This is a genomic window from Rhizobium sp. TH2 (assembly GCF_024707525.1).
GTDB lineage: Bacteria > Pseudomonadota > Alphaproteobacteria > Rhizobiales > Rhizobiaceae > Rhizobium_E.
In genome coordinates this window covers 3054315-3953505 of sequence record NZ_CP062231.1, presented here as the reverse complement: position 1 = coordinate 3953505, position 899191 = coordinate 3054315, and the positions used below count along the sequence as shown (strand labels likewise).

General features: G+C 60.6%; 864 protein-coding genes, 5 tRNA genes, 2 other RNA genes and 14 pseudogenes (1 of these 885 running past the window's edge). 440 read left to right on the top strand and 445 right to left on the bottom strand.

Annotation, left to right across the window (positions count from 1 at the left end; translation table 11 throughout):
* The first annotated feature begins 113 nt into the window (after positions 1-113).
* The 3 genes from IHQ71_RS19555 (at position 114) to IHQ71_RS19545 (ending at position 4659) form a co-directional block, all read left to right on the top strand.
* Entirely contained in the window at positions 114-1916 is a 1803-nt protein-coding gene (locus IHQ71_RS19555) for an ATP-binding protein (RefSeq protein WP_258158107.1), read from the top strand.
* 33 nt (positions 1917-1949) lie between these two features.
* Positions 1950-3605, top strand: a complete 1656-nt coding sequence (locus IHQ71_RS19550; protein ID WP_258158106.1) for a bifunctional diguanylate cyclase/phosphodiesterase — start codon at positions 1950-1952, stop codon at positions 3603-3605.
* 220 nt (positions 3606-3825) lie between these two features.
* Complete coding sequence (locus IHQ71_RS19545) at positions 3826-4659, top strand: outer membrane protein (RefSeq protein ID WP_258158105.1); 834 nt, start codon at positions 3826-3828, stop codon at positions 4657-4659.
* 81 nt (positions 4660-4740) lie between these two features.
* Here the strand turns inward: IHQ71_RS19545 and IHQ71_RS19540 are convergent, their stop codons facing one another.
* From IHQ71_RS19540 to IHQ71_RS19530, 3 genes are all read right to left on the bottom strand, one after another.
* Entirely contained in the window at positions 4741-5274 is a 534-nt protein-coding gene (locus IHQ71_RS19540; RefSeq protein WP_258158104.1) for a DUF992 domain-containing protein, read from the bottom strand.
* 172 nt (positions 5275-5446) lie between these two features.
* Entirely contained in the window at positions 5447-6046 is a 600-nt protein-coding gene (locus tag IHQ71_RS19535) for a YdeI family protein (RefSeq protein ID WP_258158103.1), read from the bottom strand.
* Positions 6047-6059: 13 nt separating this feature from the next.
* Complete coding sequence (locus tag IHQ71_RS19530) at positions 6060-7061, bottom strand: Gfo/Idh/MocA family protein (RefSeq protein ID WP_258158102.1); 1002 nt, start codon at positions 7059-7061, stop codon at positions 6060-6062.
* A gap of 197 nt (positions 7062-7258) precedes the next feature.
* Between IHQ71_RS19530 and IHQ71_RS31925 the strand changes: the two genes are divergently transcribed.
* From IHQ71_RS31925 to serA, 6 genes are all read left to right on the top strand, one after another.
* Positions 7259-7897 carry an NAD(P)/FAD-dependent oxidoreductase gene (locus IHQ71_RS31925; RefSeq protein ID WP_308737860.1) on the top strand — a complete coding sequence of 213 codons (639 nt, stop codon included), beginning with the start codon at positions 7259-7261 and terminating at the stop codon, positions 7895-7897.
* A 14-nt stretch (positions 7898-7911) separates the two neighbouring features.
* The gene (locus IHQ71_RS31920; RefSeq protein ID WP_308737859.1) at positions 7912-8505 is read left to right on the top strand and encodes a hypothetical protein; all 594 of its coding nucleotides are present in this window, start codon (positions 7912-7914) and stop codon (positions 8503-8505) included.
* 175 nt (positions 8506-8680) lie between these two features.
* The gene (locus IHQ71_RS19520) at positions 8681-9049 is read left to right on the top strand and encodes a hypothetical protein (protein WP_258158101.1); all 369 of its coding nucleotides are present in this window, start codon (positions 8681-8683) and stop codon (positions 9047-9049) included.
* A 147-nt stretch (positions 9050-9196) separates the two neighbouring features.
* Positions 9197-10027, top strand: a complete 831-nt coding sequence (locus IHQ71_RS19515; RefSeq protein WP_258158100.1) for an outer membrane protein — start codon at positions 9197-9199, stop codon at positions 10025-10027.
* 178 nt (positions 10028-10205) lie between these two features.
* Entirely contained in the window at positions 10206-11384 is a 1179-nt protein-coding gene (locus tag IHQ71_RS19510; RefSeq protein WP_258158099.1) for a phosphoserine transaminase, read from the top strand.
* A gap of 70 nt (positions 11385-11454) precedes the next feature.
* Entirely contained in the window at positions 11455-13050 is a 1596-nt protein-coding gene (serA, locus tag IHQ71_RS19505) for a phosphoglycerate dehydrogenase (RefSeq protein WP_258158098.1), read from the top strand.
* A gap of 85 nt (positions 13051-13135) precedes the next feature.
* On the opposite strand, the gene IHQ71_RS19500 is transcribed toward serA, so the two are convergent.
* The 3 genes from IHQ71_RS19500 to IHQ71_RS19490 all read right to left on the bottom strand — a co-directional run bounded on the left by IHQ71_RS19500 (position 13136) and on the right by IHQ71_RS19490 (position 15501).
* Entirely contained in the window at positions 13136-13882 is a 747-nt protein-coding gene (locus IHQ71_RS19500) for a DUF4145 domain-containing protein (protein WP_258158097.1), read from the bottom strand.
* A 151-nt stretch (positions 13883-14033) separates the two neighbouring features.
* Positions 14034-15068: a DUF2793 domain-containing protein gene (locus tag IHQ71_RS19495; RefSeq protein WP_258158096.1), complete on the bottom strand. Its 1035-nt coding sequence runs from the start codon at positions 15066-15068 to the stop codon at positions 14034-14036.
* Positions 15069-15225: 157 nt separating this feature from the next.
* Positions 15226-15501, bottom strand: coding sequence for a DUF1153 domain-containing protein (locus IHQ71_RS19490; RefSeq protein WP_201657174.1), 276 nt, complete (start codon positions 15499-15501; stop codon positions 15226-15228).
* A gap of 239 nt (positions 15502-15740) precedes the next feature.
* On the opposite strand from IHQ71_RS19490, the gene mnmA reads away from it, so the two are divergent.
* From mnmA to IHQ71_RS19475, 3 genes are all read left to right on the top strand, one after another.
* Entirely contained in the window at positions 15741-16937 is a 1197-nt protein-coding gene (mnmA, locus tag IHQ71_RS19485; protein ID WP_258158095.1) for a tRNA 2-thiouridine(34) synthase MnmA, read from the top strand.
* Between the two features lie 111 nt (positions 16938-17048).
* Positions 17049-17125: transfer RNA gene (locus IHQ71_RS19480), tRNA-Met, on the top strand.
* A gap of 196 nt (positions 17126-17321) precedes the next feature.
* Positions 17322-18083 (top strand): class I SAM-dependent methyltransferase, encoded by a 762-nt coding sequence (locus tag IHQ71_RS19475; protein ID WP_258158094.1) that lies wholly within the window; start codon positions 17322-17324, stop codon positions 18081-18083.
* 120 nt (positions 18084-18203) lie between these two features.
* On the opposite strand, the gene IHQ71_RS19470 is transcribed toward IHQ71_RS19475, so the two are convergent.
* Positions 18204-18425, bottom strand: a complete 222-nt coding sequence (locus IHQ71_RS19470; protein WP_258158093.1) for a hypothetical protein — start codon at positions 18423-18425, stop codon at positions 18204-18206.
* A 427-nt stretch (positions 18426-18852) separates the two neighbouring features.
* On the opposite strand from IHQ71_RS19470, the gene IHQ71_RS19465 reads away from it, so the two are divergent.
* From IHQ71_RS19465 to IHQ71_RS19435, 7 genes are read left to right on the top strand one after another with little or no spacing between them, the layout of a single operon-like run.
* Positions 18853-18942, top strand: a complete 90-nt coding sequence (locus tag IHQ71_RS19465) for a K(+)-transporting ATPase subunit F (protein WP_258158092.1) — start codon at positions 18853-18855, stop codon at positions 18940-18942.
* Between the two features lie 30 nt (positions 18943-18972).
* On the top strand, positions 18973-20676 hold the full coding sequence (kdpA, locus tag IHQ71_RS19460; protein ID WP_258158091.1) for a potassium-transporting ATPase subunit KdpA: 1704 nt from the start codon (positions 18973-18975) through the stop codon (positions 20674-20676).
* Positions 20677-20695: 19 nt separating this feature from the next.
* Positions 20696-22756, top strand: coding sequence for a potassium-transporting ATPase subunit KdpB (gene kdpB, locus IHQ71_RS19455; RefSeq protein ID WP_258158090.1), 2061 nt, complete (start codon positions 20696-20698; stop codon positions 22754-22756).
* Between the two features lie 12 nt (positions 22757-22768).
* Complete coding sequence (kdpC, locus tag IHQ71_RS19450) at positions 22769-23338, top strand: potassium-transporting ATPase subunit KdpC (protein WP_258158089.1); 570 nt, start codon at positions 22769-22771, stop codon at positions 23336-23338.
* A gap of 30 nt (positions 23339-23368) precedes the next feature.
* On the top strand, positions 23369-26074 hold the full coding sequence (locus tag IHQ71_RS19445) for a sensor histidine kinase KdpD (protein ID WP_258158088.1): 2706 nt from the start codon (positions 23369-23371) through the stop codon (positions 26072-26074).
* Positions 26071-26769, top strand: a complete 699-nt coding sequence (locus IHQ71_RS19440) for a response regulator (protein ID WP_258158087.1) — start codon at positions 26071-26073, stop codon at positions 26767-26769. The genes IHQ71_RS19445 and IHQ71_RS19440 overlap by 4 nt, the downstream gene beginning before the upstream one ends.
* 15 nt (positions 26770-26784) lie before the next feature.
* Positions 26785-27240, top strand: a complete 456-nt coding sequence (locus IHQ71_RS19435) for a PTS sugar transporter subunit IIA (protein ID WP_258158086.1) — start codon at positions 26785-26787, stop codon at positions 27238-27240.
* A 20-nt stretch (positions 27241-27260) separates the two neighbouring features.
* Here IHQ71_RS19435 and IHQ71_RS19430 read toward each other — a convergent pair whose 3' ends face one another.
* The 3 genes from IHQ71_RS19430 to IHQ71_RS19420 form a co-directional block, all read right to left on the bottom strand.
* Positions 27261-28439 (bottom strand): hypothetical protein, encoded by a 1179-nt coding sequence (locus IHQ71_RS19430; protein ID WP_258158085.1) that lies wholly within the window; start codon positions 28437-28439, stop codon positions 27261-27263.
* Positions 28440-28531: 92 nt separating this feature from the next.
* Positions 28532-29374, bottom strand: a complete 843-nt coding sequence (locus IHQ71_RS19425) for an amidohydrolase (protein WP_258158084.1) — start codon at positions 29372-29374, stop codon at positions 28532-28534.
* Between the two features lie 85 nt (positions 29375-29459).
* Complete coding sequence (locus IHQ71_RS19420) at positions 29460-30239, bottom strand: IclR family transcriptional regulator (protein WP_258158083.1); 780 nt, start codon at positions 30237-30239, stop codon at positions 29460-29462.
* A gap of 208 nt (positions 30240-30447) precedes the next feature.
* On the opposite strand from IHQ71_RS19420, the gene IHQ71_RS19415 reads away from it, so the two are divergent.
* The 5 genes from IHQ71_RS19415 to IHQ71_RS19395 all read left to right on the top strand — a co-directional run bounded on the left by IHQ71_RS19415 (position 30448) and on the right by IHQ71_RS19395 (position 34866).
* A complete protein-coding gene (locus IHQ71_RS19415) occupies positions 30448-31563 on the top strand; it encodes a mandelate racemase/muconate lactonizing enzyme family protein (RefSeq protein WP_258158082.1) in 1116 nt (371 codons plus the stop codon).
* Between the two features lie 3 nt (positions 31564-31566).
* Positions 31567-31896 (top strand): L-rhamnose mutarotase, encoded by a 330-nt coding sequence (locus IHQ71_RS19410; protein ID WP_258158081.1) that lies wholly within the window; start codon positions 31567-31569, stop codon positions 31894-31896.
* Between the two features lie 66 nt (positions 31897-31962).
* Positions 31963-32691 (top strand): SDR family oxidoreductase, encoded by a 729-nt coding sequence (locus tag IHQ71_RS19405; RefSeq protein WP_258158080.1) that lies wholly within the window; start codon positions 31963-31965, stop codon positions 32689-32691.
* Positions 32692-32718: 27 nt separating this feature from the next.
* Positions 32719-33564 carry a fumarylacetoacetate hydrolase family protein gene (locus tag IHQ71_RS19400; RefSeq protein WP_258158079.1) on the top strand — a complete coding sequence of 282 codons (846 nt, stop codon included), beginning with the start codon at positions 32719-32721 and terminating at the stop codon, positions 33562-33564.
* A 24-nt stretch (positions 33565-33588) separates the two neighbouring features.
* Positions 33589-34866, top strand: coding sequence for an L-fuconate dehydratase (locus IHQ71_RS19395; RefSeq protein WP_258158078.1), 1278 nt, complete (start codon positions 33589-33591; stop codon positions 34864-34866).
* Between the two features lie 31 nt (positions 34867-34897).
* Here the strand turns inward: IHQ71_RS19395 and IHQ71_RS19390 are convergent, their stop codons facing one another.
* Positions 34898-35860 (bottom strand): helix-turn-helix domain-containing protein, encoded by a 963-nt coding sequence (locus IHQ71_RS19390; RefSeq protein ID WP_258158077.1) that lies wholly within the window; start codon positions 35858-35860, stop codon positions 34898-34900.
* Between the two features lie 63 nt (positions 35861-35923).
* The gene (locus IHQ71_RS19385) at positions 35924-36856 is read right to left on the bottom strand and encodes a phytanoyl-CoA dioxygenase family protein (protein ID WP_258158076.1); all 933 of its coding nucleotides are present in this window, start codon (positions 36854-36856) and stop codon (positions 35924-35926) included.
* 120 nt (positions 36857-36976) lie between these two features.
* Between IHQ71_RS19385 and IHQ71_RS19380 the strand changes: the two genes are divergently transcribed.
* The gene (locus IHQ71_RS19380; protein WP_258158075.1) at positions 36977-37834 is read left to right on the top strand and encodes an AraC family transcriptional regulator; all 858 of its coding nucleotides are present in this window, start codon (positions 36977-36979) and stop codon (positions 37832-37834) included.
* On the opposite strand, the gene IHQ71_RS19375 is transcribed toward IHQ71_RS19380, so the two are convergent.
* The 10 genes from IHQ71_RS19375 to IHQ71_RS19330 form a co-directional block, all read right to left on the bottom strand.
* Complete coding sequence (locus IHQ71_RS19375) at positions 37835-38620, bottom strand: PhzF family phenazine biosynthesis protein (RefSeq protein WP_258158074.1); 786 nt, start codon at positions 38618-38620, stop codon at positions 37835-37837.
* A gap of 199 nt (positions 38621-38819) precedes the next feature.
* Positions 38820-40541, bottom strand: a complete 1722-nt coding sequence (locus IHQ71_RS19370) for an ABC transporter substrate-binding protein (RefSeq protein WP_258158073.1) — start codon at positions 40539-40541, stop codon at positions 38820-38822.
* A 77-nt stretch (positions 40542-40618) separates the two neighbouring features.
* On the bottom strand, positions 40619-41026 hold the full coding sequence (locus tag IHQ71_RS19365; RefSeq protein WP_258158072.1) for a DUF2160 domain-containing protein: 408 nt from the start codon (positions 41024-41026) through the stop codon (positions 40619-40621).
* The gene (locus IHQ71_RS19360) at positions 41026-41841 is read right to left on the bottom strand and encodes a carbohydrate ABC transporter permease (RefSeq protein WP_258158071.1); all 816 of its coding nucleotides are present in this window, start codon (positions 41839-41841) and stop codon (positions 41026-41028) included. Before IHQ71_RS19360 ends, IHQ71_RS19365 begins: the two co-directional genes overlap by 1 nt.
* 13 nt (positions 41842-41854) lie before the next feature.
* Positions 41855-42721 (bottom strand): carbohydrate ABC transporter permease, encoded by an 867-nt coding sequence (locus tag IHQ71_RS19355; protein ID WP_258158070.1) that lies wholly within the window; start codon positions 42719-42721, stop codon positions 41855-41857.
* A 3-nt stretch (positions 42722-42724) separates the two neighbouring features.
* Positions 42725-43795 (bottom strand): ABC transporter ATP-binding protein, encoded by a 1071-nt coding sequence (locus IHQ71_RS19350; protein ID WP_258158069.1) that lies wholly within the window; start codon positions 43793-43795, stop codon positions 42725-42727.
* Between the two features lie 15 nt (positions 43796-43810).
* Entirely contained in the window at positions 43811-44893 is a 1083-nt protein-coding gene (locus IHQ71_RS19345; protein WP_258158068.1) for an ABC transporter ATP-binding protein, read from the bottom strand.
* A 39-nt stretch (positions 44894-44932) separates the two neighbouring features.
* Positions 44933-46456: a glycerol-3-phosphate dehydrogenase gene (glpD, locus tag IHQ71_RS19340; RefSeq protein WP_258158067.1), complete on the bottom strand. Its 1524-nt coding sequence runs from the start codon at positions 46454-46456 to the stop codon at positions 44933-44935.
* Positions 46457-46610: 154 nt separating this feature from the next.
* The gene (locus IHQ71_RS19335) at positions 46611-47381 is read right to left on the bottom strand and encodes a DeoR/GlpR family DNA-binding transcription regulator (protein ID WP_258158066.1); all 771 of its coding nucleotides are present in this window, start codon (positions 47379-47381) and stop codon (positions 46611-46613) included.
* Positions 47382-47630: 249 nt separating this feature from the next.
* Positions 47631-48644 (bottom strand): NAD(P)-dependent oxidoreductase, encoded by a 1014-nt coding sequence (locus IHQ71_RS19330; RefSeq protein WP_258158065.1) that lies wholly within the window; start codon positions 48642-48644, stop codon positions 47631-47633.
* A gap of 161 nt (positions 48645-48805) precedes the next feature.
* On the opposite strand from IHQ71_RS19330, the gene IHQ71_RS19325 reads away from it, so the two are divergent.
* Positions 48806-49429, top strand: coding sequence for an AAA family ATPase (locus IHQ71_RS19325; protein ID WP_258158064.1), 624 nt, complete (start codon positions 48806-48808; stop codon positions 49427-49429).
* Positions 49430-49693: 264 nt separating this feature from the next.
* Here IHQ71_RS19325 and IHQ71_RS19320 read toward each other — a convergent pair whose 3' ends face one another.
* Positions 49694-49903: a cold-shock protein gene (locus IHQ71_RS19320; RefSeq protein ID WP_258158063.1), complete on the bottom strand. Its 210-nt coding sequence runs from the start codon at positions 49901-49903 to the stop codon at positions 49694-49696.
* Between the two features lie 255 nt (positions 49904-50158).
* A complete protein-coding gene (locus IHQ71_RS19315; protein ID WP_258158062.1) occupies positions 50159-51178 on the bottom strand; it encodes an aldo/keto reductase in 1020 nt (339 codons plus the stop codon).
* Between the two features lie 209 nt (positions 51179-51387).
* Here IHQ71_RS19315 and IHQ71_RS19310 point away from each other — a divergent pair, with 209 nt between their 5' ends.
* From IHQ71_RS19310 to IHQ71_RS19245, 14 genes are all read left to right on the top strand, one after another.
* Positions 51388-52143: a BtpA/SgcQ family protein gene (locus IHQ71_RS19310; protein ID WP_374990042.1), complete on the top strand. Its 756-nt coding sequence runs from the start codon at positions 51388-51390 to the stop codon at positions 52141-52143.
* Positions 52144-52146: 3 nt separating this feature from the next.
* Complete coding sequence (locus tag IHQ71_RS19305; protein WP_258158060.1) at positions 52147-53250, top strand: M42 family metallopeptidase; 1104 nt, start codon at positions 52147-52149, stop codon at positions 53248-53250.
* Complete coding sequence (locus IHQ71_RS19300) at positions 53247-54740, top strand: FGGY-family carbohydrate kinase (RefSeq protein WP_258158059.1); 1494 nt, start codon at positions 53247-53249, stop codon at positions 54738-54740. Before IHQ71_RS19305 ends, IHQ71_RS19300 begins: the two co-directional genes overlap by 4 nt.
* Positions 54741-55462: 722 nt before the next feature.
* Complete coding sequence (locus IHQ71_RS19295) at positions 55463-55921, top strand: (2Fe-2S)-binding protein (RefSeq protein WP_258158058.1); 459 nt, start codon at positions 55463-55465, stop codon at positions 55919-55921.
* A gap of 3 nt (positions 55922-55924) precedes the next feature.
* Positions 55925-58078, top strand: a complete 2154-nt coding sequence (locus IHQ71_RS19290; protein ID WP_258158057.1) for a xanthine dehydrogenase family protein molybdopterin-binding subunit — start codon at positions 55925-55927, stop codon at positions 58076-58078.
* 13 nt (positions 58079-58091) lie between these two features.
* Complete coding sequence (locus IHQ71_RS19285) at positions 58092-58733, top strand: Isoquinoline 1-oxidoreductase subunit (RefSeq protein WP_258158056.1); 642 nt, start codon at positions 58092-58094, stop codon at positions 58731-58733.
* A 141-nt stretch (positions 58734-58874) separates the two neighbouring features.
* Positions 58875-59225: a CAP-Gly domain protein gene (locus tag IHQ71_RS19280; RefSeq protein WP_258158055.1), complete on the top strand. Its 351-nt coding sequence runs from the start codon at positions 58875-58877 to the stop codon at positions 59223-59225.
* A gap of 471 nt (positions 59226-59696) precedes the next feature.
* Entirely contained in the window at positions 59697-60776 is a 1080-nt protein-coding gene (locus IHQ71_RS19275; protein WP_258158054.1) for a sensor histidine kinase, read from the top strand.
* Between the two features lie 269 nt (positions 60777-61045).
* Positions 61046-62398, top strand: a complete 1353-nt coding sequence (locus IHQ71_RS19270) for an LLM class flavin-dependent oxidoreductase (RefSeq protein WP_258158053.1) — start codon at positions 61046-61048, stop codon at positions 62396-62398.
* A gap of 91 nt (positions 62399-62489) precedes the next feature.
* Entirely contained in the window at positions 62490-63266 is a 777-nt protein-coding gene (locus IHQ71_RS19265) for an ABC transporter permease (RefSeq protein ID WP_258162885.1), read from the top strand.
* Between the two features lie 39 nt (positions 63267-63305).
* Positions 63306-64313, top strand: a complete 1008-nt coding sequence (locus tag IHQ71_RS19260) for an ABC transporter substrate-binding protein (RefSeq protein WP_258158052.1) — start codon at positions 63306-63308, stop codon at positions 64311-64313.
* Positions 64314-64321: 8 nt separating this feature from the next.
* On the top strand, positions 64322-65092 hold the full coding sequence (locus tag IHQ71_RS19255; protein WP_258158051.1) for an ABC transporter ATP-binding protein: 771 nt from the start codon (positions 64322-64324) through the stop codon (positions 65090-65092).
* A 152-nt stretch (positions 65093-65244) separates the two neighbouring features.
* Positions 65245-65823: an NADPH-dependent FMN reductase gene (locus tag IHQ71_RS19250; RefSeq protein ID WP_258158050.1), complete on the top strand. Its 579-nt coding sequence runs from the start codon at positions 65245-65247 to the stop codon at positions 65821-65823.
* A gap of 197 nt (positions 65824-66020) precedes the next feature.
* Positions 66021-67112 (top strand): PHB depolymerase family esterase, encoded by a 1092-nt coding sequence (locus tag IHQ71_RS19245; protein ID WP_258158049.1) that lies wholly within the window; start codon positions 66021-66023, stop codon positions 67110-67112.
* Between the two features lie 71 nt (positions 67113-67183).
* Here the strand turns inward: IHQ71_RS19245 and IHQ71_RS19240 are convergent, their stop codons facing one another.
* The 3 genes from IHQ71_RS19240 to IHQ71_RS19230 all read right to left on the bottom strand — a co-directional run bounded on the left by IHQ71_RS19240 (position 67184) and on the right by IHQ71_RS19230 (position 71036).
* Positions 67184-68077, bottom strand: coding sequence for a carbohydrate ABC transporter permease (locus IHQ71_RS19240; RefSeq protein WP_258162884.1), 894 nt, complete (start codon positions 68075-68077; stop codon positions 67184-67186).
* 51 nt (positions 68078-68128) lie between these two features.
* Positions 68129-69253 carry a carbohydrate ABC transporter permease gene (locus tag IHQ71_RS19235; protein ID WP_374989883.1) on the bottom strand — a complete coding sequence of 375 codons (1125 nt, stop codon included), beginning with the start codon at positions 69251-69253 and terminating at the stop codon, positions 68129-68131.
* Between the two features lie 121 nt (positions 69254-69374).
* A complete protein-coding gene (locus IHQ71_RS19230) occupies positions 69375-71036 on the bottom strand; it encodes a sugar ABC transporter substrate-binding protein (protein WP_258158048.1) in 1662 nt (553 codons plus the stop codon).
* Between the two features lie 459 nt (positions 71037-71495).
* Here IHQ71_RS19230 and IHQ71_RS19225 point away from each other — a divergent pair, with 459 nt between their 5' ends.
* The 3 genes from IHQ71_RS19225 to rbsK are packed head-to-tail and all read left to right on the top strand — an operon-like array spanning position 71496 to position 73972.
* Positions 71496-72557, top strand: a complete 1062-nt coding sequence (locus tag IHQ71_RS19225) for an ABC transporter ATP-binding protein (protein ID WP_258158047.1) — start codon at positions 71496-71498, stop codon at positions 72555-72557.
* Between the two features lie 25 nt (positions 72558-72582).
* Complete coding sequence (locus tag IHQ71_RS19220) at positions 72583-73038, top strand: RbsD/FucU family protein (RefSeq protein WP_258158046.1); 456 nt, start codon at positions 72583-72585, stop codon at positions 73036-73038.
* Positions 73039-73048: 10 nt separating this feature from the next.
* Positions 73049-73972: a ribokinase gene (gene rbsK, locus IHQ71_RS19215; RefSeq protein ID WP_258158045.1), complete on the top strand. Its 924-nt coding sequence runs from the start codon at positions 73049-73051 to the stop codon at positions 73970-73972.
* Positions 73973-74056: 84 nt separating this feature from the next.
* On the opposite strand, the gene IHQ71_RS19210 is transcribed toward rbsK, so the two are convergent.
* Complete coding sequence (locus IHQ71_RS19210; protein ID WP_258158044.1) at positions 74057-75697, bottom strand: calcium-binding protein; 1641 nt, start codon at positions 75695-75697, stop codon at positions 74057-74059.
* 249 nt (positions 75698-75946) lie between these two features.
* The gene (locus tag IHQ71_RS19205) at positions 75947-76291 is read right to left on the bottom strand and encodes a flagellar export protein FliJ (protein ID WP_258158043.1); all 345 of its coding nucleotides are present in this window, start codon (positions 76289-76291) and stop codon (positions 75947-75949) included.
* 448 nt (positions 76292-76739) lie between these two features.
* Between IHQ71_RS19205 and ctrA the strand changes: the two genes are divergently transcribed.
* The gene (gene ctrA / locus IHQ71_RS19200; RefSeq protein ID WP_258158042.1) at positions 76740-77441 is read left to right on the top strand and encodes a response regulator transcription factor CtrA; all 702 of its coding nucleotides are present in this window, start codon (positions 76740-76742) and stop codon (positions 77439-77441) included.
* Between the two features lie 90 nt (positions 77442-77531).
* On the opposite strand, the gene IHQ71_RS19195 is transcribed toward ctrA, so the two are convergent.
* The 4 genes from IHQ71_RS19195 to chpT all read right to left on the bottom strand — a co-directional run bounded on the left by IHQ71_RS19195 (position 77532) and on the right by chpT (position 79740).
* The gene (locus IHQ71_RS19195) at positions 77532-77948 is read right to left on the bottom strand and encodes a cupin domain-containing protein (protein WP_258158041.1); all 417 of its coding nucleotides are present in this window, start codon (positions 77946-77948) and stop codon (positions 77532-77534) included.
* Between the two features lie 137 nt (positions 77949-78085).
* A complete protein-coding gene (locus tag IHQ71_RS19190; protein ID WP_258158040.1) occupies positions 78086-78496 on the bottom strand; it encodes a hypothetical protein in 411 nt (136 codons plus the stop codon).
* A gap of 77 nt (positions 78497-78573) precedes the next feature.
* A complete protein-coding gene (locus IHQ71_RS19185) occupies positions 78574-78945 on the bottom strand; it encodes a response regulator (protein WP_258158039.1) in 372 nt (123 codons plus the stop codon).
* 144 nt (positions 78946-79089) lie between these two features.
* Positions 79090-79740 (bottom strand): histidine phosphotransferase ChpT, encoded by a 651-nt coding sequence (gene chpT / locus IHQ71_RS19180; protein ID WP_258158038.1) that lies wholly within the window; start codon positions 79738-79740, stop codon positions 79090-79092.
* Between the two features lie 271 nt (positions 79741-80011).
* On the opposite strand from chpT, the gene IHQ71_RS19175 reads away from it, so the two are divergent.
* Both IHQ71_RS19175 and IHQ71_RS19170 read left to right on the top strand, forming a co-directional pair.
* Entirely contained in the window at positions 80012-80581 is a 570-nt protein-coding gene (locus IHQ71_RS19175; protein ID WP_374990041.1) for a DUF1134 domain-containing protein, read from the top strand.
* A 319-nt stretch (positions 80582-80900) separates the two neighbouring features.
* Entirely contained in the window at positions 80901-82142 is a 1242-nt protein-coding gene (locus tag IHQ71_RS19170; RefSeq protein WP_258158036.1) for a hypothetical protein, read from the top strand.
* A gap of 181 nt (positions 82143-82323) precedes the next feature.
* Here the strand turns inward: IHQ71_RS19170 and IHQ71_RS19165 are convergent, their stop codons facing one another.
* Both IHQ71_RS19165 and IHQ71_RS19160 read right to left on the bottom strand, forming a co-directional pair.
* Entirely contained in the window at positions 82324-83151 is an 828-nt protein-coding gene (locus IHQ71_RS19165; protein WP_258162882.1) for an RNA methyltransferase, read from the bottom strand.
* 6 nt (positions 83152-83157) lie between these two features.
* On the bottom strand, positions 83158-83544 hold the full coding sequence (locus IHQ71_RS19160; RefSeq protein WP_258158035.1) for a hypothetical protein: 387 nt from the start codon (positions 83542-83544) through the stop codon (positions 83158-83160).
* 27 nt (positions 83545-83571) lie between these two features.
* Here IHQ71_RS19160 and IHQ71_RS19155 point away from each other — a divergent pair, with 27 nt between their 5' ends.
* Entirely contained in the window at positions 83572-84612 is a 1041-nt protein-coding gene (locus IHQ71_RS19155; protein ID WP_258158034.1) for an RluA family pseudouridine synthase, read from the top strand.
* Positions 84613-84784: 172 nt separating this feature from the next.
* Complete coding sequence (rpoH, locus tag IHQ71_RS19150) at positions 84785-85687, top strand: RNA polymerase sigma factor RpoH (RefSeq protein ID WP_258158033.1); 903 nt, start codon at positions 84785-84787, stop codon at positions 85685-85687.
* A gap of 243 nt (positions 85688-85930) precedes the next feature.
* Here rpoH and IHQ71_RS19145 read toward each other — a convergent pair whose 3' ends face one another.
* Positions 85931-88234 (bottom strand): hypothetical protein, encoded by a 2304-nt coding sequence (locus IHQ71_RS19145; protein WP_258158032.1) that lies wholly within the window; start codon positions 88232-88234, stop codon positions 85931-85933.
* Positions 88235-88298: 64 nt separating this feature from the next.
* Positions 88299-89597 carry an adenylosuccinate synthase gene (locus IHQ71_RS19140; protein ID WP_258158031.1) on the bottom strand — a complete coding sequence of 433 codons (1299 nt, stop codon included), beginning with the start codon at positions 89595-89597 and terminating at the stop codon, positions 88299-88301.
* Between the two features lie 178 nt (positions 89598-89775).
* Here IHQ71_RS19140 and IHQ71_RS19135 point away from each other — a divergent pair, with 178 nt between their 5' ends.
* Both IHQ71_RS19135 and IHQ71_RS19130 read left to right on the top strand, forming a co-directional pair.
* Positions 89776-90660: a DMT family transporter gene (locus tag IHQ71_RS19135; protein WP_258158030.1), complete on the top strand. Its 885-nt coding sequence runs from the start codon at positions 89776-89778 to the stop codon at positions 90658-90660.
* Positions 90657-91124, top strand: coding sequence for a paraquat-inducible protein A (locus IHQ71_RS19130; RefSeq protein WP_258158029.1), 468 nt, complete (start codon positions 90657-90659; stop codon positions 91122-91124). The genes IHQ71_RS19135 and IHQ71_RS19130 overlap by 4 nt, the downstream gene beginning before the upstream one ends.
* Here the strand turns inward: IHQ71_RS19130 and galE are convergent, their stop codons facing one another.
* Positions 91125-92117 carry a UDP-glucose 4-epimerase GalE gene (galE, locus tag IHQ71_RS19125; protein ID WP_258158028.1) on the bottom strand — a complete coding sequence of 331 codons (993 nt, stop codon included), beginning with the start codon at positions 92115-92117 and terminating at the stop codon, positions 91125-91127.
* Between the two features lie 117 nt (positions 92118-92234).
* Between galE and IHQ71_RS19120 the strand changes: the two genes are divergently transcribed.
* The 5 genes from IHQ71_RS19120 to IHQ71_RS19100 all read left to right on the top strand — a co-directional run bounded on the left by IHQ71_RS19120 (position 92235) and on the right by IHQ71_RS19100 (position 98935).
* A complete protein-coding gene (locus IHQ71_RS19120) occupies positions 92235-93110 on the top strand; it encodes a uracil-DNA glycosylase (protein ID WP_258158027.1) in 876 nt (291 codons plus the stop codon).
* A 334-nt stretch (positions 93111-93444) separates the two neighbouring features.
* Positions 93445-93627 carry a hypothetical protein gene (locus IHQ71_RS19115; RefSeq protein WP_258158026.1) on the top strand — a complete coding sequence of 61 codons (183 nt, stop codon included), beginning with the start codon at positions 93445-93447 and terminating at the stop codon, positions 93625-93627.
* Positions 93628-93955: 328 nt separating this feature from the next.
* A complete protein-coding gene (locus IHQ71_RS19110; RefSeq protein ID WP_258158025.1) occupies positions 93956-95134 on the top strand; it encodes a polysaccharide biosynthesis/export family protein in 1179 nt (392 codons plus the stop codon).
* 47 nt (positions 95135-95181) lie between these two features.
* Complete coding sequence (locus IHQ71_RS19105) at positions 95182-97212, top strand: capsular polysaccharide biosynthesis protein (RefSeq protein WP_258158024.1); 2031 nt, start codon at positions 95182-95184, stop codon at positions 97210-97212.
* Between the two features lie 286 nt (positions 97213-97498).
* Entirely contained in the window at positions 97499-98935 is a 1437-nt protein-coding gene (locus IHQ71_RS19100; RefSeq protein WP_258158023.1) for a hypothetical protein, read from the top strand.
* Between the two features lie 19 nt (positions 98936-98954).
* Here the strand turns inward: IHQ71_RS19100 and IHQ71_RS19095 are convergent.
* Positions 98955-99152: pseudogene (locus tag IHQ71_RS19095) on the bottom strand (transposase); the annotation flags it as partial.
* A 291-nt stretch (positions 99153-99443) separates the two neighbouring features.
* On the opposite strand from IHQ71_RS19095, the gene IHQ71_RS19090 reads away from it, so the two are divergent.
* On the top strand, positions 99444-101153 hold the full coding sequence (locus IHQ71_RS19090) for a calcium-binding protein (RefSeq protein ID WP_258158022.1): 1710 nt from the start codon (positions 99444-99446) through the stop codon (positions 101151-101153).
* Positions 101154-101196: 43 nt separating this feature from the next.
* Here IHQ71_RS19090 and cysQ read toward each other — a convergent pair whose 3' ends face one another.
* The 3 genes from cysQ to cysD are packed head-to-tail and all read right to left on the bottom strand — an operon-like array spanning position 101197 to position 104772.
* Positions 101197-101976, bottom strand: a complete 780-nt coding sequence (gene cysQ, locus IHQ71_RS19085; RefSeq protein ID WP_258162881.1) for a 3'(2'),5'-bisphosphate nucleotidase CysQ — start codon at positions 101974-101976, stop codon at positions 101197-101199.
* Positions 101977-101980: 4 nt separating this feature from the next.
* Entirely contained in the window at positions 101981-103837 is a 1857-nt protein-coding gene (gene cysN, locus IHQ71_RS19080; RefSeq protein WP_374990040.1) for a sulfate adenylyltransferase subunit CysN, read from the bottom strand.
* A gap of 35 nt (positions 103838-103872) precedes the next feature.
* Positions 103873-104772, bottom strand: a complete 900-nt coding sequence (gene cysD / locus IHQ71_RS19075) for a sulfate adenylyltransferase subunit CysD (protein ID WP_258158020.1) — start codon at positions 104770-104772, stop codon at positions 103873-103875.
* A 607-nt stretch (positions 104773-105379) separates the two neighbouring features.
* Here cysD and IHQ71_RS19070 point away from each other — a divergent pair.
* From IHQ71_RS19070 to IHQ71_RS19045, 6 genes are all read left to right on the top strand, one after another.
* Entirely contained in the window at positions 105380-106282 is a 903-nt protein-coding gene (locus IHQ71_RS19070) for a branched-chain amino acid ABC transporter permease (RefSeq protein WP_258158019.1), read from the top strand.
* A 4-nt stretch (positions 106283-106286) separates the two neighbouring features.
* Positions 106287-107678, top strand: coding sequence for a high-affinity branched-chain amino acid ABC transporter permease LivM (livM, locus tag IHQ71_RS19065; RefSeq protein ID WP_258158018.1), 1392 nt, complete (start codon positions 106287-106289; stop codon positions 107676-107678).
* Positions 107679-107691: 13 nt separating this feature from the next.
* Positions 107692-108534 (top strand): ABC transporter ATP-binding protein, encoded by an 843-nt coding sequence (locus IHQ71_RS19060; protein WP_258158017.1) that lies wholly within the window; start codon positions 107692-107694, stop codon positions 108532-108534.
* Complete coding sequence (locus IHQ71_RS19055; protein ID WP_258158016.1) at positions 108534-109259, top strand: ABC transporter ATP-binding protein; 726 nt, start codon at positions 108534-108536, stop codon at positions 109257-109259. The genes IHQ71_RS19060 and IHQ71_RS19055 overlap by 1 nt, the downstream gene beginning before the upstream one ends.
* 71 nt (positions 109260-109330) lie before the next feature.
* On the top strand, positions 109331-109684 hold the full coding sequence (locus IHQ71_RS19050) for a DUF6867 family protein (RefSeq protein WP_258162880.1): 354 nt from the start codon (positions 109331-109333) through the stop codon (positions 109682-109684).
* A gap of 114 nt (positions 109685-109798) precedes the next feature.
* Positions 109799-110923, top strand: a complete 1125-nt coding sequence (locus tag IHQ71_RS19045; protein ID WP_258158015.1) for a branched-chain amino acid ABC transporter substrate-binding protein — start codon at positions 109799-109801, stop codon at positions 110921-110923.
* A gap of 91 nt (positions 110924-111014) precedes the next feature.
* On the opposite strand, the gene IHQ71_RS19040 is transcribed toward IHQ71_RS19045, so the two are convergent.
* From IHQ71_RS19040 to IHQ71_RS19015, 6 genes are all read right to left on the bottom strand, one after another.
* The gene (locus IHQ71_RS19040) at positions 111015-111533 is read right to left on the bottom strand and encodes a hypothetical protein (protein ID WP_258158014.1); all 519 of its coding nucleotides are present in this window, start codon (positions 111531-111533) and stop codon (positions 111015-111017) included.
* 194 nt (positions 111534-111727) lie between these two features.
* A complete protein-coding gene (locus IHQ71_RS19035; protein ID WP_258158013.1) occupies positions 111728-112699 on the bottom strand; it encodes an ABC transporter substrate-binding protein in 972 nt (323 codons plus the stop codon).
* Between the two features lie 30 nt (positions 112700-112729).
* The gene (locus IHQ71_RS19030) at positions 112730-113839 is read right to left on the bottom strand and encodes an ABC transporter permease (RefSeq protein WP_258158012.1); all 1110 of its coding nucleotides are present in this window, start codon (positions 113837-113839) and stop codon (positions 112730-112732) included.
* A complete protein-coding gene (locus IHQ71_RS19025) occupies positions 113836-114723 on the bottom strand; it encodes an ABC transporter permease (protein ID WP_258158011.1) in 888 nt (295 codons plus the stop codon). The genes IHQ71_RS19030 and IHQ71_RS19025 overlap by 4 nt, the downstream gene beginning before the upstream one ends.
* 1 nt (position 114724) lies before the next feature.
* Entirely contained in the window at positions 114725-115060 is a 336-nt protein-coding gene (locus IHQ71_RS19020) for a hypothetical protein (protein WP_258158010.1), read from the bottom strand.
* Between the two features lie 33 nt (positions 115061-115093).
* A complete protein-coding gene (locus IHQ71_RS19015; RefSeq protein WP_258158009.1) occupies positions 115094-115885 on the bottom strand; it encodes an ABC transporter ATP-binding protein in 792 nt (263 codons plus the stop codon).
* Positions 115886-115957: 72 nt separating this feature from the next.
* On the opposite strand from IHQ71_RS19015, the gene IHQ71_RS19010 reads away from it, so the two are divergent.
* Positions 115958-116371, top strand: a complete 414-nt coding sequence (locus IHQ71_RS19010; protein WP_258158008.1) for a cupin domain-containing protein — start codon at positions 115958-115960, stop codon at positions 116369-116371.
* Positions 116372-116395: 24 nt separating this feature from the next.
* Here the strand turns inward: IHQ71_RS19010 and hydA are convergent, their stop codons facing one another.
* The 3 genes from hydA to IHQ71_RS18995 are packed head-to-tail and all read right to left on the bottom strand — an operon-like array spanning position 116396 to position 119496.
* Positions 116396-117850, bottom strand: a complete 1455-nt coding sequence (gene hydA / locus IHQ71_RS19005) for a dihydropyrimidinase (RefSeq protein ID WP_258158007.1) — start codon at positions 117848-117850, stop codon at positions 116396-116398.
* An 18-nt stretch (positions 117851-117868) separates the two neighbouring features.
* The gene (locus IHQ71_RS19000) at positions 117869-118249 is read right to left on the bottom strand and encodes a hypothetical protein (protein ID WP_258158006.1); all 381 of its coding nucleotides are present in this window, start codon (positions 118247-118249) and stop codon (positions 117869-117871) included.
* Positions 118246-119496, bottom strand: a complete 1251-nt coding sequence (locus tag IHQ71_RS18995) for a Zn-dependent hydrolase (protein ID WP_308737856.1) — start codon at positions 119494-119496, stop codon at positions 118246-118248. Before IHQ71_RS18995 ends, IHQ71_RS19000 begins: the two co-directional genes overlap by 4 nt.
* Positions 119497-119737: 241 nt before the next feature.
* On the opposite strand from IHQ71_RS18995, the gene IHQ71_RS18990 reads away from it, so the two are divergent.
* Complete coding sequence (locus IHQ71_RS18990; RefSeq protein WP_258158005.1) at positions 119738-120379, top strand: TetR/AcrR family transcriptional regulator; 642 nt, start codon at positions 119738-119740, stop codon at positions 120377-120379.
* A gap of 121 nt (positions 120380-120500) precedes the next feature.
* Positions 120501-120809: a hypothetical protein gene (locus IHQ71_RS18985; RefSeq protein WP_258158004.1), complete on the top strand. Its 309-nt coding sequence runs from the start codon at positions 120501-120503 to the stop codon at positions 120807-120809.
* Positions 120810-120890: 81 nt separating this feature from the next.
* On the opposite strand, the gene IHQ71_RS18980 is transcribed toward IHQ71_RS18985, so the two are convergent.
* On the bottom strand, positions 120891-121820 hold the full coding sequence (locus IHQ71_RS18980; protein ID WP_258158003.1) for a DMT family transporter: 930 nt from the start codon (positions 121818-121820) through the stop codon (positions 120891-120893).
* A gap of 41 nt (positions 121821-121861) precedes the next feature.
* A complete protein-coding gene (locus IHQ71_RS18975; protein WP_258158002.1) occupies positions 121862-122191 on the bottom strand; it encodes an SMR family transporter in 330 nt (109 codons plus the stop codon).
* Positions 122192-122344: 153 nt separating this feature from the next.
* Here IHQ71_RS18975 and IHQ71_RS18970 point away from each other — a divergent pair, with 153 nt between their 5' ends.
* Complete coding sequence (locus IHQ71_RS18970) at positions 122345-123121, top strand: potassium channel family protein (protein WP_258158001.1); 777 nt, start codon at positions 122345-122347, stop codon at positions 123119-123121.
* A 3-nt stretch (positions 123122-123124) separates the two neighbouring features.
* On the opposite strand, the gene IHQ71_RS18965 is transcribed toward IHQ71_RS18970, so the two are convergent.
* Entirely contained in the window at positions 123125-123496 is a 372-nt protein-coding gene (locus tag IHQ71_RS18965) for a VOC family protein (RefSeq protein WP_258158000.1), read from the bottom strand.
* A 355-nt stretch (positions 123497-123851) separates the two neighbouring features.
* Here IHQ71_RS18965 and IHQ71_RS18960 point away from each other — a divergent pair, with 355 nt between their 5' ends.
* Together IHQ71_RS18960 and IHQ71_RS18955 are read left to right on the top strand one after the other, a co-directional pair.
* The gene (locus tag IHQ71_RS18960; RefSeq protein ID WP_258157999.1) at positions 123852-124862 is read left to right on the top strand and encodes a ligase-associated DNA damage response exonuclease; all 1011 of its coding nucleotides are present in this window, start codon (positions 123852-123854) and stop codon (positions 124860-124862) included.
* Positions 124859-126475, top strand: a complete 1617-nt coding sequence (locus tag IHQ71_RS18955) for a cisplatin damage response ATP-dependent DNA ligase (RefSeq protein WP_258157998.1) — start codon at positions 124859-124861, stop codon at positions 126473-126475. The genes IHQ71_RS18960 and IHQ71_RS18955 overlap by 4 nt, the downstream gene beginning before the upstream one ends.
* 12 nt (positions 126476-126487) lie before the next feature.
* Here IHQ71_RS18955 and IHQ71_RS18950 read toward each other — a convergent pair whose 3' ends face one another.
* Positions 126488-126655, bottom strand: a complete 168-nt coding sequence (locus IHQ71_RS18950) for a hypothetical protein (RefSeq protein WP_258157997.1) — start codon at positions 126653-126655, stop codon at positions 126488-126490.
* Positions 126656-126801: 146 nt separating this feature from the next.
* Here IHQ71_RS18950 and IHQ71_RS18945 point away from each other — a divergent pair, with 146 nt between their 5' ends.
* Positions 126802-127674, top strand: coding sequence for a mechanosensitive ion channel family protein (locus IHQ71_RS18945; RefSeq protein ID WP_258157996.1), 873 nt, complete (start codon positions 126802-126804; stop codon positions 127672-127674).
* Between the two features lie 53 nt (positions 127675-127727).
* Here the strand turns inward: IHQ71_RS18945 and preA are convergent, their stop codons facing one another.
* The 7 genes from preA to IHQ71_RS18910 form a co-directional block, all read right to left on the bottom strand.
* The gene (gene preA / locus IHQ71_RS18940; protein WP_258157995.1) at positions 127728-129053 is read right to left on the bottom strand and encodes an NAD-dependent dihydropyrimidine dehydrogenase subunit PreA; all 1326 of its coding nucleotides are present in this window, start codon (positions 129051-129053) and stop codon (positions 127728-127730) included.
* A 15-nt stretch (positions 129054-129068) separates the two neighbouring features.
* Positions 129069-130400 carry an NAD(P)-dependent oxidoreductase gene (locus IHQ71_RS18935; RefSeq protein ID WP_258157994.1) on the bottom strand — a complete coding sequence of 444 codons (1332 nt, stop codon included), beginning with the start codon at positions 130398-130400 and terminating at the stop codon, positions 129069-129071.
* A 95-nt stretch (positions 130401-130495) separates the two neighbouring features.
* The gene (locus tag IHQ71_RS18930; RefSeq protein ID WP_258157993.1) at positions 130496-130873 is read right to left on the bottom strand and encodes a DUF4180 domain-containing protein; all 378 of its coding nucleotides are present in this window, start codon (positions 130871-130873) and stop codon (positions 130496-130498) included.
* A 37-nt stretch (positions 130874-130910) separates the two neighbouring features.
* Complete coding sequence (locus IHQ71_RS18925) at positions 130911-131330, bottom strand: CopD family protein (RefSeq protein ID WP_258157992.1); 420 nt, start codon at positions 131328-131330, stop codon at positions 130911-130913.
* A gap of 56 nt (positions 131331-131386) precedes the next feature.
* The gene (locus IHQ71_RS18920; protein ID WP_258157991.1) at positions 131387-131668 is read right to left on the bottom strand and encodes a DUF3817 domain-containing protein; all 282 of its coding nucleotides are present in this window, start codon (positions 131666-131668) and stop codon (positions 131387-131389) included.
* On the bottom strand, positions 131665-131925 hold the full coding sequence (locus tag IHQ71_RS18915) for a hypothetical protein (protein ID WP_258157990.1): 261 nt from the start codon (positions 131923-131925) through the stop codon (positions 131665-131667). The genes IHQ71_RS18920 and IHQ71_RS18915 overlap by 4 nt, the downstream gene beginning before the upstream one ends.
* An 80-nt stretch (positions 131926-132005) precedes the next feature.
* The gene (locus tag IHQ71_RS18910) at positions 132006-132896 is read right to left on the bottom strand and encodes a helix-turn-helix domain-containing protein (protein WP_258157989.1); all 891 of its coding nucleotides are present in this window, start codon (positions 132894-132896) and stop codon (positions 132006-132008) included.
* Positions 132897-133017: 121 nt separating this feature from the next.
* On the opposite strand from IHQ71_RS18910, the gene pobA reads away from it, so the two are divergent.
* The 3 genes from pobA to IHQ71_RS18895 all read left to right on the top strand — a co-directional run bounded on the left by pobA (position 133018) and on the right by IHQ71_RS18895 (position 134950).
* The gene (pobA, locus tag IHQ71_RS18905; RefSeq protein WP_258157988.1) at positions 133018-134184 is read left to right on the top strand and encodes a 4-hydroxybenzoate 3-monooxygenase; all 1167 of its coding nucleotides are present in this window, start codon (positions 133018-133020) and stop codon (positions 134182-134184) included.
* Between the two features lie 116 nt (positions 134185-134300).
* Entirely contained in the window at positions 134301-134702 is a 402-nt protein-coding gene (locus tag IHQ71_RS18900) for a DUF2325 domain-containing protein (RefSeq protein ID WP_258157987.1), read from the top strand.
* Positions 134699-134950 (top strand): hypothetical protein, encoded by a 252-nt coding sequence (locus IHQ71_RS18895; protein ID WP_258157986.1) that lies wholly within the window; start codon positions 134699-134701, stop codon positions 134948-134950. The genes IHQ71_RS18900 and IHQ71_RS18895 overlap by 4 nt, the downstream gene beginning before the upstream one ends.
* 18 nt (positions 134951-134968) lie before the next feature.
* Here IHQ71_RS18895 and IHQ71_RS18890 read toward each other — a convergent pair whose 3' ends face one another.
* The 3 genes from IHQ71_RS18890 to IHQ71_RS18880 are packed head-to-tail and all read right to left on the bottom strand — an operon-like array spanning position 134969 to position 136818.
* The gene (locus tag IHQ71_RS18890; protein ID WP_258157985.1) at positions 134969-135337 is read right to left on the bottom strand and encodes a DUF423 domain-containing protein; all 369 of its coding nucleotides are present in this window, start codon (positions 135335-135337) and stop codon (positions 134969-134971) included.
* Complete coding sequence (locus IHQ71_RS18885) at positions 135334-135735, bottom strand: group II truncated hemoglobin (protein WP_258157984.1); 402 nt, start codon at positions 135733-135735, stop codon at positions 135334-135336. The genes IHQ71_RS18890 and IHQ71_RS18885 overlap by 4 nt, the downstream gene beginning before the upstream one ends.
* A gap of 48 nt (positions 135736-135783) precedes the next feature.
* Entirely contained in the window at positions 135784-136818 is a 1035-nt protein-coding gene (locus IHQ71_RS18880) for a substrate-binding domain-containing protein (RefSeq protein ID WP_258157983.1), read from the bottom strand.
* 166 nt (positions 136819-136984) lie between these two features.
* On the opposite strand from IHQ71_RS18880, the gene IHQ71_RS18875 reads away from it, so the two are divergent.
* The 13 genes from IHQ71_RS18875 (at position 136985) to IHQ71_RS18815 (ending at position 150140) form a co-directional block, all read left to right on the top strand.
* Positions 136985-137986, top strand: a complete 1002-nt coding sequence (locus IHQ71_RS18875; protein ID WP_374989882.1) for a Gfo/Idh/MocA family protein — start codon at positions 136985-136987, stop codon at positions 137984-137986.
* A gap of 4 nt (positions 137987-137990) precedes the next feature.
* Positions 137991-138893: a sugar phosphate isomerase/epimerase gene (locus IHQ71_RS18870; RefSeq protein WP_258157981.1), complete on the top strand. Its 903-nt coding sequence runs from the start codon at positions 137991-137993 to the stop codon at positions 138891-138893.
* A 70-nt stretch (positions 138894-138963) separates the two neighbouring features.
* Positions 138964-140196, top strand: a complete 1233-nt coding sequence (locus IHQ71_RS18865) for a sugar ABC transporter substrate-binding protein (protein ID WP_258157980.1) — start codon at positions 138964-138966, stop codon at positions 140194-140196.
* 122 nt (positions 140197-140318) lie between these two features.
* Complete coding sequence (locus IHQ71_RS18860) at positions 140319-141221, top strand: carbohydrate ABC transporter permease (RefSeq protein WP_258157979.1); 903 nt, start codon at positions 140319-140321, stop codon at positions 141219-141221.
* Positions 141218-142045, top strand: coding sequence for a carbohydrate ABC transporter permease (locus tag IHQ71_RS18855; RefSeq protein WP_258157978.1), 828 nt, complete (start codon positions 141218-141220; stop codon positions 142043-142045). Before IHQ71_RS18860 ends, IHQ71_RS18855 begins: the two co-directional genes overlap by 4 nt.
* On the top strand, positions 142042-143106 hold the full coding sequence (locus IHQ71_RS18850; protein WP_258157977.1) for an ABC transporter ATP-binding protein: 1065 nt from the start codon (positions 142042-142044) through the stop codon (positions 143104-143106). The genes IHQ71_RS18855 and IHQ71_RS18850 overlap by 4 nt, the downstream gene beginning before the upstream one ends.
* Positions 143107-143244: 138 nt before the next feature.
* A complete protein-coding gene (locus tag IHQ71_RS18845; protein WP_258157976.1) occupies positions 143245-144027 on the top strand; it encodes a ThuA domain-containing protein in 783 nt (260 codons plus the stop codon).
* Between the two features lie 21 nt (positions 144028-144048).
* Positions 144049-145092: a Gfo/Idh/MocA family protein gene (locus tag IHQ71_RS18840; RefSeq protein WP_258157975.1), complete on the top strand. Its 1044-nt coding sequence runs from the start codon at positions 144049-144051 to the stop codon at positions 145090-145092.
* Between the two features lie 95 nt (positions 145093-145187).
* Positions 145188-146882 (top strand): B12-binding domain-containing radical SAM protein, encoded by a 1695-nt coding sequence (locus tag IHQ71_RS18835; RefSeq protein ID WP_258157974.1) that lies wholly within the window; start codon positions 145188-145190, stop codon positions 146880-146882.
* A gap of 100 nt (positions 146883-146982) precedes the next feature.
* Positions 146983-147059 (top strand) — tRNA-Arg (locus tag IHQ71_RS18830).
* A 278-nt stretch (positions 147060-147337) separates the two neighbouring features.
* Complete coding sequence (locus tag IHQ71_RS18825; RefSeq protein WP_258157973.1) at positions 147338-147988, top strand: DUF6538 domain-containing protein; 651 nt, start codon at positions 147338-147340, stop codon at positions 147986-147988.
* Positions 147913-148638 carry a hypothetical protein gene (locus tag IHQ71_RS18820; protein ID WP_258157972.1) on the top strand — a complete coding sequence of 242 codons (726 nt, stop codon included), beginning with the start codon at positions 147913-147915 and terminating at the stop codon, positions 148636-148638. Before IHQ71_RS18825 ends, IHQ71_RS18820 begins: the two co-directional genes overlap by 76 nt.
* 1148 nt (positions 148639-149786) lie before the next feature.
* Positions 149787-150140 carry a WYL domain-containing protein gene (locus IHQ71_RS18815; RefSeq protein ID WP_258157971.1) on the top strand — a complete coding sequence of 118 codons (354 nt, stop codon included), beginning with the start codon at positions 149787-149789 and terminating at the stop codon, positions 150138-150140.
* Positions 150141-150283: 143 nt separating this feature from the next.
* Here IHQ71_RS18815 and IHQ71_RS18810 read toward each other — a convergent pair whose 3' ends face one another.
* From IHQ71_RS18810 to IHQ71_RS18795, 4 genes are all read right to left on the bottom strand, one after another.
* Positions 150284-150631, bottom strand: coding sequence for a CPCC family cysteine-rich protein (locus IHQ71_RS18810; protein WP_258157970.1), 348 nt, complete (start codon positions 150629-150631; stop codon positions 150284-150286).
* Between the two features lie 69 nt (positions 150632-150700).
* The gene (locus IHQ71_RS18805; RefSeq protein ID WP_258157969.1) at positions 150701-151150 is read right to left on the bottom strand and encodes a TspO/MBR family protein; all 450 of its coding nucleotides are present in this window, start codon (positions 151148-151150) and stop codon (positions 150701-150703) included.
* 61 nt (positions 151151-151211) lie between these two features.
* On the bottom strand, positions 151212-151403 hold the full coding sequence (locus IHQ71_RS18800) for a hypothetical protein (RefSeq protein ID WP_258157968.1): 192 nt from the start codon (positions 151401-151403) through the stop codon (positions 151212-151214).
* Between the two features lie 158 nt (positions 151404-151561).
* Positions 151562-151798, bottom strand: a complete 237-nt coding sequence (locus IHQ71_RS18795) for a hypothetical protein (protein WP_258157967.1) — start codon at positions 151796-151798, stop codon at positions 151562-151564.
* Between the two features lie 133 nt (positions 151799-151931).
* Here IHQ71_RS18795 and IHQ71_RS18790 point away from each other — a divergent pair, with 133 nt between their 5' ends.
* The gene (locus IHQ71_RS18790; RefSeq protein ID WP_258157966.1) at positions 151932-152084 is read left to right on the top strand and encodes a hypothetical protein; all 153 of its coding nucleotides are present in this window, start codon (positions 151932-151934) and stop codon (positions 152082-152084) included.
* Between the two features lie 56 nt (positions 152085-152140).
* Positions 152141-152332: a hypothetical protein gene (locus tag IHQ71_RS18785; protein WP_258157965.1), complete on the top strand. Its 192-nt coding sequence runs from the start codon at positions 152141-152143 to the stop codon at positions 152330-152332.
* A 9-nt stretch (positions 152333-152341) separates the two neighbouring features.
* Here the strand turns inward: IHQ71_RS18785 and IHQ71_RS18780 are convergent, their stop codons facing one another.
* Entirely contained in the window at positions 152342-152587 is a 246-nt protein-coding gene (locus IHQ71_RS18780) for a hypothetical protein (protein WP_258157964.1), read from the bottom strand.
* A 204-nt stretch (positions 152588-152791) separates the two neighbouring features.
* Between IHQ71_RS18780 and IHQ71_RS18775 the strand changes: the two genes are divergently transcribed.
* The 3 genes from IHQ71_RS18775 (at position 152792) to IHQ71_RS18755 (ending at position 154480) form a co-directional block, all read left to right on the top strand.
* Positions 152792-153013 carry a hypothetical protein gene (locus IHQ71_RS18775; protein WP_258157963.1) on the top strand — a complete coding sequence of 74 codons (222 nt, stop codon included), beginning with the start codon at positions 152792-152794 and terminating at the stop codon, positions 153011-153013.
* A 667-nt stretch (positions 153014-153680) separates the two neighbouring features.
* Positions 153681-154067, top strand: a complete 387-nt coding sequence (locus tag IHQ71_RS18765; protein ID WP_258157962.1) for a hypothetical protein — start codon at positions 153681-153683, stop codon at positions 154065-154067.
* Between the two features lie 176 nt (positions 154068-154243).
* A complete protein-coding gene (locus IHQ71_RS18755) occupies positions 154244-154480 on the top strand; it encodes a hypothetical protein (protein ID WP_258163013.1) in 237 nt (78 codons plus the stop codon).
* On the opposite strand, the gene IHQ71_RS18750 is transcribed toward IHQ71_RS18755, so the two are convergent.
* The 4 genes from IHQ71_RS18750 to IHQ71_RS18735 all read right to left on the bottom strand — a co-directional run bounded on the left by IHQ71_RS18750 (position 154477) and on the right by IHQ71_RS18735 (position 156493).
* Complete coding sequence (locus tag IHQ71_RS18750; protein ID WP_258157961.1) at positions 154477-154884, bottom strand: hypothetical protein; 408 nt, start codon at positions 154882-154884, stop codon at positions 154477-154479. The two genes, IHQ71_RS18755 and IHQ71_RS18750, sit on opposite strands and share 4 nt — an antisense overlap.
* Before the next feature lie 71 nt (positions 154885-154955).
* A complete protein-coding gene (locus IHQ71_RS18745; RefSeq protein WP_258157960.1) occupies positions 154956-155513 on the bottom strand; it encodes a hypothetical protein in 558 nt (185 codons plus the stop codon).
* A 34-nt stretch (positions 155514-155547) separates the two neighbouring features.
* On the bottom strand, positions 155548-156096 hold the full coding sequence (locus tag IHQ71_RS18740) for a hypothetical protein (protein WP_258157959.1): 549 nt from the start codon (positions 156094-156096) through the stop codon (positions 155548-155550).
* Positions 156050-156493: a hypothetical protein gene (locus IHQ71_RS18735; protein WP_258157958.1), complete on the bottom strand. Its 444-nt coding sequence runs from the start codon at positions 156491-156493 to the stop codon at positions 156050-156052. The genes IHQ71_RS18740 and IHQ71_RS18735 overlap by 47 nt, the downstream gene beginning before the upstream one ends.
* A gap of 265 nt (positions 156494-156758) precedes the next feature.
* Between IHQ71_RS18735 and IHQ71_RS18730 the strand changes: the two genes are divergently transcribed.
* Entirely contained in the window at positions 156759-157391 is a 633-nt protein-coding gene (locus IHQ71_RS18730) for a recombinase family protein (RefSeq protein ID WP_258157957.1), read from the top strand.
* Between the two features lie 367 nt (positions 157392-157758).
* Here IHQ71_RS18730 and IHQ71_RS18725 read toward each other — a convergent pair whose 3' ends face one another.
* Genes IHQ71_RS18725 through IHQ71_RS18715 form a run of 3 tightly spaced genes read right to left on the bottom strand, consistent with a single transcriptional unit; the run spans position 157759 to position 159375 of the window.
* Positions 157759-158577 (bottom strand): hypothetical protein, encoded by an 819-nt coding sequence (locus tag IHQ71_RS18725; protein WP_258157956.1) that lies wholly within the window; start codon positions 158575-158577, stop codon positions 157759-157761.
* A 48-nt stretch (positions 158578-158625) separates the two neighbouring features.
* Entirely contained in the window at positions 158626-158871 is a 246-nt protein-coding gene (locus tag IHQ71_RS18720; protein ID WP_258157955.1) for an excalibur calcium-binding domain-containing protein, read from the bottom strand.
* A 15-nt stretch (positions 158872-158886) separates the two neighbouring features.
* The gene (locus IHQ71_RS18715) at positions 158887-159375 is read right to left on the bottom strand and encodes a hypothetical protein (protein ID WP_258157954.1); all 489 of its coding nucleotides are present in this window, start codon (positions 159373-159375) and stop codon (positions 158887-158889) included.
* A gap of 56 nt (positions 159376-159431) precedes the next feature.
* On the opposite strand from IHQ71_RS18715, the gene IHQ71_RS18710 reads away from it, so the two are divergent.
* Positions 159432-160718, top strand: coding sequence for a trypsin-like peptidase domain-containing protein (locus IHQ71_RS18710; RefSeq protein ID WP_258157953.1), 1287 nt, complete (start codon positions 159432-159434; stop codon positions 160716-160718).
* 46 nt (positions 160719-160764) lie between these two features.
* On the opposite strand, the gene IHQ71_RS18705 is transcribed toward IHQ71_RS18710, so the two are convergent.
* On the bottom strand, positions 160765-161022 hold the full coding sequence (locus tag IHQ71_RS18705; protein WP_258157952.1) for a hypothetical protein: 258 nt from the start codon (positions 161020-161022) through the stop codon (positions 160765-160767).
* Between the two features lie 238 nt (positions 161023-161260).
* On the opposite strand from IHQ71_RS18705, the gene IHQ71_RS18700 reads away from it, so the two are divergent.
* Entirely contained in the window at positions 161261-162505 is a 1245-nt protein-coding gene (locus IHQ71_RS18700) for a calcium-binding protein (RefSeq protein WP_258157951.1), read from the top strand.
* 182 nt (positions 162506-162687) lie between these two features.
* Here the strand turns inward: IHQ71_RS18700 and IHQ71_RS18695 are convergent, their stop codons facing one another.
* Both IHQ71_RS18695 and IHQ71_RS18690 read right to left on the bottom strand, forming a co-directional pair.
* Complete coding sequence (locus IHQ71_RS18695) at positions 162688-163212, bottom strand: hypothetical protein (protein WP_258157950.1); 525 nt, start codon at positions 163210-163212, stop codon at positions 162688-162690.
* The gene (locus IHQ71_RS18690; RefSeq protein ID WP_258157949.1) at positions 163209-163664 is read right to left on the bottom strand and encodes a superinfection immunity protein; all 456 of its coding nucleotides are present in this window, start codon (positions 163662-163664) and stop codon (positions 163209-163211) included. Before IHQ71_RS18690 ends, IHQ71_RS18695 begins: the two co-directional genes overlap by 4 nt.
* 91 nt (positions 163665-163755) lie before the next feature.
* Between IHQ71_RS18690 and IHQ71_RS18685 the strand changes: the two genes are divergently transcribed.
* A complete protein-coding gene (locus tag IHQ71_RS18685; RefSeq protein ID WP_258157948.1) occupies positions 163756-164016 on the top strand; it encodes a helix-turn-helix domain-containing protein in 261 nt (86 codons plus the stop codon).
* A 180-nt stretch (positions 164017-164196) separates the two neighbouring features.
* On the opposite strand, the gene IHQ71_RS18680 is transcribed toward IHQ71_RS18685, so the two are convergent.
* The 3 genes from IHQ71_RS18680 to IHQ71_RS18670 are packed head-to-tail and all read right to left on the bottom strand — an operon-like array spanning position 164197 to position 166324.
* On the bottom strand, positions 164197-164847 hold the full coding sequence (locus tag IHQ71_RS18680; protein WP_258157947.1) for an amino acid ABC transporter permease: 651 nt from the start codon (positions 164845-164847) through the stop codon (positions 164197-164199).
* Positions 164844-165512 carry an amino acid ABC transporter permease gene (locus IHQ71_RS18675; protein WP_258157946.1) on the bottom strand — a complete coding sequence of 223 codons (669 nt, stop codon included), beginning with the start codon at positions 165510-165512 and terminating at the stop codon, positions 164844-164846. Before IHQ71_RS18675 ends, IHQ71_RS18680 begins: the two co-directional genes overlap by 4 nt.
* Positions 165513-165514: 2 nt before the next feature.
* On the bottom strand, positions 165515-166324 hold the full coding sequence (locus tag IHQ71_RS18670; protein WP_258157945.1) for a transporter substrate-binding domain-containing protein: 810 nt from the start codon (positions 166322-166324) through the stop codon (positions 165515-165517).
* A 259-nt stretch (positions 166325-166583) separates the two neighbouring features.
* On the opposite strand from IHQ71_RS18670, the gene IHQ71_RS18665 reads away from it, so the two are divergent.
* The 3 genes from IHQ71_RS18665 to ppk2 all read left to right on the top strand — a co-directional run bounded on the left by IHQ71_RS18665 (position 166584) and on the right by ppk2 (position 169485).
* Positions 166584-167540 (top strand): LysR substrate-binding domain-containing protein, encoded by a 957-nt coding sequence (locus tag IHQ71_RS18665; protein ID WP_258157944.1) that lies wholly within the window; start codon positions 166584-166586, stop codon positions 167538-167540.
* A 226-nt stretch (positions 167541-167766) separates the two neighbouring features.
* The gene (locus IHQ71_RS18660; protein ID WP_258157943.1) at positions 167767-168219 is read left to right on the top strand and encodes a CoxG family protein; all 453 of its coding nucleotides are present in this window, start codon (positions 167767-167769) and stop codon (positions 168217-168219) included.
* A 351-nt stretch (positions 168220-168570) separates the two neighbouring features.
* Positions 168571-169485 carry a polyphosphate kinase 2 gene (ppk2, locus tag IHQ71_RS18655; RefSeq protein WP_374989881.1) on the top strand — a complete coding sequence of 305 codons (915 nt, stop codon included), beginning with the start codon at positions 168571-168573 and terminating at the stop codon, positions 169483-169485.
* Positions 169486-169644: 159 nt separating this feature from the next.
* Here ppk2 and IHQ71_RS18650 read toward each other — a convergent pair whose 3' ends face one another.
* Positions 169645-171219 carry a hypothetical protein gene (locus IHQ71_RS18650; protein ID WP_258157942.1) on the bottom strand — a complete coding sequence of 525 codons (1575 nt, stop codon included), beginning with the start codon at positions 171217-171219 and terminating at the stop codon, positions 169645-169647.
* Between the two features lie 221 nt (positions 171220-171440).
* Here IHQ71_RS18650 and IHQ71_RS18645 point away from each other — a divergent pair, with 221 nt between their 5' ends.
* Entirely contained in the window at positions 171441-172301 is an 861-nt protein-coding gene (locus tag IHQ71_RS18645) for a GyrI-like domain-containing protein (protein WP_258157941.1), read from the top strand.
* A 1-nt stretch (position 172302) separates the two neighbouring features.
* Complete coding sequence (locus IHQ71_RS18640; RefSeq protein ID WP_258157940.1) at positions 172303-172719, top strand: DUF1801 domain-containing protein; 417 nt, start codon at positions 172303-172305, stop codon at positions 172717-172719.
* Positions 172720-172789: 70 nt separating this feature from the next.
* Here the strand turns inward: IHQ71_RS18640 and IHQ71_RS18635 are convergent, their stop codons facing one another.
* Positions 172790-173830, bottom strand: coding sequence for a glutamine synthetase beta-grasp domain-containing protein (locus IHQ71_RS18635; RefSeq protein WP_258157939.1), 1041 nt, complete (start codon positions 173828-173830; stop codon positions 172790-172792).
* Positions 173831-174217: 387 nt separating this feature from the next.
* Here IHQ71_RS18635 and IHQ71_RS18630 point away from each other — a divergent pair, with 387 nt between their 5' ends.
* Positions 174218-174397: a DUF2735 domain-containing protein gene (locus IHQ71_RS18630; RefSeq protein ID WP_258157938.1), complete on the top strand. Its 180-nt coding sequence runs from the start codon at positions 174218-174220 to the stop codon at positions 174395-174397.
* A gap of 12 nt (positions 174398-174409) precedes the next feature.
* Here IHQ71_RS18630 and IHQ71_RS18625 read toward each other — a convergent pair whose 3' ends face one another.
* The 3 genes from IHQ71_RS18625 to IHQ71_RS18615 are packed head-to-tail and all read right to left on the bottom strand — an operon-like array spanning position 174410 to position 179935.
* Entirely contained in the window at positions 174410-177754 is a 3345-nt protein-coding gene (locus IHQ71_RS18625; RefSeq protein ID WP_258157937.1) for an error-prone DNA polymerase, read from the bottom strand.
* Positions 177751-179196: a DNA polymerase Y family protein gene (locus tag IHQ71_RS18620; RefSeq protein WP_258157936.1), complete on the bottom strand. Its 1446-nt coding sequence runs from the start codon at positions 179194-179196 to the stop codon at positions 177751-177753. The genes IHQ71_RS18625 and IHQ71_RS18620 overlap by 4 nt, the downstream gene beginning before the upstream one ends.
* Positions 179189-179935: a hypothetical protein gene (locus IHQ71_RS18615; protein ID WP_258157935.1), complete on the bottom strand. Its 747-nt coding sequence runs from the start codon at positions 179933-179935 to the stop codon at positions 179189-179191. The genes IHQ71_RS18620 and IHQ71_RS18615 overlap by 8 nt, the downstream gene beginning before the upstream one ends.
* A gap of 174 nt (positions 179936-180109) precedes the next feature.
* On the opposite strand from IHQ71_RS18615, the gene IHQ71_RS18610 reads away from it, so the two are divergent.
* Together IHQ71_RS18610 and IHQ71_RS18605 are read left to right on the top strand one after the other, a co-directional pair.
* Positions 180110-180778, top strand: a complete 669-nt coding sequence (locus IHQ71_RS18610) for a class II aldolase/adducin family protein (RefSeq protein ID WP_258157934.1) — start codon at positions 180110-180112, stop codon at positions 180776-180778.
* Positions 180779-180840: 62 nt separating this feature from the next.
* Positions 180841-182121, top strand: a complete 1281-nt coding sequence (locus IHQ71_RS18605; protein ID WP_258157933.1) for a low temperature requirement protein A — start codon at positions 180841-180843, stop codon at positions 182119-182121.
* Positions 182122-182174: 53 nt separating this feature from the next.
* Here IHQ71_RS18605 and fba read toward each other — a convergent pair whose 3' ends face one another.
* The 5 genes from fba to IHQ71_RS18580 form a co-directional block, all read right to left on the bottom strand.
* A complete protein-coding gene (gene fba, locus IHQ71_RS18600; protein ID WP_258157932.1) occupies positions 182175-183239 on the bottom strand; it encodes a class II fructose-bisphosphate aldolase in 1065 nt (354 codons plus the stop codon).
* Between the two features lie 203 nt (positions 183240-183442).
* Entirely contained in the window at positions 183443-183667 is a 225-nt protein-coding gene (locus tag IHQ71_RS18595; protein ID WP_258157931.1) for a hypothetical protein, read from the bottom strand.
* 365 nt (positions 183668-184032) lie between these two features.
* The gene (locus IHQ71_RS18590; protein ID WP_258157930.1) at positions 184033-184833 is read right to left on the bottom strand and encodes an ATP-binding cassette domain-containing protein; all 801 of its coding nucleotides are present in this window, start codon (positions 184831-184833) and stop codon (positions 184033-184035) included.
* Between the two features lie 14 nt (positions 184834-184847).
* Positions 184848-186164, bottom strand: coding sequence for a sugar ABC transporter permease (locus IHQ71_RS18585; RefSeq protein WP_258157929.1), 1317 nt, complete (start codon positions 186162-186164; stop codon positions 184848-184850).
* A 156-nt stretch (positions 186165-186320) separates the two neighbouring features.
* On the bottom strand, positions 186321-187361 hold the full coding sequence (locus tag IHQ71_RS18580) for a substrate-binding domain-containing protein (protein WP_258157928.1): 1041 nt from the start codon (positions 187359-187361) through the stop codon (positions 186321-186323).
* Positions 187362-187598: 237 nt separating this feature from the next.
* Between IHQ71_RS18580 and IHQ71_RS18575 the strand changes: the two genes are divergently transcribed.
* Both IHQ71_RS18575 and IHQ71_RS18570 read left to right on the top strand, forming a co-directional pair.
* Positions 187599-188828 carry an ROK family transcriptional regulator gene (locus IHQ71_RS18575; protein WP_258157927.1) on the top strand — a complete coding sequence of 410 codons (1230 nt, stop codon included), beginning with the start codon at positions 187599-187601 and terminating at the stop codon, positions 188826-188828.
* Complete coding sequence (locus IHQ71_RS18570; RefSeq protein ID WP_258157926.1) at positions 188828-189547, top strand: MBL fold metallo-hydrolase; 720 nt, start codon at positions 188828-188830, stop codon at positions 189545-189547. Before IHQ71_RS18575 ends, IHQ71_RS18570 begins: the two co-directional genes overlap by 1 nt.
* A 206-nt stretch (positions 189548-189753) precedes the next feature.
* Here IHQ71_RS18570 and IHQ71_RS18565 read toward each other — a convergent pair whose 3' ends face one another.
* The 7 genes from IHQ71_RS18565 to chvE form a co-directional block, all read right to left on the bottom strand.
* The gene (locus tag IHQ71_RS18565) at positions 189754-189993 is read right to left on the bottom strand and encodes a type II toxin-antitoxin system Phd/YefM family antitoxin (RefSeq protein ID WP_258157925.1); all 240 of its coding nucleotides are present in this window, start codon (positions 189991-189993) and stop codon (positions 189754-189756) included.
* Positions 189994-190047: 54 nt separating this feature from the next.
* Positions 190048-191787, bottom strand: a complete 1740-nt coding sequence (araD, locus tag IHQ71_RS18560; protein WP_258157924.1) for an L-arabinonate dehydratase — start codon at positions 191785-191787, stop codon at positions 190048-190050.
* A gap of 52 nt (positions 191788-191839) precedes the next feature.
* Positions 191840-193273: an aldehyde dehydrogenase family protein gene (locus IHQ71_RS18555; protein ID WP_258157923.1), complete on the bottom strand. Its 1434-nt coding sequence runs from the start codon at positions 193271-193273 to the stop codon at positions 191840-191842.
* Positions 193274-193309: 36 nt separating this feature from the next.
* The gene (gene araD1, locus IHQ71_RS18550; protein ID WP_258157922.1) at positions 193310-194305 is read right to left on the bottom strand and encodes an AraD1 family protein; all 996 of its coding nucleotides are present in this window, start codon (positions 194303-194305) and stop codon (positions 193310-193312) included.
* A gap of 105 nt (positions 194306-194410) precedes the next feature.
* A complete protein-coding gene (mmsB, locus tag IHQ71_RS18545; RefSeq protein WP_258157921.1) occupies positions 194411-195619 on the bottom strand; it encodes a multiple monosaccharide ABC transporter permease in 1209 nt (402 codons plus the stop codon).
* A complete protein-coding gene (mmsA, locus tag IHQ71_RS18540) occupies positions 195619-197154 on the bottom strand; it encodes a multiple monosaccharide ABC transporter ATP-binding protein (RefSeq protein WP_258157920.1) in 1536 nt (511 codons plus the stop codon). The genes mmsB (IHQ71_RS18545) and mmsA overlap by 1 nt, the downstream gene beginning before the upstream one ends.
* 118 nt (positions 197155-197272) lie before the next feature.
* Positions 197273-198343, bottom strand: a complete 1071-nt coding sequence (gene chvE / locus IHQ71_RS18535) for a multiple monosaccharide ABC transporter substrate-binding protein (protein WP_258157919.1) — start codon at positions 198341-198343, stop codon at positions 197273-197275.
* Between the two features lie 368 nt (positions 198344-198711).
* Between chvE and IHQ71_RS18530 the strand changes: the two genes are divergently transcribed.
* Positions 198712-199152, top strand: coding sequence for a hypothetical protein (locus tag IHQ71_RS18530; RefSeq protein WP_258157918.1), 441 nt, complete (start codon positions 198712-198714; stop codon positions 199150-199152).
* Here IHQ71_RS18530 and IHQ71_RS18525 read toward each other — a convergent pair.
* Positions 199149-199457: a hypothetical protein gene (locus IHQ71_RS18525; RefSeq protein ID WP_258157917.1), complete on the bottom strand. Its 309-nt coding sequence runs from the start codon at positions 199455-199457 to the stop codon at positions 199149-199151. The two genes, IHQ71_RS18530 and IHQ71_RS18525, sit on opposite strands and share 4 nt — an antisense overlap.
* Before the next feature lie 184 nt (positions 199458-199641).
* On the opposite strand from IHQ71_RS18525, the gene iolG (IHQ71_RS18520) reads away from it, so the two are divergent.
* Positions 199642-200631 (top strand): inositol 2-dehydrogenase, encoded by a 990-nt coding sequence (gene iolG, locus IHQ71_RS18520; protein ID WP_258157916.1) that lies wholly within the window; start codon positions 199642-199644, stop codon positions 200629-200631.
* 52 nt (positions 200632-200683) lie between these two features.
* On the opposite strand, the gene IHQ71_RS18515 is transcribed toward iolG (IHQ71_RS18520), so the two are convergent.
* Positions 200684-201415, bottom strand: coding sequence for a sulfite exporter TauE/SafE family protein (locus tag IHQ71_RS18515; RefSeq protein ID WP_258157915.1), 732 nt, complete (start codon positions 201413-201415; stop codon positions 200684-200686).
* A gap of 274 nt (positions 201416-201689) precedes the next feature.
* On the opposite strand from IHQ71_RS18515, the gene IHQ71_RS18510 reads away from it, so the two are divergent.
* Positions 201690-204017 carry an NADP-dependent malic enzyme gene (locus IHQ71_RS18510; protein WP_258157914.1) on the top strand — a complete coding sequence of 776 codons (2328 nt, stop codon included), beginning with the start codon at positions 201690-201692 and terminating at the stop codon, positions 204015-204017.
* A 1-nt stretch (position 204018) separates the two neighbouring features.
* Here the strand turns inward: IHQ71_RS18510 and IHQ71_RS18505 are convergent, their stop codons facing one another.
* The 4 genes from IHQ71_RS18505 to IHQ71_RS18490 all read right to left on the bottom strand — a co-directional run bounded on the left by IHQ71_RS18505 (position 204019) and on the right by IHQ71_RS18490 (position 207724).
* Positions 204019-204810, bottom strand: a complete 792-nt coding sequence (locus IHQ71_RS18505; protein ID WP_258157913.1) for a transglutaminase family protein — start codon at positions 204808-204810, stop codon at positions 204019-204021.
* Between the two features lie 18 nt (positions 204811-204828).
* Entirely contained in the window at positions 204829-205770 is a 942-nt protein-coding gene (locus IHQ71_RS18500) for an alpha-E domain-containing protein (protein ID WP_258157912.1), read from the bottom strand.
* A gap of 2 nt (positions 205771-205772) precedes the next feature.
* Positions 205773-207197: a circularly permuted type 2 ATP-grasp protein gene (locus tag IHQ71_RS18495; RefSeq protein ID WP_258157911.1), complete on the bottom strand. Its 1425-nt coding sequence runs from the start codon at positions 207195-207197 to the stop codon at positions 205773-205775.
* A gap of 101 nt (positions 207198-207298) precedes the next feature.
* Positions 207299-207724, bottom strand: a complete 426-nt coding sequence (locus IHQ71_RS18490; protein ID WP_258157910.1) for a VOC family protein — start codon at positions 207722-207724, stop codon at positions 207299-207301.
* A gap of 69 nt (positions 207725-207793) precedes the next feature.
* Between IHQ71_RS18490 and IHQ71_RS18485 the strand changes: the two genes are divergently transcribed.
* The 4 genes from IHQ71_RS18485 (at position 207794) to IHQ71_RS18470 (ending at position 210815) form a co-directional block, all read left to right on the top strand.
* A complete protein-coding gene (locus tag IHQ71_RS18485) occupies positions 207794-208390 on the top strand; it encodes a TetR/AcrR family transcriptional regulator (RefSeq protein ID WP_258157909.1) in 597 nt (198 codons plus the stop codon).
* 117 nt (positions 208391-208507) lie between these two features.
* Positions 208508-209158, top strand: a complete 651-nt coding sequence (locus IHQ71_RS18480; RefSeq protein ID WP_258157908.1) for a sigma-70 family RNA polymerase sigma factor — start codon at positions 208508-208510, stop codon at positions 209156-209158.
* Complete coding sequence (locus IHQ71_RS18475) at positions 209155-209808, top strand: ChrR family anti-sigma-E factor (protein ID WP_258157907.1); 654 nt, start codon at positions 209155-209157, stop codon at positions 209806-209808. The genes IHQ71_RS18480 and IHQ71_RS18475 overlap by 4 nt, the downstream gene beginning before the upstream one ends.
* 119 nt (positions 209809-209927) lie before the next feature.
* Complete coding sequence (locus IHQ71_RS18470; RefSeq protein ID WP_258157906.1) at positions 209928-210815, top strand: DMT family transporter; 888 nt, start codon at positions 209928-209930, stop codon at positions 210813-210815.
* On the opposite strand, the gene IHQ71_RS18465 is transcribed toward IHQ71_RS18470, so the two are convergent.
* From IHQ71_RS18465 to IHQ71_RS18445, 5 genes are all read right to left on the bottom strand, one after another.
* Positions 210800-211579: an endonuclease/exonuclease/phosphatase family protein gene (locus IHQ71_RS18465; protein ID WP_258157905.1), complete on the bottom strand. Its 780-nt coding sequence runs from the start codon at positions 211577-211579 to the stop codon at positions 210800-210802. The two genes, IHQ71_RS18470 and IHQ71_RS18465, sit on opposite strands and share 16 nt — an antisense overlap.
* A 50-nt stretch (positions 211580-211629) precedes the next feature.
* The gene (cls, locus tag IHQ71_RS18460) at positions 211630-213081 is read right to left on the bottom strand and encodes a cardiolipin synthase (protein ID WP_258157904.1); all 1452 of its coding nucleotides are present in this window, start codon (positions 213079-213081) and stop codon (positions 211630-211632) included.
* Between the two features lie 269 nt (positions 213082-213350).
* Positions 213351-215069 (bottom strand): DEAD/DEAH box helicase, encoded by a 1719-nt coding sequence (locus tag IHQ71_RS18455; RefSeq protein WP_258157903.1) that lies wholly within the window; start codon positions 215067-215069, stop codon positions 213351-213353.
* Positions 215070-215387: 318 nt separating this feature from the next.
* A complete protein-coding gene (locus IHQ71_RS18450) occupies positions 215388-215753 on the bottom strand; it encodes a GFA family protein (RefSeq protein WP_374989880.1) in 366 nt (121 codons plus the stop codon).
* 68 nt (positions 215754-215821) lie between these two features.
* Entirely contained in the window at positions 215822-217408 is a 1587-nt protein-coding gene (locus IHQ71_RS18445) for a trimethylamine methyltransferase family protein (RefSeq protein WP_258157901.1), read from the bottom strand.
* Positions 217409-217644: 236 nt separating this feature from the next.
* Between IHQ71_RS18445 and IHQ71_RS18440 the strand changes: the two genes are divergently transcribed.
* The 3 genes from IHQ71_RS18440 (at position 217645) to der (ending at position 223611) form a co-directional block, all read left to right on the top strand.
* Positions 217645-221373, top strand: coding sequence for a response regulator (locus IHQ71_RS18440; protein WP_258157900.1), 3729 nt, complete (start codon positions 217645-217647; stop codon positions 221371-221373).
* 112 nt (positions 221374-221485) lie between these two features.
* A complete protein-coding gene (locus IHQ71_RS18435; RefSeq protein ID WP_258162876.1) occupies positions 221486-222157 on the top strand; it encodes a tetratricopeptide repeat protein in 672 nt (223 codons plus the stop codon).
* A 29-nt stretch (positions 222158-222186) separates the two neighbouring features.
* Positions 222187-223611 (top strand): ribosome biogenesis GTPase Der, encoded by a 1425-nt coding sequence (gene der, locus IHQ71_RS18430; protein WP_258157899.1) that lies wholly within the window; start codon positions 222187-222189, stop codon positions 223609-223611.
* Here der and IHQ71_RS18425 read toward each other — a convergent pair whose 3' ends face one another.
* From IHQ71_RS18425 to IHQ71_RS18410, 4 genes are all read right to left on the bottom strand, one after another.
* On the bottom strand, positions 223612-224004 hold the full coding sequence (locus IHQ71_RS18425) for a type II toxin-antitoxin system VapC family toxin (protein ID WP_258157898.1): 393 nt from the start codon (positions 224002-224004) through the stop codon (positions 223612-223614).
* The gene (locus tag IHQ71_RS18420) at positions 224001-224240 is read right to left on the bottom strand and encodes a type II toxin-antitoxin system Phd/YefM family antitoxin (RefSeq protein WP_374989879.1); all 240 of its coding nucleotides are present in this window, start codon (positions 224238-224240) and stop codon (positions 224001-224003) included. Before IHQ71_RS18420 ends, IHQ71_RS18425 begins: the two co-directional genes overlap by 4 nt.
* 76 nt (positions 224241-224316) lie before the next feature.
* Positions 224317-225348: a glycosyltransferase family 1 protein gene (locus IHQ71_RS18415; RefSeq protein ID WP_258157896.1), complete on the bottom strand. Its 1032-nt coding sequence runs from the start codon at positions 225346-225348 to the stop codon at positions 224317-224319.
* Between the two features lie 95 nt (positions 225349-225443).
* Complete coding sequence (locus tag IHQ71_RS18410; RefSeq protein ID WP_258157895.1) at positions 225444-226352, bottom strand: sugar kinase; 909 nt, start codon at positions 226350-226352, stop codon at positions 225444-225446.
* 97 nt (positions 226353-226449) lie between these two features.
* Here IHQ71_RS18410 and IHQ71_RS18405 point away from each other — a divergent pair, with 97 nt between their 5' ends.
* The gene (locus tag IHQ71_RS18405; RefSeq protein ID WP_258157894.1) at positions 226450-228102 is read left to right on the top strand and encodes an alpha-glucosidase family protein; all 1653 of its coding nucleotides are present in this window, start codon (positions 226450-226452) and stop codon (positions 228100-228102) included.
* A 69-nt stretch (positions 228103-228171) separates the two neighbouring features.
* Positions 228172-229152, top strand: coding sequence for a polysaccharide deacetylase (locus IHQ71_RS18400; protein WP_258157893.1), 981 nt, complete (start codon positions 228172-228174; stop codon positions 229150-229152).
* Positions 229153-229158: 6 nt separating this feature from the next.
* On the opposite strand, the gene sbmA is transcribed toward IHQ71_RS18400, so the two are convergent.
* The 3 genes from sbmA to IHQ71_RS18385 all read right to left on the bottom strand — a co-directional run bounded on the left by sbmA (position 229159) and on the right by IHQ71_RS18385 (position 232426).
* Positions 229159-230463 (bottom strand): peptide antibiotic transporter SbmA, encoded by a 1305-nt coding sequence (gene sbmA / locus IHQ71_RS18395; RefSeq protein ID WP_308737852.1) that lies wholly within the window; start codon positions 230461-230463, stop codon positions 229159-229161.
* A 115-nt stretch (positions 230464-230578) separates the two neighbouring features.
* The gene (map, locus tag IHQ71_RS18390) at positions 230579-231328 is read right to left on the bottom strand and encodes a type I methionyl aminopeptidase (RefSeq protein WP_258157891.1); all 750 of its coding nucleotides are present in this window, start codon (positions 231326-231328) and stop codon (positions 230579-230581) included.
* Between the two features lie 36 nt (positions 231329-231364).
* Entirely contained in the window at positions 231365-232426 is a 1062-nt protein-coding gene (locus IHQ71_RS18385; protein WP_258157890.1) for an LLM class flavin-dependent oxidoreductase, read from the bottom strand.
* Between the two features lie 175 nt (positions 232427-232601).
* On the opposite strand from IHQ71_RS18385, the gene IHQ71_RS18380 reads away from it, so the two are divergent.
* Positions 232602-233240 carry a LysE family translocator gene (locus IHQ71_RS18380; protein WP_258157889.1) on the top strand — a complete coding sequence of 213 codons (639 nt, stop codon included), beginning with the start codon at positions 232602-232604 and terminating at the stop codon, positions 233238-233240.
* Here the strand turns inward: IHQ71_RS18380 and IHQ71_RS18375 are convergent.
* The 8 genes from IHQ71_RS18375 to IHQ71_RS18340 form a co-directional block, all read right to left on the bottom strand.
* Positions 233237-233422, bottom strand: coding sequence for a type II toxin-antitoxin system Phd/YefM family antitoxin (locus IHQ71_RS18375; RefSeq protein ID WP_258157888.1), 186 nt, complete (start codon positions 233420-233422; stop codon positions 233237-233239). The two genes, IHQ71_RS18380 and IHQ71_RS18375, sit on opposite strands and share 4 nt — an antisense overlap.
* A 91-nt stretch (positions 233423-233513) precedes the next feature.
* A complete protein-coding gene (locus IHQ71_RS18370; protein WP_258157887.1) occupies positions 233514-233939 on the bottom strand; it encodes a DoxX family protein in 426 nt (141 codons plus the stop codon).
* Between the two features lie 81 nt (positions 233940-234020).
* Positions 234021-235292 carry an RNA polymerase sigma factor gene (locus IHQ71_RS18365; protein WP_258157886.1) on the bottom strand — a complete coding sequence of 424 codons (1272 nt, stop codon included), beginning with the start codon at positions 235290-235292 and terminating at the stop codon, positions 234021-234023.
* Positions 235289-235663 (bottom strand): YciI family protein, encoded by a 375-nt coding sequence (locus IHQ71_RS18360; RefSeq protein ID WP_258157885.1) that lies wholly within the window; start codon positions 235661-235663, stop codon positions 235289-235291. Before IHQ71_RS18360 ends, IHQ71_RS18365 begins: the two co-directional genes overlap by 4 nt.
* 73 nt (positions 235664-235736) lie before the next feature.
* Positions 235737-235985 (bottom strand): hypothetical protein, encoded by a 249-nt coding sequence (locus IHQ71_RS18355; protein ID WP_374989878.1) that lies wholly within the window; start codon positions 235983-235985, stop codon positions 235737-235739.
* A 153-nt stretch (positions 235986-236138) separates the two neighbouring features.
* Positions 236139-236369, bottom strand: a complete 231-nt coding sequence (locus IHQ71_RS18350) for an AbrB family transcriptional regulator (protein WP_258157884.1) — start codon at positions 236367-236369, stop codon at positions 236139-236141.
* Between the two features lie 65 nt (positions 236370-236434).
* On the bottom strand, positions 236435-237931 hold the full coding sequence (glpK, locus tag IHQ71_RS18345; RefSeq protein ID WP_258157883.1) for a glycerol kinase GlpK: 1497 nt from the start codon (positions 237929-237931) through the stop codon (positions 236435-236437).
* Positions 237932-238087: 156 nt separating this feature from the next.
* Entirely contained in the window at positions 238088-238819 is a 732-nt protein-coding gene (locus IHQ71_RS18340; protein WP_258157882.1) for a GNAT family N-acetyltransferase, read from the bottom strand.
* Here IHQ71_RS18340 and xdhA point away from each other — a divergent pair.
* From xdhA to IHQ71_RS18305, 7 genes and pseudogenes are all read left to right on the top strand, one after another.
* Complete coding sequence (gene xdhA / locus IHQ71_RS18335; RefSeq protein ID WP_258162875.1) at positions 238772-240253, top strand: xanthine dehydrogenase small subunit; 1482 nt, start codon at positions 238772-238774, stop codon at positions 240251-240253. The genes IHQ71_RS18340 and xdhA overlap by 48 nt on opposite strands.
* The gene (xdhB, locus tag IHQ71_RS18330) at positions 240250-242595 is read left to right on the top strand and encodes a xanthine dehydrogenase molybdopterin binding subunit (protein WP_258157881.1); all 2346 of its coding nucleotides are present in this window, start codon (positions 240250-240252) and stop codon (positions 242593-242595) included. The genes xdhA and xdhB overlap by 4 nt, the downstream gene beginning before the upstream one ends.
* Positions 242596-242611: 16 nt before the next feature.
* Positions 242612-243397 (top strand): xanthine dehydrogenase accessory protein XdhC, encoded by a 786-nt coding sequence (xdhC, locus tag IHQ71_RS18325; RefSeq protein WP_258157880.1) that lies wholly within the window; start codon positions 242612-242614, stop codon positions 243395-243397.
* Between the two features lie 70 nt (positions 243398-243467).
* Positions 243468-244706: a urate hydroxylase PuuD gene (puuD, locus tag IHQ71_RS18320; RefSeq protein ID WP_258157879.1), complete on the top strand. Its 1239-nt coding sequence runs from the start codon at positions 243468-243470 to the stop codon at positions 244704-244706.
* A 76-nt stretch (positions 244707-244782) separates the two neighbouring features.
* Positions 244783-244920 (top strand): annotated as a pseudogene (locus IHQ71_RS18315) (guanine deaminase); the annotation flags it as partial.
* A gap of 65 nt (positions 244921-244985) precedes the next feature.
* Positions 244986-245198, top strand: coding sequence for a type II toxin-antitoxin system VapB family antitoxin (locus IHQ71_RS18310; protein WP_258157878.1), 213 nt, complete (start codon positions 244986-244988; stop codon positions 245196-245198).
* A 29-nt stretch (positions 245199-245227) separates the two neighbouring features.
* Positions 245228-245584, top strand: a complete 357-nt coding sequence (locus tag IHQ71_RS18305; RefSeq protein WP_374989877.1) for a PIN domain-containing protein — start codon at positions 245228-245230, stop codon at positions 245582-245584.
* A gap of 3 nt (positions 245585-245587) precedes the next feature.
* On the opposite strand, the gene IHQ71_RS18300 is transcribed toward IHQ71_RS18305, so the two are convergent.
* Positions 245588-246481 (bottom strand): AraC family transcriptional regulator, encoded by an 894-nt coding sequence (locus IHQ71_RS18300; RefSeq protein ID WP_258157876.1) that lies wholly within the window; start codon positions 246479-246481, stop codon positions 245588-245590.
* Positions 246482-246600: 119 nt separating this feature from the next.
* Here IHQ71_RS18300 and IHQ71_RS18295 point away from each other — a divergent pair, with 119 nt between their 5' ends.
* On the top strand, positions 246601-246810 hold the full coding sequence (locus IHQ71_RS18295; RefSeq protein WP_258157875.1) for a hypothetical protein: 210 nt from the start codon (positions 246601-246603) through the stop codon (positions 246808-246810).
* Positions 246803-247171 (top strand): Atu4866 domain-containing protein, encoded by a 369-nt coding sequence (locus IHQ71_RS18290; protein WP_258157874.1) that lies wholly within the window; start codon positions 246803-246805, stop codon positions 247169-247171. The genes IHQ71_RS18295 and IHQ71_RS18290 overlap by 8 nt, the downstream gene beginning before the upstream one ends.
* Positions 247172-247237: 66 nt before the next feature.
* Here the strand turns inward: IHQ71_RS18290 and ade are convergent, their stop codons facing one another.
* Positions 247238-248935 carry an adenine deaminase gene (gene ade, locus IHQ71_RS18285; RefSeq protein WP_258157873.1) on the bottom strand — a complete coding sequence of 566 codons (1698 nt, stop codon included), beginning with the start codon at positions 248933-248935 and terminating at the stop codon, positions 247238-247240.
* Positions 248936-249004: 69 nt separating this feature from the next.
* On the bottom strand, positions 249005-250033 hold the full coding sequence (locus IHQ71_RS18280; RefSeq protein ID WP_258157872.1) for a CorA family divalent cation transporter: 1029 nt from the start codon (positions 250031-250033) through the stop codon (positions 249005-249007).
* A gap of 641 nt (positions 250034-250674) precedes the next feature.
* Between IHQ71_RS18280 and IHQ71_RS18275 the strand changes: the two are divergent.
* Positions 250675-250863, top strand: a pseudogene (locus IHQ71_RS18275) (DUF1269 domain-containing protein); the annotation flags it as partial.
* A gap of 135 nt (positions 250864-250998) precedes the next feature.
* Here the strand turns inward: IHQ71_RS18275 and IHQ71_RS18270 are convergent.
* From IHQ71_RS18270 to IHQ71_RS18260, 3 genes are all read right to left on the bottom strand, one after another.
* A complete protein-coding gene (locus tag IHQ71_RS18270) occupies positions 250999-251442 on the bottom strand; it encodes a hypothetical protein (RefSeq protein ID WP_258157871.1) in 444 nt (147 codons plus the stop codon).
* A gap of 534 nt (positions 251443-251976) precedes the next feature.
* Positions 251977-253182: a nitrate/nitrite transporter gene (locus IHQ71_RS18265; protein ID WP_258157870.1), complete on the bottom strand. Its 1206-nt coding sequence runs from the start codon at positions 253180-253182 to the stop codon at positions 251977-251979.
* A gap of 146 nt (positions 253183-253328) precedes the next feature.
* Positions 253329-253655 carry a YciI family protein gene (locus IHQ71_RS18260; protein ID WP_258157869.1) on the bottom strand — a complete coding sequence of 109 codons (327 nt, stop codon included), beginning with the start codon at positions 253653-253655 and terminating at the stop codon, positions 253329-253331.
* Positions 253656-253784: 129 nt separating this feature from the next.
* Here IHQ71_RS18260 and IHQ71_RS18255 point away from each other — a divergent pair, with 129 nt between their 5' ends.
* The 3 genes from IHQ71_RS18255 to IHQ71_RS18245 all read left to right on the top strand — a co-directional run bounded on the left by IHQ71_RS18255 (position 253785) and on the right by IHQ71_RS18245 (position 255464).
* The gene (locus IHQ71_RS18255) at positions 253785-254357 is read left to right on the top strand and encodes a hypothetical protein (RefSeq protein ID WP_258157868.1); all 573 of its coding nucleotides are present in this window, start codon (positions 253785-253787) and stop codon (positions 254355-254357) included.
* Between the two features lie 86 nt (positions 254358-254443).
* Complete coding sequence (locus IHQ71_RS18250) at positions 254444-255244, top strand: nitronate monooxygenase family protein (RefSeq protein ID WP_258157867.1); 801 nt, start codon at positions 254444-254446, stop codon at positions 255242-255244.
* Entirely contained in the window at positions 255147-255464 is a 318-nt protein-coding gene (locus IHQ71_RS18245) for a hypothetical protein (RefSeq protein WP_258163012.1), read from the top strand. Before IHQ71_RS18250 ends, IHQ71_RS18245 begins: the two co-directional genes overlap by 98 nt.
* 78 nt (positions 255465-255542) lie before the next feature.
* On the opposite strand, the gene bla is transcribed toward IHQ71_RS18245, so the two are convergent.
* The gene (bla, locus tag IHQ71_RS18240) at positions 255543-256349 is read right to left on the bottom strand and encodes a subclass B3 metallo-beta-lactamase (protein WP_258157866.1); all 807 of its coding nucleotides are present in this window, start codon (positions 256347-256349) and stop codon (positions 255543-255545) included.
* 167 nt (positions 256350-256516) lie between these two features.
* On the opposite strand from bla, the gene IHQ71_RS18235 reads away from it, so the two are divergent.
* A complete protein-coding gene (locus tag IHQ71_RS18235) occupies positions 256517-257413 on the top strand; it encodes a LysR family transcriptional regulator (protein ID WP_258157865.1) in 897 nt (298 codons plus the stop codon).
* Between the two features lie 32 nt (positions 257414-257445).
* On the opposite strand, the gene IHQ71_RS18230 is transcribed toward IHQ71_RS18235, so the two are convergent.
* The 11 genes from IHQ71_RS18230 to IHQ71_RS18180 all read right to left on the bottom strand — a co-directional run bounded on the left by IHQ71_RS18230 (position 257446) and on the right by IHQ71_RS18180 (position 269216).
* Positions 257446-258156, bottom strand: a complete 711-nt coding sequence (locus IHQ71_RS18230; RefSeq protein WP_258157864.1) for a pentapeptide repeat-containing protein — start codon at positions 258154-258156, stop codon at positions 257446-257448.
* Between the two features lie 133 nt (positions 258157-258289).
* On the bottom strand, positions 258290-258754 hold the full coding sequence (locus IHQ71_RS18225) for an MAPEG family protein (RefSeq protein WP_258157863.1): 465 nt from the start codon (positions 258752-258754) through the stop codon (positions 258290-258292).
* 104 nt (positions 258755-258858) lie between these two features.
* The gene (locus IHQ71_RS18220; RefSeq protein WP_258157862.1) at positions 258859-260187 is read right to left on the bottom strand and encodes an aspartate aminotransferase family protein; all 1329 of its coding nucleotides are present in this window, start codon (positions 260185-260187) and stop codon (positions 258859-258861) included.
* 338 nt (positions 260188-260525) lie between these two features.
* Positions 260526-261644 carry a DUF2333 family protein gene (locus IHQ71_RS18215; protein WP_258157861.1) on the bottom strand — a complete coding sequence of 373 codons (1119 nt, stop codon included), beginning with the start codon at positions 261642-261644 and terminating at the stop codon, positions 260526-260528.
* A 4-nt stretch (positions 261645-261648) separates the two neighbouring features.
* On the bottom strand, positions 261649-262938 hold the full coding sequence (locus tag IHQ71_RS18210; protein WP_258157860.1) for a DUF6638 family protein: 1290 nt from the start codon (positions 262936-262938) through the stop codon (positions 261649-261651).
* A gap of 96 nt (positions 262939-263034) precedes the next feature.
* Positions 263035-263268 (bottom strand): DUF6290 family protein, encoded by a 234-nt coding sequence (locus tag IHQ71_RS18205; RefSeq protein ID WP_258157859.1) that lies wholly within the window; start codon positions 263266-263268, stop codon positions 263035-263037.
* A 38-nt stretch (positions 263269-263306) separates the two neighbouring features.
* Positions 263307-265223 (bottom strand): ATP-binding protein, encoded by a 1917-nt coding sequence (locus IHQ71_RS18200; RefSeq protein ID WP_258157858.1) that lies wholly within the window; start codon positions 265221-265223, stop codon positions 263307-263309.
* A gap of 220 nt (positions 265224-265443) precedes the next feature.
* Positions 265444-266589, bottom strand: coding sequence for a hypothetical protein (locus IHQ71_RS18195; RefSeq protein WP_258157857.1), 1146 nt, complete (start codon positions 266587-266589; stop codon positions 265444-265446).
* Between the two features lie 13 nt (positions 266590-266602).
* Positions 266603-267484, bottom strand: a complete 882-nt coding sequence (locus IHQ71_RS18190) for a prohibitin family protein (RefSeq protein WP_258157856.1) — start codon at positions 267482-267484, stop codon at positions 266603-266605.
* Positions 267485-267555: 71 nt separating this feature from the next.
* Positions 267556-268644 carry a hypothetical protein gene (locus IHQ71_RS18185; protein ID WP_258157855.1) on the bottom strand — a complete coding sequence of 363 codons (1089 nt, stop codon included), beginning with the start codon at positions 268642-268644 and terminating at the stop codon, positions 267556-267558.
* A gap of 191 nt (positions 268645-268835) precedes the next feature.
* Positions 268836-269216, bottom strand: coding sequence for a cytochrome c family protein (locus tag IHQ71_RS18180; protein ID WP_258157854.1), 381 nt, complete (start codon positions 269214-269216; stop codon positions 268836-268838).
* A 310-nt stretch (positions 269217-269526) separates the two neighbouring features.
* Here IHQ71_RS18180 and IHQ71_RS18175 point away from each other — a divergent pair, with 310 nt between their 5' ends.
* The 9 genes from IHQ71_RS18175 to IHQ71_RS18135 all read left to right on the top strand — a co-directional run bounded on the left by IHQ71_RS18175 (position 269527) and on the right by IHQ71_RS18135 (position 278310).
* Positions 269527-270477, top strand: coding sequence for a choline ABC transporter substrate-binding protein (locus tag IHQ71_RS18175; protein WP_258157853.1), 951 nt, complete (start codon positions 269527-269529; stop codon positions 270475-270477).
* A gap of 72 nt (positions 270478-270549) precedes the next feature.
* Positions 270550-271422 (top strand): choline ABC transporter permease subunit, encoded by an 873-nt coding sequence (gene choW, locus IHQ71_RS18170; protein WP_258157852.1) that lies wholly within the window; start codon positions 270550-270552, stop codon positions 271420-271422.
* A complete protein-coding gene (gene choV, locus IHQ71_RS18165) occupies positions 271422-272456 on the top strand; it encodes a choline ABC transporter ATP-binding protein (RefSeq protein ID WP_258157851.1) in 1035 nt (344 codons plus the stop codon). Before choW ends, choV begins: the two co-directional genes overlap by 1 nt.
* Before the next feature lie 5 nt (positions 272457-272461).
* On the top strand, positions 272462-273247 hold the full coding sequence (locus IHQ71_RS18160; RefSeq protein ID WP_258157850.1) for a HugZ family protein: 786 nt from the start codon (positions 272462-272464) through the stop codon (positions 273245-273247).
* Between the two features lie 107 nt (positions 273248-273354).
* Entirely contained in the window at positions 273355-273672 is a 318-nt protein-coding gene (locus IHQ71_RS18155; protein WP_258157849.1) for a helix-turn-helix transcriptional regulator, read from the top strand.
* Between the two features lie 220 nt (positions 273673-273892).
* Positions 273893-274831 carry a hypothetical protein gene (locus IHQ71_RS18150; protein ID WP_258157848.1) on the top strand — a complete coding sequence of 313 codons (939 nt, stop codon included), beginning with the start codon at positions 273893-273895 and terminating at the stop codon, positions 274829-274831.
* Positions 274832-274920: 89 nt separating this feature from the next.
* Positions 274921-275841 (top strand): bestrophin family protein, encoded by a 921-nt coding sequence (locus tag IHQ71_RS18145; RefSeq protein ID WP_258157847.1) that lies wholly within the window; start codon positions 274921-274923, stop codon positions 275839-275841.
* A gap of 122 nt (positions 275842-275963) precedes the next feature.
* On the top strand, positions 275964-277643 hold the full coding sequence (locus tag IHQ71_RS18140; RefSeq protein ID WP_258157846.1) for a formate--tetrahydrofolate ligase: 1680 nt from the start codon (positions 275964-275966) through the stop codon (positions 277641-277643).
* Between the two features lie 133 nt (positions 277644-277776).
* Positions 277777-278310: a dihydrofolate reductase family protein gene (locus IHQ71_RS18135; RefSeq protein ID WP_258157845.1), complete on the top strand. Its 534-nt coding sequence runs from the start codon at positions 277777-277779 to the stop codon at positions 278308-278310.
* Positions 278311-278340: 30 nt separating this feature from the next.
* Here IHQ71_RS18135 and IHQ71_RS18130 read toward each other — a convergent pair whose 3' ends face one another.
* A complete protein-coding gene (locus tag IHQ71_RS18130) occupies positions 278341-279201 on the bottom strand; it encodes an extensin family protein (protein ID WP_258157844.1) in 861 nt (286 codons plus the stop codon).
* A 237-nt stretch (positions 279202-279438) separates the two neighbouring features.
* Here IHQ71_RS18130 and IHQ71_RS18125 point away from each other — a divergent pair, with 237 nt between their 5' ends.
* The 3 genes from IHQ71_RS18125 (at position 279439) to IHQ71_RS18115 (ending at position 285069) form a co-directional block, all read left to right on the top strand.
* Positions 279439-280947, top strand: a complete 1509-nt coding sequence (locus IHQ71_RS18125) for a M10 family metallopeptidase C-terminal domain-containing protein (RefSeq protein ID WP_258157843.1) — start codon at positions 279439-279441, stop codon at positions 280945-280947.
* A 158-nt stretch (positions 280948-281105) separates the two neighbouring features.
* The gene (locus IHQ71_RS18120) at positions 281106-282638 is read left to right on the top strand and encodes a M10 family metallopeptidase C-terminal domain-containing protein (protein ID WP_258157842.1); all 1533 of its coding nucleotides are present in this window, start codon (positions 281106-281108) and stop codon (positions 282636-282638) included.
* 241 nt (positions 282639-282879) lie between these two features.
* Positions 282880-285069, top strand: a complete 2190-nt coding sequence (locus IHQ71_RS18115) for an anthranilate synthase (protein ID WP_258157841.1) — start codon at positions 282880-282882, stop codon at positions 285067-285069.
* Between the two features lie 33 nt (positions 285070-285102).
* On the opposite strand, the gene IHQ71_RS18110 is transcribed toward IHQ71_RS18115, so the two are convergent.
* Both IHQ71_RS18110 and IHQ71_RS18105 read right to left on the bottom strand, forming a co-directional pair.
* Entirely contained in the window at positions 285103-285417 is a 315-nt protein-coding gene (locus IHQ71_RS18110; RefSeq protein ID WP_258157840.1) for a HigA family addiction module antitoxin, read from the bottom strand.
* The gene (locus IHQ71_RS18105; RefSeq protein WP_258157839.1) at positions 285389-285673 is read right to left on the bottom strand and encodes a type II toxin-antitoxin system RelE/ParE family toxin; all 285 of its coding nucleotides are present in this window, start codon (positions 285671-285673) and stop codon (positions 285389-285391) included. The genes IHQ71_RS18110 and IHQ71_RS18105 overlap by 29 nt, the downstream gene beginning before the upstream one ends.
* A gap of 207 nt (positions 285674-285880) precedes the next feature.
* On the opposite strand from IHQ71_RS18105, the gene IHQ71_RS18100 reads away from it, so the two are divergent.
* Both IHQ71_RS18100 and queF read left to right on the top strand, forming a co-directional pair.
* Entirely contained in the window at positions 285881-286786 is a 906-nt protein-coding gene (locus IHQ71_RS18100) for a cation diffusion facilitator family transporter (RefSeq protein WP_258157838.1), read from the top strand.
* A gap of 11 nt (positions 286787-286797) precedes the next feature.
* Positions 286798-287262, top strand: coding sequence for a preQ(1) synthase (queF, locus tag IHQ71_RS18095; RefSeq protein ID WP_258157837.1), 465 nt, complete (start codon positions 286798-286800; stop codon positions 287260-287262).
* A 2-nt stretch (positions 287263-287264) separates the two neighbouring features.
* Here the strand turns inward: queF and IHQ71_RS18090 are convergent, their stop codons facing one another.
* Entirely contained in the window at positions 287265-287837 is a 573-nt protein-coding gene (locus tag IHQ71_RS18090; RefSeq protein ID WP_258157836.1) for a HupE/UreJ family protein, read from the bottom strand.
* 250 nt (positions 287838-288087) lie between these two features.
* Here IHQ71_RS18090 and IHQ71_RS18085 point away from each other — a divergent pair, with 250 nt between their 5' ends.
* The 4 genes from IHQ71_RS18085 to leuA all read left to right on the top strand — a co-directional run bounded on the left by IHQ71_RS18085 (position 288088) and on the right by leuA (position 293053).
* Positions 288088-288684, top strand: coding sequence for an ATP-dependent Clp protease proteolytic subunit (locus IHQ71_RS18085; protein ID WP_258157835.1), 597 nt, complete (start codon positions 288088-288090; stop codon positions 288682-288684).
* Between the two features lie 163 nt (positions 288685-288847).
* Positions 288848-289753 (top strand): alpha/beta hydrolase, encoded by a 906-nt coding sequence (locus IHQ71_RS18080; RefSeq protein ID WP_258157834.1) that lies wholly within the window; start codon positions 288848-288850, stop codon positions 289751-289753.
* Positions 289754-289839: 86 nt separating this feature from the next.
* Positions 289840-291030, top strand: coding sequence for a benzoate/H(+) symporter BenE family transporter (locus tag IHQ71_RS18075; RefSeq protein ID WP_258157833.1), 1191 nt, complete (start codon positions 289840-289842; stop codon positions 291028-291030).
* A gap of 316 nt (positions 291031-291346) precedes the next feature.
* Positions 291347-293053 (top strand): 2-isopropylmalate synthase, encoded by a 1707-nt coding sequence (leuA, locus tag IHQ71_RS18070; RefSeq protein WP_258157832.1) that lies wholly within the window; start codon positions 291347-291349, stop codon positions 293051-293053.
* Between the two features lie 52 nt (positions 293054-293105).
* Here the strand turns inward: leuA and IHQ71_RS18065 are convergent, their stop codons facing one another.
* The 7 genes from IHQ71_RS18065 to IHQ71_RS18035 form a co-directional block, all read right to left on the bottom strand.
* Positions 293106-293435, bottom strand: a complete 330-nt coding sequence (locus tag IHQ71_RS18065) for a hypothetical protein (protein WP_258157831.1) — start codon at positions 293433-293435, stop codon at positions 293106-293108.
* A 102-nt stretch (positions 293436-293537) separates the two neighbouring features.
* Complete coding sequence (locus IHQ71_RS18060; RefSeq protein WP_258157830.1) at positions 293538-294341, bottom strand: DUF6065 family protein; 804 nt, start codon at positions 294339-294341, stop codon at positions 293538-293540.
* A 44-nt stretch (positions 294342-294385) separates the two neighbouring features.
* Positions 294386-295297, bottom strand: coding sequence for a CHAD domain-containing protein (locus tag IHQ71_RS18055; protein ID WP_258157829.1), 912 nt, complete (start codon positions 295295-295297; stop codon positions 294386-294388).
* Positions 295287-295769: a CYTH domain-containing protein gene (locus tag IHQ71_RS18050; protein ID WP_258157828.1), complete on the bottom strand. Its 483-nt coding sequence runs from the start codon at positions 295767-295769 to the stop codon at positions 295287-295289. The genes IHQ71_RS18055 and IHQ71_RS18050 overlap by 11 nt, the downstream gene beginning before the upstream one ends.
* 130 nt (positions 295770-295899) lie before the next feature.
* Positions 295900-296844 (bottom strand): anti-sigma factor, encoded by a 945-nt coding sequence (locus IHQ71_RS18045; RefSeq protein WP_258157827.1) that lies wholly within the window; start codon positions 296842-296844, stop codon positions 295900-295902.
* On the bottom strand, positions 296841-297359 hold the full coding sequence (locus IHQ71_RS18040; RefSeq protein ID WP_258157826.1) for an RNA polymerase sigma factor: 519 nt from the start codon (positions 297357-297359) through the stop codon (positions 296841-296843). Before IHQ71_RS18040 ends, IHQ71_RS18045 begins: the two co-directional genes overlap by 4 nt.
* A gap of 212 nt (positions 297360-297571) precedes the next feature.
* The gene (locus IHQ71_RS18035) at positions 297572-298123 is read right to left on the bottom strand and encodes a M48 family metallopeptidase (protein WP_258157825.1); all 552 of its coding nucleotides are present in this window, start codon (positions 298121-298123) and stop codon (positions 297572-297574) included.
* Positions 298124-298315: 192 nt separating this feature from the next.
* Here IHQ71_RS18035 and IHQ71_RS18030 point away from each other — a divergent pair, with 192 nt between their 5' ends.
* The 4 genes and pseudogenes from IHQ71_RS18030 to IHQ71_RS18015 all read left to right on the top strand — a co-directional run bounded on the left by IHQ71_RS18030 (position 298316) and on the right by IHQ71_RS18015 (position 301959).
* A complete protein-coding gene (locus IHQ71_RS18030) occupies positions 298316-298969 on the top strand; it encodes a CerR family C-terminal domain-containing protein (protein WP_258157824.1) in 654 nt (217 codons plus the stop codon).
* Positions 298966-299913 (top strand): HlyD family efflux transporter periplasmic adaptor subunit, encoded by a 948-nt coding sequence (locus tag IHQ71_RS18025; protein WP_308737851.1) that lies wholly within the window; start codon positions 298966-298968, stop codon positions 299911-299913. The genes IHQ71_RS18030 and IHQ71_RS18025 overlap by 4 nt, the downstream gene beginning before the upstream one ends.
* On the top strand, positions 299910-300827 hold the full coding sequence (locus tag IHQ71_RS18020) for an ABC transporter ATP-binding protein (protein ID WP_258157823.1): 918 nt from the start codon (positions 299910-299912) through the stop codon (positions 300825-300827). The genes IHQ71_RS18025 and IHQ71_RS18020 overlap by 4 nt, the downstream gene beginning before the upstream one ends.
* Positions 300824-301959 (top strand): annotated as a pseudogene (locus IHQ71_RS18015) (ABC transporter permease). The gene IHQ71_RS18020 and the pseudogene IHQ71_RS18015 overlap by 4 nt, the downstream one beginning before the upstream one ends.
* Here the strand turns inward: IHQ71_RS18015 and IHQ71_RS18010 are convergent.
* Entirely contained in the window at positions 301940-302848 is a 909-nt protein-coding gene (locus IHQ71_RS18010; protein ID WP_258157822.1) for a metallophosphoesterase, read from the bottom strand. The pseudogene IHQ71_RS18015 and the gene IHQ71_RS18010 sit on opposite strands and share 20 nt — an antisense overlap.
* A gap of 40 nt (positions 302849-302888) precedes the next feature.
* Between IHQ71_RS18010 and IHQ71_RS18005 the strand changes: the two genes are divergently transcribed.
* Positions 302889-303377 (top strand): NUDIX domain-containing protein, encoded by a 489-nt coding sequence (locus IHQ71_RS18005; RefSeq protein WP_258157821.1) that lies wholly within the window; start codon positions 302889-302891, stop codon positions 303375-303377.
* Positions 303378-303379: 2 nt separating this feature from the next.
* On the opposite strand, the gene IHQ71_RS18000 is transcribed toward IHQ71_RS18005, so the two are convergent.
* On the bottom strand, positions 303380-304276 hold the full coding sequence (locus tag IHQ71_RS18000; protein WP_258157820.1) for a homocysteine S-methyltransferase family protein: 897 nt from the start codon (positions 304274-304276) through the stop codon (positions 303380-303382).
* Between the two features lie 40 nt (positions 304277-304316).
* Positions 304317-305273: a glutathione S-transferase family protein gene (locus IHQ71_RS17995; protein ID WP_258157819.1), complete on the bottom strand. Its 957-nt coding sequence runs from the start codon at positions 305271-305273 to the stop codon at positions 304317-304319.
* A 250-nt stretch (positions 305274-305523) separates the two neighbouring features.
* Here IHQ71_RS17995 and IHQ71_RS17990 point away from each other — a divergent pair, with 250 nt between their 5' ends.
* Positions 305524-306063: a GNAT family N-acetyltransferase gene (locus IHQ71_RS17990; protein WP_258157818.1), complete on the top strand. Its 540-nt coding sequence runs from the start codon at positions 305524-305526 to the stop codon at positions 306061-306063.
* Between the two features lie 4 nt (positions 306064-306067).
* Here the strand turns inward: IHQ71_RS17990 and IHQ71_RS17985 are convergent, their stop codons facing one another.
* Positions 306068-306703, bottom strand: a complete 636-nt coding sequence (locus tag IHQ71_RS17985; protein ID WP_258157817.1) for an NrsF family protein — start codon at positions 306701-306703, stop codon at positions 306068-306070.
* A complete protein-coding gene (locus IHQ71_RS17980) occupies positions 306693-307256 on the bottom strand; it encodes a sigma-70 family RNA polymerase sigma factor (RefSeq protein ID WP_258157816.1) in 564 nt (187 codons plus the stop codon). Before IHQ71_RS17980 ends, IHQ71_RS17985 begins: the two co-directional genes overlap by 11 nt.
* 336 nt (positions 307257-307592) lie before the next feature.
* On the opposite strand from IHQ71_RS17980, the gene IHQ71_RS17975 reads away from it, so the two are divergent.
* The gene (locus IHQ71_RS17975; protein ID WP_258157815.1) at positions 307593-307844 is read left to right on the top strand and encodes a hypothetical protein; all 252 of its coding nucleotides are present in this window, start codon (positions 307593-307595) and stop codon (positions 307842-307844) included.
* A gap of 61 nt (positions 307845-307905) precedes the next feature.
* On the opposite strand, the gene IHQ71_RS17970 is transcribed toward IHQ71_RS17975, so the two are convergent.
* The 4 genes from IHQ71_RS17970 to IHQ71_RS17955 are packed head-to-tail and all read right to left on the bottom strand — an operon-like array spanning position 307906 to position 314722.
* Positions 307906-309975: a hypothetical protein gene (locus IHQ71_RS17970; RefSeq protein ID WP_258157814.1), complete on the bottom strand. Its 2070-nt coding sequence runs from the start codon at positions 309973-309975 to the stop codon at positions 307906-307908.
* A 1-nt stretch (position 309976) separates the two neighbouring features.
* On the bottom strand, positions 309977-312760 hold the full coding sequence (locus tag IHQ71_RS17965; RefSeq protein ID WP_258157813.1) for a DUF4159 domain-containing protein: 2784 nt from the start codon (positions 312758-312760) through the stop codon (positions 309977-309979).
* The gene (locus tag IHQ71_RS17960; RefSeq protein WP_258157812.1) at positions 312760-313674 is read right to left on the bottom strand and encodes a DUF58 domain-containing protein; all 915 of its coding nucleotides are present in this window, start codon (positions 313672-313674) and stop codon (positions 312760-312762) included. Before IHQ71_RS17960 ends, IHQ71_RS17965 begins: the two co-directional genes overlap by 1 nt.
* A 31-nt stretch (positions 313675-313705) precedes the next feature.
* Complete coding sequence (locus tag IHQ71_RS17955) at positions 313706-314722, bottom strand: MoxR family ATPase (RefSeq protein WP_258157811.1); 1017 nt, start codon at positions 314720-314722, stop codon at positions 313706-313708.
* Positions 314723-314872: 150 nt separating this feature from the next.
* Between IHQ71_RS17955 and IHQ71_RS17950 the strand changes: the two genes are divergently transcribed.
* The 3 genes from IHQ71_RS17950 to IHQ71_RS17940 are packed head-to-tail and all read left to right on the top strand — an operon-like array spanning position 314873 to position 317348.
* Complete coding sequence (locus IHQ71_RS17950) at positions 314873-315493, top strand: DUF1285 domain-containing protein (protein ID WP_258157810.1); 621 nt, start codon at positions 314873-314875, stop codon at positions 315491-315493.
* Positions 315490-316107, top strand: coding sequence for a CoA pyrophosphatase (locus tag IHQ71_RS17945; RefSeq protein WP_258157809.1), 618 nt, complete (start codon positions 315490-315492; stop codon positions 316105-316107). The genes IHQ71_RS17950 and IHQ71_RS17945 overlap by 4 nt, the downstream gene beginning before the upstream one ends.
* Complete coding sequence (locus IHQ71_RS17940; protein WP_258157808.1) at positions 316104-317348, top strand: CCA tRNA nucleotidyltransferase; 1245 nt, start codon at positions 316104-316106, stop codon at positions 317346-317348. Before IHQ71_RS17945 ends, IHQ71_RS17940 begins: the two co-directional genes overlap by 4 nt.
* A gap of 16 nt (positions 317349-317364) precedes the next feature.
* On the opposite strand, the gene IHQ71_RS17935 is transcribed toward IHQ71_RS17940, so the two are convergent.
* Together IHQ71_RS17935 and hemF are read right to left on the bottom strand one after the other, a co-directional pair.
* Entirely contained in the window at positions 317365-317574 is a 210-nt protein-coding gene (locus IHQ71_RS17935) for a hypothetical protein (RefSeq protein WP_258157807.1), read from the bottom strand.
* 116 nt (positions 317575-317690) lie between these two features.
* Positions 317691-318602, bottom strand: a complete 912-nt coding sequence (gene hemF, locus IHQ71_RS17930) for an oxygen-dependent coproporphyrinogen oxidase (RefSeq protein WP_258157806.1) — start codon at positions 318600-318602, stop codon at positions 317691-317693.
* Positions 318603-318880: 278 nt separating this feature from the next.
* Here hemF and IHQ71_RS17925 point away from each other — a divergent pair, with 278 nt between their 5' ends.
* On the top strand, positions 318881-320863 hold the full coding sequence (locus IHQ71_RS17925) for a bifunctional diguanylate cyclase/phosphodiesterase (protein ID WP_258157805.1): 1983 nt from the start codon (positions 318881-318883) through the stop codon (positions 320861-320863).
* On the opposite strand, the gene IHQ71_RS17920 is transcribed toward IHQ71_RS17925, so the two are convergent.
* On the bottom strand, positions 320860-321324 hold the full coding sequence (locus IHQ71_RS17920) for a tRNA (cytidine(34)-2'-O)-methyltransferase (RefSeq protein WP_258157804.1): 465 nt from the start codon (positions 321322-321324) through the stop codon (positions 320860-320862). The two genes, IHQ71_RS17925 and IHQ71_RS17920, sit on opposite strands and share 4 nt — an antisense overlap.
* A 353-nt stretch (positions 321325-321677) precedes the next feature.
* On the opposite strand from IHQ71_RS17920, the gene IHQ71_RS17915 reads away from it, so the two are divergent.
* On the top strand, positions 321678-323591 hold the full coding sequence (locus tag IHQ71_RS17915; protein WP_258157803.1) for an ABC transporter ATP-binding protein: 1914 nt from the start codon (positions 321678-321680) through the stop codon (positions 323589-323591).
* Between the two features lie 55 nt (positions 323592-323646).
* Here IHQ71_RS17915 and denD read toward each other — a convergent pair whose 3' ends face one another.
* Positions 323647-324633, bottom strand: a complete 987-nt coding sequence (gene denD / locus IHQ71_RS17910) for a D-erythronate dehydrogenase (protein ID WP_258157802.1) — start codon at positions 324631-324633, stop codon at positions 323647-323649.
* A gap of 134 nt (positions 324634-324767) precedes the next feature.
* Here denD and IHQ71_RS17905 point away from each other — a divergent pair, with 134 nt between their 5' ends.
* Positions 324768-326627, top strand: coding sequence for an ABC transporter ATP-binding protein (locus tag IHQ71_RS17905; RefSeq protein WP_258157801.1), 1860 nt, complete (start codon positions 324768-324770; stop codon positions 326625-326627).
* Between the two features lie 4 nt (positions 326628-326631).
* Here the strand turns inward: IHQ71_RS17905 and IHQ71_RS17900 are convergent, their stop codons facing one another.
* The 3 genes from IHQ71_RS17900 to IHQ71_RS17890 are packed head-to-tail and all read right to left on the bottom strand — an operon-like array spanning position 326632 to position 328305.
* Positions 326632-326982 (bottom strand): DUF86 domain-containing protein, encoded by a 351-nt coding sequence (locus IHQ71_RS17900; RefSeq protein WP_258157800.1) that lies wholly within the window; start codon positions 326980-326982, stop codon positions 326632-326634.
* Positions 326982-327278: a nucleotidyltransferase family protein gene (locus IHQ71_RS17895; protein ID WP_258157799.1), complete on the bottom strand. Its 297-nt coding sequence runs from the start codon at positions 327276-327278 to the stop codon at positions 326982-326984. Before IHQ71_RS17895 ends, IHQ71_RS17900 begins: the two co-directional genes overlap by 1 nt.
* Positions 327279-327330: 52 nt before the next feature.
* Positions 327331-328305, bottom strand: coding sequence for an endonuclease/exonuclease/phosphatase family protein (locus IHQ71_RS17890; protein ID WP_258157798.1), 975 nt, complete (start codon positions 328303-328305; stop codon positions 327331-327333).
* A gap of 348 nt (positions 328306-328653) precedes the next feature.
* Here IHQ71_RS17890 and petA point away from each other — a divergent pair, with 348 nt between their 5' ends.
* The 4 genes from petA to IHQ71_RS17870 all read left to right on the top strand — a co-directional run bounded on the left by petA (position 328654) and on the right by IHQ71_RS17870 (position 332059).
* Positions 328654-329232 (top strand): ubiquinol-cytochrome c reductase iron-sulfur subunit, encoded by a 579-nt coding sequence (gene petA / locus IHQ71_RS17885; protein WP_258157797.1) that lies wholly within the window; start codon positions 328654-328656, stop codon positions 329230-329232.
* Positions 329233-329250: 18 nt separating this feature from the next.
* On the top strand, positions 329251-330510 hold the full coding sequence (locus tag IHQ71_RS17880; RefSeq protein ID WP_258157796.1) for a cytochrome b N-terminal domain-containing protein: 1260 nt from the start codon (positions 329251-329253) through the stop codon (positions 330508-330510).
* 12 nt (positions 330511-330522) lie between these two features.
* Complete coding sequence (locus IHQ71_RS17875; protein WP_258157795.1) at positions 330523-331413, top strand: cytochrome c1; 891 nt, start codon at positions 330523-330525, stop codon at positions 331411-331413.
* A gap of 103 nt (positions 331414-331516) precedes the next feature.
* Positions 331517-332059, top strand: a complete 543-nt coding sequence (locus IHQ71_RS17870; RefSeq protein ID WP_258157794.1) for an adenine phosphoribosyltransferase — start codon at positions 331517-331519, stop codon at positions 332057-332059.
* A gap of 174 nt (positions 332060-332233) precedes the next feature.
* On the opposite strand, the gene IHQ71_RS17865 is transcribed toward IHQ71_RS17870, so the two are convergent.
* Together IHQ71_RS17865 and IHQ71_RS17860 are read right to left on the bottom strand one after the other, a co-directional pair.
* On the bottom strand, positions 332234-333400 hold the full coding sequence (locus IHQ71_RS17865; RefSeq protein ID WP_258157793.1) for a calcium-binding protein: 1167 nt from the start codon (positions 333398-333400) through the stop codon (positions 332234-332236).
* Positions 333401-333427: 27 nt separating this feature from the next.
* Complete coding sequence (locus tag IHQ71_RS17860; RefSeq protein WP_258157792.1) at positions 333428-333796, bottom strand: DsrE family protein; 369 nt, start codon at positions 333794-333796, stop codon at positions 333428-333430.
* 84 nt (positions 333797-333880) lie between these two features.
* Between IHQ71_RS17860 and IHQ71_RS17855 the strand changes: the two genes are divergently transcribed.
* Entirely contained in the window at positions 333881-334864 is a 984-nt protein-coding gene (locus tag IHQ71_RS17855) for an AraC family transcriptional regulator (protein WP_258157791.1), read from the top strand.
* 25 nt (positions 334865-334889) lie between these two features.
* Here the strand turns inward: IHQ71_RS17855 and IHQ71_RS17850 are convergent, their stop codons facing one another.
* The 4 genes from IHQ71_RS17850 to IHQ71_RS17835 form a co-directional block, all read right to left on the bottom strand.
* On the bottom strand, positions 334890-335186 hold the full coding sequence (locus IHQ71_RS17850) for a type II toxin-antitoxin system RelE/ParE family toxin (RefSeq protein ID WP_258157790.1): 297 nt from the start codon (positions 335184-335186) through the stop codon (positions 334890-334892).
* Positions 335186-335473: a hypothetical protein gene (locus IHQ71_RS17845; RefSeq protein WP_258157789.1), complete on the bottom strand. Its 288-nt coding sequence runs from the start codon at positions 335471-335473 to the stop codon at positions 335186-335188. The genes IHQ71_RS17850 and IHQ71_RS17845 overlap by 1 nt, the downstream gene beginning before the upstream one ends.
* 63 nt (positions 335474-335536) lie before the next feature.
* Positions 335537-336004 (bottom strand): MaoC family dehydratase, encoded by a 468-nt coding sequence (locus IHQ71_RS17840; RefSeq protein WP_258157788.1) that lies wholly within the window; start codon positions 336002-336004, stop codon positions 335537-335539.
* Entirely contained in the window at positions 336001-336465 is a 465-nt protein-coding gene (locus IHQ71_RS17835) for a MaoC family dehydratase (protein ID WP_258157787.1), read from the bottom strand. Before IHQ71_RS17835 ends, IHQ71_RS17840 begins: the two co-directional genes overlap by 4 nt.
* 66 nt (positions 336466-336531) lie before the next feature.
* Here IHQ71_RS17835 and IHQ71_RS17830 point away from each other — a divergent pair, with 66 nt between their 5' ends.
* Positions 336532-337695, top strand: a complete 1164-nt coding sequence (locus IHQ71_RS17830; protein WP_258157786.1) for a hypothetical protein — start codon at positions 336532-336534, stop codon at positions 337693-337695.
* A gap of 268 nt (positions 337696-337963) precedes the next feature.
* Here IHQ71_RS17830 and IHQ71_RS17825 read toward each other — a convergent pair whose 3' ends face one another.
* Complete coding sequence (locus IHQ71_RS17825; protein ID WP_258157785.1) at positions 337964-339208, bottom strand: glycosyltransferase family 2 protein; 1245 nt, start codon at positions 339206-339208, stop codon at positions 337964-337966.
* Between the two features lie 70 nt (positions 339209-339278).
* Positions 339279-340382, bottom strand: a complete 1104-nt coding sequence (ychF, locus tag IHQ71_RS17820; RefSeq protein WP_258157784.1) for a redox-regulated ATPase YchF — start codon at positions 340380-340382, stop codon at positions 339279-339281.
* Between the two features lie 306 nt (positions 340383-340688).
* Between ychF and IHQ71_RS17815 the strand changes: the two are divergent.
* Together IHQ71_RS17815 and clpS are read left to right on the top strand one after the other, a co-directional pair.
* Positions 340689-341717: pseudogene (locus IHQ71_RS17815) on the top strand (magnesium transporter CorA family protein).
* A gap of 134 nt (positions 341718-341851) precedes the next feature.
* Positions 341852-342163, top strand: a complete 312-nt coding sequence (gene clpS, locus IHQ71_RS17810) for an ATP-dependent Clp protease adapter ClpS (protein ID WP_258157783.1) — start codon at positions 341852-341854, stop codon at positions 342161-342163.
* Positions 342164-342165: 2 nt separating this feature from the next.
* Here the strand turns inward: clpS and IHQ71_RS17805 are convergent, their stop codons facing one another.
* Complete coding sequence (locus IHQ71_RS17805; protein WP_258157782.1) at positions 342166-342531, bottom strand: hypothetical protein; 366 nt, start codon at positions 342529-342531, stop codon at positions 342166-342168.
* Complete coding sequence (gene prmB, locus IHQ71_RS17800) at positions 342528-343463, bottom strand: 50S ribosomal protein L3 N(5)-glutamine methyltransferase (RefSeq protein WP_258157781.1); 936 nt, start codon at positions 343461-343463, stop codon at positions 342528-342530. Before prmB ends, IHQ71_RS17805 begins: the two co-directional genes overlap by 4 nt.
* A 98-nt stretch (positions 343464-343561) precedes the next feature.
* Between prmB and IHQ71_RS17795 the strand changes: the two genes are divergently transcribed.
* Complete coding sequence (locus tag IHQ71_RS17795) at positions 343562-343942, top strand: hypothetical protein (protein ID WP_258157780.1); 381 nt, start codon at positions 343562-343564, stop codon at positions 343940-343942.
* A 35-nt stretch (positions 343943-343977) separates the two neighbouring features.
* Here IHQ71_RS17795 and prfH read toward each other — a convergent pair whose 3' ends face one another.
* From prfH to IHQ71_RS17765, 6 genes are all read right to left on the bottom strand, one after another.
* On the bottom strand, positions 343978-344595 hold the full coding sequence (gene prfH / locus IHQ71_RS17790) for a peptide chain release factor H (RefSeq protein WP_258157779.1): 618 nt from the start codon (positions 344593-344595) through the stop codon (positions 343978-343980).
* Positions 344588-345793 (bottom strand): RNA ligase RtcB family protein, encoded by a 1206-nt coding sequence (locus IHQ71_RS17785; protein ID WP_258157778.1) that lies wholly within the window; start codon positions 345791-345793, stop codon positions 344588-344590. Before IHQ71_RS17785 ends, prfH begins: the two co-directional genes overlap by 8 nt.
* 277 nt (positions 345794-346070) lie before the next feature.
* Positions 346071-346769, bottom strand: coding sequence for an aminoacyl-tRNA hydrolase (gene pth / locus IHQ71_RS17780; protein ID WP_258157777.1), 699 nt, complete (start codon positions 346767-346769; stop codon positions 346071-346073).
* Positions 346770-346835: 66 nt separating this feature from the next.
* Positions 346836-347555, bottom strand: a complete 720-nt coding sequence (locus tag IHQ71_RS17775; protein WP_258157776.1) for an ABC transporter substrate-binding protein — start codon at positions 347553-347555, stop codon at positions 346836-346838.
* A gap of 20 nt (positions 347556-347575) precedes the next feature.
* The gene (locus tag IHQ71_RS17770; RefSeq protein ID WP_374990039.1) at positions 347576-349957 is read right to left on the bottom strand and encodes a putative bifunctional diguanylate cyclase/phosphodiesterase; all 2382 of its coding nucleotides are present in this window, start codon (positions 349955-349957) and stop codon (positions 347576-347578) included.
* A gap of 216 nt (positions 349958-350173) precedes the next feature.
* Positions 350174-350788 (bottom strand): 50S ribosomal protein L25/general stress protein Ctc, encoded by a 615-nt coding sequence (locus tag IHQ71_RS17765; protein WP_258157774.1) that lies wholly within the window; start codon positions 350786-350788, stop codon positions 350174-350176.
* A gap of 286 nt (positions 350789-351074) precedes the next feature.
* Here IHQ71_RS17765 and IHQ71_RS17760 point away from each other — a divergent pair, with 286 nt between their 5' ends.
* From IHQ71_RS17760 to IHQ71_RS17750, 3 genes are all read left to right on the top strand, one after another.
* On the top strand, positions 351075-352523 hold the full coding sequence (locus IHQ71_RS17760) for a hypothetical protein (RefSeq protein ID WP_258157773.1): 1449 nt from the start codon (positions 351075-351077) through the stop codon (positions 352521-352523).
* Between the two features lie 141 nt (positions 352524-352664).
* Positions 352665-354098, top strand: a complete 1434-nt coding sequence (locus IHQ71_RS17755) for a hypothetical protein (RefSeq protein WP_258157772.1) — start codon at positions 352665-352667, stop codon at positions 354096-354098.
* A gap of 191 nt (positions 354099-354289) precedes the next feature.
* Positions 354290-355252, top strand: coding sequence for a helix-turn-helix domain-containing protein (locus tag IHQ71_RS17750; RefSeq protein WP_258157771.1), 963 nt, complete (start codon positions 354290-354292; stop codon positions 355250-355252).
* A 14-nt stretch (positions 355253-355266) separates the two neighbouring features.
* Here IHQ71_RS17750 and IHQ71_RS17745 read toward each other — a convergent pair whose 3' ends face one another.
* From IHQ71_RS17745 to lgt, 7 genes are all read right to left on the bottom strand, one after another.
* Entirely contained in the window at positions 355267-356127 is an 861-nt protein-coding gene (locus tag IHQ71_RS17745) for a hypothetical protein (RefSeq protein WP_258157770.1), read from the bottom strand.
* A 33-nt stretch (positions 356128-356160) separates the two neighbouring features.
* Positions 356161-357096: a ribose-phosphate pyrophosphokinase gene (locus IHQ71_RS17740; RefSeq protein ID WP_258157769.1), complete on the bottom strand. Its 936-nt coding sequence runs from the start codon at positions 357094-357096 to the stop codon at positions 356161-356163.
* Positions 357097-357221: 125 nt separating this feature from the next.
* Positions 357222-357962 (bottom strand): hypothetical protein, encoded by a 741-nt coding sequence (locus IHQ71_RS17735; protein ID WP_258157768.1) that lies wholly within the window; start codon positions 357960-357962, stop codon positions 357222-357224.
* A gap of 104 nt (positions 357963-358066) precedes the next feature.
* Entirely contained in the window at positions 358067-359218 is a 1152-nt protein-coding gene (locus tag IHQ71_RS17730) for a Xaa-Pro peptidase family protein (protein ID WP_258157767.1), read from the bottom strand.
* The gene (gene pgeF / locus IHQ71_RS17725; RefSeq protein ID WP_258162873.1) at positions 359219-360013 is read right to left on the bottom strand and encodes a peptidoglycan editing factor PgeF; all 795 of its coding nucleotides are present in this window, start codon (positions 360011-360013) and stop codon (positions 359219-359221) included.
* 90 nt (positions 360014-360103) lie between these two features.
* Complete coding sequence (locus tag IHQ71_RS17720; RefSeq protein ID WP_258157766.1) at positions 360104-361201, bottom strand: class I SAM-dependent methyltransferase; 1098 nt, start codon at positions 361199-361201, stop codon at positions 360104-360106.
* Positions 361198-362046 (bottom strand): prolipoprotein diacylglyceryl transferase, encoded by an 849-nt coding sequence (lgt, locus tag IHQ71_RS17715; protein WP_258157765.1) that lies wholly within the window; start codon positions 362044-362046, stop codon positions 361198-361200. Before lgt ends, IHQ71_RS17720 begins: the two co-directional genes overlap by 4 nt.
* Positions 362047-362218: 172 nt before the next feature.
* Between lgt and IHQ71_RS17710 the strand changes: the two genes are divergently transcribed.
* The 5 genes from IHQ71_RS17710 (at position 362219) to IHQ71_RS17690 (ending at position 365143) form a co-directional block, all read left to right on the top strand.
* Positions 362219-362479 (top strand): accessory factor UbiK family protein, encoded by a 261-nt coding sequence (locus IHQ71_RS17710; protein ID WP_258157764.1) that lies wholly within the window; start codon positions 362219-362221, stop codon positions 362477-362479.
* A 365-nt stretch (positions 362480-362844) separates the two neighbouring features.
* Positions 362845-363345 carry a YbjN domain-containing protein gene (locus tag IHQ71_RS17705; protein WP_258157763.1) on the top strand — a complete coding sequence of 167 codons (501 nt, stop codon included), beginning with the start codon at positions 362845-362847 and terminating at the stop codon, positions 363343-363345.
* The gene (proC, locus tag IHQ71_RS17700; protein WP_258157762.1) at positions 363342-364160 is read left to right on the top strand and encodes a pyrroline-5-carboxylate reductase; all 819 of its coding nucleotides are present in this window, start codon (positions 363342-363344) and stop codon (positions 364158-364160) included. Before IHQ71_RS17705 ends, proC begins: the two co-directional genes overlap by 4 nt.
* A 4-nt stretch (positions 364161-364164) precedes the next feature.
* Complete coding sequence (locus IHQ71_RS17695; RefSeq protein ID WP_258157761.1) at positions 364165-364506, top strand: tRNA-binding protein; 342 nt, start codon at positions 364165-364167, stop codon at positions 364504-364506.
* A gap of 64 nt (positions 364507-364570) precedes the next feature.
* Positions 364571-365143 carry a protein-tyrosine phosphatase family protein gene (locus IHQ71_RS17690; protein WP_258157760.1) on the top strand — a complete coding sequence of 191 codons (573 nt, stop codon included), beginning with the start codon at positions 364571-364573 and terminating at the stop codon, positions 365141-365143.
* A 1-nt stretch (position 365144) separates the two neighbouring features.
* Here the strand turns inward: IHQ71_RS17690 and IHQ71_RS17685 are convergent, their stop codons facing one another.
* Genes IHQ71_RS17685 through IHQ71_RS17665 form a run of 5 tightly spaced genes read right to left on the bottom strand, consistent with a single transcriptional unit; the run spans position 365145 to position 368287 of the window.
* Positions 365145-365432, bottom strand: a complete 288-nt coding sequence (locus IHQ71_RS17685) for a HigA family addiction module antitoxin (RefSeq protein ID WP_258157759.1) — start codon at positions 365430-365432, stop codon at positions 365145-365147.
* 9 nt (positions 365433-365441) lie between these two features.
* Entirely contained in the window at positions 365442-365726 is a 285-nt protein-coding gene (locus tag IHQ71_RS17680) for a type II toxin-antitoxin system RelE/ParE family toxin (protein WP_258157758.1), read from the bottom strand.
* A 37-nt stretch (positions 365727-365763) separates the two neighbouring features.
* Positions 365764-367146, bottom strand: a complete 1383-nt coding sequence (locus tag IHQ71_RS17675) for an ATP-binding protein (protein ID WP_258157757.1) — start codon at positions 367144-367146, stop codon at positions 365764-365766.
* Positions 367143-367853, bottom strand: coding sequence for a response regulator (locus tag IHQ71_RS17670; RefSeq protein ID WP_258157756.1), 711 nt, complete (start codon positions 367851-367853; stop codon positions 367143-367145). Before IHQ71_RS17670 ends, IHQ71_RS17675 begins: the two co-directional genes overlap by 4 nt.
* The gene (locus IHQ71_RS17665) at positions 367850-368287 is read right to left on the bottom strand and encodes a MarR family winged helix-turn-helix transcriptional regulator (protein ID WP_258162872.1); all 438 of its coding nucleotides are present in this window, start codon (positions 368285-368287) and stop codon (positions 367850-367852) included. Before IHQ71_RS17665 ends, IHQ71_RS17670 begins: the two co-directional genes overlap by 4 nt.
* A 271-nt stretch (positions 368288-368558) precedes the next feature.
* On the opposite strand from IHQ71_RS17665, the gene IHQ71_RS17660 reads away from it, so the two are divergent.
* On the top strand, positions 368559-369452 hold the full coding sequence (locus tag IHQ71_RS17660) for a branched-chain amino acid aminotransferase (protein ID WP_258157755.1): 894 nt from the start codon (positions 368559-368561) through the stop codon (positions 369450-369452).
* 160 nt (positions 369453-369612) lie between these two features.
* Positions 369613-369774 carry a hypothetical protein gene (locus IHQ71_RS17655; protein ID WP_258157754.1) on the top strand — a complete coding sequence of 54 codons (162 nt, stop codon included), beginning with the start codon at positions 369613-369615 and terminating at the stop codon, positions 369772-369774.
* A gap of 40 nt (positions 369775-369814) precedes the next feature.
* Here IHQ71_RS17655 and IHQ71_RS17650 read toward each other — a convergent pair whose 3' ends face one another.
* A complete protein-coding gene (locus tag IHQ71_RS17650) occupies positions 369815-370180 on the bottom strand; it encodes a nuclear transport factor 2 family protein (protein WP_258157753.1) in 366 nt (121 codons plus the stop codon).
* A 131-nt stretch (positions 370181-370311) separates the two neighbouring features.
* Here IHQ71_RS17650 and IHQ71_RS17645 point away from each other — a divergent pair, with 131 nt between their 5' ends.
* Positions 370312-370959 (top strand): MBL fold metallo-hydrolase, encoded by a 648-nt coding sequence (locus IHQ71_RS17645; RefSeq protein WP_258157752.1) that lies wholly within the window; start codon positions 370312-370314, stop codon positions 370957-370959.
* Between the two features lie 49 nt (positions 370960-371008).
* Here IHQ71_RS17645 and IHQ71_RS17640 read toward each other — a convergent pair whose 3' ends face one another.
* The 3 genes from IHQ71_RS17640 to IHQ71_RS17630 all read right to left on the bottom strand — a co-directional run bounded on the left by IHQ71_RS17640 (position 371009) and on the right by IHQ71_RS17630 (position 373249).
* Positions 371009-371611: a BA14K family protein gene (locus IHQ71_RS17640; RefSeq protein ID WP_258157751.1), complete on the bottom strand. Its 603-nt coding sequence runs from the start codon at positions 371609-371611 to the stop codon at positions 371009-371011.
* Positions 371612-371796: 185 nt separating this feature from the next.
* Positions 371797-372009, bottom strand: a complete 213-nt coding sequence (locus IHQ71_RS17635) for a cold-shock protein (protein WP_258157750.1) — start codon at positions 372007-372009, stop codon at positions 371797-371799.
* 349 nt (positions 372010-372358) lie between these two features.
* A complete protein-coding gene (locus IHQ71_RS17630) occupies positions 372359-373249 on the bottom strand; it encodes a DMT family transporter (RefSeq protein ID WP_258157749.1) in 891 nt (296 codons plus the stop codon).
* 103 nt (positions 373250-373352) lie between these two features.
* Between IHQ71_RS17630 and IHQ71_RS17625 the strand changes: the two genes are divergently transcribed.
* On the top strand, positions 373353-374408 hold the full coding sequence (locus tag IHQ71_RS17625; protein ID WP_258157748.1) for a DUF1176 domain-containing protein: 1056 nt from the start codon (positions 373353-373355) through the stop codon (positions 374406-374408).
* Positions 374409-374509: 101 nt separating this feature from the next.
* Here the strand turns inward: IHQ71_RS17625 and IHQ71_RS17620 are convergent, their stop codons facing one another.
* Positions 374510-375646, bottom strand: a complete 1137-nt coding sequence (locus IHQ71_RS17620) for a PQQ-dependent sugar dehydrogenase (protein ID WP_258157747.1) — start codon at positions 375644-375646, stop codon at positions 374510-374512.
* A gap of 152 nt (positions 375647-375798) precedes the next feature.
* Positions 375799-376731: an EAL domain-containing protein gene (locus IHQ71_RS17615; protein ID WP_258157746.1), complete on the bottom strand. Its 933-nt coding sequence runs from the start codon at positions 376729-376731 to the stop codon at positions 375799-375801.
* A gap of 189 nt (positions 376732-376920) precedes the next feature.
* Between IHQ71_RS17615 and IHQ71_RS17610 the strand changes: the two genes are divergently transcribed.
* The 3 genes from IHQ71_RS17610 to IHQ71_RS17600 all read left to right on the top strand — a co-directional run bounded on the left by IHQ71_RS17610 (position 376921) and on the right by IHQ71_RS17600 (position 379648).
* Positions 376921-378123: a pyridoxal phosphate-dependent aminotransferase gene (locus IHQ71_RS17610; RefSeq protein WP_258157745.1), complete on the top strand. Its 1203-nt coding sequence runs from the start codon at positions 376921-376923 to the stop codon at positions 378121-378123.
* Between the two features lie 82 nt (positions 378124-378205).
* Positions 378206-378496, top strand: a complete 291-nt coding sequence (locus IHQ71_RS17605; RefSeq protein WP_258157744.1) for a PAS domain-containing protein — start codon at positions 378206-378208, stop codon at positions 378494-378496.
* A 6-nt stretch (positions 378497-378502) separates the two neighbouring features.
* On the top strand, positions 378503-379648 hold the full coding sequence (locus IHQ71_RS17600) for a sensor histidine kinase (protein ID WP_258157743.1): 1146 nt from the start codon (positions 378503-378505) through the stop codon (positions 379646-379648).
* A 465-nt stretch (positions 379649-380113) separates the two neighbouring features.
* Here IHQ71_RS17600 and IHQ71_RS17595 read toward each other — a convergent pair whose 3' ends face one another.
* Complete coding sequence (locus tag IHQ71_RS17595; protein ID WP_258157742.1) at positions 380114-381010, bottom strand: LysR family transcriptional regulator VtlR; 897 nt, start codon at positions 381008-381010, stop codon at positions 380114-380116.
* A 29-nt stretch (positions 381011-381039) separates the two neighbouring features.
* Positions 381040-382014 carry a thioredoxin-disulfide reductase gene (gene trxB, locus IHQ71_RS17590; protein ID WP_258157741.1) on the bottom strand — a complete coding sequence of 325 codons (975 nt, stop codon included), beginning with the start codon at positions 382012-382014 and terminating at the stop codon, positions 381040-381042.
* Positions 382015-382251: 237 nt separating this feature from the next.
* Between trxB and IHQ71_RS17585 the strand changes: the two genes are divergently transcribed.
* The 3 genes from IHQ71_RS17585 (at position 382252) to IHQ71_RS17575 (ending at position 385253) form a co-directional block, all read left to right on the top strand.
* Positions 382252-382791 (top strand): TRAP transporter small permease subunit, encoded by a 540-nt coding sequence (locus IHQ71_RS17585; RefSeq protein WP_258157740.1) that lies wholly within the window; start codon positions 382252-382254, stop codon positions 382789-382791.
* Positions 382792-382812: 21 nt separating this feature from the next.
* Positions 382813-384249 carry a TRAP transporter large permease subunit gene (locus IHQ71_RS17580; protein ID WP_308737850.1) on the top strand — a complete coding sequence of 479 codons (1437 nt, stop codon included), beginning with the start codon at positions 382813-382815 and terminating at the stop codon, positions 384247-384249.
* Positions 384250-384485: 236 nt separating this feature from the next.
* A complete protein-coding gene (locus IHQ71_RS17575) occupies positions 384486-385253 on the top strand; it encodes a glycosyl transferase (RefSeq protein WP_258157739.1) in 768 nt (255 codons plus the stop codon).
* On the opposite strand, the gene IHQ71_RS17570 is transcribed toward IHQ71_RS17575, so the two are convergent.
* From IHQ71_RS17570 to IHQ71_RS17560, 3 genes are all read right to left on the bottom strand, one after another.
* The gene (locus IHQ71_RS17570) at positions 385223-386257 is read right to left on the bottom strand and encodes a glycosyltransferase family 4 protein (protein ID WP_258157738.1); all 1035 of its coding nucleotides are present in this window, start codon (positions 386255-386257) and stop codon (positions 385223-385225) included. The genes IHQ71_RS17575 and IHQ71_RS17570 overlap by 31 nt on opposite strands.
* 6 nt (positions 386258-386263) lie before the next feature.
* Positions 386264-386740 carry a transcription elongation factor GreA gene (gene greA / locus IHQ71_RS17565; RefSeq protein ID WP_258157737.1) on the bottom strand — a complete coding sequence of 159 codons (477 nt, stop codon included), beginning with the start codon at positions 386738-386740 and terminating at the stop codon, positions 386264-386266.
* 160 nt (positions 386741-386900) lie between these two features.
* Entirely contained in the window at positions 386901-387941 is a 1041-nt protein-coding gene (locus IHQ71_RS17560) for an alpha/beta fold hydrolase (protein WP_258157736.1), read from the bottom strand.
* Positions 387942-388095: 154 nt separating this feature from the next.
* On the opposite strand from IHQ71_RS17560, the gene IHQ71_RS17555 reads away from it, so the two are divergent.
* Both IHQ71_RS17555 and IHQ71_RS17550 read left to right on the top strand, forming a co-directional pair.
* The gene (locus IHQ71_RS17555; protein WP_258157735.1) at positions 388096-388650 is read left to right on the top strand and encodes an SRPBCC family protein; all 555 of its coding nucleotides are present in this window, start codon (positions 388096-388098) and stop codon (positions 388648-388650) included.
* A 175-nt stretch (positions 388651-388825) separates the two neighbouring features.
* Positions 388826-390517, top strand: a complete 1692-nt coding sequence (locus IHQ71_RS17550) for a phosphoethanolamine transferase (protein WP_258157734.1) — start codon at positions 388826-388828, stop codon at positions 390515-390517.
* A 150-nt stretch (positions 390518-390667) separates the two neighbouring features.
* On the opposite strand, the gene IHQ71_RS17545 is transcribed toward IHQ71_RS17550, so the two are convergent.
* Positions 390668-391072, bottom strand: coding sequence for a GFA family protein (locus tag IHQ71_RS17545; protein WP_258157733.1), 405 nt, complete (start codon positions 391070-391072; stop codon positions 390668-390670).
* A 184-nt stretch (positions 391073-391256) separates the two neighbouring features.
* Here IHQ71_RS17545 and IHQ71_RS17540 point away from each other — a divergent pair, with 184 nt between their 5' ends.
* Positions 391257-392699 (top strand): MFS transporter, encoded by a 1443-nt coding sequence (locus tag IHQ71_RS17540; protein ID WP_374990038.1) that lies wholly within the window; start codon positions 391257-391259, stop codon positions 392697-392699.
* On the opposite strand, the gene carB is transcribed toward IHQ71_RS17540, so the two are convergent.
* The 3 genes from carB to IHQ71_RS17525 form a co-directional block, all read right to left on the bottom strand.
* Complete coding sequence (gene carB / locus IHQ71_RS17535; RefSeq protein ID WP_258157731.1) at positions 392696-396184, bottom strand: carbamoyl-phosphate synthase large subunit; 3489 nt, start codon at positions 396182-396184, stop codon at positions 392696-392698. The two genes, IHQ71_RS17540 and carB, sit on opposite strands and share 4 nt — an antisense overlap.
* 178 nt (positions 396185-396362) lie before the next feature.
* Complete coding sequence (locus IHQ71_RS17530; RefSeq protein ID WP_258157730.1) at positions 396363-397382, bottom strand: zinc-dependent alcohol dehydrogenase family protein; 1020 nt, start codon at positions 397380-397382, stop codon at positions 396363-396365.
* Positions 397383-397520: 138 nt separating this feature from the next.
* Positions 397521-399905, bottom strand: coding sequence for a methyl-accepting chemotaxis protein (locus IHQ71_RS17525; RefSeq protein ID WP_258157729.1), 2385 nt, complete (start codon positions 399903-399905; stop codon positions 397521-397523).
* Positions 399906-400292: 387 nt separating this feature from the next.
* Between IHQ71_RS17525 and IHQ71_RS17520 the strand changes: the two genes are divergently transcribed.
* Positions 400293-401207, top strand: coding sequence for a neutral zinc metallopeptidase (locus IHQ71_RS17520; RefSeq protein WP_258157728.1), 915 nt, complete (start codon positions 400293-400295; stop codon positions 401205-401207).
* A gap of 56 nt (positions 401208-401263) precedes the next feature.
* Here IHQ71_RS17520 and IHQ71_RS17515 read toward each other — a convergent pair whose 3' ends face one another.
* Positions 401264-401590 (bottom strand): M10 family metallopeptidase C-terminal domain-containing protein, encoded by a 327-nt coding sequence (locus IHQ71_RS17515; protein ID WP_258157727.1) that lies wholly within the window; start codon positions 401588-401590, stop codon positions 401264-401266.
* A 187-nt stretch (positions 401591-401777) separates the two neighbouring features.
* Between IHQ71_RS17515 and IHQ71_RS17510 the strand changes: the two genes are divergently transcribed.
* The 3 genes from IHQ71_RS17510 (at position 401778) to IHQ71_RS17500 (ending at position 405214) form a co-directional block, all read left to right on the top strand.
* A complete protein-coding gene (locus IHQ71_RS17510) occupies positions 401778-403028 on the top strand; it encodes a TCR/Tet family MFS transporter (protein ID WP_258157726.1) in 1251 nt (416 codons plus the stop codon).
* A gap of 104 nt (positions 403029-403132) precedes the next feature.
* Entirely contained in the window at positions 403133-404521 is a 1389-nt protein-coding gene (locus IHQ71_RS17505; protein WP_258162871.1) for an MATE family efflux transporter, read from the top strand.
* Positions 404522-404572: 51 nt separating this feature from the next.
* The gene (locus IHQ71_RS17500) at positions 404573-405214 is read left to right on the top strand and encodes a LysE family translocator (RefSeq protein ID WP_258157725.1); all 642 of its coding nucleotides are present in this window, start codon (positions 404573-404575) and stop codon (positions 405212-405214) included.
* Positions 405215-405247: 33 nt separating this feature from the next.
* On the opposite strand, the gene carA is transcribed toward IHQ71_RS17500, so the two are convergent.
* A complete protein-coding gene (carA, locus tag IHQ71_RS17495) occupies positions 405248-406489 on the bottom strand; it encodes a glutamine-hydrolyzing carbamoyl-phosphate synthase small subunit (protein ID WP_374989876.1) in 1242 nt (413 codons plus the stop codon).
* A gap of 220 nt (positions 406490-406709) precedes the next feature.
* Here carA and IHQ71_RS17490 point away from each other — a divergent pair, with 220 nt between their 5' ends.
* Both IHQ71_RS17490 and dnaG read left to right on the top strand, forming a co-directional pair.
* The gene (locus tag IHQ71_RS17490) at positions 406710-407159 is read left to right on the top strand and encodes a GatB/YqeY domain-containing protein (protein ID WP_258157723.1); all 450 of its coding nucleotides are present in this window, start codon (positions 406710-406712) and stop codon (positions 407157-407159) included.
* Positions 407160-407233: 74 nt separating this feature from the next.
* Positions 407234-409213 (top strand): DNA primase, encoded by a 1980-nt coding sequence (dnaG, locus tag IHQ71_RS17485; RefSeq protein ID WP_258157722.1) that lies wholly within the window; start codon positions 407234-407236, stop codon positions 409211-409213.
* Positions 409214-409241: 28 nt separating this feature from the next.
* On the opposite strand, the gene IHQ71_RS17480 is transcribed toward dnaG, so the two are convergent.
* The 3 genes from IHQ71_RS17480 to IHQ71_RS17470 form a co-directional block, all read right to left on the bottom strand.
* Positions 409242-409619 carry a DUF6481 family protein gene (locus IHQ71_RS17480; RefSeq protein ID WP_258157721.1) on the bottom strand — a complete coding sequence of 126 codons (378 nt, stop codon included), beginning with the start codon at positions 409617-409619 and terminating at the stop codon, positions 409242-409244.
* A gap of 58 nt (positions 409620-409677) precedes the next feature.
* The gene (locus tag IHQ71_RS17475; protein WP_258157720.1) at positions 409678-409905 is read right to left on the bottom strand and encodes a hypothetical protein; all 228 of its coding nucleotides are present in this window, start codon (positions 409903-409905) and stop codon (positions 409678-409680) included.
* Positions 409906-410018: 113 nt separating this feature from the next.
* Entirely contained in the window at positions 410019-410243 is a 225-nt protein-coding gene (locus IHQ71_RS17470; protein ID WP_308737968.1) for a cold-shock protein, read from the bottom strand.
* A 337-nt stretch (positions 410244-410580) separates the two neighbouring features.
* On the opposite strand from IHQ71_RS17470, the gene IHQ71_RS17465 reads away from it, so the two are divergent.
* The 4 genes from IHQ71_RS17465 (at position 410581) to tdh (ending at position 415554) form a co-directional block, all read left to right on the top strand.
* A complete protein-coding gene (locus tag IHQ71_RS17465) occupies positions 410581-411954 on the top strand; it encodes an FAD-dependent oxidoreductase (protein ID WP_258157719.1) in 1374 nt (457 codons plus the stop codon).
* A 38-nt stretch (positions 411955-411992) separates the two neighbouring features.
* Entirely contained in the window at positions 411993-413225 is a 1233-nt protein-coding gene (locus IHQ71_RS17460; RefSeq protein ID WP_258157718.1) for an FAD-binding oxidoreductase, read from the top strand.
* A gap of 104 nt (positions 413226-413329) precedes the next feature.
* Positions 413330-414517 (top strand): glycine C-acetyltransferase, encoded by a 1188-nt coding sequence (locus tag IHQ71_RS17455; RefSeq protein WP_258157717.1) that lies wholly within the window; start codon positions 413330-413332, stop codon positions 414515-414517.
* Positions 414517-415554 carry an L-threonine 3-dehydrogenase gene (gene tdh / locus IHQ71_RS17450; RefSeq protein WP_258157716.1) on the top strand — a complete coding sequence of 346 codons (1038 nt, stop codon included), beginning with the start codon at positions 414517-414519 and terminating at the stop codon, positions 415552-415554. The genes IHQ71_RS17455 and tdh overlap by 1 nt, the downstream gene beginning before the upstream one ends.
* A gap of 11 nt (positions 415555-415565) precedes the next feature.
* Here tdh and IHQ71_RS17445 read toward each other — a convergent pair whose 3' ends face one another.
* Positions 415566-416312: a calcium-binding protein gene (locus IHQ71_RS17445; RefSeq protein ID WP_258157715.1), complete on the bottom strand. Its 747-nt coding sequence runs from the start codon at positions 416310-416312 to the stop codon at positions 415566-415568.
* A gap of 484 nt (positions 416313-416796) precedes the next feature.
* Between IHQ71_RS17445 and rpoD the strand changes: the two genes are divergently transcribed.
* The 3 genes from rpoD to IHQ71_RS17430 all read left to right on the top strand — a co-directional run bounded on the left by rpoD (position 416797) and on the right by IHQ71_RS17430 (position 419958).
* On the top strand, positions 416797-418857 hold the full coding sequence (gene rpoD / locus IHQ71_RS17440; RefSeq protein WP_258157714.1) for an RNA polymerase sigma factor RpoD: 2061 nt from the start codon (positions 416797-416799) through the stop codon (positions 418855-418857).
* Positions 418858-419012: 155 nt separating this feature from the next.
* On the top strand, positions 419013-419306 hold the full coding sequence (locus tag IHQ71_RS17435; protein WP_258157713.1) for a GYD domain-containing protein: 294 nt from the start codon (positions 419013-419015) through the stop codon (positions 419304-419306).
* A gap of 280 nt (positions 419307-419586) precedes the next feature.
* Positions 419587-419958: a hypothetical protein gene (locus tag IHQ71_RS17430; RefSeq protein WP_258157712.1), complete on the top strand. Its 372-nt coding sequence runs from the start codon at positions 419587-419589 to the stop codon at positions 419956-419958.
* Positions 419959-420131: 173 nt separating this feature from the next.
* Here the strand turns inward: IHQ71_RS17430 and IHQ71_RS17425 are convergent, their stop codons facing one another.
* Complete coding sequence (locus IHQ71_RS17425) at positions 420132-420884, bottom strand: SIMPL domain-containing protein (protein ID WP_258157711.1); 753 nt, start codon at positions 420882-420884, stop codon at positions 420132-420134.
* Positions 420885-421007: 123 nt separating this feature from the next.
* Between IHQ71_RS17425 and IHQ71_RS17420 the strand changes: the two genes are divergently transcribed.
* Positions 421008-421083: transfer RNA gene (locus IHQ71_RS17420), tRNA-Ile, on the top strand.
* A 181-nt stretch (positions 421084-421264) separates the two neighbouring features.
* Here the strand turns inward: IHQ71_RS17420 and IHQ71_RS17415 are convergent.
* The 7 genes from IHQ71_RS17415 to IHQ71_RS17385 all read right to left on the bottom strand — a co-directional run bounded on the left by IHQ71_RS17415 (position 421265) and on the right by IHQ71_RS17385 (position 429459).
* Positions 421265-422020, bottom strand: coding sequence for a hypothetical protein (locus IHQ71_RS17415; protein WP_258157710.1), 756 nt, complete (start codon positions 422018-422020; stop codon positions 421265-421267).
* 10 nt (positions 422021-422030) lie between these two features.
* On the bottom strand, positions 422031-422756 hold the full coding sequence (locus tag IHQ71_RS17410; RefSeq protein WP_258157709.1) for a sulfotransferase family protein: 726 nt from the start codon (positions 422754-422756) through the stop codon (positions 422031-422033).
* The gene (locus tag IHQ71_RS17405) at positions 422749-423648 is read right to left on the bottom strand and encodes a hypothetical protein (RefSeq protein WP_258157708.1); all 900 of its coding nucleotides are present in this window, start codon (positions 423646-423648) and stop codon (positions 422749-422751) included. The genes IHQ71_RS17410 and IHQ71_RS17405 overlap by 8 nt, the downstream gene beginning before the upstream one ends.
* Positions 423645-425984, bottom strand: coding sequence for a glycosyltransferase (locus tag IHQ71_RS17400; protein ID WP_258157707.1), 2340 nt, complete (start codon positions 425982-425984; stop codon positions 423645-423647). The genes IHQ71_RS17405 and IHQ71_RS17400 overlap by 4 nt, the downstream gene beginning before the upstream one ends.
* 373 nt (positions 425985-426357) lie before the next feature.
* Positions 426358-427581: a glycosyltransferase family 2 protein gene (locus tag IHQ71_RS17395; protein ID WP_258157706.1), complete on the bottom strand. Its 1224-nt coding sequence runs from the start codon at positions 427579-427581 to the stop codon at positions 426358-426360.
* Positions 427582-427623: 42 nt separating this feature from the next.
* Positions 427624-429165, bottom strand: a complete 1542-nt coding sequence (locus IHQ71_RS17390; protein ID WP_258157705.1) for a glycosyltransferase family 39 protein — start codon at positions 429163-429165, stop codon at positions 427624-427626.
* Between the two features lie 75 nt (positions 429166-429240).
* The gene (locus tag IHQ71_RS17385; protein ID WP_258157704.1) at positions 429241-429459 is read right to left on the bottom strand and encodes a hypothetical protein; all 219 of its coding nucleotides are present in this window, start codon (positions 429457-429459) and stop codon (positions 429241-429243) included.
* A gap of 236 nt (positions 429460-429695) precedes the next feature.
* Here IHQ71_RS17385 and IHQ71_RS17380 point away from each other — a divergent pair, with 236 nt between their 5' ends.
* The 3 genes from IHQ71_RS17380 to IHQ71_RS17370 are packed head-to-tail and all read left to right on the top strand — an operon-like array spanning position 429696 to position 433602.
* Complete coding sequence (locus IHQ71_RS17380; RefSeq protein ID WP_258157703.1) at positions 429696-431768, top strand: ATP-binding protein; 2073 nt, start codon at positions 429696-429698, stop codon at positions 431766-431768.
* Positions 431765-432859, top strand: coding sequence for a glycosyltransferase family 4 protein (locus tag IHQ71_RS17375; protein WP_258157702.1), 1095 nt, complete (start codon positions 431765-431767; stop codon positions 432857-432859). The genes IHQ71_RS17380 and IHQ71_RS17375 overlap by 4 nt, the downstream gene beginning before the upstream one ends.
* Complete coding sequence (locus IHQ71_RS17370) at positions 432856-433602, top strand: polysaccharide deacetylase family protein (RefSeq protein ID WP_258157701.1); 747 nt, start codon at positions 432856-432858, stop codon at positions 433600-433602. The genes IHQ71_RS17375 and IHQ71_RS17370 overlap by 4 nt, the downstream gene beginning before the upstream one ends.
* Here the strand turns inward: IHQ71_RS17370 and IHQ71_RS17365 are convergent.
* On the bottom strand, positions 433599-434414 hold the full coding sequence (locus tag IHQ71_RS17365; protein ID WP_374989875.1) for an MBL fold metallo-hydrolase: 816 nt from the start codon (positions 434412-434414) through the stop codon (positions 433599-433601). The two genes, IHQ71_RS17370 and IHQ71_RS17365, sit on opposite strands and share 4 nt — an antisense overlap.
* 237 nt (positions 434415-434651) lie before the next feature.
* Between IHQ71_RS17365 and IHQ71_RS17360 the strand changes: the two genes are divergently transcribed.
* Positions 434652-436319 (top strand): metallophosphoesterase, encoded by a 1668-nt coding sequence (locus IHQ71_RS17360; RefSeq protein WP_258157699.1) that lies wholly within the window; start codon positions 434652-434654, stop codon positions 436317-436319.
* Between the two features lie 7 nt (positions 436320-436326).
* On the opposite strand, the gene IHQ71_RS17355 is transcribed toward IHQ71_RS17360, so the two are convergent.
* The 3 genes from IHQ71_RS17355 to IHQ71_RS17345 are packed head-to-tail and all read right to left on the bottom strand — an operon-like array spanning position 436327 to position 440155.
* Positions 436327-436788, bottom strand: a complete 462-nt coding sequence (locus IHQ71_RS17355) for a cyclic nucleotide-binding domain-containing protein (RefSeq protein ID WP_258157698.1) — start codon at positions 436786-436788, stop codon at positions 436327-436329.
* A gap of 55 nt (positions 436789-436843) precedes the next feature.
* On the bottom strand, positions 436844-439558 hold the full coding sequence (locus tag IHQ71_RS17350; RefSeq protein ID WP_258157697.1) for an ABC transporter ATP-binding protein: 2715 nt from the start codon (positions 439556-439558) through the stop codon (positions 436844-436846).
* A gap of 9 nt (positions 439559-439567) precedes the next feature.
* Positions 439568-440155 carry a hypothetical protein gene (locus IHQ71_RS17345; protein WP_258157696.1) on the bottom strand — a complete coding sequence of 196 codons (588 nt, stop codon included), beginning with the start codon at positions 440153-440155 and terminating at the stop codon, positions 439568-439570.
* Between the two features lie 62 nt (positions 440156-440217).
* Here IHQ71_RS17345 and IHQ71_RS17340 point away from each other — a divergent pair, with 62 nt between their 5' ends.
* A complete protein-coding gene (locus IHQ71_RS17340) occupies positions 440218-440871 on the top strand; it encodes a class I SAM-dependent methyltransferase (RefSeq protein WP_258157695.1) in 654 nt (217 codons plus the stop codon).
* Here the strand turns inward: IHQ71_RS17340 and IHQ71_RS17335 are convergent.
* The 9 genes from IHQ71_RS17335 to IHQ71_RS17295 form a co-directional block, all read right to left on the bottom strand.
* The gene (locus tag IHQ71_RS17335; protein WP_258157694.1) at positions 440868-442016 is read right to left on the bottom strand and encodes a glycosyltransferase family protein; all 1149 of its coding nucleotides are present in this window, start codon (positions 442014-442016) and stop codon (positions 440868-440870) included. The genes IHQ71_RS17340 and IHQ71_RS17335 overlap by 4 nt on opposite strands.
* Positions 442013-443260, bottom strand: a complete 1248-nt coding sequence (locus tag IHQ71_RS17330) for a glycosyltransferase family 4 protein (protein ID WP_258157693.1) — start codon at positions 443258-443260, stop codon at positions 442013-442015. The genes IHQ71_RS17335 and IHQ71_RS17330 overlap by 4 nt, the downstream gene beginning before the upstream one ends.
* Positions 443261-443266: 6 nt before the next feature.
* Positions 443267-444478: a glycosyltransferase family protein gene (locus IHQ71_RS17325; protein ID WP_258157692.1), complete on the bottom strand. Its 1212-nt coding sequence runs from the start codon at positions 444476-444478 to the stop codon at positions 443267-443269.
* 85 nt (positions 444479-444563) lie between these two features.
* Entirely contained in the window at positions 444564-445745 is a 1182-nt protein-coding gene (locus IHQ71_RS17320; protein WP_258157691.1) for an ABC transporter permease, read from the bottom strand.
* Positions 445742-446740 carry an ABC transporter permease gene (locus tag IHQ71_RS17315; protein WP_258157690.1) on the bottom strand — a complete coding sequence of 333 codons (999 nt, stop codon included), beginning with the start codon at positions 446738-446740 and terminating at the stop codon, positions 445742-445744. The genes IHQ71_RS17320 and IHQ71_RS17315 overlap by 4 nt, the downstream gene beginning before the upstream one ends.
* A 2-nt stretch (positions 446741-446742) precedes the next feature.
* Entirely contained in the window at positions 446743-448656 is a 1914-nt protein-coding gene (locus IHQ71_RS17310) for an ABC transporter substrate-binding protein (RefSeq protein WP_258157689.1), read from the bottom strand.
* Positions 448653-450545 (bottom strand): ABC transporter ATP-binding protein, encoded by a 1893-nt coding sequence (locus tag IHQ71_RS17305; protein ID WP_258157688.1) that lies wholly within the window; start codon positions 450543-450545, stop codon positions 448653-448655. The genes IHQ71_RS17310 and IHQ71_RS17305 overlap by 4 nt, the downstream gene beginning before the upstream one ends.
* Before the next feature lie 152 nt (positions 450546-450697).
* Positions 450698-451663, bottom strand: a complete 966-nt coding sequence (locus IHQ71_RS17300; protein ID WP_374989874.1) for a polysaccharide lyase — start codon at positions 451661-451663, stop codon at positions 450698-450700.
* On the bottom strand, positions 451660-453006 hold the full coding sequence (locus IHQ71_RS17295; RefSeq protein WP_258157687.1) for an adenylate/guanylate cyclase domain-containing protein: 1347 nt from the start codon (positions 453004-453006) through the stop codon (positions 451660-451662). The genes IHQ71_RS17300 and IHQ71_RS17295 overlap by 4 nt, the downstream gene beginning before the upstream one ends.
* Positions 453007-453200: 194 nt before the next feature.
* Between IHQ71_RS17295 and IHQ71_RS17290 the strand changes: the two genes are divergently transcribed.
* Positions 453201-454601, top strand: a complete 1401-nt coding sequence (locus IHQ71_RS17290; protein ID WP_258157686.1) for a nucleotide sugar dehydrogenase — start codon at positions 453201-453203, stop codon at positions 454599-454601.
* On the opposite strand, the gene IHQ71_RS17285 is transcribed toward IHQ71_RS17290, so the two are convergent.
* Positions 454591-455772, bottom strand: coding sequence for a DUF3095 domain-containing protein (locus IHQ71_RS17285; protein WP_258157685.1), 1182 nt, complete (start codon positions 455770-455772; stop codon positions 454591-454593). The two genes, IHQ71_RS17290 and IHQ71_RS17285, sit on opposite strands and share 11 nt — an antisense overlap.
* 68 nt (positions 455773-455840) lie before the next feature.
* Positions 455841-456680, bottom strand: coding sequence for an FkbM family methyltransferase (locus IHQ71_RS17280; protein ID WP_258162868.1), 840 nt, complete (start codon positions 456678-456680; stop codon positions 455841-455843).
* 118 nt (positions 456681-456798) lie between these two features.
* On the opposite strand from IHQ71_RS17280, the gene IHQ71_RS17275 reads away from it, so the two are divergent.
* Complete coding sequence (locus IHQ71_RS17275; protein WP_258157684.1) at positions 456799-458460, top strand: adenylate/guanylate cyclase domain-containing protein; 1662 nt, start codon at positions 456799-456801, stop codon at positions 458458-458460.
* A 3-nt stretch (positions 458461-458463) separates the two neighbouring features.
* Here the strand turns inward: IHQ71_RS17275 and IHQ71_RS17270 are convergent, their stop codons facing one another.
* The 5 genes from IHQ71_RS17270 to IHQ71_RS17250 are packed head-to-tail and all read right to left on the bottom strand — an operon-like array spanning position 458464 to position 462561.
* A complete protein-coding gene (locus IHQ71_RS17270) occupies positions 458464-458964 on the bottom strand; it encodes a GAF domain-containing protein (RefSeq protein WP_258157683.1) in 501 nt (166 codons plus the stop codon).
* 29 nt (positions 458965-458993) lie between these two features.
* On the bottom strand, positions 458994-459728 hold the full coding sequence (locus tag IHQ71_RS17265; protein WP_258157682.1) for an ABC transporter ATP-binding protein: 735 nt from the start codon (positions 459726-459728) through the stop codon (positions 458994-458996).
* Positions 459725-460561 carry an ABC transporter ATP-binding protein gene (locus IHQ71_RS17260; RefSeq protein ID WP_258157681.1) on the bottom strand — a complete coding sequence of 279 codons (837 nt, stop codon included), beginning with the start codon at positions 460559-460561 and terminating at the stop codon, positions 459725-459727. Before IHQ71_RS17260 ends, IHQ71_RS17265 begins: the two co-directional genes overlap by 4 nt.
* Positions 460558-461469, bottom strand: coding sequence for an ABC transporter permease (locus IHQ71_RS17255; RefSeq protein WP_258157680.1), 912 nt, complete (start codon positions 461467-461469; stop codon positions 460558-460560). Before IHQ71_RS17255 ends, IHQ71_RS17260 begins: the two co-directional genes overlap by 4 nt.
* 9 nt (positions 461470-461478) lie before the next feature.
* Entirely contained in the window at positions 461479-462561 is a 1083-nt protein-coding gene (locus IHQ71_RS17250; RefSeq protein WP_258157679.1) for an ABC transporter permease, read from the bottom strand.
* Positions 462562-462713: 152 nt separating this feature from the next.
* Here IHQ71_RS17250 and IHQ71_RS17245 point away from each other — a divergent pair, with 152 nt between their 5' ends.
* The 3 genes from IHQ71_RS17245 to IHQ71_RS17235 all read left to right on the top strand — a co-directional run bounded on the left by IHQ71_RS17245 (position 462714) and on the right by IHQ71_RS17235 (position 465562).
* The gene (locus tag IHQ71_RS17245) at positions 462714-463373 is read left to right on the top strand and encodes a helix-turn-helix domain-containing protein (RefSeq protein ID WP_258157678.1); all 660 of its coding nucleotides are present in this window, start codon (positions 462714-462716) and stop codon (positions 463371-463373) included.
* Positions 463370-464959: an ABC transporter substrate-binding protein gene (locus tag IHQ71_RS17240; RefSeq protein ID WP_258157677.1), complete on the top strand. Its 1590-nt coding sequence runs from the start codon at positions 463370-463372 to the stop codon at positions 464957-464959. Before IHQ71_RS17245 ends, IHQ71_RS17240 begins: the two co-directional genes overlap by 4 nt.
* Before the next feature lie 84 nt (positions 464960-465043).
* Positions 465044-465562 (top strand): GNAT family N-acetyltransferase, encoded by a 519-nt coding sequence (locus tag IHQ71_RS17235; protein WP_258157676.1) that lies wholly within the window; start codon positions 465044-465046, stop codon positions 465560-465562.
* Between the two features lie 6 nt (positions 465563-465568).
* Here IHQ71_RS17235 and IHQ71_RS17230 read toward each other — a convergent pair whose 3' ends face one another.
* Positions 465569-466471 carry a LysR family transcriptional regulator gene (locus tag IHQ71_RS17230; RefSeq protein ID WP_258157675.1) on the bottom strand — a complete coding sequence of 301 codons (903 nt, stop codon included), beginning with the start codon at positions 466469-466471 and terminating at the stop codon, positions 465569-465571.
* Between the two features lie 85 nt (positions 466472-466556).
* Here IHQ71_RS17230 and IHQ71_RS17225 point away from each other — a divergent pair, with 85 nt between their 5' ends.
* The 12 genes from IHQ71_RS17225 to IHQ71_RS17170 all read left to right on the top strand — a co-directional run bounded on the left by IHQ71_RS17225 (position 466557) and on the right by IHQ71_RS17170 (position 479410).
* Complete coding sequence (locus tag IHQ71_RS17225; protein ID WP_374989873.1) at positions 466557-468206, top strand: GMC family oxidoreductase; 1650 nt, start codon at positions 466557-466559, stop codon at positions 468204-468206.
* Between the two features lie 60 nt (positions 468207-468266).
* Positions 468267-469406 carry an acyl-CoA dehydrogenase family protein gene (locus tag IHQ71_RS17220; protein ID WP_258157674.1) on the top strand — a complete coding sequence of 380 codons (1140 nt, stop codon included), beginning with the start codon at positions 468267-468269 and terminating at the stop codon, positions 469404-469406.
* A gap of 7 nt (positions 469407-469413) precedes the next feature.
* Entirely contained in the window at positions 469414-470451 is a 1038-nt protein-coding gene (locus IHQ71_RS17215; protein WP_258157673.1) for an enoyl-CoA hydratase/isomerase family protein, read from the top strand.
* Between the two features lie 12 nt (positions 470452-470463).
* Positions 470464-471342: a 3-hydroxyisobutyrate dehydrogenase gene (gene mmsB / locus IHQ71_RS17210; protein ID WP_258157672.1), complete on the top strand. Its 879-nt coding sequence runs from the start codon at positions 470464-470466 to the stop codon at positions 471340-471342.
* Positions 471339-472109 carry an enoyl-CoA hydratase gene (locus IHQ71_RS17205; protein ID WP_258157671.1) on the top strand — a complete coding sequence of 257 codons (771 nt, stop codon included), beginning with the start codon at positions 471339-471341 and terminating at the stop codon, positions 472107-472109. The genes mmsB (IHQ71_RS17210) and IHQ71_RS17205 overlap by 4 nt, the downstream gene beginning before the upstream one ends.
* A gap of 13 nt (positions 472110-472122) precedes the next feature.
* Positions 472123-472698, top strand: a complete 576-nt coding sequence (locus tag IHQ71_RS17200; RefSeq protein ID WP_258157670.1) for a DUF1349 domain-containing protein — start codon at positions 472123-472125, stop codon at positions 472696-472698.
* A 128-nt stretch (positions 472699-472826) separates the two neighbouring features.
* The gene (locus tag IHQ71_RS17195) at positions 472827-473888 is read left to right on the top strand and encodes a LacI family DNA-binding transcriptional regulator (protein ID WP_258157669.1); all 1062 of its coding nucleotides are present in this window, start codon (positions 472827-472829) and stop codon (positions 473886-473888) included.
* 228 nt (positions 473889-474116) lie between these two features.
* Positions 474117-475241 (top strand): sugar ABC transporter substrate-binding protein, encoded by a 1125-nt coding sequence (locus IHQ71_RS17190; protein ID WP_258157668.1) that lies wholly within the window; start codon positions 474117-474119, stop codon positions 475239-475241.
* 77 nt (positions 475242-475318) lie between these two features.
* Positions 475319-476872, top strand: a complete 1554-nt coding sequence (locus IHQ71_RS17185) for a sugar ABC transporter ATP-binding protein (RefSeq protein ID WP_258157667.1) — start codon at positions 475319-475321, stop codon at positions 476870-476872.
* Positions 476869-477849 carry an ABC transporter permease gene (locus IHQ71_RS17180; RefSeq protein WP_258157666.1) on the top strand — a complete coding sequence of 327 codons (981 nt, stop codon included), beginning with the start codon at positions 476869-476871 and terminating at the stop codon, positions 477847-477849. The genes IHQ71_RS17185 and IHQ71_RS17180 overlap by 4 nt, the downstream gene beginning before the upstream one ends.
* Entirely contained in the window at positions 477846-478838 is a 993-nt protein-coding gene (locus IHQ71_RS17175; RefSeq protein ID WP_258157665.1) for an ABC transporter permease, read from the top strand. The genes IHQ71_RS17180 and IHQ71_RS17175 overlap by 4 nt, the downstream gene beginning before the upstream one ends.
* 5 nt (positions 478839-478843) lie before the next feature.
* Positions 478844-479410, top strand: a complete 567-nt coding sequence (locus IHQ71_RS17170; protein ID WP_258157664.1) for a gluconokinase — start codon at positions 478844-478846, stop codon at positions 479408-479410.
* Here IHQ71_RS17170 and IHQ71_RS17165 read toward each other — a convergent pair.
* Both IHQ71_RS17165 and IHQ71_RS17160 read right to left on the bottom strand, forming a co-directional pair.
* Entirely contained in the window at positions 479384-479953 is a 570-nt protein-coding gene (locus IHQ71_RS17165) for a histidine phosphatase family protein (RefSeq protein ID WP_258157663.1), read from the bottom strand. The two genes, IHQ71_RS17170 and IHQ71_RS17165, sit on opposite strands and share 27 nt — an antisense overlap.
* A gap of 1 nt (position 479954) precedes the next feature.
* Entirely contained in the window at positions 479955-480617 is a 663-nt protein-coding gene (locus IHQ71_RS17160) for a sulfite oxidase-like oxidoreductase (RefSeq protein WP_258157662.1), read from the bottom strand.
* Positions 480618-480788: 171 nt separating this feature from the next.
* On the opposite strand from IHQ71_RS17160, the gene msrB reads away from it, so the two are divergent.
* Genes msrB through IHQ71_RS17145 form a run of 3 tightly spaced genes read left to right on the top strand, consistent with a single transcriptional unit; the run spans position 480789 to position 482710 of the window.
* Positions 480789-481289 (top strand): peptide-methionine (R)-S-oxide reductase MsrB, encoded by a 501-nt coding sequence (msrB, locus tag IHQ71_RS17155; RefSeq protein WP_374989872.1) that lies wholly within the window; start codon positions 480789-480791, stop codon positions 481287-481289.
* A 29-nt stretch (positions 481290-481318) separates the two neighbouring features.
* Positions 481319-482026 (top strand): peptide-methionine (S)-S-oxide reductase MsrA, encoded by a 708-nt coding sequence (gene msrA, locus IHQ71_RS17150; protein ID WP_374989871.1) that lies wholly within the window; start codon positions 481319-481321, stop codon positions 482024-482026.
* A 60-nt stretch (positions 482027-482086) separates the two neighbouring features.
* Positions 482087-482710 (top strand): hypothetical protein, encoded by a 624-nt coding sequence (locus IHQ71_RS17145; RefSeq protein WP_258157661.1) that lies wholly within the window; start codon positions 482087-482089, stop codon positions 482708-482710.
* On the opposite strand, the gene IHQ71_RS17140 is transcribed toward IHQ71_RS17145, so the two are convergent.
* The 6 genes from IHQ71_RS17140 to IHQ71_RS17115 form a co-directional block, all read right to left on the bottom strand.
* Positions 482707-483105 carry an IS5 family transposase gene (locus IHQ71_RS17140; protein WP_258162864.1) on the bottom strand — a complete coding sequence of 133 codons (399 nt, stop codon included), beginning with the start codon at positions 483103-483105 and terminating at the stop codon, positions 482707-482709. The genes IHQ71_RS17145 and IHQ71_RS17140 overlap by 4 nt on opposite strands.
* 206 nt (positions 483106-483311) lie before the next feature.
* A complete protein-coding gene (locus IHQ71_RS17135) occupies positions 483312-483488 on the bottom strand; it encodes a transposase (RefSeq protein ID WP_258157660.1) in 177 nt (58 codons plus the stop codon).
* 69 nt (positions 483489-483557) lie between these two features.
* A complete protein-coding gene (locus IHQ71_RS17130) occupies positions 483558-484532 on the bottom strand; it encodes an ABC transporter permease (protein WP_258157659.1) in 975 nt (324 codons plus the stop codon).
* A gap of 9 nt (positions 484533-484541) precedes the next feature.
* Complete coding sequence (locus IHQ71_RS17125) at positions 484542-485543, bottom strand: ABC transporter permease (RefSeq protein WP_258157658.1); 1002 nt, start codon at positions 485541-485543, stop codon at positions 484542-484544.
* A gap of 1 nt (position 485544) precedes the next feature.
* Complete coding sequence (locus IHQ71_RS17120; RefSeq protein ID WP_258157657.1) at positions 485545-487038, bottom strand: sugar ABC transporter ATP-binding protein; 1494 nt, start codon at positions 487036-487038, stop codon at positions 485545-485547.
* A gap of 82 nt (positions 487039-487120) precedes the next feature.
* Positions 487121-488104 carry an ABC transporter substrate-binding protein gene (locus IHQ71_RS17115; protein WP_258157656.1) on the bottom strand — a complete coding sequence of 328 codons (984 nt, stop codon included), beginning with the start codon at positions 488102-488104 and terminating at the stop codon, positions 487121-487123.
* 234 nt (positions 488105-488338) lie between these two features.
* Here IHQ71_RS17115 and IHQ71_RS17110 point away from each other — a divergent pair, with 234 nt between their 5' ends.
* Complete coding sequence (locus IHQ71_RS17110; RefSeq protein WP_308737967.1) at positions 488339-489352, top strand: LacI family DNA-binding transcriptional regulator; 1014 nt, start codon at positions 488339-488341, stop codon at positions 489350-489352.
* Positions 489353-489473: 121 nt separating this feature from the next.
* A complete protein-coding gene (locus IHQ71_RS17105) occupies positions 489474-489638 on the top strand; it encodes a hypothetical protein (RefSeq protein WP_258157654.1) in 165 nt (54 codons plus the stop codon).
* Here IHQ71_RS17105 and IHQ71_RS17100 read toward each other — a convergent pair.
* From IHQ71_RS17100 to IHQ71_RS17055, 10 genes and pseudogenes are all read right to left on the bottom strand, one after another.
* Positions 489635-490519: a DMT family transporter gene (locus IHQ71_RS17100; RefSeq protein WP_258157653.1), complete on the bottom strand. Its 885-nt coding sequence runs from the start codon at positions 490517-490519 to the stop codon at positions 489635-489637. The genes IHQ71_RS17105 and IHQ71_RS17100 overlap by 4 nt on opposite strands.
* Before the next feature lie 92 nt (positions 490520-490611).
* The gene (locus tag IHQ71_RS17095; RefSeq protein WP_258157652.1) at positions 490612-491712 is read right to left on the bottom strand and encodes a chemotaxis response regulator protein-glutamate methylesterase; all 1101 of its coding nucleotides are present in this window, start codon (positions 491710-491712) and stop codon (positions 490612-490614) included.
* An 8-nt stretch (positions 491713-491720) separates the two neighbouring features.
* Positions 491721-492578, bottom strand: coding sequence for a protein-glutamate O-methyltransferase CheR (locus IHQ71_RS17090; protein WP_258157651.1), 858 nt, complete (start codon positions 492576-492578; stop codon positions 491721-491723).
* A 21-nt stretch (positions 492579-492599) separates the two neighbouring features.
* Positions 492600-493076: a chemotaxis protein CheW gene (locus IHQ71_RS17085; protein WP_258157650.1), complete on the bottom strand. Its 477-nt coding sequence runs from the start codon at positions 493074-493076 to the stop codon at positions 492600-492602.
* A complete protein-coding gene (locus tag IHQ71_RS17080) occupies positions 493076-494884 on the bottom strand; it encodes a methyl-accepting chemotaxis protein (RefSeq protein ID WP_258157649.1) in 1809 nt (602 codons plus the stop codon). Before IHQ71_RS17080 ends, IHQ71_RS17085 begins: the two co-directional genes overlap by 1 nt.
* A 237-nt stretch (positions 494885-495121) precedes the next feature.
* Positions 495122-496812 (bottom strand): annotated as a pseudogene (locus tag IHQ71_RS17075) (methyl-accepting chemotaxis protein).
* A gap of 14 nt (positions 496813-496826) precedes the next feature.
* Positions 496827-497342, bottom strand: a complete 516-nt coding sequence (locus tag IHQ71_RS17070; protein WP_258157648.1) for a chemotaxis protein CheW — start codon at positions 497340-497342, stop codon at positions 496827-496829.
* A pseudogene (locus tag IHQ71_RS17065) lies at positions 497339-499336 on the bottom strand (chemotaxis protein CheA). The gene IHQ71_RS17070 and the pseudogene IHQ71_RS17065 overlap by 4 nt, the downstream one beginning before the upstream one ends.
* Positions 499333-499701, bottom strand: coding sequence for a response regulator (locus tag IHQ71_RS17060; protein ID WP_258157647.1), 369 nt, complete (start codon positions 499699-499701; stop codon positions 499333-499335). The pseudogene IHQ71_RS17065 and the gene IHQ71_RS17060 overlap by 4 nt, the downstream one beginning before the upstream one ends.
* Positions 499702-499703: 2 nt before the next feature.
* Complete coding sequence (locus IHQ71_RS17055; protein WP_258157646.1) at positions 499704-500003, bottom strand: STAS domain-containing protein; 300 nt, start codon at positions 500001-500003, stop codon at positions 499704-499706.
* Positions 500004-500359: 356 nt separating this feature from the next.
* On the opposite strand from IHQ71_RS17055, the gene IHQ71_RS17050 reads away from it, so the two are divergent.
* On the top strand, positions 500360-502102 hold the full coding sequence (locus IHQ71_RS17050; protein ID WP_258157645.1) for a chemotaxis protein: 1743 nt from the start codon (positions 500360-500362) through the stop codon (positions 502100-502102).
* Between the two features lie 5 nt (positions 502103-502107).
* Here the strand turns inward: IHQ71_RS17050 and IHQ71_RS17045 are convergent, their stop codons facing one another.
* The 5 genes from IHQ71_RS17045 to hutI form a co-directional block, all read right to left on the bottom strand.
* A complete protein-coding gene (locus IHQ71_RS17045) occupies positions 502108-502824 on the bottom strand; it encodes a ParA family protein (RefSeq protein ID WP_258157644.1) in 717 nt (238 codons plus the stop codon).
* 132 nt (positions 502825-502956) lie between these two features.
* Positions 502957-503523 (bottom strand): HutD family protein, encoded by a 567-nt coding sequence (locus IHQ71_RS17040; RefSeq protein ID WP_258157643.1) that lies wholly within the window; start codon positions 503521-503523, stop codon positions 502957-502959.
* A gap of 1 nt (position 503524) precedes the next feature.
* Positions 503525-505198, bottom strand: a complete 1674-nt coding sequence (gene hutU / locus IHQ71_RS17035) for a urocanate hydratase (protein WP_258157642.1) — start codon at positions 505196-505198, stop codon at positions 503525-503527.
* Positions 505199-505227: 29 nt separating this feature from the next.
* Entirely contained in the window at positions 505228-506763 is a 1536-nt protein-coding gene (hutH, locus tag IHQ71_RS17030) for a histidine ammonia-lyase (protein ID WP_258157641.1), read from the bottom strand.
* Between the two features lie 21 nt (positions 506764-506784).
* Positions 506785-508005 carry an imidazolonepropionase gene (gene hutI, locus IHQ71_RS17025; protein WP_258157640.1) on the bottom strand — a complete coding sequence of 407 codons (1221 nt, stop codon included), beginning with the start codon at positions 508003-508005 and terminating at the stop codon, positions 506785-506787.
* Between the two features lie 72 nt (positions 508006-508077).
* Here hutI and IHQ71_RS17020 point away from each other — a divergent pair, with 72 nt between their 5' ends.
* From IHQ71_RS17020 to IHQ71_RS16995, 6 genes and pseudogenes are all read left to right on the top strand, one after another.
* The gene (locus IHQ71_RS17020) at positions 508078-509427 is read left to right on the top strand and encodes a formimidoylglutamate deiminase (protein ID WP_258157639.1); all 1350 of its coding nucleotides are present in this window, start codon (positions 508078-508080) and stop codon (positions 509425-509427) included.
* Positions 509428-509483: 56 nt separating this feature from the next.
* Positions 509484-510227, top strand: a complete 744-nt coding sequence (gene hutC / locus IHQ71_RS17015) for a histidine utilization repressor (protein WP_258157638.1) — start codon at positions 509484-509486, stop codon at positions 510225-510227.
* A 102-nt stretch (positions 510228-510329) separates the two neighbouring features.
* Positions 510330-511095 (top strand): annotated as a pseudogene (locus IHQ71_RS17010) (SDR family NAD(P)-dependent oxidoreductase).
* Positions 511096-511111: 16 nt separating this feature from the next.
* Positions 511112-512437, top strand: a complete 1326-nt coding sequence (gene hisD, locus IHQ71_RS17005) for a histidinol dehydrogenase (protein WP_258157637.1) — start codon at positions 511112-511114, stop codon at positions 512435-512437.
* A pseudogene (locus tag IHQ71_RS17000) lies at positions 512434-513415 on the top strand (zinc-binding dehydrogenase). Before hisD ends, IHQ71_RS17000 begins: the two are co-directional and overlap by 4 nt.
* Before the next feature lie 64 nt (positions 513416-513479).
* Positions 513480-514316, top strand: a complete 837-nt coding sequence (locus tag IHQ71_RS16995) for a branched-chain amino acid aminotransferase (RefSeq protein WP_258162863.1) — start codon at positions 513480-513482, stop codon at positions 514314-514316.
* A gap of 53 nt (positions 514317-514369) precedes the next feature.
* On the opposite strand, the gene IHQ71_RS16990 is transcribed toward IHQ71_RS16995, so the two are convergent.
* The 4 genes from IHQ71_RS16990 to efp all read right to left on the bottom strand — a co-directional run bounded on the left by IHQ71_RS16990 (position 514370) and on the right by efp (position 517910).
* Positions 514370-515206 (bottom strand): ABC transporter permease subunit, encoded by an 837-nt coding sequence (locus IHQ71_RS16990; RefSeq protein ID WP_258157635.1) that lies wholly within the window; start codon positions 515204-515206, stop codon positions 514370-514372.
* Positions 515203-516000, bottom strand: coding sequence for a taurine ABC transporter ATP-binding protein (locus tag IHQ71_RS16985; protein WP_258157634.1), 798 nt, complete (start codon positions 515998-516000; stop codon positions 515203-515205). The genes IHQ71_RS16990 and IHQ71_RS16985 overlap by 4 nt, the downstream gene beginning before the upstream one ends.
* Before the next feature lie 123 nt (positions 516001-516123).
* The gene (tauA, locus tag IHQ71_RS16980; protein ID WP_258157633.1) at positions 516124-517134 is read right to left on the bottom strand and encodes a taurine ABC transporter substrate-binding protein; all 1011 of its coding nucleotides are present in this window, start codon (positions 517132-517134) and stop codon (positions 516124-516126) included.
* Positions 517135-517340: 206 nt separating this feature from the next.
* The gene (efp, locus tag IHQ71_RS16975; protein ID WP_258157632.1) at positions 517341-517910 is read right to left on the bottom strand and encodes an elongation factor P; all 570 of its coding nucleotides are present in this window, start codon (positions 517908-517910) and stop codon (positions 517341-517343) included.
* Positions 517911-518054: 144 nt separating this feature from the next.
* On the opposite strand from efp, the gene epmA reads away from it, so the two are divergent.
* Entirely contained in the window at positions 518055-519116 is a 1062-nt protein-coding gene (gene epmA, locus IHQ71_RS16970; RefSeq protein WP_258157631.1) for an EF-P lysine aminoacylase EpmA, read from the top strand.
* Between the two features lie 133 nt (positions 519117-519249).
* On the top strand, positions 519250-520290 hold the full coding sequence (locus IHQ71_RS16965; RefSeq protein WP_258157630.1) for a lysine-2,3-aminomutase-like protein: 1041 nt from the start codon (positions 519250-519252) through the stop codon (positions 520288-520290).
* Between the two features lie 32 nt (positions 520291-520322).
* Here IHQ71_RS16965 and IHQ71_RS16960 read toward each other — a convergent pair whose 3' ends face one another.
* The 5 genes from IHQ71_RS16960 to IHQ71_RS16940 form a co-directional block, all read right to left on the bottom strand.
* Positions 520323-521387, bottom strand: coding sequence for an ABC transporter ATP-binding protein (locus IHQ71_RS16960; RefSeq protein ID WP_258157629.1), 1065 nt, complete (start codon positions 521385-521387; stop codon positions 520323-520325).
* A 7-nt stretch (positions 521388-521394) separates the two neighbouring features.
* Positions 521395-522183 (bottom strand): ABC transporter permease, encoded by a 789-nt coding sequence (locus IHQ71_RS16955; protein WP_258157628.1) that lies wholly within the window; start codon positions 522181-522183, stop codon positions 521395-521397.
* Positions 522180-523052, bottom strand: coding sequence for an ABC transporter permease subunit (locus tag IHQ71_RS16950; protein WP_258157627.1), 873 nt, complete (start codon positions 523050-523052; stop codon positions 522180-522182). Before IHQ71_RS16950 ends, IHQ71_RS16955 begins: the two co-directional genes overlap by 4 nt.
* A gap of 74 nt (positions 523053-523126) precedes the next feature.
* Entirely contained in the window at positions 523127-524182 is a 1056-nt protein-coding gene (locus IHQ71_RS16945) for an ABC transporter substrate-binding protein (protein WP_374990037.1), read from the bottom strand.
* 188 nt (positions 524183-524370) lie between these two features.
* Positions 524371-525246: a MurR/RpiR family transcriptional regulator gene (locus IHQ71_RS16940; protein ID WP_374990036.1), complete on the bottom strand. Its 876-nt coding sequence runs from the start codon at positions 525244-525246 to the stop codon at positions 524371-524373.
* A 173-nt stretch (positions 525247-525419) separates the two neighbouring features.
* On the opposite strand from IHQ71_RS16940, the gene IHQ71_RS16935 reads away from it, so the two are divergent.
* The 7 genes from IHQ71_RS16935 (at position 525420) to IHQ71_RS16905 (ending at position 532853) form a co-directional block, all read left to right on the top strand.
* On the top strand, positions 525420-526193 hold the full coding sequence (locus IHQ71_RS16935) for an N-formylglutamate amidohydrolase (protein WP_258157625.1): 774 nt from the start codon (positions 525420-525422) through the stop codon (positions 526191-526193).
* Between the two features lie 93 nt (positions 526194-526286).
* Positions 526287-527873 (top strand): amino acid permease, encoded by a 1587-nt coding sequence (locus tag IHQ71_RS16930; protein WP_258157624.1) that lies wholly within the window; start codon positions 526287-526289, stop codon positions 527871-527873.
* Between the two features lie 105 nt (positions 527874-527978).
* Entirely contained in the window at positions 527979-529346 is a 1368-nt protein-coding gene (locus tag IHQ71_RS16925; protein ID WP_258157623.1) for a glutamine synthetase family protein, read from the top strand.
* A 75-nt stretch (positions 529347-529421) separates the two neighbouring features.
* Positions 529422-529898, top strand: coding sequence for a helix-turn-helix transcriptional regulator (locus IHQ71_RS16920; protein WP_258157622.1), 477 nt, complete (start codon positions 529422-529424; stop codon positions 529896-529898).
* A 55-nt stretch (positions 529899-529953) separates the two neighbouring features.
* Positions 529954-530307 (top strand): type II toxin-antitoxin system VapC family toxin, encoded by a 354-nt coding sequence (locus IHQ71_RS16915; protein ID WP_374989870.1) that lies wholly within the window; start codon positions 529954-529956, stop codon positions 530305-530307.
* 18 nt (positions 530308-530325) lie between these two features.
* The gene (locus IHQ71_RS16910) at positions 530326-531708 is read left to right on the top strand and encodes an aldehyde dehydrogenase family protein (protein ID WP_258157620.1); all 1383 of its coding nucleotides are present in this window, start codon (positions 530326-530328) and stop codon (positions 531706-531708) included.
* Complete coding sequence (locus tag IHQ71_RS16905) at positions 531708-532853, top strand: iron-containing alcohol dehydrogenase (RefSeq protein WP_258157619.1); 1146 nt, start codon at positions 531708-531710, stop codon at positions 532851-532853. Before IHQ71_RS16910 ends, IHQ71_RS16905 begins: the two co-directional genes overlap by 1 nt.
* Positions 532854-533259: 406 nt before the next feature.
* Here IHQ71_RS16905 and IHQ71_RS16900 read toward each other — a convergent pair whose 3' ends face one another.
* The 5 genes from IHQ71_RS16900 to IHQ71_RS16880 form a co-directional block, all read right to left on the bottom strand.
* Positions 533260-534999, bottom strand: a complete 1740-nt coding sequence (locus tag IHQ71_RS16900; RefSeq protein WP_258157618.1) for a pilus assembly protein TadG-related protein — start codon at positions 534997-534999, stop codon at positions 533260-533262.
* 1 nt (position 535000) lies between these two features.
* On the bottom strand, positions 535001-535420 hold the full coding sequence (locus IHQ71_RS16895; RefSeq protein ID WP_258157617.1) for a TadE/TadG family type IV pilus assembly protein: 420 nt from the start codon (positions 535418-535420) through the stop codon (positions 535001-535003).
* A 543-nt stretch (positions 535421-535963) separates the two neighbouring features.
* On the bottom strand, positions 535964-537256 hold the full coding sequence (locus tag IHQ71_RS16890; RefSeq protein WP_258157616.1) for an FAD-binding oxidoreductase: 1293 nt from the start codon (positions 537254-537256) through the stop codon (positions 535964-535966).
* Positions 537257-537365: 109 nt separating this feature from the next.
* Positions 537366-538745 (bottom strand): aminotransferase class I/II-fold pyridoxal phosphate-dependent enzyme, encoded by a 1380-nt coding sequence (locus IHQ71_RS16885; protein ID WP_258157615.1) that lies wholly within the window; start codon positions 538743-538745, stop codon positions 537366-537368.
* Positions 538746-539053: 308 nt separating this feature from the next.
* Positions 539054-540505, bottom strand: a complete 1452-nt coding sequence (locus tag IHQ71_RS16880; protein ID WP_374989869.1) for a L,D-transpeptidase — start codon at positions 540503-540505, stop codon at positions 539054-539056.
* Positions 540506-540703: 198 nt separating this feature from the next.
* Here IHQ71_RS16880 and IHQ71_RS16875 point away from each other — a divergent pair, with 198 nt between their 5' ends.
* The 4 genes from IHQ71_RS16875 (at position 540704) to IHQ71_RS16860 (ending at position 545087) form a co-directional block, all read left to right on the top strand.
* The gene (locus IHQ71_RS16875; RefSeq protein WP_258157614.1) at positions 540704-541540 is read left to right on the top strand and encodes a DUF4432 family protein; all 837 of its coding nucleotides are present in this window, start codon (positions 540704-540706) and stop codon (positions 541538-541540) included.
* A gap of 57 nt (positions 541541-541597) precedes the next feature.
* Positions 541598-541930: a TIGR01244 family sulfur transferase gene (locus IHQ71_RS16870; protein WP_258157613.1), complete on the top strand. Its 333-nt coding sequence runs from the start codon at positions 541598-541600 to the stop codon at positions 541928-541930.
* A gap of 169 nt (positions 541931-542099) precedes the next feature.
* Positions 542100-543992 carry a methyl-accepting chemotaxis protein gene (locus IHQ71_RS16865; protein ID WP_258157612.1) on the top strand — a complete coding sequence of 631 codons (1893 nt, stop codon included), beginning with the start codon at positions 542100-542102 and terminating at the stop codon, positions 543990-543992.
* A gap of 198 nt (positions 543993-544190) precedes the next feature.
* The gene (locus IHQ71_RS16860) at positions 544191-545087 is read left to right on the top strand and encodes a calcium-binding protein (protein WP_258157611.1); all 897 of its coding nucleotides are present in this window, start codon (positions 544191-544193) and stop codon (positions 545085-545087) included.
* Positions 545088-545144: 57 nt separating this feature from the next.
* Here the strand turns inward: IHQ71_RS16860 and IHQ71_RS16855 are convergent, their stop codons facing one another.
* The 4 genes from IHQ71_RS16855 to IHQ71_RS16840 all read right to left on the bottom strand — a co-directional run bounded on the left by IHQ71_RS16855 (position 545145) and on the right by IHQ71_RS16840 (position 549663).
* Positions 545145-546818, bottom strand: a complete 1674-nt coding sequence (locus IHQ71_RS16855) for a thiamine pyrophosphate-binding protein (protein ID WP_258157610.1) — start codon at positions 546816-546818, stop codon at positions 545145-545147.
* A 58-nt stretch (positions 546819-546876) separates the two neighbouring features.
* The gene (locus IHQ71_RS16850; RefSeq protein ID WP_258157609.1) at positions 546877-547662 is read right to left on the bottom strand and encodes a TerC family protein; all 786 of its coding nucleotides are present in this window, start codon (positions 547660-547662) and stop codon (positions 546877-546879) included.
* A gap of 118 nt (positions 547663-547780) precedes the next feature.
* Positions 547781-548719 carry a DMT family transporter gene (locus IHQ71_RS16845; protein WP_258157608.1) on the bottom strand — a complete coding sequence of 313 codons (939 nt, stop codon included), beginning with the start codon at positions 548717-548719 and terminating at the stop codon, positions 547781-547783.
* 11 nt (positions 548720-548730) lie between these two features.
* The gene (locus IHQ71_RS16840) at positions 548731-549663 is read right to left on the bottom strand and encodes an alpha/beta hydrolase (RefSeq protein WP_258157607.1); all 933 of its coding nucleotides are present in this window, start codon (positions 549661-549663) and stop codon (positions 548731-548733) included.
* Positions 549664-549966: 303 nt separating this feature from the next.
* Here IHQ71_RS16840 and IHQ71_RS16835 point away from each other — a divergent pair, with 303 nt between their 5' ends.
* Together IHQ71_RS16835 and ettA are read left to right on the top strand one after the other, a co-directional pair.
* Complete coding sequence (locus tag IHQ71_RS16835; protein ID WP_258157606.1) at positions 549967-550653, top strand: ribonuclease; 687 nt, start codon at positions 549967-549969, stop codon at positions 550651-550653.
* Between the two features lie 110 nt (positions 550654-550763).
* Positions 550764-552416 (top strand): energy-dependent translational throttle protein EttA, encoded by a 1653-nt coding sequence (gene ettA / locus IHQ71_RS16830; RefSeq protein ID WP_258157605.1) that lies wholly within the window; start codon positions 550764-550766, stop codon positions 552414-552416.
* Between the two features lie 255 nt (positions 552417-552671).
* Here the strand turns inward: ettA and IHQ71_RS16825 are convergent, their stop codons facing one another.
* Positions 552672-552908, bottom strand: a complete 237-nt coding sequence (locus tag IHQ71_RS16825) for a hypothetical protein (protein ID WP_258157604.1) — start codon at positions 552906-552908, stop codon at positions 552672-552674.
* Positions 552909-553140: 232 nt separating this feature from the next.
* Between IHQ71_RS16825 and IHQ71_RS16820 the strand changes: the two genes are divergently transcribed.
* On the top strand, positions 553141-554154 hold the full coding sequence (locus IHQ71_RS16820; RefSeq protein WP_258157603.1) for a metalloregulator ArsR/SmtB family transcription factor: 1014 nt from the start codon (positions 553141-553143) through the stop codon (positions 554152-554154).
* A 1-nt stretch (position 554155) separates the two neighbouring features.
* Positions 554156-555055, top strand: coding sequence for a methylenetetrahydrofolate reductase [NAD(P)H] (gene metF / locus IHQ71_RS16815; RefSeq protein ID WP_258157602.1), 900 nt, complete (start codon positions 554156-554158; stop codon positions 555053-555055).
* A 412-nt stretch (positions 555056-555467) separates the two neighbouring features.
* On the opposite strand, the gene IHQ71_RS16810 is transcribed toward metF, so the two are convergent.
* The 5 genes from IHQ71_RS16810 to IHQ71_RS16790 form a co-directional block, all read right to left on the bottom strand.
* Positions 555468-556391 (bottom strand): DMT family transporter, encoded by a 924-nt coding sequence (locus tag IHQ71_RS16810; protein ID WP_258157601.1) that lies wholly within the window; start codon positions 556389-556391, stop codon positions 555468-555470.
* A gap of 99 nt (positions 556392-556490) precedes the next feature.
* Positions 556491-557699 (bottom strand): lytic murein transglycosylase, encoded by a 1209-nt coding sequence (locus IHQ71_RS16805; protein ID WP_374989868.1) that lies wholly within the window; start codon positions 557697-557699, stop codon positions 556491-556493.
* A gap of 115 nt (positions 557700-557814) precedes the next feature.
* Positions 557815-558600 carry a glycoside hydrolase family 25 protein gene (locus IHQ71_RS16800; protein ID WP_258157600.1) on the bottom strand — a complete coding sequence of 262 codons (786 nt, stop codon included), beginning with the start codon at positions 558598-558600 and terminating at the stop codon, positions 557815-557817.
* 174 nt (positions 558601-558774) lie between these two features.
* Positions 558775-559434, bottom strand: coding sequence for a methyltransferase domain-containing protein (locus IHQ71_RS16795; RefSeq protein WP_258157599.1), 660 nt, complete (start codon positions 559432-559434; stop codon positions 558775-558777).
* Entirely contained in the window at positions 559431-560678 is a 1248-nt protein-coding gene (locus IHQ71_RS16790; RefSeq protein WP_258157598.1) for a DUF3419 family protein, read from the bottom strand. The genes IHQ71_RS16795 and IHQ71_RS16790 overlap by 4 nt, the downstream gene beginning before the upstream one ends.
* A 335-nt stretch (positions 560679-561013) precedes the next feature.
* Between IHQ71_RS16790 and IHQ71_RS16785 the strand changes: the two genes are divergently transcribed.
* Positions 561014-562432: a bifunctional diguanylate cyclase/phosphodiesterase gene (locus tag IHQ71_RS16785; RefSeq protein ID WP_258157597.1), complete on the top strand. Its 1419-nt coding sequence runs from the start codon at positions 561014-561016 to the stop codon at positions 562430-562432.
* Positions 562433-562541: 109 nt separating this feature from the next.
* Positions 562542-563948: a serine hydrolase domain-containing protein gene (locus IHQ71_RS16780; protein ID WP_374989867.1), complete on the top strand. Its 1407-nt coding sequence runs from the start codon at positions 562542-562544 to the stop codon at positions 563946-563948.
* Positions 563949-563963: 15 nt separating this feature from the next.
* On the opposite strand, the gene IHQ71_RS16775 is transcribed toward IHQ71_RS16780, so the two are convergent.
* Positions 563964-564803 carry a lytic transglycosylase domain-containing protein gene (locus IHQ71_RS16775; protein WP_258157596.1) on the bottom strand — a complete coding sequence of 280 codons (840 nt, stop codon included), beginning with the start codon at positions 564801-564803 and terminating at the stop codon, positions 563964-563966.
* 285 nt (positions 564804-565088) lie between these two features.
* Entirely contained in the window at positions 565089-566300 is a 1212-nt protein-coding gene (locus IHQ71_RS16770) for a pyrophosphate--fructose-6-phosphate 1-phosphotransferase (protein WP_258157595.1), read from the bottom strand.
* A 605-nt stretch (positions 566301-566905) separates the two neighbouring features.
* Here IHQ71_RS16770 and IHQ71_RS16765 point away from each other — a divergent pair.
* The 21 genes from IHQ71_RS16765 to IHQ71_RS16665 all read left to right on the top strand — a co-directional run bounded on the left by IHQ71_RS16765 (position 566906) and on the right by IHQ71_RS16665 (position 589917).
* The gene (locus IHQ71_RS16765) at positions 566906-567115 is read left to right on the top strand and encodes a hypothetical protein (protein ID WP_258157594.1); all 210 of its coding nucleotides are present in this window, start codon (positions 566906-566908) and stop codon (positions 567113-567115) included.
* Positions 567116-567329: 214 nt separating this feature from the next.
* Positions 567330-568040 carry a DnaJ family molecular chaperone gene (locus IHQ71_RS16760; protein ID WP_258162858.1) on the top strand — a complete coding sequence of 237 codons (711 nt, stop codon included), beginning with the start codon at positions 567330-567332 and terminating at the stop codon, positions 568038-568040.
* Positions 568037-568795, top strand: coding sequence for an N-acetylmuramoyl-L-alanine amidase (locus tag IHQ71_RS16755; protein ID WP_258157593.1), 759 nt, complete (start codon positions 568037-568039; stop codon positions 568793-568795). Before IHQ71_RS16760 ends, IHQ71_RS16755 begins: the two co-directional genes overlap by 4 nt.
* A gap of 90 nt (positions 568796-568885) precedes the next feature.
* On the top strand, positions 568886-570583 hold the full coding sequence (locus IHQ71_RS16750; protein WP_258157592.1) for an Hsp70 family protein: 1698 nt from the start codon (positions 568886-568888) through the stop codon (positions 570581-570583).
* 5 nt (positions 570584-570588) lie between these two features.
* Positions 570589-571893: a hypothetical protein gene (locus tag IHQ71_RS16745; protein ID WP_258157591.1), complete on the top strand. Its 1305-nt coding sequence runs from the start codon at positions 570589-570591 to the stop codon at positions 571891-571893.
* A 71-nt stretch (positions 571894-571964) separates the two neighbouring features.
* Positions 571965-573116, top strand: coding sequence for a hypothetical protein (locus tag IHQ71_RS16740; RefSeq protein WP_258157590.1), 1152 nt, complete (start codon positions 571965-571967; stop codon positions 573114-573116).
* Positions 573113-574303 (top strand): FAD-binding oxidoreductase, encoded by a 1191-nt coding sequence (locus IHQ71_RS16735; protein WP_258157589.1) that lies wholly within the window; start codon positions 573113-573115, stop codon positions 574301-574303. Before IHQ71_RS16740 ends, IHQ71_RS16735 begins: the two co-directional genes overlap by 4 nt.
* Positions 574304-574361: 58 nt before the next feature.
* Positions 574362-574754, top strand: an RNA gene (gene rnpB / locus IHQ71_RS16730) — RNase P RNA component class A.
* A 339-nt stretch (positions 574755-575093) separates the two neighbouring features.
* The gene (gene mraZ / locus IHQ71_RS16725) at positions 575094-575534 is read left to right on the top strand and encodes a division/cell wall cluster transcriptional repressor MraZ (protein ID WP_258157588.1); all 441 of its coding nucleotides are present in this window, start codon (positions 575094-575096) and stop codon (positions 575532-575534) included.
* A 17-nt stretch (positions 575535-575551) separates the two neighbouring features.
* Positions 575552-576571, top strand: a complete 1020-nt coding sequence (gene rsmH / locus IHQ71_RS16720) for a 16S rRNA (cytosine(1402)-N(4))-methyltransferase RsmH (protein WP_258157587.1) — start codon at positions 575552-575554, stop codon at positions 576569-576571.
* Complete coding sequence (locus IHQ71_RS16715) at positions 576572-577003, top strand: hypothetical protein (RefSeq protein ID WP_258157586.1); 432 nt, start codon at positions 576572-576574, stop codon at positions 577001-577003.
* Positions 577000-578763, top strand: coding sequence for a penicillin-binding protein 2 (locus tag IHQ71_RS16710; protein ID WP_258157585.1), 1764 nt, complete (start codon positions 577000-577002; stop codon positions 578761-578763). The genes IHQ71_RS16715 and IHQ71_RS16710 overlap by 4 nt, the downstream gene beginning before the upstream one ends.
* A 49-nt stretch (positions 578764-578812) precedes the next feature.
* Complete coding sequence (locus tag IHQ71_RS16705; RefSeq protein WP_258157584.1) at positions 578813-580261, top strand: UDP-N-acetylmuramoyl-L-alanyl-D-glutamate--2,6-diaminopimelate ligase; 1449 nt, start codon at positions 578813-578815, stop codon at positions 580259-580261.
* Positions 580258-581682, top strand: a complete 1425-nt coding sequence (locus IHQ71_RS16700) for a UDP-N-acetylmuramoylalanyl-D-glutamyl-2,6-diaminopimelate--D-alanyl-D-alanine ligase (protein ID WP_258157583.1) — start codon at positions 580258-580260, stop codon at positions 581680-581682. Before IHQ71_RS16705 ends, IHQ71_RS16700 begins: the two co-directional genes overlap by 4 nt.
* Positions 581683-581703: 21 nt before the next feature.
* Positions 581704-582804 (top strand): phospho-N-acetylmuramoyl-pentapeptide-transferase, encoded by a 1101-nt coding sequence (gene mraY, locus IHQ71_RS16695; protein WP_258157582.1) that lies wholly within the window; start codon positions 581704-581706, stop codon positions 582802-582804.
* A 7-nt stretch (positions 582805-582811) separates the two neighbouring features.
* Positions 582812-584200 (top strand): UDP-N-acetylmuramoyl-L-alanine--D-glutamate ligase, encoded by a 1389-nt coding sequence (gene murD, locus IHQ71_RS16690; RefSeq protein WP_258157581.1) that lies wholly within the window; start codon positions 582812-582814, stop codon positions 584198-584200.
* A gap of 129 nt (positions 584201-584329) precedes the next feature.
* The gene (gene ftsW / locus IHQ71_RS16685) at positions 584330-585487 is read left to right on the top strand and encodes a putative lipid II flippase FtsW (RefSeq protein WP_258157580.1); all 1158 of its coding nucleotides are present in this window, start codon (positions 584330-584332) and stop codon (positions 585485-585487) included.
* 4 nt (positions 585488-585491) lie between these two features.
* A complete protein-coding gene (gene murG, locus IHQ71_RS16680; protein ID WP_258157579.1) occupies positions 585492-586616 on the top strand; it encodes an undecaprenyldiphospho-muramoylpentapeptide beta-N-acetylglucosaminyltransferase in 1125 nt (374 codons plus the stop codon).
* Positions 586613-588028, top strand: a complete 1416-nt coding sequence (murC, locus tag IHQ71_RS16675; RefSeq protein ID WP_258157578.1) for a UDP-N-acetylmuramate--L-alanine ligase — start codon at positions 586613-586615, stop codon at positions 588026-588028. The genes murG and murC overlap by 4 nt, the downstream gene beginning before the upstream one ends.
* Positions 588025-588987 carry a UDP-N-acetylmuramate dehydrogenase gene (murB, locus tag IHQ71_RS16670; RefSeq protein WP_258157577.1) on the top strand — a complete coding sequence of 321 codons (963 nt, stop codon included), beginning with the start codon at positions 588025-588027 and terminating at the stop codon, positions 588985-588987. Before murC ends, murB begins: the two co-directional genes overlap by 4 nt.
* A gap of 99 nt (positions 588988-589086) precedes the next feature.
* Positions 589087-589917, top strand: a complete 831-nt coding sequence (locus tag IHQ71_RS16665) for a GGDEF domain-containing protein (RefSeq protein WP_258157576.1) — start codon at positions 589087-589089, stop codon at positions 589915-589917.
* Between the two features lie 28 nt (positions 589918-589945).
* Here IHQ71_RS16665 and IHQ71_RS16660 read toward each other — a convergent pair whose 3' ends face one another.
* Positions 589946-590350 (bottom strand): MerR family DNA-binding protein, encoded by a 405-nt coding sequence (locus tag IHQ71_RS16660; RefSeq protein WP_258157575.1) that lies wholly within the window; start codon positions 590348-590350, stop codon positions 589946-589948.
* 1288 nt (positions 590351-591638) lie between these two features.
* Here IHQ71_RS16660 and IHQ71_RS16655 point away from each other — a divergent pair.
* Positions 591639-591842 (top strand): heavy-metal-associated domain-containing protein, encoded by a 204-nt coding sequence (locus tag IHQ71_RS16655; RefSeq protein ID WP_258157574.1) that lies wholly within the window; start codon positions 591639-591641, stop codon positions 591840-591842.
* Between the two features lie 44 nt (positions 591843-591886).
* On the opposite strand, the gene IHQ71_RS16650 is transcribed toward IHQ71_RS16655, so the two are convergent.
* A complete protein-coding gene (locus tag IHQ71_RS16650) occupies positions 591887-592414 on the bottom strand; it encodes a hypothetical protein (protein WP_258157573.1) in 528 nt (175 codons plus the stop codon).
* Between the two features lie 62 nt (positions 592415-592476).
* Here IHQ71_RS16650 and IHQ71_RS16645 point away from each other — a divergent pair, with 62 nt between their 5' ends.
* The 7 genes from IHQ71_RS16645 to dmeF all read left to right on the top strand — a co-directional run bounded on the left by IHQ71_RS16645 (position 592477) and on the right by dmeF (position 599025).
* The gene (locus IHQ71_RS16645) at positions 592477-593013 is read left to right on the top strand and encodes a Crp/Fnr family transcriptional regulator (protein WP_258157572.1); all 537 of its coding nucleotides are present in this window, start codon (positions 592477-592479) and stop codon (positions 593011-593013) included.
* A 112-nt stretch (positions 593014-593125) separates the two neighbouring features.
* Entirely contained in the window at positions 593126-595603 is a 2478-nt protein-coding gene (locus IHQ71_RS16640; RefSeq protein ID WP_258157571.1) for a heavy metal translocating P-type ATPase, read from the top strand.
* A gap of 53 nt (positions 595604-595656) precedes the next feature.
* Positions 595657-596106, top strand: coding sequence for a Cu(I)-responsive transcriptional regulator (gene cueR / locus IHQ71_RS16635; RefSeq protein ID WP_258157570.1), 450 nt, complete (start codon positions 595657-595659; stop codon positions 596104-596106).
* A 66-nt stretch (positions 596107-596172) separates the two neighbouring features.
* Entirely contained in the window at positions 596173-597447 is a 1275-nt protein-coding gene (locus IHQ71_RS16630; protein WP_258157569.1) for an adenylate/guanylate cyclase domain-containing protein, read from the top strand.
* A 168-nt stretch (positions 597448-597615) separates the two neighbouring features.
* Positions 597616-597691 (top strand) — tRNA-Thr (locus IHQ71_RS16625).
* An 84-nt stretch (positions 597692-597775) separates the two neighbouring features.
* Positions 597776-598054, top strand: coding sequence for a metal/formaldehyde-sensitive transcriptional repressor (locus IHQ71_RS16620; RefSeq protein ID WP_258157568.1), 279 nt, complete (start codon positions 597776-597778; stop codon positions 598052-598054).
* The gene (gene dmeF / locus IHQ71_RS16615) at positions 598051-599025 is read left to right on the top strand and encodes a CDF family Co(II)/Ni(II) efflux transporter DmeF (protein WP_258157567.1); all 975 of its coding nucleotides are present in this window, start codon (positions 598051-598053) and stop codon (positions 599023-599025) included. Before IHQ71_RS16620 ends, dmeF begins: the two co-directional genes overlap by 4 nt.
* A 77-nt stretch (positions 599026-599102) precedes the next feature.
* On the opposite strand, the gene IHQ71_RS16610 is transcribed toward dmeF, so the two are convergent.
* Together IHQ71_RS16610 and IHQ71_RS16605 are read right to left on the bottom strand one after the other, a co-directional pair.
* Positions 599103-599651, bottom strand: a complete 549-nt coding sequence (locus tag IHQ71_RS16610) for a cytochrome c (protein WP_258157566.1) — start codon at positions 599649-599651, stop codon at positions 599103-599105.
* A 132-nt stretch (positions 599652-599783) separates the two neighbouring features.
* Positions 599784-600236 (bottom strand): DUF305 domain-containing protein, encoded by a 453-nt coding sequence (locus tag IHQ71_RS16605; protein WP_258157565.1) that lies wholly within the window; start codon positions 600234-600236, stop codon positions 599784-599786.
* Positions 600237-600677: 441 nt separating this feature from the next.
* Between IHQ71_RS16605 and IHQ71_RS16600 the strand changes: the two genes are divergently transcribed.
* The 7 genes from IHQ71_RS16600 (at position 600678) to IHQ71_RS16570 (ending at position 605703) form a co-directional block, all read left to right on the top strand.
* Entirely contained in the window at positions 600678-601157 is a 480-nt protein-coding gene (locus IHQ71_RS16600) for a cytochrome b (protein ID WP_258157564.1), read from the top strand.
* A 198-nt stretch (positions 601158-601355) separates the two neighbouring features.
* Positions 601356-601748 (top strand): hypothetical protein, encoded by a 393-nt coding sequence (locus IHQ71_RS16595; RefSeq protein WP_258157563.1) that lies wholly within the window; start codon positions 601356-601358, stop codon positions 601746-601748.
* 84 nt (positions 601749-601832) lie between these two features.
* Complete coding sequence (locus tag IHQ71_RS16590) at positions 601833-602063, top strand: hypothetical protein (RefSeq protein ID WP_258157562.1); 231 nt, start codon at positions 601833-601835, stop codon at positions 602061-602063.
* Positions 602060-603511: a TolC family protein gene (locus IHQ71_RS16585; RefSeq protein WP_258157561.1), complete on the top strand. Its 1452-nt coding sequence runs from the start codon at positions 602060-602062 to the stop codon at positions 603509-603511. Before IHQ71_RS16590 ends, IHQ71_RS16585 begins: the two co-directional genes overlap by 4 nt.
* Positions 603512-603523: 12 nt before the next feature.
* Positions 603524-604891: a multicopper oxidase family protein gene (locus IHQ71_RS16580; RefSeq protein ID WP_258157560.1), complete on the top strand. Its 1368-nt coding sequence runs from the start codon at positions 603524-603526 to the stop codon at positions 604889-604891.
* An 11-nt stretch (positions 604892-604902) separates the two neighbouring features.
* The gene (locus tag IHQ71_RS16575) at positions 604903-605394 is read left to right on the top strand and encodes a plastocyanin/azurin family copper-binding protein (RefSeq protein ID WP_258157559.1); all 492 of its coding nucleotides are present in this window, start codon (positions 604903-604905) and stop codon (positions 605392-605394) included.
* A gap of 24 nt (positions 605395-605418) precedes the next feature.
* Positions 605419-605703: a copper-binding protein gene (locus IHQ71_RS16570; protein ID WP_258157558.1), complete on the top strand. Its 285-nt coding sequence runs from the start codon at positions 605419-605421 to the stop codon at positions 605701-605703.
* Between the two features lie 381 nt (positions 605704-606084).
* On the opposite strand, the gene IHQ71_RS16565 is transcribed toward IHQ71_RS16570, so the two are convergent.
* Positions 606085-606453, bottom strand: a complete 369-nt coding sequence (locus IHQ71_RS16565) for a hypothetical protein (RefSeq protein WP_258157557.1) — start codon at positions 606451-606453, stop codon at positions 606085-606087.
* Between the two features lie 113 nt (positions 606454-606566).
* Here IHQ71_RS16565 and IHQ71_RS16560 point away from each other — a divergent pair, with 113 nt between their 5' ends.
* The 5 genes from IHQ71_RS16560 (at position 606567) to IHQ71_RS16545 (ending at position 612043) form a co-directional block, all read left to right on the top strand.
* On the top strand, positions 606567-608852 hold the full coding sequence (locus IHQ71_RS16560; protein WP_374989866.1) for a copper-translocating P-type ATPase: 2286 nt from the start codon (positions 606567-606569) through the stop codon (positions 608850-608852).
* Positions 608849-609226: a hypothetical protein gene (locus IHQ71_RS16555; RefSeq protein WP_258157556.1), complete on the top strand. Its 378-nt coding sequence runs from the start codon at positions 608849-608851 to the stop codon at positions 609224-609226. The genes IHQ71_RS16560 and IHQ71_RS16555 overlap by 4 nt, the downstream gene beginning before the upstream one ends.
* 101 nt (positions 609227-609327) lie before the next feature.
* Positions 609328-610131 carry a 2Fe-2S iron-sulfur cluster-binding protein gene (locus IHQ71_RS16550; protein ID WP_308737849.1) on the top strand — a complete coding sequence of 268 codons (804 nt, stop codon included), beginning with the start codon at positions 609328-609330 and terminating at the stop codon, positions 610129-610131.
* 32 nt (positions 610132-610163) lie between these two features.
* Positions 610164-610391: a hypothetical protein gene (locus IHQ71_RS31915; protein WP_374989865.1), complete on the top strand. Its 228-nt coding sequence runs from the start codon at positions 610164-610166 to the stop codon at positions 610389-610391.
* 242 nt (positions 610392-610633) lie between these two features.
* On the top strand, positions 610634-612043 hold the full coding sequence (locus tag IHQ71_RS16545) for an MFS transporter (protein ID WP_258157555.1): 1410 nt from the start codon (positions 610634-610636) through the stop codon (positions 612041-612043).
* Between the two features lie 60 nt (positions 612044-612103).
* Here IHQ71_RS16545 and IHQ71_RS16540 read toward each other — a convergent pair whose 3' ends face one another.
* Together IHQ71_RS16540 and IHQ71_RS16535 are read right to left on the bottom strand one after the other, a co-directional pair.
* A complete protein-coding gene (locus IHQ71_RS16540) occupies positions 612104-612946 on the bottom strand; it encodes a hypothetical protein (protein WP_258157554.1) in 843 nt (280 codons plus the stop codon).
* A 41-nt stretch (positions 612947-612987) separates the two neighbouring features.
* Positions 612988-613572: a TetR/AcrR family transcriptional regulator gene (locus IHQ71_RS16535; protein ID WP_258157553.1), complete on the bottom strand. Its 585-nt coding sequence runs from the start codon at positions 613570-613572 to the stop codon at positions 612988-612990.
* Between the two features lie 250 nt (positions 613573-613822).
* Between IHQ71_RS16535 and IHQ71_RS16530 the strand changes: the two genes are divergently transcribed.
* Complete coding sequence (locus IHQ71_RS16530) at positions 613823-614314, top strand: hypothetical protein (RefSeq protein WP_258157552.1); 492 nt, start codon at positions 613823-613825, stop codon at positions 614312-614314.
* A 50-nt stretch (positions 614315-614364) separates the two neighbouring features.
* Here the strand turns inward: IHQ71_RS16530 and IHQ71_RS16525 are convergent, their stop codons facing one another.
* The 15 genes from IHQ71_RS16525 to IHQ71_RS16455 form a co-directional block, all read right to left on the bottom strand.
* Positions 614365-615156, bottom strand: coding sequence for a formyl transferase (locus IHQ71_RS16525; protein ID WP_258157551.1), 792 nt, complete (start codon positions 615154-615156; stop codon positions 614365-614367).
* 120 nt (positions 615157-615276) lie between these two features.
* Positions 615277-615732: a DUF411 domain-containing protein gene (locus tag IHQ71_RS16520; RefSeq protein WP_258157550.1), complete on the bottom strand. Its 456-nt coding sequence runs from the start codon at positions 615730-615732 to the stop codon at positions 615277-615279.
* 2 nt (positions 615733-615734) lie between these two features.
* Positions 615735-618908, bottom strand: coding sequence for an efflux RND transporter permease subunit (locus IHQ71_RS16515; RefSeq protein ID WP_258157549.1), 3174 nt, complete (start codon positions 618906-618908; stop codon positions 615735-615737).
* Positions 618905-620314 carry an efflux RND transporter periplasmic adaptor subunit gene (locus IHQ71_RS16510; RefSeq protein ID WP_258157548.1) on the bottom strand — a complete coding sequence of 470 codons (1410 nt, stop codon included), beginning with the start codon at positions 620312-620314 and terminating at the stop codon, positions 618905-618907. Before IHQ71_RS16510 ends, IHQ71_RS16515 begins: the two co-directional genes overlap by 4 nt.
* A gap of 2 nt (positions 620315-620316) precedes the next feature.
* The gene (locus tag IHQ71_RS16505) at positions 620317-620718 is read right to left on the bottom strand and encodes a FixH family protein (RefSeq protein WP_258157547.1); all 402 of its coding nucleotides are present in this window, start codon (positions 620716-620718) and stop codon (positions 620317-620319) included.
* 103 nt (positions 620719-620821) lie between these two features.
* Positions 620822-621205 (bottom strand): hypothetical protein, encoded by a 384-nt coding sequence (locus tag IHQ71_RS16500; RefSeq protein WP_258157546.1) that lies wholly within the window; start codon positions 621203-621205, stop codon positions 620822-620824.
* 581 nt (positions 621206-621786) lie between these two features.
* On the bottom strand, positions 621787-622200 hold the full coding sequence (locus tag IHQ71_RS16495) for a VOC family protein (RefSeq protein WP_258157545.1): 414 nt from the start codon (positions 622198-622200) through the stop codon (positions 621787-621789).
* Positions 622201-622594: 394 nt separating this feature from the next.
* Positions 622595-623593 carry an inositol 2-dehydrogenase gene (iolG, locus tag IHQ71_RS16490; RefSeq protein ID WP_258157544.1) on the bottom strand — a complete coding sequence of 333 codons (999 nt, stop codon included), beginning with the start codon at positions 623591-623593 and terminating at the stop codon, positions 622595-622597.
* A 50-nt stretch (positions 623594-623643) separates the two neighbouring features.
* Complete coding sequence (locus IHQ71_RS16485) at positions 623644-624468, bottom strand: 3-methyl-2-oxobutanoate hydroxymethyltransferase (RefSeq protein WP_258157543.1); 825 nt, start codon at positions 624466-624468, stop codon at positions 623644-623646.
* Between the two features lie 7 nt (positions 624469-624475).
* Positions 624476-625258, bottom strand: a complete 783-nt coding sequence (locus IHQ71_RS16480) for a TIM barrel protein (RefSeq protein ID WP_258157542.1) — start codon at positions 625256-625258, stop codon at positions 624476-624478.
* A gap of 4 nt (positions 625259-625262) precedes the next feature.
* Positions 625263-625574, bottom strand: coding sequence for a MocE family 2Fe-2S type ferredoxin (locus IHQ71_RS16475; protein WP_258157541.1), 312 nt, complete (start codon positions 625572-625574; stop codon positions 625263-625265).
* A 98-nt stretch (positions 625575-625672) separates the two neighbouring features.
* Positions 625673-626494: an ATP-binding cassette domain-containing protein gene (locus IHQ71_RS16470; protein ID WP_258157540.1), complete on the bottom strand. Its 822-nt coding sequence runs from the start codon at positions 626492-626494 to the stop codon at positions 625673-625675.
* Positions 626495-626497: 3 nt separating this feature from the next.
* The gene (locus IHQ71_RS16465; RefSeq protein ID WP_258157539.1) at positions 626498-627499 is read right to left on the bottom strand and encodes an ABC transporter permease; all 1002 of its coding nucleotides are present in this window, start codon (positions 627497-627499) and stop codon (positions 626498-626500) included.
* Positions 627500-627588: 89 nt separating this feature from the next.
* Complete coding sequence (locus tag IHQ71_RS16460) at positions 627589-628566, bottom strand: substrate-binding domain-containing protein (protein WP_258157538.1); 978 nt, start codon at positions 628564-628566, stop codon at positions 627589-627591.
* A gap of 153 nt (positions 628567-628719) precedes the next feature.
* Positions 628720-629736 (bottom strand): sterol desaturase family protein, encoded by a 1017-nt coding sequence (locus IHQ71_RS16455; protein WP_258157537.1) that lies wholly within the window; start codon positions 629734-629736, stop codon positions 628720-628722.
* 220 nt (positions 629737-629956) lie between these two features.
* On the opposite strand from IHQ71_RS16455, the gene IHQ71_RS16450 reads away from it, so the two are divergent.
* The gene (locus IHQ71_RS16450; RefSeq protein ID WP_258157536.1) at positions 629957-631054 is read left to right on the top strand and encodes a LacI family DNA-binding transcriptional regulator; all 1098 of its coding nucleotides are present in this window, start codon (positions 629957-629959) and stop codon (positions 631052-631054) included.
* 123 nt (positions 631055-631177) lie between these two features.
* On the top strand, positions 631178-632404 hold the full coding sequence (locus IHQ71_RS16445) for an NAD(P)/FAD-dependent oxidoreductase (protein WP_258157535.1): 1227 nt from the start codon (positions 631178-631180) through the stop codon (positions 632402-632404).
* 117 nt (positions 632405-632521) lie between these two features.
* Here IHQ71_RS16445 and IHQ71_RS16440 read toward each other — a convergent pair whose 3' ends face one another.
* Positions 632522-633142: a tyrosine-type recombinase/integrase gene (locus IHQ71_RS16440; protein WP_258157534.1), complete on the bottom strand. Its 621-nt coding sequence runs from the start codon at positions 633140-633142 to the stop codon at positions 632522-632524.
* Between the two features lie 355 nt (positions 633143-633497).
* On the opposite strand from IHQ71_RS16440, the gene IHQ71_RS16435 reads away from it, so the two are divergent.
* From IHQ71_RS16435 to nagA, 11 genes are all read left to right on the top strand, one after another.
* Entirely contained in the window at positions 633498-634343 is an 846-nt protein-coding gene (locus IHQ71_RS16435) for a MurR/RpiR family transcriptional regulator (protein WP_258157533.1), read from the top strand.
* Between the two features lie 94 nt (positions 634344-634437).
* Positions 634438-635112 (top strand): N-acetylmannosamine-6-phosphate 2-epimerase, encoded by a 675-nt coding sequence (locus tag IHQ71_RS16430; RefSeq protein WP_258157532.1) that lies wholly within the window; start codon positions 634438-634440, stop codon positions 635110-635112.
* A gap of 16 nt (positions 635113-635128) precedes the next feature.
* Entirely contained in the window at positions 635129-636142 is a 1014-nt protein-coding gene (locus IHQ71_RS16425; protein WP_258157531.1) for a Gfo/Idh/MocA family protein, read from the top strand.
* 86 nt (positions 636143-636228) lie between these two features.
* Positions 636229-637521, top strand: coding sequence for a sugar ABC transporter substrate-binding protein (locus tag IHQ71_RS16420; RefSeq protein WP_258157530.1), 1293 nt, complete (start codon positions 636229-636231; stop codon positions 637519-637521).
* Positions 637522-637575: 54 nt separating this feature from the next.
* Positions 637576-638445, top strand: coding sequence for a carbohydrate ABC transporter permease (locus tag IHQ71_RS16415; protein WP_258157529.1), 870 nt, complete (start codon positions 637576-637578; stop codon positions 638443-638445).
* Entirely contained in the window at positions 638445-639254 is an 810-nt protein-coding gene (locus IHQ71_RS16410; RefSeq protein WP_258157528.1) for a carbohydrate ABC transporter permease, read from the top strand. Before IHQ71_RS16415 ends, IHQ71_RS16410 begins: the two co-directional genes overlap by 1 nt.
* A 23-nt stretch (positions 639255-639277) precedes the next feature.
* Entirely contained in the window at positions 639278-640351 is a 1074-nt protein-coding gene (locus IHQ71_RS16405; protein WP_258157527.1) for an ABC transporter ATP-binding protein, read from the top strand.
* Positions 640352-640360: 9 nt separating this feature from the next.
* The gene (locus IHQ71_RS16400; protein WP_258157526.1) at positions 640361-641224 is read left to right on the top strand and encodes an ROK family protein; all 864 of its coding nucleotides are present in this window, start codon (positions 640361-640363) and stop codon (positions 641222-641224) included.
* A gap of 29 nt (positions 641225-641253) precedes the next feature.
* Positions 641254-642393, top strand: a complete 1140-nt coding sequence (gene eis, locus IHQ71_RS16395) for an enhanced intracellular survival protein Eis (RefSeq protein ID WP_258157525.1) — start codon at positions 641254-641256, stop codon at positions 642391-642393.
* Positions 642394-642443: 50 nt separating this feature from the next.
* Entirely contained in the window at positions 642444-643472 is a 1029-nt protein-coding gene (locus IHQ71_RS16390) for an SIS domain-containing protein (protein WP_258157524.1), read from the top strand.
* A complete protein-coding gene (gene nagA / locus IHQ71_RS16385; RefSeq protein WP_258157523.1) occupies positions 643469-644629 on the top strand; it encodes an N-acetylglucosamine-6-phosphate deacetylase in 1161 nt (386 codons plus the stop codon). Before IHQ71_RS16390 ends, nagA begins: the two co-directional genes overlap by 4 nt.
* Before the next feature lie 265 nt (positions 644630-644894).
* Here nagA and IHQ71_RS16380 read toward each other — a convergent pair whose 3' ends face one another.
* A complete protein-coding gene (locus IHQ71_RS16380) occupies positions 644895-645611 on the bottom strand; it encodes a GntR family transcriptional regulator (protein ID WP_374989864.1) in 717 nt (238 codons plus the stop codon).
* 231 nt (positions 645612-645842) lie between these two features.
* Between IHQ71_RS16380 and IHQ71_RS16375 the strand changes: the two genes are divergently transcribed.
* The 11 genes from IHQ71_RS16375 to IHQ71_RS16325 all read left to right on the top strand — a co-directional run bounded on the left by IHQ71_RS16375 (position 645843) and on the right by IHQ71_RS16325 (position 655401).
* Positions 645843-646673: an ABC transporter substrate-binding protein gene (locus IHQ71_RS16375; protein WP_258157521.1), complete on the top strand. Its 831-nt coding sequence runs from the start codon at positions 645843-645845 to the stop codon at positions 646671-646673.
* Between the two features lie 72 nt (positions 646674-646745).
* Positions 646746-647522, top strand: coding sequence for an amino acid ABC transporter ATP-binding protein (locus IHQ71_RS16370; RefSeq protein WP_258157520.1), 777 nt, complete (start codon positions 646746-646748; stop codon positions 647520-647522).
* Positions 647523-647532: 10 nt separating this feature from the next.
* A complete protein-coding gene (locus IHQ71_RS16365; protein ID WP_258157519.1) occupies positions 647533-648201 on the top strand; it encodes an amino acid ABC transporter permease in 669 nt (222 codons plus the stop codon).
* A gap of 10 nt (positions 648202-648211) precedes the next feature.
* Positions 648212-648880 carry an amino acid ABC transporter permease gene (locus IHQ71_RS16360; RefSeq protein WP_374990035.1) on the top strand — a complete coding sequence of 223 codons (669 nt, stop codon included), beginning with the start codon at positions 648212-648214 and terminating at the stop codon, positions 648878-648880.
* 33 nt (positions 648881-648913) lie between these two features.
* Positions 648914-649795, top strand: coding sequence for a dihydrodipicolinate synthase family protein (locus IHQ71_RS16355; RefSeq protein ID WP_258157517.1), 882 nt, complete (start codon positions 648914-648916; stop codon positions 649793-649795).
* A 14-nt stretch (positions 649796-649809) separates the two neighbouring features.
* Positions 649810-651048: an FAD-binding oxidoreductase gene (locus IHQ71_RS16350; RefSeq protein WP_258157516.1), complete on the top strand. Its 1239-nt coding sequence runs from the start codon at positions 649810-649812 to the stop codon at positions 651046-651048.
* Positions 651049-651070: 22 nt separating this feature from the next.
* Complete coding sequence (locus IHQ71_RS16345) at positions 651071-652546, top strand: aldehyde dehydrogenase family protein (protein WP_258157515.1); 1476 nt, start codon at positions 651071-651073, stop codon at positions 652544-652546.
* A complete protein-coding gene (locus IHQ71_RS16340; protein WP_258157514.1) occupies positions 652543-653577 on the top strand; it encodes a proline racemase family protein in 1035 nt (344 codons plus the stop codon). The genes IHQ71_RS16345 and IHQ71_RS16340 overlap by 4 nt, the downstream gene beginning before the upstream one ends.
* 7 nt (positions 653578-653584) lie before the next feature.
* Complete coding sequence (locus tag IHQ71_RS16335; RefSeq protein WP_258157513.1) at positions 653585-654349, top strand: SDR family NAD(P)-dependent oxidoreductase; 765 nt, start codon at positions 653585-653587, stop codon at positions 654347-654349.
* Between the two features lie 11 nt (positions 654350-654360).
* The gene (locus tag IHQ71_RS16330; RefSeq protein WP_258157512.1) at positions 654361-655116 is read left to right on the top strand and encodes an SDR family NAD(P)-dependent oxidoreductase; all 756 of its coding nucleotides are present in this window, start codon (positions 654361-654363) and stop codon (positions 655114-655116) included.
* Between the two features lie 9 nt (positions 655117-655125).
* The gene (locus IHQ71_RS16325; RefSeq protein ID WP_258157511.1) at positions 655126-655401 is read left to right on the top strand and encodes a hypothetical protein; all 276 of its coding nucleotides are present in this window, start codon (positions 655126-655128) and stop codon (positions 655399-655401) included.
* Positions 655402-655776: 375 nt separating this feature from the next.
* Here the strand turns inward: IHQ71_RS16325 and IHQ71_RS16320 are convergent.
* Positions 655777-656155, bottom strand: a pseudogene (locus IHQ71_RS16320) (nuclear transport factor 2 family protein).
* Positions 656156-656264: 109 nt separating this feature from the next.
* Positions 656265-657917, bottom strand: coding sequence for an acetolactate synthase large subunit (locus tag IHQ71_RS16315; RefSeq protein WP_258157510.1), 1653 nt, complete (start codon positions 657915-657917; stop codon positions 656265-656267).
* A 214-nt stretch (positions 657918-658131) separates the two neighbouring features.
* On the opposite strand from IHQ71_RS16315, the gene IHQ71_RS16310 reads away from it, so the two are divergent.
* Genes IHQ71_RS16310 through IHQ71_RS16300 form a run of 3 tightly spaced genes read left to right on the top strand, consistent with a single transcriptional unit; the run spans position 658132 to position 662271 of the window.
* Entirely contained in the window at positions 658132-658788 is a 657-nt protein-coding gene (locus IHQ71_RS16310) for an ABC transporter ATP-binding protein (RefSeq protein WP_258157509.1), read from the top strand.
* A complete protein-coding gene (locus IHQ71_RS16305; RefSeq protein ID WP_258157508.1) occupies positions 658788-661196 on the top strand; it encodes an ABC transporter permease in 2409 nt (802 codons plus the stop codon). Before IHQ71_RS16310 ends, IHQ71_RS16305 begins: the two co-directional genes overlap by 1 nt.
* Positions 661186-662271, top strand: a complete 1086-nt coding sequence (locus tag IHQ71_RS16300) for a lipocalin-like domain-containing protein (RefSeq protein WP_258157507.1) — start codon at positions 661186-661188, stop codon at positions 662269-662271. The genes IHQ71_RS16305 and IHQ71_RS16300 overlap by 11 nt, the downstream gene beginning before the upstream one ends.
* Positions 662272-662609: 338 nt before the next feature.
* Here the strand turns inward: IHQ71_RS16300 and IHQ71_RS16295 are convergent.
* Positions 662610-662873, bottom strand: a pseudogene (locus IHQ71_RS16295) (hypothetical protein); the annotation flags it as partial.
* Positions 662874-663217 (bottom strand): annotated as a pseudogene (locus IHQ71_RS16290) (substrate-binding domain-containing protein); the annotation flags it as partial.
* A gap of 145 nt (positions 663218-663362) precedes the next feature.
* Here IHQ71_RS16290 and IHQ71_RS16285 point away from each other — a divergent pair.
* A complete protein-coding gene (locus IHQ71_RS16285) occupies positions 663363-664364 on the top strand; it encodes an NADP-dependent oxidoreductase (protein WP_258157506.1) in 1002 nt (333 codons plus the stop codon).
* 30 nt (positions 664365-664394) lie between these two features.
* Here the strand turns inward: IHQ71_RS16285 and IHQ71_RS16280 are convergent, their stop codons facing one another.
* The 7 genes from IHQ71_RS16280 to IHQ71_RS16250 all read right to left on the bottom strand — a co-directional run bounded on the left by IHQ71_RS16280 (position 664395) and on the right by IHQ71_RS16250 (position 669895).
* Positions 664395-664532, bottom strand: a complete 138-nt coding sequence (locus tag IHQ71_RS16280) for a hypothetical protein (protein WP_258157505.1) — start codon at positions 664530-664532, stop codon at positions 664395-664397.
* Positions 664533-664639: 107 nt separating this feature from the next.
* Positions 664640-664921 carry a MurR/RpiR family transcriptional regulator gene (locus IHQ71_RS16275; RefSeq protein WP_258157504.1) on the bottom strand — a complete coding sequence of 94 codons (282 nt, stop codon included), beginning with the start codon at positions 664919-664921 and terminating at the stop codon, positions 664640-664642.
* A gap of 40 nt (positions 664922-664961) precedes the next feature.
* A complete protein-coding gene (locus tag IHQ71_RS16270) occupies positions 664962-665981 on the bottom strand; it encodes a Gfo/Idh/MocA family oxidoreductase (RefSeq protein WP_258157503.1) in 1020 nt (339 codons plus the stop codon).
* A gap of 32 nt (positions 665982-666013) precedes the next feature.
* Positions 666014-666796, bottom strand: a complete 783-nt coding sequence (locus tag IHQ71_RS16265) for a TIM barrel protein (RefSeq protein ID WP_258157502.1) — start codon at positions 666794-666796, stop codon at positions 666014-666016.
* 110 nt (positions 666797-666906) lie between these two features.
* The gene (locus IHQ71_RS16260; RefSeq protein ID WP_258157501.1) at positions 666907-667695 is read right to left on the bottom strand and encodes an ATP-binding cassette domain-containing protein; all 789 of its coding nucleotides are present in this window, start codon (positions 667693-667695) and stop codon (positions 666907-666909) included.
* Complete coding sequence (locus IHQ71_RS16255) at positions 667695-668819, bottom strand: ABC transporter permease (protein ID WP_258157500.1); 1125 nt, start codon at positions 668817-668819, stop codon at positions 667695-667697. Before IHQ71_RS16255 ends, IHQ71_RS16260 begins: the two co-directional genes overlap by 1 nt.
* Positions 668820-668944: 125 nt before the next feature.
* On the bottom strand, positions 668945-669895 hold the full coding sequence (locus IHQ71_RS16250; protein WP_258157499.1) for a sugar ABC transporter substrate-binding protein: 951 nt from the start codon (positions 669893-669895) through the stop codon (positions 668945-668947).
* Positions 669896-670050: 155 nt separating this feature from the next.
* Between IHQ71_RS16250 and IHQ71_RS16245 the strand changes: the two genes are divergently transcribed.
* Both IHQ71_RS16245 and iolE read left to right on the top strand, forming a co-directional pair.
* Entirely contained in the window at positions 670051-671046 is a 996-nt protein-coding gene (locus IHQ71_RS16245; protein ID WP_258157498.1) for a LacI family DNA-binding transcriptional regulator, read from the top strand.
* A 74-nt stretch (positions 671047-671120) separates the two neighbouring features.
* The gene (gene iolE / locus IHQ71_RS16240) at positions 671121-672029 is read left to right on the top strand and encodes a myo-inosose-2 dehydratase (protein ID WP_258157497.1); all 909 of its coding nucleotides are present in this window, start codon (positions 671121-671123) and stop codon (positions 672027-672029) included.
* An 85-nt stretch (positions 672030-672114) separates the two neighbouring features.
* Here iolE and IHQ71_RS16235 read toward each other — a convergent pair whose 3' ends face one another.
* The 3 genes from IHQ71_RS16235 to IHQ71_RS16225 form a co-directional block, all read right to left on the bottom strand.
* Positions 672115-672834 (bottom strand): GSU2403 family nucleotidyltransferase fold protein, encoded by a 720-nt coding sequence (locus IHQ71_RS16235; protein ID WP_258157496.1) that lies wholly within the window; start codon positions 672832-672834, stop codon positions 672115-672117.
* 338 nt (positions 672835-673172) lie between these two features.
* Entirely contained in the window at positions 673173-673943 is a 771-nt protein-coding gene (locus tag IHQ71_RS16230) for a metallophosphoesterase (RefSeq protein ID WP_258157495.1), read from the bottom strand.
* Entirely contained in the window at positions 673940-675004 is a 1065-nt protein-coding gene (locus IHQ71_RS16225; RefSeq protein WP_258157494.1) for an AAA family ATPase, read from the bottom strand. The genes IHQ71_RS16230 and IHQ71_RS16225 overlap by 4 nt, the downstream gene beginning before the upstream one ends.
* A gap of 302 nt (positions 675005-675306) precedes the next feature.
* Here IHQ71_RS16225 and IHQ71_RS16220 point away from each other — a divergent pair, with 302 nt between their 5' ends.
* The 3 genes and pseudogenes from IHQ71_RS16220 to IHQ71_RS16210 all read left to right on the top strand — a co-directional run bounded on the left by IHQ71_RS16220 (position 675307) and on the right by IHQ71_RS16210 (position 677275).
* Positions 675307-675594: a helix-turn-helix domain-containing protein gene (locus IHQ71_RS16220; RefSeq protein WP_308737965.1), complete on the top strand. Its 288-nt coding sequence runs from the start codon at positions 675307-675309 to the stop codon at positions 675592-675594.
* 343 nt (positions 675595-675937) lie between these two features.
* Positions 675938-676675, top strand: a pseudogene (locus tag IHQ71_RS16215) (MauE/DoxX family redox-associated membrane protein); the annotation flags it as partial.
* Positions 676655-677275: a DUF305 domain-containing protein gene (locus IHQ71_RS16210; protein ID WP_374990034.1), complete on the top strand. Its 621-nt coding sequence runs from the start codon at positions 676655-676657 to the stop codon at positions 677273-677275. The pseudogene IHQ71_RS16215 and the gene IHQ71_RS16210, both read left to right, overlap by 21 nt.
* Before the next feature lie 80 nt (positions 677276-677355).
* On the opposite strand, the gene katG is transcribed toward IHQ71_RS16210, so the two are convergent.
* A complete protein-coding gene (katG, locus tag IHQ71_RS16205; RefSeq protein ID WP_258157493.1) occupies positions 677356-679539 on the bottom strand; it encodes a catalase/peroxidase HPI in 2184 nt (727 codons plus the stop codon).
* Positions 679540-679642: 103 nt separating this feature from the next.
* On the opposite strand from katG, the gene IHQ71_RS16200 reads away from it, so the two are divergent.
* The 13 genes from IHQ71_RS16200 to IHQ71_RS16140 all read left to right on the top strand — a co-directional run bounded on the left by IHQ71_RS16200 (position 679643) and on the right by IHQ71_RS16140 (position 694725).
* Complete coding sequence (locus tag IHQ71_RS16200) at positions 679643-680545, top strand: hydrogen peroxide-inducible genes activator (protein ID WP_258157492.1); 903 nt, start codon at positions 679643-679645, stop codon at positions 680543-680545.
* A 70-nt stretch (positions 680546-680615) separates the two neighbouring features.
* Entirely contained in the window at positions 680616-680861 is a 246-nt protein-coding gene (locus IHQ71_RS16195) for a DUF982 domain-containing protein (protein WP_258157491.1), read from the top strand.
* A 194-nt stretch (positions 680862-681055) separates the two neighbouring features.
* Complete coding sequence (locus IHQ71_RS16190; RefSeq protein WP_258157490.1) at positions 681056-681982, top strand: D-alanine--D-alanine ligase; 927 nt, start codon at positions 681056-681058, stop codon at positions 681980-681982.
* Positions 681970-682899 carry a cell division protein FtsQ/DivIB gene (locus tag IHQ71_RS16185; protein ID WP_374989863.1) on the top strand — a complete coding sequence of 310 codons (930 nt, stop codon included), beginning with the start codon at positions 681970-681972 and terminating at the stop codon, positions 682897-682899. The genes IHQ71_RS16190 and IHQ71_RS16185 overlap by 13 nt, the downstream gene beginning before the upstream one ends.
* Positions 682896-684227, top strand: coding sequence for a cell division protein FtsA (gene ftsA, locus IHQ71_RS16180; protein ID WP_258157489.1), 1332 nt, complete (start codon positions 682896-682898; stop codon positions 684225-684227). The genes IHQ71_RS16185 and ftsA overlap by 4 nt, the downstream gene beginning before the upstream one ends.
* Before the next feature lie 59 nt (positions 684228-684286).
* The gene (ftsZ, locus tag IHQ71_RS16175; protein ID WP_258157488.1) at positions 684287-686068 is read left to right on the top strand and encodes a cell division protein FtsZ; all 1782 of its coding nucleotides are present in this window, start codon (positions 684287-684289) and stop codon (positions 686066-686068) included.
* Positions 686069-686330: 262 nt separating this feature from the next.
* The gene (lpxC, locus tag IHQ71_RS16170) at positions 686331-687284 is read left to right on the top strand and encodes a UDP-3-O-acyl-N-acetylglucosamine deacetylase (protein ID WP_258157487.1); all 954 of its coding nucleotides are present in this window, start codon (positions 686331-686333) and stop codon (positions 687282-687284) included.
* Between the two features lie 218 nt (positions 687285-687502).
* Positions 687503-688351 (top strand): outer membrane protein assembly factor BamD, encoded by an 849-nt coding sequence (locus IHQ71_RS16165; protein WP_374990033.1) that lies wholly within the window; start codon positions 687503-687505, stop codon positions 688349-688351.
* 18 nt (positions 688352-688369) lie between these two features.
* Positions 688370-690046, top strand: coding sequence for a DNA repair protein RecN (gene recN / locus IHQ71_RS16160; RefSeq protein WP_258157485.1), 1677 nt, complete (start codon positions 688370-688372; stop codon positions 690044-690046).
* Between the two features lie 78 nt (positions 690047-690124).
* Positions 690125-690343 (top strand): hypothetical protein, encoded by a 219-nt coding sequence (locus IHQ71_RS16155; protein WP_258157484.1) that lies wholly within the window; start codon positions 690125-690127, stop codon positions 690341-690343.
* Positions 690330-690674, top strand: coding sequence for a type II toxin-antitoxin system PemK/MazF family toxin (locus tag IHQ71_RS16150; RefSeq protein WP_258157483.1), 345 nt, complete (start codon positions 690330-690332; stop codon positions 690672-690674). Before IHQ71_RS16155 ends, IHQ71_RS16150 begins: the two co-directional genes overlap by 14 nt.
* Positions 690674-692827, top strand: a complete 2154-nt coding sequence (ligA, locus tag IHQ71_RS16145; RefSeq protein WP_258157482.1) for an NAD-dependent DNA ligase LigA — start codon at positions 690674-690676, stop codon at positions 692825-692827. The genes IHQ71_RS16150 and ligA overlap by 1 nt, the downstream gene beginning before the upstream one ends.
* A 65-nt stretch (positions 692828-692892) precedes the next feature.
* On the top strand, positions 692893-694725 hold the full coding sequence (locus IHQ71_RS16140; RefSeq protein WP_258157481.1) for an aminopeptidase P family protein: 1833 nt from the start codon (positions 692893-692895) through the stop codon (positions 694723-694725).
* Here IHQ71_RS16140 and IHQ71_RS16135 read toward each other — a convergent pair whose 3' ends face one another.
* Both IHQ71_RS16135 and IHQ71_RS16130 read right to left on the bottom strand, forming a co-directional pair.
* Positions 694726-695028 (bottom strand): AzlD domain-containing protein, encoded by a 303-nt coding sequence (locus tag IHQ71_RS16135; protein WP_258157480.1) that lies wholly within the window; start codon positions 695026-695028, stop codon positions 694726-694728. It abuts the gene before it with no gap.
* Positions 695025-695738 carry an AzlC family ABC transporter permease gene (locus IHQ71_RS16130; protein ID WP_258157479.1) on the bottom strand — a complete coding sequence of 238 codons (714 nt, stop codon included), beginning with the start codon at positions 695736-695738 and terminating at the stop codon, positions 695025-695027. Before IHQ71_RS16130 ends, IHQ71_RS16135 begins: the two co-directional genes overlap by 4 nt.
* Before the next feature lie 310 nt (positions 695739-696048).
* Between IHQ71_RS16130 and IHQ71_RS16125 the strand changes: the two genes are divergently transcribed.
* Positions 696049-697317 carry a hypothetical protein gene (locus tag IHQ71_RS16125; RefSeq protein ID WP_258157478.1) on the top strand — a complete coding sequence of 423 codons (1269 nt, stop codon included), beginning with the start codon at positions 696049-696051 and terminating at the stop codon, positions 697315-697317.
* Between the two features lie 27 nt (positions 697318-697344).
* Here the strand turns inward: IHQ71_RS16125 and panB are convergent, their stop codons facing one another.
* Positions 697345-698175 (bottom strand): 3-methyl-2-oxobutanoate hydroxymethyltransferase, encoded by an 831-nt coding sequence (gene panB / locus IHQ71_RS16120; RefSeq protein WP_258157477.1) that lies wholly within the window; start codon positions 698173-698175, stop codon positions 697345-697347.
* A gap of 33 nt (positions 698176-698208) precedes the next feature.
* Entirely contained in the window at positions 698209-699072 is an 864-nt protein-coding gene (gene panC / locus IHQ71_RS16115; protein ID WP_258157476.1) for a pantoate--beta-alanine ligase, read from the bottom strand.
* A 480-nt stretch (positions 699073-699552) separates the two neighbouring features.
* Here panC and IHQ71_RS16110 point away from each other — a divergent pair, with 480 nt between their 5' ends.
* Together IHQ71_RS16110 and IHQ71_RS16105 are read left to right on the top strand one after the other, a co-directional pair.
* Positions 699553-699819 (top strand): type II toxin-antitoxin system ParD family antitoxin, encoded by a 267-nt coding sequence (locus IHQ71_RS16110; RefSeq protein WP_258157475.1) that lies wholly within the window; start codon positions 699553-699555, stop codon positions 699817-699819.
* Positions 699816-699968 (top strand): hypothetical protein, encoded by a 153-nt coding sequence (locus IHQ71_RS16105; protein ID WP_258157474.1) that lies wholly within the window; start codon positions 699816-699818, stop codon positions 699966-699968. Before IHQ71_RS16110 ends, IHQ71_RS16105 begins: the two co-directional genes overlap by 4 nt.
* On the opposite strand, the gene IHQ71_RS16100 is transcribed toward IHQ71_RS16105, so the two are convergent.
* The 3 genes from IHQ71_RS16100 to IHQ71_RS16090 form a co-directional block, all read right to left on the bottom strand.
* Positions 699969-700844, bottom strand: a complete 876-nt coding sequence (locus tag IHQ71_RS16100; protein WP_258157473.1) for a 50S ribosomal protein L11 methyltransferase — start codon at positions 700842-700844, stop codon at positions 699969-699971. It lies immediately after the preceding gene.
* The gene (locus IHQ71_RS16095) at positions 700841-701410 is read right to left on the bottom strand and encodes an SCO family protein (protein WP_374990032.1); all 570 of its coding nucleotides are present in this window, start codon (positions 701408-701410) and stop codon (positions 700841-700843) included. Before IHQ71_RS16095 ends, IHQ71_RS16100 begins: the two co-directional genes overlap by 4 nt.
* A 172-nt stretch (positions 701411-701582) precedes the next feature.
* Entirely contained in the window at positions 701583-701753 is a 171-nt protein-coding gene (locus IHQ71_RS16090; protein WP_258157471.1) for a hypothetical protein, read from the bottom strand.
* A 208-nt stretch (positions 701754-701961) separates the two neighbouring features.
* On the opposite strand from IHQ71_RS16090, the gene IHQ71_RS16085 reads away from it, so the two are divergent.
* Positions 701962-702426, top strand: a complete 465-nt coding sequence (locus tag IHQ71_RS16085; protein ID WP_258157470.1) for a chemotaxis protein CheW — start codon at positions 701962-701964, stop codon at positions 702424-702426.
* Between the two features lie 60 nt (positions 702427-702486).
* Here IHQ71_RS16085 and IHQ71_RS16080 read toward each other — a convergent pair whose 3' ends face one another.
* Both IHQ71_RS16080 and IHQ71_RS16075 read right to left on the bottom strand, forming a co-directional pair.
* Positions 702487-702987 (bottom strand): CreA family protein, encoded by a 501-nt coding sequence (locus tag IHQ71_RS16080; RefSeq protein WP_258157469.1) that lies wholly within the window; start codon positions 702985-702987, stop codon positions 702487-702489.
* Between the two features lie 62 nt (positions 702988-703049).
* Positions 703050-704420 (bottom strand): TIGR03808 family TAT-translocated repetitive protein, encoded by a 1371-nt coding sequence (locus tag IHQ71_RS16075; protein WP_258157468.1) that lies wholly within the window; start codon positions 704418-704420, stop codon positions 703050-703052.
* A 140-nt stretch (positions 704421-704560) separates the two neighbouring features.
* Here IHQ71_RS16075 and IHQ71_RS16070 point away from each other — a divergent pair, with 140 nt between their 5' ends.
* Positions 704561-705421, top strand: coding sequence for a L,D-transpeptidase (locus IHQ71_RS16070; protein WP_258157467.1), 861 nt, complete (start codon positions 704561-704563; stop codon positions 705419-705421).
* On the opposite strand, the gene IHQ71_RS16065 is transcribed toward IHQ71_RS16070, so the two are convergent.
* Entirely contained in the window at positions 705422-705856 is a 435-nt protein-coding gene (locus tag IHQ71_RS16065; protein ID WP_258157466.1) for a MarR family winged helix-turn-helix transcriptional regulator, read from the bottom strand.
* A 120-nt stretch (positions 705857-705976) separates the two neighbouring features.
* Here IHQ71_RS16065 and IHQ71_RS16060 point away from each other — a divergent pair, with 120 nt between their 5' ends.
* Complete coding sequence (locus tag IHQ71_RS16060) at positions 705977-706420, top strand: organic hydroperoxide resistance protein (RefSeq protein ID WP_258157465.1); 444 nt, start codon at positions 705977-705979, stop codon at positions 706418-706420.
* 209 nt (positions 706421-706629) lie between these two features.
* Positions 706630-707046: a nuclear transport factor 2 family protein gene (locus IHQ71_RS16055; RefSeq protein WP_258157464.1), complete on the top strand. Its 417-nt coding sequence runs from the start codon at positions 706630-706632 to the stop codon at positions 707044-707046.
* Between the two features lie 49 nt (positions 707047-707095).
* Here the strand turns inward: IHQ71_RS16055 and IHQ71_RS16050 are convergent, their stop codons facing one another.
* The gene (locus IHQ71_RS16050) at positions 707096-708622 is read right to left on the bottom strand and encodes an ABC-F family ATP-binding cassette domain-containing protein (RefSeq protein WP_258157463.1); all 1527 of its coding nucleotides are present in this window, start codon (positions 708620-708622) and stop codon (positions 707096-707098) included.
* Positions 708623-708877: 255 nt separating this feature from the next.
* Entirely contained in the window at positions 708878-710434 is a 1557-nt protein-coding gene (locus IHQ71_RS16045) for a helicase HerA-like C-terminal domain-containing protein (protein WP_258162854.1), read from the bottom strand.
* Positions 710435-710631: 197 nt separating this feature from the next.
* On the opposite strand from IHQ71_RS16045, the gene IHQ71_RS16040 reads away from it, so the two are divergent.
* Positions 710632-711006, top strand: coding sequence for a hypothetical protein (locus IHQ71_RS16040; protein WP_258157462.1), 375 nt, complete (start codon positions 710632-710634; stop codon positions 711004-711006).
* On the opposite strand, the gene IHQ71_RS16035 is transcribed toward IHQ71_RS16040, so the two are convergent.
* From IHQ71_RS16035 to IHQ71_RS16025, 3 genes are all read right to left on the bottom strand, one after another.
* The gene (locus IHQ71_RS16035) at positions 710999-711232 is read right to left on the bottom strand and encodes a hypothetical protein (protein WP_258157461.1); all 234 of its coding nucleotides are present in this window, start codon (positions 711230-711232) and stop codon (positions 710999-711001) included. The genes IHQ71_RS16040 and IHQ71_RS16035 overlap by 8 nt on opposite strands.
* Positions 711223-712245 carry an LLM class flavin-dependent oxidoreductase gene (locus tag IHQ71_RS16030; RefSeq protein ID WP_258157460.1) on the bottom strand — a complete coding sequence of 341 codons (1023 nt, stop codon included), beginning with the start codon at positions 712243-712245 and terminating at the stop codon, positions 711223-711225. The genes IHQ71_RS16035 and IHQ71_RS16030 overlap by 10 nt, the downstream gene beginning before the upstream one ends.
* A 142-nt stretch (positions 712246-712387) precedes the next feature.
* Positions 712388-712765: a hypothetical protein gene (locus IHQ71_RS16025; RefSeq protein ID WP_258157459.1), complete on the bottom strand. Its 378-nt coding sequence runs from the start codon at positions 712763-712765 to the stop codon at positions 712388-712390.
* Positions 712766-712945: 180 nt separating this feature from the next.
* Between IHQ71_RS16025 and IHQ71_RS16020 the strand changes: the two genes are divergently transcribed.
* On the top strand, positions 712946-713548 hold the full coding sequence (locus IHQ71_RS16020) for a superoxide dismutase (RefSeq protein WP_258157458.1): 603 nt from the start codon (positions 712946-712948) through the stop codon (positions 713546-713548).
* A 64-nt stretch (positions 713549-713612) separates the two neighbouring features.
* Here the strand turns inward: IHQ71_RS16020 and IHQ71_RS16015 are convergent, their stop codons facing one another.
* The gene (locus IHQ71_RS16015; protein ID WP_258157457.1) at positions 713613-714308 is read right to left on the bottom strand and encodes a YafY family protein; all 696 of its coding nucleotides are present in this window, start codon (positions 714306-714308) and stop codon (positions 713613-713615) included.
* 148 nt (positions 714309-714456) lie between these two features.
* On the opposite strand from IHQ71_RS16015, the gene IHQ71_RS16010 reads away from it, so the two are divergent.
* The 4 genes from IHQ71_RS16010 (at position 714457) to IHQ71_RS15995 (ending at position 717104) form a co-directional block, all read left to right on the top strand.
* A complete protein-coding gene (locus IHQ71_RS16010) occupies positions 714457-715101 on the top strand; it encodes a LysE family translocator (RefSeq protein ID WP_258157456.1) in 645 nt (214 codons plus the stop codon).
* Positions 715102-715260: 159 nt separating this feature from the next.
* Positions 715261-715467: a hypothetical protein gene (locus IHQ71_RS16005; RefSeq protein ID WP_258157455.1), complete on the top strand. Its 207-nt coding sequence runs from the start codon at positions 715261-715263 to the stop codon at positions 715465-715467.
* 131 nt (positions 715468-715598) lie between these two features.
* The gene (locus tag IHQ71_RS16000; protein ID WP_258157454.1) at positions 715599-716039 is read left to right on the top strand and encodes a cytochrome c; all 441 of its coding nucleotides are present in this window, start codon (positions 715599-715601) and stop codon (positions 716037-716039) included.
* 141 nt (positions 716040-716180) lie between these two features.
* Positions 716181-717104: a cytochrome c gene (locus IHQ71_RS15995; protein ID WP_258157453.1), complete on the top strand. Its 924-nt coding sequence runs from the start codon at positions 716181-716183 to the stop codon at positions 717102-717104.
* A gap of 17 nt (positions 717105-717121) precedes the next feature.
* On the opposite strand, the gene IHQ71_RS15990 is transcribed toward IHQ71_RS15995, so the two are convergent.
* The 5 genes from IHQ71_RS15990 to IHQ71_RS15970 all read right to left on the bottom strand — a co-directional run bounded on the left by IHQ71_RS15990 (position 717122) and on the right by IHQ71_RS15970 (position 724306).
* Positions 717122-718360 carry a TadE/TadG family type IV pilus assembly protein gene (locus tag IHQ71_RS15990; protein WP_258157452.1) on the bottom strand — a complete coding sequence of 413 codons (1239 nt, stop codon included), beginning with the start codon at positions 718358-718360 and terminating at the stop codon, positions 717122-717124.
* Positions 718361-718591: 231 nt separating this feature from the next.
* Positions 718592-720685: a S9 family peptidase gene (locus IHQ71_RS15985; RefSeq protein ID WP_258157451.1), complete on the bottom strand. Its 2094-nt coding sequence runs from the start codon at positions 720683-720685 to the stop codon at positions 718592-718594.
* Positions 720686-720768: 83 nt separating this feature from the next.
* A complete protein-coding gene (locus IHQ71_RS15980; RefSeq protein WP_258157450.1) occupies positions 720769-722217 on the bottom strand; it encodes an FkbM family methyltransferase in 1449 nt (482 codons plus the stop codon).
* Between the two features lie 677 nt (positions 722218-722894).
* Positions 722895-723743, bottom strand: coding sequence for a calcium-binding protein (locus IHQ71_RS15975; protein ID WP_258157449.1), 849 nt, complete (start codon positions 723741-723743; stop codon positions 722895-722897).
* A gap of 128 nt (positions 723744-723871) precedes the next feature.
* Positions 723872-724306, bottom strand: a complete 435-nt coding sequence (locus tag IHQ71_RS15970; protein ID WP_258157448.1) for a MarR family winged helix-turn-helix transcriptional regulator — start codon at positions 724304-724306, stop codon at positions 723872-723874.
* A gap of 108 nt (positions 724307-724414) precedes the next feature.
* Here IHQ71_RS15970 and IHQ71_RS15965 point away from each other — a divergent pair, with 108 nt between their 5' ends.
* Positions 724415-725086 (top strand): glutathione S-transferase family protein, encoded by a 672-nt coding sequence (locus IHQ71_RS15965; protein ID WP_258157447.1) that lies wholly within the window; start codon positions 724415-724417, stop codon positions 725084-725086.
* Between the two features lie 61 nt (positions 725087-725147).
* On the top strand, positions 725148-726290 hold the full coding sequence (locus IHQ71_RS15960; protein ID WP_258157446.1) for a PLP-dependent aspartate aminotransferase family protein: 1143 nt from the start codon (positions 725148-725150) through the stop codon (positions 726288-726290).
* A 75-nt stretch (positions 726291-726365) separates the two neighbouring features.
* On the opposite strand, the gene IHQ71_RS15955 is transcribed toward IHQ71_RS15960, so the two are convergent.
* A complete protein-coding gene (locus IHQ71_RS15955) occupies positions 726366-727142 on the bottom strand; it encodes a Crp/Fnr family transcriptional regulator (protein ID WP_258157445.1) in 777 nt (258 codons plus the stop codon).
* 241 nt (positions 727143-727383) lie between these two features.
* Positions 727384-727749 carry a VOC family protein gene (locus tag IHQ71_RS15950; protein ID WP_258157444.1) on the bottom strand — a complete coding sequence of 122 codons (366 nt, stop codon included), beginning with the start codon at positions 727747-727749 and terminating at the stop codon, positions 727384-727386.
* 206 nt (positions 727750-727955) lie between these two features.
* On the opposite strand from IHQ71_RS15950, the gene IHQ71_RS15945 reads away from it, so the two are divergent.
* Positions 727956-730220: a hypothetical protein gene (locus IHQ71_RS15945; protein WP_258157443.1), complete on the top strand. Its 2265-nt coding sequence runs from the start codon at positions 727956-727958 to the stop codon at positions 730218-730220.
* Between the two features lie 19 nt (positions 730221-730239).
* Here the strand turns inward: IHQ71_RS15945 and IHQ71_RS15940 are convergent, their stop codons facing one another.
* From IHQ71_RS15940 to IHQ71_RS15920, 5 genes are all read right to left on the bottom strand, one after another.
* On the bottom strand, positions 730240-730629 hold the full coding sequence (locus IHQ71_RS15940; RefSeq protein WP_258157442.1) for a type II toxin-antitoxin system HigA family antitoxin: 390 nt from the start codon (positions 730627-730629) through the stop codon (positions 730240-730242).
* Positions 730629-730925, bottom strand: coding sequence for a type II toxin-antitoxin system HigB family toxin (locus tag IHQ71_RS15935; protein WP_258157441.1), 297 nt, complete (start codon positions 730923-730925; stop codon positions 730629-730631). The genes IHQ71_RS15940 and IHQ71_RS15935 overlap by 1 nt, the downstream gene beginning before the upstream one ends.
* Positions 730926-731028: 103 nt before the next feature.
* On the bottom strand, positions 731029-731367 hold the full coding sequence (locus IHQ71_RS15930) for a hypothetical protein (RefSeq protein WP_258157440.1): 339 nt from the start codon (positions 731365-731367) through the stop codon (positions 731029-731031).
* 56 nt (positions 731368-731423) lie between these two features.
* Positions 731424-731729 carry a hypothetical protein gene (locus IHQ71_RS15925; RefSeq protein WP_258157439.1) on the bottom strand — a complete coding sequence of 102 codons (306 nt, stop codon included), beginning with the start codon at positions 731727-731729 and terminating at the stop codon, positions 731424-731426.
* Positions 731729-734251, bottom strand: a complete 2523-nt coding sequence (locus IHQ71_RS15920) for an ATP-dependent helicase (RefSeq protein WP_258157438.1) — start codon at positions 734249-734251, stop codon at positions 731729-731731. Before IHQ71_RS15920 ends, IHQ71_RS15925 begins: the two co-directional genes overlap by 1 nt.
* A gap of 340 nt (positions 734252-734591) precedes the next feature.
* On the opposite strand from IHQ71_RS15920, the gene IHQ71_RS15915 reads away from it, so the two are divergent.
* The 4 genes from IHQ71_RS15915 (at position 734592) to IHQ71_RS15900 (ending at position 740343) form a co-directional block, all read left to right on the top strand.
* Positions 734592-735767 carry an efflux RND transporter periplasmic adaptor subunit gene (locus IHQ71_RS15915; RefSeq protein WP_258157437.1) on the top strand — a complete coding sequence of 392 codons (1176 nt, stop codon included), beginning with the start codon at positions 734592-734594 and terminating at the stop codon, positions 735765-735767.
* The gene (locus IHQ71_RS15910; protein WP_258157436.1) at positions 735764-738910 is read left to right on the top strand and encodes an efflux RND transporter permease subunit; all 3147 of its coding nucleotides are present in this window, start codon (positions 735764-735766) and stop codon (positions 738908-738910) included. Before IHQ71_RS15915 ends, IHQ71_RS15910 begins: the two co-directional genes overlap by 4 nt.
* A gap of 12 nt (positions 738911-738922) precedes the next feature.
* Positions 738923-739147: a ribbon-helix-helix domain-containing protein gene (locus IHQ71_RS15905; protein ID WP_258157435.1), complete on the top strand. Its 225-nt coding sequence runs from the start codon at positions 738923-738925 to the stop codon at positions 739145-739147.
* An 89-nt stretch (positions 739148-739236) separates the two neighbouring features.
* On the top strand, positions 739237-740343 hold the full coding sequence (locus IHQ71_RS15900; RefSeq protein WP_258157434.1) for a hypothetical protein: 1107 nt from the start codon (positions 739237-739239) through the stop codon (positions 740341-740343).
* Between the two features lie 326 nt (positions 740344-740669).
* Here the strand turns inward: IHQ71_RS15900 and IHQ71_RS15895 are convergent, their stop codons facing one another.
* Entirely contained in the window at positions 740670-744347 is a 3678-nt protein-coding gene (locus IHQ71_RS15895) for an AsmA family protein (protein WP_258157433.1), read from the bottom strand.
* A gap of 69 nt (positions 744348-744416) precedes the next feature.
* Positions 744417-745829, bottom strand: coding sequence for an FAD-binding oxidoreductase (locus tag IHQ71_RS15890; protein ID WP_258157432.1), 1413 nt, complete (start codon positions 745827-745829; stop codon positions 744417-744419).
* 96 nt (positions 745830-745925) lie between these two features.
* On the opposite strand from IHQ71_RS15890, the gene IHQ71_RS15885 reads away from it, so the two are divergent.
* Positions 745926-746429 carry a thioesterase family protein gene (locus IHQ71_RS15885; RefSeq protein ID WP_258157431.1) on the top strand — a complete coding sequence of 168 codons (504 nt, stop codon included), beginning with the start codon at positions 745926-745928 and terminating at the stop codon, positions 746427-746429.
* A 162-nt stretch (positions 746430-746591) separates the two neighbouring features.
* Here the strand turns inward: IHQ71_RS15885 and IHQ71_RS15880 are convergent, their stop codons facing one another.
* The 3 genes from IHQ71_RS15880 to ssrA form a co-directional block, all read right to left on the bottom strand.
* Positions 746592-746777, bottom strand: coding sequence for a DUF4169 family protein (locus IHQ71_RS15880; RefSeq protein WP_258157430.1), 186 nt, complete (start codon positions 746775-746777; stop codon positions 746592-746594).
* A 9-nt stretch (positions 746778-746786) separates the two neighbouring features.
* Positions 746787-747305 carry an SspB family protein gene (locus tag IHQ71_RS15875; protein WP_258157429.1) on the bottom strand — a complete coding sequence of 173 codons (519 nt, stop codon included), beginning with the start codon at positions 747303-747305 and terminating at the stop codon, positions 746787-746789.
* 126 nt (positions 747306-747431) lie between these two features.
* Positions 747432-747787: a transfer-messenger RNA gene (gene ssrA / locus IHQ71_RS15870) on the bottom strand.
* A 209-nt stretch (positions 747788-747996) separates the two neighbouring features.
* On the opposite strand from ssrA, the gene IHQ71_RS15865 reads away from it, so the two are divergent.
* Positions 747997-751263 (top strand): choice-of-anchor Q domain-containing protein, encoded by a 3267-nt coding sequence (locus tag IHQ71_RS15865; protein WP_258157428.1) that lies wholly within the window; start codon positions 747997-747999, stop codon positions 751261-751263.
* A gap of 101 nt (positions 751264-751364) precedes the next feature.
* Here IHQ71_RS15865 and IHQ71_RS15860 read toward each other — a convergent pair whose 3' ends face one another.
* Complete coding sequence (locus IHQ71_RS15860; RefSeq protein WP_258157427.1) at positions 751365-751802, bottom strand: CBS domain-containing protein; 438 nt, start codon at positions 751800-751802, stop codon at positions 751365-751367.
* Between the two features lie 267 nt (positions 751803-752069).
* Here IHQ71_RS15860 and IHQ71_RS15855 point away from each other — a divergent pair, with 267 nt between their 5' ends.
* The 6 genes from IHQ71_RS15855 (at position 752070) to IHQ71_RS15830 (ending at position 757298) form a co-directional block, all read left to right on the top strand.
* Entirely contained in the window at positions 752070-752867 is a 798-nt protein-coding gene (locus IHQ71_RS15855; RefSeq protein ID WP_258162853.1) for a thymidylate synthase, read from the top strand.
* Complete coding sequence (locus IHQ71_RS15850) at positions 752864-753385, top strand: dihydrofolate reductase (RefSeq protein ID WP_258157426.1); 522 nt, start codon at positions 752864-752866, stop codon at positions 753383-753385. Before IHQ71_RS15855 ends, IHQ71_RS15850 begins: the two co-directional genes overlap by 4 nt.
* A gap of 139 nt (positions 753386-753524) precedes the next feature.
* Complete coding sequence (gene hflK / locus IHQ71_RS15845) at positions 753525-754622, top strand: FtsH protease activity modulator HflK (protein WP_258157425.1); 1098 nt, start codon at positions 753525-753527, stop codon at positions 754620-754622.
* Complete coding sequence (hflC, locus tag IHQ71_RS15840; RefSeq protein WP_258157424.1) at positions 754619-755536, top strand: protease modulator HflC; 918 nt, start codon at positions 754619-754621, stop codon at positions 755534-755536. The genes hflK and hflC overlap by 4 nt, the downstream gene beginning before the upstream one ends.
* Positions 755533-755721: a DUF2065 domain-containing protein gene (locus IHQ71_RS15835; protein WP_258157423.1), complete on the top strand. Its 189-nt coding sequence runs from the start codon at positions 755533-755535 to the stop codon at positions 755719-755721. The genes hflC and IHQ71_RS15835 overlap by 4 nt, the downstream gene beginning before the upstream one ends.
* A 17-nt stretch (positions 755722-755738) precedes the next feature.
* Positions 755739-757298: a Do family serine endopeptidase gene (locus IHQ71_RS15830; protein WP_258157422.1), complete on the top strand. Its 1560-nt coding sequence runs from the start codon at positions 755739-755741 to the stop codon at positions 757296-757298.
* A gap of 27 nt (positions 757299-757325) precedes the next feature.
* On the opposite strand, the gene IHQ71_RS15825 is transcribed toward IHQ71_RS15830, so the two are convergent.
* Positions 757326-758171, bottom strand: coding sequence for an MBL fold metallo-hydrolase (locus IHQ71_RS15825; protein ID WP_258157421.1), 846 nt, complete (start codon positions 758169-758171; stop codon positions 757326-757328).
* Positions 758168-759055, bottom strand: a complete 888-nt coding sequence (serB, locus tag IHQ71_RS15820) for a phosphoserine phosphatase SerB (protein WP_258157420.1) — start codon at positions 759053-759055, stop codon at positions 758168-758170. Before serB ends, IHQ71_RS15825 begins: the two co-directional genes overlap by 4 nt.
* Here serB and miaA point away from each other — a divergent pair.
* The 4 genes from miaA (at position 759054) to IHQ71_RS15800 (ending at position 762299) form a co-directional block, all read left to right on the top strand.
* Complete coding sequence (miaA, locus tag IHQ71_RS15815) at positions 759054-759953, top strand: tRNA (adenosine(37)-N6)-dimethylallyltransferase MiaA (protein ID WP_258157419.1); 900 nt, start codon at positions 759054-759056, stop codon at positions 759951-759953. The genes serB and miaA overlap by 2 nt on opposite strands.
* A gap of 94 nt (positions 759954-760047) precedes the next feature.
* Positions 760048-761103: a polysaccharide lyase gene (locus IHQ71_RS15810; RefSeq protein ID WP_258157418.1), complete on the top strand. Its 1056-nt coding sequence runs from the start codon at positions 760048-760050 to the stop codon at positions 761101-761103.
* Positions 761104-761161: 58 nt separating this feature from the next.
* Positions 761162-761734, top strand: a complete 573-nt coding sequence (locus IHQ71_RS15805) for a helix-turn-helix domain-containing protein (RefSeq protein WP_258157417.1) — start codon at positions 761162-761164, stop codon at positions 761732-761734.
* 7 nt (positions 761735-761741) lie between these two features.
* Positions 761742-762299 carry a GNAT family N-acetyltransferase gene (locus tag IHQ71_RS15800; RefSeq protein ID WP_258157416.1) on the top strand — a complete coding sequence of 186 codons (558 nt, stop codon included), beginning with the start codon at positions 761742-761744 and terminating at the stop codon, positions 762297-762299.
* Here IHQ71_RS15800 and IHQ71_RS15795 read toward each other — a convergent pair.
* Positions 762289-764316 (bottom strand): ATP-binding protein, encoded by a 2028-nt coding sequence (locus IHQ71_RS15795; protein WP_374989862.1) that lies wholly within the window; start codon positions 764314-764316, stop codon positions 762289-762291. The two genes, IHQ71_RS15800 and IHQ71_RS15795, sit on opposite strands and share 11 nt — an antisense overlap.
* 193 nt (positions 764317-764509) lie before the next feature.
* On the opposite strand from IHQ71_RS15795, the gene IHQ71_RS15790 reads away from it, so the two are divergent.
* Positions 764510-764983 carry a VOC family protein gene (locus IHQ71_RS15790; protein WP_258157415.1) on the top strand — a complete coding sequence of 158 codons (474 nt, stop codon included), beginning with the start codon at positions 764510-764512 and terminating at the stop codon, positions 764981-764983.
* A 61-nt stretch (positions 764984-765044) separates the two neighbouring features.
* Here IHQ71_RS15790 and IHQ71_RS15785 read toward each other — a convergent pair whose 3' ends face one another.
* From IHQ71_RS15785 to IHQ71_RS15775, 3 genes are all read right to left on the bottom strand, one after another.
* Positions 765045-765644: an NADPH-dependent FMN reductase gene (locus IHQ71_RS15785; RefSeq protein WP_258157414.1), complete on the bottom strand. Its 600-nt coding sequence runs from the start codon at positions 765642-765644 to the stop codon at positions 765045-765047.
* Positions 765645-765729: 85 nt separating this feature from the next.
* On the bottom strand, positions 765730-766149 hold the full coding sequence (locus IHQ71_RS15780) for a helix-turn-helix domain-containing protein (protein WP_258157413.1): 420 nt from the start codon (positions 766147-766149) through the stop codon (positions 765730-765732).
* A 60-nt stretch (positions 766150-766209) separates the two neighbouring features.
* On the bottom strand, positions 766210-767307 hold the full coding sequence (locus IHQ71_RS15775) for a helix-turn-helix transcriptional regulator (RefSeq protein WP_258157412.1): 1098 nt from the start codon (positions 767305-767307) through the stop codon (positions 766210-766212).
* Between the two features lie 326 nt (positions 767308-767633).
* Here IHQ71_RS15775 and IHQ71_RS15770 point away from each other — a divergent pair, with 326 nt between their 5' ends.
* Genes IHQ71_RS15770 through ilvN form a run of 4 tightly spaced genes read left to right on the top strand, consistent with a single transcriptional unit; the run spans position 767634 to position 770742 of the window.
* Positions 767634-769415 (top strand): acetolactate synthase 3 large subunit, encoded by a 1782-nt coding sequence (locus tag IHQ71_RS15770; RefSeq protein WP_258157411.1) that lies wholly within the window; start codon positions 767634-767636, stop codon positions 769413-769415.
* Between the two features lie 59 nt (positions 769416-769474).
* A complete protein-coding gene (locus tag IHQ71_RS15765) occupies positions 769475-769765 on the top strand; it encodes a hypothetical protein (RefSeq protein ID WP_258157410.1) in 291 nt (96 codons plus the stop codon).
* Positions 769746-770147 carry a type II toxin-antitoxin system VapC family toxin gene (locus IHQ71_RS15760; RefSeq protein ID WP_258157409.1) on the top strand — a complete coding sequence of 134 codons (402 nt, stop codon included), beginning with the start codon at positions 769746-769748 and terminating at the stop codon, positions 770145-770147. The genes IHQ71_RS15765 and IHQ71_RS15760 overlap by 20 nt, the downstream gene beginning before the upstream one ends.
* Positions 770148-770169: 22 nt before the next feature.
* On the top strand, positions 770170-770742 hold the full coding sequence (gene ilvN / locus IHQ71_RS15755) for an acetolactate synthase small subunit (protein ID WP_258157408.1): 573 nt from the start codon (positions 770170-770172) through the stop codon (positions 770740-770742).
* A gap of 39 nt (positions 770743-770781) precedes the next feature.
* Here the strand turns inward: ilvN and IHQ71_RS15750 are convergent, their stop codons facing one another.
* From IHQ71_RS15750 to IHQ71_RS15735, 4 genes are all read right to left on the bottom strand, one after another.
* Positions 770782-771624, bottom strand: a complete 843-nt coding sequence (locus IHQ71_RS15750; protein WP_258157407.1) for an aldo/keto reductase — start codon at positions 771622-771624, stop codon at positions 770782-770784.
* A gap of 74 nt (positions 771625-771698) precedes the next feature.
* Positions 771699-772490 carry an anti-sigma factor gene (locus tag IHQ71_RS15745; RefSeq protein WP_258157406.1) on the bottom strand — a complete coding sequence of 264 codons (792 nt, stop codon included), beginning with the start codon at positions 772488-772490 and terminating at the stop codon, positions 771699-771701.
* Positions 772487-772963, bottom strand: a complete 477-nt coding sequence (locus tag IHQ71_RS15740) for an RNA polymerase sigma factor (RefSeq protein WP_374989861.1) — start codon at positions 772961-772963, stop codon at positions 772487-772489. The genes IHQ71_RS15745 and IHQ71_RS15740 overlap by 4 nt, the downstream gene beginning before the upstream one ends.
* A 61-nt stretch (positions 772964-773024) precedes the next feature.
* Positions 773025-773399 (bottom strand): hypothetical protein, encoded by a 375-nt coding sequence (locus IHQ71_RS15735; RefSeq protein WP_258157404.1) that lies wholly within the window; start codon positions 773397-773399, stop codon positions 773025-773027.
* Between the two features lie 223 nt (positions 773400-773622).
* Here IHQ71_RS15735 and IHQ71_RS15730 point away from each other — a divergent pair, with 223 nt between their 5' ends.
* The 3 genes from IHQ71_RS15730 to IHQ71_RS15720 all read left to right on the top strand — a co-directional run bounded on the left by IHQ71_RS15730 (position 773623) and on the right by IHQ71_RS15720 (position 775975).
* Complete coding sequence (locus IHQ71_RS15730) at positions 773623-774216, top strand: LysE family translocator (RefSeq protein WP_258157403.1); 594 nt, start codon at positions 773623-773625, stop codon at positions 774214-774216.
* Positions 774217-774284: 68 nt separating this feature from the next.
* Positions 774285-774767 (top strand): VOC family protein, encoded by a 483-nt coding sequence (locus IHQ71_RS15725; protein WP_308737847.1) that lies wholly within the window; start codon positions 774285-774287, stop codon positions 774765-774767.
* A gap of 80 nt (positions 774768-774847) precedes the next feature.
* Positions 774848-775975 (top strand): ATP-dependent RecD-like DNA helicase, encoded by a 1128-nt coding sequence (locus IHQ71_RS15720; RefSeq protein ID WP_258157402.1) that lies wholly within the window; start codon positions 774848-774850, stop codon positions 775973-775975.
* Positions 775976-775999: 24 nt separating this feature from the next.
* Here IHQ71_RS15720 and IHQ71_RS15715 read toward each other — a convergent pair whose 3' ends face one another.
* Complete coding sequence (locus IHQ71_RS15715; RefSeq protein ID WP_258157401.1) at positions 776000-776566, bottom strand: MerR family transcriptional regulator; 567 nt, start codon at positions 776564-776566, stop codon at positions 776000-776002.
* A 577-nt stretch (positions 776567-777143) separates the two neighbouring features.
* Between IHQ71_RS15715 and IHQ71_RS15710 the strand changes: the two genes are divergently transcribed.
* The 3 genes from IHQ71_RS15710 to IHQ71_RS15700 all read left to right on the top strand — a co-directional run bounded on the left by IHQ71_RS15710 (position 777144) and on the right by IHQ71_RS15700 (position 779870).
* A complete protein-coding gene (locus IHQ71_RS15710) occupies positions 777144-777896 on the top strand; it encodes a pyridoxine 5'-phosphate synthase (protein ID WP_258157400.1) in 753 nt (250 codons plus the stop codon).
* 42 nt (positions 777897-777938) lie between these two features.
* Entirely contained in the window at positions 777939-779162 is a 1224-nt protein-coding gene (locus IHQ71_RS15705; protein WP_258157399.1) for an NAD(P)/FAD-dependent oxidoreductase, read from the top strand.
* 126 nt (positions 779163-779288) lie between these two features.
* Entirely contained in the window at positions 779289-779870 is a 582-nt protein-coding gene (locus IHQ71_RS15700) for a GyrI-like domain-containing protein (protein ID WP_258157398.1), read from the top strand.
* Here IHQ71_RS15700 and IHQ71_RS15695 read toward each other — a convergent pair.
* Both IHQ71_RS15695 and IHQ71_RS15690 read right to left on the bottom strand, forming a co-directional pair.
* Positions 779816-780175 carry a DUF4087 domain-containing protein gene (locus IHQ71_RS15695; RefSeq protein ID WP_258157397.1) on the bottom strand — a complete coding sequence of 120 codons (360 nt, stop codon included), beginning with the start codon at positions 780173-780175 and terminating at the stop codon, positions 779816-779818. The genes IHQ71_RS15700 and IHQ71_RS15695 overlap by 55 nt on opposite strands.
* A 170-nt stretch (positions 780176-780345) precedes the next feature.
* Positions 780346-781071, bottom strand: a complete 726-nt coding sequence (locus IHQ71_RS15690; protein ID WP_258157396.1) for an aspartate/glutamate racemase family protein — start codon at positions 781069-781071, stop codon at positions 780346-780348.
* Positions 781072-781223: 152 nt separating this feature from the next.
* On the opposite strand from IHQ71_RS15690, the gene IHQ71_RS15685 reads away from it, so the two are divergent.
* On the top strand, positions 781224-781688 hold the full coding sequence (locus tag IHQ71_RS15685; RefSeq protein WP_258157395.1) for an Lrp/AsnC family transcriptional regulator: 465 nt from the start codon (positions 781224-781226) through the stop codon (positions 781686-781688).
* Positions 781689-781700: 12 nt separating this feature from the next.
* On the opposite strand, the gene IHQ71_RS15680 is transcribed toward IHQ71_RS15685, so the two are convergent.
* A complete protein-coding gene (locus IHQ71_RS15680) occupies positions 781701-782696 on the bottom strand; it encodes an aldo/keto reductase (RefSeq protein WP_258157394.1) in 996 nt (331 codons plus the stop codon).
* Positions 782697-782802: 106 nt separating this feature from the next.
* Between IHQ71_RS15680 and IHQ71_RS15675 the strand changes: the two genes are divergently transcribed.
* The 4 genes from IHQ71_RS15675 to ilvC all read left to right on the top strand — a co-directional run bounded on the left by IHQ71_RS15675 (position 782803) and on the right by ilvC (position 785941).
* Entirely contained in the window at positions 782803-783711 is a 909-nt protein-coding gene (locus IHQ71_RS15675) for a LysR family transcriptional regulator (RefSeq protein WP_258157393.1), read from the top strand.
* Positions 783712-784134: a hypothetical protein gene (locus IHQ71_RS15670; RefSeq protein WP_258157392.1), complete on the top strand. Its 423-nt coding sequence runs from the start codon at positions 783712-783714 to the stop codon at positions 784132-784134.
* Between the two features lie 91 nt (positions 784135-784225).
* The gene (locus IHQ71_RS15665) at positions 784226-784876 is read left to right on the top strand and encodes a TetR/AcrR family transcriptional regulator (RefSeq protein WP_258157391.1); all 651 of its coding nucleotides are present in this window, start codon (positions 784226-784228) and stop codon (positions 784874-784876) included.
* A gap of 45 nt (positions 784877-784921) precedes the next feature.
* Positions 784922-785941 (top strand): ketol-acid reductoisomerase, encoded by a 1020-nt coding sequence (ilvC, locus tag IHQ71_RS15660; protein ID WP_258157390.1) that lies wholly within the window; start codon positions 784922-784924, stop codon positions 785939-785941.
* 164 nt (positions 785942-786105) lie between these two features.
* Here ilvC and IHQ71_RS15655 read toward each other — a convergent pair whose 3' ends face one another.
* Entirely contained in the window at positions 786106-787989 is a 1884-nt protein-coding gene (locus tag IHQ71_RS15655) for a diguanylate cyclase (RefSeq protein ID WP_258157389.1), read from the bottom strand.
* A gap of 26 nt (positions 787990-788015) precedes the next feature.
* Positions 788016-788333: a hypothetical protein gene (locus IHQ71_RS15650; protein ID WP_258157388.1), complete on the bottom strand. Its 318-nt coding sequence runs from the start codon at positions 788331-788333 to the stop codon at positions 788016-788018.
* Here IHQ71_RS15650 and IHQ71_RS15645 point away from each other — a divergent pair.
* Complete coding sequence (locus IHQ71_RS15645; protein ID WP_258157387.1) at positions 788332-791100, top strand: hypothetical protein; 2769 nt, start codon at positions 788332-788334, stop codon at positions 791098-791100. The two genes, IHQ71_RS15650 and IHQ71_RS15645, sit on opposite strands and share 2 nt — an antisense overlap.
* Before the next feature lie 16 nt (positions 791101-791116).
* Here IHQ71_RS15645 and IHQ71_RS15640 read toward each other — a convergent pair whose 3' ends face one another.
* Together IHQ71_RS15640 and choX are read right to left on the bottom strand one after the other, a co-directional pair.
* Positions 791117-792151: an alcohol dehydrogenase catalytic domain-containing protein gene (locus IHQ71_RS15640; protein ID WP_258157386.1), complete on the bottom strand. Its 1035-nt coding sequence runs from the start codon at positions 792149-792151 to the stop codon at positions 791117-791119.
* Positions 792148-793092, bottom strand: coding sequence for a choline ABC transporter substrate-binding protein (choX, locus tag IHQ71_RS15635; RefSeq protein ID WP_258157385.1), 945 nt, complete (start codon positions 793090-793092; stop codon positions 792148-792150). The genes IHQ71_RS15640 and choX overlap by 4 nt, the downstream gene beginning before the upstream one ends.
* A gap of 112 nt (positions 793093-793204) precedes the next feature.
* Between choX and betI the strand changes: the two genes are divergently transcribed.
* The 3 genes from betI to IHQ71_RS15620 all read left to right on the top strand — a co-directional run bounded on the left by betI (position 793205) and on the right by IHQ71_RS15620 (position 795660).
* The gene (betI, locus tag IHQ71_RS15630; protein WP_258157384.1) at positions 793205-793852 is read left to right on the top strand and encodes a transcriptional regulator BetI; all 648 of its coding nucleotides are present in this window, start codon (positions 793205-793207) and stop codon (positions 793850-793852) included.
* Between the two features lie 52 nt (positions 793853-793904).
* Entirely contained in the window at positions 793905-795137 is a 1233-nt protein-coding gene (locus IHQ71_RS15625; protein ID WP_258162851.1) for a PLP-dependent aminotransferase family protein, read from the top strand.
* A gap of 85 nt (positions 795138-795222) precedes the next feature.
* Positions 795223-795660, top strand: a complete 438-nt coding sequence (locus IHQ71_RS15620) for a pyridoxamine 5'-phosphate oxidase family protein (RefSeq protein WP_258157383.1) — start codon at positions 795223-795225, stop codon at positions 795658-795660.
* Between the two features lie 6 nt (positions 795661-795666).
* On the opposite strand, the gene IHQ71_RS15615 is transcribed toward IHQ71_RS15620, so the two are convergent.
* The 3 genes from IHQ71_RS15615 to IHQ71_RS15605 form a co-directional block, all read right to left on the bottom strand.
* Complete coding sequence (locus IHQ71_RS15615; RefSeq protein WP_258157382.1) at positions 795667-796719, bottom strand: aldo/keto reductase; 1053 nt, start codon at positions 796717-796719, stop codon at positions 795667-795669.
* Between the two features lie 75 nt (positions 796720-796794).
* Positions 796795-797820 carry an NAD(P)-dependent oxidoreductase gene (locus IHQ71_RS15610; RefSeq protein ID WP_258157381.1) on the bottom strand — a complete coding sequence of 342 codons (1026 nt, stop codon included), beginning with the start codon at positions 797818-797820 and terminating at the stop codon, positions 796795-796797.
* 256 nt (positions 797821-798076) lie between these two features.
* Positions 798077-798463, bottom strand: a complete 387-nt coding sequence (locus IHQ71_RS15605) for a DUF4189 domain-containing protein (RefSeq protein ID WP_258157380.1) — start codon at positions 798461-798463, stop codon at positions 798077-798079.
* Between the two features lie 324 nt (positions 798464-798787).
* Here IHQ71_RS15605 and IHQ71_RS15600 point away from each other — a divergent pair, with 324 nt between their 5' ends.
* The 4 genes from IHQ71_RS15600 (at position 798788) to IHQ71_RS15585 (ending at position 801727) form a co-directional block, all read left to right on the top strand.
* Positions 798788-799897, top strand: a complete 1110-nt coding sequence (locus tag IHQ71_RS15600) for an endonuclease/exonuclease/phosphatase family protein (protein WP_258157379.1) — start codon at positions 798788-798790, stop codon at positions 799895-799897.
* Positions 799894-800634: an NUDIX hydrolase gene (locus tag IHQ71_RS15595; RefSeq protein ID WP_258157378.1), complete on the top strand. Its 741-nt coding sequence runs from the start codon at positions 799894-799896 to the stop codon at positions 800632-800634. Before IHQ71_RS15600 ends, IHQ71_RS15595 begins: the two co-directional genes overlap by 4 nt.
* Positions 800634-801533: a PhzF family phenazine biosynthesis protein gene (locus tag IHQ71_RS15590; RefSeq protein WP_258162850.1), complete on the top strand. Its 900-nt coding sequence runs from the start codon at positions 800634-800636 to the stop codon at positions 801531-801533. Before IHQ71_RS15595 ends, IHQ71_RS15590 begins: the two co-directional genes overlap by 1 nt.
* A gap of 118 nt (positions 801534-801651) precedes the next feature.
* Positions 801652-801727, top strand: a tRNA-Lys gene (locus IHQ71_RS15585).
* A 182-nt stretch (positions 801728-801909) separates the two neighbouring features.
* Here the strand turns inward: IHQ71_RS15585 and IHQ71_RS15580 are convergent.
* Positions 801910-802425, bottom strand: a complete 516-nt coding sequence (locus IHQ71_RS15580) for a GNAT family N-acetyltransferase (RefSeq protein WP_258157377.1) — start codon at positions 802423-802425, stop codon at positions 801910-801912.
* A 44-nt stretch (positions 802426-802469) separates the two neighbouring features.
* Positions 802470-803003: a DUF6428 family protein gene (locus IHQ71_RS15575; protein ID WP_258157376.1), complete on the bottom strand. Its 534-nt coding sequence runs from the start codon at positions 803001-803003 to the stop codon at positions 802470-802472.
* Positions 803004-803045: 42 nt separating this feature from the next.
* Between IHQ71_RS15575 and IHQ71_RS15570 the strand changes: the two genes are divergently transcribed.
* From IHQ71_RS15570 to arsK, 6 genes are read left to right on the top strand one after another with little or no spacing between them, the layout of a single operon-like run.
* A complete protein-coding gene (locus IHQ71_RS15570; protein WP_258157375.1) occupies positions 803046-803402 on the top strand; it encodes a helix-turn-helix transcriptional regulator in 357 nt (118 codons plus the stop codon).
* Positions 803399-803929, top strand: coding sequence for an arsenate reductase ArsC (locus IHQ71_RS15565; protein WP_258157374.1), 531 nt, complete (start codon positions 803399-803401; stop codon positions 803927-803929). The genes IHQ71_RS15570 and IHQ71_RS15565 overlap by 4 nt, the downstream gene beginning before the upstream one ends.
* Positions 803929-804372 carry an arsenic resistance N-acetyltransferase ArsN2 gene (arsN2, locus tag IHQ71_RS15560; RefSeq protein WP_258157373.1) on the top strand — a complete coding sequence of 148 codons (444 nt, stop codon included), beginning with the start codon at positions 803929-803931 and terminating at the stop codon, positions 804370-804372. The genes IHQ71_RS15565 and arsN2 overlap by 1 nt, the downstream gene beginning before the upstream one ends.
* Positions 804369-805058 carry an MIP/aquaporin family protein gene (locus IHQ71_RS15555; protein ID WP_258157372.1) on the top strand — a complete coding sequence of 230 codons (690 nt, stop codon included), beginning with the start codon at positions 804369-804371 and terminating at the stop codon, positions 805056-805058. The genes arsN2 and IHQ71_RS15555 overlap by 4 nt, the downstream gene beginning before the upstream one ends.
* Entirely contained in the window at positions 805055-805489 is a 435-nt protein-coding gene (gene arsC / locus IHQ71_RS15550) for an arsenate reductase (glutaredoxin) (protein ID WP_258157371.1), read from the top strand. The genes IHQ71_RS15555 and arsC overlap by 4 nt, the downstream gene beginning before the upstream one ends.
* A complete protein-coding gene (gene arsK / locus IHQ71_RS15545; RefSeq protein ID WP_258157370.1) occupies positions 805482-806696 on the top strand; it encodes an arsenite efflux MFS transporter ArsK in 1215 nt (404 codons plus the stop codon). Before arsC ends, arsK begins: the two co-directional genes overlap by 8 nt.
* 89 nt (positions 806697-806785) lie before the next feature.
* Here the strand turns inward: arsK and IHQ71_RS15540 are convergent, their stop codons facing one another.
* The 4 genes from IHQ71_RS15540 to IHQ71_RS15525 form a co-directional block, all read right to left on the bottom strand.
* Complete coding sequence (locus tag IHQ71_RS15540; RefSeq protein ID WP_258157369.1) at positions 806786-807745, bottom strand: DUF2950 domain-containing protein; 960 nt, start codon at positions 807743-807745, stop codon at positions 806786-806788.
* Positions 807746-807771: 26 nt separating this feature from the next.
* Positions 807772-809214, bottom strand: coding sequence for a DUF3300 domain-containing protein (locus IHQ71_RS15535; RefSeq protein ID WP_258157368.1), 1443 nt, complete (start codon positions 809212-809214; stop codon positions 807772-807774).
* A 495-nt stretch (positions 809215-809709) separates the two neighbouring features.
* On the bottom strand, positions 809710-811386 hold the full coding sequence (locus tag IHQ71_RS15530) for a SulP family inorganic anion transporter (protein ID WP_258157367.1): 1677 nt from the start codon (positions 811384-811386) through the stop codon (positions 809710-809712).
* A 460-nt stretch (positions 811387-811846) separates the two neighbouring features.
* The gene (locus IHQ71_RS15525; RefSeq protein WP_258157366.1) at positions 811847-813580 is read right to left on the bottom strand and encodes an adenylate/guanylate cyclase domain-containing protein; all 1734 of its coding nucleotides are present in this window, start codon (positions 813578-813580) and stop codon (positions 811847-811849) included.
* A 403-nt stretch (positions 813581-813983) separates the two neighbouring features.
* Between IHQ71_RS15525 and IHQ71_RS15520 the strand changes: the two genes are divergently transcribed.
* Complete coding sequence (locus IHQ71_RS15520; protein ID WP_258157365.1) at positions 813984-815078, top strand: porin; 1095 nt, start codon at positions 813984-813986, stop codon at positions 815076-815078.
* Positions 815079-815215: 137 nt separating this feature from the next.
* On the opposite strand, the gene IHQ71_RS15515 is transcribed toward IHQ71_RS15520, so the two are convergent.
* Positions 815216-815407 carry a hypothetical protein gene (locus IHQ71_RS15515; RefSeq protein WP_258157364.1) on the bottom strand — a complete coding sequence of 64 codons (192 nt, stop codon included), beginning with the start codon at positions 815405-815407 and terminating at the stop codon, positions 815216-815218.
* A 307-nt stretch (positions 815408-815714) separates the two neighbouring features.
* Here IHQ71_RS15515 and IHQ71_RS15510 point away from each other — a divergent pair, with 307 nt between their 5' ends.
* Positions 815715-816353: an outer membrane protein gene (locus tag IHQ71_RS15510; RefSeq protein WP_258157363.1), complete on the top strand. Its 639-nt coding sequence runs from the start codon at positions 815715-815717 to the stop codon at positions 816351-816353.
* Positions 816354-816415: 62 nt separating this feature from the next.
* Here IHQ71_RS15510 and IHQ71_RS15505 read toward each other — a convergent pair whose 3' ends face one another.
* Positions 816416-817732, bottom strand: a complete 1317-nt coding sequence (locus IHQ71_RS15505) for an MFS transporter (protein WP_258162849.1) — start codon at positions 817730-817732, stop codon at positions 816416-816418.
* Positions 817733-817923: 191 nt separating this feature from the next.
* On the opposite strand from IHQ71_RS15505, the gene IHQ71_RS15500 reads away from it, so the two are divergent.
* The 7 genes from IHQ71_RS15500 (at position 817924) to sucD (ending at position 825902) form a co-directional block, all read left to right on the top strand.
* The gene (locus tag IHQ71_RS15500) at positions 817924-818823 is read left to right on the top strand and encodes a LysR family transcriptional regulator (protein ID WP_258157362.1); all 900 of its coding nucleotides are present in this window, start codon (positions 817924-817926) and stop codon (positions 818821-818823) included.
* A gap of 219 nt (positions 818824-819042) precedes the next feature.
* Positions 819043-820671: an MFS transporter gene (locus tag IHQ71_RS15495; RefSeq protein ID WP_258157361.1), complete on the top strand. Its 1629-nt coding sequence runs from the start codon at positions 819043-819045 to the stop codon at positions 820669-820671.
* A 143-nt stretch (positions 820672-820814) separates the two neighbouring features.
* A complete protein-coding gene (locus IHQ71_RS15490) occupies positions 820815-821456 on the top strand; it encodes a response regulator transcription factor (RefSeq protein WP_258157360.1) in 642 nt (213 codons plus the stop codon).
* 182 nt (positions 821457-821638) lie between these two features.
* Positions 821639-822829, top strand: a complete 1191-nt coding sequence (locus tag IHQ71_RS15485) for an aminotransferase class V-fold PLP-dependent enzyme (RefSeq protein WP_258157359.1) — start codon at positions 821639-821641, stop codon at positions 822827-822829.
* Between the two features lie 22 nt (positions 822830-822851).
* A complete protein-coding gene (locus tag IHQ71_RS15480; RefSeq protein WP_258157358.1) occupies positions 822852-823793 on the top strand; it encodes a CoA ester lyase in 942 nt (313 codons plus the stop codon).
* Positions 823794-823804: 11 nt separating this feature from the next.
* Positions 823805-824989 carry a malate--CoA ligase subunit beta gene (locus IHQ71_RS15475; protein ID WP_258157357.1) on the top strand — a complete coding sequence of 395 codons (1185 nt, stop codon included), beginning with the start codon at positions 823805-823807 and terminating at the stop codon, positions 824987-824989.
* A 13-nt stretch (positions 824990-825002) separates the two neighbouring features.
* Entirely contained in the window at positions 825003-825902 is a 900-nt protein-coding gene (sucD, locus tag IHQ71_RS15470) for a succinate--CoA ligase subunit alpha (RefSeq protein ID WP_258157356.1), read from the top strand.
* 137 nt (positions 825903-826039) lie between these two features.
* Here the strand turns inward: sucD and IHQ71_RS15465 are convergent, their stop codons facing one another.
* The 6 genes from IHQ71_RS15465 to IHQ71_RS15440 form a co-directional block, all read right to left on the bottom strand.
* Entirely contained in the window at positions 826040-827728 is a 1689-nt protein-coding gene (locus tag IHQ71_RS15465; protein WP_258157355.1) for an AMP-binding protein, read from the bottom strand.
* A 153-nt stretch (positions 827729-827881) separates the two neighbouring features.
* Positions 827882-829042, bottom strand: coding sequence for a serine hydrolase domain-containing protein (locus IHQ71_RS15460; protein ID WP_258157354.1), 1161 nt, complete (start codon positions 829040-829042; stop codon positions 827882-827884).
* Between the two features lie 24 nt (positions 829043-829066).
* Entirely contained in the window at positions 829067-829837 is a 771-nt protein-coding gene (locus tag IHQ71_RS15455; protein ID WP_258157353.1) for an ATP-binding cassette domain-containing protein, read from the bottom strand.
* 5 nt (positions 829838-829842) lie between these two features.
* Positions 829843-830868, bottom strand: a complete 1026-nt coding sequence (locus IHQ71_RS15450) for an ABC transporter permease (RefSeq protein ID WP_258157352.1) — start codon at positions 830866-830868, stop codon at positions 829843-829845.
* Positions 830869-831099: 231 nt separating this feature from the next.
* Complete coding sequence (locus tag IHQ71_RS15445) at positions 831100-832086, bottom strand: sugar ABC transporter substrate-binding protein (protein ID WP_258157351.1); 987 nt, start codon at positions 832084-832086, stop codon at positions 831100-831102.
* 110 nt (positions 832087-832196) lie between these two features.
* Positions 832197-832847 (bottom strand): GDSL-type esterase/lipase family protein, encoded by a 651-nt coding sequence (locus tag IHQ71_RS15440; RefSeq protein WP_258157350.1) that lies wholly within the window; start codon positions 832845-832847, stop codon positions 832197-832199.
* Between the two features lie 171 nt (positions 832848-833018).
* Between IHQ71_RS15440 and IHQ71_RS15435 the strand changes: the two genes are divergently transcribed.
* Complete coding sequence (locus IHQ71_RS15435) at positions 833019-833771, top strand: FadR/GntR family transcriptional regulator (protein WP_258157349.1); 753 nt, start codon at positions 833019-833021, stop codon at positions 833769-833771.
* A gap of 25 nt (positions 833772-833796) precedes the next feature.
* On the opposite strand, the gene IHQ71_RS15430 is transcribed toward IHQ71_RS15435, so the two are convergent.
* From IHQ71_RS15430 to IHQ71_RS15380, 13 genes and pseudogenes are all read right to left on the bottom strand, one after another.
* The gene (locus IHQ71_RS15430) at positions 833797-834705 is read right to left on the bottom strand and encodes a ketopantoate reductase family protein (RefSeq protein ID WP_308737844.1); all 909 of its coding nucleotides are present in this window, start codon (positions 834703-834705) and stop codon (positions 833797-833799) included.
* 280 nt (positions 834706-834985) lie between these two features.
* Entirely contained in the window at positions 834986-835546 is a 561-nt protein-coding gene (locus IHQ71_RS31910; RefSeq protein WP_308737963.1) for a DUF1214 domain-containing protein, read from the bottom strand.
* A gap of 315 nt (positions 835547-835861) precedes the next feature.
* A pseudogene (locus IHQ71_RS31905) lies at positions 835862-836226 on the bottom strand (DUF1254 domain-containing protein); the annotation flags it as partial.
* A 265-nt stretch (positions 836227-836491) separates the two neighbouring features.
* Positions 836492-838342 carry an adenylate/guanylate cyclase domain-containing protein gene (locus IHQ71_RS15420; RefSeq protein WP_258157347.1) on the bottom strand — a complete coding sequence of 617 codons (1851 nt, stop codon included), beginning with the start codon at positions 838340-838342 and terminating at the stop codon, positions 836492-836494.
* A gap of 128 nt (positions 838343-838470) precedes the next feature.
* Positions 838471-839442, bottom strand: coding sequence for a formylglycine-generating enzyme family protein (locus IHQ71_RS15415; RefSeq protein WP_258157346.1), 972 nt, complete (start codon positions 839440-839442; stop codon positions 838471-838473).
* Between the two features lie 141 nt (positions 839443-839583).
* A complete protein-coding gene (locus tag IHQ71_RS15410) occupies positions 839584-840558 on the bottom strand; it encodes a transporter (protein ID WP_258157345.1) in 975 nt (324 codons plus the stop codon).
* 115 nt (positions 840559-840673) lie between these two features.
* Positions 840674-842044: a hypothetical protein gene (locus IHQ71_RS15405; RefSeq protein WP_258157344.1), complete on the bottom strand. Its 1371-nt coding sequence runs from the start codon at positions 842042-842044 to the stop codon at positions 840674-840676.
* Positions 842045-842563: 519 nt separating this feature from the next.
* The gene (locus tag IHQ71_RS15400) at positions 842564-842821 is read right to left on the bottom strand and encodes a hypothetical protein (protein ID WP_258157343.1); all 258 of its coding nucleotides are present in this window, start codon (positions 842819-842821) and stop codon (positions 842564-842566) included.
* A 144-nt stretch (positions 842822-842965) separates the two neighbouring features.
* Positions 842966-843094: a hypothetical protein gene (locus tag IHQ71_RS32065; protein ID WP_374990031.1), complete on the bottom strand. Its 129-nt coding sequence runs from the start codon at positions 843092-843094 to the stop codon at positions 842966-842968.
* A gap of 87 nt (positions 843095-843181) precedes the next feature.
* Positions 843182-844096 carry an HAD family phosphatase gene (locus IHQ71_RS15395; protein ID WP_258157342.1) on the bottom strand — a complete coding sequence of 305 codons (915 nt, stop codon included), beginning with the start codon at positions 844094-844096 and terminating at the stop codon, positions 843182-843184.
* A 341-nt stretch (positions 844097-844437) separates the two neighbouring features.
* Entirely contained in the window at positions 844438-845256 is an 819-nt protein-coding gene (locus IHQ71_RS15390; protein ID WP_258157341.1) for an alpha/beta hydrolase, read from the bottom strand.
* Between the two features lie 8 nt (positions 845257-845264).
* Positions 845265-846755, bottom strand: a complete 1491-nt coding sequence (locus IHQ71_RS15385) for an NAD-dependent succinate-semialdehyde dehydrogenase (protein WP_258157340.1) — start codon at positions 846753-846755, stop codon at positions 845265-845267.
* Positions 846756-846773: 18 nt separating this feature from the next.
* Complete coding sequence (locus IHQ71_RS15380) at positions 846774-848000, bottom strand: iron-containing alcohol dehydrogenase (protein ID WP_258157339.1); 1227 nt, start codon at positions 847998-848000, stop codon at positions 846774-846776.
* A 100-nt stretch (positions 848001-848100) separates the two neighbouring features.
* Here IHQ71_RS15380 and IHQ71_RS15375 point away from each other — a divergent pair, with 100 nt between their 5' ends.
* Positions 848101-848802: a GntR family transcriptional regulator gene (locus IHQ71_RS15375; protein ID WP_258157338.1), complete on the top strand. Its 702-nt coding sequence runs from the start codon at positions 848101-848103 to the stop codon at positions 848800-848802.
* Between the two features lie 42 nt (positions 848803-848844).
* A complete protein-coding gene (locus IHQ71_RS15370; RefSeq protein WP_258157337.1) occupies positions 848845-849438 on the top strand; it encodes a DJ-1/PfpI family protein in 594 nt (197 codons plus the stop codon).
* 63 nt (positions 849439-849501) lie between these two features.
* Here IHQ71_RS15370 and IHQ71_RS15365 read toward each other — a convergent pair whose 3' ends face one another.
* Positions 849502-850353 (bottom strand): sugar phosphate isomerase/epimerase, encoded by an 852-nt coding sequence (locus IHQ71_RS15365; RefSeq protein ID WP_258157336.1) that lies wholly within the window; start codon positions 850351-850353, stop codon positions 849502-849504.
* A 324-nt stretch (positions 850354-850677) separates the two neighbouring features.
* On the opposite strand from IHQ71_RS15365, the gene IHQ71_RS15360 reads away from it, so the two are divergent.
* From IHQ71_RS15360 to IHQ71_RS15345, 4 genes are read left to right on the top strand one after another with little or no spacing between them, the layout of a single operon-like run.
* Positions 850678-851565, top strand: a complete 888-nt coding sequence (locus tag IHQ71_RS15360; RefSeq protein WP_258157335.1) for a sugar phosphate isomerase/epimerase — start codon at positions 850678-850680, stop codon at positions 851563-851565.
* A gap of 58 nt (positions 851566-851623) precedes the next feature.
* Entirely contained in the window at positions 851624-852793 is a 1170-nt protein-coding gene (locus IHQ71_RS15355; protein WP_258157334.1) for a mandelate racemase/muconate lactonizing enzyme family protein, read from the top strand.
* A 2-nt stretch (positions 852794-852795) separates the two neighbouring features.
* Positions 852796-853485: a FadR/GntR family transcriptional regulator gene (locus IHQ71_RS15350; RefSeq protein ID WP_258157333.1), complete on the top strand. Its 690-nt coding sequence runs from the start codon at positions 852796-852798 to the stop codon at positions 853483-853485.
* Between the two features lie 27 nt (positions 853486-853512).
* Positions 853513-854484 carry a D-isomer specific 2-hydroxyacid dehydrogenase family protein gene (locus IHQ71_RS15345; protein ID WP_258157332.1) on the top strand — a complete coding sequence of 324 codons (972 nt, stop codon included), beginning with the start codon at positions 853513-853515 and terminating at the stop codon, positions 854482-854484.
* 12 nt (positions 854485-854496) lie between these two features.
* On the opposite strand, the gene IHQ71_RS15340 is transcribed toward IHQ71_RS15345, so the two are convergent.
* The 7 genes from IHQ71_RS15340 to IHQ71_RS15310 form a co-directional block, all read right to left on the bottom strand.
* Entirely contained in the window at positions 854497-855573 is a 1077-nt protein-coding gene (locus IHQ71_RS15340) for an ABC transporter ATP-binding protein (RefSeq protein WP_258157331.1), read from the bottom strand.
* Complete coding sequence (locus tag IHQ71_RS15335) at positions 855573-856682, bottom strand: ABC transporter ATP-binding protein (protein WP_258157330.1); 1110 nt, start codon at positions 856680-856682, stop codon at positions 855573-855575. Before IHQ71_RS15335 ends, IHQ71_RS15340 begins: the two co-directional genes overlap by 1 nt.
* Positions 856679-856882: a hypothetical protein gene (locus tag IHQ71_RS15330; protein ID WP_258157329.1), complete on the bottom strand. Its 204-nt coding sequence runs from the start codon at positions 856880-856882 to the stop codon at positions 856679-856681. The genes IHQ71_RS15335 and IHQ71_RS15330 overlap by 4 nt, the downstream gene beginning before the upstream one ends.
* Complete coding sequence (locus IHQ71_RS15325) at positions 856879-857838, bottom strand: carbohydrate ABC transporter permease (protein ID WP_258157328.1); 960 nt, start codon at positions 857836-857838, stop codon at positions 856879-856881. The genes IHQ71_RS15330 and IHQ71_RS15325 overlap by 4 nt, the downstream gene beginning before the upstream one ends.
* Before the next feature lies 1 nt (position 857839).
* Entirely contained in the window at positions 857840-858730 is an 891-nt protein-coding gene (locus tag IHQ71_RS15320; RefSeq protein WP_374990030.1) for a carbohydrate ABC transporter permease, read from the bottom strand.
* A gap of 165 nt (positions 858731-858895) precedes the next feature.
* Positions 858896-860206 (bottom strand): ABC transporter substrate-binding protein, encoded by a 1311-nt coding sequence (locus tag IHQ71_RS15315; RefSeq protein WP_258157326.1) that lies wholly within the window; start codon positions 860204-860206, stop codon positions 858896-858898.
* 322 nt (positions 860207-860528) lie between these two features.
* Positions 860529-861194, bottom strand: a complete 666-nt coding sequence (locus IHQ71_RS15310; protein WP_258157325.1) for a TetR/AcrR family transcriptional regulator — start codon at positions 861192-861194, stop codon at positions 860529-860531.
* Between the two features lie 76 nt (positions 861195-861270).
* Between IHQ71_RS15310 and IHQ71_RS15305 the strand changes: the two genes are divergently transcribed.
* The 5 genes from IHQ71_RS15305 to IHQ71_RS15285 all read left to right on the top strand — a co-directional run bounded on the left by IHQ71_RS15305 (position 861271) and on the right by IHQ71_RS15285 (position 866175).
* Entirely contained in the window at positions 861271-862476 is a 1206-nt protein-coding gene (locus IHQ71_RS15305; RefSeq protein ID WP_258157324.1) for a Tm-1-like ATP-binding domain-containing protein, read from the top strand.
* Between the two features lie 6 nt (positions 862477-862482).
* Positions 862483-863325: a phosphoenolpyruvate hydrolase family protein gene (locus tag IHQ71_RS15300; RefSeq protein ID WP_258157323.1), complete on the top strand. Its 843-nt coding sequence runs from the start codon at positions 862483-862485 to the stop codon at positions 863323-863325.
* Positions 863326-863354: 29 nt separating this feature from the next.
* Positions 863355-863762, top strand: coding sequence for a cupin domain-containing protein (locus IHQ71_RS15295; RefSeq protein WP_258157322.1), 408 nt, complete (start codon positions 863355-863357; stop codon positions 863760-863762).
* Positions 863763-863793: 31 nt separating this feature from the next.
* Positions 863794-864981, top strand: a complete 1188-nt coding sequence (locus IHQ71_RS15290) for a Xaa-Pro peptidase family protein (protein ID WP_258157321.1) — start codon at positions 863794-863796, stop codon at positions 864979-864981.
* 96 nt (positions 864982-865077) lie between these two features.
* On the top strand, positions 865078-866175 hold the full coding sequence (locus tag IHQ71_RS15285) for an ABC transporter ATP-binding protein (RefSeq protein WP_258157320.1): 1098 nt from the start codon (positions 865078-865080) through the stop codon (positions 866173-866175).
* 6 nt (positions 866176-866181) lie between these two features.
* On the opposite strand, the gene IHQ71_RS15280 is transcribed toward IHQ71_RS15285, so the two are convergent.
* From IHQ71_RS15280 to IHQ71_RS15225, 12 genes are all read right to left on the bottom strand, one after another.
* Positions 866182-867024: a carbohydrate ABC transporter permease gene (locus IHQ71_RS15280; RefSeq protein WP_258157319.1), complete on the bottom strand. Its 843-nt coding sequence runs from the start codon at positions 867022-867024 to the stop codon at positions 866182-866184.
* Positions 867021-867905 (bottom strand): carbohydrate ABC transporter permease, encoded by an 885-nt coding sequence (locus IHQ71_RS15275; protein ID WP_258157318.1) that lies wholly within the window; start codon positions 867903-867905, stop codon positions 867021-867023. The genes IHQ71_RS15280 and IHQ71_RS15275 overlap by 4 nt, the downstream gene beginning before the upstream one ends.
* Before the next feature lie 66 nt (positions 867906-867971).
* Entirely contained in the window at positions 867972-869246 is a 1275-nt protein-coding gene (locus IHQ71_RS15270; protein WP_258157317.1) for an extracellular solute-binding protein, read from the bottom strand.
* Between the two features lie 54 nt (positions 869247-869300).
* Positions 869301-870809 carry an alpha-N-arabinofuranosidase gene (locus tag IHQ71_RS15265; RefSeq protein WP_258157316.1) on the bottom strand — a complete coding sequence of 503 codons (1509 nt, stop codon included), beginning with the start codon at positions 870807-870809 and terminating at the stop codon, positions 869301-869303.
* A gap of 270 nt (positions 870810-871079) precedes the next feature.
* Positions 871080-872105 (bottom strand): aliphatic sulfonate ABC transporter substrate-binding protein, encoded by a 1026-nt coding sequence (locus IHQ71_RS15260; RefSeq protein WP_258157315.1) that lies wholly within the window; start codon positions 872103-872105, stop codon positions 871080-871082.
* A gap of 44 nt (positions 872106-872149) precedes the next feature.
* Complete coding sequence (locus IHQ71_RS15255) at positions 872150-873058, bottom strand: ABC transporter permease (RefSeq protein ID WP_258157314.1); 909 nt, start codon at positions 873056-873058, stop codon at positions 872150-872152.
* Between the two features lie 17 nt (positions 873059-873075).
* The gene (locus IHQ71_RS15250; RefSeq protein WP_258157313.1) at positions 873076-873912 is read right to left on the bottom strand and encodes an ABC transporter ATP-binding protein; all 837 of its coding nucleotides are present in this window, start codon (positions 873910-873912) and stop codon (positions 873076-873078) included.
* Positions 873913-873938: 26 nt separating this feature from the next.
* Complete coding sequence (locus IHQ71_RS15245) at positions 873939-874265, bottom strand: ferredoxin family protein (protein WP_258157312.1); 327 nt, start codon at positions 874263-874265, stop codon at positions 873939-873941.
* The gene (locus IHQ71_RS15240; protein ID WP_258157311.1) at positions 874265-875899 is read right to left on the bottom strand and encodes an FAD-binding protein; all 1635 of its coding nucleotides are present in this window, start codon (positions 875897-875899) and stop codon (positions 874265-874267) included. The genes IHQ71_RS15245 and IHQ71_RS15240 overlap by 1 nt, the downstream gene beginning before the upstream one ends.
* An 83-nt stretch (positions 875900-875982) precedes the next feature.
* Complete coding sequence (locus tag IHQ71_RS15235; RefSeq protein ID WP_258157310.1) at positions 875983-876570, bottom strand: thioredoxin family protein; 588 nt, start codon at positions 876568-876570, stop codon at positions 875983-875985.
* A 265-nt stretch (positions 876571-876835) separates the two neighbouring features.
* On the bottom strand, positions 876836-878164 hold the full coding sequence (locus IHQ71_RS15230) for an aspartate aminotransferase family protein (protein ID WP_258157309.1): 1329 nt from the start codon (positions 878162-878164) through the stop codon (positions 876836-876838).
* A gap of 101 nt (positions 878165-878265) precedes the next feature.
* Entirely contained in the window at positions 878266-879228 is a 963-nt protein-coding gene (locus IHQ71_RS15225; protein WP_258157308.1) for a LysR family transcriptional regulator, read from the bottom strand.
* Between the two features lie 118 nt (positions 879229-879346).
* On the opposite strand from IHQ71_RS15225, the gene IHQ71_RS15220 reads away from it, so the two are divergent.
* The 6 genes from IHQ71_RS15220 (at position 879347) to IHQ71_RS15195 (ending at position 889489) form a co-directional block, all read left to right on the top strand.
* Complete coding sequence (locus tag IHQ71_RS15220; RefSeq protein WP_258157307.1) at positions 879347-881785, top strand: FAD-dependent oxidoreductase; 2439 nt, start codon at positions 879347-879349, stop codon at positions 881783-881785.
* Positions 881786-881788: 3 nt separating this feature from the next.
* A complete protein-coding gene (locus tag IHQ71_RS15215; protein ID WP_258157306.1) occupies positions 881789-884248 on the top strand; it encodes an FAD-dependent oxidoreductase in 2460 nt (819 codons plus the stop codon).
* Positions 884249-885826 (top strand): trimethylamine methyltransferase family protein, encoded by a 1578-nt coding sequence (locus IHQ71_RS15210; RefSeq protein WP_374990029.1) that lies wholly within the window; start codon positions 884249-884251, stop codon positions 885824-885826.
* A gap of 100 nt (positions 885827-885926) precedes the next feature.
* Complete coding sequence (locus IHQ71_RS15205) at positions 885927-886892, top strand: glycine betaine ABC transporter substrate-binding protein (protein WP_258157304.1); 966 nt, start codon at positions 885927-885929, stop codon at positions 886890-886892.
* Positions 886893-886904: 12 nt separating this feature from the next.
* Positions 886905-888002, top strand: coding sequence for a glycine betaine/L-proline ABC transporter ATP-binding protein (locus IHQ71_RS15200; RefSeq protein ID WP_374989860.1), 1098 nt, complete (start codon positions 886905-886907; stop codon positions 888000-888002).
* Complete coding sequence (locus tag IHQ71_RS15195) at positions 887999-889489, top strand: proline/glycine betaine ABC transporter permease (RefSeq protein ID WP_258157303.1); 1491 nt, start codon at positions 887999-888001, stop codon at positions 889487-889489. The genes IHQ71_RS15200 and IHQ71_RS15195 overlap by 4 nt, the downstream gene beginning before the upstream one ends.
* Positions 889490-889493: 4 nt before the next feature.
* Here IHQ71_RS15195 and larB read toward each other — a convergent pair whose 3' ends face one another.
* The 5 genes from larB to IHQ71_RS15170 are packed head-to-tail and all read right to left on the bottom strand — an operon-like array spanning position 889494 to position 894651.
* Positions 889494-890171, bottom strand: coding sequence for a nickel pincer cofactor biosynthesis protein LarB (gene larB / locus IHQ71_RS15190; protein WP_258157302.1), 678 nt, complete (start codon positions 890169-890171; stop codon positions 889494-889496).
* Complete coding sequence (locus tag IHQ71_RS15185; RefSeq protein ID WP_258157301.1) at positions 890168-890941, bottom strand: adenine nucleotide alpha hydrolase; 774 nt, start codon at positions 890939-890941, stop codon at positions 890168-890170. Before IHQ71_RS15185 ends, larB begins: the two co-directional genes overlap by 4 nt.
* On the bottom strand, positions 890934-892100 hold the full coding sequence (locus IHQ71_RS15180; protein WP_258157300.1) for a LarC family nickel insertion protein: 1167 nt from the start codon (positions 892098-892100) through the stop codon (positions 890934-890936). Before IHQ71_RS15180 ends, IHQ71_RS15185 begins: the two co-directional genes overlap by 8 nt.
* Complete coding sequence (gene larA, locus IHQ71_RS15175) at positions 892097-893395, bottom strand: nickel-dependent lactate racemase (protein WP_258157299.1); 1299 nt, start codon at positions 893393-893395, stop codon at positions 892097-892099. The genes IHQ71_RS15180 and larA overlap by 4 nt, the downstream gene beginning before the upstream one ends.
* Positions 893392-894651, bottom strand: a complete 1260-nt coding sequence (locus tag IHQ71_RS15170) for a glycerate kinase (RefSeq protein ID WP_258157298.1) — start codon at positions 894649-894651, stop codon at positions 893392-893394. Before IHQ71_RS15170 ends, larA begins: the two co-directional genes overlap by 4 nt.
* A gap of 70 nt (positions 894652-894721) precedes the next feature.
* Here IHQ71_RS15170 and IHQ71_RS15165 point away from each other — a divergent pair, with 70 nt between their 5' ends.
* The gene (locus IHQ71_RS15165) at positions 894722-895501 is read left to right on the top strand and encodes a FadR/GntR family transcriptional regulator (RefSeq protein WP_258157297.1); all 780 of its coding nucleotides are present in this window, start codon (positions 894722-894724) and stop codon (positions 895499-895501) included.
* A gap of 14 nt (positions 895502-895515) precedes the next feature.
* Here IHQ71_RS15165 and IHQ71_RS15160 read toward each other — a convergent pair whose 3' ends face one another.
* Positions 895516-896313 (bottom strand): NAD(P)-dependent oxidoreductase, encoded by a 798-nt coding sequence (locus IHQ71_RS15160; RefSeq protein WP_258157296.1) that lies wholly within the window; start codon positions 896311-896313, stop codon positions 895516-895518.
* Positions 896314-896461: 148 nt separating this feature from the next.
* Here IHQ71_RS15160 and IHQ71_RS15155 point away from each other — a divergent pair, with 148 nt between their 5' ends.
* The 3 genes from IHQ71_RS15155 to IHQ71_RS15145 form a co-directional block, all read left to right on the top strand.
* Positions 896462-897205: a FadR/GntR family transcriptional regulator gene (locus tag IHQ71_RS15155; protein WP_258157295.1), complete on the top strand. Its 744-nt coding sequence runs from the start codon at positions 896462-896464 to the stop codon at positions 897203-897205.
* A 74-nt stretch (positions 897206-897279) separates the two neighbouring features.
* Positions 897280-898185 (top strand): 5-dehydro-4-deoxyglucarate dehydratase, encoded by a 906-nt coding sequence (kdgD, locus tag IHQ71_RS15150; protein WP_258157294.1) that lies wholly within the window; start codon positions 897280-897282, stop codon positions 898183-898185.
* Between the two features lies 1 nt (position 898186).
* Positions 898187-899191: the 5' portion of a mandelate racemase/muconate lactonizing enzyme family protein gene (locus IHQ71_RS15145; protein WP_258157293.1), read on the top strand. 132 nt of this gene lie beyond the right edge of the window; 1005 of the gene's 1137 nt are visible here — the first part of the coding sequence; it begins with the start codon at positions 898187-898189; the stop codon falls past the right edge of the window.

Genomic DNA, 899191 nt, shown 5'->3' with positions numbered 1-899191 from the left:
GGAACTGGTCTTTCGAGATAAAGCGTTAACTGCGATTTAAGCCGCCCGTATCTCGTAGTAATTCTTTAGCAGTCGCAGGCCTACTCTCCAGCAGATTTACTCTGGAGAGACTTATGAACCTCGAAGACAACGGGCCGTCGTCGTCTGGAAATCCATTGCGGGGCAGCCTGCTTGGTAGTGTTCTGTCCTGCCGTGGATCGCAGGCCCATGTCGGTCTCATCCGACGTTCGGCGGCGGAAATGCCGCGCGCCACTGTCGGCAAGTTCGTGGCGCTCAAGCATGGCAAGGGCGCTTCGGTCGGCATGATCAGCGAAATTTCGGCTGCTGCCTCCACGGGGAGCATGGCAAATTGCCATGCGGTGGCTCAAGTCGATCTCATGGGCGAGATTACCTTCGCAGCGGATGGGTCGATCAAGTTCGATCGCGGTGTGCGCGAATATCCGGCAATCGGCGACGAAGTCGAACTGCTCGGGCGGGACAATCTCCACCTGATCTATTCCTCCTTCTCCGGCCAGCCCTTGAAGATCGGCGAAGTGCAGGAAGATGGTGGCGTTCCGGCGTATATCGATGCCGAGGGCCTGTTCACCAAGCATTTCGCGGTACTTGGCTCCACCGGCGTCGGTAAATCCTCCGGCACTGCCGTGATCCTGAACGAGCTGGTCAATGCGCGTCCGGATGTCCGCGTCCTGCTGCTCGATGTGCACAACGAATATTCCAACAGTTTTGGCGCTCGATCGACCGTGGTCGATCCGGACAGCCTCAAGCTTCCCTTCTGGCTGTTCAATTTCGAGGAGCTGACCGATGCCATCTATGGCGGCAAACCGGCGGTGCTCGAGGAACTCGATATTCTTGCCGAACTGATCCCTCTCGCCAAGAGCAGCTATTCCAGCATCAAGAGCGGTGCGGAACGGTCGCTGCTCGCCAGGCGCCATCCGCGCCAGAGCGGCTTCACAGTCGATACGCCCGCGCCCTATATGATCCAGGATCTGGTGTCCCTGATCGATGATCGCATGGGCAAGCTGGAAAACCGCGCGACACGCATGGTGCATCACCGCCTGATGGCGCGCATCGAGACGATCCGCAACGATCCGCGCTATGCCTTCATGTTCGAAAACGCCAATGTCGGCGGCGACACGATGGCCTCGGTGCTCGGCCAGCTCTTCGCGGTCAACACCAACCGCACCGGTGTCACCCTGCTCAAGCTCGCGGAATTTCCGGGCGAGGTGGTCGATGCCGTGGTCTGCGTGGTGTTGCGCCTGGCCTTCGAATTCGGCCTGTGGAGCGATGGCGGCACGCCGCTGCTGATCGTCTGCGAGGAAGCGCACCGCTTCGCCGCCGCCGATCACTCGATCGGCTTTGCACCGGCGCGCCGGGCATTGTCGCGCATCGCAAAGGAAGGCCGCAAGTATGGCGTCCATCTGGGCCTCGTCACTCAGCGTCCGGCCGAACTCGATCCGACCATCGTGTCGCAATGCTCGACCCTCTTCATGATGCGCATGTCCAACGAGCGGGATCACAGTCTGCTGCGCTCGGCGGTGGCCGATGCGGCGAGCAATCTGCTCCTGCTGGTGCCGTCGCTCGGTACCGGCGAAGTCGTGGGCGTGGGCGAGGCGATGCCCTTGCCGATGCGCTTCTCCTTCCGGCGCCTGCCGCGCGAGCGTCTTCCGTCGAGCGATCAGCTCACCAACGGCATGCATCTGACGGACGCCGAGCGCGCCGCCAATGTGGAAAAAGCCATCGACCGCTGGCGCCGTGCGACCAGCACACCGGCGGGCGTTCCCGGCGAACCCATGGCTCCAATTCCGCAGGAGCCATCGGTGCAGCCGGACGCTGCGGGGGGCCAGAATGCCCTGACGCGTGGCCTGCAGGCAGCACTTGCCGGCGAGGGCCTGCTTTCGCGACGGAACAAATTCTAGTCGAAGGCGACGATCGCCAATCGAGGATTCGGCATGCGCAATCCAGACACGGAATGGATGGACGATCCGCTCGGGCCGCAAGTGGATGCGGCCGGCGTTGTCGCGTCCGCGCCTGATCTCGGGCACATGCTCGACGTGCTGCCCTTCGGCATGCAGATTGCCGGCCCTGCGGGCGAGGTCGCCTATGCCAACGAGAGCTTTGCGTGGCTTTCCGCCGCGGTTGCCGGTCAGGGAGTGGACGGCGTGCTCAAGACCCGGTCCTTCGATTTCACCCTCGGCGGCAAGCCGTACACGGTGTCGCTGCTGGTCGATGAGACCGAGCAGATGACCCGCGAGCAGGCGCTGATACGGCGCGCCTATTTCGACGAACTGACCGGCCTGCCGAACCGCCGCGTCATCGAGCAGAGCGTCAATGCTCTCATCGGCCCGGGTGCGGCGCCTTTTGCGCTCGCCTTCATCGATGTCGACGGCTTCAAGCACGTCAACGATTTCTACGGCCACAATGTCGGCGATGCGCTGCTGATCCAGATCGCCGAGCGGGTGGCGTCCGGATTGCGCGAGTCCGACATGCTGGCGCGGCTCAGCGGCGATGAATTCCTCCTCCTGCTTTCGCCGATCGCCGATCTCGACCGGCTCGGCCACGATATCGACGTGATCAGCGATCGCCTGAAAGAGCCTTTCTATATCGAGGGCAACGAGATCCTGACGTCTGCGTCAATCGGCGTCAGCGTTTTCCCTGATGATGGAGCGAGCTACGATGCGCTGACGGCGAATGCCGACAGGGCGATGTATCGCGGCAAGGCGGTCGGCACCGGCTCCGTTCAGTTCTTCGATGCCACGATCGAGCATGCGGCGATCGAAAAGAGCCGGCTGGAGCAGCGCCTCAGGCTGGCGATCCGCGACCGCCGCGTCAGTTGCGCCTACCAGCCCAAGATGGATATCCTGACGGGCAATGTCTGCGGCGTCGAAGTGCTGCTGCGCTGGATCGACGAGGACGGCGTGATCCAGCCGCCGGGCGATTTCATCGCACTTGCCATCGACCTTGGCTTGATGGACGACCTGACCTACCTCGTACTCGACAAGACGGTCCGATCGATCGACCGCCTCAACGAGGCATTCGGAGAGACGGCATCGATCAGCCTCAATGTGGCGGCCAAGCAGGCGGGCGATATAAAGTTCATGCGCGAGTTGCTGGCGCGTATTGCGGCGACGGAATTCGCCACGCGCTTCATTCTCGAAATCACCGAGGAGGCCTTCGTGTCGAAGAGCACCTTCCAGGAGAGCGTGCTGCCGCTGATCCGCGAGATCGGTGCGCGTGTCTCGATCGACGATTTCGGTGTCGGCTATTCATCGCTCTCGGCGCTGGCCGATATCACCGCCGACGAGGTGAAGATCGACCGCTCGTTCATCACCAACCTGCACCAACGGCCACGCAGCCAGAATATCCTGAAAGCCGTGGAGGCGCTCAGCCGCTCGCTCGGCATGGATGTCATCGTCGAGGGTCTGGAGACGTTCGAAGAGCTCGCCTATCTCAAGGCCTGCACCAGCATCCGCTATGTCCAGGGCTATTATTTCTCCCGGCCGGTCATGCTGGAGGAACTCGAGGACAGGCGCGACGAGAGCCTGCGCCAGGAAACCGTGATCCGGCCGATGGCGATGAACCGCGCCTTCGGCGGCCGAGGCCGGTAAATCCAGAATTCCAGTTCATAATGCTGTAGTTGTGCTCAAACGCAGAAGTATGGTTAAGGCAATGTCGGCATTTTCACATCCTTAACCAAGCCGGTTAGCAAATCTTGCACCATGATGGGCCAGTTTAAGCGTGCCTTAACCATTCTCGTTCATGATTCAACCTGATCCGAAATTCAAGAGCCGGCTCTTCAGCCTGGCACGGTTAGGTGGAGTATTGATCATGAAGAGAATTCTGGCATTCGCATCCGTCCTGGCGGTGCTGTCGGCACCGGCCTACGCGGCTGACTTTGTCGAACCCGCACCCGCTCCGGAAGCCGTCGAACCGCTGCCCACCGGCGGCTGGTATCTGCGCAAGGACATCTCCTACGACTTCATGAGTTCAGATGGCGTCGATTACAAAGCCGGAAGAGACAACGCGAGTTTTAGCGACGTTGACCTCGACGACACCGGGAACCTTGGCTTCGGTGTCGGTTACCAGATCAATGACTACTTCCGCGTCGACAAGACTTTCGACTATATGTTCTCGACCAAGTTCCGTGGGTCGACGAAGGGTGGCGGTTCTAACGACGGCAGCGCTTGCGATGTCAAGTGCGTTTCGACCGATGCGTCTTCGTTCAAGGCCTTCAGCCTGATGGCGAACGCTTATGTCGACATCTACCGCTGGGGCGTGTTCACGCCTTATGTCGGCGCCGGTCTCGGTACCACCTACATCAACTGGGGTGATTTGAAGAACACTGCCTGCGCAGCGGGTGGCGGCGGCTGCGACGACACTGTGACGCACAAGGGCAAGGACAGCTGGCGCTTCACCTACGCCCTGATGGCCGGCACCTCGATCGACATCAATTGCCAATGGAAGGCCGATGTCGGCTATCGTTACCGCCATGTGGACGGCGGCAGCATGTTCGGTCGCAAGCTTAACGGCGGCCCCGGCTCAGACAAGGGCTTTGATATCCACGAAGTCCGCTCCGGTATCCGCTATCAGTTCGGTGACGCGTGCCCGGTAGCCTACATGCCACCGGCCGAACTTCCGGCCGAGCAGCCGGTCTTCAAGTAAGACAGCCTGCCAATTCATGAAATGTAAAAACCGCCCAGCGATGGGCGGTTTTCCTTTGTTTATGCGTTGTTGGTAGACGAATCAACGAACCGAAGCGAGGGTCACCGTGGTACCTGCCGCAGCGACATTGAGGCCAAGCTGGCCGGCAACACTGAGGGGCTGCAACTGGATCGAACCCTTGGTGCCGCCCAACAGCACATTGGCGCCGACGCCGGCGCCGAGCGTCGCTTCGGCGGATGCGCCGTAGTAGACGCCGCCCAGCGAGCCGCGATGATATCCCGCCGTCGGCGCGAACACCGCCCAGATGAGCCGGCCCTGAGCGGTATAGCCCAGATCGATGCCGAGTTTCTTGACCGAGCCCGCGTAGCGGTCCGGGGGATCGCCGCGGAAACTCGAATGGAAGACGCAATCGAGCTCCTTGGCCGAACCCAGGACATAACCACCGCCATTGCCGATATCGCAGGTGAGCGTTCCGATCTTCACGCCTCCTTCGACATCCTGTTCCACCGCGACCGGAGGTTCCTCGACGATGAGCGTGTCCGCGGCGCGGGCCGCCATGCCGCCCATGATCGCCAGCGCGGTTGCGGCGAGAGCCGTGATAATTGTCTTGTCCATTGAACTGTCCTTCTCAATTGCCGTTGGCCGCCGCACCCAGAGGTGAACGCTACTCAACCATCGGGCTCGTGCATCTCAAGATGCCGCCGACACAGTCCAATCCTTCACTTTCCATTGGGACTTTTCGAAGGCGCGGGGTTAAGGGCAGGTTCTCTGCCTCTCCGTCGGAATGCTATTTCGCGCGTTGCGGATAGATCGTCTCGCCACGCATGAGCATATCCACCAGAGTCTCGATCTTCTTCTTGCGTCCCGCCTCGGTCTTCATGTGATGGGTGCGGAATGCCAGCGCGAAGCGGTTCTGCGCGCTCAATTTGCCGAGCATCTCCTTCGCCTTCGGCTCGGCATCGATCGCGGCCTGCAGATCGTCGGGGATCTTCATCTCCTTGCCGCTGCCATAGGCGCGATCCCAGCGACCGTCCGCCTTGGCCGCCTCGACTTCTTTCAATCCGTGTTCGGTCATGCGGCCCGCCTTGATCAGCCGGGCGACATTCTCGACATTGATCTTGCTCCAGATGCTCTTCCGGGTGCGCCGCGTGTAGCGCTGCAGATAGCTCTTGTCGTCAAGGCCTTTCCGCACTGCATCGATCCAGCCCCAGCAGAGCACCGCGTCGATCGCCTCTTTCGGCGTGATCGATTTCAGCCCCGACCCGACCTTGTGGATCTTTATCCACACCTCGTCCTCGCTGTCATGGTGCTGTTCGAGCCAGTTGTAGAAGCGCTGCTCATCGACGAATTCATGAACCTTGTCAGGATCGACTTTCACAGGCGGCATGGGAACTCCGTGGTTAGCGGTAGAATGTTGGCATCTCTTCGACCGGCACGGCGGTCTTCTGGCCGCTCCGGCAGGCCGCGAGGCAGGCCTCGGTCACTTTCATGGAGCGGTAGCCGTCCCAGGTGCTGGCGCCGTGGTTGGGCATGCCGTGGATCGCGTCGATCCAGCCCTGCAACTGTTGGCGATAGGCATGCTTGAATCTGTCACGCCAGTCGGGCGGCGTTTCGAAACCGTCGTAGCCGGCATGGCGGAGCATTGTCGCCGGCGAGGTGTTGAGCGACACGGTGCCCTTCTCGCAGACAAGTTCCGCACGCACGTCGTAGCCATAGATGCAATCGACGAAGACCTCGATATCGACGATGACGCCGCTCGCCGTTTCCAGCAGGATGAATTGCGGCTGACGGTTCGGCGCGAGCCTGCTCGCACGCGGACTGGCTACGGTTGCGGAAACGATCTCGTCCTCGAGCAGGAAGCGCGTGATGTCGAATTCATGGCCGGCACTGCTGGCGATCACCAGTTCCGACGTCAGGTAGTCCGGCCCGACGGCATTGCGGTGGATGCAGTGGAGAAACAGCGCCTGGCCGAGGCGGTCGCTTGCCAACGCCTCTTTCATAGCGATGTAGCCGGGGTCGAAACGGCGCGTGAAACCCACCTGTATCAACCGCCGGCCACCCGTCGTCTCTGCCTTCATGACATCGACGGCACCGGCAACCGTGCTCGCGAGCGGCTTTTCCACCAGAGCCGGCTTGCCTGCCGCAATACAGGCGAGCGCCAGTTCGCTGTGGGTCGCGTCTGGCGAGCAGACAATAATCGCATCGATGCCTTGGTCGGCGATAAGAGCAGTGGCACCATCGAAGACGCGCGCGCCGGTCTCCTCCGCCAGCGAGACGGCACGCGCTTGATCAACATCGAAGACGCCGGCAAGCTCGGCTCCGGCGACGCATGAGGCGAGAATGCGGGCGTGATCGCTGCCCATGACGCCAGTGCCTATGATTCCAACGCGTGTAATGGGCATTGCCGTCCTCCCGCTTGTCATTCGCTTTTGTGAGATCCATAGCGCAGGCGGGCATCTTGGTACAACGTCCAGCATCATTCCCAGCGGAACGGGCGTGTCTGCGAAAATGAACCTCCCAGCTTTACATCCAGCCTGGTCTTGCCCGAGGCCGAAGCGAAGGCGTAGGATGCGGCCAGCCTTTCCAGCGGGGGACAAGCATGGGCGATATTCTCGACGTCATCGTGATAGGCGCCGGGTCGGCAGGGCTCGGCGTCAGCTATTTCCTGAGCCGGCAAGGCCTCAGGCACAGGGTGCTCGATGGAGGCCGCATCGCCGAGACATGGCGGACCCAGCGGTGGGATTCGTTTCTGCTGAACTCGCCCACCATCCGCTCCCTGCTGCCGGGCGATACCTATGAGGGCACGGACCCCTGGGGTGCGATGACCTGCCAGGATTTCGTCTCGTATCTCGAAAACTATGCGGAACGGCACCATCTGCCGGTCAGCATCCGGACCCGCGTGACGGAACTGGCAGCGGACCAGGGGATGTTTCGGGTCACCACATCGGATGGCGTGCTGCTGGCGCGCAATGTGGTGATCGCCACCGGCGACCAGAATCGACCCGTCCGGCCGCCCATGTCGGCGGACTTGCCTGATGCGATTGCCCAGGTCGATTGTCCCGCATACCGCAGTGCCGATGCCCTTGCGCCCGGCGCGGTTCTGGTCGTCGGCAGCGGGCAGTCGGGCGCCCAGATTACCGAGGATCTGGTATTGGCCGGGCGCAAGGTGTTTCTCGCGACCAGCCGCACCGGCCGCTGGGTGCGGACCTACCGTGGAAGCGTCCTGCTTCACTGCTGACGCTTTCCGGCTTCATGGATGTCCGCCGTGAAGAGGTGATCCGCCTGGCCGGCAGGGTGCCGACCCGCGCGCTGGTCGGCCCGACGCATACGATCAGCCTGCAATCGTTGAGCGCCGAGGGTGTGGTCCTGCTCGGCCGCTTCAGGGGCGTGGAGGACGGCAGCCTGATTTTCGGCGACGAAGTTCCCGAGCATCTCAGATTTGCCGACGAGGTCTCCGCAAACACCAAGCGCCTGGTCGATGAGTACATCGAGCGCGCCGGTCTCGATGCGCCGCCGGCCGAGGACGACCCCGCCGAGACGGTCGAGCCGCGCCTGCCCGATCCCCCGATCCGCGCGCTCGACTGGCAGGCAAGCGACCTCGGAACGGTGATCTGGTGCACGGGCTTCACGGGCGACTTCTCCTGGGTCCATGTCCCAGGCGCCCTCGGTGCCGATGGCCAGCCCATCCATGAGGATGGCGTCGCCACGGTTCCCGGTCTCTATTTCTACGGCCTCGAGTTCGCATCGACGCGGAATTCCGGCATTGTACCGGGGATCGCGAAGGAGGCGGCCCTGCTGGTGGAGAGGCTTGTGGAAAATAGTGCAAGCCTCGCATCGACTGCCTGAAGGTTGGGCAGGAACGACCGGGCATGCCGGTCCGCGCGCGAAACCGGTACACGCCGAATATCAAGAATGATGGCGGGACTGGAGAGGTAGTTGGTCGGGAAAGATTCTACTTTTTGGATTATCGAATTAGTCAGCCAACACCCGCTAGCATTGTCTCTTTAGCGAGAGACGCAAAATGAACAACGGACTGAAAACTTACTTCTTAAGCCTGTTGATAGGCACCCCCATCATTGTTGGGACAATGCTTCTGCGTCCTTTCTGGCATTCCGAATGGGGGCCATCGACATTTGTCCTGATTTGCTGGATGGCCCTGTCACTCTATCTCGGATGGGGAGGCAAGGGTAAACCGTATTCTCTTCGCTTCGGTTTGATCGCCGGCAGCGCCATTACACTCTATGCCGTCATGACGTTCCTGATCACAAAGTATACAGGTATCAACATGTACATCGGCATGATTCCGTTCTTCCTACTCGTCTACGTTTCCACGAAATCCAAAATCGTCAAAGATCGTATACGTGAGGTGAACCCGGATGAGGGCGACTAGGCGGGAGGGTTGATCCGCTTTCCTTAACAAACACGGTAAACGCTCTCTCTCGAAACATGCTTAACTCAGGGTTAACCTCTCCTTGGCATAGTTTTTCCAAATCGAATTCTGGCTGGTTTGCGCCGGCCGCGTCGCGAGGAAATTGCCATGAAGATCCGCCATAGCCTGTTTGCTGTCCTGGCTTTAGTCGTCGCGACACCGGCACTCGCTTTCGACCTGCCGCCGCCGGTCGAAGCGCCGGAATATACCGGCACGATCTCGGGCGTCGGCGGCTGGTATATCCGCGGCGATCTCGGCTACAACGCGTCCCTGGATGCCGGCAAGCCGAGCTGGGAGAACTACAGTTCCAACAATAACAGCTATGAGAATGTGACATTCGATTCGGCGCGGCTCGACGGCAATTTCAACCTCAGCACCGGCGCCGGCTACCAGTTCAACGACTATTTCCGTACCGACCTGACGCTCGACTATTTCAAGACAGATTTCGACGGCAAGTCGATGCGGAACACATCATGTTCTCCCGCGCAATTGGCCAGCACCAAATGCGGCTACAGCCATACCGACAGCCTTGCCTCGCTCGGTCTTCTCGCCAATGCCTATGTCGATCTCGGCACGGTCTGGGGGCTGACGCCCTATGTCGGCGCCGGTGCCGGTGTGGCCAGTGTCGACTGGAAAGGCATGACGACCTCGAAATATTGCACCGGCAAGAACTGCGACAATGGGATCCCGTACAAGGACCAGGAGACGTCCGGCATCGAAAGCTGGCGCTTCACCTATGCGCTGATGGCCGGCGTCAGCTATGATATCGCTCCTCGCACCAAGCTCGATCTGGGCTACCGCTATGCCAATATCGCCGGCGGGGACATGACGGACTATGGCGAGGCCGAACAGAAGAAGGGTGCCAAGAACCCCAAGGCCCAGGATGATGGCATCGGCCGCCACGAGTTCCGCGCCGGCCTGCGCCTGACCACCTGGTAAGCCACCCAGCAACCGAATTGACGCAGAGAGGCGGGGCAGGACTCCGCCTTTTTTGATGCGTCAATTTATCTTCTGTTTGCGCCATAACGCGCTTGACTTGGAATTGCCCTTCCCATATCCCCAGCGGCGGGACACCTCTCCCCAACGAGAGGCCATATACCTGGAAGGGTAGTTTATCATGGTAGAACTCGCAGTTCCGGCGTCACGTCCGGCGAACACGCATTTTTCTTCCGGCCCCTGCTCGAAGCGCCCGAACTGGTCGCTCGATGCGCTCAAGGACGCAGCGCTCGGCCGCTCCCACCGCTCGAAACTCGGCAAGAACAAGCTCAAGCAGGCGATCGACCTGACGCGCGAGATACTCGACGTGCCGGCCGATTATCGCATCGGCATCGTGCCCGCGTCGGATACCGGCGCCGTCGAAATGGCGCTGTGGTCGCTGCTCGGCGCGCGGGGCGTCGACATGGTGGCCTGGGAAAGTTTCGGCGCCGGCTGGGTCTCCGATGTCGTCAAGGAACTCAAGCTTCCTGATGTCCGCAAGTTCAACGCCGATTATGGCAAGCTCGTCGATTTCGCCAAGGTCGATTTCGACCGCGACGTCGTCTTCACCTGGAACGGCACGACCTCGGGCGTGCGTGTCGCCAACGGCGATTTCATCCCCGCCGAACGCAAGGGCCTTACCATCTGCGACGCGACTTCGGCGGCCTTCGCGCAGAACCTCGATTTTGCCAAGCTCGATGTCGTCACCTTCTCCTGGCAGAAGGTGCTGGGCGGGGAGGGCGCCCATGGCGTTCTCATCCTTTCGCCACGCGCTGTCGAACGGCTCGAATCCTATGAACCAGCTTGGCCCTTGCCGAAGATCTTCCGCATGACCAAGGGTGGCAAGCTGATCGAGGGCATCTTCCAGGGCGAGACGATCAACACGCCTTCGATGCTATGCGTCGAGGATTATATCGATGCACTGCTCTGGGCGAAGTCGCTTGGCGGCCTCAAGGCATTGATGGCTCGCGCCGATGCCAACGCCCGAGTGATTTTCGATTTCTGCGACAAGAACCCCTGGCTCGCCAATCTCGCCGAGGTTCCGGCCACCCGCTCCAACACCTCCGTGTGCCTGAAGATCGTCGATCCCGCTGTGACGGCGCTTGATGCCGATGCGCAGGAGGCCTTCGCCAAGGGCGTGGTCGCAACGCTCGAGAAGGAAGGCGTGGCCGTCGATATCGGCGCCTACCGCGATGCGCCGTCGGGTCTGCGCATTTGGTGCGGTGCGACCATCGAGACCTCCGATCTCCAGCGTCTCATGCCGTGGCTCTCCTTCGCTTTCGAAAAGCAGAAGGCAACGCTCTCCGCCAAGGCGGCCTGATTTCAACCTCCTCCGGCCATCGGGGGAGGCAGCCAATCCCAGATTTCATATACCTTTTGAGGAGGCCATCATGGCACCGCGCGTACTCGTATCCGACGAACTCTCGGAAACCGCCGTCCAGATCTTTCGCGATCGCGGCGTAGACGTCGACTTCCAGCCGAAGCTCGGCAAGGACAAGGACAAGCTGGCCGAGATTATCGGCAATTATGACGGCCTTGCGATCCGTTCCGCCACCAAGGCGACCGAGAAGCTGATCGCCGCCGCGACGAACCTCAAGGTCATCGGCCGTGCCGGCATCGGCGTCGATAATGTCGATATCCCGGCCGCCTCGCGCCGCGGCATCATCGTCATGAACACGCCGTTCGGCAATTCGATCACCACTGCCGAACACGCCGTCGCCATGATGTTCGCCGTCGCCCGCCAGCTTCCCGCCGCCGATCTTTCCACCCAGGCCGGCAAGTGGGAGAAGTCGAAATTCATGGGCGTCGAGATCACCGGCAAGACGCTCGGCGTGATCGGCTGCGGCAATATCGGCGGCATCGTCTGCCAACGCGCCATCGGGCTGAAGATGCATGTCATCGGCTATGACCCGTTCCTGAGCCACGAACGGGCGTTGGAAATGGGCATCCAGAAGGTCGATCTCGATGAGTTGTTCGAGAAGGCCGATTTCATCACGCTGCATGTGCCGCTGACCGACAAGACCCGCAACATCATCGATCATGCGGCGCTCGCCAGGATGAAGGATGGCGTCCGCATCATCAATTGCGCCCGTGGCGGCCTCGTCGTGGAGGCCGATCTCGCCGAAGCCATCAAGTCGGGCAAGGTCGCAGGCGCCGGCTTCGACGTCTTCGAGGTCGAGCCCGCCGAAGCCAGCCCGCTCTTCGGCCTGCCCAACGTCGTCTGCACACCGCATCTCGGCGCCTCGACCACGGAAGCGCAGGAAAATGTCGCGCTGCAGGTCGCCGAGCAGATGTCGGACTACCTTATCAAGGGTGCGGTCTCCAACGCGATCAACATGCCTTCGATCACAGCCGAGGAAGCGCCGATCCTGAAGCCCTATATCAAGCTCGCCGATTGCCTCGGCGCTTTTGTCGGCCAAGTCACGGAGAGCCCGATCAAGGCGATCGAGATCCTCTATGACGGCGTCGTCGCCGAGATGAACACCAAGGCGCTGACTTCAGCGCTTCTGGCCGGCCTCATCCGCAGCCAGGTCGCGGACGTCAACATGGTTTCGGCGCCCGTGATGATCAAGGAAAAGGGTATCATGCTCTCCGAGGTCAAGCGCGACAAGTCGGGCGTCTATGAGGGCTATGTGAAGCTCACGGTCACCACCGAGAACCAGACCCGCTCGATCGCCGGCACTGTGTTCTCGGATGGCAAGCCGCGCTTCATCCAGATCAAGGGCATCAACATGGACGCCGATGTCGGCGCCAACATGATCTACATCTCCAACACCGACGTGCCGGGAATGATCGGCTTCATGGGCATGACGCTGGGCGAGGGTGGCGTCAACATCGCCAATTTCCAGCTCGGCCGCGACAAGCAGGGCGGCGATGCGATTGCATTGCTTTATGTCGATGAGCCCGTCAAGCAGGAGGTGCTCGACAAGCTCACCGCACACACCGCCATCCGCCAGGCCCGACCGCTGGTGTTCAACGTCGATTGATGGCGCCATAGCTTCCTCAACCCTTTCTCCCATTAGGGAGGAGGGGTTTGCCCGGTAAGTTAAGTGCGCGTGATCTCTCCATCCTCTAGCTTTGCTCGGACACCAGCAGCAGGTTGCCTTCGTCGTCAATCTCTCCACGGCGACAAGATACTTCAAAGGGAATCGTGATGAAGTACCGAAGGAACGCTTCTGTAAAGCCACGCATCGGCTTGAGGTCGTCCATAGTAACACCTTCAGGTTCGTGCGCGCCGTCATTTCCGATCAACCGAATTTGATCGGCCCACTCCTTCATCGAGGGAGGTAGAAGCCCCTTGCCTGCGAGCTTGGAGATCCTTACGGCGAGCAATCCGGTGATTTCGGGATGTTTCTCTCGGATTGCGACGTCAATTGCGCGTCTATAAAGCATCGCAGCGGCATCTTCGCCATCAGGCGTTGAGAAGTTTCTCTCAGCAGAGCGATATGTTTTTGCAACATTTTCTGACAGATGGTCAGGAATGGCTGATTCCGTAACGGTCGGCCATGATTCCAAGACTGCATAGCCCAACGATCTTACATTGCCTTCTCCTAAGAGCACGTTTTTCGTGCTCTCCGTTGTCGACTTGTAATAATTTTTGGGCATCTTTTGTGAAGGGCGGAGTACGGCACTAACCGGCTTGAAGCAGACTTGACAGATCGCTGAAACGCTAATGTCCCAAGAAAATACTTCTCCACCTTGACTTCTATCAATGCCATGAGAAATAGCAGCCTCATACGGAAAGCTTCGCACGCCGAACAACGGCATTCCACTTTTAGCGGTAAGGCAATGAGGGCAGGTTAATACGAGGAGTGCCATGTGTCTGTTCCAAATCGGGTAGTTTAATCAATCCTCTATTTTTGTTGAATGCAACAAGTGGATTCTTTAGTAGTGGGCGAGGGGATCAAAAATGGCTGTTAGTCCCCTCGTAGAGGTTCAGGCTTCTGTCCTTTAAAGGGACGTATCAATCTCACATCAACGCCATCACCAACTCCGTCTTGCCATAGCCGAACTGGAATTCCGCCGTGCCCGTATGATGCAGCGCGATCCAGTCTCCCGCCGTGAGATAAGCGAGCGATGTCGCCGACTGGCTGTAGCTCTGCGAGCCTGTATCGCTATCGCGTACGGTCAGAAGATTGGTCGCACCGTTCTGCTGGACCGCCACCGAGTAACTCGCCGCGGCAAACGAGGATACGTTGAGCGTGATCATGTAGAAGCCGGTCACCGGCACCGTCAGCCGGCTGCCGACGCCTGATGTCACGGTCGCGCCGAGCGCAAATCCGCCCTGGTTGAGATGCAGCGTGCCGAAGCCGGTGCGGGTGTTGTTGGCCGGCGTCAGTGCGGTTTCGCCATAGGAGGCGCGCACCAGCGGCCGGCCGGGCATCAGCAGGGCGCCGCTGGCGCTGGTCTTTAGCGCGGTTGCCCATGCAGAGCCATCGGCGGAGACCTTGATCTCGAAATCGTCCGAGCCGGAAAGCCCCATCTCGGCGCGGCCGGAAAAGCCGGTCTGGAACATCAGCGATCCGGTATCGCCGGCGTCGGCCTTGTTGATCTTCAACTGATGGCCGGCACCGGCGTGATTGAGCAGCGTCGCGGCGGCGGAGACAACGAGCCGGTTGGTCGCATCCGCCGAGGCATTAATCCCGATTTGGGAAATTTCGCTCTCGGTCAGCAGGTCCACCCAGGCAGTTCCGGTCCAGATCCTCTGCCGGGATGCATTCTCGAACCATCCAACCCAGCCCGAACGCGGCGTGAGATAGATCCAGGTGCCGTCCTCGAACAGCGCGATCTTGCCCGCCTTGCCGGTCCATGCGCCCGTCGGCGCGCTGCCGACCGCGTGGCATGCGCCTTCGGCCGGCGACGATGGCGGCGTGTTGGTTTCGGATTGCACGACCAATTGCACCAGCCCGTCGAGGCGGCGCAGCGCCTCATTGTGGGTTACATGCTTCTGGGCCTGGGAAGACAGAATATAGGGGAGGGAAAGATTGACCGTTTGTTCCGACATGAAATGCTCCTTGGAAAATCGATAATGAAAAGGCTTGGGTCGCCATCGATCATTATCGGGCCTGTTTCGAGCGTGTGGAAAATTTTCTATAAGCCTATGATTCAAAACGAAAAAGGCCGGGTAAAACCCGGCCCTCGATATGATCTCGGAAATAAGCTTAGTGGCGGTATTGCTGGATTCGCGTGGTGCGCAGGCCGGCCAGGCCATGGTCGGAAATTGAGCTTTGCCATGACAGGAATTCCTCCACTGTCAGCGTATAGCGATCGCATGCCTCTTCGAGGCTCAAGAGACCGCCACGCACCGCCGCGACAACTTCAGCCTTGCGGCGGATCACCCAGCGCCTGGTATTTGCCGGGGGCAGATCGGCGATAGTTAGTGGACTGCCATCGGGGCCGATGACATATTTAACACGTGGACGAATTGCTTCGGTCATTTGGACTCTCTACACAAACAAAGACCATATGCAGCGACTTTACGGTGTCACATTTAAAAATTGCCTAAACACTGGGAAAGAATTTTACGAAAAGCCTTTTGAAAACAAAATTCTGCCGGAATCGACTCGCCAATCCGCTGAAAACCTTGGCTTGTCCTGCCTGACATAACTACCTATATCCACCCTGAATTTCATGCTAAGCATGGCCCGATCCCTGTAGTGCAATAAGAAAACTGCCCGTGAACAGCCTCGATTTCGACAAGCGTCCAGAAGATACCCGCGTGGTTGTCGCCATGTCGGGTGGTGTCGATTCCTCCGTCGTCGCCGGTCTTCTGAAGCAAGAGGGCTATGATGTCATCGGCATCACGCTGCAGCTTTACGATCATGGCGCGGCCGTGCATCGCGCCGGCTCCTGCTGCGCCGGCCAGGATATCGATGATGCGCGCCGCGTCTGCGAGACGCTCGGCATTCCCCATTACGTGCTCGATTACGAACGCCGCTTCCGCGATGCGGTGATCAATCCGTTCATGGAGAGCTATGTCGCGGGCGAAACGCCGATCCCGTGCGTCGCCTGCAACCAGACCGTCAAGTTCGCCGACCTGCTGGTCACCGCCAAGGAACTCGGCGCCGATGCATTGGCGACCGGCCACTATATCCGCTCGCGCCCCGCACCGACGGCAGGCCATCCGGAACGCCGGGCGCTCTTCCGTCCCGTCGATGCCGAACGCGACCAGAGCTACTTCCTGTTTGCCACCACGCAGGAGCAGATCGATTACCTTCGCTTCCCGCTCGGCGGCATGTCCAAGGCCGAAGTTCGCGCGCATGCGGCCGAGATGGGTCTTGTCGTCGCCGAGAAGGCCGACAGCCAGGACATCTGTTTCGTGCCGCATGGCAAATATTCCGATGTCATCAACAAGCTGCGGCCCGATGCGGCGCTGGGTGGCGAGATCGTGCATCTCGATGGCCGCGTGCTCGGCCGGCACGATGGCATCCTGCATTTCACCATCGGCCAGCGCCGCGGAATCGGCATCGCCGTCGGCGAGCCGCTCTATGTCGTGCATCTCGATGCCCGCTCGAAGCGGGTCATCGTCGGGCCGAAGGAAGCGCTCGATACGCACCGGCTCTATCTCCGAGACGTCAACTGGCTGGGCGACGGCGATATCAGCGAGATGGCCGGGAACGGCATGGATTGCTTCGCCAAGGTCCGCTCGACGCGCCCGCCGAAGGAGGCACGCCTGTTCGCTGACGCCAGCGGCATCTATGTCGAGCTCGAAGAAGGCGAGGCGGGTGTCGCACCCGGCCAGGCCTGCGCGCTCTATTCCGCGCCCGGCGAGGACGCCCGCGTCTATGGCGGCGGCTTCATCGCGCGTTCCGAAAAGGACGTGACGGCCGAACGACTGCTCAAGGAACTGCTTTCCACGCATGTCGCGGCATAGTCCCTGTCAACGGTTTTCACCCCCGGAATTTACCCGATAGCGCTTGACAGAACGGGAAGCCCCGACTTATAAGCCGCCCGTCTGGCCGGGCACCGTTCCCGGATCGGCCATGGCGGGATAGCTCAGTTGGTTAGAGCGTGGGACTCATAACCCCAAGGTCGGCAGTTCAACTCTGCCTCCCGCTACCAAAAATCAGCCGAAAAGCCGAAAGTTCCGGCCCAGGGATGGTGCTGGCCCATCCTTTGAGATCACAGCGTATTCCTCACGCGGCTGAGCGACGTCATTGCTCCTCGGTAACGCTCTTCTGAAAACAACACTTACATCAAGCCCACCCTCACGTATAACATCGCACTTCCAGACTACAATCTGCGACGGTGGGGATAAATGTACAGCGCGAGAGAAGTAGAAACAGAACTCGGCGATCTTGCGCCGCAAATTTCCGACGCCGCTCGCGAAACTCTCGTTCGAATGTACTCATCCAGTGCTCTTGATGGCACTGAGGAAAAAGCAAGAACCATTGGGCAGGAGAAGATAAGTATCCTTCAGGGATCTGAACTGAACAGGATCCTCAAGGATATCAAAGCCGCGAAAACGCTCGAGATCGGCTTTGCATATGGGTTCTCGACCATTTGGCTGTTGGATGCTGTTGCGGCGCATGGCGGCACACACAACGCGATCGATCCGTTTGAAAAGAGAAGATGGGGTGGCGTCGGTCTATACCAGGTCAACCAGACAACCGGCTTTGACAAACTGTTCAAGTGGCATGAGGCGTTTTCAATTCACGCACTCAGCGATTTCATACGATCCGGCGATACGCTTGACGCGGTGTTCATCGATGGAAATCATCGTTTTGATGATGTGGTCGTCGACTTCTATCTTGCGGATCAGGTTCTCAGAGTTGGCGGCATCATGGCGTTTGATGACCTGTGGATGGATTCCGTTAAGAGCGTGGCTTCATTCGTTGCATTGAACAGGCATTATGAACTGGTGCCGCAGCGCGCGAGCACCATGGCTGCGTTCAGAAAGATTGCCGACGATGATAGGCTTTGGGATCACTACGTCCCGTTTGAGACAACGCACAACGACGGCCAAGGAAGCCGGGTGCGTCAGTTGGCTCGCTATCTGAAAAGGCGATTCCTTGGCTGAGCATCTCGTTCTCGGCAGGCTACTGTGCCGACCTTGGTATCGCAGAATCTAATCGACGCGCCCTAGAGATTTTCCAGGAATGAAGAGCCGGGTTCAATAAACCTCGGCGATCCCAATGCCTCAATTCGCCGCCGCGAACAGCAATTGCAGCAGGCTGATCGCGAAGATCGTTCCCACCGTCATGAAGCCGACGATCAGGATGGCTGAAAACAACGAATGCCCGTTGGTTGCCTGCTGCTTGCCGGATTGTTGCTGCCTGCCCAGGCTGCGGCTGATCAGGTGATAGACAAAGGCGAGCCGGGCGGTCGTCGACGGCAAGCTGGCGTTTCGCGGATTGTTCATGGCTCTCACTCATCGCAGTTGATGTCATGAGAAAGGTAGCCCTTATCGCATAGGCTTTCGATTGGGATGCCGGTGCAAAGATGTAAAGAAACCATCAGGATTTCCTTATGCGCCGATGGCTCCGCGAACGCCCGCCGGCGTTTCACCTATAGGATTTTTATATCTTTCCCAGGCCGGCAATCTCGAACCTTAATGGGGTTCGGGAGCATATGAGTTCCGATACCGGAAGACCGCGGGTCATCTCGCTTTGCCGTCAGGCACACCTGATCTCCTTGTCAAAGACGCGGGCCTTCGCGGGCAACACCAGAACTCGGCTTTCAAACAGGAGTGACCGATATGGACATCGTACTTGTGGGCGGCGCAATCGCGCTTTTCGCGCTGGCCTTCGCCTACACCAAAATCTGCAACGACATTTGAGGAGGCGGGAATGCTGATCGACTACATGCTCGCAGGCGCGACGACGCTCTTCCTGCTCGTTTACCTGACCTATGCGCTCGTGCGTCCCGAACGCTTCTGAGCCGCCTGTCAAATTTCGAAAGCAACCAACATGAACCTCAACGGATGGATACAGATCCTTATTTTCTGCGGGATCGTCATTGCCCTCGTCAAACCGCTCGGCTTCTACATGACGCGCGTCTTCACAGGCGAACGGACATTTCTGTCGCCCATCCTCTCGCCCTTCGAGAGGCTCATCTACAAGCTCGCCGGGGCAAATGAGAAGGACGAGCAGCATTGGACAGCCTATGCCGTGGCGATGCTGCTCTTCAATCTCGCCGGCTTCATCCTGCTCTATCTCATGATGCGGCTGCAGGGAGCGCTTCCGCTCAACCCGGCCGGCATGGTGGCGGTGCCACCCGAGCTCACATTCAACACCGCGATCAGCTTCGTCACCAACACCAACTGGCAGAACTATGGCGGCGAAAGCACCATGTCCTACCTGGTGCAGATGATGGGCCTCACGGTACAGAACTTCCTGTCCGCAGCGACCGGCATCGCGATCTCGATCGCGCTGATCCGCGGCTTCTCCAGGGCATCGGGCAAATCGGTGGGCAATTTCTGGGTCGATATGACCCGCGCCAATCTCTATGTCCTGCTGCCGCTCTCAATCGTGCTGACGCTGGTCTATGTCTATCTCGGCGTGCCCCAGACCCTCGGTGCTTACATCAATGCCACCACGCTTGAAGGCGCTCAGCAGACCATCGCGGTCGGCCCGGTCGCCTCGCAGCTCGCCATCAAGATGCTCGGCACCAATGGCGGCGGCTTCTTCAATGCCAATTCCGCCCATCCCTTCGAAAATCCCGATGCGATCTCGAACCTCATCCAGATGGTTTCGATCTTCGCGATCGGTGCGGCATTGACCAACGTTTTCGGCCGCATGGTCGGCAACCAGAAGCAGGGCTGGGCGATCTTCGCCACGATGGGTCTGCTCTTCGTCGCCGGCGTCGTCGTCACCTACTGGGCGGAAGCTGCGGGCAATCCGCTGGTTCACGCTCTCGGTATCGATGGTGCCAACATGGAAGGCAAGGAAGTCCGCTTCGGCATCGTGCTCTCTTCGCTGTTCGCCGTCATCACCACCGCCGCATCCTGCGGCGCGGTCAATGCCATGCATGACAGTTTCACCGCACTCGGCGGCATGATCCCGCTCATCAACATGCAACTCGGCGAAGTCATCATCGGCGGCGTCGGCGCGGGCTTCTATGGCATCGTGATGTTCGTCGTGATCACAGTCTTCGTCGCCGGCCTGATGGTCGGCCGCACGCCGGAATATCTCGGCAAGAAGATCGAGGCGAAGGAGGTGAAGATGGCCATGCTCGCAGTGCTCTGCCTGCCGCTCGCCATGCTCACCTTCACCGCGATCAGCGTCGTCATGCCCTCGGCCGTCGCATCGATCGCCAATCCCGGCCCGAGAGGGTTCTCCGAAATCCTCTATGCCTATACGTCGGCCGCGGCCAACAACGGTTCCGCCTTTGGCGGCCTGACCGGCAACACGCCCTGGTACAACGTCACGCTCGGCATCGCGATGTTCATGGGCCGGTTCCTGGTGATCATTCCGGCACTCGCCATTGCAGGCTCGCTCGCCGCGAAGAAGACCGTGCCCGCTTCATCAGGCACCTTCCCGACCGATGGCACGCTGTTCGTCGGCCTGCTCTTCGGCGTGATCCTGATCGTCGGCGGCCTCACCTTCTTCCCGGCGCTCGCCGTCGGTCCGATCGTCGAGCATCTCGCCACGGCGCTCGGACAGACATTCTAATTCCCGGAGTCTCAAGACTATGAGCAATCTCAAATCCGCGAGCATTTTCGATGCCCACATCCTCGTGCCCGCCATAGGTGGTGCGTTCAAGAAACTAGACCCTCGCACATTGGCGAAAAATCCCGTCATGTTCGTGGTAGCGGTCGTCTCCACGCTGACCACGGTTCTCTTCCTCAAGGATCTCGCGACCGGCGGGCCCGATCTGGCATTTTCGTTTCAGATCAACATCTGGCTGTGGTTCACGGTGCTCTTTGCGAATTTCGCCGAGGCCGTGGCCGAGGGACGGGGCAAGGCGCAGGCGGATTCACTTCGCCGGGCGCGCACCGAAACCCAGGCCAAGCTGCTGACCGGCCATGATCGCACGCAGTATAGGATGGTGCCCGGCACCGGCCTCAAGGTCGGCGATGTCGTGATCGTCGAAGCCGGCGACATCATCCCGTCCGATGGCGAGGTGATCGAAGGCATCGCCTCGGTCAACGAAGCGGCGATCACCGGCGAATCCGCCCCCGTGATCCGTGAATCGGGCGGCGACCGCTCGGCCGTCACCGGCGGCACCCAGGTGCTGTCGGACTGGATCCGCGTGCGGATCACGGCTGCTGCCGGCTCGACCTTCATCGACCGGATGATCGCGCTGGTCGAAGGCGCCGAACGCCAGAAGACGCCGAACGAGATCGCGCTCAATATCCTGCTCGCCGGCATGACGCTGATCTTCGTGCTCGCGACGGCCACCATACCGAGCTTCGCCAGCTATGCCGGCGGCTCGATCCCGATCATCGTGCTCGTCGCGTTGTTCGTAACGCTGATCCCGACGACGATCGGCGCGCTTCTCTCTGCCATCGGCATTGCCGGCATGGATCGCCTGGTTCGCTTCAACGTGCTTGCCATGTCCGGCCGCGCGGTGGAAGCTGCAGGCGACGTCGATACGCTGCTGCTCGACAAAACAGGCACGATCACCCTCGGCAACCGCCAGGCGACGAGCTTCCGGGCGGTGCGTGGCGTGACCGAACAGGAACTCGCGGATGCCTCGCAGCTTGCCTCGCTTGCGGACGAAACGCCGGAAGGCCGCTCGATCGTCGTGCTCGCCAAGGAGAAATATGGCATCCGCGCCCGTGATATGGGCGCGCTGCAGGCAACCTTCGTGCCGTTCACGGCCCAGAGCCGCATGAGCGGCGTCGATCTCGAGGGTTCCTCTGTGCGCAAGGGTGCTGTGGACGCGGTGCTGAACTATCTCGCCACGTCGCACGCGAATACGACGGATCCGCAGACGATCCGCGAGGCGCAGTCGATCAGCGACGAGATCGCGAAATCCGGTGGCACGCCCTTGGCTGTCGCCCGTGATGGCCGGCTGCTCGGCATTGTCCAGCTCAAGGACATCGTCAAGGGCGGTATCCGCGAGCGCTTTGCCGAACTTCGCCGCATGGGCATCCGCACGGTGATGATCACCGGCGACAACCCGATGACGGCCGCCGCGATCGCCGCCGAAGCCGGCGTCGATGATTTCCTTGCCCAGGCGACGCCGGAGAACAAGCTCACGCTGATCCGCGAGGAGCAGGCCAAGGGCAAGCTGGTCGCCATGTGCGGCGACGGCACCAACGATGCGCCGGCGCTCGCCCAGGCCGATGTCGGCGTGGCGATGAACACCGGCACGGTGGCGGCACGCGAAGCCGGCAACATGGTCGATCTCGACTCCGATCCGACCAAGCTCATCGAGATCGTCGAGATCGGCAAGCAATTGCTGATGACACGCGGCGCGCTGACCACCTTCTCGATCGCCAACGACATCGCCAAGTATTTCGCCATCATCCCGGCGATGTTCCTGGCCTTCTATCCGCAGCTTGGCGCGCTCAACGTCATGGGCCTCGCCACGCCGCAAAGCGCCATCCTCTCGGCGATCATCTTCAACGCGCTGATCATCGTGGCACTCATCCCGCTGTCGCTGAAGGGTGTCCGCTACCAGGCGGTCGGCGCCGGTGCGCTGCTCCGCCGCAACCTGCTGATCTACGGCCTCGGCGGCATCGTCGTCCCGTTTATCGGCATCAAGGCGATCGACCTCGTGATCACCACAATCGGTCTCGCATAAGGAACTCGAACCATGTTGAAACAACTCAGACCCGCGATCGTTATGATCGTCTTCTTCACCGCCTTCCTCGGACTCGCCTATCCGCTCGCCATGACCGGCCTGTCGCAGGCGATCTTTCCAACCCAAGCCAATGGCAGCCTGATCGAGAAGGACGGCAAGGTGATCGGCTCACAACTGATCGGCCAGATGTTCGCCTCGGACAAGTATTTCCACGGCCGTCCCTCGGCCGCCGGCGACGGCTACAATGCCGCAAGCTCAAGCGGCAGCAACCTCGCCCCGAACAACCCGAAATTGCTCGACCGGATGAAAGCCGACATCGAGAAGCTGAGGGCCGAGAACCCCACCGCGCCGGTGCCGATGGACCTCGTGACCACGTCGGGCAGCGGCCTCGACCCGCACATCTCGCCGGAAGCAGCCTATTTCCAGTTGCCGCGCATCGCCAAGGCGCGCGGCGTGGACGAGGCAAAGCTCCGCACGCTGGTCGAGCAGCATGTCGAAGGCCGGGAGGTCGGCCTGTTCGGGGAATCTGTGGTAAACGTGCTCAAGCTCAACATCGCGCTGGATTCATTGGCGTCCAGCTGATTGGTGTGAATGCGCGACGGGAATTGACGCATGCCTGACGATAGAAGTGAGCAAGGTACCAGGCCCAATCCGGACGCCTTGCTCGAACATGCCGAACGGGAAACACGTGGCCGCTTCAAGATCTTTCTTGGAGCGGCGCCCGGCGTCGGCAAGACCTATGAAATGCTGCTGTCCGGCCATGCCCGCAAGGCCGATGGCGTGGATGTGGTGGTCGGCATCGTCGAGACGCACGGTCGGCGCGAAACCCAGGCGCTGGTCGAGGGGCTCGAAGTCGTGCCGCGCCGGATAGTGGACTATAAGGGCCGCGGCCTGGAAGAGATGGATATCGACGCCATTCTCGCGCGCCGCCCCGGCCTGGTGCTGGTCGATGAACTGGCCCATACCAATGCGCCGGGCAGCCGCCATCCGAAGCGCTATCTCGATGTGCAGGAACTGCTGGCCCAGGGCATCGATGTCTATTCGACGCTCAACATCCAGCATGTCGAGAGCCTCAATGATGTGGTGGCGCAGATCACCCGCATCACCGTCCGCGAAACGGTGCCCGATTCGATCATCGACCGCGCCGACGACATCGAGATCATCGACATCACGCCGGACGACCTGATCAAGAGGCTCAGGGACGGCAAGGTCTATATCCCGAAAACCGCCGAGCGCGCCGTCGATAACTACTTCTCGCCCGGCAACCTGACGGCGCTGCGCGAACTGGCACTGCGCCGCACGGCCCAGCGCGTCGATGACCAGTTGCTCAACCACATGCAGGCGCATGCGATCTCCGGGCCGTGGCCGGCGGGAGACCGGGTGCTGGTCTGCATCGATCACGGGGAGAATGGCTCGGCGCTGGTGCGGCAGGCCAAGCGGCTCGCCGACCGCCTGCGCGCGCCTTGGGCGGTGCTGTCCATCGAGACGCCCCGGCTCGCAGCGATAAGCGAGGCCGACAAGGACCGACTGGCCGCGAGCATGCGGCTGGCGGAGCAACTGGGCGGCGAGGCGGTCATCCTGCCCGGCCAGAACGTGGCGGCCGATATCATTCAATACGCGACCGCCAACAACTATACCCAGATCATCGTCGGCAAGCCGAAGAAACCGCTGTGGCGCGAACTGGTGCAGGGCTCGGTCACGCATGCGCTGATCCGTTATGCCGGCGAGATCAGCGTGCATGTGATTTCCACCCGGCGCGAGGAGAATGAACCACGGCGCGGCGTCGAAGCGGCGCCGCTGCCGAGCCAGTTCCGGTTCATGCCGTTCGCTGTCGGCGCTCTTCTCGTGGCGCTCGCGCTCGGCGCCGGCGTCCTGCTCGACGAGATCCTCGACGTCCAGAATCTGGCGCTCGTGTTCCTGATGGCGGTGCTGGCGACGGCCGTGCGTTCGGGGCTCTGGCCGGGGCTTTTCGCCAGCGTTCTCGGCGCACTCTGCTTCAATTTCTTCTTCCTCGAGCCACGCTATACGTTCACTGTCCGCGATCCCGAGAGCATCGTGGCACTGGCCTTCTTTCTCCTGGTCGCGGTGATCGCCAGCAACCTCACGGCCGCGGTGCAGAGACAGGCCGCTGCCGCCCGGCAGCGCGCGCGGACGGCGGAAGATCTTTATCTCTTCTCCAAGAAACTTGCCGGCACCGGCACGCTGGACGACGTGCTGTGGGCAACCGCTTTCCAGATCGCGTCGATGCTGAAACTGCGCGTCGTGATCCTTCTGCCGCAAGACGATACGATCGTCGTGCGCGCCGGCTATCCGCCGGACGATACGCTGGTCGATGCCGATATCGCCGCGGCGCGCTGGGCCTGGGAGCACAATCGCCCCGCCGGCCGGGCGGCCGATACGCTGCCGGGCGCAAAGCGGCTTTATCTGCCGCTCCGCACCAGCCGCAAGGCGGTGGGCGTGATCGGGCTCGACAACGACCGGCAGGGACCGCTGCTCAACACCGACCAGCAACGGCTGTTGGAAGCGCTCTCTGATCAAGCGGCGATAGCTATCGAGCGCGTCCAACTCGTCGCGGATGAGGACAAGGCCAAGCTCGCGGTCGAGACCGACAGGCTGCGCACCGCGCTCCTGACCTCGATCTCGCACGACCTGAAGACGCCGCTCGCGGCGATCCTCGGTGCCGCCGGCACGATGCGCGAATATGCCGAGGTTCTCGACAAGGATGCGCAACTGGAACTGATCGGCACCGTTGTCGATGAATCCGAGCGTCTCAACCGGTTCATCGTCAATCTACTGGACATGACCCGCATCGAATCCGGCGCCATGCAGCCGAACTCCGCGCTGCATTATGTCGGCGACATCGTCGGCACCGCGCTCGGCCGGGCTGCCAAGATCACGGCGCATCATCGTACCGAGATGGATGTGCCATCGGACCTGCCGATGGTACGGGTGGATCCGGTGCTGTTCGAGCAGGTGCTGTTCAATCTCATCGACAATGCCGCCAAATATGCGCCCGAGGACACGACGATCCACATAGCTGCGCGCGGCGAGAGCCAATCCGTCATATTGGAAATCACGGACGAGGGGCCCGGCATTCCACCAGAGGACCTGGAGCGGGTCTTCGACAGTTTCTACCGAGTGCGCAAGGGCGACACGGTGCGCGCCGGCACGGGATTGGGCCTGTCGATATCGCGCGGCTTCACCGAGGCGATGGGCGGCAGGATTGCCGCCGGCAACAGGCCCGGCGGGCGAGGGGCGGTCTTCACGATCACGCTGCCGGTGCCGATAGGACAGACGGATATTGGAGACCTTGAATGACGACGACGTCAGTGAAAATCCTGGTGGTCGATGACGAACCGCCGATCCGCAAGCTGCTGCGCGTCGGCCTGACGGCCCAGGGCTATCAGGTGATCGAGGCGCCGAGCGTGAAATTCGCGATCGAGGAAATGGCCAAGGACATGCCCGATCTCATCCTGCTCGATCTCGGCCTGCCCGGCATCAGCGGGCATGATGCTTTGCGGCAGTGGCGAAGCGAAGCGCTGGAATTGCCCATCATCATTCTCTCCAGCCGCACGGACGAGAAGGGAATCGTCGAGGCTCTGGAACTCGGCGCCGACGATTATGTCACCAAGCCGTTCGGCATGAACGAGCTCGGCGCCCGCATCCGCGTGGCACTTCGCCACCGGCTCGCGCAGCAGGGCGAGCGACCGGTATTCCGCACGGGCGATCTCTCGGTCGATCTGGTGAAACGGATCGTCCGCATCGGCGACAAGGACATCAAGCTCTCGCCCAAGGAATATGACATCCTCCGCGTCATGGTCCAGCATGCCGGCAAGGTGCTGACCCACCGCTACCTGCTCGACCAGGTTTGGAACGGCTCCACCGATGTCCAGTATCTCCGCGTTTACATGCGCCAGCTTCGCCAGAAAATCGAGAAGCATCCGGACCAGCCGGAATACCTGCTGACCGAGACCGGCGTCGGCTACCGGCTGCGCGAAGGCGAGCAGGCTTAATCCAAGAGAATATCCATGAAAATCGACAAACTATTCCGCCCCGAGCACATGCTGGCGGGGCTTTCGGCAAGAACGAAGCGAGAGCTTCTGACGACGCTTTGCACCCGCGCGGCAGAAGAGCTGCAGCTTGATCCCAATATGCTGCTCTCCCGGCTGCTCGCCCGCGAAGCTCTGGGTTCCACCGGCACCGGCGGCGGCATCGCCATGCCGCATGCGTCGCTGACCGAGATAAACGCGCCTTTCATCCTGCTCGCGAGCCTCACGCAGCCCGTCGATTTCGAAGCGATCGACGACCTGCCGGTCGATATCGTCTGCCTTTTCTTCAATCCTCCCGAGAAGAACACCGAAAAGCTGACCTGCCTGGCCGCCATTTCCCGTCAGCTTCGCAATCCGGCGGTGCAACAGATGATCCGGAAGGCGCGATCGCAGGATGAGCTTTACGCGGCGGCGATTTATAGGGAAGCGGAGTAGAGAGGCGCATCAGGGCGGCATCAATAGTCGAACAGAAAGTCGCTTTCATCGAGCACGTTGTGATCGACACCCTTCAAGATCAATACGTTATTGTTGAATTCTATCCATGTGTCGTTGCCATGATCCTTGATGTGCGATTTCAGCTCTTCGAAATTGTCCGAGCCTATATACTTAATGTCGATCTGGTCCGTGCCGTCCTGATAATTTTCGACTGTATCGCGACCATAGAACTTACCGATACCGAACAGGTCGTAGTCGTCTCCACCAATCAGCGTATCTGTGCCACCCAACCCGAAAAGCTCGTTGTGACCGCCGAGCCCATTGAGGACATTGTCGCCCCTGTTGCCGTAAATGTAGTTGTTCCCATTTTCGCTGCCGGTGGCGTTGATGTTCTTCGCTCCAAGCAAACGGAGGGTTTCGACATAGTCTGGCAGGGCATAGCTCACCTTTGAGTAGACCTCCTCGAAGCCGCCTCCGTTTTCTTCTATAAGTGTGAATTTGTTGCTGTTGATGATGAGCCTATCATCCCCAGCGCCCGTGATGATGTTGCCTTGTATGGACCCTTTGAAAATATGGATCCTGTCTTCGCCGTCTCCCGTCGAGATGTCGCCGATGATCTTTCCGGCGTTGCGTATGCGATCATCGCCGATGCCCGTTTGAATTGCCGCCGAGCCCATGCCCTTGATCGTGCCTTCATTTTCGATCGCATGGCGATAACTATTAGAGCCCAGAATTCCGATATCGCTTCCTGTTATGTCACCATAATTATAGACGTTCGCTTTATGGGCCAAACTTACCGCATGAACTCCACGAATAGACCCGTCGTTCTCGAGCTTGACAAAGCCATTGGCAACAACGCCGTCGCCGTCCAACCCGATGATATGGCCGGAATTCAAAATGTAGGTCTTTTCATTCGTGACAATACCGTCGTTACCTTGAACTTCTCCAGACTTTCCAATGTTGAGCCTGAAATTATCGCCGCCGGACCAAATGCCGACGGCTGTCCCGCCTTCCGAATTCGTCGCATGGATGAGACCGTTTACGATGACATTATTGCCAGTGGCGCCAGTTGCCACTGAAATGCCAAACACGTTGTCATCTGAACCATTGATTTTGATACTGCCCTTGCGCGTAAGCGTTAATCCAGTCGTTCCGGCAACGGTCTGCGTCGTGGTACGGTCATCGGTAATTGTCGGCATGGTATTCCCTGTGGTGCGAGCTGGTATTCATGGCAAAATGCTTAGTTCGTCTATCGGCCGGTTGAGCCCCGGCGATCGCCGTTCATTCTTCTTCAGATTTTTAGCCCCCACAGCTTGATCGCATTGCCACTCAGCAGCTTTGCCTTCTCCTCTTTGCTCACCCCCTCCAGCAGCGCGTAGGTCGCGCCGACCCAGGTCGAGAGGCTGCCGGCAAGCGTACAGACCGGCCAGTCGCTGCCCCAGACCATGCGGTCGAAGCCGAAGCTTGAAATCGTATGTTCCGCATAGGGGCGGATGGTTTCGAGCGTCCAGTTGGCGGTATCGGTATAGGCGACGATGCCGGAGAGTTTGCCGACCACGTTGGGGCGCTTGGCGATTTCGGTCATGGTCTTCGCCCAGCCGGCATATTCATCGCCCTTGATGTTGGGCACGCCGCAATGGTCGAGGATGAACTGGATATCAGGATTGAGATCGATCAGCGCAATCGCCTTTTCGTGCTGGCGCGGCAGGACGCAGAGATCGAAGGTGAGGCCCGTGCCCGCCAGGCGCGAGAGGTTCTCACGAAACAGCGGCTGCACGGAGAGTTCATCCGGCGATTCATGCAGGATGCGGCGGAAGCCCTTGACGCGCTTCTTCTCCAGGGTGCGTTCGAGGTAGGCTGGGAAGTCCTTGTTTTCCGGCCGGCAGGCGGCGATGGCGCCGACGAGCATGCTGCCTGGCCGCGCGGCGATCCCGGTCACGTAAGCCGTTTCTTTCTCGATATCGCTCTCGGCTACATCCACTTCCATATGCATCGATGCGATAATGCCCAGCTTCTTCGCCTCGCTCGCATATTCATCATAGGAGGAATTGCGGTTGAGCGCGCCGGCGCCGGCCAGCCATGGATAGCTGAGCGCGTTCTGGTCCACGATATGCAGATGTGTATCGACGATCATCGGTATTCCTCCTATTCCTAGTGACCTGATGCTGGCACGTGGCAGCCGGCCATTCAAATAAAAATGCAATATTCACGTGGAAATTTCAGGCCGCCAGTTCATGGCCCGCCAGTTCCGACAGTTGCCTTCCAGTCTTCTGCAGCAACTGGATCGTCGCGGAAATGTCAGGCGCAGCCGGTAGATTGATCAGCGTGATATAAGGAATGGTCAGCGCGGCGATGGCATTGCCATCCGCACCCATGATCGGCACGGAGAGGTTGACCACGCCGGCTGTCTGGGCGCTCGGCATCATCTCATAGCCCCGATCCCGGATCTGGTCGAGCCGCGCGAAGAATTCCGGCGTTTGCCCAGCAGGCCCTTCGTTTGCACTCTCATATTCGCGGATCATCATCGCCCGCTCATCCCGAGGGCGGAAGGCGAGCAGCACATGGCCGGAGCCGGTGTTGAACAGGCCCATATGCGCGCCGACACGCAGCGAAATGCCGAAATAACCCGGCGCCTCCTGCTGCGCGACCACTACAGCCGCCCCCCGGTCGAACACCACGACATGGTTGGCCTGCCGGCTCTCTTCGGCCAATCCTCGCATCAGCGGCGTGGCATAGGAGGCAAGCCGCCGCACCGGCGCATGCAATTGTGCCAGGCCGAAGAGTTTCAGCGTCAGCGAATAGCGGTCGCCGTCGAGCCGGGTGACATAGCCGCGCCGGACCAGACGGTCGAGCATGCGGTAGAATTCGTTGGCGTTGCGACCCATGCGCTTGGCGATTTCCGCCTGGGTCAGGCCGCCATCGATGCCGGCGAGAAGCTCGAGGATGTCGAGGCCTTTGTCGAGCGCGGGCGCGCGATATTTGTCGTCGTCCGGCGTCACGCTTCATCCCCCTAATGAATTTTCAAATTCATATACGCAAAGTTCACAGCAGGCAACGCGGCACTTGACTATATTTGAATAAATGCTTTATATATGAATGTATCATTGATAGGCAATTGAAAACAATGCCGCCGCCGTTGCGCTGGCGCGGCAAGCTGACTAAGACTTCGTCTTGCCGTGGATGGAGCGGCGCGCCTGGGAGTGAGAAATGGCGAAGATCGAAAAAATCGAGCTCCGTATGGTCGATCTCGTGCCGAAGGTGAAGCGCACGGATGCCATCCAGAGTTTCGTCAGCCAGGAAACGCCCATCGTCACGATTACCGATAGCGACGGCGCCACCGGCACCGGCTATTCCTACACGATCGGCACCGGCGGCTCGTCGGTCATGCGGCTGCTCAGGGATCATCTCGCCCCCCGCGTCATCGGCCAGGACGCCGACCGCATCGAGGCGATCTGGCACGATCTCGAATTCTTCACTCATGCCACGACGATCGGCGCGATCACGGCAATCGCGATCGCCGCCATCGATACCGCGCTCTGGGATCTCCGCGCGAAGAAGCAAGGCCTGCCGCTCTGGAAGCTCGCCGGCGGTGCCAGGGATCGCTGCCCGCTCTATACGACCGAGGGCGGCTGGCTGCATATCGAGACGCAGGCGCTGGTCGATGATGCGCTTGCCGCGCAAGCCCAGGGTTTCACCGGATCCAAGGTCAAGATCGGCAAGCCGCATGGCTCGGAAGATCTCGCGCGCCTCGAAGCCGTCCGAAAGGCGGTCGGCCCGGGCTACGAGATCATGACCGACGCCAACCAGGGTTTTCGCTTGGACGAGGCGATCCGCCGCGCCGACCGTCTCCGCGAGGTCGACCTCGCCTGGATCGAGGAGCCGCTCGCCGCTGACGATATCGACGGCCACACAAGGCTCTCAGCCAGCACCGCCACGCCCATCGCCGTTGGTGAATCGCTTTATTCCATCCGCCATTTCCGCGAATATATGCAGAAGGGCGCCTGCTCGATCGTGCAGGTCGATGTCGGCCGCATCGGCGGCATCACGCCGTGGCTCAAGGTCGCCCATGCAGCGGAAGCTTTCGACATCCCGGTCTGCCCGCATTTTCTCATGGAACTGCATGTCAGCCTCACATGCGCGGTTCAAAACGGCAAGTATGTCGAATACATTCCCCAGCTCGACGAGATCACCGGCGCTAAGATGCGGATCGAGAACGGTCACGCGCTGGCGCCCGAGGAGCCCGGCATTGGCATCGATTGGGACTGGGACCAGGTAAAACGCCGCTCGATCCCCGAATTCGACACCGTGATCTTCAAGGAGTAGACCATGCAACGGATGGGATCGGTGATCGGCATCAACGCCGACAAGATCGAGGAATACAAGCGGCTACACGCGGCCGTCTGGCCCGAGGTGCTCGAGATGATCACAGAGTGCGGCATCCGCAATTACTCGATCTATCTCAAGGAACCGGAGAACCTGATGTTCTCCTATTTCGAGTATGTCGGCGATGATTTCGAAGCCGACCAGAAAAAGATGGCGGCACACCCCAAGACCCAGGAATGGTGGGCCGTTTGCGGTCCCCTCCAGAAGCCGTTCGAGACTCGGAAAGAAGGTGAGTGGTGGGCCGGAATGGAAGAAGTCTTCCACTCCGACTGATCCGGACAAGGTAAGCTCCGACTTCCCAAGATGAAGCCGGCAGAGATGAATAAGGAAGGAACGACAATGGATTTCACGGGCAAATCGGTGCTGGTCACCGCCGCCGCGCAGGGCATCGGCCGCGCGGTTGCACTGGCCTTCGCCGCCGCCGGCGCCAAGGTCATGGCGACTGATATCAACGAGACCGTGCTGCGCGAGATCGACGGCCAGAACGGCATCGTCACCGCCAAGCTCAACGTGCTCGACGACGCCGCCGTCAAGGCGCTGGTCGCCGAGGTCGGGCAGGTCGATGTGCTGGTTAATTCGGCGGGCGTCGTCCACAATGGCTCGATCCTCGAAATGAAGGACGAGGATCTCGATTTCGCGCTTGATCTCAACCTGAAATCAATGATCCGCACCATCCGCGCCGTGTTGCCCGGCATGCTGGAGCGCAACGATGGCGCCATCGTCAACATCGCTTCGGTCGCCTCCTCGATCAAGGGCGTGCCGAACCGCTTCGCCTATGGCGTCTCCAAGGCCGCCGTCATCGGGCTGACCAAGTCCGTCGCCGCCGACTATGTCACGCGCGGCATCCGCGTCAACGCCATCTGCCCCGGCACGGTCGAGAGCCCGTCGCTGCAGGAGCGCATGCGCGCGCAGGGCGATTACGATGCCGCCCGCGCCGCCTTCATCGCCCGTCAGCCGATGGGCCGGCTCGGCACGCCGGAAGAGATCGCCGATCTTGCGCTCTATCTCGCCGGCGCCACCTACACGAGCGGCCAGGCCTATGCCATCGATGGCGGCTGGACGATCTGATCAGACAATTCCAAGAGAGGACATAAAATGAAACTGATGCGAGTTGGCGCGCCCGGCGCCGAAAAGCCTGCGATCCAGGCGGCCGATGGTACGATCCGTGATCTCTCGGCCCATGTCGCCGACATCGGCGGTGCTGCGATTTCGCCTGAGGGGTTGAAGAAGATTGCCGCCATCGACGTCAATTCGCTGCCCGTGGTGGATGCCTCCACCCGCATCGGCGCTTGCGTCGCCGGCACCGGCAAATTCATCTGCATCGGGCTCAACTATTCCGACCACGCCGCCGAGACCGGCGCCACCGTGCCGCCGGAGCCGATCATCTTCATGAAGGCCACGTCGGCCATCGTCGGCCCCAACGACAATGTGCTGATCCCACGCGGTTCGCAAAAGACCGACTGGGAAGTCGAACTCGCCGTCATCATCGGCAAGACCGCGAAATACGTCTCGGAAGACGAAGCACTCGACTATGTCGCGGGCTACACCGTCTGCGACGACGTCTCCGAACGCGCCTTGCAGACCGAGCGCTCCGGCCAGTGGACCAAGGGCAAGTCCTGCGACACGTTCGGCCCGATCGGCCCATGGCTGGTGACGAGGGATGAAATCCCCGATCCGCAGAACCTCAAGATGTGGCTGAAGGTCAACGGCCAACAAATGCAGGACGGCTCGTCCTCGACCATGGTCTATGGCGTGAAATACCTCGTCTCCTATCTCAGCCAGTTCATGAGCCTGCATCCGGGCGATGTGATCTCCACCGGCACGCCGCCGGGCGTCGGCATGGGCCTCAAGCCGCCGCGCTTCCTGAAGCACGGAGACGTGGTCGAACTCGGCATCGAGGGCCTCGGCACGCAGAAGCAGACATTCGTGCAGGACAAGTAAGCCGACACTGACGAAAGAGTGACCGTGACCCAGATTACCAGTCTCCAGACGCTGGACCTCCGCTTCCCCACGTCCCAGAGCCTCGATGGCTCCGACGCGATGAACCCGGATCCGGATTATTCCGCTGCCTATGTCATTCTCGGCACGGACCACCCCGGGCTGGAGGGTCACGGGCTGACTTTCACCATCGGCCGCGGCAACGAGATCTGCTGCGCCGCAATCGAGGCGATGCGCCACCTCGTCGTCGGCCTCGATCTCGATTGGGTCAGGGAAAGCCCGGCCCGCTTCTGGCGCCATGTGACCAGCGACAGCCAGCTCCGCTGGATCGGGCCTGATAAGGGCGCCATCCACCTCGCCACCGGCGCGGTGGTCAATGCGGTATGGGATCTCTTGGCGAAGCAATCAGGCAAGCCGGTCTGGCGGCTGGTTGCCGACATGAGCGCGGAGGAGATCGTCGATATCGTCGATTTCCGCTACCTCACCGATGCCATCACCCGCGACGAGGCACTTGATATCCTGAAGAAGGCCGAACCCGGCAAGGCCGAGCGTATCGCGAAACTCGAGGCCAAGGGCTATCCCTGCTACACGACCTCCGCCGGCTGGCTCGGCTATGACGACGACAAGCTGCGCCGCCTGTGCCACGAGGCGATCGATGCCGGCTTCAACCATATCAAGATGAAGGTTGGTCGCGATCTGGAGGACGACATCCGCCGCCTGCGCATTGCCCGCGAGGTGATCGGCCCGGATCGCTACCTGATGATCGACGCCAACCAGGTCTGGGAAGTCGGCCAGGCGGTGGATTGGGTCAAGCAACTCGCCTTCTCAAAGCCATTCTTCATCGAGGAGCCGACCAGCCCCGACGACGTCTTCGGCCACAAGGCGATCCGCGAACAGATCGCCCCGGTCAAGGTCGCGACCGGCGAAATGTGCCAGAACCGCATCATCTTCAAGCAGATGATCGCGGGCGGCGCCATCGACATCGTCCAGATCGACGCCTGCCGAATGGGCGGCTTGAACGAGGTGCTCGCCGTGCTGCTGATGGCGGCGAAATACGGCCTGCCGGTCTGGCCGCATGCCGGTGGCGTGGGCTTGTGCGAATATGTCCAGCATCTGTCGATGATCGACTACATCGCCGTGTCGGGCACGATCGAGGGCAGGGTGATCGAGTTCGTCGATCACCTGCACGAGCACTTCCTCGACCCCTGCAATATCCAGAACGCAGCCTACATGCCGCCTGTCATGCCGGGGTTCTCGATCGAGATGAAGGAACGGTCGCGGGAAGAGTATCTCTTTAAGGGATGAAATCGAGAATATCCGAAACGTCTGCTAGGAGTTATTCGAAGGTGACCGGCATGGGATTTTCAGTCTCTAAGATCGTCAGCTTTCGCCCTTCTAGCTTGAGTTTTCCTAGAAAGCCGCCAGAGTAACCGGGAGTCGCAATATGATAACCTAAAGTAAATTGTCGGTCTTCTTTTGCCATTTCTATAGGTACACGAATACTAAATCTTTCATGGGCGAAGCTTGCTTCTCGAAATATTGGAAAGTGACTCATTCCTCCAACTTTCTTCAGGCAAATACTGAGAGGTTCATCGTTAACGCTCCCGTCAGAGATCGCGTCGAATTTGTGTTGGCTTATCGTTAAGAATTTAGACACCAAACTTCTGCAGACGAGCCATACTGCAGGTGCGTTTGAGCGATTGCCGATAGTGCTAGATATCTCAATAGGCTCCGACAGTTCATTGGGCCTGCCCTTCTCGTCGTCTTTGAAGACGACATCTTGTACTCCACCTTGGATAGAGAAATTTAGATAAGGTTCAGGCGTAGACGAGCGTCTGAACACATCACGAATTTCATGATCTTCCATAGGGACGCTCATGAAATTATGTCGTCTGTAATATCGTTTATCGATGGCTTGATGTGGTGCTCGATTTACGGCCTGCGGTATGCTGATGACGTATGCAACATTTCGTTCATTCAACGGTACCATTGCTATTTTTAGGCCCTCTATCCTTGGCGAGACACTCGTTGTAAGAACCTGCTCAATCCATTCCGGCGTTATTTCACTACGATCAAGGCTTTCATCGATCGAGAGTGGAACTTGGTCTTGCTCGACAATCCCATAGACAATCTGCCCCCCTGCGGAATTGGCGAAGGCAGACACATCTTTTGTTAGCTCCTTGCGCTTTTCATTGGTCTTTGCCAAGGCAGCCGTCGCCTTATAGTCAAGGCTGATACTTTCAGGCAGTCGCTCATCGATTAGCCGTTGCAGATCCTCTCGCGTCCTCAGTTCTAACACTTTAGCCTCCGCAATGTTGCTTGGTACAACTTGCTGGATTTTCGAGGCTGCTTCAACTGAAAGTCACCACCTTTTCAACCCCAGCAACTTCTCGCCCAGCGGCGTCAGTTCCGCCGTCGTCGCATGCTTCTTTTCCCAATCGCGCGGATCGCCGGGAAAGGCATCGCGCTGCGGGTGGTCGAGTTCGCGCCACAGCCTGATGCGCTCCTCGCGCTCGGCGCGGTTTTCCCATTCGGCGGGATGCATGGAAATGTACTGCGCCATGCGCACGCGGTCTCCCGAATGGTTCGGCCGCACGCCGTGGGCCAGCAGCGAGTTGAAGATCAGCAGGTCGCCCGGCTCCATGTCGATATTGACCACGGTCTGGCCGGTCATATCGGGGTGCATCGGGTCGCGGTCGGCCGGTTGGGTCTTTTCCCATTCTTCGAAGCCGGAGAACAGGCCGGGCACGCATTGGAAGCCGCCGACGTCGCCATCCTGCTTCTTCAGGCTCAGCACGCCCTGCACGCCGATCGGCAGCGGCCGGATCGAGGTATCGACATCCCAGTGGATGAAGCCATGCGGATTGCCCTTCACCTTTTTCGGCGGATTGAGATTGGCGCGGTCGATGGTCACCCACAGGTCCTCGCGATCCCAGATATCGACGAAGGCATCGTAGATGCGGCTTTCCATGCGATTGTCCCAGAGGTACTGGTGATTATAGATCTCCAGCATGCCTGTGTTGTTGAGCTCCCTCATCTTGTGCTCGCGGCGTTGCGGCGCGTACCAGGTCGAAGCGTCGGCCGGGTTCTTCTCGTCGAATTGCCACAGCAGATCGACCAACCGCTCGACATTGGCGGCCGGCACGGCCTGGCGGATGATGACATAACCCTTGGTGATCCAGTGTTGCCAGTCGGCGCTGGAGAGCACGCGCAGGGGCAGCGTCTTCTCGATCTCGGCCAGTTGCGTGGTGGCGCTGGTCGTGGGGTGGTGGTCGCGTAAAGTCGCTTGTTGCATGGTGCCCTCCCAGGCTTTGCATGACGATGACAGGCAGCATAGCGACGGCGGAAAAGCCATGTTGTACGTCAAAGGCAAATACTGATACTATTCTGGCGTCAATGATGCGATCGAGGCCGCATGAAGCCCTATCTAGAGAAACTATCGCCCAGCGAGCACTCATCGCTCAACAGCCTCAACCGGCGGCTCGAGGGCGGCATTCCGTTTCAATGGCATCATCATCCGGAATTCGAGCTGACCCTGACGCTGAATTCGCGCGGCCAGCGCTTCATCGGCGATCACGTCGGCACCTATGACGATCTCGACCTGGTGCTGATCGGGCCGAACCTGCCGCATAGCTGGTCGTCGGTCGATCGCCTGGATGACAAGGCGCCGCATGTCGCGCTGGTCTTCTGGTTCCGGCAGGAGTGGATCGACAGGATCGTCGAATCCTCGGTGGAGTTCCGGCCGATCCGCGCGATGGTCGATCGCGCCGGCCGCGGCCTCCATTTCAGCCGGGCCGCGTCCGAAGCCATTCGTGCTGATTACAGCGCGCTTTTTGATCTGCCACCCGCCGATCAGCTTCTCGGCCTTCTATCGATTCTCGGTCGGCTTGCGGTGGATCGCACGGCTACCACGCTTTGCACGAGCGCCAGCACTGTTCCAAAACAGGAGGGGCGCGACCGCATCGACCGCGTGCTGCACCACATCCACGGCCACCACCGAACGGATATCGGCATGGAAGACCTGGCCGATATCGCCGCGCTCAGCGGCTCCGGCCTGCACCGCCTGTTCCGCCGGCATACCGGCACGACCGCTTCGGAATACCTTATCCGCATGCGGATCGGCGAGGCGTGTTCGCTGCTGTCCGCGACCAGCCTGCCCATTGCTCATGTCGCTGGCGAGGTGGGCTATGGTTCGCTTGCCAACTTCAATCGCCAGTTCAAGCGCCTGCGTGGGGTCACGCCGCGGGAATACCGCGCGCGTTTCGAACGATGATTAGATCTCGGCATGTCCTTCGAGATAGAAAACGCAGCCGCCTTCGAGATCGACCCGGTCGTCAACCAATCGGCAGATAACTTCGCCGCCTCTCTTGGAGGCCTGAAACGCCCGGAACGCGGTCTTGCCGAGCCGCTTCGACCAATAGGGCGCGAGCATACAGTGCGCCGCACCCGTCACAGGGTCTTCGGGAATACCCTTGGCCGGCGCGAAGTAGCGGCTGACGAAATCATAGCCCTCGTCGCCCGGCGCCGTGACGATCACGCCCGGCCTTCCGATGCTTACGATGGCGGCCATGCCGGGTGCCAGCAGCCGCACCGTCGCACTGTCCGCCATCACCGCCATGTAGTTGAACTGGTTGACATAGACCTCGAGCGGCACAGCACCCAGTGCCTCGGCCAATCCATGGGGCGGCTCGGTGGGTTCGGAGGGGCGGGCAGGGAAGTTCAGGACATAGCCCGAGTCTACCCGCTTCACCGGCAGCGAGCCGCTGGCGGTCTCGAAGATCACCTCGGTCCGGCCGGGTTCCAGCCGCTCCATGACAACGGCCGAGCTCGCCAGCGTCGCATGCCCGCAGAGCGGGACCTCGACCGCAGGTGTAAACCAGCGCAGGCGATAGCCGTCGCCATCGGCAACGAGGAAGGCGGTCTCGGCGAGATTGTTTTCGGCCGCGATCGATTGCATGACAGCGTCATCCGGGAAATCCGGAAACACCATGACGGCTGCCGGATTGCCGGCGAACCGCCGGTTGGTGAACGCATCCACCTGATAGATCGGAACCCGCATACCTGCCTCCCGGTCGCGCCATTTGCCTGGAATTGGCTAACAAGTCCGGCCGTTTGCGGCAATGAGACAATCCGGGAATATTGTACCCGCCGGATGTGCCGGTCGCGAGCTGCCCTCTGTCTTGCCACCGCGGCATCGCCCACAAAAAAGCCGGGGCATTGCTGCCCCGGCCGGGAGAGACGTCCAAGAACGCTTCTTCTTATTTCTGCCAGCTCTTGACCAGTTCGTCGTAGTTGATGGTCATCGGCTTGTCCTTCTCGTTCTCGATCTTCAGCTGCGGTGCCAGATTGCCGGCGGCGACCGCCTTGGCGTTCTGGTCCTCGAGCGAAGTTTCCTCGGCGAGCTTCGGACCGATATCGCCCTGGACGCCGGCGCGTTCGAGGCGCTGGAGCACCTTTTCCTGCTCGGCGCACAGCGAGTCCATGGCTTCCTGCGCGGTCTTGGCACCCGAGGATGCATCACCGATCGCCTGCCACCAAAGCTGAGCCAGCTTCGGATAGTCAGGGATGTTGGTGCCGGTCGGCGACCATTGCACGCGGGCCGGCGAGCGGTAGAACTCGATCAGGCCGCCGAGCTTCGGCGCACGATCCGTGAAGCTCTGATGCTGAACCGTCGATTCACGGATCAGCGTCAGGCCGACATGAGCCTTCTTGACGTCGACGGTCTTCGACACGACGAACTGCGCATAGAGCCATGCGGCCTTGGCGCGATCGTCGGGCGTGGACTTGAGCAGCGTCCAGGAACCCACGTCCTGGTAGCCGAGCTTCATGCCGTCCTTCCAGTAGACGCCATGCGGTGACGGAGCGAAGCGCCACTTCGGCGTGCCGTCCGCGTTGACCACGGGCAGGCCTTCCTTGACGAAGTCGGCCGTGAATGCGGTGTAGGTGAACATCTGCTGGGCGATTTCACCCTGCGACGGCACCGGGCCGGATTCGGAGAAGGTCATGCCCTGTGCAGCAGCCGGCGCATAGGCCTTCAGCCAATCGAGGTACTTCTGGATGGCATAGACCGAAGCCGGGCCATTGGTGTCGCCGCCACGTGCGACGCAGGAGCCGACCGGCTGGGACTTCTCGTTGACCTTGATACCCCATTCATCGACCGGCAGGCCGTTCGGCAGGCCCTTGTCGCCGTTGCCGGCCATCGAGAGCCAGGCGTCGGTGAACCGCCAGCCGAGCGACGGGTCCTTCTTGCCGTAGTCCATGTGACCGTAGACCTTCTTGCCGTCGATCTCGCGGCCGGTGAAGAACTCGGCGATGTCCTCGTAAGCCGACCAGTTGACCGGAACGCCGAGGTCGTAGCCGTACTTCGCCTTGAAGTCGGCCTTGTTCTTCTCGTCGTTGAACCAATCGTAGCGGAACCAGTATAGGTTCGCGAACTGCTGGTCGGGCAGCTGATACAGGTCACCGTCCGGTGCGGTGGTGAATTTCAGGCCGATGAAGTCATTGAGGTCGAGACCGGGATTGGTCACGTCCTTGCCTTCGTTCGCCATCCAGTCGGTCAGCGAGCGGGCCTGCTGATAGCGCCAATGGGTGCCGATCAGGTCCGAATCGTTGACATAGGCGTCATAGACGTTCTCGCCAGACTGCATCTGGGTCTGCAGCTTTTCGACGACGTCGCCTTCGCCGATCAGGTCATGGGTGATCTTGATGCCGGTGATCGCCGTGAAAGCCGGCGCCAGCACCTTGGACTCGTATTCATGCGTGGTGATGGTTTCCGAGACGACCTTGATTTCCAGGCCGTTGAAGGGCTTGGCAGCGTCCACGAACCACTGCATTTCCTTTTCCTGGTCGGCGCGCGAAAGCGTCGACAGTTCGCCGACTTCCTTGTCAAGGAACGTCTTGGCTTCGTCCATTCCTGCAAATGCCGTGCCGGTAAAGGCAAGCAGCACTGCCGCAGTCGTCGTCAGTAAGTGCTTTCGCATAAGATCCTCCCTGGGGTTTTGCGATTGCGTCTAAAAACGGTCCGGTGGCAGCCGTCCCGCCCACTCCCTATCCTTGCCTAGACCAGTTTGAATACGCCAATGGCGTAGACAACCGACAAGACAAGAGCCCACCACAGGTTGGCGCCTACCAGCCCCAACCATGCGAGATGAATGAATGCGCTGCCGAGCAGCGATATGAAGAGTCGATCCCCTCTTGTCGTCTCGAAACGAAGAATGCCGACGCGCGGGTTGCCGCCCGGCGAGGCATATTCCCACACCGCCATCAGCGCGAGCAGAGCCACGATGGTGAGGAAGAACAGCGCACCGGGGAACGACCAGGCCATCCAGCCGCCACGGATCAGCGGGGCGAACCAGTCAGTGGCTCCATCCTTGACCGGCAGGCTGCTGTAAAGCGCCAGGACTGCAGCTAGATAGGCGAGGAGAACAAGACCGAGAGCGATTGGCCAGCGACGAGTCGAAGTCATCAAACCCTCCCCAGGGCAAAGCCCTTGGCGATGTAATTGCGGACGAAGTAGATCACCAGCGCGCCGGGTATCAGCGTCAGCACGCCGGCGGCGGCCAGCACGCCCCAGTCCATGCCCGAGGCCGAGACGGTGCGGGTCATGGTCGCGGCGATGGGCTTGGCGTCGGTCGTAGTCAGCGTGCGCGCCAGCAGCAGTTCCACCCACGAGAACATGAAGCAGAAGAATGCCGCGACGCCGATGCCGGATGCGATCAGCGGCATGAAGATCTTCACGAAAAAGCGCGGGAAGGAATAGCCGTCGATATAGGCGGTCTCGTCGATTTCCTTCGGCACGCCGGACATGAAGCCTTCGAGAATCCAGATCGCCAAGGGAACGTTGAACAGGCAGTGCGCCAGCGCCACAGCGATATGCGTATCGATCAGGCCGAAGGCGGAATAGAGCTGGAAGAAGGGCAGGGCGAAGACGGCGGGCGGAGCCATGCGGTTGGTCAGCAGCCAGAAGAACAGATGCTTGTCGCCGAGGAACCTGTAGCGCGAGAAGGCATAGGCCGCCGGCAGCGCCACCAGGATCGAGATGACGGTGTTCATCGCGACATAGGTGATCGAGTTGATGTAGCCATTATACCAGGCCGGATCGGTGAAGATCACCGTATAGTTCCTGAGCGTCGGATTCTCGGGCCACAGCGAGAACGTTCCGGTGATCTCGCTGTTGGTCTTGAAGCTCATGTTGACGAGCCAGTAGATCGGAGCCAGCAGGAACAGGATATAGAGCGTCGAGACGGTGAAGGAGGTGAGTTTCTTGCTGTCAGTGTTCATTATCTTGCCTCCCTCAATTCTGCGCGTCGCTTGAAGTCATGACCGTGTAGAAGATCCATGACAGCAGCAGGATGATCAGGAAGTAGATGATCGACATGGCTGCGGCCGGGCCGAGGTCGAACTGGCCGATCGCCGTCTTGACGAGGTCGATCGACAGGAAGGTGGTCGAGTTGCCGGGTCCGCCGCCGGTAACGACGAAGGGCTCGGTATAGACCATGAAACTGTCCATGAAGCGCAGAAGCACCGCGATCAGCAGAACCCGCTTCATCTTCGGCAGTTCGATGTAGCGGAACACCGACCAGCGCGATGCGCCGTCGATCTTGGCGGCTTGGTAATAGGCTTCCGGGATCGAGACGAGGCCCGCATAGCAGAGCAGCACGACGAGGCTGGTCCAGTGCCAGACATCCATGACGATGAGCGTCATCCAGGCATCGATCGGATCGCGGACATAGTTATAGTCTATGCCGAGCGCAGCCACGACGCGTCCGAGCAGACCGATATCGACGCGGCCGAAAATCTGCCAGATCGTCCCGACGACGTTCCACGGAATGAGCAGCGGCAGCGACATCAGCACCAGGCAGACCGGCACGCCCAGGCCCTTTTTCGGCATGTTGAGGGCGATGAAGATGCCGAGCGGAACCTCGATGGCGAGAATGGTGAAGGAGAAGAGCAGGTTGCGGCCGAGCGCATCCCAGAAGCGGTCGGACCTGAGCACGTCGGTGAACCAGTCGGTGCCGGCCCAGAAGAACTCGTTATTGCCGAACGTGTCCTGCACCGAATAGTTCACGACGGTCATCAGCGGGATGACGGCCGAAAAGGCGACCAGAACCAGCATCGGGAGGACGAGGAACCAGGCCTTGTTGTTGACGGTCTTGTTCATGGCTCAGCCCTCCGTCTTCACGCGCCAGGAATCGGCGTAGATGCTCATTGCAGCAGGGTCGAATGTGATGCGCGGGTCAGCGGGGATCTCGTCATCCTCCTGCGCCACGATTGTGATCGGCAGGCCGGCCAGCACGGCGCGGACGATCTTGGTCCGGCCGATATCCTCGACCTTCGAAATGGTGATCGGCATACCCTCGCGGCCTAGGCGGACGAATTCCGGGCGGATGCCGAGTTCAGTCTTGGCGCCCGGCGCGATAACCGGGGCCGCCTTCAACGCCACGGTCTGGTCGCCGATGAGGGCATTGGCGCCTTCGATCTTGACTGGCAGCACGTTCATGCCGGGCGAACCGATGAAATAGCCGACGAATGTGTGGCTTGGCCGCTCGAAAAGCTCGGCCGGGGTGCCGATCTGCACAACGCCGCCGTCATACATCACCACCACCTTGTCGGCGAAGGTCAGCGCTTCGGTCTGGTCATGCGTGACATAGACCATGGTGTAGCCGAACTGGCGGTGCAGGAGCTTCAGTTGCGCGCGGAGCAGCCACTTCATATGCGGATCGATGACTGTCAGCGGCTCGTCGAACAGGATCGCGTTGACATCCGAACGGACGAGACCGCGGCCGAGCGAGACCTTCTGCTTGAGGTCGGCGGTCAGGCCCTGGGCCTTGCGCTTGGCCATGGATTTCAAGTCGATGACGTCGAGAATCTCGTTGACCTTGCGCGTCACCTCGGCCTCGGGAACATGCCGGTTGCGCAAGGGGAAGGCGAGATTGTCGAACACCGTCATCGTGTCGTAAATGACCGGGAACTGGAACACCTGCGCGATATTGCGGTCTTCGGTGCGGAGCCGCGTGACGTCGCGCTCGCCAAGCAGGATGCGGCCATGCGACGGCGTCAGCAGGCCCGAAATGATGTTCAGAAGCGTGGTCTTGCCGCAGCCCGACGGTCCGAGCAGGGCATAGGCGCCGCCATCCTCGAACACATGGTCGACTTCCTTCAGCGCGTAGTCGGACGGCGCCTGGGGCTTCTCCATGTAGGAATGACGGATATGATCTAGGTTGATGCGGGCCAAGTTAAGCGTTCCTCCTCAAGCCGCGAGCGGCCGGGCTTGCGCCGCGCTCGTCCCATCCTCGCGGAAGGCGAGCAGGTGGCGCGTGTCGAGATTGACGGTGATATCGGTGTCGGGCGTGAGATCATGGACGCCGCGCGCCAGCATGACCCATTTGCCGAAACCGTTCGAAACGTGGACGAAGCTTTCCGAGCCGGTGATCTCGGTGACCGTGACCTTGGCCGGAATGGCGACGCTCGCTGCGCTCACCGGCACGGGTGAGAGATGATGCGGGCGAAAACCGATCACGACCCGGCCGTCGGCAATGCCTGAGAGGTAAGCGGGAACCGGCATTTCCGTGCCGGTATCGAGCCGGATGATCGAACCCTGCTTGACGGCGCCGACCGTATTAAGCGGCGGGTCGGAGAATGTCTGGGCGGTGACGAGGTCGGCCGGCCGGCGGAACACATCCACCGTCGGGCCGAACTGGGTGATGCGGCCCTGGCTCAGCGTCGCCGTATTGCCGCCGAGCAGCAGCGCTTCGGACGGTTCGGTGGTCGCATAGACGAAGATCGCGCCGGTCTCGGCGAAGATCTTCGGCAGTTCGGCACGCAGTTCCTCGCGCAGTTTGTAATCGAGATTGGCGAGCGGCTCGTCGAGCAGCACGAGGCCGGCATTCTTGACCATGGCGCGGGCAAGCGCCGTGCGCTGCTGCTGGCCGCCCGAAAGCTCCAGCGGCAGGCGCTTGAGATAGGGCGTCAGGCGCAGCAGATCGGCCGCCTTATGCACTGATTTGTCGATCTCGTCGCGGCTCTTGCCGGTGACACGCAGCGGCGAAGCGATGTTTTCATAAACCGTCATGGCGGGATAGTTGATGAACTGCTGGTAGACCATCGCAACGTTGCGCTTCTGCACGGCAACGCCGGTGACATCCTTACCTTCGAACCAGACAGAACCCCTGGTCGGTTTGTCCAACCCGGCCATGAGCCGCATCAGCGATGTCTTGCCCGACAGTGTCGGCCCGAGCAGCACGTTCAGCGAACCCCGTTCAAGGCGGATCGAGACGTCGTTGATGTGAATATCAGCGCCCAACTGCTTGGTTACGCTTTTCAGTTCCAGCATTCCATCCTCCTCCCCAGGCAGGCGACGATTGTCGTCCGCTTACTGGGCGGCGAGCCGGGCATCCGCGCTCGGCCGGCCTCTCATGAATTCCTCAAGTGCCTGCCTGCCATCGGCTTCAAGCTTCAGACCAAGCTTAGTCCGCCGCCAGAGCACGTCTTCCGACTCCAGCGCCCATTCCTGTTCGATGAGATAGGCAACCTCGGCTTCCGTCAGGTCACCGCCGAAGAGCTGGCCGAGATCGGCAAAACTCTTTGCTTTCCCCACGATCCGCCACGCCCGTGTGCCGTAAAGCCGGACCAGACGCCTGGAGTGCGCTTCGCTCAGAAACGGGAACTCGCGGCGGAATTTCGCCACAAGGCCCTCGAATCCCTGCCTGTCGAAATCGCCGCCGGGTAGCGTCGCGCCCGCTGTCCACGGCTTGCCGCGGCTGCCGAGCACGTCCTCGATCTTTTCCAGCATGGATTCGGCGAGCCGCCGGTATGTCGTGATCTTGCCGCCGAATACATTGAGCAATTGGGGCTCGCCGGCAGCGCCATCGGCCTTCAGCACGTAGTCACGCGTGGCTTCCTGTGCCTTCGAGGCGCCGTCGTCATAGAGCGGCCGGACGCCGGAATAGGACCATACCATGTCGGCGCGGGTGACCGGCTCGGCAAAATATTCGCTGGCGCCGGCGCAGAGATAATCGATCTCGGCATCGGTGATCTTCACGTCCTGCGGATCGCCCTTGTAGTCTTGGTCGGTGGTGCCGATCAGCGTGAAGTCTTCCTCATAGGGAATGGCGAAGAAAATCCGGCCATCGTTGTTCTGGAAAAAATAGGCGCGGGAATCGGAGAATTTCCTGCGCACCACGATGTGGCTGCCCTGGACGAGGCGGACATTGCTGGCGTTCGAGCCGGCGGCGTTCTGCAGCAGCTTGTCGACCCAGGGGCCGGCCGCGTTGACGAACAGCCGGGCGCTGATCGTCTCGGTCTGGCCGGTCTGTTCGTTCTCGGTGACAACAGACCAGAAGCCGCCCTCGCGGCGGGCCGATACGACCTTGGTGCGGGTCTTGATGACAGCGCCGCGATCGGCCGCGTCGCGGGCGTTGAGTGCCACGAGGCGGGCATCGTTGACCCAGCAATCGGAATATTCGAAAGCCTTGCGGAAGCCCGGTTTGAGCGGCCCACCGGCCGGATCGGTTTCGAGATTGAGCGTCCGTGTCGCCGGCAGCGCCTTGCGGCCGCCGATGTAATCGTAGAGGAACAGGCCGAGCCGGATCAGCCAGGCGGGGCGCATCGCCTTGTGCAGCGGCAGCACGAACCTGAGCGGCCAGATGATGTGCGGCGCCATGCCCCAGAGCACTTCCCGCTCCATCAGTGCCTCCCGCACCAGCCGGAACTCATAGTGTTCCAGATAGCGCAGTCCGCCATGGATGAGCTTGGTGGAGCCGGACGATGTGCCCGAGGCGAGGTCCTTCATTTCGGCGAGGAAAACGGAGAACCCGCGCCCGACAGCGTCACGCGCAATGCCGCAGCCATTGATGCCGCCGCCCGCGATAAAGATGTCGTAGACTCCGTCCGTCATATGCTTCCATCCCCTTTCGCAATGCAGCATTTTATTGCATTTGCGAAACTAAAAGCATTCAAAACGAAATCAAAACGAATGTCAATCGAATATGGGTGATGAATTCAGCGGGACAACCGGCGGCATCCAGGCGCGTCCGAACTATTGATTGATATCAATGGGATTTGGCGGTTTCGATCAGTTGAACATCGTTCTCGCGACAGATTTTCCGGAGATTTTCGGGAAAACAATTGTCGGTCACGAAGGTGTGGACCTGCGAAATGTGGCCGATCCGAACGGGTGCGGTGCGCTCGAATTTCGTCGAATCCGACACGAGAATCACATGCCGCGCATTGGCGATAATCGCCTGCGCGACCTTCACTTCGCGAAAATCGAAGTCGAGCAGCGCGCCATCATCGTCAATCGCCGAGGCGCCGATCACGGCATAATCCACCTTGAACTGGCGGATGAAATCGACCGCCGCCTCGCCGACGATGCCGCCATCCGTGCCGCGTACGACGCCGCCGGCAATCACCACCTCGAACTGCGGATAGACGCGTAACTTGTTGGCAACATTTATGTTATTGGTGATGATCATTAGCCGGCCATGGTCGAGCAGTGCCTGGCCGACCGCTTCCGTCGTGGTGCCGATATTGACGAAGAGCGAAGCATTGTCGGGAATGAGCGCCGCCGCCGCGCGGCCGATCGCATCCTTCTCGGTCGCCGCGATCAGCCGCCGCTGCTCGTATTGCATGTTCTCGGTGCCGGATGGAAAGACCGCGCCGCCATGGATGCGGTTGAGCAGTTTCTTCTCGCAGAGATCGTTGAGATCCTTGCGGATGGTCTGCGGCGTGATCTCGAACCGGTTCGCCAGTTCCTCCACCAGGACCTTGCCCTGCACACGGGCGATATCGAGGATTTCCTTGTGGCGCGGTATCAGGAACATTCGTTTCAGCCGTGGTTGGTTTCGTCTTCACGATAGAACGAAAAAAACGAAAGTAAAGCGGGTGGGTGTGCGTAAGACGGTTAGACCCCGCCCCGAAACCCCTCCCCACAAGGGGGAGGGGCCAACCTGTGGCGCTGGCATTGCTCATCTTTAACGTCGCCAATCGTTGAAAGCTTTGGAGGCTCTCGAGGCTGTGCGGCAGGTTAAGCCCCTCCCCCTTGTGGGGAGGGGTTTGGGGCGGGGACCTTCTTAAGACTTATCAATAGGCTTCGACCTGAGTCGCATCACCGTCTCGCGCTCCGCACGCTTGCAGGCGACCGGCGGCAGGCCCTTGGCGATCTGACTGAGGTCTTCCAGCGCCAGCTTGCCGATATTCTCCAGCGCCGAGGTCAGCGCGCCGGCGCGGTGGGCGGAAAACAGGATGTTCGGAACTTTCCGGATCGGATCGTCTGCGGCGACCGGCTCCTCGGGGAAAACATCGGTGGCGACCTGGATATGTCCGGAGCCGGCGAACTCCTTCAGTGCCTCGAAATCCGCGACTGCGGCGCGGCTGAGCAGGATCAGCTTGCCGCCCTTCTGCATCAGCTTCAGCTTCTCGGCGTTGAGCAGATGGGCATTGTCCGTCGTGATCGTGGCGACGACGAAGACGAAGCGGCTCTTGGCCAGCACCTCATCGAGCGGGGCAGGGGTGACGCCCATGCGTTTCAGCACGCCATCCGGCAGCCAGGGGTCGAAGGCACGGATCTTCGTTTGGAAGCCCGCGAGCAGTTTGTGGACCGCGCGTCCCAGATCGCCGAAGCCGACGAAGCCGACATCGGCGCCGGCCAGCAGTTCGGCTTCATGGTTGCCGTCGAGGCCGTAGAGCTCTTTACCGGCAACGAAATCGCCATGGCCGGCGTGGATGCCGCGCGCTAAGGAAAGCGCCATGCCGAGCCCGATTTCGGCCACGGGTGCTGCGAAGACCGAGCTCGGCGCGATGACGTGGATACCGCGCTGGAAGCAGGTCTCGTAGTCGACATTGGGCAGGAAATTGGTTTCGACATTGATGATGCAGCGCAGCTTCGGCGCCATGTCGAGTTGAGCCCTTTCCATCGGCTGCTGGCTCATCAGCACGTCTGTTGTCGGCAGGTGGGTGCGGTAGAAGCTTTCGCGATCCTCGCCGTTCCAGGCGATCACGTCGTAGGTCGACAGGAATTTCTGATAATCGGCGTCCGAAAAAATATCCTTGGCCGCACGGGGTTCCGGATCGAAAAGTACGCGCATTGCATCCTCCCAAATGTGATACCGATAGTCATAATCCCACCGCACGCAATGAATAGGCACACTGGCGCGGGTCAGCTATGCCCGTAAAGGGTAACTCGCCACTTGCGGAGCGGTTGCCGATTTCCGATAGTGCCAAGCTTCTCCCAGCGCTCGAGGATCACATGAAGCCGATCGATCTTCCGACCCTTCTCACAATCGTTGCCGAACGCGGCAAGGCGGGCCGCTCGATCACCGCGATCGCCGGGCCGCCGGGTGCGGGAAAATCGACCCTGGCCGATGACCTCGCCGATGCGCTGAACGCGACGGACCCCGGTTCGGCGGCCGTGTTTCCGATGGACGGCTATCACTATGACGACATGGTGCTGGTGCCGCGCGGCCTGCGCCCGCGTAAGGGATCGCCCGAGACTTTCGACGTGTCGGGCTTTGCGACCATGCTTGGCCGTCTCAAGCAGAACCGCGAGACCGAGATTGCCGTGCCGGTCTTCGACCGCTCGATCGAAATCGCCCGCGCCGGTGGCCGGATGATCCCGCAGACGGTGCGGCACCTTGTTGTCGAGGGCAATTACATCCTGCTCAACAAGGGCGACTGGCGCACGCTGCATCAGTATTACGACACGACGGTGCTGATCGATGTGTCCGAGGAAGAATTGCGCCGCAGGCTCACCGAGCGCTGGAAGGACCTCGATCCCGAGAGCTTCGCCTACAAGATGGATGTCAACGACCTGCCGAACGGGCGCCTGGTCAAGACCGAAAGCGTGCAGCCGGAGTTCCTGTTCAGGCAGTAGTGGGACTTGCTGTTTCACAGGTGACGGTGCCCCTTGCCCCGCTTCTCCCCTTGGGGAGAAGTGCCGAGCATAGCGAGGCGATGAGGGGTTCTCAGCCTATTGCTCCGCGCTTCGGGGGAACCCCTCATCCGACCCGCCACCTTCTCCCCAAGGGGAGAAGCGGGAGCGCTACCTCGCGTTCATCGACATAAAAAAACCGCCCGGGTTGGCCCGGACGGTTTTCTTATTCCAGGGATCTGCCGGTGGCGGCCGGCGCAATCCAAATCAAGCAGCGCGGAGATTGCCGGCGGCGGACTTGCCGGTGCGGCGATCGGCCAGCACTTCGTAGGAAATCTTCTGGCCTTCATTGAGCGTGGTCATGCCAGCGCGCTCGACGGCGGAGATGTGAACGAAAACGTCCGGGCCGCCATTGTCAGGCTGGATGAAGCCGAAGCCCTTGGTTGCGTTGAACCACTTTACGGTGCCAGTGTTCATCTGGGGTATCCTTGTATATCACGCGTTAGTTTTGCCGGCCGAAAGCTGGCGTTCGTATCGATAAATTCGTCTGGGAAGTTGGTCGGCCGCGTCCGGAAGCAAAACTCAGGGAACGGAGCCAAGCCATTCGGCCTTCAAAAAATCGACCGGGATTGTGTGCCAGAAGTCACCCATTTTTACAAGCTGTTAAAATGATATATTTTTTAGCCGCATGCGACACGGTTCCTCAACCGTTAATGTGGCTCGCGGCATGGCTCAGACCGGTGCATCCTGCCGCATCAGCCCGTCCGCCTTGAGGTCCGCCCAGAGTGCCGGCGGGATATCGTGGCCCAGCATCGAACGGTTGGAATTGACCTCCGTCACGCTCTGGCCGCCGGGGATGACGCTGACCACGGCGGGGTGATGCAGCGGGAAGTTCAGCGCCGCCTCGATCATCCTGACGCCATGCTTTTCGCATGTCGCGTTGATGCGGCGGACCCGATCGATGACCTCCTTCGGCGCATCGGCATAGTTGTATTGCGCGTCATCCGAAGGTCCGCGCGCCAGGATGCCGGAGTTGTAAGGTCCGCCCAGGACGATGCCGATGCCGCGCTCGGTGCAGAGCGGCAGGAAGCTGTTGAGCGCCTCCTGTTCGAGTAGCGTATAGCGGCCGGCGAGCAGGAACAGATCGAAATCGCCGCGGCGGGCCAGCGTCTCGCAGACCTGCCATTCATTGATGCCGCCGCCGAAGGCCTTGATCACGCCCTGGTCGCGCAAGGACAGCATGGCGTAGTAGCCGCCTCGCATGAATTCGTCGATGCGCGCATCCGACGCCTCTTTCGAGCCATGGGTGAAGATATCGACATCATGGCAGAACAGGATATCGAAGCGGTCGAGCCCGGTGCGCTCGAACGAGGCTTCGAAGGAGCGCATCACGCCATCATAGGAATAATCATAGACCTCCCGGCGGTTGGGAACGTCGAAGAACTTGCCGATGCCTGTCCGCTGGTCCGGCGGGCTGACCTTCATCAGGCGTCCGGCCTTGGTGGAAATCACATATTGATCGCGCGGCTTGCCGCGCAGGAAATTGCCGACGCGGACCTCCGACAGGCCGAGGCCGTAAAGCGGCGCGGTATCGAAATAGCGGCAGCCGTCATCCCATGCCGCCTGCAGCACGTTGTGCGCTTCTTCGTCTGTGATGGCACGGTAGAGATTGCCGAGCGGCGCGCAGCCGAAGCCGAGTTCGGTGAACTTGATGCCACCATTGCCGAGCCGGTCCCAATGCCTGATCTTCATAATTTATCCTCCCAAATGCCGCTTCGGATTTCGCCGGGATTTAAGACAGTCGGTCTCCCGAAAGCAATTGTTTTTAATCGTGTTTCAAACTTCCGCTGATGACATCCGGGATTTGAAATGGCAGAGTTGCCGCCGTTATGACCGGAGGAAATCATATCTTGAGCGATAAGTTGAAAGCCATTTTCGGCGCCAGGAAGCCTGTGATCGCGATGGTGCATCTGGGTGCGCTGCCGGGCTCGCCGCTGCATGATCACGAGGGCGGGCTGGAGGCTCTGGTCGAGGGCGCGCGCAAGGACCTCGCGGCCTTGCAGGACGCTGGCTTTGACGCCGTGATGTTCGGTAACGAGAACGACCGGCCTTACGAATTCAAGGTCGATACGGCCTCCACCGCGACCATGGCCTACGTGATCGGGCGGCTCGCCGGCGAGATCCGCATTCCGTTCGGCGTCAATGTTCTGTGGGATCCCGAGAGCTCGATCGCGCTTGCAGCCGCCACGGGTGCGGCCTTTGTGCGCGAAATCTTCACTGGCACCTATGCCTCCGACATGGGACCGTGGACACCGGATGCGGGCCGCGCGATGCGCTACCGCGATCGCCTGGGCCGCAAGGATCTGGCGCTGCTCTATAATGTCTCGGCCGAATTCGCCCATTCGCTCGACCAGCGCAGCGTCGCCGATCGTGCGCGGTCGGCGGTGTTCTCCTCGATCCCCGATGCGGTGCTGGTATCCGGCACGATCACCGGCGAGGCGGCGAAGATGGTCGACCTCGAAGCGGTCAAGAAGGTGCTGCCCGACACCTATGTCTTCGCCAACACAGGCGTGAAACATGCGACGGTGCGCGACACTTTGAAGATCGCCGACGGCGTGATCGTCGGCTCGTCGCTGAAATATGAAGGCCACACCTGGAATGCGGTCGATCCGGAGCGCGCGAAGGAATTCATGGCGCTGGTCAGGCAGGACAGGTGAGCGATGCGTGAACGGCTGAAAACCTGGCTCACGGACCTGATGATGATCCCCGGGCTCTCGGGCTACGAGGGCCGCGTGCGCCGCTACCTAAAGGCCGAATTGCAGGGCTTCGGGCTCAAGACGAAAACCGACCGGATGGGCAACCTGATCGCGACGATAGCGGGCAGGGAAGGCGCGCCTTCGGTGATGCTGTTCACCCATATGGACCAGCTCGGTCTCGTTGTACGCAAGATCGAGAAGAACGGCCTTGTCCGGGTCGAGCGGCTGGGTGGCGTGCCGGAGCGGGCGCTGGCGGCACAGGCGGTGATCTTTTCGATCGGCGAGGGTCGCGATATCCCCGGCGTCATCGCCCACAAGTCTCACCATGCGACGGGGCAGGACGAAAAATACAAGGTCGTGCCCTATCAGGACATCTATATCGACGCCGGCTTTTCGAGTGCCGAGGCGGTGCGGGAAGCCGGGATCGACGTGGGAACGCCTGTCGTCTACAAGCCGCATGTGATGGAACTGGCGGACGGACGGATCGCCGGCACCTCGGTTGATGATCGCGCGGGCTGTGCGGTGGTGCTGGAGGCCGCGCGGCAACTGATGGCGACGGTGCCAAGGCCGACCATACATATCGTTTTCTCGACGCAGGAGGAATTCAACCTGCGCGGCGCGGTGACGGCGGCTCAAGTGCTGCAGCCTGATATTGCTGTTCAAATCGACCTGATCCTGACATCCGACACGCCCGATATGACCAGCCGTGGCGATGTCGTGCTCGGCGGCGGGCCTGGGATGGCGATGTTCTCGTTTCATGGGCGAGGCACGCTCAACGGCACGATCCCGCATCCGGCGCTTGTCGGTCTCTTCGAAGACACCGCGAAGGCTGCCGGCGTGCGGCTTCAAAAGAGCGCGCATATCGGCTGCCTCACGGATTCGTCCTATGTCCAACTTGTCGGCCAAGGCGTGGCGTCGATCGATATGGGCTTTCCGATGCGCTACTCGCATTCGGCGCTTGAGGTCTGCGATCTCTCCGATCTCGAGGAACTGTCGCGGCTGCTGATTGCGGCGATCGCCAATATCGGTCCGGATTTCAGCCTGGATCGGGATGATTTCGAGCAATGAAACACTATCTCGGCGTCGATATCGGGACCTTCGAATCCAAGGGCGTGCTGGTCGATGAGGCGGGCGGGATCGTGGCGCAGGCGTCGCGGCCGCACCGGATGCTGGTGCCGCAGCCGGGCTGGGCCGAGCATGATCCCGAGCAGGACTGGTGGGGTGATTTCTGCTTTATCTCCAAGAAGCTGATCGCCGAGAGCGGTATCGATCCGAAGTCGATCCGCTCGGTTGGCACATCGGCGATCGGGCCGTGCATGCTGCCGGTCGATGCCGCGGGCAATCCGTTGATGAACGGCGTGCTCTATGGCGTCGATACGCGATCGGTCGATGAGATCGCGGCGCTCAATGCCGAGATCGGCGAAGACCGGGTGCTCGATGTCTGCGGCAATACGCTGACCTCGCAATCGGTCGGGCCGAAGATATTGTGGCTCAAGGACAAGCGGCCGGATGTCTATGCCAAGGCGGCGAAGGTGGTCAGTGCCACAACGTTCATCGTGCAGCGGTTGACGGGCAATTGCGTCATCGATCACTATACGGCGGCGAATTTCTCGCCCCTCTATGATGTCAGCAAGCTTGGCTATACCAGCGATTTGTCGCCTGACATCATCGATCTCGACAAGTTGCCGGATTTGCTGTGGAGCACGGATATCGCGGGGCATGTGACGGCCAAGGCGGCCGAGGCGACGGGGCTCGCTGTTGGCACGCCGGTGATCTGCGGCACGATCGACGCGAGCGCCGAGGCCTTCTCGGTCGGCGTGCTCGATGGCGGCGATATGATGGTCATGTATGGCTCGACGATCTTCATCATCCAGCTGACCGATGAGCGAGTGCGGGATGCGCGGCTGTGGTATGCGCCGTGGATGTTTCAGGGCCAGCATGCCTCTATGTCGGGGCTCGCGACCTCCGGCACGTTGACCCACTGGTTCCGTGACGAACTGGCCAAGGAGCTCGATCCGGTCAAGGCATTCGGCGAACTTGCCAAGGAGGCGGCCTTGTCTCCGGCCGGCGCCAATGGATTGATTTTCCTGCCTTATTTCTCCGGCGAGCGGACGCCGATCCATGATACGCATGCCAAGGGCACGCTGTTCGGGCTCAACCTCACCCACAAGCGCGGCGATATCTACCGGGCGCTGATCGAGGGGATCGCCTACGGCACCAACCATATTTTCGAGACCTATGCCGAAGTGGGCAGCCCGCCGAAGCGGCTGATGGCGGTGGGCGGCGGCACCAAGAACAAGCTCTGGCTGGAGGCGACGTCGAATATTTCGGGGCTCAGGCAGATCCTGGCGCGGAAGACGATCGGGGCTTCCTACGGCGATGCCTGCCTCGCGGCCATCGGCGTGGGGGATGCGGATCGATCGACCATCACGCGCTGGAATCCCGTCGAGAGCGAGGTCGCGCCGATGGCCGATGCCGCCTATGCCAGGAACTACCGGATTTTCAAGGAACTCTACCTGAGCACGAAGCATCTGATGGCTGAGCTCGACAAGACATAAGTCCTCGTTCACGCGGCCGGTTTTCGGTCCGTGGCTTGGGGCAGATTTCGGACGGGGCGCCTCGTAGAGCCTCTCTATTTGTTTGATTTATGCTGCGCCACAAGGCGCCCCGTTATGCATTTATCCCATGCAACTCCGGTCCCTCTGCGTCACCGAACGGCCTGGGTTTGGCCGGAGATTGTCAGTCTCCGATCGCCTCCGATGTATATCCCGCCATCCATCGCTGGCATGGCGTTCGCGGGACCATCACCCCCGCATTCCGTTCGGGCCTCCAATGCCTCACAGGCACGCCCCGGCCTTTTTCAGCCGGGAGGAGAACCATTCTCTGCATGAGCCCCGCGCGCCGCTCCGCCTCTTGAGCAGGCCCGAAGGCACATGATCCGTCTCGCCGGGTGAGGCCACCCGCGTATCCGACGACGGAACGGGGAGGAATGTAGCATGGGAATTTGCGGATGGGAAGAGAAATTGTGAATATTTTCCTATTTTTGCTTTTTGCCAGATTCGACATGGGGGTTGTCGACCTATGGAACCAACACCACATCAACCGCATTCAAGCGGTTTTGCCGGAGTTTGTTGAATGGCCCCTTCACTGCAATTTGAATTGCATGCGGGCGATGGGTTCACATACGGTCCCGGTCGAATTTCCAGTCTAATTTTTACCGCGCCGGGCGGCTGACCCGGCTCGAACGAGCTACCCACCAATTTTAGAAGGAAGCAGGGACATGGTCACTTTCACGCTCAACGGAAAAGAACGAACTTTCGACGGCGACCCCGACACGCCCCTGCTGTGGGTCATCAGGGACTTCGAAAAGCTCATGGGAACCAAGTATGGCTGCGGGGTCGCGCAGTGCGGCGCCTGCACCGTGCATCTCGACGGCATGCCGCGACGGTCCTGCATTACGCCGATCTCGATGATCGATGGCTCCGATGTGGTGACGATCGAGGGGATCGAAGGCAAGGAAGCCGAGGCAATCCAGACCGCATGGACCGGGCTTGACGTGCCGCAATGCGGCTACTGTCAGTCCGGGCAGATCATGTCGGCCGTGGCACTGCTACAGATGGTGCCGAAGCCGACCGACGAAGAGATCGACGGCGCAATGACCGGCAATATCTGTCGATGCGCCACCTATCATCGCATTCGAGCGGCGATCCATAATGCCGCCAACTCGATGGAGGGCTGAGCCATGACGATGCATGATATCACCGCGACCCGCCGTGGTTTTCTCGCCGGCGCCGGCCTCGTGATCGGCGTGGCGATTGCGCCGAAATATCTCTCGGCAGCGCCAACCGGCGTGCCGGCCGGCGGCGGACCGGAACTCTTGCCGCTCAACGCCTTCGTCAAGATCGGCACGGATGATACGGTCACCGTGCTCTCCAAGCATATCGAGTTCGGCCAGGGGCCGTTCACCGGTCTTGCGACACTTGTCGCCGAGGAACTGGACGCCGACTGGGGGCAGATGCGCGCGGTTCATTCGCCGACCGACAACAAGATCTATGCCAACCTGCTGTTTGGCCTGCAGGGCACGGGTGGTTCGAGTTCGATCGCCAATGCCTATGAGCAGATGCGCACAGCCGGCGCCACTGCCCGCGCCATGCTGGTCGCCGCCGCCGCCGAGGAGTGGAAGGTGCCGGCGAGCGAGATCACGGTCGAGAAAGGGCGCATCAAGCATGCCGCTTCCAACAAGGAGAGCGGTTTCGGCGCGTTCGCCGACAAGGCGGCCAAGCAGACGCCACCCGACAATCCGAAGCTCAAGGACCCCAAGGACTTCGTGCTGATCGGACGGGAACTGCCGAAGCTGGATACCAAGGCCAAGACGAACGGCACGGCGATCTTCACGCTCGACATCGCGCCGGACAATCTGCTGATCGCGGTGGTCGCGCATCCCAAGCATTTCGGCGCGACGGTCAAATCCTTCGACGACAATGAGGCGCGAAAGGTAAAGGGCGTCGTCGACGTCAAGCAGATGCCGCAGGGTGTCGCGGTCTATGCCGACAACACATTCGCGGCGCTGAAGGGTCGCGACGCGCTCAAGATCGAATGGGACCTGAGCAAGGCCGAGACCCGTTCGTCGCAGGAGCTGGCGACGGACTATGCCAAGCATTTCAACGAGCCGGGTCTCGAGGCAACGAATACCGGAAATGTCGAGGAGGCGTTCAAGCAAGAGGGCCTTCAGACGATAGAAGCCGAGATCGTCTTTCCATTCCTCGCGCATGCGCCGATGGAGCCGCTCGACGCGGTCTTCATCAAGGCGGCGGATGGATCGGTCGATGTCTATACCGGCGCGCAGTTTCCCGGCTTCGACCAGCAGGTTGCAGCCCAGCTTCTCGGGCTCGACGAGTCCAAGGTGCGGGTGAACACCCAGCTCGCGGGCGGCAGCTTCGGCCGCAAGGCGCAGTTCGGCTCTCCCTACATGCAGGAAGCCGCGGCAGTCTACGCCGCCACTGGTGGCGACCGGCCGCTCAAGCATATGTGGACCCGGGAGGACGACATCCAGGGCGGTTTCTACCGGCCGATGTATGCCCACAAGATGCGCGGCGCGATCAACAAAGACGGTGAGATCACGGCGTGGGAGCAGGTGATCGTCGGCCAGTCGATCATGGCGAAGGCCGATCTCGATTCCACCTCGGTGGAGGGTGCATCGAACCTTCCCTACCACGTCCCCAATCTCAAGGTGACCTCGCACAATACCAAGCTGGTGATCCCGCCGCTCTGGTGGCGGTCAGTCGGCCATACCCATACCGGGTTTGCGGTCGAGACCTTTGTCGATGAACTGCTGATCCGCGTCGGCAAGGATCCGGTCGAGGGGCGGCTCGCGCTATTGGCGAAAACCTCGCGCCATGCCGGCGTGCTGCGCAAGGCGGCCGAGATGGCGAACTGGGGTGCGACGGTGCCGGAAGGCCGTGCGCGCGGGGTCGCTGTCGTCGAGAGCTTCGGCTCCTTTGTCGGACAGGTGGCGGAAGTCTCCGTCGGCGCCGATGGCGCGCCGCGTGTCCACAAGGTGTGGTGCGCGGTGGATTGCGGCATTGCGGTCAACCCCAACATCATCAAGGCGCAGATGGAGGGCGGCATCGGCTACGGGCTGGGTGCGGTGCTCTTCGATGCGGTGACGCTCGGCAAGGGCGGAAAGATCATGCAGTCGAACTTCCACGACTACCGGTCCATCCGCATCAACGAGATGCCCGATGTCGCGGTGGAAATCATCAAGTCGACCGAGAAACCGACGGGCGTCGGCGAGCCGGGCGTGCCGCCGGTGGGACCGGCGGTCGCCAATGCCTGGCGAAAACTGACCGGTGCCCCGGTACGCCAGCTTCCCATCGTCAATCTCATATCCTCCTGAGGGATCGCGACACATGAATATCAAGCTCTTGTTTTCGGGCGCTGCAGCGCTCTGTCTCATCGCGGGCGCCGGATTGGCGCTCACATCCGTCTCGGTCGCGCAGGATGCCAACGCGCTTCGTTCCGCCGAGTCCTTCAAGTCGATCGCCGACGAGCAGGCGCGATCGGTTGCGCTCTTCGAGGAAGCGGGCAAGGTCATTCAGCATCCCCGGTGCGTCAACTGTCATCCAGCCACGGACCGACCGCTGCAGGGCATGAACATGCACCTGCACCAGCCGCCGGTGTTTCGCGGCGATGGCGGCATGGGCCTGATGGGCATGCAGTGCAACACCTGCCACGGTGCCGAGAACATCAAGGTTGTCGGCCAATCCGATACGCTCAAGAGCATTCCCGGCAATCCCGCCTGGCATCTCGCGCCGATCGAAATGGCCTGGGAAGGCAAGACGCTCGGCCAGATCTGCGAGCAGCTCAAGGACCGCAAGCGCAACGGCGACATGACCATGGAGGAAATGGTCGAGCACATGGCCCATGACGATCTCGTCGGCTGGGGATGGAAGCCGGGCGATGGCCGCGAGCCGGTTCCGGGCACCCAGGAAGAGTTCGGCAAGATCATCCGGGCCTGGGTCGATACGGGAGCGCTCTGTCCGAAGGCGTGATCGATCAGGAAGTCACGGTGCTTCATTCGCGTGAGCCGTTGCCGGGTCGCGACTTAACCGCTACTTAGCGGGAAAGACGGATATGGCGGTGAGATCAGCGCCATATTTCGAACGAGGCGGCTATGCCGATCGGAGATTGCGATGAATGATTTTTACGTCGGCCAGCAGGTCGTGTGCATCGATGACAAGTTCAAGCATGTCTCGATAGACCAGGTGATCCGCAAGGGTCAGATCTACACCATCCGCTGGGTCGGCATGTATTCGCACTATGTCGATGGCGAGTTTCTCGGGATCAAGCTCGAGGAAATCCATCGCGGCAATGACGATGGTCCCGAGGGTTATGGCGCGGCCGACATGCCATACCGGGCAACGCGGTTCAGGCCGCTGGTGAAAGACCGGATAGGATCGTTGAGAAAGCTTCTCGCGCCAAGCCCGGATGTGCCTCCGGAGGAGAAGCCCAAGGCGCCGGTGCGGAAAAAAGAGAAGGTGTGAGCGATTAAGTCGCTGCGGACCTAGATCGTTTCATTGTTAAATGGAAGCATTCTGCCGGAGCAGGTTTTCGTCAGGGCAGAGGCGATTGGCGAAGGGCATACCCAATGTACGTCCGAGCCGATCGCCTCTGATCCTGGCGGAAAGATGCCCGGCCCCTTCGGGGTTGGCCGATACGGGCCGCCTATTCGTTCGGTCGCCTTGGCCGTAGAACTGGGCTACGACGCGCGCCGACCGAACGAATATCCGACTCCGTCTCGGCCAACAGAATGATTCCATTTAACAATGAAGCGATCTAGAGTGCGTGGCGGAAGGAGTTTGCGATTTGTCGACTCTGCTGGCGCGCCGTTGGTCGCCGTCGTCGCCCGCGTTTTAATTCGGACGCGGGCGCGCGGTATCTATATGGTCGATCCACACGGCTCAGGCCGCCTGGGGAACGGAACCGCGTTCCAGATCGGATAGTCCACTTTTCCCATGATCAGTTTCCAAACCACAGAGCATGCCCAGACGCTGGCACAGGCCATCATGAACACGCTGCCCGAGCCGTTTCTCGTGCTCGACGATCAGTTTCGCGTGCTCGCGGCAAGCGCTGCTTTCTACCGGACCTTTGAGGTCGATCCCGAGCAAACGATAGGGTGTTTGCTTTACGCATTGGGGGATGGCCAATGGGATATTCCAAGTCTCAGGGTGCTTCTGGAGACGATCATTCCGGAGCGGACCGCAATGGATGGCTTCGAAGTCGAACATGATTTTCCGCGGATCGGCCGCAAGACAATGTTTCTGAATGCCCGGCAGGTGGTCTACGAAGATCACTCCAAATCGACGATCCTGCTTGCGATCCGCGATGCCACCGTCAGCAGGATGATCGAGCGCGAGAAGGACGAGCTTCAAAGGCAAACGCAGGAACTGCTTCGGCAGAAGGAGGTCCTGCTCCAGGAAATGGAGCACCGGGTCGCCAACTCGCTCCAAATCATCGCCAGCATCCTGCTTATCAAGGCCCGGGCGGTCTCCTCCGAGGAAACGCGGAGGCATTTGAACGACGCCCATCAGCGGGTGATGTCGGTCGCGGAGGTACAACGCCATCTGCATACCTCGGCCGGGCTCGACACGGTGGACGTCCGCTCCTATCTCACCAAACTCTGCAGCAGCCTGGCATCGTCGATGATCGGCGAAAGCCAGCCCATCGAGATCAAGGTCCGTGCCGACTCGGGCGCGATAGGCTCAGACAAGGCCGTCAGCATCGGGTTGATCGTCACGGAACTGGTCATCAATGCAATCAAATACGCGTTTCCGGAACCGAAGGCCGATGCCCATATAGAAGTGACATATGAGACCAATGATCTGGATTGGAAGCTGACGGTGTCCGATAATGGGGTTGGCCAAGCAGCCGGTGATGTCAAGGGAACGGTCCCGGGCTCGGGATTGGGCACCGCGATCGTCCAAGCGCTGGTGAGCCAGCTGGAAGCGGTCAAGGAGACCGTGGTCGACGAGAATGGAATGGAAATCTCCGTGACGCGCGCGACATTCACCTCACGCCTGCCGAAGGTGGCCTAGCTCGGATTTGTCGATTTCAGGCCGGCGAAACCATTTCGCGCATGGTTTTGATCACGCGTTGAGGACTATGGGGCTTGGGCATGAAGCGTCTCTCTGCGGGGATCGCGCCGCCGAGCCGTGCAGTATGCCGGCCTCTTGGCAGTTCTCATTCCGACAATGGGCGCTTTTGAGGAACCACATTCGCTCCGAATGCTCATATTTAGCAAAATCTCTCTCCACATTCCGTTTGTCTATAAATAATATAGACAATATCGACATGGAGATTCGTGATGACGAGACAGATCAAGCTTGGTGCCTTTCTTCCCGGTGGTGGACAGCATGTGGCGGCGTGGCGGCATCCGGAGCAGCCCTCGGACGGGGCGACGGATTTCGAGTTTCACAAGCAGCTTGCCCAGACCGCCGAGCGGGGTCTGTTCGATGCCTATTTCCTGGCCGATGGTCTTGCGGTTTCGTTTGGCGGCGGCACGGAAGGGGGCAATGCAAGGGTGGCGGGCTTCGAGCCGGTGACGCTGTTTTCGGCGCTCGCGCCGCTGACGACGCATCTCGGCTTCATCGCCACGGCCTCGACCACCTATGAGGAGCCGTACAATCTGGCGCGCAAATTCGCCTCGCTCGACCTGATCTCGCAAGGCCGGGCCGGGTGGAACGTGGTGACGACGGGAACCGAGGCGGCTGCCTATAATTTCAACCTCGACCAGCAGCATCCGCATGCCGTGCGCTACCGTCGGGCGGCCGAGCATGTCGAGGTGGTCAAGAAGCTGTGGGACAGTTTCGAGGACGATGCCTTCATCCGCGACAAACGGACCGGGCAGTTCTTCGATACGGAGAAATTGCATTACACGAACCATCGCGGCGAGCATTTCAAGGTCAAGGGGCCGCTCAACGTCTCGCGTTCGCCGCAGGGCCATCCCGTCATCGTGCAGGCGGGGCAATCCGAGGATGGGCGGGGTCTTGCCGCTGCGACGGCGGAGGTGATCTTCACCGCCCACCAGCATCTTGAAACGGCGCAGGAATTCTATCGCGATATCAAGGCCCGCGCCCAGGGCGTTGGCCGCGATCCCAGCCATGTTCTCGTCATGCCCGGCGTTGCGCCCTTCATCGGCAGGACGGAAGCCGAGGCGCGTGAGAAATACGAGAGACTGACCGCGCTGATCCTGGAAGAGGATGGCCTGGCACTTCTCAATGGCCTGACCGGTGGCACGCTCGATCTCAGCGGCCATGATCTCGACGGTCCGCTGCCGCCGACGCCGCCCACCGAGGGCATGAAGAGCCGGCAGGCACTGATCCGCAGGATCGCCGACGAGCACAATTTCACGATCCGCCAGCTTTACCAGTGGATCGCCTCGGCGCGCGGGCATTTCACCATTGTCGGAACGCCGGTGCAAATTGTCGATACGCTGCAGGAATGGTTCGAAAACGAGGGTGCGGATGGCTTCAACATCCTGCCGCCATGGCTGCCGGCCGGGCTCGACGATTTCGTCGAACTGGTCATTCCTGAGTTGCAGCGGCGCGGGCTGTTCCGCACGGCTTACGAGGGCCGGACGCTGAGGGAAAATCTCGGCCTGCCATTCCCCGCAAACCGCTGGACGCGCCAGGCGGCCCACGTTCAGGCCGCCGAATAGGCAACGGAAAGGACGAGCCATGTCTTCCCTGGATACAGAACATGCGGGCGCGCTGAGGCTCTCCCGCCAGCGGCCGGATTGGCCGCAGGCCATGTCCCGGCTGGTGGCCGGCGTATCGGGCCAATTCTTCTCGCGTTACGGGCTTCTCGTTGGCTTTCTCGTGCTCTGGCAGATTGCTCCGGCGCTCGGCTGGACCAATCCCGCCGTGCTGCCGCCGCTCGACCAGATCGTGACGGCGCTTTTCAAGGGCGTGTTCGGCGGGCCGCTGTTCGGCGATATCGCGATCAGCCTGCAACGGGCCGGCATCGCGTTTGGTGCGGCGGTGGTGATCGGCGTGCCGCTCGGCCTGCTGATGGGACAGATGCGCGGCGTCGAGCGAAGCCTCGATCCGATCCTGCAACTGTTCCGGCAGACGTCTGCCTTGGCGCTTTATCCCGTCTTCATCCTGCTTCTCGGGCTGGGCGAGACATCAAAGGTGTTCGTGATCTTCTGGGCGACGTTGTTTCCCGTGCTGCTGGCAACCACCGGCGGCGTCAAGCAGGTCGATGGCAAGCTGATCGAGATGGCGCGGGTCTATGGCGCCAACCGGCTCACCGTGTTCCGGCGGGTCGTATTGCCCGGTGCGCTTCCCTCGATCTTCGTCGGCCTTCGCCTGAGTGCGACGACGGCGCTGCTGCTGCTGATCGCGGCCGAGATGATCGGCGCCAACAAGGGCGTCGGCTTCCAGGTCATGAATGCGCAGTACAATTTCCAGATTCCCCTGATGTTCGCCGCGATCCTGCTGCTGGCCGGACTCGGGCTGACGGCAAACTATGCGCTTGTGACGCTCCAGAAGCGGCTTTGCCGGTGGAGCGACATCAAAGGCTGAACCCCCAACTCTCTCAACACTCTCACAGAGGTGGACGACATGAACATTTCCCGACGCGGTTTTTCGAAACTCCTGGCTTCCGCAAGCCTGCTTCCGCTGGTCGGCTCCGCTGGCCTCGTACATGCCAGCCAGCCCGAACCGGTGACGCTGCGCTATCTCGCAAGCCAGGGCGGTCTCGCTGCGCATGAACTGGCCGACGCGCTCGGCTATTTCGACAATACCGGCGTCAAGCTCGAGAACAAGGGCTATGCCGCGGGCGGGCCGGCGTCGCTGTTCGCGCTGGCATCCGGCGATATCGAGATCGGCAGTGCGGCGACGGCGGCGGTGCTCAACTCGATCGCTGGCGGCAATGATTTCGTCGCGGCCTATCCGAGCAACGGCATCACCAAGGATGTCGAGAGCATTTTCTACGTGCTCGAGGGCAGCCCGATCAAATCGATCAAGGATCTCGTCGGCAAGACGATTGCGGTCAATACGCTCGGCGCGCATCTCGACTATACCGTGCGCGAGGCGCTCCACGCAGCCGGCCTGCCGCAGGACGCGGCCAAGCTCGTCGTCGTGCCGGGGCCGCAACTGGAACAGGTGCTGCGCTCGGAACAGGTGGATGTCGCGGCCTTCGGATACTGGCAATCGACCTTCGAGGGCGTCGCCCGCAAGAATGGCGGGCTGCGCAAGGTGTTCGGCGATACCGAAGTGCTCGGTGAAATCGCCGGCGGCTTCGTGGTGCTGCGGCGCGACTGGATCGGCGCGCATCCGGAGGCTGCCAAGACATTCGTGGAGCAATCGGCAAAGGCGCTGGATTATGCGCGCGAGAATCCGGATGAGACCAAGAAGCTGATCGCCGAGGTGCTTAGTACGCGCGGCGAGAACCCTGATATCGCCCAGTATTTCGCCGGCTATGGCGTCCGCGCCGGCGGCCTGCCGGTCGAACGCGACCTGCAATTCTGGATCGATGTGCTGGTTCGCGGCGGCACGTTGAAGGAAGGCCAGATCAAGGTCGCCGACGTGCTGTTCGATCCGGCCAAGCTGGCCGGCGCGGTCAATTGAGGCCCGATATGACGGATGCCCATCTGGCCCAACGTGGCGATGTTGCGATCAGCAACCTCTCCAAGACCTTCGCGATCAACGGCCGCAGCCTCAATGTGCTGCGGGGCCTCAACCTCAGGATCGAGGGTGGCGAGAGCCTCGCCATCGTCGGTGCCAGCGGTTCGGGCAAGACGACACTGCTCCGTATTCTCGCGGGGCTCGAGGAGGCCGATAGCGGCCATGTCTCGATCGACGGCCGGCCGATCGACGGGGTCGGGACCGAGCGCGCGGTGATCTTCCAGGAGCCGAGATTGCTGCCCTGGTTGAGCGTCGAGGACAATGTCGCGTTTCCGCTCGAGGTTCGCGGCATTCATGGCAGGGAGGCGCGCAGCCTGGCGGACCGTTACATAAGGCTGGTCGGCCTTGGCGAGTTCTCGACCGCTCTGCCCTCACAACTCTCGGGCGGCATGGCCCAGCGTGTCGGCATCGCCCGCGCGCTCGCCGTCCAGCCCGAGATCCTGCTGCTCGACGAGCCGTTCGGCGCGCTCGACGCGATGACCAAGATCACCATGCAGGAAGAGCTTTCGCGCATCTGGCGAGAGGAGAAAGTCACGATGATCCTCGTGACGCATGACCTGGAAGAGGCGATCTACCTGGCGGATCGCGTGCTGATCCTGCCCAAGGAGCGGGACGGGCGGCCAAGGGAAATCGAGATCGACCTGCCACGGCCGAGGGACCGGAGCGAAGCCCGCTTCGTCAGGTTCCGCCAGGAGCTTCTCGCGGAATTCGGCCTGCATTAGAGCGGTCGCGCCGGCGGTGTCTCCTCCCGATGCCGCCGGCGAAATCTCCCTTGAGCTTGTCAACACCCGTTGAACACAGCGTTCCCATCCCGCCAATTGAGGAAGACAATGACAGGGCATACGGTGCGGCCATTCAACCCAGGGAGATTGATATGGCCAAGCCGAAAATTGCGATTATTATCAGCAGCATACGTGACAACCGTTTCGGCGATAAACCGGCGGCATGGGTGCATGACATCGCCTCGGCGCGGGACGATATCGATACCGAGATCGTCGATCTCAAGGAATGGCCGTTGCCGTTCTTCAACGAGGTCGCCTCCAACGCCTGGGCGCCGACCCAGAACGAGGTCGGCCAGCGCTGGCAGAAGAAGGTCGGCGAGTTCGACGGCTATATTTTCGTCATCGCGGAATACAATCGCTCGATCACGGCGCCGATGAAAAACGCCTTCGATTTCGCCTATCCGGAATGGAACAAGAAGCCGGCCGCCGTCGTCGGCTACGGCAGCGTGGGCGCGGCGCGTGCCGCCGAGCATCTCAGGACGATCGCCATCGAACTGCAGATGGCACCAACCCGCAGCGGCGTCCATATCGGCGGCGGCGACTTCATGGCCGTCTGGCAGCAGGGCAAGAACCTGCGCGAGCTCGCCCATATCGAAGCCGGCATCAAGACCTTGCTGGACGAGCTCGTCTGGTGGGCCAATGCTTTGAAGGCGGCGCGCGCGGCGGGCTGACACCACCACGATGCAAATGGCGCCGGAAGCTTCCGGCGCCATTTCTAATTTCACCGGCCAGGCCCCTACATCACGAGGCCGCCCGTCACGCGATGGCTTTGTGCGATTGCGAACAATTCCGAAAGATTCATTGTGCGTCGCAGCATTCGTTCCCACATGAGGGGTTCGGGCCCATTTGGCCGCCCAAGGAGACGACAATGCTCGACAAGCCCATGCAGGATCAGCGCCTGATCGAAATCGCCAGGTTCGGTTCCAATCCGGGATCGCTGAAAGCTTGGCTGTTCCTGCCTTCCATCATGGCTCCCAATACACCGCTTGTCGTGGCACTCCATGGCTGCACGCAGACGGCGGAAGGTTATGCGGCAGGCTCGGGCTGGTCGCAGCTCGCAGAGCGGCGTGGATTTGCGGTGCTCTATCCGGAGCAGCAGCGGTCGAACAATGCCAATCTCTGCTTCAACTGGTTCGAACCGGGAGACATCAGGCGAGATGCGGGCGAAGTGCTATCCATCCGCAAGATGATCGGCCATCTCGTCCAGATGCAAGGGATCGATCCCGAACGAATTTTCGTCACCGGTCTGTCGGCAGGCGGCGCGATGGCGAATGTCATGCTGGCCACCTATCCCGACATATTCGCGGGAGGCGCGCTCATCGGTGGATTGCCTTATGGCACGGCGGTCACGGTCGGCGAGGCGTTCGAGCGGATGCAGGGGCGCAATCCGCCTGATGCCGCGAAGCTGCAATCCACGCTCAAGGGTGCATCGAAACACGCGGGGCGCTGGCCGACGGTTTCGATCTGGCACGGCACGCACGACCAGACGGTTCGCCCGAGCAATGCCGAACAGGTCGTCACGCAGTGGAGCGGGGTACATGCGCTGGGCGAGGTTTCGCGAACCGAAACCATCAACGGCCATACACGCAAGGTCTGGCTCGACGCGCGGGGCCGGGAGGCGGTCGAGACCTGGTCCATTCAGGGTATGGGTCACGGCGTTCCCCTGGCGGCAAGTGGCGATGAACCGATCGGAAAAGCCGGACCATACATGCTGGAGGCGGGCATCTCCTCCACGGTGCGGATTGCACGGTCGTGGAAGCTTGCGACCGATGCGGACGTGAGAGAGGCGGAGGCCGGGGGCAGCACCGACGGGCGCAAAAGCCAGGACGGTACGGCATCCATAATAGAACGGGCATTGCGTTACGCGCGGCCCCGCGAGAATGCCACCGGCGCAGCGCCGGATGGGAAGATCGCCAAGGTCATCAATGACGCTCTCAGGGCGGCTGGGCTGATGAAATAACGACCATCGCCACGGACGCGTATGGCCGGAAGGACGGTGGACGGGTGCGGGATGTGCCGCACCCGTGCCGGTTATTTCACGCTGCCGGCGGTCATGCCCTTGATGATGTAGCGTTCGAGCACGATGCCGATCACCACCAGCGGTGCGATGGCTGCGGCTGACAAAGCTGCCATCGACCACCAGTTGATGCCCTGCGAGCCGGTCTGGCTCGCGACCATGACGGGCAGCGTCTTGCCATGCGTGGCGGTGAGCAGGGCGGCGAAGAAATACTCGTTCCAGCAGAGTACCAGCGCCAGGATGAAGGCCGCGACCATGCCGGGGGCGGCGAGCGGGAAGACGATGCGGAAGAAGGCGCCCCAGATGGAGAGGCCATCGACAAGCGCCGCTTCCTCGAGTTCGATCGGGATGCCGCCGAACTGGTCGCGCATGATCCAGATGACGATCGGCAGCACCATCAGCGTATAGAGCAGGATCAGGCCGACCGTGGTGTCGAGCAGTGCAAGTTCCTTGTAGAGCACGAGGAAAGGCAGGGCCAGCACGACCGGCGGCAGGATGAGCTGCGACAGGAAGAAGAAGGAAATGTCCTTGTTGCGCATCCAGCCGATCTTGTAGGCGAAGCGGCTGAGGCCATAGGCGGCGAGCGAACCGATCAGCACGGCAAGCAGCGAGGCACTGACCGAGGTGATGACGCTGTTGAAGAAGCGGCCGATGAATTCGCTGCGCACGGTGGAGGGCCGGCCGATCGTATCGGGCGACAGGCCGAGCGAGCGCCAGCCGAGCCAGTTCGGATTATAGCCGACCCAGGGCACGATGGCGCCCTTCTGCACGTCCTTGGCGACCTTGAACGAGGTGGTAACCGTCCAATAGATCGGGAACAGGCAGACGATGGCCCATAGCGACAGCGCGCCATAGATGAAGATGCGGGAGAAGTCGAACTTCCTGGGCGCCGCTTCCTCGTCCTGGATTTCGCGGAGTTTGGGCAATGTCTGGGCGGTGACGGTCACGGTTCGAACTTCCTATTCATTGCTGTTCGCGATGGTCCACCTGCTCGCGAGCTTCAGGAGCCCGGTGATGAACAGGATGATGATCACGAGATAGACGAAGGCGAGCATGGTGCCGTAGCCGACATTCGATCGCTCGCGATATTCGCGGTAGATGAAGCTGGTGACGGTATCGGTCGCGCCGCCCGGTCCGCCCGAGGTGACGTTGATGACGATATCGGCGAGCTTGAGCTTGAAGATGATGCGGAGGATGATGGCTGTGATGGAAACCGGCAGCATCAGTGGGAAGGTGATCTTCCAGAAGGCCTGCCAGGGCGTGGCGCCATCGACGCGGGCGGCTTCCTGTACTTCCTTCGGCATCGCCTGGAGACCGGCAAGCAGCATGATCATCATGAAAGGGATATAGGTCCAGGCATCCATCATCATGATCGAGATGCGGGCAATGATGGGATTGGTGAAGAAGGCGGGCTGAGACCAGCCGAGTTCGCGGGCAAGGGTCGCCAACGGTCCGAAACGGTATTCGCCGAGCGACTTGCCGATCATCCACGACACCGCGACCGGCGACAGCATGAAGGGCAGGAGGAAGGCGACGCGGAAGAATTTACGCGCCCGGATCTCGGCATTGAGCAGCAGCGCCAGGCCGAAGGCGATGGCATATTCGACGATCACCGCGACCGAGTAATAGAACATGTTGATCAGCGCGTTCCAGAAATAGGGATCGTGCCACATCTGGACGAGGTTGTCGGTGCCGTTGAAATGCTGGCCCTCGAAAGCCGAGAGATTCCAATCGGTAAAGGCGATGTAGAGCCCGAACAGGGTCGGGAAGATCACCATGAAGACGGTGAAGAGAAAGGCGGGCAGGACGAAGAGCAGCTTCTTGCCGGCTTCGCCACGGATGATGACCTGCGACACACAAAGGCCGAGACACCAGATGACGATGGCGTAAAGCGCGGGCTGCCAGTTGGCGAAACCGAAGCTGATCTTGCCGGCGACATAGAGCGACTGGATGAGGAAGGTGCCGAGCAATAGAACCGTCGCGCCCCAGAAGATCAGCTTGCCAAGCATCTTGCGGCTGGCCGGGATCTCCTCGTCGGTGTTGACGGTGTAGAGCCTATCGATCAACAGGTCCTTGTCTGCCATGTAATTCCGTCCTGCCCGTGCTCCGGCTCGAGCTCGCCGAGCTTAGCATTGCCATTAGATACAATAAAAGAGGCTGGCGACGCGATTGCCGCCGCCAGCCTCCGATTTCTTCGGTTCAGTCCTACAGGCCCAGCGAGGCCTTGTAGAGCGCGACCTGCTTTTCGCGGCCGATCTGGTCGGTCAGCTTCTCCCAGGCGGCGGCGATGTTATCGGCACCCTGCTGGGCGGACATCTGGCCGGCGAAGATCTTCGCCAGTTCGTCTTCCGCGATCGAGTAATACTGGAAGATACCCGGGATGCGGGGCTCGATAGCGGCATTCGGGTGGTTGTAGGAGTCTTTTTCCGAGTTCAGGTAGGACGTGATGAAGGCTTCGTCGTAACCTGCCGCGACCCATTCCGGAATGTTGAAATGCGAGTTGCGGTAAGGCTGCATACCCGAGGGGTAGGCAGCCGTCCAGAGCGAGATGTCCTTGCCGCCGAGATGGGCAGCGGCAGACCATGCGGCCTTCTGCTTGACCGGATCGGAATCGACACGGGACATGACGTAAACACCCCAGCCGATATAGGCCATGTTCGGTGCGTAGTTCGGGCCCGATGCGAGCTTGTCCCACTGGCCGGTCTTGGAGTTGTAGACGTCGTCCGAACCCGGAAGGATCGAGAAGCCGACGGTTTCGCCAACGACGGATGCATCCGAGGTCTTGGCGGACGAGCCGACGTCACCCCACCAGGCGATCATCGAGCCGGTGCCGGCCAGGAACTGCTGGAAGGCAGTCGTGCCCGGATCGGCGTTGAGCTGGTCGGCCGGTTCGGACGGCAGCGCGTCGATCACGTCCTGAATCGTGCGAACCCAGGCCGGATTGTTGATGCGCGGCTTCATCGTGTCGGCGTCGAACAGCCAGGCCTTGTCGTCTGGATGCTTGGCATAGGCGGTTGCGCGCGATGCCAGGAAGTAGAAGCCGAAGCCGCCCCAGCCCTTGGGTGCATCGAGATAGCCATAGACATCCTGGCCATCGTGCTGCTTGCCCTTGAGGAACTTGGTGACTTCCTGCACCTGTTGCCAGGTCTTCGGCACGCCGAAATCGCCTTCTTTGCCTTCGTCCTTCCAGGCTTTCGCGAGGTCGGCGGAAGCGAAGACGTCGGTACGATAGTTGAAGTTGTGGCAGTCGCCATCGACCGAGATGCGGTAGGTCTTGCCATCCCAGGTGCCGACAGGCGCCTTGAGGTAGCCGACATAGTCGTCCATGTCGATCTGGGTCTTGACCCAATCCGGCATCACGGATGCGAGACCCTTGCCGCAGACATCGCCCTCGAAGGGTGCGCCCATTTCGGCAATGTCGAAATCCACGGTGCCGGTGGCGATCGACTGCTGCAGGCGGGCGTTGTAGTCAGCCTGCGCAAGGTCGATCCAGTTGATCTTGGCACCGGTATACTGCTCCCAGGCGTAAAGCAGGCCGCGGAACAGGACGTTGTGGAGGTTCTGGTTGTTGAGGCCCATGAACGAGAGCTCGACGCCCTTGAACTCGCCTTCCTTGACGTTGGCCTTGGTCGCGCCGAGGCACATTTCACCGACCTTCTGCCAGTCGGCATCCGTCGGCGACCCAGCGCCGACGCCCGGAACCTTGAGCAGCGCCGCGCGGTCCACGGCCTGTGCGTAGGCCGGGCCAGCGAGGCCAATCATCGACGAGCTCATCGCCGCCGTTGCGGCGACGCCCGCCGCGCCCTTCATCAAGCCGCGACGGCTGATGGATTGCTTCGCTAGAAGTTCATAAAGATTGACTTTCACGCCTTATCCTCCCGTTAAGGTTGTCAAGGCAGAGCGCATTCTCCCGCGCACCCCACCCGTCGCCGGCAGTCTTGCACAGCAATCCCGCCCCGCGCAAACTGTATTTTATCGCCCTAGAAAAGGACAACCGAAGCAATTTCCTGCACGCCTCCAAGGGCTGTTTTCATGCCCTCGTGAAGAACAAGGTAAATCCTTTTACCAAAACGCGTCAATGGTGATTTTTCCCAAGCGTCTCACCGCATTGCAACATTCGCGTTGCGCTGCGGCAATGACCAGGTTCAAAACCAGTGGACAAGCTTTCTCCCCTCGGTTAGAGGACATTGGGATGCCCGGCGGGAGAACCGGCAAACCGGGCAGGAAGAGCGAGGCCGCCGTGCCATGGAGCTACAACCATATGTAGCATCCGCGAATGGCGGGCTTGAGGTTCAGACACGGACGAAAAGGTCCGGGGGAGAGGGGATGTCACAGGTTCTGGTGCGTGACGTGCGCAAGGCGTATGGCTCTTTGGAAATCATCCATGGGGTCAATATCGATATCTCGGATGGCGAGTTCGTGGTGCTGGTCGGCCCGTCCGGATGCGGAAAATCCACGCTTTTGCGCATGATAGCCGGGCTTGAGAGCATTACCGGCGGCAAGATCCTGATCGGCGACAAGGTCGTCAACAACGTGCCGCCCTCCGACCGCGACATCGCCATGGTCTTCCAGTCCTATGCGCTCTACCCGCATATGAAGGTGAAGGATAACATGGCCTTCTCGCTAAAGCTGAAAAAAACCGATCCCGCCGTGGTGGAGGAGCGCGTCAGATCGGCTGCCAACATTCTCGGCCTGACGCCCTATCTCGACCGCTATCCACGGCAATTGTCCGGCGGCCAGCGCCAGCGCGTGGCCATGGGGCGCGCCATCGTGCGCAATCCGCAGGTCTTCCTGTTCGACGAACCGCTCTCCAATCTCGACGCGAAGTTGCGCGTGCAGATGCGAACGGAGATCAAGGAACTGCACCAGCGGTTGAAGACGACGACCGTCTATGTAACGCATGACCAGGTGGAAGCCATGACCATGGCTGACCGGATCGTCGTGCTGCAGGACGGCAATGTCGAGCAGGTCGGCGCGCCGCTCGATCTCTACGACAATCCCGCCAACTTGTTCGTCGCGACCTTCATCGGTTCGCCGTCCATGAACCTGATCAAGGGCAAGGCGAAGATTATCAACGGCGAGGTATTCGTCGATGTCGGCGGTACGCTGCTGCCGGCAGGCAGCAAGCATCAGGTTACCGAGGGCCAGGATGTCACCTACGGCATCCGTCCGGAGCATATAGCGCTCGCAGACGATGGCTTCGAGGCCAAGGTGGGCGTGATCGAGCCGACCGGCTCGGAGACCATGGTCTTCGTCCATGCCGGCGGCAACGACATGCTGGTGCTGTTCCGCGAGCGGCACACGTTTACCACCGGCCAGACGATCAAGCTCGAGCCGCGCAAGGACGCGGCGCATATTTTCGACACCGCGACCGGCAAGCGGATTTGATTTCTACGCATTTGGGAGGAATGACATGCTCAAGAACATCTCGCCGCTGCTGAACGCGGACGTGCTCTACGCACTGAAGGCCATGGGGCATGGCGATTACCTTGTTCTGTCGGACACCAATTTCCCCGCCGATTCCATCGCTCGCCAGACGGTGCTCGGCAAGCTGCTCAGGATGGAGAACACGACGTCGGCCGAGGCCGCGGCGGCAATCCTGTCGCTGATGCCGCTCGATACATTCATCGACAATGCCGCCGAGCGGATGGAAATCGTCGGCTCACCGAACGAACTGCCGCCGGTGCAGCAGGAAGTGCAGGTCGTGATCGACAAGGCCGAGGGCAAATCCTGGCCGCTGAAATCGATCGAGCGCTTCGCCTTCTACGAGAAGGCCAAGAACGCCTATTGCGTGATCCAGACGGGCGAGCGCCGCTTCTATGGCTGCTTCGTGCTGACCAAGGGCGTGATCCCGCCGGATGCCAAGTGAGGCAACTGACATGAGCCACGACATCGTCATTCTCGGCGTCTTCGTTGCGGACACCGCCTATCGCGCCGCCCGCCAGCCGAAGATGGGCGAGACCCTGCTCGGCAACGGCTTTGCGCTTGGTCCGGGCGGCAAGGGTTCCAACCAGGCGGTCGCCGCGGCCAAGGCCGGCGGCGACACGGCGTTCCTCTCCAAACTCGGCGACGATGCATTCGCCGACATGGCGATGAAGACCTGGGACGAGGCCGGCGTGCATCCGGTCGTCAGCCGCGACAAATCGAGCTATACGGGTGCGGCCTATATCTTCGTGGAAGAAGGCACCGGCAACAATGCCATCATCGTGTCGCCGGGGGCGGCGGCAACCATCTCGCCCGCCGACATGGATGCGCAGGCCGACCTGATCGGTGGCGCCAAGGTCTTCGTCACACAACTCGAACAACCGCTTGATGCGGCCGTGCGGGCGCTGAAGATCGCGCGGGCTGGAGGGGCCGCGACGGTCCTCAATCCGGCGCCCGCACAGAAACTCGACCAGTCAGTATTTGCGCTCTGCGACTACGTGACACCCAACGAGACCGAGACCGAGATATTGACCGGCCTGCCGGTGACCAATGTCGAGGAAGCCAGGGTGGCGGCGGCGCGGCTCTTGGAACTCGGCGTCAAGACGGCGATCATCACGCTCGGCGAAAAGGGCGCGCTCTATCACAGCGCCACGGAAAGCGTGCTGGTGGCGCCGTTCAATGCCGGGCCGGTGAAGGAAACGACCGGAGCGGGCGATGCCTTCAACGGCGGCTTCGCGGCGGCGCTCTCCAAGGGCATGAGTCCGCTCGAAGCGGTGCGCTTCGGCTCGGCGGTGGCCGGGATTTCGGTGACGCGGGCAGGGACGGCGCCATCGATGCCGGATCTGGCCGAGGTCGAGGCGTTGCTGGCGCGGGGGTGAGGCTTCCGCCTCTTAGGCAGTTCATCCCGGCTTGCCGCGGACCTGACCATTTTGCGGGGGAGATGCCGCGATCTCCTGCCGTCACTACAGCACGAAATCCCCAGCCGTCAGCTTCATGGCGTCGTCGAGATGGATGACGAAATCGGCCTTCTTGTCGCCGTCCGTATCGCCGTAGATGTAGGTGTCGCTCTTCAGCTTCTCGTAGCGCAATTCGCCTTCGTGGCCGGTGAAGGCCCTGGTGCCGATGAACGTGAAGGACTGGTCATCGACCGGGTGCTTCTGCGCATCGATCAGGTGAAGGTCGATCTTGTCGCCATCGAGGGTCTGCATGTCGAAGATCGTGTCGGCCTTGGCGTTGGTGTTGCCGCTGTCGCCGGTCTTGAACAGGAAGGTATCGGCATCGGCGCCGCCAAAGAGCCTGTCGCGGCCCTTGCCGCCATCGACGATGTCGATGCCGCCGAAGCCCTTGAGCGTATCGGCACCGCCTTTGCCGGAAAGCGTCTCGCTCCAGTTGGTGCCGGAGCGTGTATTGGCGCCTGATGTGCCGATGCGGTCGGGCGCATAGTGCCGCTGGTAGACGCCCGCACCGTCACCGTCCTGACCGGCGGAATACCAGGTCACCACCCAGCTGCCATCTTCGAGCGCCGCGACCGAAGTGGAATATTGCTCGCCTGTCGTGTAGCTGTTGACCAGCGTTTCGCCGCCCGATGCCTCGCCATCGGCGTCATAGCGCTGCTGGTAGACGCCAGTGCTGCTACCGTCCTGCCCCGATGAGTTCCAAACGACCAGCCAGCCGCCATCGCCAAGCGCGGTGACGGAAGCGGGTTCCTGCTTGGCGCTGGTATGAGTGTTGACCTGTGTCTCGGCGCCGTCCGTCACGCCTGACGCATCGTAGCGCTGCAGGAAAATGCCATAGCTGCTGCCGTCCTGGTTCGATGATTGCCACGCCACCACCCAGCCGCCATCGGCCAAAGCGGTTACGGATGAGTATTCTTGATCCGAGGTCGTGAAGGTGTTGACGCGCGTTTCGGAACCCACCGCAGCACCCGTTTCATCGTAGTGCTGTTGGTAGATGCCATCGCCACTCCCGTCCTGGCCGGAGGAGTGCCACGTCACCACCCAGCCGCCGCCGGAGAGCGCTGCGATCGACGGTTCGTCCTGACTTGACGTTGTGTAGGTATTGACGACAGTCTCCGTGCCGACCGCGGCACCCTCGGCATTATATCGCTGCTGGCTGATGCCATCGCTGTTACCGTCGACTCCGCTGGACGACCACGTCACGACCCAGCCGCCATCGGGCTCGGGCAGGGCCGTGATCGACGGTGTCGACTGACCGCCCGTGGTGTAGGTGGTGTTGACGCGCGTCTCGTCGCCGTCCGTTGCACCCGATGCATCGTAGCGCTGCTGATAGATGCCGCCGAGGTCGCCATCCTGCCCTTGGGAAGTCCACGTCACCACCCAGCCGCCGTCAGCCAATGCCGTGACATTCGTGTCCCTCTGCGCGCCCGTCGTGTGAGTGTTGACATGTATTTCCGCGCCTGCGACCGCGCCATCGGCGTCGAAGCGCTGCTGGTAGATGCCCCAATCGTCGCCATCCTGCCCGTTGGACTGCCACGCCACCAGCCAGCCGCCATCGGCAAGCCCGATCACGGACGAGAGTGCCTGGGCGCCCGTCGTGAATGTGTTGACGCGTGTTTCGTCGCCGGCTGTCGCATTGGATGACATGGTTGCTCCGTCGTGCATGGGTTGGGTTCAACCGCGGAGCCTTATCCAAGGCGTGAACGCGAGCGTTCTAGCAGGTCGGGGGCGACGGGAAGCGACTTTTTCTGGGGGTATCGCCGGGCAAGCAAAAGGCCCCGGCTGCGTCACCAGGGCCACTTTGGATATTTCGAACGGCATCAACGCCACGCGCACCCACCGCCCGCGTCCCGGCGGGCAATCTGCTTGTGGCGGAGAGAAACCAGATCCCGCGCGTCAGGCGCGCAGTCTGATATCCCGCTCCTCGATGGCCGAGGCCTTGTCGAAATCGGCCTGAAGTTCCTCGACAGCCGTCTCGGCTGCGTCCTGCTGGACCTTCAATTCCCTGATCGAGACCCCAAGATTGTCGGACCGCTGGCGGGCGGCCTTGGCGAAGGTCGAATAGGCGAAGTGATTCGGATCGGTGATGCCGGACTTCTTCTCTTCGTACTGGATCTGGTTTTCCAGTTCCTTCGCCATGCGTTCAAACTCGGCCATCATCATCTGGAGTTGTTTCAGCTGACGGCGTTTCTCCTTCAGCTGGAATTCCTTCAGACGTACTAGGCTTTCACGCGACTTCATACGCAATACTCCCGTGGATAGCGTGATCCCGGTTAACTTACAAAACCCGGCTCGAAAGAGTCCCAAAGGACACATCTCAAAAAAATGTTCACGGACGTTAATAATTCCTAACGGCGGTAACCATTCGTTTACGGGCATCGTTAATGATAACGGCTATGATTTAAGGCTCGGTAAATGCCGGAAGGATGTTTCACTTTTTTGGCGAAGAATGAGTCGGCTGAATCGCTTAGCGGGAACTCTTAATGTATTGGTTAAGAGTCGTCATTTTGGGATTCATGTGGTAAATCAGGTGGCTGGGGAAAATATTTAACAAAGTCGATACATCTTGCCAGATGGAATCAGAATTTGTTAACCATTTAATGGCAGCCTCCAAATCAGGCAATTAGCTGGATCCCAGCCCTGAAGGTGAGGTTGTGAACCTTTCAAGGCGGCGGAAAAGGGGAAGAATATGCGGGTTCTACTCATAGAAGATGACAGCGCGACAGCGCAAAGTATTGAGCTTATGCTCAAATCCGAGAGTTTCAATGTTTACACCACCGATCTCGGTGAAGAGGGCGTCGATCTCGGCAAGCTCTACGACTACGATATCATTCTCCTGGATCTGAACTTGCCCGACATGTCCGGCTACGAAGTGCTCCGCACTTTGCGTCTGTCGAAGGTCAAGACGCCGATCCTCATTCTCTCGGGCATGGCCGGGATCGAAGACAAGGTACGAGGCCTTGGTTTCGGCGCCGACGATTACATGACCAAACCTTTCCACAAGGATGAACTGGTCGCACGCATTCATGCGATCGTGCGCCGCTCGAAGGGCCACGCCCAGTCGATCATCATCACCGGCGACCTTATCGTCAATCTCGACGCCAAGACGGTGGAAATCGGCGGCCAGCGCGTGCATCTCACGGGCAAGGAATACCAGATGCTGGAGCTTCTCTCGCTCCGCAAGGGCACCACGCTCACCAAGGAAATGTTCCTCAACCACCTCTATGGCGGCATGGACGAGCCGGAACTGAAGATCATCGACGTCTTCATCTGCAAGCTGCGCAAGAAGCTCGCGGCAGCCGCCGGCGGCGCCAACTATATCGAGACCGTCTGGGGCCGCGGCTACGTGCTGCGCGAGCCCGAGGGTGTCGAGCTGATGGAAAGCGCCTGACAATCGTCAAGGGTTAACCCGTTTAGCAATGCCCGTCCCGGTTTGGGGCGGGCATTTTCTTTTTGGGGCAGGGGTGTCCCGGCGCCGCCTTTAACCGGCCATCCGGAATTCGGACGGCTCGACCGGCAGCGGCGAGACGGTGACGAACTGGTTGGCACTCACGACGAAGAACGTCTTGCGCAGCTTTTCCTTCACATCCCAGGTCACGACCTCGCCCTGATGGCAGAACCAGCTGTCGCCGGGGCCATACGTGACGCTGTTTCCCGCTTCGTCGGTGAGGGTCACTTCGCCATCCAGCACGGTTGCGTGCTCGTGGAAGGGATAAATCACCTTGAACTTGCCCTTGGTGACTTCGTAGATGCCGCTCAGCACCTGTCCATTGGCCGATGTGTAGAGGTTGGTGCCGTGCATGATCGGTTCGCCTTCGAGTGTGACGGCGGACAGTCGTTCCGGCGGTCCCCAGACATCGAGTGCCACAGCTGATGTGCCGATCTTGAATGCGATCATCCGAGTTCTCCGATCTTGCTAAACGAAGACCGCAGTGTTCCAGCGATGGGACGTGTTGTGAAATTGTTTATTGCGAGACGGTGGTTCGGATATCGCGAGGCGTGGATCTGTCCCGCGCATTCTGCACTTCTACTGTTTTACTGATCGCGTGAGAATTTGTCATGCACGGCTATTGAAAACCGAATGGCAATGAGTGCGAGAACGTAAACTGCCAACAGGCCCGGGATGGCGTGGGAGAGGTTACTATCGGCGCTCTGAGGCACCCTCAACAAGGCTTGCATCAGCGACAATTGCAGAGACAGCACTATCGCTTCGGACAGAATGATCAGCCCTGAGGCCGCCACATTTTCCCGAACCGTCCTGTGACGCGTCAGACCGACGATCGCCGAAAACAAGGCCCCGAATACCAGCGGCACCGCGATCAATATTGGTTCGTAGGCATCGGAAAGCAGGAGGTTAAGAACGGTGCCGGCTGAGGTGAAGCCAAGATTGAACTTCGTCGAAGTCCATGCTGTTCGATAGATGCTGGGAATGGATGCTGAATCCAATGAAATGCAACCCGTCGTGATGTTCCCGTCAATTGTGCCTCGCGCCAGGTGGAAACTCAAGAGTTGTATTGCGAACGTCAAGCCGCAGCCGATTTGGCCAGCATCTCGTCGAACAGGGCGTGCAGGACCTTGCTCTCATAGGGCTTGAGCAGGAAATCGTCGGCGCCGGCGCGTTTGGCGGCCATCAGGTGGCGGAGGTCGGCAGTTTCGACGCCGTAGAGGATGCGGGTGGAATTGCCTGATTGCATCAGGCGGATGTTGGCGATCAGATCCAGGGCGCCTTCGAGGTTGGAATCGACGATGATGACGTCGGGGAGCGCGCTATCGCATTTCGCCATGGCATCGAGCGCGCTGGCGCAACCGGTCACGGCAAAGCCGAGTTCGGAGAGGATGCGATCGGCTGCCTCCCGCACGGATTCGGATTCATCTGATATCAACAGACGCAACATGGAACAGGACCCCTGGGCGCCGTCTCGTTTTGGCGCGTTATGGACAATTCAATTTAAATAGAAAAGCATAACGGAACCTTACCGTCTGTTCCCCAGGGCACGGCAAGGCGGGACAAGTGCAACTTTTTGGGTAATGCGGGTAGATTACTCGGCCTTGACCATCTCCGCCGTGAAGACGATTTCTTCCGGGTTCTGCACGGCGTGGAGCTGCATGCCGGCCTCGTCGGCGAGCATGACGGTGTAATAGGGCTGGATGGTGTGGGCGTCGATCGCCTCTTCAACCTGGCCCGAGTTGATTTCCATGAACTTCGGCGGCAAGCGCATCATCCGGCCCTTGGCGGTCATGGTGAATTTCGGGTCCGTTTCGGGATTTTCGAGCGTCACGTCGACGGTGCCGCCACGCGGGATAGAGCCATAGGCGACGAGGAAGAGATTGAGCAGCAGCTTCACCCGGTTCTTGGGGATGATGACGCGGGGGCCGCTCCAGGTGATCTCGGTCTTCTTTTCGGCGGCGGCGAATTCGCGGGCGGCCTTTTCGGCTTCACCGGTGTCGATCGAGGCGCCGACAGAGCCGGATGCGCCGAAGGCGAGGCGAGCGAGCTTGAGGCGGACCGAGGCATTGAGCGCGGATGTCCGGATCAGGTCGAGCGCATCGGCATCCGCACCGCCTTCATCGAGAAGTTCGAGGCCGTTGTTGATGGCGCCGACGGGGGAGATGACGTCATGGCAGACCCGGCTGCACAGGAGCGCGGCCAGATCGGAGCCGGTGAGCGTCAGGTTCGGGTTCTTCGCCATTCGATTTCTCCTGGTCCGTCCGGTCCGTCGTTCGAAACCGGGCAGATCGTCACATAACGTAATTAGAACATTCCCCGCAATACGCAAAGCCGGGAGAGTCAACGGTTGGGCACCGAGTCAAGGTGGCCGGTATCCCTCTGCCATAAAGACACCACATTTGGTAAACCGATTGTTAAGACCATCGGTTCAAAATGCAGATAATTCACCATAGCTGCCTTTTTGCAGAGGGCGCTGGGAGCACGAGGCGATGGAGCTGACAATGCGGGGAATGATGGGTTTATTCGGTAGGGCCGCGGCAATCGTCGCGCTGGTTTTCGGAGCGATGCTGGCTGCAGGCGCGCCGGCACGCGCGGACAATTCGCAATATACGATGCAGGAAATCGTCGATGCCGGCCACGGCTTCTTCGGTTCCACCACCGGCGGGCTCGCCAAGGTGGTCGAGGCCGCCTTCAAGCAGTATGGCCTGCCGAACGGCTATATCCTCGGCCAGGAAGCCGCCGGTTCGCTGGTCCTCGGCGCCACGTATGGCGAAGGCGAGCTCTATACCAAGAATGCCGGCCAGCACACGACCTTCTGGCAGGGCCCGTCGATCGGACTGGATTACGGCGGGCAGGGCAGCCGGGTGATGATGCTGGTCTATGAACTGCCGAGCGTGAACTCGATCTATACCCGCTTCGGCGGCGTGTCCGGCCAGGCCTATGTGGTCGCCGGCTTCGGCATGACGGTGCTCAAGAACAAGAACGTGCTGATCGTGCCGATCCGCACGGGCATCGGTGCGCGGCTGGGCGTCAATGTCGGGTATTTGAAGATGACAAAGCGGGCTACGTGGAATCCGTTTTGATTTGATCCGACGGTCAAGAATTATTGAGTGGCGCTCCGGTCTCCGGCGCGCCATTTACGTTTTGAGGGGAGGGAGCGGGTGTTCGGGATGCGAAGTGACGCTCGGCATTGCCTTCGCGCGACATCGCGCTCAGGCCTCCTTCACCTCAAATCGATTCACTGGATCGATTTGCGTCGCTTGCGGCGCCGACGGTTGCGGAGCGCGCCAAATTAACAACGTCGGGCAAAATTGCTCGGCCCTGTTACCTACGTAACTTGCAGGTGCCATGGTCGCATGCTTTAAACTGCCCCGAGTTGTTTCAACATCGGGCGCGACGGCCGTGATAGAATATGCTTTGCTTTTCGTACTGGGCTTTGTGACCGCGATGCTGGCAGGCCTTCTGCTGGCACCCGCAATCCACCGCCGTATCGTCAAATTCACCGAGAACCGCATCATCGCCACCATGCCGGTCAGCCCCGGCGAACTGCGTGCGCAGAAGGACATGGTGCGGGCCGAGATGGCGGCGAGCATGGCCCGGACGGGCCACGACCTGAAGCATGAGCGCGGCAAGGCCGCGACGCTTGGAATCCAGAACGACCAATTGATCAGCCAGGCCAGTGGGCTTGCCAGCGAGAATTTCGACCTCCGGACCACGATGGAAGCGCTTGACCACGAAGCGGGTGAAATCCGTGCGGCGCTGCGCCAGGAGGAAATGCACGTGGTCAGCCTGCGCGAGCAGCTTTCCGAGGGCACGATCCGCGATCGCGCCAAGGAAGACCGCATTTCGCAGCTTCTCGGCAAGATCCAGCAGCTCGACCAGGACATTGGCAACCTCAAGATCGATATCGCCACACGCGATACCGAGGCGGAAAGTTTCCGGTCGCGCATCAACGCATTGCGCGACGAGCGCGAAACACTGCGCAACGACCTGAGGCTGACGACCCAGCGCGCCAAGGATGCCGAACTCCGGCTTGCCCGCGAGGAGAACAAGTCGGCCCGGCTCGAGGATCGCCTCAACAGCGAGATTTCGGGTAGCGTCGATAAGGATACGATCATCGAGCGCCGGCTCTCCGAGGTCAACCGGTTGAAGGAGCGGCTGAAGGCTGCCAATGCCGAGGTCCGCGAGACGGCTCGCAAGCCTGCGATCACCAAACTGCCGCCGCCGGAACGCATCAAGACGCTGCCCAGCAATGTGAGGCGCGCCACGCTTGAGGACCTTAAGTCGGACGAGCCCACGAAGCTGGTCGAAGCTACGCCGCCGGCGCTGTCACCGGAATCCGCGCCGCTTGCGATGTTGCCCACCAGGCTGATCGACGAGAAGCGCGCTTCGGAACTTTCCGACGAGGCCCGCAGCCAGGCCAATGCGGTGTCCGACGTGCTGCTCAAGCTGGAGAACGAGGATCGCGACGACGCATTGCGCATCGAGATTGCCGACATCGCCGCCAAGATGATGGCCATCGTCGCGCAGAAGGAAGGCATGTCGTCGCCGATCCGGTCCATGCTGTCCGGCCGGCCGCAGGAGAGTGCTTCGGCAAGGGTCTCGCTTTCGAACCGGGCTTCGGCGCTGATGCACCAGGAATAGATGCCAACCATCGCTTGGGGTTCTGCCCCTCATCTGCCTGCCGGCATCTTCTCCCCGCAGGCGGGGAGAAGGGACTCGTGCCGCCGACGGCGATCCCAGCGCCCCCTCGCCCCGCTTCAGCGGGGAGAGGGCTGGGGTGAGGGGCAAGCGCATGCAAGCAGTGCGGTTTCTGTTCTTTTTTTCAGATTCGTCCCATGGCGGATGCGATGGCGAAGAGTGCGACGCCGGTTGCCGTGCCTGCGTTGAGGCTATCGAGCCCCGGCGCCTGCGGTATGCGCGCCGTCTGGATCGAAGCGAGAACGCGCTGCGGCAGGCCTTCGCCCTCGGTTCCTGTCAACAGAGCAGCCCGATTGCCGGGCGCGATCTGCCTGATATCGATCGCGCCGCATGGGGAAAGGCCCCAGAGCGAGAACTGGTCTTGCCGAAGTGCCGTCAGCAGATCGGCGATCGAGCCTTCCCTGGAATACGGAATGCGCAGCACAGAACCCACCGATACGCGCAGCGCCTTGCGGTAGAGCGGGTCGCAGCAGGTTTCGTCGAGGAGCACCGCATCGGCGCCAAAAGCTGCGGCATTGCGGAAGATGGCGCCTATGTTGTCGTGGTTGGCGATGCCGCAAGCGGCGACGACAAGAGCCTTGTCGGGAAGCGAGCCGAGAAGGTCATGCGTGGTCGGCGCGTTCTTTCTGATGCCGAGCGCAAGGACGCCGCGATGGATGTCGAAGCCTGCAATGGCATTCATCACCGTCTTCGAAGCGATATGGACGGGCACGTCATCCGGCAAGCGCTCGATCAGCGACGCGAGGCCTTCGACGCGGTTTTCGAGCAGCAGCAGGGATTCGGCGGCGAAGGCGCCCGCGCTGTTGTGGGAATCGACCAGCAGGTTGAGGACGACGGTGCCTTCGGCGATGAACCGGCCCTCACGGCGCGTCAGGTCGCGCTCGCGGATTTCGCGGAAGCCCGCGATCCGGTGATCGTCGGCGTCCTCGATGCGGATCAGCGCTCTCACCAGCACGGATTACTTGACTTCGATCTCGGTCACCTGCTTGCCGGTGCCGATATCGTAGACGAACATGCGCTGGCGGCCTTCGGGATCGGCGCCAAACATCAATATGCGATTGCCGCTGAGCGAGGAGCTTTCCAGCACGAAGCCTTCGGGAAGCGTGATGGTCTGCTTCGCGGCGGGTACGACGTCGGTCATGGCGGCCGTGGTGGTTGCGGGCAGCCGGCTCTGATCGGGCTTATTCCTGTCGATCTTGTAGACAATCGAGAAGACGACCGCCATAAGACCGATAATGATCACCGAACTCGAAATCACCAGAAGACGAACCATCTTGCGGCGGATCTTTTCCATCGCCGGATCAAGCGGTTTTTCTTCTTCATCTGTGAAGTTCGGGTTGGTCATTTGCGTCCCAGCATTGGTTAGTCGTTGATGTCACATTCCTTTAGTCAAGATGGGGCCTTTAGCCAAGATGACAATGCAGGGAAAGTCCTCATTGCGGACCAGCATGCCGCAGGGCGGCTGGACGCCTGGCTTGCCAGCGTGCTTGCGGGCGAACTGTCGCGGAGCCGGATCAAGGCGCTGATCGAGGGCGGCGACATCAGCATCAACGGTGCGCCGGCCAAGGAGGCCAAGCAGAAGATCCATCCGGGCGACCGGATCGAGATCGTCATGCCGGAACCCGAGGATGCCGAACCGCAGGGTGAGGATATTCCTCTCGATGTGCTCTACGAGGACGACGACCTGATCGTGCTGGTCAAGCCCGCTGGTCTCGTCGTCCATCCGGGCGCCGGCAACTGGACCGGCACGCTGGTCAATGCGCTGATCCACCATTGCGGCGCCAGCCTGTCGGGAATCGGCGGCGTCAAGCGGCCGGGCATCGTGCATCGCCTCGACAAGGAGACGAGCGGGGTGATGGTGGCGGCAAAAACAGATCTCGCCCATCGCAGCCTGTCGGAGCAATTCGCGGACCACGGCAAGACCATGCAGCTCGAGCGGGCCTACCAGGCGGTGGTCTGGGGCCTGCCGCGGCCGCACAAGGGCACGATCGATGCGGCATTGGGTCGTTCGTCGGACCGGACCCGGCGCGCCGTGCGTAACGACGATGCGGCCGATGCGCGCCATGCCGTCACGCATTACGAGGTGATCGAGCGATATCACGAGCGGCCGGACGCCACCGCGATCGCGTCAATGGTCGTCTGCCGGCTGGAAACCGGGCGGACCCACCAGATCCGCGTCCACATGGCCCATATCGGCCACCCCCTGCTCGGCGATCCAGAATATGGGGCGGCGTTCCGTACCAAGGTCAACCTGCTGCCGGAACCGGCCCGATCGGTCGTATCGGATTTTCACCGCCAGGCGCTGCATGCCTACCTGCTGCAGATCGTCCATCCACGTTCCGGCGAGGTGATGCGCTTCGAGGCGAATTTGCCTGAGGACATGCTGGAACTTATATCTTCCTTGCGCATTTAGGCGTATCCTGCAGTTAGGCGCCGTGATTGATAAGGTTACCTTATTTTCACGCGAGCGTGATGGCTGTCGCCTTGAAACAGCCGCAACAACACCTAAATTATGCAAAGGGCGGAGTCCGTGGACCTGCCCTGCGAGGCTTGCCGCAAAGGAAGCCGAATGAGAGGGGTGCTCTATGGCCCGTAATACAATGCCTATGTTGACCGCTGAAGGCGGCCTCAACCGTTATCTCGATGAAATCCGCAAGTTCCCGATGCTTGAGCCGCAGGAAGAGTATATGCTCGCCAAGCGCTTTGCCGAACATCAGGACAGAAATGCCGCCCACAGGCTCGTGACCAGCCATCTGCGTCTCGTGGCCAAGATTGCCATGGGCTATCGCGGCTATGGCCTGCCGATCGGCGAAGTTGTTTCCGAAGGCAATGTCGGCCTTATGCAGGCTGTCAAGAAATTCGAGCCGGATCGCGGCTTTCGCCTGGCGACCTATGCCATGTGGTGGATCAAGGCTGCGATCCAAGAATATATCCTGCGATCGTGGTCGCTCGTGAAGATGGGCACCACCGCCAACCAGAAGCGCCTGTTCTTCAACCTGCGCCGTCTGAAGGGCCGTATCCAGGCCATCGACGACGGCGATCTGAGGCCCGACCAGGTTGCCGAGATCGCCACCAAGCTGAAGGTCAGCGAGGAGGAAGTGATCTCGATGAACCGCCGCCTCGGCGGCGACGCGTCGCTCAATGCGCCGATCAAGGCGTCCGAGGGCGATTCGGGTCAGTGGCAGGATTGGCTGGTCGATGACCATGAAAGCCAGGAAGACATGCTGATCGAGCAGGACGAGCTGGAAAACCGCCGCTCGATGCTTGCCGGCGCCTTGAAGGTCCTGAACGATCGCGAAAAGCGCATCTTCGAAGCCCGCCGCCTCCGCGAGGATCCGGTAACGCTGGAAGAGCTGTCCGCCGAATTCGACATCAGCCGTGAACGCGTGCGCCAGATCGAGGTGCGTGCGTTCGAGAAGGTGCAGGATGCCGTGCGCGACGCGGCGCTTGCCCAGGCCAAGGCGCTCAGGGTTGTTGAGCCCGCGTAAACGGGGAGATTCCGTTTGGAATGAGAAAGCGCCGGGCAACAAAGTTGCCCGGCGCTTTTGTTTTTGCTGATTGTCAGTGTCGAGCGTGTATTCGCCCCTCATCTGCCTGCCGGCATCTTCTCCCCGTTTGACGGGGAGAAGGGACTCGTGGCGATGTCGGCGCGCCCAGCCTCCTTCTCCCCGCCTGCGGGGAGAAGATGCCGGCAGGCAGATGAGGGGCACTATCCACAGCCGCGGCGCTAATCAGTCGTTGTTGACCTGCGCGCCGAGTGCCGCCCATTCAGCCATCACCTTGTCGAAGGCATCCGTGCCGGATGCGCCTTTTTCGATCGTGATCAGCGCGCGGCGGTTGTTGCGGTAGGTGATCGGGATGTCGATCCAGGAGCGTGTTTTCATCAGTTCGGTGTTGGACTGCCGGGCATCGGCGTCGTCGTTCAGCGCCACCATGTGGAAATCGTCGGTGATCTTGGCAGGCACCGCGATCAGGCTGTTGCCGCGATCCTGCTCGGTCTGCTTGAAGGCGACGCGTTCGACCTTCTCGACATTGCCTTCCGGGAAATTCTCGGGCAGGTCGAAGACGACCTCGATGATATGGCTCGCGGGCAGCGAGACGTCGCTGTTGCGCTTGAAGGAGATCAGCACCTTCATCTTGCGGCCGGGAATGTCGATGTTCGCCTCGACCATCGGCTGCTTCTTGTCGCCTGCACTTGTCGTGTCTGATTTGACCGACCAGGTCACGGTGCCGGGGACGGCGACCGGAGAACCGCCGAGCTGCTCCTCGTAGAGGAACATCTTCTGGGTGACCGCGAGCGCCGGCGTCTCGGCATTGGCCTTGTTGTCGGCGGGGACGGCCGCGTCGGTGGAAGCGACCTGTTCGCCGGCATCCGTCTGGCCGGCAATGGTCTTGCCTTCCTTCAGGGTCTGGTCGACCGGGATCTTGGCGGCATCGGTTTCAGCCTCGGTGCCATCGGCCAGCAGGCGCTGGGTGAATTTCGTCGGTGCGATGGTCGGGTCGAGCGAAGCAACCTCGGTCGGCTTGGCATCGGCATCCGCCGGCTTCGTGTCGGTTGCGGCTGCCTTGTCCTCGATACCCTTGGTGTCAGTGGCGGCCTTTTCCTCGACGGCGCGTGTGTCCGAAGCGTCCTTGCTCTCGCCGGAAGGCATATAGCTGGCAACCAGCGTGCTGACATCGGCGCGATAGTGATAGAGGCCGTATGCCCCGCCGGCGACGATCAGGGCGCCAACGACGCCGATGGCGATCGGAATCGGGTTGAAGCTGCGCTTCTTCTTGTGTCTCTGGACCCGGAAGCTCTTGCCTTCGAGCTTCGACATGGCGCGCGACACCTCGGGCGGAAGCTTCTCGCCGTCGCCTGCCTTGTCGCCGTCAGCCTGGCTGTCGTAGCCGATCAGATCCTCGAGCTCAGTGCGCGCATTCTTCTGGCGCTGTTGTTCCTGCGCAGGGGTGGCGTCGATTTCCTTCTGCTTGGCCTCGAGGGCCTCCTCGAATGCGACGGGCTTGGGCAGATCGGGAAGATCGTCGAACGGTGCGTCCCAGGAGAAATCGCCGTCCTGGCCTTTTTTCGACGGTGGTGGCGAAACGGCGGGGGTCGCGAATTCCTGCTTCAGGAAATCGTTGAAGCCTGTCGCGACGTCGGTCTCGGTGAGAGCGGCGCGCGGCATCTGTGGCTCGTCCTGTACGGGCTCCGGCGGGGCGACTTCAGGCTCCTGGTCGATGTCCACCGCCCAATCGGGCGTGGTGGCCTCGGCGCGCACGGGCTGCTCGGGTTCCTGCTGCATGGCCGCCATCCAGGCAGGTTCCTGGTCTTCACGGCGCGGTTCGGATGCGGCATCGTCGTCGCCGCCGGGCACTTCCGATTCGGTCTCGACGAATGGCTGTTCCATGACGCGATTGGTGACATGGCGGCGCGTGGGCTCGGCATGGGCGAGGATCGGATCGTCGTGATCGTCGGCATGGTCGACGGATTGGACGTGGGCAGTTTCCACGACGGGCTCGTCCTGCACCGCAGCGACAGGCTCTTCGCGGTTTACAAACGGGGCGGTGTCTATGAAGGCGGGTTCTTCGACGCGGTCGGCGTCACGGGCAACCACGTCGTCGTGGCGCACCGGCTCGTCGACACGTGCTGGCTCGTCGTGATGGGTTTCCGCGACGACGGGTGCGGGTTCGACCGGTGCAGGCTCGTGATATGCCTGTTCGACGGGTTCGGCTTCGGCGTGCCGGGTTTCGACGGCCTCTTCGTCCACGGCATCGGTGACGACCGGCTGGGCGGCTGGTTCGTCCGTCGCTACCGGCTGCGCATCCTGCTCGGCGGGAGCGGCCTCGGAATGTTCTTCCTCGACCTGGCGGATCGCATCGTCGAGCTTGTCGAGCTGGCGCTTGAACATGACTTCAGGCGGCCGGGGCTTCATGTTCTCGAGCTGGCGTACGACGGCGCTCTTGGCCTTGTCATAGACCTTCGCGCGCATCTCGGGCGTGTTGTCGGTCAAGCCGTCAACAGCGCGTCGGATAACTGCTACAAAATCCGCCATAGGATCCTTCTCAACTCAATAAGCCGGGCAGGATAGTGCACTATCCATGCCCGGAACTTTCGGTTCAGTCTTCGAACGGGTCCGTGACGAGGATTGTATCATCCCGTTCGGGGCTGGTCGACAGAAGCGAGACCGGGGCGCCGATCAGCTCTTCCACCTGCCTCACATACTTGATCGCCTGCGCGGGCAGATCGGCCCATTTCCGCGCGCCTACGGTGGATTCCTTCCACCCTTCGAGCGTGACGTAGATCGGCTCGACCCTGGCCTGAGCCGCCTGACCTGCCGGCAGATGATCGATCTCCTGGCCATCCAGCCTGTAGCCGGTGCAGATCTTCAACTCCTCGAGGCCATCGAGCACATCGAGCTTGGTCAGCGCGATGCCGGTGACGCCATTGGTGGCAACGGATTGCCGCACAAGCGCGGCATCAAACCAGCCGCACCGTCTCTTTCTACCGGTAACTGTGCCAAATTCATGGCCGCGCTCACCTAAAAATGTACCGACCTCGTCAAAAAGCTCGGTCGGGAAGGGGCCCTCGCCCACCCTCGTTGTGTAGGCCTTGGTGATTCCGAGGACGTAGGAGAGTGCCGAGGGTCCCATGCCGGAGCCCGCCGCAGCCTGTCCCGCGACCGTGTTGGAGGACGTCACGAAGGGATAGGTGCCGTGGTCGATATCGAGCAATGTGCCCTGCGCGCCTTCGAACAGGATGCGCGAACCCTTGCGGCGCTCGCGGTCGAGCAGCGCCCAGACGGTTTCCGAATAGGGCAGCACGCGCTCGGTGATGGCTGCGAGTTCGGCCATGATCGCGGCGTGGCTGACTTCCGCCTCGCCGAGGCCGCGGCGCAGCGCATTGTGATGGGTGAGCAGGCGATCGACCTTGAGGCCGAGCGAGGATGGGTCGGCGAGATCGGTGACGCGGATCGCGCGGCGGCCGACCTTGTCTTCATAGGCCGGGCCGATGCCGCGGCGGGTGGTGCCGATCTTGGTGCCGGAATTCGACGCCGCATCCTCGCGGATGCCGTCGAGCTCGCGGTGGAGCGACAGGATGAGCGTCGCGTTGTCGGCGATGCGGAGATTCTCCGGCGTGATGATCACGCCCTGGCCGGCCAGCTTGTCGATTTCGGTCAGCAGCGCGTGCGGATCGATGACCACGCCATTGCCGATGATGGCGAGCTTGCCCGGACGCACCACGCCCGAGGGCAGCAGCGAGAGCTTGTAGCTGGTGCCATCGATGACCAGCGTATGGCCGGCATTGTGTCCCCCTTGGAAGCGGACCACGATGTCCGCGCGTTCGGAGAGCCAATCGACAATCTTGCCCTTGCCCTCGTCGCCCCACTGGGTGCCCACGACAACCACATTCGCCATATCTTGTGTTTCCTGACTTTAGACCGGCGTCTCAGCGCCCTTTCAAACCGGCGCACATATAAATCTTTACGATCGGGAAAGCGACCCGGTAAATGGCGCGGGCGGGGCTTTTTGCGTGACAGGACATCGGTGCGAGGCTAAGGCTCGATTTTTCCTCTTTAATGCTTGCAGTTCATTCATGTCGCCTACAGCAAAAGCATACCTTTTCCTCGTCATCACCGGACTCGGCTGGGCAGCCAATGCAGTCGTCGGAAAATTCGCTGTCGGCCATGTCGGGCCGATGACGCTCACCCTCGGCCGTTGGTCGATCGCGCTGGCAATCATCGTCATTATCTCCCTGCCGCAGATCAAGGCCGACTGGCCGGAGATCAGGAAGAACTGGCTGGTGTGCTTCGTTTTTGCGGGGCTGGGTTTCACCGGGTTCAACGCGCTGCTTTATTCCGCCCTGCGGCACACATCGGCAATCAACGTGGTGATCGAGCAGGCCGGTATTCCGGGCCTGATTTTCCTCGGCAACTACCTGCTATTCCGGATGAAGCTCGGGGCGGGGCAGATCGCGGGCTATCTGATCACGCTGCTTGGTGTTGCCGTGACGGCGTCGAATGGTTCACTGCAGACCATCCTCGATCTCGGCTTCAATATGGGCGACCTCATGATGCTGCTGGCGGGCGTTGTCTATGCGTCCTACACGATCAGCCTGCGCTACAAGCCCAACATCCATTGGAAAAGCCTGTTCGCCGCCTCGGCGTTCGGAGCGATGGTCGCGGCGATTCCGCTTTTCGCCTGGGAGGTTTCCTCGGCTGATTTCATCACGCCTGATTGGATCGGCTGGAGCGCCATCCTGTTCACGGCACTCGCGCCGTCGCTGGTATCGCAGATCCTCTATGTCAGGGGCGTCGAACTGATCGGGCCGAATCGCGCCGGCCTTTTCATCAACACGATTCCGGTTTTTGGAACGCTGCTGTCGGTGATATTCCTGCGCGAAGCCTTTCTGGGCTATCATTTCCTTGCGATGGCGCTGGTTCTCGTCGGGATCGCAGTCGCGGAGAGGGGAAGGCTATGAGGATCGTGCTGCCGGTTCTTTTCGTACTGGCGCCCTTCCTTTTTGCCTTCGGCATCACGCTGCCGCTGATGACATTCGAGAAGCTGTTCTTCTTCGAGGAGAACCCCTCGCTGACCGGGATCATCTGGTCGCTCTACGACAATGGCGACTATGCGCTGGCGCTTGTCGTGGCGCTGTTCTCGATCGCCTTTCCCTTCGCCAAGATGGTGGCGATCACAGCGGAAGCACTGGCGGCCCCGGGCGAGGCGAGCGGGTGGTTCGCGAAGTTCGTGCCCTTCCTGACAAAGTGGTCGATGATGGATGTGATGCTGGTGGCGATCGTGATTGCCGCCGCCAAGACCTCCGGCCTTGCCAATGCCTTCACCGAGGCCGGCCTCTGGTGCTATGCCGGATCGGCGCTGATGACGACGGTGATCCAGTGGCTGGTGGCCAGGCGTGCGCGTGCTTCCGTCCACCGGGCATGATCAGCGGTCGTTGCGCTTGCCGAGATGGTCTTCCCACGCCAGAGCCGTCTTGATGATGAATTCGAGATTGTCGTATTGCGGCTGCCAATTCAGCTCACGCTTGGCGACCGAGGGATTGGCGACAATCATCACGGCGTCGCCCGGCCGGCGACTGGCAAGGCGCACGTCAAAGGCCTTGCCGTGGACCTTTTTGACCGTTTCCAGCACTTCGAGCACTGAAAATCCGGTGCCGTAGCCGCAATTGGCGACCAGCGAGCCGCCGCCGGCGCGCATGCGTTCCAGCGCCTTGAGATGGGCGTTGGCGAGATCGCTGACATGGATATAGTCGCGGATGCAGGTGCCATCGGGCGTCGGGTAGTCGGTGCCGAAGACATCGATGTGGCCGCGCTTGCCGAGGGCCGCTTCGCCCGCGACCTTGATCAGATGCGTGGCGCCGACGGTGGACTGGCCGGTGCGGGAGCGCGGATCGGCGCCGGCGACGTTGAAGTAACGTAGCGCGGTGTAGGTGAAATCATGGGCAAGCGCGGTGTCGCGCAGCATGATCTCGGTCATCAGCTTGGACGAGCCATAGGGCGATTCGGGATTGAGCGGTTCGGTCTCGGTGACCGGCTCTGTGCCCTGGGGCGTGCCGTAGACGGCGGCGGTCGAAGAGAAGACGAAATGCGGAACCTTGTATTTCACGGCCGCGGCGATCAGCGCACGGGATTTGACCGTGTTGTTCTCGTAATACATCAGCGGATTGGCGACCGATTCCGGCACGATGATCGAGCCAGCGAAATGGATGATCGCGTCGATATTGTTTTCGGTGAAGACCTTTTCGTGCAGCGTCTCGTCGGCGATGTCGCCTTCGTAGAAGCGCGCCTCGGGGGCAATGGCCCAGCGGAAACCGGTCGAAAGCCGGTCGATGACAACGACATCCTGCCCAGCATCCAGCAGCGCCCAGACCATGTGGCTGCCGATATAGCCCGCGCCGCCCGTCACCAATACCGCCATTGAAAACTCCTTAGGATCTGCCGAAAACGTGAAAGGCTCTAGCGTGGAAACGTCATTTAGTAAATGTCGGCGAAACGGACGTTTCCATTCCAGCCGAGAGCCGCTATCGTGATCCGCATGGACCAAATCCCCGCCGATCAGCTTCTGCCGGACGAACTCGCCGCCCTCATGCATTTCTATGCCGAGGCGGGCGTGGGCTGGCTTGGCGAGGACGAGCCGATCGACCGGTTTGCCGAGTTCGTGGCTCTCAACAGTGCGAAGAATCAGGCCCGTACCGCTCCCGCCGCGCTGGAACAGCCACAGCGGGCCTCCGCGGAACGGCCGAGCCGCGGGCCGGAGCGGGCCGAGGCGCGGCCTGCCGCGCCACCCGCCGTGGCAATTCCAGATGCGGAAGCGGTCGAAGCGGCGGTGAGGCTGGCTGCGGCTGCGCCATCGCTGGAAGCGTTGATCGAAGCCGTCAATGGTTTCGGCGGCTGCAATCTTCGCAACAGCGCGCGCAATACGGTGTTTGCGGGGGGAGACCTCTCGGCACGCATTGCCGTGATCGGTGGCGTTCCGAGTGCCGACGACGACCGTGAGGGCGCGCCGTTCTCCGGCCCCGCTGGCGTCATGCTGTCGCGCATGCTGGCCGGCATCGGGCTCGATTCGGCCAGCGTGCTGTCCTTCAATCTCATTCCGTGGCGAACGCCCGGCGATCGTGCGCCGACCGTGCGGGAGGTCGAGATCTGCCTGCCGTTCGGGATTCGGCTGCTCGAACTCCTGCGGCCGCAGGCGGTGCTCGTGCTTGGCAATCTTCCGGTGCGGGTGCTTTCCAAGGCGGCGAAGGGCAGCATCCATTCCCTCAGGGGCAAGTGGTTCGACATCGCGGGCGTACCGGGCATGGCGACATTCCACCCACAGGAGATGATCACTGCGCCGACCTGCAAAGGGCTGGCATGGCGGGATATTTTGCGGTTCAGCGCCGAGATGGAAGCACCGCAGCTGCAAAGTTAGTGCCTTGGCCTGTGGCATTTTAACCACGGTGACGCATTGGCAAACATATACCGCCGGACAGGGCGGGCGCGGAAAACCACAAAAACGCCGTCATTCCTACCAAAAATTCATAACTATGACGGAAATGTGTCAGAGGATTCGTGCCATATAGTGCTGATTTTTAACGATAAAAAATAATATCTCCATTTTCCTGAAATCTCCATACCGACCACAAATGGGTCAACATCCATGCGCAGGATGCATGGCAGTTCAGCCTTTGCTGCGTTGCAAAAATCTGCGGTGCATCGCAATATATGACTCGGCTTGGGAGGACTTTTATTTAAGGACCAACGCCATGCGTGAAATTCACCGCCCCGTGCATTCGGGCTACGAAACCCTGAGGCTCCGCCGCGACAGACCCGGCCGCGAAGCCCATTTCAACCGTAAGGCCTTCCCGGCCAACGAACAGCTTACCGCGCTGGGATACGAAAGCCGGCACCGTCCGGACGGCCTGTTTGTACAAGGCTATTCAAGATAAGCGACGGTCTGTAAGAATTTGTAAGGTGCTGCAATGCGATTTTTTTGCAGCACCTGCGCCATTTCCCGCTATAAGAAGCGTCGCGGGAATGGATAATTGCCGCGAGCGCCTTCCTTTGGCTTAACGAATGTGCAAGAGAAATGTTGCAAATTCGGACATGGGTGGGAAACCGCTCGCACAGGCAAGCGGTCTGGATGGGTTTCCCCGACAGGGGAGCCGTTCGGGCTGTTATTGCCTGCCGGAAATGGGGTTGATGCTCTAGGGCATCGCCGGAGGGAATATTGGTGACATGCGTCAAACGGCAGTGATCGGGAAACGGGCGGCGGGATTGAAGAATAGAGCAACCTTGGCTCTCGCGGCTGCCTCGCTGGCGCTGCTGGCGGGATGCGTGCCCAACAACGGCCCGCTGTCCTCGAAGGTCGTCAGTTCAGGTGCCGACAAGACGACGACGATCGAGCAGACCAATGTGGTGTTTGACGTGATCAATGTCGATCAGCGTGTCGCCAATTCGGTCACCACGCTCGGACAGCCGTCGCTGGTGGGCACGTTCGGTTTCGGCAGCGCGCCCGGCACGCCCGTGATCGGTGTCGGCGATGAACTCAGCGTCCTGATTTTCGAGGCAGGCCCGGATGGGCTCTTCTCCACCGTCGAACGCAAATCCACCGCGATTCCGGTCGTTGTCCAGCCGAACGGCCATGGCCAGATCCCCTATGCGGGTTCGATCATGTTTGCCGGCAAGACGCTCGAAGGCGCCCGCCAGGAGATTGCCCAGGCGCTCAAGGCCAAGGCCGTCGAGCCGGATGTCGTCGTCAACATCACCAAGAATTATTCGCGCATGGTGTCGGTGCAAGGCGCCGTGAACCGGCCTGAAATGGTCGTGCTGGGCCTGTCGCCGCAGCCCCTGACCAGCGTGATTGCTGCAGCCGGCGGCCCGACCAAGGCATCATACGATACCTATGTCACGCTGACGCGCGGCAGGAAGTCTTCCACCGTCCTGCTCCAGAGCGTGATCGATCGTCCGAAGGAAGACATCATGATCCGCCCGGACGACAAGATCTTCCTGACCTACGATCCGCAGACGTTCACGGCGCTCGGCAACGTTCTCAAGAACGGCAAGATTCCCTTCGAGACGAGCACGCTGACGCTGGTCGAGGCGGCCGCTCTTTCCGGCGGCGCGCGTGCCGACCTGGCCGACCCGAAGGGCTATTTCGTCTTCCGTTATGAATATGAAATCGTCTATCGTCAGGTCGTCGGGGACAACCGCTTCCGCGATCTGATACAGCAGGGCATGGTCCCTGACAGGGAAGGCCGCTATCCGATCGTCTACAAGATCGACATGACCGACCCGCAGGCCTTTCTCGTGACGCAGAACTTCCCGGTCCGCAACAAGGACGTGCTGTATCTCTCGCGGCATCCGGCGACCGATTTCATCAAGTTCGTCCAGATTATCCGCGGGCCGCTCGCCGTCGCCAGGGATGTGCAGTTGATCAACAACGCTACTGATTAGCATGTTTCCTTGAAGCAGCTTTCTGGTCCGAACCAGGGTCGTTCACGATGAGTGCTTCGCGATCTGGCAACAAGCCGGTCTATGCGGTGACATCGCCTGGGCTCTGGGCGCAGCGGTTCGACCTTGCCACCGTTCTCGACGCCACGATCCGGTTCTTTCCGGCAGTGCTGCCCTTTGCGGTTGATGGATTCGTCGGCTGGGGCGGTCGTGCGTCCGGCATAAGGGCGCGGCGGCTCGCGCGGCGCTTCGGCAAGCCGGCGGTCATCCTGGAAGATGGCTTCCTGAAGAGCTACGCGCCGGGAAAGCTCGAGCCGGCACATTCCTATATCATCGACAGGAATGGCATCTATTTCGATGCCACGAGCGCGAGCGATCTCGCGGCCTTCATCGACAGGCCGATGACATCCGAGGCCGCGACGCGGGCGCAAGCGGCGATGGATTTCATCCGGCGGAACCGGATTTCCAAATATAACAATTCTCCATTGAAGGGCCTGTCCGAGAGCGGGCTTCCCTCGGGCAGACCCTATGTGCTGCTTGTCGATCAGGTGGCGGGCGATGCATCGATCGCGGGGGCGCTTGCCGACGAATCGAGTTTTGCTGCCATGGTCCAGCACGCGAGGGCGCAATATCCGGATGCCATACTGGCGGCGCGCACGCATCCGGCCGCGGGCGACCGCAGTCCGATTCTGAATGCCGCGCGCGCGCTCGGTATCGAAGTCACGATACCCGGACGGATGAATCCCTGGCCGCTGGTCGAGGGTGCCGAGGCGGTCTACACCGTGTCGAGCCAGCTTGGCTTCGAAGCGCTGATGGCCCGGAAGACCGTGCATATGTTCGGCGTCACCTACTATTCCCATCGGGGGCTGACCGAGGATCACTGCAAGGCACCGGCGCCGCGCAATCCGGCGACATTGGAGCAGATTTTCCACGCGGCCTATATCGATTATTCGCACTATCTCGACCTTCACGACCGCCGTCCGGTCGAGATCGAGCATGCCTTGGAGCAGATCCTGACCGTGCGCGAGCAGCGCGGGCAGATCGCCAAGCGTGTCTATACCGGCGGATTGTCGCCCTGGAAGAAGCGGGCGCTCGATCCGTTCGTCGTCGGGCCGGAGGGCAGGGCGGTTCACTGCCGTAGGCTTCGCGAGGCCATCGCACTCGCCAGAAAAAACAAGGGGCAGGTGGCGCTCTGGGGTTCGAGCAAGCCGTTTCCCAGAGATGTCGCGGCACTCAGGTTCGAGGACGGCTTCATCCGGTCGCGGGGGCTGGGCGCCAATCTTGCGCTTCCCTCGTCACTCGCCATGGACGGGGATCACGTCTATTATGATGCGCGCGGGGAAAGCCGGCTGGAGCATATCATCGCCAGCCATCCGTTCCCGCGGGAGCTCACTGACCGGGCGGCGCGGCTGGTGGCGTCGATCGTGGAAAAGGGCGTTTCCAAATATAATGTCGGCACCGATGTGCGTTTCCCCGATGTCGCCGAGGGCCGGCTGAAGATACTGGTGCCGGGCCAGGTCGAGAAGGATGCGTCGATCAAGTTCGGCTCGCCGAATGTGAAAACCAATCGCGGGCTGGTAGCTGATGTGCGCAGGCTCTATCCCGATGCTTACCTGGCCTACAAGGAACATCCGGATGTCACATCAGGGCTGCGCTCGGGCGGGGACATCCCCGACGCGGCTGATATCATCGTACGCGAAGGCGATATCAAGCACTGGATCGCCTGGTGCGACAGGCTGGAAACCATGACCTCGCTTGCCGGTTTCGAGGCGTTGATCCGCAACAAGCCGGTCGGCGTGCACGGCATTCCCTTCTATGCCGGCTGGGACCTCACCGACGACCGGATGCCGGTGCCGCGCCGGTCGCGGGCGATCACGATGGAGATGCTGGCGGCGGCGGCGCTGATTCTCTATCCCTTCTATGTCCACCCCCTGAGTGCCATGCCCTGTACGCCGGAGGAACTGGTCGACGAGATTGCGCTGAAGCGAAAGGTGAAGGCCTCGCTGCCCGCCCGGCTGATGTTGTGGATCTCGCAATCAATTAATCGTTCAGCCGTCAAAATACGTGATGGTCGCGGCTGACCCACACTTGCGGCAGCAATTGCCCTTCATTAACACTCGCAGTGAGGCGCCGGGCGCGGATTAACCATGTTTGCCAATAGATTAGCAGAACTTGGAATGGTCGCATTTTATTCAACTTGATGTAACAAGGTGCCAATACCATGGGCGTCGGGAAAGCGCCTTTGTGATATTGCTGCATCAGTGTTAGAGAGCGTGCGGCTGCGCTGGTTGAAAAGTGAGCGCTGATATGTGTAATGAGCACTCCTTGGTGGTTTGCCGACCCCATGACGAATGAAACAGCTGAAACATGAACGCACCCATAGATTCAAACGGCCGCAACGGCGAAAAAGCCCGCAAGAAGGCGAAGTCCGGCAACGGGAATTCGGCCGGGTTGATCAGCTTTCCGTTCATGCGCCGGGTGCGTCACCGTTTTCCGAACAAGGATTGCCCGCGCGTCGTGCTGCTGCAGGGTCCGGTCGGCAGCTTCTTCCGCCGCGCGCAGGAGCATATGAACGCCAATGGCTTCGATGCCTGGCGCATCAGCTTCAATGCCGGTGACCGTCTCTTTTCGCGTGGCCAGAAAACGCTCGATTTCTCGGGCAATGTCGATACCTGGCGTACATGGTTCAACGAAATCCTGCGTGAGAACGGCTTTGATGCCGTGGTTCTGTTCGGCTCCGAACGCATCGTACATCGCGTGGCCATCGAATGTGCCGAGCAGATGGATATTCCCGTCATCTGCCTCGAAGAGGGCTATATCCGCCCCGGCTTTGTGACGATGGAAATCGGCGGTAACAACTGGCGTTCGCCGATCGCGGGCCAATTGCCGCCACCCGAATTCAGCTCGCCGCGCCGCGACGGGCCGAAGCCGGTGACGACGTCGGGCTCTTTCAGCGCCATGGCCTGGGCAGCACTGCAGTACTTCACCGTACGCGCCGTGATCTCCACGCCGGGCGAGCGCAAGCTGTTCCACAAGCAGAAGCGGACGCTGCTTTCCGAGGGCTTCTACTGGGTCAAGAACTACTATCGCAAGTTCTCCCATGTCGGCCGCAACTATCACATTTCCGAACGCCTGCTCGAACATCACGACAAGCGTTTCTACATCGTGCCGCTGCAGGTGCATGACGATACCCAGCTCGGCCGCGCCGCGAACGCCTGGAACAACCAGAAGCTCATTCTCAAGACCATCGTCTCCTTCGCGCGCAACGCGCCGTCCGATCATCAGCTGGTGTTCAAGATCCATCCGATGGAACGGGGGCATACTCGCGACTGGCACTTCATCCGTCAGGTCAGTGCGCTGAACGACGTCAAGGACCGCGTGCATGTGCTCGATGGCGGCTCTCTCAGCCTGCTGACGCGCCATTCCGCCGGCATGATCACCATCAATTCGACCTCGGGCCTTTCGGCGATCCATCATGGCGTGCCGCTCGCGGTTCTCGGCCAGGCGCTCTACCGGCATCCGGATCTCGCCTTCTGTGTCGAGCGCGGCATCGACATGGACCGCTTCTGGTCGGAAGCCTTTGTGGCACCCGAGAAGGTCCGGCACCGCTATCTGAGCTGGATCCACCACCAATGCCTTGCCGGCGGGGACTTCTACGCCAAGGACGGCATGGAGGCCGCGGTCGCGACGCTCAAGGTCAAGATCGAGCAGGTGCTTGCCGACAAGGCGACCATGTTGAGCGAAACATCGGCGGAAATCGTCGGCGGCGTGTTCGATCAGGAAAAGCCCGACGCGGCGGAGTGAGATCCAGAGCATCGGGCGATTAATCTGCAGCGCATGGGGCTTGCCCGAAGTAGTTCCAACACTCCTGTTGCGTGAAGAGTTCGCAGACTTTTCCGACGGCTTTCCAGAGATCATCGTAGGTTCGTGCCCTCTGCTTTCGCGAGAGCGCCTTGAGTTTGGAGAAGGCCATTTCGATGGGATTGAGGTCCGGCGAATATCGCGGCAGGAACAGGATCCACCATTCGACAGCGCCGCTTGAACCACAACGCCAAAGCTGCTTAAATCAACCCGTGAACAGAGCAGGGCTGGAAACTCGAATCTTCCAAAGACCCAAAAGTCTCAAATCATTCGATGACGGGCAGTGCCTTCACATTCTCTATGTTAGCGTAAGCTAATCGATGGCAGGCAGACGTTGCTTCTCCGCACACGGTTGTGGTGATGGCGACCCTGTGAAGCGGATGCCTAGTCTCTGGACTATCGCATAGTGCGCATAGCACCGATGAGACCAGGAAGCCACGTGGAGGTCATCATGACGACGACACCAACCGTATGGCAGGCCGAATTCACCGTAAATGCCAGCAGTATCACGGGGGCACAGTTTTCCCCCGTCACGGTCGGCCTTGTCGATAACCGATTCCTCACAATCTGGGTCGACAACACAAACAACGTCGACGACGATGCGGGGACCGATATCATCGGCCAGATTTACGATGCCCAAGGCAATGTCGTGGGGGGCGCCTTTCAGCTCAATTTCGCCAATTTCCTGGATAGCGAGAACGACCCTGCGATCGCCGCGCTACCCGATGGCGGCTTCGTCGTCGTCCATGAGGACAACGGTACGGGGACCGGTGGCGATGCCGACATCCGCTTTGAGCGCTATGACGCGAGCGGAACACGGATAACTGGTGGGACGATCGCCTCGGGAAGCATCGGCGGCGTGGTCACTTCCAATCCGTCGATCACAGTATTCGCCAACGGCGATTTCCTGGTGAGCTATCAAGAGCTTTCGGCTGGCAACACCAACGTGATTGCCAAGATCGTCAACGGCGCAACGAATGTCGTTGGTGCCGCGCTGATAGCTGCACAGAACAGCGCCGACGTCGACGCGAACCCAGACACCATCGTCCTGTCAAGCGGCAATTTCCTCACCGCCTACGAGGAAACTGATAGCGTTGTCGGAATTGAGGCCTTTATCACCACGACCACCGGAGCGCTTGTCAGCAACGTCCAGGTGGCCAATGCAGGCACCGACCCCCATGCTGCGGCGCTCGTAGACGGCGGGTTCGTCGTCGTCTGGCAGGATGCTGCGAACAATGGAGACATACGCGCCGAGATTCGCAGCGACGCCGGCGGAGTGGTGACACCGGCTTTCCTCGTGCAGGGGAGCGCGAACTCCGAAAACGAGCCCGAGGTCGTCGCACTCAAGGATGGCGGCTTCTTCGTCGCCTGGGACGATGACACTTCAGGCGAGTTGCGCGGCCAGCGCTTCGGCGCGACCGGCACCGTCATCGGAACAACTTTTACGATCGCCACTGGCGGCGCCATCACGGATCCGGAACTCGGCCTTGCGGACGACGGCCGCATTCTGGTGACGTTCAACAACACGGCGGGCGAGATCTCGCAGGTGATCCTGGACCCGCGCGACAATGTCATAGACGGCGATGACGGCAGCGAGACGATCACCTCGCGCATCGATGGTGCGACGGTAGACGGTAACGGCGGAGACGACACACTGATTGGACAAGGCGGGGATGACCGTCTGATCGGCGGGTTGGGCGCCGATCATCTGTCGGGCGGAGCCGGCAACGACCGATTGATTGGAGGTCCGGACAATGACGTCCTATTTGGACAAGACGGCAAAGACTTCCTGTTCGGCGCGCGCGGCGCCGACCAACTCAATGGCGGTCGCGGCAGGGACATCATGGCAGGCAAGGAAAACAACGACACCTTCATCTTCGACGCCCGGGCGGATTCATCGGTTGGCAATCCCGACATCATCACCGACTTCGATGATTCCGGTGGCAACGACAAGATCGACCTTTCAGCCGTCTTTGGCGGTGTACTGGTTTATCGCCACAACGGTGCTTTCACGGGAACCGGACAGGTGCGCATCAACGACATCGCCGGGCCGGACGTGCTGGTGGAAGTCAACACGCGAGGCAGCCGCGCCGCCGATTTTGCAATCCGCTTGGAGGATACTACACTCGCCAGCATGTCGGCGGGGGATTTTATCCTGTAGGCGCGGCACGCTGTGGCGGATGCGAGCGACTGCTCCGGCGACGTCAGCCCCGTTTGCCCCAGGCAATGAAATGCCCATTGGCGAAGTCGCTGTCGGTGGCCTGCTTGGTCTTGCCGTAGCGGAAGGGCTTGCCGTCGAGATCGACGGTCATGCCACCGGCTGCGCGGAGGACGGCGTCACCGGCTGCTGTGTCCCATTCCATCGTGCGGCCAAAGCGCGGATAGACGTCCGCGTCACCTTCGGCCACGAGGCAGAATTTCAGCGAGGAACCGACTGACTTGGTGGACTTGATGCCCTTCTCGCTGAGGAAGGCTTCGGTCTCGGGCGAATTGTGTGAGCGGCTGGCGACGGCGGTCAGATCCGACGAGGGCATGCGGCAGCCGATCCTGGTGCGCGACGTGACCGCGAAATTCTCGTCGACCAGCAGTTTCTCGACATTGTCCTTTTCGCCGGCCCAGGCGACGCCCTTGGCGGGTGCATAGACGATGCCGGCGACCGGCGTACCGTTCTCGATCAAGGCGATGTTGACCGTGAAGTCGTCGCGCTTGTTGATGAATTCCTTGGTGCCATCGAGCGGATCGACGAGGAAGAAACGTCCGCCTTCGACACTCGGGATGCGGCCGGCGGCGACGGATTCCTCGGCAATAACCGGGATATCAGGAAACGCCTTGGCGAGGCCTGCGAGGATGATCGCCTCGGCGCGCTCGTCGGCTTCAGTCACCGGCGAGGCATCCTGCTTCAGCGTCACGTTCGGACCGGCGTGATAGACTTCGAGAATAGCCTTGCCGGCGGAAATCGCCACGTCTTCGAGAATCTTGAGCATCATCTCACCGCTTCTTGAGGTAGGTTTCGATCATGATCGCCAGTGCCTCAGGATCATGGCCGAGCGTGTGCAGATGCACTTCGGCGTTCTCGGGCGCTTCGTAGCCGGAACTGATACCGGTGAAGTTCTCGATCTCGCCCGCCTGCGCCTTCTTATAGAGGCCCTTGGGGTCGCGCTTGATGCACTCTTCGAGCGGGGTGTCGACAAACACTTCGACGAAATCGCCATCCGGAAACAGGTCGCGCGCCATCTGGCGTTCCGAACGGAACGGCGAGATGAAGGAGACGATGACGATCAGGCCGGCATCGGTCATCAGCTTGGCGACTTCGGAGACGCGGCGGATATTTTCCACGCGGTCGTCATCGGTGAAGCCGAGGTCGCGGTTCAGGCCGTGGCGGACATTGTCGCCATCAAGCATGAAGGTGTGCTTGCCCTGCGCATGCAGCAGCTTTTCCAGCGTGTTGGCGATGGTCGATTTGCCCGAGCCGGAATAGCCGGTGAACCACAGCACGGTCGGCTGCTGGCTCTTGAGCTCGGCGCGGGCGGTCTTGTTGACCTCCATCGCCTGCCAATGGACGTTGGATGCGCGGCGGAGCGGGTGGTCGATCATGCCGGCGCCGACGGTAGCGTTGGTGAAGCGGTCGATCAGCACGAAATTGCCGGCGACGCGATTCGCCTTGTACGAGTCGAAGGCGATCGGGGCCTGGGTCGAGATGTTGCACTCGCCGACCTCGTTCATGTTGAGGTGCTTGGCTGCTTCATGCGCGAAGGTGTTGATGTTGACCTGGTGCTTCAGCGTCGAGATCGTGGCGCTGACGCTGTCGGTCTCGGTGCGCAGGATGTAGCTGCGGCCGGGAATCATCGGCTGGGCGTCGAACCAGATCACATGCGCCTGGAACTGGTCGGCCACATGCGGGCGATTCTCCGGATCGACCAGCATGTCGCCGCGCGAGATGTCGATCTGGTCCTCGAGAACGATGGTGACGGCCTGGCCTTCGGTGGCGCTTTTCAGGTTGCCATCCTGGGTGACGATGTCCTTGACCCTCGATTGCTGGCCGGACTTCGCCACGGTGACCTTGTCGCCGGCCTTGATCGAGCCCGAAGCGATCTGACCCGCGAAGCCGCGGAAATCGAGGTTGGGGCGGACCACGTACTGCACCGGGAAGCGGAAGGCGCGGCCGGCATAATCGTTCTCGATCGGTATGGTTTCGAGATGGCCGAGCAGGGTCGGGCCGCTGTACCAGGGCATCTTCGGCGAGGCCATCGTGACGTTGTCGCCGAAGCGGGCCGACATCGGGATCGGCTGGATGGTGGAGAAGCCGAGGTCCTTGGCGAACTCCATATAGTCGGCGACGATCTTGTCGAAGACCTCCTGGGAGTGATCCATCAGGTCGATCTTGTTGACCGCCAGCACGATGTGGCGGATGCCGAGGAGCGAAGCGATATAGGAGTGACGGCGTGTCTGGCGCAGGATGCCCTGGCGCGAATCGACCAGCACGACCGCGAGATCGGCCGTGGAGGCGCCGGTCGCCATGTTGCGGGTATACTGCTCGTGGCCGGGCGTGTCGGCGACGATGAACTTGCGCTTCGACGTGGCGAAGAAGCGATAGGCGACATCGATGGTGATGCCCTGTTCGCGCTCGGCCTCGAGGCCGTCGACGAGGAGGGCGAAATCAATGTTCTCGCCATCGGTGCCGTGCTTGACGCTGTCGCGCTCGAGCGTGGCGAGCTGGTCCTCGAAGATCAGCTTGGTATCATAGAGCAGGCGGCCGATCAGCGTCGACTTGCCGTCGTCCACCGAACCGCAGGTGAGGAAGCGCAGCAGGGACTTCTTTTCCTGCTCGCGGAGATATTCGATCATGTCGCCGGAAACATCGGCCGGTACTGCAACATTCATCAGAAATACCCCTCGCGCTTCTTCTTCTCCATCGATCCGGCCTCGTCCTTGTCGATAAGGCGGCCCTGGCGTTCGGAGGTGCGCGCCGTCAGCATTTCGCGCACGATATCCTGGAGGTTGGCGGCGTCGGATTCGATCGCGCCGGTGAGCGGGTAACAGCCGAGCGTGCGGAAACGCACGAGCTTGTTCTCGATCGTATCCTCGGGGCCGATCGGCATGCGCTCGTCATCGACCATGATCAGCATTCCGTCGCGCTCGACGACCGGGCGCTTGGCCGCGAAATAGAGCGGCACGATCGGGATGTCTTCCTTCATGATGTACTGCCAGATGTCGAGTTCGGTCCAGTTCGACAGCGGGAAGACGCGGATGGATTCGCCCTGGCCGACGCGGGTATTGTAGGTTTTCCACATCTCGGGGCGCTGGTTCTTCGGGTCCCAGGTGTGCTGCGCATTGCGGAAGGAGAAGATTCGCTCCTTGGCGCGGCTCTTTTCCTCATCGCGGCGGGCGCCGCCGAAGGCTGCGTCGAAGCCGTATTTTTCGAGCGCCTGGCGCAGGCCGAGCGTCTTCATCACATGGGTGTGGGTGTTCGATCCATGGGTGAAGGGGCCGATGCCCTGGGCGATGCCATCCGGATTGACGTGGACGAGAAGATCGATGCCGAGCTTCTTGGCCATATCGTCGCGGAACTTGGTCATCTCCTTGAATTTCCAAGTCGTATCGACATGCAGGAAAGGGAAGGGGGGCTTGGCGGGATAGAAGGCCTTCATCGCGAGATGCAGCATGACCGACGAATCCTTGCCGATCGAATAGAGCATGACCGGATTGGAGAAGCTCGCCGCCACTTCGCGGAAAATATGAATCGATTCAGCTTCGAGACGCTGAAGATGTGTCAACGACATGATTGGGATATGCTCCGCTTTGTGGGCTCTCGCATGGAAATTTGGTGTGCGTTTAGTGTCTTTGTCCCGCCAAGGCAACCTCTTTGCTGGATATGCGGCGTTTTGAGGGTGTGAAATCTTGTTCGTGTTGAAACAATCTGTGAGGCTTCGGCGACTTTGCCGAAACGTTTGGGCGAGGCGATTTCAATCATTCCAGCGGGAAAATATTTCCCGGCATCGGCGAGCCTCTTTACGAGCCTCTTTATAGGACTCGAGTGGGCGAAAAATTCGCCCGCGAAGGGACGGCGCCGCATTTTGTCCTGCCGGGAAAAGTTGTTTCATGAGATTGAATATCCGGAATAGCCGGAACGGGTCCGGATCGCGGTTTTCGGAAAAATGATCTCAATCTGTCTAGTTTCGCGGCATGATTTGGCGAATTTTAGCGCAATGTGAGGGAAAAAGTGCCGCTTTTAACCGTTCGGCGAAAGTTTTTCGGGATTGCTTAAAATTTAGCTTCACATTTTTGATGAAAGCGTTATGGAATCCCCAACACGACAAGGCGACGAATAACAGTTGCTTCAAGAAGAATAGGCGCAGAACGGGAAAAACTGCGCGCAGGGGAAAACGGATGGAGTATTTTATCCAGCAGCTCGTCAACGGGCTGACGCTTGGCTCGATTTATGGCCTGATCGCAATCGGTTACACAATGGTCTACGGCATTATCGGCATGGTCAATTTTGCCCATGGCGATATCTTCATGCTGGGCGGCTTCACGGCGCTGGTTGTGTACTTGCTGCTCACGGCTGCGATTGCAGGCTTTCCTGTAGCGCTTGCGCTGCTGATCATGATGGTGGTCGCGATGGCGGTCGTCAGCCTGTGGAACTGGACAATCGAGCGAATGGCCTACCGGCCGCTGCGCGGTTCGTTCCGGCTGGCACCGCTGATCACCGCGATCGGCATGTCGATCCTGCTCTCGAACTTCGTGCAGGTCACCCAAGGGCCACGCAACAAGTCGATCCCCGGCATGGTCACCTCGGTCTATGACGTCGGCGGCATCTCGATCTCGCTCAAGCAGATCATCATCGTCCTGATCACCGCCGTGCTGCTGACCGGCTTCTGGTATCTGGTCAATCATACGTCGCTGGGACGCGCGCAGAGAGCGACCGAGCAGGACCGCAAGATGGCGGCTCTTCTCGGCATCAATGTCGACCGGACGATTTCCATCACCTTCGTAATGGGCGCGGCACTCGCCGCTGTCGCCGGCACGATGTATATGATGTATTACGGCGTCATCTCCTTCACCGACGGTTTCGTGCCGGGCGTCAAGGCCTTCACTGCAGCCGTCATGGGCGGCATCGGCTCGCTGCCGGGCGCAGTGCTTGGTGGGTTGCTGATCGGCCTGATCGAGGCGCTTTGGTCGGCTTATTTCAGCATTGACTACAAGGATGTCGCGACCTTCTCGATCCTCGCGATCGCGCTCATCTTCAAGCCTTCAGGCATCCTCGGACGCCCCGAAGTCGAAAAGGTCTAATCCAATGCAGAACAACGTGAACCCCGATAAGGCGGCCAATTCCAACCTGACCGCCCACGCCCTCCGCGAATCGATTTTCGCCGGCGCCATCGCCTTCGGCCTCTTCTTCTTCTTCATCGGTCTTGAGACCACGCAGAACATCCGCAACGAATTGATCATCGTTCCGCATTGGCTGAAGTTGGCGCTTGTCGTCGTGGCAGTGATGGTCGTCCGCTTCCTGATGATCACGATGATCCGGCCTTATTTCGAACGGCAGAAGGCTGCGAAGGCCGCGGCGCCGCAAGTCGTTTCCGAGCCGGGCTTCTTCAAGAAATACTTTACCGCGATCGTCATCGTGGCGCTGTTCATATATCCCGTCCTCTGCCTCTGGTTTGCAGGCGTCCAGGGCTCGTTGAAGTATGTCGATAATTTCGGCATCCAGATCCTGATCTACGTGATGCTGGCCTGGGGTCTCAACATCGTCGTCGGACTCGCCGGCCTTCTAGACCTGGGTTACGTCGCCTTCTACGCGGTGGGCGCCTATTCCTACGCGCTGCTGTCTCATCATTTCGGTTTCTCCTTCTGGCTCCTCCTGCCGCTCGCCGGCATCCTGTCGGCCTTCTGGGGCGTCATCCTCGGCTTTCCCGTGCTGCGGCTCAAGGGCGACTACCTCGCGATCGTGACGCTCGCATTCGGTGAAATCATCCGCCTCGTGCTGGTCAACTGGCGTGAAGTGACCAACGGCGCGGCGGGCATATCAGGCGTTGCCAAGGCGTCGGTCTTCGGTCTCTGGAGCTTCGACGTCGGCGCGCCGAACAACTTCGCCAAAATGTGGGAACTGCCGATGTCCTCGGCGTACTACAAGATCTTCCTTTTCTACGTGATCCTGCTGCTCTGCCTGCTGACGGCTTTCGTTACCATCAGGCTGCGCCGCATGCCTGTGGGCCGTGCCTGGGAAGCGTTGCGCGAGGACGAGATCGCCTGCCGCTCGCTCGGCATCAACACGACCAACACCAAGCTGACGGCCTTTGCCATCGGGGCGATGTTCGGTGGCTTCGCGGGCTCGTTCTTTGCGGCGCGCCAGGGCTTCGTTTCTCCCGAATCCTTCGTCTTCCTGGAATCGGCGATCATCCTCGCCATCGTGGTTCTCGGCGGCATGGGCTCGCTTGTTGGTATCGCGGTCGCGGCGATCGCGATGATCGGCGGCACCGAACTGTTGCGCGAAATGTCGTTCCTCAAGCAGATCTTCGGTGAAAACTTCACCCCGGAACTCTACCGCATGCTGATCTTCGGCGCTGCCATGGTCATCATCATGGTCTGGAAGCCCCGCGGCTTCGTGGGCAGCCGAGAACCGACGGCGTTCCTGTTCGCACGCAAGAACGTGTCGGGCAGTTTCACCAAGGAAGGCCATGGCTGACGGGCAAGGGACAATGACAACAATGAACAAGAAACCCATGCTCCAAGTGGAGCACCTGTCGATGAAATTCGGCGGCCTGATGGCGATCAACGATCTGACCTTCGAGGCCTATGAAGGCGACATCACGGCGCTGATCGGCCCGAACGGCGCAGGCAAGACCACGGTCTTCAATTGCATCACCGGCTTCTACAAGCCGACAATGGGCATGATCCGCTTCGAAAATGAAGGCAAGATCTACCAGCTCGAACAGATGCCGGATTTCAAGATCACGGCGCATGCCAAGGTGGCGCGCACGTTCCAGAACATCCGGTTGTTCACCGGCATGACGGTGCTCGAAAACCTGCTCGTCGCGCAGCACAACAAGCTGATGAAGGCTTCGGGCTTCACGGTTCTCGGCCTGCTCGGCATCGGCACCTATTACAAGGAAAGCCGTGACGCGATCGAGACCGCACGGTACTGGCTCGAGAAGGCCGATCTCATCGACCGCGCCGACGATCCCGCCGGCGACCTTCCCTATGGCGCCCAGCGCCGGCTGGAAATCGCCCGCGCCATGTGCACCGGCCCGAAGATGCTCTGCCTCGACGAACCTGCCGCCGGCCTCAACCCGCGCGAATCCCAGGTTCTGAACTCGTTGCTTCGCGCGATCCGGCAGGAGACGGGTACGTCCATCCTGCTCATCGAGCACGACATGTCGGTGGTCATGGAAATCTCCGACCATATCGTGGTGCTCGAATACGGCCAGAAGATTTCCGATGGCAACCCGGACCATGTGAAGAACGATCCCAAGGTCATTGCCGCCTATCTCGGCGTCGACGACGAACAAGAAGCACTCAAGATCGTGGAAGGCAATATCTGATGTCCCAGCCTCTCCTCAAGGTACAGGGTGTCGAAGCCTTTTACGGCAATATCCGCGCGCTCGGCGGCGTCGATGTCGATGTCAACGAAGGCGAGATCGTCTGCCTGATCGGTGCCAATGGTGCCGGCAAATCGACGCTGATGATGACGATCTGCGGCAGCCCGCAGGCACGCACTGGAAGCGTGACCTTCCAGGGACGCGACATCACGCGCATGCCAACCCACGAGATCGCCCGGCTCCGGATCGCGCAATCGCCGGAGGGACGCCGCATCTTCCCGCGCATGACGGTTTACGAGAACCTGCAGATGGGTGCGTCTCTCGACAACCAGAAACATTTCGACGAGGATGTGGAAAAGATCTTCACGCTCTTTCCTCGGCTCAAGGAGCGCCAGGCGCAGCGCGGCGGCACACTTTCGGGCGGCGAACAGCAGATGTTGTCGATCGGCCGCGCGCTGATGGCGCGTCCCAAGCTGCTTATGCTGGACGAGCCGTCGTTGGGTCTCGCGCCGCTGATCTCCAAGCAGATCTTCGAGGCGATCGGCAAACTCAACAAGACCGAAGGGCTGACCGTCTTCCTCGTCGAGCAGAACGCATTCGCGGCACTTCGCCTTGCGCACCGTGGCTACGTGATGGTCAACGGGCTGGTGACGATGAGCGGAAGCGGCCAGGAATTGCTCGCCAATCCGGAAGTGCGCGCCGCCTATCTCGAAGGCGGCCACCATTAAGATTATTTCGCGGAACCGCTTGCGCTTAAGGCGCAAAGGAATAGATTTCCGCGCGAAGGAGCTTTGAAATGTTGCAGGGAATTCTGCATGAGGAGCCAAGTTTCTGGGCCTTCGTCATGATCTCCATCCTCATCGGGGGCTGGACGGCATGGCGGACCGGCAAGAGCGTTGCGGATGGCTGGGGCGAGATTGTGCCGCATGTCTTGATCTACGTGCTGCTGCTCGGCATCGGTATCCGCTTCATTCATCATGCGCTGTTCAACGGCACGATGTTCTCGCTGCAATACTATATCATCGATACCGTCATACTGATGGTATTCGCACTACTTGGCTTCCGCTATACGCGCGCCAAGCAGATGTCGACGAAGTACTACTGGCTTTATGAGAAGGCGGGTCCCTTCGCATGGAAGAAAAAGAGTGTTTGACAAGTTTCCATCGCCTATGAACAGATAGGCGCAAGGGGAATACTCCCTGGTCCAACAGGCGGGCGGACCAGGGGAGGAAAGGGAACAAGCCCGCCTCAATTTGGGAGTTAAAAAATGAAGAAGATGCTTCTCTCAGCCGTGGCTCTTACCGCCATGGTTGCGTTTGGCGGTTCCGCCTGGGCCGACATTCTGATCGGCGTCGCGGGTCCGTTGACTGGCCCGAACGCCGCATTCGGCGCTCAGCTCCAGAAGGGTGCCGAACAGGCCGCCGCAGACATCAATGCCGCTGGCGGCATCAATGGCGAACAGATCAAGATCGTGCTCGGTGACGACGTCTCCGACCCGAAGCAGGGCATCTCGGTCGCCAACAAGTTCGTCGGTGACGGCGTGAAGTTCGTGGTCGGCCACTTCAACTCGGGCGTTTCGATCCCGGCTTCGGAAGTCTATGCCGAGAACGGCATTCTCCAGATCACCCCGGCTTCCACCAATCCGAACTTCACCGAGCGCGGCCTGTGGAACACGTTCCGCGTTTGCGGTCGTGACGACCAGCAGGGCACTGTCGCCGGCCAGTACATCTTCGACAAGTTCAAGGACGCTAAGGTCGCTGTCGTTCATGACAAGACCCCGTACGGCCAGGGCCTTGCCGACGAAACCAAGAAGGCCATGAACGGCCTCGGCGTCACCGAAGTGATCTATGAAGGCATCACCCCCGGTGAAAAGGACTACTCGGCTCTCATCGCCAAGATGAAGGACGCAGGCGTCTCGATCGTCTATTTCGGCGGCCTGCACACCGAAGCTGGTCTCATCATGCGCCAGATGGCCGACCAGGGCCTCAAGGCTACCCTGATGTCCGGCGACGGCATCACCTCCAACGAACTGGCTTCGATCGCCGGCGACGCCGTCAACGGCACGCTGATGACCTTCCCGCCGGATCCGCGTAACAACCCGAACGCCGCCGACGCCGTCAAGAAGTTCCGCGACGCGGGCTTCGAACCGGAAGCCTACACGCTCTACTCCTACGCTGCCGTTCAGATCTTCGCTGACGCTGCCAAGGCTGCCGGCGAAAACGACCCGACGAAGGTCGCTGAAGCCGCCAAGGCAAAGGGCCCATTCAAAACCGTTATCGGCGATATCGGCTTCGACACAAAGGGCGACATCACCCGTCCCGACTACACCATGTATGAGTGGAAGAAGGGCGAAGACGGCAAGTACAACTATTTCGAAATCGGCCTGAAGTAAGCCGAATTTGGATAGATGAAATGGAGCCCGGTGCGCAAGCGCCGGGCTTTTCGCATCTGCAATCCTGATTAGGCGCTTTGAGGGATGTGTCTCAGGATTTCACACCAAGAAGCTTTTTCCAGAAAGGTTGCTTGATTTCCTCAGATATGGTTGCAGCGAGAGCTGTGAAAGCCGGCTCTCCCCAATCGAACTTCCACTGATCGTGCCTATAGCCGGTCAGCATAGCCGCAGTTTCAATAGGGATATCAAAGACGTAATCCGTGTCCGAACTTTCGCTGCCACTTTGCTCCTGCTCTTCGAGGAGGCGGCGCTCAATCTCCTTGAATTGCTTCGGCAAAGCCCCGCTGGTTTTGAGATGCAACAGTCCCTCGCTTGAGTCATGCGCTGCTGACCAAATGAGTTTGCCGCTCCCATAACCCACTGTGCGGCAGTACATGATGGTCTCTTCGACCTGGCAGCCCACGACTCGGCATCGGCCTGACAGCCGAGCCAGTCGATCATCCGACGCATAGTCGAAGTCGTTGGAGAACAGAACGATCCAGCCTGTCGGGAGGTCTGCCATAGAAAACGGCGCCTCACACGCTTCGTCCAACTGGTTGGTATCGATCATGCCTACCAGATCGAGGCAGGATTGTCGCTCCAACCCTTCGAATGCGATCCATGATATCCTAAAGCCCATCGCGGCACCTCTCACTAACTCGTGGTTGCATGCAGTGCTGCGTGATTTGCCAAACATTTGCAAGATAGTCACGAAAAAGGCGGGCCTCGCGACCCGCCTTCCGGATATCCGACTGAACTCGAAGCTTACTTCGAAGCGGCATCCGTGATGTCGAGCGTGTAGGCGCCCTCCGGCTTCTTGGCGATGATCTTCTGGTCGAGCAGCGCCTTTTCCGTCCGTTCATAAAGCGCGATGTCGAGCTTGCCGTCGGGCTCGCCGATCAGCTTGGCGACTTCGCCCATCATGCGCTTCTGGTGGTTCTCGTCCTGGCCGCCATTGTCCATGACGATCGCCGCAGCTTCATCGGGATTGTCGATGGCGTATTTCCAGCCTTCCATCGAAGCCTTGACGAACTTGACCATCTTTTCCTTGAAGGCAGCGTCCTTGAGCTTGTCTTCCATGGCGTAGAGCCCGTCTTCCATGAGGTCGTTGCCCATGGCGGAATAGTTGAAGACGACGAGGTCTTCGGCCTTGTAGCCGGCGTCGATCAGCTGCCAGTATTCGTTATAGGTCATCACCGAGATGCAGTCGGCCTGCTTCTGGATCAGCGGCTGGACGTCGAACGACTGCTTGAGGACGGTCACGCCATCGGCGCCGCCCTCGGTCTTGAGGCCGAGCTTGTTCATCCAAGCGTAGAAGGGATATTCGTTGCCGAAGAACCAGACGCCGAGCGTCTTGCCCTTGAAATCGGCTTCGGTCTTGACCGGGCCGTCCTTGGGGCAGACGAGTTCCATGCCGGCCTTCTTGAACGGCTGGGCGATGTTGACGAGGCCGACGCCCTTTTCGCGGGCGGCAAGCGCGCCACCGGCCCAATCGACGATCACGTCGGCGCCGCCGCCGGCGATGACCTGCTCGGGCGCGATATCCGGGCCGCCCGCCTTGATTTCGACATCGAGGCCGGCCTTTTCATAGAGGCCCTTGTCCTTGGCGACGTAATAGCCGGCGAACTGCGCCTGGGCGACCCATTTCAGCTGCAGCACGACCTTGTCGGCGGCGAGCGCCGAACCGGCCATAAGCGACATGGCCAGAGCGAGAGTGATTTTCATTGTCTTCCTCATTTTCTTATTCCCCTGTTGTTAAGGCACCCATCAAGAGCGGTATGATGGATGCCAGAAGGTTGTGGCGCGCTCGAGAAGTGCGATAGCGCCATAGAACAACGACCCGACAAGGGCTGCAAGAGCTATTTCAGCCCAGACCATGTCGAGGTTCATCCGACCCACTTCGGTCGAGATTCTAAAGCCCATGCCGACCACCGGCGTGCCGAAAAATTCGGACACCAGCGCGCCGATCAGGGCAAGCGTGGAATTGATCTTCAACGCGTTGAAGATGAAGGGCATGGCGGCGGGCAGGCGCAGCTTGACCAGCGTCTGCCAATGGCCGGCATTGTAGGTCTGCATCAAGTCTCGTTCCATGCGGCCGGCGGTCTTCAGGCCTTCGATCGTGTTGACCAGCATCGGGAAGAAGGTCATCACGATCACGACCGCTGCCTTGGACTGCCAGTCGAAACCGAACCAGATGACCATGATTGGTGCGACGCCGATGATCGGCAACGCGGAAACGAGATTGCCGATCGGCAGCAGGCCGTTGGAGAGAAAGCGGAAGCGATCGGCGAGCACGGCGACCAGGAAGCCTGCGCCGGAGCCGACGAAGAAGCCGAACAGCACAGCCTTCAGCACCGTCTGCCGGAAGTCGGCGGCGAGGATGGGTATCGACGACACGATGCGTACGCCGATGGAAGAGGGCGGCGGTAGCAGCACGAAAGGCACGCCGGCGCCACGGGTGATGGCTTCCCAAAGGATGAGAATCCAGACGCCAAAGATCGCAGGCACGATGACACGGCCGACAATGGCGCCGCCCGCGTTTCTGCGGCCGTCGCCCGAGAGGATCGTGATCAGCCGCCAGGCCAGCAGCCAGCAGGCAGCAAGTGCTGCAAAGAAGCTCCAGCCCGCGGTTCCCTCGGCGCCGGCGACCGTGCCGATCAACAGGAGCACGGCGAGGTGAACCATGACGCCGAGGCCGATTGCCGTGGTGTTGCGGTTCGCGTCTGATGAGGCGAGAGCGACCGAGGCAGCGATCAGGAGCAGTACGAGCACGGTTACCAGCGTGGACGCCATGGTCGTCAGCGGCAGGAACACGAGGCTGACGATCACAGCGATCGCAGCAAGCGTGGATTGCCAGTTCAGTTTGAAACGGGTCATTCCGGCCGCGCCCCCATGCTCATGCCAACCAGCTTGGCGGCGATATCGACGATCGTGACCAGCAGCACGGCGACGATGGAGCCGGCGATCAGCGCCGCCCAGACGTCGATGGTCTGGCTGTAATAGGAACCCGCGAGCAGCTTGGAGCCGATGCCGGCGACCGCGCCGGTCGGCAGCTCGCCGACGATCGCGCCCACAAGGCTCGCTGCCACGGCGACCTTTATCGAGGTGAAGAAGAAGGGGATCGAAGCCGGCACGCGCAGCTTCCAGAAGGTCTGCCATTTCGTGGCATTATAGGTATGCACGAGGTCGAGATGCATGACCTCCGGCGATCTCAATCCCTTCACCATGCCGACCGCGACGGGGAAGAAGGAGAGGTAGGTCGAGATCAGCGCCTTGGGCAGGATCCCTGTTATATTGACCGCCGACAGCACGACGACGATCATCGGAGCGACCGCAAGGATGGGGATGGTCTGCGACGCGATGATCCACGGCAGGAAGGACTTGTCGAGCGCCGGCACATGCACGATGCCGACCGCGATCACCACGCCGAGGATCGTGCCCATGGCAAAGCCGAGCAAGGTCGATGAGAGCGTCACCCATGCGTGGTAGACGAGGCTGCGCGCCGACCACGGCTTTACCGTGAAGATGTTTTTGTAGAGATTCTCGACCACTTGGTGCGGCGCCGGCATGGTGGGCTTGGGCTGCGAGAGCGTCTTGCCAACGAGTTCCGACATGGTGGAGGTCACGCCATCGCGCTTGTCCTGGTCGCGCTGGAACGGCGCGTTCATGAGGATCGCGGCGACGTACCATGCGACGATGATGATCGCGGTGATGGTCAGGACCGGAACGATCTTGTCGCGCGCCTTGGCCGGACTGCTCATGCTACGCTCCAACCTTTTGCGGCCATATCATCAGCACCATTGCCAGGATGCCGAGGACCACGCCGCCGATCTGGATATTGGTCAGGCGTTCGCCGAAAACCACGAGCGCAATGACATTGACAAGAATGAGCTGGACGATCGCCGAGACTGAGATTGCAAGACCCAGCCCGCCCTCGCGCATGATGCGGATCATGACGAGGTTGCCTGCAACATAAAGGGACAGCGAAAGTGCGACCCACAGCCAGTTATCCGAAGAAATATAGGCGCGCGTTGCCGTTGCCGCCGCGATGAAAATGGCCGAGGCGCCTGCGAGGAGGAGGACGAAGGTTCCGCTCATATATTAACTGTCTTTCCTAGGCGATGGGTGTGGTCAGAGTTCATAGGAGTGGCCAGCCCGCAGGCCGTCGCGGACGCGGTGGGCGATCTCGAGAAATTCCGGTGTTTCGCGGATATCCAGCGGGCGTTCCTTGGGCAGCGTCGATTCGATGACGTCGGTGACGCGGCCGGGCCGCGGGCTCATCACCACGATCCGGGTCGAGAGATAGACAGCCTCGGGGATCGAATGGGTGACGAAACAGATGGTCTTGTTGGTGCGGTCCCAGAGCTTGAGAAGCTCCTCGTTGAGGTGGTCGCGGACAATTTCGTCGAGCGCGCCGAACGGCTCGTCCATCAACAGCAGGTCGGCATCGAAGGCGAGGGCGCGGGCGATCGAGGCGCGTTGCTGCATGCCGCCGGAGAGCTGCCATGGATATTTCTTCTCGAAGCCGGTGAGGTTGACGAGATCGAGCGTGCGGTGGATGCGGGCGATCTGCTCGCCCCGGGGATAACCCATGATCTCCAGCGGCAGCGCTATGTTCTTCTCGATCGTGCGCCAGGGATAGAGCGCCGAGGCCTGGAAGACATAGCCATAAGCACGCTTGTGGCGCGCCTGTTCGGGCGTCATGCCGTTGACCGAGATGGTTCCAGACGTGGGCTTTTCGAGATCCGCAATCACGCGTAGGAACGTGGTCTTGCCGCAGCCCGATGGCCCGATAAAGGAGACGAAGTCACCCTTCTTGATATCCAGATTGACATCGGTCAGCGCCGTCACCGGCCCGTCATTGGTGTCGAATGTGAGACCCAGATCGCTCGCTGCGACGACGGTTTCATTAGTGTTGGACATGGTCACCCAGTTTCATATTCTGTTCCCACGGCGGTTCTCCGCCTGTAATTTTTTGAAGAGGACGTTTCTGCTATGTCATCATCACCGCTTCCCGAATGCAAGCTGATCCGCCCGGCAATCCCCTATGACGGTAAGCAGGGATTTTCCTATCTCGAAGGCATTTCGAAGGAATCCTCCGGCTCGCATGGTATAGCGATGATGCTGCTGACCGTGCCGCCCGGCGGTCGCGCCAAGGCGCATATGCATGAGGGGCACGAGACGGCGATCTTCATCATTTCGGGCGAGGTGGAGACCTTCTACGGCGCCAATCTCGAACACCGTATCATGACCAAGGCCGGCGACATGTTCTACATCCCGGCCGGCGTGCCGCATCTGCCGGTCAACCGGTCGGCGACGGAGCCCGCGACGGCGGTGATCGCGCGCACCGATCCCAACGAACAGGAGAGCGTGGTGTTGTTGCCGGAGCTGGAGAGGCTGGCGGATTAGCGGGCTTCGTAAAGGATTCAACCCTCACACCCCGCTCGCTGGGATACCCGTGCGCTCCACTTTCCGTGGCGCCACGAGTTCCTTCCAGGTCGAAAGCGCCTTGTTGACCGCCTGGAACGGTTCGCGCTTGACGAACTGGCCGTGGCCTTCCCTGGTCTTGACGGTCGCTTCCTCGATGGCCACTTCGCCGCGGGTGAGCGTGAAGCGCGGCAGCCCGGTGACTTCCTTGCCTTCGAAGACGTTGTAGTCGATCGCCGATTGCTGGGTCGAGGCCGAGATGGTCTTGGAGCGTTTTGGGTCCCAGACCACGATATCGGCATCGGCGCCGACCAGGATCGCGCCTTTTTTCGGGTAGATGTTGAGGATCTTGGCGATGTTGGTGGAGGTGACCGCGACGAACTCGTTCATGGTCAGCCGGCCCGTTGCAACGCCGTAGGTCCAGAGCATCGGCATACGGTCTTCAAGGCCGCCCGTGCCATTCGGGATCAGGGAGAAATTGTCGATGCCTGAGCGCTTCTGCTTGGTGGTGAAGGCGCAGTGGTCGGTCGCCACGACCGAGAGCGAGCCCGATTGCAGGCCGGCCCAGAGGCTGTCCTGATGCTGCTTCGAACGGAAGGGGGGCGACATGACGCGGCGGGCGGCATGATCCCAGTCCTTGTTGAAATACTCGCTCTCGTCGAGCGTCAGGTGCTGGATGAGCGGCTCGCCATAGACGCGCATGCCCTTCTGGCGGGCGCGGCGGATGGCTTCATGCGCCTGTTCGCAGGACGTATGCACGACATAGAGCGGCACGCCGGCCATGTCGGCGAGCATGATGGCGCGGTTGGTAGCCTCGCCCTCGACCTCGGGCGGACGGGAATAGGCATGGGCCTCGGGGCCGTTGTTGCCTTCGGCGAGCAGCTTGGCGGTCATCGAGGCAACGACATCGCCGTTTTCGGCATGGACCAGCGGCAGGGCGCCAAGCTCGGCGCAGCGCTGGAAGGAGGCGAACATCTCGTCGTCGTTCACCATCAAGGCGCCCTTATAGGCCATGAAGTGCTTGAACGTGTTGATGCCGCGATCCTTGACCACGGTCTCCATCTCGTTGAAGACGCGCTCGTTCCAGCCGATGATCGCCATGTGGAAGGAATAGTCGGCATTGGCGCGGGAGGTCTTGTTGTCCCACATCTGCAGCGCCTCGAGCAGCGATTGCTGCGGCCCGGGCAGGCAGAAATCCACCACCATGGTCGTGCCGCCGGCGAGGCCGGCGCGCGTGCCGCTCTCGAAATCATCGGTGGAATAGGTGCCCATGAAGGGCATTTCGAGGTGCACATGCGGGTCGATGCCGCCGGGCATGACGTAGCAGCCGGTCGCATCCAGCGTCTCGCCGCCCGAGAGGTTCTGGCCGATCTCGACGATCTTGCCGCCCTCGATCCTGATGTCGGCCTTGTAGGTGAGATCGGCGGTGACGATGGTGCCGCCCTTGATGATTTTGGTCATTTTCTTGTTCCCGTATTCTTAGCGTGTTTGCTTGTCTTCAGGACTCTTCTCGCCAGATCTCAAATACGACCTCGTCGACCCGCGAAAAGCAATTACGAACCAGAGTAGCATTGCCGGAAGTGCGCCGAACAACAGGACGAATTCCAATGCATCCAGGTACTCTTTTCTGGCCATCGACACGTACTCGAACATGTCGCCGATACTGTCTCCCGATGCGCTTCTAACGTTCTCGTCGCCTTGATCGTAGAGGTATTTCATGTGGTTATGCTCATCCCGCAAGCGGGAATAGCTTGTTCGAAAGGCCAGGAGGTTTGTGATCCAGACAAGCAACCCTATCCCAAAAAGAGATCCAAAGAGCGCCATCTTCGCCAGTAATGGACGAAGAAGATGGTCCCTCACTCCACAATCCCCGCCGTTTCCACTACCGCGCGCAGCAGCACGTCGGCGCCGGCGGCGGCCCATTCCTTGGAGATGTCCTCGGCTTCGTTGTGGGAAAGGCCGCCGACGCAGGGGCACATGATCATGGTGGAGGGGGCGACCCTGGCGGTCCAGCAGGCGTCGTGGCCGGCGCCTGATATGATGTCCATGTGGCTGTAGCCGAGGTCTTCGGCCGCCTTGCGGACGGCGGTGACCAGCGCCGGGTCGAAGGTCACAGGATCGAAATGACCGACGGCTTCGACGGAACAGCCGACGCCGAGGGCGGAACAGATTTTTGCCGCCTCGGCCTCGATTTCCGCGCGCATGCGGTCGAGCTTGGCCTGGATCGGCGAACGGATATCGACCGTGAACACCACTTTGCCCGGTAGCACGTTGCGCGAATTGGGCGAGAAGAACACCTGGCCGACGCCGCCGACGCAGCCCGGCTGGTTCTGCATCGCCACGCCCTGCACCATTTCCATGATCCGGGCCATCGCGAGGCCGGCATTGACGCGGAGATTCATCGGCGTCGAACCGGTATGGGCTTCCTTGCCGGTGAGCGTGAATTCCAGCCACCAGAGGCCCTGGCCATGAGTGACGACGCCGATCTGCTTGTTTTCCGCTTCGAGGATCGGGCCCTGTTCGATGTGATATTCGAAATAGGCGTGCATCTTGCGGGCGCCGACTTCTTCCTCGCCGACCCAGCCGATGCGCTTGAGTTCATCGCCGAAGCTTTTGCCCTCGGGGTCCTTGCGATCATAGGCATAGTCCATCGTGTGCACGCCCGCGAAGACGCCGGAGGCGAGCATGGCGGGGGCGAAGCGGGCACCTTCCTCGTTGGTCCAATTGGTCACGACGATCGGGTGCTTGGTCTTGATGTCGAGATCGTTCATCGAGCGGATGACTTCGAGGCCGGCGAGCACGCCGAGCACACCGTCATACTTACCGCCGGTCGGCTGGGTGTCGAGGTGGGAGCCGACATAGACGGGGAGCGCTTCGGGATCGGTGCCGGGGCGGGTCGCGAACATCGTGCCCATCTTGTCGACGGCCATGGTCATGCCTGATGCCTCGCACCACTGTTTGAACAGGTGGCGGCCTTCATTGTCGAAATCGGTCAACGTCTGGCGGTTGTTGCCGCCTGCGATGCCCGGGCCGATCCTGGCCATGTCCATCAGCGAATCCCACAGCCGGTCGCTGTTGATGCGCATGTTCTCGCCGCGTGCGGTCACGATAATCTCCCTGGCTGGCATTCATGCCTTGGGCGCAGAAGTCCTCCGCGCCGATGTTCCCGTGGTCAAGGGCCGATGATTTTTATCTGTTTCCCGAATTGGACTTGCGTTTGAGAAACGATTTGTCCAATAATTTGACCGTTTGGTAAACATTACAATTTCTGGCGCCGCACTCAAGCCGAAAAAGCAAGTGCCAGCAGACATTTTTCGGTGACGGGCGAGGGCGGGAGACATCGAGTACATGCCGATACCGAGGGCAGCACGGACCCAGCGCCGGACACGCATCCAGGAGGCGAAGGAGGAGCAGATTCTCGAGGCCGCGCTGGAGGTCTTCTCCATGCATGGCTTTCGTGGTGCGACGATCGACCAGATCGCCGAGGTCGCCGGCATGTCGAAGCCGAACCTGCTCTATTATTTCCGCACCAAGGAGACGATGCACAAGGCGCTGATCGAGCGCGTGCTCGATACCTGGCTCGATCCGCTGCGGGAATTCGATGCCGAGGGCAATCCGGAAGCCGAGATCCGCAGTTATATCCGCCGCAAGCTGGAAATGGCGCGCGACTTCCCGCGCGAGAGCCGGCTGTTCGCCAATGAAGTACTGCGCGGTGCGCCGCTGATCGAGGACGAGTTGAAGGGGCCGCTCAAGCAATTGGTGGACGAGAAGGCCGAGGTGATCCGCGCCTGGGCGAAGGCCGGCAAGATCGCCAAATGCGACCCTTACCACCTGATCTTCTCGATCTGGTCGACGACGCAGCACTATGCCGACTTCGACGTGCAGGTGCGCGCCGTGCTGGGCCAGGAAAAATCCGGCGACGGGCGTTTCGAGGATGCGGCGCGCTATCTCGAACAGTTGTTCATGGGCGGTCTGGCAATCAGCAAGTAACGGCAAACCCGACGTTCCACGGCATCCTGTGCAAGCAATCGCGGGCTACTATCCAGACTCACCGGTATGGAGTACAAAGAGTGTGGTCTCACCGCAGTGGGGACCTATGGTGGAGGGTAATATGGATCTTACGGCAATTATTACACAGCTTATCGGCGGCGCGATCGGTGGTCTCGGCGGCGGCAAGATCATCAAGGATTCCGATCTCGGGCCAATCGTCAACCTGATCGTGGGCGCGATCGGCGGTCTCGGCGGCGGCACGCTGCTCGGTACCCTCATGGGAGGCGCAGCCACCGCCACGGCCGCCGCTCCGGCGGCGGCTTCGATGGATATCGGCGCGATCGTGACCCACTTGGTCGGCGGCGGCGTCGGTGGCGCGATCCTGCAGATCGTCGTTGGCCTGATCAAGAACAAGATGGTGGCTCGCTAAGCGGTCAGCCAAATCAATGATCGGCCGGATTGGTCTCCATCCGGCCGAGATTTGGATATTCGCACGAGCCGGAGTGGGTGCTCAGTCCGGCAGCAGCGCCATGACCAGCAGGCCGCAGGCAGTCACCAAGGCGCCGGCAACGACCGACAGATGCACCCAGCCATGGCCGAGCAGTCCTTCGAGAACGATGATGAAACTCGGCGTCAGATATCCATAGGCAAGCACCTTGGGCGCCGGCAGCCTCATCGAAGCATATTGCAGCAGCAGGAAGGTGATCACCGTCGTGACGATGGCGAGATAGGCGATCGCGAACCAGACAATCCCCGGCACTTGCGCGAGTTCGACCGATCGGATCGTCGGCGCACCGGGCAGGATCAGCCAGAGGAACGTCGCGGCTACGGCCCAGAAGGCGAAATTGAACGGCTGTTCTCCCCGGTTGAACTTGCGCAGAAGCGGCGCATAGGCCCCGTGGCAGACGACGCCGACGAAAAAGATCACCTCGCCTGCTCCGACATCGAAGGAGAGGATCGCGTCGATATCACCACGGAAGATGACCCAGACGGCACCCGCGGCAGCGATGACCAGCGATGCCATCACGGCGGGGCGCGTGACCTGTCGCATGAAGAGCCAGGCAAATCCCGCGCTGATCAGCGGCATCAGGGTGAAAACCGCACCCGTCGAGACGGGACTGGTGAATTCGAGCGCCTTGAACATGGTGGACATGTAGATGGCCATCAGCCCCCCGAGCAGCAGGAAGCGCCAGGGTGCCGAGGGAAAGCGCAGTTCCACCCTCAAAAACCAGATGCCGAATGCCGCCATCGCGCCGATCGCCACCGCATAGCGCACGAGATTGACGGCAAAGCCCGGCATGCGCGTGGCAGCCAACCCGCCAAGCGAAAAGGAGCCGGCGATCAGCACGGCAAACAGCATCATGGCGAAATGCGCCTTGAGCTTTTCGTGGCCGGTGGCGTGGATAGTGTGCGGATTGGCTATTGTGGGGGCATCGGACATGGCGGGATACATGCCCCGGCGGCGCTCCGAATGCAATGCGCTCAATGGCTGACGGATTTCGAGAGAAGATTGATGATCAGCACACCGGCCACGATCATGACGAGGCCGATGATGGCAGGCAGATCGAGCTTCTGGCCGAAGAGCAGCCAGCCGGCTGCGGCGACAAGTACGATGCCGGCGCCTGACCAGACCGCATAGACGATGCCGACCGGCACGGTGCGGGTGACCAGCGACAGAAGAAAGAAGGCCAGGCCATATCCGATCAGCGATATGACGCTCGGCCACAGCGCTGTATAGCCGTCTGATTTCGCCATGGCCGAGGTGGCGATGACTTCGAGGACGATAGCGGCGAAGAGATAGATGTAGATCATGAATGCTGGATTAGAGGACGCGGTAAACGTCCGCTAGCCCGGAACCGGCACGGCGCGACGTGGGCGGGCGCACCATCCGCAATCCGAAGTTGGGCTTGAGCGACCCTCGGGACGTGATTAAGCTATGCCGGATTGCGTGCCAGCGGGGCGGAGATGGAAGAATTGAGACTGAAGGGGCGTATCGCGGCGCTTTACGAGGGCAAGTCCGAAACGGCCGAGTGGTTTCGCTATGGCTTGCTGATCGCCGATATCACGACCGTGCTGTTTCTCGTCGTCGTGACCTATTTCCATGGCGAGCCATGGGTGAAATGGGTCGACCTGGTCTTCGGCATCTATCTCGGTCTGGATTATCTCGCGCGCTTCTGGATCGCGTCGAGAAAGGGCCCCTTCGTCCTCAACCTGCTCAATATCGCCGACCTCATCGCCATGGCCTCGCTGATCATTCCGCTGGTCGGCGGCACACTGTCGTTCCTGCGCAGCCTCAGAATCCTGCGGGTGCTCAGGACGTATCGCGTCCAGAAGACGCTGCGGGAGGATTTTCCGCTCTTCAAGCGGCATGAGGATGTGATCCTCAGCGCTGTCAATCTGATCGTCTTCGTCTTCATCATGACCGAGCTGGTTTTTGTGACCCAGGTGAACATCAATCCCGAGGTTACGAATTTTCTCGATGCAATGTATTTCACCATCACGACGCTGACCACGACCGGCTTCGGCGATGTGACGCTCATCGGCCAGCACGGCCGGCTGATCTCCATCCTGATCATGGTGTTCGGAGTATCGCTGTTCCTGCGCCTGATCCAGACGATGTTCCGTCCGTCGAAGGTGCGCTTTACCTGCGAGGATTGCGGGTTGTTCCTGCACGAGGCCGATGCCGTGCACTGCAAGCATTGCGGCGCGGTACTGAACATTCCGTCGGACGGGCACGTGTAAGTCTTATTTCGCCGGCATCGGCTGCCAGAGTTCGACCCGGTTCTGCTCGGGATCGTGGAGCGTCGCGAAGCGGCCGTTGGGGTAGGTTTCCGGATCGATCGTGACTTCGATGCCGGCAGCGCGAAGCTGTTCTACCATCCTGTCGAGATCGGCGACCCGGAAATTGATTGCCCAGGTCTTATCCGCCGCGCCGAAATAGTCCGTGTCCTGCTTGAAGGGCGCGAAGACAGTGGTGCCTGCCTTCTGCTGCCAGGCTGGCTCGCCGTAGCTCTGGCTGACGCGGTTGATGCCGAAATGGGTTTCGTACCAATCCGTCAGCGCCTTCGGGTCCTTTGCCCGGAAAAAGAAGCCGCCGAGCCCGAGAATTTTTTCCATCACGTTTCTCCTCAGGATGTAAATTTAATTGGGAGGCAGGGACCTTGCAATCAGGGCGAACAGGATTACATTCAAATCAACGTCAACGAACAGAAAGGAAGGTGATCCGATGTCTAATGAGTTTTCGGTACTCGTGACCGGCATGGGAGTTCAGGTAAAGACAGCGGGGCAGCCCTCGCTCTGAGCCTACCTTCCTAGGATCGTAGAAATGCGATCCGGCCCGTCAGAGGCCAAATCTCATGGGGGCCGCTCTTGGAGCGGCCCTTTTGATTTTCATGCTGCCGGAACTTCGTCCGGCCCTGTTCCATTATCCCTCGTCTTGATTTTCAGCGCCACAGTATCAAGTTGGGCCCCGATGCGCGCCTCCGACCTTCTGCTTCCCATGCCACAGGGGCTCTATTGCCCGCCCGGGGATTTTTACATCGACCCGGTGCTGCCGGTTGACCAGGTGCTGATCACCCATGGCCATTCCGACCATGCGCGCTCCGGCCACGGCAAGGTGCTGGCGACCAAGGAAACCCTCGACATCATGGCGATCCGCTATGGCGAGGTCTTCAGCGGGTCGCGGCAGGTTGCGCGACATGGGGAGAGCTTCGATTTCAACGGGGTCAAGGTGCGCTTCGTGCCGGCCGGTCATGTGCTTGGCTCGGCGCAGATCGTGGTCGAAAAGGACGGCATGCGGATCGTCGCCTCGGGCGATTACAAGCGCCGAAGGGATTCGACCTGCGCGCCGTTCGAGCCGGTGGAATGCGACGTGTTCATCACCGAGGCGACCTTTGCGCTTCCCGTCTTCCGGCATCCCGATGACCGCGAGGAGATCGAGCGGCTGATCCACTCAGTGACCCAATTCCCGGAGCGGACGCATCTGGTTGGCGCCTATGCGCTCGGCAAGGCGCAGCGGGTGATCAAGCTGCTGCGCGAAGCCGGCTACGACAAGACCATCCACATCCACGGCGCGCTGGAGCGGATTTCCAGCTACTACCAGGGCCAGGGCATCGACCTCGGCACGCTTGCGCCGGCGACACTGGAGAAGGGCAAGGCGAAGGATTTCGCCGGTGAGATCATCGTCTGCACACCTTCCGCGTTTTCCGATCGATGGGCGCGGCGTTTTGCCGATCCGGTGACCTGCTTCGCGTCGGGCTGGATGCGCATCCGCCAGCGGGTCAAGCAGCGCGGCGTGGAACTGCCCTTGATCATATCTGATCATTCCGACTGGGACGAACTGACCGACACGATACGGGATGTGAAGGCGGGCGAGATCTGGGTGACGCATGGCCGTGAAGAGGCGCTGGTGCGCTGGTGCGAGCTTAACGGCCTCAAGGCACAGCCGCTGCATCTCGTCGGTTATGAGGACGAAAACGAATGAAGGCGTTTTCAGATCTTCTCGACCGGCTGGTGCTGACGCCATCGCGCAATGGCAAGCTGAAGCTGCTTAGGGATTATTTTGCCGAGACGCCCGATCCGGATCGCGGCTATGCCTTGGCCGCATTGACGGATGGCGGCCTGGACATTCCCGCGATCAAGCCGGCGGTGATCCGGGCACTTGCCACCGAACGGATGGACGAGGTTCTGTTTTCCTACTCCTATGACTATGTCGGCGATCTTGCGGAGACGATTTCGCTGATCTGGCCCGAGCCGGAAAACCGGATATCCAACGATGACGATCCCAGCCTCGCTTATGTCGTGGAGACGCTTTCGCGGGCCTCACGCAGCGAAGCGCCGGCGAAATTTGCCAGCCTGCTCGACCGGCTCGATCCGCCGGGCCGCTACGCGGTGATCAAGCTGGTGACCGGCGGTCTGCGCATCGGCGTCTCGGCGCGGCTCGCCAAGCAGGCGCTGGCCGATTTCGGGCACAAGGATGTGGTCGAGATCGAGGAACTCTGGCACGGGCTGAAAGTGCCCTACACGGAACTGTTTACTTGGCTGGAGGGCACGACCGGCAAGCCGGAGAATCTCGCCAAGGCGCTGTTCCGGCCGGTGATGCTGGCCAACCCGGTGGAGGATGGTGATCTTGCGACCCTCGACATCGCCGACTATCGCGCCGAATGGAAATGGGACGGCATCCGCGTGCAGGTGAGTTCCGAAGGCGGCGTTAGGCGGCTTTATTCGCGCAGCGGCGACGAGATTTCAGGCGCCTTCCCCGACCTGATGGGTGCGCTGGATTTCGAGGCGGTCGTGGATGGCGAACTGCTGGTGGGCGTGCCGGCCGACTACACCGGCACGTTCTCGGACCTGCAGCAGCGGCTCAACCGCAAGACCGTGGCGCAGAAGGTGATCCAGCAATATCCGGTCTTCGTGCGGGCCTACGATCTACTGATGTTGGATGGCGAGGACACAAGAACGCTTGGCTATGACGAGCGCCGGGCGCGGCTTATCGAGTTGCTGAAGACACTCGATCCCGCCCGCTTCGACCTCTCGCCGCAGGTGGAATTCGATAGCTGGGAAAAACTCGACGAACTGAGGAAGACGCCGATCCATCCCATCATCGAAGGCGTCATGCTCAAGCACAAGGACTCGCCCTATCTGCCGGGCCGCAAGAAGGGGCCGTGGTTCAAGTGGAAGCGCGATCCGCACACGATCGACGCCGTGCTGATGTATGCCCAGCGCGGCCACGGCAAGCGGTCGAGCTTCTATTCCGACTACACGTTCGGTGTCTGGCGTGAGGAAGGCGGGGTGCTGGAGCTTGTGCCGGTCGGAAAGGCCTATTTCGGCTTCTCGGACGAGGAACTGGTTCAGATCGACAAATATGTCCGCGACCATACGACGGAGCGCTTCGGCCCGGTGCGATCGGTAAAGGCGACGGAGAACGAGGGCCTGGTGTTTGAGGTGGCCTTCGAGGGATTGAGCCGCTCGACGCGGCATAAATCGGGTGTCGCGATGCGGTTTCCTCGGATATCTCGGCTCCGGTGGGACAAGCCGCCGGCGGAGGCCGATACGCTGGAGAATCTGGAGAAGCTGCTGGATGAGGGGGTGAGTTGAAGGGCGGGCCGGCTAAGTAGCCGTTTCGGTTGGCTGCGCTGGTGCGTCCGCAATATCTTTCAGTGCGACCCCGTGGAGGATGTGTAGCATTTCATCATTCAAGCTGCGGCCGTTTTGGGCCGCCTGCTCTTCAAGTGCGCGAAGTGCTTCGTCGCTGATTTCAATCGTAATATCTACCATAGGAACTCCTCCTGTGAGTGTACTACTTCGCTCCAACTTTAGCCAGTTGGAGCGTCGAACCCATGATGCTGCATGGCGGCGAAGATCGGAACTATCGCTCGAATGGAGACGTTAGGGTCCCATTGTCTGAAAACAGGGAGCGGATAGTGGAATCCCAGAACATGGATTTCATCGTCGCGTCGCGCGCTGCCGTTACGCAAGCCGGCGCGCTTCTCGTGCAATATTCCTTCTCCATCGTAGGGGCCTTCGTGCTGCTGCTGGTGGGTTGGCTGGCGTCACGCTACCTGCACCGCTGGGCGCTGGCGGGGATTCGCGGCTTCGACGTGACGCTTGCGCATTTCCTCGCCAATGTCGTGCTGCTTTTCGTGCTGGTCATGGTACTCGGCCAATTCGGCGTGCAGACCGCCTCGATCATCGCGGCGATGGGTGCTGCGGGTCTGGCGATTGGCCTGGCACTACAGGGCACGCTACAGAATATCGCGGCCGGCATCATGCTGCTGATCCTCAGGCCGTTCAGGGTCGGCGAGTCGATCGAGACCAAGGAGGTCAATGGCGAGGTGCGGGAGATCGGCCTTTTCGCCACCGAACTCCGAACCGGCGACGGACTGTTCCAACTGGTGCCGAATGCGCTGCTCTGGAACACACCGGTCAAGAATTTCAGCCGGCTCGGGATGCGGCGCTACGACCTGACCGTGGTGCTGCCGGCCGACAGCGATATCCGGAAAGCGGAGTCGATGCTGCTCGCCATCGCCGAGCGCGACACGCGGGTCAACAGCAAGCCCGCGCCGGTGACGCAGGTTTCCGATATCAAAAACGATACCGTGAGCATCACGTTGCAGGCGTGGATCAACACCTCGGACTATGGTGCGACCGCGCGTGCATTGGCCAAGTCGGCAAAGATATCGTTCGAGAAGGTCCAGGAGCAGGCGGTGCCCGTGGAGGCACCGGGCGAGGAAGCGAAGGCGAAGCCGAGACTTCCCGATGCAGCGAAAATGGCGGCAGGTGGGCAACGGCATTGAAAGGCCCGAGCGGATCACTCCGCCCGGGCCTAAGTCTCCTATGAAGCGCGGTATTACTCCGCAGCCTGTCCCGCGACGGGCTTGGCCATCGGGTTGTTCGGATGCGTCGTCCAGTTGGCGTAGACGGGGCTGACCGGCAGGCCGGTGCGCTCGTCCATCGTGCCGGCTTCGAGGCCGACCATGGAGATGCAGCTGTCGACCGGGCAGACGTTGACGCAGAGATTGCAGCCGACGCATTCGTCTTCCATCACCTCGAAGAAGCGGATGCCGTTCTTGCTCGACGTGATCGCCTGATGCGACGTGTCCTCGCAGACGATGTGGCAGCGACCGCACTTGATGCAGGAATCCTGGTCGATGCGGGCCTTGGCGATATAGTTGAGGTTGAGATATTGCCAGTCGGTGACGTTCGGCACGGCGCGGCTGATGATGTCGTCGAGCGTGCGGTGGCCCTTCTCGTCCATCCAGTTCGACAGGCCCGAGATCATTTCCTGCACGATCTTGAAGCCATAGGTCATGGCCGCGGTGCAGACCTGCACGTTGCCCGAACCGAGGGCCATGAATTCAGCCGCATCGCGCCATGTGGTGATGCCGCCGATGCCTGATATCGGCAGGCCATAGGTCTCCGGATCGCGGGCGATTTCGGCCACCATGTTGAGCGCGATCGGCTTGACCGCCGGGCCGCAATAGCCGCCATGGGTGCCCTTGCCGCCGACCGTTGGGTTCGGTGCGAAACTGTCGAGGTCGACCGAGACGATGGAGTTGATCGTGTTGATCAGCGACACGGCGTCGGTGCCGCCGGCCTTGGCGGCACGCGCCGGGCGCCTGACATCGGTGACGTTGGGGGTGAGCTTGGTGATGACAGGCATGCGGGTATATTGCTTGCACCAGCGCACCACCATTTCGATATATTCCGGCACCTGGCCGACGGCGGCGCCCATGCCGCGTTCGGACATGCCGTGCGGACAGCCGAAATTGAGCTCGATGCCATCGGCCTCGGTCTCCTCGACCAGCGGCAGGATGGCCTTCCAGGCATTTTCCTCGCAGGGCACCATGATCGAGGCGATCAGCGCGCGATCGGGCCAGTTCTTCTTGACCTGCTTCATTTCCTGCAGGTTGATCTGCAGCGGCCGGTCGGTGATCAGTTCGATATTGTTGAGGCCGAGCAGGCGGCGGTCGGCACCCCAGATCGCGCCGTAGCGCGGACCGTTGACATTGACGACCGGCGGGCCTTCCTCGCCGAGCGTCTTCCAGACCACGCCGCCCCAGCCCGCCTTGAAGGCGCGCTCGACATTGTAGGCCTTGTCGGTCGGCGGGGCGGAGGCCAGCCAGAACGGGTTGGGGGATTTGATGCCAACGAAATTGTTGCGGATATCAGCCATTTCGCATTCTCCCCTTTACGCCATCAAGGCGCGGTTGATGGATTCGGCAGCGTCGCGACCCATCGCGGCGGCCGATACGGTGAGGTCGTCGCCGCCGAGCGCGCAGTCGCCGCCGGCCCAGACGCCCGTGACCGTCGTGCGGCCCTCCTGGTCGACGGTGATCTTGCCACCCTCGATCTTGAGCGCATTGATACCCGAGAGATCGAGCTTCTGGCCGATCGCGGTCAGTACCTGGTCGCAGGCGATGGTTGTTGTCTGGCCGGTGCCCGTGAGAGCGCCGTTCTCGATATGGGTATATTCGAGTTCGATCGCGGTCAGGCGGCCATCCTGAGCGATGATTTCGCGCGGCTTCAGCCAGTGGCGGATCAGCACGCCCTTGGACGAAGCCAGATCCTGCTCGTATTCGGATGCGTTCATCTGCTCCTTGCCGCGGCGGTAGACCATCGTCACCTCCTCGGCGCCGAGAAGCTTGGATTGGATTGCGGCATCCACGGCGGTCATGCCGCCGCCAATCACCACGACACGACGGCCGACGGGTACGGTGGCCTTGACCGACGAGCGGAGGTTGGCGATGAAATCGACGGCGTCCTCGACTCCTTGAACTTCTTCACCTCGGGTCGAGAGCGCGTTGACGGCGGCGAGGCCGACGCCGAGGAAGACGGCGTCATGGCTGGCCTTGAGGTCGTCGAGCGAGAAATCGCGGCCGAGCGCCTTGCCATGCTCAATCTCGATGCCGCCGATGCCGACGATATATTCGACTTCCTGCTGGGCGAAATCGCCGGGCGCCTTATAGGCGGCGATGCCGAATTCGTTGAGGCCGCCGGATTTTTCACGCGCATCGTAGATGGTGACGGCGTGGCCTCGCATGGCGAGGCGATGGGCTGCGGAGAGGCCGGCCGGTCCGGCACCGATCACGGCGACTTTCTTGCCGGTCGCGGGCGCACGATTGTAGAACTGCTTCTCGATCGCCATGGCCGCATCGGTGGCATAGCGCTGCAGCCGGCCGATCTCGACCGGCTTTTCCTCGGCTGTGTTGCGCACGCAGGCCTGCTCGCAAAGCGTCTCGGTGGGACAGACCCGCGCGCACATGCCGCCCAGGATGTTCTGGTCGAAGATCGTCTTGGCGGCGCCGAGCGTGTTGCCAGTCGATATCTCGCGAATGAACATCGGGATATCGATGGCGGTGGGACAGGCCGTCATGCACGGCGCGTCATAACAGAAGTAACAGCGATCGGCCGCAACCAGCGCCTCGTGCTTGTCGTAGGCCGGGTGCAGGTCTGAAAAGTTGGCGTCATATTCCTGCGGCGCGAGCCGCCCGCTATGAATGCCGGGAGCAAGATTGCCCATGTTAACCCCTCTTTTTATAATTTGATTGCGTGAGGCTAACAAAACTTGAAATTTTTATCAAACGGTAAATTTTTGGCGGGGAGCCCAAATTTCGCCTAGCTCAGTCTCTCTTCGAGAGCGGCAAGATCCTCAAGGAACCACGCCGAACGGCCGCGGTTGGTCTCGCGGATGAAATCGCGCAATGCCGCGTCTTCGAGATATTCGCGTGGGACGCGGCCGAGGAAGGCGATGGTGATGCGGTAATTGACGAGCGGCCGGACGACGGCCTGCGCTATACCCGTGCTAAGATCGAAGAAGCTGGGCGTGAGGCACGAAATCGGGATCGCCAGCGTATCGGCCTTGACCGACCAGGCCTCGGCGATCAGCTCGTTGAGGAGGTAACCCATGGCGATCTTGCCGCCATCTGGCTCGTAGAACAACACCGTGCTGTCGCCCAGGCGGCGCATCCGGAAAGGTGTATCGATCATCAACATCAGCCTGGCCTCATAGTTACCTGCCAGGCATAACGTTTCAGAACGGTTTTACGGCCACGAGACAGACAACAAAAATGACGAGGGCCAACGTGATGTGGCCGGAATTCCTGAAAAAGGCCGGTACCGGATCTGCCGGCGACTGCCGCATCTTGTTCAGCCGCCCCGTCTGGGCGCCGTGAATGCCGGACAGCGCAAGGACGAGCACGAACTTCACCATGAACCAGCCGTCGCGATAAAAGCCGCTGTCCCAGACCAGGTAGAGGCCGGCGATCCAGACCACACCGAGGGCCGTGCCGACGAAGGCGCGGTTGAAGGCCACCGCGGCACCCAGCACGCGATCGGCATCTGGCGTGCCCGGCGTGACATTTCGGAAAAGGAAACCGTTCATCAGCATGCCGCCGATCAGGATCATGATCGCGATCAGATGTATGGCCTTGATCCAGAGATAATAGTCCATTGCGCAGTCCCTTTCATGCGTAAGCGAGGCTGTCTTCGCGGCGTTTGAGAAGGCGTTCATTGACGAAGCCGGCGAGCGGGATGAAGGCGAATGCCACCATCCGCAGCCATTCCGCGCCACCATTTGAGTTGGAAGTGAGACTGGATCAACATCCAGATATAAAAGAGGAAGGCGAGGCCGTGGACCGGACCCATGGCAGACACGAATTGCGGCATGCCGAAGACATGCTTGAGCGGCACGGCAACGAAGACGAGAACCGCAAGCGTCGTCGCCTCGAGGACCGATGCAAGCCGCATGCGGCGCAGCTGGCGGCGGTCTTCCCCTGATGTCTCGATCATCTGCCGTCCTTGATATGGCTCTCGATGGCTGAGATACGGTTGCGGATATCGGCGAGTTCCGACTGGATCGAGATGAGGGCGGCGGCAATGCTGCGTTGGCCGTCGCCGATGCTCTTGATCATCAGCCGCTGTTCTTCCTCGGTATTGAGTTCGTCGCGCGCATTCTGTGCCCAGGTGATGCCGCGAATGGCGACCACCAGCACAATGCCCATGATCACCAGGATCGCAACGAGAAGAATGGTACCGCCGTAGCTCATATCGTGTCCTTTTCGACGCAAGCGACACCGGCTTTGATGCTGCATGCGCGGCGGGGATATTCGGGTCAACGATCGTCAAGTCAAGTCTTAAAGCTTGGAGGCTTGCCGCGCTCGCGTTCACGGAACGCGCCGGGTGTCTCGCCGGTGACACGCGTGAATACGCGGATGAAGTAGGCGGAATCGGAGAAGCCGAGATCGTAGGCGATCTGCTGTATGCTCAGCAGGCTGAAGACGAGGTTGCGCTGGGCTTCCGATATCAGCCGCTCGGTCAGAAGAGCATTCATGCTGCGGCCCGTGCCGGCGCGGGCGATGCGGTTGAGGTGGGTGACCGAGACGCCGAGTTTGTCCGCATAAAAGGCGGCCGGCCGGTGTTCGCGGTAGTGGCTGCCGATCAGCGCATTGAGGCGAGAGATGCGGTCGCGTGCTGCCATTTGCTGTGGGGCGGCTCCGGGATCGGCAAGCGTTGCGGCGATCGTCAGGACAATGTCGAGGTAGGCGTCAAGAAGCGCGCTGCGGGGCGAGAAGCCGGATGCAAGTTCGCCTTCGATGCGGTCGAGCGTGGCGTTGAGAAACTTGCTGTCGTTGTTTTGGGCGAGATGAACCACGCGAGGCTGGGCGAAGGCGTGGCCGCTTGCGTCAGGCCGCGACGCGACGCGCTCTGCCAGCATGGTGATCACCTGGCCGTCGAGATCCCTGGAAAAGCGAAAGCCATGGATGAAGCCGGGCGGCACGAAGACCAGCGTGCCGGCGCTCAGCCGGAATTTTTCCGCGCCGAGCAGCGCATCGCCTTCGCCATTCCTGATCTGCAGGATCTGGAAGAAGCTTTCATGCCGGTGCTGCTTGATCTCCCAATTGTGGAGCCGGCTGCGCGAGGCGATGGTCTCGGAATGAATCCAGAAATCCGGGGCACTCTGCTGCGCCTCGCCGTAAAGGCTATAGGTGGGCACGCGTGCCGCAGTTGATGTCCGCATCGGCCTATCCATGTTCGAAAAGTGCAATTCCTTGGCTGGAAATTGCATTCACGGACTGTGCCTTCCGGATTACCTTTTGACAAGCTTCAGCGGTGCTGGAACTCGTTGAATGGGAGGAAGCATGCGCGTCGAGGTCGCTATTATCGGCTCGGGTCCGTCGGGCCTGTTGCTCGGCCAGTTGCTGACCAATGCCGGGATCGACAATGTCATTCTCGACCGGGTGGATCGCGATTATATTCTCGGACGCATCCGAGCCGGTGTGCTGGAAAGCGGCACGACGCGGCTTCTCGACGAGGCGGGAGCGGGCGCGCGGATGCATGCGGAAGGGCTCATTCATGACGGCTTCAGCGTGTCTTTCTCCGGACGGCGCCATCGGATCGACCTGAAGAGGCTGACGGGCCAATCCGTGACCGTTTACGGCCAGACGGAACTCACGCATGACCTGATGGACCGAAGAGAGGCCACGGGCGGCAAGACGATCTATAATGCCCGGAATGTCAGGCCGCATGATTTCGGTGGCGCGCCATATGTCACCTATGAAAAGGACGGCGTGACGCATCGGATCGATTGCGATTTCATCGTGGGATGCGATGGTACGCACGGCATCGCCCGGGCATCGGTAGCCGACAAGGGGATGAAGGGCTTCGAACGCGTCTATCCGTTCGGCTGGCTCGGCGTGCTGGCCGACGTGCCGCCTGTCGATCATGAACTGATCTATGCCAACCATGTCAGGGGCTTTGCGCTCTGTTCGCAGCGATCGCTGAGCCGCAGCCGCTACTATGTTCAAGTGGGGCTGGAGGAGAAGGTCAAGAACTGGTCGGACGATGCGTTCTGGGACGAGCTTCGCCGCCGCTTGCCGGGTGATGTCGCCGAGGCGCTGGTGACAGGGCCTTCGCTCGAAAAATCCATTGCGCCGCTTCGGTCCTTTGTGGCCGAGCCGTTGCGCTACGGTTCGCTTTTCCTGGTCGGCGATGCCGGCCATGTGGTGCCGCCGACCGGCGCCAAGGGGCTTAATCTCGCGGCGTCGGACGTGCATTATCTGTTCGAGGGTTTGCGGGATTTCTATCTCGACAAATCGGGCGCAATCCTCGATGCCTATTCGTCACGCGCCCTTGCACGCATCTGGAAGGCGGTGCGCTTCTCCTGGTCGATGACGCAATTGCTGCACAGATTCCCCGACAGCGGTGATTTCGGCCAGCGCATCCAGGAAGCCGAATTGGATTATCTCACGACCTCGCATGCCGCGCAGGAAGCGATGGCCGAGAACTATGTCGGGTTGCCGTATTGACGCCGATTTCGCGCCTGCAATAATTATGAGTTAAATAGTCAACTTTAATCTTTACTCACTTTATCAAGTTATGTATCAGTCGATTCACGAGGGCGAAACTCCTGTGAGGGCGGCTGATGGCGAAGAAATTCAACAAGCACAAGCATGGCAACGATCGCCCGGCGGCGGCACCGGTTCAGGTCGAGGTGCAGGGCAAGGTTGGCCTCAGCGGTCGCTCTATCCTCTATGTCGGTGGGCGCGATTGCCAGGTGGCGCATCTCCGGCAGATCGCATCGAACTACGGTGCCGAACTGATCCATCACGACGGCGGATTGCGCGAGGCGGTCTCGCGGATCGACACCGTTCTGCCCTCGGTGGAATGCGTCTTCTGCCCCATCGACTGTATCAGCCATGATGCCTGCTTGCGGGTGAAGACCGGTTGCAAGAAGACCGGAACCAGCTTCATCCCGCTGCGCAACGGGTCGAAATCCAGCTTCGAGCGGGCAATGCATGAATTGAGCGAAAGGGCGACGCGGTGACGAGAATTACGGGTGACGATTTCATGCTGGTCGGGCTGCACAAGATGGCCGCCGAACGCGGCGACGGCTTCGTGCCGGAAATGCTTGAAATCCTGAAGCGCAGCCGCGAAGGCTTTGACGAGCGCACCAATGTGATGCATTTTCCGACAAGCGATCTCGATGTCTCCCCGATGGAGACGAGGCCCGCATCGAATGAAAACAATGTCATCGCCTTCCCGCGTGTCAGGCAAAGCGCGCTGAACGGATAGTGTCGGGGAGAGGCCTCGTCAGCGCCTGAAGAATGCTCCCGCGGCCACCGCCACCCAGCCCAATATCATCATCGTACCGCCCGTTGGTGCCGACATCGGAAACAATCCGTGGCCGAATCGGGTGCGGAAGATGAGGTCGCCGGCAAACAGCAGGCAGCCGATGCCGATCAAGATGCTGGCTATCAGCGCGGTGCGAATCTTCTCCCAACCGATATAGATGCCGAGCAAAGCAGGGGCCTGCGCCATGCAGGCGGTGGCCGCAGCGCTATGGAGATGCGTGTCGTCGCCATGCGCTGCCATCGCGGAAAAGATCACGCCGCAGGCGCCGATCAGGCCGGCGAGAAACAGCGTGATGCGTGGAAAGATCGGGTTGCTCGAGATGCTCATCCTTGGCCTTCATCCTTGTTCTGCATGTGGAAGGCGAGCCGTTCGATCGGCGGCCAGATGATGTCGCGAAGCTTGGGATTGTCGATGGTTTCTTCCATCGCGCGACGGAAGCAGAGCATCCATTCGTCACGCTCGGCAGGGCCGATGGCGGCACTGAAGTGGCGCGAACGCAGGCGCGGATGGCCGTGTTTCTCGACATAGACGGGCGGGCCGCCGAGATAGCCGGTCAGGTAATCGTAGAGCTTGGCCTCCGAGCCTTCGAGGCTGGGCGGATGGATGGCGCGGCAGTTTTTCGCCTCCGGTAGCGCATCCATCAGTTCGTAGAAGCGATGGGTCAGCCTGCGCACGGCCGCATCGCCGCCGATGGCTTCGTAGAGGGTGATCGTCTCTTCGGTCATGGGTTTCATATGCGGCGGCGGATGCCGCCGGTCAATGCGGCATGACGCTCATCCGGGCAGCGTGAACGTATCGCTTTCACCCGCAACGAGCTGGAATGGCCACAGCCGGCGCGGCGATGCCTGCGCGTAGGTATTGGCATAATCCGGTATGTTTGCCAGAAGCGCCTCGGCGAGTGCCACACCGAGGTCGCGAAGCGAGAGCCGGAAGCAGGTCAGCGGCGGCGACAGGAAACTTGCATGCGGGCTGTAGCGGCCGATGACGGCGATATCCCGGCCCGGCTTTACGCCAGCCTCCTCGAGCCCGCGATAGAGGCCGATCGCGATTGCCTCGTTGACGAGGACGATGGCCGTCGGGCGGTCGGGGTTTGCCAGCACGCCGCGTGCGATCTGATAGCCGCCGGCCTCGTTCGGCGTCGAGCGGAAGACCAGGTCGTCATCCAGCGTCAGCCCGTGGCGTGCCATCGCTTCGCGGCATTTGTCGACGAAGACGTATCCGAGATTCATGTCGTCATGCGGCCGGGTGACGGCGATCCTGCGATGGCCCTGGGCGACGAGGCGGTCGATCGACGCTTCCGCCATGCCTTCGAAATCGAGGTCCAGCCAGGATTGGCCGGCATCGGTCAAGCTTCGCCCGAGCGTCACGAACGGGATCTTGCGCTTGGCGAGGAACTCGATGCGCGGATCGTGCCTGCGGGTCGCCGAGATGATGACGCCATCGGCGAAGCCGCGCGACACCATGCGGCGGAGATAATCGTGCGGGTCTTCCTCCGAGGAACACAGAAGCGCGACGAGATCGAGCTTGTGACGCTCGAACACCGCCTGCACGCCGTCGAACACGCTCATGAAGAACGTGTCGCCCTGGCCGGTGATCTCGGTGCCGGTCTGCATCATGAAGCCGATGACGCCGGTTCGGCCCTGCCGCAGCGCGCGGCCGGACTGGTTGGCGACATAGCCAAGCTCTTCAGCCGCCTCCAGCACGCGCTTGCGGGTTTCCGGATTGACATCCGGCTTGCCGTTGAGCGCACGCGAGACCGTGCCGATGGAGATATCGAGATGGCGGGCAAGGTGCTTTATGCCCTTCATTTTACTCGCCTCTTCCTCAAATTACCTGATCCTTAAATTCGTCTATTGACATAGATAACACATTCCGCCTAGTATCGTAAACGTTTACGGAAGATGTTTTCCGGGCTGGCACAACCAAGGGAGGGGTCCTGTGCAGAGAACTGCTGTTATTTGCGGCTGCGGGTCCATGGCCAAAGGCTGGCTGAAGGCGATAGCCACAAACGAGAACCTTTCAGATCGCGCGAAGATTATCGGGTTGGTCGATCTCGATGTTGAGACCGCGCGCAAGCTCGCCGAAGAATGCAGTCTGGGCGACGTGCCGCTTTTCACCGATCTCGATGCCGCGCTCACCCAACTCAAGCCTGATCTGCTGTTCGACATCGTCATACCCGTTGCGCGCCGCGCCGTGGTCGAGGCGGGATTGCGTCATGGCTGCCACGTGCTGTCCGAAAAGCCGATGGCGAATTCCATCGAGGACGCACGCCATCTCATTGCCAAGGCCAGCGAAGCCGGCCGTATCCACGCCGTCGTCCAGAACCGCCGCTATATCCCGGGCATCCGCCGTCTGCGCGCCTTCATCGAAAGCGGCGCGATCGGTGAGCTTACCGGCCTGCATGCGGATTTCTTCATCGGTGCTCATTTCGGTGGTTTCCGCGAGGACATGGACAATGTCCTGCTGCTCGACATGGCGATCCACACATTCGACGCCGCACGCTTCGTGTCGGGCAAGGTCCCGGAGGCTGTCTATTGCCATGAGACCAATCCGGCGGGATCTTGGTACCGGACCGGCGCATCGGCCTTCGCGATTTTCGAGATGAGCGACGATGTGCGCTTCACATATCGCGGCTCGTGGTGCGCCGAGGGCGCCAATACGAGCTGGGAAAGCCAGTGGCGCATCACCGGCACCAAGGGCACGGTGATGTGGGACGGCAAGGATTTGTTCGATGCGCACCGCGTGGCGTCCGACGACGGCTTCCTTCGCGAGCAGGAGGAAATTTCCGTGTCCGGGACCGTAAACGTTTCCGAAACCGAAGGGCATGCCAGCGTGATCGCGGCTTTCCTCGATGGAATCGACAACGGCACCGCGCCCGAGACGCGAGCCGAAGACAATATCCGCAGCCTGGCCATGGTGATGGGAGCGATCGAAAGCGCCCGCACCGGCCAGCGTGTCATGATCAGGGAAGGATGAAGACGTGAGCGATCCGGCAAAGAAGATCCGTGTTGGCACCATGGTGCGCGGCAATGGAGGCAAGGCGGCGGAGCGTATCGGCCAGATCGCCGATATGGGTTTCGAGAGCTTCGAGCCGTTCTTCTGGCAGACGACGAATGGCCAGGATCTCGCCGAACTCGGCAAGCGTTGCGTCGATGCCATCGGCAATCGCGACATCACCATTTCGACGCTCGGCATGTTCGGCAATCCGCTCGAGGAAACGACGATCGATCTCGATACGCTGCAGGGCTGGAAGGATTGCATCGACAATGCGCATCATTTCGGCGCGACCTGCGTCGCCGGCTTCACCGGCCGCATCCGCGGCAAGGTGCTGACCGACAGCCTGCCGCGCTACAAGCAGGTCTGGACCGATTTGGCCAAACGCGCCGAAGACAAGGGCGTCAAGATCGCCTTCGAAAACTGCGCCATGGATGGCAACTGGCAGACCGGCGACTGGAACATCGCTCACAACCCGGATGCGTGGGAACTGATGTTCAACGAGACGCCGTTCGACAATATCGGGCTCGAATGGGAGCCCTGCCACCAGATGGTCTATCTGATCGAACCGATCCCGCAGATCCGCAAATGGGTGTCGAAGATTTTCCATGTCCACGGCAAGGACGCCACAATTCGCTGGGATGTGATCAAGGAACACGGGATCTTCGGCAAGGAGAAATTCGTCTTCATGCGGACGCCGGGCTTCGGTGACACCAATTGGACGGACGTGATTTCCGAACTCCGGCTCGCCGGCTGGTCCGGCTCCATCGACATCGAAGGCTGGCACGATCCGGTCTATCGCGATGCGCTTGAAATGACCGGCCAGGTCCATGCGCTCAACTATCTCAAGAATTGCCGGGGCGGGGATTTCGTGACCGACCCGCAATGAGGAATGCCCCGGCCGCCTGCCAGAGGAGGGCGCGGCCGGGTTTTTTGAACCAACCCCAGTGGAGGAAGACATGAGCATCAGGAAATTCTTCATCGCGGGCGCGCTTGCGCTGGCATCCGTTTCCGCCGTCGGGCTTTCCGCCAAGGCGGAAGACGTCAAGATCACCGTCTGGGCGCTCGACCGCGACATCCAGCCGGCGCCCAATCTCGTCAAGCAGTTCAACGACCTCAAGAACGGCATCACGGTGGAATTCCGCCAGATCCAGTTCGACGACGTGGTGAGCGAGGCGATGCGCGCCTTTTCGACCGGTCAGGCACCCGATATCATCGCCGTCGACAATCCCGAACATGCGCTCTTCTCGTCGCGCGGCGCCTTTCTCGACCTGACCGACAGGATCAAGGCTTCGCAGGTCATCAAGCCGGAGAATTATTTCCCCGGGCCGCTGAAATCCGTGATGTGGGACGACAAGTATTTCGGCGTGCCGAAGGCCACCAACACGATCGCGCTCTACTACAACAAGGATATGTACAAGGCGGCCGGCCTCGATCCGAACAGCCCGCCCGAGACATGGGACCAATTGGTCGAATATGCCCGCAAGCTGACCGATCCGTCGAAGAACGTCTATGGTCTGGCGTTCTCGGCGAAAGCAAGCGAAGAGGGCACGTTCCAGTTCCTGCCCTGGGCCCAGATGGCCGGTGGTAGCTATGAGAAGATCAACGCTCCGGGTGCTGTCAAGGCGCTCGAAGTGTGGAAGACCGTCATGGACGAGAAGCTTGCTTCGCCGGATTCGCTGACACGCGGCCAATGGGATTCGACCGGCACGTTCAATTCGGGCAACGCCGCCATGGCGATCTCGGGTCCCTGGGAACTCGACCGCATGATGGACGAGGCGAAGTTCGACTGGGGCGTGGCGCTGCTGCCGGTGCCCGAGCCGGGCGCGGCGCGCTCGTCGGCGATGGGCGATTTCAACTGGGCGATCTTCTCCAATACCCAGCATCCGGATGAGGCCTTCAAGGTGCTGGAATATTTCGTCAGCCAGGACAGCACGATGTTCGAGAAGTTCGGCCAGTTGCCGGCGCGCTCCGACATCACCATTCCGGCGACCGGCAAGAAGCTCAAGGACGACGCACTCAAGGTCTTCCTCGAACAGCTGAAATATGCCCAGCCGCGCGGTCCGCATCCGGCCTGGCCGAAGATCTCCAAGGCGATCCAGGATGCCATCCAGGGCGCGCTGACCGGCCAGATGAGCGCCAAGGATGCGCTCGACCAGGCGGCGGAGAAGATCTCCGCGGTGCTCGGCTGACCTGTATGATCCACACGGCCGGGGGATAGCCTCCGGCCTACAGCTCCTCCCGAAGGGCCGTCCGTTTGCTTCCAGTGGCGGGCGGCCTGGGAGAGGCACACTCAAGGCGCGGGTGGCTTCCCATGAAGAGAATCCTATCGAGCATCACGGACGGACGCGGCTTCGATATCGGCCTCGTGGCCTTTCCGCTCGGCTTCCTGTTTTTGATGTCCGGCCTGCCGCTGATCTACAATGTGGTGATGAGCTTCCAAGAAGTGGACATGTTCTCGCTGGGCACGTTTGCGCGGCCCTTCGTCGGCTTCAAGAACTACGTGACGCTTTTTTCGCAGCGCGAGACATGGCCGATCCTCGGCAATACCGCGCTCTTCGTCATATCCTCGATCGCCGGCCAGTTCATGATCGGCTTCGGGCTTGCGCTGTTCTTCTGGAACGGTTTTCCCGGTTCGAGCTGGATGCGCGGCCTCTTTCTCGTGTCCTGGGTCATGCCCGGTCTCGTCGTCGGTGCGATCTGGAACTGGATCCTGTCGGGCGACTTCGGCGTGCTCAATTATTTCCTGCGCGAAACCGGCATCATATCGGGCAACATCTTCTGGCGCTCCGACCCGAACTACTCTCTCTGGGCGGTGATCATCGCCAACATCTGGCTCGGCACCTCCTTCAACATGATCCTGCTGTCGGTCGGCCTGTCGGGCATTCCCAAAGACCTCTACGAGGCGGCCGAACTCGATGGCGCGACGGTGTGGCAGCGGTTCTGGACCATCACTTTGCCGATGATGCGCTCGACGATCGGGGCCATCATCTCGCTCGGCCTGATCTTCACGCTGCAGCAGTTCGATCTCTTCGCGGCGATCACCTCGGGCGGGCCGAATAATTCGTCCAATGTCACGCAATACTGGGCTTGGGATCTGTCATTCCGGCAATATGATTTCGCCCAAGGCGCGACGATCTCCGTCATCATGATCATATTCGTGATGATCGCCTCGGTCATCTATGTGCGCTCGACGCGCCAGGAGATACGAGGATGAGCGAGACCTTCAAGAACCGCCTGATGCTGGCGATCGCCATCCTGCTGGCGGCGATCTATCTCTTCCCGCTCTACTGGATGTATGTGACGACGCTGAAAAGCGGCTCGGCGATGTTCGCCACGCCGCCCAGCTTCTGGCCGTCGGACCCGCAATGGGGCATTTTCGGCGCGGTCTGGGAGAGCCGCCAGGTCGGCCGCTATATGTGGAATTCGCTGCTGATCGCGTCGGGCTCGGTGCTGCTGATCGCGGTTCTGGGAACCGGCTGCGCCTATGTGCTGGCGCGCTATCGCAACGGCTGGATCGACATCGGCCTGTTTCTCATATTGATGCTGCAGGTCTTGCCTGCGTCATTGATGATCACGCCGATCTTCGTCGGTTACTCGCAGATTGGCATTCTGGAATATCCGAGACTCGCCGTCATCATCGCGATCGCGGCCAAAAGCATGCCGTTCTTCGTGGTGCTGGTGCGCGCGACCTTCATGAGCGTGCCGATCGAACTCGAAGAAGCCGCACTGGTCGACGGCAATTCCCGCTTCGGCGCCTTCTTCCATATCGCGCTGCCATTGGCGCGAAACGGCATCCTGGTTTCGGCGATCCTGATCTTTATGCAGGCCTTTGGCGAGTTCGTCTATTCGAAGTCGATCATCCAGGCGATCGAATACCAGCCGGCCAGCGTGGGGCTCAATTCCTTCATGGGTCCCAATACGAATGAATGGAACAACATCATGGCGTTTGCCACCATGTATGTGACGCCGATCCTAGCCATCTTCATCCTTCTGCAGCGCCGGATCGTCTCCGGCCTCACATCGGGAGCGCTCAAATGACCGCCCAGATCGAACTGATCAACGTCAACAAGCATTATGGCGCCTACCACGCGCTGAGGGATATCCATCTCTCCATTCCCAAGGGCCGTTTCGTGGCCCTGGTCGGGCCATCCGGATGCGGGAAATCCACGCTGCTCCGGTCGCTTGCGGGGCTAGAAAAGATCACCAGCGGCTCGATGACGATCGCCGGCGAAGAGATGACCAACATGCCGCCGCGCAAGCGCGACATCGCCATGGTCTTCCAGTCCTATGCGCTTTATCCGCATATGACGGTCGAGGAAAACCTCACTTATTCACTGCGCATGCGCGGGGTCGCCAAGCCCGAGGCCAAGAAGAAGGCCGAGGACGTGGCGGGCATCACCGGGCTGACGGGCTTGCTTGCCCGCTACCCGCGCCAACTCTCGGGCGGTCAGCGTCAGCGCGTCGCCATGGGGCGCGCCATCATCCGTAACCCACAAGCCTTCCTGTTCGACGAGCCGCTGTCCAATCTCGATGCCGCGCTGCGTGTATCGATGCGCAAGGAAATCCGCTCCCTGCATGACCGGCTGGGCGCGACCTCGGTCTATGTCACGCATGACCAGATCGAGGCGATGACCATGGCCGACCATGTTGTGGTCATGCGCGACGGCGTCATCGAGCAACAGGGCGCGCCGCTCGAACTCTACGACCGTCCGGCGAACAGGTTCGTGGCCGGATTCATCGGTTCGCCGGCGATGAACTTCGTCGATGGCGTCGGGGTTGGTGGCGATATGGTTGAGCTTGAGATCGTCGGCAAGCCGAAGATCGCAGCAGGGCAGGAGGTAGGCGCCGGGCGCAAGGTCGTGACCGGCTTGCGCCCCGAGCATCTCACGGTCGTCCACCAGGGCGAGGGCGGTTTTGAACTGCCGGTGACGATGATCGAATCGACGGGATCGCTGACCTATATCGTGATGGGAAATGACCCCGAACTGACGCTGGTCGAACAGGGCCGCGAACGGGTGAGGCCAGGCGACAAGCTGCGTGTCGAAATCCGTTCCGACCTTGTGCATCTGTTCGATCCCGAGACCGGAAAGCGGATCTGAACGAACATTTTCACGCGTCAACGGTTTTCCTCAAAGAGGAGGCCTTGCGAGTCGGCTGGCAAGGTTTTATTGTATCAAAAATTGAAAGCGCTTTCAAATTCTCGGAGGCGTTTCAGCAAAGACAGCAGGAGACAGGACATGGCCATCCGGACAGTGGTTTGGGGTGAGAATATCCACGAGCGCATAAACGCGGTGGTCGCCGAGATCTATCCCAAGGGGATGCACACGACGATTGCCGATGCGCTTAACACCGACAGTGCGATTTCCGCCACCACGGCGACGCTTGAGCAAGACGAGCATGGCCTGCCGCAGGCGCGGCTCGATGAGACCGATGTGTTGATCTGGTGGGGCCATAAGGACCACGGCGCAGTCAATGACGAGATCGTCGAGCGCGTTGCCAAGCGCGTCTGGGAAGGCATGGGCCTGATCGTGCTGCATTCCGGGCATTTCTCGAAGATATTCAAGCGGCTGATGGGCACGCCCTGTGACCTGAAGTGGCGCGAGGCCGGTGAGCGCGAGCGAATCTGGGTCACCAATCCCGGCCATCCGATTGCCCAGGGCCTCGGCGACGGTTTCGCGATCGAAAATGAGGAAATGTATGGCGAGCACTTCGATGTGCCTGAGCCGCTCGAAACCGTGTTCATCTCCTGGTTCCAGGGCGGTGAAGTGTTCCGCTCCGGCCTGACCTACCGCCGTGGCAACGGCAACGTCTTCTATTTCCGTCCCGGCCACGAGACTTATCCGACCTATCACCAGGCGCCGGTGCAGCATGTGCTGCGCAACGCGGTGAAATGGGCCTACAACGCCAACAATCGCAACACGGCTGTTCATTACGGGAACGTGCCTGTCGAGAAGGCGCCGGAGCCAATCACCGAGCGTGGCCCCAAGCTGCATGCGCCGGGTGAGGAAGGCTACAAGTGAGCCAGGGAGCGGAGAGCTGACATGCGCCTTCTCGTTCTTGGCACCGGCGGCATGGCCAACAACCATGCCGAAAACTTCAAATATATCCAGGACGTGGAGATGGTCGCGGCCGTCGATGTCGATCCCGCGCGCGCGGCAATGTTTGCCGAAAAGCACGGCATCGGCCGCACCTTCACCTCACTCGACGACGCGATCGCGTGGGGCGAGTTCGACGCGGTGACCAATGTCACGCCCGACCGCGCGCATTATCCCACCACGATGCGTCTCATCGAAGCCGGCAAGCATCAGTTCTGCGAGAAGCCGCTCGCCGAGACCTATGCCCAGGCGATGGAAATGACCGAGGCCGCCGAAGCCGCCGGCCTCATCAACATGGTCAATCTCACCTATCGCAATGTCGCTCCGCTACAGCGGGCGCGCGAAATGGTGCGCTCGGGCGATATCGGCTTCGTCAAGCATGTCGAGGCCTCCTATCTGCAGAGTTGGCTTGTCTCCAAGCAATGGGGCGACTGGCGCACCGAGAGCCAGTGGCTGTGGCGGCTCTCCACCGCTCACGGTTCGAACGGCGTGCTGGGCGATATCGGCATCCACATCCTCGATTTCGCATCCTACGGTGCAGGCCTGGAGATCGGCCACATCTTCGGCCGGCTGAAAACCTACGACAAGGCCGACGGCGGCAAGATCGGCGAATATACGCTCGACGCCAATGACAGCTTCGTCATGTCGGTGGATTATTCCAATGGCGCACTGGGCGTGATCCACGCCACGCGCTGGGCCGCCGGGCACTACAACGACCTGCGCCTCAGGATCTATGGCGACAAGGGCGGCATCGAGGTGCAGCACACGCCGAAGGGCTCGGCGCTGCGCGCCTGTATCGGCGAGGACGCCGAGAACGCTGAATGGGACGAGATCGACGCCGGCACAGTGCCGACCAACTACATGCGCTTTGCCGACGCGGTGAAATCAGGCGTCAACGGCGAACCGGATTTCCGCCATGCGGCCACGCTGCAAAAGGCGCTCGACCTCGCGTTCCTCACCGACAAGGAGCGCCGGGAGATGGCGCTTTAAGTGGCTGCGGCCAGCCTCGCTAAAGCTCGATTTGCGAACCTTGCCCCGGTTTTGCCCTCCCACCTCGTGCCGGGAGCGGCCGGGGACGTTTCGATATGAAAAAAGTGCTGTTTGTGATCCCGCCCTATTTCAACGCGGCCGACTATCTCGACAAGTCGCGCGCATCCGTCCTGCCGGCCTTCACCATTCCATACGGCATCCTATCGATGGAGGCCTATCTCACGCGCTACTGCACCAATCTCGATGAAATCCGGCTCGTTGACTTCAACCTCACCCTCAAGCGGCTGGTCGAGGAACGTTCCGTCGAGAATTACGAGCAGGTGTTCAATGCCGAACTGGTTGAGATATTGAAGGAATTCCAGCCCGATATCGTCGGCATCTCGGCGCTGTTCAATTCGTCCTTCGGCTATATCCAGTCGCTCGCCAAGGCGGTCAAGGACTTCGACCCCAACATGCTGACGATCGGTGGCGGCGGCCTGCCGTCTGCGGCCTTCAAGCTGATGCTGGAAAAGTGCCCCGATCTCGATGCCATCTGCAAGGGCGAGGGCGAATTGCCGCTCAAGGAACTGATCGATTCCGACGATCCGGAAACCGTGATCCGGACCCATCGCTCCTGGGTCAATCGGGAATCCGCGGATAAGGGCAAGCAACCGGGCCATAGCTTCATCGACAATCTCGATGATATCCCCGAGATGAACTATGGCATGGTCGATCTCAACGATTACAACAACCGCGGTATCGACAAGCGCTATGTCGATATGCCGAAGCGCGAAATGGCGATCCACACCTCGCGCGGCTGTCCCTTCCTCTGCGTCTTCTGTTCCAATCCGTCGCTGCATGGCCGCGATGTGCGTTTCATGACCATCGAACGGATCATCAAGGATGTGATCCGCATGCGCGACGAGTTCGGCATGACGGTGCTGCTGGTCGAGGACGACCATTTCTTCCACGACAAGGAGCGCGCGAAGACGCTGCTGCGGGAGCTCGCCTTGCTTGGTATCCGGCTCGAATTCCCCAATGGCGTGGCTGTTTATGCGATCGACGAGGAGGTCGCCGACCTTTTCGCCAAGGCCGGCGTTTCGGCCGTGGCGCTTGCCGTCGAATCCGGTTCCGACCATGTACTCAACAACATCATCAAGAAGCCGCTGAAGAAGAAGCTGATCCGACCCGCCGTCGAGGCGCTGCGCAAGTTCAATGTCCGCAGCCACGTCTTCATCGTCACCGGCCTGCCCGGCGAGCAGGACGAGCACCGGGCCGAGACGCTTGAGATGCTGATCGAGAACGGCTTCGACTGGGTGCATGTCTATCTGGCGATCCCGATCTTCGGCAGCCGGCTCTACGATATCTGCGTCGAGAACGGCTATATCGAGAATACCGACAACGACAATTTCGTGGCGACCAAATCGGTCATCCGCGCCCCCGGCGTCGATCCGGTCAAACTGGAAGCCTACGCCTACGAGGCGCAGCTGCGCGTCAACTTCATCGAAAACTACAATATGAAGATCGGCAATTACGGCGTCGCGGTCCACTATATGAAGAACGTGGTGTCGAAATATCCCGACCATGCCTTCGGCCACCTCTACATGTCGCGCTGCTACCAGGGCATGGGCGAGCTGGAACTGGCGCAGGAACACGCCGCCACCGCGATTGAAATCTTCGAGCGCGATCAATGGTGGCGTGATCTCGCGGCGCGCTACGACGTCGATATTCCGTCGCTTCTATCGTTCCATCTGAGGCAGGCGGCACCGATCCAGATCGAAGCGATGCCGCTTCTCGGCGCCTCGGCCTGAAGGCTTTCGCGTGATGCCAATTAGGCATTGAAGAACGCCCGCGAACAGGCTATGAGACCGATACCGGCAAGGTGGAATCTCCTGAAATTTCCACCTCGAAGCACCCGTAGCTCAGCTGGATAGAGTGTTGGATTCCGATTCCAAAGGTCACAGGTTCGAATCCTGTCGGGTGCGCCACTACTTTCAATTTTCCGTAATATATACAACGGTTTATCCGGTTTTCGGGCTTGGCCTGTAACGAAAACTGTTACAAACGACGTTTAGGAGCGGGAAATTTTCAAATTTCTTTATAAATATAGTTAGAGTCTATTTCGGCGATATGCAAAAATTTCTAAAATTATTACTTGACTAATATATTTAAATATTGTAGATTTTGAGAGTATAGACGATTTTACGCTTGACAATTACGCGAACGCGCGCATCCTAAGTGCATCGTTACGGCACTGGATGAAGCAATGAAGACGCATTTTTTGTTTTTGCGCGGAAGCGTGTACTATTTCCGGCGGCCAATTCCCCGGCACCTTCAACACATCTTTAATAGGAAGGAAGTCGTGGTTTCGCTTCGAACGCGTGACCACAACGTGGCACTTGAACGATACGTCGTCGAGTACAACAAGGTCAGTGTCCAAATTCGGGTGATCGAAAGCGGCGGTCGCATATCTGTCGGAACCGGATATACCGCCGATGTTCTTCGATCTGGTTTCGATCTTCGCCAGATCAATGCAAGCGCTATCGAAACTGACCCGGTCGATAACGTCTTTTCGATTTTTGCGCACAACGGCGAACGCGTAAGCGAATGGCCAACTGTTCTAAAGTCACAAGTCGATGCATTGGCATCAACGATCAAGGCAACTTTAACTTGGGTTGAATTGTTCTCGCGCTTCAAAAAACTGGATCGCGATCACTTTCGGCAAAGCACGATCAACGCGCTAAGAACAAGCGATATACTCCCAAACAGAACGCGATTGACACATTCGTTTCGATTTTTCCCGATCTTACCAATGTTCTCGCGATCTCGCGCCAGCATGCCTTGGAATTCAAAGATCGTCTCTTTGACATGGTGGAAGCTGGCGATCTCCATGCCGACACGGCCAACAAGAAATTGATCCACGTTCGCACTGTGATTTCGAAGGTATTTGGAGCGGATTTCCCGGAAGAAAAAAACCCATTTGATAGCGTGTCGATCAAGGTTCACGGGGTTGGAAAGCGCAAACCGTTCACGCCGGACGAGATAGCGAAAATCGAGCGGCACTTCGAGCAATCGGACGCATCCGATGAACTGAAAGCCTTGAATTATATCGCAATGAATACCGGCTCACATCAAAAAGAGCTTGTCTTCTTGACAAAGAACGACATCAATTTGGCATCGCCAATCCCCTTTATCCGGATTGCAGACAACGAATTTCGTGATCGGGTCAAAAGCGGCGGCGCTCGCCATCGTGATATTCCCTTGATTGGCAAAGCCTTGGAGTGGATGAAGCGTTTTCCGGAAGGATTTCCAACCTATCAAAGGTCTGGCGGCTCTGATGCCCTTTCCGCCGCAAGCAATAAGCATCTAAGGCCGCTCACGGGGAAAACCTTCTATGGATATCGCCATCGTATAGCCGACGTTCTTCGGAATTCCGGATGCAATGACAGTCTGAAGGATTCCATCATGGGCCATACGACGCCCGGCATCGGAAGCCATTATGGCGAAGGCTATAGCTTGGAGAAAAAGCGGGACGCATTGATGAATGCATTGGGGTTCACGAAATGAACAAGGATTTTACGCGCTTGATATCGGATGCGGACTATCGCCGAACTGTTTTCGAGAATTCCGACCGTGTGATAGCGATGCTTCGTGATCACGGGTATTTCGAAGCCTTGAAGGGCTATCGCCGCCTTCGAAATCGGATCGAAAACGAGTTGCGGCTGTATGGCATCGAAACCGAAAAATAGCGCATGGTTCGCCAGAAAATACTGGTCTTTTCATCCTTTTTGTGCTATGTTTCTGGACGATGAAGATTGCGAAAAAATTTCCATTTCGCGGTTCATCGATCTCCAAAACAGATAAATAATAATGATTGGCTGGCATCCGTGCCGTCGCCGAAAACCTATTGTGTTCTCGCAAAACGCGATCAAATACACCCGGCAAAAAAGTTTGAAATTCTTGCTGATTTTGGGGTTTTGTCTCTGCAAATTTGCATAAATAAAATCATATCGGCCCCTGCAAGGGCCATCCACATTTAAGACTTGGTGCGGTTTAGTTCGGCACTCGGATGTTTCGTGAACAGAGCGAACGACGGATATGGGCGCGGTGGCGCTCGCATGAAAAGGCATTCACGCGAATGCCGAACAATCTGAAGCAATCCAGTGCTTGAAGGCATTCAAACAACTGGATTGTTACGAGAAGGCTCTGATAGAAATTTTGCAACCTTCAAACGTCTGGAAGTCGGGAATTTGGCCATAGACGTTGCGTTTACTTAACCAGATCGTCAAAGGAGATAGCGTAACCGCCCTTCCTTCGAAAGAAGTTGATCTAAATTCCTATGTTTGACGGTCGTTATACACAAGCGACGAAGACATGGCTTTGCTGGTTAGCAAAACTATGTCTTCAGATCGAAACCACAATAATTAATTAGTTATTTGATTATGCCTTCGCTTCGCGAAGTGTCTTACGACAGTAGCTATATTGTCTATCGTTGATTCCAAAAGACATTATTCAACTTGTTACCGAACGAAGTTCGCGTTCGGGAAGCGAAGCGACCCGAATGACATAGCTAATCCTTCAAATTCCCTATAATGTAGAAAGTAAAATAATTGAATCCATTTGAATCAACTGGCGAAAGCCGGAAAGCACTTGAAACCTCGAATCCTGAAGACCCGATATTCCAACCATTTTTGGATGCAATAGAAGACTCCCGAATGATCGAAATTCTCTATTCGGACGACACCCAAATTCGAATTCTTTCGGTTCACATCATACGAATTGGCGAGAATGGCGAAATCTCATTTGAAGGCATTCAAAATCACAGTACTTCGAAATCTCCAGATGACGGGGTATGGAAAACTTTTCGGCTTGATCGTGTCAAATCCATCCGTGTTTTGGAAGATAGATTTGTTCCCGACGCGGAATTTGATCCAACCGTATCGCGCTATTCGAAGGGCATGATTGCACACGTCCCGGTTTTCGAAAACCCAGACCCAAACCCTTTGGGCAACGGATTTTTTCCGATAACGAATGAGATCGACGGGGAGAAACGCCTGTCGTTTTACTGATTTTGCAGCGACACTTCGCGCCGGACGTTCATCGTCTCGAAAATCAAATCGCTCGAATTGACGAACGAATTTTTCGTGCCACTCGATACCCTCAAAGCCGATGAACCAGCCTATGCGACTGGCATAATCTGTTGCGTGCCGCCTTAGCGGTCGTACCAACCCTCAATGAGTTCGGCCACTCGACCTTTGTCGAGCGTCTCCGGATTTTCGAGAACCGATTTGACATATTCCAGCAACCTGATGCGACCGGCACTCGGAAACTCGACTTGGGAAATAGCCCTTCCATCATCATACATATGCAGATGGTCGGCAAAATTTTCTCGCGCTCTGGTTAGCGAGTAATCCTCATTCGGCCCATGCCAAACTTCATCGGCATGCGGATCATCTTGGCTATCGTCTTCCCAAAAACAAACGACACAAACATCGAATGCGTTTCGCCACTCTAAGGTCGGTAGCTTGCAACAAGGGCAAGGATGAAGTTCTTCGTGCATACAATTCTGTCTTCGTTTGCCGGGCAAATGCGTTTTACATTTTCGGCGTTTCCGGTTCAATGAACGCGGTCAATTTGCGAAAGCAATCCAACCATTCAGAACAGTCGCGAATGCTACCCAAGCTGCATATGGTAGGAAGCACCAACGCGCCTTGTCGTCCCTCGCTAATAGAAGGAACGCGATAATGCTGATTAGCAATAAGACGATGATTGCCAAGGCCGCGAACGGCATCTGAAGCCCGAAAAATACTGGCGACCACGCCCAATTCAACGCCATTTGTGCAAACCAGACGCGGCCTGACCAGCCGGACAATCCTTCAATCATCATGACCCGCCATCCGGCTATGGCGATTAGGACATAAATTAGCGTCCATGCCGGGGCGAATAGCCAATTGGGCGGGTTGAATGGCGGCTTTTCAAGTGACTGGTACCAAGTGCCGGGCGCTGTCGAATACCCAATCAACAACCCGACCGATACGACGACAATGATGAAACAAGCAAGGGAAAGGAATTTGTTCATGCCGGTGATACGCGGAAACCCCGATTAGGGTTCATCAACCTTCAGCACGTCGCGCGACAATTCAGAATAAACGACCGAAGATAATCGCTTCCGCCGCCCTTGCGTGCAATTCCTTCATTTTTTGGATTGCACATTCTGGAGCCAACGCGGCATCCTGATCGCCCGACCTATCTATCTTGGCGCGGTCATGGAACCTCTGGATTACATCGTCTTGAAACCGGAACCTTCCTTCCCGCGCGTTGTTCGTTTTCATTGCCATAATCCCGTTACCCTCAATGAGCATGTCATAGAGACGTTTACGGTTGGCGCTTCAAATTAGTTTTGTCGCGGAGACAATTTATAATTTTTGGCGGATATCGAATAGATGTCTTAGCCGATATCCGGGTTTGATTATCCAAGTGTCGACGACAATCAACCAAAATACCATTCCCGACCATGCGTGCCAGCCTTCGGGTTCTCCGGGTCTTGATTTTCGGTTTCTATAACTTTCTGGTCTTCAACGACTTCGCCAAGCGCTTCCAAGGCTTCTTCGGTGCCGTAACCTTCGTCATTCGCCTTGGCAATTAACTCGGAAACCTGATCATCCAACTTGGCCTTCAGAGCATCTTGTCTGTCGGCTTGACCAGCGGGCTTCAATTTCTGTGTCATGACGCAACTCCTTTGCAGGATAAGTGCCATTCATGGCGGATGTTCCGTCGTCGCGAGTTACCAATGCAACATACGCAAAAATGAAATCGTGAGATTTTATCCCATGTCGAATTGGCCGACGAAGGAACATGTCATGTGCAACAATGAAGCCGATCGCTATGAAATCATGTTCGATCCGGTAGCAAAGACGGCTATCGTGCTACGCGGCCAACGCTACACATTTCTCGCCGGGCCGTTCAAAAACTATGAGGAAGCGCGCCGCGCCGCTATGGCTCTTTCGGATTGATCGTCCACGGAACTCCATTGGCACGGCTGAATTATTGGCCGAATGGAGTGTCACCAATGAAAATTCCGCGTCATCATATCGGTCAGCCAGAGCGCCAAGAAGAACTGGAAGCCCAATTAGAAAAGATGATGACCGACATGGTCATCGAAGCTTCAGACGCTGGTTATGAGTTGGATGAAATTTCGGCGGCGATGAAGAACGTGAGAGATTTCACCCGGAATTTCCGGCGGCGTGACCTCACCGAGTAGCGTGTTGTGTCACCTGACCGGCCAAGCCATCAAGTCATGCGTTTTTGACCATTTGATAATCGCGGCATTTTCGCCAACCAGCCTCAAACTGTCTTCATCTATCGTGCCACTTTGAACGCATCGAACGAGAAATTTGGCGAGTGCTTGTTCGTTTTCGTGCGTTCTTTCGAATGAACCCTTGGACAATATTGCCTTGAATACGCGTTGCAACATTTGAACTTCTTGGAGATTTAGGACCAGATTGCGGTTCGTCATGCATCGTTGCTCATTTTACGAGCGCACCATTGGTGTGCAAACGACCGTCATCGAAGTGCGCGACTAAAATTGGGCGGCACCGTTCCGAACTCAGCCACTTCATCGTTGGATACAACGCCATGCGCGAAGCCTATTCTTCCAAGTGTTTTCACCGGGGCGTTCCAGTTTAGCTTTCGCGTGTTCGCAAAGTGACACGTGAACCCGATGATCATCGACACGGAGTCCGGCTTTATCTATTCCGCTCGCGTTGGACATCCAACCCGTGGATATCAAGACCAGCGGAATGGCGGCGATGATAAAAATTTTGCGCATTTTTTTGTATCCCGTTGCGCTGTCAAACGGATTGGAATCGACAATGTTCCGGCGGCATGGAAATATGGTTTATGGTTGTATTTCAACAAGATAATACAAAAGCGGGTTGAGTGAAGGGATAACAATCTGTTAGGCGGTGGCCTCGCGACCCGGAAGGAAAAGGCACATCGCAAATTGGCATCGATAAGCAACTGTTAAGCGCACATTAGGCTTGTTACACGCCAAGTGTTGAAGCGCCCCATCTTCCATGTTTCCGTACCGCATGGAAAAATTCGGCACTTTCTCTAATCCAAATATCCAGCCGCGTGCCGATGGATATTAAGACCGATTCAACCGTGATCGTGAGAAAACAAAGCCAATCGCAATTCACAAGTCGTCATGGCCGTACCGGCTTGCGCGTGTCAAAGGTGTCGTGGGATCGACCGTCGCTATAGTCGCGTTCGGATTGCTGATCGCCCATGACATAATAGCGGCAATCGCGTTTCCGCTGGCGGGTTGCACGATCAAGGGTAATATCAGCTACGATGGTGGCGAGAAGATTTTCCACGTGCCGGGCCAAGAGTATTACGGGGTTACCAACATAACGCATTTGAAGGGCGAAAGATTTTTTTGCTCCGAAGAAGCCGCACGTGCGGCTGGATGGCGAAAATCTGGGATTTGAAGGGACTATTTTTGGCTGACAAGTATCAGGTTGTAGAGATTGGTTGCTTCCGCCCAACGCGCCAGATTCTGTGAATTCCAGTGATGTTGACATTGAGACGTTGGATGGTCACCATTCGGAATGGCTTCGAGAATTAAGAGCTTGGTTGGCGCGGAAACGATACGCGATGGCGGTTCGCTTGCAGCTTCGTTTCTCGACGAACATGATGGCCGTTGGATTCTTTTCCTTAAGCTTCGATGCAAGTTCGGCAACGGCCAAATAGAAAAGTTTGGATTTGACGAGCCGGTTCTGATCGACGCTCGCGCCGAAAGTCGACCTCCGAACACGCCCAGCATCATTCATAGCTCGTTAGCGGGTCCATATTCGTCACTATCTTGGCGCGAAGCACGAGAATTAACATCACGATTTTCCGAACAAGCTTCGAATCTCGACGAATGGGCTTCGAAAGCCTTTACTGAAATATGCATGGTGATCGCGAGCGAAGGAAAACTACCGTCTAATTTGTAAGTGGAAACACTTCATGTTTTTGCAAGCCGAGACAATGTAGACCGCGAACAGCCCGTCGCCGCGATGATCGAATTCCACGACATCCCGCTTGCCAGCATTTTTCGAATCCCGGCATTGCCTTTTTCCATGGACTCGATCGATTGTGACAGGCGCGTTGTGACATTCGGAGAACCAAAATGGCCACAGACATCACCATCACGAGTTTGCCAGACGCTGATAAATTTGTCGCCGAAATCCGGATGGATGGCGAGAACCTCGCAACGCTGATCGAAGGCGACTCCACAAAGGTTAACGTCGAAATCTATACCGGTCGGAATGGAGAACCTTATCGTGTCGATTATCATGAGCTTATGCTTGCGTTGGTAACCGCGCATCAAAAGCTGGTTAGATATTACGACCGTCGGCCTGATTAGCCGCTCGCAATCGACCAGTCAGTCGCGATGAATTCAAGCGTTTCATCGCGAAAATAAAAAAGGAAGTGGCGAGCATTGGGAAGGTTGTCTGACAAGATTTCCCAATCCGCATTCCCGCCAAGCGGTGTCTCGCCTATAACCTCATAGAATTCGCCCCATTTCGGGGCCTGTTTGGAATATCGCCCTTCGCCCGCGAACCAAGCATGATCGTTGGTAGCATCCCAATTCCAGCGGCTGCAATTCGTGAACGTGATCGTTGCACGACCAGAGCCGAATGGATTTAAAAGAAACGTCAATCTTGCGTCGTTACCGTCGAATTTCAGATCAACAGACGGCGCATTGGGTTCCGCGTTCCAATTGAGATTCAAATGCAGGAATTGCAGGTTTGCCAGTTCGCGCATCATGGAAAGCTTTCTGTGATTCCGCCAAGCCAACGACGGCTTCGTTATGGGAAACGTGTTGTCACGAGACATGATCAAACGGTAGCAAAGCCTTCGCTCCATTCCATCCGATCAATATCGTATTCCTCGATGTGGAATCCTGCCAAATGGTCCCTAAAACCCGGTAACTCGCTTGCCTTTAATCGTGCCGTATCCGCGTTCAATTTCGAGGAGAATACGCCGATTAGCTTTTCGTCTTCATTGTCGTCATCGAAAACATGCGTGTGAAACAAAAGATGAACTTTTTCCGGATTCTGTTGGTGTCGATTATCTAAGAGGCGCTCCATAATGCTATGGACCAGTTTGTTGACGTCGGCAGCGAATTCGGCATAAAGGTCTGAATCAGCACCAAATTCAATACATCGGGATTGATATGATCGTAACAAATCCGGTAACCGCCAAATTACAGAAGTAATATATAGTTTTTGTTGTGGATTGTACGTCGCAAAGTCGATATCGTTTAACGCAGCAAGAGTCATTACCGCCCTTTTGCCGCTCGATATTACAAAATTCCTTTTGCGAGCCTCATAGAAAAAGCCGCCAATTGAGAATTCCGCCAAAATTTCTTGAGAACATTTAATGGCATCTTTCATCGACCGGCGTTTCCCTCTGCAACTGAAACCACGCTTAAAAATCTTCGATAACGAACGGCGCGTCTTCATCCCAATCTAACCCGAGCTTTCGAAAGCGCTTAAACTTACCAGTCACAAACCCTTGTTCGCGAAAGTGTTCAAGAAAATAGTCCGCGCCACCGGTTCGATGATCAGAGAACGGAATTTCCATATCTCGTAAGGTCTCGCACATTTTAAACACGACGCTTTTGTCGCCAGAATCGAACGTCATGTTGTGACGATAGAAATCGTCATCGTCGTCAAACCGTTCACTTTTTGCAAAACCCAAAGCTTCAAATCTTGCGGAATTGTCATTCTCGCCGACCTTAATCGACAGGAAGTTATCATAGCAAACCGCCACGCGTGTTGGCCGGGTCAACCGTGTGCTAAGATTTGACACGAAGGAAAACTTCCGTCCACGTCGTGAGTGCCAGCGCGTCATGATTTCGCGAGCCGAGATAAGGTTGAACGGGAACAGCCAGTTGCCGCAATGAATTCCACGATCATGTACCGTACTTTTAAGCAGCGGCTTGCAGAGCAAGCTTTGTGCGCGAGACATGGTCAAGCAATGCAAACACCAATCCATAGATCGCGGTTTTAGGAATGGCGATCACCAGAAATATGACGATGGGGTAGTTGAAGTTGACGCCACCAAAATATCCCGTCGCCAGCATCACGGCCGTGCTGATAATTGGATAAACTAAGAAACCGGCCATTGACGGAATCCGATGCCCGATCAACATACGGGCAACGAGTGCGCCGATTGCCGCCGGGGTTTGGAGCATTATATAGACGACGTATGGCGTAAACCAGAATTCATATCCGTTGCGGGCTGGGCCGCCCTTCCAGAGTAACGCTTGAGCGTGATCCCAGCCGACCCAGAGCGCGCCCGCGATGATCGCACTTGCGAATGTAATTTTGATGGTTTTCCAAAAGCTGTTGGTTTTACGCACTTCGTTCATATCGATCCCCACCAAGCCGCTTGATAGCTCGGAAATGCAACACTTCTAACCGCACTGTATTGGACGCTGGCACGAGTTAAGTTGTCCAACGTGCAATAACACGCACGCGGGTCAACGGGTTATCGGAAGATGAAGTTTTTAGTCCGATAGACCATACGCCAACGGACATCCAAAAGCGGCGACAATGGGTGTCCGTTAGGGTTGACTCTGACAATTCGGACATATATCTATACGGACAACATCCTTTCGTACAGGAAACCCGGAAATGTCCGTCTTCTTCTATGCTCGCGTTTCGACCGCCGAACAGACTTTGGAACACCAACGCATCCAAGCCGAAAAGGCGGGTTTCGCCTTCGATCACGTCATTGCTGATCATGGCGTGTCGGGTGTCGCTGTTCCTATGAAAGATCGACCTGAAGGAAAGCGCCTTTTTGATATGCTTCGGAAGGGCGACACGCTCGTTGTGCGCTGGGTTGATCGCTTGGGAAGGAACTATGCGGATGTCACCAACACCATCCGGGAATTTATCAATCGCGGCGTCATCATACGTACCGTCATAAACAGCATGACTTTTGACGGATCGACAGCCGACCCTATGCAGATGGCCATTCGAGACGCGATGATCGGGTTCATGGCCGCTTCCGCCCAAGCCCAAGCCGAAGCGACCAAGGAAGCGCAAAAAGCTGGTATCGCGCATGCAAAGGGGAAAGAAGATTTGTATCGGGGAAGGAAGCCAAGCTTCAGTCGCGCCCAATTCGAAACGACCGTTGATCTCTTGGGCAAGTCGGTCGGGATATCCGAAATCGCGAAATCGACCGACCTGACACGCCAGACCATCTATCGTATACGCGATGATGTCGCTGGCGCTGAAAAATCATTGGCGCTTTGGAGAATGTGACTCGAGCGGGAAGGTCGCGGCGTGGATGGAAAGTTTTTGGTGTTTGCTGATACCAGCCGTTGGGCTTCCACTTGCGGTTCTCGTTTCCTACCGGCTTCTGATAGCCGGCGAGGTTTGCGCGTACGGCAACGAACGTGCGTTTGGTCAGTCGGCATACTGTTCTTTGCAGGTTCAGCGGTCGCTCTAATTTTTGCGCTAATTTATGCAATTCGCTTTCTGGCGGCTCTGTCGTCTCGGCTGACTAAGAAATAGGACACGACGGTTTGATATAGGCGGTTCCGTTCTTTCGGTTCGGCATGAATGGTCACAAATTGCGATTTGCCATTCCGGTTCATGATTCCGGTCACCCATACCCGAAAAGTTACGCTTATCCGAAAGCAAGAAGTTGGGGAAAGAAGACCGCCATAATCCCAAGTATCAGCGCGACGAAACCCAACAGAGAAAAAAGCCAATGCTCCTGTATGACTTCCACCAAAATGGCGGGATGAAGGCTATGCGTATCGCGCCAGCGAGCTTGCGTTTTTAATGAGCCATCCAAGAAGCGATCCAAGAGATTGTCGATGACATCCACTTTTTTCAGAGTGGATTGGTGCAGTTTCACGTACTCTTTTTGCTGAAAAGCTTCAGCTTCTTGCGCGCCGTTCAGAACATCCTTTGTCTTGATCGAATTCAGATCAAGCAATGTATGAAGGCGACCGCTTTTCCCATGTGCGGCAAACCCCGGGCCGTATATGGCGATCAGAATCCTTGGCATATCAAGCTTGCTGGCGTCGGCAACCGCAACGGGCGTTCCACCAAGGACTTTGTGTCTGTGTTCTAATGCCTGAAATCCATAATTGATATCACGCATATTCCAATGAACATATATATAGTTATGATGGCGCTCTATAAACTTAAAGAATTCATCAAGCATTTTTCTTTCAAGTGTATCGTAATTTTGTTCGATCTCGGCGAATGGCACTCCGTTTAACTCGGCGGATTTATGGATTGAAAAGGATTCTGTGTTTCCCGATGCAAAAAATCTGATAGCAATGGAAGTAATTCGTGGAGTTCTTCCATCCTTGACGTCGTAAAAGGATTCGCAAGAGTAGTGAATGATCAATGTGTTGTCGCGTTTGTCGTCAACACGTTCCAGCATTTCTTTAGCCTGCTTGCGCCGCCGATATTTTGTCAGATATTGGCCCATGTCTCATTCCCAAGGTCGAGGCAGCGAGGTGATATGCGCGTTCGCCGATCACAAGCTGCATCCGATTTTCACTTCTTCCGCCAGCGTCTGTTCGCGTGACAGGCAAATGTTTTCGCACGGAATTCCATCGCCGTCCCTGTCACGATCAAAGTGACCGTTGCACCAACTTTCAACGGCTTCGGCGCAACTTTCCATTTGTTTGCAATAACGCTTGTCGGCACACGCGCCGTCAAATGCGGAAATGGCAATGATCGTTGAAAAAGCGACGGTGCCGATGACCTTTCCTATGTTCATGTCTCGCCAACGTTCTTACTTCTTCTTCGGACGAATGACGCGCGGGTTGATATTGTCAAAAACCTGTTGTGCCGGAAATGCGCCCATTGGCGGCGAAATCCCGGTTGGCACATTGATGATCTTAATAATCGTATCTTGGCCGGGCTTCACGACGTTGTAGGTCACACCCGGCGTATAGGTGCTATAGGCCGTGTTGCCGATCACGTTCGTTTGCATGTACCCCGGTGTCTGGCCAGTCATATTCTGTGTGGCATCCGCCGACGTTAGGACGACGAAATGGGTGCCACCACTTGCAAGGGTCGTTTCAGCCGCCTTCAGCAAAACGTAATCTTGAATCGTGTTGGCGGCGGTGTAGCCATTGCCGCGTGCCGATATTCGAAAGGTGTCGTTCGTAATCGCCGAAGCCGTGACACCACCGGCGAAACCGCCATCTTGATACGGCGTTTGACAAGACGCCAATATGCATAGCCCGGCCAATGCCGCCGCCAAAAGCGAAATTCTCATTTAGATCTCCCCTAATTCCCCACGCTATTAACGATGCGATGAAGACAGGAGTCAACTTGGCCGCGAATATCAATTTGAATATTGTAAATATCGCCGAGTGTGCTTTGATTGCGGCGAGGGGAATATTTATGCGTAAAAAATTTGAAGCACTTTTTGTCGCCATCGCCTTATTGGGAGTGATGGCTATGCCGTCGCGGGCCGATGAACCACTTGCATCCGGTACGGCTTTCGCTGTTACAGATGACGGTTGGTTGCTGACAAATGCCCATGTCGTGAAAAAATGCACACGCGTGGAAGTGAAGGGAGTCGGCATTAGTGAAGTGCCGAAGCTTGACGAGATCAATGACCTTGCAGCTCTTAGAGTCGTACCAAAAACGCCGATCAAGGCGCTCGATTTTCGCAAGAAACCTATTCGTCTCGGCGAAGACATCGTTGCCTTGGGATTTCCTTTGAACGGATTGCTTTCGGAATCCATCAAGGTAACGACGGGCAACGTCAACGCCTTGGCTGGTATCGCCAATGACACCCGATATATTCAAATTTCGACGCCAATTCAGCCCGGCAATTCGGGCGGGCCGATTGTTGACAAAGACGGCCTTTTGTTGGGGATTACCACCGCCACGTTGGCTAAAGAAGTTGCGGATAAGATCGATATCACGGCCCAAAATGTGAATTTCGCCATTCGATCATCGGTCGCGGAACTGTTCCTTCAGTCGCAAGGCATAAGCTACCAATCGCACGAAACGTCGGTGCAAACCCCGCAACTTTCGACCGCTGATCTCGCCGAGAAGATTTCGCCGTCTGTGTTTCCGGTAATCTGTTACGGAAGCCCGACCGAAGTGGTTGAAGTGGCGAAACCGGAAGCGAACACAAGCTTGCCAACGCCTGAAATTGTTAAGCCAAGCTTGATCGATGCGAACGGATACGACGCCGTCGGCTTCGATTATCAGACGATCAAGAATGTGCCGTATTACTCTTGCAAATCCGCATGTGCGAACGATGGCCAATGCATGGCTTTCACCTACAACACGCATTACAGCATGTGCTTTCTGAAGAACGATGTGATGGCCATGGTGCGGAATGGCGATGCGGCAAGCGCTTATTCTTCGGCGAAGTCGTCGCAAGTCATCTTTTCAACCTTCACGATCTACCGCGACATGGATTTTCCGGGCGGCGATTATCTCAAGCTATCGCGCGCTACATATCAAACATGCCTGTTCACATGCGTAAAAGACAACAGTTGTCGGGCGTTTGCGTACGTTCGGCGGAAGAATGAATGCTGGCTTAAGAGCCAACTTGGCACCGCACGGTCCGTGCCGGGCGTGGAATTTGGTATGAAATAGCTGGTTGATGACTTGTAGGGGAACTCGTTGACCATTCAACACAGTTTCAAACCGGCTTGCTGTATTTTTCTTTTGCCGCACTTTGGCAGATACGGGCGAGGATGCTTTCAACGATCATGCCTTGATGAAAAAAGTGAAGGATATCAATAGCGCATGCTTCTTCATTTTCATCCGTTCGATGGAACCAATCTTGTGAAATGATTTCATTGTACACCCGTTGCACCATCGCAAGTTCGTCCGGCGTCAAGTGATTTTGCATCGTCATTGGCTGACCAGTTTTTCTGAAATCTTGGTTGGCTGGCACGATTCAATATTATCGATCTTGAAAATACAAGCATTGGATATTCGCGACGCCTAGGCGGCGGGCTAACGGCGTGCGAACGGCGAAGGAAACCGCCAGATGTCGCCGTGATGGCGACAGACGCTTCGCTGTAGTTCCCCAAGGAACACCAATATGTCTCTGATTAGGTAATGTCCGTTTCAGTTTGGGGTAATCATCGCCAAGGAACGAAACAAACAAGTCAAAAAATGGGAACACCCCAATGGGAACACACACACAAAATACCGATCTCGCCACTACATGGAACATCAATACCAGCGATGAAAAGTGGGTTTTGGCCGAAGATGCCGAAATCAACAGCGGGAATAACGAAGCGATCTTTGTGGATGCCGCTTTCACCGGCAACACCATCATCGTCAAGGGCGACATAACGGTTTCTAATCCGTTGAAGGCCATCGATATCTTGGCGAATGATACGACCTTGAAGATCGCTAAAGGGTCGGTCGTTGACCCGGGAACTTCCAATGTCGGGCTTTATTCGACCGGCGCGAATTTCAAGTTTTACAACGATGGTCAAATCGGCGGGAAACTGTCAGGTATTTATGTCGAAGATGGCGCTCTGGTCCACAACACCGGGACGATCAAGGGCGGGGATGCGGTCTATTCTCCCGGTGATAGCGTGACGGTTTTGAACTACGGGAGAATACAAGGCCAAGACTCTGGCGTTGCCGTTCTGGCGACCGATGCACTCGTTGTGAACGCCGACAACTCCAAGATCAGCGGTGGCGATTTCGGCATCGAATTGACGGACGATGGTAACGGCACGATATCAAATCGCGGCCTGATCAAAGGCGATACCGCGATTTCTGACATGGGCGGCGATGTCACCGTCTATAATCGTGGCGTCATCGATGGCTTCGTACAGCTTGGAGCCGGACAAGATACCTTCGATACCCGGCAGGGTACTCTGAAGGGCAAAGTCGATGGTGGATCGGACGCTGATACCTACCTGATTTCGAGCGCGATTATCGACATCACCGAACAGCAAGATAACGGAATGGATTTGGTTAAATCGACCGTTAGCTACACGCTCGCTGAAAATCTGGAAAACCTTCGTTTGCTCGGCAAAGGCGACACCAACGGAAGCGGCAACGAAGGCAACAATTCGATCACCGGCAACAAAGGTGACAATGTCCTAAAAGGCAAAGACGGCGACGATTATTTCGCGGCTGGCAAGGGCGACGATCTCATGATCGGCGGCGCAAATTCCGACATCTTCCAGTTCAATGCCGGTAATCAGCACGACACCATCAAGGACTTCGAAAATGGGTTGGACGTGATCTTCTCCGATTTCGTCACCAACGAAACGGAGTTCGAAAATCTGTTCGATCATCACCTGAAGGTGCAAGGCGACGACCTCTTGATCAAGTTCGGCGATGACACGCTTCTGATCAAAAACATGGAAAAATCCGATCTTACATTCGATGATTTTTTCACGGGAATTTGAATTCTAAAACGTCTGAAAAGCAAAACCCGCCAAGACTTTCGTCTGGCGGGTCGGCTATTCCCTTCCGGGAAAACCACCGAAGTGGTTGGGGTATATGCACTATAAAAGATATATGCCTACGTGCAACTCCGGCTCTTGCGACATTTTGACTCCATTAAATTGATCGCGCATTTGGCGGGCGATCAAAAAGGCGACCCGGCACAAAATTCTTTCTTGAAAAATTCAATTGCGCGCTTCATGCGTTCGCGGTCAAAATCGCCGTTTGCCAGCATGCCCGGCTTGAATTTTGCGCCAAGGCAACGACCATTTTGGGCAACCTGAATTGCGCATTCGTTCGAAAAAATCAGATTGTCTTCTGTCGAGAATACGGGCAACCCGACAAACTTGTTCATATCGAAAATGATATTCGCATTGCCGCCTTCACCGAGCTTCGCCGCAACGTCGAAGACGCAAGGTTTGGTTTGCGTGATTTCATAAATCGGCTTGTCACCGCTCGCAAAAGCGATTTCGAAAGTTAATGGCGTTTTCGCGGTTACCGTCACGCTCGCAAGTCCGCCATCGTTCGGCGCGGCAAATTTGTCGCCATCTTCAACGTTTAGGATAATGAACGCGAAGGCTCCTTCGGCGGTCATTGCCAACGCGAGCGATGGCGAAACGAGAAGTGCGGAAGCGATTGCGGCACGGGTGAACCATGATCTGATCATCAAGAAATTGCCTTCATGGCATCGGCCTTCAGGGCTTCGAATTCGGACTGGTTGATGGTTCCCGAGTCCAACATGGCCTTTAGTTCGGATATCCGTTCGGCAATTGTCTTGCTTGCCACAGGCAAGACCGCTGAAGCGTTTTGTGGCGTTGCGGCGACTGGCGAGGGATTAATAACGACAACGTTGTGGCGGGTTGTTCCCAATGACCAAATGAAGGCCCAAATCCAGCCCGCGATACTCCAACCGAGCAAAATATTTACGGCGATTATCGAACCCTTTGAAGGGTGCTTCCGATAGAACGCAATGATCGATGGCGCGAGATACAGAGCGACCATGATGGCAATGGCCAACCTGTTTTCGTGAAGAAAGGTCGGTGAAGCCGATTGGGCCAAGGCGAGGGTCGGAACGGACGCACCGACGGTTGCTTGGATTGGCATAAAGATTTTGAATTTCATATTTACCGCCCGACTCCAAATGTGGTTGCAGGATAAATAGAAGACTCCCGGTCACTGTATTGTCAAGCGGGCTTGCGCTTCATCGTAAACGATGGATGCGAAAAAAATCTTCGGCTGGAATCTTCGCAAGGCCCGTGTTGAACGCGGGATTTCTCAACAGGCCTTGGCGTTAGAAGTTGGCATCGATCCGGCCTATTGCGGAAGGATTGAACGTGGGTTGGAAAACCTGTCGATCAATATCATGGAAGCGATGGCGAATTGCCTTGACGTGCCGATGGCCGAATTGTTTCGCATACCGATTATCGGCGAAACTATGCCGATACCGCTGAAGGCGGGTCGCAAGAAGAATTGACCGAGCACGGCGGGCCAATTTTGTTACAAGTATTGTGACGAAAGAATTTTCAAAACTGCAAGTTTCGTTGAAATGTAACGAGAATTTCGAGCGGAAAATCCGCTAAAATTCTGTCGGGTGCGCCAGTTCGGTTCAAGCTGCTGAAAATCGATGATTCCAAGCTCGTGCGCATGGCACGGCTCAGCTCCGGCTTGCCGTCCGAAGCTCCAGAAATCTGGCGTAACGCGTCAAGGGATAGCAGAGGCAAAAATAGATCACCGCGACGAGGCCATAGACCGTGAACGGTTCGAAGGTCGCGTTGTTGATGGCGTTGGACGTCTTGACCAGTTCGTCAAAACCGATGATCGAGGTCAGCGCGGTGCTCTTGATCAACTGCACCAGAAAGCCGACGATCGGAGCACGCGTGATCGTAAAGGCCTGAGGCAGGATGATCAGGCGAAGCTGCGATATGTAATGCAGGCCAAGGCTTTGGGCGGCATCCCATTGGCCTGTCGGCAGGGATTGCACGCCACCCCGCCAGATTTCCGCCAGATAAGCGCTCGCACAAAGCGTCAGCCCGAGCGCCGCCGCCGTCCATGCCTCGATGCGAAAGCCGAGCAACGGCAGACCGAAGAACAGCAGGAAAAGCTGCATCAACAGCGGCGTACCCTGAAACAGGCCGATGTAGTATTCGCCGCATCGACGCAGCCAGGGGCGTTTGGATATGCGCAGCAACAGGATGAGAATACCGACGATCGCCCCGCCCGCGAACGCCACGATCGACAACAGGATGGTCCAGCGCGCGGCCAGCAACAGATTGCGGACAATGTCCCAGAGAGTAAACTCGATCACGCCATGCCTCCCGGTATCATCTTCCGGCCGGCGGCAAACAGCAGCCTGCGCAGAGCGATGCTCAAACCGAGATAGACCAGCGTGATGATGAAATAGGTCTCGAAGGCGCGGAAGGTGCGGGCCTGCAGCATATCCGCCTCGTAGGTCAATTCGCGCACCGCGATCTGCGACACCACCGAGGATTCCAGCATCATGATGACGATCTGGCTGGTGAGCGCCGGAAAGATCACCTTCAGCGCCTGCGGCAGGACGACCTTGATGAAGACCTGCACCGGCCTCAGGCCGAGTGCCGTCGCGGCTTCCTTCTGACCCGATGGAACCGCATCGAGACCGGCCCCGACGATCTCCGTCGTGTAAGCGGTCATGTTGAGCGTCATGGCAAGCATCGAGGCGACGACGGGATCGAGCCTTATGCCGAAGCGCGGCAGACCGAAGAAGATGAAGAACAGCTGGACGAGAAAAGGCGTGTTGCGGATCACTTCGACATAGGCCGAAATCGCGCTACGCAATATCCGGTAGCGGCTGCGCCTGGCAGCCGCCCCGAGGATGCTCAACACAATGCCCAGCACCGAGGTCACGGCGATCAGGAAGATCGTCATGGACGCGCCGTTGGCAATTGCTCCGACGGCTTCTTCTAGCCAGCCGAAATCGAGCGCATAGCCCATCCTCAATCCTTGAGGTTGTCAGGGTTGAGCGGCACCTTCAACCATGCCTCGGAGCTTTTGCTGAGGGAACCGTCGGCCAGCATCTTGGCCACGGTGTCGTCGATAAGCTTCTTGAGGCGATCCTCACCCTTGTTGACGGCCATATGCGAGGGCGACGTCATCAGCTGGAACTTCTGCTCGGGCTTCAATGCGTCCTGCTTTGCCAGCACCTGGGCACCGACGTCGTTACCGACGACCATCAACTGCGTCTGGCCCGATATGAAAGCCTGGATGACGGAATTGTAGTTGTCGAACCGCTTGATATCGACGTCGGCCGGAGCCGCCGCGGTCAGTGACGTGTCTTCGAGCGTGCCACGATTGACCGCAATGCTCTTGCCGGCGAGATCTGCCGCAGCCTTGACCTCGAGGGCAGCGGGACCGATTACGGCGATGTAGTAGGGTGCATAGGCCGCGGCATAATCGAGAACCTCGGCACGCTCCTTGCTGTAGCCGACGCTCATCAGCAGGTCGACGCGGCGTTCCGTGAGGTAGGGAATACGGTTCTGGCCGGTGACGCTGACCGCATTGAGCTTGACCTTCAAAGCATCGGCAATCGCCTGTGCGACATCCATGTCATAGCCCTTGAGGCTCATATCGGCGCTGGCGGACGAGAAAGGCGGGAAGTCGGAGAAAACGCCGACATTCAGGACCCCGGCCTTGGTGATATCGTCAAGCGCATCAGCCTTCGCGCCGCTCGTTGCCATGGCAAGAATTGCACCGCCAAGTATGACGATTGCCGCGAGCGATGATTTCAATGTGGATTTGGTTGTCATCTTATTCCCCTTTTTTGAGTTATTTTAGAAGTTGGGCTTCGCGTCAGCTGCGACACGCATTGCCGAATCTCACTTGGCCAAGCTCGAAGACCGCGCTTCTGGCCCTGCGAACGCAGCGAAAGTTCACACTCTACGGCATTTCCCAGCTTTTTGCCGTGTTGCGCATATTAGGTGGCAAATCGAATTGAAAATCAATTGACAATGTTGTTGGCTATGATGTGAGAAAAACTCACGCTTCGTTCTGTTCGGAGAGCCGTCTTTGTCAAACCGCCTGCCACCGCTCAACCCCTTGAGAGCCTTCGAGGCGACCGCGCGGCGCGGATCGGTTTCGGCCGCCGCGCGCGAACTCAACGTGACGCACGGCGCGGTCAGCCACCAGATCCGGGCGCTGGAACTGTCCTTCAATGTCTCGCTGTTCGTTCGCGGCGGCAAACGCCTGAAACTGACCCCGCAGGGTGCTCTTCTGCTGCCGGCCGTGACGCATGCGTTTGGAGAAATCGCGGCAGCGACGGCAGCCATGACGCGGCCGACGACCAGCGGACAGTTGCGATTTGCATGCGTGCCGGCGCTGCTATCGTTCTGGATGATCCCGCGTCTGCACGAATTCACCGACCAGTATCCCGATATCAGTCTGACGCTTGTAGCCTCGAATGACCTGGCACAGCTCCATTCGCCCGATATCGATCTCTGCCTGCTTTATGGCAATGGCGACTGGCCGGACCATTGGTCGCGGCTCTGGAGCCCGCTGGTGCTGTTTCCCGTTGTCAGCCCGGCGCTGTTGAACATGCAGCCTCTTCGCACAATCCGCGATCTCAGCGATCACGTCATCCTGCATGCGGATGACGGGCGGGAATGGAACACGTGGCTTGCCGCTGCCGACAGCGAAGTGATACCGCGCCGGCGCCAACATTTCATGAGCGATGCGCGCCTGTCGACCGAAGCGGCGCTGCACAATCAGGGGGTCGCGCTGGGCGATACGATCACCGTCGGCGGCCTGATCGCCAAAGGCGAGTTGATTGCGCCGTTCGACCTGACGGTTCCCGCCAACAATGCCTTTTACGTCGCCTGCCGCAATGACGTCCGCGCCGCGCCGATCGTCAAGGTTTTTATCGACTGGTTGTTTTCAGCGCTCGAGAGCGATCCCATGCCGGAACCGCAACATGCCGCACGTACGTTGATCCGCGCCAGGACGCCCTTTGTGGGCACACCGGAGTGATCTTCGTTCGATAAAATTGGTGATTTCATAGTTCAGCCGATAAAACAGATTGTCAGTGCAGTGGAAAACACGCAGGCACTGGCGCAGATCTGGATCAGTCAGCGCGCATCCTGCCGCGCTAGGGCTTGCCATCGTCGCCACTGCGGCCGATGAACTGCTATGGTTTCTGCGGCAGCGGTGGCAAGGACACGACACCAACCAAACTGCAAATACGGGAGAGTAGACAATGGACATGAAGGGCAGCGAAACGATCAACGCGCCGATCGATGCGGTCTGGGCGGCGCTGAACGATCCTGAAATATTGCGCCAGTGCATTCCCGGCTGCGAGGAGTTGCAGAAGCTGTCCGATACCGAGATGACGGCGGTCGTGGTGTTGAAGATCGGGCCGGTCAAGGCTCGCTTCGAGGGTGCCGTGCAGCTTTCCAATCTCAATCCGCCAAACGCCTACACGATATCGGGCGAAGGCAAGGGCGGTGTGGTGGGCTTTGCCAAGGGCGGCGCCGACGTATCGCTCGAGGCGCAAGGCGCCGAGACGGTTCTCACCTATGTCGTCAAGGCGGATGTCGGCGGCAAGATCGCGCAGCTCGGCGCGCGGCTGATCGATTCGACCGCCAAGAAGCTGGCTGGCCAGTTCTTTTCAAGCTTTGGCGAAAAGGTCGGCGCAAGCGCTGCAGCCTGAACTCACGAGATTTTAGCTCGATAAAGAACTGTGCGGCGCGCTCATGGGGCGCGCCGGATCTCCATACATAACCGTGTGCATGAGACAGCCGAGGGAACTCGAAGGGAGGGTTACGAATTACTCCGGCACGATCATGAATATGGAGACTTGAAATGTATAACATTGTTTGGATTGTCGGCGCCGTCGTCATCGTTCTGGCCGTTCTTTCCTTCTTCGGCATGCGTTGATACTATTGATCGACGCGTATCGTCAGATTTGCTCCGGCACCCCCAAGCCGGTCGTTGGTGGCCCTGTCACATCTCTGTCGCATGCACCTGTTTCTGTGGTTGAAAGCCATAAGGATTCATGACCATGCCGATGGACCAACACGACCAGCTTGAGCGCATCAAGGCCGAGATCGCCGACAGCTTCGATGAAGAGCTGGAAATGCAGCTTGAGGAGGATCGCCTCGACGAACTCGTCGTCGAGGGGATGACCGAGCCGGCCGAGCCGACGCTGGAACGCAAGGTCTATTTCCGCGAACTGTTCCGGCTGCAGCATGAGCTGGTCAAGCTGCAGGATTGGGTCCAGCACCAGAAGCTCAAGGTCGTGGTGATCTTCGAGGGCCGCGATTCCGCCGGCAAGGGCGGCGCCATCAAGCGCGTCACCCAGCGGCTCAATCCGCGCGTCTGCCGCGTCGTGGCACTTCCCGCGCCGACCGAGCGCGAGCGGGATCAATGGTACTTCCAGCGCTATGCCGCCCACCTGCCGACCGCTGGTGAAATGGTACTGTTCGACCGCAGCTGGTACAATCGCGCCGGCGTAGAGCGCGTCATGGGCTTCTGCAGCCAGGATGAGCTCGAGGAGTTCTTCCGCTCGGTACCCGAATTCGAGCGCATGCTGGTGCGCTCCGGCATCATCCTGATCAAGTACTGGTTCTCGATCACCGACGAGGAGCAGGAATTCCGCTTCCAGATGCGCATCCATGATCCGCTCAAGCAGTGGAAGCTCTCGCCGATGGACATGGAGAGCCGCAAGCACTGGGAAGACTATACCAAGGCCAAGGAAGAGATGCTGGCCCGCACCCACACGCCCGAGGCTCCGTGGTGGGTGGTCGAGGCGGTCGACAAGAAGAAGGCACGGCTGAACTGCATCGCTCATCTCCTGGCGCAGATCCCGTATCGGGATGTACCCAAGCCGCCGGTCGAGCTTCCCGAACGCATCCGGCATTCGGACTATCGGCGCCATGACGTGCCCGATGAGATGTACGTTCCGGAGGTCTACTGAACGGTTTAGATTTGCCTGTTGAGTAATGCCCCGCTGCGGATTTCCCGGCGGGGCATTTCTTGTTGGAGAGCACAAAAATACCGCCGGTTGGGACCAACCGGCGGTATTTGTTTTGTAGTGAGGGCCATGCGGCTATCCGACCGCATGGCTTCTTCAATATCAAAGGTCGAAGTAGTCCGCCTTCATGGCCATCTTGTCGTCGAGATGGAGGATGAAATCGGCCTTGCCGTTGCCGTCGATGTCGCCCTGGATCCACGTGCCGTTCTTGTCGGTGATATAGCGAAGCTCGCCGGCCTTGTCGTGAAAGTCCTTGGCGCCGATGAACTTGAAGGCCTGGTCGCCGACCAGAACCGAGTTGGCATCGACGTCCGTGAGATCGAGCAGGTCGCCTTCCCTGGCTTTGAAGTCGAAGATCGTATCTGATGTCGCCTTCGTGCCGCCGGTATCGCCGGTTGCGAACAGGAACGTATCCGCGCCGCGTCCGCCGGTCATCTCATCGACGCCGGCGCCTCCGAAGATCACGTCGTCGCCCGACCAGCCGGTGAAGGTGTCGTCGCCGGCGCCCAGCATGATGTCGCCCACAACATTCGAGCCCTTGGAGAAGGTCACGGTGTCATCGCCGCCACCCATGGTGATATCGCCGAGGATGGTGCCGGAATTGGTCAACGTGTCGTTCTGTTCGCCGACGATGACGATCGCGCCGCCATCGAGGCCCTGGATGAAACCTTCGTTGTTGATGACCACAGCACCAGGCGCATCGCCTTCGGAGCTGTCATCGATCTGGATGGCGCGCTGCACGGAGAAGATCACGCCGCCGATATGGTTGTTGATGGTGCCGCCGCCAGCCGCGATGCCCTCGGCGTGGTTGGTGCCGCCGTCATGCTCGCCCGCCGCGCCCATGCCGCCGACGAAGCCGTAATTGTCCAGCATCAGCAGGCCATCGGCGTCGATCGCATCGCCGTCCGAGTCTTCATAGGTGCGGGAATTGCCAAGGATGACGCCGCGATTGACCACGGTCAGGATCGCGTCATCGAGGTCGGCCGGATCGTCGGGGTTGTTGTCGAAGTTCAGGCCGGCGCCGTTGCGGGCCGAGATGATGCCGCCGACGGCGTTGTTGACGGTCGCACCGATATCGCCTGTGATGCCGTGGCGCGAGCCCTCGATGATGCCACCCGCGAGGTTGTTGATGACGTTGTTGGTGCCTTCGCCGAGATCGATCGCATCACCGCCGGTTTCCACGGGTTCGCCGTCCGGGCCGACGATGTCGCCAGCGGAAATGATCTTGCCGGTATTGTTGAGCGTGAGGTTGGAGGCATCCTTGATGATATCCGAGCCGGGATCATCCTGGGTCATCACGCCGGTGGCGTGGTTGTTGACGATGAAGGTCGCGCCAGCGGTCGAGAGTTCAAGCGCGTTCTTGTCGCGGCCGGTCATCAGGCCGTCGTTATTGATGGTGACCGTCGAGCCGGCAGCGAGATCCTCGAACTTCACTTCGGCGTCGGTGGTGGCGCCGAGCGAATTGTTGAAGATCAACGTGCCTGTCGGCAGGGTGTTGCCGAGTTCGAAGGCCTGGTCGTCGCCATCGGTGATGAAGCCATTGTTTGTGAATGTGACCGCGGTGCCGGTGCCGGTCCAGGTGACGGCGGGACCGTTGGAGACGTCCAGAATATCGCCCGCTGCGAGCGTGATGTTATCGTTTCCGGTAAGGATGATCGGAGTGGTAATTGTCGGCATGGCGTTCTCCTGGGTGGCTGGGCGGCGAGTGGAAATGAATTAAGGAAAAGCCGGAAGGTCGATCGCCGGCGTGCGGACTTATGCGAAGTGGGTGTGACGCGCCGATTACAGTTTTGTGACGGTCGTATGACTGCGAAGGGCGAAGATGCTGCCACAAAGTCAGCAATATTTGTCAGCTCGGTTTGTGGGATGTTGCCTTTCACCAAAAGGGAGATCATCCAATGCTTATGAAGACCAACGACAACCGGCATAGTTACGCGGCACGGATCGGCCGCGTGGTGGATTACCTGCACGACCACCTTGAGGACGAGCTCAATCTCGACCTGCTGGCCGATGTCGCGGCCATGTCGCGCTGGCACTGGCACCGAGTCTATACCGCCATGCAGGGCGAGACCGTGGTGGCGACGGTGCGACGGCTGAGGCTGTCGCGCGCCGCCGACCGGCTGGCCAATTCGGACGCCGATCTTGGCGATATCGCAAAGCGGGCGGGATATACGACTGCGGAAGCGTTCGGGCGGGCATTCAAGCAATCCTACGGCATGACGCCGGGCGCCTATCGCGAGGGCGGCAGCCACGCACTGTTCAAGGCCTCCAACCGGACGAGCGATGCATCCGGCTTCCCCGTCGAGATCGTGACCCTGCCGGCCGAGCGCTGCGTTGCCGTGCCACACAAGGGTTCCTACATGCAGATCAGCCGCGCCTTCGAGCAGCTTTTCGCTGCCGCCGGCCCCGCTGGGCTCGTTACCCGCCAGTCACGCATGATCGGCGTCTATTATGACGATCCCCATGCTGTGGACGAAGATGAACTGCGCTCGGCTGCCTGCCTGCCGGTCGATGAGGGCAGGGCGGTGCCGGACGGCATGGCGACGGTAGAGACGAGGGGCGGAGCCTATGCGAAGCTCTCATACAAGGGGCCATATGCCGATATGCGCGATGCCTATCGCTGGCTGATGGGCGTGTGGCTGCCGGCATCAGGCCATGAGGCGGCCGATGGACCGATGCTGGAAGAATATCTCAACAGCCCGGCCGATACCACCCCGCCGGAGCTTCGCACCGATATCTTCCTGCCGATCGAGGCGTGACATGACGCAGTCGATGCCGGGGAGTGTCGAAGCTGCATTCCAGGCCTTTCCGCCAGAGGTGCGGCATCGGCTCGCGGAGATACGCGCGATGATCCTCGGTGTGGCCGCCGACCATCCGCGTGTCGGCGCCATCACCGAGACGCTGAAATGGGGCGAGCCCGCCTATCTGACTAAGGCGACCGGCAGCGGCAGCACGATCCGCCTCGGCTGGCCGCGGAAGACACCGGATCGCGCGGCGATCTATTTCATCTGCCACACGACGCTGGTCGATACATTCCGTGAGAGATTTGGCGGCATGTTCGAATACGAGACCAATCGTGCTGTGCTGCTGCCGGTCACGGGGAAAATCGATCGGGCGCCGCTCGAATTCATGCTGTCGATGGCGCTGACCTATCACCTGCGGTCGCGAGGCGTCTGAGCAAGAGCTCGTCCGGGGCCGGACGCAATCGTGGCGCGGACATTGCGGGCCGCGCCACGAAAGAAAAGTCTTATGCCGCAGCCGAAGCTGAGCCGGCGAGGGGAACTTCCGAGATCGTCTTCAGGACCTGGGAAGCGATCTGGTAGGGGTCGCCCTGGGAATTCGGGCGGCGATCTTCGAGATAGCCCTTATAATCGTTCTTGACGAAGGAGTGCGGCACGCGGATCGAAGCGCCGCGGTCGGCAACGCCGTAGGAGAACTTGTTCCACGGGGCGGTTTCGTGCTTGCCGGTCAGGCGCTTGTCGTTATCCGGACCGTAGACGGCGATGTGCTCCATCAGGTTCTTGTCGAACTGGGCCATCAGCGCCTCGAAATAGGCCTTGCCGCCGACCGTACGCATATATTCGGTCGAGAAGTTGCAATGCATGCCCGAGCCGTTCCAGTCGGTGTCGCCGAGCGGTTTGCAATGGAACTCGATGTCGACGCCATACTTTTCCGTCAGGCGGAGAAGCAGGTAGCGCGCCATCCACACTTCGTCGGCGGCCTTCTTGGAGCCCTTGCCGAACACCTGGAATTCCCACTGGCCCTTGGCCACTTCGGCATTGATGCCTTCGTGGTTGATGCCGGCTTCGAGGCAGAGATCGAGATGCTCTTCGACGATCTCGCGGGCGATGTCGCCAACATTGGAATAGCCGACGCCGGTGTAATAGGGGCCCTGCGGCGCCGGGTAGCCATGCTCGGGGAAGCCGAGCGGACGGCCGTCCTTGTAGAAGAAGTATTCCTGTTCGAAGCCGAACCATGCGCCTTCATCATCGAGGATCGTGGCGCGGGCATTGGTCGAATGCGGCGTGACGCCATCGGGCATCATGACTTCGCACATTACCAGGACGCCATTGGTGCGGGCCGGATCGGGATAAAGCGCAACCGGCTTCAGCACGCAATCCGAGCTGCGGCCTTCGGCCTGCATGGTCGAGGAGCCGTCGAAGCCCCAGAAGGGAAGCTGCTCGAGTGTCGGGAAGGCATCGAATTCCTTGATCTGCGTCTTGCCGCGCAGGTTCGGTACCGGGGTATAGCCATCGAGCCAGATGTACTCGAGCTTGTATTTCGTCATTTCAGACCTCTCGTAGGTATGTGGAAGCCTCCCTGGCTCCCCGATCTATTTCTTCGTTTGAACATGATCTCTTCCGAAAACCGGTGCCGGGATCACATTCGAGCCGCCGGACAAGCCGGCTTCCATGGGCCGCACATGATGATGCATGTGGCGTGCCAGTTGGCCTGGGTGCGGCATTCTGTCCAGCCGTTCTCGGGAATTGCGTTATTTCGAGGCAGTTTCCGTGCCTGCTCGCTGCCACTGCAAACGCTGGCGGCATAAGCGGATAAAAATACTGCCTATATTTTAGGCAAGGTGAATTTTTTTTGTGCAATTGGAAACGAAATAGTGTATATATGCGTTGGGTGACGCGAATGGATGTTACCATTGCCCGGAGGCGATTTGAAAATGATGATGAATGAGAAGCGCGAAAGCGCCCAGATCATACAGTTTCCCACCAATGCGCGCATGGCCGCGCGACGCGATCAGATGGCCGCGCAACTCGACAACAGAATGATCGAGGCGCTCGAGCCGGCTTGGTATCACGTGGACGCGATGCGCGAGACCACGAACCAGCCCAAGCACTGAATTCGCTCTTCCCTAATGGAAGTTCCGGCCTTTCGGCATGACCTTTGCCGCGGGCTTGTAATTGAGATCGTGCCTGACATTACGAGGGTGTGATCGACTGTCCGCCTCGACCGGGCGGCGTACTTCATCGGCATTGATGGCGGCTATTTCGAATTCGTTGCCGGATAGCTTCGCCAGCATGGGGCTGTAATCATGCAGCCGTTCGGCGACGACGTGAATCACTTCCCCCTCTTTCTGGACAATACCATCGACGGCGCAGAGACGCGCGCCCAGCACTTCCGGCCGGAAGCGCTCAAAGATCCGCGTCCAGACAACGATATTGGCAACATGCGTCTCGTCCTGCAGCGTCATGAAAATGACGCCGGAGGCCGTGCCCGGTCTCTGCCGCACGAGAACGAGACCCGCGACCCGGACACGTTTTCCATTCGGAATGTTTACCAGCTCCTCGGCGGCAATCGCACCACGCGCCCTGAATTCATCGCGCAGCAGAGCCACCGGATGGTTCTTCAATGAAAGCCCGAGCGTGCGATAATCCTCCACGACATGTTCGCCGATAAGCATGGACGGCAGCATGAAATCGGGTTCCAGATTGTATGCTTTGGGCCTGGAAAGCAGCGGTAGATCTTCCTGGCCGCCGACCTGGTTTAAGCCCCGGGCAGCCCAGAGCGCGTCGCGCCGGTCGAGACCGAGAGAGCGGAAGCAATCCGCATCGGCGAGCCGCTCGATGGTCGAGGCATCGAGCCCGCCCCGCAGCCAGACATCGCGAACGGAATCATAGCCCGCCCCGCGATTGGCGACGAAAGTGTTGATCTCCTCCTCTCGTAGACCTTTGATCTGCCGGAAACCAAGCCGGAGGGCATGATGGGACTGGATCATATAGGTCATGGAGATGTGGCGTTTATGCAGGTTCTCAGCCGCGACCTGTCCTTCTTCAAGACTATTGTCCCACGTTGAGTGATTAACATCTGGAGGCCGGGTCTCGACCCCGTGCTCGACCGCATCGCGGACGATTTCGGCTGGAGCATAGAAGCCCATGGGCTGGGCGTTGAGGAGTGCTGCCGCGAAGATATCCGGATAATGGCATTTCAGCCAAGACGAGGCATAGACCAGCAGCGCAAAACTCGCGGCATGGCTCTCTGGGAAGCCGTATTCGCCAAAACCTTCGATCTGTTTGAAACAGGCTTCTGCGAATTCGCGCTCATATTTATTGGATATCATGCCTTCGATGAACTTATCCTTCAATTGATTGATCGTTCCGACCCGCCGGAAGGTGGCCATGGCACGCCTAAGCTTATCGGCTTCCGGCGGCGAAAAGCCTGCTCCGACGATGGCGATCTGCATGGCCTGCTCTTGGAACAGCGGCACGCCGAGTGTGCGTTCGAGAACGGCTTCGAGAGCTTTAGAAGGATATGTGACCTCCTCAATACCCTGTCTGCGCTTGAGATAGGGATGCACCATGCCCCCTTGGATCGGCCCGGGCCGGACGATCGCCACTTCGATAACGAGATCATAGAATTTTTCCGGCCTTAGCCGAGGCAGCATCGACATCTGAGCCCGGCTTTCCACCTGAAAGACGCCGATCGAATCCGCACGGCAAAGCATTCCATAGACTGCCGGATCCTCTTTCGGCAGAGTGGCAAGGTCGAGTGTCTTCTTCTCCGGCGACCAATCCGGATAGGTCGCATTGACCATATCGAAGGCCTTGCGCAGGCAAGTCAGCATGCCGAGCGCCAGCATGTCGACCTTCAGGATATTGAGAACCTGCAGGTCGTCCTTGTTCCATTCGACGACGATGCGGTCATCCATCCGGGCATTCTGGATCGGGACGATCTCATCGAGGTTATCATTCGTGATGACAATGCCACCGACATGCTGAGAGAGATGGCGCGGAAAATCCTTGAGTTCGTCAACCAGCCGCAGACAGGTCATCAGTTTCCTGTCGTCGAGATCGAGCCCAAGTGCTTTGAGGTCTTCCTTCTTGATGCCCTTCGACCACCAATGCAGGGTGCGCGAGATTGCCATGATCCGGTCCTCGGAATAGCCGAAGGCCTTGGCGACATCTCTAAGGGCACTGCGCTGACGATAGCAGATTAGGGTCGCGGTAAGAGCAGCCCGCCGGTTGCCGTATTTATTAAAGACATATTGGATCACTTTCTCACGCTTTTCGTGCTCGAAGTCGATGTCGATGTCGGGCGGCTCATTACGCTCCGTCGAGATGAAGCGATCGAAAAGAAGGGTGTTCTCGGCCGGATTTACCTCTGTCACTTCGAGACAATAGCAGATCGATGAATTGGCTGCGGAGCCACGTCCCTGGCAGAGGATGCCCTCTTCATAACGGGCAAACCGCACGATATCGGCGACAGTGAGAAAGTAGGCCGCGTATTTGAGGTCTCTGACAATTTCGAGTTCGCGTTCGAGGGATGTCCGCACGCCATCCGGAATACCGTCGGGATAGCGCTTTGCCGCACCTTTCCACGTCATGTCCTCGAGTGCCGCCTGGGCATTCGGATGGCCTTCCACCAGTTCCAGCGGATAATTGAACTTCAGGTCATCCAGCGAGAACCCAAGCCTGCTCGCGAACCTCACAGTCTCGGCCACGGCGCCCGGCGCCATTTTGTAGAGCCGTTCCATTTCCTCTGCCGGCTTCAGATGCCGTTCGGCATTGGCGGCAAGAAGGCGACCGGCTTCGTCGAGGGTGGTCTTTTCCCGGATACAGGTCATGACGTCGAGCAGTGCGCGGCGTTCCGGTACGTGGCAATGCGGTTCCGTGGTGGCGATGAGGCGCGCGCCGGTCGAAAATGCGAGATCGCTCAGAAGCCTGAGACGGCGGTGATCCTCGCCGTCGAATATGAAGCGCGCGGCAAGCCAGACTATGCGACATTTGGCCTGAACGGCCTGGAGCGTCGCGCGCAGCGTTTTGTCGGGCAGAGCACCGGTTTGCATGTCGGGGATGACGATGGCGCGCTGGCCTTCGGCATGGTCGAGGAAATCGGAGAAATCCAGAAAGCATTCACCCTTCGGCGCACGGCGATTGCCGATGGTGAGCAGCCGGGTCAGCCGCCCATAGGCCTCCCGGTCCTTGGGATAGACGACGATATCAGGCGTGCCGTCGCGGAAAACCAGCCTTGCGCCGATCGCGAGCTTGACGCTGTGGCTCTTTCCTTCCTTCTTCGCCTCGGCATACATTTCCTTCGCTTTGGCATGGGCGCGCACCACACCGGCAAGCGTGTTCCGGTCGGCTATGCCGATGCCGGCATAGTCGAGCTCCCAAGCGCGCTCGACGAATTCTTCGGGATGCGATGCAGCCCGGAGAAAAGAAAAATTGGTGGTCGTGCAGAGTTCGAAAAACCGGCTCATGGGAAAAGCCCGTGCAGATACCATTGCGGCGTGACGCCGTTTCGCGGCCCTTCGCTATAGAGCCAGAAGCGTCGGCCTTCCCTGTCCTCGACCCGATAGTAATCCCGCGCGCGATCGTCAGGCGCGCGCAGCCAATTGGGCGCGACGCGTTCAGGGCCTTCGGCGCGCACGATGTCATGAGGAATGCGCCGCCAAGTGAAGCGCTTGGGCGGTCCGTCCGGCATGGGGGAAATGGCATCGACCGGCTGGGCCTTGCGGAACAGGGTCAAAGGCCGGCGGATCACGCCGTCTTCCGCAAGAGCAATCTGGTTTGCGGCAACGGGCACCTTCACCCAACGGTTGGTCCGTTCGGGGGCATGGACGGACCGGATCGAGGGGCGGCCGATGCTGGCATCGCCGAGCCGGATGCCGAGGCGGTCGATCAGCCGCGTTTCGGCTTCCTCATCGCGCGAGGACACGGGCGCGAGATCGATCGGCCGCAAGACGATCGGCATGATCTCATGGGCTTCGAGCCGGAGCGCATCGAAGCCGAATTCCGCATTCAGCGCTTCCGGCGTCAGGGCCAGCCGCTCGCCCAGCAGCCTCGTGACGATCGTGGGATCGTTTTCCGCCCGGCTGAGGCCGAGTTCCAGTTCCCGCGTCCGGTTATCGACGCCGAAGAGGTTGAGCCGGAAGAGCCTGGCGCCGGTGCCGTTTTCCGAAAGGCTGCCGCAAAGTTCGCCGGCGAGCGCACCGGTTACCGTCATCACGGCTTCCATGCTGAGGATGGGTTCGACGAGGCGTCTGAGCGCAAATTGTTCCGGCGGCGGGCGGCGAGGGGAGAGTGCCTCCCGCATCCGTCCCAGGGCTTGATCAAGCCGCAGCATGGCATTCTTGCCTGCCCGTGCCGAGAAAGGCTTGCGCGGCGCATCGATGATCTGGCCGATCGTCTCCAAGCCGAGCCGTCGCAGCAGCGAGACGGCTTCCGGTGCCAGCCTGAGCGCGGTGACGGGAAGCGGCGAAAGCGCCTCGCGAAGGTTCTCTTCTTCCACCGGATGGCAATGGCCGGCACGCGAAAGCGCCCATGCGGCGCCGGATGTCGGCGCAATCGCGGTCCTCGATATGAAACCCTGACGGGCCAGACGCTTGCCGATGTCGGACAGCACGGCCGCCTCGCCGCCGAACAAATGCGCGCAGCCGGTTATGTCGATCAACAGGCCATGCGGCGGATCCTTGACGACAATGGGCGAATAGCGGTCGCACCATGCCGCGATCTGGTCGAGGAGGAGTGCATCGGCCTCTTCGTCGGCCTCGCATGCCGTGAGGTCAGGCCGGATCGAGCGTGCATCTGCGAGCGGCATGCCGACCTTGAGGCCGGCGGCGGAGGCGCGGCGGTCGAGCGAGGTGATCGTATAGGCGTTGCCCTGCTTGGCATAGACGACGAGCGGGATGCCGTCAGGCACTTTGCGGGATCGGATCAACCGGTCGGAGGGGAGCCTCGGGAGCCACACCGCCATCCAGCGTGAGCTCGTGCCGTTTTTCCATGAGGTGGAAAGCATGATCGTGAATGCTCCAGCGAAGATTGAAATCAAGATTGTGAGGCCCAGCGCGATTGCGGGCCAGATGGACTGAAAAACTAGGGGCGCCAAGTTCGTCCTCCTCCGCTTCGCTCGGGGCCGCCGCGACCCGCCAGCGGGCGCGGGCGGCGCTCGATCCGGCCGCATCGAGCCTGAGCAGCAGACATCGGGTTCGGTAATGTTCGGCCATCAGCAGCAGCCGGCGGGTTTCGGTCAGGCCGACGCCCTTCTTCGAGGGCGTGATGGCGCAGAGCGCGATGATGCCGGGCGTCGAAAGCGCCTGTTCGGTGGCCCAGAGAGCCTCTTTCTGCGATTGCGCCCGCACCAGCAGCAGCCGGTCGAGCGGCATGCCGAACTGCGCGAGGCCTTCGGCATTGGGCAGGCCGTCCTCGAAGAAATCCTGTTCGGGCGCGGCCCAGAAGATCAGTCCGCCCTCGGATGCCATCAGCGCCCAGGCGAGCGAAAAGCCGAGTGCCGAGACATGATCGCCATAGGCCGCCGGCATCACCTCGACCAGCGGCGCCGAGGCGATCGAGGCCCTCAACCCTTCGAATGTCGTATCGGGCGGGGCCTTTTCGGTCACCCGCACCAAACGCAACGCCACTGGATCGAAAGAATGAGACATGTGGAAAAATTAGAACAAAAGAAGAACATTAGCAAGACTCGAATCCAGGAAAATAGAGTCATTACGGTAACTTGTTGGAATCCCGACGTGACTCGCGAAAATTGAGATGCCGTGATCGGACAACTGTCCTATGTTGCCGGAAACGATCTCAAAATCATGCGCCGAGGAAGCATCATGTCCGAACTGGAAATCCGCCGATCCATCATTGATCATTGCCGCCAGATGAACGCGACAGGGCTCAACCAGGGCACATCGGGCAATATCAGCGTGCGGCATGGCGACCGGATGCTGATCACCCCGAGTTCCATCCCCTATGACGAGATGACCCCTGACATGATCGCGTCGCTTTCGCTCGCCAGCACCGATGGTGTCTGGGATGGGCCGAAGAAGCCCTCCGTGGAATGGCGGTTCCATCTCGACATCATGCGCGCGCGGCCCGAGGTCAATTCGGTGGTGCATACGCATTCGACCTTCGCCACCATCCTCGCCATGGCGCGCAAGCCGATCCCCGCCTGCCACTACATGATCGCGGCCTTTGGCGGCAACGATGTCCGGGTGTGCAATTATGCGCGCTACGGAACCCAGGAACTGTCGGTCAATGTGATCAAGGCGCTCGAAGGACGCAGCGCCTGCCTGATGGCCAATCACGGCATGCTCACCACCGGTTCGAGCCTGGAGAAAGCCATGTGGGCGGCGGTGGAACTGGAGACCATCGCCAAGCAATATTACCACACGCTGCTGATCGGCGGGCCGGTCCTCCTGGCCGATGACGAGATCGCGGGTGTCGCCAAAAGCTTCGGCACCTATGGCCACCAGTCGATACGGGAGAAGGCAAGCGCCTGACCGGCTTGACGTTCTCGCGCGAGCCTCGTTAACTCACCTTCAGGGATCACGAGGGGAGTGCAATGCCGTCCAGCCCAAAGCCGCCGACACCGGAAGAACTTCATCACCACGTCACGAAGATGGGCGGCCGCGATCCCCATGAGGAGCACCGGACGGCAACCCCGCTCGAACTGCTCTTCGACCTGACATTCGTCATCGCCTTCGGACTGGCTGCCTCGCAATTTGCCCATGCCCTGGCCGAAGGGCATTATTTCACGGCAATTACGGGTTTCAGCTTCGCCTGCTTCGCCATCTGCTGGGCCTGGATCAATTTCTCCTGGTTCGCCTCGGCCTATGATACCGACGACTGGATATTCCGTGTCGTCACCATGGTGCAGATGATCGGCGTCATCGTGCTGGCCATCGGCCTGCCGCGCATGTTTGCCTCGATCGAACATGGCGGCCATTTCGACAATGGCATCATGGTTCTGGGCTATGTCATCATGCGGGTGGCGCTGATCTTCCAGTGGCTGCGCGCCGCAAGGCAGGATCCGAGCCGACGCCAGGCCTGCATGGCCTATGTGGTGGCCATCACCATTGCGCAGATCGGCTGGATCGTGCTGATTTTTATCGATTTCTCGCTGCTGGTGACCTTCATCATGGCTACTGCCCTCGTCGTCGTTGAAATGGCGGGGCCGTATATCGCCGAGCGAAAGTTCGGCGGCACGCCGTGGCACGCGCACCATATCGTCGAGCGCTACGGCCTGCTGGCCATCATCGCGCTGGGCGAGGGCGTGGTCGGCACCGTGGCGAGCCTGTCGGCGGTGGTCGATGGCAAGGGCTGGACCATGGATGCGGGACTCGTCTGCATCGCGGGCGTGGGGCTGACCTTCGCCATGTGGTGGATGTATTACACCATCCCGAGTGCCCATGTGCTGCATGTGCATCGCGAGCGTTCATTCATCTGGGGCTATAGCCACATGATCATCTTCGCCGCAATCGTGGCGACGGGCGCGGGCCTGCATGTCGCGGCCTATTACATCGATCAAAAGGCCCATATCGGGGCGGTGGCGACGCTAATGACTGTCGCCCTGCCGGTGCTGGTCTATGTCGGAGCAATCTACGCGCTCTACACCTACATGGTGCAGGAAGGTGATCGTTTCCACGTCTGGCTCATTGCCGCGACGCTGGTGGTCTTTGCGGTCTCGATCGCGGCGGCCGCGGCCGGCATCAATCTCACCTATGCGCTGATCGTCCTGATGTTCGCGCCGATCGTCACTGTCGTGGGGTACGAATTTCTCGGCCACAGGCATCAGGCCGAGGCGCTGGAGCGTGATCTCGAGAAGAGTGGTACGGTGCATTGAAACGAAAGCGCGGCCGCCGAGGCAGCCGCGCAATGTCATTCGTCCGGGATATATCAGGCGATCTTCGGTGCCAGGCTGCCCGATTTGTAGCGCTTGGCCATCTCCGAAAGCGGCAGCACCTTGATCTTCCCGGCATTGCCTGCGGTGCCGAAAGCTTCGAACCTTTCGGCGCAGAGCTTCCGCATCGCCGCCATGGCGGGCGTCAGGTATTTGCGCGGATCGAATTCCGACGGGTTCTCCGTCAGCACCTTGCGGATCGCGCCGGTCATCGCCATGCGGTTGTCGGTGTCGATGTTGATCTTGCGCACGCCGTGCTTGATGCCGCGCTGGATCTCCTCGACCGGCACGCCCCAGGTCGGCTTCATCTGGCCGCCGTACTTGTTGATGATTTCCTGCAGATCCTCCGGCACCGAGGACGAGCCGTGCATTACGAGGTGGGTGTCGGGCAGGCGGCGATGGATTTCCTCGATCACGCTCATGGCGAGCACGGCGCCATCCGGCTTGCGGGAAAACTTGTAGGCGCCGTGGCTCGTGCCCATGGCGACGGCCAGCGCATCGACCTGGGTCTCGCGCACGAACTGCGAGGCCTGTTCGGGGTCAGTCAACAACTGGTCGTGGCTCAACACGCCTTCGGCACCATGGCCGTCTTCCTGCTCGCCTTCGCCTGACTCAAGCGAGCCGAGTACGCCGATTTCACCCTCGACTGAAACACCGCCCCAATGGGCCATCTGGGTGACGCGGCGGGTGATGCCGGCATTGTAGTCGTAGTCAGCAGGCGTCTTGCCGTCTTCCTTCAGCGAGCCATCCATCATCACTGAGGTGAAGCCGTGCTGCATGGCGGTCGCGCAGGTGGCTTCGTTGTTGCCATGGTCGAGATGCATGCAAACCGGAATGTCAGGATGCAGTTCCACCAGCGCGTCGATCAGCTTGGCGAGTACGATGTCGTTGGCATAAGAGCGGGCGCCGCGGCTCGCCTGCAGGATCACCGGCGAATGGGTCGCGGCTGCGGCCTCCATGATCGCCAGACCCTGTTCCATGTTGTTGATATTGAATGCAGGAACGCCATAGCTGTGTTCCGCGGCGTGATCGAGCAATTGCCTGAGTGTGATACGCGCCATCCGAATTCCTTCCCTTTTTCGTTCCCGCCTTGACGGCGGGTTCGGCACCGATGCGTGCCCTGAAGGGCCGCGGCTCGATATTGCCGCAACTTCTGGCGCGGTCAATGGCACCGCGCTGTTTTCAATCGTTTAGCAAAATTAGGATGTTCAAATTTGGCGCCGGAGGCGAAGCGATCACGAGATCGCGGGCGCGAATGCCTAAGTCAGTTCGAGGTGGCCGAGGCGTTGATCATGTAGCCGGCGCCGAGGGCGATGAGCCCGGCGTTGAAACCGGCGACCGATACGAGAAAGGTGTAAATCCCCGCGCCGGAAATCAGGAAGGCCGCGAAGAAGGCGAGCGCGATCATGAACGATACGGCGATAACGGCAAAAGCCGATCGCAGCATCGCGGTAAACAGACCCGTGGCAAGCGCGGTCATGAAGATCATCGTGCCCTCCAGAGCAACCCGTACTATCGGGAGATTGCCTGAAACCTTCTAAGAAATCTTTGTGCCGATATGATGCAATTTAATGATCTACCGGATTTGCCATTTCCCCCAGCGTATGAGTCATACGAGTTTCCTCCAGGGAACAGGATGACCGATCGTGCCGCTAATGCAACCCTTAGGCGGTCATATAGGTGTGGAGTGCCGGATAAAATCGATTCAGTTGCATAGCGCAGTATGAAATCGAACTGTCGAACGATGCCCTTGGTTAAGAAAGTATGAATATTCGCTGCGTGATTCGCGGCCCTTGAAAAAGAAAAGGGCGCGACAGGAATGCCGCGCCCCTTCTGACTGGATTTCCGCGTCGCTCAGACCATGGCGCCCGGACCGGGCACGGCGCCCGGCGGCACCTTCCCGAGGATGATCATGCCGAGCACTTCGTCCTTGGTCACATCCTGGGTGCGCGCGTAGCCGACGACCTTGCCGTTCTTCATGACGGAGACGCGATCGGCGAGATCGAAGACGTCATGGATATCGTGGCTGATCAGGAAGATGCCGATACCGTCCGCCTTGAGTTGCTTGATCAGTTCCCCGACCTGAGCCGTCTCCTGCGGTCCGAGCGCTGCCGTCGGCTCGTCCATGATCAGGATGCGCGCGTTGAACATGATCGCGCGCGCGATCGCCACCGATTGCCGCTGACCGCCGGAGAGAGCCTTTACCGGCTCCTTGAAGCGGCGAAAGTTCGGATTGAGCCGCCCCATGACCCTGCGGGCTTCGGCTTCCATCGCCACGTCGTCGAGCGTGCCCCACTTAGTGAGGATCTCGCGGCCGAGGAAGAGATTGGCGGCGGCATCGACGTTATCGGCCAGGCCGAGCGTCTGGTAGATGGTTTCGATGCCATGGCGCTTGGCATGACGGGGATTGTTGATCTCCACCGTCTCGCCATTGATCAGGATATCGCCGTGGTCGCGCTGGTAGGCGCCGGAGAGAACCTTGATCAGGGTCGACTTGCCGGCGCCGTTATGGCCGAGAAGTGCCACGACTTCGCCGGGGAAAAGGTCGACCGAGGCATGGTCGACCGCCTTGATGCCGCCGAATGCGATCGAGACGTCGCGCATTTCGACAAGCGGGGTGCCGGAGGGCTTCTGGTACGTTGCGACTGTTTCCATTGGACGACCCTCCCTTACTTGGCGTGCTTGCGATAGACGGTGTCGATGTAGACGGCGAGTACGAGTACGATACCGACGACCATGGCCTGGATCGCCGCATCGAAGCCGATCAGCACCATGCCGGAATAGAGTGACTGCATGATCAGCGCGCCGATCATGGCGCCGTAGATCGTACCCGAGCCGCCGGCCAGCGACGTACCGCCGATGACGGCAGCGGCGATGACATAGAGTTCGTCGAACTGACCGAGCGCCACGGTCGATGACGTCAGGCGTGCCGATGAAATACAGGCGGAGATGCCGACCAGCACACCCATCAGCGAGAAGATGAGCATCGTCAGTCGCTTGGTGTTGATACCGGCGAGATCGGCCGCTTCAGGATTGCCACCCATGGCGAAGACATAGCGGCCGAACTTGGTGCGCGTCGTGACGAATGTCATTGCCATGACGATGAAAAGCGCGATCAGTACGGGAATAGCCCAGCCATGGCCGATATCGCCCAGCACTGCGGGATCGAGGTTGTTTGCCTTGGCGTAGTTGCGAACGATACCCTTCGGCCAGTAGTAACTGTTCATGATCCAGGTGGCGCCGAGAACGATGACCGTGCTCATGCCGCCGATCAGGTATTCGGCCCAGACGGGGCGCATGGGAAAGCCGAAGCGGGCGCGCTGGCGCCGTGCGTTCATGATCATGAAAATGATGCCGACGCAGGCGATGACCGCGACTATCCAGCTCGCCATCGCCCCGATCGAACCATATGGACCGCCACCGATAAGAACGAAGGTCTGGTCGAGCGGCGAAATCGTTTCACCGCGGGCGACCCACCACGCCGCGCCGCGCCAGACGAGCATGCCGCCAAGCGTGACAATGAAGGATGGAATCTCCAGATAGGCGATCAGATAGCCCTGGAACGAGCCGATGGCGCAGCCGACGATCAATCCGAAGATGACCGTGATGATCCATATGGCGGGATGGCCGATGCCGAGATAGGTCGGAAGGACCCAGACCTGTAGCGCGCCCATCAACATGGCGGTCACGCCGAGCATCGAGCCGACCGAGAGGTCAATGTTCCGGGTCACGATGATCAGCACCATGCCCGTGGCCATAACCGTGATGGACGATGTCTGGACGGACAGGTTCCACAGGTTTCGATAGGTCAGGAAGGCGCCGAAGCCGTTGATGAAATAGCCATAGGCATTGAAGCCGACCCAGATCGCGATCAATGCGCCGATCATGCCCAGCATGCGCGTGTCGATTTCCGTCGCTCTGAGGAAGGTTTTTACAGCACCTTCTTCCTGTATGGCCGGGCCACTGGATACTTGCGCGTTGCTCATGCGGCGCACTCCCCTCGGTTTCGGGATTGCTCATCCCTGTTTTTCGTTCTTGCCTGCGCCGCTCCCCGCAGAGACGGCGCCAGTCGTGTCATCACTTGTAAAACGCGCCGCCCTCTTTGCAAAGGGCGGCGCGCTTATTCAGGACCTGCCGTCAGCTTAGTTGCAAGCTGCGACCGCGCCGGCTGCGACGCCTGCGCAAACCGTGGCCTTGTCAACCCAGCCTGCGTCGATGACGAGGTTCAGGTTGTCCTTGGTGATCGCGGTCGGGGTCAGCAGAACAGCGTCGACTTCAACCTTGCGGGCGCCGTCCTTGAACTTCGTCACGTTCGGGATGTCAGCAAAGGTTTTGCCGTCGACGAGCATCAGAGCTGCTTCGGAAACGAGCTTGCCGAGTTCGCGGGAGTCCTTCCAGACCGACACGAGCTGAGTGCCCTGGGCAACGCGGTTCAGAGCGGCCTTGTCGCCGTCCTGGCCGGTGACCGGAACATCGCCCGCGAGACCCTGTGCCTGAAGCGCGGCAACGACGCCGCCGGCCATGCCGTCGTTCTCGGAAAGAACGGCGTCGATCTTGTTGTCGTTCGACGTCAGGATCTGTTCCATGTTCTTCTGGGCATTTTCCGGCTTCCAGCCATCCGACGACGCTTCGGCAACGATCTTGATCTTGCCGGCGTCGATCTGCGTCTTGAGTACTTCCATCATGCCCTGGAGAAGGAAGGTGGCGTTCGGATCGCCTGGGTCGCCCTTGATGATGGCGAAGTTGCCTTCGTTCTTCACCTTCAGCAGCTCTTCGGTCATCAGGCGACCGACGCCGACATTATTGAAGGTCATGTAGAGAACCGAGGGATGCTCGATCTGCACGTCGTAGGCGATCATCGGAATACCTTCCGAGGCGGCCTTTTCAACTGCCGGCAGGATCGCTTCGGAATCCCAAGGGCAAATGATCAGGATGTCAGCGCCTTGCGACATCAGAGATTCGATGTCGGTCAGCTGCTTGGCGGCCGAACCCTGGGCGTCAGCGGAAATATACTTGTCGCCATTGGCTTCGACGATCTTCTTGATGACGGCTTCGTCGGTCTTCCAACGCTCTTCCTGGAAGATCTTCCAGGATACGGCGATGGTCTTGTCCTTGGCCAGGGCAGCGCCCGCGGCAGACATCACGAATACGGCGCTGGCGAGCGCGATTGCTAATTTCTTCATCTTGTCCTCCCGATGCGGAATCGCATCAACAAAATTTGGCCGCGTGGCCCGGATGCTGTCCTCTTACCTACGCATCCGGCTCGTCTGGCCGCTCCTGAGCCTCTTTTTTTCGAGGTTCGAAAAAAGTAGTGACGCACAATGCAACCTGTGTCAAGATGGATTTTGATGGAGGCCTAAGCTGTTGCGTTGCAAAGATTATTTTGCACCGCAGCAGGCCTTCGCGGGAGGAGCCTGCCTGTGAGCATTATCGTGCGTCCTGATGACGTGCGCCGCCAGAACCAGTTCGGTATTCTGATGGCGCTGCGCCGCAATGGAAACCTGTCGCGTACCGAACTCAGTGCAGCGACGGGCTTGTCGGCTTCCACCGTGACGGTCATCACCAACAGCCTGATGGAGCGCGACGTGCTGACCGCCGAGCAGGTCGGCGAGCCCATTGGCCAACGGCGCGGGCGGCCGCAGGTGCGGCTACTTCCCAATCCGCGCTATGCATCTATCGCCATCATGCGGCTGGCACTGAACATGATCAGCGCCGATATCTATGACTATTCGGGCAATCTCCTCGGCTCGCGCACGGACGCGGTCAAGACCAAGGCGATGACATCAGACGAACTCATCTCTTCGATGATCGGCACCCTCAGGTCGCTGCTCGACGACCAGCGCGATGAAATCGGGCCGCTGGCGCGGATCAGCGTTGGCGTCGAAGGCATTGTCGATGGCGACGGCAAGATCTTCTTGTCTTCGCCGGTGATCGATGTGGGCGACATACCGATCGGTGCTGCGTTGGAACGCGAATTCGGCGCGCCCACCGAGCTTGCCAATGAATGCAACATGATCGCCGAAGCGCTGCGCTGGCGCGCGCCCGAACGCTACGGCCCGAATTTCGCAGCCGTGCTGATGACCATCGGCATCGGCATGGGGCTTTATCTCAACGGCCGTCTGTTCTCCGGCATCGCCTCGTCGGCGGTCGAATTCGGCCATATGTGCTACAAACCGGATGGCGCACTTTGCCGCTGCGGCCGGCACGGCTGCATCGAAGCCTATGCCGGGCAACATTCGATCTGGCGCGCGGCGATGGGGGAAGATATCGGCAAGATGCTGGCAGAAGAGCCTACGCCTGCCCAACTGGAGGCGCTGGCCAACAAGGCGCGCGCCGCGGATGGTCCCGAGCGCGAGGCGTTTCATGAGGCCGGTCGGGCAATCGGCACTGGGCTCTCCAATCTCTTCAGCATGTTCGACCCGATTCCGCTGGTGTTCGCCGGGCCAGGCGTGCAGTTCATGGACCTGATGAAGGACAGTATTGCCAGGACGCTCGACAATCCGAGCTATGGCCTGCCGGTGCCCATCAGCGTCATCGACGAGGAGCCCGACCACGTGGCGCTAACGAAGGCCGGCAACCTGATGAGCGCACTGATTTTCCTCGATGGCAATATTCCCAGCGTGGGGGAAATGCCCTTGCGAGCCGGGTGATGCTCATCAAGCCCTGGTTCGAAACCACCGTCCTGGCACCCGGAATCACGCGGTTCACCGAACCGCATGTGCATGGGTTCTTCCGAGCCAATCTCTATCGGATCGAGGGCCGCGATTTCGATATCCAGCTCGATTTCGGTGTCGGCGTCCGGAGTCTGACGGAGGTCTCGCCGGCAATGGGCCATCCTGTGTTGGCGATCGCTTCGCATGCGCATGTCGATCATGTCGGCTCGTTCCACGAATATGAGCGCCGTGCGGGGCACCGGATCGAGGCGCATACCTTTGCCGAGATGGACGATGCAGGCACGCTGGCATCGGCATTCGTTGAAATCGAGCCGCCGGTCACGGCATTACCCGCGCTGGATTGGACGATCGCGAATTACGCGCTGACGCCAGCACCGCTAACGGAATTCCTCGATGAAGGTGACGCGGTCGATCTGGGGAATCGCAAGTTCACCGTGCTTCACCTGCCGGGACATTCACCTGGCTCGATCGCGCTGCTCGATGAGCGCAATGGCGATTTCTTCAGCGCCGATGCGATCTACGACGAGGGGCTCGTCGACGATATTCCCGGGGCGGATGTCGAGACCTATCTTCGCACGATGCGCCGGCTGGCGTCACTCGATGTGGGTACGGTCTACGCCGGACACGGAGTGGTGATGGATTGTGCGCAGATGCAGCGCGTCGCGCGTGATTATATCGCGTCGAAAGGCGGGTGAACTCGCTGGCTAGAAAACAAAAAGGCCAGGCGATTTCAGCCTGACCTCTCCGACATCCGATCCTCTACAGTGCCAGTACATCCGTGGTCACTGGAAAATCGAATACTGATGTTCATAAACCCATATGGTTAAGGAATTATGACATCGTTGAACACTATATGGTGCGGATAGGAATTATTTCAAGGGGCATAAATTGAGAGTTGTCGTTAGCGCATCTTCGATTGGCTGCGGTCGAGGTCGATGCCCCCAGGAAATCGCATGATATACTCGCCGAAATTGGGCCTTTCGCTATGCATCGCCTTTCGTGCCGCCTCGGCGGCCTCGATGCCGACAAGCACTGCCGCAGGCTTTCCGTGACGCGTGATCGTCACGAATTCCCCTTTGCTGGCCTGATCGATCAGGACAGATAACCCGGCTCTTGCATCCTTCAAGCTGACTCGCGACATGTGCGTTCCGACAGTGGTCATATATGACCAAATTGGCCGCGCTTGCCTACAACGTCAATGGCTATCCTTGCCGACAGCATTTCCACGACACCCTTTGAGGAAGTCGAGGTCGGCACCGGTGTCGGCACCCTGGACATGCTGCTGGTGCAGCCAGGCATAGCCCGATGTCGGCAGATCATGGTTGGGCTGCCAGGCCGCCAACCGGCGCGCCATTTCCTCTTCCGAGATGTCGAGATGAATGCGACGGTTGGGCACATCCACCTCGATGAAGTCACCGTTCCGAACAACCGCGAGCGGTCCTCCGACCGCCGCTTCCGGCGAGGTGTGCAGGATGACGGTGCCGTAGGCGGTGCCGGACATCCGCGCATCGGAGATGCGGACCATGTCGGTGATGCCCTTCTTCAGCACTTTCGGGGGAAGCCCCATATTGCCGACTTCGGCCATGCCGGGATAGCCCTTCGGACCACAGTTCTTCATGACCATGATGCAGGTCTCGTCGATGTCGAGATTGTCGTCGTTGATCTTGGCCTTGTAGTCGTCGATATTCTCGAACACCACGGCCCGGCCGCGATGTGTCAGCAGATGCGGCGACGCGGCCGATGGCTTCAGCACCGCACCCTTGGGCGCGAGGTTGCCGCGCAGCACCACAATGCCGCCCGATTGGGTCAGCGCCTTTTCGGCCGGCAGGATGACGTCTTCGTTCCAGTTGACGACGTCCTTGACCTCATCCCAGACGGTTTCGCCGGAGACCGTGATCGCGTCCTTGTGCAGGAGACCCGCTTCGCCGAGACGCTTGAGCACCACGGGCAGGCCGCCGGCATAGAAGAACTCTTCCATCAGGTATTTGCCCGACGGCATCAGGTTGACGATGGTCGGCACGTCGCGGCCGCAACGGTCCCAGTCGTCAAGCGTCAGATCGATGCCGACCCGGCCCGCCATGGCAAGCAGGTGGATGACGGCGTTGGTGGAGCCGCCAATAGCCGCATTGGTGCGGATGGCGTTTTCGAAGGCGTGCTTCGTCATGATGTCCGATGGCGTCAGGTCATCCTTGACCATCTGGACGATCCGGCGGCCGGTGAGCTGCGCCATGACCTTGCGGCGGGAATCGACCCCCGGGATGGCGGCATTGCCCGACAGCGCCATGCCGAGCGCCTCGGCCATGGATGCCATGGTGGAGGCAGTGCCCATCGTGTTGCAGGTGCCCGACGAGCGGCTCATCGAGGCTTCGGCTTCGAGGAACTCGGCCTGCGTCATCTCGCCGGCCTTGACCATTTCGGAGAACTTCCACAGATGCGTGCCCGAGCCGACGCGTTCACCGCGGAAATAGCCGTTCAGCATCGGCCCGCCGGTGACGACGATCGACGGCAGGTCTACGGATGCGGCTCCCATGATCAGCGACGGCGTGGTCTTGTCGCAGCCGACCAGCAGCACGCAACCGTCCATGGGCTGGGCACGGATCGCCTCCTCGACCGCGAGTGCGGCGAGATTGCGGTACATCATCGCCGTCGGACGGAAGGTGTTTTCGGATGCCGAGAATACCGGCACTTCCATCGGGAAGCCGCCGGCTTCCCAAACGCCCGCCTTCACCTTTTCGGCAAGCTCGCGGAGATGGCCGTTGCACGGTGTCATGTCCGACCAGGTGTTGAGGATTCCGATCACCGGACGCCCGTCGAACAGGTCGTGCGGATAGCCCTGATTCTTCATCCAGCCGCGGTGATAAATGACATCACGGCTCGTGCCGCCATACCATTCCTGCGATCTCAGTCTGCGCGGCCATTCCGCCTTCTTTTTCATGCGTCGTCGTCCTTGATAGAGTGGCCCCGGTGCCAGCACCTGGGCACTTTGATCATGCCAGCGTGTAAGCGGTCTTCACCGTAGTGAAGAACTCGTTTGCGTATTTGCCCTGTTCACGGGAGCCGAAGGACGAGCCCTTGCGGCCGCCGAACGGCACATGGAAATCGACGCCGGCGGTCGGCAGGTTGACCATCACCATGCCGGCTTCGGCATTGCGCTTGAAATGGGTGGCATATTTCAGGCTGGTTGTGGCTATGCCGGATGACAGGCCGAACGGCGTGTCGTTGGCGGTGGCGAGCGCCTCGTCGTAATCCTTGACGCGGATGACTGACGCCACTGGCCCGAAGATCTCCTCGCGGGAGATGCGCATCTGGTTGGTCGCCTCGGTGAACAGGGCAGGGGCCAGATAGTAGCCGGGCGTTTCGCGTTCGACGCGATTGCCGCCGATGACCAGCTTGGCGCCTTCCTGCTTGCCGATCTCGATATAGTCTTCGTCCTGCTTGAGCTGTGAGGGATCGACGACCGGGCCGATATGGGTGCCCTGCTTCATCGCGTTGTCGACATTGAGGCCCGAGAGCCGCGCCGTCAGCGCTTCGACGAAGCGGTCATGGATGCCTTCGGTGACGATGATGCGCGAGGATGCCGTACAACGCTGGCCGGTGGCGAAGAAGGCGGAGTTCGCGGCAGCTTCGACGGCAACGGTAAGGTCGGCATCGTCGAGCACGACGAAGGGGTTCTTGCCGCCCATTTCGAGCTGGAACTTGCGGTTATGCTCGATCGAGGCCAGCGCCACGCGCTTGCCCGTGCCTTGGGAGCCGGTGAAGGTGAGACCCGCGAGATCGGGGCTGTCGAGCATCGCCTGGCCGACGACCGAGCCCTTGCCCATGACAAGGTTGAGCACGCCCTTGGGCAGGCCCGCACGGTGCAGGATATCGACGATCGCCCAGGCGGAACCAGGAACCAGTTCGGCCGGCTTGAAGACGACGGTGTTGCCGTAGCAGAGCGCCGGCGCGATCTTCCAGGCCGGAATGGCGATGGGGAAGTTCCACGGCGTGATGATGCCGACGACGCCGATCGGCTCACGGGTGATATCGACACCGATATTCGGGCGTGCCGAGGGCACGGTTTCGCCGGTCAGGCGCAGCGTCTCGCCGGCGAAGAAATCGAAGATCTGGGCAGCGCGGATGACCTCGCCGATGCCCTCGGGAAGTGTCTTGCCTTCTTCGCGCGATAGCAGCGCGCCGAGTTCGTCCTTGCGGGCAAGAATCTCGTCGGAGGTCTTCCTGAGGATCGCATGGCGTTCGAGAATGCCCGAGCGCGACCAGGCGGGGAAGGCCGCCTTCGCGGCAGCGATGGCATTCTTCATGTCGTCGGCGGTGCCGCGGGCATATTCGCCGACGATTTCATTGGTGTCGGACGGATTGATGTTGGGGATAGCATCACCACCGGTCCATTCGCCGGCGATCAGGTTCTGGTGAAGTGCCATTTGTATCTCCTGGTCAGGATTGAAGGGTGAGAGCCCTTAAAGTGTGCGGACGGTAGCATCTTCCTCTGACGCGATCGCAAGCGGATTGCGCAACGCCATGCCGAATTCGGGGACCTCGATTTCGAAGACGTCGCCGGCTTCCGGCTTGATGCCGTCGGCGAAGGAAAGCGTTGCGGTGCCGAACATATGCACATGTATGTCGCCCGGCTGGCGGAACAAGCTGTACTTGAAATGATGGTATTCGAGGTTGGCGAAGGTGTGGCTCATGTTCGCCTCGCCCGACAGGAAGGGCTTTTCGAAAATCACCTTGTCACCGCGGCGGATGCGCGACGTGCCACGGATATCCTCCGGCGGAGCGCCGATGCGGATTTCCGGGCCGAAGCTCGCCTGCCGCAGCTTGGAATGGGCGAGATAGAGGTAGTTGATCCGCTCGGTGACGTGGTCGGAGAATTCGTTGGACACGGCAAATCCGACGCGGAACGGCGCGCCGTGCTTGCCGATCACATAGATGCCCGCCATCTCCGGCTCTTCGCCGCCATCGAGCGCGAAGGAGGGGGAGGTCAACGGCTGCTCGCCCGCGACGGCCTGCGTGCCGTTGCCCTTGTAGAACCATTCGGGCTGTACGCCCCTCTCGCCCGGCTTCGGCTTGCCGTTCTCAAGACCCATGCGGAACATCTTCATCGAGTCCGTCAGCGTCTCCTCGGCAGCTTCCGTCGTCTTCTTGTGCATGGAATCGCGCGTCGCGGCCGAGCCGAGATGGGTAAGGCCGGTGCCGGTCAGGTGGATATGCGCCGGATCGGGATGGGTGATCGGCGGCAGGAAACGGCCCTCGTCGCGGGCTTTGGTCAGGTCCACGACATCGCCGAGACCATGGGCGGCAATGATATCGGCCAGCGACTTGTCGCTATCGGCGGCTTCCATGGCGAGCGCGTAGACGCTCGGTGCGTTCTTCACGGCGCGGGCTTCTCCGCCCTGTTCGCGGACGGCGACGGTGATGGCACCCGAGTTATCTCTGATCTGCGAAATCAGCACTTTCTTATTCCTTTCGATGGCATGCCCGGCCCGAGACGGGACACGAGATCCCGAATTTCATGGCAGGAGCATTCGTGAGGTGGGGCGGTTGGCCCGCGTTGTTCCTCAGCCTTTTCTCTTGTTGTAGACGTCGAAATAGACGGCGAGCAGCAGAACCAGTCCCTTGACCAACTGCTGGTAATCGATCGACAGACCCATGAGCGACATGCCGTTGTTCATGACGCCCATGATGAAAGCACCGATCACCGCGCCGGTGATCTTGCCGACGCCGCCGGATGCCGAGGCGCCGCCGATGAAGCAGGCGGCGATGACGTCGAGTTCGATGCCGACGCCAGCCTTCGGCGTCGCCGAATTGAGACGCGCTGCGATGATCATGCCGGCGAGCGCCGCAAGCACACCCATGTTGACGAAGGTCAGGAAGGTCAGCCGCTCGGTATTGATGCCCGAGAGTTTTGCCGCCTTCTCATTGCCACCCATCGCATAGATGCGGCGGCCGATCGTGGAGCGGTTGGTGACGAACGTATAGAGCGCGATCAGCACACCCATGACGACGAGCACGTTGGGCAGGCCGCGATAGGTCGAAAGCTGGAAGCCTAGGAAGACCGCGACGACGCCGATGATGCCCATCTGCAGCGCGAAAAACAGGAAGGGTTCGTTTTCCGTGCCGTGCGCCTCGTTCCGGCTGCGGCCGCGGAAGCCGTAATACATGGCAAGGCCGACCAGGACCAACACGACGATAAGCGCCAGATAGTTCTTGATCAGGCTGGTCGAAGGATCCGTGAACGACAGGAAATCGGGAATGAACCCGGTCGAAAGCATCTGGAAGTCCTTCGGGAAAGGACCGAGAGGACGGTTCGACAGCACCAGGTAAGTCAGGCCGCGGAAGACGAGCATGCCGGCCAGCGTCACGATGAAGGCCGGAATCTTCTGATATGCGATCCAGTAGCCCTGTGCGGCGCCGGCAAGGCCGCCAATGATCAGACATAGCGGCACGACGATCGAGAAATGCCAGCCGAATTTCACCAGCATGATCGCCGATATGCCGCCGACGAAGGCTGCGATCGAACCCACGGAGAGGTCGATATGACCCGCAACGATGATCAGCAGCATGCCCAGCGCCATGATGACGATGAAGGAATTCTGCAGGATCAGGTTGGTGAGATTGACCGGCCGGAACAGCACGCCGCCGGTGATGATCTGGAAGAACAGCATGATGACGACGAGTGCGATCAACAGACCGTATTCGCGTATGTTCTTGCGGAAATATTCTCCGAAGGCCGGCTGCGATTTTTCGGTGGTGGTATCGGAGACCATTAGTGCTTCTCCCCGGAGCGCATGATGGCGCGCATGATTGTTTCCTGGCTTGCTTCTTCTTTGGAAAGTTCGGCGACGATGCGGCCTTCGTTCATCACGTAGATGCGGTCGCAGGTGCCGAGCAATTCCGGCATTTCCGATGATATCATCAGAATGCCTTTTCCTTCAGCGGCGAGCTGGTTGATGATGGTGTAGATTTCATACTTGGCGCCGACGTCGATGCCGCGGGTCGGCTCGTCGAGAATCAGCACTTCGGGATTGGTAAACAGCCATTTCGACAGCACCACCTTCTGCTGGTTGCCGCCCGAGAGGTTGACGGCTTCCTGCATGATCGAGTGCGAGCGGATGCGTAGCCGCGTGCGATAATCGCCCGCGACCTTTCGCTCGGCGTGCTCGTCAATCACGCCGACATTCGCGACCTTGTTGAGGTTGGCGAGCGTGGTGTTGTGCATGATGTTGTTGATCAGCACGAGGCCCAACTGCTTGCGGTCCTCGGTGACATAGGCGAGGCCCGCGTCGATGGCGCGCGGAATGGTGCTGACATCGACCGGCTTGCCGTGCATCAGCACCTCGCCGGTGATCTTGTGGCCCCAGGCCTTGCCGAAAATGCTCATCGCGGTCTCGGTGCGGCCGGCGCCCATCAGGCCTGCGATGCCGACGACTTCGCCCGCCCGGACGTTGAGGTTCACATTGTGCAGGAACTGCCGGTCGCGGTGGTTCTGGTGGAAGACGTTCCAGTTCTTCACTTCGAGCAGCATTTCGCCGATCGCCACGTCGCGCGGCGGATAGCGGTCTTCCATGTCGCGGCCGACCATGCCCTTGATGATGCGATCTTCGCTGACGTCACCGGTATGGGCGTCCAGCGTCTCCACCGTGCCGCCGTCGCGCAGGATGGTGATCTGGTCGGCGACCTTGCGGATCTCGTTGAGCTTGTGGGAAATGATGATCGAGGTCATGCCCTGCTTGCGGAATTCCATCAGCAGCTTGAGCAGCGCGTCGGAATCCGTTTCGTTGAGCGATGCGGTCGGTTCGTCGAGGATCAACAGCCGCACTTTCTTGGAAAGCGCTTTGGCGATTTCCACCAGCTGCTGCTTGCCAACGCCGATGTCGGTGATCAGCGTGGCGGGCGGTTCCTTGAGGCCGACCTTGGTCAGCAGTTCCTTGGTGCGGGCGAAGGTCTGCGGCCAGTCGATGACGCCATTGGTGGCGATCTCGTTGCCGAGAAAGATGTTCTCCGCGATCGACAGCAGCGGCACCAGCGCGAGTTCCTGGTGGATGATGATGATGCCAAGATGCTCGCTGTCGGAGATCGTCGAGAAGCGCCGGGCTTCACCGTCATAGATGATTTCGCCCTCGTAGGTCCCGGCGGGATAGACGCCGCTCAGCACCTTCATGAGGGTGGATTTTCCGGCGCCATTTTCGCCGACCAGGGCGTGAATTTCGCCTTCGCGGACCTTGAAGCTCACATCATCCAGGGCCTTGACGCCTGGAAAGGCCTTCGTAATGTTCCGCATTTCTAGAATTATATCAGTCATAACCTGCTGTTCCACCACGGATGATCCTTCATGGATCCGCCGGGGACTATAGGATTTCACTCCGGAAGTGAGAAGGGGCCTGCAGTTGAATGCAGGCCCCAGAAGATCGATCAACCGATCAGTTGTTGATCTGGTCTTCGGTGTAGTAACCGGCGCCGACCAGAATGTCCTTGACGTTGGACTTGTCGGCTGCAACCGGCTTCAGGAGGTAGGACGGAACGACCTTGACACCATTGTCGTAGGTCTTGGTGTCGTTGATCTCGGGCTCCTTGCCGTTCATGATCGCATCGACCATGCCCACGGCGACCTTGGCGAGTTCGCGGGTGTCCTTGAAGACGGTCGAATACTGTTCATCGGCAAGGATCGACTTGACCGACGGCAGCTCGGCGTCCTGGCCGGTGACGACGGGCATGACCATGTCGCCCGAACCGTAGCCGACGCCCTTGAGGGCCGACAGGATGCCGATCGAGAGGCCGTCATAAGGCGACAGAACGCCGTTGACCTTCGCATCGGTATAGGTCGAGGACAGCAGGTTTTCCATGCGGGCCTGTGCGACAGCGCCGTCCCAGCGCAGCGTACCGACCTGGTCCATGCCCATCTGGCCCGACTTGATGGCGATATCGCCGGAGTCGATCAGGGGCTGAAGAACGCTCATCGCGCCGTCATAGAAGAAGAAGGCGTTGTTGTCGTCCGGCGAACCGCCGAAGAGTTCGACATTGTAAGGCTTCACGCCCGGGAACTTCGCCTTCAGGCCCTCGACGAGCGAGGTCGCCTGGAGAACGCCGACCTGGAAGTTGTCGAAGGTCGCGTAGTAATCGACATTGCCGGAATCGCGGATCAGGCGGTCGTAAGCGATGACCTTGACGCCAGCGTCATGGGCCTTCTGCAGGATGTCGGACAGCGTGGTGCCGTCGATCGCAGCGACGATGAGAACCTTGGCACCCTTGGTGACCATGTTCTCGATCTGGGCGAGCTGGTTCGGAATGTCGTCGTCGGCGAACTGGAGGTCAGGCGTGTAGCCGGCGTCCTTGAACAGCTTCTCCATGGTTTCGCCGTCGGAAATCCAGCGAGTGGAGGTCTTGGTCGGCATGGAAATGCCGACGGTGCCCTTGTCCGCCGCGAATGCCGGAGCGACAAACGCCGCGACGGTCATGGCTGCGGCTGCAAGCAGCGATGTGATGAGTTTCATTAGGTTCTCTCCCTAGGTTGTAGTCAGCGGCGCGGCCCCTGTCCGGCAGCACCGGAGGTCGTCAGGATCATCGATTGCGCACCCCACACCTTTTCAAAGGTTTATGCGGTTACGATCTCAAACGAGCTAGGTTTTCCTCCCACGCGCCGGTCGGCAAACTGCATTCAAATGCCGGTGACTGTCAAATGGAATCTTCAAAAAGTAATACTTTTCAAAAAAATCGTTAATGAGACGAGGAAAAACCGCGTTTGGCGGCCTGCTGACCCCGATTCCGGTAGGTAAACTACAATAGAATCGACTGTGAGCTCTAGGAATGGCCGGGACCAGTTCCGATCGCTATGCAGGTTCCCCGCGAGGAAAGGATGCCGATGCCGGTCTTTGGAAAATCGCTGTTCGAAACCGTGCTCGACGGACTGGAGCCGGAAGAGCAGGAAGAGGAAGACGCAGGCCCCGCACGGCGGATGACTGGCCTCGGCGCCACCCTTCTTGCAGGCCTGTCTGACGGCGGTGAGCCGGATCGCGGTGATTTCGCCGATCTCTATTCCGATTACGGTGAAGGACTGCCGGTCTTTCCCGTGGATGCGCCGCCGCAGCCGCCGGCATGGCTCGACCGGCTATCGAAGGAGGAGATCAGCCAGGATCTCGACCTCTCGAGTTGCAAATCGGATATCGACCTGCGGGAACGCCGCCGCTCGTTCGCCCGCAACAATCATCCCGATGTGGTGCATCCCGATTATCGCGGTCCTGCAACGATCCGCATGACGATCGCCAACCGCTTGATCGACGACGCAATTTCGCTGATTGGTTAGGTCTTGGGCGGTTCGTCGTCTTTCGGCGCTTCTGCTTCCGTTTCAGCGTCCTCTTCGTCGTCATCAGCGGGACGGACTGGCGCCTCAACCTTGGGCGGGGGATTATAGCTCAGGAAAAGCGCATAGACGCAATAGGCTGCCGCTGCACCCGAAAGAACGCCCCAGAAGCCGTCGCCATTGTAGATTTCGATTGCCGCCCAGCACGCCACCGATATGCAGATCGCCAGCCGCACGCCGAGCGGACGATAGAAATCCGCGTCCGTATCGATGAGATAGAAGGGCTGCTTGTTTTTCTTGTCGGTCATCGATCCTCCTGACGCTGCGATATCAGCCAATGACACTTTGATGGGCGGCGTTCAAGTCACTGCGGCGTGAATGAAACACCATATTCAAAAACCACAAGTTAGAATGAATATTCCAAAAGTGAGAGATTGATCCGGTTGTTCCGTTTTGCTAGACCAGCGCAAATCAAATTCTAGGGAGAGCAAGATGACGGTAAGATTTGGCGTTCTCGGTGCGGGACGCATCGGCAAGGTGCATGCGAAGGCTGTCAGTGCCAATCCCGATGCGAAGCTCGTGGCCGTCGCCGACGCCTTCGCGGATGCCGCCAATGCGCTTTCCGCGCAATATGGCGCCGAGGTCCGCTCGATCAGCCAGATCGAGGCTGCCAACGATATCGATGCCGTCGTGATCTGCACGCCGACCGATACGCATGCCGACCTCATCGAGCGCTTCAGCCGTGCCGGCAAGGCGATCTTCTGTGAAAAGCCGATCGATCTCGATTCCGAGCGGGTGAGAACCTGCCTCAAGGTGGTGGAAGAAACCGGCGCCAAGCTGATGGTCGGCTTCAATCGCCGCTTCGATCCGCATTTCATGGCGGTTCGCGCGGCGATCGACGCGGGCAAGATCGGTGACGTCGAGATGGTCACCATCACGTCGCGCGACCCGGGCGCTCCGCCTGTCGATTACATCAAGCGCTCCGGCGGCATCTTCCGCGACATGACGATCCATGATTTCGACATGGCGCGCTTCCTGCTCGGCGAAGAGGTCGCTTCGGTGTCGGCCCATGCCGCCGTGCTGGTCGATCCCGAGATCGGCGAGGCGGGCGATTTCGATTCCGTGAGCGTCATCCTCGAGACCAAGTCCGGCAAGCAGGCAATCATTTCCAACTCTCGCCGTGCCACCTACGGCTATGATCAGCGCATCGAGGTGCACGGCTCGAAGGGCGTCGTCTCGGCCGAGAACCAGCGCCCGGTGTCGATCGAGATCGCCAATGGCGACGGCTACACCCGCCCGCCGCTGCATGATTTCTTCATGACCCGCTATACCGAAGCCTATGCCAACGAGATCGCATCCTTCATCTCGGCGATCGAGAAGGGCACGGCGATCAGACCCTCGGGCACGGATGGGCTGATTGCCCTCCAATTGGCCGATGCAGCGCTGGAGAGTGCTACGACGGGAAAACGCGTGACGCTCTGAGAATCGAGCTTTGATCATCGAAAGTGGGCGGCTTCGGCCGCCCGTTCTCATTTCAGCGGCCGAATGCCGAGTCGAGCAACGGCAGGCCCATGACCCCCGAAACGAAGATCATGACATAGACGATACGGCGGAACGTCTGGGCGGACGCCAGGTGGAACACCGAAGAGCCGATCCACGTGCCAGCGATATAGGGCGCAAGCATCAATATCGCGACGCGGAATACATGCGCGGTCAGCATGCCGTTCAAGGCATAGGTGACTGCCGACACGACAGCGGTCAGTGCGAGCAGCGTGAACATGTTGGCGCGCATCTGGCTGGGCTCCATGTCGCGCGCCAGCCAATAGATCACGATGACAATGCCGGAGAGCGCGGCCATGCCGCCGAGAAAACCCGACAGCGCGCCGAGTCCTAGGGCGATGGGCAGTGTCTCCGTGCCATACCATTTGAAGCCGCTGGTGATCATCGCCAGCGAAGCAAATACCACTGCCGACAGGCACCAGCGTATCGTCACGGGATCGCCATGGGCAGCCGCCCAGCCGCCGAGCGGAATGAAAATCGAGATGCCGATTGCGATCGGCAACAGGCCGAGAACGCTGGTCTTGGCGAAATTGCGGATCAGCGGCACTCCGGCGACGATAAAATCGAACACCAGCAGCGATGCCACCGCGACACGTGGACCAAGTGCCGCCGAGGCGATCGGCATGAAAATCAGCCCGCTGCCGAAACCGGAAAAGCCGCGCGCGAGTCCGGCCAGGAAAGCCCCGGTCAGTGCGAACAGCATCATCGGCGCCTGCGCTTCGACAATCAGGCTATCCAGAAATTCTGAAATCGGCGCATTCCTCTGATATTTCGGACCTGTCAATATCCGATAGAAGCGCCGGGCGGAGGTGGCAAATGACTTTCATTGATGGTTATCCCACGCGAATGAATAGCCGAGATCACGCATGACTGGCATGGAGTTGGCAGACCGTGGAGCCACGCGAGCCCATCATTATAAACGAACTGGATTTGGCCGAGAAATCGGTTAAACCTCACGCCCGATATTCAGGGAGTCGATCATGGATGAAGACAAGGTGAAATCCGAGCCAGCGAGCGGGGATCTCGACGAGCAGGCGCTATTCTACCACCGTCATCCCAGGCCCGGTAAACTTGAAATCATGGCGACAAAGCCGCTGGGCAACCAGCGAGACCTGGCGCTGGCCTACTCGCCCGGCGTGGCGGCACCCTGCCTTGCCATTCGCGATAACCCCGATATGGCCGCCGAATATACGTCGCGGGCCAACCTCGTCGGCGTGGTTTCCAATGGCACCGCGGTGCTCGGCCTCGGCAATATCGGTCCGCTCGCCTCCAAGCCGGTGATGGAGGGCAAGGCCGTCCTGTTCAAGAAATTTGCCGGCATCGATGTGTTCGACATCGAAATCGACGCATCCGGCATTGAGGCCATGGTCAACACGATCTCGGCGCTGGAGCCGACATTTGGCGGCATCAATCTCGAGGATATCAAGGCGCCGGAGTGCTTTGAGGTCGAGCGACAGCTCCGCGAGAAGATGAACATCCCCGTCTTCCACGACGACCAGCATGGCACCGCGATCATTGTCGCCGCCGCGATCCTCAACGGGCTCGAACTGGCCGGCAAGACGCTCTCCAACGTCAAGATCGTGGCATCGGGCGCGGGTGCCGCGGCGCTCGCTTGCCTCAATCTTCTCGTCGAGCTCGGCGCCAAGCGCGAGAATATCTGGGTTCACGACCTCGAAGGCCTCGTCTATGTCGGCCGGCCGGTGCTGATGGATCCGTGGAAGGATGTCTATGCGCAGCCGAGCGACAAGCGGGTGCTGGCCGATTCTATCGGTGGCGCCGATGTGTTTCTCGGCCTGTCGGCGGCCGGCGTGCTCAAGCCGGAACTCCTGGAATCGATGGCCGAGAAGCCGCTGATCATGGCGCTCGCCAACCCGACGCCCGAGATCATGCCTGAGTTGGCGCGTGCCGTCCGTCCCGATGCGATGATCTGCACCGGCCGGTCGGATTTTCCCAACCAGGTCAACAATGTCCTCTGCTTTCCCTATATCTTCCGGGGTGCGCTCGATTGCGGCGCGCGCGAGATCAACGAACAGATGAAGATGGCGGCGGTCAAGGCGATCGCGGCATTGGCGCGCGAGGAAGTCAACGAGGTTGCGGCCAAGGCGATCGGCGGGGAAACGCCGATCTTCGGACCTGATTATCTCATCCCGTCGCCCTTCGACCAGCGGCTGATCCTCCGCATCGCGCCCGCCGTCGCGCGGGCTGCGGAGGAAAGCGGCATCGCGTCGCGTCCGATCGCCGATTACGATGCCTATTTCGACCGGCTCAACCGTTTCGTCTTCCGGTCGGGCTTCATCATGAAGCCGGTCTTCGCCGCCGCCAAGGCGGCGCGGAGCAAGCGGGTGATCTTCGCCGAGGGCGAGGACGAACGCGTGCTGCGCGCAGCCCAGGTGCTCAAGGAAGAGGATATCGGCCGCGCCATTCTGATCGGCCGGCCGCAGGTGATCGAGACGCGCCTCAAACGCTACGGATTGCGGATCCGGCCGGAGGAAGACTTCGAGATCGTCAATCCCGAAGCCGACCCGCGCTTCCGCGAATATGCCGACCTCTATTTTCAGCTCGCCGGTCGCCAGGGCGTCAATCCGGAAGCGGCGCGCACCGTCGTGCGCACCAATGCCACGGTGATTGGTGCGCTTGCGGTCAAGCGTGGCGATGCCGATGCGCTGATCTGCGGGGTCGAGGGCCAGTACGACCGGCATTTGCGTGACGTCGGCCAGATCATCGGCAAACGGCCCGGCGTCTGTGCGTTCTCAGGCCTGAGCCTGTTGATTTCGCAAAGGGGCGCGATCTTCCTCGCCGACACATTCGTGACCGACAATCCGACCGCCGCCGAGATCGCCGAGATGACGATGCTCGCCGCCGAGGAGATGCGCCGCTTCGACATCGAACCCAAGGTGGCGCTGCTCGCCCATTCGAACTTCGGCTCGCGCGATTCCGAAAGCGGACGGAAGATGCGCGATGCACTGGCCCTCGTCCGCGCGAGCAAGCCCAACCTCGAGATCGATGGTGAAATGCAGGGTGGCTCCGCGCTCAATGAAATGCTGCGCAAGCGGGCGCTGCCCAATTCGACGCTCGCCGGGGAAGCGAACCTGCTGGTATTTCCCAGCCTCGATGCCGCGAACATCTCGCTCGGCATCGTGCGCTCGATGACGGACGCGCTGCATGTCGGCCCGATCCTGCTGGGTGCTGCCCAGCCCGCCCACATCCTGTCGCCGTCGGTGACTTCGCGCGGCGTGGTGAACATGGCGGCACTGGCGGTGGTGGAGGCATCGACGTCGGGAGTTATGGACGGAGCGGCGACGCGTTGAGCTACTGCTCCACACTCACCGTCACCGCAATCATCTCCGGCGAACTTCCGACGATCATTCCCGAAACCGGCGCGGTATCGGCGTAGTCGAGGCCGGAGGCGATGCGGACATAGCGCTCATCGGGGCAGATCAAGTTGGCGGGGTCGAACCCTACCCAGCCGAGGCCCGGCACATGGGCTTCGGCCCAGGCATGGCTTGCGGCATCCATCGCGCTTTCATCGAGCATGTAGCCGGAGACATAGCGCGCGGGCAGGCCCATCAGCCGGGCGGCCGAGATGAAGATGTGGGCGTGATCCTGGCAGACGCCGGCCTTGAGTTCGAGCGCCTGCTCGGCCGTCGTCTCGGGACCGGTCACGTCTTTCTTGTACTCGACCGCCTCGGTGATCGCCGCCATGAGGGCGTGCATCTTGGCCAGCTCGCCGTCGCCGTCGACTGATTTGACCAATTCCCGCACCAGCTTGCCCGGCTTGGTCAATGCCGTCTCGCGGCGGAAGAGCCAGAGCGGCACATAGCCGATATGCGGGCCGAACACGCCGTTGCGTTCCTCGGTCTCGACCTCGCCCATCGCCATGACGCTGATCGACGATGCGCCGTCGTTGACGCTGACCAGTTCGACGCGATTGCCGAAATGGTCGAGATAGACGGCCTCGCGGCCGGCACCGGTCACCGATGTCTGCCAGTTCAGCACATGCTGGCCCGGCCCATCCTGCGGCGTCAGCCGCAATCGCTGGAGCGCGAATTCGACGGGCTCGGCATAGGTGTATTCCGTCATGTGGCTGATCTTCAGGCGCATGGTCTCAACTCATTTTTATCATTTATAAAAGCGGTAGCCTTCGTTGATCTCGGTGGCGAGCTTGTCGTTCGACAGGATGAAATCCTCGAGGAATTCATGCAGCCCGGTCTCCATGATCTGGTCGATGGAAGCGGTCAGCAGCATGTTGCGGGTTTTTGCCGCCGTCTCGTGCGCCGCCACCTGGCCCTTATAGTCGCGTGCCAGATGGGCGAGATTGCTGTTGATCGCTTCGTAGCAGAAGGCGAGCGAACGCGGCATGCGGCGGTTGAGGATCAGGAAGTGGGCAATGTTGGCCGGCTTGTATTCGGACTCGTAGACCCATGAATAGGATTTGTGTGCCGACACCGAGCGCAGGATCGACTGCCAGTGGAAATTGTCGATCGAGCCGCCGACATGCATCAGCGACGGCAGCAGCACGTAATATTTGACGTCGAGGATACGCGCCGTGTTGTCGGCACGTTCGGCAAAGGCGCCGAGCATCGCGAAATTATGGATCTCGTCGCGCAGCTGGGTGCCGGAGAACATGCCGCGCATCAGCGCGATGCGCCGCTTGATGACGTCGATCACGTCGGGGAGGTTCGCATGCGCCACCTTCTTGGACAGAAGCTGGTTGAGCTGCAGCCAGCTTTCGTTGATGCTTTCCCAGGTCTCGCGGGTCAGCGCCGTGCGCACCATGCGGGCATTGTTGCGCCCATTTTCCATGCAGTTGATCACGGAAGACGGGTTGTTCTTGTCGCGCAGCAGGAAATTGATCGCGTCGGCGCCGAGCACCCGGTCGGACTTTTCACCATAGACCTCGCGCACGCCGGCGCTTTCGAGAACGCCGCCCCAATCGTCCTCGGCATTGGCCTGGCGGATCAGCGACATGCGGAACCCGGCATCGATGAGCCGGGCGACATTTTCAGCGCGCTCGAGATAGCGCGACATCCAGAATAGTCCGTTTGCTGTTCTTCCGAGCATGATCAGTCCTCCAGCACCCAGGTGTCCTTGGTACCGCCGCCCTGGCTGGAATTGACCACCAGCGACCCCTCCTTCAGCGCCACGCGGGTCAGACCGCCTGGAATGATATGCACCTTGTCGGAGACCAGAACGTAGGGACGAAGATCGACATGCCGGGGCGCAATGCCCTTCTTGACCATGATAGGCACGGTGGAAAGCGCCAGCGTCGGCTGGGCGATGTAGTTGCCGGGCTTGGCGCGCAGCTTTTCGGCGAAGGACGCGATTTCCTTCTTGCTCGCGGTCGGGCCGACCAGCATGCCGTAGCCACCGGAGCCGTGTACTTCCTTGACGACGAGGTCGGCGAGATTGTCGAGCACGTAGTTGAGACTATCGGCTTCGGAGCACCGCCAGGTCGGCACGTTTTCCAGGATCGCCTTGCGGCCCATGTAGAATTCGACGATCTCCGGCATGTAGGAATAGATCGCCTTGTCGTCGGAAATTCCGGTGCCGGGCGCATTGGCGATGGTGACATTGCCGGCGCGGTAGACATCCATGATCCCTGCCACGCCGAGCGCCGAATCCGGCCGGAAGGTGAGGGGGTCGAGGAAATCGTCATCGACCCGGCGGTAGATCACGTCGACCGGCTCGTATCCGAGCGTGGTGCGCATGCAGACCTTGCCGTTGATGACGCGAAGATCCGAGCCTTCCACCAGTTCAGCGCCCATCTGGTCGGCGAGGAAGGCGTGTTCATAGAAGGCGGAGTTGAAGATGCCTGGTGTCAGCACCGCCACGCGCGGCTTGCCCTTGCAGCCAGGAGGCGCCAGCATGTCGAGGCTCTGGCGCAGCTTTGTCGGATAGTCCTCGACAGGGCGCACCCGCACCTTCTGGAACAGTTCCGGAAACATCTGCATCATGGTTTCGCGGTCTTCCAGCATGTAGGAGACGCCGGATGGCGTGCGGGCATTGTCCTCCAGCACATAGAACTGGTCTTCGCCGGTGCGCACGATGTCGGTGCCGATAATGTGGGTGTAGACCCCGCCCGGCGGCTTCATGCCGATCATCTCAGGCAGGAAGGCCGAGTTCCTTTCGATCAATTCGCGTGGAACGCGGCCGGCGCGGATGATCTCCTGCTTGTGATATATGTCTTCGAGAAAAGCGTTGAGGGCGAGCACCCGTTGTTCGATACCCAGCGCCAGCTTGCGCCATTCGGAACCCGATATGATGCGGGGGATGAGGTCGAAGGGAATGATCTTTTCGGCGGCGTCTTCATGGCCGTAGACGGCGAAGGTGATGCCCGTCTTTCTGAAAATGCCTTCGGCATCCTGGGCTTTAGCCTGCAAGTGCCCTGGATCCTGCGCTTGAAACCATTCGAAGTATTTCTTGTAGGGTTCGCGCGGACTCCCATCCGCGCAGATCATTTCGTCGAAGGCCAAATTGTCGTTCCCCATTTTTATGCAAGCATTTGAACTCAATGTTCTTTGCAATGCAAGAACCATGCAGGATCGGGGGAGGCGAATTTTGGTGCGTCGATAGGTCCTGCCTACGCCTGTTATTGCGGAAGGGCCTCGGCGGCATATTGAGCGGCAAATTCGGCCGATGGCGGGATTTGCTTGATGACATCGATCATCACACCATTCGGGTCGGCGATGATGAAATGGCGCTGGCCGAAATCCTCGTCGCGGAGGGTGTGAAGAACCGGAATGCCCGCCGCCGTGATTTTCGCATAGACGGCATCTGGATCCTCCACCTCGAAATTGATCAGCAGGCCGGTCGCCGGCTTGCGGCTACCTTCGGGCACGGTCTCATGATTTGCGTCCACGAAAGCGAGGTTCACATTGGGATGATCGGCATGTTGGAGATGCACATACCAGTCGCTTGTGAAGAGCGACCGGAAGCCGAAATGAGTCTGGTAGAAAGCGGCAGTCGCTTCGACATCCCGGACCAGCAGGACGGGATAGTAACCGGTGATTTTCATGGCTTGTCTCCTTGGTAAAATTTACATACAATCTGCATGTAAATGTGAATTAACATACAGGCAGAATGTATGCAAGTAAAAAAAGAACGGCGCAGCAATGCCGACCGCACGCAGTCCATGCGCGACGGATTGATCGCCGCTGCCAGGGATCTGTTCATCGAGAAGGGCTACGCCGAAACCTCGACACCAGAGATCGTGGCACGGGCCAATGTCACGCGCGGCGCGCTCTATCATCACTTCGAGGACAAGGCGTCGCTGTTCCGGGCCGTCATCAGGGCGGAGTCCGAACGCGTGGCGGAAGCGATAAACGTCGCGACACAGGATTGTACGGATGCCGCCCAAGCATTGAATGCCGGTACGGACGCCTATCTCGACGCGATGACGGCGCCGGGGCGCACGAGGCTTCTGCTGCTGGATGGGCCTGCCGCACTCGGACGCGAGGCGATGGATGTGATCGATCGGGAAACATCCGGCGGCACGATGGTCGTCGGCTTGACGGCGGCACTGGGCCGTCCCGCCGACGCTCAAATCCAGGCGCATGCCAGCCTGCTTGCCGCGGCCTTCGATCGCGCGGCACTCGATATTAATGCCGGCGGCGATGCGTCGCTCTATCGCGTGGTGCTCAAGAACATGCTCGCCGAGGCCGTAGAGGCAAATCGCGCCTGAGAAGTCTTTGCGGTTGGCAATAACCGGCGGCCTGCGCTATCAAGTCCCAAGCGAGAAAGCCGCCATTAATCTTGAGTAATGGTGATCTTACTTGCCTTCATTCGCGTAAACGAGGGCATGAATGCAGATAGCGACATCCTTCGCGGTGCCAGTGGACGGCGACCAAAGAAGCCGCGAGCGTCCTATATGACGCTTGCCGGTGATCGCGAACTGATGCCCTCGCCAGATGAACTTGCCGGCCTTCTCACGCGCGTGGCATTGCATGAGGACAAGCAGGCTTTCGCGGCGATTTTTCGCTTTTATGCACCCCGGCTGAAGTCGTTCCTGATCAGGCAGGGCTATGCCGAGAACGAGTGCGAAGATCTTGTCCAGGAAACGATGGTCAATATCTGGCGCAAGGCCGCCAGTTTCGATCCCGTCAAGGCTGGTGTATCGACCTGGATTTTCACCATTGCCCGCAATCTCGGCATCGATCGCCGCCGCCGCGATGGGCGGGGCGGAACTCGGCGAGAACTCGAGACCTTTGAAGAGGTCGATCCGGACCCGACCGCCGAAGCGATGATGATCGCACGCCAGAGCGAGGTGAAGGTCAGGCAGGCGCTGACGCTGCTGCCGGCCGAGCAGGCAGCCGTCATTCGCATGTCGTTCTTCGCCGAAAATCCCCAGGCGGAGATCGCCAAAGTGCTGGGCATTCCGCTCGGCACAGTGAAATCACGCGTAAGGCTTGCTCTCCAGCGCCTGCGCCAGACCATGGAAGACAATCTATGACGACCGTTCACCAGACCAGCGAGGACCTGCTGCTGCGCTACGCAGCCGGGCAGCTGCGTCCGGCCCCGGCATTGGTGGTGGCCAGCCATGTCGCGATGTCGCAATCGAGCCGGGCGATCCTCGGACAGTTCGAGAATGTTGGCGGCGCGCTGATCGAGGAACAGCCGATGGCGGAGCTCTCGGCCGGTCTCTTCGAGCAGACCCTTGCGCGGATCGGCGACAGCGTACCCAACGAACCCGTCGCGAAAATACATAACTACGACCATCTCGCCATGGGGGTTACCCTGCCGGAGCCGCTCGCAAGGCGGAAGATAGGTCCCTGGAAATGGCTCGGTCCGGGCATGCGCTTCGCCAGGGTCGAGATGCCGGAAGATCCCGATCACAATCTGGTTCTTCTGCGCGTGCCTGCCGGCCGTGCACTGCCGGAACACAGCCATTCCGGCGAGGAGTTCACTCTGGTCCTCAAGGGCTCTTTCCATGACGAAACCGGCCGTTACATGGTTGGCGATCTGATCGGCGAAGACGAGGAGACCGACCACACGCCCGTCGTGGATGAAGGTGGGGAATGCATCTGCCTTGCTTCCATCGAGGGCCCGATGCGGATCAAGAGCTGGCTCGGCCGCCTTGCACAGCCTTTTATCGGACTCTGAACCCTCGACCAATTTAGTGGAGCAGACGTCGCGAATGCGCTTTGACCTTGCCGGGCCTCTGCGTTAGTTCTGGCGCTGCCTATTTGCGACGCTGCGTCGCCCATTCCCCGGAGCTTTCCTTGTCTCTCGAGCGCATTGCGCCAGTCCTGTTCGTGCTTCTATGGTCGTCCGGCTGGATCGCGCCGGCCATTGCCGCTTCCCATTCGAGTGCCGAGCTGTTCCTTTCGGTGCGGTTCGCTGGCGCGGCTATTGCTTTTGGCGTGCTCAGTGTTGCTCTCCGGGCGCCGTGGCCGCGTGATCCGCGCGCCATCTTCCATGCGATTGTCTCCGGCTTCTTGATGCATGGCGTTTATCTCGGCGGAGTCTGGTGGGCGATCGTTCATGGCGTGCCGGCATCCGTTTCGGGCGTGATTGCGGCGCTGCAGCCCTTGATGACAGCGGCGCTGGCGCCGATCATCGTGCGCGAAAGGCTGTCTGTCGTGCAGATCGCCGGCCTGTCGCTCGGCTTTGCCGGCATCATTATCTGCCTCATTCCCACATTCGAAGGCATCAGCGGCGATCTCTTCGCCAAGACTGCTTTGCCGGTCGCCGTCAATGTGGTGGCGATGAGCGGTGTGGTGCTCGGTACGCTCTATCAGAAGCGCTTTGTCACATCGGGCGACATGCGGACGACCGCCGTCTGGCAATATGTCGGCGCATTGTGCCTCGTGGTGCCGGCTACCCTGCTGGGCGAACCGCCGCGCTTCGATTTCAGCCTGCCACTGATGCTCGTGCTGTTGTGGTCGGTGTTCGTGCTCTCGATGGGCGCGGTGGCGCTGCTGCTCTATCTGATCGGGCGAGGGCAGGTGTCGCGCGCGGCGTCGCTCATCTACCTCATGCCGCCGACCGTGGCGATCGAGTCCTTCATCTTCCTGGGCGAGCCCCTTGGGCCGACGATGATCATCGGCACCGTGGTTGTCGTGTTCGGCGTCTGGCTCGCGGGCCGGAAATCTCAAAGCGCGTCGTAGGAGAGCGTCGTCCTGATCGGCAGGTGGTCGGAGGCGACGCGGGACAGCGGCGTCTCGTGCGCCAAGACCGCGGAAATCAATCCCGGCTGGTTGGGAATGATCCGGTCGAGCGCCAGGAACGGCAGCCGCGAGGGGAAGCTCGCTGCCGATGGCTGCAACGGGCCGAAAGCCGGGCTGAAGCTGTTGAGCGCGGATTTAACCCCGACGCGCCATTCGTTGAGATCGCCCAGCACCAGAGTCGGCCGCTGCCGGTCGCGGCGCATGAGATCGACGATGGCGCGCGCCTGCTGTTCGCGCGAGCGCCTGAGCAGGCCGAAATGGGCTGCGATGATGCGGACGCCGCGCTGCTCATCCAGATCGATTTCGGTTATGAGCGCGCCACGTGGCTCAAGCCCCGGCAGAGTGAGCTCATGGACGTGGCTGACCAGGCCCTTGCGGTAGAGCACGATATTGCCATGCCAGCCATGGGCCGCGGATGGTTTGGATAGCGGCACCGGCACCAGGCCATATTCGCGCTCCAGCCGGTCGAGATTGAGCAGGCCCTTGCGCTCGCCGAAGCGGGTATCGACTTCCTGCAACGCGATGATATCGGGATTGATCTCGCCGATGACGTCGACGATGCGGCCGGGATCGCGCTTGCCATCGGTGCCGACGCATTTGTGGATGTTGTATGAGGCTATCACCAGGGCGCCGTCCGGTGCTTCGACTTGGCTGTATTGCTGCCTGCCCCGGCTTCTGATGGCGTGGATCGCCGATAGGATCATGTGTCCAGCAACCTCGTTTGCACATTCAATATCGACATCAACGTATCAGATCACAGATAGGGCGAACCGAGCCAGAGAATTTTTTCCACCAATCGCAGCAGGAAAGGCCGCCTTCGGAGGCCGTGCAGCGTCACTTCGGTCACATCCTGCATCGCCCGGTCGATGCGATCCTCGATCATCGAGGCAAAGCCAGAATCGAGTACTTCGAGATCGACTTCGAAGTTGAGCCGCAACGAGCGCGGGTCGAGATTGGACGAGCCGACATAGGACCATTGGCCATCGATCGTCATGAGCTTGGAGTGGTCGAAGGCGCCGTTGACGCGCCAGATCCGGCAGCCGCCCTTCAGCACCTGGTCGAACTGCGCGGTCATGGCATGGTCGACGAGCTTGAGATTGTTCTGCGACGGCAGCAGGATATCGATCTCCACTCCGCGCCGGGCAGCGGTCACCATAGCGCTGATCAATTCTCGATCGGGCAGGAAATAGGGCGACATGATACGGACCGACTTCTGCGCCACCGAAAAGGCGCCGATCAGCATCTTGTGGTTCGTCTCGATGCTGCCGTCCGGACCGGAGGAGACGACGCGGACGAAGATCGGATCGGTGGCGGCGACAGCCCCATGCGGATCGCTGGCGGCCGCGAGCTTCTCGCCGGATGCGAAATGCCAATCTTCGGCCGCGACGGCGAAGAGGTCGCCCACGACGGGGCCGGTGACGCGAAAATGCGTATCCAGGCTGCGGTTGTCGCCATGGAATTCCCGTGTGAAGGCCTCGCGGATGTTCATGCCTCCGGTGAACGCGACCTCATCGTCGATGACGATGATCTTCCGGTGCGTGCGCAGATTGGCATAGGGCAGGCGCAGGCCGGTGATGACCTTGCCATTGAAGGTAAAGGTATTGACGCCGCCGGCGCGCAAGTGGCGCACGATGCTCGGCACCGAATAGCGGGCGCCGACGGAATCGATCAGCACGCGAACCGTCACGCCCCGTTCTTTTGCCGCGATCAGCAGGTCGGCAATGCGCGTGCCGATACGGTCGCGGTCGAAGATATAGGTTTCCAGCAGGATGCTATGCCGCGCCTTTTCGATCGCTTCGCAGATCTGCGCATAGGCTTCATCCCCGTCATGCAGCATCTGGATGTTGTTGCCTGATGTGAGCGGAAAACGGGTGACGGTATCGCCCAGCGTTTTCATTGGCAGGAATTGCGTGGAGAAACAGTCGGCGATCGCTTGGCGTGGCACGGCGGGACCGTAGAATTCCCGCCACAGCGCATGCCGCGCCGACCGCCGCGTGGCCAGTGCCGTATGCCGGATGCGGTTGACGCCGGCTACGGAATAGAAGATCGCGCCGACAATCGGCGACAGCAGGATGATACCGACCCAGCCGGTGGCCGCGCGCACATCCTCCTTGGTCATTGCCGCGTGAGATGCAGCGATGGTGCCGATCACAATCGACAGTGCCGCCAGGAAATGCGGCCAATAAGTGGAAAGGAATTCAATCATCTGCGCTTTGCTTGCAACCTTCTCCCACACCTCAAATACAACGTCGGGGTGTTGGCGCGTTTTTGCAAGGACAATATGGCCGCTTTTCCGATCTCACGAAGAGCTTTCCTATCGGTTCGCGTTATTTTCCGTCATTTCATCGCCGTCTTCATTGCAGCGCTGCACGTGAAGCTGCTCCATGATGTGGCCATGGGCTGACCGCCGTTTCAGCAACAACAAAAATGGGGCGGCCGATCGGCCGCCCCATTCGATTTGATGTCTAAGATCAATCAGCCGCGGCGATTGCCGCCCTGCGCGCGGCGTTCGCCGCCCTGGCCACCGCCATTGTTGCTGCGGTTGCCGCCGCCACCATGGAAGCGCTTCTTGCCATTGGCGGGCTTGCCGTGGTTGCGGTTGTCCGGGCCGGCGGCGGGAGCGCGTTCGCCGCCATTGGTGGCAATGTTGCCATCCCCAGCGAAGCCTGCATGACGGGCTGGCGAGTGACGGTTCTGGGCCTGCTTGGGAGCCTGGGCCGGACGCTTTGCGCCGTCGGCATGCTCCGTGCGTGCCGGGCGATCTCCGCGCTCGTTGCGGGTGTCGCCGGGATAGCGTCCACCTGGATTGCCATCACGACGGCCCTGACCACCGCGATTGCCGCGATGCTCGCCGGCGCTCTCGCGAACCGGACGGAATTCGCCGCCGTTCAGTTCCTCGACCTCGGCGAAAGCGGACTGCGGACGGGGTTGACGCTCGCCGCGAGCCGGACGGTCGCCACGGGGTTCGCGGTTTTCGCGCGGCGCCCTCGGCTGTTCATGGCCGGTCGGACGACGGCCGCGATGGCTCTCGCCACCACCGGCCTTCTTCTTGCCCTGGTATTCAGGGCGCTCGCCGCCGGCAACCGGGATTGCCGTACCGAGCAGCTTCTCGATGTCATAGAGCATCTTGACGTCTTCCGGACCGCAGAACGCGATGGCGATGCCTTCGCGGCCGGCACGCGCCGTGCGGCCGATGCGGTGGACATAGGATTCCGCAACTGTCGGCAGATCGAAGTTGAAGACGTGGCTGACGCCGGGGACGTCGATGCCTCGGGCGGCAACGTCGGTTGCCACGAGGACGCGGACTTCGCCGTCGCGGAAGCCCTTGAGCGCACGGTCGCGCTGGCCCTGGCTCTTGTTGCCGTGGATGGAGGAGGCCTTGAAGCCCGAATGGGCGAGATGCGTCATCAGCTTTTCGGCACCATGCTTGGTCTTGGCGAAGACCAGCGACAGGCTGTCGGGATTTGCGCGCAGCAGTTCCTTGAGGAGTTGGGCCTTGTGGTCGCGGCCGAGCACGAAGTGAACCTGCTGGTCGACCTTGTCGGCGGCCTTGCCGGGAGGGGTCACGGAAACCTCGACCGGGCTTTCCATGTAGTTCTCGGCAATGTCGGCAATCGCGGCCGGCATGGTGGCGGAGAACAGCATAGTCTGGCGGCGCTTCGGCACCATCTTCACGATCTTCTTGAGGTCGTGGATGAAACCGAGGTCGAGCATCTGGTCGGCTTCGTCGAGCACCAGGACGCGGGTCGCGGTCAGCGTCAGCGCACGGCGGTCGCAAAGATCGAGCAGGCGGCCCGGCGTCGCGACGAGGATATCGACGCCACGGCCGACGATCTGCATCTGCTTGTTGATCGACTGGCCGCCGACCACCGAGGTGATCTTGAGCGGGGTCTTGCGGGTGAACATGTTAAGGCTGTCGCAAATCTGGTTCACCAGTTCGCGGGTGGGAGCGAGGATCAGGGCGCGGGCCGATTTCGGCTCGGCGCGGAGGCCTTCCTTCAGCAGCATCTCGATGATCGGCAGGCCGAACGCAAGCGTCTTGCCGGTGCCGGTCTGGGCGAGGCCGACGAGATCGCGGCCAAGGAGGAGATGCGGAATGGCCTGCGCCTGGATCGGCGTGGCGACTGTGAAGTTATTGGCTTCGAGTGTGGGCAAAGTATGCTTGGAAAGTCCGAGCGTATCAAAGCTGGTCAATTTATGTATGCCTTTCGGGGTACCAAACGGCTAGGCCGGAAAAGCACGATTGCTTTCCGGTTCGTCTGGCCCAAGAACCCCGCGTGATTTGGGAACTTGCTAGTTTCTGGATTATGCTTTCCGGCGCATTCGACCCTCGGCGAGGGTACCAACTAACGGCGCTTCACCTGTTACTTGCGATCTTTGGAGATCGCCCGGGCAGCTCACGCGGCGCCCTTGAGGGGAAAGCTGCGGCTCATGTCGTTCATTTGGTGGGGAAAGTCAAGGCTCTAACTTCGCAATTGCGAAATAGGAGCCTTGGGGGTCGGCAATTTCACTCTACCACTGGTTCTTGCCGTCGATCACCTCGACCGGCACGGCATCAAGGTTGAAATCGTCGAAGAGACGCGCATTGATCGCGATCTGCGGATTGTCGAAATTGGCCTCGCCCGTCGACCAATCCGGCGTCTCGGTGAAGGTGCCGCAGCCGCAGACCGGGCAGAAATTATGGCTGATGGTCTTGGTGTGCCAGCGATAGGAGGCGACATTCTCCGGAGACGTCAGAAGCTTGAAGCTCTTCACCTCGTAATAGGCCCAGAGCGCACCGCGCTTTGAGCAGATGCTGCAGGTGCAGCGGATCACCATTTTTGGTGCCTCGGCGACTTCGAACTTCGTCCCGCCGCAATGGCAGCTGCCTTTCAACATCGTCATCCTCCTGTGACCTCATAGGAAAACGGCTACAGGAGGATGATGCCAGAAGTTGGCAGGAGGCGTCAGAAGTCCGTCGCGACGCCGCCTTCTTCCTTACGCTTGGCGACGAAGGCGTCGAGTTCTTCCTCGATCGCCGGATCGAGCGGCGGGCGCTCGTAGTGCGAAAGTGTTTCCTTGTAGATTTTGTTGGCGCGTTCGAAGGCCGTTGGGCTGCCGGCTTCGACCCAGGTCTCGTTGTTGCGCCAGTCGGAGATCAGCGGCGAGTAGAAGGCGGTCTCGTAGCGGGCGAGCGTATGCGGCGTGCCGAAGAAATGCCCGCCGGGGCCGACATCGCGGATGGCGTCGAGCGCCAGTGCATCTTCTGAAACGTCGAGGGGTTTGAGGAATTCGGCGACCATCTGGAGCAGGTCGACGTCGAGGATGAATTTCTCGAAGGATGCGGTCAGCCCGCCCTCGGTCCAGCCGGCCGAATGCATGACGAAATTGCCGCCGCCCTCGACCACGCCCCAGAGCGAGAAGACCGACTCATAGGCGGCCTGCGCGTCGATCGTGTTGGCGGCATTGGTGTTGGAGGTGCGGTAGGGGAAACCGTATTTGCGGGCGAGCTGGCCGCCGGCGATCACGGCCTTCATGTATTCCGGCGTTCCGAAGGCCGGCGCACCCGTTTTCATGTCGACGTTCGAGGTGAAGCCGCCATAGCCGGCCGGCGCACCCTTGCGCACCATCTGGGTGAAGGCAATGCCGCAAAGCGCCTCGGCATTCTGCTGTACCAGTGCGCCCGCGACCGTCACCGGCGCCATCGCGCCAGCAAGCGTGAACGGCGTCAGGATGACCGCCTGGTTGCGCGAGGACATTTCGATGATGCCCTGCAGCATCGGCCCGTCGAGACGAAGCGGCGAGGACGAATTGATGATGGTGAAGAGCGAGCATTCGAGTTCCAGCTGCTCGTGGGATATGCCACGGCCGATGCGGGCCATCTCGATGGCGTCGGTGTTGCGCTGCTGGCCGAGCGAGTAGGCATGGAACGGTTTGTCGGTCAGCTTGATGAGATCGGAAATGCAATCAAGATGACGCACGGAGGCGTGGATATCGACCGGCTCGACGGGGTAGCCGCCTGTGGCGTGGATGATGTCGTAGGACTGGGCGAGACGCAGGAAATCGCGATAATCCTTCTGGTTGCCGGTGCGACGGCCGCCCTGCAGGTCTGAACAGAATGGCGCGGAGGCGACCTGGGCGAAGACGAGGTTGTTGCCGCCCATCTCGACGTTCCGGATGGGATTGCGGGAATGCAGCGTGAATTGCTTGGGCACCGAAGCGATCATGTCGAGGATGAGACCACGGTCGAAACGGACCCGGTCACTGCCCGGCGTGACCTGTGCGCCTGCGGCCTTCATGCGCTCGCGCGCCTCCGGCAGCATGATGTCCATGCCGATTTCCTCGAGCACGGTGAGCGAGGCATTGTGGATGGCCTCGATCTGGTCGGCCGACAGCAATTCGGTGTGCGGGCGGGTGTTCTTCAGGTTGAGATAGGACGAACCGCTGGCCTTGCGGACACGATCGCCTCCGCGTCCGCCGGGGCGCCTGCGCCGCGTGCCGTCGCCGGCGTTTTCCTCGTGGATGATTGCAGCCTGTGTGCCCTCGACGCTCATCTGATGCCTGTCTGATTGGAATGGATTTGTATATACATAATAGTAGCAAATCGGGCGCAGGAAAGCACCTGCCAAAACGACAATTTGCACAATCAGGTGACGCTGGGAGAAAAGGCCTTGTTCTCTGCGCGGCAAGGTCGATTACGGCGAGGTTTTACCCGTCATGGTTAACCAAATGTTCAAGCCCGGAATGCTAATGCTCTCAGGCTCGGGGATCCGAGGGTTCGGGGTGTCAGTTGATTTATTACCGGGATCCATTGCTGGATACGATCTGCGACCGAATCTCGGATTTGGACCGCCCGGCCTATGTGAAGAACAGCGAGCGCGTCTTCGTCGCGACCAACCAAGCGCTGGCACAGCTCTTCAATCTCAATGTGAGCGATCTCGTCGGCACCGGCCCGGGCGAATATTCCGAAATCGAGGCGCTGATCGATCTCGAGGACAAGGAACGCAGTTGCATCGTCTTCGGTGAAGACCAGCGCGCGCTGCATTCCGACCCGTTCGGCCAGGGTCGCTTCATCATCGAGATCGAACGCTTCACCCTCTCCGATGGCCAGAGCTTCCTCTATTGCGTGTTCAATCCGCAAGCGTCGATCACCATGCCCGGCGATGGTGACAAGCCGGCGCCCACGAAGCTGCACGTGGTTCCGCCGCCGTTGCAGCCGGCTGCGGCCATGGGCGGACTGACGGGCGAACTCGCCGAACATATCATCGACGGCCTGGTGGCCGGCATCTGCATCTACGACCGGGACGACCGGCTGGTCTATTTCAACCAGAAGCTCCAGGATCTCTATGGTCCGCTGATCGGCGAACTAAACCTCGGCGTAACATTGCGAAACGTGCTTTCGCGGCTCGCCGACGACAATATCAGGAAGCATCCTGACGACCCCGAACTCAATGCCTCGACCCGCGATCGCTGGGTCGAGCAGAGGATTGCTCTTCAGCGTGTGCCGGAGAGCATGGACCTGATGCCGCTGTCGAACGGCAAGTGGCTGCAATGCGTCAACCGGCGGCTGCCGGACGGCACGTTCATCGGCCTGAGGGTCGACGTGACCGAGATGAAGGATCAGGAGCAACTGCTCAAGAACCATATCGAAGAGGCAGGCCTTTATCGCGAATTGCTCAACCGGCTGCCGGTCGCGGCTTTCGCGCGCGGACCGGACCAGCGGCTGCATTTCATCAACCAGGCCTATGCCGACCTCTTCGGCCGCAGTTACGACGAACTGGTGGGCAGCGACGAGTTTTCGCTTCTCGGCGACTATGCGCAGGAAGTCTGGGAAGCCAATCGCAACACGCTCGAACATGGCGTGGAATACGAGCAGGAGGAAGAGACCCCGGTCGCAGGCGGGCGCATCGCCGCCACCATCGTCAAGACCGGACGCCTGATCAGCGAGAACAAGAAGCCATATGTCGTGGGCACGGTGATCGATATCTCGGCGATCCGTCAGCGCGAGATTCTGTTGCAGCAGGCTAACGAGCGGGCCGAACTTGTCACGCGTGACCTGGAGAACATCGTCTCGTCCATTGATGTCGGTTTGATCGTTCTCGACAGGGACCTCAACATCCAATTGATGAACGACGCCTACAAGTCCAGAATCTGGGGCGCCATCGGCCAGGAGGCTTGGGAAGGCGATGTCATCGGCCGGCCGTTCCGCGATCTCGTCGTCAACATGTTCGAGACGGGGCAGCAGTCGGAAGGCGAGGACATCGACACCTACTACAGCAAGCGCGTGGATGAGATACGTGGCGGTCCGCACTATCGCGAAAAGGCTTTCGACAGCGGCAATGTCATTCTCTATTCGGGCATTCCGCTCACCGACGGCAAGCACTTGCTGTGCTATGTTGATCTCACCGAACTCCGCGCGAGGGATCGCGAGGTGATCGCGGCGCATGAGGAGGCCGACCGCGCCTACAAGCTCGTGCTGAGCGCGACCGATACGATGCCCGAGGGCCTCATGGTGCTCGAAGGCGACGAGATCGTGCTGACCAATCGCAGCCTTGCCCAATTGCTCAATGTACCGCAGGAGATGCTCGCGCCCGGCCAGACATGGGAGGCATGCTATCGGGCGACGCTGAGGCAAAACCGCGACTACGACCCGTCGATGGAAGAGGAGAATGCCGCGCGCTTCCGCGAAGCAGTCATCGGTCGCAACAGCCCGTCATATGATTTTCCCCTCAATGATGGTCGCTGGATCCATCTCGAAATGCGTGCCAAGGACAATGGCCAGACGGTCATCATCTGCAGCGACGAAACCAAGGTGTATCAACGCGAATCCGAACTCAAGCGGCTGGTCTCGAAAGCCGAAGCTGCCGACCGCGCCAAGTCCGAGTTCCTCGCCAATATGAGCCACGAGATCCGTACGCCGATGAACGGCATTCTCGGCATGACGGAACTTTTGTCCAAGTCCGCTCTCGATACACGCCAGAAGACCTTTACCGATATCATCATGAAGTCGGGTTCGGCGCTGCTCACCATCATCAACGACATCCTGGATTTCTCGCGTCTTGACGCCGGGCAGATGCAGCTCAAACTGTCGCCCTTCGATCCTGTCGAGGCGGTCGAGGACGTCGCGACGCTGCTTGCCTCTCGCGCCGCCGAGAAGGATATCGAACTCATCATCCGCCGCAAGGGTGATGTGCCGGCGATGGTCAGCGGCGATGCGGGGCGTTTCCGGCAGATCGTCACCAACCTCATCGGCAATGCCGTGAAGTTCACCGAGAGCGGCCATGTGGTGGCGACTGTGGCGGCGTGCGTCGGCGACGATGGAACGGTGAAGCTCGATGTCGTGGTGGAAGACACCGGCATCGGGATTCCCCCCGACAAACTCGAAACGATCTTCCAGCAATTCTCTCAGGTCGATGGTTCATCGACACGCCGCCACGAGGGGACCGGCCTTGGTCTCGCAATTTCCGAGCGGCTTGCCCGAATCCAGGGCGGCACGATTTCCGTTGCAAGCATCGAAGGTCAAGGTTCGACCTTCACCTTGTCGCTTCCGCTCACGGTTGCCGCCGGCCATGGTCGCAGGAAGCCGCTGCCGATCAATGTGGAAGGTGCACGCATCCTCGTCATCGACGACAATGAGGTCAATCGCACCATTCTCCTGGAACAGGTGACGGAATGGGGCTTCGAAGGCGTGGCCGCGCCCGATGGCGCCACGGGTCTCTCCATTATTGATGCCGCGCGCGACCACGGCCTGTCCCTCGATGTCATCATCCTCGATTGCCAGATGCCGGAAATGAACGGCATGGAAGTCGCGCGCCGCATACGAACCAATCCCGCAAACGATGCGACAGCGATCATCTTCCTGACCTCGGTCGATATCATGGACAGCGAGGAAAATCTCTCCGACCTCCGCGTACAGGCCCATCTGATGAAGCCGGCGCGCTCGGCAATCCTGCGCGAGACGGTGATCGACGTGATCCGCGGCAACCGCATGAAGTTGGGGGCTACTGTTGCTCCCGTGGCACGCATGCGCGCCACGCCAAGGTTCGAAGCGGCCGCGCCGCAATATTTGCCACCGGCGCCCATCCCGGCCCCGGCAGTGCCTGCGGCCACGCTCGGTGGCGTCGATGTGCTGGTCGCGGAGGATAACGAGGTCAACCGCATCGTCTTCAGCCAGATCCTGGATGCGGCAGGCATTGCCTATCGCATCGTCACCAATGGGGCGGAAGCCGTCGAGGCCTGGAGCGCCGAGCGGCCATCCCTCATCCTGATGGACATTTCCATGCCCGTCATGAACGGGTTGGACGCATCCAAGGAAATCCGCCGCATCGAGGCCGGGTCGGGCGAGCGCATACCGATCATCGGCGTGACGGCGCACGCGCTCGATGGTGACAAGGAAATGTGCCTCGCCGCCGGCATGGACGATTACATCACCAAGCCGATCAGCCCCGAGCGACTTGAGGAAAAGATCGGTCTATGGGTGGGATCGGACAAAAAGGCGGCGACCTTGTCTGCTGGCTGATACACGTTCCGGCCACCGCCAGAATCTCGCCATCCCCCCTTACTTTGCCGGGAAAATAGGTTAGAAGCGCCTTTCAAGTCGATCGGCCGCATGAACGGACTATGCCATGGTAATGAATAACAGCGATGACAGCTTCATTCGTGAAGTGAATGAGGAACTGCGCTCCGAGCAGATACAGAATGTCTGGAAGCGTTTCCGGCCGCTGATCATCGGCGTCGCGGTTCTGATCGTCCTGGGCGTGGCCGGTGGTGCGCTGTTCGAATGGTGGCAGGCGCGGGAATCCTCAGCATCCGGCGACCGGTTCATCAACGCGGTCAAGGATGCAAGCGCCGACAAGTCCGATCAGGCGATGAAGGAACTCGAAGCGCTGAGCAAGGATGGCTTTGGCGCCTATCCGGTTCTGGCGCGCATGCGGCTTGCGACGCTGAAAGCCGACAAGGGCGACGCGAAGGGCGCAATCGCCGATTTCAACGCCCTTGGCCAGGATGCGGCCGTGCCGGGCCCGGTGCGCAATGCAGCCAAGCTTCGCGCCGCATGGCTGATGGTCGATAACAGCTCTTATGAAGAGCTTGCCAGCGCCGTGGAAGAACTGGCCGCAGCGTCGTCGCCGGTGCGCAACAGCGCGCGCGAGGTGCTGGGCCTGTCCGCATTCAAGGCTGGCAACTATGCCAAGTCGCGCGAATGGCTGCAACTGGTGCTCGATGACGCCGATGCCTCCGCAGGCGCCAAGACGCGCGCCCGGACGGTGCTGGCACTCATTGCCGCCAGCGGCAAGCTGTCCTGAGCACTGAGAAACCTGTCCCGGAGAGCGGCATGACCTTTACAGTGGCGATCGTCGGGCGGCCGAATGTCGGCAAATCCACCCTATTCAACCGGCTGGTTGGCAAGAAGCTGGCGCTGGTTGACGACCTACCGGGTGTCACCCGTGACCGCCGGCCGGGCGATGCGCGCCTTGTCGATCTCAGGTTTCGTATCATCGACACGGCTGGTCTCGAAGAGGCGCATGAGGATTCGCTCGAAGGCCGCATGCGCGCCCAGACGGAAGCGGCTATCGACGAGGCCGACCTGTCGCTCTTCCTGGTTGATGCCAAGGCCGGCCTGACACCACTCGATAATACGCTGGCCGAAATGCTGCGCCGGCGGGGAAAGCCTGTCGTGCTGGTCGCCAACAAGTCAGAGGCGCGCGGCTCCGACGCCGGCTTCTACGATGCCTATACGCTGGGGCTCGGCGAACCCTGCCCGATCTCGGCCGAACACGGCCAGGGCATGATCGATCTCCGCGATGCGATCGTCGCTGCCATCGGCGAGGACAAGGCCTTCGGCGACGAGGATATTGCCGAGACCGACGTCGATGTCCGGCCGACCGAAGAAGAACTCGACGACGAGAATTACGAGCCGGTCTATGACGAGACCAAGCCGCTCCGCATCGCCGTCGTCGGCCGCCCGAATGCCGGCAAGTCGACGCTGATCAACCGCTTTCTCGGCGAGGACCGGCTGCTGACCGGCCCCGAAGCCGGCATCACGCGCGATTCCATTTCAGTCGAATGGAAGTGGAAGGAACGCACGATCAAGATGTTCGACACGGCGGGCATGCGCAAGCGGGCAAGGGTCGTGGAGAAGCTCGAAAAGCTCTCGGTCGCCGATGCGCTGCGCGCCGTGCGGTTCGCCGAAACCGTCATCATCGTCTTCGACGCGACGATCCCCTTCGAGAAGCAGGATCTCCACATCGTCGATTTCGTGGTCCGGGAAGGCCGCGCCTGCGTCCTCGCATTCAACAAATGGGACCTCATCGAGGATCGCCAGAAGGTGCTCGCGGATCTCCGCGAAAAGACCGACCGCCTGCTGCCGCAGGTACGCGGCATCCGCGCCGTCACCGTGTCCGGCGAGACCGGTGAGGGACTCGACCGGCTGATGCAGGCGGTGATCGAAGCCGACAAGATCTGGAACAAGCGCGTTTCAACGGCGAAGCTCAACCGCTGGCTGGAATTCCAGACCCAGGGCCATCCGCCTCCGGCCGTGTCGGGCCGCCGCATCAAGCTCAAATACATGACGCAGATCAAGTCCCGCCCGCCCGGCTTCATCATCTCGTCGTCGCGGCCGGAAGCCTTGCCCGAGAGCTATACGCGCTACCTGATCAACGGGTTGCGTGACGACTTCGGCCTGACCGGCGTGCCGATCCGCATTTCCTATCGCGGCACGGTCAACCCGTTCGAGGGCAGGGCCAACAAGCGCAAGTGATCACTGCCAAGGGATGCGCGGGCAGTCGTAAAGCGCGATCATCGCATCGTTCGAGATGAGATACATCGGCTCCGCGATGGCCTGCGCGATAAGCAGACGGTCGAATGGATCGCGGTGATGCTGCTCGAGAATGTCCACCGTTGCCGCGTGTTGGGGCGTAACGGGTAGGAGTTGAAACTTTAGAGCTCTGAAATAACCGATAGCGTCATTGCCGCTGAAGGGCGGTGAATCGCTCCTTTTCAGCTTATGCTTGGTCGCGATTTCGAAGATCGTGACTGACGACACGAACACTTCCGAAGAAGATCGGTTGATCGTTTCCTTGATATGGGCGGGCAACAGGGAAGATTGGGCAACTGCCCATATTGCTGCGTGTGTGTCGAGCAACAGCCTCAATCGTCGTCCCCGTAAAATGCGCGCTCGATCTCTTCATTTGAAGCGTTGAGATCTTCCAGCGACATCGGCGGGAACTTGCCGTCCATGAACCCCAAGGGCTGGCGGGGCTCGGTTTCGGTCGATATGGCCACCAGTTTCGCCGCCGGTTTCCCGTTACGGGCGATGATCACCTCATTCTCGTTGCCGCTTTCAACCGCATCGACGAGTTTGGAAAGATTTGTCTTTGCTTCAAGCATATTCACGACTGCCATGATGACGTCCTTAGCTAACTCTGACTAAGAATAATGCCTGGCAATGGAAATTGCAATATCTTCACTCAGCCGGCAGCGTGATCCCGTTCGCCCGCATCACATTGGTGAGGAACTGGCGTGTCGCCGCCTCCCAGGTGAAGCTCTCGGCAAGCGTGCGTGCGGCCGGCCGTGACGCCGTCAGGGCGCGAAGGCAGGCCGTGCGCAGGTCCTCGTCCAGCGCGCCGGCTTCCGGATGGCCGCCGAGGATATCGGCGGGGCCGGTGACCGGATAGGCCGCGACCGGCACGCCGCAGGCGAGCGCTTCAAGAATGACATTGCCGAATGTATCGGTCTTGGATGGAAAGACGAAAACATCCGCCTGGGCATAGGCTTCGGCCAGTTCCTTGCCGAATTTGGAGCCGACGAACAGCGTGTCCGGATGGAGCCTTTCGAGCTTTTCGCGGTCAGGGCCGTCGCCGATGACGATCTTGGAGCCCGGCAGGTCGAGTTCGAGGAAGGCGGGAATGTTCTTTTCCACCGAGACGCGGCCCACCTGCATGAAGATCGGGCGGGTCAGCCCGAACGGCTTTTCCTCGAGCGGCCTGGGCGCATAAAGCGTGGGATCGATGCCGCGTGTCCAGCGCATGAGGTTGCGGAAGCCGCGACCCGAGAGCTCGGTTTCCAGGCTTTGCGTCGCCACCATGCAGACATTGCCGGCATTGTGGAACCAGCGGACCATCGAATAGAGCAGGCTCTGCGGCAGCGGCAAGCGCGCCGAGACATATTCCGGAAAGCGCGTGTGATAGCTGGTCGAGAACGGCATCTTGTGCGACAGGCACCAACGGCGGGCGTAGAAGCCGAGCGGTCCTTCCGTGGCGATATGCACGAAGGACGGCTGGAAGCGATCGATCGCCGCAGCGACCGTTTTGTAACGTGTCAGCGCGATACGTATCTCGGGATAGGAGGGCAGGGGAATGTTGCGGAACTTGTCCGGCGTCACGAGCATGATCTCGTGGCCCATGCGGCGCATTTCCTCGATCGTATTTTCAAGCGACCGGACGACGCCATTCACCTGAGGATGCCAGGCATCCGTGACTACAGTGATTCTCGCCATGCGATGGCTGCGCCCCGTGTCAACTGTCCCGACTCACTCGCGGAACACCCCGTCGAGGAGGCTTTTCTTACGATTTTGTTACAGGCTTATGACGGTCAAAGGCCCAGCTTTTCCCTCGATATCAGCGCGCCGGGCTGGCCGATCACCGCCGATGCCACGCGGGCCGCGAACCGGGCGGCGTCCGATGGGCTGTCACCCGCCGCGAGTCGCGCGAGATAGCCACCATTGAAGCTGTCGCCGGCGGATGTCGTATCGATGACCGCAGCGGGTGGATGGGCGGGGATGTGGGTAATGGTTCCCTGTCCGGAGATTGTGGCACCCTTGGCACCATCCTTGACGACGACGCTGGCGACCCCGAGTCCGTGGTAGCGCTCGATCGTCTTTTCGACAGAACCGTCGCCGAAATGAGCGGCCTCGTCATCGAAGCCAGGGAGCACGATCGACGCCGTCGCGGCCGCGGCGGATATCGATGACAGCATTTCCTGTTTGTCCGTCCACAGGCGCGGCCGGATGTTGGGGTCGAATGCAACTGTCTTGCCGCCGTCACGCGCAGCCTGCGTCAGTTCCAGCAGCGTCTTGCGTGCTTCCGGTGTCAGGATCGCCAGCGTGATGCCGGAGAAATAGATCACATCAGCCGCATCGATCGCTGCTCGCAGCGCTTCCCTGTCATCCGCCAGTTGCCGGGCGGCCGAGACGCTGCGCCAGTAGCTGAAGCTGCGCTCGCCCCGGTCGAGATGGATCATGTAGAGGCCGGGTGCCTTGCCCGGCAGGCGGCGGATGCGGCTGGTCTCGACGCCGGCCGATGCCATAAATTCCAGTATTTCGCCCGAGGCACGGTCGTCGCCGAGCGCGGTGAAATATTCAATGCTCCAGCTCTCGGGAAGAAACGCGCGGGCATACCAGGCGGTGTTGAACGTGTCGCCCGCGAACCCTTTTCGCATCATGTCGCCGCCGAGGCTTGCGAGTTCGATCATGCATTCGCCGATCGACAGGAATCTGGGCATGGAAACTCCATTGAAATCCGGATGTTGAGAGTGATGCCCCGTTTACGGAATCGTGGGCGCCCGGTAAAGGGGATAGACCATCGATGGAGATTTCCGCATGAGCGCCAAGAAGACCACCGTCTCGACTGATAAGGATTGGTGGCGCGGCGCCGTAATCTATCAAATCTATCCCAGGTCCTTCCAGGACTCGACCGGCGACGGCAGTGGTGACCTGAATGGCATCACGGGTCGGCTGGAGCATGCCGCTTCGCTCGGTGTCGATGCGATCTGGCTGTCGCCCTTCTTCAAGTCGCCGATGGCCGATATGGGCTATGACGTGTCGGACTATTGCGATGTCGATCCGATATTCGGCACGCTTGGCGATTTCGATGCGCTGGTCGACAAGGCGCACAGGCTCGGCCTGAAGGTGATCATCGACCAGGTCATCTCGCACACATCGGACCAGCACCCGTGGTTCAAGGAAAGCCGCACCAGCCGCGACAATCCCAAGGCCGACTGGTATGTCTGGGCGGACCCGAAGCCGGATGGCACGGCGCCTAACAACTGGCTCTCGATCTTCGGCGGGCCGGGATGGGAGTGGGATGGCGTGCGTCGGCAATATTACATGCACAACTTCCTGACCTCGCAGCCGGATCTCAATTTCCACAATCCCGAGGTTCAGGACGCGGTGCTGGACACGGTGAAATTCTGGCTTGAGCGCGGCGTCGACGGCTTCCGTCTCGACACGGTGAATTTCTATTTCCACGACAAGCACCTGCGGGACAACCCGCCGCTCGACGGCAGCCTGAAGGGTGGCACCGCCGATGCGCCGGACACCAACCCCTACGGCATGCAGCACCACCTCTATGACAAGACCCAGCCGGAGAATGTCGCGTTCCTGAAGCGCCTCCGGTCACTGCTCGACAAATACGAAGCCCGCGCGACCGTCGGCGAGGTGGGCGACGGCTACCGCTCGCTCTCCACCGTCGCGGCCTATACGACCGGCAACGACAAGCTCAACATGTGCTACACGTTCGACCTCCTGTCGCCGAACTTCACCGCCGACCATATCCGCAACTGCGTCACGGCGGTGGAAACCCAGTGCGTCGACGGATGGATCTGCTGGGCCTTCTCCAACCATGACGTGATGCGGCATGCGAGCCGTTTCACGGCGGAGGGCGATGATCCGGCCCGCATCGCCAAGCTGGCGCTTACCGTGCTTTCGACATTGCGCGGCTCGATCTGCCTCTACCAGGGCGAGGAACTGGGCCTGTTTGAGGCCGACCTCGCCTTCGAGGATCTGCGGGATCCCTACGGCATCCGCTTCTGGCCGGCGTTCAAGGGGCGCGACGGATGCCGCACGCCGATGGTCTGGGATGCCGGCATGCCGTTTGCCGGCTTTTCGACCGTCAAGCCCTGGCTGCCGGTGCCGCCAGCCCATGCCGCGGTCGCCATCGACAGGCAGGACAAGCAAGCCGGATCGGTGCTCTCGCACTATCGGCAGATGCTGAAGCTGAGAAAGGCGCATGGCGCGCTGGTCGATGGCGACATCGCATTCCTGGCGACCAACCAGGACCTGCTCGCGTTCACCCGGACGAAAGGCGAGGACACGTTCCTCTTCGTCTTCAACCTGACGCGCGAGCCGGTGCAATTTGCCGTTCCATCCGGCCTCGATGGGATCTCCGCCTTTGCCGTTCCGGGCTTCAATCCGGATTTCGACGGCAAGGTGGTGAGCCTCGCGGGCATGGACGCATTCTGCGGGAAACTTTAGCGTTTCTTCACGAAATCTCCGCAATGTTCCGGGATGGATGGCTCCCCGCCATCTCTTCCCGGATTTTCCATGCGCCTTTTCCTGTCCGTTTCGCTCGCCCTGCTTTCGGCCGCACATTCATTCGCAGAGACACAGGAAAAACCCAGGCAGTTGGTGATCATCTCCTTCGATGGTGCCCACGACAACAAGCTCTGGGATCGTTCGCGCAAGCTCGCGAAGAAGACCGGCGCGCATTTCACGTATTTTCTATCCTGCACATATCTGGTCAATCCGAAAGATCGGCACGCCTATCGCGCGCCACACCAGAAACCGGGTCGCTCCAATACCGGCTGGGCACAGAGCGTGCCGGAGATCCAGCAACGGCTGGGCAATATCTGGCAGGCGCATCTCGACGGACACGACATCGGCTCGCATGCCTGCGGCCATTTCGACGGCAAGGCCTGGACGAAGGCCGAGTGGAAACAGGAATTCGCCGATTTCGACAAGGCGTTGCTCGGAGCATGGAAGAACAACGACTTCGCCGAGTTCGAGCCCAAGGAATGGGCGGATTTCGTCGAAAACGACATCAAGGGTTTTCGCGCGCCCTATCTCTCCACCGGTCCGGGGCTGATACCTGCGCTGAAGGCCAAGGGCTTTACCTATGATGCGAGTTCGATCTCGAAGGGACCGGCTGATGTCGAGAAAACCTCCGGCATCACCCGCTTCGCGCTGCCGCGCATTCCCGAAGGCCCCGAGGGCCGGCTGGTGATCGGCATGGACTACAACCTCTATGTCAGGCATTCCGCTGGCCTGAACTCACCCGGCCGCGCAAAGCAATTCGAGGCGCGGACGTTGGATGCCTTCCGCCGTGCCTTCAACGAACAGTATGACGGCCGCCGCGTGCCCCTGCAACTCGGCTTTCATTTCGTCGAGATGAACGGCGGCGCCTATTGGGATGCGCTCGACACGTTTCTCACCGAGACCTGCGGCAAGCCCGAGGTCGCCTGCATGAACTACGCGCAGGCGATGGAGTTGATGAAGGGCAAGAAGGCGGATGGGTCGGCGTTTTGAGATTCATCAGAACTGTTCTTGCTCGCCGGCTTCGATGAATTCGCGATCCATTGCGGGTAGAGGCTCATCATTCATCGTTCTTTCGAACGCCTGGAGGCGTTTATAGATAGAAATAAGCTCGATCATGGTCGGCCACGAATTGACGAGATACTGGAATGAGTTCGTCACATTCTGGAAGGCATCCCTGATCTGTTGGAAGGCACCGAAGGAAATGACGGCTGCGCTGAGCGAGGGTACCATGATTAGTGTTGGGAAAATCGAGTCTGTCTGCAGGTAAAGAAAGCGGAAGAAGTTGAAATACATGTAGTGCCAGTACATGCGGAAGCTGTTCTTTCGGACGTTGCCAAAGAATTCCTTTATGGTCGCCGGTTGGGCACGCGCCGGATCGTCTTCACCATAGACAAGTTCTTTACGAAATGCCGCTTCAACACGCTGCTTCTGGAATTCCAGTCCGGGCAGTTTGATACCGGCCACGATCATAAGAAGCGTACCGAACACCGACCAGAAAATTGCGGCCACGACGAGCGGATAGGGCACTTCGCCGATAATGGGAAGTTCTTTGACTTTTGCCGAAAGAACCGTGAGCAGGGGAAGATAGACGATCAACGTCATGAAAGACTGGATCGCGCTTGTCCCGAGGTCTTCCATCGTTGTCGCGAAGCGGTTTGCGTCTTCCTGGATACGCTGTGACGCACCTTCGATAGTCCGGACTCGCTCCCAATACGAGTAATAAAAATCCGTCATCGCATTGCGCCAGCGGAACAGATAGTGGCTGATGAAGAAGGCGTAGAACACGGCGAAGATGATGTACACGCTCGCAAGTTCGAAGAATATCAGTGCGCTCGAGTAGATCTCCCATTGCGTCACCTGCATAACGTTGGGTTTGGATACCGCTTTGACCAGCAAGTCGTAGTGTGGGCCGCGCCAATAGGTTATCGCGACGCTGATATCCACCGAGAAATAGCTGAAGAACACGACAAAGCCCGAGCCCCAGATAGACCAGAGCTTCCAGGGATGATCGCCGGCATAGAAATGCCAGAAAAGGCAGAACGAGATCAGGAAGAAGAGAAAGTAGCAATAGAAGAATAGGTTGGCGCTTGTGAAAAAGTAGCCGATGCCGACGACGGGCTGCGCGACAGCGGATGCGGACATCCCCAAGACGTTTGCTATCGAGGACCCGACGGTGAACCAGACAAAGAGACTGACTGCCAGCCAGAAGATCATGGTCAAGAGGAGAAGTTTTGGCTTCGGATAGAAAGAATGAAACAAGCGTACACGCTCCTCTGAAGCCCCGCACCCTCCGCGAAGCACTGAATTTGCCGGGACCGTAGTTCAGAAAAACGGGCGCTTCAATGGCGGGAAGTCAAGATGAATAAAATGTAACGGGACGCTGGGCCTTTTGTCGGGAAATCTCCGGCAACGCTCTTTAGTCCGCCAGCGTCAGCACCAGCGGCCCATTCCGTGTCGCGACGATCGTGTGCTCGTATTGCACCGTCAGCGCCTTGGGTTCGGCGAGCAGCGTCCACGGATCCTTGCCGCCTTCGGCCCAATGCGCGCCGAGCGACAGGAAGGGTTCGATGGTGAAGACCTGCCCGTCCTCGATGATCCGCTTCTCGGTCGCATCCGGCCACGTGGAAAGCTCGGTCGGCTCCTCGTGCAGCGAGCGGCCGACGCCGTGGCTGGCGAGGTTTTCAATCAGCGTGTAGCGGTTCTTGGCGGCGAATGCGCCTATGGCTTCGCCGATCTTGGCGTAGGGCCGTCCAGTCTTAACCTGGTTGAGCCCCACCCAGAGCGCCCGTTTGCCGTCACGGCAGAGCTTTTCGGCCTTGCCCTTGGCGGGCGGGATGACGAAGGATGCGCCAGTATCGCTGAAATAGCCATCCTTGACTGCCGAGACGTCGATATTAACGAGATCGCCCGGCTGCAGCACACGATCACCCGGAATGCCATGGGCGACTTCCTCGTTGACGCTGATGCAGGTGGCGCCCGGAAACTGGTAGCAGGTCTCGGGCGCCGATAGCGCGCCGGCGTCTTCCAGCAGCTTGCGGCCGATCTGGTCGAGCTCGCGGGTGGTCATGCCGGGTTCCATCGCCGCCGCCATCCGGTTGAGCGTCGTCGCGCAGATGCGTCCGATTTCCTTCAGTGCCTGAAGTTCGGTATCGTTGGAGACAACCATGCCAATTCGTCCGGTTTTCGATGCCGTTCTATGAAGTTATTTGGCCATAGCGTCAACTTTGGTCTCGGCCAACATCTGCCGCACCAGCGGCGCGACCTTGGTGCCGTAGAGCTCGATGCCGCGCATGATCTGGTCGTGCGGCATCAGGCCGATCGCCATTTGCAGCAGGAAGCGCGTATTGCCGAAATTCTTGTGCTGCGCGACGATCTTTTCCGCTACCCGCTCAGGATCGCCGATGAAGAGCGCGCCCCGGGATGAGGCCGACTGGTCGAATTGCGCCCGGCTCGATGGCCCCCAGCCACGCTCGCGGCCGATGCGGTTCATCACCGAGGTCGAGGGACCGTAGAACTGGTCAAGTGCCGCCTCGGTCGTATCGGCTATGAAGCCATGAACATTGATCGAGGTCTGCAGGGTGGCGGGATCATGGCCGCCCTTCTTCGCCGCCTCACGATAGAGATCGAAGAGCGGCGCAAAGCGCGCCGGCTCGCCGCCGATGATGGCAAGCGCCAGGGGCAGGCCGAGATAGCCCGCGCGGGCCACGGAGGCAGGCGTGCCGCCGACGGCGATCCAGACCGGCAGCTTTTCCTGCAACGAGCGCGGATAGACACCTCGGCCGTCGATCGGGGCACGTGTCTCGCCCGACCATGTCACCTTCTCCTCATCGCGGATGGCCAGCAGCAGTTCCAGCTTCTCCGAAAACAACTGATCGTAGTCGTCCAGATTATAACCGAACAGCGGAAAGCTCTCGATGAAGGAGCCACGGCCGGCCATCACCTCGGCGCGGCCATTTGAGATCAGGTCGAGCGTCGCATATTGCTGGTAGACCCGCACCGGATCATCCGAACTCAACACAGTCACCGCGCTGGTTAGTTTGATGTTTTTGGTGCGCGCAGCCGCGGCGGCGAGGATGACGGCAGGTGCAGACGCCATGTAATCCGGCCTGTGATGTTCGCCGAGGCCGAAGACATCGAGCCCGACCTGATCGGCGAGTTCGATCTCTTCGAGCAGGTTCTTCACCCGTTGCGCCGCATCCCGGCCGCGATCGCCGCTGGCGGCTTCAGGATTGACGTCGGCGAAGGTATAAAGGCCAAGTTCCATGTCGGACTCCGGGATTTGCTTTTTGCGAACATGGCGATCTGCACTGGAAATGAAAAGGGCAGCCGAACGAACACTGTGTTCGTTGCCGTCCAATTTTCTCTCTTTCCAGGCCAATTTTCTCTCTTGCCAAGCTGGGGGCCTTATGGATTAGTCTGGTTTTTAAGCGGAGGAATCCATGTCTATCGAACACTGGCTCGCATTCTGTGCTGCGTCCGCCATCCTGCTCGCCATCCCCGGCCCCACCGTCCTTCTTGTCATATCCTACGCGCTCGGCCACGGACGAAAAATGGCTTTCGCCACCGTCGCGGGCGCGGCGCTCGGCGATTTTACGACAATGACGGCCTCGATGCTGGGTCTCGGCGCGCTGCTCGCGGCATCCGCAACGATCTTCACGGTGCTCAAATGGATCGGTGCGGCCTATCTCGTCTATCTCGGCATCAAGCTCTGGCGCGCGCCGGTGGCCGAGCCGTCCGGCGGTGAAGACACGGCGGCCAGCCCCAGGGAAAAACCGCTTCGCATATTCGCGCATGCTTATCTCGTCACCGCGCTCAACCCGAAGAGTATCATCTTCTTCGTGGCCTTCCTTCCGCAGTTCCTGGATGCGTCGGGATCGGTGCCCCTGCAACTCGCCATCTTCGAGGCGACGTTCCTGGTTCTGGCAATCACCAATACCAGCCTCTACGCGCTGCTCGCGGCAATGGCACGCACCCAGATCCGCAAACCAAGGATTCAACGCATCGTCAACCGCACTGGCGGTTCGCTGATGATCGGGGCAGGGGTACTGGCCGCGGGGTGGAAGCGGGTGGTGGCTTAGGATTCGGGCTTCTTTGAAGCTTCGTGTGGCCAAGGCCGGCCGCCAAGCTTCTCATAGTCTGCGGCCGTCATCAGCACGTGGGTCTCGTGACCTCTTGTCGTAATAATCACAGGACCATCGGCGGCTGCGGCAAGCAGGCTGCGAGTCTTACGGTGAAACGTCGTGCTGCTGACAGTCTCCATAGCCATTCTCCTCGCGCGATCCTGAGGATGATACTACTCAAAATTGCTTCAAAGTCATCTCCGATCGGGTATGACGTAGCTTTTGCACATCTCACATCCTGAACGGTATCATCCTTCTCACCGCTGGATCGCGGAACCACAGCCCGCCCCAAGCGAACAGTCCGAGATAAAACCCGAACAGCAAATGGCTGAACAGCGGGCTGCCGGCGTTGAAGTGCGTGGCCATCGCGCCGCCGAGATAGCCGGTCATCAGGATCGCGCCGAGGATCGAGGTCCGCGGGATCGCGTATAGAGCCGCGCAGAGCAAGGTCAGAACGCCGAGGATACGTGCTGAGGTCACGTCATTGGGTATGCCGAGCTGGGCTGAAGTATCGAGCACCACCTGCAACGGCACGAGCTTGATGGCGCCATCGAAGATCAAGAATGCGATGAGCAATCCGCTCAGCACCCAGCCGGTGATCTTGGCGGCCTTGCCGGGTGTTGTACTGAGGGTTTGAATCTGTTCGATCGTGGTCATGATGTAGTCCTCGAGAGTTGGTTGGCTTATGCTCCAAGGACGTAAGGCAACTCCGATCGCCGACAGCAGCCGAGAAAAAACTTATCCGTCGACCACGACCTTGGCCTTGCCGGCGCTGATATCCGCGAGCGAATCGAGATGGTCGCGGATATGCGCCGCCTCGGCCGGCGAATTGGCAAGCGCGATGGCGCGGTCGAAACTTTCGCGGGCTTCGGCGGCGCGGCCGAGTTCCTTCAACAATCCGCCGCGAACGCCATGGAAATAGAAGTAGCCCGAGAGCTCCTCGGCAAGCGGCTCGACAATCGCGAGCGCCGCTTCGGCACCCCTTGCTTTCGAGACGGCGACGGCGCGGTTGAGTGTGACCACAGGCGAGGGCTGCAGCTTTTCCAGCATGCGGTAAAGCAGTTCGATCTCGGCCCAGTCCGTGTCTTCCGGCCTTGCGGCGCGGGCGTGCAACGCCGCGATTGCCGCCTGCACCTGATACATGCCCGGCTCGCGATGGCGCATCGCCTTGTCGATCAGCGCAAGCGCTTCGGTGATCAGGACACGATCCCAAAGAGCCCGGTCCTGCTTTTCAAGCAGCACGATGGCATTCCGCGCGTCGAAGCGCGCCTTGAGCCGGGAATGCTGTAAAAGCATCAATGCCAGCAGGCCCATCAGTTCCGGCTCGCCGGGAAAGAGCTTGATCAGCAACCGCGTCAGCCGGATCGCCTCGTCGCAGAGTGCGGCATTGGAATTATCGGGATTGGCTGTCGAGTAGCCTTCGTTGAACACGAGGTAGACCATCGAGGCCACGAGCCCCAGCCGCTCGGCGCGCTCGGCTGGCCCCGGCGCCTCGAACGGCACGCCTGCTGCGGCGACCCGGCCCTTGGCGCGGGTAATGCGCTGCTCCATCGCCGCCTCGCTGACGAGGAACGCCCGAGCGATCTGCTTGACCGAAAGCCCGGAGACTATACGCAGCGCGAGCGCGATCTGCTGGGTCGCAGGCAGGTCTGGATGGCAGCAGATGAAGAGGAGCCGCAGGATGTCGTCGCGATAATGCGCGCCGTCGAGCCGTTCGGCCATGTCGGCCTCGGCGTCTTCCTTGTCGGAGATCTGGTCTTCATCCGGCAGCGCCTCGAGTTTCGAGCGCTTGCGGATCTGGTCGACGCCGGCATTGCGGCCTACAAAGATCAGCCAGGCGGCGGGATCACCCGGCGGGCCGTTCTTCGGCCAGCTTTTCAATGCCCGGAGGCAGGCTTCCTGGAATGCCTCTTCGGCGAGATCCAGCGTACGGAAATAGCGCAACAAAGCGCCGAGCGCCTGGGGCCGTGCTGCTTTGAAGGCCGCGTCGATCCAGGCTAGCTCGGTCATTTCGTCCGTCCGTCAGGTACATAGACCGCAAGCGGCCTGATTTCGTAGGAGCCGGTGCCGGGATTGGCATCGGCGAGTTCATGCGAGATGGCGATCGCGTCATTGAGCGTCTCGACATCCACGACGTAGAATCCGAGGAACTGCTCCTTGGTTTCGGCGAAGGGGCCGTCGAGGACGAATTTTTCCTTGCCGTTCTTGCGCAATGTCGTGGCCGCGGTCGTCGGCAGCAGCCGCGCGACGGGCCCGAGCTTGCTCTCGGATGTCAGGCGGTTCGTCACGGCAAAAAGCCGCTCCATGGTGGCGTCGTCCTCTTCCTTGGACCAGGCCTGGATCACGTCTTCTTCATTGTAGCAAAGGATGGCGTAAAGCATGGGTAACCCTTTTCTCGAAACGGAGGACGCATGGATAGCGCGCGTGCCGACAGGTGGCGATAGAAAAATCGCGTTATTTCAGGAAGGGGTTCAAGATGGTCAGGCGGCTTTCCACATGCAAACTATGGTGCATGTCCTCGCTGAGAAGATGCTGACAGCCGGCTCGTAAGGCGGATGAAACCATCAAGGCATCATAGAAGGAAAAATTATAGCGGCGCGGAAGAACGAGCGCCCCTTCGTGAGTTTCGACATCGATCGGACGAACATCCTGGCATAGAATCCTGATGGACTTTAGTGCATCTTCCATATCGGCCAGCGTCATGCCCAAGCGACGCCTTGCGACGTTTGCGAATTCGTTCAACGCTTGAACACTGGTGACAAAGCCCTACTGCAGAAGCGGCCTGGCGGCTGTCGCCTTTGGATCGTTTGAGAAGGCATAGACAATTATATTGGTGTCGAGAAAGACGCTCGCCATTCAGCGGGAATTCGCTTCTTCGCGATCGAACTTCCAGTCCGCAGGCAGCTTGATTCTTAGGTTGACCAGCTTCTCAAGTGCCCAAGCGCGCCGCTCGGCGAGTTGAGTGCTACTCATTTGCTTGCCCTCTATACGAACCATAAGTTCGTCGCCTTCGGCCAAAGCCAACGCTTCCACAACTGTGTCGGGCAGTTCTAGGACGAGATGATCACCTGATTTTGCTACACGCATCGAAGTCTCCGGAAAACAACGCCAGAACATATTACTATGGTTGTATCTTTCCGGCAACCAATCGCTCACCCTGTCGTCAGCGTCCGCCGCACGGCGTCCTTCCAACCCCTGAGCTTGGCGTTGCGGGTCTTGTCATCCATCTTCGGCTCGAACTTGCGTTCGAGTGCCCATTTCTTCGCAAAGCCCTTCTGGTCGGGCCATACACCGGCGCGGGAGCCTGCGAGCCAGGCGGCGCCGAGTGCCGTGGTTTCCAGCACCTGCGGACGGTCGACAGGCGCATCGAGAATGTCGGAAAGGCATTGCATGGTCCAGTCGGATGCCACCATACCGCCATCGACGCGGAGCACCGTTTCGCGTTCGCCTTCGATCTTCCAGTCCTTGTGCATGGCGTCCGCCAGGTCGCGGGTCTGGTAGCAGACGCTTTCAAGCGCCGCCTTGGTGATCTCCTCCGGCCCGGAATTGCGGGTCAGGCCATAGATCGCGCCGCGTGCGTCGGCATCCCACCAGGGCGCGCCGAGGCCGACGAAGGCGGGTACGAGATAGACGTTCTGGCTGGGATCGGCCTTCTCGGCCAGTTCGGCGGAGTGATGCGCGGCCTTGATGACGCGCAGGCCGTCGCGGAGCCATTGCACGGCAGCGCCGGCTATGAAGATCGAGCCTTCGAGCGCGTATGTGGTCTTGCCGTCGAGGCGATAGGCGATGGTGGTCAGCAGGCGGTTCTTCGACAGCACCATGTCTTCGCCGGTGTTGAGCAGCGCGAAGCAGCCGGTGCCATAGGTCGATTTCAGCATGCCGGGCTTGAAGCAGGCCTGGCCGATGGTCGCCGCGTGCTGATCGCCGGCGATGCCGAGGATCGGAATCTCGGCGCCGAACAGGGATTTCTCGGTGACGCCGAAATCGCTGGCACAATCGCGGACTTCAGGCAGCATCGCGGCGGGGATGTCGAGGATGCCGAGCAGTTCGTCATCCCACTTGTTCTCGGCGATGTTGTAGATCAGCGTGCGCGAGGCATTGGTGGCGTCGGTCAGGAAGCTCCTGCCGCCGGTGAGGCGCCAGAGCAGGAAGGTGTCGATCGTGCCGAAGCAGAGTTCGCCCTTGGCGGCGCGGGCGCGGGCGCCCTTGATTTTGGACAACAGCCAGGAAAGCTTGGTGCCGGAGAAATAGGGGTCGAGCAGCAGCCCGGTCTTCCTGGTGAACTTTTTCTCCAACCCTTTGATCTTGAGCGCATCGCAGAGCCGCGCCGTGCGACGATCCTGCCAGACGATGGCGTTGTGAATCGGCTTGCCCGTCGCCCGGTCCCAGACCACGACCGTCTCGCGCTGGTTGGTGATGCCGATGGCGGATATGTCCGATGCCGTGATGCCGGCCTTCTTGATCGCCGACTTGACGACCGAAACCACCGATGCCCAGATTTCCTCGGGATCGTGCTCCACCCAGCCGGATTGCGGAAATATCTGGGTGAATTCCTTCTGGCCGGAGCCTGCGGCTTTCATGTTGGAATCGAAAATGATCGCGCGGCTCGAAGTCGTGCCCTGATCGATCGCCAAGATATAGCCGCTCATCGGATCCTCCCCATCCCAATTCCTCACTGAAGATTTTCAATCTGAACTTCAAACGAAAGTCAAAGGAAAATAAACGCGCCTTGAGTTGCGGGCCATATGAGAAAAGCCGCGGGGCACAAAACCCCGCGGCTTTCCATCAATGTATGCCGGTTCCAATTACTGGAACATGGTGAAGGCCGGAGCGTACTCGACCTTTCCGGATTGCGCCGGCAAGCCATCGGGCTTAAGCGGCACGGCCATCAGGTACGGGCCGGCAAATGCCGACTCGAAGCTTGCGGCGTGGTCCGGATGAAAACCGAAACGCTGGTAATAGTCCGGCTTTCCGAGCACGAAGACGCCCTCGAACTCCATCTCTCCGGCCTTGAGCAGGCCCTCGTGGATGAGCTTGGCGGCGATGCCCCTTCGGCGCAAATCCTCGCGGACCGCGACGGGGCCAAGGCCCAGCGCCCGGAAGGGCGCCGACATTTTTGAAAAGACGACATATCCGCAGATATTGCCTTCATGTTTTGCAATCAGGGCTATCTCTGCGTCACCCTCCTCATGCAAACGCTCGACCAGTACGGATTCCTCCTCTCCCGGGAATGATTGGCGCAATAGTGCCTGAATTTCCGGCAGATCCTCTGCCGTTGGTGTCTGGACTATCATGTCAACTCCATGCTGTTTCGTGAGTTGCTTATGGCCGCAAAACGGCCAAACATAACAATTCCGGCGTGCCCGGTTTGGTTCCCGCGTTTCCGGCACTATTTTTGCGAATTTTTTGACCATCGGGTAAAAATCGCCTCTTGCGATTTTCGGCGTCTGCGCACAGGCTGGCTGGACATAACAATAAAGCGGAACATGATGGCTATCGCATACAGGAACAGCATCGAATTCATCCTGAACGGACAAGAGGTCTCGTTGACCTCCGTGCCGCCCCGGCAGACACTGCTGGACTGGTTGCGGCTTGACCGCCGGATGACCGGCTCCAAGGAAGGGTGTGCCGAGGGTGATTGCGGGGCCTGTTCGGTGCTCGTCGGGCGCCTCGTCGAGGGCAGGCTGGTCTATGAATCCGTCAATGCATGCATTCGGTTCATGGGTTCGCTGAACGCGTGCCACATTGTTACCGTCGAACATTTGAAGGGTGAGGACGGCAAGCTGCACCCCGTGCAGCAGGCGATTGTCGACTGTCACGGGTCGCAATGCGGCTTCTGCACGCCGGGCTTCGTGATGTCGCTCTATGGCCTGTGGCTCGCCAATTCCGATCCCAGCCGGGAAGAGATCGAAGTCGCCCTGCAAGGCAATCTCTGTCGGTGCACGGGTTACGAGCCGATCGTCAAGGCAGCGGAAACGGCAGCGAAGACCAGACCCGCCGATGTATTCGATCCGATCGAGGCGATGCGCGAACGGGTTATCGCGAGGCTGGGCGAGATGGCTGCACAGGGCTCCGTGCATATCGTCCATGGTGGTGATGAACTCTTCGTGCCCGCAAGCGTGCCGGACCTGGCAGAAATTCTCGCCGCACATCCGCACGGCACGGTCGTCGCAGGCTCGACCGATGTCGGCCTCTGGGTGACGAAGCAGATGCGGCCGATCAATCCGGTCATCTTTATCAATGGCCTCACGGCGCTGCAGACAATCAGCGTCACAAGGCATGGCATCACGATCGGCGCCGGGGTGACCTATAGCCAGGCGCTGGAAGCGCTTGCCGAGGCTTATCCGGCGATGGGCAAGCTGATCCCGCGCATCGGTGGCGCGCAGGTGCGCAACATGGGCACGATCGGCGGTAATATCGCCAATGGCTCACCGATCGGCGACATGCCCCCGGCGCTCATTGCGCTGGGTGCCGAGGTCCGCCTGCGCTCGCGCGAAGGTGCCCGGACGCTGCTGCTCGAAGAGTATTTCATCGAATATGGCAAGCAGGACCGGCAGCGCCACGAATTCGTCGAAAGCATCTTCATTCCGGCTTTGCCGGCAAGCGCCCAGTTCGCCGCCCATAAGATTTCCAAGCGCCGCGACGAGGATATCACCGCCGTGCTCGGTGCTTTCTACTTAAGGCTCGTTGGTGACAGGGTGGCCGAGATCAGGCTCGCCTATGGCGGCATGGCCGGCACGCCGAAGCGGGCGGCGAGTGTCGAAGCCGCACTTCTCGGCAAGCCGTGGACCGAAGCCAATGTCCGGGCGGCAATGGATTTGCTCGGCGAAGATTTTGCTCCGCTCACGGATTGGCGCGCCAGCGCCGAGTACCGCCTGATGACGGCGAAGAACCTGATCCTTCGCTTCTATATCGAAAGCCAGGGCGAAGAGGCCGAACTTCAGCGCTTTGCCGTGGGAGGCCGCGCATGAACAAGATCGATATCGACATCCGTCTGCATAAGGAAGAGATCTCAGGCGGCATGCACCGTGATCTCCGGCACGATTCCGCCCACAAGCACGTGACCGGCGAGGCCGACTATATCGACGACATGCCGCTTCCCGAGGGCACGCTGCACATGGCTGCGGGCCTGTCGGATCGGGCGCATGCCGATATCCTGTCGCTCGACCTCGCTGAGGTTCAGGCGACGCCGGGCGTGGTCTTGGTTCTCACCCACAAGGACATTCCCGGTCACAACGATATAGGCCCCAACCATCGCGACGACGAACCGTTGCTGGCGGAACGGCGCATCGAATTTCACGGCCAGATGGTGTTCGTGGTGGTGGCCGAGACGCGCGAGATCGCCCGCACTGCTGCCCGCAAGGCAAAGTTCACCTATCACGACCTGCCGCATGCGACGGATATCCTCGACGCCCGTGCGCTCGGTTACAAAAACGTCACCGATCCGCTGACGCTGAAGCGCGGCGATGCCATCACCGCGCTCGAACTGGCGCCACGCCGGATCAAGGGCGAGATGCGCATTGGCGGCCAGGAGCACTTCTATCTCGAAGGCCACATCGCACTGGCCATTCCCGGCGAGGACAACGAGGTGACTGTCTGGTCCTCGACCCAGCATCCCAGCGAAATCCAGCACATGGTCGCCAATATATTGCAAATCCCGGTTCATGCCGTGACCGTGAACACAAGGCGCATGGGCGGCGGTTTCGGAGGCAAAGAGACCCAGGGCAACCAGTTCGCTGCACTTTCGGCGCTGGCGGCCAAGAAGCTCAAGCGCGCGGTAAAATTCCGGCCCGACCGCGACGAAGACATGATGATGACGGGCAAGCGGCACGATTTTCTTGCCGAATACGACGTCGGCTTCGACGATGAGGGCCACATCCTCGCGGTAAAAACCAATTACGCGGCGCGGTGCGGCTTCTCGTCGGATCTATCCGGCCCGGTCACGGACCGCGCGCTGTTCCACGCCGACAATGCCTATTTCTATCCCAATGTCCTGCTGACCTCGGAGCCGATCAAGACCAACACGGTCTCCAACACCGCGTTTCGGGGTTTTGGCGGTCCACAGGGACTGGTCGGCGCCGAGCGCATCATCGAGGAGATCGCCTATGCGATCGGCGTCGATCCGCTCGAAGTCCGCAAGCGGAATTTCTACGCCATCGAGGGCGACGAGCGCTGCCTGACGCCCTATCACCAGAAGGTCGAGGACAATATCATCCACCGGATCGTCGACGAGCTGGAGGCGAGTTCCGACTATCAGGCCCGGCGGAACGCGATCATCGCGTTCAACAAGACGTCGAAGGTCATCCGCAAGGGCATCGCCCTGACGCCGGTGAAGTTCGGTATCTCCTTCACCTTCACGCCGTTCAACCAGGCCGGCGCGCTGGTGCATATCTATCAGGATGGCTCGGTGCACCTGAACCACGGCGGCACCGAGATGGGGCAGGGGCTCTATACCAAGGTTGCCCAGGTGCTGGCCGATGAGTTCCAGATCGATATCGACCAGGTGATGATCACCGCGACGACCACCGCCAAAGTGCCGAACACCTCGGCGACCGCCGCCTCTTCCGGCTCCGATCTCAACGGCATGGCGGCCTATGATGCCGCCCGGCAGATCAAGGACCGGCTTTATTCTTTCGCCGCCGAACGCTGGCAGGTGCCGGTGGCGGATGTGCATTTCCTGCCGAACCGGGTGCGGATCGGCACGGAGGAAATCCCCTTCGCCCATTTCATCAAGCAGGCCTATATGGCCCGTGTGCATCTCTCCGCCGCCGGCTTCTACAAGACGCCGAAGATCCATTGGGACCGCGCGCGCGGCCAGGGCCGGCCGTTCCTGTACTATGCCTATGGCGCCTCCGTATCAGAAGTCTCGATCGATACGCTCACCGGCGAATATCTGCTGGATAGAACCGATATCCTCCACGATGTCGGCAAGTCGCTCAACCCGGCCATCGACAAAGGGCAGGTCGAGGGCGCCTTCGTGCAGGGCGTGGGCTGGCTGACGACGGAAGAACTCTGGTGGGACGACAAGGGCCGGCTTCGGACCCATGCGCCCTCGACCTACAAGATCCCGCTCGCGTCGGACCGGCCGAAGATCTTCAACGTCGATCTCGCCGAGTGGTCCGAAAACGAGGAGATGACCATCGGCCGCTCGAAGGCCGTCGGGGAGCCACCCTTCATGCTCGGCGTCTCGGTGCTCGAAGCGTTGTCGATGGCAGTGGCGTCGATGGCTGATTACAAGGTTTGCCCGAAGCTGGATGCGCCTGCGACGCCCGAGCGGGTGTTGATGGCGGTCGAGCGGATGCGGGCGGTTTGACGCCGGAGTTCACCTCATGACCTTCGAATCCTTCCTCACCCATTCCGGCCCATCCATCCTCGTCGAAGTCACCGCAACCAAGGGCTCGGTCCCACGCGAAACCGGCACCTTCATGCTTGTCTCCATCACCGACATATGGGGCACCATCGGGGGCGGCAATCTCGAGTTCGCCGCCATCGACAAGGCGCGCGGCATGCTCGCTTCCGGAGCCCAATCCGGGATCATGAGCATCACGCTCGGCCCCGACAGCGGCCAGTGCTGCGGCGGTGTCGTCGATCTCGAACTGTCGGTCGCCGACGAAGCCGCCACGTCAAACCTCAAGGCGAGGCTCGCCAGGGAAAAGCTTTCCTTCCCCGACGTCTACCTGTTCGGCGCCGGTCACGTCGGGCGGGCGCTCGCTCTCGCGCTGAAGCCTCTGCCGTTTCACACTGTCGTCATCGAGACGCGACGGGAGGAACTCGCGGACCTCGACGCCGAAATCGAAACCCGCCTGGTCGCGATGCCGGAAAGCCTCGTTGGAGAAATCCGGACGGGCGGCGCCGTCGTCATCCTCACCCATGATCACGCGCTGGATTTCCTGATCGGCGCGGAAGCACTGAAGCGCGACGATCTCGCCTATGTCGGGATGATCGGTTCGAAGACCAAGCGCGGTGTGTTTTCCAACTGGCTCGTCCGCGAAGGCTATGACGACGACATGATCGATGGTCTCGTCCTGCCGATTGGCGGGCGGAAGCTGAGGGACAAGCGGCCGGAAGTGATAGCCGCATTGGTGGCGGCGGAACTGCTCGGCGCGTTGCTCTGAATTCAGGGAAAGCTTTGCACGCACACGCGAAATATGGTCATAATCCGCGAAAAACAAACTGGGGACGCCGATGTATGAATATGCCGTAGCCTGGGAGTGGCTATCCTTTGCCGTGCGCTGGCTGCATGTGATCACGGCAATCGCCTGGATCGGCTCGAGCTTCTATTTCATCGCGCTCGACCTCGGCCTGGTGAAGCGCCCCGGCCTGCCAGAAGGCGCCTATGGCGAGGAGTGGCAAGTCCATGGCGGCGGCTTCTACCATATCCAGAAATATCTCGTCGCACCCGCCAACATGCCTGAGCATCTCACCTGGTTCAAATGGGAGAGCTATGTCACCTGGCTTTCCGGCTTCGCCATGCTGGCCGTGGTCTATTACGGCGGCGCCGATCTGTTCCTGATCGACCGCCATGTGCTGGATGTCTCTGCCCCGGTTGCGATCCTCATCTCGATCGCTTCGCTCGGCGTGGGCTGGATCTGTTACGACCTGCTCTGCAAATCACCCTTGGGCAAAAATACCTGGGGCCTGATGGTCCTGCTCTATATCGTTTTGGTCGCAATGGCGTGGGGCTATACGCAGGTCTTCACCGGCCGCGCCGCCTTCCTGCATCTCGGCGCGTTCACCGCCACCATCATGTCGGCCAATGTCTTCATGATCATCATCCCCAACCAGAAGATCGTCGTCGCCGACCTGATCGCCGGCCGGACGCCCGATCCGAAATACGGCCAGATCGCCAAGCAGCGTTCGCTGCACAACAATTACCTGACGCTGCCCGTCATTTTCTTCATGCTGTCGAACCATTATCCGCTGGCCTTCGCCACCCAGTTCAACTGGATCATCGCGGCACTGGTCTTCCTGATGGGCGTCACCATCCGCCACTGGTTCAATACCGTGCATGCCCGCAAGGGCGAGCCGCACTGGACCTGGCTGGTCACCGTGATTCTGTTCATCCTCATCATGTGGCTTTCCACGGTGCCCAGGGTGCTGACCGGCGAGCAGGATGCCGCATTGGCGCCGGCCTTCGAGCGCTTCAAGTCCGACACCCATTTCGCCGAGGCATCCGAGACGATCTCGACGCGCTGTTCGATGTGCCATGCCGCAGAGCCCGTCTGGGAAGGCATCATCTCGGCACCGAAGGGCGTGATGCTCGATAGCGACAATGCAATCGCCATGCATGCCCGCGAAATCTATCTGCAGGCCGGGCGTAGCCACGCCATGCCGCCAGGCAACATCACCGACATCACGCCCGAGGAGCGAAAATTGCTGACGGCCTGGTATGAGAGCGCAATCGCCGGCGGTGTCGTGCAATGACGGCGAAACGATCACCGGCCGCACCCGATCATGCCGGGCTTTATCGATCCGCATCTGCATTTTCCAAAGATGCAGAGCCACGCCGGCCAGGGCGCTGAAGATGGAGACGGTCACCACGCTGGCGGAAGAGTTGGTCCGGATGCAGACGGTGGGTGATGACCGGACGATCGCCGAGACCTATGTGGCGGGGGTGGCAGTGAAGTCGGGGCTTTGAGCGGCGATTGAAAAGCGCTGGAATGATGTGTATAAATGCGAAATCTATACACATGGGAGGTTCCGATGCGAACCAATATCGAGATCGACGATAAGCTCTTGAAGAGAGCGATGAAAGTCACTGGCCTTAAGACGAAAAAGGCCGTCGTCGAAGAAGCGCTTGAGGAATTGGTCAGGGAGCGAAAAGGGCGCGAGGCGCTGAATCGGCTCTGGGGCATTGGCTGGGAAGGCAATCTTGATGAAATGAGAACGGATTTTATGCCGGTTGACGAAAAATGATCTTTGTTGATTCCTCGGTTTGGATCGATGTGTTCAACAAGGTCAAGAGCCTGGAAGCCCAAAAACTCCTCAAAATTACATCGACGCTGGATATCCTCGTCGGCGATCTTGTGATGTATGAAGTGCTGAGAGGCGCCCGCGACGATCTTCACGCACGGCGCCTTGAAAAAGATCTTCGATGTTTTCGCATCGAGCCGATTCTGAGCCCGGCTATTGCTCAAAAAGCAGCAGAAAATTACCGCAAGCTCAGGTCGCTCGGCATCACCATCCGCAAAGATTCAGATATCCTCATCGGTACATTCTGCATCGAGAACGGACACATACTCATGCACAAGGACAGGGACTTCCTGCCAATGGTGCAGCATCTCGATCTCGAGGATTATTAGCCCTCACGCATCCGCATATCTCTGTGGCTCAGTCCGCAGCCGTTCGATGTCACGTTGTGGCGGCGCGCCGAACAGGCGTTTATATTCGCGGCTGAACTGCGATGGACTATCATAGCCCACCGTGTGGCCGGCGCTGGCGGCATCGAGCGCCCGCGTCAGGATCAGCCGCCGCGCTTCCTGCAGCCGAAGCTGCTTCTGATATTGCAGCGGGCTCATCGCGGTCGCGTCGCGAAAATGCTGGTGCAGCGACGAGGTGCTCATGCCGGAGAGCGAGGCGACCTCCTCGATCGTGAACGACCGCGTGTAATTCTCCTTGATCCAGGTGATGGCGCGGCCGACATGCCGGTTGCGGTTCTGCGGCTCCAGCATGCGGCGGATGAAGGCGGCCTGGTTGCCCTTCAGCAGGCGGTAGAGGATTTCGCGCTCGATCAGCGGCGCAAGCTCGGCGGCATCCTCCGGCGTTTCGTGCAGCTTCAACAACCGGATTGCCGCGTCGAGCAGTTCGGGCGAGGTCTGGCTGATTGCCATGCCGAGGCAGGTTTCGGCCTGCGTCGGCGGAGACTTGAGCAGCATCTCGGCGCAGAGGTCGAGATCGAGTTCGAGGCGGACACAGAGATAGGGTTCGGCTTCACTCGCCTCGATCACCTGGCCGATCACCGGAAGGTCGACCGAGACGAGAAGATGCTGCGACGGGCCGTACTGCAAGACCTCGTCGCCGACGATCACCTGTTTCCTGCCCTGCGCGATGATGCAGATCGCGGCCTTGTGCACGCCATGCATGGGTTCGCTGGGCGCGGACTTGCGAACCATGGTCAGGCGCGGAACCGCGGTCTCATGGATACCGTCCGTCTTGGCGTATCGTGCAATGATGCTTGATAGTTCCTCTAATCGTTCCATCTGTATGTCTCTATTTACGGCGCTTTGGCGGATTTTATGGAAGTATCAATAGCCCAAAACTCCAAACTGGCAAAGGCAAAAATTCTATGTTTGGAGAAATGTGCAATCTTTGCGGAGAAATGGTCTACCGCATTTTCCGTTCCATCGCCTATACCGGTATTCGTCAGATGAAACGAAGACCGATGAAGAAAGGAAAGACCATGACCGTAAATTCGCTGTTCCAAACCATGTGGGATTTCCCTGTGATGCTTTTCAATATCGTCCGCGAAAAAATCGCGAAATTTGTCGCGGATCGCAACGACGAGGATGCGAGGTGGCTCAATGGCTAGAAACGGAATTTTGCTCAGCGCGCTGACGTTTTCGCTCTCGCTCGTCGCGGCACTTGCCACGTTCGGCTTCACGCCGGGCGAAGCGGCCCGCAAGAAGAATGATGAACAGGAGGTCGGGATGACGACACAATCCTATACCGGGCTCTGGGTGACCGCAGACGGTTATATCCAGCACCGGCTGCTGCCCGGCGGCCGTTATGTCGAAGGCCGCGGCGACCGCGAGCAGGCCTATGAGGGCCAGTACCGCCTCGTCGGCGATCATATCGAATACCAGGACGACACCGGCTTCATCGCCGACGGGGATTTCCGGGATGGCATTCTCTACCATGCCGGAATGGTCCTCTATCGCCGCGATAGCTAAGATAGTGCTGAAGATTTGATTTTGAACGGCGGCCGGCATCCGGTCGCCGTTTTTGGTTTGTATCCGCTACCACCCGATCAGCTCGAACCTGTCGACATCGACCAGGCCCTTGTCCGTGATCTTGAGATGCGGGATCACAGGCAGCGGGAGGAAGGCCAGTTGCAGGAAGGGCTCCTGCAGTGTCGAGCCCAGCGCGAAGGCGGCCTGGCGCAGGTGATGCAGGGTGTCGCGCACGCTTTCGTAGGGCTCCAGGCTCATCAGGCCGGCGACCGGGAGCGCGATCTCGCCGGTTACCTTGCCGTTCTCGACGACGACGAAGCCGCCCTTGATCACCGAGAGCCGGTTGGCGGCGAGCGCCATGTCCTCGTCGCTGGCGCCGACGACGCAGATATTGTGGCTGTCGTGGCCGACGGTCGAGGCGATGGCACCCTTTTTCAGGCCAAAGCCCTGGACGAAGCCGGTGGCGATATTGCCGTTCTTGCCGTGGCGTTCGATGACGGTGATTTTCAGGATGTCGTTGGTGAGGTCGATGGTCGCCTGGTTGCCTGAATTCGGCAGCTGGTAGCGGCGGTGCTCGGTGATGATCTTGCCGGGGATGACGCCGAGAACGGAGGTCTCACTGTCACGCGCCGGGACCGCGAAATCCGCCGCCGAGACTTGCCGCGCCCTGACGCTGTCGAGCCCGACCGGCTCGACGAAATCGCGGGTTTCGAAAAGCTTGGATGTCACCCGCCTGCCGGCGGAGAAGACCATTTCGGCCTTGCAGCTTTCGAGACTGTCGATCACCACGAGGTCGGCGCGCCAGCCCGGCGCCACCAACCCGCGGTCACGGAGCCCGAAGGCGCGGGCGGCGGAAATCGAGGCGGCGCGATAGACAGCGAGGGGCTCCGCGCCATTGGCGATCGCCATGCGGATCATGTAGTCGAGATGGCCCTGCTCGGCGATATCGAGCGGATTGCGGTCGTCGGTGCAGAGCGCGATATAGGGCGACAGCCGCTCGGTGATGATGGGCATGAGGGCATGCAGGTCCTTGGAGACGGAGCCTTCGCGGATCAGAATATGCACGCCCTTGCGGATCTTCTCCATCGCCTCCGTGGCACTGGTGCATTCGTGATCGGTGCGGATGCCGGTGGCGAGATAGCCATTGAGATCATAGCCCGAGAGGAGCGGTGCGTGGCCGTCGATATGGCCGTCCTGGAAGGCGGCGAGCTTGGCGAGCGGTATCGGATCCTTGTGGATGACGCCGGGGAAATTCATCATCTCGGCGAGGCCGATGACTTTCGGATGCTTGCGGAACGGCAGCAGGCGCTCGATGGGCAGGTCGGCGCCGGAGGTTTCGAGATGGGTGGCCGGTACGCAGCTCGAGAGCTGCACGCGGACATCCATGATCGTTTCGAGGGCCGAATCGAGGAAGAATTGCAGGCCTTCGGTGCCCAGCACATTGGCGATCTCGTGCGGATCGCAGATCACGGTGGTGACGCCGTATGGCAGGACGCAGCGGTCGAATTCCAGCGGCGTGACCAGCGAGGATTCGATATGCAGATGGGTGTCGATGAAGCCGGGGACGACGATCTTGCCCGAGACGTCGATTTCCGTCTTGCCGGTGTAGTCGCCGCAGGTGCCGACGATGCGGTCACTTGTGATCGCGATGTCGGATTCCACAAGTTCGCCGGTGACGAGGTCGAAGAAGCGGCCGCCTTTCAGCACGATATCGGCCGGCTCGCGGCCCGTGCCCTGGTCGATCATCCGTTCGAGATTGTGCATGCGCGGCTCCGATTCACGATGCAATTCAATGTAGCGGCGAGGGGACGGGAAGCAAAACGAAAACAGCGGCTAAAGCCAGTTGATCCGTTTCAGGACCATCAGCGTGGCGATCGAGGTGAACGCCACCGCTCCAACGATCGCCAGGAAGGCCCAGCCCTCGTGCACGCCGGGTATGCCGCCGACATTCATGCCGAACAGGCCGGCGACGAGACTCGGCGGCAGCAGCAGGGCCGCCAGCGCCGCAAAGCGGTTGGAATTGCGGGCGATCCGCTCGCTGATCATGGTCGAGAGGTCGTCGTGCAGGATGCCGGTGCGGTCGCGGATGGCGTCGAGATATTCGATGAAGCGCATCAGCTTGTCGATCACCTCGCGGAAGCGCAGCTTGTCGCGTTCCTTCAGCCAAGGTGCATCATCATGTTCGATGCGGTTGAGCGCATCGCGCTGCGGTGCTAGATAGCGGCGGAGCTGGACCGATCGGCGGCGAAGCTGCTTGAGGCGGCCGCGCACCTCGCCTTCCTCGCCCTGGAACATCAGATCGTCGAGATCATCGACCTCCTCGTCCATGCCATCGAGCACCGGTTCGAGGTCGCGGACCAGCTTGTCGCTGACCAGCGCCAGCAATTCGCCGGTCTGCTTCGGCCCCTTGCCGGTTTCGAGCGCGAGGCGAATGTCGCGCAGCGCCGTGATGTAATGGCCGCTGTCGCGCAGACTGACCAGCCGGTGTTCCTCGACCCAGATATGCACGGGTACCAGGTCGATATCGGGAAGCGTGACCTGCACTTCCTCGGGTGGGGTGGCGCAAAGGCCTCTCAGGATGATGAGCAGGCCATCGTCGATCGGCTCGACGCGCGGACGGGAATCCTCGGCCAGCAGGGCTTCGGCCACCAGCGGATCAAAACCGCCCTTGTTGGTGATCCAATCGGCGGCGGCCTCATGGTCGCGTTCGAAATGCAGCCAGACCACGCCATCCCCGGGCTTCCAGGTGCAAACACCTTCCATCGTCAGCGTCGTGCAGCCACCATGGCCATCGAGCAGCAGGGCAAAACGCAGTCCCGGCTCGGCACCATAGCTCACGATGGGTTTGACCTGTTCCAGCATTCCTATTCTTTCTCCCAATTCAGCCAGCGCCGATGATAGGCCCGATATGGAAGAAGGTGAAGGGGCGATATGGGATGGTGCCATGCGGGCGGAGGTCCGGCGACATGACCGGCGGTGTCAGGCTGATCTTGGCGTTCATTGGGACCTCTTTGGACATGGGAGAGCGTTCACGCGGGCGGTTCGCCCCGTGGGATGAAGCATTCTCACTCCCGATCCTTGTCACCTGGGCATGAAGGATCGGCCGGGGCACATTCGCGTGCCGAGGTAAGTAGGCTGCCTCACAGCAGCCGGGAGACACACGCATGCGCCCCGTTCGGTGTATTTTCATCCGCGAACTCGGCCGTCTGCGCCCGACCCCCGATCCCGGATGTGTCAGATCCGGGGGGGACAGGCCTGTGTGCGGTACAACGCACGCCACGGGTACTTTGCCTTTCGGCGTCACCCGGGGGAGGCCCCTTCTCGCGGACGCCTGATGTGGGGCTTTACGTCGTTTCCCCGCAACAGGCACCGGTCCCGCCTCGCCATAGCGCCCTACGGTGTAGCCGAGGGCAGGACGGGAGGTATTATGGCATAGTTGTGGAGAATATCAAGGATTATATTCCTATGTCGTGGGTGTGCCAGATTCGTCGTAACGAACATCCAACGACGCTTTCTTGAAGGATATTGCCGCCAATCTTGATCCGGGCAAGGGCGCATTGTTTGTGCAGATACTGGAGATGACGCCAGACAGGGCGCTCAAGGCGTTGTCGCCCCATGGCGGCGTCGTGTTGAAGACCTCGCTCGATGAAACGAAAGAGCAGGTATTGCGCGACGCCCTGCAGAAAGCGACGCGGCAGGCTAGTCCACGACTTGGTGGCATAGGCGCGCCACGTAGCGATCTGACCGGCCGCTTGTCCGATGGAATTGTCGTCGTCTCGAGGCGGAGCGTTTCCTGGTAGGGATCGCTTCCCGTTGGCTGACAAAGGCTATTTCATGGTGATGGTGAGGTCGTCTACACCGAACGTTAGCATAAGTCCGTTGCGCTCGACCGATAGCTCCAGATAGACGCCGTTGGAATTTTTCAGCCACATCTTGCCGCGACTGGTTTTGCCAATAACAAAACCAGTTCTCGTAGCGGTGTACCGACCCGCGAACTGGCGCCTGGATTTAAGATTGTAGACCGTGCCAGTGGCTTTGATCGAAGCAAAGCCCGTCCCGCCGAACCCAAGGCCATTGATTTTGAATGGATAGTCATGGCCGCCAATGTGCAGGACGCCTTTTCCCGTTCCAATGGTCAAATAGTAACCGGCCTGGCGCTGAACAATATCGACGGTTCCGCTGGGACGGAGCTTTGTCTCAGCGGCCTCCGACCACGTCGATGCGAATAAGAAAGCAAAGAATGCAAGGGCAAATTTAGGAAAAGTGGTCATAAAATCCTCGGTGGGACAGTTCAACCGGACGGACTCCCCAGCCATCGCGTCAAACTATCTTCAAACACAGGCTTTGTCTATAAATGTGGAGCTCGCAGCACAGTAAACGCTATGATCTGATCAAGCCCATCCAAGTTGCCGCAAACTCCTAATTGATTGGAGTTTGCGGCCTTAATTTACGGAGAACGGATACGAACCAACGACCTCGGCCTTTGGCCCCCGTTTTGGGACACAAATCGCCGCGTTCATCCACATTGCTCTCATCGAGCCAAGAGGCACTGAACGAGGGAGAACCGAGATGACTTTTGCTGGAGCTTTCCGAAATTCCCGGTCCACACGGTCGGCCGACAAGCCGCCGCGCGCGAAGATCGTTGCCGTTTGGCGCAACATCAAAGAGTGGTCAAGGGGGTGTGGTGCAGCGTTTACTGGCCGAAGAGTCTGGCGATGATCCTACGGCTCACTTCAGCATCCCCCCGGAATTTCGTCGCGATCATAACGTGGCCGGGACGGGGTGCCAGTTTGGAAATGGCGATGCTATGCGTCCTGGATGCGGCGGTCCTTCGGCAGCGCGATCGTCATCGCGACGGCTATGGCCGAGATGATCGCGACGGCGAGATAGATACCGCTGAAGCTCCCGGTCGAGGTCTTGATCACGCCGCCAAGGAAATTCCCCGTCGTGCCGCCGATGCCCTGCAGCACGGTGCAGATGCCGAATATCGTCACGGCGACGCTCGAGACGGCGCGATGCGAGACATAGGCCGGCAGCAGGCCGTAGATCGGGTAGAAGCCGAGCGAAAACAGGATGCCGGCGAGGATCGACAGTTCTCTTGATGGATCGAGCACCATCAGCACGCCGGCGGCGAGGAAGACCAGATAGCAGAACAGCATCGCGTAGCGGGAGCCGAGGCGCGACGAGATGCCCCCCACAATGAAGCCCGCACCAATGCCCACCGCGCCGATGATTGCCCAGAGCCATGAGGCAAAGCCGACGGAATAGCCGAGTTCCTCGCGCAGGAACGGCGAGAGATAGGTGAGATAGGGATAAGGCATCATGCCGTTGGTGAAGCCGAGCGCGAAGATCAGCGCCACCCAGGGCATGGTCGAGCGCAGGCTCACCGAGCCGCCAGCCGAGGACGTGGGCGTTTCATGGCTGGTCGCATTGCCGAAGAGACCTGCCCGCCCGAACAGAATATGGGCGGCGATGGACAGCGCGATTGCGGCGGCACCCGTGACGTACCAGACCATCTGCCAGTGGCCATTGGCGGCGAAGGCCGGGACGAGCGCGCTGTTGGCAAGCACGCCATAGGCCGGGGCGCTGGAAATCAGGCTCATGGCAAAGCCGCGCTGCTCGGTGCTTACCACGCGTGCGGCAAGATCGATCATCGGCACGAAGGTCGATGCGCCCGTTCCGCCGGCGATCATCAGGAGGATTGCGACCAGATAGAGATTGCCGGTGAGGGGGACGCTCGTGAGGCAAAGCCCGCATAGCGCGACCGACGCCACCACCGTCCGGGCCGCGCCGATGCAGTGGACGAGCCAGGTTCCCGTCAAAGCAAACGCCACCGAGGAAAGCTGGATCAGGCCGGTGACGGCGCCGACATAGGCATAGCCGAAGCCGAGGTCCTGGCGCATATCGGGAATGATCTGGGAAAACAGGGCGATGCCGAAACCATAGCATGTGGCGACGCAGGCGATCATGACGGCGACGAGCAGGCTGGCGGAAGGCTGCGCGCTATTCATGGCGATCGCGGTGCATGGCAATAGCGCTTTCCTTCGTTTCGACAGGTTGCATCATTCCGCAAGGGGGCGTCAACGGACTGTCCCGCTGCGACGCCGAATGCCGCTATCGCTGGTGCCTTGATCAAGTCGAGGATGAGTGGGCTTTGCTATTCCTTGAGAGGCCAGATTTCGATCACGCCATGGGCGACGGCGCATGGAGATTTCGATGCCAGCGCGATTGCCTCGTCGAGGTCTCTGGCCTCCATGATCGAGAAGCCGGCGATGGGCAGGTTTGACGACATGAAGGGGCCGGCTTTGGTGGCGACGCCGGTGCCATCGGGATTTCGCACCTGTACCGGCGTTTCGGCGATGCCCATCACCACGCCGCGCTCCTTGAGCCATGCATCGTGATCGTGGGCTGCCTGCCTGGCAGCTTGCGGCGTCCTGTCATATCCGGCCTGGTCGCCATAGCCGATGGTGATGTATCTGGGCATTCGTCGATCCTCGGTTGCCCACTATAATCGCCGGAAAGGCGCGCCGGTTCCGGCGGCGAAGGCATCGCCTTCAATGCGCGCTTGAAATTCTCGGTATCGCTGCGATACTCCGCCTTGGGAGCCACGGCGATGATGCGTCATTTGCGAAATCTGGCTGCATTGCTGACACTGTCGCTGCTGACGATCAGTGCCGGGCCGGCTGACGACGGGCGCTGGTATGCCGGGGATTATTCCTTTTCCGACGAGCTTGGCGGCTTCAGCATCCTGTCGGTGACCGGCTCGGGGACGAAGGCCGACCCGATCGAAATCCGCGAGCAGCTCGACTCGGCCAATCCCGTGACGCTGGTGATCAGGAGCGGAAATAATGCGCTGGGCGAGGGTGGGCTGCACCTGCGCGTTGTCCCCACGAACAATAGCGGACTGGCCTGGATCGAGTTCGAATTCGAACTGCAGGAGATCCGTGGCAAGCCGAGCGACTTCTACGACGGGCTGTCGTTCGACCAGATCAACCCCGATCCGGACCTCATCTCGTCCAACCGGTTTGCACATTTCAAGAGCAATTTCGAGAGCTTCGACCGGCTGCGCTTCAGCGAAGGTCATGTCGATCCCCGGGACCGGCCGGTCTTCGGCTTTCTCATCACCGACGTCACGCCGGTTGGCGAGTTTTACCTGCTGCAGGACCCGCGCGTACCGTTTTCGTGAACACGGCGACTGGTCATTGCTTTTGGTGTGGGTGAGGCGTTTTATGCGGCTTCGGCTTGGTGAATTCTCGGCAGAGGGTGGCGTCGATGATCAATCCTCCTGAACCTTTGCGGACGCGCCTGACGGATTTGTTGGGCTGCGACTATCCGATCATCCAGTCCGGCATGGGTGGCCCCGGCCGCTCGGAACTCTGTGCTGCCGTGACGGCGGCGGGTGCCTTCGGCTGTATAGGCATGGTCAGGGAAAGGCCCGAGCTGATCCGGCGTGAAATCGCGGCGGTGAAAGACAGGACCAATCGCGCCTTCGGGGTCAATCTTGTTCCGTCCGCCACCGACCCTGCTCTGCTGGACGAGGAGCTGGATGCCTGCTTCTCCGCACAGATCGAGGTCATGGTGTTTTTTTGCGACGTGCGGCCGGATATTGTCGAGCGGGCGCACAAGGCCGGATGCAAGGTTCTCTATCAGGTCGGAAACCTGGCCGACGCCATTGCCGCCGAGCGCGCCGGCGCGGATGCGATCATCTGCCAGGGGGTCGAAGCCGGCGGACACGTTCACGGCAAGGTGACCTCGATGGTGCTGCTTCCGCAGGTAGCCGCCGCTGTAACCATACCTGTTGCCGGCGCCGGCGGTTTCGGCTCCGGTGCGAGCCTGGTCGCGGCACTTGCGCTCGGCGCGGAAGGCATTCACTGCGGAACGGCGTTCCTGGCGACAAAAGAGTCCTATGCGCATGACTATCACAAGCAGCGCGTCGTCGATGCCGGGTCGGAGGATACGGTCTATTCCGACGTATTTGCCATCGGCTGGCCGCCACAATCGCCCGTCAGGACAATCGAGAACAGCATTCACCAAGCTCTATGCCGACGACCTGCTCGGACATGGGCCGGATGATTTCGCACGCGAGGTCATCGCGCACGACGAGGGCGAACCGGTCTATCGCCTGAGCACCTATTCGCCCCTGCGCGGCATGACAGGCGACATGGAAGCGCTGGCGCTCTATGCGGGCCAGGTTTGCGGTCAGGTGAAGCACGTTCGTCCGGCCCGCGAAGTGGTGCATGAGATGATGGATGAGGCCCACTCCGTGCTCGGCCGCTTAGGCTCACTGAAATAGGGGTATCGCAAGAAATTGCGGCCGCTGAGAGCATGCCCCGACGGAGCGGCGGGGCATGCTCAACAATTCCTCGACCAACTATTTCTGTGCGGCCTTGAGTTCCTTCTCGAAGGCAATCTTCGACTTTTTCACCAGGCGCGGCAGCAGTTCGGTATCGACGTATGCGTCCTTGTCGCCGGCTTCCTGCTTCGCCTCGCGTTGAAACACGCCGGCGAATTCCGGGTGTGCGGGAAGCACGATATCGGCCTCAAGCGACGCCATCCGCTCGAAGCTCCGGCGGAAATCCTCGACGATACCGGGATAGCCCTTGTTGCCGACCAGTATGTTGCCCGCGACGGTGATGCTGCACGGGAACACGACGCGGCGCGATACACCATTGTCCGTGGCGGCGGTCTGCCATGTGGTGCAGCCTTTGGTGTGCCCCGGCGTGGCTATGGCGACCATATTCACCTTGCCGAGTGTCACCACGTCGCCGTCATTCAGCACCCGGTCGACCTTGACGGCGGGGAAAGTGGCGCCGCCGTAATTGGTATCGCCCTCCTGCTTGCCGTTCTCGAGCGCGGAGCGGTCCGCTTGCATCGCCATGACCTTTGCACCGGTATCCTGTTTCAGTTGCGCGATGCCGGCGGCATGGTCGAAATGAGCGTGGCTGTTGAGGATGATCTTTACGTCACTCAGTTCGAAGCCCAGCGCGCGGATGTTCTTTTCGATATGCCCGGCATTTTCGGCCAGCGTGCCGTCGAGCAGGATCGCGCCCTGGTCGGAGACGATGAGGTAGGACGCCAGGCCTTCGGTGCCGACATAGTAGATGTTGTCGAGAATCTTGAATGGCTTCGTCGGCTTTGTCCACGCGGCGGGCTGGGCGGCGAAAGCGGTCGCTGCCATGCAGGACGTGACTAACAATGCAATCGCAGATGACAATATTTTTCTCATGTCGAATATTTCCTTTTCGCTGGCGGCCCGTTTCGAGGCCGCTTCGACACATATTCGCCGCGAGTGCGAGCGACAAACGATCAAATCTCGCCGCAGGCATTAGAAAATCTTGGGTCTCAATGGATCGACCGCGTCTCCCTCTCAATGCGCTCCGTGCGTTCGAAGCCTCCGCGCGCCATCTCAGTTTTACCCGCGCGGCCATCGAACTCTTCGTCACGCAGGCTGCCGTGAGCCATCAGGTGAAGCATCTCGAAGCGCTGCTCGGCGTGTCGCTTTTCCGGCGGCTGCCACGCGGCCTGATGGTGACGGAGGAGGGCGAGGCATTGCTGCCGGTGGTGCGGGAATCGTTCGATCGCATGGGCGATGCGCTCGATCGTTTCGAAGGCGGTCATGTCAGGGAGGTGCTGACCGTCGGCGCCGTCGGTACGTTCACAGTGGGCTGGCTGCTGCCGAGGCTGGGGGCATTCCGGACGCACGCCCCGTTCATCGATCTCAGGCTTTCGACGAACAACAATCGCGTCGATATCGCAGCCGAGGGGCTGGATTATGCGATACGATTCGGCTCCGGCGCGTGGCATGGGCTGGATGCGGCGGAACTGTTCGAAGCGCCGCTCTCAGTGCTGTGCAGTCCCGACATCGCCGCCGGTCTGTCCGCGCCCGAGGATATCTTCAGGCATACGCTGCTTAAATCCTATCGCAGCGATGAATGGCCCGGCTGGCTCGCCGCGGCCGGTGTGAAGGATCTGACATCGCCACTGCGGGGGATGGTGTTTGACTCGTCGCTCGCCATGATGGAAGCGGCAGTGCAAGGGGCGGGCGTGGCGCTCGCGCCGCCGTTGATGTTTCAGAGGTTGCTCGGCTCAGGTGCGATCGCGCAGCCGTTCAAGGTTTCGATTTCGACCGGCAGCTACTGGCTGACCCGGCTGCAGAGCAAAAGCCCGACGCGCGCGATGCAGACCTTTGCCAACTGGCTGCAAGAGGCATCAAGCGATCATCGCTCCGTTCGGCCGACTTGACGCGTGAGGCGTTCTCCAACTCGCTAAGCCTGTCACTCCTGCTGGAATTTGCAGGGCCATTGGTCGGGTTTCTTCAATCCCTCGGGAAGCACGGTCTTGTCGTCGCCGCAGGCCATGTCGAGCTGCCATTGGCTCAGCCCGGTTGCGGTCGATAGATCGACGCCCTCGACACGGGTGAGGAAGAAGAAGGCGCGCTCAAAATCGACGGGGCTGGAGAAATGCGTGGCACGGAAATCTGCGCGCGCCAGATTGGCCAGCGAGAAGCGGCTGCCGCCGACTTCGGCGCCATCGAACTGCGACCTGCCGAGATCGGCCTTGGTAAAATTGACGTTGGAAAGCTTGGCGTCCTTGAAATTGGAGCGCTGAAGCTCGGCGCTTTCGAAATTCGCGTCGTCGGCGCCTATGCCCGTGAAGTCGGTGCGGTAGGCCTCGGCGCGTACAAAGCTTGCGCCCTTGGCGGCCGAACGGGCGAGCGTCGCCCGCAAAAGCTTGGCCTTCTCGAGATTTGCCCCGAGCAGGCTCGCATCGCTGAGATCGGTGGTGGTGAAATCGGTGCCGACCAGCTTGGCGCCTTCGAGATTGCTGCCGCCCAGCATCAGGAGCTTCTTGTCGCAATCCTGCCAGTCGATACCCGGCGTGGGGGCCGCTTGGCAATCATCGGCTTGAGCATCGGTACATGAGAAACCCAGGAGGCCGGCCACCACCAGGTACGAGGAGAGAGTGGATTTTATAAGAGCCTTCATCGCCTTCTCCCGGTTCCAGCTGCCTTCATCCACTCATGTAGTGGTCGAGGTAGCAATATCCAACACCTTCATTGTGACATGCGTTCCGGCGGGCGCTGTGATGATGGTTAGCGGAGTAGGGTGGGTTGGCCGCTCACCAAACAGCGCTCGCGAACGTGCTGCCCGCCATGAAGATGATGATGAGTGAGCCCGGTGTCCATAGTGCCGCGCGAATGTCATGAATCTGGGCGGTATAGTAGGCAACGAAGTGCAGCAGACGCGTCACGACATAGCCATAAAAGAGGAATTGCGCGAGGAGCAGCGGCGGGGCTGTCGTTACATAGAGCAGCCCGGCAACAAGGAAATAAGGAAGATTCTCGAGATCGTTGAGCTGAATGCGGCGGATACGCTCAACGCGCTCGTTGGGCGCCAATTGGGTGTCGTTCGGCCTTGGGTTGGCCATTGTCTTTTTCAGGTCCTCGGGATTTCTGAAGCCGCCATTTTCACCCATCATGCGGATAACCGTCAGCCAGGACATCGCAACGCCCTTCAGGATCATCAATGTCGCAGCGATGACGTATGTCGCGAATACAGGGTTTGTAAGGCTCAATTGGTCCATGTGAAAATCCCCCAGCGCTGTCTTAGTGAAACATCGGTTCTCCGCAGAGTAGCAAAAAAGGCGACCTTTCGGCCGCCTTTTTTATTCCATCATTTGCACCGCCCTCAGGCGTTCGCCACCAGCACGTCGCGCAGCCTGCCGACGAGTTCGTCGATATGGCTCTTCTCGATAATCAGCGGCGGCGACAGCGCAATGATATCGCCCGTGGTGCGGATCAGCAGGCCCTTCTCATAGGCCTTGAGGAAGGCGGAGAAGGCGCGCTTGGTCGGCTCGCCGTCGATCGGCTTGAGCTCGATCGCGCCGATCAGGCCGATGTTCCGGATGTCGATGACATGCGGGCAATCCTTCAGCGAATGCAGCGCCTCTTCCCAATAGGGGGCCATCTCAGTGCCGCGGGTGAGCAGGCCTTCGTCCTTGTAGGTGTCGAGCGTGCCGAGGGCTGCGGCACAGGCGATCGGGTTGCCCGAATAGGTGTAGCCGTGGAAGAACTCGATCATGTGCTCCGGGCCTTGCATGAAGGCGTCATGGATCTCGTCGGTCACGAAGACGGCGCCCATCGGGATCACGCCGTTGGTGAGGCCCTTGGCCATGGTGATCATGTCGGGCTTGACGCCGAAATAATCGGCGGCGAAGGGGGTGCCGAGGCGGCCGAAGCCGGTGATGACTTCATCGAAGATCAGCAGGATGCCGTGCTTGGTGCAGATTTCGCGGAGCTTCTTGAGATAGCCCTTGGGCGGCAGGATGACGCCGGTGGAGCCGGCGACCGGCTCGACGATGACGGCCGCGATGGTGGACGCATCATGCAGGGTTACGATGCGCTCGAGTTCGGAAGCGATGTCGCCGCCATGTTCCGGCTCGCCCTTGGTGAAGGCATTCTTGTCGGGGAAATGGGTGTGCGGCATGTGGTCGACGCCGGTGAGCAGCGTGCCGAACATCTTGCGGTTGGCGACGATGCCGCCGACAGAGATGCCGCCGAAATTGACTCCGTGATAGCCGCGCTCGCGGCCGATCAGGCGGAAGCGCGAGCCGTTGCCCTTCACGCGGTGATAGGCGAGTGCGACCTTGAGCGCCGTCTCTACCGATTCAGAGCCGGAATTGGTGTACAGCACATGGCTCATGCCCTCGGGTGCGATGTCGATCAGGCGGTTGGCAAGCTCGAAGGCCTTGGGGTGGCCGAGCTGGAAGGCGGGGGCGTAATCGAGCTCGCCGGCCTGCTGCTGGATGGCTTCGGTGATCTTCGGGCGGCAGTGGCCGGCGTTCACGCACCAGAGGCCGGCGGTGCCATCGAGCACGGTGCGGCCGTCATGGGTCTTGTAATACATGTCCTTCGCGCTGACGAAGAGCCTGGGCTCCTTCTTGAACTGGCGGTTGGCGGTGAAGGGCATCCAGAACGCCCGCATGTCGTTGGGCGTCGTGTTCAGGCGATTTGACATTTCGTTCTCCGGAAAGGGCGCCTTGGTTTCGCTCGCTGCCCGGAAATCCAGGGATTTGGGCAGTCGATGTGCGCCGTCGTCATCACCGCGCAAACTACCAAGCGGCATTGCCGGGTCAAGGGAGGCAAGAGAATTTCATAAGAGATCACCGGAATTGATCCATATCTTGCATCGGGCAAGGCCGGAGCAAGGTTTCGGTGCAACTTATGGCTTCGGAGCGCAGCCTCGATTCAGGGCGAATTCATCGGCTGTGCTCTGCAATGATCGGCGGCAAGCCAGAATAACTCCGTTTCCAAATGACCGTGGAAACGGAGTTTTTTCTTTTGGAGCTTGTCGCGTCAGCGATCGAGCACGTCGCGGATGTCAACAATCGTGTTGCGCGCGTTCAGCAGATAAAAGCCCTGCGTCGCCAGATGCGTGGGCATGATCCAGCCATCTTCCGCACCATTCGAGATGATCACCGGCTGGATTTTGAGCGAAGAGCGGAGGCGATCGAGCATCTGTTGCCAGAGTGCGCCGAGGTTCTTCTCCTTGACCACGGGTGCGAAATCGGCGCGGGCTGCCGAAAGGATGGAGTAATAGCCGTAGATCTGGCCGAAGGTGAACCAGAACCGGTCATCCGCGCGCGTGTCGAACCAGCCCGCATTGTAGTTCTGCGAGCGCTGGGTCAGGATGCTCGACGTATTGCCAAGGTCATTGGCAATGTTGTCCATGAACTGCAGCAGGTTGTCGGTGCGGCCATCGAAGATCGATTGGCAGTTGGCCAGCTCCGTGTTGAACCCCCTCAGGTTATTCATCGCAATATTGAACTGCTTGGATGCGGGATCCCTGATGCTGAAGGGAAAGTTGATGTACCAGGCCGTCTCATCGTAGAGCGAGGCGGAACGGGCGACCTGCAGTTTCGCATTGATGCCCGATGTACCGCGCACGCGGGCGAGCCGATCGACAAGCTCCACGGTGGTGCGGCGGACTGCCTGGTTCACGCCGCGCTGGAACGATGCCTTGTTATCAAGCCAGGGCGTGTTGTCCCAATCGATGCCGAAAAGCCCCATTTTGTAGAGCGGCGCCTGCGTAATCCAGTTGTTCTGATTGACCTCCATGTCGATCAGATCAGCCGTCACCTCGACGATCGCCGACGGCTGGCACTTCTTCGGCGCGGCAGGGTCTTCACCAGACAATGGTGCGCCGGCCGGGAGGGTGCGGGTTTCGAGTTTGTAATCGGCGATACGATCGGGGTTGAAGCCGTACCAGACCTGCGTCTGGTAGATGAAATGCCCGTAGGCGATGAAAAGCAGGACGACGATCAACCCGACCACGCCCTTGAGGATGAAGCCGCGCGAGGCATACCAGCGGCCGGCGCTCAGGAAGGGGAAGAGTATCCAGGCGATGACATATCCGATGCCGCGTCCGATCGCGCTGAAGATGTTCTGGAAGAACTGGATGATCGGGTCGAGCATATGGTCAATCCTCTTTGATGCCGTACAGGCGACGGCGGAAGGCGGCCTTGTCAGTCAGATATGTATCCTGCAGCGTCTGCACAACGTGTTCCTGGAATTTGTCCGGATAGCGCTCGTAGGCTTCGTAGAAACCCTGCTTGTCGAAGACGTATAGCGAGACGAAATCGAAGGTCTGCATCCGCGAGATCAACTGGTTGACCAGCCATTTGTCGGGATGGCCGGGGTTGGCGCGGACGAGCAGGAAGCGGAAGCGGGCCGCGACATCGGGCATGCGCACCTGGCCGGTCGAAACGATCTGGCGCTGCATCTCGGCCAGAAAAGGATAGACGCCATCCTCGGCGACCGTCCTGGCATTCATATGCGCCCAGGTCTGTAGCCAGACGCGATCTGCCTTGGCAGGGTCGAAAGCGGGATCCTTCTGGCCGGCGAGGTTGAGGAGAGCCATTTCCATGCGGTGCTCGAGCAGGCCGGATTCGCGGATCCACGAGCCTTGCGGCAGTTCCAGCCGCTTGGTGCGGGCGAGGAAGCCGTAGATCGTCTCGTAATCCTCGATATCGATATAGGAGACCTGCCACGGACGCGCCTTGCGGAAGCCTGGAACATCGGACTTGCAGATGACGGTCGTGTTGCGGTCGTCGTGGAATACGAACACGCCGCCAAAATGATTGGCCCAGAAGGCATCGTGGCGGAAGACGAGCTGGTCCGGGACGAGCGTGTTCTGGCGGATGTCGCCAGTGGTCCTCGACAGTTCGACCATGCGATTGAGCATCTCGTTGTCGCGCCAGGCATCGGGCTTGGAAACCAGCATGTCGGCGAGCTGGCGCAGTTCGGCTGCCTTGCCGAGGATGTCTTCGGCCGAATGGACCTGGAAATGCACCTCGTTGATCGAAAGCAGGTCCTCGATGTGATCGACGGTGGCGACCGAATCCTCGATCTCGCCATAGAGCGCGTCCTTGATGGTGACGGCATTGATGGCGCGCGCATTGGCGTTGAAGAATTCGTGCATCAGGGCGGCGGTGTTGGAAAAGCTCGTATGGACGACGGGCAATTGCTCCTGGCCGGGGGTGAGGATGACGAAGCGGCGGTTGACGCGGTTGGGGTCGAGATAATCCCGGTCGCCGAGTTCGGCCGCGATCTGCGGCGAAAAGCCGGTCATGTCGATGTCGAATTCGGTGAGCTTGGTCTCGGGCAAGCCAAACCCTTTGAGCGCCTTGTTGTAGCGGGCGATCAGATGCGGCTCGTTGACCGACAACAGCCGTCCGTAAATCAGTTCTGCTTCGAGGAGGCGTTTCATGCGGCGGCCAATGTTCTACCTGTAGACTTCACGTCGGTGTCCAATCTCGATGACGAGAACCACTAGCTTATTGTGTTGGAGGTCGCAAACCGCACGTCAGTTTTCAGGGCCGAATTCGCGCATCAATTCTTCGAGTGGATAGGTCTTCATTTCGCCTGAACGAATTTTCGTAAGGGCGGCCTCAGCACTTATGACGTCTTCAACATCTTCGATGTGCTCTTGCACCGCCTCACGGACGAAATCTATAGGCGACTTTCCTACATGAGCAGCAGCAGCTTTCAACCGCTCAAGACCCTCATCATTCAAGTCAATGGTGAAAGAATTCGACACTTTAAACTCCTAGCCGAAAGTGAAGAGATAACCGAGGATCACGCGCTCCACCGTCCATCCTTGCGCATCTCCTCGATCTCCTTGATCGCCTTCTCGCGTTGGCGTTCGCGGCGGATGATGTCGTTGATGGCGGCGTCGTCGGATTTGTCGGTGTAGCGGAATTCCGAGTCGCCGTAGCGGTTGATTTCCTGGAGGATCATGTCGAGGGTGATCGGGCCGCGCAGATGCTCGATCATCGCCTTCTTCTCATCGTAGGACTTGTGCATGAAGTTTTCGGGCTTCTCGAACCACTGGTCGGGAAGCTCGACATCCATGGCGCGCATCTTGACCGCGTCGGTGATGTTCTTGACTGCGCGGCCGGTGAAGCGGGGTTCGGCGATGCGGATCATGTGGAGGTAGGTGCCCACATCGGCGATGGTTTTCAGGCCGCCCTTTTCCTTTTCGAAGCGCTCCCAGACTGCGGCGAGGCCTTCCTCGTGCGGCTTGGCATGCGCCTGATAGGTTTCGGAGACGGCCTTCTTGATCTCCTGGTTGGCGTAGAGCTGGTGTTCGCCGAGCGGGATCGAATGGTTCTTGCCGGCGAGAAGCGCAAAGATGTCGATATAGTCCTCGCGGGTCTGCGGACCATCGACCAGCCAACGGGCGCCGGCACGCTGGCGGAGCGCATCATCGACATTTTCCGGGTAGTTGGAGAGCATGCCGAACGTGCAATTGCCGCGCACCACGGTCGAGGCTCCGGCGAAGCTTTCCATCAGCACGGCGGTGACCTCCTGCTGACCGGCGGAGGCGCGGTCGTCGGAGCGCTTGGCCGCGACCTGATCGACGTCATCGATCGTGCCGAACCCGATCGCCTTCGGGTTCATGACGTTGTTGATGAAGTCCTTGCAGTTCTGGCCCGACTTGCCCTGGTAGGAGGAAATCTGGTCGACGCCGAAATTTTCGTAGTGGAAGGCGTAGCCGGCGATCTCGCAATAGTTGTTCATCAGGCCGGCAATCATCTGGATCAGCGTGGTCTTGCCGGTGCCGGGCATGCCGTCGCCGATGAAGGTGAAGAGGAAGCCGCCGAGTTCGACGAAAGGGTTCATCTGTTTCTGGAAGTCGTAGGCCATGATCATCTTGGCGAGCTTCATGCTCTGGTATTTGGCGATATGATTGCCGACGACCTCTTCAGGCTTCTTGAAGGTCATGACCAGCGGCTTGCGTTTCGCGCCTGGCGTCACGTCGAATCCGTTGAGGTCGAAATCGTCCTGTTCGATGCGGATATGAACGTTCTCGAAGGCGGCGAGGCCGGTGAAGCGGGCCTTGCGGGAGATCAGGCCTTCGGTGGCGACACGGGCGAAGGCCCGGGCGCGGCTGATCATCGCGGTGTCGTCGGGCGAGCCGGCGATTGCGCGTTCGAGGCCGGCGACCATGGATTTGGCGGCATCCTGCGGCGTGTCGAACAGGTAATCCGGTTCAGTGACGTCCTCCGCCGGTTCGCCTTCGCCGGGGAGTGTGGTGGTGAGGTAGGCCGCGAAGGTGAAGGCGGTAATGTAGGCAGCAGCCGAGAGCAGTGCCTTGAAATTATCGGCGTCCGGGCCCTGGAGCGGCGCGGTGGTGTTGCGGGCCTGCAGGCCCTCGAGATTGGTCTGGCGCGAGAAGACATCGGCGACGGCGAGGCCCACCATCACGCCGCGACGGGCGCGGAAGAGAAGCGTGTGCTGGTTCGGCGACAACATCTGGTCGGCCGCGCGGACCGACTGGATGGTGCGGGCGAGTTCGACCTCGCGGGTGCGGCGGTTGCCGCCGGTCGAGACGGTCGAGACGAAGCGGCGGTTGGTGCCGGCGAGCGCGGTGCCTGACGTGCCGGAATCGTTTTCCAGCATCACGACCTTGGTGACGAAGCTCTGGGCGATGGACTGATGCTTGGTGATGTCGTCTTCGGGGATGGCGGTCAGGCCGGTGTTCAGGGACATGGGTCTTTCCTCTCGGCGGTCGGGTTTAGAAGTAAGAAAGACCCCGCCCCAACCCCTCCCCACAAGGGGGAGGGGCTAAGCTGCGGCATCCTCTCATTTTATCATGGACGGCGTCATGTCCTGCAAGCTTCGAAGCGATGTGAGGCGGTGCGGCGCGTTAAGCCCCTCCCCCTTGTGGGGAGGGGTTGGGGCGGGGTCTTTCTTGCGAAATTCACCCATCTCAAACCTCGCTCGTCACCTGGTTGCCGGAGATCACATGCACTTTGTAACCCGCAAAAATCGTATCCGCCTCGTTGGAGGCATAGAGCGCGGTATAGGCTTCGTGCGGCACCAGCGCGTGTTTCTCGAAGGCCGAGACGCCCATGCGGGAGGCTTCCATATTTGACGTGTCGATGTGGAATTCCTGCTGCGCCTTGGTCGAGGAGAAGAAGCCCTTCACCTCGGGCTTCTCGCGCGTCGAGAAGACTTCCTGCACGGTCCAGGTGAGCAGCCAGGCATTCTCCTTTTTCTTCACGCGCGACAGGATGCCGTTGATCACGGCGTTGTTCTCGGTGATGCCGGCGGAATAGAACGGGCCGATGACGATGCGGCGCATCTGCTTGGGATGGAGCGTCTCGAAATCCTTGTCCATGTTGGTGACGATCGTCACCGGCGACAGTGCGAAGCCCGAATTGCGGATCACGAAATCGTCGAAGCGGGCGGCGAGTTCGGGATTGAGCAGGCCGCCGACCGGCAGCGGGATATCGAGATCGCTGTTGAGCTTGCCGTCGCGGGTGATCAGCATCCGGCTCATGTTTTCCGAGGAATCCTCGATCTTGGCGATGTAGATCATCGGCAGCGTCTGGCTACCGTCGAAGGCGGCCCAGTTGACGACGATCGAGGGGCGGCGGGTGTCGGGATTGATGGATATGCCTGAAGTCTCGGGCAGGATCACCGGCGAGAAGACCTCGCCCTTGACCACTTCCTCGAGATAGAGCCGCTCGGCCATGCGGCCCTGTAGCGCCTCGGGGAAAGCCTTGTTGCGCAGGATGAAATCGACCATCTCGGCGCGCAATTTGGTGCCGTCGGGGATGCCCGACAGCCGCTCGGGCGCGGTCTTGCGGTCGTTTTCGAGTTCGAGCACGTTCTGGTAGATCGGAAAGCCGGATTCGGCGCGCGAGATCTTGAAGCGATCCATGAAGCCGGTCTTGTTTTCCCAGCAGCCGAGCGAGGTCTTCAGCCGCTCGACATATTTCATGATCAGCGTCGCCGTCAGGTCCTTGATCGCCTGGCCGCGGCTCAGGTCATCGAGATAGATCTCCATGCCCTCGAAGGCCGCGCGGACGGTCAAGAAATATTGCTGGACGGCGGGTTCCACTGGGCGCATCGACCGGCTCCCTTTACTTGACGCCGATGAAGGGTAGCGCCGAGCCCGGCACCATGGTCGAGGGAAGCGCCCCGTTCCATTTTTCGGCCGCCGTCAGGTTGATCAGCGAGGGGTTGTCGCGGAGTGCGGCGCCCTTGGCACGGATCGCGTCGGCTTCCGCGTCGCCGGCGAGGCGGGTGGCCGCGGCGTTTGCTTCTGCCTCGGCGCGAACGGCGTCGGCGCGGGCATTGGCCTGGGTGACGGTGATCTGCGCCTGCACCTTCTCGCGCTCGGCATTCTGTTGCAGTTTCTGGACTTCGACTTCGGCCAGCATGCGGTTTTCGATCGACTGCTCATAGGCGTCTGAGAAATCGATATTCTCGATCTGCACGCTTTCGATCACCACCGGGCCGACGATGAACTTGCGGATCGCGTCTTCCGTCTCGGCGTTCAGCTTGGCGCGGTCCTGTATTGCGGTCACGGCGTTGAAGCGGCCGAAGACGTTCTTCAGTTGCTCGAAAAGGCGGCGGTCGATCAGGCGATTGACGATGCCCTCCTCGCCGCCATATTCGGCATAGATCTTGTCGACCTGGTCGGCCGGCAGGCGGTAGTTCACAGAGATGGTGATGTTGGCGGGCTGCTGGTCGCGGGAATAGGTGTTGACGTTGTCATAGACCTTGGCACGGCTCTGGACCGAAATCTTCACGACGGTGTCGATCATCGGCAGCTTGAAGCCGAGGCCCGGCTCGGCGGTGCCGACGACCGCGCCATAGCGCAGGATGACGCCGCGCTCGCCCTGGTCGATCGTGTAGAAGCTGCCGCCGAAGATGATCAGCGCGAGGATGCCGACAACAATAGCAATCACTGCTGTTCTGATGAATCCGCGTTTGGGGGCAGGCGCCGCTGCTTCAGCCATTCAAATCTCTCCCACGGGTCCGCTGGCAGCCGGCATGACCGGCCACCAGGCAAAGAACCAAACTGTTTCTTTTACTGCTTCACGTAATTCGCGGAATTGTGCTTGTCGAGCACCGTCTGGAAGCGGCGGGCGAAAGCATCGTCGGCGAGCTTCTTGCGGCGCTGGATGTCCTGGGTCGACAGCATGTTCTTCTCGTGCATTTCGAGCAGATCGCCGATGTGCTTCTGGGCAGCTGCACCGATGCCGGCCATGGTTTCCTCCGCGGCGGTATCGACCTGGCTGCCGAGCGTGTTGATCTTGTGGGCGACGTCCTGCTGGGCGGCGGTCTTCAACGAATCCTCGAGCGCCTTGTAGAGCACGATGCGCTGCTCGGTATCGATGGTCAGCTTGTTGATCAGCGTGTTCTGGGCGGCGAGCTGGTTGTTGAGCGAATCGACGAAGGTCTGGAACATCGAGGTGTAGCGTTCGAGCGTCTGGCTCTCGGCCAGCAGTTCCTGCTCCTTGGCCTGCATCTGATTATATTCGGTGGCGAGCTTCGAGCGTTCGGCCTCGAGATCCTGGCGCGCGACCTGATCGGTGGTGGCGGCGATCTTGTTTTCGATATCCATCAGCAGCGGATTGATTTCCTCGATGCGCTTCTGGACGGCTTCGAGATTGGTGATGGTGTTCTTGCGGCGCTGGATGACCTGCACGAGATTGGTCTCGGAGGACTTGTAGCGCTGTTCCAGGACAGACTTCTGCTCCTTGAGCATGCCGACGATGGAGTCGGATTTCGCAAGCAGTTCCTGCAGGTTGCCGGCGAGCGACATGTTGCGGACGCGCTCGGTGCGCATGCGCTGTGCCGACTGCTTGGAGAAGATGCCGATGAAACTTTCCCATCCCGTCTGGCTCTTCATGCTCTCGAATTCCGAGCCGAAGACGTTGGTCGCGTCTTCCAGGCCGATGATCAGGTCGGCGATATTGCCTTCCATGACCTTCTGCTGGTTGATCACATCCTGGATGCGGGCATTCTCGATGTCGAAATTGACGTCGCCGATCTTGGCATCGGCCTTGGCGAACTGGTCGAGCACGCCGGTGGATGCGTCGAGCTTGCCGCGCATGTCGTTGACGATCGCCTGGGTTTTCTGGATTTCCGCATCGAAGGATTGAAGTGTGGCCATGGTGTCCCCCTTGTGTCCGCTGGCGGGCGGAACGGTTGAGATAAATTGGTCGAGCGCGACATTACCTTTTTTTGGTTGCTTTGAAACCCTAAAGCGCGACGCGGCACCGACCTGCCAATACAATAGATTGGTGTCGGCTGTCAGACGCACAAGTGGCGGATAATATTCGCTCCGGGAGGCGATTTGCACGCTTACTGCGCTGCAGCGGGATCCTTGATGTAAGCGATGACATTGGCGATGTCTTCCGGCGTCTTGAGGCCGGGAAAGGCCATTCTTGTTCCGGGCACCAAGTCGCGGGGTGCCGCGAGATATTCCGTGAGCGTCGCTTCGTCCCATACCTTGCCGGCGCCGAATGCCGTCATGGCCTCGGAATAGCGGAAATTCTCGGCGGTTGCGATCGGACGTCCGATGAGGTTCATCAACGACGGGCCGACCCGGTTGCCGGGGTTCGTCGCGCTATGACAGCTCTGGCATTTGCGGAAGACCACGGCGCCCGCGCTCGCATCGCCTGCCCGGGCGGCGCCTGCCGCAGAGATGATGGCGGCACTCAACAGGATGACTTGGAATTTCATTGTCGAACCCTCGGAATATTCGCTTTTGCTCTCTTGTGATCGAGATCAAAAGACGGCTGAAAAGACAAGATTATTTTGCGGAAGGCAGCCTAGATGTTCCGCATTATCGATACTTAGCCGGCAAGCGATACAGTTCTGGCTGGCATAACTGGCCGGTTGTTCAGGCCACGGTTTTGTCTTTCCATCTCTGCTGCAAATCCCAAAACGTCACATCGAGGTCGCTAATGCGCAGATTGGCGGCGTCTATCCGCTTGAATTTAACTTTCATTGGTGATTGGCTAACGACATAAAAACAACTGGGAGAACAAATATGAACAAACTGCTTTCCACCACCATCCTCGCATTCGGCTTTTCGGTGACCGCATTGGCCGGCGCGTCGTTCGCTGCCGAGCCTGAAAGCTGCGGCACGGTGCGTTTCGCCGATGTGGGCTGGTCCGACATTGCCGCGACGACGGGAACGACCTCGGTGGTTCTCAAGGCGCTAGGCTACGAGACCGACATCAAGGTCCTCTCCATTCCCGTCACTTACCAGTCGATGAAGAACAAGGACATCGACGTCTTCCTCGGCAACTGGATGCCGACGATGGAAGCCGACCTCAAGCCATACCGCGACGACAAGTCGGTGGAAGTGCTCGGCGCCAATCTCGAAGGTGCGAAATATACGCTCGCGACCAATGAGGCCGGTGAAAAGCTTGGCATCAAGGATTTCGCCGACATTGCCAAGAACAAGGATGCGCTGGAAAACAAGGTCTACGGCATCGAGCCGGGCAATGACGGCAACCGCCTGATCCTCGGCATGATCGAGGGCGACAAGTTCGGCCTCAAGGGCACGGAACTGGTCGAATCCTCGGAGCAAGGCATGCTGTCGCAGGTCGCCAAGCTCGACAAGGACGGCAAGCCGATCGTCTTCCTTGGCTGGGCGCCGCATCCGATGAACGCCAACTTCAAGCTGACCTATCTCACGGGCGGCGACGACGTGTTCGGCCCGAATTTCGGCGGCGCGACGGTCTATACCAATGTGCGGGAGGGCTACACGTCCGAATGCAGCAATGTCGGCACCTTCCTCAAGAACCTGAAGTTCACGCTTCCCATGGAAAACGAGATCATGGCGAAGATCCTCGATGGCGGCATGGAGCCGGAAGCTGCGGCCACCGAGTGGCTGACCGCCAATCCGGGTGCATTCGAGCCCTGGCTCGCAGGCGTGACCACCAAGGATGGTGCAGACGCCACCGCCGCGGTCAAGAGCGCCTTGGGCCTCTGATAGCAGATAAAGGAGCGGCCAAAGAGCCGCTCCTTCTTTCTAGGCGGATGCCGCAGGGCTTCGGGGGAATGCATGAACTGGCTGACGCAATACAAGATACCGATCGGCAACGGTGCGAAGGCGGTGGTCGATTGGCTGACCGCAAATCTCGCAGTGATGTTCGACTTCATCGCAACCGTGCTGAGCGCCATCATCAGCGCCATGCTCTATGTGTTGCAGGGGCCGTTCCTGAAAGGCACCGGTCTCGAAACCTTCTATCCGGGTTTGATGATCCTCGTCTTCACCGCCATTGCCTGGTTCATGCGGCGCTCGGCGGGTGTCACGGTCTTCACGCTGCTTGGCCTTCTGCTGATCTATAACCAGGGCTATTGGAAAGAGACGATGGAGACGCTGGCGCTGGTGCTGGCGGCGACCGCCGTTTCCATGGCCGTGGGCGTTCCGATCGGCATCGCCGCCGCGCGCCGGCCCTGGCTCTACGCCATCCTGCGCCCCATTCTCGACCTGATGCAGACGATTCCGACCTTCGTCTACCTTATCCCGGCGCTCATTCTCTTCGGCCTCGGCATGGTGCCGGGCCTGATTGCGACGGTGATCTTCGCCATCCCCGCGCCGATCCGGCTTACCCGGCTCGGAATCATCTCGACGCCGCCCTCGCTGGTGGAGGCGGCGGAAGCCTTCGGCGCCACAAAAACCCAGGTGCTGACCAAGGTGGAACTGCCCTTCGCCCAGCCGCAGATTATGGCGGGCTTGACCCAGTGTATCATGTTGTCGCTGTCGATGGTGGTCATTGCGGCGCTCGTCGGCGCGCCGGGCCTCGGTGTTCCCGTGCTGCGCGCGCTGAACTCGGTGCAGATCGCCAAGGGCTTCGATTCCGGCTTCTGCATCGTCATCCTCGCGATCATCCTCGACCGCGTCTTCCGCTCCTCCGACGAGAAGGTGTCCTGATGACCGCGGTTCACTTCGACAATGTTTCCATCGTCTTCGGCAACGCGCCGGAGCGCGCGCTCAAGATGGCCGATGAGGGCAAGACCCGCGACGAGATCAGCGCCGCCACCGGGCTCGTGCTCGGCGTGGCCAATGCGACGCTCGATATCGAGGAGGGCGAAATCCTCGTCCTCATGGGGCTTTCGGGCTCCGGCAAATCGACGCTGCTGCGCGCCGTCAACGCGCTGGCGCCGGTCGTGCGCGGCGAGGTGAAGGTGTTCTCCGGTGGCGGCACCACCAATCCCTACAAGTGTCCGCCGCAGAAGCTGCGCGACCTCCGCATGCACACGGTCTCCATGGTGTTCCAGCAATTCGCGCTGCTGCCCTGGCGGACGGTGGAAGAGAATGTCGGCTTCGGCCTCGAGCTTGCCGGCGTGCCGGAGGACGAGCGCAAGAGGCGGGTCGGCGAGCAGCTCGAACTGGTCAACCTGGCGAAATGGTCGAGCCGCAAGGTGCAGGAACTCTCGGGCGGTATGCAGCAGCGCGTGGGCCTGGCCCGGGCCTTTGCGACCGGCGCGCCGATTCTGTTGATGGACGAGCCGTTCTCGGCGCTCGATCCGCTGATCCGTACGCGTCTGCAGGACGAGCTGCTCGAATTCCAGCGCCGGCTGAAGAAGACGATCCTGTTCGTCAGCCACGATCTCGACGAAGCGTTCCGCATCGGCAATCGCATCGCCATCATGGAAGGCGGGCATATCATTCAGTGCGGTACGCCGCAGGAGATCGTCCGCAATCCGATCAACCAGTATGTCGCCGATTTCGTGCAGAACATGAACCCGATCAACATGCTGACGGCTGCGGATGTGATGCGCAAGACGGCATCGCCGAGCGAAACGGTTTCCGGAACCGCAACCCCGACCGCGCGCCTCGTCGATGTGCTCGACGCCATGACACGGCAGCCGGGCGTCGTGGGTGTCGTCGACAATGGCGCGATCGTCGGCGTGATCTCGGCGCAGGATGTGGTGACCGGACTGACGCGTCACCGCAAGGTCTGAGCGCGATGGCCGGGGACGCGGCGGCTGGCGGCTCCAAGGCGGAGAAGCCGTCCGTCATCCGGCCGACCGACGCCGATTCCATAAGACTGGCCAGAAAGCTCGTCCGCGAGGCGCGCTTCGGCGCGATCAGCGTACTGGAACCGGAGACGGGTCATCCCTTCGCGAGCCGCGTGCTCGTCGGCACGGATTTCGACGGCGTGCCTGTCATACTGGCCTCGATGCTGACCACGCATATGAAGGCGATCATTGCCGATCCGCGTTGCTCGCTGCTTCTTGGCGAGCCGGGCAGGGGAGACCCGCTGGCCTGGCCGCGCGTGACCCTTCTTTGCGTCGCAGAACGGATCGAACTGGATGGCGAATCGGACGCGCGCATCCGCGCGCGGTTCCTCAGGCGACATCCCAAAGCAAGGCTCTATGCCTCGTTTCGGGACTTCTCCTACTTCCGTCTTGTGCCAAAACGGGTCAGTCTGAATGCCGGCTTCGGCCGGGCCTATAATATTTCGGGGGACGAATTAATAATTGATTCACCGTTCAATCACGAGTTATGCACGCAGGAAGAGCGTTTTGTTGCGATAATCGAAAAACTCGGTTGCAATGTTCCCGATTTGCTGGCGAAGCACTATTTTAGAGAAAAAACAGGCAATTGGTATATCAGCGGCATCGACGCGGATGGGGTCGATCTCGCGCGGAAAGAGACGATTCACCGGTTGGAGTTTGTAAATCGCGTTACCGATTCAAACGGCTTGATTGCAGAATATTCAAAATTACTAATAGAACCGACTAAAAATTAGCGATGTACAAATTCAAATCCTGATTTATATGTTTTTTCCGTTCGATTTCAAACCGCTCGCTGCTTTTGACTGAGCGGTTACTCAATATAAAACGAAAGTACCTTGTTATGAAAATGAGAAAGCTTTCAGAGCATTCGGGTTCCGCGGCTGCTCTGCTGTCCGCCATGGCGAACCCGAAGCGGCTTTTGATTCTGTGTAATCTCGTCAATGGCGAAGTGCCGGTCGGCGTGCTGGCCACGCAGGTCGGTCTCAGCCAGTCCGCTCTGTCGCAGCATCTCTCCAAGCTGCGTGCGCAGAAGCTGGTCAAGACGCGCCGCGATGCGCAGACCATCTATTATTCCAGCAATGCCAGCCAGGTGTTGACGTTGCTCGATGCCCTGGAAAGCATCTATGGCGGTGCTGCCGAGAGCAAGTCGGCTGCTTGATCGGCTGCTGATCGGCAATGTTGCGCCTGATATGAAAAGCGTCGGATGAAACCGGCGCTTTTTTGCATGGATCCGTTCTTTTCATCATGTTCTCGACGAGTGTTGCGTTCTCGCACTTGCGGCCAATTTCAGGTGACCCTAATCCTTTAAGACGGCTCGAAACGCGGTGGTGCGGCAAAATTTGGCAATGACAGGGGCAGGACGTCGGTTTATCCGGGCGATGGCAGCGACTATCGTTGCGATGATGCTTGCCTTGACATTGGCCGCGTCGGCTGATGCCGCGAGCCGCAAGCAGGCCGTGGAAAAGGCCGTCAATCCCCTCGACCAGCCGATGGTTTTCTCGATCGTCCGCTCGGCGGCCGGTTTCTGCGAGCCGAGTTGCCCCGAATGGATCTATGCAGAAGGCCAGATCGTCGGCGCGTCGCCCGCGGCATTCAAGAAAATCCTCAAGAAGGCCGGCGACCGGAAGCTGCCGCTGCTCATTGTTTCGCCCGGCGGCAATGTGACGGCGGCGCTCGAGATGGGCCGCGTCATCCGCAAGCGCGGCATGAATGTCGAGGTGAGCGCCACCCGGTTCATTTCCTGCTCGCCGCGTGACGACAAATGCACGCCGGACGGCCCGCTGAAAGGCGAGTATCGCGGCATGGCATTTTCAGCCGGCGCGTTCTGCTGGTCGGCCTGTCCGCTGATACTCGCGGCCGGCGAACGCCGCATTTCCAGCCAGTGGTCGCATACCGGCGTACACCAGATCACCACGGTCTATGCCCGCGAGCGCGTGTATTTCAAGGAGAAGTATCGCGTCGTAAACGGCAAGAAGAAGGTGATCAGCCGCAAGGTCGTCAGCCGCAAGAAGGCGGGAACCCAGAGCAGCACCAAGCTGCCGAAGAAGACCCGCAAGGCACTGCTCGCCTATTTCAAGGAAATGGGGATCGAAAACCGGATACTCGACGCGATGCTTTCGACACCGCCCGACCAGATCCGTCGGCTGGAGCCGGTGGAAATGCTGGATCTCAAGCTGATTACCGAGATGTCGCCGTCGGATGTGCTTGCCAATCCGAGTATCTGCGCTGCACGCGCGGTGCCCGAAAACTGCATCATGCGCAATCCGGAGCCGCTGACGGATATCAAGCCGCAGGGCGAGCCCGGCAAGCCGGTCTGATTGGTCCGGGATAAGCCGCGTCGCGGCTGGCATAGCCAGTGGGCCCGATCACGATTAGGTTCCGTTCCAGCCATTCCGGAGTAAGAGCCTTGATCGTCCGTCCGCGCCCGAGTTTCCTGCAACTGCTCTTCATCACGCGCGGCTCGATCGTGCCAGATATCATCGGGCAGATCATTGCGGCCGCAGTGGTGGCGGCGCTGGTCGTCCTGGCGCACAAGAACTGGCCGCATGTCGTGCCGGTGTTCAACGGCGCACCGTTCGCACTGGTCGGCATCGCGCTTTCGATCTTCCTCGGCTTCCGCAACAACGCCTGCTACGACCGCTGGTGGGAGGCGCGCCGGCAGTGGGGCGAGATGATCGCGGTGGCGAGAAATCTCGCACGCCAGACGTTGGTTCTGGATGGCACACCGGATGCGCCGAGCCGGATGCGCATCCTCTATCTGCAGATCGCCTTTGCACGTTCGCTGGCGCGCAGCCTGCGCCGCTCGGCCGGTGATTTCTCCGGTGTCGCAGCCTTCCTCGATCCTGATGACATTGCCTCGGTGGAGGCGAGCCGCAACAGGCCGGACGCCATCCTCCGGCTGATGGGACGTGAATTCGCGCTGCTCAAGGCACGCGGTGCAATTAGCGACATCCTGTTCCAGGTGCTCGACCAGAGTGCGGGACGGCTGGCGCTGGTGCAGGCGGCCTGCGAGCGCATCCATAACACGCCGGTGCCCTTCGCCTATACGCTGCTGCTGCACCGGACGGCCTACATCTTCTGCTTCCTGCTGCCGTTCGGCTTTGCGGAGTCGCTCGGCTGGGGCACCCCGTTCGCGGCGGCGCTGACGGCCTATGCGTTTTTCGGGCTCGACGCGCTTTCGATGCATCTGGAGGAGCCCTTCGAGGACAACCCCAACGGTCTCGCGCTGGCGGCGATGAGCGAGACAATCGAGATCAACCTGCGCGAGGCGCTGGGGGAAACGGATCTGCCGCCATTGCCGCAGCCGAAGGATTTCTTGCTGATGTAGAACGAAATGTCGGCGATGTCGCATTCTGTCTATTGCGCGACAGATTCTGGCGGGTCATGACAAGCCCGTTCGCGCTCTATTCCAGCCAACTTTAAGAGTGACACCAGGGAGGCTCACAGGCCATGGCCGAAGTTAAATCCGACATCGAAATCGCGCGCGCCGCGAATAAGAAGAACATCATGGAGATCGGCGCCAAGCTGAACATCCCCTCCGAGCATCTTCTGCCCTACGGCCACGACAAGGCCAAGATTTCCGCCGAATTCATCGCCGCCCAGACGAGCAAGAAGAGCGGCAAGCTGATCCTGGTCACCGCGATCAACCCGACGCCCGCCGGCGAAGGCAAGACCACGACGACCGTGGGCCTTGGCGACGGCCTCAACCGCATCGGCAAGAAGGCGATCGTCTGTATCCGCGAAGCCTCGCTCGGCCCCTGCTTCGGCGTCAAGGGCGGTGCTGCCGGCGGCGGCTACGCCCAGGTCGTGCCGATGGAAGACATGAACCTGCATTTCACCGGTGACTTCCACGCCATCACTTCTGCCCACAACCTGCTCTCAGCGCTGATCGACAACCACATCTACTGGGGCAACGAGCAGAATATCGACATCCGCCGCGTCGCATGGCGCCGGGTGATGGACATGAACGACCGCGCACTGCGCCAGATCACCGCCTCGCTCGGCGGCGTGCCCAACGGCTATCCGCGCGAGACCGGCTTCGACATCACGGTCGCCTCGGAAGTCATGGCGATCCTCTGCCTGTCGATGGACCTCAAGGATCTCGAAAAGCGCCTCGGCAACATCATCATCGCCTATCGCCGCGACAAGAGTCCCGTCTTCGCCCGCGATATCAAGGCGGACGGCGCGATGACCGTGCTGCTCAAGGACGCGATGCAGCCGAACCTGGTGCAGACGCTTGAGAACAATCCGGCCTTCGTGCATGGCGGCCCGTTCGCCAATATCGCGCATGGCTGCAACTCCGTCGTCGCCACCACAACGGCGCTGAAGCTCGCCGACTACGTCGTGACCGAAGCCGGTTTCGGCGCCGACCTGGGTGCGGAAAAGTTCTTCGACATCAAGTGCCGCAAGGCCGGCCTGAAGCCCGACGCGGCCGTGATCGTGGCGACCGCACGTGCCATGAAGATGAATGGTGGCGTCAAGAAGGACGATCTCGGCAAGGAAAACATCGAGGCCGTTCGCAAGGGCTGCGCCAATCTCGGCCGCCATATCCAGAACGTCAAGAAGTTCGGCGTGCCTGTCGTCGTCGGCATCAACCACTTCATCTCCGATACCGAAGGCGAAATCCAGGCGATCAAGGATTACGTCGCCACACTCGGCGCCGAGGCCATCCTCTGCAAGCATTGGGCCAAGGGCTCGGCCGGTATCGAAGACCTCGCCAACAAGGTCGTGCAGCTTGCCGAATCCGGCCAGTCGCAGTTCGCGCCGCTCTATCCCGACGACATGCCGCTGTTCCACAAGATCGAAACGATCGCCAAGGACATCTATCATGCCGGCGAAGTGATCGCCGACAAGTCGGTGCGCGATCAGCTGCGCGCCTGGGAAGACCAGGGCTACGGCCACCTGCCGATCTGCATGGCGAAAACCCAGTATTCGTTCTCGACCGACCCGAACCTGCGCGGCGCGCCGGAAGGACACACCGTTCCGGTCCGCGAAGTGCGGCTCTCGGCCGGCGCCGGCTTCATCGTCGTCATCACCGGCGAGATCATGACCATGCCGGGCCTGCCGAAGTCGCCCTCGTCGGAGCGGATTTTCTTGAATGATCTGGGGCAGATCGAAGGTCTGTTCTGATCACTGCACGTTCGCTGACAATGCTTGGCCGGGCGCTCTGAGCGCCCGGCCTTTCCATTTTCTTCAAATCTGATTGCAAATTTAAACCGGTTTTGATAGAGGGCTAACAACGAACCAAATGCTGGAGCGATCGGTGGCGAAGCTCATTTTCGGAATGAACCTTTCTCTCGACGGCTATATCGAATACATGGAATTGCCTGCGCCAAGTCCCGCGCTCTTTCGTCACTGGATAGATCACGTGCGCGACCTGGCCGGCAGTGTGTACGGTCGCCGCATGTACGAGACCATGCGCTATTGGGACGAAGACCGCCCTGAGTGGAGCGCGGAGCAACACGAATTCGCAGCGGCGTGGCGGCGCCAACCGAAGTGGGTCGTGTCGCGCTCGCTGAAGTCAGTCGGCCCCAACGCCACACTCGTTTCTGATGACATCGAGGCACTTATCCGTGGGCTGAAGGCTCAGTTAGCTGGGGAAATTTCAGTTTCCGGACCAGAGCTGGCACAAAACCTGACCGATCTTGGTCTTATTGATGAGTATCGACTCTACTTCCATCCTGCCGTACTGGGGCGCGGCACGCCATTCTTTGCCGGCCCGCGGCCGCCGCTCCATTTTGTGGCCAGCGATCTCATCGACAAGGATACGATCCGGTTGACCTACGTTCCCGCATAATCGCGTCGCCCGCCCACCTATGATTAGGCGCTACCAGCAATAGCGGAAGCCTCCCTTCCGTTTCAATGTGTCGAGATGCAGATGGGTCTCGTGAGCCTTGTCGCTGCCGGGATCGAGCACGGTTGAGAAATAGAGGCAGGCGGCGGTGGCGATGGAGCGCTGGAAGGCGCCGTTGAGGGTCGAGTCTTCCTGGCGCGGCGAGATCGTGAATGTCTTGCCTGACTGGAAGGTGAAGCCCGCGATATCGACGGCGTTGCCATGGGCGTGCTCGGAAATCTTGCCGGTCTCGGCATTGTTGCGCTTGCGGCAGACATAGGTCGAGGCCTGGTTGACTTCGGCGAGCGTCTCCTTCGGCTGCGATTTCTTCAACATCGGCGTGACGACGTCGCGCGTCCAGCGGGCGAGGTTGACGGCTGCCTGGCAACGCATCGTTCCGGGTGGGGAAAGCTCCACGCCGCCGCCGAGGGATTTGACTTCGAGCGGCGTGTCGATGCCGCAGCCATTGTGCTCGTCGATCCGCTTCGCCTCGGTGAATTCCGCGCCCATCGCCTTCATCTCCGCAATGCAAAAGGCGTAGACCTTGGGGTTTTCCGTCTCGATGGGTGGCGGGATATAGGCGTCGGGCTTTTCATCCTCGCCATCAGTTGCGGGGTTCTTTTTCTCATCATCGGTTGAAGGTTTCGCCTTGTCCCCGACGGGTTTCGTCTTCTCGTCGGTAGGCTTGGTATCACCGGGTGCGGCAATATCCGGCCGCGGTTCGGGTACCGGAATCTCTTCCGGCAAAGCGGCGGCGGTCAGCAGCAGGATGGCTGGGAGCAAAAGCGGCAAGCGGCGGGAAATGGGCTGTCCTCCGGATCGGATCGGCAGGGTGAGAACGCGCGGGAAGCCCATTCAGTTCGTCCTCGACCAAGATTGTACACCCGTTTTCGACGATAGAGCCGTGCCACGGACCGGCATTCCGAAGCCGGCAGGAAAGACTGCACCGTTCTCGTCTGTCGTAACAAATAATTCTTTGCAGCCGCGAATGAATCGAAATTCGGAACCGTTGATACAATCGCCGGCCCCAGTTTCAGGTGACCGGCGTCAGTCTGCCGGTATCCGTGCCGGCTCATTTTGCAAGGGGAAATCATGGCTTTTACGACATTCAAGCCCGACTTTACCGAGACCATGCCCGACGTTTCGTTCAGCGGCATCGCGTTGCTCGACGACATCACGGCATCGACCATCTGGGATGATGCCACCATTCAATACGGCTTCGGCGCAAGCGGCGTGCTTGGCCTGGACAGCGAGTTCAGGGATATCTTTCGTTCGATGTTCGGCAATGCCAAGCCGGACGCGAATTTTGCCTTTACCGGCCTGGCGACGCGTTCCTTCTCCATGATCGACTCGGTCGCCGGCATCGACTTCGCCTTCACCGACCAGGTCGAAGAGGTCGATCTCGTGCTCGCCAGCACCAATGACAAGCCCAGGAGTTCGCTCGAAGGCTTCTTCGAGTTTCCCGGCAACATGAACAAGGATGGAACCTTCGAGAACTGGTCTATCGGCGCATTCAACAGCGGCATGAAGGCGCTGACCGCGAGGCCGGAAGCCGGCGGCGGCCAGTATGGCGGCTGGACGGTGCTGCACGAGATTGGCCACAGTCTGGGCCTCAAGCACACGCATCAGGAGGTTTCAGGCCTGCCGGCGCTCGATACCGTCGGAAAGTTCATGAACAACGAGCGCTATTCGGTCATGTCCTACAATGGCGCCTCCGACGGCATCAAGTATGGCCATGCCGTCTCGATGATGGCGCTTGACGTGGCAGCACTGCAGGCGCTCTACGGCGCCGAGACCTATGCGGACGATGGTTCGAGCTATTCGCTGATGAACGCCAAGGGCGGCAAGCTCTCGCTCGCCGAAGGGGCGGTCGAGATCGGCCGGGCCTATTACTGCATCTGGGATTCGGGCGGCAACGACTCGATCGACTACAAGAGCGCCGGAAAGTCCGTACTGATCAACCTCAACGACGCGACCCTCGATACATCTGATAACAGCGCGGAACTCCTGGCCCTGTTCGAACAGCTCAAGGCGACGAATTTCTTCGATTTCATGTCGAAGTCGCTTAAACAGGAGGTGCTCGACGCTTGGCACAATGCCGGCGGCTTCTTCTCCCAGGTGCTCGACATCAAGAAGAACAAGTATGACGGCATCGACGGTGGCTTTTCGATCGCGCATGGCGCCGAGATCGAGAATGCCATCGGCGGCAACAGGGCTGATCTGCTGATCGGCAACGAGCAGGACAACAGCCTGGTCGGCGGCAACGGCGACGATACGATCCTCGGCGGTGCCGGCGAAGAGCGCATCAGCGGCGATGCCGGGATCGACTGGATCGACGGAGGCACGGACGACGATTTTCTGTGGGGTGGCACGGGCCGGGATATTTTCGTGTTCTCGGACGGCTACGGCACCGACACGATCATGGATTTCGACGCCGACGATGTGATCGATCTGCGCGCCCTGCTCGGCTTTGAGAACATGCAGGACCTGTTCGACAACCATATGGAAGTCGTCGATGGCGACGTGGTGATCACGGTGGGGGGCGACCAGCTTGTCATCAAGGGCGTGACCGAAGTCAACGCCGGCGATTTCGTGATCTGAGGCAGGATGCCTCTGTTGCGGCCGGGCTTTCCATTTGGAACGCCCGGCCGTTTGTTTGTGGTATCGCAAGTTGTCGGGTGATGTGCGCGAGGTGAATCATGGTATTGCCTGTGAAAACGGGAACGCGATGAGGCGCTTCGGGCGCTGTTGGAGGGGAAATGGCAGCCACGACATTCAAGCCGGATTTTTCAGTAACCTTGCCCGACAACCTGAGTGATCTCTCGGCCAAGGGACTGAAGCTGCTCTATTCGCTGACGGCCAGGACGATCTGGGACGATACCGATTTGCAGTTCATGTTCGGTGACGAGACGACACTGACCTGGGACGCAGAATTCGCAAGTGACTATCACACGACATTCGGTGGGCTGCCGGATGCAGAGTTCCTGGCGAGCCTGAAAGCGGTTGCTCTCGATGCCTTTAAGGTAATCGATTCGGTTTCAATCCTCGATTTCTCAGAGACGTTCATCCAATCCGAAGCCGATCAGGTGCTGGTAACGAACAACAGGCCGAACAGCGGCACGGAGGGCTTTTTCGAATTTCCCGGCACGTCGTTTCACGACACCGGACAGACGGATAGCTGGTCGCTCGGAGCATTCAACGGCGGTCTCGAACAAATGACAGCGACGCCGGAACTCGCTGGCGACGGGGAATATGCCAACTGGACCGTGCTGCACGAGATCGGTCACAGCGTCGGCCTCAAGCACACGCATCAGGAACGGCGTGGGTTGCCGCCGCTCTCGACCGTCGGCAAGTTCATGGACAACGAACGCTACTCCGTCATGTCCTACAATGGCTCTGCCAAGGCATTCGAATACGGGCACGCCGTCAGCTTCATGGCCCTCGACATTGCCTCGCTCCAGGCGCTCTACGGGGCGGAGGATTATGCCATTACGGGTTCGATCTATACACTTCTCGACGCCGGCGGTGGTCCGCTCAGCATCGAGGAGGGCGATGTCGATATCGGCCGGGCTTATTATTGCATCTGGGATTCCGGTGGGAAAGACCAGATCAATTATACCGACGCAGAGAGTTCCGTTCTCATCAACCTCAACGACGCGACGCTCGATACGAACAAGCCAACGGGTGACCTTAGGGCGCTTATTTCCCAGTTGAAGATCACGGCGTTTTTCGATCACCTGTCGTCCAAGCTACAGGACGAGATCACCGACGCCTGGCATCACGCGGGCGGGTTCTTTTCGCGCGTGCTGGCGACCAACGGCGCTGATTACAGGGGCACATCAGGCGGCTTTTCGATCGCGCATGGGGCGGAGATCGAAGACGCCAATGGCGGCGACAAGGGTGATCTGCTGATCGGCAACGAGGGCGACAACACGCTTTACGGCTTTGCAGGCAATGACACCATGCTTGGCGGCAGCGGCGCGGACACGCTCTATGGTGGTGACGGCAACGATCGGATTGACGGCGGGCGTGGCATTGACGAGCTGTATGGTGAGATCGGCGCCGACCGTTTCGTGTTCTCGACCGGCTACGGCGAGGATGCGATCAAGGATTTCGAAGCCGGCGATCACATCGATCTAACCCGGCTCAAAGGGTTCACAAACTTCAACGATCTCCGTGACAACCATATGGTGGATGATGACAGCAATGTCGTCATCCAGATCGGCACCGATATCCTGACCATCGAAGACATCTCCAAGGAAGAACTGACTGAGGCTGATTTCCTGATCTGAATGTTTCGCAGGGAACAGGGCGAGACGCGGAATGTCCGACACCCCTTGTGAATCTCAAAAACGCTGGTATTTGTATTTTCATGAAAACGTCGTCGATCAAGACTGTCTGGTGGTGGGCTCGCTGAAAACGCGGCCTCGAACAGTCATGTGAAACGACAAGACACGAAGCCGCCCGGAGACCTGAGGCGGCTTTTTCTATATCCGGAGCCGCGCGAAGACCGGGCCATAACGGAGAAGATGAATGGGAACGCGCGTACTGGAAGACGGCTCGGAACAATATACGACCAAGGGCGGCGTGGTCATCACCCGCGCCCGGCGCGAGATACAATATGGCGATGCGATCACCTCCTATGTCGAGAAGCTCGACGAGCGGCGCGGCGCCGTGCTCTCCTCCAACTATGAATATCCGGGCCGCTATACGCGCTGGGATGTCGCCGTGGCCGATCCGCCGCTCGGCATTTCCTCCTTCGGCCGGGCGATGTGGCTCGATGCCTACAATGAGCGCGGCGAAGTGCTGCTCGAGATCATCACCGAGCACCTCGAGGGCGTCGATGAGATCACGCTGGGTGCCCGCACGGCGCGCCGTCTGGACCTGACGATCAACCAGCCGAGCCGGATCTATACCGAGGAAGAGCGCTCGCGGATGCCGACCGTGTTCACGGTTCTGCGCGCCATCACCGACCTGTTTCATTCCGGCGAGGATTCCTCGATCGGGCTTTATGGCGCGTTCGGTTATGATCTCTGCTTCCAGTTCGATGCGATCGACCTCAAGCTCAAGCGGCCGGACGACCAGCGCGACATGGTGCTGTTTCTGCCCGATGAAATCCTCGTCGTTGACAACTATTCGGCCAAGGCATGGATCGATCGATACGAGTACGAGAAGGGCGGCAGGACGACGCGCGGCAAGGCGGGCGATATTCCGGCCGAACCCTTCCAGCATACCGATACGATCCCGCCGCGTGGCGACCACCGCCCCGGCGAATATGCCGGCCTGGTCACCAAGGCGAAGGAGAGCTTTCGTCGCGGCGATCTCTTCGAGGTTGTCCCCGGGCAGAAGTTCATGGAGCGCTGTGACTCGAAGCCGTCGGATATTTCCAAGCGGCTAAAGGCGATCAATCCGTCGCCCTATTCCTTCTTCATCAACCTCGGCAACCAGGAATATCTGGTCGGCGCCTCGCCGGAGATGTTCGTGCGGGTCAATGGCCGCCGCATCGAGACCTGCCCGATCTCCGGTACGATCCGCCGCGGTGACGATGCGATTTCGGACTCCGAGCAGATCCTGAAATTGCTCAATTCGAAGAAGGACGAATCCGAGCTGACCATGTGCTCCGATGTCGATCGCAACGACAAGAGCCGCGTCTGCGAGCCGGGCTCGGTGAAGGTCATCGGCCGCCGGCAGATCGAGATGTATTCGCGGCTGATTCATACCGTCGACCATATCGAGGGCCGGTTGCGCGACGACATGGATGCGTTCGACGGATTTTTGAGCCACGCCTGGGCGGTGACCGTCACCGGCGCGCCGAAACTCTGGGCGATGCGGTTCATCGAGGCGCATGAGAAGAGCCCGCGTGTGTGGTATGGTGGCGCGATCGGCTTTGTCGGCTTCAACGGCGACATGAATACGGGGCTGACGCTGCGCACGGTCCGCATCAAGGACGGCATCGCCGAAGTGCGTGCCGGCGCCACGCTGCTATACGACTCCATTCCGGAGGAGGAAGAGGCCGAGACCGAGCTCAAGGCCTCGGCCATGATATCCGCCATCCGGGACGCAAAATCGGGAAATTCCGCCATGAACAAACGCGATGTCGCCAAGGTGGGGCAGGGCGTCAACATCCTGCTCGTCGATCACGAGGACTCTTTCGTCCACACGCTCGCCAACTATTTCCGCCAGACCGGCGCCAATGTCACGACCGTGCGGACGCCGGTGCCGGAGGAAGTGTTCGACCGGATGAAGCCGGATCTCGTCGTGCTGTCGCCCGGACCCGGCTCGCCGTCCGATTTCGATTGCAAGGCGACGATCAAGAAGGCGCGGGCGCGCAAGCTGCCGATCTTCGGTGTGTGCCTGGGCCTGCAGGCGCTGGCCGAGGCCTATGGCGGCGAGCTGCGTCATCTCGCGATCCCGATGCACGGCAAGCCGTCGCGCATCCGGGTGCTGGAGCCGGGCATCGTCTTCTCCGGCCTCGGCAAGGAAGTGACGGTCGGGCGTTACCACTCGATCTTCGCCGATCCCACGACTCTGGCGCGTGAATTCACCATCACCGCAGAGGCCGAGGACGGCACGATCATGGGCATAGAGCACAGCAAGGAGCCGGTGGCTGCAGTCCAGTTCCATCCGGAATCGATCATGACGCTGGGCTCGGATGCCGGCATGCGGATGATCGAGAATGTCGTGGCGCATCTGGCGAAGCGGGCCAAGGTGAAGGCGGCTTGACCTAACTTCCTGATTCCCTCGCGCGGCATTGCATTATGCCGCGCGAGGCTTGATCGTCAGCAACTCGCCGTCGATCTGCCTGCGATGCTGCATCAGGTCGTAATCCATCTGCAGGCCGAGGAAGAAGCCCTCGGACATGCCGAAATAGCGGGCAAGCCGCAGGTCGGTGTCGGCGGTGATCGCACGCTTTCCAAGCACGATTTCGTTGATGCGGCGCGGCGGCACATGGACGGCATTGGCGAGTCCGTTCTGGCTGATTTCCATCGGCTTCAGAAATTCTTCCAGCAGGATTTCGCCGGGATGCGGATTGGGCAAAAGTTCAATCATGGTAGTCGACGATTTGGACATCGCTTGGGCCTCCATCCTGCCATTTGAAGCAGATACGCCATTGGTCGTTTATGCGGATGCTGTATTGTCCGGCGAGGGTACCGCTTAGCGCTTCAAGCCTGTTACCCGGCGGTACTCGCAAGTCCTGTAGCACGCGCGCGTTGTTCAGCATCCTGAGTTTGCGAAGCGCTGTTGCCTGGATATCAGGTGGAAGACGTCGGCTTCGCCGGCCGGACCAGACGACTTCTGTTTCAGCATCCGCAAAGCTCTTGATCATATCTCAGCATAACGCATCGCGTTATATAACGCAACTCGTTACACCGAAGTTTTCAGTGGGGCGCTTGACCTCCGCGTTCCATTGGACCATATGAGCGTCAATTGAAAACCGCGCGCAGGGCAAACCCTACGCGCGGTTTGTCGTTTTGAAACATGCACTTGCTATTCATTCGCATTTGCGAATGTGGCCGGGGCCAAAGGTGCTTTGATGGAAAAGTCGGATAGCGTGGTGAAGCGCCTTGCCTTCTGGGGCATACCGCTGTCGCTCGCGGTGATGGCTCTGAAGATGCTTGCCTGGCATGTGACCGGGTCGGTAGCGCTGCTGTCGGACGGACTGGAATCCACCGTCAACGTGATTGCCGCCGTGATCGCCTGGCTTGCGATTGGCTATGCCTCGCGGCCCGCTGATAAAAGCCATCCCTTTGGGCATCACAAGGCGGAATATCTGTCGGCGGTTATCGAGGGGGTGCTGATTGTCGTGGCGGCGCTGCTGATCGCGCGTGAGGCGATCGGAAGTCTCGATAATCCTGCTCTGCCAGAAGCGCCGGTGCTCGGTCTCGGCATCAATGCCGTTGCGGCCACCGTCAATGCGGTCTGGGCCCATGTGTTGATCACTGCGGGCAAGCGCCATCGTTCGCCGGCGCTCTCGGCCGATGGCGAGCACATTTTGTCGGATGTCATTACGTCCGCCGGCGTTCTGGTCGGATTGCTGCTGGTGCTCGGTACGGGATATGCCATTCTCGACCCTGTCATGGCGCTGATCGTCGCCGTCAACATTCTCTACCAGGGTTGGAAGGTGATCTCTCACTCCGTCAGCGGATTGATGGATCATGCCGTCGATGCGGATGAGGAAGAAGCGATCAAATCGGCGATCGCGGCCAATGCGGAAGGTGCGCTCAACGTCCATCATCTCCGGTCGCGCAAGGCGGGGCGGGCAATCTTCATCGATTTCGACATGGTGGTACCGGCTTCGATGACGGTGGCGGAGGCGCATGACATTTGCGACCGGCTGGAAGATGCGATCCAGGTGGTACTCCCGACGGCGCAATGCGAAATCCATGTTGAGCCGGAAAGCGAAAAGGCGCATGGAGTGCGCGTTCAAATGCAGATGTAAGGAAGCTTTTGATGTCGACGACTGATGTTTCCGGGCTGACCATGCTCGGCTCGACCACGCACACGGCGAGGGGTCCGGATGAAGCGATCCTGGAGCGCGTGCCGACCGAAAACGGCGCGATGGATTACTTGGTGCGGTTCGTGTGCCCGGAATTCACTTCGCTCTGCCCGATGACCGGCCAGCCGGACTTTGCCCATATCGTGATCGACTATATGCCCGGCGACTGGCTGGTCGAGTCCAAGTCGCTGAAGCTCTTCATGCATTCGTTCCGCAACCACGGCGCCTTCCACGAAGATTGCACCATGGATATCGCCAAGCGGCTGGTCGACCTGCTGTCGCCGAAATGGCTGAGGATCGGTGCCTACTGGTATCCGCGCGGCGGCATTCCAATCGATGTGTTCTGGCAATCCGGCAAACCGCCGGAACATGTCTGGGTGCCCGATCAGGGCGTGCCGCCCTATCGCGGACGGGGCTGAGCTCAGCCGAAGATCAGGGCTGTGCCGCCGAGAGCGGTTGCGGCACCAAGCAGGCGCGTGACGATCTGGTTGCGTCCGCCGAGAAACATCCCGATGCCAACGCCGAGTGCGTGGAGCAGAGCTGTCGCGGCCACGAAACCCAAGCTGAATGAGATCGCTGTTGCCGTGCCCAGCTCGCCGCCATGCGCATGGCCGTGGAACAGGGCGAAGATGCCGAGGATTGCCGCACTTGCCGCCACGGGCACCCGGACAGCCAGCGCCACAAGCAGGCCAAGCCCGATGACCGAGGCCAGGATGCCGGGCTCGACGAAGGGTAGGGGGGCGCCGACGAGCGCGAGCATGAAGCCGATTGCCATGACCGATATGAAAGTTGCCGGAACTGCCCAGCGCGCCTTGCCACCAATCTGAGTGGCCCAGAGACCGACGGCGATCATCGCCAGCATGTGATCGGCGCCTGAGAGCGGATGCGTTAGGCCAGACATGAATGAGCCGTGTTCGGCGGGGTTGAGATGCGCGAAGGCCGGCGCGGTCATGGTGGCAAGGATGGCGGCTGATATCGAAAGGCGCTTGAGCATTCTGTTCCCCTGGCATGTCGCTTGCGGTTCCCGGGCAGGAACCTTCGTCTTATCGTCAGGCGTCAATATGTGTCGATACGTCGTTTGACGCAACGCCATATCGAGCTCTTTCAACCAGTTCCGCCGGCGGCCGGGGATTGCGGCATTTACCCTGAATTCAGCGGTTTCCCTTAATCGGAGAATGTTGCATTGTTTTTGCAGCCGAGTCGCCCTATCTCATGGGCATTCGAATGGAAGTTTGGAGAATTGGATGCTCGACGACGAAGACGACGATGACGACAAGCAGAAGAAGAGCGAAGCCCCGCTGGGCAAGGACATGGAGTCCAATCTCTTCAAGTCGCGTTCCATTTTCATCTATGGCACGATCACGCAGGAGCTGGCCAACAAGGTCTGCGCACAGCTGATCGCGCTTGCCGCCGCTAGCGACGATGACATCCGGATTTTCGTCAGCTCACCGGGCGGCCACGTCGAATCCGGCGATGCCATCCATGACATGGTCCGGTTCATCAAGCCGAAGGTCTGGATGATTGCGACGGGCTGGGCAGCGTCCGCTGGCTCGTTGATCTTTGTCGCGGTTCCGAAAGAGCGGCGCCTTTGCCTTCCCAATACGCGCTTCCTGCTGCACCAACCGTCTGGCGGCACGCGCGGCATGGCGTCGGACATCGAAATCCAGGCTCGCGAGATCATTCGCATGAACGAGCGGCTGAACCGGATTTACGCAGCGGCGACCGGCCAGCCGGTCGAGAAGATCGCCAAGGATACCGACCGCGACTATTGGCTCTCCGCGCAGGAGGCTATCGATTACGGGCTTGTTTCCCGTATCATCACATCGCAAGCCGATATCTGAGACAAGGCGAAATCGCCACATTTCGGTACTACCCCGGCCATCAAGCCGGGGTATTTCTTTTTTGTTTTCAAAGCTCTGCGATTGTGCCCTGCACGCCTTGCACGGGCGGCGGAAACCGCTTAGCATCCCGCCCGTTCCATTGCAGCATGCTGGGAGACTTTTCATGCTAAGTTCAGAGGGCTTCCAGGCCGGCGCGTGCCGTCGGGGAAACCCGGTATCCATCGCAGGCCTCAGGGCCTGGTTCGCCGCCTGCCTTTTCGCGCTTTCCCTCATGCCTCTCAATGCCCATGCCACGGATGTTCCCTTGACGCTCGATGGCGGAATTTCGGCAACGCTCAACATGCCGGATGCTACGCAGCCGGTGCCGGCGGTGCTGCTGCTGCACGGGTTCGGAAGCTCGAAGGACGAGGTCGGCGGCATGTATGCGCGCGTCGCCACGGCGCTGGCGCAGAAGGGCATTGCATCGCTCCGCATCGATTTCGCCGGCTTCGGCAAGAGCGACGGTGACACGGGCTCGACCACGATCGATGCGCAGCTCGATCAGGCGAAGGCCGCCCTTGCCGTGCTCAAGGGCACCAAGGGCGTCGATCCCAACCGAGTGGGCGTGCTCGGTTTCAGCCTTGGCGGCGGCGTCGCGCTGCTCGTCGCGTCGGGTCAGCCGATGGATGTGAAATCGCTCGTGACATGGTCGTCCGTCGGCGATTTCCAGGCCGATATGCTGGGTGCGCTGGGCCAGAAGGCGTTCGATCGCGCCAAGGAAGATGGAATCGTCGGTCTCGATCTCGGCTTCCGCACCATCGCCCTGAAACAGAGCTTCTTCGACAGCCTCTCGGCCTTCAAGCTCGACGACGCCATCGCGACCTATCCCGGCCCCTATCTGACGATCACGGGCTCCAAGGATTTCTCGGCGCAGTATTCCGATCGTTTCGTCGGTCTCGCCAAGAACCCGACCAAGGAAGCGATGGTCATCCCTGATGGCGACCACATCTTCGGCGTGCTTGGCACCGACCAGACCATGGCCGACAGCGTGATCACCAAGACGGCCGAGTGGTTCGCAGCCACGCTTTGACTTGAAGGCATCATTCTCGTATTTCCAGACGGCGGCACATGTGCCGCCGTTTTCATTTTCAGCATTCCCGCCGCCGGATATCAGCCATGTTCAAAGACCTTTCGATGCAGAGCCTCGTCATGGGCGTGCTCACCGCATTTGTCGGCTTCGCGTCATCCTTCGCGGTCGTCCTGCAGGGGCTGAAAGGCATGGGCGCCAGCGATGCCCAGGCGGCCTCGGGGCTGATGGCGTTGTCGATCGCGATGGGGCTTTGCGGCATCCTGCTCAGCCTGAAGACGAAGATGCCCATTTCCATCGCCTGGTCGACGCCGGGCGCGGCCTTTCTCGCGACTTCGGGTTCGCTGGAAGGCGGGTTCGCGGTTGCGGTCGGCGCCTTTCTCGTCACTGCTGTGCTGATCGTCGCGGCCGGGCTTTTCAAGCCGTTGAACCGGGCGGTATCGTCGATTCCCGCTCCGCTCGCCAATGCGATGCTGGCGGGCGTGCTGATCGGGCTTTGCTTCGCACCGGTCAAGGCGGTTGCCTTCAATCCCTGGTTCGGGTTGCCGATCGTAGTCGCCTATTTCATCGGCGGCGCGATCAACCGTCTTGCCGCGATTCCCCTGGCTCTTGTGGCTTTCGTGTTTGTCATCGCCTTCGGAGTCGATATCCCCGACGGCGCGTTCGCCAATGTCGGTCGCGCGATCTGGCCGTCGCCGGAACTGGTGGTGCCGCAGTTCAGCCGGGAAGCGGTCATGTCGATCGCGCTGCCGCTCTTCATCATCACCATGGCCGGGCAGAACATTCCCGGCATCACGGTGCTACGGGTCAATGGCTACGAGCCGGCGCCGGGACCGCTGTTTACGACAACCGGCATCTTCTCGCTTCTCGCGGCGCCGTTCGGCGGGCATGCGGTCAATCTTGCTGCGATCACGGCCGCCATGTGTGCCGGCGAGGACGCCCATCGCGACCCGGCGCGACGCTACACGGCAGCGGTTATCAACGGCATCTGCCAAGTGATCCTCGGCCTCGCCGCGGGTGCGGTGACGGCCTTTGTGGCGCTGTCGCCGGCGATCCTGATCGAGGCGGTCGGCGGGCTTGCGCTGATCGGCGCCTTCTCGGGGTCGGCCATGGCGGCGTTCAAGGAACCGGAGACGCGCGAGGCTGCGGCGGTGACATTCCTCGTCACCGCTTCGGGCATTGCTTTTGCCGGCGTGTCGGGTGCGTTCTGGGGATTGCTGGCAGGCGGCGTCGTGATGGCGTTTGCAGCTATGGCCAAGAAATTTCGCGGGCGGGCGTGACGGATATTGCCTGTTAACGTTCTCCCCGCTATAGAAGCCGCATGAATACTTCCGGCGCGGACATTTCCAGGCATATGATGACGGCTTCCGCCGCCCATTGCCGTGCGCTGTCGTCGCTGCTTCTTCTCAAGCTTACTCGCGGTTGCCGGGTCCACTGAGGAGCGCCCGGCGGCCGAAACCGCCGCAGGCGCAAAATCGCTCCTTCTCCATCACCCGAATTTTCTGAAATTGTTCGGTTGCCCGCGATTTACTGTCGTCAAAACGATCCAGAGACAGTATCAGCGAAGCCGACTGCCTGAAGAGCGAAGACGCGACCATGATTATCAAGACCCACTCCGTAAACAACGGCATGCCCGATGCCGCGATCAAATACCAACCCTATCCGCAGATCGGCCTGAAGGACCGGACCTGGCCTGGAAATGTCATCGCGACGCCGCCGGTCTGGTGCTCGGTCGACCTGCGCGACGGCAACCAGGCGCTCATCGACCCGATGGGGCACGACCGCAAGGAGCGCATGTTCAAGCTGTTGCTCGACATGGGCTTCAAGGAAATCGAGATCGGCTTTCCCTCCGCCTCGCAGACCGATTTCGACTTCGCGCGCTGGTGCGTCGAAGAAGGCGGCGTACCGGAGGATGTGTCGTTGCAGGTGCTGGTGCAGTGCCGGCCGGAACTGATCACCCGCACATTCGAGGCCTTGCAGGGCGCACACCGGCCGATCGTGCATTTCTACAATTCGACCTCGGAATTGCAGCGCCGCGTGGTGTTTGCCAAGGACGTGCCCGGCATCAAGCAGATCGCCGTCGATGCCGCCAAGATAATCACCGACATGGCCGAGAAGGCCGGCGGCGGCTTCCGCTTCGAATATTCGCCGGAGAGTTTTACGGGCACCGAACTGGACGTCGCGCTGGAGATCTGCAACGCGGTGATCGCCGAAATGCGGCCGACGCCGGACAACAAGCTGATCATCAACCTGCCATCGACCGTCGAAATGGCGACGCCCAACGTCTATGCCGACCAGATCGAATGGATGTGCCGCAATCTCGACAATCGCGAGAACCTGGTGATCTCGCTGCATCCGCATAACGACCGTGGCACGGCGATCGCCGCGACTGAACTGGCTTTGATGGCCGGCGCCGATCGCGTCGAGGGTACGTTGTTCGGCAATGGCGAGCGCACCGGCAATGTCGATATCGTGACGCTGGCGCTGAACCTCTACACCCAGGGCGTCGATCCCAAGCTGGACTGCTCCAACATCGAGCGGATGAAGGACGTCTACGAATATTCCAACCAGATGAAGATCGGCGAACGGCATCCTTACGTCGGCGAGTTGGTCTACACGGCCTTCTCGGGTTCGCACCAGGATGCGATCAACAAGGGCATGAAGGCTCTGAAGGTGGCGAACAAGCCGCTCTGGGAAGTGCCTTACCTGCCGATCGATCCGCAGGATGTCGGCCGCACCTATGAGGCGATCATCCGCATCAATTCGCAGTCGGGCAAGGGCGGCATCGCCTATATCATGCAGGAGGATTACGGCATCAACCTGCCGCGCAACCTGCAGGTCGAGTTCCGCAACGATATCCAGCGCATCACCGACGAGGAGGGCAAGGAAATGCCCTCCAAGGCGATCCATGCGCGCTTCATCGAACGCTATGTCGACCAACCGAATGGCCGCTTCAAGTTCATCGATCACCACACCTATCCGGATGTCGGGCACAAGGGCGTGCGAGTTCTCGCCGCCGAAATAACCGACAAGGGCGAGACCAAGCGGATCGAAGGCAAGGGCACGGGCCCGATCGACGGCTTCGTGAACGCGATGTCGATCTATCTTGGGGTGGATATTTCGGTCGAGGATTATTCGGAGCATTCGCTACAGCATGGCTCGAACGCAGCGGCCATCGCCTATGTCGAGATGAACACGCCGAAGGGCAAGCTTTTCGGCGCCGGCATCAATACCAATATCGTGGCGGCGTCGCTTGAAGCCATCGTCTCGGCGATCAACCGGATGCTCGAAGAGCGTGGCTGATACGGATATGGGCCGAGGGGCGATGTGCCCCTCGGCCCAATTTCCGCAGCCTCTAGCGACGCTTGCGCCTGGGGCGATCCCCGTCCGAAGAGTTGGAATTCGAGTTCGAGGAACTGTTCGAACTGGAATTGGATGAGCCGTTCGAGCTCGAGTTCGACGAACCGTTGGAGCTTGAGTTCGACGAACCGTTGGAGCTCGAATTGGACGAGCTGTTGGAGCTGGAGTTGGACGAACTGTTGCCGGCCAGGATGACCTGGCCGTGCTCAGCCCGGACGAAGCGCTCGGGATCGGTGCGAAGGCCGCCCATGGTCGATGCCTCGACTGCGCCAGCGCTCACGCCGATCGTCGCGACGCCGAGTATAAATCCGAGTTTACTAGGCATTTCATTTCCTTTCATTTCTGATGTGAGCGACGTTTCTCACGATAGAAGAACGGATTTTGATCAAAACTATTCCGCATCGTGAGATGTTTTCGGACCTAATTTTTAAGATTTCCGATTATCTCTGGAATATTTTCGATACCATCCGTCAACGGATTTCGTATTCCGCAGTATTTTAACTTTCTCATTTTCTTCTTTCTGCGTTTCCGGCCGTACTTCTAACTGGCTGATCGTCGATGGCGACTGGCGGGAACCTGTCTCGCTCTCGTAGATCTCGCGCCTGAAAGGGATGACCTGCACCAGCGGGGTGCCCTTGGCCAAGGTGTGGACGCCATCGGCACCTGTCGCGAAGAACGGAAAGTGGATGAGCGATGCGTAGCTATCCGTATCCACCACGCCCGCCAGCACCTCGACGGGCAGGGGCGGCCGGTTCAGGGGCGGCACGAACAGGCAGCTCCAGCCGGGCGGGGTCTTGATCGTCCAGTAATTGTGGAATTTCATCGGCGGCCTGTCACCGAACGGGTGTCCCTTGACTTGATAAGAGCCATGGTTGGAGACCATCACCTTGTCGAATTCCCAGCCGCCATCGACCTTGCGGCCGCCGTCGTCTATCTCCAGCCGAACTGAAGCGGCGAGCGGCAGGACGAAGCCCAGCGTCATCGCATCGAGAAAGGGCATGCAGCGCTTGATCGTCAGGCCATTGTTGGTGGCAGACAAGACGCTGTTGTCGATTGCAGGCAAGTGCCTGAACCAATCCGGCAGCATGGTGCGGGCGGGAGCCGGCTCGGCGATGACGCCGAAATCCTCCGGCTCGCAGAGGAAACTGACCAGCGGGCCGTCTTCTCTCTCGCCGGCCGGGGCGCGCGGGGGACCACGCTGAAGAATAGTGTCGATGATCCTGTCGAGCATGCCGTTCTCCTTTTCAGCACATGGAGAACGCGTGCGGCGGGGCTTTATTCCCCGGCGCACTTGCGAATGAGGCGGCCGATGACCTTGCCGTCGCGCGGCTTGGATTTGCGGAACAGATCGCCGGCCTGATCGAGGCTCTCCTCGCGGAGTTTTGCCTGCTGGGTGCGGATTGCGTCTCGCACAGCCTCGTTTTCCACATTGTCCTGCACGAGGTCCGGCGCGGTCGTGATGGCTTCGTCGAGCACGGAGAGGTCCTGCATGTGGCCCAGCAGATCCGAGAGGCCCTTGGCCTGGCGCTGTATGGAGACCATCGCGGTAGGCCAGAGATCGCGGATCAGGGCCGCGTGCATCCAGCGGTCCTGGCTCCGTTTCCTCAGGTCATGGAAGGCTTCCTCGTGATCCCCCGACGCTGCCAGCGCGATGGCACGCCGGGCCTTCTTGCCGACCTCTTCCCAACCAGTCACCACGCAGTCTGCGCCCTTGCGCGGGCCGTTGGGCAGGCCGAGCCGATCGACATCCGATGCAGCCTGTCTGAGGTCGCGCGATGCATTATGCAATATCTCTGACGCCTCAGTGGACTCTCCCGTCAAGCGCCGGTGGCGGCGTTCGAGGCGCTTGGCGAGCCGGTCCATCAGCATGGCGTTGGATTTCGAGTTGATCTCGTGCTTGAGATACTGGGTGACGTCCATCAGCGCAGCGGCGTCGCGAAGGTGTGAAAGTTCGCGGGCGATATCGCCGAGCCGCTGGTTCTCAGCCTGCTGGAATTCCTTCGCGGATTCGGCGACTAAACGATAAAGCGCGCGGCACTGCTTGATGTGCTTGCGGGCGCCGTGGATCGCGTCGTCGGGGCCATCGGGCATGTCGTCGAGAAGCGATGCGGCGTCTTCCAGCCTGTGGCGCGCAATGCGGCGGACCTGGCTTTCCAAGGATTCGCTGAAGTCGATGTCATATTCCATCGCGCCAGTCCTTTCCCAGGCTGCCTTCGGCGAGCGCCTGATTGGAAAAACGCTTGTCCTTAGTCACTTCGCGCCCGAGCCAGGAGGGCAGGGCGGCTTTTTCATCTTCGCTTTCGAGTTCGACCTCGGCGACCACGAGGCCCTTGAGGTCGCCTTCATAGACGTCGATCTCCCAGACATGTCCTTGATGCTCGACTTTGTAGCGGGTCTTGGTGATACGCCCGCCCTTGGCGAGGTCGAGCAGTTCCCTGGCATCTTCGATAGGCACGTCGTATTCGAACTCGTGGCGCGCCATGTCGTCGATACCGATCTTCAGCGTCAGCCGGGCCTCTTCGTCATTTATCGTGCGGATGCGGATCGAGCGGTTGTTCTTGGAAAAGATAATCGCCTGGCGGAAGGCCTGGCCCCGGCCGGCCTGATCGCGCCAGGTATCCTCGGCGACGAGGAACTTCCGTTCGATTTCCTTCGGCATGTACGCACGCTCCGCCGGATCACTCGCATTAATGCAGGGTTAGCACGGTGAGGCGGTGATGCAAACGGCATAAGCAAACGAAAAGGCCGGGCGATGGCCCGGCCTTGAATCACTTTGCTGACAATCTGCTTTAGAAGACGGAGCGGACATTGCCCTCGAGCTTCTTGGCGAGCGCCTCGTCGGCTGCCGCGATGAAGTAGCTCGTCGCATCCTTCTGGCCGCCGATCACCGTGAAGCCGTCCTGTGCGGGTGCCGCGCCAGAGATGTTCTCGTTCTTCATGAAGTAGACCGCCACGGATTTGCCCGCGCCGTCTTCATAGAAGAGCGCGCCGGTGGGCTGGCCCACGACTTCGACGAACTTGCCGCCACGCAGCTTGTAGCCCTCCGCCGACAGATCCGGCACGGCGAATTTCACCGACGTGACCGCTTCGAGGTAACCGACCAGCTCGCTTTCCTGCGCCGCAGGAACCTCGTCGGCATGGACCGTGTCGGCCGCATAGACCTTGTGGGCGCTCGCGACTTCCGCCAGTGCGACATCGGCCTTGGTAATGCTGCGCGTCGAAACCGGCTTTATCTCGCTATCGGCTTCGGGAGCTGGGAGTTCGAAGGTCAGGTTGCCCATGCCGCGGGTTTTGACTTCGCCGCCGGGCGCTTCGATATTCGATGTCTCGGATACCAGTTCCGGAAGATCGCCGGGAACGCGGTTCTCGGCCACATAGTAGCCGGCATAGGCACCGGCGAAGAGCAGCATCACGGATGCGGCGATCGCCTGCGGAATGAACCGCATGAAGGACGCGACGTTGTTATTCGCTGCCTGGCGCACGGGCGCCGGCTTGGCCTCGATGGCCTTGATCTTGCGGACGAGGTCGAGCGGCACCGGGTCATGCAGCATTTCTTCGAATGCCTTGTTGCCGAAATCCGAACCCATCTTCAATGTTTCGTAGACGCCACGCGCATCATCATTCGAAGCGATCAGCGCTTCGAGCTCGCGTGCATCTTCTTCGCCGACCTGCCCGTCGATAAAGGCAGACAGCCTGACTTCCAAAGGAAGTTCCTTGAAATTCTCCATGCTCATGCCCTCGCTTCCTGTGTGCCGTTGACCATGGCGGCCAACCTCAAACGCGCGGTCGAAAGCCTGCTCATCACGGTGCCAATCGGAATGCCAAGGATGTCGGCGGCTTCCCTGTAGGAGTGCCCTTCGACATTGACGAGGAGAAATACGGAGGACAAGCCCTCCGGCATGGACAGGATCATCTGGTGCAACTGGCCGGCATAAATGGCTTTCTCGGCATTGGCTTCGACGATCAACTCGTCCTGCTCCGCCGCATCGACCGTACCGCCGCCGGTACGCACTTTCCGCTTCCTTATTTCGTCAACCCACAAATTCCTCGTCATGGCGTAGATCCAGCTTTCCAGTCGTCCTTCCCCGTTCCAAAGGTGGCTCCTGGTGATGGCCCGTTCGCAAGCTTCCTGCACCAGATCGTCTGCATCCGATGCATTCCGCGTGAGTGTCATGGAAAAGCGTCTCAGCTTTGGCAGCAAAGTCACCAGTTCACGGCTAATTTGATCTGCCTTGCCTTGGCTATTCATGACCCTCACACATGATGACGTGGTTTGTGGCGTGTTTATTCATTTGCTGTCGAAAATTCCCGTGAGCCCGGAAGGGGCTTCGAGCGGCCCATGGTATGAAACATTTTGGCTTTATTTCGCAAGGGCATAAAAGAAAATGGACGCGAAAGCTCGCGTCCACTTGTCTCTTGTTGTCCTTTTCCCACAGGTTTGCCTGCGAGTAAAGTGCCGGGTCAGTAGGTGCTGCCGGTCTTCAGCGCTTCGTAGAGCGCCTTGTAGGCGTAGGTGTCCTTGCCGCCGCGATCGCGGATCTCGACGAGCTGCACGCGCGCGCCTTCGATGTCGCCCTGAAGCACCAGGCCCTGGCCCATATAGGAGCGTGCGAGGAGGTAATTGCCGTCGAGCGCGATGGCCTTGCTGTAATAGGTCATGGCGACATCGACATTGCCCAGCTTGCGGTTGGTGTAGCCGTAATAGTTCAGGATGCGCGGATCGTTCTGGTTCTTGGCGCGCTTGAGCATATCGAGCGCCTCATCGTACTTTCCGGCATAGGCGTACTGACGCGCAAACAGATAGATCTGGTTGTCATTGAGCTGGCTCGATTTCTTTACGCATTTCTTCGTCGCGTTGTCATAGACCTGGCCTGCAGGGCATTTGTTGGCGTCGCCGCCGCCGCTGCTATCGCCATCGCTGCCGCCGCCGGCGGCGAAGACGGGTGCGGCAAATGCCAGCGAGGCGGTGGCCGCGAGTGCCAGCAGGGTGTTCTTCATCGTCAAGGTGGTCATGGGGGGCTCCTTAGTCCTTGAGTGTTATGAACCTGGGCCGGTCGCGGCCGAGAGGTTGACGAGAGGGTCATACGAAACCTTGAAATGCGCAACCTAAATGTTCGTGATGACCGTTCCAACTTTGGCCGGTTTATTTCAGGCAGCGCTTGCCTTGAGTTAATCAACCGATTAAATTGATACAGGGAGAACAGCATGGACAAGCCAGTATCCGGTGCCGATGTCACACGCATTGCCCTGATCGAAGCCGCCATCCGGCTTTTCGGCGAGCGCGGCTATGACGCCGTCTCGACCCGGGAGATCGCCGACCTGGCGGCCGCCAATATCGGATCGATCGCTTATCATTTCGGCGGCAAGCCGGGGCTCAGGTTGACCTGCGCTCAGCATGTGATCGGCAACATCTCCGCCACGGTGGGACCGGCCTTCCTCAAGCCGCTGCCGCCGCTCAGGCCGGATGAAGCGCTCGACATGATCGAGCGGATGATGAAGGTGTTCTGCAATTTCTGGCTGGTTAATCCCAACAGCGCGGTCTTCGTGAACTTCATCCTGCGCGAACTGCTGGTCAAGGGCGAGGTCTCGGAACTGTTCTACTGCAACTGGATGAAGCCGATGCATAAGCGGTTCTGCGAGCTTTTCGGCATCGCGACCGGCCGCGATCCGGAATCGCACGAGGTCAAGATCGCGGTGTTCTCCTTCATCGGCCAGGTCTTTCATTTCCGGGTCGGGCAGCCACTGATCATGCGGCGTCTGGATTGGGACGAACTCGGCGACAGGGAGGCCGACCACGTGGTCGAGGGACTGGTCAAGAATACACGCGCCATCGTTCTGGCCTACCGGAGTTTCCCATGATGGACCTGATTTGCGGATTGCCCCTGATCGCGGGCCTGTTTGCTTCCTGCGCGCCGGCGCCACCGCTGGCCACCGGCTATGTCGAGGGCGAATATGTGCTGCTGGCACCCGTCGAGGTCGGCCGTATCGAGGCATTGTCCAAGAAGCGCGGCGACCGCGTGACGAAGGGAGAGACCCTCGTCCAGATGGAGGGCGCGGATGCCGATATCGCAGTCCATGAGGCGCAGGCGGCGCTCGAACACGCCCAGGCCCAATTGGCAAATCTGAAAGAGGGCAAGAGGCGCGAGGAAATTGACGTGATCGAAGCGTCGCTACAGTCGGCCCGCGCCCAGGCCGCGGAAGCCAAGCGGGTCTTCGACCGTGAGACGGCTCTTGCCAAGCGGGGGATCAATGCCAAGGCCGATCTCGACCAAGCTTCGACTGGGTTGCTGCAGGCGGATGCGAAAGTCAGCGAGATGACCGCCAATCTTTCGGTGGCAAAGCTGGCGGCACGCCCGATGGAGATCGACGCGGCGGATGCGCTGGTCAAACAGGCCGAGGCCAAGCTTGCCGACGCGAAATGGCGGCTCGAACACAGGCGCCTGACCGTTCCCGAAAATGGCGTGGTCGAGGATGTCGTACGGCGAGTCGGCGAAGTGGCGGGGCCATCGCAGCCCGTGCTGTCGATCCTGCCCGACGGCGCGGTAAAGGTCCGGCTCTATGCGGCCGAGCAATATGTCTCGTCGCTCAAGCTCGGCACCTCGCTGGAAATCCGTTGTGACGGTTGCGCACCGGGGCTGAAGGCACAAATCACCTATATCTCGAACAGTCCCGAATTCACGCCGCCGGTCATCTATTCGCTCGAAAACCGGCAGAAGCTCGTCTACCTCATCGAGGCGCGGCCGGAGAGCGAGCAAAGCGTGCTGAAGCCCGGCCTGATCGTCGATGCGGTGCTCGGCAAATGAACGCCATCGAGGTGTATGGGCTGGTCAAGCGCTTCGGTGACAAGACGGTTGTCGACAACGTCTCCATGACAGTCGCGACCGGGGAGATCGCCGGCTTCCTCGGTCCCAACGGCTCGGGCAAAACGACGACCATCCGCATCATGTGCGGGCTGCTGACGCCGGATGCCGGGTCGGGAAATGTTCTCGGCTTCGATCTCCTGAAGGATAGCCTCCGGATCAAGCGCGAAGTCGGCTACATGACGCAGAAGTTCTCCTTCTACGAAGATCTCTCGATCGAGGAGAACCTGATGTTCGTCGCCCGGCTCTACGGGCTGAAGCCGGCGAAGGAGCATGTCGACCGGACGCTCGAAGACCTGGGGCTCGCGACACGCAGGGACCAGCTTGCCGGCAAGCTTTCCGGCGGCTGGAAGCAGAGGTTGGCACTCGCCGCCTGCATCATGCACAATCCGAAATTGCTTCTGCTCGATGAGCCTACAGCCGGCGTCGATCCGAAGGCGCGGCGCGAGTTCTGGGATGAAATTCACCGGCTTGCCGCACGCGGCCTCACCGTGCTGGTCTCGACGCATTACATGGATGAAGCCGAGCGCTGCCACCGCATCCACTACATTTCCTACGGCAAGCTGCTGGCAAGCGGCACGGTGCCCGAGGTCGTGGCCAATGCGGGCCTTAGCACATTCGTCATCGAGGGGGAGGGGCTCAACACGCTCGCCGATGAACTCGAGGGCAAGCCGGGCGTCGATCAGGTTGCCGCGTTCGGCACGGCGCTGCATGTCGTGGGCAAGGACCACCAGGCGCTGGAAGCAACGCTCGCGCCCTATCGCGAGAAGGCGGAGTTCAAGGTCACACCGGGCGAGACAAGCCTTGAAGACGTGTTCATCCAGTTCATGGCCGGCTCAAGGGATAATATGGGATGAACAGGCTCTTCTCGTTCTCCCGGCTCAGCGCGTTGCTGATCAAGGAATTCATCCAGATGCGGCGCGACCGCATCACGTTCGCCATGATGCTCGGCGTGCCGCTGATGCAACTGATCCTGTTCGGCTTTGCCATCAACAGTGATCCGAAAGGGCTGCCTGCGGCGCTCGTCACTTCGTCGTCGGATCACTATGTCCGGGCGATGGTGTCGGCGCTCGAACTTACGGGTTACTACCGATTCGTGTCGGTCGGTGACAGCGCCGAGAATGCCGAAGACCTGATCCAGGGCGGGCATGTGTCCTTCGTCGTGACCATTCCCTCCGATTTCGCGCGGCGCGTCGATCGGGGCGATCGGCCGCAGATCCTGATCGAGGCCGATGCCACCGATCCGTCGGTCGCATCGGGTGCGATATCGACGCTGTCGACCGTGGCGGCGCAGGCACTGCTCCGCGAACAGGGACAGGAGATCGAGGCGAACGATGCGCAGAAGCACGCGCTCGAGGTCGTCGTCCAGCGCCGCTACAATCCCGAGGGCATCACGCAGTATAACATTGTGCCCGGCCTGCTCGGCGTGATCCTGCAGATGACCATGGTGATGATGACATCGATGGCGCTGACGCGGGAGACCGAGCGCGGCACGATGGAAAACCTTCTGGCGATGCCGGCGAGCCCGTTCGAGATCATGATCGGCAAGATCGTTCCCTATCTGGTGGTCGGCGGCGTGCAGGCGTGGTGGTGCTGGTTGCAGCAAAGCTGCTGTTCGACGTGCCGTTCATGGGCTCATTGCCGCTGTTGCTGGCGGCGGTGCTGATCTTCGTGCTGTCGCTGGTGCTGCTCGGCTATACGATATCGAGCGTCGCCAAGTCGCAGATGCAGGCGATGCAGCTGACATTCTTCTTCTTCCTGCCTTCGATCCTGCTGTCAGGCTTCATGTTCCCGTTCCGCGGCATGCCGGAGTGGGCGCAGTGGCTCGGCGAACTGTTTCCGCTCACGCATTTCCTCCGCGTCATCCGCGCGGTGATGCTCAAGGGCGCCGACTGGCACATCATTGCCTTCGAGGTCTCGATGCTCGGCGTGTTCATTCTCGTCTATGCCGGACTGGCGCTGATGCGCTTCAAGCGGACGCTGGATTGATCAGCATGACGTCGTCATCGCGCACGAAGCTCGTCTTGTCCTCGGTGAGGCTGAAGCGCTCCTTGCGCAGCGACCAGTTGCCCCGCTCGCCATCGATATGGAACAGATTATAGGCCGATGGGGGCTTGCGCCCGCCGAACATCTGGCTGCCGGATGCGATGCCGACGACCGGGATCCTGCCGGTGCGGCCATGGAGCCAATAGGTGGTGTTGAGATGGGTGTGGCCGTGCAGAACGAGTTCGGCTCCATCCATGTGAACAGCCGCCGCAAAGCGTCTTATGCCGATCATCCGCTTGTAGTTCGGTGTGGCGCCCCGGATCGGCGGATGATGAATCATCACGACGCGGAAATAGCCGGCATCGCCGGTTTCCTTCAATATCCGTTCGAAGCGGCGCGCCTGGTTCGGTCCGAAAAAGCCCGACGCCATGAAAGGCGGCGTGGCGGTGGCGGTCGAAACGCCGATCAGTGCGACCTTGTCGCGGAGCTTGAGATAGGGAAAAATGTGGCCGTCGTCGCGCGGCGTGTCGCCGCTCATCCACGGCTTCCAAAGCCGCGCCGCATCGTCGAGCGCACCCGGCACATAAGCGTCATGATTGCCGGGTACCACGGACACCTCGGTCGCCCTCGGGAAGGCGCGCAGCCAGGTTGCTGCGGCATCGAGTTCGATATCGGCCGCGAGGTTGACGAGATCGCCTGTAATGGCGAGGTGGTTCGGCTTGGCTTTGACGATTTCGAGGAGAAGCAGTTCCAGCGTGTTGCCGAAAAGGTTCTTGCCCCTGTTGCGATGCCAGTTCACATAACCCGTAATGCGCTTCGACAGCAGTTCGAGGAAAGTCAGGTCAGGTAATGGTCCGAGATGAACGTCGGAGATATGCGCGAGTGTGAACATTGTCTCGTTGTATGGTGGCCGTGATGAAGGAGCAAGTGGCATGCAGGATGTAACGCCGCCGGAGATGAGCGCGTTCCGCTACCGCGTGCTCACGCGTGTCGCGCATTTCGTTTATTTCTTCATCAAGGGCATGACGATGGGGGTGCGTGCCGCCTGCTTCGACGACCAGGGCAGGATTTTCCTCGTGCGCCATTCCTACATTCCCGGCTGGCATATGCCGGGCGGCGGCGTCGAGCGCCGCGAGACAGTGCGCGAGGCGCTCGCCAAGGAACTGCGCGAGGAAGGCAATCTCGAACTCACCGCTCCGCCGCAACTCCTGCACATCTATTTCAATCGCCGGACCTCCAAGCGCGATCACGTCGTGTTTTTTCGGTGCGAGGTGCGGCAGACCGCTCCGAGGCTAAGGGATCGCGAGATCGTCGAGGCGGGGTTCTTTCCGCTCGATGCGCTTCCGGCTGGAACCACGTCGGCGACGTACCGCCGGCTCAAGGAATTGGCGGGCGAGGCCGCATTCGACGATCTCTGGTGAACCTATTTCAACGCTTTGGCGAGTTCCCCGATATGTTCGGGCGAGATGCCGCAGCAGCCGCCGACCATGTTGGCGCCGGCATCGACCCACTTCTTCGCCCAACCCAGATAGAGGGGCGGCGTGAGATCGGTGCGGATGTCGCTGATCGTTTCGTTGGCTTCGCCATCGTCGTCTTTATTGGCGAAGGCGTTGGCATAGACGCCGATCGCGAGATCGATATTGCCGGCGGTCGCGCGCGCTTCGCGGACCGCAGCTTCCATCACTTCCGGCTGGCTACAATTGAACAGCAGGGCCGACGCCCCGAGCGAGATCGCGTGGCGGGTCGCATCGGTAATTGTTTCGCCGGAACGCAGCGCCGGCTTTTCCGTGCCATTCAGGACGTCATGGGAGTGGTGATCGTCAAGCGTGAAGGACAGCCAGAGCGGCCGGGGGTCATCGCCGAGCAGTTCCTTTACCAGCGTGACCTCGGCCAGCGAACTTTGCGTTTCGGCGAGCCAGATGTCGGCATGAGGCGAGAGGCCCTTGATCAGCACTTCGAGGATCGGCCGCGCCGCTTCAACATCAAAGAGATCCGGGCGGTAGGAACCCATCACGGGCGGGAGCGAGCCCGCGACGCGGATGCCGAATTCGTCGGCGGTCGTGCGCGCTATGCGCCCGGCGAGATCAGCAAGGCGCAGGCCTTCCGTTTCGAAGCGCTCCTGGCCGATATGGAAAGGAACCACGGCATAGGAATTGGTGGTGATGACATCGGCGCCGTTCCGGGCGAAGGCGGCATGTGCCATCCCGACATGCTGCGGCGATTCGATCAGCGCCAGCGCCGACCATTCCGGCTGGCGGAAGGGTGCGCCGCTGCGCTCGAGTTCACGGCCCATGCCGCCATCCAAGATCGTTACCGTCATGCCCAGGCTCCCTTCTGATTGAGCCCGGCTTCTAGCTGTGTCAGGCCGCGAGATCAATGATCGGTCCGACCGGCACGATGCCGTTCGGGTTGATCGTCCTGTGACTCCGGTAATAGTGGTTTTTGATGTGGTCGAAGCTCACCGTCTCGGCGACGCCGGGCACATTGTAGAGTGTTTTGAGATAGGCTTGCAGATTGGGATAATCGACGATGCGCTTCTTGTTGCATTTGAAGTGCCCGACATAGACGGGGTCGAAGCGGACAAGCGTTGTGAATAGCCGCCAATCCGCTTCGGTCAGACGGTCACCGAACAGGAATTTCTTGCCAGCCAGCCGTGCTTCGAGCAGGTCGAGGGTCGCGAACAGCTTGTCGAAATTCTGCTCGTAGGCAGCCTGGCTGGTGGCGAAACCGCATTTGTAGACGCCGTTGTTGACCGTGTCGTAGATCAGCGCATTGAGCTCGTCGATTTCGGCGCGCTGCTCCTCGGGATAGAAATCCTGGTTGTTTCCGGTGATCCCATCGAAGGCGGAATTGAACATGCGGATGATCTCGGAGGACTCGTTGGAGACAACGGTGCCGGTCTGCTTGTCCCACAGCACCGGCACGGTGACGCGGCCGGAATAATTGGGATCGGCCTTGACGTAGACCTGATAGAGATAATCCAGGCCGAACAGCTGGTCGCCGGTGGCGGCGTCGGTTGCCTTGAACTCCCAGCCGTTCTCCAGCATCAGGAAATGCACGACCGAGACCGAGATGTGGTCTTCGAGGCCCTTCAGCTTGCGGAAGATCAGCGTGCGATGCGCCCAGGGGCAGGCGAGCGAGACATAGAGATGGTAGCGGCCGCTCTCGGCCTTGAAGCCGGCCTTGCCGGTAGGGCCCGCACTGCCATCAGCGGTAACGAAATTGCGGAACTGCGCGGCGGAGCGCACGAACTGGCCGCCCGTATCCTTTGTGTCGTACCAGGCATCTTTCCATTCGCCGTTGACCAGCAGTCCCATCGCGTCTCTCCATCTTCTTGTTCCGGCAATGTGGCGATCAAAATGCGCGATGACGAGAGGCAAAACTATGAACGCTGCGTTTTGGCTCTTGGCGGATTGAAAATTTCCTGCTATCGGCGCTTTCACACTCTTTAGAGATAGACCGACGGAATGACCCAGCTACGACGACCGCGATGAACTTCGTTACCGCCCGTGCGTGAACCGCGCGAGCCTTCATCGCACATTGTCGTCTCCGGGAACTGTCCTTTCCATGAAAAAGCATGATCTTGTCTATCTGACCGAAGATGCGTCGCATCACGACGCCATCGAACACATCAACGAAGAAGCTTTCGGCCCCGGCCGGTTCGCGCGCGCCGCCGCCCGCATCCGGGAGCAAGGGCCGCATGACCTGTCGCTGTCCTTCGTCTGCGCCGATCTCGGCGAGACGATCGCCTCGGTGCGCCTGACGCCGGTGCTCGCCGGCGGCGTGAAGGGCCATCTGTTGGGGCCGCTGGCGGTGCGGCCTTCGCATAAGAACATGGGCATCGGCCGCGAGCTCGTGCGGATCGCCGTGGAAGCGACGCGGCGCCACGGCTCCGAGGGCGTCATTCTTGTCGGCGACCCGCCCTATTACATGCCGCTCGGCTTCGAGAAGGTCACCTACAACGCGCTGAAGTTTCCGGCGCCGGTCGATCCCGGCCGCATCCTCGTTGTGCCGATGGCCGATGGGGTTCATGAGCGGCTGAAGGGTGAAATCAGGTGGTGGAATCCCGATCAGGAAGCCGCGATACCGGTCCGCGCTGTCGCCTGATCGCCTACCAGCGCAGGAGACGGCGGCCGGCGAAATAGCCTGCTGTCGTGACGATCGCGATTGCCAACGTGTACCATGTGGCGACGAAGAGCGGGCTGTCATCGGCGCAATGCCAGGCATACATGGCAGCGGCAATGCCGCCCGATGCGAGACCGGCCACGGCGCCCGAAAGACCGGGATTATCCGGCGCGCCATTGCGTAGCGCAATCATGAACGCGACGAGCGGTGCGAGTGCCAGTACCGGAATGAACATCACGCAGAAGCGGGCATTGTTGCCGATCATCCGGGTCCGCCAGCTATCGGCCGGCATCACAGTCATTTCCGCGATCACGGCTGCGGCAACCAGTGCCAGGGGCACCAGCAGAAGCAGGCCGCGTGTCTTCAGCGGTGCCGCAGGGCGACCGATCTGGAAGACCAGGCTCGATGCGGCAATCGCAAGCACCAGCGTCGCGCCGATCTTGAACAAGACGCGGGCAGTTTCCATCGCGTCCGCCATGTCGCGGCGCATGCCTATCGTCGAGATGAGCATGATTGCCGATATCGCGATGCCGGCCACCAGGGCATAGGCCACCATGCGTCCGAGCTTCGTGCGAACGGTCGCGTCTTCCGCCAACAGACCGATCAGATCATCAGTTTTCACGCTCGTTACTCCGGTATAGGGCAGCTAAGGTCTTCAAAGCGCGATGCAGCGACACGCGCACCGCACCTTCCGTCATTTTCAGCCTTTCGGCCGTTTCGCGAATGCCCGCGCCGTTCAGAGAGATCGAGCGGACGATGTCGCGTTGCGGATCGCCGAGACGTTCGAGAAGACGCGCGGCGTCGCGGAGGTCCATCGCCTCGGTCTCTTCGGCCGCTTCCAGCGTCTCGATCACATCCTCGATCGGCACGTTGATATGCCTGCCGCGGCGCCGAAGGCTATCGATCATCTTGTTGCGCACGATGGTCGACAGCCATGGTCCGATCGGGCGCAAGCTATCCCAGGTTCCGCGCTTCAGATGCACCGCCAGCAACACTTCCTGCACGACATCCTCTGCTTCGCTGGCCGGTGCGCGAAACTGCTCGCATCGTCGCTTGGCCAGGCCACGCAGGTGGGGCACGACGGCTTCAAGAAAGCGCTGATAGGCCTGCTTGTCGCCATCGATCGCCGCGCGCATCCACGCCGCCCATTGCTCTTCACGCGCCGAATGATTCACCCGACATTGCCCTCTACGGTCCGATACACGACTTTGTTACATCCCCGTGAAACGCGGGTGAAATGGGAGCACGTCTGCTCCCTTGCCGGCTGTGATAGCTCAAAAATCGGACGTCGGCTATGCGGTCCGATCCACGGTCTTGACCACTCCGGCACAATCATTCGGCCGTGCTGTAACAATCTCCACCGCTCCCTCGTAATCAACATGAAGGCCGGCTCGCGAGGCAGCCTTCGACACGTATTCAGATCCAGGAATCCTGGGGTCCGTCAATCACTTGCCGGCCGATGGAGAAACTGTGCCTAGGGGCAATGTCGCCCGAACACCGAGGAGATCATAATGTTGAAAATCACGCTCGCCGCCGCCGTTCTCGCCGGCGCACTCGCCATGTCCCCACTGGCTCACGCCATGACCATGAAATGCGACGAGGCAACCTTGATGAAAATGGACAAGGATATCGATGGCATGAAGGACATGGCGATGAAGGACAAGGCCATGAAGGAAATGACGATGGCCAAGGATTCGATGAAGATGAACAAGATGGACGACTGCGTGATGCACATGGACAATGCGCACAAGAGCATGATGTAAGTTCGCAGCCGCGAGGAGGAGGGGGGCCTCTCAGGCGGCCCTTCCTTCAAGTCAGGCGACTTTAGCGCCCCTCGCGCCACCAAGTCGAGCCGATCGCCAGTGCCAGCAGGCCCAGGCCCATGAAGCCGGCGAACAGCGGCAGCGACGTCACACCCTTCAATTCCGTTTCATCCGTCATGCGAATGACCATGCGATCGGGATCGCTGACGCGGACCTGGCCGCGTACGGTCAATATCTGCGGCAGCTCGACCGTTCCATTGCCCTGGTCGAGCCGGCGGACGATGCCGCGGCTATCCCTGGCCATCGGTGCCAGCTTCTCGGTGGTCGAAACCATCTGGCGGAATTCCGGTGCATCGACCGCGCCGACATGGACAAGCGTGGTAAAGTCGCCGTTCCTGACTTCGTAGAGGCCGGTCGCGGCGGTCTTGAAAGTCCCGGTGAAGCGGCCCGGCTCGGTCTCGGTAAGGGTCACCTCGCTCGTTTTGCCGTCCGGGGCTCTTACGGTTGCGGACGGGACATTTTTGCCGAGCGTCTGGCGGTTGATTTCGATGTCGCGTCCGCGCGAGTTCGCGGTCAGCGCCTCTTCCTCGAGCGCCGGTTCCTTCATCAGCCAGTGAGCGATGCGGCGGTAGAGATCGACATGCGGGCCACCGCCCTCGAAACCGCGCGCCCAGAGCCAGCCCTGGTCGGACAGCAGCATCGCGACGCGGCCCTCGCCATTGCGGTTGAGCACCAGCAGCGGCGACTTGTCGGGTCCATCCATGAGGATGTTGCCTTCGGGCGGATTGACCGTCACAGAACGGAACCAGCGGCCCCAATGTGGCGGCTCGCTATTGGCGCCCATCAGGCCGCGCGTGACCGGATGCCGGTTGCCGAGGTCCGAAAGACGCGGGAAGAAGGGCTTCTCGTTCATGCCGCCCGTCGGCATGGCCGGCAGCACCGTGGAGAGCGGCGTATAGGCGATCGATTCCGCGCCGGCATGTTCGGGGCCGGAGACGAGCAAGAGCGCGCCGCCTTCCTTCACGTACTGGGCGATGTTGTCGTAGTAGAGGATCGGCAACACGCCGCGATGCTGGTAGCGGTCGAAGATGATTAGATCGAAATCCTTGATCTTATCAACGAAGAGTTCGCGGGTGGGGAAGGCAATCAGCGACAGTTCGTTGATCGGCGTGCCGTCCTGCTTCTCGGGCGGCCGAAGGATGGTGAAGTGGATCAGGTCCACCGAGGCATCGGATTTCAACAGGTTGCGCCAGGCACGCTCGCCGGCATGCGGTTCGCCAGAGACCAGAAGCACGCGCAGGTTCTCGCGGATGCCGTCGATATTCTGAACCACGCGGTTGTTGATCGGGGTCACTTCGCCGGGAATTTCCGCGACCGCGATTTCGAGAATGTTGTTGCCGGCGCGAGGCAGCCTGAAGCGCGCCACGCGGTTCTCGCCGGGCGTCGCGTCCATGCGATTGGTCACCTCGCCATTGACGCGGATGGTGACTTCGGCCGGCGCGGACTGCGCCACGCCATCGTCCACGACGCGAAGCGTCAGCTCCTGCTCCTGGTCGACAAGGCCGAAGCGCGGTGCCTTGACGATCTCGATGCGGCGGTCGAACTCGTCGGGCTTGCCGGTGATCATGCCGTGTACCGGTGCGTCGATGCCGGACAGCTTGTTGTCGCGCGGAATGTCATGCACCTGGCCATCGGTGATCGAGATCACGGCGCCGATGCGGCTCGGCGGCACGTCCTCCAACTCGCTGGCAAGATTGGAGAACAGCATGGTCGAGGGCGTGTCGGAACCGGTGTCCCGGCCCGCATCGATGACGCGCGTCTCGATGCCGCTGAAGCGGCCGAGCGCCGTCTTTAACTGGTCGATCGCGGCGTCCGTCTGTGCCTTGCGGTCGCCGACGTCCTGGCTTTGGCTGCGGTCGGCGGCGATCGCGACGATCGTCGATAGTGGTTCGCGCTCCTCATTGAGGATGACGGGATTGATCAGCGCGCCGACGAGTAGTGCCAGCGCGATGGTGCGCAAGACCATGCCACGCTGGCGGCGATAGAGGCCGAGGCCGGCAAAAGCCACGGCTGCGAGCGCCAGCAAGGCAATGAGGGATAGTGACAGAAGCGGATCGAAGGTGATGCTCATCCTACTGCCCCAGTCTTTCGAGCAGCGCCGGCACATGCACCTGGTCGGCCTTGTAGTTGCCGGTCAGCATATACATCATGATGTTGACGCCGGTGCGGTAGGCCATTTCGCGCTGGTTCTCATCCGGCGGCACCAGTGGCAGCAGCGGCGCGCCGGCATCGTCGATCGCCCAGGCGCCGGCAAAATCATTGCCGGTGATCATGATCGGGGTTACGCCATCGCCCGCGCGTGCCGGACGGTTCGGATCGGCCTTGCTTGTCGAAGCCTCAACCCAGAGCGGGCTGCCGGCATAACGGCCGGGATAGGATTTGAGCAAGTAGAAGCTCTTGGTCAGAACGTGATCGGTTGGCACTGCCTCGAGCGGCGGAATATCGATATTGGCGAGAATGGCGCGGAGGCGCTCGGTGTTCGGGCTCACCGATCCGGTCGCCGAGATCGCCGAAAACTGGTCGCGGGTATCGAACAGCACGGTGCCGCCGGCACGCATATAGGCGTCGATCCGGCTGATCGCCTTTTCGCTCGGCATGCTGGCGGTTGACGAAATCGGCCAGTAGAGGATCGGGAAAACCGAGAGTTCGTCCTTTGCGATATCGACGCCGACCGGGTCGCCCGGTTCGAGCGTCGTGCGATAGTAGAGATAGTCGGTGAGGCCAGCGAGGCCGCGCTCGGATATGCGATCGACCTCGGCTTCGCCGGTGATCACGTAGCCGAGATGGGTCTTGTCGAGGCGGGCCATTAGCTGTTCGTCGCCGGGCCGGCTATCGTCGGCCCTTGCGTGGTCGGGCGCAATGCCTGCCAGACCAAATGCCAACAGTGCGGCAGCAGCGGTAGCACCCAGACGACGGGTGAAGGCGCCGCCAAGCAGAAGCATCGCGAATGTATCGGCAAGCGCCAGCATTACGGCGGCGGTCAGCAGCCACGGCTTGAGCGACATGCTGCCATCGCCGATGAAGCCCGATTCGGTGTAGGACAGATTATCCGGCAGGCGGATGGGCGACAGCGCGTCCTGGCTGTTGACCAGATTGAGCGCCTGGAAACCGTCTTCGCTGCCATAAAGGCCGGGTGGATTGGCGAAGCTGACGCGGGTCTGGCCGATCGCTTCGATCGGCTTTGCCAAGCCCTTCTCGGTCGTCAGCGTGCCCTTGGCGGTCAGCATCCTGAAGGGGGGAAGTATCATCTTCCCCTCGGCCGACGTGGTGGCCTGGGCGGCGGTGGAGGAGATTTGCACGATGCGGCGCAGCATTTCGACGAAATCGCCGGAGAGCGGCAGGTTCGACCAAGAGGACTCGGCGCTGACATGGAAGAGCACGATGCGGCCATTGCCAAGCTTCTTGGCGGTCACCAGCGGCGTGCCGTCGCGCAGGTTCGCCCATGTCATGCTCTGCAATTCGCTTGAAGGCTCGGCGAGAACCTGGCGATTGACCAGCACGCCTTCCGGCGCCTTTAGGCCATGGAACGGGCTCGTTTCGGGATAGACATCGAGCGGCTGCGGCGTAGCCCAGGACATCGAGCCGCCAAGCGCGCGCTCGCCTTCGCGAAGCGTCACGGGGATCAGGGGATCGTCGCCCGGCGCGGTGGCGAGCCGCGGTCCCGCGAAGCGGACGAGCGTGCCGCCACGTTCGATCCACTGCGCAAGCGCCTGTTCAGCGGCACCCGGCATGCGGCCGATATCGGCGAGCATGATCAGGGATGGACCTGTCTGGATCATCGCCGGGATCGAGGTTGCAAGATCGTTGCTTTCCGGCTGCGAAAGGTTGGCATAGGGCGAGAGCGCGCGGGTGATGTAATAGAGCGGCGACAGCAGCGGCTGGCTGCGGTCGCCCACTTCGCCCGAGATCAGCCCGACGCTGCGGCGCTTGAAGCTGTCGTCGAGCAGCCGCACCGCGCCGCCGGTTTCATAGCCGTCGATCGTCAGCCTAGCGAAGTCGTTGCGCAGTTCGAACGGCGCGTCGATCAGGCCTTCGGCAGAGCGCTCGCCCGGTTTGAAGACAATGTTGGTGTTGGCGAGGATATGGCCCTGCATGTCGCGGGCCGAAACAGTCAGGGTCTGCTCGCCCGCCGGGTCGAGCCGCGCGGCGGTGACGCTCATCTGGTCCGATGTGTTGGCGGCGGCTGTGAGTGCAACCGCATCGGGATTGTCTCGGCCGATGACGCGGAAATCGCTTGCACCCAGCGCTGCGAGGCCATCGAGGAACGGCTGGTCCTGCGTAGCGGCGACGCCATCGGTGATGAATGCGAGTGTCGAGGGCTTCGCATCGGTGAAGGCTGTGTTGAGGGCTGATATCACCGACCCACGGACGGCGGGAAGGGGTCTCGGCACGGATGCAGCGAGCCGCGTCAGCGCGTCGGAGGCACTTCCGAACGTGGCATCATGGGTTTCATCTGATGTGAAGACGAGGCTGACTGGCAGGTCCTTGTCGCGGGCTTCCTCGACCAGGAATTCGGCCGTAGCACGGCGGCGGTCGAAGGCCGGCGCGGATGCCCAGCTGTTGTCGAAGACGATCGCCAGCGGACCGCCGGACGATAGCGTCGCAGCATTCGGATTGAGCAACGGGCCGGCGAGCGCGATGATGATCACGCCCGCAAGAACGAGCCGGAGCAGGAGCAGCCACCAGGGGGTCGTCGCCGGTGTCTCCTCACGTTTTCCCAGCGCCAGCAGGATGCGGAAGGGCGGAAACACTTCCTTTTCGGGACGTGGCGGCGTCAGCCGCAGCAGCCACCAGATCAGCGGCAATGCGATGAGCGCGGTCAGGATCAGCGGCGTGGTGAATGCGAGTGCACCCATCAGCGGCTCCCTTCGGTGCGGCCGGGCTGACCCGAGAGATACATATGCACGGAGACGAGGGCCTCCGAAGCGGGGCGCCCGGTGTTGTGCGACACGAAATTCCAGCCGAGATGCCTCAATCCGTCCCGCAGGGATTCTCGACGAGCGAAATAGAGCTGGCGGTATTCGTCCTTGAGCAGTTCGGACCGGCCGGAGAGGAATTTCCTGCCGGTCGCCGGGTCGGAGAATTCCACCCGGCCAGCATAGGGGAAGCCTTCCTCCGCAGGGTCCGAGACCTCGACGACATGGCCGCGCAGGCCGCGTCGGGAGAGGGGTTGCAGCGTCGCGATGATGTCATCAGGCGGTTCGAGGAAATCGCCGAACAGCACGACATCGCTGGAACCCCGGATCATCCCGGTCGGCGGCAGGTCGGAGGAAATGTCCGCATGCATCAGCGCTGTCGCCAGCCGTTCGGCGGCGTTGCGGGCGGCGATCGGTTCCATCACACCCGGGCAGCCGATCCGTTCGCCGGAACGTGCCATAATCTCGGCGGTGGCGAGCATTAGAACAAGCGCGCGGCTTTCCTTGGAGACGAGGCCCAATTGGGACTTGTACATCATCGAGGGCGAAAGGCTGGCCCAGAGCCAGATCGTATGCGCGGCTTCCCATTCGCGGTCGCGGATATAGGTATGGTCGTCGCGCGCCGAGCGGCGCCAGTCGATACGCGACAGGCTGTCGCCATCCACGAAAGGCCGGAACTGCCAGAAGTTTTCGCCGATGCCCTTCTTCTTGCGGCCGTGCCAGCCTGATATCACCGTGTTGGCGATGCGCTTGGCCTCAACCAGACAATCGGGCAGCAGGCGCGCGCGTTCACGCGCCCGGAAAAGAGCGGCGTCCGGTGTCGTGGCAGGGACGGTCTGGCCAATGGGTGCCAATGTCGGGCTTGTCTTTCCTTTATCCGGCCTGTTAGCCGGCCCTGAGGGGAGCCACGAGTTTTGCGATCACTTCCTTCATCGTCACGCCATCGGCGCGCGCAGCAAAGGTCAGTGCCATGCGGTGCTGCAGGACAGGGCCTGCCAGTGCGATGACGTCATCGACGGATGGAGCGAAGCGGCCTTCATAGAGTGCGCGGGCACGAGCGGTCAGCATCAGGGCCTGGCCGGCGCGCGGTCCCGGTCCCCAGGCAACCTTCTGGTCGGCGAATTCATTGCCATTGCCGGGACGGGCCGAACGCACGAGCTTGAGGATCGCTTCGAGAACGCTTTCGGAAACCGGCATGCGGCGGATCAGGGTCTGGATCTGCTGCAGGCGCCTGGCGTCGATCATGCCCTGCACGGATTGTTCGCGGACACCGGTCGTTTCGAGCAGGATGCGTTTTTCAGCTTCGAGATCCGGATACTCGACGTCGATTTCAAGCAGGAAGCGGTCGAGCTGCGCTTCGGGCAGCGGGTAGGTGCCTTCCTGTTCGAGCGGGTTCTGGGTCGCCAGAACATGGAACGGTTGCGGCAGCGCGTAGGGCTGGCCGGTGATCGTCACATGATATTCCTGCATCGCCTGCAGCAGTGCCGACTGGGTGCGGGGGCTGGCGCGATTGATCTCGTCGGCCATCAGGAGTTCGGTGAAGACCGGTCCCTTGACGAAGCGGAAGCTGCGCTTGCCTGCGGCATCCTGGTCCATGACTTCCGAGCCGAGGATATCCGACGGCATCAGATCAGGCGTGAACTGGATGCGGCTGGTCGCGAGGCCGAGAACGGTGGCCAATGTGGCGACGAGCTTGGTCTTTGCGAGACCGGGGACGCCGACCAGAAGTGCGTGGCCACCTGACAGCACCGCGAGCAATGTCTGCTCTACCACGGCTTCCTGGCCGAAGATCGCCTTCGCGGTTTCAGTCTTGATGCGCGCGATATCCTCAAGTGCCTGCTCGGCTTCGGCTGCGACAGCTGCCTCGTCGATCGTGCCTTCCGCCGGTGTCATTGCACCCATGAAAACCTCCGGAAATAATAAGCCGCCGAACGAATCGGAATTTCAGCTTGTCTAAAGCCTCTTCTCAACCTTACAGGGGTATCCACAACAGACAAGCAGCTTTCCAATCAAGATTGCGTCACCCATATTGATGGTGATGAGGACAGAACAATGGCAGACGGCGAAATAAGTGCCCTAAGGGATGCCGGACAACTGGCGGCGTTGATCACGCGGGCGGCTGATGACACCAACAACAAGACCGGCTTGCCGCCCGTGGACCGCTGGAACCCACCGTTTTGCGGCGATATCGACATGGAAATCCGTGCCGACGGAACCTGGTTCTACATGGGCACGCCGATCGGCCGCCAGCCGCTGGTCCGCCTGTTTTCGACCGTGTTGCGGCAGGACGACGACGGCAAGACCTATCTCGTCACGCCGGTGGAAAAGGTGGGGATACGCGTGCAGGACGCACCGTTCCTCGCCGTGGAGATGGCGGCGAGCGGCGAGGGCGCCGATCAGGTTCTCACATTCCGGACAAATGTTGGTGATGTTGCGGAAGCCGGGCCGGATCACGCATTGCGGTTCGAGATTTATGGCGAAAACCACGAATTGAAGCCCTATCTTCATATCAGGGGCAATCTGGAGGCGCTTGTATCGCGACCGGTCATGTACGATCTGGTGGAACTGGGCGAGCAGGTCGAACTGGACGGCGTGATGATGTTCTGCATACGCTCGGGCGACAAGCTTTTCCCCATCATGGCCGCCGATGAGTTGGAAGCCCTTTCGATATGAGCATATTCACAGCGTCAGATTTTCGCCTCCGCGCCGAGAGGCATGCCGGCGGCAATGCCGAGGACTTTTTAGAATATGGCGACTATCGTCTAAACTCCCGGCTGCATCTCGGCCTCGAGGGCATGAAGCTCAGGGACGCCGCCGTGCTGGTCGGCATTGTCGAGGATGATGAGGCGCATGTCATCCTCACCAAGCGCACCGACGCGCTCAGAAAGCATTCCGGCCAGATCGCCTTTCCCGGCGGCCAACTCGATCCCGGCGAGAGCGCCGAGGTGGCAGCGGTGCGGGAGGCCGAGGAGGAGATCGGGCTCGCCAGGCACTTCGTCGATGTGATCGGCGCTTTGCCGGCGATACCTGTCCTGTCCGGCTTTCGCATCACGCCCGTTCTTGCGACGATCCGGACCGGCTTCACGTTGAACCCCAGTCCGGATGAGGTCGAGCATGTGTTCCAGGTGCCGCTCGCCTTTCTCATGAACCCTGGCAATCATGAGGAAGACGTCTGGAAGACGCGAGGCCTCAGTCACAAATTCTATGTGATGCCCTATGACGGCTGGCGCATCTGGGGCATTACCGCCGGGATCATCCGGTCGGTTTACGAAAGGCTATATGAATGACATCGGTCGCCGGCGAGGGCTGGTTCCAGGACCCGGGGCTCCAGCGTATACTCGCACTGCTCAACCGGGATGGTGGCGAAGCGCGCGTCGTGGGCGGTGCAGTGCGCAACAGCCTGATGGGCATTCCCGTATCCGACATGGATATCGCGACCAGCCTGTTGCCGCAGGATGTGCAGGCGCGCGCCGAAGCTGCCGGTATCAAATGCGTGCCGACCGGCATCAAGCACGGCACGGTGACGCTGGTGGTCAATGGCCATCCCTTCGAGGTGACCACGTTACGCCGGGATGTTGAAACGGACGGCCGTCACGCGCAGGTCGAATTCACGACCGACTGGCGTGCCGATGCCGAACGGCGCGACCTCACCATCAACGCACTCTATGCCGATCAGTCAGGCCTGGTGCACGACTACGCCGGCGGGCTGGAGGACATAGAGAAAGCCAATATCCGCTTCATCGGCGACGCCGCCGAGCGGATCGGGGAGGATCATCTCCGGATTCTCCGGTTCTTTCGCTTCTTCGCATATTACGGGCGCGGCCGGCCGGATGCTCAGGGCATCAAGGCGAGTGCTGTCGCCAAGGAGAAGATCAGGACGCTTTCGGCCGAACGGGTCTGGTCGGAGATGAAGAAGCTGCTTTCCGCCGCCGATCCGTTCCGGGCGCTGCTGTGGATGCGGACGGCGGGTGTGCTCACCGTGGTCCTGCCCGAGACTGAGAAGTGGGGCATCGACGCCGTGCCGGCCCTTGTTATTGCGGAAGGCAAGTTCGGCTGGGCGCCCGATCCGATGCTGAGGCTCGCCGCGATCGTGCCCCCGGATGGTGAGCGCCTGATGGCGATGGCGGATCGGCTGAAGCTGTCCACGGCAGAACGCTCCTACGTGAAGGCGTTTGCGGACCATCCCACGATACCTGATCCGATATCAGGGCCGCAATTCGACGCGATGCTCTATGCGAACGGAGCGCTCGGTGCAGAGGTGAATTTGAAGATTGCCCTTGCCAATGCGACCGCCAAGGCTGAAGGAAATGCGGAAGAGTTACCGCGCGTGGCGCGGCTCAATTCTCTTCTCGCCCAGGCCATGAAGTGGCAAAAGCCTGTCATGCCCGTGAAGGGCGCCGATCTTATCGAAGCTGGGTTCGAGGCAGGACCGCTGATCGGCGAAAAGCTCGCGACTCTCGAAAACCTGTGGGTTTCCTCGAATTTCAAGCTATCGAAGGATGAACTCCTGGCGAAGCTCAAGCATTAGCCTCGCCGGGAAACGTTCAGTTCCTCATGAAATCAGGCAGTGCCCAGCAGTCGAAGCAGGCAGAGCCTTGTTCGTCGCGCGCATGAGGTGAAAGATTGTCATTGTCGGCTTCGACCGGCTTCTGCCGCTCGAACCAGGAGATGCGCTCGATGAAACTCAAAGTCGAGGGATCGACGGCACTGCCGGTATCCAAAGCGGATGGGGCACCGTCACTAAATCTTTCCATGATCAACTCCTCCAGTTTCTCAGGAACTGGCGAATCATAACACGGTTTGCATTAGAAAGACACGATGGAGCTTGGTTTCACACTGTTTTGAACGCCATCGTGCTGCGGTACGTGCCTCATGGCCAGCGCACCACCGGAGGCAACGAAGACAGGATTGCCTCGACATTGCCTCCCGTCTTCAGGCCGAATGTCGTGCCCCGGTCGTAGAGGAGATTAAACTCGACATAGCGCCCGCGGCGAACCAATTGCTCATCGCGTTCGGCCTCGGTCCACGGCTGGTTAAAGCTACCGCGCACGATCTTGGGATAGACCAGCGCGAAGGCGCGGCCGACATCACGCGTGAAGGCGAAGTCGGCATCCCAACCGCCTTGTTCGGCAGGCGAATGCTGCCAATCGTAGAAAATGCCGCCGACGCCGCGTGGCTCATTGCGGTGCTTGAGGAAGAAATACTCGTCGCACCAGGCCTTGAATTTCGGGTAGTCGGCAACCGGATGGCGTGAGCAGGCGATCTCCAGCGCGCGATGAAATAGCAGCGTATCCGGATCCTGCTGGGTGCGACGTCTGTCGAGCACGGGGGTAAGGTCGGCGCCGCCGCCGAACCAGTGCGACGACGTGACCACCATGCGCGTGTTCATGTGCACGGCAGGCACGTTGGGATTGACGGGGTGGGCGATCAGCGAAATGCCTGATGCCCAGAAGCGCGGGTCTTCGTTCGCGCCGGGCATCTGGCCGCGGAATTCTGGCGAGAATTCGCCATGGACGGTGGATGTATGGATCGCAGCTTTTTCGAAGACGCGGCCTTCCAGTGTGGACATGGTGCCGCCGCCACCGCGACCCTCGTCCCGAAGCCATGGCTTCCTGACGAACTTTCCGGGCTGGAAATGAGCGAGTGGGCCAGCGAGCTCGTTCTCCAGCATTTCGAATTCCGCGCAGATCGCGTCGCGCAGGCTTTCGAACCAATGCCGGGCCTGCTCCTTCTTCGCCTCGATGTCCTGGGGCAAGCCTTTTGGTAGGTCCGGTCTTTCCATTTTTCCGTATTTTCCATCCGAAGTGATCCCGCGAGCCTGTTAGCAACTCAGCCCCGGCAGCGAAAGGGAAAATCAACCATGATGGCAAACAGTCGATGAGATGTTGGATTTTGCACGCCGCATTAAAAGTTTACTAAAAGATCGGGTCTAGACCGGGCATGTGCCGGTACCACAACGTTTTTCCCGGCAAACTTGAGGAAGTTATGTGTCGCCCATATGCGACAGGTTGAACGCAGTAGCCATACAAGGCAAAATAGCGCCAACTGAGCGGAAATGTGATGCTGTTTGATTTATTTGCGAGATTCAGACCGGACCAGGGCAGCAGCCATGCTGCCGGCCGTTCGTCCTCGCCCGACGACCTGCTGCTGTCGACTTCCGACAAGATCGATGTGATCCAGGCGCTCGCCAGCTATAATGCGCGCCGTGTGAAGCAGATGATCCTGGCGATCAATGCGCTGATCGTGCTTTCCATCATCAACAACGTTCTCTTTGATCGCGGCCTGTGGCTGAGCCTCGCGGCCGGCGCCGTTTTCTGCGTCCTCTTCGTGGCACGCCGCTATTACGACACCGATCGCCCGTCCGCCGCGCAGTTCATCTTCTTGTGGACGATTTTCGGCGCCGTCAGCTACATAACATGGGCTGGAGACGGCCTGCGCGACCAGATCATCCTCGGAAATTCGGTCTCTCTGGTCTTTGCCGCGATCCTAGCCACGCCGCGCCACTTTGTCGTGATGTATGCGGCCGTGCTGCTTAACACGATCGCGCTTGGTCTCGCCAACGAATTTGGCTGGGTCGACTATTCCGGCTTTGCGTTCGACTGGTCCAATGTCGGCGATGCCGTGATGCTTTACTCGGTTACCGCAGTGACCGTCTTCATCCTGGCCTACGACATGCGCCAGCTGCTGTCGCGCTACAACAAGGAATACCGCAAGGCGAAGGCATCCGAGGACGAGATCTTCCGGCTCGCCAACCACGACACGCTGACCGGCCTGCCGAACCTTTTCATGGCAGAGAAGAAATATCGCGACGAGATTTCCGGCCGCGACGGTCCGAAGGCCACCGTGCTGATGATCGGCCTTGATAATTTCAAGGCGGTCAACGACTCACTCGGCCATGTCTTCGGCGACGGCGTGCTGAAGGCGATCGCGGCGCGTCTTGCCGATGTGGCGAGCGACGCCTTCCTTTTCCGCATCGGCGGGGATGTCTTCGGCATGATGAGCCTGTCGGCGATCACGCCGGAGCAGGTCGAGGCGCTCGCAGACAGCGTCCAGAAGCGGGTTTCCGCGCCTTTGGAAGCCGGCGGGCATGTGATCATGATGACCTGCTCGGTCGGCGGCGCGATCAGGCTCGACGGTTCGGTGAACTTCGAACACCTCAGGCGCGAAGCGGATATCGCGATGTACCGCGCCAAGGGCGTGGGCGCCAACACGTTCAAGCTCTTCGACGAAACCATGAACAACAAGGTCATGGCATCGGCCTCGCTCGCCGCCCAGCTCAGGACCGCGATCGAGAAGCAGCAGTTCAAGCTCTATTTCCAGCCGAAGATCGAACTGGAGACCGGTCGGATCAAGGGTGCGGAAGCGCTGCTGCGCTGGTTCCCCGATGGCGACAAACCGGTGCCGCCGGATGTATTCATTCCTGTCGCCGAGGACACCGGCATCATCATCGAGATCGGCGAATGGGTGATCCAGGAAGCATGCCGCGAATGCAAGCGGATGCAGGGGCTGGGCTACACCGACTTCGCGATCGCGGTCAACATCTCGGCGGTCCAGTTCAAGCGCGGTAATCTTGAGGACGTTGTGCAGAATGCCCTCGACGCAAGCGGCCTTTCGCCGGAATCGCTGGAACTCGAACTGACGGAGTCGCTGCTGCTCGAGGACGAGTTCGACATCAAGGGGCAGATCAGCCGTCTCTCGGCCAAGGGCATTTCCTTCTCGGTCGACGATTTCGGCAAGGGCTATTCCAACCTAGGCAATCTCGGCAAGTTCGATGTCGCCACGCTGAAGATCGACCAATCCTTCGTTTTCGCCATGTTCGACAGCGCCCAGGATCTGGCGCTGGTGGAAGCCATCGTCCGCATGGCCAAGGCGCTCGGATTGAGGATCGTTGCCGAAGGCGTGGAAACCCAGCGTGCCGCTTCGATGCTGTCGCTGTTCGGCGTCGATTCCGGTCAGGGATATTACTGGTCCAAGCCGCTGCCGATCGACAACTTCATCGGCTATATCGATGCGTGCAAGGACGGCAAGGCAATGTCCGCCTAAGCGGCAAAGCCGGTCTGTCGTAGCGCCTCCCCAGCAATCATCGCCGCCGACATTGCAACATTGATCGATCGCTGGCCGGCGACCATCGGGATGAGCACACGGCCGTCGGCTTGGTTATGGACGGCGTCGGGAACGCCGGCACTTTCCCGGCCGAACAGCAGGATATCGTTCTTCTTGTACCGGAACTCCGTATAGATCTCAGCGGCCTTGGTCGAAGCCAGTATCAGCCGGCGGCCGGTGCCACGCCGCCACTCCTCGAAATGGCGCCAGTCAAGATGCCGCGTTAGCGCGACGGTCGCGAGATAATCCATGCCCGCTCGCTTGAGATTGCGGTCCGATAGGTCGAAGCCTGCCGGCTCGATGATCTCCACCGTGAGCCCCAGGCAGGCGGCAAGCCGCAGGATCGTACCAGTGTTTCCGGCTATGTCGGGCTGATAGAGGGCGATGGAGAGTTCAGGCATTGGTTGGTTCCGTGGTGATGGAGGCCGCTACCGCATCTGTGCTCAATTCGCAACATTTGCAGCCTCAAGCTGTTTTCTCTCGATAAAGATCAGAAACGGGTCTGGCGTTTGGTTGAAAACGGGTCTATCCAAGGCCATCTCTAACGCGAAGAACAAGGAGGGTAAAAGATGGATAACATTGCAGCTATTCGCTTCCTCCGCCGGATGATGCCACGAGCGTCCTGAATCCACGGATCCTTCGCCTTTCCTAGATTTACCGGTTTTATCCTGACGGCATTTGCCTTCGCCGCCTGCATTCTACCGGCCAATTTCCTCAAGAGCAGCATTGGCGGCTCTTATCCGGAGAATTCCTTATGTTCGCCTGGTTTGAGAATCGTGTGAATCCCTATCCCTCCGAAGAGCCCCAGCGGCCCCCGGAAGGGCTGTTCGCATTCATCTATCACTATTCGCGCCCGGTCGTGGGCTGGCTTGCCGTGCTGACCGTGATGACCGCCGCGATCGGCGTCGGCGAGGTCATGCTGTTCAACTTCCTCGGCCAGATCGTCGATTGGCTGTCGAAGGCCGATCCGAAGACTTTCCTGCAGGACGAGTCCGCCCGGCTGTGGGTCATGGCGCTGTTCACGCTGCTGGCGCTGCCTCTGCTGGTTTTCGCCCAATCGATGGTCATCCATCAGGTGCTGCTCGGCAATTATCCGATGATCGGCCGCTGGCAGATGCATCGCTACCTGCTGCGTCAGAGCATGACCTTCTTCGCCAACGAATTCGCGGGCCGCGTTGCCACCAAGGTGATGCAGACGTCGCTCGCCGTTCGCGAAGTGGCGATGAAGGTGCTCGATGTCTTCGTCTATGTGCTGAGCTATTTCATCACGATGTTCGTGGTGATCGGCAATGCCGACTGGCGGCTGATGCTGCCGCTCGGCGCCTGGGTGGCGTTCTATTCGTGCCTGCTCTGGTACTTCATTCCGAAGATGCGGACGATTTCCCAGCAGCAGGCCGACACCCGCTCGATGATGACGGGCCGCATCGTGGACAGCTACACGAACATCGCGACCGTGAAGCTGTTCTCCCATGCCGGCCGCGAGGAGATCTATGCGAAGGAAGGCCTGAACGCGTTCCTGATGACCGTGCACCGGCAGATGCGCCTGGTCACGACCTTCCATGGCCTGGTCTATGCCAACAATGCTGTGCTGACCTTCACGGTCACGTCGCTTTCGATCTGGTTCTGGATGTCCGGTTCGATCTCGACCGGCGCCATCGCCATCGCGATTGCGCTTTCGCTGCGCGTCAACGGCATGTCGCAGTGGATCATGTGGGAAGTCTCGGCGCTGTTCGAGAATATCGGCACGGTCTATGACGGCATGGCGATGCTGGTGAAGAAGCAGGACATTCGCGATGTCTCGGGTGCAGGTCCGCTGGAAGCCAGGGAAGGCCGTATCGAGTTCGACAAGATCGGTTTCCACTACGGCAAATCGGGCAAGAGCGTCATCGACTCGATCTCGCTTTCAATCCAGCCCGGTGAAAAGGTCGGCCTGGTGGGACGATCGGGTGCCGGCAAGACCACGCTGATGAATGTGCTGCTCAGGTTCTACGACCTGGAGTCGGGCGAGATCCGCATCGACGGACAGGATATCAGCAAGGTCGAGCAGGATAGCCTGCGCGGCAAGATCGGCGTGGTGACGCAGGATACGTCCTTGCTGCATCGCTCGATCCGCGACAACATCGCCTATGGCAAGCCCGATGCGACGGACGCCGAGGTGATCGAGGCCGCCAAGCGCGCCAATGCCTGGGAGTTCATCGAGACGCTGGTCGATCCGAACGGCCGCAAGGGTCTCGATGCGCAGGTCGGCGAGCGCGGCGTGAAGCTCTCCGGCGGCCAGCGGCAGCGCGTGGCGATCGCACGTGTCTTCCTCAAGGACGCGCCGATCCTGGTGCTCGACGAGGCGACCTCGGCGCTCGATTCCGAAGTGGAAGCGGCGATCCAGGAAAACCTCTTCAAGCTGATGGAAGGCAAGACGGTGATCGCCATCGCCCACCGCCTGTCGACGCTGACCGAGATGGACCGGCTGATCGTGCTCGACAAGGGCGAGATCCACGAGCAGGGCACACATGACGCCTTGGTTGCGAGCGGCGGCATCTACGCCGATCTCTGGGCACGCCAATCCGGCGGCTTCATCTCCGACGATGCGGAGGAAGGCGAGCAGGTGGTGCTGGCGCCCAAAGCGCGAAACGAAGACGATGAGGAAGAGGCTGATGTCGCGGCCGAGTGAATGAAACGCCGGGGTGAGAACCCCGGCGTTTTTGCAGTAGCGGGATGAGCGCCTGTTATTGTTTGGCGGGTGCCAGCTCATCCTCGATATGCACCCTGACAATGTCCTCGAACGACTTGTCCGCCGTAAATCCGAGGCCTTCCGCTCTTGAAGCATCAAACCGCGTCGCCCAGCCTGCCACGATGCGCATGATCATCTCGTCGGGCTCGCGGCGGATGAGTTTCACGGCATCCTCGCCCGCGATGTTGCGGAGCGCTTCGATCTGTTCCTCAACCGTGCAGGAAACGCCGGGGAGGGTGACGTTGCGGCGGGGGCCGAGGCGGGCGGTATCGAGTTCGGCGGCGTGGACCAGGAAGCCGACGGCGGAGCGCGGTGAGGCGTGCCAGTGGCGGACGGTGTCGGACACCGGCAGGATTGCCTCTTCGCCATTAAGCGGTTCGCGGATGATGTTGGAGAAGAATCCGGAGGCGGCCTTGTTGGGCTTGCCGGGGCGCACGCAGATTGTCGGCAGGCGGATGCCGATGCCGTCGACGAAGCCCTTGCGGCTATAATCCGCCAGGAGCAGTTCGGAAATCTCCTTCTGCGTACCATAGCTGGTCAGCGGCGTATGGTAAAATTCCTCGGGGATCGTCTCGGGGAAGGGGGCGCCGAAGACCGCGATCGACGAGGTGAAGACCAGCCGCGGCAGATAGCCCTCGGCGGCATTGGCCGTCCGGATTGATTCCAGCAGGTGGCGCATACCGTCCATGTTGATGCGGTAGCCCTTGTCGAAATCGAGTTCCGCCTCGCCGGATACGATCGCCGCGAGGTGGAAGATGATGTCGGGCCGGGCCGCGACCAACTTGTCGATCTCTTCGCGCGACGAAAAATCGCCCGAGAGAATCTGGACATCGCCCTTGAAGCCAGCGGGTGTATCGGCCGGGAAGACATCGGCGAGGATCATTTGTTCGATGGCGTTTCCGCGCACGCTACCGTCCTTGACCAGTCGTTGAGTGAGCTTGCGGCCGACCATGCCGGCGGCTCCGATAATGGCAATACGCATAAGACCTCCCGTCAGATTGTTGTCAAAGTGATGGGGGAAGTTCGCCCAGCGGGCAAGTGCTTTTGTCGCCCGAAAAGACTGGTGGCAATCCACCACACTTTGCCACGGGCGGGAATCCGTTTAGTGATGTGGTCATGTTTCTTACCCGCATCCTCAGACGCTTCGAAACCTGGATCGATCCCTACCGCAAGACATCAGGGTTTCAGCCGCCGGCAAGCGCGCTGGGCTTCCTGTGGTTCTATGTCTCCCAGGCCAAATGGATATTTCTCGCGATGCTCGTTGTCGGCGGGCTCGTTGCCATGCTGGAAGCGTCGCTGTTCTGGTTCACGGGGCGGCTTGTGGACATCCTCGACGCGACCCCGCGAACGGATGGTTGGGCCGGCCTGATCCGTGAGCACGGTCCCGAACTGCTGGTCATGATCCTGGCGGTGGCAGTCGGCCGCTTTATTGTCGTCGCGCTGACGGCGCTGCTTGAAGAGCAGACCGTGGTGCCGGGCTTCTTCAACCTCGTCCGCTGGCAGTCCCACGCGCAGATTTCGCGCCAGTCGATGACCTTCTTCCAGAACGATTTCTCCGGCCGCATCGTCGCCAAGGTCTGGGCGGCGGGCCAGGCTTCAGGCGATCTCATGGTGTCGCTGCTGCAGGTCGCCTGGTTCATCCTGGTTTATGCGATCACCACGCTCTCACTGGTCAGCAGCCTTGACTGGCGGCTTGGTCTGGTCATTCTTGCCTGGTTCGTGTCATTTGCCTTCCTCGCGCGCTTCTTCGTGCCGCGCATCCGCAAGCATGCGCGCGAGACGGCAGAGGTCTCGTCGATGCTCAACGGCCGGCTCAATGACTCCTATGCCAATATCCAGACGCTGAAGCTGTTCGGCCGCGAGGAGGACAATGATCGCTATATCAGGGATGGCTTCGAGCGCTTCTACGCCTCTGTCGTGCCCTTCACCCGTTACCTCACTGGCGTCCGTACCTCGCTTGCGATGCTGTCGGGCCTGATGATTGCCACAGTGGCGGTGCTCACGGTCAAGCTATGGCTCGACGGCGAGATCAGCACCGGCGCCGTGGCCTTCACGCTGGCCTTGGTCCTGCGCATGAACATGCTGCTCGGCCGGATGATGACGCAGTTCAACAGCATCATGCGCAATGTCGGCACGATCCAGAACTCCGCGGATATGATCTCGCTGCCGGTCGGGCTGGCGGACAGGCCGAGCGCCGGCGAACTGGTGTTCGAGGAACCGTCGGTCAAGTTCGACAATGTCACGTTCAACTACGGCCGCGGCACGGGCCTGATCGAGAACCTGACGCTCAATATCGCGCCGGGCGAGAAGGTCGGCATCATTGGTCGGTCGGGTGCCGGCAAATCGACGCTGGTCAATCTGCTGCTGCGTTTCTACGACGTCGAAGGTGGCCGCATCCTCGTCGGCGGCAAGGATATTCGCGATGTGCGTCAGGAATCGCTGCGCGGCCGGATCGGTATGGTGACGCAGGATACGGCGCTGCTGCACCGCTCGATCCGCGACAATATACTGTTCGGCAAGCCGGATGCCACCGACGAGGAACTGATCGAGGCGGCGCAGGAGGCGGAAGCCAACGAATTCATTCTCGGCCAGCAGGATTATCGTGGCCGGACGGGGTATGACGCCCATGTCGGCGAGCGCGGGGTGAAGCTCTCCGGCGGCCAGCGCCAGCGCATCGCGATCGCACGCATGCTGCTCAAGAATGCGCCGATACTCGTGCTCGACGAGGCGACCTCGGCACTGGATTCGGAAGTCGAGGCCGCAATCCAGCAGAACCTGGAAAAGCTGATGAAGGGCAAGACGGTGATCGCCATCGCCCACCGGCTATCGACAATCGCCAGCCTTGACCGGCTGGTGGTGATGGACAAGGGTGCGATCATCGAACAGGGCACACATGCCGGGCTGCTTGCGAACGGCGGTCTTTATGCCGAGCTCTGGGCGCGTCAATCCGGCGGGTTCATTGCGGCGGATAGATAGGACCTTAGCGGGGTTCGGCGCCGTCCAACATCGCTTCGATGGCGCTCCGCAAATCGGCGAGTTGTCCGCTTGCGTGTATCTGCCAAAGAATTTCTGCATCAATGCGGTGATACGCATGTCGTAGATGGTTGCCGATATCCGCGATCTGCTTCCAGGGAATCGCCGGAAACTGAGTCCTGTAATTTTCAGGAATGTATCGAGTTGCTTCACTCACGATCTCAAGAAAGCGTTCGCAGGCAGCCCGCTTGATCTTGTCGGCCACAAATTCCGAATAGTTCATGCCATCAAAAATCAAGTTCAACTGCTCTATTGCGTCCAGAATGTCCGCAAGCCGGAGGCGGGTCCGCTGATCCATCAAAATATCTCGACGATATCTTGGCGGATCTCCTTGTTGAACTGCGCATCGAGGCTTCTGCGCATGACGGCGTTCACCTTGACCCCCGTCGCCTCAGTCAGCATGTGCTCGATCCCGATCAGGTCGATAAGACTGAACGACGCCTTGGGTTCGACGTCGATCAATATGTCAAGGTCGCTCTCAGCGCTGGCCTGCCCGCGTGCCTGGGAACCAAAAACCGCCAGATGCGATACGCCCGCGTCAGACAGCGCAGGCCTCACATGTTCAAGCTTCGTCTTCAGTTTCTCATCGAGCATGTAAATGATCATAAGAGATCAGCGTGGAAATGAAAATGCCAGTTAGATGGGTTCATTGCGGGGGATAGCTGAGGGTGATGTCCTGCCACCAGATCTCGGCCATCAACCCGTAGTGGTTAGAGCCGAAGGTTTCCGGCAGCCTCTCGAGCTTCCGAAACCGCAGCGGATCGGCGACGAAGATATGGTCGATCGCCATACCGACTGACGCTGCATCGACCGGCCAGGTTTCGGGTTCCTTATTCGCTGTCATCAACTGAGTTTCCGACACGAAGCGTCTGACGTCGCGCGTCAGGATCGAGGCGTTGAAATCGCCGGCGACGATTGTCGGGCCTGCATGCACGCCAGCGAAATCGGAGATGAATTCCGTGATCTTCTTCAATTCAATGGCAACGATATTGTCGAAATAGGGCTTCGTCAGATGCACATTGGCGAAGTTGATGCGCTTTCCGTCGATATCGATCGACGCGAGCAACAGCCTGTCGCGATAGATCGGGCTTGCCGTTTTCACTTCGCCAGCGCCCAGCGGCCGTTTGGACCAGAGCGACGAGTCACAGGTGATCGTCTGCGCGCCGCAGCCGAGCCGGTAGGGATATGCGACCTTGATGCGATCGATATGCGGCCCGAGCGGTGCCGACTCCTGGATGAAGATGACGTCGGCGCCCGAGGCGATCATGTAGTCGGCGATCCTGCCGCCGTTGTCGAATGAATTGTCGCCCATGATGTTCATCGACAGCACCTTGAGCTGCGGCGGCCAGCTTTGCGGCGGCAATGGCTGGTCCTGGCGGAAGTCACCGAGCATCGTGTAGCCGTGAATGCCGATCGCAAGCGCTGCGATAACGAGAAGACTGGCCACGGCACTGCGATGAAGAAGCCACGCGAGCGCGGCGATTGCCGCGGCGATTGCCGCACCCTGGATCTGGAAGCTTGCGAATGTCGCGAAGATCCAGTGCCCGCTCACATAGCGGCCCGAAAGCGCCAGGATGAGGAGGAAGGCGCAGGTGCCGATGATGGTCGAGAGGTTCTTCATTTCGGCAATGTCCATGGTTGAGGCACAAAACCGGCTAACACGCCCGAACAGGGCATGCAAACGCCAGCGGCGGATTTGAAATGATTGGTTGAATTTGCCTCATCGGAGCGCCAGGAGAACGGCGCGATTGCAGGCCTTCCGGTCCGGCGGGTGGCTGGATCGCGCGACCCGCGCGCTCCTCGCTGTTTTCCCGCGACATTGTGCCCACATCCCCTTGCCAAGGCTGGACATAATCTGCGATCAAGCTTAGAACGCGCCCGAAAGTAGGGGAATCTGTGGCCTGAATATGGCTTCAGGCGAACTGATCTTGAGGGACTTACGTTAATTCGCGCAAAGGATGGTAATGCCGTGAGCGGACACGACACGACAAGTGGGGCAGGGGGCGGTCCGACCCGCCGCGATTTTCTCTATCTGACGACGGGTATGGCGGGCGCCGTGGGCGCGGCTGCAGTCGCCTGGCCGTTCATCGACCAGATGCGCCCGGATGCATCCACGCTCGCGATGGCTTCCATCGAAGTCGACGTCTCGGCGCTCGAGCCGGGCATGTCGCTGACCGTCAAGTGGCGCGGCAAGCCGGTGTTCATCCGCAATCGCACGCCGAAGGAAGTCGAGGACGCCAACAAGATCGACGTCTCCGAACTCAAGGATCCCTTGGCGCGCAACGCCAACGTCGCTGCCGATGCGCCTGCGACCGGTGCCGACCGCTCTGCCGGCAAGGGCAAGGAAAACTGGCTCGTGATGATCGGCGTCTGCACCCATCTCGGCTGCGTACCGCTCGGCGAGTCCGGCGAATTCGGCGGATGGTTCTGTCCCTGCCACGGCTCTGTCTATGACACAGCCGGGCGCATCCGATCGGGTCCGGCACCTGAGAACATGATCATTCCGGTATCGAGCTTTATTTCGGACACCGTCATCCGCATCGGTTGATAGAGGGGACAATTTATTATGAGTGTTGATCATCAATCAACCTACGAGCCGCGGACGGGCATCGAGAAATGGGTGGACTCGCGTCTGCCGCTTCCACGGATGATGTACGATTCCTTCGTCGCCTACCCGGTGCCGCGCAATCTGAACTTCGCCTATACATTCGGCGCGATGCTCAGCGTGATGCTGGCCTTGCAAATCCTCACCGGGATCGTGCTTGCGATGCACTACGCATCGGATGCGAGCCTGGCTTTCGGTTCGGTCGAGAAGATCATGCGCGACGTCAACCACGGTTGGCTGCTGCGCTACCTGCACGCAAACGGCGCATCGTTCTTCTTCATCGCAGTCTATCTCCACATCGCCCGCGGCCTCTATTACGGTTCGTACAAGGCGCCGCGCGAAATCCTCTGGATCCTTGGCGTCGTCATCTACCTCCTGATGATGGCAACGGGCTTCATGGGCTACGTGCTTCCCTGGGGCCAGATGTCCTTCTGGGGTGCGACCGTCATCACCGGGTTCTTCTCGGCCTTCCCATTGGTCGGCGAGTGGATCCAGCAGTTCCTGCTCGGCGGCTTCGCGGTGGAAAACCCGACGCTCAATCGGTTCTTCTCGCTGCACTATCTGCTGCCCTTCATGATAGCGGGCGTTGTCGTGCTGCACGTCTGGGCGCTGCATGTGGTCGGCCAGACCAACCCGACCGGCGTCGAGGTCAAATCCAAGACCGACACCGTGGCCTTCACGCCCTATGCGACGATGAAGGATGCGCTCGGCGTGATGATCTTCCTGCTGGTCTATGCCTGGTTCGTCTTCTACATGCCGAACTTCCTGGGCCATCCGGACAACTATATCGAGGCCAATCCCCTGGTGACCCCGGCGCATATCGTGCCTGAATGGTATTACCTGCCGTTCTACGCGATGCTGCGTGCGATCACCTTCAATGTCGGCCCGATCGACTCCAAGCTCGGCGGCGTGCTCGTGATGTTCGGCTCGATCATCATCCTGTTCTTCCTGCCCTGGCTCGATACGTCGAAGGTTCGTTCGGCGGTCTATCGTCCCTGGTACAAGCTGTTCTTCTGGCTGTTCGTGGCGAATGCCATCATGCTCGGTTGGCTGGGCTCGCGTACGCCGACCCCGCTCTTCACCATCATGTCGCAGCTCGGCACGCTTTACTACTTCGGCTTCTTCCTGGTCATCATGCCGGTTCTTGGTCTGATCGAAACGCCAAGGCGGCTTCCGAATTCGATTACGGAAGCTGTTCTTGAAAAGACCGCCACGGCTTGAGGGAGAAGACCAATGAAGAAACTTTTAACTGGCTTCGTCATTGCCCTGACCCTTGCGGGGGCCGGCGCAGGCGTTCTCAGCGCGGCGGAAGAGGCGCATGACCTTGCCGCCGAAGTGAAGCATGCCATGCATGAAAGCCATTTCCCGGTGCTCAAGCCGGCGGAACAGAAGTGGTCCTTCGCCGGTGTGTTCGGCAAGTATGACAAGGCCCAGCTTCAGCGCGGCCTGAAAGTCTACAAGGAAGTCTGTTCGGCCTGCCACGGCATGAGCCGCGTTGCGTTCCGCAATCTCCACGACCTCGGCTATACCGAGGCGCAGGTGAAGGCCTTCGCGTCCGAATACGAAGTGCAGGACGGACCGAATGATGCGGGTGAGATGTTCACCCGCAAGGCGGTTCCATCGGACTACTTCCCCTCGCCATTCCCGAATACGCAGGCCGCGGCGGCGGCCAATGGCGGCGCCCCTCCGCCCGATTTCTCGCTGCTGGCCAAGGCGCGCGGCGTAGAGCGTGGCTTCCCGCAGTTCCTGATCGACATGATCCCCGTCGTCGGCGGCTACCAGGAAGGTGGCCCGGACTATATTCATGCGCTGCTCAACGGCTATGTAGAGCCGCCTGCCGGCATCACGGTACCGGAAGGCACGCATTTCAATCCGCACTTCAACGGCGGCATTGCGCTGAAGATGGCCAAGCCGATTTCGGATGACCAGGTCACTTACGACGATGGCACTCCGCAGACGGTACAGCAGTATTCGCACGACGTGGCCGCATTCATGATGTGGGCCGCGGAGCCGAAGCTCGAAGACCGCAAACGCACCGGCTTCATGGTGCTGATCTTCCTCCTCGGCCTCACCGCCCTGGTCTGGATGACCAAGCGCGCGATCTATGCGGGCAAGGATCACTGATCAATCTTGATCGAATCAGGAAAGGCGGCCCAGTGCCGCCTTTTTTGCTGTCAGGCGATGGGCATGTTGCTATGGTCGCGCCGTCTCAACCATGGAATTCGATATGAGCACCGTTAGGGAAAGCCTGCTTGCCGCCATCCGGACCATTCCGGATTATCCCAAACCGGGCATCCTGTTTCGCGATATCACGACGCTGCTCGGCAATCCGCAGGCTTTCAGGCGTGCGATCGATGAACTCGTTCATCCCTATGCCGGCCTGAACATCCACAAGATCGCAGGCATCGAGGCGCGCGGCTTCATTCTCGGTGGCGCCATGGCGCATCAACTGTCGGCCGGCTTCATTCCCATCCGCAAGAAGGGCAAGCTGCCGCACGACACAGTGCGCATTGCCTATAGCCTGGAATACGGCATCGACGAGATGGAGATGCACAGGGATGCGGTGAAGCCCGGCGAGAAGGTGATCCTGGTCGACGACCTGATCGCAACGGGCGGGACCGCGGAGGGTGCCGTCAAGCTGCTCACGCAGATGGGCGCGGATATCGTCGCGGCATGTTTCGTGATCGACCTGCCGGAACTCGGCGGGCGCAAGAAGCTGGAGGCGCTTGGCGTGACCGTGCGCACGCTGATCGAATTCGAGGGGCATTGAGAGACACGCTTGGCGATTGCGCGCTGATCATTGAAGATCAGACGAGGCGCTGACGAAGGTGAGGCCGGCCCCGGCGATCTCAAATGGCGTGGCAGGGCGGGCCCGCCGATGCGAACGGCCCCGCAACTTCTGTCGCGGAGCCGTCCGTGGGGGATGCGCCCTGCGCGCCCTGTGTCAGCTCACGAAATCGCCGGGGTCGAGCTGCACCTTCGTGAAATTCTCGATGGTGAGTTCATCGCCTTTGAACGAGATGACCAGATTGCCATTCGCCTCGCGCGCGTGAGACATTAGGACGTCGATATCACGGAGCCCCTTCCAGCCCACGAGGTCGAGGTAATCCAGGCCGTCCTGGAAATACTCGATCGTATCGTGCCCATAGCCGGTCTTGAAGACGAAGGTGTCGATGTCTGCTCCACCGATCAGCCGGTCATCTCCCGCGCCGCCCGCCAGTATGTTGTTTCCGTCGCCACCAAAGAGTACATTGTCTCCCTTGTTGCCGCTGACCGTGTTGTCACCGTTGTTGCCTCGGCCAATGAGATCTTTCCGGCCGGTCAGCTTAAGCGTCTCAAAATTGTCGGGCAGTTCGTAGCTGACGGAGGAAATCACCGTGTCCTCACCGTTGTTTTGAGCCTCGACGATCGGGATCAACGGATCATCGATAACAAAGGTATCGTTTCCTTCGCCTCCATGGACTTGTCCGGTCACCGTGCCACCGCGACTATCGAACGTGTCGTTGCCGCCATATAGAAAGGTAGCTCCATCGATCAAGCCGCGGTTCGTCACATGCTCGATGGTGCTGCTGCCGAGCAAGGCATAGGTTGGAGAGACGATCGTGCCGAGATTCTTCACCCAGTTCTCCGAGCTTATGGTCGCGCCACCGATAATCACTCCGAACTCGTCGCCGACCAATTCGCCAGAACGCCCGTTGACGAACCGGCCGTTCTCGGAGTTCTGAAGCACGACGCTGACGCGTGCGGACGTCACATCGCCTTGATTGACGATGTGGGAGCCCGGCGCCGATACGAGAATTCCAATTTCGTCGGCGGTGATGTCGCCGGCACTCTTGAGCGATTGATTTCGCCCCGTCATCAAGAGCGCGATCCTCGACGTGACGTTGGCGCCCTCTAGTATTCTTATCGACGTGTCGTTGGCCGATCCCTGGACGCCGACAAGGTCTGCCGAGATGTCACCACCCAATACCAGTTCACTTCCCCTAGCGTCAGGTTCGATCGTGATCGCAGTGTCATCATCGACGACCACCGATTGCGAACCGAACACGATATCCCGGTTCGGCTTGTCGAACTCAAAGCCCTCGGCATATGTGCCATTGTACCTTTTCATGACCGATCCTTTCGCTTTCATCCGAACTCAAAACGACAGCGTCGCCGCGCCGGCCTTGATCTCGGCATGCATGGCGCTGGCGCCGATGATGATCACGCCGTCGATGAGGTCGGACTGCTCGTAGCCGCGCGACTTCACGCAGGGCGGGCAGGCCCAGATGGTGCCGCCGCGTTTCATGAAGTCGTCGATCAGCGCCGCGAGCGGCTCCAGCGGGGAAACGTGGGTCATCCGGTTGCCGCCCTTGCGGACGAGGTCGATCGCCGTGCTGGTGAGGAAAAGCGAGACCTTGAGGCCCGCCGTGATGCCGCCATTGGCGATGGTCAGCGCGACGGACGAGAGTTCGGAATCGATGCCCTTGGTGAGGAGCACGACGAGATTTTCGGTGGTGTTCTGCATGGTTCTATCCTTCCGTGTGTTCATGCTATGAGGGAAGGGTAGGAGAGACGTCAGGGAAAGTCGTTGGCCGGAGGTCCATGAGTGTTGACCGAAATTCCAAATGTGGGTGAGGGGACCTACGTCGACCTTCTTTCGAGCGTGCTGGAATCGGTCCGGCTATCCGGCTCGCTGCAATTCTGCTTCATGCCATCGGGCGACTGGCAGACCGACGCCAAGCCGTCGCTCGCCAATCTTTCCCCGTCGAACACCGGCGTGATGCCCTTCCACATCATGGCGGAGGGCACATGCTGGTTGAGGATCGAGGGCGACGAAGTCGTTCTCCATGCCGGCGACATCGTCGTGTTTCCGTTCGGAACCGGTCATCAACTGGGTGCCGGCAAGGATGGACGGCTCATCATTCCGACCGGAGATTTGCCGCAGAAGCCGTGGGCGCGAACGCCGGTGCTGCATTATGGGGAAGGGCCGGATCTCGTCCGGCTGCTCTGCGGATATCTGCATTGCGAAGTACTGGATTTCGCGCCGTTGCAGCGTGTCCTGCCGAAACTCGTTCACATCAGGACGACAGGCCAGGCGGAACTGGCATGGCTTTCCAGCATGGTGCGCCAGATCGTTCGCGAGGTGGACGAGCCACGGCACGGCAGTCAGTCGATGATCGAGCGGATGACCGAGCTGACCTTGATCGAAGTCCTGCGTCACCAGATGTCGGATGCCGAGAAGAACGTGGTGCAGACGCTTCCCGTGATGTCGGATGCGGTTCTCTCGCGCTGCCTCAATGCCATTCACCGCAATCCCGAGCGTGAATGGACATTGCGGGAATTGGCCTCGATCTCGGCCGTATCCCGCAGCGGCCTGATCGAGCGCTTCCAGACGGCGCTCGATACGTCGCCGATGCGATATCTCCGGGATTGGCGGCTTTACCTCGCCAGCGTCCGGCTGCGGAATACATCCGATTCCATCACCCGCGTGGCGATCGAATCCAATTATGGCTCCGAGGCCGCGTTCAGCCGGGCCTTCACGCGGGCCTATGGCCTGTCGCCCGGTGCATGGCGGCAGCAGGGGAACGGTTGAGTGTAAGCCGCGAGGGTCTTTCCCGTCAGGGATGCGGTGTAATCGCGAGGATCGTTATCACATCCTTGCCCGGCCCATAGACCCAGAAAATCCTGTAGGCGCCTGGTGTGTTGTTTTCCGCATAAGCTTCGAAGACATCTTCGCCGTTGGGTCCCGAAAGCGAGGAATATTTATGCGTGTTCAGTCCAGGGTGACGTGGATTGATTTGAAGATATCCGAGCGCCTTCCGGACCGACTTCAATCGCTTGGCCAGAGCCGGATTATCCTCCAGTTCGCCGAGATCAAGGTCCGCCTGATCAGCAAACAGGAGTGAGAACGGCATCAGTCCTGGTCTTCGACAAATTGTGTGAAGTCGCCACGGCTTCGAAGCCTGCCTTCCGACAGATCGGTCATTCCTTTGCGGACTTTGTCAGCCGCCACCGGATTTTGGAAGAGCCAGGCTTCCCTTGCCGGGATTTCCTTATACGGATCGAGCGTAAGCCTGCCGTCGTCCTCTTTCGAAATGACGAAACTACTGATGCCCTTTGCCAGTGGGCCGAGCGTGATCCGGCCCTTGGAGTCGGGTCGGACGACGATCTGGCTGCGGGCGATCTTCTTGGCGGGTGCCATCGTGGATCTCTTCCGTTTCAGTCGTCACTATAGGCTTGAGTGGGAAATCTATCAAGTGGGAAACTACTCAAACTCCACCACGCTGGCCTCCACCGTGAAGACGAGGTCGCCCTTCTGGTTGAGGCCTTCGTAGCTGATCTCGACGATGTTGCGGCCCGGCCGGTAGGGTACCGGGCGGCTACGGGTGAAGCGCATGGAATAGGTCACGGTATCACCGGCATAGACGGGCTTGAGCCACTTCATGTTCTTGAACCCCGGCGAGGGGCCGATTTTCGGCGGCACGCCGCCGGCCTCGATCACCGCCTTGGCCTGGCGCTTGATGGCCTCGACATTGCATTTCATCATCGCCGCCGAGATGTGCCAGCCCGACGCGCAAAGGCCGCCCAGCACCGAGTTCTTCGCCTTTTCCGCATCGAGATGGAAGAATTGCGGATCGAATTGCGAGGCGAATTCGACGATCCTTTCGGCGGTGAATTCGTAAGTGCCCATCTCGATGGCCTCGCCCACCATCATTATGTCCCTCAGCATCATGCGAAAACTCCTTCCCGCAGGCGGACCATGAAGGGATGCTCCATGGTCATCACCATTTCGCCGCGCTGGTTCGTGGTTTCATGCCGGAGCTTGACCATGCCGAGGCCGGGCCGGGATTTGAGCGCGCGGGATTCGAGCACGGTGATCGTACCGCCCAGTGCGTCGCCGGCGAGCACGGGCTTGCGCCACTCGACGAAATCCACGCCGGGGGAGCCTTCGCCAGCGGTGAATTGCAGGATCGTATCGAAGAACTGGCGCATGGCGATGGAGCATGTATGCCAGCCGGAAGCGGACAACCCGCCGAGAATGCTGGCCTTGCCGGCCTCTTCAGAGAGGTGAAAAGGCTGCGGGTCGAAGTCCTTGGCGAATAGGACGATTTCATCCGCCGTTATTGTCCGGGGCGTGTGATGGAACGCGCGTCCGGGCGTGAAATCTTCGAACCAGTACTGGATTTCGGGCATTTTCGATTGCAACTTCAATTCAGGAATGATCTGGCGGAGAAAAGATGTTTCGGGGAGTTCGCGCAAGTGAAATTTGACTTAAGCGATTGGGAAAACCGCAAGAGATTGCTCCTGCCGGTGCTGGACGATGCGGCTCGCGAGGGGCTCGTCCAGGGCGATGCGACAGCCCGGCTCGGGGAGTTTTTGCTCGGCCGGGGAGTCAGTGTCGGTACGCCGGTTTCTGCTCCGGTGGTGGATGGTTTGGGCCTCGATACGCCGCGCGCCAGCGAACCTGCTTCGACTGTCGAGGAAAGCGAGGCGCCTCGCTTCATCCGTGGCTTCCACGATATTCTCATCACGATCGGCATCATTGTCGGCCTGCTCGGGCTGGGCGGGCTCGCGACCGTCTATGCGGTGATCCCCGCCGCCATCATCCTCGGCGAGGTGCTGGTCCGGCGCCAGCGGCTGGCGCTGCCGGCGGTGACGCTGACGATCGCCATCGGGATTGCGTCGGCAATTGGGACCACGCCGATCTGGGAGGATATGTCTCCTCGATTCGACGAATGGACTCCCGTTGGCATCGCGGCGACGACCTCGGTCGTCACCTTTCTCTTCTATTGGCGCTACAGGGTACCGCTGGCGCTGGCGGCGGGTCTGGTGACCCTGTTCGCATCGGTCATCTATAGTGCGGCGCTGGCGACGCGAGCTTTCTCCGGCGATGCGACGCTCTATGATCGTCATCCACTGATACTGGTATTCTTCCTCGGATTGTTCGCGCTCGTCGTCTTCGGCACGGCGCTGAAGTTCGATTTCGCCGATCGGAACCGCCTGACAAGGCGCTCGGATGTCGCCTTCTGGATGCATCTCGCAGCGGCGCCGGCGATCCTCTACACGATCATGGCGCATGTCTATCTCGGCGACAAACAGGGCTGGTTCTCGGCGGAAACAAGTGCCGGGCAGGCGGCAATGGTCGTCGGGGCGGTGCTGCTGCTGATGCTGATCGGTATTGTGCTGGACCGGCGAGCGTTCGTCACATCGGGGCTGCTGTCCTTCGGCTACGCCTTCAAGGTACTGCTCACCGAAGGCGGATTCACCAAGATTTTCGCGACCACCGACACGCTGGCGTTCCTGACCCTGTTGACGATCGGCGTGGTCGTGCTGGCGCTGGGTATCGGCTGGCAGCCTCTGCGGCGGGTGATCGTCGGCAATCTGCCCGATGGGCTTCAAAGCCTGCTGCCCGCGGTGCGCTAGAGCGCTTCATTGTTAAATGGAATCAGTTCTGTTGGCTTAAACGGAGTCGGATGGTCGATCGGCCGGCGCGCGTCATAGCCAAATCTACGGCCAAGCCGGCCGATCGATCAGGCGGCCCGTTTCAGCCAACCCGAAGGGCCGGGCATCTTTCCGCCAGTCCCTGCGGCGTCGGTCTCGGCCGTACCTAAGGGTACGACGCTCGCCCACCGCCTTGGTCCTGACGAAAACCTGCTCCGGCAGAACTGCTTCCATTTAACAATGAAACGCTCTAGGCGGCGATCGAGGCGCTTGCCGGCTGACTTCTGAGCTTGTCAGCATCGATCGGGATATCGTCTGCCCGCACGATGACATCGGAAAACAGCCTGAACAACTCGCCTGGTGTACGGACGCCGGCGATACTGTCGGGGAAGTGCAGGACCGAATTGTCGCCAAGTCCTGTGAAAGCCGATGCTTGCGGTCCCTGGACAGCGACGGGCTCGAAAAACCGGGGCGTGAAAAGCTCGAGATATTGTCCGCCATGCCAGCCGGCAAGCGCCTCGCGGAACTCGCCCGTGATCTGGTCGAAATCGGCGCGCCTGCGATAGAGGCCGCAATTGGCCGAGAAGGCACGGACGAGGTTTTCCTCGAAGCCGTGATGCTGCATGCCGATCTTGTGCGATAGCCAGTGCTGGATCAGGTAGATGCAGGCGGTGACGCCGTGCCACGTCCGGAAGGGTGTGCCCTCCATCCATTCGGCGTCATTCATGTTCCAGCCATGCTCGGCAAAGAAGATGCGCTGGGCTTCGCGCTCGGCGGCGACATTGCCGATGGTCACCGAGTTCGACAGCGGGCAGGCGCCTAGAATAGAGAACGGCCGGGAGGAGTGGATGAAATTCTCGCCGAGCAGGATCGTCTTGAAGGCCATCTCGTAGTCGACGACCGGGAATTCGAAATGGCGGCCATTGCCCATCAGCTTGATCTTGTCGAGCAGCCCACGCGATAGCGCACCGTGATAGATCGAAAACCCGCTCAGCGGCACATGGCTGGCGGCTTCCCAGAGAAAGGCCTTGCGCATGAGCGAGGCCTTGGAAAGGCGGGTCACCTCCGTGCCGAGGGATATGCTGACGGGACGCGGCGCCGCACCTTCGACCGGCCAGACGAAGTTGGGGCCAGTCCAGGCGATTGCGTCGGCCTTGGTGGTCTTTTCGAGATTGGTGATGAAGGCCGCGAGATCCGGATCGATATAGTCGTCGTCGCCGATGAAGGCCACGTAGCGCCCGGTCGCGGCCGATATCGAGCGCTCCCAGTTTTCCATCATCGGCAGCGCCCGGCCGGTGGAGGCGAGATAGCGCACGCGTGGATCGCGCATCCGCTCTGCCATGAACCCGTCCATGACAGCGGCGGCGTCGGAATTGTCGGCGAAGACAAACTCGACATCGGCGCGCAACGACGCCATCAGCGACGCGATGGTTTGCTGGAAATAGATCTGCCGGTTGCGCGAAGGCACGCAGATGGAAAGGGTGGGCTCGGACATTTCGGCTCTCGTTTCGCCGAGAGCCTATCCGCCAATCCTTTCGCGTAGCTTTATGTGCTGAGAAGTCTTCTCAGGTATTGAACCGGAAATGGATTACATCGCCGTCTGCGACGACATATTCCTTGCCTTCGTCGCGGGCCTTGCCGGCTTCCTTGGCGGGCACTTCGCCGCCGAGGGTGACGAAATCGTCATAGCCGATGGTGAAGGCGCGGATGAAGCCGCGTTCGAAATCGGTGTGGATGACGCCCGCCGCAGCCGGCGCCTTGGTGCCGCGCGGGATGGTCCAGGCGCGGGTCTCCTTAGGGCCGACCGTGAAATAGGTGATCAGGTGGAGCAGGTAGTAGCCGGCGCGGATAAGTTGGTCGAGGCCGGCTTCGTGCAGGCCCAGCGCTTCGAGGAATTCTTTCGACTCTTCGTCGGGAAGCTGGGCGACTTCCGCCTCGATCGCGGCCGAGATGGTGACGCATTCCGCGCCCTGTTCAGCGGCCATCTTCTCGACGGCCTTCGTGTGTTCGTTGCCGGTGGCGGCATCGGCTTCAGCGACGTTGCAGACATATAGGACCGGATGCGAGGTGAGCAGGTTCAGGCCCTTGAGAATCTCGATCTCGTCGGCTGCGAGTGTCTTGAGCAGCAGGCGGGCGGGCTTGCCGTCGTTGAGCAGCTTGACCACGGCCTCCATGATCGGGAGCTGCGCCAAGGACTCCTTGTCCTTGCTGGAAGCACGCTTGCGGGTCTGATCGACGCGGCGCTCCAGGCTTTCGAGGTCGGCGAGCATCAGCTCCGTCTCGATCGTATCGGCATCGCCAACCGGATTGATGCGGCCTTCGACATGAGTGATGTCGTCATCCTCGAAGCAACGCAGCACGTGGACCACGGCATCGACTTCGCGGATATTGGCGAGGAACTTGTTGCCCAGGCCCTCGCCCTTCGAGGCGCCGCGCACCAGGCCGGCGATATCGACGAAGGAGATGCGGGTCGGAATGATTTCCTTGGAACCGGCGATCTTTGCCAGCTTCTGCAGGCGCGGATCGGGCACCGCCACTTCGCCGGTGTTCGGCTCGATGGTGCAGAACGGATAGTTGGCGGCCTGCGCCGCCGCCGTCCTGGTCAGCGCGTTGAAGAGAGTGGACTTGCCGACATTCGGCAGCCCGACGATTCCGCATTTAAAGCCCATGGGAGTGATGCTCGGTTCTATTGATCTCGTTGTGCCCCTGCCTATGGGCAATGGTCCCGTCAAGGTCAAGAGACCACGGCGAAATATGAGTGCCCCGGGCGCCCGCACGCAGAAAGGCATTGACTGCATGTGGCTGCCGGCGCATAGCGAATTCCAGCGGCACAGTTTCCGTGCCGCCCTTCAAAAGGACAACCCCGATGAACCCCGACAGTCGAAGTTCGGCGTCAATAATCACGCCTGTTCCGGCAATGTGATCTCTGAGGGGTCGCTCTCAGGACAGGCCACTGACCTGTCAAGGAGAGTTACATGCTGCGCATCTACGCACGCGAGGCCGATCATCTGGCCCTCGTCGAAGCAATGGCTTCGTTTTCCAAACCCAATACCCAGGCGGCCGCGCAGGTACTGAGCCGGCCACAGCTGCCGGTCTGGTACGATCTCGTCAATCCGCAAGCCGCCGAAAACGGGGCGGTGGAGGCACGATTTGCGATCTCCATCCCGACCCGCGACGAGATGGAAGAGATCGAGCTATCCGCGCGCCTCTATTACGAGGATGGTGCGGACTTCATGACCATCACCGCGCTGACCGGGCTGGAGGGCGATGATCCCAGCAAGACGCCGATTACCTTCGTGCTGAAGGATGCGTGCCTCGTGACCATTCGTTATGCCGAACACAAGCCGTTCGACATCTTCGCAAGCCGGGTGCAGCGGTCGAATGGCGTTGGGGCATCTTCCGCTGCCGGCGAATCCGTGATGATCGGACTGCTCGAAGCCTTGATAGACCGGATGGCGGATACGCTCGAGCGGCTGGCCAACGAGATCGACGGCATTTCGCGCGACGTGTTCCGCAACAAGGCGGCCAATGCCACCAAGAAGACGCGCGATCTCCAGTCGCTGATCGAGCAGATCGGGCGGAAGGGAGATTTCCTGTCGATGGTGCGTGAAAGCCTTGTCAGCATCGCGCGCCTGACCGCCTATCATCTGGCGCTCGAAACCGACGCGCGCAAGATCTCCTAGGAGTCGCGGCAACGCATCAAGCTGATCCAGCGCGACGCCGGTTCGCTCGGCGAGCATGCGGCGTCGCTGTCGGCCAAGATCAATTTTCTGCTCGACGCGACGCTCGGCCTGATCAACCTCGAACAGAACCAGATCATCAAGATCTTCACGGTGGCGTCTGTCGTCTTCCTGCCGCCGACGCTGGTCGCCTCGATCTATGGCATGAATTTCGACGTCATGCCGGAGCTCAAATGGGTGTTGGGCTATCCGTGGGCCATCCTGCTGATGCTGCTCTCGGCGGTCATGCCGTTCCTGTATTTCAAGAAGCGCGGCTGGCTCTGACGAGACCCGAGCGGAAGTCACTTGAAAAATCCGCGTTTGCGGTGCAATATATCGGTCGGCGCGGGCTCCTGATATGGTGCCCGCGCCAGCTCTTTCAAATCCTTACATCCATTGTCATCGCGGGACCGACGCCGATGAGCCAAGACGACATTGTCATCACACCGAAGACCAAGGTCATTCCCAAGGTCGATAAGCCCAAGCTCTACAAGGTCATTTTATTCAACGACGACTATACGCCGCGCGAATTCGTCCAAATGATCCTGCAGGCGGTATTCAAGACCGGCGACGCCGTCGCCTACCGCATCATGATCACGGCGCACCAGAAGGGTTCGTGCGTGGTCGCGGTCTATGCCAGGGACATTGCCGAGACCAAGGTCAAGGAAGCGATGGACTATGCCAAGGATGCGGGGTTTCCACTGATGCTTACGGCGGAGCCGGAGGAGTAGGCTCAGGTCGGCCGAACTTTGTGCAAGATCGTTTGGACCGCGTTCGACAAGAGCGTGTCCAGCCTTGAAAAGTGAGAACCAATCTTGCCGTGGGTCGTATAGTTGGAGCAGCCGAATCCGCTGTCCATTCCGTCCAGTTGGTCGCCGAACCAGCATTCATTGTACCAGATCACATGGTGACCGATGACGGCAACCACCCACGCCATTTGCGGACGGTACTTGTACGGGTCGGCTAGCCATTGTTCTGGATCGATCCTGATGAATTCCCAGAATTGCTTTTGGGAGGGCGACATATCGAGCCAGCCTTGATTGACGATGTCCCAGATGCGGGCCTCGTCTATTCCGGGCATTGGACTATGTTCGCTCATTTCCGCTTCTTCTTCTCGCCCACGCCCAGCGCCTCGGCCGTGATCCAGAACACTTCGCCCTGGCTCTCCGCCGTGTCCAGCCAGAAGAAGTCGAGGTCGGGATATTCCTCTTCCAGAATCTCGCGGCCGGTGCCGATCTCGCAGATCATCCCGCCACCCGGATTGAGGTGCTTGGGCGCCTGCGAGAGGATGCTGCGGACGAGGTCGAGGCCATCGGGGCCGCCGTCGAGCGCTATGGCGGGCTCGCGCCGGTACTCCTCGGGCAGCACCGCCATTTCGTCGTGATCGACATAGGGCGGGTTGGTGATGATGAGATCGTAGGTCTTGCCCTTGAGCGGTGCGAAAAGATTTCCCTGGTAAAGCGTCAGGCGCTCCGAGAATTCGTGGTCCGTGACGTTGATCCTTGCGACTTCCAACGCGTCGGGCGACAAGTCGACCGCGTCGACTTCGGCATTGGGAAACAAGCCAGCCGCGATCACCGCAAGGCAGCCGGAGCCAGTGCAGATATCGACCACGCTTTCGACGCCGAAGCGATCAGGAAGATAGAGCGACTCTTCCTCGCCGCCATATTCCGAAAACAGGATCTCGCCGATGAAGGAGCGCGGCACGATGACCCGTTCGTCGACATAAAAGCGGATGCCCTGGATATAGGAACGGCCGGTGAGATAGGCCGATGGCTTGCGGGTCGTCACGCGGGCATCGATCCGCTCAGTGAGCAATCTGCGCTCTGCCGTGGTCAGCCTGGCATCGAGAAACGGGTCGAGCGTGTCGATGGGCAGGTCGAGCGAATCGAGCACCAGGAATGCGGCGTCGTCGGTCGCCGTCGTGGTGCCATGGCCGAAGCTGAGCTTCGCGGCCTGGAAGCGGCTGATCGCATAGCGCCAGAAGTCGCGAACGGTGAAAAGCTCATCAGCGATTGAAATCTCTTTCATACGTTCCTCCATCTGGCGGGCCATCGATACATGCGGTTCGCGAAAATTGAAACCGGGGCTTTAACGCAATTTTGCCGATATCCGGTTAGATTCCAATCATGCAGGTTCTCGTTGGCCTTTGGTACTATCTACTAGCCGGTATGTGCTTCGTGCTTTTCGGCGCGGTGGCCCATGTCTCGCGCGCCGTCTTCAACGTCTATCCGGACAGGCTTTCCGACAAGCCCTTGATGGATATGGCGATCAGCGACGGCTACGATGCCGACGACTGGGTGTTCGGTACCGAGTATGACGAGGCCGGGTATTATAAGCTCGACAGCGGCAGGAACCTCAAGATCGCGGTGCTTTCCTTACTGGTGCTCGGCTGGGGCGCGATGCTGCTTTCGACGGAGATCGCGCTTGCCTTCGCCCACGCTGCGGATGCGGTCTTTGCCTGGGTGGGTGAGCTTTTCGTCCGCCGTCTCGGCGAGGCCAGATGGTAGTGAGATCGGGTATCGCGGCGATCCGCGATACCTCCTTATAGCCTGAACACCCTGACCGCGTTGCCGCGTTCCAGATCCTTGCTTGCCATGAAGAGAGATGCTTTCACATCCTGTTCCCGGCGCACCGCCAGCAGGTCGAGCATGCCGGCGAGCCGCCTGATGGCGAGCGCCTTGTTGCGGTGCTGGGAACGCTCATCCCGGCAGACGACCGTGATGCCGCTCGGCATGTGGGTTGCCCGCACGGCGCTGTCGGTCGTGTTCTGGTGCTGACCACCCGGACCGCCGGCGCGCAGCGTCTCGAAGCGCAGGTCCTCGATGCGGATATTCTCCGTTTCGGGTTCGAGCGCCGAGAGGTCGATCGGCTTGACGCCGACGAACCAGTTCTGGCGCTTGTGACCCGGCCTGATCCGGCTCTTGAAGATGAACTGGACCGTACCGTGATAGCGCCGCGCGAAGGCCTGCGCGCCATCGCCGCTGAGCGTGACGATGGCCGATTTCGGGCCGTGCGCGTCCGGCTGCGGGCCGAGCGCGATCTCGGAGCGAAGCCCGCCGTTCCAGGCTTCGACCTTGAGGATTTCGATCAGTTCGGAAAGGGCGGCCCGGCATTCCACCGGACCATTTCCCGAGGTCAGAAAAAGTGACGTCTCATCCATTGTTACGCCTCCTTGCGAATGTCCGCTCGCGCTTCCAATCGAGCGCAGGCGGGGCCTCTTCCATTCTTGCTGCCTTGTAGGTCACCAGCGGTCGCATGGTGGCGACCGGCTCGATCAGCCCGAAGCTTGCGAGGTCGGCCACCACCTTGCCGGCATCCTTGTAGGCACCGGCAGCTTCTTCGATCACCAGGTCTCGGTCGTCGCAGATCGCGATGCCGCCCCATTCATTGGTCATCAGCGCCTCGCGCTCCGACCGGTTGGCGCCGGCACGACCGTGCATCGATTTGCGGTCGTACTTGCGCCCGGCGCCATGCGAGATGGCTTCGAGCGAGGCCTCCACCCCATCCAGTGCTAGCACCAGATGGCTCAGTGTGGCGCGCGAGCCGGCGACAGGCGCGAGCGCACCGGGCGCGACATGCGCCGCGCCCTTGTAGTGCACTACGCCGTTGCCGGTGAGCTGCACGAGATTGTGCGGTACGTCGGCCACGAGCCTCAGGTCGGCGCGGAGCGCCGTGGCGGCACGCTCGGCAATCATCTGCCGGTTGAGGCTCGCCCAGGCGAGTGCCGACTGATGATCCAGCATGTAGGCCACGGCCGCTTCCGTGCCGATTTCCAGCCCTTCGGGCATGGAGCCGTTGGCGGCGATCACATCGCCGAAGACGGATGCGCCGAGTGCGCGCGAGCCGGAATGGACAAGCAGGTAAAGCCGCTGCCGGTCCACGCCTGCGCCATCCACGGCGTCCTCAACGGCCTGCAATTCACAGAAGTGATTGCCGCCGCCGATCGTACCGAGTGCGCCGGTGAAGTAATCGCCCGCCATGCCTGATGCTTCGAGGCGCTCGGCGGGGTCGCCGAGTTCGATGTCCTCGAGTCCGCGCAACTGGTTGGCAGCCTTGTCGATCTTGAGCTTCCGGAGGGGAAGATCGAGTTCGAAGAAGGACATGCCGCAGCCGATATCGTTGCCGACAAGCTGGGGATAGAGCCGGTCACTGCGTGCCGCCATGCCCACCGGGCCGTATTTGCCCGGGTGGAGGTCGGGGAACGCAGCGACCGACATCATGCCCGCCAAGGCCGCGACATCGTGGAGCTGTTTCTCGGCCGCGCCTTCGATCCAGGTCGCGGAGGAGTAGAAACGTGCAATCGCGCGGTCGCGCGAAGACGCGTCAAAGGGGATTTCGCCCCCTGAAGGATTGCCCATGATTTTGATTTCCGAATACGGATTGACGTCCGGCCATGGCGGCCAGTTCAGAACAAAACGATGCTCAGCGTATCAAACGCTGATCAGCCGCAAAGCCCCGTAGGGCGGCTAGCAATAGTGCTCATTGCGCGCTCCTGTCTCGTAAATCAGGGGCCGAATGGCCCGGATGTCGCGTATTAGTCCCGATTTGACGAAATGCAAACCCGTTTTATTCAAAAATGGCGCTAGGCGGTCGGTTGTTGCCGAACTGCAACGGTGAGGCGAGGCGGGAGCTGGCTCAATCGCCCTTGCCGAGCAGCTTCTTTAACATGGCCGCCATAGGGCCGGTTGGCTCGACAGTTGGGCGCCCTGGCCCACGCGCTTGCCGGATATGCGACTGCGCCTTGGGTGCCGGCTTCTCGGCCTTCGGGGCAGGGGACTGGCCGACCAGCTTGTTCATGAACTGGCTGCCATCGCCGGTGAACAGAAGTTCGACATTGCGAGCGATATCTTCCAGCAGAGGTTCAAGCCACTCCTGATCGACCTTGTGGAAGTCGCCGAGCACGTGACCGCTCACCATGTCCTTGACGCCGGGATGGCCGATGCCGAGGCGGACGCGCTTGTAGTCGCGGCCGACATGGGCATCCATCGACCTGAGCCCGTTATGCCCGCCATTCCCGCCGCCGACCTTCACCCGCACCTTGGCGGCGGGCAGGTCGAGTTCGTCATGGAAGACAATGACGTCGGCAGCTGCGAGCTTGTAGAAGCGCATCGCATCGCCGATGGCGTCGCCCGAGAGGTTCATATAGGTCTGCGGCTTCATCAGCAGAACCTTCTCGGTCCCGATCGTGCCTTCGGAGATTTCCGACTTGAACTTCTTCGACCAGGGCGAAAAGGAATGCGCGCGCTTGATCGCATCGAGCGCCATGAAGCCGATATTGTGCCGGTTATCCTGATATTGCCGGCCGGGATTGCCGAGCCCTGCGATAATGAACACGAAAAGCGCCTCGTCTGTTTAGGCGTCTTTCAAAAACGCAGATTGAGGTTGGTGTCAACAGCGCGCTTACTGGCTCTTGGTGTCGAGACCGTATTTCTTGATCAAGGCGGCTTGCGTTCCGTCGGCGATCAGCTTGTCCAGACCCGCCTGCATCCTGGCGATATCGGCGTCGGGCACCGACTTGTTGCAGGCGATCGAATAGATCTGTTCGGAGAGCACTAGGGTCGATTCGATCTTGGCGCCTTCGCTCCGGAGCTTTCCGTAATAGTCCTCGGAAATCGGCATCAGGTCGATGCGGCCGAGCATCAGCTTCTTGAGCGTCAGGTTGAAATCGGCGGCGAGATCAAGCTTGTCGAAGCCGTGTTTCTTCAGGAGGTCAGCCGTGAAGTCATCACGCTGGGTGCCGACGAGATAGTCCTTGGCTTCGTCGATGGTCTTCGGAGCGATCTTCGAGCCGGCCTTGCGGATCAGAAGCGTCCGGCCGGCGAGCAGGGGTTCGATCCATTTGAAATGGGGGTCGCGCTCCTCGTTGTGTGCGGCGGTGAAGACGCAGTGCAAGGGCTGCCTCTCGGCCAGTGCCAGCGCCCGCGCCCATGGCATCATGTCCATCGAATAATCGAGGCCTGCATCTTTCATCAGTATTTCCACCTGGTCGACCGAGGAGCCTTTGTACTTGCCGTCTTCGAGGAAGGCGAAGGGTGGATATTCCTCCGTTACCAGATGGATGTCTTCGGCTTGTGCGACGGAGCCGAACAGGAGACAGGCAGTCACAATCAAGTATCTCATGGTGTCCCCGAGGGTTGTTGTCATGCGGATTTGACTGCCGGCAGGGACGCGTTCCCGAGCGTGGCATATTTGGCGATGATTTCCAGCGCCGGCAGCGGGCGGCTGAAGAAGTAACCCTGGCCGGCATCGACGCCCATGGCGGCAAGCGCGTCGCGCTGCTCCTGCTTCTCGATGCCTTCAGCCACGACGATGCAGTTCATCTGGTGCGAGATCGTCTTGATACCTTCGACCAGCATGCGGCTCTTGCGGCGCGAGGTCTCGTCGTCCTCGGTCAGGGAGCGGATGAAGGACTGGTCGATCTTGACGATATCGACGGGGAAGCGGTTGAGGTAGCTCAGCGACGAATACCCGGTGCCGAAATCGTCGAGCGCAATGCGGAAGCCGGATTTGCACAGCGCTTCAAGCACCTGCTGGATCACCGGATTGTGGTGCATCAGCACGGCTTCGGTGATCTCGACGACGATCTGGGAGGGCTGGACGCCCCATTTCATCAGGACAGCCATCATCCGGTCGAGCATGGCGGGCTCGAATTGCAGCGGCGAGACATTGACGGCGATATAGGCGTCGCTGAGCGCCGCGTGCTTCGAGAAGCTCGCGAGCCGGCTGACCGCTTTTTCGAAAATCCGTTCGCCGACACGGCTGATCGAGCCGGTCTCTTCGGCGATCTGGATAATGCCCGCCGGCGGAATGATGCCTTCGATCGGATGGACGAGGCGCATCAGTGCTTCGAAGCCGGCAACGCGGCCGGTCTGAAGGTTGAAGATCGGCTGGAGATAGGCGTCGAACCAGTCCTCGCGGAGCCCGGCTTCGATGTTCTTTTCCATGAACGCGCGGTTTCGCGCTGCATTTGCGAGATCCGGGTCGAAGAAGCGCGTGCCGTTCTTGCCCGCCTTCTTGCGCGCATACATGGCGAGATCGGATTTCTGCAGCAGTTCGGCGGCGTTGGGCGCATGTTCGGGATAGAGCGCGATGCCGATGCTGGCGCTGAGTTTCACGATGCTGCCGGCGACGTCCATCTGCCGTTCGACGGCCGTGCTGATGCGGGCGGCAATTTCGAGCGCCGCCGTCTTCGCCGATCTGGCGCTGACGAGAATGGCGAATTCGTCGCCGCCGAGACGGGCGATCGTGTCGGTGGTCCTGAGCTGCGTGCCTATGGCCGCGACCACGTTCTTGAGAACCTCGTCACCGGCCGCATGCCCCAGATTGTCGTTGATCCATTTGAAACGGTCGAGATCGACGAAGAGGCAGGCCAGTTCGGATTTCTCGAGGTCGGCGATGCGGATCTTGTCCTCGATCGCCATCTCGAAGCCCTGCCGGTTGAGGAGGCCGGTCAGGTGATCGGTTATCGCCTGGAGATGGTTCTGGCGCTCGGCCGCCTTGAGTTCCGTCACGTCGGTCATCACGGAAAGCGCGAGCGATGTCTCGCTGGCGGCTTCTTCCATTGTTGCTTCCATGATCAGCACGTCGATGATGCGGCCGTTGGCGCAGCGGAACTTGAGCGTGACGCCGTGGTCGAGATGGCCGTCGAGCGAAATGCGCCTGCGCGCGCCATAGAGGATGCGGCATTCGGGTTCCAGCAGACTTGCGAATGGCCGGCCAATGACCGCCGGGCGAGTATGGCCTGTCGCCAGCAGCCAGTAGTCGCTGACGGCGATGAGATTGTCGTCGGCATCGACCGAATAGAGCATGGCCGGCGTACGGTTGTAGATTTCCGTGGTGCGCGCATGGGCCCGCTTTAGCTCGTTCTCCTCGCGCGCGAGACGTTCCTGCATTTCGTTGAAGTTGGCCGCCAGCGCGCCCATTTCGTCGTCCGCGATCCAATCGACATGATGGCGGAAGCCCAGCCTGCGCGTCGCCTCGATCGCCGCGGTCAGCTTCAGGAGCGGCTTGATGACCATCTGACGGTTGCCGATAATCGCGGTGACGAAAATGGCAAACACGGCGATCAGGAATATCGCGATGAAAGCGAGGTCGCCGCGATAGTCTCCGGTGAACATCGATTGCGGCGCGAGATGCATTTCCAATGTGCCGACCGTGCGCAGCCCGCTTATGGACTGGTAGGTTACTTCGGCGGTTAGAACCTTGCCTTCGGGCTTGTGGGCCTGCCCTTCCGGTACGGATACATCGATTTCGCCCGAGACGTCGCGAACATGCACGTCGGTCACGGAGCGACCCGTCGCAATGGCGCGGGCGATCTGCTTCACGCTTTCGGTATCGAAATCCCACAGCGGCTTGCCGAGCGCTTTCGCGTTGGCTTCGAGCACGATCTCGCCGCGGTCGAGAGCGTCTTTCTCGTACCGGCTTGCGGAAAGTTGAAAAAACAACACGAAGAGTGGGGCGACGAGAAGCACGAGAACGGCAAAGATGATGGCGATGAACCGCTTCTCGACAGAATGGGCCAACATGTGGGCGCCGTCTCACTCTCTACCAATCGCTCGCCGAGCACCGAAATGACGATACTCACGCTACGGATCTCCGGGTTTCGCGGCAGTGACTATAGGCGTGCGAGTCTTAAGATGTCGCTAAATCTCGAACCGCTAAAACGGCAAAGCCGCCCGACCCAGGGGCCGAGCGGCTGAGAATGCATGCGATGTGGCCGGACAATGTCCAGCCGCGGATCAGCCTTCGGCTGCCGGGGTCGCTTCTTCTTCGCCCGTCGTGCCGCCAGCCGGCGAGACGATCGTTGCGATGGTGAAGTCACGGTCGCCGATCACGGGCGTGACGCCCTGCGGCAGCTTGATGTTCGAGATGTGGATGCCGTCGCCGATCTTCAGGCCCGAGAGGTCGGCCGTGAGGAATTCGGGGATGGAATCGGCCGGGCAATGCAGCTCGACTTCGTGGCGAACGATGTTGAGAACGCCGCCGATCTTGATGCCGGGCGACTTCGCTTCGTTGATGAAATGCACGGGCACTTCGACATTCACCTGGGTGTTGGCACCCACGCGCAGGAAATCGACATGCATCGTGAAGTCGCGGACGGGATCCAGCTGGTAATCCTTCGGCAGAACCGAAATCTTCTTGCCATCGACATCGATGGTGGCAACGGTGGTCATGAAACCGCCGGAGTGGATCTTCAGTGTCACTTCCTTGCTGGGCAGGGAAATGGCAACAGGTTCCTGCTTGTCACCATAGATGACCGCAGGAATAAGGCCTTTGCGGCGAAGTTCACGGGAGGACCCCTTACCAACCCGTTCGCGCAGCTCGGCCTTGAGCTCGTAAGTATCGTGGCTCATGGCTATTCCTTTCAAGTGTTATGGAGAATTCTCAGTATCAGATGACACTGGGAACCGGCATGCCATAGACATACCTCCGCCGTGCCTCCAAGGGTGTCTGGGCGGATGCGGGCTCATAGACCAGATGTTCCGGGAATGCAAGGCGCCATGTCCGCGAATTTCCCAGCCGGGTCAACCGTTCCTGTGGTATCCGCCTCACCCAGATGCGGCATTGACGGGGCCGGATCGTCGGGGCAATCTCCCGTCGAACAAATCATAAGCCGGACAGGCACCTGGAGGTCCAATCATGCGCAAGGCGCTTCTTTCCACCGTCGCGACGCTCGCGATCATTCTACCTTTTCATGCGCAGGCAGCGGAAATCGACCAGGCCGGCGCCGACCAGATCAAGGAAAAACTGACCTACTATCTGCCGAAGGACATTGTCGATACCGGCTTCCTCAAGGTCACGCCCGCCGCCAATCGCTACGAACTTTCCGTCGATCTGATGCCGCTCCTGAAGGACGTCAAGAAGGACGTGTTCACGATCAACGGCCTCAAGCCGTTCGTTCATTACCTGACGCCGCAGGACGGCGGCATGTGGAAGGTCGAAGTCAACGACAATTTCGACGTCAACGGCAGCTTTACCGCCGAGGGCAAGAAGCAGGATTTTACCTACAAGATCGACAGGATGGTGTTCGACGGCGTGTTCGACCCGTCGATCAGCTATTTCACGACAGGCAAGTACAGCATCGACAAGGTCAAGATGACCACGACGGGCGGTGAGGCCAATATCGACATGTCGATGGACACGATGTCCGCCGACATGAAGGGCGAGAAGGTTGCCGAGGGCATCGTCGATCTGTCCGGCACGATGGCCATGGGTAATCTGACCGAGACGATCCTCGACAAGACCAACAATGTCGTCATCTCCGCCAACTCCATGACCGGTACGATCGAGGCCAAGCGCCTCGGCATCAACGCCTTGCGCGATCTGCTCGTCTTCGGGCTCGACCTCGTCAAGGCCGACGTGCAGAAGCTTGACCAAGCCCAGGCCGACAAGCTCAAGACGCTGATCAAGGCCAACGTTCCCTTCACCGACAAGTTCGACGAACAGCTCAAGTTCGACGGTGTCAAGGTCAGCGCCCAGGGCATCGACGTTTCGGTCGAAAGCTTCACCTATGGCATCGGTTTCACCGGCCTCAAGAAGGATGCGAGCGCCCGCTTCAACATGGGCATGACCAAGCCGGTCATTCCGGTGAGCCTGTTGCCGCCGGGGACGGAAGGCGCGGTGCCCGAATCCGCCAATTTCGCCGTGGCGATCAGCAATCTCGATCTCGAAGGCGTCGTGAATTACATGGTCGAGCATGCGGACTTCACCAAGCCGGAGCCGTTGACCCCGGAACAGTCCGACGCGATCAGCAAGATCGTTCTGCCCGATGGCAAGATGCATATCGAGTTCACGGACGTGTTTGCCAAGAACGCCGTCTATGACGTCTCGCTGGCCGGCAACATGCAGGTCAATCCCGACGACAGCAGCAAGCCGGTCGTCGATGTAACGATCACCGCGCGCGACCTCGACAAGACGATCAAGTACCTTCAGGACAATGCGAGCAAGGTGCCGGAGTTCGGCCAGGCCTCGTTCATGGTGCTGATGATGAAGGGCTTCGGCAAGGCCGAGGGTGATACGACTGTCTGGAACGTCAAGCTGGACGAAACGGGCAAGGTGATGATCAATGGTCAGGAAATGAAGATCTGATCTTCATGTCGAACTGATCCAACGGACGCCGGGCCACGAGTCCGGCGTTTTCGTTTGCACCGTCAGGGCCGTTGACGCTGCCTTAACTTGCCCGCAAATAGCAACGTTAGTGATCGCCAGCTTCACAGGAGAGTCTTTCGTATGAACGCAGCCCTTCGCAATGTCCTTGGCTTCACTGTCGCGCTAGTGCCACTAGCTTCATTCGCCGCCGAGATCAGCGAACCGGAGGCCAAGCGGATCGAGGGCGCAATCTCCTCGTCGCTGCCGGCGGCGATGAGAAAGGCCGGCGCGGTGACGGTGGCGCCTTCGAGCGATCATTTCGATGTGACGCTTGATCTCGCCGGACTGCTGGCAAAAAGCACCGCGCCCTGGACGGTCAAGGAAGTGACGCCCATCGTTCACGCGCTCACATCAGGCGCCGATGGGCTATGGGATTTTTCCACCCAGGGCAGCTTCAAGCTCGCGACCGAACTGCTGGCCGCGAACCGGACAAGCGCCTTCCAGCTGTCTATCGGCGAGCTCCGGGACAAGGGCAAATTCGACCCGCGCATTCCCTTCGTTCGCGAAGCCGATATTTCGGTGAAGGACGTGATGTCCACGATGCGTTCGAGCCAGGATACGATCAAGGCGGGCATCAAGGACCTCTCCGTGAAGATGCGGTCCACGGACGTGAGGGCCGGTGTGCTGGATGTCGTGTCCGACTATGCCGGCAGCGGGCTTGCGCAGACATTCGGCACATTCCCCAATCCTGAGGTCAAGATCACCGGCGAAACGCTCGAAGGCCAGTTGAGCGCCAGGAGCTTCGATGTTGCGGGCATTGCCAAGTTGATGGCCTTCTGGCGCGTCGAGGGCAGGCCACAGGATATCAAGTCTCTCAAGCCGGAAGAACTCAAGGAGCTTTCGTCGATCGTCGGCACGCACAAGCCGTTCGTCGATGGTTTCGGCGGAAAGACAATGATTTCCGGTGTCAGGATAAACTCTTCCGGCAAAACCTTCATGGTCGAAAAGCTGGCTTATGACTGGTCTTTCGAGGACATGGCCAAGGATGGCGCCGTTGTGTTTGGCGCGACCGCCTATAATCCTTCTGTCACACCGGGCTTCTGGCCGGCGGGTCTGGAAAAGGCGCTGCCCAAGGAGATGGCGGTTCACGCGCGCTACTTCGGCTTCAAATTCGAGCCGGTCTGGGAGGCGCTTTCGAAGCCAGACATGGCCACGCGTGACACCGACATACGCAAAGTGATGCTGCCGGACGGGCGGGTCACCATGCAGTTTTCCAACACCTATGCCCGTTCCGAAGTTTACGACTTCAGCCTTGAAGGCTCGCTGTTTATGCGGCCAGGCCGAGATGACGATCAGTCCGAAGCCGATCTGACGATCACCGCGAAGGACTTCGACAAGACGGTGAAGTTCCTGCAGGACAATTCCAAGACGGTGCCGATCTTCGGGCAGGCGTCATTCTTCGCACTGATGGCAAAGGGCCTTGGCAAGACCCAGCCGGACGGCTCCATGCTGTGGAATGTGAAGGTGGACGAGCGCGGCAAGATCACCATCAATGGCCAGCCGCTGCCGGTGTGATCTAAAGCGCGTCGCAATAATGCGTCACACGCCTTCGCAGCTATCGCTGCGAGGCCCGGATGGCTCTCGTGCCTCAAGGCGGATTGACTAATATATGCAGGGTGAATTCGACCAAATGCCAGCTACCAATGCGGTCGCGCCGTGTTATGGTCGTGGTGCGGAATGCGAGCACGATGCTTTGGGAGGAGCGAATGCTTGAAGAGAACCAGCATGCGGACAGGGTCTATGCTCTGGCCAACGAGAAATCCGGACCGGCAGCCTCGCCGATTACGGCGTCCTGGCGGCGATGTCTGACCAGGCATGGGCTTGCGCCTGAGGTGGCGCATCCGCCCGTGCGGCTGATGGATGCCGAATTCCAGGACGTGCTCGGCCGTTCCGGCCATGTCGTCGAAGAGGCGTCGCCTGAACTCGACTGGCTGTTCGGCATGGTCGGCAAGGCCGGCTGCTGTCTCGTGTTCACCGATAGCGAAGGCGTGGTGCTCGACCGCCGGGGCGTTGCCTCCGAAGACAAGGAATTCAAGGATCTGGGCCTGTGGATGGGCGCGCTCTGGAGCGAGGCGAGCGTCGGCACCAATGGCATCGGTACCGCACTTGCCGAGGGCCGGATGGTGACCGTGTTCCGCGACCAGCACTTCCTCTCCGCCAATATCGGCCTGTCCTGTGCGTCCGCGCCCGTGCGCGACCACAAGGGTCGGATCGTGGCCGCGATCGACATCTCCACCGCGCGCCGCGATGCGACCGAGATGGTCATGCCCATGCTTGCCCAGGCGGTGAGGGATTCGGCCGCCCGCATCGAGATCAATCTCTTCCGGCGCGCCTACAAGGATGCGCGCATCGTGCTCGTCCAGTCCTCGTCGCATGCGGGCTCTGCTCTGCTGGCGGTGGACCGCGACGACATGGTGCTGGGCGCGACCCGGGCGGCACGGCTGGCGCTCAAGCTCGACGACCACATGATCGACAGCGGCATGCCGGCGGCCGATCTTCTGCATGAGCATCTCGATGCCGAGGGCAGGGATCTGCTGGAGGCGGAACGGGCGGCACTTCGCCGGGCGCTCTCACGCAACAACAACAATGTGTCGCTGACGGCGCAGATGCTCGGCATCAGCCGTGCCACGCTGCACCGGAAGATCAACCGGCTCGGCATGCACGGGTGATTGATCCCGAGGCTCTAGCTATTCGTGCCGAACACGGCCTCGCAGGCGTGATCGACGATCGAGAGCTTGGCGGCCTGGGCGCCGGCATATTCCTCGCGGAAGCCGCGGGAGACCCACATCACGGAATGTCCTCGGCGGCCCTCCCAGCCGATCGAGCCCATGCTTTCCGCCTCGCGCAGCTTGCGGGCGAGATGGGTGCGGGAGAGGTTGAGCCGGTGCGCCGTTTCCACCGTCGACACGTTGCCGACCGCGACCCGCTCGGCCGACATCGGGGCGTTCTCCATATTGGTGATCACCCAATCCATCACGAGGCCGCCATTGTCGAGCCAGGTGAAGAGCGAAAACGTCTTCTCGGGATGGCGGACCGCGCGCGCGGTGACCAAGCCGTCGGAGATGATCGGCTGCATTTGCGCGATCACGGACGGGTCCCGGTCGAAATTTGCAAGGCGCTCACCGCCCACAAGGCTGTCGAGGTTCGCCAGGTGAATGCGTAGCCATCCGGTGATCGCCATCAGCACATGCGGTGCCGGTGCCAGCGGGCGGAGGCGCTTGTCCTCCGGCGAGGGAAGCATTTCCACATACTTGTACTTGATCATTTCCTTGAGATAGGAATCGGCCGTATTCCGGCTCGCGATGTGCGCGTTATCGACTGTCTGCAGGAAGGTCGTGATGTGAAGGCCTGTGCGGCCGCCGCTTGTCATACCACGGAAATAGAGTGCAAGCCCGACATGGGACATCAGCCAGCGCTGCTGGGTGGCGAACACCGCCGCCAGCCGGGCATCCTGCTGGAACATTCCCACCAGAGACGCGGACTGAACTTTGATATGGGCATGCAGTTCAGGGTGAAGGAAGATTTCGTCTCTGCTGAGCGCCAAAGGTACCTCCCGGCGCTGTCGTCGACGCCAGGATCAATCAAACAGGCTTGAGACCGATTCTTCAAGGCTTGTGCGATTGATTGCCTCGCCGATGAGAGGCGCGGTGCTGATGACGCGTATGTTGCGGGCGGAGAGAACCCGGGTCGGGGGCTGAATAGAGTCGGTGGTGACGAGTTCACGCAGCTGCGACGAGGCGACGCGATCGACGGCGCCGCCCGAAAGAACACCATGCGTGATATAGGCCGTGACGCTGGCAGCACCTTGTGCCAGCAGCGCGTCGGCGGCGTTGCAAAGCGTGCCGCCGGAGTCGACGATGTCGTCGATCAGCAGACAGTCCTTGCCCTCGACGTCGCCGACGATGTTCATGACTTCGGACTCTCCGGCGCGTTCGCGACGTTTGTCGACGATGGCCAGGTTACGGTCGTTGAGGCGCTTGGCAAGCGCCCGGGCGCGCACCACGCCGCCAACATCCGGTGAAACAACCACGACGTTATCAAGGTCATAGGTCGCCTTGATGTCGCGGGTCAGAATCGGCACGGCGAAGAGATTATCGGTCGGAATATCGAAGAAGCCCTGGATCTGACCTGCGTGCAAATCGAGCGTGAGCACGCGATCGGCGCCGGCTTCGGTGATAAGATTGGCGACCAGCTTGGCCGAGATCGGCGTGCGGCCCGACGCGCGGCGATCCTGCCGGGCGTAGCCGAAATAGGGGATGACCGCGGTGATGCGCTTTGCCGAGGACCGGCGCATTGCGTCGATCATGATCAACAGTTCCATCAGGTTGTCGTTGGCCGGGTAGGATGTCGACTGGATGAGGAAGATATCCTCACCGCGCACGTTTTCCTGGATTTCGACGAAGATTTCCTGATCGGCGAAGCGCCGGACGCTGGCCTTTCCAAGCGGTACCTTCAGGTACGCACAGATGGCCTCGGCCAACTGCCGGTTGGAATTACCAGAAAATACCTTCATGTGGGTCCGCCTGATTTCATGCAGGATGGCGCTCTAATACCGCGCTGCACCGTGATTGCAAGGGGATAGCCGGATTTTCCTGTTGGGAAACGTCGATGAGGTGCGAATGGTCGCAGTTTGCGCGCTCAGCCCTGCGTCTGTTTCCATTTCATATATTCGGCGATCGTGTTGACGCCGATCTCCTGCATGACGGTCGCGGGGACCGAAGCCCAGGCGTCGCCGCCCCCACCGGTCACGTTTGCCTGCCCCTGGATGCGATGCAGCCGGCCACCGGCATTGTCGAGCACATCCCAGACATAGACGACTGTTACCTTGTCGCCATCGCTGAAGGCGCTGAGATAGCCCTTCAATACATGTTGCGCGGTCTGGTCGCTCGAGCTCTTGATCGTCAGCCCATTGCCGCGTGCCGAGACGCCGAGTTCCTTGGAGAGCGGCGTCACGGCCTGCACAGGAGCACCGATGATCGGCAGGAAGCGGATCGAGCCTTCGGTGGCCTTCGCCGAATAGAGGCTGGCGACTTTCGTGTTGTCGGCATCCGTCTTATAGAGGTTGGCGCCGAGATTGCCGGTTTGCTTGGCCTTTGTCTCGGATGGATTGTCCTGGCCGCTCTCGATCGCCTGGGCCTGGGCCTCGAGCGTATTCTGCGGCGAGCGCACGGTCGATGTCTGATCCGGCTCGGAATCGATCATTGGCTTCCGGTCCTGCGGAACCTCGGCGACCTCGGTCTGCTGATCCACTTGTGTTGGCTGGGTCGTCTGGCTGGCGCCGGGAATTTCCGCCTGCGGCGTGAGACCGTCGGTGTTGCAGCCAGCGAGCAGAGCCATGAAAACAGCCGCCGCCAATGCGTGATAAACGCTGCGCATCATGAAAGGCTCCAACCCCGCCGACACCCCCGACGGCCCGGAAGTATCGTTCCTTATCCTTGCGCGAGTCAATCGTTCCGGGGCCGGGGTGGAATGACCGGCCTAACTCACACCGAAATCAGGTCGAGACTATGGCGTGACAGGCTTTTCACAGGCCCGTCAGTGATCAGGTAAGTCTGGCCGAGGGTCATGGCGGTGCCGGTCTCGGAATCCATGATGATCATGTGTACGAAGAGCGTCATGCCTGGCAGGATCGGCTCGGGATTGCCGGCATGGAACATCTGGTGCTCCATCCATGAGGGCGAGAAGCGCGCGCCCACCGAATAGCCGCAGGCATTCAGCCTGTGCTTGGCGAGACCGCGCTCGTCCATGATCCGCGCATGCGTATCGAAGACGGTGCCGAAGGTGTTGCCGGTGATCAGCACGGTTTCGATCGCCTCGATCGCATCGCGCGAGGCGGCATAGAGTTCCTTCTGCCGGTCGTTTGGTGTGCCGACGATGACTGTCCGCATCATCGGCGCATGGTAATGTGCATAGACGCCGGCCCATTCGAGCGTCAGTTGATCGACGGCATCGAGATTGCGCCGTCCGGCCTTGTAGCGGCAGAGGAGCGCATCGGCGCCGGAGCCGATAATGAATTCGTTGGACGGATAGTCCCCGCCGCCTGCAAAGATCGCACCCTGCATTGCTGCCAGGATATCGGCCTCGTTAGCGCCCGGCTTGGCGAGCCTCAGGGCTGCATCGAGGGCGTCGTCGGAAAGTGCCGCAGCCTTTTCGGCATATTCGATCTCGGCGGCACTCTTCACCAGCCGAAGCTTGGAGATGATGTAGGAGGCGTCGGTCGAGGTGCCGAAGGATGTGAGTTGGTGGTCCAGCCTGCGGGCATTGAGGCCCGTCAGGCCGTGGGTGTCGTATTCCACGCCGATCTTGGATCCGAGCAGGTCGAGATCCATCAGCAGGTTCTTGAGGTCCTGCGCCGGGTCGGCATTGGTCCGGTCGACCCAGATGCGGATGTCCTCGATGATGGACGTGTGCCTGGCCTGCCGGAGGTCGGCGGAACGCGTCATCAGAACCATCTGGCCATCGGCCTTGACGACGAGGCACTGGAAGAAACAGTAGCCGAATGTGTCGTAGCCCGTCAGCCAGTACATGCTTTCCTGGGCGAAGATCAGCAGGGCATCGAGCTTTTCTTCCTTCATCCGCGCCTTGACCAGTTCCAGGCGGGAGGCGAATTCGTCTCTCGAAAAATGCAGCGCCATTTAGTCCTCCCGTATCATTATTGCTGAAACCTGCCGTCCGTAGTCCGGCTCGTTTCTATGTGTCGTGCGGCGATATGAGAAAAATCTCTCTTCGTCTGCATAGGTGCAGACATCGACATTTTCCGCCCGGACGCCCGCCTGTTCAAGCCGGCTGATCGTCAGGCCGGGCAGGTCGAACATGAAGTGTTCCGGTTTTTCGGATGGCGTGAAGAACCGCGCCCAATCGGCGTTGCGCTCGATGAACCTGGCATGGAACTCGGGGCCGACTTCGTAATTGGCTTTGGAGATCGATGGGCCGAGACTGGCCGCGATGTTTTTGCGTCTCGCGCCAAGTGTTTCCATCGCGGCGATTGTGTTCTCGATCACGCCGTCGAATGCGCCCTTCCAGCCGGCATGGGCGGCACCGATGACGCGGGCAACCGGGTCGGCAAAAAGGATCGGCCCGCAATCGGCGGTCAGCACACCGAGCACGACGCCCGGCGTGGCCGTTACATGACTATCGGCCTTTGGCCTCTCGCCGTCGCCGACCTTGTCGATGGTGACGACGTCAGGCGAATGGATCTGGTAGAGCGTGGCGAGATCGCCAGCGCCGGCGCCGAACCAGCCGGCGACACGCGCTCGATTTTCGCGGATACGCTCGGGTTCGTCATGCGAACCCAGGCCGACATTGAGACCGGCGTAAAGACCTTCCGATACGCCACCCGCCCGCGTGAAGAAGCCATGCGCAATGCCGGTTCCAGCATTCTCGCTCAGCAGGGGACTCTGGATCGGGGAGGGTCGCGCGGCTGATATCATCGAGGATCGGCCTTTCGAAGTCTGGCGCTGGGCACGCGGCGAAGCGGTCATTGCGGCGGGATGTTGCAGAAGCATATGGAAGGTGTCAACTCAATCGATAAACTGTGCCAACTGCACATCCGGGCTTGAAACCGACATGACCTTGAAAAGTTCACCCATCTGGTTCGGGGCGGTTCCGGCGAGCCTTTCAACGGCGGCCTGAATTTCCGCCTGTTGCTTCGGGCTCTTGCCGCGACCAAGCGCGCCCGCGCGTTCGAGGAGGCCAAGCTTCAGCAGGAACTCGCCCTGCGTCATTAGGCCGTTGACTGCGATGGAGCGGCTCCGGGCGATTTCCGCCAGCGACTGGAAATCCACATGGCTCGTCAGGTCCGCCTCGCCAGGATGAGCGAGCGGCGGGTCGAAAGTGTGTTTGAAGACGGCCTGCAGCGTATCGCCGAGCCCCGTGGCCAAGTGGCCGTAGTCGATAATCAATGCCGTGCCGCCGGCGTCGAAAAGCCTGTCCGACAGCAGTTGCATGATTGCCATGCGGGCCGGTGCGACTTCGGCGATCGTACCGGGTGCGGCAGCTTGGTGCCCGGCCGGCAGCAGGGCCGGATCGACGCCCGTCACCCCGGCGGCAAAGGCGAGATTTTCTCTCTCATCGACGCCAACCAACCGCTCACGAAAACCGTTCGCGGTTTTGACGAATTGCCGGATCGGCACCGCGTCAAAAAACTCGTTGGCCACGAACAGGAGGAAGCCGGGTGGAATCGTGTCGAAGCTCTCGTGCCATGCCAGCTTTTCCGAGTGAGATGCCAGCGTGGTCTGCTGGATACTGCGAAGAGCAGGGCTGGTCTCGACCAGATGCACGGTTGCCGCGTCATAGAGTTCCGGCGCCAGTTGCCTTACGGTGCGCAGGATATCCGCCATCATCGTGCCGCGACCAGGGCCGATCTCGGCGATGCGGAGATTGCGGCTCGGCCTGAGATGTTTCCGCCAGGCTTCGACGAGAAAGACACCGATCATTTCCCCGAACAACTGGCTGACTTCGGGCGCGGTGACGAAATCGCCGCCCCGGCCAAAAGGATCACGCGTCTTGTAGTAGCCATGTTCAGGGTCGGCGAGACACAGCGCGAAATAGTCGGTGACGCTGATCGGGCCGTTGACCGATATGATCGCCTTGATCTTATCCGCAAGCGGCGTGGTCATGCGGCGATGGCCATCCGGTTGGCGCGCCAGATCGCCCACAGGCCGAGCAGCAGCATGGGGACGGACAAAACCATGCCCATGGTCATCCAGCTTGTACCAAGGAGATAGCCGACCTGCTCATCCGGCACGCGGACGAATTCGACGGCGATGCGGCTGATGGCATAGAGGCTCACGAAGGTTCCGGCGACGAGGCCCGGCCGCTTGAGGGCACTGAGCCGGAAGACCATGATAGCGAGCACGATGCCGGTCAGCAGACCTTCGAGACCGGCCTCGTATAGCTGGCTCGGATGACGCGGGAACATCTCGTCCCGGAAAAGCACGGCCCATGGCAGGAAGCTCACGCTGCCCCAGAGCTCGCCGTTGATGAAATTGGCGAGCCTGACCAGAAACAGTCCGGTGACGCAGACGGTGCTGACGACATCGAACAGCGACCACATGCTGATGTCGCGCTTGCGGGCAAACAGGATCATGGCGATTGCCGTTCCGGTAATGCCGCCATGGAAGGACATGCCGCCGTGCCAGACTTGGAAGACGCGCAGGGGATCGGCGAGATAGACGGGAAGATCATAGAACAGGATGAAGCCGATACGGCCGCCGACCACGATGCCGATCGCGGCCCAGAGCACGAAATCATCGATGTCGAGCAGCGACATCGGCGGTGCGTCGTTCTTCCACAGCCTCGGCGTCGATATGATCCTGCGCGCATAAAACCAGCCGAGCAGGATGCTGACGACATAGGAAATGCCGTACCAACGGATATCGACCGGCCCTACGGAGAAGGCGATCGGGTTGATATCGGGGAAGGGCATGTAGGCGAGGATCTGAATGAAGGGGGCCAACGGCATGTCCGGATTCGGGCTGAACTTTCGGCGGCTTATAGCACGATATGGGACGGCGGACAGGGCATTCAAAGGCAGCCGGTCACGCAAAATGCCGCGCGTTCCGATTTTTCCTTGCAACGGCCGGAGGCGCGTCCTACCTCAATTCCACGACCAACAATCTCCAGGGAGACACGCCATGGCCGATGGACCGAACCGCATTCTTGACGATTTCGCCAAGCTGATGACCGATGCCGCCGGCGCCGTGCAGGGCGTGGGCCGCGAGGTCGAAGGCGCATTCAAGGCGCAGGCAGAGCGCTGGCTCAACGGCATGGACCTCGTCAAGCGCGAGGAATTCGAGGCCGTGCGCGAAATGGCCGTCAAGGCGCGCGAAGAAAACGACGCACTTGCCGCCCGCCTCGCCGAACTCGAAGCGAAACTCGCCGCTTCGAAGCCCTGAGCGGGAGTTCTGGAGGGTTATCCACAGCTGCGAAGCGCGGCGGAAAAGAAAAGTTTCCGCCGCCTCAAAGGCCTGAAAAGCCATATGCGAGAGTCGGTTACCATTCAAAATTGAATCAATTTATGAATCCGGCTGGCGGACTATCACCAGCTTTTTGGCGTGACGGGACTGGTTTCGTGAATCCGCCGTTATACACTGATTTTACAAGATGATTCGAAGCGGATGCGTAAGTTCCGGGCAGGCTAGGACGCCTACTATGCCCATATCGGTTCGCGGATCATTCCATTGAGTTTCCGGTAATCTTCCGGTCGCGTTTGGTCTGTTTCCGGGCGCGATGAGGCTATGATTCCGTTTTTAGGTGCCGCATGAGCCTTTTTGACTTGAAAGCCGAACGCCAGTCCCATCCCGTGGACATGATCGAATTCGTCGCGGATACCAATGACTGGTCGTTCGAGCGTCCCGCGGATGACGAGATCGCCATGACGGTCGAGGGAAAGTGGGCCGACTATCAGGTCTCCTTTTCCTGGATGGAGGAATTCGAGGCGCTGCATCTTTCCTGCGCCTTCGATCTCAAGGTTCCCGACAGCCGGATGAATGAGGTGATCAAGCTGATCGCCCATATCAACGGTGATGTATTGCTTGGCCATTTCGATGTCTGGCAGCGCGCCGACATCGTCATCTTTCGGCAGTCGCTGTTGCTCTCCGGCGGTGTCGAGCCGACCGGCCGGCAGGTCGAGGTGCTGCTTTCGTCGGCGCTCGATGCCTGCGAAGCTTACTATCAGGCATTTCAGTTCGTCGTCTGGTCCGGCATGGATGCACAGTCCGCCGTCAGCGCCGTGATGTTTGAAACCGTGGGGGAAGCATGAGTCTTCCACTACCCGGACCCATCGTCCTTATCGGTGCTGGGAATATGGGCGGTGCCATGGCGTTGGGCTGGATCAAGAGCGGCATTGCCGCATCTTCGATCATTGCCGCCGATCCCAATCCGCCCGAGGCGATGAGGGTGCGCTTCGGTGAAGCCGGCCTCAATATCGTTTCCGCCGCGCCTGAGAATATCAAAGCCGGCGTGATCTTCGTGGCAGTCAAGCCGCAGGTCATGGAAGCCGTGCTTCCGGACTATCGCAAGCTGATCGGTCCGGGGACGATCGTCATTTCTATTGCCGCCGGCAAACCGCTCGCTTTCCTCGAAGCGCAGCTTGGAGATGCCCCGATGGTGCGCGCCATGCCGAATACGCCGGCAATGATCGGGCGCGGCGTGACGGGTGCATTCGCGAATGCCCGCATCAACGACGTGCAGCGCAAGCTCGTCCATTCGCTTCTCGAAGTATCCGGCCCCGTCGAATGGGTCGAAAGTGAATCCCTCATCGATGCCGTCACCGCGCTTTCGGGCTCGGGGCCGGCCTATGTGTTCTACCTCGTCGAGTGCATGGCGGAGGCAGGCCGAAAGCTCGGTCTGCCGGCGGACCTCGCCATGCGTCTCGCACGGGCAACAGTGTCGGGCGCTGGTGAACTCATTCACCAGTCGCCCGACGGCGCTGCCGTCCTGCGCAAGAATGTCACGTCTCCCGGTGGCACGACCGCGGCGGCGCTCGATGTGCTGATGGCGGAGGGTGGCATGCAGCCGCTTTTCGATGCCGCCATCAAGGCTGCCCGCGACCGGGCGGAAGAACTCGCAAGGTAAATCCATGCCGGATCAGATCAGCTACGCCGATTTCGAGCGTGTCGATATACGTGTCGGCACGGTGGTGGAGGCATCGTCCTTTCCCGAAGCGCGCAAGCCGGCGATCAAGCTGGTGATCGATTTCGGACCGGAAATCGGCCTCAGGAAATCCTCGGCGCAGATCACGGTCCACTATACGCCGGAGAGCCTCGTCGGCCGTCAGGTGCTGGGCGTCGTCAACTTTCCGCCGCGCCAGATTGGCCCGTTTCGTTCGGAGGTTCTTACCTTGGGCTTTGAGGACGAGAGCGGCGCGATCGTGCTGGCAGCGCCCGGCCAAAAAATTCCCAATGGACGGAAGCTGCTTTGACTCAATTTCTCCCAGTTTCGGCCTCAATCTCGGATCAAGTCACATGATCGGGGAGAAGGGGATAATGCCGCTCAACGGGATCCATGAGCGCTTCCGCGTGTCATGCCTGCCGAAGGCTGCGCTGGTTGCCGAGGAATGGGGCGCTACCCATGTCGTGTCACTGATCGACCCGGCACTCGCCGTCGAGCACGTGCCCGTCATCAGGAATGCCGAACATATCGTCGCGCGGCTGCGCGATCAGGAAACGCTTGAGTTCACCGATCATTTTCCCGAGATCGTCGAGAGCCTGTTCGAGACCGTGCGGCCTGCTGTGGAGAGCCCGCATTCGCGCATTCTCGTCCATTGCCATGCGGGCGTGTCCCGCTCGACAGCCTTCTGCTACGCCATGATTGCGCATCGGGCAGGGCGCGGCATGGAAAACGAAGCCTTCGGCGCCTTCCTCTCCATCGTCAACAAGCCCTGGCCGAACCGCAGGATCATCGAGATCCTCGACCGGAAATGGCAGTGCGACGGCGCTTTGCTCAGACCGCTCGACGCGATGCGTGAGCGCTATCCAAACAGGATCAAGGCATGGGACCGCTACAACATCAAGCGGCGCTTTTTTGAACTCGTGCCGCATGAGGTTTACGGGCGGTAGGTCAGGCGACCCTCCTGGGCAGCCGGGCGATTGCATCGCCGGAGCGTTCCGCCGCAAGCCGCAGTTCATAATTGGTTTGCAGGTTGAGCCAGAACTGCGCCGTCGTGCCGAACCAATGTCCCAGCCGTAGGGCGGTGTCTCCCGTGATACTTCTCTTGCCGTTGATGATCTGACTGATGCGGTTCGGAGGCACGTCGATCTGGCGCGCGAGTTCGGCGGCAGCGACGCCAATTTCCGACAACTCGTCGCTCAGTATTTCACCAGGGTGGATAGCGGGGCGCTGGTTCATTGTTTCATCCTAGTGGTAATCGACGATCTCAACTTCTTCCGGACCTGGCATGTCATTTCGCCAGACAAAGCATATACGGTATTGTTCATTGATCCTGATGCTAAATTGGCCGCTTCTGTTGCCCCTTAGCGCTTCCAGCTGGTTGCTCGGCAATTGCCTCAGTTCATCAAGCCGCGTCGCGGCGTCAAGAATGTCGAGACGCTTGTATGCCTGCTTGGCAAACCCTTGGAACTCCCGGACGAACGCACCGTTCGCAAATGTCTCCGTGCGTTTGTCCCGATAGCTTTGGATCATTCAGAGATAATAGCGAATTGACGCGATACGTCAAGCGTCACACCGGTACCCTCACTGTCGCCCGCAATCCACCCATCGGGCTTTCCGACAGCGTGACATTGCCGCCGTGGCCGCGGGCGATGTCGCGGGCGATGGCGAGGCCGAGGCCGGTGCCGGAGGCGTCGAGATTGCGCGCTTCGTCGAGCCGGAAGAAGGGTTTGAAGACCTCCTCGCGCATGGCTTCGGGAATTCCGGGGCCGTCGTCGTCGATTATGATCGTCAGGAAGCGGGCGGAATTCCTAGCCCCGATCCTGACAGTGGCCGCATGCCGCCAGGCGTTGGCGGCCAGATTGGTCACGAGCCGCGTGAATGCATTCGGCCGGACCCGGACTTGGGATGGGCCTTCGATCGACGAGGTGAGCGTCTTGCCGTGCAGCCCTGCGGTCTGTTCGAGCTGGCTTAGCAAGCTTTCAAGATCGAGATCGCCCTCTGCCTCCTCGGACTGGCCGCGTGCGAAATCGAGATAGCCGTCGAGCATCGCGTTCATGTCGTCGACGTCCCGGTTGAGGCTTTCGAGATCCTTTACGTCCTCGGCGATGGCCAGTTGCAGCCGGAATCGGGTGAGGATCGTCCGCAAATCGTGACTGACGCTCGATAGCATCGCTGTGCGCTGTTCGATCTGGCGCTCGATGCGCTCACGCATCTGCAGGAAGGCGATGCCGGCGCGCCGGACCTCGACCGCGCCGCGTGGATAATAGTTCTCGGCGATCTTCTGTCCCTTGCCGAAGCTTTCCGCCGCGCTGGCGAGCGCCAGGATCGGCCGGATCTGTCCGCGCAGGAAGAGGACGGAGATGACGATCAGCACCAGCGAGGTGCCGAACATCCATATCAGGAAGATATGAGTATTGGAGGCGGATGTGCGATCGCGGCGCGTCACCACGCTCAATATGCGATTATTGTCGATGACAACCCGGATTTCGACCTCTTTCTCGGCGAAACTGGTGTTCAGCCAGAAAGGACGATTTATCTGGTTGTTGATCTGCCGTGACAGCGTTTTATCAAGGATCGAGAACAGCGGGATGGGTTTGCGCGGCGGAAGCTTGCCGCCCGGCACGAGCTTGATCGTCAAGCCCATGCGCTCCTCGGCAATATGGATGATCCGCGCTTCGTTGCCGGGCGTCGTGTCGAGCATGTCGATGATGGCTGCGATGTCGCGCGTCACGGCGGCGGAGAGGCGGTTGGTCACCATCTGCCAATGACGTTCCATGAAGACGAAGACCAGCACGGTCTGCAGGATCAGCATCGGCAGTACGATGATCAGCAGCGAACGCGCGAACAGGCCGCGTGGCAGGTTGCGGCGGAAAAACCGTCCGACCTCGAAGAGCGGAGCTTTCGGCTTCGGCTCTTCGATTACGATCGGCGGCAGTTCCGTGTCGGTCATCCGTTCTGGTCCAGTGACAGCTTGTAGCCGATCCCGCGCACGGTCTGCAGCCAGACCGGATTGCCGGGATCTTCCTCGATCTTGCGGCGCAGGCGATTGATCTGCACGTCGATCGTCCGCTCGCCGACATCGGCGCCGGTGCCCGCAAGTTCGTGGCGTGCGATGGTCTGGCCGGCATTTGCGGCGAAAATCATCATGATGTCCTGCTCGCGACCGGTCAGGCCGACGAGGCTTGCGCCCCGGCGCAATTCCTTCTTGACCAGCGAGAAGGTGAAGGGGCCGAAAATCAGCTGATCGATCTTGGGCTTCGATGGATTGACCGAGCGCTTGAGGATGTTGTTGATGCGGAGCACAAGTTCGCGCGGCTCGAATGGCTTCGGCAAGTAGTCGTCGGCGCCGGCTTCGAGGCCGGCGATGCGCGATTCCGCCTCGGCGCGCGCGGTCAGCAGGATGACGGGGATGTCGCGGATTTCCCGCAGCGATTTTGTCAGCGCCAGGCCGGTTTCGCCGGGCATCATGACGTCGAGCACGAGAAGATCGAAATCGAGGCCTTTGAGCTTGCGGCGCGCTTCGGCGGCATCGGCCGCCACGGTGACGCGAAAGCCCTTGCCGCTGAGGAACTTCTGCAACAGTTCGCGGATACGGGTGTCGTCATCGACAATGAGAAGATGCGGTGCATCGTCCGGCATCGGCTCAAGCTCGGTCATTTCCTTCCTCCATTGTCGCGCATGCCCGCGAGGAAGCGCACGACATCCTCCCGCATATCTGCCTTGGCTTCGCCGAATGCATGGCCAATGCGGCGCGATTGCGGCCTTGCCAGATCGAGCGCCAGTTCTCGTCCGGCCCCGGTCGGGTAGAGGTGACGCTGCCTGCGGTCCTCGGTTCCCTCGACCTGGGCAATATAGCCCGAGTCGACCAATTGCTTGAGCACTCTCGCCAGGGATTGCTTGGTTATCTTCAGGGTATCGAGAAGGTCGGCCACCGTCATGCCGGGATTGCGATTGACGAAGTGGACGACTCTGTGATGTGCGCGGCCGAACTCCTTCTTCGCCAGTATCGCGTCCGGATCGGAAATGAAGTCGCGATAGGCGAAGAACAGGAGTTCGATGATTTCGAAATCTATCGCGCCATCGCTCGTCATCGGCGTGCGGACGATGTCGCTGTCATCTGCCTTCTTTTCATGCTTTGCGGTCACGCGCGTTCCTGTTTCGCTCAAATGCAATAAGTCAGCTTCGTTGACATAATTTAATGCCCCTGATAGCCTAATTTCAATCTTGAGGACAGATACGATCCACCGATCGCCGCTTCTTCCCCAAGCTCCGTCTCCCTCTTCGCCACCTGCTGCGGACCGGCCGGACGGAAACAAAACCATTTCAAAAAGACGCTCTTCCAAGCGCCGCGGAGGCTACACTATGGCAGTTCCTTTTGACCAGCTAGACGGCCAGATCTGGATGAATGGCGAGTTCGTGCCGTGGAAGGACGCCAAGGTCCACGTGCTGACGCATGGCCTGCATTATGCCAGCGCGGTGTTCGAGGGAGAGCGGGCCTATGGCGGGCGGGTGTTCAAGCTGACCGAGCACAACGAGCGCCTGCACACATCCGCCAACCTGATGGGCTTCAAGATTCCCTATGCGGTGGAAGAACTCGACGCTGCGACGATCGAGCTTTTGAAACGCCAGGGTTTCGCCGACGCCTATGTCCGCCCGATCGCTTGGCGCGGGTCGGAGATGATGGGGGTCTCGGCCCAGAACAACAAGATCAATGTCGCGATCGCCATCTGGCAGTGGGGCAGCTATTTCAATCCGGCTGAGAAGCTCAAGGGCATCAAGCTCGATCTCGCCGAATACCGCCGTCCCGATCCGATGACCGCGCCCTCGAAGGCGAAGGCTGCCGGCCTCTACATGATCTGCACCATCTCCAAGCATGCGGCCGAAGCCAAGGGCTATGCCGATGCGATGATGCTCGACTATCGCGGCCGCGTTGCGGAAGCCACGGGCGCCAACATCTTCTTCGTGAAGGATGGCGTCATCCATACGCCGGATCCGGATTGCTTCCTCAACGGCATCACCCGCCAGACGGTGATCGAGCTTGCCAAGCGTCGCGGCATCCAGGTGATCGAACGCGCCATCATGCCGGAAGAGCTGCCTGATTTCAGCGAATGCTTCCTCACCGGTTCGGCGGCCGAAGTGACCCCGGTTTCCGAGATCGGCGGCAAGTACAAGTTCACGCCGGCGACCATCAGCGAGACGCTGATGAACGACTATATGAAGGAAGTCTACCCGGCAGCTGCGCAAGCGGCCGAGTGACATTTCAGACACAACGATGCATCAGAGCGGCCTTCGGGCCGCTTTTTTGTTGGGCGGGCATGAAACTGTATCCTTGGTAACAGCGTTGGCGAACAAATTGGCGGATAAGAACGTCAAGTTTGCAGAGCGGCCCATGTGTCGCCAACCAAGGGACAACACAATGAACGCCGCCAACGAAACCGCATCCGTCGCCCACCAGCTTCGCCCTCTCGTCATGATGGTCGCTGCCTTCAGCTTTGCCGTCACGGCGCTGCTGGTGACGACCGCGAGCCTTGGCGCATCGCCGATCAACTCGATGGAAATCGCAAGCCTCGAGCAGTAAATCAGAGCGGCGCGCATTGCACGCGCCGCTGCCGAGGGCGTCAGGCCGTGGCCGGAACCTTGTCGAGAAAACCGACGACGTGCTTCATCCGGCCATTTTCCAGCATGATCACGTCACTGCCTTCGATCACAGGTTCCGCACCATCCGGACCAAGCCCCCATGAGAAGCGGACGAAGTCGCCATGCCCATCAGGCGTATTGGTGAGCTTGAAGCGGAAGCCCGGGAAGCGATCCTGGACCGCGCCGACCAGCCCGATTAATTCATTGGCATTCGTCGCTGCCATCAGCGGATCGTGATAGGTCGGCTCTTCCGCCCAATGGCTGGCCAGCAACGCATCGCGCGATGCGGCATCGGCAGCGTTCCAGGTTGCGATATAATGGTTGGCGATTTCGTGAGCGCTGGTCATTGTCTTTTCCTCTTTGTCTCTGTTGACGTGAGCATCATCATGACTGGAGGGAATGATCTCAATTACCTGTGAGGTAATGACAAAGCGAAAACCCCGGCCTATATCCGCCTGAGACAATATCAGGACACGCCATGGCCAAGCTTCAAGCCGGGATCATTCCCGTTACCCCGTTCCAGCAGAACTGCACGGTGCTCTTCGACCCTGAGACGCTGGAGGGCGTGATTGTCGATCCCGGCGGCGACGTCGAGGTGATCCTCCAGACGATCAAGGAGAACGATATCAGACTCAAGGAGATCTGGTTGACTCACGGTCATCTAGATCACGCCGGGGGAGCCCTCGACCTCAAGGAAGCCCTCGGCATCGAGGTGATCGGCCCGCACAAGGACGACCTGCCGCTGCTGCAGAGCATGGAAGCCAGCGCCGCGCGCTTCGGCGCCGACATGAAGATCCGCAACATGGTGCCGGACCGTTTTCTCGAAGAGGGAGAGACGGTTTCCTTCGGCGAGCATGTTTTCGAGGTCTACCACACGCCCGGCCATGCGCCGGGTCATGTGATCTACTTCAACCGCGAGCAGAATTTCGCCCATCTCGGCGACGTGCTGTTCAATGGATCGATCGGGCGCACGGATCTACTTGGTGGCAATCACGAGCAGCTGCTTGAATCCATCCGAACCAAGGTTCTGCCCCTGGGCGACGATGTGGGCTTCATCTGCGGCCACGGTCCCGGCAGCCGCATCGGTGACGAGCGTCGCTCGAACCCTTTCCTCGCCGGAATATGAAAATGCCGGGGGTGAAAGCCCCGGCATTCGTATGGTCATATCACGATGATCAGCCTGCCTTGCAGAAGTGCCGCTTCTGGTCGTAGCCCAGATAAGTGCCATTCGACGAATTGAACGACGCGTAACGGTCGGCGCAGTAGCGGCGCCATTCCGAGGTCCAGGGCTTCAGGTTGCCGGCATCGGCATAGTCGCGGCTGTTGTTGTCGCGACGCTGGCTCTGGCGCTTGGCGGGCTTATCGGGAAAATAATCGCTGCGGTCTGCCTGCTGGTCGTCCTCATAGCCGTCGCCCTGCGGCTCGACATAACGGTCATCCGGGGCCGCATATTCGTCATCGATCGGCGCCCGCTCGCGATAGACCGGGCGATCGTAGTCTTCATCCGGATCGACATAAACGGTCTCGCGATCGTCGTAGATCGGATCCTCGTCAACGACGACAGGTGCGTCCTCGTAGACGACACGCGGCCGCGAGGCGGCGATCAGGCCTCCGACGACGACACCTGCAGTGACGCCGGCGATGACCGCATTGCCGCGCCAGTGGCCGCGATGATGCTTGCGCCAGTAGCGGTCGCCGGCGGATGCGAACTCGACGGTGCTGGCGACGACGGCCAGTGCCGCGACCGACAAGATAAGGGTCTTGGAAAATTTGTTCATGGTCTTCTTCCCTGCTTGGGGAGGCGCTCGGCCTCTTGGGATCGGACGCTATTGCCGCAACCATGAATGACGGCTGAACGGAAAATGACCTCTTTGTGGCAGCGGATTTCCGGGGCTCGAAAGCAAAAACGCCGCCCGCCGGCAAAAGCCGGGGCGGCGTTTCACTCCGTCAGGAGGAATTGATATCAGCCGGTGACCTTGAGGTTCACCGCCTTCGGACCCTTGCCGCGGCGATCCGGCTCGGTGTCGTAGGTGACCTTCTGATTTTCGGTCAGACCCGTCAGGCCGGAAGCCTGGACTGCGGTGATGTGCACGAAAATGTCGGAGCCGCCCTTATCAGGTTTGATGAACCCGAAGCCTTTGTCGGCATTGAAGAACTTAACGGTGCCGGTGTCCATTTCACTATTCCCTATCATCGCCCCCCGACGCGGGAAGGCATCAGTCGTCAAAGCCCTCGAAGGGCGTAAGCAGGCAGATGTCGATAAGGAAAGTCCTGTATATCGTGCCAGGCTGGCGGTTTCCCGTCTGTCTGACACCCGGAGCTTATTGCGCCTCCGGCGCGCTATTCTCAAGGTTCTTCCCGTTGTTCGCAATTGCCCGAACAGAGGTAAGGTGATGGTTTTAAGGGGTTTTGGCAAGCGAAACTTTCTTTCCGCGCCCAATTTTGTGATGTCATGGCGCACAAAAGCAATCTGCCGCAATTATAGGCAGACGCGGTTTCTTCGGAAATGTAATCTTTATTTCAGATTAGCGAACTACGCCGCGTTTTTTCGTAAACTCTGGTACGAATTCAACCAGTAACATTGCAATGAAGATCAAGGCGCAGCCGAAGTACCCGAGCGGCGGGATCCGTTCGTGGAGAAACAGTGCCCCGAAGAACGCGCCGAACAGGGATTCACTGGCGAGAAAGATCGCGGCCTGCGGTGCCGTGGTCCAGCGCTGGCCGACCACCTGCAACGTATAGGCAATGCCAGACGAGACGACGCCTGAATAGAGTATGTGCGGCGCGGCTTCCTTCAGGCCTTCCCATGTGATCGGTTCGACGAACGCGGCGACAACCAGCGCACCGGCGCCGGTGACCAGGAACTGGATCGCCGAAAGCCCGAGCGGACGGTCGCTGCCGGACACGAAGATCCCCACGAGTAGCACCTGCATGCCGAAGCAGAGCGCGCAGAGGATGATCCAGAAATCGCCGACCACCAGCCGCGAAAGCTCGCCGCCGCTGAGGTAGAAAATGCCCGTCAGCGCCAACGCCGCCGCCGGCCAGATGACCCAATGCGGCAGCTTTCTCAGGATGAGCACGCTGAGCACCGGCACGATGATGACATAGAGGCCGGTCAGGAAGCTTGCATTGGTCACCGTCGTGGTGAGCATGCCGATCTGCTGGGTCACAGCGCCTGCGAGAAGGGCCACGCCGCAAAGGCCGAATGTCAGGCCGGTCTTCAGCGACAGCGGCTTCGCAGACTTGCGATCCTCGCGCAGTGCGAACGGCAGCACGACAAGAAAGCCGATCATGAAGCGGATGCCGACGAACCAGAGCGGCCCCATGCTCTTCATCGCCAGATTCTGGCTGACGAAAGCCGCGCCCCAGATCGCAGCGGTGAGCAGGAGAATAAGATTGGCCTGTATGCGCGTCATAGTATCGAGCTTCTCGGAAAGACGAGGGTGATGGCAAAGCCATAGGCAGTTCGTCGCGCCTTGGCAATCGCCAAATTGCACGCTTGGAGAATTGGAGAAGGCCATGAACCCAAGGGGATTGTTTGCCGCCGCTTGCCTTCTGTTTGCCCCGCTTGTCCCCGCTGGCGTGCAGGCATGGACGGGGAAAGACATCGACAAATGGAGCACGTCCTGTACCAGCGGATTGACCTGCTCGCTACGCTATGAAAATTTCTATGAACAGTTCGGTGCCTTCGAATTCCGGCGTTCGGGCGCACTCAGCTCCGATGTCGAGCTTTGGCTGCCAAAGCCGCAGGGCTTCAGCCGCAATCTCGACCCGGGCGGCGTCTTTCGCCTCGCCGTCGATGGCAAGGAGGTGCTGCGGCTTTCCCTTCAGCAACTGAAGTTCGATGTGGAGTGGGGGAAGTTCGTGCTCACGGATAGGGCTTCCGTGCAGATATTGCTTGAGGCGCTGAAGACTGGTGCGGCACTGCAGCTGTCCTATGAGGGCGTGACCGGCAAATTTTCCACCGATATGAACCTTGCCGGTTTTCGGGGTTCGCTGTTCTTCATCGACGATGTCCAGGGCAGGCGGGGGCGAAACGATGCGCTCCTAGCCGTCGGCCAAGCTGTGCCGGAAGGGCCGGATTCGAAGGATATTGAATCGATAGATGACATTCCGGCCTCGATCCGGGCGGACTTCACCGCTCCGGGCGGCAGTTGCACCGAATCTTTCGCGGCTGACGATCTCAAACGATACAACGGCTTCGATATCTCCATCTCGGGAATCCGTCTGGTGCTCGTGCCATGTGCCGATGGCGGGGCTCATAATCAGGGATATGTTCTCTATCGGGGGTATTACAGTGGTACTCTCTCACGAATATCCTTTCCCGACATTGCGGAGGGCAAGCCAAGTGTCTCGGAAGTCGAATACAATGTCGATTTCGATCCGGTGACAAGGATCATGACCGCATTTCTAAAGGACAACAGCATGGGCGCGTGTGGCGTGTGGCACAAATGGGAACTGACGTTGGAGGGCCATCTGGTGCTGTTGGAAAAGCGCTCGTCGGAAGATTGTGACGGCGGCTACGGCGGACCGGAGAGTTTTCCCTTGGAATGGCCGGTCGGCGGACGGCCATAGCGGCATCATAGGGTACGTGTCTCGTCGATGTGAAGGTCGCGGCTGTCGATGAGGCCTGGTCCGGCCTCAAATTCGTATTCCGCAAGGAGATCAGGGCGATGCTATGAGGCGTCGCCCGCGCGGCTGATCCTGAGCAACTGGCCATCGGCTTCATCAGTCGTCACGAGCAGGGACCCGTCCGGCGCCATGATGATATCGCGCAGCCTGCCGAACTCGTTGTCGATGAACCGCTCCTCGCTTGTCACCTTGCCCGTCGCATCCCGGTCGAGGCGGGAGATCAGGCCGAATTTCAGCGAGGTGACGAGGATGTCGTTCTTCCACTCGGGAAACATCTTGCCGCTATAAACAACCAGCGCACCCGGCGCGATTGATGGATCCCAGTAGTGTGCCGGCTGTTCGAGGCCGGGTGCGGAGACGCCGACGCCGATCTTGCGGCCGTTGTAATTCTTGCCATAGGTGATCCGCGCCCAGCCGTAGTTGAGCCCGGCTTTCGGCAGGTTGATCTCGTCGCCACCTTGAGCGCCGTGTTCGGCGGTGATCATGCCCGATGTCAGGGGATCGAAGACGAGGCCCTGTGCATTGCGATGGCCCTTCGAGAAAATCTCGGGCAGGGCCTTGCTGCCATCGGCGAAGGGATTGTCCTTGGGCACCGAGCCATCGGGGTTGATCCGCATGATGGCCGCCGCGTGATCGAAGAAGTCCTGGCCGCGTTTCATGTTGCCGCGATCACCGATGGCGAAATGGAGCGTGCCATCAGTGCCGAAGGCGATGCGCGAGCCGAAGTGCCGGCCTGTTGTGCCGACCTTCCTCATCCGGAAGATCGTCTTCACATAGGTCAGCGCGCGTTCGTCTTCGGACAACCTGGCGCGTATCACACCAGTGCCCGCGCCGCCGTCATAGGCGAGCGCGGCGGTCAGGAAAATCGTCCGGTCTTTGGCAAAATCGGGACTGAGGGCGACATCGAGCAACCCGCCCTGGCCGCGCACGGCGATTTCGGGCAGGCCTGTGATCGGTTCGGAAAGCGTACCGTCGCGGATGATCCGAAGCCTTCCCGGCCGCTCTGTGACGATATAGGCACCATCCGGCAGCACTTCGACAGCCCAGGGATTCTCCAGACCGGAGGCCACGACATCGACCTTGATCTTGACGTCCTTCGTCGTGAATTCTTCGGCTTGCACCGCGCCAGCCAAGACTACGGCAAGAGCCGGGAGAGCGAGTTTCAATAGAGTGGACGACATTGTCTTCCTCCTGCCTTGAACCAGCGCAGGTTTCCGGCGAACTGCGGCCAGAACATGTCAGGGATTCGCGCCAGCGACGGAACGGCTTCACTATCCGCGATATCCGGATCAACAATCCGTTATCGTCGTCGTGCAGTTTCCTGATCCGCAGATCAGCGCGTGCGCTTGCCGAATGTGGCTGTGCGCTTCGGAGCCGCAGTGTAGGCGATTGGTGCAGGTTTCGGCATGTGGACCGACGGGTCGTAGCGTTCGAGATCGATCCTGGGCCTTACATCCTCGCGCGGCAGTTCGCCGGTCTCGGGGAAGTCGGCGTTGAAATGAGTGGGGGCGAGTTCCGGTCGCGCCAGGGCATAGCCCTGCAAAAGAGGAACGTCGAGATTGTTGCAGATATCGACCTGGCGGATATCCTCGAGGCCTTCGAAGATGGCGAGGATGCCCTGTTCGCGAAACTGGTTGACCATCACGCGCAACAGCGCTGAACCGGCGGAATTTTCCAGGAATTCCTTCACCCAGTCAGCCTCGAACTTCACATAGTCGGGCTTCAGGAGGTTGAGGCGGGCGATGTCGCGCTCTTCGGCACCATATTCGTCGATGGCGATGCGGAAGCCGTGATGGCGCAGTTCCTGCACGAAGCGGGACAGCATGTCTTCCGAGTCGTTTTCCTTCTGGGCGATCTCGCAGACCACGCGGTCGGGGCTCATGCCGGATTCGAGCGTCGCGAGCTTGATGTGCTCGACCTCGCGCCGGATATCGGCATTGGTGACGAAGACGCCGGGCTGGAAATTTAGGAAGAGCTTGGCGCGGCGGCGGTTGAGCGCGCCGGTATTGAAGATATGCAGCGAGCGGCAGAGGCTGTCGATCATCGCACTGTCTTCTCTCGCCACGCTCGAGAAGAACTCGCCGGGACGAACGAATTCGCCATTACGCATCGGACGGATAAGACCCTCGAACGCCTGGAGCGTCAGCACGCCCTCATGATCCTGGCTGAAAATCGGCTGGAGCGCGGAATGCAGGGTATATACGCCGTAGTCTGCGACCCATGCATCCTCTTCGTCACGCCGGAGATTGGAAAAGATGCTGCTCATGTGCCCTTCCGCAACAAACTGCCCAAGGCACAATCATAAGGGGTGAATCATTACCGTTGGCTTAAGCAGGCATCAAGATTCTTCATGAAAGCGAGGACGTTGAAGGGCATTCCTTTCTTGATCGCGTCCACGCCATCTCCTATAAAACCACCGCTTACACCGACCCACCCTTACCAAGGAAAACTTTAAATGGCCTTTCTTGCCGATGCCCTTTCCCGCGTGAAGCCCTCTGCAACCATTGCCGTTTCGCAGAAAGCGCGCGAACTGAAAGCCAAGGGCAGGGATGTCATCAGCCTTGGTGCGGGCGAGCCGGATTTCGATACGCCCGACAATATCAAGAAGGCGGCGATCGACGCGATGAACCGCGGCGAGACCAAATACACGGCCGTTGCCGGCATTGTCGAACTGCGCGAGGCGATCGCTAAGAAGTACAAGCGCGAGAACAATCTCGATTACACCGCGAACCAGGTGATCGTCGGCACCGGCGGCAAGCAGATTCTGTTCAACGCCTTCATGGCGACACTCAACGCCGGCGACGAAGTCGTCATTCCGGCGCCGTACTGGGTGTCCTATCCCGAAATGGTGGCGCTTTGCGGCGGAACGCCTGTCTTCGTGCCGACGACGATCGAAAACAAGTTCAAGCTGCAGCCCGCCGATCTCGACAAGGCGATCACGCCGAAGACCAAGTGGTTCATGTTCAATTCGCCCTCCAACCCGTCGGGTGCCGCCTATTCGCGCGACGAGCTTAAGGCGCTGACCGATGTCCTGATGAAGCATCCGCATGTCTGGATACTGACCGACGACATGTACGAGCACTTGACCTTCGACGACTTCAAGTTCGCGACGCCTGCCGAGGTCGAGCCAGGCCTTTATGACCGCACGCTGACGATGAACGGCGTGTCGAAAGCCTATGCCATGACCGGCTGGCGCATCGGCTATGCCGCGGGTCCGTTGCAGCTGATCAAGGCGATGGACATGATCCAGGGCCAGCAGACCTCGGGTACCAATTCCATCGCCCAGTGGGCGGCGCTCGAAGCGCTGGAAGGGCCGCAGGATTTCATCGTCAGGAACAAGGCGGTGTTCCAGGGCCGGCGCGACCTCGTCGTCTCGATGCTCAACCAAGCCAAGGGCATCAAGTGCCCGACACCAGAGGGTGCATTCTATGTCTATCCGTCCTGCGCTGAGCTGATCGGCAAGACGGCGCCGTCGGGCAAGGTGATCGAGACCGACGAGGATTTCGTCTCCGAACTGCTGGAGAGCGAAGGCGTCGCGGTGGTGCACGGATCGGCCTTCGGGCTCGGCCCGAATTTCCGCATCTCCTATGCGACGTCGGAGACGTTGCTGGAGGAGGCCTGCCGGCGTATCCAGCGTTTTTGTGGCGCTTGCAAATAGGGGCAGCCGACCATCTTTCGCGTCGTTTCGCAGGGTGATATTGTCACCCTCACCTTTGTCAAGTCGGGAATGTTGGCGCAGAATGACCATCTCAGTCGTTGATGACGAAACCGGGCAGCCCGAAGTCCGGGATTCATTTCGCCAATCGGAGATTCGTTATCGCCGTCTCTTCGAAGCGGCCCATGATGGCATTCTCATTCTTGATTCCGTCAGCCGAAAAATCACCGACGCCAATCCTTTCATGGATCATTTGCTCGGCTACCCGCACGAGGAGTTGCTCGGCAAGGAACTGTGGGAAATCGGCTTGCTCAAAGACGAACAGGCGAGCCATGCGGCGTTTCAGGAACTGCAACTGAAGGGGCACGTTCGCTAAGACGATTTGCCGCTCGAAACCAAATCGGGCGACAAGCGGGAAGTCGAAATCGTGGCCAACCGTTACGATGAAGACGGCAAGCAGGTCATTCAGTGCAACATCCGCGACAACACCGAGCGCAAGCGGAATGAAGAAGCGCTGCGCGCGAGCGAAGAACGCTTTCGCGCTTTGTTCGAAGTGGGCCCCACTGCCATCTATTCCTGCGATGCCTCAGGTGTCATTCAGGAATTCAACCATCGTGCCGCGGAATTGTGGGGCCGCACACCGGCACAGGGGGATACCGACGAGCGGTTCTGCGGCTCATACAAATTGTTCCGTCCGGACGGAAGTTTTATGCCCCACGATCAGTGCCCCATGGCCGAGGTGATTTCTGAAAAAATGTCGGTTGCGCGTGACATGGAAGTGATCATCGAGCGACCCGACGGTTCTCGGGTTACTGTCGTCGTGAACATCCGTTTGTTGAAGAACGAACGAGGAGCAATCACGGGAGCCATCAATTGCTTTTACGATATTACCGAGCGCAAGCAGGCTGAAGAGCGCCAGCGATTCCTCATGGACGAACTCGCGCACCGGAGCGGAAATCTGCTGGCTGTGATTCAGTCGATCGTGTCTCGCAGTCTGACCGGGACGCGACCGCTCACCGAGGAGCGTCAGACGCTTGCGGGTCGCTTACAGGCGCTCGCGCGGACTCAATCGTCGCTCACGGGTGGGGGCTTCGGTGCGCCGGTTGCCAAGATCATCCGACTCGAGTTCGAAGCCTTCTCTAACCGGGTCATGGCTATTGGCCCGGATGTGACTCTGAACTCCAGGGCAACGCAGACCTTCGCGCTTCTCGTGCACGAGCTTGCCACCAATGCCGTCAAGTACGGCGCGCTATCCCAGCCGGAAAAAGGCCAAGTCGATATCCGTTGGTCCCTCGAGGGCGCGGGCAAGGAGGCAAGGTTCAAGTTTCAATGGCAGGAACGCGATGGCCCGCAGGTGATCCCTCCGACGCGCCAAGGCTTCGGTAGCGTGCTGCTCGAAAAGGTTGTTGCACAGGATTTTGGCGCGGAGCCAAAGATCAGATTTGCGCCTGAAGGCGTCAGCTATGAGATCGATGCACCACTGCTGGCCATGACGGTCCATAATCCTCCTGTCGCAACTCAGCGATAGCAGGTGGCGGATGTAGAGCCGGTCGTCCCGCTGATCTGGATTTGCGGTCGATCCTCTGACCGTCGGGGCCGAACACAGGCAAGCCGAAATTCAGGGCAAAAAAAAGGGCCACGGCAAGTGCCGGGCCCTTATAGTTTTGAAGGTGATTTAAACCTCCAGAGGGGAACAGCTGATGCGGCGGCACTGGGAGGAAAACCGCCATGTGCATCAACTGAGTGCGATATGGGTGTTTTTTGTGCAGGGCACAATGTACGCTGACGCATGACTGATATGCAGTGGGTGCATGAACTCCTAATATTCAACCTAAGCACTTATAATACTTGAGAGTTTCGGGAAGCTTCGAAATCCAGAATTGGCAAGCATCAATAATAGTACTGTTTCATTGACCGGATGAATGAGTCGATGCGGAAAAATCGGCGGAAATAGGCCTGATGTTTCGCTGCATTTGCGGAGATCGGAAAATACTCAGAAATTCCAGTTGCGCGCCTTGGCTACTATGAAGTCACGGAAGACCTTCAGCTTGGCGGCATTCTTCATTTCGGCCGGGTAGCAGAAATAGGTGTCGAAGGACGGCACATCCGCACCTGTTACGAGCTGCACGAGGCCGGGATCGCGGCCGACGATGTAATCCGGCAGCATGGCAATGCCGATGCCCAGCAGGGCGGCGCGCTTGATCGAAGTGAGGCTGTTGATCTGCAAGACCGGCACGCGTGGATCATCGTCGGGGCGGGCGGCCGTCTCCAGCCAGTTCACGTCGAGCAGGTAGTTGGGTGCGGGCTCGCCGAAGCTGATGATCCGGTGATTGTCGAGGTCCTCGAGCGTCTGCGGCTCGCCATAGCGGCTGAGATAGGAGGGCGCGGCATAGACATGCATATGCACCGTGAACAGCTTGCGCTGGATGAGGTCGGACTGCTGCGGCTCGCGCAGGCGGATGGCACAGTCCGCATGGCGCATGTTGACGTCGATCTCCTCGTTGTCGAGGATCAACTGGATCTGCATTTCGGGGTAGAGCGACAGGAACTCCTGCACCTTGTCGGTCAGCCAGCCCTGGCCGAGGCCGACCGTCGTGGTGATCCTCAGGCGGCCGGTCGGCTTCTCGGTCGTCTCGGTCAGCTGCATCTTGACCATTTCGAGCTTCATCAGCACGTCGTGCGCCGTGCGGTAGAGCAGCTCGCCCTGCTCGGTCAGGATCAGGCCGCGGGCGTGGCGGTGGAACAGCTTGGTATTGATGTCGGCTTCAAGTGCCGAGACCTGGCGGCTGATAGCTGACTGCGACAGATGCAGCTTGTCGGCGGCATGCGTGAACGATCCGGCCTCCGCAGCGGCATGAAAAATGCGCAACTTGTCCCAGTCGAGCGCCATCTTGTTCCCGGTCCCCTTTTATGCCGCTGTTATTCCGCGGCTTGTGCAACATGCAAAACACCGGCCAGGAAGCGTTCGGCTTCGAGCGCGGCCATGCATCCCATGCCGGCGGCCGTGACTGCCTGGCGGAACGTGTCGTCGGTCACGTCGCCAGCCGCGAACACGCCTTCGATATTGGTCGCGGTCGAATCCGGCGCGGTCCAGATGTAGCCGTTCGGCTTCATGCGGAGCTGGTTCGCGAAGAGTTCGGTCGCCGGCGCATGGCCGATCGCGACGAAGATGCCATCGATCGGACGCGCGGTCACTTCGCCGGTCTTGGTATTGCGGACCTTGACGGCGTTGACGGCGGCAGGAACCGGCGGATAGAGCTGTTCGCCCGTGATCTCGGCGATCTCGCTGTTCCACTCGACCTTGATGTTCTCCTTGGCGAAGAGCCGCTCCTGCAGGATCTTCTCCGAGCGGAACGAGTCGCGCCGATGCACGACCGTTACGGACTTGGCGATATTGGACAGGTAGAGTGCTTCCTCGACGGCGGAATTGCCGCCGCCGACCACGATCACGTCCTTGTTGCGATAGAAGAAGCCGTCGCAGGTGGCACAGGCGGAAACACCAAAGCCCTGATAGGCCTTCTCGGATTCGATGCCGAGCCACTTGGCCTTGGCGCCGGTGGCGATGACAATCACATCTGCGATCCAGTCCTGGCCCGAATCGGTCTTGACATGGAAGGGCCGGCTGGAGAGATCGACATTGGTCACGAGGTCGCTGACGATCTCGGCGCCGACATGCTTGGCCTGGCCGAGCATCTGCTCCATCAGCCACGGACCCTGGATCGGGTCGGCGTAGCCGGGATAGTTCTCCACGTCGGTCGTGATCATCAACTGCCCGCCTTGTTCCATGCCTGCAATCAGCACGGGGTTGAGCATGGCGCGTGCGGCATAGATCGCCGCCGTGTATCCGGCCGGTCCCGATCCGATGATCAGGACTTTGGTGTGACGAGCAGACATTTCGTAGATCCCTGTGATTCCAGTCGCGCAAGCCATGCGCCGATGTGATGCTTATCTATGATCGGAGTGCATGGATATTCAAGTGCGGCACGCATTCGTGAACTGTCAAGTACGACCTTTTCCCCGGGTTACGTGACACTCCGGTACTTTCCATGCCCGGCTTTCTCGTTTAAACGATTTGGCCGGGGAAGCCCCGCGGAAAAACAACAGCCTTGAGCGGGACCGACTGGAGGAGAAATGCAGGCTCTCTTATCCTTGAGCAGCGCCATCGATGCCGTATCGAAAAAGCTTGGCCAAATCGCGGATTACCTGGTTCTGTTCTGTGCGCTGATCAGCGCCGGAAATGCCATCGTGCGCTACCTGTTCGACTATAGCTCGAACGGCTGGCTGGAGATCCAGTGGTACATGTTCGCAGGCATGGTGCTTCTCGGCGCATCCTACACATTGAAAATGAACGAGCATGTCCGGGTCGACCTGGTCTATGGCTGGGTCAGCGACCGCATACGGCTGTGGATCGACATTGTCGGCATTATCGTCTTCCTGCTGCCGGTGGCGGCTTACTTCACCTATGCGTGCTGGCCATTCTTCTACAGCTCTTTCGTAGAAGGCGAGATGTCGTCCAATGCCAGCGGCCTGATCCGCTGGCCGGTCAAGCTGCTTCTCGTCGTCGGATTCGGCTTCCTGTTCCTGCAGGGAATATCGGAACTGATCAAGCGCGTGGCTGGCCTCATCGGCGTCGTCAAGATCGACACCCACTACGAAAAACCGCTGCAGTAATGCCGGACGGGGACACATTCTATGTTTGATTTCGGTATCATACCGCCGCTGATGTTCCTCGGCATGATCATCTTCATGCTGTACGGTTTTCCGGTGGCCTTCTCGCTCGCGGCCGTCGGCCTGTTCTTCGGCATTATCGGCATCACCACCGGCCATTTCACCGAAGCCTTCCTCGAAAACCTGCCGTTCCGCTTTTACGGCATCATTTCCAATGAATTGCTGCTCGCCATTCCGTTCTTCACCTTCATGGGCGCGATCCTTGAACGATGCGGGTTGGCGGAGGATCTGCTCGAAGGTACTGGAAAGCTCTTCGGCGGCATCCCCGGCGGCCTGGCCTTCGCGGTGATCCTTGTGGGCGCAATTCTCGGCGCCATCACTGGCACCGTGGCGGCCTCGGTCATCACCATGGGCATGATTTCGCTGCCGATCATGCAGCGCTACGGCTATGACATGAAGCTCGCCACCGGCGTCATCGCAGCCTCGGGCACGATCACGCAGCTGATCCCGCCGTCGCTGGTGCTCGTCGTTCTCGCCGACCAGCTCGGCCGTTCGGTCGGCGACATGTATGCCGGCGCGATCGGCCCGTCGCTGCTGCAGATCGGCATCTTCATCCTCTATATCGCTGTTATCGCGATCTTCCGGCCAAAGATGATGCCGCCGCTGCCCAAGGAGGCGCGCGGCGACCTCGATGCCAAGCTGATCTTCAGGGTGCTGATGGGCATGATCCCGTCGATCGTGCTGATCTTCCTGGTGCTGGGCACGATCTTCATGGGCATCGCCACACCGACGGAAGCCGGTGCGCTTGGCGTCGTGGGCGCGATGATCCTCGCGGCCATCAACGGTAGGTTCACACTGCCGCTCATCCGCCAGGGCATGGAATCCACGATGCGGATCACCGCCATGGTGGTGTTCATCCTGATCGGCGCTACGGTGTTCAGCCTGGTGTTCCAGGGCATGAGCGGCGGCCGCTGGATCGAACACATGCTGTCGGGCCTGCCGGGCGGCGCGATCGGCTTCCTGATTTTCGTCAACATCTTCATCTTCATCCTGGCCTTCTTTCTCGATTTCTTCGAGATCGCCTTCATCATCGTTCCGATGCTGGCGCCGGTGGCTCATTCGCTGGGGATCGATCTCGTCTGGTTCGGCGTGCTGATCTGCGTCAACATGCAGACCAGCTTCATGCATCCGCCGTTCGGGTTCGCGCTGTTCTACCTGCGTGGCATCGCGCCACCTTCGGTCAAGAGTTCGGATATCTATCTCGGGGCGCTGCCATGGGTGGGCTTGCAGATCGTGCTGGTGGCGATCGTGATCTTCTGGCCGGAATCCGTCACCTATTGGCTCGACAGCGGGCCGACGGTCGATCCGAATACGATCGACATCAAGATCGATCTGCCGACCCTGGGGGCCGATCCAAACGGCGGATTGCCGGGCTTTACGATGCCGGAGCCTGCGAAATAGGGCCATCCCCAGGCAAAGTGATGTGGGATTTGCCTGGAACATAAGGCTGCTTTTTGTCACGAGCGCTCTGGGCAACCGGAAGGCAGGGATAGTAGAACTTGGCATCCGACCGGCCATTTCGCCGCCAGGCGATAAAGCTTCTTGCGCGCGTCCTACTCGGAGGCCGGCGGGCGCATTATCATTCCTGGCTGCCGTCGCTCACGATCGCGGGACGGAGCGGAGGCCATCCTGGAAAAGTGAAATTTCGTGGTGGGATCGACTTTCCCTTGCGCGATATTTGCAGCCTGTCGGAGCGTGCAGGTGAGAGGATCGTCATCATCGGCTCCGGTCCTTCGGTGAAGGGCGCGGAGCTGTCTTCATTGCCGGAGCGCAGCGCGTTGCTGTTGAACGGCGCGATCAGCCTGATCGGACAGATCCGTGAGCCGCTGGCGGTGGCGATCGAGGACGAGCGCTTCGTCTGGCGTCATTTCGGCCTAATGCGCGAAAGGATGACTCGACGGGAGGTGCCATTGCTTTTGTCGCCCGGCGTGATGCGCGCAATCTGCGAACTGGACATCGATCTTCTTCGCGACAGGCCGATCATCCTGATCGACGATATCCGCAAACCCTATGGCCTGCCTCGCCGCGACAAGGCGGCGCTTACAGGTTTCGATTTCGTCGTGCTCGAAGCCGAGGCAGGGTTCTCAGCCGATCCAGACCAGGGCGTTTTCCAGGGTGGCTCGGTGGCCATCTCGGCGCTGCAATTCGCACTCGCTACGGGCGCCCGCGAGATCGGGTTTCTCGGCGTCGATATAACCAATGCCAACGCGCCGCGTTTCTACGAGAAAGAGGGCAATGTTGCCTATTCCGGGATCGCCGGAGCCGAGGCGCGCATCCTGGCGCATATCGGACTGGCGCGCGATGCGGCCGAGGCGATGGGCGTGCGGCTTTCCAACCATTCCCAGGTATCGGCGCTCAGATCGATCGGCCTCGATTACCGGCCTTTGGACCAGACCGTTTCATAGACGTTCGAGAGAGCCTGCACCTCGTTGGCGATCGCGAATTTCTGACGCACATGTTCAAGCGCATTGGCGCCGTGCGCGCGGGCCAGATTAGGATCGGCAAGATAGGGTTCGATTGCGGCCTTGTAGGCGCCGAGATCGCCGGTGGGGACTACGGCCCCGGTCTTTCCGTTTATGATCAATTCGGGATAGGCGCCGACGTCACCGGCGATTGCCGGCACGCCGGACGCCATTGCCTCGAGCGGCGTGAGGCCAAAGCCTTCGGTGCGCGACGGCGCGACGTAGAGGGCAAGTTGCTGGTACCAGGCGGGCATATCGTGGTTCTCGTCAGCCAGCAGCAGTCTGTTTGAAAGGCCGGCTGCTTCGATCTGCTCTTTCAGGTCGTCGGCGAATCCTTGATGTTCCGGCGTCACCCGGCCCACCGATACGCCGCGCCATTCGGGATAGATTGGCAATAGCGCGATCAGTGCATCGACGAACAGATCGGTGCCCTTCTGATGCCGGACGCGACCTGCGCAGCCGATCACCAATCCAGAGTCCGGTTGGCCTTCAGGCGCCGGATGAAATCTCTCCGTATCGATTCCATGCATCACCACTGTGTGGGGCACATCGAGGTAGGCGCCGCCGCGCGCGCTGGTCGCGATGACGTGATCCATCCTTGAGATCAGCCATTTCGTATAGCGTGTATGGCGACGTTGCGAGGCGGAGGTGAAGATCAGCTTCAGCTTCATGCGCAGCACGTCGCGCAGCACGATGCCCGCCAGCATTTCGACATTCCGGCGCGCATGCCAGATGCGCGGTCGGCCGCTGGCAAGCGGCTTCCACAGCCCGGCAAGCTGGCGATACTGCATCCTGGGAAGATCATCCGGCAGGCCGGGACCGAGCGTCGCGATCTTGACGCCCGCCTCGATCTGCCGGGGAATGAGCTGGATGATCGTCGAGGTCACGCCGGACAACCGCTGCTTGAAATGCGGGGCAATAACCTCGATGTCATCAATTCCAGGCAAGGGCGATCAGCCCCAGTTGACCGCCACGATCTCATAGGCCTTGGAGCCGCCGGGTGCATTGACCTCGACGGAATCGCCGGCTTCCTTACCGATCAGGGCGCGTGCGATCGGCGAGGAAATCGAAATGCGGCCTTCCTTCACGTCGGCTTCCTGGTCTCCGACGATCTGATAGGTCTTTTCCTCTTCGGTATCCTCGTCGATCAGCTTGACCTTGGCGCCGAACTTGATCTTGGAGCCGGACATCTTGGAGAGATCGATCACTTCCGCGCGGGCGATATAGTCCTCAAGCTCGCCGACCCGGCCCTCATTGTGGCTCTGGGCTTCCTTGGCGGCGTGATATTCGGCATTTTCAGAGAGGTCGCCATGTGCACGGGCTTCGGAAATCGCCTCGATGATCCGCGGACGCTCTTCCTGCTGGCGCCACCTCAGTTCCTCGTTCAGCTTCACAAAGCCGCTCTGTGTCATCGGTACCTTTTCGACCATTTCATTCTTCCTTGGCATTCGTGCCCCATCCAATCGGGCACAAAAAGAAAACGGCCCCAGAAGCGCGAACTTCTGAACCGTCAATAAAATTCGTGTTTTGTTTATATAGCAGAGTCCGGGTGGAAAATGCGAGCATTTTTTGCTGCGTGCCGCCCGTGGATCAATGTGTCCGGCGCAGCAGCGCCTGGGGCAGGGGCGTTTCCCGTCCGCCGAGAGACCCTGCGAACTCGGCCATTATATCGGCGACTTCCTCCGGTTTCTCGACATGCGGAATGTGGTTCACATGATCGAGCACGACAAGCGTTGCGCGCGGCAAGAGCGACCGGATGTGCTCGCCCTGGGCAAGCGGGGTGACGCTGTCCTGCCGGCCCCAGACCAGCACGACCGGAGGATCGAACTTTGCGAAATTGGCTGGATCGGCAGCCAGCGACCGGCTTTCGTCGGCATAGAGCGCTCTGGCCAGCCATTTGGCGGTTTCGCTACTGGTGTTCGTCAACACGAAGGGCTGCTGGTAGAGCGCGATGCGCCTGGCATCGACGATCCGGTCGTCATAGATGAAGTCGCGCAGACCCTTGCTGGTCATCAGCGGATTGGTGAAGGTCGAGGCGGTGAGCGCGCGACCCAGGACGGGCGCATCGAACAGGCCGGCGATCATGCTTGAGCCGCCGGGATTGTCGAGTCCCAACGCTGCATCGAGCAGCAGTAGGCCTTCGATCCGGTCCGGGGCGGTAAATGCAGCCTCAAGCGTTGCGCCGGCGCCGAAGGAATGGCCCGCGAGAACGAAGGTCTTGAGGCCGAGTGCATCGGCAAAGCCAAGGACAAGACCGGCCTGCGCCGTGCGGGAATAGTCACCATTCCCAGGCCGCTCGGAAAAACCGAATGGCGGCAGGTCAGGCGCGATGACATAGAAGCCTCGCTTGGCCAGCCTGTCAGCGATCTCGTACCAGGTGTCGGACCAGGCGAGTGTGCCATGGATCAGCAGGATCGGCGTGCCGGTGGACGGTCCCCAACTCTTATAATGCATGTCCAGCCCGGCTGCCTCGACATAGGTGCCCTGGTGTCCGTGACGCCCCGGCTCGACCGTCTCGCGAAGGAAAGCCGCGAGCGAATGCCAGGCGAGCGCCGCACCAATCACGACCAGAATCGTCGCGGCGCTCAGCCCGGCGAAGCGTCGAAGACGCGATGGAATCGCCTTGGGCATACCTTGAAGTTCCCCATGCGCATTCGCTTACCCTACCGCATACGCCTTAAGACTCTCCTTCGGTCGGAAACAACGGCTGCTTGTGCCAAGGATTTGCTTGCTTGCAGGCGTATTGCTCGTAGATTGATGGCCTTGGCAGCGATGGGGAAAAGATATGCTCACAGTCCTCCTCTATATCGTCGTAATCCTGCTGGCCGTCGCCGTCGTGGTGCTGACATTCGCGTCGACGCAGCCCAACGCGTTCTCGGTCAAGCGCTCGGCCGAGATCAAGGCTCCCGCCGACACGGTCTTCGCGCTGATCAACGATTTCCGGCAATGGCCGAAATGGTCGCCCTGGGAAAAGCTCGATCCCCATCTCAAGCGAACGCTCTCCGGCACTGAGGCCGGACGCGGCTCGGTCTATGAATGGGAGGGCGACAAGAAGGTCGGCGCGGGGCGGATGGAAATCCTGGATTCCGTGCCGCCCTCGCGCGTGGATATCAGACTGTCATTCCTCAAGCCATTCAAAGCCGAGAACCGTACGGTATTTACCATCACGCCCGTCGGCGGTGCATCGCAGGTGTTGTGGGAAATGACCGGCACCAACAATCTCATGTTCAAGATCATGGGCATGTTCATGAGCATGGACAAAATGGTGGGCGGTGATTTCGAGAAAGGCCTCGCCGCGATGAAGGCCGAAGCCGAGCGCGGCCTGTTGACGGAATCCTGACAAGTATAGCGCCAGGGGTTGTGGATCGCTGACGACGCTACAAGGGCGAGGCTCGGCTTCCGAGCGAAGCCGATCATTGCATTAGCGCGTCATAAAATCGTCTTGTTGCTCCTGAGGTTTGCTGTTAACAGCGGAAAAACAAGCGCGTGATGTCGCAAGCCCCCCGGAAGAACCGATGCAAATCTCGACCTTAAAATTGTTGCGCAATGCGGCAATTTTCCTGAGCCTTTACGGGCTTGCTACCGGCATTCTCTACCTTTGTGGCGCCCCGACGCGCATCGCCGCGGTCGCCGGCCTCGCCATTCCTGTTATGGCAATGCCGGTCTGGGGATTTGCGATCCTCTTTCCGCGCTGGGCCTTTATCGGCTATGGACTCTACTTTCTTTGGGCCATGCTCTGGGTCGCTGATTTCTTTTCCGCCGGTTTCGTCATGGCGCGCTACAGCCTGAGCCTCGAGTCGCCGGTGGTTATCGAGGCGCTCTCCAATACAAGCCTGCTTGATGTCAGGGAATATTTCGACGACTCCTGGATGCTGATCGTCGTCATTCTGGTGCTGACGCCAGTTTTGGCCTGGCTGCTGACGGCTTTGGTCCGGATATCCGCAAGGAGCTTCGGCCCCGTTCGCTGGCACCGGGCTTTCGTAATGCTGGCTGGTCTGGTCCTGATCGTGCTGCCTCTCGCCTATCACGGCAATCCTGTCGTCGCGCGCGCCGACCCCGCGTGGCGCTGGATCAAGTTTTACCAGAAGTATCAGAACGAGCAGAACTATCGCGTTCTGCTGGTCGCCTCGCGCAAGGACGCGGAGAAGCGACTTCCCGCCTGGAATCCGCACATTGCCGCCAAGGATCCGAAAACCTTCGTGCTGGTCATTGGGGAAAGCTCCAATCGCTCCGATTGGTCGCTTTACGGCTACAAGCGCAAAACGACGCCGAAACTCGACGCGCTGGCCGGCGAAATGCTGGTTTTCCGCGATGCTATCTCTTCCTGGGGCAGTACCAACCGGGAAGTCACTCGCATTTTCACCATTGCCGACCATGAAAACGATAACAGTTGGCGCGCGGAGCCAGATGTCTTGGGCCTTGCCAAGGCTGCGGGCTACAAAACCTTCTGGCTCACCAACCAGAATGGTTTTCTGATCAATACCGTTTTCGCCCAACAGGCGGATCAGTTCACGATCGTCAATAGCGGTCTCGGCCAGCGCAGCGATACCAGCCTTGACGAGAAACTGCTACCGGAACTCGACAAGGCGCTCGCCGATCCCGCCGAGCGCAAATTCATCGTGCTGCACACGATCGGCTCGCATCAGCATTACCAATTGCGCTATCCGGAGAATTTCGCCGTCTATGATAATGCCGACGACGAGGTCGCGCACGAAATGGCCGCCAAATGGAGCGGGCTTGCGGTTGCCCGCAACCATTACGACGACACCATCCGCTACACCGACTTCATCCTTTCCTCGGTGATTTCCAGGCTCAAGGCCGACAAGGTGAAAAACAGCGAAATGCTTTTTCTTTCCGACCACGGTCAGGAAGTTGGCCAGTTAACGGATGTCTGGGGCCACCAGCTCTTTCTGGAATCCGGATTTACCGTGCCAGTGATCCTATGGCTGAAGGATAACCCCGCCCTACTGGCAAAAAAGAGCGAATTGGAACAGCGTCCTTACCAGACGGACCAGATCGATTGGACCATTCTGTCGCGGCTCGACATTACGACCGCATTCGATCGGCCGGAATACGACGTGACCGGCGATGGTTTCAAGCCGTGGCAGCGCATGATACGAGGACGGCCCTATGTTCCCGGCGTATCGCATATTGTCATGCCCAAGGACGCCACCCTGCCTGAGGATGAACTGCGCGAACTGAATTGATGATCCATGATCGAAACAGCGCGGCTCCGTCTATGAATGGGAAGGCGACAAGACGGTCGGTGCGGGGCGGATGGGAATCGCGGATTCCGTGCCACCCTCGCGCATCGATATCAAATCGCCATTCCTCAAACCATCCAGGGCCAAGAACCCCTAGAGATAGGATGTGATCTTCGGCGAGTTTGGCCAGTTGTAGTTCAGCCCATCCGCATAGTGGATCGGCAGACTTGCGAGTTCCTCCGGCGCGACATCGTCCAAGCAGGCAACATTGATGGAGACGAACGCGCCGCCGATCTGCTCGACATAACCGTCACCATAGGCGTGCAGGCCGCAGGTCTTGCAGAAACGATGATGGCCGCTCATCGTACCGAACTGGTAGTCGTTGGTGTCGGTCTCCTCGCACAGAAGACGGAAGGCCTCGGGCTTGACATTGGCGCCCCATGAGCGCGACTTCGAGCAGAAGGTGCAGTTGCAGCGGCCGGTGCCGGCAGCGAGATCGACATCGACTTCGTATTTCACTCGGCCGCAATGGCAGCTTCCGCGATAGGTCTTCAGCATGGCGTCCTCCATTGGTTTGATGGAGAGATACTAGCGCATAATGCTGTCACAAAATGGCAGCATCGTCTTGGAGAAATAATTTTCAAATCGCTCTTTACCTCAACCTAAGTTGAGGTTGTATTCATGTTGCTTCAGATTCCCGGAGGTTCGGAAGGAAGCAAGAATGACCGTGCAAAGTGAGCTCATTGATAGCGACATCCCTGTTGCGGAGGAGGGTGCCGACGACGGCTGGCGTGATCTTCTTAGGCCGAAATACTTCATCTCGACGATCATGTTGTGCCTGGGTGTGGCTCTCTTCGCTTTCAACGAATTCTTCGTTTCGGTCGCCTTGCCTTCCGCCGTGGCGGAGCTCGGCAAGCCATGGCTGCTTGCCTGGGCGTTTTCGCTGTATCTCGTGTTCGCCATCATCGGCGGTGCTATGGCCGCCTATCTCAAAGGCCGCTTCGGGGCCAGGTTGACGCTCGTGGCAGCTTCGATTGTCTTCCTCGTCGGAACCATCCTTGCGAGCCTTGCCACGAATTCCTCACATCTCGTCGTTGGGCGGCTGTTACAGGGCTTCGGCCAGGGCATCACGATCGCGCTCTGCTATGCGCTGATTCCAGTCCTGTTTCCCAAGTCGCTGGTGCCGAAAGTATTCGGCGGCCAGGGTATTGCCTGGGCGGCGGCTGCCTTTGGCGGACCATTGATTGCAGGCATCCTTACGCAGTATGTGTCCTGGCGGGCAGCCTTTGCATCGAGCCTGCCGGCAGCGGTGCTCTTCATCGTGCTTGTGCTTTTCCTCGTTCCACGCCAGCCAAAAGCCGATGAGAACACTACCCCTGTGCCGCTCGTTCGGCTTATCATGATCGGAGTGGGCATTCTGGCGATCTCGATCTGCGGCCTGACGGAATCGCGACTTGCCATCGTGTCGCTGCTGGCTGCGGCCGCTGTATCGTTCTTGGTTTTCCTGAAGGCTGATAAGCGGAACACCCACACGCTCTTGCCGCGAGATGCCTTTTCGCCGCGCGCCCTGCCGGGTGCTGGCTTGTGGATCATTCTGCTCATGCCCTTTGTGGGTTCAGCTGGCGCTGTCTATCTGATGTATGGGCTACAGGGCATCTGGGGTCTGAAGCCGGCGGAAGCAGGTCTTGCAAGTGCGATCCTGGCTCTGGCCTGGAGCTTCACCGGGATTCTGGTGGCCAGCATCAAGTCGGTTGAAACGCGCAATCGGCTGATCGTGCTTGGGCCGCTTCTGCTCGCAACAGGCACCGGAGGGATCGTCACGGCTGTCACGCTCGACACGTTGTGGCTGGTCTATCCGAGCCAAGTCGTGGTGGGCGCCGGGTTCGGTGTGAGCTGGGGAACGCTCAGCCAGTTGTTGATGGACCGCGCATCCGAGGCGGAGCGCGACAAGACCTCGGCGCTGCCTCCGACGTTGCAATCGACAGGCTATGCGATTGGTGGCGCTGTCTTCGGGCTGCTGGCAAATGTTGCGGGTCTTCGCGAGGGCCTTACTGGCGAAGACCTTCGCGGCGTGCTCGTGCCGGTATTCGTTGCCGCGTTCGCAATGGCACTTGTCACCTTGGTCTTCGGATGGCGGACGGTGGTTTCGACGTCCGCCATTCCATCAGCGAAAAGCGTGCCTTAGGCGAAATAAGCCTGCAACGGCTTGATATCCAGGCTGCCGGCCTTGAGTGCCTTGATCGCCTCGGCGGCGGAAAGGGCGCCGGACATCGTGGTGTAGTAAGGCACCTTCTGCATAAGCGCGGCGCGGCGGAGCGATTTCGAATCCGAGATCGCCTTGTTGCCGTCGGTCGTGTTGATGACGAGCTGGACCTGGCGGTTGCGGATCGCGTCCTCGATATGCGGACGGCCTTCCAGCACCTTGTTGATCTTGGCGGACTTGATGCCGTTCTCGATCAGGAAGCGCTGGGTGCCGGCTGTCGCCAGAACCTTGAAGCCGATCTCGTCGAGCAGGCGGATTGCCGGCAGAACGCGTGGCTTGTCGTCATCGCGTACCGAAACGAAGACCGTGCCGGAGCGGGGCAGTTCGACGCCGGCGCCGAGCTGGGCCTTGGCGAAGGCCAAGGCGAAATCGGTATCGAGGCCGATGACTTCGCCCGTCGAGCGCATTTCCGGCCCAAGCAGCGTATCGACGCCCGGGAACTTTGCGAAGGGGAACACGGCTTCCTTGACCGCGATGTGCTTCAGCGCGCGCGGGTCGGGCCGCTCCGGCACATAGGCATGGAAGGCGGTGTTGAGCGTTTCGCCGGCCATGACGCGGGCGGCGATCTTGGCGATCGGGGCGCCGATGGTCTTGGCGACGAAGGGAACGGTGCGCGAGGCGCGCGGATTGACTTCCAGAATGTAGATCACGCCATCCTTGATGGCATATTGGACATTCATGAAGCCGCCGACATTGAGCGCCTTTGCCAGCATCTTGGTCTGGCGCTCGAGCTCGTCGAGGATTTCATTGCTGAGCGTGCGCGGCGGCAGCGAGCAGGCGCTGTCACCCGAATGGATGCCGGCTTCCTCGATATGCTCCATGATACCGCAGATATAGACGTCCTTGCCATCCGAGAGGCAGTCGACATCGACTTCGATCGCGTTGGTCAGGTAGCTATCGAACAGCAGCGGGTTCTTGCCGAGCAAGGTGTTGATTTGGCCGGTCTTGTCGTTGGGATAGCGGGCCTTGATGTCTTCGGGGACAAGCTCGGGAACTGTGTCGAGCAGGTAGGTCTGGAGCTGGCTCTCGGAATGGATGATCTGCATCGCGCGGCCGCCGAGCACGTAGGACGGGCGGACGACGAGCGGGAAGCCGATTTCGGTGGCGACAAGGCGTGACTGTTCGACCGAATAGGCAATGCCGTTCAGCGGCTGCGTGAGGTCGAGCTTCATCAGGAGCTTCTGGAAGCGGTCGCGGTCCTCGGCGAGATCGATCATGTCGGGCGCGGTGCCGAGGATCGGGATGCCGGCACGTTCCAGCGCGTCCGCGAGCTTGAGCGGCGTCTGGCCGCCGAACTGGACGATGACGCCGAGAAGCTCGCCGCGTTCCTGCTCGATCTTGAGGATCTCGATGACGTCTTCGGCCGTCAGTGGCTCGAAATAGAGCCGGTCGGACGTGTCGTAGTCGGTGGACACGGTTTCCGGGTTGCAGTTGACCATGATCGCTTCGAAGCCGGCATCCTTCAGCGCGAAGGCCGCATGGCAGCAGCAATAGTCGAACTCGATGCCCTGGCCGATGCGGTTCGGGCCGCCGCCGAGAATGACGACCTTCTTGCGGTCCGAGACTTGCGCCTCGGAACGGGCGGCGCCGACGAAGGGCGTCTCGTAGGTCGAATACATATAGGCGGTGGGTGAGGCGAACTCGGCGGCGCAGGTGTCGATGCGCTTGTAGACAGGGCGGACGTTGAGACGATTGCGGATCTCGGCCACTTCCTTCGGGCGCTTGTTGGTCAGCGTCGCGAGGCGGGCGTCGGAGAAGCCCATGGCCTTGAGCATCCGCAGGTTCTCGGCATCCTCGGGCAGGCCGTGCTCACGGATGCGGGCTTCCATATCGACAATCGACTTGATCTGGGCGATGAACCACGGGTCGATCTTGCAGGCGCCGTGAACTTCGTCCTCGCTCAGGCCCATGCGAAGCGCCTGTGCGACCTGCCGCAGCCGGTCCGGCGTCGGCGTGCCGATCGCGGCGCGGATTGCGTTGTGGTCGTCGCTGTCGCCGAGGCCGGGGATTTCGATCTCGTCGAGGCCGGTGAGGCCGGTTTCCAGCCCACGCAGCGCCTTCTGCAGGCTCTCCTGGAAGGTGCGGCCGATGGCCATGACTTCGCCGACCGACTTCATGGCGGTGGTCAGCATCGGCGAGGCGCCGGGGAATTTCTCGAAGGCAAAGCGCGGGATCTTGGTAACGACATAGTCGATCGAAGGCTCGAAGGACGCGGGGGTCGCGCCGCCGGTGATGTCGTTGTCGAGTTCGTCGAGCGTGTAGCCGATCGCGAGCTTCGCGGCGATCTTGGCGATCGGGAAGCCGGTGGCCTTGGAGGCGAGTGCCGAGGAGCGCGAGACGCGCGGGTTCATTTCGATGACGACCAGACGGCCATCGGCCGGATTGACGGCGAACTGCACGTTCGAGCCGCCGGTCTCGACGCCGATCTCGCGCAGCACCGCGATCGAGGCGTTGCGCATGATCTGGTATTCCTTGTCGGTCAGCGTCAGCGCCGGCGCGACCGTGATGGAGTCGCCCGTATGGACGCCCATCGGATCGATGTTCTCGATCGAGCAGATGATGATGCAATTGTCCGCCTTGTCGCGGACCACTTCCATCTCATATTCCTTCCAGCCGAGCACCGACTCTTCGATCAGCACTTCGGTGGTGGGGGAGGCATCGAGGCCGGAGCCGACGATCTCGAAGAATTCCGAGCGGTTATAGGCAATGCCGCCGCCGGTGCCGCCGAGCGTGAAGGACGGACGGATGATGGCGGGCAGGCCGACGAAATCCATTGCCTGGGCGGCAATCGCCTGGGCATGGCTCATATAGCGCTGCTTACGGTCGCTCTCGCCGAGGTTCCAGCGGTTTTCCAGCGCGTCGAGCGCGACGTCGAGCTCGGCGCCCGACAATTCGGACTTCAACTTGGCGCGCTCGGCTTCATGGCTCTTGCGGTCGAGATCCTTGATGTCGGTGGCGTTGGCGAGCATCGATTTCGGGGTTTCGAGACCGATGCGCTTCATGGCTTCACGGAACAGCGCGCGGTCTTCCGCCATGTCGATGGCATCGGGCTTGGCGCCGATCATCTCGACATTGTAGCGGTCGAGCACGCCCATGCGGCGGAGCGACAGCGCGGTGTTGAGCGCAGTCTGGCCGCCCATGGTCGGCAGCAGCGCGTCAGGGCGCTCCTTGGCGATGATCTTGGCGACGACTTCGGGCGTGATCGGCTCGACATAGGTGACGTCGGCGAGATCGGGGTCGGTCATGATCGTGGCGGGGTTGGAATTGACCAGGATGACGCGGTAGCCTTCTTCCCTGAGCGCCTTGCAGGCCTGTGTGCCGGAATAATCGAATTCGCAGGCCTGACCGATCACGATCGGGCCGGCACCAATGATGAGGATCGATTTGATATCCTGGCGCTTCGGCATCTATGCTTCCATCTCAATGGCCTGCGGCAAGAGCCGGCATTCGGTTCTGGGAACCGGCCGGGCGCAGACTGCGGGTGTGTCAAGGCTAGAAGCGGCTTATAGGGAAATGATCCGCCGAACGAAACCCCGCAATCGAAGTTTTTTCAGCAATTCACGACATTTGGATTCGGTGCGGCGGCTAAGGCACCACCAGCACTTTGACCTCGCCTGCGCGGGCCGGATTGCGGACGACCTCCGGAGCTTCATTCAGCGATACGCGGCGTGAGATCAGCTTCTCGACATTGATGGCGCCCGACGCCACAAGATCGGCGGCGCGGCGATGGACGAAGGGGTTGATGAAGGAGCCCAGCACACGAAGCTCGCGGAACAGGATATCGAAGGGCTCGATCTGCACCTTGGCGCCCTGCGGCATGACGCCGAGGATAACCACGGTGCCGCCCGCCTTGGCGAGTCGCGTCGTTTGCTCCACGGTTTCCGCCACGCCGGCGCATTCGATGACGACATCGACGCCGCGGGGCACGAGGCCGTTTGGACCAGTGATTGCCTCGATAATGTCCGAAGAGGAGGGATCGACGCTTGCCGTTGCGCCCAGTTCTTCGGCGAGCCGGCGTTTTGATTCCTGTCGGGTCGAGAGAATGACGGTTGTCGCGCCAGCCAGCCGGGCAAGCTGCACGACCAGGAGGCCGATCACGCCGCCGCCGAGGACGACCACGGATGAACCCGTCCTGATCTCGGCCATATCCACGCCGTGAAGGCAGCAGGCGAGCGGTTCGCAGAAGGCACCATGCATCGGGTCGAGGTCGAGCGGAATGGAGAAAGCCTGCTTTTGCGGCACGATGACATATTCGGCAAAGCCGCCATCCCGGTGGATGCCGATAGCCTGCAGATTGCGGCACAGGTTGACGCGTCCGGCCATGCATTGGGGGCAGCGGCCGCAGGAAATGTTCGGGTCGCCGGTAACGCGGTCGCCGATCTTGAAGCCGGTCACGTCGGTGCCGATGGCCTCGATGATGCCGGCGAACTCGTGTCCAATGGTCACGGGCGGCTTGGACGGAAACTCGCCAAGCAGAAGGTGACGGTCCGTGCCGCAGACGCCGCAGGCCTCAACCCGAACCAGCAGATCATCCGGACCGGGCCGCGGCTTTTCCACGTCCCGCACGAAGAGATTTCCGACGGATTCGAGCCGCATGGCCTTCATGAACGTTCCTCCCAAGATGCTCCGCCCTGATTGGAGCGGGAAAGCTGCAATGGGTCAAGCCGCCTTGGATGCGGTCGCCATAAATGAAAAGCGGCGGGAAAATCCCGCCGCTCATGCGTGCGAATATTTGGCCTGGTCCTAGAATTCTTCCCACTCGCCGCCGCTTGGTGCGGGGGCGGCAGGGAAAGCTGCTGCCAGCTTGTTGCCGAGCGCGCGGGCAGGGGAGGCGGCAGGCACTGCGCGGGAGACGGCTGCCGGCGCGATGCGTACCGGGGCCGAGGCCGGCCTGATGGCCGCCGGTCTTGCTGCAACAGGCTGCGAATGCCGGACAGGTTCCACGCGGGAGTGCGCGGTGCGGCCGCCGAGATTGAACTGGCCAAGGCGGCTCGACAACGAGGTCACTTCCGTCGCCAGCGTATGGGCCGCGGCATTGGTTTCCTCGACCATGGCCGCGTTCTGCTGGGTTCCCTGATCCATCTGGTTGACGGCCGTGTTGATTTCCTGGAGCCCGATGGACTGCTCACGTGCTGCCTGGACGATGGCCTGGACGTTGCTGTTGATCTGCTGGACTTCGACAACGATCATTTCCAGTGCCTGACCGGTCTCGCCGACAAGGCTGACGCCGCGCTTGACGTGATCACCCGACGAGGTGATCAGGCCCTTAATCTCCTTCGCCGCGTTGGCCGAGCGCTGGGCAAGTTCGCGGACTTCCTGCGCGACGACGGCAAAACCCTTGCCGGCTTCACCCGCACGGGCTGCCTCGACGCCCGCGTTCAGTGCCAGCAGGTTGGTCTGGAAGGCGATCTCGTCGATGACGCCGATGATATTGGAGATTGACTGCGAGGAACGCTCGATCTCGCTCATCGCGGCCACGGCATTGCGAACGACTTCACCGGATTTTTCGGCGCCGTCCTTGGTCTTGGCAACCAGCGAACCGGCTTCCTCGGCGCGCGTGGTCGAATCCTTGACCGAGGTCGTGATCTGTTCGAGCGCGGCTGCGGTTTCTTCCACGGAGGCGGCCTGCTGCTCGGTCCGGCGCGACAGGTCGTCGGCGGCGGAGCGGATTTCCTTCGAGCCCGATTCGATCGTGGCGGCATTTTCCGAGAAGGAGACGAGCGCTTCCTGCAGTTTTTCGATCGAGCCGTTGAAGTCGTTGCGGATCTGCTCGAGCGCGCCGGTGAACGGCTTGTCGAGACGGATCGTCATATCGCCGTCCGAGAGCTGCTTGAGGCCGCCGGCGAGTTCGGTGACCGCGAAGCGCACTTCCTCCTCCTGGGCTGATGTGATGCGGGCGCGATCGGCGCGCTCCTTTTCCTGTTGGGCCTGATTGGCATGTGCCTGTGCCTCGAGTTCGACCTTGTGGCGGTTGTTTTCGAGAAGCATAGCGAGCGAGCGGGAAAGATCGCCGATTTCGTCCTTTTTCTCGGCGTCGGAGAGCACGACGTCGAGATCGCCCTTGGCGATTCGGTCGGTCTGGCCGATGACATTTGAAATGCGGGCGATGAAGCGGCGCGAAATCAGCAGGCCGAGGCCCGCGAGCAGAATGGCAGCAATGGCGGTGACGGCTGCAGCCATCCAGGCCATGTGATAGAGACTGGCAAAAACCGTTTTCTTCGGGATGGAAACTACAGCGTACCAGTTATTTTCCGCCGTCAGTTTGACGGGATAGGCGACTGACATATAGGTCGTGCCGTCGGAAATGGTTGCTTCATTTTCGACGCCGGGGTTGGCAATGAGCTTGTCCCAGCCCTGGGCCATTTCGCCGGCGTCCTTGATCGACTTGCCGGCGAGTTCCTTGACGGGATGCGCCAGGATGCTGCCGGAGCCGGTAACCAGGCTCAGGAAGCCGTCGCCCATCGGGCGGATGGCAGCGAGGGCCGTGTTGGCGCTTTCGAGCGAGATATCCATGCCAGCGACGCCGACCGCCTTGCCGTCGATCATGATCGGCGAGACGAGCGAGGTGATCAATTGCGGCTTGCCGTCAATGGGATAGACATAGGGCTCGATAACCACGGACTTCTGTTGATCATGAGCAAGAATGTAATAGTCGCCGGCGCCGGAAACCGTGTAATCGAGCAGCGGCTCATTGATGATCTTATCGCCGCTCTTGACCCAGTAAGGAACATAGCGGCCGGTCTTGTCGTGGCCCTTCTTGCCGACGAATTCTGCATCCTTGCCGTCGAAGGCATTCGGGTCCCAGCCCGTCCATACGCCCAGCGCCATCTTGTTGTCCCTGAGCAGCGTCTCCAGCAGTCTGTCGGCATTGGCGCGATCGGTCGCGCCGCCGAGCTTCATCGCGGTGAGTGTGCTCTTGAGATTGTCGACGGTCTGCATCCCCTGCGCCATGGATTTTTCGATGCTGAGTGCGTTGTTACTGGCGATCTGGCGCATCTGCTCCAGGCTTGCTTCCTCGGAATCCTTGTAGGCAATGGTGAAAAGCACGCCCGCCGTTGCCAGCGTCGCAACCAGCCCGGAGGCTGCGATTGCAAAGATGTTCCGACCGGTTGCAGATTTGAAAAGCATGAGATGTCCCCCCAGGAGATCGGTATGGCGTGCGTTTTTGGGAATGTGGGAAATGAAACGACGGGAAGCGTCGGCAATCCGGCAGACTCATTCTGCTGCCGTGAGGCTAATCGGTGAGAATTAATGAAAGATTGAAATAGTTCTATGGTTTTTGACGTGTAAATGCGGGAATTCTCGTGGGTCCAGCCGATGTCGGACCTCACCGCAACCAAGCGTGGCATTCAGCGCTCTCAACTGTCGCAGTTCCGCGTTTTGCGAAAGCCGGCCGGAACTCCTAGGGGTTCTTCGCCGTTCCTGCACACCCTGGCCATCGTCGGGCTTTACAAGCTTGTCTCGCCCCCGGCTCCGGGTCTATAACCGGCCGGCACACGGAGAGGAAAACCGCTCATGGATCTGAAGGACAGCAGGGAATCCGACAACGTCGAAGACGTGCGCGGAATGGGACGTGGCCCCGGGCCAGGCAGTGATCCTTTCGGCCGGCGCGGGATGAATATTCCCATCGGCAACATGCGCGGCGGCAGCATCGGTTCCATCGTGATGATCGGCATCGTCCTGCTTGTTCTGCATTTCATGGGCGTGGATGTCATGTCTCTATTGGGCGGTGGTACCGACGCGACAACGTCACGCCCCAGCGACAGCCAAAGCGTGCAGACGCAGAATTCCAACGATGAGTCCTCGGTGTTCATCCGAAAGGTGCTCGGCGAGACGGAAGATGCCTGGAATGGTATTTTCGCGGCGAGCGGTGAGAAATATGTCGAGCCCAAGCTGGTGATGTTCAGCGGCCAGGTTCCCTCGGCCTGCGGCACCGCGAGTTCCGCGTCAGGTCCGTTCTATTGCCCCGTCGACCAGAAGGTCTATCTCGATACGGCGTTCTTCGATGAGATGCGTCGCCAATTCAAGGCCGATGGCGACTTCGCCCAGGCCTATGTGGTCGCACATGAGGTCGGACACCACGTGCAGAATCTCACGGGTGTGCTGCCGCAGTTCAACCGCGCGCGGCAGTCGATGAGTGAATCGCAGGCCAATGAAATGTCGGTCAGGGTCGAGCTTCAGGCGGATTGCTATGCCGGGATCTGGGGTAAATACACGGACCAGAAGGGTATTCTCGAAAGCGGCGACCTCGAAGAGGCCCTCAACGCCGCCCACCAGATCGGCGACGATACGCTGCAGAAGCGCTCACAGGGCTATGTCGTGCCGGACTCCTTCACGCACGGAACGGCGGCCCAGCGCGCCAAGTGGTTCCGCCGCGGTTTCGACACGGGTAGGGTAGACGCCTGCAACACATTGTCCGGCCCGATTTGAGCCGGGCCGGCCGCTGCGAAAACATGGCTGGAAACGCAGCGGCCGACCCGGTTCTGTCACAGCACGAAATCTCTTTCGCGCAGTGACAAGAGGCGGTCGAACTGAATGGCAAAGTCTGCACTGCCGTCTCCGTCGACATAGAGCGTCGTCGTATCCCCGGAGACCTGGAAGTGAAGCGCGCCCGCCTTGCCTGAAAACGCGGCTTCACCAATGAAATCGAATGCATCGCTGGTGCGTGAGCCGCTTTCCGCATCGATCGTCTTCAGATTTGTCCGATCACCGGCAGCACCATCAAACGCAGATATGATATCCATCTCACGCAAAGTCGAGGCCTCGACGGCCTTGTGCACAAGAATATCCTTGCCCTGTTTGCCCGAGAGCATGTCGGCGCCCAGGCCGCCATCGATCCATCGCCGAGAGCATCGCCGCCGGGTCAACATATGCGGCAATCCTGCCACCCCGGTTGCAATTTCCTTGGCGCGGCTTGATGTGCCGCAATTTTTCCATTAGAAGGCGGCTTGTTCTTTTTATGTTCCGCAATTCTACGCGCGGGTAATTCGGACGTTTGCCATGATCGATGAAAAACGCGCCCGTCGCGGGCTCGCGCTGGTATTCTTTATTCTGCTTTTGGACATGATGGGGATCGCCCTCATCATGCCCGTCATGCCGGCCTATCTTAAGGAACTCACCGGCGCCGACGCGACCCAGGGCGTGATGGAAGGCAGCTGGCTGTTCATCGTCTATTCGCTGATGCAGCTATTGTTCGGCACGTTCATCGGCAACCTCTCGGACCGCTTCGGCCGCCGCCCGATCCTACTTGCATCGGTCCTGACCTTCGCGATCGACAACCTGATCTGTGCCATGGCCGGGAGTTACTGGATCCTGTTCGTCGGCCGCGTGCTGGCCGGCATTTCGGGCGCGAGCTACGCGACGGCCTCGGCCTATGTCGCGGATGTATCCACCGACGAGACGCGCGCCAAGAATTTCGGCCTGGTCGGCATTTCCTTCGGTGTCGGCTTCACGCTTGGGCCGGTGATCGGCGGCTTGCTGGGTGAATTCGGGCCGCGCGTGCCCTTCTATGTCGCCGCCGGATTGGCGTTCCTCAATTTTGTCGTCGCGGCCTTCCTGCTGCCAGAGACGCTCGCGCCGCATCAACGCCGCAAGTTCGAATGGAAGCGCGCCAATCCGCTCGGCGGGCTGCTGCAACTCAGGAAATATCACGGCATCGGTTGGATCGTGACCGTCATGTTCCTGTTCTGGCTGGCGCATGTGGTCTATCCGGTCGTCTGGCCATTCGTCTCCGATTACCGCTATGGCTGGGGTCCGCTGATGATCAGTCTGTCGCTCGGTGCCTTCGGCATCATGAGTGCCGTGGTAATGGGCTTGGCTTTGCCACGGATCGTCAAGCGCTACGGTGAGTGGAACACATCGGTCATCGGCCTGGTCTTCTGCGCCGTCGGCTTTCTCGGCTATACCTTCGCCTGGCAAGGCTGGATGGTGTTCGTGGTCATCCTCGTCGCCTGCCTCGAGGGTATTTCCGACCCGGCGCTCAGGGCGATCACCTCGGCCGGCGTGCCGTCATCCGAACAGGGCGACCTGCAGGGAACGCTGACGAGCCTTTCGAGCGTTACCTCGATCGTCGGGCCTTTGATGTTTTCCTATATCTTCGCGACCTTCTCCGGTCCGGGCGCGACTGTTCATTTTCCTGGCGCACCCTATTTCGCCGCCGCCCTGATGACGGCGGCGGGCCTCGTGATCTTCGTGCTCAAGGTGCCGCATTGGCGCGGCACGGGCGAAATGGCGGCTGCAACCCATCACTGAAGGTGATGGTGGTTATGAATGTTTGAGTTGAGTGGGCTTCCAAAGGTGGCTTTGCGGGATGTTCTCCCTTATCAGGTCGGCTTTGTGAGGAGACAGGTGCCGTGATGGCCGAGATTGCCGAAAGAAATGCGCTCGTGGCGAAAGGAAGTGGCTGGAAAAGCCATTTCGTCGAGACGCTGGCGCTCGGCCTGCCGCTGATCGGCGCGCAGCTCGCGCAGAACGGCATCCATGTCACCGATATCGTGATCATCGGCCGTATCGGCACCAACGAGCTTGCGGCAATGGTGCTCGCCGCGCAGTTCTATTTCACCATCTTCATCTTCGGTTCCGGCTTTGCGGCCGCCGTCGTGCCGCTCGCCGCGCAGGCCTTCGCGCGTGGCGACATACAACAGGTTCGCCGCGCGACGCGTATGGGCCTGTGGGTTGTGATGGCCTTCTCGGCGCTGACCATGCCCATCGTTCTTCTTTCGGAACCCGTGTTGCTAGCGCTGGGCCAGAACCCACATGTGGCGCGGCTCGCGTCGAGCTATCTGCATATCGCCGGATGGAGCATGTTCCCCGCGCTTGGCTTTATGGTGCTGCGGTCGTTCCTGAGCGCGGTGGGCCGCGCCGGCTTTGTACTCTATGTGACGCTGATCATCCTCGTGGTGAATGCGGCCTTCGCCTACGCGCTGGTTCTCGGCCATTTCGGCATGCCGGCGCTGGGGCTGCGGGGCGCGGCGATTGTGGCGCTCGGCGTCAACATCTTGAGCCTCGTGCTGACGATCTGGTATATCCACACCAAGGCCGATCTTCAGCGCTTCGAGATCTTCGTGCGCTTCTGGCGTCCGGATTGGCATGTGCTGAGGGAGGTCTTCAATCTCGGCCTGCCGATCAGCTTTACCATTCTCGCCGAGGTCAGCCTCTTCACCGTTGCGTCGCTGCTCATGGGATGGATCGGTACCGCCGAGCTTGCCGCGCATGGCATTGCGCTTCAATGCGCATCGCTTGCCTTCATGATCCCGCTCGGCCTGGCGCAGGCGGCCACCGTGCGGGTCGGCGTTGCCGCCGGTGCGAACGATCGCGAGGCGCTGATGCGGGCGTCCTGGGTCGTCGTGATAATCTCTGCTGGAATCGCGGTCATTGGCGGGCTGGTTTTCGCCGTCTTCCCGTCTTACTTCGCAGGGCTTTTTCTTGACCGGACGAAAGACGACGCGGCGACCGTGCTGGGCCTCGCAACGACCTTCGTCATTGTTGCCGGTGTCTTCCAGCTGGTCGATGGCCTGCAGGCGATCGGGGCGGGGTTGCTGCGCGGCATCAAGGACACCCGCATACCGATGCTCTTGGCCCTGGTTTCCTATTGGGGAATCGGCTTCGTGCTGGCTTACGTGTTGGCATTTCCGCTGGGTTGGGGCGGCATCGGCATCTGGCTCGGCTTCGTTTTCGGCCTGCTTGCTGCGTCGTTCCTGCTGCTGGGGCGGTTCGTCATTCTCATTCGCCGGATGGAGGCCTGACGCTGGTCCATCGGTGTGGGCTCGGTTGGCGTCACACAAAGGAGTTTCGCGATGCCGGATTTTGTCATTCTCCTGACCATTGCCGGGGCGCTCGCCATCGGGGCGATAAGCCCGGGTCCGAGTTTTGTCCTTGTCTCAAGGGTCGCGGTTACCGCCTCCAGGCCCAATGGGCTTGCGGCCGCGCTCGGCATGGGCGTCGGTGGTGCCACGTTCGGCATGCTGGCGCTTGCGGGGCTGAGTGCACTGCTCCAGCAGGTCGAGTGGCTGCATCTTGCACTCAAGATCGGCGGCGGGCTCTATCTCGTCTATCTCGGCATTCGCATCTGGCGGAGCGCCACGACCCCGCTTGTCGTCGATGACATGGCTGAGGGCAGGAAGAGATCGGCCGCTCGTTCGTTCTGGCTCGGACTGGTGACACAGCTCAGCAATCCGAAGACCGCGATCTATTATGCAAGTATTTTTGCGGCTCTTCTGCCGGCGAAGCCCGCTCAAGGGTTGTTGTTCGCATTGCCGCCGACGATCTTCCTGATCGAGGCCGGCTGGTATGCGATCGTGGCGCTGGCCTTTTCCTCCAGCGGTCCGCGCGCGGCGTATCTCAGGTCCAAGACCTGGGTGGATCGGGTGGCCGGCGCCGTTCTCGGCGCACTCGGCGCGCGCCTCCTAGTCGACGGACTTCCATCCCGTGCCACATAAAGAGAAGGGAGGCCTGAGCCTCCCTTTCGTCTGTCAGCGTTCGGCCAGTGCCAGTTCGCCCTTCTTTTCCTTGATCAGGTTAAGGAACCTGCGGAAGAGGTAGTGGCTGTCCTGCGGGCCGGGCGATGCTTCGGGGTGGTGCTGCACCGAGAAGACCGGTTTGCCTGATACGCGCAAGCCGCAATTGGTGCCGTCGAACAGCGACACATGGGTTTCCTCTACGCCTGATGGCAGCGACTTCGACGAGACGGCAAAACCGTGGTTCATCGAGACGATCTCGACCTTGCCCGTGGTATAGTCCTTGACCGGATGGTTGGCGCCGTGATGGCCCTGATGCATCTTCTCGGTCTTGGCGCCGAGCGCCAGGCCGAGCATCTGGTGGCCGAGGCAGATGCCGAAGAGCGGGATGTCGGTGCCGATCAGGTCCTTGATGACGGGGACGGCATAGATTCCGGTCGCCGCCGGGTCGCCGGGGCCGTTCGACAGGAAGATGCCGTCGGGCTTCTGCGCCAGCACTTCCTCGGTGGAGGCCGTGGCGGGCATGACGGTGACCTTGCAATCGAGGCCGGCAAACAGGCGCAGGATGTTGCGCTTGACGCCGAAATCGAGGCAGACGACGTGGTACTTCGCTTCAATGTCAGCGAGTTCCGAATAGCCTTCGTTCCAGACCCAGGGCTTCTCGCTCCACCGCGAGGACTGGCCCGAGGTTGCTTCCCTGGCGAGGTCGAGGCCTTCGAGCCCGCTCCAGGCCTTGGCTTCCTGCTTCAGCACGTCGATATCGAAGACGCCGCTCGGATCATGCGCGATCACGGCATTCGGCATGCCGTTTTCGCGGATCCACGATGTCAGCGCGCGCGTATCGATGCCGCAGAGGCCGATGATGCCGCGCGCCTTCAGCCAGGCGTCGAGATGCTTGGCGGCGCGGTAGTTCGATGGCTCGGTGATGTCGGCCTTGAAGATCACGCCGACCGCGCCGCGGCGTGCAGCCGGCGTCAGGTCCTCGATATCCTCGTCATTGGTACCGATATTGCCGATATGCGGGAAGGTGAAAGTGACGATCTGGCTGAGATAGGATGGGTCGGTGAGGATTTCCTGGTAGCCGGTGAGCGCCGTGTTGAAACAGACCTCGGCCTGGGTTCGGCCCGTCGCACCAATTCCCTTGCCTTCGATGACGGTGCCATCGGCGAGTACGAGTAGGGCAGTGGGCTTTTCCCGGGTCCATCCTTGGGTCATGGTTCTCCATTCCGGCGCGGCTCGCGATATTGCGGGCGCCATTTGCTCGCGAAAAAAGGCGCACGGATCATCATCCGGCGTTGCCAATTTTCCCCATTGTTCTGGTTGAGGCCGGAAAATAGTGAATGACGCTTTCGGGGTCAATGTGCAGCGCACTTTTCTCACTTATTAAAAGACAAGCGATTTCAATCGATTATTGAATCCGCGTTGCATTTTTCGTAGGCCGGGGTCATAAGCGCGTCACAATTAGGAGAATCCCGCGATGCGCGACAAGCTGATGGATGCCGTGAAAGAGGCCATGAAGGCCAAGCAGCCGCACCGGATTTCAACGATCCGCATGATGCAGTCCGCCATCAAGGATCTCGAGATCGCCAACCGCACCAAGCCCGACCCCACGACTTCGGACGGCGACATCGCATCGCTGCTTTCGAAGCTGGTCAAGCAGCGCGAAGAGTCCGCCAAGATCTATGACGAGGGCGGCCGGCCGGAACTCGCCACTAAAGAGCGCGAGGAGATCGCAATCATCGGCGAATTCATGCCGAAGCAGCTGTCCGAAGCCGAAGTCATCGAGATCATCAAGGGCATCATCACCGAGACAGGTGCCGCCAGCATGAAGGACATGGGCAAGGTGATGAGCGCGCTCAAGGAGCGTTATCCCGGCCAGCTCGACTTCGGCAAGGCGTCGGGGCAGATCAAGTCGCTGTTGAGCTGATATCGGCGCTGATCGATTGGCAATCGGTTGGGGACGTGGTTATATCTTCTCCCTAACAAGGCTCCTATATATCCATGCGTTTTTCGAACCAGTTTCTGGATGAGCTTCGCGACCGCGTCACGATCTCGGACGTGATTGGCCGTCGCGTGACCTGGGACCGGCGCAAGACCAATACGGGTAAGGGCGATTACTGGGCCTGCTGCCCGTTCCACGGCGAGAAATCGCCAAGCTTCCATTGCGAGGACCGCAAGGGCCGCTACCATTGCTTCGGCTGCGGCGTGTCGGGCGATCATTTCCGGTTCCTGATGGAACTCGACGGATTGCCGTTCAACGAGGCGGTGCAGCAGATCGCCGACATGGCGGGCGTCGCGCTTCCCGCGCCCGATCCTGAGACCGAGCGGCGCGAACGCGAGCGGCACAATCTCTTCGACGTGATGGAACTCGCGACCCGATTCTTCCAGGATCAGTTGCAGACGGCGGCCGGCGCGAAGGCTCGCGCTTATCTTCGTGATCGCGGTCTGACCGGACGGACGATCGAGACGTTCCGGTTGGGATACGCGCTTGAGAGCCGCAATGCACTCAAGGAGCATCTCGCATCAAAGGGCGTTTCCAGGGATCAGATCGAGGCCTGCGGGCTGGTCGTGCATGAGAATGTTCCGGTCTCCTACGACCGGTTCCGCGACCGCATCATGTTTCCGATCCTGTCGTCGCGCGAAAAGGTGATCGCTTTCGGCGGTCGGGCGCTATCATCGGATGCGCCCGCGAAGTATCTCAATTCGAACGAGACCGAGCTCTTTTCCAAGGGGCAGGTGCTCTACAATTTCGCGCGCGCCCGCCGCGCGTCGCAGGGTGCGGATGGTGCCGGTACGATCATCGCGGTCGAAGGCTATATGGATGTGATCGGGCTGGCACAGGCCGGCGTCGAGAACGCCGTGGCACCGCTCGGCACCGCGCTGACCGAGAACCAGCTGGCGCTGCTCTGGAAGATGACGCCGGTGCCGGTGCTCTGCTTTGATGGCGATGGGGCGGGCATGCGTGCGGCCTCGCGTGCGGTCGATCTGGCACTCCCGCACTTGAAGCCCGGCCAGTCGCTCCGCATTGCGCTATTGCCCGATGGCAAGGATCCGGACGATCTGGTGAAGATCGAGGGCCGTGCGCCGTTCGACAAGGTCATTGCCGAGGCGCGGGCGCTCGCCGACATGGTGTGGCTCCGCGAAACATCGGGCGCGACCTTCGACACGCCGGAAAAGCGCGCCGAACTCGAAGCACGGTTGAAGCAGGTGACGCAGGTGATCGGCGATGAAAGCGTGCGCCGGCACTACCAGCAGGACATGCGTGACCGGCTCTATGCGTTCTTCCAGCCGAGCCAGCAAAGCCGGGATGCGCGGCGGCCCTTCACGCCACGTGGCCAGGGCCAAGGGCAGGGACGCGCCCCCGCCGCCAACAATCCCGGCCGATCGGCGCCCATATCCGACCGGTTGGCGCGAACCGGCATGGTCACCGGCTACGGCTCGCTGCCGTCGCTGAGGGAAAGCGTGCTGGCACTGACGATTGTCAACCATCCCGCACTGTTCTTCGAGGATTACGACACGATCCGGCAGATCGAATTCGAGAGCCGTGACATGCGCCGCTTCTGGCAGGCGATGATGGGGATTGCCGCCGCGAGTGGCTCCGATCTCACGCGCGAGGAACTGTTGACGGCGCTGGAAACTCAAGGGTTCGATACCCTGCTTGCCGGCCTCGACAAACAGATACGCTTCGCGCGTCTGTGGACCGCGACGGAGCATGCGGCAATCGAAGACGCACGCGAAGGCTATCTGCAGGCGCTGTCGCTGCATATGCGAGCGCTCGCACTGGCGCGCCAGCGCCGCGAGATCGAACGCGAACTCGCCGACGCCACCGAACGCGGCGCCGAACGCGAGGTCGAACAACTGATGCTGTCGCTGAAGGAAGTGCAGCTCGAAGTGGCTCGCCTGGAAAACCAGGAAGCGCTGGTCGATGGCTTCGGCGTGATGTCGGGCCGGGTCAAAGGGCCGGCCGGCGGCGGGCATTGATCCCGCCGTTCTCAACAAAGACTGATGATCAGCCTTGGCGTGCCTTGCGGGCGGCGTAGCGGCGGTCGCGTTCGGCCTTGCGGGCGGCTTCGTCTTCGATCACGCGGGAGATTCGCTGCTTGTCGGCTGCTTCGCGTTGTTCGGCTTCGGCGCGGGCCTCGGCTTCCAGCTGAGCAAGGCGCTCGGCCTCGAGACGCAGCAGTTCTGCCTGCTCTTCGGCCTTGACGCGTTCGCGCTCGGCGCGGCGTTCCTCGCGCGCGGTCGCGATGGCCAGGCGTTCGGCCTGCTTGGCCTCACGTTCAGGGGCGGATTCGCTCTGTGCCTTGCGGAAATTTTCCAGCAGTGCCTTCTTGGCATCGGCCGCGACCTTGCGGCGGTCGTGAAGTTCGTTGTCGCTCTTTTTCAAATCTCGGTTCCATTGAGGCGTTCAGCAGCCACGGGCCTTTGGCCTTGCTGCATCATGGTCAGGGTTTGCGGCCGCCTTTGGTCGGCTTGGGCGTTTCGGCCGCCGCCGCCAGATCGCTGGCTTCCTTTGCCTTGCGCAATTCGCGCAGGCGCATCGTCTTCTCGTCGCGGGCTTGAACAATCGCGTCGTCTTCGGAGACGATCCGGCTACGTGCCATGAATTGCGATTGAGTCTTGCCGAACGCAGACTCGGCCCGTTCGCGGGCTTTGCTGGTGGATTCGGTCAATATCTCATCCTGTCGGAAATTGCAAAAAGCCAGGCATGGTGCCTGGCTTTGTCTTTAGATCGATCCCACGCAATGCCAGTACATTCGTGGTCAGAGGCGAGATCGGATCTTGATCAAGCAGCGCGAAGCTGAGTGGCGGACATCTTGCCCGACTTGTTGTCACGCTCGAGTTCGTAGGAAAGCTTCTGGCCTTCCACGATTTCGCGCATGCCAGCACGCTCTACGGCGGAGATGTGGACGAATGCGTCTTCGCCGCCGTTATCCGGCTGGATGAAGCCGAAGCCCTTGGTGGAATTGAACCATTTAACTGTGCCAGTGGCCATAATGAACCCTTTCATAGCAGATTGAATTTCCGGCACGCGGGAATGCGCGACAGATTGTGTAGCGATGTTTGAAGAGGGTTCGGCAACTGCACCTGCCAGGGTGCGATAACAAAAGCTCAGCAAGCAAATATCGGTGCTCCATATGTAGGCGCTATGACCCCCGAAAGCAACCGCTAGTTTTTGGATGAGCGTATTTTCTTCAGGAAATTGAATACTATGGCTCTGAACAGCCTGTAAACAAGCCGGTTGATGGTCCTTGTCAGAAGCCGCCGCCGGCCTGTCGCGCCTGACATGGCGCAAGTTGCCACATCCGGCTACCCTCCCGGGATTCATCGTTTTCATGAGATTCCCAATGCCCATTACGCCGACGTTTATCACCGAACCCGCCCGTCAGATCGAAGTCATCCGCCAGACGGATGTGCTGGTGGTCGGCTCGGGTCCCGGGGGGCTGGCGGCCGCACTCGCTGCGGCGCGAGCTGGCGTCGAGGTCACGCTTGTCGAGCGCTTCGGCTGCTTCGGCGGCAATATCACCGTTGTCGGCGTCGAGGGCTTTGCCTGGTACCGGCATGAAGCGACGGTCGAGGCGAACGGCATCGGCTGGGAGTTCGAGGAACGCGCCAAGGCGATGGGAGCCGCGGTGCCGGAGAGCCAGTCGCTGTCCTACGAACTGGATTCCGAAGGCTTCAAGCTGGTCGCCGACCGTCTGGTCGAGGAAGCCGGCATCCATCCCATGCTCCACCGGCAGTTCGTGGCACCGCTCATGAATGGCGATGCGATCATCGGCATCGTCGTCGAATCCAAGGCGGGCCGGGAGGCGATTCTGGCCAGGCGCGTCATCGATGCCACGGGTGACGCGGATGTCGCGACGCGCGCGGGTGCCGCCACGTTCAAGACGCCGGTCGAACAGATGCAGGCGGCCTCGGTGATGTTCCACCTCGCGGGCGTCGACAAGAAGAAGTTCATGGAGGGCATCAGGAGCGATCCGCAGACATATTCGAGCTGGTCGACCGGCGAATGGCAGATCGAGACGTCGGGCAAGGAAGACGAGATGTTCTCGCCCTTCCTCGCAAAACCGTTCGCCCAGGCGATCAAGGACGGCGTCATCCCCAAGCACCTCAACACCATCGCCGGGACCTGGGGCGCGATGCATGACAGCGGCGAGCTGACCTATATGAACCTCGTCCATCTGGCGGGCTGCGACGGCACCGATCCCGACAGCATGACCATCTTCGAGATCGAGGGCCGCAAGCAGGCGATGCTGGCGATCGAGGCACTGCGCCGCTACACACCGGGTTGCGAGGGCGCGCGGTTGAGGAATTTCGGCATGTCGATCGGCATCCGCGACACCCGCAAGCTCGATGCGGTCTACAATATGACTGAAAGCGACGTGCGCAACGAAGGCCGGTTCGAGGATACGATCGGCATCTATCCCGAGTTCATCGATGGCTATGGTGTGCTGATCCTGCCGACCACGGGCCGCTATATGCATGTTCCCTATCGCTCGATGCTGCCCAAGGGCGTGAAGAACCTGTTGGTCGCCGGCCGGGCGATCGGTGGCGACCGGATCGCGCATGCCGCGACCCGCAACATGGCCTGCTGCGCGGTCGCGGGGCAGGGCGCGGGTGTCGCTGCGGCGATCTCGGTGAAGGATGGCAGCGATTTCGACCGTGTCGATATGCCTTCGGTTCAAAGAGAGCTTGAACGGCAGGGCGTCCGAATCTACTGAGAAGCTCAAACAAGAGACTTTGAGCAGGGAAGCCGTCGATGAAGAGCGCAATCGTCCTGGGAGCCGGCATGGCTGGTGTTTCCACCGCTTTGGCGCTTCAGGGTCGCGGCTGGGCGGTCACGCTGGTCGATCGCAAGGCGCCGGGCCGGGAAACCAGCTTCGGCAATGCCGGCATCATCCAGTCCGAGGCCGTCGAACCCTATGCGATGCCGCGGTCGATTCGCGAGCTCGTCGATATTGCCTTCGGCCAGACCAATGACGTCTTCTACGCCTTCCGCGAACTGCCATTCCACATAGGCGCGCTATTTCGCTACTGGTGGCATTCCGAGGAAGGTCGCCACCGCGCGGCCGCCATTGCCTGGGCGAGCCTGATCGCGCAGGCGACTTCGACGCATGAAAAGCTGATCGAACGCGCCGGCGCCGGCAATCTCATCCGGAAATCCGGCTTTCGTGTGCTTCATCGTACCGTGGCTGAACTCGAAACTGCCTTGAAGGATGCCGAGCGTAAGAAGGAGGCCTATGGCATCGGCTATGCTGCACTCTCGGCAAGCGAGATGGCGGCAGCCGAGCCGGCGCTCAAGACCGGCGGCGCGGGCGCGGTGCACTGGCTCGATTCCTGGACGGTCAGCGACCCCGGCGGGCTGGTCGAGTCCTACGCCGATCTCTTCCAGCGATCGGGTGGCAGGTTTGTCCATGGCGATGCGGCAACGCTGCGACGCGTCGGCGCGGGCTGGACCGTGATGACGGAAGAAGGACCGATCGAGGCGGAGCACGCCGTCTTCTCGCTTGGCCCATGGTCATCGGACACGCTGAGGAAATTCGGCCACCATTTTCCCATGGTCTACAAGCGCGGCTATCATGCGCACTACCGCTCGCCGGAGCAGCTTAACGCGCCAGTCATGGACAGCGAGAACGGCTATCTCCTGCTGCCGATGCTGGCTGGCACGCGCATCACCACCGGTGCGCATCTCGCGCGTTTCCATGCCGGCCCGGCCTATAACCAGCTCGAACACGCGGAAGAGGCGGCGAAGGACCTATTCGATCTCGGCCAGCGCATCGAGGACAAGCCGTGGCAGGGCACGCGGCCCTGCATGCCCGATATGCTGCCGGTGATCGGTGCGTCCCAGCATGAAAAGGGCCTGTGGATGAATTTCGGCCACGGCCATCAGGGATTCACCCTCGGACCTGCGAGCGCTGATGTGCTGGCGACCATGATGGATGGCGGCATGCCTGCTATCGACATGCGGCCCTTCCGGCCCGATCGCTACTGAAAACGATATCCTTCAAACGGCAGAAATCCGGCGTCGCAAATGCAGCATTCGGGCTTGGCTTCTGCTATACCGCTTCGACTTGACAGGCCAAGAAAGCAGACCCGATGACCTCACCCTTTCTCCAGCATCTCAGAACCGAACTCGATGGATTGAAATCCGCCGGGCTTTACAAATCCGAGCGTGTCATCACCTCCAAGCAGGCGGGTGAGATCCAGGTCGCATCCGGTGCGAAGGTGCTGAATTTCTGCGCCAACAACTATCTCGGCCTCGCCGACAATGAGGAACTGGCCGAGGCGGGCAAGAAGGCGCTCGACCGCTACGGCTACGGCATGGCCTCGGTGCGCTTCATCTGCGGCACGCAGGAGGAGCATAAGCAGCTCGAAGCGCGCATTTCGCAGTTCCTCGGCTTCGAGGACACGATCCTCTATTCCTCGTGCTTCGACGCCAATGGCGGCCTGTTCGAGACGCTGCTTGGCGAGGACGATGCGATCATTTCCGATGCGCTCAACCACGCCTCGATTATCGACGGAGTCAGGCTCTCCAAGGCCAAGCGCTTCCGCTACGCCAACAACGACATGAAGGCGCTGGAAGAGGAACTCAAGAAGGCCGAGGGCAGCCGCTTCAAGCTGATTGCCACCGACGGCGTGTTCTCGATGGACGGCATCATCGCCAATCTCGGCGGCGTCTGCGATCTGGCGGAGAAATACGATGCGATGGTCATGGTCGATGACAGCCACGCCGTCGGCTTCGTCGGCAGGCACGGGCGCGGCTCCCCGGAGCATTGCGGCGTCGAGGGCCGCATCGATATCATGACCGGCACGCTGGGCAAGGCGCTGGGTGGCGCTTCGGGCGGCTATACCTCGGCCAGGCGCGAGGTGGTGGACTGGCTGCGGCAGCGCTCGCGGCCCTACCTGTTCTCCAACACGCTGGCGCCGGTCATCGCGGCCGCTTCGCTGAAGGTGTTCGACCTGATCGAGCATGGCGACGCGCTGCGCGAGCGGCTCTATGACAATGCGGCGCTGTTCCGTACAGAGATGACCAAGCTCGGCTTCACGCTGGCTGGCGAGGGGCACCCTATCATCCCGGTCATGCTCGGCGACGCGTCGCTGGCGCAGGAAATGGCATCGCGGATGCTGGAGCGCGGCGTCTATGTCGTCGGCTTTTCCTTCCCCGTCGTGCCGAAGGGCCAGGCGCGGATCAGGACGCAGATGTCGGCGGCGCATTCGCGTGCCGATGTCGAGAAGGTGATTGCCGTGTTTGCCGAGGTTGGCAAGGAATTGGGTGTGATTTGATGTCGAACATGATGCGAGCGCTCGTCAAGGCGAAGCCCGAAATGGGCCTCTGGATGGAAAACGTGCCGGTGCCGGAACCGGGGCCGAACGATGTGCTGATCAAGGTGAAGAAGTCGGCGATCTGCGGCACCGATGTTCATATCTGGAATTGGGACACTTGGGCGCAGAAGACCATTCCCGTGCCGATGGTCGTTGGTCATGAATTCGTCGGCGAGGTGGCCGAGGTCGGCTCGTCCGTCACCAAGTACCAGGTCGGCGAGCGGGTTTCGGGAGAGGGGCATATCGTCTGCGGCAAGTGCCGCAATTGCCGGGCGGGCAGGGGCCACCTCTGCCATTACACCAAGGGCGTGGGTGTCAACCGGCCGGGTTCGTTCGGCGAGTTCGTCTGTATCCCGGAGCACAATGTCGTGGCGATCCCCGATGACGTGCCCGATGAGGTGGCGGCGATCTTCGATCCGTTCGGCAACGCGGTGCACACCGCGCTCTCCTTCGATCTCGTGGGCGAGGACGTGCTGGTCACGGGCGCAGGCCCAATCGGCATCATGGGCGCCATGGTCGCCAAGCGCTCGGGTGCCCGCAAGGTGGTGATCACCGACATCAATCCGCTCAGGCTCGAACTCGCCCGCAAATGCGGCATCGATTATGTGGTCGATCCCTCGAAAGAAGACCTCAGGGATGTCATGACCTCGATCGGCATGAAGGAAGGTTTCGACGTGGGGCTGGAAATGTCCGGCGCGCCGCCCGCATTCCGCTCGATGATCGATTCGATGAACAATGGCGGCAAGATTGCCATTCTCGGCATCGCGCCGGATGGCTTCGGCATCGACTGGAACAAGGTGATCTTCAAGATGCTGACGCTGAAGGGCATCTATGGCCGAGAGATGTTCGAGACCTGGTACAAGATGATCGCCTTCGTCCAGGGCGGGCTCGATGTCAGCCAGATCATCACGCACCGGATCAAGATCGACGAGTTCCGCGATGGCTTCGAGGCCATGCGGTCGGGTAATTCCGGCAAGGTGGTGATGGACTGGAACTGACGCTGCGGCGATCAGAGTTCCCAGAGCACCGTGCCTTGGATCGGTTCGTCGCCATTCGAGAGATTGAGGATATTCTCGATCTCGAGATTGTAGCCCTGCTTTGCCGCGGGATCAGGATTCTCGTCGTAAATCCGCTCTACGCGGTAGCTCTCCTCGGCATAGAAGAAGGTGATGGTGGTTTCGCCCTTGTAGCCATCGACCGTAATCACGAGATCGTCGCCGGACCGCTGGAACATCAGGTCGCGCATGGTGATGGTCCAGCTCTTCTCGGTATCGGCGAAGCGGAGCTTGTCGTGGCCGTCCCTGTCGTCGATCTTGACGGAACTGTCGGCCGTGATCTTGTATTCGTCATTGCCGATGTCGTCGACAGTCTCAACGGTGCCGCGCCCGATCTCGTAGTAATCGTCGCCGTCGCCGCCATTCATTCGGTCGTTGCCTGTGTTGGAGAACAGCCTGTCGTTGCCGTTGCCGCCCTTCAGGACATCGTTGCCCGATCCGCCGATGATGATGTCGTTGCCTTCACCGCCGCTGATGACATCGCTGCCGCTGTCACCGAACAGGAAATCGTCGTCCTCGTCTCCGAATATCTTGTCGGAACCCCCGCCGCCGCGAATTTCATCGGATCCCTCGCCGCCAAGGAGCTTGTCGTTTCCGCCCTTGCCGGAAATGATGTCGTCGCCCTCCAGCCCGAGGATCTGATCGGCAAGGCGGGTGCCGTTCAAATCGTCGATGCCGGCCGTGCCTCGCTTCGTTTTCATCCTGGGCCTTCGATCATGCGGGTTGGAACTTTCCGCCGCGCGAGGTCTTCACCATACGGGCGTGCAAAATTCGTTCTCGCATGGGAAGTTTGCCGCAAGCTTTCGTCGGGCGTATCGGCTCACGACCTTGTCTTTTGCGATTCGCACCCTAAATAGGAGGCAAGCCGCAGAAGTGAATGGTAACCCGCAGGAATCAGGCTAATTGTCGGTTTTTGAGCTTATTTGCTTGACGAGACATAAAATTGCGGGAATCACCAATTCAGGCAACACTCGAGAATAAATTCATTGCAGGTTGGATAGGGTACGGGACGATCTATCGCTGGCTTCGGCAAGCGCCGGTTTCGACTGATGAAACGGCGCCGCGATTAATCGGCTCTTAATCCGTCATCCTGTTAGTTCGTCGCTGTTGATTCGCGTGCCGTCAGGCGGCAGGTCATATCCACAGCTTCGTATATCGTTATTGGCGTAGAGAAAGTCACAAACTATGGCAACAAAAGTCAAAGAAAACGAAGAGGCGGAAACCGAACGCGAAGGCGCTCCGGACGGCCCGCTTCTGGACCTTTCTGATGACGCCGTCAAGAAGATGATCAAGACCGCAAAGAAGCGCGGTTACGTCACTATGGACGAGCTCAACGCCGTGCTTCCTTCGGAAGAAGTGACCTCAGAACAGATCGAAGACACGATGGCGATGCTGTCCGACATGGGCATCAACGTCGTCGAGGATGAAGAGGCCGAGGAGCAGACGCCGGAAGAGCCCGACAGCGACGGCGATTCCGAAGGCGAGAGCGAGGGCGGCGAGATCGCGCCTTCAGCCGGCACTCAGCTTGCGACCACCAAAAAGAAAGAACCGACCGACCGTACCGATGATCCGGTGCGGATGTATCTGCGCGAAATGGGTTCGGTCGAGCTGCTCTCGCGCGAAGGCGAAATCGCGATTGCGAAGCGCATCGAGGCCGGCCGCGAAACGATGATCCAGGGCCTCTGTGAGAGCCCGCTGACCTTCCAGGCGCTGATCATCTGGCGCGACGAACTGAACGAAGGCACGACGCTGCTGCGCGAGATCATCGATCTCGAAACCACCTATTCCGGCCCGGAAGCCAAGGCGGCACCGCAGTTCCAGAGCCCGGAGAAGATCGAGGCTGACCGCAAGGCTGCCGAAGAGAAGGAAAAGGTTCGCCGCGCCCGTTTCGGCGGCGACGGTGACGACGACATCACCAATGTCGGCGGCGAGGGCATGAACCTCGAGGAAGAGGAAGAAGACGAGGACGAGAGCAACCTGTCGCTCGCGGCCATGGAAGCGGAACTGCGTCCGCAGGTCATGGAAACCCTCGACCAGATCGCCGAGACCTACAAGAAGCTCCGCAAGCTGCAGGACCAGCAGGTGGAAGCCCGTCTTTCCGCTTCCGCCACGCTCTCGCCAGCCCAGGAGCGCCGCTACAAGGAGCTCAAGGACGAGCTGATCACGGCGGTCAAGTCGCTGTCGCTCAACCAGAACCGCATCGACAGCCTTGTCGAGCAGCTCTACGAGATCAACAAGCGCCTCGTGCAGAACGAAGGCAAGCTGCTGCGTCTCGCCGAGAGCTTCGGTGTCGCCCGCGACGAGTTCCTCAACCAGTATATGGGCGCCGAACTCGACCCGAACTGGATGAAGTCGATCGGCAATCTCTCGGCACGCGGCTGGAAGGACTTCTCCCGCAGCGAGAACCAGACGATCAAGGATCTCCGTCTGGAAATCCAGAACCTCGCGACGGAAACCGGTATCTCGATCTCGGAATTCCGCCGCATCGTACAGATGGTTCAGAAGGGCGAACGCGAAGCCCGCATCGCCAAGAAGGAAATGGTGGAAGCCAACCTTCGCCTCGTCATCTCGATCGCCAAGAAATACACCAATCGTGGCCTGCAGTTCCTCGACCTGATCCAGGAAGGCAATATCGGCCTGATGAAGGCGGTCGACAAGTTCGAGTACCGCCGCGGCTACAAGTTCTCGACCTATGCGACATGGTGGATTCGGCAGGCGATCACCCGTTCGATCGCCGACCAGGCCCGCACGATCCGCATTCCGGTGCACATGATCGAGACGATCAACAAGATCGTCCGTACATCGCGCCAGATGCTGCACGAGATCGGCCGCGAGCCGACCCCGGAAGAACTGGCCGAGAAGCTCGCCATGCCGCTCGAAAAGGTGCGCAAGGTGCTGAAGATCGCCAAGGAGCCGATCAGCCTAGAAACGCCGGTGGGCGACGAAGAGGATTCGCATCTCGGCGATTTCATCGAGGACAAGAACGCGCTTCTGCCGATCGACGCGGCGATCCAGGCGAACCTCCGCGAGACGACCACGCGGGTGCTGGCATCGCTCACGCCGCGCGAGGAACGCGTGCTGCGCATGCGCTTCGGCATCGGCATGAACACCGACCACACGCTCGAAGAGGTCGGCCAGCAGTTCTCGGTGACCCGCGAACGTATCCGCCAGATCGAAGCCAAGGCGCTCCGCAAGCTCAAGCATCCGAGCCGGAGCCGCAAGCTCAGAAGCTTCCTGGATAGTTGAGATGGCCCTGGTTTGAGTCCGGTAGAAACGGCGGCCCTTGTGGCCGTCTTTTTCATGGGTTCATGTTTGCCTGGCACGCATCCAAGGCGTAAACTCCCGTCAGGTGCGGATGAGGAACAGTGCCTGTGAGGCGGCGCTGGTGAGGAGGATTTGCCGTGACCACCTATATCATGCTGTTGAACTGGACCGATCAGGGCGCTCGCACGCTGAGAGACTCCCCCAAACGCCTGGATGCTGCCAAGAAGGCGCTCGAGGCCATGGGCGGCTCCTTCAAGGATTTCTACCTCACCATGGGCGATTGCGACATGGTGGCGATCTGCGACGCACCCGATGATGCCGTCATGGCCCGGTTCGGTCTGACGCTCGGTATGATGGGCAACGTCCGGAGCCGGACGATGAAGGCGTTTCCGGAAAAAGCCTATCGCGAACTGATCGCAACGATCAATTGACGAACCAGAGGCTGCTGCGGGATCTCAGGCTGGATGCATCGACCGGGCGGTTTTCCTGACCGCCTGAAGACGATCCTACGCGTTGTTTCTGGCGGCTCAATATGGAAATAATTCAATAAATACAGAAATTTAGTTCGTTTTCACCTATGTGAATGCTTGCTGAACGAGTGGTTCCAAATCCATTCAGCCTCCTCATCCTATTGTCACCTCAACGCTTCAGAGCGGGACGAAAACCGGCCCCTGGAACGTACGAAACAAGCAGGATTTCAGGAGAGCTAAAATGACCTCTATGTTCACAAAGATTGCAGTTGCCGCAGCGGTTACCCTTGGCGCGTTCGGCGCCACGTCCCAGGCCAATGCCGGCAGCGTCGATGTCATCGTCAAGACCCCGCACGTGGTCGTGAACCCTCGTATCGTGATCAAGCCCGCGCCGCGCCGCGTGGTTGTCGTCAAGCCGGCGCCGATCGTCGTGGTCAAGCCGGGATATGGCCGCTGCCAGCCTGGCCTCGCACTTGCCAAGGCGTCGCGTAACGGCCTCAACAAGGTGGCGATCAGCCGTATCGGCCCGAACCGCGTGACTGTTTCCGGCAAGATCCATGGCGCATGGGCGAAGATTTCCTTCGCCAACGTCCGCGGCTGCCCGCGCCTGTAACAGGAGCGCTGCGGTCCATCTGTCGCCCCAATTCGCGATGGACCGTCTTCCTCCATGGCTCGTTGCCATGGAGGAACAGGCGGGCGGACCAAGAAGTTAGGGCAGGGCCTGTGAGTGGTGTCTGGCCATGTCCGAGAGCCGGTTCGCTGAAAAGCGAGCCGGCTCTTTTTTGTCTATTCGGCGATCGCGAAGGTCACGCTGACATTGACGACATAGGTATTCTCGCCAGCCGCGATGGGCACCGCATCGGCCGCTTCCTTGGCCATCTGCATCCGCATCATCGGCTGCGGATCGGCACCACCGACGCTTTCGCTGATCTCGACGACGCGGCCGAGTTTTACGCCCGCGGCATCGGCGAGCGTCTTCGCCTTGGCGGCGGCGTTCTTGACGGCCTCGGTCCGGGCCTCTTCGAGCGCCTTTTCCGGGTTATCGTTGGTGAAGCGGATGTCGCCACCCTGGTTGACGCCTGATGTGACCGATTGGTCGAGGATCGCGCCGAGCTTGGCGAGATCACGCACCCGAACGGTCAGGCCATTGGTGACGGTGTAGCCGTTGAGAATGGGCAGCTTCGGCGTGCCGTCCTCGTTCTGCGGATAGCTGTATTGCGGCTGGATGGCGAGGCCGGACGTCTGCAGGTCGCGGTCGGCAATCCCCTGGTCTTTCAAGGCCTTCATGACCGATGTCATGGCGCCATTGTTGATATCGAGTGCCTCGCGCGCGGTCTTGGCTGTCTCGGCCACGCTCAGCGTGACGATGGCAAGATCGGGCACGACCGAGGCATCGCCCTGGCCGGAAACCACGATCACCGGCTCCTTCTTGTCGGATGCGTGGGCGGAAGCCACCGATAGCGGCACTGCCACGACGGCGAGGGCGGCGAGCGTGAGACGGAACGGGTAGACGGGCATGGTTTTCCCCTTGAGTTGCATGAACATACCTCCTCGCAATCGATTGTGCGCCTTTTGCGGCGGCGGCTTGCCCGCCTCCGATTTTTCCGCTAGAGCCTTCGCCACGTCAATGACCATTGCATCGCGCCCGCACGAGGGCAGAGTGGGCCTGTAGCTCAATGGTTAGAGCCGGCGGCTCATAACCGCTTGGTTGGGGGTTCGAGTCCCTCCGGGCCCACCATCACGCTTTTAGCGTTTTGATTTCCTTGCAAGTATGCGTATTTTAAAGTGTTTTTCGCCTGTGTTGGTCCAAACTTGGCGTTTGCTGCTGGGCAGCTTAGGCCTTGGCGTAGATTGACCTTCTGGCGTCGCCCGCTGCCTCGCTCACAATTCCGCTGCTGTCGCACGTCGCCGGTCGCATTTCATAACTGAGACTTCAATCTGATTATCTCGGCGAGGGCGTCTTTTTCGCGTTGCCTTACCTTTTCAAGCTCCATTTTGAGTGCAGAAATTTCGATCGAATCGTCCTCCCGCGCGGTGCCATCAATTCGAACCTTGTCACCATCTGCAATCGATGCATGAGCGGCTATCGCCTGCTCATCCGTCATAGAACCTGGTATGAATTTGCGGAGCTTGTCGACCAGATATCCGGCATCGTAGACGAGTCGTGGAAACGACAAAAAATGGATTGGAATGTCGGCCGCCACCAGTTTCTCGACCAGATTGAAGAAGCCGACCGCCAACAACTGCGCTTGGTCGCGAGGATCGATCGAGACGAGCACGCCACCGGGTGTGTAGCCCCAAGTCGTCCACGCGGACGGCTGCTTGAGCATCCACGGAGACTTCGCATGGATCGCCGCTACCTCCTGAACACACCTACTTGTCGCCGCGTCCATCAGGTCGCGCACCGGAATTATAACGCCGTCTATAATGATGTCGTTCCGCGCCAACAGAGGCTCGATGAACTCGGTCAACGAGGGAGATTTGACCACATAAGGCGCTGGCTGTGGCGCGCCCTCAACCAACACGTCCTCGAACCCCGCGTTGACGCCTTCAAACCAGGACGCGCTTCCACCACGTCTCCCGATGTGAGTGTCCAGCCCAACTTCATGCAGGAAGCGTACGAGAAAGCTGGTTCCGGCCCGGCCAGTGCCACCGATCAATAAGTGGTTCGACACGTGAGCCCTCTCAGATGAAATTGTTCGTGAATTGCAGCGCCGTGACCGATTCGCGCGTTCGCTCCCACACGTCATCTTTCACACGAAGAGCCTCTTCATACACCAACTGATCAAGCCGATTGTAGCTCCTGATCATTTCAAGCTCTTCTTCGGTTGGAGCCTCAATGTGCCGATCGACTTGATTGACGCGCTCCAGCGGCAGAGGCTTCCTTTCATAGACCGCTTCCAGTCTTCCAAGCACCTCGCCGAGATCATCGGCCACGCCAATGATGTTTATTTTCTGCAGTACCGCGAATGCTTCTTCAAGAAGCATGTCTTCGGTCCAATCGCGCCAGGGCTCGTCTCGCCTTCCCGCAGCCGTGTGATCATGGACGAGCATCCATGTCATGAGGTTGTCGATCGCCCAAAGATTGAACTTGTTGACAATGAAGTCCGTCAAGCCCGGTTCCAGCACTTCATTCGCCACAAAGAAGTTATACGTTGAAAGAACGCGCTTAACCGGGTCCCGGAGCACTGTCATCGTGATCGTGTCTTCCGAAAGACGGTGCGCCAGATTGGGCCCGGCGTGACCGGTAAGCATGCTGGCCGACGCCAACTCACCATCACTGACCCGGAACAAGGGCGCGGAACTCTCGAAATCGATAATTTTCTCGCCGGCAAACAAGCTCCGGATGGATCTTGAAACAGAGCCTCCGGCCGTCTTTGGGATGTGTGAAAAAAATAAAGGTCTACGCATCTTTCAAAACCTTCGGGGAGTGTTGGGCGATTCCGAGGTTGCCATTGGTATGAGCTACCCGTACCGATGAGCCGTCCGCCAAGCTAATAGCCACTTTCACATCGATTTGCCGATCAAAGACCAGCACCGTACCCCATCCCCATCCAAGGAATTGTTTCATGCCGTACAACAACACTTGCTGCGGGGTATCCGCACCAAGGGTCTGTGTTCCTACCACGTCATTCAAGTCAATCGGCAGCGGCAAAACATAGTTGCTTTCGTCATGCTTCAGAAATGAAGGAGTGTGCGCTTTCGTCAAAAAAGCAAAGCGATCGTCGACAACCACGAACACTAGACGATCGAGGATCGGGCGCCCTTTTACGGCATCAAACCTGTAGCAGAACTCGCTATCCGCCTCATCGTCTGCCTCTTTTGTCGGGCCGGGAGTCGGCGTAAGATGCGCTTCTAGCTCTCCTCGACTGAAGAGTTTGACGTAATGGTATGACGCGGCATCGCCTCTATAGTGCAGCCTACCTGAGATCTTCAATGGGCTCGGATGGTCGAATTTATGCTCCATTTGCGGATGTTCTGGTCCCGCAATGTCGGAGCGCTTCTTGACGCGAACCAGAGATCTCTCCAGGCTCGCAATCATATCCCCAGCGGGGGTGCATACATCCAGTTGGCTGTAAACAATCCAGAAATCGGCATCTACGATGACGTCGAAACCACATGGCTCATCATTGCTGCCTTGTACGTCGACCTCTTGGCTTGCCGTCACGCTAAACAGGGTCTTACCGCCGGACTTGAACAGCACCTCCACGGGCTGCCGATCAGTGGTGTTCCTGCACCAGCCCACGATATGGCGATCACTAGGGGTGGTGGCGCCGAATTCATACGAGGGTGCCAAGTTCATTGTTCGTCCTCCAGGACGGCTGCGAACCGATCCACAGCATTTTGAAGACCCACTGACGCTCTCACTCTTGCCGCTGCCGCCAGTACGTCGATCGACTCAGCCGCTTCTATGATCTCAGGAAGTCGGTGCAAGTCAGCGATGCCACGAAGCACGACCCCCGCGTCGAACCGTTCCAAGATTTCGGCAGTGCCGCCATTGGCCATTGTTATGGGCAAAGCCCCGCAGGAAAGCGCCTCCAGCCCAAGTAGCCCTAGGCCCTCATATCGGCTGAGATCGAGGTAGTGCGAGCATCGTTGAAATAGCTTGCGGAGTTTACCCGCGTTGGCGAACCCATGCTGAACAACTCGCGGATCGTATTCGAAATAGGAACTCACTTCGCCAAAGGCCTCGACAGCGTAGCCGTGGTTCAACAAGATAGGGACAGCAATCCCAGCGAGGTCGCTTCCCTTGTCAGCTCGGCCGGCAAAATGGACCGCTATGGTCTTTTCCGAATTTTTTCCAAGAGGATAGAACTCATTCGGATCTGGGCCATATGGTATTACGTCCGCCTCTCTTTGAGCAACGGCACTGATCAACTCCGCCAAATAGTCCGACACGCAGAGGATGCGATCGGCTTTCTGCAAATCTCGGACGACTCTCGAGCTAAAAGCTCCGCTTGAAAACGCCATTTCCGGGCCTTGTACGAAATGCCACGCTTGGCACCCGAGCATTTGCCTCAGCGCTTGCACATAAGGTGCGGTGTCATGTGAAGTTGCCACTACAATCGACGGTCGCCCGAAGTAACGTAGGACCTCCCCAACACCTTCCATTTCCCGCGCACTGACAGCACGATATTCATACTGCACAGTATCCGCATCTTCGTGATGACGAATGGAGTAGATCCTGGCATTGATCCCTCTGTCCTGCAAACCCTCAACGAACTTGAAGACCGCCTCGACCCCTCCCGCCTTCCGATAATCAAGGGGGAGTACGAACAGGATGTCGCACTCTGGCGGGGTGCCGGGCACAAATCTGCTCGACTTCAGGCTATTCAATTTGGCTGCTGCGGCATGAATTCTAGCTTGGTATATCGGCATCCAGATTGATGAGAACGTTTTGAAGTTGTCACTCCTCAACGCTTCGACGTTGTCGAGCAAATTGAATGAACCGCCACCTTGATGGTAAATCACCATGTTATCGACTACGACACCGCGATAGCCTTTCATGACCATGCGGTAGTACAGATCGCTGTCGTCTCCATAGCCGTTCTCAAACACGAGACTGAAGAGCGATTCGTTGGCGCCCATGGCTTCAGATCGAACCGCCATGCAATACCCAACTGTCGTTTCGGCATCGAGGTATCTTGGGGCGTGCTGGCCAGCGATTTCGTCCATTTCCCGCCACGAGAAGCCCGGCAAATTCTCCACCGCAAGATTTGCGCCGTTGACTGCCCACGGCGTAGCAATTGCCACCTCTTTGTGCCGGCGAAATGGCTCAAGCACTCGATCAAGCCAATTTGGCGGCAGACGTATGTCTGTCGTTAGGAGAACGAAAATGCTGGCATCTGTCCGAGCCTTAGCAAAAAGTTCATTGCAGGTGGTGATGAAGCCCTTGTTTTCGGGATTCCTCGATATGGTAACCCCGGTTGATTGAAAGTTCCCACGCAACTTCCCGACCGCTTCTCGCAGCGTTGTTGCACTGAAACTATCGCCGCAGTCATCGACGAAGCAAATCTCCAAGAGGGGATCGTCGGGCAGAGACCCGTTCAAGTCGTTGATGAGTTTCGTGAAGAGGTGCGGCGAATTATAGACAGGCACTCCGATAGTGACCCGCTCCTTTAATCCCACCGCGGTCGAAGCAGTTCGCCTATTTTTTTTGTAGGGCTCGCGGGGAATCAGTCTGCTGACCAATGCGGTTTCAAGATACTCGCGCGTCCAACTGACGCCATCATTCGCCACGCCGATCGCAGGGGAGCAATCAATGAAACTTGGCAGTTTCTCCCACGGGGCTTCCGCGATGTAGGTTGTAACGACCGCGCCGCCATGGTCAAAATGCAGAAGCTTTTCCGCAGGCTTGTAATACAGACCGCCAAAACTCTGAGTGACCCGGATAGCCTTGGCGGGCGTATCCCGCGCAAGAATCACCACGACAATTGCATTACCAAACGGGACTTGGATGGCGACTGGATCGCTGTGCCCGCTTGCGACATAGTCCCTTGCAACAGCTACCGCGAAATCACTGACTGCACGTAAACTGAACGGCTCTCCCATGCTCGCCCAAAAGGCCTTGGCGGCCATGATCGGAGCGCGCGTGAGGAAGGAACGTTGGTCAATTTGCGTCAATAGCAGGTCGTACATACGGTCCCCCGAAGTGACGGTTTCGGGAGTGCGTATGATATTTGTTCGGCTGGTTCAAGCCTCGTCTATGAGAAGCGTTACCCCTTTCTCAAGCGCTTTCCTTTCACGCGATCGATGAGGTTTGCAATCGAACCCGTATTGAAGATGTCTTCGATCGCGTCGTCAACAATGTTCTCGGCCTGCCAAGGCTCCTCACAGTTTGTTTGGGAGGGGGTTGGAATGCAACGTGGCGGGCACCGACCTAGGGCCGGTAGTTGCACCCAGTTCTCAAAGCTTTGAGCAGTCGCTAAATCTTGTTCCAGCTTTCAATAAAATGCTATTGTTTTTATTATATAAATTATTGTCTATTACCGTCCCTCAGTCCACCATCAAATCACTTGCGCTTCCAGATCAGCGCCGAGCTTATCGCGTAGTTGAAGACCGAGCCGATGATGGCGCCGGCGAGGCCGGCGAGCCAGGCGGTGGCGTGGAAGGAATAAATCCAGCTTGCCACGCCGACATTGCCGAGCGAGCCGATGGAACAGGCCAGGTAGAACATCAACAGGCCGCCGACGAAGGGCCAGCCTGTCAGGCGGGCATCGCGGTAGGTCAGCTGGTTGTTGATCACGAAGTTCCAGGTCATGGCGACCATCACGGCTGAGAATTGCGACCATGCGAAGCTGAGATCCAGGGTCGAGAGCGCGAAGCCGAGCACGAGAAGATGCACGGCAATGCCCGAGACGCCCACAGCGCCGAACATCAGGAACCGGACGGGCAGCACGCCGCCGAACAGTTTTGAGAACATGAGCCCCAGATAATCGACGGTCACCAGCGTATCGAGCTTGCTCTCGCCTCTCCGCCTTTCACGGAAGCGGTAGGAAAGTTCGACGGTCTTCAGCGACTTGCCCGCGGTCCAGAGAATATCCATCAGCAGCTTGTAGCCCTCGCCCGCCAGCGCCTTTGCATGATCCTCGATTGTCTCGCGGCGGAGCATGAAGAAGCCGGACATAGGGTCGGACACCTCGGTTCCCATCAGGGTCCGCGCCATGCGCGTCGCCGTTTCGCTGCCCCAGCGCCGTATGTCGGAGAAGCCCTGTTCCGCCGAGCCGCCTGCCGTGTAGCGGCTCGCAATCACGAGGTCGGCGCCCTGGCGTATCTCGTGCAGCATCTGAGGCAGCAGCGATTCGTCGTGCTGGAGGTCCGCATCCATGACTGCGACGACGGGGGCGGATGAGGACAGGATGCCCTCGATACAGGCGCCTGAGAGGCCACGCCGCCCCACCCTTCGAATGCATCTTACATGGGGATCGGTTGCGCCGATCGATTTCGCGAGCTTGGACGTGCCATCAGGGCTGTCATCGTCGACGAAGACGACTTCCCAATCCAGGTCGGCAAGCACGTTCTTCAGCCGCCTGACCAGTTCGGTGACGTTGTCATGTTCGGAATAGGTGGGAACCACGACGGTGAGTTCGGCAGCTTTTCGCCGAAGCGCCCCGGGCTGTGGTTCGGGCTGTCGGCGCGGCGGGTTGAATTCCGTATCCCGCAGGGCGGGTCCCAACACATCTTCAGCGGCGGTGCCGCGACTGTCTGAAGCCCTGATCTCATCGTCGGTCTGCATCGTTGGTTCGCCCAATTGCCGCTCGCCCGGATAACGGAGAATTCACTCGAAAAGTTCCACCTTGGCCAGCGCATTGCCGTGGTATCGAACGAAGGTTCTGGCGGCCGCGATACGGGATCTTACGATGCTCTTGGGATCGTAGAGCGACACGGAGACCTGGACGAGCCAGACGCGGCCGTGCGTCTTGAGCGCCCGCTCGACAATCTCTCCGTCGGCCAAGATCAGTTTCGGAGCACCGAAGTTGCTGCCATAGGGCCGGGGGAGGTTGCGTTGGGGATAACAGCCGGGAACGCAGACGATGGGTGGGAAATTCGGTTGGCGTCTTGCATAGTAGTCCACGGCGATGATGCCCTCGGCCGGAGCGGCGATGACGACGTCGCCCGGTCGGGCATTCCTGGCGATCTCGGCCACGATCCCCTTCCAATCATCGATCGGCTTGCGGTTCTCTTCCATCGATCGAGTCGCGGCGAGCGCCATGACAATAAGTGCGAGCACCAGCCTTGGCCATTGCGAGCGTGTCGCCGTCACGATGCCGAGCGCGATCACCAGCAACGCCAATGGGACCATCCACACGAACAGGCGCTGTAAATAGATCGGCTTTAGCGAAAAGCTCACGGCCAGCACGGCATAGAGCGGAATGACGAGGATCGCGGCAACTAGCAGGGCGCTCGCCGGTGCGCTTCGGACAAGGCGGAAAAGACCAAGCCCCAGAAACACGATGCCGAGTAGCAAAGCCGGCCAGCTATCTCCGACAAACAGCATCCAGGCGCTGTAGAAATCCCGTGTCTTCGGTTCCAGCCAGAAGCCCAGACCCATGAACGTGCTGGATTGCTGGATGAAGATCGGGACATAGGGCGCCCATACGAGGAGCGCCAAGACTCCGGCCGCAAAGAAGATGGCGAAATTCCTCAGCCGCAATTCGGCCGGCGTGACGATGAGTGTCAGGGCCAGGCCGGACCAGATGCCCAGGGCGACGAACAGGCTGGTATTGTGGAACCAGAGGGTGCAGCCGACCGTCAGGCCGAGGATCAGTCCGGGCGCCATCCATCCACCCCTCTGTTCGGTTACGTCTATGCCGCGCTGCAGGCGTCCGACAAGTATGAGCGCTGCGATGATGGCAACGGTGAAAAGCAGGGTCAGGAGCGAATATGGACGTGCATTCTGCGCCTCGCGGATATTGGCATAGTTCACCGCGAGGAGGGCGGCGCCGAGGAGACCCACGGCTTTGCCGGGCCAAGCGGCTTTCACCAGCCGGCCGGAAACGGCAATAAGGAATACCGTGGCGAGGCTCGCGACCAGCGACAGGCTTCTGAGGCCAAGCTCGGAATTGCCGACCAGCAAGGTCCAGAGCTTGAGCAACGTGTAGTAGATCGGCGGGTGCGTTTCATAGAGCGGCACATCCCGCCAAAGCTCGGTGAAGGATCTGGACGAGAACCATTCGCTAAAGAGTTCATCGATCCAGAGTGACCGGCTGTCGAGCCCCGGCAGGCGGAAGGCCAGCGCGACGAACAGGATCAGGGCGACGATCGCCCAAAAAAAGCGCTCGATCAGCGCGTCAATTCTGTCCTGAGCGTTTTCTGCCACCACACTCAAACTGCCTGGATATGAACAATGTTCCGGCGGATACTCGAAATTGATGTGAAGGTTATGCCAGCCCGATCAAGCAGCGTAGCGCTGCCTCGCAATCGCTATGCACTCTCGCAACAGGTCATCCTGTTCGGAATGGCCTCGCCGATATTGCTGCAGGACCATGACGGAGCAATCCTCGCGCGCTTCCTGCGTGTCTTGAAACCAGGGTGCCTGGACGATTTCGTCGAAGACCAGTTGAACGATCGCAAACTGCGACGGCATCATTCCTGTAAACGGCTGGGCTTGCATTTGAGGCTCCGTTGACGGTGTGGCCTACCTTCCACGAAGGGAAACGAGGGCCGAACTCTACCGCCGTACTCATGAACGTGCCATGAACCATCTGCCGGAGCCGCTCTCGTCATTGTGACCTCGATCGGGGCTATATGAGTATGTGTCACCATCACACGGGTTGCCTATTCCGCTCGCAAGATTACAGCTAGGGTAGAGCGGATAGGTGACGAATCAAGGTGCGACAGGCCTCCAGAATGCAGGTTTTCAACGGCAATGGCTGGACAAATGCCCGTCCCGCCGTCCTGCTCCTTCTGAGCGCCTCGATCCCTATCGTGCTTATTTGCGGCGTGATCGGCTACTACCTCGCCCAATCGCAGAAAACCGCCCTGAACGAAGTGATCGGCGAACGCGCCCAAAGGCTCGGCGCAGCGCTTTCCCACGAACTGGAAACGCATGTGCAGCTTTTGTCGATCCTGTCCGAGTCGCCGCGGCTTGATCCTCCGGTCCAGGCCAAGGAATTCACGGAGCTGGGCAACAGACTCAGGGCCCGCATTCCCGAATGGGAGATGTTTCGCGTCACCGACCTCGAAGGCCGTGTGGTCCTTGCCGTGCCGGAGTCCAAGCTTGTGCGGCCGTTGCAGGCGGTGGTCGATCTTGAGAGCCATAAGCGGCTGGTCGAAACGAAGCGGGCCGTGATCGGCAACGTGACGCTTGGGCCACGGCGTCTGCCCGCCTTTCCAATTCGCGTGCCCGTCATCCGCCAGGACAAGGTTGTCTACGGGCTGGCCGCGGTTATCCGGCCCCACGCGCTCGCCGATATCCTTCGGGCGAACGGGTTGCCGCAAAGCTGGATCGGCTGGATCAGGGATGGCAAGGGACGGGTGGTGGCCACCACGGCCGGCACCGAGTTCATTACGCTCCCGGCCGATGAACTGATTGAGATGGGCGCCTCGAGGGAGGACAGCCTGCCGCTGGGCCGTCTTCACTCAGGCGAAGAGGTGCGGGTCGCAACCATGCCCGTCGAAGGCAGCGACTGGACTGTCAGCGTCGGCATGCCGCTTGCGGAATATCAGCGGATTTCCGCACAGGGTCTCTATGTGCTGATGGCAACAGGCGGCGTGACGCTTTTGTTGTCGGCGCTTGCGGTATTCCTGTTCCTGCGGGAGTTGGACGCGCGGCGGCGCAACGAGGTGGCGCTTGCGAGCTGGCAACGGATGGACGCGCTGGGCAAGCTCACCGGCGGTATCGCGCACGATTTCAACAATCTCCTCATGGTCTTCCAGTCGGGCGCGGAGAGCCTCAGACGCCGGCGCGATGATGAAGTGCGGGTCGGGCGCATTCTGGATGGGATGTTCGACGCTGTGACGCGCGGCAGGACTTTGACCCAGCGGCTTCTGTCGTTTTCCCGGAAATCGAACGAGAGCACTGGGACGACAAGACTCCAGGACAATGTCGGCACGCTCCGAGAAACGCTCGATCAGGCGGCGCAGAGTGCCGTTGAGGTCAGGACCGAATTCGGCAATGACCTATGGCCGGTCAGGGCAGACCCGCAGGCGCTCGAGACCGCATTGATCAATCTGGTCACCAACGCCCGCGAGGCGATGCCCAAAGGCGGCGTGGTCGAGGTAAAGGCACGCAATGTGAGTGACCTTCGTGCTGAAAACCAAAGGCTGGACGGGCCGGGCGTTGCCATCACCGTCTCCGATGAGGGGCGTGGCATGCGCGCCGACGACGTTGCCCGCATATTCGAACCCTTCTACACGACCAAGGAGGACGGCTCATCCGGGCTTGGACTCAGTCAGGTCCATGCCTTCACGGAGCGCTCCGGCGGTGCTGTGGCGGTGACAAGCGCCGAAGGGCGCGGCTCTGTCTTCACCCTCTACTTGCCGCGAAGTGCTTCCGGAATAACATCGGCGCCGGCGCCAACATCCGGCCATACCCATCTGCCCCGCAAGATGCTCGTCGTCGATGATACCCCGTCATCGCTTGCGGTCGCCAAGATGGCCCTTGAAGATGCGGGGGTGGAGGTGATTGCCGTTCCCAGCGGTCGTGCTGCGCTCGCAGCACTCCGGGGCGAGGCCGATATCGATGCTGTCCTGACGGATATCCGTATGCCCGGCATGTCAGGACTGGAGCTCGCCGATTATATCAAGGCGCTCAATCCCGGTATCGCCATCGTGCTGATGACCGGCTTCAGCGAGGCGCTGGAGCAGGGCCAGCGTGTCGAATTGCCAGTTTTGATGAAGCCCTTCACCTCGGCAAACATGCAGGAAGTCCTCTCCGCTTCATGGGCCTCGACGCGAAAACACAATCAGGCGCGGACATGAGGGTTGCGTTCTATTCGCCGCTGAAGTCGCCCCGTCATCCCGTTCCGTCAGGCGACAGGCTGATGGCGAGGTTGCTGGTCGCGGCGCTCGAACGCGCTGGCGCAACGGTCGACATCGTGTCGGAATTGCGCAGCTTCTCGAAGGAGCCATCCGATGAGAGGCTGGCGGCGCTGAAGGAAGAGGCGGCGGCGGAAACCAGCCGGATCGCGAAGGTTTGGCGTGAGGCCGCTCCCCCCGATCTATGGTTCACATATCACCCGTACTACAAGGCGCCGGATCTGTTGGGACCAGCGCTTGCCCGCGAATTCTCCATTCCCTATGTCACTGCCGAGGCTTCGCTTTCGGCACGTCGCGACAGGATGGGCTGGGGCGGGATGCAGGCGCTGGTCGCTAATGCAGTGGCCATGGCGAGCGTCAATATCTGCATGACAGCCCGGGACCGGATCGGGCTCATGGAGATGGTGCCACAGGCCAGGACGGCGGTGCTGCCACCGTTCCTCGATGCCTCCGCCTTTCTCTCGCTGACGCCGTCGCCTGATCCTACGCCGCTTGTGACCGTCGCCATGATGCGGCCGGGTGACAAGCTGGACAGCTACCGCATGCTGGCCGCATCGCTTGCGTTAATCGGCGATCTCGACTGGACTCTGGAGATCGTCGGCGACGGACCGAGCCGGCCTGAGGTCGAAGCGCTGTTCGCCGGCTTTGCGCCGGGCCGCATCGTCTGGCACGGCGAGCGGGACCAGTCCGAGATCGCTGGAATCCTCTCACGTGCCGGCATCTATGTCTGGCCGGGTTGCGGCGAGGCTTACGGGCTTGCCTATCTCGAAGCGCAGGCGGTCGGTCTGCCTGTTGTGGCGCAAGCAATCGCCGGCGTGCCCGAGGTCGTGATCGATGGCCGCACCGGGTTGCTGACCGCGCCGGGTGACGTTGCGGCCTATGCTGACGCCATCAGGACGCTTCTTGTTGACGGTGGACGCCGGGCAACGCTTGCTGCGAATGCCCGGCAATTCGTCGAGCAGGAGAGATCGCTCGATAAGGCGGCGGCAAGGCTCGCGATCATTCTCAAGGAATTCACGGGATTGCCGAAATGACGAACGATCCATGGGCGGAGCTGCGGGCGGAACTGGATCGCTGGCAACAAGCTGGGAGAACGGCCCGGTTCTGGCTGCGCGATGATGATGCTATGGAGCCGACGCCTGAGCTTGAACGACTGCTGGTGCTGGCGGAAAAGCACGGCGCGCCGCTGACCCTGGCAGTCATACCGCAGCATACCGGGGAGGTTTTGGCGCGGCGCCTCGATGCCTGTCGGTGCATCAATGTCGCGGCTCACGGCTGGTCGCACAGGAATTTTGCTGGCGAGGGTGAGAAGAAGCAGGAACTTGGCCCCCACCGCGCCGCCAGCGACGTGCTCGCGGAACTGAAGGCTGCCTTTGAAAAGCTATCCGAACTTTATCCCGGAGCGTTTGCGCCCGTACTGGTGCCGCCCTGGAACCGGATCGCGGCACATCTAATACCGGAGCTCGAAGGCATCGGCTTTCGGGCGCTATCCGTGTTCGGCCCGGAGAAGCGGGCTCCGATCCGGCTCATCAATACCCATGCCGATATCATGGACTGGCATGGAACAAGGGGAGGCCGGGCGGACGAGACGATCCTGGCTGACATCGTCAAGCGTCTCGGCGAAATGTCGGTCTCCGGCGGCACAATGGGACTATTGACCCATCATCTCGTTCACGACGAAGCGGCGTGGAGCTTCATCGACAGGCTGCTCGCCTTCACGCTGCAACACGCGGCTTGCCGATGGGTTTCGCTTCCCGAGCTACTGGCGGACAGTTAAATGAGGTCGAACTGATCGCCTTCGCGGACGGCAAACGCGCCGGGGAAGATTTTCCGGGCGTTCCGGTCGATCATATCAAGCTCCGCGTCGGTCCGGTATGGCGAGTGATGGACGAAGCCCACTTTTTTCGCCCCCGACGCCTTCGCGAGCTTTAATGCATGCTGCCAGCTCGAATGGCCGAAGCCGCGATGCCGCGCCATCTCATCATCGGTGTACATGCTGTCATAGAGAAAAATATCGACGCCCTCGATCAGCGCCATGACGTTGGGGTCGAGGTTGCCACCGGGTTCATGTTCGGTATCCGTGATGATGGCGATCGTGCGGCCTTGATACTCGATGCGATAGCCAACGGCATTGCCGGGATGGTCGAGCTTTCCAGTGCGGATGCCGATGCCGGGCAATGCATCGATCTTATCCCCCATCTTGAAATCCATGAATTTCATATTGGCGCGACAGGCATCGATCCTGATGGGAAACCACGGCGGCTGGATGAACTCGCTGACCATCTGGCGTGTCGTCATGCCATTCGTCATATGCCCGGCCCACATCGTGACATCCGCGTCCGGGCTGTAGATCGGGATGAAATAGGGCAGGCCGATGATGTGGTCGTAATGGCAATGGGAGAAGAACAGGTTATAGTTCGTAATGCCTTCGGCCAGCAGAGCCTTTGACGCCGGCAGTAGCCCGGAGCCGGCATCGAAGAGCAGCCGCTGTTCACCGCATTGAATCTCAACGCAGAATGTGTTTCCGCCATAGCGGTGGAATTCCGGACCGGAGACGGGCAGGCTGCCACGCACTCCCCAAAAACGCACTCGAAACACCCCGTCGCTCTCCTGTCTGCCCGACAAACCCAAATTGCCCCGGTTTGTCGCGCTAATCCTTCAAGTATGCCGATTTATCGAATTCATAACATTAGTTTTCGATTTCCGCCGGAATTTTGCCATGTTAGCCAAAGTGCGACACATAAGCGAGTATGGAATCGGTGGCGTCTTCGAATATGATGAACGCAGCGCGGCCGGTTTGACTGCCGGACCCGGGAAAATCAAAGCATGAAGCCTCCGAGCCATCCGCCCATCGCAATCATCGCGGATGCGCATTTCCATGATCTCGAGGGTGATTACGGCATTGCGAGTATTCAAGCGGCGGGCCGAAAGCTTGCCATGCGGCCTTTCACCCAGGTCTCCCGATCGACGCGGGTGTTCAACGAGAGTACCGCGGCGCTGCGGACCGCACTCGATGATATCGCCGTGCGCGGCATCCATGACGTCGTGCTGCTCGGTGACTATTCGGACGATGGGCAGGTCACGACGCTTGCCGGCCTACGCAAGTTGCTCGACGGATATTCGGCCCGCTACGGCATGCGGTTCTACGCGACGCCTGGAAACCACGACATCTTCGCCGACCATGGCCGCCACCGTGCCAAGGGATTCGCCAATGCCAGCGGCGGCCACGACCTTGTGACCAGCGATCCCGAGCGCGGACGAGGTGAGGATGACGATTCTGTCATCGTCTGGTCTGGCATGCGCTGCATGGGTTATCCCGAGGGGTTGCTGGCACTTCCGGATATCGGGTTTTTCGGCGTGCCCGGTGCGACCCTGTGGGAAACGCCGTTCGGTATTGACAGCGATCCTGCGGCGCGGCGCTATCGCGTTCGCTCCGTTGGCGGAGCGACCCGCGAACTCATGGATGGCTCTTATCTCGTCGAACCCTTCGAAGGGGTCTGGATGCTGATGATCGATGCCAATGTCTTCGCGCCGCTCGACGAGCCACGCGACGGACACGGCTTCGCCGACAGCACCGATGCGGGATGGAATGGGATGCTGCACCATAAGGCTTTCATCCTGGATTGGATGAAAGACGTGTCCCGCCGCGCTCGCGAGCAAGGCAGGACGCTGCTCGCCTTTTCGCATTATCCGGCGCTCGATCCTCTCGATGGTACGCGGGACGATGAACTGGTTCTGCTCGGTGAGACCGGCATGGTCCGGCGCGTGCCGGACGCGGAGGTTGGCGATACGCTGATTGATACGGGAATCCAGGTCCATTTCAGCGGGCATGTGCATGTCAACGACACCGCGTCCCGGCAGACCGCGAGCGGCTTTCTCGTCAACATCTCTGTTCCTTCGCTGGTTGCTTTTCCAGCTGCCTACAAGATCGTGACTGTGCGAAACCGATTGGTCGAGATCGAGAGTGTCGGCATCGGCCGGATGTCACTGGATACAGATCTGATGGCGGAATACCGGCGACAGGCCATGCGTGCCGGAGTGGAAACCGGAGGGATGCTCGAGGTGGAGAACTATGGCGAGTTCCTGCATGCGCATCTTGGCCATCTCGTCAGCCGTCGCCATCTCAAGCGCGAATGGCCTGAGGCGCTCGCGAAGTCGATGCGGACGATGAGCCTTGGGGACCTTGCGCGTTACGCGGGAGCCGGCAGCGATGCTGCGCTTGAAAATCTCGATGGCATCACCGCACTCGATTTTCTTCGTGATTGCTATCGCGTGAGGATGGGCAGTGCGTTTGGCGTCGAGGCGGTCGGGCCTGTTCGCCTCGCGGTCTATGAACAGGTTGCCAATCGCTACCGATCCCTCGCGGAAGGTATGCGCTCCGGGCCGGTGGAATCGTTCCGCCTGCTGTTCAAAATGTATGATCGCTACCTGTCGGGACTGCCGTCGCGCGACTTTGTGATCGATCTCGAGACCGGCGCGATAACAGAGCGCTGAGGCTCACTCAGCCGGCGGTCTTCGCCTGGGCGCGGGCCTCGGTCAGCTCGGTCGTCGTGCGGGTCAGCCTGTCGGCGAGCGAGCGCAGGATCTCGAACATCATGTCGGGATAGTCGGCGAGCAGCTTGAGGAAATCATCCTTGCGGATGCGCAGCGCTTCGAGCGGCATGGCCGCCTTGACGGTCGCGGTCCGGGAGATATCACAGAGAATGGCGATTTCGCCGACGATCGCATTGTCATCGAGTTCGGCAACCTTGATCTGGCCATTCGGGGATTCCGCCAGGATATCGGCCCTTCCGGAAAGTATCACATAGGCAGCGTCGCCGGGATCACCCTGGCGGAACAGGGTTTCACCGGTACGGTAGCTCACGCGGTCTGACGCAAAAGCCAGGAGCTTGAGCTTCGCAGGTGCGACCCGGGAAAAGAGCGGAACCTGCCGCAATGTCTGTACTTCGTCCTTGAGCATCATGATGACATCCGAACTCCAATGTGCCTTGATAGTCTTTCAGGGCTCAATGTGACTATCATGACACAAGTTCCCTGAATATGCCGCCTTTTTCAACAAGTTTCGCGTGGGGGCCATCTTCGGCCAGCTTGCCCTTGTCGAAGACGAGCACACGGTCGAAAAGTTCGGCCAGCGAATTGTTGCTGAGTACCCAGATAATGGATGCGTTCTGTTCTCTCTTCTGGATGAGATCCAGAGTATCGCGGACGATCTGCAACTGCACCCGGTGATCGAGACCCGGCAGCGGGCGATTGAAGACATAGTGGGTGGATTGTCGAATGATCGCGCGTGCCATGCCGAGCTTTTGCCGCTGGACCGATGTGAGGCGGCGGCCGCCTGCGCCGACGTTGTACTCCATGCCGATGGTCAGCGCGTCGTCATAAAGACCGCGGGCTTGCAGCAGTTCGCTAATAATGGTGCGGATACGCTCGGAGCCATCGGTGTGTTTGTGGCTGATCCGGCCGAAGAGCACATTATCCAGCAGGCTGGCGGATGGCGTATATCGTGAAGGATCATAGGGCTCGATCGCGTCCTTGAGATCCTCGGGAAGGCCGGCATGGAACGCCTTGCGGACCTCGACAATCTTTTCCATGAGCTCACGGGTGAGCAGGCCGAAACGGTGCCGAGGCTCGATGTAGAGAAAGCTCAGCCGGATGATCTTGATCTGATCTTCCGGCACGACTTCCTCGAAGCTCTTGCCCTTGAGCCTTTGCAGCAGCACCTGATATTGCGGAATATCATCTGCGGTCATGAAGGTGAGCTGCTGGAAGAACGGATGGTCCGGCGGCAGATCGCTGAAGAGATCGACCGCGTTCTCGGCAATTTCTATGCCCATGTTATACAGGATCACGTCGAGCCCGGTCCTGGCGACCACCGACCGGAAGTAAGGATTCTTGCCGATCGCGGGACCCATCAGTTGCGGGCCGACGGCGGAACCGAACAACAGGTTTTCACCGACGGTCGCTTCGGGATTGTAGGCATCCGGGTCGAAGGGTACGACAAGGCTGCTCAGGTCTTCCTTCTCGAGTTCGTCGCGAAGCGCTTGCCGCATCGTGACCACTCGTTCGGCGAGCCCTGGATAATCGGCGGGATTGACGATGGAACGCATGGAGAGGTCGAGGACATCCTTCGAAAGCTGCACGGCATCGAGCGCGGCGCGCACGGATTTCGGCAGATCGTCCGGACCCTCCGCGCCGGCGGCCTTATAGTCGATCCAGTCGCCCTTGATGTCATAATCGGGATTGCCCGCGAGATGCGCTTCATGCAGTTCCCACTTCCTTTGGGTTTCCGCAGCCCCTTCGTAAAGAGCGGGCTTGAGTGGCGCATGTTTCAGGCCATAGAGCAGGTTGTCCCGGAGCGATCCCTGGAAAAGATAGATTTCAGCGGACGCGTAGGTCAGTTGGCGTCCGGTCACGGAGTCGGGCAGCGCCATGATATCGTCTTTGCCGAACGTGACCTTGCCGGATTCCGGCCAAATGAGCCGGGCAAATGCATCGGCCAGCGCCTCGCCGCCCGCAGCCGCCGTGCCGACGACCGCGACCGTCTCACCCGGCATGATCTGCATCGACACGCCGGACAGCAGTCTCGCGCCACTGTCGTCGATAAGGGAAAGATTGACGGCAGAGAGCGGCTCCTCGCGCGGCGGTACGTCGTCATAGGCGACCTCCTGCATCGTCTTGTCGATCATCTTCTCGACGCTGAACTGCTCGACGACCTGGACATATTTGACCTGCACATCCTGCCGCGTCTGGTCCCAATCGATGAGTTCCTTGAGCGGGCCGGGCAGATCCTTGTAGGCCGTGATGACGGCGACCAACTGGCCGATATCGAGCTGGCCGTTGAGCGCCAGATAGCCGCCAACGACGTAGAACAGGAAGGGTGTCACCGAGGCGAGGAAGTTGTTGATGAACTTGACCAGGAACTTCCACTGGTAGAGGTCGTAGCGGATCTTGAAAATCCGCCCGAGGCGGGCGGCAATATCGGCGCGTTCGTAGTTGGTCGTATCGTAGCCGCGTATCGTGCCTATGCCGTCGAAAATCTCGCTGACCCGTCCCGAGAGTTCGCGCGCCGTCAATTGCCGCTCGCGGCCGAGCACCAGCAGCCTGCGGCGCATGCGGGGGATGATGAAACCCTGGATGCCGACCATGAAGGCCGCAATCATGCCGAGCCAAAGATTCTGCACGAAGATGAAGAAGAGCGCCGTCAGCGCCTGCCCGCCTAGCAATGCGGGGGAGACGAAAGCGTCGCCGGTAAACCCGCCGAGCGGCTCGACCTCGTCCTTGACCATGCTGGCGACTTCGGCGCCCTTGGTCCGCTTGAATTGGCTGGGCGGAAAGCGCAGCACCCGGTCCACGAGTTCGAAACGGATGCGCCTGAGCAGCCGTTCGCCGAGCCGGCCCTTGTAGGTGTTGATATAGAATTTGAAGAGGCCGTTGATGACGACGAGAACCAGGAAAACCCCGCTCAGGGCATAGAGCATGCCGAACCGGCCGAGCTCAAACCCGGAGAACAGTTCGACATTGCCGATCCAGGGCAGGTCGAACGCGATCTGCATGAAGGTCTGGGTCGCGCCGCCGCCCTCAAATCCCTTGCCCTGGATGGGGCCGTTTACGATCTGCTTGGGCAGATCGAACGACATGAAATAAGGGATCATCGAAATAGCGACGACCACCAGGATATAAAGCTGTTGCTTGCTCGTGTGTTTCCAGATGTAGCGGGAAAGACGATTTTCCATCAAGCACTCTTACAATGTATCGGCTGGATCAAGAACAACGAGGCGCCTATCGGCATAGGGCGTATCGACAATCTCGGGATCGTTGAGGCGAAGATCAAGGGTGGTACGGATTTTCACGGTCTTGCGGCCGATGATTTCGGGCACCTGCGACGTTGCCCGCTCAAGTGCCGTGGAATATTCAAGCACGATCACCTTGGCATTGTCCACCAGCGAGAAGAGCCGCTCGCCCAGGGGATTGCTTTTCCCAAGCGGCGTCAGGGAATAGCCGAGGAGCACGAGGCCGTAGCTGTGCCGCGGGCGATCATATTCCACATCCTGAAACTTGCTCGCGATGTGCCGCACCCTGCAGATGTGCCCGTTCAGCAGATATGAATCGTAAGGACCTGTCTTCGGATCGATCGATGTGACCGAGTTCGGGTGGTGCGTCAGGTAATCGGTGATCGGCCTGACATGCCCGCCGATCTCGAGAATATGCTCGCAGCCTTTGAGAAAATGCGCGGCGATGACCTGACGCATGCTCGCACCGATGCCATCGAGATGCGGCAAATCCTGCCCCGGCAGGACGTTGGCCCTCTCGTTCGTCAGTGCTGTCCGCATTGCTTGCACTCCCTGTCCCGCCAGCCTACAACAACCTAATGACGAACGCCATCCAAAGCAGCATGAACGAGACAACCGATTGGCATGAAAACGCTTTCGACCTGATGCGGGGGGTCGCCGCTTATACCGGCAGCCCGCTTCTCAAGGGACTGTCCAAGGTCATGGCCCGGCATCCCGACGCCGATGTCGGCAATGCCTTCAATCACAAGCAGGTCGGGTGCAAGCTCTGGGGCAGGGATGCGCTGTTCGACACATTGGGCGGCCGCTATGGGCGGATTGTGATACTGGGCGGCTGGTACGGCATTCTCGCTTCGATGCTTTTCGATGACGATCGCTTCGAGATCGGAGCGGTCGACAGCTACGACATAGACCCCGGTGTTGGCAGCGTCGCCGAAACCCTGAATGGTGCCTGGGCCGACAGGTTCCGGGCGATCACCGCCGACATGTATCAATTGCCCTATGGCGAACTCGGGGCAGATCTCGTCATCAATACGAGCTGCGAACACATTGCCGACCTTCGGGCCTGGCTGACGTTGTTGCCTCGGGGTACGCGGGTGCTGCTGCAATCGAACGACTATTTCAGCGAGCCGACCCACATCAATTGCGTGCCGACCCTCGATGCCTTCGTCGATCAGGCGGGGCTGAGCGACGTCGCGTTTTCCGACTCCCTGCCGATGAAGAAATACACACGCTTCATGCTGATCGGCACCGTCTAGCGAAGCGGCATTTCGGCCAGGATTTCCGCTGTGCGTCTAGCGCCTTCGAGATCCAGCGAATGGGCCGCTCGGTCTCGGGATGCCAGCATCGCACCGATGGCGGCCGTCATTCCTTCGACGGAAAGGGTTTCTTCCTCCACAACAGCCGCAAGACCGAGTTTTTCCAGCCGCTCGGCGCGGATACGTTGTTCCGTTTCCCCTCCCGCCGTGAACGGGATCAGCACCGAACCGCAGCCGGCGCGAAGGATATCGCAAACGGTGTTGTAGCCTGCCTGCGAGACCGAGACGCGCGCCAGCGTTAGCAGGCTCGCGAAATCCTTGCGGAAACGGACGAGCCGGGCATTGGCGGGCAGCATCGTTTCGACGGCATCGTAATCCGCCTGCGGCAGGTTTGGCCCGGCGATGATGCACCACGTCAGTTCCTCGGGTAGACGAGAAGCCGCCCCTGTCGCAGCCCGCAGCAAGCCATTGCCCACCGCGCCGCCGCCTGCGGAGATGACGATATCGAACTGTTCGGAAGGCGGCACTGGGGGCGAGGCGCTGACCAGGCCGGTATAGACGATTTTGCCCGCGATTCCGTTTGCCAGCGGAAACGTCTCTTCTAGACGCACGAATGCCGGGTCGCCGTGCACCAGTACCCGGTCGAAATAGCGGTTCACCAGATCGACGCTTTCCTGGTCTCGCCCGGGCTTGGCCCGTTCCTGCAGGATGTCACGTAGGGAGCAGGCGACGAACGGCCGATCCGGCATCGATTTGATCTCGTCCAGGAGCGGTATCAGCTCGAACCGCACCTGTCGGCGTCCGAAGGGAAATGCCTCGATCATCACGATATCGGGCTTGGTGTCGCGCAACGCTTTCAGCAGCAGGTCGCGGCGCATTACCTCGAATGCTGCATTGATGGGTTTTCCCTCCGCATCGACAAGACCGGAAAATCCGGCGTCACCCGATGCGATCGGCGGCAGAGCGATATGGTTGACTTCAGGTCCGGGAAATCCATCGACCGGCATGCCCCCGGTGACCATGGTCACGTCGAGGCCGGATGCCGCCATCGCGCGGCCGATGCGGCTCGCGCGCGCCAGATGCCCGATGCCGAGGAGATGCTGGACATAGAACAGCACCCGACGCGGTCTGCGTTCGCCGCTCATGGCGTCTTCCGCCATTCCGCCTCGAAGAGCGACTTGAGCTGGCCGATACTGGTGTGGAAGTCGAAATCCGCCCGCACCCTTTGCTCGGCGGCCTGACCCAGGCGATGGCGCAAGGCCGGATTGCGGATCGCACGCTCCAGTGCCACGGCCAGCGCTTCCGCGTTCTCGGAGGGAACCAGCAGGCCGTTTTCGCCGTCGGTCAGAAGTTCCGGCACGCCTGAAATGTCGGTGGACAGGCAGACCAGTCCCTGGCTACAGGCCTCGACGATGACATTCGGCAGACCGTCGCGATCCCCATCCGGCGTGATCCGGCAGGCAAGCGCGAAGAGATCGCTGGCGCGATAGCTGGCGAGCACATCCTTCTGGTCCATCGCGCCACGCCATTCGAGCCTGTCGGCGATGCCATGCTCGTTGGCCTGCGTCTTCAGCGTCTTGATGATGTCGCCGTCGCCGATATGTTCGAACCGCCAATGGAGGTCGGCGGGAAGCAGGCTCAGCGCCTTGAGCAGGATATCGTAGCCCTTCTTCGGCACGGCACGGCCGACGCTGATGATGCGGGCGGGATTTGCAGGATCGCTGCCGTCACGTGCCGGGCGCTCGCCGTCGAAATGGCCGAAGCGCGCCAGATCGAGCCCGTGATAGCTCAGATGGACATTCGCGCGCGGGCCGCCGAGTCGCTTGAGATGCTCGTAGCCGGTCTTGGTGCAGGTCACAGTCCAGCGATTACCAGACAGTTTGCCGGCGAGCTCCCAGTCGGGCGAGGTCCAGATGTCCTTGGCATGGGCCGAGCAGGTCCAGGGAATGCCGGTCATCATGCTGGCATAGGCGGTTGCGGATGCCGGCGTGTGGATGAAATGGGCATGCAGCCAGCGGGCGCCCTCCGGCCATTCGGCAGCCAGCACCGCGGCCTGGCCGAAGCGGCGGATGCGGTTTCGGGTGCGGTCCTTGGCGAAGTCGCGCGCCAGTGCGCCGAGCGCCCTCCAGAAGCCTGGTTTCGGCAAGGTCTTCAGAACGGCCTTGATCACGCGGCCCGGTTCTTCGTGCAGGTATTCCGGCAGGTAAAGCACTGGCGCCTGGATTTCGTCATGCACCGGATGGCGCTTGGTGTCGGTGGGTCGGCGGAGTGCGACCAGCGACAGGTCGAAACCGGCCCGCTCGAGCCCGAGGATTTCCTGTGCGATGAAGGTTTCCGAAAGGCGCGGATAGCCTTTCAGCACGATTACGATCTTGCGTTTTTCAGGCAAACCGCATCATCCCTTGGCGATCGACAGATGGTCCGGATGGCGCCGGTCGAACAGTCCACCGACGATCTGCGATATATGCGGCAGTCCTTCGAGCCGGATGCTCTCGTGTGCGGTGATCGATGGCGGCTTCCGCACGAGCAGAGCCTTGAGCGCGCCTGCCAACACCATGGGATCTTCCGACTCTTCCGGTCGGAGCATGTCGATAAGGCCGAGCTCCGTGGCGCGCATCGCCCGGATCAGTTGCTCCTCGCGCGGCTGCACGCGCGGCACGATCAGCGCCGGCTTGTCGAAGGACAAGATCTCGCAATAGGTGTTGTAGCCTCCCATGGCAACGACGGCCTTGGCGCCGGCGACCAGCTCCTCCATGCGGTTGTCGAACTCTATGACCTCGACATAGGGTAGGGAGGAAGCCTTCTTGGCGAGCTTGATACGTTTCCTCGCCGGCATGTAAGGACCGAGAACCACCAGTGCCCTTTGCTGCAGGCTTCTGTCTTCCTTGTAGGCATTGAGCACATCACGGACGAGATCGGCGCCATCGCCGCCGCCGCCTGTTGTAACGAGGATATAGTCACCATGCGAACGCCGCGCGATCCGTTCCTCGTTTGGCACGCTGCGCTGCAGGAAGCCTACGAAGTTCATCTTGGCGCGCACGTTGTCCGGCACTTCGATGCCGACAAGCGGGTCATAGAAATCCGGCGGGCCGTAGACCCAGATATGATCGTAGAACTGCGCGATCTTCGGCATCACGTTCTTGCGCTTCCACTCCGCGTCCAGCAGGTGTGGCGCGTCCATCACCTCCCTGAGGCCGAGGATGAGCGTGGTGCCGCGTGTCTTGAGGTAGGTCAGCGTCGACTCGACCTCGCCCTTCATGCCGAGGGGTTCCTTGTCGACGATGAAGATGTCCGGCTGAAAGGTCTCCGCGGTATGGCGGATGATCGCCTCGCGCATCTTCAGCGTCTCGTCGAGATCCCTGTGGCGCTCCATCGATTCATATTCGCCGTTGCGCAGCTTGATCACGCTCGGGATCTTCACGAAATCGACGCGGGCGCGATAATCGAAGGCGCCGGCGATCGTGGCGCCCGAAATGATGAGAATCTCAAGGCCGCGATAATCCTCGACCAGCGCATGCGCGATCGTACGACAACGGCGCAGGTGGCCGAGGCCGAACGTATCGTGGCTGTACATCAGGATACGGGCGTCTTCGACACGCCGGCTCATTTCAGATGCTCCGGAACGCGTGCGGTCACAGTCTTCGCGTCCATGCGATTATCTAGAGCATGCTCTAGCATGTCGAACTCCACTTTCACTTATACGGATCGGCCGCGTCGCGCAGCCCGTCACCGAGGAAGTTGAAGGCCAGGATGACCAGGATGACCGGAATGATCGGGAAAAGCAGCCATGGATAGAAAGCGATGACGCTGACGCTGCGGGCCTCGGTCAGCAGGATGCCCCAACTGGTGATCGGCGCCCGCAATCCGAGGCCGAGGAAGCTGAGCGCCGTCTCGCCGAGGATCATTCCCGGAACGGCGAGCGTCGCCGTGGCGATCAGGTGCGACATGAAGCCGGGCACTAGATGGCGGCCGATGATGCGGCTCGGTTTCGCGCCCATCAGCTGGGCTGCCAGCACATAATCCTCTTCACGCAGCGACAGCAGCTTGGAGCGGACCGCACGGGCTAGGCCCGTCCAGTCAAGCAGTCCGAGGATCGCGGTGATGCCGAGATAGATCAGCATGGGACTCCATGTGACGGGCATGATGGCGGCGAGCGCCATCCAGAGTGGTATGCTCGGGATCGATTGCAGAACTTCTATGATCCGCTGCACGATCATGTCGAATATGCCGCCGTGGTAACCCGCGAGCCCGCCGATGACAATCCCAAGAGTGAAACTGACGATGATGCCGATCAGGCCGATGGTCAGCGAAATCCGGGCGCCGTAGAGGATTCTGGAAAAAACGTCGCGCCCCAGCCGGTCACTGCCGAGCAGGAAGAGCTGGCCGTCCTTAGCCGGGCAGACGACGTGGAAACTCGACTCCACCATGCCCCAGAACTTGACGGAATCGCCCGAGCAGAAGAAGCGCAACGGCTCGACCTTTTCGGGGTTGTCCCGGTAGACGCGCTTCAGAGTGTCCATATCCAGCGTCATATCCCGGCCATAGACGAAGGGGCCGATGAACTCGCCCTTGTCGAACAGATGGATTGCCTGCGGCGGCGTATGGATGAAGTCTACGTTGCGTGTGTGAAGGTTATAAGGCGCCAGGAATTCGACGATGGCGACCACGAAATAGAGCAGGAGGAGGAAGATCCCAGAGACGACCGCCAGCCTGTGGCGCTTGAACTTCCACCACATGAGCTTCAGTTGCGACGCCTTGAAGACGCGCTCCTGCTCTTGGGTCATCCCCTCGATGGAATAGGGATCGAACGGCGCATCCGACACGTAGTGCGTCATGGGCTCGCCGGCGTTTGGCAGTGGCGTGGTCGCTGTCATTTGGTGCTCCCGCCCTGCAGCCTGATACGTGGGTCGAGGAAGGCCAGCGCAATATCCGATATCAGCACGCCGATCACGGTCAGAAACGCCAGGAACATCAGGAACGATCCGGCCAGGTACATGTCCTGGCTCTGCAACGCCTTGATCAGCATCGGGCCCGTCGTTTCGAGCGACAGCACGATCGCGGTGATTTCAGCACCCGATATGATCGCCGGCAGGATCGAGCCGATATCCGATATGAAGAAATTCAGCGACATCCTGAGCGGATATTTGACGAGTGTCTTGAAGGGGTGAAGGCCCTTGGCGCGGGCCGTGACGACATATTGTTTCTGCAATTCGTCAAGCAGGTTGGCGCGCAGCTTCCTGATCATGCTGGCGGTGCCGGCAGTGCCGACGATGACCACCGGTATCCAGATATGTTCCAGGATCGAACTCGCCTTGGCCCAACTCATCGGCTCGGCCAGATATTTCTGGTCCATCAGATGGCCGATCGAGGTTCCGAACCAGATATTGGCGAAATACATCAGAATCAGCGCGAACATGAAGTTCGGTATGGCAATGCCAATGAGACCGATAAATGTCAGGCCGAAATCCGTCCAGCTATACTGGTGCGTCGCCGAATAGATGCCGATCGGGAAGGCGATGATCCAGGTGAAGATGATGGTGAAGAAGGACACCAGCATGGTCAGCCACAGCCGGTCGCCCACCACCTCGCTCACGGGCAACTGGTATTCGAACGAATAGCCGAAATCGCCGTGGAGCATGCCCGCCACCCAGTAGAAGTAGCGAATGACCGGGGGCTTGTCGAAACCGTATTCGGCGCGCAGTTCCGCGATCTCGGCCATGTCGACGTCCTCGCCCTGGGCAGCGAGATCGGCGATATAGCTTTCGAAATAATCGCCGGGCGGCAGCTCGATAATGGTGAAGACCAGTGCCGAGATGATCAGCAGGGTCGGGATCATGACGGCGATGCGCCAAAGGATGTATCGCAGCATCGTCAGCTCTCCACGCCAAGCCAGAAGCTATCCGGCATATAGACGCCGAGATAGCATGTGGGATCGAAACCGAAGAGCCCCTCCTCGGGCACGTTCTGGAGGCGCGCCGAGCGGAGTACGGGCTGGCGTGACGCGTTGACGATGCCGATCGAGAAGACCTGCTCGGAATAGATATCGAGCATTTTAGACCAGATGGCCGTGCGTTCGGCAGCATCGGTGGTCTGCTTCCACCTGCCCAGCAGCTCGATCAGTTCCTTTGCCTCGGGCATGTCAGGCGCCTTGCCCTTCTTCCCGTTCGACAGATAGTACATGCCCCAGACCGGCCATTGCAGCTGCTCGTCGGCCGTCGGTGCGAGCTGGCCGGGATTCATGTCGGCCGTCGGCACGCCGTTGTCGAGACCCGACCACATCGAGACCATGATCTGGCCGGCCATGGCGCGGTTGCGGAAAATGTCGCGCTGCGAGGTCTTGATGAACAGCGAGATGCCGATCTTTTTCCAGTGATCGGTCACCAGTTCGAGCACATCGGTCTCAAGCGTGCTCTCGCCCGCCGTCTCGACGATGATCTGCGCCAGCCGGCCATCGGGCAGCAAGCGGAAGCCGTCCTCATCGCGCTTGTCTAGGCCAGCTTCATCAAGGAGCGCGTTGGCCTTGTCCGGATCGTGGCTTGCCCAGGCGGTCTTGTATTGGGGCTTGAAGAGCGGGCTTTCCGGCAGGATCGTATCGGCGCTTTCAGCGGCCAGACCATAGAAAACAGCCTTGTTGATCTCGGTGCGGTCGATGGCCAGCGACAAAGCGCGCCTCACCCGGACATCCTGGAACAGCTTGCGCCAGACGTCGTCGGCACTGTTGAGGTTCGGCAGCATGGCGAGAAGCGCGCCTTGCGTCTTGGTCCAAAGGCTGACCTTGACCGGATAGCGCTTTTCCGAGTCCTTCAGGAATGCGTAATCCGTGAAGTCGATGCCGGTGAATTGCAGGTCGCTCTCGCCGACGCCGGTCTTGGCAGCAATGATCTCCGAGGAGCTTACATTGAGCAGCACACGGTCGATGTAGGGCAGTTGCAGGCCGTTCTCGTCGATCCGGTGAAAGAAGGGGTTGCGTTCGAAAACGAACTGTTCAGCCGGCGGCGCGGTGGTGTTGCGCCACGGGTCGAGCGTCGGCAGTTCCGGATTTTCCGGCCGGTAGCTGCGCGACATCTTGGTGTGGAGGTCCTTCCAATGCTTGGCGCGATATTGCTTGACGAGCGCGGCAAGACGGAACTCGTCCTGGTACTTCTTGTGGAATTGCTTGAGATAGGCCGCCGGCATGACCACGACGATCGGCTGCGGTGCTGCGAGCTTCGGCAGAAAATCCGGGTTCGGTGACGGCCATGTGTAGCGCACCGAGTATTTGTCGAGCACTTCGAAGACCGGCGGCTTGTCTCCGGCGAGGAGTTCGCGCGGCAGGCCGCCGCGTCGCAGGTCCTCGCTGAGGATGACATCCTCCCAGGCATAACGGAAGTCTTCCGATGTCAGATAGCCGCCGTCGGACCAGCGATGGCCTTCCCGTATCTTGAACGTGAAGATCCGGTCCTCGACGACCTCGAAGCTTTCCAGGACATCGGCATGCAGTTCCAGCTTCTCATCATAGCCGACGAGCCGTGCGTAACCGTTGATCGTCATCAGGCGCGTATCGCGCTGGCTGCCGACCAGAATACGAATTTCGCCGCCATAGCCGCCCGGCTTGCGACCGGTTTTCGCCATGTTGATGAGGCGGGGCTTCTTGGGCAGGCGGTCGATAATGTCGGGCAGGGCTGCTGCTCTCAGGCGCGGCCAGAGGAAAGTCGGTTCCCGTGCGACGTCGGGTACCTGCGCCTGCGCAAGGGCAGGCAGGCAGCTTGATGCCATCAGGCCGAGGAAGGTGCGCCGCTTGATCAATGCTGCAACTCCTTCACGTCGGCGCTTCGTCGTGCGAGCACGAGATGTCCTTCGCCGAGATCGGCAAAGGACAAGGCATCCTGTTCACCTTCGTCGCGGAACTGCGCGCCCCAGTTGCGTGTATCGCGGGCGCCGTTGGTCTTGAGAGCTGCGAAATCCAGCGGCCGGTCGAGGTCTGGGAAGGGCACCGCTGCCAAAAGCGACTTGGTATAGGGATGGATCGGTGTCTGCATCAGCGAATGACGCGGTGCGATCTCGACAATGCGGCCGGCGCACATCACCGCGATCCGGTCGGCCATGTAATCGACGACTGCAAGATTGTGGGAGATGAAGATGTAGGTGAGGCCGAGCTCGCTCTGCAGGTCCTTGAGAAGGTTTAGGATCTGAGCCTGAACCGAGACGTCGAGCGCCGAGACGGGTTCGTCGCAGATCAACAGGTCCGGGTTGAGCGCAAGCGCACGCGCGATGCCGACGCGCTGCCTCTGGCCCCCGGAGAGACCATGCGGATAGCGGTTGAGATGGCGCCGGCTGAGGCCCACCGCTTCGAGCAGTTCGACAACCTTGTCCTGGCGGGTCCTGGCATTGCCGCGATCATGAATCTCGAGCGGTTCGCTGACGATGTTCTGGATTGTCATGCGCGGGGACAGTGAGGCAACGGGATCCTGGAACACCATCTGGATATCCGCGCGCAGCGTCTTGAGTGCGTCCCCCTCAGCGTTGATGACATCGATGGGACTGCCTTCGCCGTTGAAGATGACGGAGCCCGAATCGGGCGTCACCGCGCGCATCAGGATTTTGCTCAATGTCGTCTTGCCGCAACCGCTTTCGCCGACCAGGCCCAGACATTCGCCGCGCATCACGTCGAAGCTGACGCCATCCACGGCGCGAAGCGGGGGCGTCGTGTCCTTGGCGAACCAGTTGGATTTGCGCGTGCCGTAGGTCTTGACGATATCACGAACGGAAAGCAGCACGCCATCTTCCTGGGCGGCTCTCGGCTTTTCCAGGTTCATCAGGCGGCTGGTGTCGACGGGCACTTCGCGGAGCGGTTTCAGGCGCTCGCCCGGTCCCATGTCGAAATGCGGCACGGCAGCCAGCAGCCCCTTGAGATAGGGGTGCGTGGGATTGCGGAAGATCTGTTCGACGGGACCGGCTTCCATGATCTCGCCGTGATAGATCACGACGACCTCGTCGGCGACATTGGCCACGACGCCGAGATCATGGGTGATCAGCAGCATAGCCATGTTGAGCTTCATCTGCAGCTCGCGAAGCAGTTGCAGGATCTGCGCCTGGATCGTCACGTCGAGCGCGGTGGTCGGTTCGTCGGCGATGAGCAGAGCAGGCCGGCAGATTAGCGCCATGGCGATCATCGCGCGCTGGCGCATGCCGCCCGAGAGTTCGAACGGATACATGTCGTAAGCCCGCTTCGGGTCATTGAAACCCACGAGCCCGAGCATCTCCTCCGTTGCCGCGCGGCGCTGGGCGCCCGTGTCCTCGGTGTGGATCTTGAGGACTTCGGATACCTGGTTACCGATCGTGTGGAGCGGTGACAGCGAGGTCATCGGCTCCTGGAAGATCATTCCCATCCGGTCGCCACGAATGGCACGAATTTCACGACCGTCTCGCGGTAACGCCAGCAGGTCGATAGCTCCGGAGGACGATGCGGGATCGTTGAACAGGATCTTGCCGCCGACGCTGGCGGTATTCGGCAAAATGCCCATAACCGCCTGGCTGATAACGGATTTTCCGGAACCGGACTCGCCGACCAGAGCCGTGACCTTGCCAGGCAGGACGCGCAGATCCGCCCGCTTCACGGCATCGACCTTGCCACCAAGCAGGGCGAACGAGATACTAAGGTTCTCGACCCTCAGGAGGTCGGTTGCCGACGCCATGGTTGCTGGCCTTCCATCATTTCACGTAAATTCTGTGTTCCCCGGAAAAATGCTAGCCCACTAAAGAGGCGGAGTCCATTGTCCGGCCACGGCAATTTTTTTGCCAGGGTCGTGATGGTCGAGGGGATAGGAAGCGTTGGGAACGAGATCGGCTAGCGGACCAGAGCGCAGGCAGCCTGGTCGCGCAGCACGTCGGCACAGTCGGGGCTGCGGCGGAAGTCGTCGTAATAGAGTGTCCATTCGGTCGAGCTTGCGGCCCTGTATGGACCGAATTTGAAATACTGATTGTCGCCTAGCGGCGGGTCGTTATGGCCGATATAGCCCTTGATCGTGACCACCCATTTGTTGTTGGCAAAGATCTCGATATGGCCGGTGCCATCGGGGCCCGGCTTGGTCATGATGGCAAAATCGATCCAGCCCGAATCCGGCGACGGCAGCTTGTTGCCGCGATCGATTACAGTGATCTTGTCCGTGCAGGCATTGAATAGCCCGCCGTCTTCGCCTTCCCAATTGCCGTCCGTCGCCACCAGCGCGCGCATCTGGTTGGTTTCGGGACGAAGCCAGACCGGCGTCTGGCCTTCGCCGCATTGTGCCGGCGTGCCTTTCGGCTGGAGCGAGACCGGCGCGAAGTGATTGGCTTCGACCGTGGCGAAGAGCTTGCCTTTGCGCAGCCTCAAGGCCAGGAACGGGCTGAAATCGCCCGGTGCGCCGGGATCGATCTCGCGCTTCCACTGGGCAATCAGATAACGGTGGTCATCCCGAGGGATCGGATCGGCGAATTTTACCGCGAAGCCATACCAGACGGCCTGGTCATAGGGCACGCGCAGCTGCGGTTTTTCCCAGATTTCCGCCCGCTCGGAGCAATCTTCACGATTGATACCACAACCCGGGCGAACGGTGAGCTTCAGCGCTCCGCCGCCGTCAAGCGTCACGTCCTTCTGGAACTCGACCTGGCCGGAGCGCTGCTCGGCATTGTTCTTGTAATATAGGCCGCCGGCGGCCGAGAAATCGGCGCCGTCGAAATTGTCGAAAAGCTTTGCACTCGTGTCCTCTGCGATCGCCTCGGCGCTTGAAAGTACGGACGCTAGAAACATGGCGATCGCGATTGCCTTCTTCATTGCAAGAAATTCGGTCCCGGCAGTGTTGGTTTCTGCTGGCGCGTGTTGCGGTAGAGCAGCATCACATGTTCTGCTTCAGAGCGCACATCGTGTCCATTACTTTCTGCAAGCTCGATGCCGGACATCGTCATGTTGCTTTCGCTCGGCATCAACACCGTGACCTTTTCCTCGACGCCGCGCAGGCGCTTCTCGCCGAGCGTCACCCAGTCGCCGCCGCAATAGGTGGCGAAGGCCTGGCTGGCGATCACCGTCTGGCCAAGCGTCTTGGTCAGGCCCTGCAGGCGCTGCACCTCGTTGACCGCGCCGCCGAAAGCCGAGAAGGTCAGCCGGTCCTTGAGCCCGACATTCCCATACATCACGTTGCCGACATGCAGGCCGATGCCGTAGCGGATCTCGCCAAGGCGGTTCTGCTTGCGGTCGGCATTGAGTTCGGCCATGCGGGCATTGGCCTCCCGCACGGCAGCCATAGCCGCCTGGGTGGCGACCTCGGACGGTTCGCGATGCCTGTCACAGGGGTAGACGGCAAGGAAGCCGTCGCCCATGAAGCTCAGGATCTCGCCACCGTTCTTGTTGAAGGGCGCGGCGATCGCGTCGAAGAAGACGTTGAGGGTGTCGATGTAAACCTGTCGGCCAGACTTCTCGGCGAGCACGGTCGATTGGCGCATGTCGCCCATGACAAGTGCCGCGCGGATGGTCTCGCCATCGCCGCGACGAACCTGGCCTGACAGCACGCGCTGGCCGGCATTGCCGCCGAGATAGGTGGTGACCATGTTGTCGGCGAGCTTGCTAAGCACGGCCATCTTGGCGGCAACCGCGAGGTCGTTCTGAATATGCAGCAGCGCGTCGATGACCTCGTCGCCGAAGCCGCCCGCCGCGTCGGTGGTCCATGATCCGACCATGCCGCGCGTCGTGTCCTCGCCGAAGGATTCGACGAAGGCGAGATAATCCGTGCCGCCCATTTCCTTGAGATCGTCGAAAATGCCGAATTCCGAAGACGTCATCGGATCGATCCGGCGCCTCAGATGCGGCAGGCCGTTGCTCAAAAGATAGAAGTAGGGGCTCCTGATGAACCGGTCCTTCTCGCCGTCACTGGTTGCCGGACGAAAGCCTTCGACGCTCACCCCCTTGCCCTTGATCCAGGTGAAGCCGAGCGCGTCATAAAGCGGATGAAGCATGGAAAAACTCAGATGAACCCGGAGCAGCGGGACGCCAGCGGCGGCCAGTCGCTCGCAAAGACCATGCACCAGCCCTTCGAGGTCGCTGCCGCCGAGGGCCGATTGCTGGAGCCAGTGCGATACACGCTCGATGAGGGATTCAGAAATATTTGCACGGGGAATAATCATTGTTTTATCTGGTCTTTCTGCCAACCAGCGCCAGGCGTCGCGCGTCGAAGCTGGAACATGTCACCCGGCGCAACCGATCGATCGCGTCGCGCTGCAATATAAGTACGCGTCCGAGGCAAAGCCAGTTGCGAGGCCTAAACTTTACGTAGATTTACAAAAATCAATTCTCCGGCACTGGAGCCGGCGCCCTTGACATGGTGCAGGCGAAGCCGCAACTGAAACGTCACAATCCCACGCCGAGAGCCACGACATTGACGGACACGCCTTCCCCTTTCGATACCCTCCTCGCGAGCATTTCCGGGCGTCTAGCGCGCGTCGGCGTGATCGGTCTCGGCTATGTCGGGCTGCCGCTGGCGATGACCGTGGCGCGCAGCGGATTTCCGGTGACGGGCTTCGATATCGATCCCGGCAAGATCACGATGATCGAGGCGGGGCAGTCCTATATCGACGCGGTTTCGCACCAGGTGCTTTCAACGCAGACGTCGTCGGGTCGATTCCGGGCGACCACGGATTTCGCCGAACTTGGGACGTGTGATGTCATCGTCATCTGCGTGCCGACGCCGCTGACCAAGCACCGCGATCCGGACCTCTCCTTCGTCACCAAGACAAGCGGGTCGATTGCCACCGCATTGCGGCCCGGCCAGTTGATCGTGCTTGAATCGACGACCTATCCCGGCACGACGGATGGTGTGGTAAGGCCGATACTGGAGGAGACCGGCCTCAAATCCGGCCGGGACTTCTTCCTCGGCTTTTCGCCGGAGCGCGAAGATCCGGGCAACAAGGATTTCGAGACATCGACGATCCCCAAAGTGGTCGCCGGTGATGGCGCCGAGGCTGCCGTCCTGATGGAAGCCTTCTATGGCGTTGCCGTGACCACCGTTGTGCCGGTTTCCACCACTGCCACGGCCGAAGCCGTCAAGCTCACCGAGAACATCTTCCGCGCGGTCAACATCGCGCTCGTCAACGAACTCAAGGTCGTCTACGAGGCGATGGGGATCGACATCTGGGAAGTGATCGACGCCGCCAAGACCAAGCCTTTCGGCTATATGCCCTTCTATCCCGGCCCTGGGCTCGGCGGTCATTGCATTCCGATCGATCCTTTCTACCTGACCTGGAAATCCCGCGAATACGAATTGCCCACCCGCTTCATCGAACTTGCCGGCGAGATCAATTCCGCCATGCCCAGGCATGTGGTGGATCGGCTTGCCGAAGCGCTCGACATCCGCGCCGGCAAGGCACTCAGCCGGTCGCATGTGCTGGTGATCGGCCTCGCCTATAAGAAGAACGTGCCAGATATCCGCGAAAGCCCGTCACTCAAACTGATCGAGTTGATCGAGGCGCGGGGCGGGCAAGCCAGCTATCACGATCCGCATGTGCCGAAAGTGCCTTCGACGCGCGAGTATGGCCACCTCAAGGACCGGCCATCCGTGGCATTGACGCCGGAAGCGGTTTCCGGGTTTGACGCGGTGCTGATCGCCACCGATCATGATGGCATAGATTATGCCGTGCTCGCCGAATGGGCGCAGATCGTGGTCGACACGCGCAATGCCTTCGGCCGCCGCAAGATCAGCGGCGACAACATCGTCAAGGCGTAGCGACGGCTTTCACCAGGACAGGCGCCTTGCCCTTGAGCTGGGCTGCCGCAAGCGCGTAGCCACCAGCCGCGCCATCGACGAAGTGCATGTGGTCGCGCTGCATCGGGTTGACAACGAAGCATGTCATCAAGGCCGCGTCCTGGCGGTGGATGCCGTAGCGGCAAGCCGCCGATCGCGCCGCGTCTTCCAATCGCTCCTCGATCATCGCCAGCCGGGCCTTGTCGACATCGACGGTCATCTTCAGCCCGTCGTCGAACTTGCGGAAATCGCTGTTGGCGGAGACGTCGCTCTTGTAGCGGCGTCCGTCGAAATCACCGAGCTTCATGTTGAAGTATGCGAGGCCGTTGCCGAGGGCATATTCCATCATCGCTTTCAGCTTCGCTTTCAGCCGCTGGCCTTTGGGCGCGCGTACGCGTGCCTCGAGTTCCAGGCCCGCGCTGGTCAGGCCTGGTGTCGGGCCCTCGGCGGGGACGGGGTGACCGCCGCGTTCCTCGCTTGCGGCGATGGCGACAATGCCATTGATCAGTTCGCGAAATGCGGCGGCGTCCTGCGCCGGGCCAGGGACCGCGATGATCGAGACGATCTCGCCATGGCGCGAAGGGATCGGGCTCCAGCGGCACGATAGTCCGTTCAGGTCTGGTCGCACCGTCGCCGGGGCGGCGGGCACGCTGAACTGGCCCTCCTTCATGCGTGCCTCGGCCCAGCTTGCCCCGCCACCCGCGAACATCGCGTAGGAGGCATGTTCGCTGGCCTTGAATCGAGCGACGAGGACGTCGAGACCTTCGGCGCGGATATCCTTCAGGGGCACGACGGCACCGCGAAGGCTGAGTGCCAGCTCCTCATCCGCCCAGGTTCGCACAGCCGCGATTGCAGCGCGCGCCTTCTCGATGCCGGATGGCGGTACGGCGACGGTCGCGCCATCGCCGCCGAAGACGAAGGGGAGATCCTGGCTTCCGACGGCATTGAGCACGGCGGAAATGATACTGGCGCCGGCCATGTTGACTGATTTGTAGCTGCCGGCCTTGATAGCGCCGGTGGAATCGACGATGTCGCCGGTCACCAGCGCCCAATCGTGGGGCAATGGTCGATAGTTGCCGAGATCGGTGACGCCCCCGAATTCCTCGAAGACCGGTATCTGGCTGAAAAATTTGTCGCTGTCGCTCTCCACCATGCAGGCAATCTAGCATGATCGTCGACGCGATGCGATCACAGTTGCGTGGCGTAGAAAGCTTCTTTTCGCTAGGGGATGAGAAGGATGTCGAACTGCTCGCGATCCACGGGGATATCGACGACCTTTATCCGCGCCATGCTGTCGTCGTTGAAAAAGACAAGGCAATCATCGTAATAGCCAGCCAAAAACGCAACGAATTCTGCAGCCTTTTCAGCGCCGTAAAATTCGGACGTGAATTCGCTATGCACCGGGACGTGACGTTCGAAGAGTGACGTCATGGACCGGCAGGCGATGGGCTCGTAGCCCTCGATATCCATCCAGACAAGGCCGACATCTGCTTCGGCAATGCCGGCGCCTGCCAGAATTGCCGGCACCGGCCTTGCCGGGACCGCCATCTTGATGTCGGCCGCACTGCGAGAATTCGGGCTGCTCTTGCCGTGATTGCTCGGATGCAGGAAGAAGTCGATCTGGCCTTCGATGTCGCTTGCCGCGCAATTGATGGGCACAACGAGTTCATCAAAGCCGTTCTGGGTGATATTCTCAGCGAGAAGCTCAAAATTGCGCGGATCCGGCTCGATGGTGACGATGCGCCCGAAGGCGCCAGTCAGCGCGAAATAGATGGTATGGGTGCCGATATTGCCGCCGATCTCCAGCAGCGTCTTGCCCTCGACGCTCAAGCCCAGCGAATTGAGATGCCGCATAAGCCGGTCGACATGATCGCGATCGAAATGGCCCTTCACGAAGACGCTGCGGCCGAGATAATCGGCAGGGGAGAAGGTGATCAGGTGATCGCCATTGTCCACCGTGATGAAGCGGGTGCGCGCGCCAATTGCCTTGATGAGCAGATCGCGGCCGTAGCGCGTATCGAAAAAGCGGCTGGCGAGCCTGTCGCGCAATCGGCGGAACATCCGGGTCAACTGTCATCCATTCAGTTAAATCACCGTTCGCATTTAGCAAATTGCAGGAATATTGCTACAGGACAAACCGATCGAATAGGTTCGCTTCGAGGAAAGCAGGGCGTCCGCAGTGTCCATTACGAGCACCATTACCAAATCAAGGGTGCATATCGCATCGGGGCTAGTGCTTGCGTTTTTCGTCGCTGGTCATTTCATCAATCATTCACTGGGCATCAGCTCGATCGAGCGGATGGAGGCGGGTCGCGCCGGCTTCAACATTCTCTGGCGCAGCATACCCGGCACGATCCTGCTCTATGGCGCGTTGCTCAGCCATTTTGCGCTGGCGCTTGATGCGCTCTGGCGGCGCGGCAGTCTGCGCATGCCGGTTGGCGAAGCGCTGAAGATCCTGTTTGGCCTGGCGCTTCCTTTCCTGCTCGCCGAGCACGTGATCGCCACCAGGCTGGAATTCTCGCTAACCGGCTATGTCAGGGGCTATACGGAAGTGCTTCGATCGATGTGGGTGTCGAACGGCACGGTGGCGTTTTACACTGCGGCTCTGGTGATTGCCTGGGCGCATGGCTGTCTCGGCATGTGGTTCTGGCTGCGTGGCAAGGTATGGTTCCAGCGCGTAGCGCCCATCTTCCACATGATCGCCGTGATCGTGCCGGTTCTGGCGATCCTCGGCTTCTATTCGGGCATGCATGCCTCTGCACTTGCAGCGCCAACTCCGAACACGGAAGCAGGGCTGCCGCTGCGAACGCTTTACCGCATCATCTACAGTTTCTACGCGGCTTTCCTGCTGGTTATCGCCGGTGTCATCCTCGTCAAGTTCATCCCACAGCGGAACAAGATCCGTATCCGTTATGCCGGCGGCAGGACCGTGGCGGTCAATCCGGGCCTAAGCATTCTGGAGGCGAGCCGGTCGGCGGGCATTCCGCATGTCTCGGTCTGCGGCGGGCGCGGGCGCTGTTCGACCTGTCGCGTGCAGATACTCGACGGGCTGGATGGGCAACCGGCGGTCGAGGCGAGGGAGGTGGCGACGCTCAGGAGCATCGGGGCGGGTGGCGATGTGCGGTTGGCCTGCCAGTTACGGCCCAGCCATGATCTCACAGTGCTGCCGCTCGTCGATGTCGGCTCAACGTTACACGCCGCCCGGCAGGCGCCGAACGCGGTTGCCGGGCAGGAACGCATGGTGGCGGCACTGTTCTGCGACCTGCGGTCCTTCACCCAGCTATCCGAGAAAAAACTGCCCTACGACGTGGTGTTCCTGCTCAACCGCTATTTCACGGTGGTCGATCAGGCGGTGGAATCATCGGGCGGCATGGTCGACAAGTTCATCGGCGATGGTGCCATTGCATTGTTCGGCATCGAGACGTCCTATGCTCAGGCCTGCCGGCAGGCGCTGCAGGCGGCCGTCAAGCTGGCGGAAGGGATCGAGAAACTCAACGCCTCTTTCAGTGCCGAGCTCGATGCGCCGTTGAGGATCGCGATGGGCCTGCATGCCGGGCCGGCCATCGTCGGCCGGATGGGTCACGGCAAGGCCACGTCGCTGACCGCGATCGGCGACACGATCAATACGGCAAGCCGGCTCGAGGGTCTGGCCAAGCAGAAGAATGTCGAACTGGTCGTCTCCGCCGATCTGGTCAAACTCGCCGGCGTCACGTTCCCCGGCCACGAGGTCGAGGAACTGGAAATCCGTGGTCGTGCCGCGACACTGGAGACGTGGATCGTTCTGAAGGCGACCGATATTTCGGCCGCTCTCGCGAATCCGGCCGCGCCAGCGATGGCCTGAATATCAGGCCGAACGGCCGGCCGCGAGGAAGGCCAGCCGCGCCGGCAGTTTCAGCAGTTCGGACGCCTTGACCCGCTCCGGCGTGTAGTGATGCGCCACATCGAGGCAGTTGACCGTGCCGAGCAGTTCGCCGCCCACCACGACGGGGATGTTGACGACGGACTGGCACCCGAGCGAATCGATCAGCTCGTAATCCGGAAACACCTTGGCGATGTCTTCGATCGTATTGGCGACGAAGGACTTGCGCTCCTTGTGGACGATATCGAACCAGCTGTCGTAGCGGATCGGCTTGGTGCCGGAGGAGGGGTAGTTGACCGGATCGGAGGTATAGGCGCGGCGTGCGACTTCGTTCTTCATGTCGACGGTCATGGTAGTGAAGAGCTTTGCGCCGATCACTTTTCGCGCCAGCGTCTCAAGTGCAATCCAGGGCGCGTCGGCGCGCGTATCATTGGCAATTGCTTCGTCGAACGCGGCCAGTGCCGCGGCAAAATCCTCGTTGGTCATTATTTGTCGGTCCTTCATGCTGGCCGTCATTAGTGCGTGACGGCGATATCGATCAGTTCGCGGGAATAGGGGTCGATCAACTCGCCTCGCTTGAGCTGGGCGACGTCGGCCACCTCGACGATGCGGCCATGCCGCATCACGGCCAGCCGGTCGCAGAGGAAGGAGACGACCGGCAGGTTGTGGGTCACCATGAGATAGGTGAGGTTGCGCTCGCGGCGGAGCCGCTTGAGGAGATTGAGAATCTCCGCCTGTACCGAGACATCGAGCGCCGAGGTCGGCTCGTCGAGCAGCATCAGCTTGGGCTCGAGGATCAGAGCGCGCGCGATCGCCACGCGCTGGCGCTGGCCGCCGGAGAGCTGATGGGGAAAGCGGAACCGGAAGCGGCGATCGAGCCCGACCGAAGTCAGCACCTCCTCGACCTTGGTGTCCTGATTGCCGATGCCGTGGATTGAAAGCGGTTCGGACAGGATCGCATCGACCGTCTTGCGCGGATGCAGCGAGCCATAGGGATCCTGGAACACCATCTGGCAGGTGCGCGAGAAGGCGCGGTCGATGCCGTGGCTGCGCTGCTGGCCATAGGCCGAGATCGAACCCTGCCATTCGGGCGCGAGGCCGGCGATCGCTTTCAGCACGGTGGATTTGCCGGAGCCGCTCTCGCCGACAAGAGCAAAACTCTCGCCTTCGAGGATGTCGAGATTGACCCCGTGCGTGATCTGCGTGCGGCCGTAGAAGACGTCGAGATTCTTGAGGGTGAGTGCACTCATGTTCCGGCCCATGCGCTGCGGTCGAGGACGGGAAGTTCCTCGCGGGTTTCATCGAGGCGGGGGACGGCGGAGATCAATGCGCGCGTATAAGGATGGGTCGCGTTCATCAGTTCGCCAGCCTTGCATTCCTCGACGATGCGGCCGGAATTCATCACCACGATGCGGTCGCAATAGCTGGAGACGAGGTTGAGGTCATGGCTGATGAAGATCAGGCCCATGCCCTTGCGCCGCACCAGTTCGTCGATGATATCCAGCACCTGTGCCTGCACTGACACGTCGAGCGCCGACGTCGGCTCATCGGCGATCAGGATATCGGGCTCCGGGATCAGCATCATGGCGATCATCACCCGCTGGCCCATGCCGCCCGAGAGTTCGTGCGGATAGAGCCGCGCCACCCGCTCGGGATCGGAAATCCGAACTGCCTCAAGCATCGACAGCACCCGGGCGTGGATGTCGCGCGCCGCGAGCTTCTGGTGAGTTCGCAGCGCTTCGGCGATCTGTTCCTTCACGGTCATGACCGGGTTGAGCGAGAATTTCGGGTCCTGCATGACCATGGAAATGCGGGCGCCACGGATGGCGCGCATCTGCCGCTCGGATTGCTTCAGGAGATCAATGCCGTCGAAATCCAGTCGTTTGGCGGTGACTTTGCCCGGCGCACGGATCAGCTTGAGGATCGAGCGGCCGGTCATCGACTTGCCCGAGCCGCTTTCGCCGACGATGCCGAGGCGCTCGCGGCCGAGCGAGAAGGAGACGTCGCGCACGACATCGATCGGCCCGCGTGGCGTCGGGAAGGTCACATGCAGGCCTTCGACGGTGAGAAGCGGCGCGCTCAATGGCCTTCTCCGCTTTTCGGGTCCAGCACATCGCGCAAGCCATCGCCCAGGAAGCAGAAGCCGAGGCTGACGATGATGATGGCGAAGCCCGGCATGGTGGCGACCCACCACTGGTCGAGAATGAAGGACCGTCCGCGCGCGATCATCGCGCCCCATTCGGGCAGCGGCGGCTGGGCGCCCAGTCCGATGAAGCCGAGGCCCGCCGCGGTCAGGATGATGCCGGCCATGTCGAGCGTCACGCGGATGATCATCGACGACGTGCAGAGTGGCAGGACATGGCCGAGAATGACCCGTAGCGCTGAGGCGCCTTGAAGCCGAACAGCGGCGATGAATTCCGAATTCTTGAAGGTCATCGTCTCGGCGCGGGCGATGCGGGCATAGCCCGGCCAGGAGGTGATGGCGATGGCGATGATGGCATTTTCGATGCCCGGGCCGAGTGCTGCAACCAGCGCCAGCGCCAGGATCAGCTTTGGCATCGAGAGGAAGATATCGGTGATGCCCATCAGGATGCGATCGACCCAGCCGCCGAAATAGCCGGAGACCGCGCCGATGATCAGCCCGGCGGGCGCGGCCAGCACCGCGACGATGATGACGATCGCCAGCGTGATGCGGGCGCCGAAAACCACGCGCGACCAGATGTCTCGGCCGAGTTCATCCGTTCCCATCCAGTTCGCGCCGGATGGCGGCAGCAGGCGGGCGGTGAGATCCTGCGTCAGCGGGTCATGGGTGGCGATCCACGGCGCGAAGATTGCGGTCAGGATCAGCACTAGGATAATGACGAAGCCGACCATGGCGAGCGTATTGCGCGAAAGCGCACCTGATATGCGGTAGAAACGGCTCAGCCGCGCCTGCATGCGCGATCCGGGGCTGTCGGCGGTCAACCAGTTCTGGACATCGGCAAAAGCCATGGGAAACTCCTACCGTGCGCGGGGATCGAGGATGCGGTAGAGCGCATCCGAGATCTTGTTGATGGCGATGAAGACGGCGCCGATGACCAATGTCGCGCCCAGCACCGCCGACATATCGGCATTGAGCAGCGCCACCGTCAGGTAATTGCCGATGCCGGGCCAGGAGAAGATCGTCTCGATCATCACCGATCCCTCAAGCAGGCCGGCATAGGACAGGCCGCAGACTGTGATCAGCGGTACGAGGATCGGCCGGAAGGCGTGGCGCCAGATCACCAGCCGCTCGGGCACGCCCTTGACCCGGGCCGTCGTCACATATTCCTGTGCCAGTTGGTCGAGCATGAAAGAGCGCGTCATGCGGGCGATATAGGCGAGGCTGAAGAAGCCGAGCACGCTTGCCGGCAGCAGTAGATGCGAGATCGCGTTGAAGAAAATGTCAGTCTCGCCTGCGATCAGGCTGTCGATCAACATGATGCCGGTCACGGGCGTCACCAGCCCATCATAGAAGATATCGACCCGGCCTGGACCGCCGACCCATTTGAGCCTGGCATAGAAAATCGCGAGGCCGACGAGGCCGAGCCAGAAGGCCGGTACGGAATAGCCGAACAAGCCGATCACGCGGATCACCTGGTCCCTGGCCGTGCCGCGATGGCTTGCGGCGTAGACGCCCATCGGGATGCCGAGCACCATGCCGATGATGATGCCGATCGTCGCCATTTCGAGGGTGGCAGGGAAAACGCGCTTGAGGTCGTCGATCACCGGCTTTCCGGTGGAGACCGACATGCCGAAGTCGCCGCGCAATACCGAGACGACATAATTGACGAACTGGACATAGAGCGGCTTGTCGAGGCCCAGTTGCAGCTTGGCGGCCTCATAGACGGCGCGCGGCGCACGGTCGCCGACGACGGCCAGCACGGGATCGATCGGCACGACACGGCCGATGAAGAAGGTGATCGCGAGCAATCCAAGGAAGGTCAACGCGACCGATATCAGGAAGCCTGCAAAACCGACGGCAAAGCGCCCGGCGCGGCCGGTTTCACGCGGCAGCTTGATCGCCCCGGAAAGTGCGGGCATTGTTTCGGGTTCAAATGCCAAGTCCGCGATCCTCTCCGTGATCTCGTCGTGTCGTCATCGATCGGTCCGATTGGTTTCCCGGACCGCTTATCCGATCCTTCAAAAAATTTCACTTGCGAACATACAAAAAATTTTGCTTGTATCAAATAAATTTTACTGGCTTTGGACGGGGAATGGCCAATCAAACCGCAATAGCAATGGAATTCACGCAGCCCAGAGTGGGTGCGCTGATCCGTGCGCGCCGCAGGCAGTTGCACATGACCTTGCAGGAAATCTGCGAGGCCGCCGGCATTTCCATGGGTTATCTCAGCCAGGTCGAGCGCGACCAGGCGACGCCTTCGCTCGGCACTCTGGCGCAGATCGCCCGCAGCCTCGATGTCGGCATGGATTATTTCATCTCGACGCCGAGTATCGAGGATTCGCTGACCCGCGCGGGAGACCGGCAGAAATTCTCGGTCGATGGCTCGTCGATTCTCTACGAACGCATCGCCGCGGATTTCGCCGGCAACATACTGTCGTCCTTCGTCCTCAACATTCCGCCCGGCTACAAGTCCGAAACGGTCAGCCATGAGGGCGAGGAGATACTCTACGTGCTGGAAGGCACGATCAACCAGCGGCTCGACGAGGAAGATATCGTGATGAATGTCGGCGACAGCCTGCATTTTCGCGGCAATCGCCCGCATGCGTGGTGGAACGATTCCGGCGAGCCAGCCAAGGTTCTCTGGACCGGCACTTTACCGCTCTTCCGTGGCCGGACGGCGACGGCGGATTTGACTGTTAAGACCAAAAACAAGACGCCTAAAAAACCTGGGAAAGAGGAGAACGACCGATGAAAATGCTCACCGCCGCGCTGGTCGCGGCATCCATGCTGGTGCCCACCGCCACGACGACGGCCTTTGCCGCGACGCCCGCGGACGCGCTTGTCGTTGCCGCGAACATCGATGACATCGTCTCGATCGATCCGGCCGAAGCGTATGAATTCTCGTCCGGCGAATATGTGACCCAGACCTATGACCGCCTGGTGCAATATGATGCGCCCGACGTGAAGAAGCTGGTGCCTGGCCTTGCAGCCAAGTGGACCGTGGACGACGCGGCCAAGACCATCACGTTCGAACTTCGCGACGGCGCGAAATTCTCCTCCGGAAATCCGGTCCGTGCGGAAGACGTGGTCTATTCCTGGAAGCGCGTCATCGTGCTCAACAAGGCGCCTGCCTTCGTGCTCACCCAGCTCGGCTGGACGCCCGAGAATTTCGATTCGATGGTCCGTGCTGACGGCAACCGGGTCGTCGCCACCTATGCCGGCGACTTCTCCTCCGCCTTCGTGCTCAACGTCCTGGCATCGCGCCCGGCATCGGTGGTCGATGCGGTCACCGTGCAGGCCAATGAAGCCAATGGCGACATGGGCAATGCCTGGTTGAAGGCGAATTCCGCCGGCACCGGTCCCTTCGTGCTCAAGGCTTTCCGCCCCGGCGAAATCCTCAACCTGGCGGCCAACCCGGACTATTTCGGTGGCGCGCCTGATATGAAGTCGCTGATCATTCGCCATGTTGCGGAAGCTGCGACCCAACAGTTGCTGCTCGAATCCGGTGACGTCGACCTTGCCAAGAACCTGACGCCGGACCAGATCGCCAGCATCACCACCAAGGGCAATTTCACCGTCGAGACCTATCCGCAGGCGGCCGTGCACTTCCTGAGCTTCAACCAGAAGACCGAGTCGCTGACCAACCCGGCGATCTGGGAAGCGGCACGCTACCTCGTCAACTACAAGGGCATGACGGACTCCTTCCTCAAGGGCCAGATGGAAGTCCACCAGGCCTTCTGGCCGAAGGGTTTTCCGGGTTCGCTCGACGACACGCCGTTCACTTATGACGTGGAAAAGGCCAAGAAGATCCTCGCCGATGGCGGTGTGAAGACACCTGTTAAGGTGACGCTCGACGTGATCAATTCCACGCCGTTCACCGACATGGCGCAGTCGCTTCAGGCAGGCTTCGCCGAAGCCGGCATCAACTTCGAGATCATTCCCGGCACCGGCAGCCAGGTGATCACCAAGTATCGTGCGCGCACGCATGAAGCCATGCTGCTCTATTGGGGCCCCGACTTCATGGATCCGGATTCCAATGCCAGCGCATTCGCCTACAATGCCGACAATTCGGACGACAAGTATGCATCGACCACGACATGGCGCAATGGCTGGGCCGTGCCCGAAGAGATGAACAAGGAAACGCTGGCTGCAAAGAAGGAAGCCGATCCGGCAAAGCGTGACGCGATGTATATCGACCTGCAGAAAAAGGTGCAGGCCAATTCGCCGATCGTGATCATGTTCCAAGCCGCCACCCAGGTTGCCATGGCGAAGAATGTGTCGGGCTATGTCAATGGCGCGACCTCCGACTTCGTCTTCTATCGCCTCGTGAAGAAGTAAAATCCTTCACGGCGAAACGGGCTGCCCGATCTACCCCCGGGCAGCCCATCCCCCGCATCGGTTCAGACGTCAGGGAGGCCGGTTTTGAGTGATCTTCTCGTCCGTGCGATCAAGCAGGCTGATGCCGCCGATATTGCCGCGATCTACACCTTCGAATCCGTCATCGCCAATACCGGCCAGATTCCGCTCAGGGACGGCCAGTTCTGGGCGAATTTCTGGAAAGCCAAGGATCCGAACGGTGTCGAACTCGTCTGCGAGATCGAGGGTCGGGCGGTTGGTCATCTCGGCATCATCACCAGCGCATCGCATCGACGCAAGCATGTCGCGAGTTTCGGCATTGCAGTACATCCCGATTTCCAGGGACGCGGTGTCGGCAACGCGCTGATATCGGAAATGCTCAAGCTGTCGGACAATTGGCTGAATATCGTCAGGATGGAACTGACCGTTGCATCCGACAATCAGCGGGCGATGAGGCTTTACCTCAAGCACGGTTTCGTCGTGGAAGGCGAGGCGCGCTTTGATAATTTCCGAGCCGGTCAGTTCACGCATAGTACGCAGATGGCGCGGATCAATCCGGCTTTCGCGGACACGGTAGCCGCATAATTCCCATTAGGGCGCTGATCCTACTTCTGGGATAAACCGCGCCCGATCCTGCCGCGCAAGCTGAACCAGTGCCTCCGAGATAATCCGGATACGCTCGACGCCGCGCAGATCGTCGTGCACCGTCAGCCAGTAGCTGCGCATGACACTGTGCGCCTTCAGGATCGGCTGCAGGGTGGGCTGGTCGGCGCACATGAAGACCGGCAGCATGCCGAGCGCCGAGCCGCTTCTCACCATTTCAAGCTGGGCGACGATGCTGGTGCTGCGGATCGTCGGGTTGAGCCGGACTCCGTCGAAGACGAGGTAGTCGAGCAGCGGCGTGAAGAGAAGCTGGGGGATGTAGCCGCAAAGCGCGTGCCCTGCCATGTCCTCGAGGCTGGCCGGCCGACCGAAGGCCTTGAAATAATCCGCCGTGCCGAAGAATTGCAGCACATAGTCGGTCAACTTGCGGACGGCGATATTGCCGAATTGCGGCCGGTCGAGCGTAATCGCGATATCCACCTCGCGGGCGGCCAGCGAATAGTTCTGCGGTAGTGCCACGAGTTCGAGCGAGATTTCGGGAAACTCAGCCGCCAGCGCCCCGATCCGCCCAGCGAGATAGCCGACGCCAAGCCCTTCCGGCACGCCGATGCGGACGGTGCCGACCCGCGAACCCTGCATCGATTCGAGCACCGCGAGATCCGACAGCAACCCGGATTCCAGCCGCTCGGCGGTCCGCATCAATTGTTCGCCCGCCGCATTGATCCGGAGGCGCCGACCGGCCCGATCGAACAGGCGGATGCCGATGCGGGATTCGAGGTTGGTGAGACGGCGGGAAACGGTGGAATGGTCGATTTCCAGCACACGTGACGCCTCGGAAACCGTGCCCGCCCGCGCAACCGACAGGAATACCCGGAGATCATCCCAATCCATTTCTATCTTTCCGCACAAGCTATGTGCAAATTTCGGCGTTGCTCGTAAGCCCGTTTGGTAGAACGATTGCGCCGAGGAGACAAGCATGCGCATGGAGGAAAAGGTGGTTGAGCGGATCGAGGGCGATTACGACTATATTGTCGTCGGTGCGGGCACGGCGGGCTGCATCGTCGCCAACCAACTCTCGGCCGATCCCAGAAATCGCGTGCTGCTGCTCGAAGCCGGCGGGCGCGACAACTGGATATGGTTCCACATTCCGGTCGGTTATCTCTTCGCGATCGGCAATCCGCGCGCCGACTGGATGTTTCGAACCGAGCCGGAAGCGGGGCTGAATGGCCGTTCGCTGGCCTATCCCCGGGGCAAGGTGATTGGCGGGTCGTCGTCCATCAATGCAATGATCGCCATGCGCGGGCAGGCGGCGGACTACGACCATTGGCGGCAATTGGGCATGACTGGCTGGGGCTGGGACGACGTGCTGCCGGTGTTCCGCAAAATGGAAGACCATTTCCTCGGCGAAAGCGAGCATCACGGCATCGGCGGCGGCTGGCGGGTCGAGCCGCCACGCCTGTCCTGGCCGGTGCTTTCGGCGGTGCAGGAAGCGGCAGCAGAGATGGGCATTCCCCGCAGCGCCGACTTCAACACCGGCAATAATGAGGGCTCGGGTTACTTCCATGTGAACCAGAAGACGGGCCGTCGCTGGTCGTCGGCGCGGGGATTCCTCAAGCCTGTGCTGAACCGGTCCAATCTCAGGTTAGAGACGGGTGTGACGGTCGAGCAGTTGGTTTTTGACGGCCGGCGCGTGACCGGGATCCGCTTCCGTCAGGGCGGGCGGACAATGACGGCCGGCGCGCGAGGAGAAGTCATTCTCTCGGCAGGGTCGATCGGCTCGACGCAGATATTGCAACGCTCGGGCGTCGGCCCGTCGGATTGGCTGTCGCCGCTCGGCATCGATACCGTCCATGAACTTAAGGGTGTCGGTGGCAATCTGCAGGATCATCTGCAGCAGCGGGCAATCTACAAGGTCCGCGGCGTGAAGACCTTGAACGAGACCTATCATAATCTCTTCAAACGCGGGCTGATGGGCGCCGAATATGCGTTGCTCCGGCGTGGACCGCTGACCATGGCGCCGTCGCAGCTCGGCATATTCACCCGGTCCGATCCGCATCAGGAACGGCCGAACATCCAGTTCCATGTCCAGCCGCTGTCGCTCGACAAGTTCGGCGATCCGTTGCACCGGTTTCCGGCGATCACCGTCAGTGCCTGCAATCTGAGGCCGACCTCGCGCGGTGTGGTCAGGCTGAAGAGCCGGGACCTCGATGCTGCACCGATGATCGCACCGCACTATCTTACGACCGATGAGGATCGGCAGGTCGCGGCTGATGCGATCCGGGTTACCCGCCGGCTCATGAAGCAGAAGTCTCTGGCAGCCTTATCGCCGGAGGAATACCTGCCCGGACCTGCTGTCGGCGACGACGACGCGGCGCTTGCCAAGGCCGCTGGCGATATCGGCACGACCATCTTCCATCCCGTGGGAACGGCCAAGATGGGCTTGTCGAGCGATCCCTTTGCCGTTGTGGACGAGCGGCTTCGGGTGCATGGTCTCTCTGGCCTGCGCGTGATCGATGCGTCCATCATGCCGACGATCACCTCAGGCAATACCAATACGCCGACATCGATGATCGCGATGAAGGGTGCGGCGATGATCCTTGAGGACGCCAAAGGACCGCATTCGTGAAAGAGATTGCCAGCCGAGGACGGCCCGATTGGGCAGGCGCGAGGCAACCGGGAGAGAAGCATGGATTTTGAACGTTCCGAGGAACAGCAGGCGATCTGGGACATGGCCTTCGCCTTCGGGCAGGAGCGCATCGCACCCTTCGCCGGGCAGTGGGAAGAAGATGGCACGATCCCGCGCGCACTGCTCGAGGATATCGGCGCGCTCGGCCTTGGCGGTATCTATGTCTCGGAAGAGGTTGGCGGCTCCGGCCTCAAGCGGCTCGATGCGGCTCTGGTGTTCGAGGCGCTCTCCATGGCCTGCCCGGCGGTGGCGGCGTTCGTCTCGATCCACAATATGTGCGCCTGGATGATCGACCGCTATGGCGCGGTGGAACTCAAGGCGCGGCTGCTGCCCGATATGTGCACGATGAAGACCATCGCCTCCTATTGCCTGACGGAGCCGGGTTCCGGTTCTGATGCCGCCGCGCTCCGCACCAAGGCGACAAAAACCAATGACAGCTATGTTCTCAACGGCTCCAAGGCCTTCATATCAGGGGGCAATTATTCCGATCTCTATGTCGTGATGTGCCGCACGGGCGTGGATGGCCCCAAGGGCATCTCGACCGTGGTGGTGCCGAGCCCGAGCGAGGGCCTGAGTTTCGGCGCCTTCGAGAAGAAGATGGGCTGGAAGGCGCAGCCCACCACGCAGGTGCAGTTCGACAATTGCGGCGTGCCGCTCGACAATCTCGTCGGCGAGGAAGGGCAGGGCTTCAAATATGCCATGGCCGGTCTCGATGGCGGGCGGCTGAATATCGCCGCCTGCGCGCTGGGCGGCGCTCAATCGGCACTCGACAAGACCATCGCCTACATGAAAGAGCGTAAGGCGTTCGGCGGCACGCTCGCCGATTTCCAGGCGCTGCAGTTCAAGGTCGCCGATATGGAGACCGAACTGCAGGCGGCGCGCATCTTCCTGCATCAGGCGGCGTGGAAGCTCGACAACAAGACGTCGGATGCCACCAAGTTCTGCGCCATGGCCAAGCGTTTCGTCACAGATGTCGCCTTCGATGTCGCCAATAGCGCGCTGCAACTGCATGGCGGATACGGTTATCTCGCCGATTACGGCATCGAGAAAATCGTGCGGGATTTGCGCGTCCACCAGATCCTCGAAGGTACCAACGAGATCATGCGCGTGATCGTGGCGCGCCAGATGTTTGCGAATTGAGGCCGGCATGAATTCGAATGAAGATATTTCCATCCGGGTCGAGGGCCGTGTCGGGCGGATCACATTGACGCGACCGAAGGCGCTCAACGCGGTCAACCAGGCGATCGTGGACGGCATGTATGCGGCGTTGAAACGCTGGGAGACGGACCCTGGCATCGCGCTTGTGCTTGTCGACGCCGAGGGCGAGAAGGCCTTCAGCGCGGGCGGCGATCTTGCGTCGATCTACAACGCAGCCAAATCAGGCGACATTGAAAGCGCCAACAGCTTCTGGCGCGATGAATATCGCCTCAACGCCTATATCGACCGCTATCCCAAGCCCTATGTCGCTGTGATGGATGGCATCGTCATGGGTGGTGGCGTCGGTGTTTCGGGTCATGGCTCGCACCGCATCGTCACCGACAATTCGATGGTCGCCATGCCCGAATGCGCAATCGGCCTGATCACCGATGTCGGCGGAAGCTACCTGCTGGCGCGGGCACCCGGCCATATGGGTGAATATCTCGGCCTGACCGGCACGCGGATGAAGGGCGAAGATGCGATCTATGCCGGTTTCGCCGATATCTATGTGCATCGCGCGCGCCTTGAGGATGCCAAGGCCGCGCTGGTCGCGGAAGGCGATGTGTCGGCTCTGTCCCGGTTCGAGGAGGCGCCGCCGCCATCGGCGCTCGCCAGGGATCAGCAGGTTGTCGATCGGCTCTTCGCTGGCGCGTCGGTGCCTGACATCATGGACGCGTTGCGGGCTGACGCCTCGGAGTGGGCGCTCAAGGCACTCAACGCAATCGAAAAAGGCTCGCCGCTGTCGGCGATCATGATCCTGTCGGCCGTGCGCGATGCCGGTTCCTTGGAGCGTGCACTCCGCAACGAATACCGTTTTGTCTCGCGCGTTCTGGAACATGGTGATTTCGTCGAGGGTATCCGCGCGATCGTCATCGACAAGGATCGAAATCCGACCTGGCGGTACAAGGACATCGACGCCGTTCCTGCCGAGCTTATCGCCCTCATGCGGAGCGAGGCCGAGGGCGGCGACCCGGATTTCTTGAATTGAGGAGTGAATACAATGAAGATCGGCTTTTTCGGATTGGGCAATATGGGCGGGCCGATGGCCGCCAACCTCGCCAAGGCGGGCCACGCGGTCACGGGCTATGACGTCGCCGGCACCACGGCCGAGGGGGTGGCGAGTGTTGCCTCGGCGAGGGAGGCTGCGTCGGGCCAGGATGTCGTCATCACCATGCTGCCGAACGGCAAGATCCTGCGTGATGTCTATGACGAGATCGTTTCTTACGGTGCCAAGGGTGCGCTGTTTGTCGATTGCTCGACAGTCGATGTCGAAAGCGCCCAATATGCCCATGCCAAGGCGAAGGCGAGCGGCCTTGCAAGCGTCGATGCGCCTGTCTCCGGCGGCGTAACGGGTGCGGCGGCGGGTACGTTGACCTTCATGGCCGGCGGCGAAGATGAGGCCTTCCAGCGCGCCGCACCCTTATTCGAAATCATGGGCCAGAAGGCCGTGCATTGCGGGGCCGCAGGTGCCGGGCAATCGGCGAAAATCTGCAACAACATGATCCTCGGCATTTCGATGATCGGCGTCTGCGAGGCCTTTTCACTGGCCGACAAACTCGGTCTCGACCGGCAGAAGATGTTCGATGTCGTCTCGACGTCGTCGGGCTTCTGCTGGTCGCTCAACAACTACTGCCCGGCGCCCGGCGTCGGCCCGAAAAGCCCCGCCGACAATGACTACAAGCCCGGCTTCGCAGCCGAACTGATGCTAAAGGATCTGATGCTCAGCCAGGCGGCGGCCGATGCGACCAATGCCGCGACACCCCTTGGCGCTGCGGCCACGGCGTTCTATCAAGCCTTCGTGGAGCATGGTGGCAGGGGCAAGGATTTCTCCGCCGTGCTGCCGCGACTGAGTGAAATGAAGCGTGGAGACCAGCCATGAGCGAACCCCTTGTTATCACCCGCGACGGCGGCGCGGTGCTCGTCCAGATGAACCGGCCGGAGGTGCTCAATGCGCTGAGCTCCAAGGTGATGAACGATCTGGCCGAGACGCTGAAGCCGCTCGACCGCGACCCAACGGTCGGCTGCTTTGTGCTGACGGGTACCGAGAAGGCATTTGCCGCCGGCGCCGACATCAAGGAAATGGCTGACAAGCCTTACATGGATATGTTCCATGAGGATTTCTTCGCCGGCTGGGAAAAGTTCTACAGCCTGCGCACGCCGAAGATCGCCGCCGTTTCAGGCTTTGCCCTCGGCGGCGGATGCGAATTGGCGATGATGTGCGACATCATCTATGCCTCGAAGTCGGCGAAGTTTGGCCAGCCCGAAATCAAGCTCGGCGTCATTCCCGGCATGGGCGGCTCGCAGCGGCTGACGCGGCTGATCGGCCGCGCCAAGGCGATGGACATGATCCTCACCGGCCGGATGATGGATGCCGAGGAAGCCGAACGCAGCGGCCTTGTCGCGCGCGTCTTCGAAAACGACAAGCTGATCGAGGAATCCATGAAAGCGGCCAGGACCATCGCGTCCTATGGCAAGGCGTCGACCGTCGCGGCCCGCGAGGCCGTGGACAGGGCCGATGAAGTGTCATTGCGCGAAGGACTGCTGTTCGAACGCCGCGTGTTCCACGCGCTGTTTGCCACCGAGGATCAGAAGGAAGGCATGGCAGCCTTCGTGGAAAAGCGGCCGCCAAGCTTCAAGGGCCGCTAGTACCGGAGGAGAAATGGCCCAGCAATTTCAATGGCTGAACGAGCCGCCGCATTGGCAGGGTGATGCGGCGTCGCTTTCCCTGGTGACGGGTGACAAGACCGATTTCTGGCGCGAGACTTTCTATGGTTTCATCCGTGACAACGGGCATGCCTGGCTGGCGCCCGTCGCGGGCGATTTTTCGGCGACGGTGACGATCAGGGGCGACTATCAGGCGCTCTATGACCAGGCCGGAATGATGCTCAGGATCGATGAGACGCACTGGATCAAGACCGGCATCGAATTCACCGATGGCCTCATGCATTTCAGTGTCGTGGTGACGCGTGGCGTGTCCGACTGGTCGGTCATACCGCTCCACTCCGCCTCGACGGCGACGGCGGTTTTCGTGCGGCTTACGCGGCATGCCGATGCCGTGCGGGTGCAGTTCCATCTCGGCGACGGCAAATGGCAAATGGCGCGGCTTTGCCCGTTCCCGGCCGATGATGCGATGGTCGGGGTGACGGCCTGCTCGCCGGAGCGGGAAGGCTTTTCGGCGCGATTCGATGACATCTCGGTGGGTCCGCCGATCGCGCGAAAACTTCACGACGACTGACATCCGCTGTGCGTTGCGCGCTGGACCGGTGCGATTTATCGCAGATTGACGCCGGGAAGGGTCGGGAGATATGTATCCGCAAAAGGGGCCGGCTCACATTTCGTGTGTGGGCTGCGGACAGGAATGCGATGAAATCTGGACCGGACGGGGCAAAAACCAAGCCGAGATCGCGTCGCGGCAGCGGGCGTCCGACGCTTTCGGACGTCGCCGATCTTGCCGGCGTCGGCCCGATTACCGTGTCGCGCGCGCTGCGTGAACCCTCGCGCGTGTCGCCTGAACTCCGCGAGCGGATCGACGCCGCCGTCAAGAATCTCGGCTATGTGCTCAACCCCAATGCCCGCGCGCTGGCGTCCGTGCGCGCCGATGTCATCGGTGTGCTGATCCCGTCCGTGACCAACAACGTGTTCTCCGACGTGCTGCGCGGCATCCATGACGGGCTCGGCGATTCCGCGATGCAGATCCAGTTCGGCAATACGCATTATTCGGTACGGGAAGAGGAGCGCCTGCTGCGGGTGTTCCTCAGCCAGCATCCCTCGGCGCTGATCGTCTCCGGCATCGACCAATCGGACGAGTCCCGCAAGCTCCTCGAAACCGCTGGCTGCCCCGTGGTGCAGATCATGGAAACGGGGCCGGACCCGATCGACATGATGATCGGCTTTTCGCATTTCGATGGCGGCAAGGTCGTGACCAGGCATCTGCTCGATCAGGGTTGCCGGCATATCGGCTTCATTGGCGCGCGCATGGATCCCCGTTCGGGCAGGCGGCTCGCCGGCTATTCCGAGGCGATGCGTGAGGCCGGCCTGTTCGACGAGCGGCTGGTAACAACCACGACCTTACCCTCGAGTGTCACGATGGGATCGGCGCTTTTCAGCGACGCATTGGAAAGGATGCCCGAACTTGATGCCATCGTCTGCAATAATGATGACCTGGCGCTTGGCGTGCTGTTCGCCTGCCATCGTGCGGGCATCGACGTTCCCGGCCGCGTCGGCATTGCCGGTTTCAACGATCACGAGATGATGGCGGCAGCTTGGCCGCCGATCACCTCCATTCGCACGCCGCGTTATGAAATCGGCAAGCAGGCGATCGCCATGGCGCTCGCCGAGATCGGTGGCGCGCCCATCGAGAGGCGGGTCATCGATCTCGGCTTCCAGCTCATGACACGCGACAGCACTGCACGTTTGCCGGCATAAAAAACATTTTCAGCTGCGAGACATGACGCTTTACAAGCGTCTTTGGTAGCGCTACCATCTCTAAATGACGCCTGTCGGGAGGAGCCTTCTGGGCGTCATGGACTTGGCGGATCGCATTGCAATGGCCGTTTGGCTGATACTTGCGTGACATCGATGCGCAAGTCCTACCCGTGCGGATGCCTGCTCGTCCCGCCCCGTCCTGCCATGGAAACCATTGGGAGGAATTCAATGTTCAGATCTATCGTCAGCGGCATTCTGGCTGCTGGTACACTCGCACTCATGTGCTCTGTCGCGTCCGCGGACCCCGAAGTCGTCAGCGGCCCGGCAGCCGAGCCGGAGTGCTTCGCGCCTTGGTCGGCGGATACCAAATTCTTCAAGTTCCCGAAGAAAGACGGCCCGTATCGCATCGCGCTCGCTAACGGCTATATCGCCAACACCTGGCGCATCCAGATGATCCAGACCGCGAAGGCCTATGCCGCGCAGCCCGACGTCGCCGCCAAGCTCAAGGAATTCAAGGTCGTCTCGACCGGCGAAGACGTGCCGGCGCAGATCTCGGCGATCAACAACTTCATCGATTCCGGCTATGACGCGATTGTCGTCAACGCGCAGAACCCGACGGCCTTCGGCCCAGTCATCAAGCGCGCCAAGGAAGCAGGCGTCATCCTCGTGGCGTTCGACAACATCCTCGATACGCAGGATGCGATCAACGTCAATGTCGACCAGAAGGGTCTCGGCATTCTCTGGGCCAATTGGCTGGTCAGCCACGTGCCAAACGGTGGCAAGATCCTCGAAGTGCGCGGCGTGCCGGGCACATCCGTCGATACCGACCGCCATAACGGCATCCATGAGACGCTCGATGCATCGGGCAAGAAGTGGGAAGTCGTTGAAGTGCTCGGCAAGTGGGACGATCCGACGGCCCAGAAGGCGACGGCCGACGCTATCGCGGTCCACAAGGCGTTCGACGGCATCACCGCGCAGGGTGGCGATACCGGTGTGGTGCAGGCGATGATAGACGCGGGCCACAAGTTCGTGCCCTTCGGCGGCGAAACAGAGAACGGCTTTCGCAAGTTCTGCTCCAAGCATGCCGCCGACGGCCTGAAATGCTCGTCAGCCGGTACCGGCCCGGCGCAGGTCGCGGTTGCGATCAAGACCGCGATTGCGGCTCTCGAAGGCCAGGTCGTACCGCAATCGGTGAAGCTGCCTCTGGCGATTGTCGAGGATCCGAACTTCAAGGAAGGCCAGGATTTCTACCCTGACCAGTCCGACAACTTCTTCGTCGGCAATTCCTTCCCGACTTGCGGCATCAACTTCTCGGCCCAGGAAATCATGGGCCAGACGAAGGAAGACCTCTAGACCGCCTCAGGGCTCCAACGAAACAGTGCATGCCGCGGGTCATCGCGGCGTGCATTCCGCAGGCATCCGGGGTCACTATGACATTGCAACAAGACAACGCGGCGGAGCCATTCTTCCGCATGAATGGGGTTTCCAAGCGTTACGGCGGCGTACGTGCCCTGGAGAATGCCGATCTTGCGGTCCATACGGGTCGGGTTCATGCCATTCTCGGCGAGAACGGCGCAGGCAAATCAACGCTTATCAAGGTGATGACAGGTGTCGTCGCGCCCGATGAGGGCACGATGCTGATGGATGGCAACACGGTGTCGTTCCGTTCGCCGGCGGATGCGGGATCGCATGGCATTGCCTGCGTGTTCCAGGAACTGTCGCTCATTCCCGATCTCAGCGTCGCCGACAATATCACCATCGCCAATCCGCCATTGAAATTCGGCATGATCGACAAGAAGGCGCAGCGCGCCATCACGCTCGAGGCGCTGGCCCGTGCTGGCGCCGAGGATATCCATCCACGCGCCATGGTGCGCGACCTGCCGCTTTCCCGCCGCCAGATGGTCGAGATCGCCAAGGCGCTGGTCGGCAAGCCGCGTATCCTGATCCTCGACGAGGCGACATCGGCGCTGACCGCGAGCGATGTGACCAAGGTTTTTGCGGTGCTCAAGCGGCTGCGGTCGGAAGGCCTTGCCATCCTCTATATCTCGCACCGCATGCACGAGATCGCGGAACTCGCCGACGAATGCACCGTGTTCCGCAACGGCCAGAAGGTCGCGAGCTACACAGCGGGCACCAAGACCGACAATGAAGTGGTCGAGATGATGATCGGCCGCGAATATCACAGCGTCTTTCCGCCAAAGCCGGTGCGCACCGCGACAGATGCACAGCCGGTGCTGGAATGCCGGAACCTCGGTTGGACCGACCGGCTGAAGGATATTTCGTTTGCCGCCGGCAAGGGCGAGGTCATCGGCCTCGGCGGTCTCGATGGACAGGGCCAGCGCGAACTGCTGCTGGCATTATTCGGCGTCTTGCGCGGCACGACCGGTTCGGTGCTGATCGACGGCAAGCCTGTGTCGCTCAACAGTCCTTCGATTGCGCGTTCGCCAAATATCGGGATGGCGCTGATACCCGAGGATCGCAAGACCGAAGGGCTTATGCTGCCGATGACGGTGCGCGAAAATCTCTCCTTCGCCTGCCTCGATCATCTCTCGAATGGCGGGGTCATCGACCGGACCAAGGAAGAGCAGATGATCGACGAGATGGTCAAACTGTTGGCGATCAAGACTGCCGGTATTGATATAACGGTCGGCTCGCTCTCCGGTGGCAACCAGCAGAAGGTCGTGATCGCCAAATGGCTGATGCGCCATCCCCGGATCATCCTACTCAACGATCCCACCCGCGGCATCGATGTCGGTACCAAGCAGGAGATCTACCAGTTGCTGCGTCGCCTCGCCGATGCGGGTGCCGCGATCGTCTTCTATTCCACCGATTACGATGAGCTGATCGGCTGCTGCGACAGGGTGTTGGTGCTCTATGACGGCAAGGTCGTCAGCCAGCTCGAAGGCGGAGGCCTGACCGAGCGTGCGCTGATCGCCAGCGCCCTTAATGTCGACAAGCCGCGTGTTTTGGAGATCGCAGAATGAGCGAGTGGCGTTACTGGCTGAACGAACAGCGCGGCACGCTGATGGGGCTGGCGATCTTCATCGCGATGTTCGCGGTTTATATCCTCAATCATCCGGTGGGCCTGACCGCGAATGTCGCCCAGACGGCGGCCAACAAGGGCGTGTTGCTGGCGTTCGTCGCCATGGCGCAGGCACTGGTGGTGCTGACGGCGGGCATCGACCTCTCGGTCGGCATGATCTTCATCCTCACCAATTGCATCGCATCCTACATCGTCGTCGGCTCGATCGGCATGACGACGCTCGGCGTGGTCGGCACCTTGCTCGCGGGCACGGCCTGCGGGGCGATCAACGGACTGCTGGTCATCTATGGCCGGCTGCAGCCGATCGTGGCGACGATCTCGACCGGTGCGATTTATTTCGGCATCGCCCTGATCCTCAGGCCGTTCCCCGGTGGCGGCGTCAACGAGGCGCTTGCGGATGCGCTGACCGGGCGTCTGTTCGGCGTGATCCCGGCGAGCCTTGTTCTGCTCCTCGCCGTCGTGCTTGTCGTCTGGATACCGTTCCGAAAATCCGTGTTGGGCCGGGCTGCCTATGCTGCCGGTTCATCCGAACCGGCGGCCTTCATGTCCGGCGTGCCGATCAAGCGCGGTAAGTTCGCGGCCTATTGCCTTGGCGGGCTTTTTGCCGGCACGGGCGGGCTGTTCCTGACCTTCTTCACCTATACGGGGGACGCCGCATACCAGAGCGGCAGCGGCTATACGCTGTGGTCGATCGCGGCCGTGGTGCTCGGTGGCATATCGCTGTTCGGCGGGCGCGGCAGTGCGATCGGCGCGATCTTCGGCGCCTTCGCGGCCCGCACGACCGGTGACATGCTGTTCGTCTTCGATGTCGATCCGCTCTGGCAGCCGTTGCTGCAGGGTGTCGTCCTTCTTCTTGCAGTCAGCATCGGCGCGATCGCGCTGTTCCGCGTCCGCAATCGCCTGGAATGGTTTCAATGAGTGAGATTTCCGACAGCCCCGCAGCCCCGCGTGCGCGCATTCCTGCCTTTCTTCGCAAGGTCGACCCGGCCGTAGCGACGGCCTTCGGCTGCATTATCCTGCTGCTGATCGTCGGCAGCATCTATTCCAGCAATTTCCTGTCGCCGGATTACCTGGTGCAGCAGTTGAAGGTAGCGTCGTTCCTCGGCATTACCGCAGCGGGCATGATGCTGGTCATCCTGCTCGGCCATATCGACCTCTCGGTGCCTTGGGTGATGACCATGGGCGCTATGATGGCTTGCGCCATGGCCGGATACGGCACGACGGGCCATGTGCTGGCGATACCGTTCGGCGTGTTCTGCGGCGCCTTGTTCGGCCTGATCAACGGATTCGGCGTGGCTTATCTGCGCATCCCGTCGATGATCATCACGCTCGCCACCAATGTCGTGGCGCAGGGGCTGATGGTTCTCTATACGGGCGGATTCTCGCCGCAGGACTCCGCGCCGCCCGCCGTGCGCTGGCTCGCCACCGGCTTTATCATTCCCGGCGTGCCGAATGCGATTCTTGTCTGGGCGGCTGTCAGCGCGCTGATGGTGTTCCTGTTTGCCCGAACCTCCTTCGGCCGGTCGGTCTACGGCATCGGCAACAGCGAGCGCGCTGCCTATCTCTCCGGCGTCAATACCCGCCGCATCGTGATGACGGCGTTCTTGATGTCGGGTGCGCTGTCGGCTTTCTCGGGCGTGCTTGTCGCGGGCTATGCATCCAAGGCGGCACAATCGATGGGTGATGCCTATCTTCTGCCGTCCATTGCGGCGGTGGTGCTGGGCGGCACCTCTATCCTCGGCGGCAAGGGCTCCTATCTCGGAACCATCGCCGGCGTGATCCTGATCACGCTGCTGCAATCGATCCTGTCGGTCATGCAGATGCCCGAGGCGGGGCGGCAGATCATCTATGGCGTGGTGATCGTTGCCATGCTGCTGCTCTACGGCCGCAGCCCGGCGACCCGGTGAATGCCATGAAAGTCGGCGGAGATCGGGGACAGCAAAAAGATAGCGCGTGGACGGCAACCGCGGTCGTGGTGATGGGTGTGACCGGCTGCGGCAAGAGCGCCGTGGGAACAGCGTTGGCCAAGGCTCTCAACGTCCGTTACATCGAGGGTGACAAGCTGCATCCTCCGGAGAATGTAGCCCGCATGGCGCGAAGTGAGCCCTTGACCGATGCTTTGCGGGAAGGCTGGCTCCAAGCAGTCGGAGAACGAGTCCATGCCGCCATCGAAAGAGGAGAGGGCGCAGTGGCGGCTTGCTCGGCCCTGAAGCGCATTTACCGGGACAAGCTGAGGGCGAGCGAACCAGGTATCGCATTCATCTATCTCGCGATCAGTCCCGAGGCGGCCCGTAAACGGGTCGCCAGGAGACGCGGCCATTTCATGCCGGCGAGCCTGGTCGACAGCCAGTTCGCGGCGCTCGAACCACCGGATGCGGATGAGAATGCGCTTTCGATCAGCGCGGAAAAACCCATTGCCGAGATCGTCGAGGCTGCGCGAGCCTTTCTGGCGTCACGGCAAACCCAGCCGGCCCAGTGAACGCAACGTCCAGCGCCGCCCATCGCTTCGCAAATCGGCGATGGCGAGGTGCTCGACATCGATCCGGCGGAACGCTTCCGGCGGGGCACCAAGCACGGTGATGACGGCGGCACGCACGACATTGGGATGGGTGGACGCCACCGTATGACCGCGCTCGCTGAAGCGAGCCTCTAGCCATGCGGCGACGCGCGCGAGCAGGTCGGTATGCGATTCACCCCCATGGGGTACGAAATCCGGGTTCTCCATCCATTCGGCGAGGCTTTCGGGTTCGCTTGCCTGCACGTCCGATATGCGCGCGCCGCTCCATCTGCCGTAATTGATATCGGCAAGGGCGCGGTCGACCAGGAAGTTTTCCGAGATCAGTTCGGCGGTCTGCCAGGCCGCATGGGCGGGCGAACTCAGCACGCGGTCCGGCTTGCCAAGCAGCGGGACCAGCTCCCTGATCTTGGGGAGTTCGTCCGGGGCAAGCGGCTCGTCAGCCGGGAAGGCGGATGGCCTGGCGGTTGTCCGGCCGTGGCAGATCAATGTCAGGCGAGTGGTCAAGTCAATCGTCCGAATAGCGTTGTTCGACCCAGGGATCGCCATACATACTGTAGCCGTTGCGCTCCCAGAAGCCGGCCTGGTCGCTGGCGATGAATTCGATCCGATTGAGCCACTTGGCGCTCTTCCAGAAATAGAGATGCGGTATGACCAGACGCATGGGGCCACCGTGCTCGCGCGTGATCGGCTGGCCTTCCCAATGGGTGGCGAGTATCGCGTCCTCGGCGGCGAAATCCGCAAGCGGCACATTGGTCGTGTAGCCATCGTAGCTGGTGAGCAATACGAAATGCGCCTCCGGCTTCGGCATCACCAAATCCAGAAGGTCGCGCGTAGCGACGCCCTGCCATTCATTGTCATAGCGCGACCAGGTCGTGACGCAGTGGATGTCGCTCACCTTCTTACTCTGTTCGAGCCGCTGAAAGGTCTTCCAGCTCCAGGTCGTCTGGTTTTCGACCAGGCCGCGCACATCGAGCCGCCATGTGTCGAGCGGCACATGCGGCTGCTGGCCGAGATCGAGAACCGGCCAATTCTTGACGAGGTGCTGGCCGGGGGGCAGGCGTTCGGCTTCCGGACGCGAAATCTTGCCCGTCAGGAACTTGCCCTCGGCGGCCCACCGGCGCTTCGATGTGGTCAGCTTGCTGTCGGTGGGTGTCTGTTCTTCGCTCAAGCGGCATCTCCTTCGCATTGCGGCGATAGGACATCCGTGCCTAGCTAGTGTCAAGCCGCCCTCACGGCACCATCAAGAGCAGGTGATTTTACAGTGAGCGTGAAACAATGGGATTAGGCGCTGCGTACTGGTGGAATAGACACTCGTCATGGCCCCAGGGAGGATTGAAAAATGCTTTCACGCCGGAATTTACTGAAATCGACCGTGCTCGCGTCGGCCGCAGCCATGCTGGCGGGCGGGCCGCTGGCATTGCTCGATCGGGCATTTGCCGCCAACATCCAGAAGGTCACACATACCGACGACGAGTGGCGTAAGCTGCTCAATGAAGAACAATACCAGGTGCTGCGTCATGAAGCGACCGAGCGGCCGTTCACCAGCGCCCTGCTTGAGGAACACCGCAACGGCACGTTCACCTGCGCGGGTTGCGACCTGCCGCTGTTTTCCTCAAAGACCAAGTACGACAGCGGAACCGGCTGGCCGAGCTTCTGGCAGGCGCTTGACGGCGCGGTGAAGGACAAGAAGGACGAGAGCTTCGGCATGGTCCGCACAGCCAGCGAATGCGCCCGTTGCGATGGTCACCTCGGCCATCTCTTCGAAGATGGTCCGCAGCCGACCGGCCTTCGCTACTGCATGAATGGTGTCGCATTGAAATTCGTCGCCGCGACCGCTTGACGGTCGGCGACAGTCGAAAGGACAAGACAATGATGAAGTCTTCAAAATGGTTCGGCCGTGGCATAGCCTGTGCGATGCTGGTGGCTGCCGGGGCGATCCTCTCTTCGCCGTTTGCCTCGGCGGAGGAGGGGATCTCCATTCCGCCACCGGCACTGGATGAGAAATCCACTGCGACAACTGAAACGGCGATCTTCGCAGGCGGTTGTTTCTGGGGCGTGCAGGGCGTGTTCCAGCATGTCGAGGGCGTGCTCGATGCGACGTCCGGCTATGCCGGCGGCGAGGAAAAGACCGCGATCTACGAAGTGGTCGGCGGTGGCAATACCGGCCATGCCGAAGCGGTGAAGGTGACGTTCGATCCGAAGAAAGTGACCTACGGCAAGCTGTTGCAGGTCTATTTCTCGGTCGCGCACGATCCGACGCAGCTCAACAGGCAGGGTCCTGACTCCGGCACCCAGTATCGCTCAACGGTGTTTCCGATTGGCGCTGAGCAGACGAAGGTGGCCAAGGCCTATATCGACCAGCTCGATGCCGCCAAGGTCTATGGCGACAAGATCGCCACCACGATCGAGCCGGAGAAGACGTTTTACGCCGCCGAGGGCTATCACCAGAACTTCCTGACGCTGAACCCTGATTATCCCTACATCGTCTACAACGACCTGCCGAAGATCGAGAATTTGAAGAAGATCTTTCCGGACATGTATCGCAAGGACCCGGTGCTGGTGAAGGTGTCGGGCTAGGGCCTGTTGACAAAGTCCGTCGTGATTGTGCGATAAGATCGCTCCATGACGGAGGTTTTGATGTCCGGAATTGACCGCCAAATACGACTTCGACTTAGTGTGCAACGCGCATTGCTTGGGCAAGTCTCATCGGCCCTAGCCGCTGTTTCATGCGGCTGGAATGACAACGACATTGTCCTCGAATTCCTGGTCGATCCCGATTTCAGCGATGAAGATCGAGAACGTATGGAGGTGGTCGCATCTGAAGTCGTTGCTGATTTCAGCGATGAGACCGTAACCACTGTTTTCACGTCACCATCAACAGACGGGCCGAGAGTTCCAGTCGCTGAGCGATGGTGGGTTTATGAACGATTTGAGCCAAATGCCATGTCAGTTGAGCGGAAACTGGAGTGGCCTTTCGTTTTGCAGACACTCGCGCTTGTCGACAGTCTCTTTCAAGACAAAGCTTCGTGGCCGGAACTCATCAAGCAGATAAGAGGTGCATCCGGCGTGGATATTTTGACGGCGGAAAAAATCGCACTTTCCCACAATGGATGGCGGCGTTTATGCACCTATCGGATCAATCATGATCCGGAATGCAAGAAGCAAGCCGCGTATCACATCAAAATCCATGGCTCAAGCTCGCTGATTTTATCAGTCGGCGGAAGCTTTCTCGTCGCCGAGCCAGAGCCACACGTGGACTAAAAGGGTTCCGGGACGTGCGACAGCCAGATTTTTGCTGCGGCAAGCGATAGAAACGCTTCGAAGGAAATGCGGGTTTTGTCGTAACGGGTGGCCACCCTGCGGAACTGCTTGAGCCGATTGAACATTCGCTCAATGCGGTTACGGTCCCTATACGCCCTGAAGTCGCAGGAAGGTGGGTCTTTTCGGTTCGCTCTCGGCGGGATGACTGGCAAGATGCCGTGCATCAGCAGTTTTTCGCGAACTGCATCGGCGTCGTAGCCCCTGTCGGCGAGAAACAAACGAGGTTTGCCAACGGGCATCGCGAGAAGCGCTGGAATGGCGCTGTAGTCGGAAGTCTCACCGCCTGTCAGTATAAAGCCGAGAGGACGTCCCTGACCGTCTGCGCGGGCATGGATTTTTGTCGTAAAGCCGCCGCGTGATCGACCAAAACCCTCCTTATGAGTCCCCCTTTAGCGCCCGCAGCCTGAGAATGGCCGCGAACCGTGGTGCTGTCGATCATATGTTGCCAGTCGTCGGTTAGCCCAAGTTCGACGAGCGTTTCCAGAAGTGCGTCCCATACACCTTGTTCCGCCCAGCGACGGAAACGAACATAGACAGAATTTCACTTGCCATAACGCTCGTGCATATCCCGCCACGGACAGCCAACACGTAGAACATGGAGCATGCCGTTGAAGAAGCGCCGGTTGTCATGGGATGGCCGAGACTTGCGACCACGCTCGGTCGGCAACAGCGGTTCGATGATCCGCCATTCTTCATTGCTCAGATCGCCTCGCGCCATGGCTGCCTCCTAAAAAGCAGTCTTGAATCACGCCTCAGCCGATTTGAGAACCCACTTTGTCAACAGGGCCTAGGTTGGTTTCACCAATCTGGCTTGAAGGATGACGACGACGAGCAGGAAGAGGCCGCGGATCACCGATTGCCAATAGGCGGAGAGCGATATCCAGCCGAGCCCGTTCTCGAAATTCAGGATGTTGAAGACCATGGCAAGCAGGAGGGCGCCGGCGAGCGTGGCGCCCACCGAGCCGGAGCCGCCGGTCAGCAGCGTGCCGCCGACGACCACCGAGGCGATCGCGAAGAGTTCCCAGCCCACGCCTTCCGTGGGCTGGCCCGCGCCGAATTGCGACGCGAGGATGACACCCGCCAGTCCCGCAAGCCCACCCGAGATGAGATAGACCAAGAGCAGCGTGCGATCGACCTTCAGGCCCATCAGCGTCGCGGTCGCTTCGCCATCGCCGATCGCCAGAACGTGGCGTCCGAAGGCGTGGCGTTCGAGCAATATCCAGCCGAATATATAGACGACGATGGCGATCCAGCCGGGAATGGGAAAGCCGAGGAAATCGCCCTGGCCGATCTCGGTGAAACCAGTGTCGTAGGAGACCGAGACCGACTGGTTGTTCGCCAGCAGCAGCGCCGTGCCATAAGCCGCGAGCATGGCGGCAAGCGTCGCGATGAAGGGCTGGATGCGCATCTTGGTGATGATCAGGCCGTTCATCAGGCCCACGGCCAGACCCGCGCCGACGCCGCCGGCCAGGCCAGCCCACCAGGAATGGGTCGATAGCATCGCCGCGACGACGCTTGACATCGCAGCCACGCCCCCGACCGATAGGTCGATGCCGCCGGTCATGATGACGAAGGCCATGCCGAGCGCGATCAGCGCGAACATCGAGTTATAGCGCAGGAAGCTCAGGATATTGTACTGCGACAGGAAATTATCGTAGCGCAGAGCGCCGAAAATGATCAGTGCGGCCAGCGCCAGCAACACGCCGAGGCGGGCAAGGTCGCCGTTGGATTTCGGGGCAAAGGGGCCAAGGAAGGTTAGCATGCTGGGACCTCAGGCCTTGTTGGCGCGCTGCTGGATGAAGACGGCGAGGATGATCAGGGCGGCCTTGACGACACGGGCCGCGGCATCCGGCACGCCATTGGCGAGCAATGTGTACTGCATGAGCTGGATGACGAAGGCGCCGACGATCGTGCCGAAAATGTTTGCCTTGCCGCCGGTCAGCAGCGTGCCGCCGACCGCCACCGCCGCGATCGCATCGAGCTCCATGCCGAGGCCGACGAGATTGGCATCGCTCGCCGCGTTGCGGGCGATGACGATCAAGCCCGCGATGCCGGCCAGCCCGCCAGAGATGACATAGACGAGTTGCTTGACGCGGTGGACGGGGATGCCGGCGAGCCGTGCGGCCTTCTCATTGCCACCGACGGCGATGATCTGGCGGCCGACGACCGTGTAGCGGATCAGGGCGGCCGCCAGGATGGCAACCACGATCATCAGCACGACCTGTGCCGGGACGCCGAAGATACGGCCGAGGCCGATATACTGGAATTCCGGGCTCTTGAAGACCTGGAGATTGCCGTTGGTGGCGACCTGGGCGATGCCGCGTCCGGCGATGAACAGCACCAAAGTCGCGACGATCGGCTGGATGCGAAACTTCGTGACGAGGAAACCGTTGAACCAGCCGAACACCATGACCACCAGCACCGGCAGGATGAAGGCGAGGGCAATTGAAGGTCCGACGCTGTCGATCGGGAAAATCTTGCCCATGAAGATCATCGGGGCCAGCGCGCCCGATATCGCCATCAGCGAGCCGACCGAGAGATCGATGCCGCCTGTCGCAATGACCAGCGTCATGCCGATGGCGACGATGACGATCGGTGCGACCTGGGTCAGGTTCACGTAGAGGGTCTGCAGCGCCAGGAAATTCGGTGTCACCACGATGTTGAAGACAAGGAGCAGCAGGAATGCGCCAAGCGTACCGTAGCGGCTGACAAGCTGCAGCGTCTGGCGGCGAGGCGGGGCGTCAGACGCGGTGGTAGATGTGGTATCTGTCATGTCAGTCAACCTGATGGGCCATGGCGGTGAGGAGCGCTTCTTCGCTGAGTTCGGCGCGCGGGATAGCGGCCACACTGCGGCCATCGGACAAGACGGTGACGTTGTCGGCGGCGGCAAGGAGTTCCTCGAGTTCGGACGAGATCATCAGCACCGACAATCCCTCGTCGGCGAGGCTGCGCAGGAGCTTGAGGATCTCGGCCTTGGCGCCGATGTCGATGCCGCGCGTCGGCTCGTCGACGATCAGCAGCTTCGGCTCGGTGCACAGCCAGCGCGCCAGCAACACCTTCTGCTGGTTGCCGCCGGAGAGTTCCTTGATCGGCTGATCGGGCGAGGAGCATTTGACGCCGAGCGCCTTGATGAATTTCTCGGCGATAGCGTCCTGGCGGTCGCGGTCGACAATGCCTGATTTCTTGAGCCTCGGCAGCAGCGCCAGCGTCATGTTCTCGCGGATGCTCATGTCGGGGATGATGCCATCGACCTTGCGGTCCTCGGATACCAGTCCGATGCCGTCCTCGATCGCCGCCGCAGGTTCCGAGTAATGGCGGTGCTTGCCTTCCATTGTCACGCTGCCGTGGTCGAGCTTGTCGACGCCGAAGATGATGCGGGCGGTTTCCGTGCGGCCGGAGCCGAGCAGGCCGGCCAATCCCGAGATTTCGCCCTCGTGAACCTTCAAGCTGACATCGCGGACGCGGACGCCGGAACCCACATGGTCGAGTTCGAGTCGGACGGGACGGCCGCCCTCGCTGCCGGCGGCGCGCTCCATGGCCTGGAAGGCCGCAAGTTCCTTGCCCAGCATGTGGCGTACCAGCGCCATTTTCGGCATGTCGGCCATCGGGCTCACCGCCACCGTATGGCCATCGCGCATGATCGTCACACGGTCGCAAATCGCATAGAGTTCATCCAGCCGGTGGCCGATGAAGCAGACCGAGACGCCTTGCGCCTTCAAGGTCCGGATCGTCTCGAACAGGATGGAGACCTCCCGCTCGTCGAGCGACGAAGTGGGCTCGTCCATGATGACCAGGCGGGCGTTCTGTATCACGGCGCGGGCAATGGCGACCATCTGGCGGGTCGCGGCGCTGAAATCGCCGACCGGACGTTCGACGTCGATATCGAGGTTGAAGGTCGTGAGCACCCGGCGCGCGCCGTCGCGCATGGCGCGGCGATCGAGCAGGCCGAATTTCGTCGGTTCGCGCGACATGAAGATGTTTTCGGCGACCGAGCGCTGCGGGGCGAGGTTGATTTCCTGGTAGATGGTGGCGATGCCATGCGCCTGGCTGTCAGCCGGGCTCGCGAACGATACGTCCCGGTCGGCGAAGGTGATCGCGCCCTCGTCGCGCGAATAGACGCCGGTCAGGATCTTGATCATCGTGGATTTGCCGGCGCCGTTCTGGCCGACCAGCGCCATAATCTCGCCATCGGCGATTTCGAGCGAGGCCGACGACAGCGCCTTCACGCCCGAAAAGGACTTTGTGATCCCCTGCATGGATAGAAGCATCGCTTGGCCCTCCTGTCATCATTACATGCAAAAACCGGCCGGAAAGGCAACGCCAATCCGGCCGGATAGTCTTCGGAGGAGATCAGTATGCGTTGGCGAGTTCCGCCGCGGCGTTGCTGGAGTCGTAGAACTTGTCGGTGTTGATGACCCAAGGCTCGATCGTGTCGCCCTTGGCATAGCGCGCGAGCGTTTCGAACGCCTTCGGCCCGAAGCGCGGGTTGCACTCGACGACAGCGTTGATCTTGCCATCGACGACCGCCTGCACGGCTTCCTTGCCACCATCGATCGAGAGCACGATCACATCCTTGCCGGGCACCTTGCCTGCGGCTTCGAGAGCGGCAATCGCGCCCATCGCCATTTCGTCATTATGAGCATAGATGATGTCGGTATCCGGATGCGCCTGGAGCAGGGACTCGGCGACCTGGCGGCCCTTGTCACGTGCGAAGTCGCCCGACTGGGATGCGAGGATCGTGAAGCCGCCGGCGGCGTTGATCGCTTCGTCGAAGCCCTTCTTGCGGTCGTTGGCGGGCGACGAACCTGTCGTGCCTTCGAGCTCGATGATCTTCGACTTGCCATTGGCATTCTTGGCCAGCCATTCGGCGACGCGCTTGCCTTCCTCGATGAAGTCGGAACCGATGAAGGTCACATAGTCTTCGCCGGCCTTGGCGAGCGACTGATCGACGTTGCGATCGAGCAGGATGACCGGAATGCCGGCCTTCTTGGCGGCCATGACGGCGGGGATCAGCGGCTTTTCTTCGCGCGGTGCGAGGAAGATGAGGTCGACGCCCTGGGCGATCATGGAATTGACGTCGGCGACCTGCTTGGCGGCCGAACCGGCGGCATCGGTGTAAACCAGCTGATGACCGAGCTTCTCGGCCTCAGCCTTCATGCTGTCGGTCTGGGCAATGCGCCAGGGATTGTTGGATTCGGTCTGTGCAAAACCGACCTTGTACTTGTCTTTCTGCGCGAGTTTCGGCAGTTCTGCGAACGCCCTCGTGCCAATCATGGCCATGGCACCGGCGGCCGTCGTGGCCATCAGAAATGTACGACGCGTGATGATAGTCATCGGAATTTTCTCCTCCCGGGTGAAATCGGTCATCCTCATAACCGAATGCGAGCTTTTGCGCTTCACATTCCAAATTCTTGCCGCTAATAATATTACCAGTCAAGCGCTAATTTTATTATCATACAAAAAACGAGGCGGCCCACGCCCGGCATGCGCAGAGGGGGAAATGCAATGACGACAAGCGATGGATCCGCCAGCCGTCTGAGGCGCGGATCGGGCGATCGCCGGCCGACGATGACCGACATCGCCCGCCTGGCCGGCGTTTCCCAATCCAGCGTGTCCCTGGTGCTCAACGAAATGTCGGGCGCGCGCATTTCTCCCGAAACACAGGCCAAGGTTTGGGAGGCTGCTCATAAAATTGGTTATAGATTACCGGGGCTTCGCCATCTGCCGGTGAAAAACCCGGACACCGAGCGCGACAAGATCGCCTTCATCGTCGATGAAATATCGACCAGCCCGCATCCCGTCGTCAGCTTCGACGGCGCGCGCGACTATGCCTTCGATCAAGGCTTCCTTGTCTATGCCCATTCGACACGGTCCAACCCCGAACTCGAGGCGGCAGTGCTCAGATCGGTGCTGCACGACCAGTCGATCATCGGGGTCATCTATGCCACGATCTTCACCCGCAAGGTGCGGCTGCCGCCGGCGCTGAAGGACGTCCCGACCGTGCTGCTCAATTGCTATGCCGACCCCCGCAAGCATATGGCGATCGTGCCGGGCGAGGTCGCGGGTGGCTTTGCGGCGACCAATTACCTCACGTCGCTTGGGCACCGGCGCATCGGCTTCATCAATGGCGAGCCGTGGATGGATGCCGCCATCGACCGCCTCAAGGGCTACAAGCAGGCCTTAGCGACCGCCGATATCGCCTTCGACGAAGCGTTGGTGCGCGATGGTGACTGGCTGCCTCTGCGCGGCTACGAGGCGGCGCGCGATCTGCTCTCACTGGAGAACCGGCCAACCGCGATCTTCTGCGGCAACGACCTGATGGCGATCGGCGTGATGGAGGCGGCATCGGAGATGGGGCTCAGCGTGCCCGGCGACCTCTCGGTCATGGGCTATGACGACCAGGAACTGGCGCGCTATACGCATCCGCCGCTCTCGACTTTGGTCCTGCCCAACTACGAAATGGGCCAGAAGGCGGCGGAGACACTGATCGACATGGTGATCCACCAGAAGACGTTCCGGCCGATGACGATCAAGATCGATGGTCCATTGGTGAGACGGGGCACCACGTCGGCGCTTGCATAGTGGTAACGGGAGGCAAGAATATTGCCCCGGCGTCAGCCTTTCGTGATAGAAGACGAGTCATGGCTGCCGGCCGGCATGATGCCGACGCGGCGAAACCATTTTGATCAGTTGTGAGAGTGCCGTGATAAGATTTGGGCCGAAGTCGGAGACACAGGAAGCAAAGCCCGCCAAGAGCAAGGCCGAGGCCCCTGCGATGGATGCTGCTCCCGCAGCGGAAAAGCCTACCGCCAAGGCCGCGCCCAAGGCGAAAAAGGCGAAGGCTTCCACCGACGGAACGCTGCTTTAGCTCTGTTGCCGTCGGTCGCGGCGTTGCCGGATCGCCTCGCGCCAAATGGTGAAGAGGCCGGCGCCGACGACGATCAGCGACCCGAGAACGATGTTCCAGTGCAGTGATTCATTGAAGATCACGACACCCAGGATCGATCCCCAGACCAGCTGGAAATAGCTGATCGGCTGCACCTGTATCGCGTCCAAGGTGTTGTAGGCGCGGATCAGGAAATAGTGGCTGGTCATTCCGGTCACGGAGACGACCCCGATCCAGAACCAGTCCTTTGCGGCGATTGGCTGCCAGTAGAGCGGACCCACGGTGGTCATCGCGAGGCAACCGACGACACCGAGATAGAAAAAGCTGGTGCCCGCCGCATCGTCGCGACTGACAAGCCGCGTGATGACCGAGTAGATCGCGCTGAGCACGGCGTTGACGATGGGCAGGAACAGCCGGTGATCGAAGCCGCTGGCGTCCGGCTTGAGGATGATCATGACCCCCACGAGACCGACTCCGATGGCAAGGATCCGCCGCCAGCCGACATGTTCGCCGAGAACGGGCACGGAGAGAAGGGCGACCAGCAGCGGCGAGGCGGCGAAGATCGCCTGCGAGCGGATCAATCCGGCTTCGGCGAACGCGGCGATCGTCACCGCGATCTGGAGTGCCAGCATCGCGCCGCGGAGGATCTGCAGGTAGGGATGCCTGGTGCGGACCGCAGCCTTCAGGCCGCCCGGCGAGCGCGATGCGATGATTACCGCAAAGGCCGCGAACGCCCAGTAGCGGATGAAGGTGATCAGGATAGGGTGATAGGTGGCGGCGAGATGCTTGGAGATCGCATCCTGCGAGGCGAACACCACGAAAGCGAGAATGGCGAAGATATAGCCGCTTTTCTGGGCGTTCATTGGCCGGGCTCGGATGCCGATTGGCGCGAATCGTATTTGGACTGTCGTCCAACCCTGCGACCCTGCGGCCCAGCGATGCAAGCCGTTAAGGGCTAGAATCTGGCCTGCGCAAGCATGATCTCGCGTGCGATCTGTTCGAGCGACACGACTTTCGACACGCCGCCATGAGCGATGGCTTCCTTCGGCATGCCGAAGACGACCGATGTCGCCTCATCCTGGGCGACGTTGAAGGCGCCCGCTTTCAACATCTCGGCCATGCCGCGCGCGCCATCGTCGCCCATGCCGGTCATGATCACGCCCATCGCGTTGGAGCCGGCCGATCGCGCCGCCGAGCGGAAGAGCACATCGACTGACGGCCGGTGGCGGGAGACGAGAGGACCCGCGCGCACCGAGACGTGGTAGCGCGCGCCTTGCCGCTCCAGCATCGTATGCTTGTCGCCGCCCGGCGCGATCAGCACGTGGCCGCGTAGGACGGGATCGCCGTCGGTAGCTTCCTTGACCTCGACCTCGCACAGCCCGTTGAGCCGCTTGGCGAAGGCGGCGGTGAACTTTTCCGGCATATGCTGGACGATGACCATGCCCGGTGCGTTGGCAGGAAGCGCTTCCAACAGTTCGCGAAGCGCTTCGGTGCCGCCGGTCGAGGCACCGACGCAGACCACCATTTCCGTCGTCTTCGCCATCGCCCGGCCGCTCGGGGGAGGGAGCACGGCGTCGGCCGTGAGCTTCTCAACCGGGTTCATCAGCCTGCTCTGGGGCGACACCGGACGGTTGCGCCCGAGATTACCCATCCGGGCGCGTGCGGCTGCTTTCACCACATGGCGGATATGGTCTCCGGCTTCCGCGAGATGATCGGCGGCGCCGATCTTGGGCTTCAGGATGACATCGACGGCACCGGCCTCGAGCGCCTGCATCAAAGTTTCCGACCCGGCCTCGGTCAGCGAGGAGCACATGACGACCGGAATCGGATGCTGGCTCATCAGCTTGCGCAGGAAAGTGATGCCGTCCATCTGCGGCATCTCGACATCGAGCGTGATGACGTCGGGCACTTCTTCCATGATCTTGCGCGCCGCCATGAAGGGATCGGTGGCAACCGCGATCACCTCGATATCGGGGTCCTGTTCGAGCACGGCCCGCAGCGTCTGGCGAACGCTTGCGGAGTCATCGATGATCATGGCCCGGATCTTCTTGGTCATTGGCGGCCTCAGACGCGTTGGAAAACGGTGTTCGCGACGGTCACGAGCGGAAGGTCGAAGCCGGCGATCGTTTCGGAATGGCCGATGAAGAGATAGCCGCCCGGCCGCAGGCAGTCGCACAGGCGCGAAAGCACGCCGGCCTGGGTCTGCTTGTCGAAATAGATCATCACATTGCGGCAGAAGATCATGTGCATGAGATCGCCCACCGGATATTTGTCGTCCATCAGGTTGAGGCGTCCGAAGCCCACCCGCGCACGGAGGCGGGGATGGATGCGGACCTCGTTGCGGTTCTTGTCCCTGGATTGCATCACATAGCGCTGGCGCAGGACCGGCGGTACGGGAGCGACCATTTCAGGCGTATAGATGCCCTTGTGTGCGGTTCGGAGCACGTCGGTGGAGAGATCGGTGGCGAGGATCTGATACCGGGTATCCGGCGCCATCTCCTGGAAATAGGCGTCGAGCACCATGGCGATCGTATAAGGTTCGGCGCCGATGGAGCAGGCGGAACTCCATGTGCGGATTTCGCGATGCCTTTGACCGAGGAGTTCCGGCAGGATCTTATCCACCATGTACTGGAAGTGGTTGGGCTCGCGGAAGAAATCCGTCTTGTTGGTGGTGACAGCATCGATCAGGTGGATGGTTTCCGCCTCGAGGCCGCCATCCTTGAAAAGATAACTGCAGTAGGCATCGAAATTCGCATGGCCGGTAACGCGGAGACGCTTGCGCAGGCGCCCCTCGAGCATCGTCACCTTGGTCGGCGGCATCTTGATGCCGCTGTAGCTGTATATGAACTTGGCCAGGCGGTCGAAATCGCGGGGACTGATGCCATCCTGGATGGACGGCAATGTACGCTGTACTGATTGCATTGTCGGATTCCGTTGCTGGGATCAGGCGGCGGAGGAGAACATGACGGTATCAGAGGCGGAAAGCAGGCTTGCGAGGTCGATGATGACAACGAAGCCGGTGTCGCGGCGCACGACGCCGTGGATATAGTCGGATCGCCAACGGGTGCCGATATCGGGAGCCTTCTCGATCTGGTCGCGCTGGAACGGCACGACCTCGAAGACCCGGTCGGCGACCATGCCCAGCGTCAGGAGCCGGTCGGACAGCGGAATATCCAGCACAAGCACTCTGGTATGCGGCGTCGGCACGGTGCGCGAGAGGCCGAGCTTGAGCCTCAGGTCGATCGTCGGTACCCCGTGCCCGCGCACGTCGCGCAGGCCGAGCAGGTAGTCGGGACCGTTGGGGATCTTGAAGGCTTCCTCATAGTCGAGGATTTCCCTCACAATCTCCACCTCGACGGCGAAGACCTCTTCGCCGAGCGCGAAAGTCACGTATTGGGACTCGCTCTCTTTCGATACCATTATGCGCTCTCCCGGAAATTGGCGTCGCCTTCATCCGGTCCGCCGTGGCTGAGATCAAGTGCGAAGCCGCTCGCGCGGGCCTGCTGGTGGGCGACGGTGTGTTCCCGGCGTCCTGCTGCTGTCGGAGCAGCGCGAGGCTGAACCTTGGCCTTGGCAGGGGCAGGGTTTCTGGCCTTCGATACGGTGTTCGCCGTATCGACCTTGAAGAAGGCGATCGAGGTCTGCAGTTCCTCGGACTGGGCCGCGAGCTCTTCGGAGGTCGATGCCATTTCTTCGGAGGCGGACGAGTTCTGCTGCGTCACCTTGTCGAGCTGCTGGATCGCCTCGTTGATCTGGGCGGCCCCGATATCCTGCTCGCGGCAGGCGGCAGTGATCTCGGACACCAGTTCGGCCGTCTTGCGGATATCCGGCACCAGCTTCGACAGCATCTCGCCGGCATCCTGTGCAGCTTGCACGGTCTCCGACGACATCGATCCAATCTCCGCGGCGGCGGACTGGCTGCGCTCGGCGAGCTTGCGCACTTCAGACGCGACGACGGCGAAACCCTTGCCGTGCTCGCCGGCGCGGGCGGCTTCCACCGCAGCGTTCAGTGCGAGCAGGTCGGTCTGGCGGGCGATTTCCTGGACGATCGAGATCTTCTGGGCGATCGTGCGCATGGCCACGACGGCGCGATTGACGGCCTCGCCGGAGACTTCCGCGTCCTTGGCGGATTGACGGGCGATCTTTTCCGTCTGGGCGGCGTTATCGGCGTTCTGCTTGATGTTGGCTGCCATCTGCTCCATGGCGGCGGAAGCCTCTTCGGCGGCGGCGGCCTGTTCGGTGGCGCCGTGGCTGACCTGCTCGGAGCTGGCTGAGAGTTCCTGGCTGCCCGAAGAGACATTGTTGGAGGCGGACAGTGCGTCGCTCACCACGCCGCGCAGGCGCTCGACCATGCTCTCGAGCGCGATGCCCAACGTATCCTTGTCGGAGAGTGGCTTCGGCGAGACGGTCAGGTCGCCATTGGCGATAAGGTCGGCGAGGCGCGCCGTGTTGCGGAGGTTGCCGGTCATCGTCTGCATGGAGGCGACGAGATCCCTGATCTCGTCGTTCGCCTTGTGGTCGATGTCCTGATTGAGGTCGCCGATGCTGACGGCGTCGGCGAGCGAGCCTGCCTTCTTGAGCGCGCGGGAAATGTAGAGCGAAATCCAGACCGCTGCCGCCAATGAGATCAACGCGAGCAGGGCGGTTACGGAGATGAGCACCATGCGGGAATGAGCATACTGCTCGTTCGTGGCAGCGTCCGTTTCCTTGACGTTACCGACGCCGATTTCCGTGATCTCTTCCAGCAAGTCCAGCGCCTTGTTCATTGCGACGCGGCCATCTCCCTGCGAGATCGCGGTGGCGCGCGCCTTGGCGTCGAGGGTGTTCTGGATGGACAAGTCCATCATCTGTTTTTGGAAGGGAAAATACTGGTCGAGTACAGGTTTCAGCGCCTCAATCTTTTCACGCACATCCGCGTCCGACGATTTCTCCAGCAGCGCAACATACTCGCCGACTTTTGCTTGGCGGTCGCTCTGCGATTTTGCGAACTTCACGATTTCAGCCTGGTCGGAAGCGAGGATCGCATTCTTCTCGGCGCGCACCGTGCCGTTGAACTGGTCGCTCATGAAGGTAACGTTGTTCATGTCGGTGACAGGATATTCAACCATCTCCGTGATCGCGTCATTGAGCGATGAGAGATTATAGATGGCGAGCGTTGACATGCCACCCGCCAGAAGAATGATGGCGGTGAAGACCATTGCCAGCTTGAGTTTGATCGTGAAACGCATGAAGATAGACCCCCGACTTGGATGTGCTGGCAAGCGCTGCCGCTTGCTTGCGACCGACGCGCTGTCGCGCGCGCGATTTGATTGGTGGCGAACCCGGCCCGGCCGTTTCGGCCAGTCAGTTCGTCCTGGAATGCTCAGTCGATAGAAGCGAGGGTCATTCACTTCCCGTTGCCCGACCGCATCGCGGCAAAGCCAATATGTGTGCGTGAGGTCGGGCTGGTGCCCGGCCTCTGATTGTCACGCGCTCTCGCGGAAGTCGCGATCGTCGGTGTCCGGACCGCCCTGGCTGAGGTCGAGGGCAAAGCCCTTGACCCGTGCCTGCTGGGCTGAAACCGTGTTCTCCGGGCGCGCCGTTGTCGTCTTGCGGAATGCGGTTGCTGCAGGGCGGTTTGCCGCCGCTGGGCGGGCAGTGGATTTGATCGCGGCACGGGAGACGTTGTCATCAACCCGGAAGAAGGCGATCGACGTCTGCAGCTCCTCTGCCTGTGCCGCGAGTTCTTCCGAGGTCGATGCCATTTCCTCGGATGCGCCGGCGTTCTGCTGGGTCACCTTGTCGAGCTGCTGGATCGCTTCGTTGATCTGGGCGGCACCGATATCCTGTTCACGGCAGGCGGCGGTGATTTCCGAGACCAATTCGGCGGTTTTGCGAATGTCCGGTACCAGGCGCGCCAGCATTTCGCCGGCGTCCTGCGCCGCCTTGACCGTGTCCGAGGACATGGCACCGATCTCACCGGCTGCCGACTGGCTGCGTTCGGCAAGCTTGCGCACTTCGGAGGCGACAACCGCGAAGCCCTTACCATGCTCGCCGGCGCGGGCGGCTTCGACGGCTGCATTCAGTGCAAGCAGGTCGGTCTGGCGGGCGATTTCCTGGACGATGGAGATTTTCTCGGCGATCGTGCGCATGGCGGTGACGGCGCGGTTGACAGCGTCCCCGCTAAGTTCGGCATCCTTGGCCGACTGGCGGGCGATTTTTTCGGTCTGGGCGGCGTTGTCGGCATTCTGCTTGATGTTGGCGGCCATCTGCTCCATCGAGGCTGACGCTTCTTCAGCCGCGGCGGCCTGTTCGGTGGCGCCGTGGCTGACCTGCTCGGAGCTGGCGGAGAGTTCCTGGCTGCCGGACGAGACATTATTCGAAGCGGACAGGGCATCGCGACGACGCCACGCAGGCGCTCGATCATGACATTGACATTGCCCAGGAGCTCGGCGATCTCGTCGCGACCGGCGACGGCCGCGAACTTGGTGAGGTCACCGTTGGCGACATCCCGCACGACCTGATTTGCCCGGGCAAGGCCACGGCTGATCGAGAGGGCGATCCATGCGGCCGTGGCTGCCGCGATCAGCAGCGCTGCCGCTGCGGCACCGATCATGGTGTTGCGGGTCGATTCATAATGCACATCGGTCGCGGCATCGGCTTCTTCCATCTGCTGCTTCGAGAGCGTGATCAGTTCATCTGTCACTTCGCCGAGTTCGTTAGCAGCGGCGCGGGCTTCGGTCACCGATATGCGCTCTGCACCTTCAGCGTTGCCTGCGGCGGCGAGCTCACGCATGCGATCGTCGGCGGCATTGAATTTCTGCGAGAACTCGCCGATTTTCATCCAGCGCGGCTTTCCCTGTTCGGTGGCAAGCTTCAGGGCGTTTTCCAGATTTGTCTGGAGCGTCGCGCGGGCCTCGTCGCCCTTTTCGCGTGCGGTTGCGGCTTCCGCCGGCGTGTTGGCCGCGAGCAAATTCTTCTGCTGGCGGATAGCCTGGAGCTGGGCAATGCTGATCTTCTGGGCGAGCTCGAGCCGCTGGGCAGGACCATCGATGAGATTGCTCATCATGTTGTTCATGTCGCCGAGGCTGTTGACGCCATAGTAAGCGGTGCCGACAAGCAGCACGATGAGAAAGGCGAAGGCAAGCGTAAGCTTGAGCTTGATCGTGAATCGCATGTCGGTCCCCTAAATCAGTATCCGTTGGAGGCGCTTGCGCTGCCTTCGTGCTTCGATGAAAAGATTGCCAGCAGGTTGGGAACGATGATGAAATCGCTTCCCCGCTTGACGAGGCAGTTGATGAAATCCGGCCGCCATTTCATGCCGATGCTTGGCGGCGGCTCGCTGGCGGTGCGCGTGAGCGTGGTGACTTCATTCACCTTGTCGGTGCGCACGCCGATCAGCACGGTTTCATTGCCGAGTTCGAGCGCGATGACGATGATGCGGCTATCGATCGTGGTGGTGGTCGCTTCCATGCCGAAGGCGAGCTTGATATCGGCGAGCGGAATGACCCGGCCGCGGAAATTCAGCACGCTGCCGACGAAGGGGCGGGCGCCCGGCACCGGCGTTTCGGGGAGCAGGTCGAGGATTTCCTGCACCATGACGGCTTCGATGGCGAAAGTCTCGCCAGCGATATCGAAGGTCAGGACTTCGAGTTCGCCGTCCTCGTTCCAGAACTCGTCGGGCAGTTTGCGGAGTGCTTGTGTCATCCGGCCGCGCGCAGATGCGCCTCCTGTTGTTGTCCGGCCACCACGAGATGGGCGACATCGAGAATGAGGGCCACGCTGCCGTCGCCGAGAATGGTCGCGCCCGAAAAGGTCGCGACGTCGTGATGCAACTTCGACATGGATTTGATCACGGTCTGGTGGTCGCCGATGATCTGATCGACCACGAGGCCGACGCGTTCCGAACCGGTCGAGATCACCACCACCTTCTGGAACGGATCGGGCCTTGTGCCGGTGTTGAAGAGGTCCCTCAGGCGGATGAAGGGCACCAGGCTATCACGCAGCGAGATGAAGCTGCGGCCGCGCGAGCGCATGTCGTCTTCGATGGAGAGTTCCAGGCATTCCTCGACCGCAGTCAGAGGAATAACGTAGCGGCCGGAGCCGACACGCACGAGAAGGCCGTCGATGATGGCGAGCGTCAGCGGTATCATCAGCGAGATTTCGGAACCTTCGCCGGGGTTGCTGGTGATGTTGATTGAGCCGCGCAGCGCTTCGATCGTGCGCTTGACGACATCCATGCCGACGCCACGGCCTGAGAGGTTGGTGACCTGGGCCGCGGTGGAGAAGCCGGGCTGAAAGATCAGTTGCAGCACCTCCTGGTCCGAGAGCTAGGCATTCGGCGTGATGATGCCGGAGGATTCCGCCTTGGCCCGCACGCGGTCGCGGTCGATGCCGCGGCCATCGTCCTTGATGGTGATGATGACTTCGCCACTGGCTTGACGAGCCGAAAGCGTCACGCGCCCACTGTCGGTCTTGCCGCTAGCGCGGCGATCGCCTGGGGTTTCCAGTCCGTGGTCGCAGGAATTGCGCACGAGGTGGACGAGCGGATCGGCGAGCCGTTCGATGACGGTCTTGTCGACCTCGGTGGATTCGCCCTCGGTGACCAGTTCGATCACCTTGCCCGTCTCATGGGCGAGATCGTGGACGAGGCGGCGGAACCGGCTGAACAAGGTCGCCACCGGCACCATGCGGAGTACCATCATCGTGTCGCGCAATTCGCGGGAGAGGCGTTCGATATCCTCGGAGACGGCGCGCAGGCCCAGATCGACGCTGCGGCTCGACAACTGATTGAGCCGCGACTGGGCGATGACGAGCTCGCCGACGCGGTCCATCAGTTCGTCCAGCCGTTCGGCCGGAACACGGACGTTTTCGGCCGCCTTGTTCGGCTTGGCTTCGGCAATGGCGGGCACCGGGGAGGGCGCGGCAACCGGCACGCGCGCCGGCGCGGCGACAGGATTGGCGGCCGGCTCGGCCGGTATGGTTCCAGCGGGCACCTCGGGCTGGACATCGGCCGCGCCGACGACCTGGATATCGAGCTGCATATCGTCCATCACGAAGATGAACACGTCCTCGATCGCCGATTTCGGCTGTGCAGTGGTGAGTTCGACATCCCAAGCGATATGAAGGTCGGTTGCGACGAGCGCATCGACGGAGGGAATTTTCGAACGGTCGGCGGCGATCACGCATTCACCGAGGTCGCGCAACTCGTCAAGCAGCGGCAGCGGGTTGGTGCCGTTCGACATCGCATTGACGGGCAGCGAGAAGCGAATCTTGTAGTGCGTGAGGGTAGGGGCGGCTTGAGCCGGCTTGAAATCCGGATTGCCTGCGGTTTCGACCGCGTGGCGGAGGCCGGCGAGTAGCGCTTCGCCCGTCGCTTCATGGTCGCCGGATGGCGATTGCACGAGCGTGCGCATATGATCCTTGGCTTCGAGAACCGCATCGATCAGTTCGCGGGTTGCCGGCACATCGCCCTTGCGCACCCTGTCGAAGGCTGTTTCGCAATGATGGGTGAAGGCTGCGAGTGCCTCGAAGCCGAACATCGCACCCGAGCCTTTGAGCGTGTGAAGGCTGCGGAAAACAGCATCGACCTGTTCCTTGTCGCCGAGATCATGGGTCAGGTCGAGCAGTCCCGCCTCGATCTGCTCCAGAAGTTCGGCCGCTTCGGTCCTGAATACGGCAACCGGATCGGGAAAACTCATTTGCCGAGCACCTTGCGTACGATCTTGACAAGATTTTCAGGATCGAACGGCTTGGTCAGCCAGCCGGTGGCGCCGGCGGCCTTGGCCTGTTCCTTGATGCTGCCATCGGATTCGGTGGTCAGGAAGATGATGGGAATGCCCATCTGGCTGGGGATCTTGCGCAGTTCACGGATCATCGTCAGGCCGTCCATGACGGGCATGTTAAGATCGGTGACGATCAGGTCATAGCTGCCGGACGTCGCCTTCTGGATACCCTCGGCGCCATTGATGGCTTCGGTGACGCTATAGCCGGCGTTCGACAAAGCCACATTCGTGGTTAGTCGGATGCTCGCGGAATCGTCGACGGTGAGAATGCGCGCGCTCATGATCAATCCTCTTTGTGGAGCCAGAAGAGGCGGTCTTCCGGAGTCATTCGTTCGGTAAAGCCGGCGCGGGTCAGGGTTGATGCGACTGCCGCATTGGCTGGAGTGGAAAGCTTCATTTGCTTGCCGGTGCTCGCGGCATAGATCCTGACGGACTCAATGAGCTGCAACGCCGACAAATCGATGTCACTACATTTGCCGAGATCAAGTTCAATAAGGTCGACACTGGAAATCTTGGCGATTATTTCTTCTTTTAGATCGCCAATAGTTCTTATGTTGACCGTCTCAGGAAATGAAAAGGTCATTAATATACTGCCCCAATAGTTGTTAGATGCTCCTGGCTATTCTGGCTAGGATTCACATTTAATGGCTAACAATGTGTGAACGCAGCAGGGCGAGAAATGTAGTGGAAGTTGTATGAGAAACCATCGATGATAATTCATAGCCATTCTTTTTGGAATTTTGGAGATCGTTGATTTCGCTGCAAATTCAGCGATATTCGCCAATATCCGTGGTTTCTGGATTATATCTCCCTTAAGCCTCTTTCACGATATGCCGGCCAGTAGATCGATGTCCCGTTACAACTCAGGTTTACCGGACATTCGTATCTTGCTGCTATTCAAATACTCCAGTGCCTTCATGTATTTGCGTAGGACAACCCATGTTGATGAATGCCCAGCGGAACGAGATCGATTGCATGGCCGTCAGGGCTGGCCTGGAGGCGAAACTGACCTCAGCGCACGGGCAGCTCGAGAAGAAATTTCTCGATGGTGGCGCCGTCCTGATCTCGATCATGGAGATCCTCAACCGCCTGATCGGATCGCTTGACCGGCTGACCGGCTCGCTCGACGAGAACACGACCAGCGAGACGATGGGCGGCATCGAGGCGACAGCGAAGGAACTTGGAACGCTGCCCGCTTTTGAAGACAGCCGCCAGAAGGGTTTCGTTGAACTCGCTTCCGTCTGTCGTGCCATGCAGGGCAGCATCAGCGAGATGCGCGAGATCATGCGCTATCTCCGCACCTTTGCGATCAGCGTGAAGATTACCGCCGCGGGGCTCGATGATTTCGTAGGGTTTGCCGATGAAATCCGCGAGCGCATCCAATCCGGCGAGAGCGAGGTCAATCGGTTTGCCAAGCAGGTGCACGACATGCACGGGCAGCTCGAGAAGGCCCAGGAATTCTCAAGAAGGATCCTGAAGGAATATTCGGACGTCGTTCCCCGTACGGTCGCCGACCTGAGCGGAAACGCAGCCAGGATTTCCGAGCATCACGGCAGGCTCGCTGAGATGGCAAATCAGGTGAAGCAGCTCGCCCGCAGTGTGCAGGGCAAGATCACCTCCGTCCTCTCCGCGCTGCAGATCGGCGACATCACCCGCCAGCGCATCGAGCATATCCAGTCGATGTTCCAGCTGTTCGACGAATTCGTTGTGGGCGAGGGCGCTTCGCTGACGGAGTCCGACAAGGCGAGGATCGGCGAGGTGATCAGGCAGCTCGCCGCAGCGCAGATGGAGGAAACGGCCGCGGATTTCCAGCGCGAATGCCGCAATATTCATACCAACATGGCGCGCTTCGTCGATGACACAAGGGAGATCCTGCGCCTTCGCGACGGCATGACCGATAGCCAGGATGGCGGCGGCGAGAATGTGCTCAAGGCGCTCGAAACCGGCGTTGCCGCTGCCGTTGAGCTGGTCGCCGGCGTTCAGGACACAAGTAGTCAGGCCGATGCGGTCGCACAATCGACGTCGGAGACCGCGCAAAGCCTGCTGCGCGGCATCGAGGTCATCCGCACGATCAAGACCGACATTCACTACATGGCACTCAATTCCAACCTGCGCTGCTCGAAACTGGGTGACGAGGGCCGATCGGTCAACGTGGTGAGCGCGGAATTGCGCATCTATGCGGGCAAGCTCGAAGTGCCCGCCGATGCGGTGATGAACGAATTGCAGCGGCTGGAAGCCGCCGCCGGTGCTTTCTCATCCGATCGTGGTTCGGGTTCTGGCGACATTACCGGCCCGCTGAGCGAGGCGCTGTCCGCCATTCGCGGCGTGAGCGGCCGCATGGATGCCGGCATCGAGGAACTGGCCCGGGAAGGCCAGGAAGTGTTCACCAAGGTCAGCGCGGCGATCTCGACGCTCGATTTCGAGAGCGAACTCGGCGACGTGATCGAGGATTGCGTTTCCCATTCCGCCAGCATGGCGAGCCCGCATATGATCGACATATCCGACCTTGCAGATAACGTGGCCGATCTCGGCGCTCGCATCTTCAAGGTCTACACGATGGCGCAGGAGCGCGAGATTCATCACGGCTTTCTGCCGGTAGCTGCCGGTGGCACTGTTGCAGCTGCGCCTGTCTTGACGGGTGCGACTTCCGACGAGGATCTTTTCGAGGACGCTTTGTTCTAATCAGATCAGGCTGCGGAGCGGACAGCGCTGCCCGCAGTTTGGCCGGCATTGGCTGCCTTGCGCATGGGCACCAGTCGCAGCACTTCCTGGGCGAACATCTCGGCGTTTTCCTTGGCCTTGTCGAGATTGCTGACGCGTTCCGGATCCATGCCATGGAGCGAACCGCCGTAATCGAAGATATCGCGATAGGCCGAACGTTCGATGATCGGGGTGTCGAGCACGCGGACGCGCCGCTCGGCAAGCAGCGCCTTGACGGCAGACAGCGCGCGGGTGGTCACCATCGAATTGACGCGCGACAGGACCACCGAATGGTCGATGCGTATGCCGCCCTTGTCTTCGAGATAGCGCAGCAATTCGAGCACTTGGGCGCCGCCCTTGGCATCCATCGCGCAGCCCTGGATCGGAACGAGGATATGATCGGAGAGACCGATCGCGACGGCCATCAGAGGTGAGGACGCGCCGGGAAGATCGACAATGAAATAGTCCGTATCCGGCTTGTTGTCGCGCAGATGTGTCTGGATGTTGGAGGCGTTGATATAGGGAATGACCTTGAGATTATCGGGCGCATCCGACGTCTCGTACCAGCGCGTGATCCAGCGCTGCGGGTCGCTGTCGAGGATGGTGACCCTGTAGCCAAGCCGCGCAAGTTCGGTCGAAAGCAGCAGCACCGCCGTCGTCTTCCCCGCACCGCCCTTGGTATTGGCAAATGTGATAACCGGCATGGTCGCCTCACTGGGGTCGCGGCAAAACGGTTCGCGACGCATTTGGGTTCATGCGGCCCATAGTTGCCAGACATGGTTAATGAAGGGTAAATCGCCGATACTGGAATATTGTGTGGACGCCGAGATACGCCGTCAGGCAGCGCGGAATTCCACCAGATAGAACTGGGAATCCGGGCCGGGCGTTAACAAGGCATTTTCGGTCTCGTCCAGCAGGGCGGCGTCACGCTTACCAAGACGCTCCGTCTTCGCTTCAACCGTGATATCAAGGGTGCCCCGGCTGCAAAGGAGCAGGCGCGTCGAGCCCGCTGGGGATACCTTTTCGTTCGCCAGCCTTTCGACACGGTGATCGATCTTTCCCCGCCGGCTCATCACATTGAAGTCGAGGACGGCGCCGCCGATCAGCGCGGCCGACGTGGCAGCATCCGCCGGGAAGGCGTGCGGCGCAGTCTCAAGCGTCAATGGCTTCGGCTCCGCCCCCTCGACAGAGAGCACGATGCCAGCGCTTTCGAGGATCGCCAGCGTCCGGTCAATGCCTGGAAAGGTCGAGAAGGGCCCGTCGCCCGCGACCTTGGCCATCGAGACACGCCAGTCGAAATCCGCAAGTCCGGCGCCATCGGGCGAGACCGCGATTTCCGTCGTCTCGCCGCCGCCGTTCTTCCACGGCATGACCTTGTAATCGCTGGCGCGAAGGACCCTCATCTTAATTGCCGAGAATGCCGGGCAGGCGCAGGCCCTTTTCCTTGGCGCAATCGATGGCGATGTCGTAGCCGGCATCGGCGTGGCGCATGACGCCCGTTGCCGGGTCGTTCCACAGCACGCGGCCGATGCGCTCGGCGGCATCGTCGGTGCCATCGACGCAGATGACCATGCCGGAATGCTGCGAGAAGCCCATGCCGACGCCGCCGCCGTGGTGCAGCGACACCCAGGTCGCGCCGGAGGCGGTGTTGAGCAGCGCGTTGAGCAGGGGCCAGTCGGAGACGGCGTCCGAACCATCCTTCATCGCTTCCGTCTCGCGGTTGGGCGAGGCGACGGAGCCGGAATCCAGATGGTCGCGGCCGATGACGATCGGGGCGGAGAGTTCACCGTTCCTGACCATCTCATTGAAGGCCAGACCTAGGCGATGACGATCGCCAAGACCGACCCAGCAGATGCGCGCCGGAAGGCCCTGAAACGAGATGCGCTCGCGCGCCATGTCGAGCCAATTGTGCAGGTGAGTATTGCCGGGCGTCAATTCCTTCACTTTCGCGTCGGTCTTGTAGATGTCCTCAGGATTGCCGGAAAGGGCAGCCCAGCGGAACGGGCCGACACCGCGGCAGAACAGCGGGCGGATATAGGCCGGCACGAAGCCGGGGAAATCGAAGGCGTTTTCCAGGCCCTCATCCTTGGCGACCTGGCGGATGTTGTTGCCGTAGTCGAGTGTCGGAATGCCGGCATTCCAGAAATCCAGCATCGCCTGCACATGGACTTTCATCGAGGCGCGGGCGGCCCTCTCGACAGCCTTCGGGTCGCTTTCACGCTTGGCTTTCCACTCGCCCATAGTCCAACCGGCGGGAAGGTAACCGTTGATCGGATCATGCGCCGAGGTCTGGTCGGTGACCATGTCGGGGCGGATGCCGCGCTTGACCATTTCAGGCAGGATTTCGGCGGCGTTGCCGAGCAGGCCGACCGACTTGGCTTCGCCGGCCTTGGTCCATTTGTCGATCATGGCGAGCGCCTCGTCGAGCGTCTCGGCCTTCTCATCGACATAGCGGGTGCGCAGGCGGAAATCGATCGAATCCGGATTGCACTCGATCGCCAGGCAGCAGGCGCCGGCCATGACCGCTGCAAGCGGCTGTGCGCCGCCCATGCCGCCGAGGCCGCCGGTGAGGATCCATTTGCCGGTGAGATTGCCGTTGTAATGCTGGCGGCCGGCCTCAACAAAGGTCTCGTAGGTGCCCTGCACGATGCCCTGGGTGCCGATATAGATCCATGAACCCGCCGTCATCTGGCCGTACATCGCAAGGCCCTTCTTGTCGAGTTCGTTGAAATGATCCCAGGTCGCCCAATGCGGCACGAGGTTGGAATTGGCGATCAGCACGCGTGGCGCATCCTTGTGGGTGCGGAAGATGCCGACCGGCTTGCCGGATTGCACCAGCAGCGTCTCGTTCTCCTCGAGGTCCTTCAGCGAGGCGACGATGCGGTCGAAATCCTCCCAGGTGCGGGCGGCGCGGCCGATGCCGCCATAGACGACCAGCTCATGCGGGTTCTCGGCAACCTCGGCATCGAGATTGTTCATCAGCATCCGGAGCGGCGCTTCGGTCATCCAGCTCTTGGCGTTGAGCGTGTTGCCGCGAGGGGCGCGGACATCGCGGATATTGTGGCGGGGATTGTTCATGGTCGGACTCCCGTAGGACGAAATCTGGATTAATCGGCGAGTGCGGGCAGGATGCCCGGCGAAACGGATTCATTGAGCGCGTTGGATGCGATGAGCTCGGCGGCGGCGGCCAGATCATTGGCCATGTAGCGGTCAACCTCGAGTGTCGCGACGACCTTGCGGAGTGCGGCGACGGCCTTGATCAATTCCGGGCTGGTGATGAGCGGCGCGCGGAAGTCTATACCCTGGCCGGCGGTCAGCGCTTCGATGCCGATAATGCCGAAGAGGTTGGTGGTCATCTGCAACAGGCGGCGCGCGCCGTGGCAGGCCATGGAAACATGGTCTTCCTGGTTGGCCGAGGTCGGCGTGGAATCGACGGATGCCGGATGCGACATCTGCTTGTTCTCGCTCATCAATGCGGCGGAGGTGACTTCAGCGATCATCAGGCCGGAATTCAGCCCCGGCTTCTTGGCGAGAAATGCCGGCAGGCCGTAGGAGAGGGCGGGATCGACCAGCAGCGCGATGCGGCGCTGGGCGATTGCACCGATCTCGCAGACGGCGAGCGCGATCTGGTCGGCGGCGAAGGCCACCGGCTCGGCGTGGAAATTGCCGCCTGAAACGACGGAGTTATCAGCCAGCACCAGCGGATTGTCGGTGACGGCATTGGCTTCGATTTCAAGCGTGCGGGCGGCCTGGCGCAGGATATCGAGACAGGCGCCATCGACCTGCGGTTGGCAGCGGATGCAATAGGGGTCTTGCACACGCTCGTCACCAGTGATGTGGCTTTCGCGGATCACCGAGCCTTCGAGCAGGGCGCGGAGGGCGGACGCGGAATCGATCTGGCCCTTGTGGCCGCGCAAGGTGTGAATATCCGGATGGAACGGTGCCGACGAGCCCATGGCGGCATCGGTCGAAAGCGCGCCGGTGATCAGTGCCGATTGCGAGGCGCGGTGGGCGCGGAAGAGACCAGCAAGGGCGAGGGCGGTCGAGACCTGGGTGCCGTTGATGAGGGCAAGACCTTCCTTGGCGGAGAGTTCGACCGGCGTCAGGCCGGCCTTTTTCAGCGCCTCGGCGCCCGGCAGGCGCCAGCCGTTCAGAAAGGCTTCGCCTTCACCGATCATCACGGCGGCCATATGGGCCAGCGGCGCGAGGTCGCCGGATGCGCCGACGGAACCCTTTTCCGGGATCATCGGTACGACGCCCTTTTCCAGCATGCCTTCGATCAACCGCACCAGTTCGATGCGGACGCCGGATGCGCCGCGGCCAAGCGAGATGAGCTTCAGCGCCATGATCAGGCGGACAATTTCTGGCGCCAGCGGTTCACCCAGGCCACAGCAATGCGACAGGATGAGATTGCGTTGCAGAGTGGCCGTATCCTCGGCGGCGATCTTGATCGAAGCCAGCTTGCCGAAGCCGGTGTTGACGCCATAAACCGGCTCGGTGCCGCTGGCGATCTCGGCGATGCGGGCGGCGGATTTCTTGATCGCCGCGTCGAACGAGGGGTCGAGTTTGGCGTTTTCGCCGTTCCAATAAATCGCCTGGAGTTCGGCCAGCGTGACGGAGCCGGGGTGGAGCGTGATGGTCATCTCTTTGTTTTCCTGTCGTTCTTACTGGCCGCGCCAGACCCGTTTCCACAGCGGGTTGAAACCCATGCGGTAGACGAGTTCGGCCGGGCGATCGATGTCCCAGATGGCGAGGTCGGCCCATTTGCCGGTGCTCAATGTGCCGGTCTCGGCCTGCAGGCCGAGCGCCGTGGCGGCGTTACGGGTGACACCAGCGATGCATTCCTCGACCGTCATATGGAAAAAGGTCGCGGCCATGTTCATGGTCAGCAACAGCGACGTGAGCGGCGAGGTGCCGGGGTTGTTGTCGGTGGCGATGGCCATCGATGTGCTATGCTTGCGGAAGGCATCGATCGGCGGCTTCTTCGTCTCGCGGATGAAGTAATAGGCACCCGGCAGGATGACCGCTGTTGTGCCGGATTTGGCCATGGCCGCCGCGCCGGCATCGCTGGTATATTCGAGATGATCGGCGGACAAAGCGCCATAGCTTGCCGCGAGTGCCGCGCCATCAAGGTCCGAGAGCTGGTCGGCGTGGAGCTTGACCGGCATTCCGAGCTTGGTTGCGGCATCGAAGACGCGTGCTATTTCCCCCGGCGAAAAGGCGATGCCTTCGCAGAAGCCATCGACCGCATCGGCCAGTCCGGCCGCATGGATGGCGGGCAGCATCTCGTTTATGACCTTGGCGATGTAAGCGGTCTTGTCGCCATTGGCTTCCGGTGGCAGCGCGTGCGCGCCGAGGAAGGTGGTGCGGACAGTGACTGGGCGTGCATCGGCCAAAGCGCGGGCGGCCCTCAGCGATTTCATCTCGTTTTGGAGGTCGAGGCCGTAGCCGGATTTCACCTCGACCGTGGTGACGCCCTCGGCCATCAGTGCGTCAAGCCGGGGGAGGGTTTCGCGGATCAGGTCTGCCTCGGATGCCTGTCGCAGCGATCTTACAGAAGAGACGATACCGCCGCCGGCGCGGGCGATTTCTTCATAGGTCGCGCCATTGAGCCGCAGTTCGAATTCATGGGCACGGTTGCCGGCATGGACGAGATGGGTGTGGCAATCGATGAGGCCCGGCGTGATCCAGCGACCTTCGCAATTCACGATTTCGGCATTCGCCAAGCCGGGCATGTCGCGCTCTGGACCGGCAAAGACAATCCTGCCATCCTCTGCGGCAACGGCGCCATGCTCGATCTCGCCGAGGCCCGGACGTGAGGCATCGAGCGTTGCAAGCCGCGCATTGCGCCAGACCTTTATCGTGCTCGATTGTTGCGCCGCCATCGAAATTTTCCTTCCCATTCCTGAGGAATATGTATAGACATAATAAATCAGATGCAAGCAATTTCGGGGAGCATGATGGCGATTTTTGGCGAGCAGGTGCTGACACCAGATGGTTGGGCGGAGAATGTGCGGATCGTCGTGGATGCCGGCCGCATTGTCAGCGTCAAGCCGAATTCGACACCAGAAGCGAACGATGAGCGTCACGCCATCATCGTCCCGGGGATGGCCAATGTCCATAGCCACGCCTTCCAGCGCGCCATGGCCGGGCTCACCGAAATGCCGGGGCCGGGGAGTGATAATTTCTGGAGCTGGCGTGATCTCATGTACCGCTTCGCGCTGAGCTTCAGCCCCGACCAGATCGAGGCGGTCGCCAGCCAGCTTTATGTCGAAATGCTGGAGGCCGGTTTCACCCGTGTCGGCGAGTTCCACTATCTGCACCATGACAAGGACGGCGGGCACTATGCTGATATTGCAGAGCATTCGGCTCGCATCGCGGCGGCGGCCCAGAGCACGGGCATTGGCCTGACGCTGCTGCCGGTTTTCTATGCGCATTCGCAGTTCGGCGGCCAGGCGCCCGGTGAGGGGCAGCGCCGATTCATCAATGATATCGACAGCTTCGGCCGCCTGCTTGAGGGTGCTCGGAAAGCTGTTCAGACTTTGAATCAGTCCAAGGTCGGTATCGCGCCGCACAGTCTGCGGGCCGCGACGATCGAAGAGATCCGGGGACTCCAGAAACTGGATTTCGACGGGCCGATCCACATCCATATCGCCGAACAGGTGAAGGAAGTAGAGGATTCGATTGCCTTCTCCGGCCAGCGGCCGGTGGAATACCTGCTCGCCAATTCGGATGCCGATGCGCGCTGGTGTTTCATCCACGCCACCCACATGACGGATGCGGAAACGATCGGGATGGCCAAGCGCGGAGTGGTCGCAGGTCTTTGCCCGATCACGGAAGCCAATCTCGGCGATGGTTTCTTCCAGGCGCCGCTATTCCTCGAACATGGCGGGACAATATCCGTGGGTTCGGATTCCAACGTGCTGATCGGCGTCGGCGACGAATTGCGGCAGCTCGAATATTCGCAGCGTCCTCTGCGTCGTGCCCGCAACGTGATCGCCACCCATGGCCGTTCGACCGGACGCACCCTGTTCGACGAAACCGCGACGGGCGGCGCAAAGGCGCTCGCGTATGAATCCGGCATCGCCACCGGCAAGCCGGCGGATTTCGTCAGCCTCAAGCCACTCTTCGATGCCGGTTATAAGGCCGACCAGGTGCTGGACAGCTGGATATTCGGCGAAGGCATGTCTGTCGATGGCGTCTGGGTGCATGGCCGCAAGCTGGTGAGCGAGGGCAGGCACCATGCACGTGACGGCATCGGCCACCGCTTCGGCGGCGTGATGAAGGCACTGCTTTCGCAACATTGAAGTAGGAGAAAACCGGTGTCTCTTGACTTATGTCCTGAGACACTGAACATCGGGACATGACGCCCGTATCAGCACTTGCCCGCAATGATTCCACGCCTTCGCTGCACCAGCGGATCCTCAGCGATATCGAGGGGCGGATCCTGTCGGGCGAATGGCCGCCCGGCTATCGCATCCCTTTCGAAATGGAATTGGCGACGATTTACGATTGCTCGCGGATGACGGTGAACAAAGCGCTATCGCAGCTCGCCAAGAGCGGGCTGATCGAGCGGCGCAAGAAGTCCGGCAGCTTCGTCACCCAGCCGCATGCGCAATCTGCCGTGCTCGAAATCCGCGATATCAAGGCGGAGGTCCAGTCTCTCGGCCTCGGCTATGACTACGAACTGCTTCGCCGCGACCAGCGCCGCGCCACAGGCGAGGAGCGTGAAAGGCTCGATCTCAGGGCCGGCTCGCTGGTGCTGGCGCTGCGATGCCGGCACTTCTCGGGGAAGACGCCCTTCACCTTCGAGGAGCGCCTGATCAATCTTTCGGCCGTGCCGGAGGCCGCCAAGGAGAGTTTCGACAGAAATGCGCCAGGGCCGTGGCTGCTCGACAAGGTGCCGTGGAGTGCGGCCGAGCACAGGATTCTCGCGATTGGCGCCGATGCGAAGATCGCCGAGGTGCTTCATGTCGCCGAAGGCACCGCCTGCCTGCAGATCGAGCGCCGCACCCGCATGAACGGTGCCTATGTGACGCTGGTCAAGCTCACCTATCCCGGCCAGGCTTACGAACTCGTGGCGAATTTCGCGCCTTCGCAGAGCTAATCAAAACATCGGAATTGCCGAACTGCTGCGTGGCAATTCGAACTGGACAGTCAGGGCGTTGACTGTTTGATTGTGCCTTCTTGAGATGAGCGGGCGGCGGCGATGACTTCCAAATTCGACCTGACGGGAAAAGTGGCGCTGGTGACCGGCGCGAGCCGTGGCATCGGCCAGGCCATCGCCGTGGCTCTTGCCGAAGCCGGCGCCGACGTGGCGATCGCGGCGCGAAAGACCGATGATCTCGCGGAGACGGCCCGAGGGATCGAGGCGCTGGGCCGCAATGCCTTGCCGGTTGCGCTCGATGTGACAAAGACCAAGGCGATCAACGGTATCATTTCCCAGACTGCCGCGCAGATGAACGGCATCGACATTCTCGTCAACAATGCCGGCTATGAGGAGATCCGCCCTTCGATCAAGGTCGATGAGGCGCTGTGGGACCGGATCGTCGACACCAATCTCAAGGGCGCCTTCTTCGTTGCACAGGCGGCGGCGAAGGCGATGATCGCGGGCGGCAGCGGCGGTTCGATCATCAATCTCTGCTCGCTGACCTCCTATGTCGGCATCCCGACGGCGGTGCCTTATGGCTCCTCCAAATCCGGCGTGCTGGGCATGACGCGGGCACTGGCGGCCGAGTGGGCGGGCGAGGGCATCCGCGTCAACGCAATCGCGCCCGGCTATTTCCGGACCGCTATGACTGATGTGTTCTATGAGAACGAGGACTGGCAGCAGGATGCTCGCCAAGATTCCGCAGAAACGTTTTGGTACGATGGATGATCTTGGTGGAGTGGCCGTGTTCCTCGCCAGCGATGCATCGCGCTATGTCACCGGCGTTTCGATCCCCGTCGATGGCGGCTTCCTCGCTTCCATCTGAATGAAAAGGTAGTTTTATGTCCGATGTGTCGTTCCACGATTATTCAACGCTCGATGCGTCGGGAAAGGCAGCCTTGATACGCCGATCCGAGGCCGACCTGTCGTTCTTCCTGGAAAAGGCGCAGCCGATCATCGATGCGGTGAAGACCGAGGGCGATGCGGCGCTGATCCGTTTTGCGCGCGAGTTCGACAAGTCGGATGTGAAGCCGGGCGCGCTGAAGGTCACCGAAGCCGAGTTCGATGCGGCGTTTGGGGTGGTCGAGAAGGATGTGATCGAGGCGATCGAATTCGGCATCACCAACATCCGGCATTTTCACGAGGAGCAGAAGCCGGAGGCGATGTGGCTGAAGGAGATGCGACCGGGCGCCTTTGCCGGCGACCGCTATACGCCGATCAGGTCGGTGGCGCTCTACATCCCGCGCGGCAAGGGTGCCTTCCCCTCGGTCACGATGATGACGGCCGTGCCCGCCGTGGTGGCCGGCGTGCCTGATATCGCCATTGTGACGCCGCCGACGCCGGACGGCTCGGTGGATGCGGCGACGCTTGTTGCTGCCCGGCTTGCCGGCGTTTCGACGGTGTACAAGTGTGGTGGAGCGCAGGCCGTGGCTGCTGTCGCCTATGGCACGGAGACGGTGAAGCCTGCGATCAAGATTGTCGGCCCAGGCAGCCCGTGGGTCGTGGCCGCCAAGCGATTGCTGTCGGGCATCATCGATCCCGGCCTGCCAGCGGGACCGTCCGAGGCGCTGATCTTTGCCGACGATACCGTTCATGGTGGCCTGGCGGCGCTTGATCTGCTGATCGAGGCCGAACATGGGCCGGATTCGTCGGCTTATCTGGTGACGCACAGCCGCCGGGTGGTGGAGGAGGCGCTTGCGGCACTGCCCGAACATTGGGGCCGGATGACCGAGCAGCGGGTGGAATTCTCCAAGGCGGTGCTGACCGGCAAATATGGCGGCATCATCCTGACTTCCAGTGCCGATGAGAGCATCGACTTCATCAACGACTATGCGCCGGAGCATCTGGAGATACTCTCTACCGATCCGTTCGCCTATCTCGGCCGGATCACCGAAGCTGCCGAGGTGCTGATGGGCCCGCATACCCCGGTGTCGATCGGCAATTTTGGCCTCGGCCCCAATTGCGTGCTGCCGACCAGCCGCAACGCCCGCAGCTGGGGGCCGCTCTCGGTGCATGACTTTGTCAAGCGCTCGTCGATCGGCTATGTCACGGCCTCGGCCTATCCGGAATTCGCCAAACACGCCAGTACGCTGGCGCGCTATGAAGGCTTCTCGTCGCATGAGCAGGCGGTCTCCAGCGTGCGCGACCAATATCTGGGCGGCAAATGAGGGCGGCGCGGCTCTATGCGGCGGGCGATATCCGCGTCGAGGAGGTCGAGACGCCAAGCACGCCACTGTCCGGCTGGGTCAGGTTGCGGGTGACCGCCGCCGGTATCTGTGGCTCCGACATCCACAATTTCCGTACCGGCCAATGGATATCGCGCAGCCCGTCGGTCCCCGGACATGAGTTTGCGGGCGTCGTGTTGGAATGCGGTGAGGGCGTCGGCGCATTTGCGCCAGGCGATACCGTCGTGGCCGACTCGCGGTTCTGGTGCGGCGAATGTTCTGCCTGCATGGCGGGGCGGGCCAACGTCTGCAATTCGCTCGGCTTCGTTGGCGAGGTTTGCGATGGCGGCTTTGCCGAATTTGCGTGTCTGCCGGAAAGGCTGCTGGTGAAGCACGAGCCTTCGCTCGATCCGGCAATTGCCGCGATGGCGGAGCCGCTTGCGGTGGCGCTGCATGCCGTCAAGCGGCTGGCGGTTCCCAGTGGGGAGGCGGTGCTTGTTGCCGGCTGCGGGCCGATCGGCGGGCTTGCGGCGCTGGTCCTGTCGAAGATGGGCATCGACGTGCTCGTCGCGGATCGCAATGCTGCTCGGGCATTACTCGTTGCTGAGGTGACGGGCGTGCAGGTCGTCAACATTGAGGACGCCGATGTGCGCTATGCGCTCGATGCGACCGGTAATATCCATGTCATCAAACAATTGATCGATCGTCTCGATGGCGGCGGCTCGCTCGTCATCGCGGGCATTTCGCATGGCGAGATCGCGCTTGATCCGAATATCCTCGTCGAGCGCGAACTCTCGTTGATCGGCTGTCACGCCTATTGCGACGAACTGCCGGAGGCGGTGGCGATGCTGCCGGGATTCGCGCCGCAGCTTGCCCGCTTCATCGACCGGGAGATCACCATCGACGGTATTCCGCATGCCTATCAGCGGCTGCTCGCCGGCGATGCAAAAGGGATTGAAAACCATCATCCGGATGGCTTGACCCATCGGGCGAAACGGCCAATTGTCTTAGCTCGAAATGATGGGAGGATGCCGTGGCGAGAGAGATGTGGACCTTTTTCAAGGGCGAGTGGCACGAAGGCAATGTGAAGATCCTGGGTGCCGCCTCGCACGGCACCTGGCTCGGATCGGTGATCTTCGACGGCGCGCGGCTGTTCGAAGGCGTGACGCCTGATCTCGACCGGCATTCCGAGCGTGCCAATGATTCCGCGCGTGCGTTGGGTCTCGCGCCGATGCTTTCGGGCGGCGAGATCGAGACGCTTGCGCTCGAGGGGCTGAAGAAATTCTCGCCGGGTACCGCTGTTTACATTCGCCCGATGTATTGGGCGGAGGAAGGCGAGGGCAGCCTGATCCTGCCATTGCCGGAATCGACGGAGTTCGCGCTTTGCCTCGAAGCCATCCCGATGTCGGAGCCCAAGGGCTCGACCATCACCACGACCAGCTTCCGGCGGCCGACGATGGAGGTCATGCCTGTTAATGCCAAGGCCGCCTGCCTCTACCCCAACAATGCCCGCATGTTGCGCGAGGCCAAGTCCAAGGGTTTTCAGAATGCTCTGGTCACCGACATGCTGGGCAATGTCGCGGAACTCGCGACCGCGAATGTCTTCATGGCGCGCGGCGGCGAGGTGTTCACGCCGGTGCCGAACGGCACGTTCCTCAACGGCATTACCCGCCAGCGGGTCATGGGCCTGCTGCGCCATGCCGGCGTGAGCGTCCACGAAACGACGCTGTCGGTGCAGGATTTCCGCGAGGCCGATGAGATCTTTTCAACCGGCAACATGAACAAGGTGATGCCCGTCATCGCCTTCGACGAGCGGAATTTCCAATTCGGCCCGATCGCCCGAAAGGCACGGAGCCTCTACTGGGATTGGGCTCACAGCTAAAGCATTTGCGCAATTCCGGACGGAAAACCGCTCCACACTTTTCCTGGAATTGCTTAGCGGTGGGCTGCCCAAGGCACGAGCAACCGCTCCACCAGCCGTGCGACAAGCTCGAACAGGAAGGCGATGATCGCGATCACGAAGATGCCCGCGATCACGATATCGGTCACCAGGAACTGTGCCGCCGACTGGATCATGAAGCCCAGCCCGCGTGAAGCGGCGATAAGCTCGGCGGCGACAAGCGTCGACCAACCCGCGCCGAGCGCGATCCTGATGCCCGTCAGGATCGACGGCACGGCGCCGGGCAGGATGACGTGGCGCAGCAGTTGGAGCCGTGTGGCACCGAAGGAGCGCGCCGCATTGATGTGATCCTTCGATGCCGATTTGACGCCCGCCGCAGTCGAGATGATGATCGGTGGCAGCATGGCGAGTGCGATCACGGTGATCTTCGAGGCCTCGCCGATGCCGAGCCAGATGATGATCAGCGGCAGATACGCCAGCGGCGGCAGTGGCCGCAGGAACTCGACGATCGGGTCGAGGATGCCTTTGCCGATGCGGCTGGTGGCGATCGCCAGCCCGGCCGGAACGCCAATTACGACCGCTGCTGCCAGCGCACCGAAAATGCGGCCGAGACTCGCCATCGTGTGCTGCGCCAGGGTGCTGTCGACAAAGCCTGTCGTGATAAGGTTGTCGGCCGATTTGAGGACTGTGAGAGGCGAGGGCAGGAATACCTTAGAGACAAGTCCGGCATTCGATGCGAAGGTCCAGAGCACCAGCATTGCCAGGATCGTAATGGCTGAGACGATAAGCGTCGGATCTAGAGGCCGGCGAGCGGGGCGCTCGGTCTCCTTCGTGGCGCGTGCGTCCTGTTTCAGTTCGGTCACCAGTGTCATGCTGCCAATTCCTCGTCTTCCTCGTGGATGAGGCCCAGCAGCTTTTCGTGGGCAGCCTTGAACGCGTCTCCGGCGCGGATTTCCTTGGCGTCCTCGCCCCAGAGATGGCGCCGGCCGAAATCGGCCGAGATATCCGCCACGATGCGGCCCGGCGTTGGGGCGAGCACGATGATCCGGGTCGCCAGGAACAGCGCCTCGTCGATGCTGTGTGTGATCAGCAGCACGCCGGTATGGCTCGCCTGCCAGACCTTCAGGAGCAGCCCCTGCATCCGGCTTCGGGTCAGCGCGTCGAGCGCACCGAGAGGTTCGTCCATCAGCAGGAATTTTGGGTCCGATGCCAGCGCCCGGGCTATGCCGACACGCTGGCGCATGCCGCCCGAGAGCTCCCAGATCTTCTTCGCGCCCGATCCGGAGAGGCCGACAAGATCGAGCAGTTCCTCGGCGCGGGCGTCCCGCACGGCTTTCGAGACATTGCGGAGCTTCAGCGGAAAGCCGATATTTTTGCGCGCGTTGAGCCAGGGATAGAGCGCATCGTCCTGGAAGACGACGGCGCGATCGCTGCCGGGTCCTGCGATCGGTTTCCCATCGACAGAGATGCTGCCGCGCGATGGATCCAGGAAGCCTGCCACCAGGTTGAGCAGGCTGGTTTTACCCGAGCCAGAGCGTCCGATCACCACGATGAACTGGTTGTCATCGAAGGACAGGCTGATGTTCTGGAGGATGTCCGCCGGGAGGCCCGCGCCCCGGCCCGGGGGATAGGCGAGCGAAACATCCTTGATTGTCAGGTGGCTCATTGCCGCTTCCTTTGATTGGAAAAGTCCGGCGCAGGTGTCCAAACCTGCGCCGGATGAAGTTCCTGCGAGAACCGCCAGGGGACAGGAGTTTGCTGGCGGTTCGAAGTCGCAGGGCTGGCAGGGTTACTGGCTGACCTTGAGAGCTTGCTCGGCCCACTTGGCGGATACGTAGGGCGAGTAATCGCTCAAGACGGCCGGGATCTTTCCCTGTTCGAGTAGGAAGGCGGATGTCTTGGTGACGGCGTCAATCGTCTTGCCGCCGAGGAAATCGGCGGATGCCTGCTCCTCGAGCGTCGGGAAGTAATAGCCCTTGAGAAGCGCCGGGACTTCTTCCACCTTGGCGCCGGTCAACTTGGCGATTTTCGCGGCTTCGGGCGATGCGGCATCCCAGGCCTCGGGCTTGGCGCGATAGCTCGCATAGGCCGCACCCGTGACCTTCACGAACTGGGCGACGAGGTCGGGGTGCTCGCTGGCGAACTTCTTCGAGACGATCCAGGCGTCGAATGTCGGGCCACCCCAATCGGCGACATTTTTGGAGTCGGCGAGAACGGTAGCGGATTTCTTGATCTGGCTCAGGACCGGATCCCAGACATAGGCGCCATCGAGGTCACCGCGTTCCCAGGCGGCTGCAATTTCCGGTGGCCGGAGGTTCAGGATCTCGACCGACTTCGGATCGATGTTCCAATGCTTGAGTGCTGTCAGCAGGCTGTAATGCGCCGTGGAAACGAAAGGCGTGGCGATCTTCTTGCCGACCAGTTCCTCGGGCTTGGTGATGCCCTTTACGGCGAGCGCTTCGGCCTCGCTGATCAGGCCGACGACGTAGACGGTCTCGAATTGCAGTTCGCGGCTGGCACCTGCGGCAAGCGGCGACGAGCCGACATAGCCGATATCGATCGAGCCGGACGCCAGTGCGGCGATGACATCGGCGCCGCTGTCGAACTTCTGCCAGTTGACCTTGGCATCAAATGCCTTCTCGTAGGCGCCATCGGCCTGCGGGACGCGTGATGGTTCGACGATCGGCTGATAGGCGATATTGACGGTCAGGTCGGCGGCATTGGCCTGGAAGCCTGCGACCGACAGGAAAGCAGCGCTCGCGGATGCAAACGCGATCAGGCTGCGACGGGTAATGGACATGGTGTTTCTCCCTCTCTTCGATTTCAGTTATCGATAACCAATGAGCATAATATACATAAATATTATAGATTAAAGGTAGAAATAAATTTCGCTGTTCGTATGAATTTTGAGAGTGGCATTCTGTTTGTTCGTGCTTCAGAGGCAAGCACAACGAAAAACGGCCCGCGTTCACCGCGGGCCGTTCAAGAATTCAGGGATAAAGCAGCTTAGTTCTTGGCGCGCTCGACGTAGGAACCATCTTCCGTAAGCACAACGATCCGGGTGCCGACATCGATATGGGGCGGCACGCCCGAACGGACGCCGTTCGACAGGATGGCAGGCTTATAGGAGGACGAGGCGGTCTGGCCCTTCACGACAGGCTCGGTCTCGACGACTTCGAGCGTCGCGTAGCGCGGCAGTTGCATGGCGATCGCATTGCCTTCGTGGATCGACAGAACGACGGTCATGCCTTCTTCGAGATAAGCCTTGTCGCTGCCGACGATGTCGGGATGGGCTGCGACCTGGTCGTAGTTTTCAGGGTTCATGAAGTGGAAGCCTTCGCCGTCCTCGTAGAGGAACTGGAAGTTGAGGTCTTCGACGATGGCGCGATCGACCTGTTCGGTGGTCTTCCAGCGCTCGGAAACCTTGGTGCCATCGGAAATGCGGCGCATGTCGATCTGCGTCACCGGCGTGCCCTTGCCGGGGTGAAAATTCTCGGCCGTCAGCACCACGTAGAGCTTGCCGCCGATATCGAGGACGTTGCCCTTGCGCAGCTGAGAAGCGATGACCTTTGCCATAAGACTTCCTTGTATCTTGTTGGATCGCGCTTTAAAGGACGGCAGTCCACGGGCGCACAGGATTGGATTTGTGGCGCGCTACTAACCTGAAACCCTGTAAATTGCCAGCCGGAATCGACCAAATTGATGAGAAACATTTCATCTTTGACCGAGACGATTGCGCCCTCCGAATGGTGGCGGCCGCATGTCCATGCCGATCGTCGGCCCTTCCTGCTCGCCCGCAACAGAGTGCAGGCGGCGCTGCGGGCGTTTTTCTCCGCCGACGACTTCATGGAGGTCGATACGCCAGCCTTGCAGGTGTCGCCGGGAAACGAGGCGCATCTGCATGCCTTTGCCACCGAGATGATTGGCTCCGACGGCGTCAAGGAGACGCTTTATCTGCACACATCGCCTGAATTCGCCTGCAAGAAGCTGCTGGCGGCGGGCGAGCGACGCATCTTCACCTTCGCCCATGTCTATCGCAATCGCGAGGGTTCGCCGACGCACCAGCCGGAATTCACGATGCTGGAATGGTATCGCACGGGCGAGAATTACGACGCCCTGATGCGTGACTGCCGCGAGATCATCGCCTGCGCCGCCGAGGCTGGGCGGATCGCGAAGTTCTCCTATCGCGGGCTCGACTGCGATCCTTTCGCCGAGCCGGAACGGTTGACGGTGGCGGAAGCTTTCAGCCGGTTCGCCGGTATGGATTTGCTCGCGACGATCAACCGCAAGGGCGAGACCGACGCGCAGAAGCTCGCCAGCCAGGCATCGAAGGCCGGGATCAGGATCGCTCCGGATGACGGCTGGTCGGATATCTTCTCGCGCGTTCTGGTCGAGAAGATCGAGCCTAGACTCGGCATTGGCCGTGCGACGATACTCTACGAATATCCGATCTCGGAAGCGGCGCTTGCCCGCAAGACACCGCGATCCTCGAAGGTCGCCGAGCGTTTCGAGCTCTATGCCTGCGGTGTGGAGCTTGCCAATGCCTTCGGCGAGCTGACCGACTCCAAGGAGCAGCGCCGCCGTTTCGAGATTGAGATGGATGAGAAGGCACGCATCTATGGCGAGCGCTACCCGCTCGACGAGGATTTTCTGGCCGCGCTGGAGATTATGCCGCAAGCGAGCGGTGCGGCGCTCGGTTTCGACCGGCTGGTGATGCTGGCGTCTGGCGCATCGCGCATCGAGCAGGTGATGTGGGCGCCGGTGAAGTGGAACGGGCGATGACGGCTCTAGTGACACCCCCCTCTGTCGCTTCGCGACATCTCCCCCTCAAGGGGGGAGATTGGCAGCTCGTGGTGGCGCCACATCCGATCTCCCCCCTTGAGAGGGAGATGCCCGGCAGGGCAGAGGGGGGTGCATGGCCGCAGCACTAACGACCGTCGATGCCCTGGTCGATGCAGGCCTGATATCCCATGGCAAAGCCGCTGCTCTTGGTGACGTTGCTGCCCGCTATGCGATCTCGGTTACGCCAGCAATCGCGGCGTTGATCGATGCCAATGATCCGGATGATCCGATTGCACGGCAATATCTTCCTGATGTGGCTGAACTGATCCGGCTCCCCGAGGAGCGAGACGATCCGATCGGCGATGGACCCCACAGTCCGGTGCCGGGCGTCGTTCACCGCTATCCGGATCGCGTACTGCTGAAGGCCGTGCATGTCTGCCCGGTCTATTGTCGTTTCTGCTTCCGGCGCGAAATGGTGGGCCCGGGGGGCGAGGGGACGATGAGCGGCGAAGATCTGTCGCGCGCCATGGCATATATCGCCGGCCATCCTGAGATCTGGGAGGTCATCGTCACCGGTGGTGATCCGCTGATCCTCTCGCCCCGGCGGCTCGGGGAATTGATGGCGGCGCTTGGGACGATCGAGCACCTCAAGGTCATCCGATTTCATAGCCGCGTGCCGGTGACCGATCCGGAGCGTATAACGGACAGGCTGCTTGAAGCACTGCGCTCGTCAGGAAAGACGGTCTATGTCGCGCTGCATGCCAATCATCCGCGCGAACTGACAGCTGATGCGCGCGCGGCGGTCGATCGGCTCATTGAAGGCGGCGTGGGGATGGTCAGCCAGTCTGTCCTGCTGCGCGGCGTCAATGACGATCCCGATGTGCTGGCGGCGCTGATGCGAGGCTTCGTCGAGATGCGCGTCAAGCCTTACTATCTGCATCATCCCGATCTGGCGCCCGGCACCAGCCATTTCCGGCTCTCGATCGAGGAGGGCAGAGCGATCGTCTCGGCACTGCGAGCAAAGGTCTCCGGCCTCTGCATGCCGCACTACATGCTCGACATTCCGGGCGGCCACGGCAAGGTGCCCCTGACGGAGAGCCCGGTCAGCGAAACCGCCGACGGCTGCTATGTCATCGAGGACCGGCTCGGTCGGACGCACGCCTATTCAGATTAGTGATCGCCGGATACGCCGACGGGCGAACTGCCTCAGTCCCGGATCACCAGCAAATCCGCCGGCGAGAATCGTGCTTCAATCACGTCGCCTGCCACCGGCGGCTTGACCGAGGGGTTGTTGAAAATATCGAAGGACAATGGTTGGCCATCGACATTCAGTCTTGTGCGGATCACCGAACCGAGGAAGCTGACCGCCTCGACCTTGCCGCTCAACGAATAATCACGGCCTTCGGCGCTGTTGAGCGCGAGCGCTTCCGGACGCAGCGCAAGCGTGATCGTGTCGCCGGCGTTGGCGGCGCCGATCGGCTCGGGCAGGGTGATAATGCTGTTGCCGATGCTGACTGTATTGGCCGAGGGATCGGCAACCTTCGCCTCGATCGTCGAGAGCGTACCGACGAAATTGGCGACGAACTTGGTCGTCGGCCGGTTATAGATCTCGAACGGTGTGCCGATCTGGTCGGCGCGGCCCTGATGCATGACGACGATGCGGTCGGAGATCGACAGTGCCTCTTCCTGGTCATGCGTGACGAAGATCGTGGTGATGCCGAGCTTGCGCTGGATGTCGCGGATTTCTTCGCGCAGCGACACGCGGATCTTGGCGTCGAGCGCCGAGAGCGGCTCGTCGAGCAGCAGAACCTGCGGCTTGATCGCCAGAGCGCGAGCGAGCGCCACGCGCTGCTGCTGGCCACCGGAGAGCTGGAACGGATAGCGGTCGGCGAGGTGGTCAAGGCCGACGAGCTTGAGCATTTCGCCCACGGTTCTTGTGATCTCGTCCTTGCTCTTGTTCTTGACCCTGAGGCCAAAGGCGACGTTCTGGGCGGCCGTCATGTTCGGGAACAGCGCATAGGCCTGGAACACCATGCCGATATTGCGCTGGTTGGTCTTGAGATTGTTCTGCTCGACGCCATCGATCTTGATGGAGCCCGAGGTCGGGCTTTCGAAACCCGCGACCATGCGCAGCGTCGTGGTCTTGCCGCAGCCGGAAGGTCCGAGAAAGGAGACGAACTCGCCCTTGGCAATATGCATGTTGAAGTCTTTTACGACCTGCATGCTGCCGCCATAGGTCTTGTTGATATTGTTGAGTTCTAGGAAGGACATCGATACCTCAGGCCCGGGCGCGGGCGACTTTCTGGAAGCGGGAAACAAGATTGATCAGGCCTATGGAGGCCCAGGTCATGAGGAAGGCGATCATCGCGAGTGCCGGGGGCTCATAGGCCTTGTTGGCGCCGATCAGTTGGAGATAGGGACCGAAGGCCGGCCTGTTCAGCAATGACGGCATGGTGAATTCCCCGATGACGATCGCGAACGTGATGAACGCGCCGGAAAGCACGCCGCTCATAACATTCGGAAAAATGCACTGGAACATGATCGTACGGACATTGGCACCGAGGCTTTCGGCGGCTTCGGTGAGGACCCGCACATCGATCGCCCGCATCGACGTATCCACCGAGCGGTACATATAGGGCAGAGACAGTGTCATGAAGGAGAAGACCAGGAGCATATCGGTGCCGCGCGCGCTTCCCGTGAAGGGCAGGAACGATGAGGAATTGTAGAGCCTGAGATAGCCGAAGACGATGACGATAGCTGGAATGACCAGCGGCAGGAGCGTGATGAACTCCACCACCGGGCGCATCTGCGGCAGCCTGAGGCGGACCCAATACGCGGTCGGCACGACGAGCAGCATGCCGACGATGATCGTGATCACTGCCATCAGGATCGAGTAACTGAAGGTCTCGCGGAAATTGACATCGGCAAACACCGAGCGATATGCGTCGAAGGAATACTCGCCGCGACGCATCCTGAGCGAGAATTCGAATGTCGCGATCAGCGGAAAGATGAAATAGACCGAGCCGATGGCGAAGGCAAACCAGGCGAGGATTTTCTTTCCGTTCATTTCTGCCACCGCTCGGCGCGCATGCGCAGCCAGATATAGAGGAAGTTCGACACGCCGGTGATGATCACCATGCCCATTGCGATGGCGTAACCAAGATTGGCGTTGTGCAGGACGTCGCCTCGGATCTGCGCATAAAGCACAATCGGCACGATGTTGAGCGAGGATCCGGTCAGCGCGTAGGCTGTGGCGATGGCGCCGAAGGCATTAGCGAACAGCAGCAGGAAAGTGCCCATCAGGCTCGGCCACAGAATCGGGAAGGCGACCATCGTCCAGTACTGGAACGAGGTGGCTCCGAGGATCGATGCGGCCTCGCGCCATTCCTTCTTGAGGCCATCCAGTGCCGGCGTGATGATCAACACCATCAGCGGAATCTGGAAGTACATGTAGGTCAGCGTCAGCCCGAGAAAGGAGAGCAGGTTGAAGCCGTGGCTGTAGATGTTGAAGCCGAAATAGGTCGTCAGGATGAAGGTCAGCAGGCCCGTCCTGCCAAGCGTTGCGAGAAAGGCGAACGCGAGTGGCACGCCGGCGAAATTGGAGGCGACGCCCGAGAATGTCAGGACGAAAGAGCGTATCCAGCCGGGCAGGCCGCCTTGCGTGATCGCCCAGGCCAGGAAGAAACCGATGACTAGGCCGCCGAGGGCCGATGCGGTGCTGATCTTGAACGATATCCAATAGGCAGCGCGAATGTTCGGCTGGAAAAGATCAACGAAGTTCTGAAACGTGAACTCGCCGGCGGTATTGAAGAAGGCTCCGGTGACGAGATAGAGCGTTGGCAATATCAGAAACAACACCGCGAAAAGCATGAACGGCACGATCCCGAGCCAATCCATGACCATCCGCCGGTTCACCATGCTTTGCGGCTGAGCCATACATTCACACCGGAATCAGAAGGGAATATTGTTAGAGCCCTCCCGGTGGTTGCCGGGAGGGCTCGGTAGTTCTGTTACTTCACGTTGGCGCCGACGACGCTGTCCCACTTTTCAGTGATGGTCTTCTTGTATGCACCCTGCTCGTCGAGAGTCGGGAAAATGGCCTTCGCATAGCCTTCCGGCGGCGGCAGCTTGTCGAGCAGATCCTGCGGGATCTTGCCGTTCTTGGCGAGATCGTTGAAGCGGATCGGGTGGCAATAGCCCTTCAGCCACAGCAGCTGGCCTTCGTCGGAATAGAGGTGTTCCATCCAGAGCTTGGCTGCATTCGGGTGCGGTGCGTAGGCCGAGATTGCCTGCACGTAGACGCCGGCGACAACGCCGGATGCCGGAACGATGACTTCGTAAGGCGGGTTGCCCTTGAGGTCGTTGCCCCAGCTCAGGCCGTTGTAATCCCAGGCCGCGATGATCGGGGTCGTGCCCTGCGCGAAGGGAGCCGACTTGCCGACGACGGGAACGAAATTACCCTTGGCGTTCAACTCCTTGAAGAAGTTGAGGCCTTCGTCGCCAGCCTTGGAGACGTCGCCACCGGCAGCCGAGAGGCCAGCCGCGAAGACGGCCGACACGGCCTGGTTGGCCGAGCGCGGATCGCCTGCAAGCGAAACCATGTTGGCATATTCCGGCTTCAGCAGGTCGGCCCAATCCTTCGGGCTTTCCTTGACCAAGTCCTTGTTCACGAGGAAGGCCATGACGCCGTAATAGTCGCCGTACCAGTAACCGTCGGCATCCTTGGCCGAATCGGGGATCGTATCCCAGGTCGCGACCTTGTAAGGCTGGATCAGGTTCTCGGCCTTGGCGGACGGGCCGAAGGAGAGGCCGACGTCGATGACGTCTGGGGCCTGCGGGCCCTTGTTGTCCTTGTTGGCCTTGATGGCCTCGATTTCGTCGCCCGAGCCTGCGTCCGGGTTCAGTTCGTTGACCTTGATGCCGTACTTGGTCTTGAAGGACGAAATGACTTCGCCGTAGTTGCACCAGGAATGCGGAAGGGCGATCGTGGTGAGTTCGCCTTCGGCCTGTGCCGCCTTGATGAGGTCGTCCATGCTCTGGGCGCTGGCGATGGCGGTGGTCGCCATCAGGGCCGAGCAAGACAGGGCCACGATTGAATAGAGCTTGTTGATCACTGATTTTCTCCTCTGTTGGGTTTCAGCTTGGCGATGCAGTTAGTTTTGTTTGGTGACGCCTGTGTGACACTTTCATGCCAGCTGACATTTGGTCTTTTATACTTTTCTAAACTAAGGACAGACCTTTCCTCGGCTATTGCTCACGAACCTGGCCTGCGGAACAGCGGGGTGGATTCGAAGAGGTTTTCCAACATCGACATGCGCTCGCGGGTCTTGTCCCAATGGGCACTTTGCACGCCCTCTATCAGCGCTTCGACGAGCAGCAGGGTCACCACCGAACTATCCCATGCCGATGGCACTTCGATGCTGAGGCGGAAGCTGTGCCGGGCATATTTCCCGATCGGCGAACCCCAGATGTCGGTGAACAGGATGATCTCGACGCCGTTGTCAGTTGCCGTCCGCGCCAGCGCCTCGAGCTCCCGCTCGTAGCGGCGGATATCGAACAGGATCAGCACGTCGCCCTTGTTCATGTCGAGCACATAATGCGGCCAGCTCGATGGGCTGGTCGACATGCGGGTGACGCCGGATCGGATAACCTGCAGATGGGTGAAGAAATACTCGGCGAGCGCGCCGGTGATGCGGCCGCCAGTCAGATAGACGTTGCGCTTGCGGTCGCCGATGAGCTTGGCCGTGGCATCGAATTCGGCCGGATCGATCGCGCCGAGCGACTGGCGCATGTTGTTGGTGACGGCATCGGCGAAGCGGTTGAGGATATGGGCGCCTGGTGCGTTCGGCGCCATCCGTTCGTGCTTGGTGATCGGGTTGGAAATCGTCGCTTCGAGTTCCTGGTGCAGGCGGCCCTGAAATTCGGTGAAACCCTTGAAGCCGAGCTTCTGCACCATGCGGACCACGGTGGGCGTTGAGACGCTGGCAGCTTCCGCCACCGTCGTGATCGAGCCCAGGCCGGAGACGGGATAGCTGTCGAGCAGGCTGTTGGCCAATTGCTTCTCGGCCCGCGTCATGGACTCATAGCCCGCGGTGATCATGTCCGAAACGGTCTTGATGACGTGCGACACCCCTGACGACACCTTCTATTCCCCGCTCCAGTCTTCGCTGGATGCTGCATTGAATAAGAAATTAAAACATCTGGTACTGTCAACAGCTTTTTTGGATCAAATTTTCCGGCATCCCCGTTGACAGTTTTTAGATTCTGGAGAATTCTTTACAGAAAAGCATAAGGCATGGGGCGATGTCAGAACAAATCCAATTGTTGTCGCCGGCCGATGGGAGGCCAGTGACCGTCGAGAACGCGAAAGGCCGTTCTGCGATATTGCTCGTATGCGAGCATGCATCGCGGACGCTGCCGGCATCACTCGGCACGCTTGGTCTTTCCACCGAAGCGCTCAATGCCCACATCGCCTGGGATCCGGGGGCGCTCGCCGTTGCACAGCGGGTGTCCGGCTTGCTCGACGCGACGCTGATCTTTCAGAACTTTTCCCGTCTTGCCTATGACTGCAACCGGCCGCCGGAGGCACCGGACGCCATGCCGGAGGTCAGCGAGATATTCGAGATTCCCGGCAATCGCGGCATGTCGTCCGCCGAGCGGCAGGCGCGGGTAGACGAGGTCTACCTGCCTTTCCGGGAGACGCTTGCCAAGACAATCAAGACGCGCACTGGTGCAGAGCGCGACACCGTGATCGTCACCATCCATTCCTTCACGCCGGTCTACAAGGGTGTGAGCCGGCGCGTGGAGGTGGGCATCCTGCATGATCGCGACACACGCCTCGCCGACCAGATGTTAGCGTTGGCCGGGCAGCGCCAGGAATTCGTCATGGGCCGCAACCAGCCCTACGGCCCCGAGGACGGCGTGACCCACACGCTCAAGGAGCACGGGCTTGCAAACGGCTTGATGAATGTCATGATCGAGGTCAGGAACGACCTCATAAGGGATGAGACCGGCCAAGGGGTCATGGCCGGTTTTCTGGCGGGACTGATCAGTGAAAGCCTGACTGTTCCCGCCTGAAAAAGACTCCAACGAGGCGGCGCCAAGACCGCCCGAGCATAGCATGGTTGCCGTCCGCAATGGTGCGGTCAGCAGGGGAACAGGGGTAAATTTATGTCCGACTATTCTGATTCAGACAAGAAGCAGGATATGCAAGTCCTGCATTCCATGGGCTATGCCCAGGAACTCGAGAGGAGGATGAGTGGCTTTTCCAATTTCGCCATCTCGTTTTCGATCATCTGCATTCTTTCCGGCGGCATCAACTCGCTGGCGCAGGCGACATCAGGCGCCGGCGGCGCGGCGATCGGCATCGGCTGGCCGCTGGGCTGCTTCGTGTCGCTCGTCTTCGCCGTCGCCATGGCGCAGATCAGCTCGGCCTATCCGACGGCGGGTGGCCTTTATCACTGGGGTTCGATCCTCGGCAACCGCTTCACCGGCTGGGTGACCGCCTGGTTCAACCTGCTCGGCCTCGTTACCGTGCTCGGCGCCATCAACGTTGGCACCTATTATTTCTTCATGGGTTCGCTTGGCACGCCCTATCTCGGCCTTGAGGATTCCACCACGGTCCGGATCATCTTCCTTGCGATCATCACCGGCCTCCAGGCGCTGGTGAACCACATGGGCATCGGCCTCACGGCCAAACTCACGGACTTTTCGGGCTACCTGATTTTCGCAACTTCGGTTGCACTCGCCCTGACGTGCCTGATCGTTGCCGACAGCTACGACATCGGCAAGCTCTTCACCTTCACCAACTATTCCGGCGCCGCAGGCGGCAACGTCTGGCCGGACAGCTCGCTGACCTGGGTGTTCCTGCTTGGCTTGCTTCTGCCGATCTACACGATCACCGGCTATGACGCCTCGGCGCACACGTCAGAAGAGACGGTGAAAGCCGCTGAGTCGGTACCGCGCGGAATGATCTCCTCCGTGCTCTGGTCGGCACTTTTCGGCTACATCATGCTTTGCTCTTTCGTGTTGATGATCCCGGCCAGCGTCACCGGCGCCGATGGTACAGTGACCGACGGCATGGCCGCGGCTGCAGCCCAAGGCTGGAATGTGTTCTTCTGGGCGATGAGCGAGCAGGTGAACCCGGTGGTGCGCGATATCCTCTATGTCGCGATCTTTATCAGCCAGTGGCTGTGCGGCCTGGCGACTGTCACATCCGTGTCGCGCATGATCTTTGCCTTCTCGCGTGACGGCGGACTTCCGGCATCCAAGGCGCTTTCCAAGGTCAGCCCGACTTATCGCACGCCAGTTGCTGCGATCTGGGTCGGCTCCACCTTGGCGGTTCTCTTCGTCTGGGGCTCTTCGCTCGTGACGATCGGCGAGACACCGGTTTACACCGTCGTCGTGTCATGCACCGTCATCTTCCTCTTCTTCTCCTTCGCGATCCCCATTGCTCTTGGCCTGTTTGCCTGGGGTACATCGAAGTGGGACAAGATGGGTCCGTGGAACCTCGGCGAGGGCATGTTCAAGCTCTTCGCAGTGCTCTCGATCCTCGCCATGGTCCTGATCTTCGTTCTCGGCATCCAGCCTCCGAACGACTGGGCGCTCTATATTACGGTTGGCTTCCTGATCGTAACGGCGATCGTCTGGTTCGTCTTCGAGCAGCGCCGCTTCAAAGGCCCGCCGATCGGTGAGGAAGTCGCCAAGCGTCAGGCGGAAATCGCAGCGGCCGAGAGAGCGGTCGGCGAATCCCATTAATCTGGATCGAATACCTCCCCGGCCGATCCGGCCGGGGAGCCTTATTGAACATTATCAGCGCTGCGGGCCCGCCGGTCCGCCGCAGGGACAGGAATGGGTCTTCTCATGAGCGCTTCATACACTTTCGACCAACTCAAGAAGGACGTGTCGGCAGGCACGATCGACACGGTTCTCGCCGTGCTCGTCGATATGCAGGGCCGCCTGATGGGCAAGCGTTTTCACGCGCAGTACTTCATCGATAGCGCGCATGAGGAAACCCATAGCTGCAACTATCTGCTGGCTACCGACATGGAGATGGAAACCGTCGCCGGCTACAAGTCGACGAGCTGGGAAAAAGGCTATGGCGACTATACGATGAAGCCCGACATGGCGACGCTCAGGCGGATTCCGTGGCTCGAAGGCACCGCGCTGGTGCTCTGCGATGTGCTCGATCATCATACGCATGAGGAAGTGCCGCATTCGCCGCGCGCCATTCTCAAGAAGCAGGTCAAGCGGCTCGAGAAGATGGGCATGAAGGCCTTCATGGCCTCGGAACTCGAATTCTTTCTGTTCGACCAGACCTATGATGATGCGCGCCTCAGCGGCTATCGCGACCTGCAGCTGGTCTCGGGCTACAACGAGGATTACCACATCTTCCAGACCACAAAGGAAGAGGATGTGATGCGGGCGATCCGCAACGGCCTGCAGGGCGCCGGCATTCCGGTGGAGAATTCCAAGGGCGAGGCTTCGGCCGGCCAGGAAGAAATCAACGTCCGTTATGCCGAGGCCGTGACCATGGCTGACCGGCATTCAATCATCAAGAATGGCTGCAAGGAGATCGCGTGGTCGAAGGGCAAGGCCATCACTTTCCTCGCCAAGTGGAGCTACACCGCCGCCGGTTCCTCGTCGCATATCCACCAGTCGCTGTGGTCGCTCGATGGCAAGCCGCTGTTCTTCGACAAAAAGGGCCGCTACGGCATGTCCGAACTGATGGAGCACTATGTGGCGGGCCTGCTCGCCCATGCCGGCGAGATCACCTATTTCCTGGCGCCCTACATCAATTCTTACAAGCGCTTCGTGGCTGGCACCTTTGCCCCGACCAAGGCGATCTGGTCGAAGGATAATCGCACCGCCGGCTATCGCCTCTGCGGCGAGGAGACCAAAGGCATCCGCATCGAATGCCGCGTCGGCGGCTCGGACCTCAATCCCTATCTCGCCTTCGCGGCACTGCTGGCAGCAGGCATCGATGGTATCGAAAAGAAGCTGAAGCTGGAGGAGCCGTTCCAAGGCGATGCCTACGGCGCCAAGAAGGTGCGCGAAATCCCCAAGACTCTGCGCGATGCCACGGCGGAACTCGACAAATCCAAGCTGCTGCGCTCGGCCTTCGGCGACGATGTCGTCGATCACTATGTCCACGCGGCCCGCTGGGAGCAGGAGGAATACGATCGCCGCATTACGGATTGGGAGGTGGCGCGCGGGTTTGAGCGTGCGTAAATCGCAACATGTTGCGGCTATCTTTGACGAAATCGCAACGGTGTGCGATGATCGGGTTTCTGACAGGAGATCGTCATGGCCAAGATCGATACGACATGGTTTCACCAGCAACTCGATGAACGTGGTGAGTCCGTGCGCGGGCTTGCGCGGTTTATGAGATTGGACCCCAGCGCTGTATCGCGGATGCTCAAAGGCGACCGCAAGATGAGCGCCGACGAGCAGGACCAGGTTTCCAATTTCCTCGGCGTCAATCTTGAGGAGATTGCGATGCGTCGTCGAGGCGACTATGGCGGGTTTGGTGAAAGCAAGCAGGCGGACTACGCGGTGGACAATGGCCCACTCGCGCCGGAGCCGCCGATGAACATGTTCACCAAGGACGACGTGATTTACAAGGACGGCAAGCGCTACATGGAGACGAAGGAGGGCGATCTTCTGGAACTGCATCCGGCGTGGGGTTGTATGGAGGGGACGATTACCATCATGCCCGGCGTCGATCTGACGGCGCCGATGGATTGGGACGAAGAGTGGGGCGAGAAACTTTACAATGAGTAGCTCCTGCCTGCTCGACACCTGTGCGGCGATATGGATATCGAAGCGGGAGCCCCTGGTGCCCGACGCGATGGCCTATCTGGCACGGTGCCGGGCGCAGAGACTTCCCGCCTATGTTTCGTCGGTGACGGCCTGGGAGATGGCGTTATTGATATCCAAGGGGCGCATGCGCGAGACAAAAACGGCGAGGCGCTGGTACGGAGACTTCTTGACGGAAGGTGGTTTTACCGAGCAGCCAGTCACGACGGAAACATTTATCGCTTCTTGCTTCCTGCCCGAACCGCTCCATAAAGACCCTATCGACCGCATCCTCATCGCCACCGCGCGAGAACATGATTTGACCATAATAACCCGCGACCGAGCGATCCTTGCTTATGGCGCGGCGGGCCATGTGAGAACCCTGGCTTGTTGAAGGGAGAATGAAACAAAAATGACCATGATCCAATGCATATCCCCGGTCGACGGCTCGGTTTACGCCGAACGTCCGGCCATGAGCTTCGACGATGCCAAGGCGGCGATCACACGCGTCCGCAAGGCGCAGAAGGCTTGGGCGAAGCGGCCGCTCGAGGAGCGGGTATCGCTTGTGCTGAAGGGCGTCGCGCGCGTCAATGAAATGGCCGAGGATATCGTCAAGGAACTGGCCTGGCAGATGGGCCGGCCGGTGAAATATGGCGGCGAATTCAAGGGTTTCAACGAGCGCTCCAATTACGTTGCCTCGATCGCGCATGACGCACTTGCGCCGATGATGGTCGAAAAGAGCGACAAGTTCGAGCGCTACATTTCCCGCGAGCCGCATGGCGTCGTCTTCGTCATAGCGCCCTGGAACTACCCCTATATGACGGCCATCAACACGGTGGCGCCGGCGCTGATGGCAGGCAACACGGTGGTCCTCAAGCATGCGAGCCAGACGATCCTGGTCGGCGAGCGCATGGTGCGTGCCTTCAACGAGGCAGGCGTGCCGGAGGACGTGTTCATGAACGTCTTCCTCGATCATGGCACGACATCGCAGTTGATCGCGGACGGCCAGTTCAATTTCATCAATTTCACGGGTTCGGTCGAAGGTGGCCGTTCCATCGAACGCGCGGCTGCCGGCACGTTTACCGGCGTTGGCCTTGAGCTCGGCGGCAAGGATCCAGGTTATGTGATGGAGGATGCCGATCTTGACGCGGCCGTCGATACGCTGATGGATGGCGCGACCTTCAATTCCGGACAGTGCTGCTGCGGCATCGAGCGCATCTATGTCAACGAGAACCTCTACGATGCCTTCGTCGAGAAGTCCGTCGCCTGGGTCTCCAACTACAAGCTGGGCAATCCGCTCGATCCGGAGACCTCGCTCGGGCCGATGGCCAACAAGCGCTTTGCCGCGACGGTTCGTGCCCAGATCGATGAGGCCGTGTCGCGTGGCGCCAAGGCGCTGGTCGATCCTAAGCTCTTTCCACAGGATGATGGCGGTGCCTATATCGCACCGCAGATTCTCGTCGATGTCGATCATTCGATGTCCATCATGAACGAGGAGACCTTCGGCCCGGCCGTCGGCATCATGAAAGTCAGGAACGACGCGGAAGCACTCGAACTGATGAACGATTGCAAATATGGCCTCACCGCCTCGCTTTGGACTGGGGATGTCGAGCGCGCGGCTCGTCTAGGCGATGACCTTGAGAGCGGCACAATCTTCATGAACCGTGCCGATTATCTCGATCCGGCGCTGTGCTGGACCGGCGTCAAGGAGACCGGCCGCGGCGGCTCGCTGTCGGTCCTCGGCTTCCACAATCTGACCCGCCCGAAATCCTACCACCTGAGAAAGCAATTCTGATGTCGATCACCGCAAACTGGAGCTATCCGACCCTCATCAAGATGGGTGCCGGCCGGATCAGGGAACTCGCCGACCACTGCAAGTCGCTCGGCATGAAGAAGCCGCTGCTGGTCACCGACCGTGGCCTGGCGCCGATGCCGATCACGCAGAACGCACTCGATATCCTCGAAGCCGGTGGTCTTGGCCGCGCGCTGTTCGCCGATGTCGATCCCAATCCGAACGAGAAGAACCTCGCCGCCGGCGTCAAGGCGTTTAGGGATGGTGGACATGACGGTGTCGTGGCCTTCGGTGGCGGCTCGGGTCTCGATCTCGGCAAATGCGTGGCCTTCATGGCCGGCCAGAGCCGTCCGGTCTGGGATTTCGAGGATATCGGCGACTGGTGGACGCGCGCCAGCGTCGAGGGCATCGCCCCGATCGTTGCGGTGCCGACCACCGCCGGCACGGGTTCGGAAGTGGGCCGCGCCTCGGTCATCACCAATTCCGAGACGCACACCAAGAAGATCATCTTCCATCCGAAGTTCCTGCCGGGCGTGACGATCTGCGATCCGGAACTCACTGTCGGCATGCCGAAGGTGATCACCGCCGGCACCGGCATGGATGCCTTCGCGCATTGCCTGGAGGCCTATTCCTCGCCTTTTTACCACCCGATGAGCCAAGGCATCGCGCTTGAAGGCATGCGGCTGGTCAAGAAGTATCTGCCGCGCGCCTTCAAGGATGGCACGGATATCGAAGCGCGCACCAACATGATGTCGGCTGCCGCGATGGGCGCGGTGGCGTTCCAGAAAGGGCTGGGTGCGATACACTCGCTCAGCCATCCCGTCGGCGCGATCTATCACACGCACCATGGCATGACGAATGCCGTGGTGATGCCGCCGGTGCTGCGCTTCAATCGTCCGGCAATCGAGGACAGGATCGCCTCGGCTGCGGCCTATCTCGGCATATCGGGCGGCTTCAACGGCTTTTATGATTACGTGCTCAAGCTGAGGGAAGAACTCGGCGTGCCGGACAAGCTCGCAGCGCTGGGTGTTGGAGCCGATCGTATCGACGAGATGTCAGTCATGGCCGTCGCCGACCCCTCGACGGGTGGCAATCCGGTGGAACTGACCGTGGAAGCGGCGAAGAAGCTCTTCCACGAGAGTATTTGATCGAGCGTTGAAATCGAGGAGCCGGAAATTGTCCCGGCTCCTGGCTGGAGCCTCTTGCATTGAAATGGAACCGGTTCTGCCGGAGCAGGTTTTCGTCAGGACCAAGGCGATGATCGAGGTCGTACCCGTAGGTACGGCCGAGGTCATCGCCGCAGGGTCATGGCGGAAAGATGCCCGGCCCACCGGGCGCGCTTCGCGACGCCCGGCGATTCTAATGTCTTGCAGATTTGCTTCAGCAAATCTGCGGGAGGGTTGGCTGAAGCGGGCCGCCTCTTTGACCGGCCGGCTTGGTCGTATGCTTTGGCTACGACGCGCGCCGGCCGGTCAAACATGCGACTCCGCTTGAGCCAACAGAACCGGTTCCATTTCAATGCAAGAGGCTCTAGCATCCTCTCTCGATGCAGCCTCATTGCACCAGGACGGGACGCCGGCAGGTCACGCCGGTCACCCGAACGTCGGCCTCTCCGATACGGATGCCGAGTGTCAGCAAGGTGTTGTAAAGCACCACATCAAGCGGTTTCGTGAGTGTGGCGAGCGTGTCGGCGAGCGCTATCTGCACGGCCTTCGGTGTGCCGAGGGTGAGTATCAAGACCTTGATGTCGACTTCAAGATTGCCGAGAAGGGTTGTCGTCAACGTCGTCAGCGTGTCGCGCGTAGATACCGATTGTATCTCACCATCGCGGATGTCCTGCGGGCTGAAGGCGAGCGTGTCCGGGCTGATGTTGCTGGCATAGGCATGACCGAGGGCAGCGACCTTGAGAAGCGCGGTATCGACGATCGTGGCCTTGGTCACGCGGGGAGGGCTGGCGAAATGATTGAATGCCGCCGCATCGACATTGCCGATCGCGATTTCCGCTACTCCGGGCACCGCCTTGACCTTGACGATGGCGTTGGATGGATCACCGCCCTGGCAGATAATATCGGAAAGGGCGGCCTCGGCATTGGCAACCTCGACATAGATCGGCACCGAAATCTTGGTGCCGGCGAGCGCTGACAGTCCCGACACCGATGCCGTGATCTTGACCCGCGTCTGCGCGGTCCGGACGATCGTGCCCTTCTCGCCTACCGCGAGGAAAGGCGTGCCGACCGGCGGCTCGCCGACCGCGAGATCGACTTTGACCGAGGCGAGACCCGGCACGGTCGCGCCGAGGTCGAGTGCTACCTGTTTGCCTCCGTTGGCAACTGCAGCCGCCGCATTGAGGAGCTCGAAGGCAGAGACCTTGGCCGTCAGGCCCGTCGCCTTGCCGACGGTCAATGCCTTGTAGGGCTCGAGGCTCAGGATTTTCTCCAGCGGGATATTGGCCTGCGTCGTGCCTAGCGCACGCGAAAGGCCTGAAAGGATCGCGGAAGCTGACGGGGAGCCGCCACCGGCGCTTGCCAGTGCCGAGAGATAGCTCCCGAGACTTATTTCGGATTGCAGGAGTTCCTCATAAGTCACCCCGGTAAGCTTCAATTCCGTCGCCAGCGCTTGCGTGAAGGAAAAGAGTTCCACATCTGCGTCGAGCAACGCGTTGTAATCCATGACGCTGAGTGTGACGTTCGTCCCGAGCAGCGCACCGAGCACCTGGTTGAGGATGCCGCCGTTCAAACTCGCGAGCCGGGAACCCACCGAAAAGGCAGCGGTACGCTGTTGTGAGGCTAAACTTTTCACAGCGATCTGGGGTTCCGTTGAAATTGCCTTGGCGAAGAAGAGTTCGCCGGCGGAGGTCGTGGTGACCGATACCGCGTCGTAGGGCATGGCGCCGGCGACAAAGCGGTTTTCCACCGGGATCGACAGGTCGGCGGTATAGCGCCCCTTGGTGAGTACCGAATAGCCGTCGATGTCTTCCATGCTGGAAAGGGCGGTTGCGGGAAACTCACCCTCCGATGTAATCAGCTTTCCGTCGCGCATGATGCCCAGCCGCTTGCCGTTGAGCTTGTAAAACGACAACACCGCGGGTTCCGCCTGATCGATACTGGACGCGGCCACGATGGCCGCGAGATCCGATGTGTCCTGCAGCGACCTGCGTTCGAGGGTCAAATGTCCATAATCAACGCCCAGCGCCATTGCGCCGATGACGATGGCCGTGGATGCGGCGGCCATGATGCCGATGTTGCCCGCGCGGTCCGGTCCAAGCGCAGCGATTGATCGAAGTTTGCGAAACATGTCAAATCCCTCCGATACGGATGGTTGTGAAGCGCTTGATCGTCTTGTCCGGCAGCGCGAACGAGTAGAGACTCCAGATCGGCAAGTCGCTGGCGTCATATTCCAGCCTGACGGTGAATTGCTGTTCGTTAAGCTGATCGTCGGTCACGGAAACTATGAGTTTGGCTGGATCGATGAGGTAGTAGTTCAGCGTCGATTGCGCGATGAAGTTGCGTGCCAACACGTTGCGTTCGGAGGCATTCAACCCGGCAATGGCGGTGCGAGCGGCATCCGCCGCGATCTGCTGGATGGAACTGGCGACAGACAGATAAATACCGAAAGCAACCAGAGTGAGAACAATGGGAATAAAAACAGGCGCTACGATTGCAGACTCGATTGCGGAAGCGCCTCCCTTTTCACGAAATAGTTTCCTGAGGGCCACTTTTTGCTCCTGTCTAAACATTAGCTATGTGCATTTTAGAATATGAACACTTAATAAAAAGTTGCGTGTAGTATTTGTATACACGCACGTATGGTATGTGGCGTGTATGAAAATGGTCGCGCGAAGAAATGATCAGCCCGTCTATTGCTAGTCGAACCTCGTTATATGGTTGTATGATCGATCGTGGAAAATATAGGCGGGCCACAACCGGATTATTTATCCGCAGGCGTCTTGCCCGCCTGCTATAGTGAGCGGAGGTCGTGTCAAGTGAGGATGATGCCGAAGCAGACGGCGAGCGCGACAAGCTCGGCGCGGTTCCTTGCGTCGGGCTTGAACTTCGCTCCGCGTGTTCGTGAACGGTGGAGGCGCGGATGCCAAGCGCCTCGTCAGCTCTGATATCCGACATGCCGGCGGCGATCAGCCGGACGATTGCCGATCATGAATCCTTGGAGCCTATGATCCCGGAGATCACTTCTGTTGCGGAGTATCTGGCGTGCAAGTGAGCTTCCCCCAGCGATACCGCCGTATTGCCGGGGGTAATATCTAATTTAGCCTATGGTCAATGAAATGTTTGGCCATTGATCCGATATTGTAGAACGCCGACTTGGCGCCCCGCAGCGCGTCGCCCGCCACTGGGGTGACCGGCAGCATCATGGCGCTTTCATTGCCCATCGACACGGCGGCAAGAGCGCGTCCGAAAACCGTGCCGGGGGATATACCGCGGCCATTGTAACCCGCGATCGACCAAACGTTCTTCTCGGGCTGATGGAAGGAGGGCAGGTTGTTGCGCGTCATGCCGATCTGGCCGTCCCACCAATATTCGAACTCGAAATTGCCGATGAAGGGATAGAGCGCGTTCACCGCACGCCGTGCGAACGCGCGATGCGTGGCCTTGCCGAGCGCATCCAGTGACCCGATCGATCCGAAGATCAGCCGTCCTGATTTGTCGGTGCGGAACGAGGTCATGACCAAGCCGGTGTCCCAGCAGCCATGACCCTCTGGCATTATGCGGCCGACGATCTCTGGGGGCAGGGGTGTGGTTGCGAACTGGAAATAATACATCGGCACCAGTTCCTGGCCGTGATCGCTCCAGTTCATCGAGGGTACGACGCCGGAATAGGCGTTGCTGGCAATGATGAGCTTTTTCGCGCGCACCTGGCCGCGCGCGGTCTTGAGCACGATCGTCTCGCCGTCGCGGGTAGCGCTGACGACAGGCGTGTCGGTGAACAGTTTGGCACCGGCGCCCATCGCTGCTCTTGCCAGTCCCCGGGCGTAGCCGAGCGGCTGCACCGTGCCTGCGCGACGGTCGAGAAGCGCTCCGGCAAAGCCGCTCGCTCCCGTCAGCTTTCCGGCGATGTCGGCGGAAAGCGCCTCGACCGGTGCGCCCCGGCGTTGCCATTGGGCGGCGCGGGTTTCTATCTCTGCCACGCCTTCCTTGCCTACGGCGAGATGAAGGGTGCCGTTGTGGATCGCTTCACAATCGATGCCGTGCTTGCCGATGAGTTCGAAGACATAGGCGGGACCATCGCCAAGATCCTTGACGAGCCGTTCGCCCGTGGTCTCGCCGACTGCCGCGATGATATCGTCTGGTCGCATCCACATGCCGGCATTGACGAGGCCGACATTGCGGCCCGAGCCGCCGAAGCCGATCGCCTTGGCTTCGAGCACGACGGCATCGACGCCGGCGTCGGCGAGATGCAGTGCCGCGGAGAGGCCGGTGAAGCCGCCGCCGATGATCGCCGTGTCGCAGCTTATGTCGCAGGAAAGTGCGGATGTTTCAGGGGCGGGAGCGGCGGAGTGATTCCAGAGGTTCTTGTTCGTATCGTCGTTCCGCATGGCCCTGCACAGTCTTCAATGCTTCGATTGGCCCATGTAGCACGCAGAAATAAGGCCGGAAACAGGGGGCACCCTGTTTCCGGCCAAAGTTCGCAGATATTCTCGGACCTTATTCCGCTGCGGCAGCGAGCTTGCCGGTGGCCGCATCGGGAACGGCCGTACGGTCGATGCCCAGATTGTCGTTGGCGGAAAGCCATTCGACGTGCATTTCTGCCATTTCGCGTGCCTTTTCGGCGATGACCACCATGGCGTCGATCTGTTCTTCGGTGTGGTCCGCCATGACCTGCAAGCGCCAGCGGCAGGCATTGCGCGCCACCGCCGGATGCTCGACGAGGTTGACGATGCCGCCGAAATCCACCGCATAGCGCGTCATCAGCCGCGCCAGCAGAACATCGCCGATCAGCATGGGCACCACAGCGCTCGGCTTGCCGAGAACTTCGAAGCCGGCCTCTTCAAGGCCTGCGCGAAGGCGCAGCGAGTTCGCCATCAATTTGTCGCGGCGGCTCTTGCCTTCCTCACCCTCGACGATATCGAGCGCGGCCAGGATCGTCGCGGCCTGGACCGGCGACATGGCATTGGTGAAGGTGGAGGGGCCGCATTGGCCGCGCAGGCCGAAGCGAAAGCCCTTGTTATTGGTGGCGACGAAGCCGCCCATCGAAGCGAAGCTCTTCGAGAAGGCGCCGACAAGGACATCGACCTTGCCGACAAGGTCGTAGTCTTCGAGCTTGCCGCGGCCCGTCGCGCCCGATGAGCCGAGGTCGTGGGCGCAATCGACGAGAAGCGTGGCATTGTATTGGGTGCAGATCGCCTGCAGGGTAGCGACGTCAGGAACGTCGCTGTCCATCGAGAAGAGCGTCTCGGTCACGACGAGGATGCCGCAGGTCTCGTCTTCGCGCCGGATGCGGGCGAGACGGCTCTCGACTGCCTTTGCATTCATGTGTGAGTGGACATGCACGTTTTCGGTCGCATCACGAGCCGCTTCCTGCAGGCAGGCATGTGCAAGAATGTCGATGACGACATGATCCTGCGGCTTCACCAGCGTCTTGACGGCGCCATAACCCGCCGCCCAGCCGATCGGGAAGACCACGACGTCGTCATAGCCGAGGAACTTCTGGAGCCGCTGTTCGAGCTCCACGGAGAGGGCAGTGTTGCCCATCAGGGCTGCCGAACCTGCGCTATGAAGTCCGTATGTCTCGATCGCCTTGATTGCGGCTTTCATGAGATCGGGATGCGATGCAAGGGAGAGATAATCCTGGCTTGCGAAGTTGTGACCCTGAAAGGGTGTCCCGTCCCGGTGGGCGCCTTCGATAAAATTTCCGACGCGTGTTGTTGAGTATTTCTGGTAGGGATCGATCTTATGTTGCACGCGTTCCTGCCACCAAACGCCGGCCTGTTCCCAGCGCTCAAGTAGATTGACAGGATAGGTATGTTTTTCAACCGCAGGAAGACTGGTCCTTAACTGGTCGGGTATGTCTTCAAACATTGCCATGAATTTTATCCGCCGCATGAATTGCCTGATCCGCTTCAAGCCTATTTGCGAATTCCGAAGATCCCCTATTTTCTTCGTTTCTGAACAAACGGCCCTAAGCGTTTAAAAAGATTAACAAAGGATAAATTATAGTCAACCATTTGAATCAATGTGTCATGGCGAAACACGCGTTAGTTTAGAATTAACCTTAACAATTGGTTAACCATGACGAGCGCACGGAAACTCGCTTTGCGGAAACTTTTCAATGATTCCCGCAAGTTGCATTGGTTGCGATGTATTTTGCTCAGTGAGACAATTAACGGCGAGGTTTAGTCGATAAATTCGACGGTCACACCCGGCTTCACCATCTTGGCGAGTTCTCTTGCGTCCCAATTGGTCAGGCGTATGCAACCATGACTCTGCGAACGGCCGATGCGCGATGGATCGGGTGTCCCATGTATACCATAGGTTGGTTTGTCCAGCGCGATCCAAATAGTGCCCACCGGACCGTTCGGTCCGGGCGGAATCGTCAGGACTTTTGTATTGTTGCCCTGCTGGAAATTGATCTTGGGATTGTAAGTATAGTTCGGGTCGAAGGCGACCCGGGCCACGGCGTGGATTCCCGACGGCGAAGGCGTGTCGTTCGAGCCGATCGAGGCGGGGTAGGAGGCAATCAGTTGTCCCGCTTCGTCATAGGCAAAAAGCTGCTTGCGCGCCTTGTCGGCCACGATGCGGACGATGGCGCCACTCCGGTTGGTGCCCGGATTGATGACCTTGATCTGCGTGCCCGGCATGGTGAAATCGACGCCGGGATTGAGTTCCTTGAGATAGGCCTCGTCCATGTGGAACTTCTCGGCCAGCGCTTCGGTGACCGACGTAAAGGCCATGGAGGGCAGGGCGGCCTTGTTCGCATAATCCTCGGGGATCGACGCGACATAGGGGCCGGCGGCATCGGCCGAGGTGATCTCGTAGGTCATGACCGGCAGCCCCCCGTTGAAGCCGAGCCGGGTCAGGATGTCTTCGCTGTCGTTCGGGTCGAGCGTCTCGCCGGTGATCTTCTCATATGAACGGATCGCCTTGGAGACATTCGACCCCATCTTGCCGTCGATGACACCAGGGGACGCGCCCTCGCGGTCGAGGAACACCTGCAGCGCCGTGATCTCGAACTTGGACTTCTTGCCGGTCAGCGTGATGTCGGGCTCGATCTGAGGCTTTTCCTCGATGATGTCCTGGTTCGGGTCGATTGCCGCGAGATCCTGCTGGTCGATATTGTCGTTCTGGATGCCGTCGCTCGGAAGCGCCTGATCCTCGAACGGTTGCTGCCCCTGGACTTCGTCGTCGGGCACGGCGCCCGTGATATTGCCGGCACCGTCATCATCCCCGGGACGTTGCGGAAAGAAATCCGGATCGTTCATTGATTCCTGCGTCGGACCTGCATCATTGGTGCCGTAGTCTTCGAACCCGGGAAGCGTGTCGTTGTAGCGCGGGGCGTCTCCGCTGCCGAAATTGTCCGCGCGGCGCTCCAGGCGATTGATGTAGCCGCCGGCCGGGATTTCTGTGGCGACGATATTGCCATAGTGGTCGATGAGGACCTTCTGGCCCTTGCCATTGCGCTTGACGATGACATCGGCGGCATCGGGCACATATTCCAGCAGGTCGCCTTCCGGCGTCACCAGCACGGTGTTGTTGGGGTCATCACCCGAATAATCCTGGCCGTAGGCCGTCGCGGCCATCAGCGTGGCTGCCAGCAGGGAGGTGATCAGCAGTTTCTTTTTCATCATCGGACGCAATCGGAACACGGGGGTTGGTTTCTTGGGGTCAGCCAAGCACGTCAATTTTGACTCTATTGTGGAATTTCTAAACCCATGGTGAACAACCGGTAAAAAATCGGCTGTGGGGAGAAATTTGCCACGCAGTCGAGAGACGAACAGATTCTTCTGCGTTATGTTCCCATTCCGAATCCGTAAGCGGGGGTAAAAATGAGATTTCACGTGGGCGCCGGGCCTGAATTGCAGCTCGATCTGGGATCGGCATTGGACATCGGCTCCTGCCGGATCGATGGAATTGAGCTGTCGCCGGGCCGCGCCGTGCCCGATGACGGGGATCCCCGCATCCTGCATGCCGTCGGGGGCTTCCTGTTCACCTGCGGACCCGACCATATCCGCCATCCCGAACCGATCGCAGGCTCGGGTGGCCGGAAATATCCCCTCCATGGCTCGATGGCGGCGACCAAGGCCGAGGTCATCGCACACAATATCGTGGAAATGAGCGAGGAGATCATCGCGCGGGTAACGGTTCGCATGGCGCAAGGGGGCGAAGCCGAAATCCTGCGCACTTGGCGGATGGATGGCGCGACCGGTGAGGTCATGCTGGTCGACCGGCTCACCAATATCGGCAGCCAGCCGTTTCCGCCCATGCTGATGTATCACATGAATATCGGCGCCCATCTTTTCGACGACGACACCAAGCTCAAGGGCAGCATGTTCGAGAATGGTGAGATCGGCTGGATGTTCGGCGATGAGGACATGCACGTGTTTTGCGTACCGGCGGAAGCGGAAGCCGGAGACGAGTTCGCTCGCCTCGTCCTGGGGCCGATCGATACTATTGGCGGCAAATATCTCACTGTGCGCTTCGCCACAGACACGATCCCTTATCTCCAGATGTGGCGAAATCAGATGTCGCCCGCTCATGTGCTCGGCATCGAGCCGGTGTCGCATCCGTGGAAGAAGCGTGCCGAGCTGGAAAACGAGGGTCTTATGCCGACGCTGGCGCCCGGCGAGTTCATGACATACAGGCTCAGTTTCGCGTTCCAGTGATTGACGGCGCGCGTGTGTATTTAGTAGATCAGTCTTCTCGACAATATGGATTTTGCCATGGACATCCGGCCTATGAACGATGAATACGCCGTCACCGCGCAGATTGCGCTCGAGGATCTCGACGGGATCAAGGAGATGGGCTTCAAGTCGGTTGTCTGCCATCGGCCTGACGACGAAGATCCCGGCCAGCCTGATTTCGCTGAGATCGCCGCAAAAGCTGCGGCACTCGGGCTGGAAGTGCGCCATATTCCCGTCAGTGGACCGCCCACACCCGACGCCGTGCGTGCCATGGTCGATGCGCTGGACGAAATGCCCAGGCCGATGCTGGGCTATTGCCGGTCGGGCAACAGGTCCACCATTATTTACCAGCAGACGCTGCATCTCCGCTGATTTTTCAGAATTGCTCGTTTGGAGAGCGAAATCTCCGTAAATCAACCGATTTTTCCGCAAAATTGATAAATATTAGGTGTGTCTAAGCAAGTTTTCATTAACCCTGGTTGCCTATCCTTGGGGGAAGCTGATGCCTGTTCCCGCATCTGACCCACCGGAGTGCATCCCCTTGAAAATTAGCGGCAAAATCTACAGCCTGGTTGGCATTATGTGCCTCTCGGCGCTCTTTATCGGTGCGACCGCGCTTTACGCGGTCAGCGAATATAGCGCGCGTCTCACCGAATACAAACTGGCCGCCGACCGCGCCTATCTGGGCGAACGCCTGAACCGCTATGTCACCGCTGTCGTGATGGAATCGCGTGGCATCTACGGCGCGAAGGACGTTGAAGGCGCCAAGAAATTCGCAGGCGGCCTGGTTGAGAATCTGGGCGAAATGGACAAGGTGCTCGCTGCCTGGACGCCGCTCGTCGCTGCGGATCAGAAGGCGACTTTCGACAACCTGCTGGCGCGCTCCGCTGAATTCAAGACCTTCCGGACCGAGACTGCCCGCCTGGGCACCGAGGAGAGCCCCGCTGCCGCCAACGAGCAGGGCAACAACGAAGCGAATCGCGCCAACCGCAAGGCTTTCCAGAAGGAAATCGATGCCGTCGTCGAGCAGGATCAGGCACAGCTCACAGCCGTCGAGAGCGCCCTGGCTGCCTTCAAGCAGTCCATCTTCCTTCTCGTGACCGCGATGACCGGCATCGGTCTCGCCGCCGGCGCAGGACTCGGCGTCTATATCGCACGGACACATCTCTCCGGTCCGATCCTCCGCATCACCGCCACGATCCGCGAGGTCGCGGAAGGAAAATTCGACATCGAGGTGCCCTTCATCGGTCGCAAGGACGAGATCGGCCAGATGGCCGAAGCGGTCGGCGTCTTCAAGGAAAACGGGCTCGCGGTGCAGCAACTGAACGCCAAGGAGGCCGAGGCCCGTGCCCGCAACGACGATCTCCAGACACGCATGGCCGTCGTGGTAGGATCTGCCGCAGGCGGCGATTTTTCCAGGCGGATCGACCGCGATTTCGGTGACGAAAATCTCAACCGCTTCGCCGACGACGTCGACCAGCTCCTCGGCAGCGTCGATGCCGGCATCAACGAGATGCGTGCGGTCATGTCCCATCTCGCCGAAAGCAAGCTCACGCGCTCCATGGAAGGCCAGTATCAGGGCGCCTTTGCCGAACTTCAGGGCAATGTGAACGGTACGATGGACAGCCTCAAGCTCACGATCAAGGAAGTGCTCAACACCTCGGACTCGATTAACGGCAATATCAACGAACTCGGCAACTCGACCAACGACCTGTCGCGCCGCACCGAACAGCAGGCAGCGGCACTCGAGGAGACTTCGGCCGCGCTGCAGGAGATCACCGGTGTGGTGCGCAACGCCACGCAGAAGGCGCAAGAAGCGGCCAAGATGGTGACCGATGCCAAGGACAATGCCAGCCAGGCCGGCAAGGTGGTGGGCGATGCGATCTCCGCGATGGGACGGATCGAACAGGCTTCGCAGGAAATCAGCCAGATCATCAACGTCATCGACGAGATCGCCTTCCAGACCAATCTCCTGGCGCTCAATGCCGGCGTCGAAGCCGCCCGTGCAGGCGACGCCGGCAAGGGCTTTGCGGTGGTGGCGCAGGAAGTCCGCGAACTCGCGCAGCGTTCGGCCAATGCCGCCAAGGACATCAAGGCGTTGATCACCAAATCCGGCGTTGAGGTGCAGGCCGGCGTGAAACTGGTTCAGGCGACGGGCTCGGCGCTCTCGGATATCGAAACCCGCGTCTTCACCATCAACAGCCACATCCATTCGATCGCCGATTCCGCGAAGGAACAGGCAATCAGCCTCAACGAGATCAACCAGGCGGTCAACCAGATCGACCAGGTGACCCAGCAGAACGCCGCGATGGTCGAGGAAACCTCGGCCGCGACGCTCAAGCTCGCCGCAGAGGCCGATCGCCTCGTCGATCTCATCTCGCGCTTCGAACTGGGTGAGGTTCACAAGGGCACGGCGGTCCGCCGCGCGGCGTGATCCGGCCGGATTTTCAAGCAAGGCGCCCGCGGGAAACCGCGGGCGTTTTCATTTGAAGCGGCAAGAACGGATGAGCCGCAAGATTTATTCGCAGGTTTTTTGCGGCCTGTATCCGCGGGAACAGCTCTCACGTCCTATTTCTGGTGAATTCATCTTAGGCATAACGCCTAGAGTCCAATCAAACCAGAGGATACGGCAATGCGCAGCATCAACTTGGAAATCATACAGGCGCCAAATCTTGAGCTTCTTCGCGAGTTTCAATCGGAGTTGCTTCAGGACGTAGCGCGCACAGGCTACTCAAATCTTGGATCTGCATCCAACAACTTCACCCAGAACACCAGTACTTCGCTTCGCATCAATGCGCAGGGCGGTGACGATACGATTCAACTGTTCGGCACTGGGAATGACAGGATATTCACCGGCTCCGGCGACGACTTCGTCTTCGCCGGCCGCGGCGATGACACTGTCACCGGTGGGTCCGGCAGCGACAATCTGATCGGTTTCGAGGGTAACGACAAGCTTTCGGGCGGTTCGGGCAACGACACGATCGAGGGTGGCTTTGGTACCGACGAGATCTCCGGTGGCAGCGGCAACGACGATCTATTCGGCGGTGCGGGTCTCGACATCATCTTCGGTGGTATCGGCAACGACAAACTGTTCGGCGATCATGATGGCAGCTCCACCAGCCAGCAGGGTGGCGACTACCTCTATGGCGGCTCCGGCAATGACGAAATCCATGGCGGCGGCCGGTCCGACAAGATGTATGGCAACAGCGGCGCCGACACCTTCGTCTTCGACCACGTCAATGACTTCGTCTTCGGCCACGCCGACCTGATCGGCGATTTCAGCCGGACGGAGGGCGACCTGATCGTGCTGACGCCGGTCGATGCCAAGGCAACCCAGAGCGGCAACCAGAACTTCGATTTCGTCGATGGTCCCAGCCAGCAGGCCGGAACGCTCTGGCTCGGTTCGGTCAACAATGGCCTTCAACGCGTGTTCATGAACACCGATGGCGGGGCCGCCGACCTCGATATCTTGGTCAGGTTCAACGACGAAACGATGATCAGCTTGCAGGAAAGCGATTTCCAGCTCTGAACGACCCGCTAACGACAGCGGCGATGGATGCTCAAACAGCATCCATCGCCTTTGCCGTTACTTTGCCGAACTGGCTTCCCGGATCTGCGTCAGTGTCCGTGTCGGCGTGATCGCCTCAGGGTCGAGCGTTACCTCGATGATCGAGGGCTTGCCGCTGGCGCGGGCGCGGAGAAAGGCTTCGGCGAAATCCTCTGTCTTTTCGACTGTCTCGCCATGGCCACCGAAGGCACGGGCATATTCGGCGAAATCAGGATTTGTGAGTCCTGTGCCGCTGACCCGGCCGGGATAGTCCCGCTCCTGATGCATGCGGATCGTGCCGTAGATGCCGTTGTTGATCACCAGCGTGATGATCGGCAGGTTGTAGCGCACGGCGGTGGCGAATTCCTGGCCGTGCATCATGAAGCAGCCGTCGCCGGCAAAGCAGACCACCTCACGATCGGGATGCAGCGCCTTGGCCGCCACGGCTGCCGGCAGGCCATAGCCCATTGAGCCCGAGGTCGGCGCTGCCTGGGTCGCAAACTTCCGGAAGCGGTGGAAACGATGCAGCCAGGTGGCGTAGTTGCCGGCGCCGTTGGTCATGATCGCGGTGTCCGGCAGATTAGCCTCCAGCCATTCCATGATGGGACCCATATGGACATTGCCGGGGCCGGAGGAGGGCGGCGTCGACCAATCGATATAGGCCTTGTGCAGCGCCTCGGCGCGGCCAGTCCATGCCGGTTCGGCCTTGGGGTTGAGGCCTGCGAGTGCAGCTACGAAGCTCGTCGAGTCCGCATTGATCGCCAGATCCGGCCGGTACATGCGGCCGAGTTCGGCGGCATCGGCATGGACATGCACCAGCGTCTGGCTGGGATAGGGGATGTCGAGCAGCGTGTAGCCCGAGGACGGCATTTCGCCGAGGCGGGCGCCGATGAGGATCAGAAGGTCGGCGTCCTTCACCTCTTTCGCCAGTGCCGGGTTGATGCCGATGCCGACGTCGCCGGCGTAGTTCGGATGCAGGTGGTCGAACAGCATCTGCCTGCGGAAAGAGCAGGTGACGGGCAGCTTCCAGTGCTCGGCAAAGGCGGTGAAATCGGCAACGGATTGTTCCGTCCACCGCGTGCCGCCGAGGATGACCAGCGGCTTCTTCGCCTTTTCGATCAGCACACCGAGTTCCGCAATCTGCGAAGGCCCCGGATGGGTCGCCACCGGCATGTAAGGTCGGGCAGCGGGCGCCGGAACCTTGTCGCGCAGCATGTCTTCGGGCAACGCGATGACTACGGGACCGGGACGGCCGGAAGTGGCGACGGCAAAGGCGCGGCTCATGATCTCGGGGAGACGGGCGGCGTCGTCTACATCCACCACCCATTTGGCGAATTCCGTGAAGGCGCGACGGTATTCGACCTCCTGAAACGCTTCGCGCTCCCGCGCATCGCGCTGCACCTGGCCGATGAACAGGATCATCGGCACCGAATCCTGGCGGGCGATGTGGAGCCCTGCACTGGCATTGGTCGCTCCGGGGCCGCGGGTGACGAAGCAGATGCCGGGCTCGCCGGTGAGCCTGCCCCAGCAATCCGCCATCATCGCCGCGCCGCCTTCCTGGCGGCAGACCATCACTTCGATGTCGCTGTCATGCAACGCGTCGAGCACGGCGAGGAAGCTCTCGCCCGGCACGCAGGAAACGCGTTTGACGCCGTTTGCAGCAAGCGCCTCGACGATCAGCTGACCGCCGGTTCTTAGATTCGTGTCTGTCATATCCCGTCTTCTTTTCTTGGAGCGCGCGCTTACTCGCGCGCCCTTCGTTGTCGCAGCGTCAAAGCTGCTTGTCGTTTTCCTGAAGAATCTTCTTCTGATAGCGGCTCTGGATGACTTCGACGATCACCAGCGTGAACAGCACGAAGTAGAAAGTGGACTTGGCCATCGGCTCGACTGGGAAGCCAAAGAAGGTGAGGTGGGCGAGGTGGCCGCCTTCCGACATCAGCATGTAGCCGACCAGCAGCAGCACGAAGAGGCCGAGCACTTCGTACATGCGGTTCTTCTTGAGGAAGTTGGCGACCGTATCGGCCATCACCACCATCAGCACGCCTGACACCAGGATCGCCGCGGCCATGACGATGAAGTTCTTGGTAAGCGCCACCGCCGACAGCACGGTGTCGAAGGAGAAGACGATGTTCATGATCAGGATCCAGACGATCGCCGCGGCCACCGTGCGGCGCGGCGCAGCATTGGCGCCATGCTCGAGGTCATGGCTGCCGATCATGTGGAAGATTTCCTTGATCGCCGTATAGATCAGGAACACGCCGCCGAGCAGCACGATCAGTGCGTGCCCGCTCATCGATATGTTGAACAGGCTGCTATGGAACTCCAGGAACGGCGTTTGGAAAGCGGCGATCAGTTGCAGGACCACGAAGAGCAGCACCACGCGGAGCGCGATCGCCAGCACGATGCCGGTGCGCCGGACCCAGGCCTCGCGCGCCGGATCGACCTTTTTCGCCTCGATCGAGATATAGAGCAGGTTGTCGAAACCGAGCACGGTTTCGAGCGCAGTCAGGATGAGGAAAGTAACGAGGGCATCGACTGTGAAAAGACTTTCGAACATGGTGTCTCCGTCTGGTTCTGGCGGATTCTAAGGGCTGAGCGTGCGCTCGCCCGACTTGTCTTCTCGCTGATAGCGTTTCAGCCCGTCGGCGCGCAAGCGGCCATGTCGGAATTCCGGCTCAGATCGCTGTTTCCGGGCCAGGCGGCGTCTTGTCCACACCCCTGAAGATGATGAACACGCCTGAACCGATGATGATGAAGATGCCGAGCCACTTCAGCGCATCCGGGAAATCCCCGAAAACCAGATAGGCGGCGGTCGCGGCGGAGACGATTTCCAGGTATTGCAGCGGTGCAAGCACCGAGGCCGGCGCGGCGCGATAGGCGTAGGCGCCGAGAATGCCGGAAACGGTGGCTGCCGCGCCGACGCCGGCGATATAGATCGTCGTCGTGAGATCCGGCACGACAGGGTCGAAGATGTCGGACCCGCTGCCTTCGCCCAGCACAAGAACGACGATGCAGGTGCAGAGCGCCCAGAAACTCGACTGGAATTGCATCGACCATGGATCTTCCACTTGCGACAGCATGCGCGTGAGAAGGATGAACGTGGCAACCGTGATGGCGGTGATGACGGGGAGCAGCGAGATGAGGCCGAATTCGGCAAAGCTCGGCTGGATGACCAGCAGCGATCCGGCAAAGCCTGCCGCGCAGGCGGCGACCTTTTGCCAGCCGATGTGCTCCGCCAAGAAAATGCCGCTCATCAGGGTGAGGATGGCGGGCTCGACAAAGAAGATCGCGATCGCATCTGCCACCGGCATGCTCTTGAGCGCCAGCACGAAAGCGATCATGCCGATGGTGAGGATCACCCCGCGCAGGACATGAAACATCGCATGCTTCAATGATCGGCTGAACAACCGGCCACGCGCGAGTGCAAAGGGTAGCATCAGTGCCGTCTGGACGACGAAACGGCCTGCGGTGATCTCCGCCACCGGTGCCGTCGTGGTCGCCAGCTTGGAAAAGATGTCGATCATCGGCGCGATGAGAACAGAAGCGACCATCAGCGCGATGCCGGATCCCGTCAGCCAGTCATGCCAGGCGCGGGGCGCCGTATCCATGGTCATTCCATCACACTCTATGTCGCCGCCACACCATCCGCCCAGTCCGCGAGCGCTTTCATCGCGTCATCGCGGCCGTGTTCGTTCAGCGTCTCGTGCCGCATGCCGGGATAGATGGTCAAATGAACATTTGTGATGCCAGAGCGCTTCAACCGCGCCGCCAGCCATTCCATCGCACGACCGTTTTCCGTGGCCGGATCCTCGCCGCCTCCGACCAGATTTATCGCAAGCGTTTTCGGCAGCCGGGCGAGATTCCGATCCTGGCCGGCGCCGATCGACATATCGAGAAGGTCGATCCACAGGGAGACCGAACAGGCAAAACCGCAGAGCGGATCGGCGATGTATTTGTCCACTTCCCGTTCGTCACGGCTCAGCCAATCGAACTCCGTTCGCGCGCCCGCGATCGATTTCGCCCATGGATCGAGCACCAGCCGCTGGCCGAAAAAGCTCGGCACATCCGACCCCTTGAAGAACCGCTCGGCCTTGAGGAGCGCCAGTCCCGCTTGACCGGCAAGCCCCGGATTGAGCTGGGAATTCCAGACACAGAGACCCCGATAGGCCTGCGGCTCAACCTCGGCGGCGCGCGCGGCAATCACGCCGCCCATCGAATGGCCGAAGAGAATGATGGGCAAACCGGGATGGCGGGCCTCGGCGTGTTCTCTCACGGTCTTCAGATCAGCGAGTACTTTTGCCTCGCCGTCGCGTTTGGCGAACCGCCCCGGTTCGGCATCTGGCGCGGTGGTCAGGCCGTGGCCGCGATGGTCGAAGCCGTAGACATGATAGCCGCGCGCGGCCAGGAACCCGGCGAACTGCGCATATCGCAGCGAATGTTCGGCGAGGCCGTGGCTGAGCAGGAATATCGCCCTGGCGGCGCTGTGCGCCGGCTCGTGGTGGGCACTGATCTTCGTCCCGGTCGGGCTATCCAGCGTGAATGCATGTTGATATGTCATGCGTGGAATACGCCTTTCGAATATGCTGGCTCGCTATCTGAACGCGGGCGTCGAAAAAAGCAAGCTTCATCAATAGGTTGCGCTTCGGTTGCAAAAAGTTCGAATTGCAAGCCGAATCCAGCTTGAATTTAATCCCTATATGTATTTAGAATGTACCTGTTATGTTCTCGTTCGCATTAGGAGATTGCGATGTTTGCAAGGGCAGGGAATGGCGCATTCTTGACTAGATTCGGAATGTTTTTGATGATTTTATGTATACTTTCCTTGCCCTTTGCGGCGAAATCGGCGGAAATAGTGTCGCCAGTGAGCAAAGAGCGGAAATCGAGCGACCCCGAGCTGGCAAAAACCAAGCTGATCCTCGGTGTTTCATGGCAGCCGGGCTTCTGCGAAACGAGCCCCAAAACCCCTGAGTGTACCGGCCAGACCTCGGACCGTGTGGACGCGCGGCTTTTTTCGCTGAACGGCCTGTGGAAGTCGCGCAAGACCTATTGCGGCGTCGATAATGCGGTCAAGGAGCAGGACAAGAAGAAGAACTGGCTCGACATGCCGGAGCTTTCCCTTGATGAAGGCGTCCAACTCGAACTCGCGAAGGCGATGCCGGGTGTTGCATCGGGTTTCGACCGCCACCAGTGGATCAAGCATGGCACCTGCTCGGGCTATGTGGCGGACGAATATTACGGCAAGGCGCTCAAGCTGCTCGCGGCGCTCAACACGTCGGAAGTCCAGTCGCTCTTCGAGGATAGTCGCGGAGCCACGCTTGATGAAGCGAAGGTCAAGGCGGCCTTCGAGGCTGCGTTCGGCGCGGGTGCCGGCGACAAGGTGAAGATGCGGTGCCGCAAGGATGGCGACCGGCGGATCATCACTGGGTTGACGATCGGGCTCGGCGACGTGGGCGACGGAGAGGATGATCTCGCATCGCTGATCACTGCGGCCGGCAAGACCAAGTTCGGCTGCGCCGAAGGCGTTGTGGACGAAGCGGGACTTCAGTAAATTACACGAAGGCCCGTTCGCGGGCCTTTAACGTGATTGCTCCCCGGGGATTAATCGCATAAAGACGGACAAAATCTCCACCAGATCCGTCTTTCGAGGAATCCAAGCATATGGCTCGCCAATATATCTATCACATGTCGGAGCTCACCAAAGCTTACGGCGCCAAGAAAATTCTGGAGAATGTCAACCTCTCCTTCTACCCGGATGCCAAGATCGGTATCCTCGGCCCGAACGGAGCCGGTAAATCGACCGTACTCAAGATCATGGCCGGCCTCGACAAGGAATGGCAGGGCGAGGCCTGGCTTTCTGAAGGCGCGACGCTCGGCTATCTGCCGCAGGAGCCGCAGATGGACGAATCCAAGACGGTTCGCGAGAACGTCATGGAAGGCGTGGCCGACAAGACCGCCATACTTGAGCGCTACAACGAACTGATGATGAACTATTCCGACGAGACGGCGGACGAGGGCGCCAAACTCCAGGATGTCATCGACAGCCAGAATCTCTGGGATCTGGATTCACAGGTCGAGATGGCCATGGCAGCACTCGGATGCCCGCCCGCTGACAGCGAGGTGACCAGCCTATCGGGTGGTGAAAAGCGCCGCGTCGCACTCTGCAAGCTGCTGCTGTCCAAGCCTGACCTGTTGCTGCTCGACGAACCGACCAACCATCTCGACGCCGAGACCATCGTCTGGCTGGAAAAGCATCTGCGCGACTATCAGGGTTCGGTCGTGATGATCACCCACGATCGCTACTTCCTTGACAATGTTACCGGCTGGATCCTTGAACTCGACCGTGGCCGTGGCATTCCCTATGAGGGCAACTACACGGCCTATCTTGAGAAGAAGGCTAAACGCCTGGCACAGGAAGGCCGCGAAGAGGCCTCGCGCGAGAAGGCGGTTTCACGCGAAAAGGACTGGATCAAGTCCAGCCCCAAGGCCCGCCAGACGAAGTCAAAGGCGCGTATCAAGGCGTATGACGAGTTGGTGGAGGCAGCGGCCGGTCGTCGTCCTAGTGACGCGCAGATCGTCATTCCGATCGCGGAACGGCTCGGCGGCGTGGTTATCGAAATCGAGGGCATCAGCAAGGGATATGATGGTACTACCTTGATCGATGACCTGAGCTTCAAGCTGCCGCCTGGCGGCATTGTCGGCGTCATCGGACCAAACGGCGCCGGCAAGTCTACGCTGTTTCGTATGATCACCGGCCAGGAAGTTCCTGATTCGGGCAGCATCCGCATCGGTGATACGGTAAGCCTGTCCTACGTCGATCAGAGCCGCGATGCGCTGGCCGCCGACAAGAATGTCTGGGAAGAGATTTCCGGCGGCACCGACATCGTCAAACTCGGCAAGTTCGAAATGAACTCGCGCGCCTATTGTGGCGCCTTCAATTTCAAGGGCGCGGACCAGCAGCAGAAGGTGGGCACACTGTCGGGCGGTCAGCGCAACCGCGTCCATCTCGCCAAGATGCTGAAGTCGGGCGGCAATGTCCTGCTGCTCGATGAACCGACCAACGACCTCGATACCGAGACGCTGGGGGCGCTGGAGGATGCACTCGAGAACTACGCCGGTTGCGCCGTGATCATCAGCCACGATCGCATGTTCCTCGACCGTCTCGCCACCCATATGCTCGCCTTCGAGGGCGATGGCCATGTCGAATGGTTCGAGGGCAATTTCGAGGACTATGAGAATGACAAGGCGCGCCGCGAGGAAAACGGATCGCTCAACAGCCAGAAGCGTGTGGCGCACAGGCGCCTGACGCGCTGACAACATCGCTCCATCATTGGAATGCAGGCGCCCGCTGGTCTGGACCGGCGGGCGCTTTTGTACCTGAAACGACAAACCCGGTGCTGGAGGACACCGGGCTTGGCGTAGGGCGGGGATCAGTGGTCACGTCTTGATCGTCCGACTTCGGGCCGCCGTGTTGCAGGGCGTCGGGCGGCCCTTGGGTTGCGGTGCCTGGGCGGGAGGAGAACCTCAGGCACTGGTCAGTCGATCAGGTTTGGCGATCAGGCCGGACGATCAATCGCAGATGCGGACCTTCTTGATGTAGACATTGCCCCAATCGTCGTAGCGCTTGATCTTCTTGACGAAGCAATAGTCGTCATAATCGTAGCGGGGGGAGACGACGACCACGCCCCAATGATGGCGCTTCCAGCCATGGTGATGATGGCGATGCTTCCAGCCGGCTTCGGCGGTGGCGGCAAACGAGACGGTGGCGACGAGGGCGGCGGAGGCTGCGATGATGAACTTTTTCATGACGTTTGTCCTCTGGGGTTCGTATTGGGTTGAAGTGCCGTTCAGTTCTTTGTGGATGTCTTTGCTCATCCGTTGATGTTGTTTTCTCACACCCCGGGCCGTGCCGCTGTTTCCGTGGGAACAGGGCTACCGCCCCTTTACTCCTGTGCTGAAAGCGGCAATCCATTTTTCGCTTGCGTCTTCACCTTTCGTCATATAAAGATATCTTTATATCTTGATTGGGTGAGACGTAATGGTAAAGCCGGGTTTCTCGTTGAACAAACTGGTCGATATCCTCAAGGCATCGGCCGAGCCGACCCGCATGCGGCTCCTCGTGCTTCTCTCCTCCGGCGACCTGACCGTCAGCGACCTCACGGAAATTCTCAGCCAGTCGCAGCCCCGCATATCCCGCCATCTCAAGCTTCTCTCGGAAGCCGGTCTCATCGAGCGCTATCAGGAGGGTGCCTGGGCCTGGTTCCGCCTGAGGCGCGAGGGTGAAGCTGCCGGTCTCGCCCGCAAGCTCGTCGAGGAAGCGTCGCATGCCGACGCGGTCATCACCCGCGATCAGAGCAGGCTCGCCCAGGTTCGCGCCGCGCGCTCCGAAAAGGCGATGGCCTATTTCAGCCGCAACGCGGTCGGCTGGGACAATATCCGCAAGCTTCATATCAGCGAGGAAAAGGTCGAGACGGCGCTGCGCGAAATGGTCGGCGACCAGCCGGTGGATTCGCTCCTCGACCTCGGCACCGGCACCGGGCGCCTGCTGCAGCTTTTCGAGGGCATCTACCGCCACGGCATGGGTATCGATGCCAGCCGTGAAATGCTGGCCGTGGCGCGCGCCAATCTGGAGAAATCCGGCATTTCCAAGGCTTCGATCCGGCAGGGCGACATTTTCAACCTGCCGCTGGAAAATGGCGGCTATGACCTCGTCACCATCCACCAGGTGCTGCATTACCTCGAGGATCCGCATCTCGCCATATCGGAAGCGGCCCGCATGCTCCGGCCGGGCGGCAGGCTGGTGATCGTCGATTTCGCTCCGCATGGCATCGATTCACTGCGCGGTGAGCACCTCCATGCGCGCCTCGGGTTTTCACATCAGATGATGGCCGACTGGCTCGAACAGGCGGGGCTCGAGGTCGTCAAGACGCGGGACCTCGAACCAGAAAGCGGTGCCGAGGCACTGACGGTGACGATCTGGCTGGCGCGTGATCGCCGTATCGAGATTGCCGACCAGCAGCCGACGCCGAAAATTGCCAGCAGGAGAGTCTGAGATGCAGAGACAAGACACCAAGGCAAGCCGTCCCCGGCTCTCGTTCGAGTTCTTCCCGCCCAAGAGCGACGAGATGGAAGTTCAGCTTTGGAAGGCCGTGGAGGAATTGAAGGTCTGGAATCCGGATTTCGTATCGGTGACGTATGGGGCAGGGGGCAGCACCCGCGACACCACGCTCGACGCCGTGTCGCGGATGATCAACGAGGCGGGACTGGCTGCGGCGTCGCACCTGACCTGCGTCGGGGCGACGCGGGAAGAGGTGCATGCGACGGTGGCGGAGTTCCGCGCCGCCGGTGTCAGGCATTTCGTGGCGCTGCGCGGCGATCCGCATGGTGGCATCGGCACGGCCTACACGCCGTTTCCCGGCGGTTATGCCAATGGGGCCGAGTTGACGGCCGGTCTCAGCGCGCTGGGCGGTCTGGAAATTTCGGTTTCAGCCTATCCGGAAAAGCATCCTGAAAGCCGGAATGCCGATGCCGATATCGACATGCTGAAGCAGAAGGCCGACAGTGGCGCGACAAGGGCGCTGACGCAGTTCTTCTTCGACAATGACCATTTTGCCCGCTATCTCGATCGCGTGCGGGCCGCGGGGATCACCATTCCTGTCGTGCCGGGCATCCTGCCGATCCAGAATCTCGCCCAGGTCAAGCGTTTCGCCAGGCTGTGCGGCGCAACCGTGCCGGGCTTTGTCGATGACGCGCTTGCGGCGTTCGAAGAGCAGCCCGAGGAAAGGGCAAAACGCGCCGCCGAGCTTGCCGCCCGCCAGGTCGATGGCCTGAAGGCCATGGGGGTCAATGAGTTCCACTTCTACACGATGAACCGCTCGCCGCTGGTCTCGTCCGTGCTGGAGCTTTCGGGCTTTTCCGGCCGTTCGGCAGGGGCAAACAGCCGGGCCGCCTGACGATCGTAGCCACGATGCAAATAAAAAGGGCGCCGGGAGTGGCCGGCGCCCTTTTCTTGAATTCGTTTCCGGACGCTGAACGGTCCCGGATCAAACAGCCATCAGATGAATAACATCAGCGCCACAAAGGCGAAGGCTGCGCCCACCAACACGGCATTGAAGGAATTTGTGAGCCCCATGACGGCCTCCTCTTCGGTGTTGACGAGGGGATATTAGGGACATTTCTTAACCAATGAAAAGCGGTTTCTATGCTGCGCCGCAGCACGATTGTGGAGAAATGATGACAGGCGATAGCCCAATGGCATGAATTTTTTGCGCTTTTGGCTGATAGATGTTTTTTACCACGACGGCTCCGTGGTTAACGTTTTTCCGCCTCACCTAACAGCAATCGACCTGACATAGATCAAGTTTGTCAACCCGGGCCCAATTTCCTGATTCTGGCGACGAGCCTGCCGTCAAGGATCGCAAGTCCGAGTCCGATCATCGCCATTCCCGTCCAGTCCTCGGGTCCCAAGCGCTCGCCCAGAAAGAGGAATGAGAGAAGGATGGCGCTCGGTGGCACCAGCAGTGTCACCAGCGAGGCATTGGTCGCGCCTGCGGTGGCGATCAGCCGGAAATATATGATGTAGGCGAGCGCCGTTGATAGCAGTGCCATCGCCAGCACGGCGACCATGACGTAAGCGGGCGGGGCTGCGAGCGTCCATGGCTGGTCATGGATCAGTGCGACCGGCAGCATGATGACCGTGGATGCCGTCATCTGGCCGGCGGCGGTCACCGGAGCGGCGATATCGCGGAACCGCCGGCCCCAGATCGCAGCGAAGCCGTAGGAGAGGGCGGCGAGGACCGGCAGCGCCATGGCCCAGAGCGGTGCTTTCGCACTGGCACCGAGTTGCGGTGAAAACAGGATCACCACGCCTGCCAACCCTGTGATCGTGCCGGCGATCTTCCGCCCGGTCAGTTTCTCGTCAATGGTAAGGAAATGCGCAATGACCACGGTCCAGATCGGCGTCGTGGCGTTGAGGATCGAAGCCAGTCCGGCGCCGATTTCCGTTTGCCCCGTGAAGATCAATGCGTGCGGTATGGCGTTGTTGAGCAGGCCGAGTAGAAGGAAGGCGCGCCAGCGCTGCCGCAAGGCTCGGTAGATGCCGAATCGGCCGGCGACGAACACATGCAGCGCTGCTGCCGCGAGCACGAAGCGGGCGAGCGCCAGCGTGATCGGCGGTATGTGCCGGACGGCTATGCCTGCGAAGAAGAAGGACCCGCCCCAGAGAAGCCCCAGCGCTATAAGCAGTACCCATGCGGAGGCGGAAATGGTTTGACTGGAAGGAGACGACATCTATGAAAGCCCTTGTTGCAGGGCGCCACCTCTCGCAGGTGGCCTAAGGTCCGGCCACCCGAAAAAACGCCGTCACGTCAATGATGCGTTGAAACCCGCTCAGAGCGCGCCGAGAAGCGCCTGCGTTGCCCAGCCGTCGGCCGGCAAGCCCAACCGCTGCTGTTCCTTCTGGATCGCGACGCGCGTTCCGCCACCCAGGATGCCGTCGATCTTGCCGACATCGTGGCCCAGCGCCTGCAGCTTTTCCTGCAGCACCTTCATTTCATCGGGAGACAGGCCCGCCTCGGGATTGCCTTTGTCATAGGGCGCGGCACCAGCCAGCCGTGTAGCGAAATAGGCGGCCGACGTCGTGTAGATGAAGGACTTGTTCCATTCGAGATAGATGCCGAAATTCGGATAGGTCAGGAAGGCAGGGCCCATGCGGCCCTGCGGCAGGGTCAGCGATGCCTTGAGATGGCCGAAGCTGGTATTGCCGTCGCGCGGGGCCACGCCGAGTGCAAACCATTCCGCCGCGGTGAGCGGGCCGCCGAGGCCGGTTTTCTCGAAAGGCAAGCCGTCGGGTATTGTCACTTCCTGGATCCACGGCTCGCCGCGGTTGAAGCCGAGGCTCTGGATGAAGCGGGCGGCGGTGAGGATCACATCCTCTTCGCTGTCCTTCAGGTTCACGTGCCCGTCGCCATTGCCATCGGTGCCGAACTTGATGATGTCCTTCGGCTGCATCTGCACCTGACCGATCTCACCGGCCCAAGCGCCGACGCTGGCCTGGGGATTAAGGTCGCCATGCTGCACCATTTCGATGAGCGCAATCAGCTGCGGGCGGAACAGTTCCGGCCGGCGACAATCATGCGCCAGCGAAACAAGTGCGTCGCGGGTGCTGAAATCGCCCTGCACGGCGCCGAAATCGGTTTCCATGGCCCAGAAGGCGGTGATCACGGCTGCCGGCACGCCATATTCGGCTTCCGCCCTGGCGAAGGTATCCGCATATTCCTTGATTTTCTGCCGGCCGATGTCGAGCCGCGCCTGACTGACGGTGCGCTTGGAGAATTCGAGGAAGGTCTGGCGGAACACGCCCTGGCCACGATCGCGGCTCAGGACCTTCTTGTCGATCCGGGCGCCAGCAAGCGCCTCGTCGGCGGCGGATGCCGGAACGCCTAGCGCCATAGCCTCGGCCTTGACGCCCTCCAGAAACGCACCGAGATCGCCTCCGCAGGCGGGTTTTTCAGCCGGGGGCTGAGTCCGGGCATGAGCTGCGGGGGAGGCAAGAAGAGCAAGGGCGAAAAGGGCGGTAGCGGCTGTCGATCGCAGCATGGAAGACCTTCCGGAATTGGCTTTACGGGCGAGCAAGCTTTTCCAGAAGATTGCGGCAGATGCAAGTCTTCGTTGCGTCTTATATCAGGGTTTGGGCGCACATATTCATGCGCGCTCAGCTACCCGCAGATGAGGACTTCAACCAGTTCTGCCAATTCTTGCGCGAGCCGGCAAAGACGTTGATATCCGTGTCGCCCTTGATCCCGGGAATCTTGCCGGTCGATGTGTATTGCCAGAAGGCCCAGCGGTCGCGATCATAGACTTTCGAGGGATGATCCGCCACCGCGCGGAGCCAGAAATGGTAATCGTTGAACTCGCCGACCAGGATATCACGGTGGAAATCGACCGCCGTATAGATGATCGGCCGCTTGCCGTAATACGCCTCGATGCGATCCATGAACTTCTTGAGTTCGTAAACGGCCGTGACCTTCGACGGACGATATTTGCAGGTCTTGGACGCGCCGTTCCACTCGACGTCGAGGACGGGGGGCAGATAGACCGCGCTCTTCGGCACGTTCCGGATGAACCAGTCGGCCTGCTCGTCGGCCGTCGAGCAGAAATAATAGAAGTGATAGGGGGCGTAGGGCATCCCGGCGGCCTTGGCGCCGCGCCAGTTGTCGCCGAACTTGTTGTCTACGCGGTCCTTGCCCTCGGTCGCCTTGATGAAGGCGAAGGAAACACCTGAGTCGCGCGCCGCGACCCAGTCGATGTCGCCGTTCCATTTCGACACGTCGATGCCGTGGATCTGATGATGGTGCGGTGTGATCCTGCCGAAATCCTGAGGATCGGTGTCTTTGAATTTAGGGGATATGGATGAAGTCTCGACCAGGTCATATTCCGTGGTCGAGCATGATGCCAACGCCAAAAGCAGAGGCAGGACAGCCAGTGCGATGAACCGCATTGTTCCCCCTGGGATACGCAACAAACATTGCCTCCTGAGCCCGCGCACCTGTCGCAATGCCTGTTTTCGGAAGCCTGAACCTCCGTTGTTCCATATCATCGTAAAAAATGGGTTAGTTTCAAGCGGAATTTGGCACAGAAGCCTTGCGTGACGCTCCCGGATGGTAATTTTCGATCAATTGCGCCGGATTATCGCCAGCCAGGCATAGCCGCGAGCGTGCTGGATGAAGGTGAGCGAGTAAGGACCACTCTCGATTGCCCTGCGCAATACCGATTCGAGTTCGGCGCGCGGCGTGACGTGGAATTGCTTCAGCCAGGTACGCAACAGGGTGCCGAACCATCGCGGCAGGCGCTCCTGCTGGCCAAACTCGGCGATGTGCAGCGAGCCGCCGGGGTTGAGTGCCGCGAGCGAAGCCGTCACGGTCTTTTCCCATTCCGGGATCATCGACAGCGCATAGGAAATCATGATGCGGTCGAAGCCCTGCACGCCCAGATCGGCTGGTGTGAAATTCGTGGCATCGAGTCGTTTCAGCACCGGTTCGGTCGGCTGGCCGGAGAGATTCTTGCGCGCCGTAGCGAGCATTTCGGCGGATATGTCGAGACCGAAAAGCAGCGCGTCTGGATAATGATTTGCGGCGACCGCCAGATTACGGCCTGTGCCGCAGCCGACTTCGAGCAGGCTCTGGCCGTTCGAAAGATCGAGGCCGAGGATCAGCCGGTCGCGGCCGAGAAGATAGTATTTTCGGGTGATATCGTAGAAATGCCGCTGGCGGCGGTAGACCCGGTCCATCAGCCGTGAATGCCCGTTGCCGTCCAGAAGCGAGGCGTCGCTCATGGCGCCAGCTCGTAGATGTGGAAGCCGCCATAGATCGCCGAGCGGTCCATCCGGTTGAGTTCGACCGAGCGATCGCGCAGATAGGTCCAGCGCCCCTCGATGTCGGGTGCGAGCCGGCTCGCGATGATGCTCTTTTCGGCTGCCGTGCGGAAGATCACGCGGGCACCGGGTCGGGCCGTGCGGGTGATCTCGCGCCAGAGGTTGTTCAACTGCGCGTCGGTCATCCAATCCTGCGCGTCAAGCAGCACGTAACGGTCCATCGACTGGTCTGCCTTGGTGCCGAGCATGGCTGCGAAGTCGGCGTGGTGCATTGTGACGCGATCGACATTCTGCTTGATCGGCTGGTAATTGGCGAGCGCGAGATAGGGGGGAAGCTTGCCTTCCTCGGATGTCGGATAGCGGCGGGCGAAAGCCTGCCAGGCGAAATAGTTGTCGTTGAGCGGAAAATGACAGGCGAGTTTTTCCACCCGTTCGCGCAGCACGCCGGCGAGGGTCTTCTCTTCGGTGAGGCTCGCGAGTTCGTCGAACTGGCGCGGCGGAATCCCGAGGCCGAAGAGCGAGCTCTTGCGGGCGGTGATCCAGCGGACGATCTTGCGATCGAAGACCGGCGCGATCTTGCGGTCGAAGAATTCGCGTTGTTCTTCCAGTGTCCGGGCTTCCATGAGTTCGGTCAGGTCGATGCCGTAGAAGCGGGCGGCCATGTGGCTCGCACCGATGAAACGGCCCAGCAGCCCCGTGCGGTAGAAATTGCCGTTGAACACGTCGATGCGCTTCTTGCCGTTCAGGCGGCGCTTTTCCCAGTAGCGGCGGCTGGTGAAATCGAGGTGCGGCGCGATGAACTTGAAATAGGCCTTGCTGTTGGCCGGCTCGTTGGCGATGCCGAAGAAGCGCATGACATCAGGATGGTTGGGCAGATGCGCGAAGGCCGCAATCTTCAGCCTGTTGAGGGCGATGTGGCTGGCATTGAGATCGGCCACGTCGATCGAGGCCGGACCTTCAGCCAGATAGGTTAGCATATTGCAGCCGCCCGATGCGATGGTCGCGACCCGGTGATGAGCCTCCAACTGCATGGCGGCGAGATCGACCTCCGGGTCTTCCCAGATCTGGGGATAGACGAGACCGGAGAACATAAGGCCGAAAAGCCGTTCCGAAACCCCGTCGAAGCTGAGTGGCTTGTGCTGCAGAAGCGCGCCCTTGAGCCGCTCGTCCAGACCGAATCTCTTCCTGCGCACCGTCCCAGCCATGCCAGTCTCCCGAAAGTTACGTTCGAGGGGGCAATATTATGATTCAAAGAAGCTTTGATGACAGTTCCTGTGGAGTAACCCGGATGTTCCGCAACTGATCCAGAATCGAACAAGGAAAAATTAAGGATTGCCGATTAGCGTGAAGTCATATCGCAGGAGCGGCTAACATGATGTTACGAGCTTTTCTGCCAGGAATCGCCCAACGATATGCAATCGTTGGCCTGGCACTGGGAACTCTTTTACCCATTTTCGGACTGCTGTCCGAAACCGTACTCGCGGACCGGAGTCTACAGGTCCAATTCCGCCTTGACGATCCGTTTCATGCGCTTTTGTTCGTGACGCCCCTTTTCGCGAGCATTGCGTTTTATTGGTTCGGCTTCGTCAAGGCGGATCTCCTCGAGAAGCTCAGGGTACGTGAGAAGGTCGAGCGCCGCCTGCTGCATCTGTCGCTCCATGACAGGCTGACCGGCCTACCCAACCGGATGGCACTCGACAAAGAGATACTCGACTACGTCTCTGCCCGCGCCAAAGGCCGTTTGCGGCCGGCCGTGCTGCTGCTCGACCTCGACAAGTTCAAGCATGTCAATGATACGCTCGGGCACGACGCAGGCGACGAGCTGCTCTGCATATTCTCGCAGCGGATCGTCAGTTCGCTAGGCCCCCTGGCGCGGCTCTTCCGCCTTGGCGGCGATGAATTCGTCATCAGTATTGCCGGTTCGCCCGAAGAAGCCGATGTCGAGAGATTGTGCCGGTTGATCCACACCGAGGTCAGCGCTCCCTTCGAGCTGAAGTCAGGCAAAGCCATCATCGGCGTCTCTGTCGGCATCTCGTTCATGGAAGACAGTGATCTTGCCATGGCCGATGTGATGAAGCGTGCCGATTTGGCCCTCTACGCCGCCAAGGAAATCTCCGGTTCTTCTCATATATTCCACAGCGCACCGCTGGCCGAGGACATGCTGGAGCGCATGCGGGTGGAACAGGAGATCGCTGGCGGCCTGGTCCGTGGCGAATTCTTCCTGGAATACCAGCCGATCGTCAGCGCCTCGTCACGTGAGCTAAGCGCCTTCGAAGCACTCGTGCGCTGGAAGCATCCGGTCCGTGGCGTGCTGACGCCCGAGGATTTCCTGTCGATCGCCGAACGCTCGGGTCACATCATGGCGCTCGGCAAATTCGTCGTGGGCCGCGCCATAGAGGATGCGAGCCGTTGGCCGCAGACAATCGGCGTCGCGGTCAACGTCACCGGCGACGAATTCCGCGATCCGCATTTCACGGACCATATCCGCACGGCGCTGGAAATCCATGCCTTCGAGCCGTCCAGGCTGACGATCGAGATCACCGAGTCGATTTTCACGGTCGATATCGCCATTGTCCGCAAGGGCCTTGCCGAACTGCGCGACATCGGCGTGCTGGTGGCGATCGACGATTTCGGTGTCGGCTTTTCCTCGATCAACCACCTCAAGGAGTTTCCCGTCGATCGTCTCAAGATCGACCGGTCCTTCACCCGGGATATGATGAGCGGCGGTCGCGAGACCGAATTGGTGGATATCATCCTGAGACTTGGCCGCATCTTCAACGTCCGGACCACGATCGAGGGCATCGAAAACGAAGACCAGCTCGAACTCGTCCGGGCGCTCGGCGCGGGCGATGTCCAGGGCTATCTGATCTCCCGGCCGGTTCCGGCCAATACTGTGATTGCCATGGTCGCAAGGCCAGGTAACGACGACCTGAGCGGGCCCCTACGCATCAGTGCCTGATCCCTAATATCCCCAAAGATCAGGGGAGGAAGTGCTTTTTGCACTTCCTCCTCGTCGCATTTCTACGTGCCGTCAGCTAATAAAAACAAAAACAAGAAGGAGCGGCGGCATGCGCATTATCGGCAGGATCTTGAAATGGCTCGGGCTTCTTGTCGCCGCCGCGGTGGTCTTGGCCCTGGGCTGGCTCTATTTCCTGCCGCCGGAATTGCTCCGTGTCGGCACGGCCTATGCCGCCAAGATCGTCTGTTCGAATGCCTTCATCGCCAGCCGTGACCCGCAGGAAGTTCTTGCCGACGACGTGCAGGCGCCCGGCCACCCGCTGCTCAAATATGTGTCGGTGGCTCGCGAGGACGATCATGTCACGGCCAAGGTCTTCGGCTTCGTCGCCGAACAGACCGCGCTCAGCCGTCCCGGCCTCGGATGCGCCGTGGTGGCGGATGGCGACGTCGAAGCGGCGCGAAAGGTCGCGCTTGCCGACGTGCCGTCGACGGATCTCTCCGAACTCGAATGGCCGCTCGGCGACCAGGTCAGCCGCCCGACGAGCGATGGGGTGAAAGCCGTCATTGCCGATGAGGCACTGGCCGGGCCCGATATGCGGGCGATCGTCGTGATCAAGGATGGCCGGATCATCGCCGAGCGCTATGGCGAAGGCTTCGATGCCGATACGCCGCTGATGGGTTGGTCGATGACCAAAACGGTGACAGCCGCGCTGGTCGCGTCCCGAATCGCCGAGGGCAAACTTGCCTACGATCAGGACAAACTCTTCGCCGGATGGACCGACGATCGGGCCAGGATCAAGGTGAGCGACCTCCTGGCCATGCAGAGCGGCCTCGACCTCGAAGAGACTTATGGCGACGTCAACGACGTCACGCGGATGCTGTTCCTGGAACCCGACCAGGCGAAGTTCGTCGAAGGTAAGCCACTGGAAGTGCAACCGGGCACGAAATTCGAATACACGACCGGGTCGGCCGTGCTTCTGACCCGGCTCTGGATGAGCACCTTTTCCGACCAGCAGGAAGCGCTCGCCTATCCGCGCAAGGCGCTGTTCGGGCCGATTGGCATGACGAGTGCAATCATGGAGGCCGACGAAGCCGGCACCTTCTCAGGCGGCTCGCTGATGTATGCGACCGCGCGCGACTGGGCACGGTTCGGGCTGCTACTCGCCAACAAGGGTGACTGGAACGGCCAGCAGGTGCTGCCCGCCGATTTTGCCGATCGAGTCGGCACGGCCACGAATGTCTCGGGCGGCGTCTATACCGGCGCGTTGGCCTGGAAACTGGCATCCGGTGATCGCCAGGGTGAGACGTTCAACATCCCGGCCGACACCTATTGGGCGGTCGGTCATGACGGTCAATCGCTCGCAATCGTGCCTTCGGAAAATCTGGTGGTGGTGCGGCTGGGCCTGACGCCGTCCAAGCTGAAATACCGGCCGCAGGCGCTGCTGGAAAAGGTCGTGGAGGCAGCGAGAATCCCGGTGCCGGACCCGGAGCCAGATCCGGGCGTCATTCCTCAATAGGGAAGGGGAGACTTACTACAGCCCGGCTTCGTCGAGCAGGCCCTTGGCCTTGGCCTGGTAATAGTAGCCGGTGCGGTAGAGCCAGTCGGCCTTCTTGCCGTCCTTGCCGGCAACGATCCAGGCGCCGCGCAGATATTTCACCGCGTATTTCAGGTTGGTTTCCGCGTCCAGCAGACCGTTCGGCGTGCCGTCATAGCCCATGCCCTTGGCCGTGTTGTAACGGATCTGCATCAAGCCCCAGTTGCCGCTATGGACGGCTGCCGGATTGTAGTTGCTCTCGCGGCGGACGACGTGATGCACGAGGTATTCTGGCACTTCATATAGTGCGGCGTATTTCGTGATCAGCTGATTGAGATTGGCATTCTTGGTCGAGGTCACGAAGGGATCGAGACTGCGCGTCTTGGGCTGCACTTCGACCATGGCCGTGGTGGTGGAATTGAGGACTGCCGGTTCCTGGGCAACAGGCTGCATCTGCAGCAGCGCCGGATCGGCGGAAGCAAGCTCGATGTTGCGGGTCTTCGGCTTCCTGGTCTGGTCAAGTGCCACGACATTATTCTCGATCGCAGCAGCGGCGTCGCTAGCGACGAGCGGCTTCTGCTGCGGTATCGCATAGGCCATCGCCACCGAGCGGTCGGTTGCCATATCGGCTGGCTGAACCTGAAGGGGAGCACTGTCCGCGCTGGCAAGTGCGGTGGTGTCGGTCGCCTGCAATTGCGTCAGCATGGCGATCTCTTCTTGCGAAGGCTTGGACTGGGGCACAACGGAATAAACGGGAGCCGTGCTACAGGAGGCGACCAGAACCATGGCTCCGGTGACCAGACCTACCCGCGTAGCCAGCTTCAGTTTTTGCCGCATTTTTCCGTCCGTGTTTGCCTGTCAGTCCGCCAACCGCGCAGGTATGTCTTCACAAATCGTTACGCCCTGATACCTCATTAACTTTTATGCGGCAACCCAGAAAAAGTCATTTTACAACCCTTGATAGGTGTCAAATGTGGCATTGCGAGGCAGGGTATTAACGGCATGGCGGCCGCCAATAGTTTAAACTTTATGAATACAGTTGGTTAATGAAAGCTTACCGGAAGCTGTACTTCCGGTAAGAATCCGTTGGAAATGCGGCATTGCACGGCGATCGAGCGGCCTTCAGAGGGTCTTCCAGCTCTGTCCCACATTGGCCATGACCTCGCCGAACCAGGCAGCCGAGGTGTCGAAATGCTTGCCGCCGGCAATGCGTTCGAATTCTATCGTTCTGAGCCTGCCGCCCTTGTCCTCGTCATGGCCGGTGACGCCCGAAACCCGATTGAGCGCGCTATCGACCGCCAGATCGACCATGCCCTGGATGAGCCTGAGGTCGTCGGCATTGGCAGGCGCCGAGCGGGCATAGTAGCCCGACTTCTGCACCATGGCGCGTTCGGCGCCGATCAGTCCGCCGAGATTCTTCGAGAACCAGTTGCCGACATTGATCGTGTCGATCTTCACATGGCCGAAGGCATCGCGCTTGACCTGTTCGCCCGAAGCCTCGCGCTCGGCGACGATCGCATCGAGGGCTGCGCCTTCCGACACGAAGACGGTGACGAAGCTGTGGTCCTTCATGACTTTCTTCAGGCGCTCGCCTTCTTCCTCGAAATTGAAGTCGATCTCGGGAAGATAGATGCCGTCGATGTTTTTGAGCTCGGTATTCATCATCAGCCCTTCGACATATTGGTTGCCGCGGGTTTTCTCCATATAAGCCTTGGCGGTTGCCGCCGTCAGCCAGCCGCAATGGCGGCCCATGACTTCATGCACGACGAGCGTCTTCGGCGCCGCACTTTGTTCGTTCGAGACATTGTCGAAGAAATGCGCGCCGACTTCCGCCGCCGTCCAGGCACCAAGCGATTGCTTGATCGGCACGATGTCATTGTCCACGGTCTTCGGCAGGCCGACGACCGTGAGGCTGTAGCCGTTGGCGCCGAGATAGGCCGCGAGATCCGCCGCCGTCGTATTGGTGTCGTCACCGCCGATCGTGTGGAGGATAGTGACGCCGTCCTTGGTCAGCTGCTCGGCTGCGACGCGCAGCGGGTTCTGGCCTTCCTTGACCAGTCCGCGCCTGATGCAATCGGCGACATTGGTCAGCTTCACACGGCTGTTGCCGATCGGCGAGCCGCCATGCCTGTGGAGGAGGTGGGACTTTTCCCGCATATCCTTGGTGATCGAAATCGAGTCGCCGAGCAGCACGCCCTGGTAGCCCGACCGGTAGGCGATGATCTCGACATCCGGCGCGACGTCGCTGTATCGCCCGATCAATCCGCCGACGGCGGAAGAGAGACACGGGGCGAGACCTCCGGCGGTCAGCAGGGCGGCTTTTTGTTTTGCCATGATCGAAATTCCTCCAGGCGCTGTGAACCCATTCGCGGGCGAATGGATGAAATAGCCGATCGGATTAGTAAAGTGAAGAAATCATGAATCTCTCACATCACCGGCGTGTGGCTTCGGACCGAGAAGAGCTTAACCAGGAGCCGATTAATGCGACGTCATGGTTAACCGACTGGTAACCGGATCGGCGCTAGATCGTTTCATTGTTAAATGGAATCATTCTGTTGGCTGAGACGGAGTCGGATATTCGTTCGGCCGGCGCGTGTCGTAGCCCAGATCTACGGCCAAGCCGGCCGAACGAATAGGCGGCCCGTATCGGCCAACCCCGAAGGGGCCGGGCATCTTTCCGCTAGGATCAGAGGCGATCGGCTCGGACGTACATCGAAGTATGCCCTTCGCCAATCGCCTCTGCCCTGACGAAAACCTGCTCCGGCAGAATGCTTCCATTTGACAATGAAACGATCTAGGCCGTCGCAGCGCTTGCACCTCGGTCGGCGTTTTTCTAAGAGCAGGGGCGGGAGATTCGTTTTTGAGGGAACAATTCGACCGCAAATCTGTTTTGCGTTCAGATACCCCATTAGGCTGAGCGCCTGAACCAGGAGATACAAATGAAGAAGATGATTATCGCTGTCGCCGTCGTTTGCGCAGCAGCTTTCTCTTTCGGCCAGCCGGCATCTGCGGATAGCCTCAAGATCGTTGTGAAGCCACACAACACGGTCGTGAAGAAGGTCGTGGTCCGCCAGCCTTGCTACTACAAGACCGTCAAGGTCTACAAGGCCAACAAGACCGTGATCACCAAGAAGCGCATCTGCCCCTGATCCGGATGAGTGCCTGAATTTGTGAAGGGCCCGGAAGCCGACGCTTCCGGGCCTGACCCTATTCTGGCTGATGGCGCATTGGCGGAAACCAATCCTCTAGCGGTCTCGCATTACGAAAATTTCATGCTCGCCTTGCCTTGCATTTACCGGCATAATTGTTCAACCTCATACCGTTCCGGTCCTTGAAACCGGAATGATACGAAAGCCGGTCCATATGTCCTTCTGGGAAAAACTGCTCAATGCCGTGACCGAGACCGCCACGAATGTCCTCTCTGGTCTGGTCGAGGCTATCCGAACTATATTCGAAGGTGATCCTGAAACCCGCCGCAAGGTGGCGTTTTCGGTTGCCATCATCGCGCTCTCCGCCAAAATGGCGAAGGCCGATGGCATCGTCACCGAACACGAGATCGACGCCTTCCGGGAAATCTTCCGCTTTCCCGAGTCCGAGGCGCGCAATGTTGCGCGGCTTTATAACCTCGCAAAGCAGGATGTCGCGGGCTACCAGGCCTATGCGGAAAAGCTGTCCGGCCTTTGCAGCATGGGCGGCGAGAATTGCCCGATGCTGGAAAACGTGCTCGACGGGCTGTTCCACATCGCCAAGGCCGATGGCGCGGTGCATGAGAACGAGATGGTCTTCCTCGCGGAAATCGCATCGATCTTCCGCGTGTCCGAGGAGCATTTCGAGCGCATCACGGCGCGCCATGTCCATGTCGGCGGCCGCGACCCCTATAAGGTGCTTGGCGTTTCCCGGCACGACGACTTCCCGACCATCCGCCAGCATTATATCAGCCTAGTGCGGGAGCATCATCCCGACCGGCTGACCGCGCGCGGCCTGCCGGCTGGTTTCCACGTCATCGCCAATGACCGGATGGCACGCTTCAACGATGCCTATGCCGCGATCGAAAGAGAGCTCCGCGCCGCATGAGCGCATTTGAGCCGGATCATCCAGGCGCCGAAGTCATCATCTCGCCGAACCATAGCGAGCGCAGGGACGGGCGCAGCCCGGATATCCTTCTGCTCCACTATACCGGTATGGAAAGCGCAAAAGGCGCGCTCGACTGGCTCACGCGGGAAGAGAGCCAGGTCTCCTCGCATTACTTCGTCTTCGAGGATGGCCGTATCGTGCAACTTGTGCCGGAGACCGGCCGCGCGTGGCACGCCGGCAAGAGCTTCTGGAAAGGCGAGACCGACATCAACTCCGCCTCGATCGGCATCGAGATCGCCAATGCCGGCCATCCCGGCGGGTTGCCGGATTTCCCCGATGTGCAGATCGAAGCGGTAATCAAGCTCTGTCGCGGCATCATTCAGCGCTGGAACATCCCGCCGGAGCGTGTGCTGGGCCACTCCGATGTCGCGCCGGTGCGCAAGGTCGATCCGGGGGAGAAGTTCCCATGGGACACGCTGGCAGCCGCCGGCGTCGGCCACTGGGTGGAGCCTGTAGCCGTAACGGGTGGACGGTTCTTCCAGCGCGGCGACAGCGGCCCACCGGTCGAGGCGCTGCAGGCGATGCTGGCGCTTTACGGCTACAACATGCCGGTCAGCGGTGAATTCTGCGATCGGACGCATGGCGACGTCGAGGCCTTCCAGCGCCATTTCCGTCCCGAACGGGTGGACGGTATTGCCGATTTCTCGACGATCGATACGCTACATCGGTTGCTGAAGGCTTTGCCCGCGTCCTGATAGTTCAAGTTGTTATTGTCGCCGACGCCGAATGCCGGTAGTGGTCTGGGAATATCTCCTTGCGAATTGACAGGCATTTCCGGACACATAATGGCAATTCTCGGCATCGATCTCGGCACGACAAATTCCCTTATCGGCGTATTTGAAGACGGCAAGGCACGCCTTGTCAGGAACGCCCATGACAGTTTCCTGACGCCGTCGGCGGTCGCCGTGAACAAGGCGGGCGAGATCGTCGTCGGCGCAGGCGCGCGCGAGATGGCGCTCGTCGATCCCGACAATGCCGTAATGTCCTTCAAGCGCTGGATGGGCAGCGATCGCGTCGTCAAGCTGGGCACAAAGAGTTATCGCGCGGAGGACCTTTCGTCCTTCGTCCTGCGCTCGCTGGTGGATGATTTCCAGGCCCGGCACGGCGGCACGGTGGAGGAGGTCGTCATCTCGTGCCCTGCCTATTTCAACGATATGCAGCGCAAAGCCACGATCCATGCCGCGCAGCTCGCTGGGCTCAAGGTCGAGCGCCTTGTCAACGAGCCCACGGCCGCAGTCCTCGCTTATGGGCTTGAGGCACAGGAGGAGGGGCAGTTCCTCGTGTTTGACCTCGGCGGCGGCACGTTCGACGTTTCGGTCATGCACAAATATGACGGCGTCTTCGAGATCCGCGCTTCGGCCGGTGACAATTTCCTCGGCGGTGACGATTTCACCGACACTCTCGCGCGGCTTCTTTGCCGCAAGAGCAAGATCGAGACGACGACACTGTCGAATGTCGATCTCGCGCGGCTGATCCGGGCCGCCGAGGCAGTGAAGGTCGAACTTTCGGCGCGGCCGGGCGTCGATTATCGTATTGCGCTTTCGAACAGCGTGCTTGAGGGCCACGTCACGCGCGAGGAGTTCGAGACCGAATGCGCCGATCTCTTCCGCCGCCTGCGCCAGCCGCTTGAACGGGCGCTGAGGGATTCGACGATCGCGCCGGATGAACTCGATGCCGTGGTTCTGGTCGGCGGCGCCACGCGGATGCCCGCGATCCGCCAGATGGTGGCGCGCCTCTTCGGCAAGCTGCCCTTCGTCAACATCAATCCCGACGAGGTGGTCGCCCAGGGCGCGGTGATCCAATCGGCACTCAAGGCGCGCTCCGCAGCTGTCGAGGACGTGCTGCTGACCGATGTCTGCCCGTTCACGCTCGGCATCGGGATCAGCCGGGAGCGTCCAGATGGCCGGCGCGAGGATGTCGTGTCGCCGATCATCCAACGCAACGCCACGGTGCCGATCAGCCGTGTCGAGAGCTACACCACCGTTGAGAACAATCAGTCGATGATCGATCTGCGCGTGTTCCAGGGCGAGAACCTGAAGCCCGAACACAATGTGATGATCGGCAGCCTCATGGTGAAGGTGCCGCCGGGGCCGGCCGGCAAGCAATCGGTCGACGTACGCTTCACCTACGACCTCAACGGCGCGCTTGAGGTCGAGGCAACCGTGACCTCCACCATGCAAGTCTTCAAGGCGGTTTTTGCGAACAGTTCCGGCATGAGTGAAGTCGAGCTTTCGAAGCGGTTCTCGGAACTCGCCGCGATCAAGCTCGCCCCACGCGACCAGGCCGAGAACAAGGCACTGATCGCGCGCGCCGAACGGCTTTATGCGGAAGCGCTCGATGAGGAGCGCGAGGCGATCGCCAATGGTCTGCTTCAATTCAACGCGGTCATCGACGATCAACGCGAGGCCAATCTCGACCGCGCGCGGCTGGAGTTCCGCGAGTTTCTCGACCGCTTCGACAGATTCGTCTTCACGCAAAGTTGAGCACGATGGACCTCGATTATCCATGGTCCATCCTCGGCATCGCGCCGACCAGCGACGGCAAGGCGATCCGCCGCGCCTACGCGGCGAGACTCAAGGTCACGCGGCCGGACGAGGATGCCGCGGGCTTCCAGGCATTGGTGGAGGCACGCGATCTTGCGCTTGATCGGAGCCGTTTCATGTCGCGGCGTGCCGACGTAGAGCCGCAGCTTCATGAGCAGGCGACGGAAATTATGCCCGCCCCTGCGGAGCCCGAGCGCGTGGTGAGCGCGGCTCCCGACGCGTCACCTGTGCTGCTGGTCAAGGCGCGCGCGGGGAACCCGGAGCTTCGCGAAGCGCGCTCCGGTGGATCGGATGAGGACATCGGCCATGTGGATGCATCCGAGTTGCCTCTACCGAGCGGAATTGCGGAGGATGAACCCGAGCCTGATATCGAGGATCTCCTAGGAGCGGTCGGGAAGTCTCACCCCTGGCGCGATCTCAAGACGCAATGGGCAGACGTGTTCGACGCTCTCGAACTTGCCAGGCTTGCCGACTATCCCGAGGCGATGTGGCGGGTTGTCAACAAGCTCTCCGCGGATCTTTCCCGTGCGGTAGGTGAACTGCCCGACATCTCGACCTGGGAGGTCGATCCGAGCATCGACGGCAAAAGATTTCTCGGCTCCTATCGCGACATTCTCGCGGATTTCGAGTCCCGCTTCGATTTTCTGCGTCACGACACCATGCTGTTCGATTATCTCGATGACGCGGATGCGCACGAATTCATCAAGGCGTTGACCCTGGCGGTCGGGCGTGCCCGCATCGAGAGGCCGTTGAATTTGCGCGAGATCAACGTCGAGACCGTCAATTCCGCTTATGTGCAGGCCGCCTGGGCGTGGGACGAGAAGATGCGCGCCTACTATCAAGCGGCGCGTGAGAAGGACAGCTTTCCGAGGGCGTTCTCCTGGCTGGGATTGCTCTTCCCTCTGCCTTTCGCGCTCTATTACCGACTCTACGGCATAGCGGCACTTGTGATCATCCTGTCGGCTGCGAATGACCTCGTTCACGTCATCTGGAGCCGAGGCGGTAACGTCGCGGTCGGAAAGCTGGCACTCCCGGTCTACCTGATCGTGGCCTTTGCGTTCGCATTCAACTGGCGGCGGATCAGGCTGCATGCGCTGGGGCAGCAGGCAAAGAAGCTGACGGCGAATGGCTTCAGTTCGAGCGAGATCGTGGAGAAGTTGCGCATTTGGGGGCAGCCCAGTCGAGCCGGTATCGCGGTCGGTGTGGCTGTGATGATCTTGATGGCTGCGGCGAGGGTGTATTTCCGGTGAGTAGGTATCCGTGGACAGTGCTTGGGATGGAGCCCTCGGAGGATGAGAGAGCGATCCGGAAGGCGTATGCGGTGAGACTGAAGGTCACGCGACCGGACGAGGATCCGGCGGGGTTTCAGGAACTGCTCGAAGCGCGCGATCTGGCTTTGTCGATGGCTCCTGGTCACGATTCCGACGACGACATGGAAGTCGACATTGGAGTGGAGGTGACTGCCCCATTCGTTTCGCTCCAGCATGTCGGCGATGATTTGCTTTCAGCAGATCGTGGCGCGCTTGAAGTTGCGAAGATCGACTTATGTCCGCGTGGAGAACCTTCGGCTACGCCCCCCGCAGGCCCCAACATCGAAAAGCTGCTGGAGGAAATGGGATCGGAAGGAGATTTGCAAGCGCGGTGGGCGCCAATCTTCGATCTGCTGGAACAGTCGAGCTTGGAAGATTATCGCTTCCATATGTGGCGCGTGCTCGACAAGCTGGTTTTCGATCTCCAGCGTGATGTCCCCAACATTCCGGATATTTCGACGTTGGGCATTGAAGCAACCCCCGTTGAGGAGCGTATCCTCGGCGAATATATCGGCGTCCTTCGCGATTTTGAGAACCGCTTCCGCTTCCTCAAGAACGATACGGAACTGCTTGAATTTCTTGACGAGCAAGAGGCGAGGGATCTCGTCAATGCCCTCACGATCGCAGTCGGGCGAGCCCTTCCTGATGAGGTTGATGGTCCCTCTCCGGGAAGAGTTCCTCCGGTCAGTCGCGGTCTTGTCAACGCTGCCTTCGGCGACGATGCTGCTATGCAGACCTATTACGAACGCGTCCGAAAGACCGGCCGATACCCGCTGTCCTTCTCATTCTTTGCACTGTTCTTTCCGCCATTCTTCGCGATCAACTACAGGCTCTATGGTGCGGCTCTGGTTTCGGCCGCCGCGCTGGTGTCGCTCATAGCGGTTCTGGAACTCGATGCACCGTTCCTGCCGCTTGCCCTCGGCGCCCATGTGATCATCGCTGTCGGCATGTCATTGAGATGGCGCCAGATGCGTATCGAGGCCCTCGACCGGAAAGCTCGGCGTCTCATTAAGCGCGGCCACGACGCCTATACTCTCCTGCAAAAGTTGCGTGCTTGGGGTCAGGAAAATATGCTCTGGCGACTCGCCATTCTCATATTCGTGCTAATGGCCAAGGTCGGTGCCATCAGCAACTTCGCGCGATTTTTTTCGGAGCCCAAATGACCCCCCAATTCCAATTCGCCATCGTCGGACGGGGCATGACCGGGTCGGCCGCCGCTCGCCATCTCTCGGAGCAGGTGCCGGGCGTAGCGCTGATCGGGCCGGACGAGCCGGAGGTCAAGGCGACGCATCCTGGTGTCTTCGGCAGCCATTACGACGAGGGCCGCATTACCCGGACCATCGATCCGGACGAGAACTGGGCGCGGCTCGCCAATCGCTCGATCGCGCGCTATCGCGACATCGAGGCGCGGAGTGGAGTAACCTTTTTCAGTGAGAAGGGCTGCCTGGCCGCTGGCCTGACGACCGGTCGCGCCCAGGAGCATATGGCCGATGTGAGGCAGAGTGCGACCAAACTTGGCGTCGATACCAGCGATTTCGATGACGAGGACCTGAGGGCGAGATTTCCTTACTTCAATTTCCCTGCTGGTTCGGATGCCGTGTTCGAGGCCTCCAATGCAGGGCATATCAGCGCGAGGAATCTAGTCGCGGCGCAGACGAAATTGACCGAGCTTGCCGGTGGTGCCGTGATCCGCGAGGAGGTCGCGGCGATCCATCAGCGCGACGGTCATGTCGAGATCGTCACGGTGGGCGGCGCCACGATTACAACGGCAAAGGTGCTGGTCGCGACCGGTGGCTTCACCAATCGGCCGGGATTGCTGCCGGAACGGCTTGACCTGACCGTCTATGGCCGGACCGTCGCATTCTTCGAGGTCGATGCGGAGGAGGCCGCGCGCCTCGCCACCATGCCGTCGCTGATTTCCAAGCGCGAGGACGTGATGCTCGGCATTTATATGCTGCCGCCGATCCGCTATCCCGATGGCAGGTTCTATCTCAAGATCGGCGGCGACCCGGTCGATATTCCCTTGCCCGAGGAGAGCGATGTCCGCGCATGGTTCCGGACCGAGGGCGATGCCGATACGCGTGCGCATCTCATCGCCAACATGAACGAGCTGGTGCCTGATCTGAAGATTGTATCTATCCATACGAGTTCCTGCGTCACCTCCTATACGCCGACCGGCTATCCGGCGATCGGCTGGACGTCGGAGCCGTCGATTGCCATCATGGCGGGCGGATGCGGCGCGGCGGCCAAGAGTTCCGACGAGATCGGCAGGCTAGGCGCGGAACTGCTGCTCCATGGCCGTATCATCGACCGGGCCTATCGCGCGGATTTCACACCGCAGTTCCTCTGAGCGTTTATTTTGGCGCCTCGGCTTCCCTTCCGTGCCGGGCTGCTCTACATGAGCCCTGCCAGTTGGCTGGGCAGCCGCGCTTTGCAAATGCCGAAAGGCTGTGAGGTGAGGAAAGTCCGGGCTCCACGGAAATACGGCGCCGGATAACATCCGGCGGGGGCGACCCCAGGGAAAGTGCCACAGAAAATATTCCACCCGGTTTACCGGGTAAGGGTGAAAAGGTGGGGTAAGAGCCCACCGCGGATCCGGCAACGGAAACGGCATGGCAAACCCCGCCGGGAGCAAGACCGAATAGGGATGACACGTATGCTTCGGCATGCAGGGCCGTTTCCGGCCTCGTCATCCGGGTGGGTTGCGTGAGGCGGCGTGCGAGCGTCGTCCCAGATGAATGGCTGCCACGTTCCGGGCGACCGGAGCCATACAGAACCCGGCTTACAGGCCAACTGGCGTTTTTCTTTCCCCAACGATGATCAATATTTCAGGCGTATGGCCAAGTATGTGCGACGCCATCCGTGAACCTTTCGTTAAACTTAACAGCTTATGAATATTCAACAGGTCCGACCGGTGATTTGAGCTTTCTCCCATTGACGCCCATATATGCCCATGCTATCCCAAATACGTACTGTTCAAGGGCAATGTGATGCCCGTCTCCCATCAGGTGAAAGCTGGTTCTCAGGGCCAGCCAGACCTCGCGCAGATGTGCGGGAAGACGGATATTCCTTGCTTTTTATCAAGTGTGTAGCGGTTCCATGTAGCGGGGCCGTGTGTGTGGAAGCGGAAGTTTCGCGTAATGTCCCGGTTCCTTTCGAGTGCCACGAACAGGATCGATGCGAAGGGCAGGGTGTCTGTGCCTGCGCCTTTCCGCACCGCTCTGGCTTCGCTGGGTATCGAGGAGCTTTACTGCTTCCAGGACTTTCATTTTCCGGCGATCAATATCGGCGGCCCGGATTTGCTCATGCGTTTCGAGCGTCAGCTCGAAAATCTGGACCCATTCTCGCTGGAGGCAAACAGGATCTCGCTGGTCGTTCACGGCGGCGGGGTCTTCATGCGGCTCGACTCGGAGGGCCGGCTATCGGTGACGGATTTCATCCGGAGCCATACGAGGATAGCCGGAGAAGTGACCTTCGCGGGACGGTCGGATTATTTTCAGTTGTGGCGGCCGGAAGATTTCTCGGCGGCTCAAATGGCGGCAAGAGAAGAGTTGAGGAAACGAGGCCTCAGCCCTTCATAGTGCGGGGTAGCGGCGGTATGGCGGATCATGGCAGCGAAAGCGATGCCATCGGCGGATCGATCCGGCATATTCCGGTAATGCTGGCCGAGGTGCTCGAGCACCTCGCGCCTGCACCCGGAAAGATCATCCTCGACGGCACTTTTGGGGCAGGCGGGTATACGCGGGGTATCCTCGAACAGGGCGCCGATGTCATTGCGCTCGACCGTGATCCGAACGCGATATCAGGCGGCCAGGCCATGGTCGCGGAATTCTCGCCCAGGCTTTCCCTTCATCACACCACATTCGGCAGGCTCGACAGCTTCGCGCCCGAGAGCGGGCTCGATGGCGTCGTGCTCGATATCGGGGTTTCATCGATGCAGATCGACGAGGCCGAGCGCGGCTTCTCCTTCCAGCGCAACGGCCCGCTCGACATGCGGATGTCGTCGGACGGCGTGAGCGCTGCAGATGTCGTCAATCGCGCCCGCGTCAACGACCTGATCCGGATCTTCGGCCTGCTCGGGGAGGAGCGTCACGCCGGCCGCATCGCGCGCGCCATCGAAAAGCGCCGTGCCGACAGGAAGTTCGTCACCACGCGCGATCTGGTGAGCGTGATCGAGAAGGTCAATCCGCGCCGTGCCACCGACAAGATCCATCCGGCGACACGCGTCTTCCAGGCGCTCAGGATCTACGTCAACAACGAACTCGGTGAACTGGTCGATGCTCTGTTTGCCGCCGAACGGTCGTTGAAGCCCGGCGGACGGCTGGTCATCGTCGCGTTCCATTCGCTGGAAGACAGGATCGTCAAGCGTTTCTTCGCCGATCGGGCGGGTCGTGCATCCGGTTCCCGGCATCTGCCCGAGGTCAGCCAGGCGCCGCAGATATTCGAACTCCTGACCCGTCAGGCGGCCTCCGCCACGGAAGCGGAAGCCGAGATCAATCCACGCGCGCGCTCCGCCAAGCTGCGTGCCGGTATCCGCACGACAGTGAAGGCCGGCAAGGCGGACCAGACGATATTCGACCTGCCTCAACTGGCTGATATTGAAAGAATGGGTGGCTGAATGCTGCGTACGCTCGACATCATACTGATCGTCATCATGACCGCGGTCGCTGCGGTCACCTACACGATCAAGCATCAGGCGGAGCTGAAGCTCGAAGAGGTCAGGAAGCTCGAAGCCGAGATCAAGCTGGAACGCGACACGATCGACCTGCTCAGGGCCGACTGGGCGCTGCTCACCCAGCCGTCGCGGCTGCAGAAGCTGATCACCTCCTACCAGGGCGAGTTGCAACTGGTGCCGACAGAATCGACCCAACTCACCCAGGCATCCGAACTGCCGATGCTGAAGGCTGATCTGCCGGTCTTCGATCCGGCCGACAAGGACAAGGACGGCAAGGTCTCCGACAAGGAGGCCAAGGCCTATGCCAAGACGATCGTTGCCGACGTTGACGCTGATGCCGACAAGATCAACACCGGATCGGTGAAACCAGAATGAGCTTTCTCTCTCGCATCATGGTCTTGAAGAGCAAGGCCCATTTCAACACCGGCGCGGGGGGGCGACTTCCGGGCGCGCCCGATCCGATGATCTTCGAGGGCACGCGAAAGGCGACTGGCGGCCAGGCACGCAATCGCATCGCCATCATGATCGGTGCGTTTACGGTCGTCTATTGCATCATCGGCGGCCGGCTGGTGCAGTATGGCATGACGGCGCCACAGACCGTCGCCTCCATCATGCGGGCGGATAACACCGTCGCCTCGCGGCCCGATATTCTCGACCGCAATGGCGAAATCCTGGCGACCGACGTCAGGACCGTTTCGCTTTTCGCCGAACCGCACAAGATCGTCGATCCGGACGAGGCCGTCGAACTGCTCTCGACCGTGCTGCCGGATATCGACACCAAGGATATCTACCGCAAGCTGACGCATAAATCGCATTTCCAGTGGCTGCGCCGTCAGCTTACGCCGAAGCAGCAGAGCGAAATCCTCGCACTCGGCATTCCCGGCATCGGTTTTCGCCCGGCCAAGCGCCGCTTCTATCCCAGCGGCCCAGTCGCGGCGCATCTCGTCGGCTATGTCAATATTGACAATCGCGGCGTTGCCGGCATGGAGCGCTATCTTGACATGCAGGGGCTCGCCGATCTGGCCGAACTCGGCATGACGACGGCGAACGCCAAGCTCGAGCCGGTGAAACTCTCCGTCGATCTGCGCGTCCAGAACATCGTGCACGACGTGCTGGTAACCGGCATGCAGAGCTACAAGGCAATCGGCGCCGGTGCCGTGGTCCTCGATGCCAATACCGGTGAAGTCCTGGGGCTTGGCTCGATGCCGGATTTCGACCCCAACAATCCCGCCGACACGATCGACCGCGCAACCAAAAGCGATATGAACCGCGTCTCCGGCGGTCTGTTCGAAATGGGCTCGACCTTCAAGGCCTTTACCAGCGCCATGGCGCTCGATTCCGGCAAGGTATCGATGAACGATACGTTCGACGCCCGCCGGCCGCTCTATATCGGCGGATTCACCATCCACGATTTCCATGCCACGCGGCGCATTCTCTCGGTCACCGATGTGTTCGTCCATTCCTCGAACATTGGTTCGGCTAAGATGGCCGACGTGGTCGGGATTGCAGGCCACCAGGAATTCCTGACCCGTCTTGGTCTCTTGACCCGGCTGCAGACCGAACTGCCTGAGGTTGCCACCCCGTCGCAGCCCAAGGTCTGGAAGAAGATCACCTCCATGACCGTTGCCTTCGGCCATGGTGTATCGACCACCCCGCTGCAGACGGCGATGGCCGCCGCGGCGCTGATGAATGGTGGCAAGCTGATCCAGCCGACATTCCTGCCGCGCACGGCGGAGGAGGCTGACGAAAACGCTGTCATGGTGCTGAAGCCTCACACGGTGGAGGACATGCGCACGCTCTTCCGCGCCAACGTGGTCGATGGTTCGGGCCGCCGCGCCGACACGCCCGGCCTGCTGGTTGGCGGCAAGACCGGCACCGCCGAGAAGGTGGTGCATGGCCGCTACTCGAACTCCGTGCGTTTCAATGCCTTCCTAGCCGCGTTTCCGATCAACGATCCCAAATATGTCGTGATGGTGGTCATCGACGAGCCGAAGGTGGCGCATCAGGGCTGCGGCGTGACGGCAGGCTGCAATGCAGGCATCATGGCCGGCGAGATCATTCGCCGCTCGGCCGCCCTGCTCGGCATCAAGCCACGCTTCGGAGCGGACGGAACTGCCTTGCTTGAGTCTTATTGACGGGTAAAAACGAAATCCTGATTCGAACAGGACGAGGGGCACGGCGCGTATGAAGCTCGGGGACGTGATGGGCGGCGCTTATGCCGGGGTCGCAGCACAGGCCGAAGGCATCGAGATTTCAGGTATTTCCTCGGACAGCCGTTCGGTGAAGCCGGGCGACTTGTTCTTTGCGCTCGCCGGTACCAAGGCGGATGGTGCGACCTATGCGCAGGATGCGATGGCGCGAGGCGCCGCCGCCGTCGTGACAGGTCTATCCACAGCTATATCTGATGCGGCCGTTCCCGTGCTGAAAGTCGACGATCCGCGTCGGCTGCTCGCGATTTCCGCTGCCAATCTTTTCCACGCACAGCCAAAGACGATGGTCGCGGTGACCGGCACTGCCGGCAAGACCTCGGTCGCATCCTTCGTCCGGCAGATCTGGGCGCAGGCCGGGCTCGCCGCAGCCCAAATCGGCACGACAGGCGTTATCGCGCCCGGCCGCAACGATTACGGTTCGCTGACGACGCCCGACCCGGTGACGCTGCACCGGCTGCTGGCCGACCTTGCCAACGAAGGCGTCAGCCATGGCGCGATGGAAGCTTCCAGCCACGGCCTCGACCAGCGCCGCCTCGATGGGGTGAGGCTCGCCGCTGGTGCCTTCACCAATCTTGGCCGCGATCACATGGATTACCATCCGACGGTCGAACACTATTTCCAGAGCAAGATGCGGCTGTTCGATACGCTGCTGCCGAACGGTGCGCCGGCTATCGTCTATTCGGACGACGAGTGGTCGGGCAAGGCGATCACGGCGGCGAAATCCGCGAGCCTCGACGTCTGCACCGTCGGCCGCAAGGGCGATTTCCTGTCATTGAAGCGCGTTGAGCATTTCCGTGACAAGCAGGTCGCCGAGATCCATCACGGCGGCGAGATATTCGAGGTTCACCTGCCGCTGGCCGGTGATTTCCAGATCGCCAATGCCATCGTCTCGGCTGGGCTCGCCATTGTCACGGGCGTGCCTGCGGCGAAGGCGCTGCAGGCGCTGCACCATATTCATGGGGCGCCGGGCCGGCTGGAACTGGTGGGCCATACCAAGGACGGCGCGCTCTGCTATGTCGATTACGCGCACAAGCCGGATGCGCTGGAAAAGGTGCTGACCTCGGTTCGTCCCTTCACCACCGGCCGCGTGGTCGTGGTGTTCGGCTGCGGCGGCGATCGCGACAAGGGCAAGCGGCCCATTATGGGAGAGGTCGCGACGCGGCTTGCCGACGTGACGATTGTGACGGACGACAATCCGAGAAGCGAGGTTCCGTCGCAGATCCGCTCGGAGATCATGGCTGCCGCCAAGGGTGCTGTCGAGATCGGCGACCGGGCCGATGCAATCCGCCGGGCCGTTCATATGCTCGGCGCGGGCGATACGCTGATCGTTGCGGGGAAGGGCCATGAGGAAGGCCAGATCATCGGCGACAAGGTGCTGCCGTTCTCCGACCATGAGGAAATCAGGAAGGCGCTTGCGGCATGACGGAGTATCTCTGGAAAACCGCCGATATGATCGCTGCCATGGCGGGCCGTCCCATCGGCTCGATGCCGCAGGGCATCACGGGCATTTCCATAGACAGCCGCGACCTCAAGGGCGGTGAAGCGTTCTTCGCCATCAAGGGCGACCGCGTGGACGGGCACGACTTTGCCAATGTGGCGGCCGCCAATGGTGCAGCGCTATTGGTGGTTTCCGAGGCCAAGCTGCCGGCACTCGGCCGGATCACGACGCCGCTGATCGTCGTCGGCGATGTGCTCGAGGCAATGGAGAAGCTCGGGCATGCCGCGCGGCAGCGGACGAGCGCCAAGATCATCGCGGTTACGGGCTCTGTCGGCAAGACAACGACCAAGGAGATGCTGCGCCAGGTTCTCTCTGCCTGCGGTAGCGTGCATTACTCGCCGGCATCCTTCAACAATCACTGGGGCGTGCCGCTGACCTTGTCGCGGCTGCCGGAGAATGCCGATTTCGGCGTCTTCGAGATCGGCATGAACCATCCCGACGAGATCCGGCCGCTGGTCAAGATGGTCGAGCCTCATATCGCCATCATCACGACGATCGCCGCCGCCCATCTCGGCAATTTCCGCAATATCGAGGAGATCGCCGCCGCCAAGGCTGAGATATTCGAAGGCGTCGTCGCCGATGGCCATGTGCTGCTTAACCGCGACAACAGCCAGTTCGATTATCTCGAAACCGTCGCAGCGGCTTGCCGCATCGCCAACATTCATTCCTTCGGTGTCAGCGCCAAAGCCGATTTCCGGCTGGTCGATTATCAGTCCGAGGGCGACAGCGCGACGTTCTGGGCGGTCATCGGCGGCCGTACCGTCGAGGTCAATCTCAAGGCGCCGGGCCGGCACATTGCCGAGAATGCGGTGGCCGTGCTGGCCGCATGCTACCTCGCGGGCGCCGATCTCGAAACGGTCGTCGCGGCTTTTGGAGATGTCACCGCAGCCAAGGGGCGTGGCCAGCGAATTCATCTCAGAGCGCCGGGCGGCACCTTCACGCTGATTGATGAAAGCTACAATGCCAATCCGGCCTCGATGCGGGCGGCTATCGCACTGCTGGAAGCGGCGCGGTCGGGCGAGGGCGGGCGCAGGATCGCCATTCTCGGCGACATGCTGGAGATGGGCGAGCACTCGGCGGAAGTCCATGCCGGGCTCGCGGCACCCCTGCAGGCAGCCGGGATCACCGACATCTGGCTCGCGGGTCCTGATATGGCCTATTTGCGCGATGCGCTTGGCGAGGCCTCACAGACAGTGTATCGGCAGGATGCGGACGAGCTTGCGGCCTATATACTCGAGAATATCAGGCCGGGCGACGTGCTTATGGTCAAGTCTTCGAAGGGAACGGGCTTCGGCCGGATCGTCTCGGCGCTGACGACGAATTTTCCGGCTGCTGGCGCGGCCTAACGGGACTTTAGGGGACGATTGATGTTTTTGTGGCTGGTGGAATTCGCGGATCATCTGCAGATATTCAATCTGTTCCGGTACATCACCTTCCGGGCCGGTGCCGCACTTTTCACCTCCGCGCTCATCGTCTTCTTCTTCGGCCCGCGCATGATCGACTCGCTCAGGGTCCGGCAGGGCAAGGGCCAGCCGATCCGCGCCGATGGTCCCCAGACGCATCTCAAGAAAGCCGGCACGCCGACGATGGGCGGGTTGATGATTCTCGTCGCGGTGGTGATTTCGTCGCTGCTCTGGGCCGATCTCGGCAATGTCTATGTCGTCTCTTGCCTGCTTGTGATGCTCGGTTTCGGCCTGATCGGCTTTTATGACGATTATCTCAAGGTGACCAAGCAGACGACGGCGGGGTTTGGGGGTAAATGGCGACTGCTCGTGGAAGCCGTGATCGCAGCCGTTGCATGCTATTTCATGATGAGAACGGCGATGGCCGCCGGCCAGCCGGGCTCGACAATCGGCACCTCCGTCGCCTTTCCGTTCTTCAAGGATCTGTTGCTCAATCTCGGCTATTTCTTCGTGATCTTCGGCGCCTTCGTGATTGTGGCGGCGGGCAATGCCGTGAACTTCACTGACGGACTGGATGGCCTCGCGATCGTGCCCGTGATGATCGCATCCGCCTCGTTCGGCGTGATCGCCTATCTCGCCGGCAACGCCGTGTTTTCGAATTACCTGCAGATCAATTTCGTGCCCGGTACAGGCGAGTTGACGGTGGTCGTCGCGACGGTGATAGGGGCAGGCCTCGGCTTCCTGTGGTTCAACGCGCCACCTGCCGCCATCTTCATGGGCGACACGGGTTCGCTCTCGCTCGGCGGCCTGATCGGTTCGGTCGCGGTTGCCACCAAGCATGAGATCGTGATGGCCATCATCGGCGGCGTCTTCGTGATGGAAACGCTTTCGGTCATCATCCAGGTCGGCAGCTTCAAGCTCACGGGAAAGCGCGTCTTCCTGATGGCGCCGATCCACCACCATTTCGAAAAGAAGGGCTGGACGGAAAGCCAGGTCGTGATCCGATTCTGGATCATTTCCGTCATTCTTGCCCTCCTTGGCCTCGCCACGCTGAAGATCCGGTGAGCCTGCTATGATCGTCACGTCTTTCAAGGGGAAAAAGGTCGCCTTGTTCGGCCTGGGTGGCTCGGGGCTGGCAACGGCCGAAGCCCTGGCTGCAGGCGGCGCTGATGTAACCGCCTGGGACGACAATCCGGATTCGGTGCAGAAAGCCGCCGACAAGGGCATCGGCACGGCCGATCTCCACCATGCCGACTGGTCGGCATTCCAAGCCTTCGTGCTATCGCCCGGCGTGCCGCTCACCCATCCGAAGCCGCATTGGACGGTTGATCTGGCCCATGCCGCCGGCGTTGGTATCATCGGCGATGTCGAGCTGTTCTGCCGCGAGCGCCGGGCGCTGGCGCCGGGGTGCCCGTTCATTGCGATCACCGGCACCAACGGCAAATCGACGACAACGGCGCTCATTGCGCATATCCTGAAATCGGCCGGCCGCGATACGCAGCTCGGCGGCAATATCGGCACCGCCGTGCTGACGCTCGATCCGCCCGCTTCAAACCGCTTTTACGTCGTCGAATGCTCGTCGTACCAGATCGATCTCGCGCCGACGATCAACCCGACCGCCGGCATCCTGCTCAATCTCACGCCCGATCATCTCGACCGCCACGGCACCATGCAGCATTATGCCGATGTCAAGGAGCGGCTGGTGGCGGGCTCTGGCACGGCCATCGTCGGCGACGACGACAGCTATTGCAGCCTGATCGCCGACCGGTTGGAACATGCAGGCGTCAACGTGACCCGCATCTCGCGCCGGCACATATTGGCGAACGGCCTTTACGCCGACGGCCAGAAGATTTTTCAGGCCGTCGCCGGCAAGGCCGAACTGGTCGCCGATCTCGACGGCATCCAGACCTTGCGCGGCTCACACAATGCCCAGAATGCGTCGGCGGCGATTGCCGCCTGCCTGGCCGTCGGCGTCACGGCAGAGGAAATTCGCGCGGGCCTCAAATCCTTCCCCGGTCTCAAGCACCGCATGCAGCCAGTGGGCCGGCGCGGTTCGGTGACCTTCGTCAACGATTCCAAGGCGACCAATGCGGAAGCGGCGGCGCCCGCGCTTTCCTCCTATGATCGCATCTACTGGATCGCTGGCGGCTTGCCCAAGGAGGGCGGCATCGCATCGCTGAAGCCGCTCTACAACCGCATCGCCAAGGCCTATCTGATCGGCGAAGCGGCACCGCAATTCGCGGCTACCCTCGGCACCGATGTCGAGTACGAGATCTCCGGCACTTTGGAGAACGCCGTCTTGCACGCGTCGAAGGACGCCGAGAAGGACGACCGGGCCGGTGCCGTGGTGATGTTGTCACCGGCCTGCGCGAGCTTTGACCAGTTCAAGAATTTCGAAGTGCGCGGCGATCATTTCGTCGCACTCGTCGCCAAGCTCGATGGCGTTACAATGCTTGTGTGAAGGCGGCAAGCCTGCCTCATGCTTGGCCCGGTAGTGTCTTGATTCCGGCTGGAAAACCGCGTCGCGGCGGATGTGGTTAACAGCAAATTAAGAGGTTGCCTGCATCATGGCAAAAAAGAGGATTTGCGTATGGTAAGCAGAGCGGAACGGGGGCCACTGGCGGAGTGGTTCTGGACGATCGACCGGTATTTCCTGGCGGTTTTCGTTCTTCTTATCGGCACCGGCTTCATGCTGTCCTTCGCGGCTTCTCCGGCGGTTGCCGAGCGAATCGGCCTCGATAGTTTCCATTTCGTCGAGCGTCATGCGCTCTTCCTGCTGCCGTCGATCATCGTGATGGTCGGCCTCTCCTTCCTGTCGCCGCGCCAGGTGCGCCGTGCGGCGATGATCATGCTGGTGGTGTCGCTGGCGATGATGGTGCTGGTCCTCTTCATCGGCATGGAAGTGAAGGGTTCACGCCGCTGGATCACCATTTCGTTCCTGTCGATCCAGCCATCGGAATTCATGAAGCCGGCTTTCGTCGTGGTCTGCGCCTGGCTGTTCGCCGAGCATCAGCGGCAGCCCGATATTCCCGGCAATCTCTTCGCTATGATCCTGTTCGTCATCGTCGCGGCCCTTCTCATCGCCGAGCCTGACCTCGGCCAGACGATTCTCACGACCGCCGTCTGGGGTTCGATGTTCTTCATGGCCGGCATGCCGTGGATCTGGATCGTGCTGATGGCGGGCGGTGCGGCGGGCGGTCTGTTCTTTGCCTATGGCTTTTTCCCGCATGTCGCATTGCGCATCAATCAGTTCCTGACTGGCGAGGGCAATACCTACCAGGTCGATACCGCCCATGAGGCGATCGTACGCGGAAGCTGGTTCGGCTCCGGTCCGGGCGAGGGCATCGTCAAGCGCATCCTGCCCGACAGCCACACGGACTTCGTCTTCTCAGTCGCTGCCGAGGAGTTCGGCGTGATCTTCTGCATGGCGCTGCTCGGGCTATACATTTTCGTCGTCATGCGCGGCCTGTCGCACGCTTTTCGCGACCGCAGCCACTTCACCCGCTTTGCCGTTGCCGGCCTCGTATTGCAGATCGGCTTCCAGTCGATCATCAATATTGGTGTGAATTTGCAGCTTTTGCCGGCAAAAGGTATGACTTTGCCGCTGATTTCCTATGGCGGTTCGTCGCAGATTGCCATATGTGTCACGGCCGGATTCATACTGGCATTGACACGGCACAGGCCGGAAAAGCGCGCCCAGGAGCGCAGCTTCTTCCGCACCGGCTACGGTGCTCCGGCCGCGGAGTAATTGAATGGAAAAGGGCTTGATCGTCCTCGCCGCCGGCGGAACCGGCGGCCATCTGTTTCCGGCCGAGGCGCTGGGGCACGAATTGAAAGCCCGGGGCTATGCGGTCCATCTGGTGACCGACAGCCGCGCCGAGCGCTTTGCGGGCAAGTTCCCCGCCGACGAGGTCCACGTCATTCCCTCGGCAACGATCGGATCGAAGAACCCGATCGCGCTGGCGAAATCGCTGCTGACGCTGTGGCGCGGCATGCGCATGGCGCGCAGGCTTTTCAGCAGGCTGAAGCCGAAGGCGGTTATCGGCTTTGGCGGCTACCCGACCGTACCGCCGCTATTGGCTGCGACGGGGATGAAAATACCATCGCTGATTCATGAGCAGAATGCCGTCATGGGCCGCGCCAACAAGCTCATGGCCTCGCGCGTCCAGGCCATCGCCGGCGGCTTTCTGCCCGAGGGATCGGGAGCGCATTCCGGCAAGACGGTGGTAACGGGCAATCCTGTACGGCCGGATGTCGTCGCCGCTGCTGGCAAGTCTTATGTAGCCTCGGGCGAGAACGACCCGTTCAACCTCGTCGTCTTCGGCGGCAGCCAGGGTGCGCAGTTTTTCTCAAGCGCCATTCCGTCGGCCATATGCCTGCTCGAAGACCAGTACCGCAAGCGGCTCAGGGTCACGCAGCAGGCGCGGGCCGAGGACCAGGACGCGGTCAATGCGAGCTATGGCAAACTGGGCATGGCCGCCGATGTTTCGCCATTCTTCGGCGACATGCCGAGGCGCATTGCTGATGCCAACCTGGTGATCAGCCGTTCCGGTGCATCGACCGTTTCCGAGCTTGCGGTGATCGGCCGGCCCTCGGTCCTCGTTCCCTATCCCTATGCACTCGATCATGACCAGGCGGCTAATGCGGCCGCACTCCAGGCCGAGGGCGGTGCCAAGGTTATCGCGCAATCGGCTCTGTCGTCGGAGAAGCTCGCCAAGATCCTGCGTCACGCGATGGACGAGCCGGAAAAGCTCGCAGACACCGCCCGCGCAGCCAAGGCGACTGGCAAGCCGCATGCCGCCCGCCGCCTCGCCGATCTCGTCGAGGCGATCGCGGATGGCAAGCCGGTGTCCGATTTCAAAGAGGTAACAGCATGAAAATGCCCAAGAGCATCGGGCTCGTCCATTTCATCGGCATCGGCGGCATCGGCATGAGCGGCATCGCCGAAGTGCTGCACAATCTCGGCCACAAGGTCCAGGGCTCCGACCAGGCCGACAGCGCCAACGTGCAGCGCCTGCGTGCCAAGGGCATCGAGGTCCATGTCGGCCACAAGGCCGAAAATCTTGGCGATGCCGAGGTGGTGGTCGTGTCCACCGCGATCAAGAAGACCAATCCGGAACTCGTCGCGGCGCGCGAAAAGCTGCTGCCCGTGGTGCGTCGCGCCGAGATGCTGGCGGAGCTCATGCGCTTCCGCAATGCCATCGCCATCGGCGGCACGCACGGCAAGACGACGACGACCTCGCTGGTCGGCACGCTGCTCGAAGCCGGTGGGCTCGACCCGACCGTGATCAATGGCGGCATCATCAACGCCTATGGCACCAATGCCCGCATGGGCGAGGGCGAGTGGATGGTGGTTGAGGCCGACGAATCCGACGGCACCTTCCTCAAGCTGCCGGCCGAAATCGCTGTGATCACCAATATCGATCCCGAGCATCTCGATCATTACGGCACGTTCGACAATGCCCGAGCCGCATTCCGGCAGTTCGTGGAAAACGTACCCTTCTACGGCTTCGGCGTGATGTGCCTCGACCATCCCGAAGTACAGGCGATGGTCTCCAAGATCGAGGATCGCAAGGTCGTCACCTATGGCGAGAACCCGCAGGCCGACGTTCGGTTCAAGAATGTGCGCTTCGAAGGTCCCGTCTCGATCTTCGATGTGGAAATCCGCCGCCGCCGCACCGGTCAGGTCATTCATCTGGACGAACTCCGCATGCCGATGCCGGGACGCCACAACGTCTCCAACGCCACGGCGGCAATCGCGGTCGCCCAGCGACTCGGCATTTCGACCGAAGACATCCGCAAGGGCCTTGCGGGCTTTGCAGGCGTCAAGCGGCGCTTCACCAATACCGGTGAATGGAACGGCGTCCAGATCTTTGATGATTACGGCCATCATCCCGTCGAGATCAAGGCCGTACTGAGAGCCGCGCGCGACAGCTGCGACGGCCGCATCGTCGCCATCCATCAGCCGCATCGCTATAGCCGCGTCGCCAGCCTGTTCGAGGAATTCGCGTCCTGCTTCAACGATGCCGACACGGTGTTCATCGCGCCGATCTATTCGGCCGGCGAAGACCCGATCGAGGGCGTGACATCCGAGGAACTGGTCTCGCGCATCAAGTCCGGCGGTCATCGCGATGTGCGGTTCCTGGCGACCCCCGATGCGCTGCCGCCCTTTGTCGCCGCCATTGCGCGACCGGGCGATTATGTGGTTCTCTTGGGCGCAGGAAACATCACGAATTGGGCTGGGGCGTTGCCTAAGGATTTGGCGGCGCTGTCAGGAAAAAAACAATGAAGCAGGTCGATGGAGCAGCGCTGCTCGCCGAACTCGGCGACGGTATGAAGGATATCAGAGGCAGGCTGACGCCGGATGCGCCGATGGACCGCGTGACATGGTTCCGCGCCGGTGGCCTTGCCGAGTTGATGTTCCAGCCGCATGACGTTGACGACCTCGCCACTTTCCTCAAGGCGTTACCGGAAGACGTGCCGTTGACGGTGGTTGGCGTCGGTTCGAACCTGCTGGTTCGCGACGGTGGCATCAAGGGTGTCGTGTTGCGTCTGTCGGCCAAGGGCTTCGGCGATGTCGAACTTGCGGGCGAGAACCGCATCCGCGCCGGTGCCATCTGCCCGGACAAGAACATCGCCGCCATGGCGCTTGATCACGGCATCGGCGGCTTTGCCTTCTATTACGGCATTCCCGGCTCGATCGGCGGCGCGCTGAAGATGAACGCCGGCGCCAACGGCACCGAGACTAGGGAACGCGTCGTTTCAGTCGAGGCGGTCGATCGCAGGGGCAATCGCGTCACGCTTTCGAATGCCGAGATGAAATACAGCTATCGCAAGTCCGTGGTACCCGAAGGCCTGATCTTCACGCATGGCATCTTCGAAGGCTATGCCGACGACAAGGCCAAGATCCGCACCGAGATGGACGCCGTGCGCCATCATCGCGAAACGGTGCAGCCGGTGAAGGAAAAGACCGGTGGTTCGACCTTCAAGAACCCGCCCGACAATTCGGCCTGGAAGCTGATCGACGAGGCAGGATGCCGTGGCTTGCAGATCGGTGGCGCGCAAATGTCGCCGCTCCACTGCAATTTCATGATCAATATCGGCCACGCCACCGGCTATGATCTCGAAAGCCTCGGCGAGACGGTGCGACGGCGCGTGTTCGAACATTCCGGCATCCTGCTGGAATGGGAAATCAAGCGGATCGGCCAGTTCATCCAGGGCGCGGAAGTGTCGCGTTTTGCCTCCTGATACGAGATTTTCGGCCGATCGCTCGGATGTCTGTTTCCGTTGAAAGACGTTCTTAATATTTAGCCGACCATAATATGCGCGGACTCGAAAGCGCTAACTATGGTCGCCCAAATCAAGCAATGGATCATCACGAGAATTGCGGTCGGCGCATTCTCCAAGCGTCGTGATGTGCTGCGTTTTGCGCTGGTGCGGTCATTCTGGACGACGATTGCCGCGGTCGGGCTGAACTTCGGCGTCTATCAGCTGTTCGGCCGGCTTGGCTTTCTCCATGTCACGCTGCCGCCGGATCCTTGGGCCGACACGGTTGTGACCGCTTTCGTCGCCGGGCCGATCTGTTTTCTCGCCTACTATCTCATCGGCAACGCGATCCGTGATCTCGCAGTGTCACGCAATGCCTTCGAGCGGCTTTCGCGAACTGATCCGCTGACCGGATTGATGAACCGGCGCGCCTTCGTCGATGTCATCTCGGCGCTGAACGCCCCCTATGTCGTGGCGATCCTCGATATCGACCGGTTCAAGGCGATCAACGATACCTATGGCCATGCAGCAGGCGATGCGGTGCTGGTCGAAGTCGCCAGGGAGTTGCGGCGTGTACTCGGCCGCGAAGCAGCCGTCGCGCGTCTCGGCGGAGAGGAGTTCGGCGTCATTCTTCGCGACCGCGCAAAGGACGAAACCATGGTCGTCATGGACCTGGTCCGCGCCGCCCTTGCCACCCGCACATTCGACGTGGATGGTTCCGAAATATCGGTGACCTTCTCTGCCGGCGTATCACGCGGAGACGGCAAAACCGGATATTCGATCCTGCTCACCCATGCGGACAAGGCACTCTATTTTGCCAAAGCATCCGGCAGGAATCGCGTCGTTCACAGCGACGATATTCTGGCTTTCGTTTCCAGCGCCGAAGATGCTTCAGGAAAGATCGCCGTTTAGCTCTCCAAAAAACGCCGAAATCGTTATTTCAGTGCTCGAACGCCGTGAGGATCGGGCAGGGGCCTTCGTGAGTGTGGCTGCAATGATGAGCAAGCCGTTTCAACGAAGTGCGCGCGGCTTCCAATTCGGCGATCTTCGCATCAAGCGCGGTGATCCGTTCGTTGGCGATCTCCAATGCCCGTGCGCGATCGTCCGTGGCGTCGAGCGTGATCAGTTCGGAAATCTCTTCCAGCGTGAAACCTGCCGCCTGCGCCGAACGGATGAAGCGGAGTTTTCGCACATCCTCGTCGCCGTAGCGGCGTACGCCGCCGCCGAGGCCATATGTATTTGCCCGTTCAGGCGTGTCGAGTAGTCCTCGGCGCTGGTAATATCTGACCGTTTCGACGCCCACGCCGCCTTCGCGTGCGAGCCCTGCGATTGTCGTCGATTTCATCCCTTGACTCCGTACTATGGTACGGAACCTATATGAGGTGTATCCGGTAAGGACACAATAGGGATGTCAGGCACAATCCGAAATCCACATACACAAATCCAAACGTCCATATTACAGATCGATTTTCCATATTCACAAATGCGAAGTCCAGCGATTGCGTGGCGGGATGTGCGACTAATGGCGACGAGAACGTGGGGGATTCGACATTGCCGGGAACAATCGTGATGCCAGACGAACTTACATTGTTGCTTGCTTGCGATCTGAGAAGCCTGCTGGATTGAGAACGAAGACGTTTCTGGCCGACCGTTCACTCTTCAGTTCGGATATAGAGCGCGACGTCGCCAAAGCCCGAAGCGATCCTGCCCTAAAGAGGCTTGCCAAAGAAATCGGGGTCCTTCCCCACGAGCTTGCGACGTCTGTGGCCAATGTTGAACACCTCCGGAGACCAAACTTGGCGAGAGAATTCGCGGACCTTTTTGAGAACACTGGTGCAACTACCGGACGGTATCCGTTCCAGACGACGCTACACTTTCTGATCCGCATGTTTTCAACGGCCGTGGTACCTCCTTGGGGCGACATTTTCGAGGCAATCTTGGATCGTAAGCTTCGTTATAAATGGATGCCGCCAGGTTACGCTTACACCCATCGCATTAGCGTTCAAAACGTTGCCGAGCTCGCTGACATCCTTGCCAACTCGAAGGTCGAAGGAGTGTCAAACATAATTCTATCGACCGCCGAGGTGTCCGAAGTCCTCGGGCAACGGCCAAAGCTCGTAAATAAGTTAATTAGCGCAAAATTGCTCACACGTCTCCCAACTTTGGGAAATCTCCAATCGTTTCGACGTACGTTTATAAGTCGGTTTGAACTTTCCCATCGCCTCGAAGGAGGCATTAGCTATTCAACGAAGGTTGGAAACTGCTTGCCTCATCCACACACGGATTTTCAATACTACTGGCGCGAGGAAATCGAAGCCGCATTCGGCAGCGGGTTGCGTTCTCTTATCTAAATTTGGGCTTGCGGAGTCGATCAGGAACACCAGCATCGTCGGCAATGTGCAATTGGGGACTGGATACAAATATAAGCTGTCATAGACGACGTCCTGACATGAAGCCGCATGAGGATCGGCGGGACGATCAACTTCGAGCGCATGATGAAGGGCTCAAGTTGACACCGGTGCCGAAGGACATGCACTAGCCGTCGCTCGACCGTTGTTTTTCGTGGACCCCTTGACCTTGCCAGTATTGGAAGCCCCATATCCCGTCATGTCCCAACGACAGGAGAATTGACCATGTATGAATTCGACATTCCGGATATGAGCTGCGGGCACTGCGCGGGAACCGTCACCAAGGCAATCAAGTCGATCGACCCAGCCGCAGTCGCCAATGTTGACCTCAACGCGCGCAAGGCCACCGTGGAAACCACGGCCGATCCGAGCGCGATCGGCTCAGCGCTCGACGAGGCCGGGTATCCGGCCACTTACAAAGCCGCCTGACCTGCGCAGCCCGGTTTCCATCCGTGGAGCCGGGCTGTTGCTCTTCACCTATAACCTCTAAGCGCGTTATACTGATCGACCTGGTCATCCTCGAGAATGCCGACCACCGCGAGGTGAGCGCGCAGATGGGCGATCCGAAGCTCCGCCCTCGTCACCTCGATCTCCTTCACCCGGTGGTTCAGTTCCTTTTCGGCGATTTCACCGCCTCGGAACCTCGCTTCAAGCTCCCCCTCCTGGGCCACAAACTGTTTTCCCAACGCCACTGCCTCCTGCCGCATCTGGTCGCGCACTTGGCGCACCTTCGCCGTCTGGTCCGAGGACAATCCGAGATCGCCCGCCATGTCGAGGACGTGGGTCGGCCCGGGCATTCCGTTCAGCTCGGCCGCCTTGGCAAATCCCCATCCGCCGCCGCGAAGCAGTTCCTCTATGTCCTCCCGCGAAAACGCCTTGATGTCGCGGGTCTGCTCTCCGGCATAGGGCGACTTATGGCCGTGATTGTGATGGTTGTCGGCTGCAGGAGCAGGGTGGGCGGCAAGCGTTGCCGCCGCGAGTATAATCGTAGCGTATCTCATGGCTTCTCCTTCATGCCCTGCGATCTTGAACCCCCAGGCGATTCCATGACATGATAGCTGTCATGTCGCTCGAACTCTTTGAATGTCTCCGGCCCTTTCCTCGCGCGAGCCGGTCCTCCGCTGCAGGAGCTTTCCTGTTCCACCGGAACGATGCCGTCGAGACGCTTCATGTCGTGCGCGCGGGAACGATCCGGTTGGTCCGGTACCAGCCCGACGGACAGACCGCTGTCCTCCAGCGGGCTGCGGCGGGTGACATCCTGGCAGAGGCCTCGGTATTCTCGCCGAGCTACCATTGTGATGGTATCGCGATGACGGACGCGGAGACCGAAGCCTATGCGGTCGTCGATATCCAACGTCTCCTCGACACCGACGTCCGGTTCTGCCGTGCGTGGGCTTTGGCGATGTCGCATCAGCTTCAGGCAGCGAGGAGGCGCGCCGAACTGGTTTCGCTCCGCACGGTCGCCGAACGGCTCGACGCGTGGCTCACCTGGCATGAACGCGTAATGCCCGTCAAAGGGGATTGGAAGGGCGTGGCCGAGGAGATCGGAGTGTCGCCCGAGGCGTTCTATCGAGAACTTGCTGCTCGCCGGAAACGATGATGCTTCCAAACTCAAGTGCGCGGGGAGGGGAAAACTTTTCTTGAAGCGGCGCTTGACCTTACCATTGTTGGAAGGATTATCTATCTATGCAGTTAGTGAAAGGGACTATCCCATGACTGCACTCAAGAAGATTGAAGAACGAGGTTTCGACACCTCCTGGGCCGAATTCGGCATCGACGGCATGACCTGTGCGTCCTGCGTCGGCCGTGTTGAGAAGGCGATTGCCGCCGTTCCCGGCGTACAGGCCGCCAATGTGAACCTCGCAACGGAGCGTGCCTCTGTCAGCTTCAGCGACCCGGCCGTCGCAGACGCGGTAATTCAGGCGATCTCGAAGGCGGGCTACGAGCCAAGGATCGAGACGGGCGAACTTCGGATCGAAGGCATGACCTGCGCATCCTGCGTTCGCCGTGTCGAGAAGGCGCTCGCGGCTGTTCCCGGCGTGCTCGAAGCCTCCGTCAACCTCGCGACCGAGAAGGCCACCGTCCGTTTCGCCGGAGGCGATATCGCCGCGCTCGAAGGCGCGGTCCGCAAGGCCGGATACGAGGTCATCCATCCGCGCGAGGAGACGGGGGCGACGACCGAGCCTGACCGCAAGGCCCAGGAGCTCAAGAAGCTCGCTATGGCGTTGGCACTTGCCGCCGTGTTCACGTTGCCGCTCTTCGTTCTCGAGATGGGCTCGCACTTCGTCCCGGCCATTCATGTCTGGGTGATGGAGAACATCGGGATGGAGGAGAACCGCTACCTCCAGTTCGCGCTCGCCTCGCTCGTCCTTTTCGGGCCCGGCCTGCGCTTCTTCCAGAAGGGCGTGCCGAACCTGTTGCGCTGGACACCGGACATGAATTCGCTCGTCGTGCTCGGCACCTCGGCGGCGTGGGGATATTCGGTGATCGCGACCTTTTCCCCGGGCCTGCTGCCGGAGGGAACCGAGAACGTCTATTACGAGGCGGCTGCCGTCATCGTGACGCTGATCCTGCTCGGCCGTTTCCTCGAGGCACGCGCCAAGGGCAAGACCAGCCAGGCGATCAAGCACCTCATCGGTCTGCAGCCCAAGACAGCCTTCGTCGAGCGGAACGGCGAATTCGTCGAAGTCCCGGTCGCCGACGTGCGCCGTAACGACGTCGTACGCATCAGGCCGGGCGAGAAGGTTCCGGTCGATGGCACCGTCGTCGAGGGCGTCTCCTATGTCGATGAATCCATGATCACGGGCGAACCGGTTCCCGTGAGGAAGGCGGTCAGCTCGGAGGTCGTCGGCGGCACGATCAACAAGACAGGCTCGTTCACCTTCCGGGCGACCAAGATCGGCGGCGACACGCTGCTCGCCCAGATCATCCGCATGGTCGAGGCGGCGCAAGGGTCGAAGCTTCCGATCCAGGCGCTGGTCGACAAGGTGACGGGCTGGTTCGTCCCGGCCGTCATCGCGGCCGCCTCCGTCACCTTCCTCGTCTGGCTCGCCCTCGGTCCTGACCACGCGCTGACCTATGCGCTCGTAAACGCCGTCGCCGTCCTGATCATCGCCTGCCCTTGCGCCATGGGTCTCGCAACCCCAACCTCGATCATGGTCGGCACGGGGCGCGCGGCCGAGTTCGGCATCCTGTTCCGCAAGGGCGAGGCGCTGCAAAGCCTGCGCGACGTAGACGTCGTGGCGCTGGACAAGACGGGCACCCTCACCAAAGGCAGGCCGGAACTCACCGACTTCGACGTCGCGGAAGGTTTCGCCAAGATCGAGGTCCTGCGTCTGGTCGCCAGCGTCGAAGTCCTTTCCGAACACCCGATCGCCGAGGCAATTGTCGCCGGAGCGAAGGATATCGGAGTATCTCCGGTCGCCGTCTCGGACTTTGAAGCCCTGCCTGGCTTTGGCGTGAGCGGGGTTGTCGAAGGGCGGAAGGTCCTGGTCGGCGCCGATCGTGCGATGACCGCGTCCGGCATCGATGTCTCAGGCTTCGCGGAGCGCGCGGAAACGCTCGGCGGCCTCGGCCGCTCGCCGCTCTACGCGGCAGTCGATGGCAAGCTCGCCGCGGTGATCGCGGTCGCCGACCCTATCAAGGACTCGACACCGGTGGCGATCGCCGCACTTCATGCGCTCGGCCTGAAAGTGGCGATGATCACCGGCGACAACGGCCACACCGCCCGTGCGGTCGCAGGTCAGCTCGGGATCGACGAAGTCATCGCCGAGGTCCTGCCCGATGGAAAGGTGGACGCCGTCAAGCGGCTGCGTGAGGGCGGCAGGACCGTCGCCTTCATCGGCGACGGCATCAACGACGCTCCGGCGTTGACCGAGGCAGATGTCGGGCTTGCCGTCGGAACGGGCACGGATATCGCCATCGAGAGTGCGGACGTGGTCCTGATGTCGGGCGAGTTGACCGGGGTGTCGCGCGCCATCGCGCTCAGCCAGGCCACGATCCGGAACATCAAGCAGAACCTGTTCTGGGCCTTCGCCTACAACGTGATCCTGATCCCAGTCGCGGCGGGCGCCCTCTATCCGGTGAACGGCACGCTGCTCTCTCCGGTGCTGGCCGCGGCCGCCATGGGCATGTCGAGCGTTTTCGTGCTCGCCAACGCCCTCAGGCTCCGGAGCTTCCGCCCGCAGTGAAACCATCGACGCGCGCCAATCAGCGCGCGTCCCCATCACGCAAGGAGACGATCATGAACATTGGTGACGCAAGCAAGGCGAGTGGGGTCTCGTCAAAGATGATCCGGTACTACGAGCAGATCGGGCTCATCAAGCCCGCCCATCGAACGGACTCCAGCTACCGCACTTATACCGACAACGAAATCCACACGCTTCGTTTCATCCGCCGAGCACGGGACCTCGGCTTCACCGTCGAACAGATGAAGACGTTGCTCGCGCTCTGGCGGGACCGCTCGCGGGCCAGCGCCGACGTCAAGGCCATCGCCATCGAACAGATCGCGGAACTCGAAAGGAAAGCGGCGGCGATCGCAGAGATGACCAAGACGCTCAAGCACCTCGCCAACAATTGCCACGGCGACCACCGACCCGACTGCCCCATCATCGAAGGTTTCGCCGAAGGAAAAGGCAAGATCGATACCACCCCCGCCAAGGATGGCCGGAAGTTCGGAGTAGCCGCCGTTTGAGGTCTATCGACCGAGGCGGCCTAGGTAGGCGCGGTCAAGCGCCAAGAGAACTAAGAAGGAAATCGCATGTCAATCCATTCGACAGATGCCGATGTCGTGCGCCTTCCAAATTCCGCGCCCGCGCCCAACTCAGCGAACCCTGTCCGCCTGAGGGTGATCGGCAGCGAACTCCTCCGCCTCGTTGCCGTGGCGGTGCTCATGGGCAACTTCGTACTTGGCAGCTATACCCGAACGCCGACCCACACCATCCTCATTATCGTATATCTTGTCTTCACTCTGGTTTCGCTGTTCCTCACCGTCCGGCGACCCGATATCTCCTGGCGGCTGCCCTTATTCGTGCTCGTCGACGCGATCGCGGTCCTTATCATGCTCTATATGCATGCGGCGCAGGGTCCGTTCGATCATAGCCACGCGCTCACTCCGGCGGGTCTCGTCGTCGCGTTCATCCTGCTCAACAACGCGGCACTCTCGTCGAACACGAAACTTGTGGCGTGGTTTTCCGGCATCGTGTTCGCGGGCTGGCTCGCGGTCCTCGTGGTCGCCGGAGCCAGCTCCGGGCTTGTTCTTGCCGAAGCTCTCCTGGACCCGGACTTCCACCGGGAACTCGGCCTGGCCTTGAGTTTCGGCGCCGCGGCCTTGGCGGTTTACGTGATCGTGCGCGAAACCGCGGACACGCGCGACAAGGCCGCGATCGCCCAGCGAGGAAGGAGCAACCTCGCCAGGTTCTTCTCCCCAACAGTGGTCGAGCAACTCGCCGACGGTGACGACATGCGACTCGAGCGGCGGCGGATCGCGGTCATGTTCGTCGATCTCAGGGGATTCACCAGCTTCGCCGAATCCGCCTCCTCGGAGCAGATGCGGCACATGCTGTCCGAGTTCCGGGACATCGTCTCCGATGTCGTGGTACGGCATGGCGGCGCGGTGGACAAATATCTTGGCGACGGGGTCATGGCTGTGTTCGGACATCCCGCGCCGCGCGAGGACGACGCCGATCGGGCTCTCGCATGCGCGCTGGAACTGGTCCAGGCGCTCGAACAGTGGCGCGAGCGCGAAGGCGCGGCCGGCCGACCCGCGCTGAAGGCAGGAATAGGGCTCCATGCCGGAACCGCCTTGGCGGGCGTCCTGGAGGCCGGATGCCACAGCGAGTACACGGTGCTCGGCGACGTCGTGAACGTCGCGCAAAGGCTTCAGGCGGTCTCGAAGTCCGTCGGCGCGACACTGGTCGTATCCGCCGAGCTGAGGCACGCGACACATTCGCCCGGACTCGTGGCGAGCTGGCGTGAAGCAAAACAGGTCGACATACCGGGCCGGAAGCTTCCGCTGGACATCGCCTATGTCTGAAGTCATAGGCGCGCCGACGGAATTCAAGACCGACGTGAATACGATGTCCAAGACGGTCGCCACAACCGAAAAAGTGCAGGCGGCGCTCGGCTCCCACTGGTCCCGGAGTAACCTTAACTTCGGGAAACGCTTGCGCCGCGTTCGTTGTGGAGCGATATCGAGTTCAACGGCCCTCGTAGCTTAACTTCAGAGCAGCTGCTTCGTTCGCAGCCGATCCGGGTTCGACTCCCAGGCAGGGCCTCCATTATCCCTTCGATTGCGTTTCGGCACTATTCAGGTTCCAGGGCCGCCTTGAAATTGCCTCACGAATAGGGTAGCCCCCTATCTTATGACGCACACGATCAAACACCAAGCTAAATTGCTCGCGCGAGTTCGGCGACTGAAAGGTCAGATGGAAGCCATCGAACGTATGCTCGAGGCGGAAGCGCCCTGTGGCGAGGTACTGAACCTCGTGGCGTCGGTCCGCGGCGCTGTGTCAGGCCTGACGTCCGAACTCATCGAGGACCACATCCGCGAACACCTGGCCAACCCCGACAAGGACACCGATCCCGCACGCGCCAAGGGAGCGTCCGATCTCATCGACGCCGTAAGGACGTACTTCAAATGACCAGCGATCCGAGCCCCACCTCTACGGGCAACCGCCACGATCACGTCTTCCTTGGTAAGGACCATGACCGCAATGCCAGACGCACTTGGCTGGTGATAGGCATCACGACGACCATGATGATCGTGGAGATCGTCGCCGGGAATGTCTTCGGCTCGATGGCGCTGACGGCGGACGGCTGGCACATGTCGACGCACGCCGCAGCGTTGCTGGTTGCCGCTCTCGCCTACGCCTTCGCGCGGAAGCACAGCCGTAATTCCCGCTTCACGTTCGGCACTGGAAAAATCGGCGACCTCGCGGCCTTCGCCAGCGCGGTCCTGCTCGCTCTCATCGCCCTGATCATCGGATGGGAGAGCTTCCTCCGATTCAGCTCTCCGGTGTCGATCGATTTTCGGGAAGCCACCTTCGTCGCAGTCGTCGGGTTAGCGGTGAACCTGCTTTGCGCCTGGCTCCTGCGGGATAACCATTCGCACCATCACTCTCACGCCAAGCACCATCATAGCCACGATAGCCATCACGGGCATCACCACGCTCATGACCATGACGTCAGGGACCAGAATCTCCGGGCGGCGTATCTCCATGTCCTCGCCGACGCCCTTACTTCCGTGTTGGCGATCGTTGCCCTTCTCGTCGGTAGCCTGTACGGATGGCTGTGGCTCGACCCGGCGATCGGCATCGTCGGCGCGCTCGTGATCGCGCGCTGGTCGTGGGGCCTCATCAAAGAGGCTGGCGGAGTCCTTCTGGACTATGTTCCAGCGGACGAGGACCTTCCAACGGAAATCCGAGAGATCATCGAGAAGGACGGTAACGAGATCACCGACCTCCATGTATGGCGGCTTGGACCCGGTCACCATGGCGCCATCGTGTCCGTGCTAGCTGACGAACCTCGCCCGCCGTCGTACTATCGGCGTGAACTGATGGCGATCCACGACCTTTCACATGTGACGGTCGAGGTGGAGCCGCGCGCGGCCTGACATCGGCGGTGCGGCCCGCAATCGCCCGCGCGTCTGGCTTCGGTCGCTGTGGCAGCCATGTTCGACCCGCCGTTACGTCACTTGCGCTTGATCCGGAACGCCGCGTGGCATGACGTGCAGGTCTGCAGCATCATATGGAAGGCGTGCTCTGAACTGTAAGCGTCCACGTCGGGCGCTTTGTCCTTTCGCTTTGCGAAGGGGCCGCCATCGATCGCCTCAGAGGCTTTCATGCGCATGGACTGAGGCATGGCCCCACCTTCCTCCGCCGAGTCCCTGAGGCGGTTCGCATAGACTTCCATCTGGCGAGCAAGTTCAGCGAACTTGTCCCGATCCGTCTCGATCTCCGGCTTTGCGTCCGAGCCGGCCGCCGAGGTCGTGGTCGCGAACCGCGCCACGAGATGCTCTCCGGCGCGAATGGAAATCACGTCGACGTTGCGTCTGAACTCGGAGGCTTGGTACGGTCTCTTGCCGGAGAAGAACTCGCTTATGGCTTTCGCCGCCGCGCTGATCTCCTTCATGTCCGCCTGCCGCGCCCTGACTGCGGGCGACACAGTTTCGGCCGCGACGACAAGCGCCGCGCCCGTCAACGCCGTGAACACCAGAAATGCGAACCCCGAAGTTTTCAAGCACAGTTCTCGTCAAGTCTGAAAGGGAAGGGGCTCTCGGCGTAACAAGTGCACCGAGTTGCCCATTGGGCCCGGCCGCTTGCGCGGCCGGGTTGTCTCCATGCTTATCATGGCATGGGCGACGACATCTGCCTACTTCGCGTTCGCTTCGACCCACTTGGCCATGTCTTCGATTTCCTTGACCTGAGCGTCGATGATTTTCTGCGCCATGGCCTTGGCCTCCTCGTTGTCGCCGAGCTTGAGCTCGGTCTTGGACATTTCGATGGCTCCCATGTGGTGGGCGATCATGCCGCATACGAAGGCGACATCGGCGTCGTCCTTCATCATGCCTCCCGTCATCAGCGGCATCGTCTTGTGCATGCCGTCCATCATCTCCCTCTGGAAATCGGTCATCTGCATGTCCATGCTCGAGGACTTCATCATCTTCTCGTGGTCCATGGCCATGTCGTGTGAGGACTTGCACTTCTCTGGGTAGGTGACTTCCTGGGCGCTCGCATACGAAGCTGCGGACGTTGCGAGGACGAAGGCGACTGATAGGGTTTTGAGCTGGCTGAACATCGTGTTCTCCATTGATCGAGTTATCATGTGGGTTTCTTTCAGGCGGCGCGTGTTCGAGGAGGGGGGTCGAGTCCCCTTATGATCAGGAGAGCGAGGTTCACTTCTGAAGTGATCGAAAAACTCGGAGGCAGGGGAGGCGGTGGAAGGCCGTCGTCTCGCACGACCGCTTGGACACAACACGCCGCCTTTTCGCAGCACGTCCCGGAGCAACCGTTCCGGTCGATATGGTGGTGCTCCGTGGCGATCTGAACCGGGGCATGCTCACCGGCGACGGCGCGTGACATCCCAAGGAAGTGCAGCGCGAACAGCGCGGCAGCCAGCAGGGTGAACAGCGATCTCGTGATCCGGTCGGTTGCCAAGTATTATCCTCCGTTGTTGTGAACATGCGAGAGCCAGTCAAGGTTCCCGGCCCGGAATATTAACCTCTTTCGGCGAGGGTGGGCGCTGTCTTCAAACACGTGGCATCAGATGCGGGACCGATATACCAACCTTCAGATCGCCCTTCATTGGGCCATCGTGCTCATGATACCCATCCAGTACCTTACAGGTGGGAGTATCGATCGGACGCACCACGCCGTGCATATGGGCATCGAACCGTCGGCCTGGGACATTCTCCAGCACAAGGTCCACAATTATTGCGGCATGGCGATCGGCGCTTTGATGGCATTACGCTTGATCGTCCGCCTCCGGAGCGAGCGCACGGCGTTTCCAAGTGACGTTATGGGTGTTGTCGCCCTCGCGCTCCACTGGGCTTTCTACGCCGCCATCATCTGTCAGGCTGCTCTCGGTCTTGTCGCGAGCTATCTCACGTTCCGCGTCGCGCCCTTGCACGTCGCGGGTGCCTGGATCATCCTCGGCATGGTCGCGTTGCACGTGGCGGCCGCCTTCTGGCACGCGCTCGTCAAACGGGACGATGTCCTGGAGCGGATGCTTCCCCGGAAGAACTAAATCTCTAAAAAATCGATGACGCCTGTTGACCTTGTCACGCTGTCAACGTTTAGCGTTCGCAAATCCTCGCCGGATCAGCTATGGGCAGGATCGCCTTTGTATTAACCGTGCACGGAAAGAGACGCATCGAGCCGCCCGCCAATATTCGGTCGAAATTGACAGGCTAACTGGGTGTGTTATCCAGAGGAAATGGGAAACGTGTTCCGAATCGCATTCGCTAAAATGCTGGTTCTGCTCCGCTTGGCGATCGTCGCATCGCTGGCTCTCTATACGTTGCCTAATGCCACCTTCGCGATGCACGGCGATGAAGCGTCGTCGGTTGCCGTGAGTCTGGATAATATCCAGGACGAACACGCCTCGATGGATGACTCCGATCATCACGACCACGGCATCACCAAGGATACAGCAAAGCACGACCAGAAGCAGGACAAGCAGAATTGCTGCAGCGATTTCTGCATCAGCCTCGCGATCATATCAGACGCACCCGATTTCGGCTCGCCGCGCAGCGATTCCGTTCGCGATTTCCTGAACGACAGCTCCGTCTTCGGCCAGCTCCAATCCCTGCACCGTCCCCCCAGTATCCGCGCATGAACGAACGCCGCTGAAGCGGCTCGATGGGCGTGATTCAGATTTTTCCTGAGTCCGCCCTGTTCAAACCCATGCTCGGATTCCAACATGAAACACCTGTTGTCGGTGGCCATCCTGCCGTTGATCCTCGGCGGATGCGCGTCCACCTATCCATCGGAGGTCACGGCCTCGAGGGCCCCTTCGGACCTTAGCGCCGAAGTCGTACCGTCCCACCACCACAATCCCGTCGCGGGCTACCAGCACCGCGATCCCGTCAATCCCAAGCCGTGGCGGAAGCTGAATGACGATGCCGCGTCCGAGGGGAGCGACGCGTCATGAGGGGACTGACAGTATCGGGGGCGCTCGCAGCCACGCTGTTTCTGACAGGCTGCACGACAAACGAATTCACAGCAAAGGACGCAGGATTTTCGGCCGCCCAGAGCAAAAGCGCTGTCCTTTCGAAAGAGACGGTCTGGATACAAAGCCGCGCCGAAGCGGAGCGCGTGGATGCGCAAGTCAAGGAGCTTCTTGCGCAGTCCAAGGCTGTTAATGCCGAGACGGCTGTCCAGATCGCGCTCCTCAACAACAAGGGCCTTCAGGCGGCTTACGCCGATCTCGGTGACGCGGGCGCCGATGTCTGGCAGTCAACGCTCCTCGTCAATCCGACGTTGGCGGTCGGCCTGACGGGCATCGGCACGCCGGGCCTTGAGGCATATCGCGCGATCGAGGGAACGCTCGCTGTCAACCTGCTGGCTCTCGCGACCCGTGATAGGACGATCAAAGTCGCCAAGGTCCGTTTCGACCAGGCGCAGCTCAACGCGGCGCTCAAGACACTGGAGCTGGCGGCGAACACCCGCAGGGCCTGGGTGAACGCCGTCGCCGCTTCCGAGACGGTCGCGCAACTCAACCAGGCTCAGGCGGCGGCCGACGCTGCGTCCGAGCTTGCCAAGAAGCTCGGCGAGAGCGGGGCCATGACCAAGGGCTCGCAGGCGCGGGAGCACGCCTTCTATGCCGAACTGTCGGGTCAGACCGCCCAGGCGCGGCTCGCCCAGCGCCTTGCGAAGGAGGAGCTGACGCGGCTCATGGGACTGTGGGGCGACGATGTCGCCTACAAGCTTCCCAACCGTCTGCCTCCGCTGCCCAAGAAGCTGATCACCGACAACGTCATCGAGGCGCAGGCGATCGCCAACCGGATCGACCTCCAGGTCGCCAAGCTGGAACTCGAGGCCAACGCCAAAGCATACGGGCTGACCGAGGCGACGCGCTTTGTCACCGATCTGGAGATCGTCTCGGGGTTCGAGACCGAGCGCGAGAAGGAAGACGGCAAGGTCAAGAAGGATACGAGCTATTCCAAGGAGTTGGAGTTCGTCATTCCGATCTTCGACAGCGGCAAGGCGCGAATGCGCAAGGCGGAGCTCGCCTATATGCGGGCGGCCAACCAACTCGCGGAGAAGGCGGTCAACGTCCGCTCGGAGTCGCGGTCGGCTTACGAGGCCTATCGATCAAGCTACGACATAGCCCGGCATTACCGCAACAGCCTCGTGCCCCTGAGGACCAAGATCGAGCAGGAATCGCTGCTCACCTACAATGGCATGATCACCAACACGTTCGAACTGCTGACCGACAGCCGGGACAAGATCAACGCCGTTCAGCTCTCCATCAACGCCAAGCGCGACTTCTGGCTCGCGGCGGCGAACCTGACTGCGGCCGTCTACGGCGGCGGCGCGGGTTCGGCCCCCACGGAAGCCGCGTCGACCGCACCGTCCGGCAACGCCGGCGGACACTAGAAAGGAACCGAGATGTTTTCGAGAAGACAAATACTGGGAGCCGGCGCTGCCATGGTCTCCAGTTCCGCATGGGCGGCGACCACCAACATGGGTCTGCCTGAAGCCGCGATCATGGAGAAGGCGAGCACGCAAGGGCCGCTCCACCCGCCGACCGGCCCGGACTACCAGCCCGTGGTTACGCTGAACGGCTGGACGCTGCCCTTCCGCATGAACAACGGGGTCAAGGAGTTCCACCTCGTCGCCGAACCCGTCGAGCGGGAGATGGCCGAAGGCATGACCGCCCATCTATGGGGTTACAACGGCCAGTCGCCGGGTCCCACCATCGAGGCGGTCGAGGGCGACCGGGTGCGTATCTTCGTGACCAACAAGCTGCCGGAGCACACCACCGTCCACTGGCACGGCATGATCCTGCCCTCGGGCATGGACGGTGTCGGTGGGCTCAGCCAGCCGCATATCCCCGTCGGCAAGACCTTCGTCTACGAGTTCGACCTCGTGAAGTCGGGCACGTTCATGTACCATCCGCATTCCGACGAGATGGTCCAGATGGCGATGGGGATGATGGGACTATTCGTCATCCATCCCAAGGACCCGAAGTTCATGCCCGTGGACCGGGACTTCGCCTTTCTGCTCAGTGCCTTCGACATCGAGCCCGGCTCATACGTCCCGCGCGTCATGGAAATGACCGACTTCAATCTCTGGACCTGGAACAGCCGGGTGTTTCCGGGGATCGATCCGCTCGTCGTCTCCAAGAACGACAAGGTTCGCGTCCGGGTCGGCAACCTCACCATGACCAACCACCCGATCCACATGCACGGCTACGACTTCGAGGTCACCTGCACCGACGGCGGCTGGGTGCGGCCGGAGGCGCGCTGGCCGGAAGTGTCGATCGACATCCCGGTCGGCGCGATGCGGGCCTACGAGTTCGACGCCAATTATCTCGGTGATTGGGCGATCCATTGCCACAAGTCGCATCACACGATGAACGCGATGGGACACGACGTCCCCACCTTCATCGGCGTCGACAAGCGCGAGGTGGCCAAGAAAATCCGCAAGCTCCAGCCGGAATACATGCCCATGGGCACCAAGGGCATGGCCGACATGGGCGAGATGGAAATGGAAATCCCGGAGAACACCGTCCCCATGATGACCGGGTGGGGTCCGCACGGTCCCATCGAGATGGGCGGCATGTTCTCCGTGGTGAAGGTCCGCGAAGGCATCTCTGCGGACGATTACAAGGACCCCGGCTGGTACGAGAACCCGCCCGGTACGCAGGCATGGGAATGGACGGGCGCTCTGCCCGAACCGACCAAGGCCGACGATGCGAAGACCAAGGTGACCCCCAAGGACACCACCAAACAATCCCACGAAAACCATCGGTGAAAGGAAACACGATGAAGAAATATCTCATGGCAATGGCGCTCGCCGCTCTCGCCGCTCTCGGCACGACGGCGCTGGCATCCGGCACCCACGAAGGCGGGCACGACAAGGTGTCGCTGGCCGGGGAGCCGGGCAAGAAGTCGAAAGTGACCCAGACCATCCAGGTCACGATGAAGGAAACGGACGACGGCAAGATGCTCTACATGCCCGCTTCCGTCCAGGTGAAGGAGGGCCAGACCGTCCGCTTCGCGATCCGCAACGGCGGAGAGACCGACCATGAATTCGTGCTCGATACCCAGGACGAGATCATGGAGCACAAGAAGGTCATGGAGAAGTTCCCCGAGATGGAGCACGACGACCCGAACTCCGTGCGCCTCGCGCCCGGCAAGACGGGCGAGATCATCTGGAAGTTCACGAAATCCGGAACGCTGACCTTCGCCTGCCTGATCCCCGGCCATTACGAGGCCGGGATGCGTGGCGACGTCAGCGTCACCGCCAAGAAGTAACCACGAAACCGAAGGAGAATCGACATGCGAAAGATCATCAACCTGGCCGTGGCCCTGACCCTCGCTCTGGGAACCACTGGCACCGCGTTCGGGGCCGAGTTCACCAAGGGCAAGGTCAAGAAGATCGACGAAAAGGCCGGAAAGGTCACGATCATTCACGAGGAACTCAAGAGCCTCGACATGCCCGCGATGACCATGGTGTTCCGAATTGGTGAAGGGGTCGACGCCGCCAAGCTCAAGGAAGGCGCGAACGTGGAGTTTGTCGCCGACCGCGTGAATGGCAAAATCACCGTCACCGAAGTCAAGTAACTCTACGTCAGAGTGTCAAAAGCTTCCCGGGTTCCAGTCGAACCGGGAGGAGGAGAGCGCGGGGCCGTGTAAGCGGCGGCTTTGGGAGAAGCTGACCAACTGGCGGCGAAATCCGCCAGCCCCTGCGAGCTCAATGCCCGGAAGACATCACGCCTTCCGGGCATCCTTAGCTAGCGCCGAAAAAGGAATATCGCCATGAACAAGGCCGCTGTAGCGGGTACCGAACGCCTTACGGCATGCCAACTGGACATATCCCGCGTCGGTGGAAATACCAGCAAGGACGGTTACGCTGGACATCGCGTACCTGATGGAAGTTCATGCGTGCGACCGCACGGCGGCGGCGCTATGATTTCGACCTCAAGTCAAAGGCCAACGCGGCTCTCAGGACGTCGGGGCCGTACAGATGGAGTTCCAGAGCGCCAGCTTCCAGTCGCCCCCTCCAAGTCCCGACACCTCATAGAGCCTTCCGCTCACCATCACCGCGCCCGGAACGTAACATCGCACAACCGCCTTGTGGGTGGAGGGATCGATGTAGAAACCAGTGCCGTCGGTTTGACCGCGGGCGATTTCGATCAATACGTCGTAGTCGAAACCGGGTTCTGCAGCGGCGGTGGCATCTCGCAAGAACAGGCTCACCTGTTCGTGCTCACCGAACGCGGAAGTGTAGAAGGAAAGTGGCTGGCAGTAGGCTGCGGAAGTGCTTCCCACCAATGCGGCGGCGGCTGTCAGGAGCTTGACCATGATAGACATATCAGCCTCCCGTAGGGAACCAGGATAATAGCACGTTTCGCCAGGATAAGCAGTGAAATTTGGATCGACGCAAGGCAGGCAGGGACGGCGTTATGACGCCGTCCCGAGAACAGATGAGGAGACAGCCGATGGACAACGAAGACCGCTCCGGCGAGCATGCCGGGCACGGCCGCGATGTGAAACCCTCTTCCAGTCATGCCGATCATCAGCATCGTCATGAGCAGCCGCATCATGGGCATGGTCATGCCGATCGTCGGCCGCCCCCTCCGTCCCATGTGCTTGAAGGAACGATATATACTTGCCCGATGCATCCCCAAATAAGGCAGCCCGGGCCGGGGAACTGCCCGATCTGCGGCATGGCGCTAGAACCTGAGATCGCGACGGCTGACCAGGGACCGAGTGCCGAATACCTGGACATGCGCCGCCGCTTCTGGGTCGGGCTGGTTCTGGCCGTTCCCGTCCTCGTCCTCGAAATGGGCGGGCATCTCGTCGATCTACACATGTTCGTCGATCCAAAGGTCTCGAACTGGATTCAGCTTCTGCTCGCCACGCCCGTGGTGCTCTGGGCTGGCTGGCCGTTCTTCGAGCGAGCCTGGCAGTCGCTGAAGACGGTGAAACTCAACATGTTCACACTCATCGCCATGGGAACGGGCGTGGCGTGGCTCTATAGCGTCGTCGCGACCATCGCTCCTGGCATCTTTCCCGACACCTTCCAGACGATGGGCGGTGCGGTCGCCGTCTATTTCGAGGCCGCAGCGGTCATCACCGTGCTTGTCCTTCTAGGGCAGGTCCTAGAGTTGAGGGCGCGCGAGCAGACAGGTGGGGCGATACGAGCGCTTCTCGATCTCGCGCCCAAGATGGCGCGGCGGGTCTCCGCCGACGGTACGGAGGCCGATGTGCCCCTCGAAGAGGTTTCGGTCGGCGACAGGCTGCGTGTCCGGCCCGGCGAGAAAGTCCCGGTCGACGGCAAGATGATCGAGGGACGCAGCTCGATCGACGAATCCATGATCACGGGTGAATCCATGCCTGTGACCAAGGAAGCAGGCTCGGCGCTCATCGGCGGCACCATGAACAAGACGGGCGGCTTCATGATGGAGGCGGGCAAGGTCGGCCGGGATACCATGCTGTCGCAGATCGTCCAAATGGTCGCGAACGCGCAGCGCTCCCGCGCGCCGATCCAGCGCATGGCCGACCAGGTATCCGGATGGTTCGTCCCCGTCGTCATTGGGATCGCCTTGCTGTCCTTCGCCGCCTGGATGATCTGGGGGCCGGAACCACGGTTCGCGCATGGATTGGTGGCTGCCGTCGCCGTGCTCATCATCGCCTGCCCGTGCGCGCTGGGTCTCGCGACGCCGATGTCGATCATGGTCGGTGTCGGCCGGGGAGCGGGTCTCGGGGTCCTCATCAAGAACGCCGAGGCCCTTGAGCGTTTCGAGAAGGTTGATACGCTGGTAGTCGACAAGACGGGCACGCTGACCGAAGGACGGCCCAAGGTCACGGCAGTGAAAACCGTCGGCGGAATAGACGAACACGAGTTCCTGCGGCTTGCGGGAAGTCTCGAGAAGTCGAGCGAGCATCCGCTTGCGCTCGCCATCGTGGAGGCGGCCGAAACCCGCGACATCGCGCTCGACACCGCATCCGAATTCGACAGCCCGGTGGGCAAGGGGGTCGTCGGAACCGTCGACGCAAAGCGCCTCGTGATCGGCAGCCTGAGGATCATGTCGGAGGAGGGCGTCGATGTGAGCACCCTCGCGGCCGAAGCCGAACTCCTCCGCGGTGAAGGCGCGACCGTTATCTTCATGAGCGTCGATGGCAAGCTCGGCGGACTGATCGCCATCGCCGACCCGGTGAAGGAGACCACTCCTGCGGCGTTGAAGGCGCTTCGGGACGCGGGCATCCGGGTCGTCATGCTGACCGGGGACAACAAGACGACTGCGCTCGCGGTCGCGCAGCGGCTTGGCATCGCCGAAGTCGAGGCGGAGGTCCTCCCGGAGAACAAGGCCGAGATCGTAAAGCGCCTTCGGTCGGAGGGGCGTGTGGTCGCCATGGCGGGGGACGGCGTCAACGACGCTCCGGCGCTTGCCGCCGCAGACGTGGGGGTCGCTATGGGCACGGGTACCGACGTCGCTATCGAAAGCGCGGGCGTGACCCTGCTGAAGGGCGACCTCCAGGGACTGGTGAAGGCTAGGCAACTCTCTCAAGCAACGATGAGCAACATTCGTCAGAACCTGTTCTTCGCGTTCGTCTACAACGCGGCGGGAGTTCCGGTCGCGGCAGGGATTCTCTATCCGTCCTTTGGACTGCTTTTGTCACCGATCATAGCCGCGGCGGCCATGGCGCTGTCGTCGGTCAGCGTCATCGGAAACGCATTGAGGCTGCGCGCAGCGAGGATTGGTTGATCGAGCGCCAGTATCTGAAGGTCACGGCCCCGTTTTGCCCCGGCCCATGCAACGCCGCCTCGAAACACATTTCAAGAGTCGATGCCGCAAGCCTGCTGATGGATGGAAAAAGCATTGCCCGAATGGAGGTCTCAATGTCATTGCCTAAACTCATCTGCGCCGCCCTCGTGTTGGCGGCGACAACGTCCTGTACGTCACGTGACACTAAGGCGGCATATGCGACTTCGTCTCCGGAGTGCAAACAGGCGGCGGCAGACGAGGATCACGTAGTGGAGAAAGTCGGACGCACAATCTTTTGGCTTGAGATCAAGCTGTTGGAGCAAAGCAAGAAGGCTTCGTCTCAATGTAACGACGCTGCCATGAAGCCGTTCTGACAACGCCCTCGCCGATCAACATCCTTCTTGACCTTCCAACGCTTGCAAACGGCATCCTCCTTTCACGCGACCTTCCCGTCGCCATCAGAAAGGATGATAAGATGAGCGAATCCCAAACCCTGGCGACGGACAATGCCGCCGAGTTGCCGGGCTTTTCCGTGAACCTTCCGCAGGCTCGGCGATCGATCCGGGTCGAAACGGACCAGACTGTCCTCGCTGCGGCGCTCGCCTCCGGCGTTGCTTATCCGCATGGATGCCGAGGTGGGCGCTGTGGGTCGTGCAAGTCCCGTCTGGTCGAGGGTTCGGTCAGCCTTCTGCCGCACACCCGATTCTCGCTGACCGAGGAGGAGAAGGCGGCTGGGCTGATCCTGGCCTGCAGGGCCATACCGGAAACCGATGTCACGGTCCGGTGGGCGGGCGGAGACGAGAGCGCCGACCATCCGCGCAAGACGATCGAGGGGCTGGTGACATTCGTGTCCAAGGCTACGCACGACATCCTGCGCGTTCTCGTCACGTTGGGAGAAGAGGAATTCCGGTTCTCCGCCGGACAATACGTGCGCCTCGGCTTGGGCAAACGCCTGGAACGCGACTATTCGATCGCGAGCGTCCCCGGCAGCCGCGAGCTGGAGTTCCACATCCGTAGAGTGGAAGGCGGGCGCGTGTCCTCGTTCTTCCACGAGAACCTGTGGGTCGGAGACAAGGTCGAGGTCCAAGGGCCCTTCGGGAACTCGCACCTCCGCGCGTTGCACACCGGGCCTGTGCTGGCGGTCGCAGGAGGGTCCGGATTGGCTCCGATCCGTTCGATCGTGCAAACGGCTTTGGCATCCGGAATGCGGCAGCCGATCCGACTCTACGCCGGGGCGCGGACCCATCGGGACTTGTACGATCTCGACATCTTGGAGTAGCCGCTAAAGAGCACGCCAACTTCAGCTACGACTTGGTTCTTTCCCAGTCGGAGTCAGCCGGAGAATGCCGATCCGGGTACGTGTCCGATGCCTTCGCGGAGGACCTGAGGGACCTGCGCGGATGGAAGGCGTATGTCGCGGGTCCGCCCGCCATGGTCGAGGCCGCTGCTGACGCGTCGTTTTCCCTGGGCCTGAAACCGGAGGACTTCCATGCCGACGTGTTCTTCACGCCGGAGGCCGACACGCAGACCGCCGCGTGAGTCCCTGCGCGTTTTCGCATAGTCGGCGCGTCCTCCTACTCGGCGCGCGGACATACTCTGAGTTTCGCGTACAGATAGAGAAATTCATTTCAAAGCCTGATTGGCAGGCCGTCTTTCGAAACCGTTCATCACCCCCTTGACCCTGCCAGCATTGGAAACACTAGGACTCCATGTCGACCGCCCGATCATCGCGCGGCCACGGGCTTTTCACTCCCGGGATTCCAACCAACAGGACATTCGACATGTCAACACAGACACCCGATCCCCGGCGATGGTGGGCACTGGCACTTCTCTGCGCCGCCCAGTTCATTGTCATTCTCGACACTTCCATCATCGGCATCGCGCTGCCAGCGATCCAGACCAGCCTCGGCTTCACGGCAGAAGGCCTGTCGTGGATATTCAATGCCTACGTCATCGTCTTCGGTGGCCTCCTGTTGCTCGGCGGGCGCCTGAGCGACCTCTTTGGCGCGCGGCGGCTCTTTATGCTCGGCTTCGCCATCCTCACGGCCGGTTCACTGGTCGCTGGTCTTGCAGCGTCGCAGGAGGTCCTGCTCGCAGGCCGCGCCGTCCAGGGCTTGGGCGCTGCCTTGATCGCTCCGTCGGCCATGACCATCCTCGTGAGCCTCTTCGCGCACAATGGTGCCGAACTCGGAAAGGCGTTCGCCTTCTGGGGCGCTTCCGCGGCCGCCGGAGGCACTGCCGGGGTCTTCCTCGGCGGCGTGATCACCCAGTGGATGAGCTGGGAGTGGACGTTCCTGATCAACGTGCCACTCGGAGTCGCCGCCCTCGTCGCGAGCCCGGGTCTCCTCCGGAAGAGTGTCGTCTCTAAGGGCGGGGTCGACTGGATCGGAGCGATCCTCATCACCGCCGCCCTGATCCTCTCGGTCTACGCGATCGTGACTACGGAACCGGGCCATTGGACGTCGACGGCCACGCTCGCCCAACTCGGAGGCGCGCTGGTCCTTATCGTCGTGTTCGTGTTGATCCAGGCGGCGCGCGCCGAGCCGTTGCTCCCGCTGCACATCTTCAAGACGCCGAACCTCGCCGTCGGAAACCTCCTCATGGCGCTTCTCGGCGCGGCGTGGATTCCTCTTTGGTTCTACCTGAACCTCTACCTGCAGCAGACGCTGGATTTCTCGGCATGGGAAAGCGGCCTGGCGCTGGTGCCGATGACTGTCGCGATCATGGTCCTCATGGTCGGCTTCTCCGGCAGGTTCATCGCGGTGCTGGGACCGAAGGCGAGCCTGGTGCTCGGTCTGGCAATCATGGGCGGCGCACTGGTCATGCTGGCCCGGCTTCCCGCAGACGGCGACTTCTGGATCGATGTGCTTCCCACCTCGCTGCTCGCCGCGCTCGGCATGTCGTTGGCCTACATCCCGGCCACCATGGTCGGGGTCTCCAGTGCCCGGCCCGAGGAGACCGGATTGGCGTCCGGTCTGATCAACACGACGTATCAGGTCGGTTCGGCCGTGGGCCTCGCAGCGATGGTCGCCGTCGCCGCGTCGTACCAGTCGACCGATCCGGCCTCGGCGGACCTGCTCCCCGGCTTCCGGGCCGCGTTCGCGGGCGCCGCCGCGGTCGCAGCAGCAGGCGCGCTTCTGGCGCTGGTCGGATTGAGGGGACCTAAGTCGGCATCCGTTCCGGCGGAATGAGCAAGGCGGAGGGCGGGAACACCGCCCTCCGCCACTCGGGCTCCCGAAAACACCGTTGGGTCAACTCGGGAAATCGAGGTCGAAGATGTTGCGCCCGACGCTCGGTGTCGTCGTCGACAAGACCTCGTCGAAGTGGTGGTGATGACCGCTCTGGTTCATCATGTCGAGATAGAGTTTGAGCTTCGTTTGATAGGCGGCATCGCCGTCGTTCATGCCCTTGGAACGCCGGAAGCGCCACCACTGGTGATCGATCCAGCCGTGCAGCTTCCAGAAACGCTGATTGAACGTGTTCACCAGTGGCCTGCCGATGTCGATGGGGCTTGTTCCATCCGACCACCTGTTGTGCAGGTAGTTATGGAGCCCCGCGGCCTTGTCGGGGCTTTCCCTGAAAGCGTCTCCGGGAACCGGGCGCATTTTCGTCTGGAGAAACAAGCCGAGCTCCTCGTCGGACGGGAACTCCGGAGCTCTGGCTTCGACGCGGGTGATTGCTTCGGCCATCTTGGGATGGGACGCGTCTTTTGCAGGGTTGGGTGGAGCGCCGGCTGGGTTCGGCGGCACTGGATCGTCCATGTCAGCGTTATCTTGTGGAAGCGTGGCCCAACCCCGCAGGAAGTGTATCGACTGCGTGAAATTGGCGACCAGCAGTTGCAGCATCGCGCGGTGCATGAACAGAAAGTCCTCGCCGTTCCCGGCCTCTCCCTCCTGAAGCGGCGAGCGCCCGTAGCCCAGGGCGACTTTCGAGTCGATATATGCCTGCACGCCTACGTCTTCGGGAGCGCCACGAGCGGCGCGGGCATGCCAGAAATCCCATCTCCGCTCGAAGTGCCATTGGTCGTGATGCGGACCCCAGTTGCGGTCGGTCATCCACGCTATCATGTCTTCCGGCATGCGTTCGTCTGCCATGGCGCGCTCCTCCGTCTCAACCATTTCTTGTAGATGCGCCTTTAATTCCCGTCAATCCTGAGGCGAGTGGACAGAGCATCCTGCACAAGGCCGGCCGCCATGCGGACGGCCCGCTCGTCAGAAAGCATGAATGCCGAGGAAAGCGAGGAATGGCAGAAACGCGCCAGCTCATCCGGCGGGATGTCCTTCCTGAATACGCCGGACCGCGCCCCTGCCAACACCAGTTTTTCGATAAGAGCTACCAGGCTTGCCTCGGCTTTTCGGGCATGGTCCTGTCGATGGAGCATCGAGGCGAAGCGCGTTCCGTGGTGCCGGAACACCGTCATGGCGTAGGCTTCCAATATTTCGGAGAGCTTTTCTCCGGGGTCTCCCACTCCGTCGGCGATCTCCGCGAACTGCGCTAGATGGGAATGAACAGTCGATCGATGCCACTCCTCGAAGATCGAGTCCACGTCACTGAAATACTTGTAAAGCGTCGCCCGCGTGATGGCCGCGCGTGCTGCCACGTCCGACATGGATACCTTTTGGAACCCGCGTTCGGAGGCGAGCGCTAGCGCCGCCTCCATGACTGCCTGCCGAACCGCCTCGCGATGGCCCTCGAGCGTTTCTCCCCAGGTCTTCGGCATTCGACTCGCCATAAGTGTTGACAAAGTGATTTGATATTAAGCACATTGTATTGAAAAATGTCAACGTTTTGATGAGGTGCATCATGTCGGAAAAGTCTGTCGCGCCAAGGAGTGGAGGACGGCCTCCGATGCCCCGTTGGGTCAAAGGTTTCGTCGTCGCGGGATTGATCCTGGTGTCCTTGGCAGTGGTCATGATGGCGACGGGTCACGGACCAGGTCGACACTTCGGCACGACCGCGGACAATCCAAAATGAGCTACCGTCGCCTCCGTATGCCCCTCCTCGTGGCGCATATCGCCAGCTCGGTCGGATTTCTGGGGGCTGTGGCTGTTTTCTTCTGCCTAGCCGTGTCGGGTCTTGTGGCTTCAGACGGTCGGCTGGTGAATGCGAGTTACGCGGTCATGCCTCAGATCACCTGGTTCGTCATCGTGCCGCTTGCCGCAGTCTCGCTTGCGGTGGGCGTCCTCCAGTCCCTCCTGAGCCCTTGGGGTCTCATCCGCCACTACTGGGTCGTCGTGAAGTTCGCGATGACGGTCTTGATCACCTTCGTTCTGATGCTTCAAACGAATATGATCGACGGGCTTGGGGCAAGTGCTTCGGCAAGGGAGTTGGGAGTTATGCACCTCAGCGCTCGCTACTCCGTGCTGCTGCATTCGGGCGTGGGCATGCTGGCACTCTTGGTGGTCCTTGTATTGTCCGTGGTAAAGCCGAAGGGCACCACGGGCTGGGGCCGTATTCACTGAAGCGCGAAGTTGCGTGTGGGTTGTAGTAGATTTCTTGCGTCGAACCTCAGCTACCAGACCCCCTTGGCGATTCCAACCCGAAGGTAATTCCAGATTTCCGGATGATAATGCTGAACGGACGGCCCTGAAGTCTCGATGGGCTTGACGCCGCCTTCGAGTGCAGCCCGGACGCTGTCGACGCACATCGCCCGCGACATCGCCGCCTGGCGGAGAGGATAGGTCCAGATCGTGTCGCCTTTGCCGGGGCTGCTGCGAACCTGTGCGATAACCGCTCCTGTGTCCACGCCAGTATCGACATGGTGGACGGTCGCCCCAAAATTGGTGTCGTCTCCGTTGGCAAGCGCCCAATAGCCGCCGTTCATGCCACGGTATTGCGGCGTTATCCCCGCATGATAGTTGAGCATGGGAACCCGGACACGCGCCAAAATGTCCGGCTTGACGATTCTGCATCCACAAAGGAAAACAACCTCCGGCCTCAAGTCATCGACCGCTTCGATGAAATCCATGGAGTTGACGGATTCGATCTTACATATTCGGTGCTGCGCGCCGATCTCCACATGAAGGCCTTCGTCGCGAATGATCTGTCGGGTCGATCGTCGTGAGAGCCGCTTCATCTGGACAATGAGCTTTATCGTCAGGAATTGTCCCGCCAGGTTCGTCCAGCCGACCTTTCTGGCCCGGCGCTTGAGAAAAGACCACATTGGTTCCGGACGTTCCATGACCACATCGATCGGACCGAATGCCGCTCCCAAGGCATTGATCATGATCGCAGGCGCTTGTCCTCCGGCCGTGACGACGCAGACGCGCCTTGGGCCTCCGACTTGCGAGATGTCTGCCGTCATCTACGATGGCCTCCCTATGCATGGCAAACTCGTGTGTGCATGCTTCATGACGATGAGGGTCAACGTGGCCCGCAGATCGACCGCCAAGTCAATGTTTCGCCAATGAAGCATTTATCATGGTCAGGCCTTGGGCCGGACCTCGAGGAACACCGCGGTCTTGCCGTCCTTGCCGACGGCGATTACATCGTACGAGGCCGAAGGATCGTCGCCCATGCCGAGCGAGCCTGCGGGCATGCCGGGTACGGCCAGTCCAGTGAGGTCGCTCCGGCTCTCGAGCATGCGCGCAGCCTCCAGCGGCACATGACCTTCCAGGAACTGCCCGCGGTAGACGGCGGTATGGCAGCCCTGGATGTCCAGCGGCACGCCCAGCTTCGTCTTCAGCGAAATCAGGTCCCGCTCCTTGACGACCTCGACGCGGTATCCGGCCTTCTTGTAGGCGTCCGCCCAGAGCGTGCAGCATCCGCAATTGGGGTCCTTGTAGACGGTCATGACATCCGCGTCGGTGGCCGAAAATGCCGACTTTGACGGGAGGAAGGCGGCGGCCGTCATAGCAATGATGAACTCTCTTCTTTTCATGTTCATGCTCCTTTCAGTGCTTGCGTTGAAACAGTCTCTGGCGCGATTGGTTGTTCTTTCCTTGTCCTCGCCATGCCGATGCCTTTGACGAGGCCGTAGACGGCGGGGATGACGATCAGCGTGAGCAAGGTCGATGAGACCATGCCACCGATCATCGGCACGGCGATTCTCTGCATGATTTCCGATCCGGCGCCCGTGCTCCAGAGGATCGGCAGGAGGCCCGCCATGATGGCGACGACGGTCATCATCTTAGGCCGGACACGTTCGACAGCTCCGACCATGATAGCACGGTTGAGATCGGCGCGGCCGAAGGGACGACCTTCGCGCTCGCTGGCTTCTCTCTGCTCCCGGAGTGCTTGGTCGAGGTAGATCAGCATGATCACGCCCGTCTCTGCGGCGACCCCGGCAAGCGCGATGAAGCCCACCGCGACCGCGACGGATGCATTGAAGCCGAGCCACCACATCAGCCAGATGCCGCCGACAAGCGCGAAGGGCAGCGACAGCATGACGATGAGCGTTTCGGTCAGCCTGCCGAAGTTCAGGTAAAGCAGCAGGAAGATGAGCGCCAGCGTCAGCGGCACGACGATCATCAGCCGCGCCTTGGCCCGCTCGAGATATTCGAACTGGCCGCTCCAGGCGACGGAATAGCCGGGCGGCATGGTGACACTCTCGGCGACCGCTGTCTGGGCATCGGCGACGTAGCCGCCCAGATCGCGGCCAGCTATGTCGACGAAGATGTAGACCGCGAGCTGCCCGTTTTCGGTCCGGATCGAAGTCGCCCCCCTAGTGAGTTCGATCTTCGCGACCTCGCCGAGAGGGACCGTGCCGCCGCCCGGCAGGGAGACCTGCACGTCCTCGACGATGGACTTGGGATCACTTCGGTAAGCGCGGGGGTAGCGGATCGCCACTCCGTATCGCTCCCGGCCTTCGACCATCGAGGTTACGGTTTCTGAACCGAGGGCCATGCTGACCACTTCCTGAACGGCATCGACGGTCAGGCCGTATCTCGCGAGAGCGTTCCGATCGGGAACGATGTCGAGATAGTAGCCGCCGATGACCCGCTCGGCATAGGCCGACGACGTTCCTGGTACGGACTTGAGCGTCGCTTCGATCTCGCGGGCGATCTTCTCCATCTCCTTGAGGTCGGTACCGAATACCTTGACCCCGACAGGGGTGCGAATGCCCGTCGAGAGCATGTCGATGCGTGCCCGGATCGGCATGGTCCAGGCATTGGAGACACCCGGAAACTGGAGCGCCGCGTCCATCTCCTGTTTGAGGCTGTCGACCGTCACGCCGGGCCGCCATTGGTCCTTGGGCTTGAGGGTGATGATCGTCTCGAACATCTCGGTCGGGGCGGGATCGGTCGCCGTCAACGCGCGTCCGGCCTTGCCGAACACGGTCTCAACCTCCGGAAACGACTTAATGATGCGGTCCTGCGTCTGCAAGAGCTCCGCCGCCTTGGTGACGGACAGGCCAGGCAGGGTGGTCGGCATGTACATCAACGTGCCCTCGTCGAGATTGGGCATGAACTCGCTACCGATGTGTCGCGCGGGCCAGACGGTGGCGGCGAGGATAATGATCGCCAGCAGGATCGTCAGCGTCTTCGCCTTCAGCACGCCTGATATGACCGGGCGGTAGAGCCAGATCAGGACGCGGTTCACGGGATTCTTACGTTCCGGAACGATCCGGCCGCGCACGAAGATCACCATCAGTGCCGGAACCAGAGTGACCGACAGCAAAGCCGCCGCCGCCATGGCGAAGGTCTTGGTGAAGGCGAGCGGGCCGAATAGCCTTCCCTCCTGCGATTCCAGCGTGAAGATCGGCAGGAAGGAGACGGTGATAATCAGCAGGCTGAAGAACAGCGCCGGGCCGACCTCCGATGCCGCCTCTATCAGTACCTCGGTTCTCGGCTTGTCCGGCGGGGCGCGTTCGAGATGCTTGTGGGCGTTCTCGATCATCACGATCGCCGCGTCGATCATCGCGCCGATCGCGATGGCGATGCCGCCGAGGCTCATGATGTTCGATCCGAGGCCGAGCAGGCGCATCGCCATGAAGGCGATCAGGATGCCGACGGGCAGCATGATGATCGCCACCAGCGCGCTCCTGACATGCAGCAGGAAGACCACGGTGACGAGCGCGACGACGATCGACTCCTCAATCAGCGTCGACTTCAACGTTTCGATGGCGGCCTCGATCAAGCGGGACCGGTCGTAGACGGGAACGATCCTGGCATCGCCCGGCAGGCTCTTCTCGGCGATTTCCAGGTTCTTCTTGGCGTTTTCAATGACCGTGAGCGCGTTGGCTCCGAAGCGCTGGAGCACGATCCCGCTCGCCACCTCGCCGTTGCCGTTCAACTCCGCGATGCCGCGGCGTTCGTCGCCGACGATCTCCACTTTCGCGACATCAGAAATCCGAAGAGAAACACCGCTTTCGCTCCGCAAGCCGATGCTCTCGATGTCCTCGACGCCTTTGAGGTATCCGCGCCCCCGCACCATGAACTCGAATTCCGAAAGCTCGACCGTTCGGCCGCCCACGTCCCGGTTGCTCGCCCGGACGGCGTTGGCGACATCGTCGAGCGAGATGCCCTGCGCCTTGAGCCGGACGGGATCGACGACGATGGAATACTGCTTCACGAAGCCGCCGACGCTCGCCACCTCGGCGACACCTTCGGACTTCGAGACGGCGAACCGCACGACCCAGTCCTGGAGGGAGCGTAGTTCCGCCAGCGACAGCTCCTTCGCGACGACAGCATACTGGTAGACCCAGCCGACACCCGTTGCGTCTGGACCGAGGTTCGGTGTCACGCCCTGCGGCAACCTGCTCGCGGCGGCGTTGAGATATTCCAGCACCCGGCTGCGCGCCCAATAGGGATCGGTTCCGTCCTCAAAGATCACGTATACGAAGGACACCCCGAAGAAGGAGAAGCCCCGCACGACCTTCGATTTCGGCACCGTCAGCATCGAGGTCGTGAGCGGATATGTGACCTGATCCTCGACGACCTGCGGGGCCTGGCCCGGATAGTCCGTGAAGACGATCACCTGGACGTCGGAAAGGTCGGGGATCGCGTCCAGGGGTAGCGAGCGCAGCGAATAGAGTCCGCCGGCGACCGCGAGCGCCGCGCCGACGATGACGAGCAGCAGGTTCCGCGCGGACCAAGCGATCAGGTTAGCGATCATGGCTTGCCCTCGTCCGATGTCATCGCGTTGAGAGCCGAGGTCAGGTTGCTCTCGGCATCGAGGAGGAAGTTGCCCGACACGACGACACGGTCGCCCGGCTTGATGCCTTCCGTGATCTCGACCTCGTTCCGCCCGCGCAGTCCTACCTTGACGGCGCGCGGCTCGAAGCGGCCGTCGCCGAGATCGACGAAGACGACCTGCCTCTCGCCTGTATCAACGACAGCGGTGTCCGGCACCGCGACGACGGCCTGGTCCTTGCCGCCATCGATCGCAACATCGGCGAACATGTTGGCTCGGAGCGCGCCGTCCTCGTTGTCGAGTTCGACGCGCACCTTGGCGGTCCTGGTCTCCGTCCGGATTTCCGGGTAGATCACCGCTACCGTCCCAGCGAATGTCCTGCCAGGAAGGCTGCGGACCGTGACACTGGCCTTTGCGCCGTCAGCGACCGCACCGAGCTGGCTCTCCGGAACCTCGGCGACGACCCATATTCTAGAGGTGTCGGCGATACGGAACAAGGTCTGTCCCGTCTCGGCCATCATGCCCGGCATCGCGATCCGCTCGAGGACCACGCCGGAGACGGGCGCGTCGAAGTCGAGCCTGTCCGGCACTTTCCGGCTGCGCCGAATGCCCTCGACCGCGTCCTCCGAGAGGCCGAAGTTGCGCAGCTTGAGAGCGCCGCCCTTGGCCGAGGATTCCTGATGTGTGACGAGCTCGGCCGCCGCGGCGGCGATGTCCTTCGAGAAGAACTGGAAGAGCGGCTGGCCTTCCCGGACCCTGTCGCCCGTCGTGACATCGGAGACCGTCTCGATGAACGCGTCGGTCCGCATCGCGACCATCCTGACGCGCCGTTCGTCGAGGGTCACCGTACCCGGAACCCTGAGTCGGCGAACGATCGGAGAGAGCGAGGCTTGCACGGATCGTACGCCCATCCTCTGCAGTTTGCCTGGAGAGACCTTGATGGCGCCGCTGTCGTCGGCCTCGCCTTCGAACACTGCGATGTAGTCCATGCCCATGGAATCCTTCTTGGGCACAGGCGAGCTGTCCGGCAGGCCCATTGGGTTCCGGTAGTAGAGCACCTTGCGCCCGGACGGGGTCGCGACCTCGGCTACCGCCTTGTCCTTCGTGGTCCCGAGGCCATCGAAGCTCACGTCGTCGCTCCGACGGACGGGCGTGAAGTCACGACCGTCAGAGGTCTCTTTCGGAACCGCCGAGTAGTCCGGCTTCCCGTCGGGATGCCTGTAGTAGACGACGGGTCCAGTTCCCGCAGGCTTCAGGGCGGTATTGGTCGCGTCCGCGAGCCACGACGCGACAACGGCCGTGTCGAACGGCAACTTGCCGGAACCCACGATGTATCCTCCCCCGCCCGTGACGGCGAGGGAGAGGGTGACGAGCAGCGTTCTGATCATGATCAGTCGGCCGCCTTGAGGATGACTTCGCCCTGTGCGGTGTCTTCCTCGCCCTGAATTTTGGCGGCCATCTTGAAACGCCAGCCGCCCGCCATGCTCAGGTTCAGCTTGAACTTGTAGACACCGGGCTCCTGCGATGGCAACGCGTCGACTTTCGAGGTCATCGCCTCCATGCCGTCCGGAGCCATGTCGAGGCGGGTTTCGAAGATCACCGCGTCGGAGACGGGCTTGCCTGTGCGCTTATCGACGATCTTCACGGCAAACTCGGACTCCGGCCCGGTCGGCAGTTCGGTCTTCACGGGCTGGAATTCGTAATCGACGGCCCCGGCGTAGGCGGAGACGGCCAAGGTGGAAAGTAGGGCGATGGCGAGGACGGTCCTCGCGGTCGAGATAATGGTTTTCATGGTTTCACATCTGGGTGCTTGGCGGATAGCGTCCCGCCTATCGATATCGGTCGCGCCAACCCACAGCGTTGGCTGGGGCAAGCGTCGGTGAATGCGATGTGAATCAGGCTTTGGGAGGTCGGGCGGGAGGTTCTGCGGCTAGCGAGTTGAGGCGGGCGAAACTCGGCTCGCCGTATACATGGTTTGTCCACGTGACCGACGCGGATGTCCACTCGGCTTTGAGCAACGCAATCGGTGCCGAGGTAGAGCAGATGATGACGAAGGGGCAGCTCTTGTCGCAGTCGGGCTTGACTGGCTGCTGGTCGGGACAGCAGGGCATGTCGCCCTCCATTCCAGCCATCTGGTCCATAGCGACCGACGTCGCCCTCGACATGTCGGCCATCGTCAACTCGGCCGCAATCGTGCTCACAGGTGCGCTCAGCATCCCGACGAGGGCGAAAAGCGACAGGACGCGCAGCAGGGTGGACATGGCTTTCATCGCCTTCATGATTGGCATGTGCCGATCGGCTTGGGAAGGGGCTCACGGAAATGTTAGCTTCGTCCAGCTCTATTTGTCGCCCAAGGCAAACGCTCCCCATCGTGGCGAAGTCTACAAGCTTCTGGTCCATAGCGAGTTCAGGTCGAGTGGCATAGACGAACAAGGGACAACCCACTATGCGTCAGGCGCTTCGAGCGCGAGCTTTTGACCGGGACCCAATCCGCGGAGAGCATTATGGCCAGCGGCCCCTCTGTGCCGCGTCGAAAGGCCGGACACATGGCAGCTCCGACCAGCAACGTGCGAAAAGTCAACAAACCTCTTGCCAAACCGGAGCCGTCCACACATGGCGGATACTGTTGAAAAACTCCTGTGCGCAGCTTCTTCCACGCGGCGGCTGAAATGCCATTGCGCGCGGACGGCGCTTCCACAAGCCCGGCGCAAATGGGTTTCAGAGAACGCCAACCACTGGAAATCCATTCCAGACGATGAACGCAGAGGGCCGTCTTGCCAACGCTCAGCGGAGTTTTTCAACAGTATCGGCGCGGAGCTGTCGTGACGGGATCAATCGTCAGGTGGTCGTCGCCGGACTCTTAGTTTGCAAACACACTGTCGAAATCCTTGAACCCCTTGACTTCAATCGGGTTTCCGCTCGGATCGAAGAAGAACATGGTTCGCTGCTCACCCGGCTCGCCTTTGAAACGGACGACAGGCGGAATGTCGAAGGCGATGCCGGCGCTCTCCAATCTTGCGGCGAGGTCGAACCATACGTCGAGGGGCAGGACGACGCCAAGGTGAGGCATCATCACCATGTGATCCCCAACTTTGCCCGTGCGCGTGACCTCGAACGGTCTGCCGAGATGGAGGGATATCTGATGTCCGAAAAAGTCGAAATCCACCCACGTCTCGGTGCTACGCCCCTCTCGGCAACCTAGGACGTTGCCATAGAACGAACGAGCGGCGTCGAGATCGGTCACATGGTAGGCGAGATGGAACAGGCTCTTCATCGTATGGCTCCTTGTGCGTCGACGGAAAATACCGCCCGCGCCACGAAAGCAAAATCGTTTTCTCGCGGTTCTGCTTGCACGGCTGCTGAAGTGTTCGGCCTTCGTCGGGGATTGCCTAGGCCTCTGCTCCTCTTGGCCCAAAGCTGCCGTGACAGGGCTTCTCCTCGAAATCTCTTCCGGCTTCGAGATGAGAGATCGTCTTGAGGTTACAAGTGCTTTGGGGCTCAGCTCCAAGCCCGTGACTTGGGGTGATGCGGACGAAGTGCACGCCGTCTAGCCGCCGCAGAGGCGAGAGAGCCCTTCCGCTGCCGCAGAAGAGCGAGCATTAGGTCGCCGGGCCCACGTCGTTTGTTGAGCGAGACCCCACTCTGCCATCGCAGACCGGATCGGGCGGCTACATGACAGTCGCGACTTCAACCGCCATCCCGGACTTTGCCGAACGGGTTGCGGCTTCTGCAAGGGCGAGCGCGTTCACGCCGTCATCAAGGGAGACCGGGACTACGCCGCTGCCAGTGACAGCTCCGACGAATGCCGCCCATTCCGCGGCGTAGGCGCGCATGTAGCGTTCGAGGAAGAAGAACTCGGGCTTGGCGGAGACGACACCGTCCTTCGTCGACTTGACGACGGTGTTCTCAATCATATTGCCAGCCGAAAGCAAACCTTCCGAGCCGAGGAGTTCAACGCGCTGGTCGTATCCATAGACCGCGCGACGGCTGTTTTTGATGACGGCGATCCGACCGTCCGCATATTCAAGTGTGACGACGGCCGTATCGACGTCGCCGGCTGCGCCGATCTCGGGATCGACGATCGAACTCGCGACCGCCCTGACCGTCTGGGGCAACCCGCCCATGATCCAGGACGCCATGTCGAAGTCGTGGATCATCATGTCGCGAAACAGACCTCCCGAGACCTTGATGTAGGACACAGGCGGTGGACCCGGGTCGAAAGACGTCACGGAGAGAAGTTCCGCCCTGCCGATCTCGCCGCGGTCGACGGCAGCCTTCAGGGCAGCGAAGTTCGGGTCGAAACGCCGGTTGAAGCCGATCATGACGGGACGGCCTGTCGCGGCGGCGATCTTCCGACACGCAAGCGCCCGTTCTAGGCTGAGGTCCACGGGCTTCTCGCACAGGACGGCCTTTCCAGCTCGGGTGGCCGCTTCGATGAGGTCCGAATGCGTATCTGTCGAGGTCGCGATCAAGACCGCGTCGATGTCGCTGTTGGCGATGATCGCCTCGCTGGTGCTGGCCTGCGCTCCGTATTGTGTCGCCAGCTTGCCTGCGGCCTCCTGGTTGACGTCGGACACAGCGACGAGCTTGCTGGCGGCGTGGGATGTGATTGCCTTGGCGTGGACGTTTCCAATACGCCCAGCGCCAAGAAGTCCGATTTTCAGCATGGTCTGTTCTCCCTGGGCCTCGGGTCCTGCCCGGTCCGCGATTGATGAACTCAATTGGTAATGGACGCCGCGAAGTGGTCGTATTCCGCGTCAGAAATCGGCACGACATGCTGCGGCGCTGGGTAAGCGCCCGTCTGGATGTCGCCGATGAACTCCCTGAACGCGGAAATCCGTTCCTGCTGCAGCCGCTCGAACTCGGCGGCAAAGTTGCGGTATGTCTTGGCGTGGCGCGGCTTGTGACCGCTGGTATGGCCGAGCACGTCCTCGGCAAACAGATACTGTGCGTCAGCGCCGGGTCCAGCCCCCATGCCCAGCATGATCATCGGCGTCGATCTCGAGATCACTTCTCCGACACGGTCCGGCACCACCTCGAGTTCCGCACCGAAGCAGCCGATCGCCTCGAGTTGCTTCACCTGTGTCCAAACTGCCAGCGCCTCAGTGGCGGTCTTCCCGACAGCACGGAAACCAGTCCAGGTGATATAGGACGGAATGAGCCCGACATGGGCAACGATGGGGACGTGGTTGTCGCAGAGTACTTTCTGGATGTCATAGGAAGCGGCGCAATAGAAGCAATCGCCGCCCATGACAGTGAAATGATAGGCTGCCCGAAGATAGTCCTTTGACGTCGTGAGATGGCGTCCCTGAAATGTGCCTTGTCCACCATAGGGCAGTCCCACCTGAACGAAGCAACGCCCGGCCGCTTCGCGCATCGCGGACGAGAAGAAACGGCCCTCGATGGAGAGCATGTCAATGCCTGCCGCATCCGCGGCGGCGGCCTCTTCCAGCGTCGTGACGTAGAGCATGGAAATTTTCTGGCCGCGTGCCTTCATGGCGCGGATGTCGGCGACGGTTGGCCGTTTCTTGGTGTTGCCCATGATACCCTCAGACTGTGAATGCGTTGCGGAATGCTTCGAGTGCGGTCTCGGGATCACCTGAGGCAAAAGCCTCCATGCCAACCGGCCCGGCGTAGCCCATCGCTTTGAGCGCCTTGGCGATGCCATGCCAATTGACCTCGCCCGTGCCGGGCTCGCAGCGGCCGGGAACGTCGGCGACCTGGATTTCGCCGATCCAGGGCAGAGACCTGCGGCACAGCTCGATGAGGTTCCCTTCGCCAATCTGCGCGTGATAGAGATCGAGATTGAGCCGCAGTCGCGGATGGTTGATGCTTGAGACCAAGGCAAGCGTGTCCTCTGCTCGTCCGAACGGAACGCCCGGATGGTCGACGGGCAGGTTGAGGTTTTCCAGTGTGAAAGTGACGTCCTCTTCCTCGGCCATATCGACGATGCGTCGGAGCGTATCGCGGGCCTTGAGCCACATTGCACCTGTCACAACCTCGATGGGCTGTAAGGGCAATCCGCCGTCTCCGAGGCCTGTGCCATGAAGGTTCAGCCTTTGGAGTCCAAGTCGCTTGCCGATCTGGGCGGTTTCTCTGGCCGTCTCCAGAAGCTCAGCCGCGCCGTCATCGTCCGTCAGTCTGCCGCGCAGATAGCCGTTCATGATGGTGAAGGTCGCGCCGGTGGCTTCCAGCCTGGCGAGGTCGTGCTCCGGCCAGTTCCACAGACCGACGCCGAACCCCATCTCCTTGAGGCGGCTCGCGCGCCATTCGATGGGGCGATCGCGCCAGATCATTTCGGCGCAGGCGGCGAGTTCGAATGAGGGGGCCATGCTATCAAATCTCGATGAAAACGCGGTCGTTCTCGACCTTGACGGGGAAAGTCTTGAGGTTCACGCAGGCGGGCATGCGAACGGCTTCGCCCGTGCGATAATCGAAGACCCCGTTATGCTTGGGGCATTCGATCGTGTAGTCCATGACCAAGCCTTGAGCGAGGTGGACCTTTTCATGGGTGCAGATGCCATCGGTGCAGAAGAACTTGTCATCGGGGCTGCGATAGACGCAGAACGTCCGACCCTGGTAATCGAACCGGATCAGTTCCTCGGTTTCGACATCTTCCGTGCCACAGGCTTCGATCCATTGTGACATTGATAATTCTCTCTTGCTCTTCGAGTTGGTAAGGGCGGCCCGGAGTGGGAGCTCCGGGCCGTAGTCGGTCCGCCGTGGAGGTGGCGGACCTCAGGAGGTCATTCTGCAGCAGCGACGTGGTGCGCGCCGCCGTGCGAGTTCATCTGGCTTTCGATCTCAGCTTCCAGAGACGCCATCGTCTCTCCGCCTGCCATCAGATCAGTGATCTCTTCTCGCGAGCGCTCGCCCTTCCGGAAATCAGCGGCAACAGCACCACGAATAAGAACAGCGAAGTGATCGCCAACTGCCATGGCATGCATCACTTGATGGGTAATGAAGACGACTGCGAGTCCACGCCGCTTTGCTTCGTTGACGATGCGCAGGACGTGCGTCGCCTGCTTGACGCCCAGCGCTGCCGTTGGCTCGTCGAGGATCAGCAGGCGCGCACCGAAATGGACAGCACGAGCGATTGCCAGCGACTGGCGCTCGCCGCCGGACAGACCGCCGACCAGTCGGTCGCCATCGTCGATCCGGGTGATGCCGAAGTCACGAACCGCCTTGACCGCGACAGCGTTCGCCGTCTTGCGGTCATAGATTTTGAATGGCCCCCAGCCCTTGGTCGGTTCGACGCCGACAAAGAACGAGCGGCCGATCGACATAAGCGGGAATGTGCCACCGAACTGGTGCACGGTCGCGATACCTTTTTCGGATGCGTCCCTCGGCGAGCTGAACTCGACCTTGTCGCCGTCCATCCATATCTCGCCCGATGTCGGCTTATGCACGCCGGACATCGTCTTGATGAGCGTCGACTTGCCCGCACCGTTGTCGCCGAGCAGACAGAGCACTTCGCCGGCGCGGACTTCGAGATTGATGCCTTCGAGGACGTCGATCGGACCGAAGGATTTGCTGACATTCACAAGTTTCAAAACTGGAGCGTTCATGGATCAGGCTCCCTTCTTGCGGGTCGCGGCGCTCAGCGCCAGTTGGCGGAACGTGTTGTTCATCAGGACTGCGCCGAGCAGCAATATGCCGATCACCATGTTGGACCAGGTCTGGTCGAAGTCCGTGTAATAGATGCCTTGCGTCACCACAGCGAAAGTGATCGTTCCGAGAAAAATCCCGATGACCGAGCCAAATCCCCCTGTCAGCAGTACGCCGCCGACGACGACCGCGATGATCGTGTTGAAGATCAGCGTCAACTGAGGCGTCGCTTGCACCGACTGGAAAAGGATGGCCTGCGACATGCCGACGAAGGACGCACAGACGGAGGACAGGACGAAGAGGAGGATCGTGATCCGTCCGGTGGGTATGCCCGCGTTGCGCGCGCTCACACTGTCGCCGCCGATGGCGAAAATCCAGTTCCCATAGCGCGACAGGTGCACGAAGAAAACGAAGGCAGCGGTGATGCCGATCCACCAGAGGACCAAGACCTGGAAGCCCGGTCCGAAAAAGCCTCCAAACATCGTCTTGGCGAATTGCGGTGCCTGCAACGCGATGGAGGTTGTGCCGGTGATAACTACTGTCGCCCCGAGCAACAGGCCAGATACCGCGAATAAGGTGCCGAGTGTCACGATGAAGGATGGCACGCCAGTTCTTAGCACGAGATAGCCGTTGAGCAGCCCCACCAGCGCGCCGAACGCCAGCGCCGCCACCATGCCAACGACAATCGGCTGGCCGAAATAGCCAGAGACGAGCGCGGTGATCAGAGCGCCCGAGGTAATGGTCGCGCCGATCGAAATATCGAGTTCGCCTGCGATCATCAACAGACCTACGGGAATGGCGATGATACCCAGTGATGCCGCCCGGCTTACCCAGCTGCCAATGCTTGCCGGATAGAGGAACTCGATTCCCCCAACGATGACGAAGAACACGAGCACGCCGATCAGGCCGATCAGTGCGCCGGCCTCCGGTCGCCGAAGCAGATTTCCGAAAAGATTTGTGACCATGGAACGATATCCGATGTTTCGAGCCCGCGATGGGTCGCCTCCTGGGAGGCCTGCCGTGGCACTGCCACGACAGGCGACTTGGTATGCGATCAGCGAGCGCCGATCTTCACGCCGGCGATGGTCGCATCGACGTTGGCGCTGTCGACAATTCCAGGGCCGGTCAGAATTGGGGCCGTCGGCAGCATCGTGCCGAAGTCAATATGAGACGCAAGCAACGTCACGGCCAGAAGTGACTGGAGGTAGGGCTGCTGGTCGATGGCAAACGCCTGCTTGCCGTCCTTGATGCGGGCGAGCGTGGCTTCGTTGAAGTCGAAGGAGCCGAGCTTGACGGTGCCTGTCTTGGCGGCCTGTTCGATACCCACAGCGGCAGCGTCGGCTTCGCCGGCGCCGATGGTCAGGGCGCCATCGACATCAGCCTTTTCGAGGAGATAGGCCTTGATCGCCTCGGAGATCGCCGCCGGGTCCCCAAACGCCGTGGTCGGCAGCGGCAACTGTTCGGCCGTGGCTCCGCCCTTGGTCATGGCGTCGATCATGCCCTTGCAACGGGCCTCGATATTCGCCGTGCCGGGCAGTGTGTTGATACAGACGCCCTTTTTGGAGCCAAGCTTCAGAAGCTGTTCACCGCTCGCGACGCCGGCGACATATTCATCAGAGCCGATATAGTTGATCGCCCCGAGTTCCTTAGCCTTGTCAAGCGTACCTGCATTGAACAGGATAACCTTGATGCCTGCGGCAATGGCTTCCTTGATTGCGGGGTCCTGGGATTCGAACACCCAATCGGGTACCGCAATGCCGTCGGGCCGCTGGCTGATCGCCGTGCGGATGATGTCCGCCGAGTCGGCGGCGAAGTTGTCATAGGACTGCATGCGCAGGTAGTCGACGGTCCCGCCATTGGCCTCGACCACGACCCGGGCGTCGTCCACGCCCTTCTTGATCTTGTTCCAGAACTGGTCGGAATTCATGCCGCCGATGATGGCGATCTTCGCGGCCGATGCGCCGCCGGCAATACCAACGGTCAGCGCGACCGATGCGACCAGGACGGCTGCGATTTTCTTGATTGATTTCATTTTATTCCCTCCTCACATGAGCCGTCACCTGACGGCTCCAAGTTCCAAACCGGAATGGACATGCTTGTCCAACCGGCACTCAATCAGGGGGCACGTTCTCCTCCCGTGCCCCAACCAGCGCCGCCGTCTGTCAGGAAGAAAGCGCCGTGCGTCTCAAGCCTTCGCCGCGTTCTTGGCGTTCATGCGTTCTTTCTTCTTTTGGAAACGAGCATTCATGATTGCCTCGCCTTCCTTGGTGCCGTCGTTCCAGGTGCCAAAAACCTTATCCATCGGGATGATGCCGTCGCCGTAATTCACCTCGAAATACTTGTGGTGAAGGTAGTGGGTGTAGGCGTGGCTGTTCAGCGCGGCCTCGTCGGTGAGTTCAAGCTTCTCGAAGCCGATATGGCCGTTGATCGCGCCGAAGCCGGCGACGTGAAGTTGGAAAAGTGCGACCACAGGGTTCGACGGAATGATCAAGTGAATGAACGCCACCGAATGATAGGCAAAGCCCTCGACGGGATGCATGGACAGCGACGACCAGGGCGAAGGATTCACCGAGTTGTGGTGGACCGAGTGAATCCACTTGTAGAGAACAGGCACGTGGATCAGCCGATGGATCATGTAGAAGTAGCCCTCATGGAACATCGGTGCGAAGAAGACGAGAGCTGCGAGGTAGAGCGGATGGTCGGCCCAGGTCAGCCAGGGCACGTAGCCGTTGGCGAAGCACCACAGGAACGTCACTTCGACGACCGTCCACAGCGGGATGGTGATCAAGAAGCTGCGAAGGAAGTTGTCGATGTTCTGGCTCTTGAACCAGAAGACGTCAGACGGCTGGTCACCGGGAAACTTCGCATTGTATTTGAAGCGGTTGCTCTGCTTGCGCTTGACGTAATAGAAGAACTCGACGGCACCATACATCACGAAGATGGCTGCGGCGTTCACGACGTAGAGGTAGACTGGCCAACCCCATGACAAGGTCTTCATCGTCTCGACGTCGGGAATGATGAAATACCAATAGGCCAATGTCGTCGCCATGTGGAACGCATTCCACGGCCACAGATATTCCAACAGCCACGCGCCCAGCGCCCTGGCGCTCATCGGCCAGCGCCAGAAAGGCGCGATTTCGATCTTGCCGTTGGGTGCCCAATCGCCGCGCTTGTTGCGGGTGCCGTACTGAAGATCGTCCATTCAATCCTCCATCTCGTAGATCGGAGCCGCAAACTCGATGGTCGGGATTCCGATCCGTTTCGGGCATGGCTTCGCCGATCGTGCGAGGCCATGGCCCGCCGCCGAACTCCATTCCATGTTGCGAAACGTCTCCTTCGACCGATCGGCTCTCTCGAAACCCGACCCTTGTCTGGAATGGAACTAAATCCTTGACGGACGACAAATCAAGTGATCATGCTACGTGAAGCAACATTTGTCTCATTTGTATCTACGGATTGGCTGTTTGATACAAAATGATATTGAGGGCACGATGTCCCGACCAACAATTCGCGATCTCGCCAACGAGGCCGGTGTTTCCGTGGCAACGGTGAACCGCGTTCTCGCCGGTTCAAGCACCGTAAAGCCAGGTACCATGCAGCGCGTCAAGGATGCGGCGCGGAACATCGGGTTCTACGGCACGGGGGCCATCGAAGGGCGGATTGCGGCCGCGCGCCCCAGATTCAGGTTCGGTTTCGTGTTGCACCAGCCCTCCCGCGCTTTCTACAGAAATCTCGGCAACGCGATCGAAGCAGCGTCTGAACGGGTGGATGGCGCAGTGGTCAGTGTCGAAGTGGCCTACATCGAGACGCTCTCGCCGCAGAACATCGCCGCCAAAATGCTGGAACTCGCCGAACACTGCGACGCGATCGGCGTGGTCGCGCAAGTGCACCCGACGATCATGCAGGCCGTCGAGGCGATCGAGCAGATGGGCAAGCCCGTTTTCGCGCTTATCTCCCAGCTGGCGACCACGGGGCGCGTTCCCTATGTCGGTTGCGATGGATGGAAGATAGGCCGGACGGCTGGTTGGGCGTTCGATCACATCTGCAAGGAAAGGGGCAAGCTCGGCATCCTCATCGGCAATCCTCGCTACCGATGCCAGGAAATGAATGAGAGCGGTTTCCGGTCCTATTTTCGCGAGCATGCGACCGACTTCACGCTTCTTGAGCCTCTCATGACGTTCGAATCCACGGCTGTTGCGCAGGAAATGACGGAGAAGTTGATTCATGAGAACCCCGACCTCAAAGGCCTTTACGTCGCCGGGGGAGGAATATCTGGTGCGATAGCGGGTCTGCGGGCTTCCGGGATGGCAGGGAAAGTGGTTCTCGTCGGCTACGAACTCATGGACTCAACGCGGGAAGCGCTTCTTGATGGCACGATGACCTTTGCGATCGGCCATCCTCTCCCAAAGTTGGCGGATGTGACCCTTGACGGGATGATGCGCGCGGCCTCGGGAAAAATAGAATCCTCCAACCACACGACGGTTCTTCCATTCGAGATTTTCACATGCGAGAACATCTAATTGAATGACGCGTTTCGTTTCATTCTTGGAAGAAAATGGCACGAATGAGACTTTATATCAATTTCAGTTGGCTTTTGGCGCGGCGTCGATATTCTTCCCCTGTTCGCCTTGGGAGGATTTGGAATGCCTGAACGTATCGTGATTGTGGGAGCGGGGCTTGGCGGCGCGCGCGCTGCGTTAAGCCTCAGGGAGCGCGGTTTTGCTGGAGAGATCACGCTCATCGGAGACGAAACTCACGCCCCATATGACCGGCCTCCGCTTTCAAAGCAGGCGTTGCTCGACGAGCCTGATCCGAGGCTGATCGCACCTTTGGAAGCGCTCGCTCAAGCTGACATCACGCATATTGGCGGAGTTCGTGTCGACAGCATTGATCGTGCACAGCGATGCGTGATCCTGAACAATGGCATAAGCAAACGGTATGACAAACTCCTGCTGGCCACTGGCGCACGGCCGAGAATGCTGCCTGGCCTCCGGCGATCCGAGCGACTGTTGACGCTGCGTACACACGACGACGCGGTTGCCATTCGAGAGCGCCTCACGCCAGGCGCACGCATGATCGTGATAGGCGGCGGCTTCATCGGTCTCGAGCTTGCCGCCACGGCTCGGTGGCGCGGGCTTGCGGTGACGGTCATAGAGGGGCTCCCGCGTCTCATGGCTCGGGCGGTGCCAGCGGAGATAGCAGCGGTCATGGAAGCACGACATCGCGAGGAAGGGGTGGAAATCCTGCTTGAGAGCGCAGTGGCTGCAGTCAGGGAGAAGGACGACGAAATTCACGTCGAACTCCAGGATGGAAGCGTTGTCGCAGGTGAGTTCGCTGTTGTTGGCATCGGGGCGATCCCGAACGACGAGCTCGCAGCGCAAACTGGATTGCTTGTCGACAACGGCATCGCGGTCGACCGCTTCATGCGAACCTCCGACCCGGATATCTATGCGGTAGGAGATTGCTGTTCTTTTCCCGCGGCGATTTTTGGGGACCGTCGAATTCGTCTTGAGTCATGGAGAAGCGCCCAGGATCAGGGTACGCTCGTCGCCGGAAACATGCTTGGTGGCCGCAAACCTTTCGTCGATGTTCCATGGTCATGGTCCGACCAATATGACCTGACGCTCCAGGTCGCGGGGCTTGCCACGACAACGACCAAAAGCGTCCGCCGTGATCTCGGCGACGGGGCATTCATTTTATTCCATCTCGAAGACGAGGGCAGAATTGTTGCGGCGAGTGGGATCGGCATAGGGAACGCCGTGGGTCGAGACATACGATTGGCCGAAATGTTGATCGCTGCTCAAGCGAAACCCAGCATGGCGGCATTGGGTTCTTCGAACATCAAACTCAAGTCGTTGCTGGCGGCGTGAGACGCGAGCGTTTGGGAATGTGCGACTGTCAACAATTGCGGTTGGCAAAACCCTGTATGCTCGTTGACCGCTTGTGGCGCGTTGGCGACCACCGGCTTCTGCCGATGATCGCCATTATTAGAGCTCGATCTGCTCTGCGATCCGCAGCGCGTCGTCGATTTCGATACCGAGATATCGGACGGTGCTCTCAAGTTTGGTGTGGCCAAGTAGGATTTGGACGGCGCGCAGATTCCCAGTCTTCTTGTAGATCAAGGCTGCCTTCGTTCGACGCATCGAGTGAGTACCATAGGCACTCGCTTCAAGGCCAATGCTGCGGACCCAGCGATGCACGCTGCGCGCATATTGCCGTGTCGATAAATGAGAAGATTGTCGGCGTCTGCCGGGGAAGAGATAGCTTCCTCCCGTTCTTTTGACCGACGGAAGCCATGCCACGAGCGCGACTTTTGTCTGCTCCGTTACCTCGAACTGGACAGGGCGCTTTGTCTTCTTTTGAATGATGGTCGCGCGATCTCTGATCGAGCTCCCAGACCAGAGGTCTTCGACGCGCAATCTGACCAGATCACAGGCACGGAGCTTGCTGTCGATGGCCAGGTTGAAGAGGGCAAGCTCACGTGTTGCGCCACTCATCTCAAGGCGCACTCTAATTGACCAGACGTTCTTGGGCTGCAGCGGTCGCTTCTGGCCTACGAGAATGCCCTTGTTCCACGGACGGCGGGTACGCACGACATCGGACTCCATGACGGTTCCTCCGCCGCGCCCCCCACCACGTCGCTCTTCCTGAGCATTGGAACCGTATCATAAATCGGCGGTTGGTGGCCCAAACCGGTCATAGTTCTCCGTGTGTTGGGATCGCACCATACGTTTTGAGCTCGCAATGTCCCGTACTGCAGGGGAGTTCCCCGACCGACGACCTTGAAGAATGTCTTCGAAAATAGGTTTCGACTGGAGAAAATTGTCGCGCTATGCTGAATGCCACAGATCGGCCTTGGATGATAACACTTGCCCTCGCCGCGGCCGCTGTTTGACCCTGCGACCTGCCGCCACGTCAGTGGCGCTGGGCCGTCGACAATTTCCATGCTCAGAACGTTCGGGAATGATGCACGTGGACATTCAATCACAGCCCTCGCTTATCGCGCGGATTCGATCTCATGCACCCAACATGACACGTGCCCTCGAAAAGGTCGCTACATTCGTATTGGCCGATCCTCAGACGGTGCTTTACAAAAGCATCACCGAGCTGGCGGACGAGGCGGAGTCGTCGGAAGCGAGCGTGATCCGGTTCTGCCGTGAACTCGGCTATCAAGGTTTCCAGAACTTCAAGCTGGCTCTCGCACACGAGCTCGCGACATTTCAACAGCCGCCAGCGAGCGCGCCTGGTGACATGGTGCAGGAACTTGTCGAGACCGCCCGTATGGCGTTGGAGGAGACAGAGCGGCTGCTTGACCGTGAGGTTATCGAACGCGTGTCGGCGCTGTTGCTAGCCGCTCGGCATATCGAAATCTTTGGGGTGGCGGCCTCCGCCATCACGGCGCAATATCTGGAATATAAACTCGCGAGACTCGGCATCCAGGCGCATATCCCGCGAGACTCGCATCTCGCGACCATGGCGTCTGCGACCGCCTCTCCGGACGATCTATATATCCTCATTTCAAGCTCCGGCTCGACTATCGACACCCTGCGCGTGGCGGAAAGCGCGCATGCGCGAGGGGCGAAGGTGGTGGCGATCACCAACAGAACCAAGAGCCCGCTGGCCGCAATCTGTGATTTCAAGCTACTTGCTTCGTCTCCCGAGACGCCGCTGACAGGCGGTGCTTTCCCGTCGAAAATCAGCCAGCTCCTTATCGTCGATACCTTGGCCAACACCATAACGAAGCTTGACCCGGCACGTCTGAAGACGATCAAGGACACCGCCGAAAGTGTGAGCGATCGAAACATCTGAAGATATTTTTTGAAGAAAAACTTCAGGCGAAGAAAATTATTGACGAAAAGCGCCAGAAAGATTAACGTCGCGTCCATAGGGAGATGCGGCGTTTATGAACATCATCGAAAAAATGCGAGGCAAGCTCGTCGTGTCGTGTCAAGCGGCGGAGACCAGCCCCCTCAACGCCACAGAGCATATCGTGGCACTTGCCCGCGCGGCCGTCCTGGGTGGCGCTCAGGGCGTGAGGATCGAAGGTGTAAGGAACGTCAAGGCGGTCCGAAGCGCCATCAGTGAGCCCATCATAGGCATAACGAAGATCAGCCAGGCCGGCTCTGACATCTACATCACGCCAACGCTTGAAGATGTACGGAGCCTCGCGGAGGCTGGTGCGGATGTTATCGCCTTCGACGCGACAGACCGCTCGCGACCTGTTTCCGTCGCGGAAATGCTGTCGGAAATCAGACGGCTCGGAAAATCCAGCATGGCTGATATCAGTACTCTGGAGGAGGCCCAAGATGCGGTCGCCTCGGGCGCGGATTTCGTCGGCACTACGTTGTCGGGATATACGCCCTACACGACCCCCACAGATGCCCCCGATTTCACGCTCATGGCGGACCTGGCGGCGGCAAATGTCCCCTTCGTCGCGGAAGGTCGGATTTGGGAGCCGGCGCAAGCGCAACGCGCCATCGCCCTCGGCGCAATGTTCGTCGTCGTCGGTTCGGCGATCACGCGTCCTGACGAAATTACCAAGCGCTTCGCTGACGCGATTGCCTGCGAGCGGCGCTGACATTTGGAGATTTGCAATGATCAAGACAGTCAAAGTTGCCGTTATCGGTGCCGGGTTCATGGGTTCGATGCACGCTTCGATCTTCTCGAGCGATCCCCGTGCCGAATTGGTCGCAGTAGTAGATCGCGACACCGCGCGCGGTCAGGCCCTGGTGGAATCCATAGGCAAAGACCTCCGCGTCTATGCCTCGCACGAAGAGTTGCTCGCTGCGGAGACGCTTGACCTGGTCAGCATCTGCACCCCAGACCACCTGCATTTGGAGCCCGCGCTGGCGATCGCCGCCAAGGGCGTCAATCTCTTCATCGAGAAGCCGATCGCGTCCACGATCGAAGACGGACGTCGGATCGTCGAAGCCTGCAAGGCTGCTAATGTGAAGCTCGGCGTCGGATACCTCCTTCGCTTCGACCCGCGCTATTATAAGGCGCGCGAACTGATCGAAGCGGGGAAGATCGGCAAGCCGATCCACCTCTACGCCCGCCGCAACAGCGCCCGCACCGAGGGTCCCAAGCGCTATGCCGGCACTCTCCCACTCGCCATGCATGTCACTGTGCACGACGTCGACATGGTGTTGTGGATGCTCAAGGGGCAGACCCCCGTCACCGCTTACGCGCAACAGACCGACATTCTGCTGGGCGAGATGGGCACACAGGACACCATCGCTGGCGTGGTGCGTTTCTCTGGCGGCACGGTGGTGACATTCGAAAGCGCGTGGTCGCTGCCCGCCGGGACGCGTCACATGATCGACGCCCGCCTCGAACTGATCGGCACCGAGGGTTCGTTCGAGGTGCAGTGCGGCGACAGCGGCCTCTATTTCGCCGACAACCAGAGCTCCCAGGAAATCGACACCCAGCATTGGCCGGAAATCGGCGGCAAGATTGGCGGCGACCTCCGCCAGCAGCTTTCGAGCGTGCTGGACTGGGTCAACGGCGTCGAATGCCAGGTCGCTACGGGCGAAGAGGCACTGCGCTCGCTCGAGTTGACCCAGGCGCTCGTGAAATCGGCCGAAACCGGGGAGGTGCAACGCCTCTAATCCAAACAGGGAGATACAGCGCGTATCGGCGCTGCGAAGTGTGATCAACAGCTCGTTTAAGAACGATATCCAAAAAGGGGAATGACATGAATAGACGTCACTTTGTTGCCTTGACGCTCGCACTGGCCACCTCCGTGGCGATGCCGGCCTTCGCCCAGGCCGCGGACCAGCCCTACAAGGGAACCCGCCTCGCGGTGCTGATGGAGGGCCACCCAACCACCGACGGCATTCAGGCGCTTTTGCCGGAGTTCACCAAGGAGACCGGTATCGAGGTCGAACTCGAAGTGATTCCGGAGTCCGATATCACCGCCAAGATGCTGCTGGAATTCTCATCGAGCTCGGGCCGTTATGATGTCGTCCAGAACAACATCATTTTCATTCCCGGCTTCGTGAAGGCAGGCTACATCGTGCCGCTCGACGATGTCGCGGCCAAGTTTCCGACCAACTATGACAAAGCGGACTTCGTGCCCGGTTACCTCAACACCAACGTCGTCGATGGCAAGCTTTACGGTCTGCCCGTTTATGGCGAGAGCACGTTCCTGATGTACCGGAAGGATATCTTCGAGCAGTACGGCATTACTCCTCCCAAGACATTTGCCGAGGTGGTCGCCGCCGCGAAGACCGTCAAGGAGAAGTCGAACGGCGAGATGGTCGGCATTACCATGCGAGGCGCGCAGGGCATCCACAGCGTCTACGTCTGGGCCGGCTGGCTGTGGGGATATGGCGGCGAGTTCATCACGAAAGACGGCAAGTCGGCGCTTGCTACGGACGAGGCGGCAGCATCGCTCGAGGCATTTGCCAATGTGTTGCGCGATTACGGTCCAGTTGGTGTGGCCAACTTCGGTTGGGAAGAGAACCGGGTCCTCTTCCAAAACGGCAAGGCGGCCATGTCGATGGACGCGACGGTGAACGGGGCGTTCAACGAAGACCCCGCGATTTCTTCTGTCGTTGGCAAGGTAGGCTACGTACCCGTGCCAGTCGAAACCGACAAGCTGAAGGGCGGCTCGTCTTCGCTCGCCGTACACAGCCTCTATGTCGCTTCGGCGTCGCAGAACAAGGAAGCGGCTTGGCTCTTCGCGTCGTGGGCGACCGCCAAGGAGCAGCAGATCAAGTCGTTCGCCATCGCGCCGAACTCCGGCGTGACGTCGCTTGCGGCGCTGAACTCCGACGACTTCAACAAGCGATATGGTGCCTTCAAGGATGCCATGCTTGCCTCCATCAACGCAGGCAACCCGCAATATCTGCCGACAGTGGACGCAGCCAACGAGATCATCAACAACGCGGGCATCGCGGTTTCGAAGGTTCTCGCGGGCACGGCCACGGCGAAAGACGCGCTCGCCGAAGCGAATACGGCAAACGACGCCGCGCTCGGCCGCTGACGACAAGCGCCATGCCCGGTTGGCCGGGCATGGCCTCTCTCAAGGGGGAATGAAATGAAGGATGCGACGACATATTTCTACCGTCCGGTCGTGCTTGCGTTCGGGACGATCTCGGCCATCCTCACGATCTACGTGCTGTGGCTGACGCTACAGAACATCAGCCTGATCCGGCCAGGTCGGGAAACCTTCATCGGTCTCGACAACTACGTGCGGCTTTTGCTGGATGCGCGCGCCTTGAACGCGCTTGGGCGAACGGTCGTGTTCACCGTCGCCGCGACCGCCATCGAGGTGGCGTTGGGTTTGGCGATCTCGCTCCTGGTGGACCGGGAGTTCGCAGGCAAGCGCATCGTGCGCGGCATTCTGCTCGTTCCCATCGTCATGACACCTGTTGTGGTCGGCCTCACCTGGCGCTTCCTGCTCGATCCGTCCAACGGAATGATGAACTATCTGCTCTCGACCATGGGACTTGGTCCGGTCGATTGGCTCGGTAGCCCGAACGTCGCTCTCTTCTCCCTCCTCATGGCCGATATCTGGCAATGGACCCCCTTCGTCGTTTTGCTGACGATGGCTTCGCTCGAGTCGCTGCCGGGTGACCCTCAGAACGCCGCGCGCGTTGACGGTGCCCGGGAATGGCAGGTTCTCTGGTATATCACGCTGCCCGCGCTGAAGCGGGCGCTGCTGGTGGTGGCCCTGATCCGCGGAATCGACGCGGTCAAGGCGTTCGACATCTTCTACATCATGACGCGCGGCGGGCCTGCCTTGTCGACGGAGACGCTCAATCTCTACGGCTACATATCCGCGTTCACGAACTTCGACATTTCCTACTCGCTGACGATCGCAATGGTCCTGACCATCCTGACGAACTTGGCCTTGCTGTTGCTCTACAACCTCGCTTTCAAGGCACCCAAGCAGGGAGGCATCTGATGCGCCGTATCATTTTCTGGATCGCTCTCGCCATCCTTCTCATCTGCGTGCTCTTCCCGCTCTACTGGGTGGTGGCGACATCCATCAAGACACAACGTGATGCGTTCTCGATGCCTCCGGTCTGGCTGTTTCTGCCGACCTGGGAAAATTACGAGAAGGTCTTCAACAACGGCGTCTTCATTCGCGCCTTCTTCAACAGCGTCATCATCTCGTTCTCGGCGAGTTTCATCTCGGTCGCGGTCGGTTCCATTGTTGCTTACGGTTTGGTGGCGCAGGACGAGCCGACAAAGCGGAAGAACGAGAAGTTCATCCTGAGCCTGCGCATCGCGCCACCGCTCATCTTCATCATCCCGACCTACTTCCTGGCGGCGCAGATGAAGCTTCTCAACAACCATTGGGTCATCATTGGCGTCTATGCCTTCGTGAACATCCCCTTTGCGATATCCCTGCTCATCACATTCTTCGAGGATATTCCGCGAGAACTCAGGGATGCGGCGAAGGTCGACGGGGCGCGCGAGTTCACAATATTCCGCGAAGTCTTCATACCTGTGGCGCTTGGCGGCATCATCGCCACGTTCATCCTGTGCGTGCTCTTCACCTGGAACGAGTTCTTCATTGCGCTTGTGCTGACAGGGCGCGACACGCAGACCCTCCCAGTCAGCATCACCTCCTTCCTGACCTTCCAGGGCGTGCAATGGGGACCACTTACGGCGGCGGCGACGCTTGTGATGCTGCCCATGCTGGTTCTCGGAATGCTCGTTCAGGGCCAGGTCGTCCGCGGCATGTCGCTCGGCAGCATCAAGGGATAGGAACCATGACGGAAACCAAAACCATGAAACGATCCCTTCTGCTGAAAAGCATCCGGAAATCCTACGGTCCCGTGGACGTGCTGAAAGGCATCAACATCGACGTCAATGAGGGGGACTTTGTTGTCCTGCTCGGACCCTCCGGCTGTGGCAAGTCGACTCTCTTGCATGCGATCGCAGGCTTGCATCCGATCGATAGCGGCCTGATCGAGATCGACGGCCGTGACGTTACGAAGGTGCCGACGCGTGAGCGCGACATCGCCATGGTCTTCCAGTCGTACGCGCTCTATCCCAACATGACGGTCCGGCAGAACATCGCCTTTCCGTTGCGCATGCGGAACGCGAGCGCCCAGGAAAAGGAAACCAAGGTCGCGCAGGTCGCGAAACTGCTCCAGATCGAACAGCTTCTCGAGAGGAAGCCGCGCGAACTCTCCGGCGGCCAGCGCCAGCGCGTGGCGATCGGGCGGGCTCTGGTGCGCGATCCCAAGGTCTTCCTGTTCGACGAGCCGCTCTCGAACCTCGACGCCACGCTCCGCGTCGAGACCAGGGTTGAGATCAAGCAACTCCATGAGCGCATTGCCAAGACGATGATCTACGTGACCCACGACCAGATCGAGGCGATGACTCTCGCCACGAAGATCGTCGTGATGAATAAGGGTGAGGTACAGCAAATTGGTAGCCCGTACGACATCTATCATCGTCCGGCCAATCTCTTCGTCGCTAAGTTCGTCGGGTCCCCCGCCATGCATTTCGTTCCCGGCACCATTTCGCGCGCAGACGGAAAGGTGGCCTTCAACGATGGGAAGGGGTGGACGTTGCCGGGCTTGCCGGAAGGGATAGATGGATCGGGCGACGTCCTGCTCGGAATTCGTCCGGAGCACATCCGGCCGGCGCGGGACGGTCAACAAGCCCTTGAGGCTCGAGCCGATCTGGTCGAGTCGACGGGACCCGAAGACAACGTGACGCTGTCATTTCACGGCCATTCGCTGGTCGCTCGGATGGAGACCGGGAGCGTTGCGCAAGGATCGACACTGCCCGTCTCCATCGCCGTGGACAAAGTCTCTCTCTTCAATGCCGCCAGCGGCCAACTGATAGGCTAGAACGGCCAGATGGACCAGGACAAGGCAATCCTCGCGGTAGACATCGGTGGCACCAAGACGCTTGTGGCGCTTGTGCGTGGATCCGCCGTTGTGGCGGAAGCTACGGTGCCAACACGCCGCGAAGACGGCCCGGACCACTGGTTCGCGGCCGTCGCCGCTACGGCTGCGGCGTGGCGAGGGCAGTTCTCCGGCGTCGGACTTGCCGTCACCGGGTTCGTTCGCAATGGGCTTTGGTCGGCGATGAACCCTGCGACCCTGGGAATCCCGCCAGACTATCCGCTCATCGACAGAGTCGAGAGATTGTTCGGGCTTCCCGCCGTCGCCTTCAATGACGCGCAGGCTGCAGGCTGGGGTGAACATACGCTGGGAGCGGGACAGGGCCAGGACCTTGTCTTTCTTACCATATCCACCGGGATCGGTGGCGGTATCGTGCTGAATGGCCGCCTTCTGGAAGGGCTGGCCGGACATTTCGGCCTCACAACCGACGGCGACGACACTCTGTTTCTGGAGGACCGCGCCTCCGGGCGCTGGATGGCTGCGGAGGCCCGTCGACAGGGTCACGCGGTCGATGCCCGGCAGGTTTTCGCGGCCGCGGCGGCCGGAGAAGCCTGGGCAGGGGACATCGTTGAAGGGTCGGCACGCAGCGTGGCCCGGCTATGCCGAAACATCCAACTGACTCTCGATCCTCCTCGGATCGTGATCGGTGGCGGAATCGGCCTGGCTGATGGCTTTATCGAACGGGTGCGCGGCTTGGTGGTTCCACCGAGCCTAGTCCCTCCCGTGTCCATTTGCCGGGCTGAACTCGGTGTACATGCAGGCATTCTCGGCATTGCGGATTTGGCCCGCGCCAAGTCGCTGCACGCAGGCGGCTAAAGCCGCGCCATAGGGAAAAGGATAGCATCATGGCCGTTCGCAAGGCCGCGAAAGCGGACATGTCTTTGATTGTCGATGCGTATCGTCTCGCTTTTGCTTTCAACGAAGAGCGCACCCGCCGCTACGTCGAAATGACGGGGCTCGACTGCTTCCGTGTTCTGGAGAAGAACGGACACTACGCGGCGGTTTGGGCAGTGGTTCCCTGCGGCCATTGGTTCGGCGGCCGGGTTGTTCCGGCCGCCAACATCGCTCATGTCGCCATCCAGCCGGAGTTCCGTGGTGCGGGACTCGCCGCGGAAATCCTGGAGCTTTCCTGTGAGGATGCCCGCCGCGACGGGGCCATTCTCGCCAGCCTCTTCGCATCGACGCGTCCGGTCTATAGGCGTGCGGGATTCAATCTGGCCGGACATGAGATGATCTATGAGGCCGATACGTCGGAACTCTACAAAATCAAGCAAGAGCTTCCCTCGCGACGGGTGTCCCTCGATGACGCGCGCGCCACGTTGGAGCCAATCTATCGCACCGCCTGCAGCGCCGAATGCGGGCCTCTTGATCGACATGATGCACATTGGAACGCGCACTTCGATCCGACGACAGGCGTGCCGTCGGTCTTCGTCTTCGGCGAGGATGAAGGCTACGCGGTACTCGATATGTCCAGGCCTGGAATAATCGAAATCCGGGATTGGGCGGCCATCAATGGCGCTGCCGCCCGCCAGATACTGAAATTCGTCGGCACATTCTCCACGGTGTTCGAAAAGACACGCTGGCACGGCGCGCCGCAGGACGCGCTCGTCTTCGCCATGCCGGACAAGGGCTGGCGGCTCGTCCATCAGGAGGAGTTTCTGATCCGGGTCCTCGATCCGGCTTTGGCGCTGACCGCACGCGGCTATGCCTGTGCGGATGCCGAGCTGACGCTCGCGATCGAAGGCAGCAACACCGTCAACACGCGGATTTCCATTCAGGGCGGTCGAGCGACTTGCGCGCCCGCAGCCGTCGACGGCGAGCATGTCCTGGTCGTCGATGCGTCGCACTTCGCCAGTCTGTTCTCGGGCTTCCGATCCGCCAGCTTCCTGCGGCGGGCCGGCTACGTCGACGGCAATCCCGAGACCGTGGCGCTCGCCGACAAGGTGTTCGCTGGCTCACCCCCTTGGGTAGCCGAGCACTTCTGACCTTTGGCGGACGACAGGCCCGCATACCCACGAACTTGAGGACAATGAGCATGGTGGAAACAACGAACATGCGGCGCGAGATCGAGGAGATTCCCGATGCCGTGAGGCGGCTCCTTGACACTTCGGCGGCCCAGCTGACGGCCGCGGGCAAGGCGCTGGCGCGCAAAAATCCCGCTTTCATCGCCACGATAGCGAGAGGGTCGTCGGACCACGCCTCCCTGTTCCTGAAATATGCGATCGAACTCACGGCGGGCAAGGCCGTCGCCTCCCTTGGTCCGTCGCTCGCCTCCATCTATGATCGCCCCATCGATCTCTCACAGGCGGCGACATTCGCCATCTCCCAATCAGGAGGCAGTCCCGACATCGTTGAAATGTGCGCGTCGGCCAGACGTCAGGCCGCGTTGACCCTCGCATTGACCAACACGCCCAACTCCCCGATCTGGGGAGAGGCGGAGGTGCCGATCGACCTCCGTGCCGGGCCGGAACTCGCCGTGGCGGCCACGAAGTCCTTCGTCAACTCCATCGTGGCAGGTCTTGCCGTTCTGGCGGAGTGGATTGACGATGCCGATCTGAAATCGGCGCTCGACCTATTGCCCCAGCAGCTTCGAAGCGCGCTCGCCCTCGATTGGAGCGATTTGCTGCCGCCGCTTGAGAACGCGACGTCTCTCTATGTTCTCGGTCGCGGCCCCAGCGTCGCGATCGCGTCGGAAGTCGCGCTCAAATTCAAGGAGACGTCAAACCTTCACGCGGAAGCCTATTCGACGGCCGAAGTCATGCACGGACCGCTGGCGCTCGTGGCGCGGGAATTTCCCGTCTTGGTGTTGGCGGGTCGGGACGCCTCCGAGTCCGCTGCCGTCCTGCTCGCCGACGATTTCGCGGGCCGGGGAGCGAACGTCTTCGTTACATCGACGAAAGCTGTTGCGGCACGGACTCTGCCATTTGTCGAGACCGGGCACACGCTCACGGATGCGCTGGCACTTATCGTGCCCTTCTATGTCATGGGCGAGCAACTGTCGCGCCGTCGTGGCCTGAACCCGGACCAGCCCGTGGCTCTCAGGAAAGTGACGCGGACCCGATGACACCGACGATCGCGATTGTCGCTGCTCGAATTTTCGACGGCACTGAGTGGCATGAAGACTCCGGCCTTCTTCTTGAGCAAGGCTGCGTCCACGGCATCGTAAAGACCTCGGACATCCCGCGCGGCGTCAGACGGGTCGACTATGACCGACAACAGGTCGTTCCTGGCTTTATCGATCTTCAGGTCAATGGTGGTGGCGGCGTCCGTTTCGGCGAGGAAACGTCTGCGCAGGCGATCCGGGAGATCGCGAGCGCCCACGCTCGTTTCGGTACCACGAAACTGCTTCCGACATTGATCACGGACACACCGGACGTGACGGCGCTGGCGCTTGAAGCGGGTCGGCAGGCTCGGGCCGCCAACGTGCCCGGATTTCTTGGTCTCCATCTCGAAGGGCCGCATCTGTCCTTGGAGCGCAAGGGTGCTCACAATCCGTCCTACATCCGGCCGATGACGGCGGCAGACATGGACGCCATCTGCGCCTATCGCGGGGATGCCGGATTGGTCCTGACTACGGTCGCGCCGGAAAACGTTACGGCGGAACAGGTCAGGGCGCTTGTCGCGGCCGGCGTGGTGGTGAGCATCGGGCACAGCAATGCCACCGCGCAGACCGCGCGGTCCTACTTCGACGCGGGGGCGTCGATGGTCACCCACTTGTTTAACGCAATGAGCCCTTTGGGCAACCGGGAGCCCGGGATCGTCGGTGCGGCACTGGACGACGGCAGGGTCTTTGCGGGCTTGATCGCGGACGGGGTCCATGTCGACCCGGCGACGATCAGGGTCTCACTGCGATCAAAGGCCCCGCCAGGCGATATTTTCCTCGTCACCGACGCAATGCAGACGATCGGGACAGACCTTGCGGGATTCGAGCTGAACGGGCGCGCCATATACCGCAACGAAGGGACCTTGAAGCTGTCGGACGGCACATTGGCGGGTGCCGACATCGATATGATTTCAAGCGTCAGGTTTGCTCATCAAGTTCTCGGTTTGCCGTTGGAGCGCGTGCTGGCGATGGCGTCGAGCGTGCCTGCGAAGGCCGTGGGCTTGGATGATCGGTATGGATACCTCAGGCCAGGATATGCCGCCGATTTCGCAGTTTTGAACAGGGAACTTGAGTGCGTCCATACGTGGGTGGAAGGTCGAGAGCCGAGTTCGCTTTGAATCCATGCAAATTACTCGCAGACCCACGTCCTCCTCCCAAGGACACCTCGGCTGCCGTCGGCAGATGTCGACGGCAGCCACTTTCGACTAGAGGGCCGCACACCACGCAGTCGACGAATGGGTGCGCTGCAATTTCAGGCTAAGCACAGCATTTTGGCTTCCGCTGAAAGAGCTAGCGTCCTACTTAGGCTCTCCAACTCAACCGAGGTTCGATGGCTGCTTTTGGCGCAAGGCAGGCATGCCGCAACTTCCGAGGACGAAGAGGTTACTCTGCCGCCGTCAGCGATCGTAGCGTGACATCGGTGGTGTAATTCTCACGCATGAACTCGATGAAATTGTTCTGGAATTGCCGCGTATGGGCGTGGGCGAGATCGTCGGCGCGTTCGACATCCTTCGTCCGGATCGCCTCGAGCATCAGATTGTGCTCGTCGGTCAGCAGATATCCCTCATGTGTACGTTCGAGATACTCGAAATGCAGATGCAGCATGCGCTGGCCCTGCGACAGGAGCTTCTCGTAGAAGGACGCGAGGTAGGGGTTCTTTCCAGCGTCGGCGATGGCCATGTGGAAGCGTTTGTTGGCTTCCGACATCCCGAGATGGTTCCCTGTCTTCACCGCCGCCTCGAACTCCTTCGAGCGCTTGGCGATGGTCTTGAGATCGGCATCCGTCCTCAAAGCCGCGGCGAGCCGTGTGTTCATGCGCTGGGCGATGTCCAATGCTTCCACATATTTGGGAAACGTCGCCACTTCGATCGGTGCGACGATCGTGCTGCGGTTGGCCAGCGTGACGACCAGTTCGTCGCTGGCAAGGCGGATCAGCGCCTCTCGCACGGGAGAGCGTGACATGTCGAACCGCTCGGCCAGACTCATCTCGTCGAGGAGCTGTCCCGGCTGAAGCACGAGCGAGAGAATCTCGTTCCGCAGCGTCGTGTAGATGTCCTTCCAGCCCGCGCCACGCGGTCTCTTGCCTTCGGTCTCTTCCACGTCACTCACCTCGCTGAACACTTGCAAACCACATACCGCGTTGGCGGCGGCTTGTCGACACGTTGTTCCCAGAAAAGACTTTGTCGACACGTAGTTTTTCCGCTTGACATTGTCGATCCTCTGTCGACATATAACGCGCAGTCGACACTGCGTCGACAAATAATAACAAGTCCGGTGACAAATCGGCATTGGAACAGCGCCACAGGGGCGCATCACGAAAAGGGAATGACAATGATCTCGAACTTGATCTCGTCCGCATTGCGGGCGCTGCCTGCTGCTGCCTTGGTTGTCGGTCTTGCGGGCGTCGCTACGGCTCAGGCCGCCGAGGGTTACTGGCAGGGCGTTCAGAAAGCAGGCGTCCTTCGTTGCGGTGCCGCAGTTGCTCCGCCCTACATCATGCGCGATCCGGCCTCTGGCGAATACACTGGCTTCTTCGCCGACCTTTGCCGGGAATTCGCCGAAACACTCCAGGTGAAGCCCGAGTTCGTCGACACGACGTGGGACAACATCGTCGCGGGGCTTCAGGCTGGCAAATGGGATGTCTCGCTTGCCCTGAACCGGACCCCGGCACGCGCCATGGCGGTTCAGTTCTCGATCCCGGCGATGGAGTACCAGATATCTCTCGCCTACAACAAAGAGAACCCCAAGATTCCGGCAGGCGCGAAGTCGGTCGCCGACATCGACAAGGAAGGCGTGACGCTCGCCGTCATGTCCGGCACCGCGCAGGACAAGGCCATTTCGGCGTCGATCAAGACCGCGCAAATCCTTCGCCTGCCGACCAATGACGAGACCCGTCTCGCGGTGGTCTCCAAGCGTGCCGACATCCTCGTTGACGCATCCGACACCAACCAGCTCTTCACCCAGTCCAACCCTGATTGGGCGGTGGCGATGAACCCCGAGCCGGCGCTCGCAAAGCAGGGTGTCGCTTTCGGTCTTCCGTACCAGCTTACGGCGGCCGACAAAGAAGTGGTCGACATCTTCCTCGAAGAACGCGTCGCCACCGGCCATGTCGAAGCATTGATCAAGAAGGCCGTCGATGAAGTCCTAAAACCTTCGAACTGATCGCCGGACGGGGCCGCCCGTGTGCGGCCCCACTCATTCACCGAACCGTAAACACTCCCGAAGGATTGCGCCATGACGTCGCCATCAACGGCTCCGCTTGTCAAAATGGAAAGCCTGCACAAGAGCTACGGTACGCATGTCAAGGTGCTACAGGGCCTCGACATCGAGATGAAGCCCGGAGACCGCGTCGTTGTCATCGGCCCCAGCGGTGGCGGCAAGTCCACGCTTCTCCGCGTCCTCATGGGCCTCGAGAAAATCGACCAGGGATCGATCACCTTCGGCGGCAAGCCCTACATTTCGGTCAACGGCAACGGCAAGACCCTGATCGACAACAAGGTTCGCCGTTCGATCGGCATGGTCTTCCAGCACTACACCTTGTTCCCCCATCTCGATGTCATCGGAAATCTCGTCCTCGCGCCGATGAAGGTTAGGGGAGACAGTAAAGCCGACGCGACGGAGCGCGCCATGGCGCTGCTGACACGCTTCGGCTTGGCGCAAAAGGCCAAAGCCTATCCGGCGCAACTCTCAGGAGGGCAGAAGCAGCGCGTCGCCATCGCCCGCGCCCTGATGCTCGACCCCAAGCTGATGTTGTTCGATGAGGTAACGTCGGCGCTCGATCCGGAACTCGTGTCCGAAGTCGAGCAGGTCATCCTCCAGCTCGCCCAGCAAGAGATGCCGATGGTGATCGTGACCCACGACATGTGGTTCGCCAAGAACATAGCGTCCCGCGTGATCTTCTGCGCGGGCGGCGTGGTCGTAGAGGACGGCCCGCCGGAACAGGTTCTTGGCGCGCCGAAAGAGGAACGCACCCGCGAGTTCATCGAACGCGTCTTCCACATCAAGCGCTGAGGGCGGAGTCATGGATTACAGCTTCGACTTCGCGTCCGTCTTCCGAAACTTCGACCCGCTCTGGCAAGGCCTTTGGGTAACGGTGCAGCTCACGCTTGCGGCCAACATCGTCGGGCTCACCCTCGGCTTCGGACTTGCGTTGCTGGTGATGAGCCGTTGGGCGGTCATCCGCATACCGGTCATGCTGTTCATTGAGTTCTTCCGCTGCACGCCCGCCATAATCCAGATCGTCTGGTTCTTCTACTGCGTCCCGATGCTGTTCGATGTGTTCCTCGGCTCGATGACGATGGGGATCATGGCGTTGGGGTTGAACCTCGCGGCATTCAACGCCGAGGCGTATAGGGCGTCCATCCAGGCGGTGCCGCGGGAGCAACTCGATGCGGGGGTCGCGCTCGGTCTCAATCCTCTTCAGCGGATCGCCTACATCGTCCTGCCGACCGCCGTCCGCAATTCGATCCCCGTCCTGTTGACCAATGGCATCGGCACTTTCCAGCAGAGCGCCCTTGTCGCCATCGTCGCGGTCCAGGACCTGATGTACCAGGGCAAGACGCTCGCCACCCTGACCTATCGCCCGATCGAGACCTTCACGATCATCGCACTCATCTACTTCGCCGTTTCGTTCCCGGTATCCCAGATCGTCGGATATCTCGAGCGTCGCCGCGAAGTGCTGGCAAGCTGAGGAGAGCGGTATCATGACCTACGATTTCGCTGTCGTCCTCAAGTTCCAGCACGCACTGCTTCTCGGTCTCTGGATGACGATCAAGCTGACCCTCATCTGCGTCGTCATCGGATGCGCGCTCGGCTTCGTGGTGGCGCTCGCCAGGACCTCGAAGAACCCGCTGCTGCGTGGAGTCTCAAGCGTCTATGTCGAGTTCTTCCGTGGCACGCCCGTCCTGATCCAGCTCTTTTGGATTTTCTTCTGCCTGCCCCTGCTGCTCGGCGTCGAACTGTCGAATCTGACATCGGGCGTCATCGCGCTTTCACTCTACATGGGCGCGATCACATCCGAGACCTTCCGGTCGTCTCTGAAGTCCGTCGGCCGTGAGCAGCTCGATGCCTGTGTCGCCCTCGGACTGTCGCCATGGACGCGGACGACGAGCGTGATCCTGCCGCAGGCGGTGCTCCGCGCAGCGCCGACGCTGCTGTCGAATGTGGTCTCGCTGTTCAAGGAGTCCGCGCTCGTCTCGGCCGTCGGCATGGCCGACCTCATGTTCGTCGGCCAGAACATTTCGAACAACACCGCGAGGCCGGTCGAGGTCCTCACCGTGGTGGCGCTGATCTACTTCGTGATCGCCTTCCCCCTGACCCGCGCCGTCACCGTTCTGGAACAACGAATTCTCAAGCGGCTTGCCGTCTAACCCAAATCCGAAATCCCACTGATGGAGACCAAGATGAAACTTTCCGGCGTCATGCCCGCTCTCGTCACCCCGTTCGACACCAACAACAAGATCGACTTCAAGGCCTTCGAGAAGCTGCTCGTCCATCTGCGCGAAGCGGGGGTCACGGGCTGGGTTCCGAATGGCTCGACAGGGGAATATTTCAGCCAGTCGACCGAGGAGCGTCGTGAGGTTCTCCAGTTCGTCAAGGATTTCGCCAAGCCGGGCGAAACTTTGATCGCCGGGACCAATGCGCCTGCGACCCGGGAGGTGATCGAGCAGACCGAGATGGCCAAGGAAATCGGCTACGACACGGTTCTCCTCGCGCCGCCCTTCTACACGCGTCCGACCCAGGACGAACTCGCCAGGCACTACGAAGCCGTTCTCGGCGCGGTCGATGTCGATCTCGTTCTCTATAGCTATCCTGCCAAGGACGGCTCCGACATCGGCTTTGAGCTGCTGGACCGTTTCGCCGACAATCCCCGCGTCATCGGGATCAAGGAAAGCTCGGGCGTTCTGCAGCGCGCCATCGACATCGCCAGCCGCTATGACGGACGCATCCAACTCGTGAGCGGCTCGGACGACATCGCGCTCGACTTCATGTTCTGGGGTGCGGAATCGTGGATTTGCGGACCGTCGAACTGCATGGCGAAGGCCTGCTGCGATCTTGATCGCGCTTACCGGGCGGGTGACCTCGACAAGTCGCGCGGCATGATGAAGGCCCTCTATCGGGCGATGAACATCCTGGAAAGCGGGAAGTTCGTCCAGAAGATCAAGTATGGCTGCGAGCTGCAGGGCATGTCGCTTGGCGAATGCCGCGCGCCGCTCGGTCCTTTGACCGACGACGAGAAGGCGGAATTCAGGGCGGCCATGGAGCCGATCATCAACTGGCATTGACCCGGAGGTCGGCGTTGACACAGACGGTCGTCATCGGGGCGGGCATTATCGGGGTAACCATCGCCTACGAACTCCAGCGTCGCGGGATATCCGTGACGCTGGTGGATCGGGACGAGCCTGGTCGTGGCGCGTCCTTCGGCAACATGGCGTCGATCGCCGTCACCGAGTTCATGCCCGCGTCGCGTCCCGCGGTTTGGCGGCAGATGCCCAAGTGGCTCCTCGATCCCGAGGGTCCAGTCCGGGTGCGGCCGTCCTACATGCCGAAGCTGATACCGTGGTTCGCGCGCTTCCTCGCCGCCAGCCGGCCGTCGAAGCTTCGTGAACTCGAAGCCCAGGGCGCGACGCTCTGCGCTCGCGTCTATGACGACCTTCTTCCATTGCTTCGCGACACCGGGCTGTCCGACATGCTCACCGATGAAGGATGCCTGGCCCTCTATGCCGACGACGGCGAACTCGCCGCAGATCGCGATCACATCGAAATCCTCGAGCGCTTTGCTTTCCCGCACAGACATCTCAGCCGCGAGGAACTGAAGGCGCTCGAGCCGGATATCAGCGACAGGATCGCGAGAGCGGTTTTGTTTCCGCAGAACCGCTCGATCCGCGATCCCTACAAGCTCGTGCTCGGTATTTTCGAGAAGTTCCTCGAACTCGGTGGAGAGCTCATCAAAGGTGACGTTGCCGCCTTCGAGCGGAGTGGCCATCGCCTGACGGGTGTTCGCCTCGCCGATGGCCGCACGATCGTTGCGGATCGACTCATCCTGGCCGCCGGAGCCTTTTCGGCTCGCCTGTCATCGACGATCGGCGAACCGATCCCGCTGGAGACGGAACGCGGCTATCACACCCAGATCATGTCGCCCGGGGTGGGGTTGAGGCACTCGATCATCTGGCCCGCCAAGGCCTTCATGGTCACGCCCACGGCAGGCGGTCTTCGCGTCGGTGGCACGGTCGAGATGGCCGGATTGGACGCGCCCCCGGATTATCGTCGCGCCAAGATCACGGTGAAGCGCGCCCGCGAGGCGCTGCCGGGCCTCAAAGTCGAAGACACAAGCGAGTGGATGGGCCGCAGGCCCGCCTTCCCGGATACCATCCCGCTGATCGGCCCGTCTGAGAAGGTCTCGAACCTGCTTTATGCGACGGGCCACGGCCATCTCGGTCTGACCTATGCGGCGACGACGGCGCGGATCATCGGAGACCTCGCAGTCGGCGCTCTGCCACCCCTAGACATCAAGCCTTATCGTGTCGGCCGCTTCTGACGCCGCCCGGATTGGAGAATACATGCGCAACGAACTCTTCATCGACGGCCAATGGGCCAAGCCCATCAAGGGCGGCACTTTCCCGATCATCAATCCTGCGACGGAGGAAGTGGTCCATCATGGTCCAGCGGGGACGGCGGAAGACGTCGAACTGGCGGTCAAGGCCGCTCGAAAGGCGTTCGACCACGGCCCATGGCCGAAGATGTCGGGCGCAGAACGCGCGAAATATCTACGCGCCATCGCGACCGGTATCCGCAGCAGGCTTCAGGAGATCGCTCGCCTCGAAACCATCGACAATGGAAAACCCATCCCTGAGGCGGAATGGGATATCGCCGATGCCGCCGGATGTTTCGAGTTCTATGCCGATCTCGCCGAGGAACTCGACCGCAATCCCGAAGAGGTGATCGCCCTCGCGGACGGCCGTTTTGTCTCCAAGGCTGTGCGGGAGCCGATCGGCGTGGCTGTCGCCATCGTGCCCTGGAACTTCCCGCTGCTGATGGCGTGCTGGAAAGTTGCTCCGGCTCTCGCGGCCGGATGCACGATGATCCTCAAGCCCGCTGAGGTCACGTCGATGACGGCGATGGAACTCGGGGCCATTGTAAAAGCGGCCGATCTCCCACCAGGCGTGCTCAATATCGTGACCGGCTCGGGGTCCGTCGCCGGGCAGGCGATGATCGACCATCCCGACGTCGACAAACTGGCATTCACGGGGTCGGGTCCCGTCGGCTCCAAGATCATGGCCGCGGCCGCGCGAGACATCAAGCGAGTCAGCCTGGAACTGGGCGGCAAGTCGCCGTTCCTTGTCTTCGACGACTCCGACATCGAGGCCGCGGTCGAGTGGACGATGTTCGGCATTTTCTGGAACCAGGGCGAAGTCTGCTCGGCGACGTCGCGCGTCCTCGTTCAGGAAGGCATCTACGATCGCTTCCTTGATCGACTTGTCGAGGAAACGAAGAAGATCAAAATCGGCGACGGGCAGGAGCCGGGCGTACTGCTCGGACCGATGGTGTCGCGGAAGCAGATGGATCAGGTGCTCGCTGCGATTGACAAAGCCCGCGCCGACGGTGCGAAGGTCGCGGTCGGAGGAAGTCGTCCGGCAGGTTTCAACAAGGGCTACTATGTCGAGCCGACTGTCCTTATCGACGTGCCCCTCGAAAGCGACGCGTGGAAAGAGGAAATCTTCGGCCCTGTCGTCTGCGTGAGGCCGTTCGCCACGGAGGAAGAGGCAGTGGCGCTCGCCAACGACAGCAAGTTCGGCCTTGCCGCCGCCGTGATGTCCAAGGATGACGCGCGCGCCGATCGCGTGGCCGCCGCGCTCCGCGCCGGGATCGTCTGGATCAACTGCTCGCAGCCGACGTTCACCGAAGCGCCGTGGGGTGGCTACAAGCAATCCGGTATCGGACGCGAGCTCGGACGCTGGGGTTTCGACAACTATCTCGAGACGAAACAGATCACCCGCTTCGTCAGCGAAGAACCGTGGGGCTGGTACATCAAATGAACTGGGAAAACAGCCTTCATCTGCTCGAGGTCCACTGCCAGGGCGAGATCGGCAAGGTCATCGTCGGTGGCGCGCCGGAGATTCCCGGTGCGACGATGGCCGAGAAAATGGACCACATCAACAACGTGGACGACAGTCTTCGCCGTTTCGTGACCTTCGAGCCACGTGCCAACGTAGCCATGTCCGTCAACCTGCTGGTCGGCCCCACACGCCCCGATGCCGACGCGGGTTTCATCGTATTGCAGGCAGATCGCGCGCATCCGATGTCGGGGAGCAATTGCATCTGCGTGGTGACAGCGCTTCTCGAGAGCGGTCGTGTCGAAATGGTCGAACCCGAGACGGTCGTCCGACTGGATACGCCCGCCGGGCTCATCATCGCGCGAGCTAGATGCGAGAACGGTCGTTGCCTCGCCGTCAGCCTCGACAATGTCCCCGCTTTCGTTGAGACCCTAGACCAGGCGGTTGAGACGCCGAAGTGGGGAACGATCAAGGCGGACATCGCCTATGGCGGGGTCTACTACGCCATCGTCGATGTCGATCAGATTGGTCTTTCGATCGCGCCGGAGCACGCCCGTGAGTTGGCCGAAGCCGGCATCGAGATAAAGGCGCTGCTCGCTGACCAGGTCTCCGTGCGACATCCGGAAATTTTGTCCATCGACGAGATCGCCTATGTGATGTTCCGCGGCCGTGAGGCCGACGGGGCGATCCGAACTTGCACCACCCTGAAGCCGGGCCGGGTCGACCGTTCGCCCTGCGGCACCGGAAGCTCGGCCAACCTGGCCGTCCTGCATGCGCGTGGCGAGGTCGCCGTCGGCGACAGCAGGCGATCGCGCTCGATCATCGGCGGCGAGTTCACGGCCGAGGCGATCGGGGAGACCATCGTCGGAAACCGCAAATCGGTGCTCCCACGCATCACGGGACAGGCCTGGGTCTACGGCAGGCAGGAATTGCGCGTCGACCCCGCCGACCCGTTCACCAAGGGTTTCGCCTTGTCGGACACTTGGGGACCGCAAGTCGGCGACCTGATTTGAGATTGGAATGAACATGGACAAGCCGTTGGATGGCATGAACGTACTGGTGACCGGGGCGTCCGGCGGTCTGGGTTCGACGATCGTCGAGCGCCTGGCGGCCGAGGGTGCGTCGCCGATCATCCATTTCGGCTGGAACAAGGCTTCGGCCCACGCGCTTCTCGAGCGGATCGAAGGCAGGGGCCATGTCGTGCAGGGGGACCTCTCGTTGCCCGAGGGACCTGAAGACCTCTGGAGGAAGGCCGTCGCCGCGACCCGCCGCGTACATGCTGTCGTGAATGCCGCGGGCATCCGAACGGAGGTGGGCCTCGGCGACAGCCTGAGCGCCTGGCACAAGGCCTGGCGCGGTGAGTTCCAGGTCAACCTCTTTGCCGCCGTCGATCTGTCCCGCAGCGCCATCATGCACTTCAAAGAGAATGGTGGCGGCAGGATCGTCAACATCGCGAGCCGCGCCGGGCAGCGTGGATATTCGGCGGACGCGATGGCCTATGGCGCGACGAAGGCAGCCCTGATCAACCTCACCAAATCGATCGCCCGAAGCTTCGGCCCAGACGGAGTTACCGCCGTCGCCATCTCACCTGGTTGGATCAGGACCGACATGGCGGAGGCTTTCATCGCCAAGAACGGCGAGGCCGCCGCGGTGGCAGACATCCCGATCGGGGCCATGGCCTTGCCGGAAGAAGTCGCGGAATTGACGGCGTTCGTCCTGAGGCCCTCGCAGCGCTCCCTTAACGGGGCGACGCTCGACGTCAACGGCGGCAGCTATATCAGATAAAGGAGCACATCATGGCGCGTTTTGAAGGCAAGATAGCGATCGTCACGGGAGCCGGAGGCGGAATCGGTTCTGCCATCGCCAAACGCCTCGCGAGCGATGGTGCCTTCGTTGTGGTCAGCGACATGAACGGCGACTCCGCCAGCACGGTCGTGGCGGAGATCGAAGCATCTGGCGGTCAGGCTACGGCAATCGTCGCGGATATCGCCAATGGGGAACCTTGTCGGGAACTCATCGCCAAGGTCATCGAGCAGAAGGGGCGGGTCGATATCCTCGCCAACAATGCCGGGATCAACCGACGCGGAAACATCCAGGCCATTTCGGAGGACGACTGGCGGCTGAGTTTCGCCGTCAACATCGATTCGATGTTCCATCTCTGTAAAGCGGTGATCCCACATATGATCGAAGCGGGAGGCGGCGCTATCGTCAACATCGCCTCGCAATGGGGGCTTTATCCTGCGCCGAACCACATCGCATACAACGTCACCAAGGCGGCGGTGGCCTCATTCACCCAGAACCTCGGCCGGGACTACGCGCCCCACAAGATTCGCGTCAATGCCGTCTGCCCTGGCGAAATCCACACCCCCATGCTGGAGGCGGGTGTCAGGCGCTCCGGCCGGACAATCGCCGATCTGGACAAACTCGTTCCCTTCGGCCGTATTGGAAAGCCGGAGGAGGTCGCGGCGCTCGTCGCCTTTCTTGCATCGGACGAAGCCGAATTCATGTGCGGCTCGCTGGTGGAGATCACGGGCGCTCAGGCAGTGGCATAGGGAAATATCGTGACGCTCAATCTTGGTGGAATGACATTCGGCTTCGTCGGTACGGGCACGATCTCGGGGGCGGTGATCACAGGTCTGAACAAGACCGATTTCCGCGCGAACCGAATTGTCTCTCGCCGCGTAGTGAAAACGGAACGACTTTGGCGGTCTTTCCGTCAACCATATGCGAAAACGCCCCATGGAATCGCGGAACTCTTTCGAGAAACTCCACCATCTGGCGAAGTCTTTGAACCGCTGCGGCGCGCGCTATCCAGCCTCGGCATGTGCCGACGATAATTGCCAGGAAACCAAAGCCCGAACCGCTCATCGAGATGAGATCGTTTCTCGGCTGCCCGTATGTAAGTTGACGGTCGTACGCCATCCCGCATTTGGGATGGCCGCCTTCCCAGAAGTAGGCGATCGTGGCGCACTGGATTTTGTCGAGGAGGTCGTTTGTGGAGGTATGCTGCACGGCTACTCTGTTATCAGGCGATTGACCGCGCGGGTTCACTTATAGATGGGCAACGAGACGCCGAGGTCATCCTCGTGGATACGAACGGTGTCGCTTTCAATGCGGCCAATCGATACGGCAGTCGTTCCCTGTTGGATCGATCGAGCTACACCGTATTTCGTGTGCTCCAGTCTGGATGCCTTGAGGCAGCGTACGCTGATCTACTCGCCGCGCTCAACGAGATGGGCACGCGTCGAGGAAGGTTCGAACGCGTCGGCGAAATATTGTGTCTCGTGCAATACCAGTCCTTCTGACCTCCATGATGCTCACGGCATAAGACGCGACGCCGTCATAGCTCAGCACAAATTAGCTTATCCAGAGATCGTCGCTGCCCAGAATCCGCTGAACCGTCAAGCGCTTCCTGCTGGGCTGCAGACGGCGGCTCTTTTGGATATTCTTGCGACCGCGGATGCGTTCGCCGGACTGCGGGTAATCGAGCACGGCATCCTCGTGGTAGATTTCGTGCTCTGCGTCGAAGTCGCTTTCATCGGACGCTTTCCAGTGCAGCTCGATCGCTTGCAGCACAGTGTCGTCACCCATCTCGATTTCCTCTCGAGGTCTTTGGGTGGGCCTTTCAAGCGGTCGACTTCCATTTCGCATTTCCTGGATTCGGGCTCTCGATGGACGGGGTGGTGGACACCGGTGGTTCTTAGCTAGCCGCCGGTCGGTGATCCCCAAAGCGCTCCGCCAACTCGTCAACCAGAACGCGCTTATTTTCCGAATAATCGATGGGCACGACCACAAGGTGAACCCCGCTGGTGGCGAACGCGTTCTCCAGCGCGGCTTTCTGATCCTTCACATCGCTGATGCGCGTGCCCTTGGCTCCATGTGCTTCGGCAAAGGCGACGAAGTCCGGATTGGAAAACGTCATGCCGAAGTCGGGAAAGTGGTCGACAGCCTGTTTCCAGCGGATCATTCCGTAGGCATTGTCCTCGATGATCAGCACGACGAGATTGAGCTTCAACCTGACGGCCGTCTCGAGCTCCTGTGCGTTCATCATGAATCCGCCGTCGCCGCAGACCGTCATGACGCGGCGCTCGGGGTAAAGCAGGGAGGCCACCATGGCAGAGGGCAGGCCCGCGCCCATCGTGGCCAGTGCGTTGTCGAGCAGCAGGGTGTTGGCCATCCTCGTACGGTAGTTGCGCGCGAACCAGATTTTGTACATCCCGTTGTCAAGCGCGACGATGCCGTCGTCCGGCATGACCGCACGGATGTCATGGACAAGGCGCTGCGGTGTCGGCCGATCCTCTGTTGCCCGATCCGCGATCCTGGCGAGGATTCCGTCCCTGAGCGACAAAAGCACCTGGGCATTCTTGAGCTTGCCGTGGACACGCTCACCAAGCTGCTTCAGCGACGGGCCGATGTCGCCGATGACTTCGATTTGTGGGAAATAGACCTCTTCGACGTGCGCCGGCTGATAGCCGACATGTATGACCTTCGGCCCGCCCGGTCCCATGACGAAGGGCGGCTTTTCCACGGTGTCGTGGCCGATCGTCAAAATGACATCGGCTCTCTCGACTGCCTCGTGGACATAGTCTCGTTCGGTCAGTGCCGCCGTCCCGAGATAGAGCTCGGTGCCGCCCGGCACCGTGCCTTTGCCCATCTGCGTGTTGAAATACGGTATTCCTGCGCGCACGACAAAGTCAGCGAGGTCCGAGGTCGATCGCGGCCTCGACGCTGCAGCACCGAGCATTACCAACGGACGCTCCGCGGCGACAAGCATCGCAGCTGCCCTGTCGAGAGCAGTGGCGCTGGCGACCGGCAGTTCGAGGTCATGTGGCGGAATCAGGTTCGCATTGCCACCGTCCTCCGCGGCGATGTCTTCAGGCAATTCGAGATGGACGGGACCGGGGCGTTCTTCTTGGGAAAGTCTGAACGCCTCACGAACTACCGTTGGGATCGTTGATGCGGAGACGATCTGACGGGAGGCTTTGGTGAGTGGCCTCATCGTCGCGACGATATCGACGATCTGGAACTGCGCCTGACGCGAGGAAAGAATACCCTTCTGGCCTGTGATCATAACCATCGGCATTGCGCCAAGAAGCGCATATGCGGCTCCGGTGGTAAAATTGAGAGCGCCCGGGCCGAGGGTCGCCAGGCACACGCCGGGCTTGCCCGTTAGCCGGCCGTAGGTCGCGGCCATGAAGGCGGCCGCCTGCTCGTGTCGTGTCAGTACCAGCTTGATCGAAGACGTGCGAAGCGATTCCACAAAGTCGAGATTTTCCTCGCCTGGAATTCCGAAAACATACTCGACGCCTTCGTTCTCCAGCGCACGAACGAGAAGGTCTGATCCTTTGGCCATAGAGTATCTCCTTTTCGTACACCATGCTCTCGGGAGCGCCGTTTTTAAACCTCTTAGCTTCGAATCGTGGCCAAAGCTAACGCCATTAACGGCGTGGAAAGAGCCCAGCCGACGGACCACTTCTCGACAAGGCAGCCAAACCGCTCGGATGTCGATGGCAGTTCGCATGCCGCGAAGCGCTGTGCTACGGAAGGCCGTCGAATCCGGATACGCAATGCTTCTCCAAGTTCAAAACGTCTACAAATCGTTCGAGACCGCGGAAGGCCCGCTTGAGGTCCTTCGTGATGTCAGCCTCGACCTGGAGGCCGGCCGAAGCCTTGCGCTCACGGGGGAGTCCGGCAGCGGCAAGAGCACTCTGCTTCATCTGATCGGTGGCCTCGATGCCCCTTCACGCGGGCGGATTTTCGTTTCCGGCACGGACATTGCGGGCTTGGGCGACGCCGAAAGGGCAGCGCTGCGGCGCGGGACATTGGGGTTCGTTTTCCAGCAATACAATCTGATCCCTTCGCTGGATGTTACTTCCAATCTTTCGTTTCACGCACGGCTCGCTGGGACACACGACGCCGTTCGGCTGAGGACGCTTGTCGATCGCCTGGGACTGGACAAACTGCTCAAACGGTTCCCCGAGCAGCTTTCCGGCGGCCAGCAGCAACGGGTCGCCATCGGCCGGGCGCTTGCAGGGCGTCCGAAGCTCGTGCTTGCCGACGAACCGACGGGCAATCTCGATGAGGCGACAGGCGACGCGGTGCTCGATCTCTTGCTGGAACTCGTTGCCGAGCAGGGCGTGAGCCTGCTGATGGTGACCCACTCGCGCCGACTGGCGCAAAGGCTTGATACCCGAGTTCATCTGAGGGGAGGCAGCATCAGCTGATGTTGAGGGCCAGTCTCGACGCGTTGTCTTCTCATTGGCGTCGGCATCCGATGCAATTCGCCATGCTCCTGCTCGGTCTGTCGCTTGCGACCGCCCTTTGGTCCGGGGTCCAGGCGATCAACGCGGAGGCTCGCGCCAGCTATGATCGTGCCGCCGCCATGCTCGGCGGCAACAGATTTTCGCAACTGGTGACAAAAGACGGGGAACTGTTCGACCAGGATCACTTTATCGCATTGCGCAGGGCCGGGTGGCTCGTTTCGCCGATTCTCGAGGGTGACCTGAAAATCGGTTCAACCACCGTGCATCTGATCGGCATCGATCCCATCAGCATCCCGACTGATGCGAATGTCGCGTCGGTCGCCAGTGGTTCCGATCTGTTGCCTTTCATCACAACGCCTGGGGTCATGTATGTAAATTCCGCCACGGCGAAGGCGCTTGCCGGGCGGACATCGGCGGCGCTTCGTGTTGATGAGAGCCTGCCGCCCGGGACCGCGCTCGTCGATATCGGTATCGCCCAGACGCTTCTGGACCATCCGCTGCGGCTGAGCCGCTTGATCGTCGCAGATCATCAACCTGCGGGGCGCGGTAGGCTTGAAGACGTCGCGCCGGACCTGTCCTATCAGGCTCCCGATCCCCAAGGCGACCTGACGCGCCTGACCGACAGCTTTCATCTCAATCTCACGGCTTTTGGTTTTCTTGCATTCGCCGTCGGGCTGTTCATCGTCTATTCGGCGATCGGCCTGGCTTTCGAACAACGACGCTCGACATTCAGAACGCTTCGTGCGCTCGGGGTTTCGGCGGTGGCGCTGACAGGGGTGCTGATCGCCGAGTTGCTGGCGGTCTCAGTGTTTGCCGCATTGGTCGGCGTCGCGCTCGGTTACTTGATTGCTTCACTACTGCTTCCCGGCGTTGCCGCCACGTTGCAGGGCCTCTACGGAGCGACGCTGCCGGGCACGTTGACGCTTAGGACTGAATGGTGGGTGGCTGGGCTCGGCATGGCGGTTCTCGGCGCTCTCGGGTCGGCGGGACAAAGTCTCTGGCAGGTTTGGCGAATGCCCCTGCTTGCGCCGGCGCAGCCTCGCGCATGGGCGCTGGCCTCGAGCCGAACCAGGCAGATGCAGGCCGTGGCAGCCGCTCTCCTCCTGGCGTCCGCAGCCATGCTCGTGCAGTTCGGATCGGGACTGATCGCGGGCTTCGCGGTCCTTGGGGGGCTGCTGCTCGGATCGGCATTGCTGCTGCCGGTCGCGCTCTCTCTTGTCCTGGCCGCCTTTGAGGCATCGGCGCACCGACCTCTTCACCAATGGTTTTGGGCCGATGCACGCCAACAGCTTCCCGGCCTGTCCCTGGCACTGATGGCTTTACTGTTGGCACTTTCGGCCAATGTTGGCGTCGGCACCATGGTGGCGAGTTTCCGCCTGACATTCGAGGGTTTCCTCGATCAACGGTTGGCCGCCCAGCTCTACGTCACCGCGCGCACGGAAAAGGAAGCGTCCGCGTTGCGCGCCTGGCTTGAGGGCAGGGTGGATGCGGTACTGCCGATCTGGAGTATGGATGGCAAGATACTCGGCCAGCCCGCTGAAGTCATCGGCGTGAAGGACGACAGGCTATACCGTGAGAATTGGCGTTTGCTGTCCGGGGAACAGGACGCATGGGACAAGGTCGCCGCCGGAAATGCCGCCCTTATTAACGAGCAGATGGCGCGCCGAGACGGTTTGCGACCAGGCGATCGGATCACGCTGCCGGGAGGCTGGCAGACGGAGGTCGCAGGTGTCTATTCGGACTACGGCAACCCTATCGGACAGGCGATCGTCGGCGTGGACGCGCTCGCGTCGCATTATCCCGATGTTCCGAAGCTGCGGTTTGGTTTGAGAATGGATCAAAGCCGCGCGGCAGCCCTGGCTCGGGAACTCCGGGCGCAGTTCGGCTTGCCCGCGCAGTCGGTGATCGATCAGGCGAGCCTGAAACGGAAGGCGCTCGAGGTCTTCGAGACCACTTTCGCGGTCACCGGAGTGCTCAACGTCCTGACGCTCGGGGTTGCCGGCATTGCCATGTTCGCCAGCCTCATGACACTGTCCAGCATGCGACTGCCACAGATTGCACCCGTCTGGGCCATGGGCGTGACGCAACGAAAGCTGGTCCTGCTTGAGCTTGCCCGGACAATGGGGCTGGCCTTGTTCACTCTGCTGGCGGCGCTTCCCGTCGGAATAGCACTTGCCTGGGTGTTGCTGGCGGTTGTCAATGTCGAGGCTTTCGGATGGCGCTTACCGCTCTTCGTTTTCCCCACCGATTGGCTGAGGCTCGGCGTCTACGCACTCCTGGCCGCTCTGCTTGCCTGTGTTTTGCCGCTCAGGCAAATGGCAAGGACCCAACCATCGGAGCTTCTCAAGGTGTTTGCCAATGAACGCTAAAACGGTTCTAGTTGTCTGCGCCGCGATTGTGACGATGGTCTTCGGATCGAGCGCCCTCGGGCAGGGGTTCGCCGGACTTGGCACGGACACCAAGGGCTTCAAGTCGCCGACGATCGGAACCCCCCTGCAGTTTCCTCGGGACTTTGGCGCACATCCAGACTTCAGGATCGAATGGTGGTACCTGACCGCCAACCTCAAGGGAGATGACGGCAAAGACTACGGTGTCCAGTGGACTTTATTTCGGTCCGCGCTCGCACCTACCGATAAGGCCGATTGGTCAAGTCCTCAGGTCTGGCTCGGCAACGCAGCGATCACGACGCCCGACCACCACTATGTCTCAGAACGGCTCGCGCGTGGTGGCATTTTGCAGGCAGGCGTCACCGCATCACCGTTTAGCGCCTGGATCGATGACTGGAACATGACGGCGCGCGCCATTTCCGGGGAACTTCTCCCCGACGTCAGCCTCTCCCATCTCGATCTCGCGGCAAGCGGCGCGGATTTCACGTACAAACTGGAACTCGACGCTTCGGAGCCGCTCGTCCTCCATGGCGACCGCGGGTTTTCGGTGAAGTCGGAAACCGGGCAGGCAAGCTATTATTATTCGCAGCCGTCCTATGCGGTCAAAGGCACGTTGAAATTGCCTGGCGGCGATGTCGCGGTAACGGGTCAGGCATGGTTGGATCGCGAATGGTCCTCGCAACCGCTTTCTCCGGACCAGTCAGGTTGGGACTGGTTCTCGCTTCATCTCGACGGCGGCGAGAAGTTGATGTGTTTTCGCTTGCGCGACAGCCGTGGCGGGTACACGTCCGGCACCTGGATCGCCGCAGACGGTACGTCAACGCCGCTGAAACAAGGAGAAATCAAATTAACTCCGCTCGGCACAACGACGGTGGCGGGCCATACCGTGCCGATCGAATGGAAAATCGACCTGCCATCGAAATCGTTATCGATCACCGCGACGGCCTTGAATAGAAAGGCATGGATGGCAACGAGATTTCCATATTGGGAAGGGCCGATTAGTTTTAAGGGAAGTCATCATGGGTGGGGGTATCTGGAAATGACCGGTTATGATTGAGGCGCAAAGAGGGATGTTGACTGCTGTTGGCCCTAAGCGGCCAAACTCCGGGCCATGCCAAGTGACTTCTAATCGGAGGCAAGGCTCTTGAGATGTTCTTGGAAGAGCGTCTTGAAGTCCCGAAAGCTATCGAAGCCGAATGCATGGCCGAGCCTCAAGACCGTCCGAGGGCGCGACGTCGCATGAAGTCGATATCGACTGGATGGTACCGAACGCGATTTCCTCAGGCCGCTCGAAGGCGAACCGAGCGACCCTTTCCAGTTGGCCTGGTAAGACCACCGTCCGGGATAGCACCAGACCTTTGAGGTTCTGGATTGTCGTCGGCCGCGCCGATCCCTTTATGTCAACCATGTCCATAGCTCCGGATTGATCGCGGCTGATTTCGTCGACATCACTTCACGGGCGCGCGGGCCCCTCTTCTGGATCGACTCGATGCAAGCGAGCACGATCGCCAGCGCCTGGCGGGCGTCGTGGCCCGTCGCGCCGCCGGAGAGCTTCCCTTCGCGAACCGACTTCGCGAACGAGGCGAGCTGGGCGGTATAGCCGTGGATGAAGTGGTCGGTGTCGCGACGCCATGTGTCGTTGGACACGCCGTTCCTGTTGACCGGGATGCCCGCGGCGAAGGCCTTTTTGATCGCCGGGCCGAGAGCGTCCGGATCGGGATTGGAGATGACGATGCCTGCCGGATTCTGGTTGACGGCGGCTTCGATCAGCTGGCCCATCGCGACCATGTCGAAGGTTTCGGGCGCGCGGTAGTCGATCTTGACGTTGCTGTCCTTGGCGGGCTGCATCATCCCGTTCTTGACGATCGACCAAAACGGGTCCGATGCCTGGGCGTGCGTGACGGCGATGATGGAGATTTCCTGCGCCTCACGGCGACGGCGGCCGAGGTGGCGACACCGAATGCGATTGCGCTCATGGCGAGCGTCTTGAAAAGAGCTTTCATTTCATCCTCCTGATATGCCGTCCCACTCCTCAGGTCGGCTTAAAACATTCTGCACCCGGGTGCAATATTGCTTGCACCCGGGTGCAAGTGTGTGCATATTGTTGCCAGAACCGGAAAGAAGAATACCAATGCACGAGAACAAGACATGAAAGCGTTCTTTATCGATCGCTACGGCAAGAACAGCGGCGCACGGATCGGTGAGAGGCCGGACCCGCAGCTCAGGGACAACGACGTCCTGGTCCAGGTCCATGCCGCCGGTCTAAATCCGCTCGATTCGAAGACCGTGGATGGCGAGTACAAAACCATCTTGCCTTATCGCCTGCCGCTCATTCTGGGCAATGAGGCGGCTGGCGTTGTCGTCCGGGTCGGCCCCAAAGTGAAGCGGTTCAAGCCTGGCGACGAGGTCTACGCACGCCCGGACAAGGATCGCATCGGCACTTTCGCGGAACTGATCGCCATGAACGAAGGTGACGTTGCCATCAAGCCAAAAAATCTCAGCATGGAAGAAGCGGCGTCTATTCCCCTCGTCGGCTTAACCGCCTGGCAGGCACTGATCGAAAAAGCCAATCTGAAGAAGGGCCAGAAAGTTCTCATCCATGCCGGCTCCGGCGGCGTCGGAACATTTGCCATCCAGCTGGCGAAGCATATCGGCGCAACGGTCGCGACGACGACGAGCACCGCCAACGTCGACCTCGTCAGGAATCTCGGCGCTGATGTCGTCATCGATTATAAGAAGGAGAAGTTTGAGACGATCCTCAGCGATTATGATGTCGTTCTGAATAGTCTCGGCAAGGACACGCTCGAAAAATCACTCCGCGTGCTGAAGCCCGGTGGCAAGCTGATCTCGATCTCTGGTCCGCCTGATCCCGATGTCGCGAGGGAGTTGGGGTCAGGCTGGTTCGTGCGAACGGTCGTGCGCCTTTTGAGCTACGGAATCAGGAAGAAGGCAAGACGTCATGGCGTGACCTATTCATTCCTGTTCATGCGCGCGAACGGCGATCAACTGCGCGATATTACTGCGCTCATCGACTCCGGCGCTATACGGCCCGTCGTTGATCGGACCTTCCCCTTTGCGGCGATCGAGGAGGCTCTTGCTTACCTGAACACGGGCCGCGCAAAAGGAAAGGTGGTCGTCACGGTGAGGTGAGTGGCGTTTATGTGAGAACCTCAAAACGGCCTATTGCGGCACCGGGCGTTTGATCTTCCGACGGAAGGCAATACTTCCATACGTGCTGAAGCCGACAATGTGAAAAACCTCCTTGCCAATGTCGATGCCAATTGAAGCAAGAGCGGTATGCGTTAAAGTCGTCTCCATGGCTGCTTCTCCGAGTTGGTGATGGTGGCCTATGCAGACTAGCATCTCAGGGGGAGCAGCCGGTCCATTCCATTAGCGGACAACTCCAATCGAGTAGCATCGAACTTTCAGCTGGAGACAAGGCGCTTGAGATGTTCTTGGAAAAGCGTCTTGAAGTCCCGAAAGCGCTCGAAGCCAAATGCATTCGCGAGCCTCAAGACCGTCCGTGGCGCAACATCGCATGAAAGCGATATTGACTGGATCGTACCGAAAGCGATTTCCTCAGGCCGCTCGAAGGCGAACCGCGCGACTCTTTCGAGTTGCCCCGGCAGGACCACGGTTCGGGATAGCACCAGACCTTTGAGGTCCTGGATTGTCGTCGGCCGCGCCGATCCCTTTATGTCAACCATGTTCATAGCTCCGGATTGATCGCGGCTGATTTCGTCGACATCACTTCACGGGCGCGGGGCCTCTCTTCTGGATCGACTCGATGCAAGCGAGCGCGATCGCCAGTGCCTGGCGGGCGTCGTGGCCCGTCGCGCCGTCGGAGAGCTTGCCTTCGCGAACCGACTTCGCGAACGATGCGAGTTGGGCGGTGTAGCCGTGGATGAAGTGGTCGGTGTCGCGACGCCATGTGTCGTTGGACGCGCCGTCCTTGTCGAACAGGGTCATGCTGGAGCGGCGGACGTCGCCCATGGTGATCATGCCGCCGGAGCCGAAGACCTCGCCGCGGATGTCGTAGCCGTACATGGCGCAAAAGTTGGCCTCCGCCACGGCCACGGAGCCGTTGTCGAAACGGATGGTGACGACGGCGGTGTCGAGGAAGCCCTTGTCTTTGGCGTCCGGGCGGACCAACGCGTCGCCAACGGCGTAGACCGCGGTGGCCTTCGCACCGGGGTTCAGCCACAGCAGCGTGTCGAAGTCGTGGATCAGAGTCTCGTAGAAGATCGTCCAGAGCGGAATGCGGTCCGGATCGGCACCGAACGGGCCGGGATCGCGGGTGAGCGAGCGGATGAGCTGCGGTGTTCCCACCTTTCCGGCGTCGATGGCGGCACGGCCTTCCGCAAACGCCTGATCCCAGCGTCGGTTGAAACCAACCTGCAGAGGAATACCAGCCGACTTGGCCGCCGCGACGGCGCGCTCGGCATCTTCGAGGGTAAGCGCCATCGGCTTCTCGCAGAACACGGCCTTTCCGGCCTCCGCCGCCTGGACGACGACGTTGGTGTGGAAGCGGGCGGGCGTCGCGATGATCACGGCGTCGAGGCCGGGATGGGCGAGCAGTTCGGCGACATCGGTATAGGAGGCGTCGACGTCGAGCTTGGCGGCCAGGTTTGCGGCCGCTCCGGGAGCCGGGTCGGCAACGGCGACAAGTTCGGCGTCGACGAGACGACGGGCGACGGTCTCGCCATGGAAGGAGCCGATACGGCCGGCTCCGATAAGGCCGATTTTGACGGGTTTCTTGGTGGGCATGGTCGTAATCCTGTTTGGGGGAATGGGAACTGTCAGAGAGTGAAGGCTTTGCGGAAGGCTTCGAGAGCGGCGTCGGAGTCTCCAGATGCCCAGGCCTCCATGCCGATCGGACCGGAATAGCCCATGGCGGCGAGCGCCTTGGCGATGCCATTCCAATTGACTTCCCCTGTGCCCGGCTCGAAGCGACCGGGAACGTCGGCAACCTGGATTTCGCCGATCCAAGGCAACGACTTGCGGCATAGCTCGATCAGGTTCCCTTCGCCGATCTGGGCGTGATAGAGGTCGAGATTGAGCCGCAGGCGGGGATGATTGATCGAAGAGACGAGCGCCAGCGTGTCCTCGGCGCGGCCGAACGGCACACCGGGATGGTCGACGGGGAGGTTCAGGTTCTCCAACGTGAAGGTGAGGCTTTCCTCTTCGGCCAGCTCGACGATGCGGCAGAGCGTGTCGCGGGCCTTGAGCCACATGGCTCCCGTGACGACCTCGATCGGCTGGACGGGGAGACCGCGGTCACCCAGTCCGGTGCCATGCAGGTTCAGGCGTTGAACGCCGAGGCGCTTGCCGACCTGTGCGGTCTCACGTGCCGTCTTGAGCAACTCGGCAGCGCCTTCGTCATCCGTGAGGCGGCCTGTCAGATAGCCGTTCATTATCGTGAACGCAGCCCCGGTGGCCTCGAGCTTACTGATGTCGTGTTCCGGCCAGTTCCAAAGGCCGACGCCGAAGCCGAGCTCCTTGAGCCGGGAGGCGCGCCATTCGATTGGTCTGTCGCGCCAGAGCATTTCGGCGCAGGCTGCGAGCGGGAACGAAGAAGTCATGTCGATACCATGCCCGGCGGTTGCCGGGCTCCTCTTGGCGTTGTTGCTTGACCGATCGGTGATCGGGACTGGTTGGTGGAGCCGACGCGCGCCGGGTCCACAGGGCGGGGTCAGATGGTTCCGCCGAGTTCCTGGGACACGGATTGCAGTTCCTTGCCGCCCGCCATCAGGTTCTGAAGCTCGTCGATGCTGATCTCGCCCTTCGTGAAGGTGCCCAGCGTCTTGCCGCGGTTGAGAACCGTGAAGCGGTTGCCGACTGCGTAGGCGTGGCGCACATTGTGGGTGATGAAGATCACGCCGAGGCCCTTCTCGCGGACCTGGTTGACGTATTTCAGCACCATCGAGGTCTGGGCGACGCCTAGGGCGGATGTCGGTTCGTCGAGGATCAGGACCTTTGCGCCAAAGTAGACGGCGCGTGCGATTGCGACGCACTGGCGTTCGCCACCCGACAACGTGCCGACGGCTTGCTGCGGATCGCGGACATCAATGCCGATCCGGTGCATCTCGTCGCGCGTGACGTTGTCGGCGAGGTCCATGTCCATGGTCTTGAACGGGCCGAAGCCTTTCAGGGGCTCCCGGCCCATGAAGAAGTTCCGGGTGACCGACATCAGCGGGATCATGGCGAGGTCCTGATAGACCGTGGCGATGCCCGCATCGAGGGCGTCGCGCGGGCCTGAGAACAGCCTCGGCTGGCCATCGACGAGGAACTCGCCGGAGCTGGGTTTATGCACGCCAGCGAGGGTATTGATCAGCGTGCTCTTGCCCGCGCCATTGTCCCCCAGCAGGCACAGGACTTCGTCGGAATGCACCTTCATAGACACGCCGTTGAGGGCGATGACGGAACCGAAGTGTTTGACAAGGTCCTTGACCTCGACGAGGGGCGTCTGGGAATTGCTCATCACCGTTCTCCCGTAACGCGCTTGCGGATGACGTTGTTGAAGATGACCGCGATCAGCAGCATGCCGCCGAGGAACACGAGATACCAATCCTGGTCGATCGAGGTGTAGGTCAGGCCGATCAGCACCATGCCGAACACGATTAAGCCGAAGAAGGCACCGATCGCCGAACCGTATCCGCCCGTCAGAAGGCAGCCGCCGATGACTGCGGCAATGATCGCCTCGAACTCTTTCTGGAAGCCGCGCCGCGCATCCGTAGAGCCAGCGTCAAGCACGGTCAGGATTGCAACGAGGGTGGCGCAGAGCGCGGTGATCACGAAGAGCGTAGTCTTCACCCGGCGAACCGGAACGCCCGACTTCTGGGCCGCCCATGCGTCGCCGCCGGCCGCGAAAATCCAGTTGCCGAAACGGGTCCTCAGCAGAAGCCAGGTCGCGGCGAGCGCGATGGCGATGAACCAGAGGATTTCGACAGGGATGCCCGGCACCTGCGGATTGCCGTTGGGAAGCTTGGCGATCACGCCGAGCTCGGCCATCCAACGGAACAATCCTGGAAACGCATCGCCCGAGAAAATGGGGGCGAGAGGACTGTTGGCGGCGGCTTCTTTCATTCCACGGAGCTGGGTGGAACCGCCGCTGGCCCATTTGAGACCCACGAGTGTCAGGCCTCGTAGAATGAAGAGGAATGCAAGCGTGACGATGAAGGAGGGCAGACCCGTCCGGATCGTGATCTGCGCGTTGGTGATGCCAATGACGGCGGCGAAGGCCATCGCGATCAGGATGGCGACGCTCAGAGGGAGTTGAAGCACCACGAGCGCAGTGCCGAAGACGAGGCCGGCGAAGGCCACCATAGACCCGATGGAGAGGTCGAACTCCCCGCCGATCATGAGGAGCGCGGCACCGATTGCGAGGATGCCGAGCTGTGCGGCCGGAGCCATGAAGTTCATGATGCCCGCCAGCGTGAACATCGCCGGGTTCGCGGTGAAGACGAAGAAGATCGCCACGAGCACCAATCCGGCGACAGCTCCGAGTTCGGGGCGGCGCAGGAAGGAAGTGAGGGTAGACACCTTCTTCAGCCGCTCATCGGCGCGCGAAGCTGTCGCGCCGTTCTGTTCATTGACGAGGGACATGGCCCGTTCCTTTGAGAATGGTCGTAAGTCGCGAGGACGCCACAGCTCCAACAGGGAACTCGGACAGCGTCATGCGTCAGAAAGGGTGGCGGCCCCCGTGGAGGTTGGGGACCGCCGGGCTTCGCTTAGCGAATGCCCTGGGAGGACTTCTCGATGACGGAAGCCGCGGTATCCTTCTCGATGATGGCCGGACCCGACGGGACGTTGCCTGCCGGAATGGTGCCGTAGCGCGCATTGAGAGCGAGGAAGGTCACGGGCAGATAGCCCTGCAGATAGGGCTGCTGGTCGACGGCGAAAAGCGCCTTGCCGTCGGCAACGGCCTGGAGGAAGTTGGCCGAGAGGTCGTAGGAAGCGACCTTGACCTTGTCGCCGTTGCCCATCTTTTCGACCACGGCGACGGCGCGTTCGCCGACGAGCGGAGCGGAGAGACCGAGGACGACGTCGATGGATGGGTCGGAGGTTAGAGCGGCCTGAATCTTGGCTTCGATTTCAGCCGGATCGGCCGTCGTCGGGAGAACGGTCACCTTGCCGCCTTCAAAGCCTTTTTCGGTACCTGCGCAACGCTGGTCGAGCGCGGCATTGCCGACTTCCTGGTTGACGCAGAGGACATGCTTGAGGCCGAGCGACTTGAGCTTCGCACCGACCTTGATGCCTGCCGGAGTTTCGTCCTGGCCGACATGAAGCCTTATGCCGAGCTTCTCCTGGGCGGCGATGCCCGAGTTCATCGAGATGACCGGGATGCCCGCGGCGACAGCCTTTTCGATCGCCGGGCCGAGAGCGTCCGGATCGGGATTGGAGATGACGATGCCTGCCGGATTCTGGTTGACGGCGGCTTCGATCAGCTGGCCCATCGCGACCATGTCAAAAGTTTCGGGCGCGCGGTATTCGACATTGACGTTGCTGTCCTTGGCCGCCTGCATCATGCCGTTCTTGACGATCGACCAGAACGGGTCCGAAGCCTGCCCGTGCGTGACGGCGATGATGGAGATTTCCTGCGGCTTAACGGCGACGGCGGCCGAGGTGGCGACACCGAATGCGATTGCGCTCATGGCGAGCGTCTTGAAAAGAGCTTTCATTTTATCCTCCTGATGGGCCGACGACTCCTCTGGGCGGCTAAAAGCATCTTGCACCCGGGTGCAAGTGAGTGCATATTATCCGGGGATGTTATAAAAGCAAGAGATTATTTCATTGGCAGACGAGATGGAATATTTGTTCCGTCCGAGGGAGACACATGCGAAAGCGGGCAACGGCAAAGGAAGTGGCGGAGGCGGCGGGGGTGTCCAAGTGGACGGTCATCCGCGCGTTCAAGCCAGGCGCGTCGATCACCGACGAAGCCAAACGCAAGATCATGGAGGCGGCGGAGAAACTGAACTACTCGCCGAATCTTCTGGCGCGCAGCCTTTCGACAAACGTGACCCATCAGGTCGCCGTGCTCGTTGACGACTTCGCCAACCCCCAGAAGCTTCCCTTTCTCGAATCGCTGACGGAGCGGCTGCAGGCCGAGGGCCTCGTGGCGATGCTCATCAACATCAATAACCACTTCGACCACGTGCACGCGCTGCTCAATGCCGACCAACGCCTGGTCGACGCGATCATTCTTCTCGGGACGGCATTCCGCGACGAGACCTTGAACGACCGTCGCCTCGGTCCCGGCATGCCGCCCATGTTCGTGCTCGCCCGCGACAGCCAGATCGACGGTGTCCCAGCTGTCGTCTGCGATTCGGAAGTCGGTCTCAGGGACATCGTCGACCATCTTCACGGACGCGGATACCGAAAGCCCGGCTTCATGACCGGAGCGGCCGTACTCTCCACCGCGTTGCGCAGGCGGCAGCACTTTGCCGACTTCTGGAGAGAGAAGGGCGTAGAGCATATCGTGGACATCGCGGCGGAGCGGTACAGCCGGGAGGACGGAGGAGCCTCGGCGCGTGAGTATTTGAAGAATACCTCCCCTGAAGACCGGGTCGATGTCCTGATGTGCGAGAACGACATCCTGGCGATCGGCGCGATGGAGACGATCCGCAGCGAGTTCGGTCTTAGGGTGCCGGAGGACATCGCCGTCGTCGGCTTCGACAATTACGAACTCGGCGCGACACCCGCGTTCGGCCTCACGACTTACGAGCAGCCGTGCCGCGAGATGGTCGACCTCATCGTGGAAATGGTCACTGGCAAGCGCGAAGGAGAGACCATTTCCCTTCCGGGCAAGCTCGTCGTCCGGTCGTCCACGTGACCTGAAACCTGTCATTCGAACCTGCGCCCTGCGGCGCGGGATCGCGAACCCGTGCGCAAAATTTGGAGACGCAGATGAACCAGTCCCTATCCTCCCTCCCGCAAGGCGTCCGTCTTGGAGTGAGTCCGTTGTCCTGGGCCAACGACGTTCTCGAGGACCTCGGCGCGAACATCCCGCTCGAGACCTGTCTGGATGATGCGGCCGCAATCGGCTACCAGGGCATTGAACTCGGGCGCAAGTTTCCTCGCGACGCCGCGACGCTTCGTCCATTTCTGGAATCGCGCGGTTTGGCGTTGGCTTCCGGGTGGCATTCGGGCGAACTGGCGGAGCGCGACGTTAATGCCGAGATGGCCGCGGTGGCCCCTCATGCCAGCCTTTTACGCGACATGGGCAGCGCGGTCATGGTCTACGGTGAGGTGGCGATGATGACGCCCGGCACGCCGCTCGACGCCCCCATGTCGAAGCGGCTGGTCATGCCTGACGACGCTGTCGCGGATTATGTGTTGCGCTTGACCGAATTCTCCAAGCGCCTTCGTGGGCAATACGGTCTTCGATTGGCCTACCACCATCATCTGATGATGGTAGTGGAAACATTCGACGAGGTTTCCGCGCTGTTCGACCAAGCGGGATCGGAAGTTGGCCTTCTCCTCGACACCGGGCACGCCGTCGGTGCCGGCTTCGATTATGCGTTGTTGATCGAACGCTTCGGCGACCGGGTCGCCCACATTCACCTGAAGGACGTTCGTAGTCGCGTTATGGAGCCGGTGCGCGTTGGCGACCTCAGCTTCAATGAAGGCGTGCGCCGAGGCATGTTCACCGTGCCGGGAGATGGTGACGTCGATTTCGGTCCGGTCGCTGACTTCGCCCGGAGCGGCGGCTATCAGGGTTGGCTGATCGTGGAGGCCGAGCAGGACCCGGACGCAGCGCCTCCGAGACCTGCTGTGGCGAGGGCATTCAACCATATCCTCGATCAACTGAGATAGCGAATGGCTCCTTTTGGCGCATAGCTGCCGTCCCATCACGGAAATCCTCGGCATTGAATGTAGAACCGCGCTCAGATCAACTGGATCAATGGGGAAGAAGCATCTGCGTTGTTTTGTCCAGTTTCTTCAACGAATTTGCGAGTTTGGCTCGCCATGAACCGCCTCGCGCCCATGCTTCCCCCCAAGCCAACTCTAGCTTTCCGATCCACCCTTTTTCAGCATGGGCACTGATCAGCTCAGATGCCTGCGCCAAGTCTTTCAAAATCTTGGGATTTCCGGCTCTCCGACTCGCGGCGACGATCAGTTTGTGGACAGCGAAGCGTTCTGGGGCTGGGATTGTCACGCCAATTCCGGATTCAAAGAGGACCATCGATCGCACGGGATGCTTGATAAGGAAATCTAGATATCGCAGCGGAACACCGGCCATGTGCGGCCCGAGCGAGCGGAGACGGGACAAATGCCCTGTATGTTCGTCCGACCCCCTATGCGTCGTGAGAAACTCGACTTGAAAATCGGTCGAGGATTTGAACGTCGCCATCATCGTCTGGTCATTTAGGTGAGGCTTTGGGAAAAATGAGGGCTCAACCTCTCGCAAGGCTTCCGGAATATCGTCGCAAGTGTCGTCGAGGTTATTGGAAACACCAAAATCCACGGCGACGTCCACGTCATCCGTTCGAAGCGAGGCACAGGGAAGACGGAATCCAAGAAGCCCGCTGTAAGCCTGATAGGCAACCGAACCGATCAGCACTGACCGTAAACGAAATACGCCGGCCTTAGAGAGCGCCTTTAAAGTACGACCCTCCATGTTCGTGGGGCTCGTGAACCCCTTTAGCCGCAACGTCTCGGCGCGGCTTCGCAGTTGGGACAGGTCAATGTGCGCGGTTCTTGGTTGGCAAATCCTCCTCGTTAAGTCCGGGTCATCGCAGGCTCCCACGTAGCGAACGCGGCTGTCCGCACTCGATTGGGCGAGGTCTGCGCAACTGACACTGTGATACCAGTAGCCACGCCCACCATGAGACCGTATGAAGAACTTTCCTTCGGCCGGAAAAGTGGCGTGAAACTCCAAGTCCTCTACGCCCCGAAGCAATTCGGTGAACATCACTAACTCTTCATCTCCGATCCGTCGCAAACTCGATGTGCCACTCATATCTCGACCACCATGCCGATATCGAAATCCGCGAAGTTGGCGTCGCCGTAATATCCCCGCGGATTGCAGATGACCCGTGTGCTGCCGATCCGGTAGTCCAGCTTATGATGGACGTGGCCGTGCACCCAAAGGTCCGGACCTCGATCGGCTATCATCCCCTCCAGATCGGAGGCGAAAGCAGCTGAATAGATGCTTTCAGAAAATCTGGGAGCGATGGATTTCACGCTTGGGGCATGATGAGTAACTACGACTGTTTTCCTGTCGCGATTTTCGTCGAGGAAGCCTGCCAAAAACCTACGGCTCTCGACATGCTTCCGAACCGCGTGCATCGGCCTCAGAGCGGAAAACGGTTTCTTCGACCAGTTGATCGCATGGTAGTCATTCATGAGTTCGCCGCATTGGCGCATCGCCAAGTCCCTGGACCCCATCAACTCGAAGTCTGTCCAAAGCGTCGCCCCGGCGATCACCAGGTCGCCGAGTTCCACAGTCCCGTTTTCCAGGAAGTGGATGTTGGGATGGTGGGCGGCCTTCAACATTCCCGCTTCGAGGCCGTCGGTTAAAAACGACCGGTAGACCTCGTGGTTCCCGGCGACGAAAACGACCGGCATTTCGGGTGGAATTTGTTCGACCAAGAACTCTATGCTGCGAGTCGAACCTCCGACGTCAATGTCGCCGGCCACGATGCAGACGTCGGCTTCCGGAACCTCGAATTCCAGACCCAGCCAGCCAAACTCAAGATGAAGATCGGAGAAAATCCAGAGCCTCATGCCGACCTCCGCAGACCGTCGCTGGCGGGGGCTTCCACCATTGCTATCGCAAGCGACTTGTTCGACAGCAACGTGTGTATTTCATCTCCCGTCAGGGCCTTAGCCCGCAGCAGCTCTTGGGCTATCGCATGCATGGGCTCCAGATTTTCCCTTATCAAAGCCTTGGCTTGGTCGAGCGCCATGTGAAGTGTCTTTTCAACACGCTGCCATATGATTGAATTCGTCTGCCGAATGCGTCTGAGCTCGGACTCACCACGATAGGGTTCGGATACCAGTGTGTCTCCCATTGCATTGACCGCCTCCAGCGTCGTAGCGAGGCGTGTTGCCATTTCGAGGTCCGAGCCAATCACACCCGCGGCGCCCTCATCATGCCAGCCAGTGATCACGATTTCCGCGGCGATTCCCGCCAAAGCGATCAGCAGTTCGCCAAAAATTACCTCGCAAGTTCTGCGGTGAAGCCTTTGGGTTTCGAACCGAACCATGCCCATCGACTGGAGCTGGCGGTCCTCGGAGTAGGTATCGCTCAGCCATGCATCGACAATCGTGCGGCCAACCGCTAAACCGATGACGGCATGGCCGGCTTCGTGCAGCGCGTTTGCGCGATGCCTCTCGACAGGCAATGCCATTACTTTGGGCAGCGCTTTGAAGAGATGGTCGATCGACGTGGCCACGCCGGCGGCCCTTGCGAGACGGTGCGCTTTTCGAGCGAGCACTTCTAGGTCTGCACCGGAATTACGTTCCGTAGCCCTTTCGATGGTCGGTTTGTCGCCGTCGGGGATAGAGAGGCCGAGATAACGCTCCAGGATTCCGAAACGAGCTTCCGCGTCCGGCAATGTAATTTCGATATGCGTGTCGATACGCCCCGCCCGAAGAATGGCAGGATCGATTACGTCAACCTCGTTGGTCGTTGCGATCACCAGAACCCCGTCACGTCTGTTCAACCCGTCCAAGGACTCGAGGAAGCCGTTGACGACCCCACGATTGTAGGCGGAATTGTCAGAGAGCCGCGTTTCACGGATGGGGGTGACCAGAAACTTCGCCCCGGAGCGTGAAGACCTCACTCGGTGTGAGATACCATCTTGATACCGTTACTTCGGGTCGTAGGCCCCGGATGTACTCGGGCGTGCCAAGACGCTCTAAGTCTTGTGCCAAGCTTAGAAGCTTGGACACCATGATTTCGTCGCTCGTGAACATTCAATGGGTCCTTTCAACGTTACTCAGTCTGTCACCGCGCGAAGGTCGTTTGGTAGAGACTCAGTTGGTTGTTGATGATCCCCGAAGTAACCGGCATTAAGTGATTCGTCCAGTTAATCGGACACTAGAAACGAAAATCTGGACCTTGTGTCCGGATTTGACAGAATTTATGCATGCAAGCAAGTCAGTTGCCATGAAGATGCTATGCACTCCAGTTCAGGTTCGAGCTGCTCGGGTCCTTCTTGGCTGGAGTCAGCAGAAGCTTGCGGACGAGGCAGACGTCTCCCGCAGCACGCTCGCCCTCGTAGAGCGTGGAGACAACCTGGCGAACAATGCATCACGGGAGCGCATTCAACGCGCCCTGGAGAAAGCGGGTCTCGAATTTCTCCCGCCTGATGCGACGAAAGGTTCGGGTATCAGGTACGCGAACCATCAGACTGAAAGAGACGTCGGCTAGGGGACAGTCGACGCTGTGCGCAGATGGCACAAGCGCGTTCGAACGCCGGGACTAAGCAAGGTAATCGACCTCGCAGCCTAGATCGTATGATCGGCAATCCAATTCTTCTCCCAAAATCGATGGAGCTGAGATAGGTGGTGCAGGCTCTATGAGGTATGTCAGTCCGGAAACCCCACAATCGCAGCCGGCAAAAACTCGTTGCTCTTTGACGGGAGCGATGCTCTCGATCTAAGGTTTTTAGGTCCCTACCTCTTCAGATGAATCGATTTGTCTTGGCTGATTCATGAAAAACAACAGCTTACCTGAATCAAAATCAATTTGGGCTGACAAGGGAATCAATGAAATGGCCAAACAGGGTACGCTCCATCGCATGGTCATGGACCAGCACACATGCCCATGGGGGCTCAAGTCCAAGCACCTGCTCGAGAGCCAGGGCTACGAGGTCGACGACCGCTGGCTCAGGACGCGCGAGGCGACCGATGCGTTCAAGGTCGAGCATGACGTGAAGACCACGCCTCAGACCTTCATCGATGACAAGCGCGTTGGCGGCTACGACGACCTGCGTCGTCATTTCGGCAAGTCGGTCGCGGACCCCAAGGCCACGACCTACAAGCCGGTGATCGCGGTCTTCGCGATGACAGCGCTGATGGCGCTGGCCGCAAGCTATGCCGTCTATGGCGACGCCCTGACCATCCGCGCGGCGGAATGGTTCATTGCTTTTTCGATGTGCGTGCTCGCGATCCTCAAGCTGCAAAACATCGAGACCTTCTCGACCATGTTCCTGAACTACGACCTGCTCGCCAAGCGCTGGGTGCCTTATGGTTATGTCTATCCCTTCGCCGAGGCGTTTGCCGGCATACTGATGGTATCAGGCGCGCTGGTCTGGATTTCGGTTCCCGTCGCGCTGTTCATCGGCACGATCGGCGCGGTCTCGGTGTTCAAGGCGGTCTATATCGACCGGCGCGAACTGAAATGCGCATGCGTCGGCGGTGGCAGCAATGTGCCCCTCGGCTTTGTCTCACTGACGGAGAATGTGATGATGGTTCTGATGGCGATCTGGATGATCCTGATGACGACGGGCACTATCACCGTTGCCCAGGAAATGGATATGCCCGGCCACGACATGTCCACTATGCAAATGAACGCGCCAGCCGATCCGGCCAGCAAGGCTTACATGGACGGCATGACCAGGATGAACAAGGACATGGCCGCGCCGATGACCGGTGATGCCGATACCGATTTCGCCGCAATGATGGTGCCCCATCACCAGGGCGCCATAGACATGGCCAAGGTGCAGCTGCAATACGGCAAGGACGCCGACCTCAAGAAATTGTCCGGCGCCATCATCAAGGCGCAGGAAAGCGAGATATCCTTCATGAACGGCTGGTTGGCCCGGAATGCGAAGCCCGCTGCGGGCCATAGCGGCCATAATGATCCCGCCGGCAAGGCTTACATGGACGGCATGGCAAAGATGAACAAGGACATGAACGCCGCGATGACTGGCGATCCAGACCGCGATTTCGTCACCATGATGATCCCGCATCACCAGGGCGCGATCGACATGGCGAAGGTCCAGCTTCAATATGGCAAGGATCCGGAGCTCCGCACGCTTTCGGAGGGTGTGGTGAAAGCGCAGGAGAGCGAGATTGCCTTCATGAAGGATTGGCTGGCCAAGCACTGAACGGCCAGTCTGTTCAAACGAAAAAGCCCGCGGCGATCGCTCGCCGCGGGCTTTGCAGTCTTGGGAGAGACTCTTTGTGATCAGGCCAGATCGAAGCGATCCGCGTTCATCACCTTGTTCCACGCTGCCACGAAGTCACGCACGAACTTCTCGCCGGCATCCGACTGGCCGTAGACTTCGGCCAGTGCGCGAAGCTGCGAGTGCGAACCGAAGATCAGGTCGATGCGGGTGCCGGTCCATTTGACTGCGTTCGTCGTGCGGTCACGGCCTTCATAGACGCCTTCCGTGCCGGCAAGGGGTGCCCATGTCGTGTTCATGTCGAGCAGGTTGACGAAGAAGTCGTTGCTGAGCGTACCGGGGCGGGCGGTGAAGACACCATGTTCCGGATCGCCGGCGTTCAGCGCGCGCAGGCCGCCGACGAGCACGGTCATTTCAGGCGCGGTGAGTTGCAGCAACTGGGCGCGATCGACGAGGGCTTCCTCGGCCTTCATGAACTGCGTCTTGCCGCTGTTGACATAGTTGCGGAAAGCATCGGCGCGGGGTTCGAGCGCGGCAAAGGATGCCGCGTCGGTCTGCTCCTGCGAGGCATCCATGCGGCCCGGCGTGAACGGAACGACGACATTCTGCCCGCCAGCCTGTGCTGCCTTTTCGACGCCGGCTGCGCCAGCGAGCACGATCAGGTCGGCCAAGGAGATTTTCTTGCCGTCGCTGTGCGCCGCGTTGAAATCCCGCTGGATGCCTTCGAGAACGCCGAGCACCTTGGAAAGCTGCGCCGGCTGGTTGACTTCCCAATCCTTCTGCGGGGCAAGGCGGATGCGGGCCCCATTGGCGCCACCGCGCTTGTCGGAACCGCGGAACGTCGAGGCCGACGCCCACGCGGTCGAGACGAGTTCCTGCACCGACAGGCCCGATGCGAGCACCTTGGCCTTCAGCTCGGCGATATCCCTGTCATCGACCAGCTTGTGATCGACTGCGGGGATCACGTCCTGCCAGATCAGGTCTTCCGACGGTACTTCCGGGCCGAGATAGCGCACCTTCGGTCCCATGTCGCGATGGGTAAGCTTGAACCAGGCGCGGGCGAAGGCATCGGCGAACTGGTCGGGATTTTCGAGGAACCGGCGCGAGATCTTCTCGTAAGCCGGATCGACGCGCAGCGCCAGGTCGGAGGTCAGCATGGTCGGGCGATGCTTCTTGGACGGGTCATAGGCGTCCGGGATGGAGGCATCGGCGTTCTTGGCGACCCACTGGTTCGCACCACCCGGGCTCTTTGTCAGCTCCCATTCGAAGCCAAACAGGTTTTCGAAGAAGAAGTTGCTCCACTTGGTCGGCGTCTGAGTCCAGGTCACTTCCAGGCCACTGCCGATAGCATCGCGACCGACGCCCGAGTTGAACTTGCTGTTCCAGCCGAGGCCCTGCTGTTCGAGCTCGCCGCCTTCCGGATCGACACCGACGAAGGACGGGTCGCCCGCGCCATGGGTCTTGCCGAAGGTGTGGCCGCCGGCGATCAGTGCCACGGTTTCTTCGTCATTCATCGCCATGCGGGCGAAGGTTTCCCTGATGTCGCGGGCTGAAGCGAGCGCGTCGGGATTGCCGTTCGGGCCTTCCGGATTGACATAGATGAGGCCCATCTGCACGGCGCCCAAAGGTTCTGCCAGTTCCCGTTCGCCGCTATAGCGCTCATCGCCCAGCCAGGTTCCCTCGGGGCCCCAGAAAAGCTCTTCCGGCTCCCAAACGTCGGGGCGGCCGCCGGCGAAACCGAAGGTCTTGAAGCCCATGGATTCGAGCGCGACATTGCCTACCAGGATATAGAGGTCGGCCCAGGAAATCTGGTTGCCGTATTTCTGCTTGATCGGCCAGAGCAGGCGGCGCGCCTTGTCGAGATTGACGTTGTCCGGCCAGCTGTTGAGCGGTGCGAAACGCTGCTGTCCTGCACCGGCGCCGCCGCGGCCGTCAGTGATGCGATAGGTGCCGGCGCTATGCCAGGCCAAGCGGATGAACAGGCCGCCGTAATGCCCGAAGTCTGCCGGCCACCAATCCTGCGAATCGGTCATCAGGGCAGTCAGGTCCTGCTTGACCGCTGCGAGATCGAGCTTGGCGAATTCCTTGGCGTAATCGAACGCCTCGCCCATCGGGTCGGACTTCGAAGAGTGCCCGTGAAGACTGTTGACATCCAGATGGCTCGGCCACCAGTCCCGGTTTTTCCGGATGCTGCCGGCGGTGTGGGCGACGGGACATTTGCCCCCGTTTTCGACTTTAGCGTCCATCGTGATTCTCCCTGATTTGGAATTGTTCTAAGCCCACTCTATCGCTTTCCCAACGATAGTTTCCAATTGCATTTGCTGCAATTTTTGATAAGAAAAACCTATCATGATCACACTCAGACAAATGCGCTATTTCGATGCGCTCGCCAATGCCCGCCATTTCGGCAAGGCGGCGGAAATGGTGTCCGTCAGCCAGCCGGCGCTCTCGGCGCAGATCGCGGAAATGGAGCGACTGCTCGACGTCAAGCTCGTCGAGCGCAACCGTTCAGGCGCTATCCTCACGCGCGAGGGCGAGGACCTGCTGCCGGAGATCCGCGACATTCTCGACCGGACGGGGCGGCTCGAAGCGCGCGCCAAGGCGGGGCAAGGGCCACTCAAGGGCCGGCTCAAGCTGGGCATCATCCCCACGGTCGCGCCCTATCTGGTGCCGGAACTGATCCCCCGGCTGCGCGGCCTCTATCCGGAACTCGGCGTCGAGCTCAAGGAACTGCTGACCTCGGGCTGCCTGGAAGAACTTCGGCAAGGCAAGCTTGATTGCGCCATCGTGGCACTGCCGGCCGGCAACGAGTCGATCGAAAGCGCCTTCCTGTTCGAGGACCGGTTCTTCATCGCCAGCGCCGAGGATGAAAACACCATCCTGATGTCGCCGATGACCGAGGACAACGTCGACGTCGAGCGGTTGCTTCTTCTGGAAGAGGGCCATTGCCTGCGCGACCAGGCGCTCGCCGTGTGCGGCACCTCGGCGGGCCGCCGCGTCGCCAATTACGGCGCGACCTCGATGACGACGCTGCTGCAGATGGTCAGCCATGGCATGGGCATCACGCTCATTCCGGAAATCGCGCTGAGGGACGAATCGTCGCGTAACAGGGTGCGGGTGGTGCCCTTCGCCGAGCCCCAGCCATCGCGCAGGATAGGCCTCGTCTGGCGGACGAGCGCCTCGGGCAAAAGGCGGGATTTCGAAGCGCTGGGCACTGTGATCAAGGATAGCGCGGCAGTGCTGCTGGCTTGAGACGAAGGCGGGCAGACTTCCGTCTCTGCATATGCTACGCGCGTTGCGGATACTGAACCAGGAGGGCCAAATGGAAAATCGCTGGAGCAAGCCGGTCATTCTCGCTCTCGAAGGGCCAGGCAAGTTCACGACCATCTCCAATGCCACCGAGGCGAGTTGGGCATTGATCGAGGACTGGCCGTTGGAAGATGGCGTTGCGCTCGACCGCGCGCTGCTGGTCTGCGCTGCCGTGGCGGAGGGCAAGAAGTCTGCCGAGGAGGCCCGCCGGGCTTTCCTCTTCGCCGCCGCCGAGGCGGGCATCCAGGTGCGCGACTAACGTTCCCGGCAAGCCGGCTACCGTTAACAGGCCGCCGCTCTTCCCTGACCCAAAAATTAACACAGGTAAACGCTTCATTAACCTTAATCGGTTTTAGTGATTTGCGACGGCCGATGTTTGGGCGCGCGACCAGCGAAAGTTCCAAGCAAGGGCCGGTTGCTAATATCCGTGTTTGAGTCTGGGGTCTTTTTGTAATGAGCGCAAAGCACGTTGCGGTATTGATGGGTGGGATTTCCTCCGAGCGGCCGGTGAGCCTGTCCTCGGGTGCCGCCTGTGCCGAGGCGCTCGAAGGCGAGGGCTACCAGGTCACGCGCATCGATGTCGGCCATGACGTGGCGACCGTGCTTTCGGAGTTGAAGCCAGACGTCGCCTTCAATGCGCTTCATGGCCCGTTCGGTGAGGATGGCACGATCCAGGGCATCCTCGAATATCTCGAAATTCCCTATACCCATTCCGGCGTGCTTTCCTCGGCGCTGTCGATGGACAAGGAGCAGGCCAAGCGGGTTGCCAAGTCCCACGGCATGCCGGTGGCCGAAGCCAAGGTGATGAACCGCCACGATTTCACCTCGGCCCACCCCATGAAGCCGCCCTATGTCGTTAAACCGGTGCGCGAAGGGTCAAGCTTTGGCGTCGTCATCGTCAAGGAAGACCAGACGCATCCGCCACAGATGATCACCTCTTCCGAGTGGCGCTACGGCGATATCGTCATGGTCGAACGCTATATCCATGGCCGCGAACTGACCTGCGGCGTGATGGGCGATGTGGCGCTCGGGGTCACCGAAATAGTGCCGCAAGGACACGCCTTCTACGATTATGATTCGAAGTATGTGAATGGTGGCTCAAAACATGTCATTCCCGCGCAAATTTCACCGAAAATTTACCAAAAAGTACAAACACTGGCTTTGAAGGCGCACAAGGCGATGGGTTGCCGCGGGGTCACACGATCCGACTTCCGCTACGACGACCGCTTCTCGGAAGAAGGCGAACTGATCTGGCTGGAAATCAATACCCAGCCCGGCATGACTCCAACCTCCCTGGTGCCCGAAATGGCCCAGCATGCTGGCCATTCCTTTGGTGAGTTTCTTCGTTGGATGGTGGAGGACGCGTCGTGTTTGCGTTGAGGTCCCGTAAATCGCCGGGTAGTCATGCCGAGGCCGATGTGGTTGCCCAGGGTGGCGAGCGCATGGTCCTGCCCAAGCCGATGCGTCGCGCGGTGCGCTTCCTCGGGAGCTTGGCGTCGGGCCGCATCGATATTCCCCGCCATGTCGGCTCCGTTGCAGTGCTTGCTTTCTACGCCGCCACCGCTGGCTATATCTTCGCGCTGACCGGCGAGACACGCGATGTGACCCAGGCGGTCACCTCGGCAGCCGGCTTTGCGATCAACAATGTCAAGGTTTCCGGCAATGCCGAGACCTCGGAAATCGATATCCTCGAGAAGATCGGCCTCGACGGCACGACCTCGCTGATGGCGCTCGACGTGGCCGCCACGCGCGACGCGCTCAAGACTTTGCCCTGGATACTCGATGCCGAAGTCCGCAAGGTTTACCCGGATACGATCGAGATCAAGCTCAAGGAAAAGGTCGCCTTCGGCATCTGGCAGCACGGCCAGGATCTTTCGCTGATAGAACAGAGCGGCAAGGTCATCGCTTCGCTGCGCGACAACAAGTTCGCCCACCTGCCGCTGTTCGTCGGTCGGGATGCCGGCGCCGGCGCGGAAGAGATCATGAAGGATTTCGACCAGTGGCCCGCCGTCAAGACGCGGGTCAAGGCCTTCATGCGGGTTGCTGGACGTCGTTGGGATCTCAAGCTCGACAATGGCGTCATCATCAAATTGCCTGAGCACGGCATGGAGCGCGCCATGGTCGAGCTCGCCGAATTCAACAAGGATCAGCAAGTGCTGGAACGGGATATTCTCGCCATCGACTTCCGGCTTGAGGATCGCACCACGGTGCAGTTGACGGAGGATGCCAGTGCCCGCCGCAAGAAGGCGGTCGAGGCGCGCGCCAAGGAATTCAAGAAGATGAAGGAGGCGATATGAATATCTTCGGCTCCTCCAATGGGTCCACGCCGCGCCTGAAGCCGCTTCCCTCGAAGCGGTCGCATGTCGTTTCCGTGCTCGATATCGGCTCGACCAAGGTTGTCTGCATGATCGCCCGCCTGACGCCGCGCGAGGCATCGGAGGTTCTTCCGGGCCGTACGCACAAGGTTGAGATCATCGGCATCGGCCACCAGAAGTCGCGCGGCATCAAATCAGGCGTCATTTCCGACCTCGACGCGCTCGAAGGCGTGATCCGCCACGCGGTCGATACCGCCGAACGCCAGGCCAACCTCACCGTGGACAGCCTGATCGTCAACGTCTCGGCTGGCCGTCTGCACAGCGACATCTACACCGCCTCGATCGATCTCGGCGGCCAGGAAGTCGACCAGGACGATGTCAACAAGGTGCTGGTCGCCGCCTGCCAGCAATCGCTGCGCAACGACCGCGCCGTACTGCATTCGCTGCCGACCGGATTCTCGCTCGATGGCGAGCGCGGCATCGGCGATCCGGTCTCGATGTTCGGCGATACGCTGGGCGTCGACATGCATGTGCTGACCGCCGAACGCATGGCGATCAAGAATATCGAACTCTGCGTCAACCGGGCCCACCTTTCGGTCGAGGGCATGGTGGCGACGCCTTATGCCTCGGGTCTCGCGGCCCTTGTGGATGACGAATTGGAACTCGGCTGCGCTGCCATCGACATGGGCGGCGGCACGACGACGATCTCGGTCTTTGCCGAGGGCAAGCTGGTTCACGCCGATGCGATCGGACTCGGCGGCCATCACGTCACCACCGACCTCGCTCGCGGCCTCTCGACCCGGATCGAGGAAGCCGAGCGGATCAAGGTCATGCATGCTTCGGCGCTGTCGAACGGCGGAGACGACCGCGAACTGGTTTCGGTCCCGCCGATCAGCGAGGACGACCACGAGCAGCCGACGCAGGTTCCGCGTGGACTGATTGGCAAGATCGTGCGCGCCCGCGTCGAGGAGACGCTGGAAATGATCCGCGACCGCATCCGTGGCTCGGGCTTCTCGCCGATCGTCGGCAAGCGTGTCGTTCTCACGGGCGGTGCGAGCCAGTTGACCGGTCTGCCGGACCTCGCGCGCCAGATTCTCGCCCGCAACGTCCGCATCGGACGGCCGATGGGCGTCAAGGGCCTTCCGCCTGCGGCGAAGGGTCCGGCATTCTCGACCGCGGTCGGGCTGCTGATCTATCCGCAGTTTGCAGATCTCGAAATCCACGCCGAGGAGAAGGGCGTTCTGTCCAATCTCGGCGGGGGCAATGGCAGGATCGCCCGCGTCAGCCAGTGGCTCAAGAGCAGTTTCTAACAAATTCAGGAATGACGGCCGGTATGGCAACCGGCTCGACTAAAAGAAGGACGGACAACATGACCATCAAATTGAACAAGCCGGACATCACCGAGCTTAAGCCGCGCATCACGGTGTTCGGCGTCGGCGGCGGCGGCGGCAACGCCGTCAACAACATGATCACGGCCGGTTTGCAGGGCGTGGACTTCGTCGTTGCCAATACGGACGCCCAGGCGCTCGCCATGACCAAGGCCGACCGCGTCATCCAGATGGGTGTGCAGGTCACCGAAGGCCTCGGTGCCGGTTCGCAGCCGGAAGTCGGCCGTGCGGCGGCCGAAGAGTGCCTCGATGAGATTATCGATCACCTCAACGGCACCCATATGTGCTTCGTTACCGCCGGCATGGGCGGCGGCACTGGCACGGGCGCTGCTCCGATCGTCGCGCAGGCTGCCCGATCCAAAGGCATCCTCACGGTTGGCGTCGTCACCAAACCGTTCCAGTTCGAAGGCCAGCGCCGCATGCGGCTCGCCGACCAGGGCATCACCGATTTGCAGAAGTCGGTCGATACGCTGATCGTGATCCCGAACCAGAACCTCTTCCGCATCGCCAACGACAAGACCACCTTCGCCGATGCCTTTGCCATGGCCGACCAGGTGCTCTATTCGGGCGTTGCCTGCATCACGGATCTCATGGTGAAGGAAGGTCTTATCAACCTCGACTTCGCCGACGTCCGCTCGATCATGCGGGAAATGGGCCGCGCGATGATGGGCACCGGTGAGTCCTCCGGCGAAGGCCGCGCACTGGCCGCAGCGGAAGCTGCGATCGCCAACCCGCTGCTCGACGAGACCTCGATGAAGGGCGCCCAGGGCCTCCTGATCTCGATCACCGGCGGCCGCGACATGACCCTCTTCGAAGTCGACGAGGCTGCGACCCGTATCCGCGAAGAAGTCGATCCCGACGCCAACATCATCCTCGGCGCAACGTTCGACGAAGCATTGGAAGGCATTATCCGCGTTTCTGTTGTCGCGACCGGTATCGATCGCACAATGGGAGCGGGTGATCAGCGCCCTTTTGAAGTAAAGCCGATCTCGCGGCCGGTTGTCCGCCCGCAGGTCAGCCAGGCTCCGATTTCGGCTCCCGTCATGCAGGCCCAGGCTCAGCCGGTCCCCGCGCCGCAGCCGATGACCTACGCGGCCGATCCGGTGGCCGAAACGATCCGTGCCGCCGAGATGGACATGGAGCTTGAGATCGCGATCGCCAATCCGCTGATGAACGAACTGGCCGCTGCCCCGCAGGACGACTTCCGTCCGGCGAGCAAGCTGTTCGCGATGCCGGCCGAGGAAGTCGCGAAACAAGCACCGGTCGCCAACCGCGTCGTTGCCCAGCCGGAAACGCAGATGCAGTATCGCGAGCCGTCGGTCGCGCATCAGCCGGCTGCCATGCAGTATCACCAGGACGTCCATTCCGAGCCTTCGCTGATGGCGTCGGTTCGCATGGAAGCCGATCAGATGCGCATGCCCAAGGTCGAGGACTTTCCGCCCGTCCTGAAGGCCGAGATCGAGCACCGCGCAGGCGTGGCATCCACCGCACATGCCGAAGAGCGTGGTCCTATGGGCCTGCTCAAGCGCCTGACCTCGTCGCTCGGCCGCAGGGAAGAAGAAGCACCGGCTCCGTCCGACATGACGGCCGCGGCACCCAACGCCGCTTCCCAGCAGCGCCGGGCGCTGTCGCCGGAGGCGAGCCTTTACGCACCGCGTCGCGGCAATCTCGACGACCAGGGCCGCCAGGTCCCGGCCCAGCCGCGTGCCCAGGAAACCGAGGAGTTCGACATCCCGGCCTTCCTGCGCCGCCAGTCGAACTAAAGGCTGGAACAGTTAAAAATAGAGGAGGGGCCCGGACTTGAAATCCGGGCCCTTCATGCATTCGGTGATGGCCGCCTGCGGAACGTTACAATTGGAAAGAAACATTGATTTGGTTTGCCGGTGCCGCGACTATATTTTCACGATGGGTCCATTTGGGGGATTGGAAACCCGTCTGAAAATCGCAGTTTCTGCAGCATGTCACATGATTGTTCGGATGGATCCGGGCGGTGGTTTGAACGGGCCACATCAAAAGCGGGGTAATATGTCTTTAGGTCTTTTGGGTTTTGAAACAACATTTGAAAACCCGTTCACGATTCGCGGTATCGGCGTCCATTCGGGAGCCGAGGTCACCGCAATCTTCAATCCGGCGGAAGCCGGCACAGGCATTATTTTCCAGCGCATTGGCCAGCATGACGAAGTGACGGAGCTCAAGGCCGTTTCCGCTTCCGTCGGTTCGACCGATCTCTGCACGGTTCTCGGCTTTTCCCCGGCGCACTCGGTCGCGACGGTCGAGCATGTGATGGCCGCGTTCTACGCACTCGGCATCGACAATGCGATCGTCGAGATCGACGGCGCCGAAATGCCTGTCATGGACGGCAGCTCCGCCACATTCATCGAGGCGATGGAACAGGCCGGCATCCGCCCGCTTGGCGTCAAGCGACGCTACATCCGCGTCAAAAAGCCTGTCCGTATCGACCATGGCGCATCCTGGGCGGAATTCCAGCCCTATGACGGCACGCGATTCGAGGTCGAAATCGATTTCGAGAGCCCGCTCATCGGCCGGCAGGTCTGGAAGGGTGATCTCAACTCCGTATCCTTCAAGAACGAGCTGGCCCGCGCCCGCACCTTCGGCTTCATGCGAGATGTCGAGCGTCTCTGGGCCATGGGCCTTGCGCTCGGTTCGTCGCTCGAAAATTCCGTGGTGATCGGCGACGACAACCGCGTCATCAATATGGAAGGCCTGCGCTGGTCCGACGAATTCGTACGCCACAAGACGCTTGATGCCGTAGGCGACCTGGCCCTTGCCGGTGCGCCGTTCCTCGGTCTTTACCGGTCCTATCGTGGCGGCCACAAGGTCAATGCCATGGCGCTCAAGGCGCTGCTTTCCGACCGTTCGGCCTATGAGATCGTCGAGTCGGCCGGCGCACGCCATCGGGTCGCGGTGCCGGAACTGATCGCGATCTCGCAACCGGAATATGCGCCCTGGACGGCTTGATCCGCTGCGAGTCCAGCATTTAGTCCTCACGGCCGGCATTTTTCTTGTTGGCCGTGTCCCCGGCGCATCGGTTCTGCCACAAATTTGCATGATTTGAAGGCCATGACGTTGCGGTTCCGAGCGTTTTATGGCTATTAGCCGCTTAATCTGACGGTCGGGATTTGCTTTGTGGCCACCGATTGAGTGACCCGGTTGGGGAAATGCAGGACATATCGATGATGAAACTTTCCGCACGCACCGTGCTTCTGTCGCTCGTGTTTGGCACGAGCGCCGTGATGGTCGCGGGCTGCTCGAACGATCCGGACCTCGACATCACCAAGCTGTCCACGCAGACCGAGCCGGCCGACAAGCTCTATACCGAGGGTCTTGCCAATCTCAATGCCGGCAAGATTTCCGAAGCGCAGCGGAAGTTCGAAGCCGTCGATCGCCAGCATCCCTTCTCGGAATATTCGCGCCGTGCCCTTGTGATGAGCACCTTCATCAAGTACCGCCAGGGCGACAATGAAGGCGCGATCCAGTCCGGCGACCGCTACATGAAGCTCTATCCGCAGACCAAGGATGCGGCCTATGTGCAGTATCTGATCGGTCTGAGCTACGCCAAGCAGATCCCCGTCGTGACGCAGGACCAGCGCGCATCGGCCCGCACGATCGAGGCCATGATGAAGGTGGTCAACGAATACCCGACATCGGAATATGTCGATGACGCGCAGACGAAGATCCGCATGGCGCGCGACAATCTCGCCGGCAAGGAAATGCAGATCGGCCGCTACTACCAGGAGCGGAAGGAATACCTTGCAGCCATCTCTCGCTATCGGACCGTTGTCGAGCAGTTCGGCAACACCAACCAAGTGGAAGAAGCGCTGGCCCGTCTCGTCGAGACCTATTATTCGCTCGGTCTGGTGGATGAGGCACAGACGGCTGCTGCCGTGCTGGGTCACAACTATCCGGACAGCGCCTGGTACAAGGACAGCTTCGCGCTTCTTCAATCCAAGGGCCTTGCGCCGCAGGAAAACCAGGGTTCGTGGATTTCCCGCGCCGGCAAGAAGCTCATTCTCGGCGAGTCCTGATCGGGGCGCTCACTCTCAATGCTGATACAGCTATCGATCCGCGATATCGTCCTGATCGATCGGCTTGATCTTGCCTTCGAGCCGGGCCTGTCCGTCCTGACCGGCGAGACCGGCGCCGGCAAATCGATCCTGCTTGATTCGCTGTCGCTCGCCCTCGGGGGCAGGGGCGATGGCGGCTTGGTGCGCCACGGCGAGGACAAGGGCCAGGTGACCGCGGTCTTCGATGTCGCGCTTGCGCACCCGTTGCGTGGACTTCTCCAGGAGAACGCCATCGATGAGGATGGCGAAAACATCATCTTCCGCCGCGTGCAATCGGCCGATGGCCGCACCCGCGCCTATGTCAACGACCAGCCGGTCAGTGCGCAGCTTCTGCGCCAGGCGGGCTCGCTGCTGGTCGAGATCCACGGCCAGCACGACGACCGGGCGCTGGTCGATACCGAAGCACATCGGACGCTGCTCGACGCATTCGCCGGACTGATTGAAGAAGCGACCGCCGTCGGCACTCATTTCCGCACTTGGAAGGATGCCGGCCGCGAAGCGCGGACACATCGCGCCAAGGTCGAGGCGGCGCAGCGCGAGGCCGACTACATTCGCTCGTCGGTCGATGAATTGGAAAAGCTCTCGCCCGTCGATGGCGAGGAGGATGAACTCGCCGACAATCGTTCGCGGATGATGAAATCCGAGCGGATCGCCGGTGACATCTCCGAAGCGTCCGAATATCTCAACGGTAATGCCTCGCCGGTGCCGCATCTCGCCTCGCTGGTGCGCCGGCTCGAACGCAAGGCGGCCGAGGCGCCCGGCCTGCTCGAGGAAACGGTGGAGGCGCTGGACGAAGCGCTCAACTACCTCTCCGAGGCGCAGAACCAGGTCGAGGCAGCACTTCGCCGGACCGAATTCGATCCGAGGGAACTGGAGCGCGTCGAAGAGCGGCTGTTTGCTCTGCGCGCCGCTTCCCGCAAATATGCCGTACCGGTCACCGGCCTGCCTGCGCTCGCCGCGAAAATGATTGCCGATTTGGCCGACCTCGACCATGGCGAGGAACGGCTCAAGCAACTCGATGCACGCGAGAAGGAAGCAGAAGCGATCTATTTCGCCGCCGCTCGCAACCTCTCCGCCAAGCGCCAAAATGCCGGCAAGGCGCTCTCCGAGGCTGTGATGGCGGAACTCCCCGCGTTGAAGCTAGATCGCGCGCGCTTCATGGCGGAGATCGAGGCCGACGAGGAATCCGCCGGCGCATGGGGCATCGACCGCGTCGAATTCCACGTGCAGACTAATCCGGGCACACGCCCCGGCCCGATCACCAAGGTGGCGTCCGGCGGCGAACTGTCCCGTTTCCTGCTCGCGCTCAAGGTCGCGCTCGCCGATCGCGGCTCGGCGCCGACGCTCGTCTTCGATGAAATCGATACCGGTGTCGGCGGCGCCGTGGCGGATGCGATCGGCCAGCGGCTGAAGCGACTTTCTTCACGAGTCCAGGTCCTGTCGGTGACGCATGCGCCGCAGGTCGCGGCCCGTGCGGATACCCATCTCCTGATCTCCAAGGGCGTCACCGGCGAGGAAAGCGGCCGGGTTTCGACCCGTGTCGCCACCATGGACGACGACGCCCGCCAGGAAGAAATCGCCCGCATGCTGGCCGGCGCCTCGATCACCGCCGAAGCGCGCGCTGCTGCCGGAAAACTGCTCAAGGGTGAGGGATAACTTTCGCCTTGACCAATCCGCACTGCGAATTATTATACGTATAATAATACGTATAAAGTGACAGACATGCATAAGAAGATGACGATCACTCTGGACGAGCAAGTGTATGACGGGCTCTATCGCGTGGTTGGCCCTCGGCGAATGAGTCAGTTCATCGAGGATCTGGTTCGACCCCATGTGCTCGACGTCTCCCTCGATGAGGGCTACAAGGCCATGGCCGAGGATCGGGAGCGGGAGTCTGAAGCGGCGGAATGGTGCAACGCGCTTGCCGGAGACATGCGCGATGAAACGCGGTGAGGTCTGGTGGGTCGAATTCGATCCGTCCGTCGGCAGCGAAATCCGCAAGACCCGGCCCGCCGTTATCATCAGCAACGACGCCGCCAACAGAAACCTGGCCCGCGTCGTCGTCGTTCCCTTGACCAGCAACACAACGCGGCTCTATCCGGGCGAGGCTGCCGTCACGATCGACGGCAAGCCCAGCAAAGCCGTTGCTGACCAGATCATGGCCGCCGACAAGTCGCGGCTCAAAAACCAAGTTGCAACATTGGGGAAGGCTGACATGGACGCAGTCGAAGACGCGATCATGGTCCACCTGGGCTTGTTCGCCCGAAATCGTGAGGCCAAGTGATGACGACGTCCGAAAAGCCAGTCACCGAACTCAGCGTCGAGGAAGCGGGAGTCGAACTCGATGTCCTCGCCAAGGAACTTGCCCGGCACGATGCGCTCTATCATGGCAAGGACGCGCCCGAGATTTCCGACGCCGATTATGACGCGTTGAAGCGCCGCAACGAGGCGCTGGAACAGGCGTTCCCCGATCTCGTGCGTGCCGACAGCATCTCGAAGCGGGTGGGTGCCGCGCCGGCTGCAGGGTTCAAGCTGGTCACCCATGCACGGCCGATGCTGTCGCTCGACAACGCCTTTTCGGATACCGATGTCCAGGATTTCGTGAGCTCGGTGTACCGTTTCCTCGGTGTGCTTCCCGACAATTCCATTGCCTTCACCGCTGAGCCGAAGATCGACGGCCTGTCCATGTCGCTCCGCTACGAGGGCGGCAAGCTGGTGACGGCCGCCACGCGCGGTGATGGCACCGTCGGCGAGAACGTCACAGCCAATATCCGCACCATCAAGGAAATCCCCGAGGTGCTTCCCGCCGGCGTGCCCGATGTCGTCGAAGTGCGTGGCGAGGTCTACATGGCCAAGAGCGATTTCCAGGCGCTGAACGCCCAAATGGAGGCCGAGGGCAAGCAGACCTATGTTAACCCGCGCAACACGGCGGCCGGGTCGCTCCGCCAGCTCGATCCGAAGCAGACGGCGGCCCGCAAGCTCCGCTTCTTCGCCTATGCCTGGGGCGAGGTGTCGGACATGCCGGCCGATACCCAGTCCGGCATGGTGGAAAAGTTTTGCGAATGGGGCTTTCCCGTCAACCCGCTGACGAAGCGGCTGTCGTCGGTCGAGGAGATCATCGGACATTACAACGAGATCGGCCTCAAGCGCGCCGCGCTCGACTACGATATCGATGGTGTGGTCTACAAGGTCGACCGGCTCGATCTGCAGGGCCGTCTCGGCTTCCGCTCGCGGTCCCCACGCTGGGCGACGGCGCATAAGTTCCCGGCCGAACAGGCAACGACGACATTGACGGCCATTGACATTCAAGTGGGCCGGACAGGCGCGCTCACTCCTGTTGCCCGGCTGGTGCCGATTACCGTCGGCGGCGTGGTGGTGACCAACGCCACGATGCACAACGAGGATTACATCAAGGGCATCGGCAATTCCGGCGAGCCTTTGCGTGAGGGCCGGGATATCCGGATCGGCGACACCGTCATCGTCCAGCGAGCAGGGGACGTCATCCCGCAGATCGTCGATGTCGTGCTCGACGAGCGTCCGAAAGATGCTGTGCCTTACGCGTTTCCCAAAACCTGCCCGGTCTGCGGCAGCCATGCGGTGCGGGAGCGCAACGAAAAGACCGGCAAGCTCGATTCGGTGACGCGCTGCACCGGCGGCTTCGTCTGCCAGGCGCAGGCGATCGAGCACCTCAAGCATTTCGTCAGCCGTGACGCCTATGATATCGAGGGGCTGGGCTCCAAGCAGGTCGAGTTCTTCTTCGCGAGCGAGGATCCGGCGCTGACGGTCCGCACTGCCCCTGAAATCTTCACGCTCGAGGAGCGTCAGCGCAGTGCCCTGAACAAGCTCGAAAACATCGATGGCTTCGGCAAGACGAGCGTCGGCAAGCTCTTCGCCGCGATCAACGACCGCCGCGAAGTCTCGCTCAACCGCTTCATCTATGCACTCGGCATCCGCCATATCGGCGAGACCAACGCCAAGCTGCTGGCCCGCGCCTATGGTACGTATGAAGCGTTCGAAGCCGGCGTGAAGGACGCCGCCGAACCCGGCAGCGAGGCCTGGAACGAACTCAATGCCATCGAAGGCATCGGCGAGATCGTCGCGCGCGCGCTGGTCGAGTTCTTCAAGGAGCCGCGCAATCTCGGCGTGATCGCGCAACTGCTGAGGCAAGTGACGCCACAAGCCGTCGAGGCGCCCACCACATCCGGCAGCCCGGTCGCCGGCAAGACGGTCGTCTTCACCGGCTCGCTCGAAAAATTCACCCGCGACGAGGCGAAGGCGCGCGCCGAAAGCTTGGGCGCCAAGGTGGCCGGATCGGTGTCGAAGAAGACGGACTATGTGGTGGCCGGGCCGGGTGCGGGTTCCAAGCTCGACAAGGCAACGGAACTCGGCGTGACCGTGATGACCGAGGACGAGTGGCTGGCGTTGATCGGGGGATAGTGCTTTCGACCTTCGCCGGCATCCGTTAAGGTGCAGCCCGAATCCAAGATGCCCGGAGTGCCCCCATGTACCAGTCCTTCGAAACCACTGCCGAGCCACAATTCGGCGGCGAGCGTGTCGCGAAACTGCGCGGAAAAATGACTGATCTTGGGATCGACGGGTTTCTTGTGCCGCGTGCCGATGAATATCAGGGCGAATATGTGCCGGCATCGGCCGAACGCATGTCCTGGCTCACCGGCTTCACCGGGTCGGCGGGCGTCGTGCTTGTCATGGCCGACCAGGTAATCGTTTTCGTCGATGGGCGCTATACGACCCAACTGAAGGAACAGGTCGACGGCAATGTCTTCGTCGGTGGCGATCTGATCGGCGAGCCGCCGCCCAAGTGGCTTGCGGCGCATGCGTCGGATGGCTTCCGGCTCGGCATCGATCCGTGGCTGCATACCAGCGCGGAGGTTGCGAAGCTGCAGAAAGCGCTGGCCCCGAAAAACGGAAGTGTCGTCTTCCTCGCATCCAATCCGCTCGACGAAATCTGGGCCGATCGCCCCGCCGAGCCGATGGGCAAGGTCACGATCCAGTACGATGCCCAGGCAGGCGTGCTGGCGACCGAGAAGATCAAGACCATCGCGGAAGGCCTGCCCGCTGTGGGGGCCACATCGGTGGTGCTCACCGACCCGTCCTCGGTCGCGTGGGCGTTCAATGTTCGCGGCGCCGACGTGCCGCACACGCCGCATCCACTGGCGCGCGCGATCATCCATGCCGACGGGCGTGCAGAAATCTTCCTCGACGAGAAGAAGACCGGCATCGAACAGCGTGCCTATCTCGGGCAGATGGCCGAGCAGGTGGCGCCGTCGGACTTTATCAACCGGCTGAAGATCGCGGCATCGGATGGCGGTGCGATCCTGCTCGATCCGGATCTGGCACCTTACGTGCTTTCAGGTCTCATAGAGGAGGCTGGGGGCAAGGTTATCTCCGGCGACGATCCGGTGAAGATCCCGCGCGCCACCAAGAACCGGACCGAACTGGAAGGTTCCACCAAGGCGCATCTGCAGGATGGCGCTGCGATGGTCGAATATCTCCATTGGCTCGATAGCCAGGAGCCGGGCACGGTCACCGAGATCGACGCGGTCAAGGCTCTGGAAGCTGCGCGTATCCGTGTTGGCGAGCGCATGCAGAACCCGCTTAAGGATGTGTCGTTCGACACGATCTCGGGGGCGGGCGAGAACGCCGCCATCATCCATTATCGTGTGACGACGACGACCAATCGGCGTTTCAAGCCGGGCGAGATGTTCCTGGTCGACTCAGGCGGTCAATACATCAACGGCACGACCGATATCACCCGCACGGTGGCGTTCGGCGAAGTGCCGGACGAGCAGAAGCGCTTCTTCACCCTGGTGCTCAAGGGCATGATCGCGATTTCGCTCGCGCGCTTTCCCAAGGGCACGCGTGGCGTCGATCTCGATCCGCTCGCCCGTATCGCGCTGTGGAAATCGGGCGCCGATTACGGCCACGGCACCGGCCATGGTGTTGGCTCCTACCTCTCGGTGCATGAGGGGCCGCAGCGCATATCCCGCGCCGCCATGCAGGAACTGCTGCCGGGAATGATCCTCTCCAACGAGCCGGGCTACTATCGCCCCGGCAGCTTCGGCATCCGCATCGAGAACCTCGTCTATGTCGAGGAAGCCGAGATGATCGAAGGTGGCGACCGGCCGATGCTCGGCTTCGAGACGCTGACCTACTGCCCGATCGACCGGCGGCTGATCCTCACCGCCTTCCTCAATGATGAGGAACTGCGCTGGCTCAACGACTACCACGCCGAAACGCGAGACAAATTGCTGCCGCTGATTGAGGATGCCGAGGTCAGGACCTGGCTTAAGAGGGCTACGGCGCCGCTGGCGTGATCACATCACGAAATGCCTGAACGCCACAACGAAAGCCCAGGCGCAGCCGAGCATGACGAGCGAGGGTGCGCGCAGGCCGATCAGCAGTGCCACGATCATGGTCAGTGTGACGTCGATGCCGCCATAAACGAATGACGGTGCCACCAGTGCCGCCAGCACCGCTGCGGGCACGGCATTGAGCGCAGCCTCCATGCGCGGCGGTATCGTGTCCATCGATTTGATCAGCACGTAGCCAGCGGTGCGCGTCGCATAGGTGGCGAGCGCTGCCGCGAGAATGGTGAGCGTGAAGGTGATATCCATCATGCGGCCTCCGGGCTGGGCAACGGTTCCGGAGCGGGGCCAAGCGGCAGGCCAGCGGCCACCACGATGCCGGCGAGCGCGCCGATCGAGACATGCCAGGGCGAACCGACGAAATGCCAGGCCGCGGTCGATGCGACCGCACTTGCAATCACCGTCGGCAGCCATTTGTCCTTGGCGCGGAAGCCAAGCACCAGGCCGAGGAAATAGACGGTGAGCAGCACGTCGAGACCGAGCGCCCGGGGATCGCCGACCAGTTTGCCGAAGACCGCGCCCAGAATACAGGTGATCTGCCAGACGGCGTAGAAGGTCAGGCCGAAGGCCAGGTACCAGGTCATGGTCAGCGTCTTGCCGCTCTCCGAGCGCTTGACGCTTTCGGCAAATTGCGGATCAACGAGCAGGAAGAAGGCGAGGGCCTTCTGACCGAACGAGAAATGATCGATGTGCTTGGTGATGGCCGCCGAATAGAGGATATGGCGGAAATTGACGGCAAAGATCGAGGCCACGACCAGCCACGGCGCGACGTTGTGCTTGAACAGTTCGAGCCCGACAAGCTGGCTTGCGCCGGCATAGATCGTCATGTTCATCATCACGATCTCGGCCAGTGACAGGCCCATATTGGCCGACACCGCGCCTAGCAACACGCCAAAGGGCAGGGAAGACAACAGCGTTGGCACGGCCGCGCGCATGCCGGCCCAGATTTCTTCGCGGTTCATCGGGAGTTCCTGGATTTTCCGGGAACGTAGCAAAAACCGCCGATCACACAACCGCGTTTTTTTGAATGAGTGATCAATTACGCTGATAGATCAACTTGGAGACGTTAAGGTAAATTTTCGATTAAGAAGCGAGGGCCTCCGATCGATGATAAATCATCCGCAGATTGCATAATGCGATGTCTAGCGCATCGGCCCGAAAATCGAAATCGATTTTCGGAAAGCACGATGCGTAGATTCAAAGTGTTAGAGCGTCCTTTGTGCGTCCAATTGGACGCACGGCGCTCTAATGTCTCGAACGGGAGGACCTGATATGAACGATACATTTTCTTTCAGTGGATACCGGGATCAGGTGATCGTCGCCTCGACCGCCGGAGATACCTGGATCGTCAAGAAGCGTGCGGACATCACTGTCGACGTGACGGCAATTGATGCGTCAACCCCGGCGCTCGACCGGACATTTATCATCGATGGCCTAGTCAACGGCCTTCACGGCGATGGCGTGCTGATCGGTCGGGCCGGACAGGAAGCGCTCTCGCCGGACAATGTGATGGTCGTGGGTGGCACCGGCAACATTTTCGGCTTGGAGACCGGCGTCGCATTCAATGCGGATCGGTTCACTCTGGTCAATCACGGCAAGATCGCAGGCGAATTCGGCGTAGCCGGCAGGGGCGACAACGCTTTCATCAGCAATACGGGCATCATAACAGGTGCGCATTCCGGCATCTTCGTGACCGGAGAAGACGCGACCGTGATCAATGGGCGCGACGGCTTCATCCAGGGAGAGCACGGCTGGAGCGTCGAGCTCAAGGGCGATGACAGTGGTATGCTCAACAAGGGCGAAGTGTTCCAGGCCGATGGCAACTGGGCCGCGGTCTTCCTCAATTCATCCGCCGGCGACGTGCAGTGGCTGACCAACAAGGGCCTTATCCAGGGCGATATCGCCATCTTCGCCAATTTCGGCGACGATGTTGTGACCAACAAGGGTGACATCATTGGCGAGGTTCATCTTGGCGACGGCGCGGATGTGTTCGTCAATGACGGCGGCTGGGTCAAGGGCGCCATCAATGGCGGGCGCGGCGATGACACCTATATCGTCGATAGCCGCAGCCTTGATCTCCACGAGAACGCCGGAGAAGGCACCGATTACGTGCATGCCACCGTCAGCTTTGTGCTGGACGCGAATTTCGAGCAGCTCATCCTCGATGGCGGCGCGTGGATCAACGGCACGGGCAATGACGGCGACAATGCGATCTATGGCAATTCCGGGCGCAACCGCCTTTCGGGCCTCGGCGGCAACGATCTGCTGCTGGGTCTCGGCGGCAACGATTGGCTGACGGGCGGCGCCGGCATCGATACGTTCGGCTTCACCGGTTCCGGTGTCGATCGGATCACGGATTTCACCGACGGCGAGGATCTGATCCAGATCGACATCAATGGCATCGATGATTTCGATAACCTCAAGCCGCTGATGCGCGAAACCGGTGGAAATGTCATCATCGAAACCGGTCATCACGACCGACTGGTCATTCAAGGCAGCGCGCTCACCGAACTCGACGCGAAGGATTTTCTGTTCGTCTGATAGTCGGCGTGGGGTGACGGCGGTCGCTCAGAGCTTCTGCCGCTTCATCTGGTAGGTGTGCTCGTCCGCCGGGAAGGTCCGGGCATTGACCTCGGCGGCATAATCCTCGGCAGCCTTGGAAATCTGCGGCGCCAGATTGGCAAAATGCTTGACGAAGCGCGGCTTGAAATCGGTGAAGATGCCGAGCATGTCGTCTGTCACCAGCACCTGTCCATCGCAGGCGGCGGATGCGCCGATGCCGATGGTAACGGCCTTGATGCCGGCGGAGATTTCGCGCGCCAGGGGCTCGATCGTGCCTTCGATGACGATGGAGAAGGCGCCGGCATCGTCGATTGCCTTCGCGTCGCGGCGGATCTTGGCCGCTTCCTCATCCGAGCGGCCCAGTGAACGGTAGCCGCCGGTCGCATTGACCTGCTGCGGCATCAGCCCGACATGGCCCATGACAGGAATGCCGCGTTGGCTGAGGAAATGCACGGTTTCAGCCATTTCCTCGCCGCCCTCGAGCTTGATCGCGGAACAGCCCGATTCCTTCATGATCCGCGCCGCACTGTGGAAGGCCTGTTCCTTGGATTCCTGGTAGGAGCCGAAGGGCATGTCGACCACGACGCAGGCCTCTTTCGTTCCGCGCATCACCGCCTGCCCATGGGCGATCATCATTTCCATCGTCACGTAGACGCTCGATTCGAAGCCGTAGATAACCACGCCCATGCTGTCGCCGACGAGCAGCAGGTCGCAATGCGGGTCGAGCAGCTTGGCGATCGGCGCGGTGTAAGCCGTGAGACAGACGACCGGGCGTTCGCCCTTCAACGCCTGAATCGAAGCCGCGGTCCGGCGCTTGATGTTGGTTTGGGCACTCATGGCATTCTCCGATTCTAGACGTCTGACGCGCTTTCAAGCCGTCTGGCGCATGTGGACAGTCAGTATGCGGTTATCAAGAAGCTTGGTTGTCCCGAAGCGGACAAAAAGCAGCAGCAATGCGCCGGGCTTTATCGTTTCCAGCGGCGCGAGCGTGCGCGGATCGCGCAGCGCCACGACCTCGGGCCGGGCGAGGGGCTCCGACGCGATGAAATCAGTGACCCGCGCTTCCAGCTGCGCGGGATCGCGCAGACCGGCGTCGATCAGGCGCTGAGCTTCGTCCAGCGCCTTGGGCACGATAGCCGCGGCTCGGCGTTCGTCGGAGGTCAGATAGACATTACGGGAGGAGAGGGCGAGGCCGTCGTGATCGCGTACCGTCGGCACGCCGACCACCTCGACCGGCTGGTTGAGATCCTCCGCCATCCGCCGGATGATCTGGAGCTGCTGGTAGTCCTTCTCGCCGAAATAGGCGCGCTCGGCACCGACGATGTTGAACAGCTTGGTCACAACGGTGCAAACGCCCGCGAAATGGCCGGGCCGGACCTCACCCTCGAGCTGCCGCCCGAGCGAGGGAATATCGACGACGGTTTCGATCTTGTGCGGATACATATCCTCGACATCAGGCGCGAAGATGAAATCCACGCCGCCCTTTTCCAACATCGCACTGTCGCGCGCGAGGTCGCGAGGATACTTGGCGAGATCCTCGTTGGCGCCGAACTGCAGGGGATTGACGAAGATGGAGGTGACGACGATATCGTTTTCGGCTCGTGCGCGGGCCACCAGCGTCATGTGGCCCTCATGCAGATAGCCCATTGTCGGTACGAGCCCGACCTTCAGGCCGGCGCGCTTCGCCGGAGCGAGCGCTGCGCGCAGGCCCGAAACCGTTGAAATGATTTGCATTCGTCCTCCTCGCTCCTCCCGGACAGCAATCGAAGCGACTCTTACATATTGCAATGCAAAATAACAATATCCGGGCGCCGCGAGGCAGGCGGCCTTGAATGATTTCTGCCCAATTATTATCTCAAGTGGCGAGAAATTGACCAACTGGTAAAATCATGCATCTGGTGCATAGCTCCCATGCTGACATTCCGCTGGTTAAGTCAGGTCCGTTGACCTATTTAGAATACCAACGGCGAACGAGAGATCGGATCGCCAGAGAATGAAAGTTTCATGTTTCGCATAGGTCGCGATCGGCACTCCTCCTCCCAGCCATCGGGATCTGAAACATGATATCGTCCTTGAAGAGCACTCCTCCTCCCAGCTCTTTGAGGACCGGTCAGCCTTGCTGATCAAAGGCGGCGCCATCCTCCTCCCGGCGCCGCCTTTTTTATTTGTGATTTTTCCATCAGTTGTTATTTCTATGTCGATGGAGGTTCGATCATGGGTGAGATAAAGCTGAGTGAGCACTTCGAAGAGATCATCAAACAGCAGATGGATTCTGGCCGCTATGCCAGCGCCGCTGATGTGATCGAGGCGGGATTGACGTTGCTCGCCGGGTTCGAGGAGATCGGCGCCGACGAATTCGAAGCGTTGAAGGCAAGCATCAACGAGCCTTTCGATGACGGCTCGGATGATATTCCCATCGAAGTCGCGATGCGGGGAGTGCACGAGTTCTATACGCGTGACACAGGCGAAAAGCCCGCATGATTTACAAGGTTGTCTTCCGCAAGAAGGCGATCGCCGATCTCGAAGCTCTCTACAAATATATACGCGATCGTGAGAAGAGCTCGCTCTTCTACGGCGGTCGTGACTACGAACGGCTTCTCAGATCTCTCTACAGGCCGAAGCACGATTGATTACCGCACCAGTTCGATCGTCACCCAGCCGTTCATCCAGGTCGTGCGGCGGTGCTTCAAGCCGGCGCCGTTGTAGGCCGATATGACCTTCCAGCGCTGCCCCGCGAGAATGCCGGACAGGATCACCGTGCCCTCGTCCGAGAGGTGGCGAACGAGATCGGGCGCCAGTTTCATCAGCGGACGCGCCAGGATGTTGGCGATGATCAGGTCGAACGGCCCATGCTCGCGGAAGATCGCGTGGTGAAAGCCCGGCGCGGTGGCGAGATGGACGCCATCGGTCACGCCGTTGATGCGGGCATTCTGAGTGGCGACGCGCGTGGCGACCGGATCGATATCGGTGGCGACGACGGGAATTCTCGACATCAGCCGGGTGGCGATGGCGAGCACGCCGGAACCTGTCCCAAGATCAAGCGCGTTGCTGACTCTACGCGACTTCAGCACATCGCCGATCATGTTGAGGCAGCCGGCTGTCGTACCGTGATGACCGGTGCCGAAGGCCTGGCCGGCCTCGATGAGTATGCCGATATCGTTCGGGCGAACCTTGTCGCGGTCATGGCTGCCATGAACGAGAAACCGGCCCGCGCGGACGGGCTTCAGCCCTTCCAGCGACTTGGCGATCCAGTCGATATCGGGCAGGACCTCCCGCTCGATCTTGAGCGCAGGGAAGCTTTTCTCGACCAGGCCGCCGAAGCGGCCGGCGATTTCCGGTTCCTGTTCCGCGGGGCCGTAGATCGAGGCCTCCCAGATGCCCTTGGATTCGTCGATCTCCTGCGTGGCGATCGCGTAGTCCTCTTCGCCGAAGAGATCCGACAACGCGTGCATCACTTGTTCGGCCATGGCTTCGGTGGTCGAGACGAAGAGGCGGATTTCACTCACGAGGATCTCGCTATCAGGTTCTTGAGCTTCTGGACCGCGACATCTGGGCTTTCCTTGTAATCGATCGTGCCGATGAAGCGGCCCTCTCCGTCAAGCAGAAACACGGACGCGGAATGGTTCATCGTATATTCCGGTCCATCCGGATTCTTGGCATCGGTGGGCACTTTCTGGAACGAGACCTTGAAGCCGCGGGCCATGGCCTCGACCTTCTCCGGATCGCCGGAAATTCCGGTGATTCGGTCGGTCGCGTTGGAAAGGTATTTGTTGAGCACGTCGGGCGTGTCGCGCCGGGGATCGATCGAGATGAAGTAGGCCTGCATCTTCGACTTGTCGGGATCGACTTCCTTCATCCAGCCGGTGAGTTCATAGACCGTGGTCGGGCAGATCTCGGGGCAGTTGGTGAAACCGAAGAACAGTGCTGTCGGCTTGCCGTTCTGGAAGGCCTTTTCCGTGATCGGCTGGCCACCCTGGCTGGTCAGAGTGAAGGGCACGCCCCATGGCTTTTCGGCGATCAGCGTCGATTGATTGCCGACGGTAGTCCAGAGCCAGAAAAACAAGGCCGCCATGATGACGGCCAGTATCGATATGACGATGCGGAAAGTTCTCATAACAAGGGGTCTCGGTTCACCGGTCGGACCGACCTCTTACATGCGGCCCGCATATCAGGCAAATGCCCGCGAGATCAAAATGGCGTGTGCGGGGCCGGATGCGACAATCCGCCGGGATATCACTCGCGCGTCAGAAGCACCAGGCGAGGCCGCTTTCGGCATAGGTGAAGAGGATCGACGTCCCGAACATGCTCCAGCCCGCGAGGGCGGCAACAAGACCCGCAGTCAGCGCCGCGAGAAACGCGATTGCCGCGAGGCGAGGAGGCCGGGGTTGTTGCGGAAGCGTTTGCATGACGACCATGATAGCCCTTTTCCGCAAGATTTTCAAAGCGCTTTCGGTCTTGCACGTAGCTAGGCGGCTCAGCCCGCATGATTTGCGGGTTTTACGGCTGTGTTCCAAGAGTTCGCAATCAGGTTTAGCGAATCCTTAACGCGTATTTGACAATCTTCAGGATCAGGACACCTGCGGGCGATCGCGGCACCAACGACAGCATCTGGGAAGAATTCCAATGAGCATGAACATCAAGCAGTCTGCATCGCAGCTCGAAATCGTCTCCTTCCACCTCGGCGACCAGGAGTTCTGCATCGACATCATGGCGATCCGCGAAATCCGCGGCTGGGCGCCGGTCACGCCGATGCCGCACACGCCGCCTTACGTGCTGGGCCTCATCAACCTGCGCGGCGCGGTGATCCCGGTTATCGACATGGCCTGCCGACTGGGCATGAAGATGACCGAACCGTCGGAGCGTTCCGCGATCATCGTCACCGATATCGGCGGCAAGCTGGTCGGCCTGCTGGTCGAGCAGGTGTCCGACATGATGACGATCAAGAACGAGGACCTGCAGCCGGCACCGGAAATCATTCCGGAAACCCAGCGCGCCTTCTGCCGCGGTATCGTGGCGCTCGAGCGTTCGATGGTCTGCTTCCTCAACCTCGACACTGTCATCGCCGACGAGCTCAAGCAGGCCGCTTAAGCCAAGTAAATCCTCTTCCCGGAGCGCCCGGCTGCGACCTCGCTGCCGGGTTTTGCGCGTTTATTCGGCGGCCGGCTTGCCCTCGGTCCAGGTGACCTGCTGATTGTAGAGCGGTACGGTCGAGATCGCCATTTTTGCCGAGCCATCCACCACTTCGCGCGAATGGATGAGGTAGATCAGCGTATCGTTCTTCTTGTCGTAGATGCGGTTGACGACAAGGCTCTTCCAGATCAGCGACAGGCCGGCCTTGAACACTTCCTCGCCGCCTTCGTCGAGATCGATGTCGCCGATGGTGATCGGCCCGGTCTGGCGGCAGGCAATGGACGAGTTGGACGGGTCCTCGAACCAGTTGCCCTTCCGCAGCCGGTCGATGACGCCACGGTCGAAATAGGTGACATGGCAGGTCACGCCCTGCACCTTCGGGTCGGGCACCGCGTCGATAACGATATCGTTGCCGGTCCAGTCGACGCCGACCTCGCCGACCCGGTCGGCGGCAAGACCAGACACGGCTCCAAGCGACAAGACGATGCCCGCAAAAGCGGAAAGAGCGACTGATTTCATGGACTTTCTCCAGTTTCGATCACAGGAAATTGGAGAGTCGGGCCAAAGGTTTCAACCTCGGCTCAGGAAATCCGGTTTTCGCCAACGTCGAGATGGGCGAAAGTCTCGGCCCCGGGCTGCGTCAGATCGCCGGTGACCTTATCGGCCCAGCGATAGCCGGCAACCGCCGCTTCCGATATGCCCGAGAACAGGTTCTGGCGGATCGCTGCATGGCCCGCGCCTTCGACCACCGTCGCGGCGATGCCGACCGGCGCCTTGCGGATGACATTGCCGGTCACGTTGACGTCGCGGAGATAGGGACCCCAGCCGATCAGCATGCCCCAGCGCGGTGCGTCCTCGATCAGGTTTGCCGAGACGACCGCATCCGATTCCGCCTCGATGCCGATGCCGAAGAAAGCGCCGTCCTCTTCGTAGGGCGCTGTGAGCTTGAGGTTGCGGATGATATTGCCGTTGATGACGGCCAGCCGGCCGCCTTCGTTGAAATTTACCGACAGGATGCCGTTCGCGGCACCATCGATGAGATTGCTGGAAATCATCGCGCCGTCGAAGCCGAATTCCGAATAGATCGCCGTCTCGCCCGATCTCAGGCAATGGTTGCCAGTTATCTGCACGTTGGAGCCAGCGTTCGAACGGATCGCGGTGAAGGCACAGTCAGTGACATAGTTGTTCGATATTTGTACATCGTCGGCACGGTAAACGTTGATGCCATTGCCGCATTCGCCAGTGCCGCCGGCATTGGCGCGGATGCGCGAGATCCGATTGCCGGTGACAACCGTGCCGTCAAAACCTTTCGCCCAGCGATGGACAAGGATGCCGCCATTGCCGCAATCACTGACTTCGTTGTCACGGATCGAGAAATCGCTGCACTCGACGGCGAAGACGGCGCTTTCAGCGGCGCCGGAAATCGCGTTGTCATTGATGCGGCCCTTGCAGCGCTCCGCCCAAATTGCGAACTTCTGGGCGCCAAGGATCTCGCAGTTTTCGATCGAAAGCTTGCCGGTCTGCTGGAAGGTCATCAGGCCCGACTGGTCATCCGCCAGCCAGCGGTTGGCGCCGTCGATCACCAGATTGGAGAGCGTTATCCGCTTGGCGCCGACCGAGCGGATAAATGAACCGTCGCCGGAATAGATCAGCCGTGTAGCACCGGGAACGCCCATTATCTGAATATTTTCAGGCAGTTCGATATTGCCGACCTGATAATGGCCGGGTGGCAGGAAGACGGGCAGGTTGCGGCTCGCGGCCTCCTTGAGCATCCGGTTGAACGCCTTGGCGCCCCGGTCGAGATCGCCCGGCCGGACGCCGAACTGCGAGGCATCGAGCCCGCCACGGAAATCAGCGTTGGAAAGCAACGCCTTTGGGGCCGCGTAGGCGAGCGAAGGAGCGGCCAAGAGACCTGCGAGCAGGGAGCGTCTGGTGAGTGCGGTGCTTGTCATGAAACGCGCGTTGCAAGCGCCGTGCCACGAATTTTGTATCATCCCGGCACAGATTGTCGTTTACCGTTCGTTAATCCCCGCAAGCCCCGCGCCAGACCTTTGTGCCATGACGAAGACGGTATGAAACCGGGACTTCCGCCATGAAGACGCGCACTGCCCTCAGCCTGATATCGTTGCTCGCAGCGCCCATGCTGCTCTCGGGATGCGTGATCAACAGCGTCAACGACCTCGATATCTACGACTCGAGCACCGTCAATCCAGACCGCTTCGTGCAACAGACGCGACCGGTTTGGGACCGTCCGCCGCCGAGCAAAAAACGCCGTATCGTATGGTACGAAGGCGATGTCGAGGAGACGACGGCGTTGACCGGGGATATGCAAGCTGAATTTCCGCTGGCTGAGGTGCCCACCGACACCCAGATGAAGCCCGATCTCTTCACCACCAATACCGTGCCCCGGCCGGCAAATGTCTATGGCAAGCTCGACGATGCCGGGCACTGGCTACCGGCCATCCCGGTCAGCGACGTGCCGGGGCAATATCTCAGGCGTGAAGTGTCCTATAACGGCATCGAAGTTCCGGGCAGTGTCGTGGTCGATACGAAATCTCGTCATCTCTACCTCGTGCTGGAAGGTCATCGCGCCATCCGCTACGGCGTCGGCATCGGCCGGATGGGTTATAGCTGGAAGGGCAGGGGCACGATCAAGTTCAAGAAGAGCTGGCCGCGCTGGACGCCATCGGAAAATTACGTCGCCGACCGCCCGGACATGAAGATGTTTTCGGCTTCCTATGGCGGGCTTGTCGGGGGCACCAACAATCCGCTCGGCGCCCGCGCGCTCTATATCTTCCAGGACGGCCAGGACACGCTTTACCGCGTCCATGGCACGCCGGATTGGAAATCGGTCGGCAAGCAGGTCTCGTCCGGCTGTATCCGGATGTTCAACCAGGATGTGATCGATCTCTATAACAGGGTCGAAAACGGCGCCGAGATCATCGTGCGTTGATCACGCGGCGGACAGCCTCTGCTTCAGATCCTTGATGCTGCCAAGCAGGACCGAGGCCTCTTCGAATGAACAGCCGATCGCCTTGCCGATCTCTTGCAGAATGCCTTCCGCGACCTTTCGCCTGGATTGCCCGAGGGGTGTCAGCTGCACGACCACCTGCCGTTCGTCCGCCACGCTGCGTTCCCGCTTGATATAGCCGGTTTTTTCCAGCCGCTTGAGCAACGGCGAGAGCGTGCCGGTATCCAGACCCAGCGCCACGCAGATGTCGGTCACCCGCGCCTCCTGCTTCTCCCACAGAAAGAGCAGCACGAGATATTGCGGATAGGTCACGTCCAGCTCCGCGAGCAGCGGCTTGTAGACCTTGGTGAAGGCATGCGAGGCCGAATAGATCGCGAAGCAGAGCTGGTTGTCGAGCGCAAGGGCGTTCGTGGTCATCGTCTTATCCCTGAAATCCTGAGCCGCATTATAGCGAGGAGAAAAAATTTGTAAAATAATATTGTGCAAAATATAATTGTGTGAAATACAAATGCTGTCAACACGAAAGGAGACCCTCCCATGCCTATCCTCTATCGCACCAGCGCAACCTCCACCGGCGGCCGCTCCGGTTCCTCGAAGTCTAGCGACGGTAACCTTTCCGTCACGCTCACCACTCCGAAGGAAATCGGCGGCGATGGCGCAACCGGCACCAATCCGGAACAGCTTTTCGCAGCCGGCTATTCGGCCTGCTTCCTCGGCGCCCTGAAATTCGTCGCCGGCCAGGCCAAGGTGAAGCTTTCCCCTGAAACCACTGTCACCGCCAATGTCGGCCTCGGGCCGCGCGAGGATGGCGGCGGCTTCGGCATCGAAGTCTCGCTGACCGCCGATCTCCCCGGTGTCGATCGTGCCGTGGCCGAAGACCTGGTCGCCAAGGCGCATATCGTATGCCCCTACAGCCACGCCATGCGCACATCGACCGAGGTGCAGGTGAGCCTTGCACAGACAACGGCCGCCGCCGCCTAACCCATTTGGGGGACGCGGAACTCGATTGCCGGTTCTATGATCTGATTCGTTGAATGCGAGCGGGGACCTCCGGCGGCCGTCTAGGACGTGCCGCCGGATTCGTTTCAACCCATCCTTCCGCCTGTGACGGGCGAGGCGGACGTCGCAAGATTCCGGTTGCAACACCCAAGCTTTGCGCGCAGATTTGCCTGGTCAGAGGGGGAGCAACCATGAGCAGCAGAGAAGAAATCGAAGGCTTGGTATTCCGACTTCAAGCGGCCCGGGACACGCAGAGTGTCGATCAGACGTTGGCCTGCATCGATCAGTCCTGTACGTTTCGTGTTGTCGGGACGGACGAACTCAGCGCGTTGACGGCGGTCAATGACACGCCGGAAAAGCTGAGGGGCGCGGCAACAGCGCTCATCGAGGTCTGGGACCTCAGCGGCTTGCGCAATGTCAGCATTCATATCGATGGCGATACGGCGCTCGTGCACAGGGCGGGCACCGTCACTTTCAAGCCCACGGGTGTGACGATGCCATCCGAACTCATGGAGAAGATCACCTTCAAGGACGGCCTGATCGTCGAGTATCTGCAATTCGCCGATACCTACCAGATTGCCGGGACCATGGGCATCATACCGGCGTGAAACCCTACGCCGGCGGCCGTTGCCAACGTGCCGCCGGATTGTCTCCTGTTTATCCCTCCGCCGCCTGCGCCGAGAAGAAGGCTTCCGGATCGTCCACCTCGACCAGCTTCTTCTTCTCGATCTGCCAGAACCGGTTGCCGACCGTGCGGATGAAGCTGCGGTCATGCGAGACGAGCACGCAACTCGCCTCGTTCTCCAGCAGCTCGTCTTCGAGCGCCTCCTGGCCCTCGATATCGAGATGGTTGGTCGGCTCGTCGAGCAGGTAGAAATTCGGGTTGGTCAGCCGGAGCACCAGCATGCCGAGCCGAGCCTTCTGGCCACCCGACAGGCTGCGGATCGCCTTGCTTTGCATGTCGAGATTGATGCCGGCGCCGGCGAGCAGCGTGCGCGCCCGCTGGTCACCGAGTTCAAAACGATGGCTCAGCACCGCAAAGGGCGTCGCCCCATCATCGAGATCGGCGAGCGCCTGGTCGCCGTAGCCGAGCACGACAGACGGCGTCACCTTGATCGCCTGCGCCGCCCGGTCCGGGGCCTCGATCGCCGTCTTCAGCATGGCCACGAGCCGTGTCTTGCCGGCGCCGTTCGGCGCCAGCAGCACGATGCGGTCACCCTGGCAGATCGCCTGCTTGCCCGTCCGGAACAGCATGGTTCCATCCGGCGTGGTGACCGCCATATCGTCAAACGACACCAGCACCCTGGCATGAGTGCCGCGATTGGCGAGCCGGATCGCACCGGCCGACCGCTCCTTGTGAGCGGGCTTGGCCTGCGCCTCCAACTTCCCCGCGCGCTCCTTGAGTTGCTTGGTCTTGACCACCAAGAGGTCGCTGCCGGAATTGATGCCGATATTGTTGAGCTTGGCGGCTTGCTGGCGCAGTTGCTGCGCGGTCTTCATCTCTTTCTCGAAGCGCTTCTCATCGGCGGCGTCGGCCTCATTGAGTGCCGCACGGGCTCGGCTGTAGGGCAGGGCGAAGACCGGCGATTTGTCGGCGCGGAGGAACAGCGTTCGGTTGGTGACGGCGTCGAGAAAGGCGCGGTCGTGGCTCGCAATGATAACCGGCATGTCGCGCGGCAGCGAGGCGAGCCAATTCTCCACCTGGCCGATCTTGGCGAGGTCGAGATGGTTGGTGGGTTCGTCGAGCAGCAATGCATCCGGTTCGGTGACGACCACCCGCGCCAGCAATGCCAGGCGCTGCCAGCCGCCGCTGAGTTGCGTGAGCGGCCGCTCACGCAGTTCCTCGGCCACCCCGAGTTGATCGAGCACGATATCGACGCGCCAGCTTTCATGTTCGGCCTGGTCATGCGGCAGAGCGAGTTGAACGGCGCGGTAGAATGGCTCGCGGAGCAGCTTCTCCGGCATGTTCTGTTCGACGAAACCAAGTGTGAGGCCACGTGAGCGGGTGATGTCGCCCGTCGTCGGCTCGGTCAGTCCGGCGATGGCTCGCAGCAGCGTGGATTTGCCACGACCGTTGGCGGCGACCACGCCGATCCGGTCGCCGGCATTGATCGTCAGGTTGAGATTGGAAAAGAGCGGCATGCCAAGCGTGATGCCGAGATTGCGGATGTTGACGAGTGTCATGATTAGTCTCTGGACTGTCGAGCGTGCCGCCGCATATCGCGCGCATGGCAAAGCTCGGGGAAAATATCGCGGCTCGAAACAAGCCGCAGCCACAAGGGGCAGACCAGAGACGTCTTCCGGTCAGCCCTGCAAACGTATCTGCAGGGCCTGGACGGGGCCACGCTGGCGATGGTGCCGGAAGAATGTCAACATGCGCAGCGCTCCTTTCGTGTCACGTTTCTATCATTGCGCGCGCTTTGACGCAACGCCCGCCGGTCAGCGCCGCCGGCCGGTGAGACTGCCGAGAATGCCGCGGACGATCGCAGCCCCAACCGCCGTCGCGACCGAGCGAGCGGCTGATTTCATCGCCGCTTCCACCACCGTTTCACGCTGGTAGCCCGAGCGCTTCTGCTGCCTGACCTCGGGCTGGGCCACGTCGTCGGTGCCGAAGCCCGGCAGAGTCCAGCCGCCGATCGTGCCGGTGGTTTTCTGCTCCTCCGGTGCGGGCGCCTGGCTCTGCTGGGCGGCCTGCTCGGCCTTCTTGGTCAGGATCTCGAAGGCGGATTCGCGGTCGAAATCCTCGTCGTAGAGGCCCTTTACCGGGCTCACCGACATCACCTGCTGGCGCTCCGCATCTGTGATCGGCCCGAGCCGCGAGGAAGGCGGGCGGATGAGCGTGCGCTGGACGATTGACGGTGCGCCCTTGGCCTCGATGGTCGAGACCAGCGCCTCGCCGGTGCCGAGATTGGTGATGACGTCAGCGCAATCGAAATCCGGATTGGGCCGGAACGTGTCGGCGGCGGTCTTCACCGCCTTCTGCTCGTTCGGCGTGTAGGCGCGCAGTGCATGCTGCACGCGGTTGCCGAGCTGGGCAAGCACGGTGGGCGGCACGTCCATCGGGTTCTGCGTCACGAAATAGACGCCGACGCCCTTGGACCGGATGAGCCGCACGACCTGCTCGACGCGCTCCACCAGCACGCGCGGCGCATCGTTGAACAAGAGATGCGCCTCGTCGAAAAAGAAGACCAGCTTCGGCTTGTCAGGGTCGCCGACCTCGGGGAGCTCCTCGAAGAGCTCCGATAGCAGCCACAACAGGAAGGTCGCATAAAGCCTGGGATTCATCATCAGCTTGTCGGCGGCGAGCACCGAGATGGCGCCACGACCGTCATTGGTGGTGCGCATGATGTCGGTGATTTTCAGCGCCGGCTCCGAGAAGAACTTCGTCGCGCCCTGCTGTTCGAGGATGAGCAATTCGCGCTGGATCGAGCCGACAGAGGCCTTGGAGATGAAGCCGAACTTGTTGGAAAATTCGGTGGCATTCTCGCCCATATAGTTGAGCAGCGCCTGGAAATCCTTGAGGTCGAGCAGCGGCAACCCGCCTTCGTCGGCGATCTTGAAGGCGATGTTGATTACGCCCTCCTGCGCGTCCGAGGCATTGATCAGGCGCGACAACAGCAGCGGACCCATCTCGGTCAGCGTCGTGCGGACCCGGTGGCCCTTCTCGCCGAACAGGTCCCAGAAGATCACCGGGAATTCCTGAAACTCGTAATCGGTGAACCCGATTTCCTTGGCGCGCTTGTCGAGGAAATCCTTGAACTCGCCCATCGCCGCGATGCCGGAGAGGTCGCCCTTCACGTCGGCGCAGAACACGGGCACGCCGGCATTGGAGAAGCTTTCGGCCAGGATCTGCAGCGTCACCGTCTTGCCGGTGCCGGTGGCGCCGGTCACCAGGCCGTGGCGGTTGCCGTATTTCAGCTCGAGATATTCCGGCTTGTTGATCGAGTCGTCCGGCTTGCGGCTGGTGCCGATATAGATCTTGCCCTGTTCCAGCATGCTCATGTCTCCCGTACCTCAGCCTCGCCGGCTCAGGCCTCATTGAATGCGACCCTTGACTTATAGGGCGAGGATATCCGCCCGACAACCGTGGTTACCGCCGCGTGTGCCGCAATTTTTTCAGGGGCTTGGAAGCTTCGGGTTGCCAACCCCCCGCACATTCTCTACCCAAAAGAGAACAACGGATGGAGACCCACATGAGCGAAATCGTCAACCAGATCGCTGACGCCACCGGCATCGACCCGGGACTCGCCGAAAAGGCGCTCGGCATGATGCTCGGCTTTCTCGAAAAGGAAGGCGATGACGCGGCCGTCCAGAAAATGATCGCCGCGATCCCGGGTGCAGCCGAACTGATCTCCGAACATGCGGGCGATGGCGGCGGCGGTTTCCTGAGCGGCCTCGCCGGCGGCGGCATCATGGGGCTGGGCCAACAACTCATGGGCGCCGGCCTCGGCATGGGCGAAATCACAGCGCTTGCCAGGCAGACGATCGCGGTTGCCAAGCAATATGCGGGCGAGGAAACCGTCGATCAGGTCGTGGCGAGCATCCCGGGGCTCGGGCAGTTTATTTGAGGTTTTTCGGGTGAACGCTGGCAGCGCCGGCGTTGCTCGATATCCTCTCCGAGCGACCCGGCGCGAGTTCGATATTTTTGTCCAAGCAAATTTCACTAAATTCGCGCAACGCGACCCGCGAGATCGTGCCAGCGCTCGCCATGCCGAGCACTGCACTGTGGATGGCTTCGAAGGCTTCAGATTTGCAATTTGGCTTCGTCACCATAGGCACCTGTTCTACCGCCACCCCATCCCCGGCGCGACATGCTTCAAAATCGCCTCGATCACATGGGCGTTGTAATCCACGCCAAGCTGGTTCGGCACTGTCAGCAAGAGCGTGTCGGCTTCTGCGATCGCTTCGTCCTTCTTGAGTTCCTCGATCAGGGCATCGGGTTCTGCGGCGTAGCTACGGCCGAAGATGGCGCGGGTTTGCGGGTCGATGAAGCCGATCTGGTCTTCTTCCTTGTTGCCGTGGCCGAAATAGGCGCGGTCGCGCTGGTCGACCAGCGCGAAAATGCTGCGGCTGACGGATACGCGCGGCTCGCGGGTGTGGCCCGCTTCCTTCCAGGCCGCACGGTAGGCGCGGATCTGGGCCGCCTGCTGGACGTGGAAGGGCTCGCCGGTCTCGTCGTTCTTGAGCGTCGAGCTTTGCAGGTTCATGCCGAGTTTCGCGGCCCAGACGGCCGTCGCATTGGAACTGGCGCCCCACCAGATCCGCTCGCGTAGGCCCTCGGAATAGGGCTCAAGCCGTAGCAGGCCGGGCGGATTGGGGAACATCGGCCTGGGATTGGGCTTGCCGAAACCCTCGCCGCGCAGCACATCGAGCAGGACTTCGGCGTGACGCCGGCCCATGTCGGCATCGGTCTGGCCTTCCGACGGCTGGTAGCCGAAATAGCTCCAGCCATCGATCACCTGCTCGGGCGAGCCACGACTGATGCCCAGTTGCAGACGGCCGCCGGCGATGAGATCGGCAGCACCCGCATCCTCGGCCATATAGAGCGGGTTCTCGTAGCGCATGTCGATGACGGCGGTGCCGATCTCGATCTTGCTGGTCTTGGCGCCGATCGCCGCCAGAAGCGGGAATGGCGACGACAGCTGGCGCGCGAAATGGTGGACGCGGACATAGGCGCCGTCGGCACCCAGTTCCTCGGCGGCGACCGCGAGGTCGATGGATTGCAACAGCGCATCGCCCGCCGAGCGGGTTCCGGATTGCGGCGAGGGCGTCCAGTGCCCGAACGAGAGGAAACCGATCTTTTTCATAGTCATCCAATGTGATGTTTCATGTGCCGTATATAAGGCGTCATGACACGGTTGCGACTGCGCGAACACCCTTCAGTTTGTGTCCGCTGCGGTCTTCAATGGTTGACAATGATCTAGAAGTTGCGGTGACTATAGGCTGCCGTCAGTCGGCCCCGCTCTGGCCGCCGTCGTCCTTGTCATCCTTGTCGTCGTCCTTCGGCTTGCGGACGCGGACGAGGTCGTTGCTCATCTCCGTGCCGAGTTCGACAACGCCGGTCTTCTTGTTGACAACGCAGACCACCGCGGCGCGGCCCTTCACGTCCTTGGAACGGCCGAAAACGATCGCCAGGCCGAAATTCTCACTGCCGACCGGATCGACGGCGACCTGCGGCTTGCGGAACATGTCGGCTGCGGCTTCGGCGCATTTCTGCTCTACCTGCGCGTTGAATTCCTTCCATGCGTCGGGGCTGGATGCCTGGGCGAAAGCGGGAATTGTGATACCGGCGAGGGCTGCCGCGGACAAAACGATACCTGATCTCATGGTCGATCCTCCAGTTCATCGGAATTCGGTGGCGTATGGCCAATCGCATATGACCATCATCCTGTCTATAGACGCGATGTGGCGGAATTTATTCACCTAAACCCGTTGCCTTGAGGCCCGCGCAAACCTATGTTCCAGTCAATCCAAATCTGATGATAATCACTAGAAGGAGACACCGCCATGGCTTTCGAACTGCCGCCACTTCCCTACGACTATGATGCCCTCTCGCCGTTCATGTCCAAGGAGACGCTCGAATACCATCACGACAAGCATCATCAGGCCTATGTGACCAACGGCAACAAGCTGGCCGAGGAAGCCGGCATGGGCAACCTCTCGCTCGAAGAGGTCGTCGTCCAGTCCTTCGGCAAGAATGCGGGTCTCTTCAACAATGCCGGCCAGCATTACAATCACATCCATTTCTGGAAGTGGATGAAGAAGGGCGGCGGCGGCACCAGCCTGCCGGGCGCGCTTTCCAAGGCGATCGATTCCGATCTCGGCGGCTATGACAAGTTCAAGGCCGATTTCGTCGCGGCCGGCACAACCCAGTTCGGCTCCGGCTGGGCATGGCTCTCGGTCAAGGATGGCAAGCTCGCCATCTCCAAGACCCCGAACGGCGAGAACCCGCTGGTGCATGGCGCCAAGCCGATCCTCGGCGTCGATGTGTGGGAACATTCCTATTACATCGACTACCGCAACCTGCGCCCGAAATACCTCGAAGCCTTCGTCGACAATCTCATCAACTGGGATTACGTGCTCGAAATGTACGAAGCCGCGACCAAGTAAGCGCTTCAGAAATTGATTCCTGTCAACTCCGCAAGGTCTTGGTCTTGCGGAGTTTTTCTTTGCCTCATCCTTTGGATGAATTGATCTCCCAGCCGTCCACCCAGAGTTTTCGCAAGCCGTCGCCTTCGCCGGTGAAGTGCTCGTTGGTCGCGGTTCCATGCGTGACGCGGTCGGCGCGGAAATTGCGCAAGCCGTCGCGCAATTCGCACCACGCCACCATGACGGAATGGGCGGAGTAGTAGATCAGGGCGATCGGGCGCACCGTTCTCTCGGTCGCGCGGTTCTGCTCGTCGGTATAGGTGATGTGGAGTTTCTGCTCGTCGCGGATGGCGGCGCGGACTACCGCGAGATCGATGCCGCCGGGTTCCGGCATCACCGATCCCCAGGCATAGATCGCATCGGTCGAAAGCACCTGTCTCAATGGCGCGGGCATGGCGCCGGCGATCTTGTCGCTGACCGTCTCGGCCGCCTTCCTCAAAGCGCTGTCACCGGTGCGCTGAAGTAGTGCCAAGGCCAGCACGATCGCCTCCGTCTCCTCGATGGAAAACATCAGCGGCGGCAGGTCGAAACCGGGCCTCAGGATGTAGCCGATGCCGCGCCCGCCCTCGATCGGCACGCGCATCGCCTGCAGCGCCACGATGTCACGGTAGATCGAGCGCGGCGTGACCTCTAGCTTTTCAGCGATCTGCGCTGCGGTGATCGGCCGCGTCGCCAGGCGTAGAATCTGGATGATCTCAAACAGGCGTGAGGCCTTGCGCAACTGGATCTCCGATGGTGACGTTTTCTGGCAGGATCGCCATCACTACTGACACAATGCTGTCAATAGCACTTTCCTATAATCCTCTCCAACACATTGAAAACAAGGGATTCAAGAAATTTTTCATCCCTGATTGGAGCGAGCAACTGACATGGAATATTCCGACAATCTCTGGATCTTCGCAACCCTTCTGTTCGGCATCATCATCGTGCCCGGCATGGATATGGTCTTCGTGCTCGCCAATGCGCTGGCCGGCGGCACGCGCGCCGGACTTGCCGCCATATTGGGCATCATGGGCGGGGGAATCGTCCACACGATCACAGGCACGCTGGGCGTCACGGTTCTGGCGGTGCTGATCCCGCAGCTTTTCCTGCCGATGCTTCTGCTGGGTGCGGCCTATATGGTCTGGGTCGGCATCGGGCTGATCCGCAGCTCGATCACGGTCGATGCGGTGGAGGGCGCGACCGCGCCATCGCTGCTGACCACCTTCTGGCGCGGGTTTCTTACCTGCATGCTCAACCCCAAGGCATGGTTGTTCATCCTCGCCGTCTATCCGCAGTTCATGAAGCCGCAATATGGCTCGATCACGCAACAGGCGCTGATCATGGGCTTGCTCACCATCATCATGCAGTTCCTGATCTACGGCGCCGCGGCGCTCGGTGCCGGCCGCGCCCGTGCCTTTCTCACCGGCAATGCGAGTGCCACGATCTGGACCGGCAGGGTCGCGGGGCTTCTGATCATTCTGGCGGCACTCTTCACCGGCTGGCAGGGCTGGGTGCAGTCGTCCAATGCCTGAACAATGAACGGTCTGTTCGGGAATTGTAAACAATGGCGCGGGGCCGCGGATGCTTACGGCATTTCGTGGTCCTGCGGAAATTCCGAAAATGATTCCGGTTTTCCGTTTAGAGCGTGCCGCAGTTATTGGGCGCAATTCTGTTGGCTTAGGCGGAGTCGCATGGTCGACCGGCAGGCGCGTGCCGTAGCCAAGGGCATACGGCCAAGCCTGCCGGTCGATCAGGCGACCCGGATCAGCCAATCCGAAGGACCGGGCATCTTTCCGCCAGTTCCTGCGGCGATGGTCTCGGCCGTACCTATGGGTACGACGCTCGTCCATCGCCTTGGTCCTGACGAAAACCTGCTCCGGCAGAATGGCTCCCAATAACTGCGACACGCTCTAAGTGCCGATCACCGAATTGTTATTTTCATTTCGCAACCTCTATGGGATGGTGCCGACGTTCAGGAAACTCGGCCCGGGCCTTTGTCGGGCGTCTTTGAAAATGGGAGAACAGGACGATGATCAAGCGCATTCTGACAGTGGCCGCAATCTGTCTTATCGGGGCGACTGCGGTCGTCTCCGCCGAGAACCAAGCTGACAACCGGGAAGCCGCGATGAAGACGAACGGCAAAGCCATGGGCGCGCTGGCCGCCATCGCCAAGGGCGAGAAGGATTACGATGCCGAGGTGGTCAAGACCTCGCTGACATCGATCAAGGAAGCGATCACGGTCTTCCCGACTTATTTCCCGCCGGGTTCCGAGAAGGATGACGAGGGAGCCAGCCCGAAGATCTGGGAGAATAAGGCGGACTTCGAGGCAAAAGCGGCCAAGCTCGCGGCCGACGTTGATGCGCTTCTCGCCCAGCTTCCAGCCGACAAGGCGGCAGTCGGTGCCGCGATGGGCACGCTCGGCAAGGATTGCGGCGGTTGCCATGAGGTCTACCGCATCAAGAAGAGCTGATTGCGCGTTCTGATCCATCCACATGTCCGGCCGCTATATTTCCCTTGCTCGAAAGGAATATGGCGGCCGTTCCACGGATGGGCTATTCGGGCCGGCCAAGTCCTGCCAGAGTGCCCATTGATAGAACTTGGAGGGCGCTACATGGCAGGAAAGATCGTCAAGACTCTCGGGGCTTTGGTGGTTCTAGGCGCAGTCGGTGCCGGCGCCTTTCTCTGGATCACCCGGCCGCAGCCGCATCCCGACGACTTCTGGGCCTCGGCGGGCACGCCGGATGTCAAGAACGGCGAACTCGTCTTCTCCATGGGCGGCTGTGTCAGCTGTCACAAGGCGCCGAAGGCCGAAGGCGACCAGCAGCTGGTTCTGGCGGGCGGACTTGCGCTCAACAGCCCCTTCGGCAGGTTCCATGTTCCCAATATCTCTCCGGATGAGAAGGCCGGTATCGGTGGCTGGACGCTGGCGCAGTTCGGCAATGCGCTGACGCGCGGCGTCGGCCCCAACGGGGAGCATCTCTATCCGTCTCTGCCCTACGGCTCATATAGCAGGATGACGGCGAAGGACGTGAGCGATCTGTTCGCCTATATCAAGACGCTGCCGAAGAGCGATAATGTCACGCCGCCGCACGAACTGGGCTTTCCCTTCAACATCAGGCTGGCACTGGGCGGCTGGAAATTCCTCTATCTCGATGAGGCGCCGCGAGTGGCGATCACTGACGCCGACGACAAGGTCAAGCGCGGGCAATATATCGTCGAAGGTCCCGGCCATTGCGGCGAATGTCATTCGCCGCGCGACCAATTGGGTGGGTTTCAGTTTGACATGTGGCTGGCGGGCGCGCCCAATCCCGAGGGAAAGGGTCGAATTCCCAACATCACGCCGGAGGGTTCGATCGCTTCATGGAGCGAGGCCGACATCGTGACGTATCTCAAGGACGGCAATACGCCGGACTTCGACTTCGTCGGCGGCGCGATGGCCGAGGTGCAGAAGAACATCGCCAAGCTGCCGGACGGAGACCGCGAGGCGATCGCGGCCTATCTCAAGGCGATCCCCGGGCACAAAAGCGCCCGGTGATCGGTCTTGTCGAGGGATCAATTCGTAATGCGTGTTGCCGCTTGGGTTGCCTTGTCACCGATTTCGGCGAACGCCTTGATCAGGCTCGGCATATCATTGGCTGCATAGTAGTTGCTGGTGGTACTTGCGCAGGCCCTCAATAGAATCTCGCCATTGGTCGGGGCCATGAAGGCAACGGTATAGATGGTGATGCCGGCAAGCTTTGCATTTGTGCAGTAGGTGAGCGTGATGACGTCAAGCGCCGGTTTGTGCGTGCCGCTGGAGCCGGTGTTTTCTCCATCGCTCATCAGGACAATAAATTTGGAGAAGGACGTATTGCCTTTGGCAGTCTGTGCCGTGGTTTCGGAAGCGGCAGTCAAGGAGTCATAGGCTTGTTTCATGCCCCCGGTCATATTAGTGCCACCTTCCGGATAGGCAGGCAGCGCGGTCACGTAATTGCGGATCTTCGTCGTGCCCCAGTCAGTGGCTTGCGGCGACTGTGTGCTGTCATTGAACGATACGCCACCAACGCGGACTAGGGTGTCCGTAGTGTCCTTTTTCTCCACAGCGTCGAACTGGTCAAAGAGGGCCGCCGCCGCCGTCTTGACCGCGCTCATCTTGTTGACATAGCAAGGACTTGTTTTCTGGATGTTGGGGTATTGCTTCCAATCGTCCATATCAAAATAGTTCTGGCACTTGCTGTTGAGCGAGCTCGTGGTGTCTGTCACCCACGACATGGAGCCTGATCTATCGAGCACCACGTACATCGACATTGCGTTCTTGGACGTCGCCTGGCTCTGTGTAACGCTTACCCCCCCGACAGGCCTGGTCGTGTAGCCGACGAATTGGGCAAAAGGGCTTAGCTTTACGTCATATCCGCCCGTGACCTTGATGGCGTAGTTTTTGGAGGTGCCGCTGCCGGTGGTGGTGACAGTGACCCCAATGGCAGCCTTGAGCTGGGTTTGCTCGGTCGCAGTCAGCTCGGAACCCAATTGGGCAAGTACGAAGTTGATGGCGTAATCCTTGACCGTGGTTTCTGTATGCTTTCCCGCCACCAAGGAAGCGGCGGACGAAACGGCCGCGGCGTCGATCGCGTCCTGAAGGTGGCGTTGGGAATTCACCAGCTGAGTATAGTCGATGGTAGCACCGATCGCGGCCAGCAGCGGCACGCTGACGATGGCGAAGGACATGGCGAGGTTTCCGGCGCGATCCGTGACGAACCGGCTGCCGATGGTTTTCATTCCATTCTTGAATGCGTCTGCAGCACGAGCGAACATTGCTGGCTCCTTGATCCCGTTGGGGGCGATTACAGGATCAAAAGGCTAACGACCGGTAAATCAGCGGCCCGAAGCCCTGGAAACTGACCGGTTTTCGGCCAGAATCCGGGGCAATCCGCAGAACAGGGTTAATGCAGTTTTTCGCCGAGAGGGCAAATGCGACGTGTTCCGGAAAGGGAACGTATCGCAAGTTGCGGATACGTCCCAAATCGGGATTTGGCCGGCAAGCTCTCAGATATCAGCCACCTTCAGCGCGAAGGCATATTCGTAGGCGATTTCCTCGAGCCGCTGGAAACGGCCCGATGCACCGCCATGGCCCGCACCCATATTGGTCTTGAGAAGGATCGGGCTGGCGCTTGTGGAATGCTCCCGCAGCTTCGCCACCCATTTGGTGGGTTCCCAATAGGTGACGCGCGGATCGGTCAGGCCCGACAGCACGAGGATCGGCGGATAGGCCTTGGCACCGACATTATCGTAGGGCGAATAGGACGCGATGTTGCGATAGTCTTCCTTGGAGTCGATCGGATTGCCCCATTCCGGCCATTCGGGCGGGGTCAGCGGCAGCGTGTCGTCGAGCATCGTGTTGAGCACATCGACAAAGGGCACCGCCGCGATGACGCCGCCGAACTTCTCGGGCGCCATGTTGGCGATCGCGCCCATCAGCATACCGCCCGCGGAACCGCCCTCGGCAACGATGCGGTCATATGCGGTGAAATTCTCCGTCACCAGATGATCGGCAGCCGCGATGAAGTCGGTGAACGTGTTGTTCTTGTGGGCCATCTTGCCGTTCTCGTACCAGGCAAAGCCCTTGTCCTTGCCGCCCCTGACATGGGCGATTGCATAGACGAAGCCGCGATCGACCAGCGACAGCGCGTTGGTCGAGAAGGATGCGGGGATGGAAATGCCATAGGCACCGTAGCCGTAGAGCAGGCAGGGTGCCGAGCCATCAAGCCGCGTATTCTTCCGATAGAGCAGCGACACCGGCACTTTCTCGCCGTCGGGCGCGGTGGCGAAGACACGCCGCGTCTCGTAATCCGCGATCGTGTGGCCGGAGGGGACTTCCTGCGTCTTGAGCAGCACGCGTTCGCGGGTCCGCATATTGTAGTCGTAAAGCTGGGTCGGCGTGGTCATCGAGGAATACGAAAAGCGGATCCAGTGCGTGTCATATTCCAGCGCGCCGCCGAGGCCTAGCGAATAGGCTTCCTCATCGAAGTCGATGGCGTGATCCTCGCCGGTCTCGCGGTCCCGAATCTGGATACGCGGCAGGCCTTCATGGCGCTCCATCCAGACGAGATGGCCGGCAAAGGCACCATGCGACAAGATAAGCGTGCCCGGCCGGTGCGGCACGACTTCGGTCCAGTTCTCTTTACCAGGTGATTCAACCGGCGCCTGCATGATCTTGAAATCCTTGGCGCCGCCGTCATTGGTCAGGATGTAAAAGACATCGCCACCGGACACCAGTTCGTATTCGATGCCGGTCTCGCGCGCTGCGACAAGTTGCGGCTCGGCGCCGGGTGTTTTCGCCGGGATGATCCAGTTCTCGGATGTTTCGTGGTCGTGGATATCGATGAAGATATAGTCGTCGAGCAGCGAGCCGCCGACGCCCATGAAGAAGCCGGGGTCTTCCTCCTCGAACACCAGCCGGTCTTCCGATTGCGGCGTGCCGAGTACGTGATGGAATATCTTCGAGGGACGGTGGTTCTCGTCGAGCATCGAATAGAAGAAGCTCTGGCCGCCGGGCGTCCAGACGCCGCCACCACCGGTATTCTCGACCACATCGTCGAGGTCCTTGCCTGATGTAAAGTCGCGGATCTTCAGGGTGAAATATTCCGAGCCCTTGTCGTCATAGCCCCAGAGGCCTTTGTCATGCCGGGGCGCGTGATCGATGCCCGAGATGCGGCAATAGTCCTTGCCCTCGGCCTCGCGGTCGCCATTGAGCAGCACTTCCTTGAGGCCGTCGCCCTCGCGGCGGGTGCGGAAATAATGCGCCTGCTCGCCGCCGGTTACATAAAGCGTGCCATAGGCATAGGGGCCATCCTTCATCGGCACGGAGGAATCGTCCTCCTTGATGCGGCCCTTCATCTCGCCAAACAGCGTCTTGCGCAGCTCCTCGGTATCGGCCATCGCCGCTTCCTGATAGGTGTTCTCGGCCTCCAGATGCTTGCGGATTTCGGGATCGAGGATCGACGGATCCTTGAACATCGCCTGCCAGTTGTCGGCCCTCAGCCAGGCGTAATCATCCGTGCGGGTCATGCCGTGACGGGTATCGGTGACGGGCTTCTTGGGGGCGAGGGGCGGGGTCGGCAGGGATTTGGAAAATGGCAAGTGGTCTACTCCGGATCAAATCACGACGGGAGATGTAATGCGGTTCGGTGCGCGCGCCAAGGGGCGGCGTGCCGGGCGCCCGCTCATCGGGCGATTCCGTGCCATATCGCACTGTTGGCGGAGCGTCCGGGTTGGAACAGATCATGGCTATCGGGAATGTTGACCGGCATGCCGCGGCGCCGCGCCGAGAGGATCAGCCGGCGGTCGATCTCGATGCCGTGATCCGACCGGGCGGAAAGCGCGGCGAGATCGTTGAGCGGGGCATTGGAGAAATAGCTGGAAAAGGCTTGGCGATATTCGATGAATTCGCGGATCGCGACCATGACGCCGGCATGGGTGCCGCAGGCAGGGCGATCGTAAAAGCGGGGTGAAGGCGGCAGGTACGGTGGCTTCAATGTCGCGAAAGTTGTCTCGGGCAGGCCCGCCAGCTTTTGCGTAATGCCGAGGCTGAGCGTCCGCTCGCCCAAGAGATGGGTCAGGTTCAGTCGCAGCAGCCAGAGCGCGATGTCGCCTTTGCCGGAATCGGCGATTGCGGTGATCCGCGCCAGTGCCGCGCGGGCAAGGGTTACGCGGCGGGCGGGCGTCAGCGACCGGTCCTGCGCGGCGAGGCAGGCGGAGAGGGCGAAGTCGTAATCCGGATCGACGCGCGGCGCATGCGCTCGCCAGGCTTCGGCTTGCGGTGCCGCAAAGGGCAGGGTGAAGAGCCGTTCCTGCCAAGGCGCTTCCGGCTGTTCGTTGGCTTGGGCCGCTATGTCTTCGCGGGTCGCGAGCAATCCACGCCTGGCCAGTTCCGCCGCGCGGTCCGGCTTGCAGGCGAAAAGGTTGAGCAGGAAGCCATCCTGGAACAGCGGTGAATATTCGACAAGGATATCGAGGCCGGGCAGCAGACGGTAGATGTCATAGCCTGATGAACGGACCATCTCGATCAGGCCGTGATTGACCTGGTTGCCGTGGCGCAGCTCGAACATGACGAGCGGCGACTGGCGGGAGAAAAAATCACGGCCGCCGGCGAGAATGCGGATTTCCTCGCCTTCCGCGTCGAGCTTGACGAAGTGGATTTCGGTCTCGATGCCTTCGCGGGCGACGAATGCATCGAGCGAACGGAGCGTGATCCGCTCGGTGCGGGTGCCGGCGCCTTGCAGGGAATTGGTCTCGCTGTCGGCTGATATGCCGATATCCGCCTCGCCATCATGGTCCGACAGGCCGGCATGGACCCAGGTGATGCGATCGCCGAGCCCGTTCAATTCCACGCTTTTCGCCAGCATCGTACCCGGCGCGATCGTCGGCTCGAAGGCCCAGACATGGCCGGTCGCGAGACGCCTGGCGATGGTCAGGCCATAGACGCCGTGATTGGCGCCGATATCGAAGGCGTTCATGTCGGGAGTTGTGAGCGCGCGGACGAAATCCATCTCGTCCTCGAACCAGTCTTCCTGCTCGAGCAGCACATAGCTGGTCATCTGGTGGATGGTCGGCGAGACGCAGACGGTGACATCGCCCTTGATCCGGACCGGCCAGAAGCTTTCGTCAGTCATCGTCACTCCTGATCTCCTTGGAATGCGCGGATTATCGGCGTGGCTGCTTGCGGGGAACTGACTGTGGCAATCGGTCGTAAGGAAAGTGCGAGGCGGATCGGCTAGGACGCGGCGAAGGCGGTGCGGTCGGCCGCTGTGGCGGAGCAGGCGCGGGTTCGTGTTCACGCGGCGGGTTCCGTCCGTGGTTTAGGCATTCTGACTCCCGATCTCTTCGCTTTCGCATGAGAGATCGGCCGGGGCACGTTTCCGTGCCGAGTTTAGTTGGCTGCCTTGCGACAGCCGGTAAGACACGTATCCGTGCCCCGTTCGGTGTATTTTCATCCGCGAACTCGGTCGTCTGCACCCATCCCGGTCCCGGACCTGAAATTTCCAGGGGGGATGGGCTTGTGTGCGGTACAACGCACGCCACGCGTACTTGGCCTTGCGGCGGTACCCGGGGGAGACCCCTTCTCGCGGACGCCTGAGGCGGGACTTTACGTCGTCTTCCCGCAACAGGCACCGGTTCCGCCTCGCCATAGCGCCCTACGGTGTAGCCGAGGGCGGAACGATGGCGATTCTCTCACAGGTTTGGAGGGCGGGGACGAGAAATATAGGAATATTTTCTGGAAATCAAATAACCCACTGATTCCAATGGAAAGAATCTTCGCTCTCAAGACGCAAAACCGTCAATCGGCCCGTTACACGATCTCGAAATCGCTCTGTACGAGTTGACCGGCGGACATTCCCGAGAAGGAGGCAATGAGAATGGCGGCGTCCGCGCCAGTACCGTCGCCATCGAAATAGAGCTGATCGTTATCCTGGCGGAAAATGAACTGCGCGCTCGCCCCCGTCGCATTGGAATCGGCGGCGCGATTGAAGAGTTCGTTGCCGTTCAGAAGCCTCCCTATGCCGAATTCGTCACCGCGAATTCGAAGGAGATCTTCCGCGCTGTCAAAGTTGATCACGTTGTCGCTGCCCTTGTTCAGTTGCAGCCAGATAGTGTCGGCTTTCGCCAGATTGACATCGGCATAGAGCCAATCCGTGCCGGCATCGCCACGTATGAGGTTGCCTTTTCCGGCGATGATATCATCGCCCGCGCCACCATAAATAAAGCCGGGCAACACATTGTTGTAGAAATGGAAATTGATGAAGTCCGAGCTGCGCGTGCCTATGAAGTTCTCAATGCCCTGGAACGTATCACCAGCAGCGTCCTCGGCGCCGACTTCATTTCCACTATGGAACGTCAGATTGATGCCCGTCATCGTCGCGAAATTGGCGTAGCTGACCGTGTCCTTGCCCGTGCCGCCATGCATGGCGTCGGCGCCGCTGGATGCATTTCCCGGCAGGAAAAGGTCATTCCCGCCTTCGCCCAGCAACTCGTCGTCACCCAGCATGCCCTCGAGGGTGTCATTACCGACACCGCCGAAAAGAATGTCGTGGCCGTTCAGACCTTTGAGGACGTCGTTGCCTTCGAGGCCGAAAAGCTTGTCGTCAGAGGCCGTTCCGGTCAAATGGTCGTTCTTGTTAGTACCCTTCTTCGTAACCATGGGGCAAATCCTTCCGGCCGCATCGGGCAGGGACCAGCGTTTGCGGGCCTGTCGAAACGATACGGACATATTAGGAGATAGGCATATCCTGGTCAACGAGACCTGTGGGCATGAAGGGTGACCCTAGGTCAATCAGCAAGCAGCTTGCCGAGCAACCCCGCCAAATCTCCCGCGTCCCCATCCCCCGCCAGCTTCGAACCCACATGCCGCTCGATCGCCGCACCATAAACCGGCCACATGCGTTGCTGCAATTCGAGCCCTGCATCGGTGATGTGGATCTGCTGGCCGCGGCCATCGCGTTTGTGGACCTCCCGGCGGATCAGGCTGGCTTTCTCCAGGCGATCGAGCAGGCGGGAGACATTGTGCTGGGCGAGCAGCAGGCGCGGTTCGAAATCCATCGGACGCAGGCCATCGGGCCGGGCGCGGCGGAGTTCGAGCAGGATGTCGTACCAGGCAAGCGGTGGGAAGCCCGATGCCTTGAGGTCGGCCTCGACGGCGCCGAGCACTTTCTGCTGCGCGCGGACGAGGGCGATCCAGGCGTCGGTCGTGGGGTCGGAGGGCATTTTCGCTATCATCCCTTCATTTATCCAGATTCATGCAGCTGCATCAAGCTTGACAAAAGATGCATCCGCATCCATATAGATGCAAGTGCATTGATATGGAGAAAAGCCATGACATTGAAACTCGTATCCTTCGATCTCTGCCCCTATGAGCAGCGCGCCTCGATCGCGCTGGCCGAAAAGAACGTGCCCTTCGAGCGGATCAATATCGATCTCGCCAACAAGCCGGACTGGTTCAAGGCGATTTCGCCGCTCGGCAAGGTGCCGCTGCTTGTCGTGGGCGACGCGGTGCTGTTCGAGAGCTCGGTGATCGTCGAATATCTCGACGAGACTGTGGAGCCGAGGTTGCATCCGGCCGATGCGCTGACCAAGGCGCGGCATCGGGCGTGGATGGAATTCGGCTCGTCGATCCTCGCAAATATCTGGACGATCGAGACGGCCAGCGACGAGGCGGCGTTCGAGCAGGCGGTGGCGCAGGTGGGCGAGAAGTTCGCGCGGCTGGAAGGCGTGCTGGGCGAGGGGCCGTTCTTCTCGGGCGAGGCGTTCAGCGTGGTCGACGCGGTGTTCGCGCCGGTGTTCCGCTACTTCGATGGCTTCGAGCGGCGGATCGATCTCGGCGTGTTCGCCGGCAAGCCGAAGCTGGTGGGGTGGCGGAAGGCGCTGGCGGCGCGCGGAAGCGTGAAGGAGGCCGTGGTGCCTGATTATGCCGAGCGGTTGCTGGCATTCGTCGATAGGCACGGGGGTGTGCTTGCGGCCCGGATGGCAGACCGGAAGGCCGCTTGACCTGCTTTGACTATGGCTTGCTGCTTGTCTAAGGACATCCCGTCAAACAAGGAGCGACGGGATGGAATGGTCGAAGGCGAGCCTGCTGGCGCAGGCGCTGGGCAAGATCGATGAGGCGAGCCGGGCTGTTACGCCGCCGATCCACATCACCTCGACCTTCATCCGCGATCCCGATAACCAGTACCGGTCCGGTAATATCTACGGCCGGGCCGACAATGAGACCGTGCGCGAGGTCGAGAGCATCCTTGATATGCTCGAAGGCGCCGCCGCTTCCCTGGTGCTCGGTTCGGGCATGTCGGCGGCAACGGCGGTGTTCCTGGCGCTTGCCCCCGGCGACCATGTCGTGGCGCCCACGGTGATGTACTGGGCGCTGCGCAACTGGCTGAAGAGCGATGCCACCGCTTGGGGGCTGAAGGTCGATTTCGTCGATACTGATGATCTCGACGCGGTGCGGGGCGCGGTGAAATCAGGCGAGACGAAGCTCGTGTGGATCGAGACGCCGGCCAACCCGATGTGGACGGTGACCGATATTGCCGCCGTGGCCGAGATCGCGCATGCGGCCGGCGCGCGGCTGGTGGTGGATTCGACGGTGGCGACGCCGATCCTGACGCAGCCGCTGTCGCTCGGCGCCGACATCGTCATGCATTCGGCGACCAAATATCTCAACGGCCATTCAGATGCGATCGCCGGTGCGCTGTGCACGGCGCGTGAGGATGAATTCTGGGCGCGGATCAAGCGGGTGCGGTCGATGCTTGGCCAGATCCTCGGGCCGTTCGAAGCCTTCCTGCTGATACGCGGCATGCGGACGCTGGATCTGCGCGTGCGGGCGATGAGTGCGGCGGCAATGACCGTGGCGCAACATTTTGCCGCCGATCCGCGCGTGCTGGAGGTGCTTTATCCCGGCCTGCCCACGCATGCCGGTCACGCCGTGGCGGCGCGGCAGATGACAGGCGGCTTCGGCGGCATGCTGTCGGTGCGGGTGCGGGCTGGCGAGGAAGCGGCGATCCGGACGGCGGCGAATGTGAAGCTCTGGAAGCGTGCGACGTCGCTCGGCGGCGTGGAATCGCTGATCGAGCACCGGGCGTCGATCGAGGGGCCAGGGACGCCTTGCCCCACGGATTTGCTCAGGCTGTCTGTAGGGCTGGAGACGCCAGCGGATTTGATTGCCGATCTGGAGCAGGCGCTGGGGGCGAATGCGGGGTAGAGGCGACGGCCGCTGAAGGACGCGCGGGCACTAATGAGTGCGGCCATTCTCGAGGGCTCGGATATCTCGGGACGCTCAATCGCTATTCGTACGGAGGCGGGCGCCCGTGTTCTCAGCCTGGCGGTCCGCGAGGCCGTCAAACCGCGGGATGAGCGGTCCGATCAGGCGGTCATACTCGGCTTCCGGCACGCCATAGATGCCGCCGGCGAGATCGAGCAACATCGCGCGGTTGGTGATCTTGATATTGCCGCGCCGCGCCCTGATCGCCTTGACGCCTTCGAGGATATGTATGGCGACCGTGACCCCGGATCGCCGGACGCCCAACATCAGGGCAAGGAATTCATGGGTCAGCACCACATCGCCGCCATGCATCCGGTCGTGGCACATCAGCAGCCAGCGCGCCAGGCGTTCGTTGACGCTGTAGCGGGCGTTGGCCAGGGCTGAATAGTTCAACTGCAATTCGTTGCAGTGCACATAGCGCAGGAAGAGTTCGCGAACCGAGCGCTCGTTTTCGACCAGGTCGAGGAAGATATTCGACGGCATCCGCAGGCCCGTGCCTTCGATCTGGATGAAGGTGCTGGCCGGCGTCGTGTCCGTATGCAGCAGCAGATGCGCACCGGTCATGCCTTCAAACCCGATATGACCCACCTCGATGCTCTCGTGGTCATGGTTCGACGTCACGACGGAGGCAAGGCCACTGGTGATGAAGTAGACGTGCTCCGGCCGCTTGTCGGGCTCGACCAGGGCGTAGCGGATGGGGAGCCCTATCGGTTCCAGATGCGGCTGAAAGCGCGCCAGCACGGATTCGGGCAGCGCCTCGAGCAATCGGTTTCTGATGACGGATTCGGGCATGGCATGCTCCCTCCAGAGAAGGACCCCGATCTCATACCCGAGGCCGACAAGGAGGTAATGAAGAGCTTATGCTACAAAGCTGTGCGGTGCGCCAGAATCCACAGTCCTATTGCGCGCTTTCGACAATTCTCGCAGCATGGCTAGTGGGAGGAAGTATAGCACAAGGTTTGAGTGGGAACTAATGAATACGGGGGTCACCCGGTCAAGATGAAAGGTGAACGGGTACGGACGAGCCAGAATCTCAGTCCTTCTTGAACTCGAACAGTTCGATGACGTTCCCCGATGGGTCTTCAAGCAGGATGGCCCGGCCAGCCCCACCATCGCTGATGCCGCCGCGGAAGCCGGCGTTGGCTCCGCGCAACCGGTCGATCAGGGCGTCGAGCTCCCTGGTGACAATCATGAACCGGTTCCACCCGCCCGGCTTCGGATCGCCGCCCGCGTGACCGCCGCTTCCCGCACCCGGGGCACTGAGATAGAGCGTCAGGTCGTCGCGAAGGAGCGCCGCGAACTTGCCGGGACTGTGCATGTCCACCTTGAAATCGAGATTGTCTCGATAGAACTCGACTGATTTGTCGATGTCGGTGACGATATATCGGACGGATGCCATTAGCCTTCTCCCTGTGGGTGGTGACCACAGCGTCGCGTAGCGGTTTAAATGCGCTGCGTGTCGGGTTGGTTCCGGGACCTTTCGCCACAGGCGCACGGGCGGGGAGCGGCGATCGCGTGGTCATGTCATCGCGACATTTGAAGTGACACCCCCGAGCTTTCAGGCTAGCGTCCTTGCCAGATCAGTCTGCACATGGAATTCCGCTCATGGCGACATTCACTGGTTCATCTTCACCCGACATCATCACACCAGGTGAAGTCTCTCCATCTGTCGTGACCGACGGGGCAAATTTTCCAGGCGGCGGCCGCGACACGATCACAGGCGGGCTCGGGGACGACACGCTTGGCGGCGGCGGCGGGAACGACGTCATCCGCGGCGGTGATGGCAATGATTTTGCGCGGCTGGGAAGCGGAAACGACCGCTTCGCCTGGTCTCCGGGCGATGACAACGATGTTGTTGAAGGGCAAGGCGGCATCGACACGCTGGACTTCTCTGGCGCCAACATCGCTGAAAACATTTCCATCAATGCCAACGGCTCCCGGATCAGCTTCTTCCGGGACATTGCCAATGTCACCATGGACCTGCACGGGATGGAGACCCTGCTCTACCATGCCCTGGGTGGCGCCGATAACATCGTCGTGAATGCGCTGGCCGGGACGGATGCCGAGGGCATTTTCATCAATCTTGAAGGTGTTCTCGGCAGCGGGGTTGGTGACGCCCAGGCCGACGCCGTAGAGGTACACGGCACCGGGTCGGCCGATCGCATATCCATCACCGGCGTGGGCACCATAGCCAAAGTCACCGGCTTGCCCTGGTTGGTCAGGGTCAACGTCCTGGAGGCAACGGATACACTTCGGATCTTCGGCGAAGGTGGCGGGGACCTGATTAATGCCAGTGGTGTAATAGCCGGCGCCCATCAGCTCCAGCTCGACGGAGGAGATGGCAACGACAGGATAACCGGCAGCGTCAACGGGGATTTTGTCATTGGCGGCGATGGGCGAGATCATGTCCGGGGCGGCGGCGGGAACGATGTCGCGCTGCTTGGCAGCGATGCCGACCTTTATGCCTGGAAGAGCGGCGACGGCAACGACGTCATTGAAGGTCAGGACGGCGCGGACAGGCTGGAGTTCAGCGGCGCGCGCGCGGGGGAAAGCATCGGCGTCGTCGCCAATGGCGGGCGGGTCATCATCTCCGGCAGCATCGACGCCACCGTCCTCGACATAAACGATGTCGAAAGCCTGTCCCTTCGCGCCGGGGCCGGCATCGACAATTTGAGCATTGGTGACCTGACGGGCACGGACGTCGAGAGCATAGACATCGATCTGGTCGAGAAGCGTCGTGCAGGATCCGCCGATACCGTCACGGTGGTTGGCACGGCCGCCGCCGACGTCGTTGTGCTGTCGGTCGCCAATGGCGTCATTTCGGTGGGGGGACTGCCAGCCACCACGGCCATCCGCAACGCCGATGCCCGAGATCGGCTGGTGGTCAATGGCGGCATCGGAGCAGACTTGATCGATGCCAGCATCTTGCCGGCAGTCAAGATGCAGCTTGATTTTCGCGGTAGCGACGGCAACGATTTTCTGCTCGGTTCGGACGGCGTTGACCGCTTTATCTGGAACCCGGGAGACGACAACGATACGATCAATGGCGGCGCCGGTGGCAAGGACCTTCTGGATTTCTCCGGAAGCGCCGCCAGCGAGAGCGTGGATATATTTTCGAATGGACAGCAACTCAACCTGTTTCGTGATGTCGCCGCCGTGCAGATGACCACGAACCTGGTGGAGCGGCTTCTATTCCATGCGGGCGGCGGTAGCGACACCATTGCCATCGGCGATCTTTCGGCAAGCAGTGCGCGGCTTATCAGTCTCGATCTTGCCATCGTGGCCGGGACAGGCACGGGCGACGGACAGGTCGACACAATCTCGATCCAGGGACGCGCTATCGACGACAAAGTTTCGGTGTCGGGCAGCGGTTCGACCATGGCGCTCAAGGGCATGCCCTGGGATGTGAAAATCGCAGCCCGGGAGGCGGGTGACGTCGTGCTGTTCTCGGCGGGAGCCGGCGATGACACCGTCGACCTCGAGGGCCTGGGCGCCGGCCCTGGAATCCGCGTCGACGGCGGGCTCGGCAATGATGTGCTGATGGCCGGATCAGCGGACGACCAGTTCCTTTTCTCTACGACGCTTAATGCAAACGCAAATGTCGATATCATCCGCCACTTTTCCGTGGCACACGATCTGATCCTTCTGGAAGACAGTGTTTTCGTTGGCATCGGTGCACCCGGCGCGCTTGCAGCCGGCGCTTTCCACATTGGCAATGCCGCCACCGATGCCGCGCACCGGATCATCTACAATGAGTCGAGTGGCGGCTTGTTCTTCGATAGCGACGGCGTCGGCGGCAATGATGCAGTGCGCTTTGCGAAACTGGATCGCGGATTGTCGCTCACTGAAGCGGACTTCTTGATCGTGTAAAGCCGTGTGGGTGGGGTAATTATTCCGCGGCCGGCTTGTGTGTGACGTAGGGTTTGACCAGCGCTTCGGCGGGAGCGCCCCATGTCTCGACGAGCCGCTGGATCATCGCCAGCGTGAGGGGGCGCCGGCGCAGCATGATCTCCGATGCGCGGGAGACCGAGCCGAGGACGTTTGCCAGATCGGCGCGGCCATAGCCGTGGTTCTGCATGTAGCCGTCGAGAAAATCCACGGGGTCGATTTCGTCGATCGGCCAATTCCGATTCTCATAGGCGCTGACGAGGTCGGTTAACACGTCGAACCGCTCGGCTGCTTCAGTGCCGGGCTCGGGCAGGTTGTCGAAATAGGCTTCGATTTCGGCAAGTGCCCATTCGTAATCGGCTTCGGTCTTCAGAGCTCGAATGTTTTGCATCAGATGGTCCTCGCATCCACGCGGTCATATTCGGCATGTGTGCCGACGAACTTGATCATCACGCGATACCAGGGGCCATAGGCGACACGGGCGATGATCCTGAACTTGTTGCCGCCGATATCGAAGACGATGCGGTCGTCTCCGACATAGTCTGCGGATGGAAACTGGCATTTGACATCGTGTAGGTTATCCCAGCGTGCCAATGACACTTCTCGATACCAGGCGGCCATTGGCAACTTTGCCTGCGGATGACGTGCGTAGAACGCCTTCAATGTTCGGAGTGCAATAACGTTCATGAGGCCACCGATTTCCCATGGTGGGAATATGACATTGAACGGCCAGAATGGCAAGCACAATCAGGTTTGCCGCGTCAGAACGATTTGTGTTAGACGCTAGTTACTAATCTACAAACAGTCGCTCATAAGCATCTCTTGCATGTTCCTCGGAGAATTTAAATAAGACATATTCTCGCGGAAGAATCTCGTGAATCGGCTCATCATAGTGATTGTCGAATAATCTTACATATGCATCGGCGATCGCCAAAATGTCTATCGTAAGTTCCCCGAGTATTTGTATGAATTTCACCTGATCAATATGAGGGCCGTACTGAAATTCGTCGTCCTTGGCAATCGCATATGCCCCGGCGGCTCCGACATGGGTGCCCAATTCAGAGTACTGTTCGAATCTCTCAGCCCAACGTGTAGCAATATTGAAATTTCCGCGAAGCCCTTTGTCCATCTTCCTAAATGAGAATTTGTCTACGCGATCCCAGCCAGCGGCTTCTGACCATTCAGCTATTTTTCTGGCTTTGCGAGGAAATATTCAAGCAACTCACCGAGCTCTGCAAGCTCACGCAATTGATGAAAAGCGCCGGCAAAGTAGCCGCTGCCGGCAAGCTTCAGACATGCGCCAGCAGAATTGATCGTTCGAACCGCAAGGCTAAAAATAACCGTCTGAACGATTGGAGCATGCGCGCTTTGAATGTATGATTTACGCACAAGGTCTACAGCGACGGATAGATGACCCAGCAACGTCTTGGCAGGTTCTATCTGCAATGCGGCAGAGTGGGCTTCTTCGATCTCGGATTCGTCGAAGAGCATCACACCCGCTCCACAAACCCGTCCAGCACCCGTTTCTGACCCGCGCGATCAAAGTCGATCGTCAGCTTATTCCCCTCGATCCCCGCCACATTCCCGTTACCGAACTTGATATGAAACACCCGGTCGCCGACCGAGAAATCGCTCGGCGTGTCGATCTTGGATTTGGCCACCAGTTCGCCTGATATGACCTTGCCGGTCGGGCCGGCTTCGCCGTAGCCGATGCGTTCGACCTGGTGGCCCGAACGGTTGCCCCAGTTGTTGCGGGTGGCGTCGGTCTTGTTGGCTTGGGCACGCTGCCAGCCCGGTGAATTGTAGCTGGAGGCGAAGGGTTCCTGGCGGTCGAAGCGGGATTGGCCGTAGGGATTGCGGCCGTAGCCGCCATAGCTCTGCTCGACCTCGGCGACTTCGACGTGATCGGCGGGGAGTTCATCGAGGAAGCGCGACGGGATGGTCGATTGCCAGAGCCCGTGGATGCGGCGGTTGGAGACGAACCAGATGTGGAGCCGCTTCTTGGCCCGCGTGATGCCGACATAGGCGAGGCGGCGCTCTTCCTCCAGCCCCGAGCGGCCGCCTTCGTCGAGTGCGCGCTGGTGCGGGAACAGGCCTTCCTCCCAGCCGGGCAGGATGACGGTGTCGAATTCCAGGCCCTTGGCGGAATGCAGCGTCATGATCGAGACGGCATCGAGCGATGCGTTCTGCTCGACATCCATGACCAGCGCGACATGTTCGAGAAAGCCGCGCATCGACTCGAAGCTCTCCATCGAGCGGATGAGTTCCTTGAGGTTTTCGAGCCGGCCCGGCGCTTCGGCCGTCTTGTCGGCCTTCCACATGTCGGTATAGCCCGACTCCTCGAGGATCTGCTCGGCGAGTTCCGTGTGCGGAATGGTCTCGAGCGCTTTCTGCCAGCGCTGGAAATTCTGCACCACGTCAAAGAGCGCCTTGCGGGGCTTGGGCTTGAGCTCCTCGGTCTCGACGATGTCGGCGGAGGCCTGCAGGATCGGGATGTCGCGCGAGCGGGCGTAATCGTGCAGGAAGCGGAGCGTCGTGTCGCCGAGGCCGCGCTTCGGCGTATTGACGATGCGCTCGAAGGCGAGGTCGTCGGCCGGCTGGCAGACGAGGCGGAAATAGGCCATGGCGTCGCGGATTTCGAGCCGCTCGTAGAAGCGCGGACCGCCGATGACGCGGTAGTTGAGGCCGAGCGTGACGAAGCGGTCTTCGAATTCGCGCATCTGGAACGAGGCGCGGACGAGGATCGCCATGTCGTTGAGATTGTGCTGCTGGCGCTGCAACTGCTCGATCGTCTCGCCGATGGCGCGGGCTTCCTCCTCCGAATCCCAGGAGGCATGGACCTGCACCTTCTCGTGATCGGGATCGTCCTGCTCGGTGAACAGCGTCTTGCCCAACCGGCCCTCGTTGTGGGCGATCAGGTGGCCGGATGCGCCGAGGATATGGGCGGTCGAGCGGTAATTACGCTCGAGCCGGATGACGGTGGCGCCGGGGAAATCCTTCTCGAAGCGGAGGATGTTGTCGACATCGGCGCCGCGCCAGCCATAGATCGCTTGGTCGTCATCGCCGACGCAGCAAATATTTACTCCACTAATCTCCCCCTCAAGGGGGGAGATCGGACGTGGCGCGGCCTTGTTCCCTTTTGGCTTCTGCGCCAGCAGCCGCAGCCACATATATTGCGCCGTATTGGTATCCTGGTACTCGTCGACCAGAATGTAACGGAAGCGGTTCTGGTAGTCGGCGAGGATATCCGGGTTGGTCTTGAGAATGCGGATCGGGTGCATCAACAGGTCGCCGAAATCGCAGGCGTTGAGCGTCCTCAGCCGGTTCTGGTAGGCGGTGTAGAGCGCGCGGCCCTTGCCGTTGGCGAAGGCGCGGGAATCGCCTTCCGGGATCTGGTCGGGGTCGAGGCCCTTGTTCTTCCAGCCGTCGATCATCAGCGCGAACTGCTTGGCCGGCCAGCGCTTGTCGTCCAACCCCTCGGCCACGATCAGCTGCTTCAGAAGCCGGATGACGTCGTCGGTATCGAGGATGGTAAAATCGGATTTCAGCGACACGAGTTCGGCATGGCGGCGCAGGAATTTCACGCCGATCGAATGGAACGTGCCGAGCCAGGGCATGCCCTCGACGGCTTCACCCGCTAAGTGAGAGATACGCTCGCGCATTTCGCGCGCGGCCTTGTTGGTGAAGGTGACTGCCAGGATCTGGCTGGGGAAGGCGCGGCCCATCTCCAGGATATGGGCGATGCGGGTGGTGAGCACGCGCGTCTTGCCAGTGCCGGCGCCGGCGAGCACCAGGACGGGGCCATCGAGCGTTTCGACGGCGCGCAGCTGTTCGGGGTTCAGGCCTTCGAGATAGGAGGCGCGGGGGCGGGCACCGTTGCGGGCGGCCATGGCACGCGCGGCAAGACCGCTGGGGCCGGCGGGGCGCTCGGCCGCCGGCTTCGGGTCCTGCTTCTGCTGCCGGGGTGCCGGCTCTTCGTCAAAGAAGGGAATGTCGTCAAAGCCAGATATCATCGGGTTTCCCATGCATGATTCGGCTGGTCTTGGCAAAGCCTGGTCACGATTTGTTCGCTTTTCAGGTTCACGATTACATTACATTTCATCCATGTGGCAAATCAATCTTGCCGCCTGATACGTAATGAAAGATAAGAATCTAGAGTGCCTAACAAAACCCCGTGGGGTCGGTTGGCCGGTGCTTTTCGCCGCTCACGTCGTCGCCGATCCTCGCCGATGGCTATGCATCGACTGCGGTCGGCTCCTCGTCAGCGGCGAAAATCCCTCGCCCAACCTCCGCCCAGAGGTTTTGTTAGGCACACGGGGGAGCGAGATACACTGGTTTGGGCCGGAGAATTGTATGCGAATCGTAACCCAGTTGCTGACAGGACTTGTTTTTCTCGTCGTGGGTGCATTGATCCTGATGCATTTCATGCCGGGATCGGCAACGCTTGCGCGCCAGGTCGGCGTACCGGAAACGATGATCCACCTCGTGGCCCGCGAGACGCCCACGGCGAAGGCGCCTGAAGAAGGTAATCGCCGCGGAGGCAACCGCGACCAGACCGTGGTGGTAAAGGCGGCCGAAAAAGGCAAGATCAACGACAGCTTGCGCGCCATCGGCGATGGTGATGCGGCCCGCTCGGTCGCAGTGACGCCGCTTGTCTCCGGGCAGATCGCCGAACTGATGGTCAAGTCCGGACAGCGCGTGAAGGCAGGTGACGTGATCGCCACGCTCGACGACGATGTCGAGAAGATCGCGACGCAGACCGCGAAAGTCGCGCTGCAGGCCGCCACCAACAAGATGACGCGTAACGAAGACCTCAAGAAGATCATCTCGCAGGCCGATTACCAGGATACGCAGACGGCGGTGGAGACCGCGAGGCTGGTCGCCTCGGCGGCGGAGCTTGCGCTGCAGCGGCGCATCGTACGCGCGCCGATCGACGGTATCGCTGGCATCGTCAATGTCGAAATCGGTGACTACGTGACTGTGAGCACGCCTCTGGTGACGCTGGACGACCGCTCGAAGCTGCTCGTCGATTTCTGGGTGCCGGAGCGGTTCACGGGGTTGATCAAGGAAGGCCAGGAGGTCGCGGCGCGACCGATCGCGCGGCCGGGCAAGAGCTTTCCCGGCAAGATCGAGGCGATCGACAACCGCATCGATCCGGCGAGCCGCACATTGCATGTGCGTGCCGTGATCGAGAACCAGGGCGACGACCTGCGCGCCGGCCAGTCCTTCGAGGTCGTCGTCAACCTTCCCGGTGATATGTGGCCTTCGGTCAGCCCGCTCGCCATTCAGTGGGACAGCACCGGCTCCTATGTCTGGCGCGTCAATGCGGACAAGAAGGTCGAGCGCGTTTCGGCGGCGATCATCCAGCGCAATCAGGACGACGTGCTGGTCGATGGCGACGTCAAGCCCGGCGACCGGATCGTCATCGAGGGCCTGCAGCAGCTCAAGGCCGGCGCGACCGTCAAGATTTTCGGTGAAGACAAGAAGAACGACAAGGTGGCGGATGCCGAAGGGACGGTGAAACCTTGAGCCCGGGTGGTCGCATCAAGGAAGCCTTCTCCGCCTCGCTTTTCGTGCGGCGGCCGATCCTGGCGCTGGTTCTCAATACGCTGATCGTGGTGGCGGGCCTCGCGGCCTTCAACGGCATCGAGGTGCGCGAACTGCCCTCGATCGACCGGCCCGTGATCACGGTCCGGACCGATCTCGACGGCGCATCGCCCGAGACGATGGACCGCGAGGTGACCGACACGATCGAAGGCGCCGTGGCGCGCGTGACGGGCCTGAAATCGGTATCCTCGGTTTCGGCCTTCGGCAACAGCCGTGTGACGCTGGAATTCTCCGACACGACCGATCTGGCGGTGGCCGCCGCCGACGTGCGCGATGCGCTCGCGCGGGTGACCGACGACCTGCCCGACGGCACGATCGCGCCGCGCGTGATCAAGGCGGATGCCGATTCCCAGCCGGTGCTGCGCATCGCGGTGACCTCGTCGACCATGAAGGCCGAGGACCTGACCGTCTATATCGAGGACGTGATCGAAAACCGGCTCGCCTCGGTCGAAGGCGTCGCCGACGTGCAGTATTTCGGCGACAAGCAGAAGAGCTTCCGCATCGATCTCGACCAGGCCAAGCTCGCCAGCCGCGGCATGACGGTGGCGGATATCCGCACCGCGCTGTCGACCGCGGCCTTCGACGTGCCGGCGGGCACGATCGAAAGCAGTTCGACCAATATCGTGGTGCGTGCGAGTTCCGACATCACGACGCCGCAGGAGTTCGAATCGCTCATCATCAACGGCAAGGTTCGTCTCGGCGACGTTGCCAATGTGACGCTGGGCGCCGAGGACGGTACGTCGACCATGCGCTCGAACGGCATATCAGGCGTCGGCCTCGGCATCATCCGCCAGGCGCAGTCGAACACGCTCGACATTTCCGACGGCATAAGGAAGGTCGTGGACGAGCTCTCCAAGACCCTGCCCAAGGGCATGGAGATGCGGGTGACAAGCGACGACGCGAGCTTCATTCGCGGCGCGATCCACGAAGTGGTGCTGTCACTGGTGCTGTCCGTCGTCATCGTCGTCGGCGTCATCTACCTCTTCCTGCGCAATCTGCGCGCCACGTTGATCCCGACCGTCACTATGCCAGTGGCGCTGGTGGGCACGCTGGCGGCGATCTATCTCGCCGGCTTCTCGGTCAATATCCTGACGCTGCTCGCCATCGTGCTGGCGACCGGCCTCGTCGTCGACGACGCGATCGTGGTGCTTGAGAATATCGTGCGCTACCGTGCCCAGGGCATGGGCGCGCGCGCGGCCGCCGTGGTCGGCACGACACAAGTGTTCTTCGCTGTCGTTGCCACGACCATTACGCTTGCGGCGGTCTTCGTGCCGCTCGCCTTCCTGCCCGGCGAGGCCGGCGGGCTGTTCCGCGAATTCGGCTTCACGCTGGCAATCGCGGTGATGCTCTCGGGCGTGGTGGCGCTGACGCTCTGCCCGATGCTGGCGTCGCGCATGCTGGGCGCGCACGATGTCGAGGAACATCATGGCATCATGAGCTTCCTCGGCAACATCTTCGCCAAGGTCTACGAGAAGACGCTGGCCGCGGTGCTTGCCGTGCCGGGCATCGTGGTCGCCGTTTCGGTGCTGATGCTGTTTGCCTCGGTGGCGGTGTATTTCTCGCTCGGCCAGGAACTGACGCCGAAGGAGGATCGCTCGACCATTCTCGTGCGCGCCCGCGCCCAGCAGGGTGTGAGCCTCGCCTATACCGAATCGCAACTGCGCAAGGTCGAGGACGCGTTGCAGCCGCTGGTGAAGTCCGGCGAGGTGCTCAATGTCTTCACCATCAGCGGCCAGGGCGGCTCGTCCAATTCGGGCTTCATGGTGCTGACGCTGGCGCCGTGGGAAAAGCGCGAGCGCGACCAGATCGCGATCACCGAGGATGTACGCAAGGCACTGCGCGTTGCACCGGCGCTGCAGGCCAATATCATCCAGCCGAACAGCCTCGGTATCAGGGGCGCGGGCTCCGGCCTCAACTTCGCGCTGACCGGCAACGACTACGACGTGCTCTACGAGCAGGCGCAGAAGATGATCGACGCGCTGAATGCCAGCGGCCGGTTTGATCTTGTGCGGCTCGACAACGACCCGACGCAGGCCCAGATCTCCGTTGATATCGATCGGGAGAAGGCGGCCGATATCGGCGTCGATATCACGGGGCTGGCGCAGGCCATGCAGGCGCTGCTCGCCGGCACCAGCATCGGCGACGTGTTCGTCGATGGCCGCCGCATCGACATCACGCTTGTCTCGTCGGACAATCCGATCAACGATCCGAAGGATCTCGAGAGCATCTTCCTCAAGACGCGGGACGGCCGTTTCGTGCCGATGTCGGCGGTCGCGACGCTGAAGGAGCGGTCGATCCCGCCGCAATTGTCGCGCGAGAACCAGCAGCGCTCCGTCGGCATCACGGCATCGCTGAAGGAGGGAACGGGATTGGGCGACGCGCTGGCGTTTACGCAGCAGACGGCGCGCGAAATCCTGCCCGAGGGCGTCAATGTCCTGCCGCTTTCGGAGGCTGCCACGCTCAACCAGAACTCCTCGGGCATGATGATCGTGTTCGGCTTCGCCATCGTCATCATTTTCCTGGTGCTGGCGGCGCAGTTCGAAAGTTTCGTCTCGGCTGTTATCATCATGACGACGGTGCCGCTGGGGCTTGCCTGCGCGGTGTTCGCACTGATGCTGACCGGGCAGACGATCAACATCTACAGCCAGATCGGACTGGTCATGCTGGTCGGCATCATGGCCAAGAACGGCATCCTGATCGTCGAATTCGCCAACCAATTGCGCGATGAAGGCCAGAGCGTCCGCGAGGCGATCCGCAATGCCTGCCGCATTCGGCTGCGTCCTGTCATGATGACGATGATCGCGACCATTCTCGGCGGCCTGCCGCTGACGCTTGCGGCCGGTGCCGGTGCCGAAGCCCGCGTGGCGCTCGGTTGGGTGATCGTCGGCGGCCTCGGCATGGCGACGCTGGTGACACTCTACATCACGCCCGTCGCCTACCAGATGTTCGCAGGCTTCGCCAAGCCCCATGCCCATGAGGAAGAGCGGCTGACACGCGAGATGGAAGCCGCCAACAGCAACCGGATGAGCCTCGAGGAAGAGCTCATCCCGACCGCCGCGCAGTAGCGGTCGCGGGCCATGGTGCGCAAATATTCCGTCTCGCTCCACGGCCATCGGACGAGCTTCTCGCTGGAGGAGGACTTCTTCACTGCACTCAAGGACATTGCCGCCCGGCGCGGAAAATCGCTGGCATCGCTGATCGCTGAGGTCGATGACGGCCGGCCGGACAGTTATAACCTGTCATCGGCGCTGAGGGTGTATGTGTTGAGGGAAGTTGTCACACGCAACGAGCAAGCTTCGTAAATACTTAATCTCGCTGGGCATATTTTTCCACCTTGATTGTGTAGATTGATTAATATACGTTAAAGTTGTCTATTTGTAGGATATGTTGCATGTCAATATACGCCTTCACAGCACTCCTGTCGGCCAGCTATATTTTGCTTGCTTTGATAGCTTGGCGTTTAGACAAAACCTACCCGTACGATTTTGTCTTTGTGAAGACATTAATCTCGAAGTTCAGGGCATTGGTTCTCAGTTGCATAGTTGTTGGTTGTATACTTTCATCGGCCATTATCTTTCTGTCGATTTATTACTGGAACGGAGCATCTATTGGATCGCTCGAAGCGATCGACGGCTATCGCGCGTCGGCCCATGATCACATATCGGCATATCTGCCACCACCTTGGTTAGTTGCCTTGATAGCCATGGCGATAATGACATTCATATCATACATGCGGTCCTACGGGATCAGCGCTGTAAGAGTGAGTGCGAAGCTAGCGTCTATCTATCTCGCACTTCAGCCATTCATAAACTATGCTGCAATAGTCTGCGCTTTTCTTTCTTCATTCACATTCTTAACTTCCTCCGCGCCCGCCGGCCGATCTTGGGTAACATTTCAGCTTGCCGAGGCGAGGGAGCACGCGAGCGCAATCGCCGAAGGTGCTGAGCAGCTTGCGATTGCCGCGACGTCAGACGAGATTCTCGACGCTGCGTCGGAATCTCTGGACGACGTAACGAGGTCTTATTTCTTTGATACCCACGATTCCGTAACAAATCTCCAGCTATTACTGAAAAACGATAGGACTCGGATCGGTGAGGAGCGTCAGCAAAGTGCGGATTGGCACGTAGCTCAGTTGCTGGCGTCGGAGGCCATCCTCATGAACCGCCAATTTTCAGGTATTTCTAATCCGGCCGAACGCGCCTTATTGAAATCCTATTCTAATCTGAACTCCTCAGCCCTTCGTAACCTCCGTGGCGTCTTCGATGAGGCGGTAAATAACTGGCGCGGCAGTTATAGAAATTACAAAATCGGCGAAGGAATAAGAGCACTATTTCACCAGAATATCGCTAATGCACTTGTAAATCAGCAATTTCAGATTCGCGGAACGGTAACCGGCAATCCTTTTGCGGATCTGCTCATGGAGAGCGTCACCGAGACCGCGATCGAGCGTGGACGTGCAAATCTCAGCCGCCGCGTCAATCGCATTTTGGAGCGGTGAGAAGCGTTTCAATCGCAGAGCTTCGAGGCGCGACAAATGACGCGGTCCGTACCACGACTTTCGATAGTTCTATGGGCAAGAATTCCTATGCTGGAGACTTGAGCAAGATGAAAGAGGTCAGGCTGATCATCTCAGCGCTGCAATCCAGCGATTCGGATTCGCCATGTCCTCCGGGCGAGACTCTTCTGGTCTGTCCGCCCACAGGCGTGCCGTTTTGTGGTTCACCCACCCGAGTGGGTCAACTCTGCAGGTGATTCTGACGCATCTGTGGTTCTTCCGTTGTTACATCTGCCACAGATCGCTCTGCCGAGCACATTGCCGAGCCTCTACTGATTGAGCACATCCGGCGACAAATCGAGCCTCGGTGTTGTGTCGCTCGTATTGTCGTCGGCAGGTTTCTCCTGCTTCTCCAACTTCTCCTGCTTCTCTAGTTCGGCCTTGCGCCGGGCCTCTTCGTCGGCCTGCGCCTTGGCTTTCAGCGCCTCCTGCGCCTGATCGAGAAGGCGCGCATCGTCGATGCGCTTCTGTTCGATCCGTTGGCGCTCGGCGTCGAGATAGCGGTAGAGCGAGGCTTCCCGGCGCAGGCGCTGCTTCTCGGCGATGTTGGCCTGCAGGATTTCCACCCGGCGGCGCTCCTGCTCGAACTTGCGCAGCGAGAGAAAGCTGGTGAGCGCGGTGATATCCACCGTGCGATGCGGGGCTGCGAGCGGACCCTCCCAGCCGAGCCGGACCGAGGGATCGGCGCCGGTAAGCGCGTCTTCGCCCGGCTTGAAGACGAGCCCGATGCTGGCTGCGATATCGCCGTCGAGAAGGCCGATATCCGCTTCACCCTCGAAACCAAGCTCGGCATTGCTGCCGGCGATATTGGCGGCGCGCAGCCTGCCGCCGGCGATGTTGAAGGGGATGTCCAGCTTGCCGATATTGGTGCTGCCATTGAGAAGGCTTGTCTCGATGGCGGGCTTCACGGCCGCCTCGGTGAGTTCGCCATCCACGGCGTCCGCCGCCTTGAGGAAGGCTGGCAAGACCTTGCCGTCAAGGCCACGGATGGCAAGGTCGGTGAGGCCGAGCGTGCCCGAGCCGGTGGCGCTTTCCAGCATCTTGACCGCGCTGGTGCCCGTCGTATCAAGCGCGAAGGTGAGGTTGGAGCGCGCGGAGGCGGTCGGCTTCTTGTCATAATGCCAGAAGGCGGTGGCGAGCGTCGCGCCTGTCAACTTCATCTGAGTGCGCAGATAGGCATTGCCGTCGAGATTGCCGAGTTCCGCATGGCCGGAAAAGTTGCCGTCGGCGAGTTTGCCGGTGGCCTCGCTCACTTCGATCTTGCCGCGATCGGACTTGAGTTTGCCGTTGAAATTCTTGATGTCGCCGAGCGCGCCGAGATGGAATTCGCCCGTGGCGAGCGAGAGATCGACATTGACGGGGAGGCCCGCGATCTTCGGCACGTCGATGCGGGAAAGCTGGCTGGTGAGCGGTTCGGTGATCGGCCCGTAGACCGCCTCGGCTAGCCAGCCGAAATCGATCATTGACAGCGTCAGTTCGCCGCCGAAGCGGGTTTCAGTGGCCTTGCGGTCGAGGCTGAGCAGGCCGGCGAAGGTGTTATTGTCGGCACTGCCCTTGAGGCCGTCGATGCTGATGCCGTCCGGCGTGGCGTAGAGGCTGGCGCTGGCATTGAGCGAGAGACCATCGGCCAGTTGCGGCAGCGATATGCCCGTCATGATGAGGTAAGGTGCGATGTCGCCGCTATCGATGGTCATCGCATAGGATCCGTCGAGGAAATTGGCGGCGTCGAGGCGGGCGGAACCATCGACCTCGATCGTGGTGGTGGCGGAGGAATATTTCAGCCCGATCTGGGGATCCGCATCCGCGGATTGTTCGACCTTCAGGCTGAGCAGGCCATCCTGGTCGGCATCAAACTGCATCGTCGAAAAGCCCGCCTGGCCGAGCATGACCCAGGCATCGGGGTTCTCGATCGAGGCATCGAAGGTCAGGCCTTGCGGATCGGCGAGGTTGAGCGTCTGGCTGGCGAGATTGGCGGTGAAGCGGCTGCCATGGGCAATGCCGGTGAGCTTGGCCTCGACCGGCCAGTCGCCGAGGCCGAGCTTGAGGTCGAGTGCGAAATCGCTGCCTTCGTAATATTGCGCATTGGCCGCGAGGCGGTCGAGTGCGGGATGCTTGGGCAGCCGGTCGGCGAGCAGGCGGAAGAAGGTGGAGGGGTCGGTCGCCTTCAGCGCTATTTTTGCCCCGCCCTTCGGCGAACCGGTGAGATCGGCGACGCCGCCCTGGATATCGAGTGCCGTGCCGTAGAAATCCTTGACCGAGGCCCGGACGTCGCCGAGCGCGCCATTGGCAATAGTGAAGGTTGCGTCGAGACCCGTCGCGTTCAGCGCGAAGGCGCGGAATTCGTCGACCTTCAGGCGGGCCGCGATGCGATGGTCGAACAGCGAGCCGGTATTGGCTTCGCCCGTCAGCAGACCGCCGAGCGCCAGCATCGTGTCGAGGTCGAAGGCGTTGCCTGCCAGATCGAGCGACAGCGACGGCGTCTCGTCGCCCTTCGATTCATGCTCCAGCCGGCCTTTGAGCTTGGCGGCACCGAAGCCGATCTCAAGCTTTTCGAAACGCTGAAGCTCCGGCGTCAGGCTGACATCGGCGGAGAAGCCGGCCGATTTGAGCTTGCGGATCGCATCAGGCACCGAGCCGGTGACCCATTCGGCAAAGCCCGACGGCTGGTTGGAGGCAAGCAGGAGGTCGCCTTCGAAGGATTGGCCGCCGATCAGTGTCAGCTTGCCCTTGGCCGAAAGTGTTGTGCGGCCGGGCAGTTGCGCTTCGGCCTCGTCGATCTGCCAGCCATCCTCGGCCGGCTGCATTTCCAGCCTTATGTCGCGGATGGTCGTGTCGCCCGCCACCAGCCCCGGCAGCCGGATGCTGGCCTTGCCGGGCAGGTTAGGGACCGGGATGTCGGCGGCGAGTGTCAGGAAGGCGCGGATGCGGTCGGAGAGGGGGATCGCGGTGGCATCGGTTGTGCCTTCACTATTGCCGCCGAAGCGGCTCATATCGATCTGATGACCTTCCGCCTTGACCAGGAATTCAGGCTTGCGGCCGGCATCGATCGTCGCCTCGCCGTTGACGATATAGGGGTCGACGGGGTCGCCCATCTTGAATTCGTATTTGGGGATGCGCAGGCGGTCGTTGAGCAGTTCGAATTCGCCCGCGATGCGGGGTGCTGCCGACTTCAGGTCCGGATTGTTGGCATTCTCGGCGTTGGTTTCGGTGCGGAATTTCTCGCGGATGTTGAAGACGCCCTTGTATTCCGGCCTGAAATCCGTGAGCCCGATGACGCCTTCCATCTCGGCCACCAGCGAGGGATTGTCTGGCAACAGTCGGACCTTGAGCGGGATCCTGCCCTTGTCAGGCGTCGATGTGTTGATCACGAAACTGCCGGTCTGGCCGTCGATCGCGCCTTTGCCGGCGACTTTCCACGGACCGGCCAGGGTCTTGGCCGAGAGCTCCATGTCAAGGCCGGTCAGGTGACGGTTGCGGCCGGTCTGCTCGTCGATGAACAGGACGTCGCCGTCCACCACCGTGACATGTTCGAGCACGACATTGGAGGCGGGGATCTCCGGCGTGCCGGTCTTGACCCAGTCGAAGGTGCCATCGCCCGTGAGCTTGAGGCGGATTTTCGGGTTCTCGATGCGCATGTTGTAGATCAGCGCCTCGCCCGAGAGATAGGGCGCGAGCTCGGATTCCATCGAGAAGCGCTCGGCGGTGACGAGCGCCTCGCCGCTCGAATCCTCGCCGACACGGACATCGTTCATGGTGACCGAGGGGAAGGGCAGGAGGCGGGCATCGACATCGCCATGGACGACGACTTTCTTGCCGATGATGCGGCTTGCCTGCTGTTCGAAATCACGACGGAAATCCGTCCAGTCGATGAACAAGGGCGCAAGGAGGGCCGCGAACAGAACGATCGCGATGAGCCCGCCAATGACTACGAAAATGCGCCCGAGCACGATTCAACTCCCAAACAGGTCCGTGCTAGGTTTAGGGGATTTCCCCCGTGGCGCAAGCGCCAATGCGCCTCAGTCCAGCGCGAAGATCTTGCCGGGGTTGAAGATGTTGAGCGGGTCGAGGCTGCGCTTGATACGGCGCATGATCTCGACCGAGCCGCCGAGTTCGCCCTCGAGGAATTCCTGCTTGCCCTGGCCGATACCGTGTTCGCCGGTGCAGGTGCCGTCCATTTCGAGCGCCCGGGCGTTGAGGCGGGCGATGAAGGCTTCGGCGCCTGCGACCTCGACGGGATCTTGGTCGTCGATCACCAGCGAGACGTGGAAATTGCCGTCGCCGGCATGTCCCACGATCGGGGCTATCAGTCCATGCGCATCGATATCGGCCTCGGTGGCGGAGACGCATTCGGCAAGCCGCGAAATCGGCACGCAGACATCGGTGGCTATGGCATTGGCGCCGGGCCTCAGCGCCTTGGCCGACCAGTAAACATCGTGGCGAGCCTTCCAGATCCTCGCCCGCTCCTCGGGATTGGTTGACCAGACGAAGCCGCTCGCGCCATTTTCGGTGGCGACCTCGCCGAAGGCTTCGGACTGGAGCTTCACCGAAGCCGGCGAGCCGTGGAATTCGAGGAACAGAGACGGTGCCTCGGGGAGCGAGAGGCCTGAATAGACATTGCAGGCACGCACCTGCAGCGCGTTCATCAGTTCGATGCGGGCGACGGGAATGCCGAGCTGGATGGTCATGATCACGGCCTCGCAGGCTTCACGAACCGTCGGGAAGCTGCAATAGCCGCCGGCGATTTGCTCCGGGATGCCCTGAAGTCTCAGCGTGATCGATGTGAGGACACCGAGAGAGCCTTCGGAGCCGACGAAGAGACGCGTGAGGTCGTAGCCGGCGGATGATTTGCGGGCACGGCGGGCGGTGCGGATTTCCTCGCCATCCGATGTGACTGCCGTGACGGCCAGCACATTGTCCTTCATCGTGCCGTAGCGCACGGCATTGGTGCCGGAGGCGCGGGTTGCCGTCATGCCGCCGATCGAGGCATTGGCGCCGGGGTCGATGGGGAAGAACAGGCCGGTGTCGCGAAGCTGTACGTTGAGTTCCTCGCGGGTGATGCCCGGCTCGACGGTGCAGTCGAGATCCTCGACATTGACCTCCAAAAGCCGGTTCATGCGCGAGAAATCCAGCGAGAAGCCGCCGGAGGGAGCATTGACCTGGCCTTCGAGCGAGGAGCCGGTGCCGAAGGGAATGAGGGGCACGCGATATTCGCTGGCGATGCGGACTGCGCTCAGGACATCGTCCTTCGATTCCACGAACAGCACGCCATCGGGAAGCTGGGGCGGCACCCATGTCGTGGTATGGGCGTGCTGGGCGCGGATGGCCTGGCCGGTCTGGAAACGCTCGCCATACATCTGCTTGAGGACGGATGTGGCCGATTTCAGCCCTTCCTCGTTGCGCTCGCCCAGACGGATTCCGGAAATACCCATTGTTCCTGCCTTGAATTTTCAACGCTTTGTATTTGGATTCGTGCGAAGTAATGTGCCAGATAGGCTACCTTGTCCAGCCGGAGAATCTATCCCGCGATGTCCGACCCCGTGCATTTCGATACCCCCATCATCAGCCAACTCATGACGGTCGAGGATGCATGGATCGACTATAACGACCATCTCAACATGGCCTATTACAACGTTCTGTTCGATCGCGCGTCGGATACGGCGATCGACATCCTGAAGCTCGGCGAGGCCTATAGGCAGGCCGAGGACAAGACGCTGGTGACGGCCGAGGCGCATGTGACCTATCTCAGGGAACTGAAGGCGGGCGCCGAGGTGCGGGCCAGCTTCCGGCTGCTCGATGCCGATGCGAAGAGCCTGCATATCTACCAGGAACTCTTTCACTCCGACGGCTGGCTTTCGGCGACGTCGGAGAGCCTGCTGCTGCATGTCGACCTCACTGCCGCGCGGGATACGCCGCGCGTGGTGCGCTTTTCCGAGCAAGTCACAGGTGATATCCAGACCATGCTGCGCTACCACCGCACGCTGCCGCGGACCAAGCATATCGGCAAGGTGATCGGCATCCAGCGGCGGTGATCGGCGGTGGTTTGCGGCAACTGCTGAAAAACAGATTCAGGCGACTTCATGTTTTGAATCAGATTCAGGTAATCGCGCCAAGTAATTGACATTCGTCAATTTCTGTAACTTCCGGGAGCCTCTGTATTTAACGCGAATGTGCCGCCCGGATGCGTCCAACCCTTATTCCGGCTTTTCCAGCTTGCCCTGATCGAGCGCCTTCTCGACCTTGGCATTGAGCGCGCGGGTCACGGCTTTTTCGTGCTTGGCGCGGCCGAACTGGGCGCGGTTTTCCGCGGCGGTCTGTTCCTTTTCCGCGCGGGCTTTCTGCTTGCGGGCCTGTCTCAGATTGATGACATCGGCCGCCACTGAGGTGCCTCAGTTCTTCTTGCGGAAGGAATCGAGGGACACGACAGAGCCGCCGGCGGGTTTTGCCTCGGCCTCGCCCTCGGTCTTTTCGACGGAGACGATCTGGATCTCCGTCGCCTGCTGTTCCGGATAGGCGGTGATCTCGGCGCCGCCTTCGGCCTCCTCGGCGAGGGAGACGTCGAATTCGAGTTCGAAATTCACCGACGGGTCATAGAAGCCGCGCACGGCGCTGAACGGGACCGTGAGCTTCTCCGGCTTGTCGGAGAACGACAGGCCGATCTCGAAATAACCGTCATAGACCTTCAGATCCCAGAACTGGTGCTGGACGACGATGGTCATCTGCTCGGGATATTTCGACTTCAGGTGCTGCGAGATGCGCACGCCCGGGGCTTCGGTGAGGAAGGTGATGAAGAAGTGATGATCGGCAGGCAGGGAACCGGTGGCGGCCACTTCCGACAGGACCTTGCGGATCACGCCGCGAAGCGCGTCCTGTGCCAAGATGTCGTAGCGGATATGGTCCTGCCCCATGATGATTCCCGTATTTTCGTCTGTGAGTTGGGGCCAACTATGCCATTTTATGATGACTTGGCAAAGCCTTTCATGCGCCGCCACAGGGCCAGAAGGCGTCAAAAACCGTAAACAAGAGCGAGAGAAAGTGAAGGCTTCTGTTGCCAGGTGCCTTCGAACCCCGCCTTACAGTGCTACCCGCAAGGACTTGATTTGAAGTGTCACACTGCGATTAAGCAGCGAGACGTGCTTCAGCATAGTTGTCGTTTGCAACTATAATGTTAGCCCGATAACGGTGGTACAATGCCGAGTAAAAAGACGATCTTTACGCCCTTGTCGATCCTATTTCGCCCCCATCAGAAGCCGTTCCGTTGCAACGGTTTCTGGTGGAGGCGCCGGGTACCGCCCCCGGGTCCAATGGGTTTATTTCACCGCTCGTTTATCACCATATCCGGCAAGCCGGCACTTCCTATATAGGGATTATCGAGTGGTTTGCAAAGTGGACGGCAGGACTTTTCGATGCCAATCGTCCAATCTTGCTGGCTTGCAACCACAACGAGTTTGTATATTGTGCGCTCAAACAAAAAAACCTCAATTACTTCATTAACACAAATAATCTTCCGGCCGATTTTCGTCGGCAGAAGGATTCAATGAAATTTAACGCACCCGCGCTGGGGGACTGAGCGCCGGTATTCCTGAGCGGGAGAATATCATGGCGACGCATATAGTAACCACGACAGATGACGTGGTCGATGAGAATGACGGCGTACTGTCGTTGCGCGAGGCTATCGCGCTCGCCAATGCCGATAGTCTTCCAGATAATATCAAGTTTGCCGCGGAAGTGAGCGGCGGGACCATCGTCCTGTCTTCCGAACTGGCGATCACGGACGACCTGACGATCGACGGTGATATCGATGGCGACAACGAGGCCGACATCACGATCTCCGGAAACGACGCCAGCCGCATCGTCAACATAACCGGTGCCACGACGGATGTGGCGCTGAAGAGCCTGACTCTGACCAACGGATATTCGGCCGATCATGGTGGCGCGGTGCGCGCATGGGATATCGGCAAGCTGACCATTCTCGACACAACGATCCAGAATAGCAAATCCGATTCCTACGGAGGCGCGATCAGGGCCTATGGCGCGGAGGTGGAGATCGTCAACTCGCTCCTCGATCACAATTTCTCCGGCGAGGAGGGCGGCGGCCTGTTCATGTCGGACAGCGACACGACGATCGTCAATTCGACATTCTACTGGAATGATGCAGCGAACGGGGGCGGAGGAATAAGCACCTGGACCTCCAACCTGGATATCTACAACAGCACCATTTACAACAACGGATCTGTCTTGGAAGGCGGCGGCGGCGGTATTCGTGATCTGGGATCGACCATCACGATCGCGAATTCGGTGATTGCCCTCAATGTTTGCGGAGCCGATTTCACGACTGTGGATGACGTGGAAGGCACGCTCGTTTCGGCGACCAATAGCGCATTTTCGACGAGTCCCATCATCACCACCAGCCAATCAAACCTGCTCAATATCGGGCAACCGGGGCTCGACCCCAATCTCGCGGACAATGGCGGAACGGTTCAGACCCTTGGCATCCTCCCGGGCAGCGTGCTGATCGATGCCGGAAGCAACGCAGCGATTCCCCAGGATTTTCTTGATCTCGACGGCGATCTTTCGTCGATCGATCCCTGGCCCTACGATGCGCGCGGTTACGATAGGATCAGCAATGGCACGGTCGATATCGGGGCAGCCGAATTCCGGCAGGGTATCGACTACGATCTCCATGCTGGGCTTCTGGCACTGTCGCTTGCGGACCAGAACGGGGATGCGGTTGCCGCGAACGATCTCTTCGACGGCGATCATGAAACCATCGTCTTCGTGCTCGACCGGGCCGTCCATGGCGACAACGTGCCGCCGCAGACCCAGGCGACGATCGCCCAGGCCAATGCCCTGCTGGCCGCGGCGCAGACGGCCGGGCACGACCTCGACATACGCATCGTCTGCCTCGATGGATACGACGGCCCGCTGGAGGGGCTGTCCGAGGGCATGAGTCTGTTTCATCTGGTGGATCATGGTTCCGAGGAGGCTCAAGCGGCGGCGTACGACCTGAGGGTCGCATATGCCCTCGTGTCCGGCCTCGACGCCTCCACGATGCCGTTCAAGGCGCTCCATCGGCTGCCTGGTACGACCGACATCGACATCGTTGCTTCGACGGAACAGACAGTACAGATCGGCGCCGGCTTCTACCAGCAGAAGGTGCTCGCGACACCGCTGGAAGCGGCGCTGGCCGGAACGGGCGCGGCAATAGACCTCACGGAGTTCGTGACCCCGGTCGCCGGCGATTTCGTTGACGTCGGTGCGTTCGACGAAGTCGGTGAAGTGGTGCCCGATCTGACGTTTACGGATGCGGATGGCGAAGCCTTCTCATTGCGGGGGGAGGGTAAGGGCCTGATGGTCCTTACCTTCTGCGCCCAATGGTGTGGACCGTGCCAGTTTGCCGCCACGGAGCTCCCGGAGGTCATGGCAAATGTCGGGGACGGGTTCACCTTCGTCGAGATCATTCTCGAGAACGCCAACAGTGGAATTGCGACGACGGCCAACGCAAACCAGTGGCGCGTGAAATATGATCTTACCGACCCGGTCGTGACTCCAAACGGGGATGCGCAGACGGCCGTGGACCTGATCCGCGGCGTCGATCTCAAAGGCTATCCCACCTACCTGATCATCGACCAGAAGACGGGTGAGATCGTCAGCCGGTTTTTCGGCCAACCCGGGGAGGAAGGCTTCACCGAAGCTCTGCTCGACGTTTCAGGCGATTATTACGGCGCGCTCGCCCGGAAGAAGTTCGAGGGGACTTCGAAGAAGGACACGTTCGAAGGCGGATTGGGTTTCGACACGATTTCGGGGGCGAGCGGAAACGACACGCTTTCGGGCGGAAACGGCAACGACAAGATCGCCGGGGGCGACGGCAACGACACTCTCTTGGGGGAAACCGGCAGTGACACGCTGAGTGGCGGCGCCGGCAGCGATACGATCACCGGTGGTGAAGCAAATGACGTGATCGACGGCGGCGCCGACGTGGATAATCTCGACGGGGGCACAGGCAATGATACGGTCGCCGGCGGGGCGGGCGCGGATATGCTCGCCGGAGGCGAGGGACGCGATACGCTTTCCTATGCGGCATCGAACGCAGCCGTCGCGATCGATCTGTTGACCAACACGGTCCAGGGCGGTCACGCAACCGGCGACGTCATCCTGTCGTTCGAGAATGCCAGGGGCTCGCGCTTTGCCGACATCCTGACGGGCGACGACTTTTCGAACACCTTCGAGGGCGGTATTGGTGGTGACACGTTGGCCGGTGGCCTTGGCAGCGACACGCTTTCTTATGCAAGTTCAATCGCGGGCGTGACCATCAACCTCAAAAACGGTGTTGCCAGCGGTGGAGACGCCAAGGGCGATCAGTTCACAGGTTTCGAGAACGTCATTGGAAGCAGGTTCGACGATGTCATCACTGGCGACGATGGCGACAACGACCTGGATGGTGGCACAGGCAACGATATCCTGATCGGCGGGGATGGCTTCAATCATCTTGTCGGCGGCAAGGGCATCGACAAACTGACAGGCGGCGCTGACCTGGATCGTTTTTACCTGTCTCCTGACAAAGCCGACCGAGACGTGATAATCGACTTCTCCAACGATCTCCTCATTATCGAAGCGCGCCTGTTCGGCCCAGGCTTCGGGGCCGACGACAAAGCGGCTGTATGGGGGGGAGAGTTGGATGCGGCACTCTTTGTTGCCAACACGACCGGCCTGGCGGAGAGCGCGGAAGACCGACTGATCTACAATACCGAGACGGGAAAGCTCTTCCTCGATGTAAATGGATCAGCAAATGGCGGTTCGCGGTTGATCGCGACATTCATCGGCACGCCACCGGAACTGACGGCGGCGAGTTTCGATCTGCAGTGATCGAGCGAACCTCCTGCTCCGCCGCCGAACGAGATGCATTTCTCATTGGCGGCGGCTTTGCTTGAACCGACAGAACGTTTTCACTCCGACGGGCTGGCGGCCTACATTCGCGTCTGGCTGTGCTGGCCGCCGGGGCGCGAGATTTCGGCAAGGGCCGCACCCGCATGGCTGTTGCCGCCATGGTTGGCCAGGTCGCCTAGCGACAGGATGCCGACGAGGCGCTTGTCGCGGTTGACCACCGGTAGCCGGCGGATTTGCTGGTCGCCGAGATTGTCGAGCACATGTTCGGTGTCTTCATCATCGAAGCAGTATCTGACATCAGCCGTCATGATATCGCCGACGGGCGTTTCGGTACCCAACCCTCTTGCGACCGCGCGCACCGCGATGTCGCGGTCGGTGATCATGCCAACAAGCCGGTCGTGATCACTGACGGGCACCGCGCCGGCATCGATGTCGGCCATGATGGCAGCGGCATCTCGAATCGTCTGGTTGGGGTTGGTCATGCGGACGTCCCGCGTCATGATTTCGCTCACTCTCATTGTCGTCTCCCATGTCCGAGGTTGAATCGAATAAACGACCGGTGAGGCGAAGGGTTCCCGCCAATATCTCGGTTGGCTTCAATTTCGGTCGATATGGCTCGCAAGGCGCTCCGGCGGGCGGGAGACAGACGGAAACGGTTCTCCACCAAGTGCCCGACCGCAACTCGCAAGGTGTGGAAGACAAAACCATGGAAAATTTTCGTTGCCCCGTTCATTTAGCTTTGCATGCGATGCATAATGAGGACCACGAATCTGGCGGCGGCAACCATGAAGCAATATCTCGATCTTCTCAGGCATGTGATGGATAGCGGTTCGAACCGGGGCGACCGCACGGGTACCGGCACGCGTTCGGTGTTCGGCTACCAGATGCGTTTCGACCTCGGGGAGGGCTTTCCAGTCACCACGACCAAGAAGCTGCATCTGAGGTCGATTATCCATGAACTGCTCTGGTTCCTGAAGGGCGAGACCAATATCCGCTATCTCAAGGAGAACGGGGTTTCGATCTGGGATGAATGGGCCGATGAGAACGGCGATCTGGGGCCGGTCTATGGTGCCCAGTGGCGGTCATGGCCGGCGCCGGGCGATGGTGCGCCGGTCGACCAGATCAAGAACCTGATCGAGGGACTGAAAACCAATCCGCTTTCGCGCCGGCATATCGTCTCGGCCTGGAATCCGGCGCTGGTCGATGAGATGGCGCTGCCGCCGTGCCACTGCCTGTTCCAGTTCTATGTCGCCGATGGCAGGCTTTCGTGCCAGCTCTACCAACGCTCGGGCGACATCTTCCTCGGCGTGCCTTTCAACATAGCCTCGTACGCGCTCTTTACGATGATGGTGGCGCAGGTGGTCGGCCTGAAGCCGGGCGACTTCGTCCATACGCTGGGCGATGCGCATATCTATTCCAACCACTTCGAGCAGGCGAAGCTGCAACTGTCGCGCACGCCGAAGAAACTGCCTGTCATGCGGATCAACCCCGATGTGAAGGACATTTTCGGCTTCACGTTCGAGGATTTCGAACTCGTGGGCTATGAGGCCGACCAGCATATCAAGGCGCCCGTGGCGGTATGACACCAGACATTTCCTTCGTTGTCGCGATCACTGAGAACAATGTGATCGGCCGGGATGGTGGGCTGCCCTGGCGGCTGTCGACCGACCTCAAGCGGTTCAAGGCGTTGACCCTGGGCAAGCCGGTGGTGATGGGGCGGGTGTGCTACGATTCGATCGGCAAGCCGCTGCCAGGCCGGCCGAATATCGTCATCACCCGCAATCCCGATTTCAAGCCGGAGGGCGTGATCGTCGTCCATTCGCTCGAGGATGGAATGGAACGAGCGCGATCGGAAGCGGAGAAGCTCGGCGTCGGTGAAATCTGTGTCATCGGCGGCGGTGTCATCTATCGCGAGGCGCTCAAGCTCGCAACGATCCTGCATGTCACCCATATCAAGGCGACGATAGAAGGCGACACCTTCTTCCCGGAGATCGATTCCGCGATCTGGCAGGCCGGAGAGGCGGAGGATGTGCCGGCTGGTGAAAAGGACGACTTTCCGACCCGTTTCGTTACTTACCGGCGTAAAACCGCCGGGGTTTGAATTGCTTCAACATATTTTGATCAAAAAGCGCTGATCTCTGGCGGCTTACGTTGAAACCGTCTAACGGGATACTTATAACGGTCTCGGGAAACTGCGGGAGGTTCCCTTCCGCTCGAAGTTTATCAAATAAGAGGTATGGATGCCCTGGAGTAATCAGAATGGCGGCGGCGGCCCTTGGGGTGGCGGCGGCGGTGGCAAGAACCAGGGTCCATGGGGCCAGGGACCGAACCGTCCGCGAAACAATGGCGGCCCGCCCGACCTCGATGAAATCATCCGGCGCGGCCAGGACCGACTGAAGACAATCCTGCCCGGCGGGTTCAATGGCGGCATTGTCGTCATCGTGCTTCTACTGCTCGTTGCCTTCTGGGCGACCCAGGCGATCTATACCGTCCAGCCGGACGAGCGCGGTGTGGAATCCGTCTTCGGCAAGCCGAAGGACGATATTTCCGGCCCGGGCCTGCATTTCATGCTGTGGCCGGTCGAGACAGTCGAACTGGTCAATGTCAACGAACAGCAGCAAAAGATCGGCACATCGACCGGCGGCCAGCAGGCCGAGGGCCTGATGCTGACCGGCGACCAGAACATCGTCAATGTCGAGTTCTCGGTGCTGTTCTCCGTCACCAATCCGCGTGCCTATCTCTATAACGTCGCCGAACCCGGCAAGACGCTTTCACAGGTCGCCGATTCGGTGATGCGCGAAGTCGTCGGTCGCCGTCCCGCACAGGATATTTTCCGCGACAACCGCCAGGCGATCGCCGCGGAGGTCAAGGACGCGATGCAGATTACGATCGACCGCTACAATGCCGGCATCTCGGTCAATACCGTCTCGATCGAGGACGTGTCGCCGCCGCGTGAAGTGTCGAGCGCCTTCGATGAAGTCCAGCGTGCCGAACAGGACGAGGACAAGATGATCGAACAGGCCAACCAGTACGCCAACAAGGTGCGCGGCCAGGCCAATGGTGAAGCGGCGAAGCTGCGTGAAGAAGCGGCTGCCTACAAGAACCAGATCGTGCAGGAAGCGCTCGGTGAATCGCAGCGGTTCCTGAGCGTCTATCAGGAATACAAGAAGGCGCCCGAGATCACCCGCAAGCGCGTCTATATCGAAACGATGGAGAAGGTGCTGTCCTCGTCGAGGAAGATCATCCTGGATTCGGACAAGTCGACCAACGGCGTGCTTCCGTTCCTGCCGCTGAATGAGCTTACCAAGCCCGTCGACACGAAGGGAGCGCAGAAATGACCAGCAACCGTATCGCCATAACAGGCGCAGTGGTGCTCGCCATCCTGCTTCTGATCTACTCGTCCTTCTTCGTGGTCAACCAGCGCCAGCAGGCGATCGTGATCCGCTTCGGCCAGATCACCGACGTCAAGAAGGATCCGGGCATCTATTTCAAGCTGCCCTTCGCCTTCCTCGACGCCGACCGGGTTCAATATATCTCGAACCAGGAACTCAGGCTCGATCTCGACAATATGCGTGTCCAGGTTTCGGGCGGCAAGTTCTACGAAGTCGATGCCTTCGTCGTCTATCGCATTTCCAACGCCCGCCTGTTCCGTGAAGTCGCCGCCGGTGACGTGGCGCAGGCGGAATCGCGCCTTCGCACCCGCCTCGATTCGGCATTGCGCCGGGTCTATGGTCTGCGTGGCTTCGAAGCAGCACTCTCCAAGGAGCGCGGCTCGATGATGAAGGAAGTGCGCAGCGACCTGACCAAGGATGCGGAGTCGCTGGGCCTGACGCTCACCGACGTACGCATCCGCCGCACGGACCTGACCAAGGAAGTTTCGCAGCAGACCTTCGACCGCATGAAGGCCGAGCGTCTCGCCGAGGCCGAGGCAATCCGGGCGCGCGGCAACGAAGGCGCCCAGCGCCGCACCGCCATCGCCGATCGTGGCCGCATCGAGATTCTCGCCGCGGCCAGCAAGGAAGGGCAGATCCTGCGTGGTCAGGGCGAAGCCGAACGCAACCGCATCTTCGGCGAAGCCTTCGCCAGTGATCCGGAATTCTATGCGTTCTATCGCTCGATGACGGCCTATGCCGCAGCACTCGGCAAGGGTGACGCGACGCTGGTGCTTTCGCCGACCTCGGAGTTCTTCCAGTACTTCAACAGTGAAGTACCGAAGACGGCGACGGATGTTCCGGCAGCGCAGGCGCAATGAACGACCTGCTGGCGGGGCTCGCCTTCTTTTTCATCATCGAAGGGCTGCTCTATGCAGCCGCTCCCGGTTTTGTGAAGAGTCTCGCCGCGGTGCTGCCTGAATTTGCTGAGAGCCAGTTGAGGATTGGCGGTATCATCGCCATGGGAATCGGTGTGTTCGGTATATGGCTGATCCGTGGATTCTGAAGCTGAAAGGCACAGATATGACGAAGGTGACTAGCCGTTTTGGAGCGATCGCGCTTGGCGTGGCCCTGGTTTCAGGGGCTCTATCACACGCCATTGCGCAGGAGACGCCCGCGGCCGCGCACCAGACCCAGCATGGGCCGGAATCGGTGGCCAATCTCGCGGAATCCCTGATGGATGCGGTGGTCAACATATCGATCACGCAGAACACCAAGGCTGAAGGCGACGAGGGCGTGCCGACGCCCAACCTGCCCAAGGACGCGCCGTTCCAGGATTTGTTCGACGACTACTTCAAGAAGCGCAATGACGAGGGCGCCAATACGGCGCGCAAGGTGACGTCGCTGGGCTCCGGCTTCGTCATCGATCCGTCCGGCTTCATCGTCACCAACAACCACGTCATCGAGGGCGCGTCCGAGATCGTGGTGAATTTTGCCAACGGCGGCAAGCTCACCGCAAAGCTGGTCGGCACCGATACCAAGACCGATATCGCACTGCTCAAGGTGGAGCCGAAAAAGCCGCTGAAATACGTCAAGCTCGGCGATTCCCGCAAGATGCGGATCGGCGACTGGGTGATGGCGATCGGCAATCCCTTCGGCCTCGGCGGATCGGTGTCGGTCGGCATCGTGTCGGCCCGCAACCGCAATCTCAACGCCGGCCCATATGACAACTTCCTGCAGACGGATGCGGCGATCAATCGCGGCAACTCCGGCGGGCCGCTGTTCAACATGTTTGGCGATGTGATCGGCATCAACACGGCTATCTATTCGCCATCCGGCGGGGGTTCCGTGGGCATCGGCTTTGCCGTGCCGACCGAGATCGCGGCGCATGTCGTCGCCCAGCTCAGGGAGTTCGGCGATGTTCATCGCGGCTGGCTCGGCGTGCGTATCCAGCCGGTCACCGATGACATGATCGCCGACCTCAAGCTCGAGACGCCGCGCGGCGCGCTGATCTCGGGCATCGTCAAGGGCGGGCCGGTGGAAAAGGGGCCGATCGTTGCCGGTGACGTGATCCTGAAGTTCAACGGCCTGGATATTCTTGAAATGCGCGACTTGCCGCGCGTCGTGGCTGACAGCCCGCTCGACAAGCCGCTCGACGTGGTGGTGATCCGCAAGGGTGAGCAGCTGACGCTGAAGGTGACGCTGTCGCGCCAGCCGGCCGAGGACAAGAAGAGCGATGCCGAGAAGCTCGCCGAACAGCTCGAGAATAACGGGCTTGCCAAGCCGGAAGGTATCGACCCCGTCGATCCCAAGGATGCCAAGCCGAAAACCGCACCGATTACGCCAGCCGAAACCCTTGGCCTGACGCTTTCGCCGCTGACGGCGGAGAACCGCAAGGAATTCTCCATTCCCGAAAACGTCGAGGGCGTGCTGGTACTGGATGTGCCGGCCAACACCGCAGCGCATGAGAAGGGCATCCGCAAGGGTGACGTGATCGTAGAGATCGCCCAGGATTTCGTGGAGTCGCCCGAAGATGTGGCCGGTAAGATCACCGAACTGAAGGCTGATGACCGGCGCAACGCCTATCTCATGGTGGCGAACCAGAAGGGCGAGTTGAGGCTGGTGGCGGTGCCGATAGAGTAGGGCGCGCCCCGCCACGCGCGACGAGTGTCAGGGCGTGTGCCGGTAGGGCTCCGGGATCCAGCGGTAGGCGTCGCCATCGGGGACAACATGACCGAAGCACGGAAAATCCATGTGCATTCCAGCGGCAAGGAAGCCTTCGCGGGCGGCCCTGCGGAAGGCACCCCGGCGGCTCGCTGCCGATTGTGCCGTGTCGGTGTCATAGCTCATCGATGCCTCGGGATGCTTGAACTGGATGGCGGGCAGATGGACCACGTCGCCCCAGATGAGGAGTCGTTCTTCACCAGATTTTAGAAGCCAACCGGTGTGGCCGGGCGTGTGGCCCGGCAGGAACACCGTTTCGATTCCATAAAGAATTGCTCCGCCTTCGATGAGCCGCAGACGGTTGGTGTAGGGCGCTATGGCGCGCGGCAGGTAGTCCGGAGGCGCGAGCGGGGCGTCGGCAGTTCCGAAGCGGGAGCGGTGCTCTTCGGCATTCATGATCAACTCGGCATTTGGAAACGCGGCCGAACCATCGGACAAGACAAGGCCGCCATAGTGGTCAGTGTGGAGATGCGTCATGAGGACGGCGCGAACCCGATCAGGATCAATGCCGGCCGCGAGCATGTTGGCGCGGCTGAGGCCCAGGTCCGCATCGAGTTCGGGTGCACCACCGGCATCGATGACGATTGTCTCCTCGCCGCGCGTCACGGCGAAGATCGATGTGGGCAACAGCGGTGGAAATGGGCGAAGGCTTTGGTCCTGCAGGCGGCGAGCCTCATCCTGAGGGATGCTCGTGACGGCCTCGAGCGAAACCTCCACCATGCCGTCGAAAATCGCGGTGACAATCAGATCGCCGATCTGGCGGTGGTAGAAGCCGGGATTGCTTGTCTTCATGATACAAAATCACTCTTCCGATACCCTTGCAAATAAAGCAGCGCCGTCAAATCCCCATGGTCGATGCGGATTTTCGCTTCCGCCGCCACGGATGGCTTGGCGTGGATGGCGACGCCGGAGCCGGCGAGGTGCAGCATGCCGAGATCGTTGGCGCCATCGCCGACCGCGATTGCCTCATCGGGCGTGATGCCGAGGCGGGCGGTGATTTCATTGAGGGCATCGACCTTGGCCTGCTTGCCGAGGATGGGCTCGGTGACTTCACCAATGAGCTTGCCCTCCTTCTCGATCAGCACATTGGCGCGGTTCTCGTCGAACCCGATCGTGGCGGCGATGCGGTGGGTGAAGCTGGTGAAGCCGCCAGAGACGAGGGCGGTGTAGTAGCCCTTCGATTTCATCGTGCGGACGAGCTCGATGCCGCCCGGGGTGAGCGTGATGCGCTTTTCGATGACGCTTGCGATCACCGAGACATCGAGCCCCCTCAGCAGCGCGACGCGCTCGCGCAATGCCGGCTCGAAGGCGATCTCGCCGTTCATGGCGCGGGCGGTGATCGCCGAGACCATGTCCTTGAGGCCGACTTCGGCGGCGAGTTCGTCGATGCATTCCTGGCCGATCATGGTGGAATCCATATCGGCGATCAGCATTTTCTTGCGGCGGGTTTCGGCGTCCTGGACCACGACATCGACCGGTTCGTCACGCACTGCTTCGCGCAGGAGCGCCAATTGTTCGGCTGCGGCCGGTTCGTCCCTGAGGGGCAGGTCGCAGGCGACGCCATCCGCCAGCCAGTAGACGCCCGAGGCGTTGACGGCATTGGCCGCCTTTTCGGCAAGGGCGGGCGTCAGCTTCGGATTTGACGGATTGGCGATAAGCGTGGCAACGAGGGCCATGAACAAAATTCCTTCGACCAGAATGGACGCGATCCTGATAACCGGGCCAACCGCCAGCGGCAAGTCCGCTCTGGCCGCGGAACTGGCGCGGGAACACGGCGGCGAGGTGATCAATGCTGACTCGATGCAGGTCTACGATACGCTGCATGTGCTGACGGCTCGGCCCGATATCGACGACATGGGCGGCGTGCCGCATCATCTGTATGGCGTGGTCCCGGCCGCGACCGCCTATTCCACCGGCGAGTGGATGCGGGCCGTCACGCCGCTGATCGAGGATTTGCGGGCGCGAGGCAAGCTTCCGGTTTTCGTCGGCGGCACCGGGCTCTACTTCAAGGCACTGACAGGCGGGTTGTCCGACATGCCCGAGATACCTGCACCCATCCGTGCAAAATGGCGGGCGCGGCTTGCCGAGGATGGACCATGGGCACTGCATGCCGAACTCGGCGCACGCGATCCTGAAATGGCCGACCAGTTGAACCCTTCCGACGGTCAGCGGATCCTCAGGGCGCTTGAGGTGAAGGAGGCGACCGGTCGCTCGATTTCCGTCTTCCAGGAGAAGCCTGGTGCGGCAATCATCGATCCGGGCCGGGCGATGAAGATCATCGTCGAGCCGGAGCGGTCGGTGCTGCATGACAGGATCAACCGGCGGTTCGAGACCATGCTGGACCGTGGCGCGATCGAGGAGGTGCGCGCGTTGGTGGCCCTCGATCTGCCCAAGGCGCTGCCCGTCATGAAGGCCATCGGCGTGCCGCAGATATCCGCCATGCTGCGGGGCGAGATGACGTGCGTCGAGGTCATATCCCAGGCGTCGGCGGCGACGCGGCAATATGCCAAGCGGCAGATGACATGGTTCCGCAACCAGATGGATGAAAGCTGGACGCGGATCGGATCCGACTGATCGGTGATGAATGACTATCCCAAGGCCGCCGATCGAGTATACTGCGGACGGGAGAATTGCCAGCATCCTCGTGCATCGGATCGAGGGAGGAGAAATGCGTATTCTTGCGCTCGCGGCAGTCGCGATTGCAGTATTGTGCGCGGACAGTGCCTGCGCGCAATCGCTGAAGGATGATTTCGATAACGGCTCGCTCGATCCGACGAAGTGGACGAAGAAGCAGATCACGGATGCCCAGATATCGTTTGTGCCGGACAGCCGGTGCGGGCTCTCGGCCATTGAGATCACGGCGCGCGAAGGCGATGGTGGCCAGCAATGTGGCAATGCGTGCGAGCGCGCGGAACTCAGAACCGCCAAGTCGTCCTGGCCGTCATTCGGGCAGGAGGTGTGGTATCGGTTCAGCTTCCGGATAGACGGCGACATACCCACCATCGGCAGCGCCCGCACTGTCATCGGCCAATGGAAGGGGCCGGGCGATGGCAGTCCGATGCTGGCGCAGCGCTTCGACAATGGCGTGTTCCATATCACCGTGCAGGACAACGACAACCGGCGGGTAGTCGCGTCGGCCGAAGGCAATTACGATGACGTCCAGACGGTCGAAGCGAGTGCCACCAAGCCGGGCGACAAACACGAGAAGGATATTAACGCGGTCCTGGGCCTTCAATCGACGGAACTCGTCGATGGAAGAGTGTCAGATTTCGCGCGCAAAACCCGCTCCGACGATGTCGCCGGCGCGCCGGTGGACAAGGGATCTTTTGCGCAAAGTTCGGAGATCGCCAAGTCTGTCGGTCTGGCCGACCCCAAGTTCGTCTCACAAATCGAGGTCATTCCCGAGAAGGACGCCGTCCTACCGGATCCCCGGAAGGGTTGGGTCGATATGATCTATCGCATCAAGCCGGGTCGTGGCGACAACGAACGCGGACCCCGGGGCAGGGGTGAGATCGATATCTGGGCGAATGGCGAGAAGATTGTGTCCGTGCGCGGCAATATCGGCGCGACGCTGAAGCAGGGCGGCGACGAAAAACTCGTAGGCCCGTATTTCAAGTTCGGTATCTATCGTTCGAGCGTGCCCGGGACGCTACGCTTCCGGTTCGATGAGTTTTCCCAGGCGACATCGCGTGATGGGCTGCCGATGCTTTGCCCGGCGAAATAAGTCCCACGAAATTTCACATCGCACTTGCATTTCTCATATTTGGAAATATATTCCGTATATGGGATTTTCTTCGAGCGACGACAGCACTTTTGACAACCAGATCGCCACGCGGCTTAGAAGCCTTCGCGCGGAGCGCAACTGCTCGCTCGACGAACTGGCGCGTCTCAGCGGCGTCAGCCGGGCGACTTTATCACGTCTCGAAAACGCCGAGGTCAGCCCGACGGCGGCGGTACTTGGCCGGCTGTGCGCGGCCTATGGCATGACGATGTCGCGGCTGATGCGGATGGTGGAGGATGCGTTCGCGCCCGTCGTGCGGCGCGATGAGCAATGGGTCTGGAGCGATCCGCAGACTGGCTTCGAACGCCGCTCGGTGTCTCCGCCCAACGCGGCGCTCGCTGGCGAGGTGATCCAGGGCACGCTGCCGCCGGGCACCAGCATTATCTATCCGGAGGCGTCGAAGCCCGGGCTTGAGCATCATCTCGTCCTGCTCGAGGGACAGCTCACGCTTACGATCGGCGGCCGCGCGCATGATTTGAGCGCTGGGGATTGCCTGCGCTACCAGCTCTACGGCGCAACGGAATTCGCGACCCCCGATGACTGCGGCGCGAGATACCTTCTCTTTATGGTGTGAGGAACACATGGATACCAGACCATCCATCGAAATCGTGCGGTTCGGGGCGGAGGATTTGACGAACAATCTCGCTGGCCTCGCCGGCATTCTGCATGCCAGCGTCGAGGCTGGTGCCAGCATCAACTTCATGCTGCCCTACGACATGAAAGACGCCGCGGATTTCTGGACGCGGAAAGTCCTGCCTGCGCTCGAAGGTGGCAAACTGGTCATGCTCGTGGCCTGGCTTGAAGGTAGGATCGCCGGTACGGTTCAGCTGGATCATGACATGCCGCCGAACCAGCACCATCGTGCCGAATTGCGCAAGCTGATGGTGCATCCGGATTTCCGCAATCGCGGCATCGCGCGCATCCTGATGGCGGAGATCGAGAGGGTTGCCGGAGAGCTGGGACGCAGCCTGATCACGCTCGACACCCGTACGGGCGACAAGGCCGAGCCGCTTTATGCCTCGCTCGGCTATCTCACGGCAGGGGTGATACCGGGCTACTGCCGCGATACGGTGTCAGAGCGGATGGATGGTGCGACCTTCATGTACAAGCACCTGCAAGCCTCGAGTGTCACTTCTTGAGGAGGCTGCTGCCCGACTTGGAGAGAAGGCGCTCGCGCAGGGTCTGGCTTGGCTGGTAGAGCGCGGGCTCAGCGCTCACGGAACGGGCGCCGTTGTCGGCTGAGGAGTTCTTGAAAAGGGCGCTGTAGCGATCGATCCGGGTGTCCTGCCGCGTGATTTCGCCCAGGGGCGCGGTGCGCGCCGAGCCGGGAAGCATGCCGGGATTATAGGGTTCGAGGTCACCGGAGAATTCCGACCGGGGTTGAAGCGGCGCTTCGTCGTCGATCGGCGTGCCGTATTGCATGCCGCCCAAGACCGCTTCCTGCACGGTTGCCTCGGCTGCGGAGACGCGCGACTGGAAATCCGAGATATCGGGACCCGCGCTCTGGCGCATCCGTTCGATGACATTGCCGAGATTGATGGTCGAGGGATCGTCGATCCCTTCCTTCACCTCGGCGCCATGGGCGCGGGGGAGGACGCTTTCCTTGACGCGCTCGAACTTGAGCCGCATCGGCACGGGAAGCGCTTCGCCGAATGCGATGGCTTCGCCGTTGGCGAGCGATGAGATGAAATTCATCGCCGATATCGATGAGCCTGGAATGGCCTTGCGAATGATGTCCTGGTCGAGTTCGTTGGAGAGCCGCATCGAGAAGATGGTCGAGCACTGCGACAGGATGGTCTGGTCGAGTTCGCCCGGGCGCTGGGTGATGATCCCCAGAGAGCAGCCGTATTTGCGGCCTTCCTTGGCGATGCGGGCAATCGCCTGGCGCGTCGGGAAGAAGCCGAGCGTGGGGTCGGACGGCACGTAGCGGTGGGCCTCTTCGCAGACCACGAGAATGTGGACGGCACCATTCGACCAGAGCGAGATTTCGAAGGCCATGCGGCAGAGCACGGAAGCGACCGAATTGACGACTTCGGACGGAATGCCGGCGAGTTGCAGCGTCGCGATCGGCCTGCCATCGCCGGGAATCCGGAAAATCTGGGAGATTGTCTCGTTGATCGTGTCGCTGATCGTGTTCGAGGAGAACATGAAGCGGTAGCGCGGATCGTTGATCGCGGCGGCCAGGCGGAGTTTCAGCGCGCGCAGATAGGGCTTTTCCGAGCGGCCTTCGAGCTTGCCGATACGCTCGTCGATCAATGCCATGAGATCGGCGAAACGGTAGGGAACGGGCGTGTCGGCCGTGACGCCGTTGCGCTCGCTGCTGCGACGGCTGGACAGGCTCTCGTTGCCGCGGAAGGCGCGCTTGGCTTCCGGGATGAGGTCACGTAGCACGTCGAGTTCGTCGACGATGGGCGGACGGCCGCGAAAGAGAACTTCGGCGAGTTCCTCAAGGCGGAAAAGCCAGAAGGGCAGGTCGAGGCTGTCGGTGTCGATCACCACGGCCTTGTCGGGGAAGGCGGCAGCGAATTCGTTATGCGGATCGAGGATCAGGATGCGCAGTTTTGGATCGCTCTCTATCGCCTTGTTCATCAGAAGCGACACGGCCGTGGACTTGCCGGAACCGGTCGAGCCGACCAGCGCGAAATGCTTCGACAGCATGGAAGGGATGTGGACTGCAGCGTCGATGCTGCCATCCTGACTGAGCTTGCCAATGACGCTGGTTTCGAGCGCGCCGCGATCATAGATCTTCATGAGGTCGGAGGACCGGATCTGATGCGCGCGGGCGCCGAGATAGGGATAGGTCGTGATGCCGGTGGAGAACTGTTCGCGGCCGTCGTCAGAGACGCGGACTTCACCCAGCAGTTCAAGCTCGACCTTGAAGGCGTTCGAAGAGTCTTCCGTCCATTGCGCGGCGGATGTCTGCATGGCGCGCGTCAGTGCGATCACGCGGTTCTTTCCGACGAGAATGGTGACAAGACGCCCGACCGACCAGAGATCCGCTTCGGCTTCCTCGAACGAGCCGATCGACGCAGCGACGGTCGCATGCGCCCCGTCGCAGGCAATCACATTGCCGATGAAGCGGTGTGCCTGCTGGACTGCGTCGCGTCTTTCCTGAATCCCGGCGGACGGGGAGTTTTGCAAATCTCTGCTGAACAACGCGGTACTCCGTGGGCGCAGGCAAAGTGCAATTTAGCAATCCCGAGTTAACAAGCTGTTTCGGCACAAGTGTACCGAAATGGCGCAGAGGCATGCTGCCATCTTTTGTCACTGGTCGTGAGCCATACTTGAAAAAGTGGTTGACCGATACCGACCAGTTGGTATGTTCAGATAGCTCAAAAGGAGGAGAGCCATGACGATTTCGACGAAGTCCGTGCCGCAGGGCATGCATACGCTGACCCCACATCTTGTCTGCGCCAATTGCGTTGACGCAATCGAGTTCTACAAGAAAGCTTTCGGCGCCGAGGAAGGCATGCGGATGGATGGTGAAAGCGGCAAGATCATGCACGCGTCCATGAAATTCGGCGATTCCATGCTGATGCTGATGGACGAGTTTCCTGAATGGGGTGCAAAGGGTCCGAAGCTTATCGGCGGGACGCCCGTGACCGTCCATATGATCGTCGATGACGTCGATGCAGCCTTCGCCAAGGCGATCGCGGCCGGTGCCAAGGAAATCATGCCCGTCGCGGACCAGTTCTGGGGTGATCGCTACGGCGTGCTCGAGGATCCGTTCGGCCATAGCTGGTCTCTTTCCACGCCCGGCGAGCAACTGAGCGAAGAAGAGATCAAGGCCAACATGGCCAAGATGCAGACGATGCAGGCCTGACTGACCTCACCTGCATGATCGCGTCCGGGAGGCGAACCGCCATCGCCTCCCGGCCGTCTTGTTATGCGGCCGCGCGGATGTCGGCGGATTCGCGGGCGGTCTTCAGGGCATGGGTCCACCAGAGAAGCTCGTCGAGCATCTTCTCGGCGGTGTCGTCAAGATAGGGATAGTCGGCCATCGTCTTTCCCTCGCGCATGATGCCGAGCATTTCGTTCATGCCGATATGGACCGGGAATTTCAGCGACGCCACTTGGAGCTCGGCGAGGATGTGGCGCAGATGCTCGACGGCGCGGGCACCGCCGGTGCCGCCATAGGCGACGAAGGTGGCGGGCTTGCGATTGAATTCCTTGTAGGCATAGTCGAGTGCGTTCTTGAGCACGCCGCTGACCGAGTGATTATATTCTGCGGTGATGAAGATGTAGCCGTCGAGGCTATCCATCTTGGCCGCCCATTTCAGGGCAATCTCGTTCTGTGGCGGGACGTAGAACGGCGAGCCCATTTCCTCGAAGAAGGGCATCGGATAATCCCGCAGATCGACCACTTCGAACTCGGCGTCGGTGCGCCTGCCGGCAATCGCCGCGATCCAGTTGGTTGGGCCGTCGGCGAAGCGCCCCTGGCGGGTGGTTCCGACGATGATACCGATTTTAGGCTTGTGTCCCATTGCATTTTCCTTTGCTTACGAATGGTAAGCAGAGAACTATGTGTAACCAAGATGCGGGACAAGACGGCACTTTTTCAGATGTGACTTACTTTGAGGTAAGCATCGAATATCGTGCGGGTTCAGGGCTTTGAGAATTTCCATTGATGGAATTGTCGAATTGCTGCTGGGACTCTTCGATGCCGTCCCTGTTCCGCGTGACCCAATCGGCAATGGGAACGAGGGCGCAACGCAGGGACCGGCCGCGATCTGACAGCGCGTATTCGACCTTGGGCGGGATTGTCGGGTAAATCGTGCGCACCACCAGGCCATCGCGCTCGAGATTGCGGACGGTAACCGTCAGCATGCGCTGGGAGATGCCCGGCACTGCACGGTGCAAGTCCTTGAAGCGCATGGTGTTGTCGCCGAGGACGTTGAGAAGCAGGATGGTCCACTTGTCGCCGACGCGCGAGAGGATGTGCGCGATCGGGCGGCAGTCGCCGGGCAGATGTTCGTTGATCTTCGCCATTCAATCTCTTCGAGTGCACACTGCGGGGCGTGCAAATTCAACCATGAGCAATAGATGGTGTCACTCGATCGTCCTGACAAGCGATATTGCAGCGGCAAGGTCGGTCTGGCGGGAAAAACCGGTCTTCGAGAAGATGTTTTTCAAGTGGGCGCGCACGGTTTCGCGCGAAATGCCGAAGCTTTGAGCGGTGTTGTCGATGTCTTTTCCCGTGGCAAGGGCGCGGGCCACCCTGGCTTCCATCGTCGTCAGATCGAACAGTCCCTGGATCAGTTCGATCGGCGCAAGCCGGTCGCCATCAAGCGGTGTCAGGATGATGAAATAGGCGGCTGCCGTGAAGATGTCGCGCGCGTAGCCGCGCACCGGCACGAGGTGAAGAACAGCAGCGTCGCCGCCCTCCGTGCGGGGAAGCGCGATCGAACGGCTGGCGAAGCGCAGGGTAGGGCCGCCGGCACGGATGGCAGCGAGGCATTGCTCAAGCACCCGGTTGGCATCGTCATTGACCAGCCGTACCTTGTTGCCGGCGCCGATCAATGCCTGGTCGCGGCGGCCTTCGAAGAGGTTGTTGCAATCGATGAGTTGACCCTGTGCATCGATCGCGGCGGAGGGAAGCCCTGTCAAGCCGAATGCTTCATTGGCGCTCTGGATGCGCTCGAAGGCGAGGCGCGACGCAAGCAGCGCCGACCGGGCGATGTGCGGCCTGAGCGCGGTGAGGCTCTCCACCGCCTGCCGCTCTACAGGCCCGCGCTCAAGTGGCCGTTCGAGCGAGAGGATCAGCGTATCGCCATTCGGCACCTGGATATGCGTGGCCGTCGCGTAGCCGAATCCCATTGGCCAAAGCAGATCGCGATAGAGCGGCTCGCGCGCCATCTGCTCGGGCGAGAAATGATCGGCATCGGAGTGAAATTCGTTGGCGGGCAGCGTCAGCAGGAGCTTGCCGCGTGAATTGCGCGCCCACCAGCCCTCACTGGTGGCACGGTCATAGAATTCCCTCAACGAGTCGGTAAGAATGGTCCGGTTGGCCTTATGATCGCGCGCCGACAGAAGAAGTCCGCCCGTGGCGCCCGCCAAAACGGACAAACTCTCAAGGACCGAACTCCACATTTCAGGAACCAGTGCCGCCTCGTATATCCGGTCGATTATACTGTCGCTTGTGTTCATGCTGGCTCCGCTCCCAGCCGGTAATTCATGCATGTACTAATAAAGTCAATACTATATCCTGGAGTTCCATGATAATTGTCAAACTTGGAAGACAGTTTTTCCAACGGCTTGCCTGCGCGCATTTTTCGATTGACGGATCGCGAGTTTCTGACTAATTCTGCGCGCCATGAAAACTTTTGCAAAGATTCTTGTAGTGGGTAGGCGCATGGGCAGGATGGTGTAACCATCCGGCGAAAGCTCCCATGCGCTAGACGAGGCTCCTCCGGGGGCCTTTTTTTATGCCTTGAAACTTGATATCGCGACGGCCAACGGGAAGGAATACAGATATGACGGGCAAAGACGATAACCAGATGACGGGGGCGGAGATCGTTCTCAGGGCGCTCAGGGACAATGGCGTCAAGCATGTGTTCGGCTATCCGGGTGGAGCGGTTCTGCCGATCTACGACGAGATTTTCCAGCAGGACGACGTCGAGCACATCCTTGTCCGCCATGAGCAGGGCGCCGGCCACGCGGCAGAAGGCTATGCCCGCTCGACCGGCAAGGTCGGTGTCATGCTCGTCACCTCGGGCCCCGGTGCGACCAATGCGGTGACGCCGCTGCAGGATGCGCTGATGGACTCAATCCCGCTCGTCTGCATCACCGGCCAGGTTCCGTCGTCGCTGATAGGTTCCGATGCGTTCCAGGAATGCGATACCGTCGGCATCACCCGGCCCTGCACCAAGCACAACTGGCTGGTCAAGGACGTCAACCAGCTTGCCAAGATCATCCATGAAGCCTTCCGGATTGCCCAGTCCGGCCGGCCGGGCCCCGTGCTCATCGATATCCCGAAGGACGTGCAGTTCGCGACCGGCACCTATCAGGCGCCCGACAACGTGCCGATGGAAGCGCATTACCAGCCCAGGATCCAGGGCGATCCCGGCGAGATCGAGAAGGCCATCGCGATGATGGCCGGCGCCAAGCGCGGCATCATCTATTCCGGCGGCGGCGTGGTCAATTCCGGCCCGGTCGCGGCGAAGCTCCTGCGCGAACTGGTCGAACTTACCGGATTTCCGATCACCTCGACGCTGATGGGGCTCGGCGCCTATCCGGCATCCGGTCCGGCCTGGCTCGGCATGCTCGGCATGCATGGTTCCTACGAAGCCAACATGGCGATGCATGATTGCGACGTCATGCTCTGTGTCGGGGCGCGCTTCGACGACCGCATCACCGGCCGCATCAATGCGTTTTCGCCGAACTCGCGAAAAATCCATATCGATATCGATCCGTCCTCGATCAACAAGACGGTCCGCGTCGATGTGAAGATCGTCGGCGACAGTGCCTCCGTGCTCGAGGACATGCTGCGCGTCTGGCGGGCGAACGCCCGCACCGCGAACAAATCGCGCCTCGACGATTGGTGGACGCAGATCAACAAATGGCGCGCGCGCAACTCCTTTGCATACAAGCACAGCAAGGATGTGATCATGCCGCAATACGCGGTCGAGCGCCTCTATGAGCTCACCAAGGATCGCGACACCTACATCACCACGGAAGTCGGCCAGCACCAGATGTGGGCCGCACAGCTCTATCATTTCGACGAGCCGAACCGCTGGATGACCTCGGGCGGCCTCGGCACGATGGGTTACGGCCTGCCGGCGGCGCTCGGCGTGCAGATCGCCCATCCCGACAGCCTCGTCATCGATATCGCCGGCGACGCCTCGGTGCAGATGACGATGCAGGAGATGAGCTGCGCGGTGCAGTACAATGCGCCGATCAAGATCTTCATCCTCAACAACCAGTATATGGGCATGGTGCGCCAGTGGCAGCAGCTGCTGCACGGCAACCGGCTGTCGAACTCCTATACCGAGGCGATGCCTGATTTCGTCAAGCTCGCCGAGGCCTATGGCGGCCATGGCATACGCTGCGAAAAGCCTGATGATCTCGATGACGCCATCATGGAGATGATCGACGTCAAGAAGCCGGTGCTGTTCGATTGCCGCGTCGCCAACCTCGCCAATTGCTTCCCGATGATTCCATCGGGCAAGGCACATAACGAGATGCTGCTGCCGGATGAAGCCACCGACGAAGCGGTCGCCAACGCGATCGACGCCAAGGGCCGGCAGTTGGTTTGATAAAGGCTGGGCGGGCGGGTATGATCACTTCAATATCCGCCCGGCTTCAGGAGATGTAGATGACAACGATCAAAGCAACGGCCAAAGGCGAGTTCGTTCTGTCGAAAGAACTGCTGGAGGCACATGGGATCGGCGGCGAGGTGGAACTTGAGGTATCCGGTGGGCAGAGACAGATCGTGCTGAAGCTGGTGGACAAGCAGCCGGCGGTTGAGCCGAAAAAGACGCTCACAGTGGAAGAGTTTCTCGCTCGGCGACCTAAGTATGACGGTCCACCGCTCACAGACGAAATGATAAACGAGGCTATCTCAAAAGAGGCCGTGCGGCGGTGGAATGAAAAAAACAGCCGTTGACACCAACATTCTCGCTCGTCTGCTGGCGGAGGAGCCCGGTGCGGAGGCACGTTACGCAGAGGCTTTGCTGTCGTCCGGTCGGATTTATGTCAGCAAGAGCGTCTTGCTGGAGACCGAGTGGGTTCTCAGGACAGCGCTGAAGATCAAACGGCAAGACGTCGTGCGAATGATGTTGTCGATGCTGGAGATCGATCGGATTGACCTGGAATGCGCGGCCCAAGTGGCTGTAGCGATCGCGGCTTTCCGGCAAGGCATGGATTTCGGAGACGCACTTCATGTCGTAAGCGCGAGTGATGCCGACGGCTTCGTGACCTTCGACCGCGATCTCGTCAAACTCGCCAATCGCCATATGAATGAAATCAGCGTCGAACTGGCGCAATAGAAAATACGGGGCAGGAAACGAAATGAACAAGCACCTACAGCCGAGCGGTTCGGCCTATTTCATCGCAAAGGAAACGGAGACCGCCGAGGGCCATACGCTCTCGGTGCTCGTCGATAACGAACCCGGTGTCCTCGCCCGTGTAATCGGGCTTTTCTCGGGCCGAGGCTATAATATCGAGAGCCTGACGGTTTCGGAGACGGAGCACTCGTCGCATCTGTCGCGCATCACGATCGTGACGCGCGGCACGCCGCATGTGCTCGAACAGATCAAGTCGCAGCTCGAACGCATCGTGCCGGTGCATCGCGTCGTGGACCTGACGGTCCGGGCGCGCGAATTCGGCCAGGAGCGGCCGATCGAACGCGAACTGGCACTGATCAAGGTGGCGGGTTCCGGCGATCTCCGAGTCGAGGCGCTCCGGCTTGCCGAGGCTTTCCATGCCAAGGTGATCGACGCCACGGTCAGCCATTTCGTGTTCGAGATCACCGGCAAGTCGACCAAGATCGACCAGTTCATCGCCATCATGCAGCCGCTCGGGCTGAACGAGGTGTGCCGCACCGGCATCGCCGCGATGAACCGCGGTCCGCAGGGAATGTGATTCAAGTTGGCTTTGTAAGTGTCTGAGGCCGCAGGAAATTCAAATCATCTCCAGCGGCCTTTTTCTGTTCGGCGGCGGGAAGGCGGCGTCGAGTGCGGCCCAGTCTTCATCCGCTACTTGAAGAGCGACGGCGTCGCGATTTTCCTTCGCGCGATGAACACTCGATGTTTTTGGGATTGCGATGACATTTCCCTGGCGGATGAGGAAGGCGAGCGCCAGTTGTGCTGATGTCGCCTGGTAGGCCTTGGCGATGCGGATCAAATCATGGTTTTTGGCGAGTGCACCCTGTTCAATCGGCGAATAGGCCATGACGGGGATGTTTCGGTTCCGGCACCAGGGCAGGAGATCGAATTCGGGGCCGCGCCGGGCGAGATTATAGAGGATCTGATTAGTCGCGACAGTCTCGCCGCCGGGTACAGAGACGAGTTCTTCCATATCCGACGTGTCGAAATTCGAGACGCCCCAGGCGCCGATCTTGCCCGATGTCTTGAGGGTCTCGAAGGCCTCAACCGTCTCGGCCAATGGATGTTCACCGCGCCAGTGGAGCAGGTAGAGATCGATCCTGTCGACGCCCATGCGCGTCAGGCTTCGGTCGCAGGCGTCGATCGTGCCCTGGCGGCTGGCATTCCAGGGATAGACCTTCGAGACCAGGAAGACATCGTCCCGGCGGCCTTTGATTGCCTGTCCGACGATGCGCTCGGCACCGCCCTCGGCATACATTTCGGCCGTGTCGATCAGCGTCATACCGAGGTCGATGCCGCCTCTCAGGCTGTCGATCTCGCGCCCCGCCTCGGATACGTGCTCGCCCATGTTCCAGGTTCCTTGACCGAGGGCGGGCACCTTGGCGTGGTTGGGGAATATGACGGTGGGAATAGCGGTCATGGCTGTCGGTTCCGATGCTGCGATGAGCGCCAGAATAGGGCCGGGTTGTCACAAGGCGCAAGAGTCCAGACTTATCACAGCGTCTCGAACTGCCGGTAGCAATCATCCGCCACGCGGCGAAGCACATCGCGCGGGATTTCTCCGGTGACGGCGTAGGAGAGCTTTTCGTCGATCCAATAGAATGTTTCGACGGAGCCTTGCGCCGCAAAGCGGAAGCTGGTGATCGCATTGGCCTCGCTCTGGCCGACAAGGATCGTCAGCCGTTTGCCGGCGGCGTCCTCATACATCATAAGCGCGCCGGCCTTGCCGTTGACCGGCACCAGCCGGCCGCCGACGAGGCTGAAGCCGCGGGCTGAAAGATCGGGCGCGGCCAGCTGGTGGCCGAGCTTCTTGCTCAGCCATTTGACGAGGTGATCCTTCTCGTCGGCCTTGACCTCGACCGGGTGGCGAACCTCGCTTGCATAGATGAGGAATGCCGAGCTTGCCTCCTGGTGCAGGCCGGCATCCGCATTGGCCCGGTCGGCGTTGCCGAAGGGCACAAAATGTCCCGTTACCGCCCCGAGCACGAAGAGGCAGATGCCGGCGGCGACCTGCAGGCCGCGCATACGCCATGGACTGGAAGCCGGGGCCGGGGCAATATCCGCGGCTGAAGCAAAAAGCTCGGTATCGCCGGGGCTTGCCGCACGATAGGGCTCGAACAGCGTCTGGATCATGCAGTTCTGGGCCTGCCACTGCCGGACCTTTTCCGCGTCGTGAGGATGATCCCGCAGCCAGGCTTCGACGCGGGCCAGTTCGCCATTCGACAACTGCGCGTCGGCATAGGCATGGAGGTCGTCTTCGGTGACCGGGTTTGCAGCGTCAGTCATTCGGACCTCCGGAGCGGAATGATATTGTCGGCGGCGAGGAGCCGGGAAAGCTCGGCGCGGGCGCGCGAAAGACGCGACATCACGGTGCCGACAGGCGTCTTCATGATCTCGGCGACCTCGGTATAGGAATAGCCCTCGATGACCACCAGCATCAGCACGGCGCGGAATTCGGGTGACAGCGCATCGAGTGCTCGGGCGAGCCGGATGCGCTGCTGCGGGTCGCCGAACGCGTCGGCTGCCTGGAGGGTCTCGGCATTTTCGATCTCCACCGAGGGGAAGCGCCGCTCGCGGCGCGTGCCGTTGCGGTAGAGATTGGTCATGATGGTCAGCACCCATGCGCGCAAATTGGTCCCCGACCACGTCGCGCGCGCCAAAAGTATCCGCTCGACACTGTCGTGCAGCAGGTCCTCGCCATCGGCATCGGTGCGGGTCAGGCTTCTGGAATAGCGCCTGAGATCGGGCAGGAGCGCCATGATCCTGCCTTCGAAACTCTGCGGGGCCGGCGGTCCGCCAGCCCCGTTGCCATCGTCAGGTCTATGGCCTTGCGGCATCCCAAACGCCCTTGAAACCGTCACCCGTTACGTCGCCGCTCTTGGTGTCCTTCACCCAATAGTAGAGCGGCATACCATCTTTGGCCCACTGCATGGAACCATCCTCGCGTTTGATGATCGTGTAGGCGCCATCCGGTTTGTCGTCGGATTTGGCCATGAAGGGCGGCCAGGCCTTGGCGCAGTCGTCGTTGCAGTAGGACTCGCCCTTCTCGTCCTTCTTGAATGTGTAGAGCGTCATGCCGTTTTCGCCGGCAAGCACGTCGCCCTTCTCTGATTTGACCGTGGTCACGGCAGGGGCCGCGAAAGCGAAACTGGCGCTGACCAGAAAGATGAGCGGCAGGATTGTTCTGATGCGCATGATGATCTCCCGATGTTCGGCGGCGGCGAGGGGTCCTCGTCCGGCCTGGAGATGAGAAACATGAAGGTGGCGGTTTATTCCCGAGAACCGGGTCAAAAATGAAATTTCCCGCCTCGATTTACTGGTGTCAGCGGCGTCTTATCAAAGTCAGTGGTGGAGGTTTCACCCCTATTCATTGGACCGGCGCAGGTTAGGTCAGTTAGGTTGACCTATTGGAGGAACCATGTCGCCCGAAGTCTTGCTGTCTCTGATCCTGTTCGCGTTCACGACCTCCATTACGCCGGGGCCGAACAACATGATGCTGCTGGCCTCGGGCGTGAACTTCGGCATGCGGCGGACGATACCGCACATGATCGGCATCGAACTGGGTTTCGCGAGTCTCTTGATCGCGGTCGGCCTCGGGCTTGGTGCGCTGTTCCAGTCACTGCCGACGCTTTATCTCGTGCTGAAGGTTGCCGGCGGCCTCTACCTGCTGTGGATCGCGTGGTCGATCGGCATGTCGCGCTCGCTCGGCGACGGCAAGACGAGCGGTGCGCCGATGACGCTGGCTGCCGCGGCGGCGTTCCAGTGGGTCAATCCGAAGGCATGGGTCATGGCGGTGTCTTCCATGGCAGCCTTCGCCAATCCCACCGATCCCTTGTTCAGCGTGCTCATCGTCTCGTTCACTTTCGTGGCGCTGGCACTGCCCTGTCAGGGCGGCTGGGCGGCATTCGGCGCGTTGCTGCGGGACTGGCTATCGCATCCGGTGCGGTTGAAATGGTTCAATGTCAGTATGGCGGTGTTGCTGGTGGTGAGCCTGTGGCCGATGTTGAAGTGAGGTGTATTTACCGCCTCTTGCAATTCGCGCAGAAATGTTCTTAATTTGTTCTCTGAAAGGAGAATGAAATGCTCGGCTACGTGACGATCGGCGCGAACGACCTGGAAACATCCGGCTCCTTCTACGACGCCCTGCTGTTGCCCTTGGGCTATCAGAAGGAGACCAACGATACCTACCTCCGGTATTCACTGGAAGGTGTGGTGGACCCAGACAATGGGCCGGGTACAATTTATGTCATGAAGCCCTTCGATGGTGGCGTCGCAACGCCGGGCAATGGCATGATGCCAGCCTTTCGGGCGGCGGAGCCGGAGACGGTGCAGGCGCTGCATGCCGCCGGGCTCGCTGCTGGAGGTACCGACGAAGGCGGGCCGGGCACGCGCAGCTACTACAGCGACACCTTCTATGTGGCGTATCTCAGGGATCCGGTGGGAAACAAGGTGGCGGTGTTCACAGTTCTGAAGAAAGAATCCTTTGTCGAACTTCTTCGTTCTTTTCCCGGCGGCGTTGATCTCGAGCGCAACCGTTCGCCAAGCCGTGATATCGATGTGTGAAGCCGACCGTTCTGGGCGCCGATCCGTCGCCAGCGTGAATTCCGCTTGCCCGATCAACCCGAATCCTGCCAAGTCGCGCCATGCAATTTTCCACCCAGCAGGATGAGGCGCTGAAAGCTGTCTCGCGATGGCTCAAGGAGCCGCGGAGCCAGGTCTTCAGGCTGTTCGGCTATGCGGGCACCGGCAAGACGACGCTCGCAAAACACTTCGCCGACGAAGTCGATGGCGACGTGCTGTTTGCCGCCTTCACCGGCAAGGCGGCGCAGGTGCTGCGCTCGCGCGGCGCGTCCAATGCCCGGACGATCCATTCTCTGATCTACCGGCCGAAGGGCGAGGAAGAAGTCGAGGACGAGGTGACCGGCAAGACCTCGATGTCGCCGATGTTCTCGATCAACCGGCAAAGCCCGGTCGCCAAGGCCAAGCTGATCGTCATCGACGAATGCTCGATGGTGGACGAAGCGCTCGGCAAGGACCTGTTGAGCTTCGGCACCAAGGTGCTGGTGCTCGGCGATCCCGGCCAGTTGCCGCCCGTGTCCGGCGGCGGCTTTTTTACCGAGCACGAGCCCGACTATCTGCTCACCGAGATCCACCGCCAGGCGCGCGACAACCCGATCATCCAGCTTGCCATGCAGGTGCGCGAGGGCAAGGAGCTCATGCATGGCGACTACGGCACGGCGCAGATCATCGGCCGCGACGGCGTGAGCCAGGAACTGGTGCTCGGTGCCGACCAGGTTCTCGTCGGCACCAACAAGACGCGCAAGCGCTACAATCAGCGGCTTCGCGAGCTCAAGGGTTTTCCCAACAGCTATCCGGCCGCCGGTGATAAGCTGGTCTGCCTCAGGAACGACCAGGTCAAGGGCCTGCTCAACGGCTCGCTGTGGCAGGTGATGTCGGCTTCGCGTGAAACCACCAAGCCGGGCATCAATCTGCTGGTGCGGCCTGAAGACGACGACATGGATCGCGGGGCGGCCAAGATCAAGCTGCTCAAGGCCGCCTTCGAGGAGGTCGATGGCGAGATCCCCTGGAACATGCGCAAGCGCTACGACGAATTCGACTACGGCTATGCGCTGACCGTGCACAAGGCGCAGGGTTCGCAGTGGAACAATGTCGTGCTGTTCGACGAGGGCTGGGCTTTTCGCGAGACGCGGGAACGCTGGCTCTACACGGCGATCACGCGGGCGGCGGAGACGATTACGATCGTCAAGTGACGATCACCGAAGGTGACGCCGCAATCAATCCCCGATCAGCCCCAGCAGCACGGCCTTTGCCACTGCCTGGAAGCGGTTGGTGGAGCCGAATTTGCGGATGATGGCGTTTTCGACGGTCAGGATGTCGTCGATGCCACGGCCGGTGGCGTTGCTGATCCTGAGCGGCGTGTAGCCTTCCGACATCAGGCGGAGACAATGCAGTTCGAACTCGGTGAGGAAGGGCGTCCGCGCGGCCAGGTTGTCGCTGCTATCGTCGCTATCGGGGCTTTCGTGATCGAGGATTTCGCTGATCTGCTGCATTTGCCGGCGGATCAGGGATTCGCTGCTGATCAGTTCGCGCCTCTGGGCCAGCATCGCATCGCGGAACAGTTTGTCGGCTTCGTGCTGTGAGGTCGTCTCGGCCAGTTCGGACAGCAGTTCCTGGATCTGGACGATCGCCATGCCGGTTTCGCGGCAGAGATTGATCAGCGCCATGACCATGATCTGATGCGGGCCGTAGATACGCATCGCCCCGATACGATCGGCCTGCAGCAGCTTTTTTTCTTCGTAGAAATGCAACGTACGGTGCGTAACCCCGAATATGTTCGCCATATCAGCGATGGCAACCGGTTTGCTGGGGAGTTTTTGCGGTAATGGAATGGCGGGGAAGAATTGCGTGCTTCCCTTGTTTTCAGCGTCGTTACCATAAGGCCTGTAGTGTGCGTGCATGCCAGTCGCGCCCCTCAAATCGCTCCAACCTGCAGTCACCGCGTAACGCCGCGTACTTAGGGACATGCAAGAGGGTTCTCGGAGAACCCGAGTGACACTGCTGCTGATGACTTTGGCGCCGTATTGCCGACGCTCGTTGAGATATCCCTAAGCCGTTGACCGGCATTTTCGGCTGCCCGATCCGAACCACCTGCAATCCCTGAGGAATGCGGCGGGCCTCCCGGCTTCGGGCACGGTTAACCTTATACGCGAATCCGGAAATCGCGAAATCCTTAATTCTTGTCCGGCTTGAGCCGATTAAGTCAGGGTCAGGGAAAGCCTGACATCAGTTTCACGCGACGGTTGCGGCATGGTCCGCGGAAACCATCAATCAATTCAATCGATGCTTCACGAAATGTCGGTGGCGGCCATGAATTCGATGCGGTACTGATCTTGCAACACTTCAGGACCGGACCCGCCCATGACTGCCCATCTCTCCGTGAACCTCAATGCCATCGCGATGCTCAGGAACCGCCGTGAACTGCCATGGCCAAGTGTGGTGGGTTTCGGGCGTATCGCGCTCGAAGCGGGGGCGGCGGGACTGACGGTGCATCCGAGGCCGGACGAGCGGCATGTGCGCTTCACCGACGTGCCTGAGTTGCGGGCATTGATCTCCGAGGATTTCCCCGGTTGCGAATTCAATATCGAGGGTTATCCGTCGGAGGATTTCCTTGAACTGGTCGAGACCCACAAGCCGGACCAAGTCACCTTGGTGCCGGATGACCCGGCGCAGGCGACATCGGATCACGGCTGGGATTTCATAGCCAATTGCGAGCACCTGACTGTGATCTCGGCGCGGCTGAAAAAGGCCGGCATGCGCGTCTCGCTGTTTGCTGACGGCGACAGCAGCGTGGAGCAGATCGATACCGCCAAGGCGGTGGGTGCGGACCGGATCGAGCTCTATACCGGCCCCTATGGCGGCTGCTACGATGATCCCGCAGGCGCCGCGCGCTGGGCTGATATGCTGGGCGAGACCGCGGCGCATGCGATATCGCTCGGGCTCGAAGTCAATGCGGGCCATGATCTTACCGTTGCCAATCTGCCGCTGCTTTGCCGACACATTCCCGCACTCGCCGAAGTTTCGATCGGCCACGGCTTGACAGCGGACGCGCTGGAATATGGCATGGCCGAGACGGTGCGCCGCTATCGCCGCGCATTGGGGGAGAATATCTAGCCGGGCTGTCGCGTTGCCCAGCTGAACAACAATGCGGGCAAGATGAACAAGATTGCGATATGCGGCGCGGGACCGGCGGGTCTCGCCATGGCGCTGATGCTGACACGCGCCGGCCATGAGGTGGAGGTCATCGAGCGGTTTTCCGAGCCGGCGCCTGTCGGTTCGGGTCTCATCCTGCAGCCGACGGGGCTGACGGTCCTCCATCACCTCGGCCTCTATGACCGCATCATGTCGCTGGGGCACCGGATCGACCGGCTCTGGGGCACGGATGCGAAAACCGGCCGGCCAGTGCTCGATGTTCACTATGGAGCCGGTCCTTTCGGTCGTTTCGGGCTGGCGGTGCAGCGTGCGGCCCTGTTCGAGACCCTGCATGACGCCTTTGTCCGCGAGGGCATTCCGATCCTGACCGGCCGGCAGGTCGTTGGCGTTCGCGACATCGAGAGCGCGCCGGTGCTGGTGCTGTCGGATGGCAGCACATCAGGGCCTTATTGCCTGGCGATCGACGCCACCGGCTCGCGTTCGCAGTTGATGAATGCGCTTTGTCCCGATGACGTCTCGGTCGAGCTTGCCTATGGGGCCTTTTGGGCGACGCTCGATGCGGCTGATATGCCCTACGAGCCGAACGCGCTTGTCCAGCGCTATGAGCATGCAAGCGTCATGATCGGCGTGCTGCCCGTAGGAAGGCTGACGCCTGATGGCCGCGAGAAGGTCGCTTTCTTCTGGAGCCAGAAGATCGCCGAGGCGGATCGGACCAGGGCCGACGGGATTGACGCATGGAAGGCCCGGCTTCGCGGCTACTGGCCGGAGGCGTCCGTCATGCTGGAGGAGATTACCGGTTGGGAACAGCTGACGCTCGCGCGCTACCAACACCGCACACTCGCCCGACCGGCGCGGGGCAGGGTGGTTTTCATCGGCGATGCGGCCCATTGCACCAGCCCGCAATTGGGGCAAGGCGCCAATATGGCACTGCTCGATGCCGCCGCACTGGCGCATGGGCTGGCAACAAAGGCCAATATCGACCAGGCCATCGACCGCTATTGCCGTGGCCGGCGTAACCATGTGCGTCTGTTCCAGCTTTTCTCGCGCATGTTCACACCGTTCTATCAGGGCGATTCACGCGCGCTGTCGTTTATACGCGACCAGGTCGTCTCCACGGTGGCCCGGATACCGCCCGCGCCGCGCTTTCTGGCATCGCTCGTTTCGGGTACGATGCTCGATCCGTTCTCGGCCACCGGCCTTAAGGAACGCGATTGGATCAAGCGATAAAATAGCCCTTGGATAAGTCCATCTTTGGGTCTTTTCTTTTGTTGAGTGCGATAGTACATAAATATGATCAAAGATCACAATTTTCTGATTACCATAGACTGATTAGATCGCGAATGGGGCGCCGTTATGCTGACTTTGCCTGCGAAAGTGCGTCGCAAGAAACAACCGTATCTTTACATCCGGTCCCGGCTTTCGCGTCGGAACCTGGCCAAACAGGCGATCCTGTTCTATGGCGAATTAAGGGATTTCGTTGCGGCACGCGGGATCACCGGTGTCGGTCCCGGCTTCATGCGATACATGGCGGTCGATCGTGATGGTGGGCTGGACATGGAGTTCGGATATTTCACCGATCGTCTCCATACCGGCGGCGGCCCCGTGCGCGCGAGCATGCTGCCCTCCGGCACCTTTATGTCGATGGAATGGACCGGTCCCTTCGAAAAGCTTAGGGAGGTCAATGCGATGCTCAACGGCTGGGCCCACCATAATGGCGTCGAGTGGGATACGGTCGAAACGCCTGATGGCGTGGGCTATGGTTGCCGGATCGAGATCTATCACGCGACCCAGCGGCACGTTCCCAGCCCGGAGCAGTTCCGTACCGAGGTCGCCATCATGGTACGATCCGTAGCGGAGCAACATGCTACCGACGAGCCGGCTCAGTTCGGGGCCGGAAGCGCCTCGTCGTTTTCGCATTTGCCGATGGACAATTGACGGAACGAATTGATCTGCAGGATCGTGCCCTGTCCGTCGGTATCGACCTGCATGCAGCCACAGGCATAGCCGTAATTGCCGTTGGTGGCGATATAGTCTCCGGCCGAGATGTCGCCGATATGCTCCATGCCCGGAGCCTCGTAGCTTCCCTGCGTCATGATCGTCCATTGACCGTCACCATCGGTCAGCCACCAATTGCCGGGCGTCGGGTTCTGGACCCAGCCGCAGCGGTTCTCGGCAGCCGTGGCGGCGAGCGGCGCCAGCGCGATCAACGCGCAGGCGGAAATCAGAGCCAGTCGTTTCATGCAATTCTCCCCCGGTTTAGGACCGATCGTCATTCAGCTGATGCCGGTCTGCAAATGGCGATTTTCTGCGCTTCCGGTGCTCACGTACCTTAAGTACGCTCCGCTCCGGTTCTCGAAAACCACCATTTTCGCCTCGGCCTAAGCTGAATGTCGATCAGTCCTAGTGGGGATTATGCATATTTCCTGACGCCGTCCAATGCCGTGTCGTCGGTGAAGGCAAACTCGCTGGCGGCCTGGCAATGGACGAGCGTCGAATCCACGCCGGGGAGCGGCAGGTGGTTGGGATCGAGCAGGAGGCAGATCTCGGTGCAGCCGAGGATGATGCTGTCGGCGCCGGTCGATCTTGCCGCGTCGATGATCGCGAGCATTTCGGCACGCGAACTGTCGAGCACCTTGCCCTTGCAGAGTTCGTCGAAGATGATCGAATGGATGCGGTCGCGGCCCGCCTTTTCCGATGTCATGACCTCGATGCCATAGCTTGACATCTGCGCATGATAGAAGCCGTCTTCCATCGTATAGCGGGTAGCCAGCAGGAGAGGGCGCTTGCAGCCGCGCGCCTTCAGTGCTGTCGCCGTTTCGTCGATGATATCGACGAGCGGCACAGATATGGCGGCCTGCACCTGACCGGCGATCTTGTGCATGGTGTTGGTGCAGATCAGGACGCAATCGGCGCCGGCTTTCTCGAGGTTCGCCGCGATCGCCGACAGGCGCTTGCCGGCTTCGTCCCATCGTCCGGACTGCTGGAGCGCGACAATGTCGGCGAAATTCACCGAATGCAGCAGGATCTCGGCCGAGGCCAGGCCACCGAAGCGATCGCGTGCCATGTTGTTGAGGAGGTCGTAATAGACGGCGGTGCTTTCGAAGCTCATGCCGCCGATCAAGCCGATCGTTTTCATATGTGTCTTCCCGGTGCGAATTTGATGGTTCCAATCTCGCATGAAAAACGTCGTATTTGTTTGCAATAATTGCTTGAGACACATAAAATCAGCAAATGAAGCGCGCTATATGAGCGAATAGCGCGTTTTTTTTGATGTTTGTGGAGAGAGCTATGCTCGACGAGCGCGACCGGAAGATTCTTCAACTGCTGCAGCGCGACGCGGCTTTGCCGGTCACGGAGATCGCGGCCAAGGTGTCGCTTTCGATTTCCGCCTGTTCGCGGCGCATCTCACGTCTCGAAGACGAGGGCTATGTCGTCAAGCGCGTGGCATTGCTCGATCGCGAGAAGATGGGCGTGCCGACCACGGTTTTTGCGCTAATCAAGACGACACGGCATTCCGACGATTGGGTCGAGACATTCCGGCAATCGATCGCCGATATTCCCGAGGTCGTGGAAGCGCACCGCCTGACGGGCAATTTCGATTACCTGCTGAAGATCCTGCTGCCACGGGTCGAGGAATATGACCGGGTCTATAAACGGATCATCCGCAAGGTGGAGCTGTTCGATGTGTCGGCCTCCATCTCCATGGAGGTGATGAAGGCCGACCAGGGCATACCGGTAGACTATGCCAAGTGATCGTTTGATGGATCAGCCAGCCTTGCGCTTCTCACTGTCGAGATGGGCGAGCTGCGCTTCGGCATAGCGGCCGCCGGCCGCGGCACCCTTTGGGATTGCTGCTTCGAGCGTTGCGAGGTCTTCTCGTGTCAGCGAGAAATCCAGCGCTTTCAGCGATTCCTCGAGCTGGTGACGCTTTCTGGCGCCGACGACCGGCACGATATCCGATCCCTGCGCCGCCACCCAGGCGATTGCCGCCTGCGAGGCCGTCATGCCCCTGGATTGTGCGACCTTCTGCAGGGCGGCAGCGAGGGCGGCGTTGCGCTCGGCGTTGTCGCCCTGGAAGCGTGGGGAGTGGGCTCGAAAATCGCCGGCACCCATCACGGCGCTGCCGCTGAGCAGGCCACGCGACAGTACGCCATAGGCGGTGACGCTGATGCCGAGTTCGCGAACTGTCGGCAGGATGTCCTCCTCGATACCGCGCGACATCAGCGAATATTCGATCTGGAGATCAACAATCGGATGGACGGCTGCCGCGCGCCGGATCGTCTCGGAACCAACTTCCGAGAGCCCGATGTGGCGGACATAGCCGGCCTTCACCATATCGGCGATGGCGCCGATCGTGTCTTCGACCGGCACGCTGGGATCGAGGCGGGCGGGGCGGTAGATGTCGATGTAATCGACGCCGAGGCGGGTCAGCGTATAAGCCAGTGCCGTCTTGACCGCCGCCGGGCGGGCGTCGAAGCCGATCCATCCGGCGGCGGGGTCGCGCTGGGCGCCGAACTTGACGCTGAGCTGGACCTTGTCGCGGGGAATGTCGCGCAGCGCCTCGCCGATCAGCATCTCGTTATGGCCCATGCCGTAGAAATCGCCGGTATCGAGCAGCGTGATGCCGGCATCGACGGCGGCGTGCAGGGTGGCGAGGCTTTCGGCGCGATCCGAGGGACCATACATGCCCGACATGCCCATGCAGCCGAGGCCGAAGGCGGAGGTTTGCGGGCCGGCTTTTCCGAGTTGAACGTATTTCATGGGTGGTTCTCCTTGCTCACTGGCTGTTGGATTGACGTCTTTTACTCCCTTGCGGCATGTGCGATAATCCATTTCAGATCGAACAACCTGTGCGGAATTTTGTACAATGAAGGACTTGCCGCTTGCCGATCTCGAAGCGTTCGCTGGCGTCGCCGAGCAGCGCAATTTCCGCAAAGCTGCGGCTTTACGCGGCGTGTCGGCTTCTGCGTTGAGCGAGGCGGTGCGACGACTGGAGGCCAAGCTCGACACGCGACTCTTGAATCGTACGACGCGGAGCGTCACGCCGACCGACGCGGGCCAGCGGCTGCTTGATCGTGTCACGCCGATGCTTTCGGATATATCCGGCGCGCTGGAGCAGGTGAGAAGCTCGGATTCAAGTCCTGCCGGGCGGCTGAGACTCAATGTGCCGAGCGTGGTGGCGCGCGAGATCCTGCCGGATATCGTCATACCGTTTCTCAAGGCCTATCCCGGGATCATCCTAGAGGTCGAGGGCAGGGATACATTCATGGACGTGTTCGCGGCGGGCTTCGATGCCGGCATCCGTTATGACGAAAGCCTCGATCTCGACATGATCGCGATCCCGATCGGGCCGAGAATGCAGCGCTTCTGCGTGGCGGCATCACCGGATTATCTCGCGCGGCGCGGCATGCCTTGCCACCCGCGCGACCTGGCCGAACATACATGCATACGGCACCGCTTCGAAAGTGGCCGGCTGAATAGCTGGGAGTTCGAGCGGGATGGGGCCGTGATCCGGGTCAGTCCGCCCGAGACGCTGATTGCCAATACGATCGAGCTCGAGCTCGCGGCTGCCCGTGGCGGGCTCGGCATTATCGCCACATTCGAGGATTTCATCCGGCCGTATCTCAAAAGCGGCGCGCTGGTGGAGGTGTTGCCGGATTGGCAGCAACCATTCTCGGGGCCGTATCTTTACTACCCGAGCCGGCGCCATATGCCGGCGCCACTGAGGGCGTTTGTGGATTGGGTGAAGGGTAACAATAACAAGGGAGAGAGTTAGGTGAATTGGTATGATGGAAGAACTGAGCCGAAACCGTTTCATGTCGGAGGCGCGGGAGAGCGTGCCCCGAAAAGCGTCTCCCATATTTCAAGAAGCTTTATTGTAATTGATTACGAAAATGACGACGGCATTTATGAGGAAGCGGAGAGGATCCAGTTCTCGAATGAGGGCCGTTTGTGGGAAAACGATGATCTCTTCGCAAAGCTTATTGATCTGAATGCGCGCGGCATGCCCTTTCAGTATCAACCGAAGGACATGGAGTCTCCTGAGGCCTTAATGGCTTGGTGGCAGGAGAGCGGAAGGCTTAAGAAGAGCTTCCATCTCATTTCCTGGTATCATTATCACCGTTGGCAAATTCGGATCGTCGACCCGCCCAAAATCGGTGTTCGAGGTTGGGCGGGCCTGAAACCGTTCGGACACTAATCGAGAAATCTTGCTGAAGGTCTCTTGACGCCTTTGCAAGATCAGCGCATAAATCGCACGAACCGTACCGTACGGTACTGACGGATTTGCCATGCTGAATACGACAGACACATCAGGACCCGAAAGCTTTTCGCCGCGCCAGAACGCGGTGCTGGAAGAGGCCTTGCGACTGCTCGTATCGGGCGGGGAGAAGGCACTGACCACCGCCGGCGTGGCGCGCGCCGCCAATTGCTCCAAGGAAAGCCTCTACAAGTGGTTCGGCGACCGCGACGGCCTGATGGAGGCGATGATCGCCTACCAGGCATCGAAGGTGCGCACGGGCGACGGCGCGCAGGCGAATCTCACGCGGCCGGGCCTGGAGAAGCTGCTCAACGATTTTGCCACCGGGCTGCTCGATGTGCTCTCCGGCGATGTATCGCTGGCGCTCAATCGTCTGGCGATCGGCCAGGCGAGCAGGGATTCCTCGCAACTTGGCGAGATGCTTTTGCAGCGCGGACGCCGCCAGATCGGTAGACGCGCCACGGCATTGCTGATATCCGCCAAGCGCGCCGGGCTTGTCGCATTCGACGATGCCAACGAGGCGTATGAGACGCTATACGGACTGATCGTGCGGGACCTGCATGTTCGCATGATGCTCGGGGAGGATGTCTCCGGGATCAGGAAGGAATTCGGCCGGCGGGCGGAGAGGGGGGTCAATGCCTTCCTTTCGCTCTACGGAACGGGCAAGGGGATGGCGGCCTGACACCGCTCAATTCATTCAAAAGACAGCACAGGGAAGGACATTCAAATGCGCGTCTATTACGATCGTGATGCCGATCTCAACCTCATCAAATCGAAGAACGTCGTCATCGTCGGCTATGGTTCGCAGGGCCGCGCGCATGCGCTGAACCTGAAGGATTCCGGCGCCAACAACGTCGTCATCGCGCTGAAGGCCGGCTCGCCGACCATCAAGAAGGCCGAGGCCGATGGCTTCAAGGTGATGACCGTCGCCGATGCCGCCAAGTGGGGCGACCTTTTGATGATGGCGACCCCGGACGAACTGCAGGCCGACATCTACAAGGCTGACATCGCTCCGAACCTGCGTGATGGCGCCGCGATCGCATTTGCCCATGGCCTCAACATCCATTTCGGCCTGATCGAGCCGAAGAGCTCCGTCGACATCGTGATGATCGCGCCCAAGGGCCCGGGCCACACGGTGCGTGGCGAATACCAGAAGGGCGGCGGCGTGCCGTGCCTGGTCGCCGTTCATCAGAACGCTTCGGGCAATGCGCTTGAACTCGCGCTCTCCTACGCCTGTGGCGTTGGCGGCGGCCGTTCCGGCATCATCGAGACGAATTTCCGCGAAGAGTGCGAAACCGACCTGTTCGGCGAGCAGGTCGTCCTCTGCGGCGGCCTCGTCGAACTGATACGCGCTGGTTTCGAAACGCTGACCGAAGCCGGTTACGCACCGGAGATGGCCTATTTCGAATGCCTGCACGAAGTGAAGCTGATCGTCGACCTGATCTATGAAGGCGGCATCGCCAACATGAACTACTCGATCTCCAACACGGCGGAGTGGGGCGAATATGTCTCCGGTCCGCGCATCATCACCGCCGAGACAAAGGCCGAAATGAAGCGCGTGCTCAAGGACATCCAGACCGGCAAGTTCACCTCCGAATGGATGCAGGAATACCGCGCCGGCGCATCGCGCTTCAAGGGTATCCGCCGCAACAACGACAGCCACCAGATCGAGGAAGTCGGCGCCAAGCTGCGCGGCATGATGCCCTGGATCGGCAAGAACAAGCTGGTCGACAAGTCTGTGAACTAGGCCTGCCGCTCCAGGCATTCTTGTTCTGCGCGCCTTCGGCGTCGCGGGTATCGGCAAGAACAAGCTGGTCGACAAGGCTGTGAACTAAACTATCAAGTCATCCGCTGTAGTGGGTGGACAAGCCGGGGCAGGAAACTGCCTCGGCTTTTTATTGGTAGCGGCCGTCAGCCGGCCTTCTTGTCCTCTGCCTCTTCCCGCGAGCGATAGATGATGCGGTTTCGCCCTTGTGCCTTGGCATCATAGAGCGCGGCATCTGCGATCGATAGAAGGCGGCTGGGTTCGGTTCGGAGGATAAGCCCGGTCTCGGAGGATATGCCGATGCTCGCGGTAACCTTTCCGAATTCGCTCTTGATGTGAGCGATGTTTTCCTCGCTCAGATAGTGCGCGAATAGCTCGGCTACCACCATCGCGCCTTCCTCATCGATTTCGGGAAGCAGGACCACGAATTCCTCGCCGCCGTAGCGCGCGACGATATCCACGGGACGCCGCGCAGACTGGAGGAGGCATTTGCTGATGACGCGCAGGCATTGGTCGCCTGCGAGATGGCCGTAGGTGTCGTTATAGGCCTTGAAGCGGTCGATATCGATCATCAGCAGGCTGAGGGGCTTCCGGTTGCGGGCGCTCCGCGCCAGTTCACGCATGAATGCTTCGTCGAAAGCCCGGCGGTTGACGATACCTGTCAGTCCGTCCGTTTCGGCGAGGTTCTTCAACTGTTCGGCCGATATCCTCAGGGCGATTTCCGCCTGCTTCGTTGCGGTGATATCCGAGACCGCGACGATGGCCGTGCCATTGTCGGCAAGCCGCGTGCGGATGCTGCGCCAGTCGCCGTTGTGGAGCTGGATTTCTTCGTCCTTGTTGCGATGCAGAGTGGCGCCGGCGGCCTTGATCCAGTCTTCGATGTTCTCGGTCGGTATGTCCAGCCGTTCGCGGGTCTCGGCGATCCGGCGCAAGATGTCGCTGATATGGGCGCCGACCACGCGTGCATCGCTCGAAAGCGGGAAGGCTTCGCGATACTGCTCGTTGCAGAAGATTAGGAAGCCCTTCTTGTCGAACATGGCAAAGCCATCGGACATGCCGGCCATGGCATGCGACAGCAGGTTCTTGCTTTCGCGCAGTTCGCGTTCAAGCGCGGTGCGTTCGGTGATGTCACGCGTAATGCCGGCGAGGCCGATCACGCGGCCTTCCTTGTTGCGGACCGGAACCTTGGAGGCCAGCATGTACCGATCGCCGATGTGCTCGAGCGAGTCGATCAGCGGCACGCCGGTTCGCATCAGTTCCTGTTCACCATGGTAGAGTTCCTCGGCGAGCAGCGTTGCGTGGAGATCGAAATCGGTCAGTCCGGTCAATTCCGAGGACGTGCGGTGCCGGTAGAGCTTCGCCATGTTCTCGTTGACGATGATGAACCGGCTGTCACGGTCCTTGATGTAAAGGTAGTCCGGGGCTTGCGAAAAGGATGTCCCCAGCATGCTCCGCTCGAGCTCCAGGTGCTCGGTTTTCAATATGATGAAACCGCAAAGAGCGGTCGCCAGGCAATTGAAACCGATCATCGGCTGGCCGATGAGCTGAAGGGCATGCACCTTGGCGAGAGTGGGAAACACGATCAGCATCACGACCAATGCGACACCGATCGCTCCGGTCAGGATCGCGACATCCGAGAGAACCGGCGATCTTTTCCTGCTGTAGAAATTGATCGCTGCACCGATGCCGGCAACGATCGCAATCGCCATGACGCCTTCGGTCATCGCCGCACCGCCAATGGCGATGCGGAACGTCACCGCCATCAAGGCAGCGACGATTGCCGTGATCGGTCCACCGAACAGGCCGGCGAGTGCGATGGGCGGAAAACGCAGGTCAATATAGACGCCGGGACTGAATTGGACGGCGAGCAGGATGGAGCCGATCGAAGTGGCGCCTGCCGCTACCCCGAACGCCATCCTGCTGTAGTTGCCCAATTCGCGCTGAAACCAGATGGACACATGCGCCCAGAGCGAAATCGCCAGACCCACGAAGGCAAGATTGCCGGCAAATTGTGCCCAAACGCCATTCATCGCGGTTCATAAGCCTTCCGGTATAATCAAGGATACCAATGATAACGAAGACTCGTTTTAGCTTTGTTAATCCGGCGCTTGTTGTCTGGAACAAGAATTTCCCGGTCAATAAATAATACTGATTGGCGTTTGGCAGTTTCCATTGGCAGCACCTGAGCCGGAATCGAGCGCCCCGGTTCAACCCGCCGACTTCCTCGTGTTACAATCGCCGCCGAATAATTGGCGCGAAAGATACGTCGTCTTTTCATTGCGAGGCCGGGCTGCCCGGTCGGCGATTGGTCGAATGCAGAACATGTAGTCTTTGACGGCGGCGTGGCGGCCGCGTCCATGGAAGGAACGGTCATGTCACATCTGGTTCGCTTTGCAGCACTTTCACTTGCTTCCGCGGTGTCGCTTTCCTGCTTGAGCCCATCGGCCTTTGCCCAGACGGCCAATGACGATGCCGCCCGCAAGGAGCGTGAGGCCCGGGAGATCGCAGTTGCCGTCGAGGCTTGTGACAAGGGCGCCACAGCACCACTCGACTTCACCGCCAAGGCGCCGCCGGTGCAATATATCGAGCTGTTCCCGGCGGATTTCGACAAGGCCAAGCTCAAGGCGCTACAGGAAAAATGCCAGCAGGCCTGGGTCGGCGCGCCGAAGGAGAAGCGGCAGCACCTGCAATGGCTCCGGACGACGATGGCACTTGGCGAATCCAACCTGCAATTGCTGACTCCGCAGGTGCGCAAGATGGCCGGTGACGGCAGTGCCGAGGCGCAATACCTGCTCTACCAGCTATTCCGTCTCAATCCCGATAGCACCGAAAGCTCGATGATGGAGATCTCGCGCGACGAGGCCTGGACAGCACTGAACAAGGCGGCCGAGCAGGGCCATATGGCGGCGATCCAGGACATGATGATTGCCTATCGCGGCTCCAGCATGGCCAAGCGTGATCTCAAGCAGGTGGTCAGATGGGCGCGCCGGCTGGAAGGCGCCCCGCCGCAGGGCATCGAGATGACCGACTACGACGTCAAGTCCCGGGCGCGCATGCCTGTGATGATCGCCTGGACGACGCTTGAGGAGGATGGCTTCTCGGCCACCGAGAATCGCATGGCGTTTCGCATTGTCGAAGCCGACATGAAGTCAGGAGGCGAGGACGCCAGTTGGTCTACCGATGTTGTCGTCAAATCGCTTCGCGCCGGCCGTGGTACGCGCAAAGACCCGGTGCGGGCGCGCGAAATCCTTGAAGAAGGCGCCAAGACCGACAAGCGCATGGTTCCGATCCTTGCGGACATGCTCGCCAAGGGCGAGGGCGGGCCGGAGGACGGCAAGCGGGCACTCGAAATGGTCCGCGCGCCTGACATGAAAAACAACGGCGCGGCGATGAGCGTGCTGGGGAACATTCTGCTGTCAGGCAAGATTGTCGGCTACAGGCCACAGGAGGCCATCCAGGCGCTGGCGAAATCCTATATTGCCGAGGATCGTGTTCGCCTCGCAACGCTTCTGCTCGATTATCATCCGCGGCTCGACCGGCCGGAACAACTCATCGACGGGCTGGAGAGGCAGATCAGTGCGGGCGATAGCGAGGCGGCGATAGCGCTCGCCAAGCTCAAACTCTCCGACAATTCGCAATTCTCCGATGAGCCCGGTGCGCGAGCGCTGGTGAAGCCGCTCTCGGACGCGGGCAACCGCGAGGCGCTCTGGCTCTATGCCTCGACGCAATATTCCAATCTCGGCTCGACCAGCTATCGGCCGATGCGGCAGGAAGACGGGCTTTCCGATGCCGAGCTGATGGCGCTGATCGAGGACGGCATCAACAAGGGCGAGGCCGAGGCATTCCTGCTCAAGTCGAAATTCCTGCGGGCAGGCGCGCTCTATCCGCAGGACGACCGCGCGGCGACCGACATGCTGATCCAGGCGGCGGAGCGCGACAATGTCAGGGCGCTGCTGCTGCTCGGCGATGCCTATAGCGATGGAAAGGGTGTGCGGAAGGACAGCCGGAAGCGCCTCGAAGCCTGGCGCAAGGCCGCAAAGCTTGGCTCACTGGCAGCCAAGAAGCGGATCACCAACGCTTTCACCTTCGATACGTTTGACCGCCTGATGACTCTCGAAGAGGGCATCACCTGGCGCATCGCGCTCTACAACGATGGGTACGACCGCCGGTGGGACGGACTTGGAATTGCCCCCGAGAACGCGGCCGAGATGGAGTTCATGGGCCTGTTCATGGGCAGGGCAATGGAGGCCGGCACCGATGCCGTGGCCGAAGCGATCATGAACGCGTTCCGCGAAGCGCCAGCCGGGCTGGACGAGAACAATCTTGTCGGGCTCGGCAAGGCATTTCCGCCGGAGATCAAGGTCGCCATCGAGAAACGGCTTTCGCGGGATGGTTTCCTGAAGGGCGAGCCCGAGGGCTTCTGGGGTCCCGACGTGCGCAAGGCGCTTGCCGATTGGGTCGAGGGCCAGGCGCCTGTTGTGCAGGAGGCATCGGCGGAGGTCTCCACTGAAACAGACCAGCCGGCGCAGGAAACCGGAGGCCTGCTTTCCAAGGAAACGGTCGGCCGCGCATGGGATAAAATCCGGGCGCAGTTCAATGCCGCCAAGAACGATCGGCAGAAGCGGGCGGCGCTCGGCAAGGTCAACACTTTGGCGCAATATGGCAATATCGACGCGCGCTGGGCACTGCTGCCGAACTATCATCAATCCGCGATGGTGCGCCGGGTCGTCTCGGCCACGGAAATCACCCGCTACGGCCTCGACCTGATGGTGACCAAGCCGCCGCAGGCGGAAAAAGTGGAGTTCGAATTCATCTTCAACACCACGCAGATCTACCAGGACGGCAAGAGCCGGGAGTTCGGCCAGGCGGTGATCGCCACCATCCGCGACGACAAGCGTATTCAGGATGCCCTGACGCTGGGTGGTCTTCTCAAGCAGTTCATCTTCGCGCCAGGCGCCTGCGAAGCGGTACTCGACGCCGGCAACCGGGCGAAGATCAAGGGGCTCGGCGAGGAAGGCTGTGACGACACGACGCTCGCAGCCCTTGTGGCCTACGCGAAATCCGCCGGGCCGACCGGCATCGACGAGCGCAATCGGAAAGCCGCGGCGGAGGCGATCGAAGAGATGCTGGCGTCACGATAGAGGTCGTTCGAGGCATTCAGAAACGGATTACGAAGCGGCCTTTCGCCGTTCCGGCATCGAGAGCCGACAAGGCCAGCGAGGCGTCATCGAGCTTGATTTCCTCGATCTCGGTTGCGAAGGGTTTTGCCTGATGCATGGCGACGACCGCGCGCATTTCCTCGCGGTTGCCGACACTGGTGCCGGTGATCGTGACGCCGGTCGAGGTTAACCATTCCTGGCTCAAAGCCACCGGTTTCGACACCAGCGCCGCCGCGACGATGCGACCGCGCGGGCGGATGGCGGCAATCATCGCATCCCATGTGGCCGCCGTGGGTGCGAAGTTGATGCAGGCGTGGAACTTCGGATCGCGGCTTGCCAGCCTTGCGACCAGCCCGGCATCGGCGACCTCGGTTGACTCAGCGCCATAACGTAGGGCGAGTTCCAGTTTCGCCGGGTCGCGATCGACCGCCAGCACCTTGATTCCGAGCCGGCTGGCGATCTGAATCGCATAGAGGCCCAGGCCGCCGCAGCCGAAGATCGCGCAGGTCTCGCCAGCTTTCAGGCTCGCCCGGCGGATTGCGCCATAGGCGGTGACGCCGGCACACATGACGGGCGCAGTCTTCACCGGGTCCATGCCGGGCGCGAGTGCCACCGCAAAGCGTGCGTCGGCGATGACATATTCGGCAAAGGCGCCGGGGACATTCAGGCCATGGGCGCGTTGGTGCTGGCAGAAGGGTTCCTCGCCATCGCGGCATTCATCGCAATGGGAGCAGGTGTCGTGCAGCCACGGCACACCGGCCGCATCGCCGATCGCCCAACCCTCCACGCCGAGGCCGACACCTACAATCTCGCCCACGCCTTCGTGGCCGAGGATGAAAGGCGAGGGTGCCTCGACCTGCGCCATATCGCCTTTCCAGATGTGGACATCGGAATGGCAGACACCGCATGCCGTGAGCCGAACGAGGATCTGGCCGGGACCGGGTTCCGGTATCGCCACGCGCGTGGTCTCGAGCGGCTGTCCAAAGACCTTGAGGACCGCCGCCCGCATCGTCATGTCATGATCTGAGTTCACTGGCCGATCCCGAGTTCTGCCTTGACGGCATCAAGCCCCGGCTTGCCGTCGATGGTGGTCACACCATCGAGCCATTCGGCGACTTTCTCGGGGTGCTCCTGCATCATCTTCTTGGCGGCATCGGTGGTTTCCATGCCGTCGGTCATGATCATGTTCATGCCGGTATTTTCGTAGGTGATGTCGAACTTCAGGTTGGTGAAGAACTTCGTCGCATTGGGGCAATCCTCCGGATAGCCTTTGCGGACAATCGTCCGGACCGTTGCGCCGCCGAAATTCGGGCCGAACTCTGCGTCGCCACCCGAGAGATAGGTCATTTCCATGTTGACGTTCATCGGATGTGGCTGCCAGCCGAGGAAAATGATCCATTCCTTGTTGCCGACGGCGCGCCGGACCTGAGCGAGCATCGCCGCTTCGCTCGACTCCACGAGCTCCCAATCCTCGTTGAACCCATGCGCCTTGGCTGCCAGCATATCGACCAGTGGCTTGTTGGAGCCCGGCTCGATGCCGTAGATCTTGTAGCCGAATTTATCGCCGTGCGCGGCGAGGTCGTCGAAACTCTTTACGCCTTCATCGGAGACGTATTTAGGCACGGCGAGCGTATATTTCGCGCCTTCGAGATTGGTGACGAGGGGAATGACAGAGCCATCGTCGAAATAGGCCTTGTAGTCGATGTCCTGCACCGGGCGCCAATTGCCGAGAAAGACATCGATGTCGTGGCGCTTGAGGGAATCGAAGGTGACGTTGAGTGCGAGCAAGGTTTGGGTGGGCTCGTAGCCGAGCGCCTTGAGCAGGATTTCCGCCGTCGTGTTGGTCAGTGCGATATCGGTCCAGCCGAGATCGGACATGCGGACGGCCTTGCATTCTTCCTTGTCCGCGGCGCTCGCGGTGGTGGCGACGAGGACCGTGATTGCGGCGACCGTCGAAAGCATGATGTTCTTCATGGCGAATTCCCCTTTTTTGTTTTGGTCGGCCATAACGATATGACGGCAGGATTTTTTGTCAATTCAGAAATTTGTTAGTGCGTACAAAAAATTAAGCGGCTATAGAAAATCAATGGCGAAGCAGGCAAAGAAGAACAAGCGAAAGATCGAGGATATCCGGCGTCTCGAACTGATCGAGGCAGCATACCGGATCTTCATGCAAAGCGGGCTGAGGGGCCTGACCACGACGCGCATCTGCAACGAAGCGGGCATGTCGCAAGGCATTTTGACCTATTATTTCAAGGACAAGGACGAGGTTCTTTTCGAAATGGTGCGGCTGGCCAACCGTATCCTGATGAACGATGTCGTCTCACGCCTGAGACTGGCGACGACAGGCTGGGAGCGCGTGGTCGCGGTCATCGAGGGCAATTTCCCCCCGCAGCGGTTCGACCGGAATACAGCCAATGCCTGGGTCTCCTTCTATGCCGAGGCATTCCATAACGAGCGTTATGCCCGACTGCAGCACCTCTTTTATCGCCGGCTGCGCTCGAACCTGATGCCGGTGCTCAAGCCCTATCTCGAACGGGAAAAGATCGACTGGTTCCTTTTGGGATTCGCGTCGATGCTCGATGGGTTGTGGTTGCGGCGCGGCCATTCCGATGCCGAAATCTCGGTGGAGGATGCGCAACGCCTGCTGACCGATTTCACCAAAGCCAGCCTTGGCCCAGAACTGGTCAAAAAACTGGCAAAAACGACCTGCGATTTAGGTCAGTATTGTTGACGTATTTGCCTTTCCGTGTTGGAATGACGGAAATCAGAACACTTGAGGAAACATCATGGATTGGGAACAGGTTTTCGCCACGCGCGCGGGCCGCATGAAGGCATCGGAAATCCGCGAACTGCTCAAACTCCTGGAGCAACCGGACATCATCTCCTTTGCCGGTGGCATTCCCGATGCGGCGCTGTTTCCCAAGGAGGCGGTGACCGAGGCCTATGCCAAGGTGCTGTCGGGTCCGCAGGCCAATGCCGCGCTTCAATATTCGGTAAGTGAAGGCTACAAGCCGCTGCGCGACTGGATTGTCGGCGAGATGAAGGCGATCGGGATCGATTGCACGGCCGAGAATGTGTTGATCACCTCGGGTTCGCAGCAGGTGCTCGATTATCTCGGCAAGCTTTTCCTGTCGCCGAAGGACACGGCTCTCGTCACCTGGCCGACCTATCTCGGTGCGCTCGGCGCCTTCAATGCCTATGAGCCGACCTATGACCGTTTGACGCCGCTCTCCAACCGCGCGATCTCGACCTATGCCGAGGCAGCAAGTGCCGCCGGCGGGAAGGTGAAGTTCGCCTATTGCGTGCCGGAATTCTCCAACCCGACCGGCGAGACGATGACCCGCCAGGCGCGCGAGTGGCTGCTGGATCTCGCTACCGAACTCGACATTGCCGTGATCGAGGACGCCGCCTATCAGGCGCTGCGCTATGATGGCGAAAGTGTGCCGCCGGTGCTGTCGCTCGACCTTGCCCGCAATGGTGGCGACATCAACAAGACCCGCACGCTGTATTGCGGCAGCTTCTCCAAGACGCTGGCGCCGGGCCTGCGCGTGGGCTGGGTCGTGGCTGCCGATCACGTCATCAAGAAGCTCGTCCTGGTCAAGCAGGCGGCTGACCTGCATTCGTCGACGATCAACCAGATGGTGATCGGCGAGGTCGCGTCGACCGTGTTTGCACCGCAGGTCGAGAAGGTCAAGGCAACCTATTCGGCGCGGCGCGACCGCATGCTGGCCGCACTGTCCAGAAACATGCCTGCCGGCGTGGAATGGACCAAGCCCGAAGGCGGCATGTTCGTCTGGGTCACGCTGCCCGATGGCATGGACGGAGCGACGCTTCTCGCGCGCGCCATCGAGAAATATCGCATCGCCTTCGTGCCGGGCAAGGCATTCCACGCCGATGGCAGCGGTTCCAACACATTGCGGCTTTCCTTCTCCTGCGCGTCGGACGAGATGATCGACGAAGGCATGTCGCGGCTCGGCCAGTTGCTGAAGACCGAACTGGTCAAGGCTGCCGCTTGACGGCCGGAACCAAGCGGCGCGCTCCTCGTTTTCGAATGCGTGCGTGGCAATCGTTCACGCGACCCATTCAGACGAGGAGACACCCATGACCGACATGACCTTGCCCGATCTTGCCAGGAAGATCGCCGATATCGACATCAGCATGCTGTTCACGAAGAGCGAGGGCGGCGAGCTTGCCGGCCGTCCGATGAGCAACAACAGCGACGTCGAATATGACGGCGATTCCTACTACTTCACCTGCGAAGATTCCCGCATGGTGCAGGATATCAAGTCCGAGCCCAAGGTTGCCCTATCGTTGCAGGGCGCCAAGGGCCTGTTCGGCAGTCCGCCGATCATGGTGGCGATCGAAGGTGCCGCGGAACTGATCCGCGACAAGGCGACCTTCGAAGAACATTGGCAATCCGAACTGGACTCTTGGTTCGAACAAGGCCCGGCCACGCCGGGACTTGTGCTGATCAAGGTCCATGCCAAGCGCATCCACTATTGGGAAGGCGAGGACGAGGGCGAAGTCACCCTCAACTGATCGCGCCTACAAATGCGGGCCGAGGAGCGAGAGATCGGCTGGCCCCAGCCGGTCTTTCGCCGTATTGAGTTGGTGCCAGTAGGGATAGATGATTGGCGGTGCGCTGACCTTGTCGAGCCTGCCGCGCTCTTCATCCGAAAGCTTGAGATCGGCCGACTTCAGATTGTCGGCGAACTGTGCCTCCGTGCGGCCGCCGATGATCAGCGAGGTGATGCCGAGACGGCCGAGCGTCCAGGCGAGTGCCACCTGGGCGGCCGATACGCCCCGGCTATCGGCGATATCCACCAGGACATCGATAATGTCCCACAAGCGGTTCTCGTCGCGGATCGGCGGCTCGGTCCAGCCGTCGAACTGGCGCGAGCCTTCGGGTGTCTTCTGGTTGCGGCGGTGCTTGCCCGAAAGCAATCCGGCCGCGAGCGGGCTCCAGACGAGGACGCCGAGGCCCTGGTCGATGGTAACAGGGATGAGCTCGTATTCGGCCTCGCGGGCTTCCAGCGTATAGTGGATCTGCTGGCTGACGAAGCGCTGACGATGATCCGCCGCGCTGACGCCGAGCGCCTTCATCATATGCCAGCCCGAGAAGTTCGAGCAGCCGATATAGCGGACCTTGCCTGACCGTACGAGCGTGTCCAGCGCCTCCATCGTCTCTTCGAGCGGCGTCTGCCCATCCCATTCGTGGACCTGGTAGAGGTCGATGACATCCGTCCGGAGTCGCCTGAGGCTCGCCTCGCAGGCGCGGATCAGGTGGTGGCGCGACAGGCCGGCATCGTTCGGGCCATTGCCCATGGGAAAGCGCGCCTTGGTCGCGATCAGTATGTTCGAGCGGTCGCGACCGGCTAGAATCTCGCCGATGATTTCCTCGCAGACGCCGCTGGAATAGGCATCCGCCGTATCGAGCAGATTGACGCCGGCATCCAGGCACATATCGACCAGGCGGGTCGCTTCCTTGACCCCGAGGTCGCCGACCATCTTCGCCCAGCCCTTGCCGCCGAAGGTCATGGTGCCCATGGTCAAGGTGGAGATTTTGAGGCCCGAACGGCCAAGCAGACGATATTCCATCATTTCCTCCTCGGATTGCCAGGAGCGATTCGTATGACAATTCCCTGGGAGTTCCAAGCCTTGAACGTGCGGAGATTACGCTTTCTTACCCTCGGCTCGGCGCATTGCGCGGATCGCCTCTATCGTGTCACCGAGGCTTTGCCTGATGGGAATTTGCGGCGACCATCCGAGTTCTGCTTTGGCGCGGGCGTTGCTGGCGGAAAACAGTCTGCCGTGGATCGATTCCACGAATTCCGGGGTCAGCGCGCGGGGGCTTCCCAATGTCCGGCTGTTCAACTGATCCAGATAGGGCAGGATAGGGGAGAGGAAATCCGGCAGGTACCACAGCGATCGCGGTATTGATGGATCAATCCCGTGCATCAACTCCGTCAATTCGCGGATCGTGGGAAAGGTGTCGTTGCAGAGAATGAACCGCCCCGCCACATCGCGCTCCGCAGCGAGGATATGGCCCGATACGACGTCGCGGATATCGACATAGGGGAAGTTGCCTTTTGGCGCTCCGAAGCGGAGCGTACCGAGCATGATACCCTCGATCAAGTCCGTTGTCGGCGTGCGGCGCGTGAAGCCTGGGCCGGCAGTCCCACCCGGCAAGACGGTGACCAATTTGACGGAATATTGATCGGCAAGCTCCCACGCGCGGCGCTCGGCAATCGTCTTGGCGTGGAAATAGGGGACTGTGAGATCGGTGCGCCAATCGGCTTCCGTTGCTGGAGGATCACCCGGTTTGGCCATCGGCAGGGTGACCACGGAAGAGGTCATGACCATCTTGCGGACCTGGCGGGCGGCGGCCCGAACGGCAGCCTCGGCGCCGGCGACGCTGTCGGCGACGATGTCCTCGTCGGTGGTTCTGTCGCCGGTCACATAGGCATAGGTGGCGGCGAGATGGAACAGCGTATCGACGTTTTCGCAGAGGGAGCGAAACCTGTCCGCGTCGCGGACATCCAGTTCGGCAATCTCTACACCAGGGATTGCTCTGAGCACGGCGTTGCGGCTATCGCCAAGAGACCGGACGGTTGCGCATATCTCGTAGCCCCGCTCCGCCAGGGCGCGCACCAGATTACAGCCTATATGGCCATTCGCTCCCGTAACAAGAGCTTTCATAGTGAATATCCAGGCACCGGTCCCATCCCATCGGTTTTGGCATTGAAATGTAAAATATATTACAAGTCAAACAATCTGGACGGTCATGTAGCTAGCGGAATTTACACCATGCATTGAAACAGCAAAGATGCGGAAAACACCATTTTACCAGAAGTTGAAATAAAAAGCCCGCAAGAATTAACTTACGGGCACTTCATTTTCTGAAACTCTAGGTGGCGTTACTGCTATCCGGCAACGCGCCCGTTAGCAATAATGCTTAGCTGCCGTTCGAGCACTGGCTCGTGATAACCTTGCAATTGTAGGAATAGCCCGAGCATGTGTGCAAAGCCTTGTTCTCTGCCGCCTGGACGTTCGTGCCCCAATCGGCGCCCCAGCCGTTGTCGCCGCCCACCGCAAGAGCGGCGCAGGAGTTGACGAAAGAGTAGGACACTTTGCAATCCGAAGCGCCCTGGGTCTGGAAGCAGACCTGCAGAGCCGCGCCCTCGGCTTCGCCCTGCGAGCCGTAGTTCTTCGACCAGCCACTGGCACCCGTCTTCTGCGAGAAGGCGAAGGCACCATAATAGTCGGCGGCGGAGGCGATAGCCGGTACGGCAAGCATGGCCAGCGCTGCGGTGACTGTTGCGAATTTGCTGAACGTTTTCATCTTATTCCCCCTGGTTGGAGCTACTGAACTCACAAACTCTAACGGAATATGTTTTGGGAATATTCGCGAGTCCAGCACTTTTTTTTAATTTGCGGCGTTGCTGGCGGAAAAGCGACTTTCGGCTGATTGTCTATCGCATTGCATCACGAATTCCATGCGTTCCAGCACGTTTATTCAACCCATGAGCGGAACAATACTTGTCGGGCTCGCCTGCTGGGTGCAAACGCTTGTCGAGACGTCAAACTGCCGGGCAGAGCGCCGCGCTGCTGGCCTCGGCACGCGGTCGTGCTATAGAGACTGCGCATTGCAGGGACTGGAGATAGGATGGCGGCCAGAATCGGAACGTTCAATATAGAAAACCTGCTGACGCGCTTCGATTTTACCGGTTTTCGCAACCAGCTTCGTGGCGACCGCGTGCTCAGGCTCTATGCAATCGGCAATGAGGCAGCCTATCAGCGCATGGAAGAGGCGCGGATGATTTCGCTGACCGACGACACGCGCCAGTTGACGGCACTCGCCATCGCCGAGGCGGATGCCGACATAATCTGCCTGCAGGAAGTGGAGAGCCTGGAGGCGCTCAATGCCTTCGAATTCGGCTATCTTTACCGGATGATGGGCGAGGGCTATCGCCAGAAATACTTAATTGAAGGTAATGATTCGCGCGGAATCGATGTGGCCGTGATGATGCGCGAGACGACTCGCGATGGCGAGCCGATCGAATTCGTCGGCATACGCACCCATGCCACGACCACGTTCCAGGAGTTCGGACTGTTCGAACCGAGCCTCGCGGACACGGAAAAGCCGGATGACAAGATCTTCCGGCGTGATTGCCTCGAGATCGATGTGCGGATCGGCGGAAGGCCGCTGACCATCTATGCGCTGCATCTCAAATCGATGAATTCGCCGCGCGACGGTCTCGACGGGCGTGTGGCGACCATGCCGCTCAGGACGGCGGAGGCGCGCGCGGTGCGCCACATTATCGAGGCGCGGTTCGGCGGCGAGCATGCCGCAGCCAAGAACTTCGTGATCTGCGGCGACATGAACGACTACCAGGAGAAGCTGGTAGTCTCCGGCTCGAAGCGCGAGGGTTTTACCTTTACCCCAATGCGGGGGGAGCAATCGGCGCTCGACGTCTTCTCGGCGGATGGATTTGCCGAGAACGCGGTGGCGCGCCGGCCTGAAAACGACCGATGGACGCTCTTTCATGCGCGCGGGCTGATTGAGCGTCATCTCTGCCAGCTCGATTACATCTGGTTGTCGCGCGGGCTGGCGGAGGCCAATCCAAAAGCGGTGCCCGACATCATCCGCAACGGCCAGCCCTACCGCACGCCATTTCCACCAGGCCAGGACGTGGAACGTTTCCCGCGTATCGGCTGGGACCGGCCGAAAGCCTCCGATCATTGCCCCGTCGTCATCGAGCTTGAAATTCCATGAGTTCGTCGGTTTTGACATCGGCGGGCTTTCCGCCGGAATCCTCTGTCTTCCCAGTGTCGTCGCTCAGGCTGGAGGTTCTCGAAGGTGCGCATCCCTGGCTCTCCGCCAATGGGCCGGCGATTGCCCGGCACTGGCAGCAGGAGATTGCCGCCAATCCCAATCTCTTCGATGGAAAAATGGTGTTTCAGCGGGAGCTCGGCTTTTCCGATGGCCATGTCGAAGGCCGCGGCCACATCGTGCCCTATTCGGCATTCTTGCACTGGCGTGCGGCGGGGCGCAGCGACGGCGGCCATCATCTTTTCGGCATGCCGATGATCTTTTCGAGCGATGGCGCCCTGATCGCGATCCGCATGGCCGAAACCACTGCCAATCCGGGTCGGGTCTACGCGCCGGCTGGCTCGATCGACGAGCACGATATTGCGGACGGGTTTTGCGACCTGAATGGCAATATGCGGCGTGAGACACTCGAGGAAACCGGCCTTGACCTTGCGGCAATGAGAGCCAAACCGGAATATTGGGCTGTGCATCTCCTCAACAGCGTGGCGGTTTTCCGCATTTTCCATGATGGCCGCGACGAAGTGGAGTTGCTTGCTGATATCCAGGCGCATATCGATGCCGCCCCGGAGCCCGAAATTTCCGCGGCGATCGCGATCCGCAATGCCGACCCCGCGGCCGAGAACTATTCGCCCTTCATGCCGCCGATCCTGAAATGGCTGTTTACCGAGAGGAACCGATGATGCCCCGCCCCTATGCCATCTATGACGTCTTCACATCAGACAGGCTGGCGGGCAATCCGCTCGCCGTGGTGTTCGACGGCCAGGGGCTTTCCGACAGCCGGATGCAAGCGATCGCGCGGGAGTTCAACCTGTCCGAGACGGTGTTCGTGACGCCGCCGGAGAACCCCGCCCACAGCGCGCGGCTGCGAATCTTCACGCCCGGCCGCGAACTGCCCTTCGCCGGCCATCCGACCGTCGGTGCGGCCGTAGCGCTCGCCGAACTGAACCATAACGGCGGCGAGGCGGACCTGGTCAGCGTGTTCGAGGAAAATGTCGGGCCCGTGCGTTGTGCGGTGAAGCTCCTGTCGGGTCAGGCGGGCTTTGCCGAGTTCGACCTGCCGAAACGATCCGAGCAGTTGTCATCGACGATCGATCCGCAGAAAGTCGCCGATGCTCTTTGCCTCAGCGTCTCGGATCTCGGCTTTGAAAACCACCGCTCTTCGGTGTGGAGCGCCGGCGTGCCCTTCGTCATGGTGCCGGTCAGGGACATTGCCGCCGCCGGCAGTATCGCATTCGATGCCGGCCGCTGGACGGCGGCACTTGGCAAGACATCGGCGGCCTATGTCTATTGCCGGGGTGGTGTGGACCACCGGGCAAGCTTTCATGCCAGGATGTTCGCACCCGACATGGGGATTGCCGAGGATCCGGCGACCGGCGGGGCCGTGGCGGCCATGAGCGGTGCCATCCTGCATTTCGACGCGCTCGCCGACGGCCACCACGCGCTTGTCATCGAACAGGGTGTGGAAATGGGCAGGCCCTCGCATATCGACCTGCATCTCGAAATCAAGAACCAACAAGTCCTGCGCGCGCGAATAGGCGGCCGAGCGGTGAAGATCGCCTCGGGAAACCTTTTCCTTTGATTTGCTTGCCTAAATCACGAATTTTTGGAGTGCCTGGATTTTTTTGAACGGGCGGGGTTGCCAAGCCAATCCATCCCGGCTATACGCCCCGCCAGACGGCAGACATCGCCGTCTCGGCGGGTGCTTAGCTCAGTTGGTAGAGCAGCTGACTCTTAATCAGCGGGTCGTAGGTTCGAACCCTACAGCACCCACCAAGTCGTCCGGCCTGCGGGCCTAGATTTTCTTATGTCTCAGTGAGTTAACGAGAATTCAAAGGGTTACCGACCCTTTGGTCGCTAACGGCTGGCAACGCGCCTTCGCTTGCTCGTCTAAATATCAATCGTATGCCCCATCTTCGCTGTAGAGATTTTCCAGAGCCGGCGTTTGGCGGGCAATCTCAATCCAGGAAACGCATCATGTAGACCGAGCTTCGCGGCTCGCCGTGTGGATCGACGAAGTGCCGAGGCACGACGCCGACCTCCTGCCAGCCCAAGCGGCGATAAATACGCTCGCTGGTGCTGCCCTGCGCGGTATCGAGCAGCAGTACCGTGCGAGCGTGGCGCCTGGCTTCCTTTTCGGCCGCGCGCATCAGCGCCTCACCAAGGCCCTGGCGTTGATGCGCTGGATGTACCAGCAGCTTGTAGATCTCGGCACGGTGCCGTGCGTTCGGCTCGGGCGACAGATAGAGCTGGACCGTGCCGGCGAGGTCGCCGCCGACCAGCGCGCAGATCAGGACCCGTTCGCCATCGGCAACGGATTGGATGACGCCGCGCCAATAGGCGCGAGCGGTCTCAAGCTCGAACGGCAGGATGTAGTCGACCAGGGCGCCGCCATGGACCGCGTTCCGCAGGATGTCGGCGAAGCGCTCCAGATGCCGGGCAGCACGCTCGGCGTCGAAAATCTCTATGTCCATGGTCGGCCCGTCGATGATTCAAAGGCAGATACCATGGAATCATGTCAACCGCAGCATTTGCCCGACGATCCCTCGGCGGAGGGTGCGCAGCACGCGGCCGGCACTGTTTCAACCTGGCCGGCGAGCCAACGGTCGCGCGGCTTGCAGCTGGCAGGGCGGGGCATCAGGTCGACATGCAATGCGCCATCGCGCAGGGCAGGGGTGCCGGCGCAATAAAGCTGCATCGGCCGGACGCCGTCACTGACCTCGAACGTGAGCTTGGCGGTGCTGTCCAGGGCGACGTGCTCGGAGACCTTGCGCACGATCGCCGCGAACTTGCCTGATTTCATGTGGGTGCGTTCGTCTTCGTCGATGTCCCACAGCTGGATGAAGATTTCCGACCAGGCCTCGGGGTTGGCGCCGCAATCGAGGGCGGAAAACGCGCCGGCTTTCACTTCGGTGATGTGATAGCCGCCGCGTATCGGCTCGCCGTCATAGTGGAAAATGAGCGGTAGCTGGGGCTGGCCTGCAAGGGCGTCCAGCAGGGTGCCGAGCGTGATGTCGGTGAAGGTAAATTGGGTATTGTCTATCGCGTTCATGTGCGCTATTCCTTGTTTCAACACTTCAAGGATTATTGAAATATGGACGAGCGTCAAGCCCTCATGTCCTTTGGGGCACTTTCTCAGGAAACCCGGCTGCGGATCATCCGCACTTTGGTGGTCGCGGGACCGGACGGCATGGCGGCTGGCGCGATCGCCGAGAAAATGGAGGTGTCGCCCTCCAATGTCTCCTTTCATCTGAAGGAACTGGAACGGGCCGGCCTAATCAGCCAACAGCGGGAATCCCGCTCGATTGTCTACACCGCGAGCTACGAAGCTCTGGGCGCTTTGGTTCGCTTCCTGATGGAGGACTGCTGCGCCGGAAATCCCGAAATCTGCGCGCCGGCCCGCGAAGTCGCCGCCTGTTGCTCACCCTCTGCCAAGGGACAGATCCAATGACAGCCGATCGTGTTTACAACGTGCTCTTTCTCTGCACCGGCAATTCCGCCCGCTCTATCCTGGCGGAAGCCATCCTGACCACCGAAGGGAAGGGGCGCTTTCGTGCTTTTTCGGCCGGCAGCCAGCCCAAGGGCGCCGTGCATCCGATGGCTCTGGCGACGCTTGAGGCACTGGGCTACCCCGTGACTGGATTCCGCTCAAAAAGCTGGGATGAGTTTGGTGAAGCCGGCGCCCCGGAAATGGACTTCATCTTCACTGTCTGCGACAACGCGGCCGGCGAGGCCTGCCCAGTCTGGCTCGGTCATCCGATGACCGCCCATTGGGGTGTCGCGGACCCGGCTGCCGTCGAAGGCCCGGATTTCGAGAAAATGCAGGCTTTCTCACAAGCCGCCCGCTTCCTGAAAAATCGTATCATGGTCTTCACCAGCCTGCCCATGGCGTCGATCGACAAGCTGGCGCTCCAAGCCAAGCTCCGCGAGATCGGCCGCATGGAAGGCGCGACACGCCCCGACGCCGAGGTGGCCTGATGACGACGACGCTCCGGGTCGAACCAATGACCGGCGTCGAGCCGGATTTCCACGCGGCGCTGATGGAGGAAGGCCTGCCCACCGATGACCTGGCCGAGGCAGGTCGTACATTCTTCCGGATAACGGACGGGCCGGAGACCGTAGGCTATGGCGGATTTGAGCTTCATGGCGAGCACGCCTTGTTGCGCTCCATGGTGATTGATCCGGAGCGGAGAGGGCGGGGCCTCGGAGGTATCGCTGTGGATCTGTTGCTTGGCAAAGCGCGCGCTGCCGGCGCCTGCGAAGCGTACTTGCTGACCCTCTCGGCTGCGTCTTTCTTCGAGCGGCTCGGCTTTGCCCGTATCGACCGCGCAGTGGCACCGGCCACGATCCTGGCAACCCGCCAGGCTGCAAGCCTCTGCCCCGCCTCGGCCGTGCTGCTGCACCGGGAGCTGTCGGCATGACTTACGATCGGTCGCGTCGGCTCATCGCGGAAGGGCTAGGCACGGGCATGCTTGTCGCCACTGTGGTGGGATCGGGCATCATGGCCGATCGGCTCTCCGACGACACAGCCGTCTCCCTGCTGGGGAACACCATCCCCACCGGCGCGATGCTCGTGGTGTTGATCACGCTGCTTGGGCCGATTTCGGGTGCCCATTTCAATCCCGTCGTCTCACTGGTGTTTGCGCTGCGGCGCCAGCTGACCGTCGCCGACGCCGGCGCCTACATCGCCATGCAAATCCTCGGCGGAGTCGCCGGCACTCTCATCGCGCATGCGATGTTCGATCTGCCGCTGCTTCAGGTCGCCACGACGGTGCGTACCGGCTTGGGGCAGTGGCTCGCGGAAGCGATCGCCACCTTCGGCCTGCTGCTTACCATCCTGCTCGGCCTCAAGATGCGTGGGGAGGCCATTCCCTGGCTGGTGGGGCTCTATATCACGGCCGCCTACTGGTTCACTGCCTCCACCTCTTTCGCCAATCCCGCCGTTGCCATCGCGCGCTCGCTTTCCGATACGTTCGCGGGCATCCGGCCGCTCGACGTGCCGGGCTTCATCGTCGCCGAAAGTGTCGGTGCGTTGCTGGCGATGGCGCTCGCCGGCTGGCTTCTTGCGGAATCGCCTTCGGTTCAACCTGTGGAACACACGCCATGATAGACTTCCCCGTCACCATCTACCACAATCCAGACTGCGGCACGTCCCGCAACACCCTGGCGTTGATCCGTCATGCCGGCCTCGATCCTGACGTCATCGAATACCTTCGGGCGCCGCCCACCCGTGGGCAACTGGTGACGATCATTGCCGCCGCCGGCCTGACCGTGCGCGAGGCCATCCGAGAAAAAGGCACGCCTTACGCCGAGCTCGGTCTCGATAATCCGAACCTGACCGATGCGCAGTTGCTCGATGCGATGCTCAAGCATCCCGTTCTGATCAACCGGCCATTCGTTGTGACACCCATGGGCACGCGTCTGGCGCGGCCCTCCGAACTCGTTCTGGACATCCTGCCGGCCGATGCCTTCACCAGAGGCTTTGTGAAAGAAGACGGCGAGCGGGTGCTCGACGATCAGGGCCGGCGTATTGCGTGAGCAGCATGACGGCGTTCCGGTCGCGGTGGTCTTGGCCCTGGGCCTGACCCAGATCATTGGCTACGGCACCCTCTACTACAGTTTCAGCATCCTGGCGCCTGATATGGCGCGCGATCTTGGTTGGTCGCTCGAGCATGTGTTTGCCGTATTCTCGGCGTCGCTGCTGGTGGGTGGTATCGCCGCTCCCTGGCTCGGCCGCTGGATGGACCGTTTCGGCGCCGCCACGCTGATGGCGATCGGCTCGGCGATCGCGGCGCTGACGCTCGCCTTGTGCGCCTGGTCGCCGTCCATGATCGTCTTTACCCTGGGCCTCGTCCTGCTCGAGATCGCCTCTGGCATGGTCCAATATCAGGCCGCTTTTGCAGCCCTGGTGGAGATTCGCCCGCGCTCGGCTGCCCGCAGCATCACTTACCTGACCCTGCTTGCGGGGTTTGCTTCGACGCTGTTCTGGCCGATTACCACGGGCCTGCATGCCTATTTCAGCTGGCGGGAAATCTATCTCATCTATGCCGGCTTGAACCTCGCGCTTTGCCTGCCGCTGCATGCCTGGATGACACGCCATCGCCACGCCGCGCGGAACGTCGATCCGGCCCTTGCGCCGGCTCCGGTTATCGGTGCCCTGGCGCCGGCACAGCGGCGGCGCGGCTTTTACCTGGTTGCGGCCGCCTTCGCGCTGCAGGGGTTCACGCTGTCGGCGGTTCTGGTGCATATGGTGCCCATGCTTACCTCCATTGGCTTCGGAGCCACGGCAGTAATGGTCGGGGCGCTGTTCGGCCCGGCGCAGGTCGCCAGCCGCCTCATCAACATGCTGTTCGGCAGCAGCCTTATGCCGCCAGCGTTGGCGCTGCTGTCGGCGGTGCTGATCGTCGGCGCGGTCGTCGTATTGCAGCTATCCGGAACCTGGTTTCCAGGTGCCGTGGCGTTCGCGCTGATGCTGGGATTGGGCTCGGGCATCAACAGCATCGCGCAAGGGTCGCTACCGCTCTGGCTGTTCGGTTCCGAAGGCTATGGCGCGCTGACGGGCCGGATGGCGGCGGTCAGGTTGATCGCAGGCGCGGCGGCGCCTTTTACCTTCTCGTTCCTCGTGTCCGGCATTGGAATGGGCGGAACGCTCGCCATCAACGCCGGACTGGGTGCACTTGGAATCCTCGCATTTCTTGCCATTGTTCTGGCAAGCAAACCCGCCGCAAGCCGACGCGGTTCTTGAACGGCACAACGTATTGGCCGTTCGTGGCCTGTGTGGACAGCTTGTTTGTCACCAGGTTCGAGATGCCGGACGTCAGATAACCACGGCCGCTATTCCTCCTTGGCTATTTCCCAGGCATCCCCCGGATTGAAGGTCTTCATATTGCTCGCCAGCTTCTCAGTGTCCGCGCCGAGGTCAGCCTGGTAGACGATGCCTTCCTTGTTGACAACGAATGTATGGATGCCGGTCTCGCCGTATTTCACCGGCCAGGCGACAAGCCCAAAACCGGCGATCATGTTGCCGTTAATGATGTAGTTGAACTGGCCGCCGGCGATGTTGGCGCCCTGGCCGGTCAGGATCCGGTATCTGTAGCCAAAGTATCCGTCGCCGGCTTTTGCCTTCTGGAACTCGGCGTCGGCCAGTGCGTCGCCGCCAGGGCTGACATCGTCGATGTCGCCCTGTTCGGTCTCCCAATAGAGACCGTCCTGGTTGCCATCGCTGGAGATCAGCTTCTGGGCATATTCGCGCACGGCGTCACCATCGTGATCTTCGGCTTCGTACGTATTTTGCGCATCGACATATTCGAGCATGGTGGCGATGGTCTGGAGTTCGTTCTCGCCGACCCTGCGCGCGACGATCTCCTGCAGCCCCTCGAACGTGTCGAAGGACCATTTGCCGTTTTCCTCTTTCGACAGGGGGAATGGCATCGGCCAGAGCTTCTCGCCGATGACGAGGATCTTGGCGCCATCGATATCGCGCACGATGAGGCTCTTGGAGACACCTTCGGCGATGAGGTCGACCGTCTCATCGGCATCGTCGGAGGCCTTGGCCTTGGTGGGGTCGAGGCCGAGCAGATTGGCCAGCTTGTCCTTGTCCTTCGCCGTCACCGCCGCCTTGAAAGCGGCAACGGCTTCCTCCGGCGTGGCGAAGGAAGGCGGCGCCTCCTCCGAAACCATCTCCATCATCGGTGCCTTTTCCGCGGCGATCGCCCGAGGGGTCACAGGCCCACCAGAACCTACAGCGTAGACGGCCGTGGCGAGCAGGATTGTCTTCAGGATTTTCGAGGTCATGTTCGTTCTCCTATCTTGCTACGTGCCTAGCGCCGGCGACCGCCGCCGCCACGCCGGATCTGCTGGCGGCCGCCACCCCTGTGCGAACTCATGGAATTCCGGCCGCGGTTCGAGTACGAATTGCTCTTGCGGCCGCTGCGGACATCGCCATAGGCCGAAGGCCTGCGACGCTGGTCCTTGTACTGGCCCGGACGGCTGGCGTTGCGGTTCGTATTGGCCTTGTTGCGATTGACGTTCTGGCGGTTGGCTGTGTTCTGTTTCTTCGTGCGATTGATGTTAGTGTTCTTCTTGCCCTTGTTGGACGTGTTGTTCCGGACGTTGTTCTGCTTGTTACGGTTGTTGTTGTTGGCGTTGACGCGATTGTTATTGTTGTTCGCGTTTACTTTCCTGTTGTCGTTCCGGCTGTTGTTGACGTTGATATTGTTGTTGACGTTCACCTTGTTTTTCGATGCGCGGATGTCATTGGTCGTCACACGGTTGGAACGATTGTTGACCCGGTTGCCATTGTTGCGGATCGAATTGGCCCGGTTGGCGACATCGTTGCGGGCGTTGTCGCGACGACGGTCATTGAAGTCCCGGTGATTGTTCCGGTTGAACTCGTTTCGGTCGAACTTGATGTTGTTGCGATCGACGTTCTTCCAGTCGACATCGTTCCAGTTGACCTTGCCGTTGATGTTGTTGAAGCACTTGTTGCAATCGATCTTGACCTTGTTGCCATCCCAATTGCCGCCCCAGATGCCGCCATTGTAGCCCCAGTTCACCGCCGCGCCCCAGATCGCGCCGGTCACGAAACCGGTGAAATAGGGCGCGTCAGGATAGTAGTAATAGGGATAGGGATCCGGGTAGTAGGAGATGGGGGCCGCCACATAGTCCGGTTCGTAGAGCATCTGCGGCTCGTATTGCGGCACATAGATCTTCTCCGGGCTTGCCGGCTGGATCACCACGTTGCTGTCTTCATAAACGACCTTGATCTTGTCGTCGGTCTTGATGATGTTCTTCGCCACCGCCTCGTCGCGCAGTTGCTGGATGGCGTCGAGCACGTCCTTCTGCTGGTTGGCGATTGCCTGTCCGAGCGACTGGGTCCAGTCGAGATCGTCGCTCATCATCTTAACGATATCGGGGTAATTCAGCAGCGAGATCACGCTACCGTCCCAGCTCGTCTTTGGCGTCAGTGAGGGCTTGGACTTCTTCTTGTCCAGGTATCGCTGGGCATCGATGATATCGACGGGATAGAGCGACGCTGAAGTGACCAGCGCCAGGAGATCATCCGGATAGAGCGCGATGCGCGCCACCAGAACCTCGAGCTCGTCCTCTTCGAGCAGTACGGATGCTTCGGACTCGGCTGTGGCCTGTTGGTCAGTCGCGGTTTGCGCGCGGGCCGGAAACGTTGGCGCTGCGATGAGCGTCATCATGAAAATGGTGGCGATAATCCGCCATGGGTCGAGATTGAGCTTCCAACGTGAGGACATTTCGATACCTCCCAAGAATTGACTGTTCATTCCGTCCACGAATGCGCAATGCCGGCTGCGAGCAGGCCGCGCACTGCAGGTTGAGCAGGTCCACCTGGGCGCCGTTGCGATGGGTAATCACCATCTGATGCTCCTGGACAATCTGTGCGATCGCTGAGACTTCGGCCCGCGGATGCGAATGCCTACGCCCATAACGGAGTGACGATTGAGTGACCCACCTTCGCGTCGCATCGTGTGGTTGGCAGCCAGATCGCGTCCTGCGTTAAGGCCCCACACGTTGCGCAAACAGTAGCGGGATGGAAGTACGTTACGGTTACATCGACGTATCATGCCTGTTACACCCTGGTTCTTGCCCCCTTTTTGAACCCTCGAAACCATCTGCGATGTTAAGCTGCATAGCATCACACTGCCCTGTTTCCGGTTGCTTAAGTCAGGCCTGAATTGCGACTTGTCGCACGCAGCGTGCCGATGCCCATTTGTCTCAGCCGACCTGTCTCAAGCTGGTGCATTCGGAGTTGACGAAAGCGCTTTCACGGCCGCCTCAAGATCGTCGAATATCATGGCTTCTCCGACTCGTGCGACGACACCGGTGCGCTCCAGCATCTCGAGAGGTTCGCTGTGGAGTTCCACGATCGCAAATCCCATGCCGCGCTCGGCGGCGAGATCTCTGATGTCATCCAGCATCACCGATGCGGTGCTGTCGATATAGGAGACGGCGCCGGCGTCGAAGATGAAAGTCCTGGTGCCGGGTGCCAGCGTAGCAAAGATGTTCTCGATGCTGGACCTTACATGCTCGACATTGAAGAATAGCAAGCTGCCCTGGAGCAGGTAGATAACCATGCCGGGAACTGGCTTGGCCTGTTCGTAACGATGAAGTTTGTAGAAGCCTTCCCGTCCCGGAATGCGGCCCAATTGCGCGTCGCGTGGCTGCATCCCTTTCATGAGAATATAGAGCAGCGTGGCACAGACCGCGACGATTACCCCCTTCAGCACACCGAAGCCGACGGCGCCGGCAATGCTGATGAGGGCGAACAGGAACTCTATCCTGCTGACTTTCCAGAGCTCCCGCAGGGTCTTGAAATCCATCAGACTTATCGCGGCGGAGGCGAGAACGGCGCCCAGTGCCGGCGTGGGCAGAATGGCCAGCGCCTCGGTCAGGAAAAGAACGGTGAGGATAAGTGCAATGGCCGAGACCACGGCAGCCAGCTGCGTCTTGCCGCCCATCATGTCGTTGACGGCCGTGCGCGAATCCGACGCGGTCACAGCGAAGCCGCCAAACAGACCCGAGGCCAGGTTTGCACCGCCAAATCCGAGAAGCTCGCGATTTGCATCCACCGGGTATTTGTTCTTCGCGCCGAAGCTTCGAGCCGTCACAATGCCGGATCCAAAACTGACGATCAGCACGGCGACTGCGCCAACGACGAGATCGGTGATAGGCACGCCATTCGGAAGCGGTATCGACGGCCACGGCAATTCGGACGGAATGGTGCCGACGACCCGGATTCCCATTGCCTTGAAATCAAACAGGTACGACAGAACGGTTGCCAGCACCACAGCGACCAGCGGACCCGGGATGGAAGGACGCCATCTGCCAAGCAGCCGAAGCAGGAGGAACAGTGCGAGACCGAGGATCAGTGACGGCCAGTGGATTTGGCCCACCTTCGAAATGATTTCGGCGATCGGGGCGAACAGACCATCGCTCTCGATCTTGACGCCGGTGAAGCGACCGATCTGGCCAATGAGAATCGACAGTGAAATCCCGGTCATGAAGCCGGTCAGGATCGGGCGGGAAAGGAGGTTGGCGATGAAGCCGAGCCGGAGAAAGCTCGCCAGGAAGCATAGCAGACCAACGATCGCAGCGGTCGCCGCCGAGGCCACGACGGCTTCCGACGTCGAGGCGAGGCCGTATGAAGCCAGAACCGCGGCGAGCACGGTCATCGTTCCCGCATCCGGACCGACGACCAGTTGGCGCGACGAGCCGAGCAAGGCGTAGCCGAGAACCGCTATGATGCTGGCATATATGCCGATTTCCGGCGGCAGGCCGGCAAGGGCCGGATAGGCGATTGCGCTTGGGAGGCCGACTGCCGCGATCGCCAATCCGGAAGTCACGTCCAACCGAAACCATTCGGGCCGATACCCTCGCATGTTGGAAATGAACGGAAGGGCTGGCATGGGGCGTTCATCCATGTTGGTGGAAGGCACCAGGAAGCCTTCTCAAATGATACATGAAGGCATGACGGTCGCGACCCGCGAATAAGGAATTGACAATTCAGTGTAGAGCGGGCCTGGGCCCGATCGATATTAGCGCCGCATCCCGCCGCAACGCCTAATTATTGAAGGGCCATCTTGAACCGAGGCGACATGCCGTGATCTCTACACGGTTATCGCTGTCAACTGGATCATGCCCGCTTCAGCCGTCGCACAGCACTTTGCAGGTTTGTCTCAACGGGTCGGGCAGGGTATCAATTCAAAGCGCAGTTCAATTGCGATAGCCTTATTCAGCGATCAATCGTAGCGTATATTAGCCGGTAATGGAAAGCTAAATTAGCTCTGCAATTGAAGATTGCTTCGAACTTCGCGCGCCGGGAGCCCCTCGTCGGTCTCCGTCTTTGTGATTACCGACGCCCCATCCTTATTTTTGGACATGCCACGAGCCGTCCCAGTCTTCGGGCACGCCGTTCGCCTTCATGCTTTCGACGCGAGCCAGCAGACAGAGCGACGGCCCGTCACCGGGAACGGCCGCCAGCGACGACCCAAGGGCGCCCAAAGCATCCTCCCATCGGCGTTCGCGGTATGCTGCAAGCGCATGTCCGTATTGATCCCGTGATGCCAGTCTTTCAGGGGGCACTTCGCCCGAACGTCCAAGGATCTCGAATATGACCTCCGGACGCGTCTGGCCCTCGACGACGATGCGGTCAATCTCGCGAAACTCGACGGCGGCACCCGCCGCAACGATCGTGTTGGCGGATACCAGATTGCGCGTGCCGTAAGCCTTGTTGGCGCCCTCCAGCCGCGAGGCGAGATTGACGACGTCGCCCATTACAGTGTAGCTCATCATGACATCGGAGCCGATGCTGCCAACGAGCGCCTCACCCGTCGCAACGCCAATCCTTAGATCGCATCTTTCCATCGGCGTGCCGCGAACACCCAGCAGATCCGGGATTTCCCGGCGCAAGGTTTCGATATGTTCGATCATTTCCAGCGTGGCCAGGCTTGCAAGGCGCGCATGATCGGCCTCGTCCACGAAAGGAGGCCCCCAATAGGCCATGATGCCGTCGCCGATATATTTGTCGATGATCCCACGGTTGGACCGGATCGGCTCCGACATGAGTGAAAAGTAGCGGTTCATGATCTTGACCAAACCCTGCGGGACAAGGCCTTCGCTCAAGCTGGTAAATCCCTTGAGATCGCAGAACAGCACCGTCATCAATCGGCGCTGACCTTCGGCGGCGGTCAGGTTCGGGCGATCGATCAGACCCTCGACGACGCGCGGATCGATATATTTGCCGAACGTTTCCCTGACGCGCTGGTTGTCGCGCAACTGCACGACCATCCGGTTGAACGCGCCAGCCAGTTCGCCGATTTCGTCGCGCGTCCTGATATCGATGGATTGATCGAGATGGCCGGCTTCCACCGCGCGCGTACCCTCCAGCAATTGCCGGACCGAGCGAATGATGCCACCGCTGACAAGATTGGCGAAGATCAACCCGACGACAGCCGCAAGCACGGTGGCGACCGCGGAGATCACGACCGCCCGAGACTGCTCGGCCCGGATCGTCGCGATGGCGCCATAGCTCTCCTGCACCATATCATTGCGAAGCACTTCGATCTTTTGGGATAGTTCATCGCGCAGCACATCGACGCGTGAAAGGCGGTCTCTCACGACGACGAAGTCGCGTGCATCGAGGGCCGCAAGCAGTTCGGCGGTTTCCCGCATGAGGAGGCGGCGGCCGTCGGTCATCAAGCTGTCGATCCGAGCCTCGATGCGTGCCAGCGCTGCGTTGTCAGAGGGGGTACTCGTATCCGCAATGATCGCGTTGATCAGGTCGCGGGCCGCCCGGGCTTGCGCATCGACTTCGGCGCCTTTGGATTCATAGAGTTGCTTGCGCGCCTTGTATCCGGCCTCATCGGGCGGTTCCTGCATCCTGGCGATCACCATGCGCCTGAGCGCCAGCGCTCTTTCCAACGAGAGGATGTCGATCCGTATCAGATGTTCATTGGCCGGATTATATCTGGCGGTCAGTTCGTCGAGCAGGTTGCCCACGCGACCGACCATCACCATCGACAGTACCGACGTTGCCATCATGAGGACGATCAGCCCGGCCGCAATCGCGACGATCCGCCTTCTGATCGACTGCTTGATCATGGAGCCGGAAAGACTCCTCAGGTTCCGAGTGAGCGTATTTGAAATGTCCAGTCCCCCGGTGCGCGCACGCACCTCAACCCCGCCTGTGTTGTTGTAACACAAATCCGTTTGCGGTTGAAAGCGATCGGTAATTCCGTTCGAGGGTGCAATGCTGGACGGGTCTGGTGTTGCGACGGTGGCGGACAGTTTCTTGCCTTGGTGCGGGTCAGCTCTGTTGGTTAGTTGCACAAGCGCAACTGTTACATCGTATATTAGAGCCCGTGACCGGAGGGTGACTCAATTCCGTTTGGCCACCGCGCCGTTTGGGCAGTAGATTCTTGAACGCGGAGTGTGAGATTCCAGGCCGGTGGGAAGCCTCTCTGTTCCAGCCTATTCCGAATGCTCAATCGAGGGGACCAATAGCATGAACATCAAGAGCCTTCTTCTCGGCTCCGCCGCTGCTCTGGCGGTTGTCTCCAGCGCCCAGGCGGCCGACGCGGTCGTTGCCGCCGAGCCGGAACCGATGGAATATGTCCGCGTCTGCGATGCCTACGGCACCGGCTTCTTCTACATCCCGGGCACCGAAACCTGCCTGAAGATCGGCGGTCAGTTGCGCTATGAAAAGCGCTTCGACTCCGGCGGCACAGAAAAGTATGACCGCGCTGGTCTGCCCACCGGCAACTTTACGAAGGATTCCTATGACAACCATACGCGCCTGCGTCTGGACACTGAAGCCAAGAATGACTCCGAATGGGGCACTGTGTTCAGCTGGTTTCGTATCCAGGCCGACTCCGTGAACAACGGTGAAAACATCTATGGCGAAGGCAATAACAGCTACCTGACCTACTACTACTATTTCGGCATCGGTGGCTTCGAATTCGGCAACTACGACAGCTTGTGGGCGAAGTTCATGGGCGACGGCAGTCGCACCGACGACGGCAGCATCTACTCGACCGATTTCAACTATCCGGACTCACGCCAGTATGTGAGTTACACTTTTGACTTCGGCAGCGTAAAGGCCTTCGTGTCGCTCGATAATGATGCCGACGAGTTCTACAAGCCGGAAGACCATGACGGCGACGGCGTCGCCGGCAAGCGTGGTCGCCAGTACCTGCCGGATATCTCCGGTGGTTTCATGGGCACGTGGGGCAATTATCAGGCCGGCGCGGCGATTGCCTATGACGAATCCGATGAATCCTTTGCGTTCAAGAAGGTATTCAAGGCCGATATCGACAAGTACGGCTTCACTTTCTATGGCCTTTATTCGAACAGCTCGGAAAATATCTACTTCGCCTATGATGGCTTCAGCGCCATCGCCAGCTTCTCGGCCCAGGTTACCGAAAGCGTCTATGTCGCCAAGGACATCCAGTGGTTCGACAACGGCGACTGGCGCCTGGTTGGCGATGTCAACTGGGAAGTCGCGACCGGCTTCTCGGTCCTGGTTGAAGGCATCTACTTCAACCCGGACAAGGGCTCCGACACCAAGACTGGCATGCTGCGCTTCCAGCGCGAGTTCTGATCGTTGAACGTTGCACGAACAGTGGCCATTCGGGGCCCTGTTCGCCACGTTGACGGCAGAGAGCCTCGGTGCATTGGAAAGCACTTGCGTGGATCGGACGCTGACGTCTTCCCGCCAATGATGCTCCGCGTGAGGCATCACTCAGCGGCGAGCCGGAAGTAGGTCTTCACTTCCTCGATTTGCTCAAGCAGGCTCTGGGCGTCCTGTTGTGCCTTGACCGCCTGCAGGTAGGTCCGGCGACGCGGTTCGTCGGCCATCAGTCCGCGCCGCACCATATCAAGCTGCGCAACCACGGCACGCAATTCCGTTGCGATCTGATCATCTTGCATCGAAAGCCCTCCACATGATTTCGCCTAAACGACAGGGCCGATCGACTGTTCCAACTGCTTTGAATTTGGTGCGGTTTCGTACAATCCGGCTTCGAGTTGTGTGGCAGGCGATGGTCCGAGAAACGCGCTGTACCTGCTGAAATTCAGGCCCTTCATTGGGTTTGTCCGGCTACCCCACGCTGGGAACGAGGCAATGGAAACGACGAAATCTGAGTCATGCTGCAATCTACGAGACAGGTGTGACATTTCTGTCATAGCCTTTTTGTGTATTTGCTAATATTCTTAATTTAGCAATAGGAGCACAAAAATGAAGACCTTGGTTTTGACCGCACTGCTATCCGCACTTGCAATTCCGGCATTCGCTGCCGACATGGTCGAGGCTCCCCCCGAGCCTGTCGCAACCGAGGTCGTGACCGCGTTCGATTGGTCGGGTGCCTATATCGGCGTCCAGGCTGGCGGCTCATGGCTCAATGGCGAATTCAGCGTCCCTGGCGACAGCGCGGACGAGGATTTCAACGGTGGCTTCATCGGCAAGTTCATCGGTTACAATTTCACCTTCGATAACTTCGTCGTCGGCGTCGAGGGCGACATCAATTACAACTGGAATGATAACAACTACCGTGCGGCCGGCGTGCGAGGCGACATAGGCACCGATTGGTCCGGATCTCTGCGCGCTCGCCTGGGCTATTCGTTCGATCGTGTCCTCATTTATGCCACAGGCGGCTGGGCAACGACGAACGCCCATGTCGACCAGACACCCGGTAAAAATTGGGACCGGAACTTCAGTGGCTGGACGATTGGAAAAGGCATCGATTACGCCGTGACCGACAACGTCTTCGTGCGTGCTGAGTATCGCTATACGGACTACAGCGATAGGAAATTTGGAGGCGTGAAAGTAGATCTCGATCAACATACGGCGACGATCGGCGTGGCCTACAAGTTCTGAGCAGGCACTTCTGTCTCCTGACTGGCCCCGGAGCGTTGCTGCGGGGCCTTTTTACTGTTCTCTCAGGCTGTTTCGGGCTGTGCTACCGATTCGTAACGCGCCCGGCTCAGGCTGACAAGGCTGGCAATCGCCGCGCAACCGGCCGACATCACGACCGCGAACTCGAGCGCGACCGACAGCGGCAGCGTCGCGAAGATGATCGACATGGAAATCCCGCCCAGGGTCTGGCCGAGAAGCCGCGCCGTGCCTTGCATGGCGCCAGCAGCGCCGCTTCGGGCTTTCGGTGCCGACAGAAGAAGAATCCGGTTGTTCGGCGTCTGGAACAGTCCGAAGCCGAGGCCGGCGATCACGGTACCGACGAGAAACGCGATGGCTCTCGGGTCGGGTGGGCTGAGAGCGGCTACTAGGAGACCGACGGCCAGCAGGCCCCCACCGATGGCGCAAAGCCATGCCGTCTTGAAGCGGTTTGCCAGACGTCCCGAAATGGGTGCAATGATCGCGGTCGCAGCCGGCCAGGGCATCATGTAGAGACCTGCCTGAACCGGCGTCATGTGCAAAGTGTGCACAAGATAGAAGGGCAGTGCGACATAGCTCAGCATCTGGCCGCAGAAGCAGAATATCGAGGCGATGACCGAAACGCGGAATGCGGGTGTCGCCAAGAGGTCCGTGGGAATGATCGGGGCCTCACTGTTCCGTTCGAGGCGCAGCAGGACGAACAGGCAAATCAAGGCGGCGGCGATGAGGACCGCACCGCTCACCGGCGCGGTCGCTATCCGGTCTGCGCCACAGAAGAACAGGATGAACATCAGCGTATTGGCCAGCAGCGCCTTCGCATTGAGCTTTCGCTGCACGCCCTGGGTTTGACCGAGCAAGCCGCCGCCCAACAGAATGATGGCGCCGAGCGGTATGTTCACCGCGAACAGCCAGGGCCAGGTCGTGACGGAAAGAATGATGCCGGCAATGCCGGGGCCGGCAGCGGCCGAGATTGCGATGACCATGGCGTTGACGCCGATGATGGGACCCAGCATGTGCTGCGGCAAGGCCGAGCGCAGGTTCATCATCGCAAGCGCCATGATCGCGCCTGCGCCAAGGCCCTGCGCGAAACGCGCAAGGATCAGCAGTGGAAGGTTGCCCGCGAAGGCGCAGGCCGCGGACGCCACGGTGAACAGCGCGACGCCGATGAGGAAGACCCGCCGCGCGCCGTAGATTTCGCCCAGCGCACCGCATGGAAGAATGGCGACGAGCACGGCCAGCTGGTAGGCCGAGACGACCCATACCGTACTACCGGCCTCTGCATGCAAGGAGAGCGCGATCGAGGGCAGGGCGACATTGGCAATGGCGCCGTCCAGAACAACAAGAACGATAGACAGAAGCAACATGGCGACGGCGAGGTATCGCCGAGGCGAAGCAAGACCGTCTTGAAAAACCGGTGCAGTATCGGTGAGAGACATGAGAAAACTCCAGGCATTATCGGATGCCCAATTACCTAGACTTTGCCAATGACTCGCGCCAGACGCAACGGGATCAATTGACTGTTGCGTGGAGCGCCATGCCCGCATAGAACTAGGCCATGTCCGATCTCGATCTCAACCTCCTGGTGGCACTTGATGCGTTGCTCAGCGAGCGGAGCGTCACCGCTGCTGCCCGTCGTCTCGGCCTCAGCACATCGGCCATGAGCCGGACGCTGTCACGTTTGAGGACGGCGCTGCGCGATCCGATCCTCGTTCCGGCCGGACGCGGCATGGTTGCGACACCCCATGCCCTGGCAATTGCCGAGGAGGTGCATTCGTTGAAAGACGCCGTGAAAACGGTGCTCAGTCCGCCGTCGACCGTGGATATCAGGGAGGTGCGGCGTGATGTCACGATCCGTGCCAATGAAGCTTTTGTGCTCCTCTTCGCTGCGGTTCTGAGCGCCGCCGTGGCCACCGCAGCGCCAGGGATACGGCTTCGCTTTGCGCCGCGATCGGACAAGGACGTTCAGTCCTTGAGGGACGCGGTCGTGGATTTGGATATCGGGGTCCTTCCGCGGGACAGCGGGGAATTGCGTTGCCAAACCCTTTTTGAGGATCGCTATATCGGCGTCGCACGGGTGGGGCACCCGATTTTCGTCAGAGAGCCCATAACTGCCCTGCGCTATGCCGCCTCGGGGCACGTGCTCTTCTCGCCGTATGCGGACTTTGCCGGTCCGGTCGACAGGGCGCTCGCCGAATTGAACCTTTCCCGTGACGTCAGACTGATCGTACCAAGTTTCCCGGCGGTGATCGCCGTTGCCGCGGCATCCGATCTTATCGGATCGGTTCCGAAGTCCTATTGCAAAGCCGCACCGATGGGAGAGATCAGGACCTTCGAGTTGCCGGTCGCCGTGCCGGTTTTCAATATCGTACAGGCCTGGCATCCCCGGATGGACGCGGATCCCGTGCATCGCTGGCTGAGGGCGCTGATTTTCGACACGTTCCATTCGATGAACTGAGTGCGTGACCCGCTTCCCGGCATACCTATGAAACATACGCCGACTGGCGTCCGTGAAATTCTTGGCTTCATCCCGGAGATGAGGTTCACGCCGACGATGTGTTCGATATCCGCGACGGCCGACGTAGCAAGCGAATCGAGACCGGGCTATGTTGCGTGGGCGAGTTCCACCGTACGCAGTCGTGACCCAGGGGCGAAGCCTTATCGCCGGAAACATGCCATGCCCGATAGAAGACCTTTTCTTGCGCCCCTCTCGAACGACACATTTCGCAATATCTGGCTGGCGAGCATCGTGTCGAACCTTGGCGGACTGATCCAGGGCGTGGGTGCGGCCTGGATGATGACCTCGATCACATCGTCCGAGAACATGGTGGCGTTGGTACAGGCCTCGACGACGTTGCCGATCATGATGTTCTCGCTCGTTGCCGGCGCGATCGCCGACAACTTCGATCGTAGGCGGGTGATGCTGATAGCGCAGGCCTTCCTGTTCTCGGTGTCCGCGCTCCTCGCAGCCGCTGCCTATCTCGACTGGATATCGCCCTGGCTTCTGCTGACATTCACGTTTCTCCTCGGCTGCGGCACGGCGCTCAACAATCCGGCGTGGCAGGCTTCGGTCGGCGACATGGTTCCGCGCGATGACGTGGCGGGGGCGGTGTCGCTGAACTCGATGGGCTTCAACCTTACCCGCAGCGTCGGGCCGGCGATTGGCGGTGCCATTGTCGCAATCGGCGGTGCGGCCGCTGCATTCCTGGTCAATGCGGCGAGCTACGTGGCACTCGTCACTGTCCTTCTACGGTGGACGCCGCCAAGGGAGGCCAGGACGCTGCCGCGCGAGGAGATTGGCCAAGCGATCGCGGCCGGGCTGCGCTATGTGTCGATGTCGCCGAACCTTCTCAAGGTGTTTACGCGCGGCTTCGTGTTCGGTTTCTCGGCAGTGGCGATCCTGGCGCTATTGCCTGTCGTTGCGCGCAATATCATCGGCGGCGGTCCGCTGACCTATGGTCTCATGCTCGGAGGCTTCGGCCTGGGCGCCGTGGCGGGCGCCTATTTCAACACGGGTCTGCGCGAACGGATGACAAGCGAGACGATCGTCCGCTGCTCTTTTGCCGGCTTTGCACTGAGTGAAGCCATCATGGGCGCGACCGGCAATATCGTCCTGATCGGGATCGCAGTCGTTATCGCGGGCGGGTGCTGGGTGCTGGCGCTCTCGCTGTTCAACACGATTGTTCAACTTTCGACGCCGCGCTGGGTCGTGGGCCGGGCCTTGTCCTTTTATCAAATGGCGACGTTCGGCGGCATGGCAGGCGGCGCCTGGCTGTGGGGTAGCCTTGCCGAGAATTATGGTGTCGGCAATTCGTTTTCGATCGCTGCGCTCGTCACGGCGGGCGGGTTGCTGATTGGCTTTGCTCTGCCGATGCCGCTCCTGGCATCCCTCGATCTTGATCCGCTGAACATATTCAGGGAGCCCGAACTCCAGCTGGATATCTTGCCGCGCAGCGGTCCGATCGCCATTCATGTGGTCTACGAAATCCGCGACGAAGACGTGACCGAGTTTCTCGATTTGATGGTCGAGCGCCGGCGCATCCGCATTCGCGATGGCGCCCAGGCATGGGCCTTGATGCGGGATCTGCAAAATCCCCAGCGCTGGACGGAAACCTATCACACGCCGACCTGGGTCGATTACGTCCGTCACAATATCAGACGGACCAAGGCCGATGCGGAAAATCTGGACCGGCTGCGCCAACTGCACCAGGGCGGTGAATTGCCCGATGTGTACCGCATGATCGAGCGCCAGGTCATACCGCCGGCGGGCGATGTCTTCCATCAGATTCCGGTCGAACCGCACTGATCGCCCGATGATCGCGCGTTGCCGCAGATCGGGTATTTTTAGAATAACTTCCGTCGTTCCACGAGAGTGCCCAACAATCGAGCAATGTTAGTGTCTGTTGCCTGTGAAATAATCGGGCAATCCGCGTCATTGAGGAGCGACGCATGGTTTCATCCATACCGCAGGACGGTGTAGGACGCGTTCTCGTCGCGGAGCGCAACCCGCTTGTCATCGCAGCACTTCGCGGGCTGTTTGCCGAGGATTCGCGGTTTTGCGTTGTCGATACGGCGCGGTCCTCGGTGGAGCTTTGCGAGAAGCTCGCGGTCGTCGAGGTGGACTGCGTCCTGCTCGGCTGGCAGCTCGCCGACGCCGAAGCGCCCGATGTTCTGGCCGATCTCGGACGGCGCGGCCTCGACCCCAGGATCGTGCTTTTCGCGGACACCGACACGCCCTCCATCGTCAACGAGACGATCCGCATGGGCATTAACGGCCTTTGCTATCAGTTCGAGGATCCTGAAATTCTCTTCGCGACGCTGACGGCCGTGATGAAGGGCCGGATCTGCATTCCGTACACCGTGCTTTCGAAGATCTCCCACTCGCCTTTCCAGCATCTCACATCGCGTGAGACCGAATTGCTCGGCATGCTCGCCAACGGCTGGTCGAACACGCAGATCGCCAGTCGCACCGGAATCTCGGAAAACACGGTGAAATACCACCTCAAGAATCTCTATGAGAAGCTTGAGGTGCGCAACCGCGCCATGGCCGTCGTCCTTTACGCCAAGGAGCGCCGGCGCAAGCTGGGTTGACCAGCCCGGGTAGGTTCCGACTACCCGTTTCCTCCGAGACCACCACCCGACAGCGACGACCCCGCACCGCCCGTCCGGCACGCTTTTCTGCCTGAAAGAGTGTTGTGGCGGCGCCCTCCGAAGAGCAGCTTCTAGACCGAGGAACAGTCCGTTCGCGGACGCTGCATGCATCGGAGGAACACATGCCAGGCTACAATCATCTCTTCATTCCCGGCCCCACCAATATCCCCGAACAGGTTCGTCAGGCGATGAACCTGCCGATGGAAGACCAGCGCTCGCCCAGATTTCCGGAGCTGATCCTGCCGCTGTTCGCCGACGTCAAGAAGGTGTTCAAGAACCAGAACGGCCGCGTCTTCATCTATCCGTCATCGGGCACGGGTGCCTGGGAAGCGGCGATGACCAATGTGCTTTCGCCCGGCGACAAGGTGCTGATGAGCCGGTTCGGGCAGTTCTCGCATCTCTGGGTCGACATGGCCGAGCGCTTTGGCTTCGAGGTCGATTGCCTGGATATGGAATGGGGCACCGGCGTGCCGGTCGAACTCTATGCAGAGCGTCTCGCCGCCGACAGGGCGCACCAGATCAAGGCGGTCTTCGTGACGCACAACGAGACCGCGACCGGCGTGACCTCCGACGTCGCAGCCGTGCGTGCGGCACTCGATGCCTGCGGCCATCCGGCTCTGCTCTTCGTCGATGGCGTATCGTCGATCGGTTCGATCGATTTCCGCCAGGACGAGTGGGGCGTCGATTGCGCCGTGTCCGGTTCGCAGAAGGGCTTCATGCTGCCCGCCGGTCTCGGCTTCCTCTCGGTCAGCCAGAAGGCGCTTGAGGCCTCGAAGACCGCGCGCCACATGCGCTGCTACTTCTCCTTCGAGGACATGATCAAGACCAACGACACCGGCTATTTCCCCCATACGCCGCCGACGCAGCTTCTACGCGGCCTGCGCGCTTCGCTCGACCTGATCTTCGAGGAAGGCCTCGAGAACATTTTCGCCCGCCACCATCACCTCGCCAACGGTGTGCGTGCGGCGGTTTCCGCCTGGGGCCTGAAGCTCTGCGCGACCGAGCCGAAGTGGCATTCCGACACGGTTTCGGCGATCCGCCTGCCTGAGGGCGTGGATGGCGTCGAAGTCATCAAGCACGCTTACCGCACCTACAATACTTCGCTCGGCAGCGGTCTCTCCAAGGTCGCCGGCAAGGTGTTCCGCATCGGTCATCTCGGTTCGCTGAACGAAGTGATGGTTCTCGGCGCGCTCGGCGCCGCCGAACTGACGCTGCTCGATTGCGGCGTGAAGATCGAGCCGGGCTCGGGCGTCGGGGCTGCGATCAACCAGTTCCGCGCCGCCGCCGCGACTATGACCGCCAAGGCGGCCTGAGAAAGACCAGAGGGAGGAATTCATGAGCCATACGATCAACCACCTGCGCAAGCTGCGCCTGCAGCGCAGCGAACTCGCCGTGCCGGGGTCGAACCCCGAGATGATCGAGAAGGCGGCCAATTCGGACGCCGACTACATCTTCCTCGATATCGAGGATGCCGTGGCGCCGCCGGACAAGGAGCGCGCCCGCGCCAATATAGTCCAGGCACTCAACCAGATCGACTGGCGCGCAAAGGGCAAGACGATCTCGGTCCGTATCAACGGCCTCGACACCCATTACATGTATCGCGATGTCGTCGATCTGATGGAACAGGCCGGCGACCGGATCGACACGCTGCTGGTGCCGAAGGTCGGCGTGCCCGCCGACCTCTACATGGTCGAAGCGATGGTCAACCAGATCGAAATCGCGAAGGGCTACAAGACCCGCGTCGGCCTGGAAGCACTGATCGAGACGGCGCTGGGGATGGCCAATGTCGAGGCGATCGCGCAGTTCGGCGGACGGCTCGAGGCCATGCATTTCGGCGTCGCCGACTATGCCGCGAGCCTCAAGGCCCGCACCGTCAATATCGGCGGCCTCAACCCGGATTATCCCGGCGACCAGTGGCATTTCGGCCTGTCGCGCATGACCGTCGCCTGCCGCGCCTATGGCCTGCGCGCCATCGACGGGCCGTTCGGCGATTTTTCCGATCCCGAGGGTTACAAGGCCGGCGCCCGTCGCGCGGCTGCACTCGGCATCGAGGGCAAATGGGCCATCCATCCGAGCCAGATCGCGCTCGCCAACGAGATATTCTCGCCGCCCGAAAAGGAGGTCGATCGCGCCCGCCGTATCATCGATGCGCTGAAGGTCGCGGAAAGCCAGGGCAAGGGCGCCGCATCGCTCGACGGCAAGATGATCGACGCCGCATCCGAACGCATGGCGCGCAACGTGCTCGCCACGCATGACGCCATCTCGGCCGGCAGGTAGGAGGAACACCAATGGACATCCACGAATATCAGGCGAAGGAACTTCTCTCCCGTTACCAGATCCACATTCCGCGCGGTGGGCTGGCCTACAGCCCCGAACAGGCGGCCTATCGCGCGAGCGAGATCGGCGGCGACCGCTGGGTGGTCAAGGCGCAGATCCATTCCGGCGCGCGCGGCAAGGCGGGCGGCATCAAGCTCTGCTCTTCCGACGACGAAATCGTCAATGCTGCTGATGCCATGCTCGGCCGCAAGCTGGTGACGCACCAGACGGGTCCGCAGGGCAAGCTGGTCAGCCGCCTCTATGTCGAGGAGGCAATGGACATCGAGCGCGAGATCTATCTCGGCTTCGTCCTTGATAGAAAATCCGAGCGCATCATGATTGTCGCCTCGTCCTCGGGCGGCATGGAGATCGAGGAGATCGCCGAGGCCGAGCCGGATTCGATCATCCGCGCCACCGTCGATCCGGGCGTCGGCATGCAGGATTTCCAGGCCCGCGAGATCGCCTTCGGGCTCGGTATCGACAATGCCCTGATCGGCCGCGCGACGCAGACGCTACTCGGCTGCTACCGTGCTTTCGTCGAATACGATGCCTCGATGCTCGAGATCAATCCGCTGGTCGTCACGAAGCGCGGCGATCTTGTGGCGCTCGACGCCAAGATGAGCTTCGACGAGAACGCGCTCTTCCGCCGTCCGCATATCTCGGAAATGCGCGACAAGAGTCAGGAAGACCAGCGCGAGACCTTCGCCTCCGATCGCGGCCTCTCCTATGTCGGCCTCGACGGCAATATCGGCTGCATCATCAACGGTGCCGGGCTTGCCATGGCGACGATGGATATGATCAAGATCGCTGGCGGTGAGCCGGCGAACTTCCTCGACATCGGCGGCGGTGCCTCGCCTGAGCGCGTTGCAAAGAGCTTCCGGGCGGTGCTGCGCGACAAGCAGGTCGAGACGATCCTGGTCAACATTTTCGCCGGCATCAACCGTTGCGACTGGGTGGCCGAAGGCGTGATCAAGGCGCTGCGCGAAGTCGGCGTGCCGGTTCCGCTCGTCGTGCGCCTCTCCGGTACCAACATGGAGGAGGGGCGCCGCATCCTCGCCGAGTCGGGCGAAGACATCATCGTCGCGGAAACGCTGGCGGAGGCCGCCGCCAAGGCCGTCGATGCATGGCGCACTTTCACCGCAAACAAGGCTGCTTGAGGGAGATCGAGACATGTCCATTCTACTCGACAAGAATACCAAGGTCATCGTCCAGGGCTTCACCGGCAAGATCGGCAGCTTCCATGCCGAGGACATGAAGCGCTACGGCACCAACGTGGTCGGCGGCGTCACCCCCGGCAAGGGCGGCCAGACTCATCTCGGCATGCCCGTCTTCAACACGGTGAAGGGCGCGATACAGGAAACCGGCGCTGATGCCTCGATCGTTTTCGTCCCACCGCCGTTTGCGGCCGACTCGATCATGGAAGCTGCGGATGCCGGTATCCGGCTCTGCGTCTGCATTACCGACGGCATCCCCTCCCAGGATATGATCAGGGTCAAGCGCTACATGAGGCGTTACCGCTTCGAGGATCGCATGACCCTGATCGGGCCGAACTGCGCGGGCATGATCACCCCCGGCCAGGCGCTGATGGGCATCATGCCGGGCTCGATCTACCTGCCCGGCCGCATCGGTATCGTCGGCCGCTCGGGCACGCTCGGCTACGAGGCGGCGAGCCAGATGAAGGCGCTCGGTATCGGTGTCTCGACCTCGGTCGGCATCGGCGGCGACCCGGTCAACGGCTCTTCCTTCAAGGACATGCTGGAACTCTTCGAGAAGGATCCGGGCACCGACGCGGTGCTGATGATCGGCGAGATCGGCGGCCCGCAGGAAGCGGAAGCCGCGCTCTGGGCACAGAACAACATGAAGAAGCCGCTGATCGCCTATATAGCCGGCCTTTCCGCACCGAAGGGCCGTCGCATGGGCCATGCCGGCGCTATCATTTCGGCCTTTGGGGAATCGGCGCAGGAGAAGGTCGAGATCCTCAAAGGTGCTGGCGTCACCATAGTGCCCACTCCGTCCTCCTTCGGCGAGACGGTCGCGGACGTGCTGTCAGTGATGAGCAAGGCGGCCTGAGAGGCGAAACCGCGTACTCGTGGTTAACTGGCCGGGTGTTTGCCGGCTGGCTGAGGATGGGCTGCACGTTGCAAACTTAAACGGCGCGACCACGAGCAAGTCAGGACTTGCTCATGGTCGCGCCGGTCGGTTCTGCTTTAGGCAGTCTTCGCTTCCTCGATACCCAGTTCCTGCTTCATCGCATCGCGGATCAAGTATTTCTGAATCTTGCCGGTCACCGTCATGGGAAAGCTTTCCACGAACCTGACATAACGTGGAATCTTGTAGTGGGCGATCTGGCCGCGGCAGTAGTCGATGATCTCTGCTTCGGTCGGTGCCTCGCCGCCCTGTGCGATGATCCACGCAAAGAGTTCCTCGCCGAGCTTCGGATCGGGGATGCCGACCACCTGGACATCGCGGACCTTGGGATGGGAATAGAGGAATTCCTCGACCTCGCGCGGATAGATATTCTCGCCGCCGCGGATCACCATGTCCTTGATGCGGCCGACGATGTTGCCAAACCCCTCGTCGTCGATCGTGGCGACGTCGCCGGTATGCATCCATCCCTCGGGATCGACGGCTTCGGCGGTCTTCTCGGCGTCATCCCAATAGCCTTTCATGACGGAATATCCGCGCGTGCAGAGTTCGCCGGGAAGCCCGCGTGCCAGCGTCTCTCCATTTTCACTGATGATCTTGACCTCGCAATGGGGCTGGACACGACCGACCGTCGATACGCGGCGTTCGATGGAATCGCTCGTGCCGCTCTGGAAGGAAACGGGCGACGTCTCGGTCATGCCATAGGCGATGGTGACCTCGCTCATCCCCAGGATATCGATGACCTTTTTCATCACCTCGACCGGGCAGGGGCTGCCGGCCATGATGCCGGTGCGTAGCCTGGCGAACTGGTATTTCGTGAGATCGGGGTGGTCGAGCAGCGCAATGAACATGGTCGGCACGCCATAGATACCGACGCAGTCCTCAGTGGCAACGGTTTGGAGCACCGCTCCCGGATCGAACGATGCCGAGGAGTAGACGATCGTGGCAGCATGGGTGAGGCAGCCGAGATTGCCCATGACCATGCCGAAGCAGTGATAGAGCGGCACCGGAATGGCGAGCCGGTCGCCGGGACGCAGCTTGATCGCCTCGCCGACGAAGAAGCCGTTGTTGAGAATGTTGCGATGGGTCAGCGTCGCGCCCTTCGGCGCGCCCGTCGTTCCCGATGTGAACTGGATGTTGATCGGGTCGTTGGCATCCAGCGTGTCGCCCAGCGACTGCAGCGTCTCCAGCTCGCCCTTCGATGGCGGCGTCAGAAGGTCGTCGAAATTCAGCATGCCCGGCGTCTTCTCGGTCCCGAGCCGGATGATCCAGCGCAATGACGGCAGGTTATGCGCTTCGAGGCCGCCTGATGTGCTGTGCACCAGTTCGACCGCCAGTTCGTTGAGCATGGCGACATAGTCGCTGGTCTTATAGGACGGCGAAATGATCAGCGCCCGGCAGCCGACCTTGTTGATCGCATATTTCAGTTCCCAGGTCCGGTAGGCGGGATTGATGTTGACCAGGATGACGCCGAGCTTGGCGGTCGCGAACTGGGTGATCGCCCATTCGGCCGTATTGAGTGCCCAGATGCCGAGCCGGTCGCCCTTGCGGAGGCCCAGGCGACGGAGCGAGACCGCCAGTGCGTTCACTTGTCCCTGAAGTTCGGCATAGGTCAGCCGGATATTCTGGTGCGCCGAGATGAGTGCATCGACATCAGGATAGCGCGCGCAGGTGTCGTCGAAATATCGCCCGATTGGACTCTCGATCAGCGGATGGCTCGTGTCACCCTTCACATGCGCTAGATCCGTCATGCCAGCCTCCCTTGGATGTCTATGTCAGGCGCGCCGGGCGAGGGCACTATCGCAAGCCAAATCCCTCGTCGGCAAGACGGAGCTCCCCCTTCTCCGTTGCGGCCAGTATCCGCCTTGAACGCCTTGCTTTCAACGCCGCTCTCACAATTGTGCTTAGGCTCCAGCGATCACCTTGTGCAGCGTTGTCAGGACATGGCGCGTGCGGAGATCTTCCGGGTCCATACGCATCTGGTTCATCACATAGGAGAAGCCGGTGCCGGTCGAGGGCCAACCGCCATGGACCGAACCGCCGGCGCCGGCATGGCCGAAGGCGTCCGGGGCGGGGCCGAAGCGGAAATCTTCCGTCTGCACAGCGAAGACGGTGCTGTACGCCATGGCTTCATCGATAAAGGGATCGTGGAACTTTGACCGCAGCTTGAGGCCGGCGGCGATCGTTTCGGGCTTCAGAATGCGGACGCCGTCCAGCTCGCCGCCTCGCGCCATGCAGCAATAATAGCGTGCAACGGCACGCGCCGTGGCGATGCCACCGGCGCCGCCGATCTCGGATGCATGATAGGCGCGGCTGTTCCAGGCGAGATCCTCATAGGTCGGGAAGAGCAGCGGATTGTTCCAGATCGAGCGATGCGTGGGATTTTCGGGCGGATCATCGCTCCAGTCGCTGTCCGGGTCGAGTTCCATCTTGCCGACGCGATGCTCCTCGCTCTCGGGCAGGCCGATCCAGGCGTCGAGCTTGAGCGGGCCTGCAACTTCCTCGGCGAAGAAACGGCCGAGCGTGCGGCCATCGACCCTGCGGATGATCGCGCCGCAGAGCCAGCCGATCGTCAGCGCATGGTAGCTGTGATAGGCGTCGGGATCGGTGGAAAGCGCTTGCGCGGCCAGCAATTTCTCGAGTTTCTCGTAGTTGGGTATGTCGTCGAGCGTGAGCGGGGTCAGAATGCCCGGCAGCCCGGCGCGGTGCGAGACGACATGGCGTATAAGCACGTCCGCCTTGCCGTTCGCCGCGAATTCCGGCCAGTATTTCGCCACCGGCGCGTCGAAGTCGATCAAGCCGCGTTCGATAAGGATCAGCATGCACGAGGCCATCAGGCCCTTGGTGCCGGAATAGATGACTTGGAGCGTGTCTTCCTTCCAGGGCACATCAGGTGCTGCCATGCCGCCCCAAAGATCGACGACCTTACGGCCCTTGTGAACCGCCGCAAAGGCGGCGCCGACATCGCGGCGCTGGGTGAAATTCCGCTCGAACTCCGCCGCGACCGGTTCGAAGCCCTTCGCGACCGTGCCCTTGATCGTGCCGTCGTAGGAGACGTCTTGCATTCAAATATTCCCTTGCATTACCACTCAGTCGCCATGAGCGGTGGCGTCGAATTCCTCGCCGCCCGCCATCAGGTTCAGCACTTCCTCGCGCGTTTTCTCGCCGCGCAAGAACTGCGAGGCCACGCGACCCTGGATCAACACCGTGAAACGGTCGCCGACGGAGAGCGCATGGGTCGCGTTGTGCGTGATGAAGACGAGCGCGATGCCCTTGGCGCGGGCGGTCTTGATGAGATCGATGACGACGCGCGATTCCTTGACGCCGAGCGCTGCCGTCGGTTCGTCCAGGATTAGCAGCTTGGCGCCGAAATAGAGGGCGCGCGCAATCGCCAGCGCCTGCCGCTCACCGCCCGACATGGTGCCGACCAGTTGCTCGGCATCGTTGACGCGGCGGATGCCCATGGCGCGGATCTGTTCGAGCGCTACGCGGTTGGCGCGATCCTGGTCGATGCGGATGAACGGACCCCAGCCCCTTGTCGGCTCCTTGCCGAGGAAGAAGTTACGCGAAACCGAGATCAGCGGGATCGTGCCGACATCCTGGTGGACGGTGCCGATGCCGAGGTCCTGGGCGTCGCGCGGGCTCTTGAAGCTCACGCGGTTGCCACCGAATTCGATATGGCCGCCGGTCGGGGTCACGACGCCAGACATGGCCTTGATCAGTGTCGATTTGCCGGCGCCGTTATCGCCGAGCAGGCAATGGACTTCGCCGGGATAGGCTTCGATCGTGACATCGTCGAGCGCGAGATTGTTGCCGAAGCTGCGGGAGACGCCGCGCAGGGCCATTAAAGGAGCATTCATGGCGATCATCCTTGCTTCTTGCGGCCGAGGGCGAGCTGGCGGATCACATTGTTGGTGAGCACGGCGACGACAAGCAGACCGCCGATGAAGGTCGCGAGCCAGTCGGTCGGCCAGCCGGTGTAGAACAGGCCGAGGCTGACAATGCCGTAGATCATGCAGCCGAAGACGATGCCGACCACCGAGCCGAAACCGCCCTGCAGCAGCACGCCGCCGATGACGGCTGCGATGGCTGTCTGGAAGACATAGCCCTGACCCGAGGACGCATTGCCCTGGTTGTACATGACAGCGGACATGATGCCGACAAAGGCGGCGCTGACGGCGGTCCAGATGAACAGCACGAGGCGGACTCGATCGACCGGAACTCCGGCGCGCCGCGCCGCATCCTGATTGCCACCAACCGCGAAGACCCAGTTGCCGAACGGCGTGCGCTTCAACACCCAGGCTGCGAGCGCGGCGGCCATCATCCACCAGAGGATCGAGACGTTGAAGAACTGGTATTTGGAGGCGAGCAGCGGTTCGGCCCAGCCGGCATGAAGGATCGAGACGTTGGATGAGCCGGAGATCAGCCGCGACAGCGCGAGTGCGGAGCCGGCGAGAATGAAGTTCGAGGCCAGCGTCACGATGAAGGAGGGGAGCCGCGTCTTGTTGACGAGGAAAGCGTTGAAGCAGCCAACCAGAACACCCAAGCCCAAAGCCATGAAGATGGTGAGTGCGACCGGCAGGCCATAGAAGCCGGTGCCGAGCGCCACGATGATCGAGGCGGCGCCGACAACGGAGCCTGTCGAGAGGTCGAACTCACCTGATATCATCAAGAGTCCGATGGGAATGGCGATGATGCCGAGTTCGGCGGCGGCATTGAGCCAGCCTGCGGTGCCGGCGATCGAGGTGAAGCCAGTGGCTCCGCCGAAGATGGCGAAGAAGATGTAGATCACCAGCGCCGCCACAGCCGGGCCGATCCAGACGATGCGGATCAGCCGTGCGAAGATCGGCGTGGTTTGCGGGGCGGTCGTAAGGCGCGAAGTCTCGGTCATGCTCATGGCCCAGTCGTTCCGTTCTAGCTGGCGTGAAGGTAGGCCGGACGCGCCGGCGCTCGCAATAGGCGATGCGTATGTTGCTTGCCCCTCATCCGCCTGCCGCCACCTTCTCCTCGTTCTGACGGGGAGAAGGGACTTGTGGCACTACCGGTGCTCCATCTCCCTTCTCCCCCGCGTGCGGGGAGAAGGTGGCGGCAGCCGGATAAGGGGCAGTCACGCCTTGGGAGATCAGTTCGCGCCGCGCGAACCGGGATACTTTTCGCCGACCGCGAGAACAGCGGCGGCGTTCGACTGGTCGATGAAGAAGGGACCGGAATTGATCTCGGTCGCCGGTGCGAGGCGGTAGTTTACGAACTGATGGGCAATCAGCACGCCGAGATAGCCTTGCAGGAAGGGCTGCTGGTCGATCGCATAGCTCATCTCGCCATCGCGGACGGCTTCGAGCACGACCTTGCCGAGATCGATTGTACCAAGATCGACCTTGCGGCCGGAGGCACGGACGACCTTCACCGACTCCAGCGCGTCAACCGCGACGGCGGCACCGAGCGTGATCACGCCGTCGATCGCCGGATCGGCCATCAGCATGGCGGAAACGGCGGCCTGGACCTTCTGGCTGTTGCCGATGTCCTCGGAGGGCAACGTCACGAGCTTTGCCTTGCCACCGGCTTCGGTGACCGCGTCGATATAGCCCTTGCAGCGCATCTCCAGCACCGGGTTGGCGGCGATCTGGTTGATGCAGAGGCCGTTCTTGACGCCATTGGCGACGGCCTTCTTGCCGCCGGCATTGCCCATCAGCCAGGGGTCCTCACCGATGAAGGCGATCGCCCCGAGGTCCTTCCAGGTGGTGCGGCCGGAATTATAGACGAGCACCGGAATGCCCTCGGCCACCGCCTGCTTGATCAGCGGCTCGGTGGGCTCCGGAAAGAAGTTGCCGACCACGATGGCCGCCGGCTTGCGGGCAATCGCCGCCTCGAACATCTTGGTGTAGATCGGCACGATGTCGTTGAAGTCCTGCGGCGCGGTCCATTGCGTCTTGACGCCGAGTTCCTTGGTCGCTGTATCGAAGCCCTGCTGAACGGCGCCCCAGAAGGGGTCGGAACTGGGGCCCGCGAGGAAGATGATGGTGTCGTCTTCCTGTGCGTGGGAATAGGTCGCCGGTGCCACAAAAGCGACGACGGCTGCGAGCACTGCTGTGCCCAGTCTTGCCAATTTCATGATGTTCCTCCCGTTTTCGCGGATTCCGCTCCTCACGGATGACCGCCTCCCTCGGCGACTTCCATCGCCCTGAGCAAACGCTATTAGATAATATGTATGATGTAAATAGGCTATTTGGTCTGGCGCAATTTGAGGATGGACCGCACTTCCTCGGCGAGTGCCCGGCCCAGCGCTTCATGTTCCTCCGGTTCCAGGTGGCAGCCGTCCATGCCTGTTTTGGCGACGCGATTGGCGTCGTAATGAAAGCAGCCGGTGCGGTTGGCGACCTGTTCGAGATAGTAGGCGTGGTCGATGCATTTTTTCCAGGCTTCGCCCCACATGGCCGGTTCGGCGAGATCCGTGATGGAGGGTGGCGTGACGATCAGGATCTCCGGACACGTGTCGATCAGGGCATAGTGGCCCTTGATCGTCTGTACGAGGGTCAGCATGCCGCGAGCGGAATTATAGGCCGAGATCCCATATTGCTCTTTGAAATCATTGCCGCCGAGCATGATGATCAGGACGTCGAGCGGTGCATGGCTCTCGAGCACCGGAATGATCGTCCGCATGCCGTTCTTGTGCAACCCCTCGATCGGGTCGTCGAAGACAGTCGTGCGACCGCCCAGGCCTTCCTCGACGATCCAGGTGTCTTCGCCGAGATATCGGCCCAGTACATTCGGCCAGCGCTGATGCGGAGGAAGGCGATCTGGGGTCTGTGCGATATTGGCGAAGGGCGGGCAGCCCCAGGTGTTGGAATCGCCGAAGCAGACGATGGTATTCATGCTGGAATGCTTCCCCCGAGCCACGCGCCGACGACTTGCCACCATGTTGCAATCGACGGCTTTGTTGATATATAGATCATACATGTCGACATATGCAACCACGCCTTGGAACCGGGTGGCACAGCATCAGCCGTGCCGATAGTTTCGGATCCGGTTCCAAAGGAGGATGATTTGAGCGTTTATCGCAGACCAGACCCAATTCCCCGCCCGAGACAGGAGCAGCCGCAGGCGCCATCGCCGCTGCAGCCCGTCCGCTTGGAGTCCGACGACCTCAATCATCTCGTGGCCCGCAAGATCTTCGCCGCGATTTCTTCCGGCCATTTCGCCGAAGGCTCGATCCTGCCCAATGAATTCGCACTCGGCGAAACGCTGGGCGTCAGCCGCACGGCGCTGCGCGAGGCGATCAAGGGCCTTTCCTCGAAGGGCATGCTGGAGACCCGCCGCCGGCGCGGCACGCAGGTCACCGACCGCAGCCAGTGGACGCTGATCGACGGCGAGGTCATCAACTGGTCGCGGAAAGATGGTGATAGCCGGATATCCCAGGAATTATGGCAGGGCCTCACGCTGGTTATGCCCGAGATCGCTAGGCTCGCCGCTGCCAATCCGTTGCGCGTTCGCCTCGGATCGACAGCGGTCGCCGGCGGCAATCGAACGCTCGGCATCGCCACGCTGCTGACCGAGATCGCCCGGCTCTCCGGCAACCGTTTTCTTGCCTCGCTCGCCTCGATCAGCCTGATCAACCTTGCCAGGGATGACCAGCCGTTTCTCGACAAGCGTTTCGGCGCCGCCCCGGACAGGATCGTGGAGGATCTCAGGCAGGCTGTGATCTCCGGCCACGTTTCGGGCGCGGCTCTTGCGATGGGTGCGTTCCTGGAGCCCACGGAACAGCCGGTCCGCGTGGAAGGCAGTGTCTTCGCGGAATAGGGGGGCGAGGACAACGCGCGACGCGCTAAGGCCGGTGTGCCGAAGGAATGGACCGAGCGCCATTCCTTGACTCCAGCAACTTCACGATCACTTGGAGCACGCGATTTGCCGGCGTTGCAATTCCAAGCTCTCGGCCCTTGCGCACAATGAAACCGTTCAGGTAGTCGATCTCCGTCGGCTTGCCGGCCGCAAGGTCCTGGGCCGTGGACGAATATTGATTGGGCATGGAGCGGGCGAGGCCGAAGAGGGTTTCCATATCTGGATCCTGGATGTCCAGACCCATGGCGCGTCCGACCGTGACGCATTCCCGCACGACATCCGCCATGACGTCCCGCACGCCGCCGGTTTCCATCATTGGGCCATAGGGTACCTGTGCCGCTGCGGAAAGGGCGTTATACGCGCAGTTCAGGATCAGTTTGCTCCACAAAGCCGCATTGACGTTGTCCGATATCGTCACGGGAATTCCGGCGGCGCGGAATGTCTCGGCAATTCTGTTGCCCGCGGGCGAAACACCGATGACGATATCGCCACGTCCGTTATGCTTGACATGGCCAGGGCCAACAATTTCGGCTGCCACGTATACTGCGGCGGCAATAACGGGGCGTTGGAGAATGGCCTGCAGTCGCTCGGCATTGTCGACGCCGTTCTGGAATGTGAAGACGGTGGCGTCCGGTTTCAAATGGGGCGCGAGGGACCTACCCGCTTCATCGGTGTCACCTGACTTGACGGAGAACAGCACGATATCGGCTTCAGCAAGAGAGGCCGCGTCGGTCGATGGCGTCACCGGCACAATATCGTTGAAATCGGCGGCCTCCAGCCGGAGCCCGTAAGTGGTGACGCGATCGACGAAGGCTTGGCGACCGACGAGGGTCACATTATGGCCCGCGCGCGCGAGCACCGCGCCGTAATAGCATCCGACCGCGCCGGCACCCATGATTCCGATGTTCACCGACCGCCTCCATCCATGAATCTCTGCTTTTGCAGTTCTGCCTGATGTTAAGTATCGGGTTGGCCTATCGCAACCGATTTGGTGTGGAATGGCATTGGCTAGGTCTGCGAAAAGTGGTGTCGCCATACTAGATATAGAGCCATTGGGGTTGCAAGAATGCCTACAACGTGAGCGACACGCCGGCCAACAATCAGGGCGACAAGGGCCCTTTTCTGCTGCTTTCGTCGGGATTCTCGGAGTGGCTTGCGTCGGTTGATGCATCGCTTCATTTCGAGACGCGCTCGACATCCGGCACTACCCAATTCTTCTCGAAGAAGGCCTTGGTCGGGGCGTAGAGCCGGAGCATCAGCTCGAACTCGCGCTTGCTGTCGGTTGGTATCCAGTTGGTTTCCATGCCCTCGGGCGCTTTCGGGCCGGTGAAGATGTCGATCGAGCCATCGGCATTCTTCTTGAGTTCGGGAATCTGCGACGAGCGGCTGGCGCGCGGCATGCCGCGGATCAGGGCATGCGTTTGGCGGTCGTAAGCGGTGATCGACCAGTATTGCTCGACCGGCGCGTCGGCGGGGACGCGCACGCGATAGGTCTTGCTCCCATCGAACGTTTTGCCGTCCTTGTCCTTGATCGTGATGAGGTAGAACTGGCCCGCACCTAGCCTTTTGATGCCGATATACGCGAAGGTGTAGGTGAGGCTGCGGTCGTCAATCGGGTATGCGTTCGGGTCACCATAGGCGGATTGAGCCGCTTTGAGCAGGCCGGGTAGCGCAGGCACTGTCCACCGCCCGCCTTCAAAAAATGGCGCGAGACCAGCATCATATTGTGATTCCATTAGATCACGGGCTTCTTCTATCCCCTCGACCAGCGCCTTGCTCGTCGTATCGTCTGGATCGAAGGGTTTGCCCTTTTCAATGCCGAGCGAATGGAGCTGATCGATCATCGCCCGGTCCCGCTCCAGCCAAGGCTGGTTCTGGATGATGCGGTTCAGCGAGGTGAAGAAACTGATGTCATAGCGGATCGTGGAATCGAACACGACGTCCTTGGCGTCGGTGAAGATTGTCTCTGGCGGATTGGCGGCCGCCGACAGCGGATACACCTTCAGGCGCTTGCCATAGGCCACGGACTTCGCGATATCCTCATCGCTGTGGCTCTTGAGATTCGAGCGCAGCAGAGCGTAACCGCCATAGGTGTCGAATTGCAGCGGAATATAGCCTGTCGGCACCTTGCCCTTATAAGCGGGCGGCAGGATCAGATATTTTCCACCCTTGCCGGCATCGGCGCCCGAGGGACCCGCATCCTCCAGCGGCATTTGCCATATATTGACGATGTTGCCGTTGATCGAACCGCCTTCGGCAGGGGCACCTCGATCACGACGGGACCGACATTCCTAGTATTGAAGAAGGCCATCAGGTAGATCGCATCCGGGTTCGGCGTGAGCGTCTGGTTGTGCCAATCGAGCGGCCGGGACCAGTAGACGATGGCGTTCTCCTTGCCAGCTGTCTTGCTGAGCATTTCCTGCAGCATCAGGTCATAGTTGACGGCTGCCATGCCCCATATCGTCGCCTCGACCGCCCGCCGCTCGATGTTTCTCCGAGCGAGTTCCTCGGGGGAGCGTTTGCCGGCCTGGGCGAGCGAAGCGGAAAGAGTCAGCGCGGCGATAGCCGCAACGAAGAGCTTCAATAGCATCCTGGACATCACGTCCTCCGAGTAATGTAACCTCCGGAGAGGCTAGCCCGAGCGGCAGTCATGAATAAGTACGTAACAGTAACATCGCGGGTTACAGGGAGCGGACGCCTGTCACTTCAAAAAGCTCGATCTCGATGTGGCGGCCCTTGGCCTGTCCCAGACCGATCAGACGAAACAAGATCCTGTCGCTGCAACGCGCCTTGACCTCGGCGCTCGCCAGAATACTCGTACCATAGGTCTTGTTCATGCCTTCGAGGCGGGATGCCACGTTGATCGTGTCGCCCATCGCCGTGTATTGAAGCCGGTCCGCCGCACCCACATTGCCGACCACCGCGACGCCGGTATGGATGCCGACCCTGGTCTGGAATTCCGGCAGGCCGTTGAGGCGCTGGCCGTCGTTGAATTCGGCGAGGGCTGTCTGCATGGCGAGCGCGCTCAGGCAGGCGTTCTCGGCGTGGTCGTCGTCGGTGCCGGGCGCGTTCCACATGGCGAAGATGGAATCGCCGAGGAACTGGATGATCGTGCCCTTGTGTGCACTCACTGCCTGATTGAGCACATCGAAATAGACCGAGAGCATGGTCACCACCTCCTCGGGCGGATAGCGCTCGCTGATGGTTGTGAAGTCGTAGATATCGGTGAAGATTGCAGTCACCTGCTGGCGGGCCGCCGTGCGGCTGGAAAAGCTGCCGGATTCCATGCCCTTGCGGACGATCTCGCGGGGCACGAAGAGCGCGAAGGTGAAGATTGCATCGCGGGCGCGGTTCATGGCCTGGCTCAGCGAGGAAATTTCCGTGATGCTCGACGGCACGACGATTGGGGTCTGGAAGTCGAATTCCTGGAGCTGATCGGCGCCGCTCTTCAGCCGGTGAAGCGAACTCGATATCATCGATGCGAGCAGCAACGCACCTCCGATTCCGAGCAGCACGACCAGCCCAGCGATCGCCAGCCCCTGCGCGGCCATGCGGTTTGCCGGCGCCATGAGTTCATCATAGGGGGCCGCGATGAAGATCCGGTTGCCCTTGAACAGGATGGCGTTGTCGATCTTCGTCGCAAGGATGAGGTAGTCGCGGCCACGCAGCGTGATCCGCATCGGACGGTCCTCGTTTCCGGAGAAGCTGGCCAGTTTGGCGCTGAGGCCGCTGTTGTCGGGCGTAGCGTCGGCGTCGCGGTTTTCGAGGGCCGACAGGATGTTCCGCATCATGACGGGATTGGAATGGACGATCGGTTGGCCTCGCTCGTTGGCGATGAAGGCCATCGAGCCCGGCGTCAGCAGTTCTTCCTTGAGGAAATCCGTGATCGTTGTCAGGACCACATCGGCGCCCACGACGACCGCGGGATTGCCGCGATGGATCTGCGAAATCGTCATCCCCAGCGCCCCCGTGGTCGCCATCTGGTAAGGGCCGGTGGCGACCATGCCGCGCTGCTGCAGCGCCGTGAAATACCAGGGGCGGGTCCGGGGATCGTAGCCGGTAGGCTGGCTTGGAACCTCGCTCATTTGCTTTCCCCCGATGTCGATGAAGATGACGCTGGACAGGGGATTGCCCTTGCTGCGATCGATGATGCGAATGGCGAGCGCTGCCTGGGCGGGTGCCTTCAACACCTGGCGCCAAGCGCTGTCCGCGAGGCTGACGGTGTGGAAAAACGAGCCGTCGGGATAGCCGACATAGATGCCGTCGATATGGCGCGAGCGCAGCAGAGCCTCGCGCAAAGCCGCAACCTTGTTATCAAGACGTTCACGGGGCGGCGACAGAAACGAGTTCGGCACTGAACCGATCATGCCGACCAGCGTCGATGTGTCGTTGGAGATCGCCGCGAGGCGGTAGGTGAGCCGGTCGGAAAAGGCGACCATCTGTTGCTGAACATTCTCGAGCGCCACGGCGCGCGCGCGATAGAAGCCCAGCGCGATCAGCGTGCCGGCGACGACAGCGACAAGCGTGACCATTGTCACGCTCAGCAGCAATCGAAGCGACAAGCCCCGGATGGTTCTGGATCTGTCTGACGCCAACGACCTGCCTCGCGTTTCCCGCCTGCGCTGCGCCTGAATCGACTCTTCGTTACTGTGCTGCCCGGTCAGGGCACCGGCTTGATACAACGGAAACCGACATGGCTTGTGCCGGTATCTTCGGGCTCCGCATGCCGCGCCGCGGGTCGGTAACGGCGGCAGTAATTGGGAGCGCAAAGATGCGAGCCGCCCTTCAACACGCGCCTCGGGATACGGATTTCCGGCTGTCTTGGGTCGTAGGCGCGGTCGACATGGCCGCCGCGCGGATCAACCGGCACGCAACACGGGCTCGCTGCCGGCTCGGTGTGCCGATCCGACCAATAATCCGACGTCCATTCCCAGACATTGCCGATCATGTCTCTAAGGCCGTATCCGTTGGGTGGGAACGATCCGACCGGCGTCGTCCGGTCCTTGCCCTTAGGCTTGGTGCTGTAGATCGGGAAAGATCCGTCCCAGACGTTGGCCATGTCGGTGATCGGGCGCCGATCGGTCCAGGCGAATTCCTCGCCCTCGAAACCTCCACGAGCGGCGAATTCCCACTGGGCCTCGGTGGGCAGTTGCAGGCCGGCCCATTCGGCATAGGCGAGCGCGTCCGCAAAGGCGACATGTACGACCGGGTGGTCCAACTTGCCGCGAACGTCCGAGCGCGGTCCGTAAGGACGCCGCCAATTGGCGCCGGTCTTGAAATTCCACCATTGCGTGATGTCGGGTCCATCGACGGACTTCGGTGGCGTGAAGACGAGGGAGCCGGCACGCAGCATTTCGGGCAGGGCGCCTGGATAGTCTTCGGCGTAGGGAGTCTTTTCGGCCACCGTCACATAACCGGTCGCGGCTACAAATTCGCGAAACTGACGGTTCGTCACCGGCGCCACATCCATCCAGAAGCCGGCGACCTTGACGGGATGCGTGGGCCGCTCCTCGGGATAGTGGTCATCCGAGCCCATCATGAATTGCCCGCCCGGTATCCAGACCATGCCGCCCGGCTGCCGGTCGGTGGTTGCGCTTTCCAGTGGGCGTTCCAGAAGGTCGTCGATTGCCATGACGTTCTCCATCCCTCGACATGGGGTGTCCGGATAGACTGACGGCATTGGCCGGTTCGGCAAGTACGTTACTGTAACAACACGGCGTAAATCCCGCCGCAAGCGCGACGATCCATTGCGGAGAGGCCCTGGCGCGGAGCCTCAGGGCATCGCGGGCTTGGTGATCGAAAGCGGGATGGTAATCGTTGCTAAAATGGCGTTGCCTTCCGCGCGGTTCACAGCGGCGAATTCGTGGAAAACTTTAAGCTGTGTCACGACCGGGGTCTCACCAAGAACGAAGGTGTAGCCGACCGATGCGCCGAGTGCCGCTACCTGTCCCTTGAAATCTCCGAGCGTCGCTCCGTCGCCGCTGTCACCCGTGACCTGGTGGTAATAGTAGCCCAGGATGCCTGCCGAAAACTGCGGGTTGAAATATTTGGTAATCGCGCCTTCCAAATGGAACTCGGTGCCTGTCCGGTAGTCGGTCGCCGGATTTTCACCGTTGAAGGTGAAGCCCGCCGCGGTGGAGAAATCCCAACCGGTGGAAGGATCGAAATAGGTCACGGCGCCATAGACGTCGACTCCCCAACGGTGGAAGGCGAGGTTGGCGAGCTCGTTCTTCTGATAGTCGCCGATCGGCACATTGACGCTGGTTCCGAGTTGGTAGTGGAGATTACCGGACTCCCAACCCAGCATGCCGCCAACGATCGGATCGCCATAGGTGAAGACCTGATCCGATACCGATGCCTCACGGTGCCCCAGAAGAGGGCCATCGAAGGTCACGCCCGCGCTCGTCTTAACCCAGCCGATCGGCGCGGTTGCCGACAGTCCGAGCTTGCCGCCGAGGATTTCCTCTGGCGCCACCCACAGGACGGTCGGCGCGGTGAAGAAGGAATCGCCCCTCACATCCACGGCAAGCTTGCCGCCGGTGGGCAATTCCTTGCCGCCGCCGAGATCGCCCGAATAGTAGTAGAACGGCTTCTGGAAGTAGACGCCTGATGGCGGCATGATGGCCGCCCCCTGGCCTTTTGAGCCAAGAAGATAAAAGCCCACGCCATTCTCCGCGCTGTGCGCCGGATAGGAAAGCACTGCAATTACAAGGCCTGCGACCGAGGCGGTCCGGACGTGGTGGAACATGGAACCTCCTGTTTCGTGACCGCCCCCGGCGGCCGCATCAAGCCCGGAAGGGCATCAGCAGAATCGGTACCAAAGATCGGAGGATGTTAACCCAGCGAGAGCAAGTACGTTACTGTTAATTTACGTTTGTGCTCGCTGATATCGAGGCTTCGGAATACCACCGGCTCGCCACGGAGAGATCTGCTTTGAGCATGGTGCCCAGGTGAGGATTGAAAAAAGGAGCTCGCAACAAGGAATCCATGGCGCCGGGGAAATCCGATCTAACAGTAAGCGCATTGGCGAACGCTGCGATGGCATCCTGTCGCATGTTCAAACGGACAAATGCCGCGATGCGCGTCGCCTCGACCAGTCCGCCATCGACCGGGACGTCCCGCAACAGTTTGATCGTCTTATCAGCGTTGCCGTCGCAATATTGTGACATCGCGAGAACGATCAAAGCACTTCTCGGTCGGATCGCGTCTATCATTCCCGCTTTCCGGACGAGCTCCAGGCCTTCCCGGTCATCCCCCCCAAGAAACATCCTGACGCCGACCACAGCGGCCAGATCCTTGTTGTAGGGGCTTCGCCGGATGGCATCGCGACCCAGGACAAATGCCTCGTCGCGCCGACCAGTGGCGTAGAGCGCGGATATTCTTGCGATCTGTGCTCGATCGGACGAGGGCGATGCTGCGATAGCGTCATCCGCGAGCAGCAGGGCGCGCCGGGCATTGACCTGTTGCCCGGTGAAGGCATCCTGGAACAGGAGGACACGCGACAGAACGGCGCCGGTATCGGCGTCGGCCGGATTTTGTTTGAGCGTTCGTTCGAGGCATTCCACAACTTGGTTGATCTTGACGCGGTCATAGAAACTTATGGCGCTCTCGGCCTCCAGCACGCAGCTGTTTCCGAGTTGCGGTTGACCTTGGCGCCTGGCCAGTTCCATGGAGTTCAGTTCTCCGATTGGGGCACCGAAATGCTGGGCGAGGGCGAGCAGCAGGGTACGGTTCGCTGCTCCGGCAGAAACGGACGCTGGAACCCGTTCCTCACCTGAAGATCTGGTCTCACCGGTCGATGCCTCGACAATGCGCCACGACACCGACCTGAAATTCTTGTCGGACCCATATTTCAGATTGACCTGATATCCCTGTTCATTCGGACTGGACGTTGCCGCCACGGAGTCGACCGACCGCGATTTGCCGTCGTCGGTGCTCGATATCGAAGACAGCCGCAGTGTGCCGAAGTGTATCAGGGAGATGAGAAGTTCATCTTCGAGCTTCTCCGCCTCGGCCTCATCAGCGGGATTGCGGGCCGCGACAGAGAGCTTCACCAGTGGCTTGAGGGTCAATTGTCCAGATGTATTTGAGAATATGTCTAGTTGATTGACTGCTGCCAGGATGGCGGCCACGAGTGTAATGCCGATGGCGAATTTCCCTACAGTCGCTGAAAAAATCGGTCGTTCGGGCCGGTGCGGTGGTTCTTCCGTCATCTCAGGCGCGGAGTCGTTCATGTGTGCGATCGGGCTGGCGATCTCTCCGGATGCATGTGACCTGGTGAACTCGGCGATATAGTGCCCGCGTGGCAGGTGGATGCGGATCGGCAGATCGACTCCATATGCCTCATAATATTGATCGAGCGACGCCCGGAGCCTTGTGGCTTCTATCCGCACGATCGGATCGATATTGGCGTCGAAATCCGCGGATCTTCCAAAGACGTCGATGGCAATGGAATAGGCTTTCACACCCTTGGATTCGCCTGCGAAGCTTTCATTGGCGATGTAGCGCAGAAAGGCCCGGTTCCGATCTGTCAGCTTGAAGCGCGGGTCCGCAAGCAGGCGCTCGAGTTCGGCTCGTGCCTCGCCGGCGTCGACGATGTCCACATGCACCTTTTTTGCATCATCGTTCAAGGGGCACCCCCGCACGCAGGTTTGGATGCGTGTGAGACTATACTACCAATGCGATAGTTCGAAAGAGCTAAAATTTGCATGGTGAACGGATTTGGTTCAACTGGCCCGTTTTGACACTGCTTTTCAGAGCCTCCAGGCCGCACATCGGCGGACGATCTCTTCCTCGATGTCGGCGCAGATGGTCTCGTATTCGCGTATCAGGCCACGCTGCGAAACCGGGTTAGATTGCAGGCCCGCCAGTGTCTCTATCGCATCGCCATAGGCTTCCGTGAGATCCCGAATCAGTTCATCCCGGCCGTGTATGATCTGAAGCTCGCCCCTTATTGCGGGCAGCCTGACCATCAAACGGAGTAGGCCTTTCGAGACGTGGGCCTTAATCATCTCAGCGCTCGCGATCCTCCCTGAGTTTTCGCACCGTGGCTTACAGGTTGAGGCTCAGGGAATTGTAGACAGAAACCGTGTCGCAAAGCGAGTACGTTACTGTAACAATTGATCGCTCAGCCGTGGCTATCCGTTCAGCTGTCGTCATGTAACTGTTACGTACCGTGCTGCGGACGGCGGTTTGAAACGAAGGCCGTCAAACTTTCTCCACCTGCTGTCACGCACCTCTCCAAGATCGCGCTCGAGGAAATAGTTGAGGAACGTGCGAATCACGGCAATCGCCGCGAACGAGAAAATCGATGAACACCGCCGCGTGCCCGGTGGAAGTTGCAAGCAGTTCGCTCATTGGCCACCTCCAGTTCAGCCACCGAACACCGGGTTCCAGTCCCGCTTCATGCTGACTACGGTGATGCCATAGTCGGTGGCCTTGTCGAGGGCTTCCGCCAGCGGGCTCAGCCTGAACTCCCGGTCATAGGCAACCTCTCGCTCACCGTCGTCGTGGTGGATCAGCAGTGCCAGGCGCTGGCCCCGTCCCGATTTCGTGTAGCGCAGCATGGCGAGATCGCCGTCGGAATTGCCGAAAGCGAGGATCGGCCGCCGGCCGATATGCAGGCCGATATTGACGGGTTTCACCTCGCGGTCGTCGAAACTGTTGAGTTCGGCGGCCTTCATCAGTACGGCATGGTCGCCCTGCAATTCATAGCGCAGACGGGCACTTGAGCCGATGACCTTGTGGCGCTGGATGCCATAGGCGTCCTCGGCAAAGGCGCGGATCAGGTCGATGCTGGCACCCGAAACGATGAAGGTCGTGAAGAGATTGCCGCGGAGAAAATCCAACAGCTCGACTTGCGGCTGGTAGATGCATTGGGTGAAAAGCCGGTCGTATCTGGGATGCTTTGCTGATGCTAGCCAAGCTACGGCGATCTCGTCGAACGCTTCCTCGGTCATGCCGGCATGAGTGGCAAAGGCGAGCTCCATCAGCCCCTGCTTTCCCAGTTGATGCAGCGTCGCATGATCGTGCTCAAGAAGCGCCTTGAATGGCTGGCGCTCGCGGATTGCCGGATCCTTCTCGGCGAGTTGCCTTACGCGGTCTATGAGGAAGAAGAACTGCGGCTGCATCGGCTGCTCGCACCACAGCGTGCCATCATTGTCGAAGGTGGCGATGCGCTCCGACGGGGCCACGTAATCCGGTCCTTCCTCGTCGGCAATTCGGGTCACGAAGTCGAGGATCGCGGATCTTGCAGGGCCATCATTCCAGGAGGGTAGAACGGACATTGGTCATGCTCCGTGGCAAGGGTGCGGCGGGCGATGGACGCCCGCCGCGTGGTCTTGGGAGGTCAGTGATTGGCGCCGCTGGCCGCTTCAGTCATTTTTTCCATGCCACGCCGGGCCAGGAATTCATGTGGGGACCGTTATCGGTCGAATACATCACGAACGTAACGTCGGTGATGCCGAGTTCGTCGAGGCAGTCGAGCATTTGACCGACATTCCGGTCGTTTTGCATTAGGGGCGCGAGGTGTCGCCAATTCACAGTACGTAACAGTTACGCCGGACGTAACACTACGTAACATCGATGGATAAAGCGAAGGGAAAGGGTAGGGTGAGGCTGAACTCCGTCAGCCGCCAGCGATCAGCTTTGTAAGCCTTGCCCCGGCCTCGGAATCGGGCAGGCCGAGATCGCGGACGCTGTTCATGTGGTTTCGGCCGGCGAGGTTCAGCGTCGAGACCGGCAGGCCCTGCTCCTCGAGCAGGTTGGCGAATGCGTTCGCTTGATCGTGAAATGGCGGAGTCTCATCCGACCCGACAAGGATGTCGACCTGTATCGCCGGATCGTGGCGATGGGTCATCGGCGTGAAATCGGCGACTTCTCTGCCGGTGATGCCGATCTCGGGATGCAGGAATGACGATTGCAGCGGCTTGAGTTCGTAGAGTCCGCCGAGCAGCAAGGCTGCGCGGATGCCGGATGGAATGCCGGGTTCGTTGAACAGGAATGTCGAGAGATGTGCGCCGGCGGAGTGACCGCTGATGGTGAGCCGGAGGGGATCGCCGCCGTACTCGGTGATACGGTCGGCAATCCAGCGCCTTGCGCGTCTGATTTGCTCGACAATGTCGGCCATGCGGACTGACGGCATCAGCGCGTAATCCACGATCACCGCAATCGCGCCGGCCCTGGCGATGGTTTCCGCGACATAGGAATAATCGCGCTTCGAAAACATCCGCCAATAGCCGCCGTGGATGAACATGTGGACGGGGAGTCCCGTGCGCGGCCGGTCGGGAAAGAACAGATCCACGGTTTCGGTCGCATCCGTGCCATAGGCGATATCGGCCACCATCGGCAGTGTCGCGCGCGTGGCCTCGCTGCGGCTGATGATCTCGCTGACAATGTCGTCGAAATCCGCGACATGGGCGCGAATGCGAAATGGATCGATCTCCATCGCGGCGCTCAGAAACTGGCGGCGATGTATTTCGCCTCCATGAATTCGGCGATGCCGTGATGCTGGCCGCCCTCGCGACCGAGGCCGCTCTGTTTGACGCCGCCGAAGGGCGCTGCGGGATCAGAGACAAGCCCGCGGTTGAGGGCGATCATGCCGGCTTCGACTTTTGACGCCACGCGCATGCCGCGAGCGAGGTCTCTGGTGAAGATATAGGCGGCGAGGCCATATTCCGTGTCGTTGGCGCGGGCGATGACTTCGTCCTCGCTCTCAAAACGGAAGACCGGCGCGACCGGCCCAAAGATCTCCTCACGCGCCATTTCCACATCATCGGGCACCTCGGATAGCACGGTCGGCGGATAGAAGAAGCCCCTGCCATCCGGGATCGTCCCGCCGCAGAGAACCTTGGCGCCGCGCGATGTCGCGTCTTCAACCAGCCGGCCGATCTTGGCGACAGCCTTGCGTGTAATCATCGGTCCGCATTCGGTTGCTGCTTCGGTGCCTGATCCGACGACTAAGGCCGCCATGCGTTTCGTCAAGCCTTCGACGAATGCGTCATGGATGCCCGACTGGACATAAAGGCGGTTGGCGGCGGTGCAGGCTTCGCCGGCATTGCGCATCTTGGCGACCATGGCGCCGTCGAGCGCGACATCGAGATCGGCGTCGTCGAAGACGATCAGCGGCGCGTTGCCGCCGAGCTCCATCGAGCAGGAGATCACGTGCCTGGCCGCCTCGGCAAGCAGCGTGCGGCCGACGCCGGTCGAGCCAGTGAAGGATAGTTTTCGCACGCGCGGGTCGGCGAGCATGGCCGATGTCAGCGGGCCCGGACTGGTGGTGGTAAAGACGTTGACGACGCCGGGCGGCACGCCAGCCTCCTGATAGATCGCCGCCAGAGCGTAGGCTGTCAAAGGCGTTTCCGTCGCGGGTTTCAGGATCACCGTGCAGCCGGCGGCAAGCGCCGGTGCGATCTTGCGCGTTGCCATCGCTGCGGGAAAATTCCATGGCGTGATCAGCAAGCAGATGCCGATCGGCTGGTAGTCGACGACGATGCGATTGGTGCCCGACGGCGCGATGCCGAACTCGCCTGTGATGCGCACGGCTTCCTCGGCATTCCAGCGAAAGAACTCGGCGGCGTAGGCGACTTCGCCACGCGCGTCGCGGAGCGCCTTGCCGTTTTCCATCGAGATCAGCATAGCGAGCATCTCAGCGCGTTCGACCATCAGTTCGTAACAACGGCGCAGAATCTCCGAACGCCTGCGCGGCGCGGTTTCGCGCCAGCCCGGCGCGGCAGCGGCAGCAGCCTCCACAGCGGCGGCAGCATCTTCCAGCGTGGCATCCGGCACTGCGGCGATCACCGCTTCGGTCGAGGGATCGACGACCTCTATCTGGCGGCCATTGCTCGCCTGAACCCATCTGCCGCCCATATGGAGGCCGTGCGAAAAACTCTGGAAGTTCACCTCGTCATCCTCCTCGGGATCAATGCTCTGCTGGATCTTGTTCATCGGCGTGCTCCTATCGGGTCACTGGGCGGAGGCGGTGAGATCGCCGTCATAGGCGGCCTGGATCAGGCGGCGCATGGCGGTGAGGTCGAACGGACGCGGGTTGTTCTTGATCAGCCGCTCGATGCCTATCGCCTGTTCGGCGGTCCAGTCGAGCTTGTCGGCGGCGAGGCCAAGTGCGGCGAGCGTCGGCGTAATGCCGATCGCGGCGAACAGGCGGGAGATTTCCCGGATCGTGGCCTCGGCCATCTCGTCGGTACTGCGACCGGCGGCATCGAGGCCAAGTGCTACGCCGATCTCGGCCATCTCATTGGTCGAGACGGAACGATTGTAGTTCATCACATAGGGCATCATCGTCGCAACGCCGAGGCCGTGCGGCGTGTGGGTCAGCGCGCCTGCGGGATACTGGATCGCGTGGGCTGCCGCCGTGCCCGCCGTGCCGAATGCGCAACCTGCGGCGAGCGCACCCATCATGACATCCGCGCGGGCATCTTCGTCCGAGCCGTCCTTGCATGCCTTTTCCAGGCTGCGACCGAGCAGTTTGATTGCGAGCAGCGCGAAATGGTCGGTGAGGTTGCTCTTGCCGATGAACACGTGGTTCTGGGCAAGGCTGTGGTCGGAGCCACGCCTGGCAGCCGTGAATGCCTCGATCGCGTGTGTCAGGGCATCGGCGCCGGCAATGGCGGTCAAGCCGGGCGGGCAGGTCATCGTCAGTTCCGGATCGCAGATTGCAGCCATTGCAATCAGGTATGGGCTCGAGATGCCGACTTTCAGGGTTCGGTCGGGGTCGGATATCACGGCGACGGGGGTCGCCTCCGAGCCGGTGCCGGCGGTCGTTGGCACCGCGATCAGGGGCAGGGTCGGGCCGGGCACTTTGAACTCGCCGTAGTAATCCTGGAGCTTGCCGCCATGGGTGATCAGCAGGGCCGCGCATTTGGCCATGTCGAGGCAACTGCCGCCGCCGATGCCGATGACCATATCGGGCTGGAATGCCGAAGCTTCCTCGACGCAGACCGCGACCGTATCGCGCGGCACATCCGGCAGAACGCGGTCGTGCACCAGCACATTGATGTCCGCCGCCTGCAGCGATGCCATGATCTCGGCAAAGATCGCCGTCGCCGCAAACCGCTCGTCCGTGCAGACCAGCGCACGCGATCCCAGCTTTCTGGCGACCACTGGCAAAGCGTGGCGCTGTCCCTTGCCGAACAGGATCTCACGCGGCAGCCGCAGGGCAGCGAACAGGGTCATTTGCGATACCTTCAGGTGTTCAAAATAAAATCGTATAGGATATATGATTGCATTCGTCGGAGCATCGTGCTAGCTATTGATCATGTCAAGAGGCAAAAATATGCAGCATCCGATTTCGTCGATGCCCCGGGAGACAGTGGCCGGCAGTTCGCAGATCCAGCGGGCAAACAGCCTGTCGGGCGACGTCTACGATGCGATTTTCGGTCAGCTGATGTCGCTGAAGATTCCGCCGGGCTCGCGGATCACGGTTGACGGCCTGGTGCGCGAATTCAATGTTTCGCAGACCCCCATCCGCGAGGCGCTCGGCCGGCTCGAGGGCGAAGGCCTCGTGGTCAAGCAGCATCTCATCGGTTACAGCGCCGCGCCGCAGATCACCCGGCGACGCTTCGACGAACTCTATCAGATGCGTCTTCTGCTCGAGCCCGATGCCGCCGGAAAGGCTGCCGCCGTCATGGATGATGAAAAGCTGGCGGTGCTGCGCGAGGCTGCGGGCGTGATGTTGCGCAAGGAGGGTACGGACGAGCGTATCCGCTATTCGACCTTCGCCCGCCAGGACGCAATATTCCACGACAGGATCATGGAATTCGCCGGCAACGAACTGATCCGGGAGACGGTTTCGTTCCAGCACACGCATTTCCACATTTTCCGCCTGATGTTCCATTCGCGCGTGACGGAGGAGGCGCTCGACGAGCATGCGGCGCTTCTTGCGGCCTTCGAAAAGGGCGATGTCAGCGCGGCGCAGAAGGCGATGCACGATCACATCGAGCATTCACGCGACCGGTTGCTGCCGGCGTTCGATTAGTTGGCTGATTTCAGACAGGAAGGCATGAGGAGGAGACCACATATGCCAGGCAAGAAAATATTGATGCTCACGGGTGATTTCACCGAGGAATACGAGATCTTCGTCTTCCAGCAGGCCATGGAGGCCGTCGGCCACAAGGTGCATGTCGTCTGCCCCGACAAGAAGGCCGGTGATATCCTGCGCACCTCGCTGCACGATTTCGAGGGCGACCAGACCTATACCGAGAAACTCGGCCATAACTTCGTCATCAACAAGACGTTTTCGGATGCCGAGAAGAAGCTCGACAGCTATGACGCGGTCTATTGCGCCGGCGGCCGTGGCCCGGAATATATCCGTACCGACAAACGCGTGCAGGCGATGGTCCGGCACTTCCATGAGGAGAAGAAGCCGATCTTCACCATCTGCCACGGCGTGCAGATCCTGATCGCGGTCGATGGCGTCGTGCGCGGCAAGAAGGTCGGCGCGCTTGGCGCCTGCGAGCCGGAAGTCACGCTCGCCGGCGGCACCTATATCGATCTTTCGCCGACCGATGCCTATGTCGATGGCACGATGGTTTCGGCAAAGGGCTGGACAGCGCTCGCGGCCTTTATTCGCGAGTGCCTGAAGGTGCTGGGCACCGAGATCCGCCACACCTGATCAGAAACAGAAATCCGGCGCGATCTGATCGCGCCGGATTTCCTACGAAGACGACAGTGCCCCTCAGGCCGCCTTCTTCCAGCCATTCTTGATATGCTTGAAGCCGTCGCGATAGACCTCTTCGGGCGTCTCGGAGAAATCCCGCCAGACCTTGGTTGCCGCCGCCAGATCCTTGAGCGAGCGGCCGAAGGCCTCGATCGTCAGCCAGTCGTCATAACCGCTCTTGCGGATCGCCTTGAATGTCTCGGCCCAGGGGATATTGCCCCGGCCCGGCACGCCGCGATCGTTTTCCGAAATATGGATGTGCACGATCCGGTCGCGATACCTGGTGTAGGCGGCGATCGGGTCGGCTTCCTCGATATTGCAATGGAACGTGTCGTACATCGCCTTGATGTTGGCATGCCCAATCGCGTCGATATGGGCGGCGAGGTCGGCCATCGTGTTGACCAAGTAGCATTCGAAACGGTTGAGCGCCTCCAGCCCGATCGTCATGCCATGCTTGCCGGCATGGTCGCCGATCGCTCGCTGTGAGGAAATGGAGCGCTTGAGTTCGGCGGCAGTCGGCCCGTTGCCGGAGAATTGTCCCAGCGTCGAGTGAAGCGGGCCGCTCAGCGTCCTGGCGCCGAGCGCCTCGGCGCAATCGATCGCCCATTTCATGTATTCCACGCCGCGTTTACGCGTGGCGGCATCCGGCGAAACCAGGTTCATCGATGGATCGCCCATCGCCGAGACGGCGGTGCGTTCCAGCCCGATCCTGTCAAGGAGTGCGCCGAGCCGGCGATAGTCATCCGGATTTCCCTCGAAGATCGGTATTTCCACCCCGTCAAAGCCGGTCTGCTTGATGTCGACGAGCAGCTTCTCATGTTTCTTGGTGACTGATGTCGTCCACAAGAACATGCACATGCCGATCTTCATAGTCCCCTCCCAGGCGCATGGATAGTGGCGACAGCCGACTGCGCGATATCGCCAGTCTGGTCATACCAAATTGAAAAATCTGGTCAAGCCAGATGACAAGTCGGTTTGGTACCGATGTAAACGATTTCACTGACGGTTTCGTCGTAATAGCTGAAACATAAGGATAAATTTCGATTTATGCTCGGTCTTGCGGAGCGTGAAGAATTGAGTTACAGCTTCAAAAAATATGAAGTGGCCAAACCAGATTGATCTGATTTGGCTTGGATGACAAGGACGCGGAGCCGCCGGAAGGCCCGCGACGCATTTACAGTCTGGGAGGACTTCATGCATCTTTCTACGCACAATTGGATGCGGGCGGAGCCGCTCGCGGTGACGCTGAAGCGCATCAAGAAATATGGCTATGAGAGCATCGAGATTTCGGGCGAGCCGACGCAGTATGACGTCAAGGAAACCCGCGCTCTGCTCAAGGAACATGGCATCCGCTGCTGGGGTGCGGTGACGCTGACGCTCGGCGAGCGCAACCTGGCGGCCAAGGACGAGGGCCAGCGTGCCCGATCCGTGGATTACGTGAAGAGCGTGATCACCATGGTGAGCGAACTCGAGGGCGAGATCATCACGCTTGTACCGGCGACCGTCGGCAAGGTCGTGCCTGACGGCACCGAAGAGGAAGAGTGGAAGTGGGTCGTCGATGCGACCAAGGAATGCTTCGCTCATGCCCAGAAGAAGAACGTGCGCGTGGCTATCGAGCCGCTCAATCGCTTCGAGACCTATTTCTTCAATCGCGGCGACCAGGCGCTGGCGCTTGCCGAAGCCGTGCATCCGGATTGCGGTGTCTGCCTCGATGCTTTCCACCTTAATATCGAGGAGGAGAACATGTATGACGCGATCCGGCGGGCCGGCAAGCGGCTGTTCGACTTCCATGTTGCCGATAACAACCGGTTCGCGGCGGGTCTCGGGCATCTCGACTGGACGAAGATCATCGGCACGCTCAAGGAGATCGGCTATGACGGTGCGGTGACCAACGAGTTCGTGGCACCGGTTGATCGCACGCCGGCGGCAAAATACCCTGACATGGTCGAGCGCAATCCGGTCGATATTCCGCCGGAACAGCTCAAGTTCATCCAGGATCATGGATCGAGCCTGCTGACCGAGAAATTCTACGACGATCAGATGCGGATCACCGCCGAGACCATCCTTCCGCTGATCAAGTGAATTTCGCCTGAGAGCGAGCCCTCGCAGGCGTGGATGCTGCGAGGGAAGGGGATCCGAAATGCGTATCAAGACCGTGCAAGCCTGGTGGGTTCGCATTCCCATCGAAGCAAGTCGCCAGCACCGCAGCGATTTCGGGCGGCTGACGACGTTCGATGCGGCGATCTTGCGCATCGAGACGGACGACGGCATCGTTGGCTGGGGCGAGGGCAAGAATGCGGCCGGCAGTGCCGGAACCTATGCCGGTCTCGTGCACCTGATTAATCATGAGGTGGCGCCCAAGCTTATCGGGCTCGACCCCACGAATATCACTGATATCTGGGAGATGCTCTATAACGGCGTCCGCCATGAATCGGCGTCGAGGGCAGGGCATGCGATGCCCGAATTGTCCCGGCGGGGGCTGTCGGTGGCCGCGATCAGCGCCGTCGATATCGCGCTGTGGGACATCCTCGGAAAATCGCTCGGCGTGCCGGTCTGGACCTTGCTCGGGGGACGCAAGGCGGACCGGCTGCCGGCCTATGCCTCGGGCGGCTGGGAAAGTGCGGAGAAAATCGGCGACCAGCTGCAGTCCTATATCGCCGCCGGTGGGTTCAAATCCGTCAAGATGCGGGTGGGTGCCATGGATGGCGCGCCTCTCGTTTCGGCCGAACGTGTCAAGGCGGCGCGGAAATCGCTCGGGCCATCCGTCGAGCTCATGGTCGATGCGCACGGAACCTACACCGTCTCGGAAGCCAAGAGGTTCATTCAGCTGATCCAGGATTGCGACCTCGCCTGGTTCGAGGAGCCTGTGATTGCCGACGACAAGCCGGGCATGGCCGAGGTGCGCGCATCGGGCAATGTGCCAATTGCCGCAGGCGAGAGCGAGGCGACACGTTTCGCCTTCCGCGACCTTGCCATGCTGCGAGCCGCGGATATATTCCAGCCCGATCCGGCCTTCTGCGGCGGCATTACGGAAGCCATGCGCATCAGCACGATCGCCAGCGCCTTCAATCTCCGTTTCGCCCCACATCTTTGGGCCGGTGCACCGTGTTTCTTTTCCGGCCTGCACCTGTGCGCGGCTTCTCCGGCAAGCTTCGTCATCGAATATTCGCTCGGCGCGAACCCGATGATCCATGAGCTCGTGGAGGAAACCATATCGGTGAAGGATGGCATGATAGAGATTCCTGACAAACCTGGCCTGGGCTTTACGATCAACCAGCGCGTTCTGGAGGCCCACGCGCAAAGACAGTGACGATGAAAGAAAACAGTCTCCTCTCGGATTTGGCCGCATACCTTTTCTCGAATTCGAGCGGCAACGGGCGCACGCCTTCGGAGCGGGAGCTGGCGGAGCATTTCAATGTCAGCCGCGGCCTGATCCGCGAGGCGCTGGCCATCCTGGAAGCGATGCGCATCGTCGAACGGCGCGCCAAGTCGGGCATTTATCTCACGACAACAGAGGCGAGCGTCGATGCGATGGCGCTTTTTGCGAAGGCCGGTGTGCCGCTCGATCCGATCCTGATCTATGAGACGGTGGAGCTAAGGAAGATCCACGAGATCAAGGCCGCCGAACTTGCCTGCGCGCGCGCGACGGAAGAGAATTACGCACGCCTGCGGGAAATCCTCGATCTCTCGGAAGCGAAGCTTGCCCAGGGCGAGGGGCTTGCCCGCGAAGACAGGGATTTCCATCTGGAGATCGTGCGGGCCACAAAGAACAGCGTTTTCTTCCGGGTGTGCAGCGTCTATTACGTCATGGGTGAGCAGAGGCTGCCGATCTATTTCGGCGACTTGGCCCGCAGCCGGCGTTCGCACGAGGAGCACCTGCGCATCTATGAAGCCCTGGTGGCGCGCGATGGCAACCTTGCCCAAGCGCTGATGAGCGCGCACCTGCAGGGGGCGGAAAGCTATTGGAAGGGCCTTATCGGGGGGCCTCCGATGCCAGAGTAGTTGACGACACCAGCTTCTGGAGGGGCCATGCCCATCATCTTTTCCACCCATTCGCTTCATCCCGTCTCTGAGTCCAAGCTGAAAGACGCGGGCGATCTGCGCATCGCGACGGCACCTGATGGCGAGACCTTGTTGCGCGAGGGGCGGGGCGCCAATATCGTCATCGTTCGGGCGCCAATCCCAACGGCCTTTTTCTCCGACGCCCCGCAGTTGCGCGCCGCCGTGCGCCATGGCGCCGGCCTCGACATGATCCCCTACGATGAAGCAACGGCGGCGGGCGTGCTGATCGCCAACGTGCCCGGGGTGAATGCGCCGACGGTCGCCGAGCATGTCTTCATGGTGACGCTCGCGCTGCTCAGGCAGTTTAGGCCGATGGACCGGGACCTCAGAACCAAGGGCTGGACGGCGGGCCGTGCCCATAGCGATCAGGCGATCGATCTCGGCGGCAGGGTTCTCGGCGTCATCGGCATGGGCAATGTCGGTCAGGCGATCTACCGCATCGGCAAGCATGGCTTCGGCCTCGATGTCGTCGCCAATAGCCGGACGCCCGCGAGCCTTCCAGAGGGCGTCCGTTTCCTCGATGTCGATGATCTCGTCGCCACGGCCGATATCGTGGTTCTCTGCTGCCCGCTGACGCCGGAAACCACGGGGCTGATGAACAAGAGCCGCATCGACCGAATGAAGCCGAGTGCGATCCTCGTCAACGTGTCACGCGGACCGGTCGTGGATGACGATGCGCTGATCGCGGCGCTCATCGAGGGCAGGATCCGCGGCGCGGCGCTCGATGTCTTCTCGACCCAGCCGCTGCCGGCCGACCATCCCTATCTGCATCTCGACAATGTGATCGTGACGCCGCATCTCGCTGGCATCACGGAGGAGAGCATGAAGCGCATGGGGCTGGGTGCGGCGGACGAAGTCATCCGCATCCTGAACGGCGAGTTGCCGGTCAATCTCCGCAATCCCGAGGCCGTCGAGCACTACCGCCGCCGCTTCGCCTGACAGCGAAAAACCTTACCCGGCATGCCGCAGGCTGACGCCATTGCCGCCATCGAAGAGCACGACCTTATCAGGGTTCCACGAAAAGCGCACCGCATCGTCGATCTTGACGTCCACCTGCGCCGGTACGGTCGCATGCAGATGCTGTGAGCCTGTTTTCAGCGTGACGATCTTCTCGACGCCGTGATTTTCGATATCATGCACCCTGGCCTCGCCTGCGCCGCCGCTTTCCAACACCACATCCTCCGGCCGGATGCCGAAGGTGAGGGGACGGCCATCGACCGGCTTTGCGTGGCCAGAACCGATCGGCAGTCGCAGCCCTTCGCTCGTCACCGCCAGACCATCAGACAGCAAGCCGTTGATCAGGTTCATCGGCGGCGAGCCGACGGCGCGCGCGACGAAGGTGTTCACCGGGTTGGTATAGATGTCCTGCGGCGTGCCCGTCTGCACGAGTTGGCCGTTGTTCAGTACGCCGATCTTGTCGCCCATCGACATCGCTTCGATCTGGTCGTGGGTGACGAAGAGGAAGGTTGCGCCGAGATTCATCTGCAGGTTCTTGAGTTCGGTCCGGAGCGCCTCGCGCAGCTTGGCGTCGAGTGCCGAGAGCGGTTCGTCCATCAGGAAGACGCGCGGCTTGCGCACGATCGCGCGGCCGATCGAGACGCGCTGCATCTCACCACCCGAGAGCCGGTCGGTCTTGCGGTCGAGCAGGTGCTCGATGCGGAGCGTTTTGGCGACGCGGTCCACCCGCTCCTTGATCTCGGCGGGCGGAACGCGACGGATGGCGGGCTTGAGCGGAAATTCGAGATTTTCACGCACCGTATAGCGCGGATAGAGCGAATATTGCTGCAGGACGAGTGCCACGTCGCGTTCGGCCGGACCCCAGTCGGCCATATCCTTGCCGTCGATCAGCACCGTACCCGCAGTCGGCTTTTCCAGGCCGGCGACCAGGCGCAAGGTCGTCGTCTTGCCGGCGCCGGTCTGTCCGAGCAGCACGAAGAATTCGCCGTCGGCGATCTGCAGGTTCAGGTCCTTGAGCGCTGTGTGGTTGCCGAAGGTCTTGGTTATGCCCTTGAGTTCGATATGCGCCATCAGAGTCTGATCCCCAGGGACATGCCAGTCGCCGTATTGAAGAAATGCGCCTGGGCCGGATCGATCCGTGCCCAGACCGTGGTGCCCGCCTGCGGCACGAAACCGCTCTTGGTGCGGGCGCGCAGCATCTGGTCGCCCAGCTTGAGGTCGACGATGTCATGCGAGCCGAGGGGCTCGATGATATGCGCCTCGACGGGAATGAAGCCTTCGCGGGCCTCGCGCGCCACAAGCACGCCCTCGGGGCGGACCCCGAGCGTAAGGTTGCCGTTCTCGGCCTTGGCCGCTGAAAGCGTGCCGGAAAGTGCTGACGGCAGTTCGAACCCCTGGCTGGCGCCACGCAGCTTTGCGCTCAATTGTCCACCTTCATCGGAAACGGTGGTCTCCGCCACGTTCATGACCGGGCTTCCGACGAACTGTGCGACGAACAAGTTCGAGGGATGGCCATAGACCTCGGACGGGCTGCCGATCTGCTGCAGCACGCCTTCATGCATGATGACGATCCGGTCGGCGAGGGACATCGCCTCGACCTGGTCGTGGGTGACGTAGATCGTGGTCGAGCCCTGCTTGATGTGCAGCCGCTTTATTTCGGCGCGCATCTCCTCGCGAAGCTTCGCATCGAGCGCACCGATCGGTTCGTCCATCAGCATCGCCTTGGGACGGCGCACCAGCGCGCGGCCGATCGCCACGCGCTGCATGTCGCCACCTGACAGGGCCGACGGCTTTCTCGATAGAAGGTGCGATATCTGCAGTGTCTTTGCGACTGCCCGCACTTCCTCGTCCATGCTGGCACGATCCCGCCCGGTGGCGCGAAGCGGGAAAGCAATGTTCTCGTAGACGCTCATGTGCGGGTAAAGCGAGAAGGATTGGAACACGAAGGCGATATCGCGATCCGATGCCTTCAAGTGCTGTACCGGCTGACCGTCGATGAGGATGTCGCCCACGTCGATGGATTCGAGCCCTGCGATGGCACGAAGCGTCGTGGTCTTGCCGCAGCCGGATTGGCCGAGAAGCACGATGAACTCGCCATCCGCGATTGACAGGTTGAGGTCCTTGATGACCTGGACGGCGCCGAAATACTTTTCGATGCCGCGAAGTTCGATCTGCGTCATTGGCTGCCCTCGTCCGCCTGCCGCTCTTCGCGCGGTATCTTGATGACAATCGAGAAGCCGACCAGTCCGATGAGGATGATCGTCAACCCGTAGCGATGCAGGGGTTCGATCCACGGCTGGCAGAGCGCGATGATGCCGAAGATCATCAGGAGTTCGAAGAACGGCTCGAGATATTTCTGGTTAAAGGCCCGGAAGGTCATTTGCGAATGGCTCCGAAAGACATGCCCCTGAGCAGGTGGTTGCGCAACAGGAAGGTGAAGATAGCGACCGGCAGCAGGAACAGGAAGGTGCCGGATGCGATCACCGTCCAGTCCTGCAGGCCGGATCCCACCTGGCTCGGGATGAAGGGGGGCGCGGTTTGCGCACGGCGGTTTGTCATGATCAGCGCGAAGGCATATTCGTTCCACGCGGTGATGAAACAGAACACGGCGGTGGCTGCGATGCCGGTGGCGGCCTCCGGTATGACGATCTTGAAGAAGGCCTGCATGCGGGTATAGCCATCGACCAGCGCCGCCTCTTCGTATTCCTTGGGGATCTCGTCGATGAAGCCTTTCATCAGCCAGACCGAGAAGGACAGGTTGAAGGCCGTATAGAGGATGATGAGCCCCCAATGGGTATCGTTGAGGCCAACGACGCGATACATGAGGAACATCGGAATGGCCACAACGACGGGCGGCAACATTCGCGTCGACAATATAAAGAACAGAAGATCTGCCTCGCCTTTCACTCGAAAGCGTGAGAAGCCATAGGCGGTGAACGTTCCCATGCCGACCGCGAGAACAGTCGAAGTGATCGCCACGATCAGTGAGTTCATGAAACGGCTCGGATAGCCGGAAAGCTGAATCTCGCCCTTGCCGGACCGGGTAACCTTCTCGCCGCCGTCGAAGACCAACCGTTCCCACCAGGGCGCCGCCTCGTATTCCTCTGCCGTGGGCTGGGTACGAAGCTGCGACCGCTTGGTGAACAGCTTCACGAAGGGCGAAATCTCCGGCGTGAACATCACCGTCGGCGGAATGGTGGTCGAGAGGTTGCGCGGCTTGAATGCCGTCGAAGTAATCCAGTAGATCGGCGCCAGGAAGATCAGCGTGATGACGAGTACCGATGCGATCGCCACCCGGTTCAGCGCGCGTTCGGAGCGGGTCGTGACTTGGGCCATTTCAGCGCTCCTTCACCTTGTTGAGATACTTCACGTAGATGTTGGTGATGGCGAGCACCATGATGAGCACGATATAGGCCAGCGCACAGGAGCGCCCGGTCTGCCATTCCTGGAAGGCCATCTTGTAGAGCCGGATCGAGATCACCTCGGTCGTCGGCTGGCTGGTCAGGATGTAGGCGAGGTCGAAGGTCTTGAACGCCTCCATGGTTCGGAAGATGATCGCGATCATCAGGATCGGTGCTACGAGCGGCAGTGTTATCCGGAAGAAGGTGTAGAAAGGTCCGGCCCTGTCGATCGCGGCGGCTTCATAGAGATGCTTCGGCACCGCCGACAGGCCGGCGAGCGACAGGAGCATGACGAAGGGGGACCACATCCAGATATCCGTCAGCGCCACGGCATAGAGCGCCATGTCGGGATTGGAGAGCCATTCGAAGGTTCCCAGGCCGAGCGCATAGTTTATGATGCCGAAGGACGGGTCATAGAGCAGCTTCCAGAACAGCCCCACCACCGCCATGGAGAGCATCATCGGCAGAAGCAGGAGTGTGGTGAGAAGTCCCTTGAACGGAATGTCGCGGTTGAGCAGCATGGCGGTGCCGAAGCCCACGATGACCTGTCCGGTCACCGATACGATGACGTACTTCGCCGTGATCGCGAAATTGTTCCAGATGAAGGGATCGCTCAGAAGTTCCCGATAGTTCTGCAGTCCGACGAAGTTCGCCGGGGCGTTGGATGATGCCCTGAAGTCGGTAAACGAGTATCCCAGCGAATAGATCAACGGAAAAATGTTGAAGATGATCAGAAACAGGATTGTAGGGATAATGAAAAGATTGCGAATTTTGATATCGCTCATTCCTCGCGCCGCAGCGCGGGTGCTCGCGTCGAGCGACGTCATGACAGCGATGGCCAAAGCGCTATTCCTCCGACAGCCGGCGCATCACTTCGGAAGCGTTCAAGCTTCCTGTGCGCCCATTCTTCATGGTCGGCGCCGCGTTTTGTGACGCGGCGCCATTGTGCCTCAGATGTCAGCTGGAGCGGAAAGACCCGCTCCGGCTTCCTGTCACTTGTTGCGGCCGTATTTCTGGAAGGTCGCATTCCAGTCGGCAGCGAGTGCATCGAGTGCCTCCTTTGCCGTACCTTGACCAGCTGTTACATAGGGATAGACGCGCTGGTTCATCTGGATCAGCAGTTCGGCATATTCCGGGGTCGCCCAGAAGTCCTTCACCTTGAACATGGTTTCGTAAAAAGCCTTGTTGTAGGGTGTGGCGTTCTGGAACTCAGGTGACTCAAGCACCTTGGCGCTGGCGGTGTAGCCACCAAGCTCGGCCCAACGCTTCTGGGTCGAGTCCTTCACGAACCATTCGAGGAATTTCATCGCCTCTTCCTGGTTTTCGGAATAGGAGACGACCGAGATGCCCTGGCCGCCGAGCGCCGCGAACTGGGCGCCGCCCGGACCAGCCGGATTGGCGAAGAAGCCCGTGTTCTTGGCGTTGGGATTGGACGCTTCGTTCACCAGCGCGGGGAAGAAGGCGAAGTAGTTCATGCTCATCGCCGCCAGGTTCTCGGTGATCGCCTGGTTGTCTTCGACGAAGAAGCTCTTTGCCCAGCCCGGAGGAGTGAAGCCATAGAGTTCACGATAGGCTTCGAGCGCCTTCACGTTCTGCTCGGAGTTGATGATGCCATCGACCTTGTAGCTGACATAATCGCCAAGCTCGCCGCCGTAGGAGAAGATCGCGTTCTCGACGCCCATAACCAACGCGTCATAGGAGTTGTCTGTGTAGATCGCGACGCCGTAGCGCTTCTGATCCGGACGATGGAAGAATTCGGCGGCGTCGCGCAGCTCTTTCCAGGTCTTCGGCGGAGCGAGATCGTAGCCGTACTTCGCCTTGAAGGCTTCCATTTCCTTGGGGTCTTCGAACCAATCCTTGCGATAGGACCAGCCGACCGCATCGCCCTCGGCCGGAACCGACCAGTACTTGCCGGAAGCCGAGGGATATTCGGAGTAATATTTCACGGTGGCCGGAGCCATGACTTCAGTCAGCTTATGCTTGTTGAAGAAGTCGGTCAGATCCACATAGTGACCTGCCTCGGAGGCGGCGCCAATCCACTGGGAGTCGCCGACGACCATATCGTAAGCGGAACCCTTGGCGTTGAATTCTGTGAATGCCTTGGTCTGGAAATCGGACCAGGGCGTGGTCTCGACAGTGACCTTGACCCCTGATTCCTTCTCGTACTCGTTGACCAGTTCCTGAAGATAGTTGGCGGGATCCCATTCGGCCCAGAAGATCGTCAATTCCGCCGCCTGTGCGTACGTGCCTTGTGCGATCAGCATGCTCATCCCGGCCAAAAGGCCGGCTATCGTTCTGCGCATAGTTTTTCCTCCCAGATATGCACAACGCCCGCCTACCCACGGGCAAAAAGTCCGACTCGACAATCCTTTCGGATATGTCCAGCGGAAGCCCTCCTCGACTTCCGCTCACCGCTGGAGGGTTCAAGTCAATCGACCTACCAGTGATCGTCTGGTATTACCAAACCAAGAAAATGTCAAGAACTCTATGACTCTGTTTTCAAACGCGGAAATTCAGTCGATGCTTACCTAATTGCCTCAATAGTAAGGCATGTAGAGCCCGTGACGGCCCTTGCTGGCGTCCGTATGTGTGACGACCAGTGAAATCCGTCCTGGTATAACTGGTCTAACCAGATCTCGGGGATTTGGCCGTGTCCATTCCCTCTGTTTCGTTGATTGCCGCATCTACAAGGGCGACTGCCGCCCACTCTGCCACGGCTTGCGCCTGCACGCCCGAAAGCCCCCAGATATCCTTGAGGACGACCAGCGTCTCGACGCCGAAGACGAGCGATAGGGCTTGCGCCAATCGTTCGCGGGCCGGTTCGTCGAGCTTGTTTTCCAATGGCGAGGTCGCATCGCGCAGGAGGTCGATACGATGTCCGCGCGTGAATTGCGGCTCGCTGCCCAATGTGCCCGCCTGGCGCTGTGACCATTGCTCGATGGAGAGCTTGAGCGCGGCCTTGAAGGTGGCCTCGAATTCGTCGATCCGCGGCAATGCCGTGGCCAGCAAATCCTTGATGCGCACCCGGGCATCGGCCTCTCCGGATTTCCACTGGAGAATGGGTCCAAGCGCCTCATCCACCACCGCATGCACGAGCGCTGCCTGGCTGGGGAAATAGCGATAGGCGGTGGCCCGGGATACTTCGGCAGCCTCGGCCACTTCCGTAACAGATGGCGTTATGCCCGATTGCATGAGGCGGATCGCTGTCTCCAGCATCAACCGGCGTGTTCGCGCCCGGGGGCCACGTTCGCTGATCGGCTTCATTTCGATTTGTTGACCTGAGACCTGCATATCGATATGATACGGCCGTCTCGAAAATTTTCAAGGCCCAAATCAACGCCTTGCATGCATGGTTCCGGGAGGGGGCATGGGTTACGTCTACGTCGTTGGCACCGCCGACACGAAGGGAGAAGAGCTTGCCTATCTCGCGGACCGCATCAGGGCGGCGGGCGGCTCCATTCGCGTTGTCGATGTTGGAACACGCGAAGCGACCGTTGCCACGGATGTGACGGCAGCGGAGATAGCCGCATTTCATCCGCTGGGGGCGAATGCCACTCTCGGAACGGATGATCGTGGAACGGCGGTCGCCGCCATGGCGGAAGCCTTCCGCCGCTACGTCCTAGCGCAGGGCGACATATCGGGCATGATCGGCATCGGCGGCGGGGGTGGCACATCCATCATCACGTCGGGCATGCGCGAACTGCCGCTCGGCGTGCCGAAGATCATGGTCTCGACGCTCGCCTCCGGTGATGTCGCGCCCTATGTCGATGTGTCTGACATCATGATGGTGCCCTCGGTGACCGACATGGCGGGGCTCAACCGCCTCAGCCGCGTCATCCTGCACAATGCGGCGCAGGCGATCGCCGCGATGGCGAGTCGCCCGCCGGAGAAGAGCGAATCCAAGCCAGCTCTTGGCCTCACCATGTTCGGTGTGACCACGACCTGCGTCACCACGGTCGTTGACCGTTTGAAGGCTGAATACGACTGCATGGTCTTCCATGCGACAGGTACCGGCGGCCGCTCCATGGAGAAGCTCGCCGACAGCGGCCTGCTTGAGGGCGTGCTGGATGTAACGACGACGGAGGTCTGCGACTTCCTGTTCGGCGGCGTGCTTCCTGCGACCGAGGATCGTTTCGGGGCGATTGCAAGAACAGGTCTGCCTTATGTCGTTTCAGTCGGTGCGCTCGACATGGTCAATTTCTGGGCGCCGGAAACCGTGCCGGAGCGCTATGCCGGCCGGCTTTTCTACCGGCACAATTCCAATGTCACGCTGATGCGCACGACGCCTGGGGAATGCGATGCCATCGGCCGATGGATCGGCGGGAAGCTCAATCTGTGCCGTGGCCCAGTCCGCCTGCTGATCCCGGAAAAGGGTGTTTCCGCCCTGGATATCGAGGGCGGCCAGTTTTTCGACCCGGCGGCGGATGCCGCTCTCTTTGCTGCACTCGAGGCAACGGTCGAGATCACGGCCGACCGCCGCATTCAGCGCCTGCCATATCACATCAACGATCCCGAATTCGCGGGCGGCCTCGTGGCCGCGTATCGCGAAATCGCCAACACCAGGGAAAGATAAACAGACATGCCTGCGATCGCCCGCAAAGCCATACTCGAAAAATTTCATGCCATGATTGCCGCAGGAAAGCCGATCGTCGGCGGCGGAGCGGGCACCGGCCTCTCGGCCAAGGCCGAGGAAGCAGGCGGCATCGACCTGATAATCATCTATAATTCCGGGCGCTATCGCATGGCAGGCCGCGGCTCGGCGGCGGGCCTGCTCGCTTATGGCAATGCCAACCAGATCGTCAAGGACATGGCGGTGGAGGTGCTGCCGGTGGTCAAGAAGACACCGGTTCTGGCGGGCGTGAACGGCACCGATCCGTTTGTGCTGATGCCGCAATTCCTGGCCGAGTTGCAGGCGATGGGCTTTTCCGGTGTGCAGAACTTCCCGACCATCGGCCTGTTCGACGGCCAGATGCGGCAGAGTTTCGAAGAGACCGGCATGAGCTACAGTCTCGAAGTGGACATGATTGCCGAAGCCCACCGCCTCAATCTGCTGACTACGCCTTACGTGTTCAACGCCGATGAAGCCATCGCGATGACGAAGGCCGGCGCCGACATTATCGTCGCGCATATGGGCGTTACGACGGGCGGCTCGATCGGTGCCACCTCGGCCAAGTCGCTCGATGATTGCGTTGGAGAAATTTCGGCGATTGCGGCGGCGGCCCGTTCGGTGCGCCGCGATGTGATCGTGCTTTGCCACGGCGGCCCGATCTCGATGCCTGATGACGCGCGCTATATTCTGGAACGCTGCGCCGACTGCAACGGGTTCTACGGCGCGAGCTCCATGGAGCGGCTGCCGGCCGAGGCGGCGATCCGCAGGCAGACCGAAGATTTCAAGGGATTGGCCATCGGCAAGATGGCTTGAGGCAATCAAGAATGCGTGGAGGCGATGATATGAAGGACCTGTTTCTCTATCCGAAGGACGTGGACAGTTTCGGCTTCGATTGGGGCCGGCTGGCGCTGACCGTGGCGCCCGAAGTGAACGGCGCGTCGCGGTTTTCCGGCGGCGTGGTCGACCTGCCGAGCGGGCAGGGGCATTCCCGCCACAATCATCCCGGCGCCGAGGAGATCATCTTCGTCATATCGGGCGAGGGCGAGCAGATGGTCGAGGACGAGAGCGGCAATCCGGTGACCCGCACGGTGGGGCCGGGTTGCACGGTCTACGTTCCAGAGAGCCGCTTCCATTCGACCAGGAATACCGGTGCGGGACCGATGCAGCTTTTTGTCGTATATTCACCGGCAGGTCCGGAACTGGGATTACGCGAACTGCCGGATTTCCGCCTCATTCCAGCGGGTCAATGAGGTCCGGAAAACGCGATTTGGGAGGATCGAGATGAATATCAGTGCAGGACAGACGATCGCCATAGAGCCGCCCTTCGATACGGCGCGGCTCGACAGACTGATGGAGGAGGCGGGCATCGATGTGCTGCTGGCGACCTCCAAGCACAATACTCAATATCTGCTCGGCGGCTACAAGTTCATCTTCTTTGCCGCCATGGATGCGATCGGGCATAGCCGCTACCTGCCCATCGTGGTCTATGAGAAGGGCGCGCCGGATCATGCCGCCTATGTCGGCAACAAGATGGAAGGCTCCGAGCATCACAACAACCCGTTCTGGACGCCCAATGTGCACGCGGCGACCTGGGGCACGCTCGATGCCGCGGCACTCGCCGTCGAGCATATCAAGAAGATCGGCAAATCAGGCGCGCGGATCGGCATAGAGCCGGGCTTCCTGCCGTCGGACGCGCGCGATTTCATCGGCTCGCGTCTCGACGGCGCACGGTTCGTGGATGCGACCCACGCGCTCGAACGGTTTCGCTCGATCAAGACGCCGGCGGAACTGGAGAAGCTGAGGCTCGCCTCGGAGCTCATCACAGATTCCATGCTGGCGACGATCGCTGCGGCGCGTGAAGGCACGACCAAGGGCGAGATCATCGAACATCTGCGCCGGGAGGAAACCAATCGCGGTCTTCATTTCGAATATTGCCTGCTGACGCTCGGCGCCAGCCACAACCGCGCGCGTTCGCCGCAGGCCTGGGCCAAGGGTGAGATCCTGTCGATCGATTCGGGCGGCAATTACCATGGCTATATCGGCGATCTCTGCCGGATGGGCGTGCTGGGCGAACCCGACGCGGAACTGCAGGACCTGCTGGCTGAGGTCGATGCCATCCAGCAAGCGGCGTTTTCGAAAGTGAAAGCCGGCGCTCCCGGTACTGAAATGATCGAGGCGGCGGAAACGCTGCTGAGGAAGTCACCCTCGGCGGCCTTCACCGATTTCTTCTGCCACGGCATGGGGCTCATCACCCATGAGGCGCCGTTCCTGATGACCAATCATCCGGTCGCCTATGAAGGCATCGACGGTGATAGGCCGCTCGACGTCGGCATGGTCATATCTGTGGAAACCACGATGCTGCATCCCAAGCGCGGATTCATCAAGCTCGAGGATACGCTGACGATCAAGGAAGGCGGCTACGAGATGTTCGGCGAACGCGGCCGGGGCTGGAATCGCGGCGGCGTCTGAGGTCTGCGGAACCCTGTGGGAAGGTCGCTTCCGGCAAACTATATCTTGACTTCCGATACGTACCGGGAATGATGGATCAAAAGCCGGGAGGATCGCATGGCGGAGATTACGCTCAACAACGTGTCGAAGAGTTTCGGCAGCGTCAATGTCATCAATGACATTTCGCTAGCCGTGGATCCCGGCGAGTTGATGGTGTTTCTCGGACCATCGGGTTCAGGGAAATCGACATTGCTCCGGATGATCGCCGGCCTCGAAACGATCGACGGCGGTACGCTGACCATCGACGGCAAGCGCAGCGAAAATCTTGCGCCGGGGCAGCGCAATGTCGCCATGGTGTTCCAGAACTACGCGCTTTATCCACATATGACGGTGCAGGAGAACATGGCCTTCGGGCTCCGCAATATCGGAATGGCGGAGAAGGATATCGACAGCCGCGTAAACGAAGCTGCCCGCATGCTGGAAATGGAAGCACTGCTGAAGCGGCGGCCAGCACAACTTTCGGGTGGCCAGCGCCAGCGGGTCGCGATCGGTCGCGCCATCGTCAAGGAGCCGAAAGCGTTCCTGTTCGACGAGCCTCTGTCCAATCTCGATGCGGCGCTTCGCGTGCGCACGCGGGTTGAACTCGCCCAGCTTCATCTGCGCATGAAGGCGACGATGATCTATGTCACGCATGACCAGACCGAGGCGATGACGTTGGCAGATCGCATCGTGGTGCTGAACAATTGCAGGATCGAGCAGATCGGGACGCCGATGGAGGTGTATCTGCGGCCCGCCTCCCGGTTTGTCGCGGGCTTCGTAGGCAGCCCCGGAATGAACTTCCTGAAAGCCGAAGTCTCGGGTACTGGAAGAGCCAGCGTGAGAATCGCGGGCAGCAATCCATTCGAAATCGATATCGCAAACCCAGGCCCTGGCACCTATGAACTCGGCATCCGGCCCGAGGCGGTCCGTGTCGTATCCGGTGGGGCCAGCGCAGTGGCGACCGCCAAGGCAAAGGCAGGCGTGGTCGAGCGGTTGGGCGAGCGGACGCTGGTCTATTGCACGCTGGAAGATGGCTCCGAACTGATCGCGCAGGATGACGGCCGCTCATCGGTCCAGACCGGCGACACAGTGACGGTCAGCTTCGACACATCGTCGGTCCATCTCTTCGACGGCGATGGCAAAGCCTATCACGCCCAGCCGAAGGACCAAGGGTAGGGCGCCTTACCCCTTGATGCCCGCCGAAAGCGTAATCGCCTGCGTCACTCGCCGCTGGAAGATCAGATAAGCCAGCGCCACCGGCATGCCGGCGAGCACGGCGGCGGCCAGCTGGCGCGCATAGGAAAGGCCGAAGGCGTCGTTCACCTGGGTGATGCCGACGGTGATGGTCATCATGTTGGTCTTGGTGACCGCGAGGAACGGCCAGAGGAAGGCATTCCAGGCCCAGATGAAGCAGACGATCGACAGCGCTGCGGTGACCCCCCAGTTCATCGGGATGTAGACGCGCGTCAGGATCCGCCATTCCGAGGCGTTGTCCATCACGGCCGCCTCCCTGAAGTCCTTCGGCACACTATCGAAGAACTGCTTGTAGACGATGATGATCACCGGATGAATGAGCTGCGGCAGCACGATACCCGCCCACGTGTTGAGCAGGCCAAGGCTGGCGACCAGTTCGAAATGGTTGACGATCAGGGTTTGCAGCGGAACCATGAAGCTTGCGAGGATCAGCCACCAGAGCGCATTGCGGAACGGGAAATGGAGCTGGGAGATCGCATAGCCGCAGAGAAGTGACGAACCGACGGTCAGGAATGTCACCGCCAACGCCACGACAACCGAATTTATGTACCAGCGGCCGATCTCCGTCTCGGTCAGCGCGAAGACGTAATGCGAGAAGGTCAGCGTGTCCGGCCAGAGTTCGATATAGGGCCTGATCACTTCATCTTCGGGCTTCAGCGACGAGACCACGCCCCAATAGAGCGGGAATGCCCAGAGCACGGCGCAGATGACAGTGAGAAGCGTGATGATCAAGCCGGCAACATTGAGGCGGCGGGCGGTGACGGCATTCATCGGTTGCGCCCTCCCGAGAGCCTGGTCAGCTGGAAATTGAGCACCGAGACGATAATCACCATGAAGAACAGCACGACAGCGATGGCTGCCGCGCGTCCGCCCTGGTCGGATTGGAAGGCGCGCTGGAAGATGTAATAGACCATCACGAGATTGTCGTTCACCCGTCCCCCGATCGAGAACAGATAAACCTGGTCGAAAATCTTGAGCTGCAGGATCAACTGGATCGTCAGAACCAGCGCAGTGATCGGCCACATCAACGGCCAGGTGATGCGGCGGAAGGCCGACCAGATGCCGGCATTGTCGAGCGCCGCGGCCTCGTAGATCTCGACCGGTATGGCGCGCAGGCCGGCCAGGAAAAGCAAGATGGAAAAGCCCGCGGTCCACCAGATCGTCACGACAGCCACGGCGGGCATGAACCAGGTCGTCGATTTGAAAACCGGCACGCGGGGAATGCCGAACAGATCGAAGACGTGCATCGCAACGCCGAACTGAAGGTTCAGCGTCCAATCCCAGATGTAGTAGACGACGGAGACCGGCAGGATATAGGGCAGGAAAAACAGCGACAGGACCAGCGCCTGTATCCTGCCCGAGAGGCGGTTGACGCCGAGCGCTATGCCAAAGGCCACCAGGGTGCCCGGCACGACGGTCAGCAGCACGAAATAGGCAGTGTTCCAGAACGACGTGTTGAACTTCCGGTCGCCCACGAGGCGCGTGTAATTCTCGACGCCGACATAGGTGCCGTCACCAATGAGCGGCGCGTCGGTGAAGCTGATGATGAAGAGCTTGACCAGCGGATAGATGAAGACGAGCCCATAGATGGCGACGAAGGGCGCGATGAGGATAAATGCGACGAGCGCTTCGCTGCGCGTATTCCTGAGCATGGACTGTAGGCTCCCGGCATTCACCAAGGTCGAGCCGGGCCGTATCGCGACGACCCGGCAACCAGATCAGAGATCGTCCAGTCCGGCCTTGATCTCCTCGACGGCCTTGGCCGGCTCCATTTCGCCGTTGAGGGTCGGGACGAAGAAATTCGACATCACATCGAACATCGGACCGGCAATGCCCGCAAGAGGCGATTTGGGGTCGAAGATCATGTTGGATGTCAGCACCGAATAGGTCGCGTTCGGCTGCATCGCCTTGTACTCCGCCGTCGCGGTCACCGGCCCATAGGCCGGGATATGGCCTGCCGTCGCCCAGAAGAGCGAGTTCTTATCCATCCAGCTGATGACCTCGAGCACGGCCGCGCGCTTCTCCGGCGTCATGTCCTTGCCCTTGTTGGCGGGGATGGCGAAGGTATGGCTATCCGCATATGTCGACGGATGGTTGAAGATGACGGGCAGTTCCACGGCGCCCCATTCGAACAGCTTGCCGTCCTTCTTGAGGTCGGTCATCGTGGGAACTTCCCAGACGCCGTTGATCATCATCGCTGCTTCGCCCGAGGTGAACAGCGCGACGGTTGCGGGATAGTCGGTATAAGTCGACTGCAGCCCTTCCTTCGTCCATTCCTGCAGCACGGCCAGCGAATTTTCCAGCTTCTTGGCATTGTCGCCGACCAGGAACTTGCCGTCGGTCATCAGTTCGCCGTCCTGCTGGCCCATCAGCGAATAGACTGTGCGGAACATGAAGTTGCCGTCGGCAGTCACGGAACCGAGCGGGAATTTCACACCCGCGGCCTTCAATGCCTTCAGCGTATCGGTGAAGGCCTGGCGCGACTCCATGCCCTTCGGCTTACCGTCGTCGGTCAGGAGGCCAGCCTTCTTGAGGATGTCCTTGTTGTAATAGAGCACGATCGGGTGCGTATCGAACGGCACGGCATATTGCTTGCCATCGACCGTCACCGCGTCCCATGTCGCGGTCGCATAATCGTCCTTGGTGATGCCCATCGTCTTCCAGTCATCGGCCGTGATTTCCTGGACGACGCCCTGCTTCACCGCCAGCGGCAGCCGGCTGGCATGATAGGTCATCATGTCAGGAGCTTCGCCGACAGCGGCCGAGGTCTGGACCTTGGCGTAGAAGGGCGTGCCCCATTCCAGCGTCGTCGCATCGATCTTGATCTTGCCCTGGTGTTGGGCGTTGAAGTCGGAAAGCAACTGCTTCATCCGGACGCCGTCGCCGCCGCTGAGGAAGTCCCACCACACGACGGTTTCCTCGGCATGTGCGGCGGATGCGAACAGCCCCGCAGCCAACGCCATGCACTTCGCCAAAGTCATAAGTCTCGGCATCTCAATTCTCCTCCCATCTGTTATGCGGCCTCCCGCCGCAACGTGGATATTGATCTACAAGCGTACTCTGATCATCGAGTAGGAATAGGGCGGCACGGTTACCTGTAACGCATTATCCCTGAGGACCGCGCCAGACGTGCTGACAGGCTTCACATTGTCCGGGTTCTCCTTGGTGTTCTTGGCCTCCAAATCCTGGTGTTTGATCAGGGTGTGCTCGACCGACTTGGCCGCTCCGAACCCTTCGAGCGAGATATCGACCGCCATCGGCTCACTGCCATGCCGGTTGACGGCGAAGAAGGTAAGGGTGCCGGCATCGCCATCATGCACGCCCGCAATGTCGAGATAGGACACGCTGGGCGACACATTCGACACATAGCTGGGGCAGGTCACGTCGAGATGAAGCGCCGTGCCACGGCCATGAAGCGATGCAAATTTGAAGGGGTAGTAGATCGTCTGCCGCCAGGCAGCGCCACCCGGCGCGGTCATGATCGGGGCGATGACATTGACGAGCTGGGCGATGCAGGCGATGCGCACGACATCGGAGCGGCGGATGAAGGTGTTGAGGATGCAGCCGACCTGTAGCACGTCCTCAAAATTGTAGATGTCTTCCAGCAGCACCGGCGCATGCGGCCAGTCCCATTCCTTCATGCGCTTGGAATCGCTGCGGCGCTCGTGATACCAGACGTTCCACTCGTCGAAGGAAATCTTGACGTCCTTCTTGGAGCGCTTCTTCGCCTTGACGTAGTCGATCACGCCGCCGACGGTGCCGATATAGCGGTCGAGTTTCTCAGGCAGGGCCAGGAATTCGGCAGTGTTCTTCTCGTAGTTCTCGAAATACATATGAAGCGAGATGTAGTCGACCTGTTCATAGGTCTCCTCGAGAACCGTCGCTTCCCATTGCGGATAGGACGGCATTTCCGAATGCGACGAACCGCAGACGATGAGTTCGAGCTTGTCGTCAAAAGCGCGCATGGCCTTGGCGGTCTCGTTGGCAAGATGGCCATATTCGGCGGCCGTCTTGTGGCCGACCTGCCAGGGGCCGTCCATCTCGTTGCCGAGGCACCAGAGCCTGACATCCCAGGGTTCCGCCCGGCCGTTCTTCTTGCGAAGGTCCGACCAGTAAGTCCCGCCAGGATGGTTGGTGTATTCGACGAAGCTGCGGGCCGAATCCAGGCCGCGCGAGCCGAGATTGACCGCCAGCATCATTTCCGTATTGGCGGCTTCGGCCCATTTGGCGAATTCGTGGATACCGACATGGTTTGATTCCGACGTCCGCCAGGCGAGATCGAGGCGGGTCGGACGCTGATCCTTAGGCCCGATGCCATCTTCCCAATTGTAGGCGGAAACGAAATTGCCGCCGGGATAGCGGCAGACGGGAGTGTTCAGTTCCCGAACCAGATCCAGGACGTCACCGCGCATGCCGTTTGCGTCGGCGGTCGAATGACCAGGTTCATATATTCCGGTATAGACGGCGCGCCCGAGATGCTCGAGAAACGAACCGTAGAGCCTTTTATCGATGTCGGCGATCGTATAGCGTGCGTGTGCCGTGACCCGAGCTTCCATGTTCCTCCCCACGAAGCCTTTGTACCTGATATTCCGGTACATATCCATTTGCACGGCATAATAAGCGCGCGGAGGTACGGTCCGTCAAGTGGTTTATCCACGGATGGCGATCAATCGGGAAGATTGGGGATAAGTTGAATATCGGAATGTCCGATATGAAGGGTGCTTACTTGTCTTGTGGGGGGCTGGCACGAGACCCACAGCAAAACGATAACCGCCGGGTCTGGTCCTTGAACCGAAACCCGGCGGCTTGGGTATGCGGTGCAAGCTTTACTGGTTTGCGTCAACTTCCTTGTAGGCCTTGTCAAGATAGCTCGTATCGACCCAGGTGTCGTAGTTGACCGCGCCCTTGAGCAGCTTGGCTTCCTTCATGAAGGTTTCCTCATCCTTCAGCGCAGCGAGCGCTTCTGGCGTGATCTTTGGGTCCTGGTAGAACTTGCCGCCTTCATAGGTCGAGCGGACGGATTTTTCCGAGGTCTTGGTTTCCTCGACAAAAATCTTGATCGTCTCTTCCGGATTGGCATCGGCCCAGCGGGCGAGCTGGATATCAACCTTCAGCAGGCGCTTGATGATATCAGGGTATTTCCCGGCATATTCGCCGTTGACCGAGATGATATAGGGCGCCGACCACTCGGGATATTTGTTGCTGTCGAGGAGGACGCGCGCCTGGCCGCTTTCGATCAGCTTGGAGGTCGAACTGTCGGACTCGACGATGGCATCGACATCGCCGCGGATCAGCGCTGGGCCGGACGCGGCAAAATCGAGATTGAGGGAATCGACATCATCGGTCGTGAGGTTGGCGAGCTTGAGCGCCTTGGAGAACACCGAGTGGCGCACCGTGCCGGGCAGGTAGGCGACCTTCTTGCCCTTGAGATCCTCAAGCGTCTTGATCGGCGAATCCTTCAGCACGATGATCGTGGTCGAGGAATTCTTGGTGAAACTCGACAGGCCGACAGCCTTGACGTCTGCGCCCTTGGCGGCGGCGCGAAGCGCTGGGTTATTGCCGGTATAGGTGACTTCGATCGCACCCGTCGCCAGCGCGGTCAGCGCTTCGCCGCCGCCATTGGTGAAGGCGACGAGCTCGACCTTGATGCCGTCCTTGGCAAATTCCTTCTCGAACGCGCGATTGTGGCGGGCGAGGATGAACTTCAGGTGGCCCGGCGCGGTGGTGCCGATGCGTAGCACTTCGGGTTTGTCTTCGGCGTGCGCCACAGCGCCAAAAGCTGCGATGCCAAGGGCTGCGGCCGTCAGGCCTCTGATCACGCTCCGGCGGAGCAATGTGAGAGTCTTTGTCATGGGTTAGGATCCTTTGTTGAACTTAATGTGCAGGCATCATGATGTCAGTGCGTCATGCTGTCGGAGGGGCCTTTCCAGCTCGTGGCCCAGCGCTCGAACCAGACGAGCAGGTAATTCACGAACAGGCCGATGATGGTCATCGTCAGGATGCCGGCATACATGTCGGCGGTCTCCATCATCAGTTGCGACTGCTGGATTAGGTAGCCGAGGCCGGATTTCGCGGCGAGCATCTCGGCGCCGATCACGGCGAAGATCGAGGCCTTCACAGCGAGCCGCGCGCCGGCGACGATGTGGGGAATGCTCGACGGCAGGATCACCTTGCGGAAGAGATCGAGATCGGACGTGCCCATCGAACGCGCCGCCTTGAGCAGCAGCGGATCGACTGACTTCACGCCCGCGATCGTGTTGATCAGCAGGAAGAAAATCGAGGAATAGAAGGTGATGGCGATCTTGGATTCCTCGCCGATGCCGAGCAGCAGGATGAAGACCGGCAGGAGCGCGAATTGCGAAGTGTTGCGCAGCGTCTGAACCAGCAGGTCGGACACTTTCTCGAACGTGCTGTAGCGTCCCATCAGGAAGCCGAGCGGAATGGCTACAATGACCGCAAGGCCGAACCCGATGAAGGCGCGCTGCAGGCTGATGCCGATGTTGGCGGTCAGCGTGCCGTCGAGCAGCATCGCCCACCAGGCAACCATCACTTCGGAAAGCGGCGGAAAGAACAGCGCATTCAGCCAGCCGAGCCGTGGCGCGACTTCCCAGAGCAGGAAGAACAGCGCCAGCAATGGCAGGCCATAGCCGATAGTACCGAACTGGAAGGGACGGCGCGCCGGCTTCGCTTCGGTCGTGAGCTTGGCGACGGCCGCTGTCCTGGCTGACGGCAACGTCCGTGAACTCTCCCGCGGGCGGGCAGTGATGCCGGGTACGAAGCCAGTTTTGTCGGTGACGTAGGCCATGATGGTTCCCTCGATGATCAGGCGGCGTAGGCGGGCGACAGCGCCCAGTCCTTCTGCGCCCTGTTCACTTCGTCACGGAGCGCCTCCCAGACGCGACCGCGGTGATTGTTAAATTCCGTGCTGGAACGGATGTCGCCGTCGCGCGGACGCGGCAGGTCGATCTCGATGATCTCCTTCACCCGGCCGGGGCGGGCGGTCATGACGACAATGCGGTCGGCGAGGTAGATCGCTTCGTCGATCGAGTGAGTGACGAACACCACTGTCGTGTTGATCTTTTCCCAGATGCGGAGGAGTTCGGTCTGGAGGATTTCACGGGTCTGGGCGTCGAGTGCTGCGAAGGGTTCGTCCATCAGCAGCACTTCCGGATCGGTCGAAAGCGCGCGGGCGATCGCCACCCGCTGCTGCATGCCGCCCGAGAGCTGGTTGGGGTAGCGATCCTCGAAACCCGAGAGCCCGAAGAGCGACAGGAAGTAGCGCGCCTTGTCGCTGCGTTCCTTCTTCGGCACGCCGCGTACCTCGAGTGCATATTCGATATTGTCGAGCGCCGTGCGCCAGGGAAACAGCGCATATTGCTGGAACACATAGCCGGTCTTGGCATCCGGCTTGACGATCTGCTTGCCGTCGATCTTGACCATGCCTTGCGAGGCATCGGTCAGGCCGCCGATGATATCGAGAAGGACCGATTTGCCGCTGCCGCTCGGGCCGACAAGTGTGATGAACTCGCCCTTGCGGATGGTGAGGTCGACACCGTTGAGCACGGTGATCGCATTGGTGTCCCGGCCATCGACATTGATGAACTGGCCGGGCTTGAGCTGGAACGTCTTCTGCACGTCTGATATGGTGATGCGGTCCATGGAGATGGCTCCTTCTCGTCTCGTGCCTAGACCTGAGCGACGCGGATGCGGTGCGTTGGGTCGAATTGGGTGCCGTTGGGCTTGCCGCGCTTCCAGCCCAGCGCGCGCGAATAGCTGCCGAAGAGTTTGCGGTTCTCGACCTCGGCTTCAGTGATGGCGGTTGGTCCATCGGCGAATTCCGCGACATAGAGCGCGTCGGTCGGGCAGTAGATCTCGCAGAGAAAACAGGTCTGGCAGTCGTCCTGGCGCGCGATGACGGGTGCGCCGGATGTCTTGTCGAAGACATTGGCCGGGCAGACCTTGACGCAGATGTCGCATTCGATGCAGCGGGTTTCGGAGATGACTTCGATCATCAGGCGCGCTCCCTGCGGTTTTCGACGGGGGCGGCCTCGATGCGGATGTCATCAACGCCCGAGACCAGCACCGCGCGGGTGAAGGCCTGGTCAGTCGCCTTGAAGTCGGCGCGGCGGTGCATGCCACGGCTTTCCTGCCGCGCGAGCGCGGCGTTGAGCGACCAGCGGCCGGCGGCGGCGATCGATGCTGCTTCGCGCGCGGGCAAGCGCTCCGGTCCTTCGCCCGCCAAATGATGGCGCACGTCGTTCCACAGGCCGTCGAGTTTTTCACGGCTGGCTTCGAGCCGGTTGCCATCGCGGAAATAGTTCTTGTCGAGCGGCAGAACTTCAGCTTGGACCGAGGAAATGACATCCTTGGCAGTCAGCCCGGATTTGACGCTGCCGGCAGGGCGCAAGCCTGCCTCGCCGAGTGGCTTTGAGACCGCGCGGAACGCGCCGCGCGAAGCGTTGCGCTTGGCATAGTGCGAGGCGCCTTGCCCCGACCACCAGCCCGAAGCGATTGCCCAGGACGAGTTGACCGCGCCACCGCCCGAGGTCGAGCCCGTCATGTTTTCCCGGCTCGCAGCATCGCCTGCGACATAGAGGCCGGGAACGTCGGTGGCACAGTCTGAGCCCGCGACACGGATGCCGCCGGTGCCACGTACCGTGCCTTCGGCCTTGAAGGTCACGCGGAACATTTCCTTGAAGGGATCGATGCCCATGCGGTTGTAGGGCACGAAACAGTTCGGCTGGCCCTGGCGCAGCCAATCCTGCAGCGCGGGTTCGGCCTGATCGAGAACGGCATAGACCGGCGCCTCGATCATGGCGCGGGCGATTTCCTTCTCGCGCTCGCCGATCCCATTCATCAGGGGCTCGCCGTCGCTGTTCATGATGGCGGTGCCGTCCTCACGATGGAACGACGCCCACCGGAAGGGCAGGCCCTTGTTGAGCGAGGAGCCGTGCGGCGCCAGCGTGTATTTGCCGGTGAATTCCATGCCCGACAGGATCGCGCCGGCTTCCGCCGCCATCAGGTAGCCGTCGCCGGTCAGGCCGGTAGCGCCGAGGATACGTTCGTGGAAGGCGCAGCCGCCGGTGGCGAGCACAACAGCATTGGCATCGACTCGCCAGTCGCGGCCGCGCTGGCGATCAACGCCGGCGGCACCCGAGACTGCCTGGCCATCGGAGAAGAGTTCCAGAGCCGGGTGATGATCGAGCACGGTCACGCCCGCGAGCAGAACCCGGCGGCGCATGAAGGCCATGTAATCGGGGCCGCGCAGATTGGCGATATAGAGCTTGCCGTCATCATCGCTCGGAAAGGGATAGCCCCATTCGACGAGCTTGAGGAGATTTTCATAGGCGCGGTCGACGCAGCGTAGCATCCAGCGCGGATCGGCAAGCCCGCCCGTCCGCTGCCAGCGGCGTTCGACGATCTGGGCGCGATCCTCGCCCGGTGCCACGCACCATGTGCCTGTGTTGGAAGGTGCGGTCGTGCCTGATGTGCCGAGATAACCTTTATCGACCAGCACGACCTTGGCGCCATTCTCGGCGGCTGACAGTGCCGACCAGGCACCAGAGGGGCCTCCGCCGATCACCAGAACATCGGCTTCGAGATGGAGAATGTCTGATGTGTCGAGGCTTTTTCGGCTGGAAGTCATTCTCACGCCTCTCATCTCGGCCGCAGGTGTGTGGAGGCAGCGGCCCATGGCGAGCCGCTGCCCCTTTTGGTCCTCTCGTGCCCTCAGGCGGCCTTCGAGAACCAGGAGGGTTCGTTGCCGGGCTCCCACTTGATGTTGCAGCCGATCGACGGGATCTGGCTTGCAGCGGGCTTCGAACCGGCGAGTACGGCATCGACTGCGGCGCGCAGATCCGCACCCGTCACCGGCTTGCCGTTGCCCGGACGGGCATCGTCGAACTGGCCGTGATAAGCGAGTTTGCGATCAGCGCCGAAGAGGAAGAAATCCGGCGTGCAGGCGGCGCCATAGGCCTTGGCAACCTCCTGAGTTTCATCCTTTAGGTATGGGAAGGTGTAGCCATAGGTCTCGACCTCCTGGCCGATCCGGGCGAGCGTTTCCTCCGGGTGAGCGGCCGTGTCATTGCTGTTGATGGCGATGATCTGCAGGCCCTTGGCCTCGTATTCGCGGCCGAACTGGGCGAGCGCCTCACGCAAAAGGATAACAAAAGGGCAGCGGTTGGAAATAAATGCGACCAGCAGCGCGGGCTTGCTTTCGAAATCGACGAGATGATGTTCGCGCCCCCTGGAATCGGGCAGTTGGATATCAGCTGCCTTGGTCCCGATGGCGATGGGATTGGATTCTGTCTGCGGCATGTCACCCTCCTGTGGTTTCAAGTTCCTCTCAATATAGTACATATTGTACATAAAAATAATAGACTTTATGATGGATAAAATTTCTCTTGTTGCGCATGAGGTGGTGAAAATTTCGCCGTTTCACGCGATCAAGAGAAATCTTGTTTCAGGATTGGTTGTTTTGGGTGTTTTGCGACCGGCCGATTCACGCCGCAGCCAAATCCAACACCTGGCCAGGATATCAGCACGCCAAGCGCTGCGAGGTACCCGGCGCTCACGATTCCTGCTAAGCCGTAATCGCCTCGAAGCTCTTCACGAACCGCTCCATGACGTCGCCGACATCCTCCATCGACAGGCAGAGCGGCGGACACATGCGGATGACATTGCGATACGGGCCGGAGCGGCTGGCGACGAGGCCGTTTTTCCGCGTTGCTTCGAAGACGGCGAGCGCCTCATCAGGCGCCGGCTCCTTTGTCTTGCGGTCCTTGACCAGTTCGATCGCCAGCATCAGGCCTGCGCCCCGGACATCGCCGACGAGATCGAAGCGATCCATCAGGCCGGTCAGTTTCGCTTTCAGCGCCCCGCCGACGACACGGGCATTTTCTTGCAGCCCTTCCTCGCGGATGACCTTCAGCACGGCGCGGCCGGCGGCGCAGGCCACTGGATTGGCGCCGTATGTATGGAACAGGAACTTGTCGGCCATGGATTCCGCCACCTCGCGCTTGGCGATTACGGCGCCGAGCGGAATGCCGTTGCCGACGCCCTTGGCGACCACGACTACATCGGGCACAACGTCGTGGGCTTCGAAGGACCAGAAGGCCTCGCCGGTGCGACCGACGCCGGCCTGTACTTCATCGATGATGCAGATGCCGCCGGCAGCACGGACCTGTTCGAAAGCGCCCTTTATGTAGCCCTTCGGCATCGGCACGATGCCGCCATAGCCCTGCACTGGCTCGATGATCATGCCTGCGAGGCGTCCACTGGTGGAATAGTCGATGGCGCGTTTGATCTCGGCGAGGTAGGGCTCGACGCCTTCGCCATAGATGCCGCGATACTGATTGGGTTCGGCCACGAAGGTCACGCCGCCGAGCTGCGGCACATTGTGGCGGAAGCCCGCGATGCCGGTCAGCGCCTGGGCGCCGAAGGTCGCGCCATGGTAGCTCGACCTGAGCGCCAGCATGTCGATATTGCCGGTATGCGACCGCGCCATCAGTAGCGCGAGATCGATGGCTTCGGCGCCGGAATTGGTGAAATGGACGACCCAGTCGTGGTCGGCGGGCATGGTTGCGGCGAGTTCCTCTGCATAATGCGCCGGCACAGGGTGATAGAACATCGTGGTGCAATGGGTAAGATCGGCGATCTGCGCCGTCGTGGCGCGCACGACTTCCGGATGGGCGTGGCCCACCGAGATGCAAAGATTCATCCCGAGCAGGTCGATATATTTTCGGTCGTTCTCATCCCAGACATACTGGCCGCGCCCGCGCTTGATGATCAGCGGATCCTTGAACGGCACGAACTTGCGCTGAGAGGCCGCATAATAGCGCTCGCGGCGCCCGACGATGCCTTCGGTCGACCAATCGATTTCCATGGCGGGCGGGATATGGGCCTGGTTCATGATGCGCTCCTGATGATCTGACCGGATCAAACCACCGAAACGCATGGATTTGCACCAAAAAACTGCAGCATCAGAGAAACTGATGCAGCGGATTAGCGGCGTCAGATTTCAATCTGATAGTGATCCGGGGACAGGTCCGGCAGACAGCGGGCGATCGACTCGGCGAGGACCTCCGCCGAACGTTTGGCGAATGCCTCGGGGATGTTTCCGAGTTCGCGCTCGCGGGCGACCAGCTTCAGGCTGCGGGAAAAACCGGCGAAGGGCAAGGGATGGACGTCGATCTTCATGCCTTCGACCAGGCCGTCGATCAGCAGAGTCGGGCTGAGGATCGTGAAGCCCATGCCGGCGGCGACCGGCGCCATCACCACACTCGAACGGTCCCCATCCATGCCGCGCGGGATTTCGATCCTGAGGCGGCTGAGATGCTGGTCGATGCGCATGCCGACCGGAGTTTCCCGACTGAAGCGGACGAAGGCGAGCTTCTTCGAGAGCTTGTTGATGTCACCGACATCGCCGGAATAGCCTTTCGGCGTCACCAGCAGGAATTTCTCGGTCATGATGGGAAAGCGGGTCAACCCTTCGACCTCGAACATCTCGCTCGAGGTGACGGCGAGGTCGGCCTTGCGGGCACGCAACAGGTTGATGTGGTCGGTGGCCAGGCCGGCATAGAGGCTGAGTTCGGGAACATTGAAACCATCCCGGGCCAGGACCGACAGCGCTGGCGCAAGGGTGGTCGCGATCGAGGCCAGCATGGCGATGCGAAGCAACGGCAGCGGCGCGGAGCTGAGGTGCCGGACGTCGGTGCGCAGGCCATCGACCTCGGCGAGGATGGCGATTGAGCGGCGATGCAAGGCGACGCCGGCGCGTGTGAGTTCGATGGGGCGAATGTTGCGGTCGATCAGGCTGACGCCGAGCGCGGTTTCGAGGTTCTTGAGGTGCTGGGATGCAGCGGATTGGGTCATGCCCAGCATCTGCGCGGCCTGCGTCACATGCCGGGTTTCGACGACCGCTGCAAAGACTTCGATAGCGCGGAAGAGATTGAAGTCGAAGCTGCCCTTGAGCATGGTGCCATCATGTATTTCACATCATCAGTTTTGCTAATGATGTGAAAATCGAGTTGAACGCAAGTCCCCTTTCGATGAATTCTGAAGCCAGGTTGTTTCGGATGAGGGGTGCCAGCGGGTGGCGGAGAGTGCACGGATCGTGATCATAGGTGGTGGGGTCATCGGCCTCGGCATCGCCTATCATCTGGCAGAGCTGGGCGTGACCGATGTCATCCTGATTGAGCGCAACCAGCTCACATCGGGCACCTCCTGGCATGCGGCGGGCATTGTCGGGCCTTTGCGTGCCAGCCTCAATCTCACGCATCTCGCCCGTTATGCGACGGAGCTTTTCCCCGAGCTTGAAGCGAAGACGGGACAGACTTCGGGCTACCAGCGGACCGGCGGCCTGTGGCTCGCCCGCAATGATGACCGCATGGTCGAACTGCACCGCATCGCCCATATGGGTGAGGTGACGGGCATGCATGTCGAGATGATTGCACCGGCAAAGATCGCCGAGCGCGTGCCGAGCCTGTCGGTCGAAGGGCTGGTTGGCGCGCTTTGGGTCGATGAGGACGGCCAGGCCAATCCAGTGGATATTTGCGCCGCTTATGCCAAGCGGGCGAAGACAGCCGGTATCCGGATCATGGAAGGCGTCGGTTGCGCAGGTTTCGAGATCAAAGAAGGCCGCGTCGCGGGCGTCAAGCTTTCGACCGGTGAGACCATCCGCTGCGAGACCGTCATCAATGCCGGCGGTGCCTGGGCGCGGGATATCGGCGCGCTCGCGGGGGTGCCGGTGCCGCTGCAGGCTGTCGAGCATATGTATGTGGTGACCGAGGCGATCCCGGGCCTTGAACAACCGTTTCCCATCGTTCGCGATCTAGATGAGGGCATCTATATCAAGGGGGATTCCGGCAAGCTGGTGCTTGGCGGCTTCGAGCCGCATGCGAAGCTTTTCCATACGAAGAGCGTAGAGGGTAACCGGCCGTTCCTCGAACTGCCGGAGGACTGGGAGCAGTTCGAGCCCTTCATGACGGCGGGGCTTAATCTCGTGCCTGTTCTCGGCGAGATCGGTATCCGGCATTTCATGAACGGACCGGAAAGCTTTACGCCCGACACGCGGCCGCTGATGGGTGAGTCGCCCTACTTGCGCGGCTTCTTCGTCGCCGCCGGCTTCAATTCCACCGGCATGATGTCGTCCGCCGGTGCGGGCAAGGCCATGGCGGAATGGGTCGTCGATGGCGAGCCGGGGCTCGATCTCTGGGCGCTCGATATCGCCCGTTTCGACCGCTCGGCGAGCTCGAAATATTTCGTAGGCGCTCGGATGGAGGAGTCGGTCGCCGATCTCTTCCGCATGCACTGGCCCTACAAACAATCCAAGGCAGGGCGTGACGCCAGGCGCTCGGCCTTCCACCGGCAGTTCGCTGAGGCTGGTGCGGTATTCGGTGCGCCGACCGGCTGGGAGCGGCCTTTGTGGTTCGCTCAAACCGACGACGAGCGCGAATTTCACTATGCGATGGGCCGGCAACATTGGTGGGCGGCCGCAGAGCGGGAAGCCAAGGCCATGGCCGAGAGTGTTGGACTGTTCGAGCTTTCGCCCTTCACCAAGATCGACGTGCAGGGCCGCGACGCGCTGGCGCTGCTGCAGTATCTCTCAGCCAACGAGATCGATGTGCCCGTCGGCAAGGCAGTCTATACGCAGATGCTGAATGCGCGTGGCGGCATCGAGGCCGATGTGACGGTGACGCGGTTCGACGCGACGCATTTCCGCGTGACCAGCGGGGCGGCGACGCGGCAGAAGGATCTCGCGTGGATCAAGCGGCATGCCGAGGATCGCGGCCTGGAGGTCGTGGTGTCCGATGTCACTTCGTCCGAGGCGGTGCTGGCGGTCATGGGGCCGCTCGCGCGCGAACTGCTGCAGAGCCTGACCGATGCCGATCTGTCAGATGCAGCTCTTCCGTTTTCCACGTCGCAACTGATCGATATCGGCCCGGCGAATGTGCGGGGGACACGCGTAAGTTTTGTCGGCGAGTTGGGTTTCGAACTTTATGTGGCGACAGAACTTGCCGAGAGGCTGCTAGCGGCGATTATCGAGGCGGGTCCGTCGTTCGGTCTCGTCCAATGCGGACACTTTGCGCTGGATGGCTGTCGGCTGGAGAAAGGATACAAGCACTGGGGTCATGATATCGGCCCCAAGGAAACGCCGCTCGAAGCCGGATTGGGCTTCGCCGTTGCCTGGAAGAAGACGGGCTTTCTCGGCGAAGATGTTTTGCGGCAGCAGAAGACAGACGGCGTCACCAAGCGCCTGATGCATTTCGCCGTCGAAGGCGCCCATCCGTTGCTGCTGCATGATGAACCCATCTACCGCGACGGGAATTATGCCGGCTTGACGACCTCGGGCGGGCAGGGATTCCGCACGGGGCTCGCGCTCTGCCTCGGCTACATCGCCTGCGAACCGGGCGAGAGCCGCGACCAGCTTTTGTCATGCCAATACGAAATCGCCGTGGCCGGTGAGCGTTATCGGCTGAAGCCGCTGGCGCAGCCGCCCTATGATGCCGCCGGCAGCCGGCTGAGGAGTTAGAATATGAAGGAACATGCAAGAGTGGTTGTGATCGGCGGTGGCGCGATGGGTGTGTCGCTGCTCTACCATCTCGCCAAGCGCAGCTGGTCGGATGTAATGCTGGTCGAGAAGACCGAGTTGACGGCCGGCTCGACATGGCATGCCGCAGGCCTCTGCACCCATTTTGCCCACAACGCTACAATCATGGAAATGCGGGCGCATTCGATCCGCATGTACCGCGAAGGGCTGACGGCCGAAACCGGATTGCCGACCGGCTTTCATCCGAGCGGCGCGTTGCGCATTACGCGCTCCGAGGAGCGGATGAACGAGTTCCGGCATGTGCAGGGCATCGGCGATTTCGTTGGCCATGAATTCAATATTCTCACTCCGAAGCAGATCAAGGATATCTACCCGCTGGTTGAGCTCGACGGCATTATCGGCGCGATCCACGAGCCGAATGACGGCCATGTCGATCCGACGCTGGCGACCAATGCCATGGCGACGGCCGCGCGCAATCTCGGCGCCGAGATCGTTCGTCACAATCCCGTTCTGTCGCTGTCAAAGAATGCGTCCGGTGAGTGGCTGGTGGAGACCAAGCAGGGCACAATCACCGCCGAGCATGTCGTCAATGCCGCCGGCACCTGGTGCCGCGAGATCGGCGCGATGATGGGGCTCGACCTGCCCGTCGTACCCATGCTGCATCAATATGTGGTCACGGCCGAGGTGCCGGAGATCGCCGAGCGCATCGCGGCCGGCGCACCTGAACTGCCGATTATCCGCGACCCCGAGGAGAGCTGGTATCTGCGCCAGGAACGCAATGGCTATATTGTCGGGCCATACGAGAAAACCGGGCATCCGTGGGGTGCGGACGGTATTCCGCCGGCCTTCGGCATGGAGCTGATGCCGCCCGATCTCGACTCGATCGAGCACATCATCGCAATGGCGATGGAGCGGGTGCCGGCGCTGGCGAATGCCGGCATCAAGACCGTGGTCAACGGTCCGATCACGTTCACGCCCGACGCCAATCCCATGGTCGGCCCGGCCTTCGGCATGGCGAACGGCTGGCTGCTCACTGGCTCGAGCATGGGTGTGATGGAGGGTGGCGGTGCGGGTGCCTTCCTCGCCGACTGGATCGTCGATGGCGCGCCGCCTCGCGATGCGCTGGCGATCGACGCTCGCCGCTTCGGCAATTTCGCCGATCGCGACTATCGTATCGACAAGGCGGTGGAATGTTTCGGCCTGCAGTTCGGGGTGCATTTCCCGTTCGAGGAGCGCGAGGCAGGCCGCCCGCGTCGAGTGACGCCGGCGCTTGGACAGCAGCGCGCCGAGGGCGCGGTGCTGGGTGCCGCCTATGGCTGGGAGCGACCGAACTGGTTTGCCAAGGGTGACACGCGGGACGTGGAACTGACGTTCCGCCGCCCGGGCTGGTTGGATGCTGTTGGCCGCGAATGCCTGAATGTGCGCGACAATGTCGGCAGCGTCGATCTCTCGGCTTTCTCGAAGTTCGAAGTCAGCGGACCGGGTGCCGCGGATTTCATGGCCTCACTCGGTTCGAACAGGCCGCCCGTCCGCGATGGCCGCATTGGGTTGATGCATGTGCTCACCAACCGTGGCGGCGTCGCGTCCGAATTCACCATCACGCGGCTAGCGGAAGATCGTTATTATCTGACCAGCGCGGCCTTTGCGGAACGCCATGACGAGGACATTCTGCGGTCACGGGCGAGCAACGGCGTGACCATCACCAATCTCGCCGAGCGGCGCGGCATTCTTGGCGTCATGGGGCCGAGGTCGCGCGACCTGCTGGAAACGCTAACACAGGACAATCTGTCCGATGCGACGTTTCCATGGCTTTCGGCGCGCACCATTACCGTTGCCGGCATTCCTGTCCTCGCCTTGCGCGTCTCCTATGTCGGCGAGCTTGGCTGGGAACTGCATGTCGATCTCGACCGCTTCGGTGACGTCTACGCTGCCGTAGCGGAGGCGGGAAAACCGTTCGGCCACGCACCCTTCGGCATCTACGCCGTCAATGCGATGCGGCTCGAAAAGGGCTATCGCGGCTGGGGTTCGGATCTGACGACAGAACGAACGCCACTTGAATCCGGGCTGGAAGCGCTGGTCAGGACGGATGGCCGGTCCTTCATCGGCCGCGAGGCCATGCTGGAGCGTGACGCTGCCGACACGGCCTGGCGGATGGCACTGTTCAGCGTCGAGGACGATGGCGTCTCGCTGCCCTTCTACAATCACACGGTCTGGCAGGACGGCAAGGCGGTCGGTGTCGTGACCTCGGGCGCCTATGGCTTCCGCGCCCGCATGCCGCTGGTGCTGGCCTACCTCGCGCCAAAGGCCAGCGACGCGCCGATGAGCATTCGTGTCATCGATCGCGACCTGAAGATCACCGAACTCCTGGACGTGCCTTACGATCCACAGAACCTCAAGCCACGCGGTGTCGTGGCGCAAATCCAGCAAGCATCGAAGGTGGGCTGAATCATGGATGTGACCGAACAAGACGTGCCGGAAGCGCCAGTCGAGCCGACGCGTTCGCGAACAGGCGGCCGCGCCGGGCGGGGCGCGCAGCGCGCCAGCAGCGAGGCGCCACGTCGGCCCTACATCAACCGCAAGCTCGCGCCTTACGAAATCCTCAACGAGGAAGGCCTCAGCCTGATCGAGGCCAATGCCGACAAGCTGTTGAAAGAGATCGGCATGGAGTTTCATGACGACCCGGAAATCCTGCAGATTTTCCGCGATGCCGGCGCCGATGTGCAGGGCACGCGGGTGCGGTTCGAGCCCGGCATGTGCCGCAAGATCATCCAGGCCAGCGCGCCGCGCGAATTCCAGCAGCACGCGCGCAATCCCGCCAATACGGTGACGATCGGCGGCAACAACACGGTGCTGTGCCCCGCCTGGGGGCCTCCCTTCGTGCATGATCTCGATCGCGGCCGGCGTTATGCGACCTATGCCGACTTCCAGGATCTCATCAAGATCCACCAGATGATTCCGCACCTGCACCATTCCGGCGGTGTGGTATGCGAGCCGGTCGATCTGCCCGCCAACAAGCGGCATCTCGATATGCTCTATGCCCATATCCGCTATTCCGACCGCTGCTTCATGGGCGCGTTCATCGGCGGTGAGCGGGCGCAGGATGCGGTCGACATGGCCAAGATCGTGTTCGGCGACGACTTCGTCGCCAACAATGCCGTGCTCTATAATGTCAGCAATACCAATGCGCCGCTGGTGCTGGATGCCAATATGTCCGGTTCGCTGAAGGTCTATGCGCGCAACAACCAGCCGGTCGCCTGCACGCCATGGACGCTGGCCGGCGCGATGAGCCCGGTGACGGTCGCCGGGACAGTGGCGCAGGTGCTTGCCGAGGCCCTGGCGACAATCACGCTCGTACAGCTCATCAATCCCGGTGCGCCCTGCATGATGGGCAGCTTTGCCAGCACGATCTCGATGCAATCGGGGGCGCCGACATTCGGCACGCCTGAGGCCGGCAAGATGGTGCTCGCCTGCGGACAATTGGCGCGCAGGCTTGGCGTGCCGTTCCATACCGTGGGCACGCTCTCGGCCTCCAAACTGCCGGATGCGCAGGCAGAACAGGAGGCGACCTGGGGGCTGATGATGTCGATGCTTGCGGGCGCTAACCTCATCAACCACGCCACCGGCTGGCTCGAAGGCGGGCTGGTGACCGGTTTTGAGAAGACGATCATCGATGCCGATCTCTGCGGCAAGATTGCGAGCTTCTTCGATGGCATCGATCTTTCGGAAAATGCCCAGGCGCTCGATGCTATCGCCGATGTTGGCCCGGGTTCGCACTTTCTCGGCAGCGCCCATACGCAGGCGAATTTCCTCTCCGCCTTCTATCGCTCGCCGATCGCCGACAACAATTCGTTCGAGCAGTGGAGCGCCGAAGGTGGGCTCGACGCCGCCCAGCGCGCCAACAAGCAATGGAAGCAGTTGCTCGCCGATTATCAGGATCCCGGCCTTGATCCGGCGATCGATGAAGCGCTTCGCGAATACGTTGCCAAGCGCAAGGCCAGCAAGCCGGATCAGGACTATTATTGACGCTCTAATGCCCCCGATCACTTTTCCTAATGCCCCTGATTCCAATGGATCGGGAGCAAATTTTCTCTCACTCTACATGTAACCAAAAAGGGGGATCGATATGAAATCGTATATGCTTGCCACCACATTCCTCGCATTCACCGGCGCCGGTTGCGCCTCGGCATTTGCTGCCGATGTGACCATGCCCGACCCGAATTACGCTACCGCGACCGCCGTGATGAACGTCATCAAGGCCGCAGCCGAACAGGAACTCGGCCTCGAAGTATCGACCGTCACGACCACAGCGGTTCCGGTGATCTGGGAAGCCATGGACCGCAACAAGGGCGAGGTCGATATCTGGCCGGACGTCTGGCTGCCCAATCAGAATGGCCTGGTCGACAAATATGTCAAAGGCAGCAAGACAGTGAAGCTCGCCGCCAACGGCTACGAGGCGGTGCAGGGCTACTGCGTCACCAAGAACACCGTCACAGACCACAATATCAAGAGCGTCTATGACCTCGCCAATCCCGAGAATGCCAAGCTGTTCGACACCAATGGCGATGGCAAGGGCGAGATCTGGATGGGTGCATCGGGCTGGCAGTCCACCAATATCGAGAAGGTGAAGGCTCGCGACTATGGCTTCGCCGAATTCTTCGATCTCCAGGTGATCGACGAGGCGGTCGCGAATGCGGCGCTCGACAAGGCCGCCAAGGAAAAGAAGCCCTGGATCGGCTATTGCTACGGTCCGCACCAGAATTTCGCGCGCTATGATCTTGCCATGCTCGAAGAGCCGAAGAACGACCCTGCGAAGTTCGTGGTGGTCCAGCCGAACGACGATCCGGACTGGTACAACAAGTCCAAGGTCGCATCGGGTTATGCGACCACGACCGTACATATCGCCTATGCCGCTTCGCTTGCCGAGCGCCAGCCAGACCTAGCCGCCGCGCTTGAGAAGATCAGCCTCAAGCCCGAGGACGTCAGCAAGATGGCCTTCGAGATTATCGTCAACAAGAAGCCGGCGGCCGATGTCGCCAAGGAATGGGTGAAGGCAAACCAGCAAGACGTCTCGAAGTGGTTCGGCCACTGAGAGGCTCGGCCAGTGGCTGACGCGCGTCCGGTGCCAATCGCCCAGGACCTCACGATTGGCGGCGAGCCGCTGATCGTGATGAAGGGTGTCTGGAAGATTTTTGGCGCGCGCCAGCAGGAGGCTCTCGCGGCGGTGCAAAGGGCGGGGCTCGGCAAGCAGGACATTGCCGAGCGCTATGACTGCGTCGTCGGCGTCGCCGATGTCCACCTCTCGGTCAATTGTGGCGAGATATTCTGCATCATGGGCCTGTCGGGCAGCGGCAAGTCGACGCTCGTGCGTCACGTCAACCGGCTGCTTGAACCGACGGCCGGCGAGATACTTGTCGATGGCGAAAACGTGATGGCGAAATCGCCGGCGGAGCTGCGTTCTCTCCGCTCCCACAAGATCGGCATGGTGTTCCAGAATTTCGGGCTGTTGCCGCATCGCACGGTGCGGGACAATGTGGCTCTGCCGCTCGAAATCCAACGCGCCTCGCGCCAGAGCCGTTTCGATATCGCCGAATCCGCGCTGGCCAAGGTCAATCTCACGGGCTGGGGTGATCGCTATTGTCACGAGCTCTCCGGCGGCATGCAGCAGCGCGTTGGGCTTGCCCGCGCTCTCGCCGCCGATCCAGCGATCCTGTTGATGGACGAGCCGTTCAGCGCGCTCGATCCATTGATCCGGCGCCAGTTGCAGGATGAGTTCCTGTCGCTCTCGGAGGCCATGGGCAAGACCGTGGTGTTCATCACGCATGATCTCGAAGAGGCGGTGCGCATCGGCGATCGCATCGCTGTCATGAAGGACGGCGTGATTTTGCAAACGGGAACGCCCGAAGAGGTCGTGACCAAGCCGCAGCACGAGTATGTCGCGAGGTTCGTGGCGGAGATTTCGCGGCTCAACATTCTGACGGCCGGCAGTATCATGGAGCCCGTTGGCGGCAATATGGCGCGCTATCCCGAGCGCGATCTCTCCGCCTTGCCGAGCGTACGCACAGATCAGGTTTTGGCTGACCTCGTGGATATCGCAGCCGGGCAAGCCGGGCCGATTGCCGTGCGGAGCGGGGATGTGGTTGTCGGTATTGTCGATACGGCGGCGATCCTGAATGCGTTGAAGCGGAAGGACGCGGCATGAGCGAGCCTTCTTCCGAAAATGATCTCGTCCAGGCGTTCGCGCAGCAGAATGGCGGGTACTACACTGGTGTCTTCAGCCGCATCCGCAGCCATGCCGGATTCACCTGGTCGTTCAATCCCGCTGCCGCCATTCTTGGTCCCATCTGGGCTGCGGCGCGCGCCATGCCGGTCCTGTTCTGGCTCGCGTTCTTCCTGGAGACGCTGGCGGTGGCCCAGCTCGCGACCGGCCTTGCCGGCAATCTCGGCGGCGAACAGCGCGTGCGCGCCCAGCGTCTCGACAAGCAGGTGGCGGAACGGCGGATCGAGGCACAGAAGGCGAAAGATGCTGGCGAGGCGAGTGCCGACAGCATGATGCGGTCCGCCGACGGGTTGCAGCGCGCCGCCGACAACGCTCGCAAGCAGGCCGAAGCCGCCGAACTGCGCGGGCCGATGCTAGTCGGATCAGGCTTGGCGACGCTGCTGATCGGCAAGCTGCTGATCGGTATTCTTGCCAACCCTATGCTGCAGCGGCGCTTCACGCGCTGGCGGTCGGACCGCCGGCTGCGGAGCGGTTTTCATTATCCCACGGCGGCGCTCGCGGCATTGTTTTGCATCCTTGCCTATGGCCTGACCGCGCGGCGCGTCGCGGCGCAATCGCCGCCGGACTGGCTGATCGCGGCACCCGTAAATCGTGACTGGCAGGCGAACGTCGCGGGCATGCTCGATCGGGCGCTGGAGGCGCTGTCGAAATCCGGCGACGCGGTGTTCACGGCGATCACTGGGCTAATCAATGCGGTGCTCGACGGCGTGGCCTATGGGCTCACGACAACGCCGTGGCCGGTATCGATGGCGGTCATCGTCATCCTGGCGTGGCAGTTGGCCGGTGTCCGTGTCGCGATCTTCACGACCGCGGCACTCATCTATCTCGCTGTGCTCGGCTTCTGGGAGAAAAGCCTGGAAACCGTGGCGCTGCTCGGCACGTCCGCGGTGCTCTGTCTCTTGATCGGCATTCCGCTCGGCATCTGGTGTGGCCGGCGGCCGAATGCCTACACGGCGATCCGGCCGGTGCTTGATTTCATGCAGACCATGCCCGCTTTCGTCTATCTGATCCCTGTCATCGCGCTGTTCGGCATCGGCAAGCCGCCGGGTGTGATCGCCACGCTGATCTTCGGCACGCCGCCGGTGGTGCGGCTGACGGCGCTTGGCATCCAGGGCGTGCCGGCGGCGGTGCGCGAGGCGGCGGAAGCCTATGGCGCGACGCGCTGGTTCCTGCTGACGCGGATCGACCTGCCGTTGGCGATGCCGTCGATCATGGCCGGCATCAACCAGACGATCCTGATGTGCCTTTCCATGGTCGTCATCGCTTCCTTGATTGGTGCCAAGGGTTTGGGCGAGGATGTTCTCAATGCACTGCAATATGCAGCAGTGGGCCAGGGACTGCTCGCAGGCCTCGCGATTCTGCTTTGCGCAATGATCATCGACCGGATCGTGCAGGGGCGGCGAGAGTGAGCCACTATTCCGGCGCGTCGGACAGCGCCTGGAACTGCTTGAAGCTCAGGGCGATCTTGCGCGCCGCCGCCGCCGCGCCAAAGCCATTGTCGATATTGACCACAACGAGACCGGGCGAGCAGCTCGCGAGGGCAGAGTGAAGCGCTGCGTGTCCGCCTTGGGCTACGCCATAGCCGACCGAGGTGGGCACGGCGATTACTGGCGCGCGGACCAGCCCGGCAAGAACCGAGAACAACGCGCCTTCCATGCCCGCCACGGCAATGAGGACCGGGAATGTCCGGATTTCGGCGATGACGCCCTGAAGCCGCCAAAGCCCGGCAACGCCGACATCGGCAAACACTCTTGGCTTGAGGCCGAGAAAAGCGGCGCTGTTTGCGGCCTCCATGGCCACGGGGAGATCGGACGTTCCAGCGGTGACGATCCCCACCGCGCAGGCGTCTGCCGTGGGCGATGGGGCATTCAGTGTCGCAGTTCTGGCGAGCGGATCGAACGACAGCGGCAGATGTGTGAGCCCCTCGATCTGCGCTGGCGTCAGGCGCGTCATGAGGAGCGGGCACCCGCGATCGATCGCGTCCGTGGCGATGTCGGAGAGCTGCTCAATACTCTTGTGCTCGGCGAGCACCACCTCCGGTACGCCGGTGCGGTCGCCTCGCGTCCAGTCGAACATCGTATGCGCCTTCATGCTTTCACACCCACGAAAGCGCTGCCTTGCCTGTACGCCGCGATGCCGAGGAAGGGACGGCTTTCCGCGTCACAGAGCTCCCGGATATTGTCGGCGAGTGCCATTGGAAGCCCGACATCGGTTTCGATCCGGACACCGCCACTGGTGATCCGGCAGCGCAGCGTGACCGGTCCCAGCGACGCTTCAGCCAGCCGCTCGACCCGGTCGATGAAATCGAGATCGCGCTCCGAAATCCGGATGCCGGTCTCCACGCGGCTGGAAAGACACGGCTGCGCGGGCAGGGAGGCGACGCTGCCGAGGCCGGCGCGTGCGGCGATTTCGCGGAGCGTCTTCTTGTCAATCTGGGCTTCGACGAAGGGGTGAACGACGCCGTTTTCGCCTGCAGCCGTCAGTCCCGGCCTGAAATCCGAGAGGTCATCAAGATTCGTCCCGGCAGCGATCGGAAAGTCGGTCACCTGGCGGATTCGCTTGTAGAGATTGCTCTTGCAGAAATAACAGCGGTTGACCGGATTGCTGAGATAGTCCGCATCGGCGAATTCCCCGGCGCGGATCTCGATCAGGCGCCAGTTCCGCTGATGGGCTATTTCCCGCACGCGCTCCGATGCGCGCACCGGCACCGCGGGTGAGACCGCATGGACCGCAACGAAATCCGGCACGGTGTGTGCGGCAATCGTCGCCAATGTGAGGCTGTCCACACCGCCGCTAACCGCCACCGCGAGGCGCGGAAAACGCGCCAGCACATGCTCGAGCCGCGTGGTCGGGTCAATCATCGCATTGCTCCGCGTTCCGCGCGTGCCTGCGACGTTCCGCCAGCGAGGAGATGCCGGCGAGATCATCGCTTTCGACCTTGGTGGTGACGACGCCGAGCCGGTCGGACTGTTTGGTCCGAAGCAGTCCGACGGTGGTCTCCACCCGAGGCAGTACGCGCCGCTCGACATCGGTGATGCGCAAGCCGATCGTCGAGGTTTCGCGAAAACAGACCTGCGCCGCATGCTCGGCGCCGCCTGCCTTCGCGATGACGTCCACGGCAAAGCGCGGCCGTCCCTTCTTGCCGAATCCGAGCGTGAAGCCGGCATCGAGTACGGCGGCGTCGGCGCGGATCAGGTCGAGCGCAACGCCCATTTCCTCTGGCGTCATGTCGTCGATCTCGAAGGTGATGCGCTGCACCTGATCCGACACGAGTTCGGGTGCCTTCTCTTCTGTCTCAAGCACAAGCACGCGAAAGATATTTGGCACGCCAGCCAGTTGCCGTGTGCCGGCACCCGTGCCATTGGCGAGCAGCCGGCCGGCGGGCGCGCGACCGCCTGGCTTGGTGATCAATTCCTTGAGGATGGCCGCGCCGGTGGGTGTCACGCGTTCGCCGGCGGCATCATCCTGTGCGAGCGGAAAGCCCTTGAGCAGTGCGGTCACGGCCGGCACAGGAACGGGCAGGCGCCCATGCTCGGTCTGGACGAATCCCGATCCGAGAGGGATGGCACCGCAGCTCCAGCTCGTCACCTCGCTTCGGACGATGAGCGAAGCGGCACCGACGAAATCGCCGAGCGAATCCCAGTCGGCCAGTTCGTGGAAGTGGACATCATCGATGGGGATCGCATGGCTCGCCGCCTCGGCCTCGGCGAGGTGGACGAACATGGCCAGTGCCTTGTCGCGAACCTTGGGTTCGAGCCGGGAACGCGTCAGCATTTCCCTTATGTCGCGCCAATGCCGCGTCGGTGGTGCGGACTTGTCGATGTCGAAGCGGACATGACGGGCAGCAAATCCCGATTTCAGGATCGGCTTCCATTCAAGTCTTGCATGTTCCGATATACCGGCATCTGCGAGATCTTGGCGCAACGCGTGCTCAAGATCAGGAAAAGCATCCAGCATCGCGGCGAGGAACATATCGCCTGCAACGCCGCCCGGCGCATCCATATGGACATGCACGCTCATGCGGCCACTCCATTGGAATGATAGATCGGCACGACATAGGGGCCTTCCGGAATGACGGCGATATCCGGGTCGCCGTGGTAGGCGATCGCTGCTGATATGGCCGAGGTAAGGTCGCCGACGCGTTCGACGCCGGTAAGCGCCGCGTCCGCTTCGCTCAGCCCATCAGTGAAGAGCTGGACGCGGCCTGCGCGCATCGGCTTCAGCTGTTTTTCTGTCTGCCATTCATCGACATCAGCGAGCGTTTTCGCCACAAGCGTCGCGAGAAAAGCATCCGGACCCAGGGCGATCAGACGCTCCTGCGCCTCGCGGAAATGCCTGGAGCCGATCCCCTCCTTACAACCCGAGGCGATGATCAGCGTGCCGCCGGGTTCGAGGATATCGAGCGGCGTTACCATGCCCTTCACCGTCTGGTAGTAAGTCTGGTCGAGTGGATAGCCTGCCGCAGACGTCACCACAGTCTTGAACCTGCGCGCGACCGGAATCTCGGTGAAGCCGCGGACGAATTCAACGGCCGCGAGATGGCTCTCGATGATCTCGCCGAAGGAGGCGAAGACGAGCTGGCGCTTGTCGTCGATGACGGTGTTGAGCGCATAGACCTCGCCCAGCATGCGAACGATTTCGAGCTGTTCCTCATGCAGCGGATTGCCGGTGAGATTGCATTCGCGCGCCGCCACGTCCTCCATGAAGCGCGCGGAATGAAAGGTGCGGATCGTCTCGTGGCCGGCGACACCCGGCGCCACGACCTTGCGGCCGCCGGAATAGCCGGCCATGAAATGCGGCTCGACCAGACCTGTCGCGATCCTGAGGTCCGCATCGACCAGCCGGCGATCGAGCTTGACCGGAACACTGCGGCCCTTGGTGATGCCCAGATCGACATGATCCTCGTCGCGCTGGGCGAAATGGTTTTCCACCCTGACATTGGCGAGCACCCAGGGATCGCCGACGAGCTCTTCCAGTTCCGCGCCCTCGTTCGGCCGGTGCAGGCCGGTGGCGATCAGGACGGTGATCCTGTCGGCGGGTATGCCGGCCGCCGTCATCGTCTCGATCATCGGGCGCAGGAAGAGATGATTGGGCACCGGCCGGGTGATATCGCAGATCAGTATGCAGGCTGACTGACGACCGCGCACCAGTTCCGACAGCGGCTTGCCGCCGACCGGTTGGGCGAGGGCCGATGCGATCAGCGCTTCCGGCCTGCCGGCGGGCGGGAAGGATGGTTTTTCAATCATATGCGGGCGGGCTTCGCGAGGCAGGTTGAGCGCCAGTCCGTCGCGGCCATAGAGAAGATGGATCGTCATGACGATGCCTCCACGAGGATCACCCGGAAATCGTTGACATTGGTATGCGTCGGTCCCGTCATCACCAGCCCGTCGATTTCGGCGAAGAAGCTGTAGGCGTCATTGCGCGAGAGATGATCGAACGCCTTGCGCCGGTCGGCCTTCGCTTGCTGGGCCGAGCCCCAGATAACCCCTGCATTGTGCTCGGAGCCATCGCGGCCATCGGTGTCGCAGCAGAGGGCACTGACGCCCGGTAGATCCCACGCCGCGAGCGCGAAGCCTAGCAGGAATTCGCTGCAGCGTCCTCCCTTTCCGGGCGCGCCGCGCAGGGTCACCGTCGTCTCGCCGCCGGAGATGATTGCCAGAGGTGCTGACCCCGGCTGCCCGTGATTGCGGACCTGGCGCGCGATTCCGGCCATGACGCGGCCAGCCTCGCGCGCTTCGCCTTCGATGGCGTCGCCGAGGATCATCGGCGTGAAGCCATTGACGCGGGCGATTGCGGCGGCTGCTTCGAGCGAGGCTTGTGGCGCGGCAACGATATGCGCCTCCGTGCGAGCGAAGGCTGGATGGTCGGCCCCCGGCGTCTCTGAAGCTTGCGAATTCAGGAATGCCGACGCCGCGGGCGCCAGCAATATGCCGGCGCGTTCGACGATGGCGCGGGCATCGGCGGTGGTGCTTTCATCAGGCACTGTCGGGCCAGAGGCGATCAGTGAGAGATCGTCGCCCGGCACATCACTGATCACCAGCGTCACGCAACGGGCGGGCGCGGCAGCAAGAGCCAGCCGGCCGCCCTTGATGGCAGACAGGTGTTTTCGCAGGACGTTCATCTCGCTGATCGGCGCCCCCGACGCCAGAAGCGCACGGTTCAATGCCTGCTTGTCGGCCAGTGTGAGCCCTTCGCCTGGCAGTGCCATCAGCGATGAGCCGCCGCCCGAGATCAAGAAGAGGGCAAGATCGTCCGGTCCAAGTTCCTGCGCCATCTGGAGAACACGACGCGCGCCGGTCTCGGACCTAATATCGGGCACGGGGTGACTGGCTTCGATCAGTTCGATGCCTTCGGTCGGCAATGCCGCGCCGTGGGGTACGATGACCAGCCCTTCGCATGGTCCCCAAGCCGCCTCGACGGCCTGCGCCATGCGCGCGGACGCCTTGCCGGCGCCGAGCACCACCGTCCTGCCGCGTGGGCGTTCCGGCAGCATCGGCGGAATGGCGTGAAACGGATCGGCAGCCTTGAGAGCAGCCGCGAACATGTCATTGAGTACTGTCTGGATGTCCATCCCATCATCCTTGCGATTTTGGAAACTTTGCCTTATTGTCAGGCAATCTGTCAATGGCAATGGATATTTCATGTTTCAGTCTGTCGAGCAGACGCCTCTCTACAAGCTCGTGGCGCGCCAGATCGCCGACCTGATCGCGACGCGAAAACTCCTGCCCGAGAGCAAGATGCCGCCGGAGCGGGAGCTTTGCGAAAGCCTGAATGTCTCGCGCGCGACCATTCGTGAAGCGATGATCGTGCTTGAGATAACCGGTTTCGTGGAAAACCGGTTCGGAGCCGGGATGACGGTCGCTGCCATGCCGCCTGCGCGTGGGCTGATCGAGGAGGTTGATGGACCGGGACCATTCGAACTGCTCGAAGCAAGGCTGATCGTGGAAGGCGAGATTGCCTCGATGGCGGCGGCACGTGCGACACCGGAGGTCATTTCGAAGCTGAGAGATCTGACCGATGCGATGGAGCGCGAGACGCCGGACCAATTCTGGGGCGACAATGCTGATGAACAGTTTCATCTGACGATCGCTCGAGCCGCTGGGAACCTTGCACTCGAACGTGCGCTCCGTGAGTTCTGGACGCCACGCCTGAGGACGCCGATGTGGACCTCGATGCATCATCGCGTGCCGATCGCCGAGATGAAATCCGCGCTCGTTGATGATCACCGCCGGATCGTGGATGCTCTCACCGCAAGAGACGGCGATGCGGCGCGCGCAGCGATGCGGGCGCATATCGCCCGCTTCAGCCGCCAGTTACTTGAACTGTGGGATGTGTCAGGCTCATCGAGCGAGCAGGCTGCGCCGCGCCCGAGCGAATCCTTCCTGCGTGCGATTTTCGAGAACGAGATGCAGCCGGCTTGAGCCGACCCAGATCATTAATCCTCGGAGAAAATCGGATCTTCCACGAATGCGCCGCCTTGATAGAGCGAAAGCGCTGCCTTGGGTCCGGGTCTTTCCACCGCTGCATCGAGTTCGGCGCGGAAGCGTTCGGCATTATCCCTGGGGCGCCAGCCGAGATAGGCGGCGTGCGAATTGTCCCACCACCTGCTGTCATTGTCGGATACCCCCCAAATGATCGGGCAGCCGAGCATCGGCGCCCGGAAGACGCATTCGATCATCGAATCGAAATCGTCGTAGGACATCCAGGTCGAGAGCATGCGATGGTTCTTGGGCTTCTCCAGGCAGCTGCCGATGCGGACGAGCGCCGATTCCTGGCCGAATTTCTCGAAATACATACGGGCGAGGGCCTCGCCGAAGCACTTTGATACGCCATAGAGTCCGTCCGGCCGCATGGGCGCCGTGACATCGATATGCTGGTCCTGGCGGTAGAAGCCGATCGTGTGGTTGGAACTGGCGAAAATAATCCTGGGATGGCCGTGGGCGCGGGCTGCCTCGTAGAGATTGTAGAGACCCAGGAGATTGGCGTTGAGGATCTTGGAGAATTTATCCTCCACCGAAATGCCCCCGAGGTGGAGAATGCCATCGCAACCCTCGACGAGCTTCATGACGGCATCCGCGTCACCCAGGTCGCATTGAATGATTTCCTCGTTCGGCGCTGCGTCACCCAGGTGCGTGATGTCGGACAGACGCACCGCGTCGGCATGCCGTGCCATGCGCTGGCGCATCGCCTGGCCCAGACCGCCAGCCGCGCCGGTCATCAACAATCGTTTCAAGGAATCCTCCATATGCAAATATTTTCAACTTATCATACAGGTTGGTGGATTTGCGTCAACAAGTCGGATATGTGTATCGCAATTATGGGAGCTTGACAGGCAAGCTGGCGCATGGTGGTGCTCCGGTGAGTGGGATGAGGAGACATTCATGCGCGTGCAGCCGAGACCGGAGCAGAGTTCCAGCACGTTGACGGCGCGCCTAGCCGACAATCTCCGACGCTCGCTTTCATCCGGGCAGTTTCCCCCAGGGAGCAAATTGCCCAGCGAAGCGCAATTGAGCGAGGCGCATGGCGTGAGCCGCACCGTGGTGCGCGAAGCCATTGCCGCGCTGCGCGCCGACCGTCTCGTTGAGGCCCGACAGGGAGCGGGCGTCTTCGTGCTCGAAACGCCTGGTGTGGCACCTGCCGGCCTGTTGTCGGTGCGGAATGTTGACCCGGACCGGGTTTCCTCGATGATCGAGATGCTCGAACTGCGTACGGCCGTCGAGGTCGAAGCGGCTGGATTGGCGGCGTTGCGCAGGTCGCCGGCCCAGGAAGAGGCGATACTTGACCAGCACTATGCCGTGCGCGCCTGTCTCGAAGCGGGCGACTCGACGATCGAGGCGGATTTCGCGCTGCATCTGGCGATCGCCGACGCGACCAACAATCCACGTTTCCGAGAATTCCTGGCGATGATCGGCAAGAATGTGATTCCGCGCGCGGCACTGCGGGCCGACGACGGCGATAGCGATCAATCCGCCTATATCAAGCTCATCGACCAGGAACACGACGCGATCGTCGCGGCCATTTCCAATGGCGACGAGGAGGCTGCGCGCGAGGCGATGCGCCGGCATCTGCGCGGCAGCCAGGCGCGCTACCGGGCGCTTCTGAGGGAGCAGCGTCAACCTGTATGATAAGTTCTTGACACTTGTTTTGTCGATGTGTAGGACAAGTATGCCTGAGGAGGCATGGAGAGGATCAAGAATTGATGACGCCGCAAGAAATCAAGGCCGCGCTGGGTGCGGGGCTTCTGTCATTCCCCGTGACGCATTTCGACCGTGACGGCAAGTTCCAGGCCGAAAGCTACCGCCGTCATATCGAATGGCTGTCGGGCTTCGATGCGCCGGTGCTTTTCGCGGCGGGCGGGACCGGCGAATTCTTCTCGCTCTCTCCCAATGAAATTCCCGGTATCGTGAAAGCCGCCAAGGAAGCCGCCGGCAAGACGGCCATCGTCTCGGGCTGCGGCTTCGGCACCGAGGTCGGCGTCGAACTTGCGCGCAATGTCGAGAAGGCGGGCGCCGATGGCATCCTGCTTCTGCCGCATTACCTCATCGATGCGCCGCAGGAGGGCCTCTACAAGCATGTGAAGGCGATCTGCCAGTCGGTCGGCATCGGCGTCATGGTGTATAATCGTGATAATTCCGTGCTTTCCGTCGATACATTGAAGCGGCTCTGCGACGAATGCCCCAATCTCGTGGGTTTCAAGGATGGCACGGGCGACATAGGCGCCGTGCGCCAGGTGACCGCTGTCATGGGCGATCGGCTGACCTATCTCGGCGGCATGCCGACAGCGGAACTCTTTGCCGAAGCTTATCTCGGCGCCGGCTTCACCACCTATTCCTCGGCCGTGTTCAACTTCGTGCCGGCGCTTGCGGTGGATTTCTACAAGGCGCTGCGCGGCGGTGACCGTGCGCGCTGCGAGACACTGCTCAAGGAGTTCTTCTATCCGTTCATGGCGATCCGCAATCGCCGCAAGGGTTACGCGGTTGCTGCGATCAAGGCCGGTGTGCGGCTGCAAGGTTTCGATGCCGGCGGCGTGCGCCCGCCACTCGACGACCTGACGCGGGAAGAAGAGGGCATGCTGGAAGCCTTGATCGGCAAGTGGAAACGCTGAGATGAAAATCGCCGCAGTCCGGACCCATCTCCTCGAACATCGGCTGAGTGTGCCGTTCGAAAGCGCATCCATGCGCTTTGATCGCCGCGCCCATGTGCTGGTCGAGATCGAGTGCGATGACGGCACGGTCGGCTGGGGCGAGTGCCTGGGGCCTGCACGGCCAAATGCGGCGGTGGTCGGGGCCTACAGGAACTGGCTGATCGGCGAAAACCCGCTCGAAAACGAGAAAATCTGGGCGCGGCTTTACAATGCCCTGCGCGACCAGGGCCAGCGGGGCCTGACGCTAACCGCGCTGTCGGGCATCGACATCGCGCTCTGGGACATCAAGGGCAAGCATTTCGGCGCGTCGATCTCGACGCTGCTCGGTGGCCGCTTTCGCGAAAGCATCCGGGCCTACGCTACCGGCAGCTTCAAACGCGACGGCGTCGACCGGGTCGAGGACAATGCTCTTGAAACGGCGCGTTACTGCGCCGAGGGTTTTCACGCCTGCAAGATCAAGATCGGCTTCGGTGTCGAGGAAGACCTCCGCGTCGCACGCGCAGTCCGCGAGGCGATCGGTCCGGATATGCGGCTGATGATCGATGCCAATCACGGCTACGACGTCATCGAGGCAGTGCGTTTCGGAAGGGCTGCGGCCGAGCTCGGCATCGACTGGTTCGAGGAGCCGGCGGTACCGGAGCAACTCGGCGCCTATCGTGAGATCAAGGCGTCGCAGCCGATCCCGGTCGCGGGCGGCGAGACCTGGCATAGCCGCTGGGGCATGAAGGAACCGCTGGAAACACGCGCGGTCGATATCATCCAGCCAGATCTCTGCGGCGTGGGCGGCTTCACCGAGGCCAAGCGCGTTGCCGATATGGCTGCCCTTCACGGCATTCGCCTCGTGCCGCATGTCTGGGGCACGGCGGTGCATCTGGCCGCCGCATTGCAGTTCATGGCGGCCATGGTGCCCAACCCGGTGCGCGTCAATCCCGTCGAGCCGATCCTGGAATTCGATCGCACGGACAAC

Excerpts from the sequence above, each read along its gene's own strand:
- IHQ71_RS19555 (WP_258158107.1), top strand. The coding sequence starts at position 114 with ATGAACCTCGAAGACAACGGGCCGTCGTCGTCTGGAAATCCATTGCGG.
- IHQ71_RS19550 (WP_258158106.1), top strand. The coding sequence starts at position 1,950 with ATGCGCAATCCAGACACGGAATGGATGGACGATCCGCTCGGGCCGCAA.
- IHQ71_RS19545 (WP_258158105.1), top strand. The coding sequence starts at position 3,826 with ATGAAGAGAATTCTGGCATTCGCATCCGTCCTGGCGGTGCTGTCGGCA.
- IHQ71_RS19540 (WP_258158104.1), bottom strand. The coding sequence starts at position 5,274 with ATGGACAAGACAATTATCACGGCTCTCGCCGCAACCGCGCTGGCGATC.
- IHQ71_RS19535 (WP_258158103.1), bottom strand. The coding sequence starts at position 6,046 with ATGCCGCCTGTGAAAGTCGATCCTGACAAGGTTCATGAATTCGTCGAT.
- IHQ71_RS19530 (WP_258158102.1), bottom strand. The coding sequence starts at position 7,061 with ATGCCCATTACACGCGTTGGAATCATAGGCACTGGCGTCATGGGCAGC.
- IHQ71_RS31925 (WP_308737860.1), top strand. The coding sequence starts at position 7,259 with ATGGGCGATATTCTCGACGTCATCGTGATAGGCGCCGGGTCGGCAGGG.
- IHQ71_RS31920 (WP_308737859.1), top strand. The coding sequence starts at position 7,912 with ATGGATGTCCGCCGTGAAGAGGTGATCCGCCTGGCCGGCAGGGTGCCG.
- IHQ71_RS19520 (WP_258158101.1), top strand. The coding sequence starts at position 8,681 with ATGAACAACGGACTGAAAACTTACTTCTTAAGCCTGTTGATAGGCACC.
- IHQ71_RS19515 (WP_258158100.1), top strand. The coding sequence starts at position 9,197 with ATGAAGATCCGCCATAGCCTGTTTGCTGTCCTGGCTTTAGTCGTCGCG.
- IHQ71_RS19510 (WP_258158099.1), top strand. The coding sequence starts at position 10,206 with ATGGTAGAACTCGCAGTTCCGGCGTCACGTCCGGCGAACACGCATTTT.
- serA (WP_258158098.1), top strand. The coding sequence starts at position 11,455 with ATGGCACCGCGCGTACTCGTATCCGACGAACTCTCGGAAACCGCCGTC.
- IHQ71_RS19500 (WP_258158097.1), bottom strand. The coding sequence starts at position 13,882 with ATGGCACTCCTCGTATTAACCTGCCCTCATTGCCTTACCGCTAAAAGT.
- IHQ71_RS19495 (WP_258158096.1), bottom strand. The coding sequence starts at position 15,068 with ATGTCGGAACAAACGGTCAATCTTTCCCTCCCCTATATTCTGTCTTCC.
- IHQ71_RS19490 (WP_201657174.1), bottom strand. The coding sequence starts at position 15,501 with ATGACCGAAGCAATTCGTCCACGTGTTAAATATGTCATCGGCCCCGAT.
- IHQ71_RS19475 (WP_258158094.1), top strand. The coding sequence starts at position 17,322 with ATGTACAGCGCGAGAGAAGTAGAAACAGAACTCGGCGATCTTGCGCCG.
- IHQ71_RS19470 (WP_258158093.1), bottom strand. The coding sequence starts at position 18,425 with ATGAACAATCCGCGAAACGCCAGCTTGCCGTCGACGACCGCCCGGCTC.
- IHQ71_RS19465 (WP_258158092.1), top strand. The coding sequence starts at position 18,853 with ATGCTGATCGACTACATGCTCGCAGGCGCGACGACGCTCTTCCTGCTC.
- kdpA (WP_258158091.1), top strand. The coding sequence starts at position 18,973 with ATGAACCTCAACGGATGGATACAGATCCTTATTTTCTGCGGGATCGTC.
- kdpB (WP_258158090.1), top strand. The coding sequence starts at position 20,696 with ATGAGCAATCTCAAATCCGCGAGCATTTTCGATGCCCACATCCTCGTG.
- kdpC (WP_258158089.1), top strand. The coding sequence starts at position 22,769 with ATGTTGAAACAACTCAGACCCGCGATCGTTATGATCGTCTTCTTCACC.
- IHQ71_RS19445 (WP_258158088.1), top strand. The coding sequence starts at position 23,369 with ATGCCTGACGATAGAAGTGAGCAAGGTACCAGGCCCAATCCGGACGCC.
- IHQ71_RS19440 (WP_258158087.1), top strand. The coding sequence starts at position 26,071 with ATGACGACGACGTCAGTGAAAATCCTGGTGGTCGATGACGAACCGCCG.
- IHQ71_RS19435 (WP_258158086.1), top strand. The coding sequence starts at position 26,785 with ATGAAAATCGACAAACTATTCCGCCCCGAGCACATGCTGGCGGGGCTT.
- IHQ71_RS19430 (WP_258158085.1), bottom strand. The coding sequence starts at position 28,439 with ATGCCGACAATTACCGATGACCGTACCACGACGCAGACCGTTGCCGGA.
- IHQ71_RS19425 (WP_258158084.1), bottom strand. The coding sequence starts at position 29,374 with ATGATCGTCGATACACATCTGCATATCGTGGACCAGAACGCGCTCAGC.
- IHQ71_RS19415 (WP_258158082.1), top strand. The coding sequence starts at position 30,448 with ATGGCGAAGATCGAAAAAATCGAGCTCCGTATGGTCGATCTCGTGCCG.
- IHQ71_RS19410 (WP_258158081.1), top strand. The coding sequence starts at position 31,567 with ATGCAACGGATGGGATCGGTGATCGGCATCAACGCCGACAAGATCGAG.
- IHQ71_RS19405 (WP_258158080.1), top strand. The coding sequence starts at position 31,963 with ATGGATTTCACGGGCAAATCGGTGCTGGTCACCGCCGCCGCGCAGGGC.
- IHQ71_RS19400 (WP_258158079.1), top strand. The coding sequence starts at position 32,719 with ATGAAACTGATGCGAGTTGGCGCGCCCGGCGCCGAAAAGCCTGCGATC.
- IHQ71_RS19385 (WP_258158076.1), bottom strand. The coding sequence starts at position 36,856 with ATGCAACAAGCGACTTTACGCGACCACCACCCCACGACCAGCGCCACC.
- IHQ71_RS19380 (WP_258158075.1), top strand. The coding sequence starts at position 36,977 with ATGAAGCCCTATCTAGAGAAACTATCGCCCAGCGAGCACTCATCGCTC.
- IHQ71_RS19375 (WP_258158074.1), bottom strand. The coding sequence starts at position 38,620 with ATGCGGGTTCCGATCTATCAGGTGGATGCGTTCACCAACCGGCGGTTC.
- IHQ71_RS19370 (WP_258158073.1), bottom strand. The coding sequence starts at position 40,541 with ATGCGAAAGCACTTACTGACGACGACTGCGGCAGTGCTGCTTGCCTTT.
- IHQ71_RS19365 (WP_258158072.1), bottom strand. The coding sequence starts at position 41,026 with ATGACTTCGACTCGTCGCTGGCCAATCGCTCTCGGTCTTGTTCTCCTC.
- IHQ71_RS19360 (WP_258158071.1), bottom strand. The coding sequence starts at position 41,841 with ATGAACACTGACAGCAAGAAACTCACCTCCTTCACCGTCTCGACGCTC.
- IHQ71_RS19355 (WP_258158070.1), bottom strand. The coding sequence starts at position 42,721 with ATGAACAAGACCGTCAACAACAAGGCCTGGTTCCTCGTCCTCCCGATG.
- IHQ71_RS19345 (WP_258158068.1), bottom strand. The coding sequence starts at position 44,893 with ATGCTGGAACTGAAAAGCGTAACCAAGCAGTTGGGCGCTGATATTCAC.
- glpD (WP_258158067.1), bottom strand. The coding sequence starts at position 46,456 with ATGACGGACGGAGTCTACGACATCTTTATCGCGGGCGGCGGCATCAAT.
- IHQ71_RS19335 (WP_258158066.1), bottom strand. The coding sequence starts at position 47,381 with ATGTTCCTGATACCGCGCCACAAGGAAATCCTCGATATCGCCCGTGTG.
- IHQ71_RS19330 (WP_258158065.1), bottom strand. The coding sequence starts at position 48,644 with ATGCGCGTACTTTTCGATCCGGAACCCCGTGCGGCCAAGGATATTTTT.
- IHQ71_RS19325 (WP_258158064.1), top strand. The coding sequence starts at position 48,806 with ATGAAGCCGATCGATCTTCCGACCCTTCTCACAATCGTTGCCGAACGC.
- IHQ71_RS19320 (WP_258158063.1), bottom strand. The coding sequence starts at position 49,903 with ATGAACACTGGCACCGTAAAGTGGTTCAACGCAACCAAGGGCTTCGGC.
- IHQ71_RS19315 (WP_258158062.1), bottom strand. The coding sequence starts at position 51,178 with ATGAAGATCAGGCATTGGGACCGGCTCGGCAATGGTGGCATCAAGTTC.
- IHQ71_RS19310 (WP_374990042.1), top strand. The coding sequence starts at position 51,388 with ATGGTGCATCTGGGTGCGCTGCCGGGCTCGCCGCTGCATGATCACGAG.
- IHQ71_RS19305 (WP_258158060.1), top strand. The coding sequence starts at position 52,147 with ATGCGTGAACGGCTGAAAACCTGGCTCACGGACCTGATGATGATCCCC.
- IHQ71_RS19300 (WP_258158059.1), top strand. The coding sequence starts at position 53,247 with ATGAAACACTATCTCGGCGTCGATATCGGGACCTTCGAATCCAAGGGC.
- IHQ71_RS19295 (WP_258158058.1), top strand. The coding sequence starts at position 55,463 with ATGGTCACTTTCACGCTCAACGGAAAAGAACGAACTTTCGACGGCGAC.
- IHQ71_RS19290 (WP_258158057.1), top strand. The coding sequence starts at position 55,925 with ATGACGATGCATGATATCACCGCGACCCGCCGTGGTTTTCTCGCCGGC.
- IHQ71_RS19285 (WP_258158056.1), top strand. The coding sequence starts at position 58,092 with ATGAATATCAAGCTCTTGTTTTCGGGCGCTGCAGCGCTCTGTCTCATC.
- IHQ71_RS19280 (WP_258158055.1), top strand. The coding sequence starts at position 58,875 with ATGAATGATTTTTACGTCGGCCAGCAGGTCGTGTGCATCGATGACAAG.
- IHQ71_RS19275 (WP_258158054.1), top strand. The coding sequence starts at position 59,697 with ATGATCAGTTTCCAAACCACAGAGCATGCCCAGACGCTGGCACAGGCC.
- IHQ71_RS19270 (WP_258158053.1), top strand. The coding sequence starts at position 61,046 with ATGACGAGACAGATCAAGCTTGGTGCCTTTCTTCCCGGTGGTGGACAG.
- IHQ71_RS19265 (WP_258162885.1), top strand. The coding sequence starts at position 62,490 with ATGTCCCGGCTGGTGGCCGGCGTATCGGGCCAATTCTTCTCGCGTTAC.
- IHQ71_RS19260 (WP_258158052.1), top strand. The coding sequence starts at position 63,306 with ATGAACATTTCCCGACGCGGTTTTTCGAAACTCCTGGCTTCCGCAAGC.
- IHQ71_RS19255 (WP_258158051.1), top strand. The coding sequence starts at position 64,322 with ATGACGGATGCCCATCTGGCCCAACGTGGCGATGTTGCGATCAGCAAC.
- IHQ71_RS19250 (WP_258158050.1), top strand. The coding sequence starts at position 65,245 with ATGGCCAAGCCGAAAATTGCGATTATTATCAGCAGCATACGTGACAAC.
- IHQ71_RS19245 (WP_258158049.1), top strand. The coding sequence starts at position 66,021 with ATGCTCGACAAGCCCATGCAGGATCAGCGCCTGATCGAAATCGCCAGG.
- IHQ71_RS19235 (WP_374989883.1), bottom strand. The coding sequence starts at position 69,253 with ATGGCAGACAAGGACCTGTTGATCGATAGGCTCTACACCGTCAACACC.
- IHQ71_RS19225 (WP_258158047.1), top strand. The coding sequence starts at position 71,496 with ATGTCACAGGTTCTGGTGCGTGACGTGCGCAAGGCGTATGGCTCTTTG.
- IHQ71_RS19220 (WP_258158046.1), top strand. The coding sequence starts at position 72,583 with ATGCTCAAGAACATCTCGCCGCTGCTGAACGCGGACGTGCTCTACGCA.
- rbsK (WP_258158045.1), top strand. The coding sequence starts at position 73,049 with ATGAGCCACGACATCGTCATTCTCGGCGTCTTCGTTGCGGACACCGCC.
- IHQ71_RS19210 (WP_258158044.1), bottom strand. The coding sequence starts at position 75,697 with ATGTCATCCAATGCGACAGCCGGCGACGAAACACGCGTCAACACATTC.
- IHQ71_RS19205 (WP_258158043.1), bottom strand. The coding sequence starts at position 76,291 with ATGAAGTCGCGTGAAAGCCTAGTACGTCTGAAGGAATTCCAGCTGAAG.
- ctrA (WP_258158042.1), top strand. The coding sequence starts at position 76,740 with ATGCGGGTTCTACTCATAGAAGATGACAGCGCGACAGCGCAAAGTATT.
- IHQ71_RS19195 (WP_258158041.1), bottom strand. The coding sequence starts at position 77,948 with ATGATCGCATTCAAGATCGGCACATCAGCTGTGGCACTCGATGTCTGG.
- IHQ71_RS19185 (WP_258158039.1), bottom strand. The coding sequence starts at position 78,945 with ATGTTGCGTCTGTTGATATCAGATGAATCCGAATCCGTGCGGGAGGCA.
- chpT (WP_258158038.1), bottom strand. The coding sequence starts at position 79,740 with ATGGCGAAGAACCCGAACCTGACGCTCACCGGCTCCGATCTGGCCGCG.
- IHQ71_RS19175 (WP_374990041.1), top strand. The coding sequence starts at position 80,012 with ATGGGTTTATTCGGTAGGGCCGCGGCAATCGTCGCGCTGGTTTTCGGA.
- IHQ71_RS19160 (WP_258158035.1), bottom strand. The coding sequence starts at position 83,544 with ATGACCAACCCGAACTTCACAGATGAAGAAGAAAAACCGCTTGATCCG.
- IHQ71_RS19155 (WP_258158034.1), top strand. The coding sequence starts at position 83,572 with ATGTCACATTCCTTTAGTCAAGATGGGGCCTTTAGCCAAGATGACAAT.
- rpoH (WP_258158033.1), top strand. The coding sequence starts at position 84,785 with ATGGCCCGTAATACAATGCCTATGTTGACCGCTGAAGGCGGCCTCAAC.
- IHQ71_RS19145 (WP_258158032.1), bottom strand. The coding sequence starts at position 88,234 with ATGGCGGATTTTGTAGCAGTTATCCGACGCGCTGTTGACGGCTTGACC.
- IHQ71_RS19140 (WP_258158031.1), bottom strand. The coding sequence starts at position 89,597 with ATGGCGAATGTGGTTGTCGTGGGCACCCAGTGGGGCGACGAGGGCAAG.
- IHQ71_RS19135 (WP_258158030.1), top strand. The coding sequence starts at position 89,776 with ATGTCGCCTACAGCAAAAGCATACCTTTTCCTCGTCATCACCGGACTC.
- IHQ71_RS19130 (WP_258158029.1), top strand. The coding sequence starts at position 90,657 with ATGAGGATCGTGCTGCCGGTTCTTTTCGTACTGGCGCCCTTCCTTTTT.
- galE (WP_258158028.1), bottom strand. The coding sequence starts at position 92,117 with ATGGCGGTATTGGTGACGGGCGGCGCGGGCTATATCGGCAGCCACATG.
- IHQ71_RS19120 (WP_258158027.1), top strand. The coding sequence starts at position 92,235 with ATGGACCAAATCCCCGCCGATCAGCTTCTGCCGGACGAACTCGCCGCC.
- IHQ71_RS19115 (WP_258158026.1), top strand. The coding sequence starts at position 93,445 with ATGCGTGAAATTCACCGCCCCGTGCATTCGGGCTACGAAACCCTGAGG.
- IHQ71_RS19105 (WP_258158024.1), top strand. The coding sequence starts at position 95,182 with ATGAGTGCTTCGCGATCTGGCAACAAGCCGGTCTATGCGGTGACATCG.
- IHQ71_RS19100 (WP_258158023.1), top strand. The coding sequence starts at position 97,499 with ATGAACGCACCCATAGATTCAAACGGCCGCAACGGCGAAAAAGCCCGC.
- IHQ71_RS19090 (WP_258158022.1), top strand. The coding sequence starts at position 99,444 with ATGACGACGACACCAACCGTATGGCAGGCCGAATTCACCGTAAATGCC.
- cysQ (WP_258162881.1), bottom strand. The coding sequence starts at position 101,976 with ATGCTCAAGATTCTCGAAGACGTGGCGATTTCCGCCGGCAAGGCTATT.
- cysN (WP_374990040.1), bottom strand. The coding sequence starts at position 103,837 with ATGATCGAATATCTCCGCGAGCAGGAAAAGAAGTCCCTGCTGCGCTTC.
- cysD (WP_258158020.1), bottom strand. The coding sequence starts at position 104,772 with ATGTCGTTGACACATCTTCAGCGTCTCGAAGCTGAATCGATTCATATT.
- IHQ71_RS19070 (WP_258158019.1), top strand. The coding sequence starts at position 105,380 with ATGGAGTATTTTATCCAGCAGCTCGTCAACGGGCTGACGCTTGGCTCG.
- livM (WP_258158018.1), top strand. The coding sequence starts at position 106,287 with ATGCAGAACAACGTGAACCCCGATAAGGCGGCCAATTCCAACCTGACC.
- IHQ71_RS19060 (WP_258158017.1), top strand. The coding sequence starts at position 107,692 with ATGACAACAATGAACAAGAAACCCATGCTCCAAGTGGAGCACCTGTCG.
- IHQ71_RS19055 (WP_258158016.1), top strand. The coding sequence starts at position 108,534 with ATGTCCCAGCCTCTCCTCAAGGTACAGGGTGTCGAAGCCTTTTACGGC.
- IHQ71_RS19045 (WP_258158015.1), top strand. The coding sequence starts at position 109,799 with ATGAAGAAGATGCTTCTCTCAGCCGTGGCTCTTACCGCCATGGTTGCG.
- IHQ71_RS19040 (WP_258158014.1), bottom strand. The coding sequence starts at position 111,533 with ATGATCGATACCAACCAGTTGGACGAAGCGTGTGAGGCGCCGTTTTCT.
- IHQ71_RS19035 (WP_258158013.1), bottom strand. The coding sequence starts at position 112,699 with ATGAGGAAGACAATGAAAATCACTCTCGCTCTGGCCATGTCGCTTATG.
- IHQ71_RS19030 (WP_258158012.1), bottom strand. The coding sequence starts at position 113,839 with ATGACCCGTTTCAAACTGAACTGGCAATCCACGCTTGCTGCGATCGCT.
- IHQ71_RS19025 (WP_258158011.1), bottom strand. The coding sequence starts at position 114,723 with ATGAGCAGTCCGGCCAAGGCGCGCGACAAGATCGTTCCGGTCCTGACC.
- IHQ71_RS19020 (WP_258158010.1), bottom strand. The coding sequence starts at position 115,060 with ATGAGCGGAACCTTCGTCCTCCTCCTCGCAGGCGCCTCGGCCATTTTC.
- IHQ71_RS19015 (WP_258158009.1), bottom strand. The coding sequence starts at position 115,885 with ATGTCCAACACTAATGAAACCGTCGTCGCAGCGAGCGATCTGGGTCTC.
- IHQ71_RS19010 (WP_258158008.1), top strand. The coding sequence starts at position 115,958 with ATGTCATCATCACCGCTTCCCGAATGCAAGCTGATCCGCCCGGCAATC.
- hydA (WP_258158007.1), bottom strand. The coding sequence starts at position 117,850 with ATGACCAAAATCATCAAGGGCGGCACCATCGTCACCGCCGATCTCACC.
- IHQ71_RS18990 (WP_258158005.1), top strand. The coding sequence starts at position 119,738 with ATGCCGATACCGAGGGCAGCACGGACCCAGCGCCGGACACGCATCCAG.
- IHQ71_RS18985 (WP_258158004.1), top strand. The coding sequence starts at position 120,501 with ATGGATCTTACGGCAATTATTACACAGCTTATCGGCGGCGCGATCGGT.
- IHQ71_RS18980 (WP_258158003.1), bottom strand. The coding sequence starts at position 121,820 with ATGTCCGATGCCCCCACAATAGCCAATCCGCACACTATCCACGCCACC.
- IHQ71_RS18975 (WP_258158002.1), bottom strand. The coding sequence starts at position 122,191 with ATGATCTACATCTATCTCTTCGCCGCTATCGTCCTCGAAGTCATCGCC.
- IHQ71_RS18970 (WP_258158001.1), top strand. The coding sequence starts at position 122,345 with ATGGAAGAATTGAGACTGAAGGGGCGTATCGCGGCGCTTTACGAGGGC.
- IHQ71_RS18965 (WP_258158000.1), bottom strand. The coding sequence starts at position 123,496 with ATGGAAAAAATTCTCGGGCTCGGCGGCTTCTTTTTCCGGGCAAAGGAC.
- IHQ71_RS18960 (WP_258157999.1), top strand. The coding sequence starts at position 123,852 with ATGCGCGCCTCCGACCTTCTGCTTCCCATGCCACAGGGGCTCTATTGC.
- IHQ71_RS18955 (WP_258157998.1), top strand. The coding sequence starts at position 124,859 with ATGAAGGCGTTTTCAGATCTTCTCGACCGGCTGGTGCTGACGCCATCG.
- IHQ71_RS18950 (WP_258157997.1), bottom strand. The coding sequence starts at position 126,655 with ATGGTAGATATTACGATTGAAATCAGCGACGAAGCACTTCGCGCACTT.
- preA (WP_258157995.1), bottom strand. The coding sequence starts at position 129,053 with ATGGCTGATATCCGCAACAATTTCGTTGGCATCAAATCCCCCAACCCG.
- IHQ71_RS18935 (WP_258157994.1), bottom strand. The coding sequence starts at position 130,400 with ATGGGCAATCTTGCTCCCGGCATTCATAGCGGGCGGCTCGCGCCGCAG.
- IHQ71_RS18930 (WP_258157993.1), bottom strand. The coding sequence starts at position 130,873 with ATGTTGATGATCGATACACCTTTCCGGATGCGCCGCCTGGGCGACAGC.
- IHQ71_RS18925 (WP_258157992.1), bottom strand. The coding sequence starts at position 131,330 with ATGGACTATTATCTCTGGATCAAGGCCATACATCTGATCGCGATCATG.
- IHQ71_RS18920 (WP_258157991.1), bottom strand. The coding sequence starts at position 131,668 with ATGATCGAGACATCAGGGGAAGACCGCCGCCAGCTGCGCCGCATGCGG.
- IHQ71_RS18915 (WP_258157990.1), bottom strand. The coding sequence starts at position 131,925 with ATGAGCTACGGCGGTACCATTCTTCTCGTTGCGATCCTGGTGATCATG.
- IHQ71_RS18910 (WP_258157989.1), bottom strand. The coding sequence starts at position 132,896 with ATGCGGACATCAACTGCGGCACGCGTGCCCACCTATAGCCTTTACGGC.
- pobA (WP_258157988.1), top strand. The coding sequence starts at position 133,018 with ATGCGCGTCGAGGTCGCTATTATCGGCTCGGGTCCGTCGGGCCTGTTG.
- IHQ71_RS18900 (WP_258157987.1), top strand. The coding sequence starts at position 134,301 with ATGGCGAAGAAATTCAACAAGCACAAGCATGGCAACGATCGCCCGGCG.
- IHQ71_RS18890 (WP_258157985.1), bottom strand. The coding sequence starts at position 135,337 with ATGAGCATCTCGAGCAACCCGATCTTTCCACGCATCACGCTGTTTCTC.
- IHQ71_RS18885 (WP_258157984.1), bottom strand. The coding sequence starts at position 135,735 with ATGACCGAAGAGACGATCACCCTCTACGAAGCCATCGGCGGCGATGCG.
- IHQ71_RS18880 (WP_258157983.1), bottom strand. The coding sequence starts at position 136,818 with ATGAAGGGCATAAAGCACCTTGCCCGCCATCTCGATATCTCCATCGGC.
- IHQ71_RS18875 (WP_374989882.1), top strand. The coding sequence starts at position 136,985 with ATGGCCAAAGGCTGGCTGAAGGCGATAGCCACAAACGAGAACCTTTCA.
- IHQ71_RS18865 (WP_258157980.1), top strand. The coding sequence starts at position 138,964 with ATGAGCATCAGGAAATTCTTCATCGCGGGCGCGCTTGCGCTGGCATCC.
- IHQ71_RS18860 (WP_258157979.1), top strand. The coding sequence starts at position 140,319 with ATGAAGAGAATCCTATCGAGCATCACGGACGGACGCGGCTTCGATATC.
- IHQ71_RS18855 (WP_258157978.1), top strand. The coding sequence starts at position 141,218 with ATGAGCGAGACCTTCAAGAACCGCCTGATGCTGGCGATCGCCATCCTG.
- IHQ71_RS18850 (WP_258157977.1), top strand. The coding sequence starts at position 142,042 with ATGACCGCCCAGATCGAACTGATCAACGTCAACAAGCATTATGGCGCC.
- IHQ71_RS18845 (WP_258157976.1), top strand. The coding sequence starts at position 143,245 with ATGGCCATCCGGACAGTGGTTTGGGGTGAGAATATCCACGAGCGCATA.
- IHQ71_RS18840 (WP_258157975.1), top strand. The coding sequence starts at position 144,049 with ATGCGCCTTCTCGTTCTTGGCACCGGCGGCATGGCCAACAACCATGCC.
- IHQ71_RS18835 (WP_258157974.1), top strand. The coding sequence starts at position 145,188 with ATGAAAAAAGTGCTGTTTGTGATCCCGCCCTATTTCAACGCGGCCGAC.
- IHQ71_RS18825 (WP_258157973.1), top strand. The coding sequence starts at position 147,338 with ATGAAGACGCATTTTTTGTTTTTGCGCGGAAGCGTGTACTATTTCCGG.
- IHQ71_RS18815 (WP_258157971.1), top strand. The coding sequence starts at position 149,787 with ATGATCGAAATTCTCTATTCGGACGACACCCAAATTCGAATTCTTTCG.
- IHQ71_RS18810 (WP_258157970.1), bottom strand. The coding sequence starts at position 150,631 with ATGCACGAAGAACTTCATCCTTGCCCTTGTTGCAAGCTACCGACCTTA.
- IHQ71_RS18805 (WP_258157969.1), bottom strand. The coding sequence starts at position 151,150 with ATGAACAAATTCCTTTCCCTTGCTTGTTTCATCATTGTCGTCGTATCG.
- IHQ71_RS18800 (WP_258157968.1), bottom strand. The coding sequence starts at position 151,403 with ATGAAAACGAACAACGCGCGGGAAGGAAGGTTCCGGTTTCAAGACGAT.
- IHQ71_RS18795 (WP_258157967.1), bottom strand. The coding sequence starts at position 151,798 with ATGACACAGAAATTGAAGCCCGCTGGTCAAGCCGACAGACAAGATGCT.
- IHQ71_RS18790 (WP_258157966.1), top strand. The coding sequence starts at position 151,932 with ATGTGCAACAATGAAGCCGATCGCTATGAAATCATGTTCGATCCGGTA.
- IHQ71_RS18785 (WP_258157965.1), top strand. The coding sequence starts at position 152,141 with ATGAAAATTCCGCGTCATCATATCGGTCAGCCAGAGCGCCAAGAAGAA.
- IHQ71_RS18780 (WP_258157964.1), bottom strand. The coding sequence starts at position 152,587 with ATGACGAACCGCAATCTGGTCCTAAATCTCCAAGAAGTTCAAATGTTG.
- IHQ71_RS18775 (WP_258157963.1), top strand. The coding sequence starts at position 152,792 with ATGATCATCGACACGGAGTCCGGCTTTATCTATTCCGCTCGCGTTGGA.
- IHQ71_RS18765 (WP_258157962.1), top strand. The coding sequence starts at position 153,681 with ATGGCTTCGAGAATTAAGAGCTTGGTTGGCGCGGAAACGATACGCGAT.
- IHQ71_RS18755 (WP_258163013.1), top strand. The coding sequence starts at position 154,244 with ATGGCCACAGACATCACCATCACGAGTTTGCCAGACGCTGATAAATTT.
- IHQ71_RS18750 (WP_258157961.1), bottom strand. The coding sequence starts at position 154,884 with ATGATGCGCGAACTGGCAAACCTGCAATTCCTGCATTTGAATCTCAAT.
- IHQ71_RS18745 (WP_258157960.1), bottom strand. The coding sequence starts at position 155,513 with ATGAAAGATGCCATTAAATGTTCTCAAGAAATTTTGGCGGAATTCTCA.
- IHQ71_RS18735 (WP_258157958.1), bottom strand. The coding sequence starts at position 156,493 with ATGAACGAAGTGCGTAAAACCAACAGCTTTTGGAAAACCATCAAAATT.
- IHQ71_RS18730 (WP_258157957.1), top strand. The coding sequence starts at position 156,759 with ATGTCCGTCTTCTTCTATGCTCGCGTTTCGACCGCCGAACAGACTTTG.
- IHQ71_RS18725 (WP_258157956.1), bottom strand. The coding sequence starts at position 158,577 with ATGGGCCAATATCTGACAAAATATCGGCGGCGCAAGCAGGCTAAAGAA.
- IHQ71_RS18720 (WP_258157955.1), bottom strand. The coding sequence starts at position 158,871 with ATGAACATAGGAAAGGTCATCGGCACCGTCGCTTTTTCAACGATCATT.
- IHQ71_RS18715 (WP_258157954.1), bottom strand. The coding sequence starts at position 159,375 with ATGAGAATTTCGCTTTTGGCGGCGGCATTGGCCGGGCTATGCATATTG.
- IHQ71_RS18700 (WP_258157951.1), top strand. The coding sequence starts at position 161,261 with ATGGGAACACACACACAAAATACCGATCTCGCCACTACATGGAACATC.
- IHQ71_RS18690 (WP_258157949.1), bottom strand. The coding sequence starts at position 163,664 with ATGAAATTCAAAATCTTTATGCCAATCCAAGCAACCGTCGGTGCGTCC.
- IHQ71_RS18685 (WP_258157948.1), top strand. The coding sequence starts at position 163,756 with ATGGATGCGAAAAAAATCTTCGGCTGGAATCTTCGCAAGGCCCGTGTT.
- IHQ71_RS18675 (WP_258157946.1), bottom strand. The coding sequence starts at position 165,512 with ATGGGCTATGCGCTCGATTTCGGCTGGCTAGAAGAAGCCGTCGGAGCA.
- IHQ71_RS18670 (WP_258157945.1), bottom strand. The coding sequence starts at position 166,324 with ATGACAACCAAATCCACATTGAAATCATCGCTCGCGGCAATCGTCATA.
- IHQ71_RS18660 (WP_258157943.1), top strand. The coding sequence starts at position 167,767 with ATGGACATGAAGGGCAGCGAAACGATCAACGCGCCGATCGATGCGGTC.
- ppk2 (WP_374989881.1), top strand. The coding sequence starts at position 168,571 with ATGCCGATGGACCAACACGACCAGCTTGAGCGCATCAAGGCCGAGATC.
- IHQ71_RS18650 (WP_258157942.1), bottom strand. The coding sequence starts at position 171,219 with ATGCCGACAATTACCACTCCGATCATCCTTACCGGAAACGATAACATC.
- IHQ71_RS18645 (WP_258157941.1), top strand. The coding sequence starts at position 171,441 with ATGCTTATGAAGACCAACGACAACCGGCATAGTTACGCGGCACGGATC.
- IHQ71_RS18640 (WP_258157940.1), top strand. The coding sequence starts at position 172,303 with ATGACGCAGTCGATGCCGGGGAGTGTCGAAGCTGCATTCCAGGCCTTT.
- IHQ71_RS18635 (WP_258157939.1), bottom strand. The coding sequence starts at position 173,830 with ATGACGAAATACAAGCTCGAGTACATCTGGCTCGATGGCTATACCCCG.
- IHQ71_RS18630 (WP_258157938.1), top strand. The coding sequence starts at position 174,218 with ATGATGATGAATGAGAAGCGCGAAAGCGCCCAGATCATACAGTTTCCC.
- IHQ71_RS18625 (WP_258157937.1), bottom strand. The coding sequence starts at position 177,754 with ATGAGCCGGTTTTTCGAACTCTGCACGACCACCAATTTTTCTTTTCTC.
- IHQ71_RS18615 (WP_258157935.1), bottom strand. The coding sequence starts at position 179,935 with ATGTCTCATTCTTTCGATCCAGTGGCGTTGCGTTTGGTGCGGGTGACC.
- IHQ71_RS18610 (WP_258157934.1), top strand. The coding sequence starts at position 180,110 with ATGTCCGAACTGGAAATCCGCCGATCCATCATTGATCATTGCCGCCAG.
- IHQ71_RS18605 (WP_258157933.1), top strand. The coding sequence starts at position 180,841 with ATGCCGTCCAGCCCAAAGCCGCCGACACCGGAAGAACTTCATCACCAC.
- fba (WP_258157932.1), bottom strand. The coding sequence starts at position 183,239 with ATGGCGCGTATCACACTCAGGCAATTGCTCGATCACGCCGCGGAACAC.
- IHQ71_RS18595 (WP_258157931.1), bottom strand. The coding sequence starts at position 183,667 with ATGATCTTCATGACCGCGCTTGCCACGGGTCTGTTTACCGCGATGCTG.
- IHQ71_RS18590 (WP_258157930.1), bottom strand. The coding sequence starts at position 184,833 with ATGGAAACAGTCGCAACGTACCAGAAGCCCTCCGGCACCCCGCTTGTC.
- IHQ71_RS18585 (WP_258157929.1), bottom strand. The coding sequence starts at position 186,164 with ATGAGCAACGCGCAAGTATCCAGTGGCCCGGCCATACAGGAAGAAGGT.
- IHQ71_RS18580 (WP_258157928.1), bottom strand. The coding sequence starts at position 187,361 with ATGAAGAAATTAGCAATCGCGCTCGCCAGCGCCGTATTCGTGATGTCT.
- IHQ71_RS18570 (WP_258157926.1), top strand. The coding sequence starts at position 188,828 with ATGCTCATCAAGCCCTGGTTCGAAACCACCGTCCTGGCACCCGGAATC.
- IHQ71_RS18565 (WP_258157925.1), bottom strand. The coding sequence starts at position 189,993 with ATGTCGCGAGTCAGCTTGAAGGATGCAAGAGCCGGGTTATCTGTCCTG.
- araD (WP_258157924.1), bottom strand. The coding sequence starts at position 191,787 with ATGAAAAAGAAGGCGGAATGGCCGCGCAGACTGAGATCGCAGGAATGG.
- IHQ71_RS18555 (WP_258157923.1), bottom strand. The coding sequence starts at position 193,273 with ATGGCACTTCACCAGAACCTGATCGCCGGCGAATGGACCGGTGGTGAT.
- mmsB (WP_258157921.1), bottom strand. The coding sequence starts at position 195,619 with ATGGTCTCCGATACCACCACCGAAAAATCGCAGCCGGCCTTCGGAGAA.
- mmsA (WP_258157920.1), bottom strand. The coding sequence starts at position 197,154 with ATGACTGATATAATTCTAGAAATGCGGAACATTACGAAGGCCTTTCCA.
- chvE (WP_258157919.1), bottom strand. The coding sequence starts at position 198,343 with ATGAAACTCATCACATCGCTGCTTGCAGCCGCAGCCATGACCGTCGCG.
- IHQ71_RS18530 (WP_258157918.1), top strand. The coding sequence starts at position 198,712 with ATGCCGGTCTTTGGAAAATCGCTGTTCGAAACCGTGCTCGACGGACTG.
- IHQ71_RS18525 (WP_258157917.1), bottom strand. The coding sequence starts at position 199,457 with ATGACCGACAAGAAAAACAAGCAGCCCTTCTATCTCATCGATACGGAC.
- iolG (WP_258157916.1), top strand. The coding sequence starts at position 199,642 with ATGACGGTAAGATTTGGCGTTCTCGGTGCGGGACGCATCGGCAAGGTG.
- IHQ71_RS18515 (WP_258157915.1), bottom strand. The coding sequence starts at position 201,415 with ATGATGCTGTTCGCACTGACCGGGGCTTTCCTGGCCGGACTCGCGCGC.
- IHQ71_RS18510 (WP_258157914.1), top strand. The coding sequence starts at position 201,690 with ATGGATGAAGACAAGGTGAAATCCGAGCCAGCGAGCGGGGATCTCGAC.
- IHQ71_RS18505 (WP_258157913.1), bottom strand. The coding sequence starts at position 204,810 with ATGCGCCTGAAGATCAGCCACATGACGGAATACACCTATGCCGAGCCC.
- IHQ71_RS18500 (WP_258157912.1), bottom strand. The coding sequence starts at position 205,770 with ATGCTCGGAAGAACAGCAAACGGACTATTCTGGATGTCGCGCTATCTC.
- IHQ71_RS18495 (WP_258157911.1), bottom strand. The coding sequence starts at position 207,197 with ATGGGGAACGACAATTTGGCCTTCGACGAAATGATCTGCGCGGATGGG.
- IHQ71_RS18490 (WP_258157910.1), bottom strand. The coding sequence starts at position 207,724 with ATGAAAATCACCGGTTACTATCCCGTCCTGCTGGTCCGGGATGTCGAA.
- IHQ71_RS18485 (WP_258157909.1), top strand. The coding sequence starts at position 207,794 with ATGCAAGTAAAAAAAGAACGGCGCAGCAATGCCGACCGCACGCAGTCC.
- IHQ71_RS18480 (WP_258157908.1), top strand. The coding sequence starts at position 208,508 with ATGAATGCAGATAGCGACATCCTTCGCGGTGCCAGTGGACGGCGACCA.
- IHQ71_RS18475 (WP_258157907.1), top strand. The coding sequence starts at position 209,155 with ATGACGACCGTTCACCAGACCAGCGAGGACCTGCTGCTGCGCTACGCA.
- IHQ71_RS18465 (WP_258157905.1), bottom strand. The coding sequence starts at position 211,579 with ATGATCCTATCGGCGATCCACGCCATCAGAAGCCGGGGCAGGCAGCAA.
- cls (WP_258157904.1), bottom strand. The coding sequence starts at position 213,081 with ATGATTGAATTCCTTTCCACTTATTGGCCGCATTTCCTGGCGGCACTG.
- IHQ71_RS18450 (WP_374989880.1), bottom strand. The coding sequence starts at position 215,753 with ATGTTGAAAGGCAGCTGCCATTGCGGCGGGACGAAGTTCGAAGTCGCC.
- IHQ71_RS18445 (WP_258157901.1), bottom strand. The coding sequence starts at position 217,408 with ATGAGCGTCGAGGGCACACAGGCTGCAATCATCCACGAGGAAAACGCC.
- IHQ71_RS18435 (WP_258162876.1), top strand. The coding sequence starts at position 221,486 with ATGAATAACAGCGATGACAGCTTCATTCGTGAAGTGAATGAGGAACTG.
- der (WP_258157899.1), top strand. The coding sequence starts at position 222,187 with ATGACCTTTACAGTGGCGATCGTCGGGCGGCCGAATGTCGGCAAATCC.
- IHQ71_RS18420 (WP_374989879.1), bottom strand. The coding sequence starts at position 224,240 with ATGCTTGAAGCAAAGACAAATCTTTCCAAACTCGTCGATGCGGTTGAA.
- IHQ71_RS18415 (WP_258157896.1), bottom strand. The coding sequence starts at position 225,348 with ATGGCGAGAATCACTGTAGTCACGGATGCCTGGCATCCTCAGGTGAAT.
- IHQ71_RS18410 (WP_258157895.1), bottom strand. The coding sequence starts at position 226,352 with ATGCCCAGATTCCTGTCGATCGGCGAATGCATGATCGAACTCGCAAGC.
- IHQ71_RS18405 (WP_258157894.1), top strand. The coding sequence starts at position 226,450 with ATGAGCGCCAAGAAGACCACCGTCTCGACTGATAAGGATTGGTGGCGC.
- IHQ71_RS18400 (WP_258157893.1), top strand. The coding sequence starts at position 228,172 with ATGCGCCTTTTCCTGTCCGTTTCGCTCGCCCTGCTTTCGGCCGCACAT.
- map (WP_258157891.1), bottom strand. The coding sequence starts at position 231,328 with ATGGTTGTCTCCAACGATACCGAACTTCAGGCACTGAAGGAAATCGGA.
- IHQ71_RS18385 (WP_258157890.1), bottom strand. The coding sequence starts at position 232,426 with ATGGAACTTGGCCTTTATACCTTCGCCGACGTCAATCCTGAAGCCGCC.
- IHQ71_RS18380 (WP_258157889.1), top strand. The coding sequence starts at position 232,602 with ATGTCTATCGAACACTGGCTCGCATTCTGTGCTGCGTCCGCCATCCTG.
- IHQ71_RS18375 (WP_258157888.1), bottom strand. The coding sequence starts at position 233,422 with ATGGAGACTGTCAGCAGCACGACGTTTCACCGTAAGACTCGCAGCCTG.
- IHQ71_RS18370 (WP_258157887.1), bottom strand. The coding sequence starts at position 233,939 with ATGACCACGATCGAACAGATTCAAACCCTCAGTACAACACCCGGCAAG.
- IHQ71_RS18365 (WP_258157886.1), bottom strand. The coding sequence starts at position 235,292 with ATGACCGAGCTAGCCTGGATCGACGCGGCCTTCAAAGCAGCACGGCCC.
- IHQ71_RS18360 (WP_258157885.1), bottom strand. The coding sequence starts at position 235,663 with ATGCTTTACGCCATCCTTTGCTACAATGAAGAAGACGTGATCCAGGCC.
- IHQ71_RS18355 (WP_374989878.1), bottom strand. The coding sequence starts at position 235,985 with ATGACGCTGGCCGATATGGAAGATGCACTAAAGTCCATCAGGATTCTA.
- IHQ71_RS18350 (WP_258157884.1), bottom strand. The coding sequence starts at position 236,369 with ATGCGTGTAGCAAAATCAGGTGATCATCTCGTCCTAGAACTGCCCGAC.
- glpK (WP_258157883.1), bottom strand. The coding sequence starts at position 237,931 with ATGAGCGGCTATATCTTGGCGATCGATCAGGGCACGACTTCGAGCCGC.
- xdhA (WP_258162875.1), top strand. The coding sequence starts at position 238,772 with ATGGCTATCGCATACAGGAACAGCATCGAATTCATCCTGAACGGACAA.
- xdhB (WP_258157881.1), top strand. The coding sequence starts at position 240,250 with ATGAACAAGATCGATATCGACATCCGTCTGCATAAGGAAGAGATCTCA.
- xdhC (WP_258157880.1), top strand. The coding sequence starts at position 242,612 with ATGACCTTCGAATCCTTCCTCACCCATTCCGGCCCATCCATCCTCGTC.
- puuD (WP_258157879.1), top strand. The coding sequence starts at position 243,468 with ATGTATGAATATGCCGTAGCCTGGGAGTGGCTATCCTTTGCCGTGCGC.
- IHQ71_RS18310 (WP_258157878.1), top strand. The coding sequence starts at position 244,986 with ATGCGAACCAATATCGAGATCGACGATAAGCTCTTGAAGAGAGCGATG.
- IHQ71_RS18300 (WP_258157876.1), bottom strand. The coding sequence starts at position 246,481 with ATGGAACGATTAGAGGAACTATCAAGCATCATTGCACGATACGCCAAG.
- IHQ71_RS18295 (WP_258157875.1), top strand. The coding sequence starts at position 246,601 with ATGGTCTACCGCATTTTCCGTTCCATCGCCTATACCGGTATTCGTCAG.
- IHQ71_RS18290 (WP_258157874.1), top strand. The coding sequence starts at position 246,803 with ATGGCTAGAAACGGAATTTTGCTCAGCGCGCTGACGTTTTCGCTCTCG.
- ade (WP_258157873.1), bottom strand. The coding sequence starts at position 248,935 with ATGCACAATCTCGAACGGATGATCGACCAGGGCACGGGCCGCGAGCCG.
- IHQ71_RS18280 (WP_258157872.1), bottom strand. The coding sequence starts at position 250,033 with ATGCTGGAACAGGTCAAACCCATCGTGAGCTATGGTGCCGAGCCGGGA.
- IHQ71_RS18270 (WP_258157871.1), bottom strand. The coding sequence starts at position 251,442 with ATGACCACTTTTCCTAAATTTGCCCTTGCATTCTTTGCTTTCTTATTC.
- IHQ71_RS18265 (WP_258157870.1), bottom strand. The coding sequence starts at position 253,182 with ATGAATAGCGCGCAGCCTTCCGCCAGCCTGCTCGTCGCCGTCATGATC.
- IHQ71_RS18260 (WP_258157869.1), bottom strand. The coding sequence starts at position 253,655 with ATGCCCAGATACATCACCATCGGCTATGGCGACCAGGCCGGATATGAC.
- IHQ71_RS18255 (WP_258157868.1), top strand. The coding sequence starts at position 253,785 with ATGATGCGTCATTTGCGAAATCTGGCTGCATTGCTGACACTGTCGCTG.
- IHQ71_RS18250 (WP_258157867.1), top strand. The coding sequence starts at position 254,444 with ATGATCAATCCTCCTGAACCTTTGCGGACGCGCCTGACGGATTTGTTG.
- bla (WP_258157866.1), bottom strand. The coding sequence starts at position 256,349 with ATGGCAGCGACCGCTTTCGCCGCCCAGCCCGCCGCGTGGACAAAGCCG.
- IHQ71_RS18235 (WP_258157865.1), top strand. The coding sequence starts at position 256,517 with ATGGATCGACCGCGTCTCCCTCTCAATGCGCTCCGTGCGTTCGAAGCC.
- IHQ71_RS18230 (WP_258157864.1), bottom strand. The coding sequence starts at position 258,156 with ATGAAGGCTCTTATAAAATCCACTCTCTCCTCGTACCTGGTGGTGGCC.
- IHQ71_RS18225 (WP_258157863.1), bottom strand. The coding sequence starts at position 258,754 with ATGGACCAATTGAGCCTTACAAACCCTGTATTCGCGACATACGTCATC.
- IHQ71_RS18220 (WP_258157862.1), bottom strand. The coding sequence starts at position 260,187 with ATGTCAAATCGCCTGAACACGACGCCCAACGACATGCGGGCGTTCTGG.
- IHQ71_RS18215 (WP_258157861.1), bottom strand. The coding sequence starts at position 261,644 with ATGCTCGACCCGATCATCCAGTTCTTCCAGAACATCTTCAGCGCGATC.
- IHQ71_RS18210 (WP_258157860.1), bottom strand. The coding sequence starts at position 262,938 with ATGAAACGCCTCCTCGAAGCAGAACTGATTTACGGACGGCTGTTGTCG.
- IHQ71_RS18200 (WP_258157858.1), bottom strand. The coding sequence starts at position 265,223 with ATGTCCCTGAACACCGGCCTGACCGCCATCCCCGAAGACGACATCACC.
- IHQ71_RS18195 (WP_258157857.1), bottom strand. The coding sequence starts at position 266,589 with ATGCGCCCAGTGGAACCCGCCGTCCAGCAATATTTCTTGACCGTCCGC.
- IHQ71_RS18190 (WP_258157856.1), bottom strand. The coding sequence starts at position 267,484 with ATGGCTGAAGCAGCGGCGCCTGCCCCCAAACGCGGATTCATCAGAACA.
- IHQ71_RS18185 (WP_258157855.1), bottom strand. The coding sequence starts at position 268,644 with ATGGCCACACTTCAATCCTTCGATGCGGAAATCCAGAAAACCCAGGCG.
- IHQ71_RS18180 (WP_258157854.1), bottom strand. The coding sequence starts at position 269,216 with ATGAAATTCCAAGTCATCCTGTTGAGTGCCGCCATCATCTCTGCGGCA.
- IHQ71_RS18175 (WP_258157853.1), top strand. The coding sequence starts at position 269,527 with ATGAACAAACTGCTTTCCACCACCATCCTCGCATTCGGCTTTTCGGTG.
- choW (WP_258157852.1), top strand. The coding sequence starts at position 270,550 with ATGAACTGGCTGACGCAATACAAGATACCGATCGGCAACGGTGCGAAG.
- choV (WP_258157851.1), top strand. The coding sequence starts at position 271,422 with ATGACCGCGGTTCACTTCGACAATGTTTCCATCGTCTTCGGCAACGCG.
- IHQ71_RS18160 (WP_258157850.1), top strand. The coding sequence starts at position 272,462 with ATGGCCGGGGACGCGGCGGCTGGCGGCTCCAAGGCGGAGAAGCCGTCC.
- IHQ71_RS18155 (WP_258157849.1), top strand. The coding sequence starts at position 273,355 with ATGAAAATGAGAAAGCTTTCAGAGCATTCGGGTTCCGCGGCTGCTCTG.
- IHQ71_RS18150 (WP_258157848.1), top strand. The coding sequence starts at position 273,893 with ATGGCAGCGACTATCGTTGCGATGATGCTTGCCTTGACATTGGCCGCG.
- IHQ71_RS18140 (WP_258157846.1), top strand. The coding sequence starts at position 275,964 with ATGGCCGAAGTTAAATCCGACATCGAAATCGCGCGCGCCGCGAATAAG.
- IHQ71_RS18130 (WP_258157844.1), bottom strand. The coding sequence starts at position 279,201 with ATGGGCTTCCCGCGCGTTCTCACCCTGCCGATCCGATCCGGAGGACAG.
- IHQ71_RS18125 (WP_258157843.1), top strand. The coding sequence starts at position 279,439 with ATGGCTTTTACGACATTCAAGCCCGACTTTACCGAGACCATGCCCGAC.
- IHQ71_RS18120 (WP_258157842.1), top strand. The coding sequence starts at position 281,106 with ATGGCAGCCACGACATTCAAGCCGGATTTTTCAGTAACCTTGCCCGAC.
- IHQ71_RS18115 (WP_258157841.1), top strand. The coding sequence starts at position 282,880 with ATGGGAACGCGCGTACTGGAAGACGGCTCGGAACAATATACGACCAAG.
- IHQ71_RS18110 (WP_258157840.1), bottom strand. The coding sequence starts at position 285,417 with ATGTCCAAATCGTCGACTACCATGATTGAACTTTTGCCCAATCCGCAT.
- IHQ71_RS18105 (WP_258157839.1), bottom strand. The coding sequence starts at position 285,673 with ATGATCAAGAGCTTTGCGGATGCTGAAACAGAAGTCGTCTGGTCCGGC.
- IHQ71_RS18100 (WP_258157838.1), top strand. The coding sequence starts at position 285,881 with ATGGAAAAGTCGGATAGCGTGGTGAAGCGCCTTGCCTTCTGGGGCATA.
- queF (WP_258157837.1), top strand. The coding sequence starts at position 286,798 with ATGTCGACGACTGATGTTTCCGGGCTGACCATGCTCGGCTCGACCACG.
- IHQ71_RS18090 (WP_258157836.1), bottom strand. The coding sequence starts at position 287,837 with ATGCTCAAGCGCCTTTCGATATCAGCCGCCATCCTTGCCACCATGACC.
- IHQ71_RS18085 (WP_258157835.1), top strand. The coding sequence starts at position 288,088 with ATGCTCGACGACGAAGACGACGATGACGACAAGCAGAAGAAGAGCGAA.
- IHQ71_RS18080 (WP_258157834.1), top strand. The coding sequence starts at position 288,848 with ATGCTAAGTTCAGAGGGCTTCCAGGCCGGCGCGTGCCGTCGGGGAAAC.
- IHQ71_RS18075 (WP_258157833.1), top strand. The coding sequence starts at position 289,840 with ATGTTCAAAGACCTTTCGATGCAGAGCCTCGTCATGGGCGTGCTCACC.
- leuA (WP_258157832.1), top strand. The coding sequence starts at position 291,347 with ATGATTATCAAGACCCACTCCGTAAACAACGGCATGCCCGATGCCGCG.
- IHQ71_RS18065 (WP_258157831.1), bottom strand. The coding sequence starts at position 293,435 with ATGCCTAGTAAACTCGGATTTATACTCGGCGTCGCGACGATCGGCGTG.
- IHQ71_RS18060 (WP_258157830.1), bottom strand. The coding sequence starts at position 294,341 with ATGCTCGACAGGATCATCGACACTATTCTTCAGCGTGGTCCCCCGCGC.
- IHQ71_RS18055 (WP_258157829.1), bottom strand. The coding sequence starts at position 295,297 with ATGGAATATGACATCGACTTCAGCGAATCCTTGGAAAGCCAGGTCCGC.
- IHQ71_RS18050 (WP_258157828.1), bottom strand. The coding sequence starts at position 295,769 with ATGCCGAAGGAAATCGAACGGAAGTTCCTCGTCGCCGAGGATACCTGG.
- IHQ71_RS18045 (WP_258157827.1), bottom strand. The coding sequence starts at position 296,844 with ATGAGCATGGAGAATTTCAAGGAACTTCCTTTGGAAGTCAGGCTGTCT.
- IHQ71_RS18040 (WP_258157826.1), bottom strand. The coding sequence starts at position 297,359 with ATGAATAGCCAAGGCAAGGCAGATCAAATTAGCCGTGAACTGGTGACT.
- IHQ71_RS18035 (WP_258157825.1), bottom strand. The coding sequence starts at position 298,123 with ATGACCACCTTGACGATGAAGAACACCCTGCTGGCACTCGCGGCCACC.
- IHQ71_RS18030 (WP_258157824.1), top strand. The coding sequence starts at position 298,316 with ATGGACAAGCCAGTATCCGGTGCCGATGTCACACGCATTGCCCTGATC.
- IHQ71_RS18025 (WP_308737851.1), top strand. The coding sequence starts at position 298,966 with ATGATGGACCTGATTTGCGGATTGCCCCTGATCGCGGGCCTGTTTGCT.
- IHQ71_RS18020 (WP_258157823.1), top strand. The coding sequence starts at position 299,910 with ATGAACGCCATCGAGGTGTATGGGCTGGTCAAGCGCTTCGGTGACAAG.
- IHQ71_RS18010 (WP_258157822.1), bottom strand. The coding sequence starts at position 302,848 with ATGTTCACACTCGCGCATATCTCCGACGTTCATCTCGGACCATTACCT.
- IHQ71_RS18005 (WP_258157821.1), top strand. The coding sequence starts at position 302,889 with ATGCAGGATGTAACGCCGCCGGAGATGAGCGCGTTCCGCTACCGCGTG.
- IHQ71_RS18000 (WP_258157820.1), bottom strand. The coding sequence starts at position 304,276 with ATGACGGTAACGATCTTGGATGGCGGCATGGGCCGTGAACTCGAGCGC.
- IHQ71_RS17995 (WP_258157819.1), bottom strand. The coding sequence starts at position 305,273 with ATGGGACTGCTGGTCAACGGCGAATGGAAAGATGCCTGGTACGACACA.
- IHQ71_RS17990 (WP_258157818.1), top strand. The coding sequence starts at position 305,524 with ATGAAAAAGCATGATCTTGTCTATCTGACCGAAGATGCGTCGCATCAC.
- IHQ71_RS17975 (WP_258157815.1), top strand. The coding sequence starts at position 307,593 with ATGTTGAAAATCACGCTCGCCGCCGCCGTTCTCGCCGGCGCACTCGCC.
- IHQ71_RS17970 (WP_258157814.1), bottom strand. The coding sequence starts at position 309,975 with ATGAGCATCACCTTCGATCCGCTTCTGTCACTATCCCTCATTGCCTTG.
- IHQ71_RS17965 (WP_258157813.1), bottom strand. The coding sequence starts at position 312,760 with ATGGGTGCACTCGCATTCACCACGCCGCTGATCCTGACCGCGCTCATC.
- IHQ71_RS17955 (WP_258157811.1), bottom strand. The coding sequence starts at position 314,722 with ATGGGTGCAATGACACCGGCGGAAGGCACGATCGACGAGGCAGCTGTC.
- IHQ71_RS17950 (WP_258157810.1), top strand. The coding sequence starts at position 314,873 with ATGGCAGACGGCGAAATAAGTGCCCTAAGGGATGCCGGACAACTGGCG.
- IHQ71_RS17945 (WP_258157809.1), top strand. The coding sequence starts at position 315,490 with ATGAGCATATTCACAGCGTCAGATTTTCGCCTCCGCGCCGAGAGGCAT.
- IHQ71_RS17940 (WP_258157808.1), top strand. The coding sequence starts at position 316,104 with ATGACATCGGTCGCCGGCGAGGGCTGGTTCCAGGACCCGGGGCTCCAG.
- IHQ71_RS17935 (WP_258157807.1), bottom strand. The coding sequence starts at position 317,574 with ATGGAAAGATTTAGTGACGGTGCCCCATCCGCTTTGGATACCGGCAGT.
- hemF (WP_258157806.1), bottom strand. The coding sequence starts at position 318,602 with ATGGAAAGACCGGACCTACCAAAAGGCTTGCCCCAGGACATCGAGGCG.
- IHQ71_RS17925 (WP_258157805.1), top strand. The coding sequence starts at position 318,881 with ATGCTGTTTGATTTATTTGCGAGATTCAGACCGGACCAGGGCAGCAGC.
- IHQ71_RS17920 (WP_258157804.1), bottom strand. The coding sequence starts at position 321,324 with ATGCCTGAACTCTCCATCGCCCTCTATCAGCCCGACATAGCCGGAAAC.
- IHQ71_RS17915 (WP_258157803.1), top strand. The coding sequence starts at position 321,678 with ATGTTCGCCTGGTTTGAGAATCGTGTGAATCCCTATCCCTCCGAAGAG.
- denD (WP_258157802.1), bottom strand. The coding sequence starts at position 324,633 with ATGCGTATTGCCATTATCGGAGCCGCCGGCATGGTCGGCCGCAAGCTC.
- IHQ71_RS17905 (WP_258157801.1), top strand. The coding sequence starts at position 324,768 with ATGTTTCTTACCCGCATCCTCAGACGCTTCGAAACCTGGATCGATCCC.
- IHQ71_RS17900 (WP_258157800.1), bottom strand. The coding sequence starts at position 326,982 with ATGGATCAGCGGACCCGCCTCCGGCTTGCGGACATTCTGGACGCAATA.
- IHQ71_RS17895 (WP_258157799.1), bottom strand. The coding sequence starts at position 327,278 with ATGCTCGATGAGAAACTGAAGACGAAGCTTGAACATGTGAGGCCTGCG.
- IHQ71_RS17890 (WP_258157798.1), bottom strand. The coding sequence starts at position 328,305 with ATGAAGAACCTCTCGACCATCATCGGCACCTGCGCCTTCCTCCTCATC.
- IHQ71_RS17880 (WP_258157796.1), top strand. The coding sequence starts at position 329,251 with ATGAGTGTTGATCATCAATCAACCTACGAGCCGCGGACGGGCATCGAG.
- IHQ71_RS17875 (WP_258157795.1), top strand. The coding sequence starts at position 330,523 with ATGAAGAAACTTTTAACTGGCTTCGTCATTGCCCTGACCCTTGCGGGG.
- IHQ71_RS17870 (WP_258157794.1), top strand. The coding sequence starts at position 331,517 with ATGAGCACCGTTAGGGAAAGCCTGCTTGCCGCCATCCGGACCATTCCG.
- IHQ71_RS17865 (WP_258157793.1), bottom strand. The coding sequence starts at position 333,400 with ATGAAAAGGTACAATGGCACATATGCCGAGGGCTTTGAGTTCGACAAG.
- IHQ71_RS17860 (WP_258157792.1), bottom strand. The coding sequence starts at position 333,796 with ATGCAGAACACCACCGAAAATCTCGTCGTGCTCCTCACCAAGGGCATC.
- IHQ71_RS17850 (WP_258157790.1), bottom strand. The coding sequence starts at position 335,186 with ATGCCGTTCTCACTCCTGTTTGCTGATCAGGCGGACCTTGATCTCGGC.
- IHQ71_RS17845 (WP_258157789.1), bottom strand. The coding sequence starts at position 335,473 with ATGGCACCCGCCAAGAAGATCGCCCGCAGCCAGATCGTCGTCCGACCC.
- IHQ71_RS17840 (WP_258157788.1), bottom strand. The coding sequence starts at position 336,004 with ATGATGCTGAGGGACATAATGATGGTGGGCGAGGCCATCGAGATGGGC.
- IHQ71_RS17835 (WP_258157787.1), bottom strand. The coding sequence starts at position 336,465 with ATGCCCGAAATCCAGTACTGGTTCGAAGATTTCACGCCCGGACGCGCG.
- IHQ71_RS17825 (WP_258157785.1), bottom strand. The coding sequence starts at position 339,208 with ATGTCCGAGCCCACCCTTTCCATCTGCGTGCCTTCGCGCAACCGGCAG.
- ychF (WP_258157784.1), bottom strand. The coding sequence starts at position 340,382 with ATGGGCTTTAAATGCGGAATCGTCGGGCTGCCGAATGTCGGCAAGTCC.
- clpS (WP_258157783.1), top strand. The coding sequence starts at position 341,852 with ATGAGCCAAGACGACATTGTCATCACACCGAAGACCAAGGTCATTCCC.
- IHQ71_RS17805 (WP_258157782.1), bottom strand. The coding sequence starts at position 342,531 with ATGAGCGAACATAGTCCAATGCCCGGAATAGACGAGGCCCGCATCTGG.
- prmB (WP_258157781.1), bottom strand. The coding sequence starts at position 343,463 with ATGAAAGAGATTTCAATCGCTGATGAGCTTTTCACCGTTCGCGACTTC.
- IHQ71_RS17795 (WP_258157780.1), top strand. The coding sequence starts at position 343,562 with ATGCAGGTTCTCGTTGGCCTTTGGTACTATCTACTAGCCGGTATGTGC.
- prfH (WP_258157779.1), bottom strand. The coding sequence starts at position 344,595 with ATGGATGAGACGTCACTTTTTCTGACCTCGGGAAATGGTCCGGTGGAA.
- IHQ71_RS17785 (WP_258157778.1), bottom strand. The coding sequence starts at position 345,793 with ATGGGCAATCCTTCAGGGGGCGAAATCCCCTTTGACGCGTCTTCGCGC.
- IHQ71_RS17775 (WP_258157776.1), bottom strand. The coding sequence starts at position 347,555 with ATGAGATACTTGATTGTGACTGCCTGTCTCCTGTTCGGCTCCGTCGCA.
- IHQ71_RS17765 (WP_258157774.1), bottom strand. The coding sequence starts at position 350,788 with ATGAGCCACGATACTTACGAGCTCAAGGCCGAGCTGCGCGAACGGGTT.
- IHQ71_RS17760 (WP_258157773.1), top strand. The coding sequence starts at position 351,075 with ATGCGCAAGGCGCTTCTTTCCACCGTCGCGACGCTCGCGATCATTCTA.
- IHQ71_RS17755 (WP_258157772.1), top strand. The coding sequence starts at position 352,665 with ATGAACGCAGCCCTTCGCAATGTCCTTGGCTTCACTGTCGCGCTAGTG.
- IHQ71_RS17750 (WP_258157771.1), top strand. The coding sequence starts at position 354,290 with ATGCTTGAAGAGAACCAGCATGCGGACAGGGTCTATGCTCTGGCCAAC.
- IHQ71_RS17740 (WP_258157769.1), bottom strand. The coding sequence starts at position 357,096 with ATGAAGGTATTTTCTGGTAATTCCAACCGGCAGTTGGCCGAGGCCATC.
- IHQ71_RS17735 (WP_258157768.1), bottom strand. The coding sequence starts at position 357,962 with ATGATGCGCAGCGTTTATCACGCATTGGCGGCGGCTGTTTTCATGGCT.
- IHQ71_RS17730 (WP_258157767.1), bottom strand. The coding sequence starts at position 359,218 with ATGGCGCTGCATTTTTCGAGAGACGAATTCGCCTCCCGCCTGGAACTG.
- pgeF (WP_258162873.1), bottom strand. The coding sequence starts at position 360,013 with ATGATATCAGCCGCGCGACCCTCCCCGATCCAGAGTCCCCTGCTGAGC.
- IHQ71_RS17720 (WP_258157766.1), bottom strand. The coding sequence starts at position 361,201 with ATGACCACGCCGCTTGCGGATAAGATCAAGGCGATCATATCGGTCAAC.
- lgt (WP_258157765.1), bottom strand. The coding sequence starts at position 362,046 with ATGCCGTTGGCCCCCTTCATTCAGATCCTCGCCTACATGCCCTTCCCC.
- IHQ71_RS17710 (WP_258157764.1), top strand. The coding sequence starts at position 362,219 with ATGGCCGATGGACCGAACCGCATTCTTGACGATTTCGCCAAGCTGATG.
- IHQ71_RS17705 (WP_258157763.1), top strand. The coding sequence starts at position 362,845 with ATGAGCCTTTTTGACTTGAAAGCCGAACGCCAGTCCCATCCCGTGGAC.
- proC (WP_258157762.1), top strand. The coding sequence starts at position 363,342 with ATGAGTCTTCCACTACCCGGACCCATCGTCCTTATCGGTGCTGGGAAT.
- IHQ71_RS17695 (WP_258157761.1), top strand. The coding sequence starts at position 364,165 with ATGCCGGATCAGATCAGCTACGCCGATTTCGAGCGTGTCGATATACGT.
- IHQ71_RS17690 (WP_258157760.1), top strand. The coding sequence starts at position 364,571 with ATGCCGCTCAACGGGATCCATGAGCGCTTCCGCGTGTCATGCCTGCCG.
- IHQ71_RS17685 (WP_258157759.1), bottom strand. The coding sequence starts at position 365,432 with ATGAACCAGCGCCCCGCTATCCACCCTGGTGAAATACTGAGCGACGAG.
- IHQ71_RS17680 (WP_258157758.1), bottom strand. The coding sequence starts at position 365,726 with ATGATCCAAAGCTATCGGGACAAACGCACGGAGACATTTGCGAACGGT.
- IHQ71_RS17675 (WP_258157757.1), bottom strand. The coding sequence starts at position 367,146 with ATGACCGACACGGAACTGCCGCCGATCGTAATCGAAGAGCCGAAGCCG.
- IHQ71_RS17670 (WP_258157756.1), bottom strand. The coding sequence starts at position 367,853 with ATGACCGAGCTTGAGCCGATGCCGGACGATGCACCGCATCTTCTCATT.
- IHQ71_RS17665 (WP_258162872.1), bottom strand. The coding sequence starts at position 368,287 with ATGACGAGCGATGGCGCGATAGATTTCGAAATCATCGAACTCCTGTTC.
- IHQ71_RS17660 (WP_258157755.1), top strand. The coding sequence starts at position 368,559 with ATGGCAGTTCCTTTTGACCAGCTAGACGGCCAGATCTGGATGAATGGC.
- IHQ71_RS17655 (WP_258157754.1), top strand. The coding sequence starts at position 369,613 with ATGAACGCCGCCAACGAAACCGCATCCGTCGCCCACCAGCTTCGCCCT.
- IHQ71_RS17650 (WP_258157753.1), bottom strand. The coding sequence starts at position 370,180 with ATGACCAGCGCTCACGAAATCGCCAACCATTATATCGCAACCTGGAAC.
- IHQ71_RS17645 (WP_258157752.1), top strand. The coding sequence starts at position 370,312 with ATGGCCAAGCTTCAAGCCGGGATCATTCCCGTTACCCCGTTCCAGCAG.
- IHQ71_RS17640 (WP_258157751.1), bottom strand. The coding sequence starts at position 371,611 with ATGAACAAATTTTCCAAGACCCTTATCTTGTCGGTCGCGGCACTGGCC.
- IHQ71_RS17635 (WP_258157750.1), bottom strand. The coding sequence starts at position 372,009 with ATGGACACCGGCACCGTTAAGTTCTTCAATGCCGACAAAGGCTTCGGG.
- IHQ71_RS17630 (WP_258157749.1), bottom strand. The coding sequence starts at position 373,249 with ATGACGCGCATACAGGCCAATCTTATTCTCCTGCTCACCGCTGCGATC.
- IHQ71_RS17625 (WP_258157748.1), top strand. The coding sequence starts at position 373,353 with ATGAACCCAAGGGGATTGTTTGCCGCCGCTTGCCTTCTGTTTGCCCCG.
- IHQ71_RS17620 (WP_258157747.1), bottom strand. The coding sequence starts at position 375,646 with ATGTCGTCCACTCTATTGAAACTCGCTCTCCCGGCTCTTGCCGTAGTC.
- IHQ71_RS17615 (WP_258157746.1), bottom strand. The coding sequence starts at position 376,731 with ATGAGCAGCATCTTTTCCAATCTCCGGCGTGACGAAGAGGATGCATGG.
- IHQ71_RS17610 (WP_258157745.1), top strand. The coding sequence starts at position 376,921 with ATGGCCTTTCTTGCCGATGCCCTTTCCCGCGTGAAGCCCTCTGCAACC.
- IHQ71_RS17605 (WP_258157744.1), top strand. The coding sequence starts at position 378,206 with ATGACCATCTCAGTCGTTGATGACGAAACCGGGCAGCCCGAAGTCCGG.
- IHQ71_RS17595 (WP_258157742.1), bottom strand. The coding sequence starts at position 381,010 with ATGGCGCTCGACTGGGACAAGTTGCGCATTTTTCATGCCGCTGCGGAG.
- trxB (WP_258157741.1), bottom strand. The coding sequence starts at position 382,014 with ATGTCTGCTCGTCACACCAAAGTCCTGATCATCGGATCGGGACCGGCC.
- IHQ71_RS17585 (WP_258157740.1), top strand. The coding sequence starts at position 382,252 with ATGCAGGCTCTCTTATCCTTGAGCAGCGCCATCGATGCCGTATCGAAA.
- IHQ71_RS17580 (WP_308737850.1), top strand. The coding sequence starts at position 382,813 with ATGTTTGATTTCGGTATCATACCGCCGCTGATGTTCCTCGGCATGATC.
- greA (WP_258157737.1), bottom strand. The coding sequence starts at position 386,740 with ATGGTCGAAAAGGTACCGATGACACAGAGCGGCTTTGTGAAGCTGAAC.
- IHQ71_RS17560 (WP_258157736.1), bottom strand. The coding sequence starts at position 387,941 with ATGCCCAAGGCGATTCCATCGCGTCTTCGACGCTTCGCCGGGCTGAGC.
- IHQ71_RS17555 (WP_258157735.1), top strand. The coding sequence starts at position 388,096 with ATGCTCACAGTCCTCCTCTATATCGTCGTAATCCTGCTGGCCGTCGCC.
- IHQ71_RS17550 (WP_258157734.1), top strand. The coding sequence starts at position 388,826 with ATGCAAATCTCGACCTTAAAATTGTTGCGCAATGCGGCAATTTTCCTG.
- IHQ71_RS17545 (WP_258157733.1), bottom strand. The coding sequence starts at position 391,072 with ATGCTGAAGACCTATCGCGGAAGCTGCCATTGCGGCCGAGTGAAATAC.
- carB (WP_258157731.1), bottom strand. The coding sequence starts at position 396,184 with ATGCCGAAGCGCCAGGATATCAAATCGATCCTCATCATTGGTGCCGGC.
- IHQ71_RS17530 (WP_258157730.1), bottom strand. The coding sequence starts at position 397,382 with ATGAAGGCCATGCGGCTCGAATCCGTCGGAAATCTCTTCGTGCGGGAC.
- IHQ71_RS17525 (WP_258157729.1), bottom strand. The coding sequence starts at position 399,905 with ATGCTTTTCAAATCTGCAACCGGTCGGAACATCTTTGCAATCGCAGCC.
- IHQ71_RS17520 (WP_258157728.1), top strand. The coding sequence starts at position 400,293 with ATGGATCTGAAGGACAGCAGGGAATCCGACAACGTCGAAGACGTGCGC.
- IHQ71_RS17515 (WP_258157727.1), bottom strand. The coding sequence starts at position 401,590 with ATGCTCTCGGGCAAACAGGGCAAGGATATTCTTGTGCACAAGGCCGTC.
- IHQ71_RS17510 (WP_258157726.1), top strand. The coding sequence starts at position 401,778 with ATGATCGATGAAAAACGCGCCCGTCGCGGGCTCGCGCTGGTATTCTTT.
- IHQ71_RS17505 (WP_258162871.1), top strand. The coding sequence starts at position 403,133 with ATGGCCGAGATTGCCGAAAGAAATGCGCTCGTGGCGAAAGGAAGTGGC.
- IHQ71_RS17500 (WP_258157725.1), top strand. The coding sequence starts at position 404,573 with ATGCCGGATTTTGTCATTCTCCTGACCATTGCCGGGGCGCTCGCCATC.
- carA (WP_374989876.1), bottom strand. The coding sequence starts at position 406,489 with ATGGCGCCCGCAATATCGCGAGCCGCGCCGGAATGGAGAACCATGACC.
- IHQ71_RS17490 (WP_258157723.1), top strand. The coding sequence starts at position 406,710 with ATGCGCGACAAGCTGATGGATGCCGTGAAAGAGGCCATGAAGGCCAAG.
- dnaG (WP_258157722.1), top strand. The coding sequence starts at position 407,234 with ATGCGTTTTTCGAACCAGTTTCTGGATGAGCTTCGCGACCGCGTCACG.
- IHQ71_RS17470 (WP_308737968.1), bottom strand. The coding sequence starts at position 410,243 with ATGAAAGGGTTCATTATGGCCACTGGCACAGTTAAATGGTTCAATTCC.
- IHQ71_RS17465 (WP_258157719.1), top strand. The coding sequence starts at position 410,581 with ATGCCCATTACGCCGACGTTTATCACCGAACCCGCCCGTCAGATCGAA.
- IHQ71_RS17460 (WP_258157718.1), top strand. The coding sequence starts at position 411,993 with ATGAAGAGCGCAATCGTCCTGGGAGCCGGCATGGCTGGTGTTTCCACC.
- IHQ71_RS17455 (WP_258157717.1), top strand. The coding sequence starts at position 413,330 with ATGACCTCACCCTTTCTCCAGCATCTCAGAACCGAACTCGATGGATTG.
- tdh (WP_258157716.1), top strand. The coding sequence starts at position 414,517 with ATGTCGAACATGATGCGAGCGCTCGTCAAGGCGAAGCCCGAAATGGGC.
- IHQ71_RS17445 (WP_258157715.1), bottom strand. The coding sequence starts at position 416,312 with ATGAAAACGAAGCGAGGCACGGCCGGCATCGACGATTTGAACGGCACC.
- rpoD (WP_258157714.1), top strand. The coding sequence starts at position 416,797 with ATGGCAACAAAAGTCAAAGAAAACGAAGAGGCGGAAACCGAACGCGAA.
- IHQ71_RS17430 (WP_258157712.1), top strand. The coding sequence starts at position 419,587 with ATGACCTCTATGTTCACAAAGATTGCAGTTGCCGCAGCGGTTACCCTT.
- IHQ71_RS17425 (WP_258157711.1), bottom strand. The coding sequence starts at position 420,884 with ATGCAACTCAAGGGGAAAACCATGCCCGTCTACCCGTTCCGTCTCACG.
- IHQ71_RS17410 (WP_258157709.1), bottom strand. The coding sequence starts at position 422,756 with ATGCGTAGACCTTTATTTTTTTCACACATCCCAAAGACGGCCGGAGGC.
- IHQ71_RS17405 (WP_258157708.1), bottom strand. The coding sequence starts at position 423,648 with ATGAACTTGGCACCCTCGTATGAATTCGGCGCCACCACCCCTAGTGAT.
- IHQ71_RS17400 (WP_258157707.1), bottom strand. The coding sequence starts at position 425,984 with ATGTACGACCTGCTATTGACGCAAATTGACCAACGTTCCTTCCTCACG.
- IHQ71_RS17395 (WP_258157706.1), bottom strand. The coding sequence starts at position 427,581 with ATGCAGACCGACGATGAGATCAGGGCTTCAGACAGTCGCGGCACCGCC.
- IHQ71_RS17385 (WP_258157704.1), bottom strand. The coding sequence starts at position 429,459 with ATGCAAGCCCAGCCGTTTACAGGAATGATGCCGTCGCAGTTTGCGATC.
- IHQ71_RS17380 (WP_258157703.1), top strand. The coding sequence starts at position 429,696 with ATGCAGGTTTTCAACGGCAATGGCTGGACAAATGCCCGTCCCGCCGTC.
- IHQ71_RS17375 (WP_258157702.1), top strand. The coding sequence starts at position 431,765 with ATGAGGGTTGCGTTCTATTCGCCGCTGAAGTCGCCCCGTCATCCCGTT.
- IHQ71_RS17370 (WP_258157701.1), top strand. The coding sequence starts at position 432,856 with ATGACGAACGATCCATGGGCGGAGCTGCGGGCGGAACTGGATCGCTGG.
- IHQ71_RS17360 (WP_258157699.1), top strand. The coding sequence starts at position 434,652 with ATGAAGCCTCCGAGCCATCCGCCCATCGCAATCATCGCGGATGCGCAT.
- IHQ71_RS17355 (WP_258157698.1), bottom strand. The coding sequence starts at position 436,788 with ATGATGCTCAAGGACGAAGTACAGACATTGCGGCAGGTTCCGCTCTTT.
- IHQ71_RS17350 (WP_258157697.1), bottom strand. The coding sequence starts at position 439,558 with ATGGAAAATCGTCTTTCCCGCTACATCTGGAAACACACGAGCAAGCAA.
- IHQ71_RS17345 (WP_258157696.1), bottom strand. The coding sequence starts at position 440,155 with ATGCGGACAGCACTGACGAACGAGAGGGCCAACGTCCTGCCGGGGCAG.
- IHQ71_RS17340 (WP_258157695.1), top strand. The coding sequence starts at position 440,218 with ATGAACGAGACAACCGATTGGCATGAAAACGCTTTCGACCTGATGCGG.
- IHQ71_RS17335 (WP_258157694.1), bottom strand. The coding sequence starts at position 442,016 with ATGAGCGGCGAACGCAGACCGCGTCGGGTGCTGTTCTATGTCCAGCAT.
- IHQ71_RS17325 (WP_258157692.1), bottom strand. The coding sequence starts at position 444,478 with ATGAGCCGGCGTGTCGAAGACGCCCGTATCCTGATGTACAGCCACGAT.
- IHQ71_RS17320 (WP_258157691.1), bottom strand. The coding sequence starts at position 445,745 with ATGACAGCGACCACGCCACTGCCAAACGCCGGCGAGCCCATGACGCAC.
- IHQ71_RS17315 (WP_258157690.1), bottom strand. The coding sequence starts at position 446,740 with ATGCTGCGATACATCCTTTGGCGCATCGCCGTCATGATCCCGACCCTG.
- IHQ71_RS17305 (WP_258157688.1), bottom strand. The coding sequence starts at position 450,545 with ATGGCGTCGGCAACCGACCTCCTGAGGGTCGAGAACCTTAGTATCTCG.
- IHQ71_RS17300 (WP_374989874.1), bottom strand. The coding sequence starts at position 451,663 with ATGAAGAAGGCAATCGCGATCGCCATGTTTCTAGCGTCCGTACTTTCA.
- IHQ71_RS17295 (WP_258157687.1), bottom strand. The coding sequence starts at position 453,006 with ATGATTATTCCCCGTGCAAATATTTCTGAATCCCTCATCGAGCGTGTA.
- IHQ71_RS17290 (WP_258157686.1), top strand. The coding sequence starts at position 453,201 with ATGGTGCAGGCGAAGCCGCAACTGAAACGTCACAATCCCACGCCGAGA.
- IHQ71_RS17285 (WP_258157685.1), bottom strand. The coding sequence starts at position 455,772 with ATGGTGGAGAGCGACAGCGACAAATTTTTCAGCCAGATACCGGTCTTC.
- IHQ71_RS17280 (WP_258162868.1), bottom strand. The coding sequence starts at position 456,680 with ATGTTCCGCCGATTGCGCGACAGGCTCGCCAGCCGCTTTTTCGATACG.
- IHQ71_RS17270 (WP_258157683.1), bottom strand. The coding sequence starts at position 458,964 with ATGACCAACGAGGATTTTGCCGCGGCACTGGCCGCGTTCGACGAAGCA.
- IHQ71_RS17265 (WP_258157682.1), bottom strand. The coding sequence starts at position 459,728 with ATGAGTGCACTCACCCTCAAGAATCTCGACGTCTTCTACGGCCGCACG.
- IHQ71_RS17255 (WP_258157680.1), bottom strand. The coding sequence starts at position 461,469 with ATGGCTTTTGCCGATGTCCAGAACTGGTTGACCGCCGACAGCCCCGGA.
- IHQ71_RS17245 (WP_258157678.1), top strand. The coding sequence starts at position 462,714 with ATGGCCAATCAAACCGCAATAGCAATGGAATTCACGCAGCCCAGAGTG.
- IHQ71_RS17240 (WP_258157677.1), top strand. The coding sequence starts at position 463,370 with ATGAAAATGCTCACCGCCGCGCTGGTCGCGGCATCCATGCTGGTGCCC.
- IHQ71_RS17230 (WP_258157675.1), bottom strand. The coding sequence starts at position 466,471 with ATGGATTGGGATGATCTCCGGGTATTCCTGTCGGTTGCGCGGGCGGGC.
- IHQ71_RS17225 (WP_374989873.1), top strand. The coding sequence starts at position 466,557 with ATGCGCATGGAGGAAAAGGTGGTTGAGCGGATCGAGGGCGATTACGAC.
- IHQ71_RS17220 (WP_258157674.1), top strand. The coding sequence starts at position 468,267 with ATGGATTTTGAACGTTCCGAGGAACAGCAGGCGATCTGGGACATGGCC.
- IHQ71_RS17215 (WP_258157673.1), top strand. The coding sequence starts at position 469,414 with ATGAATTCGAATGAAGATATTTCCATCCGGGTCGAGGGCCGTGTCGGG.
- mmsB (WP_258157672.1), top strand. The coding sequence starts at position 470,464 with ATGAAGATCGGCTTTTTCGGATTGGGCAATATGGGCGGGCCGATGGCC.
- IHQ71_RS17205 (WP_258157671.1), top strand. The coding sequence starts at position 471,339 with ATGAGCGAACCCCTTGTTATCACCCGCGACGGCGGCGCGGTGCTCGTC.
- IHQ71_RS17200 (WP_258157670.1), top strand. The coding sequence starts at position 472,123 with ATGGCCCAGCAATTTCAATGGCTGAACGAGCCGCCGCATTGGCAGGGT.
- IHQ71_RS17195 (WP_258157669.1), top strand. The coding sequence starts at position 472,827 with ATGAAATCTGGACCGGACGGGGCAAAAACCAAGCCGAGATCGCGTCGC.
- IHQ71_RS17190 (WP_258157668.1), top strand. The coding sequence starts at position 474,117 with ATGTTCAGATCTATCGTCAGCGGCATTCTGGCTGCTGGTACACTCGCA.
- IHQ71_RS17185 (WP_258157667.1), top strand. The coding sequence starts at position 475,319 with ATGACATTGCAACAAGACAACGCGGCGGAGCCATTCTTCCGCATGAAT.
- IHQ71_RS17180 (WP_258157666.1), top strand. The coding sequence starts at position 476,869 with ATGAGCGAGTGGCGTTACTGGCTGAACGAACAGCGCGGCACGCTGATG.
- IHQ71_RS17175 (WP_258157665.1), top strand. The coding sequence starts at position 477,846 with ATGAGTGAGATTTCCGACAGCCCCGCAGCCCCGCGTGCGCGCATTCCT.
- IHQ71_RS17170 (WP_258157664.1), top strand. The coding sequence starts at position 478,844 with ATGAAAGTCGGCGGAGATCGGGGACAGCAAAAAGATAGCGCGTGGACG.
- msrB (WP_374989872.1), top strand. The coding sequence starts at position 480,789 with ATGCTTTCACGCCGGAATTTACTGAAATCGACCGTGCTCGCGTCGGCC.
- msrA (WP_374989871.1), top strand. The coding sequence starts at position 481,319 with ATGATGAAGTCTTCAAAATGGTTCGGCCGTGGCATAGCCTGTGCGATG.
- IHQ71_RS17145 (WP_258157661.1), top strand. The coding sequence starts at position 482,087 with ATGTCCGGAATTGACCGCCAAATACGACTTCGACTTAGTGTGCAACGC.
- IHQ71_RS17135 (WP_258157660.1), bottom strand. The coding sequence starts at position 483,488 with ATGGCGCGAGGCGATCTGAGCAATGAAGAATGGCGGATCATCGAACCG.
- IHQ71_RS17130 (WP_258157659.1), bottom strand. The coding sequence starts at position 484,532 with ATGCTAACCTTCCTTGGCCCCTTTGCCCCGAAATCCAACGGCGACCTT.
- IHQ71_RS17125 (WP_258157658.1), bottom strand. The coding sequence starts at position 485,543 with ATGACAGATACCACATCTACCACCGCGTCTGACGCCCCGCCTCGCCGC.
- IHQ71_RS17120 (WP_258157657.1), bottom strand. The coding sequence starts at position 487,038 with ATGCTTCTATCCATGCAGGGGATCACAAAGTCCTTTTCGGGCGTGAAG.
- IHQ71_RS17115 (WP_258157656.1), bottom strand. The coding sequence starts at position 488,104 with ATGACTATCATCACGCGTCGTACATTTCTGATGGCCACGACGGCCGCC.
- IHQ71_RS17110 (WP_308737967.1), top strand. The coding sequence starts at position 488,339 with ATGACCGACATCGCCCGCCTGGCCGGCGTTTCCCAATCCAGCGTGTCC.
- IHQ71_RS17100 (WP_258157653.1), bottom strand. The coding sequence starts at position 490,519 with ATGAACGCCCAGAAAAGCGGCTATATCTTCGCCATTCTCGCTTTCGTG.
- IHQ71_RS17095 (WP_258157652.1), bottom strand. The coding sequence starts at position 491,712 with ATGACCAAGAAGATCCGGGCCATGATCATCGATGACTCCGCAAGCGTT.
- IHQ71_RS17090 (WP_258157651.1), bottom strand. The coding sequence starts at position 492,578 with ATGCAATCAGTACAGCGTACATTGCCGTCCATCCAGGATGGCATCAGT.
- IHQ71_RS17085 (WP_258157650.1), bottom strand. The coding sequence starts at position 493,076 with ATGGTATCGAAAGAGAGCGAGTCCCAATACGTGACTTTCGCGCTCGGC.
- IHQ71_RS17080 (WP_258157649.1), bottom strand. The coding sequence starts at position 494,884 with ATGCGTTTCACGATCAAACTCAAGCTGGCAATGGTCTTCACCGCCATC.
- IHQ71_RS17070 (WP_258157648.1), bottom strand. The coding sequence starts at position 497,342 with ATGACACAAGCACTCCGCAAACTGCCCGACGAGTTCTGGAACGAGGAC.
- IHQ71_RS17060 (WP_258157647.1), bottom strand. The coding sequence starts at position 499,701 with ATGAGCGCGCGCATTCTCACCGTCGACGATTCCGCGAGCATCCGACTA.
- IHQ71_RS17055 (WP_258157646.1), bottom strand. The coding sequence starts at position 500,003 with ATGACCTTTTCATTTCCTGAGACGGTCAACATAAGAACTATTGGCGAT.
- IHQ71_RS17050 (WP_258157645.1), top strand. The coding sequence starts at position 500,360 with ATGTTGATGAATGCCCAGCGGAACGAGATCGATTGCATGGCCGTCAGG.
- IHQ71_RS17045 (WP_258157644.1), bottom strand. The coding sequence starts at position 502,824 with ATGCCGGTTATCACATTTGCCAATACCAAGGGCGGTGCGGGGAAGACG.
- IHQ71_RS17040 (WP_258157643.1), bottom strand. The coding sequence starts at position 503,523 with ATGAGGGTCCTTCGCGCCAGCGATTACAAGGTCATGCCGTGGAAGAAC.
- hutU (WP_258157642.1), bottom strand. The coding sequence starts at position 505,198 with ATGAACAATCCCCGCCACAATATCCGCGATGTCCGCGCCCCTCGCGGC.
- hutH (WP_258157641.1), bottom strand. The coding sequence starts at position 506,763 with ATGACCATCACGCTCCACCCCGGCTCCGTCACGCTGGCCGAACTCCAG.
- hutI (WP_258157640.1), bottom strand. The coding sequence starts at position 508,005 with ATGGCGGCGCAACAATCGAGCACGATAAAGGTCTGGCGCAATGCGCGG.
- IHQ71_RS17020 (WP_258157639.1), top strand. The coding sequence starts at position 508,078 with ATGATGGCGATTTTTGGCGAGCAGGTGCTGACACCAGATGGTTGGGCG.
- hutC (WP_258157638.1), top strand. The coding sequence starts at position 509,484 with ATGACGCCCGTATCAGCACTTGCCCGCAATGATTCCACGCCTTCGCTG.
- hisD (WP_258157637.1), top strand. The coding sequence starts at position 511,112 with ATGTCCGATGTGTCGTTCCACGATTATTCAACGCTCGATGCGTCGGGA.
- IHQ71_RS16995 (WP_258162863.1), top strand. The coding sequence starts at position 513,480 with ATGTGGACCTTTTTCAAGGGCGAGTGGCACGAAGGCAATGTGAAGATC.
- IHQ71_RS16990 (WP_258157635.1), bottom strand. The coding sequence starts at position 515,206 with ATGACACTGGTGACCGAACTGAAACAGGACGCACGCGCCACGAAGGAG.
- IHQ71_RS16985 (WP_258157634.1), bottom strand. The coding sequence starts at position 516,000 with ATGAGCCACCTGACAATCAAGGATGTTTCGCTCGCCTATCCCCCGGGC.
- tauA (WP_258157633.1), bottom strand. The coding sequence starts at position 517,134 with ATGTCCATTACCCGTCGCAGCCTGATCGCGTTTGCATCCGCGAGCGCT.
- efp (WP_258157632.1), bottom strand. The coding sequence starts at position 517,910 with ATGGCAAAGGTCATCGCTTCTCAGCTGCGCAAGGGCAACGTCCTCGAT.
- IHQ71_RS16965 (WP_258157630.1), top strand. The coding sequence starts at position 519,250 with ATGGCCGCAGCACTAACGACCGTCGATGCCCTGGTCGATGCAGGCCTG.
- IHQ71_RS16960 (WP_258157629.1), bottom strand. The coding sequence starts at position 521,387 with ATGTCCTTCCTAGAACTCAACAATATCAACAAGACCTATGGCGGCAGC.
- IHQ71_RS16955 (WP_258157628.1), bottom strand. The coding sequence starts at position 522,183 with ATGAACGGAAAGAAAATCCTCGCCTGGTTTGCCTTCGCCATCGGCTCG.
- IHQ71_RS16950 (WP_258157627.1), bottom strand. The coding sequence starts at position 523,052 with ATGGCTCAGCCGCAAAGCATGGTGAACCGGCGGATGGTCATGGATTGG.
- IHQ71_RS16945 (WP_374990037.1), bottom strand. The coding sequence starts at position 524,182 with ATGGCGACCACCGCCATCGCCAGCGCCCAGAGCATGGACGACCTCATC.
- IHQ71_RS16935 (WP_258157625.1), top strand. The coding sequence starts at position 525,420 with ATGTCAGAACAAATCCAATTGTTGTCGCCGGCCGATGGGAGGCCAGTG.
- IHQ71_RS16930 (WP_258157624.1), top strand. The coding sequence starts at position 526,287 with ATGTCCGACTATTCTGATTCAGACAAGAAGCAGGATATGCAAGTCCTG.
- IHQ71_RS16925 (WP_258157623.1), top strand. The coding sequence starts at position 527,979 with ATGAGCGCTTCATACACTTTCGACCAACTCAAGAAGGACGTGTCGGCA.
- IHQ71_RS16920 (WP_258157622.1), top strand. The coding sequence starts at position 529,422 with ATGGCCAAGATCGATACGACATGGTTTCACCAGCAACTCGATGAACGT.
- IHQ71_RS16910 (WP_258157620.1), top strand. The coding sequence starts at position 530,326 with ATGACCATGATCCAATGCATATCCCCGGTCGACGGCTCGGTTTACGCC.
- IHQ71_RS16905 (WP_258157619.1), top strand. The coding sequence starts at position 531,708 with ATGTCGATCACCGCAAACTGGAGCTATCCGACCCTCATCAAGATGGGT.
- IHQ71_RS16900 (WP_258157618.1), bottom strand. The coding sequence starts at position 534,999 with ATGTTTCGCAAACTTCGATCAATCGCTGCGCTTGGACCGGACCGCGCG.
- IHQ71_RS16890 (WP_258157616.1), bottom strand. The coding sequence starts at position 537,256 with ATGCGGAACGACGATACGAACAAGAACCTCTGGAATCACTCCGCCGCT.
- IHQ71_RS16885 (WP_258157615.1), bottom strand. The coding sequence starts at position 538,745 with ATGGCAATGTTTGAAGACATACCCGACCAGTTAAGGACCAGTCTTCCT.
- IHQ71_RS16880 (WP_374989869.1), bottom strand. The coding sequence starts at position 540,505 with ATGATGAAAAAGAAACTGCTGATCACCTCCCTGCTGGCAGCCACGCTG.
- IHQ71_RS16875 (WP_258157614.1), top strand. The coding sequence starts at position 540,704 with ATGAGATTTCACGTGGGCGCCGGGCCTGAATTGCAGCTCGATCTGGGA.
- IHQ71_RS16870 (WP_258157613.1), top strand. The coding sequence starts at position 541,598 with ATGGACATCCGGCCTATGAACGATGAATACGCCGTCACCGCGCAGATT.
- IHQ71_RS16860 (WP_258157611.1), top strand. The coding sequence starts at position 544,191 with ATGCGCAGCATCAACTTGGAAATCATACAGGCGCCAAATCTTGAGCTT.
- IHQ71_RS16855 (WP_258157610.1), bottom strand. The coding sequence starts at position 546,818 with ATGACAGACACGAATCTAAGAACCGGCGGTCAGCTGATCGTCGAGGCG.
- IHQ71_RS16850 (WP_258157609.1), bottom strand. The coding sequence starts at position 547,662 with ATGTTCGAAAGTCTTTTCACAGTCGATGCCCTCGTTACTTTCCTCATC.
- IHQ71_RS16845 (WP_258157608.1), bottom strand. The coding sequence starts at position 548,719 with ATGACCATGGATACGGCGCCCCGCGCCTGGCATGACTGGCTGACGGGA.
- IHQ71_RS16840 (WP_258157607.1), bottom strand. The coding sequence starts at position 549,663 with ATGACATATCAACATGCATTCACGCTGGATAGCCCGACCGGGACGAAG.
- ettA (WP_258157605.1), top strand. The coding sequence starts at position 550,764 with ATGGCTCGCCAATATATCTATCACATGTCGGAGCTCACCAAAGCTTAC.
- IHQ71_RS16825 (WP_258157604.1), bottom strand. The coding sequence starts at position 552,908 with ATGAAAAAGTTCATCATCGCAGCCTCCGCCGCCCTCGTCGCCACCGTC.
- IHQ71_RS16820 (WP_258157603.1), top strand. The coding sequence starts at position 553,141 with ATGGTAAAGCCGGGTTTCTCGTTGAACAAACTGGTCGATATCCTCAAG.
- metF (WP_258157602.1), top strand. The coding sequence starts at position 554,156 with ATGCAGAGACAAGACACCAAGGCAAGCCGTCCCCGGCTCTCGTTCGAG.
- IHQ71_RS16810 (WP_258157601.1), bottom strand. The coding sequence starts at position 556,391 with ATGTCGTCTCCTTCCAGTCAAACCATTTCCGCCTCCGCATGGGTACTG.
- IHQ71_RS16805 (WP_374989868.1), bottom strand. The coding sequence starts at position 557,699 with ATGCTGCGATCGACAGCCGCTACCGCCCTTTTCGCCCTTGCTCTTCTT.
- IHQ71_RS16800 (WP_258157600.1), bottom strand. The coding sequence starts at position 558,600 with ATGCGGTTCATCGCACTGGCTGTCCTGCCTCTGCTTTTGGCGTTGGCA.
- IHQ71_RS16795 (WP_258157599.1), bottom strand. The coding sequence starts at position 559,434 with ATGAGCGACGCCTCGCTTCTGGACGGCAACGGGCATTCACGGCTGATG.
- IHQ71_RS16790 (WP_258157598.1), bottom strand. The coding sequence starts at position 560,678 with ATGGCTGGGACGGTGCGCAGGAAGAGATTCGGTCTGGACGAGCGGCTC.
- IHQ71_RS16780 (WP_374989867.1), top strand. The coding sequence starts at position 562,542 with ATGCGCATTATCGGCAGGATCTTGAAATGGCTCGGGCTTCTTGTCGCC.
- IHQ71_RS16775 (WP_258157596.1), bottom strand. The coding sequence starts at position 564,803 with ATGCGGCAAAAACTGAAGCTGGCTACGCGGGTAGGTCTGGTCACCGGA.
- IHQ71_RS16770 (WP_258157595.1), bottom strand. The coding sequence starts at position 566,300 with ATGGCAAAACAAAAAGCCGCCCTGCTGACCGCCGGAGGTCTCGCCCCG.
- IHQ71_RS16765 (WP_258157594.1), top strand. The coding sequence starts at position 566,906 with ATGAAGAAGATGATTATCGCTGTCGCCGTCGTTTGCGCAGCAGCTTTC.
- IHQ71_RS16760 (WP_258162858.1), top strand. The coding sequence starts at position 567,330 with ATGTCCTTCTGGGAAAAACTGCTCAATGCCGTGACCGAGACCGCCACG.
- IHQ71_RS16755 (WP_258157593.1), top strand. The coding sequence starts at position 568,037 with ATGAGCGCATTTGAGCCGGATCATCCAGGCGCCGAAGTCATCATCTCG.
- IHQ71_RS16750 (WP_258157592.1), top strand. The coding sequence starts at position 568,886 with ATGGCAATTCTCGGCATCGATCTCGGCACGACAAATTCCCTTATCGGC.
- IHQ71_RS16745 (WP_258157591.1), top strand. The coding sequence starts at position 570,589 with ATGGACCTCGATTATCCATGGTCCATCCTCGGCATCGCGCCGACCAGC.
- IHQ71_RS16735 (WP_258157589.1), top strand. The coding sequence starts at position 573,113 with ATGACCCCCCAATTCCAATTCGCCATCGTCGGACGGGGCATGACCGGG.
- mraZ (WP_258157588.1), top strand. The coding sequence starts at position 575,094 with ATGTCCCGGTTCCTTTCGAGTGCCACGAACAGGATCGATGCGAAGGGC.
- rsmH (WP_258157587.1), top strand. The coding sequence starts at position 575,552 with ATGGCGGATCATGGCAGCGAAAGCGATGCCATCGGCGGATCGATCCGG.
- IHQ71_RS16715 (WP_258157586.1), top strand. The coding sequence starts at position 576,572 with ATGCTGCGTACGCTCGACATCATACTGATCGTCATCATGACCGCGGTC.
- IHQ71_RS16710 (WP_258157585.1), top strand. The coding sequence starts at position 577,000 with ATGAGCTTTCTCTCTCGCATCATGGTCTTGAAGAGCAAGGCCCATTTC.
- IHQ71_RS16705 (WP_258157584.1), top strand. The coding sequence starts at position 578,813 with ATGAAGCTCGGGGACGTGATGGGCGGCGCTTATGCCGGGGTCGCAGCA.
- IHQ71_RS16700 (WP_258157583.1), top strand. The coding sequence starts at position 580,258 with ATGACGGAGTATCTCTGGAAAACCGCCGATATGATCGCTGCCATGGCG.
- mraY (WP_258157582.1), top strand. The coding sequence starts at position 581,704 with ATGTTTTTGTGGCTGGTGGAATTCGCGGATCATCTGCAGATATTCAAT.
- murD (WP_258157581.1), top strand. The coding sequence starts at position 582,812 with ATGATCGTCACGTCTTTCAAGGGGAAAAAGGTCGCCTTGTTCGGCCTG.
- ftsW (WP_258157580.1), top strand. The coding sequence starts at position 584,330 with ATGGTAAGCAGAGCGGAACGGGGGCCACTGGCGGAGTGGTTCTGGACG.
- murG (WP_258157579.1), top strand. The coding sequence starts at position 585,492 with ATGGAAAAGGGCTTGATCGTCCTCGCCGCCGGCGGAACCGGCGGCCAT.
- murC (WP_258157578.1), top strand. The coding sequence starts at position 586,613 with ATGAAAATGCCCAAGAGCATCGGGCTCGTCCATTTCATCGGCATCGGC.
- murB (WP_258157577.1), top strand. The coding sequence starts at position 588,025 with ATGAAGCAGGTCGATGGAGCAGCGCTGCTCGCCGAACTCGGCGACGGT.
- IHQ71_RS16665 (WP_258157576.1), top strand. The coding sequence starts at position 589,087 with ATGGTCGCCCAAATCAAGCAATGGATCATCACGAGAATTGCGGTCGGC.
- IHQ71_RS16660 (WP_258157575.1), bottom strand. The coding sequence starts at position 590,350 with ATGAAATCGACGACAATCGCAGGGCTCGCACGCGAAGGCGGCGTGGGC.
- IHQ71_RS16655 (WP_258157574.1), top strand. The coding sequence starts at position 591,639 with ATGTATGAATTCGACATTCCGGATATGAGCTGCGGGCACTGCGCGGGA.
- IHQ71_RS16650 (WP_258157573.1), bottom strand. The coding sequence starts at position 592,414 with ATGAGATACGCTACGATTATACTCGCGGCGGCAACGCTTGCCGCCCAC.
- IHQ71_RS16645 (WP_258157572.1), top strand. The coding sequence starts at position 592,477 with ATGTCGCTCGAACTCTTTGAATGTCTCCGGCCCTTTCCTCGCGCGAGC.
- IHQ71_RS16640 (WP_258157571.1), top strand. The coding sequence starts at position 593,126 with ATGACTGCACTCAAGAAGATTGAAGAACGAGGTTTCGACACCTCCTGG.
- cueR (WP_258157570.1), top strand. The coding sequence starts at position 595,657 with ATGAACATTGGTGACGCAAGCAAGGCGAGTGGGGTCTCGTCAAAGATG.
- IHQ71_RS16630 (WP_258157569.1), top strand. The coding sequence starts at position 596,173 with ATGTCAATCCATTCGACAGATGCCGATGTCGTGCGCCTTCCAAATTCC.
- IHQ71_RS16620 (WP_258157568.1), top strand. The coding sequence starts at position 597,776 with ATGACGCACACGATCAAACACCAAGCTAAATTGCTCGCGCGAGTTCGG.
- dmeF (WP_258157567.1), top strand. The coding sequence starts at position 598,051 with ATGACCAGCGATCCGAGCCCCACCTCTACGGGCAACCGCCACGATCAC.
- IHQ71_RS16605 (WP_258157565.1), bottom strand. The coding sequence starts at position 600,236 with ATGATAACTCGATCAATGGAGAACACGATGTTCAGCCAGCTCAAAACC.
- IHQ71_RS16600 (WP_258157564.1), top strand. The coding sequence starts at position 600,678 with ATGCGGGACCGATATACCAACCTTCAGATCGCCCTTCATTGGGCCATC.
- IHQ71_RS16590 (WP_258157562.1), top strand. The coding sequence starts at position 601,833 with ATGAAACACCTGTTGTCGGTGGCCATCCTGCCGTTGATCCTCGGCGGA.
- IHQ71_RS16585 (WP_258157561.1), top strand. The coding sequence starts at position 602,060 with ATGAGGGGACTGACAGTATCGGGGGCGCTCGCAGCCACGCTGTTTCTG.
- IHQ71_RS16580 (WP_258157560.1), top strand. The coding sequence starts at position 603,524 with ATGTTTTCGAGAAGACAAATACTGGGAGCCGGCGCTGCCATGGTCTCC.
- IHQ71_RS16575 (WP_258157559.1), top strand. The coding sequence starts at position 604,903 with ATGAAGAAATATCTCATGGCAATGGCGCTCGCCGCTCTCGCCGCTCTC.
- IHQ71_RS16570 (WP_258157558.1), top strand. The coding sequence starts at position 605,419 with ATGCGAAAGATCATCAACCTGGCCGTGGCCCTGACCCTCGCTCTGGGA.
- IHQ71_RS16565 (WP_258157557.1), bottom strand. The coding sequence starts at position 606,453 with ATGTCTATCATGGTCAAGCTCCTGACAGCCGCCGCCGCATTGGTGGGA.
- IHQ71_RS16560 (WP_374989866.1), top strand. The coding sequence starts at position 606,567 with ATGAGGAGACAGCCGATGGACAACGAAGACCGCTCCGGCGAGCATGCC.
- IHQ71_RS16550 (WP_308737849.1), top strand. The coding sequence starts at position 609,328 with ATGAGCGAATCCCAAACCCTGGCGACGGACAATGCCGCCGAGTTGCCG.
- IHQ71_RS16545 (WP_258157555.1), top strand. The coding sequence starts at position 610,634 with ATGTCAACACAGACACCCGATCCCCGGCGATGGTGGGCACTGGCACTT.
- IHQ71_RS16540 (WP_258157554.1), bottom strand. The coding sequence starts at position 612,946 with ATGGCAGACGAACGCATGCCGGAAGACATGATAGCGTGGATGACCGAC.
- IHQ71_RS16535 (WP_258157553.1), bottom strand. The coding sequence starts at position 613,572 with ATGCCGAAGACCTGGGGAGAAACGCTCGAGGGCCATCGCGAGGCGGTT.
- IHQ71_RS16530 (WP_258157552.1), top strand. The coding sequence starts at position 613,823 with ATGAGCTACCGTCGCCTCCGTATGCCCCTCCTCGTGGCGCATATCGCC.
- IHQ71_RS16525 (WP_258157551.1), bottom strand. The coding sequence starts at position 615,156 with ATGACGGCAGACATCTCGCAAGTCGGAGGCCCAAGGCGCGTCTGCGTC.
- IHQ71_RS16520 (WP_258157550.1), bottom strand. The coding sequence starts at position 615,732 with ATGAAAAGAAGAGAGTTCATCATTGCTATGACGGCCGCCGCCTTCCTC.
- IHQ71_RS16515 (WP_258157549.1), bottom strand. The coding sequence starts at position 618,908 with ATGATCGCTAACCTGATCGCTTGGTCCGCGCGGAACCTGCTGCTCGTC.
- IHQ71_RS16510 (WP_258157548.1), bottom strand. The coding sequence starts at position 620,314 with ATGATCAGAACGCTGCTCGTCACCCTCTCCCTCGCCGTCACGGGCGGG.
- IHQ71_RS16505 (WP_258157547.1), bottom strand. The coding sequence starts at position 620,718 with ATGAAAACCATTATCTCGACCGCGAGGACCGTCCTCGCCATCGCCCTA.
- IHQ71_RS16500 (WP_258157546.1), bottom strand. The coding sequence starts at position 621,205 with ATGAAGGCGATGAAAGCCATGTCCACCCTGCTGCGCGTCCTGTCGCTT.
- IHQ71_RS16495 (WP_258157545.1), bottom strand. The coding sequence starts at position 622,200 with ATGAAGAGCCTGTTCCATCTCGCCTACCATGTGACCGATCTCGACGCC.
- iolG (WP_258157544.1), bottom strand. The coding sequence starts at position 623,593 with ATGCTGAAAATCGGACTTCTTGGCGCTGGGCGTATTGGAAACGTCCAC.
- IHQ71_RS16485 (WP_258157543.1), bottom strand. The coding sequence starts at position 624,468 with ATGGGCAACACCAAGAAACGGCCAACCGTCGCCGACATCCGCGCCATG.
- IHQ71_RS16480 (WP_258157542.1), bottom strand. The coding sequence starts at position 625,258 with ATGGCCCCCTCATTCGAACTCGCCGCCTGCGCCGAAATGATCTGGCGC.
- IHQ71_RS16475 (WP_258157541.1), bottom strand. The coding sequence starts at position 625,574 with ATGTCACAATGGATCGAAGCCTGTGGCACGGAAGATGTCGAAACCGAG.
- IHQ71_RS16470 (WP_258157540.1), bottom strand. The coding sequence starts at position 626,494 with ATGAACGCTCCAGTTTTGAAACTTGTGAATGTCAGCAAATCCTTCGGT.
- IHQ71_RS16465 (WP_258157539.1), bottom strand. The coding sequence starts at position 627,499 with ATGGTCACAAATCTTTTCGGAAATCTGCTTCGGCGACCGGAGGCCGGC.
- IHQ71_RS16460 (WP_258157538.1), bottom strand. The coding sequence starts at position 628,566 with ATGAAATCAATCAAGAAAATCGCAGCCGTCCTGGTCGCATCGGTCGCG.
- IHQ71_RS16455 (WP_258157537.1), bottom strand. The coding sequence starts at position 629,736 with ATGGACGATCTTCAGTACGGCACCCGCAACAAGCGCGGCGATTGGGCA.
- IHQ71_RS16445 (WP_258157535.1), top strand. The coding sequence starts at position 631,178 with ATGCCTGAACGTATCGTGATTGTGGGAGCGGGGCTTGGCGGCGCGCGC.
- IHQ71_RS16440 (WP_258157534.1), bottom strand. The coding sequence starts at position 633,142 with ATGGAGTCCGATGTCGTGCGTACCCGCCGTCCGTGGAACAAGGGCATT.
- IHQ71_RS16435 (WP_258157533.1), top strand. The coding sequence starts at position 633,498 with ATGATGCACGTGGACATTCAATCACAGCCCTCGCTTATCGCGCGGATT.
- IHQ71_RS16430 (WP_258157532.1), top strand. The coding sequence starts at position 634,438 with ATGAACATCATCGAAAAAATGCGAGGCAAGCTCGTCGTGTCGTGTCAA.
- IHQ71_RS16425 (WP_258157531.1), top strand. The coding sequence starts at position 635,129 with ATGATCAAGACAGTCAAAGTTGCCGTTATCGGTGCCGGGTTCATGGGT.
- IHQ71_RS16420 (WP_258157530.1), top strand. The coding sequence starts at position 636,229 with ATGAATAGACGTCACTTTGTTGCCTTGACGCTCGCACTGGCCACCTCC.
- IHQ71_RS16415 (WP_258157529.1), top strand. The coding sequence starts at position 637,576 with ATGAAGGATGCGACGACATATTTCTACCGTCCGGTCGTGCTTGCGTTC.
- IHQ71_RS16410 (WP_258157528.1), top strand. The coding sequence starts at position 638,445 with ATGCGCCGTATCATTTTCTGGATCGCTCTCGCCATCCTTCTCATCTGC.
- IHQ71_RS16405 (WP_258157527.1), top strand. The coding sequence starts at position 639,278 with ATGAAACGATCCCTTCTGCTGAAAAGCATCCGGAAATCCTACGGTCCC.
- IHQ71_RS16400 (WP_258157526.1), top strand. The coding sequence starts at position 640,361 with ATGGACCAGGACAAGGCAATCCTCGCGGTAGACATCGGTGGCACCAAG.
- eis (WP_258157525.1), top strand. The coding sequence starts at position 641,254 with ATGGCCGTTCGCAAGGCCGCGAAAGCGGACATGTCTTTGATTGTCGAT.
- IHQ71_RS16390 (WP_258157524.1), top strand. The coding sequence starts at position 642,444 with ATGGTGGAAACAACGAACATGCGGCGCGAGATCGAGGAGATTCCCGAT.
- nagA (WP_258157523.1), top strand. The coding sequence starts at position 643,469 with ATGACACCGACGATCGCGATTGTCGCTGCTCGAATTTTCGACGGCACT.
- IHQ71_RS16375 (WP_258157521.1), top strand. The coding sequence starts at position 645,843 with ATGATCTCGAACTTGATCTCGTCCGCATTGCGGGCGCTGCCTGCTGCT.
- IHQ71_RS16370 (WP_258157520.1), top strand. The coding sequence starts at position 646,746 with ATGACGTCGCCATCAACGGCTCCGCTTGTCAAAATGGAAAGCCTGCAC.
- IHQ71_RS16365 (WP_258157519.1), top strand. The coding sequence starts at position 647,533 with ATGGATTACAGCTTCGACTTCGCGTCCGTCTTCCGAAACTTCGACCCG.
- IHQ71_RS16355 (WP_258157517.1), top strand. The coding sequence starts at position 648,914 with ATGAAACTTTCCGGCGTCATGCCCGCTCTCGTCACCCCGTTCGACACC.
- IHQ71_RS16345 (WP_258157515.1), top strand. The coding sequence starts at position 651,071 with ATGCGCAACGAACTCTTCATCGACGGCCAATGGGCCAAGCCCATCAAG.
- IHQ71_RS16340 (WP_258157514.1), top strand. The coding sequence starts at position 652,543 with ATGAACTGGGAAAACAGCCTTCATCTGCTCGAGGTCCACTGCCAGGGC.
- IHQ71_RS16335 (WP_258157513.1), top strand. The coding sequence starts at position 653,585 with ATGAACATGGACAAGCCGTTGGATGGCATGAACGTACTGGTGACCGGG.
- IHQ71_RS16330 (WP_258157512.1), top strand. The coding sequence starts at position 654,361 with ATGGCGCGTTTTGAAGGCAAGATAGCGATCGTCACGGGAGCCGGAGGC.
- IHQ71_RS16315 (WP_258157510.1), bottom strand. The coding sequence starts at position 657,917 with ATGGCCAAAGGATCAGACCTTCTCGTTCGTGCGCTGGAGAACGAAGGC.
- IHQ71_RS16310 (WP_258157509.1), top strand. The coding sequence starts at position 658,132 with ATGCTTCTCCAAGTTCAAAACGTCTACAAATCGTTCGAGACCGCGGAA.
- IHQ71_RS16305 (WP_258157508.1), top strand. The coding sequence starts at position 658,788 with ATGTTGAGGGCCAGTCTCGACGCGTTGTCTTCTCATTGGCGTCGGCAT.
- IHQ71_RS16300 (WP_258157507.1), top strand. The coding sequence starts at position 661,186 with ATGAACGCTAAAACGGTTCTAGTTGTCTGCGCCGCGATTGTGACGATG.
- IHQ71_RS16285 (WP_258157506.1), top strand. The coding sequence starts at position 663,363 with ATGAAAGCGTTCTTTATCGATCGCTACGGCAAGAACAGCGGCGCACGG.
- IHQ71_RS16280 (WP_258157505.1), bottom strand. The coding sequence starts at position 664,532 with ATGGAGACGACTTTAACGCATACCGCTCTTGCTTCAATTGGCATCGAC.
- IHQ71_RS16275 (WP_258157504.1), bottom strand. The coding sequence starts at position 664,921 with ATGGTTGACATAAAGGGATCGGCGCGGCCGACGACAATCCAGGACCTC.
- IHQ71_RS16270 (WP_258157503.1), bottom strand. The coding sequence starts at position 665,981 with ATGCCCACCAAGAAACCCGTCAAAATCGGCCTTATCGGAGCCGGCCGT.
- IHQ71_RS16265 (WP_258157502.1), bottom strand. The coding sequence starts at position 666,796 with ATGACTTCTTCGTTCCCGCTCGCAGCCTGCGCCGAAATGCTCTGGCGC.
- IHQ71_RS16260 (WP_258157501.1), bottom strand. The coding sequence starts at position 667,695 with ATGAGCAATTCCCAGACGCCCCTCGTCGAGGTCAAGGACCTTGTCAAA.
- IHQ71_RS16255 (WP_258157500.1), bottom strand. The coding sequence starts at position 668,819 with ATGTCCCTCGTCAATGAACAGAACGGCGCGACAGCTTCGCGCGCCGAT.
- IHQ71_RS16250 (WP_258157499.1), bottom strand. The coding sequence starts at position 669,895 with ATGAAAGCTCTTTTCAAGACGCTCGCCATGAGCGCAATCGCATTCGGT.
- IHQ71_RS16245 (WP_258157498.1), top strand. The coding sequence starts at position 670,051 with ATGCGAAAGCGGGCAACGGCAAAGGAAGTGGCGGAGGCGGCGGGGGTG.
- iolE (WP_258157497.1), top strand. The coding sequence starts at position 671,121 with ATGAACCAGTCCCTATCCTCCCTCCCGCAAGGCGTCCGTCTTGGAGTG.
- IHQ71_RS16235 (WP_258157496.1), bottom strand. The coding sequence starts at position 672,834 with ATGGAGGGTCGTACTTTAAAGGCGCTCTCTAAGGCCGGCGTATTTCGT.
- IHQ71_RS16230 (WP_258157495.1), bottom strand. The coding sequence starts at position 673,943 with ATGAGGCTCTGGATTTTCTCCGATCTTCATCTTGAGTTTGGCTGGCTG.
- IHQ71_RS16220 (WP_308737965.1), top strand. The coding sequence starts at position 675,307 with ATGCATGCAAGCAAGTCAGTTGCCATGAAGATGCTATGCACTCCAGTT.
- IHQ71_RS16210 (WP_374990034.1), top strand. The coding sequence starts at position 676,655 with ATGATCCTGATGACGACGGGCACTATCACCGTTGCCCAGGAAATGGAT.
- katG (WP_258157493.1), bottom strand. The coding sequence starts at position 679,539 with ATGGACGCTAAAGTCGAAAACGGGGGCAAATGTCCCGTCGCCCACACC.
- IHQ71_RS16200 (WP_258157492.1), top strand. The coding sequence starts at position 679,643 with ATGATCACACTCAGACAAATGCGCTATTTCGATGCGCTCGCCAATGCC.
- IHQ71_RS16195 (WP_258157491.1), top strand. The coding sequence starts at position 680,616 with ATGGAAAATCGCTGGAGCAAGCCGGTCATTCTCGCTCTCGAAGGGCCA.
- IHQ71_RS16190 (WP_258157490.1), top strand. The coding sequence starts at position 681,056 with ATGAGCGCAAAGCACGTTGCGGTATTGATGGGTGGGATTTCCTCCGAG.
- ftsA (WP_258157489.1), top strand. The coding sequence starts at position 682,896 with ATGAATATCTTCGGCTCCTCCAATGGGTCCACGCCGCGCCTGAAGCCG.
- ftsZ (WP_258157488.1), top strand. The coding sequence starts at position 684,287 with ATGACCATCAAATTGAACAAGCCGGACATCACCGAGCTTAAGCCGCGC.
- lpxC (WP_258157487.1), top strand. The coding sequence starts at position 686,331 with ATGTCTTTAGGTCTTTTGGGTTTTGAAACAACATTTGAAAACCCGTTC.
- IHQ71_RS16165 (WP_374990033.1), top strand. The coding sequence starts at position 687,503 with ATGAAACTTTCCGCACGCACCGTGCTTCTGTCGCTCGTGTTTGGCACG.
- recN (WP_258157485.1), top strand. The coding sequence starts at position 688,370 with ATGCTGATACAGCTATCGATCCGCGATATCGTCCTGATCGATCGGCTT.
- IHQ71_RS16155 (WP_258157484.1), top strand. The coding sequence starts at position 690,125 with ATGACGATCACTCTGGACGAGCAAGTGTATGACGGGCTCTATCGCGTG.
- IHQ71_RS16150 (WP_258157483.1), top strand. The coding sequence starts at position 690,330 with ATGAAACGCGGTGAGGTCTGGTGGGTCGAATTCGATCCGTCCGTCGGC.
- ligA (WP_258157482.1), top strand. The coding sequence starts at position 690,674 with ATGACGACGTCCGAAAAGCCAGTCACCGAACTCAGCGTCGAGGAAGCG.
- IHQ71_RS16140 (WP_258157481.1), top strand. The coding sequence starts at position 692,893 with ATGTACCAGTCCTTCGAAACCACTGCCGAGCCACAATTCGGCGGCGAG.
- IHQ71_RS16135 (WP_258157480.1), bottom strand. The coding sequence starts at position 695,028 with ATGATGGATATCACCTTCACGCTCACCATTCTCGCGGCAGCGCTCGCC.
- IHQ71_RS16130 (WP_258157479.1), bottom strand. The coding sequence starts at position 695,738 with ATGAACCGCGAAGAAATCTGGGCCGGCATGCGCGCGGCCGTGCCAACG.
- IHQ71_RS16125 (WP_258157478.1), top strand. The coding sequence starts at position 696,049 with ATGAACGATACATTTTCTTTCAGTGGATACCGGGATCAGGTGATCGTC.
- panB (WP_258157477.1), bottom strand. The coding sequence starts at position 698,175 with ATGAGTGCCCAAACCAACATCAAGCGCCGGACCGCGGCTTCGATTCAG.
- panC (WP_258157476.1), bottom strand. The coding sequence starts at position 699,072 with ATGCAAATCATTTCAACGGTTTCGGGCCTGCGCGCAGCGCTCGCTCCG.
- IHQ71_RS16110 (WP_258157475.1), top strand. The coding sequence starts at position 699,553 with ATGGGTGAGATAAAGCTGAGTGAGCACTTCGAAGAGATCATCAAACAG.
- IHQ71_RS16105 (WP_258157474.1), top strand. The coding sequence starts at position 699,816 with ATGATTTACAAGGTTGTCTTCCGCAAGAAGGCGATCGCCGATCTCGAA.
- IHQ71_RS16095 (WP_374990032.1), bottom strand. The coding sequence starts at position 701,410 with ATGGCGGCCTTGTTTTTCTGGCTCTGGACTACCGTCGGCAATCAATCG.
- IHQ71_RS16090 (WP_258157471.1), bottom strand. The coding sequence starts at position 701,753 with ATGGTCGTCATGCAAACGCTTCCGCAACAACCCCGGCCTCCTCGCCTC.
- IHQ71_RS16085 (WP_258157470.1), top strand. The coding sequence starts at position 701,962 with ATGAGCATGAACATCAAGCAGTCTGCATCGCAGCTCGAAATCGTCTCC.
- IHQ71_RS16080 (WP_258157469.1), bottom strand. The coding sequence starts at position 702,987 with ATGAAATCAGTCGCTCTTTCCGCTTTTGCGGGCATCGTCTTGTCGCTT.
- IHQ71_RS16075 (WP_258157468.1), bottom strand. The coding sequence starts at position 704,420 with ATGACAAGCACCGCACTCACCAGACGCTCCCTGCTCGCAGGTCTCTTG.
- IHQ71_RS16070 (WP_258157467.1), top strand. The coding sequence starts at position 704,561 with ATGAAGACGCGCACTGCCCTCAGCCTGATATCGTTGCTCGCAGCGCCC.
- IHQ71_RS16065 (WP_258157466.1), bottom strand. The coding sequence starts at position 705,856 with ATGACCACGAACGCCCTTGCGCTCGACAACCAGCTCTGCTTCGCGATC.
- IHQ71_RS16060 (WP_258157465.1), top strand. The coding sequence starts at position 705,977 with ATGCCTATCCTCTATCGCACCAGCGCAACCTCCACCGGCGGCCGCTCC.
- IHQ71_RS16055 (WP_258157464.1), top strand. The coding sequence starts at position 706,630 with ATGAGCAGCAGAGAAGAAATCGAAGGCTTGGTATTCCGACTTCAAGCG.
- IHQ71_RS16050 (WP_258157463.1), bottom strand. The coding sequence starts at position 708,622 with ATGACACTCGTCAACATCCGCAATCTCGGCATCACGCTTGGCATGCCG.
- IHQ71_RS16045 (WP_258162854.1), bottom strand. The coding sequence starts at position 710,434 with ATGCTGGAACAGGGCAAGATCTATATCGGCACCAGCCGCAAGCCGGAC.
- IHQ71_RS16040 (WP_258157462.1), top strand. The coding sequence starts at position 710,632 with ATGAGCGAAATCGTCAACCAGATCGCTGACGCCACCGGCATCGACCCG.
- IHQ71_RS16030 (WP_258157460.1), bottom strand. The coding sequence starts at position 712,245 with ATGAAAAAGATCGGTTTCCTCTCGTTCGGGCACTGGACGCCCTCGCCG.
- IHQ71_RS16025 (WP_258157459.1), bottom strand. The coding sequence starts at position 712,765 with ATGAGATCAGGTATCGTTTTGTCCGCGGCAGCCCTCGCCGGTATCACA.
- IHQ71_RS16020 (WP_258157458.1), top strand. The coding sequence starts at position 712,946 with ATGGCTTTCGAACTGCCGCCACTTCCCTACGACTATGATGCCCTCTCG.
- IHQ71_RS16010 (WP_258157456.1), top strand. The coding sequence starts at position 714,457 with ATGGAATATTCCGACAATCTCTGGATCTTCGCAACCCTTCTGTTCGGC.
- IHQ71_RS16005 (WP_258157455.1), top strand. The coding sequence starts at position 715,261 with ATGGTCGACCGGCAGGCGCGTGCCGTAGCCAAGGGCATACGGCCAAGC.
- IHQ71_RS16000 (WP_258157454.1), top strand. The coding sequence starts at position 715,599 with ATGATCAAGCGCATTCTGACAGTGGCCGCAATCTGTCTTATCGGGGCG.
- IHQ71_RS15995 (WP_258157453.1), top strand. The coding sequence starts at position 716,181 with ATGGCAGGAAAGATCGTCAAGACTCTCGGGGCTTTGGTGGTTCTAGGC.
- IHQ71_RS15990 (WP_258157452.1), bottom strand. The coding sequence starts at position 718,360 with ATGTTCGCTCGTGCTGCAGACGCATTCAAGAATGGAATGAAAACCATC.
- IHQ71_RS15980 (WP_258157450.1), bottom strand. The coding sequence starts at position 722,217 with ATGACTGACGAAAGCTTCTGGCCGGTCCGGATCAAGGGCGATGTCACC.
- IHQ71_RS15975 (WP_258157449.1), bottom strand. The coding sequence starts at position 723,743 with ATGGTTACGAAGAAGGGTACTAACAAGAACGACCATTTGACCGGAACG.
- IHQ71_RS15970 (WP_258157448.1), bottom strand. The coding sequence starts at position 724,306 with ATGCCCTCCGACCCCACGACCGACGCCTGGATCGCCCTCGTCCGCGCG.
- IHQ71_RS15965 (WP_258157447.1), top strand. The coding sequence starts at position 724,415 with ATGACATTGAAACTCGTATCCTTCGATCTCTGCCCCTATGAGCAGCGC.
- IHQ71_RS15960 (WP_258157446.1), top strand. The coding sequence starts at position 725,148 with ATGGAATGGTCGAAGGCGAGCCTGCTGGCGCAGGCGCTGGGCAAGATC.
- IHQ71_RS15955 (WP_258157445.1), bottom strand. The coding sequence starts at position 727,142 with ATGCCCGAATCCGTCATCAGAAACCGATTGCTCGAGGCGCTGCCCGAA.
- IHQ71_RS15950 (WP_258157444.1), bottom strand. The coding sequence starts at position 727,749 with ATGGCATCCGTCCGATATATCGTCACCGACATCGACAAATCAGTCGAG.
- IHQ71_RS15945 (WP_258157443.1), top strand. The coding sequence starts at position 727,956 with ATGGCGACATTCACTGGTTCATCTTCACCCGACATCATCACACCAGGT.
- IHQ71_RS15940 (WP_258157442.1), bottom strand. The coding sequence starts at position 730,629 with ATGCAAAACATTCGAGCTCTGAAGACCGAAGCCGATTACGAATGGGCA.
- IHQ71_RS15935 (WP_258157441.1), bottom strand. The coding sequence starts at position 730,925 with ATGAACGTTATTGCACTCCGAACATTGAAGGCGTTCTACGCACGTCAT.
- IHQ71_RS15930 (WP_258157440.1), bottom strand. The coding sequence starts at position 731,367 with ATGGACAAAGGGCTTCGCGGAAATTTCAATATTGCTACACGTTGGGCT.
- IHQ71_RS15925 (WP_258157439.1), bottom strand. The coding sequence starts at position 731,729 with ATGCTCTTCGACGAATCCGAGATCGAAGAAGCCCACTCTGCCGCATTG.
- IHQ71_RS15920 (WP_258157438.1), bottom strand. The coding sequence starts at position 734,251 with ATGATATCTGGCTTTGACGACATTCCCTTCTTTGACGAAGAGCCGGCA.
- IHQ71_RS15915 (WP_258157437.1), top strand. The coding sequence starts at position 734,592 with ATGCGAATCGTAACCCAGTTGCTGACAGGACTTGTTTTTCTCGTCGTG.
- IHQ71_RS15905 (WP_258157435.1), top strand. The coding sequence starts at position 738,923 with ATGGTGCGCAAATATTCCGTCTCGCTCCACGGCCATCGGACGAGCTTC.
- IHQ71_RS15900 (WP_258157434.1), top strand. The coding sequence starts at position 739,237 with ATGTCAATATACGCCTTCACAGCACTCCTGTCGGCCAGCTATATTTTG.
- IHQ71_RS15890 (WP_258157432.1), bottom strand. The coding sequence starts at position 745,829 with ATGGGTATTTCCGGAATCCGTCTGGGCGAGCGCAACGAGGAAGGGCTG.
- IHQ71_RS15885 (WP_258157431.1), top strand. The coding sequence starts at position 745,926 with ATGTCCGACCCCGTGCATTTCGATACCCCCATCATCAGCCAACTCATG.
- IHQ71_RS15875 (WP_258157429.1), bottom strand. The coding sequence starts at position 747,305 with ATGGGGCAGGACCATATCCGCTACGACATCTTGGCACAGGACGCGCTT.
- IHQ71_RS15865 (WP_258157428.1), top strand. The coding sequence starts at position 747,997 with ATGGCGACGCATATAGTAACCACGACAGATGACGTGGTCGATGAGAAT.
- IHQ71_RS15860 (WP_258157427.1), bottom strand. The coding sequence starts at position 751,802 with ATGAGAGTGAGCGAAATCATGACGCGGGACGTCCGCATGACCAACCCC.
- IHQ71_RS15855 (WP_258162853.1), top strand. The coding sequence starts at position 752,070 with ATGAAGCAATATCTCGATCTTCTCAGGCATGTGATGGATAGCGGTTCG.
- IHQ71_RS15850 (WP_258157426.1), top strand. The coding sequence starts at position 752,864 with ATGACACCAGACATTTCCTTCGTTGTCGCGATCACTGAGAACAATGTG.
- hflK (WP_258157425.1), top strand. The coding sequence starts at position 753,525 with ATGCCCTGGAGTAATCAGAATGGCGGCGGCGGCCCTTGGGGTGGCGGC.
- hflC (WP_258157424.1), top strand. The coding sequence starts at position 754,619 with ATGACCAGCAACCGTATCGCCATAACAGGCGCAGTGGTGCTCGCCATC.
- IHQ71_RS15835 (WP_258157423.1), top strand. The coding sequence starts at position 755,533 with ATGAACGACCTGCTGGCGGGGCTCGCCTTCTTTTTCATCATCGAAGGG.
- IHQ71_RS15830 (WP_258157422.1), top strand. The coding sequence starts at position 755,739 with ATGACGAAGGTGACTAGCCGTTTTGGAGCGATCGCGCTTGGCGTGGCC.
- IHQ71_RS15825 (WP_258157421.1), bottom strand. The coding sequence starts at position 758,171 with ATGAAGACAAGCAATCCCGGCTTCTACCACCGCCAGATCGGCGATCTG.
- miaA (WP_258157419.1), top strand. The coding sequence starts at position 759,054 with ATGAACAAAATTCCTTCGACCAGAATGGACGCGATCCTGATAACCGGG.
- serB (WP_258157420.1), bottom strand. The coding sequence starts at position 759,055 with ATGGCCCTCGTTGCCACGCTTATCGCCAATCCGTCAAATCCGAAGCTG.
- IHQ71_RS15810 (WP_258157418.1), top strand. The coding sequence starts at position 760,048 with ATGCGTATTCTTGCGCTCGCGGCAGTCGCGATTGCAGTATTGTGCGCG.
- IHQ71_RS15805 (WP_258157417.1), top strand. The coding sequence starts at position 761,162 with ATGGGATTTTCTTCGAGCGACGACAGCACTTTTGACAACCAGATCGCC.
- IHQ71_RS15800 (WP_258157416.1), top strand. The coding sequence starts at position 761,742 with ATGGATACCAGACCATCCATCGAAATCGTGCGGTTCGGGGCGGAGGAT.
- IHQ71_RS15790 (WP_258157415.1), top strand. The coding sequence starts at position 764,510 with ATGACGATTTCGACGAAGTCCGTGCCGCAGGGCATGCATACGCTGACC.
- IHQ71_RS15785 (WP_258157414.1), bottom strand. The coding sequence starts at position 765,644 with ATGGGACACAAGCCTAAAATCGGTATCATCGTCGGAACCACCCGCCAG.
- IHQ71_RS15780 (WP_258157413.1), bottom strand. The coding sequence starts at position 766,149 with ATGGCGAAGATCAACGAACATCTGCCCGGCGACTGCCGCCCGATCGCG.
- IHQ71_RS15775 (WP_258157412.1), bottom strand. The coding sequence starts at position 767,307 with ATGAACACAAGCGACAGTATAATCGACCGGATATACGAGGCGGCACTG.
- IHQ71_RS15770 (WP_258157411.1), top strand. The coding sequence starts at position 767,634 with ATGACGGGCAAAGACGATAACCAGATGACGGGGGCGGAGATCGTTCTC.
- IHQ71_RS15765 (WP_258157410.1), top strand. The coding sequence starts at position 769,475 with ATGACAACGATCAAAGCAACGGCCAAAGGCGAGTTCGTTCTGTCGAAA.
- IHQ71_RS15760 (WP_258157409.1), top strand. The coding sequence starts at position 769,746 with ATGAAAAAAACAGCCGTTGACACCAACATTCTCGCTCGTCTGCTGGCG.
- ilvN (WP_258157408.1), top strand. The coding sequence starts at position 770,170 with ATGAACAAGCACCTACAGCCGAGCGGTTCGGCCTATTTCATCGCAAAG.
- IHQ71_RS15750 (WP_258157407.1), bottom strand. The coding sequence starts at position 771,624 with ATGACCGCTATTCCCACCGTCATATTCCCCAACCACGCCAAGGTGCCC.
- IHQ71_RS15745 (WP_258157406.1), bottom strand. The coding sequence starts at position 772,490 with ATGACTGACGCTGCAAACCCGGTCACCGAAGACGACCTCCATGCCTAT.
- IHQ71_RS15740 (WP_374989861.1), bottom strand. The coding sequence starts at position 772,963 with ATGGCGCTCCTGCCCGATCTCAGGCGCTATTCCAGAAGCCTGACCCGC.
- IHQ71_RS15735 (WP_258157404.1), bottom strand. The coding sequence starts at position 773,399 with ATGCGCATCAGAACAATCCTGCCGCTCATCTTTCTGGTCAGCGCCAGT.
- IHQ71_RS15730 (WP_258157403.1), top strand. The coding sequence starts at position 773,623 with ATGTCGCCCGAAGTCTTGCTGTCTCTGATCCTGTTCGCGTTCACGACC.
- IHQ71_RS15725 (WP_308737847.1), top strand. The coding sequence starts at position 774,285 with ATGCTCGGCTACGTGACGATCGGCGCGAACGACCTGGAAACATCCGGC.
- IHQ71_RS15720 (WP_258157402.1), top strand. The coding sequence starts at position 774,848 with ATGCAATTTTCCACCCAGCAGGATGAGGCGCTGAAAGCTGTCTCGCGA.
- IHQ71_RS15715 (WP_258157401.1), bottom strand. The coding sequence starts at position 776,566 with ATGGCGAACATATTCGGGGTTACGCACCGTACGTTGCATTTCTACGAA.
- IHQ71_RS15710 (WP_258157400.1), top strand. The coding sequence starts at position 777,144 with ATGACTGCCCATCTCTCCGTGAACCTCAATGCCATCGCGATGCTCAGG.
- IHQ71_RS15705 (WP_258157399.1), top strand. The coding sequence starts at position 777,939 with ATGAACAAGATTGCGATATGCGGCGCGGGACCGGCGGGTCTCGCCATG.
- IHQ71_RS15700 (WP_258157398.1), top strand. The coding sequence starts at position 779,289 with ATGCTGACTTTGCCTGCGAAAGTGCGTCGCAAGAAACAACCGTATCTT.
- IHQ71_RS15695 (WP_258157397.1), bottom strand. The coding sequence starts at position 780,175 with ATGAAACGACTGGCTCTGATTTCCGCCTGCGCGTTGATCGCGCTGGCG.
- IHQ71_RS15690 (WP_258157396.1), bottom strand. The coding sequence starts at position 781,071 with ATGAAAACGATCGGCTTGATCGGCGGCATGAGCTTCGAAAGCACCGCC.
- IHQ71_RS15685 (WP_258157395.1), top strand. The coding sequence starts at position 781,224 with ATGCTCGACGAGCGCGACCGGAAGATTCTTCAACTGCTGCAGCGCGAC.
- IHQ71_RS15680 (WP_258157394.1), bottom strand. The coding sequence starts at position 782,696 with ATGAAATACGTTCAACTCGGAAAAGCCGGCCCGCAAACCTCCGCCTTC.
- IHQ71_RS15675 (WP_258157393.1), top strand. The coding sequence starts at position 782,803 with ATGAAGGACTTGCCGCTTGCCGATCTCGAAGCGTTCGCTGGCGTCGCC.
- IHQ71_RS15665 (WP_258157391.1), top strand. The coding sequence starts at position 784,226 with ATGCTGAATACGACAGACACATCAGGACCCGAAAGCTTTTCGCCGCGC.
- ilvC (WP_258157390.1), top strand. The coding sequence starts at position 784,922 with ATGCGCGTCTATTACGATCGTGATGCCGATCTCAACCTCATCAAATCG.
- IHQ71_RS15655 (WP_258157389.1), bottom strand. The coding sequence starts at position 787,989 with ATGAATGGCGTTTGGGCACAATTTGCCGGCAATCTTGCCTTCGTGGGT.
- IHQ71_RS15645 (WP_258157387.1), top strand. The coding sequence starts at position 788,332 with ATGTCACATCTGGTTCGCTTTGCAGCACTTTCACTTGCTTCCGCGGTG.
- IHQ71_RS15650 (WP_258157388.1), bottom strand. The coding sequence starts at position 788,333 with ATGACCGTTCCTTCCATGGACGCGGCCGCCACGCCGCCGTCAAAGACT.
- choX (WP_258157385.1), bottom strand. The coding sequence starts at position 793,092 with ATGAAGAACATCATGCTTTCGACGGTCGCCGCAATCACGGTCCTCGTC.
- betI (WP_258157384.1), top strand. The coding sequence starts at position 793,205 with ATGGCGAAGCAGGCAAAGAAGAACAAGCGAAAGATCGAGGATATCCGG.
- IHQ71_RS15620 (WP_258157383.1), top strand. The coding sequence starts at position 795,223 with ATGACCGACATGACCTTGCCCGATCTTGCCAGGAAGATCGCCGATATC.
- IHQ71_RS15615 (WP_258157382.1), bottom strand. The coding sequence starts at position 796,719 with ATGGAATATCGTCTGCTTGGCCGTTCGGGCCTCAAAATCTCCACCTTG.
- IHQ71_RS15610 (WP_258157381.1), bottom strand. The coding sequence starts at position 797,820 with ATGAAAGCTCTTGTTACGGGAGCGAATGGCCATATAGGCTGTAATCTG.
- IHQ71_RS15605 (WP_258157380.1), bottom strand. The coding sequence starts at position 798,463 with ATGAAAACGTTCAGCAAATTCGCAACAGTCACCGCAGCGCTGGCCATG.
- IHQ71_RS15600 (WP_258157379.1), top strand. The coding sequence starts at position 798,788 with ATGGCGGCCAGAATCGGAACGTTCAATATAGAAAACCTGCTGACGCGC.
- IHQ71_RS15595 (WP_258157378.1), top strand. The coding sequence starts at position 799,894 with ATGAGTTCGTCGGTTTTGACATCGGCGGGCTTTCCGCCGGAATCCTCT.
- IHQ71_RS15590 (WP_258162850.1), top strand. The coding sequence starts at position 800,634 with ATGCCCCGCCCCTATGCCATCTATGACGTCTTCACATCAGACAGGCTG.
- IHQ71_RS15580 (WP_258157377.1), bottom strand. The coding sequence starts at position 802,425 with ATGGACATAGAGATTTTCGACGCCGAGCGTGCTGCCCGGCATCTGGAG.
- IHQ71_RS15575 (WP_258157376.1), bottom strand. The coding sequence starts at position 803,003 with ATGAACGCGATAGACAATACCCAATTTACCTTCACCGACATCACGCTC.
- IHQ71_RS15570 (WP_258157375.1), top strand. The coding sequence starts at position 803,046 with ATGGACGAGCGTCAAGCCCTCATGTCCTTTGGGGCACTTTCTCAGGAA.
- IHQ71_RS15565 (WP_258157374.1), top strand. The coding sequence starts at position 803,399 with ATGACAGCCGATCGTGTTTACAACGTGCTCTTTCTCTGCACCGGCAAT.
- arsN2 (WP_258157373.1), top strand. The coding sequence starts at position 803,929 with ATGACGACGACGCTCCGGGTCGAACCAATGACCGGCGTCGAGCCGGAT.
- IHQ71_RS15555 (WP_258157372.1), top strand. The coding sequence starts at position 804,369 with ATGACTTACGATCGGTCGCGTCGGCTCATCGCGGAAGGGCTAGGCACG.
- arsC (WP_258157371.1), top strand. The coding sequence starts at position 805,055 with ATGATAGACTTCCCCGTCACCATCTACCACAATCCAGACTGCGGCACG.
- IHQ71_RS15540 (WP_258157369.1), bottom strand. The coding sequence starts at position 807,745 with ATGACCTCGAAAATCCTGAAGACAATCCTGCTCGCCACGGCCGTCTAC.
- IHQ71_RS15535 (WP_258157368.1), bottom strand. The coding sequence starts at position 809,214 with ATGTCCTCACGTTGGAAGCTCAATCTCGACCCATGGCGGATTATCGCC.
- IHQ71_RS15530 (WP_258157367.1), bottom strand. The coding sequence starts at position 811,386 with ATGCCAGCCCTTCCGTTCATTTCCAACATGCGAGGGTATCGGCCCGAA.
- IHQ71_RS15525 (WP_258157366.1), bottom strand. The coding sequence starts at position 813,580 with ATGATCAAGCAGTCGATCAGAAGGCGGATCGTCGCGATTGCGGCCGGG.
- IHQ71_RS15520 (WP_258157365.1), top strand. The coding sequence starts at position 813,984 with ATGAACATCAAGAGCCTTCTTCTCGGCTCCGCCGCTGCTCTGGCGGTT.
- IHQ71_RS15515 (WP_258157364.1), bottom strand. The coding sequence starts at position 815,407 with ATGCAAGATGATCAGATCGCAACGGAATTGCGTGCCGTGGTTGCGCAG.
- IHQ71_RS15510 (WP_258157363.1), top strand. The coding sequence starts at position 815,715 with ATGAAGACCTTGGTTTTGACCGCACTGCTATCCGCACTTGCAATTCCG.
- IHQ71_RS15505 (WP_258162849.1), bottom strand. The coding sequence starts at position 817,732 with ATGTTGCTTCTGTCTATCGTTCTTGTTGTTCTGGACGGCGCCATTGCC.
- IHQ71_RS15500 (WP_258157362.1), top strand. The coding sequence starts at position 817,924 with ATGTCCGATCTCGATCTCAACCTCCTGGTGGCACTTGATGCGTTGCTC.
- IHQ71_RS15495 (WP_258157361.1), top strand. The coding sequence starts at position 819,043 with ATGCCCGATAGAAGACCTTTTCTTGCGCCCCTCTCGAACGACACATTT.
- IHQ71_RS15490 (WP_258157360.1), top strand. The coding sequence starts at position 820,815 with ATGGTTTCATCCATACCGCAGGACGGTGTAGGACGCGTTCTCGTCGCG.
- IHQ71_RS15485 (WP_258157359.1), top strand. The coding sequence starts at position 821,639 with ATGCCAGGCTACAATCATCTCTTCATTCCCGGCCCCACCAATATCCCC.
- IHQ71_RS15480 (WP_258157358.1), top strand. The coding sequence starts at position 822,852 with ATGAGCCATACGATCAACCACCTGCGCAAGCTGCGCCTGCAGCGCAGC.
- IHQ71_RS15475 (WP_258157357.1), top strand. The coding sequence starts at position 823,805 with ATGGACATCCACGAATATCAGGCGAAGGAACTTCTCTCCCGTTACCAG.
- sucD (WP_258157356.1), top strand. The coding sequence starts at position 825,003 with ATGTCCATTCTACTCGACAAGAATACCAAGGTCATCGTCCAGGGCTTC.
- IHQ71_RS15465 (WP_258157355.1), bottom strand. The coding sequence starts at position 827,728 with ATGACGGATCTAGCGCATGTGAAGGGTGACACGAGCCATCCGCTGATC.
- IHQ71_RS15460 (WP_258157354.1), bottom strand. The coding sequence starts at position 829,042 with ATGCAAGACGTCTCCTACGACGGCACGATCAAGGGCACGGTCGCGAAG.
- IHQ71_RS15455 (WP_258157353.1), bottom strand. The coding sequence starts at position 829,837 with ATGAATGCTCCTTTAATGGCCCTGCGCGGCGTCTCCCGCAGCTTCGGC.
- IHQ71_RS15450 (WP_258157352.1), bottom strand. The coding sequence starts at position 830,868 with ATGACCGAGACTTCGCGCCTTACGACCGCCCCGCAAACCACGCCGATC.
- IHQ71_RS15445 (WP_258157351.1), bottom strand. The coding sequence starts at position 832,086 with ATGAAATTGGCAAGACTGGGCACAGCAGTGCTCGCAGCCGTCGTCGCT.
- IHQ71_RS15440 (WP_258157350.1), bottom strand. The coding sequence starts at position 832,847 with ATGAATACCATCGTCTGCTTCGGCGATTCCAACACCTGGGGCTGCCCG.
- IHQ71_RS15430 (WP_308737844.1), bottom strand. The coding sequence starts at position 834,705 with ATGGGTGCCGGCGCGGTCGGATGCTATTACGGCGCGGTGCTCGCGCGC.
- IHQ71_RS31910 (WP_308737963.1), bottom strand. The coding sequence starts at position 835,546 with ATGGAATCACAATATGATGCTGGTCTCGCGCCATTTTTTGAAGGCGGG.
- IHQ71_RS15420 (WP_258157347.1), bottom strand. The coding sequence starts at position 838,342 with ATGGTCACGCTTGTCGCTGTCGTCGCCGGCACGCTGATCGCGCTGGGC.
- IHQ71_RS15415 (WP_258157346.1), bottom strand. The coding sequence starts at position 839,442 with ATGGCAATCGACGACCTTCTGGAACGCCCACTGGAAAGCGCAACCACC.
- IHQ71_RS15410 (WP_258157345.1), bottom strand. The coding sequence starts at position 840,558 with ATGTTCCACCACGTCCGGACCGCCTCGGTCGCAGGCCTTGTAATTGCA.
- IHQ71_RS15405 (WP_258157344.1), bottom strand. The coding sequence starts at position 842,044 with ATGAACGACTCCGCGCCTGAGATGACGGAAGAACCACCGCACCGGCCC.
- IHQ71_RS15400 (WP_258157343.1), bottom strand. The coding sequence starts at position 842,821 with ATGATTAAGGCCCACGTCTCGAAAGGCCTACTCCGTTTGATGGTCAGG.
- IHQ71_RS15395 (WP_258157342.1), bottom strand. The coding sequence starts at position 844,096 with ATGTCCGTTCTACCCTCCTGGAATGATGGCCCTGCAAGATCCGCGATC.
- IHQ71_RS15390 (WP_258157341.1), bottom strand. The coding sequence starts at position 845,256 with ATGGAGATCGATCCATTTCGCATTCGCGCCCATGTCGCGGATTTCGAC.
- IHQ71_RS15385 (WP_258157340.1), bottom strand. The coding sequence starts at position 846,755 with ATGAACAAGATCCAGCAGAGCATTGATCCCGAGGAGGATGACGAGGTG.
- IHQ71_RS15380 (WP_258157339.1), bottom strand. The coding sequence starts at position 848,000 with ATGACCCTGTTCGCTGCCCTGCGGCTGCCGCGTGAGATCCTGTTCGGC.
- IHQ71_RS15375 (WP_258157338.1), top strand. The coding sequence starts at position 848,101 with ATGCAGCATCCGATTTCGTCGATGCCCCGGGAGACAGTGGCCGGCAGT.
- IHQ71_RS15370 (WP_258157337.1), top strand. The coding sequence starts at position 848,845 with ATGCCAGGCAAGAAAATATTGATGCTCACGGGTGATTTCACCGAGGAA.
- IHQ71_RS15365 (WP_258157336.1), bottom strand. The coding sequence starts at position 850,353 with ATGAAGATCGGCATGTGCATGTTCTTGTGGACGACATCAGTCACCAAG.
- IHQ71_RS15360 (WP_258157335.1), top strand. The coding sequence starts at position 850,678 with ATGCATCTTTCTACGCACAATTGGATGCGGGCGGAGCCGCTCGCGGTG.
- IHQ71_RS15355 (WP_258157334.1), top strand. The coding sequence starts at position 851,624 with ATGCGTATCAAGACCGTGCAAGCCTGGTGGGTTCGCATTCCCATCGAA.
- IHQ71_RS15350 (WP_258157333.1), top strand. The coding sequence starts at position 852,796 with ATGAAAGAAAACAGTCTCCTCTCGGATTTGGCCGCATACCTTTTCTCG.
- IHQ71_RS15345 (WP_258157332.1), top strand. The coding sequence starts at position 853,513 with ATGCCCATCATCTTTTCCACCCATTCGCTTCATCCCGTCTCTGAGTCC.
- IHQ71_RS15340 (WP_258157331.1), bottom strand. The coding sequence starts at position 855,573 with ATGGCGCATATCGAACTCAAGGGCATAACCAAGACCTTCGGCAACCAC.
- IHQ71_RS15335 (WP_258157330.1), bottom strand. The coding sequence starts at position 856,682 with ATGACGCAGATCGAACTTCGCGGCATCGAAAAGTATTTCGGCGCCGTC.
- IHQ71_RS15330 (WP_258157329.1), bottom strand. The coding sequence starts at position 856,882 with ATGACCTTCCGGGCCTTTAACCAGAAATATCTCGAGCCGTTCTTCGAA.
- IHQ71_RS15325 (WP_258157328.1), bottom strand. The coding sequence starts at position 857,838 with ATGGCCCAAGTCACGACCCGCTCCGAACGCGCGCTGAACCGGGTGGCG.
- IHQ71_RS15320 (WP_374990030.1), bottom strand. The coding sequence starts at position 858,730 with ATGACGTCGCTCGACGCGAGCACCCGCGCTGCGGCGCGAGGAATGAGC.
- IHQ71_RS15315 (WP_258157326.1), bottom strand. The coding sequence starts at position 860,206 with ATGCGCAGAACGATAGCCGGCCTTTTGGCCGGGATGAGCATGCTGATC.
- IHQ71_RS15310 (WP_258157325.1), bottom strand. The coding sequence starts at position 861,194 with ATGCAGGTCTCAGGTCAACAAATCGAAATGAAGCCGATCAGCGAACGT.
- IHQ71_RS15305 (WP_258157324.1), top strand. The coding sequence starts at position 861,271 with ATGGGTTACGTCTACGTCGTTGGCACCGCCGACACGAAGGGAGAAGAG.
- IHQ71_RS15300 (WP_258157323.1), top strand. The coding sequence starts at position 862,483 with ATGCCTGCGATCGCCCGCAAAGCCATACTCGAAAAATTTCATGCCATG.
- IHQ71_RS15295 (WP_258157322.1), top strand. The coding sequence starts at position 863,355 with ATGAAGGACCTGTTTCTCTATCCGAAGGACGTGGACAGTTTCGGCTTC.
- IHQ71_RS15290 (WP_258157321.1), top strand. The coding sequence starts at position 863,794 with ATGAATATCAGTGCAGGACAGACGATCGCCATAGAGCCGCCCTTCGAT.
- IHQ71_RS15285 (WP_258157320.1), top strand. The coding sequence starts at position 865,078 with ATGGCGGAGATTACGCTCAACAACGTGTCGAAGAGTTTCGGCAGCGTC.
- IHQ71_RS15280 (WP_258157319.1), bottom strand. The coding sequence starts at position 867,024 with ATGAATGCCGTCACCGCCCGCCGCCTCAATGTTGCCGGCTTGATCATC.
- IHQ71_RS15275 (WP_258157318.1), bottom strand. The coding sequence starts at position 867,905 with ATGCTCAGGAATACGCGCAGCGAAGCGCTCGTCGCATTTATCCTCATC.
- IHQ71_RS15270 (WP_258157317.1), bottom strand. The coding sequence starts at position 869,246 with ATGCCGAGACTTATGACTTTGGCGAAGTGCATGGCGTTGGCTGCGGGG.
- IHQ71_RS15265 (WP_258157316.1), bottom strand. The coding sequence starts at position 870,809 with ATGGAAGCTCGGGTCACGGCACACGCACGCTATACGATCGCCGACATC.
- IHQ71_RS15260 (WP_258157315.1), bottom strand. The coding sequence starts at position 872,105 with ATGACAAAGACTCTCACATTGCTCCGCCGGAGCGTGATCAGAGGCCTG.
- IHQ71_RS15255 (WP_258157314.1), bottom strand. The coding sequence starts at position 873,058 with ATGGCCTACGTCACCGACAAAACTGGCTTCGTACCCGGCATCACTGCC.
- IHQ71_RS15250 (WP_258157313.1), bottom strand. The coding sequence starts at position 873,912 with ATGGACCGCATCACCATATCAGACGTGCAGAAGACGTTCCAGCTCAAG.
- IHQ71_RS15245 (WP_258157312.1), bottom strand. The coding sequence starts at position 874,265 with ATGATCGAAGTCATCTCCGAAACCCGCTGCATCGAATGCGACATCTGC.
- IHQ71_RS15240 (WP_258157311.1), bottom strand. The coding sequence starts at position 875,899 with ATGACTTCCAGCCGAAAAAGCCTCGACACATCAGACATTCTCCATCTC.
- IHQ71_RS15235 (WP_258157310.1), bottom strand. The coding sequence starts at position 876,570 with ATGCCGCAGACAGAATCCAATCCCATCGCCATCGGGACCAAGGCAGCT.
- IHQ71_RS15230 (WP_258157309.1), bottom strand. The coding sequence starts at position 878,164 with ATGAACCAGGCCCATATCCCGCCCGCCATGGAAATCGATTGGTCGACC.
- IHQ71_RS15225 (WP_258157308.1), bottom strand. The coding sequence starts at position 879,228 with ATGCTCAAGGGCAGCTTCGACTTCAATCTCTTCCGCGCTATCGAAGTC.
- IHQ71_RS15215 (WP_258157306.1), top strand. The coding sequence starts at position 881,789 with ATGAAGGAACATGCAAGAGTGGTTGTGATCGGCGGTGGCGCGATGGGT.
- IHQ71_RS15205 (WP_258157304.1), top strand. The coding sequence starts at position 885,927 with ATGAAATCGTATATGCTTGCCACCACATTCCTCGCATTCACCGGCGCC.
- IHQ71_RS15195 (WP_258157303.1), top strand. The coding sequence starts at position 887,999 with ATGAGCGAGCCTTCTTCCGAAAATGATCTCGTCCAGGCGTTCGCGCAG.
- larB (WP_258157302.1), bottom strand. The coding sequence starts at position 890,171 with ATGAAGGCGCATACGATGTTCGACTGGACGCGAGGCGACCGCACCGGC.
- IHQ71_RS15185 (WP_258157301.1), bottom strand. The coding sequence starts at position 890,941 with ATGATTGACCCGACCACGCGGCTCGAGCATGTGCTGGCGCGTTTTCCG.
- IHQ71_RS15180 (WP_258157300.1), bottom strand. The coding sequence starts at position 892,100 with ATGAGCGTGCATGTCCATATGGATGCGCCGGGCGGCGTTGCAGGCGAT.
- larA (WP_258157299.1), bottom strand. The coding sequence starts at position 893,395 with ATGACGATCCATCTTCTCTATGGCCGCGACGGACTGGCGCTCAACCTG.
- IHQ71_RS15170 (WP_258157298.1), bottom strand. The coding sequence starts at position 894,651 with ATGGACATCCAGACAGTACTCAATGACATGTTCGCGGCTGCTCTCAAG.
- IHQ71_RS15165 (WP_258157297.1), top strand. The coding sequence starts at position 894,722 with ATGTTTCAGTCTGTCGAGCAGACGCCTCTCTACAAGCTCGTGGCGCGC.
- IHQ71_RS15155 (WP_258157295.1), top strand. The coding sequence starts at position 896,462 with ATGCGCGTGCAGCCGAGACCGGAGCAGAGTTCCAGCACGTTGACGGCG.
- kdgD (WP_258157294.1), top strand. The coding sequence starts at position 897,280 with ATGACGCCGCAAGAAATCAAGGCCGCGCTGGGTGCGGGGCTTCTGTCA.